Consider the following 922746-nt stretch of genomic DNA (forward strand, 5'->3'; position numbering starts at 1 on the left):
CGGGCACCGGTGCCTGCGGCATCTTCTTCAGCGTCGCCTGCATCAGGCGCATCTGACGGATAAAGCGGCGGCAGTTGGGACAGAACATCAAGTGATGACGCACCAACAGACGCTCGCGATAGGTCAGTTGCCCATCGAGGTAATCACTGGAGCGAGCCACTTGTTCCTTACAGGTCAACATTCTCCCGTTTCCTCAAAATGTTCCACCGTGGCGAATACCTTGAGCCGCGCTCGATGCAACAGCACACGCACATTCGAGAGCGAGAGCGTCAAAAGATTACAGATTTCTTCCAGCTCCAGGCCCTGGCGTTCGCGCAGCACCAGTACGCTACTCTGCAAGTCCGACAAACTCAGCAGCGTATGCTCCAGGCAATTGCGCAGTTCATCTTCGGTCAACAAGGCTTCCGGGCTGTCCTGATGCCAGGCATACGGGGCGACCGCCCAGTGGCCATCGTCAGGGGAAAAGCGCTCTGCGCCAATCGTGCCATGGGGCGAAGGCAGATCGTCGAGCAGCACTTCCCGGCGGTTCTGCTTGTAGCGGCCCTTGGCGGCGTTGGCCGTGATGGTCAGCAACCAGGTCTTGAGGCTGGACCGCCCTTCGAATTTGCCGAGATTGCGCACCACCGACAGCCAGGCGTCCTGCACCACTTCATCGGCGTGGCGCTGGCCAACGATGGCATACGCCACGGCGCGCATGGCGCTCTGGTAAGTGGTGACCAGTTCCTTATAGGCCTGCTGCTCTCCCTTGAGCAGGCGTTCAAGCAGGTGCGCGTCGTCCGCTGCTGCCATTCAAGACCTCGATATTCCGGATAAAACCGTTCGGATCACGCCTGCAAGTAGAAGACTCAGCGCTTGCGCAGGATCACGCTGCCGATCGAATAGCCGGCGCCAAAAGAGCTGAGCACGGCGACAGAGCCCTTGGCCAGGTCGTCCTGGTTTTTGTGAAACGCAATCACCGAGCCTGCGGAACTGGTGTTGGCGTAGGTATCGAGAATCACCGGCGCTTCTTCCACCGTGGCTTCACGGCCCAACAGCTTCTTCACGATCAGGTGGTTCATGCTCAGGTTGGCCTGATGCAGCCAGAAGCGTTTCACGTCGCTCACGTTCAACTGGTTTTCTTCCAGGTGCACACCGATCAGTTCGGCCACCATCGGGCACACATCGCGGAACACCTTGCGGCCTTCCTGCACGAACAATTTGTCCGGCGCGCCGATGCCTTCTTCGGCGGCGCGGTTGAGGAAGCCGAAGTTGTTGCGGATGGTGTTGGAGAACTTGGTCAGCAGCTTGGTGCTGACCACCTCGAACTGATGCTCGGAGGTGGCAAGGTCGGCGCGCTCAAGCAGCACGGCAGTGGCCGCGTCGCCGAAGATGAAGTGGCTGTCGCGATCACGGAAATTCAGGTGGCCGGTGCAGACTTCCGGGTTGACCATCAGGATCGCCCGGGCCTGGCCCAGCTGGATGCTGTTGGCGGCGTTCTGGATGCCGAAGGTGGCCGAGGAACACGCCACGTTCATGTCAAAGCCGAAACCTTCGATGCCCAGCGCTTCCTGCACTTCAATGGCAATGGCCGGGTAGGCGCGCTGCAGGTTGGAGCAGGCGACGATCACGCCGTCGATATCGGCGGCGGTCCTGCCGGCACGCTGCAGCGCCTGTTCGGCGGCGGCGACGGCCATCTGGCAGAGCACCGACCATTCGTCATTGCTGCGCTCGGGCAGGCGCGGGGCCATGCGTTGCGGGTCAAGGATGCCGTCCTTGTCCATCACAAAGCGACTCTTGATACCCGATGCCTTCTCGATAAAGGCCGCGCTGGACTCGGTCAGCGCCTGCACCTCACCGCGCTCGATGGCAGCGGCGTTGTCGGTGTTGAACTGATGCACGTAAGCATTGAAAGACTGCACCAGCTCTTCGTTGGAGATGGTGTTGGCCGGGGTATACAGGCCAGTGCCGCTGATGACGACGTTATGCACGGTCGTTCCTCTGGATAGGTCAGGCAAAAGGTATTGGCACCTTAGTACCAAACTGTAAGTCGTTTGATTCCATCCAGTGGCCTCAAACTGGCATCGCTTTATTCCATCGCGTCGCAGCCCTTGCGACGATCCCGGCATTTATGGGCGCGAAGTTTGCCACAAACCCGGGGATTTGGCGCCACATCTCAGACAAGCGCTGTTTTAAATGCGGGAGGCTCCGCCTTGGCGCTGTCGCGCAACAAACTGGCGAGCGGGCGTGTTGTGGGAGCTGGCTTGATGAGGAGCGGGCTTGTTGTGGCGAGCGGGCTTGCCCCGCGTTGGGCTGCGCAGCAGCCCCAAAACCATACTCTGCGCAGTGTCAAGTAGACCGAGTTTTGCTTGATTGGGGGCGCTTCGCACCCCAACGCGGGGCAAGCCCGCTCGCCACAGAGGTTCATGGGCAGTCGGCGGATCAGGGCTCTACCTGGCTCCACTGCTTGCTCAGGCGCTTGTCGGAGATCGGTACTTTGGTCCCCAGTTGCTGCGCAAACAGCGACACACGGTATTCCTCCAGCCACCAGCGGTAGAGTGCCAGCTGCGGGTCGCGCTTGCCTTCCTGGGCGTGTTTTTTCAGACGATTCTCATACTGCGTCCACAACCCGCCCAGTTCGGTGCTCCACACCCGATCCTTTTGCACCTGGCCCGGCAATTTCTCCAGGCGTTGCTCGATGGCCTTGAGGTAGCGCGGCAGCTCCTTGAGCCATTGCGCCGGGGTTTCCCGTACAAACCCCGGGTACACCAGGTGGCTTAGCTGCTGCTTGATATCGTTCAGCGCCACGGCCTGTGTCAGGTCGATCTTGCCCTTGAAGCGCTTTTGCAGGCCATGCCAGAGTTTCAGCACCTCCAGGGTCAGGCGCGCCAGGCGTTCGGCGTGTTCAGTCCAACCGCCTCGGGTACGCTCGGCCAAGGCGGCCAGCCCGGCACCGTCGCGCGGCAGGCTGGCTTGACCTTCGAGCACGCAACTGTCGAGACTGGCCAGCAGGATGTCTTCGACCAGCGCGTCGATGCGCCCCAGGTCACGGTACATCAGGCCCAGCTCGGTCAGGCCGGGCAGTTTGCCGCGCAGAAATTTCGCCGGCTCCGCCAATTGTTGCAGGAGCAAACGCTGCAACGCGCGGCGATGCTGGAACTCGGCCTCGGCGGCCGTCGAGAAACGCCCCTCCTTGACCGTGCCGTTTTCCTCCACCAGCGCCGGGTACACGGTCATCGACAGGCCGGCGATCTGCTGCTGGGTTTTCTCGGCCACCGCCGCAAACGCCCTGGCCTGCACCGGCTCCTGACTTTTTGCGGTCTGCGGCACGGCCAACGCGGCCTGGCTGGCTTCGGCGAAACGTGCGGTCAGCTCGGCCAGGTCGCGGCCTTCGCCGAGGAACTTGCCCTGCCCGTCGACCACTTCCAGGTTTATCCTCAGGTGGCTTTCCACCTGCTGCGCCGCCTCGGCCCAGGCGTCATCGCTGACCCGCGCGCCGGTCATGCGCAACAGTTCGCGCCCCAGCGCCTGGGGCAGCGAGCCCTGGCTGAATTCGATGCGCTGCAGCGCGGCCTTGACGAAATCCGGTACAGGCACAAAGTTCTTGCGCAGCGCCTTGGGCAGGTTGCGCACCAGGGCAATGCACTTGGCCTCGATCACCCCCGGCACCAGCCACTCCAGGCGCTCCGGCGGCAACGCCGGCAGCAGCGGCGCCGGCACGCGCAGGGTCACGCCGTCGCGCGGGTGGTTGGGTTCGAAGTGATAACTCAAGGCCAGGGCCAGATCGCCCAAGTGCAGGGTGTCCGGGTAGTGCGCGGCAGTGACTTCACTGGCCTCGCGCGCCAGCACGTCCTCCTCGCGCATGATCAGCAGTTGCGGGTCTTTCTGGCTGTTGATTTTGTACCAGCTGTCGAAGGTGGCAGTCTGATGAATCTCCGCCGGCAGCCGCGCATCGTAGAACGCGTACAGGGTTTCTTCATCGGCCAGAATGTCACGACGGCGCGCCTTGGCTTCCAGCTCGTCGAGCTGCTCCAGCAGTTGCTGGTTGGCGCTCAGGCACCTGGCCCGCGACTGGATCTCGCCACGCACCAGGCCCTCGCGGATAAACAGCTCGCGCGACACCACCGGGTCGATCGGCCCGTAATGCACCGGCCGGCGCCCGACCACGATCAGCCCGAACAGGGTGATCTGCTCGAACGCCACCACCTGGCCACGCTTCTTCTCCCAGTGCGGCTCGAAATGGTTTTTCTTGATCAGGTGCCCGGCCAGCGGTTCGATCCAATCGGCGTCGATCTTGGCGACCATGCGCGCATACAGCTTGGTGGTCTCCACCAGCTCGGCGGTCATCAGCCATTGCGGACGCTTTTTGCCGATGCCCGACGACGGATGAATCCAGAAACGCCGCTGACGCGCACCGAGGTAATCGCCGTCTTCGGTCTTCTGTCCGATCTGGCTGAGCAGGCCCACCAGCACCGCCTTGTGCAGCTTGGGGTAGTCGGCCGGTTCTTTGTTGAGGGTCAGTTGCAGGTCGCGGCAGATCAGGCTCAACTGGCAATGGGAATCGCGCCATTCGCGCAGGCGCAGGTAGTTGAGGAAGTTCTTGCGACACCAGTTGCGCAACGGGCTGGCAGTCAACGCCTGGCGCTGCTCTTCAAAGCCGCGCCACAGATTGACCAGCCCGGCGAAGTCCGAATCCGGGTCCTTCCACTGAGCGTGCGCCTGGTCGGCGGCCTGCTGACGCTCCGGCGGGCGCTCGCGCGGGTCCTGGATCGACATGGCGCTGGCCACGATCAACACTTCCTGCAAGCTGCCGAGTCTGGCGGCTTCGAGCAGCATGCGGCCCATGCGCGGGTCCACCGGCAGGCGCGCCAGCTGGCGGCCCAGCGGCGTGAGCTGGCTGTTGCGATCCACCGCCGACAGCTCCTGCAGCAGGTTGAACCCGTCGCTGATCGCCTTGCCGTCCGGCGGTTCGATAAACGGGAAATCGGTGATTTCGCCCAGGCGCAGGTGCAGCATCTGCAGGATCACGGCGGCGAGGTTGGTGCGCAGAATCTCCGGGTCGGTGAATTCCGGGCGACCGATAAAGTCCTCTTCGCTGTACAGCCGTATGCAGATACCTGGTTCGACGCGGCCGCAGCGGCCTTTACGCTGGTTGGCGCTGGCCTGGGAAATCGCCTCGATCGGCAGGCGCTGCACCTTGGCGCGGTAGCTGTAGCGGCTGATGCGCGCGGTGCCGCTGTCGATCACATAACGGATCCCCGGCACGGTCAGCGAGGTTTCCGCGACGTTGGTCGCCAGCACCACGCGCCGCCCCGGGTGGGACTGGAAAATGCGCTGCTGTTCAGCCGGCGACAGGCGCGCGTACAGCGGCAAAATTTCGGTGTGCTTGAGCTGGGCCTTGCGCAGCATCTCGGCGGCGTCGCGAATCTCGCGCTCGCCGGGCAAAAACACCAGCACATCGCCGGGGCCGCGCCGTTCGCTGCGCTCGTAGGCTGCGACTTCATCAAGCGCGGCAAGAATCGCCTGGTCGACGGTCAGGTCGTCCTCGACGCGATTGCCCTCCTCGTCCTGCTCCAGGGTCAGCGGCCGGTACCAGGTGTCCACCGGGAAGGTGCGGCCCGAGACTTCGACAATCGGCGCATCGTCGAAGTGTTTGGAGAAACGCTCCAGGTCGATGGTCGCCGAGGTGATGATGACTTTCAGGTCCGGGCGGCGCGGCAGCAGGGTTTTCAGGTAGCCGAGCAGAAAGTCGATGTTCAGGCTGCGTTCGTGGGCTTCGTCGACGATGATCGTGTCGTAGCGTTCCAGGTAACGGTCGTTCTGGGTTTCCGCCAGCAGGATGCCGTCGGTCATCAGCTTGATCAGGGTATTGGAATCGCTTTGGTCTTCGAACCGCACCTGATAGCCGACCAACGCGCCCAATGGGGTCGCAAGCTCTTCGGCAACCCGGCTGGCCACACTGCGCGCAGCGATCCGGCGTGGCTGGGTGTGACCGATCAGGCCGTACTGGCCGCGACCGATCTCCAGGCAGATTTTCGGCAACTGGGTGGTTTTGCCCGAGCCGGTCTCGCCGGCAATGATCAGCACCTGATGCTTGAGCAGCGCGTCCTTGATTTCATCGCGCTTGGCGGCAATCGGCAGGCTGTCGTCGTAGCGGATCACCGGCAGGCTGGCGCGCCGCGCAGTCACCTGGGCGCAGGACGCCTGCATGCGCGTCACCCACTGCGCCAGCTTCTCCTCATCGGGCTTCTTGCGCAGCTCGAGCAACTGGCGCCGCAAGCGGTGGCGGTCGGCGAGCATGGCGTGATCGAGGTTTTTCAGCAGTTGGTCGATAGCGGGCGCTTGGTCAGTCATCAGGTACTTTGACGGTCATCTGTTTAGGCGGGGCCGCCAAGTGTGGCAGAAAAGCGGTTGGGAGCGCCAAGCTTCACGCGCGACTCGGGTGTAAACCGAAGACAAATGTGGGAGGGGGCTTGCTCCCTCCCACATGGATGTGTGTGCAGCTTATAGCGGGTCCTTGCGCCGATACGGGAACACATCAATCACTTTGCCGGCGCGGATCGCGTCCTGCAGGCCTTTCCAGTAGTCGGCATCGTACAGTTCGCCATGCAACTCATCGAACAGCGTGCGCTGGTCGGCATCGGCAAACAGGAACGGCGGGAATTCTTCCGGGAACACGTCCAGCGCGCCGATGGAATACCAGGGCTCGGAGGCCATTTCGTCTTCGGGGGTGCGCGGCGCGGGGATGTGGCGGAAGTTGGCTTCGGTGAGAAAGCAGATTTCGTCGTAGTCGTAGAACACCACGCGCCCATGGCGGGTGACGCCGAAGTTCTTGAGCAACATGTCGCCGGGGAAGATATTCGCCGCCGCCAGTTGCTTGATCGCCAGGCCGTAGTCGTCCAGGGCTTCGCGCACCTGGGCGGGGTTGGCGCGTTCCAGGTAGAGGTTGAGCGGGGTCATGCGCCGCTCGGTCCAGCAGTGGCGAATCAGCACCGTGTCGCCTTGCACCTCAACGGTACCGGCGGCCACCTCAAGCAGCTCGGCCAGGCAGTCAGGCTCGAACTTGCTCAGCGGGAAGCGGAAATCGGCGAACTCCTGGGTGTCGGCCATGCGTCCGACGCGGTCGACGCTTTTGACCAGACGGTATTTCTCGATCACCGTGGCGCGGTTGACGTTCTTCGACGGCGAGAATCGGTCCTTGATGATCTTGAACACGGTGTTGAAACCCGGCAGCGTGAACACGCTCATGACCATGCCACGCACACCCGGGGCCATGATGAAGCGGTCGTCGGTGCTCGCCAGATGGTTGATCAGCGCGCGGTAGAACTCCGACTTGCCGTGCTTGTAGAAACCGATGGAGGTGTACAGCTCGGCGATGTGCTTGCCCGGCAGGATGCGCCGCAGGAAGCCGATGAAGTCGGCTGGCACCGGCACGTCGACCATGAAGTAGGAACGGGTGAACGAGAAGATGATCGACACCTGCGCTTCGTCAGTGATCAGCGCATCGATCTGGATGCCACGTCCTTCGCGGTGCAGCAGCGGGATCACCAGCGGCCATTGTTCGTCGTGGGTGTAGATGCGCCCCACCAGATACGCCCCCTTGTTGCGGTAAAGCACCGAAGAAAACAACTCGACGTTCAGGTCCGGGTCCTTGCAGACCCAGTCCGGCAGGCTCTCGCGCAATTGCGCCTGGAGGCGGCGCACGTCGCCGGGCAGGTCGGCGTAGGGCTCGCTGAAGCAAAAGTCGGCGAAGATCTGCGCCAGCAGGTCCGACAGGTTCCCGGCCGGCGTGTAAAGGCGGGTCTGCGCCGCCCTCGCCTCGCGCTGGCTCGGCCGCGTGGTGTGGATGAACATGCAGGCGTCGCTGATCAGGTCATGGCTGAACAGGCCGCAGAAGATCGAGTTGTACCAGGTCTCGGCCAGCTCATCGTCGACGCGCAGGTCGATCAGGCCGATATAGGCGCTCTTCACCTGGGGCCAATTGCTGCTCTGCAGCAACACAGCACTGTCGAAACTTGCCCGCAGGCGCGCCGTCACTTCGGCAACTTTCTCTTCATACAAGTTGATCCGCGCTGCCGACGCCGCCTGCCCCTGCTGCCACTGGGCCTTTTCGAAACGTTCACGGGCGCCATCGGTGATCCGGCGAAAGTGCTCACGGTAATCGTCGAAGCCGTCAAGCAGGGTGCGGGCAATGGCGAGGGCGGACATGGGAGAAACCTCCACTATTTTCAGTTTTTTTATTCGACCGAGCGGTCAGTAACTGCACGACAAATCCCTACTCTCAGACTCGGACTTTTTATCTGTACGCCTTTAACGGCACCGTCTGCCGAGTTTGACAGGGAAAACCTGCCCGGCTCATCCGGCCCCTAACAAATGTAACCGTGCTGATACACCGTAAGGGAAACCCTGATTACCACGTTAATGGCGCTTTGATATATAGCCCGCGCCCTCCCAGCCTGACAAGGTCACAAGACCTATCCGGGAGCAGGTTTCATCCCCCCGAGGAGCAGTGAGATGTCGTTGAGGAACATGAGGATTGGTCTGCGTGCCAGTCTGAGTTTTGCAGTATTGGCCAGCTTGCTGGTGATTGTCGGACTGTTCGGCCTGGGGCAGATGGCCGAGCTGCGCGAAAGCGCGCTGATCATCGAGCGGTCATGGATGCCTAGCATCGAAAACGCCCATGAAATTGCCGCCACCGTGGCCGGCATTCGCCTGGAGGCACTGCGCTTTGTCACCACCGATGAATCACGCATCCGCGACACCAGCCGAGGCCTGATCACGCGCAATACCGCTCAGCTCAAGGCGTTGCTGGCCAGCCATGAGAGCCTGCCAAGCAACGACGACGAGCGTGCGCTGCTGCAGCAGGTCAATACTGCGGTGGCAAGCTACATGGGTACCATCGGCCAGATGATCAGCCTGGTGGACAAGGAGCAGCAACAAGACGCCATCGACTTGGTCACCAGCCGCCTGGCGCCCCTGGGCAATGCGCTCAACCAGCACCTGGAGGCCTTGACCAACTTCAACAAGCGGGGTGTCGAAGCGGCGGCCGACTCGGCAGCGCAGGTGTATGCGCGTGCGCGCTGGATTGTCGCTCTGATCATCGTCGTCGCGCTAGTCGCCACGTTGCTGCTGGCCTGGCTGCTCACCCGCAGCATCACCACGCCGCTGGGCCAGGCGCTGGCAGTGGCGCGCACCATCGCCGCCGGCGACCTGAGCCAGCCCGTGACCGTGCACGGTCGCGACGAGCCGGCGCAACTGCTGGCCGCCCTGGCCAGCATGCAGACGCAATTACAGGGCACCTTGCGCGGCATCAGTGAGTCGGCGCAGCAACTGGCCTCGGCGGCCGAAGAAATGAGTTCGGTAATGGCGCAGAGCACACTCGGCCTGCAGGCGCAAAACGATGAAATCGAACAGGCCGCCACCGCCGTCACCCAGATGAGCGTCGCCGTGGACGACGTGGCCAACAACGCAGTGTCCAGCGCCGAAGCGTCGCAGGCCTCGGACGAGGACAGCAAGCACGGCCACCACCAGATTAGCCAGACCATCAGCGCGATCCAGAGCCTGGTCGACGAAGTGCTCGGCGCCTCGAACAAGGCCGAAGGCCTGGCCGCCAAGGCGCAGGACATCAGCAAGGTGCTCGAAGTGATCCGCGGCATCGCCGGGCAAACCAACCTGCTGGCACTCAACGCCGCCATTGAAGCGGCCCGCGCAGGCGAGGTCGGACGCGGCTTTGCGGTGGTCGCCGATGAAGTACGCTCGCTGGCGCAACGCACCCAGGCCTCCACCGAAGACATCGAGCAGATGATCACCAGTATCCAGCAAGGCACCCAGGACACCGTCGGCGCACTCAACAGCAGCGCCGAACACGCCGGGCACACCCTGCAGCGGGCCAACAACGCCGGCAACGCGCTGGCGAAAATCACCGCGTCCATCTCGCAGATCAACCAGCGCAACCGCGTGATCGCCAGCGCCGCCGAGCAACAGGCGCTGGTGGCCCGCGACGTCGACCGCAGCCTGGTGAACATTCGCGCCCTGTCGACCCAGACCGCAGCCGGCGCCAGCCAGACCTCGGCCGCCAGCCAGGAACTGTCGCGCCTGGCCGTGGACCTCAATGGGCTGGTGACGCGGTTCGTCGTTTAATTAGCGATTGTGTCGGGCAGGCCGCTGGGCAACACTCGCGGCCTTATCAAGGTAGGAATGTGCTGTGAGACCTGTCGACACCCTGTACCTGCTGGGCCTGGCTGCCATCTGGGGCGCGAGTTTTCTGTTCATGCGCATCATCGCGCCGGAAATCGGCAGTGTGCCGACCGCGTTTTTCCGCGTGTCGATCGCCGCCGCCGGCCTGCTGGTGATTCTGGCGCTGATGCGCGTGCGCTGGGATTTCCAGGGCAAGTTCAAAACCGTGCTGCTGCTGGGCGTAATCAACTCCGGGATCCCCGCCACGATGTATTCGGTGGCCGCCCAGGTGCTGCCAGCGGGTTACTCGGCAATCTTCAACGCCACCACGCCGCTGATGGGCGTGTTGATCGGCGGGTTGTTCTTCAGCGAACGCCTGACGCCCTCGAAATTCGCCGGGGTGTGCCTGGGCCTGTTCGGCGTGGGCGTGCTGACCCGCGCCGGCCCGGTGGCGTTTGACCTGCCCTTGCTGATGGGCGCGCTGGCGTGTCTGTTAGCCACCACCTGCTACGGGTTTGCCGGGTTTCTCGCACGACGCTGGCTGGATCGCCAGGGCGGGCTGGACAGCCGTCTGTCCGCCTTGGGCAGCATGCTCGGCGCCACCCTGTTTCTGTTGCCGCTGTTTGCCTACAGCGCCATCAGCCATCCCCCGGCCAGTTGGGGCGGCTGGCAGGTGTGGACGTCGCTGCTGGGGTTGGGGCTGGTGTGCACGGCGTTTGCCTACGTCCTGTACTTTCGCCTGCTGACCGCCATCGGCCCCGTAAGATCGATGACCACGACCTTTTTGATCCCGCCGTTCGGCGTGCTGTGGGGCGCGCTGCTGCTGAATGAGCCGTTGTCGATGGCCCACGTGTATGGCGGCGTGTTGATTGGCGGGGCATTGTGGCTGGTGCTGCGGCCGGGAAAGCTGGCCAGGGCGAGCTAGGCAGGTTTCATCCGCAGGTGCCGGGCCGTCGCTATAATGGCCGCCGTTTTTTTCGAGGTATCCAAGATGATTACGCTGCCCTGGTTTTACCTGGCGTTACTTTGCATCGGCTATGTCCTGGCGCTGACTTACGGCCAACTTGGCCTGCTTGCGGCGGTGTCCGTCGCCCTGCTGCTGGTGGCCGGTTATGCCGTACGCCAGCAACGCAATCCATGGGCGCGCTACCTTGGCCATGGGCTGTTCGTCGTGCTCGCGCTGGGCCTGGCCATGCATTGGTTGCCGGGGTTCTACAACGGGCGCGCGATTGATCCGCAGCGGTTTACCCCGGATGCAGTGCCGTTCTCGATGTACCTGAATCAGGACAAACCGCTGATCGGCTTCTGGTTGCTGCTGGTATGCCCGTGGATTGTGGCGCGGCGCTCGCTGCGCCTGTCCCTTTGCGTGGCGGCACTGGCGCTGACCCTGACCGCCATCGTGGCCCTGGGCGGCGCGGCGCTGCTGGGCATGATCGATTGGGCGCCGAAATGGCCGGAACAGGCGTGGTTGTGGGTGTTGAACAACCTGCTGCTGGTAACGCTGGTGGAAGAGGCCCTGTTTCGCGGCTATATCCAGGGCGGTCTGCGCCAACGCTTCAAACACCTGCCCTATGGCGAAAACCTCGCACTGCTGCTGGCCTCCCTGCTGTTCGGCCTGGCGCACCTGGGCGCGGGAGGGTATTGGGTGTTGCTGGCGAGCATCGCGGGCGTCGGTTACGGCCTGGCATATCGCTTCGGTGGGCTGGGCGCGGCGATCGCCACACACTTCGGCCTGAACCTGCTTCACTTCGGGTTGTTTACCTATCCGATGCTCGCAGGGTGATTGTTGCAAAAAGAATCTAAATAAACCTCCGATACGGCCGATAACCCCCGAAAGCCTCACGGATTGAACTGCCATGCGTAATAACCAGCCCGTTACCCAGCGCGAACGTACCTTCCCTGCCCAGCAACGGTTGATCTCCACCACAGATGCCAAAGGGGTTATCACCTACTGCAACGACGCTTTCGTCGAAATCAGTGGGTTCAGCCATGACGAACTGATGCGCGCACCCCACAACCTGGTGCGTCACCCGGACGTTCCGGCGGCCGTCTTCGCGCACATGTGGAGCACGCTCAAACAAGGCCTGCCATGGATGGGCATCGTCAAGAACCGCTGCAAGAGTGGCGATCACTATTGGGTCAACGCCTATGTGACGCCGGTCTTCGATGGCAGCCAGGTGATCGGCTACGAGTCGGTGCGCGTCAAGCCCACCGCCGAGCAGATCCGCCGCGCCGAAGCGCTTTATCAACGCATCAACCAGGGCAAGACGGCGATTCCCCGGCGCGACAAATGGCTGCCGGTGTTGCAGGACTGGTTGCCGTTCATCCTGGTGAGCCAGTTGAGTTTCATGATCGGCGTATCGCTCAACTCCCACTGGGGCTTTGCTCTGGCGGCCGGGTTGTCGGTGCCGTTGGGCCTGCTGGGTCTGCGCTGGCAGCAGCGTGGCCTCAAGCGCTTGCTGCGCCTGGCCGAGCAGACCACTTCCGACCCGTTGATCGCGCAGATGTACACCGACAGCCGTGGCGCCCAGGCGCGTCTGGAAATGTCGATCCTCAGCCAGGAAGCCCGTCTGAAGACGTGTCTTACGCGCTTGCAGGACACTGCCGAACACTTGAACGCCCAGGCGCTGCAATCCAACACCTACGCACATAACAGCTCCAGCGGCCTGGAACGCCAGCGCGTGGAAACCGAGCAGGTGGCCACGGCGGTCAACCAGATGGCGGCGACCACCCAGGAAGTCGCCAGCCACGTGCAGCGCACGGCGGACGCGACGCAGGAAGCCAATCGCCTGACCGGTCGCGGTCGCGACATCGCCGGCGAAACCCGCGAGGCGATTCAGCGCCTGTCGGTGGCGGTGGGCGAAACGGGCGTGACCGTGACCCAACTGGCCAAGGACAGCGATGAAATCGGCGGCGTGGTCGACGTGATCAAGGGCATTGCCGACCAGACCAACCTGCTGGCACTGAACGCCGCCATCGAAGCGGCTCGTGCCGGTGAGATGGGCCGGGGGTTTGCCGTGGTAGCAGACGAAGTGCGCCAACTGGCGCAGCGCACCACCGAGTCCACCGGGCAGATCCATGCCCTGATCGCCAAGCTGCAACAGACCGCCAACGCCGCCGTACAAACCATGGACGCCGGGCGCCGCCAGGCCGAAGAAGGCGTGACGCGGGTGACGGAAGCGGACCAGGCACTGGTGGGCATCAGCGAAGCGGTGGCGCACATCACTGACATGACCACCCAGATCGCCGCCGCGACTGAAGAGCAAAGCTCGGTGGCCGAGGAGATCAGCCGCAATATCAGCACCATTGCGTTGCTGGCGGACCAGACCTCGGAGCAGGCGATGAACTCGGCGCAGTTGAGCGAAGAGCTGACCCATACCGCCAATTCCCAGTATTCGCTGGTGGAGCGTTTCAACCGGTAATCGCTATCGGGAGCAAGCCCCCTCCCACCTTTACAGTGTTCACCAATAGAAATGTGTGAACCCAATCAAAGGTGGGAGGGGGCTTGCTCCCGATGAGGCCCTAACAGCCACCGAGAAACTCAGCCACCTTCACCGCCGCAGCCTCCAGATGCTGCTCATGACTGAACCCCGACGCCTTCAACGGCTTCAAGTCATGGTCCGCCGCCACCAGCCACATCACCTCGATGCTCGGCGACAACGCATACCCCTCCACCGCCGCCCGATTGCCCAGCGCATCGCGCTCGCCCTGCACGATCAAGCTCGGCGCCTTCAACCCGGCCAAATGCTCGACCCGTGGTTTCTCCGGCTTGCCCACCGCATAGAACGGATACCCCAGACACACCAGCCCGTCGGCCGCCAATTCATCGGCCAGCAAACTGGCCATGCGCCCGCCCATGGACTTACCGCCAATCGCCAGCTTGCCGCCGACATGGCGTCGCACCTCGGCATACACCTCCCGCCAGGCCTCCAGCAGTTTCGGCGCCGGGTTCGGCGGACGTTTGCCGCCGTCCAGCCGACGCTGGACCATGTAGGGAAACTCGAAGCGCAATACGTTGACGCCATGCCCGGCAAGGCGTGCAGCCATGTCGTTCATGAAGCCGGAGTCCATCGGCGCGCCGGCGCCATGGGCCAGAATCAATGTGACCGCCTCACCTGACGTGCCGCGAGCGGCGGCATCCCACAACCAGCCGCGTTCGCGCACACATTGTGCCCACTGATCCCCGTCGATACTTGCCTTGTGCTGTTTGCCCACGCTTGCCTCGCTATTCAATCGGTCTGTCGCTCATGAACATTACAGTAAGTACCGCCTGTCGCCACATGGAAGCCCCCACAATACCGCTCCTGCAACGCCGGATTTGCGTGCAGGACAGGCCTGGAAATATTCCTGTCCACTTGATCAGCTTTCAATTTAGGATATTGTCCCTACACTCAGCACGGAAAAGCCGCAGAATATGGCGTTCAACCTGGTTGATGGCGGTGATCACGTGCGTTGCAATGGCCTCTCGCTTTCTCCATACTGCGGCCGCTTTATCTATAAAAATACTAAATCGTGGAACCCCGGAATGAGCACAGCAATCAGCCCGACTGCTTATAACTACAAGGTCGTCCGTCAGTTCGCCATCATGACGGTGGTCTGGGGCATCCTCGGCATGGGGCTCGGCGTGTTCATCGCCTTGCAGCTGGTCTGGCCGCAATTGAACTTCGACCTGCCCTGGACCACCTTCGGTCGCCTGCGCCCGCTGCACACCAATCTGGTGATCTTCGCCTTCGGTGGCTGCGCGTTGTTCTCCACCTCCTATTACGTGGTGCAGCGAACCTGCCAGGCGCGCCTGATCAGCAACGGCCTCGCCGCGTTCACCTTCTGGGGCTGGCAAGCGGTGATCATCGGTGCCATCGTCAGCCTGCCGCTGGGCTACACCACCACCAAGGAATACGCTGAACTGGAATGGCCGATCGCCATTTTGCTGGCAATCGTATGGGCGGCCTACGCGGCGGTATTCTTCGGCACCATCGTCAAGCGCCAGACCCGGCACATCTATGTCGCCAACTGGTTCTACGGTGCGTTCATCCTGGTGACGGGGATGCTGCACATCGTCAACCACGCGTCGTTGCCGGTCAGCCTGTTCAAGTCCTACTCGGCCTATGCCGGCGCAACAGACGCGATGATCCAGTGGTGGTACGGGCACAACGCCGTCGGCTTTTTCCTCACCACCGGTTTCCTCGGGATGATGTACTACTTCGTACCCAAGCAGGCCGAACGTCCCATCTACTCCTATCGCCTGTCCATCGTGCATTTCTGGGCGCTGATCACCCTGTACATCTGGGCCGGCCCCCACCACCTGCACTACACCGCATTGCCCGACTGGGCGCAGTCCCTGGGCATGGTGATGTCGATCATCCTGCTGGCCCCCAGTTGGGGCGGCATGATCAACGGCATGATGACCCTCTCCGGCGCCTGGCATAAGCTGCGCACCGACCCGATCCTGCGCTTTCTGGTGGTGTCGCTGGCGTTCTACGGCATGTCGACGTTCGAGGGGCCGATGATGGCGATCAAGACCGTCAACGCGCTCTCCCACTACACCGACTGGACCATCGGCCATGTCCACGCCGGTGCCCTGGGCTGGGTGGCGATGATCTCCATCGGCTCGCTTTACCACATGATCCCCAGGCTCTACGGCCGCACGCAGATGCACAGCATCGCGCTGGTCAACAGCCACTTCTGGCTGGCCACCATCGGCACCGTGCTCTACATCGCCTCGATGTGGGTCAACGGCATCACCCAGGGCCTGATGTGGCGGGCGATCAACGATGACGGCACGCTCACCTTCTCCTTCGTGCAAACGCTGCAGGCCAGCCATTCGGGCTACATCGTGCGGGCCGTGGGCGGAGCGATCTTTGCCAGCGGCATGCTACTGATGGCCTACAACGTCTGGCGCACCGTGCGCGCCTCGGACCCGGCGCAAGCCGAAGCCGCCGCCACCATCGCCGTTGCGGGAGCGCACTGATGAAGCATGAAGTCGTCGAGAAGAATATCGGCCTGCTGGCCTTCTTCATGGTCATTGCCGTGAGCATCGGCGGGCTGACCCAGATCGTCCCGCTGTTTTTCCAGGACGTGACCACCAAGCCCATCGAAGGCATGAAGCCGCGCAGCGCGCTGGAGCTGGAAGGCCGTGACGTGTACATCGCCAACGGTTGCGTGGGTTGCCACTCGCAGATGATCCGGCCGTTCCGCGCCGAAACCGAACGCTACGGCCACTACTCGGTGGCCGGCGAAAGCGTGTGGGACCACCCGTTCCTGTGGGGTTCCAAGCGCACCGGGCCGGACCTGGCGCGAATCGGCGGGCGTTACTCGGATGACTGGCACCGCGCGCACCTCTACAACCCGCGCAACCTGGTGCCGGAGTCGAAAATGCCGGCGTACCCGTTCCTCGTCGAAAACATACTCGACGGCAAGGACACCGCGAAGAAGATGCAAGTGCTGCGCACCCTGGGCGTGCCCTATACCGACCAGGACATCGCCGGCGCGGCCGCCGCCGTCAAGGGCAAGACCGAAATGGACGCACTGGTGGCCTACCTGCAAGGCCTGGGCACCCTCATCAAAAGCAAACGGTGATCGCATGGATATCGGGATGATTCGTGGCCTGGGCACCCTGGTGGTGATGGTGGCCTTCATCGGCCTGGCGTTGTGGGTGTTCAGCCCACGGCGCAAGGCCGAGTTTGACGAGGCGACCCTGCTGCCTTTCGCCGACGACCCGCAAGCGCTCCAGCACGTCGAGCAAGCCACCAGGGATGACAAGCAATGAGCACGTTCTGGAGCCTGTACGTCAGCGTCCTCAGCCTGGGCACGCTGTTTGCCATCACCTGGCTGCTGCTGTCGACCCGCAAGGGCCAGCGCAGCGAGCAGACCGAGGAAACCGTCGGCCACTCGTTCGACGGCATCGAGGAGTACGACAACCCGTTGCCCAAATGGTGGTTCATGCTGTTCATCGGCACCCTTGTCTTCGCCCTCGGTTACCTGGCGCTGTACCCGGGCCTGGGCAATTGGCAGGGCCTGCTGCCGGGCTACAACTACCTCGACAACGACCGGCAGACGCCCTTCGCCAACGGCAAGACCGGCTGGAGTTCCGTGCATGAATGGGAAAAGGAAATGGCCCAGTCGCAGGCGAAGTTCGGACCGATCTTCGCCACCTTCGCCGCGATGCCGATCGAGGACGTGGCCCGTGACCCGAAGGCCTTGAAGATGGGCGCTCGCCTGTTCGCCTCCAATTGCTCGGTGTGCCACGGCTCCGATGCCAAGGGCGCCTACGGCTTTCCCAACCTGACCGACGCCGACTGGCGCTGGGGCGGCACGCCTGACGCCATCAAGGCGTCCATCCTGAAAGGCCGCCAAGCGGTGATGCCAGGCTGGGCCGCCGTCATCGGCGAGCAAGGCGTGGCCGACGTGGCAGGTTTTGTGCTGAGCAACCTCGACGGCCGCACCCTGCCCGAAGGCACCAAGGCCGATGTGGCCAATGGCGCAAAACTGTTCGCCGCCACCTGCACGGCCTGCCACGGCCCGGCCGGCAAAGGCAATCCCGCCATGGGCGCGCCGGACCTGACGCACCCGGGTGCATTCATCTACGGATCAAACTTCGCCCAGTTGCAGCAAACCATCCGCCATGGCCGCCAGGGCCAGATGCCGGCGCAGGAGCAACTGCAGGGCAATGACAAGGTGCATGTGCTGGCGGCGTATGTGTACAGCTTGTCCCATGGCGATGAGAAGACTGAGGAGCACGTCAAGTCCGTCGAGCCCACCGCGCAGTGAACGCTGGGCAGGACTGTGTTTTTTCTGCTCTGGACAGAGGCCGTTGGTAGCCTAAGGCTTGCTCGTCACAAAGCCAAAGTAGTAACGTGACTACATTGAACTCAAGAAAGGGGAGTGCCCCATGACTATCACGACGATTTCCAGCCGCGAATTCAATCAGGACACAAGTGGTGCCAAAAAAGCAGCCCGCCAGGGACCGGTTTTCATCACCGATCGCGGCAAGCCCGCTCATGTGCTGCTAAGCATTGAGGACTACCAGAAACTGACAGGTCTCAACGCCGATATCGTTGACCTGTTGGTGATGCCGGAAGCGGCCGATATCGACCTCGAAACCAGGCGCGCCGTGATCACTCATCGACCTGTGGACCTCTCTTGATGTATTTGCTCGACACCAATGTCATCTCCGAACTTCGTAAACCCCGGGCAGACGCGAACGTGGTCGCCTGGGCCAAAAGCATTATCGCAACGCGCATGTTCATCTCGGCGATCACATTAAAAGAGCTGGAAACCGGCGTACTGCGCATGGAGCGACGAGACCCGGCGCAGGGCAAGGTGTTGCGTACCTGGCTCAAGCGCCACGTGATGCCGGCATTCGATGCCAGAATCCTGCCCGTTGACGCAGCCGTGGCATTGCGTTGCGCCAACCTGCATGTGCCCGACCAGGCCAACGAGAGTGACGCATTGATTGCCGCGACTGCGCTGGTACATGGACTCACCGTGGTCACCCGTAACATCAGTGACTTCCAATCCAGCGGCGTTCCACTGATCAATCCATGGGACCAATGACCGGCCGATGCCATGATGAGCAACCAGATACCGGTACATGACGTCACCCCGCCCGGGAAAACCGTTGATCTCTACGCGTCACGAGAGAAGATCTACACGCGCGCGTTCACCGGCCTGTTTCGCACTGTGCGCATGCTGGGTGGCGGCGCATTGCTGCTGCTGTATTTCGGCACTGTCTGGCTCGACTGGGGTGGCCATCAGGCGGTGTGGTGGAACCTGCCGGAGCGCAAGTTCTTCATTTTTGGCGCCACCTACTGGCCCCAGGACTTCATCCTGCTGTCGGGCATCCTGATCGTCGCGGCGTTTGGCCTGTTCTTCATCACCGTGTACGCCGGGCGCGTGTGGTGCGGCTATACCTGCCCGCAAAGCGTGTGGACGTGGATGTTCATGTGGTGCGAAAAGGTCACCGAGGGCGACCGCAACCAACGCATCAAGCTGGACCAGGCGCCGATGAGCGCCAGCAAATGTCTGCGCAAGTTGGCCAAGCACGCGCTGTGGCTGTTGATCGGCCTGGTTACCGGCCTGACCTTCGTCGGTTACTTCTCGCCGATCCGTGAGCTGGTGGTGGAGTTCTTCACCGGCCAGGCCGATGGCTGGGCGTATTTCTGGGTCGGTTTTTTCACCCTCGCCACCTACGCCAATGCCGGCTGGTTGCGTGAGCAGGTGTGTATCTACATGTGCCCGTATGCGCGCTTTCAGAGCGTGATGTTCGACAAGGACACCCTGATCGTGTCCTACGACCCGCGCCGTGGCGAAGTGCGTGGCCCGCGCAAAAAAGACAGCGACCACAAGGCCCAGGGCCTGGGCGATTGCATCGACTGCACGATGTGCGTGCAGGTATGCCCTACGGGTATCGACATCCGCGACGGCCTGCAAATCGAATGCATCGACTGCGCCGCCTGTATCGACGCCTGCGACGGCGTCATGGACAAAATGGACTACCCGCGCGGCCTGATCAGCTACACCACCGAGCACAACCTGTCCGGGCAGAAAACCCACACACTGCGCCCGCGCCTGATCGGTTACGCAGCGGTATTGCTGGCGATGATCAGCCTGCTGGCGGCGGCATTCCTCCTGCGTCCGCTGGTGAGCCTGGATGTGAGCAAGGACCGTGTGCTGTTTCGCGAAGACGCCGAAGGCCGCATCGAAAACGTTTACAGCCTGAAGATCATGAACAAGGACCAGCGCGACCACCTCTACGTGCTCAGTGCCAGCGGCCTGCCCGACCTCAAGCTGCAAGGCCGGTGTGAAATCAGGGTGGCCGCCGGCGATACCGTCAGCCTGCCGGTGGGGCTGTCGAGCGCGCCGCAGCAGCTGCCGTCGAGCGCCAACGAAGTGACATTCATCCTGACGGACGCCGATGACGCCAGCGTCCGGATTGAAGCCGGCAGCCGATTCATCGGCCCGCCCGTCCGATAACCAGAGAACCGAACCATGCCCCCAGCCACTGCCGCAAGCCCCTGGTACAAGCACCTCTGGCCCTGGATCATCATTGCGATCCTGGCCTGCTCGGTGACGCTGACCCTGTCGATGGTGACCATTGCGGTGAACAACCCGGACAACCTGGTCAACGACAATTACTACGAGGCCGGCAAGGGCATCAACCGCGCCCTGGACCGTGAACGCCTGGCCCAGACCCTGCAACTGCGCGGCAAGCTGCACCTGGACGAATTGACCGGTGAAATCGAGCTGCGCCTCACCGGCTACAGCAACCCGAACACCCTGCAACTCAACCTGATTTCCCCGACTCAGCCGCAGAAGGATCGCAGGATCAACCTGACCCGCAGCGACAGCGAACCTGGCCGCTACATCGGCCAGGTTACCGACAAGGTCGAGGGCCGGCGCTTCGTCGAACTGCTGGGGGTGGAAGGCAACCAGACCTGGCGACTGTTCGAAGAGGAAGACGTCAGCCACGACAAGGACCTGCTGCTGGGTGACGAACCGCTGCAGGGCGCCGAGGAGCTGAAGCAATAAAAACCCACGCCTCGCTCAAAATGCTCGCACAGAGGCGCTCCCAGCCATCCCAGATACCGACCATGACCAGCCTCTGCTACCACTGCGCCCTGCCCGTTCCAGCCGGCAGCCGCTTCACCGCGATGATCCTTGGCGAGCGCCGCGAGCTCTGTTGCCCGGGCTGCCAGGCCGTGGCCGAAGCCATCGTGGCCGGCGGGCTGCAACAGTATTACCAGCACCGCAGCGAAACCTCGGCCAACCCCGACACCCTGCCGGTGCAATTGCTGGACGAGCTGGCGCTGTACGACCGCGCCGACGTGCAAAAACCTTTCGTGCGCCACGACGGCGACCTGGCCGAAACCACCCTGCTGATGGAAGGCATCAGTTGCGCGGCCTGTGGCTGGCTGATCGAAAAACACCTGCGCCGCCTGCCTGCCGTGGCCGAGGCGCGGCTGAACCTGTCCAATCACCGGCTGCACCTGCGCTGGGCCGACGGGCAAGTGCCGCTGAGCCGGCTGCTCAGTGAGTTGCGCCATATCGGCTACGCCGCCCACCCGTATCAGGCCGACCGCGCCGCCGAGCAACTGGCCGGGGAAAACCGCCTGGCCCTGCGCCGACTCGGCGTCGCCGGCCTGCTGTGGTTCCAGGCAATGATGGCCACCATGGCGACCTGGCCGCAATTCAATGTCGACCTCAGCCCCGAGCTGCACGTGATCCTGCGCTGGGTCGCGATGTTTCTGACCACACCCATCGTGTTCTACAGCTGCGCGCCATTCTTCAAGGGCGCGATGCGGGATCTGCGCACGCGCCACCTGACCATGGACGTGTCGGTATCCCTGGCGATTGGCGGCGCGTACCTGGCCGGCATCTGGACCGCTGTCACCGGTACGGGCGAGTTGTATTTCGACGCGGTGGGCATGTTCGCGCTGTTCCTGCTGGCCGGGCGCTACCTGGAACGTCGCGCCCGGGAGCGCACGGCCGCCGCCACCGCGCAACTGGTCAACCTGTTGCCCGCTTCGTGCCTGCGCCTCAAGAGCGACGGCCAGAGCGAATGCATTCTGCTGCCCGAGCTGGCCCTGGGCGACCGTGTGCTGGTGCACCCCGGCGCGGTGCTGCCGGCCGACGGCGTGATCCTCGAGGGCCAGTCGAGCATCGATGAATCCCTGCTCACCGGCGAGTACCTGCCACAACCCCGGCAAGTCGGCGACAGCGTGACGGCCGGCACGCTCAACGTCGACGGCGCGCTGACCGTGCATGTGCGCGCCCTGGGCCACGACACGCAACTGTCCGCCATCGTGCGTCTGCTGGAACGCGCCCAGGCGGAAAAGCCACGCCTGGCGCAGCTGGCCGACCGCGCCGCACAGTGGTTCCTGCTGGGTTCATTGATGGCCGCCGCCGTGATCGGCCTGCTGTGGTGGCAGCTCGACGCGTCGCGGGCATTCTGGATCGTGCTGGCGATGCTGGTAGCGACCTGCCCGTGCGCCTTGTCGCTGGCCACGCCGACGGCGCTCACCGCCGCCACCGGCACCCTGCACAGCCTCGGCCTGCTGCTGACACGCGGCCATGTGCTCGAAGGCCTGAACCAGATCGATACGGTGATTTTCGACAAGACCGGCACCCTCACCGAAGGACGTCTGACCCTCAACGCCATCCGGCCTCTGGGCGAGCTGAACAGCGACCAATGCCTGGGCCTCGCCGCCGCCCTGGAAAACCGCTCCGAGCACCCGATTGCCCGCGCATTCGGCCGGGCGCCGCTGCCCGCCGTTGACGTGCGCAGCGCTGCGGGCCTGGGGCTGGAAGGTCGCGTGGGTGAACGCCTGCTGCGCATCGGCCAGCCTGCATACGTCTGCGAACTCAGCGGTTGCCCGCAGCCCGCCGTGCCGGAGCAAACCGGGCAGTGGCTGCTGTTGGGCGACCGCAGCGGCGCGCTTGCGTGGTTCGTGCTCGACGACCGCCTGCGCAGCGATGCGCCAGCGCTGCTCGCAGCGTGCAAGGCACGAGGCTGGCGCACGCTGCTGCTGTCGGGGGACAGCTCGCCGATGGTCGCCAGCGTCGCCGCAGCGTTGGGCATTGACGAAGCCCGCGGCGGCCTGCGCCCGGATGACAAGTTGCAAGTGCTGCAACGCTTGCACGCGCAGGGTCGCAAGGTGCTGATGCTCGGCGACGGTGTCAACGATGTGCCCGTACTGGCCGCCGCCGATATCAGCGTGGCCATGGGCTCGGCCACGGACCTGGCGAAAACCAGCGCCGACGCGGTATTGCTGAGCAATCGCCTGGACGCTCTGGTGCAGGCGTTCAGCCTGGCACGGCGGACCCGCCGGGTGATCATTGAAAACCTGCTGTGGGCCGGTCTGTACAATGGCTTGATGCTGCCGTTCGCCGCGCTGGGCTGGATCACGCCGATCTGGGCGGCAATCGGCATGTCTGTGAGTTCGTTGACCGTGGTACTCAACGCCCTGCGCCTGACACGCCAGCCGCGTGCGCCCTTCACGCCCTTTGCCAAACCGCCCCCTGCCGGCCTGAGCCGCGCAGGCCTGGAGTAGCGATGCCAGCTCTTTACATAATGATTCCGGCGGCGCTGCTGTTAGTGGGCGCGGCGATCTACCTCTTTTTCTGGGCGGTGGACAGCGGCCAGTACGACGACCTCGACGGCCCGGCCCACAGCGTGCTGTTCGACGATCAGGACTCAAACCACCTCGCCGCCATCGACAAGGCCCATCCACCGCAGCAACCGCCCAGGGATCCGCCCCATGCTTGACCTGGCGCCGCTGCTGATCTCCGCGCTGATCCTCGGCCTGCTGGGTGGCGGCCATTGCCTGGGCATGTGCGGCGGACTGATGGGTGCGCTGACCCTGGCGATTCCCGGCGCGCAACGCACCCGCCGTTTTCGCCTGCTGCTGGCGTACAACCTGGGGCGCATCCTCAGCTATGCCTGCGCCGGGCTGCTCATCGGCCTGGCCGGCTGGGCGGTGGCCAACAGCCCGGCGGCGATGGTCATGCGCGTACTGGCCGGTGGACTGCTGATCTGCATGGGCCTGTACCTCGCCGGTTGGTGGAGCGGCCTCACCCGCCTCGAAAGTCTGGGCCGTGGCCTGTGGCGGCATATCCAGCCGCTGGCCAACCGACTGTTGCCAGTGTCGAGCCTGCCGCGTGCCTTACTGCTGGGCGCACTCTGGGGCTGGTTGCCGTGCGGGCTGGTCTACAGCACCTTGCTGTGGGCCGCGAGCCAGGGCAATGCGGCCCACAGCGCATTGCTGATGCTGGCTTTCGGCGTGGGCACTTGGCCTGTGCTGTTGGCTACAGGCCTGGCGGCGGAGCGGGTCACCGCATTACTGCGCCGGCGCAGGGTGCGCGTGGCCGGTGGCGTGCTGGTGATGTTGTTCGGCCTCTGGACCCTGCCGGGCCCGCACCAGCACTGGCTGATGGGGCATTAGTCATTCCTGTGGCACAGCGCCACTCCCCGTTGATGCAAATCAACATGCCTGCCCCGCCCTGCCCCTAGACTCCGCCTATCAGCCTATCCGGGGGAGCGCCCGCATGCTCGACGCCATTTGTTGGGACACCGATCTGATTCGCCGCTACGACCTCGCCGGGCCGCGCTACACGTCCTACCCCACCGCCGTGCAATGGCACAACCAGATCGGCGCCGTCGAGCTGTTGCACGCGCTGCACGACAGCCGCAAGGCCGCGCGACCGCTGTCGCTGTACGTGCATGTGCCGTTCTGCGCGAACATCTGCTACTACTGCGCCTGCAACAAGGTGATCACCAAGGACCGTGGCCGCGCCAGGCCCTATCTGCAAAGTCTGACGCAAGAGATCGAGAAGGTCGCCTGCCACCTCGGCCCGAAACAGGTGGTGGAGCAACTGCATCTGGGCGGCGGCACTCCGACCTTCCTGAGCCACGACGAGCTGCGCCAGATGATGGGCAGCCTGCGCCGGCATTTCCATCTGCTGGAAGACGACTCGGGCGACTACGGCATCGAGATCGACCCGCGCGAAGCCGATTGGGCGACCATGGGCCTGCTGCGCGAGCTGGGGTTCAACCGGGTGAGCATCGGCCTGCAGGACCTCGACCCGCACGTGCAGCGCGCGGTCAATCGCCTGCAAAGCCTGGAGCAAACGCGCGCGGTGATCGACGCGGCGCGCACCCTGCAGTTTCGCTCAATCAATATCGACCTGATCTATGGCTTGCCCGAGCAGTCGCCGCTGAGTTTTGCCCACACCGTGGAGGAAGTCATCCGACTGCAACCGGACCGCGTGTCGGTGTTCAACTACGCGCACCTGCCGGAGCGCTTCATGCCCCAGCGGCGCATCAACAGCGATGACCTGCCCACCCCAGCCGCCAAACTGTTGATGCTGCAAACCAGCATTGAGCAGCTGACCCAGGCCGGCTACCGCTACATCGGCATGGACCATTTCGCCCTGCCGGACGACGAACTGGCCATCGCCCAGGAAGACGGCACCCTGCAACGCAACTTCCAGGGTTACACCACCCACGGGCACTGCGATTTGATTGGCCTGGGGGTGTCGGCGATCAGCCAGATAGGCGACCTGTACTGCCAGAACACCAGCGACCTCGGCGTCTACCAGAACGCGCTGGCGGGTGCGCAACTGGCAACCTGCCGTGGGCGGCTGTGCACCCCGGATGATCGACTGCGACGCGAGGTGATCCAGCAGTTGATCTGCCATTTTAAGCTCGACTTCGAGCACATCGAGCAGGCGTTCACCCTCGACTTTCGCGGCTATTTTGCCGCGCTGTGGCCGCAGTTGCAGACCATGGCCAGCGACGGCCTGATCAAGCTCGACGCCCGGGGCATCCGCGTACTGCCGGCCGGACGCCTGCTGGTACGCTCGCTGTGCATGCTGTTCGATGCCTACCTTGCACAGCAGAACCGGCAGCAGTTTTCGCGGGTGATCTGAGGCGTTACTTCGATGCCAGGCTCATGGCTTCCATCTGCGCGTCGGCAGGCTGGTCCTTCATGGCCTTGCCCAACTGCATCTGCACCATGGTCAGGCTGGCCTGCAACGTGGCGATGCTCGCCTGCAGGTTGGCGACCCGCGCCTGACGCGCCTCGGGTGTCATCGAATTGTCGGACTGGGCGGCAGCGACTTCGGCCTGCTTGTCGGCGATCTGTTTTTTCAGTTCACGGATCATTTTCAGCAGTTGCTTGACCGGGTCGGTCTGACTGCTGTTATCGATGTCCTTGTTCGAGTCGGTTTTGGCGGCACGAAAGCCGGCACTGGAGATCGACACGCTCACACCCTCGGTCACCTTGGTCTCGCTGACAGGTTTTTCGTCGTCGCGCGACGCTTCTGCCGCCGGGTTTTTCCTGAGGTCCGGCACCGTGGGAATGTTCACACTGGAAGGATTGAGGCCACCGATGGAAGACATGATCCGGGTCCTGCTTGAATGAAATAGGCCTTTGTATCGGCACCGATACACGAACCTTTATAGCGTCGGCGCTGATTTGTACGCGCTGGCCTCACCTACCCTCGGTGCGTTACCCTTACGTCTTATGTGTGATTTCCCACAAGGATTTAAGAAATGCCTGAGCCAGTCAAACTGCGCGCTCACAGCCAGGCTCACTGCAAGGATTGCAGCCTGGCCCCCCTCTGCCTGCCACTTTCGTTGAATCTGGAAGACATGGATGCGCTGGACGAGATCGTTAAACGCGGGCGCCCGCTGAAGAAAGGCGAGTTTCTGTTTCGCCAGAGCGACCGGTTCGATTCCGTCTACGCAGTACGCTCGGGCGCATTGAAAACCTTCAGCCTGAGCGGCAGCGGCGAAGAACAGATCACGGGTTTTCACCTGCCCAGCGAACTGGTCGGGCTGTCAGGCATGGACACCGAGATGCACCCGGTGTCGGCCCAGGCAATGGAGACCACCTCGGTGTGCGAAATCCCCTTCGAGCGCCTGGATGAACTGGCCCTGCAACTGCCGCAACTGCGCCGCCAGTTGATGCGCGTGATGAGCCGCGAGATTCGTGATGACCAGCAGATGATGTTGCTGTTGTCGAAGAAAACCGCCGACGAACGCATCGCCACCTTCCTGGTCAACCTCTCGGCGCGCTTCAGGGCGCGCGGGTTCTCGGCCAACCAGTTCCGCCTGAGCATGTCGCGCAATGAAATCGGCAACTACCTGGGCCTGGCGGTGGAAACCGTGTCCCGGGTTTTCACGCGTTTTCAACAGAGCCAATTGCTGGCCGCCGAGGGCAAGGAAGTGCACATCCTCGATCCGATCCAGCTGTGCGCGCTGGCCGGCGGTTCCCTGGAAGGCTGATCCAGACACCTGCGGCCAAGCGCGCCGGCGACGCCGCAGGTATACTTCGCGTCCGTTTTCCTCCCAGGACCCTCGACGATGATCCTCGATTCGTTCGACATCAAATCCCTGATCCGCCCCGTCATCGACTTCCCCAAGCCTGGGGTGATTTTCCGTGACATCACGCCGCTGTTCCAATCACCCCGCGCTCTGCGCCTGGTGGCCGATACCTTTGCCCAGCGCTACGTCGAGGCCGATTTCACGCACATCGGCGCAATGGATGCGCGCGGTTTCCTGATCGGCTCGATCATCGCCTACCAGTTGAACAAACCGCTGATCCTGTTCCGCAAGCAAGGCAAATTGCCGGCCGACGTGCTGGCCGAGGGTTACCAGACCGAATACGGCGAGGCCTTTCTGGAAGTGCACGCCGACAGCCTGTGCGAAGGCGACTCGGTGCTGATGTTCGATGACCTGATCGCCACCGGCGGCACCCTGATTGCGGCAGCGAACCTGGTGCGACGCATGGGCGCGCAGATCTTTGAAGCAGCGGCGATCATTGATTTGCCGGAGCTGGGTGGGTCGCAGCGTTTGCAGGCTATGGGGATTCCCACGTTCTGCCTGACGCAGTTTGCGTTGACCGAAAAATAGCGGTTAAGCCCCAAATCAAAATGTGGGAGGGGGCTTGCCCCCTCCCACATTTTTATTGGGTGTGCACCTTGAGGCTTGCGGTATTGCCTAGAGCGCGATGGGCTTGCGGCCGGCGAACGAGTGCGCCAGGGTGCCGCCGTCCACCAGTTCCAGCTCGCCACCCAGTGGCACGCCGTGGGCGATGCGCGAGGTGATCAGGCCTTTGTTGGTCAGCAACTGCGCGATGTAATGCGCGGTGGCCTCGCCTTCCACGGTCGGGTTGGTGGCCAGGATCACTTCGGTGAACGTGCCCTGCTCCTGGATCCGCGTCACCAGTTGCGGAATGCCGATGGCCTCCGGTCCCAGGCCGTCCAACGGCGACAGGTGGCCCTTGAGCACGAAGTAACGGCCGCGATAGCCGGTCTGCTCCACCGCGTATACGTCCATCGGCCCTTCCACCACGCACAGCAAAGTGTCGTCGCGGCGCGGGTCGGCGCATTGCGGGCAGAGTTCTTCTTCGGTGAGGGTGCGGCACTGACGGCAATGGCCTACGCCTTCCATGGCCTGGTTCAGGGCCTGGGCCAGACGGATGCCACCGCTGCGATCACGCTCCAGCAGTTGCAGCGCCATGCGCTGGGCGGTTTTCTGGCCGACGCCCGGCAAAGTGCGCAGGCCGTCGATCAGTTGGCGAATCAGGGGGCTGAAGCTCATGGGCGAAGGGTCCGACAAAACAACGAGACGCGGTTTATACCCGCGCCTCGGATTAGCGTCAAATGCTCAATCCTGCGCGACGCGTACCACCAACTTGCCGAAGTTGCGTCCTTCGAGCAAACCGATAAACGCCTCGGGCGCCTGTTCCAGGCCGTCGACCACGTCCTCGCGGAACTTGATCTTGCCCTCACGCACCCATGGCGCCATGGCGCTGAGGAATTCTGGCTGGCGGTCGCCATAGTCGTCGAACACGATAAAGCCCTGAATACGCACACGCTTGGTCAGCAGGGTGCGTTGCAGCGCCGGCAGGCGATCAGGGCCGGTGGGCGCTTCGTTGGCGTTGTAACCGGCGATCAAGCCACACAGGGGAATGCGCGCCTTGGCATTGAGCAACGGCAGCACCGCATCAAACACCTTGCCGCCGACGTTTTCGTAATAAATATCGACGCCGTTGGCACAAGCCACGGCCAGCTCGTTGGCGAAATCCTCGCTCTTGTGGTCGACGCAGGCGTCAAAACCCAGCTCGTCCACCACGTAGCGGCATTTTTGCGCACCGCCGGCGATGCCGACCACGCGCAGGCCCTTGAGCTTGGCCACCTGCCCCACCACCGAGCCCACCGCGCCGGAGGCCGCCGCCACCACGAGGGTTTCGCCGGTCTTGGGCTGGCCAATGTCCATCAAGCCCATGTAGGCGGTCATGCCCGGCATACCCAGCACGCCCAGCGCCATCGACGGGCTGGCCAGGCCATTGGGCACCGGCACCAGGTTACTGCCATCGCAAATGCTGTGGCTCTGCCAGCCGGTGGAACCGACCACCAGGTCGCCCACTTCGAATTTCGGATTGCGCGATTGCTCGACGCGGCTGACGGCGCCGCCGGTCATTACCTCGTCGATTTCCACCGGCGCCGCGTAAGACGGTGCGTCGCTCATGCGGCCACGCATGTAGGGGTCGAGGGACAGGTACAGCGTCTTGAGCAGCACCTGGCCGTCCGCCAGCTCCGGCAGCGTCACCCGTTCCAGGCGGAAGTTTTCCGGCGTCGGTGCGCCCTGGGGGCGCGAAACCAGGACGATGCGCTGGTTGAGAGTCGGTTCTTGAGACATCAGGGTGCTCCTTATCGAAATCATCGGTATAGGGTGCAGACCGCGAGTGTCATGCCGGGGTTCGATCGGATCGGCACAAACAAAAATGCCAGGCGCAAGGCCTGGCATTGACGTACAGCCCAGGCTGAACGATCAGAACGGCAGCTTCATTCCCGGTGGCATCTGCATGCCGGCGGTCATGCCGGACATTTTGTCCTGGCTGTTGGCTTCGATCTTGCGCACGGCGTCGTTGACGGCCGAGGCAAACAGCGCTTCGAGCATTTCCAGGTCATCTTCGCCCACGCCCGGCAGCACGCTTGGGTCGATGCTCACGCGCTTGATGTCGTGACGACCCGTCATTACCACGCTGACCATATCGCCACCGGCCTTGCCGGTGACTTCGGCGTTGGCCAGTTCTTCCTGCATCTTGGCCATCTTTTCCTGCATCTGCTGCGCCTGCTTCATCAGGCCGGCCATGCCACCTTTCATCATGGGAATCACCTCAAAAGTACGTGGATCAAACAGTTAACAGCCCGGTGTCATGACGCTTGGGTCACCGGAGCCTCGACAGGTTCAATAGTATCGTGACGCACCACCGCACCGAACTGCTGCATCATCTGCTGGACGAGCGGATCAGCCTGGATCGACTGTTCGGCATCGCGCTGGCGGTTGATGCGCCGACGGGTCGCGGCCTGGGCCGGGGTTTCCTGCTCGGGCTTGATCAGCTCGATGGCGATGGTCAACGTGCGCCCGTGGTACTGGTTGAGCGCATCGTTGAGCCGGCGCTGCTGGGTCGCATTGAACAGGGCGCTGTGGGCCGGGTCCAGGTGCAGCAGCCAGTGGTCGCCGTCGATGGCGATCAGGGTGCAGTTGGCGGCGATGCTGCCGGTCATGCCGGAAATCGGCAGTTTCGGGAACAACTCCAGCCATTGCAGCGCCAGACCGGTGGCCGGGGCCGCGGCGGGTTCCGCCTCGGGCTCCGGGGCCGGTTCGGCGACGTGCTCACTGGCCAATTCGTCCAGGTAGCTGTAGGCCGAATCCATATCCGGCTCGATGTAATCTTCGTCCAGCGGCGGTTCGTCGTCGAGGTCGATAGCCGGAACGGCGGCTTCAACCTGCGCAACGGTCGGTTCGGGAACTGGCGCGGATACCCACTCGGGGGCATCCGGCACCACGCTGTCCGGGGTCGGCGTGGGCATCGGCGTCAGTTCGGGCTGCTCGCCGGTGGTTTCCAGTACGGGTTCCACGGCGTGCTGCTGTTCGGGTTCGGGCTCGGCTGGGGCCGGCTCGTTCCAGGGCAGATCGACAATCGCCTCGGGCTCATCGGGTTCGACCACGACCGGCGCCGGCTCGGGTAATGGCTCTGGCTCTGGCGCCGGCTCAGGCACAACAGGCGCAGTCGCCAGCGGCGCAACCACCGCCGCACCCGCCACGGATTTGGCGGAATCAACTGTGGCCTGGCTGATCCCCACTGGCTTTAGCGGCTGCCTCGGCGCGTCGGCCGAGTCGGCGGGCCGGAAGGCCAGCATGCGCAACAGCACCATCTCGAAGCCACCGCGCGGGTCCGGCGCCAGCGGCAGGTCGCGGCGACCAATCAGGCCCATCTGGTAATAGAACTGCACATCTTCGGCCGGCAGCGCTTGGGCCAGGGCCAAAACGCGGTCACGGTCACCATGGCCGTTGTCGACGCCTTCAGGCAGCGCCTGGGCGATGGCGACGCGGTGCAACACGTTGAGTATTTCCGAGAGCACGCCGTTCCAGTCCGGGCCCTGCTCCGACAAATGGCGCACCGCTTCGAGCAGTGCCTTTGCGTCGCCCTCGATCAGCGCGTGCAGCACGTCGAACACCTGGCCGTGGTCCAGGGTGCCCAGCATGGCGCGCACATCGGCGGCCATGACCTTGCCTTCACCGAAGGCGATGGCCTGGTCGGTGAGGCTCATGGCGTCGCGCATCGAGCCATCGGCGGCGCGGCCGAGCAGCCACAGTGCGTCGTCCTCGAACGGTACGTTCTCGACGCCGAGCACGTGGGTCAGATGCTCGACCACGCGCTCCGGGGTCATGTTTTTCAGGGAGAATTGCAGGCACCGCGACAAAATCGTCGCAGGAAGTTTCTGCGGGTCGGTGGTGGCCAGGATGAATTTGACGTAGGGCGGCGGCTCTTCCAGGGTTTTCAACAGCGCGTTGAAGGAATGGCTGGACAGCATGTGCACTTCGTCGATCAGGTAGACCTTGAAGCGGCCGCGGCTGGGGGCGTACTGCACGTTGTCGAGCAGTTCGCGGGTGTCCTCGACCTTGGTGCGGCTCGCGGCGTCGATCTCGATCAGGTCGACGAAGCGCCCTTCGTCGATCTCGCGGCACACCGAGCAGGTACCGCAGGGTGTGGAGGTAATACCGGTTTCGCAGTTCAGGCACTTGGCGATGATGCGCGCGATGGTGGTCTTGCCCACCCCCCGCGTACCGGTGAACAGGTAGGCATGGTGCAGCCGCTGGCTGTCCAAGGCATTGATCAGAGCCTTGAGCACATGGGTCTGGCCGACCATTTCGCGGAACGAGCGCGGGCGCCATTTACGTGCAAGAACCTGATAACTCATCGAAAACCGTCGCAACTGGGAAGCGGAAGCCGGTAATGCTAGCGGAGCAAGGGGGAAATTGCATCCGGCACGCTAGTCTAATCTGACTAAGCTGTGCTCAACAGCCTCTCGAAGGCCTGAACATGGAGGGCATATGCGCGTAGTTCTGGGCGCTTTATGGATGATAGCCACGGCCACCCTGGCGGCCCCTGCGCCGCTGCGTTTCTCGGTTTCCGACAGCTGGGCGATGCCGGTGGTGCAACTGGAGGGCGGCGTGCCCACCCAGGGCATTGTGTATGACCTCGTGTCCAGCCTGGCCACCCAGGTCGGTCGCCCCATCAGCTTCCATGTGCTGTCGCGGGTGCGGATTGCCGCAGCCATGGCCCATGGCGACATTGATGTGCGCTGTTACGTCGCCCAGGCCTGGGTCAACGACCTGTCGGGCAACTTCAGCTGGAGCGTGCCGCTGATGGTGCAGCGCGATGTGCTGGTCAGCGTCAACAGCCAGCCGGTCAAGGTGGACGAACTGGCCGCGCAACCGATCGGCACGGTGCTCAACTACCGCTACCCCCTCCTCGACCTGCTGTTTGCCAGCGGCCAGCTCAGCCGCGACGATGCCCGCAGCGAGGAACAGGTGCTGCAAAAGCTGGTGGCCGGGCGCTTCGACTATGCGGTGATGAATGAATGGATCGTCGATCGCTTCAATCAGAAAGTCCCGGTTGGGCAGCGTTTGCACAAGGTGGCGACGATTGAAGAGCAAGACCTGAGGTGCATGGTGCGCAATGCCCCGGACGTGCCGGTGCAACAGATCCTGCGCACCTTGCAGCAAATGAAGAAGTCGGGGGAAATCGACGGCATTATCCAGCTGTACACCGGGCGCCCCGCCGCCAATGCCCCGGCGGACTGAAGACCAGCAAGGGAGTTTGCTTAACTCAGAAAACCCATGTGGGAGGGGGCTTGCCCTCTCCCACATTTGGATTGTCTGTGTCGTTGAGGTCAGCTTTTCGGCGCAGTCAACCGAGCGTACTGATCCTGGCTGATCCAGCCGGTGTAGGTATGATCACGGGCATTGGTGAACTCGACCTGGGCCCAGCCATCCTGGAAGGCCAGCACACCCACCACATCGTGCCTGATGATATAAGGCCGCTTGGCGGCCGCGGCTCCCGGCGATTCAAGCAGGTAGGCCTTGTCGGTCGACACGGTCACCAGACCGATCCACTTCGTATCGGCGGTCTCGCTCAAGTCCAGGCCGGTGGCGATCTCGGGCATCAGCACATTCATGCAACCAGGGTGCTGACGGCCCTGCTCCACGGTCAACGTTACGCCATCGGCTGACGGCGCCACGCTGCCGGGGTAGGCGGCGTCGAGCCAGGTGGTCAGCGCGTCGGGCTTGCCTTGCAGGTAGAACGCGCAACCGCGCGTCACGCCCTCGCCCATTTCTTCTGCGTAATAGCCTTCGACCTCATGCTGCGGCGTCACGGCGAGCATCAAGCCTTCGTATCTGCCCGAATGCAGTTGGGCCGAACCCGCCAAGGCCGGGCCAACGACGCATAACGACAACACACCCATCGCCAGAAAACGGATCATTCTGTTTTTCCCCACATTCACTATCAAGTCCGCGCTTGCCAGGCGATAAAGCAGAGGGCTGGCGGACGCTAACAAGTTGATTTGGGGTTGTCCATAGGCTGTTTCCTGGCGAGAAACAACCTATGCGGGACGCTACTGACCGGCTTGCAGCTTTTCATAAGCCTTTTTGATTCGCTGATCGTAATCGCCGTATTGCGGACCGTTGTAGTTGCGGGCCATCCCCATATAATCCCGGGTCTTCATGGCTTTGACCAACACCGCATTCTTGCTGCAGAAACCGACAAATGCGTTCAGTTGCTGGCCGGCGTTAAGCTTCATCGCGGCAACAAAATCAAACACATCCTTGAAGCCGCAGGCGGCAAAATTGAAACCCATGATTTGAAACATGCCGTAGGACGCGGACATCAATGCGGCCTTCTGGTCCAGGCTGTAGGCCGCCCGCAAGGTCTGCCAGGCGGTGGCCTGATCCTTGTTATTGATTCGCCATTGCGTGTCGGCCTTGGCCATATAGGGTGCTGAAAGATTGGGATGGGTACTGTCGTACTTTTTCTGGGTGTATTTGTGGAAGATGTGCCGCTCGTAGGCGAGCACCGGGAATTTTTCCGGCCCGAACCCGGACCGCCCACCCGACTCCACAATGGCGAACGCCTTGATGATGTTCACCTCGATACCGTTGCCCAACGCGAGCGCAGCCTGCTTGAAGTCAGCCTCGCTGAGGGTCACGTTACCGTCGCAGGTGGCTTGGGTGACCAACGGCTGCTTGTCCGATACCGCCTGAACCGGCGACTGAACCGTCGCAGCGGATTGTCCGCCCGTACGCGCAGCTTCGATCAACCCTTTGAACGTCCTTCCGCCCGGATCGATGACGCCATCAGGGCTGGCGACATTGAGGCGATTCTTTTGAAAGTCGACGATACGTTGGTTCAACAGCGGGCCCGACTTGCCGTCCACCACCAGGGGAGAAACGGATGAGGGGGCGATCAGATTGAACAGCTGCTGGATGTACCTGACATCGACCGGCGCATTGCTGGCTTTACCGACGGTACCGACTGAAGCACCGATAGAACCGGATAAATCTGGAGAAATGGTCATGGCAATCATCCTAAACCTTCAGGAAATGAGCGCCTTCACTTCATCACTACTCCAGCACTGAGGTCATTTGCATGATTGAAATTAGCAGGCAGTTTGACGTTGTCCAGCCGGAATCGTCCGCGCCATGAAAAATGGGCAGAGGGCTGAATAAAGGGATGGGGAGTTGAATCTGGAGGGAGAGCGTTATGGAGGCAACCCCACCAGCCACACCCCGGCACACAATGTTCCCGCTGTGGCTGCTGCCTTCCGGCTCTGACCAGGTTCACGGGTAATCGTTGCGGGGGGACCGATGGGGTCACCATAACGACGCCTGCCTCTCGGCAAGCGGGGCCATTGTACCGATCTCATCGGAAGTTACAACCGTTGGTGCCGGATTAAAAATATCCGCTGGTTCAAGCACTTGCCACAGACTTGCGCCTCACCACTGTCGCTCTTTCATTTTGCCAGCAGGACCTCATCAGCCCGGCCGCCCTCTTCCTGAATCACCAGGTGAATGAAGTGCAGCTTGGCGATCACCGCAGGCGGCAGCACAAAGGGGTAGAAATCCGGCTGGCCCATGCTGCGTGACAGTTCGTTGAGCATGCCGGCCAGTTCGATCCAGGCGTTGACGAACGACAGGAACGCCGGGCCGCCGGGATGCTCGGGGTCGTAGAGGGTGGTGAGGGGGAACGGCTGGTAATCCAGGTCCATCTCACGGGCACTCATGCCAAAGCCCAGGGCGGTGTCGACGGCGTCCATCATGTGCAGGTAGTGGGCCCAGGTTTCCGCCCAGTCTTCCCACGGGTGCATGGTGGCGTAGGCACTGACGCAGGTCTGCTGCCAGTCGGCACGCGGGCCGTGCTGGTAGTGCTGGTCGAGCGCCTCGGCATAACTGGCGCGTTCGTCGCCGAACAGGTCGCGATATGGCTGCAGCCAGTGGCTGTTGGCGATCAGACGATCCCAGTAATAATGGCCGACTTCATGACGAAAATGCCCCAGCAAGGTGCGGTAGGGTTCGTGCATCTGCACGCGGACCTTCTCGCGGTGGGCGTCGTCGGCTTCCTTGATGTCGAGGGTGATCAGGCCGTTGGCATGTCCGGTGGTGGGTGCATTGCCTTCAAGGTCGACACCGACGAAGTCGAAGGCCAGGCCCGCCTCTTCATCCACGCTTTTGGGCACCACTTGCAGGCCCAGGCTGATCAACTGTGCGACGAGCCGACGCTTGGCCGTCTCGACCTTGCCCCAGCGTTCGTGATTTTCTGCAATCGACAGGTCAGGAATGGTGCGGTTCAGGCTGCAGGCCACGCACAGCGTGTCGGTGCTGTGGGCCGGGATCAGCCAGTTGCACGCCGCCGGGGTGTCGAGGTTGGCGCAACGGCGAAAGGCGCCGGCGTCGAGGTTGTCATCCATCTGCCAGGTATCGTCCACCGGGCCCGGATGCAGCGACGACAGACGGCTCTGCTGCGGGTGATAGCCCAGCAGGGCCGAGCAGGTCAGGCACTGGCTGTTGCGAAAAAACAGCGACTGGCCGCAGCGGCATTGCCAGACCTTGCTGTTACGCGAGGATCCGGCCATGAACGGGGCGGCGATGCGCGAACTGAGTTGCTCGAAGTAGCGGAACATGGCGATCTCTCACGGGAAGACAGAGACTAGATCACCTTGCGCACGGGATCGTTCCCGCGCGCAGCGTCAGGCTTTGCCGTACTTGCTCAGGAACGCCACAAAGGCGGCCTCATCCAGCACTTTGAGCCCCAGCTCGCTGGCCTTGGCCAACTTGGATCCTGCCCCCGGCCCAGCCACCACGCAGTGGGTTTTCGCCGACACGGAACCGGCCACCTTGGCGCCCAGGCTTTCGAGCTTTTCCTTGGCAACGTCACGGCTCATCAGTTCCAGAGAACCGGTGAGGACCCAGGTGTGCCCGGCTTCCGGCAGGCCTTCGACCACCTTTTTCTCGCTCTCCCAGTGCATGCCGAAGGCCTTGAGCTGCTGCTCGATGGCCAACGCGTGGCTGGCGTTTGCCGGGTTATCAAAGTACTCGCGCACCGCCTTGGCCTGCTTCTCGGGCAGTGCCTGACGCATGTCGAGCCAGTCGGCCTTGATTACGCCTTCGAGGCTGCCGAACTTGTCGGCGAGCTTCTGCGCCGCGCCCGGGCCGACGGACGGTACGTGCAGTTTGTCGAGCAAGCCGCCCAGGGTGGTGCTGGCGGCGAACTCGGCGCTCAGGTCGCCCTGATCCTGCAACTGCAGGCCGCATTCGTCCGGCGACAGCAGCGCGCCGATAACCTGCCGGTTATGAGCGTCTTCGAAGAAGCTATGAATCTCGTGCGCCACTTCCAGGCCCACGTCCGGCAAGTACGTCAGCACCTGCGGCAAGGCCTGCTGCACCCGCTCCAGCGAGGCCAGGGAGCGTGCCAGCACCTTGGCGGTCTCCTCGCCCACATCGGGAATGCCCAGAGCGTAGATAAACCGCGCCAGGGTCGGCGTCCTGCTGTTTTCAATCGCGGTGATCAGCTTCTTGCTGGAAATATCGGCGAAGCCTTCCAGGTCGATGATCTGCTCGTACGTGAGCTTGTAGAGGTCGGCTGGCGAACCGATGAGTTTTTCATCCACCAGTTGCTCGATGGTCTTGTCGCCCAGGCCGTCAATGTCCATGGCCCGGCGCGAGACAAAATGGATAATCGCCTGCTTGAGCTGCGCACCACAGGCCAGGCGGCCGACGCAACGGTACACCGCGCCCTCGCTGACGGTTTCCTTGCCCTTGCTGCGCTTGACCAGCTGCGTGCGCTCCACGTGGGAACCGCACACCGGGCAACGCTCGGGGATCTGCACCGCGCGGGCGTGCTCGGGGCGGCGTTCGGTCACCACCGAGACCACCTGCGGGATCACGTCTCCGGCGCGGCGGATGATCACCGTGTCGCCGATCATCAGGCCCAGGCGCGCCACTTCATCCATGTTGTGCAAGGTGGCGTTGGACACCGTCACGCCGGCCACTTTCACCGGCTTCAGGCGCGCCACCGGGGTGACGGCGCCGGTACGGCCGACCTGAAACTCCACATCGAGCAGCTCGGTGAGTTCTTCCATGGCCGGAAATTTATGGGCAATGGCCCAGCGCGGTTCGCGGGCACGAAACCCCAGTTCGCGCTGGGAGGCAATGCGGTTGACCTTGAACACCACGCCGTCGATTTCATAGGGCAGGCTGTTACGCCGCTCGCCGATGTCGCGGTAGTAGTCAAGGCAATCCTGAATGCCCTTGGCCAGTTTCAGTTCGTGACTGATCGGCAGGCCCCACTGCTGCAGTTGCTGCAGGTTGCCGATATGGCTGTCGCTGATATCCGCCGTCACCTGGCCGATGCCATAACAGCAGAATTCCAACGGGCGACTGGCGGTGATCTTCGAGTCCAACTGGCGCAGGCTGCCGGCTGCCGCGTTGCGCGGGTTGGCGAAGGTCTTGCCGCCGACTTCCAGCTGCGACGCGTTGAGCCGCTCGAAACCGGCCTTGGACATGAACACTTCGCCGCGCACTTCCAGCGTCGCCGGCCAGCCGCTGCCATGCAGTTTGAGCGGGATATTGCGCACGGTGCGCACGTTGACGCTGATGTCTTCGCCGGTGGTGCCGTCGCCACGGGTGGCGCCACGCACCAGCTCGCCGTCCTGATACAAAAGGCTGACCGCCAGGCCATCGAGCTTGGGTTCGCAGCTGTACTCGACAGCGCCAAAGAGGTCGCCGGCCGGCAGGTCCAGACCTTCGGTCACGCGCCGATCAAACTCCAGCATGCTGTTCTCATCGAACGCGTTGCCCAGGCTGAGCATGGGAATCTCATGGCGCACCTGGGTAAACGCCGACAGCGCCGCACTGCCCACCCGCTGAGTCGGCGAATCGCGCGTCACCAGATCAGGATGCTCGGCCTCCAGGGCCTTGAGTTCGTGGAACAGGCGGTCGTACTCGGCGTCCGGAATGCTCGGCTCGTCGAGCACGTGGTAGCGGTAGTTGTGCTGATCCAGTTCAGCGCGCAGCTCGAGAATGCGGGTGTGGGCGGCGGTCATGGGTGTTCTCTCATAAAGCAAAAGAGCAGCCGAAGCTGCTCAATATGTTAGTGCACGGATTCTACAGACAACGCTTAAGATCGAACCTCAGCGTTTCTGTGTCAGGGCGCGACGCTCGAACTCGACGATGCGCTGACGGTAATGCTCGATGGTCTGGGCGGTCAGCACGCTGCGCTGGTCGTCCTTAAGTTCGCCGTTGAGTTCCTGGGACAGCTTGCGGGCTGCCGCCACCATCACGTCGAACGCCTGTTTCGGGTGACGCGGGCCTGGCAGGCCAAGGAAGAAACTCACCGCCGGGGTGCTGAACAGGTCGATGTCGTCCAGGTCGAAGGTGCCCGGCTTGACCGCGTTGGCCATGGAGAACAGCACTTCGCCGTTACCGGCCATGCTTTCGTGACGATGGAAAATATCCATCTCGCCAAAGCGCAGGCCGCTTTCGAGAATGTTCTGCAACAGCGCCGGGCCTTTGAAACCACCGGCGTCGCGGCAGATCACGCTGATCACCAGCACTTCCTCGGCGGCTGGCTGGTCGCTGACCGACTGGCGCGAGGCCTGCTTGCCAATGTTTTCATCGGGGAAATCATCGTCGCGGCTGCTGAAGCTCGGGCCTTCTTCCACGTCGAGGTTCAAGTCACCCTGATGCGGTTCGGCGGCGCCTGCACTGCCGCGCTTGCCACGCCTGGACGGCTCGCGGGCTTCACGCTGCGGCGCGCTCATCGACGGCAGGTCGTGCTCATCGAGCTGCGGCTCTTTATGGGTATCGAGCACACGGGGCGGCCCCAGCAGCTCGGCGCTGCCGTCGTCGTCGGGCAAGTTGGACAGGTTGCGGTCCAGACGAAACTTAAGCTTGCCCTTGCCACCGCGCATGCGGCGCCAGCCATCAAAAAGAATACCGGCAATCACAATGATGCCGATGACGATCAGCCACTCGCGCAGACCGATTTCCATGTAATCCCGTGCCTCTAATAAAAAATGCTGAAAAATAAGGGGTTTAGCACCGTGCAAACCGCTTTAAAACGTGGCGCCAACTCTATGTTCTGACTGACGTTTTGCCCACGTACACGAAAATTGACATTAAACTAGCACGACCAAAGATAACTTTACACCGTCTGTCAAAATGCCTTGAACAAATATGTCCATTTGCTACTTTCTCCAGACCGGTAAAACGCCCTCTATCGCACCCTGCATTTGCGTCGATGGCCGCGCTCAAGATTCCACCATCTTCAGCGCTTCTTCGACATCCACCGCCACCAATCGCGAACACCCCGGTTCGTGCATCGTCACCCCCATCAGTTGATCGGCCATTTCCATGGCGATCTTGTTGTGGGTGATATAGATGAACTGCACCGTCTGGGACATCTCCTTGACCAGGCGCGCATAGCGCCCGACGTTCGCATCATCCAGCGGCGCATCCACTTCGTCGAGCATGCAGAACGGCGCCGGGTTGAGCTTGAAGATGGCAAATACCAGCGCCAGTGCGGTCAGGGCTTTTTCGCCGCCGGACAACAAATGGATGGTGCTGTTCTTCTTGCCCGGCGGGCGCGCCATGATCGTCACCCCTGTATCGAGTAGATCTTCGCCCGTCAGTTCCAGATAAGCGCTGCCACCGCCGAAAACTTTCGGGAATAACGCCTGTAAACCGCCATTAATCTGATCAAAGGTATCCTTGAAGCGGTTGCGGGTTTCCTTGTCGATCTTGCGGATCACGTTTTCCAGGGTATCCAGCGCTTCGACCAGGTCGGCGTCCTGAGCATCCAGATAACGTTTGCGCTCGGACTGCTGCTGGTATTCGTCGATGGCCGCGAGGTTGATCGCGCCCAGGCGCTGAATGCGCGCGGCAATGCGTTCGAGTTCTTCTTCGGCGTCTTTCTCGTTGGCCTGGGCAGTCAGGGTGTTGAGCACGCCGTGCAGGTCATAGCCGTCTTCGAGCAACTGGTCCTGCAGGGTCTTGCGGCGCACCGTGAGGGATTGCCACTCCATGCGCTGTTGTTCGAGCTGGCCACGGATCAACTGCGATTGCTGCTCGGCCTGGGTGCGACGCTTCTCGGCGTCGCGCAATTCGCGGTCGGCATCTTCCAGGGCGATCTGCGCGGTCTTGAGTTCTTCGTCCACGCTCATGCGCTTGTCGAGCAGCTCTTCGAGTTTGAGGCGCAGCTCTTCCAGCGGCGCTTCGCCCTCCTCCAGGTTCAGGCTCAGTTGCTCGCGTTTTTCGGTAAGGCGTTCGGACTGCATCTCCAAACGTTCGAGGGCCTGGGCAGTGGACGCATGCTGGGCGCGCAACGAGCCCAGGCGCACCGCCAACTGATGGGCGTGATCCTTGTGTTGCCGGGCTTCCTGACGCACGCGATCGAGGCGTTCGCGCAGGCTGTCGCGCTGGGCCAGCAGCAGCTCGCGCTGTTCGGTGTCCAGCGCCATGCTGTCGAGGGCTTCCTGCAACTGCAGGCGCGCTTCGCCGATCTGTTCGTGTTCGAGGGCACGCTGCTCGCCCATCTCGGCGACTTCTTCGTCGAGACGCGTGCGGCGCAGCGTCAGTTGCTCGGCCTTGACCTTGCTCGCCGAGAGCTGCGCCTTCAATTCGCCCTGCTGGCGCGCTTCGTCCTGCAACAGACGGCGCAGGTGCTCGCGGCCGGTTTCCTGCTGGCGCTGGGTGGCGCGCAGGGTTTGCAGTTCGGTTTCCAGGCGTTCCAAGGTGGCTTCGCGTTCCTCGCGCTCGGCACTCAGGTTGACGATTTCCTGGCCACGGGCCAACACGCCGCTTTCGGCTTCGCTGGCGCGGCGTACGCGCAGGAAGTGACGGCCGACCCAGTAGCCATCGCGGCTGATCAGGCTGTCGCCCGCCGCCAACTGGCTGCGCTGGGCCAGCGCCTCGTCGAGGGATTCAACCGGCCTGACCTGGCCCAGCCACGGCGACAGGTCAACGGCCGCCTCGACCTTGTCCAGCAGGCTGCCCGGCACCCGTTTGCCATCGGCGTCCGGGCTGAGCAGGCGCAGATCGCCCTGGGCAAAGCCGGCCAGGTCAAAGCCGGCGAAATCATCCACCAACACCGCTTGCAGGTCGGCACCCAAAACGGTCTCCACTGCCAATTCCCAACCGGCGTCCACCTTCAGGCCTTCGGCCAGGCGCGGACGTTCGGCCAGGTGCTGGTCGCGCAGCCATTCGGCGGTGCCGGTGCCCGGGTCAAGGGCGGCTTGCTGCAAGGCCTCAAGCGACGCCAGCCGGCCATTGAGCCGCTGCAGATCGCCCTGGGCCTGCTGCTGGGCCTGGGTCGCCGTGTGCAATTGCTGACGCAGTTGCTCCAGGCGCTCCACTTGCTGTTCTTCACTGGCTTCGAGCTCTTCGAGAGTCATCTCGCTTTCGGCCAGTTGCTCGTTCAAGGCCATGATTGCCGCGTCTTCAGGGTCGGCGGCGAGCAGCGCGCGCTCTTCGAGCATGCGGCGCTGGCGCTCGGCCAGGCGCTCCATGCTGGTTTCCAGCTGCTGGATGCGCGACTGCTGCACTTCGGCCTGACGGCGCGGTTCGGCCGATTGCAGGTTGAAGGCGTCCCACTGCTCCTGCCAGCCGTGCATGGTGGTTTCGGCTTCTTCCAGGGCAGCAGCGGCTTCCTCGGCGGCGGCGCTGGTGATTTCCTGCTCGGGGGTGAGCATGTCCAGCTCTTCGCCGAGGGTCAGCAACAGAGTGCGGTCATGGCCCAGGTGCGATTCGGTTTCCAGGCGCGCGCGCTCAGCTTCCTTCAAATCGTCCTGCAACTGACGCAGACGCTGCTGGCCGTGCTGGATGCTCTGCTCGACGCGGGCAATGTCGCCGCCCACCGAATAGAAGCGCCCCTGCACCAGATTGAAGCGCTCGGACAGGTCATGGTGCCCGTCACGCAGGCGCTCGATGCTCGCGTCGGCGTTGCGCTGTTCGGCCACCAGGGCTTCGAAGCTGATTTCCTGGGTGCCGATGATCGCCTCGCGCTGACCCACCTGCTCGTTCAGCGCCTGCCAGCGCAGGGCCGACAACTGCGCCTTGAGCTGGCGTTCCTCGCCCTTGTATTCCTGATACTTCTCGGCCGCCTGGGCCTGGCGGTGCAGGCGCTCCAACTGACGCTCCAGCTCTTCGCGCAGGTCGGTCAGGCGGGCGAGGTTTTCGTGGGTGCGACGGATGCGGTTTTCGGTCTCGCGGCGGCGCTCCTTGTACTTGGAGATGCCGGCGGCTTCTTCGATGAAGTTGCGCAGATCCTCAGGCTTGGCTTCGATCAGCTTGGAGATCATGCCCTGCTCGATGATCGAGTAGCTGCGCGGGCCCAGGCCGGTGCCGAGGAAGATATCGGTGATGTCGCGTCGACGGCACTTGGTGCCGTTGAGGAAGTAGCTGTTCTGGCTGTCGCGGGTGACTTTGCGGCGGATGGAGATTTCCGCGTAGGCGGCGTATTCGCCGACCAGGGTGCCGTCGGAGTTGTCGAATACCAGCTCGATGCTGGCCTGACTCACGGGCTTGCGGCTGGTGGAGCCGTTGAAGATGACGTCGGTCATCGACTCGCCACGCAGGTTCTTTGCCGAGCTCTCGCCCATCACCCAGCGCACGGCGTCGATGATGTTCGACTTGCCGCACCCATTGGGCCCGACCACCGCCGCCATGTTACTGGGGAAGTTCACCGTGGTCGGGTCGACGAAGGATTTGAACCCCGCCAGCTTGATGCACTTGAGCCGCACGCTTAGGCGTCCGCCAACGCGGCGATCACCAGCGAGCTGCTGCGCTGGCAGTAGGTCGAGAGCACCGCGCGAATCTGCGCCAGGTCACGCTCGAGTACGGCGGCGAGCAGTTGCTCGAACAGCGCCAGGTATTCGCTCATGCTCGCCTTGCGCTGATCAAGGGCCAGGTAGTAGGCGCGGTTCATCGCCGGTTGCAGGTTCTCGACGGTTTCCTGCAGATACGGGTTGTTGGCGAAGGGGTACGCGGCGCGCATCACATTGAAGCTTTCTTCGACGAAGGCGCGGATGTCCTGGCGTTCGAAATTGCTCACCAGGCGCTGCTGGATCTGCACGAACGGCGCCATGTCGGCCTGGGTCTGCCAGCCCTCGGCGACCGCATTGCCGAGCAGGATGTACAGCTCGCCCATCAACGTGCACAGGCTCTGCACTTTGTGCGCCGTCAGTTCGGTGACGTGGGCGCCACGGCGCGGCAGGATCGCGATGAGGTGGCGACGTTCGAGGATCAACAAGGCTTCGCGCACGGAACCACGGCTGACATTCAGCGCCAGCGTGACCTTCTGTTCCTGGATACGCTCCCCAGGCTTTAAATCGCCGCGAATAATGCGTTCGGCGAGGTGGTGAGCGATTTGCTCGGCGAGACTGTCGGGCGCCTTGAACGTCATGTTTTCCCTTCAAAATCTTCTATCGTTGACAGCGCGGCAGTGTAGCGCATTGGCTCGCTGATGGCGCTACGCCCACAGGGGCGAATTTGGCATGAAATAAGCAGTTATTACAGCTCATCACCCTGTAAAAACGCCGGCTTCAGAAGCCCGCCCCCTAATTGAGGATGCTGTGATCGCGCTTTCTTGACCCTTAAGTCAGAAAACCATTGACCGAAAAGTCAGACATGACTAGATTCGGCGCAAAGCGGTTACAACAATAATGAATCTGCGAGGCCTTCCGTGATCCAGTTTTTACTCAACCAGGAACTCCGTAGCGAGCACGCCCTGGACCCCAACCTGACGGTGCTCAACTACCTGCGTGAACACGTGGGCAAGCCCGGCACCAAGGAAGGCTGCGCCAGCGGTGACTGCGGCGCGTGCACCGTGGTGGTGGGCGAGTTGCACCGCGATGAAAGCGGCGCCGAGCAGATTCGTTATCGCAGCCTCAATTCGTGCCTGACCTTTGTCTCGTCGTTGCACGGCAAACAACTGATCAGCGTCGAAGACCTCAAGCACCAGGGCCAGTTGCACAGCGTGCAGCAGGCGATGGTCGAGTGCCACGGCTCGCAGTGCGGCTTTTGCACGCCGGGCTTTGTGATGTCGCTGTTTGCCCTGCAAAAGAACAGCGACTCACCCGACAGCCGCAAAGCCCACGAAGCCCTGGCCGGCAATCTGTGCCGCTGCACCGGCTACCGCCCGATCCTGGCCGCCGCCGCGCAGGCTTGCTGCAACAAACCCCAGGACCAGTTCGACAGTCGCCAGGCCCAGACCATCGCCCGCCTCAAGGCCATCGCGCCCACCCAGACCGGCGAGTTGAACAGCGGCGACAAACGCTGCCTGGTGCCCCTCACCGTCGCCGACCTGGCCGACCTCTACGACGCCTACCCGCAAGCCCGGCTGCTCGCCGGCGGTACCGACCTGGCGCTGGAAGTCACGCAGTTTCACCGCACGCTGCCGGTGATGATCTATGTGGGCAACATCGACGAGATGAAGCGCATCGACGCCTTCGACGACCGCCTGGAAATCGGCGCCGCCGCCGCCCTCTCCGACTGCTACACCGCGTTGCACCAGGCCTACCCGGATTTCGGCGAACTGCTGCAGCGTTTTGCCTCCCTGCAGATCCGCAACCAGGGCACCCTGGGCGGCAATATCGGCAACGCCTCGCCAATTGGCGATTCACCGCCGCTGCTGATCGCTCTGGGCGCGCAGATCGTGCTGTGCAAGGGCAACACCCGGCGCACCCTGGCGCTGGAAGACTACTTCATCGACTACCGCGTCACTGCCCGGCAAGACAGCGAATTCATCGAAAAAATCATCGTGCCCAAGGGCCACACGCTGTTTCGTGCGTACAAGGTGTCCAAGCGCCTGGACGATGATATTTCTGCGGTCTGCGCCGCCTTCAACCTGAAGATCGACAACGGCGTAATCAGCCAGGCGCGCGTTGCTTTTGGTGGCATGGCCGCCACGCCCAAGCGCGCCAAACACTGCGAAGCCGCGCTGGTCGGCGCCACCTGGAACGCCGCCACCGTCGAACACGCCTGCGCCGCCCTGGCCGAGGACTTCACCCCGCTCTCGGATTTTCGCGCCAGCAAGGAGTACCGCCTGCTCAGCGCGCAGAACCTGCTGCGCAAATACTTCATCGAGCTGCAGACGCCGCACATCGAGACTCGGGTGACCGCTTATGTCTAACCATCACGCCGTCGTTAAAACCCAGGCCGAACTGGCCGAGCTGTTCGCCGGGGAAATCACCTCTGGCGTGGGCCGCAGCGTCAAGCACGACAGCGCCGCCAAGCACGTCAGCGGTGAGGCGCAGTACATCGATGACCGCCTGGAATTTCCCAACCAGTTGCACCTGTATGCGCGCCTGTCCGACCGCGCCCACGCGCGCATCCTCAGCATCGACACCGCGCCCTGCCACGCCTTTGACGGTGTGCGCATCGTCATCACCCACGAAGACGTGCCGGGCCTCAAGGACATCGGCCCGTTGCTGCCCGGCGACCCGCTGCTGGCCATCGACACCGTGCAATACGTCGGCCAGGTGGTGCTGGCCGTGGCCGCCCGCGACCTGGACACCGCGCGCAAAGCCGCGATGGCGGCGCTGATCGAATACGAAGACCTGGAGCCTGTACTCGACGTGGTCGAGGCCTACCGCAAAAAACATTTCGTGCTCGACAGCCACACCCACCAACGCGGGGATTCGGCGGGCGCATTGGCCACGGCCAAACATCGTCTGCAAGGCACCCTGCACATAGGCGGTCAGGAACACTTCTATCTCGAAACCCAGATTTCCTCGGTGATGCCCACCGAAGACGGCGGCATGATCGTCTACTGCTCCACGCAAAACCCCACCGAAGTACAGAAACTGGTGGCCGAAGTGCTCGACGTGTCGATGAACAAAATCGTCGTCGACATGCGCCGCATGGGCGGTGGTTTCGGCGGCAAGGAAACCCAGGCGGCGAGCCCCGCCTGCCTGTGTGCGGTGGTCGCGCGCCTCACCGGCCAGCCGACCAAGATGCGCCTGCCGCGCGTCGAAGACATGCTGATGACCGGCAAGCGCCACCCGTTCTATATCGAATACGACGTGGGTTTTGACGACAGCGGCCGGCTGCACGGGATCAACCTGGAACTGGCGGGCAACTGCGGCTGCTCGCCGGACCTGTCCAACTCGATCGTCGACCGCGCGATGTTCCACGCCGACAACTCGTATTACCTGGGCGACGCTACGGTCAACGGTCATCGCTGCAAGACCAACACCGCGTCCAACACCGCCTATCGCGGCTTCGGCGGCCCCCAGGGCATGGTCGCCATCGAAGAAGTGATGGACGCCATCGCCCGCCACCTCGCGCTCGACCCGCTGGCGGTGCGCAAGGCCAATTACTACGGCAAGACCGAGCGCAACGTCACCCACTACTACCAGACCGTCGAGCACAACATGCTCGACGAGATGACCGCCGAGCTTGAAGCCAGCAGCCAATACGCCGAGCGCCGCGAAGCGATCCGCCAGTACAACGCCCACAGCCCGATCCTGAAAAAAGGTCTGGCGCTGACCCCGGTGAAATTCGGCATCTCGTTTACCGCCAGCTTTCTCAACCAGGCCGGCGCGCTGATCCACATCTACACCGACGGCAGCATCCATCTCAACCACGGCGGCACCGAGATGGGCCAGGGCCTGAATACCAAGGTCGCGCAAGTGGTGGCCGAGGTCTTCCAGGTGCACATCGACCGCGTGCAGATCACCGCGACCAACACCGATAAAGTGCCGAATACCTCGCCCACGGCCGCCTCCAGCGGCGCCGACCTGAACGGCAAGGCCGCGCAGAACGCCGCCGAAACCATCAAGCAGCGCCTGGTGGAATTCGCCGCGCGCAAGTACGACGTGAGTGAAGCGGATGTGGAATTTCGCAACGGCCATGTGCGCGTGCGCGAGCAGATCCTGAGCTTCGAGGCGTTGATCCAGCAGGCGTATTTCGCCCAGGTGTCGCTGTCGAGCACCGGGTTCTACAAGACCCCGAAAATCTTCTACGACCGCAGCCAGTCGCGCGGGCGGCCCTTCTACTACTACGCGTTCGGCGCGGCCTGCTGCGAAGTGATCGTCGACACCCTCACCGGCGAATACCGGATGCTGCGCACCGACATCCTGCATGACGTGGGCGCCTCGCTGAACCCGGCCATCGATATCGGCCAGGTCGAAGGCGGCTTCATTCAAGGCATGGGCTGGCTGACCATGGAAGAGCTGGTGTGGAACGACAAGGGCAAGCTGATGACGAATGGACCGGCCAGCTACAAGATCCCGGCAGTGGCGGACATGCCGCTGGACTTGCGGGTGAAGCTGGTGGAGAACCGCAAGAACCCGGAAGACACGGTGTTTCACTCCAAGGCCGTGGGCGAGCCGCCGTTCATGCTCGGCATCGCCTCGTGGTGCGCGATCAAGGATGCGGTGGCGAGCCTCGGCGATTACCGCCATCAGCCGAAGATCGATGCGCCGGCGACGCCGGAGCGGGTGTTGTGGGGGTGTGAGCAGATGCGGCAGTTGCAGGTTTCGCTTTAGGACCGAGGTGCTGCCATCGCAGGCAAGCCAGCTCCCACATTGACAGCATTCACACATCAAAATGTGGGAGCGGGCTTGCCCGCGATGACGGCCTGACAGACACCACAAGAGGTAACCATGAACAACTGGATCAGCGCCCTCGCCCACCTGCACACCAGCGGCGAACCCTGCGTGCTTGTCACCATCATCGAAAAGCTCGGCTCCACCCCGCGCAATGCCGGGTCGAAGATGGTGATCAGCGCCGACCGGTCCTTCGACACCATCGGCGGCGGGCACCTGGAATACAAGGCGATGCAGATCGCCCGCGACATGCTCGCGCGCGGCCAGCAGAACACCCATCTGGAGCGCTTCAGCCTCGGCGCCAGCCTGGGCCAGTGCTGTGGCGGCGTGACCGTGCTGCTGTTCGAGCCCATGGGCCAGGTGCAGGCACACATCGCGGTGTTCGGCGCCGGCCATGTCGGCCGCGCACTGGTGCCGTTGCTGGCGAGCCTGCCGTGCCGGGTGCGCTGGATCGATTCGCGCGAGCAGGAATTTCCGCAACAGATCCCCGAGGGCGTGCGTAAAATCGTCAGCGAAGAACCGGTCGACGAAATTGCCGACCTGCCGGCGGGCAGCTATTGCATCGTCATGACCCACAATCACGCGCTGGACCTGGCACTGGCCGCGGCCCTGCTCAAGCGCAATGACTTCACCTACTTCGGTCTGATCGGCTCCAGGACCAAACGCGTCAAGTTCGAACACCGCCTGCGCGAGCGCGGCTTCGATACCGCGCAATTACAACGCATGCGCTGCCCCATGGGGCTCACCGAGGTGAAGGGCAAACTGCCGGTGGAGATCGCCATTTCCATCGCCGGCGAAATCATCGCCACCTACAACGCCAGTTTCGGCCAGCACGCTGCCCGCGCCGAACCCATTGCCAAACTGCTGCCGGCGTCACGTCGCAGCCAAGCTATCTGAATCGAGACCCTCATGCCTTTGACTCGCAAAGCCTACCGCGCCGCCCTCCTGCACAGCATCGGCGACCCTGCCGAAGTGGGAATCGAAGCCTCCTACGAGTATTTCGAAGACGGCCTGCTGGTGATCGAAAACGGCCGCATCAGCGCCGTCGGCCACGCCGCCGACCTGCTGCCGAGCCTGCCCGCCGATACCGAAGTCGTTCATTATCAGGACGCGCTGATCACGCCGGGCCTGATCGACACCCATATCCACCTGCCGCAAACCGGCATGGTCGGCGCCTATGGCGAGCAATTGCTCGATTGGCTCAACACCTACACCTTCCCCTGCGAAAGCCAGTTCGCCGACAAGGCCCATGCCGAGCACGTCGCGGATATTTTCATCAAGGAACTGCTGCGCAACGGTACCACCACGGCGCTGGTGTTCGGCAGTGTGCACCCGCAGTCGGTGGACGCTTTCTTTGAAGCTGCGCAAAAACTCGACCTGCGCATGATCGCCGGCAAAGTGATGATGGACCGCAACGCACCGGACTACCTCACCGACACCGCCCAAACCAGCTACGCGGACAGCAAGGCGCTGATCGAACGCTGGCACGGCAAGGGCCGCCTGCACTATGCAGTCACCCCGCGCTTTGCGCCCACCAGCACGCCGGAGCAACTGACACTGGCCGGGCAGTTGCTGGGGGAATACCCCGACCTGTACCTGCAGACCCACATCAGCGAGAACACGCAGGAAGTCGAATGGGTAAAAGAGCTGTTCCCGGAGCGCAGCGGCTACCTGGACGTGTACGACCACTACAAGCTGCTGGGCGAACGCTCGGTGTTCGCCCACGGCGTGCACCTGTGTGACGACGAATGCGCGCGACTGGCGCAGACCGGCTCGGCAGTTGCCTTCTGCCCTACCTCGAACCTGTTTCTGGGCAGCGGGCTGTTCAACCTGCCGATGGCCGAGAAGCACAAGCTCAATGTCGGCCTGGGCACCGACGTGGGTGGCGGCACCAGCTTTTCACTGCTGCAGACCCTGAACGAAGCGTACAAGGTCATGCAGTTGCAGGGCGTGCGGTTGAGCCCGTTCAAGTCGCTCTACCTGGCGACCCTGGGCGGCGCGCGGGCGCTGCGTCTGGAGGACAGGATCGGGACCTTGCAACCGGGTTCGGATGCGGATTTTCTGGTACTGGATTACAACGCTACGCCACTGCTCAGTTATCGCTTGAAGCAGTCGAACACTATTGCCGAGACGTTGTTTGTGTTGATGACGCTGGGGGATGATCGGGTGGTGTTGCAGACCTATGCGGCTGGCCGGTTGGTGCACCAACGGTGATTTTTGGCCACGGGGTTATTGTGTACATACCCAGTGCTGGCGGTCCCCCCCTTACCGCGTCCCACCACTCGGCACCTCGTCCAGGCTCGGTGTGCCCCAGATCAAAAGCAAGAGCGCGGCAGCCTTAGAGCCGACCGGAATGGTTTGCCGAACGCTATACAAAATGTGGGAGGGGGCTTGCTCCCGATGGCTGAGTGTCAGTCAACTTATTGGTAGCTGACACACTGCTATCGGGAGCAAGCCCCCTCCCACATTTGGATCTCCATTTGTCTGATGGATATCACACTGCGTTTGATCTGCTTTGCTTTGGCTTTTGATTTTGATCTCAAGCGCCCCGTCAACCACGCTGGCCGAACGCAGGCTTGAATCCGTGGGTAACCCGGCAGGACGCCGGGTTAGCCGCACTGGGCCAGGGATGGCCCATTGCGGCGGCCCACGGATTCAAGCCGGAGTGCGGGCACACCGAGCCTGAGCGAGGTGCCGAGTGGTGGGGCGAAGCGTTTTTGGTTACTTTTTGCGATCTTCAAAAAGTGACCCGCCGTAAGGGCGGAACCGCAAGCAGCCGTTACCGCAGCAACGGATATGTACACAATTAAAGCCCCCTCCCACATTTTTAAAATGTATTCACACCTTCAAAGAAGACCGCCCAGCCTTCCTGGTCTGCAACAAATGCGAAAACACCGCATGCAAATCATCCGAAGCCCCTTCCTCATCAAGGTTGAGCTTGCTGTCGATATGATCCATATGATGCATCATCAAATCCACCGCCAGCACCGCATCGCGAGCTTCGATCGCATCGATCAACTGGGTGTGTTCATCGTAGGAACAGTGCGAGCGGTTGCCACTTTCGTACTGAGCAATGATCAATGATGTCTGCGAGACCAGGCTGCGCTGAAAGCTGATCAGCGGCGCATTCTTAGCCGCTTCGGCCAGCTTGAGGTGGAATTCGCCGGAGAGACGAATACCCGCACCGCGATCCCCCCGGGAAAAACTGTCGCGCTCGTCGTTGACCATCTGGCGCAGTTCGGCCAGTTGCTCGGCGGTGGCATGCTGCACTGCCAACTCAGTGATCGCGCGCTCCACCAGACGCCGCGCCATGAACACCTGGCGGGCCTCTTCGACACTCGGGCTGGCAACCACCGCACCGCGATTGGGCCGCAGCAGCACCACGCCTTCATGGGCCAGACGCGACAGCGCACGGCGAATGATGGTGCGGCTCACGCCAAAGATTTCGCCCAGTGCCTCTTCACTCAATTTGGTGCCGGGTGCCAGGCGCTGCTCGAGGATCGCCTCGAAGATATGCGCGTAGACGATATCGTCCTGGGTGCCGGTGCGACCGGCCTTGCCGGCGCGCGGTTGTTTCTTGAGAGGTTGCAACTGTTCGTTCATGGGCACTCGGGTTTGGAGAACGGCGGCGAATTAACGGTAATACGGCAACAGCGTGGCGCTGGCAAGTATCGCCTGAAAACGGGGCACATTGTACACAACCCAATACGCCAACACACTGTACGGCTGTTTGCGGCCCCGGCTGTATTGCAATGACCGGTTACCTTTGAGTTTAGGCTTGAATCCGCGCCTTCACCGGCAAACACCCAGGCAAAAGGAACACCCCATCATGACCGACGCCACCCATGCGCCACTGCGCCCGCTGGCCGACACTTCGCCCTCGGCCGTCGTCGCCGGTTTTATCGCCATGATGACCGGCTACACCAGCTCCCTGGTGCTGATGTTCCAGGCCGGTCAGGCCGCCGGTTTGACCACGGCGCAGATTTCTTCGTGGATCTGGGCGCTGTCCATCGGCATGGCGGTGTGCAGCATCGGCCTGTCGCTGCGCTACCGCACGCCGATCACCGTCGCCTGGTCGACGCCCGGTGCTGCGCTGCTGATCACCAGCCTGGGCGGCGTGAGCTACGGCGAAGCCATCGGTGCCTACATCACCTGCGCGGTGCTGGTGACGCTGTGCGGGCTGACCGGCAGTTTTGAAAAACTGCTCAAGCGCATCCCCGCCTCGCTGGCGGCGGCGTTGCTGGCCGGGATTCTGTTCAAGATCGGCAGCGAAATCTTTGTCGCCGCGCAACATCGCACCGCACTGGTGCTGGGGATGTTTTTCACCTATCTGATCATCAAGCGCCTGTCGCCGCGTTATGCGGTGCTCGCCGCGCTGGTGATCGGCACCGCATTGTCCGGGCTGCTGGGGCTGCTGGATTTCAGCGCCTTTCACCTGGAAGTGGCGGTGCCGGTGTGGACCACGCCGCACTTCTCGCTCGCCGCGACCATCAGCATCGGCATCCCGCTGTTCGTGGTGGCGATGACCTCGCAGAACATGCCCGGCATCGCCGTGCTGCGCGCCGACGGCTACAGCGTGCCGGCCTCGCCATTGATCAGCGTCACCGGGCTGGCGTCGCTGCTGCTGGCGCCGTTCGGCTCCCACGGCATCAACCTGGCGGCGATCAGCGCGGCCATCTGCACCGGCCCGCACGCCCATGAAGACCGAAACAAGCGCTACACCGCCGCCGTGTGGTGCGGCGTGTTCTACGGCATTGCCGGGGTGTTCGGCGCGACCCTGGCGGCACTGTTCGCCGCCTTGCCAAAAGAGCTGGTGCTGTCGATTGCGGCGCTGGCGTTGTTCGGCTCCATCATCAATGGCCTGAGCGTCGCCATGCACGAGCCGAAGGAACGCGAAGCGGCGCTGATCACCTTCATGGTCACCGCATCAGGGCTGACGCTGTTTTCCATCGGCTCGGCGTTCTGGGGCATTGTCGCGGGGCTGTTGACCCTGTTGATCCTGAACGGGCGCACCCGCACTCAATGACGCAGCAGCTTGCGCAGCGGCACGCCGTCTTTCAGCACCGGTGATTTGATCACGATGTAGCTGAAGTACTTGGAGATACCGATGTTCTTGTCCAGCAGACCTTCGACCACTTCCTGGTAATGCTGGATGCTGCGGGTCATGAAGCGCACCAGGTAGTCATAGCCGCCGCTGATCAGGTGGCATTCGAGCACCTCATCCACCAGGCGGATGTTGGATTCGAACTTGGCGAAGTCTTCGCGCTTGTGGTCACTGAGGGTGATTTCGGTGAACACCGTGACCGAATCGGTGATCTTGGCCAGGTTCAGATGCGCCTTGTAGCTGGAGATATAACCGGCCGACTCCAGCCGCTTGACCCGTTGCAGGCAGGGGCTGGCGGACAGACCCACAGCATCGGCCAGGCTGACGTTGGTCATCCGACCATCTTTTTGCAGTTCAACCAGAATGCTGATGTCGATCCGGTCCAGCTTGACGAGCCCTTCCATTGCATACCTCTTGACTGCCGTTTGTAAGCAATCTTCTAGCAAAATCAGCGCCGTAAAGACAGCTGATGCTGAGCGACCAGATCAGCCATGCTGTTAATGCAGTAATCGGCCGCACACGGCGTGGGCTGCGGCGAGCGGTGACGGCCGATCAGGCAACGGTCCAACGACAGAACGGCGCCGGCTGATGCGCGGGTCACGTGCAACACAGGCTCTACCTGCGCCCCTTGGCGGTCAAGCCATTGCTCAGCCTCGATCAGGGAAATGAAATGCTCCGCCTCGATGCCCAGGCGCTCGCACAACAGCTTACGGTCTTCGGCATCGCGGTCGCCGCGCACCAGCAGACGATAGAACTTGCGCAGGTACAGCATCGCCCCCGGCGCATCCTCGAACAGCGACCAGTTGCCCGCCGAACGCGCAAAGCTCATGCCCTCCTCCCAACTGGCGTGCAGCCCCCAGCGCTCGGCGAGCTGGCGATGGGCAAAACACAGCACGCCGCTGAAGCCCAGCTCGGCAAACCGCGGGTAGAGGCCCTCGATCACCGTATTGAATTCGGCCAGCACCTGCTCCCTGGCTGACGCTGGCCCGCCACGGCTGTCGAGCAGCGGCTGCAACGCGGCCAACACGCCCGAGTCACGGTCCACCAGCACCCCATCACAATCGATCAGCAACGCTCGATAATCTGTCAGTCCCATGAGGGGTCACGCCTCCAATGATGCAATGTGGTCGCCCGTGCGCCATAACGGGTCACGGGCGGTGCCACCAGCCAAGTTCGCCGCCGGTAGCGGCTCAGTTCAAGACCCGTGCCAGGGCTGCGTCGAGAATCTGCACGGCTTCGTCAACCTGCGCTTCGGTGGTCACCAGCGGCGCAAGGAAGCGCAGCACGTTGCGGTACACGCCGCACTTGATTACCAGCAAACCACCGGCGCGGGCTTCGTCGATCACTCGTTGGTTGAGGTCGGCATCCGGGCTGCGCGCCGCGTCGTCCTTGACCAGTTCGATTGCCAGCATGAAGCCGGTGCCACGCACGTCACCGATGCGTGGGTAGCGCGCCTGCAGACCGAGCAAACCGTGGCGCAGGCGTTCGCCGAGCACGTGGCTGCGCGCCAGCAATTGTTCCTCTTCGAACGCGCTGATCACCGCCAGCGCCGCCGCGCAGGCCAACGCATTACCGCCGTAGGTGCCCCCCAGGCCGCCAGGCAGCGGCGCGTCCATGATGTGCGCCTTGCCCACCACGCCGGACAGTGGCAAGCCGCCGGCCAGGCTCTTGGCCACGGTGACCAGGTCGGGCTGGATGCCCGAGTGCTGGAAACCGAACCAGCTGCCGGTGCGACCGAAACCGGTCTGGATCTCGTCAAGGATCAGCACGATGCCGTGTTTGTCGGCCAGTGCGCGCAAGGCCTGAAGAAACTCCGGCGGCGCGGCGAGGAAGCCGCCGTCACCCTGCACCGGCTCGATGAGAATCGCCGCGACGCGGTCCGGGGCAACCTGGGTGGCCAGCAACTCATCAAGCGCCTTGAGTGCCAGCTCGCTGGTCATGCCGCGATACGCATTGGGATACGGGGTGTGAAACACCTCCGGCGCGAACGGCCCGAAGTTCTGTTTGTACGGCTGGCTCATGCCGGTAAGTGTGGTGCCAAGCAACGTCCGGCCATGGAAGCCGCCGCGAAAGGCAATGACTGCAGAACGATTGGTGTGGGCACGGGCGATCTTCACCGCATTTTCCACCGCCTCGGCACCGGACGTGAAGAACGCCGCCTTGTAGGCCTCCTCCCCGCCGACCATCTCACACAGGCGCTGGGCCAGGTCGAGGTAAGGCTGGTAGGCCACCACCTGGAAGCAGGCGTGGGAAACTTTCTGCAACTGCGCCTGCACCGCCGCGACCACTTTGGGGTGGTTATGGCCGATGTTCAGCACGCCGATGCCGCCGACGAAATCGAGATAGCGCTTGCCTTCCACGTCCCAGAGTTCGGCGCCCTGGGCGCGATCGATCACCAGCGGGTGCGCGGTGATCAGGCCACGGGGTACGAATTGATCGCGCTGACGGAGCAAATGTGGGGTTTTATCGACTCTGCTGTTCATGGCATTTCCCAAGGTGAGCCCGGCAACCGGAAGGTGGTTGCGATGACATTCAGATTACGGCCTGGCAAAAACGAACTGCACCGAACTTGCCCCGTGAGAAATTCGGATCGACTGTTTTTTCACTGCGTTTCAACAGATCCTGCGCCGGCATTGCGCGATGATGATGGCTACTTTCAGCCCTGCGGAGATGCCCATGGCCCTGCTCTACAAATCCGACCCCGTGCGCGGCGAACGCTGGCAGGCCTTGTTTGCCGAACACGCGCCGGACATCGAATGGCGCGCCTGGCCAGACATCGGCGACCCCAGCGAAATCGAATACCTCGCCGCCTGGCTGGCGCCGGACAATCTTGAACAATTGCTGCCCAACCTGAAGGTGCTGTTTGCCGTATCGGCCGGGGTCGACCAACTGGACCTTGCCCGCTTGCCCGCCGACTTGCCGGTGGTGCGCCTGCTAGATCCCGGCATCACCCAGGGCATGTGCGAATACGCCACCTGGGCCGTGCTCAGCCTCCATCGCGACATGCTGCGCTACCGCCAGCAACAGACGGCACGCTGCTGGCAGGCGCACCGGTTGCAACCGGCGGCCAACCGCCGCGTCGGCGTGATGGGCCTGGGCGCGCAGGCGCAGCAGATCCTCGCGACCCTGGCGCCGCTGGGGTTTGCCTTGTCGGGCTGGGCCCGCAGCGCACATCAAATGCCGGGGGTTACGTGTTATGCGGGTGAAGCGCAACTGCCGGCGTTTCTCGGCCAGTGCGACATTCTGCTGTGCGTGTTGCCGTTGACCGAGCAGACCCAAGGCATTCTCAACAGCCGCTTGTTTGATCAACTGCCAAAGGGTGCGGGGCTGATCAACATGGGGCGCGGCGGGCACCTGGTGGAGGAGGATCTGCTGGGAGCGCTTTCCAGCGGGCAACTTGGCGGCGCGGTGCTGGATGTGCTGCAGCAGGAGCCGGCGCCAGAGGAGCATCCGTTTTGGGGGCATCCGCAGATTGTGCTGACGCCGCATATTGCGGCCATGACCCAGCCGGACAGTGCGTTTGGGGTGCTGCTGGGGAATATTCGAAGGTTTCAGCGCGGGGAGCGGATGGTTGGAGAGGTGGACAGAGGGAAGGGGTATTAGCGCAGCGGCCTAGAGCCAACCGAGGTTTCCTGCCTGGCGCTGCACAAAATGTGGGAGGGAGCTTGCTCCCGATGGCTGAGTATCAGCCAGCTTATTGGTGACTGACCCACCCTCATCGGGAGCAAGCCCCCTCCCACATTTGGATCTCCATTTGTCTGATGGATATCACACTGCTTTTGATCTGCTTTGCTCTGGCTTTTGATCTTGGCTGCGGAGGTCTTAGTGCCGACCGGAACTCTCTGCCGAACACTGTACAAAATGTGGGAGGGGGCTTGCTCCCGATGGCGGTGGGTCAGTCAGCTTATGTGTAGCTGATCCACTGCTATCGGGAGCAAGCCCCTCCCCACATTTGGATCTCCATTTGTCTGATGGATATCACACTGCTTTTGATCTGCTTTGCTTTGGCTTTTGATCTTGGCTGCGGAGGTCTTAGTGCCGACCGGAACTCTCTGCCGAACACTGTACAAAATGTGGGAGGGGGCTTGCTCCCGATGGCGGTGGGTCAGTCAGCTTATGTGTAGCTGATCCACTGCTATCGGGAGCAAGCCCCCTCCCACATTTGGATCTCCATTTGTCTGATGGATATCACACTGCTTTTGATCTGCTTTGCTTTGGCTTTTGATCTTGGCTGCGGAGGTCTTAGAGCCGACCGGAACTCTCTGCCGAACACTGTACAAATGTGGGAGGGGGCTTGCTCCCGATGGCTGAGTGTCAGTCAGCTTATTGGTAGCTGACCCACCCTCATCGGGAGCAAGCCCCCTCCCACATTTAAATCTCCATTTGCCTGATGGATATCACACCGCTTTTGATCTGCTTTGCTCTGGATTTTGATCTCAGGCGCCCCGTCAACCACGCTGGCCGCCCGCAGGCTTGAATCCGTGGGTAACTCGGCAGGACGCCGGGTTACCCACGGATTCAAGCCTGCGGGCGGGCACACCGAGCCTAAGCGAGGTGCCGAGTGGTGGGGCAAGAGCCCTTTGGTTACTTTGGGCTGGGCCGGCATTCCGGCTTTTCCAAAGTGACCCGCCGTAAGGGCGGAACCATACGTAGACGTTACCCAAATAACGGATATACACACCGCTAAAAAGCTGTCACCCCAACCCCCCAATATGAAATGCCTTAACCTCAAGATACTCATCCAACCCGTACTTGCTCCCTTCACGCCCCAGCCCCGACTGTTTGATACCGCCAAACGGCGCCACCTCCATCGAGATGATCCCGGTATTGAGCCCGACCATGCCAAACTCCAGCGCCTCACCAAAACGCCACGACCGCGCCAGGTTCTGCGTGAAGTAATAGGCACCCAACCCGTACGGCGTAGCGTTGGCCAGCGCAAGCGCCTCGGCTTCGTCGGTAAAGCGCATCAGTGGCGCCACCGGCCCAAAGGTTTCCTCATTGGCCAGCAGCATCCCGGCATGGGCATCGCCCAGCACCGTAGGCTGCACAAACGGGCTGTCACCACCTGGGATGGCGCCACACAACAAGGTCGCGCCCTGGCTCAGGGCATCCTCGATATGCCGCGTCACCTTGGCCACCGCCGCAGGGTTGATCAGCGGGCCGATGGTCACGCCCTCCTCCAGCCCATTGCCGACCTTGAGCTTGCCCACCTCCTCCACCAGCCGCGCGGCGAAGCGCTCGTAGATGCCCGCCTGCACCAGGATGCGATTGGCGCACACGCAGGTTTGCCCGGCATTGCGAAACTTGCTGATCATGACCCCGGCCACCGCCTGCTCAAGGTCAGCGTCGTCAAACACCACGAACGGCGCATTGCCGCCCAGTTCCAGGCTCAGACGCTTGATGTGCTCGGCGCTCTGGCGCATCAGCAGGCGGCCGACGGCGGTGGAGCCGGTGAAGGAAATCTTGCGCACCACCGGGTTGCCGGTCAGCTCCGCGCCGATGCCGGCGGGCAGCCCGGTGATCACATTGAAAACGCCGGCCGGGATGCCGACGCGCTCGGCCAGCACCGCCAGGGCCAGGGCCGACAGCGGTGTGAGGTCGGACGGTTTGACGATGATCGGGCAACCGGCGGCCAATGCCGGCGCGCACTTGCGGGTGATCATCGCGTTGGGGAAATTCCACGGGGTGATGGCGGCGCACACCCCCACCGGCTGTTTCAACGTCAGCAGACGTCGGTCGCCACTGGGGGCCGGCATGGTTTCGCCATACACCCGCCGTGCTTCTTCGGCGAACCATTTGACGAAGCCTGCGCCGTAGCGAATCTCGCCACGGGCTTCGTTGAGCGGCTTACCCTGCTCGCAGGTCATGATCAGCGCCAGGTCCTCGAGGTTGTCGAGCATGGCCTGGTACCAGCGCTCCAGCAGCGCTGCGCGTTCGGCGGCCGGGCGCGCACGCCAGGCGGGCCAGGCACGCTCGGCGGCGTCGATGGCGCGGCGGGTGTCGACCGTGTCCATGGCCGGCACCCGTGCGAGCACCTCGCCGCTGGCAGGGTCGAGGATGTCCAGGGTGGCGCCGCTGGCGGCGGCGATCCACTGGCCGTCAACGTAGGCGAGTTCAGCCAGAAGGCTTGGGTCTTGCAGGCGAGTAGTGAGCATGGTCGAGTCCTGATCCGAGACACGCTCCAGTCTAGGGAGGTGCCGCGAACAAGGATGCCGAAAGTGTGGCGTGGGCAGCGTGGCGTGCTGAAATTACCCGCGCAACGGCAGGCTCTGCTAAGCCTTCAAAGAGCCGAGCAGGCCGTGCAGGAATGCCTCGCCGGCTTCCATCTGGCTGATCTCGATAAACTCGTCGGGCTTGTGTGCCTGCTCGATGGAGCCCGGCCCGCATACCACCACCGGCACGTCCAGGCGTTGCTTGAACAGCCCCCCTTCGGTGCCGAACGAGACCTTGGCAGTGCCGGTGTCGGGCGCGGCGAACTGCTTGAGAAAACGCACCGCTTCAACGCTGGGGTGCGTGTCGAGGCTGGGGTAGACGTTGACGGTTTCGATCTCGATGGCGGCCACGCTGGAGAGTTTTTTCGCCTCGTGCACGATCACTTCGGCGCGCTCGCGCAGTTGCTCCAGGAACTGGTCCAGGTTGTCGGTCGGCAGGTTGCGCACCTCGAAATCCAGGGTGCACAGGTTGGGCACGATGTTCAGCGCCTTGCCGCCGACAATCTGCCCGACGTGCACAGTGCTGTAGGGCACGTCGTAATCGCTGTCCTGGGCGCCATGGTGCTGCAACTGCTGCTGGCTCTCGCGCAGTGCGGCGATAAAGTCGCAGGCGACATGGATGGCGTTGACCGAACGCGGCGCCAGCGACGAATGCGCCTCCAGGCCCCTGCAGTAGGTGCGGTAGGAGCCCTTGCCCTTGTGCCCCAGCACGAATTGCATGTTGGTCGGCTCGCCGACCACGCACAGAAACGGACGCATCGGCGCCAGGTGCAGCACATCGAGCAGGCGCCGTACGCCGACGCAGCCGATCTCTTCGTCATGGGACAAGGCCAGTTGCAACGGGCGGCTCAAGGTGTGCTGCGCCGCATCGAGCATGGCGTCGATGGCCAGCGCGATAAAGCCCTTCATGTCACAGCTGCCACGCCCGTAGATGCGACCGTCCTGCACGGTGGCGGCAAACGGCGCGAAGGTCCAGGCCTGCCCTGCCGCCGGCACCACATCGGTGTGCCCGGAGAGCAGCACGCCAGGGCGAACCTCGGGCCCGGTGCTGGCGAACAGGTTGGCCTTCTTGCCGCTCTGGTCCTTGACGATCAGCGACTCGATGCCCTGGGTCAGCAGCAGGTCGCGCACGTATTCGATCAAGGCCATGTTCGACTCGGACGACACGGTGTCGAACGCCATCAGTTTTTTCAGGATCTCCAGTACGCGCGGTTTCATAAGGACTGGCTCCGTTGCAGGGCAAAATATCGGCTCATGCGTAGGCTCCGCTGGTTTCCACCACGAGGCCACGCTGGGTCTTGATCAATTGGGCGCCGTCATGGTGGCAGAGCATTTCACTGCCATTGTCCAGGGAGTGGCGGATGGGGGCGACGCGGTTGCAGACGCCGTCGATACGCACCGGGCAGCGGTTGAGGAAGGTGCACAGCTCCGGCACGGCAGCCTTCGCACCCACTGGCGGCAGGATACCGCTGGTGGCGCCGCAGGTTTCCAGCCAGCCCTGGCGCAACTCCGGCACCGAATGAATCAGCAGGTCGGTGTAGGGATGGAAGGGCGGCGCGGCAAACGACTCGCGACTGCCGGCCTGCACCTTGTGACCGCTGTACATCACCACAATGTCGTCGCACAGCGCGCGCACGGTGGAGATGTCGTGACTGATAAACAGGTAGGACACGCCCAGTTGCTGGCGCAGGTCGCGCAGCAGCTCAAGGATCGCCGCGCCGACCACGGTATCCAGGGCCGAAGTCACTTCATCGCAGAGGATCAGGTCGGGTTTGGCGGCCAGTGCCCGGGCCAGGTTGACCCGCTGTTTCTGCCCGCCGGACAACTCGCTGGGGCGCCGCTCGGCCAGGGCGTGCGGCAGGCGCACCAGGTCGAGCAGCTCATGGGTGCGCTCGCGCAACGCTGCGCCCTTGAGGCCGAAATACATTTTCAGCGGACGGCCGATGATGGCGCCCACGCTGTGCATCGGGTTGAGCGCAGTGTCGGCGTTCTGGAACACCATCTGGATGCGTCGAAACTGTTCCGGCGTGCGCTCGGACAGGCAACCGCCGAGGGGCTGGCCGTCGAATGTGAGGCCGCCCAGGGCCGGTGTCAGCAGGCCCGCGACCACCCGCGCCAGGGTGGATTTGCCCGAGCCGGACTCGCCGATCACGCCAATCGCCTGGCCACGGCGCACGGTGAGGTCGATGCCTTCGAGCACACGGATCAGCGGCATGCCCTGGGCGTTCTTGTTGCCGTAACCGGCGGTCAGGCCGCTGATGGTCAGCAGCGGCGTGTCTTCGGCGATGCCGCTGGGCGGGCGAATCGTCGCGTCGGGCCGCGCGGCCGCAAGCAGGCTGCGCGTGTAGTCATGGGCCGGCGCCGCCAGCAAGGGTGCGGTGTCGCTTTGTTCAAGAATCTGCCCGTCATTGAGCACCACGATGCGGTCGGCCATCTGCGCCACCACCGCCAGGTCGTGGGACACGTACACCGCCGTGGCACCGCGCTCGCGCACCACGCGTTTGAACGCGCGCAGCACGTCGATCTGGGTGGTCACATCCAGCGCCGTCGTGGGCTCGTCGAGCACCACCAGCAACGGGTCGCTGATCAGCGCCATGGCCGCCATTACTCGCTGCAACTGCCCGCCCGAGACCTGGTGCGGGTAGCGTTGGCCGATGGTTTCCGGGTTTGGCAATGACAGGTCGCGGAACAGGTCGATCGCCTTGGCCTCCAGCTCAACGCGGCTGCCCAGGCCATGGATCAAGGCGCCCTCCACCACCTGGTCGATAAGTTTTTTCGCCGGGTTGAACGCGGCGGCGGCACTCTGGGCGATATAGGACACGCGGTTGCCACGCAGTTTCTGCAACTGGCTTTCGCTCGCCGCCAGCATGTCGTGCTCGCCCACGCGCACCACGCCGCCGGACAACCGGCAACCACTGCGCGCATAGCCCAACAGCGCCAGGGCGATGGTGGTCTTGCCGGAACCGGACTCGCCGATCAGCGCCAGCACCTGGCCCTGTTCCAGGGCAAAGCTCACGCCCTTGACGATTTCCACCTCGCCACGTTCGCCACAGGCGACCACGCGCAAGTCTTCGACACGAATCAATTCAGTCATTTCAATGGCCTCCGGTGCGTCGGCTACGTCTGGAAGACAGGTAGTCGATCAACAGATTAACGCCGATGGTCAGGGTGCCGATGGCCAACGCCGGAATAACGATAGCCAGCGCGCCCTGGCTGAGGCCGCCGATGTTTTCGCGCACCAGCGAGCCGAGGTCGGCGTCGGGTGGCTGCACGCCGAGGCCGAGAAAACTCATGCCGGCGAGCAACAGTACGATGTAGCCGAACCGCAGGCCGAGGTCGGTGAGCACCGGGTTGAGGATGTTCGGCAGGATCTCCCGGCACGCCACGTACAAACGGCGCTCGCCCCGGGTGCGGGCGACCTGCACGTATTCCAGCGCCTCGATGTTCACCGCCATGCTGCGGGCCACGCGGAACGATCCGGGGATGTAGCTGATGACCGCCGTGCAGATCAGCAGGGTCACCGACGAGCCGAACGCCGACACCATGATCAGCGCGAGCATTTTGCTCGGGATGGAAATGAAGGCGTCCATGATGCGGCTGATGATTTCGTCCAGCCACTTGGGCGACACCACTGACACCAGCGCACACAGGGTGCCCAGGGTGCTGGCAAGCACCGCGGCCACCAGCGCCAGGCCGACGGTGAAGCGTGCGCCGACCATCACCCGGCTGAGCATGTCGCGGCCCAGGTAGTCGGTGCCGAACGGGTGCGCCAGGCTGAAGCCGTCGAAGACGTTATCGGACACCACTTGACCCACCGGGTGCGGCGCCAGCCAGGGGCCGACCAGTGCCAGCAGCAGCCAGGCGATGCAGATCACCGCACCGGCCAGCCCCAGCCAGGACGGGCCGCTGGAGGCTTTGGCCAGTGCCAGGGCGGAGGATGCAGGCTTGGATTTCGCAATGAGCGTGTTCATTGGTTTCTCAGCCTCGGGTTGGAGAGGATTGCGCAAAGGTCGGCGATCAGCACCAGGCTCAGGTAAGCCGTGCAGAACAGCATGGTGCAGGCTTGCACCAGCGCCATGTCGCGGTTGGTCACCGCATCGACCATCAGGCTGGCAATGCCCGGGTAGTTGAAGATGGTTTCGACGATGACCACGCCGCCCAACAGGTACGACAGGCTAAGGGCGATGGCGTTGGCGATCGGGCCGATGGCATTGGGCAAGGCATGGCGCAGCACGATGCGGATCGGGCCGACGCCTTTGAGCCGCGCCATTTCCACGTAGGGGCTATCGAGCTGGTCGATCACCGCCGCGCGGGTCATGCGCGCCATTTGCGCGACGATCACGCAGCACAGCGTCATCACCGGCAAGGCATAGGTGCGCATGAACTCCCACGGCGAGCTGATATCGCTGGCGTAGGACAGCGACGACAGCCACCCCAGGTTCACCGCGAAGATCAGCACCGCCAGGGTCGCCACCAGAAACTCCGGCACCGCGACCATGGCCAGGGTGACGAAGCTCAGGATGTTGTCGATGCGCCCGCCTCGGGCCATCGCCGAACCGATGCCCAGCAACAGGGCCACCGGCACCGAAACCAGCGCCGTGGTGGCCGCCAGCATCAGGGTGTTGGGTACCCGCCCGCCCATCAAATCACTCACCGGCATGGCGCTGGACACCGACATGCCCAGATCGCCGGTGAGCAGGCTCATCAACCAGTGCAGGTAGCGCAACACACCGGGCTGGTCCAACCCCAGTTTCAGGCGCAGTGCCGCCACCTGTTCAGGCGTGGCGAACTGGCCGAGGGCCTGTTGCGCCGCATCGCCGGGCAGGACTGCCGTGATCGCGAACACGACCATGGACACGATCAACAAGGTCACGACGGCAGCGCCCAGGCGCCGGCCGATCAACCACAGTGTAGTGCTGTTCATCGCAAAGCCCCCATCACGCGTCCAACCACACCTGCTCGGCGAACATGTAACCCATGAATCCACCCAGCGGGTGAGTGCTGTAGCCCTTCAGGCGCTGGTCGACACCATCGATGTTGCTGATGAACACCGGCACGCCGATACCGCAATGGTCATGCACCAGGGTCTGCATGTCGCCGTACATCTTGCCGCGCTTGGCCTCGTCGGTTTCGGCGCGCGCCAGCAACAGCAACTGATCGAACTGCTCGTTCTGCCAGCCGGACTCGTTCCACGGCGCCTTGGACTGGAAGAACTGCGAGAACATCACGTCGGCATTCGGCCGTGGGTTGATGTTGCCGAAGCTCAACGGGTGCTTCATCCAGTGGTTGGACCAGTAGCCGTCGCTGGGCAGGCGGTTGACGTCGAGCTTGAGGCCGGCCTGTTTCGCCGATTGCTGCAACAGCACGGCGATGTCCACCGAGGAGGTCGCGGCGGGCGAAGCGGCGAGCGGCATGGTGATGCTTTCCATGCCGGCCTTTTTCAGCAGGAAGCGCGCCTTCTCCGGGTCGTACACGGTCTGCGGCAGGTCGGCGTTGTAGTAACGCGAACCGGGCGCAATCGGGTGATCGTTACCCACCACGGCGAACCCGCGGAACACGGCGGACTTGACCTGTTCGCGGTCCAGCAGGCATTTCATGGCCTGGGTGAACTCCGGGCTTTTGCCCGGCATCTGGTCCTGGCGGATGATCAGGTTGGTGTAGTTGCCCGAGGGCGAATCGACGTATTGATGGCCAGCGCTGGCCTTGATCCGCGTAGTGGAGCGCGGGTCGACCTGGTTGATCGCGTGCACATCGCCCGACAGCAACGCATTGACCCGCGACGGCTCGTCGCTGATGGCGATGACTTCGATCTCGTCCAGGTACGGCAGGCCGGGTTTCCAGTAGTTGGGGTTGCGCACCGCCACCGAACGCACACCGGGTTTGAATTCCTTGACCTTGAACGGCCCGGTGCCGATGCCCTGGCTGAAGTCGGTGGTGCCTTCGGGCACGATCAGCAAGTGCGACACGGCAAGGATCGAGGGCAGCTCGGCATTCGGCGCGCCGAGGCGAATCTGCACCTCGTTGGGACCGCTGGCCTTGATCTCCTCGAACTGCGCCACCAGCGCCATGACTTTGGAGCCGATTGCAGGGTCCTTATGCCGATTCAGGGAATACACCACGTCGGCGGCGGTGAGTGGCTTGCCGTTATGGAAGGTCACCTCCTTTCGCAGAGTGATGGTCCACAGCGTGGCGTCGGTATTGTCGATGCGTTCGGCCAGTTCCAGTTGCGGCACCATGTGCACGTCGAAACGGGTCAGGCCGTTGTAGAACATGTACTGGCGCACGTAGTCGGTAGACAGGCCGCCCTTGGCCGGGTCGAGGGTGTCAGCGGTGGAGCTGGCCACGCTGGCCACGCGAATCTTGCCGCCAGGCTTGCCCTTGCCGGCCACTGGCGCGTCATCGGCCCACAGTTTGCCGGCGGCGCCGAACAGGCTGCCCGCGCCAGCCGCCGCCACACCGGCGACGCCGAGCATCTGCAGGGCGTTGCGGCGCGACATGCCACGGTTGAGGCCTTCGAATACCCGCAGGCTTTCTGCTCCGGAAACGAGGTCGGGCGTGTTCTTGTTATCTGTCATGGCAAGGCTACCTGTCGAAGATGAAAAGATTCGAGTGCTCACGGATATCCGGAGCGTCCTGGAAACGCAAACGACGGTGAGTCAACTGCGGCGCTTCAATGCAAGTAATCCTGGAAACGGTAATAGGCGCCCACGAACGGCAGGAACCAGGGTGTGCCGAAATGCCCGGGGATCGCCGGCCACTCCAGCTCGCGCCACGGGTTGGCCGCCGCATTGCCGGCCATCACCTCGGCCATCACCTGCCCCATGTGCACCGACATCTGCACGCCATGGCCGCTGTAGCCCATGGAGTGAAACACGCCGCCGTGCTGGCCTGCGCGCGGCAGGCGGTCGGAAGTCATGTCCACCAGGCCGCCCCAGCAGTAGTCAATCTTCACATCCGCCAATTGCGGAAACATGTTCACCATCGCCGCCTGCAGCACTTTGCCGCTCTTGGCGTCGGACACACTGTTGGACATGGCGAACCGCGCACGCCCGCCGAACAGCAGGCGGTTGTCCGGGGTCAGCCGAAAATAATTGCCGATCATGCGGCTGGTGACATAGGCACGGTGCTGCGGCAACAGCTGGTCGATCAGCGCCTGGGGCAACACCTCGGTGACGATCACAAAGCTGCCCACTGGCACGATGCGCCGGCGATACCAACCGAGGCCACCGTGCTGGCAGGCGCCGCTGGCCAGCAGCACCTGGCCGGCATGCAGCGAGCCCTTGGCAGTGTTGACCTGATAGCCACCGGCTTGCGCCTTCCAGTCGTTGACCAGGGTGTGCTCGTGAATCAGCGCACCACGTCGCGCGGCGGCTTCGGCCAGCCCCACGCCGAAGCGCCCGATATGCATCTGCACGCCGTTGCGTTGCAGCAGACCGCCGTGAAACTGCGTCGAATTGACTTCAGCACGGGCCTGCCCGGCGTCGAGCAACTCCACATCGGCGTCCACCTCGCGCCGAATCAGCTCGCAGGTACGTGCCAGTCCCTCGTAATGCAGGGGCTTGGCCGCCAGCTTGAGCTTGCCGTTGCGCACCAGGTCGCAGGCGATCTGCTCCTGCGTAACCAGTGACACTACCGTGTGCACCGCGCTTTCATAGGCCTGGTAATAGGCGCGCGCGCGGTCGGCCCCGAGGCTGGCGTGCAGCCCGGCGTAGTCCTGAGCCACGCCGGTGTTGCACTGCCCGCCGTTGCGCCCCGAAGCTTCACCGACCACGCGCCCGGCATCCAGCACCACCACGCTGGCGCCGCGCATGGCCAGTGCCCGGGCAGCCGACAGCCCGGTGAACCCGCCACCGACGACCGCCACATCGACCTGCCGGGGCAGGTCGCCCGACTGTGCGCCGGTGAAGGCCGGTGCGGTGTCGAGCCAATAGGATTCACTGCCCATGTCTAACCTCGCGCGCTGTGGACGTTCGTTTTACAAACCCACCAGGCCTGGCAACCCGCCGATATCGGTAATCTGCTGGTAACCATAGGCGGCATTGGCCGGTACCTCGTGCCCACGGGCAACGAAGGCCTTGTGCTTGATCTTCATGTCGTGGGCCGGCATCAGGTCGTACCGGAAGCTGGACGACACATGCAAGATGTCTTCCGGGCCGCAGCCCAGGTTGTCGAGCATGAACTCGAACGCCCGCAGACGTGGCTTGTAGGCCTGGGCCTGCTGGGCGGTGAACACTTTGTGGAACGGTGCGCCGAGCTTCTCGACGTTGGACATGATCTGACTGTCCATGGCATTGGAGAAAATCACCAGGGGAATCTTGTCGGCGATCTTCGACAGGCCGGCTGGCACATCGGCATGAGGCCCCCAGGTCGGCACGGCGTCGTAATACAGCTGGCCTTCTTCGCGATACTCAATGCCCCAGCGCTTGCAGGTACGGGCCAGGGCGGTCTTGAGCACTTCATCGTAGGGCCGCCAGTCACCCATCACCTGGTCGAGGCGGTAGGCGGTGAAGTCCTTGACGAACTGTTCCATCTGCTCAGGCGTGACGCGGTCGGCAAACAGCTCGCGGGTCAGGGTGCCCATGTGGAAGTTGGTCAGCGTACCGTAGCAGTCGAACGTAATGAATTTGGGACGAAGAAAGCTCATGGCGTGTGGTCCTGGAGTCAATGGAATGTGGCCAAGCGTTCGCGGCTCTGGCGGCGCGTCAGCCCTGTGCAACACAGCTTCATTACAACACTGTGAAATCAGCAGATGGCGTCAAAAACGCTCGCACCTCAATACAAAGCACCGTTTTTAGCGCCAGCGCCAGCAGAGTTTGCGGCGCGCACAAGCCTTGGGCAAAGCCCGTATTCATGCGCCTTAATGGGCCTTTTACGGCATGAAGGCTCAAGAATGGGGCTGGCGAGCGGCAGAAAGTGTGGTGGGCCGCCGCGATTGATGCTGCGCGCTGACGCAGCCATAAACAGCCCTCTGCGCGGCAACGCATTTGCTGCTGAGCGCCGCCTTGAATTTAGTAGTAACTATGGTGGTGTGACCCTCCTGCATCGCAAATCTGCCGAATACTGCGCGCCCTCTTGCCAGCCCTGAAAACAGGTGGGATACAGGCACTCCAATGATGCTCCCTCTTTTGCTCAACGGAGACCCGCCATGGCAGCCCAGCCACACACTGATTACCTCTATCGCTCGATGACGGTGGCCGACTTGCCGGCCGCCCATAACTTGTCGGTGCAACTCAAATGGCCCCACCGCCAGGAAGATTGGGCGATGTTGCAGCGGGTCAGTGACGGCTTCGTGGTACTCGATGGCGAGCGCCTGATCGGCACCGCATTCACCTGCCCTCAGGGCGACTACGCCACCATCGGCCTGGTGATCGTCAGTGACGACTACCAGGGCCGGGGCATTGGCAGACGTTTGATGGAACTGGCGCTGAAAGCCTGTGACGCGCGCACGCCGTTGCTCAACGCAACCGTGGCCGGCGCGCCACTGTATGCCAGCCAGGGTTTTGTCGAGTTTGGCCATATACAGCAGCACCAAGGCAATGTGCAGGTGCCCGAGCAGACCGCGCTGGCCGAGGGTGAACAGTGTCGCCCGTTGACGGCCGACGATCACGCCGCCGTGATTGCCCTGGCCAACGCCGGCAGCGGCCTGGACCGCCGTGAAATCCTGCGCGACCTGCAGGTGGAACACGCCGTGGGCATCGAACGCGACGGCCAGTTGCGCGGGTTTGCGCTGCTGCGCCCATTCGGCCGTGGGCGCTGCATCGGCCCGGTGGTGGCCGAAACCCTAGAACAGGCCAAACACCTGATCACCACATTACTCGAGCAGGTGTCGGACGCCTTCGTGCGCATCGACATTCCCGCCAAGTGCGGCCTCGGCGACTGGCTCGAACAGGCCGGTCTCAAGTGCGTCGACACCGTCGCCCGCATGGCCAAGGGCACACCGCCCAAGGCCAGCGGCGACGTTCACCTGTTTGCCCTGATCACCCAAGCGGTCGGTTGATTCTTTCCTGGAGCCTTACCCATGTCCTCTCCCCGTATTCTGATGCTGGCCCGCGCTGATGGCAGCGCCGTTGACACCCCCTTTCGCCACGCGGCCCTGAACGCGCTCGACCCGTTCGGTGACGCCCGCCAGATCGCCTGGCTCAGCGACGACGGCGTGTCGACCGGGCGCGTCGCGTTCAGCGGCGAAGCTGTCATCGACGATTTCCCCTACAGCGAAACGCTGGTAGTGCACGCCGGCTCCGTGCTGTTGCACAGCGCCGAGCAGACCCTGGAACTGGGGGTTGGCGACAGCGCCGTGATCGGCCGAGGCACGCGCCTTACCTTGCAGGCGAGCCCCGGCAGTTGGTGGGCCTTCTGCGCGCTGAACCTGACCGAGGCGCCGCTGCGTCCCGGCCTCACCTGGCTCGATCCACGCACCCTGCTCAACCCGTCTGCCGCGCCCGATGCGCAGATTCTGATCAGCCCCGCGCCGCAGTGCCGCGCGAACAACCTGTTCGACGATGAAAGCACCGAGCTGCGTGTGGGCATCTGGGACTCCACGCCTTATGCCCGTCACGGTCGCCCGCACAAGCTGCATGAATTGATGTACCTGATCGAAGGCAGCATGACGCTGCAGGACGCCGAGGGCGTGGACACGACGGTCAACCCCGGCGACACCGTATTCGTCGCCAAAGGCGCACCCTGCGCCTGGCGCGGTTCGGTGTATGTGCGCAAGGTTTACGCGGTGAAATAAGCTGTTATCACTCCAGGGAGCCCGTTGAATGACTACACACTCTTCGAACCGCTACAGCGTCGATGCGCACACGGCGGACAAGTTCTACATCGATGGCCGCTGGGTTGCGCCGGCCGTTCCGGCGAGCCTGGCGGTGGTCAACCCGGCCACCGAAGAAGTGGCCGCGCAGGTGGCGCGCGGCTCCGGCGAAGATGTCGACCGCGCCGTCGCTGCGGCGCGTGCGGCGTTTCCCGGCTGGTCGGCCACTCCTCCGGCGGCGCGCGCCGTGGTGCTAGGGAACATCCATGCGTTGATTCTGGAGCGCAAGGAACAACTGGCCCAGGCGTTGTCCCTGGAGATGGGCGCCGCCATCGGTTTTGCCCGCGCCATGCAAGTGCCGCTGGCGGCCGAACATGTGCGGGTGGCGCGTGACCTGCTGACGAGCTACCGCTTTCACACGCTCGAAGGCAGCACCGCCATCGAACGCGAGCCCATCGGCGTGTGCGGACTGATCACGCCGTGGAACTGGCCGTTGTACCAGATCACCGCCAAGGTCGCGCCGGCGATTGCCGCCGGCTGCACCGTGGTGCTCAAACCCAGCGAATTGTCGCCGTTGAGCGCGCTGCTGTTCGCCCAGTTGGTGCACGATGCCGGCCTGCCGCCGGGGGTGTTCAACCTGGTCAACGGCAGCGGTCACGAGGTGGGCGCGGCGATGGCGGCGCACCCTGACATCGACATGATTTCCATCACCGGCTCCAACCGCGCCGGCGCCCTGGTAGCGCAGGCCGCCGCGCCGACGGTCAAACGCGTGACCCAGGAACTGGGCGGCAAGTCGCCAAACGTGATGCTGCCCGATGCGGACTTCGCCAAAGTGGTGCCGCCGGGGGTGATGTCGGCGTTTCGCAACGTGGGCCAGTCGTGCAGCGCGCCAACGCGGATGATCGTGCCGAGGGCGCGGTTGGCCGAGGTCGAAGCGCTGGCGGCGGCGACAGCCAACGCGATCATCGTGGGTGACCCGTCAGCGGAAGACACCGTACTGGGACCGATTGCCAATCAGGCGCAGTTCGAGCGTGTGCAAGTGATGATCGAGGCCGGTATCAACGAAGGAGCGAAACTGGTGTGCGGCGGTCCGGGGCGTGTGGCGGGTTTTGATTACGGCTTTTACACGCGGCCGACAGTGTTCTCTGAAGTGAACAACCGCATGCGTATCGCCCAGGAGGAAATTTTCGGGCCGGTGCTTTGTATCATTGCGTATGACACGGTGGATGAAGCGGTAGCCATTGCCAATGACACGGTGTATGGGCTGGGCGCGCATGTGCAGGGGCAGGACCTGCAGGCTGCCCGGGCAGTGGCATCGCGTATTCGGGCGGGGCAGGTGCATCTGAATCATCCGGCGTGGGATCCGATGGCGCCGTTTGGGGGGTACAAGCGGTCGGGGAATGGGCGGGAATATGGGTTATTGGGGTTTGAGGAGTATCTGGAGATTAAGGCGATTGTTGGGTTTGGTAGTTAAGGATGGGCCATTCTTGGCCCAGCGCGGCTAACCCGGCGTCCTGCCGGGTTAGCAACGGATTCAAGCCTGCGTACGGCCAGCGCGGTTGACGGGGCGCCTGAGATCAAGATCAAAAACAGGGCAAAAGCAGGATCTGGTCGATTCGCTTTTTTGTGGGAGCTGGCTTGCCTGCGATGCAGACACCTCAATCCTTCAGGCAGACCCAGCCGATGCCTTCGCAGGCAAGCCAGCCTTTATCAAACACAAAATAAATCGTTGATTTAAAAAATGAAACTTCAGGAATTCACATTCCTGTGGCGAGCAGGCTTGCCCTGCGTTGGGCTGCGCAGCAGCCCCAAAACCATGCTCCGCGCAGTGTCAGGCGAACAGCATTCTCCTTGATTGGGGGCGCTTCGCACCCCAACGCGGGGCAAGCCCGCTCGCCACAGAGGCTCCGGTTTGCTGCGCGACAGCGCTAAGTCGAAGACTTAATGGCGCTTATGCGGGGCCGCGACGCCCGACCGATGAATGCGCAGCGGTGTACGGAGACTAGAGATCGAGTGTCCTAGGGACAACCTCAAATCCGTTTGGGACGTTCCGTTTTTTACCACCACCTGAATTCAAAATGTGCAGGGGGTCAGCTACCAATAAGCTGACTGACGCTCAGCCATCGGGAGCAAGCCCCCTCCCACACTTTGAACAGCACCAGGCAGGAAGACCTCGGTCGGCTCTAAAGCCGCCGCGCTCTTGATCCCGATATGGGGCGCTGTAAAAGCGGAACCGCCATTAGCCGTTACCGAAGCAACGGATATACCCACCCCAAAAAACCTCAAAAGTCCGCCACCTTCCCCCAAGCCGAAGACTTGAACCGATCCGGGTGATAAGGCTGCGGATCCACAATCGGCTGCGCCCCACTCACAATATCCGCAATCAAATGCCCCGCCCCCGGTCCAATCCCAAACCCATGCCCACTGAACCCCGCCGCCAACACCAACCCTGGCAAGCTGGCCATCTCCCCAATCCCGGGAACCCCGTCAGGCGTGCTGTCCACATACCCCGCCCAAGCCGCCGTCACCGTAGACTCTTTAAAGGTCGGCATCAGTTGCGCAGCCCGCGCATAAGTCAACTTCACCGCCGCCGCATCCGGCGTCGGGTCCAGAATCCGCATCTTCTCCATCGGCGTCGGCTCATCCAGACGCCAGCGTTTCCAGCTCTCATGCCCTGCCCGCGCGCCCTCGAAGCCGCCCACCGCCAGGTTGCGCCAGCGACGTTGAAACATCGGTAAAAATTGCGGCGCAAAGCTGAGCAACTGCGGCGTCGGATCAACCCGCCCGCGCCCGCTGATCGCCAGCGTATAGCTGCCATCAAAGCGACGTGTCATCGAGGCATGGGCAGTGTGCAGCGCACTCGGCAGTTCCTGATTGGGCGGCGACACGCGAAGCACCGTTTGCCGAATGGTCGCCTGGGGAAACCGAATGCCGTACTGACGGCAGAACGACGACGCCCAGGCACCGGCGGCGAGTACCGCGAGACGGGTGCGAATGGTGCCCTTCTCGGTCACCACACCCGACAGTCGTCCGCCTTCGGTCTCCAGCCCGCGCACGGCGCAGCCCTGATGCACCGTGCTGCCCAGCGCCATGATCGCGCGCGCGACCGCAGGCGCTGCGCGGGATGGGTCGGCGATGCCGTCGGTGGGCGCGTAGACCCCGCCCTTCCACTGTTTGCCGGTGGCCTGACCCCGTTCAGCGGCTTGCTGCGCGGTGAGCATGTGGGTCTCGACGTTGACCGAACGGGCAAATTCGCCCCAGCGCGCCCAGCCGTCGATTTCCTTTTCGTCATTGCTCAGGTAAAGCAGACCGCAGCGGGTGAAGCCGGTCTGCTCGCCGGTTTCGGCGGCGAACTGCGACCACAGTTCCAGGCTCTTGGTGGCCATCGGCAGCTCGCGCGCATCGCGATTCTGCTGGCGGCACCAACCCCAGTTGCGGCTCGATTGTTCAGCGCCGATACGGCCCTTTTCCACCAGCGCGACTTTCATCCCGCGTTTGGCCAGGTAATAGGCGGTAAAGGCACCGATGATGCCACCGCCGATCACGACCACATCGGCGTCCGTCGGCAGGTCAGGCGAGGTTTCTACAGGAATCAGGGGAGCTGGCATGGGCGGGTTTCCGTCAAGGTCGGTCGTGGGGGCTCTGGCATTGCGGCAGCATGGATTTATTACACCACCATGAAGCCATGCATAAACGGCGAAAAATACCGGCTGACTGACACAAACCACCGTTTAACAGGCCTGCCCCGGCAGACTTTACCGATGAAGCGGCTAAGGGTTTGCGTAACGCTGTGAGGCGGCCGCGCCTATTAGCTGGTAAAGTGCGCACCGTTATTTATTAAGAGGAATGTTTCATGGCCACTAACCGCTCCCAGCGTCTGCGCAAAAAATTGTGTGTGGACGAGTTCCAGGAATTGGGTTTCGAACTGAACCTGGAATTCAAGAAAGACCTGGCTGACGATGCAATCGATGCATTTCTCGACGCATTCCTCAAAGAAGCCATGGAAGCCAACGGCCTGGGCTACGTCGGCGGTGACGACTACGGTCTGGTCTGCCTGCAGAAGCGTGGCTCGGTCAGCGAAGAGCAACGCGCCAAGGTTGAAGCCTGGCTCAAATCCCGCGATGAACTGACCAAAGCTGAAGTCAGCCCGTTGCTGGACGTCTGGTACCCGGAAAAGCCGATCAACCCGGTTGCCTGATTGTCCTAAGGGCCATCCTCGTGATGGCCCTTTTTGTTTACGCGAGCCCCTCCTCTGGTGCTCCGCGCCCACGACACCTTCGTCACCGGGCAACCGCTCAAACTCACTCGTTCAATGAACTCACTGCCGACTCTGTGGTGAAAGCAACGCCGCGCCTGCAAAAAAACGCCAATTTCCAGCTATCGTTCAGCTACAAGTGGCGCGACCTTGGGGCATAATGCCGACACTTTCATGACCACTGAGGGATTTTTCTTACGTTCCCCTCGCCTTTTTCACCCTCCTCAGCAGCAGGGTTCTATTTTTTATGATCAAATCTTTGCGTCCATTGTTACTCGCCGGTCTGCTTCTGCCACTGGCCTTTTCCGCCGCCGCCGCCCCCGTCAACAACAGCCTGCCGCCCAATGTCGCGCAGGCCCTGCAGAAAGCCAAGCTGCAAAATACCGCCCTGTCTCTGGTGATGATTCCGCTGAACGGCCCGGGCACGCCGACCGTGTTCAACGCCGACGTTTCGGTGAACCCGGCCTCCACCATGAAGCTGGTCACCACCTACGCGGCCCTGGAAATGCTGGGCCCCAACCATCAGTGGAAAACCGAGTTCTATACCGACGGCACCCTCAGCGGTGGCGTGTTGCACGGCAACCTATACCTCAAGGGTGGCGGTGACCCCAAGCTGAACATGGAAAAACTCTGGCTGCTGATGCGCGACCTGCGGGCCAACGGCGTGCAGCAGGTCACCGGCGACCTGGTGCTGGACCGCAGTTTCTTCAACCAGCCACTGCTGCCCGAGTTCAATGACGACGGCAACGACGAGAACAAACCGTTCCTGGTCAAGCCCGACGCGCTGCTGGTCAACCTCAAGGCGCTGCGCTTTGTCACGCGTAACGATGGCGGGCGGGTGATCGTCTCGGTCGAGCCGCCAATTGCCACCATCCGTATCGATAACCAGGTTAAGGTCTCCAGCGCCAAACAGTGCACCGGCGATGTGCGTTACAACCCGGTCACCGCCGCCGATGGCAGCGTCACCGTGACCGTCAGCGGCCAGTTGGCCGACGGCTGCAGCTCGCAGACCTACCTCTCGCTGCTCGACCACGCCACCTACACCGCCGGCGCCGTGCGTGCCATCTGGAAAGAGTTGGGCGGCAGCATCCAGGGCCGCGACCTTCAGGCCCCGGTGCCCAAGAGCGCCAAGGTACTGGCTCGCGCGTTCTCGCCGGACCTGGCGGAAATCATCCGCGACATCAACAAATACAGTAACAACACCATGGCCCAGCAGTTGTTCCTGAGCCTGGGCGCGCAGTTTCGCAACGACGCCGACGGCGACGATGCCAAGGCCGCGCAACGCGTGGTGCGCCAGTGGCTGGCGAAGAAAGGCATCACCGCGCCGCACCTGGTGATGGAGAACGGTTCCGGTCTGTCCCGCGCCGAACGCGTCAGCGCCCGCGAGATGGCCGCCATGTTGCAGGCCGCGTGGAAAAGCCCGTACGCCGCCGAATACATCAGTTCCCTGCCGATTGCCGGTACCGACGGCACCATGCGTAAACGCCTGAAGACCACCGCCATGCGCGGCGAAGCCCACGTCAAGACCGGCACCCTGAACACCGTGCGGGCGATTGCCGGGTTCAGCCGCGACAACAACGGCAATACCTGGGCGGTGGTGGCAATCCTCAACGATCCGAAGCCGTGGGGCGCCTCATCGGTGCTGGACCAGGTGCTGCTGGACCTGTACCGCCAGCCGAAAGTGATGGCGGCAGCGCCGGTGCTCTAAATGTGGGAGGGGGCTTGCTCCCGATGGCGGTGTGACAGTCAGTCCATGTATTGACTGATCCACCGCTATCGGGAGCAAGCCCCCTCCCACATTGGTTTTTGTGTCTGCCTTCAGGCCGGTAGTTTTTCCGGCGTGACACGGTCGCGGCCGGCCTGCTTGGCCAGGTACACCGCCGAATCGGCGCGCAGCAGCAAACCGTCGATGCCCTCATCGACACGCCAACTGGCCACGCCGAAACTGGCGGTCACTGTACCCACTGCCTCCATCGGTACGCTGCGCAACGATTCCCACAGCTCCATCGCCAGGCTGTAGGCCTGCTGGCCATCGGTGCCGGGGCACAAGACCATGAACTCTTCGCCGCCCAGGCGGCAGAACACATCGGTGCGGCGCAGGCGCTGGCTGATGCGCTTGCACAGTTCCTGCAGCACGCCGTCGCCCACCCCGTGACCATAGCGGTCGTTGATGCGCTTGAAGTGGTCGATATCCAGCATGATCACCGACAACGACCCCGACGTACGCCTGACGCGCACCATCTCGGCCTTGAGACGGTCCTGAAAGTAGCGACGGTTGTGGATGCCGGTCAGGGAGTCGGTGATGGACAACGCGCGCAGTTCTTCTTCTACCCGTTTGAGATCGGAAATATCCGACACATAACCGTGCCACAGCGTGCCGCCTCCGGGTAACTCTTCCGGCGTGGCCTCGCCACGAATCCAGCGCAACCCCCGTTGCGGCAAGATCACCCGATACTCTTCGCGCCAATGGCTCAACTGCACCGCCGACAAGCGAATTGAGGCACGTATGCGTTCAACGTCCAGCGGGTGGATGCGCTCGAAGACCTTTTCTGCGTCCTGCTGCAACACCCCTACGTCGATTTCATAGATATCGCGCATGCCGTCGCTGGCATAAATGAAGCGCCACTCACCCCGGGGCTTGAGGGTGAACTGGAAAATCCCGCCGGGCACGTGGGCGCTGAGTTTTTTCAGCAGGCGATCCCTCGCGGCCAGTGCCTCATAGGCGCGCTTTTGCTCGGTCACGTCGAGGTAGATCGCCAAGTGGCCCACCCACAGGCCATGGTCATCAAGCAGCGCAGTGCCGAGCATATTCACGATCAACTGGCTGCCATCCTCGCGCACCAGGGTCCATTCGCGCGCCTCGTGCAGGCTGTCCGGGCTCTGTACCAGCATGGCCTGGCTCGGCGGGATACGCTTGCCCAGCAGCAGGCTCACGCTGGCGGCGTTGGCTTCCAGCTCCGACGCCAGGTGCAGGCTTTCGAGGGTGGCGCGCCCGAGCACTTCGGCGGCCTTGAAGCCGAGCATCTGTTCGGCACCGGCGTTGAAGGTATTGATTACGCCGCGCAGGTCGGTGGCGATGATGGCGACCTGGGTGGCGGCATTCAGCACGCTGCGCAGCTGGCTGTGGGTGCCGCGCAGTTCCTGCTCGCGCACGCGCAGTTGCCCGGTGCGCTGCTCCACCAGTTTCAGCGCGCGCTGGCGCTGGCTGACCAGCACGTAGAGCAAGGCGGCAACCAACAGGCTGAGTAGCCCGCCCATGCTCAGGATGCTGGCCAGCGAGGAGTGGCCGGAGCCGTCGAACACCTTGCTGGGACGCAGTGTCAGGGCGTAGATATGGTCGCCCAGAGTCAGGCGGCGGGTCACGCTGAGGTCATTGTCGCTCGGCGTGTTGCCGGACTCATAAAGCATGCGTTGCTGCAGGTCGGAGGTGTCAACGATCTGCGTCACCAGGTTATCGCGGTCGGGCCTGGGCAAGCCGTCGGCCACCAACTGGCGCATGCTGATCACAGCCATCACAAAGCCGAACGGTTCTGCTCCTGTCCGGGAAGCGACCGGCGCAACCAGCAGCACTCCCATCGCATAGGCCGGCTCCACGCCCACCAGTTGCATCGGTTGGGACACTGCCAGCTTGCCGCTCTTCTGCGCCCGTTCAAGGGTCGAGCGCCGCAGCGGCTGGGCCAGCAGGTCAAACCCCATGGGCGAGCCGAACTGGCTCTGGGTCTGGTTGTACAGCACCGGCACGTATTCATCACGTTCATCCGCCAGAGCCAGTTCGCCGACCGCATTGAGTTCACGGATGGCGAACGGCGTACCGAGCGCGCGCGAGATGTCCTGTTCAAAGCGGCTGCGCTGCGCGCGCACTACGCGCGGCGCCCACGCATAGGCGCGCGCGTGCAGCAGCAAGGGCTGGGCAAAACCGTCGAATTCTGCGCGGGTCACGTCCTGGGAGTTGGTGAAGAAACGTTGCAGGCTGCCCAGGCGTTGCTCCTGGTCTTCGAAACGTTCCTGCAGGCGACTGAAGCGCTCGCTGACCAGCAATTGGAAGCGTTGGCGCACTTGTTGTTGATTGAGCTCGCAAGCTGCCCAGGCAACGACAATGGTCAAGGCAACCCCTGCCAGAAATACCACCGACGCCACCAACCAGGCGGACGCCTGCTCACTGATAAAGCCTAGTATTTTCGGGCGGACGGCTTGCAACGGCATGGACAACACTCAAGACGCCAACGTGCGGGGGTGTCACGTTGGCCAGGCCTTAGTTATAGCCATAGGCCCGAGGTTTGACCAGTCTCAAACCACTGCAGGAGCAAGTAAACTCGCGCCTGCAGTGGACACGCATCGATCAGCGTGCGGTGATTTTCCAGGCGCGGTGAATTTTGGCGTTGCGCGCAAAATCCGGGTCGAGCGTCTTGTCGCTGATTTCCTCGACGGCGTAGCGCTCGCTGAGGTTGTCCTCGAGCACGAACTTGCGGAAGTTGTTCGAGAAATACAGCACACCGCCGGGTGCCAGGCGCGCCATGGCCAGGTCGAGTAATTGCACGTGGTCGCGCTGTACGTCGAAGATGCCTTCCATGCGCTTGGAGTTGGAGAAGGTCGGCGGGTCGATGAAGATCAGGTCAAACTCATCGCGGCTCGCCTCCAGCCACGCCATCACATCGCCCTGCTCCAGGCGGTTCTTGTCGGAGAAGCCGTTGAGCGAGAAGTTGCGACGCGCCCAGTCCAGGTAGGTTTTGGACAGGTCGACGCTGGTGGTGCTGCGCGCGCCACCCTTGGCGGCGTGCACGCTGGCGGTGGCGGTGTAGCAATACAGATTGAGAAAGCGCTTGCCGGCCGCTTCCTTCTGAATGCGCATGCGCATCGGACGGTGATCGAGGAACAGGCCGGTGTCCAGGTAATCGGTGAGGTTGACCAGCAGCTTCACGCCGCCTTCGCTGACCTCGGTGAACTTGCCCTGGGCGCTCTGGCGCTCGTACTGCTTGGTGCCACTCTGGCGCTCGCGACGCTTGACCACCACGCGGCTCTTGTCGATGTTGAGCGCCTGGGGAATCGCGGCCAGGGCATCGAACATGCGTGCCGAGGCTTTTTCCGGGTCGATGGACTTGGGCGCGGCGTATTCCTGCACATGGACCCAGTCGTGGTACAGGTCGATGGCCATGGAGTATTCCGGCATATCGGCGTCGTACACGCGGTAGCAATCCACGCCTTCACGCTTGGCCCACTTGCCCAGCAGCTTGAGGTTCTTTTGCAGGCGGTTGGCGAACATCTGCCCGCCTTCGCTCAGGCGTGCCTGCTCGACGACCGGCGCTGGCGCCGGTTTGATCGGGTTGCCGTTCTTGTTGTACTGGCGCTCTTGCGGCTCGACCGGAGCCTGGTCGTAGGCGGCCTGCTCGCGCTCGGCCTGACGCTGCTCCGGGGTGCGGCGCTCGCCGGTGACGAACTGATCCGGGTTGACCTTGATCAGCAGCAGCTTGCACGGCAGTGCGCCGTTCCAGAACGAATACTGTTTGTGGCTGCGGATGCCCATGCGCTTGCCAAGGTCCGGCGCGCCGGTGAATACCGCCGCTTCCCAGCCCATGCAGGCCTGACGCAGACGCTCGCCAAGATTCTGGTAGAGATACAACAGACTGGCTTCGTCACCCAGACGCTCGCCGTAGGGCGGGTTGCAGATAACCAGGCCTTTCTGGTTCTGGTCCGGACGCGGTTCGAAGGTGCCGACTTCGCCCTGGTACACCTTGATCCAGTGGCTCAGGCCAGCGCGTTCGATGTTGTTGCGTGCCGGCTGGATCAGGCGCGGGTCGGCTTCGTAGCCACGCACCCACAGCGGCGGTTTGTTCATGCCGATGGCGGCACGTTCCGACGCTTCGGTGTGAAGTTTTTTCCACAGCGCCGGCACGTGGCCGAGCCAGGTGGTGAAGCCCCACAGTTCGCGATTGAGGTTGGGCGCCATGTCGGCGGCGATCATCGCGCCTTCGACCAGAAAGGTCCCCACGCCGCACATCGGGTCGGTCAGCGCACCGCCTTCGGCTGCAATGCGCGGCCAGCCGGCGCGAATCAGGATCGCGGCCGCGAGGTTTTCCTTCAGTGGCGCGGCGCCCTGCTGCAGACGGTAACCGCGCTGGTGCAGGCTGTGGCCGGACAGGTCGAGGGAAAGGATGGCTTCGCCACGGTCCAGGCGCAGGTGGATACGCAGGTCCGGGTTGATCTTGTCGATGGACGGCCGTTCGCCGGTCGGGGTACGCAGTTTGTCGACAATCGCATCCTTGACCTTCAGCGCGCCGAAGTGGGTGTTGTCGATGCCCGAGCCGTGGCCGCTGAATTCCACCGCCAGCGTGCCATCGGGGACCATGTGCTCGGCCCATTCGATGTCCAGCACGCCGTGATAGAGGTCTTCGGCGTCCTTCATCGGGAAGCGCTTGAGTACCAGCAGCACGCGGTTGGCCAGACGCGACCAGAGGCACAGGCGGTAGGCGGTCTCCATGTCGGCCATGCCGCGCACGGCCGAGGTGTGCTCGCGGGCGTCCTCAAGGCCAAGCCCGACGGCTTCCTCGATCAGCAGGCCTTCGAGGCCTTTGGGGCAAGTGAGGAAGAGTTCAAAACGGTCCGACATGGGGCATTCCAGGCTTTTCAGCAATAAATGAACGGGCGACGCATCGCCGGTTCGGTTTTCAATCAAGCACTTTTCTTGAAGAGTGCTCGCGTGGCACGAATGTGCCGTCCCACCCAGGCGATAGGGCCCGTGGGCCCTGAATGCAAAGGCAGATCAATAATTTTAGGCAACAAAAAGAAATATTCCGACCCTTCGTCGAATAATAACCGACTGCAACGGGCGGGCATTCTCACCAAGGGATTGCACCCATGGTCTGCGCGGGGCACATCATAGCTGGCTTTGTCGATAAAAAGGGGCGAAAAGCCATCCCAGCTTATGGCTATAGCATCCAAAACGTTACGTGCTTATGACAAAACGATCATTGAATCCATGTGACCTATTGGTTAGAACTCAACACAGGTTGGCGCCGTAACGACGCCGACACACAGGCTCGCCACGCCGGCAGCGAGCCCACCAACGGCAGAAAAACTCTGCCCGGCCCCAGACGAGGCCGAAGGATATCTAGACAGTCAACCAGTGAGGGAAACACCCTATGAGAAGACTTAAGCGTGATCCGTTGGAAAGAGCATTTTTACGCGGATATCAATATGGCGTTCATGGCAAATCCCGTGAGCTTTGCCCATTTACTCTACCGTCGGTACGCCAAGCCTGGATCAACGGCTGGCGAGAAGGACGCGGCGACAACTGGGACGGTATGACTGGCACTGCGGGCATCCACAGACTCAACGAACTTCACGCCGTCGGCTAACTCAGGGCATTTAATTCCGACATACCACCTTTGAATATGTAACGACTTAACCACGCACGCCTGACCCAGGCGGCGGGCTTCGGCCCAGGGGCTCCTTTATGGAGCCCTTTTTATTGGATGGCAAAACCCATTGAGGCCAGCGCTTTTTGTGGGTCGCCCTATTACCCGCTCAGTTAAGCGTGATTCCCTGTGGCGAGCAGGCTTGCCCCGCGTTGGGCTGCGCAGCAGCCCCAGAACCGAACACTCGGTTCCAACTGAAAAACGCAGCGTCATTACTGGGTCTGCTGCGCAGCCCAACGCGGGGCAAGCCCGCTCGCCACAATGGCATCCACCGATTCGCGGATCAGCGCGGGGCCCTTGTAGATGAAGCCGGAGTAAAGCTGCACCAGGCTGGCGCCGGCGGCAATTTTCTCGGCGGCGTGTTTGCCTTCGGTAATGCCGCCCACCGCGATGATCGGCAAACGTCCGGCCAGCTCGGCCGCCAGCACCTTGACGATGTGGGTGCTCTGCTCGCGTACCGGTGCACCCGAGAGCCCGCCCGCTTCATCCCCATGGGCCAGGCCTTCGACACCTGCGCGGCTCAGAGTGGTGTTGGTCGCGATCACCGCATCCATCCCCGAATCCACCAGGGCCTGGGCCACCAGCACGGTCTCTGCGTCGCTCATGTCCGGGGCAATCTTGATCGCCAGCGGTACGCGCTTGCCATGCCGCACGGCTAGGTCTTCCTGGCGCTGGCGCAGGGCTTCGAGCAGTTGTTTGAGCGAGTCGCCGAACTGCAGGCTGCGCAGGCCCGGCGTGTTGGGGGAACTGACGTTGACGGTGACGTAGCTTGCGTGGGCGTAGACCTTGTCCAGGCAGATCAGGTAGTCATCCACCGCGCGCTCGACCGGGGTGTCGAAGTTCTTGCCGATATTGATGCCCAGGATGCCCTTGTACTTCGCCGCCTGAACCCGCGCCAGCAAGTGATCGACACCCAGGTTGTTAAAGCCCATGCGGTTGATGATCGCCTCGGCTTCCGGCAGACGGAAGATGCGCGGCTTGGGGTTGCCCGGCTGCGGCCGTGGGGTCACGGTGCCGATTTCGACAAAGCCGAAACCCAACTGGGCAAAGCCGTCGATGGCCGCGCCGTTCTTGTCCAGGCCGGCTGCCAGCCCGACCGGGTTGGGAAACTCGAGCCCCATCACCGACACCGGCATTTTCGCCGGTGCCTTGCAGACCAGGCCATTGAGCCCCAGGCGGCCGCCGGCACCGATCAGGTCCAGGGACAGGTCGTGGGAGGTTTCCGGGGAGAGTTTGAACAACAGCTGGCGGGCCAGGTTATACATGGGCGGGCTAGACTCGGATGGCGGCGAAAGGTGGCGCGATTATAGCCGGGGTGATCGCCCCGGTGCGAGGCGTGCCGCCCAATCGTCACTGACGCAGTGCGACCAGCGCCTCATACCGGGCCCAGATTTTCTGCGCGTACTGCTCGCGCAGGGCATCACGCTGCGGCCCCGACCCGAGCCCCGCGTTGTAGGAGCCCACGGCCGTCCAGTTGTAACCGAAACGCTGGATAAACTCGGCAAGGATCGAAGCGCCCACTTCCACCGACAGGCACGGCTCGCTCAGCAGCCGCTCTTCGGTAATGCCCTGTTTGAGCAAGCGCGGCAGGTGCATGCTGTTGATCTGCATCAAGCCGATATCGCGGCTGCCGTCGCTGTTCGCGTTGTTCATCGCGTTCGCACGGTATCCCGACTCCACGGCCGCGATGGCCTGCAGCAGTTCCGGTTCAATGTCGTAGCGACCGGCCACGTCTGCCCAGCAATCGGCCCAGGCCGGGCTGCTGAGCAGCGCCGCACTCAACACAACGCTGCTGGCCAGGCGTTTAATCATGCTGCACCTGGCCACACGCCGAGCACAGACGCTGCCCACGCGCCCCGTCCCGTAGCGGACTGGACTGGACATCCACGGCGCAGGTGAAACGATAGCCCTTGCCATAAATCGTTTTGATAAAGCCCTTGTCGGTCTTCAGGTGTTTGCGCAGCGAATAAATGCAGCGGGTGAGCGACTCCTCGGACACCTCTCTTCGGGGCCAGAGCCGACTCCAGCAAATGGTCCTTGGTCATCAACGCACCGCCGGATGCCAGCAGCAATCGCAGCACATGCCACTCTTTGGGCGGCAACTGAAGGTCCACATTCTGCCCGGTCAGCCGGCCATAGCCATGCAGGGTCCAGCCGGCAAACACCCATGAGTCTGTCAGCTCATCATTCGCGATGGCCATGGGCACCTCGGTATCCATCTACTGACATTGAATTTCTTGCTTCCTGAATCGACCGATACGGCAACAGCAGGACTATAAAAACCTGATCGCCGAACGGAGCTAGGAAATTGCCTATGCGCTTGAGGATTTCGAGAGTCACTACGTAAGACTTTTCGCCAGGCGCAGATCACTCAGCGGCCTCAGGGCTTGCGCGCATAAAGGCACGTTGCACCCGCTCGTATTGGGCTTCGGTCAGTGGCGGCGGCCCTACGGCGCCTGCCAGCAGCTTCGGCTCGCCACCTACCGCGCGCGCCTGGATCACGAACAGCCGCACCTGGGCACCACGAGCGCGGCGCACGCCTTCGTCATCACGGCGAAAAGCCCCCAGCCACAAACGTCGGCCCTGAGGCACCCGCACCACCGTGCTGATCGCGATGCGGCCCACCGCCCCTGCCGAACCTGGCGTGAGCTTGCCGGCCATGGGCCGCCCATCTTCAAGGTTCAGTTGCATCTCGATCTGGCTCGCATCGGCAAAACGCGGCAGCACACTGGCTTCGGTGCGATAGCGCACCGGTTGCCACTGGGCATCGTCTTGCGCGGATTTGGGCAGGTAAAACGTGTGGGCGTCATGGAACACAGCCGGAACGTTTTCCTGGGTAAGGATCACCGGAAACGCCACCACCCTGGCCTTACGACGACGCTCCAGCACAGCCAGTTGCGCCATCAGACGGTTGTCATCCAGAGGGGCCAGCACCTGCGTTACTGAAGGCGGGTCGTTGCCCTCCCCGGACCAGGCGGTCCCCAGCTTTTCCAGTTCGGTACGGTCCACGTCGATCTGCCACAGCGCCACCTCAATCGGCCGCCTGGGCGTGTCGAGTTGCGCCACCAGTTCCTCTATCACCTTCACCTGAGCCGGCGTGCCCTTGATCAGCAGGCTATTGGAGTCGGGATAGGCGATCACCAGCAGGCTCTTGTCCGCCAGCGGACCGCGCGCACCGCCCTTGCGCTCGGCAGCCAGTACGGTTTCGATCATCGAGGCCATGCCGGGAACATTGACCTGCTCATCACCCAGGGCATATTGACGATCGGCCACGTGGGTATTGAACACCTGCACCACGCCAAATGCCTGATCTCCCACCCGCACCTGAGTGCGCTGGCGATCCATCAGTTGGGCCAGGTGCAGCACTTGGTCCACATAGTTGGGAGGGCCGGACACATAAAAGGTGGGCCCGGCGCTTTCGCGCAGGGGAAAGCGTGATTCATCCAGCCCCGAACGGCGCATGAACCCGCGCAGCCGGTCGACCGAGATATGCCGCAGCGTCACTGCCGAGCTTTTCGCTTCGCTGGCGTCATACACACGCAGTACCTGGCCGTCGCTGTACCAGATCAGGCCATGTTGCTCGGCCACGGTCTGCAGGGTGTGCTGCGCCGCGCTCAAATCGAACACCCCGGAAACGCGCTTGCGCGAGACTTCGCGGCTGACCACCACAGGCAACCCCAAGGGCACTGACAATGCGCTGAACACGGTATGCAGGCTTTCATCCTGCGCCCGATAGTCCTCGGCCGAGGCGAACGCGCTTGCGCACAGCGCAGCCAGGCACAGCAACCGGCGCAAGCGGGTCATGACAGGGGAATCGATCGTCACCGTGGATGTTCCTGGCTGTATGGCGCAAAGAGGCGGCCATACTGAAAGCCGGTCGCGTTTCAATCTTGATGAGAAACTGACGGCCTGCCCCGCCTGCGCGGCCGTGGCATGTGCCTTGCTAAGCCTTGCTCATTGGTTTTTTGATTGAAAAGGCGGCATTGATGAACGATTCGGCAGGCAGTGGCCCGGCCAGAGATCCATTGGCCTGGGTCCACGGCAGTGACGCCCCGGAAAAGAGCAGCCTTGATCTCGGATTCATGGCCTTGAGCGATTGCGCCTCGCTGGTGGTCGCAGCCACCCAGGGCTTTGCCCAACCCTACGGCTTGACCCTGAACCTCAAGCGCCAGTCATCCTGGGCCAACCTGCGCGACAGGCTGGTCAGCGGTGAACTGGATGCCGCCCACAGCCTGTATGGGCTGATCTATGCGGTGCACCTGGGCATCGGCGGCGTGGCGCCTACCGACATGGCGGTGTTGATGGGCCTGAACCAGAACGGCCAGAGCATCAATCTGTCCCACGGCCTGCAGGCACAAGGGGTGACCACTCCTGAGGCGCTGGACCACCACGTGCACCAAAGCCGCACAAAACTGACCTTCGCCCAGACATTTCCCACCGGCACCCACGCCATGTGGCTGTATTACTGGCTCGCAAGCCAGGGCATTCACCCCTTGCAGGATGTCGACAGCGTGGTGGTGCCGCCGCCGCAGATGGTTGCGCACCTGCAGGCGGGGCGCATTGACGGTTTCTGTGCCGGCGAACCCTGGGCTGCCAGCGCGGTGAAGCACAATCAGGGCTTCACCCTGGCGACCAGCCAGACGATCTGGCCAAACCACCCGGAAAAAGTGCTGGGCTGCACCCAGGCGTTCGTCGATCAATACCCAAATACCGCACGCGTGCTAGTGATGGCGGTGCTCGAAGCCAGCCGTTTTATCGAGCAGAGCCACGAAAACCGCCGCTCCACCGCGCAACTGCTCAGCGCCCGCGAGTACCTTGACGCACCACTCGACTGCATCGAGCCGCGCCTGCTGGGCCAGTATGACGACGGCCTGGGCAACCAGTGGCAGGATCCCCATGCCCTGCGCTTTTTCGCCAATGGCGAGGTCAACCTGCCCTACCTCTGCGACGGCATGTGGTTCATGACCCAGTTCCGCCGCTGGGGTCTGCTGCGTGAAGACCCGGACTACCTTCAGGTTGCCCGCCAGGTGCAGCAACTGGACCTGTATCGCCAGGCCGCCGCCGCCGTTGACGTGCCTGCGAGCCGCCAGGACACGCGCAGCAGCCAGTTGATCGACGGCAAAATCTGGGACGGCTCCGACCCCGCCGCCTACGCCCGCAGTTTCCGTCTGCACGCCCTGGCGGATCACCCCAACCGCCAGGCCCGGCGCTGACAGGAGGACCACCATGTTGCGAATCCTGTTGATCAACGACACCCCGCGCAAGGTCGGGCGGCTCAAGGCGGCGCTGGTCGAGGCCGGCTTCGAGGTGATCGATGAGTCCGGCCTGACCATCGACCTGCCAGCCCGCGTCGAAACGGTGCGCCCGGACGTGATCCTGATCGATACCGAGTCAGCCGGGCGCGATGTGATGGAGCAAGTGGTGCTGGTGACCCGCGACCAGCCGCGTCCGATTGTGATGTTCACCGATGAGCATGACCCGAATGTGATGCGCCAGGCGATCAAGGCCGGCGTCAGCGCCTACATAGTCGAAGGCATCCAGGCCCAGCGCCTGCAACCGATCCTCGATGTGGCCATGGCCCGCTTCGAAAGCGACCAGGCCCTGCGCGCCCAGTTGCAGGCCCGCGACCAGCAGTTGGCCGAGCGCAAGCGCATCGAACTGGCCAAGGGCATGCTGATGAAAATGAAAAACTGCAACGAGGAAGAGGCCTACACCCTGATGCGCCGCCAGGCCATGAGCCGCCAGCAGAAACTGATCCAGGTGGCCGAGCAGATTATTGCCATGAGTGAGTTGCTGGGCTGACTGTGGCAAGCCTTGTGATGGGCAGACTGGTTTTGATTGTGGTTGGGGCGAGCGGGCTTACCCTCATGCCGTTCAGTTAAGCGCAGATTCCCTGTGGGAGCGGTGGGTCAGTCAACATCAATGTTTGCTGGGCCGACGCCATCGGGAGCAAGCCCCCTCCCACATTTGATCTTCGTTACTTTGAGCACCGCGTTCGCTTAACTGAACGGCATTGGGGCTTGTTCTGCGCAAAGTTTGGTGTTGGCGCAGGATTTGCTAAGCATTCACCACAGGTAGCCAACGGCGGTTGCCCTTCCACGACAAAGACGTCGCACATCCGGTTTGCTTTCGCGAACCCGATGGCGGCGTTTTTTTTCGTTTTGGCCTTCTGACAAGACCCCCAACCGTTGAGGTGCGTGATGAAATCAAGCTTCTGGAAATCCGGGCACACCCCGACTCTGTTTGCCGCGTTCCTGTATTTCGACCTGAGTTTCATGGTCTGGTACCTGCTGGGCCCGCTGGCGGTGCAGATTGCCGCCGACCTGCACCTGACCACCCAACAGCGTGGCCTGGTAGTGGCAACGCCGATCCTCGCGGGCGCGGTGCTGCGCTTTCTGATGGGCATGCTGGCCGACAAGCTGTCACCCAAGACCGCCGGGCTGATTGGTCAGGTGATCGTGATCGTCGCGTTGTTCGGCGCCTGGAAACTGGGCATTCATAGCTATGAACAAGCCCTGCTGCTGGGCTTGTTCCTCGGCATGGCCGGCGCATCCTTTGCCGTCGCCCTGCCCCTGGCCTCGCAGTGGTATCCCGCTGAACACCAGGGCAAGGCCATGGGCATCGCCGGTGCAGGCAACTCCGGCACGGTGTTCGCCGCGTTGCTGGCGCCGGTGCTGGCCGCCGCCTTTGGCTGGAGCAATGTCTTTGGTTTTGCGCTGATTCCGTTGGTGCTTACGCTGATCGTGTTCGCCTGGCTGGCACGCAACGCCCCGCAACGCCCGAAAGCCAAAGCCATGGCCGACTACTTCAAGGCCCTGGGCGACCGTGACAGCTGGTGGTTCATGTTTTTCTACAGCGTGACCTTCGGCGGTTTCATCGGCCTGGCCAGCGCCCTGCCCGGCTACTTCAACGACCAGTACGGCCTGAGCCCGGTGACCGCCGGCTACTACACCGCCGCCTGCGTGTTCGGCGGCAGCCTGATGCGGCCGTTGGGCGGCGCCCTAGCGGACCGCTTCGGCGGCATCCGCACCCTGCTGGGCATGTACAGCGTGGCGGCGGTGTGCATCGCCGCGGTGGGTTTCAACCTGCCAAGCTCCTACGCCGCCCTCGCACTGTTCGTCTGCACCATGCTCGGACTGGGTGCCGGCAACGGCGCAGTCTTCCAACTGGTGCCCCAGCGTTTTCGCAGCGAAATCGGCGTGATGACCGGCCTGATCGGTATGGCCGGCGGGATCGGTGGTTTCGCCCTCGCGGCCGGCATGGGCGCGATCAAGCAAAGCACCGGCAGTTATCAACTGGCCCTGTGGCTGTTCGCCAGCCTCGGCGTGCTGGCCTGGTTCGGCCTCTATGGCGTGAAACGCCGCTGGAGAACCACCTGGGGTTCGGCCACCGTGACCGCCGCGCGCGTCTGATGAGCCTGCAACTGAGCGTTGCCCAAGCCAGCGCCATTGGCCCGCGCAGCGAAAATCAGGACGCGCTGCGGGTAGTCACGCCCAGCGCGCAACTGGCGGCGAGCAAAGGTTACCTGTGCGCCCTCGCCGACGGCGTCAGCCAATGTGCCGACGGCGGCCTGGCCGCACGCTCAAGCCTGCAGGCGCTGGCCCTGGACTACTACGCCACACCGCAGACCTGGGGCGTGGCCCAGGCGCTCGAACGGTTATTGCTCGCACAGAATCGCTGGCTGCAAGCCAACGGCGGTGGCCAGCCGTTACTGACCACCCTCAGCGCCCTGGTGTTTCGCGGTCAACGCTTCACCCTCGCGCATGTCGGCGATTGCCGCGTGTATCGCTGGCTGGACGGCGAGCTGCAGCGCATAAGCGAAGACCATGTGTGGGAGCAACCGGGCATGCAGCATGTGCTCAAGCGCGCCCTCGACCTGGATCAACACCTGGTGCTGGACTTTCTCGACGGCGAACTGCGCGCGGGCGAGTGCTTCCTGCTGCTCAGCGACGGCGTCTGGGCCACATTGGGCGAGCACAGCATCCGAGCGATCCTGCGCGAGCAAGCCGACCTCGACCTGGCCGTCAACACCTTGGTGAGCGCCGCGCACCTGGCCGGCAGCCAGGACAACGCCAGCGCGTTGCTGGTGCGCATCGACGCCCTCGGCGCCGCCACCCTGGGCGATGCGCTGGTGCAGTTGCAGCAATGGCCACTGCCACCGCCGCTGAAACCCGGCCAGGCGTTCGAAGGCTGGCAGGTGGAAAGCGTGGTCGCGCAGAGCCGACAATCGTTGCTGTACCGGGTCCGCGACGCGCAGCAACAACCCTGGCTGCTGAAAACCCTGCCGCGCAGTCATGACAATGACACCGATGCGGGCCAGGCCCTGCTGTCGGAGGAATGGTTTCTGCGCCGGGTGGCCGGGCGCGCGTTCCCGCAGGTCCACCCCGCCAGTGAGCGTCAGCATGTGTACTACGTGATGCGCGAATACCCTGGGCTTACCCTGGCCGAGCTGTTCAAGCAGCAAGGCCCGTTGCCCCTGGCGCAATGGCAGTCCATCGCCGAGCGTTTGCTGCGCGCGGTCGGGCTGCTGCATCGTCGGCAAATCCTGCACCGCGATATCAAGCCGGAAAACCTGCTGCTGGGCGACGACGGTGAACTGCGCGTGCTGGATTTTGGCCTGGCCTACTGCCCGGGCCTCTCCGCAGACCCGATCAACACACTGCCCGGCACGCCGAGCTTTATCGCCCCCGAAGCGTTCAATGGCGAGCGTCCTGCGGCCCAGCAGGATTTGTACAGTGTCGGCATTACGCTGTATTACCTGCTGACGGGGCATTACCCCTATGGCGAAATCGAAGCCTTCCAACGTCCCCGCTTCCATCAACCGGTCAGCGCCAGCCGCTATCGCCCCGACCTGCCGGACTGGCTGCCCCTGAGCCTGGAGCGCGCCGTGGCCGCGCAACCGGCGCAGCGTTATGAAACCGCCGAAGAATGGCTGCTGGTGCTGGAGCAGGCCGACCGCCGCGAACTGAGCGTGCGCCCACGCCCACTGCTGGAGCGCGAACCCTTGAAGGTGTGGCGCACATTGGCACTGCTGTCGCTGCTGATCAATCTGGTGCTGCTGTACGGGCTGTTGCACCACTAACGGGCAAAACATTTCGACTGTGGGTTTAAACACCCAGTAAAACCGGGGGTATGCAGACTTGGCACAACCGCTGCATTAGCTTTCCCAACAACCCACATACAGCCGCCCCTTCAACGACGAAGGATCGAGCTTCCCGAGAGAACGGGACCGGACAAAGGCGTCCTCGCTAGGTAACTAGCGGGGACGCCTTTTTTGTTTGCGCGTGATTGGTCGGAGAGCGACATGAAAAAACTCAAATTGGTGATGATCGGCAACGGCATGGCAGGGGTTCGTACCCTTGAAGAGCTGCTCAAGCTGAGCAGCGACATATACGACATCACCGTGTTCGGCGCCGAGCCCCACACCAACTACAACCGCATCCTGCTGTCGCCGGTGCTGGCCGGCGAACAGACCTTCGAAGAAATCGTGCTCAACGACCTGGACTGGTACCTGGACAACAACGTCAAGCTGCTGCTCAACCGCAAGGTGGTGCAGATCGACCGGGTCAAGCGCAAAGTTATCGCCGACGACGGCACCGAGGCCGAGTACGATCGTTTGCTGATCGCCACCGGCTCCACGCCGTTTATCCTGCCGATCCCCGGCAACACCTTGCAGGGCGTGATCGGCTATCGCGACATTGCCGACACCCAGGCCATGATCGACACCGCCAAAACCCATAAACACGCGGTGGTCATCGGCGGCGGCCTGCTCGGCCTGGAAGCCGCCAACGGCCTGATGCTGCGCGGCATGCATGTAACCGTGGTGCACATCGGCGAATGGTTGCTGGAACGCCAGCTGGACAAGACCAGTGGCCAACTGCTGCAAACCGAGCTGGAAAGCCGTGGCCTGGTGTTTCGCCTGGGCGAACACACCCAGGCCCTGCACGACGCCGGCAATGGCCGGGTCGGCTCGGTGCAGTTCAAGAATGGCGACATCATCCCCGCCGACCTGGTGGTGATGGCCGCCGGCATCCGGCCCAACACCGAACTCGCGGAAAAATCCGGCATCCCGTGCAACCGTGGGATTCTGGTCAATGACACCATGCAAACCTACGACCCGCGTATTTATGCGATCGGCGAATGCGCCAGCCATCGCGGGATTGCCTACGGCCTGGTGGCGCCGCTGTTCGAACAGGCCAAGGTCTGCGCCAACCACCTGGCCCAGCTGGGCTTTGCCACCTACAAAGGCTCGGTGACTTCGACCAAGCTGAAAGTCACCGGCATCGACCTGTTTTCTGCCGGCGACTTCATGGGCGGCGAAGGCACCGAGACCATCACCCTCTCCGATCCGATTGGCGGCGTGTACAAAAAACTGGTGATCAAGGACGACATCCTGGTCGGCGCCTGCCTGTACGGCGACACCGCCGATGGCGGTTGGTATTTCCGCCAGATCCGTGAGAACCATGCCATCGGCGAGATTCGCGATCACCTGATGTTCGGCGAGAATGCCCTGGGCGATGTCGGCCATCAGGGCCAGGACAAGGCCATGAGCATGGCCGACAGCGCTGAAGTCTGCGGCTGCAACGGCGTGTGCAAGGGCACTATCGTCAAGGCGATCCAGGAACAGGGCCTGTTCAGTGTCGACGAGGTGAAAAAACACACCAAGGCCGCCAGTTCCTGCGGCTCCTGCGTGGGGCTGGTGGAACAGATCCTGATCAACACCGTGGGCGGCGCGGCCGATGTAAAACCCAAGAGCGAAAAAGCCATCTGCGGCTGCAGCGACCTCAATCACGGGCAAATCCGCCAGGCCATCCGCGAACAGCATCTGCTGACCATCGCCGCCACCATGAGCTACCTGAACTGGCGCACCTCCAACGGCTGTGCCACCTGTCGCCCGGCGCTGAACTATTACCTGATTTCCACCTGGCCCGGCGAAGCCAAGGACGACCCGCAGTCGCGCTTGATCAACGAACGGGCCCACGCCAACATCCAGAAAGACGGCACCTACTCTGTCGTGCCACGGATGTGGGGCGGCGTGACCAACCCGTCGGAACTGCGCCGCATCGCCGACGTGGCCGACAAGTACAACGTGCCGATGGTCAAGGTCACCGGCGGCCAGCGCATTGACTTGCTCGGCATCAAAAAGCAGGACCTGCCCGGCGTGTGGAAGGACCTCGACATGCCGTCCGGCCACGCCTACGGCAAATCCATCCGTACCGTGAAAACCTGCGTAGGCAGCGAGTTCTGCCGCTTCGGCACGCAGAACTCGACGCAACTGGGCATCGAGCTTGAGCACGACCTGTTCAACATGTGGTCGCCGCACAAGGTCAAGCTGGCGGTGTCCGGTTGCCCGCGCAATTGCTCGGAAGCCGGCATCAAGGACGTCGGCATCATCGGCGTCGACTCCGGCTGGGAGATGTATATCGGCGGCAACGGCGGCATCAAGACCGAAGTCGCGGAGTTCTTCGTCAAGCTCAAAACCGCCGACGAAGTGCGCGAGTACAACGGCGCGTTCCTGCAGCTGTACCGCGAGGAAGCCTTCTACCTGGAGCGCACCGTGCATTACCTGCAGCGCGTGGGCATGGAGCACATCAAGAAAGCCGTGCTGGAAGACCCGGCCCGGCGCAAGGCGCTGAACGAGCGCCTGCAATTCTCGCTGTCATTCGAGCAGGACCCGTGGAAAGAACGGCTTGAACAGCCGCTGCTGAAAAAGGAATTCGAGGTGATCCCCGTCAAACACCTGGAGGTGCAGGCATGAACTGGCTGGATATTTGCGCCCTCGACGACATCAACGCACTGGGCTCACGCATCATCAACGGGCCCAAGGGCGACATCGCGATCTTTCGCACCAGTGACGACGAAGTCTTCGCCCTCGACGACCGCTGCCCGCACAAGGGCGGCCCGCTGTCCCAAGGCCTGATCTACGGCAAACGCGTGGCCTGCCCGCTGCACAACTGGCAGATCGACCTGGCGTCCGGCGAAGCCCAGGCGCCGGATATCGGCTGCGCCCACCATCATCCCGCCCGTGTCGAAAACGGCCGGGTGATGCTGGCCCTGCGGGACGCCGGTTGATGGACCGCCAGGTCACCGCGTCCACCTGCTGCTACTGCGGGGTGGGCTGCGGCGTGCTGATCGAGCATGACGGCACGCAGATCCTCGGTGTGCAGGGCGACCCGAGCCACCCGGCCAATTTCGGCAAGTTGTGCAGCAAAGGCGCCAGCCTGCACCTGACGGGCGACCTGAGCGCGCGCGCCTTGTACCCGGAGTTGCGCCTGGGCAAAGGCCTGGCCCGTAGCCGTACAAACTGGGATACCGCGCTGGACCACGCGGCCAACGTGTTTGCCGACACCCTCGCCGAACACGGGCCAGACAGCGTGGCCTTCTATATCTCCGGACAACTGCTTACCGAGGACTACTACAGCTTCAACAAACTGGCGCGGGGGCTGGTGGGCACCAACAATCTCGACAGTAATTCGCGGCTGTGCATGTCCTCGGCGGTGGTCGGCTACAAGCGCAGCCTGGGTGCCGACGCGCCACCGTGCAGCTATGAAGACCTCGACACCAGCGACTGCGTGATGATCGTCGGCAGCAACATGGCCTACGCCCATCCGGTATTGTTCCGACGCCTGGAGGAAGCCAAGGCGCGGCGTCCGCACATGAAAGTCGTGGTGATCGACCCTCGGCGCACCGACACCTGCGAATTGGCTGACATGCACCTTGCCATCCTGCCGGGTACGGATGTGGCGCTGTTCCATGGAATCTTGCACTTGTTGCTGTGGGAAGACTGGATCGACCGCGACTTTATCCAGGCCCATACCGACGGGCTGGCGGAGCTTAAACGCCTGGTGCATGACTACACGCCGCAGATGGTCACGCAGTTGTGCGGGCTCAGTGTCGAACAATTGCGCCTGTGCGCCGAATGGGTGGGTACCTCACGGAGCTTTCTTTCGCTCTGGTGCATGGGGCTCAACCAGTCCACCGCCGGCAGCGCTAAAAACAGCGCGCTGATCAATCTGCACCTGGCCACTGGCACAATTGGGCGGCCTGGCTGTGGGCCGTTCTCCCTGACCGGCCAGCCCAATGCCATGGGCGGGCGCGAAACCGGCAGCTTGTCGAATCTGTTGCCGGGCCATCGGGAAGCCGCCAACCCTGAACACCGCGCAGAAGTCGCTGCTTACTGGGGTGTCGATGCGTTGCCGGAGCCGACCGGGCTGACGGCCATTGAGCTGTTTGAGCAGGTGCAGGCCGGCAAGATCAAGGCGCTGTGGATCGCGTGCACCAACCCCGCGCAATCGCTGCCGGACCAGACCGCTGTGCGCGCCGCCCTGGCAGCCTGCCCGTTCGTGGTGTTGCAGGAAGCCTTTCGCACCACCGAGACCGCCGCCTACGCCGACCTGCTTTTGCCGGCCGCCAGTTGGGGGGAGAAAGAAGGCACGGTGACCAACTCTGAACGGCGCATTTCCCACGTACGCCGCGCCATCACCCCACCTGCAGAAGCACGGCCGGACTGGGCAATCACCGTGGATTTCGCCCAACGCCTGGAACAGCGACTGCGCCCGGGGCTGCCGAGCCTGTTCGCCTTTGAGCATCCGGCGCAGATTTTTGATGAGTTCAAGCTGCTGACCCGTGGGCGTGATTTGGATTTGTCGGGTATCAGCCATGCCCTGCTCGACGAACTGGGGCCGCAGCAGTGGCCGTTCCCCATGGGCGCGCGCAGCGGCACCTCGCGTCTGTATATCGACGGGGTTTTCCCGACCGACGGGGGCCGCGCGCACTTTATCGCCGACCCTTATCGTGCGGCCAAGGAGCAGCGCGACGCGCGCTTCCCGCTGACCCTGATTACCGGGCGCCTGCGTGACCAGTGGCACGGCATGAGCCGCACCGGCACGGCGGCGCAGTTGTTCGGGCATGTGAGCGAAGCGCTGCTGAGCCTGCACCCCGATGAACTGCGCCGTCATCGCTTCAAGGAAGGCGACCTGGTGAACCTCAAAAGCCGGCGAGGCAATGTGATCGTTGCCGTCAGCAGTGATGACAGCGTACGCCCCGACCAGGCATTCCTGCCGATGCACTGGGGCGACCGGTTTCTCAAGGGCGGCGTGAATACCCTCACCCAGCCGGCGTTCGACCCGCTGTCGAAACAACCTGAACTCAAGCACAGCGGCGTGCGCCTGGAGGCGGTGCAGTTGCCATGGCAGCTGTTCGCGCTGATCGAGGGCGATGTGCAGCAACACTTCGAGGCCCTGCGCCCGCTGTGCGAGGGTTTTGCCTACGTCAGCCTGAGCCTGGCCGGGCGGGAACGGCCGGCGTTGCTGGTACGCGCGGCACATACCGCAGCGCCCGAGCTTGAGCTGCTGACCCGTATCGACCAACTGCTGGGCCTGCACGACGGCCCGGTGATGGCCTACGACGACCCGCGCCGCTCGATCGGCAAGCGGGTGAAGATCGAAAAAGGCCGCATCACCGCAGTACGCCTGGCCGGTGAAACCCTGGCCCGCCACTGGCTGCAGAGCCTGTGGCTGGAAGGCCGCACCGATGAGCAGTTGCGCCGCTGGCTGCTCGCGCCCTTGAGCGCAGCGCCCGGCGGTGCGGCGGCAAACAGCAAGGTGTTGTGTAACTGCATGAACGTCAGTGAAAACGCGGTGTGTGCCGGTATTGCCCAGGGCCTGGACCTGGAGGGACTCAAGCAGTCGCTGGGATGCGGCACGCAATGCGGCTCCTGTGTCCCGGAAATCAAACGTCTGCTGGTAAGCCATCCGCAGCCAATCGCTATCAGTGTGTGAGGACAGGAATATGAGCGCAAAAGTCTGGCTGGTAGGCGCAGGACCCGGTGACCCGGAGTTGCTGACCCTCAAAGCAGTACGGGCGATGAACGAAGCCGATGTGGTGCTGATTGACGACCTGGTCAACCCGGCGGTGCTGGAACATTGCGGCAATGCGCGGGTGATTACCGTGGGCAAGCGCGGCGGTTGTCGCTCGACGCCGCAGGATTTCATCCACCGTTTGATGCTGCGTTACGCGCGTCAGGGCAAGTGTGTGGTGCGGCTCAAAGGCGGCGATCCGTGCATTTTCGGACGCGGCGGCGAAGAAGCCATGTGGCTGCGCGAGCGTGGGATCGAGGCGCAGGTGGTCAATGGGATTACGTCGGGGCTGGCAGGCGCAACTAACTGCGATATTGCGCTGACGTTGCGCGGTGTCAGCCGTGGCGTAACGCTGGTCACGGCGCATACCCAGGACGACAGCCGCCTGAACTGGGGCGCGCTGGCGGAAGGCGGGACGACGCTGGTGGTGTATATGGGCGTGGCGAAGCTGGAAGAAATACGCCAGCAGTTGCTGGACGGCGGCATGGCGGCGGATATGCCGGTGGCGATGATCGAGAATGCATCGCTGCCCCAGCAACGGGAGTGTCGCAGCGTGCTGTCGCGCATGCAGGAAGATGCACAGGCTTTCGCGTTGAAGAGCCCGGCAATTCTGGTGATTGGCAGGGTTGCAGCGGCTGAGCAGGCGGCTTATGTCGCAGTGGCCGCCAGCGCCTGAGGCAAATTGCAGACGAAAAAAAGCCCGGCCTGAGCCGGGCTTTTTTCTACTACTCAGTAATTACTGAGCGGTAGCTTCAACCGACGCTTCTACGCGACGGTTAACAGCGCGACCAGCTTCAGTTGCGTTGTCAGCAACTGGGCGGGATTCGCCGTAACCTACAGCAGTTACACGGCTAGGAGCCACGCCGTCTTTAACCAGGACTTGCTTAACAGCGTCAGCACGACGCTGGGACAGCTTCTGGTTGTAAGCGTCTGGACCTACGGAGTCAGTGTGACCAGCAACTTCTACGTTGGTGGACGGGTACTGAGCCATGAAGTCGGCCAGGTTTTTCACGTCGCCGTAGCTGTTAGGCTTAACAACGGCTTTGTCGAAGTCGAACTTAACGTCCAGCTCAACACGAACAACCTGAGCAACTGGAGCTTCTGGCTCTGGAGTTGGCTCTGGAGCTGGTGCTGGGGTAGGAGCTGGAGCAACTGCGCCAGCGTTACCGCCGAAGTTCACGCCCAGGCCGACCAGTGCGGAGTAGTCCCACTTGCCGTTGTCCAGACCGTAGTCAGCTTCAACACCGGCACGAGCGTACAGGTTGTTGGTGAAGTAGTACTTCACGCCGGTACCGACGGTGGCGAAAGTGGTCTGATCGCGACCGCTGTGGCCGTCAGCTTGCACGTTGCCACGGCTCTGGTGGCCGAAACCGCCTTCAACGTATGGACGCAGGCTGTCAACGCCGGCCTGACCGAAGTGGTACTGGGCCACGAGGCTGCCAGTGTCACCTTTGATCTTCTGGCTACCAGTACCGTCGTTCGAACGGGTGTGGTTAGTCTTGTCGTAGGACAAGTTCAAGGACAGATCGTCGGTCAGGAAGTAACCAATGCGAGCGCCTGGGTTGAAGCCGTCTTCGATGTGCTTGACGCTATCGTTGTACTGCTTCTTGTAGAACAGCTCGCCTTCAACTGCGCCTTGGCCTTGTGCCAGAACGCCGAAAGAAGTTGCGGCAATAAGAGAACCAATGGCCAAGCCCAAGGTGTTTTTCAGTTTCATCCGTTAAATCCCCATCTGGTGATTGTAAAGCAGTCCCACAAACCGGGGGACAACTCGGCGACAAGTCTAACAGAACTTGCCTACACGTAAGAGATATTTGCCACGCACTAAGTTTCAGTCTCGTCCGCAAATTTCTCACGTAATTTATCTAGAGCACGTTTGTACCGCATTTTTGTAGCACTCAAACCCATGTGCATGATGTCAGCGATCTCCTGGAACTCCAGCTCTGCGACGAATCGCAGCACCAGAATCTCCCGATCGATCGGGTTCACATACACCAGCCAGCGATCAAGTCCGCCCTTGTCCTCGGGTGCCGGCGCCTTTTCTTCAGACGCTTCCTCAAGGGGGTCCAGACTCAAGGCGTCCATCAAGCGACGCTTTCGCCGTTCCTTCCGATACTGCGTGATGCACTCGTTGTACGTGATGCTGTAGAGCCAGGTCTTGAACTTCGATTTACCCTCGAAGTTCTTGAGGCCGTACAGCACCTTTAGCATCACTTCCTGACAGACATCGTCCGCATCTCTATCGTTCCCTAAATACCTTGAACAAACGTTGAACAGAGTGCGTTGATACCTGCGCATCAATTCTTCATAGGCGCGCGTGATGTGAAACAGCTCCGTATGTGCACGCGCGACCAGCTCCTCATCAGAGAGCTCACGGGGGTCATAGCGCGTGGACAGCGTTTGAGCTTTATTCAAAACAAGTCGTGCCGACAGTCAGGTCAATGTCCGCTACGGCCCGGCAAGCCGGGTTCGCGGCGGCGTACATTAGCAGGGTGCCGGGTCAGCGGCTACTGACCTGCTGTTCAAGGAGTATCCGATTAGACAACGACACCAGCTCGCCATCGTCGGTCAATACTGTCGTTTTGACGGTACCGATCTCCTCGATTTGACCCTCGACCTCGCCTACACGCACCTGTTGCCCTACCTGATACAGCTCACGCACGTAGATTCCCGCAAGAATCTGACCGGCAATTTCCCGGCTTCCCAACCCCATGGCCAGCGCAACTGCCAGACCAACGGTAATCAAAACAATCACAATCACATGGTTGAGCAGGTCTGTCTTGACCTCCAACTGACTGATCGCGACCGAAATACTGATGATGATCACCAGCCCCTGAGCGATTCGCCCCAGGCCGGCAGCATAGTCCAGCCCCACGCCTTCGGCAGCCCCGCGCACCAGCCCATTGGCCAATTGCGCGAGTAAAACGCCTACCAGCAATACCAGCGCGCCGCCGAAAACCTTGGGCAAATACAGCGCCAGCATGTCGAGCGTAGCTGAAACTCGCTCAAGTCCAAGGGATTGCGCCGCCGAAACCAGAAATATCAGCAAAACGAACCAATAGACAATCTTGCCGATCAAGGTCGAGATCGGCACTTGCAGCCCGGCGCGCCCCAGCAGCTTGGTCAGGCCGGTGCCTGCCATCAAGCGATCCAGACCCAGTTTCGCGAGAAGCTTGGATAACAGGGTGTCGAGCAGCTTGGCCACGACAAACCCGAGCAATACCAGCACCAGGGCACCAAACAGGTTGGGAATGAAATTCGCCACCTTGGTCCATAATGCGGTCATCGCGGTGACCAGGCTCTGGGTCCAGAGATCAAGTTCCATATTCAATCAGCCTTATCAGCAGTGCGAGCAAGAGGTTTGCCACGGGAAACCGGGGATACGTGGGCTGAACCGTTGTTCAGGGCCATCATCAACGCCGGCACCCAACGCCCGAGCAGCCCGAACAGGTCTCCCGCCCCAACCTGACGGTTGGCGGTTTTCAATACGCGACCCAGGCAGGCATCGTCATCACGGTTGGATGGCGAAGCATTCAGCATGTCACGCAAAGACTGTTCAAACGGATCGTGCATAAAGGACCTCTCGCAAGTGAATTAAAAGACGAGGGTTAAATTCCTGAGGTCACATCCGACCCTTCCTACGTTCAGCTCGTATTCAGGTCAAACCCAGCGCAAGCGTCGAAACAACCACCATTGCCCGAGCGCCACCGACACCATCAACAGACACGCAATCGCAAATCCATAGGGGCTCGAGGAAAAAGGAATCCCCCCACATTTATACCCAGCAGGCCGGTGAGAAAACTCATCGGCAGAAAGATCCCGGTGATAATTCCGAAGCGATACATGGTGCGGTTCATGCGCACGCTCAAGCGTCGGTCTTCGGCCTCAAGTACAAGCCCCACGCGCTCCCGGGTCAATTCCAGCTCTTCCAGGTAGCGGGTCAGGCTGTTGTTCAATTCGTTCCAGTAGTCGGCATCGTCGTCACAGAACCACGGCAATTTGATCCGCGTGAGCTGACCGAAAATGTCCCGTTGCGGCGCCAGGAATCGCTTCAACCCAGCGGCTCTGCGACGGATCTGCAGGATACTGCCATGCTCTGGAGTATACCGTTCGTCGGCGTCGAGTTTTTCTTCCTCTGAATCGACGATTTCAGACAGGTCGGTCACCAGATCCTGCACTTTGTTGGTCAGGTACTGCGCCATATAAAGGATGAGTTCAGAGGTATTTTTCGGCCCCTTGCCCTCCGCCAGTTGCACCAGCAGCTCGTCGGTCGCGCGCAATGGGCGCAAACGCAGGGAGATCACACGGCTGGCAGAGGCGAAGATGCGCGCCGAGACCATGTCTTCCGGTTCGGCACCCGGGTTGAGATTGACGCCGCGCAGAAACAGCAACAGCTCGGCGTCCGGCAGCGGCAACAGGCGTGGACGGGTGTTTTCCTCCAGCAGCAGGTCGCAGGCGAACTCGCTCAATCCGCTGGATTGGCGCAGCCAGGTGCGGGTTTGCGGATGGCTGCGATCCCAATGCAGCCACAGGCTTTCCTGCGGCTGCAGTTGCAGGTCGTCCAGTTCAGTCCGGGCAATCGAACGCGCGCCGCCTTTACCGTCCAGCACCAGGGCATGCACCAGCCCCCATTGCGCGTTTTCTTCCTCGAACATCCTCACCCCTGTCGGCTATTGCGGTTTATTCAGGCATCTTCAGCGGACTGGGCGACACGATTACACCGTTATTGTCGGCATAGATGTATTCGCCCGGACGAAATGTGACGCCGGCAAAGGTCACCACCACGTTCAGGTCACCGATGCCGCGCTTGTCGGTCTTCATCGGGTGGCTGGCCAGGGCCTGCACACCCAGATCGGTCTGGGCAATGACGTCGACGTCACGGATGCAGCCGTAGATCACCATGCCTTCCCAGCCGTTTTTTGCGGCTTTTTCGGCGAGCATGTCGCCCAGCAATGCGCGACGCAGCGAACCCCCACCGTCGACCACCAGCACCTTACCGGCACCCGGCAGGTCGACCTGCTCCCTGACCAGCGAGTTGTCTTCGAAACATTTGAGGGTGACGATTTCGCCGCCAAAGGAATCGCGGCCACCGAAGTTGCTGAACATCGGCTCGACCACCTGCACCAGGTCGGGGTAGGCATCGCACAGGTCAGGGGTTACGTAATGGATCATGAAAAGAGTCCCTTGCGTCAAAAAGCTGTCTTTGGAAAGAAGCGTCTGCCTCGCAGGTACGCAACATCCCATCCGTTTCGCCGCAACGCAAGCGCGCGGCAGCGACTGAATATGACCAGAAGCGTTTAACGCGTCATAGCTTAGCCGCAACCGCAGATCAGCGAAAAGCCCCGGATCAAGCCGTGGCCATCAGCTCGGGCCGGGTAGCGGACAACGGTGTCAGCGGATCTTTAAGCCACTGCACCGTCAACGGCCAGACTTCAGCCTGTGCCGCCTTGCTGACGAGCATTTCCACATGCCCGAAATCCCCGGTAAACCCTTGCCCGCGCCCCAGGCACAGGTATTGGCGATGTTCACTGCCCACTTGTTCGAACAGCTTGCGGCAGGCCCAGTCCGGGTCTTGCTCGTCGCCTGCGGCGCTCACCGCCAGCAAGGGCACATCGACCTGGGCCAGGCCCTTCCACCAGTCGGCATCGGCATCGCCAAACCGACCAAACAGACCGTTCCAGCGCAACGCCTCGATCATCACGCCGGCGGGCTCGTCCTCGGGCCCGCGCTTGAAACGCGGCCCAGACACATGGGCAAAGCGCTTGAGCAACCAGCGACCTGCCCACTCCACCGGAGGGATTTTCAACGGCCAGTGCGTGCGGCTGACCTGGCAGCCGAACAACGCCGCCGACGCCACCGCCGATGCTTCCAGGTGACGCGCCCCCAGGGCTGCAGCCAGGGTGATAGCGCCCAGGGAATGCCCGATCCAATGCGGCGTCTGCGCGCTTTGCTCACGCACGAACGCGCCGATGGCCGGCAAATCGTAACGCGCATAGTCGGCCACGCGATTTTTCGCATAGTTCTGGTTGCGCCTGGACAGCCCGTGGCCGCGCATTTCCGGGATCCACACATCAAACCCCTGGCGCGCCAGGTAGGCGCCCAGGCCGATGCCCTTGGGCGAGTACCAGAAACGCCGGTTGGAAAAACTACCGTGCAACAAAATAACCGCAATGCCCCGGTTTTCCGGGACATCGGCCAGGCCCAGACGGGTAACTGCCAGCTCGACGGTGCCGTCGGGGCTGTTACCGGGTTTGAGGCGATACACGTCTTCACTCAGGTCGCCACGACGTTCAGCACTGATCAGGGCGACGGGAAACAGATTGCTGCTGCTTTGCATAATGCTCTTGCACAAAAAAGGGCGGCGTCCGCGAGGATTCCCGCCCTGTACAGATAAGAATGCCGGTCATCCGCAACGGGTGACCGGCACTTTTGACGTTGCGATCTTAAGCGGACGCTTGGCCTTCGGCGAGGAAGAACCAGGTTTCCAGCACCGAGTCCGGGTTCAGCGAGACGCTTTCGATGCCCTGCTCCATCAGCCATTTAGCCAGGTCCGGGTGGTCCGAAGGGCCCTGGCCGCAGATGCCGATGTACTTGCCGGCTTTGTTACAGGCCTGGATGGCGTTGGCCAGCAGCTTCTTGACCGCCGGGTTACGCTCGTCGAACAAATGCGCGATGATCCCCGAGTCGCGGTCCAGGCCCAGGGTCAACTGGGTCAGGTCGTTGGAGCCGATGGAGAATCCGTCGAAGAACTCCAGGAACTCTTCGGCCAGAATCGCGTTGGACGGCAGCTCGCACATCATGATGACGCGCAGGCCGTTTTCGCCACGGGACAGGCCGTTTTCGGCCAGCAGGTCGACCACCTGGCTAGCCTCGCCCAGGGTGCGCACGAACGGCACCATGATTTCGACGTTGGTCAGGCCCATCTCGTTGCGCACACGTTTGAGCGCACGGCATTCGAGCTCGAAGCAGTCGCGGAAGGCTTCGCTGATGTAACGCGAGGCACCGCGAAAGCCCAGCATCGGGTTTTCTTCTTCCGGCTCGTAGAGCTTGCCGCCGATCAGGTTGGCGTACTCGTTGGACTTGAAGTCCGACAGGCGCACGATCACCTTTTTCGGATAGAACGCCGCCGCCAGGGTGCTGATGCCTTCCACCAGCTTGTCGACATAGAAGCCCACCGGGTCGTTGTAACCGGCGATGCGCTTGTCGACGCTCTCTTTAATGTCCAGCGGCAGCCCGTCGTAGTTCAGCAGGGCCTTGGGGTGCACGCCGATCATGCGGTTGATGATGAACTCCAGGCGGGCCAGGCCCACACCGGCGTTCGGCAACTGCGCGAAATCGAAGGCACGGTCCGGGTTGCCGACGTTCATCATGATCTTGAACGGCAGGTCGGGCATGGCGTCGATGGAGTTCTGCTTGATGTCGAAGCCCAGCTCGCCTTCGAAGATGAAACCGGTGTCGCCTTCAGCGCAGGACACGGTCACGCCCTGACCGTCTTTCAACAGTTGGGTGGCATTGCCGCAACCCACGACCGCCGGGATGCCCAGCTCACGGGCAATGATCGCCGCGTGGCAGGTACGCCCGCCACGGTTGGTGACGATGGCGCTGGCGCGTTTCATCACCGGCTCCCAGTCCGGGTCGGTCATGTCGGAGACCAGCACGTCACCCGGCTGAACCTTGTCCATCTCGGACACGTCCTTGATGATCCGCACTTTGCCCGCGCCGATGCGCTGGCCAATGGCCCGGCCTTCCACCAGCACGGTGCCGGTTTCTTTCAACAGGTAGCGTTCCATGACGTTGGCCGAGGTGCGGCTCTTCACGGTTTCCGGGCGGGCCTGCACGATGTACAGCTTGCCGTCGTCACCGTCCTTGGCCCACTCGATGTCCATCGGGCACTTGTAGTGCTTTTCGATGATCATCGCCTGCTTGGCCAGCTCGCTGACTTCGGCGTCGCTCAGGCAGAAGCGCGCGCGCTCGGCCTTGTCCACATCGACGGTCTTGACCGAACGACCGGCCTTGGCCTCGTCGCCGTAGATCATCTTGATCGCCTTGCTGCCCAGGTTGCGGCGAAGGATGGCCGGGCGACCGGCCTCAAGGGTGTGCTTGTGCACGTAGAATTCGTCCGGGTTGACCGCGCCCTGTACGACGGTTTCGCCCAGGCCGTAGGCGCCGGTGATAAACACCACGTCACGGAAGCCCGATTCGGTATCGAGGGTGAACATCACGCCGGCGGTGCCGGTTTCCGAACGCACCATGCGCTGCACGCCAGCAGACAGGGCCACCAGCTTGTGGTCGAAACCCTGGTGCACGCGGTAGGAAATGGCGCGATCGTTGAACAGCGAGGCAAACACTTCCTTGGCCGCGCGGATCACGTTTTCCACGCCACGGATATTCAGGAAGGTTTCCTGCTGACCGGCAAATGAGGCGTCGGGCAAGTCTTCGGCGGTGGCCGAGGAACGCACGGCGACGGCCATGTCCGGATTACCGGCCGACAGGGTGGCGAAGGCGGTGCGAATTTCTTCGTTGAGCTTTTCAGGGAACTCGGCCTCCATGATCCACTGGCGGATCTGGCTGCCGGTTCTGGCCAGGGCATTGACGTCATCGACGTCCAGAGCGTCCAGCGCGGCGTGGATCTGAGCGTTGAGGCCGCTCAGCTCGAGGAAATCACGGTAAGCCTGGGCCGTGGTGGCGAAACCACCGGGCACTGACACACCTGCGCCTGCAAGATTACTGATCATCTCGCCGAGGGATGCGTTCTTGCCCCCTACGTGCTCTACATCATGGACGCCGAGCTTATCGAGGGAAACTACGTACTCTACCAAGGTGATCTCTCCACTTTCTGTGTTGGAAAAGCTCATGGACGCCGGCTGCTCAGTAGGAGCATTCGCCAGCGCTTGTGGCCTGGGCCTGGAAAATAAGTGAGAATGCGGCCCACTGCGGGACAGCAAAATCGCGCCTATCATATCCAAGATTCGCCATCAGCTTAAGGCCCAGGGCTCAAATGAAACGATCTGCTTTCTTTATCTCCGATGGCACTGGCATTACTGCCGAAACCCTGGGCCAAAGCCTGCTCGCGCAGTTCGAAAACATTACCTTCGCCAAATTCACCCGGCCTTATATAGACAGCGTGGATAAAGCGCGGGCCATGGTACAACAAATCAATCTGGCGGCTGAAAAAGACGGCTGCCGCCCGATCATTTTCGACACCATCGTCAATCAGGACATTCGTGAGATTCTCGCGACCTCCAATGGTTTCATGATCGACATCTTCTCCACCTTCCTGGCGCCGCTGGAGCAGGAGCTGAGCGAACACTCCTCTTATTCGGTAGGAAAGTCCCACTCCATCGGGCATAACTCCAACTATATGGAGCGTATCGAGGCGGTCAACTTCGCCCTCGATAACGACGACGGCGCACGCACGCACTACTACGACAAGGCTGACCTGATCCTGGTGGGCGTGTCGCGTTGCGGCAAGACGCCGACCTGTCTGTACATGGCCATGCAATTCGGCATCCGCGCGGCCAACTACCCGCTGACCGAAGACGACATGGAACACCTGACCCTGCCCGCCGCCCTGCGCGCGCACTCGCACAAGCTGTTCGGCCTGACCATCGACCCGGACCGCCTGACCGCCATCCGTAATGAGCGCAAGCCCAACAGCCGCTATTCGAGCTATGCCCAGTGCGAGTTCGAGGTGCGTGAAGTGGAAAATCTGTTCCGTCGCGAGAATATTGCGCATATCAATTCCACGCATTTCTCGGTGGAAGAGATTTCGGCGAAGATTCTGGTGGAGAAAGGCGTGGAGCGGCGCTTCAAATAAAGCGTTGAAGGCCTCAAGCGCAACGCTTGAGGCCTTGGATTCAAAGCCGTTTCAGCAATTCTTCGGCCACGGCCCGGGTCGACTCGGGGTTCTGACCGGTGATCAACTCGCGGTCCATTACCATGTTCGGGCGCCAAGGCACCAGGTTGGACTGATAATCCCCACCTGCGGCTTCCAGTGCATCCTGCGGCATGTATTTCATTTGGCCATCCCCCAGACGGCCGCGCTGCGCCGCCCAACGCTCTTCCATATTGCTCATGACTGTCATCCTGTACCCGGCGTAAATCCAGCCTGGTTGTGGCGTAACTCGCCCCTTGGCCTCAAGCTCGGCGGCAAAACCGTCAGCATCGGGCAACGTCGACAGCAAGGCGACCGGGCCGTGGCACACCAATGCGGTGGGCTTGCCGTACCGGTTGAAATTGGCCAGCAGGCGCCCCATTAGCGGGCTGCGCGTCAAATCCTGCATGGGCGCCCGGCCGCCAGGCACGTAGAGCGCGTCATACGTCTGGTAGCCTCGCTGCTCCACTTGTTCAAGACTGATGACGGGGGAATCCATCGTCGAGATGATTTTCAGGCGTTCCAGCAGTGCCTTGTGCTCATTGAATACGCGCTCGTCATTGCCAAAATAGGACTTGCTCAGGGAGCCCTCGTCCAACGTTGGCGGATTCCCCAGCGGCGTGGCGAATGTGAGGGTGTGCCCAGCATCGAGCAGCATCTTGACCGGTTGCATCAGCTCATTGAAAAAGAAACCGGTAGCCACAGACTTGCCGTCTCGCAGCTCGAGCCGCGAAGCATCGGACAGCACCACCAGCACATGGGCCGCCTGGGCCACCTGGCTGCAAAGCCAAAGGACGCTGCTGGTCAGTACCACCATCAGTATTTTCATAATCGTCTCCAAAGGTTTCGGCAGCGGCATTGGCCCTGCCCTTCGAAGAATTTATTGCTACCTTGCAAAATGAAACACCGGCACGACAGACAATCACTTTGCCTCTGGTAGCGAAAATGACACGTCGATTCGATCACCTGGCGGACGTCGAAGTCTTTATCACCGTGGTCGATAAAGGCACCGTCAGCGCCGGCGCCGTGAGCCTGGGTACCACGCCAACCGTGGTCAGCCGGGCGATCAAGCGCCTCGAGACGCGCCTCGGTGTACAGCTGTTGCGGCTCACTACGCGGCGTTTGAGCGTGACGGAAGCCGGACGCCTTTATCTGGAAAAAATGCGCGATGCCTTCTCGCAGATCACAGACGTCGAGCGCAGCCTGCAATCTTCTGACGGGCAATTGAGCGGGTGCCTGCGGCTCAGTGTTCCCACCACCTACGGTCACTATCGGCTGCCGCCCTTGCTGGCGCAGTTCAGCCAGTTGCACCCCACGGTGCAGGTGGAGTTATGCCTGACCAATCGCAACGTCGACCTGGTAGCAGAACATTTTGACCTGGCCATCCGCGTCGGCGACCTGCCCGACAGCGGGCTGGTCGGGCGCCCACTGGAGAAAGCGCGACTGTGCCTTGTTGCCGCGCCAGGTTATCTGCAGCGAGCCGGGGCGCCACATACTCTGGAGGATCTGAAAACCCACACCTGCCTGTCCTTCGTGGTCCCCAGCAGCGGACGCATCCGGCCATGGGCGCTGATGCACAATGGCCAGCCACTGGAATGGACGCCCCAAGGCAATGTCAGGGTCGCCGAGGACGTGCTCGGGCTGGTGTCACTGGCCCGCAGCGGTATGGGCATTTGCCAGAGCTACGCGTTTATCGTCCGCGAATACATCCAGAACGGGCAGTTAGTCGAGGTGCTGGGCCATACTGCCGGATGCGCCCGCACCTTCTCGATCATTTACCCACCCCACCAGCAACTGCCTGCCACCTCCCGCGCGCTGGTGGAGTTTTTGGTCAAGCACGCCCCACACTAGACCTGCTCACAGGCAGAACCGACCGCCACCCTGCCCCAGCGCGGTTGCCAATGCATCGAACCCCGTCCGCAACAACTGATCATCCCCGGACGTGTTACAGATACTCGCCCGAATAAACTGCGGCACCGCCGTCTGCCCCACCGCAAAGGCTTCTGCGGTGGCGATCAGGTAATTGTTCTGTTTGAGTTCGGCTTCTATTTCCGACGCGCGCCAGGGCTCCGGCACTTCGATCCAGAAGTGCGGGCTGTTCAGGTGGGTGCGGTAAGCCAGGCCCGCCAGCAAATCCTGCACCAGCGCCTTGCGCCGGCTGATCTCGCTGATCTGCTGGCGCAAGAGGTATTCCGCCGTGCCGTTTTCGATCCACTGGGTGGCTAGTTCCAGGGTCACCGGCGTGGCCATCCAGCAGGTGGAACGCAACGCGGCAGAAATGCGGCTGACCAGCGCGGGCGGCGCATGCACATAACCCACGCGCAATCCGGCTGACACCGCTTTGCTCAGGCTGCTGATCAAAATCGTACGTTCGGGGGCGAAATAGCTGAGGGGCGGCGGCCGGTCTTCCACCAGGACGCCGTGGGCCTCATCCTCAAGAATCAACAGATTGTGTTCGCGACAGACCCTGGCCAGCGCTTCACGGCGCGCTACCGATAACACCGACGTTGTAGGATTCTGAATCGTGGGTGTGCAGTACAACGCCGAAATTCGGTGATTACGACAGAGTTCATCCAGCGCGCCCGGCAGCACACCCTCCTCATCCATCTCCAGGCCGATCAGGCGGATACCGAGCATGCGTGCCGCCGTGATCAATCCCGGATAAGTCAGCTGTTCGGTGACCACCGTATCACCGGCCCGCAGCAGGGCCATCATGGCGCAGAGCAAGCCGTGCTGACCGCCATTCACGCAGATGACCTGCTCGGGAATCGGATGAAAATCGCGTTGTACCAGCCACTGCGCACCGGCTTCGCGGTAGCGCGGCAGGCCTGCGTCCGGGGTATAGGCGCTGATCTCCTGGAGAAACTTGGCATTGGTCGACAGGGTCTGGAAGCTCTGCGCCAGGAACACCGTCTCCTGCCCGGGGATATGCATGTTGCGGCTCATGTCGAAGTACTGGCGCGGCTCCTCGCTGACATTGCGAAAGCCTTCATCGCGCTGGCGCTCCATCCCGCGCTTGCGCACGAAGGTGCCATCACCGACCCGCGCAACCACCAGCCCCAGGCGTTCCAGCTCGCCGTAGGCGCGGCTGATGGTGCCGATGGTGACGCCCAGATTGTCCGAAAGCACCCGATGGGGCGGCAGTTTTCGTCCCGGTTCAATCAAGCCTTCAAGGATGCCTCGCTCCATGACATCGGACAGGCGCTTGTACTTGACGCCCTGCCCGTTGGACAACCCCTCACGCATAATTGACACCATGTCAATATTTGTTTTGACAGTCATCTTTCGCCCTAATAGTGTGCTTTTACGGGTTCAATCCCCGATTTTTACCGCTTGTAACACGCTCAATATAGAGTTCAATGTCGGCTCAGGGAAGCAATAAACGATGCCAATGTCCGCTGTTCTCGAAAACACCGCCAAAACAAAAACACCCAAACAGTGGTTGCCCGGCCTGGTGACCAGTGTGATGTTTCTTATCGTGTGCCTGAGCTGGGGCACCACGTGGCTGGGTATCAAGATTGCGGTGGAAAGCGTGCCACCGCTGACGTCAGCCGGCCTGCGCTTTCTGATCGCGTTCCCGCTGTTTCTGTGTTTTGCCAGGGTGCGCCGCGAGCCGATCCTGTTTCCCCGGGAAAGCCGCTGGTTTTTCGTATTCGTGACATTGTCTTACTTCAGCGTTCCGTATTACCTGCTCAACTACGGCGAGATGCATGTCTCGTCGGGCCTCACCGCCCTGCTGTTCAGCTGCATGCCGGTGTTCATCCTGATTTTTTCCGCGCTGTTTTTGCGCGAGCGCATCTACTTTTCCCAGGTGGTCGGCATTGGAATCGGTTTCGGCAGTCTCTACATGATCATCCGCAGCCAGGGCCTGCACCTGGACCACGCCGAGTTCTTCGGGGTGCTGGCGATCCTCACCGCCGCGATCATGCATGCGTTGTGCTACGTGATTACCAAGCAAAAAGGCAGTGCCATCAGCGTGATCACCTACAACACCCTGCCCATCGGGATTGCCGGCCTGATGCTGTTCGTGGCCGGCTTGTGGTTTGAAACGCCGACGTTCGAAGACATCACCCTGCGCTCCTGGAGCGCGCTGTTCTACCTGGGGCTGGTGGCGTCGGTAGGCGGTTTCATCGTGTACTTCATGCTGCTCAAGCGCCTGAGCCCGATCATCCTGTCGTTCGTGTTCATTATCTTCCCGGTGTTCGCGGTGATCATCGGCGCCTGGTACGAGGGCGTGGCACTGTCCCGTGACCTGATGCTCTACTCGGCGATCCTGCTGGCCGGTTTTGCGATCACCAAGCTGCCCATCGAAAAATTCCTGGCCAAGAAAAATTGAGCCTCCCACCACGACGCGAGAGCAACATGGATGTCCTTCGTCCCACCGCCCTGGAACAGATCTACGCCCACGCCGGCCGCTGCTACCCCGAAGAATGCTGCGGCTTCGTCTTCGCCGATGGCAGCGTGTACCCAGGCCGCAATATCCAGAACGAGCTTCACCGCAAGAACCCCGAGATGTACCCACGCAGCGCGGCCAACGGCTACACCTTTGCCGTAGCCGACACCCTGCTGCTGAACAAGGCGTTGCGCAGCGACAACCCGGTGGTGGTGATCTACCACTCGCACCCCGATGTCGGCGCCTATTTCAGCGATGAAGACCAGAACAAGGCGCTGTTCATGGGCGAACCGATCTACCCGGTCAGTTATCTGGTGGTCGACATCCGTCAGGGCCAGGCTCTGGGTTCCAAGCTGTTTGCCTGGGATGGCAAGCATTTCGCCCTCACCCCTTTCAACGACCTGCATGCGGAGCTGTCCATGAACGCTGTCTCTTTCCCCGACATTCTGGTTCGCGTGGCCAAGTTGCCGGAGTCGACCCTCGAGGGCGCCGGATCGACATTGCGCGAGGTCATGGAAAACCTGTGCAGCCGCCACCCGCAGCTGCGCGCACACTTGTTCCACGAGAAGAACAACCAACTCAAGGAACACTTTCTGTTCACCGCCGAAGAAGCCTTGATCGACGCCGACGAGCCACTGCCGGAAAAAGCCCGTATCGATGTGCTGCTCGCCACTTCCGGCGGCATGGACGTCGACGCGCTGAGCAATGAAGAAGTGCAACGCTACGTGCGCCACATCACCCTGCCCGGCGTCGGTCGCGAAGGCCAACTGAAGCTGAAAAAGGCCAGGGTGCTGATCATCGGCACGGGAGGCCTGGGCTCGCCCATCAGCCTGTACCTGGCCGCCGCTGGCGTCGGCACCCTGGGCCTGGTGGATTTTGATGTGGTGGAAAGCAGCAACCTGCAACGCCAGATCGTTCACGGCAACAGTAGCCTGGGCATGTCCAAGGTCGAGTCCGCCAAACAGCGCCTGCAAGACCTCAACAGCCATATCCGGATCAACACCCACGATACCGCCTTCAATGCCGATAACGCCCTCGAGCTGGTCGGCGCCTACGACCTGGTGATCGACGGCACCGACAATTTCGACACGCGCTATCGGGTCAACGACGCCTGCGTACAGCTGGACAAGCCGCTGGTGTACGGCGCCATCTACCGCTTCGACGGGCAGATCAGCGTGTTCAACTACCAGGGCGGGCCGTGCTATCGCTGCCTGTTTCCCAGCCCGCCGCCGGCCGAACTGGCGCCCAACTGCAACGCCGGCGGGGTGATCGGCGTGCTGCCGGGGGTGGTCGGGATGATCCAGGCCACCGAGGCGATCAAGCTGCTGATCGGCATCGGCGAGCCGTTGTCCGGGCGCCTGATGCGCTTCGATGCCCTGGCGATGAAATTCACTGAGGTGCGCTTCAAGCGCCGCGCCGATTGCCCGTGCTGCTCCGCCCAGCGCCACAGCCACACCGTCGCCCCGGCAGTTTGCGCCGACGCCGTGGCGCTCCAGCCGTGCCTCGCCGAGGAGCGCTACATCAAGCCGCACGTCCTCAAGCAAGTGCTGGAGCACCCGAACAGCGCCGATGTGCTGGTGGATGTGCGCGATGCCAGCGAACTGGAGGTGTGCAAGCTGCCGGGCGTGGTGCACATCCCCCTCGACGAGCTGGATTCGCAGCTCGGCCGCCTGAGCCGCGACAACACCCATTACCTGATCTGCTACGCCGGCACCCGCGCCGAGCAGGCGGCGAGCACCCTGCTGGCCGCCGGTTTTGCCAACACCAGAGTGCTGCAGGGTGGCATGAAGCATTGGGTGCGCGACGTCGAACCCGACATGCCGTTGTATTGAGCGGGGGCAGAGCGATGTTGCATAACTCGATTATCGACGCCATCGGCCACACGCCGACTGTGCGCCTGGCGCAGTTTTCCGAAGACCTCGGCATCGAGGTCTACGCCAAGCTCGAATCCCTCAACCCCGGCGGCAGCCACAAGGCGCGCATCGCCCTGGGCATGATCCTCGATGCCGAACGCCGTGGCGTGCTGATCCGTGATTCCGGGCAAACCCTGATCGAACCCAGCGGCGGCAACACCGGCATCGGCCTGGTAATGGCCGCCAATGTGCTGGGCTACAAAGTGGTGCTGGTGATTCCCGACAACTACAGCCCGGAAAAACAGAAACTGCTGCGCCTCTACGGCGCCAGGGTGGTGTTGTCTGACAGCCGCCTGGGCAACAACTCTCATGGCGAGAAATGCATGGAGTTGCAGCTGGAAAACCCCAGCTACGTGATGCTCAACCAGCAACGCAATGGCGCCAATCCGCAGACCCATCGCGACACCACCGCGCCGGAGATCCTGCGCGACTTCGGTGAGCTGCGTGCGGACTATTTCGTCAGCGGCATCGGCACAGGCGGCCATATCACCGGTATCGGCGAAACCCTAAAGGCCGCCTGGCCGGGCCTGCGCGTGATGGGGGTGGAGCCCGAAGAATGCGACCTGCTCAAGGACCGGCATGCGCCGCACGACATCCAGGGCCTGTCGATCGGCCTGATCCCGAGCATTCTCAATCTGGACGTGATCGACGGCATGCTCAAGGTCTCGCACCGGGCGTGCGTCGACATGATCAAACGCATCATGCGCACCGACGCCATCAGCCTGGGTTTGTCCTCGGCCGCCAACATGGTCGCCATCGCCCAACTCGCCCCCGAACTGCCGCCTGAAACGGTGGTGCTGACCATGGTCTACGACAATGCCGACAGCTACCTGCCCAACTTCGAGTAACCGGCCTTCCAACTATCCAGACTGCGGAGGTGGCTCCATGGGGGGCTTTATCGACATGCAACTGCTGCACGATGAGCTGCTCACCCACCTCATCAAAACGCTCACGCCCGCGCAGATGAAGCAGCTGGAAGCGCACCTGGCGCCATTGATCCAGGACGCGGCGCAGGCGGTGGCCGAAGACCTGATCGCCTACGCCAGTCGCGACCCGGCTTCACGCGGGCGCGGCGAGTTGATCCTGGAGTCCTACGCCTCGTTCAAGGCGGTGCTGTACTACCGGCTAGCGCACCGTGTGTGGAATTTCCCGGCCCAGACCGATGAGGCGTTTGCGCACATCGCCTCGCAGCTGAGCAACCAGGGCAAGATGCTGTCCGGCGCCGACATTCACCCGGCGGCACGCATCGGCCGGCGGTTTGTGCTCGACCACGGCTACGGCACGGTGATCGGCGAAACCTGCGAAATCGGCAACGACTGCTACATCCTCTGTGGCGTGACCCTCGGCGCGCGCGGCATCGCCAACAACCCCGACGGCAAGCGCCACCCGCGCCTGGGCAATAACGTCGAGATCGGCTCCGGCGCACGGGTGCTGGGCTACGTGCTGATTGGCGACAATGTGTTTATCAGTCCGGCCTGCGTGATCACTCAGGACGTGCCGGCGGGCACCAAGGTCAAGGTGGTCAACCAGATCCAGATGCAGAAGAACGATGCGTCGGAGCACAGCACCTACCTCGGCGCATTCGCTCTGGAGGAGCGCCTGCATGTGGTCGGTGAAATCACCGCCGGGCACAAGGTCACGGTGCTGGACGCCGACTTTCATCCATTGCCGGGGCTGATGCTGGAGCCCACGATGAAGGAGCGCCACCACCTGCAATTTCGCCTGCATCGCACCGAACCGAACAACCCGCTGCCGCGCCTGCCGTTGAACCTGAAAGTCTGCGGGCCGGAGTTTGAAATCACCCTGCTGTCCCCGCCGGGCTTGAGTGCGATGGTGCGCTCGGTGTTGCAGGCCAGCCCATTGATCGTCGGAGGTTGAACATGTCTGTGCACTCCATGGAAACCCTGGCGCTGTTCGACAGCGCGCCCTACCAGAACACGTTCAGCGCCCATGTAATGGCCGTGGGCGAACACGGCATCGCCCTGGAGCACACGTTGTTCTACCCCACCGGCGGCGGACAACCGGGCGATACCGGCCACTTCATCCTGACCGATGGCACGCGCGTCGACGTGATCGGCACCGTGCGCGACCCGGTATCGCGCGCAATCATCTGGCACCAGATGCAACAGTGCCCTGAGCAGTTGGTCGCAGGCGTGCAGGTGAACGCTGAAATTGATTGGGACCGGCGCTACCGGCACATGAAGATGCACACCTGCCTGCACCTGCTGTGCTCGATCATCGATGCGCCGGTGACCGGCTGCAGCATCAGCGCAGACAAGGGCCGCCTGGATTTCGACCTGCCGGAAATGACCCTGGACAAGGACAGCATCACCCGCGACCTGAACGCACTGATCGAACAGGCCCACGAGGTAAAAACGCTGTCGATGCCTGCGTCGGAATACGCCACGCTGCTGCAGATCACCCGTACCCAGGCAGTCGCGCCGCCGGTGATTCAGGGTTCGGTGCGGGTGATCGACATCGCCGGCGTGGATATCCAGCCGTGCGGCGGCACCCATGTGGCCAACACCGACGAGATCAGCCGGGTGTTCTGCGAGAAAATCGAGAAGAAGAGCAAGCACAACCGCCGGGTGATACTGCGGTTTGAGTGAATATCGGTGAAGACGCGCTTGAGTGCCGGGGGCAGCCCCCGCCCTGGTTGACGGGGGCTGGAGCCTATTGCTTTTGTTGGCTGACTTGCTGACTCAAGCTGTCAACTTGCTGCTGAAGTTGTGCAATGAATTGCTCGTAGGTCTCTGCCGCCTGATCAAGTCCGGCACTGAGCTGCTCGTTTGCTCTCTTGAGTGCTTCAAGGGTGCGGGTGTCAGACGTTGCTGGCTGAGTGGGCACAATCGTTTCTTCACTTTGCCTGGTGGCAGGTGCTTGAGGCTGCAGGGTATCCGAGTCAGTGGTCTTGTCGTCATCGACAGACATGGGCGGAATCTCGTTACGAGAGGCGCCCGTACCGCTGACTTTTTGAAACAAATCAGCAATTTGTTGACTCAGCCCCATGAGCAGCCCCGCGATCCTCTCAAGTGCCTCTTTGATTTGCTGGTGAATCTGACTGGTTTGGCTGCTCAGCGTTTCCAGACCTGGAGTCTGCGTCGGCTCCGTCTGAGGTGACACTTGTACGGGCATCTGTTGCACGGACGTCGAATCTTCGGTCTGCGTCAGGTTCTGACCATCGCCGACGGCATTTCTGGTTGGGCTGCCGTTATCAAAAGGAGTTAGTTGAGTGGATTTTTCCGAGGGTTCAAGTTGCTGGGTCAAATCGGCAATTTTTTGCTGAAGTTCTTTTATGATCGGTTCGAACCTGGCGATCAATGCCCTGAACTTCTCGGTAAGTGCTTGATTTTGTTGGGTCAGTTGCGCCACTTGGCCTGATTCAGGGGGCGTCACCTGCTCGGGATTGGCCAGTGCACGGTGACTCGAAAAGTGGCCGCGCTGCTGGGCCGTCATGGCGCCACGGGGCGGCGTCGAATCCTGGGGAGCCGCCGAATATTCAGCAGCGCCAGCGCTGTGCTCATGACGGGCGGGCGCCGGATTGTAAGATGTGTCGTAGCCAACGGTATAAGGCGTTTGTGGCTGAGTATTTACGCTGGTCATAGGTACCTTCCAGGATTCAGGTAGTTGATTTTCACAAGGCCTGCTGGAGCAAGTCTCATGGCTACCTGATTGGGTGTTTATCCGGGAGGAGTTCCGTACTGTTCAGGAGTCGTAAGTAGCAACCTGTTTCAAGTAAAAAACAGGTTACCCAGGCCAACACAATGCTCAAGGCAACGAAGATCAAATGTGGGAACTGGCTTGCCTGCGAAGGCGGTAGTCCAGCAAACATTGATGTTGACTGACCCACCGCTTTCGCGGGCAAGTCGAATCGTCGCACCGCCGCTCCCACAAGGGGATTCGGCGGTTTTCGGGACGATGCTGGCTCTAGAACGCGTCGCTGGGGATGCGCACGAAACCTTCCATCAGCACCCGCGCACTGCGGCTCATGATGGCTTTTTTGACCACCCATTCACCGTTCACCTGAGTGGCCTCGGCGCCCACGCGCAGGGTACCGGAGGGGTGCCCGAAACGCACCGCGCTGCGCTCCACGCCACCTGCCGCCAGGTTGACCAGGGTTCCGGGAATCGCTGCCGCGGTGCCAATCGCCACTGCCGCCGTGCCCATCATGGCGTGGTGCAGCTTGCCCATGGACAGCGCGCGCACCAGCAGGTCCACGTCGGCGGCCTTGATCGACTTGCCGCTGGAGGCCACATAGTCCGCAGGCTTGGCCACGAACGCGACTTTCGGTGTGTGCTGGCGCTGGGCGGCTTCGTCCAGGTGGTTGATCAGGCCCATGCGCAAAGCGCCGTGGGCGCGCACGGTTTCGAACATCGCCAGGGCCTTGGGGTCGCCGTTAATAGCACCTTGCAGTTCGGTGCCGGTATAGCCGAGGTCTTCGGCGTTGATGAAAATCGTCGGGATGCCGGCGTTGATCAGCGTCGCCTTGAAGGTCCCCACGCCGGGCACTTGCAGCTCGTCGACCAGGTTGCCGGTGGGGAACATCGCACCACCACCGCCCTCCTCTTCCGCTGCCGGGTCGATGAACTCCAGTTGCACTTCGGCGGCCGGGAAGGTCACGCCGTCCAGTTCGAAGTCGCCGGTTTCCTGCACCGCGCCGTCAGTGATCGGCACGTGGGCGATGATGGTCATGCCGATATTGGCCTGCCACACGCGCACCACGGCCACACCGTTGTGCGGCACGCGCGCGGCATCGACCAACCCGGCGCTGATGGCGAACGCACCGACCGCCGCCGACAGGTTGCCGCAATTGCCGCTCCAATCGACGAAGGGTTTGTCGATGGCGACCTGGCCGAACAGATAGTCCACGTCATGCTCGGCGCGACTGCTTCTGGACAGGATCACGGTTTTGCTGGTGCTGGACGTCGCACCGCCCATCCCGTCGATCTGCTTGTCATAGGGGTCGGGGCTGCCGATCACCCGCAACAACAAGGCATCGCGTGCGGCGCCGGGCACCTGCGCCGCAACGGGCAAGTCCTGGAGACTGAAAAACACGCCCTTGCTGGTACCGCCACGCATGTAGGTGGCGGGGATTCTGATTTGCGCTGCATGTGCCATGGTCAGTCCCTCAGGCGGTCGCCGCCGATGCCAGGAAGTCCTGGGCAAAACGCTGCAACACGCCGCCCGCCTCGTAGATCGATACTTCTTCGGCGGTGTCCAGACGGCAGGTCACCGGCACGTCGACACGTTCACCATTTTTACGATTGATCACCAGGGTCAACTGCGCACCCGGAGTGCGCGCGCCGAGCACGTCATAGGTTTCACTGCCGTCGATCTGCAGGGTGTGACGGTCGGTGCCCGGCAGAAACTCCAGCGGCAGCACGCCCATGCCCACCAGGTTGGTGCGGTGGATCCTTTCGAAACCTTCGGCGGCAATCGCTTCCACCCCGGCCAGGCGCACGCCCTTGGTCGCCCAGTCGCGGGACGAGCCCTGACCGTAGTCGGCGCCGGCGATGATGATCAGCGGCTGCTTGCGCTGCATGTAGGTTTCGATGGCTTCCCACATGCGTGTGACCTGGCCCTCGGGCTCGATGCGCGCCAGTGAGCCCTGCTTGACCTTGCCGTTTTCCACCACCATTTCATTGAACAGTTTCGGGTTGGCGAAGGTGGCGCGCTGGGCGGTCAAATGGTCGCCCCGGTGGGTCGCGTAAGAGTTGAAGTCGACTTCCGGCAGGCCCATTTTCGCCAGGTATTCGCCGGCGGCGCTGTCGAGCATGATGGCGTTGGACGGCGACAGGTGATCGGTGGTGATGTTGTCCGGCAGCACCGCCAGCGGGCGCATGCCCTTGAGCGGTCGCGCCCCGGCCAGCGCGCCTTCCCAATATGGCGGACGGCGAATGTAGGTGCTTTGCGGGCGCCAGTCGTACAGCGGCGCCACCTTGGGTCCGGTGTCTTCGTGAATCGCGAACATCGGGATATACACCGCGCGGAACTGCTCCGGCTTGACCGAGGCCTTGACCACCGCGTCGATCTCTTCGTCGCTGGGCCAGAGGTCCTGCAGGCGGATTTCATTGCCCTGCGCGTCGAGCCCGAGCACATCCTTTTCGATGTCGAAACGGATGGTGCCGGCAATCGCATAGGCCACCACCAGCGGTGGCGAAGCCAGGAACGCCTGTTTGGCGTACGGGTGAATCCGCCCGTCGAAGTTGCGGTTGCCCGACAACACAGCGGTGGCGTACAGGTCGCGGTCGATGATTTCCTGCTGGATCACCGGGTCCAGCGCGCCGGACATGCCGTTGCAGGTGGTGCAGGCAAAGGCCACCACGCCAAAGCCGAGTTTTTCCAGTTCGTCAGCCAGCCCCGCTTCTTCCAGGTACATGGCCACCGTCTTCGAGCCCGGCGCCAGCGACGACTTGACCCACGGCTTGCGCGTCAGCCCCAGCCTGTTGGCGTTGCGCGCCAGGAGGCCGGCGGCGATGACGTTGCGCGGGTTGCTGGTGTTGGTGCAGCTGGTAATGGCGGCGATGATCACCGCGCCATCGGGCATCTGCCCTGGCACTTCGTCCCACTGGCCGCTGATGCCTTTGGAGGCCAGGTCACGGGTGGCCACACGGGCGTGAGGATTGCTCGGGCCGGCCATGTTGCGCACCACGCTGGACAGATCGAACGTGAGGCCGCGCTCGTATTGCGCGCTCTTCAGGTCATCGGCCCACAGGCCGGTGTGGCGGGCGTACTGTTCGACCAGGGCGACCTGTTCGTCTTCACGGCCAGTGAGTTTGAGGTAGGCGATGGTCTGCGGGTCGATGTAGAACATCGCCGCCGTGGCACCGTATTCCGGGGCCATGTTGGAGATGGTCGCGCGGTCGCCCAGGGTGAGCCTGGAAGCGCCCTCACCGAAGAACTCCAGCCATGCACCGACCACTTTTTGCTTGCGCAGAAATTCGGTCAGTGCCAGTACCATGTCGGTGGCGGTAATGCCCGGCAGCAGCTTGCCGGTCAGCTCGACGCCGATGATTTCCGGCAGGCGCATCCACGACGCGCGGCCCAGCATCACGCTCTCGGCTTCGAGGCCACCGACGCCGATGGCGATTACGCCCAGGGCGTCCACATGCGGGGTGTGGCTGTCGGTGCCGACACAGGTATCCGGGAAGGCCACGCCGTCGCGCACCTGGATCACCGGGGACATTTTCTCCAGGTTGATCTGGTGCATGATGCCGTTGCCCGGCGGGATCACGTCGACGTTCTTGAAGGCTTTTTTGCTCCACTCGATAAAGTGGAAGCGGTCTTCGTTGCGACGGTCTTCGATGGCGCGGTTTTTCTCGAACGCGTCCGGGTCGGCACCGCCGGCTTCGACGGCCAGAGAGTGATCGACGATCAACTGCGTCGGCACCACCGGGTTGACCTGTGCCGGGTCGCCGCCTTGCAGGGCGATGGCGTCACGCAGGCCGGCGAGGTCGACCAGCGCAGTCTGGCCGAGAATGTCATGGCACACCACGCGGGCCGGAAACCATGGGAAGTCGAGATCGCGCTTGCGCTCGATCAACTGGCGCAGGGACGCATCGAGGGTGGCCGGATCGCAGCGGCGCACCAGGTTTTCGGCCAGTACGCGGGAGGTGTAGGGCAAGGTGGCGTAGGCGCCGGGAGTGATGGCTTCGACGGCCGCGCGGGTGTCGAAGTAATCCAGCCGGCTGCCGGGGAGCGGTTTGCGAAATTCAGTGTTCATCGTCAGGACTCGGTCACGGTGATTGCAAAGGAAGCCGGAGCCCGAACTGGAACGCGATCTCATGTGGGAGGGGGCTTGCTCCCGATGGCGGGGTGTCATTCAGCACATGTAGCGACTGTCACACCGCCATCGGGAGCAAGCCCCTCCCACATTTGATCCGATTGCCAATTCGGGATCGACGGTCTTCAGCGACGTTCGATTGCCACGAACTTGCGCTGCTCGACGCCGGTGTACTCGGCGCTTGGACGGATGATGCGGTTGTTGGCGCGCTGTTCGAACACATGGGCGGCCCAGCCGGTGAGGCGTGAGCAGACAAAGATCGGGGTGAACAGCTTGGTCGGGATGCCCATGAAGTGATACGCCGAGGCATGATAGAAGTCGGCGTTGGGGAACAGTTTTTTCTGTTCCCACATGGTTTTGTCGATGGCTTCGGAAACCGGGAACAGCACGGTATCGCCCACTTCGTCAGCCAGCTTTTTCGCCCAGCCCTTGATCACTTCATTGCGCGGGTCGCTGTCTTTGTAGATCGCGTGGCCAAAGCCCATGATCTTGTCCTTGCGCGCCAGCATGCCGAGGGTGCCCTCCACCGCTTCTGCGGCCGAGCCGAAACGCTCGATCATTTCCATCGCCGCTTCGTTGGCGCCGCCGTGCAGCGGGCCGCGTAGCGAGCCGATGGCTGCGGTGACGCAGGAATACAGATCGGACAGGGTCGAGGCACACACCCGCGCGGTGAAGGTGGAGGCGTTGAATTCGTGCTCGGCGTAGAGGATCAGTGACACGTTCATCACTTTGACGTGCAGGTCGCTGGGCTTCCTGCCATGCAGCAGGTGCAGGAAGTGGCCGCCGATGCTCGGTTCGTCTGTCACGCAATCGATGCGCTGGCCGTCGTGGCTGAAGCGGTACCAGTAGCACATGATCGCCGGGAAGGCGGCGAGCAGGCGGTCGGTAACATCGTGCTGCGCACTGAAGTCTTTTTCCGGCTCGATATTGCCCAGGAACGAGCAGCCGGTGCGCATCACGTCCATCGGGTGGGCGTCGGCGGGGATGCGTTCGAGCACTTCCTTCAAGGCTTGCGGCAGGTCGCGCAGCGTGCCGAGCTTTTTGCTGTAGTCCGCCAGTTGGGCCTGGGTCGGCAGCTCGCCGTACAGCAGCAGGTAGGCGACTTCTTCAAACTGCGCGTCGGCGGCCAGTTCACGCACGTCGTAGCCACGGTAGGTAAGACCGGCGCCGGCCTGGCCCACGGTGGACAGCGCAGTCTGCCCGGCCACCTGGCCACGCAGGCCGGCGCCACTCAATACTTTTGCTTCAGCCATGGTGTTTCTCCAATTTTGTCGTTGTTCAGGGAGCCACAAGGTTTATTTTTGGCGGCGAACAGCGCGTCGAGCTTCTGTTCGAAAGTGTGGTAGTCGATACGGTCGTAAAGCTCCATGCGCGTCTGCATGGTGTCGATCACGTTCTGTTGGGTGCCGTCGCGACGGATCGCGGTGTAGACGTTCTCGGCGGCCTTGTTCATGGCGCGAAAGGCCGAAAGCGGGTACAGCACCAGGGAAACATCCGCAGATTTCAACTGTTCGGTGGTGTACAGCGGGGTCGAGCCGAATTCGGTGATGTTGGCCAGGATCGGCGCTTTCACGCGGGCGGCGAACAGTTTGTACATGTCCAGTTCAGTAATGGCTTCCGGGAACACCATGTCGGCACCGGCCTCGATGCACGCGGCCGCACGCTCCAGGGCAGACTCCAGCCCCTCGACAGCCAGGGCGTCGGTGCGCGCCATGATCACGAAGCTGTCATCGGTGCGCGCGTCCACGGCAGCCTTGATGCGGTCGACCATTTCCTGCTGGGACACGATTTCCTTGTTGGGACGATGGCCGCAGCGCTTGGCGCCGACCTGGTCCTCGATATGGATGGCTGCGGCGCCGAACTTGATCATCGACTTGACGGTGCGCGCCACGTTGAACGCCGAGGAGCCGAAACCGGTGTCCACGTCCACCAGCAGCGGCAGGTCGCACACGTCGGTGATGCGGCGCACATCGGTGAGCACGTCATCCAGGCCGGTGATGCCCAGGTCCGGCACCCCCAGGGAACCGGCTGCGACGCCGCCGCCCGACAGGTAGATCGCCTTGAAGCCGGCGCGCTTGGCCAGCAGGGCGTGGTTGGCGTTGATCGCGCCGACCACCTGCAAGGGGTGCTCGCTGGCGACGGCGTCACGGAAACGCTGGCCCGGCGTACTTTTATTGTAGGAACTCATGACTCACCTCGTGATTGGGCGCAACCGTCGGGAAAGTGACGGGCAATGTTGCGTTTCGAAGCGCCGATATGACGGCGCATCAGCAGTTCGGCCAGTTCACCGTCGCGCTCGGCAATCGCGTCGAGAATGCGGTGATGCTCGGCAAAGGCCTGGCGTGGACGATTGGGCGTGGCGGAAAACTGGATGCGGTACATGCGCACTAATTGATACAGCTCGCCGCAGAGCATTTGGGTCAGGGTGCGGTTACCGGCACCTTGAATTATCCGGTAATGAAAATCGAAGTCGCCTTCCTGCTGGTAGTAGCCCAGGCCGGCCTGAAACGCTTCGTCGCGCTCGTGGGTGTGCAGCACCTGGCGCAGTTCTTCGATCTCGGCGTCGGTCATGCGCTCAGCAGCAAGGCGGCAGGCCATGCCTTCAAGGGACTCACGGATTTCATAGAGCTCGACCAGCTCGGCGTGGCTCAAGGACACCACTCGCGCACCGACGTGAGGCACCCGCACCAGCAGGCGCTGGCCTTCAAGACGGTGGATCGCTTCACGCAGGGGACCGCGACTGATGCCGTAGGTGCGCGCCAGCTCCGGCTCGGAGATCTTGCTGCCGGGGGCGATCTCGCCCTTGACGATGGCGGCCTGGATACGCCGGAACACGTTCTCGGACATGGTCTGAGAATCGTCCTGCGTCGGCACCGGGGCTTGCAGCTGATCCAGCATATTGTCGACACCTTTAAAAGCAATGTGGCAAAAACTAGCCAATCAACCCTTATTAGTCAAAGAATAAATCCATATTGTCGACAATCGTCTAATAACCTCCGGCACACTCCAACCACACATGGCCGCCTGCCAGCGCTGGCGCCAAAAAAGCATCATGTTAGAATGCCCGCCGCTTTTGCCTGACATCATTGGATGAAACGGCGCACGAGGGAGTTTGCGCAGCAATGCCAGTCGCCTTGAATCGAACATCGCACTGCACGCCTCAGGATCTATGAGACTCAAGCCCTTCCTTTTATTGATGTGCCTGCTGGCCGTACCGGGCCTTGGCGTCGCTGCCGAGAAGACCGTGTATGGCCTCAACGAATACGCACAATTGGCCGGCATCGACCTCGAAGTCGCCGCCAAACTGGACACCGGCGCCAAGACCGCGTCCCTCAGCGCCCGTGATATCAAGCGCTTCAAGCGCGACGGCGAATCCTGGGTGCGCTTCTACCTGGCGATCGACACCGCCCATTCCCACCCTATCGAACGGCCCCTGGCCCGCGTCAGCAAAATCAAGCGCCGCGCCGGTGACTACGACCCCGATGAAGACAAGAACTACACCGCGCGTCCGGTGATTGCCCTGAATATCTGCATGGGCAGCGCTTTACGCAGCATAGAAGTGAACTTGACTGACCGAAGTGCCTTCCAATACCCGCTGTTGATCGGCTCCGAAGCGCTCAAGCGCTTTGATGCGCTGGTCGACCCCAGTCTTAAATACGCAGCGGGCAAGCCTGCCTGCGCCGCCGACGCTCATACCGCCGAGTAAACCGAATGCGCTCTCTGACCCTGCACCTGAAAATTCTCATCACCATCCTGGTGGTGCTGGGTATTTCGGTCACCTGCTACCAGATCTTCGTGCTGGGCATTCCTGTTACCGAGGATGCCACCGACGATCTGTGGAACATCGACGCCAAGGTCGAGTTTGTCGCCAATCCGAAAGACCCGGTGAAGATCCAGATGTTCGTGCCGCCCCTGAGCCGCGACTTCGTGAGCCTTAACGAGAGCTTTATCTCGAACAACTACGGGGTCAGCGTCAACCGCACCGATGGCAACCGCAAGGTCACCTGGTCGGCACGCCGCGCCAAGGGCAACCAGACCCTGTATTACCGCCTGGTGCTGACCAAGCGCTACAGCGGTGAGAAGATCAAGGTCAAGGGCCCGACGTTCCGCGACAGCATCGCCGTGGAAGGCCCGGAAAAAATCGCCGCTGAGGCCCTGCTGGCGCCGATCCGTCAGCACTCGGCCGACGTCGAGACCTTCATCACCGAAGCGATCAAGCGCACCAACAACCTCAGCGACGACAACGTGAAACTGCTGCTGGCGGGCGACCCGTCCACGGCGCACAAGGCCAAGATCGTCGAGCTGCTGCTGTCCATCGCCCATGTGCCGGTGGAAAAGGTCCACACCATTCGACTGGTCGCCGACCAGCCGCAAAGCCCGGAACTGTGGCTGCGCAGCTTCAACGGTAATGACTGGCTGTACTTCAACCCGGAAACCGGCGAACAGGGCCTTCCCGCCGACCGCCTGCTGTGGTGGACCGGCGATGAAAACCTGATCACCGTGGACGGCGGCAAGAAAGCCATGGTGACCTTCAGCCTGAACAACAGCGAGATGAACGCGATTCGCCTGGCCAAGCTGACGGACGAAAACACCGACGCCAACTTCCTTGAATACTCGCTGTACGGCCTGCCGCTGCAGACCCAGCAGACGTTCATGATCATGGTGATGATCCCGATTGGCGTGCTGGTGATCCTGATCCTGCGCAACCTGATCGGCCTGCAAACCCTGGGCACCTTCACGCCGGTGCTGATCGCCCTGGCGTTCCGCGAGACGCAGCTGGGCTTCGGGATTGTGCTGTTCACGATTATCACCGCGCTGGGACTGTCGTTGCGCTCCTACCTGGAGCACCTGAAGCTGCAAATGCTGCCCAGGCTGTCGGTGGTGCTCACCTTCGTGGTGGTGCTGATCGCAGCCATCAGCCTGTTCAGCCACAAGCTGGGGCTGGAGCGCGGGCTGTCGGTGGCGCTGTTCCCGATGGTGATCCTGACCATGACCATCGAACGCCTGTCGATCACCTGGGAAGAACGCGGCGCCAACCACGCACTGAAAGTGGCGATCGGCACGCTGTTCGCGGCATCGCTGGCGCACATCATCATGAGCGTGCCGGAATTGATCTACTTCGTGTTCACCTTCCCGGCGATCCTGTTGATCCTGGTGGGCTTCATGCTGGCCATGGGTCGTTATCGCGGCTACCGCCTGACCGAGCTGGTGCGTTTCAAGGCCTTCCTGAAGGCTGACCAGTAATGTTCGGTTTCTGGAAGACCTGGAAGGCCCTCGAAGCGCGCGGGATCATGGGCATCAACCGGCGTAACGCCGACTACGTGCTCAAGTACAACAAGCGCAGCCTGTATCCTCTGGTGGATGACAAGATCATCACCAAGGAGCGCGCGATGGCCGCCGGCCTGCATGTGCCGGAAATGTACGGGGTGATTTCCACTGAAAAAGGCATCGACAAGCTCGACGAGATCATCGGCGGGCGCAGCGACTTCGTGATCAAGCCGGCCCAGGGCGCCGGCGGTGACGGGATCCTGGTGGTGGCAGACCGTTTTGAGGGACGCTATCGCACGGTGTCGGGCAAGATCATCAGCCATGAAGAAATCGAACACCAGATTTCCAGCATCCTGACCGGCCTCTATTCCCTGGGCGGCCACCGCGACCGCGCGCTGATCGAATACCGCGTGGTGCCCGACCAGATCTTCAAGAGCATCAGCTACGAAGGCGTGCCGGACATCCGCATCATCGTGCTGATGGGCTACCCGGTGATGGCCATGCTGCGCCTGCCGACCCGTCAGTCCGGCGGCAAGGCCAACCTGCACCAGGGCGCAATCGGCGTGGGCGTGGACCTGGCCACTGGCCTCACTCTGCGCGGCACCTGGCTGAACAGCATCATCACCAAGCACCCCGACACCACCAACGCCGTGGACGGCGTGCAGTTGCCCAATTGGGACGGTTTCATGAAGCTGGCGGCCGGCTGCCATGAGCTGTGCGGGCTGGGCTACATCGGCGTGGACATGGTGCTGGATCAGGAGAAAGGCCCGCTGATCCTGGAGCTGAATGCGCGGCCGGGATTGAACATCCAGATCGCCAACGATTGCGGTTTGACCCTGCGCACCCATGCCGTGGAAGCACGGCTGGAAACCCTGAAAGCCGATGGTGTGACGGAAACGCCGGAAGAACGGGTGAGGTTTGTGCAGGAGATGTTCGGGCATATTCCGCCCGTGGAAGGCTGACCGCCAACACAATGTGGGAGGAGGCTTGCTTCCAATTGCATTGTGTCAGTCGGTTCATCTGTCACTGATCCGCCGCCATCGGGAGCAAGCCCCCTCCCACACTGAACGAGTCGTCTACGGGCAATTGCCTCTAGGAGCAAATCCTACGCCGGACTACAATCCCCTCCCCCGCGCCTTGGCTGATTCACCCCGCATGTCGACCTGCTCCGTTTACCCGTTGCCCTACCAGGCAAATCCCGCCCAGTACTTTGCGGCGATCCGCCATGCACCCGGCGCGGTGCTGCTGGACAGCGGCCGGCCGAAGGCCGAGCGCGGGCGGTATGACCTCCTGAGCGCCTGGCCGCAGGCCACCCTGACGGTATTGCCGGATGAAAGCGGCAGCGATTTCCTGCAACGCTTGCGCAAAAACCTTACCCGGTTAGGTGAAGCGAACTTGCCCGACGGTTATGAATTACCGTTTGCCGGCGGGCTGATCGGCTATTTGAGCTATGACTTCGGTCGCCATCTGGAGCAGATGCCGCAGTTAGCCGCGGACGACCTGCACCTGCCGGACGCACGCCTGGGCCTGTATGCCTGGGCGTTGGTCAGTGATCACCTGGCGCAGACCAGCCAATTGGTGTTTCACCCAACCCTGGCAGAGAGCGAGCGGCAACGTCTGATCGCCGTATTAAGTCAGCCGGTCGCGGCCTCAACGGCCAGTTTCAAGCTGCGTGGCCGCATGGCACCGGACCTCAGTGCCGAGGCCTATCGCCACGCCATCGCGCGCATCCACAGCTATATCCAGGCCGGCGACTGCTACCAGGTCAACTTCGCACAGCGCTTTCGCGCGCCCTGCCTTGGCGATCCCTGGGCGGCCTATTGCGCCCTGCGCGAGGCGTGCCCGACGCCGTTCTCCGGCTTCCAGAGCCTGCCGGATCATGGCGCGGTGCTGAGCCTGTCACCGGAACGCTTTGTCAAAATCAGCCAACGTCAGGTTGAAACCCGGCCGATCAAAGGCACCCGGCCGCGCGGCCTTACGCCCGAGGAAGATGCAGCCAACGCCGCCGAACTGCTGGCCAGCCCCAAGGATCGTGCCGAAAACCTGATGATTGTCGACCTGCTGCGCAACGACCTCGGGCGCAGTTGCCGCACCGGTTCGGTGAAGGTGCCGGAACTGTTCAGCCTGGAAAGCTACCCCAACGTGCACCACTTGGTGAGCAGCGTGACTGGCGAGTTGGCAAGCGACAAGGACGCCCTCGACCTGATCGCCGGCAGCTTCCCCGGCGGCTCCATCACCGGCGCACCGAAGATCCGCGCAATGCAGATCATCGACGAGCTGGAACCCACTCGACGCGGTTTGTACTGCGGCTCGCTGGTGTACCTGGACGTACGTGGCGAGATGGACAGCTCGATCGCCATTCGTAGCCTGCTGGTCAAGGATGACCAGGTGTGCTGCTGGGGCGGCGGCGGGATTGTGGCCGACTCGCAGTGGGAGGCGGAGTACCAGGAGTCGATGACGAAGGTACGGGTTTTGTTACAGACGCTGGAAAATCTGTAGTCCCCCCTGCAATCCGGCCTCTTACCTCACGAAGCGCGAAGCACGAAAAAACCTGAATCAGTACGCGTGTGGACGACCTGCCGGCACGCCTATAGCGTCGGCAGCTCCTGCCTATACGTCGTCTGTGAAGGATCACATATGCGATTGCTTACTCGTCAGAATTTGTTTCCGGAGTTGCATCCCGTTCTGCCCACGCCTAACATCTCCCAAATCGGGAGGCATGCAAGATGCGAATAATCGCGCTATCAACCTTGCGACGGTTCTGGGAAAGCCACCCAAACCACGCAGACGCGAGAACGCCGTTGGTCGAACTGTATCGGTACATGGAGAACGCCACCTACCCGACGCCACAGGCGCTGAAGGCAACGCTCAGAACAGTGAGCATTCTCAAGGCCGGCAGAGTCGTCTTCAACGTAGGTGGCAACAAATATCGAGTCGTCATGGCCATCGATTATCAGCGCCAGCTTGGGTTCATACGCTTTGTAGGCACTCATGCGCAATACGATCAAATCAACGCGGAGACCGTGTGATGAACATTAAACCCATTCATTCCCATGAAGACCTTACCGACGCGCTCGCGCGGGTGGAGCAGCTATGGGGCGCGCAGATCGGCTCACCCGAAGGCGACGAGCTGGAAATTCTCGCCGTGCTCATCGAGAAGTACGAAGCGGAACATTTTCCAATGCCGGCGTCGGATCCAGTGGAAGCGATCAAATTCCGCATGGAGCAAATGGGCCTGACGGCCCGCGACCTGGAGCCCTTTATCGGCACCAGCGGGCGGGTCTCGGAAGTATTGAATCATAAGCGCAAGTTGAGCCTGGCCATGATCAAGCGCCTGCACGATGGCCTGAGCATTCCTTATGAGCGGCTGCTGGCAGGCGTTTGAGCAGAACGGGCTTCACATCAGGACCGCCGAATGCCCGCAGCCCGTTGGCAGACTCCATGGCTCAAGCGCAGCGCCGCAACCCGGAGCTGATTTTGATATCATCGCTCCCCTATAGAGCGCTCAGCGCCACTGACCTGTAGGAACCGTCCTGATGAACCAAGCCTTCGACGTCGTTGAACTCGCCACGACCTATGCCAACAAGTCTGCCCAGGACATTCTCAAGCTGGCTTTCAGCCAGTTCGGTGATGACCTGTGGATTTCCTTCAGCGGTGCCGAAGACGTGGTGCTGGTGGACATGGCCTGGAAGCTGAACAAGAACGTCAAGGTATTCAGCCTCGACACCGGCCGCCTGCACCCGGAAACCTACCGGTTTATCGAGCAGGTTCGCGATTTCTACAAGATCGACATCGAGCTGATATCGCCGGACCAGAGCAAACTGGAACCCTTCGTCAAGGAGAAGGGCCTGTTCAGCTTCTACCGCGACGGCCATGGCGAGTGCTGTGGTATACGCAAGATCGAACCGTTGCGCCGCAAGTTGTCCGGCGTCAGCGCCTGGGCCACCGGTCAGCGCCGCGACCAGAGTCCCGGCACGCGCAGCCAGGTGGCCGCACTGGAAATCGACACAGCCTTTTCCACCCCGGAACGCACCCTGTACAAGTTCAACCCACTGGCGCAGATGACCAGTGAGGAAATCTGGGGCTATATCCGCATGTTGGAGCTGCCGTACAACAGCCTGCATGAGCGCGGGTTTATCAGCATTGGCTGCGAGCCATGCACGCGCCCGGTGTTGCCGAATCAGCATGAGCGCGAAGGCCGCTGGTGGTGGGAAGAGGCAACGCAGAAGGAATGCGGGCTGCATGCCGGGAACATCATCAGCAAGGCTTGAAGCGACGTCTGTCACTCATCAAGGAGGTTTCATGCGCATCCTCGTGGTCAACGTCAACACCACCGAATCCATCACCGACGCCATCGCCCAGCAGGCGCGGACCGTGGCCTCTCCGGGCACGGAGATCGTCGGACTCACCCCGTACTTTGGCGCCGAATCGGTGGAAGGAAACTTCGAAAGCTACCTGGCGGCCATTGCGGTGATGGACCGGGTGATGGCCTACGACCAGCCGTTCGATGCGGTCATCCAGGCCGGCTATGGCGAGCATGGCCGCGAGGGGCTGCAGGAATTGTTGAACGTGCCGGTGGTGGACATCACCGAAGCGGCCGCCAGCACGGCGATGTTCCTGGGCCATGCGTATTCGGTGGTGACCACGCTGGACCGCACCGTGCCGCTGATTGAAGACCGGCTGAAACTCGCCGGTTTGTATCAGCGTTGTGCGTCGGTGCGTGCCAGTGGCATGGCGGTGCTGGAACTGGAAGAGGAACCGCTGGCCGCAATGGAAGCCATCGTGCGCCAGGCGCAATTGGCGATCACCGAGGACAAGGCCGAAGTCATCTGCCTGGGCTGTGGCGGCATGGCGGGCCTGGACGAACAGATCCGCCAGCGCACCGGCGTACCGGTGGTGGACGGCGTGACGGCCGCGGTGACGATTGCCGAGGGCCTTGTGCGCCTGGGCTTGTCGACATCAAAGGTGCGCACCTACGCAATGCCAAGGCCCAAGAAAGTCATCGGCTGGCCGGGTACGTTCAGCCGCTGAAGAACAACATTGGCTGTTCAGGGCAGAGGCGGCAGGCCGTAGGCAGCCAGGTCGAAGTCCGCCAGCTTGCGGATAATCTGGTCGGCATGCTGGTACTTGCTGTCGGCCATGGCTTCATCAGGCACCGCAATCGCCGTCATCTGCGCGGCTTTGGCGGCCGTTACGCCGAACGGCGAGTCCTCGAACACCAGGCAATCCTGCGGCGCCACACCCAGGCGGCGGGCGGCGGTAAGGAAGATGTCCGGCGCTGGCTTGGCGGCGCCGACTTCCGGGTCGTCAGCCGTGACGATGGTGTCGAACAGGCCAAACCATTCGCGGTGCAAGGTGGTCTTGTGGCCAAACGAGTTTCGCGACGAACTGGTGCCCACGGCAATCGGAATGTCATGCGCCTTCAAATGCCGCACCAACGCCTCGGCGCCGGGCATGCCCAAAGCCTTGGGGAAACGCTCGCTCATCAGTGGCTCGCGGATCTCCAGGAACTCGGCCGGAGTGATCGGCAGGTCCAGCGCCTTGACGACGTAATCCGCCAGATCCTGTGAACCGCGCCCGATGATGTGCTGCTTGATCCCCCAGTCATAGGTGCGGCCATAGCGCTCAGCGATGATCTGCGTGACTTCGGTGTAGATGCCTTCAGTGTCCAGCAGCAAACCGTCCATATCGAAAATCACGGCCTTGATCGGGACAGCGGTACGCGGTGCACTCATCGGAGAAGGATCCTGGGGACTGACTGGAGGAATGCAGCACAATAGCGGCCACGCTTGCCTGCAAGCAACCTCCTTCATTCGGTATTGTGCTCGGCTCAGATGACGGTGAGGTATTCATATCGCGTCACAGTTTTACCAGCCGGCGTGCATAACGGCCGTCCAGGATTTGTGAGAACAGCGCGATCACCTGCGTAAAGAGGTGTGAAAAAGCCCCTTGCAAACCTTATAAAAGACTTATTACTCTTCAATGAACTCAATCCACTGGACCAGAAAATCCGTCAAACAATTGCTTCGGTTGCATTCGTACCACCAGAAGCAGGTACGCGATGCTGTTGCAGCACTTGAGCGCATGCCCGACGTACACAACGTCAGGGCGTTGGTGAATCATCCCCACAGTTATCGATTGCGGGCAGGTAATTACCGAGTCATTTTCGACTGGGACGGCGGCATCCATGTGGTCAGCATTCAAGAGGTCAAAAAACGTGACGAACGAACCTACTGCCGTACAGATCATCCACAATACGGAGGGCAGCCCAGCCTTCGTGGTAATTCCTTATGAACATTATCTGGCCCAGCAGAACGACCCGAATCTGGTCCCCCACGCGGTCGTCAGCCGCTTGGTGGATGGAGCAACGCCGATCCGGGCGTGGCGCGAGCACTTGGGCCTGACCCAGGAAGAGGTCGCCGGTCGCTTGGGTATTTCACAATCCGCATTTGCCCAGCAAGAGGTCGTCAGTAAACCTCGCCGGACCACTCGGGAAAAAATTGCCAAGGCGTTCGGGATAAACGCCATTCAACTGGAGCTATAACGTCATTCACGCGACACCCCGCCCTCGGCCACTTTATAGCGGAATCAAAAATGCTCTACCGTCTGGCCGCCGATGGCCTCGTGCTGTTCCACCTGTGTTTCATCCTGTTCGCGCTGTTCGGCGGGCTGCTCGCCTTGAAATGGCGACCGATCCTATGGTTGCACCTGCCGGCAGCCGCGTGGGCCGTTGTTGTCGAGGTGTTTCATCTGCCCTGCCCGCTGACCCGCTGGGAAAACCTGTTTCGCCACCTGGCCGGGCAGCACGGCTACGGCGGGGGCTTTGTCGAGCACTACATCCTCACGCTGATTTACCCGGCCGGGCTTACGCCGCAGATTCAACTGGGCCTGGGTACTTTGGTGCTGCTGATCAATATCGCGGTGTATGTGCGATTTTTCCGACGTTACGGACAGGCTTGAGACAGCCTCGCCGGTGAAGAATCAGACTCCCTCAGTCCGTTTGTAGCCGCCCCCCCCATGTCAGAAGCCTTCGAAGTCCCCAGCCCCCACGAAAAACACATCGAACACACCACCGAACATGCCCACGGCCGCGGGGACAGATTCGCCAGCCGCATTGCCGTGATGACTGCGCTGATGGCCACCCTCGGCGCCATGCTCAGCTATCAGGCCGGATCCACCGAGAGCGAAGCGGCGATGGACAAAAACAACGCCGCCATCTTCAAGACCGAAGCCGCCAACCAGTGGAATTACTACCAGGCCAAATCCAGCCGCCAGAATCTGGCCGAACTGGCCACGCACATCCCCGGTGTCGACGTCGCCCACTACAGCGACGAAATCCAGCGCTATAAAGGCCAGAAGGAGGAAGTACGCAAGCAGGCGGAGAAACTTGAAGCCACCTCCAGGGAGTGGAATGACAAGTCCGAGGAGGCCCTGCACCAGCACCACCGCTGGGCACAGGCGATGACCGCGATCCAGATCGCGATCTCGTTGGCGGCGATTACCCTGCTCACACGCAAGGAATGGCTCAAGCGCCTGTCATATACTGCCGGCGGCGTGGCCGTGATACTCGGCAGCCTGGCCTGGTTGCATCTCTGATTGATTGCGTAACGCGCCTTGTGGCGAGCGGGCTTGCCCCGCGTTGGGCTGCGCAGCAGCCCCAAAACCATGCTCCGCGCGGTGTCAGGCACACCGCGTTTTCCTTGATTGGGGGCGTTGCGCACCCCAACGCGGGGCAAGCCCGCTCGCCACAGAGACTCAATTTGCCGCACGACAGTGTCATGGGCCATGACCTTAGAGGACGGCCCATGGTTTTGCGAGCTGCCTGAACGCGCCTTTTCAAGGGCCAGAAACTACAAAACCCCTGATTTCTCTCGAAACCAGGGGTTTTGTTTACATCGAATTTGGCGGTGAAGGAGAGATTCGAACTCTCGATACAATTTCTTGTATACACACTTTCCAGGCGTGCTCCTTAAGCCACTCGGACACTTCACCGTATCTCGGCAAACCAGTTCAGTCTGTCGAGGCGCGCTAATGTAGTCGAAAGTCTTTCTGATGGCAAAGGTTTTTTTCAGAATTTTCATGCGGTTAGACCGCTCCGTCAGGACGCCCCCGACGGGGGCGGTGATTGTGCCATTCTCGGGCACTGGCGACATGCGTCTGACTCGTCTGTCACGCCCTGCTCCGGGCCGTCTACCCTTGCAGGTGTGGGAAAAGCCTGACTGGGTAGTCAGTCACGGCGCTTTACCGGGGCGTGCGTGGTGGGTAACGTCTGCTGCATTCTTCTATAACAAGTCCTGCAAGGAAACGCGTCATGAGTGAGTTGATTGCCTACCACTTCGAAGAAGGTATCGCGACCCTGACCTTGAGCAACGGCAAGGTGAATGCTATTTCCCCGGCGGTGGTCAGCGCCTTTAATGAGGCGCTGGATCAGGTCGAGAAGGATCGCGCGGTGGTGGTCATCACCGGTACGCCGGGCATGCTGTCGGGTGGTTATGATTTGAAGGTAATGACCGCCGGCCCCAAGGAGGCCATCAGTCTGGTGACTTCCGGTTCGACGCTGGCGCGGCGCCTGTTGTCGCATCCGTTCCCGGTGATTGTGGCGTGCCCCGGGCATGCAGTGGCCAAGGGCGCATTCCTGCTGCTGTCGGCAGATTATCGGATCGGCGTGGAGGGCCCGTTCAGCATTGGCCTGAATGAAGTGGCGATCGGCATGACCATGCACCACGCTGGCATCGAGCTGGCGCGGGACCGTCTGCGCAAATCGGCATTCCACCGCTCGGTGATCAACGCCGAGATGTTTGACCCGCAAGGCGCGCTGCAAGCGGGTTTCCTCGACAAAGTAGTGGCACCGGAGGAATTGCACGCAGCGGCCCTGGAAGCAGCGCGACAGTTGAAAAAGATCAATATGACTGCGCACAAGCAGACCAAATTGAAGGTGCGCAAGGCACTGCTGGAGGCACTGGATGAGGCAATCATCCAGGATCAGAGCCACGGCCTCAGTTAAGCTTCCTGCAGAACGCTCACCGAAGCCCGACCTAGTGTCGGGCTTTTTCTTACAAGAGAATCCGAAATTTTCGTAGCCGCTCTAGACAGGGTTTGTCAGCGATTGTTGAAACATGTGCTTAAACATCGGCTATCTCCGACGTCCTTAGGGTCAATTGCCGAATACAGTGCACATCCGTACACTGCGCCACCTTTTGTCTCGATGGGCCGTGTCGATGCTGTTTCTGTTACGTATGTTGTTGATGAGTCTGCACTTTATGGTCGCCGGTGTACTGGGCGTGCTGTTGGGTATCTGCCGGCCGTTCAATCCGGACAACAGTCGCTTGTGTGCCCGCCTGTACGCAGTGCCGGCGATGTGGATTTTGCGCCTGAACGTGAAGGCCGATGTCGACTCGCTGCGTGAGAAACCAGGCACCTGCGTGGTGATCGCCAACCATCAGTCCAACTACGACCTGTTTGTGCTGGGCACCGTGGTGCCCCACCGTACCGTGTGTATCGCCAAAAAGAGCCTGAAATGGGTGCCGCTGTTCGGCCAGCTGTTCTGGTTGGCGGGCAATGTGCTGATCGACCGGGGCAATGCGCACGAGGCGCGCCGCGCGATGCTCACCACCACGCGTACCCTGCAACATGAAGACACGTCGATCTGGGTGTTCCCGGAGGGCACGCGAAACCTGGGCAAGGGTTTGTTGCCGTTCAAGAAAGGCGCCTTTCACATGGCGATTGCGGCGGGTGTTCCGGTGGTGCAGGTGTGCGTGAGCAATTACGTGACGCATATGCAGCTCAATCGCTGGAACAGTGGCGATGTACTCATACGGTCGTTGCCGCCCATTCCTACGACTGGTCTAACGGCGGATGACATTCCGGCCTTGATGCAAGCGTGTCAGACGCAGATGGATGAATGCATCGCACAGATGGACCGTGACATTGCAGAGCGCGCGCTCCTGAAGAACACCTGAACGAGGTGAAATGTCATCGAGCAACAATGGAACGTCAATCAGGCTAAGCTGCCCAACTCCTGTCCTCACGATTAGAAGTGATCAGCATCATGGGTAGAGTTGTTGCGGCCGCCGTCTACAGCGATGGCAAGAAAGTCACGGATATCACCCTTGATGAAGGTGCGGCCTGGGCCGCCAAACCGGGTCATTTTGTATGGATCGGGCTGGAAGAGCCCACCACCCTGGAGCTGACCAACCTGCAACGCCAGTTCAACCTGCACGAACTGGCAATCGAAGACGCGATGGAAAAGCACAGCCGACCGAAGCTCGAGACCTTCGGCGATGCGCTGTTTATCGTCACCTACTCGCCGGTGCGCGAGAACGGCAAGCTGGAGTTTATCGAAACCCATATTTTTGCCGGCAACGGCTACATCATCACCGCGCGCAACGGCCACTCGGCGTCCTACGGTTTTGTGCGTCAGCGCTGTGAGGCGCGGCCGCTGTTGCTGGAGCATGGGGAAGATTTCGTACTCTATGCGCTGCTTGATTTCGTCACCGAGAACTATCAGCCCGTGAGCGAGGCGATCCATGCAGAGATCGATGAGCTGGAGCGCAACGTGCTGTGCAGCTCGCTGAGCGAGCGCGATATCCAGAAGATCCACGGCCTGCGCCGCGATGTGCTGCGGCTCAAGCGCCATGTGGCGCCGATGGTGGAGATCAGCCAGGAACTGCAGAAGCTGAGCTTCCCGTTTATCGACAAGAACATGCGCCCGTACTTCCGGGATGTGCAGATTCACGTCACGCGGCAGATGGAAGACCTCACCACCCTGCGCGATATCGCCAGCCAGACCATCGAGATCGGTGTGTTGCTGGAGGCGTCACGCCAGAGCGTGGTACAGCGCAAGTTCGCCGCATGGGCGGCGATCCTGGCATTCCCCACGGCGGTGGCGGGGATTTATGGGATGAACTTCCAGAACATGCCCGAGCTGCAATGGCACTACGGCTACTTCGCGGTGCTCGGGTTGATTGCCACCGGCTGCATCAGTCTGTGGGCCAGCTTCAAGCGGTCGGGCTGGCTTTAAGCCGACTCGGGCTTGTGCGCCACGAAGCGCATCATCCATTGCGCCACGGTCGCGCCGTGGTGGTCTCGCTCAAGACTTGCTACGCCCTGGGTGTAGACCTTTTCCCCAAGAGTCGTCTGAAGAATTTCCAGCAACTCGCGCGAATAGTCAGCGACAAATTCCGGGTGGCCCTGGAAGCACAGCACCTGGTCGCCAATGTGATACGCGGCGATGGGGCAGAACTCACTCGATGCGATAACCGTGGCGTTGACCGGCAACGTGGTGACCTGGTCCTGGTGGCTGATCAGCAGGGTCAGTTGCGGCACCTCGGGGCTCATCCACGGGGCCTTGGCATCGAGCTTGTAATCGTGGATGCCCATGCCCCAGCCCTGGCTGGCGCGTTCGGCCTTGCCGCCGAGCAGCAATGCCAATAACTGGTGACCGAAACAAATGCCGAGCAATTTGTCGCCGCGCGCGTAACGCTCCAGCACATACGTCTTGAGGGTCTGGATCCAGGGGTCGGTGCCGAAGGAGTCGGCCTTGCTGCCGGTGATCAGATACGCATCGAAAGTTTCGTCATCCGGCGGGTATTCGCCTTGCACAACGTTGTAGACGACAAACTCGGCCGCAATCGGCTGCCGGGAAAACAACTGCTTGAACATCTGCCCATAACCTTGGTACTGATCGATCAAGCCAGGACGCAGGATATCGGTTTCCAAAATGCAGACGCGTAGCGACATAAAAAATACCTGACACGGCGATGGGAATAATGAACACCCAGAGCCTGCCCTGAAACAGACCTGCAACGCAAGCGCAGAACTGCGCATTCACCCTGTACGCCTTCATCCACGCCCGATTGACACGGTTTCAATGGCGGACGCGTTCATTGCTTTGACCCCCTGCGCCCGGACGAACGGTAGACACTTGGGCGAATGACCTGATTAATCGTTTTAGCTGTCTAGCCAAGGCATTGGCGCCAATATGGCGTTCTGCCTCATGCCTTTTTAAGCTCAAATAGCGCTTAGCTGATATGAAATGAGTCTAAGACTGCAAGAACGAGCGCTCTAAGGTTGAACTCAGTAAGAGGTTGCTGCCGGGTTTTGCTGGAGCAGCTGTAAGAAAGATGTCACGCCAGATCGCGATACTGAATTCAACGGCACGCATTTGACGCTCAGGAATAACAACAAAAGGCAGTCAGCCATGTTCAAACATTCGAAAGTACGTCAGGCGGGACTTATTCTTTTCGCCACCACATTGATTTTGATCCTGCCCAATTTAACCAAGGTTATCGGGTAAAGATCAGAGCCACGTGTTCTGTGCACCCACCGCATCAGAATTGCAGTTTTTGACAGCACCTGCGAGGCATTGCCCATAGCGATCCCGTTGCAGGGGCTGTCTTTTTACATGCTGATTTCCGCTATCTTGCAGGTCATCGCCACTTGAAAACGGACTCACTGTTGAAAACGATCCTTGCGCTGTTCGCCCTGCTGCTCAGCGTGCCAGCCGGCGCCGCGCAATTGACCATCGAACTGGACCATACCAGCAGGACCTGGCAGACCGCCGAGCTGCTCGAGCACCCGGATGCGCAGACGGTGCACATCGTTGATGACGTTTCCTACAAGCGCGACATGACGTATCGCGCAGTGCCGCTGGCGGTGCTGCTGCCGGGGCTTGCTCCGCAGAGCCACCTGCAGGCGGTCGCCCTGGATGGGTTTGCCGCCGAACTCAGCGCGGCGCCTCTGCTGGAAAGAACCGGCGCCCGCGCCTGGCTGGCGGTGGAAGACCCGGCCCACCCCTGGCCGGCCCTGACGCCAGGCAAACCTGGCGCCGGGCCTTTTTACCTGGTGTGGACCAACCCGCAGGCGGGACCGATCAGCCCGGAGCAGTGGCCGTTTCAGGTTTCCCGCATCAAACAGTTGAAGACCGTGGCCGAGCGTTTCCCGGCGTTATTGCCGGACTCGACGCTGGCGGCGAATGATCCGATCAACCAAGGCTTTGCGCTGTTCCAGAAAAACTGCCTGGCCTGCCATCGGCTCAATGGCGCCGGGGATGCAGAGGTAGGCCCGGACCTGAATATTCCCTACAGCCCCACCGAGTATTTCAGCGGCGATTTTCTCAAGCACTATATTCGCGACCCGCAAAGCGTGCGGCACTGGCCACAAGCGAAAATGCCGGCGTTCGCCGCCAGTGTATTGCCCGACAGCGAACTGGATCTGCTGGTGGGGTATTTGAAGCACATGGCCGGGCGTAAATCCCACCCCTGAGTTTTATGCTGTGGGAACAGTGCGATCATTGTTGCTGCACAGCGATCACCGGCGTCGGCATCACCAACACCTTGGCGTGCATCTGCTCATGCCCGCCGCCCCGACGCATGCCGCGCACCGGGCACGCGTCGAGGTAGTCCAGGTCCACCGCCAGCTTGAGGTGCCGCTCCGGCCGCGCCATCTGGTTGGTCACGTCAAAGCTGTACCACGCGCCCTCCAGCCAGGCTTCGGCCCAGGCGTGACTGGCCAGGTGCGTGCTGTCTTCGCTGTATAAATACCCCGACACATAACGCGCCGGAATCCCCAGGCTGCGCGCGCAGGCCAGGAACGCGTGGGTATGATCCTGACACACGCCCGCCCCGCCAGCGAAGGCCTGGGCCGCGCAGGTATCGACCTCGGTGGCACCGGGCGTGTAAACCATGGTTTGGTTGAGCGCGTGCATCAGGTCGATCAACGCGCTGCGGTCACGGCGTTGATGACAATGCTGGTCGGCAAAGCCGCGCAGGGCTTCGTCCGGCTCGGTCAGGCGGGTGCAGCGCAGGAAAGGGAACGCCGACTGGCCCTCGTGCTCGGCCTCACGCAACTCGTCGATATCCACCTGGCCGCGAGCACGGATAACGATTGCATCGTGAGGTTCATCCAGGGTCAGTACATGCAGGATATTGCCGAACGGGTCGACCTGGGCGCGCACCGGGCGCGGCAGGTCGAGTTGCCAACTGATGACCTGCTGGCGCTCGCTGTCGTGCGGTGTAAGGCGCAGGTACTGGATGCTGGCGCGCACCAGGTCTTCGTAGTGGTAGGTGGTTTCGTGACTGATGGAAAGTCTCATGGGGCCTCCGCGCAGGAACCGTGAATGGCATCGCCCAACTGGCGCACCGAGGGGATGAAGGTGGCGTGGAGGTTTTCCCACCGGTGGTGCAAGGCAGTTCGATTCAACATGGCATCAGTCCTCCACCACCCAGGTGTCCTTGGTACCGCCACCCTGGGACGAGTTGACCACCAGCGAGCCCTCGCGCAGCGCCACACGCGTCAAGCCGCCGGGCACCACGCGGGTTTCCTTGCCGGACAGCACGAACGGGCGCAGGTCGATATGGCGCGGGGCGATGCCGTTGTCGACGAAGGTCGGGCATGTGGATAAACACAAGGTCGGCTGGGCGATATAAGCGTGGGGCTTGGCCTTGATGCGTGCGCGAAAGGCTTCGATTTCGGCGGCGCTGGATGCCGGCCCGACCAGCATGCCGTAGCCGCCGGAGCCCTGGGTTTCCTTGACCACCAGGTGCGGCAGGTTGGCCAGGACGTGGGACAACTCGTCAGGCTTGCGGCATTGAAAGGTCGGCACGTTCTTCAGGATCGGTTCTTCATCCAGGTAAAAACGGATCATCTCGGTGACGAAGGGATACACCGACTTGTCATCCGCCACGCCAGTGCCAATCGCGTTGGCCAGCACCACATTGCCACAGCGATAGGCCGCGAGCAGGCCGGGTACACCGAGCATCGAGTCGGGGTTGAACGCCAGCGGATCGAGAAACGCGTCGTCGAGGCGGCGGTAGATCACATCCACGGCCTTGGGCCCGTCGGTGGTGCGCATGAACACGTGGTCATCACGCACGAAAAGGTCGGCGCCTTCCACCAGCTCCACGCCCATTTCCCTGGCCAGGAACGCGTGTTCGAAGAAAGCGCTGTTGAAGCGTCCCGGAGTCAGTACCACAACGCTGGGGTTGTCGATGGGGCTGGCGCTCTTGAGGGTGTCAAGCAGCAGGTTGGGGTAGTGATCGATCGGTGCGATGCGCTGGGCGGCAAACAGTTCGGGAAACAGGCGCATCATCATCTTGCGGTCTTCGAGCATGTAGCTGACACCGCTGGGTGTACGCAGGTTGTCTTCCAGTACGTAGTAAGTGCCGTCGCCATCGCGTACGAGATCGACCCCGGAGATGTGGGAATACAGGTCTCGGTGCAGATCCAGGCCCTGCATGGCCAGTTGGTATTGCTCGTTGGCCAGTACCTGTTCGGCGGGGATGATGCCCGCCTTGATAATGCGCTGTTCGTGATACAGGTCGGCAAGAAACAGGTTCAGCGCCTTGACCCGCTGAATGCAGCCGCGTTCGACAATCTGCCATTCACTGGCCGGAATGCTGCGGGGGATGATGTCGAAGGGAATCAGGCGTTCAGTGCCTTGATCGTCGCCGTAGAGGGTGAAGGTGATACCCGCACGGTGAAACAGCAAATCGGCTTCGCGCCGGCGCTGAGCCAGCAGTTCGGGCGGGGTCTGCGCCAACCAACGGGCGAATTCGCGGTAATGGGGACGTACCTGCCCTGCCCCGTCGTACATTTCGTCGAAATAAGTGCGGATCATGCCGAACTCCTTGTCACCCGGACACAAGCACTATCGCAAGGCCCGTGCCAGCGGCATAAACACTTGAACATCAGTGAGTTGAATGACCGCCGTGATCTGCCAGCACCGTCCTGGTGCATAGAATACCCAGCGCATGGTCGCCTGCTTCATCGCAAGGCGGCGTTTTACTATCGACAGCATAGTCAGACTTGATTTCATTGCGCGGCTGCATCTGCGGATAATCGCCAACATCTGCTGAACAGGACGCGTCCTACAGTTCCAGCGCAACGATCTTCCCTTTAGGCCACCCGACTTGGGTGGCTTTTTTTTGCTTTCGAAAAGCCCGCGCAGCGTTTTTTCCCAAGGCACAAACAAAATCGGCCGACCCAGAGGTCAGCCGATACGCTGTGCTTGTACAGACGGCTACATGGGTAACCCACGCACCTCCTGCTTGACGCCCCAACCTTCAATGATCCCGCCCAGCGGCTCAACCACTGCTTCAAAGTCCTGCTCGAAGTCTCCTATGCCGTCGTAGGTGGCTGACATGATCTTGCTCAACTCCAGATACCAGGCACCGTCATCGCGCGCGCTGACCTGGGCATTCAGGGACTCGCCGCGAAACTCACCCGCAGCCCTGCGAGCCCGTTCTTCATCCGGGAAAATCGCGTAGAACTCGATGGGGTGAAACCGTGAAAAGTCAAAACCGCCTTCTTTCATGCGGCGTAGAACATGGGTGCTGATGTCTTCTTGATAGGCTGTGCTCATGAAACGTCCTCCTGAAACCGATGGATAGACTTTCCGTGCCTCCCGAAGCCCGCGCGCTGCTGGCGCGAGCACCACGGCAATGACTGCACCGCAGGGAAAACAAGCATGTAGCTGACAAGACCAGTACCTAGCGAATCATTCGCTGATCTCGCTTGCAGAGTAGCGCGAAGCTATCACCTCCACCAGAGGGGCTGCACTGGCAAACAGGGAATGTTCAGGCGGCGGGCGAAATGTCGAGGATCTGGATACTGTTCTGGTCTTTGAGGATCTTGACCGTAGGCTCGGGCTTGCGGCCCTCAAGGTCGTTGAGGTCGAGTTCGGCGGCGACCGGCACGAGTTTGTTGCGAATCATGTGCGCCGCATCTTCGAGGCTGGGCTTGTGGTCGCAGTCGAACTGCTCCACGGACTGCACGCCGTGATCGTCAACGAAGGTAATTTGCCACATTTGCATCGGTGCCTCCTCGATAAAACCCATGTGTGGGCTCACATCCATCTGGACCTTGAGGGCTCGTCAAACGTTCCACTCAAGGCCGCAGGCACCTGATCGACAGCGGTTATTTCTCGGCGTGTTCCTTGAGGGCTTTCAAGGTGTTGAACGGCGCGTCCACCACGAACTTGTTGGCCAGCCAGGAGGGCACGCTGCCGCCAGGCTCGGTGTGCACTTGATAGGTGACCTCAGTCTGGTTGGCGCCCTTGGGCACCAGCTTCCAGAAACCCTCGACCTGCGCCACGCGCACGTAGCCCTTTTCTTCCGGCTTGTAGGTCGGCACGCCCTGCAAGGTACGCGTTATGCCGCCATCGGCGTTTTTAGTGGTGGTGATGTGGGTGTACGAGTCACGATCAGTCACCGGGAACGGTGCGTTGAACTGGGTGTAGGTCCATGCCTCATCGCCCTTCTTGTCCACCAGTTTCTGGGATTTGCATTCGTGAATCCATGAACAGGCGGCGGCGACGTCTTCCTGCAAGGCCTGGATTTTCGCCACGGGCGCCTTGATCAGGGTGACACCGCGATAGGCCTTGTACTTGGAGCCGGCAACCTCGCTCAGGGACACCTTGATGCCGTCTTCGTCCTTGGCCACCTGCCAGTCCTCGGCCTGCGCGGCGGCCGCAAACAACACCGTGAAGCCGCACAGCACAGCCATTCGTTTCAGCGAACCCATCGTTGTATTCCTTATTGTTGAAGTTCCGAGAGTAAAGCCCATCAAGCCGCCGTCATCTGTTCCCACCAGCCGATCAGCCGAATGGCATCGGCCTGGTCGATGCCACACACCTCCAGATCCGCCTTGAAATCACTGCACACGGCCGGCCGCTCGGGCTTGCCGAACAGCTGGCATAGCTGTTCGACCGACAGGTGCAGGCAGCGTTCGCCTGCCGGCTTGCCCTGGGGCATTCCGGGTAACGGCGAACTGATGGAGGGGGCAATGCAGCAAGCGCCACAGCCTTCACGGCATTTCATGACCGGCAGGTCCTCGACGTCTCAATGGGATGGCGGAGCTAGGGTACGCCCCTGAACAACCGTTTTAAAATGGCCCAACACGGGTTTTTCGCGCAAAGGACAAGTGACTGACCAGTCCGCGACAGATGGTCGATTCAGCGCGTAACGTGTGCGCAATAGTTACTGCTTGAATTCGAAATCCAGCGCGGCACCTTCAACATCACGGCGTTCTTCGTTGCGCAACTGCAGTTTCATCTCATTGCTGAGCAAGCGGCCGTTGATCTGGAACGCGCTGTTATCGGTGGGCTTGTCGCCGAACATCGGCGGCAGCAGCGGTACGCTTTTGGGCTTGGGCATGGTACCGATAGGCTGTAGATGCCTGACCATGTCGGAAGGCAGCGACAGGTCCAGTTGTGCCGGTGGCAGTTTGGTCTGGGCGACCTCACGGGCCGACCTGGATTTTTTCTGGCCGAGGCGCGCTTTTTCTTGGCGACCGTGGCTTTCTTTGCCTGCACCGTGTTTTTTGTGGAGGCCGCCTGTTCGGCGCTTGCCGCAGGCCTGGAGTCCGATACGGGCGCGGCCGCCATGACGACGCCGACATTGCACAGCGTTAACAGGCCAATCATCCCTACAGCGCGAAAAATCGAATTCATATCGCCAACAGCATTAACGGCAGAAGGCCATATGCTCGCTTGTTGTGCGCGGCATGACAAGCTCGACAAACACACCTCTGTAGGAATTGTCCCGGTTCAGTGCCTCAAAAGCCGGCGCTGGTCTCTTGGCACAACTGGCTGGCCAACATCCCCAGGGTCATCAGCGCCCGTTCTGCTTCGCGGTTCCACGGCGTGCCACAGTTGAGCCGAATGCAATGGTTGAACTGTTCTGTATTGCTGAAAATCAGCCCCGGCGCGATGCTGATGCCCTGTTGCAGGGCACGCACATGCAACTCCTGAGTATTGACGCGCCCCGGCAAGCTGACCCACAAGATAAAACCGCCGGTAGGCCGGGTCATCTGCGTGCCTTCAGGGAAGTACTGCTGCACTGCCAGCTGGAAAGCGCTGAGGTTCTTGCGGTATTCCTGACGGATGTAGCGCAGGTGGCGGTCGTAGCCACCGTTCTCCAGGTAGGCGGCAACGCCCATCTGCGTGACGCTGCACGCCGAATGGGTGCTGAACATCTGCAGGCGCTGGATCTCCTGTTGATATTTGCCGGCGATCATCCAGCCAATGCGCACACCGGGCGACAGCGTCTTGGAGAAGCTTGAGCAGTAAATCACCCGATCCAGGCGGTCATAGGCTTTCAGCGCTTTGGTGCGGCCCAGTTCGAACATCAGCTCGCCATAGATATCGTCCTCGACAATCTGGATATCGAAATCCGAGGCCAGGCGCAGCAGTTGCTTCTGCCGTTCTTCAGGCATGGTGCCGCCCAGCGGGTTGCTCAAGCGTGTGGTCAGCACCAGCGCCTTGATCGACCATTGGTTGGCCGCCAGCTGCAGGGCTTCCAGACTCATGCCGGTGGAGGGGTCGCTGGGAATCTCGATCACTTTGAGGCCGAGCAGGTCGGCCAGTTGCAGCAAGCCGTAATAGGTCGGCGACTCGGCGGCGATCAAGTCGCCGGGGCGGGTCAGTACGCGCAGGGACATCTGCAACGCGTCGACGCAGCCGTGGGTGATCACCACTTCTGAAGGGTCGACCACCACGCCGGCATCGCGCATGCGGATCGCCACCTGGCGGCGCAGCGGCTCGAAACCGGGGCTGAACATGTAGCTGAAGGCCCGTGGGCTCTGGAAGCGCGTGACCTTGGCCAACTGCTGGTGCAGCGCCCGCACGGGCAGGTAGTCGACACTCGGCACCGCGGCGCCAAGGGGAAACACACCTTCGCGCCGCGACTCGCCCAATACCTGTTGAATGATGCTGCTGCGGGTGACCAGTCCCGGGCGTTCGACCCGGGCGATATCCGGCGTCGGCGCAGTGAGTGCGGGCGTCTGGTGCACGTAATAGCCGGACTGCGGCCGCGCCCTGATCAGCCCCTGGTCTTCCAGGTTGGCGTAGGCCTGCAAGACCGTGGCGTGACTCACGTTGAGCTGGGAGCTCATCTTGCGCACCGAAGGCACGCGCTCCCCCGGTTGATAGACACCGCGCCGGATGTCCTCAGCCAGTTGCTGGGCGATACGTTGGTAAAGCAACAGATTGGTCATGACGCAGCACTCGATTTCACGGGCGTTTTATTTTTGTGTGGAACATACCGGCACAGTTTAGAAGTGTACGGGGACAGTTGCCACAATAGTCGAGGCCGCGCGGCAGTGACAGCAAAAACTGTAAGGGTTTTGGATAGAGCTTCCAGCGGTACAGAGAAACAAATGTGGGAGGGGGCTTGCTCCCGATAGCGGAGTGTCAGTCAATGATGTTGTGACTGATCTACCGCTATCGGGGGCAAGCCCCCTCCCACATTTTGGATCCGCGACAATCGCCTAGCGGGCGGCGCCCAGTTGGCCCTTGGCGTCGGAGAAGACGATTTCCACGCGACGATTCTGCGCCCTGCCCCGCTCGGAGGCATTGGCCTCCACCGGGTACTGGTCGCCATACCCTTCAACCTGGACGCGTTTTTCATCGATACCCAGGTCCACCAGCACATCGGCCACCGATTGCGCACGGTCGCGGGACAGCCTGAGGTTTTCCTGCTCGCCGCCAGTGTTGTCCGCATAACCCTCAATACGCACCACGCGCTTGGGGTTCAGTTGCAGGAACTGCACGATTTTCAGCACTGTGCGGTTGGCCGAGTTTTTAAGATCCGCGTCACCGGTGTCGAACAGCACGTCACCCAGGGTCATTACCAGGCCGCGGTCGGTCTGGGTAGCGAGGCTGGTAATTTGCTCCTCGAGCCACTTGCCCTGCTGTTGCACGCTCGACAGCTTGCTTTCGCGCAGGGCCAGTTGCAGGCGCTGGCGTTCGAGTTCCAGCTTGGCGCCACGCTCTGCGTTGAGCCCCTGCTCGGTATGTTCACGGGCAATCGCGCTGTAGCGACGGCTCAGGTAGGCGTAATGCTCCACATCGGCGCCGCTGCCCCAGTAGCTGGACAGGCGGTCGGCACGGGCCAGTGACTCACCGGCGCGGATTACATCCTTGGGCGCGAAGCGCAGCACATTGGCGTCTTCCTTGACCTTCTGGAAATCGCCGGCTGCCTGCTGCAGGGCCTGCTCGCTGTTCGGATGGGTGGCACAGCCGCCCAACACGGTGCCGGCCAGCAGCACGGCGCTCACTCCGCGGATCAGCCGGCTCATTGGGCTTCCCCCAATTGCAATTGCTTGCGCAAGCGGGTGATACGGGTGTTGAGTACGTTCAGTTGCTCCTGGCTCTTGCGGGTCAGCACCTGGGCTTCGGCCAGGCGGGCATCCAGTTCGGCCTGTTCGGCCTGCATGCGCGCGTCCTTGTATGACTGGTCGGCCATGTCGACCTCGGCCCGGGCGAATTTGTCTTCGGCCAGTTTCAACTCGGCCGACTCCTCGGCGACGGCGCCAACCGCGCTGGCTTGCTCAAGCGCTTGCCGGGTCAGGCGCAGCTGTTCATTCGGCGCGGGATCGGTTGCACATCCCGCCAGAGCGACAGCGGCGAGGGCCGCTAAAAGAGGTCGAAAAATCACTGAAAATCCCTACTGTGTTGAGGTGCCGACGGGTTGCTGCAATTGCGCCTTCCAGCGCTCCAGATTGCGCTGCAACGCAGCTTGCGCCACACCGGACGCGGGCAATTCTGTCATCTTTTTCGCCAGCTGTCCGCGCAGCCACGGATCATTGCAGGCCGAGTTGTGAGAAATGGCCAGGTACAGGCCGGGCTGATCGATGGGCACTTCGCGAGCCACCAGGTCGTTGCTCATGCCCAGACTCTGGGCCATGGCCATGCCGGAATAGCGACTGGCGAGTACGTAGTCCACCTCACCCAGCAACAGTTTCTGAAACGCCGGGGTCAGCGTGGGCAAGCGTTGCAGGTTGAGCTGCTGACTGGCGAAGGTGTCGAAGTCCGCACTCAAACGCGCCCGTTCCGACACGGCGCCTGAGTGGCCGTGCAGGTCGGCCGCAGTGGTATAGACCAGGGCGGAATCCTTGCGGGTCCAGACGAGGTAGTCGAGCTGCACCAGCGGCGGGTGAATGTAGTCCAGGGTTTGCAGCTCGCCGAGGTTCAGCGTTGCGTCGGCGAGAATGTCCATGCGCCCGCTGCGCACTTCATCCAGGGCGGCGGCGCGTTTGCCGCCGTAGAGCAGGTCGATTTTCAGGCCGAGGTCCTTGGCCACCTGCTGCAGCACATCGGCGGTGGCGCCGATCAGGTGCGTGGGGTCTTGCGGGTCGCGCCAGAGCAAGGGCGGTGCATCCGGGCTGCCGGTGATGACCAGGCGATTACATTTGCCGGCGGCTTGCGCCAGGGTCGGCAGCAGCGTGAGGCCCAGCAGTACGATCCAGGGGCGCAATTCCATGGCGAAGGTCTCCGATAGTCAAAAAAAAGCCCGGTCACAAGACCGGGCTCTTTATAAGTGAAGCGGCTGGATTAGACCAGCTTCTCCAACTCGGGTACGGCTTCGAACAAGTCCGCCACCAGGCCGTAATCAGCCACCTGGAAGATTGGTGCTTCTTCGTCCTTATTGATCGCAACGATCACTTTGGAGTCCTTCATGCCGGCCAGATGCTGGATCGCGCCGGAGATACCGACGGCGATGTACAGCTGTGGCGCGACGATCTTGCCGGTCTGGCCGACCTGCATGTCGTTGGGTACGAAACCTGCGTCGACGGCAGCGCGGGAGGCGCCGACCGCCGCGCCCAGCTTGTCGGCCAGGGCGTACAGGTGCTTGAAGTTGTCGCCGTTCTGCATGCCGCGCCCGCCGGAAACGACGATCTTGGCAGCGGTCAATTCAGGCCGGTCCGACTTGGCCAGCTCTTCGCCAACAAAGCTGGAAGTGCCTGCGTCGTGGGCGGCGCAGACGGCTTCAACAGTGGCCGAGCCACCTTCAGCGGTGACCGGGTCGAAACCGGTGGCGCGCACGGTGATGACCTTGATCGCGGCGCTCGATTGCACGGTGGCAATGGCGTTACCGGCGTAGATCGGGCGCTTGAAGGTATCGGCGCTTTCGACCGAGATGATCTCGGAGATCTGGTCGACGTCCAGCTGCGCGGCAACGCGTGGCAGGATGTTTTTGCCGTTGGAAGTGGCAGCGGCCAGGATGTGGCTGTAGCCCTTGCCCAGCTCTGCAACCAGTGGCGCAACGTTTTCCGGCAACTGATGCGCGTAGGCGGCGTTGTCGGCGTTCAGCACTTTGCTTACGCCAGCGATTTTTGCAGCAGCCTCAGCCACCGGGCCTGCGCCCTCACCGGCTACCAGCAGGTGAATATCGCCACCGATTTTAACGGCGGCGGCCACGGTGTTCAGGGTGGCCGGGGCCAGCACCTTGTTGTCGTGTTCAGCGATTACCAAGATAGTCATGTTTAGATTACCTTCGCTTCGTTTTTCAGTTTCTCGACCAGTTCAGCCACCGACTTGACCTTGATGCCCGCGCTGCGTGCAGCCGGCGCTTCAACCTTGACGGTCTTGTTGGTGGAGGCGGTGGAAACGCCCAGAGCTTCTGGCGTCAGCGACTCCAGCGGCTTCTTCTTGGCTTTCATGATGTTGGGCAGGGACGCGTAGCGCGGCTCGTTCAAACGCAGGTCGGTGGTGACGATGGCCGGCAGTTTCAGGGAAACGGTCTGCGCGCCGCCGTCGATCTCGCGGGTCACGGCCACGCTGTCGCCGCTCACTTCAACCTTGGAAGCGAAGGTGCCCTGGCCGTAACCGGTCAGCGCAGCCAGCATCTGGCCGGTCTGGTTGTTGTCGCTGTCGATGGCTTGTTTGCCGAGGATCACCAGCTGTGGCTGTTCCTTGTCGACAACAGCCTTGAGCAGCTTGGCCACAGCCAGGGAGGTCAGCTCTTCAGCGGACTCGACCAGGATGGCGCGGTCGGCGCCCAGGGCCAGGGCAGTACGCAGTTGTTCCTGGGCAGTGGTCGGGCCGATGGAAACCACGACGATTTCGGTCGCCACGCCTTTCTCTTTCAGGCGTACGGCTTCTTCCACGGCGATTTCACAGAAAGGGTTCATCGACATCTTGACGTTAGCAAGGTCGACGCCGGAATTGTCCGCCTTGACGCGAACTTTCACGTTGTAATCGACAACGCGTTTGACAGCTACAAGAACCTTCATGGATTCCTCGTTACTCTCCGGTGAAAAGAAAGTCGCCTAGGCGAACCTGGCGGTTGATGCTCATCGGCACACAAGGGCACCTCCAAAAACCTCGGCGCGTGACCTTGATCACGGACAGTGATGACCGTTTGTCAGCGGTGACTGACAGGTCATTCTTTATGGCGGCGTGTAAACTGAGCGCTGTTTAAAAAGCACACATGCCCTGGCCTGCTTTTGGACGTACTCCTGAAACCTGCAGTCTGCCTACGGTAAGCGCAAAACCGACCGTATCTTGACCGGAACACCTATTCTGGTCAATACGGCAAAATAGCCAGTTATAAGCCGCGCTGCTTTGATTTACCTAGCCTGCGGGCAATTCAAACAAACGTTTGTATTGGACGCTCGCAGTGGTGTAGATATAATGCGCGACCTAGAATGCGCCACCTAGAGAGAAAGGTGAGTCCTGCCATTGCCGCACGGCCGCACCGAACCTCCACCCATTAGAAAAAAAGCCTGTTGAGCCTTGAGTAGGAGATAGCCTGTGGAACGCGAATACATGGAATTCGACGTGGTCATCGTCGGCGCCGGCCCTGCGGGCCTTTCCGCCGCCTGCCGCCTGAAGCAGAAGGCCGCTGACGCTGGCAAGGAAATCAGCGTCTGCGTGGTCGAGAAAGGTTCCGAAGTCGGCGCTCACATCCTTTCCGGTGCGGTGTTTGAACCTCGCGCCCTGAACGAACTGTTCCCGGACTGGAAGTCCCTCGGCGCCCCGCTCAACACGCCTGTGGTGCGCGATGACATCTATGTACTGCGCAGCCCCGACACCTCCACCAAGGTGCCCGACTTCTTTGTGCCCAAGACCATGCACAACGAAGGCAACTACATTATCTCCCTGGGCAATCTGTGCCGCTGGCTGGCCCAGCAGGCCGAGAACCTCGGCGTGGAGGTCTACCCAGGCTTCGCCGCTCAGGAAGCGTTGTTCGACGAAAACGGCGTGGTGCGCGGGATCATCACCGGCGACCTCGGCGTCGACCGTGAAGGCAAACCCAAGGAAGGCGTGTACACCCCCGGCATGGAATTGCGCGGCAAGTACACGCTGTTCGCCGAAGGTTGCCGTGGGCATATCGGCAAGCAACTGATCCAGCGCTTCAACCTGGACAGCGACGCCGACGCCCAGCACTACGGCATCGGTCTCAAAGAAATCTGGGAAATCGATCCGGCCAAACACCAACCCGGTCTGGTGGTGCACACCGCCGGCTGGCCGCTGGATATCATGGGCACCGAGAACACCGGCGGCTCGTTCCTGTATCACCTGGAAAACAACCAGGTGGTGGTCGGCCTGATCGTCGACCTGTCTTACAGCAATACCTTCCTGTCGCCCTTCGATGAGTTCCAGCGCCTCAAGCACCACCCGGTGCTGGCCCAGCACCTCGAAGGCGGCAAGCGCATCAGCTACGGCGCCCGCGCCATCTGCAAAGGCGGCCTGAACTCGCTGCCGAAAATGGTGTTCAAGGGCGGCGCGTTGATCGGTTGCGACCTGGGCACCCTGAACTTCGCCAAGATCAAAGGCAGCCATACCGCGATGAAGTCCGGCATGCTCGCCGCCGACGCCGTGGCCGACCGCCTGTTTGCCGAGTCCGAAGGCGGTGATGAACTGACCGCTTACGTCGACAGCTTCAAGTCGAGCTGGTTGTACGAAGAACTGTTCGCCAGCCGCAACTTCGGCGCGGCCGTGCACAAGTTCGGCGCCATCCTCGGCGGCGGCTTCAACTGGCTGGACCAGAACATCTTTGCCGGCAAGCTCCCCTTCACCCTGCACGACAACACGCCGGACTACGCCTGCCTGAAGCTGGCCAAGGACTGCAAGAAGATCGACTACCCCAAACCCGACGGCAAGCTGAGTTTCGACAAGCTGAGCTCGGTGTTCATCTCCGGTACCAACCACGAAGAAGAGCAGCCGTGCCACTTGAAGCTGAAAGACCCGAGCATCCCGATCGGCACCAACCTGCCGCTCTACGATGAACCGGCGCAACGCTACTGCCCGGTCGGCGTGTATGAAGTGGTGACGAAGGAAGACGGCGAGAAGCGTTTCCAGATCAACGCCCAGAACTGCGTGCACTGCAAGACCTGTGACATCAAGGACCCTTCGCAGAACATCACCTGGGTATCGCCGGAAGGCGCGGGTGGGCCGACTTATCCGAATATGTAAACCAGCTGCTTGAGAAGAAGGCTCCCAGACGGGGGCCTTTTTTGCGGCCGAAAAAGGGCCAGTCGACTCGGTCAAGTGTGGGAGCCGGCTTGCTCGCGAAGGCGTTTGGTCAGCCCATACATTCATCAACTGACAGACCGCTTTCGCGAGCAAGCCCGCTCCCACATTGACCGAGTTGCATCAACAGAATCTAGGCAGCCCGCTCTTCGCCAGGGTTGCGCAGAAAATAGCGCTTGTACTCGCGACTGAACTGCGACGTGCTCTGATACCCCACGCTGTGCGCCGCCTGCGCCACGCCCATGCCTTCCACCAGCAACAATTGCTGGGCCTTCAATAAACGCAGACGCTTGAGGTACTGCACCGGCGATAACAGGGTGCAACGCTTGAAGTGTTCATGAAAGGTCGACGCACTCATGTGCGCATACCCGGCCAGGGTCTCGATATTCAGCGGCTCGGCGTAATGGGCATGCAGGTGACTCAACGACGTGGCGATGCGCGAGAATTGCCCCTGCTGCTCGACCAGCGCGCGCAACACGTCCGCCTGCGGGCCACGCAACGCGGTGAACAACAATTCGCGCACTCTCGCCGGGCCCATGATTCGGCTTTCCAGCGGATCGTGCAGGCATTGCAACAGCCGCTCCACGCAACCACGCATGGCATCATCGAGCACCACTGAACTCATCGACTCAAGGGTCTGCGGCATCGGCGGCGGCCCGGCCTGCATGCCCATGGCCATCACCAGTTCGCCCAGCACCACCCGGTCGATCCCCACGGTCACGCCATACAGCGGTGCGTCGGGGGCCATGGCAAAGGTCTCGCATTCGAACGGCACCGGCATCGCCTGGATCAGGTAATGCCCGGCGCCGTATTCGAGGGTACGCGGGCCCAGGTACGCGACCTTGCTGCCCTGGGCGACGAACATCAGGCTCGGCTCATAGATCTGCGGCCCGCGTGCCACATCGCAACTGGCGCGCAACACTTTCACGCCTGGCAGGTGAGTCGGGGAAAAACCATCGCGGGGCGTCAGCCCCTCAATCAGGGAAACCAGCGTGGCGTTGGCGTCGAGATGGCGGGTCAACAACATGGCAAAAACTTCGCAAAAAAGGGATGAGAACATCATCGCAGGTCTGGCGGCCAATGCATCCAAACCAGGGGCACTCCCGGACGAATAGGCATAAGTCCCGGAGCAATCACCATGGCCGCGAGCAGGCTCGGCGGGGAGAATGGCACGCCTCACTTGTTATTGTTTTTGCGAGGCTTCCCCTATGTATACCGCTATCGGTTACGCCGCCCAGTCGGCCACCACTCCCCTCGCCCCCATGTCGTTTGAACGCCGCAGCCCGCGCGCCGATGACGTGGCCATCGAGATCCTCTACTGCGGCGTCTGCCACTCCGATATCCACCAGGCGCGCAACGAATGGGGCATCGCCGTGTACCCGCTGATGCCGGGCCACGAGATCGTCGGCAAGGTTACCGCCGTCGGTGCCAGCGTGACCGCACACAAAATCGGCGACCTGGTGGGCGTCGGCTGCATGGTCGACTCGTGCCGCACCTGCGCCGCGTGCACATCGGACCTGGAGCAATACTGTCTCGAAGGCCCGACCATGACCTACGCCACCCCCGATCGCGTGGACGGCAGCAACACCATGGGCGGCTACTCCGACAGCATCGTGGTCAGCGAACACTTCGTGGTGAAGATTCCGGCCAAACTCGACCTGGCCAGCGCCGCGCCGATCCTCTGTGCAGGCATCACCACCTACTCGCCGCTCAAGCATTACGGCGTCAAGGCCGGCGACAAGGTCGGCATCCTCGGTATGGGCGGCCTGGGCCACATGGGCATCAAGTTCGCCAAGGCCATGGGCGCCGAAGTCACGCTGTTCACCCGCTCCGCGAGCAAGGCCGAAGAAGGCCGTCGCCAGGGCGCTGACCATGTGATCGTGTCCACCGACGCCGAACAGATGAAAGCCGCCGCCGGGCACTTCGACTTCCTGCTCGACACCATCCCGGTGCAGCACGACATCAACCCCTACCTGGACACCCTGCGCTTTGACGGCGTGCATATCCTGGTCGGTTTGATCGAGCCAGTGGACCCGCCGGTGAATGCCGCCAAGCTGGTGCTGGGCCGCAAAGTGCTGGCCGGCTCGTTGATCGGCGGTATTGCCGAAACCCAGGAAGTCCTGGATTTCTGCGCCGAGCACGACATCACCTGTGATATCGAAATGCTCGACATCCGCCAGATCAACGAAGCCTACACCCGCATGATCGCCGGTGATGTGAAGTACCGCTTTGTCATCGACATGGCGACCCTCAAGGCCTGATCAGGCCTTGGCGCCCAACTCCGCGGACAGCCGGGCCGCCACCTGTTTGATCACAGGAATCAGCTCGGCCATTTTCTCCAGCGGCATGTAGGGCACGGTACTGGCGATGCTGATGCCGGCGACGATTCGCCGGCTGGCATCGCGCACCGGTGCCGCCACGCAACGGATCGACGGTTCGTTGTCTTCCAGATCGAACGCATAACCGCCCACCACGTATTCATGCATGCGCTGCTCGAACTGTGCCCAGGATTGTTCCGGGTGTTGCGGCCATTGCAGGCTTTTCCCACCCTCGGGCAGGCTGGCTTCGTACAAGCGCTGCCATTCCGCCACGCTGTCATCGAGCAGCATCGCCTTGCCCACCCCGGTACGCGCCAGCGGCATCCGATGGCCGACCCGCGAACGCATCTCCGGGCCATTGCGGCCAGGGTTCTTGTGCAGGTAGAGCACGTCGTCGTATTCGCGGATGGCCAGGTGAATGGTGTCGCCGGTCAGCGCCGACAGCTCATCCAGGTACGGTACTGCCAGGCTCACCAACGGCAATTCCTCACGCGCCTGAAAGCCCAGCTCGATCAGTTTTGGCCCCAGCAGGTAGCCGACCTGCGGCACCACGCGCAGATAACGTTCTTCCACCAGGCAACTGGCCAGGCGGTGCGTGGTGCTGCGGGTGGTGCCGATGCGTCGGGCGATCTCTTTCAGATCCCGCGCACCGGCCGCCACAGCCTGGACCACGCCCAGGCCGCGCAGCAGGGTCTGGGTGCCGGTGGGGGCGACGTCTTTGCCGGGGGTGGGGGATGTTTCCTGCATATCGGGCCCTATAAGTGTGAACACGGCAGCATTATGGCAAATACCCAACTTCAAATCAGTGCAGATCCAATGTGGGAGGGGGCTTGCCTGCGATAGCGGGGTGTCAGCGACTGATGTGTCGACTGATGCACCGCTATCGGGAGCAAGCCCCCTCCCAGATTGGGTTGTTCATATGGCTTGAGGTCAGCGTTGCTTCATGCGGTCGATGACCACCGCCAGCAACAGGATCGAGCCGCGGATCACGTATTGATAAAACGTGTCGATGTTCTTCAGGTTCATCGCGTTTTCGATAATCGCCAGAATCAGCACCCCGGCAATCACGTGGCGGATCATGCCGATGCCGCCGCTCAGCGACACCCCGCCCAGTACGCAGGCGGAAATCACTGTCAGCTCGAAACCCTGGCCGATCATCGGCTGGCCCGAGGTCATGCGCGAGGCGAGGATCACCCCGGCCAGGGCGCCGATCAGGCCGTGCACGGCGAAGATGATGATCTTCGTGCGGTCAACATTGACCCCCGCCAGCAGCGCCGCTTCCGGGTTGCCGCCGATGGCCATGGTGTTGCGCCCGTAGGTGGTGTAGTTGAGCAGCCAGCCGAAGAACACGAAGCACACGATGGTGATCAGGATCGGCACCGGCACGCCCAGCAACTGGCCGTTGCCGAAGATGAAGAACTGATCCTGGGACACGCCCACCGCTTTGCCGTCGGCAAAGATATAGGCCAGGCCACGCACAATCTGCATGGTCGCCAGCGTGGTGATCAACGCATTGACCCGCAGCTTGGCGATCACGATGCCGTTGATCAGCCCCACCAGCAGGCCCATCCCCAGGGCGGCGCCGATGCCCAGCATCACGCTGTCGGTGTCGCGCATCACAATGGCCGCCACCACGCCGGCACAGGCGATCACCGAGCCCACCGATAAATCGAAGTGCCCCGAGGCCAGGCAGAACAGCATGGTGCAGGCGGCGATGCCTACCGTGGAAATCGCCAGGCCCAGGCCGCGCATGTTCAGCGGCGAGAGGAAGTTGTCGATGAGCAAGGCGCACAGCACGAAGATGCTCACGGCCGCCAGCAGCATCGCCCAGTTATCCAGCAGCGCGCGCAGGTCCAGGGGTTTGCGCGCTTTGGGCAGCGCGTTGTCTTGGGTCGTCATAGTCGTCTCTCAGTGGGCCGGGCCGCGCGGCAAGGCCAGCTGCAGCAAGTTGGATTCAGTGGCGTGTTCACGCCGTTGTTCGCCGCGCAGGGCGCCTTCGCACAGCACCAGGATGCGGTCGGAAATCCCCATCACTTCCATCAGGTCACTGGACACTACGATCACCGCAATGCCGCTGGCGGCCAGGTTGTGGATGATCTGGTAGATCTCCGACTTGGCGCCGATGTCGATGCCCCGCGTCGGCTCATCGAGCAGCAGCACCTTCATCGGCATCGACAGCCAGCGGCCCAGAATGGCCTTCTGCTGATTGCCGCCGGACAGGTACATGATTTTCTGCTCGGCGTTGGGCGTCTTCACCTTCATCGCCTGGATCTGCTGGCCGGCGTTGCCCTTCTCCCACTTCTCGCGCAGCAGCCAGCCAAACGAGGCATGGGCGCCACGGGCGCTGATGTTGATGTTTTCCGCCACGCTGGACAGCGGGATGATGCCTTCCTTCTTGCGGTCTTCCGGGCACAGCAGCACGCCGGCGTCGATGGCATCGCGCGGTGAGCGCAGGTGCAGGGTTTCGCCGCACAGCTCCAGCTGCCCTGCGGTGCTGCGCTCCAGCCCGGAGAGCAGCCGAAACAGCTCGGTGCGCCCTGCCCCCACCAGCCCGAACAGCCCGAGGATCTCGCCCTTGCGCACCTCGAAGCTGACCGGCTCACGCAAGCCCGGGCCGAGCAGCCCGTCGACCTTGAGCGCCACCTCACCGTGCTCGCGCGGGCGGTAGTCGTAGATGTCCTGGATATCGCGCCCGACCATGCAGGTCACCAACTGGTCGTGGGTCAGCGCGCTCATGTCCTCGAACGTGCGCACGTAGCGCCCGTCCTTGAACACCGTGACCGCGTCGCAGATGCGGAACACCTCTTCCATGCGGTGCGACACGTAGAGCACCACTTTGCCCTCATCGCGCAGGCGCGCGATGATCGCCATCAGCCGGTCGATTTCCCGCGCCGAGAGGCTGCTGGTGGGTTCATCGAAGGCGATCACATGGGCACCACGGGACAGCGCCTTGGCAATTTCCACCAGTTGGCGCTGGCCCAGGGACAGGCGGCCGAGCTTCTCGTCCGGGTCGATTTCATCGGCCAGGCCCTTAAGGCAGGCCAGCGCCTGCTGGCGCAGCAGGCCGCCGTTGACCACGCCGAAGCGCGACGGCAGGTGCCCGAGGAACAGGTTCTCCGCCACGCTCATTTCCGGCACCAGGTGCAGTTCCTGGTGGATCACCGCCACACCGCTGGCAATGCTGTCAGCGGCGCATTTGAACGCCATGGTCTGCGCGCCGATCTGTACCGAGCCACTGCTGGGAATGTAGGCGCCGCCAAGAATTTTCAGCAGCGTCGACTTGCCCGCGCCGTTCTCGCCCATCAGCGCATGCACCTGCCCCGGCTGGGCGGTAAAGCAGATGCCGTCCAGCGCCTTGACCCCGGGAAAGGTTTTGCCGATACCCTCAAAACGCAGGGCGGCCGCACTCATTTCCACAGCCCGATTTTGGTCAGTTCTTCCTTGAAGTTTTCCCGGGTGATCAGCGTCACTTCGTCCATCGCCGTGTATTTCGGCGGTTCGGTGCCCTTGGTGACCCACTCGTACATCATCAGCGCCGTGTTGTAGCCTTCGATGTGCGGGCTGGGCAGCATCGAGCCGAAGAAACCGCTGTTGGCTTTCTTCAATTCGCCGATGGCGTCGGTGCCGTTGATGCCGATGCCGATCACGTTGGCCGCCGCAAACCCGGCGCTTTCCGTGGCGCGCACGCCGCCGAGCACGGTGTTGTCGTTCATGCCGCCGATGATCAGGTTTTTCGCGCCGCTGGGCAGCTTGACCAGCGCCGAGTTGGTGGCGTCCATGCTGCCCGGAACGTCGAGGGTTTTCAGTGCGGCAGTGAGGATGTGGTCCTTGGGAATGCCGGCTTCTTCGAGGGATTTGATCGAACCGTCGGTGCGTTTTTTACCGGTGTCGAGCTCGTTGAAGGTGTTGATCACCGCGTAGGTGTCCTTCCAGTCCCAGCCACGTTTTTTCGCTTCGGCGGCCATCGCGGCGCCCTGCTTCTGGCCCACTTCGAACGCGGCCATGCCCAGGTACGGCACGTCTTCCATGAACGCGCCCTTGGCGTCGACGAAACGGTCGTCCACAGCAATCACCTTGAGGCCGTTGGCCTTGGCCTTGGCGACGATGGCCGGGCCGAGGGACACGTCCGGCGGGCAGATCACAAAGCCCTTGGCGCCGTTGGCGGCCAGGCTGTCGATGGCCGAGAGGGTTTTCTCGCCATCGGGCACGGCGATCTTGATCACGGTGAAGCCGTGTTCCTTGCCGGCTTTTTCGGCGAAGGCCCACTCGGTCTGGAACCAGGGTTCTTCGGCCTGTTTGACCAGGAAGCCGATTTTTACTTCTTCAGCGCAAACAGTTCCACTGAAGGCCAATGCAAACGCCACGGCGCCCAGGGTTTTCTTAAGTCTGTTTTTGACCAGCATGAACCACCTCATTCTTGTTATTGAGCAACGTTTCAGTCGTGGTACATCACAGACCGCCCGCCATCGATCATCAGGCAGGTGGCATTGATAAAGGGCGCCTCGTCGGTCGCCAGGAACAGCGCGGTCATCGCCACCTCGATGGGCTGGCCGATGCGCTTGGGCGGGTGCAGGTCGAACGCGCGCTGGCGTTCGGCGTGGGGGTCGGGAAAGGCGTTCCAGTAATCGACATTGAGCTGGGTTTCGATATAGCCCGGTGCAATCGCATTCACGCGGATGCCCTTGGGCGCGTACTCGATGCCCAGGGCGCGGGTCAGCCCGAGCAGGCCATGCTTGGCAACGGGGTACGGGAAGCAGCCGGGAATGATGTGGCTGGAATGGGTGGACGCGATGTTGATGATGTTGCCGATGCCCTGCTCGATCATGTGCGGCAACACACTGCGGCAGCCGTACCAGGCGCCGTCCAGGTCGATCGCGAAGCAGCGGCGCCAATCGTCGTCGGTCATCTCCAGCGGGTCGCGGAATACGTTGACCCCGGCGCAGTTGACCAGCACATCGACGCGACCGAAGCGTTCGATGACCGTGTCGACCAGCGCCTGCCATTGCGCTTTGCAGGTGATGTCGACCGCTTGCGCGTAAATCTCGGCGCCGCGTTCGCGCCAGTGGGCAGCGACCTTCTCGACCTTGTCGGCCTGGATATCGGCAATCAGCAGGCGCGCCTGCTGGGCCTGGAAACAGGCCACGATGGCCTCGCCAATGCCCTGGGCGGCACCGGTGATGATCACCACCTTGTTCTTCAGCCGCTCGCCGTAAACCGGCTCGGGCACGGCGGGGAGTGACAACGGTTGTGCCTGCATCGCTTCACCTGTTTTATTTTTGGCAGTGAGTGGTGATGCAGGCGACTATAAACCCGGAGACTTAAATATCTCAATATATAAATTTACATCCCACATAGTGAGAAAATATACAAAACACTGTGGGAGGGGGCTTGCTCCCGATAGCGGTGTGTCAGTCAGCATATCTGTAACTGACACTCAGCAATCGGGAGCAAGCCCCTCCCACCGTTGATCTTCAGTGTTTTCAGAGATGTACGTCAGCCAAGGGCAAAGTCGCGCAACGCGTCGCCTTCCATGCGGTAGCGCACCCACTCTTCCTGGGGCTGGGCGCCGATGGACTTGTAGAAGGCAATCGCCGGCTCGTTCCAGTCCAGCACGCTCCACTCGAAACGCCCGCAGCCATTGTCGCAGGCGATTTTGGCCAGGTGGCGCAGCAACTTCTTGCCCGCGCCGCCGCCGCGCTGTTCCGGGTTGATGTAGAGGTCTTCCAGGTACAGGCAGTTGCTGCCCAGCCATGTGGAGTAACTGAAAAAAACACCGCGAACCCAATCGGCAAACCGTCGCGCAGGCAGATCAGGCCATGGGCGGTGGCGCCCTCGCTGAACAGGCTGCGTTCGATATCCACCACGCTGGCGATCACTTCATGCCGGGCCTTCTCATATTCGGCAAGCTCGGTGATGAAAGTCAGGATCTGCGCAGCATCGCTGGGCACGGCGGGGCGAATCTCGATGGTCATGGGTGAGCCTTGGCAGTTTCAAAACACACATACTAAGGCCGTTTCATGACTGAATGCAGCGCAATTCATACCGGCAGCGCCAATGCGCCGACCAGCCCCGCCGGCAACGCCAACTCCAGGGTGCGGGCCGGCGGCTGCGACTCTGCCGACCATTCGCTCAAGCCCAGCCCCGCACATTTGAGCCGCGCCTCGCGCTCGCACCAGGCGCGGGCGAACAGACGGGCCCGCTGCGCTTGGTTCGCCGCGCACAATCGCGCCAGCACCTGCGGGCCCAGGTAATCGCTGGCAACGCCGCGCCAGTCCGCAGTCTCCTGCACGGCCATTACATCCACACCCACCGGGCCATGCAGATGCACCGCCGCTACCGAAAAATCGCCGTCATGACTGATCGACAGCCCGGCACGCGCATGCCCCGGCACTAGAATCTGCGGCGCGTGCCCGGCCCCGGCGGACGCTTCGATGCTGCAACCCGGCACCTCCAGCAGTTGCAGCAGCACCTCACGCACGCGCGTGCGCGCCGCATCGCGCGTGGTGCCGGGCACGTGCCGCAAACCAAGCAGCAGGATGCCGGCCTGCCAACGCGGCACCGCATCCGGCCACATGCACACGGGCACCGGCATCAGGCGCGTGCCGGTGCCGCCGGGCAGCCCACCCAACTGCTGCACGCCGGGATGCTCTCGCCCTTCATCACCAGGGTCAACGGCCCCAGCCGCGCGCCGTCGCCGACCTCGGCGCTGTACAGCACCGCACTGCGCGGCCCCATGTAGACCCGTGCACCGATCAGCACGCGGTCGATTTTCATCACGCGGTCTTCGAACAGGTGCGTCTGCGGGCAGGCGCCGGCGTTCAATTCGCTGTGGTCGCCGATGCTCACGCAGTCAAATTCGGTGATGTCGGTGGTGTCCATGTACACGCCGCGGCCGATCCTGCAGCCGAGGCCGCGAAACGCCAGCGGCAGCCACGGCGTGCCGCGCAGGTAGCTCATGAAATTGGGCGCGGCCATGCCTTCGTAAAGGCTGGTGATGCCTTCGGACAGCCACACAAAAGGCGTCCACATCGCTTCGCAGCGCTTGCGATAGCGGCCCAGCACCAGCCATTTCAACGCTGCCACCAGCAGGTAGTTGCCCAGGCTGTAAGCCAGGCCGATCAGCGCCAGGTAACCGAACACCGCGCCCCAGCGTTCGTCCTGCGCCACTGGCATCAGGTCGATCATGACCGTGTAGCCCACCGCGATCACCGTGGCGTGGGGCAGCACGATGCGCAGGCCCTCGATGCTGCCACGGGCCAGGCGACGCCACGACGAGGGGCGGAACGTAAGGTGGTCCGGGTAGCCACTGACCTGTTCGCGCGCCGGCAGGTTGATCGGCGGCGAGCCGAGCCAGGTGTCGCCGCTGGCGATCTCGGCGTTGAGCGGCGCGCGGGAATGCACACCGATCAGCACGTTCTCGGGCAACGTCGTGCCGTCGGGAATGTAGCTGCCATTGCCGACGAAGCTGCGGTGCGACACCACGGTCGGCTGAATGCGCATCCAGCCGCCGTCGACCTGTTCATCGCCGAGCATCACAGCGTCGGCAATAAAGGTTTCATCGCCCAGGGTCAGCATGTCGGGGATCACGCCCTGGGCGGTGGAGATTTCTGCATCGCGGCCCACCTTCGCGCCCAGCAGGCGATACCACAGTGGCGCGTAGACTGTCGCATACAGGCCGGACAACACGTTGAGGCTGGCTTCCTGAATATGGCTCACCAGCCACTTGCTGCAATACACCCGGCTGTGCACCGGGTAGTTGCCCGGCTTGAGGCGCGGCAGCACGGCCCAGCGCAGCGCTGCCGAAATCAGCACCATTGCCACGATCAGCACGGCAGCAGCCGGCAGGGCCAGGGCAAAGTAACGCAGCAGTTGCACGCCCACGTTCTGCGCCTGCAGCCAGGGCAGAATTTGCTGCTCATCGAACCAGTCAATAAGGAAAAACGTCGGAAACACCGGAATGAAAAACAGCGTGGCGATCAGCAGGATGCCAACCCCGTAGAACAGGTTTTCCAGCAGCAATTGCCCACGCCCCACCACCGGCCTGGGCGGCAGGCTGGCCGGGTCGAACGCGCCGATATCGACGGCAGGCGACCCGCTCCAGATGCGCTCGGCCGGCACGCTCACACCGTCGGCCAGTGCCGATTGCCCTTGCAGGTGGGCGCTGCGGCCGAGCGCCGTGTTGCCTTCCAGAATCGTGTAGGAGCCCAGGCAGGCGTTGTCGTCGAGCGTGACCTGCCCAAGATGCAGTTGGCCGCGCTCGACGCGGGCGTTTTCCAGGCTCACACCGTTGCCGATGCTGACCTCATCGCCGATGTGCAACAGGTCGGGAACGCGCACGCCGAGGGAGCCGATATTGACCTCGCGCCCAACCCTGGCGCCGAGCGCCCGTAGCCACAGGCTATACAGCGAAGAGCCGCTGAGCAGGTAGACCGGCGCCGATTCGATCATGCGCGACGCGGCCCACCAGCGAAAATAGGTCAGGCCCCACAAGGGGTAGACGCCCGGTTTGAGGCGCCCGGCGATCAGCCATTTGCCGGCGATGGCCAGCACGAACTGCACCAGCGTCGCCAGCAGGAATACGCCGATGGACGCCGCCGTGGCCAAGATCACCGAGTCGCCGGGGCTGCCGGTGAGGTAGTGATAGGTGAAAAACGGCGCCAGCCACTGGCTCATGCGCAGGCACACCATCGCCGGCAGCAGCGCGGCCTGGGCCAACCCGCAGCGCCAGCGCGCCAGCGTCGACGGCGGGGTCCAGGCGACTTGTTGCGCAGCCGGTTGCGGCATGACTTGCAGCACCTGCGCAATCGCGCCGACGCGGCGCTGCTGATAGATATCGCGCACCGTGATGTGGGCGAAGCGTGGGTCGGCGCGCAATGCCGAGGCCAGCCGCGCGGCGAAAAACGAGTGGCCGCCCAAGTCGCTGAAAAAGTCGGCCTCGCGACGAATCGGCTGGCCGGGGAAGAGTGCGTGCAGGGCAGCGAACAGCACGCTTTCGCCTGGGGTTTCCGGGCTGTCCGACTCCAGGCTCGCGCCGCTGGTGTCGACGCCAAGCGGCCGTGCCTTGAGGGTTTTGCGATCAATCTTGCCGGAAGTGAGGCGCGGCATGCTGTCGAGCAGTTCGAAGCGGCTGGGCACCATGTAGGCCGGCAGGCGCGCCTGCAAGGCCTTGCGCAACTGCGCCGGCAGGCCTTCGACCGGCACGCCGCCCTCCGCCACCAGGTAGGCAATCAACTGATCCATGCCGGCGTCGTTGCGCAACAGCACCGCGACCGTGCCCACGCCTGGCTGCTGGGCGAGCAAGGCTTCGATTTCGCCCAGTTCGACGCGAAATCCCCGGATCTTCACCTGATCATCGGCGCGCCCCAGGCACACCACCTGCCCGTCGGCGTCGATGCGCGCGAGGTCGCCGGTGCGGTACAGGCGCTCGTCGTGGTAGCCGCTGGCCCAAGGGTTGTCGATGAACTTTTCGCGGGTCAGGTCCGGGCGCCCCAGGTAGCCCGCCGCCAGGCCGGGACCTATGATGCACAGCTCGCCGGTGTGCCCGCGCGCCAGCAGGGTCGGCATGACGCCCGGGGCCAGGTCGGCTTCGATCACCAGCAATCCGTAGTTGGGCAGCGGCGTGCCGATGGTCACCGCAGCGCCAGGCTGCAACCGCGCCAGGCTGGCGGAAACGGTGGCTTCGGTGGGGCCATAGGTGTTGAAGATCTGCCGACCGGGCCGACTCCAGCGCTCCACCAACGATTCAGGGCACATTTCGCCGCCGAGGTTGATCAGGCGCAGGCTCGGCACGTCTTCACTGAACAGCGCCAGCAAGGTGGGCACCGCGTGCAGCACGCTGATGCGCTGGCGGGTGAGCATGCGCGGCAGGGCTTCGGGGTCGCCGGTGATGTCCTTGGGGCCAAGCCACAGGGTGGCGCCCACCAGGTAGGCAATCCAGATTTCCTCGAACGACATGTCGAAGGCCACGGAAAAACCCTGGTAGACGCGGTCGCTGGCCTGGATGCCGAGGATCGCATTCTCGCTGCGCAGGAAGTGGCAGATGCTGCCCTGGGAAATCAGGATGCCCTTGGGTTTGCCGGTGGAGCCCGAGGTGTAGATGACGTAGGCCGGGGCTTCGGGCCGGGCACCGCTGCGGCGTTGCAACGCGCCTTGCAGCGGCGCGAGCAGATCGTCTGCGCACCAGGCGACAAGCCCCACCTCAGCCAGCGCCGGTGCGCTGCCGTGTGCGCAAACAACGCCGACCGCCTGGGCATCCTCCATGCACACTTGCAGGCGTTCGAGCGGCGTGTCCTCGTCCATCGGCAGCCAGGCAGCGCCGGCCTTGGCGATGCCGGCCTGCATCACCAATAGCTGCATGCCGCGCGGCATCCACAGGCCGACGATCTGCCCCGGCCGCACCCCCGCCTCGATCAGCCGCGAGGCCACGCAGGCGGCCTGGCGGTCCAGTTCGCCGTAGCTGAGCTGGCGCTCGCCGTCGATCAGCGCTACGTGCTGGGGATCACGTTTAGCGGTGGCCTCGAGCAGGTCGGCGAGCACCTCGTCACGCAACAGTTCAGGCTGGAGGGGACCGTACAACACCTCGTCAGGGCGCGTGTTTACGGGGTCTTTCAGCAAGCTCACGGTAGTCATGGCGGCAGTGTTCACTGTGTGGGGGCCATCCGGCTAAGGCGCCGATACGTAATGTTGCGTATCCACTTCGTATCACCCTCGATACACACCTGGGCGAATGGCCCCCTGGGTTCTGGCTGGAATGCGACAGATACCCGAAGACCTGGACAACGCCAGAGGACTATCGCAAAGGCCAGCTGTACGGCGCTTGAACGACTGCGCGTGCGGTACACAAAATCTTACAGGTGCCTTAAGACCGTTCGTCGGCATCGAGGCACGAACCGCAAAGGGGGGCTGACCAATAAGGGGTAAGGACATTAATCATATGGAGACACCCTCATGAAGACTTCCAAGTTTGCTGCCTTCGCCCTCACCGGCCTGCTGTCTGCTGCCTCGCTGAGCGCCATTGCGGCCGCAGCCACCACCGGCCCGACCGATCCGACGCCGAACGCTACCACCGAGTCGCAGAAATCCATGGGCACGGGCCTGGACACCAACGGTGGCGCGGTCATCGACAACACCAACGCCGCTGACCCGCACACCAAGGGCCATGACACCGACCGCAAGGCACCGGCTGCCGTGGGCAACGGCAAGATGGGTCCATCGGTCAACGAGCCGAAGATTAATACCGGTAACGACTCGAACGTGCCAGGCGCGCCAAAACAACCCGCGCCTTGATGCATCGAGAGCAGGACGAACAGCCGATCATTTCCCAGTGAAGAGGTACGCATGAACGTCGATAGAAACCTTGAGAAAGAAGTCCTCACCCGCCTGTTGCACGCTCACCCGCAAGGTCTGGGCAAGGAGGTGCTGGACAACTACCGCGGCGAAAAGGAGGTTGCCAGTGTGCTGGCGTTTCTCCAGGACCGTGGGTTCATCAAGGATGGACATGTGACCACCGACGACGCCGGTGAATACTCGCTGAACCTGCCAATCAAGCTGACCGCCTCGGGCGTGGATGAGGCGCGCAAGCTTGATGGTGAAAGCACTCAGTAAAATCCATTGCAGGTCCGGCCCCGCTCGCGGGGTCGGAAGGAGTTTTGACGATGCCTCGTGGAAGCAAAGCCAAATACACCAGCGAACAGAAACGCAAGGCCGCTCATATCGAAGACAGCTATGAGCAACAGGGTCTGCCCAAGGACGAAGCCGAAGCCCGCGCCTGGGCCACCATCAACAAGCAGTCCGGCGGCGGCGAAAAGGCCGGCGGTTCTGGCCAGCGCAAGGCACCGGCCAAGAAGACGCAGCAGCGGCAGGATTCGGCCAGACGCGCGGCGGCCAGTCGTGAAGGGCTGGCGCGCGGCAGCCGGACGTCGTTGGGAACACAGACCAAGGAAAGCCTGATGAAGGAAGCGCGCGCCAAGGACATTCCTGGCCGCTCTACCATGCGCAAGGATCAGTTGATCGAAGCGTTGCGCAAAGCGGGTTGAAAATGTGGAGGCTGCGCCAAGTGTCACCTTGGCGCTGTCGCGCAGCAAACTGCAGCGTGCGTGACGTGCAGGTTTGTTGTGGCGAGCGGGCTTGCCACAGAAAACAGGGAACAGAGATGTGATCCCGTAAGATTTAAAGCTTTAATATCAATAAATCCCCGCCTGTATCAGTCTTTGCTTAGCTGGAAAGAAATGTGTTGAGTTCGGCAGTGCCGGGTGATGTGGCCGGGCCCCGGCGTGTTACGGCCAGCGCGGCGGCGGCGTTGGCCTGGCGTGCGGCTTCTGCGGGGTGCAAGCCTTTGGCTAACCCGGCAATGAACACTCCCGCATGCGCATCTCCTGCGCCATTGCTGTCTACCGCCTGCACCTTGAAGCCAGGCACGTGTTCAATCGCAGTGCCTCGCCCCACCCAGCAGCCGTTCGGGCCATCTCGCACCACCAATAAGGTGTCGGCGCTCAGGTGCTGCTTGAGCGATGGCAACGCCGTGGCGATATCCGCCGCGCCAGTGAATGCCAGGACTTCCGGTCCGTTGCTGGTCCAGATATCGATCCGCGGCAACAGTGTGCGCATCAGGGCAGATTCCGGTGCCTTGACCAGTGGGCCCGGGTCGAACACCACCACAATCTGCCTTGGCAACGCCAGCAGCCAGTCGATCAACGGCTGCGCCTTGCCGTCGAGCAGCAGGCTGTAGCCGCTGACATACACGTAGTCGTCGGCAGCCGGCACCACGCCGGCCAGGTCCTCGGCACTCAACTCCCCTTCGGCACCCATATGGGAAATGAACGTGCGCTCGGTGCTGGCTTCGGTCAACGCCACGCACAAGCCGGTGTCCTTGCCGCGGCTGGCCGGCAGGGCCAGCTCGATGCCCTCGGCCTGCATCGCCGCGCGGGCCAGGTCGCCGAAGCGGCCGTTGCCGTGGCGGCCGAGGTACACCACCGGCAGACCATTGCGGCGCGCGGCCGCCATGACGTTGAAGCCGCCGCCGGTTTCGAAACTGGCCGTTTGCGCCAGCACGTCACCGCCGCTGGCAGGCAGGGTGTCGAGGGCCATGACCAGGTCGACGATGACCTGGCCGGTGTGCAGCAATCTAGACATGGCCATGCTCGACCAGCGCCGGACGACGGTCAGCCGCACCGCCCAATACCGCATAGATCCCGCCGGTCACCAGGAAGGTCACGATCCAGCCGAGGCCGTTATGGCCCAGCCAGGAGTCGGATAACGGCCCGGCGAACCAGATGTTTTCGGCGGTGGTGCCGATGGTGGTGAAGCTGAAGCCCAGCACGATGGCCACGGCCCAGGCGCCGAAGGCACGCCATTCCACGCCGCCGCGATACCAGTAGGCGCTGCTCGGGCTCACGTCCAGCAGGTCCTTGGGGCTGTAGTAATGACGATGGATCAGGTCGACCACGAAGATGCCGACCCACGCGGTGATCGGCACCGCCAGCAGCGAGATGAAGGTGATGAACGGGCCGTAGAAGCTGTCGGCAATCAGCATGAAGTAGATGGAACCGGCGAAGATCGCCACGATATCGACGATCACTGCGTGCACGCGCTTGACCTTCAGGCCGAGGGTCAAGGTGGTGAGACCGGCCGAGTACACCGACAGGTTGTTCGACAGCAGCAGCCCGCCGAACGCGGTAATCAGGTACGGCACGGCCATCCAGGTGGGCAGCATGTCGCGGATTGCGATGATCGGGTCGGTGGCCGAGGCCAGGTCGTTGTTGCCCACCGACAGCAGACCACCGAGGGTGATCAGCAGCACCAGCGGGATGCCTGCACCGAACGCGGCGGACGCCACCAGACGCACCGCCTTGACGCTGCGGTGCTGGTAGCGCGACATGTCGGCACCGGCGTTGGCCCAGCCGATGCCGGTGCCGGCTGCCATGGTGCCGACGCCGATGATCATCGCGCTCAGGGGTGCCGGGGTGGCGTTGAATACCGCGCTCCAGTCGATGGTGGCGCAGAGGAAGCCGCCCACCAGAATGTTCAAGGCGCCAAACACGTAGGTGGCCCACTTCTGGATCACCAGCAGGGTGGCATGGCCCAGGCCGGAGACCGCCAGGGTCAGCAGCACAAAGATGCCGATGAAGATCAGCGTGAGCACGGGTGCACTCTTGGCCTCGACCGGCGAGCCGAACAGGATCGAACACAGCGACAGCAGCACAAAGGCGGCTGTGGTGGTGTTGACGGTTTCCCAGCCCAGGCGAGACATCAGCGACACCAGCGTCGGGCCGATATTGCCACGCACACCGAAAATCGCGCGGGACAGGGTCAGGCTGGGCGCACGGCCACGACGGCCGGCGATGGAAATGATCCCCACCACCGCAAAGGAGCCGGCGGCACCGAGAATCGCGACGATGATCGCCTGCCAGATGGCCAGGCCACGAAACGCCACCAGCGTGGCGCCGAGCGGCAGGCCGAGGATGCTGATGTTGGCGGCGAACCACACCCAGAACAGTTGCAGCGGATGGCCGTTGCACTCGCCTTCCGGGACCGGTTCGATGCCGCGTGTTTCCAATTGCCCGGCGCTTTGGCCGGAAGAAGGGGTGCTCATGGGGGTGCTCCTGGTGCCTGTATTGTTGTGGTTGTGGCAAATCTTCAATTTGAAGCTGTAGCCGGTCGTCCTGACCCAGTGCGATTTTTTTGATCTGTGGCGTTACCGCAATGCGAGCAGCCCCTGAACCAACGGCTGCAAGTCCAGGTCATTCACGCTCTGGACCTGTTCAATCAATGCCTGCGGCCAGCACTGCATACCCAGGCACGCGCCGAGCATGGCGCCGAGAATCGCGGCGATGGTATCGGTGTCGCCGCCCAGGCTCGCGGCCAGGCACACGGCTTCAAACGCGTTCATCGCTCCGACCGCCACCTGTTGGGCCAGGGCAAATGACACCACCACCGATTCCTGGGAAGCGACCGAGGTGCCGATCAATTCGTAAAGCAGGTCAGCGAACAGAGCTTTGTCGCCGCTGCCGACGCTCAAGGTGCGTGCCCAACTGATGCGCGTGGAGATACGTCCGCCGGCGATCCAGTGGCCGTGGCCTTCGGCCTTTTGCGCGATCTGCACGCCGATGTTCAGCGCTTCGCCCAGGTCCACCCCATTGATACCGGCCGACACCACCGCCGCCACTGCTGCCGCGCTGGAAATGCCCAGGCTGGTGTTGTGGGTGACCTGGCACGCCTGGATCACCGCCTGGATGAAGCGCGCCGGGTCGCTGATATCGGCGGCAATCCCCACCGGCGTGATACGCATGGCCGCGCCGTTGGTGGTGCCGTAGCGCCCTGATTCTTCCGGCGTGTGGCCGGCCAGGATCATGTCGATGGCGCGTTTGGTGGACGGGCCCAGCAGGTCCTGGGAGCCCTTGGCGCGCATCGCCGCTTCCCAGTCGATCAGGCGCTGGGCGAGCACGGTGGGCTCGATGTTGCCTCGGCCCTCCACCAGCAATTGGCCCACCAGGATCGCCTGCTCGGTGTCATCGGTGATGGAGCCAGCGGGCATGTTCGGCGCGATGGGCTGGTCGGGGCCGGCCGCTTCAAGGGCGGTAATCGCGCCGAAGCGCTGCTGCACCTGTTCGCGGCTCAGGGACTGGGTGGGCATGCCGAGCGCATCGCCCAGGGCCAGGCCATGGAACGCGCCGAGTGCGCGATTTTCAGGGGTCATTTTGAAGCTCCAAACTGCAGGTGCAGGCGAAAGTGCACGGGGTCGAGCAGGCTTTCGACGTACTCCATGAACCGCTCGCGCCGATCGTATGTGGTGCGCGAAGCCTTGAGAAACACCGTGCCCGTGGGGCGGCCCAGCAAGCGGGCGTCTTCATCGTTCAGGGGCTCGGCGCCTATCCATTGGTCGCCGGCGGCGCCAATGAAACCATAGGCGGCCAGGGTGATGGTCAGGGAGTTGTCGATCAGGCCGACGCGGGGCAGGCTTTCCAGGCCACCGGACGCGGGCATCAGCGAGCGCTCCAGGGACACGGCGGTGCCTTCGGTGGTGCGCCGACGCCGGTCGAGGGCAATGAACTGGTCACTGCCGAAGCGGCTGAGCAAGTCGCTGCGGGTCACGGCTTCAAGGCGCAGGATATCGGTGTTGACCCGTGCGCCGGTGTCCGCCAGGGCCTGGGCCCAGCCGCTGTGCTGGTCCAGCACCATGCCGTCAAAGGTGACGATGGAGCCGACGCCGCTCTGGGTCGCGATGTAATTGCGGCGCTTGAGTTCGGCCAGCGCTTCACGCAGGGTGCCGCGGCTGACCGCGAACTCCTCGGCCAACTGGTGCTCGCCCGGCAGCAGGAAACCGTCGACCATCACCCCGGCTTCGATACGGCGGATGAGTTCGTCGACGACGCGTTTTTTCTTATCAAATCGAACATGTCTAATCATGTACAAATTGATAACCGAAAGCACCGGGTTGCAGCAAGCGAATTATTTCAGGGAGATGAAAATCCCGGCCTCAGGGCTCCAGGCCGATGGGGAAAAACACCCCACCGCTCCATACCCCAAGCCAGTGACTGCCGTTGATCGGCCGGCTCACCGCAAGCTCCACCAATTGGTAGAACACATTGCGATGGACCAGGGCTTCGAGGTTGGTGCGCACCCGCAGGTAAGGCGAAGGCTCCTGGGTGACGGGGTCGGTGACCACCCGCAGCGGGTGTTCCTGGCCGGCCTCGACAACGTCATCAACGTTGGTGGTAAAGCGCAGCACCTGGCTTTCGCCCTGCCCTTGCACCTCGAGGGTAACGGCGACAAACGGCGCGTCATCCACGCTGATGCCGACTTTTTCCACGGGTGTAATCAGAAAGTAATCATCGCCGTCGCGGCGGATGATGTTGGAGAACAGCTTGACCATCGGCTTGCGCCCGATCGGCGTGCCTTGATAGAACCAGGTGCCGTCGCGGGCGATGCGCATGTCGATGTCGCCGCAGAAAGCCGGGTTCCACAGATGCACCGGCGCCGGCCCTTTGCCCTTGGGCAGTTGCGCCAACAGATCGTTGGCCTTGGCGGAATCGGTCATGGGGTCTCCTTGTTGTTACTGATTGCTCATGCCCAGCAGGCTGCGCGCGTACTGCGCGAGCGGGCGGGCAATCAGGTCCTGTGGCCTGTTGTCGTGGAACGTCAGTAAACCGCCACGACTGCGAATACGTGCAGTATCAATCAAATACTGGGTGCTGGTCTCGATCAACATGATCTGGATCACTCCGCTGTCCAGCCCGACGCGGTCAAGCGCCTCCTGGTCCGACCATTCGTCGGCGTTACCGATACGGTCATCGGCGGCAGCAAAACGGCAGTACAACAGGTAGTGGGCACCGGCCGCACGGGCCTCGGACATCGCCTGTTCAAGGCCTTCGGGTTTGCGAGCGCGGCGCACCATGGGGAAATACTCGACGAAACCGTTAAAGGCTTCTTCGGCCACCACATTCGGTCGCGGGTAGGCGCTGCCTGGGGGCACGAAGCTGCCCTGGGCGATAAAGACGAAGGAATCCGGTTGAATGCGCACGGAGGCCGTCCGGCGGGTGTCGCTATGATCGAGCAATCCGGCATCGCTCATTTGATAGCGAGTGCCTTCGGCCATATCGCTGACGGTCATGCAACCACCCAGCGCCAACGACGCCAGCAACAAAACCAGACTACGCATCCCAATTCTCCAGAAGCCGGTGACGGAAAACCGGCGAATGGGCATGAGATGCAGATTCTGCGCCAGCTCCAGGGAAACTCAAATCAAATGTGGGAGCAAGCCCCCTCCCACATGGATGCTGTGAAATCACGGGATAGCGTTAGCCGCCGATGATTTTCATGATTGTTGCCCCGCCCGAAAAGGCAACTTCCTGTTTGTCGCCCAGGGCCTTCATCAGCAGGCCTTGAAGGGCCGGCAGTGCCTGGTGGCGCGGCTTGTCCAGCAGGTCGCCGACGTAGTGGCGGTTACTCGACGACAGGCAACCGTGCAACCAACCGGTGGACGAAAGCCGCAATCGCGAGCAGGTACGGCAGAACGGCACACTCTCATTGGCGATCACCCCGAAGAAGCCTTTGCCCGGCACTTCATAACGTACCGCCGTGGCATCCACGGGAGCGTTGGCCTGCAGGTATTCGTGATGCTCGCCGATCAGGCTGAGCAGTTGCTGCAGGCTGACGAATTGCTGCAGGAACGCGTTGGAATCCCTGGCCAGATGGCCCATGCGCATCAATTCGATAAAGCGCAATTCATAGCCGCGCTCCAGGCAGTAGTCGAGCAGCGGCATGACCTGGTCGAGGTTCTGCCCGCGCAGCGGCACCATGTTGACCTTGATCTTGATGCCGGCGGCGCGGGCTTGGTCCATGCCGTCGAGGACGGTGGCCAGGTCGCCGCCACGGGCGATGCTGCGAAAAGCATCGGCGTCCAGGGTGTCGAGAGAGACATTGATGCGCCGAATGCCGGCGTCCACCAGCAGCGGCAGTTTGCGTGCAAGCAACTGGCCATTGGTGGTCAGGCTGATATCACTGAGCCCCATCTGCCCCACGGCGCCCATGAAAGCTTCCAGCTTGGGGCTCACCAGCGGCTCGCCGCCGGTGATGCGCAGACGGTCGATACCGGCCGCTTCGATCAGGTACGCCACGCCACGGGCCATGGCCTGGGCCGAGAGTTCGTCCTGGGCAGCCACCAGCCGCTTGCCATCGGGCACGCAGTAGGTACACGCGTAATTGCAGGCTGAGGTCAGGCTGATTCGCAAATTGCGAAAACGCCTGCCTTGACGATCAACGATCATGGATCACTCCGGCAGCGGATAATTCGGGCGCACTGAAAACTGACTTATAACTCAGCTTTTAGCAAGGTCCATGCCTGAGTATATTCCTGGGGTAATGCGCCCGGCAGTAAATCATCACGCCATCACTGTGGCGAATGACTCACGTGGCCGGGGTCTCGCCGGTTTTCGGCTCTGCAGCTGGCTGGTCGCTGCTGTGCTTGCGCTTGTTGCCCATGCGCACGCCGATGTCCATCAGGAACTGGAAAAAGCCTTCCTGGTCTTCCAATACATTGCTCCAGAACGGCGAGTGGTACAGCGCCACGGCGCCATGCACCAGAGCCCAGGCCGCGCAGTAGTGGAAGTATGGCGGCACGTCTTCGAGCTTGCCTTCGCTGATGCGACCTTTGATTAACAACGTCAGGCGTTCGAAGTTGGAAGCGCGGATCTTGTGCAGTTCCTCGACCATTTCCGGCACTTGATGGCCTTTGACCACCTTCTCTTCCAGGCGATCAAACAAGCGGTAGCGCTGCGGGTCCCGCATGCGGAACTCGAAGTAGGCCCGCGACAGGGCTTCCTTGTCCTTGTCGACGTCGGCCGAGTGCAGCAGCTCGTTCAAATCACGCTCGTAGTCGAGCATCAGGCGCAGGTAGATCTCGGCCTTGGACTTGAAGTGCTTGTAGATGGTGCCTTTGCCGATACCCACGGCATCCGCGATCATCTCAACGGTGACGCTGTCTTCACCCTGGTCGAGAAACAACTTGAGTGCGGTGTCGAGAATTTCCTGCTCACGGCGGCGAAACTCACGGACCTTACGGGGTTCTTTGTGCATGAGAAAGAGTTCTGCAGAGGTCGGAATGGGAAGGGTCGCGCAGGGCCACGGATACATGGCGATACGATTTACCCGGTACGAGGGATTATCCCGACTGAACGGTCGTTGAGCAACGCCTATGTGAACCCGGCCGGCACTTTACCTTCAATACGCCAACGTTTTTACCCGTATCAGTCAAAAACAATACGCGACACCCGCCCCGGTGCCTGCCCAATGAGAACTCAAGGGAAGCGCGCGTATTCCAAATCTGTTTAAAAAACGATCAATCGCGACTGGACTGAATCCGATACTGATCAATACTTCAACTGTCGGCGCGGCATCTCCCCCAAGTGACGCGGCGACCTGGGTACCGACGGACTGAGTGCCCTTGTTAACTCCTAATGGTCTTAACCCGGATTCACCCCCCAGAACCCGGGTTTTTTTTGCCCGTGATTTGAGGAGGTCAGCTGGCGACATGCGCCAGAGGGAATAAACGCTTGAAGTTCTCGGTCGTCTGCTCGGCAAAACGCTCGTAAGACTCCCCGCGCAGCATCGCCAGGTAATCCGCCACGTCGCGCACGTACTCCGGCAGGTTCGGCTTGCCGCGATGGGGGATCGGCGCCAGGTACGGCGAGTCGGTCTCCACCAGCAAACGGTCGGCGGGCACCTGGCGGGCCACATCGCGCAGTGCATCGGCGTTGCGGAAGGTGACGATGCCCGACAGTGAAATGTAGAAACCCAGGTCCAGAGCGGCCTTGGCCATGTCCCAATCTTCGGTGAAGCAGTGCAACACGCCCGCCTGAGGCAGCGCGGCTTCGCGCAGCAGGGTCAGGGTGTCGGCGCGGGCGCCACGGGTGTGGACGATCACCGGTTTGCCGGTCTGCCCGGCCGCTTGCAGGTGCAGGCGGAACGAGGCCTGCTGCACCTCGGCGGCTTCGGGCTCGTAGTGATAGTCCAGGCCGGTTTCACCGATGGCCACCACGCGCGGATGGTCGAGTTCGCCGAGTAGCCAGTCGAGGGCCGGGGCCTCACCGGGCTTGAGGTCCAGCGGGTGGATGCCCACCGAGCAATCCACATCGGCATAGCGCTCAGCCAGCGCCTTGACGTCGGCGGCGTTCTCGGCGCTGACGCCGATGCACAGAAAGTGCCCTACTCCGCGCTGGCGTGCCGCTTCCAGAGCGGCGTCAAGGGAGCCGCCGTGCTGGGCGAGGTCAAGACGGTCGAGGTGGCAATGGGAGTCTACGAGCATAGGAAATCACGATTTCAAGAGTGGCGGGCCAACGGTATACCCGTCGGCCGTGGAAATTAACGGCGGCCGAGCAGGCCGACCCACTGCACCAGCAGCGCTTCAAGCAACAGCACGCGGTTGAGGTTGGCCTTGCCGAGTACCTTCTGGCGCTGGGCGAGGATCCAGTCCTGAATCGCCAGCACCTTGTCCTGCGCACTTTTCTGCGCAAGGTATTGCACCACCTTGCGCATGTCCGGCAAACCCAGGCCGTTTTCGTCCTGGGTGAGCTGATAGCGCAGGATCAGGCTCGACCAGTCGCAGAACCAATCGAACAACAGCAGCAGTGGAATATCCTTCCATGCGGTTTCGGCCAGTTGCGTGGCGGACAGTTCTTGCTTGAGCAGCTTCTTCACACCGTCCACCACCAGCGCGCGCTGTTCGCGAACACCCTGAGCCTGCAGCTTCACGGCTGCCAAGGGCGAACCGGCGGCCAGGGTCAGCAGCTCCACGCGTTCCTCTTCGCCGCAGTCCGGCAGCGCCTGCGCCAGCCATTGCAGGCTCATGGCCTCACTGGGTAACGGGCATGCCTGCTGCACACAGCGGCTGCGAATGGTCGGCAACAGGCGGCTGGACTGGTGGCTAACCAGCAGCAGTACGGTGTCGCCGGACGGTTCTTCCAGACTTTTGAGCAAGGCGTTGGCGGCGTTGATGTTCATCGCTTCCACCGGCTCGATCAGCACCACCTTGCGCCCGCCCATCTGCGCGGTTTGCACCACGAAGCTGACAAGATCGCGCACCTGGTCGACCTTGATCGCCTTGTCCGCTTCCTCAGGTTCCAGGAGGTAGTTGTCCGGGTGGCTGCCGGCCTTGAGCAGCAGGCAGGATTTGCACTCACCGCACGCGTGCAGATTGACCGGGCGCTGGCACAGCAGGCTAGCCATCAGGCGCTCGGCCAGGGCACGTTTGCCGATGCCGATCGGGCCGTGCAGCAGGTAGGCATGGGCGTGCTGGGCACGGCCGGCCAATTGCTGCCAAAGGCCATCCTGCCACGGGTAGGCTTCAGCCACGGGCGCGCTCCAGCAAAGTGGGCAGCAAGGCGTCGATATTCTGTTGCACCTGGGCCAGCGGCTGGGCGGCGTCCAGCAGATGATAACGCGCAGGCTCGGCCTCGGCGCGGCGAATAAAGGCGCTGCGTACGGCATCGAAGAAGCCATGGCCTTCCAGCTCGAACCGGTCCAGGCGGCCACGGGCACTGGCGCGGGCCATGCCCACGTCCACCGGCAGGTCGAACAGCAGCGTCAGGTCGGGACGCAAATCGCCCTGCACGAAGGTTTCCAGGCTGGCGATGCGCTCAAGGCACAGGCCCCGGCCGCCGCCTTGATAAGCGTAGGTGGAATCGGTAAACCGGTCGCAGATCACCACCGCACCGCGCGCCAGGGCCGGGCGAATCACTTCGGCCAGGTGCTGGGCACGGGCGGCAAACACCAGCAGCAGCTCCGTGTCGGGGTTCATCGGCTCATCCGCCGGGGCCAGCAATACGTCGCGGATGCGCTCGGCCAGGGGCGTGCCGCCAGGTTCGCGGGTCAATACCACTTCGATACCCTGCGCACGCAGGCGCTCGGCCAGGTAATCGCGATTGGTGCTCTTGCCGGCGCCTTCCGGGCCTTCCAGGGTAATAAACAGGCCAGTCACAGGCGGTCCTTAGTCAGAGTCATTGCGGGCTTTGCGGCGCGGCCGTATCCGGCGCGGGCTCGACCGGAGCGTCGGCCGGCGGCGTCACTTCGTCCAGCGGCTTCACCGCCGGCGCCGGGCTGGAGCGGTAATCGGCGCGGCGCTTGAGCTGGAACTCGCGCACGGCGGCATTATGCGCATCCAGGTCGTCGGAGAAGATATGGCTGCCATCGCCACGGGCAACGAAATACAGGCTGCTGCCCGGCGCCGGGTTCAACGCGGCATGGATCGCCTCGCGGCCAACCATGGCAATCGGAGTCGGCGGCAGGCCGGCAATCATGTAGGTGTTATAGGGGTTGGCTTCCTTGAGGTGAGCGCGGGTCAACTTGCCGTTGTAGCGCTCACCCAGGCCATAGATCACGGTAGGATCGGTCTGCAACTGCATGCCGATCTTCAGGCGACGCACAAACACCCCGGCGATCTGCGCGCGCTCTTCCGGCACACCGGTTTCCTTCTCCACCAGGGACGCCATGATCAGCGCCTGGTAAGGGTCGGTATACGGCGCATCGGCGGCGCGCTTGCTCCACTCCTGGGCGAGTACGTCGTCCAGGCGGTTGTAGGCTTTTTTCAGGAGTTCGATATCGCTCATGCCACGCACGAAGCGGTAGGTATCCGGGAAGAAGCGCCCCTCGGGGAACACGCCGGGATGACCGAGCTTGTCCATCACTTCACTGTCGCTGAGACCAGAAAGGGATTGCACGATCTTGTCGTGCCTGGCCAGGGCGGACCGTACCTGGCGGAAATTCCAGCCTTCCACCAGGGTCAGGCTATATTGCACCACTTCGCCGCGCTGCCACAGGCCGATCAGGTCCTGGGCCGTCATGCCAGGGGTCATGCGGTATTCGCCGCTGTGCAGAGGCTGACCGTCGAGGTTGAAACGCCAGTACAGACGCAACCAGAAGGCACCGTCGATCACACCTTCGTTTTCCAGACGGTTGAACGTGCCGGTCGGAGTGGCCCCGGCCGGTACATCGAGTAATTGCTCCTGGGTCAGTTTCAACTGCTGCTTGAAGGCAGACTCGTATTTCCAGGCGCCAATCCCCACCAGCAACGCTGCCGAGAGCAGGCCGATCAGCAGCAGTACAATCAGTTTTCGTATCAACTCAAATATCCAATAGCACGCGAACGATGCCTTGCAGTTTACGGGTGAGCGGCCCAACCGACCAGCTCATCGCAGCACAGCCGCGAACCGGCCAAATGCCATAAACACTGTTGCAGACGAAGACTTCATCGGCCTGCTGCAGGTGCTCAAGGCTGATGTCAGCCACGGCCACCGGGATGCCCAGCGCCTGTGCCTGGGCCAGGATCTCGGCGCGCATTACCCCGGCCACTCCGCAACGATTCAGATCAGCGGTCAGCAACCTGCCGTCGCGCACCAGAAACAGGTTGCTGAACACGCCTTCGATGACGCGACCGGACATGTCCAGCATCAGGCCTTCGGCGTGCTCGGCGTCCTGCCATTCCGCGCGGGCGATCACTTGCTCGAGACGGTTAAGGTGCTTGAGGCCGGCCAGCAGTGGCTGCTCGGCCAAACGGGTGGCGCAGGGAAACAGGCGGATGCCGAACGTTTCATGGGCCAGGGGACAGGTTGCAGGCGCAGAGCCTTGCAGAATTCGACGCACCGGGGCGCCGGGGTTGATGCCGTAGCCGCGCAGGCTGTCGCCGCGGGTGAGGATCAGTTTGAGCACGCCGTCACCCAGGGCGGCGGCAAAGGCCTGTACCTCGCTGCGAATCAACCCATGATCCGCCGCGAGGGCGAGGCGCCTGCAACCCTCTGCGAGACGCTGCAGGTGACGATCGAGCAGCACCGGCCGCCCACCCTTGACCGCAAGGGTCTCGAACAGGCCGTCACCGTAGGCCAGGCCACGATCTTTCAGGGGCACGCTGTCCGCTGGCTGACCGTCGACCCAGTTGTGCATCACTCGGCGAACCGGCGGAACACCAGGGAACCGTTGGTGCCACCAAAACCGAACGAGTTGGAAATCGCCACGTCGATCGGCATCGGCTGGGCTTCGTGGGGCACGAAGTTCAGGTCACAGCCTTCGTCCGGCTCATCGAGGTTGATAGTCGGCGGAGCGACCTGGTCCTTGATGGCCATGACGCTGAAGATCGCCTCGACCGCGCCTGCTGCGCCCAGCAAGTGACCGGTCATGGACTTGGTGGAGCTGACCGCCAGCTTGTAGGCGTGTTCGCCGAACACCGACTTGATGGCTTCGGCTTCCGCCAGGTCGCCGGTCGGGGTCGAGGTGCCATGGGCATTGATGTACTGCACCTGGTCGGCATTGACCTTGGCATCGCGCAGGGCATTGCTGATGCACCGCGCAGCACCGGCACCGTCGGCCGGTGGCGAAGTCATGTGAAAGGCGTCGCCGCTCATGCCAAAGCCGATCAGCTCGGCGTAGATGGTGGCGCCACGCGCCCTGGCGTGCTCCAGCTCTTCGAGCACCAGCGCACCGGCACCGTCGGACAGCACAAAGCCATCACGACCCTTGTCCCACGGACGGCTGGCACGGGTGGGCTCGTCGTTGCGGGTCGACAGCGCCCGGGATGCACCGAAGCCGCCCATGCCCAGCCCGCAGGCGGCCATCTCGGCGCCACCGGCGATCATTACGTCAGCTTCGTCGTAGGCGATATTGCGCGCCGCCATGCCGATGCAATGGGTGCCCGTGGTGCACGCCGTGGCAATGGCGTAGTTGGGCCCCTGTGCACCCAGATGGATGGACAGGAAACCGGAAATCATATTGATGATCGAGCCCGGTACGAAGAACGGTGAAATTCGACGCGGGCCGGAATCGTGCAGGATGCGGCTGGTTTCTTCGATATTGGTCAAACCGCCAATACCCGAACCCATGGCCACGCCGATGCGCTCACGGTTGGCGTCGGTGACTTCCAGGCCTGCGTTACGCACTGCCTGAAAACCGGCGGCCAGGCCGTATTGAATGAACAGGTCGAGCTTGCGGGACTCTTTGATCGAGAGATATTCCTCGACATTGAAGCCCTTTACCGAGCCGCCAAAACGGGTGGAATAGGCAGAAAGGTCCGTATGTTCGATCAGACCGATACCACTGCGGCCAGCCAGAATGCCCTGCCAACTGCTCGGCACATCCGTACCCAGTGGCGACAACATACCCATACCGGTGACTACGACGCGTCTACGCGACACAGCACTCTCCTTTTTCTTGATGACGACACTTTTCATCAGCGCTAAAGAAAAAACCGCACGCCGTTACAGCAGTGCGGTTTTTCCCTGACAGCAAGCGACGACTACAAACTATTACGCCTGGTGGCTGGTAACGTAGTCGATAGCAGCTTGAACAGTAGTGATTTTTTCAGCTTCTTCGTCCGGGATTTCGGTCTCGAATTCCTCTTCCAGAGCCATCACCAGCTCAACGGTGTCAAGGGAATCGGCACCCAGGTCTTCTACGAAGGAGGCAGTGTTGACCACTTCTTCTTCCTTAACGCCCAGTTGCTCGGCAACGATTTTCTTGACGCGCTCTTCGATGGTGCTCATACCTTGTTTAACTCCTAATGGACAAATTCAGGCAGCTGGCCAGTGGGTAAGTGTATAGAAAGCCATTTCAGCTTTTCAACTGAAAGCTTCACGCTGTACCCGGTCGGCCACCTGCCTATAAATTAAGTTGCAGCTTTATAACGGATTTTAGACAGCTCGTATGACATTTTTTTGAAGCGATCCGTCACAATTTAACTCATGTACATCCCGCCGTTCACTGGGATTGTAGCCCCAGTCACGTATGCCGCACCGTCGGATGCCAGAAAAGTGACCACATTCGCGATCTCTTGAGCCTGGCCCAGACGGCCCAGCGGAATCTGCGCAAGCAAGGTGTCACGCTGTGCTTGCGGCAGTTCGCGGGTCATATCGGTATCGATGAACCCTGGGGCCACCGAGTTGACCGTAATGGCACGCGAGCCGACTTCACGCGCCAGTGCACGGCTGAAACCTTCCAGGCCGGCCTTGGCGGAGGCATAGTTTACTTGGCCTGCGTTGCCCATGGCACCCACTACGGAGCCAATATTGATAATTCGACCCCAACGCGCCTTGGTCATGCCACGCAAAACGCCCTTGGACAGGCGAAACAGACTGTTCAGGTTGGTATCGACCACGTCGTACCACTCGTCGTCTTTCATGCGCATCACCAGGTTATCGCGGGTGATGCCGGCATTATTGACCAGAATAGCCGGTGCGCCGAATTGTGCCGTGATCTCGGCCAGTACCGCCGTGACGGACTCATCGCTGGTCACATTCAGCTCCATACCGGTGCCCTGCACGCCATGCTCCTTGAGGGTCGCGGCGATACGCTCGGCGCCCTGGGCGGAGGTGGCGGTGCCGATCACAACGGCGCCCTGACGGCCCAGCTCCAGGGCAATCGCCTGGCCAATGCCACGGCTGGCGCCGGTGACCAATGCAACTTTACCTTGCAGACTCATGCAGGCTTCTCCTAAAGGGTTTCAGGCCAGTGCCGCAAGCGCGGCAGCGAAGGCATCCGGGGTATTGAGGTTGGCGGTCGACACGCCATCTGCGCAGCGCTTGTTGAGGCCTGCCAGGACTTTGCCCGGGCCGCACTCGACCAGCTGCGTAGCGCCATTGGCGGCCAGGGTCTGCACCGATTCAACCCAACGGACCGGCTTGTACAACTGCTCCAGCAGGTCACGCTTGAGGGTATCGAGATCGACGGCAATGGCCGCACTGACGTTCTGCACCAGCGGGATCTGCGGCGCCTGCCAGTCGATGGCGGCGATGGACTCGGCAAACCGCTCGGCTGCCGGGCGCATCAGCTCGCAGTGCGACGGCACGCTCACCGGCAACGGCAAGGCACGCTTGGCGCCAAGAGCCTTGCAGCCTTCAATGGCACGCTCGACCGCAGCCTTGGCACCGGCGATGACCACCTGGCCAGGGGAGTTGAAGTTTACCGCGCTCACCACCTCACCCTGGGCCGCCTCAGCACAGGCCTGAATCACTACCGCGTCGTCCAGGCCGAGGATAGCGGCCATGCCGCCCTGCCCGGCCGGGACGGCTTCCTGCATCAACTGGCCGCGACGCTCGACCAGCTTGACCGCCCCAGCGAGGGTCAGACTGCCAGCCGCTACCAGGGCGCTGTATTCGCCGAGGCTGTGACCGGCGACAAATGCCGGGCGCGCGCCGCCTTCGGCCAGCCACACGCGCCACAGGGCGATCGAGGCGGTCAGGATGGCCGGCTGGGTTTTATCGGTTTGATTGAGTTGCTCTTCCGGCCCTTGCTGGGTCAGTGCCCAGAGGTCGTAACCCAAGGCGTCGGAAGCTTCCTTGAAAGTGTCCAGGATCAGCGGGAATTGCGCGCCCAGCTCGGCCAACATGCCGAGGGACTGCGAACCCTGCCCTGGAAAGACGAATGCGAGGGATGTAGACATGTAACAAGCCCCTAATGATCTGGTCGTAGAAAAATGCTCACCCCTACGATGGGAGCGCACGAAACTGACAGATTGGATGGTCAATTGAACTGGCCGGTCACATTTAAGCATTCCCGGGCCGATTCGCCTAAGGCAACAGGTCCTCGAGACGGCCGTGCAGGCGTTGCGGCAGGTTTTCCTGGATCTCGATCACGGCCCGCGCAATCGCACTCTGAAAGCCCTGCACACCCGCTGAACCGTGGCTTTTGATCACAATGCCCTGCAAACCCAGAAAGCTTGCACCGTTATGCCGGGCTGGCGCCAGGTCAGCCTGCAAGCGACGCATCAAGGGCAACGCCAGCGCACCGACCATGCGCGACAGCAGGTTTTGCCTGAACAACGCTTCGATGCGCGCGGCAATCATGGTCGCCAGGCCTTCGCTGGACTTGAGCAGGATATTGCCGACAAACCCGTCGCACACCACCACATCGGCTTCACCCCGGTACAAGCCGTCGCCCTCGACAAAGCCGATGTAATTCAAGCCCCGCGCACCTTGCAACAAGCCAGCGGCAAGCTTGACCTGCTGGTTGCCCTTGATGTCTTCGGTGCCGATATTCAGCAAGGCTACCCTCGGCCGGGAAACGCCCAGCGCCTCGGCGGCCACCGAGCCCATTACCGCGAACTGGAACAGGTGCTCGGCACTGCAATCGACGTTGGCCCCCAGGTCCAGCAGCTGACAATAGCCTTTTTGCGTCGGAATCGCCGCTACCATTGCCGGTCGATCAATCCCCGGCAGCGTCTTGAGTACATGCCGCGACAATGCCATCAACGCACCGGTGTTGCCGGCGCTGACACAGGCCTGCACCTTGCCATCGCGCAACAACTCAAGGGCCACCCGCATGGAAGAATCAGGCTTGCCGCGCAGGGCCATCGATGGTTTTTCATCCATACCGATGGCTTCGCTGGCTGGCGTAATCGTCAGGCGCGCGCGATCCACCGCCGGATGGCTGGCAATCAATTCTTCAAGTAGGGAGAGTTGACCGACGAGGGTCAGGTGCAGCGAGGGCGTGGCAGACAGGCTGGCAATGCAGGCCTGAACAATGCTGCGGGGACCGAAGTCCCCGCCCATTGCGTCAATCGCGATGACTTGAGCAGACAAGTGATTACTCGTCAGCGCCCTTGTCGATCACTTTACGGCCACGGTATACGCCTTCTGGCGATACGTGGTGACGCAGGTGAACTTCACCAGTGGTTTTTTCTACAGACAGAGTGCTAGCCTCGAGAGCATCGTGGGAACGACGCATGTCACGGGCGGAGCGGGATTTTTTGTTCTGCTGAACAGCCATAATTGATTAACTCCTAAACGTTTGGGTCACGCTTTAACTGCGCCAATACACTGAACGGGTTGGACCGCGTTACCTCGTCCTCGCTCGGTTCGGGCTCGTCATCGAGCCCCTCCGGCTGCTGGCATTCTTCCGGATGATGAGCAGGCACAATGGGCAAGGCGAGCAGAAGCTCTTCCTCGATCAGTGCATGCAGATCCAAAGGATCTTCGCCCAGTTCCAGCACGTCATAACCTTTCGGCAACGACTGGGTATTCGCACCCTCCTTCACCACGGCATAACTGCACTCGCTGTGGATTGGCAGGGTGACCAGCTCAAGACAACGCTGGCAAACCATTTTGACTTCGGTGTCGATAACGCTGTGAATGACCACAGCTTTACGTTCATCTCGTTCAAAAACGAATTTGGCCTGGACCGTACCGACAGTGTCGGAAAGCGGGTCGCAGAGTCTCTCCAAATCGGCCAGCAGTACTTCACCTTGAAGGGAAGTGCCACGATCAGCCAATTTGCGCGGGTCAACGTGAGGTGGAATCGGGTCATTCAACATAGGCGCAGCATTATAGGGATGCACCCGGCCATGTCAAAGGAAATTCAGCCCTGTGCGTCAGCCGGTCACGCCGCTAGAATCGGCCGCTGTCTTGAGGAGTCGTCCATGCCGCCTTTATTACTCGCATCCAGCTCGATTTACCGCCGGCAATTGCTCAGCCGCCTGCACCTGCCGTTCACTTGCAGCTCGCCGGATATCGACGAAAGCCATCGCCCGAATGAGTCCGCCGTCGAGTTGGTCAAGCGCCTGGCCGAAGGCAAGGCACGCGCCCTGGCCGGCAGTCATCCCGGACACTTGATTATCGGCTCCGACCAGGTCGCCGCCCTGGAAGACCGGATTATCGGCAAGCCGCACACCTTCGAAAACGCACGCGAACAGTTACTGGCAGCGAGCGGCAAGCGTGTGAGCTTCCTGACCGGGCTGGCACTGCTGAACAGCCAGACCGGGCACTGCCAGGTGGACTGCGTGATGTTTACCGTGCACATGCGTGAATTGAATGCCGAACGTATCGAGCGCTACCTGCATATCGAGCAACCTTATGATTGCGCGGGCAGCTTCAAGGCTGAAGGGCTGGGTGTGAGCTTGTTTCAGAGTACCGAAGGGCCGGACGCCACGAGCCTGGTGGGCCTGCCGCTGATTCGGCTGGTGGACATGCTGCTGGCCGAAGGCGTGCAAATCCCCTGAAGCCACGCACAACCAAATGTGGGAAGGGGGCTTGCTCCCCCCCACACTTGAATCACATACATGTTGAGAGATCAGCGCAGCGCCGGCCCCTGGAAGCCCATGTACAAAGCCAGCTTCTCGGCCACGCTGGCTCCGAGCTTCTTGGAGAAGCGGTCAAACGGCGATTCCTCAACCGTAAAGTCCACCAGCTCTTTCTCGCCTACCACATCCCGCGCCACCGAACTGGCACTGCCCAGGCCGTCAATCAAGCCCAACGGCAAGGCTTGCTCGCCCGACCACACCAGCCCGGAAAACAGCTCTGGATGGTCCTTGTCCTTCAGCCGATCACCACGACCCTGCTTCACACTGGCGATGAACTGGCGATGAGTGGTGTCGAGCACGCCCTGCCAGAACTGGGTTTCATCGGCCTTCTGCGGCTGGAACGGGTCCAGGAACGCCTTGTGCTCACCCGAGGTGTAGGTGCGCCGCTCCACACCGAGCTTTTCCATGGTGCCGACAAAACCGTAACCGGCCGCTGTCACACCAATGGAGCCCACCAGGCTGGCCTTGTCGGCATAGATCTGGTCGGCGGCGCTGGCAATATAGTAGGCACCCGAGGCACCCAGATCGGAAATCACCGCGTACAGCTTGATATCCGGGTGCAGGGCACGCAGGCGGCGAATCTCGTCGTAGACATAGCCCGACTGCACCGGACTGCCGCCCGGGCTGTTAATGCGCAGGATCACACCCTTGACCTTGGTGTCTTCAAACGCCGCACGCAGGCTGCCGACAATATTGTCGGCACTGGCGGGCTCCTTGTCGGCAATCACCCCGCGCACTTCGATCAAGGCGGTGTAGTGGGCGCCACGGGTGGCGCTTTTTTCCATGTCCATCAGCGGGCTGAACAGCGCCAGCATCAGCAACAGGTAAGTGAAGGTCAGCAGCTTGAAGAAAATCCCCCAACGACGTGCACGCCGTTGCTCCTGGACACTGGCCAGAAGCGTCTTCTCCAGCAGCTTCCAGCTTTTGTCATCACCGCTTTCGGCCTTTTCAGGCGCTTTCCACTCGTCACTCATACGCTTAACCCCGGCAAAAACTTATTGGGCCCGACCAAGCCAGGCCTGCAATTGCGAAAAATGATCGATGGTCAACCTGGGCTCATATTGCTGCAAGGCCTGTGCGGATTGGGCGCCGTAGCTGACCGCCACACTGTCCATGCCGGCATTGCGCGCCATGATCAGGTCAAAGGAGGCATCGCCTACCATCAAGGCCTGACGCGGTGACACGCCACAATGAGCGATGATCTGCTCCAGCATCAGCGGATGGGGCTTGCTGGCGGTCTCGTCGGCGGCGCGGGTGATGTCGAAGTAATCTTCCCAGCCATGAGCCTTGAGTACGCGGTCGAGGCCGCGACGGGCCTTGCCGGTGGCAACCGCCAAGTGATAACCCTCGGCGCGAAACGCGTCCAGCGACTGCACCACGCCCTCGAACAGCGGCGATGGCGTGGCTTCCAGCGCGATGTAGTGATCGGCGTAATGATTGCGGAACGTGATCAACTCGGCGTCGCTGATCTCGGGGTACAAGGCGCGGATCGCTTCAGGCAGGCCCAGACCGATGATGCCCTTGATGGCAAAATCCGAACACAACTCAAAACCCGAGCGGGTCGACGCCATGTGCATCGACTCGACGATCCGGCCAATGGAGTTGGCCAGCGTACCGTCCCAATCAAAAATCAGCAGTTTGTAGTCAAGGTGCGACACTCAGGCGCTCCACGGTCTTGGCCCACATCTCATCGACGGGCGCCTGCAGCTTCAGCTCGCCGCCATCGGGCAGCGGCACCGTGAGCATGTAGGCGTGCAGGAACAGGCGCTTGCCACCCAGATCGCGAATCTCCTTGGAGAACCCCTCATCGCCATACTTGGTGTCGCCGGCAATGCAGTGGCCCGCATGCAGGGTGTGCACGCGAATCTGGTGAGTACGCCCGGTGACCGGCTTGGCTTCGACCATGGTGGCAAAATCGCCGAAACGACGCAGCACCTTGAACAGGGTCAGGGCCTCTTTGCCCTCCTCATCCACTTCGACCATGCGCTCGCCGGAGCGCAGATTGCTCTTCTGCAAAGGGGCACGCACGCTCTTGATCGAGCTGGCCCAATTGCCGCGCACCAGCGCCATGTAGCGTTTATCCACGCCGTCGCCACGCAGGGCGGTGTGCAGGTGGCGCAGCATGCTGCGCTTTTTGGCGATCATCAGCAGACCGGAGGTGTCCCGGTCCAGGCGATGCACCAGCTCCAGCTCCTTGGCGTCCGGGCGCAACTGACGAAAGGCCTCGATCACGCCGTAATTCAGGCCGCTGCCGCCGTGCACCGCAATGCCGCAGGGTTTGTTGATCACGATCAGTTTGTTATCTTCGAACACAATGGAGGCTTCGAGGCGCTGCAACAGGCCTTGTGCCAACGGCACCGGCTCGTCACGTTCAGGCACACGTACCGGCGGCACCCGTACGATATCGCCAGCCTGCAGCTTGTATTCGGGCTTGATACGGCCCTTGTTCACGCGCACTTCGCCTTTACGCAAAATGCGGTAGATCAAGGTCTTGGGCACGCCCTTGAGCCTGGCCAGGAGAAAATTGTCGATGCGTTGGCCGGCATATTCCGGCGAGACCTCAAGCAGCTGGACGCTGGGGGTCGGGGGGCGGTAGTCGTCATGGCGGCGATGATAACAATTTTTTATGGAATTGAAGCACTTAATCATTGCTGCTATAGTCGCGAACGCCGCCAAAAGCGGCCTGGACAGAGGACTTGCGGCAAACTGCCGGCCCTGACCATCGCAATTCATCAGGACGCGAGGCCGTCCTACGGGGCGTTTGCCACCCTGGAAGGCTCAGGATTGTAACAAGCGCAGGTGACATGAGGCCTGAAGCGAGCGCGATGCGCAGAGTGAATACTCGCGTTTTGCGCCGATATTTACGGCCAGTTCACAAAGTGCAGTCAGTCTTGTGCCGGACCACGGCGAATGCTTCGGAAACAACGCCTGTTAAGAGCTGGATGTGAGCGCAGTCGCCCACATTGAGTCTTGTTTAGCCATGAGCGTGGACTCCCCATTGGAGCCCACGGTAAATGCCAACCCGCTGCGGATTCTGCGCGCGGCAGCACCCGAATTATCAGGGATACGTGTAGGGTGGAGATGCACAACCGTCGGACCGTGTAGCACTAGGCTTATATTTAGACGCTTCATCTCGTCCACAGTCGCCGGTTGATTCCTCCTCCTGACCTTAGCTTTTGTTGAAGTGGTGCCTTTGTCACCACCGCTAACAAGCAGGACGCGTCCGTCGCGATGCCCGCCCAATTGGCAGGTATTGCTGGACACTGGAGTGGCCAACCACTCTTGACGCACCTGACACCGACCGTGAGAAGTCGTGTGTGCCGAACGCCGTTTCCGGCAGCCCGGAAACCGACGGTACAACATGAAAAGAATGCTGATTAACGCAACTCAACCCGAAGAGTTGCGTGTTGCACTGGTAGATGGCCAGCGCCTCTACGACCTGGACATCGAATCCGGTGCGCGCGAGCAAAAGAAGGCCAACATTTATAAAGGCCGTATTACTCGCATCGAACCCAGCCTTGAGGCTGCCTTTGTCGATTTCGGCTCCGAGCGCCACGGCTTCCTGCCCCTTAAAGAAATCTCCCGCGAATACTTCAAGAAAGCCCCCGAAGGCCGCGTGAACATCAAGGACGTCCTGAGCGAAGGCCAGGAAGTCATCGTTCAGGTCGAGAAAGAAGAACGTGGCAACAAGGGCGCCGCCCTGACCACCTTTATCTCCCTGGCCGGCCGTTACCTCGTGCTGATGCCGAACAACCCGCGTGCTGGCGGCATCTCCCGTCGCATCGAAGGCGAAGAGCGCAACGAACTGCGTGAAGCGCTGAACGGCCTCATCGCTCCGGCCGACATGGGCCTGATCGTGCGCACTGCCGGCCTGGGCCGCAGCAGCGAAGAAATGCAGTGGGACCTCGACTACCTGCTGCAACTGTGGACCGCCATCAAAGAAGCCTCGCTGGATCGCTCCGCGCCGTTCCTGATCTACCAGGAAAGCAACGTGATCATCCGCGCCATCCGCGATTACCTGCGCCAGGACATCGGCGAAGTGCTGATCGACAGTGTTGAAGCCCAGGACGAAGCCCTGACCTTCATCCGCCAGGTAATGCCGCAGTACGCCAGCAAGATCAAGCTGTACGAAGACAGCGTTCCGCTGTTCAACCGTTTCCAGATCGAAAGCCAGATCGAGACCGCCTTCCAGCGCGTGGTCGAACTGCCTTCCGGCGGCTCCATTGTGATCGACCCAACCGAAGCCCTGGTGTCCATCGACATCAACTCGGCGCGTGCGACCAAAGGCAGCGACATCGAAGAAACCGCCCTGCAGACCAACCTGGAAGCGGCTGAAGAAATCGCCCGCCAGCTGCGCCTGCGTGACATCGGCGGCCTGATCGTGATCGACTTCATCGACATGACCCCGGCCAAGAACCAGCGCGCCGTGGAAGAAAAAGTCCGCGAATGCCTGGAAGCTGACCGCGCCCGCGTACAAGTGGGCCGCATCTCGCGCTTCGGCCTGCTGGAAATGTCCCGTCAGCGCCTGCGTCCATCCCTGGGCGAAAGCAGCGGCATCGTCTGCCCGCGCTGCAACGGCACCGGCATCATCCGTGACGTTGAATCGCTGTCCCTGGCGATCCTGCGCCTGATCGAAGAAGAAGCCCTGAAAGACCGCACCGCCGAAGTCCGCGCACAAGTGCCGATCCCGGTGGCCGCGTTCCTGCTCAACGAAAAACGCAACTCGATCACCAAGATCGAACTGCGTACCCGTGCCCGCATCGTCATCCTGCCGAACGATCACCTCGAGACGCCGCACTTCGAAGTGCAGCGCCTGCGTGATGACAGCCCGGAAGCTCACACCAACCAGTCCAGCTACGAAATCGCGGCGGCCGCTGCCGAAGTGGAAGAAGTCCAGCCAGCCGCTGCGACCCGCACCCTGGTTCGCCAGGAAGCAGCCGTCAAGACTGCGCCGGCACGTGCCAATGCGCCGGTTCCGGTTGAAGCCGCCGCACCGGTTGCCGCACCGGCCGCCCTGCCTGAGCCAAGCCTGTTCAAGGGTCTGGTGAAGTCGCTGGTCAGCCTGTTCGCCACCAAGGAAGAACCGGCAGCGCCGGTTGTGGCTGAAAAGCCTGCTGCCGAGCGCCCTGCGCGCAATGAAGAACGCCGTAACGGCCGCCAGCAGAGCCGTAACCGCAATGGTCGTCGCGACGAAGAGCGCAAGCCTCGCGAAGAACGTGCACCGCGTGAAGAGCGTGCCCCCCGCGAAGCCCGCGAGGACACCCCGACCGTAGCCCGTGAAGAGCGCGCACCACGCGAAGAGCGCGCCCCTCGTACCGCACGTGCACCGCGCGAAGATCGCAAGCCGCGCGGCGAGCGTGAAGAGCGTGTGCGTGAACTGCGTGAGCCACTGGACGCTTCGCCAGCCGTTGCCGCCGTCGCTGCCGCCAGCACCGAAGAGCGCCCGGCTCGCCAGCCGCGTGAAGAACGAGCCCCACGTGAAGAGCGCCAACCGCGCCAGCCGCGTGAAGAGCGTCAGCCACGTGCCGAGCAAGCTGAAGCCAGCAGCGAAGAAGAAGTGCTGACCGGCGAAGAGCAACTGCAGGAAGATGGCCAGGACAACGCCGAGGGCGATCGTCCACGCCGCCGCTCCCGTGGCCAGCGTCGTCGCAGCAACCGTCGTGAGCGTCAGCGTGATGCCAACGGCAATGTGATCGAAGGCTCGGAAGATACCGGCGAAAACGCTGAAGGCTCCAATAACGAAGCGACAGGCACCGAAGTAACAGGTAACGAACTGGCCGCCGGCCTGGCCGTTACCGCTGCCGTTGCCAGCTCGGTCATCAGTGCCCCGGCTGAAGCCCAGGCTCACGAGCAGGCTGAACGCGCCACCGCTGCTGTCGAAGAAACCCCTGCTGCAGAGGCGCCTGTCGCCGAAATCGCAGTGGTTGAAGCGCCAGTAGTCGAAGCGACCACCCCGATCGAAACCCCAGTGGTTCCGGAAGTGGAAGTTGCACTGGAGCGTGACGCCCAGCCGCAAACCGAAGTGGTTGCCGTAGAGCCTGCGCCAGTGGCCGAACCTCAGCCCGTGGTTGAAGCGGCTGTTGAGGCGCCGGCTGTCGAAGCACCGGTTGTCGAAGAAGCCGCCCCGGCAGTGCGTGAAGTTCGTGAAGAACAGACCGCCTTCCAGTGGACTGCCGAACCGGCCGCTGCGGTTGAGGCACCTGCCCCTGTAGTGGAAGAAGCGCCAGCCCCGGCTGCCGAGGTCGCCGTTGTCGAGCCTGCCCCGGTGGTTGAGCCGACCCCGGTCGTCGAGCCCGCGCCAGTAGTTGAAGCGCCGGTGGAAGCTGAAGTGGCGGCCCCTGTGGTTGAAGCCGCACCTGCCAGCGCCCTGACTGAAAACGGCCGTGCGCCGAACGACCCACGTGAAGTGCGTCGCCGCCGCAAGGAAGCCGAGGCCGCCGCCGCTGCCCAGACGTCAAAGGCCCAGGAAGAAGAGCACGAGCCTAAACCTCTCGTCTGATTCCATCAGCCACTAAAAAGCCCCGCCTGAGTGATCAGGCGGGGCTTTTTTTGTCTGTCCAAAAACCTTAACCAGCAGACGCTTATCAAATACAAAATAACGTGTTGATTTTGAAAGGTCGAAATCTCAGGCAGACACATCCCTGTGGCGAGCGGGCTTGCCCCGCGTTGGGCTGCGCAGCAGCCCCAAGACCCTGGTGCAGTGTCAGGCACACCACCTTTTCCTTGATTGGGGGCGCTTCGCACCCCAACGCGGGGCAAGCCCGCTCGCCACAGAGGCTCGGGCCTCCCGCATTTTAGTCTGCGTTGAAACTCAGCCCTTGCGGCACATCCACATCCCAGAGTACGCCGGCATCATTCACTGGCACTTGCTTCACGGCAGCCTGAGCAAACAGAGGCTTTGCGCCGCGATCCCCCGTCAGCGCCATTAACGAAGGGCCAAATGCCCGACCGAAAGCAACCGGATGCCCACACTGCCCGGCATGCACTGGCACATTGATGCTTTCCAAATCATCGATCACACGCTCGATAGTCGCGGGCTGGATAAACGGCATATCCCCCAGTACCACCAACCAACCGTCAGCAGACGCACTGGCCGCAACCGCCGCCGCGATGCTGTCGCCCATCCCCACCGATTGCAGCAGCAGGACCTCGCAGCCATATGCCTTGGCCAACCGAATGACGTCCCTACGTTCCGGCGACGTCACCAACAGCCGCGAGACGACCTGCTCAGGCAAACTCAGTAAAACATGCTCGATTACCGGCCGCGTTACACCGTCCCGGCCCATGCATTGAGCCAGCAACTTATCCTGTCCCGTTTCGGCGCGAAAGCGACTGCCCTGCCCCGCTGCCAGCACAATCGCGGTCAGTGTCACTCGGCCACCGCCGCCAGCGGCTTTTTCTGCATCGGCGCCACGCCATTCTTGATCGCGACAATTTCCGCCATCAGCGACAGCGCAATTTCCGCCGGGGTGTGGCTGCCGATGTGCAAACCGATCGGCCCATGCAAACGTGCAATGGCCTCATTCGACAGGCCCAGTTCTGCGAGATTTTCCCGGCGCTTTTGGCTGTTGACCCGCGAGCCCAGCGCGCCGATATAGAAGGCGCTGGAATTCAACGCGGTCAGCAAGGCCATGTCGTCCAACCGAGGGTCATGGGTCAGGCAGACGATGGCCGTGCGTTCGTCGGTCTGGATATTCAGCACCGCTTCGTCCGGCATGCCCGGCACAAAGCGACCGTGCTGTTCTTCCCAGCCGTAGACAAACTCCTCGCGCGGGTCGCAGATCAGCACTTCGAAATCCAGCAGCCGCGCCATTTCCGCCACGTACCGCGACAGTTGCCCGGCGCCGATCAGCAACAACCGCCAGCGCGGACCATAGATGGCCCGCAGACGCTGGTCGTCAACGCTCACCACATCGGTCTTGCTGGCATCGCTGAGGGTCACCTCTCCCGTGGCCAGGTTCAGCTCGCGGGCAACGATCTGGTGATCCTCACAGCGTGCCAGCAGCTGCGCGACCCACTCCCACTCCACCACCCGCTCCTCGGTCAGGCGCAGGGTGCCGCCACACGGCAGGCCAAAGCGCGCCGCCTCGTCGCGGGTAACGCCATAGGTCACCATCTGCACCGGCGGGCCGTCAGCGGCCATCCGGCCATCCTGCAGGCGCGCGATCAGGTCATCCTCGATGCAGCCGCCGGAAACCGAGCCAATCACCACGCCATCGCCGCGCAGGGCCAGCATTGCCCCAGGCGGACGCGGCGCACTGCCCCAGGTCTGCACCACGCTGTACAGCACCACGCGATGCCCGGCCTGGCGCCACGCCAATACGCTACGCAGGACGTTCAGATCCACACTGTCCATCTACCCTCCTGTGAGCGTTTGTTGATGAGGTATCGATTGACTCTAAAGCAAAAAATTCCAAAAGGCCGCGCGTACAAACGCAAACGCCCCGAACAAGTCGGGGCGTTTGCGGGTTGCCTTGGCGTCAGTTCACGCCATCAGCGGTTTACTTGACCACCGGAGTCGGGCCTTCGGCCACGCCCAGGTCGTCGATTTCGCGGGTTTCCGAGATACCGGTGCCGCCGGAAGCCAACTCGCTTTGCAGCTTGTCGGTGTCCAGCTCCTTGACCCACTTTGCCACGACGATGGTGGCAACGGCGTTACCCACCAGGTTGGTCAAAGCGCGGGCTTCGGACATGAAGCGGTCGATACCCAGGATCAGCGCCAGGCCGGCAACCGGCAGGTGGCCGACAGCCGACAGGGTCGCGGCCAGCACGATAAAGCCGCTACCGGTCACGCCTGCAGCGCCTTTGGAGGACAGCAGCAGCACCAGCAGCAGGGTGATCTGGTGGGTGATGTCCATGTGGGTGTCAGTCGCCTGGGCGATGAACACGGCAGCCATGGTCAGGTAGATGGATGTACCGTCGAGGTTGAACGAGTAGCCGGTCGGGATCACCAGACCCACCACGGATTTCTTCGCGCCCAGACGCTCCATCTTGATCAGCATGCGTGGCAGGGCCGACTCGGAAGAAGACGTACCCAGCACGATCAGCAGCTCTTCACGGATGTAGCGGATCAGCTTGATCACACTGAAACCGTGGGCGCGGCAGATACCGCCCAGCACCACCAGCACGAACAGCAGGCAGGTGATGTAGAAGCAGATCATCAACTGGCCCAGTTGCACCAGCGAACCCACACCGTAGGCACCGATGGTGAACGCCATGGCGCCCAGGGCACCGAGTGGCGCGAGCTTCATGATCATGTTGATGATGTTGAACATCACGTGGGCGAAGCGATCGATGAAGTCCAGCACCGGCTTGCCGTAGGCACCCAGGCGATGCAGGGCGAAACCGAAGATCACCGAGAACATCAGCACTTGCAGGATATCGCCGTTGGCGAACGCGCCGACGATGGTGTTCGGGATCACATTGAGGATAAAGCCGACGATGCTCTGGTCTTTACCGGCGGTGACGTACGCTGCGACTTTGGAGGCATCCAGGGTCGCGACGTCGATGTGCATGCCAGCGCCCGGCTGCACGACGTTCACCACAATCAGGCCGATCAGCAGGGCGATGGTGGAAACGATTTCGAAGTACAGCAGCGCGTAGCCGCCGGTTTTGCCCACCGATTTCATGCTTTGCATGCCAGCGATGCCGCTGACAACGGTGCAGAAGATGATCGGGGCAATGACCATTTTGATCAGCTTGATAAAGCCGTCGCCCAGTGGCTTGAGGGCCACGCCGGTCTCCGGGTAGAAGTGGCCGAGCAAAATACCGATAACGATTGCGACGATCACCTGGAAATACAGGGATTTGTAGAGTGGCTGACGAGTCGTCATTGCAAAGTTCCTCAATCGTCCCGTGTGGCAAATATCCGCCATTGCCCACGACACTTGAATTGCGAACCCTCCTGCACTGGAGGGATTTGTTGTTTGCGAGGCCTGTAGGAACACGCCTGCGCTGTCATCTTGATCGCAAACGCCGTGCCACTTTACGGAAATTTCCGTAAGGCCTTTAGATGTCAGGGATAGCGATGTACAGGCATGGCCTGCCGGGTCAGACAATGTGGCGGATTTCCGCCGGAGCGACCTCTATCGTCCTACAATTTGGCGGATATCCGCCTTGGGGAGATACGTTTGGGGGATATGGCGCCTGGGCGGACGCCACCGCAGGCAAGCCAGCTCCCACAATTTGATTTGTGAATACAGTCAACTATGGGAGCTGGCTTGCCTGCGATAGGGCCAGTGTAGCCAATGAAGATCAGACCGCCGGGAAATGAATCTTGAACGCCGCGCCACCCAATGGCGAATCGCCCAAGGTCAGGCGCGCACCGTAGCTTTCAATAATGTCCTTGACCACCGCCAGGCCAATCCCCTGCCCCGGATGCTGACGGTCCAGCCGTTCGCCGCGCTGCAGAATCCGCGCGCGCTGGTCGGCGGGCACGCCGGGGCCATCATCCTCAATGCACAGCTCGGCGCCTTCGAGGTTTTCCAGCAGGCTGATGCGCACCTCCCTCACACACAGGCGGTAGGCGTTTTCCAGCAGGTTGCCGAGCAATTCGAGCAAGGCGCCCTTCTCGATCGGCACATAGCATTCATCCGGCAAGTCGAAGGACACGGTCACGCGCTTGTCGCGGTACACCTTGTCCAGCGTGTCGCACAGGCTTTGCAGCACCGGCTCAAGCCGCACCTGATGGCGCACCAGGCCGCTTTTGCGCAAGCTGGCGCGTTGCAACTGGTAGCCGATCTGCTGGCTCATACGCTCGATCTGCGATTGCAGCACCCAGGCCTGATCGCGGTCTGCGGGGCGCAGCGCCATGTCTTCGCTCACGCCTTGCAACACCGCGAGCGGGGTTTTCAGGCTGTGGGCCAGGTCGTCGAGGGAGTCGCGATAGCGTGCGCGCTGCTCGCGCTCACCGTGCAGCAGTCGGTTGAGAGAGCCGGTCAGGCGCAGCAACTCGCGCGGGTGCTGCTCGCTGAGGCTCTCGCGAGTGCCGCCCTCGATCTGGTCAAGTTCCTGGCTCAACCGTCGCAGGGCTTGCAGGCCCCAGGTCAGGCCCAGCCACAGCAGGGTCAGCAGCACCAGCAAGGCGGCGCCGAAGCCCAGGTAGAGATTTTCGCGCAGGCCTTCGAGGGTCAGCAGGTATTCGCGCACCGGTTGCAGGGCGACAATACTGAACGCGGCGCTCTTGCCGCCGAGCAGCTTGACCTCCACGTCGTACACGAAGAATTCCTGGCCGTTGGCCTCGCGAATCCGCGCAAACTCATTGCCGCGCCCGTCATAGCGCGGCTTGTAGTTGATGTTTTCTTCCTGGGTCGCCCGCGAGCGCCACACCAGATGACCTTCACGGTCGTAGATATAGCCGAGCAGCCGGCTGTCGGTGAGGTTGAAGCGCTCGTCCGGCAACTGCGCCGGCATCAGCAGGCGGTTGTTTTCAACCCGCGCCGCCGAGATCAGGGTAGTGACGTCCGACGCCAGACGCTGCTCGATGGAATCCTGCAACGCCAGACTGAACGCGCCCTGCATGGCCGGCAGCAAACCCAGCATGAACAGCACGGCGAGGGTGGCGGCCGCCAACATAAGGCGTACGCGAAGCGAGCGAATCAAAGGCAGCGCTCATTGAACAGGTAGCCCAGGCCACGCACGGTGTCGATCGGCTTGAACCCGGCCGGGCCTTCCAGCTTGCGGCGCAGACGCCCGACCAGCACTTCGATGACGTTCGGATCGCGCTCGTCGTCGTCAGGGTAGAGCTGTTCCATCAAGCGGTCCTTGGCGACCACCTGCTGATGGTGGCGCATCAGGTACTCGAGGATCCGGTATTCGTAGGCGGTCAGCGCCAGCGGCTGCTCATCGAGCGAGGCTTGCTTGCGATTGAGGTCGAGCAGCAAGGGACCGGCGACGATGGTCGACTGGGTGAACCCGCTGGAGCGGCGCAGCAAGGCGTTCATGCGCGCTTCCAGCTCTTCGAACTGGAACGGCTTGACCACATAGTCGTCTGCGCCGGAGGCCAGGCCTTCGACCTTGTCCTGCCAGTTGCCACGGGCAGTGAGGATCAGGATCGGGAACGTCTTGGCGTCGCTGCGCAGTTTACGGATCAGGTCCAGGCCGCCCATGCCGGGCAGACCCAGGTCGATGATGGCCAGGTCATGATTGAATTGCCCGGTCTGGTACAGGGCTTCTTCGGCATTGGCCACGGCTTCGACCACGTGGCCGCTGTCGGTCAGGCGGGTCAACAGGTGATGACGCAGCAGCGCCTCATCTTCCACCACCAGCAATTTCATAAGGCTCTCCAAGGCAATTCAACTGTCCGACAGAGGGATATCATAGCGGCCCTGCAGGTCTTGCTGGCGTATTTTAATCCCGTTGCACTGGCCGCTGAGGCGGTAACCCGCCTGCACAGCCCAGAACCCCGACGGCTGGTCCCATGCAGACTACGCACGCGCCCCTGAACTCCCCCTGAACAAGCTCTGAACCTGGCCTGAACCACTGCGGGGTATCCACTGGCGCGCCAACTCGGCAAAATACCGCGCATGACGCCCCTACCCGCATGCTGTACCCCACTCGACAGCCACTGGCCCCTGCCCGCGCCCCTGCCCGGCACGGTGTTCTTCAGCACCCGCTTTGATCCGGCGCGATTGGACAACGGCGATTTTCAGCGCTGCGCGGTGCCGCAGCCAGCGAGCATCCAGCGCTCGGTGGCCAAGCGCCAGGCGGAGTTCCTGGCCGGTCGCGTGTGTGCCCGCGCCGCCCTGCAACGCCTTGATCACCTGGACTGCACTCCGGCGATTGGCGACGATCGCGCACCGGTGTGGCCGGGGCATATCAGTGGCTCCATCACCCACAGCACCGGGCATGCGGCGGCGATTGTCGGCCACAAGGCGCAGTGGCGCGGGCTGGGGATGGATGTGGAGAACATGCTCACACTGGAGCGGGCGCAGCGTCTGGCCGCAGAGATTCTGACGGCCGATGAGTTGCAGCGCATGGCCCTGTTGCCGCAGGCACAGATTGCACAGGTGGTGACCCTGACGTTTTCGGTGAAAGAAAGCCTGTTCAAGGCCTTGTATCCGATTGTGCAAAAGCGCTTCTACTTTGAGCATGCCGAGGTGCTGGACTGGTCGGACACAGGTCACGTGCGGCTGCGGTTGCTGACGGACCTTTCCAGTGAGTGGTGCGATGGCAAGGAGCTGGAGGGGCAGTTTGCGGTGAGTGATGGACAATTGTTGAGCCTGGTGGCTATCAGCGGCTGATACACCGCTATCGGGAGCAAGCCCCCTACCACAGGGGAACGCATTCCAACTGTTGGAGGTGGCTTGCTCCCGATAGCGGTCTCAGGGCTTACCTTGCACCCTCGACCAGCTCAGGCTGAAACATGCCCCGCCCAGGTTATGGCTCTTGGCGATCAATGCCCTTCCGCCATGCCAGTAAATAATCCGCCGCACGATCGACAGGCCCAGGCCATGCCCACCGGAGGCACGGGTGCGGCTGTCGTCCAGACGCAGGAACGGCGTGAAGATGCGTTCCCAGGCGCTTTGCGGCACGCCAGGCCCGTCGTCCTCAACGTCGATACGGCACCGCGACGCGCCCACCTGGTAGCTGATCAACACATGCGCCTGGGCGTGGCGCATGGCATTGCTTACCAGGTTTTGCAGAGCGCGATGCAGGTAGCGCGGTTCGGCATCGACCCAGGCGACATCCCCTTGCGTTGAAGACGAGCAGTCACCTCGACTGACGGTGACTTCGCGACGCAGTGGCGATAACTCGCCGATCACCTGATCGAGCAGCGCATCGAGGTCGACCCGCTGAAAATTCAGCGCCGGTGCGCCCTGCTCCAGCCGGGCGTAGGTGAGCATTTCGTCGACCAGGCCATCAAGGTCCTGGATATCGCCGTCCATGCCGTCCAGGTATTTGCGCCGTGCTTCGGGCGTGGCCGCGTCGCCAAGCATTTCCAGGCCGAAACGCAGGCGCGCCACCGGCGTGCGCAATTCGTGGGACACCGCGCGCACCAGCTCGCGCTGAATCGCCAGCAATTGCTGCAGGTGCTCGGCCATACCATTAAAGGCAGCGGCCAGGCGGCCCACCGAATCGGCACCGCGTGCCGGCACACGCACTTGCAGATCACCCTCGGCGATCCGCGTGGCGGCAGCTTCCAGACCTTTGAGGCGCCGCTCCAGCTGGCGCACCAGGAAGTAGACGATCAAGCCGATCAGGGTCAGGCCTGCCAGCGCAATCAGAATCAGCCACTGCACCGGATACGGATTCATTTGATACAGCGGACCGATCTCCAGCACCCAGGGCGTGCCAGCCATGCCGGCAAACACGCGGATCGAGTCACCGCCCTTGCCCAGCGCCATCACCGTATCGCCCTCCGACACGCGGCGGCGCTGGTCGTCGTCCATATCCGCCTGGTCGAGGGCCAACAGGTGCATATCAAAGCCAAAACCCTTGGCTTCTTTCAGAGCGGCCAGGCGCTGCGGCTGCTCGGCCACGGGGAAACGCACCAATTCGTCGGCCAGCAGGTAAATCGTCGCACGGGCCAGTTGCTCGCTGATCTGCTGCACGTCGCCCGTCAGCACCAGTTGCTCCTGTTCGCTGACCAGGCGCAGCACCCGTGCGGCATGGGGCCCGGTCTGCTCCACCAGTACCTGGCCGCGCTGCAGGCGACTGCGCTGGCCGAGGTCCAACCGGGCGTCGGCCAGCGGGCGCAGTTGCAGGGGGATGCCCAGCAGACGTTCCCACATGGCCAAGGCCCGTTGACGCTCAATGGTGTTCATGGTTTGCAGGTTGTCGCCCATCAACGCAAATGTGCCGTGGGCCAGGCGCTCGCGGTACTGGTCGCTGCGCACTTCATTGAGCTGGTGCAGGGCCAGCACGCCGAGCAGCGCCACCAGGACCAGGGCGGCGCACATGCCGCCGTAGATGCGCAGGAAGATCGAGTTCACAGCGACGTATCCGCAGCGGCTTGGGCGACGAACAGATAGCCTTTGCTGCGGATGGTCTTGATCAGGCGCGGGTGGATCGGGTCGTCGCCGATCTTGGGGCGAATGCGTGAGATGCGCACATCGATGGAGCGGTCCTGGCCGTCATAGCCGATGCCGCGCAGGGCGATGAAGATTTCCTCGCGGGACAGAATGCGCCCCGCGTTCGCCACCAGCAGCCAGAGCAGGTCGAATTCGGCGCTGGTCAGTTCGATAGCGCCATCGTGCAGCCAGGCTTCGCGCAGCGCACTGTCGACCACCAGCGGGCCGAACTGCAGACGGCGCTGGTGAAGGGCGCTGGTCGGTTCTGCCGGTTCGCTGCGCCGCAACAGTGCCTGGATGCGCGCCAATAAAAGGCGCGGGCGCACCGGCTTGCACACATAGTCGTCGGCGCCCAGGTCCAGGCCCTGTATCTGGTCCATGTCGTCGGTGCGCGCGGTGAGCATCAGAATCACGCCGTCATAACGCGCGCGCACCTTGCGGCAGATACTCAGGCCGTCCTCGCCGGGCAGCATCAGATCGAGGATCACCAGGTCCGGCTGCTCGGCAATGATGCGCGCCGCGGCCAGCGCACCGTTACTTTCCACCGACACCCGCAGGCCGTTGCTCTGCAGGTACTCACGGGTCAGCTCGGCCAATCGCTCGTCGTCCTCGACGATCAACAGGTGCCAGGGTGCTTGCTCCACGGGTGATCCTCGTTGTTATGAAACGCCCTCCCGGCAGACACCAGCCCCTCCCACCTCTGAAGTCTGTGCAGGCCATAGCGTCTTTGTCATGTTTGGGGGGCATAAGTGAGGCCGATTGTAGCCATGGGCCAGCCCTCTGACACAAGCCAGGAAGCGCATTCGGTGATCGCATTTTTTTATGGTAGGGTTCGCGCCCTTCGAAATTGCGCAGCCTGCATTGCGAGCTGAATGTTCAACGACAAACGGTAAGATGCAGCAGTAATGCGGCCTACACCGGCACTGAACCTTTCTTACACATTTTACCCACGAGTTATCCACAGGTTACTGCGTTGCTAACCCCTCCAAAACGCATTATCTTGTAGCTCGGCGGCAAGGGAGACCCTACATGTGGGGTTTTCGCCGAATTTGCCCAACCACAGAAGCAGTCCCTGATTCAAGTTTTTTATGGCGTGTGCAGCGTAGAACCACCGATTTTTTTCAGTAGACCAAATCGCTTAAGCGGATGGCAGCTGTTCTCCATCCCGGTATGGAAAACGGTACGGGTGTTGCAGGCAAAAGCCTGGCACTCGCAATCAAATATAGAACGTGGAGACAACCCCCCCATGCAAACCGACACAACTCGCGAGAACCCGCAGGGCTCCGTGCCGCAGGCCGCTGATTCGAACCTGGATCTGTCCGCCACCGCACCTGGCCAACTGCGCGTGATCAAGCGTAATGGCACTGTCGTTCCTTACACCGATGACAAGATCACCGTCGCCATCACCAAAGCGTTTCTTGCAGTTGAAGGCGGCAATGCTGCCGCCTCGTCGCGCATCCACGACACCGTTGCCCGCCTGACCGAACAGGTCACCGCGACCTTCAAGCGTCGCATGCCGTCGGGCGGCACCATCCACATCGAAGAAATCCAGGACCAGGTTGAACTGGCCCTGATGCGAGCCGGCGAGCAGAAAGTCGCCCGCGACTACGTGATCTACCGCGATTCGCGCGCCAAGGAGCGTGCCGTGCGCGCGCCGGCCGAAGACGCCGCTGTACAGGCGCACCCGTCGATCCGCATCACCCTGGCCGACGGTTCGTTTGCACCGCTGGACCTGGGCCGCCTCAACACCATCATAACCGAGGCCTGTGAGGGTCTGGAAGAAGTCGATGGTGAGCTGATCCAGCGCGAAACCCTGAAGAACCTGTACGACGGCGTGGCCCTGACCGACGTCAACACCGCCCTGGTGATGACCGCCCGTACCCTGGTTGAACGCGAGCCGAACTACTCGTTCGTGACCGCGCGCCTGCTGATGGACACCCTGCGTGCCGAAGGTCTGGGTTTCCTGGGCGTTGCCGACAGCGCCACTCACCACGAGATGGCCGACCTGTACGCCAAGGCCCTGCCGGCCTACATCGCCAAGGGTATCGAATTCGAATTGCTGAACCCGATCCTGGCCACCTTCGACCTGGAAAAACTCGGCAAGGCGATCAACCACGAGCGCGACCAGCAGTTCACCTACCTGGGCCTGCAAACCCTGTACGACCGTTACTTCATCCACAAGGATGGCATCCGCTTCGAACTGCCACAGGTGTTCTTCATGCGCGTGGCCATGGGCCTGGCGATTGAAGAGAAGCACAAAGAAGACCGCGCCATCGAGTTCTACAACCTGTTGTCGTCCTTCGACTACATGTCGTCGACCCCGACGCTGTTCAACGCCGGCACCCTGCGTCCACAGCTGTCGAGCTGCTACCTGACCACCGTGCCGGATGACCTGTCGGGCATCTACCACGCGATCCACGACAACGCCATGCTGTCCAAATTCGCCGGCGGCCTGGGCAACGACTGGACTCCGGTGCGCGCACTGGGTTCGTACATCAAGGGCACCAACGGCAAGTCCCAGGGCGTGGTGCCGTTCCTGAAAGTCGTGAACGACACCGCCGTAGCGGTCAACCAGGGTGGCAAGCGCAAAGGCGCGGTGTGTGCCTACCTGGAAACCTGGCACATGGACATTGAAGAGTTCATCGAGCTGCGCAAGAACACCGGTGATGACCGTCGTCGTACCCACGACATGAACACCGCCAATTGGATCCCGGACCTGTTCATGAAGCGCGTCTTCGATGACGGCCAGTGGACCCTGTTCTCGCCGTCCGAAGTGCCGGACCTGCACGACCTGACCGGCAAGGCCTTCGAAGAGCGCTACGAGTACTACGAAGCCCTGTCCCAGTACCCGGGCAAGATCAAGCTGTTCAAGACCATCCAGGCCAAAGATCTGTGGCGCAAGATGCTGTCGATGCTGTTCGAAACCGGTCACCCATGGCTGACCTTCAAGGACCCGTGCAACCTGCGCAGCCCGCAGCAGCACGTGGGCGTGGTCCACAGCTCGAACCTGTGCACCGAGATCACCTTGAACACCAACAAGGACGAGATCGCCGTCTGCAACCTGGGCTCGATCAACCTGCCGAACCACATCGTCGACGGCAAGCTGGACACCGTAAAGCTTGCGCGCACCGTCAACACTGCCGTTCGCATGCTCGATAACGTGATCGACATCAACTACTACTCGGTGCCACAGGCGCAGAACTCCAACTTCAAGCATCGTCCGGTCGGTCTGGGCATCATGGGCTTCCAGGACGCTTTGTACCTGCAGCACATTCCTTACGGTTCGGATGCTGCGGTCGAGTTCGCCGACAAATCCATGGAAGCGGTCAGCTACTATGCGATCCAGGCTTCCTGCGACCTGGCCGACGAGCGCGGCGCCTACGAGACGTTCCAGGGTTCGCTGTGGTCCAAGGGCATCCTGCCGCTGGATTCGCAACAGATCCTGATCGAGCAGCGTGGCCAGAAGTACATCGACGTTGACCTGAACGAATCCCTGGACTGGGCGCCAGTACGTGCCCGTGTGCAGAAAGGTATTCGTAACTCCAACATCATGGCCATCGCACCGACCGCAACCATCGCCAACATCACTGGTGTGTCGCAGTCGATCGAACCGACCTACCAGAACCTGTATGTGAAATCGAACCTGTCGGGCGAATTCACCGTGATCAACCCGTACCTGGTGCGCGACCTGAAAGCCCGCGGCCTGTGGGACTCGGTCATGATCAACGACCTGAAGTACTACGACGGTTCGGTGCAGCAGATCGAGCGCATCCCGCAGGAGCTCAAAGAGCTCTACGCGACCGCATTCGAAGTGGACACCAAGTGGATCGTTGACGCAGCCAGCCGTCGTCAGAAGTGGATCGACCAGGCGCAGTCGCTGAACCTGTACATCGCTGGCGCATCGGGCAAGAAGCTCGACGTGACCTACCGCATGGCCTGGTACCGTGGCCTGAAAACCACCTACTACCTCCGTGCCCTGGCCGCGACCAGCACCGAGAAGTCGACCATCAACACCGGCAAGCTGAACGCGGTTTCCAGCGGTAACCACGGTGATGATTCGGTGCTGGCTGCTCCAGCCGGCCCGGCGCCAGTGCCAAAGGCTTGCGCCATTGATGAGCCGGATTGCGAAGCTTGCCAATAAGCTGAGCGCGTCACTCAAAGCCCGTCAACCGAAAGGTTGACGGGCTTTTTCATGCCTCCCACCCTATACAAAGGCGTACGCCTCCCCCCTGCTCCCGTTGTGGACGACCACCCCGGCCGCCCCATAGCTCCACCTGCCCTCCAATAACCGCCATCGAATGACCGCCGTAGTTCACAACGCCCAACACCCCGCTGGCGAGTTCATTACTTGACGACTGCCGGTAAAGCCCCTTGAGCCCCAGGCGATCCAGACCTTCACTGGCATGCTCACCGTCGTTGAGGCTCACCAGGGCATCCAGGTAACTTCTACGAGCATTGTGGTCGTTGCCCTCGCCAAAGCCGTTATTGCCTTCCATCTGCGCCCGCTTGGCACTCGCGGCATACAGGACGTTGGCGTCGGTCATCATCGCCGGGTCATCGCCCAGGAAACGGGCCTGCTGGGCGACCTGCTGCAATTCGCCCTTGCTCAAATGGAGCTGGAAACCATCTCGCATCTGCACATCCCAACCATCGCCCGCCGATTTCACATCACGGAAAATATCAGTGGGCTTCTGACCGAACTTCATCATCGCGCTTTTTATGGCTGAAACCGTCACGCAGTTCCCATCCGGTCCTTGCCTGAACCCGAACCAGATATTGCCAGGTTCTCTGCCCATCCCCGGCTTTTTACCCGGATTGCTCTTGTCGGGCGTGTAATGGGTGAAACGCGCCCCTTGGGTGAAGGGCTTGTTGCTCATGGACTCTACGGAACCGAAATTTTCCGGCCTGACGCGCGGGCCTGAGCCGCCTCCTCCCGGTAACGGCAGTGAAGGTAGGGGCACATCGTCCTCAGGAAACCATCCGCTCAGTAACTGCTTGAGAAATTGAAGAAACTTGCGATCCGCATCCTCAATCAATTTTTTGAGGATGTTCTTGAACGGCTCATCGCCCATCTTCTCGCGCAACACGTTGAGCTTGTCACGCGTATCCCTGGCCGTCTGGCTTTTGCCGTCCTGCTGCGCATCGAAAAGTTCGTTCAGCAACTGCTTGACCGCCGCCACCTCGGCCACCGGTACCACCATCGGCGTCTCGCCACGAGCCACCCCAGGGCTAACGCCGGCACGCGCGCCCGCAAACCCTGATACGCCTGAATTCCACATAACCCGCCCCTTTGTTTGGTGAGCCTCGTGGGCCCTGGCCCATCAGTGGCAAAGCGGGCATGGCGCGTTCCTCCCGCCGGCATTTCAAGGCATACCCTGATAGGCCGCAGGCGCTTTTCCTACGCCCACAAAAAAGCCCCTCCAAAAGAGGGGCTTTCTGTGGAGCGCTATCCCATCAGGTCATCTGGATGATGGTCTGCATGATGGTGCTCTGGGTGGAGATGGTCTTGGCGTTCGCCTGGTAGTTGCTCTGGGCCTTGATCAGGTCCACCAGCTCGTTGGTCAGGTTGACGTTGGAGTTCTCCAGGGAGTTGGACACGATCGAACCCAGGGTGCCCGATTGCGGGGTGTCGTAGCCCGGCTGGCCCGAGGCGAAGGTTTCTCTCCAGGTGGTGCTGCCCGCCGGCTGCAAACCTTGTTCGTTGTTGAAGCTGGCCAGCGAGAGCTGGCCGATAGCCTTGCTCTGCTGGTTGCTGAAGGTAGCGAACAGCACACCGTTGCCGTCGATCTTCAGACCCGTGATCTGGCCGGTGGCATAACCGTCGGTGACCGGCGGGTTGCGGTAGCTGGCCGAGTTGTACTGCGTGATCGTGGCCATGTTGACAGCCACACCACCGGTATTGGCAGCAGCGCCGTTAGCCTTCCACACGCCGCCGGTCACAGTGCCCGGCACCCAGTTGGAGATGGTCAACGTGGTGTTGGACGCCGTGCTCGGCGGAGTCACGATGCCAGTGAGCTTGCCGGAGGTATCAAACGACAGCGTCGAGGCCACCGGGGCGACAGCACCGGTGCCCGTCGGCGCGCTGCCATCAGGGTTGCGCCCGTCGATCAAGGTGTAGGACTTCCACTGGTTGGAGTCCGACTTGACCATGTATTGCACCATGGCGTGGGAATTGCCCTGGGTGTCATACAAGGTGGTGCTGTATTGGGTGGTGAAGGTGCTGGTGTCGCTCGGGTTGAACGGCTTGGCCACCTGATCGATCACAACCTCCGAGGAGTTCAGGTTACTGGCCGAGTCGACTTTGCTGGAGGCCTTGGGTGGCAGGTTCGACAGGTTCAGTTGCAGGTCGGTCAGGCCGCCCTTGATGATCTTGCCGTTATCATCCGCGGCATAACCTTGCAGACGCGAGGTGCCGGTGTTGTTGGTGATGTAGCCGTCCTTGTCGGCACGGAAGGCGCCACTGCGGGTGTATTGCAACGCACCGTCGCTGCCCTTCTGGATGAAGAAGCCGCCGCCCTGGATCGCCATGTCCAGGATGCCACCGCTACCGTTCACGTCACCCTGGGTGAACTGCTGGGATACCGCCGCCAGGTTCACGCCGTTGCCGATGCTGTTCTGGCCGGTGCCCAGTTTGGACGCCGCGTAGATGTCGGCGAACTCCGCACGGGACGACTTGAAGCCCGTGGTCGCAACGTTGGCGATGTTGTTGCCGGTCACGTCCAGTTGTTTGTTGGCCGCATAGAGGCCGCTAAGGCCGATGTTAAAAGACATGTATTTCTCCTTGCACCGTAGTTAGCGGGCTCTATAAACCGATGGTCTGGATTTGCGACTGCTTGATACTGCTTCCGCCTGCCAGGTTGAGCAGCATTTCGCCGCCGGTCTGGCTCAGGGTCACGCTGGTCACCGTTGCCGGCAGCGAGGTGGCCAGGGCGACGGAATCGCCCGCGTCATTCTTGGTGGTGGCCGTGAACGTGTAAGTCCCCGCAGCTGCAACCTCACCCTTGTCGTTCTTGCCGTCCCAGATAAAGCTCTGGGAACCGGCGCTTTGGGCGCCCATGTCGAGGGTGCGCACGGTGTTGCCGTCCTTGTCGGTGATCTTGACCGCGACATTGCCCACCGACGCCAGCACATTCACGGAGCCGGTCATGCTCTTGCTGGTGTCGACCAGCGTCTTGTCGGTCTGGGTGATCACCGAGCGGCCCACCAGCGAAGACGCTTGCAGCGCCTGCGACGAGGTGACGTTGGTGGAGATCGCCTTGACCGAGTCGTTCAGGTTGTTGATGCCTTCAAGGCTGCTGAACTGTGCCAGTTGGGCCACGAACGCACCGTTGTCCTGAGGCGATAACGGGTCCTGGTTTTTCAACTGGGTCACCAGCAGTTTCAGGAAAGCATCCTTGCCCATTGCCTGGCTGCCCGTCGCGCCTGCGGCGGCGTCAGTGAGGCTGGTGTTGTCCTGGGCGGTCTTGACCTTGGAATTGAAAAGGTCCTGGACTGCCGAGTTGTTTGACGTATCAACGATGGCCATTAGTTGGCGCCCCTTATCACTGACCCAGGGTCAGGACCTTCTGCATCATGGTTTTGGCGGTGTTCATCATTTCCGCGTTGGTCTGGAACGAGCGACTGGCCGAGATCATGTCCGCCATTTCCTCGACCACGTTGACGTTGGGGTAGTAGACGTAACCCTTTTCGTTCGCCGCAGGATGGTTGGGCTCGTAACGCGCTTCGAGATTGCTCTGGTCCTCGACCACGCCCAGCACCTGCACGCCGGAGCCTGCATTGCCCTGATCCTGGAACAACGAATCGCTGCCGCCGCTCTGCCCACCCTGGAACATGGTGGCGAACACCGGGTGGCGAGCGCGGTAGGTCTGGTCAATGCTCGAAGACACGGTCTCGGCGTTGGCGATGTTACTGGCCACGGTGTTGAGGCGCGTGGTCTGGGCGCTCATGCCACTACCGGCAATATTGAAAACACTGGACAGGGACATGGCTTACTCTCCACGCAGGGCTGACATCAGCCCTTTGAATTTACTGTTGAGCAGGGTGAAGCTGGCCTGGAAGTTCACCGAGTTCTCGGCGTAGTTCGACTGTTCCAGCTGAGCATCGACGGTGTTCTGGTCGATCGACGGCTGCATCGGCGTGCGATAAAGCAGCGACTCGTCACCACTGCTCAGGCCTTGCGCTTCAATATGACGGCTGTTGGTCATGTTCAAGGCGAAGGTGCCGTTCTGGGTCTTGTCCTGCTGTGCGGCGAGCACGGCGGAGAAGTCCAGGTCCCGAGCCTTGTAGTTCGGGGTATCGGCGTTGGCAATGTTGTTGGCCAGGACTTCGGCACGCTTTGCGCGAAAGCCCAGGGCTTGTTCGTGAATACCGAGCGCTTTATCGAAGCTGATGCTCATGGCGGAAACCTTTAGGCTGACCTGCTGTTCGTAACAAGGTCATAGCAAGGCGCATGCCAATGTGCGCAAGGCCCGTAATTCAAGGGTTTGCGGGGACAGGTCCGGCGGCAATGCCAGAAAAGCGGCAACCGGCTTCCGCGTGGCGCCAGTAAAGCGGCAACGGCGCTTGCCGCTTTTACGAAGGGGCGGCAATCAGGCGATAGCGTCAATTGGAAGGCGGAATAAGGCCACCGTTGGTCTTAACTGTCATTTCTGACAGTTGTGGTGTCTATTGCCTGGATGCCTTATTCGGTGCACACACTTGATGTATGCCGCAGAGGTCTGAAATGTTGATTATCCCGCCGCCCCGATTCAACGAACAAAATTCAGCACCAACCCCTCCGGAGCTGAACACACGACTTATCAGCGGTGACTGCGCCGGGCTGACCGCCGATTTCCCGGTGATCAAGGATGACAGGGTCTTTTTGACCCTGAACAGCAGCGTGCGCGGTGGCGAGTTCAACCAGAGCTTTCAGATTGCCACAAACGCTCCCAGGCTCGAGTTTTTGATACCTAAAGGCTTTATTGAAGCCAGCGCAGGCACCATCGTGCAATTGGTGCTGACCATCAGCCGTGCGGGGCGCTACTCTGCTGCGCCGGTGGCGAAAGTCCTTATCAACTCACGTCCCATCGTCGTGCCACTGCCTGCCGCCGCATGGGATTTCAGCGATGACACTTTTCAGGGTTGGGTGCCCCAGGGCCCCTACGTAGGCGGGTTATTGCATGTCATCAATGGCAGCGTGGTCGTTGACCTGCTCGTCAGCCAGGCCAGCAGTGCTCATATCATCACCCGTGCAGTACCGGTGATCGCGGGGCGCACCTATGATTGCAGTTTCGAGGTCATTGGCGGTTCCGCCGCGGCCGATGGCTCGACTCTGTACCTGACGATGAACGGCAGCCGGATCGGCACCGTCGTACAAAACATTACCCAGGCCCAACCGCAAACCGGACACGGGTCATTCACCGCAACACTGACGGGCGATGTGCGGCTGGGCATTTTCAACCAGACGGTGCCCAGCGGGATTCATCGTTTGTCACTGAGTAATATCCGAATGCAGGCCAGGCCGTGAGTACGGTTGGCTGAATAATCTCTTTTTCTGCAGGCATAAAAAACGGGAGGCCTTTGCAGGGCCTCCCGTTTTTTAAGTGAACATTACTTGGCCTGGTAAATAATCCCGGGACTGCATTGCACCATCTGGTAATGATCCGGCAGACCGTTGAGTGCCTCCGAAGCACCGAGGAACAGATAGCCGCCGCGCTTGAGGGTGCCGTGGATGCGCAACAGAATGTCTTTCTTTACCTCGGCCGAGAAGTAGATCAGCACGTTGCGGCAAAACACCATGTCGAACTTGCCCAGGCTGGCATAGCTGTCGAGCAGGTTGAACGAGCGAAACTCCACTCGGCTCTTGATCGGCGCCTTGACCGCCCAGCGTCCCGCGCCCTTGGGGTCGAAGAAACGCTGCAGCCGCTCCGGCGACAGGCCCCGGCCCAGGGCCAGGCTGTCGTACTCGCCGGTCTTGCAGTTGGTGAGCATGGTGCCAGAGAGGTCGGTGGCGACGATCTGCGCACCGGCTTTCAACTGGCCGATATTGGTTCTTTCGAACTCATCGATGGCCATCGATATCGAGTAGGGCTCCTGCCCCGACGAGCAGGCGGCCGACCAGATACGCAGACGCTGACCCGGGCTGGCTTTGATAGCCTCCGGCAGTACTTTGTTCTTGAGCACCTCGAACGGGTAGGTGTCGCGGAACCACAGGGTTTCGTTGGTGGTCATGGCATCGACCACCATTTCCTTGAGCCCGCTGCGCGGCTGACCCTGGATACGCTGCACCAACTCGCCCAGCGACTTGATACCCTGCAGCTCCATCAACTTGTTGAGGCGGCTGGATACCAGATATTGCTTGTTTTCACCGAGCAATATGCCACAGGCCTTTTCCAGGAAGACCCGGAACTGTTCGAAATCCAAATTACCCGTAGACAAAGATACCGCCTCTTAAATCGTGTGACCGCCAGGGGAAATCCCCTAGCCGTGATCTGCTGCCTTGATCCGGTCGACTACCCGGGATGCGAGGTCATCAGGGCGGAATTTGGCGAGGAAGTCATCGGCTCCGACTTTCTTGACCATGGCCTGATTGAAAACACCCGACAACGAAGTATGCAGGATGATGTGCAATTTTTGCATGCGTGGATCGTTGCGTATCTCGGCCGTCAGGGTATAGCCGTCCATTTCCGGCATCTCGATGTCGGAAATCATCATCAGAAACTCTTCTTCCGGCTTCTTGCCCTCGTCCACCAGCTTGCGCAGGTAGTCCAGGGCCTGGCGACCATCATTGAGGGCCACCACTTCCACACCGACGGTTTGCAGGCAGCGGGTCACCTGCTTGCGTGCCACGGAAGAGTCATCCACGGTCAGTACACGCAACGAAATCGCCTTGTGCGCCGTGTCGGCATCCACCACGCCCACCGAGATGGTTTCCGAGGTCGGTGCCACTTCGGCGAGGATCTTCTCCACGTCGATGATTTCCACCAACTGGTTATCGACCCGCGTCACTGCCGTGAGGTAGTGATCGCGACCAGTGCCCTTGGGCGGCGGATGGATCTCTTCCCAGTTCATGTTGACGATGCGCTCCACCGAGCGCACCAGGAAACCCTGGGTCTTGGTGTTGTACTCGGTGATGATCACGAACGGGTTCTGGCGGTCCTGCAACCCGGCGGCACTCGTGGCCAATGCCAGGTCAAGAATCGGAATGGTCGCGCCCCGGATGTTGGCCACGCCACACACCACCGGGCTGGACTTGGGCATGATCGTCAGCTTGGGGCACTGCAGCACTTCTCGCACTTTAAACACGTTGATGCCATACAGCTGCTTGCCGTCCAGACGAAACAGCAGCAACTCGAGGCGATTCTGCCCTACCAGCTGTGTGCGCTGGTTTACTGAATCCATTACACCTGCCATGCCCAGACTCCTACGCTAAAACCTTTGGGGGTGCGACGCGCACTCCACTCTAAACGGCACGAGCTTTGCTATTTATTGGTCATGGACCTTAAAACGACAGTTTCCCGACGCCTTCCAACGTACCGCAGATTGCTTTGCGTCACGCTGGCATTGCTTGCCTTGGGCTCAGGCGCAGCGGCTCGCGCCGACAACGTCACCCTGCCTGATCTCCTTATCGGCGTCACTCAGGGCTTTCTTGAGTTCACTGTAGAAGATTATCTGGCGAGCACACAGACGCCCGGCCGTTATGAGATCGAGGTCAAGCAGCTCGACCCGCGTCTGCGCATGCCGATGTGCGACAAGGAATTGACAGCCAGCCTGGAAAGCCCGGCTCAGCCAATCGGGCGCGTGACGGTAAAAGTACGTTGCGAAGGCGCGTCGCCCTGGACCGTGTTTGTGCCGGCGCAGGTCAAATTGTTCCGCGAAGTGGTGGTAGTGGCGCGGCCGATGAAACGCACCGGCATTATTGGTTTCGAGGATGTGGTGCTGCGTGAACGCGACATCAGTCAGATCAGCCAGGGCTATCTGACCTCGGTCGATCAGGCCATCGGGCAGAAACTTACCCGACCGGTGGTCACCGATCAGGTGATAACCCTGGTGCATCTGGAGCAGGCCGAGGTCATCCGCAAGGGCGATCAGGTGGTGATCTCCGCCAGCAGCGGCGGGCTGAACGTGAGAATGCCGGGGGAAGCGCTGTCCAACGGCGGCATGAGTGAACAGATTCGGGTGAAGAACCTCAACTCCAACCGTGTGATCAAGGCGCGCGTGACGGCGCCCGGGCAAGTGGAGGTGGCTTTATAGAACACTGGTACAGGACGCCGGGTTTTCCTACACTGTGGGCCAGACGCCTGCGCGCGCAGTTTTATTGTCAATCGAGCCTAAAGTTTGTTTGGGTATGGCCGAAAACATGGCAAGCGTCCAAATACCCAGAGGTTTTTTATCATGGTCATCGATTTCAGCCGTTTAAATAACTCCCCGGCGTTGCCAGGTACTACGCGCACCAGCGGCACCAAGGAAAGCGCAGAAGCCAAGGCCCAGCCAGCGCCTGCCGCGAAGACGGAACAGGCCAGCGCCAGCCAGAGCGGGGAATCCGTACACTTGAGCAATGAGGCTCAGCAGTTGCAGAAGGTCACTGACTCGCTGCGCGACCAACCGGTTGTCAACAAGGCCCGCGTGGCTGAATTGAAACAGGCAATCGCCGATGGCAGCTATAAAGTCGACAGCAACCGCGTAGCCAGCAAGCTGCTTAATTTCGAAGCCGAGCGCTAGGCACTGGCCTGCGCCGGGCTTTTGGACGCTTAAACCCCAAGGCCTGCCATGCACCACGACGAAACCTTGCTTGAACTGATCATCGATGATCTGGCGCCGACGCAACAATTGCTCGAGCTGCTCAAAGAAGAATCCCTGGCCCTCTACGGTCGGGACATGCCCTTGCTCGAAGAAATCCTGGCGCGCAAGCAATCGTTGATTGTCTTGCTCGAACAGCATGGCAAGAAGCGCAGCCATATTCTGACTAGTCTCGGCCTGCCGGCCGACCACGACGGCCTCGCCCAATTGGCCAGTCATTCTTCGGTCGGTGATCAACTGCTGGAGCAGAGCAAAGCGCTCAATCAATTGCTCACCCAGTGCCAGGAAGCCAACCTCCTCAACGGCCAGTCGATCCAGCTGCAGCAAGCTACGACCGCCAACCAGTTGCGTATACTTCATGGCGGTGAGCCACCTGCGCTGTACAACGCTCAGGGTTCCACCTCCCGCCTGGTCAAACCCAGTACCCGTAGCCAAGCCTGACGCTGGTTTGCAGCGCGGCCTATCCAAGGCGCGCCACATACTGGCAAAATGCCGGTTCTTGCGAGTAGTCGTATATTGTCTGGAGATGGAAGAACCGTGTTCAACGCCCTTAATGCGGAAGATGCCCCGCAGCCACCCAAGGTGCTCACCACGCCTCTGGAAATCGCCAGCACGTTGCGGATGCTGCAAGAAAGTCATGACCCGCTGATCATCACCTTCCACGAACGCAGCCAGCGCTTCCAGAGCTACCTGGTGGACGTGGACCGCGACGGCAAGATTCTGGTCATGGACGAAATGATCCCGCGCGACGGCGAACGCCACCTTGAAAGCGGCGAACCCTTTCGCATCGAGGGCTTCCACGATGGCGTGCGTATCGCCTGGGAAAGCAAGGGCACCCTCACCATCAGCGAGAAAGACGGCCACCGTATCTATACCGGCAGCATGCCGGACGAGGTGGTTTATCATCAGCGCCGCAACGCCTTCCGCGCCGCGCTGAAGCTGGCTCAACTGGTAAACATCGAGCTGGGTGGCGAAAGGCTCAAATTTCCGGTCAACGGAAAACTGCTGGATATCTCCGCTACCGGCTGCAAACTGCGCTTTGAAGGCGACATCTCCGAGCGTCTGCAACTGGGCCAGGTGTACGACCGGTTTATCGCCGCCCTGCCCTTTGGCAGCATGACCACCTCCGTCGAGCTGCGTCACCTGCATTTCGAAGACCGTATCAATACCACCTTCGCTGGCGTGCGCTTTCATAACATGAGCGGTCTGGTGCAGCGTCAGGTCGAACGGTTTGTGTACCAGTTGCAACGTGAAGCACGTCGGTTCGACAAGGACGACGATTTCTGACAAGCGAATCGCGACAAAAAACGGGCAGATCCTGATGGGATCTGCCCGTTTTTGCTTTCAGGGACGCGCCCTGCTCAAGTCATGAGGGTGTTCGTCCGGGTCCACTGGTTCCGCGGGTTCCTCAGCGCCTGGCTCATCAACCGGTGACGGCGACTCGGGTTCAGGCTCAGGATCTGGAACCGGCGTCTGCATCTGTTCCTGCACCACCGCCTCGTCCACGCGCGGATCCAGAGCAGCCACCAGTGGCGAGCTGGACATGCTGTCGGGCATCGCTACGTGGTGCAGCGGCGCATCGTCCACCTGATGCAGGTTGGTCACCGCCTTCGGCCGTATACGCCATACGAGGACCAGGGCACACAGACTGAAAAACGCATACAGCATGTGGCTGCCAAACATCTTCATGACCACACCGGCCAACAGCGGCCCGATGCTGGCACCGACGCCGTAGGTCACCAGCAGCATGGCCGTCAGCGACACACGACGATCACCCTCGACATGATCATTGGAAAACGCCACGGCCAGCGGATACAGGCAGAACTGCACCAGCGAACAGAAAAAGCCAGCAACGAACAACACTTCCAAAGGCACCTTGGTCATGATCGCCAACGGCAATGCCGCCACCGCCAGGCACAAGGCGAAACAGCGGATCAGCAGTGCGCGGTCATAACGGTCCGACAGCCAGCCCAACGGCCACTGCACCAACAACCCGGCGAAAATGCACGACCCCATGAACAGGCCGACCTGCTCGGTCGTCAGCCCCTGCTGAGAGGCGTAAAGCGGCGCCAAGCCGTAGAACGAACCGACGATCAACCCGGCCCCCAGCACCGTACTCAGCGACTGCGGCACGCGCTTTATAAAAAAGCGCGGCTCCATCGGTGCCGGATGCAGAGGTGCCGGGTGAATGCGGCGCGTCATGGCCACTGGCACCAGACACAGGGCAAAGCACAAAGCCACCAGCATCAGCAGTTCCAGGCCGAGCGCGGGATGCATCACCAGAATCAACTGACCCAGCACCAGACCCAGGTAGGACGCAATCATATAACCGCTGAATACCAAACCACGCTGCTTGGCCTCGGCCTGTTCATTGAGCCAGCTCTCGATAACCATGTATTGGCACATCATCCCCAGGCCCACAATGACCCGCAGCACGATCCAGGCCGGCAACCAGTTGATCAGGCCATGACCCAGCACAGCCGCACCGACGATGCCGGCACAGGTGGCGTAGGCACGAATATGCCCGACACGTGCAATCAGGCGGTGCCCGATCTTGCCACCCAGCACCAGGCCGAAATAGTTGGCGGCCATCAAGGCGCCCACCCACAGACTGTCGACATGGTCGGCCGCCAGACGCAACGCCAGGTAAGTACTGAGCAGGCCTGAGCCGATCAGCATCATCAAAGAGGCGAAATAAAGGGCTCGAAAAGATTTCCAGATTTGGCGCATCGGCGTTCCGAGCGGCTCCTTGCAGTGGGGTCAGGGCTAGCGGAATGATAGTCCCGCGTCGCCGAATCCGAACAGGCGATACGCGCTGTTTGCGGAGATTAATGTGTTCAAAATGATTAGCTACAGCTCAGACGCCGCTCGAGCGCATGGAAGGTACACCTTCAAGAGAAATACAGGATGCCCCTGCTGTGAACCTTGATCAGTGGCAAGGTTCGACTGGATCCGCGCCGAACGCGCACAAAAAAGCCCCGCCAGCCAAATGAGCTGTGCGGGGCTTTGAATCTGGTGTCCCAGGGCCGGTTCGAACGGCCAACCTTCCCCTTAGGAGGGGGATGCTCTATCCAATTGAGCTACTGGGACAAATGACAGTCGCCCGGCCAAAGGCATGGCGACGGACGGCGAGCATGTTAACGGCCAAGGTCCGTTTTGTCATGTCGTCCGTTGGCTTTTTACGTGTAGGTCATTCCTCGTCCGGCAGATGGCTACCTGGCCCAGTAAAACCGGGACTTGGAGGGCGTCGTGCAAAATGCACTCCCCCAAAATGCCAGCATTGCAAATTGCAATCAGAACGCCCCCTTAATTAAGCTCAAGCCATTGATTTTATTGAAAATAAACATTGGCACGGCATCTGCAATATCTTCTATAAGACAAGTCCTACACGGACAGCCCATCACCAACCTGGCAGAGCAATCGGCGGAGAACATGAACATGAACAGTGCCCTTCTGTTAGCCCTTAATACCGTGGCACTCGCCGCCTTGGTGATGTTTCATTTTCAATCGACCACAGGTGATGATGTTGCGCAGCTTCGCCAGCCCGTTCCACATCATCTGCAGCAGCGTCCACAATTGGCGGTGATGACCGCAAATGCGCAAACTCCTGTGCGCGTCACACAGAATGCACAGTCAGCTCCCGCCTCTGAACACTGGGTTTTCTAAGGAAGCTTTCATGTCCAAATCCTCCTGGCTGTTTCTCTGCTTAACCCTGATCAGCGCCGCTTTTGGCCTGCAGGCCTCTGCGCAAGGAGGGCAAATCACAGCCTATATCGCCAGCGCGGTGTTCGCTGTATTGCTGGTTCTAACGCTGATCGTAGGCCGCCGTATCAAGTTCGATCCTGTGCTGCGCTAAAACCTCCTGCAGTCCTCCTCCCCGCCTTCTTCTACCTTACGTCGTATAGACCTAGCAAATTGGCAGAATGCCACTAGTCTTATCGCTAGGGGCAAACGGCCATATTGCTTTACGATGTGCGCCCTCCAAGCATTCGCCACGTTGGTTGGCGTGTTGATCCGCGTTTAACGCGCGCCCCACGCAAAAAATATTCAAACCAGTCCGCAAAAATGCAAATCAGTGCTGGCATAAAGCCTTTAGGCGGTTCAATATTTGTCACAGAATTGACGCCAAGGAAATGTCGAATCTCAGGCATGATGCGACCTCTTTGCAATTCGGGTTGAACTTTGGTCGTGAGTCTTGTCTTAACACTCATCCTTGCGGCCAATTCCAAAAACCGCTCCCCTGAACTAACCGGTTAAATATATGCGCCCATTGAAACAGGCAATTTATTCCAGCCGTACGGCTGACAAATTCGTCGTACGTCTGCCAGACGGTATGCGGGAACGCATTGCCGAGGTGGCTCGCAATCATCACCGCAGCATGAACTCCGAAATCATCGCGCGCCTGGAGCAGAGCCTTATTCAGGAAGGTGCGTTGGGCGAAGAGCTGAGCATGCGTCTGGACAGTCCGGAGTTGTCACTGCACGAACGCGAGCTGCTGCAGCGTTTTCGTCAGCTTTCCCATCGCCAGCAAAATGCCCTCGTTTCGCTTATCGCGCACGACGTTGAGGCGGCCGCAGAAGCCAATTGATTTAAGGTTGAAAGCCAAAGCCAGCTGAATGCTGGCTTTTTTTTGCCTGAAATTTGTTAGGCCACTCTTCATCGGGAGCGAGCTTGCTCGCTCCCGCAGATCGCCTTACAACAGGAATATGGTCGCCAAGCCGAGGAAGATGAAGAAACCTCCACTGTCCGTCATGGCAGTGATCATCACACTCGCCCCCATTGCGGGGTCGCGCCCAAGGCGTGCCAGGGTCATGGGAATCAACACGCCCATAAACGCAGCCAACAGCAAGTTGAGCGTCATGGCGGCCGTCATCACCACGCCAAGCGACCAGCTGCCATACAGCAAGTAGGCCACCACGCCGATCACCCCGCCCCACACCAGACCATTGATAAGCCCGACTGCCAGCTCCTTGCGCAGCAAGCGGGAAGAGTTGGCGGTACTCACCTGATCCAGCGCCATCGCCCGCACGATCATGGTGATGGTCTGGTTACCGGAGTTACCGCCTATGCCCGCCACAATCGGCATCAACGCCGCCAGTGCCACGAGCTTTTCAATGGAGCCTTCAAACAGGCCGATGACTCGCGAGGCGATGAACGCGGTAATCAGGTTAACCGCCAGCCATGCCCAGCGGTTATGCAGCGAGCGCCAGACCGAGGCAAAAATATCTTCCTCCTCACGCAAACCCGCCATGTTGAGGACTTCGGTTTCACTCTCTTCACGAATCAGGTCGACGATTTCGTCGATGGTCAAACGGCCGATCAGCTTGCCGTTCTTGTCGACCACCGGCGCCGAAATCAAGTCATAACGTTCAAAGGCCTGGGCCGCGTCATACGCGTCCTCGTCCGGGTGGAAGCTCACGGTATCGCTGGCCATCAAGTCCGCGACTTTCTTTTCCGGATCGTTCACCAGCAGGCGCTTTATCGGCAGCACGCCCTTGAGGATACCTTCATAGTCGACGACGAAGAGCTTGTCGGTATGGCCTGGGAGTTCTTTCAGACGGCGCAGGTAGCGCAAAACCACTTCGAGGCTGACGTCTTCGCGAATGGTGACCATCTCGAAGTCCATCAGGGCGCCGACCTGGTCCTCGTCGTACGACAGCGCTGAACGCACGCGCTCACGCTGCTGGGTGTCCAGCGCCTCCATCAACTCATGGACAACATCACGCGGCAACTCAGGCGCAAGGTCAGCCAGTTCATCGGCGTCCATTTCCTTGGCGGCGGCCAGCAACTCGTGATCGTCCATGTCGGCGATCAGGGTTTCACGTACGGAGTCGGATACTTCGAGCAGGATGTCGCCGTCGCGGTCAGCCTTGACCAACTGCCAGAGGGTCAGTCGATCATCCAGCGGCAAGGCTTCAAGAATATAGGCGACGTCGGCGGAGTGCAGGTCATCGAGCTTGCGCTGCAGCTCGACGAGGTTTTGCCGATGGACCAGGTTTTCAACGCGGTCGTGATTCGGGCCTTCCTGGCGATGCGTGAGGTCCTCGACCACGCGCTGGCGCTGCAGCAGCTCGATGACTTGAGCCAGGCGATCCTGCAGGCTGTCTTGTGTTTTCTTAACTTCTACTTCGGTCATAGGCGAACTCCACTCCCAGCAGCGGGGCACGCCGGAAGGATCAATCAGTCAATTCATGATTGGTAAAGCGGGGTACTGAGTTACTACTGGGTAAGTCCATGGAGGTATTCCACAAGCCCCGGCGGGGCTGACGGGCGCAATGATACACCGGCCGGTGGCTTTTAATCTTAAAAAACTGGATAGAACAAGCGCTTGCGAGGCAAAGTTGAGCCTGAGCTGCACCCGGGAACTGCGACGCCGCAACCAGGGCGCAAAGCACATCAGGGTGATGGATCAGGAGAAATCCTGCACAAACGCCAGACGGCAAAAAGCCCGCACTTGGCGGGCTTTTTGTTTGTATGGTGCACTCGACAGGATTCGAACCTGTGACCGCTCGGTTCGTAGCCGAGTACTCTATCCAGCTGAGCTACGAGTGCATATTGTGTTTTTAGACCAGATCACAACTGGTTGAAGCCGAGTCACCGCATTGCTGCAATTGACTCTTAAATGGTGCACTCGACAGGATTCGAACCTGTGACCGCTCGGTTCGTAGCCGAGTACTCTATCCAGCTGAGCTACGAGTGCATTTGTTGCCGCGCATTATAGGCCGTTCAATCTCTATGTAAAGCGATTTTTTCGAGTAATTTCAACAACTTACCGATAAATCCAGATTGCAACGTACTAAGCAAATAATGGCGGAGAACGGGGGATTCGAACCCCCGACACCCTTTTGAGGTGTACTCCCTTAGCAGGGGAGCGCCTTCGGCCACTCGGCCAGCTCTCCGCAACACGGGGCGTATATTAACCACGTTCATCCCCGTTTGCAAACACAAAAAGCGATAAAAATTAATGGCTTGGTTCTTCGTCGTTTTCCTCGTCCCCGTCCTGCTGCTGACGTCCCTGCTGCTCTTTCTCCTTTTCCTTTTCCTTACTGATCCGCTGGAAGATTTCCTCCCGGTGGACCGCTACCTCTTTCGGAGCGTTAACCCCGATACGCACTTGATTGCCTTTGACGCCGAGCACGGTCACGGTGATTTCGCCATCACCGATAATCAGGCTTTCTGCGCAACGACGAGTCAGAATCAACATAACCTTTCACCTCACGCACTTCAGTTCTGGAACAACAGTCTGCAAAAAAAGCGCTCAGCCTACGCTTCAGGAGCGTGTAGACCTTGCATCTGAGTATTGTCGAGCCCACGCAAAAGACCACGCGCCCCACAAAAAATGAAGGGCGCGGTAAACCGCGCCCTTCCGGCACTGCCTTACTCGCCCTGTCGGGCCGGTGCATCGAGCTCAAAAGCGGTATGCAACGCGCGCACCGCAAGCTCCAGGTACTTCTCTTCAATCACCACCGAGACTTTGATTTCCGAGGTGGAGATCATCTGGATGTTGATGCTTTCCTTGACCAGGGCCTCGAACATGCGGCTGGCAACACCGGCATGGGAACGCATGCCCACGCCCACGATCGACACCTTGGCAATTTTGGTATCGCCGACTACTTCACGGGCGCCAATCTCGCTCGCGGTGTTCTGCAGGATACGTTCGGCCGCATCGTACTCGTTGCGGTGTACGGTGAAGGTGAAATCGGTGGTGTTATCGTGCGAAACATTCTGCACGATCATGTCGACTTCAATATTTGCGCCACTGATCGGGCCGAGGATCTTGAACGCCACGCCCGGGGTATCCGGCACGCCACGGATCGTCAGCTTGGCTTCATCGCGGTTGAAAGCGATGCCGGAAATGATCGGCTGTTCCATGGATTCCTCTTCATCAATAGTAATGAGGGTGCCCGGACCCTCCTTGAAGCTGTGCAATACGCGCAGCGGAACGTTGTATTTGCCGGCGAACTCCACCGCACGAATCTGCAACACCTTGGAACCGAGACTGGCCATCTCCAGCATCTCTTCAAAGGTGATCTTGTCCAGGCGCTGAGCCACGGACACCACACGCGGATCGGTGGTGTAGACGCCGTCCACATCGGTGTAGATCTGGCATTCATCCGCCTTGAGAGCCGCTGCCAGCGCGACGCCCGTGGTGTCCGAACCGCCACGTCCGAGGGTGGTAATGTTGCCGTGCTCATCCACACCCTGGAACCCTGCTACAACTACCACGCGACCGGCTTTCAGATCAGTACGAATTTTCTGATCATCAATCTGCAGGATTCGCGCCTTGGTATGCGCGCTGTCGGTCAGGATGCGCACCTGGCTGCCCGTGTAGGACACCGCCGGCACGCCGCGCCTGTTCAGCGCCATGGCCAGCAAGCCAATGGTGACCTGCTCGCCGGTGGACACAATCACATCCAGCTCACGCGGCAACGGTTGCTGATCGCCACTGATGGCCTTGGCCAGTTCGATCAGGCGATTGGTTTCACCGCTCATGGCTGACAGCACCACCACCAGGTCATCGCCGGCGTCGCGGAACTTCTTAACCTTGTCAGCGACCTGCTCGATTCTTTCGACAGAGCCGACCGAGGTGCCTCCAAATTTCTGTACGATCAAAGCCATTTCTAAGCCGCCTCAGCCCGTAAAGGGGCGCCTGATTTCCAATTCAACCAGCACTCAACCGCCCGCGAACGGGTCGCGGGCCGTTTAACAGCGCCTTAAATACCTGCTTCGACAAATGGCACGGTCAGGGCCAGGGCCGCATCCAGGGCACCGGCGTCCACACCACCGCCTTGCGCCATGTCCGGGCGACCACCGCCCTTCCCGCCCACTGCCGCAGCGGCCTGTTTCATCAAATCACCGGCTTTGAGTTGGCCAGTCAGGTCCTTGGTTACACCCGCAACCAGCACGACCTTATCCTCATGCACACCGCCGAGCAGGATCACTGCGCGGCCGAGCTTGTTCTTCAACTGATCGACCAGGGCCAGCAACGCCTTGCCGTCCTGACCGTCCAGACGTGCCGCCAGTACTTTCACACCCTTGACGTCCACCGCAGCGGCCGACAGATCGTCACCCGCCGCACTGGCCGCCTTGGCCTGCAACTGCTCCAACTGCTTCTCCAGCGCACGGTTGCGCTCGAGCACGGCGGACAGCTTGTCGATCAGGTTGTCGCGGCTGCCCTTGACCAGGCTGGCCGCTTCCTTGAGTTGTTCTTCGGCCGCATTAAGGTAAGCCAGAGCCGCAGCACCGGTGACCGCCTCGATACGCCGCACACCAGATGCCACACCGCCTTCGCTGACAATTTTCAGCAGCGCGATGTCGCCGGTGCGGTTGGCGTGGATACCGCCGCACAGCTCCACCGAGAATGCGCCGCCCATGCTCAGCACGCGCACGCTGTCGCCGTACTTCTCACCGAACAGCGCCATCGCGCCCTTGGCCTTGGCGGTGTCGATATCGGTTTCTTCGGTCTCGACCGGGGTATTGCGACGAATCTCGGCGTTGACGATGTCTTCAAGGGCCTTGATCTGCGCAGGCTTGATCGCTTCAAAGTGGCTGAAGTCGAAGCGCAGGCGCTGGCTGTCGACCAGCGAACCCTTCTGCTGGACATGCTCGCCCAGCACCTGGCGCAAAGCCGCGTGCAGCAAGTGGGTGGCCGAGTGGTTCAGCGCGGTGGCATGGCGCACGTCCGCATCCACCTGGGTGTCGACCGGCGCACCGACCGTCAGATTGCCCAGCACCAGCACACCGTGATGCAGGAACGCACCGCCGGTCTTGGTGGTGTCACGCACGTCAAACCGCCCCGACGTGGAACTGAGGAAACCACAGTCACCGATCTGACCACCGGATTCAGCGTAGAACGGCGTCTGGTCAAGCACCACGACGGCTTCTTCGCCCTCGCTCAACACGTCGACGGATTTGCCGTCCTTATAGATCGCAACGATTTTGGCCGCGCCGGCGGTCGCCTTGTAGCCGATGAATTCGGTCGGCACGTCGACCTTGACCAGGGTGTTGTAATCCAGGCCGAAAGAGCTGGCGGACCGGGCGCGCACGCGCTGGGCCTCCATCTCACGCTCAAAGCCGGCTTCATCGATGGTCAGCTCGCGCTCACGGGCGATGTCGGCGGTCAGGTCCATTGGGAAGCCGTAGGTGTCGTACAGCTTGAACACCACGTCGCCCGGCACGACCGAGCCTTTAAGCTCGGCCAGATCCTGTTCGAGAATTTTCAGGCCGTGTTCCAGGGTCTTGGAGAACTGCTCCTCCTCGGCCTTGAGCACGCGCTCGATATTGGTCTGCTGCTGCTTGAGCTCAGGGAAAGCCTCGCCCATCTCGGCCACCAGCGCGGCGACGATCTTGTAGAAGAAGCTGCCGGTGGCGCCCAGCTTGTTACCGTGGCGGCAAGCACGACGGATGATGCGGCGCAGCACGTAGCCACGGCCCTCGTTGGAGGGCAGCACGCCGTCGGCGATCAGGAAGCCGCAGGAACGGATGTGGTCGGACACCACCTTGAGCGAAGACTGGCTTTCATTGGCGCAACCAATGGCCGCCGCCGAGGCGCTCAGCAGGTTGGTGAACAGGTCGATTTCATAGTTGGAGTGAACGTGCTGCATCACCGCACTGATCCGCTCCAGGCCCATGCCGGTGTCCACCGACGGCGCCGGCAGCGGATGCAACACGCCGTCGGCGGTGCGGTTGAACTGCATGAACACGTTGTTCCAGATTTCGATGTAACGGTCGCCGTCTTCTTCAGGCGAGCCCGGCGGGCCGCCCCAGATGTCGGCGCCGTGATCGTAGAAAATCTCGGTGCAAGGGCCGCACGGGCCGGTGTCGCCCATGGTCCAGAAGTTGTCGGACGCGTACGGCGCGCCCTTGTTGTCGCCGATGCGAATCATGCGCTCGGCGGGCACGCCGATCTGTTGCGTCCAGATGTCATAGGCTTCGTCGTCCGTCGCGTAGACAGTGACCCAGAGCTTTTCCTTGGGCAGCTTCAACACGCCGGTGAGGAAGGTCCAGGCGAAGGTGATCGCATCTTTCTTGAAATAGTCGCCGAAGCTGAAGTTGCCCAGCATTTCGAAGAAGGTGTGGTGGCGAGCGGTGTAACCGACATTCTCCAGGTCGCTGTTCTTGCCGCCGGCGCGTACGCACTTCTGGCTGCTGGTGGCGCGGGTGTAGGCGCGCTTTTCCTGGCCCAGGAAGCAGTCCTTGAACTGGTTCATCCCCGCGTTGGTGAACAGCAGGGTCGGGTCATTGCCTGGGATCAAGGAGCTGGAGGAGACACGGGTGTGACCTTGCTCTTCGAAGAAGCGAAGGAAGGCTTCACGGATTTCTGCGCTTTTCATTAGGTTCTTCCACGGAGGCTGCGGCCAAAGGCCAGTGCGCAACATCATCAGACGGAGCGACGGCAAAGGGCCGCATTATATCGGCCCTTTGCCGGGGGTACAGCGTGTTTATACGATAGAAACGTTCAATTAGACGGCCTGCACCTGTCAGTTGCGCGAAAATTCGACAAATGCCCGCACCACCTGTTCGAGCTGCGTGCGGTTCACATCCATGTGCGTGACCATACGCAGGCGTGGCGCCGTGCTCAATGTGATGCCTCTTTCGCCGGCAAAATCCTTGAACGCCTGGTGACGGTCCCCCATCTGCACGTAGACCATGTTGGTCTGCACCGGCTCCACGGGGTAGCCAGCCTCGCGCAGCGCCTCGCCCAGCCACTGGGCGTTGGCGTGATCGTCGGCCAGGCGCTGCACATGATGATCCAACGCATACAGCCCCGCCGCTGCCAGCGACCCCGCCTGGCGCATGCCGCCGCCAACCATCTTGCGCAGGCGCCGCGCCTTGGCGATCAGCGCTGTGGAGCCGCACAGCACCGAGCCCACTGGCGCACCCAGGCCCTTGGACAGGCACACCGACACCGAATCGAAATGCCGGGCGATCTCCCGCGCCTCCACGCCCAGCTTGACCGCCGCGTTGTAGAGCCGCGCGCCGTCCAGGTGCAGGGACAGGCCATGTTCGTGGGTAAACGCGCGGGCCCTGGCCAGGTAATCGAGCGACAGGACCTTGCCCTGCATGGTGTTTTCCAACGCCAGCAGGCGGGTAGGCGCGAAGTGAAAGTCGTCGGGCTTGATCGCTTCCAGCACCTGGCCCAGATCGAGGGAACCGTCGGCCTGCACCTCCAGCGGCTGGGGCTGAATCGAGCCGAGCACCGCCGCACCGCCGCCTTCGTATTTGTAGGTGTGCGCCTGCTGGCCGACGATGTACTCCTCGCCGCGCTCACAGTGGGCCATCAACGCCAGCAGGTTGCTCATGGTGCCGGTGGGCACGAACAGCGCGGCGGCGAACCCCAGGCGCCGGGCCAGCTCGGCCTCCAGGCGATTGACACTGGGGTCTTCGCCGTAGACGTCATCGCCAGTGGCGGCAGTGCCCATGGCATCGAGCATGCCGGGCGTGGGTTGGGTCACGGTGTCGCTGCGCAGGTCTATGACGTTCATCAAGCAGGCCTATGACGGTGGGGTGTAGTGACGATTACTGCGGGCAACGCCGCGCAATATCAAGCCCTGTGTGGTCGGGAATCGAATATCCATCAAACAAACCGATCTAGGTGATCGATACGGCAATCGTGCAGTTTTGCAGAAACCGTGTTAAAAACCCTTCGCCGTCAGGGTTCTGGCGGCAACGTTCTCAGGGCGGGGTGTAATTCCCCACCGGCGGTAATTGCGCGCAATGTGCATAGCCCGCGAGCGCTTGGCGCCTCGAACTGCTCACGCAGGACGGCGGCAAGGTCAGCAGACCCGGTGTGATCCCGGGGCCGACGGTCATAGTCCGGATGAAGAGAGAACGGGATTGGCACCCAAGCGCCGCGCGTCGACCTCATGCGTGCATGACGTCGCTGTTCGTACCCTTGAAATCCCATTCGATTCATAACGCCCTGTTTTTTTCTTAAACAGGAGTCAGAACATGCAACCCACCGCTATCGACAGCAAAAGCAAAAACCACCACGGCGAGCGCGTCGCGTTTATCCAGGCCTGCTGGCACAAGGATATTGTCGACCAATCCCGCAAAGGCTTCCTCGCCGAAATGATCGCCCAGGGCTACCAGGAATCGGATATCGACTTCTTCGAAGTCGGCGGCGCCTTTGAAATGCCCCTGCACGCCAAGCTGCTGGCCAAGACCGGCCGTTACGCCGGCATCGTCGCCGCCGCGCTGGTGGTGGACGGCGGCATCTACCGTCACGAGTTCGTCGCCCAATCGGTGGTCAGTGGCCTGATGCAGGTGCAACTGGAAACCGAAGTGCCGGTATTCTCGGTGTCCCTCACCCCGCACCACTTCCACGCCGGCAGCGAGCACCACACCTTCTTCTACGAGCACTTCGTGCACAAGGGCCAGGAAGCGGCGCGCACCTGTGCCGATACGCTGCATAAAGTTCGCGCGATCCGCCGCAGCGAGCCACGGGCGGTAGCGGTCTAAACAACGCTGCACGATCAACATGTGGCGGCAAACCGGAGCCTCTGTGGCGAGCGGGCTTGCCCCGCGTTGGGGTGCGAAGCGCCCCAATCAAGGAAAACGAGGTGTACCTGATACTGCTCAGGGCCTGGTTTTGGGGCTGCTGCGCGGCCCAACGCAGGGCAAGCCTGCTCGCCACAGGGTATCTGCGCTTAACTGAACGACCTTGAGGCAAGCCCCCTCCCACAGTCGATTGGGGCTGACCGTCAGCTCAGACCAGGCCGGCATCCGTAGTCGGCACGATCAGGATCCCGGCGCGCAGGCCATTCTTCACCTTCGGGTTGGGGAAGATAATGCGTGCCCCCTCCTCCTCGATCACCCAGCGGGTCTTGGCCACGTCTTCGGCCAGCAGGTAGCCCTTCTCCAATTGCGAAAAGTTTTCCACGTCTACTGGCAGATGCATCAGGAAGGCGTCGCTGTGCTTGATGACTTCACGGGCGACCGCGAACAGTTGCAGGCCTTCCAGGGTCTCGCTCGCAGGCTCCGTGCCCTCGATGATCTGCATCAGACGCGTTTCCAGGCGTGATACGTCCACACCCTCGTTGTGCCCGAACGGCCGCGCCTTGCCCAACTCCAGGGTAAAGGCCTCGACCTCGAGCTGCTCATAGGTGAACGCGGTAAAGGTGATCGAGGCCTTGTTTTGCAGCAGCACCGCTTGCATGCCGGCGGCGCTCAGACGCGCCAGCTCGTGGCGCGAATGCTGGCGACCTTCCTTCCACGGGTAAAGCGCGAACTGCTCGATTTTAGAACCGCGAATGGCGGTGTGCAGGTCGTAATGCAGGCGCCAGCGGCCCGGCAGGCTGAAAAAGCTGCGGGCCAGTTGCTCGAGCTCTCCGGCGCGGATGGCTTCCGGGCCGATGTTTTGTTCATGCCGACCATTGAACAGCCGGTTGACGTCCAATTCCAGGTAACGCTCGCCGCGACGCATGGCCTCGGGGTTACCGAACAGAAACAGAATACGGTTACGCGGTTTGATCTCGCCTCGGGCGATGCCATGCAACAGGCGGTCGAGCAGTTCGATCGGCGCAGTTTCGTTGCCATGGATGCCGGACGACAGCAGCAGGTCGCCGCAGGCGTCCAGGGCCTGCGGCGGGCGCACTTCGAGCGCGCCCTCGCTGAGCCAGCGCATCTGCACGCCGTCGACAGTCAGTTGAATTTTTTGCGCCGGTTCACGACCGGCGAGGGTCAGTTCAAGCAGTTTGCCGAGGGCGAGCATACGCAGCTTCCTTAGTGGTTGCAGCCTGGGCCGTGGACGTGATCGTCGTCATCGCCTTCGACGTCGGCCGGTTCCATTTCCAGCTGCAGGCTCATCAGGTTGGTGGCCAACGGGCGCATCAGCAGGTTGGCGTACTCGGCGTCGCCCTCTTCCACGTCCACACCGATCAGCAACTGGCCACGGCCATCGTGCTGGATCCAGATTTCCTTGCCCTGCCAGACCACGGCAACGCGCGTGCAGGAGGTTTCCAGCTGGGTGCCGTCGGTGTCTTCAAGGATCAGTTTCAGGGTGTCGGTGGTCATAAATAACTCTCAGCCGTGGATGGGTATTAATTGATCTGGAACGGATAAACCGAGCCCAGTTTAAGGATTTGCGTCAGTTCATCCAGTGCCGTCCGGCACTCAATCAGCAATTGCGGGTCAGCCAGGTCGGTTTCGCGCAGGCTGTCGCGGTAGTGCCTGTCGACCCACTGGGTGAGGGTCTCGTACAGCGGCGCGGTCATGATCACGCCCGGGTTCACCGCCGCCAGTTCGGTCTCGTTCAATGCCACGCGCAAGCGCAGGCACGCCGGGCCGCCGCCGTTCTGCATGCTTTGCTTGAGGTCGAACACCTTGACTTCGCGGATCACGCCACCGGAGGTGGTGAGGGTTTGCAGGTAACGCCACACGCGCTCGTTGGCACGGCATTCCTGCGGCACGATCAGCAGCATCGAGCCGTCCGGCCGGGTCAGCAACTGGCTGTTGAAGAGGTAGGAACGCACCGCGTCCTCGACGCTGACCTCGGCGCGCGGCACACACACCGCCTGGAAATGGCCGCCCAGCCTGGCCAGCTTGCCGTGCAGTTCGGCGAGCACCTGCTCGGTATTGAGGAACGCATCCTCGTGATAGAACAGCACCTCGCCATTGCCCACCGCGATCACATCGTTGTGGAACACGCCGGCATCGATCACCGCCGGGTTCTGCTGGGCGTACACCACGCCGTCATCCGCCAGGCCGTGCAGGCGTGCGACGGCCTGGGACGCTTCCAGGGTCTGGCGCGCCGGGTACTTCTGCGGCGCCGGGTAGCGCGGGTCGAAGGCGCTGCGGCCGAACACGAAAAACTCCACACCGGCCTCGCCATAGCTGCGGCAAAAACGCGTGTGGTTGGCCGCGCCTTCGTCGCCGAACTGCGCCACCGCCGGCAAGGCGGCGTGATGGGCGAAGCGCTGCGCGTCGGCGAACATCGCCCCCAGCACGCGGCTGGTGGTGGGGTGTTCGATGCTGCGGTGGTATTTGCAATTGAGGTTGGCGGCGGTGAAGTGCACGCGGCCGTCAATGGTATCGGCGCTCGGGCTGACCGTGGCGGCGTTGGCCACCCACATGCTCGAGGCAGAGCAACTGGCGACCAGCAACGGCATCGCCTGTTTGGCGGCCTGCTCGATGACCTGGGCGTCGCTGCCGCTGAAACCAAGGCTGCGCAAGGCGGCCACATCGGGGCGCTCCTGGGGCGCGAGCACGCCTTGCACAAAGCCCATGTCCATCAGCGCCTTCATTTTCTGCAGGCCCTGCAACGCCGCTTCCCTGGGGTTGGAATGCTGCTGGCTGTTGCTCTGGGACGCGACGTTGCCGAAGGACAAGCCGCCGTAGTTATGGGTCGGCCCCACTAGACCGTCAAAATTGACTTCACAGGATTTCATCGGCGAGGCTCCACGAACATCTGTTTTTATAGGCTTCAAAAGTCTTCAACACACCCCCTCCCACAAGGGCTCACACACACACTTTCAGAGCAGTGTGATGCCCGGGGTCAGTGCCGCTGGCAACGTCAGACTCGGGGTCTCCAGCGACGCCACCGGATACGCGCAATAATCCGCCGCGTAATACGCACTGGCGCGATGATTGCCCGAGGCGCCTACCCCACCGAACGGCGCGGTGCTGGCGGCGCCGGTCAGCTGCTTGTTCCAGTTGACGATGCCCGCCCGGCTTTCCAGCCAGAACTGCTGGTAGCGCGCTTCGGAGTCCGACAGCAAGCCTGCGGCCAGGCCGTATTGAGTGTTGTTGGCCTCGACAATCGCCGCCTCGAAATCGGTGTAGCGAATCACCTGCAGCAGCGGGCCGAACAACTCTTCGTCTTCGCGCGCGCTGACGTGCGTCACGTCGATAATGCCCGGGGTGAGCAGCGCGGCCTGGTCCTGGGGTTGAGTCATCTCCAACAGCGCGACCGCGCCATTGGCCAGCATCAGTTCCTGCGCGTCCATCAACGCCTTGGCCGCCGCGAGGGAAATCACCGAGCCCATGAACGGTGCCGGTTGCTGGTCGAACGCGCCCACTTCGAGGGTCGCGCAAACCGCCACCAGGCGTGCGAGCAGGGCATCGCCCCAGGCGCCTTGCGGCACCAGCAGGCGGCGCGCACAGGTGCAGCGCTGGCCGGCCGAGATGAATGCCGACTGGATAATGGTGTACACCGCTGCGTCCACATCGGCCACTTCATCGACCACCAGCGGGTTATTGCCGCCCATTTCCAGGGCCAGGATTTTGTCCGGGCGCCCGGAGAACTGCTGGTGCAGGTGATTGCCGGTGCGGCTGGAGCCGGTGAAGAACAACCCGTCGATGCCAGGGTTGGCGGCCAGCGCGATGCCGGTCTCGCGTGCGCCCTGCAGCAGGTTCAGCACGCCCGCTGGCAGGCCCGCTTCGATCCAGCATTGCACGGTTAGCTCGGCGACTTTGGGGGTCAGCTCGCTCGGTTTGAACAGCACGGTATTGCCCGCCAGCAACGCCGGCACGATATGCCCGTTGGGCAAGTGGCCCGGAAAGTTGTACGGGCCGAACACCGCCACCACGCCGTGGGGTTTATGACGCAGCACGGCGGTGGCGTCGCCCAGAGGGCCGCTCTTCTCGCCAGTGCGCTCACGGTAGCTTTGCACCGAGATGGCAATCTTGTTGGCCATGCTGGTGACTTCGGTGGCCGACTCCCACAGGGGCTTGCCGGTTTCTTCACCGATGCAGCGGGCGATTTCATCGGCGCGCTTTTTCAGGGTGGCCGCGAAGGCTTCGAGCACGCTGATGCGCTCCTCCAGCGAGCGCCGAGCCCAGGCCGGGAACGCCTGGCGCGCGGCCTGCACGGCGGACTCGACCTGCTCGACAGTGGCGCCGTGGCCGGCCCACAGCACCTGCTGGGTCACCGGATTGCGCGATTCGAACAGCTCACCCTGGCCGGCCAGCCAGCTTCCTGCGATATACAGCGAATTCATTATTTCGACTCCCGGGCAGCAGACAACGGTACGGCGCGCACTTGATCACCCACTACCAGTTGCAGGCGCTTGGCGGTCAGCGGGTCGACTACCAGCGTACCGGCAGCAAGGCGCGCCGGCGCGGCGGTGATGCGGCAGTCTTCGCGCTTGCGGTTATGGATCAGGAACGGCGTGGCGTCGTCCCCCGGCGTGCCGATGGCCAGCACCAGCGCCTGGCTGTCGCGCACCGCACGGATCCTGGCGGTTTCACATTCCACTGCCGGGCCGGCGTCGAAAATATCCACGTAGCCCTGATAACTGAAACCCTCGCTCTTGAGCATGCTCAACGCCGGCTCGGTATCGGGGTGCACCTTGCCGATCACGTTGCGCGCGTCTTCGGAAAGAAAGCAGCTGTACAGCGGAAACTTCGGCATCAGTTCGGCAATGAACGCCTTGTTGCCCACGCCGGTGAGGTAGTCGGCCTGGCTGAATTCCATCTTGAAGAAATGGCGGCCCAGGCTTTCCCAGAACGGCGAGCGTCCGGCGTCGTTGGACACCCCGCGCATCTCGGCGATGATCTTGTTGCCGAACAACTGCGGAAACTCGGCGATAAACAGCATGCGCGCCTTGGCCAGCATGCGGCCGTTGAGGCCGTTGCGGTAATCGGCGTGCAGAAACAGCGAGCACAGCTCGGAATTGCCGGTGAGGTCGTTGGCCAGAAACAGCGTCGGGATCTCACGGTAGATATTCAACTCCTGCGAGGCGCTGACGGTGAGGCCGACACGGAAGTTGTACCAGGGCTCGCGCAGGCCGACGGCACCGGCAATGGCGGAAATGCCCACCACCCGGCCTTCGTCGTTTTCCAGCACGAACAGGTAGTCGGCATCGCCGCGCCCGGCGTCACCGCGAAAGGTCTTTTCGGCCCAGCCTACCCGATGGGTCAAGCGTTCCTCGTTGGCCGGCAAGGTGGTGAGGCCGGTGCCGGTGCTGCGCGCCAGATCAATCAGGGCCGGTAAATCGCTGCTGCGTACGGGACGAACGATCATGCTATCTCCTCGAACGGGCCGCTGTGGTCAGCCACCCGCGAAACTCTCTCTTTAAACCGCGACCAGGCGCACACTCGCGCCTTCGCCCACGCCCAACGCTTCAGCCGCCGCCAGGTCCAGGACTACCGGTTTGCCGGGCGCGTAGTCCAGCTCCAGCATCACCGCGCGGTAATCCTGCAACTGCGCGTTGCTCACCAGGTACTGGCGGCCGGCGCCCTTGACCATCTCACCGATCTTCACCGGCACCACGCGGCTCTGGGCAATCGAGCGAATGCCCGAAACTCGTGCGTGCAGGGTCGGGCCGCCGTCGAAGATGTCGATGTAATGGTCGGTCTCGAAGCCTTCGCGCATGAGGATGTCGAAGGTGATCTGCGCCCGCGGGTGCACCTGGCCCATCGCCTCCTGGGCGGCATCCGGCAGCAGCGGCACGTAGATCGGGTAATGGGGCATCAGTTCGGCGAGAAACGTGCGGCTTTTGAGCCCGCACAGGCGCTCGGCGGCGGCGTAATTGAGGTCGAAGAAGTTGCGGCCAATGGCGTCCCAGAATGGCGAATCACCGTTCTCGTCGCTGTAACCGACGATCTCGGTCACCACCGAGTCGGCAAAGCGCTCGGGGTGGCTGGCGACGAACAGCAGGCGGCCACGGGAGTTGAGTTCCGACCATGGCGAGCCGACCAGCTCAGGCACCACATAGAAACTGGTGAGCAGGCTGTTGCCGGTCAGGTCGTGGCACTGGGAAAGCACGTGGATCTTGTTGTGGATCTTCAGCTCGCGGGAGGCGTGCACGAAGGTTTCATTACGGAAACTGTAGAACGGCTCGGAGTAACCGGCCGAGGCAACGATGGCCGAGCAGCCGGCGAGCTTGCCGGTGGCCGTGTCTTCGAGCACGAAAAAATAGCTTTCTTCGCCGTTGAAACTCACCTCGGCCGCGAATGAGGCTTCGCTGGCGGCGATCTTGTCGCTCAGGCGTTCCACATCGTCAGGCAGGGAAGTGACACCAATCGGGCTGTCCGCAGCCAGACGCTGTACCTCGCCCAGGTCAGCCATTTGCGCGGGGCGCATCACCAGCATGGGGTCACTCCTTAACTCGAAAACTCATGGGGAAAATACCGGGAAGCCCGGGTACAACTCAGATCCAATGTGGGAGGGGGCTTGCTCCCGATAGCGGTGGATCAGTCTCTGATGTATCAACTGACAGACAGCAATCGGGAGCAAGCCCCCTCCCACATTTGGTCCGTGTAGCTGTCAGGCCTGGGTCAGCGTTTTTACCGCACGCTCAAAACGATCCAGGCCTTCGTTGATGTCTGCCTCTTCCACCACCAGACTCGGCGCAAAACGCACCACGTCCGGGCCGGCTTGCAGGACCATCAGGTTTTCTTTCTCGGCCGCGTTGAACACATCCTTGGCCCTGCCCTTGAACGCATCGCTGAGCACGCAACCGATCAACAGGCCCAGGCCGCGCACCTCGCTGAAAATGCCGTATTGCGTGCCGATCTGCTGCAGGCGCGCCTTGAACTGCTCGTGCTTGGCGTTCACGCCCGCCAACACGTGCGGGGTGTTGATCACATCGATCACTGCTTCGGCCACCGCGCACGCCAGCGGGTTGCCGCCGTAGGTGGTGCCGTGGGTGCCGACCACCAGGTGCTTGGCCAGCGCTTCGGTGGTGAGCATCGCCGCAATCGGGAAACCGCCGCCCAGGCTCTTTGCGCTGGTGAGGATGTCCGGCGTCACGCCGTAGTGCTGGTAGGCGAACAGGTGGCCGCTGCGGCCCATGCCGGTCTGCACTTCGTCGAACACCAGCAGCGCGTCGTTGGCATCGCACAGTTCGCGCGCGCCTTGCAGGTAAGCCAGCTCGGCCGGCAGTACGCCGCCCTCGCCCTGGATCGGTTCGAGCACCACCGCGCAGGTCTTGTCCGACACGGCGGCCTTCAGCGCGGCCAGGTCGTTATAAGGAACGTGGGTGATGCCGGTAATTTTAGGCCCGAAGCCATCGGAGTACTTGGACTGGCCGCCAACGTTAACGGTGAACAGGGTCCGGCCGTGGAAGCTGTTGAGCGCGGCGATGATCTCGTACTTCTCAGTGCCGAATCGGTCGAACGCCACGCGACGGGCCAGCTTGAACGCGGCCTCGTTGGCTTCGGCGCCGGAGTTGCAGAAGAACACGCGCTCGGCAAAGGTGGCGTCGATCAGCTTGTGCGCCAGGCGCAGGGCCGGCTCGTTGGTGAACACGTTGGACACATGCCACAGCGTGTTGGCCTGCTCAGTCAGCGCGCCGACCAGCGCCGGGTGCGCGTGGCCGAGCACGTTGACCGCGATGCCGCCGGCAAAGTCGATCAGCTCGCGACCGGCCTGGTCCCACACGCGCGAACCTTGACCGCGCACCGGGATGAAGGCGGCGGGTGCGTAATTGGGCACCATTACCTGGTCGAAATCGGCGCGTTGCACCGGGGCTTGCTCAACGGACATCGGAGTCTCCTGAAGAGGAACGCCCGCCTGAAACTGGCGGACGATGCAGGGATTGTAAGGACAGTTTTCCGGGCGGCCTTGCCGCCAAGCGACAACTTCTTATAGCGCAAACCCCGGTTTTACGCGGGTTTACGCCAATGCGACATATAGCATCGCAATGGCGCAGTTTAAACGGGTGAGACGGTTTTTGCGGCAGTGGCGCAGGAATTTCGCGCCTCACACCTCAACCGCGCTCGGACGGCACCGACGACAACTCGAACGGGCTGCTGCTGCGGCGCTGGTTGCGGTCTTCACGGGGGGTGGCGCCGAAGAAGTTGCGGTAGGCGCTGGAGAAGTGCGGCCCGGAGGAAAAGCCGCACGACAGGCCGATCTGGATGATCGACTTGCTGGTCTGCATGAGCATCTGGCGCGCCTTGTTCAGGCGCAATTCCAGGTAATACTGGCTGGGAACACGGTTGAGGTACTGCTTGAAGATCCGTTCCAGTTGTCGTCGCGACACGCACACGTGCTGGGCGATTTCATCGGTGGTCAGCGGTTCTTCGATATTGGCTTCCATCAGCAAGACGGCCTGGGTCAGCTTCGGATGGCTGGAACCCAGGCGGTTTTGCAGCGGAATACGCTGGCGCTCGCCACCTTCGCGGATGCGCTCCACCACCAGTTCTTCGGAGACGGCACCGGCCAGCTCGGCGCCGTGGTCGCGGGCCAGCACCGCCAGCAGCAGGTCGAGCACCGACATGCCACCGCAGGCCGTCAGGCGGTCGCGGTCCCAGTCGAACAGGTGGCTGGTGGCAATGACCTTGGGGAAGCGCTCGGCAAAGTCGTCCTGCCAGCGCCAGTGCACGGCGGCGCGGTAGCCGTCGAGCAGGTCGAGCTGGGCCAGCGGGTACACACCGGCCGACAGGCCACCGATCACGCAGCCGGCGCGCACCAGTTGCTTGAGCGCGCTGCTGAGCTGGGACGCGATGACGGTGGGCGGCTCGTCCGCCAGCAGAAACAATTTCTGAAAGCCTTCGAGCTTGCCCGCCCACGGCTCGCCCGGCAGTTGCCAGGCGCCATGGATCGGCGGCTCGGCGTGCAGAAACGACAGTTCGTAGATCACCTCCGGATGCACCCGCTGAGCAACGCGCAAAGCCTCCTCAGCCAGCGCAAGCGTCAGTGCCTTGGTGCTGGGCCAGATGAGAAAACCAATTTTGTGGGCGGTCATTGAGGCTATCCGAAACGAAGAACGGTAATGAAGACAAGGGCCAATGCTAGCCCGTAAACCAACACAAATCTCAAAAACTGATGAAGATCAATGTGGGAAGGGGCTTGCTCCCGATGGCGGTATGGCAGATACACACGTGTTGACTGACACACTGCTATCGGGAGCAAGCCCCTCCCACATAAAGCAAAAGCAATTCCAGGCAGTAAGGACTATTTCAGGCTGCCGGACAGGAACTGCTGCAAACGCTCGGACTGCGGGTTCACCAGCACTTCGCGCGGGTTGCCGCGCTCCTCGACGATGCCTTTGTGCAGGAACACCAGTTGGTTCGACACTTCACGGGCAAAGCCCATTTCATGGGTCACCACCACCATGGTGCGGCCTTCCTGGGCCAGGTCCTGCATCACCTTGAGCACATCGCCCACCAGCTCCGGGTCGAGCGCCGAGGTGGGTTCGTCGAACAGCATCACCTCCGGTTCCATCGCCAGGGCGCGGGCAATCGCCACGCGCTGCTGCTCGCCACCGGACATGTGGCCGGGGAAGGCATCCTTGCGATGGCCTACGCCGACCTTGGCCAGGTAGTGCTCGGCCTTTTCGCGGGCGTCTTTTTTCGACACGCCGAGCACATGCACCGGGGCTTCCATCACGTTTTCCAGCGCGGTCATGTGCGACCACAGGTTGAAATGCTGGAACACCATGGACAGGCGCGAACGCATGCGCTGCAACTGTTTGGGGTCGGCGGCGCGCAGGGCGCCGTCCTTGGTGGCCACCAGATTCAGCTCTTCGTTGTTGAGCAGAATCTTGCCGGCGTGGGGCTGCTCCAGCAGGTTGATGCAGCGCAAAAAGGTGCTTTTGCCTGAACCGCTGGAGCCGATGATGCTGATCACATCACCGGCCGCGGCGGCCAGGGACACGCCCTTGAGCACTTCATGACTGCCATAGCGTTTATGCAGGTCTTGGACTTCAAGCTTGTACATGCGGTCGGTTCTCACAAAAACAGGTGGTCAGTCGTTGAGCAAGCGCCCGTGACGCAGCGCTTCGCGCCCCGCCACCTTGGCCAGCCAGAAACCCGCTTGGGCATAACGCAGCCGTTCAACGGCGAACAACACCCCCGAGGTGCCCGCACAAATGGTGCTGACGCGGTCGTTGACGGGGTCGATCACTTCAAAAATTTCATCGCCGACGTCTACCCGCTCACCGGCTTTACGCAGGTAACTGATCACCCCGGCGTGGGGCGCGAACAGCAACTCGGTGCCTTCGAAAGGCACGCCCTCGCAGGCCTCGTACTGGGGCGCGGGCCATTCGCCCTTGATCAGCCCCTGCTCGGCGAGAAACGCGAGAATGCCTTCGGCGTGGAAGATGGCTTCGTCACGCCCGGTATCGGCCTGGCCGCCCAGCTCCAGGGTGGTCGCCAGGCACGCCAGCGGGATCTGCGCTTCGGGGAACGCTCGCGACAAACGCAGCCACGGCAACGAACAGGCCTCGTCGAACGAGCTGCCGCCGGAATCTTCCGCCAGCAGGCCGACCTTCACATTCAAATGCGCCGCCAGCGAACGCCACTGCGGCCAGTGCTGGGGCAATGCGTACATGTGCAGCGCGGCTTCGGCGTCGCAATGCAGGTCGAGGACGATGTCGGCAGTGCAGGCATGGCTCAACAGTACGCGCTGCATGCCCTGCAACTGGCTGCCGGGTTCGGGCAAGGCGTTAAGCGCGTCGCTCATGGCCTGGCGAATCAGACGCACATTGGCATGGGGATCATCGCCAAGCCTGCCGTGCAGCAGTTGCGTCACCGGCTCGCTGAGTTCGACGAAATCACGGTTGAAATTCTTGCCGCTGCCCACTTCGAAACGGCCCTGGTGGCTGCCTTGCAACAGCTGGCCCAGGCCCATCGGGTTGGCCACCGGCACCAGCTCGATCACCCCGTTAAGGGCGCCTTGCTGTTCCAGTTCGGTGAGGCGTTTTTTCAGCTCCCAGGCGGCGCGCATGCCGGGCAGTTCATCGGCGTGCAGGCTGGCCTGGATATAGGCCTTGCGCTCGCCGCTGCCAAAGCGAAACACGCTCAGTTGGCGCTCGCAGCCCAGGTGGCCCCAGGGCAACAGGTGATCGATACGTTCCATATCAGTGCTTCCGTGGAGCCAGGTAGCTCAGCCAGCGGCGCTCGGCCAACTTGAACAGGCGCACCAGGATGAAGGTCAGGCACAGGTAGAACACGCCGGCGGTGATGTAGGCTTCGAACGGCAGGTAATACTGCGCGTTCACCGTGCGCGCGGCACCGGTGATGTCGATCAGCGTGACGATGGACGCCAGGCTCGTGGTCTGCAGCATCATGATCACTTCATTGCTGTATTGCGGCAGCGCACGGCGCAGGGCCGACGGCAACAGGATGCGGCGGTACAGCTTATAGCGCGACATGCCCATGGCCTTGGCCGCTTCGATCTCGCCATTGGGCGTGGCCTTGAGGCTGCCGGCGATGATCTCGGCGGTGTAGGCGCTGGTGTTGATCGCAAAGGCCAGGCACGCGCAGAACGTGGCGCTCGACAGCCACGGCCAGAGGAAGCTTTCGCGTACAGCTTCGAACTGGGCCAGGCCGTAGTAGATCAAAAACAGCTGCACCAGCATCGGCGTGCCGCGAATCACGTAGGTATAGAGCCAGGCGATGCCGTTGACGACCGGCTGTTTGGACACGCGCATCAGGCCCAGGGGCAAGGCGGCGAGCAGGCCGAAGAACAACGAAATGGCGAGCAGTTTGAGGGTGGTCAGCAGGCCGCCGAGGTACAGCGGCATGGCCTCCCAGATGACGTTGTAGTCGAAGATCATAGATCGGCCGCCCTTACGCCTACCGAGTAGCGCTTCTCGAGGTAACGCAAGGTCAGCAACGACACGCTGGTGATCACCAGGTACATCGCCGCCACCGCGAGGAAGAAGGTAAAAGGCTCACGGGTGGCGTCGGCCGCCTGTTTGGCCTTGAACATCATGTCTTGCAGGCCCACCACTGAAATCAGCGCGGTGGCCTTGGTGAGCACCAGCCAGTTGTTGGTAAACCCGGGGATTGCCAGCCGAATCATCTGCGGCACCATCACCCGGAAAAACACCTGGAAAGCGCTCATGCCATACGCAAGGCCGGCCTCGGCCTGACCCTTGGGAATGGCCATGAAGGCGCCGCGGAAAGTTTCCGACAGGTAGGCGCCAAAGATGAAACCCAGGGTGCCAATGCCGGCGGCCATGGGGTTCAAGTCGATATAGTCGTCAAAGCCGAGCATCGGCGCGACGCGGTTGAGCAGGTCCTGACCGCCGTAGAAAATCAGCAGGATCAGCACCAGGTCGGGGATCCCGCGGATCACCGTGGAGTACAAGTCACCCAGCCAGGCCAGCCAGCGCACCGGCGACAGGCGCAGCGCGACCCCGATCAGACCCAGAACAATGGCCAAGGCCATCGACGACAAGGCGAGCTGAAGCGTCAACCATGCGCCATCGAGGATAACGGCCCCGTAGCCTTTCAACATGATTCAGGTCCTCGAAAAGGGGGATGAAAAAATGGCGCAAACTTCAGAATGCTCTGTTGCTTGCGCCATTGGGGACGGACAGCTACGACGGTTTACTTGGTTTCAGGACCGTAAATGTCGAAGTTGAAGTACTTTTTCTCGATGGCCTGGTACTTGCCGTTGGCACGGATCGCGGCAATGGCTGCGTTGATGCGGTCGAGGTTTTCCTTGTCGCCTTTACGTACCGCGATGCCTACGCCGTCGCCGAAGTATTTGACGTCGGTAAAGGCCGGGCCCACGAACGCGTAGCCTTTGCCGGCGTCGGTCTTGAGGAAACCGTCTTCGAGCAGGGTGGCATCGGCCACGGTGCCGTCGAGGCGACCGGCCGCCACGTCCAGGTAGATTTCGTTCTGGGTGCTGTAACCCTTGATGTCGGCACCTTTTGGCGCCAGTACTTCACGGGCGAAACGGTCGTGGATCGAGCCACGCTGTACGCCGATCTTCTTGCCCTTGAGTTCGTCCAGGCTGTCGCTGACGGTGGTGCCTTCCTTCAATACCAGGCGCGCCGGGGTCAGGTAGTAGCGGTTGGTGAAGTCCACGGACTTCTTGCGGTCGTCAGTGATGGACATGGACGACAGGATCGCGTCGATCTTGCGCACTTTCAGCGCAGGGATCAGGCCGTCGAATTCCTGCTCGACCCAGGTGCACTTGACCTGCATCTCTTCGCACAGGGCGTTGCCGATGTCGTAGTCAAAGCCGACGATGCTGCCATCCGGCGCCTTGGAGGCAAACGGAGGGTAAGCCGCTTCGATACCAATTTTCAGAGGCTTGCCTTCAGCGAAAGCCTGCATCGACAACACGGACAGCGCCAGGGCGCCCAACAGCACGAGTTTCTTCATCATGGGACTCCATCGGTATAGGGCAAAACAGCAGTATGAGCCATGGCCCACGATGCGGCGAATAGCGGCGCTGCGTCCATGCTCAGGCACAGCCTGCGACGACGAGCGAGTGATCGGCATTCTAACGACAGGCCGGAAGCCGATATTTCTTCAATGCGACAACAATTTACAGAAGCACTGAGAAAGCGGTTCCAGCACATTGACAGCCTCTGACTTTTATGCAGAGACAAAAGACATTAAACCTGTTGATGCTGCAAATTGCGGGCCTATTATTCGCAAACCCTTCTGGCACGGCAAGTGCGGTGTTAAATCTTATTTCAGAGGGGGGATGGGGTGCGGTTTTTTGGAGCGAGGGTGTAGGGGGATGCCTCAGGTTTGGGCGGCGGGTTACACATTTGCGCTGGGCGGTAACGCCTGGACGTCGGCCACTGCAGAAGTGGATATTTATTGGTAATAGAGAGATCGGCCCTGGAAATGTGATTCAAAAAATGTGGGAGGGAGCAAGCCCCCTCCCACATTGGAGTTTCTGTGTTGGCCGAGCCTTAGGCGGCGTTCATGGTCTTGTGGGTCTCGATCAATTGCGCCACCACACCCGGATCAGCCAGGGTGGAGATGTCCCCCAACCCGTCGTACTCAGCCGTGGCAATCTTGCGCAGGATGCGCCGCATGATTTTCCCCGAACGCGTCTTCGGCAAGCCCGGCGCCCACTGGATCACGTCCGGCGAGGCAATCGGGCCGATCTCCTTGCGCACCCAGTTCTTCAGCTCCAGGCGCAGCGCTTCGTTCGGTTCTTCGCCATTTTTAAGGGTGACGTACACATAGATGCCCTGCCCCTTGATGTCGTGCGGCACGCCCACCACCGCCGCTTCCGCGACTTTCGGGTGCGCCACCATGGCACTTTCAATCTCCGCCGTGCCCATGCGGTGGCCGGACACGTTCAGCACGTCGTCCACCCGCCCAGTGATCCAGTAGTAGCCGTCCTCGTCACGCCGCGCACCGTCGCCGGTAAAGTACATGCCACGGAAGGTCTTGAAGTAGGTGTCCACAAACCGGTCATGGTCGCCAAACAGCGTACGCGCCTGGCCCGGCCAGGAATCGAGAATCACCAGGTTGCCTTCGGCGGCGCCTTCGATCAGGTTGCCCAGGTTATCCACCAACGCTGGCACCACGCCAAAGAAGGGCCGCGCCGCCGAACCCGGCTTGAGCGCATGGGCGCCCGGCAGCGGGCTCATCATGTTGCCGCCGGTTTCGGTCTGCCACCAGGTGTCGACAATCGGGCAACGGGATTGGCCGACGTTCTTGTAGTACCAGTCCCACGCTTCGGGGTTGATCGGCTCACCCACCGAACCGAGCAGACGCAGGCTGCTGCCGTCGGCGCCTTCGCAGGCAGCGGTGCCCGAGGCCATCATTGCGCGGATCGCGGTGGGTGCGGTGTAGAGGATATTGACCTTGTGCTTGTCGACGATCTTCGCCACCCGGGTGATGTCCGGGTAATTCGGCACGCCCTCGAACAACAAGGTGGTCGCGCCATTGGCCAGCGGGCCGTAGACAATGTAGGTGTGGCCGGTGACCCAGCCGACGTCGGCGGTGCACCAGTAGATTTCGCCCGGACGGTAGTCGAACACGCGCTCATGGGTGAGCGCCGCGTACAACAGGTAGCCGCCGGTGGTGTGCTGCACGCCCTTAGGCTTGCCAGTGGAGCCGGAGGTATAAAGGATGAACAGCGCTTCTTCAGCGCCCATCTCTTTGGGCGCACACACGGTGCCGGCCACTTTCATCAGGTCTTCGTACCAGATGTCGCGATGCTGGTTCCACTTGATCGCGCCATTGGTGCGCTTGCACACGATGACCTTCTGGATGCTGCTGGTTTCCGGGTTGGTCAGCGCGTCGTCGACGTTGGCCTTGAGCGGAATCTTCTTGCCGGCACGGATGCCTTCGTCGGCGGTGATCACCACCTTCGACTTACAGTCGATGATGCGACCGGCCAGGGCTTCCGGGGAAAAACCACCGAACACCACCGAGTGGATCGCGCCGATGCGGGTACAGGCCAGCATGGCGACCACGGCTTCGGGGATCATCGGCATGTAGATGGTCACCACGTCGCCACGGTGCACGTCCTGGCCACGCAGGGCGTTGGCGAACTTGCAGACCTGCTCATGCAGCTCGCGGTAAGTGATGTTGCGGCTCTCGGCAGGGTCATCGCCCTCCCAGATGATCGCGATCTGGTCGCCACGCTCGGCGAGGTGACGGTCCAGGCAATTGTAGGAAACGTTCAAGGTGCCATCGGCGAACCACTTGATGTCGACATGGTGATCGTCGAACGAAGTCTGCTTCACCGTGGTGAAAGGCTTGATCCAGTCCAGACGCTGGGCTTGCTCGCGCCAGAAGCCATCGGGATTGACCACCGACTGCTGGTACATCGCCTTGTAGGTCGCCTCGTCGGTCAGCGTGTTGGCTGCTACTTCGGGACGAACGGGGTACAGGGAAGCCGCACTCATCTTTCTTACCTCGGTGACATAGTTGTTGTTGTATGGCCCCGTTGTAGCCGGGCCAGACCTATAGAACCATTCGACGATGGTAGTAACAAGACCCTACAAATTGCCCCGCCATAGCCCTTGCTGCTCTGGCCCGTGCCCCGTGGCGCTTTGCGACGTACTGAAAAAACCTTGATCGGCCGATTGTTACAAAAACCACCAAAAGTGTTTATCAAAAGCACGGGTATATGAACAACGCCCGCACGCCTAAAATCAACTCCGCCAACAAGGCACCGCGATTAACAACGCAACAGCCCCCACCAAGGCCACGTTAATCCGAACTTCCCAACTCTCAAGTGACACGCGTGGCCTCACAAGGGCCTCGTGACCCCTCTCGCCCTGAAAAAGGTAGACAGACCCGATGAAAGTTTTATTGATCATGACCCTCAGCAGCCTGTGCGCCACCGCCGCCCTGGCCGACGAGGCCCCCACCGAACTGGCCGGCCGCGACGCGCCGATTGTTGAAGATTACAGCTACAGCACCCACCTCGATGTCGCCAAGGTGGTGCACATGAGCAACGTTCCCGACGTATGTCGCGTGGTACCGGTGCAAATGGAATATGACGATTCCCAGGGTCAGCGGCATATTCTCAAGTACCACGTGATGGGCGGCGGTTGCTCCAACGGATAAGCGGATTCTTGCTCGCCGCAGGACAGCGCTCTTGCGGCCAAGAGCCTCTTCTGACTTGGAACACGATTCAGGAGCTGCCACCAATCCCATTGTGGGAGCGGGCTTGCTCGCGAAGGCGATAGTCGACACACCACCACAATCTTCGCCAAATGCCCTACCCCCGGCATCAACAAACACCCCCACCACCCCTCAAAAATTTCCAGCCTCGCTAACCCCCTGTAAATCCTCGCCTTAGCCCAAATACCCGCCTGCCTGCGCCCCCACCGTGACCATCCGCCACAACACAAAGCCGAATTTTTCCCTATAATGCGCGGGTAAATCGGGCCTGCAATATCCCTTTACACAGGGACGAAGAGCCAGACCTGAGGCATCGCCAGGGCAAGCACCTGCACCTGCGCCCCTCAAGCCTCACGCAGCACCCGTTAGCCCATTCCGTTTTTTGCCTGCGCGAGCTGTTGCAACAAACGATTCCTTAAGATCCACCGCGGCCCGAGGGCCGTGTGAACACCCAACCATCCGGTTTCACACGGGCACCTTTGCGCCCTCACGCAGGAGACGACACGTCATGCTGAGCTGGGACGAATTCGACAAAGAAGAAGACGGCGAAGTCGCCACCAAAGGCGCCAATGCCGGCCACGCCACCGAAGCCAACATGGACCGCCTCGACGGTGCCGGCGCCGCAGCCGCCATCGAAGCCCGCGCCGTCACCGCCAGTGACTCCGCCGCCATCGTGCGCGCCAAGGCAGCGCTGGACAAACTAGACGTCGCCGAAGGCCTCGCCGAACTCGAAGGCTCCGCCGCCCGCGTCGCTGTCGACGAAAAGCGCATGATCAACTGCCGCGCCGACCTCAACCAGCTCGTGCCTTTCAAATACGACTGGGCCTGGCAAAAGTACCTCGACGGCTGCGCCAACCACTGGATGCCGCAAGAGGTCAACATGACCGCCGACATCGCCCTGTGGAAAACACCCGAAGGTCTCACCGACGACGAACGCCGCATCGTCATGCGCAACCTCGGCTTCTTCTCCACCGCCGATTCGCTGGTCGCCAACAACCTGGTGCTGGCCGTGTACCGCCTGATCACCAACCCGGAATGCCGCCAGTACATCCTGCGCCAGGCCTTTGAAGAAGCGATCCACACCCACGCGTATCAGTACTGCATTGAATCGTTGGCCATGGATGAAGGTGAAATCTTCAACATGTACCACGAGATTCCATCGGTCGCCAAAAAGGCCGCCTGGGGTTTGAAGTACACCCGTTCGATCTCCGATCCGAAGTTCGAAACCGGCACCGTCGACACCGACAAAGAGCTGCTGCGCAACCTGGTTGCCTACTACTGCGTATTGGAAGGCATCTTCTTCTACTGCGGCTTCACCCAGATCCTCTCCATGGGCCGCCGCAACAAAATGACCGGCGTGGCGGAACAGTTCCAGTACATCCTGCGTGACGAGTCGATGCACCTGAACTTCGGTATCGACGTGATCAACCAGATCAAAATCGAAAACCCGCACCTGTGGGATGCCGAGATGAAGGAAGAAGCGACCCAGATGATTCTGCAGGGGACGCAACTGGAGATTGAATATGCTCGCGACACCATGCCGCGCGGTGTACTCGGCATGAATGCGGCAATGATGGAGGACTACCTCAAGTTCATTGCAAACCGTCGTCTGTCGCAGATTGGGCTTAAAGAAGAGTATCCAGGCACCACCAACCCGTTCCCGTGGATGAGCGAAATCATGGATTTGAAGAAAGAGAAAAACTTCTTCGAAACCCGCGTGATCGAGTACCAGACCGGCGGCGCGCTGAGCTGGGATTGAAGTTAGAACCATCAAAAGAGCTGCCCATTGAGCGGCTCTTTTTTTGCAAATAGAATTTAGAAGGTCGATTCAGCAAATGGAAATGCTTTACTCCACCCTGATCATAATCACCGCAATCGGACTGGCCACCTGGATGTTTCTCGGTGGGTTTGTCTTCAGGAAACCGTTTGTCCTCTGCATCATAGGTTTTATCCTGGCCATCGCGGGTGGATACCTGTCCTATAGTTTGCAAGAAGCCGCCGCTAACGTCGAAGTAGCTAAATACTTTACCAACCTTAAGCTGGCCGCCGCGCTTGTCAGCTATACCATTGCGGCAGCCGGCGGTAGTTTGATTGCAAGCGGCATCGTGCTGAAAGCCCAACATCTAGCCAAAGCAGACAAACTTTCTGCAAAGCGTGGAGTAGGCCTTGTCGTCTACAACATTGAAAGGATCCAACAGCATGCGCAACAGCTACTGGATAACTCCACGGGGCTAACGATCGCACAGCAGAAAGAACAGCTTATCAACCTGCGCTGGCAGTTATGCGAGCAACAAGCTGCGTTGGACAAGGCGCGTGAACGACTGGAACAAATGGACTATCTATAAGGCCAGCCATTTCTTGAAGTACATCACGTCAAGCACCTCGCCCAGAAGGGTTCGGATCGCATCTCCAATGCTGTAGCCTTGTGCCCCAATTGCCATCAGCGTTGTCACCGGTCGAGCGACCGGGATGCTTTCACTGAAGCGCTTTACGCCAAAGTCGGAAGATTGGCACGGGAGTAAACTCCTGCGGTCACACCTGATGCACCTTCAAACATATTCGATAGGACCGAGGCCAACCCGTGAACCCAGACATGCTCGAAGCCGGCCCCGCTGACGCCAAAGTACTCTCTGTCTTTGACTTCGACGGCACCCTCACCCACCACGACAGTTTCGTGCCCTTTCTCAAGTTCGCTTTCGGCACGGGCGCGTTCTATGGCCGCATCGTGAAGCTGGCGGTGCCGGGGCTGCGTTTTCTGGTGCGGCAGATCAGTCGGGATGAGTTGAAGGCGCAGTTGATCCGCACCTTTATGGCCGGGGTGGAGAAGACGTGGGTGCAGCGCAAGGCCGAGGAGTATTGCCAGCGCAATTGGGCACGCTTGATGCGCCCGGCGGGTGTGTTGTCGGTGGAGCAGGAGTTGGGGTCGGGGGCGGTGGTGACGCTGTGTTCGGCGTCACCGGCGTTGGTGTTGCAGCCGTTTGCCGATCGGCTGGGGATCCGCTTGATCGGGACCGAGCTTGAGGTGGTGGACGGCGTGCTGACCGGCAAGCTCACGGGCAATAATTGCCGTTGTGAGAACAAGGTGCTGCGCCTTGAAGCAGTGTATGGAGACCTGGGGGCCTATCGGCTCAGGGCCTGGGGCGACACGCGCGGGGATCGGGAGTTGCTGGCGGCGGCGCAGGATGCGCATTTTCGGCATTTTCATGCAAAGAAGAAGCGGCGGCCGCGGTTGCCGCGTTGATGCGCGAGGTGGGGGTTGGCGGTGGACCCAGGCGATATCATCGCTGCCTCGCGGGGCTCGACAGCTCTTATCAAACACAAAATAACTTTTTGATTTAAAACCTGAAATTCCAGGCAGCCACATTCCTGTGGCGAGCAGGCTTGTCCTGCGTTGGGCTGCGCAGCAGCCCCAAAACCGTGCTCCGGGCAGCGTCAGTTACACCATGTTTCCCTTGATTGGGGGCGCTGCGCACCCCAACGCGGGGCAAGCCCGCTCGCCACATAGGCTCCAGTTTTCTGCGCGACAGCGTTAAGTCGAAGACTTGGCGGAGCCTCCCACATTTTTGCTCTGCGTCAGTCTGATAGTTGCGTAGTATCGGGCTATCCCTCTCACGGACCCGAGCCCCATGAAGTTCGATACGGCCTATAGCCTGAGTCTCGATGACAAGCTGTCGATCTACGACGTGCGAGACCTGAATTTCGACGAAACCGCCGCCTACGATTCCGACAAGGACAGCTTCCTGTGCCCCAACGATGCATGCCGGGCTGCGTTCGAGGCGGGCAATACGCTGGCCACATTCAACGCGAAAAACGTCAACTACCTGCGCACGCCTCACTTCAAGAACAGGACCGGCACCCAGCATATCGACGGCTGTCGCTATGCCAGCCTGCACAAGGCCGCGAGCGGAGAAAGCGACGACGCGCGCGAGGATAATTTCCCCTCGGAATTTGTGTTGACCCGTCGCAGCTACCCGCGCAAAACGACAGTTGCCGGCAGCGAGGGGCAGGCCTTGCCTGAGCCTGCGAACCCGTCCGCCAGCCGCGTCAGCCTGCCCGTGAGTTCAAGCGACACCACCCCGGACAAGACCAGCGTGTTCGCCCACCCGGTGGAATGTTACGTGTCGAACATCGACGACAAGGACCGGCTCAAGGCGATGCCGCTGAAGATTGGCGAGCACACCGCGACCTATTGGACTTTTTTCAAGAAGATCGAATACCTGCAGGACAACAAGGGCCTGATCTACTGGGGCAAGATCAAGGCCATCAAGGACTACACCAGCAGCTTTCGCATCGACTTCGAAAAGAAGGTGTGGCTCGACAAAAAGCCATATTCGGTCAACGTGTACCTGAGCAAAAAACTCATCGAGAACTACCGCAAGCGCACGGCGTTCCTGGAACAGATCAAAGCGGCGGCGAGCAGTGAGCAGGCGTTGTATTGCTTCTTCTACGGCGTGACGCCGGAGCTGAAACAGGTGCCGAGCAAAAAGAACCCCGAGCAGACGTTCGGGGTGTTCAGCGCGAATATCGAGAACCTGGATCATCTGATTATTCGGGAAGCGCCGGGGCTGCAGACGCTTTAAGCAGTAGCGCGTGCACACGGCACATTTGCCCAGTAGATGAACGGCGCAAACAACTGTACAAAAAACCAGTATAGTTTGCCTTCCCGTCGAATCCTGGAGAAACCCCAATGTCCTCTCTGGCAATGAGCTCGTTCGTAGACCAGCAGATCGTCCTGCACCAATTCACCGCCAAACACAGCGTACAGGCCCGTGCCATGCTGGGATGGAGCCACGAAGACCTGGCCCGCCAGGCCGGGGTTTCGGTGGTGTCGGTGCAACAGTTTGAAAGCCGCGCGCAGGTGGACGATGAGGTCCGCCTGGCGCTGGCGTTTCGGTTGGAGGCTGAAGGCCTGGTGTTCTTCCCGGGGTTTGCGCCGGGGTGGGGGATGAGTGTGCGCCGGTTTGATACCGCCGCGCCCGAGCCGGCCGCCCCAGGCATCCTCTCGAGGTTCATGGGTTCAACAGTGTCATCAATTGACTCATCAACCCCTCAACCGAATGGTGCGTAGTATCCAATCAAATAACCGTACACTTCAGCGGTTTCAACCAGCGTTCATGCCGACACGCACTGCACAGGCTGTGGTTGCTGCCATGGTAGCGCGCGGCCCAGGCCAGGAATGCCGTGCTGTCAGCATGGCGGCTGCCGCCTTCCCAGTATCTGGTCACCGTAGCGCCGCACTTCCCGCAGGCGCAGGCGGTGCAGTCGGGTTTGCGGGCAAAGGCTCTGGAATATCACTTGGGCAAAACAGAAGATCATCGCATCGCCCCAGCCACAAAGTGAGCCGGATAGCACACCCTTCATGGCCGTGCCGTGATCAGGTCGCACTCCCCTGCCGCTTGTGGCAACGCTGAAACACCGTGAAAAATCATTTTCCGAAGGTGTCCGTCGCCTCAGCTTGAGACGCGCGCCTGCGCACCTTGAGTCTCCACCTCCAGCCACCACGCGTGCCCGCGTTCCGGTTGATTCAGGCTGAACGCCTGCCCCATTGGCGGCGTGGTAATCGACACGTTGCGCTCCCAGGCCAGGGCCATGATGCGGTCGAAAGGTTCGTGCCAGGCGTGGAACGCCAGATCGAATGTGCCGTTGTGAATCGGCAGCAGCCAGCGGCCCCTGAGGTCGATGTGGGCCTGCAGGGTTTGCTCCGGTTGCATGTGCACGTGGGGCCAGTCGACGTTATAGGCGCCGGTTTCCATCAGCGTCAGGTCGAACGGGCCGTACTGCTCGCCGATGCGTTTGAAGCCGTCGAAATAGCCGGTGTCGCCACTGAAGAAAATGCGCCGCGCAGCATCGATCATCACCCACGAACACCACAGGGTCTGGTTGCTATCAAACAGCCCGCGCCCGGAAAAGTGCTGGGCGGGCGTGGCCACGAAACGAATGCCCTCCACCTCCGTCCCTTCCCACCAGTCGAGTTGTCGCACTTTGCTGGCGTCCACTCCCCATTTAACCAACGTGTCGCCCACGCCGAGCGGTGCCAGAAAGTAACGGGTCTTGTCGGCCAGTTGGATGACGGCTTTGCGGTCCAGATGATCGTAATGGTTGTGGGACAGAATCACCGCCTCCAGTGGCGGCAGCGCGGCAAGGCTGATGGGCGGCTGATGAAACCGCTTGGGCCCGGCCCAACTGAAAGGCGATGCGCGCTCGGCAAACACCGGGTCGGTGAGCCAGAACTTGCCGCGCATTTTCAGCAACACGGTGGAGTGTCCCAGGCGAAACACGCTGTGGTCGGGCGCGGCCAGCAGTTGCTCACGCGTCAAGGGTTGCACCGGGATCTCCCTCACCGGCCGTGTGTTGCGCGGTTTGTGGAACAGCATCTTCCAGAAGATGCCCAGGGTTTTGCCAAACCCGCCGTGGGGCACCCGGGTGCCGTTGCTGAACTGCCCCTGTGCCTGCTCGGCAGGCGCGGTGTCTTGGGATGAGGTGGTGGCCATTACAACAAAGCTCCTGCGAACTGCGGGAAAATTACACTGCACAGTGTAGTTTCAAGATTGCAACAAAACCCGGAGCAAGTAAACTGCCGAGTGTAATTTCTCTCGGAGCCAATCGCCCGCCATGACTGCCCCCCAACGCCTCACCGACCGCAAGCGCGAAGCCATTGTGGCGGCGGCCATTGCCGAGTTTCGCGCCAATGGGTTCGAGGTCACCAGCATGGACAGGATTGCCGCCACCGCCGGAGTCTCCAAGCGTACGGTGTACAACCACTTCCCCAGCAAAGAGGAGCTGTTCGCCGAGATCCTCCATCAACTCTGGGCCAGCAGCGTCGCGCAACTCGACGTCAGCTACGCCGGCGACCGCCCGTTGCGTGAGCAACTGCGCGGCTTGCTCGCCGCCAAGATGCAGATGATGTCGGACGCCAACTTCCTCGACCTGGCACGCGTGGCCATCGCCGCCACCATCCACTCGCCGGAGCGCGCACAGGATATGGTCAACCGCTTGAGCTCGCGCGAAGAAGGCTTTACCCAATGGGTGCGCGCGGCCCGGGACGATGGCCGGCTCAGTTGCACCGACCCGGCGTTCGCCGCGCACCAGATCCAAAGCCTGCTCAAGGCCTTCGCGTTCTGGCCGCAGATCACCCTCGGCCAACCCACCCTGGAAGCGGCCGAACAGGCCCGCGTGATCGAGTCAGCCATCGACCTGTTCCTCGCGGGCTACGAAGTGCGCCCTGCTCACCCCGCAGGCGCTATCGCATAAGCGACATCCAAGGTCGCTTTTGACGCATTCGTAAACGGGTTTGCGCAAATGGCCTCCAAGGACACTGATTATTCCTTTACGAATAACTGACAATATTCTCCGGCATTATCCGATCAACGGTTGATCCAGCGAACGCGCACCGCCGTACCTGTAAAAAATCAGCTGGGCCAGGAATTTATGGAAAACAGACGAGGCAAAGGACTTTCATTTGCCAGGCGTATCTACCAGCCAAGGATCATCGGCCTGGGTGTCGGCAGCATCAGTGTCACCGGTGCGTTATACCCGCTGGCCATGCCGGGTTGGGTGTGGGCGTTTCTGCTGTTCAACGGATTCATATGGGGGCACGCGGCGTACCAGTTGTCGACCCGTTCGCAATTTCCCTACCAGGCCGAACAACGCAACTTTCTGTACGATTCGGTGTTCGGCGGCTTCTGGGTCGCCGCCGTGCAATTCACGCCGCTGACCACCGTGACCATCCTGTCGATGATCACCATGAACAATGTCGCCGCCGGCGGCAAACGCCTGTTCCTGCGCGGCCTTCCGGCCCAGGGCGTCGGCATCGCCGTAGCATGGGCGCTGTTCGGTGTGCGCTTGAACCCCGATGTCAGCCGGCTGCAGGTCTACAGCTGCCTGCCGATGCTGACGCTCTACCCCATGGCCATCGGCATGGTCTGTTACCAATTGGCGATCAAACTGTCGGAACACAAACGCGCGCTCGGCGCCCTGAGCCGCACCGACAGCCTCACCGACCTGCTCAACCATGGCTCCTGGAAAGACCTGCTGCACCTCAAGTTCCACGAGTGCCAGCAGCAGCGCAGCCACGCCACCATTGCGCTGATCGATATCGACCACTTCAAGCAGATCAATGACACCCACGGCCACATCGTCGGCGATACGGTGCTGCGCGAGCTGAGCCTGGAACTGCGACGCAAGCTGCGGGAAAAGGACCTGGCCGGGCGTTACGGCGGCGATGAGTTCTGTGTGATTCTTCCGCAAATGCCGTTGGCTGAAGCCGCGCAGATCATGGAACGCATGCGCGAGACCTTCAGCAATTACCGTCATCCGCAGATTCCCGAATTAAGGGTCAGCCTGAGCATCGGCCTGGCGGATTTCCAGCCCTTCTTCAGCGATGCCTCGATGTGGCTGAATGCGGCGGACCGCGCGCTGTACGACGCCAAGGGCACCGGACGCAACCGGGTCAAAGTCAGCGACCAAGTGATTGCCCATTTCGCCTGAAGTCGTCGTACGACACCTCGTCAGAATCTTCTTTCATCGCGCCACGGCGACAGCATAATGCCACCATCGGTCACCTGCCCAAAAAAGGTCCTGCCCCTGGGGCGAACTAGTTGTCAGGCTGATCACTCATAAGCCCGTTCCACCTTCTGTCGGCATCAGGAAGTCGACAATGAGCACGTCCGCCGTAGGCCAAGCGCCAAACGGGGCAAGCGCCAATCCATGGATAACTCCCGACGTTGCTTGTCCGAGCACTGCACATGCTATTCAACGCCTACAAAAAAACCATCACCGCCCTGCAACACACCCTTGCCCAGCAATCCAGCCTGCTCGACGCCATCGAGCGCTCCATGGCCGTGATCGAATTCGACCTGCAAGGCACCGTGTTGCGCGCCAATGACAATTTTCTGCAAACCATGGGCTACCGCGCCGAGCAAGTCATCGGCCAGTCGCACCGCCTGTTCTGCACCCCCGAATTTGCCCGCAGCGCGCAATACAGCCAGCTGTGGACCCAACTGCGCAATGGCCAGTTTCAGTCCGGCACCGTTGAGCGGCTGAGCAGCAATGGCCAGTCGGTGTGGCTGGAAGCCAGCTACAACCCGGTGCGCGACGACGCGGGCACTGTGATCAAAGTGGTGAAGTACGCCCTGGACGTGACCCCACGCTTGCAGGCCGAAAGCGAGGCCAACGCCAAACTCGAAGCCATCGGCCGCGCCATGGCGGTGATCGAGTTCAACCTCGACGGCACCATCATCACTGCCAACGAGAATTTCCTGGCGCGCATGGGCTACAGCCTGGCGCAGATTCAGGGCAAGCATCACCGCCTGTTCTGCACGCAGGAATCAGCCAACAGCGCGGCCTATGCCGATTTCTGGAAGCGCCTTAACCAGGGCGAACTGTTCAGCGGCCAGTTCGAGCGAATCGACAAAAACGGCCAGAGCGTGTGGCTCGAGGCCAACTACAACCCGGTGTACGACGCCAGCGGGCGCCTGTGCAAAGTGGTGAAGTTCGCTTCCGACATCACCGCCCGCGTGCAACAACATGCCGCCGACGCCGCGAGTGCGGCGCAGGCGTATCACATCTCCGTCAGCACCCGCGACATCGCGGAAAAAGGCGCCGAGGTGATTCAGCAATCGGCCAGTGGCATGCGCGAAATCGCCGCAGACATCGACGGTTCGTCGCAACTGATCGCCAAACTGGGCGAGCGTTCGCAGCAGATCACCGCCATCGTCAACACCATTCGCGGGATTGCGGATCAGACCAACCTGCTGGCCCTCAACGCGGCCATCGAGGCGGCACGGGCCGGCGAACAGGGCCGCGGCTTTGCGGTGGTGGCCGATGAAGTACGGCAACTGGCGGCCCGCACCAGCGGCTCCACCACGGAAATTTCCGGCATGATCGCAATGATCCAGGAAGAGACCCGCCAGGCCATCGACAGCATGGACGGCACCCGCGACCGCGCAGCCCTCGGCGTGGACCTGGCCAACCGCGCCGGCACGGTGATCCTGCAAATTCGCCAGGGCACCAGCGAGGCGGTGCAGGCGGTGAGTGCGTTTGCCGGTGAGCGGGTCAGCAACTGAGCCTGCTTGATCTGCCAAACGGTGCCAATGCCAAATGGTGCCTAATGTGGGAGGGGGCTTGCTCCCTCCCACATTTGAACTTGCTCTCACATTGGGAATTGCTGCACATCCGAGTCCGCATACCTCAATTGGGCCTCGCTCCGGGCACGTGCTGCCCCAACTGCTCAAACAGCGTCACCACCGAACGCAACGCCCGGCAATCCGGGCGTGTCAGCAGCCACAGCGCGGTATCGTGCCCCGCCAGCGCAGGGCCCAGGGGTTGCAGTTGCGCGTCCAGTAAAAAGTCCGGCAAGGCCGCCACCCCAAGCCCGGCCCGCACCAGTTCGGTCACCGAGAGCATGCTGTTGCAGCGGTAGCTGAGGCGCACACCCGGCAGGTGTTCACGGCGCCAGGCCACGGTGGGGTGATCGGGCAGGAAATCATCCGGCGCGATCCAGTCCAGCTCGGCCAACGCGCGGCCCGCGTGCCGGCGCGCATAATCGGCGCTGGCACACACCCGATACGCCACGCTGCCCAGGTTGCGTCCTACCAGGTGCTGCGGCGGCGTCCGGGTCAGGCGCAGGGCAATGTCGGCATCGCGGCGGCTGAGGTTGGCAAAGTCATTCGACGTGCTCAGCTCCAGCGTCAGCGCCGGGTAAGCCGGCATGAACTGCGCCAGTGCCGGCAGCAGCAGGCTTTGCAGCACGGAGTCGGTGCAGGTCAGGCGCACCGTGCCGCTGATCACCTCGCCGCCCTGTTCCACTCCGATGCGCGCCGCTTCCAGGGCCTGCTCGGCACGTTCGGCCTGTTGCGCCAGGTTGCTCGCCAGGCCGGTGGGCAGGTAACCGGCGCGGCTTTTTTCAAACAGGGTCTGCCCCAGTGCCGCCTCCAGCCGCCGCACCGCGCGGAACACCGTGGACACATCCACCCGCAACAACGCCGCCGCCCGCGCCAAGCTGCCGCCGCGCACCAGCGCCAGGATAAGGGACAGGTCGGTGTAGTCAATTTGATAGTGCGTGGCTGCATTGAACATGTGGGCAAACGCCAATTTTGATTGCGTGAGCGCCAATCTATAGTGCGCATCAGGACACAACAAGCCATGGGATGCCTCTGATGAAAACCACCGCTCTGCACATTGCCCTGATCGGCGACTACAACCCGGATGTGATCGCGCACCAGGCGATCCCGCTCGCGCTGCAACAGGCCGCGCAAACCCTGGGCCTGACGGTGCACGTCAAGTGGCTCGCTACCGACACACTCACCTCCACGGCGCTGTTGCAGGGTTTCAACGGGTTCTGGTGCGTGCCCGCCAGCCCCTACCGCGACACGCAAGGCGCCTTGCGCGCGGTGCGTTTTGCCCTCGAACAGCGGCGCCCTTTCCTCGGCACCTGCGGCGGTTTTCAGCACGCAGTGCTCGAATATGCCCGCCATGTACTGGGCTGGACCGATGCCGAACACGGTGAACTGGCGCCGGATGCCCAGCGTGCGGTGATCGCGCCGCTTGGCTGCGCGTTGGTGGAGGCGATCGACACGATACGTTTGGTCCCCAACACCCGCATCGCCGATGCCTACGGCCAACTGGGTATCGAAGAAGGCTACCGCTGCCGCTATGGCATTAACCCCTCCTTCGAAAGTGCATTGCTGGAAGGCGATCTGATTGCCAGCGGCCACGACGCCGCCGGCGAGCCGCGCGCCGTCGAGCTGCTGAACCACCCGTTCTTCGTCGCTACGCTGTTCCAGCCTGAACGCGCGGCCCTCAAGGGCACCACGCCGCCCCTGGCGATGGCACTGCTCAGTGCCTGCCAGGCGCTTTCGGCATGATCGCCAACACACCCGCGCCGCCCTACTACGCGGTGATCTTCAGCTCGCTGCGCAACGAGGGGGACCAGGGTTACGGCCAGGCAGCCCTGCGCATGCTGGAACTGGCCCGCGAACAACCGGGGTTCCTGGGCGTGGAATCGGCGCGCGAGGACGGGCTGGGGATTACGGTTTCGTACTGGCGCAGCGAAGCGGCGATTCTGGCGTGGAAGCAAAACGCCGAGCACACGCAGGTACGCGAGCAAGGGCGCGCCAGCTGGTATTCGGCCTTTCATACGCGCGTGTGCAAGGTCGAAAGGTCTTACGCCTTTTCAGTCTGAAATGCATACATCTGTGGGAGGGGGCTTGCTCCCTCCCACAATTTGATCTTCACCGGGTTAAGAAAGACCATAAAACACCCCCCGCGCACGTTAATGTCGGTTTGGTGATAGCGCCGTTCACAATCACTTGTTAAAAAGGAAGCCTTCTCAAGTTACCTCCACGAAAGGACTTCGCTTATGCCTGTCACGTTTTCCAAGAGCGCTTTGCTGCTCGCACTGATGCTCGGTCTTGACCAGGCGCAGGCAGCCGACTCGATCAGCCCGGCCGAGTTGGCGACAAACGAAGGCATCCCCTACCCGGCCGTCATCGCCCACCGTGGTGCGTCCTACGATGCCCCCGAATCCACCGCTGCGGCTTATAAGGTCGCGCGCGACCTGGGCGCCGACTACCTGGAAATGGACCTGCAGCGCAGCAAGGACGGCGTGCTGTTCGCCCTGCACGACAATAACCTGCAGCGCACCACCGACGTGGCCACCAAGTTCCCCGAGCGCAAAGACGCGCCGGCCAACGAGTTCACCTGGAAAGAACTGCAAACCCTCGACGCCGGCAGCTGGTTCAACGCCGCTTACCCGGACCGCGCCCGCCCGGGCTTCGTCGGCCTGAAAATCCAGAGCCTTGACGACATCATCAAGATCGCCGAAGGCAACCCTCAGCACAAACCCGGCCTGTACATCGAGACCAAGGAGCCCAAGCAATTCCCGGGCATCGAAGCCGACCTCAAAACCAAGCTGCTGGACAAGGGCTGGCTGAGTTCCGCCGGTTCCAAGCTGGGCAAGAGCAACACTGGCGTCGGCCAGGGCAAGGGCCGCGTGGTGCTGCAAACCTTCGAGGTGTCGAGCCTCAAAGAGCTGCAAAAGGAAATGCCGAACACACCGAAGATTCTACTGCTGTGGGTGGGTGAAGGCAGCATCGAGCCGAAATCCAAACAGACCTTCGCCGAATCCGGCGAGCCGACCAAGGCCGCCTACTACGCCAAGCAAGAGCCGAAAGACGCCGCCGAGTTCGAAAAATGGGTCGATCAGGCCAAGGACCTTGGCGCCATTGGCACCGGCCCTTCGGCCGAGCTGACCCATCACGGTGACCAGAGCTACACCGACCTGGTCAAACCGGAAATGAACAAGCTGACCCACGACAAAGGCCTGCTGGTGCACGTCTACACCGTCGATGAGCCGGTGGATTTCGAAAAAGTGATGAACGCAGGCGTCGATGGCATTTTCACCAACCGCGCGGCCGAACTGCTGAAGTTCTACAAGCGCTGGCCGTCGTCCAGCGTGCAGGACCTGCTCAACGACTATAAATACTGAGGCATTGGTGTCAGTGCGCCATTAAGGATGAATTAAGTTGCGCTGGTTAATCTGGCGCCACTTAAACAGTTCACCCAAGAGGACACACCATGAAAACTTTGACTGCCCTGTTCGCTGCCACCGCCCTGACCCTGACCGCCGGTCTGGCTCAGGCGGATGTTCGTCCGGATCACATTGAAGGCCTGGTCAAGTCGGGCGCCGTGATGCCTTTCGACAAGCTCAACGCAGCAGCGGTGGCAACTCACCCTGGGGCTTCGATCACCGACACTGAGCTGGACACCAAACATGGCGTCGCCAACCAGTATGTCTACGAAGTGGACCTGACCGACACCACCGGCAAGCGCTTTGAAGTAAAGCTCGACGCCAAGACCGGTGCGGTATTGGAAAACAAGCAAGACACTTGAGTTGAATCCTTGAAAAACCGCGCCACCTTCGTGTGGCGCGGTTTTTTTATGGGCGCAGGAAAATTCCTACTTTATTGAATGAAATTACCCCTACTAGACCCAAGGTCGTTAAAATCCCCCGCATCGGGCAGGGAACCACGCCCCTCACGCTGCGCACAGAGGCTGCTGCATGGAACAAAAAGCTGCCGACATCGCTACCATTGGCCGGATCAGCGCCGTGCCCGCGATGCTTCAGGTCATCAGCGACATGACCGGCCTGCGCTTTGCTGCAGTGGCCAGAGTCACCGACGACACCTGGACCGCCTGCGCCGTGCTCGACCACCTGGAGTTCGGCCTCGGGGTCGGCGGCGAGCTGGACCTGACCACCACCATCTGCCACGAAATCCGCGGCTCCCATGTGTCCGTGGTGATCGACAAGGCCAGCGAAGACCCGCTTTATCAAGACCACCACACGCCGCGTATCTACCAGTTTGAAAGCTATATTTCAGTGCCGGTGTTCCGCACCGACGGGCGTTTTTTCGGCACCATCTGCGCCCTCGACCCCAACCCTGCCAACCTGCGCAGCAGCACGATCCAATCCACCATGGAATCGTTCGCGCGGGTGCTGTCGCTGCAGATCGAAGCCGAAGAAACACTGCAACATACCGAAGCGCAACTGCACGAAGAACGTGGCACCGCAGAGCTGCGCGAGCAGTTTATCGCGGTGCTGGGCCATGACCTGCGCAACCCCTTGTTCGCCATCAACTTCAGCGCCGAACGCCTGCTGCGCAAGCATTCATCGCCCGCCACCGACCCGCTGGTGCGGCACATTCTCACCAGCGGCCGGCGTGCCGCACAGTTGGTCGAGGACGTGCTGGATTTCGCCCGTGGCCGCATGGGCAGCGGCATTCCGCTGCACCTGAGCGATTGCGAAGGGTTGCAAAGCGCCCTGCAACACGTGGTATCCGAAGTGCAGAGCGTGCACGCCACGCGGGTGATTCGCGCCGATATCGGCGACCTGCGTGGCGTCCACGGCGACCGCGAACGCCTGGCGCAGTTACTGTCGAACCTGGTGGCCAACGCCATCCATCACGGGCGCCATGAGGGACCGGTGGAGGTCACGGCGAAGGTCGAGCATGGTTTGTTCACGCTCACGGTAAAAAATTCCGGGCAGATCAGCCGGCAGGCCTTGCCTCGCCTGTTCGAGCCCTACGCGCGCCCCGTCACCGACACCCCGCAAGCAGGCCTGGGCCTGGGTTTGTATATCGTCAAGCAGATTGCCGACGCCCACGGCGGGGATCTGGAGGTATCGACCTGCGAGCATTCGGGGACGTGCTTCACCTTCATGCTGACGACGCGCTGAGCAAGTTTTCAAAGCGTCACAAAATCGTCATCCAGCCTTGCAATGATTCGCGCATGCGAACCTGTGAAACGTCCTACAGGCGCTTTCCCTGCGAGACTCCATGAACCACAGCATTGACCACAGCCACCAGGATCCCGATCTGTTTGGCCTGCTTTACGGTTTCCGTTTTCGCCCCGGTGAAAAGGGCGAACAGATCGATTCCGCCACCGCTCTCCAGGCCCTGCAACAACCGGCCGACCCGGACGAGTTTTTGTGGCTGCACCTGAACCTGGCCCACGCCGCGTGCGAACGCTGGATGCAGGCGCACCTGGACTTGCCCGAGGAGTTCTTCGAAGCCCTGCACGAAGGCTCGCGCTCCACGCGTATCGAACATGTGGACTCGGCCTTGCTGGCGGTGGTCAACGACGTGGTGTTCAACTTCAGCAGCCTGGTGTCGTCAGACATTTCCACCTTGTGGGTATGCGCCCGCAGCCGCCTGCTGGTGAGCGCGCGCCTGCAACCGTTGCATTCGGTGGACAAGTTGCGTTCCTCGGTGAAGGCCGGTGAGGGCTTTCGCTCGCCGCTGGCGCTGCTGGTGCATTTGCTGCGCGACCAGGGCGAAGTGCTGACGCAGATCGTGCGCAAGACCAGCATCAGCGTCGACCATATCGAAGACCAGTTGCTGTCCTCGCAACTGGCCACCAACCGCGCCGAACTCGGTGCCGCGCGCCGCGTGCTGGTGCGACTGCAACGCCTGCTGGCGCTGGAACCGGGCTCGCTGCTGCGCCTGCTCAACCGCCCGCCGCAATGGCTGCAAAAGGAAGACGTGAAGGAGTTGCGCAAATCCACCGAGGAGTTCGCGCTGATCATCAATGACCTCACGGCCCTGGGCGAACGCATCAAGTTGTTGCAGGAAGAAATCGCCGCCAATCTCAACGAGCAGAGCAACCGCACGTTGTTCACCCTGACCGTGGTCACAGTGCTGGCGTTGCCGATCAACATCATCGCCGGTTTCTTCGGCATGAACGTGGGCGGCGTACCGCTCTCCCAGGACCCGGAAGGCTTCTGGATCCTGGTGGCGCTGGTGGCCACCTTCACCTTGATCGCCGGGCGATGGGCTTTTCGCAAACGCAAGGACTACTGATTGCAATGCAATCAACTGTGGGAGGGGCTTGCTCCCGATAGCGGTGGGTCAGTGACACATAAGTGCCTGACCCACCGCTATCGGGAGCAAGCCCCTCCCACATGGGTTTGGCGGTGAGTTCTGGACAAGTGGCAATTTCATTCGCAGGAACACTGACCTGTTGCAGTATCTCTGTAACATTTTGTAATGATCATGGGCGACATCCTTCCTCACACAGGATGCTCCGGCATGGCCACCCCTTCAATGACTGCCTCCACCACCGCTTCACACACCGACCCCAAGCCCCGACTGGACAAAAAACCCGGCCTGATCACCGTGATCATGTTCTTCGCCGTGCTTGCCATGGGCCTGTTGTTCACCGCCTACAGCCTGATGCACGACATGAAGGAAATGGGCGCCGTTGTCACCACCTGGACGCCGTTCCTGCTGCTGGGTGTGGCGTTGTTGATTGCGCTGGGTTTCGAGTTCGTCAACGGCTTCCACGACACCGCCAACGCGGTTGCGACGGTGATTTACACCAACTCGCTGCCGCCGCACTTTGCGGTGGTGTGGTCGGGGTTCTTCAACTTTCTCGGCGTGTTGCTTTCCAGCGGCGCGGTGGCGTTCGGCATCATCGCCCTGTTGCCGGTCGAGCTGATTCTGCAGGTGGGTTCCTCGGCCGGTTTTGCGATGATCTTCGCCCTGCTGATCGCGGCGATCCTGTGGAACCTCGGCACCTGGTGGCTGGGTTTGCCGGCCTCCTCTTCCCACACCCTGATCGGCTCGATCATCGGCGTCGGCGTGGCGAATGCCTTGATGCACGGGCGTGACGGCACCAGCGGCGTGGATTGGGGCCAGGCGATCAAGATCGGTTATGCGCTGTTGCTTTCGCCATTGATCGGCTTCGGCTTTGCCGCGCTGCTGTTGCTGGCCCTGCGCGCTTTCGTCAAGAATCGCGCGCTGTACAAGGCGCCCAAGGGCGACGCCCCGCCGCCGTGGTGGATTCGCGGCATGCTGATCGTCACCTGCACCGGCGTGTCGTTTGCCCACGGCTCCAACGACGGGCAAAAGGGCATGGGCTTGATCATGTTGATCCTGGTCGGCACCCTGCCGATGGCCTATGCCCTCAACCGCGCCATGCCCGCCGAGCAGTCGTTGCAGTTCGCGGCAGTGGCCGAGGTGACCCAAGTGGCGCTGGTGAAAAGCGCACCGCAGCCATTGCTCGCAGACCCGCGCCCGATCCTCTCCACCTACGTGCGCACCAAGGAGGCCACGGCGGAGCTGGTGCCGGCGCTGGCCGCCCTCACCGGCCACATCGGTGACGAAGTAAAAGGCTACGGCTCCCTCGCCAAAGTTCCCGCCGAAGCGGTAGGCAACGTGCGTAACGACATGTACCTGACCAGCGAAACCATTCGCCTGATGGACAAGGACAAGGTCGGCAACTTCGATGCCGACACCCAGGACAAGCTGCAACTGTTCAAACAGCAACTCGACAACTCCACCCGCTTTATTCCGCTGTGGGTAAAAATCGCCGTGGCCATCGCGCTGGGGCTGGGCACCATGGTTGGCTGGAAGCGCATCGTGGTGACGGTGGGCGAAAAGATCGGCAAGACCCACCTGACTTACGCCCAGGGCGCATCGGCGGAAATGGTCGCGATGCTGACCATCGGCGCGGCGGATATGTATGGATTGCCGGTGTCGACCACCCACGTGTTGTCATCGGGCGTGGCGGGCACGATGGTGGCCAATGGCGGGGGGTTACAGATGCGCACCATCCGTAACCTGCTGATGGCGTGGGTGCTGACCTTACCGGCGGCGATTCTGCTGTCGGGCAGCCTGTACTGGCTGTTCACCCAACTGTTCTGACCCGACGCTGTTCAACATGTGGGAGGGGCTTGCTCCCGATAGCGGTGGGTCAGCCAGTTTTCAGGTAGCTGACCTGCCGCCATCGGGAGCAAGCCCCCTCCCACAGGGCCTCTGTGTTTTTCAGGACGTGAATAACCCGGCCATTATGTTGAGGCGCTTCTTGTAGACGCGCCGCGCCTCCAGCGCCTCTTCCAGGCTGACCGCCACAAACCCCGCCCGCTGGTTCGGCTGCATCTGTCCGATCAAGTCCAGGTCGGCACTGATCACGGTGCCGATCATGGCATAGCCACCACCCGACACCGCATCGCGGTGCAGCACGATCGGCTCCAGCCCCGCAGGCACCTGGATCGAGCCGATGGGGTAACAACTGTCGACAATGTTCGACGGATCGGAGCCGGCGCCAAACGGCTGCTCCCGTGGCTGAAAGTTCAACGCGCTGCCGCCCTTGAAGCGATAGCCGATGCGGTCGACCTCGGAGCCCACCGTCCAGGGTTCGGCAAAAAAGCTGCTTTTCGCGTCCGTGGTCAAGCGCTCGTAATACAGCCCCGGCACCACGCGCAGGGTTATGTCGCCGCCCACCGAACGGCGCAAGGCCATCGGCAGACTGTTGCCGACACGACCGGCGCCGCTTGCCTCGCCGACCGGCAACACATCGCCCTCCTGCAGGCGCCGCCCCTGGAAACCGCCCAGCGCGCCCAAGGTGTAAGTGGAACGACTGCCAAGCACCACCGGCACATCAATGCCGCCCGCCACGGCCAGGTACGTGCGCGCGCCAGCCACTGGAAACGCGAAGCGCAGCACCTGCCCCGCGCGCACCACAAAGGCGGTGTCCTGGTGCACCACCTCGTCGTCCAGACGCGGTGACATCAATGCGCCGCTGAGTGCCACCAACGCGTCCCGCGTAAACTCAAGCTCAGGGCCGATCAAGGTGCATTCCAGCCCCGCCGCCCCCAGCGGGTTGCCCACCAGGTGGTTGGCCGCGCTCAGCGCGTATTGGTCCAGCGCACCCGAAGGCGGGATGCCCAGGTGATAATAGCCTTCGCGGCCCAGGTCCTGCACGGAGGTGGCCAGGCCAGGTTTGAGCACCTTGATCATGCCAGCGCCTCCTGCAGGGTTTTCGGGTAGCCGACGGGGTCGGCGAGAAACGCGTCGAGGGAAAATTCCACCGGGCGGATGCGCAGGTCGAAGCGCCCGGCGTCCACTTCAGCCACCGCCAGATCATAGGCATCACGGTCAATCGGCTTGAACTGCACGATGTCGCCAGGCCGGAAGAACACCATGTGCTCCTTGAGGTAGGCCAACTGCTGCGCCGGGTCGTAGATCGGTGCCGGGGTCACCCCAAACATCTGATAACCGCCGGCGCCGCGCACCGAGTAGATGCAGCCGAAACAGCCGCCATGGCCCAGGGTCAGTTTGGGCGTGTCGGTGCGCGGGCGCAGGTACTTGGGCACCTGCAACTGCCGCGCGCGCTCGACCATCTGAAACATGAACGGCAAACCCGCCACGAACCCGACCATCGACACAAACCACGGCGCACCGCTGTGGGCGTGGATGAACGCGTCCACATCGGCCAGGCCATTGATGCGCGCTGCGTATTCCAGGTCGGTGCCGCTGGGGTCCTGGTGGCGGTCGCGAAAACGCATCAGGGTTTCATGGGTCCAGGGGTCGTTGTAGAGCACCGGAATTTCGATGATGCGCGTGTGCAGGGTGCGCTCTGCTACCGCCTGGGCTTCGGCGCTTTGCACGGCGTCGAGCAACACGTGGGGCGCGATGCGGTCGGGGTCGAAGCGGATCTGGAACGAGGCGTTGGCCAGGCAGATATCCAGCACGCCTTCCAGCGCCAGGCGCTCCACCGCGCGGGTCACCGCCATGCCTGTGAAGAAGGCTTCCAGGGACATGCTGTCGCTGACCTCGGCGAACAGGTGTTCATCAGCGCCGAAGCTGTAGCGGATGGGGGACGTTTCAGCCATGTCTGTTCCTCTTGGAATCATTGTAGAAAGGCAGGCAAAAAAGTAAGGGGCTCGATCTTATTGGGGGTTCTGACGTCGATACCGGCGAGGTCCAGCGCTTCGCGGGTGGCTTCCACCAGCTCCAGCGCGCCGGGGGTGTCACTGTGCAGGCAGATGGAATCGAATTCGATGAACAGGTCTTCGCCTTCCACGGTACGCACTAACCCGCTCTGGCATGCGCGCAGCACCCGCGCCGCCACGGTGGCCGGGTCCAGCGCGCGCACGTTGCGGGTAAACACGATGGAGCCGCTGAGGTCGTACTCACGGTCGGCATAGAACTCGCGCACCACCGGCTGCCCCAGCTCCCTGGCGACACGCCAGATCACCGAGTTGGGCATGCAGTAAAGCAACAGCGTCGGCTGGATGATTTGCAGGTTTTGTACCAGCAGCCGCGCGGCGTCCTCGTCGCGAGCCAGGTGCATGTAGAGCGCGCCATGGGGCTTGATGTGCTGCAGAGTCACGCCCTGGGCCCGGGCAATTTCGCGCAGGGCGCCGAGTTGGTAGAGCATGTCGTCCACCAGTTCCTGGGCCGGCGCGTTGATATGGCGGCGGCCAAAACCGACCAGGTCGCGAAAGCCCGGATGCGCACCGATGGCGACGCCCAGCTGTTTGGCGCGCGCCACGGTGCGGCGCATGGTGCCGGGGTCGCCGGCGTGAAAGCCGGTGGCGATATTGGCCGAGCTGATATAGGCCATCAACTCCGCGTCGACGCCATCGCCGATGGTCCAGGGGCCGAAGCCTTCGCCCATGTCTGAATTGAAATCCACTGCCTGCATCGGGTGCGCTCCGTCAAAGGGATACAGGGAAAGTAGGCTGCCCCTTGACCCCTTGGGAAGATCTATTATCAGATGGCGCATCTTCTGAAAATCAGATACCCCCAAGTATTGGAGAGGCAGATGTCCCTCACCCTGCGCCAGGTCCGTTACTTTGTCGCCACCGCCGAAATCGGCCAGATTTCCCAGGCGGCGATTCACTTGAACATCTCCCAATCGGCGGTCACCACGGCGATCAAGGAGCTGGAAGCCATGCTCGGCGTGCAGTTGTTCATGCGCTCGGCCCAGGGCATGAACCTCACCGACGCAGGCCGGCACTTTCTCAACCGCGCCTATGTGATCGTGCGCAGTGTCGACGACGCGCTGAACAGCCCCTTGCCGGACCACCGCGCCAGCGGCGTGCTGCGCGTGGCCGCCAGCTACACCGTGCTGGGCTATTTTTTGCCGCACCACTTGCAGCGCATGGAACACTGGCACCCGGACGTGACCATCGAGGTGTTCGAACAGGAGCGCCAGGCCATCGAACAGGGCCTGCTCGACGGCGGGTTCGACATGGCCGTGGTGCTCACCGCCAACCTCACACACCCGGCGATCGTCTCGGAAATCCTGTTCAACTCCGAACGCCGCCTGTGGCTGCCCAGCCATCATCCGTTGTGCCAACGGGGCGCGGTGAGCCTGGCGGACGTGGCGCAGGAGCCTTATATCCTGCTCACCGTGGACGAGGCCGAACACAGCGCCATGCGCTACTGGGAACAGGCCGGGCAGACGCCCAACGTGCGGCTGCGCACCAGTTCGGTGGAAGCGGTGCGCAGCATGGTCGCCAATGGCAGCGGCGTGGCGATCCTGTCCGACCTGGTGCACCGGCCCTGGTCCCTGGAAGGCAAGCGCATCGAAACCCTGACCGTCACCGACCCGGTAACGCCCATGAGCGTGGGCCTGGCCTGGCACCGCGAACGCGCGTTTACTCCGGCGATGCAGGCGTTTCGCGATTATTTCCACGACGCGTTCCTGGCGCCGCAGCAGTTGTCGGCGCGGCGTTAGAGTTGGGTTTGCAGCACGCCGGCCAGCCAGTCCATGAACACCCGAACGCGCAACGGTAAATGCCGCTGCCCGGCGTACAACAGCGACACGTCCAGCGGCGGTGCCGGGTAGTCCGGCAAAACCGCCACCAGTTCACCGCTGGCCAGTTCAGCGCCGAGGCCCAGGGCCGGCACCTGGATAATCCCGAAACCGCCCAGGCATGCCGACTTGTAGGCATCGGTGCTGTTGACCGTGACCCGCCCGGCCATGGGCAGGCGCTGCACCTTGTTGCCCTGCAGATATTCGAAGCCCGCCGAGCGTGAGCCCAGTGGCCGCACGTAATGCACCAGATGGTGGTTGGCCAGATCGGCGAGTGTGTGCGGCGTGCCAAAGCGTTGCAGGTAGGTGGCGCTCACGCAGTTAAGCATCGGCAGGCTGCACAGCCAGCGGGCCACCACGCTCTGGTCCGGCTGCGCACCCACGCGCAGCACGCAGTCGAACCCTTCGGCGAGCAGATCGACCTGGCGGTCGGTGGTGCTGATTTCCAGCTCGATCAGCGGGTGCGCGTGCATGAAGTCGGGCAGGCGCGGCAAGATCAGGTCTCGCGCCATTACGTTGGGCATGTCCACTCGAATGCGTCCCGCCAGTTGCGCTTCATCCTGACGAAACAGCCCTTCGAGCTCCTCCATGTGCGCCAGCAGATCCTTGCTTCGCTCATACAGCACAAGGCCATCCTGGGTCGCCTGCACCTTGCGCGTGGTGCGCTGCAACAGGTGCGCGCCGAGCAATTCCTCCAGCGCCTGCACATGCTCGGACACGGTGGAACGCGGCAGGCCAAGGCGTTCGCCCGCCTGGGTAAAACTCGACAGTTCGGTGACCCGTACAAAGGTGCGCAGCAGTTCAAGCTTGTTCATGGATTGTTCGCCTTATCCGGCCAGTGATTCCGGTATAGCGCTGTTTATCACGTTACGGTCGGACAAATACACTCATTCCACACCCACACGCAGAGGTACTCACCATGACCCGTAAAATCGCATTGATCACCGGCACCAGCCGTGGCCTGGGCAAAAACGCCGCCCTGCACCTGGCAGCGCAGGGCGTCGACATCATCGGCACCTATCACAGCAAGGCCGACGAGGCGCAAGCCTTGGTGACGCAGATCGAGCAACTGGGCGGCCGCGCGGTGATGCTGCAGCTGGATGTAGGCCAGAGTGCCACCTTCGACGCGTTCGCTGGCGACGTTGCCCGCGCGCTCAAGGAAGTTTTCGCACAGGAGCACTTCGATTTTCTGGTCAACAACGCCGGGATCGGCATTCACGCAAGCTTTACCGAGACCACCGAAGCGCAGTTCGATCAGTTGCTGGCGATTCAATTCAAGGGGCCATTTTTTCTGACGCAGAAGCTGTTGCCGTTGATCCGCGACGGCGGACGCATCCTCAACGTGTCCAGCGGCCTGGCGCGCTTCAGCCTGCCAGGTTACGCCGCCTACGCCGCGATGAAAGGCGCGATGGAAGTGCTCACCCGCTACCAGGCCAAGGAACTCGGCGCCCGTGGCATCAGCGTCAACATCCTCGCCCCCGGCGCCATTGAAACCGACTTCGGCGGCGGCGCCGTGCGCGACAACGCCGGCCTCAACGCCATGGTCGCCAACAACACCGCCCTGGGCCGCGCCGGCTTACCGGATGATATCGGCGGCGCCATCGCCAGCCTGCTGGCCGACGGCAGCGCATGGATCACCGGGCAACGCATTGAGGCGTCGGGTGGCATGTTTTTGTAGGAACCTGTCGCGCAACACGTCGTAGCCCCAGTGATACACATAGGTGTACGGCAGAAAAAACAGCAGCACGCCAATGTCGAGCATCAGGGCCTGCAGCAGGCTGATCTTCATCCACGCTGCAATCAACGGCACGGCCACGATGATCAGCCCGCCTTCGAACATCAGCGCGTGCAGCACGCGAGTCCAGGCGCCGCCGCAGAGTTGCAGGCGCAACGTGAGGCGGTCGAACAGGCTGTTGAAGATGATGTTCCAGGTCAGCGCCAACACGCTCATGCCCAGGGTCACCGCGCCCATTTCCAGCGCCGGCCTGCCGGTGATCCACACCAGCAACGGCGTACAGATCAACAAGGCCAGGCCCTCGAAACCGAGGGCCTGGCAAACACGTTCAGTGATCGATTTGGTAGGGTTCATGGCCCGGCTCCGTGATTGACGACGGTTGCCATGCTCACCCGCTACAGCGATACTTCATAACCAATAACCATCGACCAAGGCGATACCTCATGGCCTCTCACGAAGTGCTACAGGCGTTTGTTCAGGCCGCCACCCAGGGCTCTTTTTCAGCGGCGGCGCGCAAGCTGGGCAAGAGCCAGTCGACCATCAGCGCGGCGGTGGCGAGCCTGGAGATTGACCTGGATGTGGTGCTGTTCGACCGCGGCAGCCGCAAGCCCACGCTGACCCCGGCCGGGCATGTGCTGCTGCAACGGGCGGAACAGGTGCTGGAGGCCAGCAGCCGCCTGCAACTGGCAGCGAGCCAGCTGGCACAGGGCCTGGAGCCGAAGGTGACGATTGCCATGTCGGACACCTACCAGTCGCCGCGCTTCGAAACCGCAATCCTCGCCTTTGCCGAACGTTACCCAGACCTGGAGCTGGAATGGCTGATCGCCGAATGCGATGACCTGGTCGACCTGGTGCAAAGCGGCCGGGCGCACATGGCGTTTATCGAGCAGCAGGACGTCTACCCGCCCGATCTGACCAGTTCGCCGGTACAGGAGCGCACCGAAACCGCATTGTTCGTGTCACCGCTGCATGCCCTGGCAAGCCTTGCACAGGTAGACCCACAGCACTTAAAACAACACCGCGAATTGCGCCTGGCGAGCATCGTCAAACCCTACGACAACCGCGCGACCGGGCGCGTATGGTCGGCTGCCAGTTACCTGATGCTGATGGAAATGGCGCAGTTGGGCTTCGGCTGGGCGCCTCTGCCCCGCTGGCTGGTGGAGCGCTTTGGCAATGCCAGCCTGGTGGAACTCAAGGTACGTGGCTGGCCGCGCTCGGTGGCGATGGACGCGTTATGGTCGCGGCAACGACCACCGGGGCCAGCGGGGAGTTGGTTGCTGGGGCAGATGCTTGACTGAGCCCTGTCAGACAAAGGGCATTCCCGTGTGACCAGCAGGCTCGTTGTGATGGTGGCGAGCAGGCTTGTCCTGCGTTGGGCTGCGCAGCAGCCCCAAAACCAGGCGCTGAGCCGTATCAGGTACACCGCGTTTTCCTTGATTGGGGGCGCTTCGCACCCCAACGCGGGGCAAGCCCGCTCGCCACAACAAGCCCGGTCGCCACAGGGCGTGGGATGACTGAAGTGATCTTCGTTGTCTGGGCGATCAGGGAAGGCGTTAAACTGCTTTCCTCACTGCGCCGTTCGGTTTTCCTATGCAAACCCGCCTTGTTTCCTACGAAGCGCTGACTGCTGTGCAACAACAGCAACTGCGCGCCATCGAAGTTCACCCCGAGCAACTGCCGTTTTCCGGTGACATGTACTGCGCCCTCAATACGCTGCTGGTCAACCCCAGCCCTGGGGTGAAGGGCTTTGCCCTGCTGGCCGACGAGATTCCCGTTGCCTTCCTGCTGCTCAAACGCCCGCCCTGCCTGCCCCAATGGGCCGATGAACACAGCGCGACGCTGCACGCGTTGCAGGTGGATCGGCGCCAGCAAGGGCGCGGGTTTGGCAAGGCTTGCCTGTTGGCGCTGCCTGCTGTGGCCATTGAAACCTGGCCGCAGATCAAGGCACTGGAGTTGTCGGTGGACAGTGACAACACGGCGGCGATGGGCCTGTACCTGCGGGCGGGGTGGGTAGACAGCGGAGAGGCATACAAGGGGCGGATCGGGTATGAGCGCAGGTTGCGCTGGGCGTTTGATTCATGACGGTAAATGTCACGTAAACATGACTTCAGAAACGAATGTCATGTTTACGTGACGTCGGCTGCTGGTGCTGGCTCAGGCCTTCTGCCCAACCGGCAACCAGACCTCTACCGTGCCGGTGCCCTTGCGCCCGTCAAAGTCCGCGCTGTAGCGCTCGAAATCCGCCCCCACGACCTTGTAGCCCGACTGCGGCAGCCATTCGAACATGATGCGCTCGTAAGTCTGTGCCAGTGCCTGCACCGGCCCGTGATGGGTGAACACGGCATAGTTGAGCGGCGCGATGTCGATGGATTCGAAGTTGCCGGGCACATCGCCTTTGGTGGGTACTTCAACACCGGCCATGTAGTCGAATTCGCCATGGTGCGCGTTATGACACACGCCATAGGTCACCCCGCCGACGCGCTTGCCGATGTCCTTGATGCAGGTGTCGAACAGCTCCCACAGGCGCGGGATGTCACCGACGGTGGCCTTGGAATAACGCCCTTTTACGCCCGCAATCACCATGGCCCTGCCCGCTTCCATGCGTGGCTCCAACGGTTGTTTTGTCTGCTGATCCATACGAACAGTCTCCTTCTTATGAGGGAACAAACCCGCGTCGAGTATAGGGGCATATCGGCGCCCTGCTCCATGCAGAAATTTTTCCCACGCATATGGACAACTGGCCATCGTCGACCGTATTGTCTGCCGCAGGCCACCGCAGTGGCCAACGTCGCTCGGACGGTTCCGGGCGCTTACGTACTTCGAGGCAACAATGGCCGACCAAGGTTTGCCGCGCCGCTTTGCGCGCATAGATCGACTCCCTCCCTATGTTTTCAATATCACTGCCGAGCTGAAGATGGCTGCGCGTCGGCGCGGCGAAGACATCATCGACTTGAGCATGGGTAACCCTGACGGCCCGACTCCCCCGCACATCGTGGAAAAAATGGTCACCGTCGCCCAGCGTGAAGACACCCACGGCTACTCCACTTCCAGAGGTATTCCGCGTCTGCGCCGGGCCATTTCGCGCTGGTACAAGGACCGTTATGAAGTGGACATCGACCCCGAGTCGGAAGCCATTGTCACCATCGGTTCCAAGGAAGGCCTGGCGCACCTGATGCTGGCCACCCTGGATCAGGGCGACACCGTGCTGGTGCCCAACCCGAGCTACCCGATTCACATCTACGGTGCGGTGATTGCCGGCGCCCAGGTGCGTTCGGTGCCGCTGATTCCGGGCGTGGACTTTTTCGCCGAGCTGGAGCAGGCCATCCGTGGCTCGATCCCCAAGCCGAAGATGATGATCCTCGGCTTTCCGTCCAACCCGACCGCGCAGTGCGTGGAACTGGATTTTTTCGAACGGGTGATCGCCCTGGCCAAGCAGTACGACGTGCTGGTGGTGCATGACCTGGCCTACGCCGATATCGTCTACGACGGCTGGAAAGCGCCGTCGATCATGCAAGTGCCCGGCGCCAAGGACATTGCGGTGGAGTTTTTCACCCTGTCCAAGAGCTACAACATGGCCGGCTGGCGCATCGGTTTCATGGTGGGCAACCCGGAACTGGTCAATGCCCTGGCGCGAATCAAGAGTTACCACGACTACGGCACCTTCACCCCGCTGCAAGTGGCGGCGATTGCCGCGCTCGAAGGCGACCAGCAATGCGTGAAGGACATCGCCGAGCAGTACCGCCAGCGCCGCAATGTGCTGGTCAAGGGCCTGCATGAGCTGGGCTGGATGGTCGAGAATCCCAAGGCGTCGATGTACGTATGGGCGAAGATCCCCGAGGCGTATGCCGCCATGGGCTCGCTGGAGTTTGCCAAGAAATTGCTGCTGGAGGCCAAGGTGTGTGTGTCGCCAGGCATCGGCTTTGGCGAGTATGGCGATGACCATGTGCGCTTTGCGCTGATCGAGAACCAGGACCGGATTCGCCAGGCCGTGCGCGGGATTCGCGGGGTGTTCAGGGCGGATGGGTTGGTTACCAAGGCCTGAATTCAATGCTGTAACAACTGTGGGAGGGGGCTTGCTCCCTCCCACATTGGATTGGGTTCACACCGTTGTTTTGCGGTGTGGCTTACACCACCAGCGACAACAACATGATGAAGATCAGCGCCACCACCGACAGAATGGTCTCCATCGCCGTCCAGGTCTTGAACGTCTCCACCACGGTCATGTTGAAGTACTGCTTGACCAGCCAGAACCCCGCATCGTTGACGTGAGACAGGATCAACGAACCCGCCCCCGTCGCCAGCACCAGCAGCTCACGGTTGACCCCCGGGATCATTCCCACCACCGGCACCACGATGCCCGCGCCGGTAATGGTCGCCACGGTCGCAGAACCGGTGGCCACACGAATCACCGCCGCCACCAGCCAGGCCAGCAGGATCGGGTTGATCTGCGCGCTCACCGCCATATGGCCGATCACGTCGCCCACGCCGCTGGTCACCAGCATCTGCTTGAAGCCACCGCCGGCGCCGATGATCAGGATGATCGCGGCGGTCGGTGCAAGGCTGGCGTCGAGCAGCTTGAGGATCTGTTTGGCGTGGATGCCCTGGCGATGGCCAAAGGTGTACAGCGACAGCAGCAGCGCCAGCAACAGCGCAGTGATCGGGTGACCGATCATGTCCATCCAGTTGCGCACCACATGGCCGTCCGGCAGGCCGATGTCGGCGAAGGTCTTGAGCAGCATCAGGAACACCGGCAGCAGCACGGTGACCAGCGTGATGCCGAAGCTCGGCAGGGTTTTCGCTTCCGGCTCGCGGGCCAGTTGGTCCACCAGTTCCTGGGACGGGTTGCCCGGAATGTACTTGGAAATGAACGTACCGAAGATCGGCCCGGCGATGATGGCCGTCGGCAGCGCGACGATCAGGCCGTACAGGATGGTCTTGCCGATGTCCGCACCGAACACGCCGATGGCCAGCAGGGGCCCCGGGTGCGGCGGCACCAGGCCGTGCACCGCCGACAGGCCGGCGAGCAGCGGGATACCGATCTTGATCAGCGACACGCCGGTGCGCCGCGCGACGATGAATACCAGCGGAATCAGCAGCACGAAGCCGATCTCGAAGAACAGCGGGATGCCCACCAGGAACGCGGCGAACATCATCGCCCACTGCACCCTCTCCTTGCCGAAGGCGCGGATCAGGGTTTGGGCGATCTGATCGGCGCCACCGGATTCGGCCATCATCTTGCCGAGCATGGTGCCCAGCGCAAGGATGATGCCGACAAAGCCGAGCACTCCGCCGAAACCGTCCTGGAAGGCCTTGATGATCTTGTCCACGGGCATGCCCGAGGTCAGGCCGAGAAAGCCGGCCGCGATGATCAGTGCAATGAACGGGTGCACCTTGAATTGGGTGATCAGTACGATCAATCCGATGATAGTGACCACTGCATCAAGCAGCAGGTAGGACTCGTGGGACATGCCAAACATGGGGGGTCTCTCCTGTTTGTTGTTGTTATTAAAGCGGGTGTTGAATTTCCTGCCGGGGATAGCGCTATCTCTTCCGGCAAAAAATCAATGAGTAGGTTCAAAACCGTGCTTGAGCCACCAGGCATTGGTTTGCTCGGCCAGCTCTTCGACGCTGTCTTCGCTGGCGTTGAGGGCCAGGGTCAGCGGCTCGCCTTTGGGCGATTCAAGGGTGGCGAACTGGCTGTCGATCAAGCTGGCCGGCATGAAATGGCCGGGGCGATGGGACACGCGGTCGGCGGCCACTGCACGGGTCAGCTCCAGAAACACGAAACCCAGGCCCGGCGCAGCTTCGCGCAGGTGGTCGCGGTATTTTTTCTTGAGGGCCGAACAGGTGAGCACGGGATGCTCGCCGGCCTTGAGCGAACGGCGCAGTTCATCGCAGAGGATGTCGAGCCAGCCGGCGCGGTCGTCGTCGTTGAGGGGGTGGCCGGCGCTCATCTTTTCGATGTTCGCAGCAGGGTGAAAGCTGTCGCCTTCGATGGCGGTGGCGCCGTTAAGGCGGCACAGGGCCTCGCTGACGCTGGACTTGCCACAGCCGGAAACACCCATGATGACCAGGGCGGTAACAGGTTGACTCATGAAACACCTCAGGACGCAGATAGCGCTACCTTTGCACGCTGTAAGGCTAGTGCAAAAACAGGCTTTCCCGCGCCGTCTTGTCTTTTTTTATGGAGTGACGCGTGCATCCGTTCCAACTGACTTGCTTCAAGCGCTGAACCGGATCAGGCAACCCTTGGTTCAATCATTTGCAGCCCTTTGGAGACAGCGCTACCTTAGTGCCTCGATTTTTGTTTGGCAAGCCGCCTGATGACCTCCAAGAACGATAAGAATACGCGCACCACGGGTCGCCCGACCCTCAACGAAGTCGCCCGTCTGGCCGGCGTCAGCCCGATCACCGCCTCGCGCGCCCTGCGTGGCATCAGCAGCGTGGCCACGGAACTGGCCGAAAAAGTGCGGCAGGCCGCCGCCGAGCTCAACTATGTGGTCAACCCCGCCGCCCGCGCCCTGGCCTCGGCCCAGAGCCATTCGGTGGTGGTGCTGGTGCCGTCGTTGTCCAACCTTCTGTTTATCGAAACCCTCGAAGCCATCCACCAGGTGCTCAGGCCCAAGGGCTTCGAAGTGCTGATCGGCAACTCTCACTATTCGCGCGACGAAGAAGAAAACCTGCTGCGCAACTACATGGCCTACCAGCCACGCGGCCTGCTGCTGACGGGTTTTGATCGCACCGAAAGCGCGCGACGAATGGTCGAATCCAGCAACGTGCCCTGTGTGTACATGATGGACCTGGACCCCAATGCCGGGGTGAACTGCGTGGGGTTCTCGCAACTGGCGGCAGGCGAGACGGCCGCCGCGCATTTGCTGTCCCGTGGGCGCAAACGCCTGGCCTATATCGGCGCGCAGTTGGACCAGCGCACTCTCTTGCGCGGCGAAGGTTTTCGCCGCGCCCTGCAACAGGTCGGCCTGTACGACCCGGCGCTGGAAGTGCTGACACCGCGCCCGTCTTCCGTGGGCCTGGGCGGCGAACTATTCCTGCAGTTGCTGGCGGCGCACCCGGACGTGGACGCGGTGTTCTTCGGCAACGACGACCTGGCCCATGGCGCGTTGCTCGAAGCCATGCGCCACGGCATTCAGGTGCCAGGGCGAGTGGCGGTGCTGGGGTTCAACGATTTGCCGGCGTCCTCGTTCATGGTGCCGCGCCTGAGCAGCATCAGCACGCCGCGCGAAGCGATCGGCCGGCGCGCGGCGGAGCACTTGCTGACGATCATGGCGGGTAACCGGATTGCCAAACCCGTGGTGGATATGGGGTTTGAGTTGCAGGTGAGGGAGAGTACGTAGGAGGCCTGTAGGAAGGGGCTGACATTGCGGTAATCACCTTGCTCCGTTGCCTACGCTTACGTCAGAATCCGCCGGCTTGTGCGCCAGGGTCGGGCTGTCTAAGGTTTGTCCGTCGCCGAATTTCTCGGTGGTCGGGTTTAGTAGCCCGAATTCCTTTGCACAATATGCACAGGCCCATTATGGCGGCTGTGCGTAGGGCGCCCTCGGGCGCGCCGGGTTTTGTGCGGGATTACCGGTCTACTAACCTGCGTACAGCTGCCACCTCTCGTTTAGTAGCGATGCGGGCGCCGGCAAAAAAAATCAGGTACTTAGCCATGCAAAGTGTCAATCCCACGCATACGCTCTTCACCCTCATCCCCGACATTTCCACCGAATCCCTACTGACCAACAGCTACGAAACCGTATGCTCCGTCAGCACCCTGCTGCTCGACCTGTCTGATGACCTCACCGGCAAACACCGCGATGTAGCACTCGCCATTCATCAATTAAGTGAACTGAGCGTGTTGCTGGTGGGCAAAGCGATGGACCAACACACGCCACGCACTTGAAAGCCGGCCCCAAAGCGGACTTGTTGTGGCGAGCGGGCTTGCCCCGCGCTGGGGTGCAAAGCGCCCCCAATCAAGGAGATCCCAGCGTACCTGACACTGCGCAGAGCATGGTTTTTGGGCTGCTGCGCAGCCCAACGCGGGGCAAGCCCGCTCGCCACATATTACGGAGTGTGCTCGCCTCGCATCCCCTGCTAGATTGACCATTCTCAATTGCCAGAGGCGCACCATGGGACATTCGCTGAAAATCTTGGGCCGCACTTCTTCCATCAATGTGCGAAAAGTACTCTGGACGTGCCAGGAACTGGGCATCGACTACGTCCGTGAGGACTGGGGCATCGGCTTCAAGCCCACTCAATCCGCCGAATTCATCGCCCTCAACCCCAATGCGCAGATACCGGTGATGATCGACGACCACGGCGTGCTGTGGGAGTCCAACACCATCTGCCGCTATCTCGTGGGCCTTTACCAGCGCCATGACCTGTTGCCCATCGAGCCCGCGCCACGCGCCCGGGTGGAGCAATGGATCGACTGGCAAGCCGTCGAACTCAACCGCGCCTGGGGCGTAGCCTTTACCGCGCTGGTGCGCGACAACCCGGATAGTCTGGATGCGACACAAATCGCCGCCGCCGTGCAGGTGTGGAACGACAGGATGGGCATTCTCGAACAACAGTTGGCGAACACCGGTGCCTACGTGGCCGGCAAAGAATTCACCCTCGCCGATATCCTGATCGGCCTGTCGGTCCATCGCTGGCAGATGACGCCAATGCGACGCCCGCACTATCCCGCCGTCGCGGCTTACTACCAGCGCCTGGCCCGGCACGCGGGCTTTCACACCTTCGCCCTGGACGGTCACAACTGAAAAAACAGGGCGACACGCGTTAAGTTGTAAGTAAACGTGTTTAGCTTGACGCTGAATGCCATTCCTTACTGCTCACCAAAGGGTCCCTCATGTCGACACTCACCGCCTCTTCCACGGACGGCATCGATCCGGTCCGGACCGCCCATATCAGTGCGCGCATCGACCGCCTTCCTCCCGTTGCGACTATCTGGCGCCTGGTGGCGTTGCTGTCGATTGGCGGTTTTTTCGAGCTGTATGACCTGTTCCAGACCGCCTACATCAGCCCAGGGCTGATCAGTGCCGGGTTGTTCCACATCGGCAGCGAAGGCGTGTTCGGCTTCTCCGACCAGGCCGCCTTCGCAGCGGCCACCTTTCTCGGCCTGTTCTTCGGCGCCAGCCTGCTCAGCCCCATCGCCGACCGCTTCGGGCGCCGCGCGATCTTTACCTTCGCGCTGGTCTGGTACACCGTCGCCACGGTGTTGATGGGCCTGCAGACCTCCGCCCTGGGCATCATTTGTATGCGCTTTCTGGTGGGCATTGGCTTGGGAATCGAGCTGGTGACCATCGACGCCTACCTCTCGGAGCTGGTGCCCAAGCGCATGCGCAGCTCGGCGTTTGCCTTTGCGTTTTTCATCCAGTTTCTGTCGGTGCCGACCGTGGCGCTGATGTCGTGGTGGCTGGTGCCCCAAACGCCGTTCGGCATTGCCGGGTGGCGCTGGGTGGTGCTGAGCAGTGCGGTGTTTGCGCTGTTTATCTGGCAACTGCGCAAGCGCCTGCCGGAGTCGCCGCGCTGGCTGGCGCAGCAAGGTCGGTTCGACGAAGCCGGCGCCATCATGGACACCCTTGAAGCGCGCTGCCGCAAGGATCACGGCAAATCCCTGGATGAACCGGAACCCGAGGCGGTCACTGTGCAGGGCAATGGCCGGTTCGCCGATATCTGGCAACCGCCCTACCGCCGCCGCGCGCTGATGCTGATCGTGTTCCACATATTCCAGGCCATCGGTTTCTTCGGCTTTGGCAATTGGCTGCCAGCGCTGCTGTCGGGCCAGGGCGTCAGCGTGACCCACAGCCTGTTGTATGCGTTCATCATCACCCTCGCCTACCCGCTGGGGCCGCTGCTGTTCGTGAAGGTGGCCAACCGCTTTGAAAACAAATGGCAGATTGTCGGCTCGGCCATGGGCGCGATGATCTTCGGCAGCCTGTTCGCCTTGCAGACCACCGCGGTGGGGCTGATCTTCTGCGGCGTGATGATCACCTTCTGCAACGCCTGGCTGAGCTACAGCTACCACTCGTATCAGGCCGAACTGTTCCCGACCAATATTCGCGCGCGGGCGGTCGGCTTCTGCTACTCGTTCAGCCGCTTGTCGACGGTGTTCAGCAGCCTGTTGATCGGTTTTATCCTCGAACACCTGGGCACTCCGGGGGTGTTGGCGTTTATCGCCAGCAGCATGCTCATCGTGATGATCACCATCAGTTGGTTCGGGCCGCGTACGCGCAACCTGGCACTGGAAAACATCGCCCATTGACGGCAAGGGTTGGCCGTCGACGGGCCATCGGTTGCCGCGACGGCGGCCCGAGGCCCAATAAAACGGGCACAGCGCACGCGGCACGCTATTTGCTCCAGTGTTCGTACTGAACATTTGCGCAGGTGACCGATCATGCTGGTTAACAACAACACCCAGGCCGTATCGAACGTCCAACAGGTCAATCGGCCCGACATGGACCCGGCCAATGCGGCCGCCAGCACCCTGTACAGCGGCGTGCTGGCGGCAACTCAGCCTGCCTTGACCCTGCCGGCCGCGCAGAAGGATCTGGACAAGGCGAGCGGGCGTATTGACGAGGCGTTTGCCAAGACCCGCGTGCAGCTCCAGGCCTCGGCGCCCGCCTCCGGCACGCGCGCGGAACTCACCGAGTACATGAGCAAATCCCCGGGCGAACGCATTCGTGAGCAGTTGCTCAAGGAACAGGGGTTGACCGAAGAGCAGGCGCAGGCGCTGCCGCAGGAAAAACAGGACGCGATTTCCAGGGAAGTGGCTGCACGGTTGAAGGAACAGCAGCAGGTGGCGTCGACCACCGCGCCGGCTGAGCCGGTAAAACAGACGCTGGCGGCCCTCTAACCAAGCATTCAAATGTGGGAGGGGCAAGCCCCCTCCCACATTGGATTCTCTTTCACACAGTATCGCCTTTCACATGGGATCCCCTTTTACATGGGTTTTCATGTGTGGGTGAGTTACTGCAATTGCAACGTCGAGTTGAATTGACCGATCGCGTCCACCACGTGCCGTGAGCCTTCCTGGATTTCCAGGATCACCTGCCCCGCCTCGTTGGCCAATTCCACGCCGAGGCCCGTGCGGCTCAAGCTCGACTGCATGCTCGAGACCGCGCTCGCCGACAGGTCGTGGTTCTTGCGCACCACCTCGACAATCTCCAGCGTCGCCTGACTGGTGCGCGCGGCAAGGCTGCGCACTTCGTCGGCCACCACCGCAAAACCGCGCCCATGCTCACCGGCGCGGGCGGCTTCGATGGCGGCGTTGAGCGCCAGCATGTTGGTCTGCTCGGCGATGCTGCGGATGGTCTGCACGATGGTGCCGATGATCTCCGATTGCTTGTTCACCGCGTCGATGCTCACGGCGGCCTGGTTCAGGTCGTGGGAGATGTCTTCGATGATCTGCACGGTTTGCTGTACCACCTGCGAGCCCTTGCGCGCGCAGACGTCGTTTTGCACCGAGGTGGCGTGGGCCGAATCGGCAGCGGTGCGCAGGCTGGTGACCTGGTCGGTGATGTCGCTGGCGAACTTCACTACTTTGTACAGCCGGCCGCTGGCGTCGAAGATCGGGTTGTAGGAAGCCTCCAGAAACAGCGTCTTGCCGTATTTGTTCTTGCGCTCGAAACGGTGCGAGTGATATTCGCCCCGGTTGAGCGAGTCCCAGAACGCCCTGTAGGCCGGCGACTCGACTTCCTCGCGGTGACAAAACAGGCTGTGGTGCTGGCCGACGATTTCATCCAGCGAATACTGCACCGTGCCCAGGAAGTTGTCGTTGGCGTTGAGGATCTGCCCCTGTGGCGTGAACTCGATGACCGCCATGGAGCGACCGATTGCATCGATCAGGCTCTGGTTTTCGTGCTCGCGGTGGACCCGTGCGGAAATATCCGACGCCACTTTGATCACGCTGAGTACCCGCTGCTCGTCGTCCAGCACCGGCATGTAGCTGGCTTCGAGCCAAACCTCCTCGCCGCGTTTATTCAGACGCATGAAGGTGCCGCTGATGGCTTCTCCCCGCGCCAGGTCGCGCCAGAGCGTGGCGTAGGCCTCGGTGTGGGTATAGGCCTCTTCGCAGAACAGCCGGTGATGTTTGCCGCGAATGTCTTCCACGCTGTAGCCCATGGCTTTGCAGAAGTTGTCGTTGGCATCGAGGATCACCCCGGCGGGGTCGAATTCGATCATGGCCATGGAGCGGCCGATGGCGGCGAGTTTGGCGTTGGATTCGGTGAGGGCGCAGGAGAAACGCTGGATCTCGAGCAGGTCGGATTTGTGGTGGAGGCTGAACATGGGCGGATCTCCCTGATTCCCGGCGCTGAGGGGCGCATTCCATTCGAATGAGCATAGCCACGACCAGGCGCTATGCAAGGCGACAGTGCCGGGACGAACGCTCAGGGCGCTTTGAAGACTGCTTGCTGAACATCGACCTTTTTCGGAATCAGGCGGTTGGCGAAAAACAGATCGGCGGTACCTTGCTGGGTAGCGATGTCGGCGGCTGTCAGCGGGCGGATCGGCGTGGGTGAGCGGTGCTCGAAGTAACTCTTCACCACGGTCGGCGGCAGGCCCAGGGTCTTGGCCATCAGCGCGATACTTTCCTGCGGCTGGTCCAGGGACAAGCGCTGCGCCTTGCCCAAGGTTTGAATGATCGTGGCGACGGCGTGGGGGTGCTGTTTGGCGAACCGGTTGCTGACCACGAAGAAACTACCCGCCGGGTTGAGCCCCTGCCCGTCGCCCAGCACTCGGGCAGAACCGTCGACCACGGCGGCCGAGTAGTACGGGTCCCACACCACCCAGGCGTCCACCTTGCCTTGTTCAAACGCCGCACGGCCGTCGGACGGCGACAGGTACACCACGTTCACGTCCTGCCACTGCAACCCGGCACGCAGCAGGCTCTTGAGGAACAGGTTGTGGGCGCTGGAGCCCTTGAGCAATGCAACGCGCTTGCCCTTGAGCTCGGCCACGCTGTGCAGCGCGCTGGCCTTGGGCACCAGAATCGCTTCGGTCTTGCCGTCATTGGGCTCGACGGCGATGTATTGCAGATCGATGCCGGCGGCCTGGGCGAAGATGGGCGGGATGTCGCCGATATTGCCAATGTCCAGGCTACCGGCATTGAGCGCTTCCATCAGCGGCGGGCCGCCGAGAAATTCGACCCATTGCACCTGGGTGCCCGGCAGCGCCGCCTCGAAAAGCTTGTGCTCGCGCGCCAGCACCATGCTCACCGAGCCTTTCTGATAGCCCACACGCAAGGTTTCGGGGTCGTCAGCCAGTGCCGTTTGGGCCAGCCAGGTCAGCGCCAGCAACGAGCCCGCCAGCAGGTATTTTAGTGGTTTCATGGGTAGCCTCTTGATAATCCATTGGGGCGATCCTAACAAGCAGGCTTATTCTTTAATAATATTTAAAACTTAATCATATATGATCAAAAAGAATATCAAAGTCGATGCATTAACCCATGAACGAACGCGCTTATAATCCTCGCCTCCTGATCACACGCACCTGAACACCATGTCCGAAGTGTCCATCCAATTGCTGAGCGAACCGCTCTGGCCGCTGCTGAACAAGTTTTACCGCACCCACGGTTCATCGATGAAAGCGCTCAAGGGCGGTCGATTATGGGTGGCGCGTGACGCCGAGATCGTTGCCGGACTGTGCTTGACGCCGGTGGTGGGCGGGCAGTGGCTGACGGCGCTGTTCGTCGACCCGGCGTATCGTGGGCAAAAACTGGCAACGCGGCTGGTTTTGCGAGCGGTGGAGCAGGTGGAAGGCACGGTGTGGCTGTTCTGTCACCCGGACCTGCAGGGTGTGTATGACCGGATGGGATTCACGCAGGAAACGCTGTTGCCGCAATCGCTCAGCGAGCGGCTGGTGCGCTATAAACGCAACAAGCCGCTGATCGCGATGGGCTTAAAAACCTGAAATGCAGCCCCCTCCCACATTTTCAAGGGATGTGGTGTCAGAGGGTTACTCTTCTACTGCCGGCTCCAGCTCGGGGAACAGCACATCGGTAAACCCGAATTTGCTGAAGTCGGTAATCCGCGACGGGTACAGCCGGCCGATAAGGTGGTCGCACTCATGCTGCACCAACCGCGCATGGAAGCCATCGGCAAAACGCACGATCGGTTCGCCCTTGGGGTCGAAACCTTCGTAGCGAATCTGCTGGTAGCGGTTGACCGCCCCGCGCAGGCCGGGCACCGACAGGCAGCCTTCGTAGTCCTCTTCCAGCACCGGGCTGAGCGGCGTGATCAGCGGGTTGATCAGGATGGTCTGCGGCACCGGCGGCGCGTCCGGGTAGCGTTCGCTGGCCTCGAAACCGAAAATCACCAGTTGCAGGTCGACGCCTATCTGCGGCGCGGCCAGGCCGACACCGCCGACGTGTTCCATGGTCTGGAACATGTCATCGATCAATTGCCACAGCTTGGGGCTGTCGAACATTTCCGGCGGTACGGGCGCGGCGATGCGCAGCAGGCGCTCGTCGCCCATTTTCAGGATGTCACGGATCATCGATCAGGCTCTACGGGAGTGGGCTTGGAATGGTCTCGGCCTAAGCCTGAGACATGCTGTTTCTCATCGGTGTGGCCGGGCTCATCGAACTCCTTTTCGCCCGCGTCCTTGCCTTCGGCCGACATGTGCTCGATCACGGCGTTCATCTCCGCGCCGAGCAGCAGCACGGCGGCGGAAATATAGAAATACAGAAGCAGCACGATGATCGCACCGATACTGCCATACATGGCGTTGTAGTCGGCGAAGGTTTTAACGTAGTAACCAAAGCCCAGGGACGCGACGATCCAGACCACTACGGCCAGCACGGAGCCTGGGGTGATGAAGCGAAATTTCTGCTCCACGTCCGGCATCACGTAATACATGAGGGCCACGGCAAACATCAGCAGAATCACGATCAACGGCCAGCGCACGATGGTCCACAGGGTAACGACGAACTCCTGCATGCCGATCTGCCCCGCCAGCCACTCCATCACTTGCGGGCCCAGCACCATCAGGGCGGCGGCGGCCAACAACATGCCGGCGATGCCGATGGTGTAGAAAATCGACAGCGGGAAACGCTTCCAGATCGGCCGGCCCTCCACCACGTCGTAGGCGGCGTTCATCGCGCTCATCATCAGGCGCACGCCGGCCGAAGCGGTCCACAGCGCGATCACGATACCGACCGAGAGCAGGCCGCCCTTGGATTGCTGCAACTGGTCAATCACCGGGTTGACCTGTTCCAGCGCCTGGGGCGGCAACACCAGCTCCGATTGCAGGCGCAACCAGCTGAAGAAGTCCGGCAGGTGCAGGAAACCGATCAGGGCAATGAGGAACAGCAGGAAGGGAAACAGCGAAAACAGCATCTGGTAGGCCAGTGCCGAGGCGTAGGTGGGCATCTCATCATCGATGAATTCGGTGACGGTGCGCATTAGCACCTTATGCAGCTTGAGGCCTTGTAGTACCGGAAAGATCATAGCGTCTCCTTTCGCCGCAAAAAGGTCAGATTCGTTGGCGACTCAGGGGCCGTTTTCTACATCAAAGTAGCCCATTTGGCGACTTTGAAACAATTTCCAAAGTTTAGTTGCAGCAGCTGACACAAAAACGGCCATCCTTGGATGGCCGCAGGTCTGCGCAAACGCAGTGCCGGGTCAGGCTTTGTCGACGGTATTCTTGACCGCATCCTTGGTCTTGCCAACGGCTTGCTGGGCTTCACCCTTCAGTTCCTGAGCCTTGCCTTCAGCACGCAGTTTGTCGTTATCCGTGGCTTTGCCGACGCCTTGCTTGACGTTGCCGACGGCTTCGTTAGCCATGCCTTTTACCTTATCGGAAGTGCTGCCCATGGTATTACTCCTGATAACAATCAAATGGTTTTCAATGCCTACGTAAAGATTGACCCGGGGCCGTTCTGTAGAGTTTCAATTATTTTCAGGCGGCATTTGATCGCCCCATAAAGGTTTGGCTTTATGTTTTGCAGCCAACCCACGAGAATGCGCGGCAGATTCAGGCTCAAATGCTGAATAACAGCTCCCGTAGGAAGGTTATGAAACTCGATAAGACACAGGCCATCGCCCGCAGAAACCAGGCATTGGGCGGCGCCGTACTCGGCGTCAACAACTGCCACTTCACCGACCTGGACCGCAAACGCAACATCTGGTGGTTCGACCTGCCGCTGGTGCGCATTGGCGTGGGCCAGTACGAGTGGATCCACCTGTTGATGCACAACACCGAGACCGACCAGTTGCTGCACCTGAAGGTGCCCACGCTGTTCCTGCGCGAGAACCTGGAAGGGCTGGTGGTGCGCAATGCGGGCAAGCGCAAGCCGGAGATCACCCTGGAGTTGAGCGCGGACAAGGATTCATACCTCAAGGATGTGCGCCCGGCGGGTGCAGGAATCAGCTTTGCGCAGTTCGCCCTGTAAAAAATGTGCAGGCCATAAAAAACCCCGCATTGGCGGGGTTTTTTATTGGGTTACTTTTTCAGGCCCAACTTCTTCAGTTCTTCATCGCGCAACTCGCGCCGCAGAATCTTGCCCACATTGGTGGTCGGCAACACATCGCGGAACTCCACCGCCTTGGGCACCTTGTAGGCGGTGACGTTGGCGCGCATGTGTTCCATCACCTGATCCTTGGTCAGGGTTGCACCTGGCTTGACCACGATGAACAGCTTGATGATCTCCCCGGACTTTTCGTCCGGTATGCCGATGGCGGCGCACTGCAATACGCCCGGCAGGCCGGCCAGCACGTCTTCCAACTCGTTGGGGTAGACGTTGAAGCCGGACACCAGAATCATGTCCTTCTTGCGGTCGACAATGCGCAGGTAGCCGTCGGGCTGGATGATCGCGATGTCACCGGTCTTCAACCAGCCTTCGCTGTCGAGCATCTCGGCGGTGGCGTCTTCGCGCTGCCAGTAGCCCTTCATCACTTGCGGGCCTTTCACGCACAGCTCGCCGGTCTCGCCCAGCGCCAGTTCGGTGCCATCGTCGGCGATGACCTTGCACACCGTGGACGGCACCGGAATGCCGATGGTGCCGATCTGGATATGCTGAATCGGGTTGACCGTGGCCACCGGGCTGGTCTCGGTCATGCCATAACCTTCACAGATGCCACAGCCGGTCACGGCCTTCCAGCGCTCGGCAGCCGCCAGTTGCAGGGCCATGCCACCGGACAGGGTGACCTTGAGCGCCGAGAAGTCCAGCTTGCGGAAGCCTTCGTTATTGCACAGCGCCACAAACAGGGTGTTGAGGCCGACGAAGCCACTGAATTTCCACTTCGACAGCTCCTTGACCATCGCCGGTAGGTCGCGCGGGTTGCTGATCAGGATGTTGTGGTTGCCGATCAGCATCATCGCCATGCAATGAAAGGTGAACGCGTAGATGTGGTAAAGCGGCAGCGGCGTGATGAGGATCTCGCAACCCTCATTGAGGTTGGAGCCCATCAGCGCCTTGCACTGCAGCATGTTGGCGACGAGGTTGCGGTGGGTGAGCATCGCGCCCTTGGCCACGCCGGTGGTGCCGCCGGTGTATTGCAGCACCGCCACATCATCGCTGGCCGGGCTCACTTCTTTGACGGTCTGGCCATGGCCCCTGGCGAGCACATCATTGAACTTGATCGCCTTCGGCAAGTGGTAGGCCGGCACCATTTTCTTCACGTACTTGATGACGCTGTTGATCAGCAGGCGCTTGAGCGGCGGCAGCAGGTCGGCCACTTCGGTGACGATCACGTGCTTGACGGCGGTTTTGGGCAGGACCTTTTCCGCCAGGTGGGCCATGTTGGCCAGGCACACCAGGGCCTTGGCCCCGGAGTCGTTGAATTGGTGTTCCATTTCCCGCGCGGTGTACAGCGGGTTGGTGTTGACCACGATCAGCCCGGCGCGGATGGCGCCGAACACGGCGACCGGGTATTGCAGGACGTTGGGCAGTTGCACCGCAATGCGATCGCCGGGCTGCAGGTCGGTGTGCTGTTGCAGATAGGCGGCAAAAGCACCGGACAATTCGTACAGCTCACCGTAGGTGAGGGTCTTGCCCAGGTTGCTGAAAGCCGGCTTGTTGGCGAAGCGCTGGCAGGACTGCTTCAATACCGCCTGAATATTCGGATACTCGTCTGGATTGATTTGTGCAGCAATCCCGGCGGGGTACTTATCCTTCCAAAAGTCTTCATTCATGGAAGCCCACTCCTCAGCGACGCGAATTCATCATCGCATTTGATGCGATTATTATTGGTGTATGTTTTTTGTACGGTGAATCCGGCGCTTCAAGCAGGCCCAGACGTCACAAAGCGCGCCGAGAGTAGCAGCTTTGCCAAGGGCCGCCTAGAGCCAAACGAGGGCCCCACAGTCATAATCACGACTGTCCTACAATATTTGGTCACACTTTAAACACCCGTTGAATATCCCGGAAAACCGCTCTGGAACAAGCCCTCCAGCGCCCCCAAAGCAAATGTGGGAGGGGACTTGCTCCCGATAGCGGTGTATCAGTCACCCGATATGTTGACTGACCCACTGCTATCGGGAGCAAGCCCCCTCCCACACTTTTAGACCATTTCAGTTACAGGTTCAGGCGATGTCGCGCAGCTCCCGTCGCAGGATTTTCCCTACCGGCGTCATCGGCAACGAGTCGCGCAACACGATCTGCTTGGGCACCTTGTAGCCGGTGAAGTTGGCCTTGCAGTACGCCTTCAGCTCTTCAACGCTCACGCCCTGGGCACGCGCCACCACGAACAGCTTCACCGCCTCCCCCGTGCGCTCGTCCGGCACGCCGATCACTGCGCAATTGGCCACGGCCGGATGCGCCATCACCACGTCTTCGATCTCGTTGGGGTACACGTTGAAACCCGAGACGATGATCAGGTCTTTCTTGCGATCGACAATGCGTATGAAGCCGTCCTCATCGATCACGGCAATATCGCCGGTCTTGAACCAGCCTTCGGCGTCCAGCGCCTCGGCGGTGGCTGCCGGTTGCTGCCAGTAGCCCTTCATCACCTGCGGGCCCTTGATGCACAGCTCGCCACGCTCGCCCAACGGCAACTCGACACCTTCGTCGTCGATCACCTTCATTGCAGTGGCCGGCACGGGAATGCCCACGGTGCCCAGTCGCGACTTATCGCCGTACGGGTTGGCGCTGGCCACCGGGGAGGTTTCCGTCAGGCCGTAACCCTCGCCGATTGCACAACCGGTGAGCTGCTGCCAGCGTTCCGCGGTGGCCTTGATCAGCGCGGTGCCGCCGGAGTTGGTGGTTTTGAGGTGAGAGAAATCCAGCTGCTTGAATTCCGGGTGATCCATCAGCGCGACAAACAGCGTGTTGAGCCCGAGCAGCCCGGTGAAACGCCACTTTTTCAGCTCCTTGATAAACCCGCCGATGTCCCGTGGGTTGGTGATCAGCACGTTGTGGTTGCCCGAGACCATCATGCACATGCAGTTCGCGGTGAAGGCATAGATGTGGTACAGCGGCAGCGGCGCGATCATCACCTCCTGCCCTTCCTTCACCAGCGGCAGGCCGTCGTCACCGGTCTGCGACATACAGGCGCGCACCTGCTGCATATTCGCCACCAGGTTGCGGTGGGTGAGCATCGCGCCCTTGGCCAGGCCGGTGGTGCCGCCGGTGTATTGCAGCACGGCGATATCGTCCAGGCTCACCGGATGGCGCGTCACGTCCAGGCTTGCCCCCATATGCAGGGCGCGCTTGAACGGCACTGCGCGCGGCAGGTGGTAGGCCGGCACCATTTTCTTCACCTTGTCGACCAGGGTGTTGACCAGCCAACCCTTGGCGGCCGGCATGAAGTCGCCCATTCGGGCTTCGATCAGGTAGTCGATGGCTGTGTCGGCGCACACCTCCTGCACGCGCGAACCGAACAGGTTAAGGTAGACCAGCGCACGCACGCCGGCATCCTTGAACTGGTGGCGCATCTCGCGCGGGGTGTACAGCGGGTTGGTGTTGACCACGATCAGCCCGGCGCGCAAGGCACCGAACACGGCAATCGGGTAATGCAGCACGTTGGGCATCTGCACCGCAATGCGCTCGCCGGGCTTGAGGTCGGTGTGCTGCTGCAGGTAACCGGCGAACGCCGCACTCTGACGCTCAAGTTCGGCGTAGGTCAGGGTAATCCCCATGTTGCTGAATGCCGGACGGTCGGCGAAGGTCTTGCAGGAGCGCTCGAACACTTCGATCACCGAGGTGTAGGCGGTGAGGTCGATGGTATTGGGAACGCCGGGCGCGCGTTTGTCATTCCAGAAATCAGGTTGCATTATTCTTGTCCTCTTACCTGAGTGTGTCCGGCCGCTGCTGTAGAAAGCGGAGCTTGGGGGACGTTAGCAGCTATGGCCAAACTGGCAAATACGCTAAATCGTGTCATTGATTGTATGAATCTTGCCGCTGAGGCGTGGGCAGATACCTGGTGCGCGATACACTGCACCCATCCCGAGCAAAGGAAAGCGCCATGAACCACAGCACCTTCTGGCTGACCGCGACTGACCAAAGCCGTCTGTACGTCAATCAATGGCTGCCGGAGGGCCCCGCCAGGGCCGTGGTGATGCTGTCCCATGGCATGGCCGAACACAGCGGGCGCTATGGGCGCCTGGCCGCAGCATTGTGCGCCGGCGGCTACGGTGTGTATGCGCTGGACCAGCGTGGCCACGGCCGTACCGCCGACTCAGGCACCCTGGGCCTGTATGCCGAGCAGGACGGCTGGAACACGGTGGTCGGCGACCTCGCCAGCCTGCACCAGCATATCGGCCAGCAGCAGCCGGGGTTGCCGATCATTCTGCTGGGCCACAGCATGGGCAGTTACATCGCCCAGGTCTACCTGCTGCACCACAGCGCCAGCCTGCATGGGGCAATTCTCAGCGGTTCGAATTTCCAGCCGGTGGCCCTGTATCGCGCCGCCCGCGTGATAGCGCGTGTCGAACGCGCTCGACAGGGCTTGCGCGGGCGCAGTGCGCTGATCGACTGGCTGTCGTTCGGCTCATTCAACAAGGCGTTCAAACCGACGCGTACAGCATTTGACTGGCTCAGCCGCGACCCCGTCGAAGTCGACCGTTACATCAACGACCCGCTCTGTGGTTTTCGTTGCACCAACCAGCTGTGGATCGACCTGCTGGGCGGCTTGCAGCACATCAGCAAAGCGTCCAACCTCGCGCAGATCGATCCAGGCCTGCCGATTCTGGTCGTGGGCGGCGAATGTGATCCGGTGAGTGACGGCAAGCGTCTCAACAACCTGGCCCAAGCCCTGCGTGAGGCCGGCTGCCAGCACCTGCAATTGACTGTCTACCCGCAGGCGCGGCATGAAGTGTTCAACGAAACCAACCGCGATGAAGTGACGGCGGATGTACTGCACTGGCTCGACCAGGCCCTGACCCTGCGCAGGCCGGCGCGCTGCGAATAACCTTTGCAAAACCGGCCATTAAATTACCGACTAGCCACAGGATGCACCTTTAGATGACCCAGGTAACCAACACACCGTACGAAGCCCTCGAAGTCGGCCAGACCGCCAGCTACAGCAAGACCGTCGAAGAGCGCGATATCCAACTGTTCGCCGCCATGTCCGGCGACCACAACCCGGTGCACCTGGACGCCGAATACGCCAAGACCACCATGTTCAAGGAGCGAATCGCCCATGGCATGTTCAGTGGCGCGCTGATCAGCGCGGCCGTGGCCTGCGAATTGCCTGGACCGGGCACCATCTATGTAGGCCAGCAAATGAGCTTTCAGAAGCCGGTAAAGATCGGCGACACGCTGACGGTGCGCCTGGAAATTCTGGAAAAACTGCCAAAATTTCGTGTGCGCATCGCCACCCGCGTGTTCAACCAGCGCGACGAACTGGTGGTGGATGGCGAAGCGGAGATCATCGCGCCACGCAAGCAACTTGAATTGACGCTGACCCAGTTGCCACCGATCAGCATTGGCTGACTCCGAACCCAAATCCAACGCAAAAAAATGCGGGAGGGGGCAAGCCCCTCCCGCATTGGGTTACAGCGCAGTGCTTACGACTGAGCGCGAGCCTGGTTACGCAGGGCTTTCACTTGGTCGTGGTTGCGTTGCACGCCGTGGTACTGACGCTCTACCAGGTCGCGAATGCCCAGCAGGTTGTGCTTGTTGATTTTCTCGATCGCTTCTTTGTAGGCCTTCAGTGCGTGGTCTTCACCGCGCTCGGCTTCGTTCAGAACGGCTTCTTCGTCTTTACCGGTGACCATCGACTTCACGTCGACCCAGCCACGGTGCAGGGCGCCGGCAACGCTGCCGGAATCTTCTGGATCGCCGCCCAGCGCACGTACCGCAGTTTTCAGTTCTGCAGCAGAGGTGGCGCAATCAGCCGAACGCTTGGCAAACAGAGCCTTCAGCTCCGGGTGCTTGATGTCTTCGGCGCACTCTTTAAAACCTTTCTGACCGTCAATGCTGGTCTCGATCAGGTCGTTCAGTACGGAGATGGATTCTTTATTGATGTCAGTCATTTTTCAATTCCTTATGGCAGGTTTAAAAGGATGCAAGAGTAATTGCAGTGTCCGTGCCAGCTTTCAATAAAAAATATTTACCTTATAAATCATAATGTTATGAAATATTGAACCATCTGTGTCTATGTTATTTGCATGATCTGTCCTTTGGCCTTCATGCAGAATGCCTGTATTTTCACTGTCATCGTCTTAGCCGCCCAAGATCGCCATGAATCCAGAGAAACTAGAACTGCTGATCACCCGCCAAATGCCCTTCGGCAAATACAAGGGCCGGATCATCGCCGACCTCCCCGGCCCCTATCTCAACTGGTTCGCCCGCGAAGGTTTTCCCCATGGCGAGCTGGGCGGCCTGCTGGCCTTGATGCAGGAAATCGACAGCAACGGCCTGGCCGAACTGCTGGAACCACTGCGCGCCAAACACGGTAAGCCCGCCCCTCGCCATTAGGAGTTTCGCCATGCCAGGGAATGCAAACAACGAACAGCACTGGCGCAGCATCGCCCAGCGCTATGAGCAGGAACCCGGCCCGATCAACCTGGAGAACGGCTACTTCGGGCGCATGAGCCGCGCGGTACAGGCGCAGTACCTGGAACACATAGCGTTCATCAACCGCAGCAACTCGCTGCATGTGCGCCAACGCTTCGAGCGCGGTGACAACGACGCCATCCGCCATCAGTTGGCCGGCTTGATCAACGTCGACCCGCAAGCGATAGCCTTCACCCGCAACGCCACGCAAGCCCTGCAGTCGCTGATCCGCAATTACAACCGCCTGCAACCGGGCGATCAGGTGCTGATCAGCGATCTGGAGTACGACACGGTCAAGGGGGCGATGCGCTGGCTGGCGGGCTACCGGGGTGTGGAAGTGATCGAAATCACCCATCTTCATCCGGCCAGTTTCGATAGCCTCGTGAACACGTACCGCGAGGCACTTGTACAGTATCCGCGCATGAAGCTGATGGCACTGACCCATGTCACCCACCGTACCGGCCTGGTGATGCCGGTCGAAACCATCGCCAGGGCCGCGCAAGCTCACGGCGTGGATGTGATACTCGACGGCGCCCACGCGCTGGGCCAGATCGACTTCAATCTCGCCGAATTGGGTATCAGCTTTGCCGGCTTCAACCTGCACAAGTGGATCGGCGCGCCGCTGACCCTGGGTTTTCTTTACATCGCCCCCGAGCGCATGGCCGATATCGACCCGGACACGGGCGAGTGCCACTACCCTGCCACCGATGTGCGCGCACGCACGCCCTATAGCACGCCGAACTTCCCTGCGTTGATGACGTTGCCATGGGTGCTGGAAGAACATCGCAGCCTGGGTGGCGCGGCGGCCAAGGGTGCGCGGCTCAAGTACCTGAGGGACATGTGGGTGAGTCAGGTGCGGTCGCTGCCCGGGATTGAAGTGCTCACGCCGGATGACCCCAGACTGTATTGCGCGATTACCGCATTCAAGTTCAGTGGGCGGGACCAACAGGTGATGGTGGACCGTCTGCTCAAGGAGCATGGCCTGTTTACCACGACCCGCGTAGGGCCGGCATTTGGCACGTGTATCCGGGTGACGCCGGGGGTGGTGACCTGCGCTGAAGACATCAATGTCCTGATCAATGCGATCACTCAACTAGCCAAGGACTGAGGTTTTTTACAGGCAAAAAAAAGCGGCACACCGACCAAGTGCGCCGCAAAAATGCCGTTAAGCACAGCAACAACGATTCTTTACATCCGATCAGTCCAGCAGGGCCAGCGCTTGCGCAGTGACTTCCTGAATACGTGCCCAGTCGCCGTTCCTGATCCACTCCGGGTCAAGCATCCAGCTACCGCCCACGCACATCACGTTCTTCAACGCCATGTAGCTCTTGATATTGGCCGGGCCCACGCCGCCAGTAGGGCAGAACTTCACTTCGCCGAACGGGCCGCCCAGTGCCTTGATTGCCGCCACACCGCCGCTGACTTCAGCCGGGAACAGCTTGAAACGACGATAACCCAAGGCATAGCCTTCCATGATGCCGGACGCATTGCTGATGCCTGGCAGCAGCGGGATCGGGCTGTGCACCGAGGCTTCCAGCAGGTCGCGCGTAATGCCGGGGGTGACGATGAATTGCGAACCCGCCACCTCGGCGGCGTCGAGCATCTGACGGTCGAGCACAGTGCCGGCACCGGTGCACAGTTCAGGGCGCTGCTCGCGCAGCACCTGAATGGCCTTGAGGCCGAACTCGGAACGCAGGGTCACTTCCAGCGCGGTCAAACCACCGGCTGCCAGCGCATCGGCCAGTGGCAGGATGTCCTGTTCGCGAGCGATGGTGATCACCGGCAGGATCCGCGCCCTGGCGCAGAGGCTGTCGATCAGGGCAACTTTGTCCGCCATGGAAACGGTCGGTTGAGGGCTTTTCATAGCGGCTGATCCTTGGCTCATGGGCACCAGTAAATCTCTAATGTAGGTTGCAAAAACGCGCGAATCGGCATGGCAGCAACGTCGTCACTGGCCAGCGCGGCGCTCAAGGTGGTCAATTTGGAGCTGCCGGAAATCGACAGCACGGTGTACCTGGCCGTGGCCAGCAACGCGCGACTCATGGTCAGGCGCTGATGGGGCACGGTCGGCGCCAGCATTGGCCAGCAACGGCGGCTACCGTCCGGCGCCAACGCATCGCCAAGGTTCGGGCTGTCAGGGAACAGAGAGGCGGTGTGGCCGTCATCGCCCATGCCCAGCACCAGCACATCAATGCCAGGCAATTCGGCCAGCAGGTGATCGGCCTGCTCGGCCGCGTCTTCAAGGTTGGCCGCAGCGCTGTAGAGGCTCAGGAACTTCGCCTTGGCGGCCGGGCCCTGCAGCAAGTGCTGCTTGAGCAGGCCGGCATTGCTGTCGGCGTGTTCCACCGGCACCCAGCGCTCGTCCGCCAGGGTGATGGTGACCCTGGACCAGTCCAGGCCCTGCTTGGCCAACTGCTGGAAAAACGTCACGGGGCTGCGGCCGCCGGACACCACCAGGGTGGCCTCGCCACGGGCGCTGATGGCCGTACGCAGTTGTTCGGCCACATCATTGGCCAGGCCGTCCGCCAGCAGCGCAGGCGTGCGGTACTCATGGGCCGTTACGCCCTGAGGCAGTTTCAATTCAGATATCGCCATACCACGACCTCCCATCCCGCGTGATCAGTGCAATCGAGCTCATCGGCCCCCAGGAACCCGCCGCGTACGGCTTGGGCGCATCACCGGACTTTTTCCACCCGGCGATCAACTGGTCACACCATGTCCACGCGGCTTCGATTTCATCTTTACGGACAAACAGGTTCTGATTGCCGTTCATCACTTCCAGTAGCAACCGCTCGTAGGCATCCGGAATCCGTGCGCTGCGATAGGTATCGGAAAAATTCAGTTGCAGCGGACCGCTGCGCAGTTGCATGCCCTTGTCCAGGCCCTGCTCCTTGGTCATCACGCGCAAGGAAATGCCTTCGTCCGGCTGCAGGCGGATGATCAGCTTGTTGCTGATCTGCAGGCGCTGCTCGGGGGCGAATATATAGTGGGAAGGTTCCTTGAAGTGGATGACGATCTGCGACAGCTTTTGCGGCATGCGCTTGCCGGTGCGCAGGTAGAACGGCACCCCCGCCCAGCGCCAGTTGCGGATATCGGCACGCAGGGCGACGAAGGTTTCGGTGTCGCTCTGGGTGTTGGAATTTTCTTCTTCCAGGTAACCCGGCACCGGCTTGCCGGCGCTGTAGCCGGCGATGTACTGGCCGCGCACCACCTGGGTGGTCAGGCCTTCCGGGCTGATCGGCGCCAGAGCCTTGAGCACCTTGACCTTCTCGTCGCGGATGCTATCGGCGGACAGGTCGGCCGGCGGGTCCATGGCGATCAGGCACAGCAGCTGCAGCAGGTGATTCTGGATCATGTCGCGCAGCTGGCCGGCCTTGTCGAAATAACCCCAGCGCCCTTCGATGCCGACCTGCTCGGCCACGGTGATTTCCACGTGGGAGATGTAGTTCTGGTTCCACTGGGTTTCAAACAGGCTGTTGGCAAACCGCAGGGCGATCAGGTTCTGGACGGTCTCTTTGCCCAGGTAGTGGTCGATGCGGTAGGTGCGGTTCTCCGGGAAAAACTGCGCCACGGCATCGTTGACCTTGCGCGAGGATTCCAGGTCCGAGCCGATGGGTTTTTCCAGCACCACGCGGGTGTTGTCCGCCAGGCCGACCTTGGACAGGTTCTCGCAGATCGCGCCATACACCGCCGCCGGGGTGGCGAAGTAGGCGATCAGGCGTTGCTCGCTGCCGACTGTTTCGGCCAGGGCGACGTAGTCGTCGGCTTTCATGAAGTCGACATGCAGGTAGGTCAGGCGCGCCAGGAAACGCTGGGCCACGTTCTCATCCAGCGCCTTGCCGACGTACTTGCGCAGTTCTGTTTCGATATGGGCTAGGTGCTGCTGCTCGGAACCGGCTTCACGGGCCAGGGCCAGGATGCGCGTGTCGTCGTGCAGCAGATCGGCGCCATCGAGGTGATAGAGGGCAGGAAATAACTTGCGAAGCGCCAGATCACCCAAGGCGCCAAACAGGGCAAAGGTGCAGGGTTCTACGGTTATCGAAGGCATGATGTTTGTTCTTTTATCAAGTTAAGCTACAAATACCTTTTTTCAAGGTATCACTCAAGGAAAAATGTAGTAATAACCACAACATTTTCCCGAATTACGCATTCCGAGTGGTGGTGTTCAGCTACCCTCAGTAGGATAGGCCACCGCGAAAAGCCACTCATCGATTGGTTACCGCCTTTTTATTTGCATCGTCGCCCGAAGGAAAGACTGAATGGACCGCGTGCGAAATCTTCTGGAACAGATCCGGAACCGCCTCGAAGAATTGAACAAGGCCGAGAAAAAGGTCGCCGAGGTCATCCTGCTCAACCCGCAGCAGGCGACCCGCTTCTCCATCGCCGCCCTTGCCCAGGCCGCTTCGGTCAGTGAACCGACGGTCAACCGCTTCTGCCGTTCGTTCGGCGTCAGTGGTTACCCTGAACTTAAATTGCAGCTGGCGCAAAGTCTGGCCAGCGGCGCGGCGTATGTCAGCCGCGCGGTGGAAGCCGATGATAACCCCGAGGCCTACACGCAGAAGATCTTTGGCAGCGCCATTGCCTCCCTGGACAGCGCCTGCCAGGCACTGGACCCGGCCCTGATCAGCAAGGCCGTGGACTTGCTGATTCAGGCGCGGCAGATCCACTTCTTTGGCCTGGGCGCTTCGGCACCGGTGGCCATGGATGCGCTGCACAAGTTTTTCCGCTTCAACCTTGCGGTCACTGCCCACGCCGACGTGCTGATGCAACGCATGATCGCGTCGGTGGCGCATACCGGCGAGCTGTTCGTGATTATTTCCTACACCGGGCGTACCCGTGAGCTGGTGGAAGTGGCGCGCATCGCCCGTGGAAACGGCGCCTCGGTGCTGGGAGTGACCGCCGAGAACTCGCCGCTGACCAAGGCCAGTACGGTGAGCCTGAACATCCCGTTGCCGGAAGACACGGACATCTACATGCCGATGACGTCGCGGATCATCCAGTTGACGGTACTGGATGTGCTGGCGACCGGCATGACGTTACGGCGCGGGGTGGATTTTCAGCCGCATCTGCGCAAGATCAAAGAGAGTTTGAATGACAGTCGGTATCCGGTGGGGGATGAGTTCAACTAAGCCAAGTTGTGGGTTGGCTTTACTGGCCTCATCGGGGGCAAGCCCCCTCCCACATTTGAAGGTATTCACAAATCAAAGTGTGGGAGGGGGCTTGCCCCCGATGAGGCCATCAGCCACAAAGCTAAACCCCAGCCCGAGCCTGCAAACTCAAATGCGCCCTCTCCCCCGGCGCCAGGCACGCCGCCGCCATCGCCGACTCCACGCACACAAACCCCGACGCCTCGTTAAAACTGACGCCCAGCAGCGGCCGGCTGCCGGGATGCCACACCACGGTGTCGGCGCTCTCTCCCGTGTCGATGCACAGCTCGCGCTGCCAGGCGTGATCCTTGAGCTGCAATTCACCTTCGTGCTGGAACACCCGCTGACAGCCACCGTCCACCCGCAACTCGCCTTCCTGCTGGCAAACCTGGCGATTGAGCTGGTCATACCCTTGCGCGCCATCCAGGCCAGACAGCGCTACCTCGTCGACGTGACCGATACGCCAGTAAGCGTGCAACGCGTGACTCAGCTGACATGGCAGCTCGTCCTGATGCTCGGTGCTCAGGCGCAGCTCCAGGGTATCGCCGAGGTGGGCGTGCAGGTCGACCTGCCAGTCGCACAACTGCAATTGCCAATGCAGGCGCACGCCATCTTCTGCGGTGCTGCTGTCGAGCAGTTTCCAGTCGATCAGCCGCGCCCAGCCATGGGACGGCCACGCGTTTTCACTCGGATGCCGGCCATACCACGGCCAGCACACCGGCACGCCGCCACGGATGGCGCCGACCTGCGGCCACTTGGCCGCGCACCACAGCCAGGGCTTTTGCCCGGCGGGTTGAAAATGCAGCAATTGCGCGCCCTGACGACTGAACACCGCCTGGCACAGCGGATGGTCGATCACCAACACATCGCGCATCTGAAAGCGCTCCCAGGCGAACACCGGACGTTCGCGCAGGGATTTGAAAAAGCGTTGCAGCGGATGCTCATGCATGTGCCACGGTCCTGAATTTCACAGTGCAACCCAAAAAAAGCGGATAGCCATGGCTACCCGCAAAATGCGCACAGAGAGAGGAGCTTATCGCAGCAGGGTTAGAACACCGACTGAATTTTCAGACCGGCGACTACCGCGTTGTCGACTTTATCCACGCCACCTGGGTGGGTGACATATTGCAGGTTGGGACGCACGGTCAGCCAGTTGGTAACGTGGAAGCCGTAGTTGATTTCGTAGTTGTACTCGGTAGAACGCAGTGGCGCGAAGCCTGCCTGGTCGTAGTCGGTGAAACCGTTGGAGGCGTTGACCAGTTCAGCGTTCTTGCGCACATCGTCGTTGACGTGCAGACGCGCAGCGCCAATACCGATGTCGTCTTTTGGACGCGCATCGAATGGGCCCTTGTACACCAGCATGATCGACTGATAGTTGTCGACCAGGTTGGTTTCCTTGTCGTGGAACGTGGCGTTGGCCGCGATGTTCAGACCACGGGAAGCGTCGCCGTTGTGGGTGGTGAGTTGCTGTTGCGCAACGAACCAGTAGCCCTTTTTGCTGCTGTGGGTACGGAAGGCCGCGCCGGTGGTGCCCGCGTCGTTGCCGTTCACGTCTTCACGAACGTCGGCTGCATCGGCCGCGCTCTTGTAGTAGCCCACACGGTATTCGCCCGGCAGGTTGTTGACCTTCGGCGACCAGACCAACTCCACCGGAATCACGGTGCCCTTGGTGCCGCTGCCGCTGAGCTTGAAGCCGTTGCCGTGCTCCAGCTGCGACGGGTTCTGGTTGTAGGCACCGATCTGCGCAAACAGCTCAGGCGTGATGTTGTACTTCACGCGGATAGCCGCCTGGCTGACTGGCCAGTTGTACCAGGTGTTCACGTAGTTACCCACTTGCGAGCCGCAGAACGACAGGTTCTGGAAGTCGCACGGGAAGGTGTTGAAATCTTCGCCTTCGCCGAAGTAACCGAGTTTCACGTCCAGCTTGTTGTCGAACATCTGGTGCTGGATCCAGAACTGGGTCAGACGCACCATGTGGCCACGGCCGTAGACTTCCATGGACGAACTCAGCGTGCCGGCACGCGGGTCGCCAATGCGGTCGTTGGAGATGTTCTGGCCATTACGGTTGGTCAGCTGGATCTTGACCTGGGTGTTATCCCAGCCCCACAGCTTTTGCAGGTCCAGTGCCACGCCCAGACCGAACTGGTCGGAGTAGCGACCGGTCTTGTCGTCGTTGAAGCCGCCGTGGGCGTTGTAGCCCATCTCGCCCACATAGTCAGCCTTGATGTCGATACCTTGCTCGATCAGCTTGGTACGCTCGCCACCCCAATCACCGGTCATCCACTTGGAATCGGCACTGAATGCATCGGCCGCCATCGCATTGGCGGACAATACCAGGGCTGCTGCTGCGGACAGTTGGCAGAGCAGTCGAGTGTTGTTGTGTTGCTTTTTCATCCCTACATCCTCGTCTTTATTGTTATTAAACTGTTTTTATCTAACGCGGTTTACATTTTTTCAGCTAAAACAACCAGTTAACTGATTCAACGGCTTTTGAATTGGGCCACATTATCGGCTTGCCCCGATGAAGGCAATGCAGCTGCCGTGCCCAGGCGCTCGCCGGTTTTGGCATCGAACAGCAATACCTTGGCCGGATCGAACTGCAGGGTCAGGGTCTCGCCCACCTGCGGTGCCACGTCCGGTGCCAGGCGGCAGCAGACTTTGGTGTCATTAAGCTGCACGAATACCAGAGTGTCCGGGCCGGTCGGCTCGGTCACCTGGACTTCGGCACGAATGCTCGAAGCGCTGTCGCCCTCGCCCGCCGCCAGCATGATCTGCTCCGGGCGCAGGCCCAGGATCACATCGCGATCTTCAAGGCCGGCATCGCTCATGTTCAGCGCCAGCTCGCAACGGGCCTGGCCACTGTCGAGCAGCGCCACCAGACGACCGTCCTTGCGTTGCAGGCGCAGCGGCACGAAGTTCATCGGCGGTGAACCGATGAAGCTCGCCACGAACTGGTTGGCCGGATTGTTGTAGATCTCTTTGGGCGTGCCGAACTGCTGAATGATGCCGTCCTTCATCACCGCTACCTTGTCGCCCAGGGTCATCGCTTCGATCTGGTCGTGGGTGACGTAGACGGTGGTGGTTTTCAGGCGCTGGTGCATCAGCTTCATTTCGGTGCGCATCTCGACACGCAGCTTGGCGTCGAGGTTGGAAAGCGGTTCGTCGAACAGGTAGATCTTCGGCCGCCGCGCCAACGCACGGCCCATGGCCACACGCTGTTGCTGGCCGCCGGAGAGCTGGCCCGGCTTGCGGTTGAGCAGGTGTTCGATCTGCAGCAGCTTGGCCACGCGCGCCACTTCGGCGTCGATATCGGCCTGGGGCATTTTGCGGATCTTAAGGCCGAATTCGATGTTCTCGCGCACGCTCATGGTCGGGTACAGCGCGTAGGACTGAAACACCATGGCGATGTCACGGTCCTTGGGGCTCATGCCGCTGACGTCCTGATCACCGATCATGATCGCGCCGCCGGTAATGGTCTCCAGGCCCGCGATGCAGTTCATCAGGGTGGACTTACCGCACCCGGAAGGGCCGACCAGAATCAGGAATTCGCCTTCCTTGATCGACAGTTCGATGTTCTTCAAGGTGTCGGGCAGGCCGGCGCCATAGGTCTTGTTTACATTGCGAAGTTCAAGCGTAGCCATGATTACCCCTTGACCGCGCCGGCCGTGAGGCCGCGCACGAAATACTTGCCTGCGATCACATAGACCAGCAGGGTCGGCAGCCCGGCGATCATCGCCGCCGCCATATCCACGTTATATTCCTTGGCCCCGGTGCTGGTGTTGACCAGGTTGTTCAGCGCCACCGTGATGGGCTGGGAGTCGCCGCTGGAGAACACCACGCCGAACAGGAAGTCGTTCCAGATCTGGGTGAACTGCCAGATCAGGCAGACCATGATGATCGGCGTCGACATCGGCAGAATGATCTGACGGAAGATGGTGAAGAAACCTGCACCGTCCAGTCGGGCCGCCTTGATCAGCGCGTCCGGAATGCTCACGTAGTAGTTACGGAAGAACAGCGTGGTAAACGCCAGGCCGTAGACCACATGCACGAACACCAGGCCGGTGGTGGTGCTGACCAGGCCCATCTTGCCGAGGGTGAACGACGCCGGCAGCAGCACGGTCTGGAACGGCAGGAAGCAGCCGAACAGCAGCAAGCCGAAAAACAACTGCGAGCCTTTGAAGCGCCAGAACGACAGCACGTAGCCGTTCAATGCACCAATCGCCGTGGAGATCAGGACGGCCGGAACCGTGATCTTCAGTGAGTTCCAGAAGTAGCCATCCACCGTGGCCCAGGCCTTGACCCAGCCGATGCCGGTGACCACGGTGGGCCAGCTCAGCAGGTTGCCGGTGCTGATGTCTTCCGGGGTCTTGAAGCTGGTCAGCAGCATCACCACCAGCGGCACCAGGTACAGCAATACGGCGAGGATCAGCACCGCGTAGATCGCGATGCGGCTCAGGCTGATCGCCGGTTTGTTAGCGAGACTAGTCATTACGCTTGGTCCTCAGCTCGGAGTAGAGGTAAGGCACGATGATCGCGAGGATCGCACCGAGCATCAGGATCGCACTGGCCGAGCCCATGCCCATCTGGCCACGGCTGAAGGTGAACGAATACATGAACATCGCGGGCAGGTCGGACGAGTAGCCCGGGCCACCGGCGGTCATCGCCGCGACCAGGTCGAAGCTCTTGATCGCGATGTGCGCGAGGATCATCACGGCACTGAAAAATACCGGACGCAGGCTGGGCAGCACCACGCTCCAGTAGATGCGCGGCAGGCTGGCGCCGTCGATCTGCGCGGCGCGCACGATCGATTGGTCAACACCCCGCAGGCCCGCAAGGAACATCGCCATGATAAAGCCCGAGGCTTGCCATACGGCGGCGATCACCAGGCAATAGACGACGCGGTCCGGGTCGATCAGCCAGTCCAGACGGAAGCCTTCCCAGCCCCAGTCTCGCAGCAGTTTGTCCAGGCCCATGCCGGGATTGAGCAGCCATTTCCAGGCGGTACCGGTGACGATCATCGAGAGCGCCATCGGGTACAGATAAATAGTGCGGATGAACCCTTCGCGGCGGATTTTCTGGTCGAGGAAGATCGCCAGGGTCACGCCGATTACCAGGGTGATACCGATGAACATGCCGCCAAACAGCGCCAGGTTTTTGCTTGCGACCCACCAGCGATCGTTGTCGAACAACCGCTCGTACTGCGCAAGACCCGCCCACTTGTAGCTGGGCAGGAACGTAGAGGTCGTGAACGAAAGTACAAACGTCCACAGGATGTAGCCATAGAAGCCCACCAGAACGATGAACATGCTCGGCGCCAGCACCAGTTTGGGTAGCCAGCGCTGCAGTGCATCGAACGGCGAGGCCTTGCTGAACACAGCAACAGAACTCATGGGGAAATCCAATAGAAGAATAAAGACAGCTGCAAGTTAGAAGCTACAAGCGGCAAGACACCACTTGCAGCTGTTAACTTGCAGCTTGCAGCTTATTTGGCCGACTTGATCGCAGCACCGAGCTTCTTGGCAGTGTCGGCCGGGTCGGCTTTCGGGTCGTTGATGTAGTTGGTCACGACGTCAAAGAACGCACCTTGCACCGCCAGGGTGGTGGCCATGTTGTGCGCCATGCTTGGCTGCAGGCCGCCGGACTTGGCGTCTGCCAGGAAGTCCTTGGCAGCGGTCTGGGCGCAGGAGTCGAAGCCCAGCTTGTCCATTTGAGTGAGCATGTCGGTGCGCACAGGGATCGAACCCTTGTTGATGCTGAACACTTTCTGGAAGTTTTCACCCAGCACGACTTTGGCGATGTCCTGCTGACCGGCCGCAGTGCCTTTGTCTTTCTGCTTGAACACGGCCAGGGAGTCGATGTTGTAGGTGAAGGCCTTGTCGGTGCCCGGGAAGGCTACGCACTCGTAGTCCTTGCCGGCGACTTTCTTGGCGGCGGTCCATTCGGACTTGGCCCAGTCACCCATGATCTGCATGCCGGCCTTGCCGTTGATGACCTTGCCTGCTTCGAGGTTCCAGTCCTGGCCTTTGCCGTCGACGTCCATATAGGTCGCGACTTTCTTCAACTCGGTGAGCGACTTGATCATTTCCGGCCCGGTCAGCGCCGCGTTGTCGAGGTCAACCAGAGCCTTCTTGTAGCCCTCCGGGCCCATCACCGACAGGACCACGGCTTCGAATACGGTGCTGTCCTGCCAAGGCTGGCCACCATGGGCGAGCGGAATGAAGCCCGCGGCTTTGAGCTTGTCGCCGGCTGCGTAGAATTCTTCGAGGGTGGTCGGGTTTTTGGTGATGCCGGCTTTCTTGAAGACTTCCGGGTTGATCCACAGCCAGTTCACGCGGTGAATGTTCACCGGAACGGCCACGTAGTCACCGTCGTACTTCACGGTATCGGAGACTTTCTTGTCGAGCAGGGAATCCCACTTCTCTTCCTTGGCCACGTCCTTGAGGACGTCGGTGTCGAGCAAGCCGGTGGACGCCCATTCCTGGATGTCTGGGCCTTTGATCTGGGCAACGCCTGGCGGGTTGCCGGCCACCGCGCGACTTTTCAGCACGGTCATGGCAGTGGCGCCACCGCCACCTGCGACGGCACCGTCTTTCCAGGTAAAGCCGTCTTTTTCGACTTGGGCCTTCAAGACATCAACAGCCGCCTTTTCACCACCCGAGGTCCACCAATGCACGACTTCAACCGTACCTTTGGAGTCGGCGGCAAATGCACTGAGGGGAAACAAAGAAGCAACGGAAACAGCTAGAGCGAGGCGATTAATCGCGTTCATCACAATACCTTTTCTTGTTGTTATGCATGCAAGTCTGGAGCTTGCGCTGCACGGAGTTTAAACATGGATTTTTCAAGTGCAGGTAACAAAGGGATGCACAAATGTCACCACTTGGTGACATAGCGCCCGGCGCCCAGAGCGGTCGTCATGCTTGGCCACAACGGCAGTGCAGGCAGCACCACCGCTTGCCAGGCATGGTACAGATCCGGTTTGCCGCCCCAGATCCTGCTGCCGGGCTGGTTATGCGGGCTGAGTTCGTGGTGCCAACTGCCGTGGACGCGGTCGATGAATTGAGTTTCGCAGAACTCCCAGAGGCGTCTATACCAAATTTCGTAATGCAGCTCACCGGTACGCTTGAGCAAGGCCTGGGCAGCGGCGCTGGCTTCGGCATGGGTCCAGTGCAGGCGCTCGCGCACTACCGGGCGATGGCTCCAATCCAACGTGTAGACAATGCCCGGCGCCCCATCCACAGCCCAGGCGTATTCGCAGGCGCTGGCGAACAGGCCTTTGGCGTCGCTCACCAGCCAGTCAGGCGTGGCCAGCCCGGCTTGCAGGCGCGCGGCCTCGAGGTGCAACAGCAGCCTTGCCCACTCGAACCCATGGCCGGGCGTGATGCCGTAGGGACGAAAGCCGTCGGCGGGGTTGTCTTCGTTATACGCAGGCAGCGGTTTCCAGTGTGCGTCGAAATGCTCGATCACCATGAACTGCTTGCCGGCCGCAAAGGTGTGGATCAGCCGTTCGACGATGCGCAGCGCGCGGTCCAGCCAGCGAGTGTCGCCGGTGACATCGGCCAGGGCGAGGAAGGCTTCGGTGGCGTGCATGTTGCTGTTGGCGCCTCGATAGGCCTCGACGCCGCTCCAGTCTTGGGAGAAGGACTCAAGCATCACGCCCTCCTCTTCACTCCAGAAGAACTGATCGATGATGTGGATCGCGTCATTGAGCAGGTTCTGCGCGCCGGGTGCACCGACCACGGTGGCAGAGCTCGCCGCGAGGGCGACGAACGCATGCAGGTAGGCGGCCTTGCCGGTATTGCCATCGCAGGCATTGGCCGCGGCAAACCAGCCACCGTGCTCACTGTCGCGCAACGGGCCGCTCAAGGCTGCGACACCGTGTGCCACCCGTTCGGCATAGCCGGGCAACCCCATGGCATGGGCCATGGCGAAGCTGTGGGTCATGCGGGCGGTGTTCATGGTTTCAGCGCGGGCGTCGGCCGGCAGTTGACCTTTATCGTCGAGGTTGCCAAAACCGTCAGGCAGGCGTGAGGCCTTGGCGAATGACAGCAGGCGCTGGCCTTCGGCGGCGAGCCAGGCGTGGTGGGCAGGAGCGTTCAGCCAACTGCTGGCAGGCAGTGGTTGCGTGGTCATGGGTGGCCCTTATTATTTTTTGTGGGATGACCGGAGTCTAAACAAGGGCGCAAAAGGGGCAAGTAACGAAGCGGAAGGTAAATGTCACAAGCTGGTGACATTCTTGAATGCGACCGCAAAAAACGCTGGCCGAGTATTGGGGCAAGAGCCCTTTGATTACTTTGGGGTTTTTCCTCGCAGGGCGATAGCGCCTGGCGAAGCCTCACACAGTTGATCCGGTTCAGGTCACTGACCGCCTCGCGGCGCGTTGAGCTGCTGGCTCAGGGTCTGCACCTGACTCTGCAGGGTGGTGATATTGCGCGTGGTCTGGATACGGAATACGTCGAACTCTTTATTGGTGGGCGCATCGACGTTGGCGGGCTGGTTTTCCTGCGCGCTTTTGAGCACAACCATGTCCTGCTCAAGGCGGGCAATGGCGGCCGTCGGGTTGCCCTGCTTTTTCAACGCGGCCACATCGGCCGCCAGCTCCTTGAGCTCAGCATCGCGTTTGCCGGCATCCCCCTGCGCCGCCTTGAGGGTCGCCACGGCATCCGTCAGCGCCTGCACCTGGCCCTGCAATGCGGCATTGGCGCTGGACAGTTCAGTGGTGCTGGCAGTCATCTGCGCCAGGCGCTTGTCCAGCTCGGTAGCCTGGCCAGCCACGCCGACCTGTTGCTTGCCCTGCTCCAGCAGTTGGGTTTCCAGCTGTTTGATCTGCTGTTTGAGCGCTTCGCTGCCGGTGTTGACGTTGGCTTCACTGGCCACTACCTTGCCGGAAATATCCTGCAGGCGCCCCGCCGCTTCCTCACTGATGCGCGCGAAACTTTCCTGGGTGGCAACCAGTTGCTGGCCCATCAGGGAGATCTGCTGGAAACTCCACCAGGCAAGGCCGGCAAACGCGATCAGCAGCGCGCCGACCAGCGCCCACAACGGCCCGGTGCTGGCGCTCCTGACCTTGACCACGGGCGCGGGCCGCGAGCGTACGGACGTGGCGGGCGTCGGCACGAAATCATCATCGTCCCCGGTATCGGCCCGCAGGCTGGGAACATTGTCGAAATCGTCGTTGGCATCGTTACGCATGAATCAACCCTGAATCGGTGAGATGGCTGGCAAGCCGAGCGACGCGAGTATAAACCGCGCGCCCGCCGCACTGATCGACCCGGAACCGTCAATTCGGTTCCCGATGTGTTGCTGGTTGTGAGCTTATTTGAGCCCCGGATCCTGGGCCTTCCACCAACTGCAGAACTCGTCGAGGGCGGTCCACAGACTGACCTTGGGCTCATAGTCGAGATAATGCCTCGCCCGACTGATGTCCAATGTGAAATCTTTGTTCATTACCTGCATGCCCAGGCGCGACAACGCAGGCTCCGGGCGCCCGGGCCACATTGCGCAGAAGGCTTCGTTGAGCGCCGCCACGCTATAGGACAGGCCGTAGGACCGATAACGGGTCACCTGGGGCATTTCCATCTGGCGCATCACGTAGTTGACCACATCCCATACCGGCACAGGTGTGCCGTTGCTGATGTTGTAGGCCTTGCCCAGCGCGGAACCGGTGGCAAGCAAACTGCTGAGCAAGGCTTCATTGAGGTTGTGGATACTGGTGAAGTCGACCTTGTTCAGGCCATCGCCGACGATCGCCAGGCGGTTCTTGCGCTGCATCTTCAGCAGGCGCGGGAAGATGCTCATGTCGCCCGCGCCAGTGACGAATCGCGGACGCAGGGCCAGCACCTGGAGGCCGAATTCCTGGGCGCCGAAGACTTTCTGCTCGGCCAGATACTTGGTAGCGGCGTACGGATGCTTGAAGCGCTTGGGCACCTGCTCTTCGGTCAGACCCAGGTGATCGCGCCCGTCAAAGTAGATCGAGGGCGAAGACAGGTGCACCAGGCGCCCGACCCGCTGCTTGAGGCAGGCTTCGACGACATTTTCGGTCACCAGCACATTGCCTTGATGAAAGTCCTGGTACTTGCCCCACAACCCGACGGCGCCGGCGCAATGCACCACGGCTTCGACGTCACGGCACAGATGGCGCACCAGTTCGGCATCACTCAGATCACCCTGGATAAACTCGGCGCCGCGCCGTACGAGGTGCTCCACGCTTTCGGCGCGCCGCCCGTTGACCCGCACGTCCAGGCCCTGCTCCAGGGCGAAGCGCGCAAAGCGCCCGCCGATGAAGCCGCTTGCGCCGGTGACCAGAATCTTCATGTATTACTCCGTGTTCTTTCGTTTTTCATCGCTGCTACCTTGACGCCCGTCATCCCTCCAACGACACCAGCCATTGCCCGCATGACCGGGCCAGATGATCGGTCAACAAGCCCAACAGTTGCCCGCCACTGCGCCAATGATGCCAGTACAACGGCACATCAATGGGCTTATCGGGCAACAACTCGACCAACAGGCCACGCTGCAACTGGTCGCGCACCTGCAGTTCCGGCACCAGGCCCCAGCCCAGGTCGGCTTCGGTGAGACGGATAAACCCTTCAGACGACGGGCATAAATGGTGCTCGAAACCGCCATCCACGCCGAGAGATGCCAGGTAACGATGTTGCAGAAAATCATCCGGACCAAACACCAGCGCCGGTGTGCGCGCCAGTTGCTCGGCCTTTACCCCGGCGGGAAAGTGCCGAGCGATAAAGACAGGGCTGGCCAGCGCGCGGTAGCGCATGGCACCGAGCAAAAGGCTGCGTGCACCGGCCACCGGGCGTTCACTCGCGCAGATACAGGCCGCCACTTCACCGGCGCGCATGCGCTTGAGACCGACGGTCTGGTCTTCCACCACCAGGTCGAGCAACAGATGCTGCTCGGCGCAAAAGTCGCTGACAGCCTCGGCCCACCAAGTGGCCAGGCTGTCGGCATTCAGGGCGATACGCAGGCGTTCGGGCATGCCCTCCTCGTCCAGGGCGGGCACCTGGCCCTGCAGGTCGCGCTCCAGCAGCCGCACCTGTTGCACATGGTTGAGCAACCGTCGACCAATCTCGGTGGGCGTAGGCGGCGTGGCCCGCACGAGCACTGGCTGGCCGATACGCGCTTCGAGCAGCTTGATGCGCTGGGAAATGGCCGACTGCGACAGCCCCAGCACCTGAGCGGCACGCTCGAAGCCGGCCTGTTCCACCACAGCCGCGAGGGCGGACAGCAATTTATAGTCGAACATCAGTTTCTCTAATGAGCGATCAGCAATATTGGTTTTTCTTATACAACTCCTCCAATGAAAATAGCCAGCATTGCCTCTCTTTAACAAGGACCTTCACATGGCTGGCGAAACCGCCCTGGCGACCCTGCTGCGCAGCATGAGCCCTCATCTGAATGACGGCGACTACGTGTTTTGCACCCTGCCCGATAACCACGTCCCTGCCGGTTGCGAGGTGATCGGCAGCTTTCGCGAACAGGAAGGCTTGACCCTGATCGTGGAGCGCCAGCAAGCCGAACAGGCCGGGCTGGCCTTCGACTATGTGGCCGCGTGGATCACCCTGAACGTGCACTCGGCACTCGAAGCGGTGGGGTTGACCGCCGCTTTCGCCAGCGCCCTGGGCCAGGCCGGGATCAGTTGCAATGTGATCGCCGGTTATTACCACGACCACCTGTTCGTCGGCCGCGCCGATGCGCAGCGCGCCTTGCAGGTGCTGCGGCAGTTGGCGGCGGACGCGGAGTAAACCCTATGTGGCAAAGCTATGTGAACGGGCTGTTGATCGCCCTCGGCCTGACCATGGCCATCGGCACGCAGAACGCTTTCGTACTGGCGCAAAGCCTGCGCCGTGAACATCACCTGCCGGTAGCGGCGCTGTGCATCGTGTGCGACGCGATCCTGGTCGCGGCCGGGGTGTTCGGCCTGGCCACGGTGCTGGCGCAGAACCCGCTGCTGCTGGCGATTGCACGCTGGGGCGGCGCGGCGTTCCTGTTGTGGTACGGCACCCTCGCCTTGCGTCGCGCGTTTTCGAAACAGAGCCTGGACCAGGACGAAGGCTTCAAGGCGCGCTCACTGCGCGCGGTGATGCTCAGCGCGTTGGCGGTGACGTTGCTCAACCCCCACGTCTACCTCGATACGGTGCTGCTGATCGGCTCACTGGGCGCGCAACAGGCGGCACCCGCAGCGTTCGTGGCCGGGGCCGCGAGCGCTTCATTCCTGTGGTTCGCCACACTGGCGCTCGGCGCTGCGTGGCTGGCGCCGTGGCTTGCGCGCCCGGCAACCTGGCGGCTGCTGGACCTCTTGGTGGCGGTGATGATGTTCAGCGTGGCCTACCAATTAATAAGCACGCCCTGAAGTTATTTCGAAAGGCTCTGGAACCTCTATCCCACACAGTTGTTGCGTGGTTTTGCCGCACCCCCGGTGCTATGATCCTGCCCCTGCGCCGCAAAGAGTACAAACTCCCCGGCGCTTGTTTGGCCGCCCGTGATCGGCCTTGCGCTCACCGCAACTGACCTGATTAGGAGAATCATCATGGCTTTCGAATTGCCGCCGCTGCCCTACGCACACGATGCCCTGCAGCCGCATATCTCCAAGGAAACCCTGGAGTATCACCACGACAAGCACCACAACACCTATGTCGTGAACCTGAACAACCTGGTGCCTGGCACCGAGTTCGAAGGCAAGACCCTGGAAGAGATCGTTACCTCTTCTTCGGGCGGCATCTTCAACAACGCCGCTCAGGTCTGGAATCACACGTTCTACTGGAACTGCCTGGCGCCAAACGCAGGCGGCCAACCGACCGGCGCACTGGCTGAAGCCATCAACGCAGCCTTCGGTTCCTTCGACAAGTTCAAGGAAGAGTTCACCAAGACGTCCGTCGGCACCTTCGGTTCCGGTTGGGGCTGGCTGGTGAAAAAGGCTGACGGTTCCCTGGCCCTGGCCAGCACCATCGGTGCCGGCAACCCGCTGACCAGCGGCGACACCCCGCTGCTGACCTGCGACGTGTGGGAACACGCCTACTACATCGACTACCGCAACGTGCGTCCAAAGTATGTGGAAGCGTTCTGGAACCTGGTCAACTGGAAGTTCGTGGCCGAGCAGTTCGAAGGCAAGACCTTCACTGCCTGAGTAACGCTTGCAGGATAAAGAGCCCGGCAATTGCCGGGCTTTTTTGTGGGCGATAATACTGAGCAGAGTGCGGGATGCATGGAACCAGGCGGTAACAATTTGCCACGCAGGCAGTGAGAGAAATAACTCTCTCATTTCATGCAGGAGAGTTCGCAATGGATCCTATATCGATGGGTATGTCGGCTATGTCAGCAATCATGCCGATGCTGGAAAAAGGCATGGACATGATGAGCAAGATGATGGATCAGCAACAGCAAGGTCGAGATCAGGGGCAGGGCAAAATCGGCGAAGACACACACAAAGCCAACTCCATGCAGATTACGTACAACTCGTAATAAGGCTGACCTGCGCGCGCGGGTCTCACGTCCAAGCGCCGTATCAGAGAGCGGCGGATGTCATCCGCCCTCTTCCCTGCCTCCCCTCCTTCAGCCTCTTGCGGTTGCCCGGTCCGAATGTTCCTTTGACTGCCATGCGTGGATTGCCAATACTCATGGCATATTGAAGGCCACCCGCATGAGACAAGGAATGCCCCTTTGAAGCTGGAACTCAAAAACAGCTTGTCGGTGAAGTTGCTACGGGTTGTGCTGCTGTCGGCGTTGATCGTGGGCGTGGCGCTGAGCGTGGCGCAGATCGTTTTCGATGCCTACAAGACGCGCCAGGCCGTGGCCGGCGATGCCCAGCGCATCCTCGACATGTTTCGCGACCCCTCCACCCAGGCCGTCTACAGCCTGGACCGCGAGATGGGCATGCAGGTGATCGAAGGGCTGTTTCAGGACGAAGCGGTGCGCACGGCCTCCATCGGCCACCCTAACGAAACCATGCTCGCGGAAAAGAACCGCCCCCTGGAGCAATCCGCCAGCCGCTGGTTGACCGACCTGATTCTGGGACAGGAACGTACGTTCACCACGTCACTGGTCGGCAAAGGCCCATACAGCGAGTATTACGGTGACCTGAGCATCACCCTCGACACCGCCACCTATGGCGAAGGTTTTCTGGTCAGCTCGGTGATCATTTTTATTTCCGGCGTGCTGCGTGCGCTGGCCATGGGGTTGGTGCTGTACCTGGTGTATCACTGGATGCTGACCCGCCCGCTGTCACGGATCATCGAGCACCTGACCTCGATCAACCCCGACCGGCCCAGCGAGCACAAGATCCCCCAACTCAAGGGCCATGAACGCAACGAATTGGGGCTGTGGATCACCACCGCCAACCAGTTGCTCGAATCCATCGAGCGCAACACCCACCTGCGCCACGAAGCCGAGTCCAGCCTGCTGCGCATGGCCCAGTATGACTTTCTCACCGGCCTGCCCAACCGGCAGAAGTTGCAGGAGCAACTGGACAAGATCCTGATCGATGCCGGCCGCCGGCAGCGCTGCGTGGCCGTGCTGTGCGTGGGGCTGGACGACTTCAAAAGTGTCAACGAGCAGTTCACCTACCAGACCGGCGACCGCTTGCTGCTGGCCCTGGCCGACCGGCTGCGGGCCCACAGCGGCCGGCTCGGCACCCTGGCGCGCCTGGGCGGCGACCAGTTTGCGCTGGTGCAGGCCGATATCGAACAGCCCTACGAAGCCGCCGAACTGGCGCAAAGCATCCTTGACGACCTGGAAGCGGAATTCGCCCTCGAGCACGAACACATCCGCCTGCGTGCCACCATTGGCATCACCCTGTTCCCGGAAGACGGTGACAGCACCGAGAAGCTGCTGCAGAAAGCCGAACAGACCATGACCCTGGCCAAGAGTCGCTCGCGCAACCGCTACCAGTTCTATATCGCCAGCGTCGACAGCGAAATTCGCCGCCGCCGCGAGCTGGAAAAGGACCTGCGCGAGGCCCTGGGCCGCGAGCAGTTTTACCTGGTGTACCAGCCGCAGATCAGTTACCGCGACCACCGCGTGGTCGGCGTTGAAGCGCTGATCCGCTGGCAGCACCCGGAACATGGCATGGTGCCGCCGGACCTGTTTATCCCGCTGGCGGAACAGAACGGCACTATTATTGCCATTGGCGAGTGGGTGCTGGACCAGGCCTGTCGGCAACTGCGCGAATGGCATGACGCGGGCTTCACCGCGCTGCGCATGGCGGTCAATCTGTCCACCGTACAGTTGCACCACAGCGAGTTGCCGCGCGTGGTCAACAACCTGATGCAGATCTACCGTCTGCCGACGGGCAGCCTTGAGCTGGAAGTGACCGAAACCGGCCTGATGGAAGACATCAGCACCGCCGCCCAGCACCTGCTGAGCCTGCGCCGCTCCGGCGCACTGATCGCCATCGATGACTTCGGCACCGGCTATTCATCCTTGAGTTACCTCAAGAGCCTGCCGCTGGACAAGATCAAGATCGACAAGAGTTTCGTGCAGGACCTGCTGGACGACGATGACGACGCCACCATCGTGCGCGCCATTATCCAACTGGGCAAAAGCTTGGGCATGCAGGTGATCGCCGAAGGAGTGGAGACCGCCGAGCAGGAGGCCTACATCATCTCCGAGGGTTGCCACGAGGGTCAGGGTTATCACTACAGCAAGCCGCTGCCGGCGCGGGAGTTGGCGGCGTACCTCAAGCAATCGGAGTGCGATCAGGCCACGATTCTTTAAACCGCGCCGGCGATACTTGATATTTCCCGCGTATAACCCTTTACACAAAATGCAAATCTTTCGCATTATGTCGCAGTTTTTGCGCGCCCCCGCGCGCCCTATCAACACTCGAAGCAGGATGTTCGCCATGATTCGTATGCCCCTGGCCACCGCCAGTCTGCTGGCCATTGCCATTTCTCTTGCCGGTTGCGGCGAAGGTAAAGACAAGGCTGCAGCACCTCAGGCGCCGACCCCGGCTGCCAGCACCACCGCTCCAGCGGCTGCCACAGCGGCAGGCAACGTCGACGAAGCGGCCGCCAAGGCTGTGGTCGCGCATTACGCTGACATGGTGTTCGCGGTGTACAGCGATGCCGAGTCCACCGCAAAAACCCTGCAGACCGCCGTCGACACTTTCCTTGCCAACCCGAACGAGCAAACCCTGAAAGCCGCACGCACCGCCTGGATCGCCGCGCGCGTGCCGTACCTGCAGAGTGAAGTGTTCCGCTTCGGCAACACCATCATCGACGACTGGGAAGGCCAGGTGAACGCCTGGCCCCTGGACGAAGGCCTGATCGACTACACCGACAAATCCTACGAGCACGCCCTGGGCAACCCGGGCGCCACCGCCAACATCATCGCCAACAACGAGATCCAGGTGGGCGAAGACAAGGTCGACGTCAAAGACATCACCCCGGAAAAGCTCGCCAGCCTCAATGAGCTGGGCGGTTCGGAGGCCAACGTCGCCACCGGCTACCACGCCATCGAATTCCTGCTGTGGGGCCAGGACCTCAACGGCACCGGCCCAGGCGCTGGCAACCGCCCGGCGTCGGACTACCTGACCGGCGACGGTGCCACCGGCGGCCACAACGAGCGCCGTCGCACCTACCTGCGTTCGGTGACCCAGCTGCTGGTCAGCGACCTCGAGGAAATGGTCGGCAACTGGAAGCCCAACGTCGAAGACAACTACCGCGCCACCCTGGAGTCAGAACCTGCCACCGACGGCCTGCGCAAGATGCTGTTCGGCATGGGCAGCCTGTCCTTGGGCGAGCTGGCCGGTGAACGCATGAAGGTGTCCCTGGAAGCCAACTCGCCGGAAGATGAACAGGACTGCTTCAGCGACAACACCCACAACTCGCATTTCTACGACGCCAAGGGCATCCGTAACGTCTACCTGGGCGAGTACACCCGCGTCGACGGCACCCAGATGACCGGCGCCAGCCTGTCGTCGCTGGTGGCCAAGGCCGATCCGGCTGCCGACGCGGCACTCAAGGCAGACCTCGCCGCTACCGAAGCGAAGATCCAGGTCATGGTCGACCACGCCAACAAGGGTGAGCACTACGACCAACTGATCGCCGCCGGTAACGATGCAGGCAACCAGATCGTGCGTGATGCGATCGCCGCGCTGGTCAAGCAGACCGGTTCGATCGAAGCCGCAGCAGGCAAGCTGGGCATCAGCGACCTGAACCCGGACAATGCCGATCACGAGTTCTGACCCGCACGGGTAACCGTCCTGCCTCAATGAAAATGCCCCGACTGGTTCGGGGCATTTTTTTGCGTGTGGGGTCGACGATCAAATCCTTATGATGAAGATGTCAGGCGGTCCGCCGAAGGGTGGCGAAGCGACGCCTCCCAGCAACGAGACAAACCTGTTGCTCGCCTGCGCGTCGGCGACCTGCGTACGTGTGTGGGTATTCATCAACGTGTCCTGAGGCTGCGTACGTATTGTACGAGTGCTGTGCATCGCCCCCCTTCTTATCTGCAACCAGTAAAGCCTCTCCCGTGCCGGACGCTTGAACAGCAATTCGCCGGGTACGTTATAGGCACTGACGATTTCATAGCCATCATCGGTTAGCACTCGTGTCATCAGTCTCTTGAGCGCTCCGTCATCAACGGCAGCCCTGTTTAAAAGAGTCGGCACTCGATCATTTCTGAACATCAACTGCGTGTTCCGCGCTGGCGGCCTATCCATCCACCAGACCCCGTGCGCGGGCCGGGTTCTGCGCAGTAGCGAAAACGGCTCTCCAAAGTACCACAACGGTGCCACCGACGAGGATGAACGCCAGCCGAGCAAGGTATGCTGCATGGCGATCATTCCATACGTTGTAAGTCGATCCGGGTTGGTCGCGTAAAACAAAGTCCGCGCGACATCCACTTGACTGGCTGCCGTCAACATCGGGAAAGACTCGGCTACCGAGGCGGAAAGTGTCTTTGGGAACGGCAGCGTGGTGTTATTGACCCAACGCCCATCACGGGAGGCGAAAATCACTTTTCGCGGCTGATCAAACCGGTCAACCCTGAGCATTTCTTCAAACGCTTCAAACGTGCGCAACCGTTGATTGGGCTTATGCATGAAAGTGATCTCCGGAAACGTTGCACCGCCGGCCGGCAAGACGGGAAAATATTGCTCATCTATTCTGATGTAATCGGTGCCGCGCAACGCCGGGTCCCCTCCAATACGTCGATAGCCACTCAATGTGCTATCCCGGAGCTGGATCTCGACGGGATCGATGGTTTGCCCCCAGTCAAGGAATCGCGCCACCGGTGATCTGCTGGAGCTTCCCTGGCTGGGCCCGGGTGTCGGCTCGATAGAAGCCCCCAGTAGGTCGGTGAGTAATTCAGCCCCGCGAAGGCGAGCCATCAATTGTTCAGGGGATACCAGCAAATACTGATGAAAACCATCCAGAGATGCGTTCGACCGGAGATAGTGAACCAGGCTCAATTGAAATTCAGTTTCATGCCCACTGGGAAAAGCGAACGACTCAAACACCCGACGGACCTGATGCTCGCTCAGATAAGGATAAAGCTGCTGTAACCCTTCTCTGGGCGACAAGCCGCCCCGCAAGCCCGTGCCGGGATGCGACCCGACTTCCCATCGGCCATTCTTGTCCAGACGAATAGGGTCATGGTGATACCGATGAGGTTTGCGCGCGTCCTTGATCCGCCAGGCCTGTTCGCCACCTTCATCTACCAGCGAGAACCAGCGCCCCCGCTCCTTGAGAAAGTACTGCCGAGGACTTTGCGCGGTCGAAGGTCGGTAGAAAATGCCCTTGTCTGACCAGCCTTGCACCGGGCTGAGATTGTCGGGTGTTATCTTCAGGGCCATCTGCGGATTCAACCCGCGCGGCACATGCGGCACACGCAGAGAGGGCTTGGAGAAACCCAGGGCACCGTCGACCAACGCCCCGACGAACTCACCCAACGCCCGGACAATGTGGTTGGCCGTTTCCTCACGGTCCCCCACGGCAGCGGCCTCTATCGCGGACAACACAGAGATCAGACTTCTGGCCAGGCCCAGGGGAAACGTGATGTATACGGGCAGCACCAGGGTAAGGACATCCAGCGCCGCAGTGACCGCCGTTGTAACCGTTTCAAGGTCTGTTTCGCCAGTGGTTGTCGATTGGGCGTCAGCATCGTTGATTACCGTGCTGGCTGCTATTTCGTATGCCTCATCGAAAATGTTTTTGTCGATCCTCGGAAAGTGCACTGCAGCTTGCGAGATAGTTGCGCGCAGCAAGGTGCGGATTCGTCTCTGCTCAGTGCGCCGCACTCTGCCCACCAGGTAATCACGCCAGGAGCTGTCGTAGATAAACGTACGGAACAGCTGATCACCGGAAAACTCATAAAACACACGCCCTCCAGGTGCCTGTGGCGCGTAAATCACGTTCGACAAAGCACTGGTGGACGACGCGGAACAAATCAGCAACACGCCGCGCACCCGCTCTCCTCTTAGCATCAAACTTTTCACCACAATGCGGTGGCCTTCTACCGTCTCGCGTCGGTCGTTGTCCTCGGGCTGATCAAGCACCACTCGTACCCAATTGAAACCGCGCTGCGCCTGGTCCGGAAGAAAGTCACCGGCGATTTTCGCCTCAATGGCATCCAGCCGCATTTGTCGGGCCAGGCATCGGGCGTAATGGGTTTTCCGGGCGAGCGCCTCGGGTGAGGTAATCAACCGGTCCCTCAGCAAGGTGTCGTAACTGTTACCGACATTCGCGCTGCGCACCAACGTCTTCACCTGCTCGACGGTCAAGGCTGTGTATGCCACGCCCTTTTTGTCCGTCAGCCGAGAGAAGTTGGTGAAGTTGACGTCCAGCCCGCCCACATTCTCAAGGCCCAACTCGGTCAAGCTGCGTTGACGATGTCGCCAGGTCGGCGTCCCCGGGTCCCTGATGATTGAGCCATGAGCACCTGGCACGTAAGGCACCTGCTCAACGTTAGGCTCTTTGGTGTGAATGACAATATCGTCCGGATCGGCTTGCAGGCCAAATTGCGCTTCAAGCAGTGCACTCAGTTGTGCCTTGCTGTAGGCCAGCAAAACGGTTTTATCACTGAACTGGGCAAAGGACGGCAACCCCTCCTCCTCAGTCGGATTCAACAGCTCATCACAGTAGTCTCGCATCGCTGCTTGCCAGGCCAGCTTGTCGGCATTACTCGCTTGCTCGAGAAAGATCTTGAGTCGGGCCTGGCCACGCTTTTTAAAGCGCGCGTAAAGCACCCCACTGCTATCGAAGGCCGAGGTCAGGTCGGTTACTTGATCCAGGTTTTGCGGCAACCAGCCACGGTCTACCTGCGCAGTAAGTGCCCTGTAGCGGGCCAGCGTGGAAATGAAGTCCTCTTGATGCCTGAGATATTGAGCTTCAACAGACTGGCTGAACGGAGAGTCCAGCCATTCAAGATATTTTATTTGCTCGCTCGACTTGCCCGCACGGTGCAGGTCCAACCCATGGGGCTGGTCTTTTTGCGCCATCAACGCCAACAGGCTGGTGAACGCCTCGGGATGGTTCAAACGCCGGTGAAGCTCCCGGTCAAGACTGGCCAGCGAATCAAATTCTTCAAGACCGCTGCCCGGAATAAACAGCAGCACGATCCCCAGATTCATCCCCGCATTGACAGGGCGTACCTGTGGTACGACGGGTGTGTCCGTCTCGCTGACAACTTCGCCGTCCTGCGGATCGCGGCCGGTCAAAACAAACGCGCCGTACAGCAATGGGTCAGACTCCGCGCCGTTCATGGCAAGGCGATAGACACAAGGTCTATACCCTTCAATCGTCTGACGCTCCAATGCGCCGGGATAACGCATCACCTTATTGAGCAATATCTCGCCCGCGATCGAGATCAAGTTATCGCTCCTGAGCAACAGCATTTCGGTTCGTAGTTGTTCGATCAGGATGCCGACCAGCCTCTCTCTACGGGAACCTGCATCGACCGCTCCTTCGGCGGTGTGGTCCCAATAAGCTTGCATGAAGGCCTTGTAGCGTGGCACCAGCCCCGTGGCCAGGCTATCGACAAACTCATCGAATGCCTGGGCGGTCAATTCCGGCACAGGCTGTGGGTCGGTGTTTTCAGCGGTGGCTCGCAGGAACAACGTGTTGTGACGGGCGCAGGTCGACGTCTTGCCCGTCACAATGCGCTCAATCACGGCGTCCAGGACCGTCGCAAGCAAGGGCGCAGTGTCCGGGGCCTGGCTGAGTAGAGGTGTGGTCGGCAGTACTTCGCGGGACTGGACGTACCCCTTGCGTACCTCCAGCCTGGGTGTCAGCGTGCTGAAGTGCTGATCAAAGCGGTGCTGCACAAAATCCTCAAACCCGGGTTGGGGCACCAGCAGCTCCACGGCGCGGCTACCGAGGCTGGACAAGGTCAGTGCCAGGGATATTTGTGAGGCACTGTCTTTGGCACTCAAACGCTGCATCAACGGCGAGGCAGTTAACGATTCATACGACATGACGGTCTCTTCGAAAAACGTGGAAGCCGCCATGCTGACGAACCGAACCGCTGCTCGTGCTTTATACATATGTGGGTAAGCCACACCGGTTTACATGCCCTGTACCCCGGGTAGAATGGCGCCTTCCCCTGATACCCGAGCAGAATTCATGGCGTTGCCGACCTTACGCATCATCGGTTTCATCATCGGCATCTTCCTGATCACCCTCGCGATCGCCATGGTCGTGCCCATGGCCACGCTGGTGATCTTCGACCGCACCGGCGACCTGCCCTCGTTTCTGTGGGCCAGCCTGATCACCTTTATCGCCGGCCTGGCCCTGGTGATTCCCGGCCGCCCCGAGCATGTGCACCTGCGCCCGCGGGACATGTATCTGCTAACCGTGACCAGTTGGGTGGTGGTGTGCATATTCGCTGCACTGCCGTTTCTGCTGACCCAGCACATCAGCTACACCGACTCGTTTTTTGAAAGCATGTCCGGCATCACCGCCACCGGCTCCACGGTGTTGAGCGGGTTGGACAGCATGTCGCCGGGCATCCTGATGTGGCGCTCGCTGCTGCACTGGCTGGGCGGTATCGGCTTTATCGGCATGGCGGTGGCGATTCTGCCGCTGCTGCGCATTGGTGGCATGCGCCTGTTCCAGACCGAGTCCTCGGACCGCTCGGAGAAGGTCATGCCGCGCTCGCACATGGTGGCGCGCCTGATCGTGGCGGCCTACGTCGGCATCACCATCCTCGGCAGCCTGGCGTTCTGGTGGGCCGGGATGGGTTTGTTCGACGCGATCAACCACGCGATGTCGGCGATTTCCACCGGTGGTTTTTCCACCTCCGACGAGTCCCTTGCGCACTGGAAACAACCGGCCGTGCACTGGGTGGCGGTGGTAGTGATGATCCTCGGCAGCTTGCCGTTCACCTTGTATGTGGCCACCTTGCGCGGTAACCGCCGGGCACTGATCAAGGATCAGCAGGTACAGGGCCTGCTCGGTTTGCTGGTGGTGACCTGGCTGGTGCTGGGCACCTGGTACTGGTGGACCACCAACCTGCATTGGCTGGAGGCGCTGCGCCATGTGGCGTTGAACGTCACCTCGGTGGTGACTACCACTGGCTTTGCCTTGGGGGACTACAGCCTTTGGGGCAACTTCTCACTGATGCTGTTTTTCTACCTGGGCTTTATCGGCGGCTGCTCGGGCTCGACCGCCGGTGGGATCAAGATTTTTCGCTTCCAGGTCGCCTATATCCTGCTCAAGGTCAACTTGAACCAGTTGATTCACCCGCGCGCGGTGATCAAGCAGAAGTACAACGGCCACCGGCTCGACGAAGAAATCGTGCGGTCGATCCTGACCTTTTCGTTTTTCTTCGCCATCACCATCTGCGCCATTGCCCTGGCCTTGTCATTGCTGGGCCTGGACTGGATGACCGCGCTGACCGGCGCCGCCAGTACCGTGTCTGGAGTAGGCCCGGGCCTTGGCGAAACCATCGGGCCGGCCGGCAATTTTTCCAGCCTGCCGGATGCGGCCAAGTGGATCCTGTCGCTGGGGATGCTGCTGGGCCGGCTGGAAATCATTACGGTCTTTGTTCTATGCATTCCGGCGTTCTGGCGTCACTGACCGTCGACGTCTGCAGCAGCCGCGCCCGGTACTCGCCAGGGGTGGCATCGAACCAGCGGCGAAACGCGCGGAAGAAGTTGCTAGGGTCAGCAAAGCCCAGCAGGTAGGCGATTTCCAATAAGGTCATGCTCGGCTGCGCCAGGTACTGCTCGGCCAGTTCGCGGCGGGTGTCGTCAAGCAGCGCCTGAAAACTGGTGCCCTCCTCCTGCAAACGCCGCTGCAAGGTGCGCTGTGACAGGTGCAGGGTCTGGGCCACCACTTCACGCTTGGGTTCGCCCTGGGGCAGCAGGCGGCACAGCACCTGGCGTGCCTTGTGGGTCACGCGACTTTCGGAAAACCGCGCCAGGTACTCACCGGCAAAGCGGTCGTGCAACAGCGCCATGGCCTCGTTGGCCGTGGGCAGCGGCGCGTCCATGTCGGCACGTTCAAAGATCAGCGCGTCATAGGGCGCTTCGAATTCCAGGGGGGCATGGAACGCTTGCCTGTAGGGCGCAAGATCCGCCGGCTGAGCGCCCTGCAGCAGCACCTTGCGCGGTTGCAGGGTGCGCCCGGTCAACCAGCCGCACAGCGCCAACGCACTGGCCAGTGATGCTTCGGCGCTTTGCCGGGTGGGAGGGAGGTGGTCGCCATGCACGGTCAGAATCAGCGCATAGCCTTCGGGCAAGAGTCTGAAACTCAAGTCGGCGCTTTCGGCAATGATGCGCTGGTAACGCACCAGGCGCATGAAGCCTTCGGCCAGGGTGTTGCTGGACATCAGCGCATACCCGGCCACATGAAACGACGCCGGGCGCACCACCTTGCCCATGTTCAGGCCAATCGCCGGGTTGCCCGACAGCTCCACCGCACGCTGCCACAGACGCGTCATCGAGTCCTGCGGGAAACGCGCGTCGGGGTCGCTCAGCGCGGCATAGTCCAGACCCAATTGCCTAAACAGGGTACGGCAGTCCAGGCCGTCCATTTCCAATGCCTTGACTATTCCCATCGCCCAGCTTGCAGAAGTTGTTCGTTCGCTCATGGCGTCTTCTTAATTAGGCTGGCTTAAAGGGCAGCCAGGAAGCCAAGGATACTAAAGTGGCATCTATTGTCACTGGCTGTTACCACTGTTCACTCTAGACTCAATTAAGCTCCCCGCCGAACATCTGTTGGGCGGCACAACAATCAAAGGGCCGCCAATTTTGGAAAACGTCAGGAAATTCAACAGCTTTGCCGAATTTTACCCGTATTACCTGAGTGAACATGGCAACAGCACCTGCCGTCGCCTGCACTTCATCGGCACTACGCTGGTGATCGGGATTCTGGCGTATGCCATCGGCAGAGGCTCATTGGCGCTGTTGATCGCCTTGCCAATTGCCGGCTACAGCTTTGCCTGGATTGGTCACTTTTTCTTTGAAAAGAACCGTCCGGCAACCTTCCAGCATCCGTTCTACAGCTTGTTGGGTGACTTTGTGATGTACCGCGACATGATTCTGGGCAAGGTGCCCTTCTAGCGATTTAATAGTCTGTTTGTCATTTACAGTGCTGTATCCTGCCAAGGCTTTTTGAGAGCGCGGAATCACCTGCGATTGAAAAAACAGACTTTGCAAGGAGCGACGACGATGCACGAGATACCTAATCTCCCCTTCCCAAGCCTGCACGAAACTGAGCAGCCAACCCCGCAACAGGCCAGCGAGAAGCAGCCTGAAGCCAAACAAGCACAACCAGTGGCCAGCGAAAGCCAGGACTGACGCCGTACCAGACCGTGTGGAAAGCGCAATGTGAGCGCTTTCCACACTGCCTGAACCATGAGATACCCGCCATGACCGATCAATCCTCCACTACCGCCCCCGACGCCGCCGTACTCGACACTGCCTTGCAGATGGTCGAAGTGTGGAACCGCCTCAGCGAAGACAAGCAAGCGCTATTGCTCAAGCGTTTCGGCACCCAGGAAAACGCCCTCGCCGCCCTGGTCACCACGCAACTGCTCGCCCCTACCCAGCCCTGATCACGATTTTTTCTTTTTGCAGCCCCTGCGCAGGCTGAAGCATCGGTATCATTAGCAGCCTATCTTTACCTGCTGCGACAGTGGACCCTCTCCCATGCCAGATACCCAGCGCCCCATGGCGGTCACGCTGCAAGTTGTTTCCATCGTAATGTTCACCTTTATCGGCTACCTGAACATCGGCATTCCCCTGGCCGTACTGCCGGGCTATGTCCACAGCGAGCTGGGCTATGGCGCGGTCATCGCCGGGCTGGTGATCAGCGTGCAATACCTGGCCACCCTGCTGAGCCGCCCTTATGCCGGGCGCATGATCGACACACTGGGCTGCAAGCGCGCGGTGCTGATCGGCATGGCCGGTTGTGGCCTGAGCGGTGTGTTCATGCTGCTTGCGGCGTGGCTTGCGAGTTTTCCGGCGCTCAGCCTGGCCAGCCTGTTTATCGGCCGGCTGGTGCTGGGCAGCGCCGAGAGCCTGGTCGGATCGGGCGCCATCGGCTGGGGCATCGGCCGTGTGGGGGCTGCCAATACCGCCAAAGTCATCTCGTGGAACGGCATCGCCAGCTATGGCGCATTGGCCGTCGGCGCGCCGTTGGGTGTGGTGTTGGTCAGCCAGCTCGGGCTGTGGAGCATGGGCGTGAGCATCATTTTGCTGGGGGTGTTGGGCGTAGCGCTGGGCTGGCGCAAGGAGGCGGTGCCGATTGTGGCCGGTGTGCGCCTGCCGTTCATGAATGTACTGGGCCGGGTTTTCCCCCACGGCTGCGCGCTGGCGTTGGGCTCTATCGGCTTTGGCACCATCGCCACCTTTATCACTTTGTACTACACCACCCAGCATTGGGATAACGCGGTGTGGGCCCTGAGCCTGTTCGGTGCCAGCTTTATCGGCGCGCGGCTGTTGTTCGGCAACCTGATTAACCGCATCGGCGGTTTTCGGGTGGCGATCGCGTGCCTGTCGGTGGAAATTCTCGGCCTGCTGCTGTTATGGCTGGCGCCGGACGCGCACCTGGCACTGGCCGGCGCGGCGTTGAGCGGCTTCGGATTTTCCCTGGTGTTTCCGGCGCTGGGCGTGGAAGCGGTGAACCTGGTGCCAGCCTCCAGCCGTGGCTCTGCGGTGGGGGCCTACTCGCTGTTTATCGACTTGTCGCTGGGCATTACCGGCCCATTGGCCGGAGCCGTGGCAGCAGGGTTCGGTTTTGCCTCGATCTTCCTGTTCGCCGCACTTGCCGCCCTGGGTGGCATGCTGCTGTGCCTGTACCTTTACCGCCAGGCACCCAAGGCCCGCGAAGCGCGCAACGCCTAGAAATCGACCTTGCCGCGCCCGGCCTTGATGCTGCCGCGCTTGGTCTTGGATTCGAGCCGACGCTTTTTCGAACCCAGCGTGGGCTTGGTGGGCCGGCGCTTCTTCTCGACCTTGGTGGCGCTCTGGATCAACTCCACGAGACGCTCCAGCGCATCGGCACGGTTCTGTTCCTGGGTCCGGTATTGCTGGGCCTTGAGCACCAGCACGCCGTCACTGGTAATCCGACTGTCGCGCAGCGCCAGCAGGCGCTCTTTGTAGAACTCCGGCAACGACGACCCTGGAATATCAAAGCGCAGGTGCACCGCACTCGACACCTTGTTGACGTTCTGCCCACCCGCGCCCTGGGCGCGAATGGCAGTCAGCTCAATCTCGGCGTCGGGGAGGTGGACGGTGTTGGAAATCACCAGCATGACAAGCCCGACTCCAGATTCAAGGGTTTATACGATCACGACTTCAGCGCTGTGGTCGCCGCCGCCCGCTTGTTCTTGATGCCATAGCACAGGCCCATGAAGGCCACCCACACCGGAATCGCATACACCGACACCTGAATCCCCGGAATCATCAGCATGATCACCAGGATAAACACCACAAACGCCAGGCAGATGTAATTGCCATACGGATACCACAGCGCCTTGAACAGCGGCACCTGGCCGGTGCGGTTCATATGCTGGCGGAATTTCAAGTGGGAATAGCTGATCATCGCCCAGTTGATCACCAACGTGGCCACCACCAGCGACATCAGCAACTCCAGAGCGTGTTGCGGGATGAAGTAATTCATCAGCACCGCCACCAGCGTGACCGCCGCCGAGGCGAGAATTGCGCGCACCGGCACGCCGCGCTTGTCGATCTTTGCCAGGGCCCTGGGCGCGTCGCCCTGTTCGGCCATGCCCAGCAGCATGCGGCTGTTGCAGTAGGTGCCGCTGTTGTACACCGACAATGCGGCGGTCAGCACCACGAAGTTGAGGATGTGCGCCGCCGTGTTGCTGCCGAGCATCGAGAACACTTGCACAAACGGGCTGCCGCTGTAGGGGTCACCGGACGCGTTGAGGGTTGCGAGCAGGCTGTCCCAGGGTGTCAGCGACAACAGCACCACCAGTGCGCCGATGTAGAAAATCAGAATGCGGTAAATCACCTGGTTGATGGCCTTGGGGATCACGGTGCGCGGCTGGTCGGCTTCGGCGGCGGTAAAGCCGAGCATTTCCAGGCCTCCAAAGGAGAACATGATGATCGCCATGGCCATCACCAACCCGCCCACACCATGGGGGAAGAAACCGCCGTGCTCCCACAGGTTGCTCACCGAGGCTTGCGGGCCGCCGCTGCCGCTGACCAGCAGGTAGCTGCCCAGGGCGATCATGCCGACAATCGCCACCACCTTGATGATCGCGAACCAGAACTCGGCCTCTCCAAAGACTTTGACGTTGGCCAGGTTGATCAGGTTGATCAGCACGAAGAACGCCGCCGCCGAGACCCAGGTCGGGATCTCCGGCCACCAGTAGTGCACGTACTTGCCAACGGCCGTCAGCTCCGACATGCCCACCAGAATGTACAGAATCCAGCAGTTCCAGCCCGACAGGAAACCGGCAAAACCGCCCCAGTACGTGTGGGCAAAGTGGCTGAAGGAGCCGGCGACCGGCTCTTCGACGATCATTTCGCCCAGTTGGCGCATGATCATGAAGGCGATGAAGCCGCAGATGGCATAACCCAGGATCATCGACGGGCCGGCGGACTTGAGCACGCCGGCCGAGCCCAGGAACAGCCCGGTACCGATGGCGCCACCGAGGGCAATCAACTGGATATGGCGATTTTTCAGGCCGCGTTTCAGCTCGCCTGAAGGGGAATGGGGTTCACTCATGAATAGGCTCTCACGCAAGGTTTGATGATGTTGAATGCAGGTTGCTGCCTTGAATTACCGACTCAAGCAGCGCCGCTCAAACCCCAGCGCAGGCACCAGGAGTACAGCGTCGTCTAACGGTCATGCGTCACCTGTTTGTTTTTATCTGTGACGAAATCGAACCCGCCAGGCTCGTGGCCGGGCGGAGTGATCAGGGTGGGTAAACCCCGGTTCTTGGCCTTGTGCGTGGTATACGCGAGGCGGTCACAGTAAAACGCGGGGCATTGTACACCGCTCGACCGCTTCGGCACGCCCCAGGACGGTGCGCGCAACAATCTGTCAGCCAATCCTTACAGTCCGGGCACACGGCTGAAGGCCCGACTACAACCGTAAAACTATCGTTACAAACCGGAAAGCCTGCGTTACGGCGAGGTTTTTTTGGCGGTTCACGGAAAATTGTCGGTGGGAAATTTCTGAAGAATCGGTTCAGCCAATTGCCTGTTTTCTCTGCATAAACTTTTTTTCGAAAAAAATCGAAGAAAAAATCCAAATGAAACCGTGTCAATAAATATTTTGCATTTTGAAACACTCTCTCCTAGGTTCATCCCACTTGCCAGCGAAGCCCGTTGGCAAGCGTTCTCAAACAACGTCCTCTAGGAGATACACCATGCAAGCACTGGAAAAAGACCTGGAAACTGAACTGCAACTTGACGATTGGTTTGAAGCGCCGACCCATGAGGCCGCCGTGGAAATGATGCAAGCCGACGCCGTTGTGCCGTTCGGCACCGCGATGTGGCCGTTCTAACACCCGGCAGGCATTCGGCAGGTGCTGTGCACGGCACCTGCCCCCTTACCCAAGGCACACAAGGACACACGTCATGGACAAGGCCCGCGCCGTCGAACACTTTCTCTACTACCTCGCTCATCACCCGGCCCTTGAAGGCCTGAGCCGCCCTACCGTGCTGCTGGGACATACCGAACGCTATGACGCCATCGCCCAGGCCATCACCCACGGCAGCAACGCCCGCTTCAACTTCCAGGTGCAGCGACTGGACCTGGCCGCCAGCGACGCCCTGGCCCAGTCCATCGAGGCCTGCGACCTGTATCTATTTCTCTATGATTCCTCGACCCTGCCCAACCCGCGTGCAGAAGGCCCGGACTTTATCCGCGCCTTGCAGGGCGTGATGGCTGAGCACTGGAAGAAATCCCTGCTGTTCAAGGACTATGGCGACTATTTCTACGACACCTTCAGCGTCGCGCCACAGCGCATTGCCGACCTCAACGCCACGCTGATTCGGCGTATGAGCCAGGCCAACGTGCTGAGCTTCACCGACAAGCACGGTTCACGCATTGAGGCGCCGATGAGCAGCATCAAGAAGTGGACCAATATCAACGGGGTCGGCAACCACGACCTGGCCCCCGGCGAGATCGCCACCCACAGTGAAGCCATCAATGGCCAGGTGCGCTTTGTCGGCACCTTTCTGAGCACCATCCCGTTTGCGCGCAAGTACGGCGTGCTGGAGTCTCCGCTGGAGCTGTGGATCGAGAACTCGACCATCTGCAGCGTGGCCAGCGAGGTGCCGGGGCTGGCGGATGATTTCAACAAGTATCTGAACGCCAACCCATCCAATCGTCGCGTTGAGGAGCTGGGGATTGGTACCAATGAAGGGGTCAAGGATTTGTATGCACGCAATGCAGGCTTCGAGGAGCGCCACTGCGGGTTGCACCTGGGACTGGGCGGCGGGCAGAAAGGCAGCCACCACCTGGACCTGATCTTTGCCAGCGGCGTGTTGGCGCTGGATGACAAGCCGGTGTTTGATGGCACGTTTGCGTTTTAGCAGAACTTCAGGATGATGCAGATCAAATGTGGGAGCGGGCTTGCCCGCGAAGGCGTTGGTTCAGTTGGCATGTGAATCAACTGACACACCGCCATTGCAGGCAAGCCAGCTCCCACAGTGGAATGCATTGCAAATTCAGATCGAAAAAAACGCCAACCCCGAAGGTTGGCGTTTTTTTATGCAGCACTTACATCACTGCGGCTTCTTGCGACCAAACCCAGGACGCTGTCCCGAACCCGCAGGTGCGCCACGGCGCTTGCCCGATGGCTCGTCGGCGACCAGTTTCGGGCCGGGCCGCTTGTTCGCCGCCGGCTTGGCCGGACGCTTGGTGCTGGCATTGTCAGCCGGACGGTCCGCTTCACCACGGTTGCTGCGACCGCCGCTCGGCGCTTCGCCACGGGCAGGACGCGGGGCGCGCGGTGCACGCTCGCCTTCCTGGCGCGACGGCGCGGTAGGACGACGTTCACCTTCGATGTGCGGCTGACGGGAGATACGCCCGCCGGCGGCCGGTGCATCCAGCGCCGGGCGCAGGGTGCGTGCCACACGCTCGGTGCGCGGCACCGGGCGCGACGATTTGCGCTGCATACGCTCAAGCTTGTCTTTGCTCTTGGCGTTCATCTGCGGCATGGCGACCGGGGTCAGGCCGACTTCGGCGCTGAGGATGTCGACTTCGTACTGGCTCATTTCGCGCCAGCGGCCCATCGGCAGGTCGGAGTTGAGGAACACCGGGCCGAAACGCACGCGCTTCAGGCGGCTGACCACCAGGCCCTGGGATTCCCACAGGCGACGCACTTCACGGTTGCGGCCTTCCATCACCACGCAGTGGTACCAGTGGTTGAAACCTTCGCCACCGGGGGCCTGCTTGATGTCGGTGAACTTCGCCGGGCCGTCTTCGAGCACCACGCCCGCCTTGAGGCGTTCGATCATCTCGTCGTCGACTTCGCCGCGTACACGCACCGCGTATTCGCGGTCCATCTCGTAGGAAGGATGCATCAGGCGGTTGGCCAGCTCACCGTCAGTGGTGAACATCAGCAAGCCGGTGGTGTTGATGTCCAGGCGGCCGATGTTGATCCAGCGGCCTTCCTTGGGCTTGGGCATCTTGTCGAACACGGTCGGACGGCCTTCCGGGTCGTCACGGGTGCAGATCTCGCCGTCGGGCTTGTTGTACATGATCACACGGCGTACCGATTCGGCGGCCTCTTCACGCTTGATGACCTTGCCATCAATGGTGATTGCATCGTGCAAGTCGACGCGCTGGCCGAGAGTGGCCTCGACGCCGTTGACCTTGATGCGCTTCTGGGTGATCCAGGCTTCGACGTCGCGGCGCGAGCCCACGCCGATACGCGCCAGCACCTTTTGCAGTTTTTCGCCTGCTGGGCCGATTTCCTGGCTGTCGTTCTGGTCTTTGTCGTTCATCTTAAGCACCTCCCGGTGGGTCGATTCAGGCCTGGCCTGAAGAGTGTAGAAAGCGGGGCTTTGCGCGACTGCGTCGGCAAAGGGTCGCGAATCATACGCGTATGGCGCGCGTTGCGCATCACAGAGTAGTCGATAAGGACCCGCTCATTTGCTTTTCCGCCGACCGGTGGCGCCCAGCGCAAGCAGGCGTAGCTCGGCTTCGGCCAGCACCGTACGCTTGTCGACTTTGTCCAGCTTCTTCCAGGCACGGATTTCGCGCTTGCTGCGGCCGCAGCCCACGCAGATGTCATCGGCGAATTTGCAGATACTGATGCAGGGGTCTTTGGTTGAACTCATGGGCGATCCTCCATAGGAGCTGGCGGCATTCTTGCGCCAGCGCCTATCACAGAAGTCACCTTACCCTAGATCACGGCAGAGGTTTGACACTGAATACTTTGCCCGTCTTCGAGAGCTTGGCTTGCCAGGGCTTGCCATTGCAGTCGAGTTTGACCAGAACCGGAATGCTCGTGCCGTCGTCATCCTTGAAATCCGTGGGTTTGCACCCCGCCGGCAGCGTGTTGCTGGCACCGATGAATAACGCTTCAGACGAACCCGGGCGGAAATACACGGGCCGCCCCACTCCGGTCGGCCCGGTACTCACACCAATAGCGCCAGCGGGAGCGGCCCCGGCAATGATATTGACGCTGACATCACCACTGAGCGGGTTATAAGGCGCCGCAATCGCCTGAGCAGAAATCAAGGTATCCAGGCTCATTAACGCTATCGCGCCCAATGAAGCCACGAGGTATCGACGAGTGCTTTTCATAATGGATCATCCTTATCAACAGAGAGGGACTGCCACCACCGCAGAATGAAAAGGCACAAGTGCAATGGCGTTCGGCAAGTAAACGCCGGACACCTGGGTGGAACAACTGTCAGAACTAACAGGTAAGCAGGCGGCGAAATCAGGATTCGAACGAACGGCGCTCGTTTTCAATCGCTTCAGCCAAGGCCTGGGCTTCGGCCTCTTCGTCACTCAATTGAGGGGGTTCCAGCGCCGCAACGGCGGCCAGAAGCTTTTCCCGGGCGGCCGCGACGCCGAGAATGTCTTCTTCGGGTTCTGCAGGTTCTGCCTGGGCTTCAGGCTCAGCGCTCAACGAGGGTTCAGGCTCGGCAGAACCCTCTCGCAGCAGATCGTCAAAGTCGGTCTTGATGCCCTGCTCCATATCGTCCAGTTCCAGCAGCAAGGTATGGAAGCTGGTTTCATCCTTCGGCGCTTCAGGCTCCGCCGTGGCATCGGCCAGTTCCTGCAGGCTGGCCGGGACCGGCGCGTCGTCGAAATCGAGCACCGGCTCGGCTTCCATCTCGCGCAATTCGGCGAGGGGCGGCAGGTCGTCGAGGTTCTTCAGGTTGAAATGGTCGAGGAACACCTTGGTGGTGGCGAACATCGCCGGCTTACCGGGCACGTCGCGGTAGCCGACGATGCGGATCCATTCGCGCTCCAGCAAGGTTTTGACGATATGGCTGTTCACCGCCACGCCACGCACATCCTCGATTTCGCCCCGCGTGATCGGCTGGCGATAGGCAATCAGCGCCATGGTTTCCAACATCGCCCGCGAATAGCGCTGCGGGCGTTCTTCCCAAAGACGGCCGACCCACGGGGAAAACTTCTCACGGATTTGCAGGCGATAACCCGACGCCACTTCGCGCAGTTCAAAGGCGCGGCCGTCGCAGGACTTGCGCAGGATCTCCAGCGCCTTCTTGAACACTGGCGGTTCGGGGCGTTCGGCCTCCTCAAAGAGTTCGAACAGGCGCTCCAGAGATTGTGGCTTGCCCGAGGCCAGGAGGAAGGCTTCCAGCAGCGGCGCCAGTTCACGGGGTTCAGTCAGATTCATCGATTCAGCTCTTTATTCGGCTCGCGCCCGCACGTGGATAGCCGCAAAAGGCTCATTCTGCACCAGCTCGACAAGGGATTCCTTGACCAACTCAAGGATCGCCATAAACGTGACCACTACACCCAGGCGCCCCTCCTCGGCGGTGAACAGCTCGACAAACGGCACAAACCCGCCGCCCTTGAGGCGCTCAAGCACGTCGCTCATGCGTTCGCGGGTCGACAGCGCCTCGCGACTGACCTGGTGGCTTTCAAACATGTCGCCACGGCGCAGCACTTCGGCCATGGACATCAGCAATTCTTCCAGGCTCACGTCCGGTAGCAGCTTGCGCGCGCGGGCCTCGGGCGCGTCCAGCTTGGGTACCACCACGTCACGGCCCACGCGGCTGAGGCCATCGATGCCTTCGGCAGCCGCCTTGAAGCGTTCGTACTCCTGCAGGCGGCGGATCAGCTCGGCGCGCGGGTCGTCTTCCTCGGCCTCGACGGTTTCGGAACGTGGCAGCAGCATGCGCGACTTGATCTCGGCAAGCATGGCAGCCATCACCAGGTACTCGGCAGCCAGTTCCAGGCGCACCGACTGCATCAACTCGACATAACCCATGTACTGGCGGGTGATTTCTGCCACCGGGATGTCGAGGATGTTGATGTTTTGCTTGCGGATCAGGTAGAGCAGCAAGTCCAGCGGGCCCTCGAAGGCTTCAAGGAAGACTTCCAGAGCGTCCGGCGGGATGTACAGGTCCAGCGGCATTTCCATCACGGCCTGGCCGTAGACCATGGCAAATGGCAGTTCCTGCTGGGCGCCCGCCTGGGGATCGGCGGTTTCCACGGCCGACATTCAGGCCTCGACCATGAAGGGCGTCGGGTCGCCGCAACCGACCCGCACCACCTGCGGCTCACCGTCGGCCAGGTTGATCACGGTGGACGCCTTGCCGCCGCCGAAGCCGCCGTCGATGATCAGGTCCACCTGTTTTTCCAGGAGCTGACGCATTTCGTAGGGGTCTTCCAGCGGTTCGGTGTCGCCGGGCATGATCAACGACACGCTCATCAACGGCTCGCCCAACTCGGCCAGCAGCGCCAGGGCAATCGGGTGCTCGGGCACGCGCAGGCCGATGGTGCGTTTCTTCGGGTGCAGCAGCAGGCGTGGCACTTCGCGGGTGGCGTTGAGAATAAAAGTGTAGGGCCCGGGCAGGTGGGCCTTGAGCAGGCGGAAGGTGCCGGTGTCGACCTTGGCGAACAGGCCCAGTTGGGACAGGTCGCTGCAGATCAGCGCAAAGTTGTGGTTCTTGTCCAGGTCACGCAGGCGTCTTACACGCTCAACCGCACTCTTGTCGCCGATCTGACAACCGATAGCGTAGGACGAATCCGTGGGGTAGATCACCACACCGCCGGCGCGGATGATCTCGACCGCCTGTTTGATCAGGCGCGCCTGGGGGTTTTCCGGATGAATCTGGAAGAATTGACTCACGTTCTCTACCTGTTCAGACGGTGGCAATAATGGGGTCATGCTTGAATCGCCCCCACAACAGCGGCAAATCTTCCGGGATTGCGCGGTACTCGCCGATCTCGGACCAGCCGCCTGGGCCATGGAAATCACTGCCGGCACTGACCAGCAGACCAAATTCGCGGGCAAGGATCGCCAGGCTGCCCACCTGATCGGCGGGTTGATGCCCGTTGACCACTTCAATCGCGTGGCCGCCGGCCCCCATATAATCGCCAATCAGCTTGCGACGCTTGCTGCGGGTGAAATCGTAATGCCAGGGATGCGCCAGGCTGACCCAGGCCCCGGCGGCCCGCAGGGTCTGCACGGTGTCTTCCAGAGTCGGCCAATGTTGCTTCACATCGCCCAGCTTGCCGGCGCCCAGCCATTTGCGGAACGCTTCGGCGCGGTCCTTCACGAAGCCCTCGCGCACCATCCAGTCGGCGAAGTGCGGTCGGGCCGGCGCATTGCCGCTGTCGCCCAGTTCCTGCTGGATGGCGCGCGCGCCATCGAGCGCACCGGGCATGCCTTTGAGGCTCAACTTGCGGCTTATTTCTTCGGACCGCAGCCAGCGACCATCGTGCAACTGGGCGATGGCGGCGACCAGCGCCGGCGCGTTCTGGTCAAAACCATAGCCCAGCACATGAATGGTGGCGCCGCCCCAGGTACACGACAACTCCACGCCATTGACCAGTTGCATGCCCAGGCTCTGGGCTGTCGCGCGGGCCTCGTCGAGGCCTTCAACGGTATCGTGGTCGGTCAACGCCAGGACTCGCACGCCTTTTTCGAACGCACGCGCAACCAGTACCGAAGGCGCCAGGGCGCCGTCGGAGGCCGTGCTGTGGCAGTGCAAATCAACATTCACGGGGGTCTGTAACCTCAAGTCAGCTGGCGCTATCGCAACCAAGGATGTTTGTTATTATGCCGCCACATCCAGCTTCTGGCTCTTACTGTGAAACAATTCATCGACTTCATCCCGCTGTTGCTGTTTTTCATCGTTTACAAACTCGACCCCCGGGTCATCGATCTGGCCGGCCACGAACTCACCTTCGGCGGCATCTACAGCGCAACCGCCGTGCTGATCATCAGCTCTGTCGTGGTCTACGGCGCCATCTTCATCTCCCAGCGCAAACTCGAAAAAAGCCAATGGCTGACCCTGATCGCCTGCCTCGTCTTCGGCAGCCTGACCCTGGCCTTCCACAGCGAAACCTTCCTTAAATGGAAAGCCCCGGTGGTTAACTGGCTGTTCGCGTTGGCGTTTATCGGCAGCCACTTCATCGGTGACCGCCTGCTGATCAAGCGGATCATGGGCCACGCGCTGACGCTACCGGAGCCCGTGTGGACCCGCTTGAACATAGCCTGGATCGTGTTTTTCCTGTTCTGCGGCGCCGCCAACCTGTTCGTCGCCTTCACGTTCCAGGACTACTGGGTCGACTTCAAAGTCTTCGGCAGCCTGGGCATGACCGTGCTGTTCCTGGTCGCCCAGGGTATCTACCTGTCGCGCCACCTGCATGACACCGACCCCACCACGCCGAAAACCGAGGACTGACATGCTCTACGCCATCATTGCCACCGACGTTGCCCACTCGCTGGAAAAACGCCTGTCCGTGCGCCCGGCCCATGTCGAGCGCCTGAAAGTGCTGCAAGCCGAAGGCCGGATCGTACTGGCCGGCCCTCACCCGGCGGTGGACAGCAATGACCCGGGCGACGCCGGTTTCACCGGCAGCCTGATCGTCGCCGAGTTCGCGTCCCTGGCCGATGCCAAGGCCTGGGCCGACGCCGATCCGTATGTCACGGCGGGCGTGTATGCGAACGTCACCGTCAAACCGTTCAAGCAAGTCCTGCCTTGATTCAGGCGGCGCCGAACCTTATCGGTTCGGCGCGCTCCTAATTGTTCATTATTCCCGGTAACCTGCCGACAACATTCTGAATATTCGTGTGGAATCAGGAGTTCCGATGCGCTTACCTCAGTTGTGTCTGTTGGCAGTCATCATGGCCGGGGCCACGGCCCACGCTGAAGAAACCTCGAACAACGGCAGCTCCACACCGTTGTCTCTGAGTGCGGGCAGCCAGATGAACGAGTTGCAGCAACGCTTGAAAGAAAGTGAACGGCTGCGTGAAGAACTGAGCAGGCAACTGCAAACTGCGGACACCAACCGTGAAAGCGCTCAACTGAGCCGTTTGCGCCAGGAGAACCAACGCCTGGTCCAGCAGCTTAAAGAAACCCAGGGCGGGGCCTTGAGCCGCTGGCTGACCGAGCAGCAGCAGTGGTTTGTCACTGGCGCCGCCGTCGCCCTGATCGCCCTGCTGTGCGGGATCTTCGCCAGCGGTGGGCACCGTCGCCGTCGACAATGGCTAAATTGAGTGAGTCATGAGCGAGCTGTTACTGATAGACGATGACCAGGAGCTCTGCGAGCTGCTGACCAGTTGGTTGAGCCAGGAAGGTTTCCAGGTGCGCGCCTGCCACGATGGCTTGACCGCCCGTAAAACCCTGGCCGACAGCGCACCCGCCGCCGTGGTGCTTGACGTGATGCTGCCCGACGGCAGCGGCCTGGAACTGCTCAAGCAACTGCGCAACGACCACCCCGATCTGCCGGTGCTGATGCTCTCGGCCCGGGGCGAACCGCTGGACCGCATTCTCGGCCTGGAACTGGGCGCCGACGATTACCTGGCCAAGCCCTGCGACCCCCGCGAACTCACCGCCCGCCTGCGCGCGGTGCTGCGCCGCAGTCACCCCGCCGCCGTGTCCACCCAGCTCGAACTCGGCGACCTGTGCTTCAGCCCGGTTCGTGGCGTGGTCAGCATCGACGAGCAGGAATTTGCCCTCACCGTCTCCGAAAGCCGCTTGCTGGAAGCCTTGCTGCGCCAGCCCGGCGAGCCGCTGGACAAGCAGGAACTGGCGCAGATCGCCCTGGGCCGCAAGCTGACGCTGTACGATCGCAGCCTGGACATGCACGTCAGCAACCTGCGCAAAAAAATCGGCCCGCACCCGGATGGTCGGCCACGGATCGTGGCGCTGCGCAGCCGTGGTTACTACTACAGCCTCTAAAAGACGCGCAGGTCTCTGGGAATCAGCGAATACCTCTGTGGCGAGCGAGCTTGCCTCGCGTTGGGGTGCGAAGCTCCCCCATTAAGGAAACCTCAGAGCCTGGTGGGGGGCAAGCCTGCTCGCCACAGGACAAGCCCCACCGCCACGAAACTGCCTGTAGCGCCATTCGCCGTGACAACTTTGTCAGGCGCCCGCCAAATCGTCTTTACCGAAGCTTTACCCTGTGCTGACAGCGGTTGACCTTGATCGCCGTACTCTACTCACATCCGGACTCACCGGAATAGAGACAGGAGAATCACCATGCGCAAGACCCTTATCGCTCTGATGTTCGCCACTGCCCTGCCCGCTGTTGCCATGGCCGCCATGCCGGAAGGTCCAGGCCCTGGCGCTGGCCCGATGGGCGGCCCTGAAGGTCACATGATGGGTGGCCCAGGCCCTGGCGCTGATCATGGCCCACGTGGCCGGGGTGGTCCGTTGCGCGAGCTGGACCTGACCCCTGAACAGCATCAACAGATCGGCCGCCTGATGCGCGAACAGATGGAAGGCCGTCGCGAGCTGGTCAAAAAGTACCTCGACAAAATGCCGGCTGCCGACCAGAAAGCCATGCAGGATGAGAAGGACGCCAGCCGCAAGAAAACCCAAAGCAGCATTCGCGCTGTGCTGACGCCCGAGCAGCAGAAGCAGTTCGACGAGATCGTCAAGAAGCAGGACCAGCGTCGTGCCGAATGGCGAGAATTCAAAGCCTGGAAAGCGCAACAGCCGCAAAAAGCGCAATAATGCCCTAGTGTTACTCCCCCAGCCCAGCGGCCCTGCGCCGCTGGGCTTTTCCTGTTTGAGGGTTTCCTGTGCGTTCATTGTTCTGGCGCATCCTGGCCAGTTTCTGGCTGGCCATCGCGTTGGTTGCCGGGTTGTCGCTACTGCTTGGGCATATGCTCAATCAGGACGCCTGGATTCTCAGCCGTCATCCCGGCGTCAGCAACCTGGCCGAAGAGTGGACCCATCTGTACGAGGCCCAGGGCGAGGATGCGGCGCAGGAACTGCTGCAACAGCGCAAGCGTCAGTATCACATCGACGTGCAGGTGCTCAACGAAAGCGGCGAAGCGGTGGTGCGTGGCACCTTTCCAAAACGGGCCGCTGCGTTTGAAGCACGCCAGACCGACGGGCAGGACGGTCCCCTGCCCTGGCGGCGCCTGACCGCCGAATACACCAGCGAAAAAACCGGCGACACCTACCTGTTCATCTACCGTATTCCACACCCGGAACTCGACCAATGGCACCGCAGCAGCCTGGCGTGGCCATTGAGCGCCCTGGCGATTGCCCTGGTGGTGCTGACCTTGTTCAGCCTGTTCGTGACGCTGTCCATCACGCGCCCACTAAGCCGCCTGCGCGGCGCGGTGCATGACCTGGGCCAGGCCACCTATCAGCAAAACAGCCTGGCGCGCCTGGCCAACCGGCGCGATGAATTCGGCGTACTTGCCACCGACTTCAACCGCATGGGCGCCCGCCTGCAAAGCCTGATCGGCAGCCAGCGCCAACTGCTGCGCGATGTATCCCACGAACTGCGCTCGCCGCTGGCGCGCCTGCGTATCGCCCTGGCCCTGGCCGAACGCGCCGGCAGCGAAGAACGGGAAAAGCTCTGGCCGCGTCTGACCCGCGAATGCGACCGCCTGGAAGCACTGATCAGCGAGATCCTGGTGCTGGCGCGGGTGGATGCCGACAACGCCAGCGTCGAGGACATCGACCTCAACCTGCTGCTCAAGACCCTGCAAAAAGACGCCCAGCTCAGCGCGCCGGAACAGACGGTGCAGCTCACCGCCGCCGCCGACCTTCACCTCAAGGGCTGGCCGACCATGATCGAGCGAGCGGTGGATAACCTGCTGCGCAACGCCCAGCGCTTCAACCCGCCCGGGCAACCCATCGAGTTGCAGGCGCAGCTTCAGGGCGAGCGCATCCTGATCAGCGTGCGCGACCACGGCCAGGGCGTCGAAGCCGCGCACCTGAGCCAGCTCGGCGAGCCGTTCTACCGCGCGCCCGGCCAGACCGCCCAGGGCCATGGCCTGGGCCTGGCGATTGCGCGCCGTGCCGCCGAGCGCCATGGCGGCAGCCTGATCCTGGCCAACCATGCCGACGGCGGGTTTATAGCGAGCATCGACCTGCCGTTGGTGCCCGGGGTTGTCACAGCGGTGTGATGATCTTCTATAGTGGCCCTTCTCTTACGGAGGGCCCTAGATGACTGACCTGCTCAACACCATCCAAGCCGCACTCGCACTGCCCGCCACCGCGCCGACCTTCAACGGGGCCGGCGCCCTGCCCTCGGCCTTCGCCGTCACTGACCTGGCCAGCGCCAGCATTGCCGCCGCCGGTCAGGCCGTGGCACGGTTGATCGAACAACAGACCGGGCGCCTGCCCGAAGTGAGTGTCGATCGACGTCTGGCGTCTTTCTGGTTCGCCTCCTCGATCCGCCCGCAGGGCTGGCAGGTGCCGCCACTGTGGGACGCGGTCGCCGGCGACTACGCCAGCGCCGATGGCTGGATTCGCCTGCACACCAATGCGCCCCATCATCGCGCGGCGGCCGAACGGGTACTCGGCAAGGTGGCCGACCGTGCCGACATGGCCGGGAAAGTCGCCCGCTGGAATGCCGCCGAACTGGAAGAGGCGATTGTGCAGGCCAATGGTTGCGCCGCGCAGATGCGTTCCGCGCAGGACTGGCAACGTCACCCCCAGGGACTGGCGGTGAACAGCGAGCCGCTGGTGCAGCGCGAGACCTTTGCCGCTGCCCGCGAAACGCCCTGGCTCGGTTCCATTGCGCGGCCGCTGGCCGGTGTCAAGGTGCTGGACCTGACCCGCGTATTGGCCGGTCCCGTGGCCAGCCGTTTTCTCGCAGGATTGGGCGCAGACGTGTTGCGCATCGACTCACCGACGTGGAACGAGCCGGGAGTGGTGCCGGACATGACCCTGGGCAAACGCTGCGCCCGGCTGGACCTCAAGCGCAGCGACGATCGCCAGGTGTTCGAAGGGTTGCTCAAGGACGCCGACATCCTGATCCATGGCTACCGCGCCGATGCCCTGGAACGCCTGGGCTACACGGCGGCTGAGTGGCAGGCGCTGGCTCCCGGCCTGATCGACGTCGGCCTCAATGCGTACGGCTGGAGCGGCCCGTGGCGCAATCGTCGCGGGTTCGACAGCCTGGTGCAGATGAGCTGCGGAATTGCCCAGGCGGGCATGGCCTGGAAACAGGCCGACACACCGGTGCCGCTGCCGGTGCAGGCGTTGGATCACGCGACCGGTTATCTGATGGCGGCCAGCGCCCTTCAGGCCTTGAGCGAGCGCCTGCGATCAGGGCGTGGCGGTTCGGCGCGCGTGTCCCTGGCGCGAACGGCGAAGTGTTTGCTGGAGGCGGGACAAGTACCGGAGCAACCGGCATTGCGTGCCGAAGAGCCCGGCGATCAAGGCCTGGTGGTGGAGCAGACCGCCTGGGGCCCGGCGCACCGGCTGCTGGCGCCGTTGAACATCAGCGGCACGCCGTTGCAATGGGATTTGCCGGCGCAGGAATTGGGCTCGCACCGGGCGCAGTGGTAAATCAGGTCTGCTCCTATCGAGTATCGACTGCGCATGAGTTATTTCAGGCAACCACATCCCTGTGGCGAGCCGGCTTGCCACAGAGTGGCCAGTTTGCCGCGCGACAGCGTTGACTCAAATTTAGCGGAGACTCCCACCGTCGGATCGCATTTCAACGGCTGTACGCGGTCAGAGCTGTGGGAGCGGTTCAACTATCCATGACATAGAGGAGAGATGCCGATGGCCACCTTTGAACCTGGACACCTGCATGTCGAGCGCCATGCGCTCAACCAGGACGACTACAGCTACAATCTGCACATCGATTACGAAGTCAGCCAGGACCCCAAGGAAGGCACGGGCATGCTGTTCAAGTTGCACGGTTCGGTGCAGGGCAAGGACCTCAACGAGGAGTTCTTCCTGCCCAAGGACCAGGCCTTCGACTTTGCCCGGCACGCCATGCACATCGCCTACAGGTACGGCATGCCGAAAACCGCGGTATTGAACGGCACCATGCACAAGCAATACGACCAGATGTTCGAGGATGTGCGCCATCAGTTGGATTTGAAATCCGGTGACCCGGTCAAACCCGAGCACCTGGAGTAAGAACACCGCCACTCCCCTGCGGGAGCGGGCTTGCTCGCGAAGGCGGTGTGTCAGTTGATGGATATGTTGACTGACTCACAGCTTTCGCGAGCAAGCCCGCTCCCACATTTTGATCTGCGTCATCTGCAAGGCATACTTGCCGCCTCCCGCTCCCCAGAATTACTAGCGCCCCATGCGTATCCACGTCAGCTTCATCGACCGCGTCGGCATCACCCAGGAAGTCCTGGCCCTGCTCGGTGGGCGCAATCTCAACCTGGATGCAGTGGAGATGGTGCCGCCCAACGTGTATATCGACGCGCCGACCCTCAGCGCTGCGGTGCTGGAAGAACTGCGCGACGCGCTGTTCAGCGTGCAGGGCGTGCAGGCGGTGACGGTGGTCGACATCCTCCCGGGTCAGCGCCGGCACCTGCAACTCGATGCGCTGCTGGCCGCCATGACCGACCCGGTGCTGGCCCTGGACAGCGCGGGCAAGATCCTGCTGGCCAACCCGGCGTTGATCGCGCTGTACGGACGCGAACCTGCCGGCGAAAGCATCAGTGAACTGTTCAGTGACCCGGCGCTCCTCGACGCCTTGCTCGAACACGGCTTTCGCCTGCCCTTGCGCGAAATCAGCGTAAACGGCCAGACCCTGTTGCTGGACGCCACGCCGATCACCGATGCCGGCGCACTGCTGACCCTTTACCAGCCCAACCGCATCGGCGAGCAACTGTCGGCGCTGCACCATGACCATGCCGAGGGGTTTGATGCACTGCTGGGGGAATCCCCGGTGATCCGCACCTTGAAGGCGCGTGCGCAGCGGGTGGCGGCGCTGGATGCACCGCTGCTGATTCAGGGTGAAACCGGCACCGGCAAGGAGCTGGTGGCCCGTGCCTGCCATGCGATCAGCGCGCGGCACAGTGCGCCGTTCCTGGCGCTCAACTGCGCGGCGCTGCCAGAGAACCTCGCCGAAAGCGAGCTGTTCGGCTACGCCCCCGGCGCCTTTACCGGCGCCCAGCGCGGCGGCAAGCCGGGGCTCATGGAACTGGCGAACCAGGGCACGGTGTTTCTCGATGAAATCGGCGAAATGTCGCCGTACCTGCAGGCCAAGTTGCTGCGCTTTCTCAACGACGGCAGCTTTCGTCGAGTGGGCGGTGATCGCGAGGTGAAGGTCAATGTGCGCATCCTCAGCGCCACCCACCGCGACCTGGGAAAAATGGTCAGCGAGGGCACCTTTCGCGAAGACCTGTTCTACCGCCTCAATGTGCTCAATGTCGAAGTGCCGCCGCTGCGTGAGCGCGGCCAGGACATTCTGCTGCTGGCGCGCTACTTCATGCAGCAGGCCTGCGCGCAGATCCAGCGCCCGGTATGCCGCCTGGCACCCGGCACCTACCCGGCCCTGCTGGACAACCGCTGGCCGGGTAACGTCAGGCAATTGCAGAACGTGATCTTCCGCGCCGCGGCCATTTGCGAAAGCAGCCTGGTGGACATTGGCGACCTGGATATCGCCGGCACGTCCGTGGCGCGCCAGAGCGACGGCGAGGTCGAGAGCCTGGAACAGGCAGTGGAAGACTTCGAGCGCGACCTGCTGGACAAGCTCTACAGCCGCTACCCCTCGACCCGCCAACTGGCGAGCCGGTTGCAGACCTCCCACACGGCTATCGCCCATCGCCTGCGCAAGTACGGCATCCCCAACAAACTCTGAAGCTGTGCATCGATCAAAATGTGGGAGTGCACTTCGGCCTTGGGTTTTGGTCCAGGAACGACATCCAGTGTACTGAAAGCGCTACAGTGGAACGATATCGATACACCCGCTGTTTTGACGCGCCCTGCAAGGCTTTGATCCACATGGGCTTTTTTCACAGCCCGACCCGTAACGATATCGCTACACACAACACCTCTAACGTTATATTCATATTTATCAACTCATTGATTTATATGTAATTATTCATATTGGCCGCAATATTGCTAACCAACTCCCATCATTCCGATTCTGGCCCCAGGAGTTTCCATGAGCGAGTTGCGTTTCACTGAAGATCACGAATGGCTACGCGCCGAAGCCGACGGCAGCGTCACTGTGGGTATCACCGCTTTCGCGCAGAACGCGCTGGGTGATGTGGTTTTCGTGCAACTGCCGGAGTTGCAGGCCTACACCAAAGGCGCTGAAGCCTCCACCGTGGAGTCGGTGAAAGCGGCCAGTGGCGTGTACATGCCGCTGGACGGCGAAGTGCTGGAAGTGAACGACAAGCTCGATGGCAGCCCGGAGCTGGTCAACGAAGACCCGATGGGCGAAGGTTGGTTCTTCCGCTTCAAACCGGCCGATGCCGAGGCGGTCGCCAAATTGCTCGATCAGGACGCGTACGATCGCCTGATCAAAGCCAACGCTGAAGCTTGAGGAGCCCACCATGACCATCACTCTCGGCACTGCCAACGAATTCATCGCCCGCCATATCGGCCCGCGCCCGCAGGACGAGCAGCACATGCTCGCCAGCCTGGGTTTTGACTCCCTCGAAGCCCTCAGCGCCAGCGTGATCCCGGAAAGCATCAAGGGCACCAGCGTGCTCGGCCTGGAAGACGGCCTGAGCGAAGCCGAGGCCCTGGCCAGAATCAAGGCTATCGCCGGCAAGAACCAACTGTTCAAGACCTACATTGGCCAGGGCTACTACAACTGTCACACGCCATCGCCGATCCTGCGCAACCTGCTGGAAAACCCGGCCTGGTACACCGCCTACACCCCTTACCAGCCAGAGATTTCACAAGGCCGCCTGGAAGCGCTGCTGAACTTCCAGACCCTGATCAGCGACCTCACCGGCCTGCCAATCGCCAACGCCTCCCTGCTCGACGAAGCCACCGCTGCCGCCGAAGCCATGACGTTCTGCAAACGCCTGAGCAAGAACAAGGGCAGCAATGCCTTCTTCGCGTCGATCCACAGCCACCCGCAAACCCTGGATGTGCTGCGCACCCGTGCCGAGCCACTGGGCATCGACGTGGTGGTGGGTGATGAGCGCGAGCTGAGCGACGTAAGTGCCTTCTTCGGCGCTCTGCTGCAATACCCGGCCAGCAACGGCGATGTGTTCGACTACCGTGAGCTGACCGAGCGTTTCCACGCCGCCAATGCGCTGGTGGCCGTAGCCGCCGATCTGCTGGCACTGACCCTGCTGACCCCGCCGGGCGAGTTCGGCGCTGACGTGGCCATCGGCAGCGCGCAACGCTTTGGCGTACCGCTGGGCTTCGGTGGCCCGCACGCGGCGTACTTCTCTACCAAGGATGCGTTCAAGCGCGACATGCCGGGCCGTCTGGTCGGCGTTTCCGTCGACCGTTTCGGCAAGCCGGCCCTGCGCCTGGCCATGCAGACCCGCGAGCAACATATTCGTCGCGAGAAAGCCACCAGCAACATCTGCACTGCCCAGGTGCTGCTGGCCAACATCGCCAGCATGTACGCCGTGTACCACGGGCCCAAGGGCCTGACCCAAATCGCCCAGCGCATTCATCACCTCACTGCGATCCTCGCCAAAGGCCTCACTGCTCTGGGCCTGGAGGTGGAGCAGCAACACTTCTTCGACACCCTCACCCTCCACACCGGCGCCAACACCAACGCCCTGCACGACAAGGCGCGCGCCCAGCGCATCAACCTGCGCGCGGTGGATGCCGAGCGCGTGGGCCTGTCGGTCGACGAAACCACCACCCAGGCCGATATCGAAACCCTGTGGTCGATCTTCGCCGATGGCAAGCCTGTGCCGGCCTTCGACAGCGAGATTGCAGGCCGCCTGCCTGCCGCGCTGCTGCGCACCTCAGCGATCCTCAGCCACCCGGTGTTCAACCGTTACCATTCCGAAACCGAGCTGATGCGCTACCTGCGCAAGCTGGCCGACAAGGACCTGGCGCTGGACCGCACCATGATCCCGCTGGGCTCGTGCACCATGAAGCTCAACGCCGCCAGCGAAATGATCCCGGTGACCTGGGCCGAATTCGGTGCCCTGCACCCATTCGCCCCGGCCGAGCAAAGTGCCGGCTATCTGGAGCTGACCGCCGACCTGGAAGCCATGCTCTGCGCGGCCACTGGCTACGACGCGATTTCGCTGCAACCGAACGCCGGTTCCCAGGGCGAATACGCAGGCCTGCTGGCCATTCGTGCCTATCACCAGAGCCGTGGCGATGAACGTCGCGACATCTGCCTGATCCCCTCATCGGCCCACGGCACCAACCCAGCCACCGCCAACATGGCCGGCATGCGCGTGGTGGTTACCGCCTGCGATGCTCGCGGCAACGTCGATATCGACGACCTGCGCGCCAAGGCCATCGAGCACCGCGAGCACCTCGCCGCGCTGATGATCACCTACCCGTCCACCCACGGCGTGTTCGAGGAAGGCATCCGTGAAATCTGCGGCGTCATTCACGACAACGGCGGCCAGGTGTACATCGACGGCGCCAACATGAACGCGATGGTTGGCCTCTGCGCGCCGGGCAAGTTCGGCGGCGACGTGTCCCACTTGAACCTGCACAAGACGTTCTGCATCCCCCACGGCGGCGGCGGTCCGGGCGTTGGCCCGATTGGCGTCAAGTCGCACCTGACGCCGTTTTTGCCGGGCCACGCGGCCATGGCACGCAAGGAAGGCGCGGTGTGCGCGGCGCCGTTCGGCAGTGCAAGCATTTTGCCGATCACCTGGATGTACATCAGCATGATGGGCGGCGCAGGCCTCAAGCGTGCTTCGCAGCTGGCGATCCTGAATGCCAATTACATTTCCCGTCGCCTCGAAGAGCACTACCCGGTGCTCTACACCGGCAGCAACGGCCTGGTGGCCCACGAATGCATCCTCGACCTGCGTCCGCTCAAGGACAGCAGTGGCATCAGCGTGGATGACGTGGTCAAGCGCCTGATCGACTTCGGCTTCCATGCGCCGACCATGTCGTTTCCGGTAGCGGGCACGTTAATGATCGAGCCGACCGAAAGCGAATCACGAGAAGAACTGGACCGCTTCTGCGAGGCCATGATCGCCATCCGTGAAGAGATCCGCGCAGTGGAAAACGGCACGCTGGACAAGGACGACAACCCCCTGAAAAACGCCCCGCACACCGCGGCGGAGCTGGTTGGCGAGTGGAGCCATCCGTACAGCCGTGAACAGGCGGTGTACCCGGTTGCGTCGCTGATCGACGGCAAATACTGGCCGCCGGTTGGGCGTGTGGACAACGTGTTCGGTGATCGCAACCTCGTGTGCGCCTGCCCGTCCATCGAAAGCTACGCCTGAGATGAGAGGGAGCTTGCTCCCTCTCACACTTCGCACTTTTCCAGGAGCTGAACATGTCCACCGACAATCTATTGAAAACGCCCTTGCACGCCCTGCACCTCGAACTCGGCGCACGCATGGTGCCCTTCGCCGGCTACGACATGCCGGTGCAATACCCGCTGGGCGTGATGAAGGAACACCTGCACACCCGTGAGCACGCCGGGTTGTTCGACGTGTCCCACATGGGCCAGATCCGCCTCAGCGGCGCCAATGCCGCCAAAGCCCTGGAAACCCTGGTGCCGGTCGACATCATCGACCTGCCGGTGGGCATGCAGCGCTACGCGATGTTCACCAACGGCCAGGGCGGCATTCTCGACGACCTCATGGTGGCCAACCTGGGCAACGACGAACTGTTTCTGGTGGTCAACGCCGTCTGCAAGGATCAGGACCTGGCGCACTTGCGCAAACACATCGGTGATCAATGCAGCATCGAACCACTGTTCGAAGCGCGCGCGCTGCTGGCCCTGCAGGGCCCGGAGGCGGTCAAGGTACTGGCGCGCCTGGCGCCGCAAGTCACCCGCATGACGTTCATGCAGTTCGCCAGCGTTCGCCTGCTGGGGGTTGATTGCTACGTGAGCCGTTCGGGCTATACCGGTGAAGATGGATTTGAAATCTCGGTACCCGCTGCCAATGCCGAAAGCCTCGCGCGCAGCCTGCTGGCCGAAACCGAAGTGCAGCCCATCGGCCTCGGCGCCCGTGACTCCCTGCGCCTGGAAGCCGGCTTGTGCCTGTACGGCCATGACATGAACACCGACACCACGCCGATTGAAGCGAGCCTGCTGTGGGCGATCTCCAAGGCCCGTCGTAGCGACGGCGCACGCGCCGGCGGCTTCCTGGGCGCCGAACACATCTTCAGCCAGCAACAGGCCGGCGTAAACCGCAAGCGCGTGGGCTTGCTGCCCCAGGAACGGACACCCGTGCGTGAAGGCGCAGAGATCGTCGACGAACAGGGCACCGTTATCGGCAGCGTATGCAGCGGCGGTTTCGGCCCGAGCCTGGGTGGTCCGTTGGCAATGGGTTATCTGGACAGCACGTTCACTGCGCTGGATACCGAGGTGTCAGCATTGGTGCGTGGGAAAAAGGTGCCATTACGTGTAAGTAAAATGCCATTTGTGCCGCAACGTTACTACCGTGGCTGATTGACCGTTCCTATAAGTAACGCGGTTGCGTTAACGCGCACTAAACTGTCACGCAACCGCCATAAAACAGTGCATCGTCGATAGACTTTCTTATAGGCAATCACCTATAACAAGTGAACTTCTCTATCGAATAAGGTCGCGCTGACTTATTGATCAAAGTGCCACGAGGCCGAGTAAACACTGGGGGTTTGGCAGGGCTTGTTTTTTCTGCGTTAGTTGGCGTAGAGTTTGTCCACTGTGTTTGCATGGGTCGCTTGGAACCTGGACCTGGGCAGTAGCTGATCTAGTTTGCTACAACCCGTTCGACGTCTCTTACTTTCCTGCAACCCAGCCCAGTGCTCTTTCATGTGAAAGGGGCTGTCATTAATTTTTAGCGTCAAAGGAAAGAAGAAATGTCCACACGTCAGAGCGGTACCGTCAAGTGGTTCAATGACGAAAAAGGGTTTGGTTTTATCACGCCAGAAAGCGGTCCGGATCTGTTCGTGCATTTCCGCGCCATCCAGGGCAACGGCTTCAAGAGCCTGAAAGAAGGCCAGAAAGTGACTTTCGTTGCTGTGCAAGGCCAGAAGGGCATGCAGGCTGACGAAGTACAAGCAGAAGGCTGATCCCTCCTGCAACAAAAAGCCCCTGATATGACATCAGGGGCTTTTTTATGGGCGCGATTCCGTAAACTGCGTATTTTCGTGCGAGAGCCCTGCCATGCCCAAGCCCCTGCTGAGCCCCCAGGGCGCGTTTCCCGCCGCCGGCCTGGGTCGTCGCCTGGCAGCGATGCTCTATGACGCTCTGTTGTGCACTGCGCTGCTGATCGTCACCGCTTTTATCTACAAGCTGGTGTGGATTGCGTTCGTGGGCGAAGCGAACATGCGCACGCTCAGCGAGTCCGGCGCGCTGGACGGTGACCCGGTACTGTCGACCCTTCTGCTGTTTGTGCTGTTCGGCTTTTTTGCCAAGTTCTGGACTCACTCCGGGCAGACCCTGGGCATGCAGGTCTGGGACGTGCGCGTGCAGAACGCCGACGGCTCGCGTATCAGCCTGTGGCAGGCGCTGTTGCGCTTTATGGTATCGATTGCGTCGTGGCTGTGCGTGGGGCTTGGGTTTGTCTGGTCATTGTTCGACAAGCAAAAACGCAGCTGGCATGACATCTACTCGGACACGCAACTGGTGCGAATCCCCAAGCAGAAAAAATAATCCCGAAATAATGAAAATCCAACTGTGGGAGCAAGCTTCCTCCCACATTTTAGCGATGTCCGGCTGGCGTCAGGCGTTGCCGGTCAGCTTGAGCCGCGCAGCCTGGGTGAAATCCAGCATGCGCTTGAGCGGGCGCACCGCATGGGGGATCACCGACGGCTCGACGAATATCTCGTTACTGCCTTCACGCAGGCACTGCAACGTGCGCTCCAGGGTATTCATCGCCATCCACGGGCAGTGCGCGCAACTGCGGCATGCGGCGCCGTTGCCCGCTGTGGGCGCTTCGACAAAAACCTTGTCCGGGCACAGCTGCTGCATCTTGTAGAAGATGCCGCGGTCCGTCGCCACGATGAACGTCTTGTTAGGCAGGCGCTGCGCGGCGGCGATCAGTTGGCTAGTGGAACCCACCGCATCCGCCAGTTCGATCACGGCGGTCGGCGACTCCGGGTGCACCAGGATCGCAGCGTCCGGGTACAGCGCCTTCATGTCTTCGAGCTGCTTGGACTTGAACTCTTCGTGAACGATGCAGGCCCCGTCCCACAGCAGCATGTCGGCGCCGGTCTGACGCTGAATGTAAGTGCCCAGGTGCTTGTCCGGGCCCCAGATGATGGTCTCGCCGTTGTCCATCAGGCTCTCGACGATTTCCAGCGCACAGCTGGAGGTCACCACCCAGTCGGCACGGGCCTTGACCGCTGCAGAGGTGTTGGCATAAACCACCACGGTGCGTTCGGGGTGCTGGTCGCAGAACGCCGAAAACTCATCCACCGGGCAGCCAAGGTCCAGGGAGCAGGTGGCCTCCAGGGTCGGCATGAGAATGCGTTTTTCAGGTGTGAGGATCTTGGCGGTCTCGCCCATGAAACGCACGCCGGCCACCAGTACGGTTTTGGCCGGGTGAGCAGCGCCGAAGCGCGCCATCTCAAGGGAGTCGGAGACACAGCCACCGGTTTCTTCGGCCAGGGCCTGAATCACCGGATCGCAGTAAAAGTGGGCAACCAGCACCGCGTCCTGAGCTTTGAGCTCGGCGGCGATAGCGACGCGCAGGGCGGCCTCTTCGTCGGCGCTGAGGGCCTTGGGCTGCTTGGCGTCGAGATGGGCTTGAACCAGTAGGCGTTCGGAAATGTGCGTCATGTTCGCAAGACCTGCAGGCGCAGTTGCGCGAAAGTCGAGTGTACCACCGGCTTTGGAGCCCTTCGGGCGCCGCCGGACGAAGTGATTGTGTTCATCAAGCACGGGTGAAGCTGCGCAAGGCTACAGAATATCGAATGGATTCAAAAGCCTAATCTGGGGATGACGTGCGCATCTGTCAGGCATAAAAACAGGAAACCGGGTTTCCTGTTTTATGGATGTTGTCAGCGCGACAGTGCGCAGGGATCTTCCTGCAGCAGCACAGCGGGCCGGGCAGTTGCCCACGCAGAGAGTAGGTACTGGAGAGCGTGTCGGATACCACGTTGCCCACTGACGACGGATGAAGGTCGATCGGCAACAGGAGTATCGCGTGGCTGGGCGACAAGTGGTTGACCCGCAAGACGCAGAATCGGGCTGAGGCTGGAGCTGATGGGTGAAAGCGTAGTCATGACGATCCCTGTCGTGAGTGAAGCAGTCTCCAATTTAACCAAGATGGGGAGCGATTGACAGCGGGTTGATTTTGACTTTTCAACCAGGCAAAAAAAACCCGGAAATCCTCACTTTCGTGGGCCTTCCGGATTTTCTAAACCGCCAAATATGGTGGGTCGTGTGGGATTCGAACCTACGACCAATTGGTTAAAAGCCAACTGCTCTACCAACTGAGCTAACGACCCGCTGTGTGGTGGCGCGTATAATACTGATTTCTAAGGATTATTCAACACCTTATTTGAAATAAATCAGAAATACCGCGTTGCATCTGCAATTGTGGCCGTTTTCAGGCCCTCTCAGCGGCCAGGCTCGTCGTTCCACAGGTACTTGTGCAACTGCAATTGCAGACGTACCGGCAGGTTGTCCGCCACCACCCAGTCTGCCAGGTCGCGGGCGTTCAGGTCGTGATGGCTGGGAGAGAACAGCACTTCACCGGCGCGACGGTCCAGGCCATATTGGATCAGCTTGGAGTTGGCCCAGTCGTAGTCTTCACGGGAACAGATGACGAACTTGACCTGATCGTTGGCCGTCAGCAAATCCAGGTTCTCGTAGAGGTTACGGTGTGCTTCCCTGGAGCCTGGTGTTTTGAGGTCGACCACACGGCTTACACGCGGATCAACGGCCGAGATATCCAGCGCACCACTGGTTTCCAGAGACACCTCGTAGCCGGCGTCGCACAACTGCTTGAGCAAGGGAATGGCATTGGGTTGGGCCAGGGGCTCGCCGCCCGTCACACAGACGTAGCGTGGCCGGTAGCTGGCAACCTGCTCGAGGATGTCGTCGAGTGTACGCACGGTGCCACCACTGAAGGCGTAAGCGCTGTCGCAGTACTGGCAGCGCAACGGGCAACCGGTGAGGCGCACAAAAACCGTGGGCAGGCCGGCGGTTCGCGTTTCACCCTGCAACGAGTAAAAAACTTCGGTAATACGTAATGTGTCTTGCATAGTCGCCACGGGCGTAACAGCTAAACAGGCTGTCCGCCTCCGTCAGGCACTTCAAGGGGTTGCGCCAATGCGCCGACCCCAGGAAGCGGGTGTCATAAAAGGGCGTGGATTCTAACGAAAAAACCCGCGCCAGGCGCGGGTTTCTTCTAAACGGACTGCATGGCTTACAAGCGCTGCAGATCCCGTTGGGCCAACTGTGCAGCTGAAGTACCCGGATATTGGGCCACTACCTGCTGCAGAATGCCTTTGACCTTGTCGGTATGACCCAGGCGGCGTTCTACGTCAGCGAGTTTGTACAGCGAATCCGGCACCTTGGCGTGCTTGGGGTACAGTTGGCTGACCTTGGCAAACGCCTGGCCGGCACCTTGCAGATCACCCTTGACCAGGTTGACCTCGCCCAACCAGTATTGGGCATTGCCCGCGTACTGGCTGTTTGGGTATTTGCGCAGGAAAGCCGCAAATGCCTGGCTGGCCTTGTCAAAATCCTTGGCTTTGATCAGGTCGAAGGCTGCATCGTAATACAGTTTTTCCTTCGCCGGATCGCCCGGTTCGCTGCTCGCGGCAGGGGCCTGGCTGGCAGCCGCCCCTGCTGCTGCACCACCGGCAGCGGCACTTGGCGCGCCACCGGCAGAAGAATTATCAGGAGTAGCGGCAGGTGTTACGCCGGCTCCAATACGTCGATCAAGATCCTGGTAACGCTCCAGGCCTTCTTGCTTGAGCTGATTCACCTGATTCTGCAGAACTTCAATGGTGCCTTGTTGCTGCGCCAATTGATCCTGCATGCGTTGCAGCTGATTGAACAGTTCGCCCTGTGCCGAAGGGGCGGACGTCGCCGCCCCCGGCATAGGCGCCGTTCGTGCCATAACCCGCTGGCGGATAGCTGCTCCCGCTATTGTTATAGCCTGAGTTGCTGTCCGTTACAGGAACCGCAGCCCACACCGCAAGCGGTGCGAGGCTGAGAGCCAATACAGTTAGAGCACGACGGCACGTTCGCATGACGAATTACTTACGCAGTTCGACGCGACGGTTTTGAGCCCAGGACTGCTCGTCGTGGCCAGTAGCAACTGGACGCTCTTTACCGTAGGAAACCAGTTCCAGTTGGCCTGGAGCAACACCTTGCAGTACCAGGTAGCGCTGAACGGCTTTCGCACGACGCTCGCCCAGTGCCATGTTGTACTCACGAGTACCACGTTCGTCGGTGTTACCTTCCAGAACAACGCGAGCGCCGTTAGCTTTCAGGTCCTTGGCGTGAACGTCCAGAGCGCGCATGGCTTCTGGTTTCAGGTCCGAACTGTCGTATTCGAAGTAGAAAGTGGTGATAGCGCGCAGAGCAGCTTCTTCGCTCAGGGAGCCGTCAACTGCACCCGTGTTAGCGCCGTAACCAGCGTTTGGATCAACAGCTGCGCCTTCACCGGCGTTGTCGCCGCCTTTGGACGAGCAACCAACGGCTACGGACAGAGCCAGAGCCAGAGCAGCAAACTTACCAAACTTCAGCATTTCCATCGTGAAACTCCTAATGAACCCCAGTGTGTTAAGCAAATCTCTTTTTTTGTAGCGCCGCGTCAGTTCAGGTAAGGGGACCAGGATGGTTCTCTGACTTCGCCTTGTGCGGTAGGAAGCGGGAGCCTTACGCGTCCATTAATGGACACGAGCATCAAGACTCCCCGGCCCTGCTGGCGGGTGGCGTAGATTACCATGGTGCCGTTGGGCGCAACAGTGGCTGACTCATCAAGGTTGGTATCTGTAAGGATTTTTACGGTTCCACGCTGCAAATCCTGGGCCGCAACCCGGAAATTAGTGAAACCATCCTGACGGTGAATCATCACCAACGTCTTTTCATCGGCCGAAAGCTTCGGATTAGCATTGTAGTTGCCAATGAAGGTTACGCGTTCTGCGCCACCACCACCCACGCTCGTTTTATAGATCTGTGGCTTGCCGCCCCGGTCGGAGGTGAAGTAGATGGTCGAACCATCCTTGCCCCAGAACGGTTCAGTGTTGATGCCAGGACCGCTGGTCACGCGGCTGATCTGGCGCGAAGCCATGTTCATCACGTAGATATCCGGGTTGCCGTCCTTGGACAGCACGAATGCCAGGCGCGAACCATCCGGCGACCAGGCCGGCGCACCGTTGAGGCCTTCGAAGTTGGTGATCTGCTCACGACGCCCTGTGTCGATGTGCTGGACGAAGATGCGCGGGCGCTTCTGCTCGAACGAGACATAGGCAATACGCTTGCCATCCGGTGCAAAGCGCGGCGACAGGATCGGCTCACGCGATTGCAGCAGGGTTACGGCGCGTGCACCGTCGTAATCCGAGCGCTGCAGCGTGTAACGGGTATTGTCCACCGAGAAACGCTCAGCCGTGACATACAGCAGGCGCGTGGAGAACGCCCCTTTGATGCCGGTGAGCTTTTCAAACGACTGGTCCGAAATGTAGTGGGCCATGTCGCGCAGTTGCTCCGCAGTCCCCGACACGCTGCCGGTCAAAACCTGCTGCTCGGTGGCCACGTTGAACAAGGTGTACTGGATCTGCAGGCGACCGCCGGCCGGCGTGATGCTGCCGACCATCAGGTACTGCGCGCCCACTGCTTTCCAGTCACGGAAGCTGACTTCGCTGGCCTGGGTTGGCTGGCTGATCATGTTGCCTTTTGGAATCGGTGCGTAGTAACCGGAGTTGCGCAGGTCGTCGCTGACGATCTGGGCCATGTCATCCGGCAGCACGCTGCCGCCCTGCCAGCCGAACGGCACCACCGCGATCGGGGTGGCCCGATCACTGCCGCTGGTTACCAGGATGTTCTTTTCATCCGCCGCCGCTATCCCTGCCATACAGCAAATAACGACAAGCATTCCTCGAAGAAGGTTTCTCACAAGGCTAGATCCTCAGGTGTGAATGTCATCTTGAATGAACGATAGGGAGCGAAGTCGCTTGGTTTCATTCCCTGCATCTCGGTCAACCGGCCAATGTTCTTGACCGCGGCAACCGCCGAACTGTCGAACGAACCGTCACCACTGGACTTGGCCACGCTGACCGAAGTCACCGTACCGTCCGGCAACATGCCGATCTGCAGCACTACTGTCATGCCTTTACGTGCCGAAGGTGGACGTGTCCAGCCTTCTGCTGCCCGTGCCCGAATCAGGTCGTCGAAACTGCCCGCTACTTCATCGCCACGCTCATCGGCCAAGGCTTGCTGACGCTGCGGCGTGTCGGAGAGCAAATCTGCCAGGGCCTGAGCCTTTTTCTCTTCGGCGGATTTGCGCGCTGCTTCCTGGGCCTTCTTCTTGGTGGCGTCGGCGGCAGCTTTCTTCTTCGCGTCGTCGGCGACTTTCTTCTTCGCCTCGTCTGCTTCAGCTTTTTTCTTGGCGTCTTCGGCGGCTTTCTTCTTCGCGTCTTCGACAATCTTTTTCTTGGCTTCTTCAGCGGCCTTTTTCTTGGCCTCTTCTTCAGCAGCTTTTTTCGCTTCTTCTTCAGATTTCTTCTTGGCTATATCAGCCAATTGTTTCTCTTCAGCTTTTTTAGCTTCGGCAGCTTTGTCGGCTTTCTTGGCTTCATCAGCCTTTTTGGCCTCGTCGGCTTTCTTCGCTTCGTCAGCCTTTTTCGATTCCTCGGCCTTTTGAGCCGCCTCTTCTTTCTTTTGTTCCGCAGCCGCCTTCACCGCTTCCTGCTCGACCTTCTTCTGTTCCATCTGCTCGACTTCGGTCTGGCGCGCGGCCGACTTCTGGGCCTCACCCGCAATCTTCTGATTGGTCTGGGTGGTGGCCTGACTTTTCGATTTCAGTTGATACAGGGTCGCCTGCACGATCGGCTTGGCCGGCGGCAGGTCCGGGGTCATGGCAAAACTGACGAACAGCATGCCGAACACCAGCACATGCAGGGCTATCGCCCACACGCCAGGCCAGAAGAAGCTTTCCGAGGCGGACGGCTCTCGCTGTTGCTGCATCAGGGCGCCTCGGTGATCAGGCCAACGTTACCGACGCCGGCCTTCTGCAGCCCGCCCATGGCGCCCATGACGGAGCCGTAGTCGACCGACTTGTCGCCGCGGATGAAGACCTGGGTGTGCTTGCCGCCTTCGTTGCCGGAGCGAATGATCTTGGTCACCGCATCGGTCATCGCCGGCAGGGTCAGAGCCTTGTCCTGCTGTTTCTGGGTGTCGACTTCGCTGCCAAGGTTCCAGTAATAGGTCTTGTCGGACTTGATCGAAATGGTCAGCACCTGCGTGTTGTTGTCCTGCGGCAAGGCTTCACTGGAAACCTTGGGCAGATCAACCTTCACGCCCTGGTTGAGCATCGGCGCGGTCACCATGAAAATCACCAGCAGCACCAGCATCACGTCGATGTAGGGCACTACGTTCATCTCGGCGACCGGCTTGCGCTTTTTGCGCGCTCGAGCGATTAAAGCCATTGGGAATTACCTGCTTATTCTTCGCTGGTGTGCACTTTACGGTGCAGGATCGCCTGGAATTCATCGGCGAAGGTGTAGTAACGGCCGATCAGCGTTTCGCTGGTGGCAGCAAAACGGTTGTAGGCGATGACTGCCGGGATCGCCGCGAACAGGCCGATTGCGGTGGCGATCAGCGCTTCGGCGATACCCGGGGCCACGGTGGCCAGGGTCGCCTGCTGCGCCTGGGCCAGGCCGCGGAACGAGTTCATGATGCCCCACACGGTGCCGAACAGGCCGATGTACGGGCTGACGGAACCCACAGTGGCCAGGAACGGCAAGCTTTGCTCAAGCTTCTCTTCTTCACGGGAAATGGCGACGCGCATGGCACGGGCCACGCCTTCCATGACGGCTTCGGGGTCCACGCCGGGCTGCTGACGCAGACGGGAGAATTCCTTGAAACCGGCACGGAAGATCTGCTCCACACCCGAATCCGGGTCCGGGTTACTGCCGGCCTGGCGGTACAGCTTGGACAGGTCGATACCCGACCAGAAGCGCTCCTCGAAGCTCTCCAGGGCACGTCGACCGGCACGCAGCATATTGCTGCGCTGGAAAATCATGACCCAAGAGGTAACCGATGCGGCTACCAGGGTCAGCATGACCAGTTGAACCACAACACTGGCATTGCTGACCAGGCTCCACATGGAGGAATGGTCGACGACGGTAGGTTCCACGCTAAATCTCCTGCTCTGATTGTTTACCCGCGCCGCTCACGGCGGCAAAGGCCGCACGTAGAGTTTCGGGAATGGCCCGAGGTTTCAAACTATTGGTGCGCACACATGCCACCAGAAACTGCCCCTCACAGAGCAGCGTTGCATCCGTTGCCCGCCTGACCTGCTGTTTGAAACGCAGGCTGACACGGTTCAATTCGATTACTTCAGCGCTGACCAGCAACTCGTCGTCCAGGCGCGCAGGTGAGTGGTAACGCGCCTCGCTGGAATGCACGACGAATAACAGGTCCTCCCCTGCCAGCGTGGATTGGGCAAAGCCCAGCTCCCTTAGCCGCTCGGTTCGAGCCCGTTCCATGAACTTGAGGTAATTGACGTAATACACGATGCCGCCGGCATCGGTGTCCTCGTAATAAACGCGACAGCGATGTACGAACGACTGATCCCCGTTTTGCGCGCGCATACTCTAGTGCTTACTCCTCAGGTTGCCAATCCGGCCCGCCACTGTTTTTTCATTCCCGTTCTTCATCCTGAAGAATATTTACAACGACTGAATGACGACGCCAGACACTGGGACAGCACAAACCTCAGATAAATCGTGCGGCGCAAGCTTTTAATCGTCCACTGCATCGAGGAATTCGTCTACCACAGGCATCTCGCCCAATCGTGACGGAATATTTAACCCGAAGTGCAAATAAGCATGGCGCGTCACCACTCGCCCCCTCGGCGTGCGCATGATGTAGCCCTGCTGGATCAGGTACGGCTCCAGCACATCCTCGATGGTATGGCGCTCTTCGCTGATGGCGGCGGCAAGGCTGTCGACCCCTACCGGGCCACCGTCGAATTTCTCGATCATGGTCAGCAGCAGGCGTCGATCCTGGTGATCGAAGCCATGCTCGTCCACATCCAGCAGGTTCAGCGCAAGGTCCGCCACGGCCTTGGTGATATGCCCCTTGGCGCGCACCTCGGCAAAGTCGCGCACGCGGCGCAGCAGGCGGTTGGCGATACGCGGCGTACCGCGAGCCCGGCGGGCAATTTCAAAGGCACCTTCAGGGTCCAGCGGCAGGCCGAGAATACCGGCCGAACGTATGACAATGGTCGCCAGGTCCGCCGTGCTGTAGAACTCCAGACGCTGAACGATACCGAAACGGTCGCGCAACGGGTTGGTCAGCATGCCGGCACGGGTGGTCGCCCCCACCAGGGTAAAGGGCGGCAGGTCGAGCTTGATCGAACGGGCAGCCGGCCCCTCGCCGATCATGATGTCGAGCTGGAAGTCTTCCATGGCCGGGTACAGCACTTCCTCGACAATCGGCGACAACCGATGAATTTCGTCGATAAACAGCACGTCATGCGGTTCAAGGTTGGTCAGCAGCGCCGCGAGGTCGCCGGGACGCTCAAGCACCGGGCCCGAGGTGGACTTGATCGACACGCCCATTTCATTGGCGATGATCATGGCAAGGGTGGTTTTACCCAACCCCGGCGGACCGAAGATCAGGGTGTGGTCCAGAGACTCGCTGCGCCCGCGCGCGGCCTGGATGAACAGCTCCATCTGCTCGCGCACGGTGGGCTGGCCGATGTAGTCGGCCAGACTCAGCGGGCGGATGGCGCGGTCCTGGACTTCTTCACGGTCGCGCGGGCCGGTGGCCGCAATCAGACGATCAGCTTCAATCACTTAAATCATTCCCTTCAGGGCTCGGCGGATCATGTCTTCGCTGCTCAGGTTCTTGTCCTTGATGGCCGATACCGCCTTGCTGGCCTCCTGCGGCTTGTAGCCCAGGGAAATCAGCGCACTGACCGCATCGCTTTCGGCGCTGGCGACCTGCCCCGCCGGCATGTCCGGCTGGTTCGGCACCAGCGCGAACATGCTCGGTACCACTTCCCAGGCCTTGAAGCGGTCCTTGAGTTCCACCAGCAGGCGCTCGGCGGTCTTCTTGCCCACCCCCGGCACCTTGGTCAGCGCCGAGGTGTCCTGAGCCGACACCGCACGCACCAGCTCATCCACTTCCAGGCTCGACATCAATGCCAGCGCCAGTTTCGGTCCTACGCCATTCAAACGAATCAGTTCGCGGAAAAAATCGCGGTCGCGCTTGCCGATGAAACCATAGAGCAATTGCGCGTCTTCGCGCACCACCAAGTGAGTGTGTAAAGTAATCGGCTCACCGACCGACGGTAGGCGGTACAAGGTGGTCATGGGCACTTCAAGCTCATACCCAAGCCCGTTTACATCCAGAATCAGGTGCGGCGGCTGTTTCTCAGCCAGGGTGCCGCGCAGGCGTCCAATCACGGTTCGGATCCTTAAAAAGCATAGGGCCAGATCGACGCCTGACCGGAAATAACGCTGATGCTATCAGAGACGCAGGCGCCCGCCACGACTACGTGCCGTGCCAAGCCCGTGGGGCAGCAGACTGGATCGGGTGTGCGCATGGCAAATGGCAATGGCCAGGGCGTCGGAGGCGTCGATCTGCGGTTTGGCGGTGAGTTTGAGCATATGCATGACCATCATCTGCACCTGCTCTTTATTCGCCCCACCGGTGCCGACCACGGCCTGCTTGACCTGGGTCGCAGTGTATTCGGCGATCTCCATGCCCTCCTCGGCACCCGCCACAATGGCGGCACCCCGGGCCTGGCCGAGCTTGAGCGCGGAGTCAGCGTTCTTGGCCATGAATACTTTTTCGATGCCCATGGTAACCGGGCCATAGGTCTGGATCACTTCACGCACGCCGCGATAGACAATTTGCAGACGCTCAGCCAGCTCGCCCGCCCCGGTGCGGATGCAGCCCGAGGCCACATAGACGCAGCCACGCGGGGTGTGTTGCACCACGCCAAAACCGGTGATGCGCGAACCGGGGTCGATACCAAGGATTAAAGTCATAGCGCCTGCGGGTTGGATAAACACATTTTTTGATACACCAGGTTCAAATGTGGGAGGGGCTTGCTCCCGATGGCGGTGAGTCAGTTATCTATTACTCGACTGAACCACCGCTATCGGGAGCAAGCCCCCTCCCACATCTGGAACTGCGTCGTCCTTCAGCCTAGTTGTTCGGCGACGGACTCAGGGATGTCAGCGTTGGAATACACGTTCTGCACATCATCCAGGTCTTCGAGCATATCCAGCATCTTCAGCACTTTTTGTGCGCCGTCCAGGTCCAGCTCGGCGCTGGTGGTCGGCAGCATCACGATTTCCGCGTCGGTGCCTTTGAAGCCGGCAGCTTCCAGTGCAGTGCGCACGGCATAGAAGCTGGCGAACGAGGTGAACACGTCGATGGAACCGTCTTCGTTGGTCACCACGTCGTCGGCATCGGCCTCCATCGCCGCTTCGATCAGCGCGTCTTCATCCACACCCGGCGCGAAGGATATCTGGCCCTTGCGCTCGAACAGGTAGGCCACCGAACCGTCGGTACCAAGGTTGCCCCCGCACTTGCTGAACGCATGGCGCACGGCAGCGGCGGTACGGTTGCGGTTGTCGGTCATGCACTCGACCATTACCGCCACGCCGCCCGGACCGTAGCCTTCGTAGGTCAGTTCGACCATGTCGTCGGTGTCGGCGGCGCCGGCACCACGGGCCACGGCGCGGTCGATGATGTCGCGGCTCATGTTGGCGCCCAGCGCCTTGTCCAGCGCCAGGCGCAGGCGCGGGTTGGAGCCCGGGTCGCCGCCGCCCTGACGGGCGGCAACGGTCAGTTCACGGATCCACTTGGTGAAAATCTTGCCTTTCTTGGCATCCTGACGCTCTTTGCGGTGCTTGATGTTCGCCCACTTGGAATGGCCAGCCATAACACAACTCCAAAAATTCTCTAGAAACCTTATCAATCACGCTTGCGGCGCAATACAACCTTGTAACGCAAAGGCGCATCCGAAGATGCGCCTTTTTTAACTGCGTAAACCTCAGTGCGCTTTCACGCTGCAGCCTTACTCAGCCTTCGGCGTCTCGCGCAGGCGAATGTGCAGTTCGCGCAGTGCCTTGGCATCCACCACACCCGGCGCCTGGGTCATGACGTCAGCAGCGCTCTGGGTTTTCGGGAAGGCGATCACTTCACGAATCGACTGAGCGCCGGTCATCAGCATGACCAGGCGGTCCAGACCAAAGGCCAGGCCACCGTGGGGCGGCGCGCCGTACTTGAGGGCGTCGAGCAGGAAGCCGAACTTCTCTTCCTGTTCCGCTTCGTTGATGCCCAGCAGGCGGAACACCGCTTGCTGCATCTCCTTGCGGTGGATACGGATCGAACCGCCACCCAGTTCGGTGCCGTTCAATACCATGTCGTAGGCGCGGGACAAGGCGCCTGCCGGGTTGGCTTCCAGCTCTGCCGGGGAGCACTTGGGCGCGGTGAACGGGTGGTGCAAGGCGCTGAAGCTGCCGTCGTCGTTCTCTTCGAACATCGGGAAGTCAACGACCCACATCGGAGCCCATTCGCAGGTCAGCAGGTTGAGGTCGTGACCGAGCTTGATACGCAGTGCGCCCAAGGCTTCGCTGACGATCTTGGCCTTGTCGGCGCCGAAGAACACGATGTCGCCGTCAACTGCACCGACGCGATCGAGGATCGCGTTCAGGTTGTCCAGCGGAATATTCTTGACGATCGGCGACTGCAGGCCGTCAACGCCGTTGGCGCGCTCGTTGACCTTGATGTAAGCCAGGCCCTTGGCACCGTAGATGCCGACGAACTTGGTGTAGTCGTCGATCTGCTTGCGCGGCATGCTCGCGCCGCCAGGCACACGCAGTGCGGCGATGCGGCATTTAGGGTCGTTGGCCGGGCCGCTGAACACCTTGAAGTCGACCTCTTTGAGCTGGTCGGCCACGTCCACCAGTTCCAGCGGGTTGCGCAGGTCCGGCTTGTCGGAACCGTAGCGGCGCATGGCTTCTTCGAAGGTCATGTGCGGGAAGTCGCCGAACTCCAGGTCCAGCACTTCCTTGAACAGGTTGCGGATCATCTGCTCGGTGAGGCCCATGATCTCCTCTTCATTGAGGAAGCTGGTCTCAATGTCGATCTGGGTGAATTCCGGCTGGCGGTCGGCGCGCAGGTCTTCGTCACGGAAGCACTTGGCGATCTGGTAGTAACGGTCGAAGCCGGCCACCATCAGCAATTGCTTGAACAACTGCGGCGACTGCGGCAAGGCAAAGAACGAACCGGCGTGGGTACGGCTTGGCACCAGGTAGTCACGCGCGCCTTCCGGGGTGGCCCGGGTGAGGATCGGCGTTTCAACGTCGAGGAAGCCGTTTTCGTCGAGGAAGCGGCGGATGCTGGTGGTCATGCGCGAACGCAGACGCAGCTTCTCGGCCATTTCCGGGCGACGCAGGTCGAGGAAGCGATAGCGCAGGCGGGTTTCTTCGCCCACGTCGGAGTATTCATTCAGCGGGAACGGCGGGGTTTCCGACTCGTTCAGCACTTCGAGTTCATAGCCCAGCACTTCGATGCCGCCGGACGCCATGTTCTTGTTCACGGCACCGGCCGGGCGCAGGCGCACCTTGCCGGTAATCTTGACCACGTATTCGCTGCGCACGCGATCGGCGGCGGCGAAGCTCTCGGCGCGGTCCGGGTCGAACACCACCTGGGCCAGACCATCACGATCACGGATATCGAGGAAGATCACCCCGCCGTGGTCGCGGCGACGGTGAACCCATCCGCAAAGGGTGATTTCCTGACCTTCCAGGGTCTCGTTCAGTTGGCCGCAATAGTGGCTGCGCATCATGGTCGTGGTTTCACTTCTCGTAATTCGAAATTCGGTGGAGGCCCGCCTCGTCACCGTACAGTTATGCAGGGGACGGATAATGCAGGAGCCTGCGCGTAGAGTTCAACTCAGTCTGCCTTGTCGCCGCCCGCCAGGTTCTTCTTGGCGCCGGTCTTGAAATCGGTCTCGTACCAACCGTTGCCGCTGAGGCGGAAGCCTGGCATGGACATCATTTTTTTCAATTCAGGCGCCTGACAGGCTGGGCAATCGACCAACGGCGCGGCGCTGATCTTTTGAATGGCTTCCAATTGATGACCACAGGAAGCGCATTGATAGTCGTACATGGGCATTGGGATGTCTCGGCGATCAAAACTTGCTGCGCCACGCCCTGCCGTTGTGCATAAAGCCCCGGCATGCGCAGCAAAGCGCGGGATTATATCTGGTAAATCGAGGCAGCGCAGCCGGCTTTCTGCCCAGGGCCGACCACCTGGGTGGCAGGTCGGCCCGAAGCACCAACGAACTAACCTGGGCAGGAGGGGGTGACGCAGCCGTTCAATACATGCACCACGCACACCACCCTCACCAGCCCACTGAAGTTCTTCACGCCGCCGTAGCGCAAATGCACTTCCCGATCGACATAGGACAACAGCGCACTGACCGAGCAGGTATTGATCCTGGCAATTTCCGTGAGGATATTCCAATAGATCTGTTCGAGCCGCAGGCAGGTGGAAAACCCATTGAGCCTGACAGACCGGGACAGTGGCTTGGCCAGCCCCATATCGAACCCTTTTGCAAACGGGTCGACCTTTATCTTATGAAAACCAGCGGTTTCCATCACTCCATTACCGACTCCACGTGACATACACCTGACACTCCATTGCCAAACAACAGCCCATGGGACTTTCCATTGGGCAGTGGCTCTATAAAACAGCAGGGCGCGGCAGGCAGCCAGAAGACGGGGCGTAGATGGGCGTAGGACAACGCCAGGAAGTGCGCGGAAACACGCAGGCGGCGCCAGCACGGCGCCACCGGTGTACGACGTTTACTGATTTTCGAGCAGGGAGCGCAGCATCCACGCCGTTTTCTCGTGCACCTGCATGCGCTGGGTCAACAGGTCTGCCGTCGGCTCGTCGCTGACTTTGTCGAGCAACGGGAAGATGCCACGAGCGGTACGCGTGACGGCTTCCTGGCCGGCCACCAGTTGCTTGATCATCTCTTCGGCGCTGGGCACACCCTCTTCTTCCTTGATCGAGGACAGGCGGGCATATATCGAGTAGGCACCCGGCGCAGGGAAACCCAGGGCACGGATACGCTCGGCAATGGAATCCACCGCCAGCGCCAGCTCGTTGTACTGCTCCTCAAACATCAAGTGCAGCGTGCGAAACATGGGGCCGGTGACGTTCCAATGGAAATTGTGGGTCTTCAGATACAGTACGTAGGTATCGGACAGCAACCGTGAAAGTCCGTCGACGATGGATTTACGATCTTCTTCACTGATACCAATATCGATTGCCATGTGTTTCCCCTTCAATTGATGAGTATTCATTGATCAAATGAACGGCCACTCTAGCAAGAAATGCCTGAACGCCGCTCGAAAAGCCTGCATCCCTCTAGGACAAGCGTTTGAAGCAGAAATGCCGCGCTCCGCACAAGCCCCCACCATGCTTGATTTGAGTAGCCACAGCCTTTGCTGTTAAATAGGCGCCGTGTGGCTGCCGTTTATCTGTGCGGCACGTCACATAGGCTGATCCCCGCGCACGTGCCCAACGCCTCCCATTGTTCAGAAGCGAACCGTGCCAGTCAGCTCTTCCTCGTGATCCGTCTTAAAGTGAGTTAATCAAAATGTTGAAAATCGTCCACCTGCTAACGGGCGTTGCGGCTTTGCTGCTGTCCTTTATCCCGAGCCTGCAGCCTGAAAGCCTGCCCTACCTGCAACAACATGATGCTCTGTACCTGGCCTTGTTCGGCCTGCTGAACCTGACGCTCGCACCGGTAATCCCTTACTGGAACAAAGGCACGCGTCATCAACTGCAAAACCTGGTCAGCGCGCTGCTGGTGCTGGCCGTTGTCGTGCAAACCCTCACCCTCCTGGCACCCATGCCTGAAGTCGGCGGTCACCCGGCCATTCTGCTCAGCCTGGTTATTGCTGTGGTCGCCATCGTTCTTCACCTGACCATCAGCTTCTACCGTTCGTCCCCAGCGGCTGCGTCGCAAAATTACGACATGACCAACCGGGATACCGGGACCGTCAAGTGGTTCAATACCTCCAAGGGCTTCGGCTTTATTTCCCGCGATTCGGGCGATGATATCTTCGTCCACTTCCGGGCCATCCGCGGCGAAGGCCATCGCGTTCTGGTCGAAGGCCAGCGTGTGGAGTTCTCGGTAATGAACCGCGACAAAGGCCTGCAAGCCGAAGATGTGATCGCCGCGCTGCCGCGTCGCTGATTCACACACCTTCGCAGCAAAAAAACCGCGATCCGGCATTGACCGGGTCGCGGTTTTTTATTGCACGCCCATTAATAGTGAGGCGGCGGCGCTTCTTCTTCGGATGACTCGAACTGGCCACCCATTTCTTCCTGGCGCTTGAGCAGGGCAGCGATCTGCAGTTGCAAGCGCTCGACGGCGCGCTGCTGGGTGACCAGGATATCGTTGAGGGTTTCGATGGTGTCGTCCTGGAAGGCCAGGCGGCTTTCCAGGTCGGTGACGCGGGCTTGCAGGTCCATGATTCAGTCCTGGGTGAAGATGAAGTCGGCAGGCAGCAGGCCACGCAATTGCGCACGAATGGCCGTCACTTGTTCAGGCGTGTAGGGACGGGCCGGATGCTTGCCCCAAACCGGCGCGGGCCAGGCGGCGTCATCACGCTTGCGCACGATGACGTGCACATGCAGCTGGCTGACGACATTACCCAATGCGCCAATGTTCATCTTGTCGGCGCCAAGGCCCTCGTTCAGCAATTGCGCCAGGGTTGTGGTTTCCTGCCACAGCACCTGCTGGTCCGCGACATCCAGCTGAAACACTTCACTGATACCGTCGATACGCGGTACCAGAATGAACCAGGGATAATTCGAGTCATTGGACAGCAGCAGCCGGCACAGCGGGAAATCCCCGAGGGTCAGCGTGTCTTGTTGCAGGCGTTGATCCAGTGCGAACACCGCGGGTACTCCATTGAACAGGTCAGGTTTTGCGCCCCAGCATACCTTCGATTGCGCAAGGCTTCACGGCGAATGCAGGAAGGCGGCGGCGCAGGAAGGTAAAAAACCTGCACCCTTTCGAGGCAAGCACGTGTGGGCGCTACGCAGGAGCGGGCCTGGACAGGACGCACCAAAATGATCCGCCCGTGCTTCAAAGCGATTCGCCGAGTACCCACTCGTTGGGGTGAACCGGTAACGTTTTGCCACGACTCGGGTTTCGTGTAACGCAAGGCACGGGCAAGCGGTGTGCATTCAGCACAGGCCAAACCGCCCAGGAAGCCCGTCTTTATGCAGCGTTTACAGGCTTTTCACGTTTTTCACGAAAAAATGACATTCGATTACCGGTTTGTGCACGCTTGTTGCAAGCTTCCTCCTATCGTCGGCAACGGCACCCGTGGATGCAGGTGTTTCGCGATAAGAACAGCAGCGATTCAATGCGCATCAAGGAAGCGTTCAAACTTTGAAACCGGTTTGAAGGAAGACAGTATTGAAGTTGTCAGCCCGGTTACAGTTGGGCTGTGAATTTGCGACAGGGAGCTAGCGATTTACGACAGCCTCGTAAAGAAGCTGAAAGGAAAGTTGGGTAAGTATCGTCAATAGGGTCTGCGTGATATAACTTTGCGCCGACACAAAAAAGAAAGAGCCGCCCAGATAAAAATACAGGTGGGACGGCAGTACTCTTCCTAAAACCAAAGGAGCAAATCACGATGCGCGTGATGAAGTGGAGCATGATCGCCCTCGCTGTTTCAGCAGGCACCTCGCAGTTCGCAATGGCGTCCGCCCAGGACGATTCCAAGGGCTTTATTGAAGACAGTACAGCCAGCATCCTGACGCGTACGCTGTATTTCAGCCGTGATTTCCGTAACAACGATACCGGCCAAAGCCGTCGTGAAGAAACCGGCCTGGGCTTCCACGGCCTGTTCAGCTCGGGTTACACCCAAGGCACCGTCGGTGTTGGTGTAGACGTGATTGGCTTGATGGGTCTGAAGCTCGACAGCGGCAAGGGCCGCGCCAACACCGGCATGTTCCCTAACGGCTCCGATGGCCGTGCGCAGGATGAGTTCTCCAAAGCCGGCGCTGCGGTTAAATTCCGCATTTCCAACACCGTGCTCAAAGTGGGCGATCAATACACCACCGCGCCTGTATTCGCCTCCGATGACAGTCGTCTGCTGCCGGAACTGCCGCAAGGCATCTCCATCACCAGCAACGAAATCAAGGACCTGAAGCTGGAAGCCGGTCACTTCACCTCGATCGTTGCCCAGGACCAGACCTACAAGGACAGTATCTCCAGCGCCGAGCCTGGCTCGAGCCGCGGCCTGCGCGACGCCAACTTCGTCGGCGGCGTGTACTCCTGGACGCCTGAAGTCACCACCAGCCTCTACTACTCTAAAGTGGAAGACTACTGGCGCAAGCTCTACGCCAACGTTAACTGGACCCATGCGCTCAGCGATGACCAGTCCGTGGCCGTTGACTTCAACATCTACGACACCAAGAGCGAAGGCGCAGGCCTGGTACGTGCTGACAAAGACGGCACCACCAAGCTCGACAACCGCGCGTTCAGCTTGCAAGGCGCGTACACCATTGGCGCTCACACCTTCACCCTGGCAGCGCAGAAAGTCAGCGGCGACGGCCAATATGGCTACGGCGTAGACGGCGGCGGCACAATTTTCCTGGCCAACTCCATTGCCCGTTCCGACTTCAACGCTGAAGACGAACGTTCCTTCCAGGCTCGCTACGACCTCAACATGGCGACCTTTGGCATCCCAGGCCTGAGCTTCATGACACGCTACGTAACAGGTAGTGGCGCCAACACCAACCTCACCAACAACGGTAAGGAGTGGGAACGCGATATCGAAGCCAAATACGTAGTTCAGAATGGTCCAGCCAAAAACCTGAGCCTGCGTCTACGTCAAGCGACCTATCGCTCCTCTGATAACGTTTATGGTTCGCCATCGCTCGACGAACTGCGTCTGATCGCGCAATACCCGTTGAACATTCTGTAATTAGCCGCTTAATTACAGCGATGGTTTAAGGCTTGGGCCTTAAACAAAAAGCCGCTCCCCTGTTTCAGGAGAGCGGCTTTTTTATTGCAATACTGTTTCAGCAAAACTAACTAGCAAGCTAAGTAACTATGTTCACGGGTTATATTCAATCTTCGCATTTAACCTGACCTGTCGGCCAAGTTAAACGCAACACTTCCCTGTTACTTCGCGGGCGCTTCCTGCATGACACGAATAACTCGCTGTGGAAACGGAATATCAATCCCCGCCCCTTTCAGACGGTCGCGCGCCAGTTCATTGAACATGAACACCACGTCCCAATAATCCGGCGTGTTGGTCCAGCAGCGCAGTGAAACCGTGATGGAACTGTCACCCAGCGTCGAAACCACCGCCGCCGGTGCAGGATCAGCCAACACACGCGGATCCTTTGCCAGCTCCAACAGCACTTCACGGGCTTTCTGCAGGTCGACCTCGTAGTCCACACCCACGTCAAACACCACCTTGCGGGTCGGCTGGCGGTTGGTGTTGGTAATGATGCCGTTGGACAGAATGCCATTGGGCACGATCACGGTCTTGTTGTCGCCGGTGCGCAGCACGGTGTGGAAGATCTGGATGCTGTCGACCGTGCCGGAGGTGCCCTGAGCTTCGATCCAGTCGCCGATGCGAAACGGACGGAACAGCAGAATCAGCACACCACCGGCAAAGTTGGCCAGGCTGCCCTGCAAGGCCAGGCCAATGGCAAGGGTTGCGGCACCGATCGCAGCGACGAACGAGGTGGTCGCCACGCCGATCATCGAAGCCACGCTGACCACCAGCATCACTTTCAATGCAATGTTCGCAAGGCTGGTGATGAAGTGCTGCAGCGCCAGGTCCGCTTTACGCAGGGCCAGCAAACGCCCGACGCGATTGGTAAAGACATTGATCAGCCACCAGCCGATGGCCAGGGTAATCACGGCCAGCAACACTCGGCTGCCGTATTCCATGATCATCGGGATCCAGGACTGCGAGGTCTTGATCAAGTGATCCATTTCAGCGTTCAAATCCATCTATCTTCTCCTCTTGCAATCAGTCGCGGAAGTTATTGAATTGCAGCGGCATGTCGAACGTCTTGGCGCGCAGGGCCGCAATGGCCTCTTGCAGGTCGTCACGTTTCTTGCCGGTGATCCGCACCTGCTCACCCTGAATGGCGGCCTGCACCTTGAGCTTGGCATCCTTGATGTGGGCGACGATTTTCTTCGCCAGCTCCTTGTCGATGCCTTCCTTGAGTACGGCTTCCTGTTTCATCAGCTTGCCGGAGGCGTAGGCGTCCTTGATTTCAAGGCACTGTGCGTCGATCTTGCGTTTGACCAGCGACAGCTTGAGGATCTCGATCATCGCTTCCAGCTGGAAATCGGCTTCAGCGGTCAGGTTGACGGTCAATTCCTTTTCCTTGAACTCGAAGCTGCCCTTGCCTTTCAGGTCATAGCGGCGGTCCAGTTCCTTGACGGCGTTCTCGACGGCGTTGGTGACTTCGTGTTTGTCCAGTTCGGATACCACGTCGAACGAAGGCATGTCATTTCTCCAATATAAGGGGCAGGCTCAGTAAAGATGGAGCGCGCCCGAGCTAAAATGCCGGGGCATTATAGCGATTCTTTCGTCCTGTTCATCGCAGGCGACCCAACGGAGCACAAACCGATGTCGACCACCTGGCACATTCTCGGCGCCGGCAGCCTTGGCACCCTCTGGGCCACGCGCCTGGCGCGTGCCGGCGTACCGGTGCGGTTGATTCTGCGCAATACAGAGCGGCTGGCCAGTTATCAGGCGGGACCAGGGCTGACGCTGGTCGAGCACGGTGTTGCACAGACTTATCCGGTGAGCGCCGAAACGCCCGACAGCCCAGAGCCGATTCACCGCCTGCTGGTGGCGTGCAAAGCCTACGACGCACAAAGCGCTATCGCACAATTGCAGCACCGCCTTGCGCCGCACGCCGAGCTGATCCTGCTGCAGAACGGTCTGGGCAGTCAGGACGCGGTCGCCGCCGAGCAGCCCCACGCCCACTGTGTATTTGCGTCCAGCACCGAGGGCGCGTTTCGCGACGGCGAGTGGCGCGTGGTGTTCGCCGGGCATGGCTACACCTGGCTGGGGGACGCGTCCCGCCCGATGGCGCCGCCATGGCTGGATGAGCTGCACGCCGCCGGCATCCCCCATGAATGGAGCATCGATATTCTCACGCGTCTATGGCGCAAGCTGGCGCTCAACTGCGCAATCAACCCGTTGACCGTGCTTTATCAATGCCGCAACGGCGGCCTGCAGGCGCACCCGTGTGAAGTCGCGACGCTGTGCGCCGAATTGGCCGCACTGCTCCAATGCTGTGGCCAGCCGGCGGCCGCGCAGGATCTTCACGATGAAGTGCAACGGGTGATCCAGGCCACCGCCGCCAATTTTTCCTCCATGTATCAGGACGTGGCCAACCTGCGCCGTACCGAAATCAGCTACCTGCTGGGTTACGCCTGCCAGGCCGCCGCTCGCCATCAGTTGCCCGTGCCCCATCTGCACGCCATGCAGGCACGTCTGGTCGAGCAGTTGGTTGCGCGCGGATTGCCCAGCGACTGAGGCACGCGCTACCCTGCCTGCCTGTCTCTAAACAGCGAACACCCTGATGCCCCTGCGCCAGCGTCTTGAAAACCTTCCGGTCGGCCAGAAACTGCTGGCCGCGCTGCTGGTGCTGCTGACCACCGTACTGCTGGTGGCCAACCTCACCTTTATCAGCGCCGCCTACTGGATTTCCCAGGAAAGCATGGCACCGCAGGCGTTACAGGCCATTGGCCGGCTGGTGTCCAACCCGGCCCTTGCCGCCGAAGCCCTCGAATCGCCGGCCAAGGCCGATGCCCTGCTCAACGAATTGACCAGTTATTCGCCACTGCGCGCCGCCGCGCTGTACGACGGCGAAGGTAATCGCCTGGCGCAGATGCAGCACGGCGACCGCCTGCACTTGCCGGACACCTATCGGCATATCGAGGCGTGGCGCGTCACCGAGTTTCGCAGCAACCAGGTTATCACCCTGCCCCGTCCCGGCCAGGCATCCGGGCATTTGCTGCTGGTGGCCAGCAGCGAGCTGCCTGTGGCGTTCTACACCGGCACCCTCACCGCCAGCCTTGGCATCCTGATTTTCAGTGTACTGTTGTGGCTGGTGATTGCCCGCCAGATCAAGCGGCTGATCACCCGGCCCATCTACGAGCTGGAAGAACTGTCGCGCCAGGTGACACGCGAAGAGAACTACGCCCTGCGCGCCGGGCGCGGCAACCACGACGAAATCGGCAGCCTGGCGGAAGCCTTCAACACCATGCTGTCGCGCATTGAAGCGCGCGAGCAACAGCTTAAGCGCGCCCGGGACGACTCCCAGGCGGCCTATGACCAGGCGCAAGGTCTGGCCGAAGAAACGCGCCACACCAACCGCAAGCTCGAACTGGAAGTGCAGGTTCGCAGCAAGATCGAGAAAAAACTCACCGGTTTCCAGAACTATCTCAACAGCATTATCGACTCGATGCCCTCGGCGCTGATTGCGCTGGATGAGCAGCTGTATGTCACCCAATGGAACCAGGAGGCCAGCGCGCTTTCCGGTACACGCCTGGATGAAGCGCTGAACCAGCCGATCTTCCTCGCGTTCCAGCCGCTCAAGCCGTTTCTGCCGCAGATCAAGGCCACGATCGAGCAGCATGTGGTGGAACGCATCGAGCGCGTCACCTGGATCAAGGATGACGAGCCCAAGCATTACGCCCTGACCTTTTACCCGCTGACGGGCGGCGCGGGGCGCGGTGTGGTGATCCGCATCGACGACATCACCCAGCGCCTGTCTCTGGAAGAAATGATGGTGCAGTCGGAAAAAATGCTGTCCGTCGGGGGGCTCGCGGCCGGCATGGCCCACGAGATCAACAACCCGCTGGGCGCAATCCTGCACAACGTGCAGAACATCCGCCGTCGACTGTCGGCCGATTTGCCGAAAAACCTGGAATACGCCGAACAGGCCGGCATCGAGCTGGCCACGGTCAACCGCTACCTCGAAGGCCGCGAAGTGCCGCAACTGCTTGACGGCATCCAGCAAGCCGGGGCGCGGGCGGCGAAGATCGTTACCCATATGCTCAGCTTCAGCCGCCGCAGCAACCGGCAAATGGCACCCTGCGACTTGCCCGCGCTGATCGATCAAGCCGTGGAAATCGCCGGCAATGATTTTGACCTGACCATTGGCTTCGACTTCAAGGGGCAGGCGATCATTCGCCAATTCGACCCGCAGTTGGGCCCGGTGCCCGGCACCGCCAACGAACTGGAACAAGTGCTGCTCAACCTGTTGAAAAATGCCGCCCAGGCCATCCATCTGCGCGAGGACGACAGCGAGCCCGGACGGATCATCCTGCGCACTCGCCTCAATCCGCCATGGGCCGAAATCCAGGTGGAAGATAACGGCATTGGCATGAGCGAAAGCGTGCGCAAGCGCACCTTCGAGCCGTTCTTCACCACCAAGGAAATCGGCCAGGGCACCGGGCTTGGGCTGTCGGTGTCGTATTTCATCATCACCAACAACCACAAGGGCCAGATGGAGGTGCATTCCACCCTGGGCCAGGGCACCTGCTTTACCTTGCGCCTGCCTTTGACCGGCAGCCAATTGTCCCCCACTGCACTTACCCAACTGGAGCAATGACCATGGGCTTTCGCCTGTCGAAGATCTACACCCGTACTGGCGATCAGGGCGAAACAGGCCTCGGCGACGGCCGCCGCGTACCCAAGGACCACCCGCGGGTGGAGGCCATTGGTGAAGTCGATACACTCAATAGCCAGTTGGGCCTGTTGCTGGCCAATCTTGAAGAGCAGAGCGGCAAGCACCCTGAACTCAGGGACGTGATTGAAGTGCTGACGCCTTGCCAGCATCGCTTGTTCGACCTCGGCGGTGAGCTGGCCATGCCGGTGTACAAAGCGTTGAATGCGGCCGAGGTGGACCGGCTGGAAGCGGCGATTGATCGCTGGAACGAAGAAGTCGGGCCACTGGAAAACTTCATCCTGCCCGGAGGCTCAGCCTTGATTGCCCAGGCACACGTATGCCGCAGCCTGGCGCGCAGCGCGGAGCGTCGGTGTCAGCACCTGAACGCGGTGGAACCGCTGGAGGGGGTCGGGCTTGCGTATATCAACCGGTTGTCGGATCTGCTGTTTGTGGCGGCGCGGGTGATTGCAAGGCGCCAGGGAGTGGCGGAGGTGCTGTGGCAGGCGGCGGCCAAGCCGCACTGATTATGCAGTGCCTTGTCTGGCCTCATCGGGGACAAGCCCCCTCCCACAGGTGACCGCATTCCAGCGTTGGAACCGGGTCAAATCTGGGAGGGGGCTTGTTGCCGATGAGCCCCTTCAGAACACCCTCAACCCTGCGGCCAGAACGCCCTGATACCCGCCACACCCTGAGCCCCTGCCTCCCAGGCCCGCTCCCGCTCGGCAGGCCCTACCCCGCCCAGCAGAAACACCGGCTTGCTGAAACCGGCAATCAACTGCGACGCCTGTTCCCAGCCCAACGGCTGCGCATCCGGATGGGTCTGGGTCGGTTGCACAGGCGACAACGTGACAAAATCCACATCCATCAATTCGGCCAGCGCCAGTTCCTCGGCGTTATGGCAGGACGCAGCCAACCAGCGGTCCTTCGGCAACGGCCGGCCCTTGCTCGCGTATTTGCGCAGTTGCGCCGAGGTCATGTGCCAACCCGCCGCTGGAAAATCCCCCAGCCATTCGAACGGTCCCTTGAGCATCAACTGCGCTTTGCCAGCGCACAATCCCACCGCATCCACCGCCAGGTCGCGGTATTTCGGGTCGTAACCATTGGGCGCGCGTAGTTGAATCAGCTTGGTGCCGGAGGCGACAGCCTGCTGGATGCCACGCAACAGCGTCGGGGTTTCCAGCTCACCGGGGGTGATCAGGTAGTCGGCAGGCAGGCGCGCAGCCGCGACAATCGGCGTGTTGGCTGCGGGAAACGCATAGTTGAGCAGATCCCGAGGGGCCACCCACACCAGAGGCTGCCCTTCGACGCCGTGAGGTTCGCCGGTGAACGACGAGACTTCCCAGACATCCAGCAACACCTGCTTGTCCGGGTAGTCGTGCTGCACCTTGATCAACGGACGCGCCGTCGTGACCTGAATGCCCAACTCTTCCTGCAGTTCGCGGGACAGCGCAGTGGAAACCGACTCGTCAGCCTCCACCTTGCCGCCGGGAAACTCCCACAAACCGCCCTGGTGCTGGGTGTCGGCACGGCGCGCCAGCAGAATCCTGCCGTCGACGCTGCGGATCACCGCTGCTGCTACATGTACTCGTTTCACGCCACTGCTTCCTCGTGTGGTAACCCCTGCAGGCGCGAACGCTCAAAGGGGGAGGGTCATTGTCAGGTGCGATATTCCGCGTTGATCTTCACGTACTCGTGGGACAGATCAGTGGTCCAGATGGTTTCGCTGCAATCACCGCGGCCCAGCTCGATGCGGATGGTGATTTCTTCCTGCTGCATCACTGCAGAACCCTGGGCTTCAGTGTAAGTTTCGGCCCGCGCGCCACGGCTGGCAATGCACACGTCACCGAGGAACACGTCGATCTTGCTCACGTCCAGCTCCGGCACGCCGGCGCGGCCGACGGCAGCGAGGATGCGGCCCCAGTTCGGATCGGAGGCGAACAGTGCGGTTTTGATCAACGGCGAATGGGCCACGGTATAGCCCACGTCCAGGCATTCCTGATGGTTGCCGCCGCCATTGACCTCAACGGTGACGAACTTGGTCGCGCCTTCGCCGTCACGCACGATGGCCTGGGCCACGTCCATGCACACTTCAAACACCGCCTGTTTCAGTGCCGCGAACAGCGGGCCGCTGGCGTCGGTGATTTCCGGCAGGTTGGCCTGGCCGGTGGCAATCAGCATGCAGCAGTCGTTGGTCGAGGTATCGCCATCGATGGTGATGCGGTTGAACGACTTGTTGGCGCCGTCCAGGATCAGGCTGTGCAGAACGTTGCGCGACACTTTGGCGTCGGTGGCGATGTAGCCGAGCATGGTGGCCATGTTCGGGCGGATCATGCCCGCGCCCTTGCTAATGCCGGTGACGGTGACGGTCACGCCGTCATGCACGAACTGACGGCTCGCGCCCTTGGGCAAGGTGTCGGTGGTCATGATGCCGGTGGCCGCTGCCGCCCAGTTGTCCACAGACAAATCATCCAGCGCGGCTTGAAGCGCCCCTTCGATTTTCTCGACCGGCAGCGGCTCGCCGATCACACCGGTGGAGTACGGCAGCACCTGGCTGGCATCCACGCCGGTCAATTGCGCAAGTTTTGCACAGGTGCGCGCAGCGGCGACCAGGCTCTGGCTCGCCGGTACCGGCGTTGGCATTGCCGGTGTTGGTCAGCAGGTAACGAATCGGGCCGGCTACGCGCTGCTTGGCCAAAATCACCGGCGCGGCACAAAACGCATTGAGGGTAAACACGCCAGCGACGGTCGAACCCTCGGCACAGCGCATCACTACCACATCCTTGCGACCCGGCCGCTTGATGCCGGCCGAAGCGATACCGAGCTCAAAGCCGGCAACCGGGTGCAATGTGGGCAAAGGACCAAGACCAACAGCCATGAATGCGCTCCTCAACAATAGATGATGTCTGTGCCGTCTTGATTGACGGTGAGATTAATTGCAAAACGCCGCGACGGCAGAGGCCGGTCGCGGCGCGGGGTGTTGCAGCGTCAGGCGAAAATACTAGTTGATTTCGCCGTGGCAGTGTTTGTACTTCTTGCCCGAACCGCACCAGCACAGTTCGTTGCGGCCCAGCTTCTGATCGTTGCGCACCGGGGTTTGCGCCAGGGCTACGTCGATCTCTTCGCCAAGCACTTGCGGCGCGTCCAGGCCCGGTGCCTCGTCATGCTGGAACTGCATGCGCGCGGCCAGTTCCTCGGCTTCCTGGCGCAGACGCGCCTCTTCTTCGATCGGGTCTTCGCGACGCACCTGAACGTGGGACAGCACGCGAATCGAATCGCGCTTGATCGAATCGAGCAATTCGGAGAACAGCGTGAACGACTCGCGCTTGTACTCCTGCTTCGGGTTCTTCTGGGCATAGCCACGCAGGTGGATGCCGTGACGCAGGTGGTCCATGGTCGACAGGTGGTCTTTCCACAGGTCGTCCAGCACGCGCAGTACGATCTGCTTCTCGAACGTGCGCAGGGCTTCGGCGCTCGCCTGCTCTTCTTTCTCGTTGTACGCGGCCAGCAGCTCGGCCATCAGCTTCTCGCGCAGCGTTTCTTCGTAGAGGTGGTCGTCTTCGTCCAGCCATTGCTGAACCGGCAGGTCGACACCAAAGTCGCTCTTGAGCGCCGCTTCCAGACCGGCAACATCCCACTGCTCAGGCAGTGACTGTGGCGGAATGTGTGCGGTCACGGTGGCGTTGAGTACGTCCTGACGAAAATCGGCAATCGTCTCGCCGATGTTGTCGGCAGCCAGCAACGTGTTACGCATGTGATAGATCACTTTACGCTGTTCGTTGTTGACGTCGTCGAACTCGAGCAGTTGCTTGCGGATGTCGAAGTTGCGTCCTTCAACCTTGCGCTGGGCCTTCTCGATGGCGTTGGTCACCATGCGGTGCTCGATCGCTTCACCGGACTGCATGCCCAGGGCCTTCATGAAGTTCTTCACGCGGTCCGAGGCGAAGATACGCATCAGGCTGTCTTCCAGGGACAGGTAGAAACGGCTGGAACCGGCGTCACCCTGGCGACCGGCACGGCCACGCAGCTGGTTGTCGATACGACGTGATTCGTGACGTTCGGAAGCGATCACCTGCAGGCCACCGGATTCCAGCACGGCCTGATGACGTTTCTGCCAGTCGGCCTTGATCTGGGCGACCTGCTCGGGCGTTGGGTTATCCAGCGAGGCCACTTCCACTTCCCAGTTGCCGCCCAACAGAATGTCGGTACCACGACCGGCCATGTTGGTGGCGATGGTCAGCGCGCCTGGGCGACCGGCCTGGGCGATGATTTCGGCTTCCTTTTCGTGGAATTTGGCGTTGAGCACCTTGTGCTCGATGCCTTCCTTGTTGAGCAGGTTGGACACGTGCTCGGACGTCTCGATGGTCGCGGTGCCAACCAGGATCGGGCGGCCCTGGGCCATGCCGTCCTTGATGTCGTTGATGATCGCCGCGTATTTCTCTTCGGCGGTCAGGAACACCAGGTCGTTGAAGTCCTTGCGCGCCAGCGGCTTGTTCGGCGGGATAACCACGACCGAAAGACCGTAGATCTGGTGGAATTCGAATGCTTCGGTGTCGGCCGTACCGGTCATGCCGGACAGCTTGTTGTACAGACGGAAGTAGTTCTGGAAGGTAGTGGACGCCAACGTCTGGCTTTCGGCCTGAATGTTGAGCACTTCCTTGGCCTCGATGGCCTGGTGCAGGCCTTCGGACAGGCGACGACCCGGCATGGTACGACCGGTGTGTTCGTCAACCAGTACAACCTGACCGTCCTGGACGATGTATTCGACGTTGCGGTGGAACAGTTTGTGCGCACGCAGGCCAGCATACACATGGGTGAGCAGGCCCAGGTTGTGCGCCGAGTACAGGCTCTCGCCTTCAGCCAGCAAGCCGATCTGGGTCAGCATGTCTTCGACGAACTGGTGACCGGCTTCGTTGAGTTCGACCTGACGGGTCTTCTCGTCAATGGTGAAGTGACCTTCTTTGGTCACCACGCCTTCCACTTCCTCGATGTGTTGCTCAAGGCGCGGAATCAGCTTGTTGATCTCGGTGTACAGGCGCGAGCTGTCCTCAGCCTGACCGGAAATGATCAGCGGGGTACGGGCTTCGTCGATCAGGATGGAGTCGACTTCGTCGATCACGGCAAAATTGAGTTCGCGCTGGAATTTTTCTTCCATGCTGAACGCCATGTTGTCGCGCAGGTAGTCGAACCCGAATTCGTTGTTGGTGCCGTAGGTGATGTCGGCAGCGTAGGCGGCGCGCTTCTCTTCCGGCGGCTGGAACGGCGTGACAACACCGACGGTCAGGCCGAGGAATTCATACAGCGGGCGCATCCAGTTGGCGTCCCGGCGGGCCAGGTAGTCGTTCACGGTGACAACGTGCACGCCCTTGCCGGACAGTGCGTTGAGGTAAACGCCCAGTGTCGCCACCAGGGTCTTGCCTTCACCGGTACGCATTTCGGCAATCATGCCTTCATGCAAGGTCATGCCGCCGATCAACTGGACGTCGAAGTGGCGCATGCCCATTACGCGCTTGCCGGCTTCACGGGCAACCGCAAAGGCTTCAGGCAGCAGTTTGTCGAGGGTTTCACCTTTGGCTATGCGGGCCTTGAACTCTTGGGTCTTGGCGCGCAATTGCTCGTCGGAAAGGGCAACCATCTGCTCTTCGAAAGCATTGACCAGCTGCACCGTCTTGAGCATGCGTTTGACTTCGCGCTCATTCTTGCTTCCAAAAAGTTTCTTTAACAAAGGCGCAAACATATCGGCAGGTTCTTCCACACATAGGGATGGAGGGCGCACCGTCAGTGGCCCGAGCAGCCCTCACGGCCGCATGCGAACGCGCATTCTACCCGGAAACGTGGGTGAGGAAAGTGGCGTTGTTCCCAGATGCTGGCATGGGGCTGTGAGAGGGCCTGTTTAAAATAAGGGCTTTTGCGCGAACTTCAACCCATCGGATGCAGAAGTTACCTATTGATTTCACGAGAAAAGCCGGGCATCGGCATTGCCCGGGGCCGCCTGCGTGCTTTCTGTTAAGATGGCCGCTCTGTTACTTAAGGTGTCCGCTCATGGCATTTCGCCCTCTTACAGCCCGCGCCCCCAGCGTGTTGCTTCGCGAAGCCAAGCCGTTGAAAGCCATCTTCGGCCACGCCCAACGCCTGGGACACCTGCAACGCCTGCTCGAAAGCCAGCTGCAACCGGCCGCACGCGAACATTGTCACGTGGCGTCCTGGCGTGAGGGCAATTTGCTGCTGATCGTCACCGACGGCCACTGGGCGACCCGCCTGCGCTACCAGCAAAAACGCCTGCAGCGACAATTGATGGCATTTGATGAGTTCGTCAGCCTGACGCGCATCCAGTTCAAGGTACAGCCGCCCACCGTGCAGCAAGGTGCAGTGGGCCATACCATGGACCTGTCGGAAAACGCCGCCGAAACCATCCAGGCCACGGCCGACGGGATCAGCGATCCAGGTTTGCGCGCGGCACTGGAACGCCTGGCCGCCCACGCCAGGCCCAAGGCCTGAGCCGCTACTTGCGCTTGCTGCCGCCGAGCAACGAGCCCAGCAAACCGCGCACCAACTGCCGCCCCATTTGATTGGCCGCCTGCTGCATCGCGGACTTGAGCGCCTTGCCTGCCGCCGTACCCAGAAACGCGCCGGCTCTGTCGGTGAAGCTCGGTTCCTGGGCGGCAGGCGTAGAGTCTGCGCCTGGCCCCAATTCCTTGCGCGCCATCAGCACTTCATAGGCGGATTCGCGATCGATCGGTTTGTCATAACGGCCTTGCAGGGGCGAGCTGGCGATCAGCGCCGCACGTTCGACCTCACTGAGCGGGCCGATCCGCGACTGTGGCGGTGCCACCAGCACCCGCTGGACGACCTCCGGCGTGCCCTTTTCCTGCAAGGTGCCGACCAACGCCTCACCCGTGCCCAGCTCCGTCAGCACCGTTAATGCATCGAACGCCGGATTCGCGCGGAAACCCTCGGCCACGGCGCGCAGGGATTTCTGCTCTTTAGTGGTGAACGCACGCAAGCCGTGCTGGATGCGCAGGCCAAGTTGGGCCAGAACGGTGTCAGGCAGATCCCCCGGGGACTGCGTGACGAAATACACGCCAACGCCTTTGGAGCGAATCAACCGCACCACTTGCTCCAGGCGATCCTGCAACGCCTTGGGGGTATCGGCAAATAACAAATGGGCCTCATCGAAGAACAGCGCCAGCAGCGGCTTTTCCGCATCGCCGCGCTCGGGCAATTGCTCGAACAGCTCCGCCAGAAGCCACAACAGGAACGTGGCGTACACCTTCGGCGCTTCATGCACCAGGCCGCTGGCGTCCAATAGATGAATACGGCCGCGGCCATCTGCGGCGGGCTGCAAAATATCTTCAAGTTGCAACGCGGGTTCGCCAAACAAAGCCTCGGCGCCCTGCTGTTCCAGCACCGCCAGACGTCGCAGCAGCGCCTGGCTGGAACCGGTATTCATCAATGCCGCGTCATCGCCCAGCAGTTGCGGGTGATAGTGCAGGTGATTGAGCAGCGCCTTGAGGTCCTTGAGGTCCAGCAGCAACAGGCCTTCGCGGTCGGCCACCTTGAAGGCAGCGTACAGCGCCGACTGTTGGCTATCGGTGAGCTCCAGCAGGCTGCCGAGCAACAACGGTCCCATTTCGCTGATGGTGGTGCGCAATGGATGACCCGACTGGCCGTTAATGTCCCATAGCGTGACGGGATATGCCCTGGCGGTGTAATTAATGAAAGGCATGCCGGCGATGCGCTCGGCCACCTTGCCCTGGGGGTTGGCGGCGGCGCCCAGGCCACAGAGGTCTCCTTTGATGTCGGCGGCAAATACCGCCACACCCGCATCGCTGAAGGCTTCCGCCAGGCGCTGCAAGGTCACGGTCTTGCCCGTGCCCGTGGCCCCGGCAATCAATCCGTGACGATTGGCCAGGCGCATGGGCTGGGCGATGGGTTGGCCGTCTGAATCGGCACCGATCAGGAGTTGCGTGGAATCAGGCATTTCGTCACCCATGGTTGATGTCCAGTGCCGCAGACAGGCGCCTGGAATATTAGACATTAGCCGCCTCTAACACACGACGAATAAAATCTGCGCTTAAAGGTCGGTAACGCTTAAACCTGATCAGTCCTTATCAGGCTCGGACTTGCTGCGCTCGCGTTCCCATAACTGGGCGGCACCGGGAAAGTCCGTGCCGTCCTCACTGTTCAGGTCATCCGGGTCATAACGGCTCAAACAGCCCTCACCCAGGGTCGCCGGGGCCTTTGCGGTCGCTTTGTCCAAAGGGTCACTCATGACTCAATCCTCGACATACAGGCAAAGAAAAGGGCCTGGACGATTTAACGCCCAGGCCCTTGATTCTTCAATCGCCGAGATCAGAACACAACTGTCTTGTTGCCATGCACCAGCACGCGATCTTCCAAGTGATAGCGCAGGCCACGGGCCAGCACCATCTTCTCGACGTCACGGCCGAAACGCACCATGTCTTCGATGCTGTCGCTGTGGCTGACACGCACCACGTCCTGCTCGATGATCGGGCCTGCATCCAGCTCTTCAGTGACGTAGTGGCAGGTTGCACCAATCAACTTCACACCGCGCAGGGACGCCTGATGGTAAGGCTTGGCGCCCACAAACGAGGGCAGAAAGCTGTGGTGAATGTTGATCACCCTGCCAGCGTATTCGCGGCACAGTTCAGGCGGCAGGATCTGCATGTAACGCGCCAGCACTACCACATCGGCTTCATGCTGCCCGACCAGACGGGAAACCTCGGCAAACGCCGGTTCCTTGTCCTGCGGGTTGACCGGCACATGGTAGTACGGGATGCCATGCCATTCGACCATGCTGCGCAGGTCGTCATGGTTGGAGATCACGCAGGCAATCTCGCAGTCCAGCTCATCGCTGTGCCAACGGTGTAGCAGGTCGGCCAAACAGTGGGACTCACGGCTGGCCATCAGCACCACACGTTTTTTCTGCTCGGTGTCAGTGATGTGCCAGGTCATCGAAAACTCTTCGGCAATCGGCGCAAACGCCTCGCGGAAGGCCTGCAGACCAAAGGGAAGCGTGTCGGCACGTATTTCGTGACGCATGAAAAACCAACCGCTGAGATCATCCGAGTGATGGCTCGCCTCGGTGATCCAACCGTTGTGGGAGGCCAGAAAGTTACTGACTTTGGCAACGATGCCAACCCGGTCCGGGCAAGCAATCACCAGCCGAAAAGTGCGCATTAGGGGGAAACTCCAGAACTTCGCAAAGGCCGCCATTCTAGCGATTGCGCAGAAAAACTGCAGTATTCCTTCGCGCTTATTCTGCGCTGCCGCTCTGCTGGTGCCCCTTAATTGTGTAAGGTTTTACCGCCTTTAGATAAATGTACAACCTTATGCGTGGGCAGTAAGCGAGAAATTAACAGAATGCCGTTGCGCATACCGCTACTTATTAACTCGATTGCATCGCGTTGCCGCTTACATTCAAAGTAATTCACCTGAATACACGCTTAAATGTTTACTTGAGCAAATTGCCTGACTATTATTGCCCCACTGTCCCTGTCATCCGCGTTCTACATAAGGTAGTCCACATGTCCCTGATCAACGAATACCGCGCCACCGAAGAAGCTATCAAAGAGCTGCAAGCCCGTTTGAAGAATCTGTCCCAAGACGACAAACTGAAAACCGAGCTGGAATTCGAAGGCAAACTGCGCACCCTGATGGGTGAATACTCCAAGTCCCTGCGTGACATCATCGCGCTGCTGGATCCAGAGTCGAAAGTTAAAGCACCGCGTGGCGCTGTGAAAACTACCGGCACCAAACGTGCTCGCAAGGTCAAGCAATACAAAAACCCGCACAACGGTGAAGTGATTGAAACCAAAGGTGGCAATCACAAGACGCTGAAAGAGTGGAAAGCCAAGTGGGGCGGTGACGTGGTCGAAGGTTGGGCTACTCTGCTGGGCTAAGCCTTGCCAGGTACCACCTGTATTTGCGACACCCCTGAAACGCCAGCTTGCTGGCGTTTTTTTATTGCCGGAACACTTCTGCAATTATCTTCCTACAGATTCATCCGCGCCGCTAAAGCATCGACATAATCCTGCCATTGATCCAGCACCTGACACTGAATCGATGTAGCACTAACCGCCAACTCTCGTCGCGCAAGATTAAATGCTTCCAGGGTATTGGGAGCCCCCCATTGTGCGTCCGACAAACGTTGCTGACAGAAAAGTTTCCAGCGTTGTTGCTCCTCACTGCTCAAGGTGTCAGCAAAGTTACGGGCGCGGTAGCGAAATAATAATTCCGGTAAACGGTGATCATCAAATGGCCACTGCTGACGGGCGAGTTGTGCGGGTTCTGCGGCGCGGACTTGTTCACACAAGCGGCGGTCGCGGTCACCGATAAAACCAGCGTACAGCTGCTGCTCGGGATCTTCATTCGCGGCAAAATCTTCCTCGGCATAAATAGCCATCAACTTGTCACGCCATACATCCTGTGCGTCAGTTAGCCGCAGCGCGCGTGCCTGATAACTGTCCATGTCCAATTGCAGCCGTTCACGGTCCTGTGCCCGCAGCACACTCAAAGGGGCAACCACCGGGCAACGATTGATATGCACCAACTTGAGCGGCACAGGCATCTCGCCCTCGGCCAGTTCGTCACGGCGCTTATAAAGACGCTGACGTAAAGTTTCAGCGTCCAGCTCGATCAGCCCCTGCGGATCAAGCCCCAGGTCGCACACAATCAAGGCATTGCGGTTGCGCGGGTGCCAGGTCAGGGGGAGCACCACGCCCAAATAGTGACGCTCGGCGGAAAAGCGCCCGGATATATGCACCATCGGCTGCAGCAGGCGAATCTGATCCATGACGCGCTGCTTGCTGCGCAGTTGAAACAGCCAGTCGTACAGCTTGGGCTGCTTCTCGCGAACCAGCCGGGCCAGTGCAATCGTGGCGCGTACGTCGGACAACGCATCGTGCGCCTGGCCATGATCAATCCCGTTGGCCTGGGTCAGGCGTTCAAGCTTGAGGGTGACGCGCCCGTCCTGTTCGGGCCAGGTGATCCCTTCGGGGCGCAATGCGTAGGCCGTGCGGACCACATCGATCAAGTCCCAGCGGCTGTTGCCGCCCTGCCATTCCCGCGCATAAGGGTCGAAGAAATTGCGGTACAGGCTGTATCGCGTCATTTCATCGTCAAACCGCAAGGTGTTGTAACCGGCGCCACAGGTGCCGGGGGCTGCCAGTTGCGCATGCACACGGGTCATGAAGTCCGCCTCGGCCAGGCCCTGTTGCGCCAGTATTGCAGGCGTGATGCCGGTAATTGCGCAAGCTGCCGGGTGCGGCAGGATATCGTCACTGGGCAGGCAATACAGGTTGACCGGCGCGTCTATCTCGTTGAGGTCGTGATCGGTGCGAATACCGGCGACCTGAAGAGGACGATCGCTGCGTGGATTGATGCCGGTGGTTTCATAGTCGTACCAGAAAATCGAGGTCACGGGCCATTCCTGAGCTGAAGATTGATAAAGTCTAGGCGCTGCAAGGCGTCCACGGCCAGTGCCAAATCGTCTGTACAAACATCCAGCAAAATCTTGGATAGTTGCTTCCACCGTCGACACTGCTAGCATCCGTGTCTTCCAGCCGCTCCGCACTGCCAGGGATCGCGATGCAATCAGCCCCATTGGACACCCGCTACCAGATCGAGACCCCGGAGGGCATCGACCTGCCCCTGCGTCCCGCCGGACTGCTGCCACGAGCGCTGGCCTTTGCCTTTGACCTCGGCGTACGCGCGCTGGCCATGGGCATCCTGCTGGTGCCACTGGCACTATTGGGCAATGTCGGCATCGGCCTGGGTTCGCTGCTGTTGTTTCTGGTCAGTTGGTGGTACATGGTGCTGTTCGAAGTGCTCAACCAGGGCTGCTCACCCGGCAAACAGGTCATGGGCCTGCGCGTGGTGCAGGATGACGGCACACCCATCGGCTGGTCCGCTTCGCTTGTCCGCAACCTGCTGCGCTTTGTCGACATGCTGCCCTTCGGCTACTTTTTCGGCGCCGTCAGTTGCCTGCAGCATCCCCATTTCAAACGACTCGGCGACCTCGCCGCCGGCACGCTGGTGATTTATCGCGAACAGCCACTGGCTCGGCCCAAAGTGCCGCAGGCCATACCCCTGGGCCTGCCGTTCGCCCTGCACCTCAGCGAACAACGCGCGATCCTCGGATTTGCCGAGCGCCAGGGCGAACTGTCCGCAGAGCGGGTGCACGAACTCGCGTCCATCCTTGCAGTGCCCCTACAGGTGCCGGCGGCTCATGCCGCAGAGCAACTCAATGGCGTCGCGCGTGGTTTGCTGGGGCCGACATGAAGCAGAGCCTGTTCGAAAGCCGTCACCAACCGCAGTGGCAAGCCTTTGCCGAACAACTGAAACAGTTGGAGCAAGGCAAGCTCAAGACCGGTGATATGGCCGATTTTCCGCATCAATATCGGCGCCTGTGCCAGCACCTCGCCCTGGCCCGGGAGCGCGGCTACAGCAGTTACCTGGTGGACCCGCTGCAACAACTGGCATTGCGCGGTCATCAGCAGTTGTACCGGCATCGCAGCCAATTCGCCGCGAACGTATTGAGCTTCGTGCTGGCCGATTTTCCACGACTGGTGCGTGAGCAGTGGCGCTTCGTGTTGACCGCCGGGCTGCTGTTCTTCGGCAGCATGGTGGTGGTTGCGCTGCTGGTATACCTGTTTCCCGAATTGATCTACAGCATTGTCAGCCCGCAGCAGGTCGCCGAGATGCAAGGCATGTACGACCCCGATTCCAGTCGCCTGGGCCGCGTCGCCGAGCGAGCATCCAGTGAGAACTGGATGATGTTCGGCTACTACGTGATGCACAACATCGGGATTGCCTTCCAGACGTTCGCCGCAGGCTTGCTGTTCGGGCTGGGCAGTGTGTTTTTCCTGATCTACAACGGCTTGATCATCGGCGCCATCTCAGGCCACCTCACTGAAATCGGCTACGGCCAGACCTTCTGGTCGTTCGTTATCGCCCATGGCGCTTTCGAACTCACTGCCATCGCCCTCGCCGGCGCGGCAGGCTTGCAATTGGGCTGGGCACTGATTGCACCCGGTCGCCTAACACGCGCCGAGTCACTGCGGCTGGCAGCGCGCAAAAGCATACAGATGCTCTGCGGCGTCATGATATTGCTGCTCATCGCAGCCTTTATCGAAGCCTACTGGTCGTCCTCCACCACCACGGCCCCCTGGGTCAAGTACCTGGTGGGCGCGGTGCTGTGGCTGCTGGTGACTGCTTACCTGACACTGACCGGACGCAACCGCCATGCGCCTGAGTGATGCCAGCGTGGTGATTCGACCGCGCACGCCCTGGGAAGCCATGGACCTTGGCGTACTAATGGCCCGTGAGCACCGTTTGCTGCTGACGGCCAGTTGGGCAATTGTGAGCTTGCCACTATTTATTTTGCTCAGCGCTGTGTTTTGGAAATATCCGTCCACCGCTATGCTTCTATTCTGGTGGCTGAAACCGGCGTTCGACCGCTTGCCGCTGTACATCCTGTCCAAGGCCTTGTTCGGCGAGACTCCCAGCCTCAGGCAGGCTGTACGCCAGTGGCCGCGTCTGCTCAAAGGCCAGTTGTTGAGCAGCTTGATCTGGCGACGGCTCAGCCTGAGTCGCAGCTTTTTGATGCCCGTCAGCCAGCTTGAAGGACTGGACGGTGACACGCGTCAGAAACGCCTGGGTGTGCTGCTGCAGCGCAACGGTGGAGCGGCACGCTGGCTCACCACACTTGGGGTCTGCCTGGAAACAACGCTGTGGTTCGGCGCCATGGCGTTGTTTTACCTGTTCATACCCCAGCAGATCGAGCTGGACTGGGACTGGCAACGCCTGGCACAGGCAAGCGGCTCACAAGCGCTGTGGCTGGAACACATGAGCAACGCGTTCTATGCGTTGATTCTGGTGTTCTGGGAACCGATCTACGTCGCCTGCGGCTTCAGCCTGTACCTCAACCGCCGCACCGTACTCGAGGCCTGGGACCTGGAACTGGTATTTCGCCGCCTTCGAGAGCGCCTGGGCAGCGTCGCGCCGCTGTTGCTGTTGGTTGCAGGCCTGATGCTGATGCCCTTCTTCAGCCAGCCGTCCATGGCGGATGAGGCCAGCCCGCCCAAACCGGTCAGCACCCAGGCCGCCAGCCAATCGATCAAAACCCTGCTGGACAAGCCACCCTTCAAGAACCCCGAGACCGTCACGCGCTATCGCTTCGGCGACGAAAAACCCGCCGTAAAAAACCAGCCACGTGGTGATGGCAAACTTCCCGCATGGCTGCAGGCACTGCTGGACAACTTCAACAGCGCCAGCTTCAAGCATCTGGCCCAGGTCGTCGAAGTCCTGTTGTGGGGTTTGCTGGCGGTCGGCGTGGCGTTGCTGGTCTGGCGTTATCGCGACTGGCTGCGCACCTTTGTCAGCCGACGAAGGCCACGCAAGCCCGACACAGCCTTGCCTGTGACCACCCAGTTATTCGGGCTGGCGCTTGGCATCGAGACCCTGCCCGACGATATCGCCAGTGCCGCCGAGCAACTGTGGCCCGCTCAGCCACGCGAAGCCTTGGGACTTCTCTACCGTGGCCTGCTCAGCCGGTTGCTGCACGACTTCAACCTGCCGCTGAAAAGCGCCGATACCGAGGGCCAAGTGCTGGCGCGCATTCAACAATTGCAACAACCACACCTGCTGGCCTTCAGCAAAGACCTGACTCGCCATTGGCAAAACCTCGCCTACGGTCACCGGCTACCTCCCCCGTTGGTGCAACAACAACTGTGTAGCGATTGGCGCAGCCTGTTCAACGCAGGTACTGCCCAATGAGCCGGACATTGCTGTGTGTAGGATTGCTGCTGGCGGGCCTGCTGGGGGCTGGCGGGTTGTTTCTGTGGAGCAAGGCCATTCCCTATGACGAAGTAGTGGACCGCGGCCCATCGCCGGAAGCGCTGGCCAATCCCTACCTTGCGGCAGAGCAGTTCCTGCGCGCGCAAGGCCTTGTGGTTGAGCATGCCAATGGCCTGGATCGGCTCGCCGACCTTCCCGCCACAGGCAATAGCCTGTTGCTGCTGGGCGAGCGCGGCAACATGACCCCACGCCAGGCAGAGCAACTATTGGACTGGGCAAGATCAGGCGGACACTTGTTGCTGGTCGCTGAAGCACTCTGGGATGAAGAGACCGATAAAAGCGGCGACTTGCTGCTCGATCGGCTGCACATCCATCAGTTGTTGAGTGACGATCCCGAGGAACCGGCTCCCGCGCGCAAAGGGAACAAGCCGGACCTGACCAAACTTTACGTCGACAATGAAACCGCCCCGGCCTATTTCAGTTTCGACACCGACTTCAACCTCACCGACCCCACACATCTGGCCCAGTTTTCCGCCAACAGCGCCAGAGCCAGCCACCTGATGCAGTTCAACCTCGGGCAAGGCCGTGTGACAGTGATCACCGACAGCGACCTGTGGAAAGCCTCCATCATCGGCCAGCACGATAACGCCTGGCTGCTGTGGTACCTGAACCGGGACACAGCCGTCACGTTGCTGTTCAACAGTGACGTCGACAACCTGCTCAGCCTGCTGATGCGCTATTTCCCCCAGGCTCTGGTAGCGCTTGCCGCGCTGATTGTCCTGGCACTCTGGCAGGCCGGTATGCGCCAGGGCCCGGTGCAGGCTCCAGCCCCCAAAGCGCGTCGGCAATTGCAGGAACACTTGAAGGCCAGCGCTGACTTCCTGCTGCGCCGCAGCGGCCAGGGCACGCTGCTGCAGGCCTTGCAGCGCGACATCCTGCGCGCCGCGCGGCGCCGCCACCCAGGCTTTGAACACCTCGATAACGCGGCACAGTGTCAGGTCCTTGAACACCTTACTCGTCAACCTTCTCACGTCATCAGCCAGGCCCTCGGGCCACTTGCGGCAAAACGGCTCTCCAACGCCGATTTCAGCCATCAGGTGGCACGCCTGCAAACCCTCAGGAATGCCCTATGAGTGAATTTCCCAGCGCCACGCCCCTGACCAGCGCCACCTTGCTACAGGCCAGCGAGCTGGCCAACGCCTTGCGCGTTGAACTGCGCAAGGCGGTGATTGGCCAGGACGAAGTGATTGATGACGTACTGACGGCATTGATTGCAGGTGGCCACGTATTGCTTGAGGGCGTGCCAGGGCTGGGCAAGACGTTGCTGGTACGCGCATTGGCGCGCTGTTTCGGCGGCGATTTCGCGCGTATTCAGTTCACCCCCGACCTGATGCCCAGCGATGTCACCGGCCACGCTGTATACGACCTGCACACCGAGCAGTTCAAGCTGCGCAAGGGACCGTTGTTCACCCACCTGCTGCTGGCCGACGAAATCAACCGCGCACCCGCCAAAACCCAAGCGGCGCTGCTCGAAGCCATGCAGGAACGCCAAGTGACCCTGGAGGGCGAGGCGCTGCCCATCGGCCAGCCGTTCATGGTGCTGGCCACTCAGAACCCCATTGAGCAGGAGGGCACTTACCCACTGCCGGAGGCCGAACTGGACCGCTTCATGCTCAAAATTCGCATGGACTACCCGGATGCTCGGCAGGAACTGGATATGGTGCGCGAAGTCACGCGTTCGTCGCGTGCCGACATGCTCGATGTACAACCGCTGCGTACCGTGCTGCTGGCTGCGGATGTGCTGCACCTGCAGCAGGTCGCCACTGAGCTGCCGCTGGATGAGCAGGTGCTCGACTATGCCGTACGCCTGGCCCGGGCCACCCGCAGTTGGCCAGGACTGACCATCGGCGCAGGTCCGCGCGCCTCCATTGCCCTGGTCAGCGGCGCCCGCGCCCGCGCGCTGTTGCGCGGTGGCGAGTTTGTCACCCCGGACGACATCAAGAGCTGCGCCATGGCAGTGCTGCGCCACCGGGTACGAATTGCCCCCGAATTGGACATCGACGGGCTGGACGTGGATCAGGTGCTCAAGCAATTGCTGGATCAGATTCCGGCGCCGAGGCAATGAGCCACCTATGAAGCCAACCCGTCTGCTGCTGATCTGGCTCGGTGTCCTGCTGGGTTTGAACACTCTGCTGGGTATTACCGCAGCATTGCAGTTCAAGCTGCCCGACGCCCTGCACCAGGTGGCGTGGGGCCTGTTGCTGGCGCTGTTGCTGCTGGCCCTGCTGGATGCCTTTCGCCTGCGTCGCCGCCCGGGCATCCGGGTGCAACGGCAGATGCCTGGCAGCCTGGCCCTGGGCCGCTGGGGCGACATGCGCCTGACCCTGCACCACACCTATGCGCAACCGCTGACCGTGCAGGTATTCGATCACGCACCCGATGGGCTGAGCGTGGAGAACATGCCTCAACTGGTTGAACTGCGACCCGGCGCGCGCAGCGAGTTGGGCTATCGCCTGCGCCCGCTGCGGCGCGGGCATTTCAGTTTCAGTCGGTGTGAAATTCACCTGCCCAGCCCACTGGGGCTGTGGTCGGCTCGGCGCTTTATAGAGGTGGCCGATACTACTCGGGTCTACCCGGACTTCGCGCGCCTGTATGGCGCACAGCTGCTGGGCGTGGACAGCTGGCTGAGCCAGTTGGGTGTTCGACAGCATCCGCGACGTGGCCCAGGGCTGGAGTTTCATCAGCTGCGCGAGTTTCGCGAGGGCGACAGCCTGCGGCAGATCGACTGGAAGGCCACCGCACGCCAACGCACACCCATCGCCCGGGAGTATCAGGACGAGCGCGACCAGCAAATCGTGTTCATGCTCGATTGCGGTCGGCGCATGCGCAGCCAGGACGCCGAGCTTTCCCACTTCGACCATGCCCTCAACGCCTTCCTGCTGCTCAGCTACGTCGCCTTGCGTCAGGGCGATGCGGTGGGGCTGTGCACCTTTGCCTGCGATCAGCCCCGTTACCTGGCGCCAGTCAAAGGCACCGGCCAGTTGAACCTGTTGCTCAACAGCGTCTACGACCTGGATACCACGCAACGCACCGCCGATTACGAAGCCGCTGCCAGCCAACTGCTGACCCGACAGAAACGCCGTGCACTGGTCATTGTAGTGAGCAACCTGCGGGACGAGGACGATGAGGCATTACTGACTGCAGTCAAGCGCATCAGCCGCCAACACCGGGTGCTGGTCGCCAGCCTGCGCGAGGAAGTGCTCGACCAACTGCGCCAGTCTCCCGTGCAAACCTTGCCCGAGGCATTGGCCTACAGCGGCGCCGTCGACTACCTCACCCGGCGCGACGAATTGCATGATCGTCTGAACGCCCACGGGTTGACCGTACTGGATACCCTGCCCTCAGCGCTGGGACCCGCATTGGTGACCCGTTACATGGGCTGGAAAAAAGCCGGGGTGCTGTAAAAAATGCGCACGACCACAACGAAGGTAAACACGCCTGCGCGGGTCGACAACGCGCGATATCTAGGCCGAAGCCTGCAAGGGGTCAAAACTGAAGTAACGCAACAATGCGTTGATCAGTTGGCTGTACTCCGCAGGCGCTGCGACCACACTGAAACCTGAGTCATAGTGCTGCGGGTTGACGTCCTCACAACTCCACAAACACGTGGCTGTGAGGTCAATTGCCTGAACACCCCCACTCGCCATGGGAACCTTCACGCACAGTTCAAACGTCGCGCCGACCATCATCGGCAATTGGCTGATCAACATCAGCCCGTCTTCAGACACACTGCCCAGATAACCAATAGGCTTGTCCGTAAACCGATTGAACACTTGCAGGAAACGGGATAACTCATGCCGCTCAATACGTCGATCAGTAAACATGATGAGTGCCATCCATTGGATATTACTCTGGCCGAGCCAGTGATTCGGAACGTCGATACAGGCCCGCTCTCCCTGAAGTCGGCGCGACGAAGGTATTGCTCATCATCGCCATGAAGCTACCAACTCCAAGCATTACATCCATTTGAATACAAAAATATCAAACAGACATACAAATATTAGCTTAAGACGTGAGACGGGCCAGTTACCGCGTGACAAATATCATCAAAGGGATGCGGGCCGAGGTTTCGCGACGCTGGCGCCGGGGTAATGACCCAGTTGCTGCAGCGTGTCCAGGCGGGCGCGGGCGCGGTACGCGTATTCGCTGGAAGGGTACTGGCTGATGATGAACTGATAGGTTTGCACCGCATCCACAAACAGCTTCTGTCGCTCCAGACACTGCCCGCGCAACATCGAAACTTCCGGCTGTACGTAGCGCCGGGTACGGCTTTCACGGTCGACCTGGGACAATTCCAGGGTCACACGCTCGCAGTCACCCACCTTGTACGCACGGTAGGCGTTGTTCAAATGATGGTCCATGGACCAGCGGGTGCAGCCGACTACACTGACGGCTAGGGCAGCAACGAGCAAAATTCGCATGAGGGTTCTCCTGTCTTGTGCAGTGTATCGACCCCTCGTCGAAAATCTTCAAGGATATTCGTCTATTCAATAGACGCTCAAACCAGCCAATCGTCGATAAGTAGTGCAAACGAACAATGACTACAACCAAAGAGCATAGTAGCCTTCCCCAGCGCTTGAACTCAGGAGTCTGTGCATGTCCGTCCGTCGCACCAAAATCGTCGCCACCCTTGGCCCGGCCAGTAACTCGCCGGAAGTCCTCGAACAGCTGATTCTGGCTGGTTTGGACGTTGCCCGTCTGAACTTCTCCCACGGCACCCCGGACGAGCACAAGGCTCGCGCCAAGCTGGTGCGTGACCTGGCCGCCAAGCACGGCCGCTTCGTCGCATTGCTGGGTGACCTGCAAGGCCCGAAAATTCGTATCGCCAAATTCACCAACAAGCGCATCGAGCTGAAGATCGGTGACAAGTTCACCTTCTCCACCAGCCATCCGCTGACCGACGGCAACCAGCAGGTCGTGGGTATCGACTACCCGGATCTGGTCAAGGACTGTGGCGTCGGCGACGAACTGCTGCTCGACGATGGTCGCGTGGTAATGCGCGTCGACACCGCCACCCCGACTGAACTGCACTGCACCGTGATCATCGGTGGCCCGCTGTCGGACCACAAAGGTATCAACCGTCGCGGCGGCGGCCTGACCGCCCCGGCCCTGACTGAAAAAGACAAGGCCGACATCAAGCTCGCCGCCGAAATGGAAGTGGACTACCTCGCGGTGTCCTTCCCGCGCGACGCCGCCGACATGGAATACGCCCGTAAACTGCGCGACGAAGCCGGCGGCACCGCCTGGCTGGTGGCGAAGATCGAACGCGCTGAAGCCGTGGCCGATGACGAAACCCTCGACGGCCTTATCAAGGCATCCGACGCCGTGATGGTTGCCCGTGGCGACCTGGGCGTGGAAATCGGCGACGCCGAGCTGATTGGCATCCAGAAGAAAATCATCCTGCACGCACGCCGCCACAACAAAGCGGTCATCGTGGCGACCCAGATGATGGAGTCGATGATCCAGAACCCGATGCCGACCCGCGCCGAAGTGTCCGACGTGGCCAACGCCGTGCTCGACTACACCGACGCCGTGATGCTCTCGGCCGAAAGTGCCGCCGGCCCGTACCCACTGGAAGCCGTGCAGGCGATGGCGCGTATCTGCGTCGGTGCCGAAAAGCACCCGACCAGCAAGACCTCCAGCCACCGTATCGGCAAGGTCTTCGAAAGCTGCGACCAGAGCATCGCCCTGGCGGCCATGTACACCGCCAACCACTTCCCGGGCGTTAAAGCGATCATCGCCTTGACCGAAAGTGGCTACACGCCGTTGATCATGTCGCGTATCCGTTCCTCGGTACCGATCTACGCGTTCACCCCGCACCGCGAAGCCCAGGCCCGCGCGGCGATGTTCCGTGGCGTCTACACCGTGCCGTTCGACCCCGCTTCGCTGCCGCCCCATGAAGTCAGCCAGGCAGCCATCGACGAGTTGATCAAACGCGGTGTTGTGGAGAAAGGCGACTGGGTCATCCTGACCAAGGGCGACAGCTACCACACCACCGGTGGCACCAATGGCATGAAGATTCTGCACGTAGGTGACCCGCAGTTCTGAGTGACTCGCTGAAAAACAAAAGCCCTGCCATTTGAATGGCGGGGCTTTTTGTCTTTAAAGGCCTGGGAACAGGTTGAATCAAAGGGCCTCATCGCAGACAAGCCATCTCCCACATTGGAATGCGGTCAACTGTGGGAGCCGGGCTTGCCCACGATGGCGTCATCAACGCCTGGCTATGAACCCCGACAACGCCGCAATCGCCTCCGGTGACTTCAAACGCTGTACAAACAATGCCCCCTCTTCCTCGATCACCCGCCGCAACTGTTCACGATCGACACTTTTCATCAACTGCTTGCTGACCTGCACCGCTCCCGGCGCCAGGGTTTCAAAACGCTGCGCAACCTCTCGAGCCTTGGCCAACGTCGCTTCACCGCTGCCCATCGCCTCAGTAGCAATCCCCCACGCCGCCGCCTGCTCGCCGGTAAAGCCTTCGCCCAACAGCAACAGTTCGGCCGCTTTCGCATGCCCCAGCAGCCGAGGCAGGATCAGGCTGGAGCCGAATTCCGGGCACAACCCCAGGTTGACGAAAGGCATGCGCAAGCGCGCATCACGGCTGATATAGACGAGATCGCAATGCAGCAACAAGGTCGTACCGATACCGACCGCCGCACCCGCCACCGCCGCGATCACCGGTTTGCGGCAATTGAGCAGGCTTTTCATGAAATGAAATGGCGGGCTATCCAGATCACTGGGCGGCTGTTCGAGGAAGTCGGCAATGTCGTTGCCGGCGGTAAAACACTCATTGCTGCCCTGGATCAGCACCGCACGGATAGCTGAGTCCGCATCAGCCTGCTCGAGCGCCTCGGCCAGTTGGGTGTACATGGCGCGGGTCAGGGCATTTTTCTTGTCAGGGCGATTGAGCTGCAGGGTCAGCAGCCCGCCCTCGCGTTGCAGCAGGATGGCGTCGGTCATGGCGAATCTCGCGGCGGGAAAAGTCAGCGCTCAACCACGCGGCAGGAACACATCGGCCAGCAGTTGATTGCGCGGCAACCCCGCCAGGAACAGGCGTTTGGAAAACGCCTCGACATTGGCGGGGTGCCCGCAGAGTAAGGCCAGAGTTTGCCGCGAAACAAGCCGCAGTTGCACCAATGCCTGGGCCGACTCAGCCGCCGTCCACAGCTCCACAGTCAGGTTCGCGTGCTGCGCAGCCAATTGCGCCAAGGGTTCGGCCAGATAATGCCCATCGGCATCATGGGCCAGGTGAATCACGCGGATGGCGCCTTGGTGATCCTGGCGCAGCGCCTCGCGCAGCACGCCCCATAACGGCCCAAGGCCGGTGCCCGACGCCAGCAGCCACAGTGGCCGCGACTGCCAGTCAGGATCGTATTGCAGTGCCCCACCACGTAATTCGCCAAGGCGCAGGCTGTCGCCCACCTGCAGCTGCCGGGCAATATCGCTGAATTCGCCCGGCAGGCGGCAATCGAGGTGAAACTCCAGAAATGGATCGTCCTGGGGCAAGCTCGCCAGCGAATACGGGCGCGCCACCTGCCCCGCCCACAACACTAGATGCTGACCGGCCCGGTAACGCAGGCCGCGTTCCGGCTGCACACGCAGGCGCAATACCGCCGGGTTCAGCCAGTCAGCGCCAACCACTTGGGCCGGCAAACCATCACGCAGCGGGTCGAACGTTTCGAGCTTCAGGTCCCCGCGAACCTGGCACTGGCAGGCCAAACGCCAGCCGTGCTGACGCTGCGCCGGGCTTAAGGCATCGGGCTGCTTGTCATCGACCTCACCCTGGCAACGCACCAGGCACGCATGGCAACTGCCCGCCCGGCAACTGTAGGGCACGGCCACACCCGCCTGATTCAAGGCATCCAGCAGGTTGCTGCCGGTGGCGACCGACCAGTGGCGTTCGCCGACGTGCAGTTCAGGCATATAAAGGCTCAATCACTTCAAAGGTTGCCAACGATAACGCGGACAGGCTTTTTGTGGGAGCGGGCTTGCTCGCGAAAGCGGACCATCAGCCCCCTCATATGTGGACTGACACACCGCCTTAGCGAGCAAGCCCGCCCCACATTGGCTCGGTGTGCACAGTCTTCAGAGTTTGACCATGGCCGGATGTATCGGCCATCGCACCGGGTTATACTGCCGCGCCTTTTTAGCGTCGCGCCTTGCACCACTGTGGCGTGCCTTGGAAAGGTGGATTCAGCCGACCGATGCAACACTGAAGCCACCTTTATTGAATGTTCCCTTATAGAGGAGCGCGACTCATGACCGTGATCAAGCAAGACGACCTGATTCAGAGCGTTGCCGACGCCCTGCAATTCATCTCCTATTACCACCCCGTGGATTTCATCCAGGCGATGCACGAAGCCTACCTGCGCGAAGAATCGCCAGCGGCCCGTGACTCCATGGCGCAGATCCTGATCAACTCGCGCATGTGCGCCACCGGCCACCGCCCGATCTGCCAGGACACCGGTATCGTCACCGTGTTCGTGCGCGTGGGCATGGATGTACGCTGGGATGGCGCCACCATGGGCCTGGACGACATGATCAATGAAGGCGTGCGTCGCGCCTACAACCTGCCGGAAAACGTCCTGCGCGCCTCCATCCTTGCCGACCCGACCGGCGCGCGTAAAAACACCAAGGACAACACCCCCGCCGTGATCCACTACTCCATCGTCCCGGGTAACACCGTGGAAGTGGACGTGGCCGCCAAGGGCGGTGGTTCCGAAAACAAGTCGAAAATGGCCATGCTCAACCCGTCCGACTCAATCGTCGACTGGGTGCTCAAGACTGTTCCGACCATGGGCGCCGGCTGGTGCCCACCGGGCATGCTCGGCATCGGCATCGGCGGCACCGCCGAGAAAGCGGCGGTGATGGCCAAGGAAGTGTTGATGGAATCCATCGACATCCACGAGCTGAAAAAGCGCGGCCCCTCCAACCGTATCGAAGAGATGCGCCTGGAGCTGTTCGAGAAGGTCAACCAATTGGGCATCGGCGCCCAGGGCCTCGGTGGCCTGACCACCGTGCTCGACGTGAAGATCATGGACTACCCGACCCACGCAGCCTCGCTGCCGGTGTGCATGATCCCCAACTGCGCCGCCACCCGTCACGCGCACTTTGTGCTGGACGGTTCCGGCCCGGCGTCGCTGGAAGCGCCACCGCTGGATGCCTACCCGGAAATCGTCTGGGAAGCCGGCCCATCGGCCCGTCGCGTCAACCTCGACACCCTGACCCCGGAAGAAGTGCAGAGCTGGAAGCCGGGCGAAACCGTATTGCTCAACGGCAAGATGCTCACCGGTCGCGACGCCGCGCACAAGCGCATGGTCGAGATGCTCAACAAGGGTGAAACCCTGCCGGTGGACCTCAAGGGTCGCTTCATCTACTACGTCGGCCCGGTTGATCCGGTGCGCGAAGAAGTGGTTGGCCCGGCCGGCCCGACCACCGCGACGCGGATGGACAAGTTCACCCGCCAGATCCTCGAGCAAACCGGTTTGCTGGGCATGATCGGCAAATCCGAACGCGGCCCGACTGCGATCGACGCGATCAAGGACCACAAGGCCGTGTACCTGATGGCCGTGGGCGGCGCCGCTTACCTGGTGGCGCAAGCCATCAAGAAGTCGCGTGTAGTGGCCTTCGCCGAACTGGGCATGGAAGCGATCTACGAGTTCGACGTCAAAGACATGCCGGTCACCGTTGCGGTGGACAGCAAGGGCGAATCCGTCCATATCACAGGTCCCGCCATCTGGCAGAAAAAGATCAGTGAAAGCCTGGCGGTGGAAGTGCAGTAAGCACACTCCCGCAAGGAGAAAGGCGACTGCGGCCCAAGGCCCAGTCGCCTTTTTTATTGTGAATACAGTCAAATGTGGAAGCGGGGCCTGCTCGCGAAGGCGGTCTGTCAGTTACCTAATAGGTGACTGACACTGCGCATTCGCGGGCAAGCCCGCTCCCACATTCGGTATTATGTTTTTTTCGAAACCGAGAGCAGAACAGGCCATGTCTGACGATATCCATTTCTACGAACCCGCCAACGGCCACGGCCTGCCCCATGATCCGTTCAACGCGATTGTCGGCCCGCGCCCGATTGGCTGGATTTCGTCCCACGACCGTGAGGGTCGCCTGAATCTGGCGCCCTACAGCTTTTTCAACGCGTTCAACTACATTCCGCCGATCATTGGGTTTTCCAGTGTCGGGCGCAAAGACAGCCTGAACAACATCGAACAGACCGGCGAGTTTGTGTGGAACCTGGCCACCCGCCCGCTGGCCGAGCAGATGAACCAGAGTTGCGCGGCCGTCGCGCCGCAGGTGGATGAATTCGAACTGTCCGGCCTGACGCCGGTGGCCTCGAAAATCGTCGGTGTGCCACGGGTGGGCGAAAGCCCGGTGTCATTCGAGTGCAAGGTGACGCAGATCATCCAGTTGCAGCGCGCTGACAAAGAGTTGGTGCCAAGCTGGCTGGTGCTGGGCGAGGTGGTGGCGGTGCACATTGCCAAGTGGCTGCTCAAGGACGGCATCTACGACACCGCCGCCGCCGAGCCGATCCTGCGTGGCGGCGGTCCGGCGGATTACTTCCAGCTGGGCCCGGAGGCGCTGTTCAAGATGTACCGCCCAGGCGCCAGCAAACCCTGACTGCGATGCAGCCACAGGTGGGAGGGGCGCAAGTCCCTTCCCGCAGGTTCAGTTATTGGCAGGCTCCCACTTCAGCACGCCCTCTTCGTCGACATCGATCAACCGCTCGAGCTGCACGGCGGCCGCGTCATCCGCGTCGGACGCCGTCTTGAACCGCTGCCCGTCAAGGATCTTGTGAAACTGCGGTGCGCCCATGCCATCCAGTGCCTTGACGGCAACGGCGGCGCTGTAGCCCCCTTCACCCGGTACTACGGCGGAAACGGCTTCGTGATGGGCAAATTGTTTGCGTGCCATGTTGCAGGTCCTGGCCAATTGAAAGTCGGCCATTCTAAACCCTAACCGGCCAGTTGCAGGTACTCGCCATAGGCGTTGATGGCAGAGGCGTCGGTGAACGTCTGGAAGTCGATGCTGCGCACCACCATGTCGTTCAACAGCTCGGTGAAGATCATCAGCGCCGGCGAATTGAAGTAGGCACTCATCGCCTGCTCGCTGTTCCAGAAGCCCGAAATCAGCCACACATCGGGATCGGTATGGGAATGCTGCAACGAAAATTGCAGGCAACCCTGAGCCTGACGGCCCGGTTCGATCAAACTGCTCAAGCGTGCACCGAGTTCGGTGCTGCACCCACTACGGGCACGGATAAAGGCCATATGGCTCGCGGGAATGGGGGTGGACATGTTCGACTCTCCCGTTGAGAAGTGATGCTCGGCAAGCACTGAGGGGGCGTGTTGCCACAGGATCAACGATAAGGCCACCGCTGGACGCGCGGTTAGTCGAATCCTGCAGGCTTATTGCACAATCCTGCGAAAAGCGTAGGGAGGACGTTTGCCGCCTACTGTTTATTCCAGACGCTGCTCAGTATTTGCGGACGATGACAGCCCTTGTCATTGCCTGATTCACGCCTATTCGCAGGATCAGGCAATGATTGTGCAGGATCGACGTAACACGCTTTGAAAATCCGCCGCTAAGCTCAGTCCATCAAAGCAACACGCAGAGGACGTTCCATGTCGTTGCCCGACCCCAAGCTTCTTCCCCTCGATGCCGAGATGGAAAAACAGCGTGCTGAACTCGCCGGCATTGTGCAACGCCACACCTGGGAAGAAGGCTCCTACGGTACGGCGATTACCTCGCTTTACCTGAACCGTCAAAATACGCCGCGCGACTTCATGCCGGTACTGGTGGAGCCTGCCCTGTGCATCCTCGCCAGCGGCAGCAAGGAAGTGCGCCTGGCCGACGAAATCTTCGCCTACGATCCGCTCAACTACCTGGTGTTTTCGGTGGCGATGCCGGTGGCAGGAAGAGTCATCGATGCCACGCCGCAAGATCCCAACCTGTCGGTGCGCATCAATATCGACCCGGCGCAACTGACGGCCCTGATTGCAGAAGCGGGCCCGATGGGCGTGCCTTCGCGGCCGACGTCGCGCGGGATGTACGTCGACCGCATCGACCACTCGCTGCTCGATGCGGTGCTGCGCCTGGCGCGGCTGCTGGATACCCCAAAGGATATCGCGATGCTCGCGCCGCTGATCAACCGCGAGATTCTCTATCGCCTGCTGCGTGGGCCGCAGGGTTATCGGCTGTATGAAATTGCCGTGGCCAACAGTCAGAGTCATCGCGTCAGCCAGGCGATCACCTGGTTGAACGGCAACTATGAGCAGCCATTGCGCATCGATGACCTGGCCAGGGAAGTGAACCTGAGCGTCTCGACCTTGCACCACCGCTTCAAGGCGATCACCGCCATGAGCCCGCTGCAATACCAGAAGCAACTGCGCCTGCAGGAAGCGCGGCGGTTGATGATTGCCGAAGGGCTGGAAGCGTCGGCGGCGGGGTATCGGGTGGGGTATGAAAGTCCGTCGCAGTTCAGCCGGGAATACAGCCGGTTGTTTGGTGCGCCGCCCCTGAGAGACCTGGCCCGCCTGCGCCAAAGCATCTGACCGAATGAAGAGCAAGCCCCCTCCCACAGTTGAAACATGTTGCTCTTCAGTCCAGCGTTCGGGGCAGCTGTAACGTGACCCGCAACCCACCCTCGCGCAGATTCTGCAAACTCACTTCCCCGCCATGACTATGGGCGATGTTGCGCGCAATCCCCAGCCCCAGACCATACCCCTGCTGGTGCCCGGCCAGGCGGAAGTGCGGCTCGAACACCTGCTCCAGACGCTGCTCCGGCACGCCAGGGCCTTCATCATCCACATGCAGGACGAACTGCGCACCATCGTCCTCGATGTGCAAATGGGCGTTCTGCCCATACTTCAAGGCGTTGTCGATCAGGTTGCCGATGCAGCGCTTGAGCGCCAGCGGCTTGCCCGCATAGGCCGCCAGGGCATATCCGTTCAGCGTCACGCGACCATTGCCGTTGGGCGCCAGATAAGGCTCCACCAGGCATTCGAGCACGTGGTTGAGGTCTACCGGCTGGATGTTTTCGTGGATATCGGTGTCTTTCACGCATTGCAGCGCGCCCTTCACCAGCAGTTCCAGCTCGTCCAGGTCCCGGCCGAACTTGGCTTGCAGGTTTTCGTCTTCGAGCAATTCCACGCGCAGGCGCAGGCGGGTGATCGGCGTACGCAGGTCGTGGGAAATCGCGCTGAATAACTGGCTGCGCTCGGTCAGGTAGCGGCTGATGCGTTCGCGCATGGCATTGAAGGCGCGCCCCACTTCCACCACTTCACTGCCACCGCCCTCGGCCACCGGCTCCACGTCGGCGCCCAGGGACATGTCCCGCGCCGCCCGTGCCAGGCGTTTGAGCGGGCGACTCTGCCAATGCACCAGCAAGCCGATGAACAGCAGCAGCAAACCGCTGGTCAGCACGATAAACCACACCTGCTGCGATGGCAGGCTTTGTTCTTCAAGGCTGGTGTAGGGCTCGGGCAGCAGCGAGGCGATGTACAGCCATTCGCCGGGGGCGAGCTGGATCTGGGTGACCAGCACCGGCGGGTTCACCGGCTCCAGGGTCAGCGCGTAATGCGCCCAGGAGCGCGGCAGCTCATCGAGCTTGAGGCCGGCATTGAAAATGCGCAGGTCTTCGGCGCTGACGAACTCCACCGAGATCAGCACATCGCCGCCCAGGGTCTGGCGCAGCACCTCGTCGACCGCTTGCAGCACCGCCTGCTTGCGCGGGGTCTGTGGCAGCACCGCCATGTCCAGCGGGCGATCATTGAGGGTCACGACAAACCGCGTGCCGCCCATGCTGCGCAATTGGTCCAGCACCAACGGGCGATAGGCCACCGGCAGCGAGCGGAAATAGCTCACGCTGGCGGTCATCGAGTGCGCCAGGCTGCGCGCGCTGGTGACCAGGCCTTCAAGTTGAGTGGCGCGCAGTTGCGAAACCCAGATCACGCTGGACAGCGCCTGGGCAAACAGCACCACCAGCAAGGTCAGCAGGAGCATGCGCCCCAGCAGCGAGCGTGGTACCGGAAAGCGGCGCCGGCGTTCGGCTACCGGCTCAATGGGCATTGCCGGCAACCACGCTGGCTGCCAGTTGGTAACCGCTGCCGCGCACGGTGCGGATCAGCCTCGGCGGTTTTTCGGTGTCGCGCAGGCGTTGGCGCAGGCGGCTGACGGCCATGTCGACGATCCGGTCCAGGGGCATCAGGTCGCGGCCACGGGTGGCGTTGCCGATGGTGTCGCGGTCGAGGATCTGTTGCGGGTGATCCAGAAACAATTTGAGCAGGGCAAAATCGGCGCCGGACAGAATCACCTCTTCACCGTCCACGTGAAACAGCCGGTGGCTGATCATGTCCAGGCGCCATTCATCGAACACCAGCACATCCGCCGTGCCGCTGCGCTCCTGGCCGAACTGGCAGCGCCGCAACAGCGCCTTGATCCGGGCCTGCAGCTCGCGGGGGCTGAAGGGCTTGCCGATGTAGTCATCGGCGCCCAGTTCCAGGCCGATCACGCGGTCGGCTTCGTCGGAGCTGGCAGTGAGCATGATGATCGGCACCTGCGCCTGACGCGGATGCTGGCGAATCCAGCGGCACAGACTGAAGCCGTCCTCGTCCGGCAACATCACATCGAGAATGACCAGGTCGCACGGCGCCTCGTTCATCGCCTGACGGAACCCCGCGCCGTCGGGCACACCACGCACCTGGAAGCCGGCGCGACTGAGGTAGGTTTGCAGCAATTCGCGGATTTCCTGGTCGTCGTCGACGAGGAGAATGGATTTACTGATTACGCTCACGGGGGCCTCCTGGGTGGTGGGGACAAGCTTAAAGCATCTGGCGCCTTTAGGCCGTCATCGCAGGCAAGCCAGCTCCCACAGTTGACCGGGTTCCAACCTTGGAATGTAGTCAAGTGCGGGAGCTGGCTTGCCTGCGATGAGGCCGTCAGCCCCTACGCAAAAGCCTGTTCAAGCGCGACGCCCGCACCGGTCAACCCGGAATACGGCGCCGTCACCAACCACACAGGAATGCCTTTGAAGTAGTCGCTCATGCAGCCCTTGTCGCTGAAACTCTTGGCGAAACCACTGTTGATGAAAAAGTCGGCAAACCTGGGAATCACCCCGCCCACAATGTACACACCACCCCGTCCACCGGTGGTCAGCACGTTGTTACCGGCCACACGGCCCAGCCAGATACTGAACTGATTCAATACTTCCATGGCCACCGGGTCACCGGCCAAGCCCGCTGCCGTAATGGCTTCGGGTGTGTCCAGCTCCGGCGTGTGCCCGTCGACCGCACAAATGGCGCGGTACACGCGTGGCAGGCCGCCGCCGCTCAGAGCGGTCTCGGCGCTGACGTGGCCAATCTCGCTGTAGATGTGCTGCCACAACTGGGTTTCACGCGGGCTGCTCAGCGGCAGGTCGACATGGCCGCCCTCCCCCGGCAATGCCGCATAACGGCCTTCGCCCAAATCCAGCAACGTACCGACGCCCAGCCCCGTGCCTGGCCCGATCACCACGGCCGGGCGCAACGGCTCCGGCGTGCCTTCGCAGACCACGCGAAATTCATCCGGCTGCAGGCGGGTCATGCCCAGGGCCATCGCCGAAAAATCATTCACCAGCAGCAGCTCATCCACCTGCAAGGCCTTGCAGAACGCCGTCTTGCTCAGGCGCCAGTGGTTGTTGGTGAACCTGAACTCATCCCCGCTCACCGGCCCGGCCACCGACAGGCACACCGCGCCGATGTCCCCGATTTCCAGGCCTTCTTCTTTGAGATAAACCTTGATCGCCTCTTCCGGGCTCTGGTGATCCGCCGTGGCGTGCACCCGGATCGAATGCAGCGCCTGATCACGCCACAACGCAAAACGGGCATTGGTGCCCCCGATATCACCGACCAGCGCTAACTTCACTTAAGCGTCTCCAAGGCAGAGGTAAAGGCGCTGGCGCCCTGCTCTGCGGAGCTTGCGGCCAAGCGCATGAATGCAAACAGCTCGCGCCCCGCCCCCACGTTATTGCCCAACAGGCCCGTGGCAGGCGTGCGTGCTGCAAACTCTTCGGCGTCCACCTTAAGCTCCAGGGTGCCGGTAACGCCATCCACGCGAATGATATCGCCATCGCGCACGCGCGCCAGTGGCCCGCCGCTCTGGGCTTCGGGGTTCACATGGATCGCGGCAGGGATCTTACCCGACGCGCCGGACATGCGCCCATCGGTAACCAGCGCCACTTTGAAACCACGGTCCTGCAATACGCCGAGGAACGGCGTCATCTTGTGCAGTTCGGGCATGCCGTTGGAGCGCGGGCCCTGGAAGCGCATCACAGCGACGAAGTCTTTTTCCAGTTGGCCGGCCTTGAAAGCATCGGCCAGGTCCTGCTGGTCCTGGAACACCACGGCCGGTGCTTCGACCACCTGGTGCTCCGGCGCCACGGCGGACACTTTCATCACGCCACGGCCGAGGTTGCCTTCCATCACGCGCAAGCCGCCTTCGGGCGAGAACGCACGGGCGACGGGGCGCAGGATGGTTTCGTCGAGGCTTTCGATGGGGCCGTCGCGCCAGATCAGTTCGCCGTCGACCAGGAACGGCTCCTGGGTATAACGGCTCAGCCCCTTGCCGGCCACGGTGTTGACGTCTTCGTGCAGCAGCCCGGCTTCGAGCAGTTCGCGGATCAGGAAGGACATGCCGCCCGCCGCCTGGAAGTGGTTGATATCGGCCTTGCCATTCGGATAGACATGGGACAGGGTCGGCACCACCTCGGAGAGGTCGGCCATGTCCTGCCAGGTGAGGATGATGCCCGCCGACATGGCGATGGCCGGCATGTGCAGGGTGTGGTTGGTGGAACCGCCGGTGGCGTTGAGGGCGACGATGGAATTGACGATGGATTTTTCGTCGACGATCTCGCCGATAGGCGTGAAGTTGCCGTTGACCTTGGTCAGGCGGGTGACCTGGTGCGCTGCTTCGCGGGTCAGCGCGTCACGCAGCGGCGTGTACGGGTTGACGAACGAGGCACCCGGCAGGTGCAGGCCCATCACTTCCATCAGCAACTGATTGGTGTTGGCAGTGCCGTAGAAGGTGCAGGTGCCGGGGCTGTGGTAGGACTTCATCTCCGATTCCAGCAGCTCTTCGCGACTGGCCTTGCCTTCGGCGTAGCGCTGGCGCACATCGGCTTTCTGCTTGTTGGAAATGCCCGACGGCATCGGGCCGCCCGGGACGAAGACCATCGGCAGGTGGCCGTAACGCAGCGCGCCCATCATCAGGCCCGGCACGATCTTGTCGCAGATACCCAGCATCAGCGCGGCGTCGAACATGTTGTGGGACAGCGCAACCGCCGTGGACATCGCGATCACTTCGCGGCTGAGCAGGCTCAGCTCCATGCCGGGCTCGCCCTGGGTGACGCCGTCGCACATCGCCGGGGTGCCGCCGGCGAACTGGCCGACCGAGCCGACTTCGCGCAGGGCTGTCTTGATCTGTTCCGGAAAGTGTTCGTAGGGCTGATGCGCCGAGAGCATGTCGTTATATGAAGAAACAATTGCCACGTTGGCGGCATTCATCATGCGCAGACTATTTTTATCTTCAGTGCCGCAACCGGCCACGCCGTGGGCGAAGTTGGCGCATTGCAGCTTGCCGCGCATCGGACCGTCGCTGGCTGCGCCGCGAATGAGCGCAAGGTAGGCCTCACGGGTGGCGCGGCTGCGGGCGATAAGCCGTTCGGTGACCTCAAGGACGCGGGGATGCATGTGTAGAACTCCAGGCTAACGGATGTGGCGACCTGAGTGTCTATGCTGATCAAACGCCCGCGCGCATGGGATGGCAGGGTGTCGTTTGGATCATCGGACCAGTTGATTCAGGTCACTCGTTGTAGATTGAACAAAATATTGCCACTAAAAAGGCTTGTTTTCTATTTTTATGCGAATAATCTTGTAATTCTTACAACAAATCGACGACAGGCACCTTCCAATGACTCTTCGTATCGCAATCAATGGTTTTGGCCGTATCGGCCGTAATGTCCTGCGCGCACTGTATACCCAAGGCTACCGCCAGGATTTGCAGATCGTCGCCATCAACGATCTGGGCGACAGTTCGATCAACGCCCACCTGCTCAAATTCGACACCGTACACGGCACTTTCGACGCAGAGGTCGCCCACGATCAGGAAAGCCTGACCGTCAATGGTGACCGGATTGCCGTCAGCGCCATTCGCAACCCGGCCGACCTGCCATGGGCCGCGCACAAGATCGACGTGGTGTTCGAGTGCACCGGCCTGTTCACCGAGCGTGACAAGGCTGCCGCCCATATTACCGCCGGCGCACGCAAGGTGATCATCTCCGCACCGGCCAAGGGCGCGGACGCCACCGTGGTCTACGGCGTCAACCATGACATTTTGCGTCAGTCCCACCAGATCATTTCCAACGCATCGTGCACCACCAACTGCCTGGCGCCGGTGGCCCAGGTACTGCACCGCGAACTGGGCATCGAAAGCGGCCTGATGACCACGATTCACGCCTATACCAACGACCAGAACCTCACCGACGTCTACCACACCGACCCGTACCGCGCGCGTTCGGCCACGCAGAACATGATCCCGAGCAAGACCGGCGCCGCCGAGGCGGTAGGCCTGGTGCTGCCGGAACTGGCGGGCAAGCTGACCGGCATGGCCGTGCGTGTGCCGGTGATCAACGTGTCGCTGGTCGACCTCACCGTGCAACTGAAGAAAGAGGCCACGGCCGACGAGGTCAACGCGCTGCTCAAGGAAGCCAGCCAGCATTCGAAGATCCTCGGCTACAACACCCTGCCGCTGGTTTCCAGTGACTTCAACCATAATCCGCTGTCGTCGATCTTCGACGCCAACCACACCAAGGCCAGCGGCAAGCTGCTCAAAGTGCTGGCCTGGTACGACAACGAGTGGGGCTTCTCCAACCGCATGCTGGATAACTGCCTGGCGCTGTGCAACGCTGAGTAAGCAGCCAACGCAGGTACCGGTGGGAGCTGGCTTGCCCGCGATAGCATCACCTCGGTCCAACTGAATACCGAGGTGCCTGCATCGCGGGCAAGCCCGGCTCCCACAAAGCCCCCTTCCACATTTGATCGGTATCGGCTCACAGCAATAGCCACTTGCCATTTCCGCTGATGATAAGCATTATCATTTGCTTGCAATCGGCCTGGTATCCCTGTGAGCCAATCTCGCTTCAACCATGTCTTTCTCACCCAACGGGTGATTCTGCTACGCACCTTGCAAAGGATGGTGAATAACCACAGCACCGCCGAGGACCTGTTGCAGGAAACCTACCTGCGCGTCACCCGGGCCCTGAGCGAGCGGCCGATCGATCACCTCGAACCCTTCGTCTACCAGACGGCGCGCAACCTGGCGCTGGACCATCTGCGCGCGCGCCGAATTCAGGCCCGCACGCTGCAGGAAGACGTGCCACTGGATGTGCTGCAAAGCGTCGCATCCCCTGTCAGCACGCCCGAAGACGCCACACAGGCCGAGCAACTGCTGGAGCATCTGAGCGTCAGCCTCGGGCAGTTGAGCGCACGCCAACAGCAGATTTTCATCCTCAGCCGCCTGCACGGCTGCAGCTACCAGGAGATTGCCGATCAATTGGACGTGTCCATGAGCACCGTGCAAAAGGAACTGAAGCTGATCATGGCCATCTGTGTAGGTGTGGCCCAAAGGCTGGATCAACCGTAAGCTGCATCCGACAGAACCGTCGAACCGGCCTGCAGGAACAATGACTAGAACGTGGCGAAGACCCGAGGCACACCGTGACCGACCCGAATAACCTGCGCGCCCATGAGCTGGCTCATGAGGTGTTGCAAGACGCGGCTATGGACCAGGCGCTCGACTGGCTGATCGCGCTGCAGTGCCCGCAACCGGAGCAGCAGGCTGCGTTCGAGGCCTGGCTGACCAGCGACCCGGCGCACGCCCTCACCTTCGCCAAGGCCCAGGCCGCCTGGAGCGGCGCGCCGGTGCACAGTGCCGCAATCGCCCTGGCAGCGCCGCGCAAACCGGGCGTCTGGCGCCGTATCAAGCCACACTGGAAACCCCTGGCCACCGCCGCTGTGCTGGTGCTGGGATTGCTGAGCTTCAGCAACCTGCCCGCGCGTTTGCAGGCTGACCACCTCACCGTGGTGGGTGAGCGCCAGCGCCTGCAACTGGACGACGGCTCCAAAGTGCTGCTCAACACCAACTCGGCGTTCTCCAGCAGCATCAAGGACCACCAGCGCGTTGCGCGCCTGTATCAGGGCGAGGCTTTTTTCGAGGTCATGCCCAGCCGCGGCTTGCCCCTGGAAGTCGATGCCGGTCCGGTGCGGGCCAGCGTGCGCGACACCACCTTCGCCGTGCGCTACCTCAACGGCGAAGCGCAGGTGCAGGTGCAGCGCGGCGATGTCGACCTGCGCAACACCTTCGACGATGCCCGCGTGCGCCTGAGCGCCGGCGAAAGCATCCGCATCGGTCCCAAGGGATTTGGCCCGCCTGCCCGACTGGATCCGGCCAAGGACCTGGCCTGGGTACAGGGCCGGCTGGTGTTCGAAAACTGCCCGATGAGCGAAGTGCTCGCCGAACTGCGCCGCTATTACCCTGGCTGGATCGTCAACACCAATGACAAGCTCGCCAACGTCGCCGTCACCGGCAATTATCGCCTCGACCAGCCGCTGGACGTGGTGCGCTCCCTGGCTCACATCACGTCGGCCAGGCTCGCGGAATTCCCGGCACTGGTCATTCTCAACTAAATGAGAATTATTTTTACTCGATGTTAACCGGCGATACGTCTCGTTATAGCCAATGCAACTGATTCCTATTTGGGATAGTTCGCAACTATAAGATTCGTACCTCCGGAGCGTTCACGATGTCCTCTTGTTTCAACCGTCGGTCTTCCTCGCCCGTACTGTCCCTGCTGACTGCCGCCCTCCTGCTGGCCGGTGCGCCGGTGACGAACGCTGCGGCTGCCGAACCGACCCCGCGCAGCCATGGCAATTACGCGTTCAGCATTGAACAGCAGCCACTGGTCTCGGCGCTCAATGCCTTTACCGCCGTGACCGGCTGGCAAGTAGGCCTACCGGCCGAGCTGGGCCAGGGTGTGTCATCGCCAGGCGTGCGCGGCGCACTGTCACCCGAGAAAGCGCTGGATCGGCTGTTGGTGGGGACCAACCTGAGCTACCGCAAACTGGGCAATAACAACATCGTGCTGGAAAAACGCGCCGCCGGCGGCACCGTCAACCTGCAACAGGTGACCATCAGCGCCACCCGTACCGAGCAGGCGGTGGACAGCGTACCGAGCACCGTCACCGTGCATGAGCGCCAGGAACTGGACCGCCTGAACGTGAACACCATTCGCGAACTGGTACGCTATGAACCCGGCGTATCGGTGGGCGGCGCAGGTACCCGCTCCGGCAACGCAGGCTATAACATTCGCGGGATAGACGGCGACCGCATCCTCACCCAGGTCGATGGCGTCGAAGTGCCGGACAACTTCTTCAATGGCCCCTACGCCAAGACGCGCCGCAACTACGTCGACCCGGAAATCGTCAAGCGCGTGGAAATCCTCCGTGGCCCGGCCTCGGCCCTGTACGGCAGCAGCGCCATCGGCGGCGCCGTGAGTTATTTCACCCTCGACCCGGACGACATCATCAAACCGGGCCAGGACGTCGGCGCCCGCCTGAAAACCGGCTACAGCTCCGCCGACGACAGCTGGCTGACCTCCGGCACCGTCGCCGGCCGCGTACAGGACGTCGACGGCCTGCTGCACCTGAGTCAGCGCAGGGGTCATGAAACCCAGTCCTACGACGGCAACAACGCCACCGGCCTGGCCCGCACCGGCGCCAACCCGGAGGATGCGCGCACCACCAACGTGCTGGCCAAACTGGGCTGGAACTACGGGGACGACAACCGCCTGGGTCTGACCTACGAAAAGTACAAGGATGATCGCGACGTCAACCTGAAAAACGCGGTGGGCGGCCCGTTCATTGGCGGCCGCGGCTTCAACCTCTACCGCGACCGGCGCGGCAACGACACCATCACCCGCGAACGTTTCGGCCTGGAAAACACCTTCTCGCTCGAGTCGCCGATAGCCGACCGCATCAAGACCAGCCTCAATTACCAGATCGCCAAGACCGACCAGACCACCGCCGAGATCTATCAGTCGGGCCGCCGCGTTCTGCGCACCCGCGACACGCTGTACGAAGAGAAACAGTGGGTCTTCGATGCACAACTGGACAAGGCCTTCAGCCTCGGCGACACCGATCATCAGGTGACCTACGGCACCACGCTCAAACAACAGAAAGTCACCGGTTCGCGCGAAGGTGGGGCCACGTGCCTGGCGGTTGGCAGTGGCTGCACCGCCATCGGTGCCCCGAGCCCGCAAGCCGGCGACAGCGTGAAGAAATCCAGTGACTTCCCGGACCCGACCATCAACACCTACTCGCTGTTCGCCCAGGACCAGATCACCTGGGACAAATGGACCTTCCTGCCCGCCGTGCGCTACGACTACACCCAGCTCAAGCCGAAACTGACCCAAGCGTTTCTCAATACCGTAAACCCCACGGGGGCGGATTCGGTCAGCGACAAGGACAAGACCTGGCACCGCGTGACGCCCAAGTTTGGCCTGACCTACGCCCTCTCCGATCAATACACCTGGTTCGGCCAATACGCCGAAGGTTTCCGCACGCCCTCCGCCAAGGCGCTGTACGGCCGCTTCGAAAACCTGAACCTGGGTTACACCGTCGAACCCAACCCCGACCTCAAGCCGGAAACCAGCAAAGGGATCGAGACCGGGATTCGCGGCGCATTCGACGCAGGCTCCTTCGAGATCGCGGTGTTCTATAACAAGTACCGCAACTTCATCGACGAAGACAACGCCGTGGTCGGCGGCACCGTGGAGCAGTTCCAGGCCGTCAACATCAAGCGCGCCACCATCAGGGGCGCCGAAGCCAAGGGCCGCCTCAACCTGGATGCCTTCGGTGCGCCGCAGGGTCTCTACACCCAGGGCGCGGTGTCCTATGCCTACGGTCGTAATGATGAAAACGGTGAACCGCTCAACAGCGTCAACCCGCTCAAGGGCGTGTTCGGCCTGGGCTACGACCAAGACAACTATGGCGGCCTGCTGAGCTGGACACTGGTGAAAAAGCAGCATCGCGTCGACAGCAGCACCTTCCACGCACCGGACGGCGACACCAGCGGCCCGTTCAAGACACCAGGCTTTGGCATCCTCGACCTGAGCGCGTACTACAAAGTCAGCCAGGACGTGACCATCAACGGTGGCCTCTACAACCTCACCGACAAAAAATACTGGAACTGGGATGACGTGCGCAGCTACGACAGCGTCGGCGAAGCGGCGGTGACCGGCCCGGCCAACCTCGACCGCCTGACCCAGCCCGGCCGCAACGTTGCGATCAACCTGATCTGGGACATCTGACGACACCAGCCTCACCTCGCCGCGATTATTCAGCGCCGGGGTGAGGATTTTTTACTGTGCCGCGTCTTCTTGTTCGTCTAGTTGATAACCGCTCTCCTCAGCGCAACCAGGCGCTACCCTTCTCAAGGACTTTTTCGATGACAGCTTCCCTTACCGCAGAACGCCCAAGCCTGCGCTCCCAGCGCCTGAACCAGATCACCCACGCGCCACACACCCGGCTCGACGCCCTGGTCAAGGCCCACGCCCCCTTCGACACGCGGGCCAGCTTCGCCCGCTTCGTGGTGGCGCAGTACCTGTTTCAGGCGGAACTGGTGGCGCTGTACAACGATGCCGAGCTGATCGACATCATCCCCGACCTTGCCGAACGCTGCCGCGCCGACGCCGCCCGGCTCGACCTGGGCGACCTCGGTACCGAAGTGCCAGCTCCGGTCGAAGGCGCCGTGCAAAACCCGAGCAAGGCCGAAGCCCTGGGCTGGCTGTTTGTGTCCGAGGGTTCCAAGCTCGGCGCCGCGTTCCTGATCAAGCGCGCCGTGGGCCTTGGCCTGAGCGAAACCTTCGGTGCCCGCCACCTGGGCGAGCCGGCCGGTGGACGCGCCGAAGGCTGGAAGCGCTTCACCCGCACCCTCGACGCCCTCGAGTTCAGCGCCGAAGAAGAAGCCGCCGTGGAAAAAGGCGCGATTGACGCGTTTGTACGCTTCACCGTACTGCTCGAACAGGCGTACGCTAGCGCCCCCGAACTGGCCTGATACCTGAATTGGAATGCGATCAAATGTGAGAGGGGGCTTGCCCCCTCCCACACTGGGCTCGCATTTCACATTGATTTTCTGTGATAGCCCTACCTATGACCGGCAAACCCCAGCCCATCTCAAAAATCGCACAGCTCCTGTTTGGCCTGCTGGCCTACGTCAGCCTGGGCATCGGCCTGGTGGCGATTGTAATCCCGGGGTTGCCCACCACCGAATTCATCCTGCTGGCCGCCTGGGCCGCCACCAAAAGTTCGCCGCGCCTCAGCGCCTGGCTGGAAAACCACCGCCTGTTCGGGCCCATCCTGTTCAACTGGCGCAACGGCAAAATCATCGCGCGCCGGGCCAAGGTCAGCGCCACCGTCAGCATGCTGGTGTGCGCCCTCCTGATGTTGGTGATGCTTGATCACGGCTGGCCGATCTACCTGGCAATTGCCGGCATGGGCCTGGGCAACCTGTGGATCTGGTCACGCCCGGAACGGCTCGCAGCCCCCGCCCAACGTGGCATGTAGTCTTTTTCCTACCGCTCATCGCCTTGCTCTCACGAATTGATTCATGACGCCGATGTTTCAGGCATAGCGCCGAATGGACTTGGCTCGTCCTGCTTGCACTCCACTTTGTCCTTTCGCGAGTTAACCCATGCTCAACACCCTTTCAATTCGCCTGAAAATTGTGCTGCTGTCCGGCCTCTGCCTGCTGGGGGTGATCGCGCTGATCGTCAGCATCAACCTGCGCGAGACCGACAAGAACGATCAACTGACCAGCGACTCAAGCTCGCGCATGCTCACCAGCAACGTGCAGAAACTGCTGCAGGCCAACGCTGCTGAACAAGCCCTGCAATTGCAGAAAACCTTCGGCGACAACCTCACCGCCGCGACCGCCCTCGTCGACCAGGTCAAGGACCTGCGCAACCTCGCCGCCAAACGCGGGCTGGAACCTGCTGCGCTGCGCGAGGAGCTCAACCAAAGCCTGAAAACTGCCTTCGAGCGCAACAGCAAGGTGCTGGGGATGTGGCTATCGTTCGAGCCCAATGGGCTGGACGGCAAAGACAGCGAATTCGTCGGAGACAAGGCCCGCGTGTCCAATGAAGCAGGACGCTTCGCCAGCTACTGGAGCCGCGCCGGCGGCACAGACGTGAACACCATCATGATCGAGGAGGATCTGAACAAGACCGCCCTCAACCTCAGCGGCACGCCCTACAACATTTGGTATACCTGCTCACGCGATACCCGCAACACCTGCCTGCTGGACCCTTACGAAGACACCGTCGCCGGCAAGTCTGTACTGATGACCACCCTGTCGCAGCCATTGATCGTGGACGGCAAGGTGATCGGTGTGGTCGGTGTCGACATCGCCCTCGGTGCCCTGCAAGTGGCCACCGATGAGGCGCAGAAAAAACTGTTTGACGGTGCCGCGCACCTGGAGGTGATCTCCAGCACCGGCCTGATTGCGGCCTACAGCGGCGAGCCGGGCAAAGTCGGTAAGAACCTGGCAGAAATCATGGGCGCCGAAGGCAAGGAAGTCGTGCAACTGCTGGCCACTGACAGCCACGTCAACCGCGAACAGGGCGACACGATCCGTGCGGTCTACCCGTTCAAGCCGATTGCCGATGCCAAGGCCTGGGGCGTGGTGGTCAAGCTGCCCAAGCACGTGATGCTGGCTGATTCGATCAAGCTGCAAGGGGTCATCGATGAGGCCCAGGCAGCCAGTGCGCTGTTGTCCATCGGCGTGGGTGTTGGCGCGGGGCTGCTCGGGTTGCTGCTGATCTGGCTGACCGCAACCGGCGTCACCCGACCGATCAACAGCGTGGCTGCCATGCTTAAGGACATCGCCAGCGGCGACGGCGACCTCACCCAGCGCCTGACGTACACCCGCAAAGACGAATTGGGCGAGTTGGTAAACTGGTTCAACCGCTTCCTCGACAAGCTGCAACCAACCATCGCGCAGATCAAGCAAAGCATCACCGAAGCGCGCGGTACGGCGGATCAGTCATCGGCCATCGCACGCCAGACCAGCGAAGGCATGCAGGTGCAGTTCCGCGAAATCGACCAGGTGGCCACCGCGTCCAATGAAATGAGCGCCACGGCCCACGATGTGGCCAACAGTGCGTCCAATGCCGCCAGCGCGGCGCGCGGCGCGGACCAGTCGGCGCGTGAAGGCATGTCGATCATCGAGCAAAGCACCCGCGACATCACCACCCTGGCCGACGAAGTGAGCAAGGCCGTGAGCGAAGTCGAAGCCCTGGCGGTCAACAGCGAGCAGATCGGTTCGGTGCTGGAAGTGATCCGCAGCATCGCCGAGCAAACCAACCTGCTGGCCCTGAACGCGGCCATCGAAGCGGCACGCGCCGGCGAAAGCGGTCGTGGTTTTGCGGTGGTGGCCGACGAAGTGCGCAACCTGGCCAAACGCACCCAAGACTCGGTGGAAGAAATTCGTCTGGTGATCGAACGCATCCAGAACGGCACCCGTGGCGTGGTGGCGACCATGCATTCCAGCCAGCAGCAGGCCCAGAGCAATGCCGGGCAAATCCATCAGGCAGTCGCGGCGCTGGGCAAGATCAGCGAAGCGGTGACGGTGATCAGCGACATGAACCTGCAAATCGCCAGCGCCGCCGAAGAACAGAGCGCAGTGGCCGAAGAGGTCAACCGCAACGTATCGGCGATTCGCACCGTGACCGAAACCCTGACCGGCCAGGCCACCGAGTCGGCGGCCATCAGCAGCCAACTCAATGCCCTGGCCAGCCAGCAGATGAAGCTGATGGATCAGTTCAAGGTGTAGAGCTGGCCGAGAGCCGAACGCTGTACACAATGTGGGAGGGGGCTTGCTCCCGATGGCTGAGTGTCAGTCAGCTTATTGGTAGCTGACCCACCGCTATCGGGAGCAAGCCCCCTCCCACACTTGGATCTCCATTTGTCTGATGGATATCTTTGATCTCAGGCGCCCCGGCAACCTAGCTGGCCGACGTGCGGGCACACCGAGCATTAGCGAGGCGCCGGAACCCATATCAGCCGTCAACGCGGCAACGGATATGCCCCCTGTCAAACGCCGGGCCACCCCTGCACAAACGCAGCCACATCCTCCTTGGGCGCACTACGCGGCGGATTCTGCGGCGTCCCCAAATACAGAAAACCAATCACCTCTTCCCCCTCCACCAGCCCCAACCCCTTGGCCACATGCGGCGAATACGACAACTCCCCGGTGCGCCACACCGCACCAATCCCCTGCGCATAAGCCGCCAGCAAAATGCCATGGGCCGCACAGGCTGCTGCCAGCAGCTGTTCGGATTTGGGCACCTTGAAATGCTCCTGCAGGCGAGCAATCACCACCACCACCAACGGCGCACGCAGAGGGCCGTTCCGGGCCTTGTCGATGGCCGCTTGCGGGGCCTCGGCATCATTGAGCAGCGCCGCTTCGGCCAGCAAGGTGCCCATCCGCTCACGAGCAGCGCCTTCCACTGTAAGGAAGCGCCACGGCCGCAGTTGGCCGTGGTCAGGCGCGCGCATGGCGGCGGCGAACAGCACATCGCGCTGCTCCAGGGTCGGTGCCGGCTCCAGCAGACGCGGCACGGAAACACGGTTGAGCAAAGCGTCGAGAGCCTGCATGGGCCACCTCCAGAAAAAAATGTGGGGTCATTCTAGCGGGAATGAAACGCGATGCCAGCAAACGATAATTGCTCTTATTCATTGCCCCCGGCCCTGTTAGACTTTGCGACCCCTTTTTCGCCATCGCCTCAGGAAACTCGATGTTCCGTTCGCTTTTTCGCCTGTGCGCAGCATTGATGGCCTTGAGCCTGACCGCCTGCGACGACGCTCCCAGGTTCACCAAGGCAGAGCCTGGCGAAGCGCGGGCCGGTGGCACAGCGACGGTGAACAAGCGGGACCAGAACGCGTTTTCCCTGCCCTCGGCCAACCTGTCGCCCACACGCCGCGTGGACTTCAGCGTCGGCAACAGTTTCTTTCGCAGCCCCTGGGTGATCGCCCCCTCCACCACCACCGCCCGCGATGGCCTGGGGCCGCTGTTTAACACCAATGCCTGCCAGAACTGCCATATCAAGGATGGACGCGGCCACCCGCCGCGGCCCGATGCGCCCAATGCCGTGTCGATGCTGGTGCGCCTGTCTCTGCCGGATACGCCGGACTACGCCAGGCTGATCGAACAGGCCGGCGTGGTGCCCGAGCCGGTGTACGGCGGCCAGTTGCAGGACATGGCCGTGCCCGGCGTGGTGCCGGAAGGCAAAGTGCGGGTCGACTACACGCCCGTCAACGTCACCTTCAAGGACGGCACGGTGGTCGAGCTGCGCCAACCTGCGCTGCAGATCACCCAACTCGGCTATGGGCCGATGCACCCGGACACGCGCTTTTCCGCACGTATCGCCCCGCCGATGATCGGCCTGGGCCTGCTCGAAGCCATCAGCGAAGCCGATATCCTGCGCAACACCGACCCGAAGACCGCCGGCAGGGACGCACTCATCGGCCGCGCCAATCAGGTGTGGGATGACGCCCGGCAAACCACCGTGCTCGGCCGTTTTGGCTGGAAAGCCGGGCAACCGAACCTCAATCAACAGAATGTTCACGCGTTTTCCGGTGATATGGGCCTCACCACTTCCCTGAGGCCGTTCGATGACTGCACCGACGCTCAGGTCGCCTGCAAACAGGCGCCCAACGGCAATGGCCCCGAGGGTGAGCCGGAAGTCAGCGACAATATTCTGCGCCTGGTGCTGTTCTATACCCGTAACCTTGCGGTGCCGGCGCGTCGCGGCGTCGACACGCCGCAGGTGCTGGCCGGCAAAAACCTGTTCTACCAGGCCGGCTGCCAGGGCTGCCACACGCCGTCGTTCACGACGGCTGCCAATGCCGCCGAGCCCGAGCTGGCCAATCAGTTGATTCGCCCCTACAGCGACCTGCTGCTGCACGACATGGGCGAAGGCCTGGCCGACCACCGCAGCGAATTCAAGGCCGGTGGCCGCGACTGGCGCACGCCGCCGTTGTGGGGCATCGGCTTGACGCAGACCGTGAGTGGCCACACCCAGTTTCTGCATGACGGCCGCGCCCGCAACCTGCTTGAGGCCGTGCTGTGGCACGGCGGCCAGGCACAGCCGGCGCAGCAGCAGGTGCTGTCCTTTGATGCCGAGCAGCGTGCCGCGTTGCTGGCGTTCCTGAATTCTCTATAAGCTTTGCCCCAATCCGATAAGGGAGCTCGACATGTTCCGTCCCAAGTTGTTGTTCACCAGCCTTGCCGCCCTCGCCCTCGGCGCCTGCTCACCGCAAGACCCGCAGGCCGTGACCTCGGCGGCCATCGCCAAGCAAGTGATCCTGCCGACCTACAGCCGCTGGGTCGACGCCGACCGCCAACTCGCCGTCAGCGCCCTGGCCTACTGCCAGGGTAAAGAGAGCCTGGACACCGCGCGCGCCGACTTCCTCCACGCACAAAAAGCCTGGGCCGAGCTGCAACCGCTGCTGATCGGTCCGCTGGCCGAAGGCAATCGCGCGTGGCAGGTACAGTTCTGGCCGGACAAGAAAAACCTGGTAGGCCGCCAGGTCGAACAACTGGTCACCGCACAGCCGCAGATCGACGGCGCAGCCCTGGCCAAGTCCAGCGTGGTGGTGCAAGGCCTGTCGGCCTACGAATACATCCTGTACGACGCCAAGACCGACATCGCCGACGCCGCGCAAAAAGCCCGTTATTGCCCACTGCTGATGGCCATCGGCGAGCGTCAGAAAGCCCTGGCCGAAGAGATCCTGGCGAGCTGGAACAGCACCGACGGCATGCTCGCGCAGATGAGCAAGTTTCCCAACCAGCGCTACGCAGATTCCCACGAGGCCATCGCCGACCTGCTGCGCGTGCAGGTGACCGCGCTGGACACCCTGAAGAAAAAACTCGGCACGCCAATGGGCCGCCAGACCAAGGGCATCCCGCAACCGTTCCAGGCCGATGCCTGGCGCAGCCAGTCGTCCCTGCAAAGCCTGGAGGCCAGCCTCGCTGCCGCGCGCACTGTGTGGGTAGGGGTCGATAACAAGGGCCTGCGTGGTCTGTTGCCGGCCGAGCAAAAGCCGTTGGCCGACAAGATCGACGCCGCCTACGCCGCCTCGCTCAAACTGTTCGCCAGCAACCAGCGCACCCTCAATGAACTGTTGAATGATGACGCCGGGCGCCAGCAGCTCAACGATATCTACGACAGCCTCAACGTCGTCCATCGCCTGCACGAAGGCGAGCTGGCCAAGGCATTGGGCATTCAGCTTGGCTTCAACGCCAATGACGGTGACTGATGATGCTCAGGCGACAGGCTTTGGCGGTGGGCAGTGTATTGCTCAGCGCCCTCACCCTTGGTGGCTGGACGTTGTTCAAGCAGAAGGACAAGGGCCCGCTGCTGCTGTCAGCGCGCGATGATGCCGATGGCAACCACTACGCCGTGGGCTACCGCCTGGACGGCAAGCCGGTGTTTGCCACCCAGGTCGGCCAGCGCTGCCACGACATCATCAACCATCCGACGCTGCCGATTGCGCTGTTTGTCGCCCGTCGTCCGGGCACCGAGAGCTACCTGATCGACCTGCGCGATGGCGCACTGCTGCAGACCATCACTGCCAACGCCAACCGTCACTTCTACGGCCATGCGGTCATCCACAAAAGCGGCGAGTGGTTGTACGCCACCGAAAACGACACCGCAGACCCCGGCTGTGACCTGCTTGGCGTATACCGTTTCGAAGGCGAGCGGCTGGTGCACAGTGGCGAGCTGTCCACCCACGGCATCGGCCCACATCAGGTGTCATGGATGCCCGATGGCGAGACCCTGGTGGTGGCCAACGGCGGTATTCGCACCGAGGCCGAAAGCCGTGTGGAGATGAACCTCAACGCCATGGAGCCGAGCCTGGTGCTGATGCAGCGCGACGGTACGCTGATCAGCAAGGAAACCCTCGCTCAGCCGATGAACAGCGTGCGCCATATGGGTATCGCCAGCGATGGCACCATCCTCACCGGGCAGCAATTCATGGGGCCGTCCCAGGAGCGTTCCGAGCTGCTGGCGATCAAGCGTCCCGGTCAGCCCTTCGTCGCCTTCCCCGTGGCCGATGAGCAGTTGCAGGCAATGGGGCATTACACCGCCAGCGTCGCGGTGCACAGTGAGCTGCGCCTGGTGGCGTTGACCGCGCCTCGGGGCAATCGCTTCTTTATCTGGGACATGGACAGCGGTGAGCTGCGCCTGGACGGACCGTTGCCTGACTGCGCGGGTGTGGGAGCGGTGGCGGATGGGTTTGTAGTGACGTCAGGTCAGGGGCGCTGCCGGTTCTACGATTGCCGACAGAAACAGCTGGTCGCCCAACCGCTGGAGTTGCCGGCGGGGCTTTGGGATAACCACCTGCACCTGGTCTGATCTGCGCCATGACGGAGCCTCTGTGGCGAGCAGGCTTGTCCTGCGTTGGGCTGCGCAGCAGCCCCAAAACCAGGCGCTGAGCCGTATCAGGTACACCGCGTTTTTGCTGGATTGGAGGCGCTTCGCACCCCACCGCGGGACAAGCCCGCTCGCCACACCAAGCCCGTTCCCCTAGGTGATGGGCGTTGATTTCAGATCCGTTGCCCACAAAAAAAGGGCCTCACGGAGTAAGGCCCTTTCGGGGGTTTCAGTCGTTTCAACTTTGCGGCCTCATCCCTTGGGACATCCCGAACATGAACAACAGCAAATCATGATCGGGTCTGGCCGCCACATTCGCCTTGGCAACCCGCGGCAGCAGGCATTGCCCGCTGCCTTGAGTTGCACTCAGCACTTGTGTCCGAGGCTGCTCCCATGCAGCCAGGGCAAGGGCTGACACGCCCAACGCCCCGACCAGAAACAAACCTCGTGCTATTTCTAGCTTCATTTGGTTAAACCCTTGATAGCGCTGCCAAACGCCGTCTCGTAAAAATAGCTCAGTTTCTTCCAGTCGCTATCGCTGAACGACGAATGGCGACGCAGTTGCAGCATGTCGTGGGACGCAGCGCGATAAGCGGTCAGGCGCTGGCGGCATTTTTCGAAGTCCAGCAGTGCCACTTCCACCTTGGCCGAGTCGACGTCGCCTGTCACCTTCACGAACACGTGCTTGATGTACAGGCAACCATGCTGCCAGCGCCCTTTATGCATGCGGGCCAGGGTCTCGGCCAATTCCTTGAGCAGGCGCTCATGCACCGCTTCGCCATACTGTTCGCGGCCGCCAGCGGCGTACCAGTTTTCGATCTCGTCGAAACCGTCCAGCGATGCCGTCACCAACAAAGCTTTCCATTGGTGTTCGGGGTCGCGACGCGCCTCGCAGAACACCATCTCGGGCACTCGCACGTCCAATAGCCGCAAGCCCTTGAGCGCATCGCGCTCGCGCAACACGGTCGGGCGCCCGAACGGGTGCAGCCAGCTACGGTAGATATGCCCGGTCTGGCGCTTGCTGTAGAGCAAGCGGCCATTGGCGCTGACTACACGTTGCACACCGCTCTCACCGCCGCGTCGACGGTTGGGTTCCTCGACCCACTCGCCCTGCTGGCGCCAGAAATAATCAAATCGCTCCTCGGGAGCTATATGACTGCCTGCTACGCACTCAACTGCCATCCTGTTACCTCTTGCGCAATACATAAACTCGCCACATGGCGTAGAGCGGGATGAAATCCAGGGATTCCTGAACACGGAAACCGGCCTGCTCGAATTCTGCCTCAACAGTAGCAGCCGGTAACACAAATCTGTTTTGGTAACCTTCCTGCTCACCTTTCCTGCGACGTTTCACCTCGGCGCGCTTGCGTTTCCAGGCCTTGAAATTGCCATCCACCCACAGCGAAATGATCACGCTGTCACGGGTAACCCGTTGGAACTCCCGCAGAATCGCCAGCCTGTGCGCCGGATCACCGATATGGTGGAGCAGGCGCATGCAGAAAATGCTGTCGACCGAACTGTCTGGCAAATCAATATCAAAGGCTGAAGTCTGCAAAGGCCGTACCCGTTTCACCACATCCGCCGGTTGGGCCAGCGTTGCGACCTTCAACATGGATGCGGAATTGTCCGCACCGATGATCACACGGTTGGGCTTTTCGGCCAGCAGCGGCCAGAAACGTCCGGCACCACACGGCAGGTCCAGCACCAGGCCTGGCTCACCGGCCATGGCCAGTGCACCGCGTGCCAATTGTTCGTCGCGTTTGTGGGACAGCCGACGCGCCAGATTGTCCTGATGCTTGAGCAAATAATTCTGCGCATGCTGATCATCGTACTTTTCGGAAAATTCAAGCTTGATTGGGGAAGGCATCTTGCGTCTCCAGTAACTGATGCCTGCAACCTTAAGCAGCGAACTGTGATCAACAGGTCAATCAAGTGTGAAAAACTTGTCCTGTCTATTCTGATACATTTCAAGACGTTACTGAAAACTGCAGGAGCGAACGTGCTCGCCCCTGCCTACTGCGCTTACAGCTTGGGCGGGTTCAGCTCGACACGAAAGCAGCAACCGCTGGGCTCCATGGTGCTCAAGCTGACGCTCCAGCCCTGGTTCTCACAGATGCGTTGTACCAGCGACAGCCCGAGCCCCAGACCCTCGCCGCGCTTCTCGCTGCCACTGCCGCGCACGAAGGGCTCGAACATCGCTTCGCGCTTTTCCTCGGGAATGCCGACGCCGGAGTCCTCCACCACGAACCCGCTGGGTTCAAGGGTGAGGCGAATAAAGCCGTGTTCGGTGTAGTGCAAGGCGTTGCGCAACAGATTGCCCATCACTGCGTGCAAAAAGGTGGTGTTGTAACGCGTGTCCAGCGGGCTGCCCGGGTGGTAGATGAGCTCCAGGCCCTTGCGCTCGATGGGCTCGCGCCAGATGCCGAGCAGGTCTTCAGCCACCTGCGGCAAGGTCACCTGGGGCGACATGGTTTCCTCGCTGTGTTCGGCGCGGGCGAGCATCAGGAAGGTCTGCACCAGTTCGCGCATCTCTTCACAGGCCCGGGCAATGCGCTGCACCTGGTTGCGTCCGCGCTGATCGATCGCCGGGTTCTCCAGCAGCAGTTCGCAGGAGCTGGCCAGCACCATCAGCGGGGTGCGCAACTCGTGGCTCACGTCGCTGGTAAACAGCTGCTCGCGCGACAGCGCCTGGCGCAGGCGGCCCAAGGTGGCGTCGAACGCCACCGCCAGCTCACCCACTTCGTCAGCCGCATAATCCGGCGCCAGGGGCGGTGCCAGGCCGAGCAACTGATCGCGGTGGCGCACCTGACGGGCCAGCCGTACCACCGGCGCCATCACCTTGCGCGCCAGTACCCAGCCAAGGAATACCGCCAGCGCCAGGCTGAGCACAAAGCCCACCAGCACCACGGCAAACAGCACACGCTCGCGCTCTTCGAAATCGCTCTGGTCCTGCAGCAACACATAGCGCCGACCATCCACCACTTCAACCATGGCGTGATACGACAGCGACTCGCGAAATACTTCATGGAAACCCGGTTCCAGGTGCCGCAGGTCCTTGGGCAGCTCGAAGTCGCCCGGCCCGCCGCTGAAGTAAAACAGCTGATCCGGCTCGGGACGGTGGCGCCAGTCTTCAACGCTGTCCATCAGCAGCAGGCGTTGCAGGTCGCCGCCCAGGCCGGCCGAGATGAGTTTCTCTTCTACCAGGTGCACCGTGGCAACAATGCCCATGGCGAAGGCCCCCGCCACCAGCGCGCTCATCAGGGCAAACGCAATGATGATCCGCTGGGCAAGGCTTTGCTTAAACTCCATCTCGACCCTCGACCAGGCGGTAACCCACGCCGTGCACGGTTTGAAGCAGCGGCTTGGCAAATGGCTTGTCGATCACCTGACGCAATTGGTGGACGTGGCTGCGCAGGCTGTCGCTGTCCGGACAGTCATCGCCCCACAGCGCTTCTTCGAGGATCTCGCGACGCAACACGTGGGGGCTCTTCTGCATCAAGACTGCCAGCAGCTTGAGGCCGACCGGGTTGAGCTTGAGCAGGCGGCCCTCGCGGGTCACCTCGAGGGTGTCGAGGTCGTAGCTCAGGTCGCCCACTTGCAGCGCACGGCGTCCGCCACCCTGGGCACGGCGCAGCACGGCTTCGATGCGTGCGGCCAACTCCGACAGCGCGAACGGCTTGAGCAGGTAGTCATCGGCGCCGGACTTGAAGCCTTGCAGGCGGTCATCCAACTGGTCGCGGGCGGTGAGCATGATGACGGGCGTGTCACGCCGCGCATCTTCGCGCAGGCGCTTGCACAGGGTGTAGCCGTCGATGCCCGGCAGCATGATGTCGAGCACGATCAGGTCGTAATGCTCGGTGGCGGCCAGGTGCAGGCCCGACAGACCGTCCTGCGCACAGTCGACGGTATAGCCCTTGAGTCCCAGATAATCCGCCAGGTTGGCGAGGATATCGCGGTTGTCTTCAACCAATAAAATTCGCATGGGCAATGTCTCCGTACGCGGTAACGGCCATGTTGGCTCGCGCAGCTTAAGGGCAAGTGTGGTTTACGGCTAGGGCTGGAGGGCCAATTGGCCCCTTGAGGGCAGCCAATAAAAAGCCCCGCCTGCATCACTGCAGGCGGGGCTTTCGGTACAGGGGTAAGGCTGGCTTACATCATGCCGCCCATGCCACCCATGCCGCCCATGTCTGGCATACCGCCGCCAGCCGAGCCTTCAGCCTTCGGCTTGTCAGCAATGGCGGCTTCGGTGGTCAGGATCAGGCCACCGATGGAGGCTGCTGCCTGCAATGCCGAACGGGTCACCTTGGTAGGATCCAGGATGCCCATTTCGATCATGTCGCCGTAGACGCCAGTTGCAGCGTTGTAACCGTAGTTACCTTTGCCGTTCTTGACTTCGTTGACCACAACGCTTGGCTCGTCGCCGGAGTTGGCAGCGATCTGGCGCAGCGGTGCTTCAACAGCGCGACGCAGTACAGCAATACCGACGTTCTGGTCAGCGTTGTCGCCGGTCAGATTGGTCAGCGCTTCCAGAGCACGGATCAGCGCAACGCCACCGCCAGGTACCACGCCTTCTTCGACGGCTGCGCGGGTTGCGTGCAGGGCGTCTTCAACGCGGGCTTTCTTCTCTTTCATTTCAACTTCGGAGCCAGCGCCAACCTTGATCACTGCAACGCCGCCGGACAGCTTGGCCAGACGTTCCTGCAGTTTTTCACGGTCGTAGTCCGAGGAAGTTTCGGCAACCTGGGCACGGATCTGGTTGATACGGGACTGGATGTCGCCTTCAACGCCAGCACCGTCAACGATGATGGTGTTTTCCTTGGAGATGGTCACGCGCTTGGCGCTGCCCAGGTTTTCCAGGGTGGCGCTTTCCAGGCTCAGGCCGATCTCTTCGGAGATAACGGTACCGCCGGTCAATACGGCGATGTCCTGCAACATGGCCTTGCGACGGTCGCCGAAGCCCGGTGCCTTGACGGCTGCGACTTTAACGATACCGCGCATGTTGTTCACGACCAGAGTCGCCAGGGCTTCGCCTTCAACGTCTTCGGAAACGATCAGCAGCGGACGGCCTGCCTTGGCAACAGCTTCCAGCACCGGCAGCATTTCGCGGATGTTGGAGATTTTTTTGTCGACCAGCAGGATCAGCGGGCTGTCCAGCTCGGCAACCATGGTCTCAGGCTTGTTGACGAAGTACGGGGACAGGTAGCCACGGTCGAACTGCATGCCTTCTACAACCGACAGTTCGTTTTCCAGGCCGCTGCCTTCTTCAACGGTGATCACGCCTTCTTTACCAACTTTTTCCATGGCTTCGGCAATGATGTCGCCGATGGAGCTGTCGGAGTTGGCGGAGATGGTACCGACCTGAGCGATAGCCTTGGTGTCAGCGCATGGCTTGGACAGGTTTTTCAGCTCGGCAACGACGGCGATGGTCGCCTTGTCGATGCCGCGCTTGAGGTCCATCGGGTTCATGCCGGCAGCGACGGCCTTGTAGCCTTCGTTGACGATTGCCTGAGCAAGCACGGTAGCGGTGGTGGTGCCGTCGCCTGCGTCATCGTTGGCACGGGAGGCAACGTCTTTGACCAGCTGCGCGCCCATGTTTTCGAAACGGTCTTCGAGCTCGATTTCCTTGGCGACGGAAACGCCGTCCTTGGTGATGGTCGGAGCGCCGAAGCTCTTCTCGATGATCACGTTACGGCCTTTAGGGCCCAGGGTCGCTTTTACTGCGTCAGCCAGGACGTTGACACCGGTGAGCATTTTTTTGCGGGCGGAATCGCCGAATTTAACTTCTTTAGCAGCCATGATCGATATTCCTTAAATACTTTGTAGTAACGGGAAAATGAGCGGGGAAATCAGTCTTCCAGAACAGCGAGAATCTCGTTCTCAGCCATAACCAGCAGGTCTTCGCCGTCGACTTTCACAGTGTTGCTGCCCGAGTAAGGGCCAAATACAACCTTGTCACCGACTTTAACGGCCAGCGCACGTACGTCACCGTTTTCCAGAGTCTTGCCTGGGCCTGCAGCGACGATCACACCGTGGTTGGCTTTTTCAGCAGCCGAACCTGGCAGAACGATACCGCCAGCGGTTTTCTTTTCTTCTTCGCTGCGACGGATTACGACGCGGTCGTGCAGAGGACGAAGCTTGCTCATTGTCGATCTCTCCTAATTGTGTTTTTCATCGGCCGGTATCAGTACCGGCGGGTTGTAATCCGGCTGTGCCGGTCGCGTCTCGCCAGGCAAGACGCGGAAGTCTGTCTGGCGTTGCCACCAGAAAACCTTTCGGTGACCGATACATAAGGGCGCATAAGCTTATTACAAGGGGTCGAGACGGATTTTTTTGCATCTGCGGCCCAAAGCAACACGGCACCCGAAGGTGCCGTGTCAGTGAAGCGTTATTTGTTGTCGCGGTGTTCGAACTCGCCTTCGATCACGTCGCCTTCACGCCCAAGAGGCTGGCGCGGTGCCGGGCCACCTCGGGGTTGCAGGTCGTCGGCAAAGGCGCGTTGGCGCATCGCAGCCTCTTCGGCACGCTGGCGCATCTTGCCGGCCAGACGTTTGCGGGTGAACGGCAACAGCATCACCAGGCCGGCCACGTCACTGATAAAGCCGGGAAGGATCAACAGGCCGCCAGCCAGGGCCATCATCAGGCCTTCCAGCATGGTCTGGGCGGGCAGCTCGCCGCGGTTCAGGCTTTCACGGGCACGCAATGCCGTGGCCAGGCCGGCGACGCGCAGCACCAGTACGCCGAGCATCGAGCCGAGAATGATCAGTAACAGGGCCGGGAAAAACCCGATTGCGCTGCTGACTTGAACGAAGACGAACAGCTCCAACACCGGGAACAGCAGAAAGAGCAATGAAAAAGGGCGCATCAAATGGTTCCTCAACGCAAGAATGCCTTGCCAGTCCACCCTAGATGACGTCGCCATTGTGTGAATTCAAGCGCTGGCAGGCTCTTTTTTCGGCCAGGCTTCGGCATGGGCCAATGAAACCAGGGCCTCTCTCACTTGTGTCGGGGTGTTGCAAGGCGTTGCAAACGGCAACCAGTGCAGCGATTGGCCGATACGCAGGTGCAAGCCTTCGCTGTCGATGCCGGCCAGTTGCGCAGGCTCGCGGGTCGGCAAGTCGCCCAGTTGCACGTAGTGAGCAATGGCCTTGGCGTGATCGCTGTTCATGTGCTCAACCATGCTGCGCTCGGCCTTGCCGGCGAACGGGTTGGCCAGGGTCAACTGGTCGACCCAGTGAATGGCGCCAAATCCGCCGATATAACGATGGCGCACCGGCTGGAGTACCCAGAAGTCGAAATCGTGAGCCTTGTGATAGTTGGCCGAATCGGGGAAGTAGCGGTAATAGCGCTCGGCGGCGGCCTCGATGGCAGCGGCGTCTTCAAGCTTTTCGGCTTCGGCGAGGTAAGTCAGACGCCCCACCGCCTGCACGTCATCCGCCTCGCGCTCACCCACCAACAGCGAGCACTTGGGGTCTTTTTGCAGGTTATGGGTATGTTGGGCAATTCGGCTGATGAGGATCAGCGGCCGGCCCTGCTCGTCCAGGCAATACGGCACGACCGAGCCGAACGGAAAGCCGGGCATGGCTTTGGACAGTGTGGAGAGAGCCCCACGGTATTCCTTGAGCAACAGCTCTCGGGCATTTTTGGCAACCTGCGCGCTCAACGTGTGACTCCTCGTGTATTCCGCTGCCCACGGTTTATGGGAATGGATCTCAACACAAGGTAATCAATCTACGCGCCGGTTGCCAGCAACGATCCCGCAGTGTGCCCGACTTTATTACCAGGCCACGCCAAAGCCTGCGGTGTAGCGGGTTTTGCTCAAGTCGCTTTGTTCTTCACCGCTGACCACATCACGTTCGGCCTTGAGATTGAGCGACGCCCATTCGGTGACCTTGTAGCGCAGACCGATTTCCGCATCCAGCGAGTAGTCGGCCGGCGCGTCGATCGGCTTGCCCAGCTCGCCGTTGGTGAAGAACTCCACGGTCTTGCCAATCAGGTAGCGGTTGTAGTTCCACTTCATGGCCAGGGAATAGAAGTTGTCCTTGCCGCCATTGGCATATTCGTAATCGGTGCGGTTGACCAGCGAGCCGAGGGAGAATGCGCCCAGCTCGTCATCCCAGAACTGATAGCCCGGGCCGGTACCGACGGTGCGCTGGCGTGCCAGCTCTTCAACCTTGTCGCGCTTGTAGGTCAGGCGACCCTGCCAGAACCAATGTTCGGTGATGAAGCGGTCCAGATCGTATTCCAGGGCCCAGTTGTCGGTGGTGGTGACATCGTCCTGGAACTCGCGGTTGTATTCGCCCTGCCCGGTATGACGCCATTGGCCATGGCGCGCAGTGGTCTTGAAGTCGATGTCGTAGTCGTTGGTGTCGCGTTCGGCGCGCTTGTAGTCCAGGGCCATATCGACGTTGCCTTTCCACACCAGGTCCTGGATGACAGGCTTGGGCTTGAGGATCTGCTGGATGCTTGCCAGCTCGACGGTCTTGGGCGCTTCGCCATTGGCCAGTACCACTTTGCCGTCGTCCGCAGGTTTCAGGGACTTGGCCTGCTCACCGCTGTAGGCATCCTGCTTGACCAGCAGTTCCTGGTCGCTCTCCAGGGTTTTCACCTGCTTCCAGTCCACCGGGATGGCGCCGCCATAGCTGGTCTGGATCAGCAGTTTGCCGCCATCGAAGACCTTGATCTTACCCGTCAGGCGGTCACCGTTCTTCAACCAGACGGTATCGGCGAGCACGGGGGTTGAGGCGCTGAAAATAGCGAGGCACAGCAGGGTTCTGGACAACATAAGCGGATTCGGGGCTCAGGGTTGGCGAAAAAAGGACGATTATCGTGTTAGATAGCTAGCACTGACTCAAGTATGAATGTTCAGTTCAACCAATGCCCTTATTTTTACAGACGTTTCTTACAAACAGACAGACGATCTCGACGGATAGGCCCACAGTGAATCAAGCTGCCGATACCCCGCAAAGCCCCGCCGACATGCGTCGTACGGCGTTATACCTGACTTTGGCGCAGGTCCCCGAAGGCTGCGTGGTGAGTTATGGCGAACTGGCACACCTGGCAGGGCTGGGTCGCGCTGCACGCTGGGTGGGGCGCACCCTCAGCCAGTTGCCGGATGACACGCGCCTGCCCTGGCATCGGGTGTTGGGTGCCGGTGGTCGGATAAGCTTGCCGGCGGGCAGCGCCTCGGGCGACGAGCAACGTGCTCGCTTGCGCGCCGAGGGCGTCACAGTGCGCAACAATCGTGTGGATATTCAGCGCCATGGCTGGCGCCCGGTAGAGCACAGCGGTTAGAGTGCGCGCTTTGTTTCCCGTGAATCTGAGGCAGACTCCAGCCCATGCCCCGTAAAACCTGGCGCGCCGCGCTCGCCGCCTATGCCAGCCCTTCGACGCTTGTCCTGTTGTTGCTTGGCTTTGCCGCCGGCCTGCCTTACATGTTGGTGTTTTCAACGCTGTCGGTGTGGCTGCGCGAGGCCGGTGTGGCCCGTGAGACCATCGGCTATGCGAGCCTGATCGGCCTGGCGTACGCCTTCAAATGGGTCTGGTCGCCGCTGCTCGACCAATGGCGCCTGCCATTGCTCGGCAAACTCGGACGTCGTCGCTCCTGGCTGGTCCTCGCCCAATCGCTGGTGATCCTCGGATTGATCGGCATGGGCTTTTGCGACCCGCAAAAACATTTGTCGTGGCTGATCGCGATTGCGGTGGTGGTGGCGTTCGCGTCGGCCACCCAGGACATTGCGGTGGATGCCTATCGCCTGGAAATCGCCGACGACAGCCGCCAGGCCGCCCTGGCCGCCAGCTATATGTCCGGTTATCGCATTGCTGCCCTGCTCGCCACCGCAGGCGCGCTGTTCTTTGCAGAGGGTTTCGGCTCAACGGGCTTCAACTATAAGCATTCGGCGTGGACCGGCACCTACGTGCTGTTCGGCGCGCTGATGGTGCCGGCGCTGCTGACCACCCTGTTCATGCGCGAACCCAACGTACCGCTGCGTACCCAGTTGCAGGCGGGGCGCTACAGTTTTGCGCATCAACTGGTCTCGGTATTTGTATTGATCGTGCTGCTGGTGTCGGTGCCGGCGATGTTCACCCAGTTGTACAACACCGATTTCGCCAGCGTGCTGTTCCAGGGCGTAAGCCTGTGGCAATTGTTGATGGAAGACCGCGCCTTCCTGCGCGCCATTCTCTACATCACCCTGACCGCGTTGTGCCTGTCGACCATGGGCCGCCGAGGCCTGGCGCCGGTGCTCACACCGGTCAACGACTTCATCCTGCGCTACCGCTGGCAGGCATTACTGCTGCTCGGGCTGATCGCCACCTATCGCATGTCGGATACCGTGATGGGCGTGATGGCCAACGTGTTCTACATCGACCAGGGCTTCACCAAGGATCAGATTGCCGGAGTCAGCAAGATCTTCGGCCTGATCATGACGCTGCTCGGCGCCGGCATGGGCGGGCTGCTGATTGTGCGGTTCGGCATCCTGCCGATCCTGTTCATTGGCGGCGTGGCCTCGGCCGCCACCAACCTGCTGTTCGTGATGCTCGCCGACATGGGCCCCGACCTGCAGATGCTGATCTTCACCATCTCGCTGGATAACTTCAGTTCGGGCCTGGCGACCTCGGCATTCGTGGCCTACCTGTCGAGCCTGACCAACCTCAAGTTCTCCGCCACGCAATACGCCCTGCTCAGTTCGATCATGCTGCTGCTGCCACGCCTGATCGGCGGGTACTCGGGCGTGATGGTGGAGAAGTTCGGCTATCACAGCTTCTTCCTGATCACCTGCATGCTGGGGGTGCCGACGCTGCTGCTGATTGCGCTGCACTGGTATCAGGAGAATCGGCGGGCGCGATTGAATCCTCCCGCCGAAGAGTGACACGCCTCGGTCAATGTGGGAGCTGGCTTGCCTGCGATGCAGACACCTCGGTACATCAGGCACGCCGCGTTGATGCCATCGCCGGCAAGCCAGCTCCCACCTGAAGCCCTCCCTTTCTGATGCCTGTACTCCGGCAGCAAGCGCCCGTACAATCCCAAGTCATTTCAAGTCCAAGCAACCGACAACGGCCTACCATGCGTACCAGTCAATATTTGCTCGCCACACAGAAAGAAACGCCTTCCGACGCGGTTGTGATCAGCCATCAACTGATGCTGCGCGCCGGCATGATCCGCAAACTGGCCTCGGGCCTGTACACCTGGCTGCCCATGGGCTTGAAGGTGATGCGCAAGGTCGAGGCCATCGTTCGCGAAGAGATGAACGCCGCCGGTTCTCTGGAAGTGTTGATGCCGAGCACCCAACCGGCTGAGCTGTGGCAGGAATCCGGGCGCTGGGAAGAGTACGGCCCTGAGTTGCTGCGCTTCAAGGACCGTCATGGCCGCGATTTCTGCGCCGGCCCGACTCACGAAGAAGTCATCACCGACCTGATGCGCAACGAGCTGAGCAGCTACAAGCAGCTGCCGCTGAACCTGTATCAGATCCAGACCAAATTCCGTGACGAGATCCGCCCGCGCTTCGGCTTGATGCGCGGCCGTGAATTCATCATGAAGGACTCGTATTCGTTCCACGCCGACCAGGCCTCGCTGCAGGTCACCTATGACCGCATGCACCAGGCTTATTGCAACGTGTTCACGCGCCTGGGCCTGAAATTCCGCCCGGTTGAAGCGGACAACGGCTCCATCGGCGGCGCCGGCTCTCACGAGTTCCACGTACTGGCCGAATCAGGTGAAGACGATATCGCCTTCAGCAACGGTTCCGATTACGCGGCGAACATCGAGAAAGCCGAGGCCGTGCCACGGGAAACTTCCCGCCCTGCGGCGGCTGAAGAACTGCGCCTGGTGGATACGCCCGAGACCAAGACCATCGCGGCCCTGGTGGAAAAATTCAATCTGCCGATTGAAAAGACCATCAAGACCCTGATCGTGCGTGCCGAGGAAGAAGGCAAACTGATCGCCCTGGTGATCCGTGGCGATCACGAGCTCAATGAAATCAAAGCTGCCCAGCAACCTGGCGTGGCCAGCCCGTTGGTGATGGCCACCGATGCCGAACTGCGCGACGCCATTGGCGCCGGTGCCGGTTCCCTCGGCCCGCTGAACCTGCCGCTGCCGATCATCATCGACCGTTCGGTTGCACTGATGAGCGATTTTGCCATCGGCGCCAACATCGACGACAAGCACTACTTCGGCGTGAACTGGGAGCGTGACCTGCCCATTCCGACCGTGGCCGACCTGCGTAACGTGGTGGCCGGCGACCCGAGCCCGGATGGCAAGGGCACCCTGGAAATCAAGCGCGGCATCGAAGTCGGGCACATTTTCCAGCTGGGCAACAAGTACAGCAAGGCGATGAAGTGCGAAGTGCTGGGCGAGAACGGCAAGCCGATCACCCTGGAAATGGGCTGCTACGGCATCGGTATTTCCCGCGTGGTGGCGGCTGCCATCGAGCAGAACAACGACGACAAGGGCATCATCTGGAGTGACGCCCTGGCGCCGTTCCAGGTTGCCCTCGTGCCGCTGCGCTACGAAACCGAGCAAGTACGCGAAGCCACCGACAAACTGTATGCCGAACTCACGGCCGCCGGTTTCGAAGTGCTGCTGGATGATCGGGACAAGAAGACCAGCCCGGGTATCAAGTTCGCCGACATGGAACTGATTGGCATCCCGCACCGGATCGTGGTCAGTGACCGCGGCCTGGCCGATGGCAATCTGGAATACAAGAGCCGGACCGAAGCCGAAGCCCAACCGTTGCCGGTGGCTGACGTGCTGTCTTTCCTTCAGGCGCGTATTCGTCGCTGAAAACCATATCAAGAGAAGTCATGTTCAAGCGAAACACCAGAGCCCTGGGGGGCGCCGCCTTGTGCGGCGCCCTGCTGGTCAGCGGCTGCGCCAACCAGATGTCACAACGCAGTGAGCACGAGGAGCGGGTCGAGCGTAAGTTGCTCGATCACAGCCTGCAGATCGATGTAGGCGAGCCCAAAGTGCTGGAGCTGCCGCAGCGCCGGGTTCGCATTCACGAGCAGAAGACCTTCGAAGTCACCGAATTCGAAGTCACCCGCCGCTACGACCGCTACACGCCCTACCAGCCCTGGCGCAAACTCTATGAGATGCCCCTGGGTGCGGTCGCCCTGGTGGCGGGCGCGGGCGCCAACGTGGCGAATATCTTCGCCCTCGGCAACCTGCCTGACAGCATGACCCACGACTGGCTGATCTACGGCGTGGACGGGCTCAACCCGTTCATGAACGTGCAATCCCACGGCCGTGCGCAGCAAAACCTCGCCGGCATCGATGAAGTCCAGCGCGACAAGCGCCTGGAGTATTCGAGCCTGCCGTGGAGCGAGCGCCCGGTGCAGGTCACCGCCGGCAGACAGACCCACGAGCTGACCACCGACCGCAACGGCGTGCTGCGCCTGAACCTGTTGGACAGCCCGTTCGCCGAACAGGACCTGAACCACATCACCACCCTGCTGATCAACGTGCAGGATGGCCAGGACGATGTGCATTCGGATGCTTCCCTGGCAGTCAGCAGCGGCCTGCGCGGCAAGTTGCTGGAAGCCCACGGGCTGATTTTCGACGACCTGGAAGATGACGAAGTGAGCCAGTGGGTGCACCGGGTCAAGCGCCTGTCGGAACTGGGCCTGGAAGAAGAAGCCAGCGAGCTGGAGCAGAGCCTGATCGAACTGACCCGCAATGACCCGGAGTTGCAGCAGGAGTTTCTGCAGGCGCTGACCAAGGATGCGGGGCGTTTGGTGGCGGATCCCGGCGCTCGCTGAGTTTTCGCAAACGCTGTAAATCTAAATGTGGGAGGGGGCTTGCTCCCGATTACGGTGGGTCAGCTATATATAAGCTGACTGATCCACCGCTATCGGGAGCAAGCCCCCTTCCACATTTTGCTCCGGGTTTCTACCAGGAGAATTCCAACTGTTCATTACCGTTGCTGAGGTCGAGCAACCGCACCCCAATCCCCAACAACCGCACCGGCTTGCCCCCACGATTGAACGCCTGCGTCATCAGCTGTTGATAACTCTCCAGATCCCGCCCTGCCCCGGCCTGCTCCAGGGTTGTCTGGGTAAAGTCATGAAACTTCACCTTCACGAACGGCTTGCCCGCACGGTAGCTGCTGTCGATGCGCGCCATGCGCCCGGCCAGGGTTTCCATCAGCTCGGGCAGTTTGGCCAGGCAACTGGCAAGATCGGGAAGGTCCGTATCAAAGGTATTTTCCACACTGATGGACTGTCGCCGGCTGTCATTGTGCACGGCGCGGTCATCAATCCCACGGGCCAGGCTCCACAAGCGCTCACCGAAGCTGCCGAATTCGCGCACCAGCGCCAGCTTGTTCCACTCACGCAGTTGCAGGCAGTCCTCGATTCCCAGGCGCGCCAGCTTGTCGGCAGTGACCTTGCCCACGCCGTGCAGTTTGCTCACGCGCAACTGGGAGACAAAGTCTTCGATCTGATCCGGGGTGATCACAAACAGACCGTTGGGTTTTTTCCAGTCACTGGCGATCTTGGCCAGAAACTTGTTCGGCGCCACCCCGGCGGACACGGTGATATGCAGTTGATTGGAGACGCGGCGGCGGATGTCCTGGGCAATTCGGGTGGCGCTGCCGCCAAAATGCGGGCTGTCGGACACGTCGAGGTAGGCTTCGTCCAGCGATAACGGTTCGATCAGATCGGTGTAGTCGCGAAAGATCGTCTGAATTTCCTTCGAGGCTTCTTTATAGGCGTCCATGCGCGGCTTGACGATGGTCAGGTCCGGGCACAGTTTGAGGGCGTGGCGTGACGACATCGCCGAGCGCACCCCGTAGGCCCGCGCTTCATAGTTGCAGGTGGCGATCACTCCGCGTCGATCCGTCGAGCCACCCACGGCCAACGGTTTTTGCGCCAGGCTCGGGTCATCGCGCATCTCGATGGCGGCGTAGAAGCAATCACAGTCGACGTGGATGATTTTGCGCTGCGTCATATAAACAGGGGTGTATTTCAACGGGCGGCCAGTATCGCACTCACCCCTGTATATAGCACCAGTAGTTTGATTCTTCCGCCTGAGCGGTAGGAAATTTACCTGATGAATGTGTTTTCTCAATCGAATCATCGCCACCGATAGAGCTGAGAGCCCCGGCCATACTGGGCCGGCGCGGCCCACAGCGCCCCAATGGAGAGCTAACCGATTGAACCACAAGCGCTTTTCTTCAATTTACGGGTTGACACACTCGCGTTCCTCTGTAGAATGCCGACACACAGACGCGGGATGGAGCAGTCTGGTAGCTCGTCGGGCTCATAACCCGAAGGTCGTCGGTTCAAATCCGGCTCCCGCAACCAAACATCAAAAAAGGCTACTCGAAAGAGTGGCCTTTTTTGTGCGTGTCTGTTTTATCAACAACTGGACCGCGCATTATTCGAAGCGGACGGCCTGGCAGGCCGACGCGGGGCAAGCCCACTCGCCACACACCCCCGCTCGCCATAAAAGTGTTTTCAATCGAGCACTTAGGCGATATGAGTGGATTAATCACACTTATTTGCCGCATCCGCCCATTAACGGTTGACACCTTGTCGCTGGGCTGTAGAATGCCGCCCACAGACGCGGGATGGAGCAGTCTGGTAGCTCGTCGGGCTCATAACCCGAAGGTCGTCGGTTCAAATCCGGCTCCCGCAACCAAACATCAGAAAAGGCTACTCGAAAGAGTGGCCTTTTTTGTATCCGGTGAAAAAGTTCTTTTTAAACAATGACCTGGCATCTTTCATGAAACCCTACACGGTTTGTTGAGTCCATCTCATTGCACGCTATGCTCAATGTTCAAGCATTACCCTCTACGACCAATGGCCGCTGTCGCCGCCCCCGGTGTTCCGCGTTAATATTTGTACTTATTTTGTCCATAGGGATTGGTAACTTGGCTGGATACCTCCATCCTGTCGCGCACAATCCACGAGGTGATTGATGCGCGCCAACTCGTCTGAACCACAAGAGACCGTCACAGCAGAACAACCGATCGCTCCCGGCCGTTTGCGCTGGCTGGATCTGTTGAGCAAATACCGTCAGCCCATCGGGCTGGCCGTGACCTTGCTGCTGTTCGCTATCGCCCTGATCGCCTGTCGGCATCTGCTGCTGGAGCTGGACCTTTACGCGCTCCATGATTCGATTCTGGAAGTGCCCAGGCCCGCCCTGCTCGGTGCGTTCGGCGCGGCCGTCGCCGGCTTTATCATTCTGCTGGGCTATGAGTTTTCCGGCGCACGCTATGCCGGGGTGAAGCTGCCTGCCAAGACCCTGGCCCTCGGCGGCTTTACCGCCTTTGCCATCGGCAACGCGATTGGCCTGTCGATGCTCTCCGGCGGATCGGTGCGTTACCGTTTATATGCACGCCACGGCGTCGGTGCTTCGGAAGTCGCGCACATGACCGTGTTCGCCAGCCTTGCCCTTGGCTGCGCACTGCCACCGCTGGCTGCCCTCGCCACCTTGAGCAACCTGCCGGCGGCTTCGACCTACCTGCACTTGCCGCAAAGCCTGCTCGGCGGTGTGGCCGGCGCCGTGCTGCTGTTGTCGGCCGCGCTGTGCATCGGCATCTACCGCCGTCGCCTGCCGGAACAGCCTTACCCGGACAACCTGCTGGTCAGGGCCGGACGCCGCACCCTGCGCCTGCCGGGTCGTCGCCTGACCTTCCTGCAGTTGATCATCACCGCACTGGATGTGGCCGCAGCCGCCACCGTCCTTTACCTGTTACTGCCGGAAGCACCGCCTTTCGGCCCGTTCCTGCTGGTGTACCTGCTGGCCCTGGCCGCCGGCGTACTCAGCCATGTACCGGGCGGGGTCGGGGTGTTCGAGGCGATCCTGCTGGCGGCGTTTGCCGACAAGCTCGGCGCTGCACCCCTGGCTGCCGCGCTGCTGCTGTATCGCATGATCTACGTGGTGCTGCCGCTGCTGATCGCCTGTGTGTTCCTGCTGGTCAATGAAGCCCAGCGCCTGTTCCAGACCCAGCAGAGTCTGCGGGTTGCTTCAGGGCTGGCGGCGCCAGTGTTGGCCGTACTGGTTTTTTTGTCCGGCGTGGTCCTGCTGTTCTCCGGCGCCACGCCCGAAATCGACTCACGCCTGGAAAACATCGGCTTCCTGATTCCCCACCGCCTGATTGACGCCTCGCACTTCGGCGCCAGCCTGATCGGCGTGCTCTGCCTGTTGCTGGCCCAGGGCTTGCGTCGGCGCTTGTCGGCCGCCTGGATGCTGACCATGGTGCTGTTGCTGACGGGCGCCCTGCTCTCGCTGCTCAAGGGTTTCGACTGGGAAGAAGCCAGCCTGATGACCATGACAGCGGTGCTGCTGGCGATCTTCCGCCGTTCGTTCTACCGTGCCAGCCGCCTCACCGAATTGCCGTTCTCGCCGCTGTACCTGGTGGCCAGCGTGTGCGTACTGGGCGCGTCGATCTGGCTGCTGCTGTTTGCCTATCAGGATGTGCCTTACAGCCATCAGCTGTGGTGGCAGTTCACCCTCGACGCCAACGCGCCGCGCGGCCTGCGCTCGCTGCTGGGCGCCGCCGTACTGCTGGTGATCGTTTCGCTGACCTGGCTGCTGCGTACCGCCCGCCCGATCATTCACCTGCCGACCCCGGACGAACTGGAGCGCGCCACTCGAATCCTGATGGCCTCATCGCAACCCGACGGCGGCCTGGCACTGACCGGCGACAAGGCGCTGCTGTTCCACCCCAACGACGAAGCCTTCCTCATGTATGCCCGTCGTGGCCGCAGCCTGGTGGCCTTGTACGACCCCATCGGGCCGACCCAGCCGCGCGCCGAAATGATCTGGCAATTCCGCGACCTGTGCGACATCCACCACGCGCGGCCGGTGTTCTATCAGGTGCGCGCCGAAAACCTGCCGTACTACATGGACATAGGCCTCACCGCGATCAAGCTGGGCGAAGAAGCCCGGGTCGACCTCAAACGTTTTGACCTGGAAGCCAAGGGCAAAGAGATGAAGGACCTGCGCTACACCTGGAACCGCGGCACTCGCGACGGCTTGTCCCTGGAGATCTTCGAACCGGGCCAGGCGCCAATGGACGAGCTAAAGGTGATCTCCGACGCCTGGCTGACCGGCAAGAATGTGCGCGAAAAAGGGTTTTCCCTGGGGCGCTTCAGCGACGACTACCTCAAGCACTTTCGCATCGCGATCATTCGCTTCGAAGGGCGCCCGGTGGCCTTCGCCAATTTGCTCGAGACCTACAACCACGATCTGGCCAGCCTCGACCTGATGCGCGCGCACCCCGACGCGCCGAAACTGACCATGGAATTCATGATGGTCGGCCTGATCCAGCATTATAAGAACCACGGCTACGCCCGCTTCAGCCTCGGCATGGTGCCGTTGTCGGGCCTGCAACCCCGCCGTGGCGCACCGTTGACCCAGCGCCTGGGTTCGATGGTGTTCCGCCGTGGCGAGCAGTTGTATAACTTCCAAGGCTTGCGCCGTTTCAAAGACAAATTCCAGCCTGACTGGGAACCTCGTTATATGGCCGTGCCCGCCGGACTTGATCCGCTGGTGGCACTGGCCGATACCGCCGCCCTGATCGCGGGCGGCTTGACTGGATTGGTGAAACGCTGATGATTCGACGTTCCTGGCGGTATGTATTGGCCATCGTGGTGCTGCTCGCTCTGATCGCAGGCGGCGGCTTCTGGTACTGGACCCGCCCTGCTCCGCAGCCGGTGCTGGAGCAGATGCCCCAGGCCGATGGCACGGTGATGACCCTTGTGACCCCCGCCACCGCTGCCAAAGCCCGTGTGGCCGTGGCCGTGCCGGCGGACGATACCCTCACCGACAGCCAGTTGATCGCCCTGAGCCAGGGCGGCAAGGCGCAGATCGTTCAGGTGATCCTGCCCAAGGACGATTGCAAGCTGCAGGAACAGGCGCTGCAAAACGCCCTGGGTCAGCTCAAGGGCCCCGCGACTCTGGTCAGCGGCATCGGCCCTGGCGCCGCCCTCGCCTGGCGCTGGCTGGCCACTCAGAACGATGACAAGGCCAACGCCATCTCCGTCGGCTTCGCCCTGGTGCAGGAAGGCTGCAAGGACCCGCTGCCGAAAACCGCCGCCCATGGCAACTGGCTGGTGGCGTGGAACGATAACCCTGACGATGAAAGCGCCAGCTTCGTACGCGATACACCGCGCGCCACCACCAGCATCAGCGACTACGACATCCATTACCCGCAAGTGCTGAACAACGAGCTGCGCAAGCAACTGGTGGGCTCAGACAACGGCGGCCTCGCCATCCCGGTGGTCGAAGTGCCCGCCGGTCAAGCCAAGGATACCGTCACGCTGTTCCTCTCCGGTGACGGCGGCTGGCGCGACCTGGACCGCGACGTGGCCGGTGAAATGGCCAAGATCGGCTACCCGGTCGTGGGCATCGACACCCTGCGCTACTACTGGCAGCACAAGAGCCCGGAACAGAGCGCCAAGGACCTCACCGAGCTGATGCAGCACTACCGACAGAAATGGGGCACCAAGCGCTTCGTGCTGACGGGCTATTCGTTCGGCGCCGACGTACTGCCGGCGATCTACAACCGCCTGCCGGAAAACGAACAGCAACGGGTCGATGCAATCATCCTGCTGGCATTCGCCCGCACTGGCAGCTTTGAAATCGAAGTGGAAGGCTGGCTGGGCAACGCCGGCAAAGAGGCCGCCACCGGTCCGGAAATGGCCAAGCTGCCACCGGAGAAAGTGGTGTGCATCTATGGCGCCGAAGAAGTCGACGAGAGCGGCTGCACCGACAAGACGGCGGTAGGTGAGGCGTTGAAATTGCCGGGCGGGCATCACTTCGATGAGAACTATCCAGCGCTGGCCAAGCGCCTGGTGGATATCATCGTCAAGCACCAGGCCAAAGCCGAGTAATGACGCAAAACCCAATGTAGAAGAGGGTTTATGTGGGAGGGGGCTTGCTCCCGATAGCGGAGGTGTCAGTCAATGATGTGTTGACTGATTCACCGCTATCGGGAGCAAGTCCCCTCCCACATTTGTTTGTGGTGAGGCTGAAATTTATCGCGGTTCGATGTGGGCAATCATCAGCTGCACGGTTTCATTGCCACGAAACTCGTTCACATCCAGCTTGTAGGCCAACTCCACCCAACGCACCGTCGGGTTCGGCCAGACCTCACGGTCCACCCCAAATGCAATGCCGTCGAGCTTCACCGAGCCGCATTCGCTCTTGAGCACCACTTTCAGGTGCCGCTCGCCCACCACGCGCTGCTCCACCAGCTGGAACACACCATGGAACACCGGCTCGGGAAAGTGCTGCCCCCACGGCCCGGCATGACGCAGCGCGCGGGCCAGTTCCAAGTGAAATTCTTCCACCGCCAGGGTGCCGTCGGTCAGCAGGCGACCGGTGAGGTCTTCTTCGCGCAGTTGCCGACGCACTTCGGCATCGAACGCCTGGGCAAACAACGGGAAGTTCGCCTCGGGCAATGTCAGCCCCGCCGCCATGGCGTGGCCGCCGTATTTGGCGATCAGGTTGGGATGCTGGCTGGCAACCACGGCCAGCGCGTCACGGATGTGAAAGCCCTGCACCGAACGGCCCGAGCCCTTGAGCAGGCCATCGCCCGCATCGGCGAACGCGATGGTCGGGCGAAAATAGCGCTCCTTCATGCGCGAGGCCAGGATGCCGATCACGCCCTGGTGCCACTCCGGGTCGAACAGGCACAAACCGTAGGGCATCGACTCCACCGGCAGGTCCTTGAGCTGGGCCAGGGCCTCGCGCTGCATGCCTTGCTCGATGGACTTGCGGTCCTGGTTCATGCCGTCCAGCTGTGCGGCCATTTCCCGGGCGGCGGCAATGTCGGTGGTGAGCAGGCATTCAATGCCCAGGCTCATGTCGTCCAGGCGGCCGGCGGCGTTGAGCCGTGGGCCTAGGATAAACCCCAGGTCGGTGGAGGTGATGCGCGCCGCGTCGCGCTTGGCCACTTCCAGGATCGCCTTGATCCCCGGCCGGGCGCGACCGGCGCGAATGCGCTCCAAGCCCTGATGCACCAGGATGCGGTTGTTGGCATCCAGCGGCACCACGTCGGCGACGCTGCCCAGGGCCACCAGGTCGAGCAGATCACCGATGTTCGGCTGCGGCTTGTTCGCGTACCAACCCAGGTCGCGCAAGCGCGCACGCAGGGCCATCAGCACATAGAAGATCACGCCGACGCCCGCCAGGGCCTTGCTGGGAAATTCACAGCCCGGCTGGTTCGGGTTGACGATCGCGTCGGCCGCCGGCAGTTCGTCACCTGGCAAGTGGTGGTCGGTGACCAGCACCTTGAGCCCCGCCGCCTTTGCCGCCGCCACGCCTTCGACGCTGGAAATGCCGTTGTCCACGGTGATCAGTAACTGCGGCTTACGCTGCAGCGCCACGGCGACGATTTCCGGGGTCAGGCCGTAGCCATACTCGAAACGGTTGGGCACCAGGTAGTCCACATGGGCCGCGCCGAGCAAGCGCAGGCCCAGGGTGCCCACGGTGCTGGCAGTGGCGCCATCGGCATCGAAGTCACCGACGATCAGGATGCGCTGGCGCTGCTCCAGGGCGACCACCAGCAAGTCCACCGCCGCGTCGATGCCCTTGAGCCGCTGATAGGGAATCAACTGCTTGAGGCTTTTATCCAGCTCGACCTCGGAGCGCACCCCGCGCGCAGCGTAAAGGCGGGTCAACAGCGGTGGCAGATCACCGAGAAACGGCAGGACAGCGGGCAACGGGCGGGGATCGATACGCATGGGACGGGATGGGATCTCTAGGGGGGATTTTTTAGCTTCAAGCTTCAAGCTTCAAGCTTCAAGCTTGCGGCTGCAACTCTTCAACCGCGCTCGCCAACCAGCCACTGCAATTGCACTTCATGCTGACCACGGTCGTCGGTGACGAAGATCGTGCCTTCACTGATCATCACGTCCCACTTGATCACCCGTGGCATGTCCTTGGCCAACACCTCAAGGATTTCCTGGGGCACGGCGGCGATGTGCACGTTCTTCAGGTTATTGGCCACAGGGACCACCTTGCCTTCCCACACACGCAGGCTGCCATAGGCCAGCAGGCTGGTGCGTTCGGTACGGCGCGAGCACCAGGTCAGGCGGTCGGCATCCGGCTGGCCGACTTCGATCCAGTGCAACACTCGGTCATCCAGGCTTTTTTCCCACAGGGCTGGCTCGTCAACATCCGACAGGCCGCGCCCGAACGCCAGTTGCTCGTTGTACCAGAGGGCGTAGGCCAGCAGGCGCACGGTCATGCGCTCTTCGGTTTCCGAAGGGTGGCGGGCGATGGTCTGTTTGACGCTCTCGTACACCGAACGATCAAGGTCGGTGAGGTTGAGTTCGAATTTGTAGGTCGTGGACGGCTGGGCCATGAACGGGCTTCTAGAGACAGGGAAAGGCGGCCAGTCTAACCGATGGAGAGCTCATTCAACGAATCCTGTGCTGCATCATCCTTATCCCTGAGCGGCGCGCCTATGTTAAAAGCATCACATCCCCTCCCCGCCCAGCGCAGACAAGGATCACCATGTCGTTTAATGCCAAGCCGCTTGCCGGCCTCAAAGTCATCGAACTCGGCACCCTCATCGCCGGCCCGTTTGCTTCGCGCATCTGCGCCGAGTTCGGCGCCGAAGTGATCAAGGTCGAGTCACCGGACGGCGGCGACCCGCTGCGTAAATGGCGCAAGCTGTATGAAGGCACTTCGCTGTGGTGGTTCGTGCAGGCGCGCAACAAGAAGTCGCTGACGCTGAACCTCAAGCATCCTGATGGCCTGGCGATTCTCAAGCAGTTGCTGGCAGACGCCGACATCCTGATCGAAAACTTCCGCCCCGGCGTGCTGGAAAAGCTCGGCCTGGGCTGGGAAACCCTGCATGCGTTGAACCCGAAACTGGTGATGGTGCGCCTGTCGGGCTTTGGCCAGACCGGCCCGATGAAAGACCAGCCAGGGTTCGGCGCGGTGGGCGAGTCCATGGGCGGGCTGCGCTATATCACCGGCTTCGAGGACCGCCCGCCGGTGCGCACGGGCATCTCCATCGGCGATTCCATTGCCGCACTGTGGGCGGTGATCGGCGCATTGATGGCGCTGCGTCATCGCGAGGTCAATGGAGGGCTGGGCCAGGTGGTGGATGTGGCGCTGTATGAAGCCATCTTCGCCATGATGGAAAGCATGATCCCGGAATTCGATGTATTCGGGTTTATCCGCGAGCGCACGGGCAACATCATGCCCGGTATAACACCGTCCTCGATCCACACCAGCGCCGACGGCAAGCACGTGCAGATCGGTGCCAATGGCGACGCGATTTTCAAGCGTTTCATGTCGGCCATCGGCCGTGAAGACCTGGCGAACGATCCGCAACTGGCCAGCAATGACGGGCGAGACAGCCGTCGCGACGAGCTGTACGGCGTGATTGATCGTTGGGTCAACTCGCTGCCGCTGGAGCAGGTGGTGGAGCAGTTGAACAAGGCCGACGTGCCCGCCAGCCGAATCTACAGTGCCGAAGACATGCTCGGCGATCCGCAGTTTCTCGCGCGGGAGATGTTCCTCAAGGCGCAGTTGCCGGGCGGCAAGGACTTCAAGATGCCGGGCATCGTGCCCAAGCTTTCGGATACGCCAGGCAGCTGCGAATGGGTCGGACCGCAATTGGGCGAGCACAATGGCGTGTTGCTGGCCGAGTTGGGTTATGACGCAGCGGCGATTGCCGGCCTGCGTGAGCGGGGCGCAATCTGACGTCGTGACAAATCGCGGGCAAAAAGAAACCCCGAAGTGTGGGGAGACACTTCAGGGTTAAACGTGGCCTTACAATGACCAGTACAACAAGCCACAAACACCGGAGCACAATGTTTGCTCTTGCTGTTACAAAATCTGACCGAGCATGCTGTGGGAAGTTTCCATCAATAAACAATTCTTCATGCCAGCGCCGCGCCACGTGTCTGGGCCGCGCTGCGCAGGGCAGCGATGACCGAGGGTTCCAGGCGCCCTTCGGCAATTTTGATGTCGCGCAACAGGCAATCCACCACATCCACCAGCAAACGTTTATCCATCAATTGCACCTGGTCGACTTCACGCTCGACCACGATGGCGCCGGAAGGATTCTTCACGGTCACCAGGCTCTCGCCCTGCACACCAGAGGTGGTCAGCGTAACCTGATAAGGGCTCAGTGCTTCGTCGAGCAATAGGCTGATACTTTCCATCTCGATCACCACTCAATAGTTCGGGAACAATCGTCTTAACGGGTGCTGCATCTATCCTAAGTGACTGGTTCTGACGTAGGAAAGTTCGCTTTTTCGTCTTTCAACGGTTGCAGGGGGATGACGAGACCAGCATGCGCTCGCAACATGACAAGCAAAAAACGGTGGCACATAACTGCTTACGCAATGGGCTGCTGTTTTGGGGTTTGCCGGGAGTTGAGGCTGGAGGTGAATCCTATACTCGGTGAGCGCTGCACGACTGAGCGCATGTCAAAAGGCCCTGATTGCGAAGGATCACTACGATGGCAGAACCCAATGAACAGCAGAACTCAACGGACAGAATGCATGCGGAGGTGTCGCGCATTTTTGCCGAGATTGCCCGGATGAATGCGGAGCAGAACAAACTCAACAAGGAATCCTTGAAGATAACCTGTGAAACGTTCTGGTACCCGGTGGCTATCGCGACGGGCTTTTACGCCGCTGTTGGCACGGTAATAGTAGTGGCACAGAAACTATTCTCGTGATGCTGATGTTTTTGCCGGGCAAAAGAGCGCATGTCAAAGGCCCTGTTGCGAAGGATGATTACGATGGTGGAAAACAAAGAGGAGCAGGCAACAATGGAGAGGATGCATGCCGATGTAAGGCGTATCTACGCCGAGATATCACGCATGCAGGCAGAGCGAGACAAGCTCAAGTCCGAGTCACTGAAGATAACCTGTGAAACGTTCTGGTACCCCATGGGGGTGGCGATGGCCGTAGTGGCAACCATTGCTTCAATCACCGGAGTGGCAATTAAACTGCTTATGTAATCAGGACGCTGCCGGGCCTGCCACACACAAAAACGCCGCTGACCTCAAGGAAGGGAAAGCGGCGTTTCGATTTTCGCGGAATGCCTTACAAAGGCTTGCCTCGATTGCCATGCTGGCTGACAAACGCCTGCACCGCCTTCAGGTCATTGGCCAGCACTGTGCAGCGCTCTTCACGCTCAAACAGGTCGGCCATGTGCTTGGGCAACTCCAGCGCCTTGCCAACGCCGGCCTTCTCCACCGCTTCCGGGAATTTGACCGGGTGCGCGGTGCCGAGGATCACCATCGGAATATCCAGGCTGCGACGGCATTCGCGCGCTGCCTTTACGCCGATGGCAGTGTGCGGGTCGAGCAGTTCACCGGTGCGGGCGTAGACTTCAGCGATGGTTTCGCAGGTTTGCGCGTCGTCCACGGCCAGGGAATCGAACAGCTTGCGGGTTTCGGTCCAGCGCTCCTGCTCGACGCTGAAACCGCCACCGCTCTTGAAGTTGCTCATCAGATCGGCAATGGCGGCTCCGTTGCGACCGTGCATATCGAACAGCAGGCGCTCGAAGTTCGACGAGACCATGATGTCCATCGACGGCGACAGCGTGGCGTGCAGGGTTTCCTTCACATACCCGTTGCCGCTCATGAAGCGGTGCAGGATGTCGTTGCGGTTGGTGGCGACGATCAACTGATTGATCGGCAGGCCCATGTTGCGCGCCAGGTAGCCAGCGAAAATGTCGCCGAAATTGCCGGTCGGCACCGAGAACGACACCGAACGCGCCGGCCCGCCCAACTGCAGCGAGGCATGGAAGTAGTAGACGATCTGGGCCATGATCCGCGCCCAGTTGATCGAGTTCACCGCTACCAGACGCGTACCTTTGAGGAAACTTTGGTCAGCAAAGCTGTTCTTGACCATTTCCTGGCAGTCATCGAAGTTGCCTTCGATGGCGATGTTGTGGATGTTCTCGCCAAAAATCGTGGTCATCTGCCGACGCTGCACCTCTGACACACGCTGATGCGGGTGCAGGATGAAAATGTCGACGTTCTCGCAGTGCTTGCAGCCTTCGATGGCCGCTGAACCGGTGTCACCGGAAGTGGCGCCCATGATCACCACGCGCTCGCCGCGCTTTGCCAGCACGTAATCGAGCAGACGACCCAACAGTTGCAGGGCGAAGTCCTTGAACGCCAGGGTCGGACCGTGGAACAGCTCAAGCACCCACTCGTTGCCGTCCAATTGGCGCAACGGTGCGATGGCACTGTGGGAAAACACGCCGTAGGTTTCTTCCAGGATCTTCTTGAAGTCCGCATCCGGGATGCTGCCGGTGACGAACGGGCGCATCACCCGGAACGCCAACTCGTGGTATGGCAGGCCCACCCACGAAGCGATTTCTTCCTGGGTGAAACGTGGCAGGTTTTCCGGCACGTACAGGCCGCCGTCGGTGGCGAGACCTGTCAGTAAAACGTCTTCGAAGTTCAGGGCCGGTGCCTGACCGCGGGTGCTGATATAACGCATGACTGGCTCCTCTACAACATTCTCGAACAGAGGCCGCCGTGCTCACGGGGCCCCTGGAACAGATCGGTTAATTCAAGTGTTCGACACGAATCCGTACCACCGGCCCCACCACGCCTTGCAGGGCTTCCATGGCGGCGATGGCTTCGTTGATATGCCGTTCGAGCACACGGTGGGTCAGCAGGATCATCGGCACCTGGCCGTTCTGCTCCTCGACTTCCTTCTGCATGATCGACTCGATGTTGATCCCGCGCTCCGACAGGATGCTGGCCACCTGGGCCAACACGCCCGGATGATCCTGGGCCTGGATACGCAGATAGTAGGCACTTTCGCACGCCTCGATCGGCAGGATCGGATGGGCCGACAGCGAGTCCGGCTGGAAGGCCAGATGCGGCACGCGGTTTTCCGGGTCGCTGGTCATGGCGCGGACCACATCCACCAGGTCGGCGATCACCGACGAAGCGGTCGGCTCCATACCGGCACCGGCGCCGTAGAACAGGGTGGAGCCAGCGGCGTCGCCGTTGACCATCACGGCGTTCATCACGCCGTTGACGTTGGCGATCAGGCGATCAGCCGGGATCAGCGTCGGGTGTACACGCAACTCGATACCTGCCGGGGTGCTGCGCGCCACGCCGAGGTGCTTGATGCGGTAGCCCAGGGCTTCGGCGTAATTCACGTCGGCGGTGGTCAGTTGGGTGATGCCTTCGGTGTAGGCCTTGTCGAACTGCAACGGGATACCAAAGGCGATGGAGGCCAGGATGGTCAGCTTGTGGGCGGCGTCGATGCCTTCCACGTCAAAGGTAGGATCAGCTTCGGCGTAACCCAGGGCCTGGGCTTCAGCGAGCACATCTTCAAAGGTACGGCCCTTCTCGCGCATCTCGGTAAGGATGAAGTTACCGGTGCCATTGATGATGCCCGCCACCCAGTTGATGCGGTTGGCGGACAGGCCTTCACGGATCGCCTTGATCACCGGAATGCCACCGGCCACGGCGGCTTCGAACGCAACGATCACACCCTTCTCGCGCGCCCTGGCGAAGATTTCGTTGCCGTGCACGGCAATCAGCGCCTTGTTGGCGGTAACCACGTGCTTGCCGTTTTCAATGGCCTTGAGCACCAGCTCGCGGGCCACGGTGTAGCCACCCACCAGCTCGATGACGATATCGATTTCAGGGTTGCTGGCCACGGCGAAGACATCGTTGGTCATCGCAATACCGGTCGTTTGGAACTGAGGCTTTGGCGAACGCGTGGCAATCTGCGCCACTTCAATCCCGCGACCTGCACGGCGGGAAATTTCCTCAGCATTGCGCTGAAGTACGTTAAAGGTGCCGCCACCGACGGTCCCTAACCCACAGATGCCTACTTTGACCGGTTTCACTGAAGAACTCCCCATGAAACGGCCGACGCTAGGTCGGCCGTGGAAAACAGCCGCACAACTGCGGCTTTCAATTAACGGCCCGCAGGTTTGGCGGCGAGCCCTGATCGTCGAAGATTCGACGATGCTGGTTTATTTGGCATTCAAAGCCAGTTTGGCAACTTGTGGTGCCGGCTGGTAGCCCGGAATCACCTGACCGTCAGCCAAAACGATGGCCGGTGTACCGTTCACGCCGATGGACTGACCAAGGGCAAACTGTTTGGAAACCGGGTTGGCGCATTTGGCGGCCTTGATTTCCTTGCCATCGACCATCTTGTCCATGGCAGCTTTCTTGTCGGCCGAGCACCATACCGCCTGCAACTGCTCGTCACCCGGCGAACCCAGGCCCTGACGCGGGAAGGCGACGTAACGCACTTCCACACCCAGCTTGTTCAGCGCCGGTACTTCAGCGTGAAGCTTGTGGCAATACGGGCAGGTGGTATCGGTGAACACAGTGATGTGGGTCTTGGTCTCGCCGATCGCCGGATACACCACGGTCTCAGCCACCGGAATGCCGTTGATCAACCTGGACACGCCCAGGCGTTCGGCTTTCTCGGTCAGGTTGACCGGTTTGCCGTCCTTGAGCTGGAACAGGTAGCCCTGGACGACGTACTGGCCGTCGGCACTGGCGTACAGCACGCGACTGCCCTTGAGCTTGACTTCATACAGGCCGGCCATTGGGCTGGCGCCGATGCTTTCGATGGGTGTGTCGAGCTGCAGGTTGGCCAGGCTCTTGCGAATGGCCTGCTCGGCGGCGTCATCGGCGAAGGCAACGCTGGAAACCAACGCAATGGCTGCGGCGGCAATAATCTGGATCAAGCGCATGGAAACTCCTGAGGGGCAGATGCAGGGACGGTGCAGTTACGCCGATTGGAAACTCGGGGGTGGACCGTCGCCTTTGCTAACCGGCAAAGCCTACCACAGTTGGGCCGCAGGGCAGCCCGTGGCGGCATAAATTGGGCGTTTTCAGCCCCTCGGGTGGTGCCTGGCATGCATATCCTGCAGGCGTGCCCGCGCAACGTGGGTGTAGATCTGGGTGGTGGACAAGTCGCTGTGGCCGAGCAGCATTTGCACCACCCGCAAATCGGCGCCGTGATTGAGCAAGTGGGTAGCAAAGGCGTGGCGCAAGGTGTGCGGCGACAGGGCCTTGCCGATCCCTGCGACCTTGGCCTGGTGCTTGATCCGATGCCAGAAGGTCTGTCGCGTCATCTGCTCACCGCGCTGGCTGGGGAACAGCACGTCGCTGGGACGCCCGCCGAGCAGTTCATGGCGCGCATCGCGCATGTAGCGCTCCACCCACACAATCGCCTCCTCGCCCATGGGCACCAACCGCTCCTTGCTGCCCTTGCCCATCACCCGCAGCACACCCTGACGCAGGTTGACCTGCTCCAGGGTCAGGCTGATCAGCTCGGTCACCCGCAGGCCGCACGCGTAGAGCACCTCCAGCATGGCACGGTCACGCTGACCGATGGCTTCGCTCAGGTCGGGGGCGGCGAGCAAGGCGTCGACGTCGGCCTCCGACAGCGACTTGGGCAATGGCCTGCCCAGTTGCGGCATGTCGATCTGCAGGGTCGGGTCGAGGGCGATAAGCTTTTCCCGCAGCAAATAACGGTAAAAGCCACGTACGCCCGAGAGGAAACGTGCGGTGGAACGCGGCTTGTAATTCTGCTCCAGGCGCCAGGCGAGGTGATCGAGGATCAGCTCACGGCCGGCGTTGATCAGCTCGAGGTGTTTCTCCTGCAGCCAGCCGTTGAACAAGGCCAAGTCGCTGCGGTAGGCCTGGCGAGTGTTGTCCGACAGGCCTTTTTCCAGCCAGAGGGCGTCGAGGAAGCGGTCGATCAGAGGGTGGTCGATGGCGGGCATGGGGGCTCAGGCTGGTGGCGGTGGTGTCGGGTAGATCCTATCGCAGGCAAGCCAGCTCCCACACTTGAATATGTTTACACATCAACATGTGGGAACTGGCTTGCCTGCGATAGCTGCGACTCGGTTTCGGGCCAGTCAACAAATCGCGGGCACAAAAAAGCAGCCCGAAGGCTGCTTTTTTCTGCATCGGAACGCTGGACTTAAGCCAGTTTTTCCTTGATGCGAGCTGCTTTACCGGACAGGTCACGCAGGTAGTACAGCTTGGCTTTACGTACGTCACCGCGACGCTTGACGGCCATGCTGTCGATCTGCGGGCTGTAGGTCTGGAAAGTACGCTCTACGCCAACACCGTTGGAGATTTTACGAACGGTGAAAGCACTGTTCACACCACGGTTACGCTTGGCGATTACCACGCCTTCGAACGCTTGCAGACGCGAACGGTCGCCTTCCTTCACTTTCACCTGAACGACAATGGTGTCGCCCGGGGCAAAGGTAGGGATCTCTTTGGTCATCTGCTCTGCTTCGAGTGCAAGGATGATTTTGTTAGTCATGCTGTGCTCCTAAGGTAAGTCAATGGACCTACCATCGATACGTTTAACTATCGTCCCGCGCGAGGATGTATTCCTCGAGCAGCTTCTTCTCTTCTCCAGAAAGCGAGCGGCTATCCAGAAGATCGGCGCGTCGTTCATAGGTCCGACCAAGGGACTGCTGTAAACGCCAACGCCGGATGTGTGCGTGATTGCCACTTAGCAACACGTCGGGAACACGCTGATCCGCATACACCTCCGGGCGGGTGTAGTGCGGGCAATCCAGCAAACCATCCGTGAAGGAATCTTCCTCCGCGGAGTCCGCATGCCCTAAAGCTCCAGGCAGCAGCCGTGTAACCGCATCTATCAGGACCATCGCCGGCAGCTCACCGCCAGACAGGACATAGTCCCCAATCGACCACTCTTCATCGACATGAGCGTCAATAAAACGCTCGTCAATGCCTTCATAGCGACCGGCAATCAGGATCAATGCTTCCTCATTCGCCAGTTCGCGGACCCCAGCCTGTTTCAGCTGACGGCCTTGAGGGGACAGGTAAATTACCTTCGCCTTCTCCCCGGCAGCTGCCTTGGCCTGAACCAGTGCGTCTTCCAGGGGCTTGATCTTCATCACCATGCCCGGGCCACCGCCAAATGGGCGGTCGTCCACAGTGTGATGCCGATCCGTCGTGTAGTCTCGCGGGTTCCAACAGGTGAGCTGCAACAGCCCCTGTTTCACCGCCCGACTGGTGATGCCGTACTCACTGATGGCGGAAAACATCTCGGGAAACAAACTGATCACTTCAATGCGCAAATTAGCCACGCCTAGAAGTCCGCGTCCCATTCCACCTTCATCTCGCCTGCGGCCAGATCGACGGCCAACACGCAGTGCCCGGTATAGGGCAACAGCCGTTCGCGATCATCCAGGCTGCCAGCGCAAGGCTTGACCACCATTACATCATTGGCGCCGGTTTCCAGAAGGTGATCGATTTTCCCGAGCAATTGCCCCAGTTGATCAATAACCTTCAGACCTTCCAGCTGGTACCAGTAGTACTCGCCGTCGGTCAATTCAGGGAACAGGTTGCGCGGCACGCAGATCTCATAACCGGCCAGAAGACGAGCTTCTTCACGATCATCAAGACCCTTGAGCTTTGCGACCAGGAACTTGTCGCTCCCGCGTCCACTGACCAGCTCGACCTGTTTCACACTACCTTCGCGCTTGAGCGTCCAGGTCTTGTACTGCAACAGGTTTTCAGTCGGATCAGTAAAGGAATACACCTTCACTTCGCCGCGAACGCCATGAACAGAGTAAATCTTGCCGATAACGATCAAATCATCAGCAACAGTTGGCGTCGCGTTCATATTGCTCAGGCTGCGGCCTTAGCCGAGTCCTTCAACAACTTTGCAACGCGCTCGGATGGCTGTGCACCCACGCTCAGCCAGTAGGCTACGCGCTCTTGGTTCACGGACAGACGAACTTCTTGACCACGAGCGATCGGGTTGAAGAAACCAACCTGTTCCTTGTGCGAACCGTCGCGCGGGTTGCGGCTGTCGGTTACGGTCAAGTGGTAAAACGGGCGCTTTTTGGAGCCGCCAAGGGCAAGACGGATTGTTAGCATGTGAACATCGTTCCTGTAGTCGGTGCTGCAAATCTAAATGCACAGCGGGCATAGGTGCCCGAAAGGCCGCATATTCTAAGGAATATCCGGACTTTTGCAAATGTCTTTTTCCGGCGCCTACCCGCGTGCCATTCAGATCTGCTATAGAGCCGTCGTTAAAAACGGCGAGTCAGCCCCCGCCAACGGCGGGTTTGCTGGAGATCCCACATCCCTGTGGGTCGGAGCGCACGCTGTGCCTGCGCTCGAATACTTTACATTTTCGGCATGCCGCCGCCGGGCAACATACCGCCCATGCCGCGCATCATCTTGGCCATTCCGCCCTTGGCGGAGAATTTCTTCATCATCTTCTGCATCTGCTTGTGCTGCTTGATCAAGCGACCGATGTCCTGCACCTGAGTGCCGGAGCCCATGGCGATCCGACGCTTGCGCGAACCGCTGATCAGCTCAGGGTCGCGGCGCTCGGCCGGGGTCATGGAATTGATGATGGCTTCCATCTGCTTGAACTGCTTCTCTGCCGCGCCCTGGGCATTGCCCATCTGCGCCAGGTTCACACCGCCGATGTTCGGCAGCTTGTCCATCAGGCCACCAAGGCCGCCCATGTTCTTCATCTGCTGCAGCTGATCGCGGAAGTCTTCGAGATCGAAGCCCTTGCCCTTCTTCAGCTTCTTGGCCAGCTTGTCGGCCTTGTCCTTGTCGAGGGTGGCTTCGGCCTGCTCGATCAGGCTGAGCACGTCGCCCATGCCGAGGATGCGCGAAGCGATACGCTCAGGGTGGAACGGCTCGAGCGCTTCGCTCTTCTCGCCCATACCGATGAACTTGATCGGCTTGCCGGTGATGGCACGCACCGACAGCGCGGCACCGCCACGGGCATCGCCGTCGACCTTGGTCAGGATCACGCCGGTCAGCGGCAGCGCATCACCAAAGGCCTTGGCGGTGTTGGCCGCATCCTGGCCGGTCATGGCGTCGACCACGAACAGTGTCTCGACCGGGTTGATCGCGGCATGCAGCGCCTTGATCTCGCCCATCATCTCTTCGTCGATGTGCAGGCGACCGGCGGTGTCGACGATGACCACGTCGATGAACTTCAGTTTGGCTTCTTTAATAGCTGCGTTGGCAATGTCGACCGGCTTCTGGCTCAGGTCCGACGGGAAGAAGGTCACGCCCACTTCGCCCGCGAGCATTTCCAGCTGTTTGATGGCGGCCGGACGGTAGACGTCAGCCGACACCACCATTACCGACTTCTTTTTGCGTTCTTTAAGGAAACGCGCCAGTTTGCCGGCCGTGGTGGTTTTACCCGCGCCCTGCAGACCGGCCATCAGCACGACGGCCGGCGGCACGGCGCTGAGGTTCAGGTCTTCATTGGCGGCGCCCATCAGGCTTTCGAGTTCGGCCTGGACGATCTTCACGAACGCCTGGCCCGGGGTCAGGCTGCGCGACACCTCAGTGCCGACCGCACGTTCCTTGACCGAGTTGACGAAGTCCTTGACCACCGGCAGGGCGACGTCGGCTTCCAGCAACGCCATGCGCACTTCGCGCAGGGTGTCTTTAATATTGTCCTCGGTCAGCTTGGCCTTGCCGGTAACGTGGCGCAGCGTCTGCGAGAGGCGGTCAGTCAGGTTTTCAAACATGCGCGATCCTTTCAGGCCCCATTCATCGAAATGCTTTGGTAGACCGAGGTAATGACGGCCCAGGCTGTGGTAAATCGCTATTAAAAACAGCGCTCGGCGAGCCTGCGGCGTGGGCAGGTCGCGGATTATAGCGAAGACTGCGCCCATGCACACCCGCTGTCTGGCCCGGGAGTCTTTCGTGCAACGTCTGTGTATGCCAAACTCAGCGCCTTTCGGGCTTTCCTTTCAGGATTTATGCTTCCCTTGTCACCCAGTTTGCTACCCAGTCTCGCCGCCGCCATCCTGTATGCCGCTGCGACCCTCTACCAGGGCACTCGCCTGGCCAAATGCGTCAAGGCCGACAAACGCCTGCTGGCAGGCCTTGGCGGCCTCGCCCTGGTGGCGCACGTCGCCAGCCTGTTTACCCACCTGATGACGCCGATCGGCCTGGGCCTGGATTTTTTCAGCGCCGCCAGCCTGATCGCGGCGGCCGTGATCGGTCTGACGCTGATCGCCTGCACGCGCATCCCGGTGGAAAACCTGCTGGTGCTGCTCTTCCCGCTGGGCATGCTCACAGTGCTGCTGGCGCAGTTCGCCCCCACCGGCACGGTGCAGGTGATCGATGAAGAGCCGGGCATCCTGTCGCATATCCTGCTGTCCATCCTGGCCTACGGCATGTTCACCATCGCGGTGTTCCAGGCCCTGCTCCTGCTGCTGCAGGACCACCAGCTCAAACATAAACACCCTTCTGGCCTGATCAAGAACTTCCCGCCGCTGCAAACCATGGAAAGCCTGCTGTTCGGGTTCCTGTGGGCCGGCTGGACGCTGCTGTCGCTGTCGCTGATTTCCGGCTGGCTGTTCGTCGAGAACCTGTTTGCCCAGCACCTGGTGCACAAGACCCTGCTGGCGTGCCTGGCCTGGGTGGTGTTCAGCGTGCTGCTGTGGGGCCGCAACCGCCTCGGCTGGCGCGGGCACAAGGCAATCCGCTGGACCCTGGCCGGTTTCTGCCTGCTGATGCTGGCCTATTTCGGCAGCAAGCTGGTTCGTGAATACATCCTGCATATCTGACGGGCAGCACACATGGACAACTTGCCCCTGGGGCCGATGCTCGCGGTAATCGCCCTGCTGGTGTTATGGGCGGCGCTGTTTACCGCCATCGAAGCCGCCCAGCAGCACCTGCTGGCCCTGCGCCCCGGCACACGCCAGGGTGACAAGGCGGCCGCACGCCTGAACTTCCCGCGCAACAGCCTGATCCTGTGCAACACCCTGTGCCGGGGCGTGGTGGTGATTCTCTGCACCCTGCTGGCGATTTATGCGTGGGCGCAAAACGGCCCCTGGCTCGGCTCGGCGATCTCCAGCGCCCTGCTGCTGGTGCTGGCCGACTACCTGCCCCGCGCCCTGGCCATCCGCCATCCTCAGACAGTGCTGGGGTTTGGCAATGTGCTGCTGGGCGTGCCGCTGAAACTCCTCTACCCACTGGCCTGGCTGCTCAATGGCCTGAGCTTGCTGCTACTGCGCCCGTTTGCGCGCAAACCCGGCGTGGTGAAACACAGCGATGACCCACTGCCCGATCATGACGACGAGCCACAAGCCGACACCGATGAAGACCGCACCCCTGGCATGCCCGGTATCCATGCGCTGGACAACATCACGGTGAATGACATCCTGGTGCCGCGCAGTGAAGTGGACGGCATCAACCTGGATGATTCGATCGACGAGATCATCGAGCAGTTGCGCAACACCCTGCGCACCCGACTGCCGGTGTTTCACAGCGACATCAACCAGGTCGAAGCCGTGCTCAATACTCGGCAGATCCAGCACCTGTTGCCCGACGCCAGCCTGAGCAAGGACGCGCTGCTGGCCGCCTGCCACGAACCTTACTTCGTCCCGGAAAGCACGCCACTGCAACTCCAGTTGCTGAACTTCCACAAGCAACAGCGGCGCCTGGGCATGGTGGTGGATGAGTACGGCGAAGTGATGGGCATCGTCACCCTGGAAGATATCCTCGAAGAAATCGTCGGCGAGTTCGAGAGCGAGCAAAGCTCGGACAACCCGCATATCGAGGCCCAGACCGATGGCCGCTACATCATTGACGGCGCCGCCTCTATCCGCGACCTGAACAAGAGCCTGACCTGGCACCTGCCCAGCGACGGCCCCAAGACCCTCAACGGCCTGGTGACCGAAGCACTGGAGACCATTCCGGATTGCGCGGTGTGCCTGAAGATCGGCCGGTACCGCCTGGAGATCCTCGAGACCGAAGACAACAGGGTCAGCAAGGTGCTGATCTGGCACACCAGCCGCGTGCCCGTCGCTGTCTGACAAAACACAACCTGTGGGAGGCCTGCCCCCTCCCGCACGGGTATTTGCGGTAGCTGATGCCACGCTGTTGTTCCTATAATCCCCGCGAGCCCCGCCCACCCAGTCCTATGGGTGTTCGACCAATAACAACGACCGCCAGGGATACCTCATGACCACCACGTATAACGAGGCAGCGCCTGCCGCCCCGAGCAATTCGACCGCACGGGTTGCCACCGCAAGCATCGTCGGCACCGCCATCGAGTTCTACGACTTCTATATCTACGCCACCGCAGCTGCACTGGTGATCGGTCCGGTGTTCTTCCCGCAGACCTCCGGCACCGCACAGATGCTCGCGTCGTTCCTGACCTTCGGCATCGCCTTTATCGCCCGCCCACTGGGCTCGGCGCTGTTCGGCCACTTCGGTGACCGCATCGGCCGCAAGTCCACGCTGGTCGCGTCGCTACTGCTGATGGGCGTGTGCACCACGCTGATCGGCTTGCTGCCCGGTTACGACAGCATCGGTGCCTGGGCGCCGATTCTGCTATGCGTGCTGCGCTTCGGCCAGGGCCTGGGCCTTGGCGGGGAATGGGGCGGCGCGGCGTTGCTGGCCACTGAGAACGCACCCAAAGGCAAGCGCGCCTGGTTTGGCATGTTCCCGCAACTGGGTCCGTCAATCGGCTTCCTGGCGGCCAACGGTCTGTTCCTGATTCTGGCGATGAGCCTGAACGACGAGCAGTTCCGCAGTTGGGGCTGGCGTATTCCATTCATCCTCAGCGCGGTGCTGGTGATGGTCGACCTGTACGCTCGCCTGAAGCTGCATGAAACCCCGGTGTTCGCCAATGCCGTCGCCAAACAGGCGCCGGTGAAAGTGCCCCTGGTGGAACTGTTCAGCCAACATTGGCTGCCGGTGCTGCTGGGCGCTGCGTCGATGGTGGTGTGCTATGCGCTGTTCTATATCACCACGGCGTTTTCCCTGAGCTACGGGGTGTCGACACTGGGCTACAGCCGCGAAACCTTCCTCGGTCTGCTGTGCTTTGCGGTGCTGTTCATGGGGCTGGCGACACCGCTGGCGGCGCTGGCCAGTGATCGCTACGGGCGCAAGCCGGTGTTGATCGTCGGCGCGATCCTGACGATGCTGTCGGGCTTCACCATGGAGCCGCTGCTGACCCAGGGTTCGACCTGGGGGGTCGCGTTGTTTCTGGCCCTGGAGCTGTTCCTGATGGGGGTGACGTTCGCCCCGATGGGCGCGCTGCTGCCGGAGCTGTTCCCGACCCGCGTGCGTTATACCGGCGCTTCGGCTGCGTATAACCTGGGTGGCATCGTGGGGGCTTCAGCGGCACCGTTCTTCGCGACCAAGCTGGTGGCGATGGGCGGGCTGAGTTATGTGGGCGGGTATGTGTCGGCGGCGGCGTTGATCAGCTTGATTGCGGTGCTGTGCCTGAAAGAGACGCGGGATAATGATCTGAACAAGGTGGCCTGACAGACCGCTATCGGGAGCAAGCGCCCTCCCACATTTGATCGGGTTCACAGGGTTAGATGTGTGAATACATTCAAATGTGGGAGGGGGCTTGCTCCCGATGCTTTTAGAGCTCTACAACAACAGCCTGAGCAGCACGGGTGGCTTTGGCCCGAGCCGCTTCAATCGACTCATCCCGCGCCAACGCCACACCCATGCGGCGCTGGCCATTCACCTCCGGTTTGCCAAACAACCGCAACGCCGTATCCGGCTCGCTCAGCGCAGCACCGAGGTTGGCAAATGCGGTCTGCGTCGACTGCCCTTCCACCAGAATCACCGCCGACGCCGACGGGCCGAACTGACGAATCAACGGAATCGGCAGGCCAAGAATGGCGCGCGCGTGCAGGGCAAACTGCGACAGGTCCTGGGAAATCAGGGTCACCAGGCCAGTGTCATGGGGGCGCGGCGACACTTCGCTGAACCACACCTGATCGCCCTTGATGAACAACTCCACACCAAACAGACCGCGACCGCCCAGGGCCTCGGTCACCGCTTTGGCAACGCGTTCGGATTCGGCCAGGGCCACCGGGCTCATGGCCTGGGGCTGCCAGGATTCCTGATAGTCGCCCTTCTCCTGACGATGACCGACCGGCGCGCAGAACGTGGTACCGCCGATGTGGCGCACGGTCAGCAGGGTGATTTCGTAGTCGAAGTCGATAAAGCCCTCGATGATCACGCGGCCCTTGCCGGCACGCCCGCCTTCCTGCGCGTAATCCCACGCCTGGCGCACATCCTCGGCGCTGCGCAACAGGCTCTGGCCCTTGCCCGACGAACTCATCACCGGCTTGACCACACACGGGAAGCCCAGGTCCTGCACGGCCTGGCTGTAGTCTTCGAAGGTGTCGGCGAAGTGATACGGCGAGGTCGGCAGATCCAGTTCTTCGGCGGCCAGACGACGGATGCCTTCACGGTTCATGGTCAGCGAGGTGGCACGCGCGGTCGGGATCACGGTGAAGCCTTCGGCTTCCAGCTCAACCAGGGTGGCGGTGGCGATGGCTTCGATTTCCGGCACGATGAAGTGCGGTTTTTCCGCCTCGATCACCGCACGCAGGGCCGCGCCGTCGAGCATGTTGATCACATGGCTGCGATGCGCCACCTGCATGGCCGGCGCGTTGGCGTAGCGATCCACGGCAATCACTTCAACGCCCAGGCGTTGCAGCTCGATCACCACTTCCTTGCCCAGCTCACCGCAGCCACACAGCATTACGCGGGTCGCGGTCGGCGACAATGGAGTTCCGATTCGGGTCATCTCAGGTCCTCAGGGGAGCGGATCATGGGGAGAAAGGCCGGCATTTTACATGAACTGTAAAAATTGGCCTCAGTTGGCGACAGCCCGTTTACGCAGACGCCAGGCCATGATCAACCACACCACCGTGACGCCGGCGAATTTCGACACCAGCGCCGTGCCTGCCACGGCCGGGGTCAGCGCGCCGATCAGGCCGAAGAAGATAAAGGTATCCAGAGGAATGCTCAGCGCCGAACTGATCCACAGACGATCATGCAACGGCCGTTTGGTGATGCTGAACACCAGCCAGTCGATGCATTCGGACACCGCGAACGCCGTGGCACTGGCAAGAGCGATGGACGGGTCGGAGGTGATGTAGGACAGCACCAGCGCGGCCAGCATGGCAATGATCGCACCGTGGCCGAAGCGGGTTTGCACCATGTCGCGCAGGATGAACACCAGCCCGCCCCAGGCGGACCAGATGACGTCCAGGTGCGGAGCGGTGGAGAAGGCGAAGTTGATCAGCACGACGCTGCTGATGTAGGCGATCAGGAAGAGCATGGGGTAGAGCCTGTGGGTCATTAAGTTGTCAGAGAAGGCCTCATCGGGAGCAAGCCCCCTCCCACATTTGATCGGGTTCACCTAGTTGGATTTGTGAATACATTCAAATGTGGGAGGGGGCTTGCTTCCGGTGGCGGTCTGTCAGGCGCCGGATTTCCCCGGCATCATAAACACCAACCCACCGGCCACCGCCCGCTCATGACACAACCCCAGCACCACCCGGCGCTCGGCATTGTCCATGCGGCTCCAGCGCGTAATCTCATCCACCGTGCGCTGGCAGCCGGTACAGACATCGTCATCGTCCAACGCGCAGATACTCACACACGGCGAAGCGACAGGACGCTCGACCGGGTTCATGCCTGCTGCTCGGCCAGGTCGCGCGCATACCGCTGCGCGTTATGCACATAGTGCGCAGCGCTGGCTTCGAGCATGCGCTTCTGCGCCTCGGTCAGCTCACGCACCACCTTGCCCGGCGAGCCCATTACCAACGAGCCGTCGGGAATTTCCTTGCCCTCACCGATCAGCGAATTGGCGCCGATGATGCAGTGCTTGCCAATTCTGGCACCATTGAGAACCACCGCGTTAATGCCGATCAGGCTGTAATCATCGACGCTGCAGCCGTGCAGCATGGCGTTATGGCCGATGGTCACGCCGGTGCCCAGGGTCAGCGGGTAGCCCATGTCGGTGTGCATCACGCTGCCATCCTGCACATTGCTGTTCCTGCCGATCAGGATCAGTTCATTGTCGCCGCGCAACACCGCGTTGAACCACACGTTGGCGCCCTCCTCCAGCTTGACCTTGCCCACGAGTGTGGCATTGGGTGCCACCCAGCTGTCGGGGTGCGTCTCGACGCGGGCGTCGCCCAGGCGGTATTTCATGGTGTGTCCTCGCGGCTTGCCATTCAGGTGATGGCTTAGATATTGATGAAGCTCTTGGGCGGCTGGTGCAGGCTGATCCTGGCGTCGTCATAAAGCAGGTTGATCAGCTCGACGATCATGATGGCGGTCAGCCCCCAGATCTTGTACTCGCCAAAGCGGTAGCTCGGCACGTACCAACTGCGGCCCTGATAATCGATGCGATGGGTGTGTTCGCGCGGGTCCTGGCGGAAAAAATCCAGCGGCACGCTGAAAACAGCGGCAATCTCGGCGTCGTTGGCCAGGTACTCGACGTAATCGGGAACCACCCCCACATAAGGCGTAACGCGAATGCCATGCAGGGAAATCAGCGGGCTCAAGGGGCCGATCACTTCCACCAGGCCCGGCGGCAGGCCGATTTCCTCTTCGGCTTCGCGCAGCGCGGTGAAAATCAGGTCCGGGTCTTCGGGGTCACGGCGCCCGCCGGGAAACGCGACTTCGCCGCCATGGGTCGACAGCCCGCTGGCGCGCAGGGTCAGGATCAGCTCGGGTTCGTCGCTGCGGGTGATGGGCACCAGCACCGCGGCCTCGGGGAACCGCCCGTCGGTCTCCAGCGTGTGCGGCGTGTGATTGCTTACCCGGCGAAGTAGCTCGTCCAGCATGAGTCATCTCGGTCTGTTGGCTACCTTGCATCATGCACCAAAGCGTGCGGGCGCCCAACCCCAAAACCGCAGGCGTGTCGTGAAACGACAACTTGCAGGAACGCCCGGCACCAAGCCAAGATGCACGCAATCTCCAGGAACCCGAGCATGAACTTCTGCAGCCAGTGCGGTAAACCGGTCACCCAACGCATCCCAGATGGCGACGCGCACCTGCGTTTTGTGTGCGATCACTGCCACACCATCCACTATCAGAACCCCAATATCGTGGCCGGCACACTGCCGGTATGGGGCGACAAAGTGCTGCTGTGCCGCCGTGCCATCGAGCCACGCCTGGGTTACTGGACCCTTCCCGCAGGCTTCATGGAAAACGGCGAGACCGTGGAACAGGCCGCCGTGCGCGAAACCTTCGAAGAAGCCTGCGCGCGCATAAGCAACCTGCAGATCTACACCCTGATCGACGTGCCTCATATCAGCCAGGTGCATATTTTCTACCGCGCAGAACTCGTCGACCTGGACTTTGCCGCCGGCATCGAAAGCCTTGAGGTAAAGCTGTTCGACGAGGCCGATATCCCTTGGTCCGAACTGGCTTTCCGCACGGTGGGGCGTACCCTGGAATGCTTTTTTGCCGACCGTCTGCAACGGGCTTTCCCCGTGCGCAGCGAAGCGGTACCGCCCATGTCCAACACCGCCCGGTCCTGATCCGGCCCCCAGGAAATCGTGTCAATGCGTTGGTTGCTCGCTCTGCTCTGCCTGTCGTTCGCCTCGCTGTCACCGGCGTCCACCCTGGAAACCCTGGGCGGCAAACCGGTGGAGAAGGTCCTGGTGCTCAAGTCTGCCCACCAATTGCAGTTGATCAACGACGGCAAGCCCCTCAAGACCTACCGCATCTCCCTGGGCAAGAACCCCAAGGGCCACAAGCTGATCGAGGGCGACCGCCGTACACCGGAAGGTTTTTACTGGCTCGACTGGCGCAAGGTCAGCGACCGCTACAACCTGGCCATGCACATTTCCTATCCCAATATCAGCGACGCCGCCCGCGCCCGCCGCGAAGGCGTAAAACCCGGCAGCATGATCATGATCCACGGCACCCCCGACACCGCAGACTACCCGGAGCAGTGGTTCCACACCCTGGACTGGACCGATGGCTGCATCGGCATGCGCAACGTCGACATGCGCGAGGTCTGGAACCTGGTCAAGGACGGCACCCTGATCGAGATCCGGCCCTGATCTTCAACCGCTCGTAAAATAATTCGAAATAATTTCCTGCTCCTGACAGCGCCTGCCGGTGAATACCAGTTCACCGCGCGGGCTTGCGTCGTTCTGCGCGTCATAAAGACCTCTCTAATACCACTTGCTGCCAGGCCCCAATACAGGGCTCTGAAACCGGTGCTTGCACGGTTTTGGGTGCATTGACATGGTATCTAAGTGGTATTAGTTTCCGGCCAATACCGGGCGACAACATTCCAAATAACGCATCGGACACTCACCCATGAATCCCATCCTGGCCCTGCGCCCCGACGACACGCAATCCACGCCGCTGTACCTGCAACTGGCCCGTAACCTGGAAGCGGCCATCCATGCCGGCGAGTGGAAATCCGAACAGGCCTTGCCCTCCGAGCGCGTACTCAGTGAGCAGTTGAGTATCTCGCGGGTCACTGCACGCAAAGCCCTGCAAGTGCTGTTTGCCCAGGGTCTGATCCGCCGCAGTCAGGGCTCCGGCACCTTTATCACGCCGCGCCTGGAACAACCGCTGTCGCGCCTCTCGGGCTTCAGCGAAATGCTGCGCCTCAAGGGCTTTGTGCCCAGCTCGCACTGGCTGGAGCGCGATATCACCCCACCGACCCACGAAGAGCTGATCCGCCTCGCCCTGTCGCCCACCGACAAGGTCGCGCGCCTCAAGCGTTTGCGCAAAGCCGATGACACCGTCATGGCCATCGAGATGACCACCCTCCCCGCCTCGGTGCTGCCACAGCCGCACACCTTGGGCAATTCGCTCTACGAATACCTGGAAGGCATCGGCAAGCCCATCGTGCGCGCCCTGCAGCATGTGCAGGCGATCAATGCGTCGGACGAGTTCGCCGCCCTCGTGGGCATCGCCCCCGGCACCGCCATGCTGCTGATGTCCCGGGTCGGCTATACCGCCGACAACACGCCGATTGAGATCACCGACACCTACTGCCGCAACGACTACTACGACTTTGTCGCAGAGCTGCGCCGCCATGACTACTCCGCTGAACTGCGACTCTAGAGAACTGCCCATGTCCGAAGACAACATCCTCACACCCCTGGGCTGGATTCGCGGCCGCCTGGTGCACGAAAACGGCCGGGTGAGCGCCATCCAAGGCACGCCCTGTGACCCGGCCCACAATGACCTGCCTTACCTGCTGCCGGGTTTTATCGACCTGCATGTGCACGGCGGCGGCGGGGCCGACATCATGGAAGGTGCAAGCGCCTTCGAGACCATCACCCGCACCCACGTGCGCTTTGGCACCACCTCACTGCTGGCCACTACCATGACCGCGCCGGTGGAAGAAATTACCCGCGTACTCGGCCAGCTCGGCACCTTCTGCGAACAACGCCCCACCGGCAGCGCGCGGGTGCTCGGTGTGCACCTGGAAGGGCCCTACATCAACCCGGGCAAACTCGGTGCCCAGCCCAACTTCGCCCACACCGCGTTGATGGCCGAAGTGGAGGCCTACCTCGCCCTGGCGCCGATCCGCGTGATCACCATCGCGCCGGAAATCGCCGGCCACGCGGCGTTGATCCGCGCGCTCAGCGAACGCGGCGTGCGCATGCAGGTCGGCCACACCCTGGGCAGCTACGAAGAAGGCGTGGCCGCCCTCGAAGCCGGCGCCACCAGCTTCACCCATTTGTACAACGCCATGAGCCCGCTGCATCACCGCGAACCCGGCATCGTCGGCGCCGCGCTGGCCCACGCCCAATACGCCGAGCTGATCCCGGACCTGCTGCATGTGCACCCCGGCGCCATGCGCGTGGCCCTGCGTTCGATCCCGTGCCTGTACTGCGTGACCGACTCCACCGCCGCCGCCGGCATGCCCGACGGCGAATACAAGCTGGGCAGCCACACCGTGACCAAATGCCTGGGCGGCGTGCGCCTGGCCGACGGCACCCTGGCCGGCAGCACGCTGACCATGGATCAGGCGCTGCGCAACCTGGTGAAAATCGGCCTGCCCATCAGCGAAGCCTCACAACGCCTGTCGCAATTTCCAGCGGACTACCTGGGCCTGCAGGCGCGCGGCCGCCTGCAACCCGGCAGCTTTGCCGACTGCGTGCGCCTGGACCGCGCCCTGACCCTCACCGACGTAATGGTCGAAGGAGAAACCATTGACTTCAAAATGCTTGAGGAGGCCCTGGCCTCCGCTGATGCCGTCGCCGCGCAACTGCAACGCCTCGGCGCGCCACTGGAGAACATCGCCGAGCGCCTGCGCCGGCAGCCGCCGCAGGTGGCGCTGACCATCGCCCGCGGCAGTTCCGACCATGCCGCCAGCTACTTCGCCTACCTCGCCATGCAGCATGTGGGCATCCCGGTGGCGTCGCTGCCGATGTCAGTGGTGACCCTGTTGCAGGCGCCGTTGCAGGTCAGCGGCCAGGTGGCGTTCGGTTTCTCGCAGTCGGGGCAGAGCCCGGACCTGGTCGATAGCCTGCGCCTGCTGCGCAAGCGCGGGGCCTTGAGTATCTCGCTGGTCAACGCCGAGGACTCGCCGCTGGAAGCCGCCTGCGAATTCCATGTGCCACTGTGCGCCGGGCCGGAACTCAGCGTGGCGGCGACCAAAAGCTTTATCGCCACCCTCAGCGCCAGCGCGCAGTTGATCGGGCACTGGAGCCAGGAAGCCGATTTGCTGCGATCCTGCCGCGCCCTGCCCGACGAGCTGCGTGCCGCCGCGAAGCAGGATTGGACACTCGCCATCGACGCCCTCAAAGGCAGCCAGCGCCTGATGGTGATCGGTCGTGGCGCCGGTTTTGCCATCGCCCAGGAGGCCGCGCTCAAGCTCAAGGAAACCTCGGCGATCCAGGCCGAAGCCTTCAGCAGCGCCGAAGTGCGCCACGGCCCGATGGCCTTGATCGACGAAAACTACCCGCTGCTGGTATTCGCCCCGCGCGGTGCCGAGCAGGCCGGCCTGTTGAGCCTGGCCGCCGATATGCGCCAGCGCGGCGCCCGGGTGTTGCTGGCCGCGCCGGACGATATCGCCGAACGCGACCTGACCCTGAGCCGCGCCGAGCACCCGAGCCTCGATCCGATCCTGGCCATCCAGAGTTTCTACGTGATGGCCGCAGGCCTCGCTGAAGCCCGGGGCATGGACCCGGACCAGCCGCGTCACCTGAGCAAAGTCACCCGCACTCACTGAGTGGTGTTTTCCTGATGAGTACCGTGCCCATGTCCAACAACAATAATGTATTGACCCTCAGCGCTCCCCTCAGCGGGCCGCTGCTGGCCCTGGGCGACGTCCCCGATGACGTGTTCGCCAGCGGCGCCATGGGCGACGGTATCGCCATCGACCCGTTGAATGACTGCCTGCATGCGCCGTGCGACGGCGTGATCATCCATGTCGCCCGCACCGGGCATGCATTGACGATTCGCGCTGCAAACGGCGCCGAACTGCTGATGCACCTGGGCATCGACACCGTGGAGCTGGGTGGCGAAGGCTTTGAGCTGCTGGTCGAGCACGGCGCGCAAGTGAGCAACGGGCAGGCACTGGTGCGCTTTGACCTGGACCGCATCGCGCGGCGGTGCAAGAGCCTGGTGAGCCCGATCATTCTGACCAACAGCGAACGCTTTGAACTGACGCCTCGGTCATTGAAAACCGTGAAGGTCGGCGAGCCGTTGATGCAGGTCGCCGTGCGTTCAGCCGCCTGCGTTCAAACAGCTGTGGATAACTCAACGGTCGAGGCCAGCGCCCGTGTGCGCGTTACTCACCGTGGTGGTTTGCATGCACGTCCGGCTGCGCTGATCCGCAAAACCGCCCAGGGCTTCAGCAGCCAGGCACAGTTGCACTTCGAGGGTAAATCGGCGGCATGTGACAGCCTGATTGGCCTGATGGGCTTGGGCATTGGCGAGGGCGATGAAGTACGCGTCAGCTGTCGCGGCAACGACGCCGAAGCGGCGTTGCAGGCATTGGTGGCCGCTCTGTCCGTGGCGATCAGCGAAGCCCATCAGCCCCCGGCCGTTACCGCTGCGCCACCTCGAGTCAGCGTCGAAGCCGACGTGCTGCAAGGCGTGTGCGCAGCGCCCGGCCTGGTGTGCGGGCCTTTGATCCGCCTCGGCGGCCTTGAGCTGCCAGCCGATACCGGCGGCCATCGCGTCGATGAACAACTCAAACGCCTGGACGCAGCGCTGGAACAGGTGCGCGGCGAAATCCGCAACACGCTGGCCCACGCTCGGCAGCGCAAAAACGCCGAGGAAGAAGACATCTTCGCCGCCCACCTGGCCCTGCTGGAAGACCCGGCGCTGCTTGACGCGGCCACCGCGTCCATCGAACAGGGCAGCGCCGCCACCCACGCCTGGCGCGATGCAATCCAGGCCCAATGCGCGGTGTTGCTGGCGCTGGGCAAGCCGCTGTTCGCCGAACGCGCCAACGACCTGCGTGACCTGCAACAACGCGTGTTGCGCGCCTTGCTCGGTGACGCCTGGCATGTCGAATTGCCAGCGGGTGCGATTGTCAGCGCCCATGAGCTGACACCGTCCGACCTGCTGCAACTGAGCGCGCAAAACGCCGTCGGCATCTGCATGGCCGAAGGTGGCGCGACGTCCCACGTGGCGATCCTGGCCCGGGGTCAGGGCTTGCCCTGCGTGGTGGCGCTGGGCACCGAACTCCTTGATGTGCCGCAGGGCCAGCGCGTGGTTTTGGACGCGGCCAATGGTCGCCTGGAACTGGCGCCCAGCGATGCCCGTCATGCCCAAGTTCACCAGATTCGCGACGCGCAAAAACTGCGCCACCAGCAGCAACAGGCCCACGCCCAACTACCCGCACACACCACCGACGGCGTGAGCATTGAAGTCGCCGCCAATGTCGCTTCCAGCGCCGAAGCCCAGGTGGCCTTTGAAAACGGCGCCGACGGCGTCGGCCTGTTGCGTACCGAATTCCTCTTCGTCGACCGTCGCACCGCGCCCGATGAACAGGAGCAACGTCAGGCCTATCAAGCCGTACTGGATGCCATGGGCGATAAGTCGGTGATCATCCGCACCATCGATGTGGGCGGCGACAAGCAACTGGACTACCTGCCGTTGCCCGCCGAGGCCAACCCGGTGCTGGGCCTGCGTGGTATTCGCCTGGCCCAGGTGCGCCCCGATGTGCTCGACCAGCAACTGCGCGCACTGCTGCAAGTAGCGCCGCTCGAACGCTGCCGCATCCTGCTGCCGATGGTCAGCGAGGTGGATGAACTGCTGCAGATACGCCAGCGCCTGGATCAATTATGCGCCGAGCTGGAACTGACCCGGCGTCCGGAACTGGGCGTGATGATCGAAGTGCCCGCCGCTGCACTGATGGCCGAGCAGCTCGCGCTGTATGCAGACTTTTTTCCATCGGCACCAATGACCTGTCCCAGTACACCCTGGCCATGGACCGCGATCACGCCGGCCTGGCGGCGCGGGTCGACGCGTTGCATCCGGCGCTGCTGCGGTTGATCGCGCAGACCTGCGCCGGGGCGGCGAAACACGGGCGTTGGGTTGGCGTATGTGGCGCCCTGGCCTCCGACCAGTTGGCCACGCCGGTGCTGATCGGCCTGGGCGTCAGCGAGCTGTCGGTGAGCCCGCTGCAAATCGGCGAAATCAAGGACCGCGTCCGCCACCTGGATGCGGCGCACTGCCGGCAACTGAGCCAGGGCCTGCTCGACCTGAGCAGCGCCCAGGCCGTTCGCCAGGCCTGTCAACACCACTGGCCGCTGAGCTGATAACAACAACAAAAGGAGACACGCCATGTATCAACATTTCATCGAAGGCCTGCAACGCCTGGGCCGCGCCTTGATGCTGCCGATCGCGATTCTGCCGATTGCCGGCCTGCTGCTGCGCCTGGGCGATACCGACCTTTTGAACATCGCGGTGATGCACGACGCCGGGCAAGCGATCTTCGCCAACCTGGCGCTCATCTTCGCCATCGGCATCGCCGTGGGTTTTGCCCGCGACAACAACGGCACGGCAGGTCTGGCCGGTGCGATTGGTTACCTGGTGATGATCTCCACCCTCAAGGTGATGGACACCACCATCAACATGGGCATGCTCGCCGGTATCGCCAGTGGCTTGATGGCAGGCGGACTGTATAACCGCTTCAAAGACATCAAGTTGCCGGAGTACCTCGCCTTTTTCGGCGGGCGACGGTTTGTGCCGATTGTCACCGGGTTCAGCGCGGTTGGCCTTGGCGTCATCTTCGGGCTGATCTGGCCGCCGATCCAGCAGGGCATCAACAGCTTCGGCGCGTTGCTGATGGAAAGCGGCAGCCTCGGCGCCTTCGTGTTTGGTGTGTTCAACCGGCTGCTGATCGTCACCGACCTGCACCATATCCTCAACAACATGGCCTGGTTTGTGTTTGGCACCTTTACCGACCCGGTCACCGGCGCGGTCGTCACCGGTGACCTGACCCGCTACTTCGCCGGCGACCCCAAAGGCGGCCAGTTCATGACCGGCATGTTCCCGGTGATGCTGTTCGGCCTGCCTGCCGCGTGTCTGGCGATGTACCGCAATGCGCTGCCGGAACGGCGCAAAGTGATGGGCGGGATTTTCCTGTCGATGGCACTGACCTCCTTCCTGACCGGCGTGACGGAGCCGATCGAGTTCGCGTTCATGTTTCTGGCGCCGTTCCTGTACCTGATCCACGCAGTGCTCACCGGCCTGTCGATGGCCGTGACCAACCTGCTGAATATCCACCTCGGCTTTACCTTCTCCGGTGGGTTTATCGACATGGTGCTGGGTTGGGGCAAGTCCACCAATGGCTGGCTGATATTCCCGGTTGGCCTGGCCTACGCGTTGATTTACTACAGCGTGTTCAGCTACTGCATTCGCCGTTTCAACCTGAAGACACCGGGCCGGGAAGATATCCAGGTGGTGCAGGCTGAGGTGATGAACGACAACCAGCGTGCCACGGCTTATATCCGCGCGCTGGGCGGTGCGGACAATCTGCTGAGTGTGGGCGCCTGCACCACGCGGTTGCGCCTGGACATGGTCGATCGCAACAAGGCAGTGGATGGGGAGTTGAAAGCGCTGGGCGCCATGGCGGTGGTGCGGCCGGGTAATGGCGGGAGTTTGCAGGTGGTGGTCGGACCGATGGCCGACAGCATTGCTGATGAAATTCGCCTGGCGATGCCGTCGTTTGTTGCCAGTGCGCCGGTTGCGCCTGTGGATAAGCCAGCGGCGGTGAATGTTCAGGAGGCCGAGAAATGGCTGAGTGCACTGGGCGGACGAGCCAATGTGCAGCAGCTGGAGGCCGTGGCGATGACGCGGTTGCGCGTGGAACTAGGGGATGACTCGGGGTTGTCCGAAACGGCCCTGACCGTGCTGGGGTGTCAGGGTGTCAGCCGGCTGGAAAGCGGTGTCTGGCACTTGTTGATTGGCGACAAGGCCCTGGGCTTGGGTGAGGCGCTGGAGCGGTTGGTCGGTGGCCGAGAGGTCGATTCCAGGGTTTAGAAGCACAGAGGTTTCAGTGGCCCCAATCGGGAGCAAGCCCCCTCCCACATTTTGACTATGTGAACACGTTCAAATGTGGGAGGGGGCTTGCTCCCGATTGGGCCTGACAGGCGCCCGAGAATCAGGCGCCTGCCACACGAGCCTTAGCCACCAAAGACCAGATTGCCCGACTGAGCCCCCGCGTTTTTCACCGTAAAGTCCTTGGCTTGCACGGCGGTCTTCAACGCGTAGTCATAGTTGGACTTGGCCGTCCACTGCGCCTTCGGCGACTTCTGGTTAGTGATCGCAGGCACGCTGCCGATATCGGTGAAGGTGCCGTTGCCTTTGTCGTCCAACATGCCGTTGCTGGCGCTGCCCTCACCAAAGTGGTTGTACTCGGAAAGAATGTTGGCGTTTTGCGCCAGGGTAAAGCCCAGGTGGAACTTGTTGATGTAGTTGTTATAGACATGGAAGTAGCCATAGCGCATCAGCCCCGGCGCGCGCACTTCCAGATTGTCGAAGCGGTTATGGCAGATCGTCAGCCGTGGGAAACCGTTAAACGCCGTGTTGTTGTCATCGCTCGGGTGGCCGAGGATCAAGCCGTACTTGTGGTTACCAAAGAAGCAGTTGCTGATGGTCGCGTAGTCGGCCTTGTCACCAATGTAGAGCAACTTGTCGAGGCTGCCGTCGTTGACGGACCAGGTATGGCCGACAAAAGAGCAATGGTCGATCCAGTACTTGCTGCCGTGGTTGAGGTAAAGCTGGATGTCGTCGTTGTCTTTGATGCCAGCCGAGTGCTGGAAAACGATGTTCTGGAAAATGATGTTTTGCGACGCTGAGGTTGCTCGCAGGTGGATGTTGGTGAGCGTGTGGTTCTGGAACGAGCCCACCAGGGTCTTGTTGGAGCCCAGGTTCACTTTGGTAAGGCTGGAGGCCGAAAGGTTGCTGTTGATCACCAGCACGCGAGGGGCAGCGTCGCCGATATTGGCCTTGAGTTGATCCAGGTTGGTAATGCTGACCACGGGACCTGACCAGCCGCCGGTAACCTTTGCAGCCTTGGCAAAGCCTGTGATGCCGTTGAGTTTGCTTTCTGGATAAGACATGTGAGTTCCCTCTCTAAAGAAACATGACCGTCCTGGTCATGGGTACAAATACTGTACAGATAAACAGTGCTTTATAAATTTATTATCGTCAACCCCTATTTAAATCCAGGGTATCCGAGAGGCCACCTCCGCGAGCAAGCCTCAACAGACGATAAAAAACCCGCTGATCAAACCGCCCAGCGGGTTTCCTGTTTTTACAGCCGTCGAATCAAAAGTCCGCCAACTGCCACACCTCATAAGCCGGTGTCTCATACGGGTGGCTCAGCCTCAACGCAGCCACAACAGCCACGATAAACTCATCCGCCACCACCAGCTCAACCTTCCACTCTTCAACCACTTCAACCTGACCCACCTGCCCAAGATACGGCTGGCTGCCGTCCAATGCGCGAAACTGGCCCCGGCCCGGCACTTGCCAGGCGCAGCTGTCGTAGTTGCCGATGCGCCCGCCGCCGGCGGCGAAGACGGCGGTTTTCACCGTCTCCACATGGCTTGCGGGTACAAAGAAGGCGAGCTTGTACACCGCCTCAGTTCACCCAAACGCGGGCGTTGCGGAACATGCGCATCCAGGCGCCGTCTTCGTCCCACTCTTCCGGGCGCCACGAGTTCTGCACGGCGCGGAACACGCGCTCCGGGTGCGGCATCATGATGGTCACGCGGCCGTCGCGGCTGGTGAGGCCGGTGATCCCGCGCGGCGAGCCGTTCGGGTTGGCCGGGTAGCCTTCAGTGACCTTGCCGTGGTTGTCGACGAAACGCAGAGCCACGGTACCGGACAGGTCGGCTTCGAGCAGCGCTTCTTCGCTGGAGAACTCCGCGTGGCCTTCACCGTGGGCGATGGCGATCGGCATGCGCGAACCGGCCATGCCCTGCAGGAAGATCGAGTTGGATTCCTGCACCTGCACCATCGCAACACGGGCTTCAAACTGCTCGGAGCGGTTGCGCACAAAGTGCGGCCAGAACTCGCTGCCGGGGATCAGTTCGCTGAGGTTGGACATCATCTGGCAACCGTTGCACACGCCCAGGGTGAAGCTGTCGTTGCGTTCGAAGAAGCCCTGGAACGCATCGCGGGCGCGGCTGTTGAACAGCGCCGACTTGGCCCAGCCTTCACCGGCACCCAGCACGTCGCCGTAGGAGAAACCGCCACAGGCGACCAGGCCTTTGAACTCATTGAGGTCAACGCGGCCGGCGAGGATATCGCTCATGTGCACGTCGATCGCATTGAAGCCGGCACGGTCGAACGCGGCAGCCATTTCCACCTGGCCGTTGACGCCCTGCTCACGCAGCACGGCAACCTGAGGGCGGATGCCTTTTTTGATGTAGGGGGCGGCCACATCCTGGTTGACGTCGAAGCTGAGCATGGTGCTCAGGCCCGGGTTGTCTTCTTCCAGGATCGCGTCGAACTCCTGCTCGGCGCAGTCGGCGTTATCACGCAGGCGCTGGATCTGGTAGCTGGTCTCGGACCATTGGCGTTGCAGCAGGCGGCGCTGACCGGAGAACACGGTGTCGCCGTTGAACGAGATGTTGATCTCACCGTTGTTGATCGGCTGGCCGATCACGGCCACGCAGTCATCCAGGCCAGCGGCGCTGAATTGGGCGAGTACGTCCGGGGTCGCGTCCTGGCGCACCTGGATCACGGCGCCCAGTTCTTCGTTGAACAGGATGCCGTTGATTTCAGAGGCATCCTCGGCAACGCTGTCGAGCACGATGTTCAGACCGCAGTGACCGGCAAAGGCCATTTCCACAACGCTGGTGAGCAGGCCACCATCGGAACGGTCGTGATAAGCCAGCAGGTGGCCGTCGGCGTTGAGGCCCTGGATCACGGCGAAGAAGGCCTTGAGGTCTTCAGCGTCGTCGACGTCCGGCGCCTGCTTGCCGAGCTTGCCGTGGGTCTGCGCAAGGATCGAGGCGCCCATGCGGTTCTGCCCACGGCCCAGGTCGATCAGGATCAGGTCGGTGGTGCCCTTGTCCATGCGCAGTTGCGGGGTGAGGGTCTGACGGATATCGGTGACCGGGGCAAAACCGGTGACGATCAGCGACAGCGGCGAGGTGACGCTCTTGTCGGTGCCGTCCTCGTTCCAGCGGGTAGCCATGGACATGGAGTCCTTGCCCACCGGAATGGTGATGCCCAGCTCCGGGCACAGCTCCATGCCCACGGCCTTGACGGTGTCGTAGAGGCGCGCGTCTTCACCGGGATGGCCGGCGGCCGACATCCAGTTGGCCGACAGTTTGATATCGGACAATTTACCGATGCGCGAGGCAGCGATGTTGGTAAGGGTTTCACCAATCGCCATGCGGCCCGACGCCGGAGCGTCCAGCAGGGCCAGCGGCGTGCGCTCGCCCATGGCCATGGCTTCACCGGTATAGACGTCGAAGCTGGTAGCGGTGACGGCAACGTCGGCCACCGGCACCTGCCACGGGCCGACCATCTGGTCACGGGCCACAAGGCCGGTGATGGTACGGTCGCCGATGGTGATCAGAAAGCTTTTGCTCGCCACGGCCGGGTGGTGCAGCACGCGCTCGATGCTGTCGGCCAGCTCCAGCGCGCTCGGGTCGAAATCATCGCCCAGCTCGGCTTCACGAACCGCCGAACGGTGCATGCGCGGGGCCTTGCCCAGCAGCACTTCGAGCGGCATGTCCACCGGGCTGTTGCCGAAGTGGCTGTCGGTCACGGTCAGTTGCGGCTCGGCCGTGGCTTCGCCTACCACGGCAAACGGGCAACGCTCGCGTTCGCAGATAGCCTGGAAGCGCGCGAAATCTTCAGGGCCGACGGCGAGTACGTAGCGCTCCTGGGATTCGTTGCTCCAGATTTCGTGCGGGGCCATGCCCGGTTCGTCATTTGGAATGTTGCGCAGTTCGAAACGGCCGCCCCGCTCGCCATCGTTGACCAGTTCCGGGAAGGCGTTGGACAAGCCACCGGCGCCCACGTCGTGGATAAAGCTGATCGGGTTCTTGTCACCCAACTGCCAGCAACGGTCGATGACTTCCTGGCAGCGACGTTCCATCTCCGGGTTTTCGCGCTGTACGGAAGCGAAGTCCAGGTCCGCCGAGCTGGTGCCGGTGGCCATGGAGGAAGCTGCACCGCCGCCCAGGCCGATCAACATGGCCGGGCCGCCGAGCACGATCAGCTTGGAGCCGACCAGAATCTCGCCTTTCTTGACGTGTTCTTCACGGATGTTGCCCATGCCGCCGGCCAGCATGATCGGCTTGTGGTAGCCGCGCACTTCATCGCCACGCGGGGTGGTGATGGACTGTTCGAAGGTGCGGAAATAACCGGTGAGCGCCGGGCGCCCGAATTCGTTGTTGAACGCGGCGCCGCCCAGCGGGCCTTCGATCATGATGTCCAGCGCGGTGACGATGCGCTCAGGCTTGCCGTAGGGCACTTCCCAGGGCTGTTCGAAGCCCGGGATCTGCAGGTTGGACACGGTAAAACCGGTGAGACCCGCCTTGGGCTTGGCGCCACGGCCAGTGGCGCCTTCGTCGCGGATTTCGCCGCCGGAACCGGTGGCGGCGCCCGGGAACGGGGCAATCGCGGTCGGGTGGTTGTGGGTCTCGACCTTCATCAGGATGTGCACCGGTTCCTGCACCGCGCCGTACTGGCGGGTCTCAGGGTCCGGGAAAAAGCGACCGGCGACCGAGCCGACGATCACCGAGGCGTTGTCCTTGTACGCCGACAGCACACCTTCGCTGTGCATCACGTAGGTGTTCTTGATCATGCCGAACAGGCTTTTTTCCTGGCTCTGGCCGTCAATGTCCCAACTGGCGTTGAAGATCTTGTGACGGCAATGCTCGGAGTTGGCCTGGGCGAACATCATCAGTTCGATGTCGTGGGGGTTGCGCTGCAGGCCGTTGAAGGCGTCTACCAGGTAGTCGATCTCGTCTTCGGCGAGCGCCAGGCCCAGTTCGGTGTTGGCTTTCTCGAGGGCGGCGCGGCCACCGCCGAGCACGTCAATCGCGGTGAGCGGCTTGGGCTCGGCGTGGCTGAACAGGCCGGCAGCCTGTTCCAGCTGGCTGACGATGATCTGGGTCATGCGGTCGTGCAGGCTGCTGGCAATCAGCTCGGCCTCGGCATCGCTGAACTGCCCGGCGACGTAGAAGGCGATGCCGCGTTCCAGGCGCTGGATCTTGTCCAGGCCACAGTTGCGGGCGATGTCGCTGGCCTTGCTCGACCAGGGCGAGATGGTGCCGAACCTTGGCAGAACCAGGAACAAGCGCCCGGCGGGCTCTTGAACGGGAACGCTGGGACCGTACTTCAGAAGGCGTGCCAGCACTTGCTGTTCGTCGGCGGTCAAGACGCCGTTAACGTCGGCGAAATGAGCAAATTCAGCATACAGGCCTGTAACCGCTGGAACCTTCTGGCTCAGTTGCTCAAGGAGTTTGCTGTGGCGAAAGGCAGAAAGGGCAGGAGCGCCGCGCAGGATCAACATCTTCGGGACAGCCTCGGGAAGGGGGTGTGCTTTGAGGCCGTGCATTCTAGCGTAAACCTTCGCCAACGGCACCCGAAACGGCACCGCTGGCCGTCGCCGAACGTCAGTTGGCCGCGATTGCACCCTATCGGGGCAAAATCCCTGGCGTTGGGCGCAGTTATTTTAACCGTCACAATCGTGCGCCAACCCACGTTTCTGCGGGCTGCAGCACAGTTTTTGCGGCGCTAGCAGACAAGTGCGCCGCTGTCGAGATATGGCGCCACGGGCCGTTTGCGTATACTGCGCAGATGTTCTCCCCAACTGCTTTGCGCCCGCGATGCGCCAAATGGCTGCTCGCAACCGGACTCTTCCTGATGCTCAGCGCCTGTGTTGACAAACCCAGCACGCTCGAACGAATCAAGGAGGATGGCGTATTGCGGGTGATCACCCGGAACAGCCCCGCTACTTATTTCCAGGACCGCAACGGTGAAACCGGTTTCGAGTACGAACTGGTCAAGCGCTTCGCCGATGACCTGGGCGTAAAGCTCGAGATCGAGACCGCCGACAACCTCGATGACCTCTTCGGCCAATTGGGCAAGCCCAACGGCCCGGTGCTCGCCGCCGCTGGCCTGGTGCGCAGCGAGCCGCGCCAGCAGCAGGTGCGCTTCTCCCATCCGTACCTGGAAGTGACCCCGCAGGTCATCTATCGCAATGGTCAGTCACGCCCGACCAACGCGGCGGACCTGGTGGGCAAGAAGATCATGGTGCTCAAGGGCAGCACCCACGCCGAACAACTGGCGGCGCTGAAAAAACAGAACCCTGCCATCGAATATGAAGAATCCGACGCCGTCGAGGTGGTCGACCTGTTGCGCATGGTGGACGAGGGGCAAATCGACCTGACCCTGGTCGACTCCAACGAAGTGGCGATGAACCAGGTGTACTTCCCCAACGTGCGCGTGGCCTTCGACCTTGGCGATGCCAGCAACCAGAGCTGGGCCGTGGCCGCAGGCACCGACAACAGCCTGCTCAACGAGATCAACAGCTACCTCGACAAGGTGGAAAAGAACGGCACCTTGCAGCGTCTCAAAGACCGCTATTACGGGCATGTGGATGTACTCGGCTATGTCGGCGCCTACACCTTCGCCCAGCACTTGCAGCAACGCCTGCCCAAATACGAGAAGCACTTCCGGGCCTATGCCAAGGAAGAAAAGGTCGACTGGCGGCTATTGGCGGCCATCGGCTATCAGGAATCGCTGTGGCAGCCGGCCGTCACCTCCAAGACCGGCGTGCGCGGCCTGATGATGCTGACGCAGAACACGGCCCAGGCGATGGGCGTGTCCAACCGCCTGGATGCCAAACAGAGCATCATGGGCGGCGCCAAGTACCTGGCTCGGATCAAGGATGAGCTGGACGACAAGATCGCCGAGCCGGACCGTACCTGGTTCGCCCTCGCCGCCTACAACGTGGGCACCGGCCATCTGGATGACGCGCGTATCCTGGCGAAGAAGGAAGGCCTGAACCCGAACAAGTGGCTGGACGTAAAGAAGATGCTGCCGCGCCTGGCGCAGAAGCAGTGGTACAGCAAGACCCGCTACGGTTACGCCCGCGGCGGTGAGCCGGTGCACTTCGTGGCAAACATCCGGCGTTACTACGACATCCTCACCTGGGTGACCCAGCCGCAGCTTGAGGGCAACCAAGTTGTGGAAGGCGACCTGCATGTGCCGGGCGTGGACAAGAGCAAGCCGCCGGAAGACAACCCCAAACTCTGAGTACAGTACAAAAACCAATGTGGGAGGGGCTTGCTCCCGATGGCGGTGAATCAGTCGCGGTATTGATTGACTGACACTCCACTATCGGGAGCAAGCCCCCTACCACATTTGGATCTGCATTGCTGGCTGGATCTGCATTTGGGCTTAAAAGCCGGTGATCAGGTGTACGACACCGCCTGACAACACCATCACCCCTGGCACCCCTGCCGCCTTTAACGCCGCCTCATCCAACCGCCCCGCCTCCTGCAGTTGCACCCTCACACGCGTCAGCGCCACCCGTTGCTGCGACTTGAGGTTATCGGCCCCGCCCAATGCACTCAACACCTCAGCCGACAACAGCCCCGGCACCGGCGCGGCGTCCGTCTCGGCGATCAGGTCCGGGGTCAGGGCCTTCCAGAATGCCTGCTTCAATTTGTCCAACATGCTCAGTTCTCCCGCACAGGTGAGGTGTCGACGCTGGCCGCGTGAAATTGGCGCAGGGCCTCGCGCACGTGGGCGGCCTCTTCCAGGCCCAGCACTTGGCGAGCGATAAGCTGGCAGTCGGTCAGCGCCCGCTCACGCACCGTGGCCTTGATGGTGGGAATGAGCGGCACGCTGACCGACAGCTCGTCCACCCCCAGGCCGATCAACAGCGGCACCGCCAACATTTCCGACGCCAGTGCGCCGCACACGCCCACCCACTTGCCGTGGGCATGGGCGGCCTTCACGGTACTGGCGATCAGGCGCAGCACTGCCGGGTGAAAGCTGTCGGCCTGGCTGGCCAGCCGGGGGTGGTCGCGGTCCATGGCCAGGGTGTACTGGGTCAGGTCGTTGGTGCCGATGGAGAAAAAATCCACATGGGGCGCAAACACATCCGCCATCAGCGCGGCGGACGGCACTTCGATCATGATGCCCAGCTTGGGCAATTCACTCAGGCCCAGCGCCTGCGCCTCCTCCTCCAGCATCTTGCGCGCCAGGTGCAGCTCCGACAGCAGGCTGACCATCGGCAACATGATATGCAGCCGCGCCAGCCCAGCACTGGCGAGGATCGCTCGGAACTGTTCGCGCAACAGTTCGGGACGCTCCAGACACAGACGAATGCCGCGCAAGCCCAGAAAAGGATTGGCCTCCGCGTCCATCGGCACATAGGCCAGCGGTTTGTCGCCGCCAACGTCAAGGGTGCGCACCACCAGACTGCGCTCGGTGCCCAGGGCACGGGCGATGGCGCTGTAGGTGCCCGCCTGTTCCTCGGTGCCCGGCGCGCGGTTGCGGTCCAGGTAGAGAAACTCCGAGCGCAGCAGGCCGACGCCCTCGCCGCCCAGGGTCAGGGACTGCTGTACCTCCTGCAACGAGGCGACGTTGGCGGTGATGTCGATGCGATGCCCATCGAGCGTAATGGCAGGCGCTGACGCCTGTGCCATGTCCCGCTCACGCCGCTGTAGCTGCTGTTCGCGCTCGACTTGCAGTGCTTCGATTTCGGCCAGGTCCGGCGCCAGGTGCAACTCGCCCTTGTCGGCGTCGAGCAATACCTGCTTGCCATTGGCCAGGGCCAGCACCTGCATGGGCACGCCACACAGTGACGGCAGGCCAAGGGCGCGCGCCAGGATCGCGACGTGGCTGGTGGCGCCGCCGCCGACGGTGACAAACCCCAGCACCTTGCCGGTATCCAGGCCGGCGGTTTGCGACGGGGTGAGTTGCTCGGCGATCAGGATGGCGCACTCGGGCAACTCCCAGGCGCTGTCCTGAACGCCCAGAATCAGCTTCAGCACACGCCGGCCGACATCGGCCAGGTCCGCCGCCCGCTCGGCGAGCAGCGCATTGCCCATGCCGAGGAACAGCCTGGCGGTTGAGGTGGTGGCACTGTTCCAGGCGTACGCGGCGCTTTTGCCCTTGGTGAGCAGACCATGGGCCTGCTCCAGCAGGGTGGGGTCGTCGAGCAGTTCCTGATGGGCGCGGAAGATCTGCGCCTGGGCGCTGCCGGCCGCCTTGTCCTGGAGCGCCTGCAAGGCTTCGGCGGCGGCCATCAGCGCACGGGTGAGCGTTGCGTGTTCAGCCGAGGTGCCGGCGCCGTTTTCGATGATGTGCAGCGCCGGTTCAGCCACTTGAAACACCTGGCCGAACGCCGAGCCCGGTGACGCGCACACGCCGCGCAGCAAGGTCGCCGACGCATCGGGCGTGGCCGCTTGCGCTGCCTGCGGCGCAGCCTCGACGGTCTCGCCGCAACCCTGCGCCAACAAGGTGACCAACGCCTTGATCGCCGCGTCAGCATCCTCCCCTGTCGCGCTGACCTGCAAGGTATCGCCCTGCACGGTTTGCAGCGCCATGATCGCCACCAGGGACTTGGCATTGGCGCTTTGGGTTTGCTTGTGCAAGTGAACGGTGGCCTTGAAGCCTTTGGCCGTCTGCGCCAGCACCGCCGCGGGGCGCGCGTGCAGACCGTTGGCATTGGGCAGGGTCAGCGGCTCGGAGAACACGGCATTGCCCTCGTCCCTGCCGGTTACCTCATCTGCGTCGGCGGGCGACACCTGCATCAGTGGCTGCCCGACCACTACCGTGTCGGCGTCCGGCGCCAGCAGCACAAACGGCTCGCCGCTCGCCACCAGCACCAGCGTGAGCAAGCTGCGGGCATTGAGCGCGACGTAGTCGGCATCGAACTCGATCAGCGCTTGCCCGGCCTCCACCCGCTGGCCTTCCACAACCAATCGGGTGAAACCCTTGCCGGCCAGGTGCACCGTGTCCAGGCCGATATGCATCAGTACCTGCACGCCGTTGTCGTCGGTGACGCTGACGGCGTGCCCGGTGTCCTGGATATTGCTGATGACCCCGGCGAACGGTGCGCAGAGGGTTTGCGAAGTAGGGTCGATGCATATCCCATCGCCAATCATGCGGCTGGAAAATACCGGGTCGGGCACCTGCTCCAGCGCCAGCAGCACCCCGGACAGGGGCGCCAGCAGTTCCAGGGGTTTGGATAGGGTCATGACTTCACCTGTTGTTTTTTGAGTGGGTCCGCGTTCATTTCCACCAGTATTCAACCTGCACCCCCACGTTCGAACCATGCTGGGCACTGCCGTAGGCACCGGTGTCGGACAACGCCGAACCGGCCGCCAGTTCATTCGCCGCACGCTTGGCCGCCGCGTTCCAGGTCGCATAGGTGTAGTACAAACGCACCTCCGGCCGCGCCCAGAATTCCGGGCCCTTGGGTGACCAGGTCGGGGCGAAGGTGAATTTGCTCAGCTTGCGCGTTCCGCCGGCGGCGTCGACCTGATCATGGCCGAGTTCGGTGACCAACTTGAATTGCTCGGTGAGCGCATACGCGGGGCGCACGCCGATGGACATCCAGGTCTGGTCCTGGCTGCCGGGGCGAATGTCCTTCTGGTACACCGCCTCGACCTGCCCACCGAAACGCGGAGTCACCTGCCAGTCGAAGAACTCGACGGCGCGGTAACTTTTGCTGCTCTTGTCGAGAAAGGTGTTGCCGGTGTAGCCCAGGCCCGTGCCGGGGCCTTCGCCGTATTGCAGGGCGAATTTGTTCTTGCCGCCCAGAAAGCCCGTTTGCACATGCTGCGCCGTCAAGGCCCAGCCGCTGTTGGTGTCGCGCCCACCGGCTCTGGCGATGTAACTCAAGCCCAGTTCCAGCTCGCCGCCGGGGTTGGTGTTGAAGCCGGCGACGTTGAAGTCGTGACGGGTGGCGTATTCCTTCTGGTACAGGTTGTCCTTGCGCGACAGCGCGTAGCTGTACTTGAGGCCGCCGATCAGCACGTCCTCGATACCGCCGCCGGTGGCGCTCTGGTTCCAGTAGTAGAAGTCGGAAATATGGATGTCGTTGCGTTTGTAGTAACGCCGCCCGGCCCACAGCGATCCGCCGTTAAGGGCGGGCAGGTTCGACCACTGCGCGTACAACTGCGGCATGCGCGCCGAGCCGTTGTCTTCGCCCTGAAACGTGAGGGCGCGATCATATTTGTTGTACAGCGACGCCATCGCATCGACGCTGAATACCGAACCGTCGTCGAGGGTCAGCAGGTCCTGGCGCAACTCCAGTTCACCGTATTGCTCGCACTCGTTGCCCAACCGATACTTGGTCTGCGCACCCGGCAGTTGGAAGCATTGCTGCTTGCCACTGCCCGTGGACGTCCCCACGCCACTGCGCAAATAACCGGAAAATTCCAGCGCCTCGGCGCCGAACGGCAGGCTCAGACAGGAAGCAACGAGGCCCAGCTTTATAGTTGTTTTCATGACGCACTCCACTCATTTTTATTATGGTTTTGAAGCGCCCCCGCATGCCCATGCGGGGGTTACAACGAGGCTCAGTCCTTGAGGTGCAACACAAAGGATTCATAAGGACGCAACGCCACCGTGCCCGTACGCGCGGGGCAATCGGGGTAGTTGCTGATCAGCAGGCGTTGCTCGCTCGCTGCATTGATCACGTACCCAGGCAACTGGATGTCGCAGGGCTGGCCGTAAAAATTGTTGACCACCAGCAAGCGTTCGCCGTGGCCTTCGCGCAGGTAGGCCCAGACCTGCCGATGGCCTTGCAGCAACTCGCAGTAAACGCCTTCCTGGATCAGCGGTTCGCGGCGGCGCAAGGCGATGAGTGCGCGGTAGTGATGCAGCACCGAATCCGGGTCATCCCGCTGGCAGTCGACGTTGATCTGCGCCGCATTGGCCGGGATGCCGATCCACGGTTCGCCGCTGCTGAAGCCGGCGTTCGCCGCGCTGCTCCATTGCATTGGCGTGCGCCCGTTATCGCGCGACTTCTGCATGATCGCCGCCATGCTCGACGCCTCGGACTCACCGGCATCGCGCTTGAGGCGGAAGATGTTCAGGGTCTCCACATCGCGGTACTGCTCGATCCGGTCGAACCCCGGATTGGTCATGCCCAGCTCTTCGCCCTGGTACACAAACGGTGTGCCCTGCAAAAAGTGCAGCGCGGTGGCGAGCATCCTCGCCGAGACCACGCGATGTTCGCCGTCGTCACCAAAGCGCGAGACCACCCGCGGCTGGTCATGGTTACACCAGAACAGCGCGTTCCAGCCGCCGCCGGCCTGCATGCCCAGCTGCCAGTCGGAGAAAATGCGCTTGAGCTGCAGAAAATCGAAGTCGGCACGCACCCACTTCTGCAGGTTGGGGTAGTCGACTTTCAGGTGATGAAAATTGAAGGTCATCGACAGCTCTTTCGACTCCGGCCGCGAGTAGCGGATGCAGTGCTCCAGGCTGGTGGAGGACATCTCGCCGACGTTGATCAGGTCATGGCCTTCGAAGACTTCGCGGTGCATTTCCTGCAGGTACTGGTGCACGTTCGGGCCGTCGGTGTAGAAGCGCCGGCCGTCGCTGCTGTCTTCGGGGAAATCGGCGGGCTTGGAGATCAGGTTGATCACGTCCAGGCGGAAACCGCCCACGCCCTTGTCGCGCCAGAAGCGCATCATCTTGAACACCTCGGCGCGTACCTTGGGATTGTCCCAATTGAGGTCGGCCTGGGTGTGGTCGAACAGGTGCAGGTAGTACTGCCCGGTCTGCGCTTCGTACTCCCAGGCCGAGCCGCCGAACTTGGATTCCCAGTTGTTCGGCTGGTCGCGCCAGATGTAGAAGTCGCGGTACGGATTGTCGAGGCTGCTGCGCGCCTGCTGGAACCACTCGTGCTCGATGGAGGTGTGGTTGACCACGATATCGAGCATCAACTTGATGCCGCGTTTGGCCGCTTCGCCGATCAGCAGCTCGCAGTCGGCCATGGTTCCGTAGCTGGGGTCGATGGCGTAGTAATCGCTGATGTCGTAGCCATTGTCGCGCTGCGGCGAGCGCAGGAATGGCGTGATCCACAGGCAGTCGACGCCCAGCCACTGGAGGTAATCGAGCTTGTCCACGATGCCGAGCAGGTCACCGGTGGCGTTACCCGCGTGGCTGTGGAAGCTTTTGGGGTAGATCTGGTAGATCACCGAGTGTTGCCAGTTTTGCATGGCGGGTTCCTTCAGTAGAATTTTGTGCCGTCGAGGAGGGACTCATCGGGAGCAAGCCCCCTCCCACACTTGAACTGCATTCCAACGGTGGAAGGGGGCTTGCTCCCGATAGCGGCAGGTCAGGCAACCCTGTACCCGGGCCGAACGATCTTCATGCTCAACACACAGGTCAAAACAAACGGCACGACCATCGCGATCACCATGCCCACCACAAACACCGGGATGGCACTCGGCATGATCGAGATAAACCCGGGCAACCCGCCCACGCCGATGGCCGACGCCTGCACCTTGTTCAGCGCGAGGAAAATGCTGCCCAGGGCCGAGCCCAGCAGCGCGGCATAGAACGGAAACTTGAAGCGCAGGTTCACGCCGAACATCGCCGGCTCCGTGATGCCGAAGTAGGCGGAAATCGCCGAGGTCGAGGCCATGCTTTTGTCCCGCGCGTTGCGGGTCATGTAGAACACCGCCAGCGCGGCGCTGCCCTGGGCCAGGTTGGACATGACGATCATCGGCCAGATAAAGGTGCCGCCCTGGGTGGAGATAAGCTGCAGGTCGACGGCGAGAAACATGTGGTGCATGCCGGTGATCACCAGCGGCGCATAGAGCAGGCCGAAAATCGCGCCGCCGAGCATGGGCGCGATTTCGAACAGGGTGACCAGGCCTTCGGTGATCAGGATGCCAAGGTGACGCGTCACCGGGCCGATGATCGCCAGCGCCAGCACGCCGGTCACCACGATGGTGGTGATCGGCACCACCAGCAGTTGAATGGCATTCGGCACCCGCGCGCGCAGCCATTTTTCGATCACGCTCATCACAAAGGCCGCCATCAGGATCGGCAGAATCTGCCCCTGGTAGCCGACCTTCTCGATCCGGAACCAACCGAAAATATCGAAGTACGGCAGGCTCTGGCCGTCGAGCCCGGCAACGGCCTTGCCGTAGTTCCAAGCGTTGAGCAGGTCGGGATGCACCAGCATCAGGCCGAGCACGATGCCGAGAACTTCACTGCCGCCGAACCGCTTGGCCGCCGACCAGCCTACCAGCGCTGGCAGGAACACGAATGAGGTGTTGGCCATCAGGTTGATCAGGCTCCACAGCCCGTCCAGGTTCGGATAGGCCTCCAGGAGGGTCTGGCTCTCGATGAACATGCCCTTGGCGCCCATCAGGTTGTTAATGCCCATCAGCAGACCGGCGATGATCAGCGCCGGCAGGATCGGCATGAACACATCGGAGAACACCCGCACCAGACGCTGCATGGGGTTGGTCTTGTCGCCGCCGGCTTTCTTCACGTCGGCAATGGTGGACGCCGCCAGACCGGTCAGCTCGCGCAGGGCGGCGTAGACCTTTTCCACTTCGCCGGGGCCGATCACCACCTGGAACAGGCCACCGGTGAAGAACGACCCCTTGACCAGATCGACCTGGTTCAAGGCGCTGACTTTGACCAGGGCGGGGTCCTTGAGCGCCAGGCGCAGGCGCGTCACACAGTGGGCGGCTTGCTCAAGATTATCGCGCCCGCCAAGGTTCTCGAGGATCTCGCGGGCGATATTGGAATAGTCGTGGCTCATGCTTGTGGTATCCACTTTGATTTTTTTATTGAGGGCAGCCATTGGCAGCACGCCGAGAGCAAAACTACTCGTACAGACGAGTTAAAGCAATAACTCGTCTGTACGAGTTTCGTAACGTTTGATTTTCCGAGTTTTTAGTCAGACATTTCTGATCATCCGCCCGCGTCCAATGGACAAACCCCACCTCTGCCACTAAGGTTCCTGCCTTGAACGCGCCGTTCACCTTCATAACGCCGGCACAGAGCCATCCCCATGAGCAAATACAACCAGATCTATACGGATCTGCTTGCCAGCATCACCACTGAACGCCTGCAGCGCGGCACGCGCCTTCCCTCCGAAACCGAACTGATGGACAGCTACCAGGCCAGCCGAGGCACCGTGCGACGCGCCATCGAGCAGTTGCAGGAGCGCGGGTTCGCGCAAAAGATCCACGGCAAGGGCACGTTCGTGCTGTCGCCCAACCCCATCGAATTTCAACTGGGCGGCATCGTCAGCTTCCATGAAACCCACGCCGATCTGGGCGATGACGTGCACACCGACGTCGTCGAGTTCACCCAACTGGCGCTGGAAGGCTCACTGCTGCAACACTTCGAAGCCGAACCCGGCACGTTGATCACCCGCATCAAACGGGTACGGCGCATCGGCGGCAAACGGGTGATCCTCGACATCAACCACTTCATCGCCGACCTGATCCCGGGGCTGGATCGCTCGATTGCCGAACAGTCGATCTATGCTTTTATCGAAGAAAAGTTACAGCTGCAGATCAGCTACGCGCAGCGCACCATCGAAGCCCTGCCCCGCAGCAAGGACGACCAGGCGCATCTGGACCTTGATGGGCAGAGTCATGTGATTGTGGTGAGTAACCAGACGTTTTTGCAGGATGGACGGCAGTTCGAGTACACCGAATCGCGGCATACGTTGGACAAGTTTTATTTTTCGGATGTGGCGCGGCGGTAGGCTGAGCGTGAGCATCGAGGGATACTCAACCAACACCATGGAAAATGTCATGACTGATAAACCACCTGCCGAGGCCTCCATTGGCAGTGGTGCGTGATGACCCATGATGAGTAGATATTTTCCTTCTTGTCGGGCCGGCCTCTATACAGCCTGCATGGTGATGGTCAGCGCGCTGCTCATCGCCTGCCAATCACCGCGCGAGGCACTGCAACAGCTGGCTGAAGAGCACGACCGGCAATTGGAGGTTTTGTCGGGACACAGCTTCCCCCTCGTCATACTTGCGCCGCACACTGCAGAAAAGATGACTCGCCTGCGGGTCTACCTGGAAGGCGATGGCCATGCCTGGGCGACGGCCACTCAACCCAGCCTGGATCCGAGCCCGCACACTCTGTTGGTGCCACGGCTGGCGGTCGATGATCCGACACCGAATGTGTACCTGGCACGCCCCTGCCAGTTCGTCATGACCGCAGCCTGCGAACCAGCACTCTGGACCCATCGACGCTTTTCTCAGGAAGTGGTCACCCGCCTCAGCCAGGCGCTGGACGAATTAAAACGACGATATGGCAACAGCGAGTTCGAACTGGTGGGGTATTCAGGTGGCGCCGCTCTCGCCTTATTGTTAGCGGCGCAGCGCAATGATGTTACCCAGGTGCAAACCCTGGCTGGCAATCTCAGTCCACGCCTGTGGGCGACGATGAAAGGACTGTCGCCACTCGACGGTTCACTGGATCCGTTGGACTATCGTGATCGACTCGCCTTGGTACCGCAGCGTCATCTCATCGCACAAGCAGACCTGATTATTCCAGCTGGTTTAGCTGACAAGTACCAACAGGCGCTTGGCTCTCCCCTCTCTCAATGCGTCCAGATACCCGGCGCAAGCCATGACGGGGGTGGGAAGCGACATGGAGCCGATGGGCTGAAACGCCGTTGGCACATGAAAATTCTGAGATTAAGGGCGGACAGGTCCGTTTAAAAACATCCGAATAGTGCCCGACCCAAGCACGACCGCAACGGCGCAAATTAAGTTCCGTTTATTGCTGACCAACCCCGTATAACCTCAAAAAACAGCCATGGCGTCGCATTTTCAGCTTTTTTCCGTCCTTGAATCTTTTTTTATGATGAATTTTCTTACACGCATCGTGTAAATTCGCACGCGCTTGAATCAGCCATTCACTGACAAGCTGGCAGGGAGCCAAAGAAAGACGCTGACGCGTAGGTTGTTCCCTGTCAGTTTCTGCCCTGTAAGGATACTGCCTTGAACATTTCCCACCTGCGCCGCTCGTTGTTGGCGCTGTCCGTCGCGGCGACCACTGCCACGGCCCATGCCGCGTCCGCACCCGACCTCAACTACGATCTGAGCACAGGGGCATACAGCAGCTCCGGTGATGTTTTCAATAACGCCACCTTCAGCGGGACCTCGCACAATGCAGGTGTAGTGCTGAACGACTTGACCCTGGCGGGCAACCTGGTCAACCAGGGCAAAATCAACCTGACGGCTGCCAACCCCACCGACTTCCCGTCCGGTATCGCCATGACGCTCAATTCCAACGTCGGTGGCGACCTGGTAAATAATGGCGACATTACGGTGAGCGGCAAAGCCGTCGTCGGGCTGGACCTGTATCTGGCAAAGATCGCGGGTGAAGTGAACAACAACGGCAACATCACGGTAGCTGGCGTACAAGCCGAAGGCATGTTGATCACCTCGACCCAGGCGCGCGTCAATAACTCGGGCACTATCACCGCGCGTGGCACTGACTCTATGGGTATCGACATCGAGATGGCCCGCTTTACCGGTCAGATGACAGGCGCGCCCTTCCAGAGTGATATCAACAACAGCGGGACTATCTCCGCTGACGGGATCGGTATCCGCCTTCGCAGTCTCGACACCTCCGGCGGTTTCGACACCCTCTCCATCAGGCAGACAGGCGGCCTGATCGAAGGCGGCACTGCAGCCATTCTGGCGGACGACAATGCCTCCCCTTCGTACTTCTACTGGCAAGGTGGTCAGGTCAAGGGTGACCTGCTGGGCCTGAGTGGTGTGCTGGTACAAGGGGACGCGATGTTCGATGGCTCGACCATCCGCGCCGGTTTCGTCGATATCGACGGTGGCCGCCTGACGCTGCTTCGCCCGCAAACCACGATTGTGGGCGACCTCGACATGGACAGCGACACTGCGCGCCTGCGTCTGCTGCTGGATAACAACACACTGCCCAACACGCCGATCCTGAAAGTCACCGGCAATACCTTCTTCTCTCCAGGCAGCCAGATCGAACTGCAGGCTCGCTCCGACGACTTCCGCACGTCGGCCCAGGGCACCCGCTACACCCTCATCAACTCTGGCACTTGGGAAGAGCCGCAGAACCTGTCCGTGGTGTCCTCCTCGGCGCTGCTTGAGGTGAAGAACTTCGGCATTGAAGACCAGGACGTGAAAGCACTGGTTGCCACTCGCAGTGATGAGGTGATCACGCAAGACCTGCTGGGTGCCCGTGGTTCGCGCAACGCGGTGAACGCCATCAAGCCATTCAAGAACACTGTCCTGGGCTTGATGGATGAAAGCGACCCGGTATTCCAGCACTTCGCCAACGCTGCCACCCGTGAAGAGCTTGCCAAACTTGCCGAAACCCTGACCCCGGACGTCAGCCGTGGGGTGATCAATGCCGCCACCAACAGCCAGAACCTGGTTGCCAGTGCCATCAACCGCCGCGCCAGCAAAGCACGCAGCGGTCTGTCCTCCGGAGACGTCCTGGCAGAACAAGGCGTATGGATGCAGGCGCTGTCCAGCGATGCCAACCAGGACCGCCGCCACGGTATCGACGGCTACGACGCCAACACCCATGGCATCGCCGTGGGTGCCGACGGCAAGCTCAACACCGACACCACTGTTGGCCTGGCTTACAGCTACCTGACCAGCGACGTCAAATCCGACCTGGGCAACAAAACCGACGTGAGCGGCCATGCACTGACCCTGTACGGCAACTGGGCCCGTGACAACTTCTTTGTCGACACCTCGCTGATGTACGGCTGGAACGACAACGAGTCCAAACGCTACATCGCCGGTACCCGCGCCAAGGCCGACTACGACAGTGAGATCTTCGGCGTCAACGCACTGGCCGGCTACACCTTCCAGCTCGACAAGCAGTGGCTGCTGGAACCACAGGTCGGGGCGCGCTATGCCAATGTATCGATTGATTCGTACCGTGAAAAAGGCAGCTCCGCCGCCCTCAACGTCGGCAGCCAGCGTTATGAAATCGGCGAAATGGGCCTGGGCGCTCGCCTCGCGGCCGCTTTTGACGTAGGTGCGGGCAGCCTGGAACCGGAAGCGAAGCTGATGGCCTGGCACGATTTCATCGGCGACAAGGCCGGTACCACCTCCACCTTCGTGCTCGGCGGCACCCCGTTCACCACCACAGGCGCAACACCGGCGCGCGACAGCTACGAGCTGGGACTGGGCGCGAACTACCGTGTTGGCGCGTGGAGCGTGGGAGGGATGTACAACTACCTGACCAGCAGTGGTTTTAATGCGGACACGTTCACTGCGAACGTGCGTTATGACTTCTGATTAGCGTCCTGGTCTGAAACGACAAAGCCCGCTGATGCGGGCTTTGTTGTTTTGAAGCTGAGGGTAATGCGCTATCTGTTTTTTAGTTATAAAACAGGTGGGTGCGTATTAGCCTTACTCCCACTCAATCGTCGCCGGCGGCTTGCTCGACACGTCATACGTCACGCGCGAGATACCTTCGATCTCATTGATGATCCGCCCACTGACCGTCTCCAGCAGCTCATACGGCAGATGTGCCCAACGCGCGGTCATGAAGTCGATGGTCTCTACGGCACGCAGTGCAACAACCCACGCATAACGACGGCCATCACCGACCACGCCCACCGATTTCACCGGCTGGAACACCACGAATGCCTGGCTCACCTTGTGATACCAGTCAGCCTTGCGCAGTTCTTCGATGAAGATGTGGTCGGCGCGACGCAGCAGGTCGGCGTATTCCTTTTTCACTTCACCCAAAATACGCACGCCCAGGCCCGGGCCTGGGAATGGGTGGCGGTAGACCATGTCGTACGGCAGGCCGAGTTCCAGGCCGAGGCGGCGGACTTCGTCCTTGAACAGTTCGCGCAGCGGTTCTACCAGCTTGAGGTTCATTTCCTCGGGCAGGCCACCCACGTTGTGGTGGGACTTGATCACGTGGGCCTTGCCGCTCTTGGCGCCAGCCGACTCGATCACGTCAGGGTAGATGGTGCCCTGGGCGAGGTATTTGATGTTGTCCAGGTGTTTGGCCTGGGCATCGAAGACGTCGATGAAGGTGCGGCCGATGATCTTGCGCTTCTTCTCCGGGTCGGACTCGCCGGCCAGGTTGTCGAGGAACTGGTCCTCGGCGTTGGCGCGAATCACTTTGACGCCCATGTTCTCCGCAAACATGGCCATCACTTGCTCGCCTTCGTGCAGGCGCAGCAGGCCGTTGTCGACGAACACGCAGGTCAGCTGATCGCCGATGGCCTTGTGCAGCAATGCGGCAACCACGGAGGAGTCGACGCCGCCGGATAGGCCGAGCAGCACGTTGTCGGTGCCAACCTGGGCGCGCACGCTGGCGATAGCGTCTTCAGCGATTTTCGACGGGGTCCACAGGGCTTCGCACTGGCAGATGTCGAGGATGAAGCGCGACAGGATGCGCCCGCCCTGCTTGGTGTGGGTCACTTCCGGGTGGAACTGCACGCCATAGTAGCCGCGTTCGTCGTTGAACATGCCGGCAATCGGGCAGCTCGGGGTGCTGGCCAGGATATGGAAGTCTTCCGGCAATTTGGTGACCTTGTCACCGTGGCTCATCCATACGTCGAGGCCGAACAGGCCGTCGGCGTCGATGTGGTCTTCGATGCCGTCCAGCAGGCGGCTCTTGCCGACCACGTCGACGCGGGCATAACCGAATTCACGCAGCTCGGACCCTGCCACCTTGCCGCCCAGTTGCTCGGCCATGGTCTGCATGCCGTAGCAGATACCGAACACCGGCACGCCCAGGTCGAATACCGCTTGCGGGCAGCGCGGGCTGTCGGCTTCGTGCACGGACTCAGGGCCACCGGCGAGGATGACGCCTTTGGGGGCGAAGGCGCGGATCGCGTCGTCATCCATGTCGAACGGGTGCAGTTCGCAGTACACGCCGATTTCACGCACGCGGCGGGCAATCAGCTGGGTGTACTGGGAACCGAAGTCGAGGATCAGGATGCGGTGGGCGTGAATGTCGAGGGCCATGAAGTCAGTCTCGTCTAATGAATCAGAAACAACTCGGGGCTGAAAGAACAGCCCCGGTTACTTAACGTTTTGCTGGAAGCCTCAACCTACGCGGTAGTTTGGCGCTTCCTTGGTGATCTGCACGTCGTGGACATGGGATTCAGCCATGCCGGCGCCGGTGATCCGCACGAACTCTGGCTTGGTGCGCATTTCTTCGATGTCGGCGCTGCCGGTGTAGCCCATCGAGGAACGCAGGCCGCCCATCAGTTGATGGATGATCGCGCTCAGGCTGCCCTTGTACGGCACACGGCCTTCGATGCCCTCCGGGACGAGTTTCTCGGCGCCCGCCGATGAGTCCTGGAAGTAACGATCGGACGAGCCCTGTGCCTGGGACATGGCGCCCAGCGAACCCATGCCGCGGTAAGCTTTGTAGGAACGGCCCTGGAACAACTCAACCTCGCCCGGGGCTTCTTCGGTACCGGCGAACATCGAGCCCATCATCACGCAGGACGCACCGGCCACGATGGCCTTGGACAGGTCACCGGAGAAGCGGATGCCGCCGTCGGCGATCAACGGCACGCCGGTGCCTTCAAGGGCTGCGGCGACGTTGGCGATGGCGCTGATCTGCGGCACACCCACACCGGCGACGATGCGCGTGGTGCAGATCGAGCCAGGGCCGATACCGACCTTGACCGCGTCGGCGCCGGCTTCGGCCAAGGCCTTGGCGGCAGCGCCGGTGGCGATGTTGCCGCCGATCACCTGCACGTCAGGGAAGTTCTGCTTGACCCAGCGCACGCGGTCGATCACGCCTTTGGAGTGACCGTGGGCGGTGTCGACCACCACCACGTCAACGCCGGCAGCCACGAGGGCCGAGACACGGTCGCCAGTGTCCTTGCCGGTACCGACTGCCGCGCCGACGCGCAGACGACCCTGGTCATCCTTGCTGGCCAGCGGGTAAGCCTTGGCTTTTTCGATGTCGTTGACGGTCATCATGCCCTTGAGTGCGAACTTGTCGTCGACGATCAGCACGCGCTCGATGCGGTGCTTGTGCAGCAGCTCGCGCACATCGTTCTTGTCGGCGCCTTCCTTGACGGTGACGAGGCGCTCTTTAGGCGTCATCACTTCACGGACGGTGACTTCAAGACGGTTCTCGAAACGCACGTCACGGGAGGTGACGATGCCGACCAGGTCGCCATCGTGCAGCACCGGAACGCCGGAAATGTTGTGCATGCGGGTGAGGTCGAACAGGTCACGCACGGTGGCGTCAGCTTCGATGGTGATCGGATCTTTCACCACGCCGGCTTCATAACGCTTGACCTTGCGAACTTCGGCAGCCTGCTGCTCGATGGTCATGTTCTTGTGGATGATGCCGATGCCGCCTTCCTGGGCCATGGCAATGGCCAGACGGGCTTCGGTGACGGTGTCCATGGCAGCGGAAACCAGGGGAATATTCAGCTCGATGCCACGGGTTAGGCGGGTCTTGAGACTGACTTCGTTAGGAAGCACCTCGGAATAACCGGGCACTAGGAGAATGTCGTCGAATGTCAGAGCTTCTTGGCTGATACGCAGCATCGCGGGGGCTCCCGAGCGGGAAAATGGAAGCGCGCCATTATACTCAGACACCCCTCAGGTCTCAATGTAAAACTCTGACATATTTGGGAATACGGATAGGAGGGGTTACAGCTCGACCCTGACCCAGGCGATCTTCTGGTCCAGCCAATCGGCGAACTCATCGATAAAGCTCTGTTTGAACCCCGCCTCCGCCCAGTTGTTGAAGATGAAACCCAGGTTGGAAAACCCGCATTCCTGCAGGAACAGAAAGCCGTTGATGTCATCTTCATGCCCACACAGCGGGCAGGTGAAGTTGTCAGTGTGGCCGGGCATCCAGTCTTCCAGGCTCTCGAACAGCGCCTCGCCGATCTCCTTGAGGCATTGCGGGCAACCGGCCTCTTCGAGAAAGCCCTTGGCCGGGGTATAGATACAGCGCTTGTAGATGATCTCCAGCCCGTTGATCGGCTCGTTGAACGGCAGCGCTTCGGGGTGCAGCACCACGGCGCGGGCGCCGTCGGCCAGGCCGTAAGCCATGCGGTTGCCGGTGCGGCCACAGGTGGTGAGTTCTTCCTTGATGATGTTCTTGCGCACCAGCCAGCGCACGATCGCCCGTGCGCGGGGTTCGTGGACGGGCAAGGTGGAGATTTTCGGGACAAGGATGCTTTGGGAGTTCATTGGAGTCCTGCGGTGTGGCGGCTGACGCCATCGCAGGCAAGCCAGCTCCCACATTTAAAATGTGTTTACAGATCTAAATGTGGGAGCTGGCTTGCCTGCGATAAGGCCCTGAAGGCAGGCAGCTTAATCCCTGCCCCACACAGGTCAAGTGCTCAAATACCGTCCGATCAACGCAAGGCCGCTCGCCAGCACCAGCCACGTCACCACCTTCACAAACGCCTCGCGGGACAGGCGCATGGTCAATCGGCGCCCGAACCACAGCCCCAATCCCATCGCCGGCAACAGGCACAGCGCCAACAGCAAGAGAGGCCAGTCCGCATAGACCCCGGCCAGCAGAAACAGACTCAAGCGCACCAGCGTACTTGCGCTGATCAGCGCACTTTGAGTGGCCCGCGCCTGTTCCTTGGACAGCCGGCTGTTCAGGTAGATGGCATATAAAAAGCCGCCACTGCCGAACAACGCGCCGAACAGCCCACCGACAGTGCCCATGGGCATCGACCAGCCCGCCGCCAGTTGTGTCGGACGCGCCTTTACCAGAAGGCTGTAAATCGCGTAGGCGCTGATGAACAGCCCCATCAACAGCAGCAATAAATCCGAATGCAGGTTGAGCAAAAACACCACGCCCAGTGTGCAACCAATGGCCATGCACGGCAGCAGCCGCAACAGTTCCGCCTTGTTCACCTCGCGCCGGGTGTGCAACAGGCCGCCGAACGCGGCGACAAAATCCAGCAGCACCAGCAGCGGGATGATCTTCGACAACGGCATGAACAGCAGCAGAATCGGCCCCGCGATCAGCGCCGTGCCGAACCCGGCGACGCCGAACACGACGTAGGCCAGCACCACACCCAGGCCAATGACCAGCCAGTCCATCCCGCTAAAAGGCCAGTGGTTCAACAGTTCGATTGCAGTCATGCAGGCTCCTTGCTCATCGCCGCCCCTCAGCATAGTGCAGCCGCTCATGTGCACAAGGCCGTGGTGATTGCCCCGGGAATACCTATAAACTGCCACCCATGATTAAAGACCCGTTTGCCCGCCTGGGCCTGGACCGCGAAGTCCTGACTGTCAGCCAGCTCAACGGCCGCGCACGCGTGTTGCTGGAAGACGTGTTCACCAATATCTGGGTTGAGGGCGAGATCTCCAACCTCGCCCGCCCGGCCTCCGGCCATGTGTATTTCACCCTCAAGGACAGCGGCGCACAGGTGCGTTGCGCGCTGTTTCGCAACAACGCCGCGCGGGTGCGCCAGGCGCTGAAGGATGGCCTGGCGGTGAAGGTACGCGGCAAGGTCTCGCTGTTTGAGGGCCGTGGCGACTACCAGTTGATTCTCGACACGGTGGAGCCGGCCGGCGACGGCGCGTTGCGCCTGGCGTTCGATGCGCTGAAGGAAAAGCTCAGCGCCGAAGGCCTGTTCAGTGCCGAGCGCAAGGTGCCGCTGCCGATGCACCCACGGCGCATCGGCATTATCAGTTCACCCACCGGCGCGGTGATTCGCGACATTATCAGCGTGTTTCGCCGCAGGGCGCCGAACATCGAGCTGACCCTGATTCCCACCGCCGTGCAAGGGCGCGAAGCCATCCCGCAGATTGTGCGTGCACTCAAGCGCGCGGACGCGCGCGGGTTTGACGCGCTGATCCTCGCGCGGGGCGGCGGTTCGCTGGAGGACCTGTGGTGCTTCAACGAAGAAGCCGTGGCACGCGCGGTGGACGCGTGCGTCACGCCTATCGTCAGCGCGGTCGGGCATGAAACCGACGTGTCGATCTGTGACTTCGTGGCCGACGTGCGCGCCCCTACCCCCTCCGCCGCAGCCGAATTGCTCGCCCCCGACGCCAGCCACCTGGTGCGTCAGGTGGAGAACCTGCATCGCCGCCTGGTGATGCTGATGCGCAACCGCCTGCGCCACGACCGCTTGCGCCTGGAGGGCATGGCGCGACGCCTGCGTCATCCCGGCGAACGCCTGCGTCAGCAGGCCCAGCGTCTGGACGATCTCGACATGCGCCTGCGCCGCGCCTTCGAGCGCAGCCTCAATACCCGCCGCGAGCGCCTGATTCGCCTGGAAACGCGCCTGGCCGGCCAGCACCCGGGCCGCCAACTGGCCCTGCTGCGCCAGCGCCTGGACAGCCTGGCCGAACGCCTGCCCCGCGCCATGCGCGAAGGCCTCAAGGCACGCCGTCTGCAGTTGCAAAGCCAGGTGCAGACGCTGCAGGTGGTCAGCCCATTGGCGACGCTGGGCCGCGGCTACAGCATTCTTCTGGACGAGCGCGGCCAGGCCATTCGCAATGCCTCGCAAACCCACACCGGCCAGCGCCTGACCGCCCGCCTCGGTGAAGGCCAATTGCAAGTGCGGGTGGAAGACAACCACCTCACCCCTGTCACCCTTTCGCTACTGGATTGATCGATGCCACGCCTCCTGAGCCTGCTGATGCTGTTGTGCCTCGCATTCAACGCCCACGCCGACAGCTACATCACCCGAACCCTGAACAAACCGGTGCCCGGCGGCGTTGCGGTGGTCGACCTCGGCCCTGCGGCCGCCGCGCCGAAAGCCAGCTACCAGGGCAAGCCGGTGCTGGTGGTGAAGGAGCAGGACAACTGGCTGGCGATTGTCGGCATCCCGCTGACGGTCAAGCCGGGCAACGAGCGCATCAGCAGCGGTGGGCGCAGCCTGCCGTTCATCGTCGGTTACAAGAAGTACCCGGAACAGCGCATCACCCTGAAAAACAAAAGCCAGGTCAATCCCGAACCCGCGCAGCTCAAGCGCATCGAGGGTGAACTGGCGGTGCAGCTCAAGGCCTATCGCAGCTTCAGCCCCACGGTGCCGAGCAATCTGGTGCTGGACAAACCGGTCAACGGGCCGCTGTCCAGCCGGTTCGGCGTGCGCCGCTTCTTCAATGGTGAAGAACGCAACCCCCATTCGGGCCTGGACTTCGCCGTACCGGCCGGCACGCCGATCAAGACGCCGGTCAATGGCAAGGTGATTCTGGTGGGCAACTACTTTTTCAACGGCAACACCGTGTTCGTCGACCATGGCCAGGGCTTTATCAGCATGTTCTGCCACATGTCGAAGATCGATGTGAAAGTCGGCCAGCAACTGGTGCGCGGAGCGGTGGTGGGCAGGGTCGGAGCGACGGGCCGAGCGACCGGGCCGCACATGCACTGGAATATCAGCCTCAACGATGCGCGGGTGGACCCGGCGATCTTTATCGGTGCCTTTGAGCCGTAGTCAGCCCGCGAGATATCTTTTTAGCCGTTCAAGAAGCCTGGTCCTCCACACAACGGAGCGCTCAGCATGCCCTTACATTTACCGCGGAACCCCGACACGCCGAAAGGTCACTTATCCAGCAAGTTACAGGGAACGTGACCCACATCCTTTCAGGCTAGTTGGAGACACGCTTCGTGCTCACATCCGTCAGTTCACAACCTATCCCGTTACTTCACTCTGAGCCAGCCCCGGCTCTGACGCTCGCTGATACACTTGCTGCAACCAACAGAGAGACAGATCAACCGCCCTCGCAGCCCCAGTCGCGGCACTTGAGAGACGGTCTGAATGCCCCAATAAAACCCACGGTAGTACCCGTAGAGCCAGTGAGCTTATCCAACGAGCTCTCAAGACACTTCAAAGTCGGACCCGTTGAGTTTCTCATCTCTGAATACGACAATCTCAGCCTCAAGATGGCCCGACTGCAAAGAAAACAGCCTGCATTCAGAGACTTCGTAAACGCTCAGATTGAACAGGCATTTCCCCAGCTCAAACCCCTTGATCCAGCCGCGCTGTCGCTAGAGCGATCCAGACTGGGCGATGACGGCAGCACATCCGTTGCTGTGTCCAAAGAACCGCTTCTGGATGCGCTGACACGGGCTATTCAGGAAATTTACGCCTACCCGGATAAAAATTTTATCGACGAGCCAGGCGTCACATCGCAATTCATGCTCAAGACGGCGCCGACCGAAGCGGCCCGGCCCGTAACCGCTGCTGATTCACTGCACACAGTAGCCAGGCGTATTGCGACCCAATTTCCAGAAACCGTGAAAAACTTCTGGACCCAACCGAATCCAAAAGAAATCCTCAAAGATGCCGCCCAGGATCAGCTGCTGTCGTTACACAAGAAACAGCTGTCAACCCTGGCGGCACTGGGCGAGCAAGATGGCTACCTGAGTTCGCAAGCCAAGCAACTGGTGGATACCGTACTCCAGTACCCCACACGTGAAGAACGCAACCTGGCGTTTGCGCCAGAATCAAGGCCAGGCGTCTACCCGCTCTTGATCAATGACAACAGCGCCAGCGGTGCACGTCTGGCGGGAGCATGGCTAGTCACCAGCAAGGAAGGCTCTGCACCTGGGAACGACGATGGGCCTGTGGTGCTGTGCACGCCAAGTGAGGGCCTCGAACCCTTCGAGAACAGCGCTCAAGCGTTCCAGGTGCTGGCTCAACGGCTGGATGCACGGGGCACAGCCGCAACCCTGCTCGCAGAGGGTTTGCCTCTGTCGGCACAAAAGACTCACAGCCCTCTACGGGGCCAGGACCTGGTTTCAAGCCTTGCTCCGATTGAGGGCGACGTGATTGCCGAAGCGTTTACGCAATCGCTGAAGCGCCAGGCCGATGAGGTTCAAGCGACCCTCATGCAGACCATGTCCCCGGAAAACCAGATCCTGCACCCCACGCCTCTGCAAGACGCCGATATAGGCGCGGCTATCGATGAAGCGGCAGACTGGTCAGCGCATTTTGATGGCAACAATGCCATGCTCGCCCGTTACGAACGACTGGCCGATAAAAAACAGCCGCAGTGGCTGAAAAGTCTCACGCCCATCCAGATCCGGGGTTACCAGTATCTCGACCGTGTAGAGCAAAAGAGCGTTGAGACGCTGGCGCCTATGCTCGAGAAAATCCCCGCGCTGCATCAGTTCGCCAACCAGCAATTGAACCTGGCCCTGCAAAAAAAATACCCTGGGGCGACCATCGACGCTCAGATGACAAAAGTCGTGACTACGACGAAGTCGCGCATTCATACACGCTTCAGACACGGAGCGTACACCCCGGTCGACTACAAAACCAAGGAGGCATCGTTAACCGACCTGGCACTGAAAAACCCGACGGCATTTCCCGCAGGAGACAATGACAAGCACGTCCAGGACACTCTGCGAGCCAAGCTTCTTGATGCCCAAGGCGAACCTGTGCTGGACAGTGACGGCAAACCCAGGGTGCTGAAAACCGAAGAACTCCTGGCGTTGGTGGAAGACGCGGATGTAGGGGGCAAGTACCTCGACATGCTCCAAGCGCAATTGGCGCCGGATGCCAGCACCGGTGAGCCGCATAAACTGCGCTCAGCCTGGAAACACGCTCTGCGCAGCACCATGAACAAGCACGCCTACCTGGCAAAACTGAGCCCAACGGCCTATTCGGCTTCAGAAACAGACAGCGCGGGCAAATCATTGGCACCCCAGTGGGTCAGGGCAGTGATTGATTATCCTGACGCGGCCACACGCCCCAAGGTCGACGGCAAAACCGTCGTCGCCAACACGATGTCGTTCTACGGTGCGCCAGTCCAGGGCGTCACCGTGATCAGTAGCGGCGGGCGCTCGTCTCGGGTGCTCTACAGTCCCGAGGCACCTGACGGCATAGCATGGCGCGCGCTGGCCAGCCAACAGGAGCTGGAGACATTGATGAATAAACCAGAGTGGCAAGCCTACGCGCGCGCGCGCGTCAACTCGACGCCGCTGGAGTCGCTACAGAAAACGGTTAAAGACTATCGCGACAAAAACATCATCGGCACTCTGGAAAACGTTCAGAAAGCCCTTGAACCGAAAATCGCCTATCTCAGACCTGTTGACGGGGATATTCGCGATGCCCTGTACCAGCAGGTGTCGGATATCCTGATCAAGAACGCCGACTTGAGCTCAGTCAGCAATGCCGAGGTGGCCAAGGAATCGCGCTATAACAAAATGATGTTTGGCATCGAACTGGCGGGTGTCTTTCTGGACCTGGTGCCGATCATTGGCAAAGGGGTCTCGGCAGCTTCGAGGCTGACGAGAGCAGCGATGAAGATAATGCGGCTGCCGGGAAACTCTCTTGGAAAAATCCTCACCAAGCCCGGTCATCTGTCCAGGGCATTCTCCGATTTCACCGTTGTTGCCACAGGCCAGCCTATTCCCACCAGTCCGATTTCACGTCCCGTGTTCAAGCCATACGTGCAGACCCCAACCCTGGCACCTGGCACTGGCACCCTGGCAGTACCGTCCGGCCGGGCTACGCGGGTATTTCCTGCTCCGCCAAACAGCGCCGCTGCAAATCAAATTCAGGTGAACGTGCCCTCAACGTCTGCGGGCACCGGCACACTACCGGCAGCCATCAACAGCAACCAGGCACGGCCGCCGCGCCTGCCGGACTTCAGTCAGCACGCAGCCCCGCAAAGCGTACTTGATGGCACCAAACGAGCGGATGGCACGTTTCAAGTCGGCGACGACTTCTATATTCCTTTCACTGACGGTACTGGCGTGGAACGCGCCTATAAAATCAGCCCGATTTACAAGCTCGAAAGTGGCTCAGTAAGGGCTATCGATGCAAACAGCGGAAAACAATTCGCGTCTCTGGTACCCACTGGCACCGGAGGATGGAAGCTCAACAAGCTGAAGGGTGGGAAACCAGACCTGCCTTTGGACGACTACGTAGACAGGGTATTAAAGGGCTCGGCCGCAGATGACTTCGTTGATCCGGCCGAAATAGACAGGCTCAGAGAATGGTTCAGGCGTGACATGGGTCAGTTCTATGATTCCTTTTCTAACAGGCCGATGGCTGCGCGCCCGACAATAACGCCTGTCAGTGCCGACACAGCCCCAAGTGAACTGATCAAAAGTACGCTTTCCCGCCCTGATATTAACGGCTGGGTGATAGGGGAAAACCACGAACAAGTCGCGAGCCTGGATTTTTTAATCAACAATATGGAGCGATTCAAGGAGGCGGGGGTTACCACGCTTTATCTGGAAAACGCTTACTTTTTGGAACGCTCACCGACGCTCGCAGGAACGGCCTACACAGCAGATGATGCGAAATATCTGAGCCAGCGCTATCCAGAGGATAAATATGCAGACAGCGTACTGAGCATGGCCGATGTACTGAAGGCGGCACATAAACATGGCATCAAGGTCATCGGGTTGGAACATGCCGAACTGACAGGCCACATGAGCGAATATCAAAATTTCGTAAATAGCGAAGGCTTTTATATAGATCGTCTGGAAGAGTTCAACTACTTTGCCACTAAAATCATCGAAAACACTCCCAAGGGGGAGAAATGGGTAACGCTGGTCGGCAACGCTCATATGAACAATTACGTTGACCCATATACCGGCGGCGCCGTCCCTGGTATCGCGGAGCTCACAGGCGGGCTGGGCGTTTCAGTACGTGACGCCGCCAAAGGGGCCGCCAGCACTATCAGGGTACCTGCGCATACCAAAAACCTTACTGACGAGATGGAGTTCTGGGGAGGCGATGTGCAGATTGAACGCAATGTGGATAAGTACCTGAAGGCATAACGTACCGAGGGTTCGGGAGGGTGCGCCATGGCGCCCTTCCCTTTCGCTTCCATTTAAAATTGCGACCGCAGAATACTTGCCGCAAAAAAAGATCAATAAAGTACAAAAAACAGCTTTAAAGCATCAAAAAAAGACAAACAAAGAGTAATTTCATCAATTTTTTTCACTGACTTGCCATCTTTCACCCCTGCGGTTAGGGTTGAGCACATGAAAACCTCTCACACCCTCATTCAGCTCCGCCAGCACCGCAGCCTGTGCCTTGTAAGCGCACGACTGCCAGGCTGAATCGATCTGCCTCGTCCAAAGCTTTATTCCCAATAACAGTTTCACGGCAGGCCGCCTTTTCTCGGCCCCTCAACCAAGGATTTCCCGATGAGCATGCTCAAAGACCCTTCTTCGAAATACCGCGCTTTCCCGACCATTGATATTCCGGACCGCACCTGGCCGTCGAAGACCATCACCAGCGCGCCGATCTGGTGCAGTTCCGACCTGCGTGATGGCAACCAGTCACTGATCGAGCCGATGGACGCCGCCAAGAAACTGCGCTTCTGGAAGACCCTGGTCGCCGTCGGCGTGAAGGAAATCGAAGCCTCGTTCCCGGCCGCTTCGCAAACCGACTTCGACTTCGTGCGCACCCTGATCGAGGACAACCACATCCCCGAGGACACCACCATCCAGGTGCTGACCCAGGGCCGTGAAGACTTGATCGCACGCACCTTCGAATCCCTGCGCGGCGCGAAAAAGGCCATCGTGCATTTGTACAACGCCACGTCGCCGTCGTTTCGCCGCATCGTGTTCAACCAGGACAAGGACGGCATCAAGGCTATCGCGGTCAACGCGGCCAAGCTGTTCGTCAAATACGCCGCGCAGCAGCCGGAAACCCAGTGGACCTTCGAGTATTCCCCGGAAACCTTCAGCGCCACCGAGCTGGAATTTGCCAAGGAAGTCTGTGACGCCGTGATCGAGGTGTGGAACCCGACACCCGCGCACAAGATGATTCTCAACCTGCCGGCCACCGTCGAATGCGCCACGCCGAACATCTATGCCGACCAGATCGAGTGGTTCGGTCGTCATATCAATCGCCGTGACAGCGTGATCATCAGCCTGCACACTCACAACGATCGTGGCACCGGCGTGGCCGCCACCGAGCTGGGCCTGATGGCCGGCGCCGACCGTGTCGAAGGCTGCCTGTTCGGTAACGGCGAGCGCACCGGCAACGTCGACCTGGTCACCGTGGCCCTGAACATGTACACCCAGGGCCTCGACCCGCAGCTGGACTTCTCCGACATCGACGGCGTGCGCAAGGTCGTCGAGGAGTGCAACCAGATCCAGGTGCACCCACGTCATCCGTATGTGGGCGATCTGGTGCACACCGCGTTCTCCGGCTCGCACCAGGACGCGATCCGCAAGGGCTTCACCCAGCAGAAAGATGATGCGCTGTGGGAAGTGCCGTACTTGCCGATCGACCCGGCCGATATCGGCCGCAGCTACGAGGCGGTGATCCGCGTGAACAGCCAGTCGGGCAAGGGCGGCATCGCCTATCTGCTGGAGCAGGAATACGACATCAGCCTGCCGCGCCGCATGCAGATCGAGTTCAGCCAGGTGGTGCAGGCCGAAACCGACCGTGTGGGCCTGGAGATGACCGCGCCGCAGATCTACGCGTTGCTGCAACGGGAATACCTGCAGGCCAACACTCCGTACGCGCTGGTCAGCCATCGCCTGCAGGAAGAGAACGGCAACAGCCATGTCGAGGTGGAAGTCTCGGGCAAGGGCCAGGGCGAAACCAACCTGCACTGGAAAGGCAAAGGCAATGGCGCACTGGAAGCTCTGGTGGCCGGCCTGCCGATTGGTGTGGAGATCATGGATTACAACGAACACGCAATTGGCGCGGGCACCAATGCCAAGGCGGCGGCTTATATTGAACTGCGGGTGAACGGCGAACGTCCGGTCCATGGGGTGGGGATCGACGAAAACATCACTACCGCCAGCTTCAAGGCGCTGTTCAGTGCGTTGAACCGTTCGCTGAGTCAGCAGGCAGCGAAGGCGGCATAAGCAATCCAGAAGCGTTATTGGCTGGGCCGGCCTCATCGGGAGCAAGCCCCCTCCCACATTTTGATCTGTGAATACGTTCAAAATGTGGGAGGGGGCTTGCTCCCGATTGCGGTCTATCAGACAAACCGAAAACTATCAGCATCCAGATTCGCCGGAAACCGGGTGCGATACGCCGCCAATTCCGCAGCATCCAGGCACACCTGAAACACCCCGTCCGCCTCCCCCGCACTCAGCAAGGTCTCGCCCTGGAAGTCCAGCACCTGGCTGTCGCCGGTGTAACCAAAACCCTTGCCGTCCGTACCCACCCGATTCACCGCCGCCACATAGCACAGGTTTTCAATCGCCCGCGCCGGTAGCAGACGGTTCCAGTGCTGACGCCGCGCGCCCGGCCAGTTGGCGGTATACAGCAGCAGATCAGTGTCCTGGGCGTCACGACTCCACACCGGAAAGCGCAGGTCGTAGCAAATCAACGGACGAATGCGCCAGCCCTTCCACTCGAACTGCACCTGGCGCTCGCCTGGAGTGTAGTGATCGTGTTCGCCGGCCATGCGGAACAGATGGCGCTTGTCGTAGTGCAGCACCTCGCCATCGGGCCGCGCCCACAGCAGGCGGTTGCGATGGCTGCCGTCTGCCGCCCGGATGATCACGCTGCCGGTGATGACCGCAGCGTACTTTCTGGCCTGGGCCTGCAGCCAGCGGTGGGTGGGGCCGTTTTCCGGCTCGGCAAGGGTGTGCGATTCCATCGAGAAACCGGTGGTGAACATCTCAGGCAATACAATCAGGTCGGCACCCTTGGCCTGCTCCAGCAACAGTTCGAAATGGTCAAGGTTGGCCTGGCGGTCGTGCCAGGTCAGGGTGGTCTGGACCAGGGCAACCGTCAGGTTCGGCAGTGCAGTCAGATCACGCATAGTTTTTCGGCTGCTTGCTGCAGCGTCTCCTCGCGTTTGGCAAAGCACAGGCGCACCAGGCGCTGGCCTTGGGGTGGGTGCTGGTAGAACACCGAGATGGGAATGCTCGCCACACCGTGTTCGCGGGTCATCCACAGGGACATGGCGACGTCATCCAGGTCCGGGCGAATCTGTGAGTAATCCACCAGTTGAAAGTAGGTGCCGGCCACCCGAGTGAAACTCAAGCGCGACGGCGCCAGCAAATCACAGAACAGATCGCGCTTGGCCTGGTAGAACGCCGGCAGTTCGTCAACGTGCTCCGGGTGGGCGGCCATGAAGTCAGCCAGCGCGAACTGCAAGGGGGTGACGCAGCAGAAATTGACATACTGGTGCACCTTGCGCAATTCGGCCGTAAGCGCAGGTGGCGCGACGACGTAGCCGGTTTTCCAGCCGGTGACGTGGTAGGTCTTGCCGAAGGAGCTGACGACAAAGGCGCGCGGGTACAGCTCTGCATGGGCCAGCACGCTGACATGGGGCACGCCGTCGAACACCAGGTGCTCGTAGACTTCGTCGCTGAGCAGGTAGATATCGCGATCACGGATCAGGTCGGCCAATTGGTCCAGCTCGGCGCGGCTGATCAGTGCGCCGGTGGGGTTGTGCGGCGTGTTGAGGACGATCATGCGCGTGCGCGGTGACAGCGCCGCCTTGATCTTCTCGAAGTCCAGCGCGAAGCCTTGCAGGCTCAGTTGCACATGCACGCAACGGCCACCGGCCAGTTCCACCGAAGGTGCGTAGCTGTCGTAGCAGGGATCGAAGATGATGACTTCATCGCCTTGGCGAACCACTGCCTGGATCGCGCAGAAAATCGCGGCGGTTGCCCCCGGGGTGATGGTCACTTCACTGTCGGGATCCACCGATACGCCGTAACTGTGGGCGATCTTCGCCGCCACTTGCTGGCGCAGGGCCGGCAGGCCGGTCATCGGTGAGTATTGGTTATGCCCGCTGGCAACGTGTTTACCCACCGCATCGAGCAACGCCTGCGGACCGTTGAAGTCGGGGAAACCCTGAGACAGGTTGAGCGCGCCGGTTTCGGCAGCCAGTTGCGACATCGTGGTGAAAATGGTGGTGCCGACGTTCGGCAACTTGCTGGTGATCATGGGAGCCCCCTTCGGGTGAGCTGCCAGTTTTAAGCTGCAAGCTGCAAGCAGGTCAAGCAAGCAAACCGTCAGGCACAAAAAAGGGCTCCAAAGGAGCCCTCTCTCGCCACCACTCAACGCGGTGTTATTTCTTGTCGCGGCGCTTCTTGTCGGCCTTCTTGTGGTGAGTCATCAAACGACGCTTCTTGTTCACCTGACGGTCCGTCAGCGTGTTCTTGTTGCCTTCGTATGGGTTCTCGCCACCCTTGAATTCGATGCGAATCGGCGTACCGACCAGCTTCAAGACACGACGGTAGGTGTTTTCCAGGTAACGCACGTAAGACTTGGGCACCTTCTCTATCTGATTACCGTGGATCACGATAATCGGCGGGTTGGCACCACCCAAGTGGGCGTAACGCAGTTTGATCCGGCGGTTGTTGACCATCGGCGGCGCGTGCTCACCCACCGCGTCTTCCAGAATCTGGGTAAGGCGGTTGGTGGGCCAGCGGGTGACGGCGGACTTGAACGAGTTCTGCACGGACGCGTAGAGGTTGCCCACGCCGGTGCCGTGCAGGGCCGAGATAAAGTGGATATCGGCGAACTCGACGAAGAACAGCCGACGTTGCAGCTCGATCTTGACGAAATCGCGCTCGCTGGGCGTCATGCCGTCCCACTTGTTGATCGCGATCACCAATGCCCGACCGGCCTCCAGGGCAAAGCCCAGCAGGTTGAGGTCGTGGTCCACCACGCCTTCGCGGGCGTCCATCACGAAGATCACCACGTTGGCGTCCTTGATGGCTTGCAGGGTTTTCACCACGGAGAACTTTTCAACCTCCTCGTGGATCTTGCCGCGCTTGCGCACACCGGCAGTGTCGATCAGCGTGTACTTCTCGTCGTTACGCTCGAACGGGATGTAGATGCTGTCGCGGGTGGTGCCGGGCTGGTCGTAGACGATAACCCGGTCTTCACCGAGCATGCGGTTGACCAGGGTCGACTTGCCGACGTTAGGGCGGCCGATGATGGCGATCTTGATACCGTCTTTTTCACTCGGGCCCGGAATGCGCTTGGCTTCCTCACCTTCGGCGACGATCTCTTCTTCGCCCTCTTCTTCCCCGTCGTCATCCTTCGGGAAGTCGCGCAGGGCGATTTCCAGCATCTGGGTGATGCCGCGACCGTGGGCACCGGCGACCGGGATCGCGTCGCCCAGGCCCATCGGGCTGAATTCAGCGCGGGCGGCCTCAGGATCGATGTTGTCGATCTTGTTGGCGATCAGATAGGAACGCTTGTTGCGCTTGCGCAAGTGCTCGCCAATCATCTGGTCGGCAGCGGTGTAGCCTGCGCGGGCGTCCACCAGGAACAACACGACGTCGGCTTCTTCGATGGCCAGCAGCGACTGCTCGGCCATCTTTTCGTCCATGCCATGCTCGTCACCGGAGATACCACCGGTGTCGACAATAATGTAGGAGCGCCCCTGCCACTTTGCCTCACCGTATTGGCGATCACGGGTCAGACCGGACAAGTCGCCGACGATGGCGTCGCGAGTCCTGGTCAGGCGGTTGAACAAGGTGGACTTGCCGACGTTAGGTCGGCCCACCAGGGCGATTACGGGAACCATGCGGCTCTCCACTTCGTTATTTCAGAAAATACAAAAGCCGCTGCAAGGCAGCGGCTGGTGCTCGGGGCAGCATCGTCAAATGCCGCATGCCCCGCCGAAGCGGGGCCGCCTGGGGTTACCCCAAGCATGACTCTTACTTGATGGTCAGGGCTTCCAGCTTGCCGCTGTTGCCAAACACATAAAGCATGTTACCCACGACCAGCGGACGTGCACGCAGGCCGTCGCTGTCGATACGCTCACGACCTACGAAACGACCATCCACCTGGCTCAGCAGATGCAGGTAGCCTTCGAAGTCGCCCACCGCCACATAGCTGGAGAACACTTCCGGTGCCGACAGTTGACGGCGAGCCAGGGAATCGTTGCTCCACAGCGCGGTGGTGGAACGCTCGTCGACACTTTCAACGGTGCCGGACGCCAGGCTTACGTAGACGCTGCCAAACCCTTGGGCGACACCGGCGTAGCTGGAAGCATCACGCTGCCAGTTGACGCGACCGCTCTGCAGGTCCAGTGCGGCCACACGGCCCTGGTAAGTGGCGACGTAGAGGGTTTCACCCGACAGCAGCAAGCCGCCGTCGATGTCCACTACGCGATCCAGCTCGGAACGACCTTGCGGGATGGCCACTCGGGTTTCCCAGGCCGGTACGCCGTTCTGGGTGTTCAGGGCGACCACTTTACCGGTCGACAGGCCTGCAACGGCCAGATTGTTGGTGACAATCGGACCACTGGTGCCGCGCAGGGTCAGTACCGCCGGCGTGCTGTCATACAACCAGCGCTGCTCGCCGGTGCTGGCGTCCAGGCCGATCACCCGATCATCCTGGGTCTGCACCACGACGATATCGCCGTTGGTGGCAGGCGGTGCGAGCACTTCGCTGGTCACGCGAGCGCGCCATTTCTCTTCACCGGTACTGGAATCCAGCGCCACGACTTCGCCCTTGAGCGTGCCGAGCATGACCATGCCGTATCCCACGCCAACGGCGCCGGACACAGGCAACTCGAGGTCTTTTTTCCACTTCACGTCGCCGGTCATGCGATCCATGGACACGACCACGCCGGTCACGTCAGCGGCCACGATGTTTTCGCCGTCGATTGCCGGCACCAACATGTTGTAGGTGTCGCCCTGGCCATCACCGATGGAGCGGCTCCACTGCTTCTGCAAAACCACTTCTTCCTTGAAAGTGGTCAGCTCGGCCGGAGGCAGTTCTTTTTTACTGTTGCTGCTGCAACCCGCGGCCAGAACGGCCAGAGCCAGCAATGCTGCATGTTTCCAACGGATCACGTCACGCATCCCCTTTGGTCAAGTCGTCGAGCTTGATTTGTAAGCCACCGACCGCCGCTTCATCAGACAGCGCAGCCTTGGCCTTCTTGTACGCAGCATTGGCTTCGTCGGTACGACCCAATTGGACCAGGAGGTCGCCCTTGAGCTCTTCGCGAGTGGCTACAAATGCCTTGTCCGCATCGCCGTCGAGCAGTTTGAGTGCTTCGTCGGCCTTGTTCTGTGCCGCCAGTACCTGAGCCAGGCGCTGACGGGCGATTTCACCCAGGGTCGGGTTGGTCGGTTTGTCGGCGATGGCCTTCAGTTCAACGGCAGCATCGTCCAGCTTGCCGGTATCGACCGCCACCTTGGCGACGAACAGGCTACCGTATTGAGCGTAGGTGCTGCCGCCAAATTCGCTTTTCAGCTTGCCAGCCAGGTCTGCAACCTGGGCCGGGTCAGGCTTGCCGTCCGGCGTCAACGTGGTTTCCAGCAACTGCTGATACAGAACCGAGGCGCCCTGGGACTGGTTGGCCTGATATTTGTGCCAGGCCTGCCAGCCGAACACCACCACCAAAGCGAGCAGACCGCCGGTAACCAGAGGCTTGCCGTTACGCTGCCACCAGTCCTTGAACTCGGTCAGTTGATCATCATCAATACTCGACACCCCAATACTCCTTAAATCGCTAAATTCGGCTGTTCGACAGCTTCAACCCTGCACAACGCAGGTGGCCAGGTGCGCGGCGAGCGCATCAAAGGCAATGTTCTGTTGCTCGCCCTGGCCACGCAGGGGTTTGAAACCTATCACCTGCTGGGCCAGTTCGTCATCGCCGAGGATCAGCGCATACAGCGCACCGCTCTTGTCGGCCTTCTTGAATTGGCTCTTGAAGCTGCCGGCGCCGGCATTGATCTGCAGGCGCAGGTTTGGCAGTTGGTCACGCACCTGTTCGCTCAAGGCCAGGGCGGCCAGCTCGGCGGCCTCGCCAAAGGCGCACAGGTACACGTCCACTTGCCGGGCGATTTCTTCCGGGACCTGCTCCAGGGTTTCCAGCAGCAGGATCAGGCGCTCGATGCCCATGGCAAAGCCTACGCCGGTGGTGGGCTTGCCGCCCATCTGCTCGACCAGCCCGTCGTAACGGCCGCCCGCGCACACGGTGCCCTGGGCGCCAAGCTTGTCGGTGACCCACTCGAACACTGTCTTGCTGTAGTAATCGAGGCCGCGCACCAGTTTAGGATTGATGACGTAAGGAATCCCGGCGGCATCCAGACGCGCCCTGAGGCCGTCGAAATGCACACGGGACTCGTCGTCCAGGTAGTCGGCCATCTTCGGCGCGTCTACCAGCACGGCCTGGGTGTCGGCGTTCTTGGTATCAAGTACGCGCAACGGGTTGGTTTTCAGACGGCGCTGACTGTCTTCGTCCAGCTTATCCAGATGGGCGGACAGGTACTCGACCAGGGCTTCGCGGTAGCGGCCCCGGGATTCACTGGTGCCCAGGCTGTTGAGTTCGAGCTTGACCGCGTCACGGATGCCCAACTGGCCCCACAGGCGCCAGGTCATCACGATCAGCTCGGCGTCGATGTCCGGGCCGTCAAGGTTGAACACCTCAAGACCAATCTGGTGGAACTGGCGATAACGGCCTTTCTGTGGACGCTCGTGACGGAACATCGGGCCGATGTACCACAACTTCTGCGGCTGACCGCCACCGGTGAGGCCGTGCTCGAGCACCGCACGCACGCAGGCGGCAGTGCCTTCCGGACGCAGGGTCAGGGAGTCGCCGTTACGGTCTTCGAAGGTGTACATCTCTTTTTCGACGATGTCGGTCACTTCACCGATGGAGCGCTTGAACAGCTCGGTGAACTCGACGATCGGCATGCGGATCTGTTTGTAGCCGTAATTATCCAGCAGGCGCGCGACCGTGCTTTCGAAGTAACGCCACAATGGCGTTTGCTCCGGCAGGATGTCGTTCATGCCACGAATGGCTTGCAGAGACTTGCTCACATCAAATCCTTAAATTCGTTCAATCAGCCGCGAGCGATCAGCGCTGCGTCAGCGGCGACCTTTTCGGCCGCTTTCTCGCGGATCAGCTTTTCCAGCTGGTCCACCAGATTGTCATTCGTCAATTTCTGCGACGGCTTGCCGTCGATGTAAATCAGGTTTGGCGTACCACCGGTAAGGCCGACATGCGCCTCCTTGGCCTCGCCCGGTCCGTTGACCACGCAGCCGATCACCGCTACATCCAGCGGCACCAGCAGGTCTTCGAGGCGCAACTCCAGGTCGTTCATGGTTTTCACCACGTCGAAGTTCTGCCGCGAGCAGCTCGGGCAGGCAATGAAGTTGATGCCACGGGAACGCAAACGCAGGGATTTGAGAATGTCGTAACCGACCTTCACTTCCTCTACGGGGTCTGCCGCCAGGGAGATGCGGATAGTGTCGCCGATCCCTTCGGCGAGCAGCATACCGAGACCCACCGCAGATTTCACTGTGCCTGAGCGCAGACCGCCCGCTTCCGTGATACCCAGGTGCAGCGGCTGCACGATTTCCCTGGCCAGCAGGCGGTAGGCTTCTACCGCCATGAACACGTCGGAAGCCTTTACGCTGACCTTGAAGTCCTGGAAATTCAGGCGTTCGAGGTGTTCAACGTGACGCAGCGCCGACTCGACCAGCGCCGCCGGGGTGGGCTCGCCGTATTTCTTTTGCAGGTCTTTTTCAAGTGAGCCGGCGTTGACGCCGATGCGGATCGGAATGCCGCGATCACGGGCAGCATCCACCACGGCGCGCACGCGGTCTTCGCGCCCGATGTTGCCCGGGTTGATACGCAGGCAGTCCACCCCGAGCTCGGCCACGCGCAGCGCGATCTTGTAGTCGAAGTGAATGTCGGCAACCAGTGGCACCTTGACCAGCTGCTTGATGCGGCCGAAGGCTTCGGCAGCGTCCATGTCCGGCACGGAAACGCGCACGATGTCGACGCCGGCTGCTTCCAGACGGTTGATCTGGGCCACGGTGGCGGCCACATCATTGGTGTCGCTGTTGGTCATGCTCTGTACGGCAATGGGGGCATCGCCGCCCACGGGTACGGAGCCGACCCAGATCTTGCGCGATACGCGACGTTTGATTGGAGATTCGCCGTGCATGACTATTGTCCCAACTTGAGGCGAGCGGTCTCGCCACTGGTGAACGGCGCCACGTCCACAGGCTGGCCGTTGTAGACCACTTGCGCGCCACGGGCATAGCCCAGACGCAGCGTCAGAGGAGGCTTGCCGCCCTGGTCAAGCGTGTCGCCCTTGCGCTTGAGGCCGCTGAACAGCACTTTGCCGTTGCCATCGGTGACTTGCGTCCAGCAGTCGGCGATGAAGGTAACCTGTACGTGCCCGTCACCGGCGATCAACGCGGGGGTCGTAGGTGCCGACATTGCAGGAGCAGCCGGGGTGACCGGAGCGGTGGTCGCCGGTGCCTGGGCAGGAGCGGCCGGCGTATGGGCCTGGGCGGTGGGCGCAGCCGGAGTGGTCGGCGCCGGCACTGCAGCGTTTGCGGTCGGGGCGGTTTCCGGCGCTGGCTGCTCGGTGGCCGGCGGCGTTTCAGGCGCGGCCTGGCTTTGCACAACGGCCTGGTCTTCCGGTTCATCCAGCGGGTGAATCTGGGTGGTGCCGTCGGCGCTTTCGACTTCGACGTGCTCCATGGCGTTACTGGTCATGTCCTTGGTGCGCTGGGCCGCCTGGTCCTGCCACCAGACGAAACCACCGCCGATCACCGCGATCAGCAGCAGCAGGCTGACAATCCGCAAAATCGTGTGGGAGACCCGCGTCGGCTCTTCGATACGCCCCAGACCATGGACGTTGCTGCCCTGGGAGTCGGTGCCGGTGAACTGATCGAACTGCTGGACCAGCACGGTTTGATCGATGCCGAGCAACTTGGCATAAGCACGGATATAACCACGGGCAAAGGTGTGCCCCGGCAGTTTGTCAAACGCGCCGGCCTCGAGGTTGCCCAGGGACGTGGCCGTCAAATTGAGCTTGAGGGCCACTTCTGCCAGCGACCAACCATTGCTTTCGCGGGCCTGACGCAAGGTGTCGCCTGGGTTTACGCGATTAGCTGCTACAACTTCCGGGTGCGCCGCTTTCATCATTGCTCCGACAGGTATTGCTGATATTCCGGCGTACCGGGATAGAGTCGTTCGAGTTGCTGGCCAAAATGTGCGGCCGTGTCGCGTTCTTCATGAACCGTCGCCAGGCGCACACCGAGCAATAGACTACGTGCATTTTGCCCGCTGAGCAGGCTAAAACGCTCGTAATAGTCACGTGCCGGCACATAATGCCTGTCTTCGTAGGACAACTCAGCCATTTCGAGCAATGCGCGAGGCTGGTGACCGTTCAGGTGCAGGGCTTTTTCCAGTTGCTGGCGCGCCAAATCGCGCTGCCCGAGGTGCATCGAGGTGACCCCAAGGTTCTCGAATACCCGCGAACGTTCCGGATACAGGGTATCGGTACTGGCTTGCTGGAAATAACGGGCGGCCTGGGCATAACGTTTCTGCTCGAACAGGAAGCTGCCGTAGTTGTTCAACAGCCGAGGATCGGCAGGCCGTGCGGACAGCGCCTTGGTGAAATACCGGTCGGCCAGCTCAGGCTCGGCCTGGGCCTTGAACACCAACGCCAAAGCTGCATTGGCGTCGGCGTCATCGCTGTCCAACTCTAGGGCCTTTTTCAACGGCACCTTGGCCTGCTCGCTCATGCCTTGCTGCAGGTAACCCAGGCCCAACTGCACATACGCCACTCGTGCCTCGTCACGGCCTTTGTCTGTTTGCAAAGGGCTGTCATGGCCCGATGAAACACAACCGGCCGCAAGACCGGTAAACAGTAACAGCAGCGCAAGGCGCAAGGGCATAGAGATCCTCTCTCAGATTCGATTCACAGCGATTTGCGGCAGATCGTCGGCGGCATTTAATTCACGCACGGCGATGTAACGTTCGCTGCGGCGGGTGCGGTCCATCACCTGCCCTACCAATTGGCCACAGGCGGCGTCGATGTCCTCACCACGGGTGGTGCGCACGGTGACGTTGTAGCCGGTCTGGTGCAGTTGATCCTGAAAACGGCGGATGGCGTTGTTGCTCGGCCGCTCGTAGCCGGAATGTGGAAACGGGTTGAACGGAATCAGGTTGATCTTGCACGGGGTGTTCTTGAGCAACTCGATCATCTCGACGGCGTGTTCGACCTTGTCGTTGATGTCCTTGAGCATGGTGTACTCAATGGTCAGCACGCGTTTCTCGCCCAGGGTCGCCATGTAACGCTGACAGGATTCGAGCAGCATCTTAAGCGGATACTTCTTGTTGATTGGCACCAATTGGTTACGCAATGCGTCATTGGGTGCGTGCAGCGACAACGCCAGAGAGACGTCGATGTGCTTGGCCAGCTCATCGATCATCGGCACCACGCCGGAGGTCGACAGGGTTACACGGCGCTTGGAGATGCCGTAGCCCAGGTCGTCCATCATCAGGTGCATGGCCGCAATCACGTTATCGAAGTTCAGCAGCGGCTCACCCATGCCCATCATCACCACGTTGGTGATGGCACGGTCGACGGTTGCCGGGACGCTGCCAAAGGATTTATTGGCAATCCACACCTGGCCGATAACTTCGGCGGCGGTGAGGTTGCTGTTGAAGCCTTGCTTGCCGGTGGAGCAGAAACTGCAGTCCAGGGCACAGCCTGCCTGGGACGAAACGCACAAGGTGCCGCGCTTGCCCTGGGGGATATAAACGGTCTCGACGCAGCTGCCGGACGCCACGCGCACCACCCACTTGCGGGTGCCGTCGCTGGAGATGTCCTCGCTGACCACTTCCGGACCACGAACCTCGGCAATGGCCTTGAGCTTGTCGCGCAGGGCCTTGCTGACGTTCGTCATGGCGTCGAAATCATCGACGCCAAAGTGGTGAATCCATTTCATTACCTGACCGGCACGGAAACGCTTCTCCCCGATTGAGTCGAAGAATTTCTCCATTTCCGGCTGAGTCAGACCCAGCAGGTTGGTTTTAACAGTCGATGTCGTCATGGATTCACCCTCACTCTTTAAGCCGATGCTTAGCGAGCGGTTACTTCAGTAGCAGCGAAAAAGTACGAAATTTCGCGAGCAGCAGCGGCTTCGGAGTCCGAACCGTGTACGGCGTTGGCGTCGATGGACTCAGCGAAATCAGCACGGATGGTGCCGGCAGCAGCTTCTTTAGGGTTGGTGGCGCCCATCAGCTCACGGTTCAGAGCGATGGCGTTTTCGCCTTCCAGAACCTGAACAACAACAGGGCCGGAGATCATGAAAGCAACCAGGTCGCCAAAGAAACCACGGGCGCTGTGCTCAGCGTAGAAGCCTTCAGCTTCGGCCTTGGACAGTTGCTTGAGTTTCGAAGCTACAACCTTCAGGCCGGCTTTTTCGAAACGAGTGGTGATCTCGCCGATGACGTTTTTTGCAACAGCGTCAGGCTTGATGATGGAGAAAGTACGTTGAACAGCCATGGTGTAACTCCAGAAACGGTAATTTACGAAAAATTAAACCCGCGAATTATACGCGGGTTATCAGGTATTGCCTAACTGCGTAAAAGGCGACTCAGTCTGCTTCTTCGATCCACAGGCCTTGAATCGCCTCGAGAACCTTTTCGCCACCCCGGTCCGGGATGTCGTCAAAATCCGGCAGTTCCATTACGAGGTTGCGCAGCTTGACGAAGTTCACCGTAAGAGGATTGACCTCAGGATGGGCTTCAGCAAGTTGTATAGCGATTTCTTGTACATCAACCCATTTCAGGCTCATGACATTTCCTTGAATCAATGCGGCGCTTCGGCTGCATGGTTGAGGGAATATTTCGGAATTTCGACAGTGATGTCTTCAGTCCCGACCTTGGCCTGGCAGCTCAGGCGCGAATGCGCTTCCAGGCCCCAGGCGCGGTCGAGAAAGTCCTCTTCCAGCTCGTCCGCTTCTTCCAGGGAGTTGAACCCTTCGCGGATAATGCAGTGACAGGTGGTGCAGGCGCAGACACCGCCGCAGGCGCTTTCGATCTCGATGTGGTTGTCATGGGCAACGTCGAGGATGGACTTGCCGGTCTCAGCCTCAACAACCATACCGTCCGGGCAGTGCTCGGCGTGTGGCAGAAAAATGACCTGCGGCATTAATTATTCCTCGATTTCATTCAGGTTGCGACCCGCCAGCGCGGCTTTTACCGACTGGTCCATGCGACGGGCGGCGAAGGCGTCGGTCACTTGCGACAGACGCTTGGTCTGCTGCTCGATGGCATAGCCATCGGTGCCTTTCATCAGTTCGGCCAGCTCCTGCATCTGCAGGTCGATGACCATGCGCTCCTCGGCGTCCAGCAGGCGCTCGCCGTCAGCCTCAAGGGCGCCCTGCACTGCTTCAAGCAGGCGCTGAGCGTCGACTTGCTGCTCACGCAACACGCGGGCGACCTTGTCGTCACCGGCGTATTGGAACGAGTCCTTAAGCATTTTGGCGATTTCGCCGTCGGTGAGGCCGTAGGACGGCTTGACCTGAATGCTGGCTTCAACGCCCGAACCGAGCTCACGCGCAGCCACGCTGAGCAAACCATCGGCGTCGACCTGGAAGGTCACGCGAATTTTCGCTGCGCCGGCGACCATCGCTGGAATGCCGCGCAACTCGAAGCGCGCCAGGGAGCGGCAGTCGCTGATCAGCTCACGCTCGCCTTGCAGCACATGGATCATCATGGCCGTCTGGCCGTCTTTGTACGTGGTGAAGTCCTGGGCGCGGGCGACGGGGATGGTGGTGTTGCGCGGAATCACCTTCTCCATCAGACCGCCCATGGTTTCCAGCCCAAGGGACAATGGAATCACATCGAGCAACAGCAACTCGCCACCCTCGCGCTTGTTGCCGGCCAGAGTGTCGGCCTGAATCGCCGCGCCAATGGCGACCACTTGATCCGGGTCGATTTCGGTGAGCGGCTGACGGCCAAATGCTTCGGCCACCGCATCGCGCACACGGGGTACGCGAGTCGAGCCGCCGACCATGACCACCGCCACCACCTCTTCCAGCTCGATGCCGGAATCGCGCACCGCGCGGCGGCAGGCCTTGAGGCTACGCGCGACCATCGGTTCAATCAGCGCATCGAAGGCTTGGCGGGTCAGTTGGGCCGACCAGTTGCCGTAGGACACTTCAACAGAGGCAGCATCCGTCAGCGCTTCCTTGGCTGCACAGGCAGTTTGCAGCAGGTTACGCTGCGCGCCCGGGTCCAGGTCGGCGGACAAGCCGGCGCTGGTGATAATCCAGCCAGCGATGGCGTGGTCGAAGTCATCACCGCCCAGGGCGCTGTCGCCACCGGTGGCGAGCACTTCAAACACACCGCCGGTCAGGCGCAGAATCGAGATATCGAAGGTGCCGCCGCCCAGGTCGTAGATCGCGACCAGGCCTTCGGCGTGCTGATCTAGGCCATACGCCACTGCGGCTGCGGTTGGCTCGTTGAGCAGGCGCAGCACGTTGAGGCCGGCAAGTTTCGCCGCGTCCTTGGTGGCCTGGCGCTGAGCGTCGTCGAAATACGCCGGAACGGTAATTACCGCGCCGACCAGTTCGCCGCCCAAGGTGGTTTCCGCGCGCTGGCGCAGCACCTTGAGAATATCGGCGGACACTTCCACCGGGCTTTTCGGGCCCTGCACGGTGTCGATGAACGGCATATGGGATTCGCCGCCGACAAAGCGGTACGGCAGTTGCTCACCCAGTTGCTTGACGTCGGAAAGGCCACGGCCCATCAGGCGCTTGACCGACAGCACGGTATTCAACGGATCGGTGGAGGCCGCCAGTTTGGCCGACTCGCCCACTTCGGTACGGTCCGCGTGATAACGCACAGCGGACGGCAGGATCACCTTGCCATCAGCGTCGGGCAGCGGCTCGGACAGGCCGCTGCGCAGGGCGGCGACCAGGGAATTGGTGGTGCCCAGGTCAATCCCGACCGCCAGGCGACGCTGGTGCGGTTGAGGGCTTTGGCCGGGTTCGGCGATTTGCAGTAGAGCCATGGTAATCAGGTCTTATCTGTCTATCAGGCGTGCATCACGGGCAGCACACTGGGTTAATCGTCGAGGCGCTCTTCAAGCTGGCGCACTTCGTAGGTGAGCTTGTCGAGGAACTGCATGCGCCGCATCAGGCGTTCGGCCTGTTCACGTTGCGCTGCATCATCCCAACAGGCTGCGAAGCTTTCGTTGAGCTCCTCCTGGGCCGCCTTCAGCCGACGCTTGAAGACCGCGACACCCGCCACATCGGCTTCGTCCTGCAGATCTTCGAGTTCTTCGCGCCACTGCATCTGCTGCATCAGGAAGTCCGGGTCGTGCACCGTGACTTCAAGGGGCAGCTCGCCACCGTTCATCGCGAGCAGGTAGCGCGCGCGTTTCGCAGGGCTCTTGAGCGTCTGATAGGCTTCGTTGAGGCTGGCTGATTGCTCCAGCGCCTGGCGTTGCTCGCGCTCGGAAGCGTCAGCAAAGCGGTCCGGATGCACACCACGCGCCAATTCTCGGTAGCGCGTGGCAAGCTGCTCAAGGTTCAGCCGAAAGCTCGGCTGCAGCTCGAATAAAGCGAAATGACAAGGAGTGCCCACAAGTAGCCTCAGATGTTGAAGCTTTCGCCGCAGCCACACTCACCGCGTACGTTGGGGTTGTTGAACTTGAAGCCTTCGTTCAACCCTTCCTTGACGAAATCGAGTTCGGTGCCGTCCAGGTAGGTCAGGCTCTTGGGGTCGATGATCACTTTCTCGCCGTGACTTTCGAACACCTGGTCTTCCGCAACCACCTCGTCGACAAACTCCAGCACGTAGGCAAGGCCGGAACAGCCCGTGGTGCGAACACCCAGACGAATCCCCTCACCTTTACCGCGCCCATTCAGGGAGCGGCGAATGTGCTGCGCTGCCGCTTCTGTCATGCTGATAGCCATCGTTGACTCCTTACTCGTCGCCAAATGCTTAGATCAAGCCTTTCTTCTGCTTGTAGTCGCGAACGGCCGCCTTGATGGCGTCTTCAGCGAGTACGGAGCAGTGGATTTTCACCGGCGGCAGCGCCAGTTCTTCGGCCAGCTGGGTGTTGCTGATGGTGACAGCCTCATCCAGGGTCTTGCCTTTCATCCATTCGGTCGCCAGGGAACTGGAGGCGATGGCCGAACCGCAGCCGTAGGTCTTGAACTTGGCGTCTTCGATGACGCCAGCGTCGTTGACCTTGATCTGCAGGCGCATCACATCGCCGCACGCCGGAGCGCCGACCATGCCGGTGCCCACATCAGGGTCTTCCGCGTTCATCTTGCCGACGTTGCGCGGGTTTTCGTAGTGGTCGATGACCTTTTCGCTGTAAGCCATGGTACTCAATCCTCACTCATCAGGGCCGCTCTGGAACCCTGTAGAAACGCCTGCGTTTTCCGCCACGTTCCTACAGAGTATGGGTGGCGGCTTCTATAATTTAGTGTGCCGCCCACTCGATTTTGGAGATGTCGACACCGTCTTTGAACATGTCCCACAGCGGCGACAGAACGCGCAGCTTGTTGACCGCCTCGCACACTTTCTGCGCAGCGTAGTCGACCTGCTCTTCGGTGGTGAAGCGGCCGAAGGTGAAGCGGATCGAGCTGTGTGCCAGTTCGTCGTTGCGGCCCAGAGCGCGCAGTACATACGAAGGCTCAAGGGAGGCCGAGGTGCAGGCCGAACCGGACGACACCGCCAGGTCCTTGAGCGCCATGATCAGCGACTCGCCTTCGACGTAGTTGAAGCTCAGGTTCAGGTTGTGCGGTACGCGGGCGGTCATGCTGCCGTTGACGTACAGCTCTTCAAGGTTCTCGACCTGCTTGTAGAAGCGATCGCTGAGGGCCTTGATACGAATGTTTTCGGCAGCCATGTCTTCCTTGGCTACGCGGAAGGCCTCGCCCATGCCAACGATCTGGTGGGTAGCCAGGGTGCCCGAACGCATGCCGCGCTCGTGACCGCCGCCATGCATGGCCGCTTCGATGCGCACGCGAGGCTTGCGGCTCACGTAGAGAGCGCCGATGCCTTTGGGGCCGTAGGTTTTGTGGGCCGAGAACGACATCAGGTCGACTTTCAGCTTGGACAGGTCGATGTCGACCTTGCCAGTGGACTGGGCAGCATCGACGTGCAGCAGGATACCCCGGGAACGGGTCAGCTCGCCGATGGCCTCGATGTCGTTGATGGTGCCGATTTCGTTGTTTACGTGAATCACGGAAACCAGAATGGTGTCTTCACGCAGCGCAGCTTCGATCATGGCCGGGGTGACGATACCGTCGGTGGTCGGCTCAAGGTAGGTGACCTCGAAACCTTCACGCTCCAGTTGGCGCATGGTGTCGAGGACAGCCTTGTGCTCAATCTTGGTGGTGATCAGGTGCTTGCCCTTGGTCGCGTAGAAATGCGCTGCGCCCTTGATAGCCAGGTTGTCGGACTCGGTGGCACCGGAGGTCCAGACGATCTCACGCGGGTCTGCGCCCACCAGGTCGGCAACCTGGCGACGAGCGTTCTCGACCGCTTCCTCGGCTTTCCAGCCGAATACGTGGGAGCGGGAGGCCGGGTTGCCGAAGTTTCCGTCAACCAGCAGGCATTCACTCATCTTTTGCGCAACACGCGGATCAACCGGGGTGGTCGCTGAGTAATCAAGGTAAATTGGCAATTTCATGGACTTTCTCCTAAATCAGGCTGGCTGGCGTGCCGTTAGCTCTTCGGCTGTCACTCGACGGCGGACGCTTCAATCTTGTCCAGACGCGGCGCCCTGGTGTTGCAACGGCGCTGGTCCTGACGCTGGGCTACTTCTTGCACCTCACGGCGAGTCACAAGATCAGCCAAGCTGATACCACTCAAAAACTCATGGATCTGCAGGCTCAAGTCACACCACAGGTGGTGCGTCAGGCAGGTGTCACCGGCGTGGCAATCACCCAGGCCCTGGCATTTGGTGGCATCGACGGATTCGTTGACCGCATCGATCACCTGGGCGACCTGGATGCCCTGCATCTCGCGGGACAACTGATAGCCACCACCTGGACCGCGGACGCTGGAAACCAGATTGCTGCGGCGCAATTTGGCGAACAGCTGCTCGAGGTAAGACAGTGAAATGCCTTGGCGCTCGGAGATATCGGCCAGGGACACCGGCCCGGTCTGCGCGTGCAAGGCCAAGTCAAGCATGGCGGTTACCGCGTATCGGCCTTTTGTAGTCAGTCTCATGGACAAGTACCAAGGTGTTTCAGAATGGGAGCAAGTATGCGATTCCCGAGTATTTAAGTCAACTATAAGACCTAGTACTTTAGTCAGGATTACCCGGAAAAAGGGCGCGCGAATCATAGCAGGATGGGGTGGGGACGAACAGCGGGAACGGGGGCGACGCTCAAACCCCAAGACCAATTGAGTTCAAATGTAAGAGCTGGCTGCCTGCGATTGCAGTGGGCCAGCTGCTCAAGGGGAGGCTGGTAGACCGCTATCGCGGGCAAGCCAGCTCCCACAGGAGATTTTTATGGACCTTACTATCTAACCAGCCTTGGTAGCGGCTTCGTCCTTGATCTCGGCGAAGTCTTCTTCGCGCAGCGAAGGCAAGTCCTTGGCGCAATAGCTGCTGCCCAACTCCTTGAGCGCGCCACACATGCCCTCCAGCTTGCCGTCCACCGCTTGCAGGTGGTCAAGCAACTGGCCAATGGCGCGCGCCACGGGGTCGGGCATGTCTTCGCTGACGCCGTAGGCATCGAAGCCGATTTTCTCGGCCATGGCCTTGCGCTTGGCTTCCTGCTCGTCGCCGGCTTCCGGCTTGACGATGATGCGACCGGGAATACCCACCACCGTTGCGCCGGCCGGCACCGCCTTGGTCACCACGGCGTTGGAGCCCACTTTGGCGCCGGCACCCACCGTGAACGGGCCGAGCACCTTGGCGCCAGCCCCAACCACCACGCCATTTTCCAGGGTCGGGTGGCGCTTGCCTTTGTTCCAACTGGTGCCGCCCAGGGTCACGCCCTGGTAAAGAGTCACATCGTCGCCGATTTCAGCGGTCTCGCCGATCACAATGCCCATGCCGTGATCGATGAAAAAGCGACGCCCGACCTTGGCGCCCGGGTGAATCTCGATCCCGGTCAGCCAGCGGCCGAAGTTCGACACCAGCCGTGCCAGCCACTTCCAGCCCATGCCCCAAAAGAAGCCGGACAGGCGATGGATCCAGATCGCATGCATGCCCGGGTAGCAGGTCAGCACTTCAAAGGCATTGCGCGCCGCCGGGTCACGGTGGAAAACGCTTTGGATGTCTTCTCGCAAACGCTCGAACATTGTTAATCCTTCCGCTTAAGAAGCTCGCCACGGGCCGCTTTCTGGGTTTCCGTGAGGATGCCACGCAATATGTTCATTTCCGCTCGGCTCACCGAGCTGCGCCCATACAGGCGACGCAGGCGCGCCATCAGGTGCCGTGGTTTTTCCGGATCGAGAAACTCGATGGCTACCAGGGTTTGCTCCAGGTGCTCATAGAAACGCTCCAGTTCGTCCATGGTGGCCAGCTCGCCACTCTTGGTCGACGCCACTTCATCCTTCTCGACCTTGCTCGGCTGGCCTGCCGCCGCCAGCCAGGCCATGCGCACCTCGTAGCTCAGTACCTGCACCGCGGCCCCGAGGTTCAGCGAGCTGAACTCGGGGTCGGATGGAATGTGCACATGGTAGTGACATCGCTGCAGCTCTTCATTGGTGAGGCCGGAGTCTTCACGGCCGAACACCAGGGCGATTTCAGCGCCGCCGGCAGCCTCTTCGATCACTTTAGTGCCGCACTCACGCGGGTCCAGCAGCGGCCAGGGGATGCGCCGGTCACGGGCGCTGGTGCCGAGCACGAGGTTGCAGCCTACCAACGCATCTTCCAGGGTGGCAACGACCTGGGCGCTCGCGAGCAGGTCATTGGCGCCGGACGCACGGGCATCGGCCTCGTGGTGCGGGAACACCCGCGGCTCGACCAGCACCAGGCGCGTCAGCCCCATGTTTTTCATGGCTCGCGCCACCCCGCCGATGTTGCCGGGATGACTGGTATTGACGAGGACGACACGAATGTTTTGCAGCAAGGGAGGCGCTCTTGGACACGGGAAAGGGGAGCAAATCTTACAGAACAGCCTAAGGTTATGCCACGAAAGCTAACGTCGTCCTTCACCTGAAGAAAGTTTCTGCTAAACTGCCCGGCTTTCTTTAACAACCTTAGGTGACCTATCCATGCAGCCCATGCTGAATATCGCGCTGCGCGCCGCCCGCAGCGCCAGTGAATTGATCTTCCGCTCCATCGAGCGCCTGGATACCATCAAGGTCGACGAAAAAGACGCCAAGGATTACGTATCCGAGGTGGATCGCGCCGCCGAACAGAAAATCATCGACGCTCTGCGCAAGGCCTACCCTACCCACGGCATCCTCGGCGAAGAAACCGGCCTGCACAAAGGCAGCGGCGAAGGCGAAGACTACCTGTGGATCATCGACCCACTGGATGGCACCACCAACTTCCTGCGCGGCATCCCGCACTTTGCCGTGAGCATCGCCTGCAAATACCGTGGCCGCCTGGAACACGCCGTCGTACTCGACCCGGTTCGCCAGGAAGAATTCACCGCCAGCCGTGGCCGTGGCGCGCAACTCAATGGTCGTCGCCTGCGCGTCAGCGGTCGCACCAGCCTGGACGGCGCCCTGCTGGGCACCGGCTTCCCGTTCCGTGACGACCAGATGGATAACCTGGAAAACTACCTGGGCATGTTCCGCGCCCTGGTCGGCCAGACCGCAGGCATCCGTCGCGCCGGCGCAGCGAGCCTGGACCTGGCTTACGTGGCCGCCGGTCGTTTCGATGCGTTCTGGGAGTCGGGCCTGTCCGAGTGGGACATGGCTGCAGGCGCACTGTTGATTCAAGAGGCCGGCGGCCTGGTGAGTGACTTCACCGGCGGTCACGACTTCCTTGAGAAAGGCCATGTGGTTGCGGGCAACACCAAATGCTTCAAGGCCGTGCTGACAGCAATCCAGCCGCACTTGCCGGCTTCGCTGAAGCGCTAAGCGAGCAGGCAAAAAAAGCACCCCGCGGGGTGCTTTTTTCATGCCTGGAATTTGGCATGAACACACATGCCAGCAACACCAGAAATCAACTGTGGGAGGGGGCTTGCTCCCGATAGCAGTTTGTCAGTCGCCTGATGTATTGACTGACCCACCACCATCGGGAGCAAGCCCCCTCCCACATTTTTTACTGCATGGGGCTTTGAATCTGCCCCTGAATTACTGCTGGTTCTGACCCAGGATCAGACGACCCTCTTTATCCACTGGAATCTGACCGCCTGGATCACGATCCATGCGCACGGTGCCTTCCTTGCCATCCAGGGTGTAACGCACGTCATAGCCGACAACCTTGTCACTGATGTCGTTGACGGTGTTACAGCGTGTCTGAGTGGTGGTGTAGGTATCGCGGTTCTGCATGCCTTCCTGAACCTTGTTACCGGCGTAACCGCCACCGACCGCACCGGCTACAGTGGCCAGCTTTTTGCCGTTACCACCACCGACCTGGTTACCCAACAGGCCACCGGCCAGCGCACCGACCACGGTGCCGACAATCTGATGCTGATCCTGCACCGGCTTCTGCCGAGTCACCGCGACGTCCTTGCAGACCTCACGCGGCGTTTTAATCTGGGTTTTTACCGGCTGTGCAGCCAGCACTTGCGCATACTCAGGGCCGCTTTTTACCAGGCTGTAGGTGGCAACAGCGCCCCCGGCAGTCACACCGACAGCACCCAATACCGCACCAACCAGCAACGACTTGTTCACGTTGAACCTCCTGACCATCACAAGCGGACCGAAAGATCCGCGCTATACCCAGCCTTGGAGCAAAAAAAAGGCACGAGTTCAATTCTCGTGCCTCTTTTGTAACAGCGTGTCAACAAACGCCCATCAAGGACGGTCGTCGACCTCCTTGCCAGTGCTGGCCGGAGGAATCAGGTCTTCGCTGTTGAGGTTCAGCCAGATCAGCACCACGTTGGCGATGTAGATCGACGAGTAGGTGCCCGCCAGAACGCCAATGAACAGCGCCAGGGAGAAGCCCCACAGGTTGTCGCCACCGAAGATCATCAGTGCGGCAATCGCCAGCAAGGTGGAGATCGACGTCGCCATGGTGCGCAGCAGCGTCTGGGTGGTGGAGATGTTGATGTTTTCGATCAACGACGCCTTGCGCAGTACGCGGAAGTTCTCACGAACCCGGTCGAATACCACGATGGTGTCGTTGAGCGAGTAACCAATGATCGCCAGCACGGCCGCCAGCACGGTCAGGTCGAAGGTAATCTGGAAATACGCCAGGATACCCACGGTCACGATCACGTCGTGGATCAGCGACACAATGGCGCCGACACCGAACTTCCACTGAAAGCGGAAAGCCAGGTAGATCATGATACCGACCAGCGCCATCAGCATGCCGAGGCCGCCCTGGTCGCGCAGCTCTTCACCCACTTGCGGGCCCACGAACTCGACGCGCTTGACCGACGCCGGGTTGTCACCGCCGACCTTCTGCAAGGCCTCGGCCACCTGGTGACCCAGTTGCGGGTCTTCGCCCGGCATGCGCACCAGCAGGTCGGTGGTAGCACCAAAGCTCTGCACCACGGCTTCGTGATAGCCGGCCTTGACCAGCTCGTTGCGCACCAGGGTAACGTCGGCCGGCTTCTCGTAGGTCAGCTCGATGAGCGTACCGCCGGTGAAGTCCAGACCGTAGTTCAGGCCCTTATGGAACCAGCTGAACAACGCCAGAACGGTAAGGAGCACGGTGACGCCGAACGCAATGTTGCGAACGCCCATGAAGTTGATTGTACGTAACATGGCAGCCCCTTAAATCCACAACTTCTTGAAGTCACGTCCGCCAAAGATCAGGTTGACCATTGCGCGGGTCACCATGATGGCCGTGAACATCGAGGTAAAGATACCCAGGGACATGGTCACCGCAAAACCTTTGACCGGGCCGGTGCCCATGGCAAAGAGAATCCCGCCGACCAGCAGAGTGGTCAGGTTGGAGTCGAGAATCGCGGTAAATGCCCGGCCGAAGCCTTCGTTGATTGCGCGCTGCACGGTCATGCCAGCGGCGATCTCTTCACGAATCCGCGAGAAGATCAGCACGTTGGCATCCACCGCCATACCCATGGTAAGCACGATACCGGCGATACCCGGCAGGGTCAGCGTTGCACCCAGCAGCGACATCAGGGCGAGCAGCATCACCATGTTGCCCGCCAGGGCCACGGTAGCGATCACGCCGAAGAAGCGGTAGATGGCGATGATGAACAGCGACACGAACAGCATGCCCCACAAGGCTGCATCGACACCCTTGGTGATGTTGTCGGCACCCAGGCTCGGGCCGATGGTGCGCTCTTCAGCGAAGTACATCGGCGCCGCCAGACCACCGGCACGCAGCAACAGAGCCAGTTCGGAGGATTCGCCCTGGCCGTTCAGGCCGGTGATGCGAAATTGAGCACCCAGCGGCGACTGGATGGTCGCCAGGCTGATGATCTTCTTCTCTTCCTTGAAGGTCTGCACCGGCACGTCTTTCTCGACACCGTTGACCATCTGTTTGGTGTAGGTGGTTACCGGGCGTTGCTCGATGAAGATCACCGCCATGCTGCGACCGACGTTGCTGCGCGTGGCGCGGTTCATCAGGTCGCCGCCGTGGCCATCCAGGCGGATGTTCACTTCGGGAGTGCCGTGCTGCGAGTCGAAACCGGCCTTGGCATCGGTGACCTGGTCACCGGTGATGATCAGGCCGCGCTCGATCAGCGCAGGTGGACGGTTGCCTTCGCGGAACTCGAACTCTTCGGAGGTGGCGCGGGTAGCACCCGGCTCAGCCGCCAGACGGAACTCCAGGTTGGCGGTTTTACCCAGGATACGCTTGGCTTCAGCGGTGTCCTGCACGCCCGGCAATTCAACCACGATACGGTTGGCGCCCTGACGCTGCACGATCGGCTCGGCCACACCCAGCTCGTTGACACGGTTACGCACCGTGGTCAGGTTCTGCTTGATGGAGTATTCGCGGATTTCCGCGATCTTCGCCGGGCTCATCGCCAGACGCAGTACCGCCTGACCATTGAGGTCGGTCGGCACGATGTCGAAGTCATTGAAGTTCTTGCGGATCAGCGCACGGGCCTGTTCGCGGGATGCTTCATCAGAGAAGCCCAGCTGGATGGCACCGTTGAGCTGCGGCAGGCTGCGATAACGCAACTTCTCTTTGCGCAGCAGGCTCTTCACGTCGCCTTCGTAAACTTTCAGGCGCGCGTCGAGGGCCTTGTCCATGTCAACTTCCAGCAGGAAGTGCACACCACCGGACAAGTCCAGACCCAGCTTCATCGGGTGCGCGCCAATGCTGCGCAGCCATTGTGGCGTGGTTTGTGCCAGGTTCAGTGCGACAACGTAGTCGTCACCCATGGCCTTGCGCACAACGTCCTTGGCCGGCAATTGGTCTTCGGATTTGGTCAGGCGCAGCAAGCCGCCCTTGGCACCCGCGGCCAATGTTGCCGCTTTAACCTGGATACCCGCGTCATTGAGCGCTTTGCTCGCGCGTTCCAGATCGGCCTGATTGACCTGCAGCGAAGTGCTGGCGCCCGTGATCTGGATCGCCGGGTCATCAGGATAGAGATTGGGAGCGGAATAAATAAAACCGATCGCCAGCACCGCCAGGATCAGTACGTATTTCCACAGAGGGTATTTGTTCAGCATCACGCCGCCCGCTTATAACGCGGGGCGCCTTGCGCGCCCCGTCGATTGGTAAAGGTTGTTGCTTAGATCGCTTTGAGCGTGCCTTTAGGCAGCGTGGCAGCGATGGCGCCCTTCTGGAACTTCATTTCAACGGTGTCGGAGACTTCCAGTACCACGAAAGCATCGGCAACCTTGGTGATCTTGCCGGCGATACCGCCAGTGGTCACCACTTCGTCGCCCTTTTGCAGGCTGCCCAGCAGGTTCTTCTGCTCTTTGGCGCGCTTGGCCTGTGGACGCCAGATCATCAGGTAGAAGATGACCAGGAAGCCGACCAGGAAAATCCACTCGAAACCACCGCCCATAGGGCCGGCAGCGGCAGGCGCAGCGGCGTCAGCCATGGCGTTAGAGATAAAAAAGCTCATTTAGCACTCCAGTTGCAAATAGTGAATCTTAGGGTCGGGAAAACTCAGTCCAAGGGCGGCACAGGGAGCCCGCGCTTGGCATAGAAGGCATCGACGAAGGCGGCCAATGTACCCTGTTGAATAGCCTCGCGCAAACCAGCCATCAGGACTTGGTAGTGACGCAAATTGTGGATGGTATTCAACATGCTACCCAGCATTTCCCCGCACTTGTCCAGATGATGCAGATAAGCACGGGAGAAGTTCTGGCAGGTGTAGCAGTCACAGGTGGGATCCAGCGGCGATTCATCATGGCGATGGAACGCGTTACGGATCTTCAGCACGCCTGTATCGATGAACAGATGCCCATTGCGGGCATTACGGGTTGGCATCACGCAATCGAACATGTCCACACCGCGGCGCACACCCTCTACGAGATCTTCCGGTTTGCCAACGCCCATAAGGTAACGAGGTTTTTCAGCGGGCATCAGGCCCGGCAGATAATCCAGCACCTTGATCATCTCGTGCTTGGGCTCGCCCACCGACAGACCGCCAATGGCCAGGCCGTCGAAGCCAATCTTGTCGAGGCCTTCGAGCGAGCGCTTGCGCAGGCTTTCGTGCATGCCGCCCTGGACGATGCCGAACAGCGCGGCAGTGTTGTCGCCGTGGGCGTTTTTCGAACGCTGGGCCCAACGCAGCGAAAGCTCCATGGAAATCCGCGCCACGTCCTCATCGGCCGGGTACGGCGTGCACTCGTCGAAAATCATCACAATGTCCGAGCCCAGGTCGCGCTGCACCTGCATCGACTCTTCCGGCCCCATGAACACCTTGGCGCCGTCGACCGGCGAGGCGAAGGTCACGCCCTCCTCCTTGATCTTGCGCATGGCGCCCAGGCTGAACACCTGGAAACCACCGGAATCGGTGAGGATCGGGCCCTGCCACTTCATGAAGTCATGCAAGTCGCCATGCTTCTTGATCACTTCGGTACCCGGGCGTAGCCACAGGTGGAAGGTATTGCCGAGGATGATCTCGGCGCCGGTGGCGACGATGTCGCGCGGCAGCATGCCCTTGACGGTGCCGTAGGTGCCGACCGGCATGAACGCCGGGGTCTCGACGGTGCCGCGCGGGAAGGTCAGGCGACCACGACGGGCCTTGCCGTCGGTGGCCAGCAGTTCAAACGACATACGACTCATAGTTGTTCCTCTGGGCCGCTTGGCGCCGGATTGCGGGTGATAAACATCGCATCACCGTAACTGAAAAAACGGTACTCGTTGGCGATGGCGGCTTGGTAGGCGGCCATGGTTTCGGGGTAACCGGCAAAGGCCGACACCAGCATCAACAGCGTGGATTCCGGCAAATGGAAGTTGGTGACCAGGCAATCGACCACATGGAACGGGCGGCCCGGGTAGATGAAGATATCGGTGTCACCGCTGAACGGCTTGAGCACGCCATCGCGCGCGGCACTTTCCAGGGAGCGCACGCTGGTGGTGCCCACGGCAACCACCCGCCCGCCGCGCGCCTTGCACGCCGCCACGGCATCCACCACGTCCTGGCTGACTTCCAGCCATTCGCTGTGCATATGATGATCTTCAATGTTATCCACACGCACCGGCTGAAACGTGCCGGCCCCCACGTGCAAGGTCACATAGGCGCTGTCGACGCCCTTGGCGGCAATCGCATCCAGCAGCGGCTGATCGAAATGCAGCCCGGCGGTAGGTGCGGCCACGGCGCCCAGGCGCTGGGAGTAAACCGTCTGATAGCGCTCGCGGTCGGCGTCTTCGTCGGGACGGTCTATATAAGGAGGCAACGGCATATGGCCGACGCGCTCCAGCAGCGGCAACACCTCTTCGGCAAACTTGAGCTCGAACAACGCGTCATGGCGCGCCACCATCTCGGCTTCGCCACCGCCGTCGATCAGGATGCTCGAGCCCGGTTTCGGCGACTTGCTGGAACGCACATGGGCCAGCACGCGATGGCTGTCCAGCACCCGCTCCACCAGGATTTCCAGCTTGCCGCCGGACGCTTTCTGGCCAAAAAGCCGCGCCGGAATCACCCGGGTATTGTTGAAAACCATCAAGTCGCCCGGGCGCAAATGCTCAAGCAAATCAGTGAATTGACGGTGTGCGAGGGCGCCGCTCACCCCGTCCAGGGTCAGCAGTCGACTGGCGCGACGCTCGGCCAATGGGTGGCGAGCGATCAGCGAATCAGGGAGCTCAAAAGTAAAGTCAGCAACGCGCATGATGGGGTTCGTCTAGCAGGGCCGGGAAGTCTAGCGGAATTAGTCAAAATTGACCATGAAACGTGATTGACCAACGGTAATCTCGTCTCTATACTTCGCCGCCACTGAGCCCTGATGGCGGAATTGGTAGACGCGGCGGATTCAAAATCCGTTTTCGAAAGGAGTGGGAGTTCGAGTCTCCCTCGGGGCACCATATAGCAGTATCTGAAAGTCTCTACCAGACTCTCAGACCCAGAGAAACCGGCCACTTGAGCCGGTTTTTTTGTGTCTGGCTTTCTACCTCTGTATCCCCTTATCCGTTGTATCCCTGTATCCCTGCTTGTATCCTGAGAAAAATACCGAACTTTGGGATACAAGGATGAAGCGCGCAGATATCAAGCGCCGCCCTCTCGCAGACACGACGCTTGCAGGGCTGGAGCCGGAGTCAAAGGAATACCGGGAGCTAGACGGAAACGGCCTCTACTTCAGGGTCAAACCTGATGGTGGTAAATCCTGGCAGCTACGCTACAAACGTCCGGCGGGCAATTGGGCTTGGATGGGGCTCGGGGGTTACCCAGAGGTCAGTGGTGCGCTGGCAAGAGAGAAAGCTGCCGATCTACGCAAAGTGGTGAGTAGCGGCGCCGATCCCCTTGAGCAGAAACGATCCGCTAAAGCTGCAATCGATGCGGCCAAGGCTCGAACGTTTCGAGCTGCTGCTGAAGCTTGGCTCAAGGCCAAAGAAGAAAAGGGCCTCGCAACCTCTACCCTTCACAAAATCCGCACCTACCTCGACAAGGACATACTCCCGGCATTGGGAGATAAGCCCCTCGACGAAATCACCCGCACCGACTGTGCAGATCTCCAGGCATCCCTCGAAGCTAGAGACGCTCACAACGTGGCAGAAAAGTGCCGCACCTGGATCAACCAAATCTTCGGCCGAGCGATTGGATTAGGACTCACCGAAAACGATCCGGGCAGCCGCCTTCGCGACATTGCCGCCCAGGCGCCCAAGACTCAGCAGCATCCACACTTGCTGGAGCCTGAACTCGCTGAGTTTCTCCAAGCACTCAAAAACACTCCGAGCAGACTGACGGCACGTACCGCCGCATGGCTTTGTATCTGGACTGCATCCCGCCCAGGCATGGTCCGCTTGGCTGAATGGAAAGAGTTCGACCTTGAGAAGGCCATTTGGACGACGCCTGCTGCCAAGATGAAGATGCGCCGGGATTTTGTATGCCCCCTTCCCCACCAAGCCGTTACAGCACTGAGGGACCTGCACTGTTTAACGGGACGGAGTCGCTGGCTTTTCCCCGGCGTCGGAGCAAAGAACCCAACCATCAGCGAAAACACAATCAACAAAGTCTTCGCTACCATCGGCTACAAAGGGCGTCTAGTAGGACACGGTACTCGACACACCGCGAGCACGTTACTTCGAGAATATGGCTGGCCGAAGGAACATGTTGAAGCGCAGTTGGCTCACAAAGAGGAAGGCATCTCGGGGGTATACAACAAGGCCCAATACTTTGAGCAACGCGTAAAAATGATGCAATGGTACGCCGATCACCTTGATTCCCTAGAGGCCGGAAATGTAGTGCAAGGTCAATTCGGGAAGGCCGTGTGAAGCCGTCAACCCTATACCCCTTCAAAAATGGTGTTACGGGTGTTACGCGTGTTACGCCAACCAATAACCCATTGTATTTATTGAATATATTTAGCGTTACACGCACTGCAAAGCTTCTGAACGCCACGTGTTACATCGAGCAGTCGTGTTACAGAAAAGCCACACCCTCAACCCTGCTGGCATTGGCGCCTCCACCTGCAAATCGCTGTAACAGCCTATCGGCTTCGGGGCGGCGGGGAGATCTAAATGGACTGTGAGCGGGGCATCGAGGCAGAAGAGCTCGAACTCGAAATCGCAGGTTTCGACGTAACGTGCCTGGTGTGGGATCAGGGCGATATCGAGGCAGCCGTTCGCAGTCTTGCGCTGTTTCCGCAGTTCAACGAACACTTCAAAAGTGCCTTCGATCTGATCAACACAGCCACATCGTTCTGGCTTGAGGAGGGTTCCTACTCCCCAGGTGCAGAATCGATCACACGAACCCTTTACTCCTTACGTGATGCCATCTACGACTATGCCGACTCTGCGGAAGCAGGCTCGTTGCCAAGCGTGATTCGAGGGCACCTTCGGGTCAGCCGTTCCGCAGCAGACTCACAGCTCGTCGCTACCTACGCCCTGGTACTTGGAACGCAGGCCGTTGAGACGCTCGCAAATTGGCTATTCGACCTTGAACTCGCGACCTACGACATTGATGCAGACCTGATAGAGCAACTGAGACATGACTCACCCCGCCGGTACCTTGCACTGATCGAAAAAGAGCGGGACCGTAGTAGCGGAAACGAAATCCGAGCACGAGAAGACTTCGCTACGTTGTTAGGTGAGGCGAACCAGGCTTTGTTGATGGCGAGCCTTTATCGTCAAGTGGAGCAGATGGATGTGTTTAAAAAAGGCTTCAACACATCAAGCCTGATGCATCGAATTCTCGACGACGCCTTTTCAACAAAGGCGACGAGACGAGGCCAGGAAGCCGGCAAGGGGAACCGAGATCCCAGCTCAAAAATACAGACCGACACAATGGATAGACGAGCAAAAATCAAGGCGGCTGCTGAGCAAATCATTAACGGTCGGAAAATTGAAATGCGAAGTCTGTCCGATGCCGAACTGACCAATATTCTTTCCGAACGGAAGTGCCACGGCACAAAAAAAACCATTCGAGAGCATTTGACCGCTCTGGGCCTTAGACCTCTGAAATAAAAAAGGGAGCGGACACAGTCCACTCTTCCTCCCCTGCGTAGCGTATGACCCGTTGTCTCAATTAACAAAGGGTTAGCTCGCTATGACTACCGTATTAAAAGCAATTCCCTCACATGACCCCTCCATGACGCTTATCCGCATGCCCGAGGTCATTTCAATCGTTGGGCTCGCACGCCCGACTATCTACAAGCTGATGCGTCAACCTGAAAGCGGATTCCCGTTGCCGGTGAAGCTGAGTAACAGCAATGCCCGAAGCGCTCCGGTTGCGTGGGTATTGGGGGAAGTGCAGGCATGGACACGGGCACGCATCGCAGCCCGCGATCAGGTGGCAGCATGAAAAGTCGTGTTGCTAACAAGGCCATCTTGCAGCCCTTTTCTGTACTCAGAAAAGTCGGGTTCTCATCACGCGGTATGCAGCGTTTTGAGCGTTACCGCACGGAGCAAAAACGCCTTAACCGGGACGTCATGGTGATGCGATGGAGAGATGGCATCTGGTGCGCATTGTCAGTTCCCTGCCAAGCCCCTCAAGCAATCATCGTCGACGAAGGCCAACAAGTCGCCGCCTACGAGGATGCACGCGCCTGCCTCGAAGGCGACCTGTTGCCCTTTGTTTCCCTGCGCTGGGACGTCCATGCCTGAAACGAAAACGCCCCCGGCGGCAACCGGAGGCGTTGAGGTAAATCTACATGCTTGACCAATTTATGCCCCATCGAAAAAATCCGCAAGCGATCCGCACGGTTGCACTTTCAAAAAACGGGCGTTACTCTCTGGCTGTCGCTGCAAATTCAGCGACCGGGCTTGGTAACCCGACGAAATCAAGGCGCAACAGCGCCCCCATTACGATTGCAGGCGCTTTTTTTGTGCCCGCAGTTACGTGTTATGGCGGCTGTGCGTGGGAGGCATTCGTGCCTGCCGGGTTCCTTGATTCCCGGTTTACCAACCTGCGCACAGCTGCCACCCATTCGCTTGGTAACGAACGTGGCAGCTCCTCAAATCAAGGAGCTTCACAGATGAAACACGCCCTCAATCCGTCCAAAATTCGCGCCGCCGCTCATCGAGCTATGGCTCTCGCCGCTTTACACGCCAACTCCAGCCTCGCTACACGTCTCTCCCGATACAACGCCCATATGTCCAAGGCTCGTGCCCTGGAAGCCGCAGGGGGTGCCCAATGAGCATGCTCCCAGGCTTTGCACTACCCGAGGATCTGCTCTGCGTCAGCCAAGACGCCGAAGCCGGTCTGCCTATCGACGCCATCACCTGTGCGCTCGACCGAGCCGATTCAGTTCTCATGCTGTTGGAAGATCACTTAGACGGCGATAAACCCCTGCTGTCCAACCGCGTGCTGTCGTCTGTTATTTGGGACGTGCGCGGCACCTTGGGCTTGATCAAAACACTCACCATGTACGGTGATGCCTCTTCTGTGCCGATGGGCCAGAAAGGCGGTGCGCTGTGACCCACTCCAGCACGCGTGGACGCTCCGAGTTTTCCCCTGCCAACGGTAACGGCCAAAACCTGTTTCGGGTAAATGCCGGTATCCCGCTGGAGGACGCACTTGAAGCCGTCTCCCAGATTCTGCACCACGCCAATCAACTGATCCTCGACGCTGCCATCAGCGATGCGGGCGAGCGTTTTAGTTGGCCTGCGTTCTACCTCGGCGAGATGGCTAAGGCACTAATCGACGACGTGAACGAGGCGTTGCTTGAGTCGAGGGCCGCCCTATGACTCAACGCACCGGCAACACCTCAAAACGCCCCAGCTTTGCCGACGTAAAAAGCGTTGCCCTGAAGCACATCGACCGTGTGCTTGCGCACTGGCTGCCGAACGGCAAACGTGTCGATGGTGGCAAGGAATACACAGCACCGAACCCGACGCGCACGGACAAACGTGCAGGCTCACTCAAGGTCAATTTGAGCAAAGGCACCTGGGCGGATTTTGCCACCGGCGATAAGGGCGGAGACCTGATCGATTTGGTGCGCTACATCGACGGCGGCACGGACGTTGAAGCCTGCAAAAAACTGGCGGATCTGCTCAACGTCTCCGCTGGTTCCGCGACCACCAAAAACGCACCGGCCAAAAGCGCAACGCCGGAGTGGATCGCGATTCAACCGATCCCGGCCGAGGCCATGAACAAGTGTCCAACCAAACACCGGCAACACGGTGTTCCGTCCAAAGTGTGGATCTATCGCGATGCTCAGGGCCAGCCGGTCATGGCGCTGTATCGCTTCGACCTGAGTCCCGATGAAGGCGGCAAGCCGCGAAAGGTTTTCGCACCGTTGACCTGGTGCGAGCGCTCCGATGGGCAAACCACGCAATGGCGCTGGCAAGGATTGCTGGAGCCTCGGCCACTGCTGCGACTGGATGAGCTGGCACAGCGGACCGATGCGCCTGTGGTGCTATGTGAAGGCGAGAAGGCTGCTGATGCCGCCGCTGAACTGATGCCCGACCATGTAGCCACGTGCTGGCCGAACGGCTCCAACTCTTGGCACAAGGCCGACCTGACGCCACTCAAAGGGCGCACGGTGGTGCTATGGCCGGATAACGATGCCAGCGGCAAGACCTGCATGGACGCCATCGAGCTCAAGCTGATTGAGCTGGGCGTCGCTTCGGTACAACGAGTCTCGCTCGACGTGTTCAAGCTCAAGCCCAGCAGCAAAGGCGGAAAGCCCACGCTCATCAAGGGTGGAAAATGTGCAGACGGCGACGATGCAGCGGATGCGTTAGCCAAAGGCTGGACCACTGCCCACGTCGCCGAGCTGGTGCGCAGCGGTGAGTTTTTCGGCAGTGCCGCTGAGCCAACTGAACCTCAACAACCGAAGGCCAAGGCGCCCGCCAAACGTCCTGCGAAATCAAAAAATGACCTGTTGCCGGGCGGCTTTCGCCTGACGCATGAGGGGGTGTTTTATTCCGGCGACGATGGTGAGGCGCGCCCCGTGTGCTCGCCTCTGGAAATCATCGCCCGTACTCGCGACGACAAGGGCCACAACTGGGGCTTATTGGTCGAGTTCGACGACCCGGACGGCGCCAAAAAACGCTGGAACATTCCGGCACGAACCATGACCGGCGACTTCGGCAAGGATGTACTCGGGCCGCTGGTCGACATGGGCCTGCGCCTCGCGGGAAGCCGGTCTGGACGTAACGCACGCAATGATCTGCAGAGTTACCTCGGTGGCTTCGACAGCGCCCAGCGCGCACGTCTGGTAACGCGCCTGGGTTGGCACGACAACGCCTTCCTTCTACCCGAACAACAGATCGGCTCACACTCCGAGCACCTGCATTTTTATGAAGCCGGTGCCCAACTGCCACCGATCAGCGAGGCCGGCTCTCTGGAGCAATGGCAGCAGCAAATCGGCGCGCTGTGCGTTGGCAACCACCGCTTAGCGTTTGTCGTCTCTGTGGCCTTTGCAGGCCCACTGTTGAACATGCTCGGACATGAGTCGGGCGGCTTCCACCTCTACGGCGACAGCTCCGGCGGCAAGACCACTCACTTGCAAGTCGCAGCCTCGGTTTATGGTGGGCCTCGTCTGGTGCGCTCGTGGCGCTCCACGGATAACGCCCTGGAGTCCATCGCCGCCGCACACTCAGACGGCCTCCTGGTGCTGGATGAAATCGGCATGTGCGACCCGCGCATTATCGGGGAGACGGTTTACATGCTCGGCAATGGCACCGGCAAAGCCCGGGCGAATGATCGAGGGCAAGCGGGCCGACAGGTGCAGGAGTGGCGCTTGCTGTTTCTCTCGACCGGCGAGAAGACGTTGGCGCAGCACATGGCGGATGCTAACAAGGAGCTGAAAGCCGGTATGGAGGTACGCATGCTCGCCGTGCCTGCGGACGCGAGCAAGGGGCTCGGCATGTTCGATGTGCTGAACGGTTTTGAGGACGCTGCTGCCCTTTCCGATGCGCTCAAGGCGCGTGTAGCCAAATACTACGGCACACCACTCACCGCCTTCCTGCACGCACTGTGCGCGCCTGGGGAAATGCTCAGATGGTCGGTGATCGTTCGTCGCACGGTGGAGCAGTTTATCACCCAAAACCTGCCCGCTTCGGCCAGTGGTCAGGCCCAACGTGCCGCCCTTCGCTTCGGTCTCGCAGCAGCGGCCGGAGAGTTGGCCACCGCCTTCGGCGTCACGGGCTGGCCGGACGGCACAGCCACGACCGCAGCACGGGTGTGTCTGCATGTGTGGCTGGCCGAGCGTGGCGGCGCCGGTAACTTCGAGGGTGATGCGATCTTGGCACGGCTACGCCAGGTCATCGAGCGATTTGGAGAAAGCCGCTTCACCCGATGGGAATCCGCCGCCGCCAAAATAGATGAGCACGGCCCACGCACGATTGATCGGTTGGGCTTTCGCAAGACCCTGGAACACGGCATGGGCGACGCCCTGCACACCACCAACACCTACTACGTGCTGCCTGAAGCCTGGAGGGCCGAGATCTTCAAGGGCATGAATATCAGTGCGGTGAACAAGGAGCTGCTGCAACGGGGCGTGCTCGAGCCGGGAAGTGATGGAAAGGCGTACAGCTTGATTCGCCTGCCCGGGTTAGGACCTCAACGCTGCTATGTGGTGAAGACAGTCCCTGGAACGGATGAAGGCGAGGCCAAGGCCGCCTGACGATAGGCCTGCTGATCGAGGTAGCGCCGGCTCATTCCCGGCCTCGCCAGCCGTTCAACCACTCCTATCAAACGTAATGCTCAGAGACAATACAGATGAACACTATCCAAGAACTGAAAGACCGCCGCGACACACTGACCCTCGAAATGGAGAGCATACAGCGCGACCTGGCTCCCTTCGAAAAGGCGCTGGAAAGCCCAGAGGTCATCCAGCAGGGCCGTCAACGGGCCGTGCAGGATGAAATCAACGATCACAAAAGACGCATCGACTCGCGAAACCTCGAGATCAGCAAACTGAACCAGAAGATTGATCGCCTTGAGACATTGGCGAACCGTGAGAGCTTGGCTGCGGGTTATCTCAGCGATATGGCGAACTGGAAAGCTGACGAGATGGAACTCAACGAAAAGCGCAGCAGCATCGAGACCCGGTTGCAGCAGGTCCGTCAAAACGATCAGGAAGACATGGCAAAGGCCCGACAAGCTGAAACGGACGCTGCCACCGCTTATGCGCAGGCCGTCGCCTGGGGCGATGTGGAGGGCGAGAAAGCAGCTAACGCAGAAGCTCAAAAGGCAGCAAAGAACCTAACCGCCGCGGTTGAGCATCACCGCCGTCAACAACTGCTTATCACCGCCCTGGAACAAGAGCTGGTGACGATTGATCTGCACATCACAGAGGCACAAAAGGAACGCACCGAGATCGAGAATAAAGCGGCTCACTTGGCGAATACTGTGCTGGAAGAACAATGGAATGAGGCCGCGAAAACACTGCTGGAGACCGGCGGCAAGCTGTGGGCAGCACGCAACCTGATTAGTCGTGACCCGGTTGCACTGATGAAGCTGGAGATCCCTGAACAGGGCGAGCACTTTGGAAGCTGGACTTGGCGAGAACTCGTAGATCGCTCGCGCCAACACAGCTTGCTTGACCTATTGGCAGCCTAACCCAAACCTTCCCCGAGGCAACCGGCGGAAGCCGGTTGCCTCGGGCCTACCATTGGTCCGACCATGAACAAACCACCACAGAACAGCGCACAGATGCCTGATTACCTAAAGGCCCGAAAGCTCCATTTGAACGGGATAATGGCCGCCATAGCCGATATGAGAAAGCTCAACGAAGCAGCAAACAAAAATACTAAAGTCGAAACGCTCACGAATGATGCAATCAAGGCAGAGCTTGATTTCATAGACCTTCAGCTCAAAAGAAAGGACGGATGATGAAGAAGTGAAAGCTTAAGCAGCTTCCGCTTCGCTAGGTCCTCCATTACAAATAATGGACTCAACCTTTTTCTGATCTTTGACGGCCGAGGGCTTATGCTTTCGGCCGATTCTATTGAAACAGTCGGTTCTCTCGAATTGCCCGGAAGCTGACCGGTGAAGTAGCCTACTTTCGCGCGGCCACGTGAAATCTGTGTCGAATGCCTGAGCAGCCATTTAAGATTTCAATTTTATACGCTTGCTTTTTTGCCCTGAGAACCACTTCCGACTTTTTCAAAAGCATCGGCCAAAACTGGTCACTGGAGCACATCACTAAACATGGGATAATTCAATACACCTCATTGCCGAACACCAACATAATATTCAATCTTAAAGTCGACGCACTCACCATTATCGGCAAAGCTAATGCTAATTGGCAGTGCACTTTCACGATGAACATAGCAAACTTTAATCAGACTCTCACCAGAGAAAACCAAGTAATATCCACAACCATCGCAATTAATCTCAACGAACTTCATACTCCCCCCCGTCAGGCCATATAAGTTTTCGACCAGAGGTTGTAAATCCGGCTGCTTGAAATTTTTTCAGCGCGTTAGAAGAGCAAATCATCCATTCAGCTTTGCGAGTAGGTAATGTGATTTCAGCGTTTTCAGTCAGTTGACTGCGGAATAGTATTTGAGCATTTAGCCAGTGGTGAATCTCTTGAGCAAAATTGAATCCGTATGTATCGAAAACGTAATAAGTATCGTTCCCCGAAAGAAACGCTTCGCGAGGGAGACTAATATTTGAAACTATAGGCGACACTTCACCCAGTGTGACTCTTTTGAATAAATCATATTTCTTTACAGACGCCCCAAAGGCCTCAGTAACTTCGCACTTGAATCGTTCTAGAGATGCAACATCCAGTTTTTGATTTGCAATCAGATTTTTCGTATTCTCCATGACTGCCCCACTCAGAAGCTCGCAAAATTCGCAAGCATATTCGCGCAAAGCTAACGCCTGCTCCGACAGAATCCCTAACCGGTCTATAAATCGAGTATTGGCTAATGCTTTTAGAAGTGATATTTGAAGTAGGGGGATCCTTTGCGCGGCAGCTTTTAATTCTCTAAGCTGGCAACTTGGCATCACCGGAATAGACATCTCAGGCTTGATCGTGGTTCCACTTGCACGCAATATAAAAGTATTCCAAAGCTCATAAGCTATGAGTGCACCTATTGCATCTACTATTTTATATTCTTGGAGTTCATTGCGAACTGGATAAAAGTCAGAGAAATTCTTCGCGGATAGAAATGCTGCGACGCACTCGCTCATAGAGGTTGGAACTGGTGAGTGCCCCACATTGAATGATTGCGATCCTGCTGGGTTTCGTAACTCCCTGCACTCTACGAATATCTCTGGGTGAGTTGATAATAAGGTGGCTAAAACCCTAAGGGTTTCTGTTTCTATTTCGCTAGAAAATCTATTCAGTTCTATACCGTGCCAGCACTCCTCTAAGGCCGCATCTATCTTATCAAGTTTTTCTCTAGCTACTATTTTGTCTGCAAACTTTTCGTCGATATATGCTCGCATCTCGGGCTTGTATTTTTTCTCTATTTTTTTATAAAGCTCGTCTACTGCTAATCTTCCAGCGTAAGTATCACTGATATCCTTGTCAAGCTCTGGCATCAGTGAGTATCCCCACAATTCTTCAACCCTCTCAGGAAGGTCCCAGGCACCTTTGTTGTAGTTGCCCTTATATTGTATTACTTGACGAACATTTCTCAGCAACTCCGGGATGTTTTCCGGCTGCTCTCGTGCGGATGTTTCGATAAGCAAGTTAAAGTGTGCTTGAAGGTATGCATAGGCTTCATTGCCGGATTTAGCTTTGTTAGCAAAGCTAAGAAATAAGCGACCATTGCGGCAAAATCGACCATACGAAGGAAGCTTTTCCTCTCTGAATCTCGCGATTCTTTCAATTACTCCAATCTGTGATCGGTATTCTTCTTTGGCGAGAATTGCACCCATGGATAAATTTAAATAAAAGCCAGCGACGGATTGATAAACGTCTACCTCTCTAGATACTTCAACTGACGCTAATACCGAAGGAAGAGAAGCTAGCAAATGACGTACGAACTCATTTGCATCGTTATTCTCTAGGTTGTTGAACGCTTTGTAGGAAATAGTTCTGACTCGGCTATCTAAATCAGTTCTCATAGGGTCTGCGCAGAGCAGATATGATTCAAGCTCCATAAGCGCAGCGATATTGTCCTGTATTTTTATTCGACTGGAAAAAAAGCTATTTATTTTGAGCACCCCCCTACCAACAGCCCCACGTCTATCATCGTCTAACAAAAAACTGCGTTTTGCATACTTGTTAATATCTAGATAAATACGCTCATGAACTGCTTCTATATTAGACATAAACGTATAGGTAAACTTTAGGTGCTGGTATACCCGGTACACCACAACACAGAATCCGACCATTAGCCCGAATAAATACGGAACCAAGGAAATCAAGTCGAACACTCCAATTGAAACAAGAAACTTAGCTACAAGAGAAGCCCCCAGGACCATAAATAGATGTTGATTTAGCCTTTTGGCATCTACCCCTGACAGCGAGGAGGTTATTTTTAATAGCGAAGGGCTTCTATAACGCGTCCTAGTCGTTTCGATAACATTCAATGATATAGGAAGTGCGAGGGCGCCTAGGGCTGCGGCAACAGTGATTATATCAGTTATTAATGTTGCCCAAATCGAACTCTTTTCGTCCGTGATTGCTGCTTGTGCGGCAGTCATTATCGGATCTTTTAAATTATTGAACGCTTTATAAATCTCTGTGCAAAATTGAGATATAGAACTATTGAATTCTGAGAGGCCCATTTCGCATATCTCATTTGGGTGGTTACTGATATTTGTTTCTGAGAGACTTACCTTTGGGATACCGTGTCTCAACAGTCATTGGTAGAACATCTCTCTATAGGCTGGTTGCAGCCCCTCCAGATAGGATGCAATCGATCTTAAAAGCCGTTAAACGTGAAAAATAAATTTTCTACCCGCTGCAATACCATAATGCCACTGCTATGTCGACCGTCCGCTTTTGACCGATTGCAGCCTTTAACGAGAAGCAGCAATCGGGCCGAAGCGGGAGTTCACGAGTCATGGCCTCTATGGTTTGGGGTATCTACGAAATCTGGGATGATTCGCAGGGCTGCTAGAAACTCTCCTTTCTGAGATTGGCTTCTATATCTTCACGTTTCCCATGGTGCTCGTAGCTTTTAGCAATTCCCTCCAACATTGTTGCTACAACGGGATGAGAGTATTGAATTCGCCTCGCCTGATCACGGAAGTACGTTGCCAACGTCCGCTCTTGATCGCCCCCATCCCAGGGTGATCGGCTGGTGGCTCCCCGCTTATTCGATGTGCCAATGCAGAATCCGAGCCTCATTTCCTCTAGATCAGGACTATCGAGTAGCTCTCTTACGGGAGCAAAAGGCCAAGTACCATCTTCATCTGCGGGCGCATGAGCAAGGATTTGTCCCAGAGTTTGATCACACATGGTTGGTCGATCAGCAACGCGGCATAAGTCACGTACTTCTTTGATGAACTTGTAAAAAATATCCCCATTAATACTTTCATCAGGTTGAGTCCCTGGTAGGCGCTTGCAACAGTGCAGAATGCTCCATGCACGTTCTGCAGTCGCTTTAGATGCTTCAGTCGGCTCTTCTCTGTCTCCATGCTCTGGTTTGTACAACAAACAAATTAACTCTTTGAAGAGTTCTGGCTCTGACATAATTCCTTCGTACAAGGCATTGGCCTTAACTTCTCGTCCGTATCGTAGGAACGGAAACAACCCGAACTCGAGCTGTATTAGTGCCATCCTGTCAATCTCACCAGACTCCTCAAGCCGTCCTAACATTTTCTCTAGGTGCCAAGACTCCAGTTGCAAGCCATCTTCTACCTCTCCATGTAGCAGCTGCTGAAGAGCTGAAAAGAGCTGGGTAGGGTCGGTGTGTTCGAGAGAGTATTGGCAGTATTGAAGCGCGCTCAGTGGTCGTTTAGCCATCAAGAGGCGCTCCAATACAAACTTCAGTTCCTTGTTGTCACCTCGGGTATACAGTCGCACGTCATGCCAATAAGCTGCAGAAACTTCCGGGCCACATGCCTCGACCAGTTGCCAGGTCTCCTGATTTGGTGTCGCCAAAGCCAAGACCCGGGCCAGTTTTTCAGGTCGCCCTGCGTCCTGTTTACTTAGTCCAATAACCGCTTGAAGAAGCTCGCCCGAAACTGGTGCAGGGAGTGTCTGAAGGAACCCTGCAATACACAGACTCATAGGCATACCAGCAGAGAAGTCCTCACCCTTCGTAGTAATCCACTCAGGCCAGAAAATATCGTCCCAAACAACCCGAGCCAATGTGGCCCCGACAGTACTGGGCTCAGCGCACACCCTGATTAGGTTCTCAATACCGACCATGCATTGAGCTTGATAAATTTCGGTCAATGCCGAAATTCTCCTTTGAGTTATGGCATTACCGCGCTCCCAAGAGTCGTCATCACGATCTCGGCTAGGTAGCTCTAGCCAATGGCTGTCGAAAAGCCAGCGATGGCGAGTGACTAAGCCCCGTGGGGCAAGCAGCTCGTAGGATGCCTCTGCGGGCGACAACAATTCATCCAGTTCGTTAGCTGGTGCGTCGTCGTAATTACGATGCCAATGAATAATCTGTCGTAGCGCAATTCGAATTATTTCCCGATCTTCATCTTTCGCAGTTGCCAGGGTGAAGGGCTCAATCAGTGCCAGCACCCTGGGTAGCTCCTCTATATCTCTAAGTGTGGTTTTTTGCAGCAAAGAGACGATTCGAGGAGCATTGCCTTCACTCAGTTGGAGAAGCTTTCCCCTGGCGAAATCCAACATTTCATGCATTTCATCGTAGGTAACGCCACGGCCGGCCCCAGCATCGTCTTCACGCCACTTTGGTCGGTGGGCAGGGAAGGCCGCCTGTTGGCCGCCTGCTGCAATCTGTCTCAATACACGAAAAGCGGCTTCAGCATCCCTATCAATCAGTAAGTTGAGCACTTTGATACGCTCCGGCAAGCTAGCCGCGGTCTGTGGCAGCCAGGAGCGAAAAAGGCCGAACAAACTCCCGCTAGGCTTATTGCCCCAGTTGCCTCTCATGGGAACATGGCTGAGCTGGGCTAGGATGAGGGCTACTGGGGCCAAGCGTCGCGGAGCCCAACTGAGGGTTTCCAATGCCCAAAGCAAGCCGGAGTGCCAGCAGCGCCCCCCAAAACCAGAATCACTGTTTTCGGAAATAAGCCTTGTCACCGGTGCATCCGGCATCCGTAAACTGCTCTGTACAACACGAAGAAAGTCATCTGGCGCGGCCTCTGCTAGGGTGGGCAAATAAGAGGCCAACGAAAGCCAGCGTTGGCCATCTGCCTTATCGAGCAACTCATGGATCAACCTTGATACGCGCTCTTCTATGTCTAGTGCTTTGAGTCCCACTTGTTCTGAGCCACGCACAGCCAGTTTCATAAGTGAGTCGCAGATCGACTCAAACAGCAGTCCCGAATGGGGATGAACCTTGCCATGGACTTGTGCCATCCACCGATCGTCTTCTAGTAATTCCAGCTGAGGATCAGGTGTCGAGAGCATCTCCCGAGCAATGGCGAAAAAACGATCCAGTTGGCCGCTGGTGATTCGGTTTCCACATTGGTCCAGCAGCTCCAATGGCGATTTAGCTTTCCATACCGCGCCGATATTCAGCACTGGGGCATCGTCAAGTTGGGCTAGCTGGCGTAAATCGCGCTCGATTTCTTCATAGGGTCGAGCAGCCATTCGCTCGACTACTTGTCGATCCGCAGCTGTGTCTGCAGACCAAGCTCCAAGCAGACAAAGCAGAGGCAGGCTGGCTGATTGTGGGGTAAACAACCAAGGGGGCTGCTGGATAGCAGGGTTTAAGGCTCTTTGCCGGCGAAGTACGGTCCAAGAGCGTCCAGTGCTTAGGGCATAACGTTTGGCATCGGACTCTTCCATACCGATAGCAATGAGGGCTTTCTCGAACTCATAGATGTTCGGTCGCTCCAATACCAGTTCATCACCCTCAGGTTTACCGACCAAATCACCTGTGGCGTGGGGCACGATCACACGTAATTTTTCGCGCAATATCGGATTAAGGGCCGTTTCAGTTCTTGCCGCGATGGCAATCCGCAGTTGCGGATTCGCTTCCACATAGCGCCATCCCTGAGGCTCGGTCACAACCATGGCATGGTCTTGCAGGTCACGGGAGGCCATTACCATCGCCACCGTAAAGGCTACGGCTTCTTCCACGCTGTCAGCACGTATAACTAACGGATGAGCCGAGCTCGACGAGGTATTTGTCGTCTGGATTTTTTCACCCAGAGCCTCAAACACCTGAGTACGGTCCATGAATAGAGCTTCGGGAGTGATGGGCGGTCTGCATTGCCGCGCCCACGAATCCCAGTAACGGGATAGGCTTACAACACCCCAGCCACTTAAACCCAGCTCTTCGGCAAACTGCAAAGCCACTGCCGGTTTTTGCTCGAGCCACTGCTCCAGGTCGTCTGCATCATAGGCCCGGACACCCGCCCATTCGTCTTTGTTGCACTGTTCCGCTACCCAGTCGAGCTTCTTCGCCCAGCGCCGAGGAGTGACAAAGACAAAGGTACATGCTGAGCGTTCTGCCTCGCTTATTTGTTCTGTCCGTTTTTGGTAGTCGCCGTTAGCTTTACCAAGCACATTTTGATCGCATCCGATTTCCCAGCGGGATGCTCCTGACGGCACCCAGGCATTCCCCCTCTCACTGAAAAGAATACCGTCCCAGCCAGGCACATAGGTGGAGTCACCCGCAGGGAATGAAAGTTGGCGGGTCGTTTCGGGGTCGAAGCAAAGCCGCCTCACCCAGCGCGGTAGATCAGTTTGCGCTTCCTTGGCCTGAGTACTTGCCCAGTTGACGATATGGGAGGCTGTAACCCGCATACTTCACCTCAGAAAATGGAGCTCCCTCATCCCAATCGATTCATGATTGGGGAAAGTCTAATTTACGGCCCATTTATGGAATAAAAACATCGTAAAAAATCACGGCGTCGCCAGGAAAAGCTGCCCTCGGTCACGGGGAGCTGAGAGGGAATGTTACAATTCGGATAGCGATTCGCCGTGAGTAACTATCTGATCAATAAGCATAGAGCTCTGATCATGAGGCATGCGTTACAGGCTTTCACCACTGATCGCTCACGCGGAATAGCATGACCATGGTTAGAGTAGCATGGCTCCTCTAAACGAAAGACCCCAGCTCGATGACGCCTGCCTTAGCCATCACAAACCGCTCCTCCTAGAACATTCATTGATGTAACACCTATTTGCCATGTAACACGCATATCGGCAAACCAGTCACAGCCGTGTAACACTAGATAAATCATTTAAAATTATATACTTACAGAAAAATGTAACACGCGTAACGCGCGTAACACGGTTTATTAAGGTATCCCCCTAGCCCCACTAGGAATGCTCCTCCAGCGAAGCGAGATGGGTCATGATCTTGGCTTTGGTTCGATAGTGGGCCCCTGACGCATTCTTGAAGGGACGGGGTAGGAAACCCGCCGGATCGTGTTAGCGGAAGGGCACCCAGCTTAGTGAACAGGTGAACCTGGTGAACTCCACTTCACCTGTGCATATGCCCTACCCTTTCAGCCATCTGCGAGTACCGTTACCAATACGGTAACGATGCCCTTTTTCTTCAAGATCCTTTCAATTTCAACATTGAAATTTCAGTAAGCTGGTGTGGTTGCCGCTACCACGTTCCCGCGGGTTTCTGACCCCGTACTGGATGATATCTCCCAGGGTCCCCAGCACTAATATCATCACCCTGTCCAATTCAGGGTTAACACCGAATACATTACAAGACTTCAACCTATAGAAAAATCACAGCGATATCTTGCCATGCTTTTTGGTTAAAATAATAAGTAGATCAAGGCTTAGCTTTAACCTGCACCGCCTCAATATTAGAGATTATTCTTTTCTTTTCCTTGAGCAGCTCATCAAATAAAGTGCGATCAACAGCCGTCTTCAATATTAATCTAACGCGAGTAATTCTCAGCGATTTTACACCATCCAATAATGCCGACTTCAACAGTGCTCTATCATCGACGTCCTGAACGTTATCAAAAAGCTCCATAGTATATTTATTAACATCTAACAAATAATTCATGACAACTGAAGGCCTGCTATCCTTCTTCTCCAAACAGCGCTCAATCTCACTTATTTTATTATTAATTTTCTCCAATGAGCCAAATACACCCTTGCGTGCCTCTGTACGGATGATTTCTTTTTCTCTCGCGACTTCGTTTGAAACAGGACCTCAGAATTTATTGAGTCTGTTAGTCGCCCCACATCAGTAACTATAGTTTTCACCCCCTCCTTATAAGCTGGAAATTTTTCGGTAAATTCGAGCGCATGCCCCACTCCACCAAGGAGCGCCATGATACTGCCATAAGCAGTAATCTTGGCGATGATTGAGCCTTCTTGAAAATCCACAGTAATTACAACGCCGTCATGCAAGAAGAATTGCATGCGTTCGTTGGCATACTGTGTAATTTGACTTTTAATCACATCGACTTGTCGCAAACGCTCTCTAGTACTAACTTTCGACAACCACTTAGGTTCAACATGAACGTAGGACTGCGCCAAAATATTTTTATTAATGTAATCCGCCATCAGTTCCACTTCCCTTTCTTATCACTGAATTTTGTCAAGCCGCTAGCGTTATCACATCTCACGACCCAACACTTAAGGCGCAATCCACGAAGCTAATTGAAATCAAGGCTGAAACGCAAGAAGAGCATAGCAAGGGTTGTCATTTGCTGATCAGATCATTTTGTCAGGAGCTGGACAGGGAGGCGTGGCAATCGCACGTCGAATGACGGGACGATGCGGCCCGCTACCAGGATGCAGTCTTTTTACCATTCGAAAGGTTTGCATGGTTCACCACGGACTATTCGTACTAGGCCAGCAAACGTGATCGTGTATCCCTCCATGTATCCCATACTAGCAAACCTCGCTGAAAGCCTTGAGTTCACTGAATAATTACAGTCTCCCTCGGGCACCATCTTAAAAAAAGACCTTGAAATTCAAGGTCTTTTTTTTCGTCTGCAGGAAAGTTATCCACTAGGACTTAAACCCTGCCAGCTATCACTTTTTCTTCTTGGCAGGCTTTTCCGCCTTCTCTGCTTTCTTGGCCTTTTCCGGCTTGCTATCAGCCTTCTTCACCGCCTTCTTCGGTTCGGCATCCTTTTTCTTGTCTTTCTTTTCAGAAGACTTCGAAAGGGTCGACGCTGCTGCTGATTTCTTTGCCGGTGATGACTTCTTGTCTTTCAATTCCTTACTGGCTTTTGAAGACTCGCCTTTGCTTTTCTTCTCGTCTTTAGCCACGTTGACCACCTCTCGAAGGATGCCGGTATTGGCACGCTGCCTGGGGAATTATCCACAGGCTAATCATTAGGCGAACGCCGCCAAGAGCCGTTCCATTTTTTTGCTGCAACGAGGGGCGGAACCCGACCGTCCACTGCCGAGCGGCCGGTAAGTTTGTTTCAACACGGCTCAGACCAGCTCGCGCGCTGGCTCTTGTGCGGCAAACAACGCATTGAGCGTGTGTAGAAACACATCATGACTCAAGATCCCCGTGGCAACAGTCGACAGCACCACTTTGCCGCTCTCGTCCTTGATCACCACGTTTTCAGTCCAGGCATTGAGGTCGACGGTACGCAACGATGCCATCGACACGTTCTCGCCCTTGTATTGCAAAAACGTTCGGCTGACCGCAATCGGCGAGGTGTTGATTTTCAGGAAGTTGCCGCTCACACGTTTGCCCCAGACCTGCCCTGAATTGATGCAGTTGAACATAACCGACCCGCCCGCTTCCAGCGTCGCGACCACCGCCGGCATGCGCGCGAGTACGTGACGTTCACGCATCAGTTGCTGGAATTCGTAAAAGCCCTTGAGGCTTTCGATCACGCGGTGAAACGGCTCGGACGCGTTGCGGCGATAGGCCAGGTTGGTGACCAGACCGGTCATTGCGGTTTGCCCGGAGCCGAACAGGTACAGGTCTTCGATGTCGGCGAACGCGGTGTAGTGGCGCTGACCTTTGACGATGCGCTCTACGCCCAACTCAAACACGTTGTACACCGGCGCGCGCAGTTTTTTGTGCCAGGCGTAGACCGCAAACATGCCCAACGCGAAAACCGCGAGCAAGGCGCTGGTGGCGTAGATCAGCGTCTGCGGGCTACTGAAGCTGAATGACAGGCCACGGGAGGTCTCGCCAGCTACGGGTGCTTCGCTGCCTGCGGGCAGGAGGGTGCCCAGGTACAGCACAAACACGGCGAGGCCCAACAGCACGACGCCAACTATCAAACTGAAAATCAGAAAGCCCTTGCCGTGGCGGAAGCTGGCGATCAGTTCGCCGGTGGCCGAAGGTACCTGGGTGGGAGATGGCTGCATGGTCGTTGCGTCCTTGTCTGAAGGAGAACGCGCCGCTGTTCAGACAGCGCGAGTTAGCCCTGCACGCCGGCCCTCTGAGAGCCGGATGCATGGCGAGTTGGAGCATGGCTAATTAATATCGTTCCTTGGACTGCCCTTTGCGGGCGGGCGAGCCCCGTTGTACGGCGCCAGGGTCTTTTTTTTCAGACACAGAACAGTGATCATCGCCCTCCTCCACATAACCCAGGACCCAAAACCATGGAATTGACGCTGGAAGCGGTCGCGCTCTTTGCACTCAAGCTTGCGCACGAGACGGACGGCGGCAGCCCGGTTTTGCGGGATGATCTGGTGATGGATGGGTATGAGCGGGAGGTGTTTGGGCTACTGGTGCGCCAGGGGAATTTGGCCAGGATCCAGCTGAAGCTAAGCGAGTGCGTTGCTCAAGCGCTGAACGCACTGGGAGGTGCCGATACAGTGCTGGGGCGCGAACTTCAAAAGCTGGCCGCTGATGTGCATGACGCCAGTCACTTCGATGAACTGTCTGCGCCGCTAACCGTCCTCAAGGATTACTTGAAGGATATCCAGTGAGTCGCTAATCAACATGCCGGCCAGGTAAACCATCAATGCCGCCACGCCGGCGTCCAGCCAACGCCATACAAACGGCGAACGAAACAGCACCGTCAAGCGCTGACATCCCAGCGCCAGCAATACGAACCAGATCAATGATGCCGTCATGGCGCCTGTTGCGAACGACGCTTGTTGGGCGAGCGGTTTGGCTGCGCCGATGGAGCCGATCAGCACGACGGTGTCGAGCCAGGCGTAAGGGTTGGCCAAGCCTAGAATGATCGCTGTACGCAACAGCCCACGTTGCGAGTTGCCGCCTTGTGTGTCTGGCATCGACTGGTTGCGAATGCACGCCAGAAGGCGCTGGCCGCCGAACCACAGGAGATAGGCAGCGCCGGAGATCAGCAATAGCGCCAGCACTTTCGGCCGACTTCCCAATAGCGATCCCAGCCCCATTATTCCCAGAGCGATCAATAGGAAATCGGCCAGAACGCAAATGGCTACTACGCCCCATAGCGAGCCGCGGCTCACACCTTGGCGGATCACCAAGGTGTCTTTGGGGCCTGGGGCGGCGAACAATCCGATGCCCAATAGCAACCCTTCGAGATAGAAGACATTGAAGAGTGCAGCCATGGAGTGTCCAGTCCGCAGAGTTTTAAGGCAGTTGAATGGGATGATTGCCGAAACCGATATGGCGGGCATTTGCAGAGCCGTAGAGGTCCATAGGTTTGCGGCGGAAAAAGCTTTTGAGCAACTGTTTCGGGTTCGGATTGGCAAAGTAAATCAACGAACTTCTGGCCACCGGATAATGAGGTGCGAGCACAGCATGGTAGGCGGCAGGAATTGCATGATCGGAAAGCTCTGTCAACAAAGAGCCCGCCAGCACCGCAATCTCCCCCTCCAAAAGACGCACAGGTTCCAATGACGCGCCCTTCACCAAGACCAACCCTTCGCGATTAGGTTTGATGAACGACAACATATGACCATCTTCATGGGGGTCTTGAGCAAATTGACGCGTGCCATATTCTGTTTGAGCTCCGTAGACACAGAGCTGCATATAGGACGCCAAGCGAAAGGGAGCTAATGATGCAACTCCAAACTCCTCACATATCCCGTCCATCAGCTCCTGTGCCAACTCACTAATATGCCGCTCAAAACTGTCTATTGCTGTGAAGAAAGCACTTCGGGTGAACTCAGAATCCAGACGCTTCGGTGCATGCACTGGCCAGTAACAAAATCGCTCGCATAGATCGGGGTGGCCCTCAATACTTGAGTATTCAGCGCCGAGTGGGAAAAACCCGTCTGTGTCCTGGATAAAGGAAAATGATTCTTTGGTGGCCGGAGAAATGGCCGAATACCCATCAATGATTTTTCTGTAGTCCTGCAGCATCGCATCAGTTAATTGCAGGGTGCCAAAGCCTGATCGAGCAATGGATTCACAGCACGCTTTTATCTGAGTCATCGCTATATCCAAAGTTGATGTAAAGGAATGCAACACACACTGGGTTCGCAAGCATGCGAGAAACCGCGACACTGGATATAGCCAACCAAAAAGGGACCCATCCATGTCCGTCACAACACTGCCTACCGGTTCGGAGTGTGCATTACCCAATACCCGTGACGGCGAGCAGGTTGTCTTTTTTGGCGAACAAGATAATGACTTCACCAAGGACTGGAGACGATAAGCAAGCATGAGCATCAGAACCCGTGACTCTCTGCGAGCCTTGATCGTTCGACGCGGTCGTGAGCTGGGCAAATCCATGACAACGCTGGCAAAAGAGGCTGGCATTTCCAGAACCTATCTTTACGGCCTGGCCGGAGGCGCTTCGCAAGACCCCTCTGTTCGTACCTTGATCAAACTGGCCAAGGCGCTGCAAGTCTCTCCACTGCTGCTGTTCCGTTACTTTGCAGACCTGGCCGGCGCACCCGCCGACGCCAGCGCCATGGCCACCACCAATCGAGCCATAGGCTTGCACGACCCAAGCGATGTCGCCGTATTCAACGCAGATGTGACCACACCGGACCAAACCGTTGTCCTGCCCGGCGAGATCTTTCAAAAAACCTGGGAGATTCAAAACATCGGCACCCGCCCCTGGCGCGGCCGGAGGTTGGTGAGAGTAGACAACGAGTATGTCATCGCGCGCCGCGCCGCCACGGGCGCGGGGTTGGAGGTGGTGATGGACACCCACCTGCGCTGCCTGAACAGCGAAATCCCCATCGCCGACACACTGCCCGGCCAACCCGTGCAGCTCACCGTGGAATTCGGAGCACCCCGGGAGACCAGCACGGTCACCTCGATATGGCGGATTGAGGATGAATTCGGGCGCCCCTGCTTCGGACCTGCATTCATCCTGCATGTGATCGTCAATGTGATGGCTCGCTGATTTACTTGCGCCCCTCCACCACCATCCTCACCGCCAAGCCCATCAACACCGATCCCATCACCCAGCGTTGCACCACCTGCCACCCCGGCCGGGTGACGAAAAACACGGCAATCGAACCGGCCATGCAGGCAATCACCGCGTTGACGCTCACGCTGATAAAAATCTGTGTGAACCCCAGCACCAGGGACTGCGCAAGCACACTGTCATGGCCGTTCGGGTCTATGAACTGGGGCAGCAGCGACACATACATCACCGCTACCTTGGGATTGAGCAGGTTAGTGACCAGGCCCATGGTGAACAACTTTCGCGGGCTGTCCTGGGGCAAGTCGCGCACTTGGAACGGTGAACGCCCACCCGGTTTGAGCGCCTGCCAGGCCAGGTACATTAGGTACAACGCACCGCCAAGGCGCAACGCGTCGTAGGCAAAGGGAACGGCCATGAGCAACGCCGTGATCCCCAGCGCCGCGCACAGCATGTACACGACAAAACCCAACGCAACGCCACCCAGGGAAATCAGCCCGGCCATGCGCCCCTGGCAGATCGAGCGGGAAATGAGGTAAATCATGTTCGGCCCGGGCGTCAGCACCATGCCGAGTGAGATCAGGCCGTAGGCAAGCAAGCTGGACATATCGGGCATTGTTTGGCTCCTGGATTTTTGTTCTGCCGGCGTGGAATCCTTCGCCAGGGCCGCCATGGTAGAGCGTACAAATCCCGCGCGTCAGATACAGATCCACAAGCAAAACGCCATACACCGGCACCCGTTTGAAACACTACCCACCCAGGACAGGCAGATGATTGACTTCAACAACAAAGGTTTCTTCAAGCTCAAGCAAAACAACGAATACGCCGAACGCGTATCGGCGCTGCTGCTGGACGGCGAAGAAGTGGTCGACGCCTACAAGGCCATGCGCAACGGCGTGGTCTTCACCACCCAGCGCATCATTGCGGTGAACGTGCAGGGGATTACCGGCAGCAAGAAGGACTTCACCTCGTTGCCGTACAAAAACATTGTGGCGTACTCCGTGGAAACCTCCGGCACCTTCGATCTGGACTCGGAGCTGGAAATCTACTTTTCGTCGCTGGGCAAAGTGAAGTTTGAATTCACCGGCAAGACCTCCATCGTGGAAATCTCACGGTTGATTTCCAGGCACTTGCTCGGCTGATCAGCAGGCAGTATCTGCAAAACGCTGATCGAACGCATGAGCGCCGGCGGTTTCGTGGCGAGCGGGCTTGCCCCGCGTTGGGTTGCGCAGCAGCCCCAGTAAGAACGAATGCGGTATATCAGATACTCCGTGGAGTCGGGTTTTGGGGCTGCTTCGCAACCCAACGCGGGGCAAGCCCGCTCGCCACAGAGGCATTCGGCGGTGATAGAAAAGGCACCGACCGGGCATCAGTCCACTTTTCCCACGCTCAGCAGCGAACAAAGACGACATTCGCCTCTTTGCCTACCTCGTAGGCTCACTCCCTCGCACAAGGAAGTGAGCCCTTCATGTCAGAACGCTTTTACCCACCCACCGAAGAAGATTTACGCAAGCGACGGATCCTGACCCCGCAGCCATCGCGTGTGCCGTATTCGCCGTCTGTTGATTTTTTCGAGCCATCGCCTGCTCCAATACCCGAGCCAGCCAAACCTCCAGGCTGCGTTTTCATCAAGCCTTGCCAACTGCCTGACGGCGTCACTCATTACTTCAACCCGGCCGGGTATGTCCCGTTGGAGTTGATCAAGGAGTACGGCCATTTAAGCCTGCTGGGTGGACGTGAGGTGGACAGCCGGGGCGCAGTCGCCTTGCGCAAGATCAGCGGCAGCACATTGCCCGCGGGCTTGGGGCAGCTGGCATTGCGTTCGGCGGTTTGGGAGTCGGCGGCCACAGCCGTTGGGTCCGTCGCCGGAGGCCTGCTGACGGGTTTGGTGGCGCTGGCTTGGCCTTCGGCGCTAGGCGATAGCGCGCTATACAGCGAGGAGCAGTTGCGTTCGATGCAACGGGCGCGTTCACAGATGCGGTTGCATATCGAGCAACGTGAGGACGGCACGCTCAAAGGGGGATGGGTTTTACACAGTTTATCTAGCCAGTGATGGAAGCCATATAGGTGCGTTCAGCCACATAACGGGTGAGCAACTAAAAGGGCCGAAAAAAAACGAAATATCAAAAAATACCTGTGAGGGCAACATGGGACTAAAAGTGAGATTGGAATGGTTCGACAGAACCACAGAGCGGCTGTGCGGAATGGAGGACTCAGCGGATTTAGGAGACGACTATTCAGTAATTTCCGAGCTTGGGCTGTCGGTGAGAGAGGATATCAATAACGGCATGTTTGAGCTGCGTCTGGAGTGGCTGTCACTGATACAGACACGCTTCTCTCATGAAATTGCTCTTTCAGAAAACGACTACTTCATCGCGCTTGATTACGAAAACGCAAACGAATAACGCAGACTTAGAGAATTCAGCCTCATGCGCAGACTGTCACTGACAAACAAAAAACTCCGCAACATCCCCAGGCACCTCAGAGCCCTTACCCGGTGGGCAAATAGCTTCGAACGCTGCTTTTACGAAGAGTTACCGCCGCAACCCGACTACATAAACATAAAAATTCCGGTTATCGAAAATCTTGTTGAAGGTAAGCAAACCACACCGGAAATTCTGGCGCATTGTGCTCAACAGTTGATCAAGGTTGCAGGTCACTTGCTTGAAGCACGATCAGGCGATGACCCTGAGTGCTGGGTCGTCGCCGGCATCATGGTCCCAGACATGTTCTCAAGCCGAGTCTGTGTCTACACCGACAAAGCCCGCTATCTCGGCCACACTCAACCCTTCGACTACGAGTACTTCCGTCAAACCCGCATTACCGGCCGAAGCCTCGTCAGCGAATGGGGCTTGACCCTGCCGCCGGGCCTCCACGAAGTTGGTTTTTACTTCACTCATGAGGATGAAGAGGGAAACACCTTTGAATCTGAACATTGGTACTTCGGCGAAGTCAGCACAACCGATGAAGCCTCTGGTGGAGAGCGCTGGAAGTATCAAACCTTTAAATCCTTCCAAGCGCAGCATCCGCATTTGTTCGGTCCGTCCAACTAACTTGCCTTGACCTCACCGCGCGCCACCTCAATCAACACCCGATTCGCCGGCTCCGAAATATCAAACACCAACCGCGCGCACAAGCTGCCCTGCCCCCGGTTGTGCAACGCCAGGCGGCAGCCGATTTTGCTGGCGATCATTTCCACTATCGCCAACCCGAGCCCGGCACCATTGGCATTGCCACGGCTGTAAAAGCGTTCGGACAGGCGCTCTATTTCGGCTTCTTCAATGCCCGGCCCTGGTCTTGTACGCTCAGGCAGTGGGTACCTATCACCACTTTTACTTCGCTTCCCGGCGGGGAAAAGTTGAGGGCGTTGGTCACCAGGTGCTGCAGGGCAATGGCCAGCGCTATCGGTTCGGTTTCTACCCAGCAATCCTCGTTGTCTTCCAGCACCAGTTCCTCACCCTTTTCCATCGCCAACGGCGCCAGCTCAGCCAGCTCTTCGCGTACCAGCTCGGTGAGTTGCACTCGGTGGCAAACCGGGTTGAGTTTCAACGCTTGCAGGCGCTCACGTGTGGGCTGCATGAAAGCGCGCGGTTGATGCTGTTCAGAAATGTACGCGAACAACCTTAAGCGACCATCGACGCCAACGTCCTCAGTCGTACATTTTTTCCAGACGCCCACCTGACACCGAATTGGCCGCGGCCAGGTACTCGTCGAATGAAATGTCTGACAGCGTGTAAAACAGACTGCGTACGGGCGGCAAATCACTGCCGGGTATCGGATGGTTATGCAGGCGGGGTTTGACCAGGGCGCGGAGGATCTTGATCAGCGCCGGGTCAGCGGCATACGCGGCGAAACCGCGCTGTGCTTGCTCGAGATCGCTGTACAGCGAAAACCCATATGATGGTCGACATCCGAACCGGGCTGCCCGCCAAAACGGGCCTGTGCATCCTTGAGGAAGTGCTTGAGCAGGTGCACATCCAACACCGGCACATCATTGCATGGGAAACCTGCATGGTATTGACCACTGACAATCACCAGCGGCATCACCACTACCTCAGGCAAGGTCAGAAGCTGCGGAAAATACTGGCTGCAAAAGTCCTTCAAGCCGGCTTTGACATGACGCGTTTTCTTAAGCGCCTGATTGGCTTTGCGAGCAATACCGTTTTTGTCATTCAGATCATTGTGATAGTCCAACGGGGTAATCGGTGCTCTTCGGCTCCTGAGTTCACAGACCACCAACAGGTTGCCGAACGAAAAAACCAGATCGATTTCCTCGGCAACACTTGCACACTTGAACTCGACCGCGCCCAACCAGTTCAGGTTGGTGAGTATCCTGTTTGAAGCGCGGCACTCTTCCAGAACCCCAAGAAGGTATCGCTCGAACAACTTTCCTCGGCGTTTCGGGTCGGGGTCGATCTCCTGGAACCAGATATCAAAGTTTCTCGGAATGCTGGCCGTTAATAGCGCGGCCACCGGGATCAAAAAGTCATCATCCACCTTGATCAACGGCCTCGACCAAAGGTCGTGTTGTAGGCTTTTCGCCTCGTAAGTCAGCACCTCGACCACCGCGTTCATCTGTTGGCGATCAAGCCCCATGCACTCGGTCAGCCTGGCAACCAACACTTCTTGGGAAACCCGTGGGCATAACGTCAGAAGGCTGTCCCAATCCGTCGGGTCCGGCTTATTTTCGTCGCGCTCCTTGAGGTTTGCGGCAAATACGGACAAATGAAGCCAGGTCAACAGCAGGTGCCTGCACTCAGGCGAAGTATCGCGTGAGCGCTGCGCCGCTTCGAACAACGGAAGCAAATAACCGTCGAGCATGTAATAGGGGACCATCCGCGCATAAAGCGCGGCTTTTTTCACGTTTTCGCTTAGATCAGACCACGGCACCAGCGACAGCCCGCCCTCTTCATCGCATTGGATATACCGCATGCCCGCCAGAAACTGGGTGATGATTGCGTGGAATCGCCTGAAGTCGCTGGCTATGTACAGCCCGGCAGCGCCGTTACCATGGTCGCGTCGATACTCATAAACGGCCTTGATCAAATCCGCCTTCTGGGAAGTGGATGAAAGCACTACGCCATTTTTATCCGCACAAAACTCCATGCCACCATAGAGCAACTCCTGCCAGATCCTCTTGAAACTGTGAGTCATCTGGACGAGCACGTTCTCGTTGAAAAAAAAGTCCATGGCACTCAAGGAATGCGGGCAGCCGTCAGGGTACAGAGCACGCAAGTCATTGCGGTTCTGGTAGAGATCCCAGATTGGGCCGCAGAGGGAGTCAAGCCGGTGCATGTTGAGCTTTTCGGGCTGCATCCCGAGTTCGCTGTTGGTCAACAGAGACCGATAGGACAATATCTCTTCCAGAGAAGCTGCAGGATTAGCCTCCATCACCCGGCGCTGCTCGGACGACATTGCGTAAAAAAAATGATTGGCTGCGGCGACATGTGCGCCAATCAGCGCGTCGTACGTCAATGCCCGGTCTGCATTGAAAGAGAATTGAACCCGCGCAAGCTTCACATAATTAAAGAGGTTATTGAGCCACACAGCGCCATTGAGAAAGCCTCGCTCCACTTCCTGCCCATTGCGTAACTGTTCGTATTTTTCGACCCAGTCCGTTACGACAAACTTATCGAGTTTCGCAGGGTGTGCGAGACCGTGACTGCGGGCTAACTTGAGGAGAGGCCGTTCCATCAGAATTCCTTGAGCAGGTTGCATCAACGCCGTTTTCCGTGACTACTTGGGTTGGAATGTTTCGAGGTACGACAGAAGATTTTCAATCTTCTCCCGATCACTGATCCCCCAGAAAATCATGCGCGTCCCGCTCACCACCGCTTTCGGGTCTTCGATATAGGCAGCAAGCTTGTCCCGCGTCCAGACCACACCCGAATTCTTCATCGCGTCGGAATACTGGTAATCCGTGGTAGTACCGGCAGGCCTGCCGATGATGCCGTTCAGCTCAGGTCCAAACCCACCCCGCGCGCCTTCGCCGACGCTGTGGCACCCGCCGCAGGTTTTGGCGAAGAGCTTGCCGCCTGCTTCGGCATCGCCGGCGGCAAAGGCTGAAGGGGCATTCAGGAAAAGGGCTAGAGCGATCAACGCATATTTCATGGCGACTCCACATCGGCGGTTACCGGCAATTATGCCCCATGCCCGTTCTCACTGCCTGTGGGTCGATGCGGATGCCGCCTCTGCCCGCCAGCACGCAATCCAGACCCTCCAACCGACCACCCATCGTTTAAAAAACATCCAATCGAACCTAATCGGCCCCTGCCCACTCCACCTTACTGAACCCCTGATGGTGGAGTAAGGATCATGGCTCAGCCATCGATTTTGGTATTGGAAGACGACGAAATCATTCGGGCGTTGATGGTGGATGTGCTGGAAGATTTCGGCGCTGTGGTGACGTCGTTTCCTTCGGCGGATGAAGGCATGATTTACCTTGAGCGGGGCGACGATCCGGTCGACCTGATTGTCAGTGACGTGCAGATGCCCGGTTTGCTCAACGGCTACGACTTGAGCCGCGTGGTCGCGCATCGCTGGCCCGAGGTGCAGGTGCTGTTGACCTCCGGCAATACCAGGATCGCCGAGGAACTGGGCGGTTCGGTGCGCTTCCTGCCCAAACCCTGGAGCACCAGTCACCTGATTGAATGTGTGCAAACGGCATTGACTCAGCAAGGTGCTTCGATGCATTGATAGCGTCGCGACATCACTCAAACCGAACTTCAATCCAGGTATTGCGGTCACTTAGTCGGCAAGGAGCGACTTTTCTGATCCGCCTGTCAGGCTTTTCGCCTTATGCGTACAGCTAACGGCAATGACTTGTGTAGAATCGTCGCCCATTTTCACGCGTCATTCATGGCCGACAGGCCCACAGTTCGAGCTTACTGAATGCACTCACAGGCCCATGACGTTGGTGCGCCACCTCTGCTGGAAGCGCTGCGCACGGGCACTGGCCTGCTGCACGTCGCACTGGAAAAACGTATGCCGTTTTTTTCCGAGCGCCTGGATGCCCAGTGGTATCGACGTCTGCTGCAGGCGTACTTCGGCTTTTATGCGCCGATTGAAGCAGCGCTGCACGATAGCGGCTTGATCCCCGAGGGTTTTGACACATCGTTGCGTGAGAAAACGCCGACATTGATCAGTGACCTTCACGCCCTCGGCCTGAACGACGCCGCCATCAGCGCCCTGCCCCGCTGGACCGATCTCCCGACTTTCGACACCCCCGCAGCCTGCCTCGGTGCCCTGTATGTGCTGGAAGGCGCGACCCTCGGCGGCCAGGTATTGCGTCGGGAGATGGCTCAACGCCTGGGCGTGGATGCCGACAACGGTGGCGCATTTCTTGATGTATATGGCGCCGAGACCGGACGGCGCTGGAAAACATTTCTTGATTACCTGGACCGGCAGACACTGGACGCGGCTGACAAACAACGCGCCGTGATCGCTGCCCGTTCAACATTCAGCGGCTTTGAGCAATGGCTCGACCGCCAGGAGGTACTGCTATGAAAACCGAAGATTTCGAAGAGCTGCTTGCCAACTGTGCCGACGAGCCCATTCGCTTTCCCGGGGCGATTCAGCCCCACGGCGTGCTGCTGACGCTGTCGGAGCCCGACCTGAACATCATCCAGGTCAGTGCCAACGTCGGCACCCTGTTCGGCCATGCGCCCGAGTCGCTGCTGGGCCAGCCGCTGCATACGCTGATCGGCGCCGAGCATGCCGAGGCGGTGCACAGCATGGCCGCGCATAATACGTTTTTCGACGCGCCGCCTCTGCATGTCAGCCTCAATGGTGCGCAGTTCGAAGGCTTGCTGCATCGCCATCAGCGCGTGCTGGTGCTGGAATTCGAGCCACGGCTTGAGGATTTCAAACCACGGGCGCTCGAGGGTCGCACCAGTAACCTGGGCAAGATGCTGCAACGCCTGCAATCGGCGAAAACCCTGCAGGCGCTGTACGAAATCAGCGTGACCGAAATCCAGGCCATGACCGGTTACGACCGCGTGCTGATCTACCGTTTCGAAGAGGAGGGCCACGGCCAGGTGATCGCCGAAGCGTCCGCGCCGTCCATGGAGCTGTTCAACGGGCTGTTCTTCCCCGCGTCCGACATCCCCGAGCAAGCCCGCGAGCTGTACCGCACCAACTGGCTGCGCATTATCCCCAATGCAGCCTACGAACCGGTGCCGCTACTGCCCAAGCTGCGCCCCGACATCGACCAGCCGCTTGACTTGAGCTTCGCCACCTTGCGCAGCGTGTCGCCGATTCACTGCCAGTACATGCAGAACATGGGCGTGCTGTCGTCCATGAGCATTTCGCTGATGAAGGGTGACAAGCTCTGGGGCCTGATCAGTTGCGGCAACCGGGAGCCGCTGTTGGTGCCGCACGAGTTGCGTAGCGCCTGCCAGACCATCGGCCAGGTGCTGTCGTTGCAGATCAGCGCCATGGAAGCCCTGGACCTGGGCCGCCAACGCGAAGAAAAAGTCGACGCCCTGGCCTTGCTGGATCAGGCGATGAAAGCGTCGGAGAACAATGTGTTCGATGGCCTCGCCCAGCGCGGCCAACTGCTGATGGACCTGACCTTGTCCGGCGGGGTGGCGATCATCGAAGACAAGCAACTGCACCGTTACGGCAACTGCCCGGAGCCAGCGCAGATCCGAGCGTTGCACCGCTGGCTGCAACAGAACGGCGAGCCGGTGTTCGCCAGCCACAACCTGGCGGCGCTGTACCCGCCGGCAGTCGATTTCCAGCAAGTGGCCAGCGGCGTGCTCGCCATGAGCCTGCCCAAGCCTGTCGACAACGGTGTGCTGTGGTTCCGACCGGAGGTGAAGGAAAACATCAGTTGGAGCGGCGACCCGAGCAAGCCACTCAACCTGGAAAGCTCCGACGCCGGCATGCGCCTTCGCCCACGCACCTCGTTTGAAATCTGGAAAGTGGAGATGGCCGGCATCTCCACCAAATGGAGCCACGGCGACCTGTTCGCCGCCAATGACCTGCGCCGCTCGGCCCTGGAAAACGACTTGTCACGTCAGGTGCTGCGCGAGCAACAGGCGGTGCGTGCGCGTGACGAGCTGGTGGCGGTGGTGTCACACGACCTGCGCAACCCGATGACCGTCATCTCGATGCTCTGCGGCATGATGCAGAAGGCATTCAGCTCCGATGGCCCACACACGTCGCGGCGGATTTCCTCGGCGATCGACACCATGCAACAGGCGGCGGCGCGCATGAATGTGCTGCTGGAAGACTTGCTCGACACGTCGAAAATCGAGGCCGGCCGCTACGTGGTCAAGCCGGTGCCGCTGGATGTGAGCCAGATGTTCGAAGAGGCGTATTCACTGCTGGCGCCGCTGGCGATGGAGAAAGGCATCGACCTGTCGTTCAACACCGAGCCCGGCCTGCTGATCAATGCTGACCCGGAGCGCCTGTTCCAGGTGCTGTCGAACCTGATCGGCAATGCCATCAAGTTCACCCCGCGCCAGGGCAACATCGGGATCAGCGCCATGAGCAACGGCGAGGAGATTGTGTTTTCGGTACGCGACTCGGGTGAAGGCATTGCCCCGGACCAACTGCCCTATGTGTTCGATCGCTACTGGACCCAGGCTGAAAACAACCCCACCGGTAGCGGGCTTGGCCTGTATATCACCCAAGGCATCGTCCAGGCCCACGGCGGCAAAATTGTTGCCGAAAGTGAGCTGGGACGCGGCAGTGAGTTCCGCTTCACGGTGCCCAGGGTCACAGGCGACGCCCGCAACTGATCCGCAGGCAAACAGGGCGCCATAATCGACATGGCCTGCGTTATCCTGCGGGCCTGTTCCTCACTGTGAGTCGCCCGTTTCATGCCCGAGCAGTCGTCGCTACCCTCCGTCCTCGCCGGCCCCTTGCTGCGCCGCCTGGAACCCCAGCGCCTGGTGCTGTGGCTCGTGGCCAGCCGCGAGCTGACGCTTGTGTTGAGGCTGCGATTGCCCGATACATCCCTGGACATCGACCTTGATGCGCATTGTCAGGTGGTGCCCGTCGGCCGTCATGCGTTTATCCACCTGATCGACGTGCCGATGGCTGACGCCCTGCCGCAAGATGTGAGCATCGGTTACGACCTGCTGGTAAACACCAGTCCCATGGCGGAGTGGGCGCCGCATCTGCTGTACGCAGGCAACGAATGCCCAAGCTTTGTGCTGCACAGCCGCATCCATCAGTTGCTGCATGGCTCCTGCCGCAAACCTCACCACAGCGCCGACGAGGGCTTGTTGTGCGCCGACCGTCTGCTGGCGAGCGCCCATACTCCCGCCGAACGCCCGGCCTTGCTGATGATGAGCGGCGACCAGGTGTATGCCGATGATGTCGCCGGGCCGATGCTCAGGGCGATTCATGCGCTGATCGAACGCCTGGGTCTGTTCGACGAGCACCTGGAGGGCGCGGTGGTGGACGACAGCGCCAACCTCTACGGGCACCAAGCCAGCTACTACCATCGTGCCGACCTGCTGCCGGCGCTGGACAGCAACCAGACCCTGCGCGAGCGCTTCTTCGGCGGCACCAAAAAGCCGATTTTTACCAGCAGCACCGCCGACAATCACCTGGTGACCTTCGCCGAGGTGGTGGCGATGTACCTGCTGGTGTGGTCGCCTACGCCCTGGAGCCTGATCACTCCTGCACCGCCGCCGTTGCACGCCGACGAACAAGCGCGCTACGCCCGCGAACAGGTGCAGATCGATCAGTTCCGCCAAGGGCTGCCCGGCGTTGCCCGAGTGCTGGCGCACCTTTCGACGCTGATGATCTTTGACGATCACGACATCACCGACGACTGGAACCTCAGCGCGCAATGGGAAGAAACCGCCTATGGCCATCCTTTCTCCAAACGCATCATCGGCAACGCGCTGCTCGCCTATATGCTCTGCCAGGGCTGGGGCAACCAGCCGCAGGTATTTGGCGAACTGGTTGAGCAAACCCAGGCACTCGCCAGCCACGCGCACAACAATCACCTGAACTCCGCCGCGCAGGATGCGTTGATCGACACACTGTTGAAGTTTCAGCAATGGCACTACGTGCTGCCCACCACCCCGGCCCTGCTGGTGTTGGACACACGCACCCGGCGCTGGCGCAGCGAGTTCACGCTCAAGCAACCTTCCGGCCTGCTGGACTGGGAAGCCTTGTGTGAACTGCAGCAGGCGCTGCTGGACCATCCTTCAGCGATCATCGTTTCCCCTGCGCCAGTATTCGGCGTCAAGCTGATCGAGACGGTGCAAAAGGTCTTCAGCTGGTGCGGTTACCCGCTGCTGGTGGACGCTGAAAACTGGATGGCCCATCGCGGCGCGGCCCAGGTGATCCTCAATATCTTCCGCCACTCCCGCACGCCGGGTAACTACGTGATCCTCTCCGGTGACGTGCACTACTCGTTCGTCTACCAGGTGCTGATTCGCCACCGCAACGGCGGCCCCAGGCTCTGGCAGATCACCAGCAGCGGCATCAAGAACCAGTTCCCCCCGCGTTTGCTGGAGTGGTTCGACCGCCTCAACCGCTGGCTCTACTCACCACGCTCCCCACTCAACTGGTTCACTCGTCGGCGCACCATGCAGGTGGTACCGCACATCCCGGAACATGCCGAAGCCGGGGAACGGCTGTGGAACTCGGCGGGCATCGGCCAGGTGTTTTTCAACGTGCAAGGCCAGCCGGAGGCGATCTACCAGCACAACGCGGATGGGAAGCCTCGGACGAGAATGCTGGAGCCACTGTTATAGGCGCCAGGATGCGCACTACCCTCACCGAGTAGACGTGCATTCACACCAAATCAGTAGCCAGTCGCCATCCCACTAAAGCAGCACACTCTTCCTATTCAAACCCCACAGCCCCCCATGTAAAGTAAGACCCGCCACGGAGTATCGGCGCCAACACACACTGGCCTTGGGACCAGCACACGCGAGGGAAGCGCGCAGATGGACGATACATCCGGCAATAAGCCGTTGGGCAATGACTTTTCCGATCTCAACGCCGACATGCTGCATGCCGTCATGGAGTTGGTCAGCGACGGGATATGGGATTGGAACGCCAACACCGGCTTCGTCTACCGCAACCCCGGCTGGTACGAGATGCTCGGTTACCCCCGCCACTCCCTGGAAAACAATGTGTTCACCTGGGAGAACGTCATCCACCCGGATGATTACCCCGGCGTGATGGTTGTTTTCGATGACTACATCAACCAGCGCGCGCCCCATTACCAGGCCGAATATCGCTGTCGAAAAAAGACGGCAGCTACCTGTGGATCGAAGACCGGGGCTATGTGATTGCGCGCAACCCCGACGGCTCGTTAGGGCGCATGGTCGGTGCTCACCGTGACATTCATTCGCGCAAAAATTCCATCGAACAACTGCAAAAGCGCAACCAGTCTCTTGAAGCACTGGTAGCCGAACGCACCCGTGAACTGTCGCGGGTCAATCAACAGCTGCTGCTGCAACTCGACGAGAACCGCATCCTCGCCGAACAGGACGCTCTGACGCGCATCGCCAACCGCTATCGCCTGGAGAAAGTCCTGCTGGAAGAATGCGAACGCGCCGAGCGTTTTCGCCTGCCGCTGACGCTGGTGTCCATGGACATTGACGACTTCAAACTGATCAATGACCGGCACGGTCACGGCGTGGGCGACGAGATCCTGCTGCGGGTGGCCGAGGGATTGAACGCGTGCATGCGCACTGGCGATCTGCCGGCCCGCTGGGGTGGCGATGAGTTCATGGTGGTGCTGCCCAAAACGACGCTGGATGCGGCAAAACGGGTGGCCGAATATATTCGTCAACACATCGCGCAATTGCCCACCCTGCACGACGTTCGCGTGACCTTGAGCCTGGGCGTGGCACATCGTCATCCGGGTGAGTCGGCGGCCGCGTTGATGAGGCGCGCCGATCAGGCGTTGTACCGGGCCAAGGCGGCGGGCAAGAACAGGGTTTCGGAGTAGATCGCGACTTTTATTAATGACCCGGCGACTTTATTTCGTTTGCGGCAAGGGTACACGGGCAGCTTAGATAAAAAGACGCCCGCCACCGCCGAGTCCAGGATTCATGAGCCACGATCCGATCAGCCAGTCGATTTCCATCGTTCATCCCATCAGCCTCAGCCACGGTAAAAACGCCGAAGTCTGGGACACGGCCGGCAAACGCTATATCGATTTCGTCGGTGGCATCGGGGTGCTCAACCTTGGCCACTGTCACCCCGCTGTGGTCGAGGCAATACGCGAGCAGGCCACCCGGCTGACCCACTACGCCTTCAACGCCGCGCCGCATACGCCCTATATCGAACTGATGGAGCGCCTGACTGCATTTATCCCGGTGAGCTATCCGGTCAGCGGCATGCTCACCAACAGCGGCGCGGAAGCGGCGGAAAACGCCTTGAAGATCGTACGGGGCGCCACTGGCCGTACCGCTGTGATCGCCTTCGACGGTGCGTTCCACGGCCGTACCCTGGCCACCCTCAACCTTAACGGCAAGGTCGCGCCCTACAAGCAAAAGGTCGGCGTATTGCCCGGTCCGGTGTATCACCTGCCCTATCCGAGTGCCGATAACGGCGTGACTTGCGCCGAAGCGCTGAAGGCCATGGACCGCCTGTTCAGCGTGGAGATCGACGTCAGCGATATCGCCTGTTTCATCATTGAGCCGGTACAGGGCGAGGGCGGCTTCCTGGCCCTGGATATCGAGTTCGCCCAGGCACTTCGCCGTTTCTGCGACGCCAAAAACATCCTGCTGATCGCCGATGAAATCCAGTCCGGTTTCGGCCGTACCGGGCAGCGCTTTGCTTTCTCACGCCTGGGTATCGAACCGGACCTCATTCTGCTTGGCAAAAGCATCGCCGGCGGCGTTCCGCTCGGTGCCGTGGTGGGCCGCAAGGCGCTGATGGACAACCTGCCCAAAGGCGGCCTGGGCGGCACTTATTCGGGCAATCCCATCGCCTGCGCAGCGGCACTGGCCACCCTCGACGTGATGACAGATGACCATTTGCAGCGCTGGGGAATGCAGCAGGGGGCCGCGATCGTCAGCCGTTATGAAACCTGGCGGGCCCGACACCTGTCGCCCTGCCTGGGACGCCTTACCGGCGTCGGCGCCATGCGCGGCATCGAGCTGACTAACGCCGACGGCACCCCGGCCTCCAGGCAACTGACCCAGTTGCTGGGCCTGGCGCGAGACGCCGGTTTGCTGCTGATGCCCAGCGGCAAGTCGCGGCACATCATCCGCTTGCTGGCACCGCTGACCATCGAGCCTGAGGTGCTGGAGGAGGGCCTGGATATTCTGCAAACGTGTCTTGCGCAACTGGACGAGTAGCACGCATGCGCCTTGACCTCACCCCCTCCCCCTGAAAATGCCCGACGCTTTTTTGTCTCCGTTTACTGAAGTAGTGAAATTTCAATGCCTGATTCCCACCTCGAAGAATCCGTAGCCACCTTGCACGCCAAGGCTGAATACGAAAACGCCATCAATCTTTCACAGCATGTGCCAGCGGCCAAGATCATCAGCGAGATGGTGCTGGACGCGTTTCACACCTCAAAGGAAAGCGACCAGATCCGCGAGTTGCGTGTGGCCATCCGCCAGGCTCACGACGCCTTCGACGATGACAAGGCCTATGACCTGATGGGCCGGCTCAAGCAACTCAAGGACGCTGAAGCGGCCGACAACCTCGCCCTGGAAGACCTGAGCAGCAAGTTCTCGATCAGCCGCATCCTGTCCAGCTTCAAGGACGACCCCGAGTTTCAGGAGCTGGTGTACGGCCTGGCCCTCAAGGTGCTGAATCAATCGCACCAGGCCATCAGCAACCCGAGCGCCGGCAAGAGCAAGGCCGCGCGTAGCAAAAAAGACGCTGAAGTGTTCGTGATCAGCAAGGATGGCGTCAGCGTCACCCTGCCACTGCGCACGCCGCGCTCCAGGCTCAATGTCGACCGTGAGGCATTCGAGTTCCTGGGGTTCAGCTTCGTGGGTGAAGGCGACGAAGCCGAGCTGGAAGTCGAGAGCTTTGTGGATAACTCAGGCGCCGAACAACCGCTGAACCGCAAAAGCGTAATCACCGCGCTGCAGCAGCAGACGGCGTTCGCCGGTTACAGCATCGCCCAGCAGTAAATATGCGAGGGAGCTGTTGTGGCGAGCGGGCTTGCCCCGCGTTGGGGCGCGAAGCGCCCCCAATTGAACAAAATGCTGTGTACCTGACACTACGCAGAGCCTGGTTTTGGGGCTGCTGCGCAGCCCAACGCGGGGCAAGCCCGCTCGCCACATGAAGCTCGCTCGCCACAACAAGCCCGCTTGCCACATTGAGTCTGTGGCGTCTCAACTGACCCGTTTGACCTGCGCTGCGAATACCTCGCGAAAACGCGCCATCTCCTGCTTGTTACCCACCGTCACGCGCATCCACTGCGGCCAGTTTCTCCACACCCGCCCAACCAGCACGTGATGGGCTGCCAGCCGTTCAACCACCTGCTGCGCCGGTTGCTTCACGTCGACCATGAAACAGTTGCTCTGCGACGCCGTGCAGGTGAACCCGCGCGCCTTCAGCCAGGCGATGGTCTCATCCCGCGCCCGGGCATTGAGGGCCTTGCGCTGCGGCAGCAGTTTGATGTCTTCCAGACTGGCCTGCGCGCCCAGCAGGCTTGCGCCCGCCGGAACGTTATCGCCGCCGAACACCGCCAGCCGTTCCAGCAGCGCCGGATGCCCGATCGCCAGACCCACCCGCGCGCCGGCCATGCCGTAGATTTTCGAGAAGGTACGCAGCACCAGCAGGTCGTCGTGGTTGTTCACCCACCCCACAACACTTGGAGCGTCGCAGAAATCGATGTAGGCCTCGTCCACCACCAGCACGCTGCCCTTGGGTTTGTTCGCCAGCGCATGGCGGATCGCTTCGGTAGGCGTGAGGGTGCCGGTGGGGTTGTTGGGATTGCACAGGTACAGCATGCCCGCCTGTGGGTCGGCGGCAAGCATGGCGGGTATGTCGTGGGCGTGGTCGGCGTTCAGGCTCACCTCATGCACGGCAGCACGCCACGCCTGCGCAGACTGGTGCGGGACTTCGTAGGACGGTGTGGCCATCACCAGGCCACGGGTGGCGCTGGTAAATGCCAGGACGGCATAGCGCAGGGCGGCCATGGAGCCGGCAAACACGGCCACCTGTTCTTCGGCGATGCCCTGCTGCTGGGCGAACAACGCGGCCAGCGCGTACATGTGCGGATAGGGATAACGCCCCGCCGCTGTAATAGCGCGCTGCATCGCATCGCGGGCGGCACCTGCGGGGCCGTAGGGGCTTTCGTTGTAGTTGAGCCGCAAGACGTCAGCCGTTGCCGGCGCGGGACTGGCGTGCGCCCAGTTCAGATGCCCCAGCACCGGCAACGCGGCGCCAAAGGCGAGAAGGGAACGACGACTGACGCTGACCATGGTGTCTACTCCTTGTAGGCGAGTGCTGAATGCTCACTGTGTAAGGAAGTATGACGAGAAGCCGGCCAGTGGATTTAACCGCGGTTCAGCTCGACTGCAACTTGTGCTTCAGGCTGCCCATCACCGCAGCCTTGTTCTGCAGGTAGTCATTCAGCCCACGCGCACGCAGCTCGCAGGCGATGCAATTGCCGCAGCCGTCGCCGATCACGCCGTTGTAGCAGGTCAGGGTTTGCTGGCGCACCAGCTCCAGTTGGCCCAGGTCATCGGCCAGTGCCCAGGTCTCGGCCTTGTTCAGCCACATCAACGGGGTGTCCAGGCGCAGTGTGTAATCCATGCCCAGCGCAAGCGCCTTGTTCAGCGCCTTGACGAATTCGTCGCGGCAATCGGGATAGCCCGAGAAGTCGGTTTCGCACACGCCGGTGATCACGGTTTCGGCCTTTACCTGATAGGCGTAGATCGACGCCAATGTCAGGAACAGGATATTGCGCCCCGGCACGAAGGTACTCGGCAAACCATCGCCTGAACTCTCGGTGGGCACGGGAATGTTGTCGCGGGTCAGGCTGCTGATGGCCAGCTCATTGAGCAACGACACATCCATCACCTTGTGCACGGTGGCGCCCAGCTGCGTGGCCAATCGCTGGGCCACTTCGATTTCGGCGACATGGCGCTGGCCGTAATCGAAGGTAATGCAGTGCACCTGTTCGTAACGCGCCAGGGCCTGGATCAGACAGGTCGTCGAGTCCTGCCCGCCACTGAAGACCAGAACGGCTGTTTTACTCATGCTTTTGTTCCTGCCTGCTTGGAAGTGGTGAAGAGTTTAAAGGTGGCTCAATAAAAAGCCCCGCGCTTCTTTCGAGGGCGGGGCTGATTTTGGCTAAAGAGCCGGTGCTCGATGACTCAGTGAGCGTAAGTCAGCAACAGCTCTTTGGGTGCCTGGAAATCCAGAGACATCATCACGCTGAGCGCAGTGATGGTGAAGATCGAGAACACGAACAGCTTGCGCGCCCAGACGGTGTCATCCACCGCCTTGTAGCCGGTCCAGGCCATGTACAGCCAGTACATGCCCATGGCGGCGGCAACGGCGAGGTAGCTCATGCCGGCATAGCCACTGAAGGTCAACATCAAGGTCGCCACAAGGAAGGCCAGGATGTAGAGCAGGATGTGTTTCTTGGCCACCTGGATGCCACGCTTGACCGGCAGAACCGGGATCGACGCAGCCAGGTAGTCATTGAAGCGGAAAATCGCGATGGCATAGGAATGCGGCATCTGCCACAGGCTGAACATCACCAGCAGCACCAGCGCGGCCATGTCGAAGCTATTGGTCACAGCCACATAACCAATCACCGGCGGCATCGCCCCCGACAGACTGCCCACCAGCGTGCCGTGAACCGACTTGCGCTTGAGGTACAGGCTGTAGAGGCCGACGTAGATGACAAAACCGATCACGGCAAACAGCGCCGCCAACGGGTTGGCCACCTTGTACAACAACACCACACCGGCAATACCCAGGACGGTCGCGAAGATCAGCGCCAGTTTCAGGGAGATAAGCCCCTGCACCAGAACACGATTCTTGGTGCGCTCCATCTTGATGTCGATGTCACGGTCGATGCAGTTGTTGAACACGCAACCGGACGCCACAACAAGGGAAGTGCCGATCATTGCCGCCAGGAAGATGGCCAGATCGACATGCCCCTTGGAGGCCAGGAAGAAGCCGCCTGCCACAGAAAGCACGTTACCGAAAATGATCCCCGGTTTGGTGATTTGGATAAAGTGCTTAAGCGACATCGGGTCTTACCTCACTTCGCCATCATGTAGGTGTGGATGCTGAACATGATCCACAGCGACAGACCAACCAGCAGAACGATCACAAGACCTGCGAACACGAACGCGATCACGTTCTCGCGCTGGGCTTCGGAGCGGTCCAGGTGCAGGAAGTACACCAGGTGCACCAGCACCTGGATCACTGCGAACGCCAGCACGATCATCAGGGTGATCGACTTCGGCAAGGTCGGGTACATCACCAGGCCGAACGGGATCAGGGTCAGGATGACCGACAGGATGAAGCCGATAGCGTAAGACTTTACGCTGCCGTGGCTCGCATCATGGCTGTCATGGGAGTGTGCATTAGCCATTACAGAGTCCCCATCAAGTAGACGACGGTGAATACGCAGATCCAGACCACATCCAGGAAGTGCCAGAACAGGCTCAGGCAGCTCAGGCGGGTCTTGTTGGTGTTGGTCAGGCCGTGTTTATTGACCTGATACATCATCACCGCCATCCACAGAAGGCCAGCCGATACGTGCAGACCGTGGGTGCCTACCAGCGTGAAGAACGCGGACAGGAAGCCGGAACGGTGCGGGCCGTAGCCTTCGGAGATCAGCAGGTGGAACTCGTTGATCTCCATGCCGATAAAGCCCAGGCCGAACAGGAAGGTCAGGGCCAGCCAGCTCAGCACGCCTTTCTTGTTGCCTTTGTAGAAGGCCAGCATGGCGAAGCCGTAGGTGATCGAACTGAACAACAGCAAGGCGGTTTCGCCGAGCACGTAAGGCAGTTCGAAGATGTCGTGGCCCGACGGGCCACCCGCTACGTTATTTACCAGTACCGCGTACACCGCGAAGATCGACGCAAACAAAATGCAGTCGGTCATCAGGTAGAGCCAGAAACCGAAGACGGTTATCGGGCCGGTGTCGTGGTGGTCGTGGTGCCCATGGTCATCGACATGGGCGTGTCCAGCATTGGTCGCTAAGTTCGACATGGTTTAAACCTGTTCCAACGGGGTTTCAACACGGTTGGCCGGGATCTTCTTCTCGGCTACCAGGCGAGCGTGCTGCTCGGCTTCGATGCGTTCGATGGTTTCCACTGGCACCATGTAGCCTTGATCGTCACGTGCAGCGTGGACGATGAAGTAACCGATAGTGCCCACCAGGCCCACGATTGCCAGCCACCAGATGTGCCAGATCATCGCGAAACCGAACACGGTCAACAGCGCGCCCATCACCACGCCAGTGGCGGTGTTGTTCGGCATGTGGATCGGCTCGTAGTGCGCAGGTTTCTGGTACGCAGTACCGTCTTCCTTGGCTTCGGTGAACGCATCAATGGTGTTCGCAGTCGGGATCACGGCGAAGTTGTAGAACGGTGGTGGCGACGAGGTCGACCATTCCAGGGTGTGGCCGTTCCACGGGTCGCCGGACTCGCACAGGTTCTGCTTGCGATCACGCACGCTGACATACAGCTGGATCAACTGGCAGGCGATACCGGCCGCGATCATCAACGCACCGAACATGGCGACGTACAGGTACGGCACCCACTCAGGGTTGGTGGTGGCGTTCAGACGACGGGTCATGCCCATGAAGCCCAGTGCATAGAGCGGCATGAACGCGACGAAGAAGCCCGAGATCCACAGCCAGAACGCAGCCTTGCCCCAGCCTTCGTGCAGCTTGAAGCCGAACGCTTTCGGGAAGTAGAAGCTGAAACCGGCGATGTAGCCGAATACCGCGCCACCGATGATCACGTTATGGAAGTGAGCGATCACGAACAGGCTGTTGTGCAGCACGAAGTCAGCACCCGGAATGGCCAGCAGTACGCCGGTCATGCCGCCAATGGCGAAGGTCACCATGAAGCCCAGGGTCCACAGGACCTGGCTGGTCATGCGCAGACGACCGTGGTAGATGGTGAACAGCCAGTTGAACAGCTTCACCCCCGTCGGGATGGAAATCAGCATCGTCGCCAGGCCGAAGAAGGCGTTGACGCTGGCCCCCGAACCCATGGTGAAGAAGTGGTGCAGCCAGACCATGAAGCCCAGTACCGAGATCGCGCCCGATGCATAGACCATCGAGTGGTGACCGAACAGGCGCTTGCCGGTAAAAGTCGAGATCACTTCGGAGAAGATACCGAACGCTGGCAGGATCAGGATGTACACCTCAGGGTGACCCCATGCCCAGAACAGGTTCACGTACATCATCGGATTGCCACCAAGTTCATTGGTGAAAATGTGGAAATCCAGGTAACGGTCAAGCGACAGCAGCGCCATGGTAGCGGCCAGGATCGGGAACGAAGCCACGATCAGGACGTTTGCCCAGGTGCAGGTCCAGGTGAAGATCGGCATGTCCATCAGTTTCATGCCAGGGGCGCGCATCTTGAGGACGGTGACCAGGAAGTTGACCCCCGTCAATGTCGTCCCGAGCCCTGATAACTGCAGTGCCCAAATGTAGTAATCCACCCCCACGCCCGGACTGTATTGCAGGCCCGACAACGGCGGATACGCAACCCAACCGGTCTTGGCGAATTCGCCGACGCCCAGGGACAGGTTGATCAGCACCACGCCCGATACCAGCAGCCAGAAGCTCAGGGAGTTCAGGAACGGGTAGGCAACGTCACGCGCACCGATCTGCAGCGGCAAGGCAAGGTTCATCAGGCCGGTGAAGAAAGGCATCGCCATGAAGATGATCATGATCACACCGTGGGCGGTGAAGATCTGGTCATAGTGTTCAGGCGGCAGGTAGCCCGGCGAACCCTCGGTGGCCATGGCCAGTTGGGTACGCATCATGATGGCGTCGGCAAAGCCGCGCAGCAGCATGACCATGGCCACGATGACGTACATGACACCGATTTTCTTGTGATCGACGGAGGTCAACCACTCGGTCCACAGGTAGGTCCACTTCTTGAAGTAGGTGATTGCCGCAAACAGTGCCAGACCACCTAGCGCGATCATGGCGATGGTCACCATCACGATCGGCTCGTGGAATGGGACCGCGTCCCAACTTAATTTACCAAACATCGTTTACTCCTCTGCCCCAGCAGTTGAATTCGAGCCCGTGTCAGAACCTTCAGCCGCGGCCACTTCCTTCTTCTCGTGCTTGACCGGCTTGCCTGGTTTCATGCCTTCGTACTTGTCGACGATTTTCTGAAACAGGTTCGGCTCGTACGAGGAGTACAGGGCGACAGGGTTGTTCTGGCTTGGTTTGGTCAGGGCGTCGTATTCAGCTTGATCAAGCTGTTTAGGTGCGGCCTTGACTTCGGCGACCCAGGCGTTGAAGTCTTCCTGGCTTGTCGAGATCGCTTTGAATTTCATGCCGGTGAAGCCAGCGCCGCTATAGTTGGCGGAGATGCCTTCCATTTCAGCTTTCTGGTTGGCGATCAGGTGCAGCTTGGTCTGCATGCCTGCCATCGCGTAGATCTGGCCGCCCAGGGCCGGGATGAAAAACGAGTTCATCACGGCGTCGGAGGTGATCTTGAAGTTCAGCGGAGTGTGCTCCGGGAAACGGATCTGGTTCACGGTGGCGATACCCAGGTCCGGGTAGATGAACAGCCACTTCCAGTCCAGCGCAACCACTTCGATGTTGATCGGCTTGACGTCCGATTCCAGCGGACGGTACGGGTCCAGTGCGTGGGTGGACTTGTAGGTCACATAACCCAGGGCAACGATGATGAGGATCGGGACCAGCCACACCGCGATTTCGATCTTGGTGGAGTGCGACCACTTCGGCGCGTAGGTCGCGTTGGTGTTGGACGCGCGGTATTTCCAGGCGAAAGCGAAGGTCATGATGATCACAGGGACCACGACCAGCAGCATCAGCAGGGTGGCGGTGATGATCAGGTTTCGTTCATCCAGACCGACCTGTCCTTTTGGGTCGAGCAAGGTCCACTTGCAGCCTCCCAGCATTAACAGCATGCCAAGCAGCGGCAAAAAGCCTAGTAATCGGGGGTACCTGTTTTTACTCATCTCACGACCTCTAAAGCAGCTTGCGCAATGCAGTTGGGTTTTGATCGCCAACACTTCACCCTGCCAAGGGTTGGCATTTCTCTTCGATTGAATAAGAGCCTGCCCGCCACACCAAAAAAACTGTAAGTTTCACTGACCTGCGGCGCGTTCTTATTCGATTTCGTGGTTAAAGGCCTTGTTACAGACCAATTCCATTTGGTGCGGATAGTTGAAAGGCTGCCGGAACCTGGGTCGCATGGAGCCGTCCATCGCCCCTCGACCCCTGCGATGCTCAAATATTGCACAGCATCGGACACTCAGTGCGGGGGATTGTAGTTAGCTGGCGATGTATAAACCATGTCTGATAAAGAAATAATTTTTATCGATTACAGCAATAATTCTTCACCGACAGGGGCGGAATGCGCGATCTTATTGCGGTCAATTCTCAACAAAGCCCACAAAAAATGCCATGTTATTCGCCTCTTCAGGCCATCCCTTACAACTTGTAAGGGCATGACGAGGCCGTCGAAGTCCCCATAAAACAAGGCATTGGGACATCGCTTCGGCACCACGACCGCGACCTGTCAAAGGTACGATTCAAACGATTAGCTGACAGCACAAACTGACCGATTGGTGCAAATCCGTGCACTAAAAACGAGGCTTGGAAAGCGCCTGCGACAGCATCCGTGTGACAACATGTCGCATGCCGCACGCCCCATTTGTCGCCGTTCGTCACGGCCCTTTCACATTTGCCGACGCACAAAAAAGCCCCGGTCCTTCTTCAGGAGTGACCGGGGCTTTTTACGAAAAGTTCAGGCTGTGCGCTGGCGATTGCGATAAATGCCCAGCGGCACCAGGATCACTGTCAGCACAAACGCCACCAGCGCCCATTGCGCCAGCGACAGGCCCAGCACCGGTGGGTACGGTGTGCTGCAGAAGCCATCGACCTGGAAGCCCAGCGGGAATACCTTGGCCAGCGGCAAGTCATCGACGATCGGCTGCAACACATCGACGCCGCAGCTGACCTGCGGGAAGAACTGGGTGTACACATGATGCCCCGCCGCAGCCACACCGCCGAGTGCACTGAGGATCACCAGCCCTTCGAACAGGGTGACCGCGCCCTTGGTGCGCATCGCGGCGCCGATGAACGCGAAGATCGCGATCAGCAGCAAGGCGTAACGTTGCAGGATGCACAACGGGCACGGCGCCTCGCCCAGCACCACCTGCATGTACAGCGCACCGCCGATCAGCGCCAGGCAGATGATGCCCAGCAACACCAGAAAGCGTCGCTCCCTGCCTAAACGCAATTCGTCACTCATCCCCGTATCCCTTTGTTTGGTTGTGCCAATGGGCGCAAGTTTACACACAGAGCATGGTTTAAACAGAGGGGGGTTAACGGGGGATTAATCAGTCAGCACACCGATCCAACGGTGGGAGGGGGCTTGCTCCCGATGGCAGGGGGTCAGCCAGCTTGGCTGTCACTGATACACCGCCATCGGGAGCAAGCCCCCTCCCACACTTTTGACGCGCGTTACTCCAGCGCCGCTGCAGGGCCGAAGAACTCGTAGCGCGTTTGCGCCTGCGGCACGCCCAGTGCCTTGAGGTGACGCTTGATCGCAGCCATGAAGCCTTTCGGACCGAGGAAGTAAGCATCTAGGTCGCGCTCCTGGGGCAACCACGCCGCCAACTGCGCCTGGCTCAACAACCCAATACTGTCCGCCGTCGGACTCACCCCATCGTCCTCGGCGTAGCAGTAAAACCGCTTGAGCTGCGGATGCCCGGCCGCCAGTGCATCCACCCACTCACGAAACGCATGCACCCCGCCATTGCGCGCGCAGTGGATAAAGTGCACCTGGCGCTCGGTGGCCAGGGCCGCCTCGAGCATCGCCAAGGTTGGTGTGATGCCCACCCCGCCACTGATCAGCACCAGCGGTTTGTCGCTGGCCACCAGCGTGAAATCCCCCGACGGCGGGAACAGCTCAATCGTCGCGCCGACCTGCAGTTGATCATGCAAATAGCTGGACACCCGTCCCCCGGCTTCGCGCTTGACGCTGATGCGGTATTCGCCGCCATCGCTCAGTGCCGACAGGGAGTAATTACGGCGCACTTCTTCGCCGTCGAGCACCAGCCGCAGGCTGATGTATTGGCCCGGCGCGGCCTTGAGAATCGGGCCGTTGTCCACCGGGACAAAATGAAACGAAATGATCTCGGCGCTCTCCTCCACCCGCTTCACCAGTTTGAACGACCGAGCCCCGCGCCAACCACCCGGCGCCTGGGCCTTTTCGTCATAAAGGGCTTTTTCCGCGCCAATCAGAATATCTGCCAACTGGCCGTAGGCCGCGCCCCAGGCCTGCATGACCGCAGGCGTGGCGATGTCGCTGCCCAGCACCTCAGAGATCGCACGCAACAGGCAGGCGCCGACAATCGGGTAGTGCTCCGGCTGGATCTGCAACGCCACGTGCTTGTTGATAATCTTCGCCACCAGGTCGCCCAACTGGTCGAGCCGGTCGATGTGTCGCGCGTACATCAACACGCCATTGGCCAGCGCGCGGGGCTGATCGCCGCTGGCCTGGTGGGCCTGGTTGAACAGCGGACGCACTTGCGGGTACTCGGACAGCATCATGCGGTAGAAATGGGTGATCAGCGCTTCACCGCCGCTTTCCAGCAACGGCACGGTGGACTGGATGATGGCACGGTCTTGGGCCGTCAGCATGGGAGACTCCTGGGCTTGTCAATGAAGTGCCCTGAAGCAGTCAGTATTCGTGCCAATCTAAAAATTCAATATTTTCAATTGGTTGTGGTAAACCTAGTCAATATGACTTCTTACGCTTTATAGTCACAACGACTACAAGGAGTCATTATGACTGCGCATTCGCTGCTCACCACCCTGCTGCCCCTGGTCGCCGACCTTTCCCGCGACCTGCCCGAAGGCGAGCGTTACCGCCGCCTGCTGCACGCCATGCGCGCCCTGCTGCCGTGCGACGCCGCCGCCCTGTTGCGCCTGGACGGCGAGTGGCTGGTGCCGCTGGCGGTGGATGGCCTGAGCGCCGACACCTTGGGCAGACGCTTCAAGGTCAGCGAGCACCCACGCTTCGCCGTGCTGCTGAGCAGCCCCGTCCCCACCCGCTTCGACAGCGACAGTGCGTTGCCCGACCCCTATGACGGCCTGGTCGCCGGTGTGCACGGGCAACTGGAAGTGCACGACTGCATGGGCTGCCCGCTGTTCGTCGATGACCGGCCCTGGGGCCTGCTGACCCTGGATGCGCTGGACACCGAGCGTTTCGAACGCGTTGAGCTGGACGCCCTGCAAGCCTTCGCCAGCCTCGCCGCCGCCACCGTCAACGTCGCCGAGCGCATTGAGCGCCTGGCCCTGCGCGCCGAAATCTACCGCCAGGCCGGCGGCCAGCCGCACAAGGAAATGATCGGCCAGAGCAAAACCCACAAGCGCTTGGTGGAAGAGATCAACCTGGTCGGCGGCAGCGACCTGACGGTGTTGATTACCGGTGAAACCGGGGTGGGCAAGGAACTGGTGGCCCAGGCGATCCATGGCGCCTCGACGCGGGCCGACAAACCGCTGATCAGCCTCAACTGCGCCGCCCTGCCGGAGACGCTGGTGGAAAGCGAGCTGTTCGGCCACGTGCGCGGCGCTTTTACCGGCGCACTGAATGAACGCCGAGGCAAATTTGAACTGGCCAATGGCGGTACCCTGTTTCTCGATGAGGTCGGCGAACTGTCGCTGAGCGTGCAGGCCAAGCTGCTGCGTGTGCTGCAAAGCGGCCAACTGCAGCGCCTGGGCTCGGACCGCGAACACCGGGTGGACGTGCGCCTGATCGCCGCCACCAACCGCGACCTCGCCGAAGAAGTGCGCAGCGGCCGCTACCGCGCCGATTTCTACCACCGCCTCAGCGTGTACCCGCTGCACGTGCCGGCGCTGCGTGAACGCGGACGCGATGTGTTGCTGCTGGCCGGTTATTTCCTTGAACAGAACCGCTCACGCATGGGCCTGGGCAGCCTGCGTCTTGGCGGCGATGCCCAGGCCGCGCTGCTGGCCTATCACTGGCCGGGCAATGTGCGCGAGCTGGAGCACGCGATCGGGCGCAGCGCGCTCAAGGCGCTGGGCAACTGCCGCGAGCGTCCGAAGATACTCAGCCTGAGCGCCAGGGACCTGGATCTGCCGGAGGTCAACGCCCCGGTCATTGAAGCGCAAGCCGCGCCGGCCCCCGTCACCGGTGACCTGCGCCAGGCCACCGAGCACTATCAGCGCCAGGTAATCGACGCCTGCCTGGAACGCCACCAGCACAACTGGGCCGGCGCCGCCCGCGAACTGGGCCTGGACCGCGCCAACCTGGGCCGCCTGGCCAGGCGCCTGGGCCTGAAGTAGCAGGCAACCACCTCCCTGTGGGTACCGGCTTGTTGTGGCAAGCGGGCTTCTTGTGGCGAGCGGGCTTGCCACAGGGCGGCAGCTGAAGCGACGAGTCGGCGGAGCCTCACTGGATTGGTTTTGTGTGGAAGGTCGGGCTCATAACTTTAGGCTTTCGGAACACCAGCACATTGCCCAGCATCACCAGCACCAACCCGGCCAATGCCGGCGGCGTCCACTGATAGCCTTCGGCAAACGCTGACACGTTCAGCGCCACCACCGGGAACAGCACGGTGCAATACGCCGCACGCTCGGGGCCCATACGCCCCACCAGGGTGAGATAGGCTGTAAACCCGATTACCGAACCCGGAATCACCAGGTACCCCAAGGCGCCGATGTACCGCGCGCTCCAGTCCATCTCGAAAGGAATGCCGCGTACCACGCACCAGGTCGCCAGCATCAAGGCGCCGTAGGCCATGCCCCAGGCATTGGTGGTCAACGGTCTGAGCCCGGCCTTCTGTTGCAGGCTCGAAAGCATATTGCCCGCCGAAAAACACAGCGTTCCCAGCAGCGCCAGGCCAAGCCCGAGCAACGTCTGCGGGCTGGCGGTGTGCCCGGCCAGTTCCGGCCAGAACAGAAAGCCCAGCCCCAGCAGGCCCAGGCCGCCGCCCATCAATACATTGCGCGCCACGCGCTGGCCGAAGAACACCCGCGCGTTCAGCGCGTTCCACAGGGTGGCCGTGGAAAACACCACCGCCACCAGGCCGCTGGGCACCCACTGCGTGGCGGTCAAAAAACACATGAAGTTGACGCAGAACAGGCACAGGCCCTGGGCCAGGCAGATCAGATGCCCGCGCCGGTTCATCACCTGCAGCCTTCGACTGAGCAACAACAAAGCAAACAGCACCAGCGCGGCCAGGCCGAAGCGGTACACGATGGACACGGGAATGGCGACAAGCCCCAACTGCCACTTGAGGGCGATCCAGGTGGTGCCCCAGATCAATACGGTGAGGACATACAGGGAAAGGTTCATGGCGCGGCTCCGAAGGTTGAGCCACAGTGTCCGCCTCAAGCCACGGACCGCTCTTGCACATTCTTGCGCTTTTGTCGGGCGAAGGGATCACAGCCCGGACCTCGCGCGGTAGGATGCCAGGCATCGGAGAACACACGCCATGCCTGATCTGCAATCGCTGCACATCTTTCAGTCCCTCAACCGCTCGCCCAACGCACGCCTGCACGCCTGCGCCGAGCTGGGTGACGGCGTGTCGGCCGCGCTGTGGAGCAACCACCACGATGCCCAGGATTACCAGGGGCCCAGCCATCACACGCTGTCCTGCTACATCGGCGGCGGCACCGGCACGTTTCGCCGTGATCAGCCGGGCATCAAGGGCGGCCCGGACAAGTTGTGCGTGCTGCCGGCCGAGCATCAGTCGGCCTGGGTGATCAACGGCGACATCCGCCTGGCCCATGTGTATTTCAGCCCGGAACAGTTCGCCCTCGGTTGCATCACCCTGCTGGACCGCGAACCGCGCGCCCTCGCGTTGCGGGAAGCGACTTTTCTTGAGGACCCGGGCCAGGCGCGGCGCTTTCATCAACTGATCACGCTCAATTGGCACGAACCGGCCGAACGCCTGCTCACCAGCAGCCTGGCCCACGAGATGCTCAGCCACACCCTGCTCAGCCAGGTCGGCGCCCGCGATGGCCTGCGCTTGAAAGGCGGGCTGGCGGCTTACCAACGGCGGCGGTTGGTGGAGTATATCGAGCAGCACCTGCAGGATCCCATCAGCCTTGGGCTGTTGGCCGGCTTGTGCGCCTTGTCCGAATACCACTTCGCGCGGATGTTCCGCCAGAGCTTCGGCCTGCCGCCCCATCAATACCTGCTGGCGCGCCGCCTGGCCCGTGCGCGCAGCTTGCTGCGCGGCGGCGCCCTGCCGTTGGGCGAGGTGGCCCTGATGTGCGGGTTTTCCAGCGCCAGCCATTTCAACCAGCGCTTTCGCCAGGCCATGGGCGCAACGCCTGGCGATTACCGTCAGGCCTTCGTCTAGACCATCAGCCCGAGGGTCTTGGCCTTGGCCACCGCCTGGGTGCGCCGTTCCACGCCGAGCTTGCTGTGGATGCGCCGGGCATGGGTCTTGACCGTGTGCAGGGAGATGAACAGGCGGTCGGCAATCTGCAGGTTGGAATTGCCCAGGGCGATCAACCGCAGCACTTCCAGTTCGCGCTGGCTCAAGGGGTTGTCTGCCGCGCCACTGCAGGCTGTGTGCGGCTCCAGGCCAAGTTCGCTCAGCACACCGGGAGAACGCAGGCGCAGCTCGCGGATCGCTTGCTGCACCTGACAACGCGCCGCCAGTGCCAGGCCGCTTTGCAGCGCACGCCGCGCCAAGGCGGAGTCGCCCAATTGCCACGCCACCTCGCCGAGCACCAACTGCACCTCGGTTTCCAGGCAGAGCATGCCGCGTTGCCGAGTGGTCTCCAGCAGTGCGTTGAGCCTTGAAAGAGGTTGCTCGGCGCACCCGAGCTTCACTTCTGCCAGCACCAGCAGGTACTCAAGACGCGGGATCAATTCCAGCGTGGCCGGCGGCGCCTGTCTGGCGTGTGGCCCATGAAAGTGACGCAGCACGCGGCGCACCGCTTCCACGGTCAAGTCGGCCCGCCCCTGCTGCAACCAGAAATGCCCGCTGATCAACAACAGCACCGCGCGGTAAACGCTCTGCGGGACGTGCCGCTGCTGCATCAACCGCTCGGCCTCGCGCAGCTGGATAAACGCCTGGGCGTAGTCGCCCTGGTTGGCGGCCAGCAGTGCCAGGCCCAGAAAGCCGTAGAGCACACGTTTGTCCTGGCTGTGCAGGCACATCGCCAAGCCCGCCTGGAAACACTCGGCGGCCAGTGCGTCCTGACCCTGGCGCAAAGCCAGGTGGCCACGGCGCAACGCGATCCGCCCCACCAGCGGGCCGGCCTCGATCTGCTGCTTGAGCAACATCGCCTGCACTTGCTCCAACAAGCTCTGCGCCCGATGCGGTGCGCCGCGCTGCTCGAGCAACTGGGCGTGATCCAGCTCAAGCAATGCTTCCAGCAGCAGCGAACCTTCAGCGCGCGCCAGGCACAGCGCTTCGCGATTGAGGGTTTGGGCGACGTCCAGCTCGCCGCGCAGCAAGGCTTGCTGGGTGAGCCCGGACAGGCACATCAGGCGCGAGGTCCAGGCACTGTCGGGCAAGGCCTGCAGGGCTTCAAGAAAATGCGCGCGGGCGCATTCGGCATCGCCGTTCAAATGCAACAGCCAGCCCCACTGCGCCTGCCAACGCGCCAGCAGGTGACGCTGCTGTACGGCGCAAGGTTGCGGCGTAAAGCGCGCCAACTGATCGATGCACTGCGCGGCCTGATCGAAGCGCCCGGCGAACAGCAGCGCCGCCGTCACCAGCCCCACCAACTGCGCAGAACACAGCAGCAGTTCATCACCGTGCTGTTCGTGCAGACGTAACAACAACACGGCATTCTGCTGGCGAAACAGGTCTTCGAAACTGAAATGCTGCAACAGGCTTACCGCCACTTCGAACGCTTCGGCCAGCAATGCCTGTTCGAACGCGGCCTGCCAGTCGCCCTCGGCGGTAAACCACTGGCAGGCGCGCCGATGCCAGGAGCGCCGGGCCGGCCAGGGTTCGTCGCGCACCACGTGGGCCAGCGGCGCGAATATGCACAGCCAGTCGGCGCTGTGTTCCCACGGCTGGACAAAGGCACCGAGTGCCTGCAGTTCGCGCAGATAGCGGGCGCCGTCGCCCGCGCCGAACAGGTGTTCACACAGGCTCGCATTGAACCTCGGCAAATGGGCCAGCACCTGCCAGGCCTCGACCCACTCGGCGGGCCAGGTGCTGAACAGCTCGTGCTGCAAATAGTCGCGCAAGGTCTTGTCGGGATGGCCGTCGCCCAGCAAGGCGATCCGCACGCCTGCGCACCAGCCGGCACTGAACTGCATGACGCTGTCGAGGCTCTGGCCAGGGCCGAGCAAGACCTGGGCTTCCCCAGCGCTGAACGCCAGCTCGCTGGCGCTGCACTCCCACAGTTCATCGTCGAGCAACAGACGCGGCCAGTTGCACGCCGGGCGCCGCCGCGTGCCCAGCCACCAGCTCAGCGCCGGGCTGCCGAGGGTGAGCAGGCGGTCGAGCAAGGCATCCAGCTCGGGATCGGGAAAACGGCAGAAATCATCGAGAAACAGCCAGGCCGGCGTTGACCAGGTACTCAGATCAAGCAGCAGCGCGGCTTCATCGGTGAAGGGCAGCCCCAGATTCTGCGCCACGCGTCGGCACAGGTTTTCGGGGCTCAGGGCCACCCCATTGAGTGCCAGCCAGTACACCTTGCACCCCGCTGGCGCCTGCAAGGCGCACTCGGCGAACAACGCACTCTTGCCACTGCCGCCCGGCGCACACAGCAACCTCACCCGTGCCTGCGCCGCGAGCAAGGGCTGGGCCAGTCGTGGGCGCAACAAGTGGTGAGCGGACAGCCGTGGCATGAATCCGGGACGGTCCAGGCAGCGAGTCATGGCGGTCATTGCTGCATCCTGCGTTTTTATTGTGATGGAGCCTGACGCGTACCCTAGTCCTGGGGTTAGTGGTTGTTGAAGAAGTATTCAGCGGGGTGATTGACGGCCATGCATAAAAGCCAGGGTGCACGCTTATCCAATGTGGCAGCTGACCCACCGCTATCGCAGGCTAGCCAGCTCCCACAGGTTGGTTGGATTTCACCTCACCTTCAGCGCACGCCTTCGGAGCGCAATGCTGCGGGGGTGTAGTCGGCGGCCTTGGCGGCGAAGCCGAACACGAAGCTGCGTTTCTCCTCGTTCTTCATGCCCAGGGCGATGTAGCGCCCGGCGATGAGGTCGTAGAGGGTTTCGACGGTGTAGGCCGGCACTTGGTGGTCGTAATAGAACTGCGCATGGCCTTCGGCGACGCGCCACAGTTGGCCGCGACCGTCGTAGTGATCCACCAGCGCCACCTGCCAGCTGTCTTCGTCGATGTACATGTGGCGCTTGGCGTAGATATGCCGCTCGCTGGGCTTGACCGTGCCGACCACTTCCCACACGCGGTGCAGCTCGTAGCGGGTCAGGTCCTGGTTGATGTGGCCGGCCTTGATGATGTCGTCGTACTTGAGGTTCGGCGAATCGAGCTTGTAGCTGTTGTAGGGGATGTACATCTCTTTCTTGCCCACCAGCTTCCAGTCGTAGCGGTCGGGCGCGCCGGAGAACATGTCGAAGTTGTCGGTGGTGCGCAGGCCGTCGGAAGCGGTGCCCGGCCCGTCATACGACACTTGCGGTGCACGCCGCACTCGGCGCTGGCCGGCGTTGTAGATCCACGCCAGGCGCGGCTCCTTCACCTGATCGAGGGTTTCGTGCACCAGCAGCACGTTGCCCGCCAGCCGCGCCGGGGCCGTCACCGACTGTTTGAAAAAGCTCAGCACGTTGGCCGCCTTGGCCGGGTCCATGTCGGGGATGGCCTGGGGCACCGCCACTTCTTCCTCGAAACGGATCGGCGTGTAGCTGCCGTTGGTCTGCGGCGTGGCCTGGGTGATGATGCGGCGCAGGTTGCCGCCGTGGTAACGGGTGATGTGGTTCCACAGCACCTCCACGCCTGTCTTGGGAATCGGGAACGCGTAGTAGCGGTTGCCGGTGAAGTTCTCCAGGCCGTTGCCGTCGTTGATCGCCTTGACGTTCAACGCGCTGCGCTTGATCGACTCGTAGATGTCCGGCGGCAGGTTCACCGTGCGGTGGCTGGGGTACACCGGGATCTTGTAGGTCTCGGGGTAGCGCTTGAACATCGCCACCTGGCCGTCGGAGAGTTTGTCCTTGTACTTATCGACGGTGGCGGCGGTGATCACGAACAATGGTTTTTCACTGGCAAACGGATCGGCCAGAAAGCCTTTGCTGTCCACCGCGCCGGCGTTTTTCGGGATGCCGCCGGTCCAGGCCGGGATCGAGCCGTCAGCGTTGCCGGCCTTTTCGGCACCGACCGGCGTGAGGGTGGTGCCCAATTTGGCGGCCTCTTGCGGCGATACCGCCGCCATCACGTGAGCGGCCAGTAGACTCAGGGCCAACACTGCAATTGTCTTACGCATAAGTTCTTGTCCTTCTTTAAGCCAAATCAGAAGTTCACGCCGAAGCTGAGGGCGAGGAAGTCGCGGTCGGTCAGGGTGTTGTAGTCGCCGCCAAAAAAGTCGGTGTAGCTGAGGCTGGCGGTGTAGGTGCTGCGGTAGTCGGCATCCACGCCCACGCTGATAGCCTTGGCGCCCTTGTTGAAGATGCCGTTGGGGCCGTAGCCGGCGACGTCATGGGACCAGGACAGGTTGGGCTTGAGGTTCACCCCGGCAATCGCGTTGTTGTAGTCAAGGATCGCCCGCGCGCGGTAGCCCCAGGAGGTGGAGGTGACGAAGCCGTCGGTGTCACCCTGGAACCCGTAGGCGCCGTACACCGAGTCGCGGCCGTAACGCAGCTTGGCTTTGTCTTCCAGGCCGGCGACATGCACCACCGCCGCCTCGCCCACCAGGGTCAGGCGCTCGGCGCCCAGCACCTGATCGAAGAACTGGGTCATGGTGCTCTGGATCTGGGTGATTTCCTTGCGCCGGTAACCCACGTTATCGGCGCCGAACGAGCTGCGGATGGGCGAGGCAGTGTTACCGGCAATCGGGTTGATCAGCGCCAGGGTCAGGTCGGTGGTGTTGAGTTGAACAGGGGCGTTGGGGCGGTAGCTGATTTCCCCGGTCCACGCCGTGCCGGTGGGCAAGGTGGTGGAGAAACTGGCGCCGAACAGGCGAATGTCCTCGGGATAGTCGAGGTAATACTGGCCGCGGCCGAGCATCAGGCTTTGCACCAGCCCCGCACCGGAGCCGGGCGCCAGGCGGTTGGCGGCGCCTGCAATGGCGCCCAGAGTCGCCAGGCTGGTGTTGTTGGTAATGGTGCCCACGGTCGGCGTGCGGCTGTGGTAGTTCATGAAGTACAGGCCGTACTCGGTGTCGTCGCCGAGCCAGCGCAGGGCAGCGCCGAATTGGCCGGAGTCGCGCGCGTCGCGGTCGCCGGCACGCCGTACGATCACGCCTTCATTGGTCACGCCGAAACCCTGGCCGAATGCGGCTGCCACCGGTTGCAGGGGCCGGATCGCCGGGCTGCCGACCGTGTAGTTATTGGTGCAACCGTCCGCCGCCACATCGCCGCCAAAGAAGGTGCCGCAGTTGTCCAGCACCGTCTGGTCCCATTCCAGTTGGTAGAAGCCTTCGACGGTGAGCTGACTGGTGAGGCTTTGGGAGGCGAACAGCATGTTCACCGGGATCAGGCCCTCCTTGATCTCGGCCCCCGGACGGCGGAACGCGGAGACGTCAACCGGGTTGATGCTGTTGATGGAGTTGCCGATAAACGTGCTTTCGCCCCAGCTGACCACTTGCTTGCCGGCGCGCACGGTGCCCGGCAGGTCGCCCAGGGAATAGTTGTGGTACACGAAGGCATCGAGGATCTGCGCGCCACTGGATTTGGCGCCCTCTTTGCGGTTGTGATCGCTGATGGGCTTGAACTCGCGGTCTTCGTCCTTGAGCTCGAAGTCGTACCAGTATTTGCCGCGCACGAACACACCGGTATCACCGTATTTCAACTCGAGGTCGTGCAGGCCCTTGAAGATTTTCGAGAAGGTCTCGCCTTTTTTAAAATTGAGGCGTCCGTCATCGCCCGTGGAAGCCTGGCCGCTGCCACCGTTGACGGTGCCCACCAGCTTGCGGTCGGCATCGCGCATGCCCCAACTGGCGCCCACCGACAGCGAGGAATCGAATTGCCCTTCGATCTCGCCAATGTTGAACGAAACAGCCTGCGCCTGGGTACAGCAACCCAAGGCGACCGCAGCGGCCAGCGCCTGCGGCGTGAAGATGGCGCGCATTGTTGTTTTTGTCATGCGTCTTCCCCGGTGAGTGACAGAAGGCTTCACCCTACTGCCGCCCGCGGGGAGCGATAAGCGCACCAAGGAGGTATTCGTGTTGTCGCTCGAAAGGATTAACGGCCACGCTGGCCGGGCTTCGGGCGCGGGCATGCAGCGGGTGGATGGAGGGTCATCAAAGGGATGGATGGATCGTTACGAATTTTGTAATAGTCCTTGTCCCAATGAGATATTACTCATTCTGTAACAAACGACTATTCTGGCCGGGCTTTAAGAGCACTGCGCTCGCTCCCACCCCAGGGTGCAAAGCCGGATTCAACCTGATTGATGTTTTTATTCAATCGGTTATCGGTGTTCATTGACGTTTATCTGCCGCTCCTTGGTACAACGTCTTACTTCAGCCGCTGCGTTTGCAGCGGCTTTTTTTTGCCTGGGGATTAAAGGACGATCACGCAACGATCAGAGGCTGTATTTCTGCAAATTGGCCATCATCTCCTTCAGCGCCTCGATGTTGTCCTGCGGGTGGGCGGCTCCTTCGAAGTCGCAGATCTGCGCCCAGTGCGCCGCCACATCGTCGGGCGAGAAGCCGGCCTGCGGATCAAACCCCACCCCCAGGCTGCGCTCCCAGCGGGTCTTGCCGATCCAGCCGCCGCCGACTTCAAACAGGCCCGAGGTGTCCTGGCAGGCCTCGCTGCCCAGGTACACCACCAGCGGGCTGACCAACTCCGGCTTGAGGCGCTCGAACACCTGCGGCGGAATCAGGCCTTCGGTCATGCGTGTGCCGCCGGTGGGGGCAATGGCGTTGACCAGGATGTTGTGCTTGCGCCCTTCCAGCGCCAGGGTGCGGGTCAGGCCATACAGTCCGAGCTTGGCCATGCCGTAGTTGGACTGGCCGAAGTTGCCGTAGATGCCCGAGGTGGACGCGGTGAAAATCACCCGTCCGTACGCTTGCTCACGCAGGTGCGGCCAGGCGGCGCGGGTGACTTTGTAGGCGCCTTCAACATGCACCCGGTAAACCAGGTCCCAATCGCTGTCCTCCATCTTGTGGAAGGTTTTGTCGCGCAGGATGCCGGCGTTGTTAACCACCACGTCGATGCGACCGAATGCGTCCATGGCATTCTGCACAATTCTGTCACCGTCGGTGACCGAGTCATGGTTGGCCTCGGCAATGCCGCCGGCCTCGCGGATTTCGGCGACCACCCGGTCGGCCGCCGAGGCGTTGGCGCCTTCGCCCTGTGCGGAGCCGCCGAGATCGTTGACCAGCACCCTGGCCCCGTGCTTGGCAAACAGCAACGCATGGGCGCGGCCCAACCCGCCGCCGGCACCGGTGACGATCACGACCTTATCCTGGAACTGCACTGACTCACTCATACCGAACTCCACAGGCGACAATGACAATGGCTCGAGTGTCCGGCACCGAGCGTGCGGTCACAATAAACACGGCCGCGGCTGAATGGTGCGCGATAAGGCAGCGGGATGATTGCGTGGCGAACACGGTCGTTGTGGCTGCGGCGAGCAGGTTTGTTGTGGCAAGCGCGCTCGCCACGGGAATATTGGTTGGCTGAAATAGGCTTACCCAAGCCTTCATCGCGAGCAAGCCCCTCCCACACGGTGGCGCGTGCGATGTGCGCGCGAAACGTCAGGTAATGCTTGAGCACCTGCACCGGCGCTTCAATCTGCGGGTAGTGGCCGATATTGGTCAGCAGCACGGTATCGGCGTGGGGCACCAGTTGATGGTATCGCTCCACCATGTGCGCGCCGGAGATCGGGTCGACCTCGCCATCGATCACGCGCAACGGCACATCGCCCACTTGCATGGCCGCCACCCAGCGATCGCGCAGAGTGCGGCGCTGGGGCACGTAGGCGATGAGTTTGTGCAGGATGCGCGTGCCGTCGTTGGCGCTGATCAGGCTCCAGAAATCGTCCAGGGCGCTTTCGCTGGGGCGGGTCTGGGGGGCGAAGATCTGGCTGAAGCTATTGGACAGGGCATTGCGCCCAAAGGCGCGGCTGATCATCCACCCCAATGGGCTGAGCAAAAGCTTTTGCAGCAGCGCCGGGTGATGGGTTTCGGGAAACAACCCGCCGTTGAGGAACACGCAGCTGGCCATCTGGAAGCGACCTTCGTAATGCCGGGCCAGCAGTTCCTGAGCGACGCTGTCGCCGTAGTCATGGGCCAGCACATGCACGGGCTGCTCGACCCCCAGGTGCTGGAGCAGCGCCTGTTGCAGATCGGCCTGCTCCAGCAGGCAATAGCCGTGATCCAGCGGTTTTGCCGAATCGCCAAAACCGAGCATGTCGCAGGCGATCACCAGGTTGCGCTGGGCCAAAGGCTGCCACAGGTAGTGCCAGTCCCAACTGGCGGTGGGGAAGCCATGGATCAGCAGCAGCGGCTCACCCTGGCCGGCCACCCAGTAACGAATGGTATGGCCGCGAAATTCAAAACTGCGACTGCGCTTGCGCCAGGCGCGCAACGGGATCTCGGCGAGTGGCATCAGGTTTTATACCCCGGGTCTTGCAGGTGGCGTTTGCGCGGCGGCGCCAGGGTTACACGCGCTTGCCATTCGGCGGCGCTGACCTGGTCTTTGACATTCGGTGGCGATAGAACGGGGGATAGGCTCACGGCGATGACCTCCTTGGTGCATTTCTTATTATTTTTTTAAGTGATGGGCCAGTCTAGTCAGACACCCTGGCGCGATGAGTTGCCTTCGCAGCCAGCTTGATGACCGTGCGAGTCAGTTGCAAGAATAGTCCAGATCAGGGGTCGGCGGCGTCAGAGAAGCGCCGCCAGAAAAGCCGCAATCAGCCGCGCAGGGCCGTTACCAGCTCGCCCAGCCAGGGCTCGGCGTCGGCTTCCGGGGTGACGCTTTCGCTGGCGTCCAGGCGCAGCATCGGCAGGACTTCGCGCACACCAAGCTCACTGAACAATTCGCGCATCTGCTCGCCACCGCCGCAAAAGGTGTCGCCATAGCTGGCGTCGCCCAGGCCGATCACGGCGCCCGGGAGTCCGCGCCAGGCGGCGGGCAGTTGGTCACGGATGCTCGAATACAAGGGCTGCAGATTGTCGGGCAATTCGCCCATGCCGGTGGTGGAGGTCACGGCCAGCAAAGCCTCGGGCGCAAATGCCTGCACGTCTGCCAGGGTGGCGCGAGGGTTGTGCCAGGCTTCGAAGCCGGCCGTTTTGAGGATGCCGACGGCGTGGCGGGCGACTTCTTCAGCCGTGCCGTACACTGAGCCGGAAAGGATGGCGACTTTCATCAATCTGATCCTGTGGTTGAGTGAAAGCCTGGGATATTAACAGTTGAGGCATATATTTCGGTGCGCCCCGTGCAACATCCTGCCGGTGCCATAAACTGCCCTTTGAAAACACGCTTTGGACCGCTTAATGATTAACCCCAACCTGATGCAAATGGTGATCAACGCTTCCAACGACGGCATCGTGGTAGCCGAACGGGAAGGCCGAGAGACGCCGGTGATCTACGTCAACCCGGCGTTCGAGCGCCTGACCGGCTACACCCTCGATGAAATCCTCTATCAGGACTGCCGCTTCCTGCAGACCGGTGACCGCGACCAGCCAGGCCTGATGACCATTCGCAAGGCCATGAAAGAAGGCACCTCCTGCCGCGAAATCCTGCGCAACTACCGCAAGGACGGCACGCCGTTCTGGAATGAGCTGTCGCTTTCTACCCTGTATAACGAGGCCGACAAGGTGACGTATTTCATCGGTGTGCAAAAGGACGTCACACTGCAGGTCAAGGCGCAGCAGCGCGTCGCGCAGCTTGAAGCGGAACTGGCCGAGGTCAAGGCTGAGCTCGCAGCGCTGAAGGCGGCGGCCGGATCGAATAAAGTTTAGAAAACGTGGGCATTAGAATGGATAATCGCCCCTCACTCTTCCTCATTGAGCCCGATCAATGTCACGCGAAGCGCTTCTGACTCAGGATGAGTTGGATTTCATTCAGAACATGCAGCACAACCCCCAGCTCAATCTAAGGGATGCGTCGTCGAGCCTGACGGTCAATGGCGGTGCGCAATTGCGCGACCTGCTCACCCGGCTGGCGGCTCACGATCACGTCACGCTGCAGGCGCAATTCGACAACCAGCAACTCACGTTCCCCCTGCATCTGGAGGAGGATGAGTTCAATGCGGTGCATTTGCGAGTCGGGGTGCCGAGCATCTTCGAAGACGGGCCGATGATCCGCCCTTGGCGCCTGGCGCTGGACACACCGGTGGCGCTGGAAAACATCCGCGGCACTCCCGGCGCACTGTGGGTGCATCAGGTGTCATTCAAGGGTGTGCTGGTAGAGATGCGTGGCCGGGTCAAGCCGCCCAAGAGTTTTTCGCTGTGGTTCAGCCCATCGGGTTACGAGCGCATTTCACTGCGCGGGGCGTTCGAGCGGGAGACGGCGCGGGGTCTGTTCGCCTACCGCCTCAGCCAGGGTGATGCGGATGAAACCGAACGCCTGCGCCAGTTCATCCTGCACGAACATCGCCGGGTGCACCCGCATATGCACGCCTGAATTCAGGCATCCAGCTTCGCGCCGAGAAACTGCTGCAAGCGAGCCTGCATCGACTGCCCGTCATTGCCCAGGCAGCCGATGGCGGAATCCTCAAGGCTTTCGCGGGCCAGGTCCGATGCGTCTCCGGCCAGCAGCAACGGGCAGTCCAGGGTCAGTGCGAGGCGCTTGAGGCGCAGCGGCAATTCGCTGCCAGGCGCGTGATTGGAAAACAACGCCAGTGCACGCGGCCGGGTTTTTTCGCACACCAGCGTCAACTCATCGAACGGCTGGCCCACGCCCAGCACCTTGACCGAGAGCTGATCGCTGCTCATCAAGACCCCTGCCACCAACAACTCCAGCTCACGACACTCTCCGGCAATGGCCGCCAGCAACACACGCGGCGCTGGAGAAGCGCAGGCCAGTCGCAAGCGTTTTGAGGTGCTGGCACGCAGAAAGTTATCGAAGAACAACCATTCACTGGCCTGGTCGAAGCGGCCTTGATGGCGCAACAGATCGCTCCATAGAGGCATCAGAATGTCCTGGAACGCTACGCTGGCCGGGTAAGTCGCAAAAATCTGGCCGTAGAGGGTGTCCAACTGGGCATCGTCAAAAGCGCTGATCGCAAGCATCAACTGCGCCTGCCAACTCGGCCATTCGCCCTCCTCGACCGGATTTCGCTCAGCGCGCACCACAACGGCCTGCTGGTCATCACGGGCGATGATCTTCGCGACCTTGCTGACGGCCAGCCCACGTTCGATCCAGTCGAGGATGCGATTGACCGTGTCGATATCCGCTCTGGAGTACAGGCGATGCCCGCTTTCGGTGCGTGTGGGCTGGATCAGGGCATGGCGCCGCTCCCACGCACGCAGGGTGACGGGGTTGACGCCGGTCAACCTGGAGACTTCACGAATCGGAAACAGCTCGTCGGAAACGGAGTCGGCAACCGGGGCGATTTCGTGGACAGGAGCAATGATTTCGGACATCAGGAGGCCAACGACGTACGTGAAATTGGATCCTATTTAACGCTTTTATACCGCTGTTTTTCAAGGACCGTGCCTATCAGACCAATGTCGCTGGTGTATTCGCGCAAAACAGGAATAATCCTTGCCTGCCTTTTCAACCGAGCTGCAACACCCCGCAGCTTCGTTTGTGCGCCACCTACCCGGTTCAGCGCACCCGTACATTCGGAGATACACAATGTCTACCTCACCCGTCACCTTGATGGTTGCGCGCCGTGTGGCCAAAGGGCGCTACGAAGAACTGATGGCCTGGCTGCGCGAAGGCGAGCAATTGGCCACGGATTTCCCCGGTTACCTGGGCTCCGGCGTGCTGGCCCCGCCACCCCATGACGATGAATTTCAGATCATCTTCCGCTTCGCCGATGAAACCACCCTGCATGCCTGGGAGTTTTCCGCCTCGCGCAGTGCCTGGCTAAGCCGTGGCAGCGAGCTGTTCGCCGACCCGTCCGAGCACCGCGTGCGCGGCATCGATGGCTGGTTTGGCGCAGTGGGCGCGCGACCGCCGCGCTGGAAACAGGCAGTGGCGATCTGGCTGGCGTTTTTCCCGGTGTCGCTGCTGTTCAACTTTGGCCTGGGTCCGCTGCTGGGCGAGCTGGATCTAGTCCCGCGCATTCTGGTCAGCACCCTGGCGCTCACGCCGTTGATGGTGTTCTGGTTCATTCCTCTGTCGACCCACCTGCTGGCCAACTGGCTCCACCCCTCGCCGCGGTCCAAGGTCACGCAAGCCCCGGCCTGAGTACAGCGAAGGCCGGTCGCTGGTATAGTTTCAACCTGCCCGCGACCTGAGCCTCCCATGACCGCACTCCTTGCCCCGATCCTGATCACCGGCGCCGCCCAGCGCGTCGGCCTGCATTGTGCCGAGCGCCTGCTGGACGCGGGTCAGCCGGTAATTTTCAGCTACCGCAGCGAGCGCCCGGGCGTTCACGCGTTGCGCGAGCGTGGTGCCACAGGACTGTTTGCCGACTTCTCCAGCGAGGCCGGGATTCTTGCGTTTATCGCCGAGCTGAAAACCCATACCGACTGCCTGCGTGCAATCATCCACAACGCCTCGACCTGGGTCGCGGAAACGCCGGGCGACGAAAGCCGCGCGTTTACCGACATGTTCAGCGTGCACATGCTTGCGCCGTATCTGATCAACCTGCATTGTTCAACCTTGCTGCAGCGCTCGACACCTGCCGATATCGTGCATATCAGCGATGACGTGGTCAGCAAGGGCAGCCATCGGCACATCGCCTATTGCGCCACCAAGGCCGGGCTCGACAGCCTCACGCTGTCATTTGCCGCGCAGTTCGCGCCGCTGATCAAGGTCAACGGCATTGCGCCGGCGATGGTGATGTTCAACGAGGGCGACGATGCCGCTTACCGCGACAAAGTCCTGGCCAAGTCTGCCCTGGGCATCGAGCCCGGGCCCGACGTGATCTACCAGAGTGTGCGTTACCTGCTGGACAACCCCTATGTCACTGGAACCACCCTGACCGTCAACGGTGGGCGGCATATCAAGTAAGCCGTTTTTGAGGATGTTGTATGACTGTATCCCTGCCCCACCACTATCGAGAGATCCTCAAGGGCCTGGGTGAAGACCCGGAACGCGAAGGCCTGCTCGACACCCCCAAGCGCGCCGCCAAGGCTATGCAATACCTGTGTCATGGCTACGAGCAGAACCTGGAAACCATCGTCAACGGCGCGCTGTTCGCGTCCGACAACGATGAGATGGTGATCCTCAAGGACATCGAACTGTATTCGCTGTGCGAGCATCACCTGCTGCCCTTTATCGGCAAGGCCCATGTGGCCTATATTCCGACCGGCAAGGTGCTGGGCCTGTCGAAGCTGGCGCGCATCGTCGACATGTTCGCCCGGCGCCTGCAGATTCAGGAGAACCTCACCCGGCAAATTGCCGACGCCATCCAGAGCGTAACCCAGGCGGCCGGTGTGGCAGTGGTGATCGAGGCGCAGCACATGTGCATGATGATGCGCGGCGTGGAAAAACAGAATTCAACCATGAACACTTCGGTGATGCTCGGCGCGTTTCGCGAGTCGAGCACCACGCGCATGGAGTTCCTGCAACTGATTGGACGGAGCAAGTAGCAATGCCACAACTTCAACCAGGCATGGCGCGCATCCGGGTCAAGGACCTGTGCCTGCGTACCTTTATCGGCATCAATGAGGAAGAAATCCTCAACAAGCAGGACGTGCTGATCAACCTGACCATCCTGTATGCCGCCCAGGCAGCCGTGCGCGACAACGATATCGACCACGCCCTGAATTATCGCACCATCACCAAAGCGATCATTGCTCACGTGGAAGGCAACCGCTTTGCCTTGCTCGAACGCCTCACCCAGGAACTGCTGGACCTGGTGATGGGCAATGAATCCGTACTGTATGCCGAAGTCGAAGTGGACAAGCCCCATGCGCTGCGCTTTGCCGAATCGGTGTCGATTACCCTGGCGGCCAGCCGCTGACAGTGAAGTGAGCCCTATGAACGACCAACAACGCCTCGAACTCGAAGCCGCCGCCTTTCGCCGGCTGGTGGCGCACCTGGACAGCCGCAAGGATGTGCAGAACATCGACCTGATGAACCTGTCGGGCTTCTGCCGTAACTGCTTGTCCAAGTGGTACAAGGCCGAGGTCGACGAGCGCCAGATCGAACTGAGCCTGGATGACGCCCGGGAAGTGGTGTACGGCATGCCCTACGCCGAGTGGAAAGCCCAGTACCAGCAAGAAGCCAGCGCCGACCAGCAGGCCGCGTTCGCCAAAGGAAAAACCCATGACTGACCTGAACACCCTGCGCGCCAGCTTGAACAGCGGCGAACATGTATTCGCCGACACCCTGGCGTTTATCGCCGCCGGTTACGACTACCAGCCGCAAGCCTTCACCAATGGCAACGTGGAAAACGCCGCCGGGCAGAACGAAGGTTCGTGCAAGACCTTGGGTTTGGCGTTGCTGGAAGGCTTGAGCGACCAGCAAGCACTGTTGGCGTTTGGCGAGCATTACCGGTCGGTGGTGGCGACGCCGGAGGGCAGTGACCATGGCAATATCCGGGCGTTGATCGAACATGGCCTGGCCGGCGTAAAATTTGCGGCACAGCCTCTGACCCGCAAATCCTGAGCCAGACATAGATCAAAATGTGGGAGGGGGCTTGCTCCCGATGGCAGTGTGTCAGTCACTCATACTTTGACTGACCCACCGCCATCGGGAGCAAGCCCCCTCCCACATTTGCCTTGCGGTGTGGTTTAGATTGGGCATAAAAAAACCGGCCTCTCAGCCGGTTTTTTCAGTTCAACAAGTTTAGAACGACGCGTCCTTCAACCCATCGAGGTAACGCTCGGCGTCCAGGGCCGCCATGCAGCCGGCGCCGGCCGAGGTGATGGCCTGGCGGTAGACGTGGTCGGCCACGTCACCGGCGGCGAAGATGCCGTCGATGTTGGTGGCTGTGGCGTTGCCTTCACGGCCGCCCTGCACCACCAGGTAACCGTCTTTGGCGTCCAGCACGCCTTCGAACAATGAGGTGTTCGGGGTATGGCCGATGGCGATGAACACGCCGTCGACTTTCAGCTCGTCGAAGCTGCCGTCGTTGTTCTTCAGGCGTGCACCGGTCACGCCCATGTTGTCGCCCAGGACTTCGTCCAGGGTGGCGTTAAGCTTGAGGATGATCTTGCCTTCAGCAACACGGGCGTGCAGCTTGTCGATCAGGATCTTCTCGGCGCGGAAGGTCTCGCGACGGTGTACCAGGGTCACGGTACTGGCAATGTTGGCCAGGTACAGCGCTTCTTCCACGGCGGTGTTGCCGCCACCGACCACTGCCACTGGTTTGTTGCGATAGAAGAAACCGTCGCAGGTGGCGCAGGCGGACACGCCTTTGCCCATGAACGCTTCTTCCGACGGCAGGCCCAGGTAACGGGCGCTGGCGCCGGTGGCGATGATCAGCGCGTCACAGGTGTACACGCCGCTGTCGCCGGTCAGGCTGTATGGCTTTTTCGAGAAGTCGACTTTGTTGATGTGGTCGAACACGATCTCGGTTTCAAAGCGCTCGGCGTGTTCCTTCATGCGTTCCATCAGCGCCGGGCCGGTCAGGCCGTGCACGTCACCCGGCCAGTTGTCGACTTCCGTGGTGGTGGTCAACTGACCGCCCGCCTGCATGCCGGTGATCAGCAGCGGCTTGAGGTTGGCCCGGGCAGCGTAGACGGCCGCGCTGTAACCGGCAGGGCCGGAACCGAGAATAATCACTCGCGAATGACGGGTATCAGACATGACTCACTCCTGTCGACCGCCCGCAGAACAGGACGGCTGGAATAAAAAAGGACTGCGAAGCACTTGGGGAAGGCTTGAACTCGCAGATCCTGAAAATGATGGGTGCAGCGTATAGAGGGGGGCAAGATTAAGGAAATACGCATTAACAATCCAGCTCATAGGTGGTCTCTATGCAGTCGGCTCGACTCATCGACAGCTTTGTTACTGCTGATGTTGCCGCTTTCGACTTGAGTGCAAAGTCGGTAAGGTCGGCGCGTTCGTCATCCTGCTCGGAGTTCACCATGCCTGCTCCTGTTCTTTCCGGCCCGCAATACCTGCGCGAAGGCCTCAAACTGGTATTGAGCCCCGGCCTGCGCCTGTTTGTGCTGCTGCCGCTGGCGATCAACCTGGTGCTGTTCGTCGGCTTGATCTATTTCGCCGGCCATCAGTTCAGCCTGTGGGTCGATCACCTGATGCCAACGCTGCCCGGCTGGCTGAGCTTTCTGAATTACCTGTTGTGGCCGCTGTTTGTGGTGCTGGTGGTGCTGATGGTGTTTTTCACCTTCACCATGCTGGCCAACATCATTGCGGCGCCTTTCAACGGGTTTCTGTCGGAAAAGGTCGAAGTGGTGGTACGCGGCACCGATGACTTCCCGGCGTTCAGCTGGGGCGAGTTGATCGCCATGGTCCCGCGCACCCTGGCCCGGGAAATGCGCAAGCTGGGCTATTTCCTGCCACGCGCCGTCGGGCTGTTTATCCTGTCGTTCATTCCGGTGGTCAACCTGATCGCAGCGCCGCTGTGGCTGCTGTTCGGCGTGTGGATGATGGCGATCCAGTACATCGACTACCCGGCCGACAACCACAAGCTGGGCTGGAACGAAATGCTCGCCTGGCTGCGCCAGAAGCGCTGGCAGAGCATGAGTTTTGGCGGGATTGTCTACCTGGTGCTGCTGGTGCCGGTGGTGAACCTGCTGATGATGCCGGCGGCGGTGGCCGGGGCGACGCTGTTCTGGGTGCGTGAGCAAGGTGCCGAGGCGATGGCGGCGAAACCGATCACTCGGTCATAAATCCATCATCCGCGCGACACATTGACGACATGGCCCACAGCGACACTGTGGGTCATGACGACAGCCTCGCTCCATATCACTCTGATCACCGAAACCTTCCCGCCGGAAATCAACGGGGTGGCCAATACCCTTGGCCGTCTGTGCGACGGTTTGCGCGCCCGTGGCCATGTGGTCGAACTGGTTCGCCCGCGCCAGGGCGTCGACCAGTGCCGGCCCAGCGACGACGAACTTTTGCTGTGCCGCGGCTGGCCGCTGCCAGGCTACCCGGGCCTGCAATGGGGCCAGTCGTCGATGCACAAGCTGTTACGGCGGTGGACGCGCCAACGCCCGGACGTGCTGTACATCGCCACCGAGGGGCCACTGGGGCTCTCGGCACTGCGCGCGGCGCGCAGGTTGGGCATCAGCGTGGTGAGTGGCTTTCACACCAACTTCCAGCAATACACCAACCGCTACGGGCTGAGCCTGCTGAGCCGTATGGTTACGCATTACCTGCGCTGGTTTCATAACCGCTCGAGCCTGACCCTGGTGCCCAGCGCCAGCCAGCGCCTGGAGCTGGAGCGCCGGCATTTCGATCGTTTGGGGATGTTGTCGCGTGGGGTCGACAGCCAATTGTTCCATCCCGCCAAACGTGACTGCACGCTGCGTGAGAGCTGGGGTTTGGAAAGCGACGACATCGCTGTGCTGCACGTGGGACGCCTGGCTCAGGAGAAAAACCTCGGGCTGCTCAAGCGCTGCTTTGAGGGGCTGCAGGACAGCTACCCCACCCGGCGCATGAAGCTGATCATCGTGGGTGACGGCCCGCAACGCGCTGTACTGGAGCGCGACCTGCCCGACGCCGTGTTCTGCGGCACCCGGCGAGGCGAAGAGCTGGCGCGCCATTACGCCTCAGGCGATCTGTTCCTGTTTCCCAGCCTGACCGAAACTTTCGGCAATGTGGTGCTGGAAGCCATGGCCTCGGGGCTTGGTGTGGTCGCGTATGACCAGGCGGCGGCCACCCAGCATATTCGCCATGGCTACAACGGCGTACTGGCCATGCCTGGCGATGAGGGCGCGTTTTGCGATGCGGCCATCTGGCTGCTGGAGGAGCGCGAGACCTTGCGCAGGGCGCGCCTGAACGCGCGCCAGCATGCGAGCCGCCAAGGGTGGACGGCGATTATCGAGCAGTTCGAGCGCCAACTACGCGGCGTGTGCAAGGACCCGCAACCGTTGCCGGTCCTCACGCCCTTTACACCAGGGTCGTCAGCGCCTCACGACTGAACGGCAAAATATCGCCCTCACGCCCTTCACGTACCTTCACCGCCCACTCCGGGTCCACCAGCAGGGCGCGGCCCACGGCCACCAGATCGAACTCGTCGTTGTTCAGGCGCTCGAGCAGTTTTTCCAGGCTGGCCGGCTGCGCGACCTTGTCAGTGTTGACCATGAACTGCAGGAACTCGCCATCCAGGCCAACGCTGCCCACGGTGATGGTCGGCTTGCCGGTGAGCTGACGGGTCCAGCCGGCCAGGTTGAGGTCGGAGCCTTCGAACTCCGGCTCCCAGAAGCGACGGGTGGAGCAGTGGAAAATATCCACGCCGGCGTCGGACAACGGTTTGAGGAATTCACCCAGCGCCTCGGGGGTTTGCACCAGCCGTGCGGTGTAGTCCTGCTGCTTCCACTGGGAGAAACGGAAGATGATCGGGAAATCCGGGCCCACGGCGGCGCGGGTGGCCTGGATCAACTCGATGGCAAACCGCGAACGGTTGGCCAGGCTGCCGCCGTAGTCGTCAGTACGCTGGTTGCTGCCTTCCCAGAAGAACTGGTCGACCAGGTAACCATGAGCGCCGTGGATCTCCACGCCATCCATGCCGATGCGCTGAGCATCCCTGGCCGCCTGAGCGAAGGCGTCGATCACGTCCTTGATGTCCTGAACAGTCATGCCGTGGACGACCACCGTGCCGTCCTTGAGTTTTTCCATCGGGCCGTAGGCCGGCACACTGGCGTCAGGCTCGGTGCCGAGACGGCGCACACTGCCCACGTGCCACAGTTGCGGGACGATCTTGCCGCCTTCGGCATGTACCGCGTCGACCACCTGCTTCCAGCCGGCCAGGGCGGCTTCGCCGTAAAAATGCGGGACGTTGGGGTAGCCATTGGAGGCCACGTGACCGACCACGGTGCCTTCGGTGATGATCAGACCCACGCCGGCAGCAGCGCGGCGACGGTAGTATTCGATTACCTTGGCGTTGGGCACGCCGCCCGGGGAAAAGGAACGGGTCATGGGCGCCATGACCACGCGGGTCGACAGTTGCAGAGTACCGAGTTGGAAGGGTTTGAACAGAGCTTGGACAGGCACGGGACACTCCACGAAAGAAGGGTTTATGACGTGGATAATATGGGCCGGGCCGTGCGCCGCACAGCACTATTGATCTGAGTGATTGAGGGCCAGAAGTGAGCGGAGTCTGTGACTCAGCTCAGGGCTTTTTCGATGGCCTGGACGATTGCCGGGTCTTCCGGGGAGTGCGTGGTGAGAAACGCGCCAGCACGCGTCCATCTTTGCCCAACAGGAATTTCTCGAAATTCCAGGTGATATCCCCAGGAAACTCGGCGCCCTCGCCCGCCAGCAAGCGGTACAACTGGTGACGCTCGGAACCATTCACGTCGAGCTTGCTGCCCAGGGGAAACGTAACGCCGTAGTTCAGGCTGCAGAACTGGCTGATTTCTTCGTCGGTGCCCGGCTCCTGCCCAGCAAACTGATTGCATGGCAGGCCCAGCACGGTGAACCCCTGGTCCTTGTACTGCTGATAGAGGTTTTCCAGCGCCGCGTACTGCGGGGTCAAACCACATTTGGAGGCCACGTTGACCACCAGCACCACCTGCCCCTTGAAGGGTGCCAGCGGAAGCTCTTGACCGTCCAAAGCTTTGAGTTTCAGGTCGTGGAAAGCACTCATGACGAACTCCAGATATCCATGTTCTTTGCGTTGCACAGGTTCGAGATTACAGACCGCGAGCCTGCAATCATAGACACCGATGACAAAACTCGCCCGCCGGTTACTGAGCGGTCGGCCACGGCAAAATCGGAATCGCAGTGACCGCATTCTGCGGGCTGCCCTCGATCAGGCGGTCGCTGTAGACCAGATACACTAGGGTATTGCGCTTCTTGTCGAGAAAGCGCACCACCTGCATGGTCTTGAACACCAGCGAGGTGCGCTCCTTGAACACCTCGTCGCCATCCTTGAGGTCGCCCTTGAAATGAATCGGGCCGACCTGACGACAGGCGATCGAGGCTTCGGCGCGATCTTCGGCAAGGCCCAGGCCGCCCTTGACGCCGCCGGTCTTGGCGCGGGACAGGTAGCAGGTCACGCCGTCGACCTTGGGGTCGTCAAAAGCTTCGACAACGATACGGTCGTTGGGGCCGACAAACTTGAACACCGTCGACACCTGGGCGATTTCTTCGGCTGAGGCCACCAGCGGTGTGAGCAACAACAAGCCGAGTACGCACTTCATTAAACGCATCGTGTATTCCTTTGGTTAAACCAGGATCAGGTTGTCGCGGTGAACCAGTTCCGGTTCGGCCATGTAACCCAATAATCCGACAATGGCGTCGGACGATTGTCCAATAATTTTCTGCGCCTCCAGGGCACTGTAGTTGGCCAGCCCGCGAGCGACTTCGCGACCGTCAGGAGCGACACACACCACCATCTCGCCACGGCGGAAACTGCCCTGCACCCGTTTGACGCCCACCGGCAGCAGGCTCTTGTTGCCCTGGGACAACGCCGAGACCGCTCCGGCGTCCAGCACCAGGGTGCCACGGGTTTGCAAATGCCCCGCCAGCCACTGCTTGCGCGCTGCCAGCATGCCGCGCTCCGGCGACAGCAGCGTGCCGATGCGCTCGCCCGCCTTGAGGCGATCCAGCACGCGTTCAAGACGCCCGCCAACGATGATGGTGTGCGCGCCGGAACGTGCCGCCAGGCGCGCAGCACGCAGCTTGGTCTGCATGCCGCCACGGCCCAGGGCGCCGCCGACGCTGCCGGCGACCGCGTCCAGTGCAGGGTCATCCGCGCGCGCCTCATAAATCAGCTGCGCGTCGGGGTTGTTGCGCGGGTCGGCGTCGAACATGCCGTCGCGGTCGGTCAGGATCACCAGCAGGTCGGCTTCGACCAGGTTGGCGACCAGCGCGGCCAGCGTATCGTTGTCGCCGAAGCGGATTTCGTCGGTGACCACCGTGTCGTTCTCGTTGATCACCGGGATCACCTTGAGCTCCACCAGCGCGCGCAAGGTGCTGCGGGCGTTGAGGTAGCGCTTGCGGTCGGACAGATCGTCGTGGGTCAGCAAGATCTGCGCCGTATGACGGCCGTGCTCGGCAAAGCTCGACTCCCAGGTCTGCACCAGGCCCATCTGGCCGATGGCAGCGGCGGCTTGCAGTTCGTGCATCGCGCTGGGTCGCGCGGTCCAGCCGAGGCGGCTCATGCCGGCGGCAACGGCGCCTGAGGACACCAGCACCAACTCCACGCCCGCTTCATGCAAGGCCACCATCTGCTCGACCCAGACGCTCATTGCTGCGCGATCCAGACCTTTGCCATCCGCCGTCAGCAGCGCACTTCCGATCTTTACGACCCAGCGCTGCGCGCCTGTCACTTTGCTCCGCATCATCTTCAACCTTAGAGTGAGGGCTGCACGCGACCCAGCGCCGCCCATAACGTTATACCCGGATACTAAAACGCCGCTCTATAAAGAGCGGCGTTCAAGTTTATCGCAACGAATCAGTCGCGCACGTAAATGATTTCCGGACCGTCCTCATCATCCACGTCTTCTTCGTCCCAATCGTCGTCGCCGATGTCGTGGACCGACTTCACGCCGCTGCGGCGCAGGGCACGCTGGTCGTCCAGGGCCTGCAGCTGGGCGCGGGCTTCGTCTTCGATCTGCTGATCGAGCTCGGCGAGTTCGGCCTTGAACACCGGATCGGCCGCCAGGCGGTCGGCACGGTCTTCCAGGTAGCGCATGATGTCGCGGGTCAGGCGCTCGGTGCCTTCTTTGGCAATGGCCGAGATCACGTAGACCGGACCTTCCCACTCCAGGCGGTCGACGATTTCCTTGACGCGCTCCTCGTGCTCTTCTTCAAGGATCTGGTCGCACTTGTTCAGCACCAGCCAGCGATCACGCTCGGCCAGGGCAGGGCTGAACTTGGTCAGTTCGCTGACGATCACTTCGGCGGCATCCGCAGCGCTGGTTTCATCCAGCGGCGCCATGTCGACGAGGTGCAGCAGCAATCGGGTGCGCGACAAATGCTTGAGGAAGCGAATGCCCAGGCCTGCGCCATCGGAAGCGCCTTCGATCAGGCCGGGGATGTCGGCGATCACGAAGCTCTTCCAGCGGTCGACGCTGACCACGCCCAGGTTTGGCACCAGGGTGGTGAACGGGTAGTCGGCGACTTTCGGCTTGGCGGCCGAGACCGAGCGGATGAAAGTACTTTTGCCGGCGTTCGGCAGGCCCAGCAGGCCCACGTCCGCCAGTACTTTCATTTCCAGCTTGAGGTCGCGTTGCTCGCCCGGCTTGCCCGGCGTGGTCTGGCGCGGTGCACGGTTGGTGCTGGACTTGAACCGGGTGTTACCCAGACCGTGCCAGCCGCCCTGCACAACCATCAGCTTCTGGCCGGCCTTGGTCAGGTCGCCAATCACTTCCTGAGTCGCGGAGTCGATGATCGTGGTGCCGACCGGAACGCGCAGTACCAGGTCTTCGCCTTTTTTACCGGTGCAGTCGGTGCTGCCGCCGTTGGAGCCACGCTCGGCATCGAAGTGCCGGGTGTAACGGTAGTCGACCAGAGTGTTGAGGTTTTCGTCGGCCATCATGTAGATGGAACCGCCGTCACCGCCGTCACCGCCGTTTGGGCCACCGTTTTCAATGAATTTTTCGCGACGGAAACTCATGCAACCGTTACCGCCGTCGCCTGCTTTTACTCGAATGGAAACTTCATCAACGAACTTCATAACAAAACGCCTCTCGCCGCATGGGCGAGCTTAAGAAACCAAGACATAAGACTCTTGCAAAAATGAGCGCAGCGACCTCAAGCAACGACCGCACATCCTGCTGCTCTCGCCCATGACAAACAGCTTTGCAAGAGACTCACTCCACAAACGAAAAAGCCCCGTCGCAAGACAGGGCTTTTCCAGCGATCTCGCAATTAAGCTGCGACAACGCTCACGTAACGGCGGTTGAACGCGCCCTTTACTTCGAACTTGATCACGCCTTCGATTTTAGCGAAGAGGGTGTGATCCTTGCCCATGCCAACACCGTAACCGGCGTGGAATTGGGTGCCGCGCTGACGCACGATGATGTTGCCCGGAATGATTTTCTGGCCGCCATACATCTTAACGCCAAGGCGTTTGGCTTCTGAGTCGCGACCGTTACGGGTACTACCACCAGCTTTTTTGTGTGCCATGAGTCAATTCTCCTAGTGAGGAATTAGGCTGGAAATTAAGCCTGAATACCGGTGATTTTGATCTCGGTGTACCACTGGCGGTGGCCCATACGCTTCATGTGGTGCTTACGACGACGGAACTTGATGATGCGGACCTTATCGTGACGACCTTGGGAGATCACTTCAGCCACAACGGTAGCGCCAGCAACAACTGGAGCGCCGATGTTCACGTCATCGCCATTGGCGACCAACAGAACGCGATCAAACGTCACGGATTCGCCGGTAGCGATTTCCAGTTTTTCGATCTTCAGGTATTCACCTGGGGCGACTTTGTATTGCTTGCCACCAGTAACAATTACTGCGTACGACATGGTATTTCTCCGATAATCCTGCTCACCCAGCGCTTTATAAGAAGAGGTATTGGCTGGCATGGCTGCATGGGATGGACGTCCCGAATGCAATTGCGTAAGGCAGGTGCTGCCCAGGAAGTTCAGGGTGCGCGATTGTACGCAAGCTATAGGAGGCTTGCAAGGGGCTGTCTATCGCGCCTTGACACCCGGGGGTCAGGGTCCTAGCATGCCGCGCAACCCTTCTGGAGCGACTGTCGCTGATGCAACCCCAAGCTTTCTACCGCGCGGTCGCGGACGATTTTAGCGCCGTCGACGGCATCATCAAGCAGCAGCTCACCTCGAAAGTGCCGCTGGTCTCCAAAATTGGCGACTATATTACGTCGGCCGGAGGCAAACGCCTGCGTCCTTTATTAGTGTTGCTGTGCGGCAAGGCGCTGGGCCGCGAAGGCGATGACCTGCGCCTGCTGGCCGCCACCATTGAATTCCTGCACACCGCCACCCTGCTGCATGACGACGTGGTCGACATGTCCGGCATGCGCCGTGGGCGCGAGACCGCAAACGCGATGTGGGGCAACGCGCCGAGCGTGCTGGTGGGCGATTTCCTGTACTCGCGCTCGTTCGAAATGATGGTCGAGCTGGGCTCGATGCCGGTGATGAAGATTCTTTCACAGGCCACGCGCATCATCGCCGAAGGCGAAGTATTGCAGCTGTCCAAAGTCCGCGACGCCAGCACCACCGAAGAAACCTATATGGAAGTGATTCGCGGCAAGACCGCGATGCTCTTCGAAGCCTCGACCCACAGTGCCGCTGCGTTGTGTGGTGCGACAGCCGAACAGGCCGAGGCCCTGCGTACCTTTGGAGACCACTTGGGCGTGGCGTTCCAACTGGTGGACGACCTGCTCGACTACCGTGGCGACGCCGAAACCCTGGGCAAGAACGTCGGTGACGACCTGGCCGAGGGCAAGCCGACGCTGCCGCTGATCTACACCATGCGCGAAGGCACGCCGGAACAGGCGGCACTGGTGCGCAAGGCGATCCAGAAAGGCGGGATTGAAGACCTCGAAGCTATCCGTGCTGCGGTAGAAGCCTCGGGCTCCCTGGAGTACACCGCACAGCTGGCGCGCGACTACGTGGCCCGTGCCATCCAGTGCCTGGAAGCCCTGCCGGTCAGCGAATACCGGGATGCGCTGGTCGAGCTGAGCGAGTTTGCGGTAGCCCGTACGCACTGAGCAATATCTGCGAGCGCAGGCTTGTGTGGGAGCTGGCTTGCCTGCGATAGCATCACCTCCGTACCTCTGACACACCGCGGTGCCTGCATCGCGGGCAAGCCCGACTCCCACAAGGTTCCGAGGCGCCCCCCCCAACCTGCAATAAACCCTATATAATGTGCGACTTTTAGCCACCCTGACTCTCAAGGAGCTTTAGTGAGCACGTTGCCACCCTGCCCAAAATGCAATTCCGAGTACACCTACGAAGACGGCGCCCAGCTGATCTGCCCGGAATGCGCCCACGAGTGGTCCGCCAATGGCGAGGCCGAAGTGGCGGGCGACGAAACTGTGAAGAAAGACTCTGTGGGCAATGTCCTGCAGGACGGCGACACCATCACCGTGATCAAGGACCTCAAGGTCAAGGGCACCTCGCTGGTGGTCAAGGTCGGGACCAAGGTCAAGAACATCCGCCTGTGTGACGGCGATCACGATATCGATTGCAAGATCGACGGTATCGGCCCGATGAAACTCAAGTCCGAGTTCGTGCGCAAGGTCTGAACCTGCTGCCTCCATCCCGCAGCCACTGCGGGATGGCGTTTCGCCCTCTTTGCTGACGCAGCTCAATACCCCCACAGAAAAACACACAAATCGCCAATAGGCCCTTGCTATTCGACGAATAAGAATTATTCTCATTGAAACCCATCAAGGAGAATGAACCATGACTTATTTGATCGATGCCTGGCTGGACCGCCCACACCCCTACCTGCGAATCCTCCATCGGGAAACCGGCGAAGTCTGTGCGGTGCTGGAAGAAGAAGCGCTCAATGAACTGCAGGACCAGGGCGACCTGGACGTAAACGGCCTGAGTTCGAGTGAACCGGGTGTGTTGAAGGAAGTGGTGCGCAACCTGTTTCTGTTCTGCTATGCGCGGGCATTGCGCCCGGCGACGGAGCTGCATGGCAGGTTTCATCCGTGAGCCAGACACGGGATGCTGCACTTTATGTGGGAGCCGGGCTTGCCCGCGATGCAGGCAACTCGGTCTGAAGCACCGAGGTGATGCCATCGCAGGCAAGCCAGCTCCCACTTGAAGCCAAAGCAGGTCTTACAGAACGTCGAGCAGCTCGACGTCGAATACCAGTACGCTGTGCGGCGGAATGCTGCCAACGCCTTGAGCGCCGTAAGCCAGCTCGCTCGGCACGTACAGGCGCCATTTGCTGCCGGCATTCATCAGTTGCAGGGCTTCGGTCCAACCGGCGATCACGCCGCCCACCGGGAATTCAGCAGGCTGGCCGCGCTCGTAGGAGCTGTCGAACACTGTGCCGTCGATCAGAGTGCCGTGGTAGTGGGTACGCACCTGGTCTTCACGGGTCGGCTTGGCGCCGTCACCCTGGGTCAGCACTTCAAATTGCAGGCCGGACGCCAGAGTCGTGATGCCGTCACGCTTGGCGTTTTCAGCCAGGAATGCCAGACCAGCGCCAGCGGCCGCTTCAGCCTTGGCAGCCGCTTCGGCTTGCATGATTTCGCGGATGACCTTGAAGCTGGCGGCCATTTGCTCCTGGTCGACACGGCTTGGCTTGCCTGCGAACGCGTCGGTCAGGCCGGCCAGGATGGCGTCCAGGCTGACGCCCGGTGGCGGGTTGTCGCGCAGTTGGTCGCCCAACTGACGGCCAATACCGTAGCTGACGCGGGTTTCGTCGGTGGACAGATTAACGTCGGACATGAAGAGGCTCCGCTGCAGGACCACGCGATTTGCCGCGCCGTCCAAATTAAAAGGGTCCGCAGACTAGCATAATACGGGCAATTGGGGATGCGCCCCGGCGGAGCATCGCCGCACCCTTTTAGTGCTATTTCTTCGCATCGCACATAAAAACCCTACAGAATTTTCCACGGCCGCCGATAGAGAGCTACACCTTGGCTGGCTCAAAAAACAACATCGTCCAGCAGACAGACATTTTTTCTTGCGGAGCAATCGATGAACAGCTGGTTCGGTAACATCAGCGTAAACCTCAAACTCGGCCTGGGCTTCGGCCTGGTGCTTGTCCTCACGTCGATCCTGGCATTCACCGGCTGGACCAGCCTGGGCGGCCTGATCGACCGCAGCAACTGGATGAGCGATATCACCCAGCTCAATGCCTCCCTGACCAAACTGCGCATCGTGCGCCTGCAATATATGCTGGCCAATGGTGACGAGGCCGTCGCACAAAACGTGCAGACCAGCCTGGAAGCGTTCACCGCCCAGCAGCAAAAGCTGCTCGACAGCTTCAAGAGCCCGGAAAACCTCAAGCTGCTCAATGCGCAGAAAACCGTTATCACCGCCTACCAGCAGTCGCTGAACAAGATGCGCGAGGCCTACCGCAACGGCAACGCTGCACGCGAAATGATGGGGGACAAGGCCGACATCGCCAACGCGCAGATCAACGCCCTTGAAGCCGGCGTGCAGCAGATGCCCGACAGCCCGGAGCGCTTCACTCAATACCAGGCCGTGGTCAACGCCAAGACCGAACTCCAGCAGGCGCGTTACGAAGTGCGTGGTTACACCAACAACGTCAACGCAGAGACCGAGGCCCGTGCTGCCGCGCAGATCGAAAAGGCTATCAGCAGCCTGAAGAACCTCAGCGCCGCCTTTGGCAGCAGCCAGCAAACCGCGCTGAGTTCCCTGGAAACCGCGCTGGGCGCCTATCGCAGCGCCGTGCAAAGCTACAAGGCAGCGAATGCCAACATCGTCAGCGCCCGCGCCGAGATGACCACCCAGGGCGCCGATATCGTCACGATCAGCGAGAAGCTCTACGAGATCCAACTGCAACGTCGTGACGCCGAAAGCGCCCAGGCCCGCAGCCTGCAGTTGATCAGCACGCTGCTGGCCCTGCTGGTCGGCATCATTGCGGCGCTGGTCATCACTCGCCAGATCACCCGCCCGCTGCAGGAAACCCTTGCCGTGGTCGAGCGCATTGCCTCCGGCGACTTGAGCCACAACATCCAGGTCACCCGCCGGGATGAGCTGGGTGTGCTGCAACAGGGCATCCAGCGCATGGGCACCACCCTGCGTGAGCTGATCAGCGGCATTCGCGACGGCGTGACCCAGATCGCCAGCGCTGCCGAAGAACTGTCGGCCGTGACCGAACAGACCAGCGCCGGGGTCAACAGCCAGAAAATCGAGACCGACCAGGTCGCCACCGCCATGCATGAAATGACTGCCACTGTGCAGGAAGTGGCGCGTAACGCCGAGCAGGCGTCACTGGCCGCCGCCGATGCCGATGGCCAGGCCCGCGCCGGCGACAAGGTGGTGGCCGAAGCCATCGCCCAGATCGAACGCCTCGCCGCCGAAGTGGCACGCTCCACCGACGCCATGTCGCATCTGCAACAAGAGAGCAACAAGATCGGCAGCGTGATGGACGTGATCAAGGCCGTGGCCGAACAGACCAACCTGCTGGCACTCAACGCGGCGATTGAAGCGGCGCGTGCCGGTGAAGCCGGTCGTGGGTTTGCGGTCGTGGCCGACGAAGTGCGTGGCCTGGCCCAACGCACGCAAAAATCCACCGAGGAAATCGAAGGCCTGGTTGCCGGTTTGCAGAACGGTACCCAGCAAGTGGCCAACGTGATGAACAACAGCCGCAGCCTCACCGACAGCAGCGTCGAGCTGACGCGCAAGGCCGGTGTGTCGCTGGAAAACATCACCCGCACGGTGTCGAACATTCAGTCGATGAACCAGCAGATTGCCGCGGCGGCCGAACAGCAAAGTGCAGTGGCCGAAGAGATCAGCCGCAGTATCGTGAATGTGCGTGACGTGTCGGAACAGACCGCCACGGCAAGCAACGAGACGGCCAAGTCGAGCGTGGAACTGGCGCGATTGGGCAGCCAGTTGCAGCAGATGGTCAGCCACTTCCGCGTTTAACAATGCAAAAAGCCGCCTCGGGGTTAACCGAGGCGGCTCTATACAAAAAACCGCCCGACCAAGGCGGTTTTTTATTGCCTGCTATTTACCACTCAGCCCTCGCTTTCCTCGACAAATACCAGCCGATTTCCAAACGGGTCCTTGATGCTCATCTCCCGCGAGCCCCAGGGCGTTTGCTCAACCCCGGGCTTGGCAAAACGGTAGTCTTTGGCCTGCAATTGCTGCTGGTAAGCAGCCAGACCTTGCGCCTGAATCCGCACCGCCGCCCCCGGCGACGCATCGCCATGGTGCTCGGACAAATGCAGCACACACTCCCCCAGCGATACCTGCAGGTACAGCGGATAATTCGCTTCGAACCGATGCTGCCAATCGACCTTGAATCCCAGGAAGTCGACGTAGAATTCCAACGCCTTGGCCTCGTCGAAACTCCGCAGGATGGGGATGACTTTTCCTAAGTGCATGGCGACCGCTCCGTGTAAAAGAGCGCCCACTATAGAGGCGAAAACCCACGAAGAAAATTCGCCAGGAGGTGGGCTTACAGCTCGCTAGGACGTGCCCGAAACTCAAGCGCTGTCTGCGAGTCATAGACTGCGACTCCACTCAAGCCCAGGAAGCCGATCATGATTCGTACATCCTTTGCCGTCAGCGCCCTGCTTGTGGCGCTTTGCGGCACCGCTTCAGCCGCAGACAATCCTGCGTTGAAAAAATGCATGGACAGCGCCGAAACGACCCTCGCCATGGTCACGTGCAATGTCAAGGAAACCAAGGTGCAGGATGCGCGCCTGAACAGGGCCTACAAGACTGCACTGGACGCTCAGGAAGGTGAACGCAAGAAGCAGCTGCAGGACGTGCAGCGCTTGTGGATCCAGTACCGCGACGCCAATTGCGCCTTCGTCGGCAGCGCCACGGGCGGCACCATCGATCAGGTCAACGGCTCCGGCTGCGTGCTGGACATGACCCAGACCCGCGCCCAGGAACTCGAAGATCTGGTTGGGCCATAAACAGACCCGTTCAATCGTGATGCACCTTCGCTCGCTTGAGCAGCTTCTTGCAGCGTTCCGACAGGTGCAGTACCCGCACATGCTTGCCGGCCTTGGTGTAGCGCTCGCGCAGGGTCATCAGCGCGGCTATCGCTGAATAGTCCACAAAGCTCAGGTGACGGCAATCGAGCGTCACCTGAGCCGGGTCGTTGGCCGGGTCGAAACGGTTCAGAAACGGTGTGGTCGAGGCAAAGAACAAGGTGCCGTGCAGCCGATACAGCTTGCTGCCGTCCGCCTCCAGGTGCTCATCGGCATACAGTTCACGGGCCTGCTGCCAGGCGAAATTCAGCGCCGCGATCACGATGCCGCACAGCACGGCCGTGGCGAGGTCGGTGAACACCGTGATCACCGTCACCGCAATGATCACCAGCACATCATTGACCGGCACCTTGTTGATCACCCGCAAGGATGCCCAGGCGAAGGTCTGCTGGGACACTACGAACATCACCCCCACCAGCGCCGCCAGCGGGATGCGCTCGATCAAGGGTGACAGAAACAGAATGAACAACAGAATCATCACCCCGGCAAACACACCGGAGAATCGCCCGCGCCCGCCGGAACTGAGGTTGATCACGGTTTGCCCGATCATCGCGCAGCCGCCCATGCCGCCGAACAGGCCCGAGACCATGTTCGCGGCCCCCAGGGCCACGCTTTCGCGGTCCGGGTAGCCACGGGTCTCAGTGATTTCGTCGGTGAGGTTCAGGGTGAGCAGGGTTTCCAGCAAGCCGACCATCGCCATCAGGAACGCATAGGGCGCGATGATGCCGAGGGTTTCCAGGGTCCAGGGGATCTGTGGCAGCGCAAAGGTCGGCAGGCCACCGGCGATGTGGGCCATGTCGCCCAGGGTACGGGTGGGCAGGCCGAGCAGGTACACCGCCAGGCCCACGCCGAGAATCGCCACCAGCGCCGGCGGTACCGCGCGCGTCAGGCGTGGCAGCAGGTAGACAATCGCCATCGTCGCCGCCACCAGGCCGATCATCACGTACAGCGGCGTGCCGCTGAGCCAGTGTTCGCCCCGCTTGAAATGCTCCAGTTGCGCCAGCGCAATGATGATCGCCAGGCCGTTGACGAACCCCAGCATCACCGAATGCGGCACCATGCGCACCAGCTTGCCCAGGCGCAACACGCCAAAGGCGACCATGATCAACCCGCCGAGCAGCACCGTGGCCAGCAGGTATTGCACGCCGTGTTGCACCACCAGCGCGACGATCACCACCGCCATCGAGCCTGCCGCACCGGACACCATGCCGGGCCGACCGCCGAACAACGCGGTGAGGGTGCAGATGATGAAGGCGCCATACAGGCCCATCAGCGGGTTGAGATGGGCCACCAGCGCAAAGGCGATGCACTCGGGCAGCAATGCGAAAGACGTAGTGAGGCCGGCCAGGGCGTCGGCGCGCAAACGGGTGAAGGTCATGGAGGTACCAGGGAGTTGCGGGGGATCAGGCGGGGGATGGTACGGAAATGTGCTCGGAGGGGCCAGTGAAGTGTGACGACAGGTGGACCGAGGCGCGCCTTTCGCGGGCAAGCCCGCTCCCACAGTTGGCGGTGTTCACCGCCTGTCAGCAGGCATAGCGCGCCAGCTTGGCCTGGATGAAATCCAGGAAGCACTGAATGCGCAGCGCCAGTTGCGAGTTGCGGTAGAACACCGCATGGATCGGCTGGCGATACCCGCTGTTGAACGCCTCCAATACCGGCACCAGGCGCCCGGCGCTGATGTCTTCGCCAGTCATGAAGTTCGACAGGCAGCCAATGCCCTGCCCTTGCAGCGCCAGGTGCCGCACAGTTTCACCGCTGGACGCGACAATGGCCGGCTGGATCAGCCAACGGTCGCCCTCCACATGGCGCAGGGGCCAGTGGTTGAGGGTCTCGGTCTGGCTGAAGCCCAGCAAGGTGTGCTGCGCCAGGTCGGCGACGCTGGCCGGCGTGCCGTGTCGCTTGAGGTATTCCGGGCTGGCCAGCACATGCAGCGGCGTGCAGCCAAGGGCACGCGCGTGCAGGGTCGAGTCGGCCAGGGCACCGATGCGTATGGCAATGTCGGTGCTGTGTTCCAGCAGGTCGATGATCAGGTCATCGCTGTTGAGCTCCAGCTGGATCTGCGGGTACAAGGCTCGAAACTCGGCAATGTACGGCACGATCCCATGCAGCATGAACGGCACCGCTGCATTGACCCGCAGCCGCCCGGCCGGGGTTTTCTGGCGCGACGACAGGTGCTCCTCCAGCTCATCCATCTGCGCCAGGATCCGCTTGGCCTGTTCGAAGAAGTACCGGCCCTCTTCCGTCAGGTCCATGCGCCGCGTGGTGCGGTTGATCAGCGTGGTGTCGAGCTTGGCCTCCAGCCGCGAGAGCGTGCGGCTGACCGCCGAGGGCGTCTGCCCGGCCTGCTCGGCCGCCGCGGAAATCGAGCCGCACTCGATCACGCTGACGAAGATCTGTAGCTCATCGGATCGGGCTTTCAAGGGGCTGTCCTCGTGATCGGTCGACGCAAGCTTACACCGCCAGCCCCAACACCTGCGCCAGATGCTGTTCATAGCGCGCCACGTCGGCTTCGATGGCCGGGCGTTTCATTACATCCACGCAGAGGAACGTCGGCAAGGCGCTCATGCCGAGAAACGCATTGGCCTTGTGGAACGGAAAGTACACCGCATCCACGCCCTTGGCTTCGAAGAAGTCGGCCGGATCGTCAAAGGCCTGCTGCGGCGCGTTCCAGGTCAGCGACAGCATGTAGTGTTTGCCTTGAATCAGACCGCCGCTGCCATACTTTTGCGAGGCATCGGAGCGGGTACGACCATCGCTGGCGTAGAGGCTGCCGTGGCCTTCGGTAAAGACTTCGTCGATGTATTTCTTGACGATCCATGGCGCGCCCATCCACCAGCCGGGCATCTGATAGATGATCACATCGGCCCAGAGGAACTTGGCGACTTCTTCGGCAACGTCATAGCCTTCGTCGATGTGGGTGACCTTGACGTCAAGGCCGCCACGGTCGAGCAGGGCCACAGCGGCATCATGCAGGGTGGCGTTGTAGCGGCCATCGGAATGGGCGAATTTTTTGCCACCGTTGAGCAGGAGTACTTTTTTCATGGGAGGGGATCCTGAGGGTTATCAATACAGGCCGTCAGGCTATCGACATCGCCCACCCGGAATAAGCGGCGGCGCGGCAAAATACAGTTGACCAGAACGCACGAATGGAACGTTATTGTTGAATTCAGCCGCTGATCAGCAGGTGGGCGCCCAGCAGTGCCATGCCGATGAAGAACACCCGCTTGAACAGCACCACACTGATGCGTTGGCGCAGCGCCTGCCCCAGCCACATCCCCAGCAGCGCGGGCACCAGCGCCAGCAACGAGGCGCTGATTTCGCCAGTGCCAAGAGTGCCGTGCCAGGCCAGGCCTGCGGCCAGCGCCAGGGTAGACACGCTGAACGACAACCCCAGGGCCTGCACCAACTGGTCGCGACTCAGGCCCAGCGCTTGCAGACAAGGCACCGCCGGAATCACGAAGACGCCCGTGGCCGAGGTGATGAGGCCGGTGATCAAACCGCATAACGGCGCCAGCCAGCGCTCGGTGCGCGGCGCCATTTTGAACGTGGGCAGGCACAGGCCGCTGAGCGCGTAAATCAACAACGCCGCGCCCAGTGCGCGCACCACCCATTGCTCGGCGCCCATACCCAGCCACAGCGTGCCCAGCCCGGTGCCGAGGAAAATCAGCAACAGCATGGGCCATAGACGCTTGAGCAGCGCACTCAAGTGGCCGCCGAACGCCAGTTGCCAGAAGTTGGTCACCATGGAGGGAATGATCAGCAGCGCGGCAGCCTGCGCCGGCAACATAGCCAGACCGAGCAGGCCCATCGCAACGGTGGGCAGGCCGAGGCCGATAACACCTTTGACGGTGCCGGCCAGCAGAAAGGTGCCGATGACCAGCATTGTCAGGGTGGGGCCGAGGTTTTGGTAGAACGCGAGAAAGGTCGTCATCGGGCGATTGTGCGGGCTTCCGGCCGGATCGAAAATGCGGCATATACTGAGGCTGCCTATTGTTTTGCGTGAGGCTTAGGGCCTCATCGGGAGCAAGCCCCCTCCCACATGATGACTTGTGAATACCTTCAAGTGTGGGAGGGGGCTTGCTCCCGATAGCGTCAGCCCAGTCACCGGAAAACCCAGCCATGCACTTTGACCTGATCGACCTGCGCCTCTACCTGCATACCCTCGACACCGGCAACATCACCGCCGGTGCCGCCCGCAGCCATCTGTCCCTGGCCGCCGCCAGCGCCCGTATCCGCGCCATGGAAGCTTCGCTGGGCATTGCCTTTCTTGAGCGCGGCCGCCGTGGCGTCGCGCCAACGCCCGCCGGCAAAGCCCTGGCCCGCCATGCACGGCTGCTGCTGCAACAGGCCGACCACCTGCAACAGGACCTGGCGGCGTACGCCAACGGCGTCAAAGGCCAGGTGCGTCTGCTGTGCAACACCACCGCCCTCAGCGAATACCTGCCGGAACTGCTGGCGGCGTTTCTACGCGAACACCCCAACCTCGATATCGACCTGCAGGAGCTGCCGAGCCTGCGCATCACCCAGGCCCTGCGCCAGGGCACGGCGGACCTGGGCATCATCTCCGACGCGGTCGACACCCATGGCTTGCAGACCCTGCCCTTTCGCGATGACCCGCTGGTGCTGATCATGCCGCTGGATCATCCCTTGGCAGCCGCCCCGGTCAGCTTTATCGACAGCCTGCAACACGACTACGTCGGCCTGGCCGCCCATAGTGCGCTGGCGGTGTACCTGGAGGAGCAGGCCCTGCACGCAGGGTTTCGCCTGCAAACCCGCATCCGCGCCGATGGCTTCGAGGGGTTGATGCGCATGGTGGCCGGTGGGGCAGGCATCGGTATCGTGCCGCAGGCGGCGCTGGCGCGCGGGCAGGTGCCGCGTGCCTTCAAGGCTCAAGCGCTGGCGGAAGAGTGGGCCTGTCGTCGGTTGCTGCTGTGCGCGCGCTCGTTCGAACAGTTGCCGGGGTACGCCAAGGCGCTGTGGGAAGCCTTGAGCAAGCCACTCCCACATTTTGATCTTCATTCAACTTAAGGTTCTGTAATATCTGCCCCCTCAGCGTCCGGGGATGGGTTCTGCGTGCAACCGATCCTGCGGAACAACAAGTAGAAGGTAATGTTTAATGGCGGATGACACAGTAAACCCGGTAGGCCTCAAGCGTGGCCTCAAGAACCGGCATATTCAGTTGATCGCCCTGGGCGGTGCGATTGGTACGGGCCTGTTCCTCGGTTCCGCCGGGGTGCTCAAGTCGGCGGGGCCGTCGATGATCCTGGGTTACGCGATTGCCGGTTTCATCGCGTTCCTGATGATGCGCCAGCTCGGCGAGATGATCGTCGAGGAGCCGGTGGCCGGATCCTTCAGCCACTTTGCCCATAAATACTGGGGCGGTTACGCGGGTTTTCTGTCGGGCTGGAACTACTGGGTGCTCTACGTGCTGGTGGGCATGGCCGAACTGACGGCGGTGGGCAAGTACATCCAGTTCTGGTGGCCCGAGATTCCGACCTGGGTCAGCGCGCTGGTGTTCTTCGCCGCGGTGAACCTGATCAACACCCTGAACGTGAAGATCTTCGGTGAGGCCGAGTTCTGGTTCGCGATCATCAAGGTGGTGGCGATCGTCGGCATGATCATGCTCGGCGGCTACCTGCTGTTCAGCGGCGGCGGTGGCCCGCAGGCGTCGGTGAGCAACCTGTGGAGTCACGGCGGGTTCTTCCCCAATGGCGGCATGGGGCTGTTGATGGCCATGGCATTCATCCTGTTCTCGTTCGGTGGCCTGGAGCTGGTAGGCATCACCGCCGCCGAAGCCAGCGAGCCACGCAAGGTGATCCCCAAGGCGATCAACCAGGTGGTCTACCGCATCCTGATTTTCTACGTCGGCGCGCTGACCGTACTACTGTCGCTGTACCCATGGGACCAATTGCTGCAAACCCTCGGCGCCTCGGGCGATGCCTACAGCGGCAGCCCGTTTGTGCAGATCTTCTCGCTGATCGGCAACGACACCGCCGCGCACATCCTCAATTTCGTGGTGCTGACCGCGGCGCTGTCGGTGTACAACAGCGGCGTGTACTGCAACAGCCGCATGCTGTTCGGCCTGGCCGAGCAGGGCGATGCGCCCAAGGCGCTGATGAAGCTCAACAAGCAGGGCGTGCCACTGCGGGCGCTGGCGGTTTCGGCGCTGGTGACGCTGCTCTGCGTGGTGGTCAACTACGTGGCCCCCAAGAGTGCGCTGGAGCTGCTGTTTGCACTGGCGGTTGCCTCGCTGATGATCAACTGGGCGCTGATCAGCATCACCCACATCAAGTTCCGCAAGGCCATGGGCGAGCAAGGCGTGACGCCGTCGTTCAAGACCTTCTGGTTCCCGTTCAGCAACTACCTGTGTCTGGCGTTCATGGTGATGATCATCAGCGTGATGCTGGCGATTCCGGGGATTCGCGAGTCGGTGTACGCGATGCCCGTGTGGGTGGGGATCATCTACCTGGCCTATCGGTTGCGGGTAAGAAACGCAAACGCTGCGCCAGCACACTGATTGGATGTGGGAAGAGGCATCCCTTCCCACACCTCATGCGCTTACAGACATCCTGATGTCGAGTTCAGACCACTGACGCAACGCCCGAGGCCTTAGGGTGCATCCTTCCATTCCCTGCCTCGGAGTCATCATGTCCAAGCCCATCACCGTACTGCGCGACACCCATCCCCTGCCGGTCCTGGACGCGTGCAAATGGGAAAAACTCGAAGGCGATCCCCATACCGTCAACCTCAACGCCTACACCAGCGAAGACGGCAGCAAGATCATGGGCACCTGGATCTGCACACCGGGAAAGTGGTACGTGGAGTACGTGAAGTGGGAATACTGCCACTTCCAGGAAGGCTACTGCGTGATCACCCCTGAGGGCATGGAGCCGATCCACTTGCGCGCCGGGGATATCTTTGTGGTGGAGCCCGGGATGAAGGGCACGTGGGAAGTGGTGGAGACGGTGCGCAAGTATTTTGTGTTTGCCTGATGCGCGTTGTGTTGTGGCGAGCGGGCTTGCCCCGCGTTGGGCTGCGCAGCAGCCCCAATCCAGGCACCGCGATTTTCCGGAAAGATCGCGGTGAGGGATTTCAGGGCTGCTGCGCAACCCAACGCGGGGCAAGCCCGCTCGCCACAGAAGCGCGAAAGCCCTGCTATTTGGGCTTGCGATAGCTGTTGATGATCGCCGAAAAGTCCTTGCCCCCTTCCCCGCGCTGGCTCATCGATTGATACAACTGCTGGGCCACCGCGCCGAGGATCACGGGCTGTTTCGCCTGGCGCGCCGCTTCGGTGGCCAGGCCCAGGTCCTTGAGCATCAGGTCGGCGCCGAAGCCGCCGGTGTAACCGCGTGATGACGGCGCGGTTTCGATCACGCCCGGCCATGGGTTGTAGGTGTCCGAACTCCAGCAACGCCCGGTGGAGCTGTTGATGATGCCCGCCAGCACCTGGGTGTCGATGCCCAACGCGTCGCCCAGCGCCATGGCTTCGCTGACGCCAACCATGCTGATGCCCAGCAGCAGGTTGTTGCAGATTTTGGCGATTTGCCCGGTGCCCACCTCACCGCAATGCACAATGTTGCGGCCCATCTGCGCCAGCACCGGCTGCAGGGTGGCGAACAATTGCGGCGTGGCGCCCACCATAAAGGTCAGCGTCCCGGCCTGCGCCCCGCCGGTGCCGCCGGACACCGGCGCATCAGCCATCACCACGCCATGTTCGGCAGCAGCGGCCGCCACGTCGCGTGCGGTCTGCGGGTCGATGGTGCTGCAATCCACCGCCGGCACGCCGTGGCCGATACCGGCGAGTACGCCGTCTTCATTGAGCCACACGCTGCGCACATGGGCAGCGGCCGGCAGCATGCTGATCACCAGTTCGGCGCCCTGGGCAGCGGCGCGCGGCGAATCGCTGATTGTGCCGCCCAGTTCGGCGAGTTCCTTGAGTACGGTCTGATTCAGGTCGAACAGGTTCAGCGCGTGGCCGGCCTTGATCAGGTTGCGAGCCATGGGCGCGCCCATGTTGCCCAGGCCGATAAATGCAATTTTCATGATCGTCTCCCCCACTCAGCGCAGGTTGATGGTGGTGTTGACGCCATCGTTGACCGTGTCGTCGTCGAACCAGCGGCTGGTGACGGTTTTGGTCTGGGTGTAGAACTGCACCACTTGCTTGCCGTAGGGGCCGAGGTCGCCGAGCTTGGAGCCGCGCGAGCCGGTAAAGCTGAAGAACGGCACCGGCACCGGGATCGGAATGTTGATGCCGACCTGACCCACGTCGATCTCGCTCTGGAACTTGCGTGCCGCCGCGCCGCTCTGGGTGAACAGGCCGGTGCCGTTACCGAACGGGTTGGCGTTGACCAGCGCGATAGCCTCATCCAGCGTGGCGACTTCCAACACCACCAGCACCGGGCCGAAGATTTCCTGGGTGTAAATCTGCATGTCCGTGGTCACGCCCGAGAACAGGGTAGGCCCGACAAAGTTGCCTTGCTCGAAGCCCGGCACCTTGATATCGCGGCCGTCCAGCTCAAGCGTGGCGCCTTCTTTCACGCCGCTTTCGATCAACTCCAGAATGCGCGCCTTGGCCCGCCTGGAGATCACCGGGCCGACATCCGTGCCCGCTTCGCTGCCGGCATTCACCTTGAGTTTCTGCGCCAGCGCCTTGAGGTCCGGCAGCCATTGCTTGGCCGCGCCCACCAACACCACCACCGAAGTGGCCATGCAGCGCTGACCCGCCGCGCCGAAACCGGCGCCCACCAACGCATTGAGCGTGTGTTCGCGGTTGGCATCCGGCAGCACCACCGCATGGTTCTTCGCGCCCATCATCGACTGCACGCGCTTGCCATGTTTGCCGGCCAAGTCATAAACGTGGGTGCCGACGGCGGTCGAGCCGACGAAGGACACGGCCTTGATGTGTGTATGGGTGCACAGGGCATCCACCACGTCCTTGCCGCCATGCACCACGTTGAGCACGCCGGCCGGCACACCGGCTTCCAGCGCCAGCTCCACCAGCAGCATCGTGGACAGCGGGTCCTGTTCGGACGGTTTGAGCACGAAGGTGTTCCCGCAGGCGATGGCCATCGGGAACATCCACAGCGGAATCATCGCCGGGAAGTTGAACGGCGTGATGCCGGCGCACACGCCGATGGGCTGGCGCAGGGTGTAGGTGTCGACGCCGCCGGCAACGTTTTCGGCGAACTCGCCCATTTGCAGGGTACCGATGGAGCACGCGTGCTCGACCACTTCCAGCCCCCGGAAAATATCACCCTCGGCGTCAGCGATGGTCTTGCCCTGCTCCGCGCTGAGGACTGCGGCGATGCGTTTGGAATGCTCGCGGATCAACGCTTGCAGCTTGAGCATGATGCGCATGCGCGCGCCAATCGGGGTCAGTTTCCAGGTCTGGAAGGCGCGATGGGCGGCGTCGATGGTGGCGTTGACTTCGTCAGCGGTGGCAAACGGGACTTTGGCCAGCACCTCCTGGGTCGCCGGGTTGACGATGTCTTGCCATTGGGTGGTGCCGGATTCGACCCACTCACCGTCGATCAGCAGCTTGACCCGTTGCACGGAAATGTCGGTGGATGCGTTCATGTGGTCTCCAAATCTTATAGTTATGCAGAGACAAGGCGCGTGAACCGCCTTGGGAAGTGAGGCGTTCGGACTGGTTTTGGAGTATAGATGTGCAAATCTCTAATAAGAACGCACATATAAGCCGGTCCAATATGCAAAAAAACATCACCTCACTGGGCTCCCTGAACTGGGATGACCTGAAGTTTTTTCTCGAAGTGGCGCGTACCCGCAAGGCCAGCCTTGCGGCCAAGCGCCTGGCGGTGGACTACACCACGGTGTCGCGGCGCATCACTTCGCTGGAAGTGTCCCTCGGCACGCTGCTGTTCGAAAAATCCCGCACCAACGGCTTCGTGCTCACCGCCGAGGGCCAGCGTTTGCTCGGTTACGCCGAGTCCATCGAAAGCACGTTGCACATGGCCTGCGAGCAGGTGTCCGGCTCCGGCGTGGCGTTGTCCGGCCATGTGCGCATGGGCTGCACCGAGGGCTTTGGCAGTTTTTTCATCACGCCGCAGTTGAGCCATTTCGTCGACACCTACCCCGCCATCTCGGTGGACATCCTGCCCCTGCCCCACTTCATCAGCTTGTCCAAACGCGAAGCCGACATCGTCATCGCCCTGGAACGCCCGGAACACGGCCCTTATGTGTGCTGCAAATTGTGCGACTACCAATTGCAGCTGTACGCGACCCAGGACTACCTCGACCAGCACCCTCCGATCCAGCGTCCGGCCGATTTGGCCGAACATCCGTTTATCAGCTATGTGGATGATCTGGCGTTCAGTTCAGAACTGCTGTACCTCGCCAACGTAGTGCCCGGCGCCAGCGCCAGCTTGCGCAGTACCAGCGTGATCGCGCAGTACGTGGCGGCGCAGCAAGGACGGTCGCTGGCGATACTGCCGTGCTTTCTGGCGGCGCAGGATCCGCGCCTGCTGCCAGTGCTGGGGGAGCAGATTGCGATTACGCGGCAGTTCTGGATGTACTGCCGGGAGGATTTGCGCAAGCTGAAGCGGATCACCCTGTTGTGGGATTACATCCGTGAGGTGACGGAGCAGAACCAGCGGTTGTTGATGGGGGAAACGCGGGAGATGCGATTTGCCGATTAAATGTGGGAGCAAGCCCCCTCCCACACTTTGATTGCATTACAGATTGAGAATGGAGGGTCCGTTCAGTCAGCCTCTACTGTGTCCAGGCCCAGTTCCAGCATCAATCCGCTCAAGCGCTTGACCTTGCGCCGCACCGCTTCTTCGAACACGCCGCCACGCGGTTCGATCAGGCTGAACCAGCGTTTGGCGCGGGTGATGCCGGTGTAGATCAGCTCTTTGGTGAGCACCGGGTTGAGCGCATCCGGCAGGATCAGCGCGGTGTGGGTGAACTCGGAGCCCTGGGACTTGTGCACTGTCATGGCGTACACGGTTTCCACATCATTCAAGCGGCTGGGCAGCACAAAGCGTACGCCGCCCTGGCCGTCGTTGCGCGGGAAGGCCACGCGCAATACCTGCGGGCCGCCGTCACTTTCCGGCAGTTTCAGGGCGATGCCAATGTCGCCGTTCATCAGCCCAAGGCCGTAGTCATTGCGCGTCATCAAGACCGGGCGCCCTTCGTACCACTGTTCGTCACCGTCAATCAGCTTCACTTTGCGCAAGGCGGCGGTGATGCGCAGGTTCAGCCCCTCCACGCCCCAAGGGCCCTTGCGCACGGCGCAGAGCAACTGGAACGCGTCGAAGGCTTGCAACAGTTGTTGCGCCCAGTGGGTCCAGGCGGGGTCTTCGCGTGGGGTATCGAGCGGCGGGCGCGCGGACTGCAGCAGGTTCAGGTAGTAGCGATAACCCTGGGCGCCATCGCCCTGGCCGTCGAGCACCAGCCGTTCCAGAGCGTGGTCATGCTCGCCCTTGAGGCTGACGCAGAACAGGTCGCTGTGGCTGCGCGCGGCCAACAGTGCACGCGCCTGTTCGGCGTTTTGCTGGTTGACCCAGCGCGCCAGCTGGCCGATGCCGCTGCCTTCGCCAAAACGCCGCGAGTAACGCAGCATCACCACTTGTTGCGCCAGCGGGTGGCTGGCGTCGAGGTCTTCCTGCAAGCCGCTGGCACTGAGGTCTTCGCCGCTGACCGCTTGCAGCCATTGGCGCGTCTGTGGGCTGTACCAGCCAGCCTCGGCGTCGCGGCACAGGTCGCCGAGCACGGCGCCGGCCTCTACCGAGGCGAGCTGGTCCTTGTCACCCAGCAGCACCAGCCGCGCGTGAGACGGCAAGGCGTCGAGCAGGTTGGCCATCATTTCCAGGTCGATCATCGAGGCTTCGTCCACCACCAGCACATCCAGCGGCAGCGGGTTGCCCAGGTGATGACGAAAGTGTCGGGTGCCAGGGCGGCTGCCGAGCAAGCGGTGAACGGTGGTGACCTGGGTCGGGATCTTGTCCTTCACGCCCTGCGGCACATTGAGCGACAACACTTGCTGGCTGATGGATTCGGTCAGGCGCGCGGCGGCCTTGCCGGTGGGCGCGGCCAGACGAATGCGCAACGGGCTGCCGGCCTCCACGGCGGGCGCCTGCAACAGCGCGAGCAGGCGCACCACGGTGGTGGTCTTGCCGGTGCCGGGGCCGCCGGTGACGATGCTGAACGCACCGCGGGTGGCCAGGGCGCAGGCGAGTTTCTGCCAGTCGATCACGCCATCCGGCGGGGCTTGTTCGAACAGGCCGTTCAAGCGTTGGGGCAAATCGGTCGAGACGGTTTCTTCGGTGGCCAGGCGCAGGCGCAACGCCGTGTCGATTCGCCGCTCATAGGCCCAGTAACGGCGCAGGTAAAGGCGTTTGCCGGCCAGCACCAACGGCCGGCTGTGGGCGGACTCGCTGTCATCGACGGCCAATGCGACCAACGGGCTGGCCGCCAGGGCCTGGCACCAATGGGCGCCGTCAAGGCCGTCGAGCAGTTGCGACGGCAACAGCATGGCGCCGGTTTGCAGGTCGCCTTCGGGTGGCAACGACAGGGCGAAATCCGGTGCTTTGAGGGTTTCGAACAGGTCCAGGCACACATGGCCGTGGCCAAGCTGGTGACTGGTCAAGGCCGCCGCCAGCAACATCAGCGGAGCGGCGTGCGGGTCGAGCTCATGCAGGAAGCCGACGAAGGCTTTGTCCAGCGCACGCAGCCAGCCACGCTCGACCCAACGTTCGAGCAGTTGCAGCAGGTCGGCGGCGCGGTTCAAGGGCGCCAGTGCCTCCAGCGGTAGCGGCGACAGGCTCATAACAGCACTCCTTGTTCCCACGCGGGTTCAGCCTTGGGCGGTATCGATTTACCCTGGAACAGCAGGTCAAGACCCTCGATCAGCGCGCGCGGTGGCCGGGTGAAATACGCGCCCTGGCTGGCGGCCTGGGTGCCCCGCAGGAACAGGTAAAGCGCACCGCCGACATGCCGGTCGTAGTCGTAATCGGGCAAACGGGCCTTGAGCTGGCGATGCAGGGCCAGCAGATAGAGGACGTATTGCAGGTCGTACCGATGCTCGAGGATCGACTGTTCCATGGCCTCGACGGTGTAGGCCGAATCATCGGGGCCGAGCCAGTTGGATTTGTAGTCGGCCACGTAGTAGCGGCCCTCGTGTTCGAACGTGAGGTCGATAAAGCCTTTGAACATGCCATTGAGCAACACCGGTTCGGCAGCCACGCGCGACACGCCGTGATGGGTGTGCTGACACACCAGCCTGTCGAGAACGAGCACATCGACCTTGTGGCTGGCGAACCAGAACTCCATCTCGATCTGATAGTGCTGCAAACCGCTGAGCGTGACCTGATCGTCATGCAGGGGCAGCGGCGTTTCCAACAGATGGCCCAGCCAACTGCTGAGGGTGACGATCCAGCCTTCCCAGTTGCGACGATTGCAGCGCGCGCCGACGGCTTTTTCGAGCGCCTGTGGGGTCACGTCGAAACCTTCCTCACCGGCCCACTCGAGCAAACCGTGAAGGAAGGTCCCGGGGTTAGGGCCACGTGGGAAACGATGAATGTCGCCGCCGGACGCTGCCACTTCGCGCGGGGCATCGGGGTCGAGGCGTTCGTCATCGAACAGTTTCTGGGCCTGGGGGCTTTCCGGCGCTTCGAGGCGGGCGGCGCTCATGCTGTCGCCAATGCGCAGGGCACTGTAGGACGCGATCCACCAGTTTTCCGCCGCCTTGCGCGTGGGCAGCAACGGCGCCAGCAAGGTGGCCTGGTTGCGCGGCGGGTGGAAGACATTGTCCTGTGGGTCGGGCACCTCGGTGTAGTGCACCGCCGGGCAGCCTTGCACCAGGTCCAGCAACCAGCGCGCCAGCCCGGCGGACTCGCCCAGCGCGGCGCCCGCACCGAGCAAATAACCGAGCGCCGACAGGTGCAGCACCGAGCTGCTGGTGTTGCCGCGCTTGAGGTCGGCGATGCCGAGCCAGCACGCATGTTTGGCGCGCGTGAGGGCCACGTAGAGCAGGCGCAGGTCTTCGGCCAGACGCTCGTCATCGGCCTGGGCGATGAGCTCGGCGGTGGGACGCAGGCTGACCTGGGACTTGCCCTGTTGATCGTGGTAATGCAGCGGCAAGCGGCTGCCATCCACCGGTTTGGCCGAGCAGATGAACGGCAGGAAAACGAGGTTATATTCCAGGCCCTTGGACTTGTGAATGGTCACCACCTTGACCAGTTGCTCGTCGCTCTCCAGACGCAGAATCTGCTCTTCACCGGCCTGACCGGACAGCGCCAGGTGTTCGGCCAGATGACGGATCAGTGCCTGCTCACCATCGAGTTCCGAGGCCGCCTGTTGCAGTAACTCGCTCAGGTGCAGCAGGTTGGTCAGCACCCGTTCGCCATCGCTGCGGGCGATCAGGGTTTGCGGCAGTTTGAAATCATGCAGCAAGCGACGCAGCATCGGCAGCACGCCCTGGTTGCGCCAGATCGCGCGGTAGCCACGAAACTGCATCACGCGGGTTTCCCACGCCAGTTCGTCCTGGTTCAGACGCTCCAATTCCGCCAGCGACAGGTTCAAGGTGACGCAGGCCAGCGCGGCGCGCAGTGGGCGCTCGACGTCGGGCTCGGCGCAGGCTTTGAGCCAGGCCAGCAGGTCGTGGGCTTCCTGGGCGGCGAACACTGAATCCTTATCGGACAGGTACACACTGCGCACGCCACGGGCGGCCAACTCGGCACGCACGGCCTGGGCTTCCTTGCCATCGCGCACCAGAATGGCGATGTCTGACGGCAGCACGCCGTTGAAGCGGCCATCCTGCTGCCGGAAACCTGCCGTCCCGTGTTGCCCACCGTTGAGCAGCTCGACAATCTGCGTCGCGCAGACAGCAGCCAGATGCTTGCGATAGATGACGTTGGAAATCGGCTGATCGGTAGGCAGGTGCCAGAGGTTCAGCGCCGGCAGCGTCTGACCATTGACCTGCAACTGTTCCTTGCGGCCCTGGGCCAGTACCGCGTGGAACGGTACCGGGTTATCGCCGTTGGGCTCACGAAACAGAAATGCGCCACGGCCTGTTTCGGCGCGCTGGAACACATGGTTTACCGCCTCGACCATGGCATGGCTGGAACGGAAGTTGGTGCCCAGCGTGTGATGACGGCCGAGGGTGGATTTGCGCGCGCGCAAGTAGGTGTAGATGTCGGCGCCCCGGAACGCGTAGATCGCCTGCTTGGGGTCGCCGATCAGGAACAGGCCGCTGTCGAGGTGGTTTTCTTCGATGCGGTAAATGCTGTCGAAAATGCTGTACTGCACCGGGTCGGTGTCCTGGAATTCGTCGATCAGGGCCACCGGGAACTGCTCGCGGATCACACTGGCCAGGCGCTCGCCGCCTTCGGCTTGCAGGGCGGCGTTGAGGCGGATCAGCATGTCGTCAAAGCCCATTTCGGCGCGGCGACGTTTTTCTTCTTCAAACCGTTTGCCGACCCACCCGGCGGCGTGTTGCAGCACGGCGGCGTCGGGCGTCGGCAACGCGTCAAGACGGGCTTTGAGGTCGGCCATGGCCTCGATGCCGGGGTGCTGCGGCGGCTCGCCCTTCCAGGCTTCGGCCATGCCGTCCGGGGTAAGCCGCGTGAAGCCGGTGCCGATGTCCAACTGCTCCAGGCTTTCGTCGGCGGCCCAGGCGCTGATTTTTTCGAACCAGGGCTCGAAGTAACGTGCCTGCATCTTGCGGCCGTCAACCGCTTTGGCGGCGACGGCCTGCAGGCAGATCTCACGCAATTCCGTTGCCCATTGTTGCCAGGGCGCCTTGAGGTGGGTCAGCGCTTCACGGCGCTCCTGCAGGCAGGCGTTGATCAGCTCGGCCGGCTCACGGGTCTCGTCGGTCGGCCGTTCGCTGCCAAACAGCGCGCGCACCCGTGGCATCAGCGCGGCCGGGCCACCCCAGTGGTTGCGCACCCAGTCGAGTGCGTCGTCGTGCAGGGGGTAGCAGAACAGCCGCCAATAATCGCGCAGCACCTCGCCCAGCAGATCGCTGTGGTCAGTTTCCAGGGTCTGGGTGAACAGGCTGCCGCTGTCGAAAGCGTGTTCGCGCAGCATGCGCTGGCACCAGCTGTGGATGGTCGAGACGGCTGCTTCGTCCATCCATTGCGCGGCGATGTCCAGGCGATTGGCGCAGGCAGGCCATAGCTCGGGCGGGTATTCGTCGCGCAGGTCGGCGATCAGCGCGTCTGGCTGTTCGATTTCAGCGCGGAAAAAGCGTGCGGCTTCGGCCAGGCGGATGCGGATGCGTTCGCGCAGTTCCTTGGTGGCGGCGTCGGTGAAGGTCACCACGAGAATTTGCGGCGGCAGCAACTCGTGACCAAAACCGGACGTTTCGCCACCGTGGCCGAGCACCAGGCGCAGGTACAGGGCCGAGATGGTGAAGGTCTTGCCGGTACCGGCGCTGGCTTCGATCAGTTGGCTGCCTTTGAGCGGGAACGCCAGGGCCAGGGGTTTGCGGGTCATGCGCCGGCCTCCTCGCGGGTGAGTGATCGCCAGGGCGCATTGATCAGCGGGCGATACAGGGTTTCGGCCCAGCCTTCGAACTCTTCGCTGGCGGTGAGCGCGGCGTAGTCGGGAAATTGCCGGGTGAGCGCCGGGCTTTCACGGCGCTCGCCGTCAGTGGTAATGCCATCGCCTTCGTAGGCTTTGCTGGCGGCCGCCTGCGCCTTGGCGGGGTCGGTTTGGCCCAGCCAGGCAAACGCGGTTTTGACAGCGACCGGCAGCGGCTTGCTCATGCCGGTGTGCCAGGCCAGCAGCAGGTCGTTGAGCAGGGCTTGGGCTGCGGCTTTTTCCAGTGGGGCCAGCAGCAAGGTGTCGTCGCTGGCGACCAGGCCGGTGCTCAATGGCAGGCCGCAGGCGCAGGCCACCACATGGTTGACCCAGGGCCGAATCAGGCGATGCCACTTGCGTGTCTTGATCGAGCCGATGCTGTTGGGGATGGTGGTGACGCTCAGTAATCCGCCATCACTGCGCCGATGCAGGCCGCTGATCCAGCCATCCAGTTGAGTGCCCTGGTAGTCGAAGCTGATCGGTTCTGCGCCGGTGTGGGGCGTGGGCCAAAGCGCGAGCAATTGTTGATAGCGCTGCAGCAAGTCGGGCAACGGCTCGATCAACTCGTTGCGCAGGCATTCGCCGAAACCGACCATGGGCAGCAGGCCGCTGCCTTGCAGGCGCAGCGCCTGGGCGCTGAGGGCCTGGTCGAGCTGATGGGGTCGGGTCAGGGCGGCGTTGAGCAAACTGTCGCTCAGGCTGTAACGTTGCAGGGCGTCGAGGACGAAAGGTTCTTCGTCCGCCAGCGGTACTTCGGCGGCTTCGAAGAACACCTTCAGACGCTGGCTGAAGAAATGTTTGACCGGGTTGCGCAAAAAATCCTGCAATTGGCCGAGGCTCAGGGGTTCTTCCTGCTGATGCGGTGCGAGTGCGTCTGCGATGGGTGGGGCGTCGGTCGCCTGGTGCAGCATCTGCCATTCGCGGGCGTAACTGAACAGCGCGTCGCCTTCGTGGAAGTAGCGGGCGCTGAACGGTTGGAGCGGGTGTTCCTGGGTCATGGCCTCCAGCAAAGGAGCGTCTTGGATGTTGTGCCAGCCGCTGGCGATATGGTCGCGCAACTGGCCGATCAGAACCGAGGCCGGCCGGTCGCTGTTGTCGCGAATGCTGCGGCCCACCCAGCTGATATACAGCTGGTCGCGAGCCGAGAGCAGGGCTTCGAGCAGCAGGTAGCGGTCGTCTTCGCGGCGTGAACGGTCGCCGGGACGGTAGTCGCTGCCCATCAGGTCGAAATCCAGCGGCGGTTGCGCGCGCGGGTAGTCGCCGTCGTTCATGCCGAGCAGGCAGACCAGCTTGAAGGGGATGGCGCGCATGGGCATCAGGGTGCAGAAATTGACGGCCCCGGCGAGAAAGCGCTGGGACAGGCGGCCCTGATCCAGACCGGCCAGCCACGCTTCGCGCACCACGGTGAGGGGTAATTCGTCCTGCAGGCCGACGGACTCACAGGTTTCCAGCCAGGTTTCTCTCAACTGTTCAAGCTGGCCCAGCAGGTAGTCGTCATGTTCGCTGCTGGCCAGGAAGAACCGTTGCACCAGGCGCTGCAGGCGTTCACCCCATACCATCGGCGACGCGGCTTGCGACAGGGCTTGATGGGCGTCATTGAGCGCGTCGAGCAGGGCCACCAGCGGGCCGATCAGGGCAGCATCGAGGCCGCCGATTTCGTCGTAGGGCTCGATGCCGTCGCAGGCCCTGCCGGTGCCGACCGCGTAGCCGAGCAACATGCGACGCAGGCCGAATCGCCAGCTGTTCTGCTCCAGCGCAGGCGGCAGGCCCAGGCCGGCGCGCTGTTCGGCGTTCAGCCCCCAGCGGATACCGGCGCCTTCGATCCAGCGATGCAGGGTGGGGAGGTCGCGCTCCTTGATGGCGAAGCGATCGCGCAGGGCGGGCACGTCGAGCAGGTCGAGGATTTCACTGACGGGGAAGCGGCTGTCGGGCAGTTTGAGCAGGTGCTCGACGGCAATCAGCAACGGGTCGCGGCCGCGCTGGCCCTGGTCGGTGAGAGTGAACGGAATGAAGCGTGGATCGCTGCGTTCGAGTTGGCCGAACACCGCACGAATATGCGGCGCGTAGCTGTCGACGTCGGGGACCATGACGATGATGTCCCGAGGGCGCAGCGTGGGATCGGCGCTGAAGCGCTGGAGCAGTTGGTCGTGGAGGATTTCGACTTCGCGTTGGGCGCTGTGGGCGATGTGGAAGCGGATTGAGGTATCGCGCTGCAGGTCGACGGCGGGCCACATTTCGCGGGTTTCATTCAAGGGGCGCAGTTCGAGGATGTCGTCCTGCAACTGGTTGAGCAGCGTGGTGGGCTCGCTGTCGCTGAACAGGTCGATGCGACCGTCACGGAACGCGGCGCGATAGCTGTTGGGGTCGTCGTAACTGTCCAGCAGGCTGATGTAGTCGCGCCCCTGCTTACCCCAGGCGGCGAGCAGCGGATGCGCGTGCTGGTGCAGGGTTTGCGGGTCGAGGGTGACAGGCATGCCGGCCTTGCGCGCCTGGCGTTTGTACTCGCTGCGCAGCAGGTCCTTGTCGGCAACGATGTCGGACCAATGATGGCGGCAAGGGTTGTGCACGCAGAGCAGCACCTGGCTGAACCGGGCCAGGCCGGCGAGGGCTTCGAGTGCTTGGCCGGGCAGTGATGAAATGCCGAAGACGATCACTCGCGAAGGCAGGCCCTTTGGCGCTTGCTCAAGGCTGTTGATGCGTTCGATGAAGCGCTGATGCACACCGGCGCGACTTTGGGCCATGCCCTGCTCTCCCACATCCAGCAGCAGTGCGCGCCATAATTCGGCTTGCCAGCAATTGGCGGGGTTGAGGGGTTTGGAATCGCCTCGACCGTTGCGTAATTGATGGCGGCCGGCAGCCCAGTCTTCCAGCCAATCGGCGCGGTAGACCTGGTACTGGTCGAACAGGTCAGCCAGGCGTTCGGCGAGTTGGTAGCGTTTGCGCAGGTCGGTATCGTCGGTCAAAAAACGCTGCAGCGGCTCGAAGTGTGGCTGGTCGATAAGCTCCGGCAGCAGACGCATCAGGCGCCAGGTCAGGGGCGCCTTATCGAGCAGCGATTTGGGCGGGATTTCGTCGCGGCCCAGCACCATGCGATAGAGCTGCCACATGAAGCTGCCGGGCAGTTGAACGTCGATGGCGGCGGCGATACCGCAGCCGCCCATGTCGTCGTCCTGCGGATCTTCGGCCAGGGCCAGTTTGAGCCATTGGGCAATGCCGTTGCTTTGCACCAGAGCGATTTCGTTTTCCAGGGGCGCCAAGGGGTAACGGCGCATCCAACTGACCACCAGGCTGCGCAGCTCGTCCAGGCGGTTGCCGTGAACCACCATGAACCCAGCACTGAGGGACGTCGCATCCGGCATAACGGCTTCCTTGAGAAAAGCACAATCGAGGGGTGCGACTTTAGCACTGTGGGCCGTTATTGGCGGGCTTGAGATGGTTTAGGCCCCTAGAGCCGCCACAAATGTGTCACTGCGCATACATGGGCGTGTAAAACCTGCTTGCTAGGGTCGGCGCCTTATCCCGATAGAGTGAAGGCGAAGGCTATGCGATCCAACACCCAAACTGCCCAGATAATGGCGTCTTCATTGCTACTTTCATTGCTTGCCGTGTCGGTTCAGGCAGCGAGCCGTGCGGGGGACGACAGCATCAACGGTGTTGATCTGCTCTCCGGCTTCGGCACGCTGTGGACGACCGGCGCGACCTGGGATACCGGCACGCCGACCGCGCTGGGTCAGGGATTACTCAGGCGCAACCTGCAAATCGTGCTCGACCGCGCCAACGCTCGTACTGTTGCGCAGGAAACCGCCGCCTACTTCGATGATCGCCGTGACCAGAGCTACAGCGCCATCAGCGGGCTTGGTTCGTTGAGCGCTGCCTACAAGGCAGGCGCTGGCGCTTTCACGACCATCACGCAATTCGACGACAGCAACAAAACCATCAGGTACGACGACAAGGGCAACGGTGCCGGCAGCTCGTCTTCGGCGCTGGGCAAGGTGGTCGATCTGGTCGGTGCGTTGCGTAACGACGCGTCCACCACGCCTGCCAAATCCCACTATCTGTATCCCCGCCCCTGGCGGCAGAGCCTGGATGGTCAAAGCCTGGAGTTCGTGGTGCAGCCTTCGCTGCGGCCGGTCAAGAGCACGACGCCAGCCAGCGATTCGGGATTCCCCAGCGGTCATACCAACGCTGCGTACTTGTCCTCCTACGCACTGGCCTACGCGATTCCCGAACGTTTCAGCGAACTCATGCTGCGCGCGTCGGAAATCGGTGACAACCGTATTGAAGCGGGCATGCATTCGCCTTTCGACGTGATCGGTGGGCGCATTACCGCAACGTATTTCGCCATCGATAACTTGTCCAACCCGGCCAATGCTCAACTGCGCGCCGATGCGCGGGCACAGGCGCTGGCGTATTTCACTGCGCAATGCGGCGGCAATGTTAATAACTGCCTGGCCACCATCGACCCGGCCACTGACCGTACCTCTCAGCACGCTCAGGACAAGGCGCTGTATACGTCGCGCATGACTTACGGATTCGATCCTGTGGGCGCGACCAACCTGGCTCCGGTAGTGCCGGTTAACGCCGAAGTGCTGTTGGAAACGCGCTTTCCTTATCTGGACGCTAACCAGCGCCGCGAGATTCTGGCGACGACTGAAATTGCCTCAGGCTATGCGGTGATCGATCAGTCAGGCGGCTATGGCCGATTGAACCTGTACGCGGCGGGCGATGGTTTCGCGGCGTTCAATTCCAACGTCACAGTGAACATGGACGCCAGCCTCGGTGGCTATAACGCCATTGACGCCTGGCGCAACGATATCAGCGGCAGTGGCGCGCTGATCAAGAACGGTAGCGGCAACCTGATACTGACCGGTAATAACACTTACTCGGGCGGCACGGTGATCAATGGCGGGGTTCTGACCGGTCACGCGCAGGCGTTCGGCAGCGGAGCGATCACCGATAACGCAACACTGGTGGTCGATCAGTCAACCAACGACACCCTCGGCAACACGCTGGCGGGCAACGGTGCGCTGATCAAGCGGGGTGCGGGGTCGCTGAACCTGACCGGCAATAGCAGTCTGTCGGGTGCGACGACTGTGCAAGCCGGCCGCCTGGCCGTAAACGGCAATCTGGGTAACTCGCTCGTCAGTGTGCAGCAAGGCGCAACGCTGGGTGGCAACGGCATTGTTGGCGGCATCAATATCGCTCAGGGTGGCGTGGTGGCGCCGGGCAATTCGGTCGGGCAACTGAACGTCAAGGGTGACGTCAACCTTGCTCAGGGTGCGGTCTATCAGGTGGAATCCGACGCTGCCGGCAATGCTGATCGCATCGTCGCCAGCGGTCGTGCAAACATCAATAACAGCACATTGTCGCTGGTTGAAGGCGGTAACTGGCTGGCCGCAAGCCGTTACTCGATCCTCTCGGCAGCCGGCGGCGTAAGCGGTGCGTTTGCTCCTGTGCAAACCAACTTCGCATTCCTCACCCCAACGTTGAACTACACAGCTACCGATGTGGGCCTGACGCTTGATCGTAACGCACAGAGCTTCTCCAGCCTGGCGACGACCCGCAATGCCAGAGCTGTCGCGCAAGGGCTGGACAGCGCGGGGGCAGGCAATGCGCTGTGGCGTCAGGTGGTACAGGATGACGCGCCGACGGCACAAGCCACGTTCAAGGCGTTGTCCAATGAGCTGCATGCTTCAACGCAGACGGCGTTGATTGAAGACAGCCGACTGGTGCGTAATGCCATGAATGATCGCTTGCAACAATCGCAGTCGGCGCAGGCATTCGGCAGCACGGCGCAAACACTGGTCGGGGATGCTTCGCGTGGAGTGGTGTGGACTCAAGCCATTGGCGCGACCGGGAAAACCGACAGTAGCCGTGAAGTCTCGGGACTCGACAGTCATACCAGCGGGCTGCTGTTCGGCGTTGATATACCGCTCGATGACACGTGGCGCGTGGGCGCGCTGGCTGGCGTGAGCAACAGCAGTTTCGATCTGCGTCATGCATCCGGCTCCACTGACAGTGACAACTATCACTTGGGCATCTATGGGGGCGCCAAGTGGGGCCAACTGGGTTTGCGCCTTGGCGCGGTGCGCACCTGGCATGAGCTGACGGCCAAGCGCACGCTGGACTTGCCAGGATCTTCCGAGCATTTCAAAGAGGATTACAAGGCGGCGACCAACCAGGTCTTCGGCGAACTGGGTTACTCCATCGAACTGGGTAACGCGCTGCTCGAACCCTTCGCCAACCTGGCGCATGTGCAGCTGGACACCGATTCCTTCGATGAGAACAGCAACCTGATCACGCTGGAGAACAAGTCTCAGGACAATCACATCACCTTCAGTACGCTGGGCCTGCGTGCAACCACTCATTTGAATGCTGGCAGCGTCGCGGTCAAGCCTAACGCCATGCTGGGCTGGCGTCGTGCCTATGGCGATGTGACGCCAGAGAGCCGTGCTGCCTTCAGCGGTGGCGACACCTTCGAATTGACCGGCGCACCGATTGCCCGCAGTGCAGCAGTAATCGGCGTGGGCGTCGATCTTGGATTGAGCGATACCTTGAGCGTGGGTTTGAGTTATGACGGTCAGGTGAGCAGCAACACGTCAGATCAGTCGTTGAATGCTCGGCTGACATTGGCGTTTTAAGCGTAAAGCCTGACTTTCCAATCGCCCAAAACAAAACCCCATCTGCTTTAGCAAATGGGGTTTCGGAATTTAATCTTGACGATGACCTACTCTCACATGGGGAAACCCCACACTACCATCGGCGATGCATCGTTTCACTACTGAGTTCGGGATGGGATCAGGTGGTTCCAATGCTCTATGGTCGTCAAGAAATTCGGGTACTGAGTCGCGACCAGATGGCCTCGCTTCAGCAAATTGGGTATGTGACAGCTGTCGGTGTTTTGTGAGCGTCGAACTTTCGGTTCATCTCGTCTTCACACACCGCAATCTGATGCTTCTGCTTGTTTCCAAGTCAGGAGTAGTCAAATTGCTTGGGTGTTATATGGTCAAGCCTCACGGGCAATTAGTATTGGTTAGCTCAACGCCTCACAGCGCTTACACACCCAACCTATCAACGTCGTAGTCTTCGACGGCCCTTCAGGGAACTCAAGGTTCCAGTGAGATCTCATCTTGAGGCTAGTTTCCCGCTTAGATGCTTTCAGCGGTTATCTATTCCGAACATAGCTACCCGGCAATGCCACTGGCGTGACAACCGGAACACCAGAGGTTCGTCCACTCCGGTCCTCTCGTACTAGGAGCAGCCCCTCTCAAATCTCAAACGTCCACGGCAGATAGGGACCGAACTGTCTCACGACGTTCTAAACCCAGCTCGCGTACCACTTTAAATGGCGAACAGCCATACCCTTGGGACCGGCTTCAGCCCCAGGATGTGATGAGCCGACATCGAGGTGCCAAACACCGCCGTCGATATGAACTCTTGGGCGGTATCAGCCTGTTATCCCCGGAGTACCTTTTATCCGTTGAGCGATGGCCCTTCCATACAGAACCACCGGATCACTAAGACCTACTTTCGTACCTGCTCGACGTGTCTGTCTCGCAGTCAAGCGCGCTTTTGCCTTTATACTCTACGACCGATTTCCGACCGGTCTGAGCGCACCTTCGTACTCCTCCGTTACTCTTTAGGAGGAGACCGCCCCAGTCAAACTACCCACCATACACTGTCCTCGATCCGGATAACGGACCTGAGTTAGAACCTCAAAGTTGCCAGGGTGGTATTTCAAGGTTGGCTCCACGCAGACTGGCGTCCACGCTTCAAAGCCTCCCACCTATCCTACACAAGCAAATTCAAAGTCCAGTGCAAAGCTATAGTAAAGGTTCACGGGGTCTTTCCGTCTAGCCGCGGATACACTGCATCTTCACAGCGATTTCAATTTCACTGAGTCTCGGGTGGAGACAGCGCCGCCATCGTTACGCCATTCGTGCAGGTCGGAACTTACCCGACAAGGAATTTCGCTACCTTAGGACCGTTATAGTTACGGCCGCCGTTTACCGGGGCTTCGATCAAGAGCTTCGCGTTAGCTAACCCCATCAATTAACCTTCCGGCACCGGGCAGGCGTCACACCCTATACGTCCACTTTCGTGTTTGCAGAGTGCTGTGTTTTTAATAAACAGTCGCAGCGGCCTGGTATCTTCGACCGGCATGAGCTTACGGAGCAAGTCCTTCACCCTCACCGGCGCACCTTCTCCCGAAGTTACGGTGCCATTTTGCCTAGTTCCTTCACCCGAGTTCTCTCAAGCGCCTTGGTATTCTCTACCCAACCACCTGTGTCGGTTTGGGGTACGGTTCCTGGTTACCTGAAGCTTAGAAGCTTTTCTTGGAAGCATGGCATCAACCACTTCGTGTTCTAAAAGAACACTCGTCATCAGCTCTCGGCCTTAAGATCCCGGATTTACCTAAGATCTCAGCCTACCACCTTAAACTTGGACAACCAACGCCAAGCTGGCCTAGCCTTCTCCGTCCCTCCATCGCAATAACCAGAAGTACAGGAATATTAACCTGTTTTCCATCGACTACGCTTTTCAGCCTCGCCTTAGGGACCGACTAACCCTGCGTCGATTAACGTTGCGCAGGAAACCTTGGTCTTTCGGCGTGGGTGTTTTTCACACCCATTGTCGTTACTCATGTCAGCATTCGCACTTCTGATACCTCCAGCAAGCTTCTCAACTCACCTTCACAGGCTTACAGAACGCTCCTCTACCGCATCACTTACGTGATACCCGTAGCTTCGGTGTATGGTTTGAGCCCCGTTACATCTTCCGCGCAGGCCGACTCGACTAGTGAGCTATTACGCTTTCTTTAAAGGGTGGCTGCTTCTAAGCCAACCTCCTAGCTGTCTAAGCCTTCCCACATCGTTTCCCACTTAACCATAACTTTGGGACCTTAGCTGACGGTCTGGGTTGTTTCCCTTTTCACGACGGACGTTAGCACCCGCCGTGTGTCTCCCATGCTCGGCACTTGTAGGTATTCGGAGTTTGCATCGGTTTGGTAAGTCGGGATGACCCCCTAGCCGAAACAGTGCTCTACCCCCTACAGTGATACATGAGGCGCTACCTAAATAGCTTTCGAGGAGAACCAGCTATCTCCGAGCTTGATTAGCCTTTCACTCCGATCCACAGGTCATCCGCTAACTTTTCAACGGTAGTCGGTTCGGTCCTCCAGTTAGTGTTACCCAACCTTCAACCTGCCCATGGATAGATCGCCCGGTTTCGGGTCTATTCCCAGCGACTAGACGCCCTATTAAGACTCGCTTTCGCTACGCCTCCCCTATTCGGTTAAGCTCGCCACTGAAAATAAGTCGCTGACCCATTATACAAAAGGTACGCAGTCACCCAACAAAGTGGGCTCCCACTGCTTGTACGCATACGGTTTCAGGATCTATTTCACTCCCCTCTCCGGGGTTCTTTTCGCCTTTCCCTCACGGTACTAGTTCACTATCGGTCAGTCAGTAGTATTTAGCCTTGGAGGATGGTCCCCCCATATTCAGACAAAGTTTCTCGTGCTCCGTCCTACTCGATTTCATGACTAAGAGATTTTCGCGTACAGGGCTATCACCCACTATGGCCGCACTTTCCAGAGCGTTCCGCTAATCTCAAAGCCACTTAAGGGCTAGTCCCCGTTCGCTCGCCACTACTAAGGGAATCTCGGTTGATTTCTTTTCCTCAGGGTACTTAGATGTTTCAGTTCCCCTGGTTCGCCTCTTACGCCTATGTATTCAGCGTAAGATAACCATCTTATGATGGCTGGGTTCCCCCATTCAGACATCTCCGGATCAAAGTCTGTTTGCCGACTCCCCGAAGCTTTTCGCAGGCTACCACGTCTTTCATCGCCTCTGACTGCCAAGGCATCCACCGTATGCGCTTCTTCACTTGACCATATAACCCCAAGCAATCTGGTTATACTGTGAAGACAACATTCGCCGAAAATTCGAATTTCTCAGTTAAGAGAACTCACAAATTTTACCTTAGCCTGATCCGTTACCAGTGAAAGTAACGTTCAGTCTATCTTTCTATCACATACCCAAATTTTTAAAGAACGATCTAATCAAAGACTAGAAATCAACATTCACCATCATCACAATGGAATGCTCATTTCTAAGCTTTCATACAACAGAAGCAGTAGTGGTGGAGCCAAACGGGATCGAACCGTTGACCTCCTGCGTGCAAGGCAGGCGCTCTCCCAGCTGAGCTATGGCCCCGTATTTCTACAGGCGTTTCCCACACAAAATTGGTGGGTCTGGGCAGACTCGAACTGCCGACCTCACCCTTATCAGGGGTGCGCTCTAACCAACTGAGCTACAGACCCAATTTCGAGCTGCTAAGGCCGACCTCACCCTGCTCTTTACCACAGAGCATGGGGTGCGCTCCAACCAACTAAGCTACAACCCTATTTAGGCTGCTTCTTATCGTCTTCTTCAATGAATCAAGCAATTCGTGTGGGAACTTATGGAGCAGCTGATGTCGTCGATTAAGGAGGTGATCCAGCCGCAGGTTCCCCTACGGCTACCTTGTTACGACTTCACCCCAGTCATGAATCACACCGTGGTAACCGTCCTCCCGAAGGTTAGACTAGCTACTTCTGGTGCAACCCACTCCCATGGTGTGACGGGCGGTGTGTACAAGGCCCGGGAACGTATTCACCGCGACATTCTGATTCGCGATTACTAGCGATTCCGACTTCACGCAGTCGAGTTGCAGACTGCGATCCGGACTACGATCGGTTTTGTGGGATTAGCTCCACCTCGCGGCTTGGCAACCCTCTGTACCGACCATTGTAGCACGTGTGTAGCCCAGGCCGTAAGGGCCATGATGACTTGACGTCATCCCCACCTTCCTCCGGTTTGTCACCGGCAGTCTCCTTAGAGTGCCCACCATTACGTGCTGGTAACTAAGGACAAGGGTTGCGCTCGTTACGGGACTTAACCCAACATCTCACGACACGAGCTGACGACAGCCATGCAGCACCTGTCTCAATGTTCCCGAAGGCACCAATCTATCTCTAGAAAGTTCATTGGATGTCAAGGCCTGGTAAGGTTCTTCGCGTTGCTTCGAATTAAACCACATGCTCCACCGCTTGTGCGGGCCCCCGTCAATTCATTTGAGTTTTAACCTTGCGGCCGTACTCCCCAGGCGGTCAACTTAATGCGTTAGCTGCGCCACTAAAAGCTCAAGGCTTCCAACGGCTAGTTGACATCGTTTACGGCGTGGACTACCAGGGTATCTAATCCTGTTTGCTCCCCACGCTTTCGCACCTCAGTGTCAGTATTAGTCCAGGTGGTCGCCTTCGCCACTGGTGTTCCTTCCTATATCTACGCATTTCACCGCTACACAGGAAATTCCACCACCCTCTACCATACTCTAGTCAGTCAGTTTTGAATGCAGTTCCCAGGTTGAGCCCGGGGATTTCACATCCAACTTAACAAACCACCTACGCGCGCTTTACGCCCAGTAATTCCGATTAACGCTTGCACCCTCTGTATTACCGCGGCTGCTGGCACAGAGTTAGCCGGTGCTTATTCTGTCGGTAACGTCAAAACAATCACGTATTAGGTAACTGCCCTTCCTCCCAACTTAAAGTGCTTTACAATCCGAAGACCTTCTTCACACACGCGGCATGGCTGGATCAGGCTTTCGCCCATTGTCCAATATTCCCCACTGCTGCCTCCCGTAGGAGTCTGGACCGTGTCTCAGTTCCAGTGTGACTGATCATCCTCTCAGACCAGTTACGGATCGTCGCCTTGGTGAGCCATTACCCCACCAACTAGCTAATCCGACCTAGGCTCATCTGATAGCGCAAGGCCCGAAGGTCCCCTGCTTTCTCCCGTAGGACGTATGCGGTATTAGCGTCCGTTTCCGAACGTTATCCCCCACTACCAGGCAGATTCCTAGGCATTACTCACCCGTCCGCCGCTCTCAAGAGAAGCAAGCTTCTCTCTACCGCTCGACTTGCATGTGTTAGGCCTGCCGCCAGCGTTCAATCTGAGCCATGATCAAACTCTTCAGTTCAAACATCTTTGGGTTTTTAAGAAACCCTAAACTTGGCTCAGCAATCGTTGGTTATTCTTTGATTTCTCGCGGAGTAACTTGTGATGCTGATAATCTTGTTGACTATCAGTCTGACTCCACAAGCACCCACACGAATTGCTTGATTCAGTTGTTAAAGAGCGGTTGGTTAAGATCTTTCGTCTCAACCGAGGCGCGCATTCTACAGCAGCCTCATTTGCTGTCAAGTGATTATTTTCAGAAGCTTTCGAAGAATTCTTCAACAACTTCAACCACTTGCGCTTCCGATCTCTCGTCAGCGGGAGGCGAATTCTACAGCGTTACACGCTGCTGTCAACACCTCTTTTTCTGCGCTTTCGACCGAGAAGATCGAAACGTTAATAGCGCCAAACAACACCGCACTATCAACTCCTTCTGGGCTTCGATGAACTGAAGCAATTCGCTGTCGAATCCTACATAACTACTTGTTTACCAAGGAGTTTTCCGTCTCGACTGCGCCGGAAGTGGGGCGAATTATAGACTTCCAGAATCTGCCGTCAAGCACTAATTACACTTTTGTTGCAGAAGCTGGTTTTTTCGCAATAAGCCTTGGAATATGGCGCATCACAGGCGGAATTCGCAGCACCAGGAGCAACGCGCCTATAGAGGCATAGATCGCCCACTCCTTCAGGTCTGCCCGTGCGATCCACAACATGTGCAGCAATCCAAGCCCAAGAACCCCATACACCAGACGATGCAGCTTCTTCCAACGACTACCCAGTCGCCGCTGGCTGTAGCGATTCGACGTGACCGCAAGCACCAGCAAACCCACAAAGCCCAACGCCCCTACGATAATGTACGGCCGCTTGCGCAACTCAACGCCCAGCTGCGACCAATCCAACCCGAGCACGAACACGCAATAAGCTGCCAGGTGCAGCACCACGTAAGCAAAACACCACAACCCCAATTGCCGGCGCACGGCTATCCACCCAGCCCAGCCGCTCAGCTTCTGCAGGGGCGTCATGGACAGGGTGATCAGCAACAAAATCAAGGTGCCCAGGCCAAGCCGATCAACTAGGACTTTGCCCGGATCCGGACCGAGCGCAGCACTCCACGCCTCATAGAGCCAGAACAACGGCCATACACCCGCTGCAATAAAGACGCCGATGCGCCAGATGGGATAGCGCATCAGTAGTTCTTCCGCAAATCCAGGTCGGCATATAGAGAAGCGACCTCATCTCCATAACCATTGAACATCTGAGTCTCCCGAACATTCGGGCTGAACAGGCCACTCGGCAACCGCCGCTCCCGGGCCTGCGTCCAGCGTGGATGGTCAACCGTAGGGTTCACGTTCGCATAAAACCCATACTCATCGGCCGCGATACTCTGCCAGGTCGTCTTAGGCTGCTCACTCACAAGACTGATACGCACAATGGACTTCACACTCTTGAAGCCGTACTTCCACGGCACCACCAAGCGCAACGGCGCACCATTCTGATTGGGCAACTCACGCCCATACATGCCGACGGCAAGAATCGCCAGCGGGTTCATCGCCTCATCCAGGCGCAACCCTTCTACATAAGGCCAGTCGATCAGGCCGAAATTCGAGCGCTGCCCAGGCATGCTTTTTGGATCTTGCAGGGTTTCGAAACGAATGTACTTGGCCTTGGACGTAGGCTCGACCTGCTTGAGCAAGGCCGAAATTGGAAAACCAATCCAGGGAATGACCATCGACCACGCTTCGACGCAACGTAAACGGTAGATTCGCTCTTCCAACTGATAGGGTTTCATGAAGTCTTCCAGGGCATAGCGCCCTGGCTTGCCGACTTCACCATCGATCACCACACTCCAGGGTTCGGTCTTGAGTGAACCCGCGTTATTCGCGGGGTCACCCTTATCGGTACCGAACTCATAGAAATTGTTGTAATGGGTCGCGTCCTTGAAAGGCGTGATGGCCTCGTCCTTGACGGTGACCGCATTCCATTGCGTACCAGGCAACTTTTCGGTGAACCAACTCGGCGCCCTGCCCGGCTCGACATCGGCATAGCGCGCCGCGTCCTCGGCACTGGCCCAGCGCGGCAGGCTGGCTGCAGCCATACCGGCAAGCGCACCGCCAAGTATGCTGCGGCGAGAGAGGTAAAAGGATTCAGGCGTGACATCCGATTCGTGGCAATCGGACGCTTTAGGCAGTTTGATTAACATGGCAACTCCGCAGCATTGGAGGACAGATGCACCAATAGACTGCGGAGTATGGGGGAAATTACATTAAGACAATGTTTTGTCGCGACGCATATGCAGCAGGTACTGAACCGGCCCGGAAGCCGCGTACACCAGAAAAGCCAGCAGCAAGATGCGCGGCGGATCGCTGAATACCACTGCAAACACCAGCACCACTACCAGGATGGCCACGAAAGGCACCCGCCCCTTGAGGTCAAACTCCTTGAAGCTGTTGTACTTGATGTTGCTGACCATAAGCATGCCGGCAGCCGCTACCATCAGCGCCACCAGGAACGACATTTTCGAACCCTGGATGCCGTAGTCACTGAATGCCCAGACAATCCCTGCAACCACGCCGGCCGCTGCCGGGCTGGCGAGGCCGATGAAGTAGCGCTTGTCGGCAGTGCCGACTTGGGTATTGAAACGCGCCAGACGCAACGCGGCACCTGCGACATAAATGAAGGCAACCATCCAGCCCACCTTGCCCATGTCACCCAGCGCCCAGGCAAATGCCAGCAGCGCAGGCGCCACACCAAAGGCAACCATGTCCGACAGCGAGTCGTACTCGGCGCCGAAGGCGCTCTGGGTATTGGTCATTCGCGCCACACGGCCATCAAGGCCGTCCAGCACCATGGCCACGAAAATGGCGATGGCGGCAAAGCCAAAATACTTGCTGGCGCTTGCCGCGTCACCTGCCGCCAGCGCGCTCTGCGCGCTCATCGAATTGATGATGGAGTAGAAACCGGCGAAGAGGTTCGCCGTGGTGAACAGGTTCGGCAGCAGATAGATGCCACGATGCCGGACCTTGCGGCCTTCGGCATCATGCCCTTCTTCGACATGTTCATCGATGGGCAGCATGCTTTCGGCGTCGTAAGCCTGGTTTGGCTCTTCGGGACGTTCGCTCATGGACTTTACCTTGCAACGGTGTGAAAAAATTCGACAAATACTTGCGGCGAGTGTTCGCCCGCAAACGATGCAGCTTTATACCAGAACACGCCCCCAAACGAAAAAACGCGGCCTAGGCCGCGTTTTCCCTTGATACGTACGACTTAGTTCTTGGCTTTGTCGACGATCTTGTTGGCACCGATCCACGGCATCATGGAGCGCAGTTGCTCGCCGATGACTTCGATACCGTGAGCGGCGTTGTTGCGACGCTTGGCAGTCATCGAAGGGTAGCCGGTAGCACCTTCGCTGATGAACATTTTGGCGTATTCGCCGTCCTGAATACGTTTCAGAGCGTTGCGCATTGCCTGACGGGACTCGGCGTTGATCACTTCCGGGCCAGTCACGTACTCGCCGTATTCGGCGTTGTTGGAGATCGAGTAGTTCATGTTGGCGATACCGCCTTCGTACATGAGGTCAACGATCAGTTTCAGTTCGTGCAGGCACTCGAAGTAGGCCATTTCCGGCGCGTAGCCCGCTTCAACCAGGGTTTCGAAACCGGCTTTGACCAGCTCGACGGTGCCGCCGCACAGCACGGCCTGTTCGCCGAACAGGTCGGTTTCGGTCTCGTCCTTGAAGGTGGTTTCGATGATGCCGGTACGACCGCCACCCACGCCGGAGGCGTAGGACAGCGCAACGTTTTTGGCATTGCCGGATGCGTCCTGGTAGATCGCGATCAGGTCAGGGATACCGCCGCCCTTGACGAACTCCGAACGCACGGTGTGGCCCGGTGCTTTCGGCGCAATCATGATCACGTCGAGGTCGGAACGTGGCACAACCTGGTTGTAGTGAATCGCGAAGCCGTGGGAGAAGGCCAGGGTGGCGCCCTTCTTGATGTTCGGCTCGATTTCATTCTTGTACAGCGCGGACTGGAACTCGTCCGGGGTCAGGATCATGACCACGTCGGCAGCTGCCACGGCGGAAGCCACGTCGGTCACTTTCAGGCCGTGGGCCTCAGCCTTGGCAACGGTAGCCGAGCCTTTGCGCAGGCCGACGGTGACGTCAACGCCGGAATCCTTGAGGTTGCAAGCTTGCGCATGCCCCTGGGAACCGTAGCCGATAATGGCGACTTTCTTGCCCTGGATGATCGACAGGTCACAATCTTTATCGTAATAAACTTTCATGAGGTTCCTCTATATATCCAGGCCGTAAGGCCATTCGCTAATTTGGGTTAGATGCTGAGTACTTTGTCGCCACGGGCAATCCCGGTGACACCACTGCGTACGGTTTCCAGAATCGAGGCCGTCCCGATCGACTGGATGAAGCTGTCCAGCTTGTCGCTGGTACCGGTCAGTTGAACGGTATAAACGCTGGCACTCACATCGACGATCTGCCCGCGATAAATGTCGGTGGTCCGCTTGATCTCGGCACGTTGGGCACCCGTAGCCTTGACCTTGACCAGCATCAGCTCGCGCTCGATGTGGGCACTTTCAGACAGGTCGACCAGCTTGACCACCTCGATCAGCTTGTTGAGGTTTTTGGTGATCTGCTCGATCACCTCATCGTGACCCACGGTGGTCAACGTCAGGCGCGACAGCGTCGGGTCTTCGGTCGGTGCCACGGTCAGGCTTTCGATGTTGTAGTTGCGTTGCGAAAACAGGCCGACAACACGAGACAGAGCGCCGGGTTCGTTCTCCAGAAGCAGGGAGATGATGTGCCGCATGATTAAGTACGCTCCGTCTTGTTCAGCCACATGTCGCGCATGGAGCCGTCTTTGATCTGCATCGGATAGACGTGCTCACTGGTGTCCACTTGAATATCGAGGAACACCAGGCGGTCCTTCATGGCGAATGCCTCTTCCATCTTCGGCTTCAGATCTTTCAGATCGGTGATGCGCATGCCGACGTGGCCATAGGCTTCAACCAACTTGACGAAATCCGGCAACGATTCCATGTAGGAATGGGAGTGACGACTACCGTAGCTCATGTCCTGCCACTGACGAACCATACCCAGCACGCCGTTGTTCAGGCAGACGATCTTCACTGGAAGGCCGTACTGCAGGCACGTCGACAATTCCTGAATGTTCATCTGGATGCTGCCCTCGCCGGTGACGCAGGCGACGTCGGCATCCGGGAAGCTCAGTTTCACGCCCATGGCCGCAGGAAAACCAAAACCCATCGTGCCCAGACCACCGGAGTTGATCCAGCGGTTGGGCTTGTCGAAGGTGTAGTACTGCGCCGCGAACATCTGGTGCTGGCCCACGTCGGAGGTCACAAAGGCATCGCCCTTGGTCACTTCGCACAGGGTTTCGATCACGGTCTGCGGTTTGATGATGCTGCCGTCGCCCTTGTTGTAAGGGAACAGGCCGCGATCACCGCGCCACTCGTCAATCTGCTTCCACCAACTGGCGACGGATTCCTTGTTCGGCGCTTCGCCAATATCCTTGAGTGCAGCGACCATTTCGGTCAATACACTTTCCACAGGTCCCACGATCGGCACGTCGGCTTTGATGGTCTTGGAGATGGATGCCGGATCAATGTCGATATGGATGATCTTGGCATTCGGGCAGAATTTGCTCGCGCCGTTGATCACTCGGTCATCGAACCGCGCGCCCACGGCCAGGATCACGTCGGCGTGGTGCATGACCTGGTTGGCGGTGTAGCTGCCGTGCATGCCGAGCATACCGACGAACTGACGGTCGGTGCCCGGGAATGCGCCGAGGCCCATAAGGGTGTTGGTGACCGGCAGGTTGAGCAGCTTGGCCAGCTCAGTCAGCTGTGCGGAGCCGCCGCCCAGAATCACGCCGCCACCGGAATAAAGCACTGGGCGCTTGGCCGCCAGGAGCATTTCTGCCGCCTTGCGGATCTGCCCCGTGTGCCCACGTACGGCCGGGCTGTAGGAACGCAGCTTGGCTTTCTTCGGAAAGATGTATTCGAATTTTTCAGCCGGGTTGGTCATGTCTTTCGGGATATCGACCACCACAGGGCCCGGGCGACCGGACTGTGCGAGGTAGAACGCCTTCTTCATGACTTCCGGGATTTCCGACGCGTGCTTGATCATGAAACTGTGTTTCACGATCGGACGGGAGATACCGATCATGTCGGTTTCCTGGAATGCGTCGGTGCCCACCAAGGTGCTGGCCACCTGGCCGGAAATGATCACCATCGGAATGGAATCCATATACGCAGTCGCGATGCCGGTAATGGCATTGGTTGCGCCTGGACCGGACGTTACCAGGACCACGCCGGCTTTACCGGTGGCACGGGCATAACCGTCAGCCATATGGGTCGCGGCCTGTTCGTGGCGAACCAGGATGTGGGTAACAGCCGGTTCCTTGAACAGCGCGTCATAAACATGAAGCAGAGCACCACCTGGGTACCCGTAGATATAGTCGACGCCTTCGTCACGCAAAAAGCGGACGAGCATCTCACCGCCAGATAAAAGCTCCACGTTGTTCACCTCTAAAACGCCAGAATACCGTCCGTTGAAAAACCGACGGGTCTTAATAGGTTTACTTCTCAACAGAGCATGAGCGACGGTGGTCGCCGACTACGTCAGCACTGACTGAGCAAGTATTGGGATCGTCCCAAGTGTTGCGGGCTTTTCCCACCCAGCGCGAGGTAACGCGTTGCGGGTGTAACAGGTCGGCGCGGATATGCGCCTCATGATCTGCCGAGCGGGCCTGCTTCTGGCAGTCCCGATACAGCGGACTTTGGATTCTTCTGTTTAAGGCCGTTCAAGTCAAGCAATAATTGCGCTTTTTTCCAACTAAGCGCATGAGAACGCAGAAGAAAGGCGTTTGAGGAGGGATAAAACTCGCCTGAATGTCGCCAAGCGGTAGAAATATGCGCAAGACTGCCGAAAAAACCGACAGCCAGGCAATTAACGAGCGTCGACGATCAATTGGTCGAACTTTTTCAGCGCACTGCGCAATCCAAGGCTTTCCCGTGGCCGATCGGCATAAACCATCTCGGCCATCTCCAGGATCCCTGAAGCGTTGGGCAATGGCAGATCCTGTTCAAGAATCTGCTTCATGCGTACCAGGAAGATCCACTGCAGCCACTGGTGAAAGTCCAGTGTGTCGACCGAGAAAGGCTCGACACTGCTGAGCGCCTCCACGCTGGGGGATTGCTCATCCCACCAGCCTTGCACACGCAACTCGCGCTCAATCAGCAATAACTGTTCGGCAATCGCTGGAAAACGCTCATCCATCAGAGACTGACCTTGGCTTTCTGGCGGGCCTGGGCAGCGCCGGCGGCGTCGCCCTGGGCCGCACGCGCATCACCGATCAAGGCCCACAGACTGGCTTGCAGGTCGGGACGACCGTTGGCCAGACTCAGCCCACGACGGGCGAATTGTTCGGCTTGCGGCGCATCGCCCTGGGCCATGCGCACTTGCGCCAGGCGATACAGTACTTGCGGTTCACGCGGCGCTACACGCTGGGCGCGTTCAAGGCTCGAGGATGCGCCGTTCAAATCGCCACCAGCCTGCTGTTGCTGGGCGGTGGTGAGCAAGGCCAGTACCGGACCATCCAGTTGTTCGTCAGCAGACAAGCCACCGCCAGCGGAGGACGACGGAACGCCGCTGGGCGACGAGGGCATGCTGTACGACCCCTGATTGATCGGTGCCGCCTGAACCGGCGCGGTATCGATCGGTGCGGAGCTGCTCGGGCCGGGTGTCCACGGCTCGGCACTGATCGGCGCTGCAGTGGCGGCGCCGCTGCCCGGCACCATTACCACCACGCCGGAATCCTGAGGCATTGCCTGAGGTTTGGCCTGCGCCGGGCGGTTGGTCACGGTCTGGCGGAACCCGCCATTGGCCGAGATCCGGTCATTGCTGGAAGCGTTGCTGCTCGCATCCACCACGGGAATCGAGCCGCGCTGCACGCTGGAGCAACCGCCCAGCAAGGCCAGGACGGTAATAGCTGGAATCCACAACTTGTTCACTTGAAACCCTCGTTTGCTTAATGCATCCAGCCCTTGACCCAATCCATCACCGAATCCGCATCCGCAGGCGCACTGCCACCGCATGCGGGACCGGGTGGTGGCTCGCTGCCGCGAATATACGGCATCTGCACCGCACCCGGACAGTTGGCATCAGAACCTTGCCCACTGTGCGGATCAATCCAGGCCTGCACGATGTTGTCCGGCTGCGGCATATTCAGCGGCAGCGGATCGGCCTTGCGCATGAAACTGGTCCACACCTGCAGCGCACCGGTCGCGCCGGTGAACGGCGTCTTGCCGTTGTCGTCGCGACCCAGCCACACCACCGCCAGCACATCCTGGCCGAAGCCGGCGAACCAGCTGTCGCGCGAATCGTTACTGGTACCGGTCTTGCCCGCCAGTGTCAGGTTCGAGGGCAGGACTTTATAGACCGAGCTACCGGTGCCTTCACGCATCACGCGTTGCATGGCGTTCTGGATCAGGTAGATGGAGCCTGCATCGAAGCGCTGCTGAATCTGGAATGGGTAACGCTTGAGCGGCTCACCATCGGCAGTCAGCACGCTGCGAATGCCGCGCATCGGCGTATTGAACCCCCCATTGGCGAGGGTCTGGTACATGGTCGCAACTTCCATCGGCGTCATCGCACCCGCACCCAGCAGGATCGACGGGAACGCCGGAAATTCGCGGGTGATACCCAGCCGCGCCAGCGTTTTGAGCACATTCGGCACGCCCACTTCGAGGCCCAACCGCGAGGTGGAGATGTTGTAGGAATGCGCGAGCCCCTGATAGAGGAACACCGTGCCATGGGAGCGTCGATCAAAGTTCTGCGGCGTCCACACCTGGCCGTCAGCCCCCTTGACCGATAACGGGTCATCGGAGAGCCAACTGGTGAGGGTGTATTTGCTAGGTTTTTCCAACGCCGTGAGGTAGACCGCCGGCTTGACCAGCGAGCCAATCGGCCGCACCGCATCCAGGGCGCGGTTGAAGCCGGCAAAACTGGCCTGACGGCTGCCGATCATCGCCTGAACCTCACCGGTTTCCGGGTTGGTGACGACCATGGCCGCTTCCACTTCATCGGAGCCTTTACGCCCGGTAAGACGCTTGAAGGTGTCGTTGACGGACGCCTCGGCTTTCATCTGCAGAATCGGGTCAAAACTGGTGAAGATGCGCAGGCCCTCTTCAGTCAAGTCTTCGTCACGGTAGTCTTCACGCAACTGGCGTTTGACCAGATCGATAAAACCCGGGAAGGAGCTGTCCGCCAGCTTGCCGCGAGTCGTCACACCCAGGGGCATTTTCTTCGCCGCAGCGACCTGTTCAGCGGTAGCGACGCCCTGCTGCTCAAGCACATCCAAGACCAGGTTGCGACGCTCCAGCGCGCGCTCCGGGTTGCGCCGCGGGTTGTAGTAGGACGGGCCCTTGACCATGCCCACCAGCAGCGCGACTTGATGCAGCTTCAACTCGGACAGCGGTTGGCCAAAGAAGAACTGACTGGCCAGACCGAAACCGTGCACCGCGCGCTGGCCGTCCTGGCCGACGAAGACCTCGTTGAGGTACGCCTCGAGAATTTCCTGCTTGCTGTAGTGCAGCTCCAGCAGCATGGCCATCATGGCTTCGGTGAGCTTGCGGGTCAGGCTACGCTCACTGGTGAGGTAGAAGTTCTTGACCAATTGTTGCGTCAGCGTACTGCCGCCCTGGGTCATCTTGCCGCCGGACGTGTTGATCCAGATGGCGCGTGCAATCGACTTCGGCGAGACGCCCCAGTGGCTATAGAAATCGCGGTCTTCCACGGCGACCAGGGTTTCCAACAGGTAAGGCGGCACCTGGTCGAGCTTGATCAGGATGCGGTCTTCCAGGTTTTTAGGATAAATCCCACCGATCATCAGCGGCTCAAGGCGCACCACCGGCAGCTTCGAGCCGTTGAGCGACGACAGCTCGGCCACGTAATCACCGGAAAACCGCACGCGAACCGGCTGGGCTTTTTCCAGCCCTTCATAGAACTGGAAGCCGCGCGTGTTCAGGTCGACGGTATTGCCACTGACAGCCGCAGCGCCAGGACCATTGCTCACGGGTTCGCGGCGATAGCCCAGGGCATCGAGTTCGGTGAGGAAGTCGTCCTTGCTCAGTTTCTGGCCGGTAAACAGCTCCAGCGGGCGGGCGTAAACCTTGGCCGGAATGGTCCAGCGCTTGCCGGAGAACTTCTCCTGCACCACCGCATCGAGGTACACCGCGAAGCCGGCGAGCACTACTAGGCCCACGAGGCCGAGCTTGAGCGCCCAGCCAAGCCATGGGCGCAGGCCACGGGAAGGAGGTTTTTTACGGGAACGGGGAGATCGGGATCGAGTCATGGCGGCGGATTATACGCACTTTATTTGATGATCAACATGAGCCGGACAGCGGTTTGCACGACCGCTCGTAGCGGCCATAATGCCCGCCATGAATTTTTCCAGACTCTGAAGGATCGCCCGTGAGCCAGTCCCTGATCGCTGCCCTGCAAAACCCGGCGTTGTACCCGCATCCGGTTGAAGCGTTCCACGTCATTGAGACCCATATTTCCTGGGTCATCCTCACCGGTCCCTACGCTTATAAACTGAAGAAACCGATGAACTTCGGCTTCCTGGATTTCACCGATCTGGAAAAACGCGGTCACTTCTGCAATGAAGAACTGCGCCTCAACCAGCGCCTTACTAAGGATTTGTATCTTGAGGTGTTGCCAATTACCGGCACTGCCGAATCTCCGCAGGTGGGCGGCGACGGGCCGGTGATCGAATACGCGCTGAAAATGCGCCAGTTCCCGCAAAGCCAGATGCTCAGCACCTTGCAGGCCAATGGCGAGCTGACCAGTGCACACATCGACGAGATGGCCCGGCAGATCGCGCACTTTCACCTCACCGCGCCAAAAGTCCCACAGGAGCATGCGGCCGGCACGCCGGACGAAGTGATGGCGCCAGTGCGGCAGAACTTCGAACAAATTCGTCCCTTCCTCAGCGACAAGGCTGACCTTCTGCAGCTCGAAGCGCTGCAAGCCTGGGCCGAAAGCAGCTTCGATCGCCTCAAGCCGCTGCTGGCCCAGCGCAAGGCCGAAGGTTTTACCCGTGAGTGTCACGGTGATATCCACCTGGGCAACGCCACCGTGATTGATGGCCAGGTGGTGATTTTCGACTGCATCGAATTCAACGAGCCGTTTCGTTTCACCGACGTGTACGCCGACACCGCCTTCCTGGCCATGGACCTGGAAGACCGTGGACTCAAATCGCTGGCACGGCGCTTTATCAGCCAGTACCTGGAACTGACTGGGGACTATCAGGGCCTGGAAGTGCTGAATTTTTACAAGGCGTATCGCGCGCTGGTACGCGCCAAGGTTGCGCTGTTCAGCATGCCGAGCGAAGCAAGCCCGGTGCAACGCGCCACCACGCTGCGCCAGTACCGCAATTACGCCAACTTGGCGGAGAGCTACAGCACCATTCCGTCGCGCTTCCTGGCGATTACCCACGGTGTGTCGGCCGTGGGCAAGAGCACCGTCAGCATGCGTCTGGTCGAAGCGCTGGGCGCCGTGCGCCTGCGTTCGGACGTGGAGCGCAAGCGTCTGTTTGGTGAGCAGCAGGTTGAAAACGCGCCACAGGCGGGTATCTACGCGGTCGATGCCAGCGCGAAAACCTACGCGCGCCTGAACGAAATCGCCGACACCGTGCTGCGCGCCGGCTTCCCGGTGGTGCTGGACGCTACCTTTCTGAAGCGCGAGCAACGCGAAGCCGCCGCCAAAATCGCCGAAGCAACAGGCGCGCCGTTCCTGATTCTTGATTGCAACGCACCGCAAGCGGTTATCGCCAGCTGGTTGGCGCAACGGCAGGCAGACAAGAACGATCCTTCCGACGCAACGCTGGCGGTTATCGAAGAACAGCACGCCAATCGTGATCCGCTGACAGCCGAGGAGCTGATCCTCAGCCAACGTGTCGAGACCAATGAAAGCGGCACGCTGGATGCGCTGGTCGCGCATATTCGTCAGCGCCTGCCGGGCTTGTAAGAAAAGTTTCTTGGTCGTGTCGTCGGCTTCCTCGCACGGCCAAGCAATAGTGGCACTATAATGGCTTACTACCTCCAGCCGGTATTGCCATCATGAGTCAGCCGAAGCTTCTCGATACCCCGCTCTACTCGCTTTTGCATAAAGACGATATTCGCGGCTTCAATCAGGAGCGCCCTAAAGACGGCGTGATAGACATGCGCGGTGGCGACTTCCGTGGGCTGGACCTGCGCGAACTGGACGCCACCGGTGTGGACTTCACGGACGCATATTTCCGCTCCGCCGATTTGCGCGGTCTGGATCTGCGCGATTGCCCGTTGGAAGGCGCAAGCCTGGCCCACGCGCAGATCTCCGGGACTTACTTTCCGCCGCAGTTGACTGCCGATGAGATCCTTATGTCGGTCAACTTCGGAACGCGCCTGCGCTATCGCACTAGGTAACGTCCTTTCTTACGCCCGGCTACGCAGGAAGCGTGGCACGGACGCTGCCGTCAAAATTTTCGCGCCATTCTTATAAGCATTTGGCCGTTCCTTCGTAAAGAATCACGCTTTTCCTACTGAGCGCTACACTCCTTTTCAGGCTTGCCTGGTCACGATACCCACCGCACCATTCGGCCGTCGCAAGGAGGCTTGATGAACGATGAGCTACAACTCCTGAAAAATCTTGGCAAGACGTCGGCGCAATGGCTGCACGCGGTGGGCATCCACAGTGCATCCGACCTGCGCCGCCTGGGCGCGGTCGATGCATACCGCGCCGTGCGCACGCGCGGCTTCCGTGCCTCGAAAGTGCTGCTGTATGCCATCGAGGGTGCGTTGCTGAATGTTCACTGGAATGACATCCCTGCCGAACGCAAGGAAGCGTTGAACCGCCAGCTGGACGCCATTGCAGCGCGCCAGAAGATTTAATTTGTGGGCTGTTTCGAACAAGTGTTTGAGGAAAATACAACATCGTTCAAAAACAGCTGTTGACTCTCAAATGAGAATCGTTATGATTATCACAACTGGTCGCGAGATCAGCCGATAACTGAAAGACCATTGGTTCGGACTCTCAGATTATCTCCTCATCAGGCTAATCACGGTTATTTGACCCGGCTCTTGCCGGGTCTTTTTTTGCCCGTAAGAAAGTCCTGCTAGCGAGCAATGATCAGCGGATGTCCACGTTCCGGGTGTGGCTGCACCAACACATCAAGGCCAAATACGGCTTTGAGCGGGCCGGGCAGCAAGACCTGCGCCGGCGTGTCCAACGCATGAGGACGTCCCTTTTCCAGCAGCAGAATTCGGTCGCAATAACGTGCGGCCAGGTTCAAGTCATGCAGAATCACCAGCACCGCAGCGCCTTGATCGGCAAACGTGCGTACCGCCTGCAAGACAGTGTGCTGGTGCAGCGGGTCAAGCATTGATGTCGGCTCGTCCAACAGCAACGTCTGCCCCGTCTCACCCGGCCATAACTGCGCCAAAACCCGCGCCAGATGCACACGCTGACGCTCGCCCCCGGACAGCGAGAGGTAGCTGCGACCAATCAGGTGCACGACATCCGCCGCCTGCAACGCGGCCTCAATGATTTCATCATCACGTACTCGCCCGGTTTGATGGGGCAGGCGCCCCATGCCAACCACCTCTTCGACGCGAAAGGCAAAATCCAGGGTCGAGGACTGGGGCAGCACGGCCAGGCGCTGGGCGCGTTGCGCGCCGCTCCAGTGATTCAACTCCTGCTGGTCCAGCCACACCTTGCCCTGGTCGGGCTGCAACTCACCGCACAACGCACCGAGCAAGGTACTTTTGCCGGCGCCATTCGGGCCCAGTACACCGAGCACCTCACCCGGCAACAGCGCCAGGGTGACATCCGCCAATACGGTTGTGCGACCCCGACGCACCTGCAGCGCCTCTACTCGCAGCATCAGGCGCGCCCCCGCAACAAGAGATAAAGAAAAAACGGCGCGCCGATAAACGCCGTCACAATCCCGATCGGCAATTCAGCCGGTGCCAGCGCCAGGCGAGCCACCAGATCGGCAAACAACAGCAGACTCGCACCCGCCAATATCGAGGCGGGCAGCAACACCCGATGGTCGGGACCGGCCAGCAATCGCACCAGATGGGGCACCACCAACCCGACAAACCCGATCATCCCCGCCGCCGCCACCGCTGCGCCTACGCCGAGCGCCGTACAAAACACCAGTTCACGCTTGAGCCCTTCGACATCAATGCCCAGGTGCCCAGCCTCGGACTCGCCCAGCAACAGCGCATTCAACGCCTTCGCGCGGCGCGGCAACCACAGCGCCACCGCCGCGCTCACCAGCAATAAAGGCCACAACCGCGAATAACTGGCGCCGTTCAGGCTCCCCAGGTTCCAGAAGGTCAAGGTGCGCAAGGTGGCGTCGTCCGCCAGATAAGTGAACAGGCCTACCGCAGAACCGGCCAAAGCGGTCAGGGCGATGCCGGCCAGCAGCATAGTCGCCACATTGGTTTGCCCGTTTCGCCGGCCCAGGCGGTAAACCAGCGCCGTCACGCCCAAGCCGCCGAGGAATGCACACAACGACAACAGATAAGGGCCGACCGCATCCGGCAAGCCGCCGAACAGCGAACCGCCAACAATCGCAACCGCCGCGCCCAGCGCAGCACCGCTGGACACACCCACCAACCCGGGATCGGCCAACGGGTTGCGAAACAAACCCTGCATCGCCACGCCCGACAAGGCCAGCACGCCACCGACAGCCAGGCCCAGCAAGGTGCGCGGTAAACGGATCTGCCCGAGGATCAGCTCCGCCTGCTCCAACCCTTGAGGGTCAATCGGCAAGCCCATCAAACGCAAAGCGGCCCTGAGCGTATCCAGCAACGGCAGGCTGACAGGGCCCAGGGCCAACGAAAGCCAGATCGCCAGGACACATAACAATGCCAAGCCAATAAACAGGGTCTTGGGTCTGACCAACGTCGTCATGGGGCGGATTCAGCCTGAGACGGATAAAACCCGGCAGACAGTTTCACCAGGCTTTGCGGCAGACGCGGTCCGAGCCCGCCCACCAACAGGGTTGGGTCCAGTTCAAACACGCGGCCATTTTTGGCGGCAGGCGTTGCGGCCAGGATCGGATTTTCCTTGAACAACGCCGCACGCGCCGCCTCGCCGGTCAGGGCCCGATCAGCAAACACCAGCACATCCGGACTCAAACCCGCCAGCGACTCGGCCGAGAACGGCTTGTAACCGGTGTGGGTCGCCAGGTTATGCCCGCCCGCCTGTTGTAATAGCCAATCCGCCGCCGTGTCCTTGCCGGCGATCAGCGGCTTGCCCCCCGCGTGGCCGAGCAGCAGCAACACACCCGGCGCCTGTTGCGTGCTCTGCGCCTTGACGACCGCGCTTTTTTGCTGATTCAGCGCTTGCTCGTACCCACTAAACAATTGGCGAGCCTTGGCCTCATTGCCCAGCAACCTGCCCAAATGCTCAAGGTTGCCCTTGAGGGTCGGCAAATCCGGCTGCGCGGAGAACATCTCCACCTGCACACCCGCGCCGCGTACCTGCGCCAGCACCGGTGGCGGGCCCATTTCTTCGGTGCCGATGAGTACCTGCGGGCGCAAGCTAAGAATGCCTTCAGCCGACAATTGCCGCTGATAACCGATACTGGGCAGCGCCTTGACCGACTCGGGATGCTGACTGGTAGTGTCCACCCCTACCAGCTTCGACTCGCCGCCCAGGGCGGCCACCCATTCGGTCAGCGCGCCACCGGCACTCACCCAGCGTTGTGGCAGTTCCGAGGCGTGCGCCCCTGGGTTGACCAGCAGTCCGACAACAAGCGCGATAGCGCTGGTACACAGGCGCATAACAGGGTTTCCTTCCAAGGGGCGAAGCCGCTCCGGCACTCATTGATGTGACAGATAAACGCTGCCGGGCATCGTACTGAGCGCAAGATCAACTGACGGACGAAGCCGGCATTTGATAATTGTTTTCATTTGGACGTCAAGGCACTTGAGGATTGAAATGAAATTTGTCTGCCCCTCCGATACCCTCGCGCCCGACAGCAGCCTCGGCTTTGAAATAGACGGATGCAAACTGTTGGTCGTACGCCGCGATGGCATTGCCTACTTCTATATCAACCGCTGCCCTCATCGCGGTATCCCGCTGGAATGGCAGCCTGATCGCTTCCTCGATGACAGCGCCAGCCTGATCCAGTGCGCCACCCACGGTGCGTTATTCCTCATCGAAAGTGGCGAGTGCATCGCCGGGCCCTGCGCAGGTCAAAGCCTCACCGCCCTGCCCGGCCGCGAAGACGAACGCGGTCTTTGGGTGCAACTCTAGTCGCCGAGCAGCACCTGGAGTCTGCGGTCTACCACGATTTCTTCGTGGGTCACCCTCACCCCGTAGGCCAGCACCTCGACGCCCGCCGCCTTGGCCTCACGCAGGGCGCCAGCATAGCCGGCGTCGATTTCCACGGCAGGCCTCACCGCTTCGATCCCGGAAAGATTCACGCAATACAGTTGCACCGCACGCACCCCGCTGCGAGCCAGGTGTGCCAGTTCGCGCAAGTGTTTCGCGCCACGCTGAGTCACCGCGTCGGGAAACGCCGCCACCGCCGAACCGTCAAACCCCAACGTGACGCTTTTGACTTCGACATACGCCGCCCCCTCCTGATATTCCAGGCGAAAGTCGATCCGGCTTTTCTCCTGACCGTACGGCACCTCTCGCTTCAGCGCGGTAAACCCGTTGAGCTCGCTGATCACCCCGGCGCGCAGCGCCTCCTCGACCAATTGATTGGCACGCGCCGTATTCACGCACGCCAGCCGGCCCTGAGGGGTTTCGGCAATTTCCCAGGTGCCGGGCAACTTGCGCTTGGGGTCATCGGAACGGCTGAACCAGACCTGCCCGCCCTCGACCATGCAATTGAGCATCGAACCGGTGTTCGGACAGTGAATAGTGAGCAACTCGCCGGTAACGGTCTCGATATCGGTGAGAAAACGCTTGTAGCGGCGAATCAGCCGCGCTTCTTCAAGGGGAGGATAAAAGCGCATCAGCCTTGCCAGCTCCGCAAGCCACGGGCGATGCGTTCCACCGCCTCCTGCAGGCGATCGAGGTTTTGCGTGTAGGCAAAACGCACGTGATGACCGGCCTGGTAGCGGCCAAAATCCAGTCCCGGCGTAAATGCCACGTGTTCGGTCTCGAGGAAATGCCGGCAGAACGCAAAGGCATCGCCGCCGAATGCGCTGATATCGGCGTACAAATAAAACGCCCCTTCCGGCTCCACCGCGATACCAAAGCCAAGTTCGCGCAGGGCCGGCAGCAGGAAATCACGGCGGCGGCCGAACTCGGCGCGACGCGCTTCCAGAATGCTCAGGGTTTGTGGGGTAAAGCAGGCAAGCGCAGCATGCTGGGCCATGCTCGGCGCGCTGATGTAGAGGTTTTGCGCCAGCTTCTCCAAATCCGCCACCGCATCGGGGGGCGCCACTAGCCAACCGAGGCGCCAGCCGGTCATCCCGAAATACTTGGAAAAACTATTCAGGACAAACGCCTCATCATCGACCTCAAGCACGCTGGCGGCATCAGTGCCGTAGGTCAGGCCGTGATAGATCTCATCCACCACTAGGTGCCCATTGCGCGCCTTGATTGCACTGGACAACCCGGCCAGTTCGTCCCGCGTGAGCAGGGTGCCGGTAGGGTTGGCCGGCGATGCGACAAGGGCGCCTACGCTGTCCTGATCCCAGTGTTTGGCCACCAGCTCGGCGTTCAGTTGATAACGCACGTCCGGCCCAACCGGCACCAGTTGAGCGGCACCCTCCACCAGGCGCAGAAAGTGTCGATTGCAGGGATAGCCGGGGTCCGCCAACAGCCAGTGCTTGCCAGGATCGACCAGCAAGCTGCTGGCCAATAACAAGGCGCCGGAGCCACCGGGCGTAATCAGAATACGCTCAGGGTCTACGTTCAACCCGTAGCGCTGCTGATAAAACCCGCTGATGGCCGCACGCAACTCGGGCAACCCACGGGCGGCGGTATAGCGTGTCTTGCCATTGGCCAGCGCGGCCTGGCCGACCTGGATGATGGGCTCGGCAGTGGTGAAGTCCGGCTCACCGATTTCCAGGTGAATCACATCCAGGCCCGCCGCCTGCAGCTCATTGGCTCGCGCCAGCAACGCCATGACATGAAACGGTTCGATGGCGCGGCTGCGCGCACTGTAGGGCTGGGCCATTAGCCTTCCTTAAAGCGTGAGAACAAAGTCAGGATTCTACCGAACCCTTGCGTTAATACATGCTCTATTGCCTGTTCGGCCGCCCCACATGGGCCAGCACGTGCCAGCAAAACGACTAAAATAAACCTTCGAGGCGCTCCACGCCTAACCATGGCGGGCTGCAGCGGTTGGCAGCCCTGTCGAGATGCCTCGACAACCGGGAGTGGCGCACCCCGAATCTATCTGGTAAGTTCGCCCGCTTGCAGCCGCAGGGCCGGCAGGTGTCGGTGACGTTGCAATCCTGCGCAATGGATTAGAAGAGTGAGAGGCGGTCTATTCATGTCCACCCAAGCAAAGCAACAGCAGACTCAAGGCCTCGGCGGCTTCGACCCTTATGTGGAAAAAAAGGGCGAGGAGTACATGGGCGAGCCCATGCGCGAGCACTTCACCAAGATCCTGAACAAGTGGAAACAGGACTTGATGCAGGAGGTTGATCGTACCGTTGACCACATGAAGGACGAAGCAGCCAACTTCCCTGACCCGGCCGACCGTGCCAGCCAGGAAGAAGAGTTCGCTCTGGAGCTGCGCGCCCGTGATCGCGAGCGCAAGCTGATCAAAAAGATCGACAAAACGTTGCAACTGATCAAGGACGAGGAATACGGCTGGTGCGAATCCTGCGGCGTCGAGATCGGTATTCGCCGCCTGGAAGCCCGCCCAACCGCGGACCTGTGCGTAGACTGCAAGACCTTGGCTGAAATCAAGGAAAAACAGGTCGGCAAGTAATTACTGCCGAACTGAACGAATGGGGCGTGCAAACGCCCCATTTGTGTATCTGGCGTTCCTGTTTCCAGTAGTATCCGGCCCATGACAGCCTCTACCTATATAGGGCGTTTCGCCCCCACGCCCAGCGGCCATTTGCATTTCGGCTCCCTGGTCGCCGCCCTCGCCTCCTACCTCGACGCCCGCGCCAACCATGGCCGCTGGCTGATGCGCATGGAAGACCTCGACCCTCCCCGCGAAGAACCTGGCGCCCAGGCCGCGATCCTGCACGCGCTGGAAAGCTATGGCTTTGAATGGGATGGCGAGCTGGTCCGACAAAGCGAGCGGCACGAAGCCTACGCCAAGGTGCTGAACGACCTGTTCAACCATGGCCTGGCGTACGCGTGCACCTGCTCACGCAAACAGCTGGAACCCTACAACGGGATTTACCCCGGACTGTGCCGCAACGCCGGGCACGACCAGCAGGACGCCGCGATCCGCCTGCGTGTGCCCGAGCTTGCCTACCATTTTACCGACCGCGTTCAAGGCGAATTCCGACAGCACCTGGGCCGCGAGGCTGGCGATTTCGTCATCCGCCGCCGCGACGGTCTGTACGCCTATCAACTGGCGGTGGTGCTCGACGACGCCTGGCAGGGCGTGACCGACATCGTGCGCGGCGCCGACCTGCTCGATTCCACGCCGCGTCAGCTGTACCTGCAGGAATTGCTGGGCCTGCGCCAACCGCGCTACCTGCACGTGCCGCTGATCGTGCAGCCGGACGGCAACAAGCTGGGTAAATCCTACCGTTCGCCGCCGCTGACTCAGGACCAGGCCACCCCGCTGCTGCTGCGCGCCTTGCGCGCCCTCGGCCAGCAACCCGATGACGAACTGCTTCACGCCAGCCCACGGGAATTGCTGGATTGGGGCATCCGGCACTGGGATCCGCTGCTGATCCCGCGCACGCTCACTCTGGCCGAAGCGCAATTGAGTTGAAGGCGCTTGCAGCCGGCCCGGCATCCGTTACCATCGCGACAGTTTTTTAATCAGAGGCCAACATGTACATCTATCGATTGGTCCTGCTGCTGGTCGTCGGGATCTACCTGTTTTCCCCCGCCATCATGGATTGGTGGATCGACGCCACGGGCGCCTGGTATCGCCCTTATCTGCTGTGGCTGATCCTGATCGTCGTGACTTTCATCCTGCAGAGCCAAAAAGATGCCGATGAGCTTTAGCCTCACCCAGATGCTGCTGATCAGCGCCGCCTACCTGGCCGCGCTGTTCGCCGTCGCCTGGATCAGTGAGCGCGGAATGATTCCGCGGGCGATCATTCGCCATCCGTTGACCTACACCTTGTCCCTGGGCGTGTATGCCAGCGCCTGGGCGTTTTATGGCACCGTGGGCCTGGCTTACCAGTATGGCTACGGGTTTCTTTCCAGTTATCTCGGGGTGTCCGGGGCCTTTTTGCTGGCGCCGGTGCTGCTGTACCCGATCCTGAAAATCACCCGCACCTACCAGTTGTCCTCCCTGGCCGACCTGTTCGCCTTCCGCTTTCGCAGCACCTGGGCCGGCGCGCTCACCACCATCTTCATGCTGATCGGCGTGCTGCCCTTGCTGGCCCTGCAGATCCAGGCGGTAGCCGACTCCATCAGCATTCTCACCCGCGAGCCGGTGCAGCACCGCGTGGCCCTCGCCTTCTGTGCTCTGATCACGCTGTTCACGATTTTCTTCGGCTCACGGCATATAGCCACCCGCGAGAAACATGAAGGCCTGGTGTTTGCGATTGCCTTCGAGTCAGTGATCAAGCTGATCGCCATCGGCGGTGTGGGCCTGTACGCACTCTACGGCGTGTTCGACGGCCCGCAACAGCTGGAACTATGGCTGCTGCAAAACCAGACCGCCCTCGCCGCCCTGCACACGCCGCTGCAGGAAGGCCCCTGGCGCACGCTGCTGCTGGTGTTCTTCGCCTCGGCGATTGTGATGCCGCACATGTACCACATGACCTTCACCGAAAACCTCAACCCGCGCTCGCTGGTCAGCGCCAGTTGGGGCCTGCCGCTGTTCTTGTTGCTGATGAGCCTGGCGGTGCCGCTGATCCTGTGGGCCGGCCTCAAGCTTGGGGCCACCACCAACCCGGAATACTTCACCCTCGGTATCGGCATCGCCGCCAACAGCCCGGCCCTGGCGTTGCTGGCATATGTCGGCGGTTTGTCGGCGGCCAGCGGGCTGATCATCGTCACCACCCTGGCGCTGTCGGGCATGGCGCTCAACCACCTGGTGCTGCCGCTGTACCAGCCGCCGGCCGAAGGCAATATCTACCGCTGGCTAAAGTGGACGCGCCGCGCGCTGATCGTCGCGATCATCATGGCCGGTTATGGCTTCTACCTGATGCTGGGTGCCGGCCAGGACCTGGCCAATCTGGGCATCGTTGCCTTCGTCGCCACCTTGCAATTCCTGCCGGGCGTGTTGTCGGTGCTGTACTGGCCAACCGCCAATCGTCGCGGTTTTATCGCCGGGCTGCTGGCGGGTATCCTCGTATGGGTGGTGACCATGCTGCTGCCGCTGGTCGGCAACCTCCAGGGCTTCTATATCCCGCTGCTGAACATGATCTACGTGCTCGACGACACCAGCTGGCACATGGCGGCGATTGCCTCGCTGGCGGCCAACGTGCTGATGTTCACGCTGATCTCGCTGTTCACCAATGCCAGCCCAGAAGAAACCAGCGCTGCCGAAGCCTGCGCGGTGGACAACGTACGCCGCCCGCAACGCCGCGAATTGCACGCGGCCTCGCCCCAGGAGTTCGCCACCCAACTGGCCAAGCCGCTGGGTGCCAAGGCGGCGCAGAAGGAAGTCGAACAGGCGTTGCGCGACCTCTACCTGCCCTTCGACGAACGCCGCCCCTATGCCCTGCGCCGCCTGCGCGACCGTATCGAAGCCAACCTGTCCGGCCTGATGGGCCCCAGCGTGTCCCAGGACATGGTGGAAACCTTCCTGCCTTACAAGGCCGGCGGCGAAAACTACGTGACCGAAGACATCCACTTCATCGAGAGCCGGCTGGAGGACTACCACTCGCGCCTCACGGGCCTAGCCGCAGAACTCGACGCCCTGCGCCGTTACCACCGCCAGACCTTGCAGGAGTTGCCGATGGGCGTGTGCTCCCTGGCCAAGGATCAGGAGATCCTGATGTGGAACAAGGCCATGGAAGAACTCACCGGCATTGCCGCGCAACGGGTGGTGGGCTCGCGCCTCAATACGCTCGGCGATCCGTGGAAAGAGTTGTTGCAGGGTTTTATCAACCTGCCCGACGAGCACTTGCACAAGCAGCACCTGGCGCTCGACGGCCAGACCCGCTGGCTCAACCTGCACAAAGCCGCCATCGACGAACCCCTGGCCCCCGGCAACAGCGGCCTGGTGCTGCTGGTGGAAGACCTGACCGACACCCAGATGCTGGAAGACAAGCTGGTGCACTCCGAGCGCCTGGCCAGCATTGGGCGACTCGCCGCCGGCGTGGCCCACGAGATCGGCAACCCGATTACCGGTATCGCGTGCCTGGCGCAAAACCTGCGCGAAGAGCGTGAGGAAGACGGCGAAATCACCGAGATCAGCGGACAGATCCTTGAGCAGACCAAGCGCGTGTCGCGCATCGTGCAGTCGCTGATGAGCTTTGCCCATGCCGGCGCCCATCAGAATCAGGACGAGGCGGTGTGCCTGGCCAAAGTAGCCCAGGATGCCATTGGGCTGCTGGCCTTGAACCGGCGCAATTTCGAGGTACAGTTCTTCAACCTGTGCGACCCGGAACACTGGGTCGACGGCGATTCACAACGCTTGGCCCAGGTATTGATCAACCTGCTGTCCAACTCCCGCGACGCAACGCCCGCCGGCGGTGCGGTGCGGGTCAAGACCGAGGCTTTCGAGCACACGGTCGACCTGATCGTGGAGGACGAAGGCAGCGGCATTCCACAGAACATCATGGACCGACTGTTCGAACCTTTCTTCACCACCAAGGACCCCGGTGAAGGCACCGGTCTGGGCCTTGCGCTGGTCTATTCCATCGTTGAAGAGCATTATGGACAAATCACCATCGACAGCCCGGCTGACCTTGAAAGCCAACGCGGCACCCGTATACGGGTGACCTTGCCGCGTCATGTCGAAGCGACGTCCGCTGTGAACTGAGACCGTCGAGAGAATTGAATCAATGCCGCACATTTTGATCGTCGAAGACGAAACCATCATCCGCTCTGCCTTGCGTCGCCTGCTTGAGCGCAATCAGTACCAGGTCAGCGAAGCCGGCTCGGTGCAGGAAGCGCAGGAGCGATTCAGCATTCCCACGTTCGACCTGATTGTCAGCGACCTGCGCCTGCCCGGCGCACCGGGCACCGAGCTGATCAAGCTGGGCCAGGGCACTCCGGTGCTGATCATGACCAGCTACGCCAGCCTGCGTTCGGCCGTGGACTCCATGAAGATGGGCGCGGTGGACTACATCGCCAAGCCGTTCGACCACGACGAGATGCTCCAGGCCGTGGCGCGCATACTGCGTGACCGTCAGTCGGCTGGCAGCACACCGGCCGAACCGCGCCCTGCCGGCAAAACCGCCGAAAAGCCGGGCGTCGACAACAGCAACGGCGAGATCGGCATCATCGGCTCTTGCCCGCCCATGCAGGATCTGTACAGCAAGATCCGCAAAGTGGCGCCCACCGACTCCAACGTGTTGATCCAGGGTGAGTCCGGTACCGGTAAAGAACTGGTGGCCCGTGCACTGCACAACCTGTCCAGGCGCGCCAAGGCCCCGATGATCTCGGTGAACTGCGCGGCGATCCCCGAATCCCTGATCGAGTCCGAACTGTTCGGCCACGAAAAAGGCGCGTTCACCGGCGCCAGCGCCGGGCGTGCGGGCCTGGTGGAGGCGGCGGATGGCGGCACCTTGTTCCTTGACGAGATTGGCGAGCTGCCACTGGAAGCACAGGCACGGTTGCTGCGGGTATTGCAGGAAGGCGAGATTCGACGCGTCGGCTCGGTGCAGTCGCAGAAGGTCGATGTGCGCCTGATCGCCGCGACCCACCGGGATCTCAAGAGCCTGGCCAAGATCGGCCAGTTCCGCGAAGACCTGTATTACCGCCTGCACGTAATCGCTCTCAAGCTGCCCGCCCTGCGTGAACGTGGCGCCGACGTCAACGAGATCGCCAATGCGTTCCTGCTGCGCCAGAGTGCGCGCATCAACCGTACCGATCTGACGTTTGCCCCGGACGCCGAGCAGGCGATTCGGCACTACTCGTGGCCAGGTAACGTGCGCGAACTGGAGAACGCAGTGGAGCGTGCTGTCATCCTGTCGGAGAGCCCGGTGATTTCCGCCGAGCTACTGGGTATCGATATCGAACTAAGTGATCTGGAGGATGACGACTTCATCGGTCTGGCGCCGCAATCGGGCGGGAGCAACACCAGTCATGAGCCGACTGAAGATCTGTCACTGGAAGATTACTTTCAGCATTTCGTGCTCGAACACCAGGACCACATGACCGAGACCGAACTGGCGCGCAAGCTGGGTGTGAGCCGCAAATGCCTGTGGGAACGGCGTCAGCGCCTGGGCATTCCGCGGCGCAAGACCGGCGTCGCCAGCGAGAGTTGAGGGGGCGGTCTCACAGGTAACACCCTCAGATGTGAAAAAACTGTTACCGCAGATATTTCGCGTAACAAAAGCCGGGGCTTACGGTAACGAAGCCCCGGCTTTTTTTCGTCCGCCAAAAACCTGAAAGCGCTTCAACCCCCTGACTTTACTGGGCGGCGCAAAAGTTGGCACGCACCCTGCTATATGCTTAGTACAAAAACAATAACAAGCTCTGAACAAGACAATAAAAATAAGACGAATCGACTCACGCATAACAAAAACAACACGGCGGAGGCGCAGCTAACTGATTCTTTTGGAGAGGCGTTGCATTTGGGGCTTGCCCCGCAACCAGGCCGAGAACAACAAAAACTGCCCTAAGGCAGAGCCTGAACTGGTTGGATCGTAGATCAGCAACACAGCGACCAAAGCAATCCGTTTGCTCTTGGCTCCCGATTGGGAGTGTCATGAAGGTGAAGCTTCCTGACGAGGGCGATCAATAAAAACAAGAAGCCCGACACCAATAATAAAAATAGAGTACGCAACTACTTCTGGGGGAGCTTCGGCTCCCCTTGTAGTTTCCGCGATTTATGCCTCCCGGCAGTCGTTTGAAGCTTTCAGAGCAACGCTTGCAGCTTGTTCCTACACCATCCCCTGACTAAATGCTAGAATCCCGGCCCATCATGCGGTCATTCTTCGTTATGGCCGAACATTCCTTCAAACAGTGCATCCCATGCTGAAGAAGTTGTTCCAGTCATTCCGTTCTCCCGTGCGTCGTACGCAACACATTCGCAGCACGCCTGAAGTGCTTAACAGCAATCAGCATTCATTGCAGCGCGCTCAGTTCAGCCGCTACGCGGTGAACATCGTCGAACGTTTGCAGAACGCCGGCTACCAGGCCTATCTGGTGGGCGGCTGCGTACGTGACATGCTGCTTAATATCACACCCAAGGATTTCGACGTCGCCACCAGCGCCACGCCGGAGCAAGTGCGTGCCGAGTTTCGCAATGCGCGCATCATCGGGCGCCGCTTCAAGCTCGTGCACATTCACTTCGGCCGCGAAATCATCGAGGTCGCGACCTTCCGTGCCGGTCATCCGCAAAACGATGAAGAGGAAGACACCAACCAGTCCTCCCGCAACGAAAGCGGGCGCATCCTGCGCGATAACGTCTACGGCACCCTGGAAGAAGACGCGCAGCGCCGCGACTTCACTATCAATGCCCTGTATTACGATCCGGTCAGCGAGCGCATCCTCGATTACGCCAATGGCGTGCCCGATATTCGCAACAACCTGATCCGCCTGATCGGTGAACCGACGCAGCGCTACCAGGAAGACCCGGTGCGCATGCTGCGGGCCGTGCGCTTTGCCGCCAAGCTGAATTTCGGCATCGAGAAACACACTGCCGCACCGATTCGCGAACTGGCCCCGATGCTGCGCGAAATCCCTTCGGCGCGGCTGTTCGAAGAAGTGCTCAAGCTGTTCCTTTCGGGTTATGCGGCCGACACTTTTGAGATGCTCGTCGACCTGCAGCTGTTCGATCCTCTGTTTCCGGCCAGCGCCGAAGCCTTGGAATACAACCCGACGTACACCCATACCCTGATCAGCGAAGCGCTGGCCAACACCGACCTGCGCATCAAGCAGAACAAACCGGTCACCCCGGCATTCCTGTTTGCCGCGCTGTTGTGGCCAGCCTTGCCAAAACGCGTGCTGCGCCTGCAGGACCGTGGCATGCCGCCGATTCCGGCGATGCAGGAAGCCGCTCACGAGCTGATCACCGAGCAATGCCAGCGCATCGCAATCCCGAAGCGCTTCACCATTCCCATCCGCGAGATCTGGGACATGCAGGAGCGCCTGCCACGCCGCAGTGGCAAACGCGCCGACATGCTGCTGGACAACCCGCGCTTCCGTGCCGGCTACGACTTCCTGCTGCTGCGCGAAAGCGCCGGCGAGCAGACCGACGGCCTGGGAGAATGGTGGACCGATTACCAGGACGCCAACGACAGCGGGCGCCGCGACATGATTCGTGACCTTGGCAGCAAAGGCGATGGTGAAGGCGTGGCGCCCAAAAAGCGTCGGCGCAGTAGCAGCAGCAAGCGCAAACGCAGCGGCACCGATGCCTCGGGCGCCTCAGGCGAATAAACGTGGAACGTATCTACATCGGCATGGGCAGCAACCTCGCTGCCCCGGATCAGCAACTGCGCAGCGCTATCGAGGCGCTGGCGCAGTTGCCAGGCACCACCGTCGCCGGTGTCTCCGCCTTCTACCAAAGTGACTCCCTGCTCCCGGGCCAGCCGCGCTACACCAACGCGGTGGCCGCCCTGAACAGCAGCCTTGCGCCCCTGGAACTGCTGGATGCGTTGCAAGCCATCGAGAACGATCAGGGCCGCGAGCGCCTTGAGCGCTGGGGGCCACGCACACTCGACCTGGACATCCTGCTGTTTGGCGATCACGTTATCGACGAGCCTCGTCTGAAGGTGCCGCATTACCAAATGCACTTGCGCGCGTTTGTGCTCTATCCGCTGGCCGAATTGGCCCCGGCAAATTTCCATTTACCGGACGGCCAGCCTTTAAGCCACTTGCTGGCAACTTGCCCGTTCGAAGGCCTGGAACGCATTCCCCAGAACTGACTCGGTCAATGTGGGAGCTGGCTTGCCTGCGAAGGCATCGACCCGGTCCAACGGAAGACCGAGGTGCTTGCATCACAGGCAAGCCAGCTCCCACCTATGATCTCCACCGCCTTCAACCTGCTGAATCGCATCAGTAACAGGGGTAACACCGCCCTCGTAACAATGCGGTAACACATCCAATTGACTTCCCGTGTCCTCCTCACGACTATAGGCGTCCCGCTGCCGCCAACCCGGCAATGAAGGGCGCAATCCAGGCCTTATAAGCACTGCTCTCAAGACGGTGCGCCTGTATAAACGAAGACTCACGCGCGTTACTCGCTGTTTCCAAGCGCCTGAACGAGGACCCTTTCGATGCCAGACATTACCCTGACCACCTTGCAGAGCCTCAAGCTCAAAGGTGAAAAAATCACCATGCTGACCTGCTATGACGCCACATTCGCCAACGCCTGCTGCCAGGCAGGCGTCGAAGTGCTGCTGGTAGGTGACTCCCTGGGCATGGTTCTTCAAGGGAATGACAGCACGCTCCCCGTCACCACCGATGAACTCGCCTACCACACCGCCAGCGTCAAGCGCGGTAACAAAGGCGCGTTCATCATCGCTGACCTGCCGTTCATGGACTACGCCACCGTCGAACAGACGTTCCTCAACGCTGGCAAGTTGATGCGCGCCGGTGCGCACATGGTCAAGGTCGAAGGCGCGCTGTGGCTCGCCGAGTCGATCCGTCTGCTGGCCGAGCGCGGCGTACCGGTGTGCGCTCACATGGGCCTCACGCCGCAGTCGGTGAACCTCCTCGGCGGTTACAAGGTGCAGGGTCGCAACGAAGCCCAGGCGCGCCAGATGCGGGCTGATGCCATCGCCCTGGAGCAAGCCGGCGTTGCCATGATCCTGCTTGAATGCGTGCCCAGCGAACTGGCCGCAGAAATCACCCAGGCTGTCAGCGTGCCGGTCATCGGCATTGGCGCGGGCTGCGCCACCGACGGCCAGGTGCTGGTGTTGCACGACATGCTCGGCTTGTCGATTACCGGTCGCGTGCCCAAGTTCGTGAAGAACTTCATGGCCGGCCAAGACAGCATTCACGCAGCCTTGAGCGCGTACGTCGCCGAAGTCAAAGGCGTGACCTTCCCCGCCGCCGAACACGGATTTTCTGCATGAACACCGTAAAAACCCTGCGTGAACTGCGCGCTGCTGTAACCCACGCCCGCAGCGCTGGCAAGCGCATCGGCTTCGTGCCGACCATGGGCAACCTGCACGAAGGCCATGCCACCCTGGTGACAAAGGCCGTGCAGCAAGCCGACTTCGTGGTCGCGAGTATCTTCGTCAACCCGCTGCAATTCGGCGCCAATGAAGACCTGGACAAATACCCCCGCACCCTCGCCGCCGACCAGGAAAAACTACTGCAGGCCGGCTGCAATTTGCTGTTCGCACCGACCGTCGAGGAAATGTACCCCGCAGGCATGAGCGGCCAGACCCGCGTCAGCGTCCCGCACCTCTCCGAAGGCCTTTGTGGTGCCAGTCGTCCCGGGCACTTCGAAGGCGTCGCCACGGTGGTCAGCAAGTTATTCAACATGGTGCAGCCGGACATCGCCGTGTTTGGCCAGAAGGACTACCAGCAACTGGCGGTGATCCGCGCCATGGTGCATGACCTGAACATGCCGATCCAGATCATCGGCGAGCCCACCGTACGCGCCGAAGACGGCCTGGCGCTGTCATCACGCAACGGTTTTCTCTCCGAGCAGGAACGCGCCATCGCCCCGGTGCTGTATCGCAGCCTCAGCCGCATCGCTGCGGCCATCAAGGCCGGCGACCATGACTTCGCCAGCCTGCGTGCCGAACAGGTGCGGCAGATCGAAGCCGCCGGGTTGCGCCTGGATTACCTCGAAGTGCGCCAGGGTGTGCATTTGCGCCCCGCCACAGCGCAGGACAAGGACATTGTGATTCTGGTCGCGGCGTTCCTGGGCAGCACCCGGCTGATCGACAACCTGCACTTGAACCTCAACTGACCCCGCCCAGGCAGCCCGCCGGTTGCCCTGATCGCCGTGCCGGTATAAAAAAGTACCGGCCACGGCGCAGACAAAGCCAAGACATATCGACACGCTAGGTTTAATGTAATCGCCCGGCGCTAAGGTTAGCGCTGTCCGCAACCCAATTGTTGCGACAAGACTGGACGTTCCGGGCTTTGAAGTGTCCTAAAGGCAGTCCCCGTAATAAAAGGAAACCCGCAGCGATGGCGTACTACCGCACTCCTCATGACGTTACCGCGCTGCCCGCCTGGCAAGCGCTCAATCAACATCGCCAAGCCATGCAGGATTTCAGCATGCGCGAAGCCTTTAATGCCGATCCGCAGCGCTTTTCCCAGTTCACCCTGAGCAGCTGCGGGCTTTTCCTCGATTACTCGAAGAACCTGATCACCAGCCAAACCCGTGACCTGCTGGTGGGCCTGGCCGATGAAGTGGGCCTCAAGGACGCGATCAACGCGCTGTATGCCGGCGAACCGGTCAACTCCTCCGAAGGCCGCCCTGCCCTGCACACCGCCCTGCGCCGCCCGGTAGGCGACAAGCTGTCGGTGAACGGCGTGAACATCATGCCGGACGTGCACAAGGTGCTGAACCAGATCACTGACCTGGTCGGCCGCATTCACGACGGCCTGTGGCGCGGCTACACCGAAAAGCCGATCACCGACGTGGTGAACATTGGCATCGGTGGTTCGTTCCTCGGCCCGGAGCTGGTCTCCGAGGCGCTGTTGTCTTACGCCCATAAGGGCGTGCGTTGCCACTACCTGGCGAATATCGACGGCAGCGAGTTCCACGAGCTGACCATGAAGCTGCGCGCCGAGACCACGCTGTTTATCGTCTCGTCAAAATCGTTCAACACCCTGGAAACCCTGAAAAACGCCCAAGCCGCCCGCGCCTGGTATCTGGCCCAGGGTGGCTCGGAAGCCGAGCTTTACCGCCACTTCATCGCCGTGTCGAGTAACAACGCGGCGGCGGTGGCCTTTGGTATTCGCGAAGAAAACATCTTCCCGATGTGGGACTGGGTTGGCGGCCGTTATTCGCTGTGGTCGGCCATTGGTCTGCCCATCGCCCTCGCCATCGGCATGTCCAACTTCAAGGAACTGCTGTCGGGTGCCTACACCATGGACCAGCATTTCCTGACCGCTCCGTTCGAGCAGAACATGCCGGTGCTGCTGGGCCTGCTGGGCGTGTGGTACGGCAACTTCTGGGGAGCGCAGAGCCATGCGATCCTGCCGTACGACCACTACCTGCGCAACATCACCAAACACCTGCAACAGTTGGACATGGAATCCAACGGCAAGAGCGTGCGCCAGGACGGTACGCCCGTGGTCACCGACACCGGCCCGGTTATCTGGGGCGGCGTGGGCTGCAACGGCCAGCATGCGTACCACCAACTGCTGCACCAGGGCACCCAACTGATTCCGGCCGATTTCATTGTGCCGATTGTCAGCTTCAACCCGGTGTCCGACCACCATCAATGGCTCTACGCCAACTGCCTGTCGCAAAGCCAGGCACTGATGCTCGGCAAGACCCGCAGCGAAGCCGAAGCCGAGCTGCGCGACAAAGGCATCGCAGAGGACGAAGTGCAGAAGCTGGCCCCGCACAAGGTGATCCCGGGCAACCGTCCGAGCAACACCATTGTGGTCGAACGCATCAGCCCGCGTCGTCTCGGCGCGCTGGTGGCTATGTATGAGCACAAGGTGTTCGTGCAGAGCGTGATCTGGGGCATCAACGCCTTCGACCAGTGGGGTGTGGAGCTGGGCAAGGAGCTGGGCAAGGGTGTTTACAACCGCCTGACCGGCGCCGAAGAAACCTCGGCCGAGGACGCGTCCACCCAAGGCCTGATCAACTACTTCCGCGGTCGTCATCGCGGCTGATACCTGCCTCAACGCGACCCCGGCCTGCTCAGGCCGGGGTTAGCTGTTAAACTCCCCGCCCCTGTTTTCCTCATTTACAGCAAGGCGCGCTCCATGTCCCCCCTGAACCAGGCGCTGCGCGCCGCCCTCGATCATCGCCAAGACCTGATCAACGAACTGCACGCCCAGGGCACCGACTGCTATCGGCTGTTTCACGGCAGCCAGGAAGGCGCCGGCGGCCTGACTATCGACCGCTATGGCCCGCAATTGCTGGTGCAAAGCTTTCATCAGTCGCTGGACACCGCAGACCTGCTGGATCTACATCAACAGATCAATCAGTTCATCGGCCTGGAATTGCTGCTGGTGTACAACGACCGCTCCCGTGGCAACTCGCGCATCGACCGTGACGATACGGTGTATCGCGCCGAGCCGGCGGCGCTGGAGGATCTGATCGGTCACGAATGGGGCCTCAACTATCGCGTACGCGGGCGCCACGCCGGGCAGGACCCGCTGTTGTTCCTGGACCTGCGCAACACCCGTGGCTGGGTCAAGGCGCACAGCGCCGGCAAAAGCGTGCTGAACCTGTTCGCCTACACCTGCGGTGTTGGCTTGAGCGCGGCGGCCGGCGGTGCCCGCGAGGTGTGCAACCTGGACTTTGCCGAGGGCAACCTGGCGGTCGGTCGCGAGAACGGTCTGCTGAACCCGCAATTGCCGACCATGGAGTTTGTGCAGTCCGATTACTTTCCGGCGATTCGCCAACTGGCCGGCCTGCCCATCACCCAGCGGCGCGGCCACACACTGCCAGCTTACCCGCGTCTGGAGCAACGCCAGTACGACCTGGTGCTGCTCGATCCGCCCGCCTGGGCCAAGAGTGCGTTCGGCACGGTGGATCTGCTGCGCGACTATCAGAGCCTGCTCAAGCCGGCGTTGCTGGCAACCGCCGACAATGGCGTGCTGATCTGCTGCAACAACCTGGCAAAAGTGGGCATGGACGATTGGCGTGAGCAGGTGCTGCGCTGTGCCGAAAAAGCCGGGCGACCGGTACGCGACTGGCAAATCATGACGCCGGGAGCCGACTTTCCGTCGCAGGATCAACAGCCACCACTGAAGACCCTGATCCTGCAGTTGTAGTCCTTTTCCCAATAGGCTCGGTGCTTCGGAACCGATAACCCGTGCCATACTCCAAGGCACTCCTGTTCGATATAGATGGCGTCGCCCATGTCCAAAGGATTGATCCGCGCCATTGGCGCACTGCTGACCGCACTGGCTCTGTACAGCTTGCTGGGTTTTCTGATTCTGCCGGGCATCGCGCTTCGTATTGCCAACCAGCAACTGGCCCATTACGCCACGGTGCCGGCAAGACTGGAGCGTATCGAACTCAACCCGTTCAGCCTGGAAGTGACTGCCTGGGGCCTGAAAGTCGGCGAACCAGGCAAGGAGCAGGTCGGTTTTGAACGCCTCTATGCCAACCTGCAACTCGACAGCCTGTGGACCCGCGCGCTGCACCTGGCGGATGTGCAGCTGGACCAGCCCAAGACCGAGCTGCTGTTCGACAAGTCCGGCACATTGAACCTGGCGCAGCTGTTCAAACTGCCGCCCAGCGAGCCCACCCCGACAGACCCGGACGCCAAGCCATTCCCGCTGCGTATCGACAGCGTCAAGCTGGCCGGTGGCTACGTGCACTTTCAGGACCTGCGTCCCAGCGAACCCATCGAATTCCTTTACGACAAGCTCGACTTCGAACTGAAAAACCTCAGCACATTGCCTGAAGACAATGCCGACATGACTCTGGTGGCCGCCGGCCCTGCGGGCGGGCAAATCGACTGGAAGGGCAATTTCAGCCTGGTGCCCATCACTTCTGAAGGCACCTTGAAAGTCACCGATGGCAAGATGAAAGCCTGGTGGCCCTATGTGCGTGACGCCTTGCCGCTGGTGCTGGAAGACGGGGTGCTGAATTTCGATACGCATTACACCTTCAGCCTGACCAAGGAAACCGAACTCAAACTGACCAATACCACGGCCAGCATCGCGCCGTTTGCCATCAAGGCCCCGGATGGCCGGCCGCTTGTACGCCTGGAGCGTCTGGACGTGAGCGACACCACGGTCGACCTGGCCAGGCAGCAAGTGGTGGTTGGCAAAATCCGCAGCAACAAGCTGGAAACCTGGGCCGCTCGCGAAGCCGATGGGCAATTGGACTGGCAGAAACTGTTCGCCAGCCAGCCGAACAAACCGGCCAGGGCGCCGGAACCAGCCAGCGCTCCGGCGACAGCCGACTCGCCCAAGCCCGCCCCTGCAGCACCAAGCAAACCGTGGCAAGTGCTGCTCAAGGACGTGCAACTGCGCAACTACCAGGTGCATCTGGCTGACCGTCAGGCTCAACCCGCCGTCGCGCTGGAGTTGGGCCCGCTGAACGTCGATGTGCAGAACTTCGACAGCCTTAACCAGAAACCCTTCACCCTCAAGCTCGACAGCGGCCTGGGCAAGCAGGGCAAACTCCAGGCCAGCGGTGAGGTGAACCTCAACCCGGTCAGCGCAAGGTTGAAGGTCAACACCCAGGATATCGACCTGCGGGTGGCGCAGTCCTACATCAGCCCGTTCATCCGCCTGGAACTGCGCAGCGGCATGCTCGGCAGCAACCTGGATGTAAACCTCACCAGCACCGATCCGCTGAAGCTGCAGGTCACCGGCCGGGCGCAGGTCGACCAGTTGCACACGCTCGACACCCTCAAGACCCGCGATTTTCTCAAATGGCAGCGCCTGGTGCTGGAAGGTGTGAACTATCAGCACGGCGACAGCCTGTCGATCGACAAGGTCAACCTGCTGCAGCCCTATGCGCGTTTCATGATCAACGATGACCGCACCACCAACATTGATGACCTGCTGATTCCGCAGCCGGCCAACAGTGGCGCCAAGTCGTCGGCCAAGCCGGCAGCGAGCAAAGACAAGCCGCTGGCCATCCGAATCGGCCAGGTGGCGATCAATGACGGTTCGGCCAACTTTGCCGACTTCAGCCTCACGCCCAACTTCGCCACTGCCGTGCAGCAGCTCAACGGGCAAATCGGCACGATTGACAGTCGCCAGGGCAAACCGGCCAGTGTCGATATCAAGGGCAAGGTGGACCGCTACGCGCCGGTCACCATCAAGGGCAGCGTGAACCCGTTTGATCCGATGGCAGCGCTGGACATTGCCACCAGCTTCAAACGTGTCGAGCTGACCACGTTGACGCCCTACTCCGGGAAATTCGCCGGTTTCCGCATTCGCAAGGGCCGCTTGAACCTCGACTTGCACTACGTGATCACCAAGGGCCAGCTGAAGGCCGAGAACAAGGTGGTGGTCGAGCAATTGCAACTGGGTGAAAAAGTCGACAGCGCCGATGCCGTGGACCTGCCGATTCGCCTGGCGATTGCACTGCTCAAGGACACCAACGGCAGAATTTCCCTTGAGTTGCCGGTGAGCGGCGACTTGAATAACCCGCAATTCAGCGTGATGCCGATTGTGTGGCAGACCCTGCGCAACCTGGTAGCTCGTGCGGCCACCGCACCGTTCAAGTTCATTGGCGGGCTGGTGACAGGGGGCAGTTCAGAGGATCTGGGCAGCGTGTCTTTTGCGGCAGGCTCAAGTGACTTGGACAAAGGCACCGAAAACGCCCTGAACACACTCGCCAAAGCCCTGAAGGAACGCCCTGCCCTGCGCCTGGAAATTGAAGGCACGGCGGCAGCCAGCAGCGACGGGCCGTTCCTGGCACACGAGCGTCTGGAGCGTGAATACCAGTACAACTACTACAAGATTCTGCAGCGCCGTGGCGACAAGGTTCCCGCCCAGGCATCACTGCTGGAAGTACCGGAGAAGGAAAAGGCACCATTGCTTGAAGGCATCTATCGCACCCGCCTTAAACAGCAACCGCCCACTGAATGGAAAGGCTTGAGTGACGCCGAGCGCGCGGCAAAACTGCGCGACGGCGTGCTCACGTTCTGGAGCGCCAGTGATGTGTTGCTGCGTCAGCTGGGTCAGGATCGAGCCAGTACCATCAAGGATTACCTGGTGGACAAGGGGCAGTTGGAAGATGACCGGGTTTACTTCATCGACACTCAATTGGGGCAGGCAGAAAAAGACGGTCGCGTCGTCACACCGATGCATCTGGATGCCGAGTGACCTGAAGACCCTATAGATCCAAATGTGGGACGGGGCTTGCTCCCGATAGCGGGCTGTCAGTTGATTTATTCATCACTGACCCGCCGCTATCGGGAGCAAACCCCTCCCACTTTTTTTGACTTGTGTACATCAGCCCCATAATAAAACAGGCCCCGGCACAAGTGCCGGGGCCTGTAATGACCACATCCGTGTGGTCGGTCGCATGAACTCCAGGGTGCGTTGGGTGGATATCTGACTCACCCGCTGCCGCCATTCAGTTCAATTGAGCCGTTGAGCGTTACTCTGCTTTCAGGCCATCAGCCGAAACAGCTTTAACGCCTTTGATTTTCTTGGCGATGTTTACAGCAGTGGTTTTCTGAGCTTCAGTCACCGCTACGGTGGAAGACAGGGAAACTACGCCTTTGTTGGTTTCGACTTTGATGTCGGTACCAGGAATGCCTTTCTCAGTTACCAGATCAGCTTTGACTTTGGTAGTGATCCAAGTGTCGCTGGTAGCGCCTTTGGCGTCATGAGCTGCGCCTTTGGTCTTGTCGATGTTGTCTGCCTTGGTAGCGCCGCCAGCCAGCAGGCCGTCAGCGGAAACAGCAGTCACACCTTTGATTTTCTTGGTGATGGCTACAGCGGTCGCTTTCTGCGAGTCCGAGATAGCTACCTTGGAGGACAGGGAAACCACACCTTTGTTGGTCTCAACCATGATGTCCGAACCTGGGATGCCTTTTTCAGTCAGCAGGTCAGCTTTGACTTTGGTGGTGATCCAGGTGTCCGAAGTAGTCTCTTTAGCCTGGGTCATTTCACCGGCGGCCAAAGTCATCGGGGCTTGGGAAGTCTGAGCAAAGGCTACGTTAGCACCCATGGCCAGAGTCAGAGCGGTAGCAGTAGCGAAAGCGAACTTCTTCATACGAGTAACTCCTGTTTTATTAAAAGTCTGCGGCGCGTAAACCTTGATGCTGCAGCGTTAACAGGGATATTGCAGGCAGTGTGCCAAGTTGCAGGACGGCATTAATTCCTTTAAAAACAAAGAGTTATAAAACCTCCATTTTCCCGGAATCGTGCAACTTGCATGAAGACGCCTGGATCTGCATGCAAGTTGCGGCTTTTGTCCGTGGTGCTAAACGGCTGATCACGCTTAGCTTTCGTGGGCCCATAAAAAAAGGACTCCGAAGAGTCCTTTTTCAGCGTGAAGCCTGGGGGTGATTAAACGCCCGAGGCCTTGGCTGCTGCAACGTCCTTGATGGACAGCTTGATACGGCCGCGGTTGTCCACGTCCAGTACCAGCACTTCCACTTCCTGGCCTTCTTTCAGAATATCGGTCACTTTCTCTACGCGAGCATCGCTGAGCATGGAGATGTGAACCAGACCGTCCTTGCCCGGCAGGATGTTGACGAATGCGCCGAAGTCGACGATGCGCTCAACCTTGCCGACGTAGATCTTGCCGATCTCGGCTTCGGCAGTGATGCCCAGAACACGCTGACGCGCAGCCTCTGCAGCTTCCTTGGATTCGCCGAAGATCTTGATCGAACCGTCGTCTTCGATGTCGATCGAAGCCTTGGTCTCTTCACAGATCGCACGAATGGTCGCGCCACCTTTACCGATGACATCACGGATTTTGTCGGTGTCGATTTTCATCGCGATCATGGTCGGAGCATTTTCCGACAGCTCGGTGCGCGACTGACCAATAATCTGGTTCATCTGGCCGAGGATGTTCAGGCGCGCTTCCAGGGCTTGGCCCAGGGCGATTTCCATGATCTCTTCGGTGATGCCCTTGATCTTGATGTCCATCTGCAGCGCGGTCACACCTTTGGCGGTACCGGCTACCTTGAAGTCCATGTCGCCCAGGTGGTCTTCGTCACCCAGGATGTCGGTCAGGATGGCGAACTTCTCGCCTTCTTTAACCAGACCCATGGCAATACCGGCAACCGGTGCCTTCATCGGCACACCGGCGTCCATCAGCGCCAGGGAAGCACCGCAGACGGAAGCCATGGAGCTGGAACCGTTGGATTCGGTGATTTCCGATACAACACGGATGGTGTACGGGAACACATCGGCGGTCGGCAGCATCGCAGCGATCGAACGACGGGCCAGACGGCCGTGGCCGATTTCGCGACGACCAGCGCCACCCATGCGACCACACTCACCGACCGAGAACGGCGGGAAGTTGTAGTGCAGCATGAACGGGTCTTTTTTCTCGCCTTCCAGGGTGTCCAGCAGCTGTGCGTCACGGGCAGTACCCAGCGTCGCAACTACCAGCGCCTGAGTTTCACCACGGGTGAACAGGGCCGAACCGTGAGTCTTCGGCAGCACGCCGACTTCGATGTTCAGCGGGCGTACGGTGCGGGTGTCTCGGCCGTCGATACGTGGCTTGCCGTTAACGATGTTTTCGCGAACGGTGCGGTATTCGATTTCGCCGAAAGCGGCTTTGACTTCGCTGGACGAAGGCTGGCCTTCCTCACCGGAGAGCTTGGCAACAACCTGGTCCTTCAGCTCGCCCAGGCGAGCGTAACGATCGGCCTTGACGGTGATGGCGTAAGCCTGGGAGATCGCGTCACCGAACTCCGAGCGGATAGCGCCCAGCAATTCTGTGGCTTCCGGCGCAGCAGCCCAGGTCCAGGTCGGCTTGGCAGCTTCGGCGGCCAGTTCGGTGACAGCCTTGATGACAGCCTGGAATTCGTCATGAGCAAACAGTACCGCGCCCAGCATCTGGTCTTCGGTCAGTTCTTTGGCTTCCGATTCAACCATCAATACGGCTTCGGACGTACCGGCAACGACCATGTCCAGGCTCGAAGCTTTCTGCTGCTCGTAAGTCGGGTTCAGCAGGTAGCCGGTGCTTTCGTGGAAAGCAACGCGGGCAGCGCCGATCGGGCCGTCGAACGGAATGCCCGAGATAGCCAGGGCAGCCGAGGTACCGATCATCGCAGCGATGTCCGGATCGGTCTTCTTGCTGGTGGAAACGACGGTGCAGACAACCTGCACTTCGTTCATGAAGCCTTCGGGGAACAGCGGACGGATCGGACGGTCGATCAGTCGGGAAGTCAGGGTTTCTTTTTCGGAAGGACGGCCTTCACGTTTGAAGAAACCACCAGGGATCTTACCGGCAGCGTAAGTCTTTTCCTGGTAGTGAACGGAAAGAGGGAAGAAGCCTTTGCTTGGGTCAGCGGTCTTGGCGCCAACAACGGTCACCAGTACGGTAACGTCGTCATCAACGGTAACCAGCACTGCGCCGGAGGCTTGACGGGCGATACGGCCTGTCTCGAGGGTAACGGTCGACTGACCGAACTGGAATTTTTTGATAACCGGGTTCACGGTGTCCTACCTTCTTTGTGGCTCTTGGGGAACTTGTCTTCTTGCGAAATTCTTGGGCAATGTCGGGAATCGGCCCAACGCCTGTCCAGGGTAAAACGTGTATCCAGATAAAACTTGAGGCTGGGAGCCTGCCATGGGCCAGCGGGAATCCCACTGACACACGGCAGACAACCAACCTCTAGCGCAATCGCTTGTTAGCGACGCAGACCCAGGCGACCGATCAGAGCCTGATAACGACCCAGATCCTTGCCTTTCAGGTAGTCCAGCAGCTTACGGCGCTGGTTTACCATGCGGATCAGACCACGACGGGAGTGGTGGTCTTTACCGTTGGCCTTGAAGTGACCTTGCAGCTTGTTGATGTTGTGGGTCAGCAGTGCAACTTGCACTTCTGGCGAACCAGTGTCACCAACAGCTTGCTGATAGTCAGCTACGATTTGTGCTTTTTCTTGAACGTCGAGAGCCATGAGGCAATCCTTTTTTCAGGAAACCACCCAAAGGGTGATCTCAATAGGCCAGGGACAAATCCCTGTATCTAAAAATGAGAAGTGACCGTGCCTATTAACAGCCACCCTCGTTCGGTCATTCTGACCGAATCAGTCGACGCGGCGCTATGCGCCCGTCTTCGCTCACTTCACCGATTCCGATGAAACGACCGTTATGATCCTGTACCCGCACCATGCCGAACTTCGGGGCATCCGGGGCACGTACCGGCTGGCCGTTGAGCCAGTAGAACGCGCTGTGCTCCGAGAAGTGCAGCAATGGCCAATCGAGCAAACCGCTGTCCGATGGCATCAGGAAGCGATCAACCGCTTCGTTGCCGCCTTCGGCGTGAACCGCTTCCAACTCTTCCAGCGTGACCGTCTGAGCCAGGCTGAAGGGGCCCGCCTGGGTGCGTCGCAGTTCTGCCACGTACGCACCGCAACCAAGCTGTTCACCAATATCTTCCACGAGGGTACGGATATAGGTACCTTTGCTGCAGTCCACGGCCAGGCGCGCGGTGTCGCCTTCACAGGCGAGCAATTCCAAGCGCGCAATAGTAACAGAACGCGGTTCGCGCTCCACTACTTCGCCCGCACGTGCCAGCTTGTAAAGAGGCTGTCCATCACGCTTGAGGGCCGAGTACATCGGCGGTATCTGGCTGATTTGCCCACGAAAACCGGGTAAAGCCGCCTCGATATCAGCACGACCAACGGTCACATCACGCACCTGCAGAACATCACCTTCGGCGTCGGCCGTGGTGGTGGTCTTGCCCAGTTGCATCAGGGTTTCGTAACCCTTGTCGGAATCGAGCAGGTATTGCGAGAACTTGGTGGCCTCGCCGAAGCACAACGGCAACACGCCGGTGGCCAGGGGGTCGAGGCTGCCCGTGTGCCCGGCCTTTTCGGCATTGAGCAGCCAGCGAACCTTCTGCAACGCGGCATTGGAAGTAAAACCAATGGGCTTGTCGAGCAGAATGATGCCGCTGACGTTGCGACGGATACGTTTGACCTGAGCCACCGCTTACTCCTTGGCGTCTTCAGGTGTGGACGGGTGCTGGCTGTCTTCTGCCACGGCGCGCTCGATCAATGCTGACAGGTGCGCGCCACGCACGACGCTTTCGTCGTAGTGGAAGTGCAACTGGGGAACACTGCGCAGCTTCATTTCACGGGCCAACTGCATGCGCAGGAAACCTGCCGCCGCGTTGAGTACCTTAATGCTTTGCGCGATTTCTTCGCTGCTGTCCTGCCCCATCACGGTGATGAAGATCTTGGCGTGACCCACGTCACGGCTCACTTCAACGGCGGTAATGGTGACCAGGTCGACACGCGGGTCTTTGACTTCGCGACGGATCAATTGAGCCAGCTCGCGCTGCATCTGATCGCCGATACGCTGGGTACGGCTGTATTCTTTTGCCATGTCTTGTTACCTGTTACTGCCACACGGTGAAACCCGTGGTGTCTGAAAGCGGCAAACGCCCGGCCTGACAAAAGCCAGACCGGGCGTTGCGTTTAGAGTCCGGACACGGCGCCTGGCATTTGCATGCCGGAGCGCCGCGTGGCCCTTGAAGTGCGCGAGTTAGAGGCTGCGAGCAACCTGAACCTTCTCGTAGACTTCGATCTTGTCGCCAGGCTTGACGTCGTTGTAGCTCTTGACGCCGATACCGCATTCCATGCCGGCACGCACTTCGGAAGCGTCATCCTTGAAGCGGCGCAGGGATTCCAGCTCGCCTTCGAAGATAACGATGTCTTCACGCAGTACACGGATTGGACGGTTACGGTGCACAACACCTTCGATAACCATGCAACCGGCGATCGCGCCGAATTTCGGCGAGCGGAACACGTCACGCACCTCGGCGATACCCAGGATGTTCTCCCGAACGTCGCTGCCAAGCATGCCGGTAAGGGCTTTCTTGACGTCTTCGATGATGTCGTAGATGACGTTGTAGTAACGCATGTCCAGGCCTTCCTGCTCGACGATCTTGCGAGCGCCGGCATCGGCACGCACGTTGAAACCGAACAGGACAGCGTTGGAAGCCAGTGCCAGGTTGGCGTCGGACTCGGTGATACCACCGACACCGCCACCGACAACGCGCACTTGCACTTCGTCGTTACCCAGACCATTCAAGGCGCCGTTCAACGCTTCGAGGGAACCACGAACGTCAGATTTGAGGACGATGTTGAGCGTCTTCTTCTCTGCCTGGCCCATGTTCTCGAAGATGTTTTCCAGCTTGCCGGCGTGAGCACGGGCCAGTTTGACTTCGCGGAACTTGCCTTGACGGAACAGAGCCACTTCACGGGCTTTCTTCTCGTCGGACAGCACGCTCATCTCGTCGCCAGCGTCCGGAGTACCGTCCAGGCCGAGGATCTCGACAGGGATGGAAGGACCGGCTTCCTTGATGGGCTTGCCGTTCTCGTCGAGCATGGCACGTACACGGCCATAGTTCGAACCGACCAGCACCATGTCGCCTTGACGCAGGGTACCGTCCTGAACCAGAACGGTTGCAACCGGGCCACGACCTTTGTCGAGACGCGATTCAACCACAACACCACGACCCGGGGCCGATGGGGTTGCTTTCAACTCAAGCACTTCAGCTTGCAGCAGGACCGCTTCGAGCAGCTCGTCCACACCGGTACCGACTTTCGCCGAAACCGAGACGAATGGCGTATCACCGCCCCACTCTTCAGAAGTCACGCCGTGAACCGACAATTCGCTGCGGATGCGATCGAGATCGGCGCCCGGCTTGTCGATTTTGTTCACGGCAACCACCAGCGGAACACCGGCAGCCTTCGCGTGCTGGACCGCTTCAATGGTCTGCGGCATCACGCCGTCGTCCGCTGCAACGACCAGAATCACGATGTCGGTCGCCTTGGCACCACGGGCACGCATTGCGGTAAACGCGGCGTGACCCGGGGTGTCAAGGAAGGTGACCATGCCGCGTTCAGTTTCAACGTGGTACGCACCGATGTGCTGGGTAATACCGCCAGCTTCGCCAGCGGCTACCTTGGCACGACGGATATAGTCGAGCAGGGAAGTCTTACCGTGGTCAACGTGACCCATTACGGTCACAACGGGTGCACGGGAGAACGTCTCACCTTCAAACTTCAGGGACTCGGCCAAGGAATCTTCCAGGGCGGTGTCGCTGACCAGGGTCACTTTGTGGCCCAGCTCCTCAGCCACGAGCTGAGCAGTTTCCTGATCAAGCACCTGGTTGATAGTGGCCGGGGTGCCCAGTTTGAACATGAACTTGATGATTTCAGCCGCCTTGACCGACATCTGATTGGCGAGGTCGCCAACAGTGATGGTCTCGCCAATCTGCACATCACGCACGACAGGGCCGGTTGGGCTCTGGAAACCGTGCGCATTGCGCTTCTTCAGCTTGGCCTTGCCGCGACCACCACGACGGAAGCCATCGCTTTCTTCGTCAGTAGTACGTGGGGCAACGCGTGGCGCAGGCGCTTTCTCTTTGACCGAAGCACGATGCGGAGCGTTTTTGCGCTCGCCATCGCCACCGCCGCTGCGACGATTATTGTCGTCGGCACGTGGCTTGTCCGGGCGGCGAGGTTCGTCGCGCTTGCGGGCGTCGGCTGCCGGAGCAGGCGCAGCGGCAACCGGAGCGGCCTCACGCACAGCTTCAACAGGCGCAGCAACCGCGTCAGTGGCAGCAGGTTGCGCAGCCGCAGGCTGGCGACGCGCTTCTTCTTCGGCGCGACGCTTGGCTTCTTCTTCAGCCTTCTGACGGGCAGCATTTTCTACTGCGCGACGTTCTTCCAGATCGCGTTTGCGCTCGGCTTCGATTTCTTCCGGGCTGCGCTGTACGAAGACTTTCTTCTTGCGTACTTCAACGCTGATGCTCTTGCTACCCGCAACACGCAGGGTACTGGTGGTTTTGCGCTGCAATGTAATCTTGCGCGGTTCTTCCACTTTCGCCTTGTGGCTGCTCTTCAAGTGAGTCAGCAAAGACTGCTTCTCACTATCGCTCACACCTTCGTCGGCGGCGGTGTGCGGCAGACCTGCCTCACGCATCTGCTGCAACAGGCGCTCTACCGGTGTTTTGACCTCATCGGCCAGTTGTTTCACCGTGACTTGCGTCATGCACTTCTCTCCTCAGGCCGCGCCTAATTACTCGAACCAATGGGCTCGGGCGGCCATGATCAACTTGCCGGCACGATCTTCGTCAATGCCGTCGATGTCGAGCAGATCGTCAATAGACTGCTCGGCCAGGTCTTCGCGGGTAATTACGCCGCGCACCGCCAGTTCCATCGCCAAATCCTTGTCCATACCCTCAAGCGAGAGCAGGTCTTCGGCCGGATGGGCGTCTGCCAGCTTTTCCTCAGTAGCGATGGCTTTAGTCAACAAACGATCCTTGGCCCGAGCGCGAAGCTCGTTGACGGTGTCTTCGTCAAAGCCGTCGATGTTGAGCATTTCTTCCAACGGTACGTAGGCAATCTCTTCCAGGCTGGTGAAGCCTTCATCTACCAGCACCTGCGCCAGGTCTTCATCGACTTCCAGCTCTTCGATAAAGTTTCGCAGGATGTCACCGGTTTCAGCTTGCTGCTTAGCCTGGATGTCCGATTCGGTCATCACGTTCAGGGTCCAACCAGTCAGTTGGCTGGCCAGACGCACGTTCTGCCCACCACGACCAATGGCCTGAGCCAGATTGTCTGCGCCAACGGCGATGTCCATTGCATGGGCATCCTCGTCGACGATAATTGCCGCCACTTCAGCCGGCGACATGGCGTTGATCACGAACTGAGCCGGGTTATCGTCCCACAGCACGATATCAACACGCTCACCGCCCAACTCACCCGACACTGCCTGGACACGCGAACCGCGCATACCGATGCAAGCGCCCTGCGGGTCGATGCGTTTGTCCTTGGAGCGGACCGCGATCTTGGCGCGCGAACCCGGGTCGCGGGACGCTGCCATGACTTCGATCAGGCCTTCGGCGATTTCCGGCACTTCAATACGGAACAGCTCGATCAGCATTTCCGGCGCGGTACGCGACAGGATCAACTGAGGGCCGCGGTTCTCGGTGCGGATTTCCTTGAGCAGTGCACGCAAGCGCACACCCACACGGAAGGTTTCACGAGAAATGATGTCTTCACGGGCCAACAACGCTTCAGCGTTGTTGCCCAGGTCAACGATCACGTTGTCGCGGGTAACTTTTTTGACGGTGCCGGAGATGATTTCACCCAGGCGCTCGCGATAGGCGTCAACGACTTGAGCGCGCTCGGCTTCGCGAACCTTCTGCACGATGACCTGTTTAGCGGTCTGTGCTGCGATACGGCCGAACTCGATCGATTCGATCTTTTCTTCGACGACATCGCCTACATTGGAGCCGGGATGCGTTTCGGCAACCTTGCTCGGCCAGGTTTCGATGGCCGGATCATCAAGATCGGCTTCTTCGACGACTGTCCAGCGACGGAACGTCTCATAGGCACCGGTGTGGCGGTTGATTTCCACACGCAGATCAACTTCGTCCTCAAAACGCTTTTTGGTAGCGGTGGCCAGGGCCAGCTCCAGCGCTTCAAAAATCACGTTTGCCGGTACACCCTTTTCATTGGATACCGACTCAACAACCAGCAGTACTTCTTTGCTCATCGTACGCCTCGCCTTTCGCAAGCCATTGGATCCGCGGGATCCGCGTCTCAGTCAAAACTGGGAATAATGTTGGCCTTGTCGATCATATCGATCGGCAACAGGAACTCATGGTCTTCTACCTGCACCACGACATCCTGCTCTTCTACACCGCGCAGAAGGCCCTGAAAGTTGCGTCGCCCTTCAAACGGGGAGCGCAGCTTGATCTTCACTTGTTCACCGGCAAATTTTGCAAACTGATCAATAGTGAACAGTGGGCGTTCCATGCCTGGCGAGGAAACTTCGAGGGTGTATTCAACGGAAATAGGATCTTCAACATCCAGCACACCGCTGATCTGACGGCTGACAATGGCACAATCGTCCACCAGCACGCCGCCCTCTTTATCGATATAAACGCGCAACATTGAGTGGCGACCTTGAGCCGAGAACTCAATACCCCAGCATTCATAGCCCAGGGCCACGACCACCGGGGCCAGCAAGGCCTGCAACTCTTCTAGCTTGCTCGACACCTGAACCCCCTCGTGCATGTATGTGCATGCTGTGCAAAATAAAAAAATGGGCGAAACGCCCATCCTTGAAACGCCGTCGAACAGCGGCGTTGAAAGTGTCCAGCTAACAAAAAGCCCCTTAAAAGGGGCTCCGCTAAAACTGGTTGCGGGGGCCGGATTTGAACCGACGACCTTCGGGTTATGAGCCCGACGAGCTACCAGACTGCTCCACCCCGCGACAAAGCTGGGGCGGAAGTATACGACCGATCCCTTACAGGGTCAATGTAACCTTCCACCTACAAGAAAGCCCGCAACAGCGGGCTCTCCTGATAATTGGTACCGAGAAGGGGACTCGAACCCCTACACCCTATGGGCACAACCACCTCAAGGTTGCGTGTCTACCAATTCCACCACCTCGGCAATACAGCGTTTACAACCCTTCTTACTTCTGCTCTTGAGCTGGAGGTACGTCAGTCGCTGGAGTAGCCGACTTTTGCTCTTGAAGCACCGGGACATCATCAGAAGCCGGTTTCGCCTTTGGTACTTCCAACACTGCTGGATTTGGCAAACCTGCTTGAGTCAGCACATGAGCTTTCTCTTTAGCAAAGTAACCTAACCCCAGGCTGGTTATGAAGAAACCGGCGGCGAGTATAGCAGTAAACTTACTAAGAAAGGTAGAGGAACCTTGGCTTCCGAACACAGTATTTGAAGCACCTGCACCGAAAGACGCACCAGCATCCGCACCTTTGCCCTGTTGCAGCAAAACCAGGGCAACTACGCCCAAGGCAGCCAACAGATGAAAAACGACTACGACTGTTTCCAGCATTTTTTCAGTTTCCCGCGGCGCGACAGATCGCACCGAACTCATCTGCATTCAGGGAAGCTCCACCAATGAGCCCCCCATCGATATCCGGCATGCCGAACAGTTCGACCGCATTGGCCGCCTTCACGCTGCCGCCGTATAGAAGACGCACACCTTGTGCGACTTCAGAATTCTTTTCCGCCAACTGCGCACGAATGGCTGCGTGCACATCCTGCGCCTGTTGCGGTGTAGCAGTCAGCCCGGTGCCAATGGCCCAGACCGGCTCGTAAGCAATGACCGCGCTTGCAAACGCATCAACACCCAGCTCATCGATGATGCTGTCCAGCTGACGCGAGACAACCTCTATCGTCTTGCCCGATTCACGCTGCTCAAGGGTCTCCCCTACGCACAACACCGGAATCAAGCCACTGGCCTGCGCCGCTGCGAACTTGAGATTGAGCATCTGATCACTTTCGCCCATCAACTGGCGACGTTCCGAGTGCCCAACCAGTACATAGGCGCAACCCGCATCGACCAGCTGACTAGGTGCAACCTCACCAGTCAACGCACCCTGGCCGGGCTCCACCGCAGAATTCTGCGCGCCGACCTGAATCGACGTACCTTTCAAGCCATCAACCACTTGGCTGACATGCAACAAAGGCGGGAAAACCGCAACATCGACACCGCCAGGCAGAGCCAACTCACGAAGGCCGTCGATCAGCTCAGCGACACTGGCGCGGGTACCGTGCATCTTCCAGTTACCAGCTACCATCGTGCGACGCATGCTGTACCCCGTCGGTCAAAGTGGGCGCAGATGTTACCCAACCACACCATCACTGGCAAGCCGAATTCAGGCGCAAACTTCAGTTACCAGTTTTGCCAGGTCTTCGGCATGGCCGCGAACCTGTGTTTCGTCTTCACCTTCGACCATGACGCGCACCAGAGGCTCTGTGCCAGACTTGCGCAGCAACACGCGCCCACGCCCTTCCATCGCCAGCGTCACACGCTCGCAGGCCTCTTTGACAGCCGGATGCTCGATTGGATTTTCACCACCGGCAAAGCGCACATTGAGCAGCACTTGTGGACACTTGCGCAGGGCCTGTCGCGCTTGGGCCAGGCTTTCCTTGCGACGACGCAGAGCCAGCAGCACCTGCAACGCGGCAATAATTGCATCGCCCGTAGTGGTGTGCTGGAAGCACACGACGTGCCCTGAGTTCTCTCCGCCCACCAACCAGTTACGCTCGAGCAGCTCGGCAATGACATAACGGTCGCCAACGTTGGCGCGGATGAACGGAATACCCAGATCTGCCAGCGCCAGCTCAAGCCCCAGGTTGCTCATCAATGTACCGACGACGCCACCTTGGAGCTTGTTACGCTCATGCAGGTCGCGCGCGATGATGAACAGCAGGTCATCGCCATCCACCACGGCGCCCGTGTGATCCACCATCAGCACGCGGTCACCGTCACCGTCGAAGGCAATACCCAGGTCGGCATGCTCGGCGAGCACAGCCGTCTGCAATTGCTCCATATGGGTGGAACCGCAGTTGTCGTTGATGTTCAAGCCGTTGGGCTGGGCCGACAGCACGGTCACGTCGGCACCCAACTCCTTGAATACGCTTGGCGCGACCTTGTAGGTGGCACCATGGGCGCAATCAACCACAATCTTCAACCCGGCAAAACTGGTGCTGGTTGGCACACTGCTTTTGCAGAACTCGATATAGCGACCGGACGCGTCATTGATACGCGACACCTTGCCCAACTTGCTGGATTCAACCACCGTCATCGGCGCATCCAGCAACTCTTCGATCATCAATTCGATCTCGTCCGGCAACTTGGTGCCCTGCCCCGAGAAAAATTTGATGCCATTGTCATCGTGCGGGTTATGCGACGCACTGATCACGATACCGGCTTCAGCGTGAAAGGTACGCGTCAGGTAAGCAATCGCAGGCGTAGGCATTGGGCCCAGCAACATAACGTCGGCACCAGCGGCCGATAAGCCGGCCTCCAGCGCGGACTCGAACATGTAGCCTGAAATGCGTGTGTCCTTGCCCACCAGGATGCGGCACGCGCCCATGCTGCGGAACGCCATGCCTGCCGCCCAACCCAGCTTGAGCATGAAATCAGGGGTAATTGGAAATTCGCCGACCCGACCACGGATACCGTCGGTGCCAAAGTATTTTTTAGTCATAAGTGCTCCATCATTCTTATTCGGCTGATTCTACAGCGGCAATCATGCGCACCACATCAACAGTCTCGGCAACATCATGCACACGCAGAATGCGCGCACCTTTGCCTACGGCAAGCGCGGCCAATGCAAGGCCGCCATACAAACGCTCACCTACCGGGCGATTCAAGGCGAGCCCTATCATGCTTTTGCGGGAAACCCCGACCAGCAATGGTCGACCAAGGGCATGCAGGGCTTCCATGTGTTTGAACAGACTTAAATTGTGTTGCAGAGTTTTGGCGAAGCCAAAACCCGGATCAAGAATGACCTTCTCCGGCGCAATGCCTGCTGCGGCACACTGCGCCATGCGCCCAGCGAGAAAACCACTCACCTCGCCCACCAGGTCATCGTAATGGGGATTGTCCTGCATATCGCCGGGCTCGCCCAGCATATGCATCAGGCAGACCGGCAGACCGGTCGCCGCAGCGGCATCCAGGGCGCCATCACGCCGCAGCGCACGCACATCATTGATCAGGCCGGCACCCAGCCGCGCGGTTTCGCGCATTACAGCGGGCGTCGAAGTATCGACCGAAATGATCACGTCCAGCTCATGGGCGATGCACTCGACAATCGGCGCTACCCGCTCCAGCTCCTCCAGCGGAGAAACCACGCGCGCGCCAGGTCGGGTCGACTCGCCCCCCACATCAATCAAGGTCGCGCCAGCAGACACCATGGCCTCGGCATGACGCAAAGCGGCATCCCGTTGGCTAAAGCGGCCACCATCGGAAAAAGAGTCGGGGGTTACATTGAGAATGCCCATGACATGTGTATGGGCCAAATCAAGAACCCGATTGCCGCAAGGCAACCGGGTGGAGGACAACGCAGAAGTCATTTCAAACCTTAGTGGTCAGCTGCAGGACCGCCAATCGGGGCTTCAGGGCGTTCGTTCTGAACCACGGGCGGAGTGCCCGAAGTGCCCGAACCACCTTCCCAGTCGCGCGGCTCACGCGGAGCACGACCGGCCATGATGTCGTCTATCTGATCGGCATCGATGGTCTCGTACTTCATCAGCGCGTCAGCCATGGCATCCAGCTTGTCGCGATTGTCAGTCAGGATCTGCTTGGCCGTGCCGTAGCACTGGTCAATGATACTGCGCACTTCGGAGTCGATCAGCTTGGCTGTTTCACCGGAGAAGCTTGCGCTCTGACCACCACCGCCACGACCCAGGAACACTTCGCCTTCTTCCTCGGCATACATCAATGGACCCAGTTTTTCCGACAAGCCCCACTTGGTCACCATGTTCCGCGCAATCTGGCTGGCGCGCATGATGTCGTTAGAGGCACCGGTGGTGACCCCATCGAAGCCCAGGGTCATCTCCTCAGCGATTCGACCGCCATACAGCGAGCAGATCTGGCTGATCAACGCACGCTTGGAAAGGCTGTAACGATCCTCTTCCGGCAGGAACATGGTCACACCCAGGGCACGGCCGCGAGGAATGATCGAAACCTTGTAGACCGGGTCGTGCTCAGGCACAACACGACCAACGATGGCGTGACCCGCCTCGTGGTAAGCAGTGTTCTGCTTCTCTTTCTCGGACATGACCATGGATTTGCGCTCGGCGCCCATCATGATCTTGTCCTTGGCCAGCTCGAACTCTTTCATTTCCACAATGCGCTTGCCGGTGCGGGCCGCAAACAGCGAAGCCTCGTTGACCAGGTTGGCCAGGTCGGCACCGGAGAAGCCAGGGGTACCACGGGCAATCACGCCCGGGGCCACATCGTCGCCCATTGGTACTTTGCGCATGTGTACTTTCAGGATCTGTTCACGACCACGGATATCCGGCAAACCAACCACAACCTGACGGTCGAAACGGCCTGGACGCAGCAACGCGGGGTCCAGCACGTCAGGACGGTTGGTCGCTGCAATGACGATGATGCCGTCATTCATCTCAAAACCGTCCATCTCGACCAGCAACTGGTTGAGAGTCTGCTCGCGCTCGTCATGACCACCGCCCATGCCGGCGCCACGATGGCGACCAACAGCGTCGATTTCATCGATGAAGATGATGCATGGCGCGTGTTTCTTGGCCTGTTCGAACATGTCACGAACACGGCTGGCACCGACGCCGACAAACATCTCGACAAAGTCGGAACCGGAAATCGTGAAGAACGGCACCTTGGCTTCACCGGCAATCGCCTTGGTCAGCAAGGTTTTACCAGTACCGGGAGGTCCAACCATCAGCACGCCGCGAGGAATACGGCCGCCAAGGCGCTGGAACTTGCCAGGATCGCGCAGGAACTCAACCAGCTCGCCCACTTCTTCCTTGGCCTCATCGCAACCCGCGACGTCCGCCAATGTGGTCTTCACCTGATCTTCAGAGAGCAGGCGCGCCTTGCTCTTGCCGAAGCTCATCGGCCCGCCCTTGCCCCCCGCACCACCTTGCATCTGGCGCATGAAGAACATGAACACGGCAATGATCACCAGGATCGGGAAGCTCGCGACCAGGAGCTGGGTCCAGATGCTCTGCTGCTCAGGCTGCTTGCCCTCAACGACCACATGGTTATCCACCAGATCGCCGATCAGACCGTTATCCTGGATTGCCGGACGGATGGTCTTGAAGCTGTCGCCATCGCTGCGCTTACCGGTAATCACGTAGCCATCAACCGCTACGCGCTCGACCTTGCCATCCTTGACCTGCTGGATGAAGTCGGAATAGTTGAGGGTCTGCGGCTCGTTAGGGCTGGAGAAGTTGTTCATCACCGTCACCAGGACAGCCGCAATGATCAACCACAGGATCAGATTCTTTGCCATATCGTTCAATTAACTACCCTCTGAAGCAAGCTCCGCTGCTGGCGCGCGCTTCGCATGATATTCACCGGCCTAACTTACTACATTACCTACAACTCTTGCAGACGCCGTCTGTAACCCTTTGTGAAACTTTGACTACACAATATTCGTAAAGCTTCATTACGAAAGCGATTTAAAAAAACCTATCGCCCTGCTCGAACACATCAGAATCGCTCTTCGCTTGCCGCACCTTCTACCCCGCGGAACCCGCGGCACAACAGGTACTGTTCACGGGATCTGTCCCGGGAAGAGTCTGGCTTGCGTGTCTGAACCTTGTCGAACAGCTTGCGGATGTTCTTGTGGTACTCGTCAAAACCTTCGCCCTGGAAGACCTTCACCAGAAAATCACCACCAGGGCGCAACACCCGACCCGCCAGATCCAGCGCCAGCTCACAGAGAAACATGGCGCGCGGCATATCGACAGCCGGTAACCCACTCATATTGGGGGCCATGTCGGAAATCACAAGGTCCACCTGAGAATTTCCCACGGCTTCCAGAATCTCGGCCAAGACAGAATCCTGGGTGAAGTCGCCGTGCACAAAGGTCACATCGGGGATGCTGTCCATCTCAAGGATGTCGGAAGCGATCAAACGGCCTTGCCCACCAATCAGACGACTGGTCACCTGGGACCAACCACCCGGTGCCGCGCCCAGGTCGATGACGCTCATGCCTGGACGAATCAGTTTGTCCTTGTCCTGGATCTCCAGCAGTTTGTAGCTGGCCCGGGAACGGTAGCCGTCCTTCTGCGCCTTTTTGACGTAAGGATCGTTGAAATGCTCTTGCAGCCACTTAAGGCTAGTTTTGGAACGGGCCACGGGCCACCTCGAAAATAAAACGGGTCGTGATTAACTGGGCGGTCCCGGACTCGCTCGGGTAAACTGGCCGCCGCTTTTTACAAGATCAGACGCAGGGGTCAGATTATGCCGCTCACTCAAGAGCAGAAGAAACAGTACAAATCCATTGGCCACCATCTGAAACCAGTTTTGATTGTGGCTGACAACGGTTTGACTGAAGGTGTTTTAGCCGAACTTGAACGCGCATTGGGCGATCACGAACTGATCAAGATCAAGGTCAACATCCTTGACCGCGAAGCGCGCCTGGCGGCCATTGCAGAACTGTGCAAGGTTGGCAAGGCAGACCTGGTTCAGGTCATCGGCAAGATGGCGCTGCTGTACCGCAAGAACTTCAGCGTCAACAAGCAACTGTCGAACGTTCATCGCTTCAAGTAACGAAAAGGGTCACGGGCGTGCTTCGCGCGCCCCGCCACTCCACCCCGGCGCCGGCTGCATCACCAGCACCAGGCCGGAAAACCCTAACACAAGATAGCTGAACAGTTGCCAGCGCAACGCTTGCGGCAGCCAGATATGCACCGCGCAAAACATCGCGCAGGCATACAGCGCCATCAACAGCAGTTGCCCGCGAATATCCCGCAACAAACTCCCAGCGCCTTCGGCCGTAACCAGCACCAGCGCCTGGAGCGTCACGCACGCCGCTGCAAAACCCACCAGCAGCGCACTCAATAATCCGTCAATCTCATCGATCAGCATCGGCGCCAGGCCAATCAGGCCCAACGCCGGCAACACGCCGATGTGCAACAACCAAAGGCCACCGACCCACAGCATCTGGGCCAATTGCCAAAGCATGGCGCCCGCACGCAGCGGGCGCCGTCTTTCAAACGTGACGAACTTCAACAATCTCGTACTCGATCACACCGCCCGGTGTCTTCACGGCCACCACATCGCCCTCTTCCTTGGCAATCAAGGCGCGGGCCAGCGGTGAACCTACGGAGATCTTGCCGAGTTTGAAGTCAGCTTCATCCTCGCCCACGATGTGGTAGACAACGCTTTCGTCAGTCTCGACGTTGGCAATTTCCACGGTGGTGCCGAAAATCACCTTGCCGGTCTTCGGAATCGTCGTCACATCGATAACCACCGAATTCTGCAGGCGGCCTTCGATGTCGCGAATACGTGCCTCGACCATGCCTTGCTGTTCGCGAGCGGCATGGTATTCGGCGTTTTCCTTCAAGTCACCCAGCTCGCGGGCCGTACCGATGTCCTGGCTCAGCTTTGGACGTACGACCTTGGTCAGGTGGGCGTGCTCCTCTTCCAGGGCCTTGAAGCCCTGGACGGTCATTGGGTATTTGGTCATGCCTTCAATCCTGCGTGTAGATCCTGCAAGCGACGCACGGTCTTTTCCGGACCGAACTTGAGCGCTTCGCAGATGGCTTCGCCAGCAGCAATGGTGGTGGTGCAGTAGATCTTGTGCTGCAAGGCATTACGACGAATGGAGTAGGAATCCGCGATCGACTGACGACCCTCGGTGGTGTTGATGATCAACGTCACTTCGTCATTCTTGATCATGTCGACCACGTGCGGACGGCCTTCCGTCACCTTGTTCACGCGACGTACTTTCAGGCCGGCAGCTTCGATCAGCTTGGCGGTCCCGGCGGTAGCCACGACTTCGAAGCCCAAGTTGATCAGATCACGGGCAACCCCTGCAACCAGTGGCTTGTCGTCATCACGCACGCTGATGAACGCAGTCCCGCCGGTCGGCAGCACTTCGCTGGCACCCATCTGGGCCTTGGCAAAAGCTTCACCGAACGTATCGCCCACACCCATCACTTCACCGGTGGACTTCATCTCAGGGCCCAGGATCGGGTCCACGCCAGGGAACTTGGCGAAGGGGAACACCGCCTCTTTCACACTGTAGAAGTTCGGAATGATTTCCTTGGTGAAGCCGATTTCCTTCAGAGTCTTACCGGCCATCACGCGGGCAGCGATCATGGCCAGGGACACACCGATGCACTTGGAAACAAACGGCACGGTACGCGAAGCACGCGGGTTGACTTCGATGACGTAGATGTCTTCACCCTGCAGCGCCAACTGCACGTTCATCAGGCCGACCACGCCCAGCTCCAGGGCCATTTTCTTGACCTGTTCGCGCATCTCGTCCTGGATGTGCGCCGGCAGCGAGTAAGGCGGCAGCGAGCACGCGGAGTCACCGGAGTGAACGCCCGCCTGTTCGATGTGCTGCATGATTGCGCCGATTACCACGTCAGTGCCGTCGCACACCGCATCCACGTCCATCTCGATGGCGCAGTTGAGGAAGTGATCGAGCAGCACCGGGCTGTCGTTGGACACCTTCACCGCGTCACGCAGGTAACGCTTGAGTTCTTCTTCTTCGTAGACGATTTCCATCGCACGGCCGCCCAGCACATAGGACGGACGCACCACCAGTGGGTAGCCGATCTTGCTGGCAGCACGGATGGCTTCGTCTTCGCTGCGCACGGTGGCGTTTGGCGGCTGACGCAGGTTCAAGCGCTCAACCATTTGCTGGAAGCGCTCACGGTCTTCGGCACGGTCGATGGCGTCCGGGCTGGTGCCGATGATCGGCACGCCGGCGGCTTCAAGGGCACGCGCCAGTTTCAGCGGGGTTTGGCCGCCGTACTGGACAATCACACCTTTTGGCTTCTCGACGCGGCAGATTTCCAGCACGTCTTCCAGGGTCACCGGCTCGAAGTACAGGCGATCGGAGGTGTCGTAGTCGGTGGAAACAGTTTCCGGGTTGCAGTTGACCATGATGGTCTCGTACCCGTCTTCGCGCAGGGCGAGAGCGGCGTGTACGCAGCAGTAGTCGAACTCGATGCCTTGGCCGATACGGTTGGGTCCGCCACCGAGGATCATGATCTTGTCGCGTCCTGACGGCGCGGCTTCGCACTCTTCCTCGTAGGTGGAGTACATGTATGCGGTGTCGGTAGCGAACTCGGCCGCGCAAGTGTCAACGCGCTTGTAGACCGGAAAGATGTCCAGCTTGTGACGATGGGTGCGCAGGTTTTTCTCGGTTACACCCAGCAGCTTGGCCAGGCGTTGGTCGGAGAAGCCTTTGCGCTTGAGGCGGAACATCAGGTCGCGGTCGATAGACGACAGACCGAGGGTCTTGACCTTCTCTTCTTCCTTGATCAGATCTTCGATCTGCACCAGGAACCATGGGTCGATCATGTTCATGCCGAAGATATCTTCGACCGACAGACCGGCACGGAACGCGTCCGCCACGTACCAGATACGCTCGGCACCCGGCACGGTCAACTCTCGCTTGAGGACGCTCATGCTTTCCGGGTTGCTCAGGTCGAGCTTCTCGTCCAGACCGCAAACGCCAACTTCCAGGCCACGCAGGGCTTTCTGCAGGGATTCCTGGAAGGTTCGGCCGATGGCCATGACTTCACCCACGGATTTCATCTGGGTGGTCAGGCGCGCGTCAGCCTTGGCGAACTTCTCGAAAGCAAAGCGCGGCAGCTTGGTCACAACGTAGTCGATGGATGGCTCGAAAGACGCCGGCGTGGCGCCGCCCGTGATTTCGTTTTGCAGCTCGTCCAGGGTGTAACCAATAGCCAATTTGGCAGCGATGCGCGCAATCGGGAAACCGGTTGCTTTCGAGGCAAGCGCCGAAGAGCGCGATACACGCGGGTTCATCTCGATGACGACCATGCGGCCGGTGTCCGGGCAGATGCCGAACTGAACGTTGGAACCGCCGGTTTCAACGCCGATCTCACGCAATACCGCCAACGAGGCGTTACGCATGATCTGGTATTCCTTGTCCGTCAGGGTCTGCGCTGGAGCAACGGTGATCGAATCACCGGTGTGCACGCCCATCGGGTCGAAGTTCTCGATGGAGCAGACAATGATGCAGTTGTCCTTTTTGTCGCGGACAACTTCCATCTCGTACTCTTTCCAGCCGATCAGGGATTCATCGATCAGCAGCTCTTTGGTCGGCGACAGGTCCAGGCCACGGGCGCAGATTTCTTCGAACTCTTCACGGTTGTAAGCAATACCGCCACCGGTGCCGCCCATGGTGAACGACGGACGGATGATGCACGGGAAGCCCAGCTTTTCGAGAACCGCGTTGGCCTCTTCCATGCTGTGGGCGATACCGGAGCGCGGGCAGTCCAGGCCGATGGACTTCATGGCCTTGTCGAAACGCGAACGGTCTTCAGCCTTGTCGATGGTGTCGGCGTTGGCACCGATCATCTCCACGCCGAACTTCTCCAGAACGCCTTCGCGCTCCAGGTCCAGGGCGCAGTTCAGAGCGGTCTGGCCACCCATGGTCGGCAGCAGGGCGTCCGGACGTTCTTTCTCGATGATCTTGGCAACGGTCTGCCATTTGATCGGCTCGATGTAGGTGGCGTCGGCCATGTCCGGGTCGGTCATGATGGTGGCCGGGTTGGAGTTCACCAGGATGACGCGGTAGCCCTCTTCGCGCAGAGCCTTGCAGGCCTGGGCGCCGGAGTAGTCGAATTCGCAGGCCTGGCCGATCACAATCGGGCCGGCGCCGAGAATCAGGATGCTTTTTATGTCTGTACGTTTTGGCATGGGTTTGTCACTCAAATCCGCAGGTCAGTCGGCAAGCCGTCTTGAACAATCTTGAAGTACCTGCGGGGGCCACCGAAAACCGGGGCCGCCCGCAGGCCGCTCAGTCAGCGTCGCTTGGCCATTTCATTGATGAAACGGTCGAACAGCGGCGCTACGTCGTTCGGGCCCGGGCTCGCTTCAGGGTGGCCCTGGAAGCTGAACGCGCTCTTGTCGGTGCGCTCGATGCCTTGCAGGGAACCGTCGAACAGCGACTTGTGAATCGCGCGCACGTTGCTTGGCAAAGTCGCCTCGTCCACCGCAAAACCGTGGTTCTGGCTGGTGATCATCACAATGCCAGTGTCCAGGTCTTGCACCGGATGGTTAGCACCGTGATGGCCATGCCCCATTTTCAGGGTCTTGGCGCCGGAGGCCAGGGCCAGCAGTTGGTGGCCCAGGCAGATGCCGAATACCGGAATCTCGGTCTCCAGCACATCTTTGATGGCCTGGATCGCGTAGTCACAAGGCTCGGGGTCGCCCGGGCCGTTGGACAGGAACACGCCGTCCGGTTGCAGGGCCAGTACGTCGCTGGCAGGGGTTTGCGCCGGCACCACGGTCACGCGGCAGCCACGCTCAACCAGCATGCGCAGGATGTTGTACTTCACGCCGTAGTCATAAGCGACCACGTGGTAAGGCAGCTCAGCGGCATCGATGGTCGCGTGGCTGTCGGTCTTCAAGTCCCAGACCGTGGAGCGCCACTCGTACTTCTCTTTGACGCTGACGACTTTAGCCAGGTCCATGCCTTTGAGGCCTGGGAAGCCCTGGGCTGCGGCAATCGCCGCCTCTTCGGAAATATTGTCACCGACCATGATGCAGCCGTTCTGCGAGCCTTTTTCACGCAGGATGCGCGTGAGGCGGCGCGTATCGATACCGGCGATTGCCACAACATTGTTGGCTTTCAGGTAATCGGACAGCGACATCGTGTTACGCCAGTTGCTCGCGACCAGCGGCAGGTCACGAATGACCAGGCCCGCCGACCAGACACGATCAGACTCGACGTCTTCCGGTGTGGTACCGGTGTTGCCGATGTGCGGATAGGTCAGGGTAACGATCTGTTGGGCGTAGGAAGGATCGGTAAGGATTTCCTGATAGCCGGTCATGGCAGTGTTAAACACTACCTCTCCAACGGTCTGACCGTCGGCTCCAATGGCTTCGCCGCGAAAAATGCTGCCATCAGCAAGGGCGAGTATGGCTGGCTTAGTCAAGAAGACCTCCCGTAAATAAAGCCTGAAAGGGCGATCGCAGGTTGTAAAAAAGCGGAGTGACGTATGGACACGTCACCCCGCTTCTTCACTGAATTATTCTGCGCGCTTTTAGTGAACACACTAAAGCTGTAGGTTACAGAAAAAGCCTTTTTGGGTCCACCGCTAATAAGCCTTGAAGACAGAGGAATGCGACAGGGCGTCGCTTAGCGGGTAAAAACAGAGCCCAGGAATAGCCCTGAGCCCCTTTTGGCGACTGCCTAGTGCAGGTCCAGCACATCGCGCATGTCGTAAAGGCCCGGTTCGCGACTTTCCAGCCACAGCGCAGCACGTACCGCGCCCTTGGCAAACGTCATACGGCTGGAGGCCTTGTGGGTGATCTCAAGTCGCTCGCCTTCGGTGGCGAACAGCACGGTGTGATCACCCACTACATCTCCACCACGAACGGTAGCGAAACCAATCGTGTCACGCGCACGCGCGCCGGTATGACCTTCCCGACCGTAGACCGCTACCTTCGACAAATCACGACCCAGCGCATCGGCAATCGCCTCACCCATGCGCAGTGCGGTACCCGATGGCGCATCGATCTTGTGACGGTGATGGGTTTCGATGATCTCGATATCCGCCTCATCTCCCAGCACACGCGCCGCCAGGTCCAGCAACTTGAGCGAAAGATTCACGCCCACGCTGAAATTGGCCGCGAACACCACAGGAATATCCCTGCCCGCCTCCACCAGGAGCTGCTTCTGCTCGGCGCTGAGGCCCGTGGTGCCAATCACCATGGCCTTGCCCGCCTTACGGCAGAACGCCAGGTTTTTCAGCATCACGTCCGGCAGCGTGAAGTCGATCAGTACGTCGAACTCGTCAGCCACCTGCTCCAGATTGCCGGACAGCGACACACCGATGCGCCCCAGCGAGGCCAACTCACCGGCATCCGCACCGATCAGCGTACTGCCCGGACGAACGATTGCTGCAGTCAGCCCCGACGCCGGCGAGCGCTGCTGCACCGCTTCGACCAACGTCTTGCCCATGCGCCCGGCAGCGCCCATCACGGCTATACGTCGCATACTCATTCCTTACAGGTCGCCGAAAAAGCGCTTCACGCCATCGAAGAAGCCCGTGGTCTTGGGCGAGTGGGAGTCGTCGCCTTCCAGCGAGCTGCGGAACTCCTCCAGCAGCTCACGCTGACGGCGGCCCAGATTGACCGGAGTCTCTACCGCAACACGGCACATCAGGTCGCCCGCACCGCCACCGCGCACCGGCGCAACGCCTTTGCCACGAATACGGAACTGCTTGCCGGTCTGGGTGCCTTCCGGGATCTTGAGCTTCACGCGACCATCGAGCGTCGGAATTTCCAACTCGCCGCCCAACGCCGCATCCACAAAGCTGATAGGCACTTCACAGAACAGGTGCTTGCCATCGCGCTGGAAGATCGAGTGCTCACGCACACTGATCACCACGTACAGGTCGCCCGTAGGCCCGCCCTGGGCACCCGCCTCGCCTTCGCCCGACAGACGAATGCGGTCACCGGTATCCACACCTGCCGGCACTTTCACCGAAAGGGTCTTGTACTCTTCGACACGCCCTTCGCCGTGGCAGGAGTCACACGGATCGGAAATGATCTTGCCCTGACCATGGCAACGTGGGCAGGTCTGCTGCACCGAGAAGAAGCCCTGCTGCATGCGCACCTGGCCAATGCCGCCACAGGTCGGACAGGTAATCGGCGAGGAGCCCTTCTTGGCACCCGAACCATCGCACGGCTTGCAGTTGACCAGCGTCGGCACACGAATGTTGACGCTGGTACCACGCACGGCTTCCTCAAGGTTCAGCTCAAGGGTGTAGCGCAGGTCGCTGCCACGCTGGGCGCCACCGCGCTGACCACCCCGGCCACCGCCAAAGAAGTCACTGAACACATCACCGAAAATATCGGAGAAATTCTGCCCGCCAAAGCCGGCACCGCCGCCGCCCATGCTCGGGTCAACGCCCGCATGACCATACTGGTCATAGGCCGCACGTTTGTTGGGGTCAGACAGACATTCATAGGCCTCATTGGCCTCCTTGAACATCTCTTCGGATTCCTTGCTGTCCGGATTACGGTCCGGGTGATGCTTCATCGCCAGGCGACGGTAGGCCTTTTTCAGGTCCGCCTCGCTGGAGCCACGCTCCACACCCAACACTTCGTAATAGTCACGCTTTGCCATAAGTCTTTGCACTCTTAAGGACGTTCGGCCAGACCCTCCTGAGCCCCGCCAAACTCGTTGAGCCCCAATACAGGCCCGGACCCAACTCACGTCAATTCAACGATCCTGGTCGTTACTGCTTTTTAGCCGGGCAGCCGGCGAAAAGCGCGGTATTTATCGCTCGGAAAGCAGGAGCATTCCCGATCACACCGCCAGCATCCGAACGCTGTCGCATGCTGTAAAAATTCGCATACCCCAGACACGCCAACGCGGGAGCAAGCTCCCGCGCGGCGACATCCTACCAGTCACCGCCGGAAAGCGGTCAACCGGGCGACCTGTTACTTCTGGTCTTTGACTTCTTCGAACTCGGCATCAACCACGTCATCGTGCTTGGCTTCAGGCTCTGCCTGCTGCGCAGCACCCTCGGCCGGCTGACCTTGTTCGGCGTACATTTTCTGAGCAACCGGCGCGGAGACTTTCGACAGTTCCTCGACCTTCGCTTCGATGGCAGCCTTGTCGTCACCTTTAACGGCAGCTTCCAGGGCAACCACGGCAGCTTCAATCGCGGCCTTCTCTTCAGCGGTCACTTTGTCGCCAGCGTCAGCGATCATCTTGCGAGTCGAGTGAACCAGCGCGTCACCCTGGTTACGGGCACCGGCCAGTTCTTCGAACTTCTTGTCCGCTTCGGCGTTGGTTTCAGCATCACGAATCATCTGTTGAATTTCTTCATCAGACAGACCGGAGTTGGCCTTGATGGTGATCTTCTGCTCTTTACCGGTGGCCTTGTCTTTCGCGCCGACGTGCAGGATGCCGTTGGCGTCGATGTCAAAGGTCACTTCGATTTGCGGCACGCCGCGTGGCGCTGGTGGAATCTCGGCCAGGTCGAACTTGCCCAGGGACTTGTTCTGCGCAGCCTGCTTACGCTCACCTTGCAGCACGTGAATGGTCACGGCGCCCTGGTTGTCATCGGCAGTCGAGAACACCTGAGATTTCTTGGTAGGAATCGTGGTGTTTTTCTCGATCAGCGCGGTCATCACGCCGCCCATGGTTTCGATACCCAGGGTCAGCGGGCTGACGTCCAGCAGCAACACGTCTTTAACATCACCTGCCAATACCGCGCCCTGAATGGCAGCACCCATGGCAACAGCTTCGTCCGGGTTCACGTCTTTACGTGCTTCCTTGCCGAAAAACTCGGTGACAAGCTTCTGCACCAGTGGCATACGGGTCTGACCGCCGACGAGGATGACGTCGTTGATCGCGCCCACATCAATGCCGGAATCTTTCAGCGCGATGCGGCAAGGTTCGATGGTGCGTTGAACCAGGTCTTCAACCAGGGCTTCGAGCTTGGAGCGCGAGATTTTCACGTTCAGGTGCTTTGGACCGGTAGCGTCTGCGGTGATGTATGGCAGGTTCACATCGGTCGACTGCGAGGAAGACAGTTCGATCTTGGCTTTCTCGGCCGCCTCTTTCAGGCGCTGCATGGCCAGCGGGTCACCTTTGAGGTTCATGCCGCTTTCTTTCTTGAATTCGTCAACGAGGTAGTCGATCAGACGAATGTCAAAGTCTTCACCACCCAGGAAGGTGTCACCGTTGGTGGCCAACACTTCGAACTGGTGCTCGCCGTCCACTTCCGCGATCTCGATCACGGAGACGTCGAAGGTACCGCCACCCAGGTCATAAACGATCACGGTGTGATCGCCCTTGGCCTTGTCCATGCCGTAAGCCAGAGCGGCTGCGGTGGGCTCGTTGATGATGCGTTTAACGTCCAGGCCCGCGATGCGGCCGGCGTCTTTGGTCGCCTGACGCTGGCTGTCGTTGAAGTAGGTCGGAACGGTGATCACCGCTTCGGTGACTGTTTCGCCCAGGTAATCTTCGGCAGTCTTCTTCATCTTTTTCAAGATTTCAGCCGAGATTTGCGGCGGCGACATTTTCTGGCCGTTTACTTCAACCCAGGCGTCACCGTTGTCAGCCTTGGCGATCTTGTACGGGACCATCTTGATGTCTTTCTGCACGACTTCTTCGTCGAACTTGCGACCGATCAGACGCTTCACTGCGTACAGGGTATTGTGCGGGTTGGTCACAGCCTGACGCTTGGCCGACTGACCCACCAGAATTTCGCCATCGTTGGCGTAAGCGATGATCGACGGCGTGGTCCGCGCGCCTTCGGCGTTTTCGATAACTTTAGCTACGCCGTTTTCCAGCACGGAGACGCAGGAGTTGGTGGTCCCCAGGTCGATACCGATAATTTTGCCCATGATTTACTCTCCCGAAACTTGAATTTGGATGCCGCAGCAGTGGTGGCTAACTGCGGTAGCACTTAAACGCTTGACTTATAAATGGGGGCCTTGCGGCGGATTTCAAGCCTGCTCATCAATAGAAGGTGCAGCCGGTGCCGGCGCCTTGCTGACCACCACCATTGCCGGGCGCAGCAAGCGACCGTTAAGTTGGTAACCTTTCTGGAACACCTTCAACACACTGTTAGGCTCCAGGTCATGGCTTTCCTGCATGGCCATGGCCTGGTGATGCTCGGCGTTGAACGGCTCGCCGCCTTGCGGATCGATCGCCTCCAGCTGATAACGCTTCAGGGTGTCCTGGAACATTTTCAGGGTCAGTTCGATACCTTCGCGCATCGGGCGGATGTTTTCGTCGTCCGGGTTGGACAATTCAAGCCCACGCTCCAGGCTGTCGATGATCGGCAGCAGGTCATTGGCGAATTTTTCCAGCGCGAATTTATGAGCCTTTTCCACATCCTGCTCGGCGCGGCGGCGGACGTTCTGCAGATCGGCGGCAACACGCAGAGACTGGTCCTGCGCGGCGACCAATTGCTCTTCGAGCACTTGCACACGAGTCGCCAGTTCATCGCCGACAGCCGAATTGGCGTCTGGCGCTTGCGTATCCTGCGTCTGTTCGTCAGCCATAGATTTCTCCTTTCAAAATCATGCGCGATCTCAACTCGCGCTTCTGTTCCGGTATATGGGGCCACAATTTTCAGGTTCAAGAGCGCGGTCGTTACCAAAAGTCTTTCGTGCACTCACGCACACTTCCTGCGCATTCATTCTGCATTGCGCTAAAAAAACCGATTGACCAAGCAAATCGAGCTAAGCGGGAGGATTGTCAGTCTTGAATAAAACACTGTATAAATAACCAGACCTAAAGCCTGGGAGCGGCCGTCATGCTCGTGCACCTGTCCGTACATAACTACGCCATCGTTGAACATCTGGATCTCGAGCTGGATCGCGGGATGAGCGTAATCACAGGCGAAACCGGCGCCGGCAAGTCGATCATGCTCGACGCCCTGGGCCTGACACTCGGCGACCGTGCCGACAGTGGCGTGGTGCGCCCCGGTGCGGACAAGGCCGACATATTGGCTACCTTCGACCTGGCGGACATCCCCGAGGCCGAAACCTGGCTGGCCGAGCGCGACCTGAACCATGAAGGCCCCTGCATCCTGCGCAGGGTCATCACTGCCGAAGGGCGTTCGCGCGGCTATATCAATGGCACACCCTGCCCCCTCGGCGACTTGAAGGCCCTGGGCGAATTGCTGATCGATATCCACAGTCAGCATGAACATCAGTCGCTGCTGAAAACCGACACCCATCGCCGGCTGCTCGACGAATACGCAGGCGCCACCGAACTGGCGCGCCAGGTCCAACTGGCCGCCCAGCGCTGGCGCCAGACCCGCCAGGAGCTGGAACGCCTCTCAAACTCCGGCGACGAACAACGTGCTCGCCACCAGTTGCTCAGCTATCAACTTGAAGAACTGGAAAGCCTGAGTCTTGGCGAAAGCGAACTGGAACAGCTGGAACAGGAACACAAAAACCTCACGAACGCCGAGACCCTGCTGGGCATATGCCGCCAGGTGGTCGAGCAATGCAGCGAGAGTGATTCGGGTAACGTACTGAATGCACTCACGGCCAGCCTCAATCGGCTTTCCAGCGTAAACAACGCATCCGGCTCGCTGAGCGAAGCCACTACCCTGCTCACCAGTGCGCAGATCCAGGTAGAGGAAGCCGTGGGCGAACTCAACCGCTTCCTCGACCACTTCGATGCCGACCCGGCACGCCTGCAGCAAATCGAGGAACGCCTGGACACTATCTATACCCTGGCGCGCAAACATCGCATCCAGCCTACTGAAGTGGCTGCGATGCAGCAGAAACTGATGGATGAAATCGAGACACTGAACGCCAATGATGAATCCATCGAGCGACTGGGCGATGAACTCGCTTCGTTCGCCCGACATTATCAGGAAAAGGCCAGGGAGTTGAGCGAGCTTCGCCAGCAGGCATCCACCCGCCTGGCCGGTGCAGTGGAACAGGAGATCCAGCGACTGGGCATGCCGGGCGGCCGCTTCGTGATCGAGCTTCGCGCCAATGCCAACAACGAACTGCAGCCTCACGGCCTGGAACAGGTGGAACTGCTGGTCAGCGCCAACCCTGGACAACCGCTCAAGGCGCTGGCAAAAGTGGCATCCGGGGGTGAGCTGTCACGCATCAGCCTGGCGATCCAGGTCATCACGGCACAAACTTCACGCGTACCGACGCTGGTGTTCGACGAAGTGGACGTGGGTATTGGCGGGCCAACCGCTGAAATTGTCGGCCAGTTGTTGCGTCGACTTGGGGATCGCGGTCAGGTACTGACCGTCACTCACTTGCCGCAAGTGGCAGCCCAGGGCCATCAGCATCTGTTTGTGCACAAGGTACGAGGCAGTGATGCGACTCATACGGCCGTGTCCAAGCTGAACAAGTCCGAGCGCGTGGAGGAAGTGGCGCGGATGCTGGGCGGCATCGACTTGACCAAGGAGTCTCTGGCTCACGCGAAGAAAATGGTGGTAGCGGCCAAGGCTTGAGTTGAGTCTCTTCTCCCTTCTATAGAAAGCACGAAGGCGACCCTGAGGTCGCCTTCTATCGTTTTGCAGAGCGAATCTGCAACGATTTTTACTTTTTCTTACGTATGTAGAGTACGAGATTGTGGTCAACCAAATCGAAGCCATGCTCCTCAGCAATCTTGTGCTGAAGGGCTTCGATTTCCGGACTGGTGAACTCGATAACCTCATTGGTATCCAGGTCAACCATGTGGTCGTGATGACCACCGTCAGCCAGTTCGAACACTGCATGACCGCCGTCGAAATTATGGCGAACCACCAGCCCTGCGGCTTCAAACTGGGTCAGCACACGGTAAACCGTGGCCAGTCCTACATCCTCGTTAGACTCCATCAGCGCCTTGTAGACATCCTCGGCACTCATGTGGCGCTGCTCAGCAGAATCGAGCATTTGTAGAATCTTGACTCGAGGCAGAGTCACTTTGAGACCGGCTTTGCGTAGTTCGCTATTTTCAACCATGGTTAGCTTTCTCGCGGATGCTGCTTCGCAGCTTCTCTTAATACGGGTATGATCGGCGTTTACGTTGTCCCAGCCAAGATAGTGGAAGTCGCCCACCGATGCAAAACACCAAGCTCTTGCTAACCAGTTTCACCTTTGTGGGACTGCTCGCACTCGCCGGTTGTTCATTCCCCGGGGTTTACAAAATCGACATCCAGCAGGGCAATGTCGTCACGCAGGACATGATAGACCAGTTACGCCCGGGAATGACCCGACGGCAAGTACGGTTTATCATGGGTAATCCCCTGCTGACCGACACTTTCCATGCCGATCGCTGGGATTATCTGTACAGCCTTCAACCGGGTGGCGGTGAACGCCAGCAGGAACGCGTCAGTGTCATTTTCAATGGCAATGATCAGCTCGTCAGCCTTTCCGGTGACTTCATGCCTGGCGTAAGCCGTGATGAAGCCCTGCTTGGCAAGGACACAGGCACTGCACCTGTGACTGCTCCCGCGCAGCAAAGCGAACAGCCCAAGTCAGAAGTACCGGCCAAGCCTGGCTCTTTGCTGGACAAGATCCAGAAAGACGTCGACGGTGTAGAAACTGTTCCAGTCCCGTCGCCACAGCCTCTGGACACCAGCCCGCAGTAAGTTGGCGGCGATCGATAAAAAGCCTGGCATGCCGGGCTTTTTGTTGCCTGCCCATTGGCAAGCCTAGTCGTTTTTCTGCCTGGCCAACGCAGCCTTGGCCGCGCGCAGCCTGCGCACTTCCTTGGGATCTGCCAGCAGCGGGCGATAAATCTCGATGCGGTCACCTGACTGCACGGAGCGCGTCTCGGCATCAGTCACCACCTTGCCAAAAATTCCCAAGGGACAATCGGCAAGCTCTACTTCAGGAAACTGCGAAGCGATCCCCGACGCCTCTACGGCTGCCCGCAGACTGGTACCGGGCGGCACCATTACAGCCAATAAAACCTGACGTTCGGCAGTGGCATACACCACTTCAATCTCAACCATGCAGCTGCTTGGCTCGTTCACAGAAGGCGTCGACCAACGTATTCGCCGCCTGATTGAACAGCGGCCCCAACGTCGCCCGCACAATCGGCCCGGCGTAATCAAAGGACAGATCCAGGCTGATTTTGCAGGCCTTCTCGGTCAATGCCTTGAATACCCACACGCCATGCAACTGCGTAAAAGGGCCTTCCTGCAGATTCATTTCGATGGATTTGCCAGGCACCAGGATATTGCGCGTGACAAAGTGCTGGCTAAGGCCGCCCTTGGCGACGCCAACACTGGCAACCATGTACTCGTCACTGCCCTCCAGCACTTCAGCGGTCGAGCACCAGGGTAGAAATTCCGGGTAACGCGCCACGTCGTTGACCAGGTCATAGAGCGCCTGCGCCGGATAAGGCAGCAGGGCCGAACGTTGAATATGCGTCGTCATGTGAGCGTTATTTCCACTGCTGAGACAAACATCGCGAAAAAAACAGCCCAATCCGCGAGAGAAAAAAACCAAAGAACTGCCCGCATTGTCCGGGATTCGCTCAACACGCTCAAGCACGCAGCTTGACCGTAGCCGACACGCTCGCAACTCCCTATAATGCCGCCCCTATGGCTAAACAAAAGAAACACCCTACAGGGACCATCGCGCAAAATAAAAAGGCGCGACACGATTACTTCATCGAACACCGTTTCGAGGCTGGTCTGGTCCTGGCCGGCTGGGAAGTAAAAAGTTTGCGCGCCAGCAAGCTGCAACTGGTCGACAGCTATGTGCTGCTCAAGGATGGCGAGGCGTGGCTGCTGGGCAGTCATATCACCCCGCTGACCACCGCGAGCACTCACGTGATTGCCGACCCGGTACGCACACGCAAGCTGTTGCTCAACGCCCGCGAACTGGAAAAGCTCGCCGCTGCCGTGCAACAGAAAGGCTATGCCTGCATCTGCCTGTCCTGGTACTGGAGCAAGCACCTGGTCAAGTGCGAGATCGCGCTGGGCAAGGGCAAGAAGGAATACGACAAGCGCGACACCGAACGCGAACGCGATTCCAATCGCGAGCTGCATCGCGCCGTGCGCAACAAGGGCAAGGAAGACTAACCTTGTCACCGGCGTAGCCTCGGGAACCTCCCTTGGCTACACGCGCTCGCCTCCTACAGACCTCCTCCCAATGCAGCTCCCGATAACGCCAGCGCACACTTACCGGTTCACCGGTATGCTGATGACCTGCGCGTAACAGGATAGGAATCGACACCGGACAGCGTCTCCGGCGCCTACTGTTTCTGGAGGATCAATGAGTCTGCCTGCTGCTTTCCTGAGCGATGTCGCACAACTGATCCCGAAAGATCGGCGTTTCGACGACCCACTTTCTACCCTCGCCTTCGGCACCGATGCCAGTTTTTACCGACTGATCCCACAACTAGTGATCCGCGTCGAGTCGGAAGACGAAGTGGTCGCGCTGCTGCAATGGGCGCAACGCGATGGCGTGCCAGTGACATTCCGCGCGGCGGGAACCAGCCTGTCCGGGCAGGCCATCAGCGATTCGGTGCTGATCGTCCTGGGCGACAATTGGAACGGCCGCGAGATTCGCGGGCAAGGCATGCAAATCCGCCTGCAGGCCGGCGTAATCGGTGCCCAGGCCAATGCCTGGCTCGCCCCGTTCGGGCGCAAGATCGGGCCGGATCCGGCGTCAATCAATGCCTGCAAAATCGGCGGTATCGTCGCCAACAACGCCAGCGGCATGTGCTGCGGTACGGCGCAGAACACTTATCACACCCTCGCCGGCATTCGCCTGGTGCTGGCCGATGGCAGCCGCCTGGACACCGAAGACGCGGCAAGCGTCACGGTATTTCGCAATCGGCACGGCGCGCTGCTTGAACGCTTGGCGACACTCGGTCGCCAGACGCGGGCGAATGCCGAATTGGCCGCACGCATCCGCCATAAATACCGTCTGAAAAACACCACTGGCCTGTCACTCAACGCCCTGGTGGATTTTGATGACCCACTGGAGATCCTCACCCACTTGCTGGTGGGCTCCGAAGGTACCCTGGGATTTATCAGTGCCGTGACCTACAACACAGTGGTCGACCACCCGAACAAAGCCTCGGCGCTGATCGTATTCCCGAATGTCGAGATCTGCTGCAACGCCGTAACCGCCCTGAAAACCCAGCCAGTTTCCGCCGTGGAACTGCTGGACCGACGCAGCCTGCGCTCCGTGCAAAACAAGCCAGGCATGCCCGAATTCGTACAGCACCTATCGGAAACAGCCTGCGCCCTATTGATTGAATCCCGCGCGGCGTCGCCGTCATTACTCCATGAGCAACTGGCGCTGATCATGAAGGCCCTGGCCTGCTTTGCGGTGGAGAAGCAGGTCGACTTCACTGAAGACCCCGTGGAAAACGCCCGGCTGTGGGCGATTCGCAAAGACACCTTCCCCGCCGTCGGCGCGGTGCGCAAGACCGGCACCACCGTCATCATCGAAGACGTGACCTTCCCGGTCGAGCAACTGGCCATCGGCGTAAACCGTCTGATCGCGCTGTTCGACAAACATCACTACGACGAAGCCATCCTTTTCGGACACGCCCTGGAGGGCAATCTGCACTTCGTGTTCACCCAAGGCTTCAACAGCGCGGAAGAAATCACACGCTATCAAGCGTTCATGGATGACGTGGCGCAGTTGGTGGCCGTGGAATTCGGCGGCTCGTTGAAGGCCGAACACGGCACCGGCCGCAACATGGCGCCATTCGTCGAGCTGGAATGGGGCAGCGAAGCCTATCAACTGATGTGGCAGCTCAAGCGCCTGCTCGACCCCAACGGCATTCTCAACCCGGACGTGGTGCTCAGCGAAGACCCGCAAATCCATCTCAAGCACCTCAAGCCCCTGCCGGCTGCCGACGAGCTTGTGGATAAGTGTATCGAGTGCGGATTTTGCGAGCCGGTGTGCCCGTCGAATGGCCTGACCCTGAGCCCGCGCCAGCGCATCGTGATCTGGCGTGACATCCAGGCGAGGAAACGCGCAGGCGTGGATACCGCCGAACTCGAAGCCGCCTACCAGTACCAGGGCATCGACACCTGCGCTGCCACCGGACTGTGCGCCCAGCGCTGCCCTGTAGGCATCAATACCGGTGACCTGATGAAGAAGCTGCGCAGCCGAGACGCCGACCGTACGAAAACGGCCGAATGGCTCGCCACCCATTTCGCCACTGCGCTGCAAGGCATGCGCTTCACCCTGCATGTCGCCAACGGCGCGCGCATGCTATTGGGCGCCCCGCGCCTGGCAAAATTGTCGGCGCACATGAGCAGACTGTCCAAGGGGCAGATCCCGCAGTGGACCACCGCCATGCCACAGCCGGAAAAAGCCATTCGCTTCAGCCCTGCAGTCACCGACGGACGTCCGCGCGTGGTCTATCTCGCCGCTTGCGTCTCACGCGCGATGGGCCCGGCGGCGGCAGATAAAGAGCAAATGTCGCTGTACGACAAAACCCGCAGCCTGCTGGAAAAAGCCGGTTACCAGGTGGTGATCCCCGACAACCTCGACAGCCTGTGCTGTGGCCAACCCTTCGCCTCCAAAGGCTATGCCGAACAAGCCGATCACAAGCGCCAGGAATTGATCGGCGCCTTGCTCCAGGTCAGCCGTGGCGGCCTCGATCCGATCTACTGCGACACCAGCCCCTGCACCCTGCGCCTGGTGCAAGACCTGGGCGAAACACGCCTGGACCTCTACGACCCCGTACGATTTATCCGCACCCACCTGATAAACCGCCTCGACTTCACACCTCAGCAAGCGCCAATCGCCGTACACGTCACCTGCAGCACTCAACACCTGGGCGAAAGCCAGGCACTGATCGACCTTGCCCGGCGCTGCGCCAACACCGTGGTCATTCCGGAAGGTATCCACTGCTGCGGTTTCGCCGGCGACAAAGGCTTCGCCACGCCGCAGCTCAACGCCCACGCCCTGCGCTCACTCAACAAGGCGGTACATTCTTGCAGTGAAGGTATTTCCACCAGCCGCACCTGCGAAATCGGCCTGAGCCAACATGGCGACATCGATTACCACGGGTTGGTGTACCTCGTTGACCGCGTCACAAAAGCACGCACACATTAAACCCGCAAAAAAACAGAACCCCTGCGCACTGGCGTAGTCATCTGCATAGGCCTCGACGAACGAGGCTCATCAGTGATGTCGCTGGCCGCCGTTCAACGCCAGCAGCGTCGAGCCCTTTTGCGCAAGGAGATACCCCATGAAGCGTTCCGCTCTTGCTGGCTTGTTTGTTACCGCTGCGATGCTGGCGTCCCCTGTGTTCGCCGCGGGTAATGACAAAGACCTGTGCCAGATCAACCTCGACAAAGTCAACAACGGCAAAGCCCTGCTCGCCACCGACACCAGCGGCAAAAGCGGCGAAATCGACACCGCAGTCTCCCAGGCCAAGGCTGCTCATGCAGCGGGCGATGACAAGAAGTGCATCGAAATCACCTCTAAGGCCTTGCAGGACCTGCAAAACAGCGACAAAGGCGGTCAGTAAGCGAGAGGGCCAACCTTCGGGTTGGCCTTCCGTGACCATTTGACGTACACTGCACAGGCTTGTCACTCACTAAGAAACAACGAGTTACAAGCACGGGGCCGTTTAGGATTCGACGCCGGTCGCGAAACTTTAGGTGCATGCCGAGTTGGTAACAGAACTCGTAAATCCACTGTTGCAACTTCTTATAGTTGCCAATGACGAAAACTACGGCCAGGAATTCGCTCTCGCTGCGTAAGCAGCCTTAGCCCTGAGCTTCTGGTACCTTCGGGTCCAGCAATCACCAGGGGATGTCTGTAAACCCAAAGTGATTGTCATATAGAACAGAATCGCCGTGCAGTACGTTGTGGACGAAGCGGCTAAAACTTACACAACTCGCCCAAAGCACCCTGCCCTTCGGGTCGCTGAGGGTTAACTTAATAGAAACGGCTACGCATGTAGTACCGACAGCGGAGTACTGGCGGACGGGGGTTCAAATCCCCCCGGCTCCACCACTTCAACATCTAAAGACGTCCACGGACGTCTTTTTTTGTGCCTGAAATCCAGTAAATACGCGGCTTACAGGGCTATTGGGGGCTTTCGAGGTTTTTTGAGTTCCAGGTGATTTGGTATTCCCAATGGTATTCCCGGCTACCCGGCGCTAATCTTGGGAATACCAAAAGGTGTCATGGAGTACTTCTCATGTGCGCTCAAACCACCCGCCTCTCCGACCGCCAGCTCAAGGCGGTCAAACCGAAAGACAAGGATTACGTCCTCACCGATGGCGACGGGCTCCAGCTGCGAGTTAGGGTCAATCGCTCGATGCAGTGGAATTTCAACTACCGGCATCCCGTCACCAAAAATCGAATCAACATGGCACTCGGCTCTTATCCCGAGGTTTCTCTTGCGCAAGCGAGGAAGAAAACCGTTGAGGCTAGAGAGCTGCTTGCACAGGGCATCGATCCAAAAGCTCAGCGCAATGAGCTACAGGAAGCCAAACGAGCGGAAACGGAACACACCTTCGAGAACGTGGCCACCGCCTGGTTCGAGCTGAAGAAGGATTCCGTCACGCCGGCGTATGCCGAAGACATTTGGCGCTCCCTCACACTGCATGTTTTTCCGAGCATGAAATCAACGCCTCTCTCCGAAGTCAGCGCCCCAATGGTCATCAAGCTCCTTCGTCCGATTGAGGCCAAAGGCAGCCTCGAGACAGTTAAGCGAGTGAGCCAGCGCCTTAACGAGATCATGACCTACGGTGTCAATTCCGGAATGATCTTTGCCAACCCTCTCAGCGGCATTCGAGCGGTGTTCAAAAAACCTAAGAAAGAGAACATGGCAGCGCTACCACCAGATGAGCTTCCGGAGCTCATGATGGAAATCGCGAACGCCAGCATCAAGCGGACAACCCGCTGCCTGATCGAATGGCAGCTACACACTATGACCCGCCCTGCCGAAGCGGCGACTACCCGATGGGAAGACATAGACTTCGAAAAACGCATCTGGACCATCCCTCCGGAGCGAATGAAAAAGCGTCGTCCGCACACAATCCCGCTGACCGAACATGCACTCTCGTTATTGGAGACGCTTAAGCCCCATAGCGGCCACAGGGAATATGTGTTCCCGTCAGATAGAAATCCGCGCACCCACGCGAATAGCCAGACAGCCAACATGGCATTGAAACGAATGGGCTTTCAGGACCGCTTAGTCAGCCACGGCATGCGCTCCATGGCCAGCACAATTCTGAATGAGCATGGATGGGATCCGGAGCTAATCGAAGTCGCGCTGGCGCATGTCGATAAAGACGAAGTTCGAAGCGCCTACAACCGGGCGGATTACATCGAACGCCGGCGTCCGATGATGGCCTGGTGGAGTGAACATATCCAGAAGGCAGCCACCGGCAGCCTGTCGGCATCCGCCATCAATCAAACAAGGGACCGTAACGTCTTGCCGATACGCTGAGCAGGCGACAATTCGTGCCGTGCAGCAGGGCGACTGAAGTGGCGACTGTCGCTAAATCAGCCGCATTCCTGCGCTTCTTCGGCCAAGCCCCTAAGTATGGGAAGGCTCCGCATTCCCATACTTAGGGGCTCACGCTTAAAGATCTATCAGACAACCACGAGTTGCGCCTTTCTGCGGCGGATCAGCCCTGCTGTTAACTTATAGTAATAGATGGTCGCTGGTGCTGAGCAACGCAGGTAGTGCTCTAAAAACCATCTGGTGTGCTTTTCCTTCCAGGACCAAGGGGTCGCAAAACTCCAGCGCTCACGAATCGCCTCGTGCATCCTTTCTGCCTGCCTGATATGCCGCTGCCGCGTGGCATGCGCACCTTTGAGCACGGGGCTCAGAAACAACGCCATATCGAACTCGGACTTCATAGACGACCTCCGATGTAGGCACTCACCACGTCGATGCGGTTATGCCCCAACTCGTGGCTGATCTGCTGACGTGCACGCTGATCGAGTGCTCGATCCTCTCGTTGACCACGACCGCCATTGATGGGCGCGGAGAAGCCGGTCAGTTGTTCATAGCGCTCACAGGCGTAAGCCGCCCGCAGTTCATGAAAGCCTTTCAATCCATGCTCATGCATGATGTCCCGCGCCGGTCGTACGATTGTCTGTAAGAAATCTTTGTAGCTTTCATCAGGTGTTAACAGATTCCGACTGCCCTTGGGTGAGGCCTCGCTGGCCCTGTCGAGGGCGCCACGAACTAGATCCGTGACCGCAATCCAACGCGGTGCCGATGCGCCTGATCGACCGCCTTTGGTGCCGTCCTGGATATTGATCTTGCCCAGTTGCCGAGCCTCACGTTGCAGCCGGGGCAAGTCCGCCAAGATCGCTTCACGTAGGCGCATGCCGGTCTCCCGAGCGAGGAGCAAGATGGCACTCACCCTCAGTTGCTGTCGCTCTGACAGCGCTTGCGCAATCAGCTTGACCTGCACACGGTCTTGGCCTTGTGGCGCCTCACTACGCACGCTTGAGCGCTGCAAGCCAAGCGCCTTGCTCGGACTCGGAATTTTGACGTATTGATCACCGCGCAGCGCAGCCATCGTTCGGTTCACGCTGGACAGTCGGTTCTGCGCGGTGGCAATGCCGACGTTGCCCTGATCAACCTGCTCCCGCACGTGGACGGCGTACCGCATTAGGACTTCGCGGTCGATCTGTCGCGCATCATTGAGCCTCGGCCCTTCCTCGGATAGACACCAACGCACGAAGGCCTGCCAGCGATCACTATGGGCTTTGACGGTAGCAAAATGGCCGTCGCCAAACAGGTCTTTCAGTGCTTGCAGTCCGGCATAGCTGAGCTGGCGACCGAAGCCGAAATTGCGCCCTGCTCGCTTACCGACCCGAGCCATTTTTCTGTTCCTGATCGGCTGCTGCGAGATCATGCAAAAGGGCTCGCCAGTGCGCACTTACAATCGCGAACTGAGCCCAATCAGTCGGGCGAAAACACAGCGTGTTGTCGGTGACGTAAAGATGCGCGCCCTGCTCTTCCAACCATTGGATAATGGAAGTCGTCGAGGTGATAGTTCTATGGAGGGTGGCGACACCGGCGACGCCGGCGACAACCCTTGCATTGCCTGCCTTTGAGCGTGGCGACAAAGTGGCGACAGTACCGGCGACAAATCGCACTTTCGGCTCCTTTTGGCGTTGAGCCAGATGGTTGCGCAGCGCTTCATCAAGATTGAACATGGCGCACCTCGAAGGTGTGGCCGTCGGAGATCAACCACTGATGATCAATCAACTCGACCAGCAGCTTTGCGGCATGACGACTGCTCTTGCGGGCAAAGCGGGGACCGTTGCGATTCAGCTCTCGAATACTGAAGCGCGTCCACTCCTTGACCTGCAGCCAGCGCAACAGCCGGTCCGCCTCTTCTTTTACCCTGCACACCGGTTCCTGCTCGGTCAGGCGCTGGATCTCGGTGAGGTAGTATCCAACTAAGGCCGAGGCCCGCTGGATATGGTCGACCTCCACGACACTGCTCTCCTCCACAACGGCCAAAATGCCGGCGACGCGCAACAGGTTGTCGGCGGCCTTCGAACCGCTGGGCCGCACGCTGGCCAGCTCGCCAAACTCACCCAGTTGAGCTTCGATAGCATCATGCAAATCAATCCAGCGACGACGCGCCAGCGGACTGAGGCTCAGCTTTGACAGTTGCAAGGCCCCGTCAGCGGAAAGTGACCAAGGCTGATAAAACAGAGCCGAAAGGCGATGATGATAGCGCTTAAGGGCAGCGTCTTTGGACAAGTCGACAGCCTGGTAGCTACGTTGCCCGGCTAGACTGGTGGGCCAGGTCATCAAGCAGCGCCCTAGAATGCCTTGCCCCTGCAGCAACGGATCACTGAGTAACTGCATGGCCAAATACGGTTGCAGCATCAGGTGGAGGCTCAAGCGTCGGTCATAGGCTCGCAAGCTTTCACCAACCATGGAACGCGCGCGATCTATCGGGCTGCCATCCCAGAGTGACGACAAGGTCGTGACCGCTTTCAAACGGTTATTCCGACTCATGGTACTGCTGCCAAGAAATTGTCCGCCCTCATCACAGAACAGCCCCATGCTGGGCAAGTCATGACAGAGCCCCTTGATCAGGGCCTCGATAGTCGGGTCGGTGGTGATCAGTCTAGGGGCTGAGGGCTCCGCTTCGAGCGACATTCCGTTTGAGGGCTCAGGATCGCCAGGCTTGATACGCTGCGCCTGTCGCTGTGCGGCACGGTACCGGGCAAGTTGTTCGCGATAGCGCTGCCACTGTTCACGCTCCCATTGCCGTGCAGGCAGCAATGCACATCGGTCTGCGGCGGTCTTGCGATCACCTGACGCGGCCACCGTGATCAGGTACAGCGACAGGGGATAATTTCTCCCGTCGAGCTGCAAGCCCGCATGACCTTGAGTGGCCAGCGCCGAGGCAGCCAACACTGATTGCGCGGCCAGTGCTTTGGGCACGCCGATGACCTCGGCCATGCGCTCCACCGCAGGCCCAAGAATCCCACCCAGTGCCTGCACCGGATAAGGCTGGGGCACGGGGTTCGACTCAATCAACGGTCGAGGTGATCGTGGTAGTTCAAGCTTCGGATCTAACTGCTGCATGGGCCCTCTCCTCGGTGATTGCTGACTGTCCTCACGTATTCCCGCCACGGCTGTTGAGTGTTATCAGGGATCAAGGCCCCTGCGGCCTGTGAGGTGTTCACTGACGCGGAACGAACGGCTCCTTACAACCGGGAGCGAGGGCATTAACCCATGAATCTGGCCTCCTTAGACGCATCAGAAAATGCGGGCGGGTGGAGGCTGTGCCGACTGACGAGTTCGGCAGCTAGAGACCCTGGGAGGGAGAAGGCAAAGACCTAGACACCTGGGGCATGCCTGACTGTCAGTCAGGTGCAGCACTTCCATGGGCTGCGGCACCGGTGCCTGTGTCGTTGCGGATGGCGACGAATCGGATTTGTCAGGCCGATTGTCACGAGGAGAGTTGCGGCAGTGCCCTGTACGACGTGGCTTGCAGCAGTGGTACAAGCGCCCGTCTCTTTCCAGGAGAAAGAGACGGGCGCAGTCTGGCGCAGCGAATAGTGCCGAAGGGTGAGGTTGCTGCAATGCAGCGAGGTAGGTCCATCGTCAGCCGCAGTGGGCAGATTGGCCGAGTGGGCATCCATCACTCTTGGGGAGTGACCGTGCGAGCCGCCGGACGCTAATCGCACTTGGGGAAGAACCACCACACGAGTGGCGTAGCCTTAAAGGTTCTGGCTACCTGGGCAGGCGCTGTCAACGACAGCGTTCCGTGCGCCAATTTTTATACCCACTCGAAAAGGCGGTCAAGCGTCACAGCCAATGCGCTGAGAAAGTGGCGACTGTCGCCACTTCTGTCGCCATGCTCCAGACCACGTTATACCTGGGTTGTCGCCGGCGTCGCCGCTGTCGCCATACCTACATCTATACCCAACGAAAAGATTCGAACACACGCACTGAATAATGTTGCGCTCGATAGAAATCGCGGGGAATTACTGATGGTGAAAGCAGGCGTGGTGTGAATTAAATTTGAGCATGGAGGGTGGAACGCAGCGGATTCGAGAAAAAGCGAGTGAACCCTCCGATCGGCGCGATCAAAGATCGCTTGATCAGAGGGTTTGGCGGGAAAAGCAAATCTCAAACGTCAATTACAGACTCAGGCATCAAAGCGGGTTGATTGGGAAGTGACGACCTCACGTCGCATGATCAGCGTCTGCTGCAACCGCAACAAAAAACCTGCTTCAAATGCCTCTTGGGGATCACCTAGACGATGACGTTTTCGGTTCTGAGACAGCGCCCACCATAACGGTAATGATGAGCCCTCAAGCCAAGTCTCTGCGCAACGGACACCCTCCTTGATTACCGAAGCGAACTCATCGCCCCACGGGGTTTGGATCGCGGGAGCCCCCTCAGCGGAGGGGACAGAGACATACTCATGGATCTGTTGATGAAAGCTTTGAGCTGGAATGCCAGTTAAATTCCGGAATGCCTTGTCGTACAACACGGCGGCGTCATCTAACAGCTCTACTGCCAGCTCAACGTCTTGCGGAAAATAAAGCAGAATACTCTGGGCTCCGTTAAGCCGGAGAGTGGCAGCCTGCCGCAGTTTAACCGCTGCATCTTCAGGGGTAAGCGATGAAGTATCGATGCGGTTGGGTTTGGGGAGGCCGATGAGAAGCGAAAGATCAAACATCACGGAATCCTCCGAGATCGTTTGCAGCTTGGACCATTTGACCGGGGTGGCGCACGAGCTTAAAAGGGGGACAGGTCATTTTCCTTATCTCCTCGGACAGTTAAGGAGCCGTCCACCCAGCCGTTCTGACACGAATTGGGTGGCGGACCGTACGGGGGTCAGAAACCGGCGTCCGAGGGAACCGGCCAGCTGCCGTCGAACGCCATAGAAAAGCAGCGGCTAAGCCTCTGTAAGCACTTGAACGCTGGCTATGGCGCTATGCGCCTCGAACAATTCAGGTTCTGACACCCGGCCACGGGATTGACCGCGACGGAGCAAAGCGTAAATGTGAAGACGCGACAACACAAGCGGGCAGTATCAATAAGATATACATTCCAACGAAGGCTGCTGGCCCAGACGCTAACGCTCGCTGGTAGTTGGTGGCCCTCTACCGCTTCATGACAGACTCTGTGACGATTTACTGCAAAGTCCGCCCAGGCTGATAGAATCAGTGAGATGGTACATAACACCCTCTGAGAAATGGTATGAATACAGAATTGACGGAAGAAGAGATGCGCCGGGCGCTATTCGGTGATTCTGAGTCCCCTGCGCCTTCAATTAACAAATACGTGCAAGACACTGCCCCGGGTGTCGTGATGGTGCAACCGGTAAAGGCAGCGAAGAAAAAGAAAGTCTCAAAAGGCTTCACGCCCAGGCTGAGAGTCACGCTACGGGTGGGAAATGAATTTGAAGGCAAGATGCACGAAATGGTACATGAGGCCGATACGCTGAGCTCCTTAATTGCAGAGCAAGAAGCAACTAAAACGGCCCGAAAAAAATTCAGGTTTGTAGAACTGGTATCGGTCAAATCAATGTAAGCATCCTCTCACAAGGTATTAAACCGCTTTCAGTTACTGCGGGTCACCCTAACGACCAGCTCTCGTCCATTAAGGCCACAAAACTCAGGATACGATCGTCGTATCGAGGACGTGCTTTAACACTATCACTTTATCCAAAATCTCAATGCTCTATGCTTTCCAGTCCCCCCACTAGCTGACAGTTACGACGGTCAGGAATCGGCCTACACCGCCGCTTGGAGCACGCGGCTTCGCTTCGTGGGTTGTCCTAGCTATTCACAACCAAAGCGTTTGTTTGCCTGGGATGACCTTTTCAAGGTCGCTCCCTGGCATGTGTACACGTCATACCCTAAAACTACTCGGTCAGGACTTTGGCATCGATCCCTTGCAACTGACTTGCTTCGATCATTCCGAGTGCCGGATCAGGCGACTTGCTCGCAGACTTTGCAGCTTCTACTTTTTTGTTATAAGCCGTCCGCAACGCTTGGGTTTTAGGCTCCGTAAGTTCACAGTTGGCATCTCTCACGTGCTGCTGTTTAAGAATTAACAAAGGAGGTGTATCAACAGCTTTTTTATTAGATTCGATATATAAACCAAAGTCAGCATACCAAAGAATTTCTCTCGCTAAAATCCAGCGGTAATGATTGTAGATGGCACTGCTCTCAATCAAATTGAAATCTGTGTAGGTGTTCTGGGACTGGGCGCCAAGTTTGTCTCGATTGAACATATTTAGCTGTTCAGAGTACGTCGAAAGCAGTCGAATTTTCGGATTACCGTTCGGGGGAGGTGATACACCAGGGCGAGGGCTAGGATTAAATACCCAGGCGTCAGTAATTAAACCTCCCGTTTCAGCATTATTTGTTACGTGAACGGAGAGCGCCCCGCCGAGGGAGTTTCCGGTAACTACAACCTTGGGTCCGAACTCGCTCGAATGCGCATTTCTGTAAGCCACTGCTTTATGTACATACTCTCTGGCCGGTTTATTCTGCACTTGCCAAATTCCAAAGTTCTGGAAGACATAATCGATAAACATTTGGTCTGAGCCACGGAATGCAATGATCATCTCATTGTTTCCTATGCTGCCTTTATTCAGCTTGTAGGTCTCGGCCTGAAAGCCATTCCACGAATCAACTGACAGTTCTGGTATTAACTCCAGCTCACTAGGGCGCACAAAATTATATTGTTGGTCGGCGTTCTCCTTCTGGAGTGTCAAAGTCGCGGCCAAAGCATAAATATAGCCGTCGCTGGCCAACTTAAGCTTTCTCGCAACTTCCCCATTAGGCTTAATTACCTGATACTCGTTTACCATGTCGAGGTATCGCGAGCTGCACCACGCGACCCCTTCAATTTTTCCACCGAATTTTGGGAAAGGGGAGAATCTATTGCTACTACACCCGCCAATGCCGACTGTGAAAAGGATTAACGCAACGAGTATGGCTTTCCTCATTTCCCCCCGGAATGACGCATAGTGGTTGCCCCAACATCTCTGGCCAAGCAATTATTCTGCATGAAGCGCTCCTTGCCGATGTACCGGCTGTTGATTTTCTCGTAGGCGTGGCGTGTCACTAGCCTATCAAGCTAGCTCAACATTCCGAGCTTGCTCGCTTCGAATCTCAAATACCCCGCAACCGCCTACAACTCAACCTTTTGGCGGGGTACAACTCATGGGCTTGCAAGTGCCTAGAGAATCCGAGGCGATTCAGTCGCCCTCGGGGTACTCACATGCACAAGGTATGTTGCTAGACTGCAATTTTTGTCTAGGTGGTGTGACGTAATGGCGGGTAACAAGGATGTTGGAGTGAACGAGATCGGCGGGTGGCGCCTCTCCAAAAAACTCGGAAGTGGTGGGAACGGAATCGTTCGACTTGCCCAAAAGGGAGAGCAAAAAGGCGCAATGAAAATATTGCGTTATGACTCGCCCAAAGCCAGAAACCGTTTTCATGACGAAGTAATGTCCATGCGACTCTGTGCAGACATACCCGGCGTGCTCCCTGTTCTCGAATCACAGGTAGATCCTGATGAGCCAGGCCAGAAATGGTTCGTAATGGGTCTGGCCAAGCTGTTAACTGACCAGTTAAGCGATAGGTCAGGGCTTCGCACGGTTGTCCAGGCATTTGCCGCCTACGCTGAAACGCTAGCAGCAATGCACCAGTTGAAGGTCTCTCATCGCGACATCAAACCTGACAACCTCTTCTTCTATGACGGGGGCTGGGCTGTCGGTGATTTTGGTCTAGCGACCTTTCAGGGCAAGAAGGCGGTCACCGGCGGGGGCAGAAAGATTGGGCCTATCTACTACCTAGCCCCGGAAATGCTCAACGATCCAGGAAACGCCGACGAGCGTTGCGCAGACGTGTTCTCGCTTGCAAAGTCATTATGGGTCATAGCAACAGGCCAACATTATCCATTACCCGGCAGTTACGATCTCGATCACAGCGCATTCAGGATAGGCTCCTATCTATCAGGAGAGAGGGGTGTCATTGAGCTCGACCGTTTGATCGCCTCGGCGACGGCGTTTGAGCCTTCAAGGCGACCCAGCATGAAGCTAGTTGGAGAGGAACTTCGAGCCTGGTTGGCTCCCAACGTTGAGATTTCTATGCCCACTAATATAGATTTCAAAGAGCACATTGCTGCAATCGAGCAATGGCAGCACTCTCGAGCGCGTGCTGCTAAATCTCAAAAGGTTCGTGATGAAGCGATCCGATCACTGACGAATCGGTTATCCGACTATCTTAACTCTCCATTGTCTAATTTAAAAAACCTAATAGAAAAGTCACTAGGAATCACCACCACTATAAACAAAAACCCCAAGTGTGGATTTTTGGAGCTTAGGGTAGAGGTACCGGCCGATCAAGATAGGCTGGCTTTTATAATTTTGATACTTGATCTGAATTGTGAATCCTTTCCAGCTGTGAATCTGCAAGGGCGCATAATACTTGAATGGCGAAATAAAGCAGGCTTTATTAACCTCATTTGGAAAAGATGTTATGAATTCATCGAAAATGGAGCAGACGAACCCATTAAGATCGACACGCTCAGGGCTGAAATGACCGAAGCAACATTGAAAGCCTTGTCGGAAACATTATCCCTAATAATTCCGTCGCATAAAATTGAACACAAACCCAAATTGGTACGTATCAAGGTTCATGACGAGAAAGGCGATATGTTGAGTGGGGTGTCTTTGCGCTTCATTGATAGCGAAGGTATTACTTTAGCGGCAGCGAAGACAGCGAATGGAATTGTAGAAGTAGCTCTTCCCACGCTCAAGAATGTAGTGATTTTTGTGGCTCATGGCTCTTTCAACTCAACGGTAGTGACTCTGCCTGATGAAAACTTATTAGTTGTACTGAATGGAGACCCTCGTTCTAGATCAATGATATGCGGAGGATCTTGGGTGAGCCTAGCGGGTCTTAAGGGCGAGCTGGCATTCGTGCATGACGAAATTGAGGGGGGTATTCATCGATTATATGTCCACTTGAAAGAACTCTCTGGAAACAGCGGGGCCCCAGGAGCTGTAGACTTATCGATTGGCAAGCCAGTAAGGTTAAAAGATAATGCTGGTCGTGTAGCCTATATGACACCTCGCGCTGTAATCGGAGACAACTATCTCATAGACTTTGAGCACGCGGGCGATCTATAAATTAATAAAGAGTAGACCGTTAGCCTCCTATCACTGTTTTTTGATTTAAAACCGTATTGCTTGATATGGGTCAACGCCAGGGGCATTAAGTATACCATTGTTCTCAACTGGTGAATTTTATCCAAACTCACCAGTCACCGTCTAAGGTTACGCTCTGAATCTTTTACGGCAACAGTAAATTGTTGATGTCATTTTCAGAAATGTCGTAGCAGAACGGCTCACATAATCAAACACATCGTTATGAACATTTGCAACAATTATTAACTTCAACTTAACCCGTCACACTTCAAAAGCTATAATAGATTTCTCTACAGTATTATCATGGTAGGATCTTCCAAACTAATGCTAGAAACCAAATTGCTCGCCATTAAAAAATGGTGTAAGCGCCCACCTAGCATATTTCGCTTCACCATCAGCGTCTGTCTGGTGCAGGAAACCAACCTCGTAGCTACCAAATGCCGCGCGGGTGGAAATAGGATGTGTTTAACTGGCATGATGACACTCAACTCACATGCAATTCAGCGATCCTCAAAAAAAACGCCTAGGCCGCGAGCATGTCAGCGGGGGCAAAAGCGCACGGCTTTCCAAGCAGGCAATTGCGACAGCCAAACCGTTATCGTATTCGTAACCAAAATGCGTATATCCTCAATTTTTGAGCTTGCGAAATGATGCCTTCGGGGTAAAGATAGCTTCATCAAGGTTATTCGAGACGTAAATATGACAAACCTTAGGCATCTCAGACAGAAGAAAAAGCCCGTACGTCTTTATGTAAGCAGCTTAAAGTACAATTAGTCATTCCAAGAAAGTCAATCTTATCGTTTAGATAATGATATTTAGGGCGACGTTTCTAGCAAACAAAGGCAAGAATGGATATAACGAAGGAGTGCTAAAATGAGTGCGATATCAGTCAGTGTAGGCTTTGATGCGATCCGCGTTTGTGAGGCAATCGCGAAAATTGGCTACGAGCCATACACAGCTATAATGGACATTATAGACAACTCTGTTACAGCAGAAGCCTCAATTATTTCAATTTCAATCGAATTGAGACCTGGTAAGACGCTTAAGAATAGGAATAGCGTATCTAGCTATAAAATAATAGATGACGGTAAAGGCATGTCGCATGAAGAGATAGTAAATGCCTTCACATTGGGCTCCAAAAGAAACTACGGGAAGAACAGCCTGTCAAAATATGGAATGGGCCTAAAATCTGCGGGACTCTCACTCGGAAGCAAAATATCAATAACTAGTAAAAAAGATGGTGTCATTTCTGACAAGTATACGTTCGATCTCAAAGAAATTGAAAAAGAGAATAGGCTTGCTTTGCTAAGACAGCCCCTAACAAGAGCTGAACAATTAGAATTTTCGAGCGAAGTAAGTGGCTCTACTGGAACTATTGTAGAAATTGCAGGATGTGAAAACGTTAATCAATCCTCGCCTGGCACTACTCTAACCAAATTAAAAGAGCGGCTGGGTGTTGTTTACTACTCATTTCTCAAGGAAAACGCCAAACCATTAAAAATCAGAATTCGCACTTCTTTGAGTGATAACAAAGGAGTATACGAAGAGATAAAAGCCAAGGACTTATTATTTACCGAATTGGCAAGTAAAAACACCGGCTGGTCGCTTGATAGCTACGACTATTATAGCCCATACTTGATCTTAGATGAGGACTGGGATTCGTTGCGCGACAAAGATAATAACCCCCTACCTGCCATAAAAATTCAAGCAGTAGCATTCCCGCAAGCCCGAATGGCAGACGAAAAATCTCCGCTCTCTATTGATAAAAAGTTAATTGTAAAAAGCTACGGAGTATCGCGCGAAAACAGCGGCTTCTTCATATATAGGAATGGTAGGCTTATCCGGTGGGGAGACGGCCTGGAGCGAGCGACAGGCAAACCGTTAATTACAAAAGACGATATTAATATTCGGATCAGATTCGAAATCCAAGATGTACACGATGACGTTCTGCATGTAGACGTTTCGAAGCAACGCCTAGAAATTGACGACGAGCAAATTTATAACCTTGAAGCAATTATCTCTAAGGCAATCCGAACCGCAAAAGAAATTCGCGCAGCTTGCCACGAGAAAATTAACGTTAAGAGGGGAGAGGGAGAAACCTTTAGTCAGTCGGTAAGAGACGTGCCCGAGGATGATCCTCAGCAGATGGGCAAAGGCGAAGTAGACCCCGAAACGATTTCAAGGCAGGAAAAGAAAAATGAAGAGGCGCAACTCGCCCTTGACAAGATAGCCTCTGAAAAAGAAGAGAATGGTGACATACTCTCCTTGGAAACAGACTTTCAAAAAATCAGATACTCTAATAAGATTCCTTTCGGTCAGGTGTGGAAACCATATTTTGACTCGAAGGAAGGAGTTTTTGTTTGTATTAACAAAAATCACCCATTCTATGATGTTTACCTAAACCGCTTTGAAGATGGCTCTAAAGAACGACTAACAGCAGAGGCCTTAATTTTCGCTTCGGCATTAGCTGAGAGTAATGTCTTTTCATACGAAACCAGTGTTGCACAAAATGATTTAGAGCGGATATTTCGTCGTTTCCACAGTAATGTACATCAATTTCTGCAGGATTGGACATGGGAAAACACGTCGGAGGACTAATCACGCATTGCGGGACCGTCTGGGGTAGCCGGGGGAGATCTTATCTTTATATGATCCTTACAGCCGATCATGCCTATATTGGTGAGACCGGCAACATGCCCACTTCCAGATGGGGAAGCCATCTCAGCAAGGCCAATAGCTCTTTTTCTGAGAAGCTGAGAATAGAGTTAGAAAATACCTCTTGCCCTGATTACGATGAAGATTTTGTTTATATTGGTCTTTACTGCGGTGTAATAGAAGAGGAAGAGTATGAAAAAAGAAAGTACGCTCGAGTTGCCATTGAAGAAGCTATCCACCGAGAGTATTTGCTAAACGGAAACAAATTCGGCGGAATAAAAAAGCTATTATCTAGACCGAGCTCCCGGTCCTTGCGGATAAATTTAGGGTTCGATGTAGACTCGTATGCCAAGCATGCAATTGAACTGCTACTAGGCGAATACAACAGGTATAAAGAAAGTTCTGATCAGGCCGTACTCCTTTAGGGGCGGCCACTCAGACGCAAGCACTGGTTTAACTTATTCAGCTGCATACATTTTTCTCCATACGACTTTTTAGCTCTAACGCTGCTGATCTACTTGTAAGATTTCACCCGCGACTGGTAGCAGTGCTGCCCCTAGTGAATGTGTGTTACAGCAAAATCTGGAATGATTGAACTGCAGTAAAACAGCTACTAAAGCAGCCCAGTGGACCTGTGAGTAAGAACTTGTGAACTTCGCAGCCGAAAAACTGGTCGCTAGAGTAGCCACGTTAAACACCAAACGCCATTCGGGCTAGGGGAATTGGTCTCATATCTCGTTCCGAATCCAGCGAGTAGCCGCAAAGAACTGAATCAGCTTTCGTGACCTGCAGAGCGCGCTTGGGCTACAAAATACGCTTGGGTAATAGAAAAACACCCGAAAACAATTTAAGCTATACGCGGCACATGCTTGAACCTACCACCGTAGCACGATCACGGACTGATGAAACATGGACTATAAATTTAGGCCGGTGACTGCCGGAGAGATGCTTTTTGATTATATCAATAATAGTTTGATAGGTCGTAAGAACCTCACCCAAATATCAAATTTGGAAGCACTTCAAATAGGAGGTCGGCAACACGAACTGTCCTCCTATTATGCAGGAATATTAGCAGCAAATTTACTATCCAGAATTATAAAAAAGGCCAATAGAGTCGTCAGTGATGTTGAGTCTGAAAAAGAACATCACAAGTTAATGACCCATTATTTTTTGAGATCTTTAGAAATACCCCGGAGCCCATCTGGTGTCAGTTTAGATCGATTGGCTTCGCTAGCCTTAGAGGCTGAAAAAACATCAAGAAAGGCAATCATATCTTCTGTCCGTAGTCAGTTCACTATAACCAAAGTTAATTATTGCTATATGTGCGGAACGCCGGTGTACGAGAAAACTCAGAACCCACTCGACAAAATGGAGTTGGAACACATCTGGCCGCAAAGCTTTGGCGGAGATAGCACCGTAGAAAATCTATTGCCCGCCTGCCCTCCTTGCAACGGAGAGAAAGGAAGCATGATTTTGTGGCAGAACGCCCACATACACTCATTCACTTTAAAGCCTGAGCCATCGGCGGATGAACTGACGAGCATTAAAAAGAAAGTAAAAATAGCTCAACACCGCAGAGAGATGTTTGAATATGCGAGCAATTACAAAAAAACATTAAAAGATGCTGCACTTGCAATCGGAAGCTTTAACTTTAACGAAGTCAGCGCCATCGATAGAGATGACGCCGTGGACTTCTTTAATTTTCAAATTAAAAGGAGAGATGCGGTATGAACTATAACTGCCTAACGTTCTCGCAACGTAATGATGGAAACGCTCCAACATTTTGCTTGTTTGAGGCACCTGTAAAAGATGTGGTTTTATGGAGCACTATCCCAACGCTCACACCCGACAATACCGACGGCATACAACGCCCCCTTAAAGACAGCAAAGTCAGAGCGATAAAAAAGTTTCTTGAGAGCGATACTAGAAATACAATTCCGACTGCTATTGTACTTACAATATCAAGTAATGCATGCCGGATAGATGGCGGCAATATAGTTATCAACGTTGCTGAAAAAGAGAACATCCTTGTCATTGATGGCCAGCATAGACTGTGCGGACTGAATGCTTTCGACGAGAACTCGCGCGTGCCAATCGTTGCCATTTTAGATGCAACTTCAGAAGAGCGAGCTTTTCAATTTATTATCATCAACAATAAAGTTACGAAGGTCGCGCCAGACCATATTCGTGCGCTCACCCTAAGATTGACGAAAGAAGAAGATAAAATAGATTTAGAAAACCGGTTGAAAACCTCTAGACTTTCTCTGAGCCCACAACTTAGCTACGTCGGTCTCGCGAACGATTTAGATGAGAGTCCTTTCAAAGGTATAATAGCATTACCTAGTATGCCGGAGGACGATCGAAAGGTTGTCCCATCCGCAATCGAAACATCGATCGCTTATATTCAATCTAAAAATATACAGGAACTTTCTAGCGAGGACGCGGCGTATGATTTTTTTATAACGATCTGGGACGTTATAAAAAACACTTGGCCAAACTGCTTTCCTAATGAAAAAAAACTTGTCAGTAAAGTCGGGATAGTGTGCCTAACTCGCTACATAACAGACGCGATAAATCTTTTGTCTGGATACCCAGGCAACGACATCAATATGGCGGAGCCAGAGTCTGTAACCAATACAGTTAGAAATATTCTGAAAACACAAACAGAAGAATTTTGGCGTGCTGAGTGGAGTCTACAGGTCGCGGATAACCGCACAGTCAGAGATGCTATACAAGATGCACTGACTACAATCCACCAGAACATTCGTTACCAACACCCATGGTTTAACGATATTCCGTTCATAAAAAGTATCGAATAAACTAGAAAGCTACAATACATTCCCTTATGTACCGCAGCTATCCTGGCACCTGTATTCAAAGTTGCCGCCTTGCAAAAGGCGGCCTACCTTACTCAAGCATGAACTCCAAGCGCTCAGATCGCCCAGAAAGAAATGAAAGCCCTCTATGGATATGTAGAGTCACGAACCTTTTTATGCTTTCATCATCGAACGGCTCGGAATTAATTTTAGACCAAACTTTTACCAAATTAATGTAAAAATCTTCATTTCCAGTAGTCAAAATTTTCCAATCGATCTCGACCCCCCTAGGAATAATAGCTCTTCTTGGATCAACTTACCCGGTGTAGCAAGAGACATACAAAGTGCATACCTACAAATTGTATTGTTATGCTCTAGACTATAACGTCTTTTCAACGTTGATAGTTGTATCTTTGCAGCTGCAGTTAAGCGAACTCGATCGATTATCATAGGGTATCTAGCTGAAACTGTTGACTATTTATACTGGCGATACTGCGGCGGCTTTCATCATCGAAAGTTAATGAATACTCCCGACTCATATGCTGTTCGAGTGCAGTATGTACAGTACCTTCGACTTCTTCGTCTGTAGAAAGAACCATTACTTGATGCGAGATCTTAGCAAAAAAGTTATGAACCAGAGCCTCCCGATGATTACGGTCTAAGCGCGCTAAAGGCGTGTCAACAATTACAGGAAAACGCCCCTTCCGCTCTCTGATCAAGGCGCTAAGCACGGCGATAGCCAAAATCTGCCGTTCTCCTGCAGACAAGCGCTCCATGGGTAGTGTATGTCCGTTAACATCCTCGATAGAAACGGCGTAAGTGTCTGCTTCAACCAGTACTCGCGAAATAAGATTTCGCTTTCGAAGCAACTGTTTGAACTCTGAGGTAATCATCTCCGAAAGCCACTGTGCCTTAGATGCAAGTAGTCTCTCCCGGAACGCGGCCAAAACCACTTTTGCACGATCTGCCGCTTCCAATGCTTTAAGATGGAATGTGCTTTCTTTTAGCTCCGCTCTGGCACGGGCGGAAGCTGCTTGGTGACGCAGCTCAAAATGCGTCTGTTTATTGCGCGCCTCTGTTAGCTCGCGGCTTAACTCTTGTAACTGCCATTCTGCGGCGGCCACTCTTTGAGTGTGCTGCTGCATTGCTTCGAATACCGTACTAAGTTGTTCATTTGCAGGAATCTGATGCACCGCATCTTGAGCCTTCTCCAGCGTTCTCTGAGCCGCGGCGACAATCTCTTTTGCTTCTTTCAGACGCTGCTTGGCTTGATGGAGTTGGGACTCAATTTCCGCTGGCTCTCCACCCGAAAGCAACATCGGTATGTGAGACTTGTCATATCGCAAACCTTTTAGATCAGAGGCGAAAAACTCAGCTGTTATTGATTTAATATTCGGCGCATCAAGTGCTAACCGCTCAAGAATACGTTGGTCTCGCTTTACGAACTCTTCGATGAGCATATGGTTGTACTTCGCTTGATGATCCTTCTGCCAATGCTCTTTGTAGGCCCCCCAGAGCGGCTCTAGCCAGGCCAAGGGTAATATTGGGTCTTCCAGAGCTGTTACTAGCGAAGCACGTGCTCGCCCGTGGTCTTGCTCGCATACCGCTAAACGTGCACGTAACTCAGCGGCTTGTTGATAGGCGACTAAACCACTTCTCTGAGCTTCAATTGAAAAATTCTCAAGCTTACGCTGCGCTTCGTCGAGGTTGGTTCTGGCTTGTGCTTGCCGTTGTGAGAGCATTTCAATACGCTGCTCAAGGTCTTTGAGCTCCAACTCAAAGTCGAGAGCCTGGTCGCCATCACCGGTGGCATCTGCAGAAAACATTTTCTTGCTAGCGCGTCGCTCGACCGCTTTTAGATCCCCGGCCAAGGCATCAATACCACCCAGACCTAGAAATACTTCAGTCGCCCGACGCAAAAGCGCAGGTAGACGCTCCGGATTCGCCAGCGCTTCAATCTTCTCACCATCAAAGAAGAAGAGATGTACTAACTCTACAGGCAAAATTCCGTTAATGAATTCATCCCAATCTTCTGCAAGAACTAAATCTTCTTGATGACCGGCGAATACTCGAAACAGCTCGCGAAATCCTTTTTCTTTTGGATGCCACTCTCGACGGATCGTTAGCGCTTGAATATTGTGTCCCACTTCAACGCTAAGCTGCATCTCAATTCGCGCTGGCCCTGTGGCATCTCTACGCTGCAGTCCGGCTATAAGCTGTTCGTACTCGGCACGACGCGCTATATTGATGGCCTTATAACCGTATAGCCCGATCTGCAACGAGGTAAGCAGCGTAGTTTTTCCACTACCGTTGAGCGCCTTGAGCAAAATAACAGGTCGGCCGGGCAAAACACTTAGGTCGAAGTTTTGCCGCTCACGAAAGGGCCCCAGGTTTTCAATCGAAATATGATTAATGGATAACTTCGCCATACTTACTCTTCTTCCACCTCTACCGCTGTGAGCGGGATAAGCTCTAGTTCCTCACCGCTATTCGGCTCTTCTTGACTGTCCTCGATATTACTTCTTGCGAACATCAAAGCCTCATCTTCGGTGCGAAACGCATTTGCTTTTAAGACTTCCTCTAGCCTATCTAAATGATGCGAGCGCTTTTGGCTTTGCATTGCCTGGTACTGAACAGCCAAAAGATTTCGCGCCAGTTGATATAGTCTTCCGCCAGCCTCGGTATCAATTTCACTAGCTATATCGCTTAGCAGTGCTAGATCTTCTGGCTCAAGCGGATGTTGCTCCATCGCTCGACCGGGATAGCACTCTTGAAGCACGCGCTCGTAGATTTTTGGAACTAAATCCTCAATTTCTCCTTTCTCCTCGACCCAGATACGGCGTATAGCATCGATTTCTTCAATAGAGATCAGCTCAATTTGGTCGTGCCCTGGTACATTAGCGCTCCGCAACGCGAGCTGAGTCCGAAGTAGCTCCTCAAGTAACTTAGCGCGATAATCTTGTAAATATGGGCCGTGAATTAGCTCTGAGGTTTCTCCTTTACCCATAAGTTTAACTCGACCGTTCATACGCTTGAAATCGCGCTTATCCCAGTCTTGGATACTCAAATATTTATTGCGAAAATCCAGTATAGGTTTCATCCATGACTTCTGGTCGTCGTTCTGAATCATCGCATGCATCGACTTGTCTTGCGAGACCATGGTACACACGTAGCAACCAAAACGACTGTCACCGCAACTTGGAGTCGATTTATCGACAACAACTGGGCACTCAGCGTCCGGAGTAGCACCCTTATAAATATCAAATAAATCCTGGTTATCAATACCCCATGGATTTTCATCTGTAAGAACATACATCCAGACGTCGTCACTAGTCCAAGTTTCTATAGGCAAATAGACCCACACCCGTGACAACTTAGGATCGTTATTACGACTTAAACGATCGCGAGTGCTGCCATTGTAATGGTCCATAACTTTGTCACGAGCCTGGCTCTCACCACGCCTTTGCCCTAACACGAGAATCGCCTCGCTGTTAGCTTCTGAAAGTTCTTGGATAAACTTGGTGGAAGCGCTAATCTTTAGACGATCAGTACACCAGCGAAACCTATTTCGTGGAGCTGGATACCCTTTTCCTATCAAATTGACCCAGAAACGGTGCTCAATACTTGGAGTCAGTCGATGGGGGCGAATCGGTAGACCTTGACGCTCAGCCTCGGCCTTCATCCGAGTCAACGACGAATGAACCCATGCCGCAATTACTGGATTCTCCACAAGAGTGTCAGTACTAATTACGTGAATCTCTTTAGTGCGCTGTTCTGCTGGCAGCGCCGCGACCGCCTTCCAGATTAGTTGCAATGAAGCAGTGGAGTCCTTACCACCGCTGTAACCGACAATCCAAGGTAGGGAGTCGGAACGATAGAGCGATTGTATTTCTGAGATAATGGCCTCGGGAGGCGTGGTCATGATAATTTCCGGTAATTAGCTTATGGTCTGACGTGCGGCGATGAAGGCGTTTTCTATAATTTGCTCCTCAGGTGTCAAACCCAATCCAAGCGAGCATTTTATCTGATTGCATGTTAGCGTAATATTCTGGCTGTTCTTAGCCATACGCCCACCTATCATGGCGCGCCCCTCCCAAGTTGCAATATTCGTACGCGACCAATCGATATCGCGTAATTTTTTTAGAGCTAACTTTAGGTCTGGCCGGCCATCATCAGTACGATAGACAAACTTTCCAACGCGCCCAAGTGCCTGTAAAACAATTGCATGTGAATGAATGAAATCCTGACGCACTTCACCGGCGGTCATACGGCTTTCGCGTACATGGGTCCATTCGGGTATTTGCTCGCCAACAACCTCCCAAAACTCACTGCATCTCTTCGAAGCCCAAGAAAAGTCCTCGAGATCTTTAGCACTAAGCATTTCAAGAACGGCAAAATTCAAAGCACTTAAAGTAAAAAGCTTACGAGATCGCTTGGAAAGGGAGGACCGCTCAGATTCGACCAAGTTTCGGAAAACTCGCGAAGTAAGCCCGAGATGTTTAGTCACGCTAGCCGCTGCGTTTCGATGATCGTATAGAACACTGAGGGAGGGTGAGGGCTTAATTGCATGTCTATTTAAATCAGCAAACATCTGCTGACACCGCTCTAAGCCACGATCATGGAAAAACACAACTGCGATTGTCTCGTCACCTAATTCCGGCCGCTCCTCTAGGGCTTGCTCTATCGCAGCGCGACGATGTTGCCCATCGTTGACTATGAACTTAGCGTCCATATCAACAGTTAACGTTCCCATTCGAAAATGGGTAGTATCCTTGGTACCAATTGGTTCAAAATCGACTTTGCCGTCTACAGAAGCCGTAATAGCCGAAAAAGTATAACTATCGGTATTAGCCAGGATATAGCGGGCAATTTCGGGAATTCGCGTACGGTTGATAGATCTCTGAGCCCGCAGCTCAGGCATTAATTCTTCGTTGTCAAAAACGAAGAGCCTTCCGAGTAAGCGTAGTGGGCACATGGAGACGTAAAACTCCCGTCCGGCTTGCACACCCCGTATGGCTGGAAACGTATAGGAAAATGGACTGGTCATGCTTAGGAATTTAGCATGTTTATGTTCCTATACACAAACAAGGCATGTCGATTTAACAAACAAATCAACATGATTTATGGTGAGCTTCGGTAGGTCAAAATGCTAGCCTTCTCTGCCTACCATTCGCTGAGCCAGGCTCCACACCCGGGAATAGAGCCTCCTTCATATGGAGAAAGCTACCTACTCTAGACGCATGGTTTTGGGCGCCTGGCGAGGTCTTTCCCCCCTTTTTCGGCGTTCGTGCTATTGAGCTCGATCTCGTATCCACTCGATGCTTAGCTCCATCGTCCTTGACGCCATTTTGATGGGAATGAACTGGCGCACGCGCTAACACATCGCTAACCGCCCTCGGTCGCTGCTCATCAGCGACCGTATTGACAGACCCCAAAGTGTAACTTTTCACATCCCTTGATTTTGCAGCATGCGTTGCATGTTCCCTCTCACTCATGGCGACTGCGCGAGGGGCATCCTCTGTACGCCTAGCTCCTATACTTCCGGGCTGTCAAGCCGCGTACAGCTGGCACCCTATCCCGTTTGACAGCAAGGGGCAGCAGCTCCTTAAATAGTGTGTGACCTTGAATATGCCCCAATCCCCCCGCGACCCTCTTCAGACTCTCTTCACGATCGATCAAGACATTGATCCTGAAACCCTGCAGATCCAAGCCAGCGAACCCTCGCATCGCCGGACGCCACCATCACCGACCTGGCGCTCGATCTCGAAGGCGCATACCGTCAAATGCTCTTGGGCAGCTAACAATTAATCGTGCATGGCGAATTACTCATTGAGCGTCCGCTGGTAATACTAGTGCCCATCAACAACGAGCAACTATCCCCGCGGTGGTAAAAACCAAAAGGTCAAGTCGCGTTACAACAACCCACCTTATGGAAATCCAACCCCACCAAAAAACGCGACTTAGCCCGATTTTCTCAAATTCGTTTTCACACAGCTTGGGTCGACTCCCTTCTATGGCGACCCGCAGCAGCCAAAGCTAAGCGGAGCAGACGCATCGGTTTAGCTGCGGTTCAGATTGCAGAGGCGGATCGTGGGCAAGCGTTCTGGATCCGACAGACCTAGCGCCAAGACGACATCGCACAAACGCGTTGTCCGCAGGGGAAATACGCTCGCTGGACTGGACGCGCTCTGGGGGGATCGGTGTTGCGCTAGTTGACGCTTTTTTTTGCACTAGGCAGGAGGCTTCCCAGAGGAAACAAGTACGAACCCAAGCCAAGATGGCTGTTCGCCACCCTGCAAAAGCACGCTATACTCGGCAGGTATACGATAAGCGGAGCCGCTTCCTAGACGCTGCGCTGTCCGAGGAATCTGCTTTGAAGCTTATCGGACTTACTAGCAGGCTGATTGCTCTGATAGTTGAAACTGAAGCCACGCAAAGAATCGATTAAATTTCAAGCAGTTCTAATTCATAATTAACATATAAAAATGGTGCCAGCATGAGCGAACAGCAAGTAGTTCCTTTTTCTGACTTACAAGTCAATGGCGTCAGCTTAGACGATGCGGTTAAGCAAGGTCAGCAGATGATAGAGGCTTTGCAATCTTTGGGGATTCGTGAGGCGACTTTTGATACCGGCACGTATTATAACCACAATCAATCTACCCAAACAACAACACTTGCCGCGGATGGAATAATGCTGGAACAACGCCAGCACACTACAACTATCGTGTTGAGAAACGAGGGAAGCACTCAACAACAGGCGCTGGCTGAGGTCGAAGCTACTACTACGCAAAAAACACTCGGAGCCTTTTCTGGCCACTCTCAGCCATGGGTTTCTCAGCAGCTTTCGCAGGATAAAGAGGGCGTATAACTTGCGATGACTGACGTCGGTTATTCGGCGTCAGCTTTAATGCTTAGCTAATTTTTATTACGAATTTGGGGCTTTAGGATGCCGGTATAATCCGTCACCAATTATATCTCCACTCCCCCATTGCTGAAACGCATCCAGATGGGTAAATAAGGGGTGACGCACTACAGCTTCTCGATTGTTAAGTGAAGTATATAGCTCGGCTTCTGTGCGTTTTTTAAATAGATAGTTAAGACTATTTGCTAGAACATCGGCCGCCAGGATCAGGCCATTATCTTCAGGTACTGGCTGAATGTTGAGACTGCCAATTATTTCTGGTATTTGCATTTCAGCTGGATATTCCGTAGTTGAAGATATTTTTCTGTAAACCAATTTCTTTTTCAGAGTGTCATACCCAGTGACAATTGTAACCTTTGGGTTCGTATCAAGCAGCTCTACGGCGATTTGTTGAAACTGTTTCACAAGAGGAGCATCTAATTGGTCGGTACATACTACCAGCTCAACATTCTTTCGATCACGCTCGAGAAGAAACGCTGCTATATGGGCATAGAAGCCTCCAAAAAGCTCCACATGCATTGAAGGTAACTCTTCGCGAACGCTACCCGTTTTGACTCGAGCCGGACTGGTACGCCGTGCAATCATTGCCGCTCTGTGGTCCCGGGAAGCCTGAAGCTGATTAGAGTAAAACTCATTCAGACCAGCAACATGAATTGCGTACCAGAAGCAAGGTAAATTTGCTGCTTGGATCTCATCGAACAGCGCTTTCCTCAAAGCACCTTTTTGCTCTTTAGGTAAATCGGCTATATGAAGCTTTCCCAAAGCAGGCTTGAATTTCAGTGCAATGGCGTTAAATTTTTGCGCTAGGTCCGTATGAAGCTGCTCGGGAATCAAAATGCCAGCGAATACTCCAGTTTCACCTGGAAAAGTCTCTTGCTGATCAGCATATCCTTTAGCCCCTGATTCATCACAGTAAATAAAAATACGCTCTGGCATTCTTCTAAGCCCATTAGTTGCACATGATGACATCATGACATCAAAAGGATCAAATGATCTACGATTGCCCCACAATACAGAGGAGCGCTGAAGATAGCCGTGCTTCGACTCACTAGACGCCGGGCCTAATATCATCCTATAACCACTTCTGTCCGACTAAGCGTGTCGCCACCGACAGCGTTGGGCAATTCACTGTCAATCATGGCTACGAAACATGCTGCTCAGATCGATGCAAACGTGTGGTAGTGGAGTGTCGTATTCCAATTGGTATTCCAACAAGAAATCAGATCCGATATTAATTCTATAAATCAATAGGCTACCGAACAAATTCAAATCCCCCCGGCTCAAAAAAGACGTCCCCATACGTCTTTTTATACCCGCCCCCCTACAGCCTCCCCCTCCGCGCAAACGCCGCCAACACTGTCCGCTCCGACTGCACCAGATACCCCTCCAACATCACCACCGCATCCCCCGCACGCCCTTCCTCAACGCACCGAAGTATCGAAGCATTCATATCCAGAAACGGCAGGTGCAAAAACTGCGGATCATTAAGCAACCCAAACGCCAACCGCAATTCAGCCGAGATTTGTCCATAAAACACCAGCAGGCGCGGGCTGTCGGCGAGTTCGACGATGGCGGTGTGGAATGCCATGTTGGCCGTGCCCACTGCCACCCAATCCTTGGCTTCGCGTGCGCGTGCGCCGGCTTCGACGGCTTGTTGCATGTGCAGGGCGCCGGGGTGTTGGGGGTAGCCTTGGGCGATTGCCTTGCATTCGATGAAGCGGCGCACGCGGTAGATGTCGATGATCGAGGCCATGTCGGGGGCTGCGACGGTGACGCCGCGGTTGGGTTCGTGTTTGAGCAGGCCTTCGCGGGTCAGCACTCTGAACGCTTCTCTCAGGGTGTTGCGCGAAATATCCAGAGTCTCGGCCAGTGCGGCTTCGGACAGGCGCTGACCGGGCACGAGTTCGCCTTCGACCAGCATTCTGCGTATTTCCTGGGTGATGGATTCTCCCAGCGTGCGAGGAAGAGTGGGAGGTGCGTCGTTCATAAGAAATCCAAGGTAGGAATAACCGCGCGGTTATTCCATCAGAGCTGGGTGCAAGGCACAAGGATGACGCAGGGAGCGTGCTTCATTAAGTAGCAGCATGCGGGCTTTGGGTAACAATTGAGTGCATATGAATCACTCATCAATAACAGATTGTTCAACAATAAATCCTTTATCAACCCACACTTAGGTGTCGATTCATGGCTTTTGGCACACACATTGCTCAGTCGAGATATCTCTCACCGTAGGAACGATGCTGTGACACAGACTCCTCAAGCGTTCACAAAAGACCGGCGCGCCTCTCTGGTGGCGGCGATTTTCATGATGGCGACGTCGGCCATCGGGCCGGGCTTTCTGACGCAGACGGCGACGTTCACGGCGACCCTGGGTGCGGCGTTTGCGTTCGGCATTCTGGCCTCGATCCTGATCGACTTCGTGGTGCAGCTGAACGTCTGGCGCATCGTGTCGCTGACGCGGATGCGCGCAGCGGACCTGGCCAACGCTGCAATCCCCGGGAGTGGCTACCTGCTGACGTTGCTGGTGCTGTCCGGCGGTCTGGTGTTCATGCTGGGCAATATCGCCGGTGCGGGCCTGGGCTTGAATGCGTTGACCGGCCTGGACCCCAAATGGGGCGGGGCATTGAGTGCGCTGCTTGCCATCGCGATTTTCTCCTCCCACCGCGCCGGTATTGCCATGGACCGCATCATGATGGCGCTGGGCATTCTCAAGGTGTGCCTGATCCTGTTCGCCGCTTTTGCCACCCATCCGCCGTTGGGCGAAGCCCTGCGTCAATCGGTGTGGCCGGACTTCATCGACTTCGCCGCCATCACCACCATCGTCGGTGGCACGGTCGGCGGCTACATCACCTATGCCGGCGCGCACCGGTTGCTCGACCGGGGCACGGTGGGTGTGGAAAACATTGAAGCGGTTTCCAGGGCAGCGCTGACCGGCATTCTGGTCACGGGTGTGGCGCGTTATGTGCTGTTCCTGGCGATTCTCGGGGTGGTGGCCAGTGGCGTGGTTATCGACGTGTCCGGCCAGGGCGCCAACCCTGCGGCCCAGGCGTTCCATGCGGCGGCGGGTAATATCGGCATGATGATGTTCGGCCTGGTGCTGTGGGCGGCGGGGATCAGCAGTGTGATCGGCGCTTCGTACACGTCGATGTCATTTATTACCGTGTTTTCAAAGCGCATCACCGAGCGTGTGCGTCATCTGGCCACCGTCGTGTTTATCGTCATTTCGCTGGCTGTTTATCTGATGCTGGGCAAACCACCGGCGGCGCTGCTGGTGTTCGCCGGCGGCTTCAACGGGCTGATCCTGCCGCTGGGCCTGAGCATCTTCATGTATGTGGGCTGGCGCCGCTCCGATCTCATGGACGGCTACCACTATCCTCGCTGGTTGCTGGTGCTTGGTATCCTCACCTGTCTGCTGTCGTGGTTCATGGCCTACAAGTCGGCGGGTGCCATCTTTGCCTTTATCGGCGCGGCCTGATTTAACCGGAGGTTACTTTTGATGCGTGCAATTGATCTTAACAGCGACCTGGGAGAGAGCTTCGGCGCCTGGAGCATGGGCGACGACAGCGCGATGCTCGATGTGGTGACCAGCGCCAACGTCGCCTGCGGTTTTCATGCCGGCGACCCGGCCGGCATCCTGCGCACCTTGCAAGCCGCCGCCGCCAAAAACGTTACCATTGGCGCCCATGTGGCCTACCCGGACAAGGTCGGCTTCGGTCGCCGCAACATGGACCTGGCCAGAGATGAACTGACCGCCGACGTGATCTACCAGATCGGCGCGCTTCAAGGTTTGGCCAGGGCTGCGGGCACGTCGGTTCGCTACGTAAAACCCCACGGTGCGTTGTACAACACCATTGCCCACGACCGTCGCCAGGCGCTGGCGGTGATCGCCGCCATCCGCGCCATCGATTCCACGCTGATACTGGTGGCCCTGGCCGGTTCCACGCTGATCCAATGGGCGCGCGACGAGGGCTTGCAGTGTGTCGCCGAAGCCTTCGCCGACCGGGCCTACACGCCGCAAGGCACACTGGTGTCGCGACGTGAACCGGGCGCGGTGCTGCACGATCCGAAACAGGTGGCCCAACGCATGCTGCGCCTGGTCGAAGACGGCACCATTGAAGCCATTGATGGCACGCGCACCCGCATCGAGGCCGACTCCATCTGCGTGCATGGCGACAGCCCCGCAGCGGTGGACATGGCGCGCGAACTGCGCCGAGTGCTGGAGCAGGCCAACCTGTCCGTGCGGCCGTTTGCGGGAGATCGCCCATGAATGCGTTCGCCCGCGCCCGCGAGGCGGCCATTGGCGCTGCCCGGCAAGCCCGTCAAACCTACCGTGACGGGCTGATAACCCCCACGGCCGGTATTGCCCCGGGCATGACCCAGGCCAACCTGATCGCCCTGCCGCGCGAATGGGCCTACGACTTTCTGCTGTACGCCCAGCGCAATCCCAAAGCCTGCCCGGTCCTCGACGTCAGCGACGCGGGCAGTCCGAGCACGCTGCTGGCACAAGACGCAGACCTGCGCACCGACCTGCCGCTGTACCGCATCTGGCGGGACGGAAAAATGGTCGACGAAGTCAGCGACGCCACCCAGGCCTGGGCCGAGCACGACGACATGGTGGCGTTCCTGATCGGTTGCAGCTTCACCTTTGAAACCGCCTTGCAGGAAGCGGGCATCGAAGTGCGGCACATCGCCGATGGCTGCAACGTGCCGATGTACCGTACCCACCGCGCCTGCCGCCCGGCGGGACGCCTGCACGGTGAAATGGTTGTGTCCATGCGGCCGATCCCGCCGGATCGGGTGGCCGAGGCCACTGCAATCTCCGCGCGCTATCCCTCCGTCCACGGCGCCCCGGTGCACATCGGCGAGCCTGCACTGCTGGGCATCCAGGACCTGAGCCAACCCGACTTTGGCGACGCAGTGCGCATCGAGCCTGGCGAGGTTCCGGTGTTCTGGGCCTGCGGCGTGACGCCCCAGGCGGCAGTGGCGGCGTCGGGTGTGCCTTTTGCGATCACCCATGCGCCCGGCCATATGTTCATCACCGATGTGCCTGACAGCACTTACCACGTCTAGGAGCTTCCCGTGCGCTTTCTACCGGTCAACCTGGACACCCTGCTCGTCGAATTGAACGACCTCGACCAAACCCTGGCCCTGTTCGACGCCCTGATGGCGGAGCCGATTGCCGGCGTCGAAGAAATCGTGCCCGCCGCGCGAACGCTGCTGATCCAGTTTCGTCCCAGCGCCATCGAGCGCCAGGCGCTGGTCGAGCGCATCGCCGGGCGGGACCTGAGCCAGCGCCGCGAAGGCGAGCAGCGCCGGGTGGAAATCCCCGTGCACTACAACGGCGAAGATCTCGACGAAGTCGCCACCCTGCTGGGCATCAGCCGCACCGAAGTGATACAGCGCCACACCGCCCATGACTACAGCGTGGCCTTTTGTGGCTTTGCACCGGGTTTTGCCTACCTCACCGGCGGCGCCGGTTTCCAGGTGCCGCGCCGGCAAACCCCGCGCACCCGCATACCGGCGGGCGCCGTGGCCCTGGCCGGAGACTTCAGTGGCGTCTACCCCCAGGCCAGCCCCGGTGGCTGGCAGATCATCGGCGTCACGCCGTTGCAGATGTGGGACCTGAACCGCGCCGAACCGGCCCTGCTGCGCCCTGGCTATAAAGTGCGATTCACCGACGCCGGCCCGCTCCCGGCCGGCGGGTTGCCCACCCCCACCGCCGCCACGCGTTCCGCCGACCCCGGCGGCGCCTGCCTGGAAATCATCAGCCCCGGATTACACAGCGTGTTGCAGGACATGGGCCGCCCCGGCCAGACCGACCAGGGCGTGTCACGCTCCGGCGCGCTGGACCTCGGCGCCCTGCGTGCGGCCAACCGCGCCGTGGGCAACCGCTCGGACATGGCCTGCGTGGAATCGGTACTCGGCGGCCTGAGCTTTGTTTGTCACGGCCATGGGGTGATCGCGGTCACTGGCGCGCACACGCCGATCACCATTACCAGCGCCAGCGGCCTGCAATGGACGGCCGACAACTACCAGCCCATCGAACTGGCCATGGGTGATCGTGTCAGCCTGGGCGCACCGTTGGCGGGGCTGCGCAGCTACCTGGCGATGCGTGGCGGTTTTGACGTCACGCCGGTGCTCGGCAGCCTGTCCACCGACACCCTGGCTCAGGTCGGCCCCCCGGCGCTCGCTGTCGGCGACCGCTTGGGCTTTACCCCACGCACCACCGGCACCAGCGTATCGCTGCAGGAAGCGCCAGCCTTCGAACTGCCGACGGCAGCGGATATCGTCACCCTCGACGTGGTGATGGGGCCACGCACTGACTGGTTTACCGAAGACGCCGTGCAGCGCCTGAGCAGTCAGCTGTGGCGCGTCACCTCGCAGTCCAACCGCGTCGGCATTCGCCTGACCGGAGACGTGCCGCTGACGCGCAGCAATCACCAGGAATTGCCCAGCGAAGGTACCGCCGTCGGTGCCATCCAGGTCCCGGCCAGTGGGCAACCGGTGCTGTTCCTGGCCGACCACCCGTTGACCGGCGGCTACCCGGTGATCGCCGCCGTGGCCAGCCACCACCTGGACCTGGCCGGGCAGATACCGATCAATGCGCAGATTCGCTTCAACCCGCTGAACACATTCAGCGAAATCCAACCGCGCACAGATGCCTCTTTTTCAACTGCCGATGCGAAGAAAACCCCATGAAAAAATTACTGATCGCCAACCGTGGTGAAATCGCCGTCCGCATCGCCCGCGCCTGCCGTGACTATGGTGTGCAATCGGTTGCGGTGTACGCCGACGCCGACATCGACGCCCTGCACGTGCGTCAGGCCGACGAAGCCTATGCTCTGGACGGCCAGCGCCCGGCAGACACCTACCTGGATATCGAAAAACTCCTGGCCATTGCCAAACGCAGCGGCGCGGATGCCGTGCACCCAGGCTACGGTTTTCTGTCCGAGCGCGCCGACTTCGCCCGCGCGGTGATCAACGCGGGGCTGGTGTGGGTTGGCCCCAACCCCGAGACCATCGACGTGCTGGGCGACAAGGTCGAGGCGCGCAAACTGGCGCATCAGGTCGGCGCTCCGCTGGTCGCCGGTACGCCAGGCCCGGTCGAAAGCGCGGCGCAAGTGCTGGCGTTTGCCGAGCAGCACGGCTTGCCGATTGCCATCAAGGCCGCCTTTGGCGGTGGCGGACGCGGCATGAAAGTGGCCTGGCGCCTGGACGAGGTCGCCGAATTGTTCGCCTCGGCCGTGCGCGAAGCCGAAGCGGCGTTCGGCCGCGGTGAGTGTTTCGTCGAGCAGTTCCTCGACCGTCCTCGACACATCGAAGCGCAAGTCATCGCCGATAAACACGGCAAGGTCGTGGTGGTCGGCACGCGTGACTGCTCGCTGCAACGCCGTAACCAGAAGCTGGTGGAAGAAGCCCCCGCGCCGTTCATCAGCGATGCACAGCGCGAGCGTATCCATCAGTCGGCCCACGCCATTTGCGCCAAGGCCGGTTACGTCGGCGCCGGCACGGTGGAGTTTCTGCTCAGCCAGGATGGCACGCTGTCGTTTCTGGAGGTCAACACGCGCCTTCAAGTCGAGCACCCGGTCACCGAAGAAACCACCGGCGTGGACCTTGTGATCGAGCAACTGCGCATCGCCGACGGCCTTCCCTTGTCGTTCAGCGAAACGCCGGTGCCGCGCGGCCACAGCTTTGAATTTCGCATCAACGCCGAAGACCCGGGCAAAGGCTTTTTGCCCACCCCCGGTCACATCAGCGCGTTCCAGCCCCCTCCGGCCCCGGCGTGCGCCTGGACAGCGGCGTGGTCACGGGTTCGAGCGTGCCCAGCACTTTCGATTCGATGATGGCCAAGCTGATCGTCAGCGGCGCCACCCGCGAACAGGCCATCGCCCGCGCCCGCCGTGCCCTGGCAGAGTTCAACATCGAAGGCATCGCCTCGGTGCTGCCCTTTCACCGGGCCGTGATGGAGCATGCCGACTTCACCGGCGCCGACCGATTCGCCGTGCACACCCGCTGGATCGAGACCGACTTCGCCGAACAGATCACCCTCGCCCCACGCAACGCGTTGTCGGCCGACCCCGAGGTGCTGCGCACCTTCGTCGAAATCGACGGCAAGCGCCACGAACTGGGCCTGCCCGCCGCCCTGTTGCGCGGCATCAGCCTGAACGGACCGGCTCCCGCCAGCGCCAGCACGCGCTCAAACGAGGCCGCAGATCCACAAGCGGTGCTGACGCCGGTAGCGGGCAACCTGCATGCCTGGGTCGTCGGCGACGGCGACTCGGTCAGCGCCGGCCAAGTGATCGCCGTGGTGGAAGCGATGAAGATGGAAACCTCGATCCTCGCCCCCTGTGCGGGCGATGTTCAGATTGCCGAACAGGCAGGTGCTTATTTCGAGGCTGGCTGCGTGATTGGGCGTATCAAGACAGCCAATTGAGTTGAACGCTGCTACACAGGTTGCACGCGCAACGAGGGATTAGCTCGATTGCCGCGTGCAGCCTGCAGAAAACCGCAGGAAGGAAGCGAGCAAAACCGCACTCTCGTTCACGAATTGTTAAGAAACACCTCCCTATACTTGCCGATTGCCATGTCCGCTCCCCCGAGCGGTCCCCTGCCCCGGTAGCCACACTCCATGACGCGTCCCGTTCCTCTGCTGCTTCTGCTCGCTGGTCTGTTGTTCTTCTTCGCCCTGGGTAACCATGAATTGCAGGGTTCCACCGAAGCCCGTGTGGCGGGGATCGCCATGGCCATGCACCTGGACAACGACTGGGTGGTGCCGCGACTGTTTCAGGAGCCGTTTCTGGAAAAACCGCCCCTGAGCCTGTGGCTCGACGCCGGCGCGATTCGGCTGTTTGGCGCCAGCACCGGGGCGGTGCGTCTGGCGTCGGCGTTTGCCGGGCTGTTCAGTGTGATGCTGTTGTACGGGATGTTGCGCACCTTCGGGCGGCCAAAAACGTTGGCGTTCAGCGCGGCGCTGATCCTGGCGACCATGGCCAGTTACTGGGGCAATGTGCGCGGTGTGGGTGAGGATTCATTGCTCAGTCTCGGCGTGACCACCGCGCTGCTGGCGTTTTACCAAGCCGTGCGGCCTGATCGCGAAGGCCCCAGCACGTGGGCCTGGGCGCTGTTCGCGGCGGGTATGGTGATCGCCACCCTGAGCAAGGGCGTGCTGGGCCTGGCGATGCCGGGCATCGTGATCTTTGTGTACCTGGTCAGCATCAGCCTGATGGACAAGCGCCTGAGCATCGGCGACTGGCTCAAGCCGGCGCTGTTTACCCTGTTGGCGTTGGTGCCGCTGATGATCTGGCTGGGGTTTCTGTTTCAGCGCGACGGGATGCAGGCGGTGGGCGAGGTGCTGTTGACCAACAGCGTCGGTCGCTTCAGCGGCTCGTTTGTCGAAGCCGGGCATTACGAGCCGTTTTACTACTACCTTGTGAAGCTGCCCGAGGCATTTTTGCCGTGGAATATCCTGGTGTACCTGGGCCTGTGGCACTTTCGCAAGAGCCTGGTGCGCAACCGTTATCGCCTGTTTTTCAGCGTGTGGCTGGTAGCGCAATTTACCTTGCTGACCCTGGCGTCCAGCAAGCGCACGGTGTACCTGATGGCGCTGACGCCTGCCGCTGCCGTGCTCGCCGCCGAATATGTGCGCGTGCTGCTGGAGTGGCTCAAGGAACACAAGCCTGCGCTGTACGCGCACCATCGGCGTGTAATCGGCGCGGTATTCACCCTGGCCATCGCCTGCTACCTCACGGCGGCTTTCTGGTTCGCGCCCAAGGCGGACGTGCGCCACTCGTTCGTGCCGGTGATCAGCGAGATCCAGACCCTGCTGGACCAGGGCAAAAACGTGGTGCTGTTTCAACCCAACGAGCGGATCGCGGGCGCCAGTGTGTTTTACCTGCACGCTTATCTGCCGATCCTGCAAACCGAAGCGCAATTGCGCAGCTACCTGGCCGCCAAACCCGGCAACGTGGCGCTGGTGGATCGTACCGAGCAACTGCAGGAAAAGGTCACGGTGACCAAACAGATGTCGATCAATCGCCAGCCCTACTACTTCATCGAGCAGTAAGGCCGGCGCGGTACGTCAGTGCTTGGTGAGTTTGTCCAGGTAACCCATGGCGAACGCCGAGACCACGAAGGTCATGTGGATGATCACGTACCACATCAAATGCTGCGGATCGACGTTCTTGGCGTCCATGAAGATGCGCAGCAGGTGGATGGAGGAAATCGCCACGATGGACGCCGCCACTTTCATCTTCAGCGACGAGGAGTCCATGGTGCCGAGCCAGTTGAGCTTTTCCTTGTTGTCATCGATATCCAGCTGCGAGACGAAGTTCTCGTAGCCGGAAATCATCACCATCACCAGCAGGCCGCCGACCAGGGCCATGTCGATCAGCGACAGCAGCACCAGGATCAGCTCGGACTCGGCCATCGAGAACACGCTCGGCAGCAGGTGGATCACTTCCTGGAAGAATTTCAGCGCCAGCGCCAGCAGGCCCAGGGACAGACCGAAATAGATCGGCGCCAGCAGCCAGCGCGAGGCGTACATAGCATTTTCGATAAAACGTTCCATTGAATCTCACACAGCGTGGCTAGAAATGGCGGCGAGTATACCAGTCGCTGTCAGCCGCCTGTCACCGCGAGAAAACTGACGTGTACGGCATCTGTAAGCGCGTTTATCTGCTAGTGTCGAGCCCATCAAATCGGCTCAATGCTGTCGGACAGGAAAACTTGCGATGATGGATGTGCGATCCCCCTTGGCCAGCGTCGGCCTGTGCGCGGCATTGCTGCTGGCCGGCGGCTGTTCTCCCAGCGAAGAGCAGAAGCAGGCCACCCTCGAAGAGAAAACCGCCAAGTTCGAACAGTCCCTCGACGGCATCCAGGACCCCAAACTGCGCGACGCCATCGCCGACCTCGGCGGTTCGCTGTTGCTGCTTGAGCGCGCGCAAACCAAGCTCGCCAGCAAACCCATCGAGCCCGAGTACGGCGAAGACACCCTGGCCCTGCTCAAGCACTACCCCACGCCGCAGGCGCTGGTCGATACCTACATAAACGGCCTGTTCGTGCTGCGCAGGGCCTCCCATTCGGACTATCTGACAGATCTGCAGCCGGTATTCCCCTTCACTTTCAATGTGCCGGAGCAGTTTCCATTCCCCCACAACCTGGAATGGCAGTCGGTCACCTTGAGCAACAACAAGGTGATTCCGTTCCAGCCGGAATGGTCGGAAACCGATCCCGGCATTCAGTTGAGCCCGAGCAGCTCCAACCTGACCAACCCCGACGACCTGACGGTGACCTACCCGTTCTTCGACGGTATCGAGACCGAAAACAAGAGCCAGCCGCAGCCGGTGAGCCTCAAGGGCGCGGTGGAAGTGGTGGCGCCCGGCAAAGTGCTCAGCTTCGACCTGTCGAAAAAGGACGTCGGTCACAAGCGCACCGAAGGCACTGTCACCGTCAACCTGCTGCTGCTTGAACAGAACTACGCCGAGCTCGAACTCACCAACAGCGCGCCCCTGGCGCCGGAACTGGCGGATGATTCGCCCAATCCGCTGCTGGTCCAGGCGCGGGACGTTACCGGGCAGTTTCTGACGCGCTCGGGCTCGATCAACGAAAGTGCCGCGCAAGTAGCGTTCTACGAAAAACAACTGGCCGAGCTGCAAAAGCAAAAGGCCTGGTCGCCGGCCCTTGAAAAACAGCTGACCGATGAGCAAAAAGCCTTCGAGCAAAAACAGCACCGGTATTACGCCAAGGTCTACTTCAATGGCGTGATCGACTCCCTGCAAGTCAATGTGCTGGACTTTTCCACGGTCACCGTCACCCGCAAGGAACTGGACCTGCCGGTCCTGCGGTTTGACAAAAACAGCCTGGAAAAGACCGTGCAAGCCTTGCCGATGCCCGTCACGGTGTACGACGACGGCGCCGCCAGCTGGCTCAAGGATGCGTCGATGACCGAAGACCAGCTGAAAAACAGCGTCACCATCAGCCAGTCTGTCGAGGATGCCAGCGCCGCGCATGTGGTGTTCGATCACCCCTTTACCTTCAACGACGACCTGGTGGGCGCCGAGCGCAACAGCAGTGAGGCGCCGGTGACGTTTTTTACCGCCGACGAAAAAGGCGAGCGCGGCGACCCTATCGAGTTGCCCACCGAGGCCTTCGAACTGAACCCGGCGCGGGGCATGCTCACCTACGACCTCAACCTGTTCCCGGAGAACCCGGCGTTCGTGGTGGGCTCGATCCCGCTGTTCCTGGCCACTATCGAAAAAACCACGCTGGATGCGGCCAAGCTGCCCAAGGGCCTGGCGCTCAAGGACAACGCGCTGATCGTCGATCAACAAGCCTTCCCCGCCGACAGCTGGCGCTTCTACGCCAAGGACGCCAGCGGCAATTACCTCAAGGAAATCCTCGGCGTCAGCCACCGCGCCGAGGAATACGGCACGGCGATGTTCGACGTGCATTACTTCTACGGCCAGCCGACCAGCCTGGAAGGCTATCAGCGCACCGACCTGAGCACCGTGCAATACGGCTTCGAGGTCAAGCTGGACAAGCCGGAAAGCAAATAACGCGGCGATTAAAGGGCGAGGCGTTCCTGCCTGCGATTGAGTTGGCGCAGATAGGCCTGCAAGTGCAGGCCCCATATCGGCGGCTCGCGCCTCTGCACATAGCCTTGCAGCGTGAGGCCGTCGACGATGGTGCCCAGCAGGGTTTCAGCGGCGCAGGCCCCATGAAACGGACCCTCGGCCTTGATGGCGGACGGCTGCTCCCCGGCCATGCCTGCTGCGAATAACAACATCCACAGCCCGCTGTCCCCCGCGAGCGGGCGAACGGTGCATTCGATACGGGTTTCCAGGCCCAGGCATTGACGGGTAAGGCAAAGGTTGCGCGGCATGGCGGCGCCCCTCGGTAGACTGGTTTAACTCAGAATAGAAGAAAACCAAGACAAACCAAGGCTGTAGAGACCAACGGCGATAGACCGTCAATTTAACGGCACTCTTAATCCAATGTGGAAGGCTCCGCCTCTGTGGCGAGCGGGCTTGCCCCGCGTTGGGGTGCGAAGCGCCCCCAATCAATACAAACGCGGTGTACCTGACACTGCGCAGGGCCTGGTTTTGGGGCTGCTGCGCAGCCCAACGCGGGGCAAGCCCGCTCGCCACAACAAGCCCGCTCACCACAAGAAGCCCGCTCGCCACAGGGATGTGATTGCCTGAAACTTCAGTCTTTAAACTCAAAAAATCAGGTCGTATTTGAGAAGGGGGTTTGCCCCTTCCCGCATTGGTTATTCAGCGTCAGGTCGGTTTGGCTTCGGCCAGCGCCAACTGCGCCAGCTCCTTCTCCGCTTCTTTCAGGTCTTCCTCGCTGATCATCTCGGCAATCGCGCGCAGGCGCTCGACCACCCGCGCATTCACCGTGCCTTCGGGGAACTGCCCTTCGTCGTCCGGTTCGCCGGCGTCCTCGCCCACCAGCAGGCTCAGCGCTTCATCCGCCTGGCGCACCGCGTAGATGTGAAACTGCCCGGCGCGCACGGCCTGCAGCACTTTCTCATCCAGCATCAGCGTGGCCACGTTGGCCTTGGGAATGATCGCGCCCTGCTCGCCGGTCAGCCCGCGCGCTTCACAGAGGCGGAAGAAGCCCTCGATCTTCTCGTTGACCCCGCCCACCGCCTGCACTTCACCAAACTGGTTGATCGAACCGGTGATAGCGAAGCACTGCTTGAGCGGCGTTTTCGACAGCGCCGAAATCAACGTGCACGCCTCGCCAAGGGACGCACTGTCGCCGTCCACATAACCGTAGGACTGCTCCAGCGCGATACTCGCGGAGATCGCCAGCGGGAATTCCTGGGCATAGCGGCTGCCCAGGTAACCGGTGAGGATCATCACGCCCTTGGAGTGAATCGGCTGCCCGAGGTTAACCTCGCGCTCGATGTCGACAATGCCGCTGCCGCCCGGGTACACCGTGGCGGAAATCCGCGCTGGCACGCCGAACGCCGAGTCGCCGACTTCCAGCACCGTCAGGCCATTGCACTTGCCCACGGCAGCGCCGGCGGTGTCGATCAGGATCACCCCGGCGAGCATGTCATCCAGAATCCGCGCCGAGACCCGTCCCGTGCGCGTGGCCTTGGCCTTGAGCGCGCGCTCGATATGCCCGGCATCGGTCATCTCGTCGCCCGCCAGGTGGCGAATGAAATCCGCCTCGCTCACCAACTGGAACAAATCACCGATGCGCGCCGACAGGCGCCCCTGGTGTTCCGCCAGCCGTGCGCTGTAAGTGGCCAGCCGCGCCACGGCATCCGAGGTCAGCGGCGCCATGCCTTCTTCCGACGTGCGGGTTTTGAGCAATTGGGCGAACTGCTCCAGGCTTTCGTCGACCATCGGGATGTCTTCGTCGAAGTCCACCAGCACCCGGAACATCTCCTGGAAGTCCGGATCGGCGTCCTGCAACGCGTAGTACAGCTGGCGCGAACCGATGATGATCACCTTGACCTGCAGCGGAATCATCTGCGGGTTGAGGGTCACGGTGGCCAGGCGGCCCAGTTCGCCCAGGGGCGACTCCATCTTCAGTTTGCGCGATTGCAGGGAGCGCTTGAGCGCGTCCCACACGAACGGCTCGCCGAGCATTTTCTCGGCCTCAAGGATCAGGAAACCGCCATTGGCACGGTGCAGGGCACCCGGACGCAGTTGGCGATACGTGGTGTAGAGCGCGCCCTGGTCGGTGCTGTATTCGATGCGGCCGAACAGGTTGTCGTAGGTCGGATGCGGCTCGAACACCACTGGCGCGCCGCCGTTGACCGCATGGCCCACCACCAGACTCGGGCAGTATTGCTCTTCGAGCAGCTTGCGCGCCTGGGCGTCGGTCTTGGCGTCGTCCACCAGTTGCTCGACCACGGTTTTGAGCAGGTACACCTGCATGGCTTGCAGGTAACCGCAAACGCCTGCGTTCTCGGCGTACTTTTCCGACAACGGCGCGAGCAAGGGTTGCAGGGCCAGGGTGATGGTTTCTTCGTTGAACTGGCGCAGTTGGTTGTTCGACTCACGCTTCCACTGCGGCAGGCTGGCCAGCTCTTCGTTGAGGCGCTCTTCCAGCTCGGAGATGTCCGAGTGGAAGCGCTCGCGATCAGCCTCCGGCAACTGCGAGAACTCGGCCTCGTCCAGCGCCTTGCCGTCGAGCATCGGGGTGAAGGCGATATTGGTGCTGTCGCGGTACAGCGCCACGTCCTTTTCCAGGGCCAGGCGTTCGATCACGTCCAGGGCCTTGTCGTAGCGCTGGTTGAACGCGCGGTCGATGGCGCTTTTGCGCTGTTGATAGGTGGGGTGTTCGAACACCGCCGGGAAGGTCGCCACCAGGTTGTCGACCAACCCGTTGATATCGGCGATGAACGCCGCCGCGCAGCCGCCCGGCAATTCCAGGGCACGCGGTTCGCGCGGCTCGTCGAAGTTATTCACATAGACCCAGTCCGACGGGGTCTGCAGGCGTTTGCCTTCGGCTTTCAGGTAGCGTTTGACGAACGAAAAGCGACCCGTGCCCGGCTCGCCCATGACAAACACGTTGTAACCGGGGCGTGGCATGGCCACACCGAACTGCAAGGCTTCAACCGCACGTTCCTGGCCAAGCACACCGCGAAAGGGCTCCAAATCATTGGTGGTCGAGAAGCTGAACTGTTCAGCGGAGAAAGGGCGAGTCAGCGCTTCGGGCGCTAGACGCAAGCTGGCAGCAACAGGATCAGGCATCGGGCTTCCTTACATCAGGCGGGGCAGATAACGGCATTCTGGCTCCCCCTTGCGCGCTCTGGCAAGGCGAGCCGTAGGGAAAGCATAGACAGCGAGCGCGTCCTGCAAAAAAATCACGACAACGGCGATTGTTTTATAAAAACCCACGGAACCCTTGGAACGTGCCTAAACTCCAAACTGCGCGGGTTGGACTAATAACTGGCCCCTAGGGCGTGATCAAGCGCCTGAACCCCTTGTCCATTGGTTTGCACACAAAGAGAACAAAGCTATGAAACGGATCCTTCTTGGTACTCTTTTCACCGTCGTCTCCCTCAATGCAATGGCAGAAGCACCAGGCGGCCCGAACTGCGGTTGGGGCAACATGTTGTTCGAAGGCCAGCGCGGCACTCCAGCTCACTTCCTGGCTTCCACCACCAACGGCACCTCGGGTAACGCCACCTTCGGCATGACCTCGGGCACCAACGGTTGCAGCACCAACAGCGCCCTGACCTACGGCGGCAAGTCATGGATTGCCATGAATGGCATGATGAACGAGCTGTCCGAAGACATGGCCAAGGGCAACGGCGAAGCGCTGACCACCTACGCCGTGGTACTGGGCGTGGCGCCAGAAGATCGCGAGCACTTTGCTGCCGTGACCCACGAGCACTTCCAGCAGATCTTCAGCAAGGCTGACGTGACCGCTGACGACGTGCACAACAACACCATTGCTGTACTGAAAAGTGATTCGCGTCTGGCGAAATACGCTACCCAGGCTTAAGCTCGACCTGCCCGCGCCTCTTGAGGCGCGGGTTTTATTTTTGGGCCCGCCTCCCCTTTGGGTCTCACTTTTTCCGACTTAAGTAGCCCTTATGCTCAAACGCTTTGCCTGGCTGGCACTCTTCGCCTGCGCCCCGCTGTACGCGGCCCCGCATATTGATGATCAACGTTTGCAGCAACTGGCCAACGATCCGTTCTGGCTATCTCTGGGCCATTACGAAGCCGGCAAGATCAAAGGCTGGCGCAGCTATGTCAGCGACAACAAATTCTTTCTCGCAGCCGACGGTGCCCACCACCCGGATGCCGAGCTCAAGGCCACCGTTGAAGCGTTGTATGCTCCGGCCAACCTTGGCGAAAAACACGCCCAATGCGTTTACCCCGCGCGCACCCGCTGGCTCAAGGCGCAGTTGCAACTCAACGACCTGCCTGCGCTGGAGTGCAAGGAATTCACCCAGTGGTTCAAGGACGTCGCGCCCCACAGCGCAGTGATGATCTTCCCGGCGGCCTACCTCAACAGCCCGTCGTCGATGTTCGGCCATACCCTGCTGCGTATCGACCAGGCGGATGTGCAGCGGGACAAGACCGCGCTGCTCAGCTACGCGATCAACTTCGGCGCCTACATCGAAGGCTCTGACAACAGCATTCTATACGCCTGGAAGGGCCTCGCCGGCGGCTACCCCGGCCTGTTCGCCCTGGTGCCGTATCAGGAAAAACTCTCGGAATACCGCAGCCTCGAAAACCGTGACCTGTGGGAATACCGCCTCAACCTCACCGAAGTCGAGACCAAGCGCATGGTCGAGCACGTGTGGGAACTCAAGCAGATCAAGTTCGACTACTTCTTCTTCGATGAAAACTGCTCCTATCGCCTGCTGGAATTGCTGCAAGTGGCACGCCCCGGCCTGCGCCTGACCGAGCAATTCCCCCTCACCGCCATCCCCACCGACACGGTCAAGGCGGTCAAGGACGCGGGCCTGGTAGAAAAGATCGACTACCGCCCGTCCCGCGAGCGCGAGTTGCTGGAACGCGCCAAGCCGCTGGACGGCGATGAGCAACAATGGGTGCTGAAGATCAGTGACGATCAGAAGCAATTGCAGGCGCCGGGGTTCAAGGCGCTGCCGCGTGACCGTCAGGCGCTGGTCATCGACGCCGCCTACCGCCTGGGCCGCTACCGCGCCAATGGCCTGGAGCGCGACACCGCCCGCTCCCAGCGCAGCTTCGAATTGCTGCGCGCGATCAACCAGAACCCTGCGCCGGACCTGAAAATCACGCCGCCGGGCCTTCCGGAAAACGGCCATGAATCACGCACCTGGCAGGCCGGCATCGGCACCCGAGGCGACAAGGCCTTCGGCGAGTACGGCCTGCGCATGGCCTACCATGACCTCAACGACAACGCCGAAGGTTTCCCTTTGGGTGCGCAGATCGAAATCCTGCAGATGAAACTGCGCCAGTACGAAGGCAATCACTGGCAACTGCAGCAACTGGACCTGGCCACCATCCGCTCCCTGACCCCGCGCAACGCCCTGTTGCAACCCTGGTCATGGCAAGTCACCGGCGGCCTGGAGCGCGTGCCGGGCAAACACGACGACGAAACCCTGGTGGCCCACGTCAACGGCGGCGCCGGCGGCACCTGGCAACTGAGTGACGACATGCTCGGCTTCGCCCTTGGCACCGTGCGCGTGGAACACAACAACGACTTCAGCGAAGCCATCTCCCCCGCCGCCGGCTTCAACACCGGCGTGCTGTGGAAAAACCCGCTGGGCAATCTCAGCCTGGAGGCCAAGGGGGACTTCTTCACCAATGGCGAAGTACGCCGCAGTATCAGCCTGAACCAACAGTGGGAGCTGTCCCGCAACCTGGGCCTGCGCCTGAGCGCCCAGCGCGAGTACAGCCACCTGTCGACGCCGGTGAATGAAGTGATGCTGGAAGTGAAGTGGTACCACTACTGACCCACTCCAACCCATAGGGCCTCTGTGGCGAGCGGGCTTGCCCCGCGTTGGGCTGCGGAGCGGCCCCAAACCAGCCTCTGCGGAGTGTCTGATAGACCGCGTTTGTCTTTAATGGGACTGCTTCGCAGCCCAACGCGGGGCAAGCACGCTCGCCACAAAGACTTTCGGCGGTTCTGAAAAATTGCGGCGCCCCGTCTTCGCTGACAGAAGAGCTTTGATGCGTAAGGACTACCTGGCTTTTTTCATCTCGCTGTTTCTATCCAGGCTGGCCGATCAGATCCTGCTGTTCATCGTGCCGCTGGTGGTATTCCAGACCACCAACAGTGTCGCCTGGGCGGGGCTGGCCTTCTTCGTCGAATCGCTGCCGCGCTATCTCGCGTTTCCGTTGTGCGGCGCCCTGTGCGACAAGTACTCCCCAATAAAAATCCTGCATATCAGCCAGGTCTACCGGGCCTTGCTGTGTGTGCTGGCCGTGGCGCTCCACGCTTTTTTTGGCGGTATCACCTGGGTGGTGGTGCTGTCGGCGCTGTGCGGGGTGCTGACCACGCAAGGCATCATGGCGCGCGAAGTGCTGATGCCGCATATCTTCGAGCACTACAGCTATACCAAAACCCTGTCGTATTCCCAGATCGCCGACCAGACAGGCCTGGTCCTCGGCCCACTGCTGGCGGCACTGATGCTGGAGGTGTGGGCCTGGCACTGGGTGGTGCTGGGGGTCGCCGGGCTGTTTTTGCTGGCGGACCTGAGCATGCTCGCGTGGCAACGCCTGAGCCGCGTGACCCTGGAGGTTTTCGAGCAGCATCAGGGTATCTGGCTGCGACCTCTGCGAATCGCGTTCGGGCATATCCGTAGTCTCACGGAGCTGAAAAAAGTCATCCTTCTGGCCGTAGGCGTGAACCTGATCGTCGGCGTCACCCTGGCCACCTCGGCGGCCATGGTGATCGGCCAATACAGCGCCGGCAAGGACAGCTATGCCGGGCTGCAGGCGGCGGGCGCGGTCACGACGATCGTGATTCTGTTTTTCCTCGCCCGAGTGGCACTGCCTCTGCGGCTGCTGGGCGGTGTCGGCTATTCGATGATCGCCACGGGGGCCTTGATCAGCGCGCTGAGCCCGAACCTCGGCGGCTATGTGCTGGGTTTCCTGCTGATCACAGGCTTCGACAAGATGTTCAACGTCTACCTGCGCACCCTCCGGCAACGCGTGATCCCGCCCCAGGACTTCGGCAAGACCGTGGGCGTGATCACCTTGCTGAACAACCTGTCGCAGCCTCTGGCAGGCCTGCTGGTGGCATTGCTTGCGGCGCCGCTGGGCACGCAATCGGTGATCCTGATGCTGGCCGTGCTGGCGACCTTGCTGGGGGTGGGCGTCTGGTGGTGGTTCGCGAAGATACAGCCAGGGAACGTTGGGCACTGATCCAAACCAGATGAAAATTAAACTGTGGGAGGGCCTGTCTCACAGCGTTCTCACCCGCCTTTCACACCGCCCCGACAATTCCCTGACTAGACTTCCTCCCATAAGCCGAGAAACGGCCAGGGAGTACGCCATGTGGCGGTATGCGGTGATGCTGGGCGCGGTGTTGTGGTTATCGGGTTGCCAGACAACCCATCAGGAATTAATCGCCAAGGGATACCCTCCCGCCTTTGCCGATGGCTTCGATGATGGCTGCAGCAGCGGACGCCAGGCAGCCGGGGTGATCAGTGGGGAGTTTCGCAAAAATGTCCCGCGCTACCTGAAAGAGCGGGAATACGCCGCAGGCTGGGAAGACGGTTTTCGCCAGTGCAAGGCCATGCGTGAACACGAAGAGCTGCGTGACTACAGAGACAATCGCTGGGACTACCGCGAGCGTGCCTGGCAGCGGGAGAAAGACCGCGACGCCGCCAGGGCTTACCGCGCCCAATAGATTGGCCCATGCAGAACGCGGGAACGATCGAGCGGCGCACAGGGCCCAACCTCCATTGAGGAGAATGTCATGAGCCGAGCTTTTGTAAACGAAGACAACGCCGCCGCCCAGGCTGATCAGCCGGTGGAACGCCAGGTCAGCGAGCAGCCCAATCACCTCACCGCGTCCGGTTTGGCGCAGTTGCAGGCCAGGGTTACGCAGTTGCAGGCCGAGCACAGTGCCGAGACGGCCAGGGGCGAACAGGCTGATAAACAACGCCAGGCTGATCTCGAGCGGGATCTGCGCTACTTCAACCAGCGGGTACAGAGTGCTCAGGTCGTTGCACCGGCCACGTCGACCGACAAGGTGCAGATTGGCAGTTGGATTACCTTCGCCAACGAGCAGGACGAACAGCAGCGCATTCAACTGGTCGGGGAAGACCAGGCCGACGCCAACGCAGGCCTGATCAACTGGGGCTCCCCCTGGGTCGCGCGCTGCTGGGTGCTCAGGTGGGCGACGAGGTGGTGTGGAAGCGGCCCGTCGGCGATCAGGTGATTGAAGTGTTGCGCATCGAGCCCGACGCTTAGCCCAAGCGGGGTGCCGGCAGTTATACCGCTATCGGGAGCAAGCCCCCTCCCACAGGGGAATGCATTCCAACTGTGGAAGGGGGCTTGCTCCCGATGAACTCACCTCGGTATTCCTGAAAAAACGCAAAAAAAACGGAGCCCGAAGGCTCCGTTCTTACAACAACCCGCCTGAATCAGGCCAGCTTCTTGTGCCGTACCCGGTGCGGCTGCGCAGCCGCATCGCCGAGGCGCTTTTTACGGTCCGCTTCGTACTCGGTGTAGTTGCCTTCGAAGAACACCGCCTGCGAGTCGTCTTCGTACGCCAGGATGTGAGTCGCGACGCGGTCAAGGAACCACCGATCGTGAGAGATCACAATGGCAGCTCCCGGGAAGTCCAGCAGGGCTTCCTCCAGGGAACGCAGGGTTTCAACGTCGAGGTCGTTGGACGGTTCGTCGAGCAGCAACACGTTGCCGCCTTCTTTCAGGGTCAGGGCCAGGTGCAGGCGACCGCGCTCACCACCGGACAGGTCCTTGACGAACTTCTGCTGGTCGCCGCCCTTGAAGTTGAAACGGCCCACATAAGTGCGCGACGGGATTTCATAGTTGCCGATGCGGATCTGGTCGGAACCATCGGAAACCTGCTGGAACACCGTCTTGCTGCCGTCGAGGTCGTCGCGGCTCTGATCGACACAGGCAAGCTGCACGGTTTCGCCGATCTCGATGCTGCCAGAATCCGGGGTTTCCTTGCCCATCAGCATGCGGAACAGGGTGGATTTACCCGCACCGTTACCGCCGATAACGCCGACGATTGCGCCTTTTGGCATGGAGAACGACAGGTTGTCGATCAGCACGCGGTCGCCGTAGCCTTTGGAAACGTTCTTGAACTCGATGACCTTGTCACCCAGGCGCGGGCCGGCCGGGATGTAGATCTCGTTGGTTTCGCTGCGCTTCTGGAATTCCTGCGACTGCATTTCTTCGAAGCGTTGCAGACGTGCTTTGGATTTGGACTGGCGGGCCTTGGCGCCTTTGCGCACCCATTCCAGTTCTTCCTTCATGGCCTTTTCGTGGGCCGATTGCTGCTTGGATTCGGCGGCCAGACGGTCGGACTTGGCTTCCAGCCAACCGGAGTAGTTGCCCTCGTAAGGGATACCGGCGCCACGGTCGAGCTCGAGGATCCAGCCTGCGACGTTGTCGAGGAAGTAACGGTCGTGCGTGATCGCAACCACGGTGCCCGGGAAATCGTGCAGGAAATGCTCCAGCCAGGCGACGGAGTCGGCGTCCAGGTGGTTGGTCGGTTCGTCGAGCAGCAGCATGTCGGGGGCCGACAGCAGCAGGCGGCACAAAGCCACACGGCGTTTTTCACCACCGGAGAGGAATTCGACCTTGGCGTCCCACGCCGGCAGGCGCAGCGCGTCGGCGGCGACTTCCAGCTGGCGCTCCAGGTTGTGACCGTCGCTGGCCTGCAGGATGGCTTCGAGCTTGGCCTGTTCGGCGGCGAGCTTGTCGAAGTCGGCGTCTTCTTCTGCGTAAGCCGCGTAGACCTCGTCCAGGCGCGCCTGGGCGTTCTTGATCACGCTGACGGCCTCTTCGACCACTTCACGCACGGTCTTGGTCGGGTCCAGGATCGGCTCTTGCGGCAGGTAACCGATGTTCAGTTCCGGCATCGGGCGCGCTTCGCCTTCGAATTCGGTGTCGACGCCGGCCATGATTTTCAACAGGGTGGATTTACCCGAGCCGTTGAGGCCGAGCACGCCGATCTTGGCGCCGGGGAAGAAGGACAGCGAAATGTTTTTCAGGATTTCCCGCTTCGGCGGAACAACTTTTCCCAGCCGATGCATGGTGAAGACGTATTGAGCCATGGTGAACCTAGCGTCAGTGACTGATGAATTGAGCGGGCGAAGCCCGTGCCAGGCCATGCGCGGCGCGGGCCTTTGACTATGATCAATGCCAGCGAGCGGAAAAAGCCTGAATGTCTGGGGCTGGAACGCCCCCGCGTAACCGGCAAAGCTACCTGAATGCGCTTGGTCAGTCCAGCCAGGCCAGGGCTGGCACTTTGCCACAAGTCAAGGCATGCTAGCCGCCCTCCGGGCGTCAGGCTTATAGTGCACGCCGCGCCAGTCCGCCAAACCGCAGGATCACAGCTTGTCCAACGTCACGCCGCCCTCGCCCCTGCGCGCCGCCCATCTGGCACCGGGAGCGCCCCTGCACGGCACCCTCAAAGGCGCATTGGCGACCCTTGTGCTGATGCTGCTCGCGCTGCTGTTCTGGCAGTTGCTTGACCAATTGCAGCAAAACCAGAAAAACCAGCAGCAGTACACCATCGACTACAGCGCCGACCTGGCCGAGCAGATCAGCCTGAACATGGCCCTGAGCGCGAAAATCGCGCTGAACCTGCTGCCCATGGTCGAGCCCCCGCGTGACAACGAACAGCAACAAGCGCTGATGCGCAGCCTGCAACGCTCGCTGCCCGAACTGCGCAGCCTCGCCCTGCTCGCCCCCAGCGGCGCGATCATCAGCGACAGCGCCACCGACAGCCAGGACAGCGCCTGGCTTGAAGAGCTGGTGCAACGCAGCCACGGCCAGTCCTATTACCTGAGCAACAACCACGACGGCAGCCTTATCTACCTGCTGCTGCACCAGCCCAGCGGCGGCTCGCGGATGTACTGGGCGCTGCGCCTGGCGCCCGACTACCTGACCAACCTCACCCGCCAGGATGGCCAGGGTCAGCGGCCGATGTGGGCTATCGAAAACCGCATCAACCATCAGGTGGTCAGCCGTGAAGGCGGTATGTCGGCGCAAGGGGTCAGCAACCTGACCACGGACGAACTGAACAAAAGCGTGCTGATCACCCCCCTGAGCAGAAGCGACTGGCAACTGCGCGGCCTGTTCGACCGCAGCGCAGTGCTTGAAGAACTGCTGCCGGCGTTTATCGGCAAATGCCTGCTGGGTTTGGCATTTTCGCTGATCCCGGTGATCGTGCTGCTGAACATGCGTCGGCGCCAACGCCAGGTAAATGAAGGCCGGCGCCGCTACCAGGATATTTTCGAAGGCACCGGCGTGGCCCTGTGCGTGCTCGACCTGTCGAGCCTCAAGGCGTTCTTCGACAAGGCACAGTTGCACACCCGCGAGCAACTGCACGCCTGGCTGCAGGATAATCCCGAGGCGCGCGGGCAATTGCTCAAAGGGCTGCGGATCACCGAGGTCAACCAGGTGGCCGTGCGTTTATTGAATGTCAGCTCCTGCGACCAAGCCTGGGAGCGCCTGCTCGATGACTCGCCGCACAACGCCACCTCGATTGGCTACCAAGTCCTCGAAGCAGTGCTGACCCAGCAAAAACAGCTGGAGCTGGAGATCCAGCTCAACGATGTCGCCGGCAACCCGCAATACCTGTGGCTGGTGATGCGCCTGCCGGAACAGTTGGACGACTTCAAGGCGGTGATCCTCAGCATCAATGACATCACCAGCCGCAAGCTGATCGAGTTGTCGCTGGTGGAACGCGAAAGCTTCTGGTCAGACGTGGTGCGCACCGTGCCCGACCACCTGTATGTGCAGGACGTGATCAGCCAGCGCATGATCTTCAGCAACCACCACCTCGGCCATACCCTGGGCTACAACAAGCCCGAACTTGTGCAGATGGGCGAGTATTTCTGGGAGATTCTGCTGCACCCTGAAGACGCCGAGCATTATCAGGATCAGCGCCAGCAGCAGCGCGAGGTCGGCTATTCGACCCAGTTGCACTGCCAACTGCGCTTTCGCCATCGCAACAACCAATGGCGGCGTTTCGATATCCGCGAACAGGCCCTGGCCCGCGACAACAGCGCCCAGGTGACGCGCATCATTGGCGTGGCCAAAGACATTACCGACCAGATCGAAGCCAGCGAATCCCTGCGTGACAGCGAACAGCGCTACCGCATGCTGGCCGAGAGCATCAGCGACGTGATCTGCTCCACCGACAGCCAAATGGCCCTCAATTACATCAGCCCATCGGTCAATGCGGTGCTGGGTTATGACGTGGAGTGGGTGTTCAAGCACGGCTGGCAATCGATCATCGCCAACCCGCAGCAACTGACCGGCATCAGCGCGCTGTTCGAACAGGTCAACCGCGCGGCGGGCGATCCGCTGGCGCTGGCGGCGCTGCGCGATGAAACCCACACCCAACTGTTCCTGTTCGACTGCCTGCGCGCCGATGGGCGCAAAGTGCCGATCGAGATGCGCCTGGTGCTGGTGTGGGACGAACACGGCGCCTTCGAGGGCATCCTCGGCGTGGGCCGCGATATCAGCCAGCAACGCCGCGCCGAGAAAGACCTGCGCATGGCGGCCACGGTATTCGAACATTCCACCTCGGCGATCCTGATCACCGACCCGACCGGTTATATCGTGCAGGCCAACGAGGCGTTCAGCCGGGTCAGCGGCTATGCGGTGACGGATGTGCTCGACCAGTTGCCGAACATGCTCACCGTGGATGAACAACAGGAAGCCCACCTGCGCTACGTGCTCAAGCAGTTGCACCAGCACAGCACCTGGGAAGGCGAAGTGTGGCTCAAGCGGCGCAACGGCGAGCATTACCCCGCCTGGGTAGGGATTACCGCCGTGTTCGACGACGAGGGCGACCTGGCCAGCTATGTGTGCTTTTTCAGCGATATCAGCGAACGCAAGGCCAGCGAACAGCGCATCCACCGCCTGGCGTATTACGACGCCCTGACCCACCTGCCCAACCGCACGCTGTTTCAGGACCGCCTGCACACCGCGTTGCAATCGGCCGAGCGGCAGAAGTCGTGGGTGGTGCTGATGTTCCTCGACCTCGACCGTTTCAAGCCGATCAACGACTCACTCGGGCACGCCGCCGGCGACCGCATGCTCAAGGAAATGGCCACGCGCCTGCTGGGCTGCGTGGCCGAGGACGATACCGTGGCGCGCATGGGCGGCGACGAGTTCACCTTGCTACTGCAACCGCGGGGCAGTCGCGAACTGGCGCTGAACCGGGCGATCAATGTGGCCGAGCAAATCCTCGCCAGCCTGGTAAAACCCTTTGTGCTGGAGGGCCGCGAATTCTTCGTGACCGCCAGTATCGGCATTGCCTTGAGCCCGCAGGACGGCAATGAGCTGAGCCAGTTGATGAAAAACGCCGACACCGCGATGTATCACGCCAAGGAGCGCGGCAAGAACAACTTCCAGTTCTACCAGGCCGACATGAACGCCAGCGCGCTGGAACGCCTGGAGCTGGAAAGCGACCTGCGCCATGCGCTGGAGCAGGACGAATTCGTGCTTTATTACCAGCCGCAGTTCAGCGGCGACGGCAAACGCCTGACCGGCGCCGAGGCGCTGCTGCGCTGGCGTCACCCGCGCCGTGGGCTGGTGCCGCCGGGGGACTTCATTCCGGTGCTGGAAGAGCTGGGGCTGGTGGTGGACGTGGGCGACTGGGTGCTCAGCGAGGCATGTCGCCAGTTAAAAACCTGGCACCAGAACAAGGTGCGGGTGCCGAAAGTCTCGGTGAACATCTCGGCGCGGCAGTTCTCCGATGGCCAGTTGGGCACGCGCATCGCCACCATCCTCAAGGACACCGGCCTGCCGCCGGCGTGCCTGGAACTGGAGCTGACCGAAAGCATCCTGATGCGCGAGGTCAACGAAGCCATGCAGATCCTCGCCAGCCTGAAAAACCTGGGCCTGAGCATTGCGGTGGACGATTTCGGCACCGGCTATTCCTCGCTCAATTACCTCAAGCAATTCCCCATCGACGTGTTGAAGATCGACCGCACCTTCGTCGACGGTCTGCCGTCCGGCGAGCAGGACGCGCAGATTGCCCGCGCCATTATCGCCATGGCCCACAGCCTGAACCTGGCGGTGATCGCCGAAGGCGTGGAGACCCACGAGCAGTTGGACTTTCTCAGGGAACACGGTTGCGACGAGGTGCAGGGTTACCTGTTCGGACGGCCGATGCCGGCGAATCGGTTCGAGGCGCAGTTCAGCAATGATGCGCTGTTTCTGTTTGACTGAAATGCTGTGGTGCGGCTAATGGCCTCATCGGAGCAAGCCCCCTCCCACAGTTGGAATGCGCTCAAGTGTGGGCGCTGGCTTGCCTGCGATAGCGCCCGCACAGCCACCGCCCACTCCAAGTGAATCCCGCTTGTCCGCGACATGATGTCCTTTCATATGCCATCCAAAACCCATTGGGTTAGAATGCCCTCCTTTTCTGCCCCCGATCCTTGAGGACTGCCATGTTCAGCCGTGATTTGACTATTGCCAAGTACGACGCCGATCTCTTCGCCGCCATGGAGCAAGAAGCCGTGCGCCAGGAAGAGCACATCGAGCTGATCGCTTCGGAAAACTACACCAGCCCTGCGGTGATGGAAGCTCAAGGTTCGGTACTGACCAACAAGTACGCCGAAGGCTACCCGGGCAAGCGCTACTACGGTGGCTGCGAATACGTCGACGTGGTTGAGCAGCTTGCCATCGACCGCGCCAAGGAACTGTTCGGCGCCGATTACGCCAACGTCCAGCCACACGCCGGTTCCCAGGCCAACAGCGCGGTGTACCTGGCGCTGCTGCAAGGCGGCGACACCATCCTGGGCATGAGCCTGGCCCACGGCGGTCACCTGACCCACGGCGCGAGCGTGTCCTCCTCCGGCAAGCTGTACAACGCCGTTCAATACGGTATCGACGCCAACGGCTTGATCGACTACGACGAAGTCGAGCGCCTGGCCGTTGAGCACAAGCCGAAAATGATCGTGGCCGGCTTCTCTGCCTACTCGCAGATCCTCGACTTCCCGCGTTTTCGCGCCATCGCCGACAAGGTCGGGGCTTACCTGTTCGTCGACATGGCCCACGTGGCCGGTCTGGTCGCCGCTGGCGTCTACCCGAACCCGGTGCCTTACGCTGACGTGGTCACCACTACCACCCACAAAACCCTGCGCGGTCCACGTGGCGGCCTGATCCTGGCGCGCGCCAATGCCGAGATCGAGAAAAAGCTGAACTCTGCGGTATTCCCGGGCGCCCAGGGCGGCCCGCTGGAGCACGTCATCGCGGCCAAGGCGATCTGCTTCAAGGAAGCCTTGCAGCCTGAGTTCAAGACCTACCAGCAGCAAGTGGTGAAAAACGCCAAGGCCATGGCCGGCGTGTTCATCGAGCGTGGTTTTGACGTGGTGTCCGGCGGTACCGAGAACCACCTGTTCCTGCTGTCGCTGATCAAGCAGGACATTTCCGGTAAAGACGCTGACGCGGCGCTGGGCAAAGCCTTCATCACCGTGAACAAGAACTCCGTGCCGAACGACCCACGCTCGCCGTTCGTCACCTCCGGCCTGCGCTTCGGCACCCCGGCAGTGACCACCCGTGGCTTCAAGGAAGCCGAGTGCAAGGAATTGGCCGGCTGGATCTGCGACATCCTGGCTGACCTGAACAACGAAGCAGTGATTGATTCTGTTCGTGAGAAGGTCAAGGCCATCTGCAAGAAGCTGCCGGTGTACGGCGCTTGATTGCAGTTGCTTGAACAAGAAGCCCGGCTCTAGAGCCGGGCTTTTTTATGCCTGTTCCAAATTTGAAATACGGTTGAAAAATGTGGGCGGGGGCTTGCCCCCGATAGCAGTGTGTCAGGCACTTATAGGCCACTGACACACCCTCATCGGGGGCAAGCCCCCTCCCACCTCCCACATTTGATTGCATTTCAAGTCAGTCAGGTCAGGGTTGGTAGACCCGTGCAAAGCCTTCGCGAATCTTGTCTTCCGGCAACTCATCGGCAATAAACACAATCACACTTTCCCGCGCCTCGCCCTCGGCCCACTCGGTATCCCAATCGAAGCCGTACAACTTCAGCACGCCCTGGAACACCATGCGCCGGTCTTCGCCGGCAATGTTGAGCACGCCCTTGTAACGCAGCAGTTGCTTGCCGTGGTCTTCGAGCAGCTCGTTCATGAACTCACTGAGCCGGTCGATATCCAGCGGCTGATCGGTGCGCAGCACCAGGCTGGAAATACGGTCGATGGACGGCGCCTTGCTCACCGGGCGCAGGCTCATGCCGGCGTTGAGATTGAAACCGCGCACATCCAGCAATTCGGCCAGGTCGATGTTGCCGTGGTCCACCACGCGAATGGGCGCGCGCCGGTTGATGCGGGTCAGGCGCTCGCTGAGGGCGTCGAACGTGGCGTCATCCACCAGGTCACGCTTGCTCACCAGCAGGCGGTCGGCAAAGCCGATCTGCGCCTGGGCGATGGTCTGGGTCAGGTGGTGCTCGGCGTGGGTCGCGTCCACCAGGGTGATAATCCCGTCGAGGATGTAGCGCTCGCGCAAATCCTCGTCGATGAAGAAGGTCTGGGCCACGGGCGCAGGGTCGGCAAGGCCGGTGCACTCGATCACCAGGCGGTCAAAGGCGATCTCGCCGCTGTCCAGACGTTCGAGCAGCAGGTAGAGGGCTTTGGTCAGGTCGGTGTGAATGGTGCAGCACACGCAGCCGTTGGACAGGGTCATGACTTGCACGGGTTCGGCGCCCAACAGTTGGGTGTCGATGCCGGCATCGCTGAATTCGTTTTCGATCACGGCGATTTTGAGGCCGTGCTCGGCCTTGAGCAGGTGGCGCAGCAAGGTGGTCTTGCCGGCGCCGAGGAAACCGCTGAGAACGGTTACCGGAATGGGAGAGGACAAAGACAGTTCTCCTTATAACTGAAGGAACATAAAACAAATGTGGGAGGGGCTTGCTCCCGATAGCAGTGTGTCAGGCACTTGTGTATCACTGACACACCGCTATCGGGAGCAAGCCCCTCCCACAAGGGATCACCGCCAGCCCGAGGTTATCGGGCTAGCAGCACTTGGGCCCACCCTTGCCGCCGTAACGGGCCTCCTGGCGTTCACGGAAGAACGCCTTGTAGTCCATCATCGGCTTGTCCGGGTGTTTGGTTTGCATATGCTCGACGTAGGTGTCGTAGTCGGGCATGCCGACCATCAGGCGTGCGGCCTGACCGAGGTATTTACCGAGGCGACTGATGTCATTGAACATGTTTGCAATCCTCGGTTATGCGTCCGGTACGGCCTGGAATGGCGCTTCTTTATCCGTACGTTCCTTGTTGCCCCAGGCCGCTACGCCAACCTTGAGCGCATAGAACAGGATGCTGAACACCACGAACAGGAATAGCACCGTCAGCGTCGCGTTGGTGTAGGCGTTCCAGATCACGTGCTGCATCTGGTCGACGCTCTTGGCCGGCGCGAGGATCTGACCATTGGCCAGGGCATCGCTGTACTTCTTGGCCAGGGACAGGAAACCGATCGCAGGGTTGGCGTCGAACAGCTTGATGAAGCCTGCGGTGGTGGTGCAGATCAGCAGCCATATCGCCGGCAACATGGTCACCCAGATGTAGCGTTGGCGTTTCATTTTGATCAGCACCACGGTCGCGAGCATCAGCGCGATACCGGCCAGCATCTGGTTGGAGATACCGAACAGCGGCCACAAGGTGTTGATGCCGCCCAACGGGTCGATCACGCCCTGGTACAACAGGTAGCCCCACATCGCCACACAGCCTGCGGTGGCGATCAGGTTGGCGGTCCAGGATTCGGTGCGTTTGAGCGCCGGCACGAAGGAGCCCAGCAGGTCCTGCAGCATGAAGCGCCCGGCACGGGTGCCGGCGTCCACTGCGGTCAGGATGAACAGCGCTTCGAACAGGATCGCAAAGTGGTACCAGAACGCCATGGTGTTTTCACCCGGCAGCACACTGTGCAGGATCTGCGCGATCCCCACGGCCAGGGTCGGAGCACCGCCGGCACGCGCCAGGATGGTGGTTTCACCGATGTCATGGGCCACCGCCGACAACGCCTCGGGGGTGATTGCAAAACCCCAGCTGCTGACGGTCTGCGCAACGGTCACCACGTCAGTGCCGACAATCGCGGCCGGGCTGTTCATGGCGAAGTACACGCCCGGCTCGATCACCGACGCGGCAACCATCGCCATGATGGCCACGAACGACTCCATCAGCATGCCGCCGTACCCGATGTAACGGGCGTGGCTTTCGCTGGCGAGCAGCTTGGGCGTGGTGCCCGAGGAAATCAGCGCGTGGAACCCCGAAACCGCGCCACAGGCGATGGTGATGAACAGGAACGGGAACAGACCGCCCTTCCACACCGGGCCGGTGCCGTCGATGAACTGGGTGAGTGCCGGCATTTTCAGGTCGGGCATGGTCACCAGGATGCCGATGGCCAGCGCAATGATGGTGCCGATCTTGAGGAACGTGGACAGGTAGTCACGTGGCGCGAGGATTAGCCATACTGGCAGCACCGCTGCAACAAACCCGTAGCCGATCAACATCCAGGTGATCTGGATACCGGTAAAGGTAAAGGCCTTGGCCCAGACCGGGTCGGCGGCAATCTGCCCGCCCAGCCAGATGGAACCGAGCAGCAACAGCACGCCGATGATCGAGATCTCGCCGATGCGGCCGGGACGGATGTAGCGCATGTAGATGCCCATGAACATCGCAATCGGGATGGTCGCCATCACCGTGAAGATGCCCCACGGGCTCTCGGCCAGGGCCTTGACCACGATCAGTGCCAGCACCGCGAGGATGATGATCATGATCAGGAAGCAACCGAACAGTGCGATGGTGCCGGGAATGCGGCCCATCTCTTCGCGCACCATGTCGCCCAGGGAGCGGCCGTTACGGCGGGTGGACAGGAACAGGACCATGAAGTCCTGTACCGCACCGGCCAGTACCACGCCGGCAATCAGCCACAGTGTGCCGGGCAGATAGCCCATCTGCGCCGCCAGCACCGGGCCGACCAACGGGCCTGCACCGGCAATCGCCGCAAAGTGGTGGCCGAAGAGGATGTGTTTGTTGGTCGGCACATAGTCCAGACCGTCGTTGTTGACCACTGCGGGCGTGGCCCGACGTGGGTCGAGTTGCATCACGTTGTTAGCGATGAACAGACTGTAATAACGGTACGCAACCAGATAGATGGCCACGGCCGCGACCACAATCCACAAGGCGTTGATCGCCTCGCCGCGGCGCAAGGCCACTACGCCCAGGGCGCATGCTCCTACAACTGCCAGCACCAGCCAGGGCAGGTGGCGTAGCAGGCTATTATTATTTTTCATTTTTATATTCCAGCCAGGGTGGACAGAAAGACAGCCATTCGGAGTTTAGCGCTCCTTGCCCTAAAGGCCACCCCCCACGTTGGTCTAGAGCCTTGCGATGGCAAAAAAATGCAGGAGCTCCCGAAAAATCGGCAGCCACTACCTCCCCCATGGTTTTACTGTGTGGCTGATTACTCGAACAACGCATCCAGCGCCTGCTCCAGGCGTGTCACCCCGATAATCTGTATGCCCGGCGGCGATTCCTTCGGTGCGTTGCCCTTGGGCACGATCGCCCGCTTGAAGCCATGCTTGGCCGCCTCCTTCAAGCGCTCCTGCCCGCTGGGCACCGGCCGCACTTCGCCCGACAGGCCAACCTCGCCAAACACCAGCAGGTCATGGGGCAACGGCCGGTTGCGCAGGCTGGACATCACCGCCGCCATCAAGGCCAGGTCGGAGGCGGTCTCCAGCACCTTGACCCCGCCCACTACGTTGAGGAACACGTCCTGGTCGTGGGTGGGGATACCGCCGTGGCGGTGCAGCACCGCGAGCAACATTGCCAGACGATTCTGGTCCAGGCCGAGGGTGACGCGGCGCGGGTTGGCCAGGTGACTGTCGTCCACCAGCGCCTGCACTTCCACCAGCATCGGCCGGGTGCCTTCCCAGGTTGCCATGACCACGCTGCCCGGGACTTCCTCCTGGGCGCGCGTGAGAAAAATCGCCGAGGGATTGGAGACTTCCTTGAGCCCCCGGTCCGTCATGGCGAACACGCCCAATTCGTTGACGGCGCCGAAGCGGTTCTTCACCGCCCGCAGCAGACGCAGGCGGCCATCGGACTCACCTTCGAAATACAGCACGGTGTCGACCATATGCTCCAACACCCGCGGCCCGGCCAATGCGCCCTCCTTGGTCACATGGCCCACCAGGAAGATCGCCGTGCCGCTCTGCTTGGCATAGCGCACCAGCAGCGCCGCGCTCTCGCGCACCTGGGACACGCCGCCCGGCGCCGATTGCAGTTGTTCGGTGAAAATCGTCTGGATCGAGTCGATCACCATCACCTTGGGCTTTTCGATACGGGCGGTGGCGATGATGCTTTCGATGCAGGTTTCGGTCATCACCCGCAGTTGGTCCTGGGGCAGACCGAGACGGCGGGCGCGCATGGCCACTTGCTGCTGGGATTCCTCACCGGTGACGTACAGCGCCGGCATGCGGCTGGCGATGCTGCACAGGGTTTGCAGCAGGATCGTCGATTTACCGATGCCGGGGTCGCCGCCGATCAGCACCACCGAGCCGTCCACCAGCCCGCCGCCGAGGACGCGGTCGAGTTCGCCGGAAGCGGTGGAGAAACGCGGAATCTCTTCGACGCTGACTTCGGCCAGGGTCTTGATCTGCGCCTGCTGCCCGGTCCAGCCGGCCCGACCGGAGGGGGCCGCAGCGCCGCCGCTCTCGATCATGGTTTCCGTGAGGGTATTCCACGCACCGCACTCGGTGCACTGGCCGGCCCACTTGGGAAAGGTCGCGCCGCACTCGGTGCAGCCGTACATGCGCTTGGCCTTTGCCATTTGAGAACCTCCAACCGAAAAACCGCGATGATAGCTCAGCGCGAGACCGGGGTCTGGATTTCACCGTTGGCCAGGCGTGCCGCGCTGTTGCCGACCGGGTCCTGCGCATTGAGATCGGCGCCCTTGGCCTTCAGCGCGTCGAGCAGTTCGACGCGCTTGAACAGCCCGGCATACATCGCTGCCGTCTGCCCGGCGCCATTGCGCTGGTCGGGGTTGCAGTCGGTGGCCAGCAGGCGCTGGGCGATTTTAAGCTCGCCTTTGAAGATCGCCCCCATCAGCGCGGTGTTGCCGCGCTTGTCCTGCACGCAGGCATCGGCGCCGGCCGCCAGCAGGCGATCAACGTAGGCGCTTTCGCCGTGATAGGCGGCGAGGATCAACGCGGTGTAGCCCTTGTCGTCCTGGGTGTTGAGCGCGTAGCCCGACTCGATGAAGGTGTTGAGCATGTCGAGGTCGCCACGACGGGCCGCGTCGAAGTAATAGTCCTGAAGCTGTGCCTTGAGCGCGACCGGGTCAGGCGATTCGGCATAGGCGCCAAAGGCCAGCATGGCAATCAGTAAACCGACGGAAATACGCATAGTGTTCTCCAAAGGGTCGGCGCCCTGAAGGGCGCCGACCACAGCCTGCGGGTCAGTCTTTGAGTTTTTCCGCCAGCGCCTTCACGCGGGCCAGGTCACCCTTGGCGACCTTGGTCACGCCGGTGCCGTACTCCGGGTCCGCCTTGTAGAGGAACGAGAGGATGATGTGCTTGCTCTCGTCATCGGTAGTGGCCAGCGAGCCACCGAAGTTGTCGATCAGGTCCTGGCGCTCTTTGGGGGTGTAGGAGCGGTACAGGTCGCCTGCCTGCTTGAAGTTCTGCTCGCGCTGGATCTTCGCCTGCTGGGTGCTGCCGGTCAGGGCCGACTGGCTGTAACGCGCGGCTTGCGGCTCTTCGCGATTTTCCAGGCGGCTTGGCTGGTAGTTCACGCCGCTGGTGGTTTTGCCGCTGTTGAGGGTGCCGTCCTGGTTACCGTTGTTGACGGTGACCCGTGGCGCGTTGATCGGCAATTGCAGGGCGTTGGCGCCCAGGCGGTACATCTGGGTGTCGGCATAGGAGAACACCCGACCTTGCAGCAGACGGTCTTCCGAAGGCTCGATGCCCGGCACCAGGTTGGCCGGGGCCATGGCCACCTGCTCGGTTTCCTGGAAGACGTTCGCCGGGTTGCGGTTCAGCACCATTTGCCCAACTTTGCGCTCGGGTACGTTTGGCCAGATCTTGGTGGCGTCCAGCGGGTCGAAATCGAACTTGGCCAGGTCTTCAGGCTTGAGCACTTGCACATACAAGTCCCACTTGGGGAAGTCGCCCTTGTTGATATGGGTGACCAGGTCATTGGTCATATGGCTGTAATCACGCCCCTGCACTTGGGTGACTTGCTCGGGATCAAGGTTCTTGATGCCTTGCAGGCTCTTCCAGTGGAACTTGACGTAGTGCACTTCGCCTTTGGCGTTAATCAGTTTGTAGGCATGTACGCCGTTGCCGTCCATCTCACGGTAACTGGCCGGCGTGCCCGAGTCGGAGTACAGCTCGGTCAATGTCCGGGTGGACTCCGGTACATGGGAGAAGAAATCGAAACGACGGGAGTCATCGTCCAGGTTGGTACGCGGATCGGGTTTGAACGCGTGGACCATGTCCGGGAACTTGATGGCATCGCGAATAAAGAAGGTGGGGAAATTATTCCCGACCAGATCCCAGTTGCCTTCGGCGGTATAGAACTTGGTAGCGAAACCGCGTGGATCACGCAGGGTTTCCGGCGAATGGTTGCCGTGCACCACGGCCGAAAAACGCACGAACACCGGAGTGGCTTCGCCGGCGGCGAAGACCTTGGCCTTGGTCAGGTCGCTGAGGTTGTCGGTGACGGTGAAGGTGCCGTGGGCGCCGGTGCCACGCGCGTGCACCACCCGCTCCGGGATGCGTTCGCGGTCAAAGCGTTGCAGTTTCTGGATAAGCTGCACGTCTTGCAGCAGGACCGGGCCATTGGGGCCGGCGGTCTGGGAGTTCTGGTTGTCGCCGACGGCGGCACCGTTGTCACGGGTGAGGTTGGCGGCCTGTACGGACAGCGAGAGCAGGCTGGCAGTGGCCAGCAGCAACGCATGTCGCGCCAGTATGGGCCCACGGTTCGTTGAAATATTCATCGAGGTTTCCTCTGGTTTTTTTAGCGCACATTCAGTTGTGCTTGCCAGAGGCTAGTGACCCGCGAGTCAGAAGATAAATAGAAAAAGCCCACCAGGACGATTGAGAAATTATTCTCGCAACCCCGTCAAATAGCGCGTATTTCGCGCGCGATTGGTGGCACTTTGCAAACTATTTGCGATTTGGTGTGTCGATAAAACCTAGCAGTGTTAACAGTTGTGTCGGGCGAGCCCGCTATGACTGCCTTACACTGAGCCCCACCCTTCTCATGTGTAACAAGGAATAAACCTATGAGCGTGATCAGTGAGTTCAAGGCCTTCGCGGTCAAAGGTAATGTGGTCGACATGGCTGTCGGTATCATCATCGGCGCCGCCTTCGGCAAAATCGTCTCCTCGTTTGTGGGCGACGTGGTGATGCCACCCCTGGGCCTGTTGATCGGCGGCGTAGATTTCGGCGACCTGGCGGTAACGCTCAAGGCAGCCCAGGGCGATGCACCGGCCGTGGTGCTGGCCTACGGCAAGTTCATTCAGAGCGTGGTCGACTTCCTCATCGTCGCGTTTGCGATCTTCATGGGCGTGAAGGTCATCAACCGCCTCAAGCGTGAAGAAGCCAAGGCCCCCAGCCTGCCACCAGTGCCGACCAAAGAGGAAGTGCTGCTGGGTGAGATCCGCGATCTGCTCAAGGCGCAGAACGACAAGCCGCTGTAGGCCGAACGGTTTTCGCAAAAAAGGCGCCTGCGGGCGCCTTTTTGCTTACCAGTAGTTTTCTACTGCCACCTGACCGGGGCGCCGGCTCAGGCTCAACTGCAGGTCGCGCTGTTTGAGCAACTGACGCGTGTCGTCAACCATCTGCGGGTTGCCGCAGATCAGCACGCGGGAGTGCTCCGGGGTGAGCGCAACGCCAGCGGCGCGTTCCAGTTCGCCGTTTTCGATCAGGGTGGTAATACGCCCATTCAAGGCGCCCGGATGCTGCTCGCGGGTGACGATCGGCACGTAGGTGAGCTTGTGCGCGAACTCGGCCAGGTACTCGCGCTCACCCAGCTCCCTGATCAGCGACTGATACGCCAACTCCCTGGCCTCGCGCGCGCTGTACACCAGGACGATGCGCTCGAATTTTTCCCACACCTCAAAATCCTGCAGGATCGACAGGAACGGCGCCACGCCAGTCCCGGTGCCCAGCAGCCACAAGTCGCGTCCATCGACGAAACGGTTCAGGGTCAGATAGCCCGTGGCCTGGCGTTCCACCATCAAGGTATCGCCCACCTTCAGACGACTGAGCTCACTGGTGAACTCGCCACCTGGCACCACGATGGAGAAGAAATCGAGGTGCTCGTCAAACGGTGAAGACACGATGGAGTAGGCGCGCCATACGGTGCTGCCATCCGCCCTGGTCACGCCCAGGCGCACGAACTGGCCGGCGGTGAACCGAAAGCCGGCGTCGCGAGTGGTGCGCAGGGTAAACAGGCTGGGGGTCAGCGATTGCACATCGAGCAAGGTCTGGCAGGTAAATTTCTCAGCACTGGCCGTCATGGGGGGCTCCGTTCTACAGGTGCCCTAGTGTCCCTCAAACCCTGGCGGGTAAACACCGTTGGTTTGTACTGGCATTGCCACTGGCTGCCACCGCGGCACTCTGTAACGGCGAGTACAGTGTTAACTTTTAGATACACTTGCTTGGCATCGCATGTTTATAACGATTACTGAATATTTCGCTATTACGCTGCTTCCAACGTCCCTCTTAAATATCTGCAAGCTCTGAGTAAACAGCCGAAATTCAAGAGCTTAATCAATTAAGTTATACAAAATCCTTGCCCTCGTACAAAAATCAACGATCCGATCTGACATCCAAAGAAGATTTTTCGTTCAATCCTGCAAGTCATGTCCTACACTGTTTTCGTGCCGCGTTGGGAGCTAGGACGTACCCAAGTCACACCAAAACTCATGGAGCGTTCCTGATGGTTAACTGGCGAAACACGAGGCTTTCCAAGCTGGAAGGCGAGAACAAGATAACCACTGTTTATGAGATGGTTATTAATCAGACCTACGAACTCGGATTTGAATACTGCTCGTTTACAATGAGCTCACAACAACCCAACAACCAAACGAAACCCATCAATTTCAACAACTACCCAAATGAATGGACCAGTACCTATAAACAAGCCCACTTCTTCGATGTTGATCCCATAGTCGCTCATTGCAAACGTAGCGTACTGCCTATTGTCTGGGAGGAAAAAACCTTCGCTGCCACTCCCGATTTATGGGCGGTGGCCAAGTCGTTTGGCGTGCATCAGGGATGGACTCAGGCGGTGCATGATTTTCAGGGTGTGTTCAGCATGCTGACCCTGGGTCGAAGCAAGCGCGAGGTCAGCCCCGAGGAGCTTTACGAAAAAGCCGGCCAGGTGCTCTGGATGTGCCACGCGATGCACGCGGTGGTCGCGCAGAAATTTGCCGATACGCCTGGCATCAGCCCACCTTGCAAGCTGACACCCCGGGAAACGGAAATCCTGCGCTGGTCGGCCATGGGCAAGACAGCGTCTGAGATCGCCACCGTCCTGTGTCTGGCCGAGCGCACGGTGGGCTTTCATATCAGCAGTTGCCTCAAGAAGCTGGGCGTCAACAGCAAGATCGCCGCCGTGCTCTGCGCGTCCAAGGCCGGCCTGTTTTGAGCGTTGCGTAAACGCCCCATGTAATCTCATCGAAAAAAAGTAACATTTGTGACCAAATCTGAGTGTTGATGCAGCCCCGAGGGTTCGCCTCGCAGTTCGCTCAGATAGTTGCGGCTGGTCTTTGCGCCACGACGCTCATTCGATGACCCAGAGTTTCCCCCGCCATGCCCCTGCTCGACAGCCCCTTCGCCCAGCTCGATCTGATTCGCCAGCCAGAGCAACACAATGACCCGCTGCAGGCATTCGATGCAGCCGACGAGTACCTGCTCAGCCACCTGGCCGCGCAGCAACCGACGATGGCAACCCGAGTGCTGGTGCTCAACGACAGTTTCGGCGCGTTGGCGGCCAGCCTGGAAGGTCGGGTGCACGTGACGTCCAGCGGTGACTCGTTCCTGGCCGCTCAGGGCCTCGAAAAAATCTTTTGCGCAACGCCAGGGCATTCGATGCCGTGCCGTTTGTGCCCGCCAGCGAGGTACCGACAGGGCCGTTCGACCGAGTGCTGGTACGCGTCCCCAAGACCCTGGCATTGCTTGAAGAACAACTGATACGCCTGCAAGGCCAGCTGGCGCCGGGCGCCGAGGTGATTGCCGGAGCGATGGTCAAACACTTGCCACGGGCAGCCGGCGAACTGCTCGAGCGCTACATCGGGCCGATGCATGCGTCGCTGGCGGTGAAAAAAGCACGCTTGCTGATCGCCACCGTGGAAGATCGCCCGGCCGCCGTGTCGCCCTACCCCAGCCGTTATACGCTGGACACTCCCGCCATCACGCTGCTCAACCACGCCAACGTGTTCTGCCGCGAAGGCCTCGACATCGGCACCCGCGCCTTCCTCCCTCACCTGCCGACCAACCTGGGCAGTGCCCGCGTGGCCGATCTGGGTTGCGGCAACGGCGTATTGGCGATTGCCAGCGCGCTGCACAACCCTGAGGCTCAATACACCCTGGTGGACGAGTCCTATATGGCCGTTCAATCGGCCGGCGAGAACTGGCGCGCGGCGCTGGGGGCGCGTGACGTCATCCTGCGTGCCGGCGACGGCCTGGCCGGTCAGGAAGCGCAATCGCTGGACGTGGTGCTGTGCAACCCGCCCTTCCACCAGCAGCAGGTGGTCGGCGATTTCCTCGCCTGGCGCATGTTTCAGCAGGCCCGGGAAGCGTTGGTGGTCGGCGGCGCGCTGTATATCGTCGGCAACCGCCACCTGGGCTATCACAGCAAATTGGCGCGCCTGTTCCGTGGCGTCGAGCAAGTCGCCGCCACCCCCAAGTTCGTCATCCTCAAAGCGCGCAAGTAAAAAAAGGCCCTGCCCTTCCAGATGAAGCGCAAGGCCTGAAAACCGGGCCGCGAAGCCCGGACAGGGATGTCAGTGGGTGGTCAGGCCCGCCGCGGTCATGAACATGCGCATCAGGCTGGCCACCACGAACAGAGCCAGCACGCTGCCGGTCCAGATCATTGCCAGCCAGCCCAGGCGCCGCCAGAGTGGCTGCTTTTCGGCCTGTTCGATTTCGTGCAACGAAGGTTTGCCGGACATGGTGCGACCCTCCTAGTGATAGCCGTCTTCGTGGGTGACCTTGCCGCGGAACACGTAATAGCTCCAGAAGGTGTAACCCAGGATGAACGGGATGATGAACAACGTGCCCACCAGCATGAAGCCCTGGCTCTGCGGCGGCGCGGCAGCGTCCCAGATCGATACCGACGGCGGGATGATGTTCGGCCACAGGCTGATGCCAAGGCCGCTGTAGCCGAGGAAGATCAGCACCAGCGTCAACAGGAATGGCGTGTAATGCGCATGGCGCGCCACGGCGCGAATCAGCCCGTACATGGTCACCAGCACCAGGATCGGCACCGGCAGGAACCAGAACAGGTTCGGCAGGCTGAACCAGCGCGATGCGATATCGCCGTGGGCCAGCGGCGTCCACAGGCTGACGATCCCCATCACCGCCAGCACCACAAAGGCCAGTGGGCGCGCCAGCCTGTGCATCTGCGCCTGCAACTTGCCTTCGGTCTTCATGATCAGCCAGGTGCAGCCGAGCAACGCATAGGCGAAGATCAGTGCCACGCCGCAAAACAGCGTGAACGGGGTGAGCCAGTCCAGTGAGCCGCCGGCGAACTGGCGGTCAACCACCGGGAAGCCATCGATGAACGCCCCCAGCGCCACGCCCTGGAAGAAAGTGGCGGCGATCGAGCCGCCGATGAACGCCTTGTCCCACAGGTGGCGCTTGTGATCCTTGGCCTTAAAGCGGAACTCGAAGGCCACGCCGCGAAAGATCAGCCCGATCAGCATCAGGATCAACGGCAGGTACAACGCCGACAGCACCACCGAATAGGCCAGCGGGAACGCGCCGAACAGCGCCGCGCCGCCAAGCACCAGCCAGGTTTCGTTGCCGTCCCACACCGGCGCGACGGTGTTCATCATCACGTCACGGTCCACCTTGCCCGGAATAAACGGAAAGAGGATGCCGATACCCAGGTCGAAGCCGTCCATCACCACGTACATCATGATGCCGAAGATGATGATCACGGCCCAGATCAGCGGAAGGTCAATACCCATCTCAATGCCCCTTGTGCTGGAGGTGGTCGTCATCGGTGCCGTCATCGGCCGCCGACAGCGGACGCGCCGGCGTGCGTTTCTGGCCAGGGCCGCCGGGGGTCGGTTCGGTACTTTCGTGGGTGACCGGGCCTTTGCGCACCAGGCGCATCATGTAGCCCAGGCCAGCGCCGAACAGCGCGAAGTACACCACCACGAACAGCACCAGCGTAATGGTCATCTGCGCCAGGCTGTGCCCGGAGGACGCATCGGCTGTGCGCATCAGCCCGTAGACCACCCACGGCTGACGGCCGATCTCGGTGGTGAACCAGCCGGCAAGAATCGCGACCAGGCCGGACGGGCCCATCCACAGTGCCAGGTAGAGAAACGGTTTGGACGTGTACATCCGGTCGCCACGGCGTAGCCAGAGGCTGAACAGACCGGTGAAGATCATCAGGAAGCCCAGGCCGACCATGACCCGGAACGACCAGAACACCACGGTCGAGTTGGGACGGTCTTCAGGCGGGAACTCCTTGAGCGCCGGCACCTGTTTGTCCAGGGAGTGGGTCAGGATCAGGCTGCCCAGGTACGGAATTTCCACCGCGTATTTGGTTTTTTCAGCCTTCATGTCCGGCCAGCCGAACAGGATCAATGGGGTTGGCTCATTGCCTTTGTTTTCCCAGTGACCTTCGATGGCCGCGATTTTCGCCGGCTGGTGCTCCAGGGTATTGAGGCCGTGGAAGTCACCGATCACCGCCTGGATGGGCGCGACGATCAGCGCCATCCACATCGCCATCGAGAGCATCTTGCGGATCGCCGGGTTGTCCTTGCCGCGCAGCAGGTGCCAGGCCGCCGAGGAACCGACGAAGAACGCCGTGGCGACGAACGCCGCCGTGGCCATGTGCGCCAGGCGATAGGGAAACGAGGGGTTGAAGACCACGGCGAACCAGTCGGTCGGGATCACGCGGCCATCGATGATTTCAAAACCCTGGGGCGTCTGCATCCAGCTGTTGGACGACAGAATCCAGAACGTGGAAATCAGCGTCCCCACGGCCACCATCACCGTGGAAAAGAAGTGCAGGTTGCGCCCCACCTTGTTCCAGCCGAACAGCATCACGCCGAGGAAACCAGCCTCGAGGAAGAACGCCGTGAGCACTTCATAGGTCAGCAACGGCCCGGTGACGGCGCCGGCGAAGTCCGAGAAGCGGCTCCAGTTGGTGCCGAACTGATAGGCCATGACCAGGCCCGAGACCACGCCCATGCCGAAGTTGACGGCGAAGATCTTCGACCAGAAATGGTAGAGGTCACGGTAGGTGTCGTTGCGGGTCTTGAGCCACAAGCCTTCCAGCACCGCGAGGTAACTGGCCAGGCCGATGGTAATGGCCGGGAACAGGATGTGAAACGAGATAGTGAACGCGAACTGGATTCGGGCGAGATCGAGCGCCTCCAAACCGAACATAAGTTTTCCTCTTTCAGGTAATACCGAATGCTGGCTGAAGGCCGCATTCACTGCCCCCACGGATATGGAGTGTGGCGAATTCAAATTCGTTTCTTTTTATGACCATCCACGCAGGGATTCCGGCCTCGCGGCCACCAGACCAAAACCCCGCACAGGTTTTGATCTGGATCAAGCATTGTTGAAAGAGTAGTCCCATTTTGTGTCAGTGGCCGTGTGGTGGATTGACGCGTGACAGGCTGCCTCACGGCTGTTCTTGCAACTATTTGTTACAGCTTGATGATAATCTCGGCGTTCCCTCAAGCTCCGGCCAGTACCTCCGATGCCCAGTGAACCCGCGTTGCTGTTACGTCATCACCGTCCCTTTATCGCGTTCTGGCTGGCGCGGATCTTTACCGCCAGCGGCTTTCAGATGCTCACCGTAGCCATCGGCTGGAACCTCTACCAACTCACCGGCAACGTGCTCGACCTGGGCCTGGTCGGTCTGGTGGAGTTTGTGCCCCGTGTGCTGTTCATGCTGCACACCGGGCATGTAGCCGATCGTTATGAGCGACGCAGGGTCGCGGCCATCTGCCAGACCGTGCAGGCCTTGATCGCACTTTCCCTGGCCATCGGCGGCCTGACCGGCCACGTGACCCGCGAGATGATCTTTATCCTCGCCTTCCTGCTTGGCGCTGCCCGCTCCTTTGAACAGCCCACCACCCAGGCGCTGTTGCCGAGCATCGTGCCCAGCGCGTTGTTCCCAAGGGCGGTGGCCTCGTCGCAGTCGGCCCAGCAACTGGCCACCATCGTCGCCCCGGCACTCGGCGGTCTGCTTTACGCATTCGGCAGCGTCTGGGTGTACGGCCCCACCGTGGTGCTGTACCTCATTGCCTGCGTGCTGATGCTCAACCTTCCTGCCCGCCAGACGCCGCTGAACAAAGGCAAAGCCACGCTGGATTCGTTGCTGGCCGGCATCCGCTTTATCCGCAGTCGCCCGGACATTCTCGGCGCGATCTCCCTCGACCTGTTTGCCGTGCTGCTGGGCGGCGCCACCGCGTTGCTGCCGGTGTTCGCCAAGGACATTCTGCTGACCGGCCCCTGGGGCCTGGGCCTGTTGCGCTCGGCACCGGCGGTGGGCGCGCTGTTGATGTCGTTGTGGCTGGCGCGGTTCTCGGTCGACCGCAAGGTGGGCCGCGTGATGTTCACCGCCGTGGGTGTGTTTGGCGTGGCGACCATTGCCTTTGGCCTGTCCACCTCGTTCTGGTTTTCCCTGGCGGTGCTGGTGGTGCTGGGCGCGGCAGACATGATCAGCATGGTCATTCGCGCGTCCTTCGTGCAACTGGAAACCCCGGATGAAATGCGCGGACGCGTCAGCGCGGTCAACGGCCTGTTTATCGGCGCGTCGAATCAGTTGGGTGAGTTTGAATCGGGCATTACCGCCCATTGGTTCGGCACCGTGCCCGCCGTGGTGATGGGCGGGGTCGGCACGCTGGTGGTGACCGGGGTGTGGATCAAACTGTTCCCGACCCTGGCGAATCGGGACCGGATGCATGTGCCGGTGGAAGAAAAATCCACCGCCTGACCCACTTGCAATAAAGGCAAAGGAGGGAGCTGGCTGTGGCGAGCAGGCTTGCCCTGCGTTGGGGTGCGAAGCGCCCCCCAATCAACGAAAACGCGGCGTACCTGACACCGCGCAGAGCCTGGTTTTGGGGCCGCTGCGCAGCCCAACGCGGGACAAGCCCGCTCGCCACAACAAGCCCGCTCCCACATGGGTTTACGGTGATCGCTAGAGCACCTTGTCCAGGGTAATCGGGAATTCCCGCACCCGCTTGCCGGTGGCGTGGTACACCGCGTTCGCCACCGCCGCCGCCACGCCGACAATGCCGATCTCGCCCACGCCCTTGGAGCCCAGCGCGTTGACGATCTCGTCATGTTCCTCGACAAACACCACATCGATCTCGCCGATATCGGCGTTAACCGGAATGTGATACTCGGCCAGGCTGTGGTTCATGTAGCGCCCCAGTTGATGGTCGACCTGGGTCTCTTCATGCAGCGCCATGCCGATGCCCCACACCACACCGCCGAGGATCTGGCTGCGTGCCATTTTCGGGTTGACCACGCGCCCGGCGGCAATCGCGCTGACCACGCGGCTGACCTTGATGGTGCCCAGGTCCTCGTCCACGCGCACTTCGACGAATACCGCCGAATGAGTGGCCGTGGCGTAGCCTTCGCGCTTTTTGTCGGGCTCGCTGTCGACCTGTACTTCCAGCGCCTGTTCGCCGCTGTCCTTGACCAACTGCGCCAGGGACACGCGCTGTTCGCCGGCGTGCAGTTGACCGTCTTCAAAGCGCGCGGTGTCCACGTCCTTGAAAGCCGGATAGGTCTGTTGGGCGATTTTCAGCAACCTGGCATTAAGCGCTTCGCACGCCTGCTGTACCGCTGTACCGACCGACGACACGGTAAACGAGCCGCCTTGCAACGGCGCGGTGGGCAGGGATGAATCCCCCAGCAGAAAGCTGATATCGGCCATCGCCACGCCGCTGGCCTGGGCCGCGATCTGCGTCATCACGGTGTAGGTGCCGGTACCGATGTCGGTGGTGGCGCTGCTCACGGTCAGTTTGCCATTCGCGTCCAGACGCGCCTTGGCGCTGGCCTTCATCTGCATGGCTTCCCACACGCCACCGGCCATGCCCCAGCCGATCAACTGACGACCGTCGCGCATGCTGCGCGGCTCCGGGTTGCGCTGGCTCCAGCCAAAACGCTCGGCGCCTTCGCTGTAGCACTCGCGCAAGGCTTTGCTGGACCAGGGCTTGTCTTCGTTCTGGTTACGCTCGGCGTAGTTGATCAGGCGCAGTTGCACCGGGTCGATGGCCAGGGCGCAAGCCAGTTCATCCATCGCACATTCGAGGCCGATCACACCCAGGGCAGCGCCGGGTGCGCGCATGTCCAGCGGGGTGTAGACGTCCAGTGGCACCAGTTTGTAGGTCAGCTGAATGTTGTCGCAGTGGTAGAGCATGCCGCTCCACTCCACCACATGTTCGCTGAAGTCCTCGAAGCGCGAGGTCTGGCCAATCGCGGTGTGTCCCAGGGCCAGCAAGCGACCATTGGCAGCGGCGCCCATCTGCAGGCGCTGCAGGGTGCGCGGGCGGTAGCCGAAGGTGAACATCTGCTGGCGGGTGAGGGTCACGCGCACCGAGCGCTTGAGCGACAGCGACGCCATTACCGCCAACGGCAACTGGTACTGCGGACGCAGGCCGGAACCAAAGGCGCCGCCGACGAACGCGGCAAAAATGCGCACCTGGCTTTTATCCAGGCCGAACACCTCCTGCACGTAGGACTGGCAGTTTTGCGGGCCCTGGGTCTTGTCGTGGATGTGCAAGGTGCCGTCCGGCTGATACAGCACGGTGCTGGCGTGGGGTTCCATGGGGTTGTGATGTTCGATCGGGGTGCTGTAATGCAGGTCGAGGCTGATGGCCGCGCCGGACCATTCGGCCTGGAAGTTGCCGCGCGGTTTGGGCGGGGTCTGCGGCGAGGGGTGTGCGCTCTCCTGCTGCGCAACCAGATCGGTGTCGAAGGCTTCGGTTTCGTACTCGATGTGCACCAGGGATCCGGCGTGGCGCGCCAGCTCCAGGTTATCGGCGATGACCAGCGCCAGCGGCTGGCCACTGTACAGCACGCGGTCGTTGTACAACGGGCGGAAGGGCGAACCGTCCGCCGCATCATCGTCGGCGAAGGCGTCATCGTAGCTGGCAATTTTCGGCCGGTTGAGGTGGTCGATCACGGCCACGACGCCCGGCAGCGCCAGCGCTCGGGAGGCGTCGATACGCAGCACCCGGCCCTTGGCAATGTTGCTGGAGACCACGCTGCCGTGCAGCAGGCCGTCCTCGGGAAATTCACCGGCGTAGCGCGCTTGCCCGGTGACCTTGAGCAGACCGTCGACGCGGTCCAGGGGTTTGCCGATAGCACTCATGGCTGTTCTCCTGCGACGGCGGCGTCGCTCAGGGCGCGGATAATTGCGCGGCGTGCCAGCTTGATCTTGAAGCCGTTGTGCTCAAGCGGCTCGGCATCCTGCAGCAGCGCGTCGGCGGCGTTGCTGAAGGTTTCGCGGCTGACCGACTGGCCGATCAAGGCGCTTTCCACCGCGCGGTCACGCCAGGGTTTGTGGGCCACACCGCCGAGGGCCAGACGTGCGTCAGCGATGCGGTCACCGTCCAGCTCAAGGGCTGCGGCGACGGACACCAGAGCGAAAGCATAGGACGCGCGGTCACGGATTTTCAGGTAGTGGCTGTGACGGGCGAGGTGATCGGCTGGCAGTTCGACAGCAGTGATCAGCTCGTCATCGGCCAACTGGTTGTCGCGTTGCGGCGCATCACCGGGCAAGCGATGGAAATCGGCAAACTCGATGACTCGCGCGCCGGCGCGTCCTTGCACATGCACCCGCGCTTCCAGCGCCGCGAGGGCCACGCACATGTCGGAAGGGTGAGTAGCAACGCACTGGTCGCTGGCGCCGAGGATCGCATGGATGCGGTTCAACCCCGTGCGCGCCGGGCAACCGCTGCCGGGTTCGCGCTTGTTGCACGGCACGGCGGCGTCGTAGAAGTAGTAGCAACGGGTGCGCTGCAACAGGTTGCCGCCGGTGCTGGCCATATTGCGCAGCTGCGGCGAGGCGCCGGCGAGAATGGCCTGGGACAGCAGCGGGTAGCGCTGTTCGATCAGCGGGTGCCAGGCCAGGTCGGCGTTACTGACCAGGGCGCCGATGCGCACGCCGCCGTCGGCGGTTTCTTCCACCTCGCGCAGCGGCAGGCCGGTGATGTCGATCAGGTGCTCGGGGCGGCTGATGTTCTCTTTCATCAGGTCCAGCAGGTTGGTGCCACCGGCAATGAAGCGCGAGGCGGCGCTGCTCAGGTGCACCGCTTCCTGCACATCGGCAGGCTTGCTGTAGTGGAAGGGATTCATTGCTCACCTCCCCGCTGGCGGCACGCGGGCAGCGCGTCTTCGATGGCATCGCGGATATTGCTGTAGGCGCCGCAACGGCAGAGGTTACCGCTCATCAGTTCCTGGATCTGTGCGCTGTCGTGGGCACGGCCTTCGTTGACCAGGCCCACGGCGGAGCAGATCTGACCGGGGGTGCAGTAGCCGCACTGGAAGGCGTCGTGCTTGATGAAGGCTTGCTGCATCGGGTGCAACTGGTCGCCGTCGGCCAGACCTTCGATGGTGGTCAGCTCGGCACCGTCGCACATGATGGCCAGGGTCAGGCAGGCATTGACGCGCTTGCCGTCGCGCAACACGGTGCAGGCGCCGCACTGGCCGTGGTCGCAGCCTTTCTTGCTGCCGACCAGGTCCAGTTGTTCGCGCAGCAGGTCCAGGAGGGTGGTCCAGGGCAACACGCTCAGTTGGCGTTCCTGACCGTTGAGGGTCAAGCGTATTGGGTGGGCGACGAACGGTTGGGCCGCCGCGCCATTGGGGGTCGCGCTCATAAACACCTCACGGGTTGGTGTACATCCGCGGCGTTAGGGAAATCGCCGTCTCAGGGGTACGACTTCCCGGGGGTATGAGCGTTCAAGCGGATTGATCAGAGGATATTGAGTTGGGTCTTGAGGGTGTTGCGCGGTGGATTGATCGAGGAGTTGCTGTATTCAAAGCCGCCGGGGCCTGCGACGTTAAGGTCGAACACATAGATGTAGCCGATCAGTTGGCCTGCGCCATTGCATGCCTGGCTGATATTGCCGACCTGGCACACCGCCGTGCGCTGAGCATTGAGCACCGCGCCGTTGAAGCGCCCGACCGGGTTGTTGCCCAGGCCCACTTCCATCACCGATACCTTGGTGGGCCCACGGTGCGTGCACATCTGGGTGGTGGTCACGCGGTCCGGGATGCTTTCGGTGCAGCGCGCCGACTCGACCTTGAATACCCGCACCTCGCTCAAGGCCGGTGCAGCGGCGCCCCACGCCGGTGCTGCACCGAGCCACAGGCCAATAAAGGGGAACAGCGCTAGACTCCACGCGTTGGCTTTTTTCATGCTGTCGACTACCCGCTATCAAACGTCGCCGCAGTATGCCTCAAGGCCACGCGCCACACAGCCTCGGCTGCTGGTATGATGCGCCGCTTTTTCCGATCCTCTCTGAAGCCACAGGCGCTTGGCGCAGTTTGTGCTTTGACTTAGAGGTCAACAAATAACGACGCAAGATAGCGTCACAGGGAGCCGGCATGCTGGAAAAGCTGTTTCAACTCAAAGCCCACAACACCAACGTGCGCACCGAGATTCTTGCGGGGATCACCACGTTCCTGGCGATGGCCTACATCCTGTTCGTGAACCCGAGCATTCTGGGCGAGACCGGCATGGACAAGGGCGCTGTGTTCGTCGCGACCTGCCTGGCCGCCGCCATCGGTTCGACCGTGATGGGTCTGATCGCCAACTACCCGATTGCGCTGGCACCGGGCATGGGCCTGAACGCCTTCTTCACCTACACCGTGGTGCTGCACATGGGCCACACCTGGCAGGTGGCGCTGGGCGCGGTCTTCATCTCGGCGGTGCTGTTCTTCCTGCTGTCGATCTTCCGCATCCGTGAGTGGATCATCAACAGCATCCCCCTGCCGCTGCGCTCGGCGATTGCCGCCGGTATCGGCCTGTTCCTGGCACTGATCGCCCTGCATAACGCCGGGATCGTGGTTGCCAACCCGGCCACCCTGATTGGCATGGGCGACCTCAAGCAACCGGCTCCCATCCTCGCCACCCTGGGCTTCGTGCTGATCGTGGCGCTGGAAGCCCTGGCCGTGCGCGGCGCGGTGCTGATCGGCATTCTGGCGGTGACCATTGTGTCGATCCTGCTCGGCATTACCCCGTTCGGCGGCGTGACCTCCATGCCGCCGTCCCTGGCGCCGACCTTCCTGCAACTGGACATCAAGGGCGCGCTGGATATCGGCCTGGTCAGCGTGATCTTCGCCTTCCTGTTCGTCGACCTGTTCGACAACTCCGGCACCCTGATCGGCGTCGCCAAGCGCGCCGGTCTGATGGGCAAGGACGGCCACATGCCAAAAATGGGTCGTGCGCTGATCGCCGACAGCACCGCGGCCATGGCCGGTTCCCTGCTGGGCACCTCGACCACCACCAGCTACATCGAATCTGCCGCGGGCGTGAGCGCCGGTGGCCGTACCGGCCTGACGGCCATCGTGGTCGCCATTCTGTTCCTGCTGGCGCTGTTCTTCTCGCCACTGGCTGCCAGCGTTCCCGCTTTCGCCACCGCGCCGGCGCTGCTGTTCGTGGCGGTGCTGATGACCCAGGGCCTGGCCGAAATCGACTGGGACGACATTACTGTGGCAGCGCCGGTGGTGATCACCGCCCTGGCGATGCCCTTCACTTACTCCATCGCCAACGGCATCGCCTTCGGTTTCATCGCCTGGACCGCCATCAAGCTGCTTTCGGGCCGCTACCGTGAGCTGAACCCGGCGCTGGTGATTCTGTCGATTCTGTTCGTGATCAAGCTGGGCTGGTTCAACGCATGACTTTTGACGCCGCACGCTACACCGCGCAACTGCAGGACAAGGTCACGCGCCTGCGTGACCTGCTGGCACCGTTCGACGCGCCCGAGCCGCAGGTCTTCGACTCGCCGCTGCAGCACTTTCGCCTGCGCGCCGAGTTCCGCCTGTGGCGCGAAGACGGCGAGCGTCACTACGCGATGTTCTCCCAGGACGACAAGCGCACGCCGATCCTGATCGAAGACTTCCCGATTGCCAGCCAGCGCATCAACCAGTTGATGCCGCAGCTCAAGGCCGCCTGGCAAGCCAGCGCCGCCCTGAGTCACAAGCTGTTCCAGGTGGAGTTCCTCACCACCCTGGCCGGCGATGCGATGATCACCCTGTGCTATCACCGCCCGCTGGACGAACACTGGCACACGGCGGCGAACACGCTTGCGGCTGACCTGGGCGTGAGCATCATCGGCCGCTCCAAGGGCAAGCGCGATGTGATCGGCCACGACTACGTGGTGGAGAAACTCGACGTCGGCGGGCGCACCTTCAGCTACCGCCAACCCGAAGGCGCCTTCACCCAGCCCAACGGCACGGTGAACCAGAAGATGCTCAACTGGGCGTTCGAGGCATTGGGCGAGCGCCCGGATGACTTGCTGGAGCTGTACTGCGGCAACGGCAACTTCACCCTGCCGTTGGCCACCCGCGTGCGCAAGGTGCTGGCGACCGAGATCAGCAAGACCTCGGTGAATGCGGCGCTGAGCAACCTTGATGAAAACGCGGTGAATAACGTCACGCTGGTGCGTCTCTCTGCCGAAGAACTCACCCAGGCGCTGAACGAAGTTCGCCCGTTCCGTCGCCTGCACGGCATTGACTTGAAAAGCTACGAATTCGGCAGCGTATTCGTCGACCCGCCACGCGCCGGCATGGACCCGGACACCTGCGAACTGACCCGACGCTTCGACAATATCCTGTACATCTCCTGCAACCCCGAGACGCTGGCGGCGAACATTGCGCAACTGCATGACACGCACCGCATTACCCGGTGCGCCCTGTTTGACCAGTTTCCGTGGACGCATCACATGGAGTCCGGGGTGTTGCTGAGCCGTCGTTGATCCAGACGTCTACAGCGTCATGCGTCAGTGGAGTCACCGGTGTCCGGCGCTTTTTTGGGGGGCCGGCCACCCTTCTTGCCATTGGCGCGAGCGGCGGCGGATTTGGCCGCGCTGCTCTTGCGACCGTTGCGTGACGCCACCAGGCTTACCGCTAGATCCATCAGAGGCTGGCTTGTGGCGATCAGGCCGGTGATTGACACATCGAGGTCCTGAGGCTCGCAGCACAGTGCCTTGCCGCCAAAGCCGACTTCCAACTGCTGGAAATCCTCCTGGGAAAACCCTTCGAACTCCGCAAGACTCCTTCTGCAACCCGACAACCGGCTCCATCACTCCGAAGCTTTTTCACAGATTAGTAACAGCGCACAATTCGTCGAATGCAGCGTTGTTACCGCACATTCCAACGTCTGAAGCCACGATTAATCGTTCGATAATCGAACACACCCCGCGCCATCCATTGACCAAACTAACCAACCAGTACATTTTATCCCCACAACCAATAAGAACTGTGGAGATCCCCCAATGCCGCCCATCGTGCTGGTGCTCAACGGCCCCAATCTCAACCTGCTCGGCACTCGCGAGCCTGCCACCTATGGCCATGAAACCCTGGCCGATGTCGCCGCCCTGTGCGGACGCAGTGCGCAGCAGCTCGGGCTGAAAGTCGAGTTTCGCCAGACCAACCACGAAGGCGAACTGCTCGACTGGATCCACGGCGCCCGCGCCCGTTGCGCCGGAATCGTGATCAACCCGGCCGCCTGGACCCACACCTCGGTCGCCATCCGTGATGCGCTGGTGTCCAGTGAAGTGCCGGTGATCGAAGTGCATTTATCCAACGTGCATGCGCGCGAAGCCTTTCGTCATCACTCGTTCGTATCCCCGGTCGCCAAGGCGGTACTGGCTGGGTTTGGCAGCCATGGCTATCACTTGGCCCTGGAACATTTCAGTCACACGCTCAAAGGATGCGCCTGATGAAACCACGCGTGCTCGCCGGCCTTATCGGCGCCGGTATCCAGGCCTCCCGCACCCCGGCCCTGCACGAGCAGGAAGGTGACGCCCAGGGCTTGCGCTACCTGTATCGCCTGATCGACCTTGAACCGTTGCAACTGACCGTCAGCGCCCTGCCCGACCTGCTGCGCGCCGCAGAGTCGATGCAGTTCACCGGTTTGAACATTACTTACCCGTGCAAGCAGGCGATCCTGCCGTTGCTGGATGACTTATCGGATGAAGCGCGCGGCATCGGCGCGGTAAACACCGTGGTGTTCAAGGATGGCAGGCGCATCGGTCACAACACCGATTGCCTGGGCTTTGCCGAAGGCTTTCGACGCAACCTCAATGACGTGCCGCGTCAGCGCGTGGTGCAGATGGGCGCCGGCGGTGCCGGGGCGGCGGTTGCCCATGCGTTGCTGGCCGAGGGTGTGCAGCAGTTGAGTATTTTCGACGTGGACGTCGCCCGATCGCGCGAGCTTGTGGATAACTTGACCTCACGCTTCGGCAAGGGCCGCGCCGAGGTCGGCAGCCAATTGGACAACGCCATGGCCGAGGCCGATGGCCTGGTGAACACCACGCCGATGGGCATGGCCAAACTGCCCGGCACGCCGGTGCCTGCAGCGCTGTTACGCGCGCAACTGTGGGTCGCGGAAATCGTGTACTTCCCTCTGGAAACCCAACTGCTGCGCGATGCCCGTGCCCTGGGTTGTCGTACGCTGGATGGCGGCAATATGGCGGTGTTTCAAGCGGTGAAGGCGTTTGAGTTGTTCAGTGGTGAGGTGGCGGATGCGCAAAGAATGCTTGCGCACTTCCAGACCATGAACACCTGAAAATGTGGGAGGCTCCGAGCGGGCTTGTTGTGGCGAGCGGGCTTGCCCCGCGTTGGGGTGCGAAGCGCCCCCAATCAAGTAAAACGCGGTGTATCTGACCCTGCGCAGAGCATGGTTTTGGGGCCGCCGCGTAGCCCAACGCAGGACAAGCCTGCTCGCCACAGGAATGTGGACTCCTGAAATTTCATTTTTTAAATCAACAATTTATTTTGTGTTTGATAAGTGGGGAGCTTGCCTCCTCCCACATGGATTGCATTTCAAAACGTGTAATCAGGCCTGCAAGTAACGCAACACCGACTCACAGATCATCTCGCGGTGCCGCTGTTTAACCGCCTCATCCGACAGTTCGATCTGAAAGATCTCACTGAAGGTATGGCGGTTGGACACCCGATAAAAGCTGAACGAGTTGATCAGCAGGTGCACATCCAAGGGCTCCAGCCCCTCCCGAAACAATCCCAGCTCGGCGCCACGGCGCAGGGTTTCACCCAGCCCCTCCAGGATCTTGCTGTTCATCGCCTTGATCGTGTCGGTGCGCTTCACATACTCGGCATTGTGGATATTTTCGATGCTCACAATGCGCACAAAATCCACATTCTGATCATGGTGATCAAAGGTAAATTCCACCAGCCGCCGGATCGCTTCGCGCGGCTCCAGGGCAGTAAGGTTCATGCGGGTTTCGGTATTGCGGATGTCGCCGTAGAGTTTTTCCAGCACCTCGACGTACAACTGCTCCTTGCTGCCGAAGTAGTAATAGATCATGCGCTTGGAAGTGTGAATGCGCTCGGCGATGGCGTCCACACGGGCGCCGGACAGGCCCTGCTGAACAAATTCGACGATGGCTTCCTGGAGAATATTCTCCCGGGTCTTTTCCGGATTGTTCTTGCGACTCTTGCGCGGTGCGTCTGACACGGCGGAGAGATCGGGAGTCAGGGTCATGGTGCGCTCATGGCGGTGTGTTATGCAGGCTGCGATTATGGGGCGCGGCGCTTCCCGAAGGAAGCACCTGGCCCTGTATCACAAACGCGCCTGACGAACCGCGCCGCTGCGCGACTTGGCCATCGCCGCCAGACGCACCGCCACGTTCGCCGCGCCATAGCCGGCGTAGCCATTCTTGCGCTGCAGGATCTCGAAGAAAAACCGCCCCTCGAACGGTTCGGTGTACACATGAAACAGCTCACCCCCCTGGGCGTCGCGGTCGTACAGCACGTTGTAGTACGCCAGCTCGCTGAGGAACTCGTCGTCGAAATCAAAACGGGCGGCGAGGTCGTCGTAGTAATTGAGCGGGATATCCAGCAGCGGCACCCCGGCGTCCTTGGCTCGGCGCACCTCGGCGAAAATATCCGCGCAGTCGAAGGCAATGTGGTGCACACCCGAGCCGCGATAGCTCGACAGTGCGTGGGAAATGGCCGTATTGCGGTTCTCGGAGATATTCAGCGGCAGGCGAATCGAGCTGCAGCGGCTGCGCAGCGCGCGGCTTTTCACCAACCCGTAAGGGTCAGGCAGCACCACTTCGTCATCGGCCTCGAAGTCGAGCAGGCTCTTGTAGAACAGCACCCAGCTGTCCAGGCTGTCGGCCGGCAGAGCCATGGCCATATGGTCGATGCGCAGCAGCCCGCCGCTGGCGGAAGACGCCGATTGCAGGTTGAAATCCGTGTCGTACAGGCCGCCTTCGCTGGGGTCCACCAGGTAGATCAGGCTGCCATCCGGCGCACGCACGGCGGCCAGTTCCAGTTCATTGGGCCCGACCAGGCCGCGATAAGGCTGGCCCTTGAAGGCCACGGCACGTTGCAGTGCCTTGGCACTGTCCTTGACCCGAATCGCCGTGGCACACAACGACGGCCCATGGGCCTCGAAGAAGTTGTGAGCGAAGGAATAGGGTTCGCAATTGAGGATCAGGTTGATATCACCCTGGCGCAGCAGGCTCACATTTTTCGAGCGGTGCTGCCCGGCCCTGGCAAAACCCAGGCGTTCCAGCCAGTGGGTGAGCTTGGCGCCAAGGCTTTCATCCACGGCGAATTCGAGGAACTCAATGCCGTCGTACTCGCTGGCGGCAGGCGTTTCAAAGAGGATATCGACCGGCGCGGCAGGTGCTTGCTCGGCCAGGCGTTGCCGGGTTTTCTCTTCCAGGTACAGCAGCGAGCGCAGGCCGTCGGCCGCATTCGCGCGCGTGGGGGCGGCCCGAAAACCATCGTTGAAGATTTCCAGGGACAGCGGCCCGCTGTAGCCGCTCTGGATGATCGGCGCAAGAAACCCCGCCAGGTCGAACTCACCCTGACCCGGGAAGCAGCGAAAATGCCGGCTCCACTCCAGCACGTCCATGGCCAGGATCGGCGCGTCGGCCATTTGCACAAAGAAGATCTTGTCGCCCGGTATCTGGGCAATGCCACTTGGGTCGCCTTTGAGCGACAGCGTATGGAAACTGTCGAGCAACACGCCCAGGGCGGGATGATCGACCTGGCGCACCAGGTTCCACACCTGCTGCCAGGTATTCACATGCTTGCCCCAGGCCAGCGCTTCGTAGCCAATGCGTAAGCCACGACGACCGGCGTGTTCGGCCAAAAGGCTGAGGTCATCCAGCAGGATGCGTTCATCGCCCACGCAATCGGCCGAGGCGTTGCTGCATACCAGCACCAGGTCGGTGCCCAGTTCCTGCATCAAGTCGAACTTGCGCTCGGCGCGCTCCAGGTTGCGCGCCAGGCGGTCGCGGCGGCAGCCTTCAAAGTCGCGAAACGGCTGGAACAATGTGATGGCAATTCCGAGGTCGGCACACATTTGTCTAACTTCGCGCGGGCTCCCGTCGTAATACAACAGGTCGTTCTCGAAGATCTCAACCCCATCAAAACCGGCGGCGGCAATGGCTTCGAGCTTTTCCGGCAGGGTGCCGCTCAAGGAAACGGTAGCGATGGATCGTTGCATGGAGTTCTCCCGGCACGTGTTGTTTGTGGCAAATTATTCGCCCCCAGCCTACACGCAGCAATCATAATGTACGAACCGGTTAGTTTTTGGTGCGATTATCGAACACTAGCCGATTTGGCGAATTGACGATTTTTTAACCGCTGCGCACCATCGATCTCGTAAGAAAAGACCCAGAACACACCATAAAAATTTCAAAAAAACGGGTACGACCTCATGCCTTTGCAAAACCCTACCCTGGCCACGCGCCCGGGCACCCCGCACGCCGGCATCGGCGACAAGATCCGCGGCGCCCTGGCCGTGGGTAAAACTCGCTGGGGCATGCTGGCCCTGGTGTTCTTCGCCACCACCCTCAACTACATCGACCGCGCCGCCCTGGGCGTGATGCAACCGATCCTCGCCAAGGAAATGAGCTGGACGGCGATGGACTACGCCAACATCAACTTCTGGTTTCAGGTGGGCTACGCCATCGGCTTCGTGCTGCAGGGCCGCTTGATCGACCGAGTGGGTGTGAAGCGCGTGTTCTTCTGCGCCGTGTTGTTGTGGAGCCTGGCCACCGGCGCGCACGGCCTGGCCACCTCGGCAGTGGGCTTTATGGTGTGCCGCTTTATCCTGGGCCTGACCGAAGCCGCCAACTACCCGGCCTGCGTCAAGACCACCCGTCTGTGGTTCCCGGCCGGTGAACGCGCAGTGGCCACCGGTATCTTCAACGCCGGCACCAACGTCGGCGCCATGATGACGCCGATGCTGCTGCCGTTGATCCTGCACGTATGGGGCTGGCAGGCGGCGTTCCTCTGCATGGCATCGCTGGGCGCGCTGTGGCTGGTGTTCTGGGGTTTGAAGTACTACAACCCGGAAGACCATCCGAGCGTTAAACAATCGGAACTGGACTACGTGCAGCGGGAAGTCGAGCCGGAGCAACCGGGCGTTCCGTTCAGCCGCATCCTGCGCATGCGCGGCACCTGGGCTTTCGCCATCGCTTACGCCCTGACCGCCCCGGTGTTCTGGTTCTACCTGTATTGGCTGCCGCCGTTCCTGAACCAGCAATACAACCTGGGCATCAACGTGACGCAGATGGGCATCCCGCTGATCATCATCTACCTCACCGCCGACTTCGGCAGCGTGGGCGGCGGTATCCTGTCGTCGTTCCTGATCGGCCGTGGCATGAACTCGATCAAGGCACGACTGCTGTCGATGCTGCTGTTCGCCTGCTGCATCGTCGGCGTGATCATGGCGGCCGGCTCCAGCCAGCTGTGGGTCGCGGTGTTTGCCATCTCCCTGGCCATCGGTGCGCACCAGGCCTGGACCGCCAACATCTGGAGCCTGGTGATGGACTACACGCCCAAGCACATGATGAGCACGGTATTCGGGTTCGGCGGGATGTGCGCGGCCATCGGCGGCATGTTCATGACTCAGATCGTCGGCCACATCCTCACGGTGACCAACAACAACTACACGGTGTTGTTCACCCTGATCCCGGCGATGTACTTCATTGCGCTGACCTGGATGTACTTCATGGCCCCGCGCAAGATCCCGACGGTAGACGTGTAACTCAACGACGCCGCTGCTGCCAGGCAGCGGCCAGCCCGCTCATGCAGATCACCCCGATGCCGACCACCGTGGTCATGTCGGGGGTATGACTGAACACCAGCCAGCCCAACAACCCCGCAAACACGATCTGGCAATAGCCGAACGGCGCCAGCAATGCCGGCGCCGCGAAGCGGAACGCCTGGGTCAACATCAAGTGGGCGGTCATGCCGCAAGTGCCCAGCGCCAGCATCATCACCCCATGCCACAGGCTCGGCACATGCCAGAAGAACGGCACCATCGCACTCATCACCAGGGTGTTGCACAGCCCGGCGAAAAAATTGCTGGTGGTGGGCGTGTCGTATTGGCTGAGGATGCGCGTGAGCAACTGGTAGAAGCAGAAGAACAGCGCCGAGCACAACGGCAGCAGCACCGCAGGGGTAAACAGTTCACCGCCGGGGTGGATGATGATCACCACGCCGATAAACCCGCAGATCACCGCCAGCCACTGGCCCCGCGTAACGTGCTCGCCCAGCAGCGGCACCGACAACGCGGTCACCAGGATGGGCGCGAGGAAGTTCACCGCCGTGGCTTCCGCCAGCGGGATGTAATGCAGCGCCGTGGTGAAAAACAGGCTGGTGCCCAGCAGGCATAACGCTCGCACCACCTGCATGCCGGGGCGTTTGCTGCGCAGTACGCGCAGGCCCGACTGCGGCAGGAAAATCCCGGCCATCAGCAAGGTGTGCACCATGTAGCGTGCCCACACCACCATCACGATCGGGTAGAACCCGGCCAGGTATTTGGACAGCGCGTCGTGGCTGGAGAACAGGAACGTCGCCACCACAATCAACAGGATGCCTTTGAGCGGATGGTTGACGCCGGAAAGCGGGGTACTGACAGTCATTGAATTCTCTTGTGTGGCGAGTTAAACGCGATGGCACTCAACCGAATAATCTAGCAGCCGGGCAAGGGTCTGCCCTCAGAGCATAACCAAACACCGGGCGAACAGCGCACTAAATCACCGGGTTTGGGTCCAACCCTGCACGTTAGCGTCCGCATTGCACATTTTTTAACCAAGGCCTGCCTGCCATGAAAAAAACCTTGTTCCTGCTCTCCACCCTGGCCTTGCTTGCCGCCTGTAACCATGAGGACAAGGCACCAGCCAAACCTGCGCCGCCATCGGTGCAGGCGACCCTGGTGCCGCCAACCCCGCCCACCGACCAATGGGTGGGCAAATGGATCGGCGTCGAAGGCCTGAACCTCACCATCGCCAAGGACGACGCCATTGGCCGTGGGCACTACATCCTGACCATGCAATACGGCCTGGATGCCGAGGACGCCGGCACCTTCAAGGGTGAAGAAGCCGAGGACGGTATCGCCTTCACCCGCCCGGACGGCCCGCAGATACTGCGCGCCGGGGACGGTGAGGCCACTGGCCTTAAATGGCTGGCGGATAAAAAAGACTGCTTGATCGTCGCCACCGGCGAAGGGTATTGCCGCCAATAAGGCCATACTCAATCAATATTTTTGTAGGACCTTTCATCAAGAGGATTGCACCATGCTATGGAAAAAAGGCCGACGCAGCGACAACGTGGTGGATGCCCGGGATGACAGTGGCGGCGGCGGTGGCGGCATGCGCTTCGGCGGCGGCAAGGGCCTGAGCCTCACGGCCATTGTGCTGATCGTCGGCATTGGCTGGCTGACCGGCCAGAACCCGATGCAGATCCTCAGCGAGCTGACCGGCCAGGCAGAGCAAGCGCCTTCGGTGAGCCCGCAAACACGTCAGGCACCACCGGCCAACGACGAGCAGGCTGATTTTGTGCGCGCCGTGCTGGGCGACACCGAAGACACCTGGGGCCAGGTGTTCAAGGAAAACGGCCTGACCTACACCAACCCGAAACTGATTCTGTTCCGTGGCCGGGTGAATTCCGCCTGCGGTGGCGCCACCTCGGCCAGCGGCCCGTTCTACTGTCCGGCCGACCAGCAGGTGTACCTGGACCTGGATTTCTTCCGGGAAATGTCACAACGTTTCCAGGCCGCCGGCGATTTCGCCCAGGCCTACGTGATCGCCCACGAAGTCGGGCATCACGTGCAGACGCTGCTCGGCATCTCGGCCAAGATTCAGACCGCCCGCCAGCAGGGCCGTCCGATGGAAGGCGACGGTGGCCTGCTGGTTCGCCAGGAGCTGCAAGCCGACTGCTTTGCCGGGGTATGGGCCAACCGCGCGCAAAAGCGCCTGAACTGGCTGGAACCGGGCGATATCGAAGAAGCGCTGAATGCCGCCAACGCGATTGGCGATGACCGCTTGCAGCAACAGGGTCAGGGCCGCGTGGTGCCTGACTCGTTTACCCACGGTACCTCGGCACAGCGGGTTCGCTGGTTCAAGACCGGCTTCGCAGGTGGCCAGATCACTCAATGCGACACCTTTGCAGCCAAGAGTCTCTAAATGAACAAACGATGGGGTGTGTTGCTGGGTCTGCTGGTGTGCTGTTCAACCCTGGCGGCCGAACACGGCGTCAAGGAGGTCAGCCCTGACCGCTTTCACCTGCAGGCCGGCGACCTGAGCCTGGGCTTGAGCCAGGACTGGCGCCAGCCGATGCCCCAGGTCACGCGGGCGCTGATCATCGTGCATGGTCGCCTGCGCAACGCGCAGACCTACCTGCGCAGCGGGGTCGATGCCGCCCGCCAGGCCGGCGTCGGCGCTGAAACGCTGGTGATCGCGCCGCAGTTTCTCAACCAGGCGGACGTGAAGCGCAATCACTTGAGCGATCAGTTGCTGCGCTGGCATGGCAATGACTGGATGGGCGGCGCATCGTCCACCGGCCCGGGCCAGATCAGCTCGTTTGGTGCGCTGGACCAGATCATCAAGCACCTGGGCGACCGCAAACTGTTCCCGGCGCTGAAACAGATCGTGGTCGCCGACCACTCCGGTGGCGGCCAAGTGGTGCAGCGCTTCGCCCTCACCGGCCAGGCTCACCCAACCCTGCAAACCGAAGGCATCAGCCTGCGTTACGTGGTGGCCAACCCCTCATCCTATGCGTACTTCAGCCCGCAACGCCCGGTGAAGTTCGAGGCCGCCCGCTGCCCGGGCTTCAACGACTGGAAATACGGCATGCAAAACCTGCCCGATTACGCCAGGGGCCAGGGGCCCCAGCAGTTGGAACAGGCCTACGTGTCGCGGGATATCACCTACCTGCTGGGCCAGCAAGACACCGACCCCAACCACCCGGCGCTGGATAAAAGCTGCGAAGCTGAAACCCAGGGCGCGTATCGGTTGATTCGTGGGCACAACTATTTTGACTACCTCAAGCTGCGTCATCCGCAGTTGAGCCACAGGCTGGTGGAAGTGCCCGGGGTGGGGCATGACGGCGACAGAATGTTCACCTCGCCGGAGGGCCAGAAAGCCCTGTTCAAATGACGAAACCGGATAAACATGTGGGAGGGGGCTTGCTCCCACCTTTTTGATTTCTATTGACTGGCCTGGATCATCCGGCGCAAAACCCCGCAATCCTCGGCATGCCAATCCGCCAGCTCCGGCCACGGGTTCTCCGGCAGGTTCACCAACACCGTCCGCGTCCCCGCCGCGCGTCCGCAATCCAGGTCGAAGCGGTAATCCCCCACCATCACCATCTCGCCCGGTGCCACGCCCCAGGCGGCCGCCAGCTTCAACAATCCACCCGGTTCCGGTTTGGGCGGTGCGTCTTCACGGCCGAGCACGTCCGAAGCGGCGAAGCAGTCCGCCAGGCCAATCGCCGCCAGCGTGACGTGGGCCAGCTCCCGCGCGTTGCGGGTCAGAATGCCCAAACGATAACCGCGCGCAGCCAATTCGCGCACCAGCGCCACCGCACCCTCGGCTGCCGTCGAGGCCAGCGCCAGTTCGCGCTCGTGCTCCAGCAACCAGGCATGTTTGGTCGCTGCGATATCGGCCGGCAACGCGGCCAGATGGGAGAGGATGTCGTCTTCGGGCGGTATGCCCAGGGCCACACGAATGGCCGCAAAGTCATGCACTGCCACGGTGAGGGTGCCGTCCATGTCGAACACCCAGTGCTTAACCTCTGCCAGGCTCATGCCCAGTCCTTGCGATGACGAATCAGGCCTTCCTGAGTCACCGACGCCACCAGTTGCCCGGCGCGGTTGTACACGCTGCCCCGCGAGAACCCACGGGAATTACCGGCCCACGGGCTGTCCATGGCGTAAAGCAGCCAGTCGTCGGCGCGCAGGTCGGCGTGGAACCACAGCGCGTGGTCGAGGCTCGCGACCTGCATATCTTTTTGCCACACGGTCTTGCCATGGGGCAGCAGCGAGGTGGTCAGCAGGCCGAAGTCCGAGGCATAGGCCAGCAGGTACTTGTGCAGCGCCGGCGCATCCGCCAGGGCGCCATCGGCGCGAAACCACACGTATTTGACCGGGTCGGACGGCTGCGGGTTGAAGGGGTCGCGCTCGGTGACCGGGCGTACTTCGATGGGCTTGGGGCACAGCAGCTTGTCGCGCATGTGCTCGGGGATCAGGTGCGCGCGCTGCTGGGTCAGCTCCAGCTCCGACGGCAGGTTTTCCGGCCCCACCACGACAGGCATGGTGGTCTGGTGCTCGAAGCCTTCCTCGTCGTACTGGAATGACGCACTGCAGGTGAAAATCGGGTTGCCCTTCTGGATCGCCGTCACCCGGCGCGTGCTGAAACTGCCGCCGTCACGCACGCGGTCCACCGAATACACCACCGGCAAGGCGGCATCGCCTGGGCGCAAAAAATAACCGTGCAGGGAATGCACATGGCGCGCTTCTTCCACGGTCTGGCTGGCGGCCGACAGCGACTGGCCGAGCACCTGACCGCCGAACAACTGGCGAAAACCCAGGTCCTGGCTGCGGCCGCGAAAGAGGTTTTCCTCAATCGGTTCCAGGGTCAGCAAGTCCACCAGATCTTCCAATACTTGGCTCATAGAGCAACTCCTAAAATCTACGGGGCATTCCGGGCTGCTTATCCGTGCAGCGTGTCCAACCATTGGGCGCGGGTGATGCGATACAAAACATGTGGGCGCAGCGGGTCATCGGCTGCGACCTTGGGGTGTTCAAAATCTGCCTGGGGATCGTAATGCATACCGATGGCCTGCATGACTTTTTGCGATGGCAAATTGGCCTCGGTGGTGAAGGCGACGATTTCATCCAGCTGCAAGCGGTCGAACCCACAGCGCAGAGCGGTCCAGGCCGCCTCACTGGCATAACCCAGCCCCCAGTGTTCGCGGGCCAGGCGCCAGCCGATTTCCACCGCAGGCGTAAAGCCTGCCTCAAAGCTGACATGCTGCAACCCGGTAAGGCCGATGAATTCGCCGCTGTCCTTGCGTTGCAAGGCCCACAGGCCAAAGCCGTATTCAGCGAAATGGCCACGAATACGGCCGATCAACGCGGCGCTTTGCAGGTGGCTCAAGGTGGCCGGGAAATAGCGCATCACCTGCGGGTCGGCGCACATGCGTGCAAATTCCGGCAGGTCGCTGTCGCGCCATTGGCGCATGATCAGCCGCGCGCTGTGCAGTTCGAGTATCGGCTCCATGGGTCCCCTCCCTTGCCATGTGCGAGAGTGTACAGCGCTGGTAAGATCCTTCGCAGGTTCCCGTCAGAAAATCCCATGCCTTTGCCATTGATCTATCACGATGACTACAGCCCTGAGTTCTCGGCAGACCACCGGTTTCCCATGGACAAGTTTCGCCTGTTGCGCGACCACCTGGTGTCCACCGGGTTGACCGAAGACAGCCGCCTGCTGCGCCCCGAATTGTGCCCGCCGCAGATTCTGGCCCTGGCCCATGAACCTGGCTACATCGCACGCTACATGAGCGGCGAACTGTCCCGCGAAGACCAGCGCCGCCTCGGCCTGCCCTGGAGCGAAGCCCTGGCCAGGCGCACCGTGCGTGCGGTCGGCGGCTCCCTGCTCGCCGCCGAGCAAGCCCTCGAACACGGCCTGGCCTGCCACCTGGCCGGCGGCACCCACCACGCCCATTACGATTACCCGGCGGGCTTCTGCATCTTCAATGACCTGGCGGTAATCAGCCACTACCTGCTGGCCAGCGGCCGCGTCAACCGCGTGCTGATCTTCGACTGCGACGTGCACCAGGGCGACGGCACCGCACGCATTCTCCACGACACGCCGGACGCCATCACCGTGTCGCTGCACTGCGAAAAGAACTTCCCCGCGCGCAAGGCCCAAAGCGATTGGGACATTCCGCTGCCCATGGGCATGGGCGACGCCGATTACCTCAAGGTGGTCGACGATGCGCTCAACTACCTGCTGCCGCTGTACCAGCCCGACCTGGTGCTGTACGACGCCGGCGTGGATGTGCACAAGGACGACGCCCTCGGCTACCTCAAGCTGACAGACTCAGGCGTCGCCGCCCGCGATGAAGCCGTCATGCGCCACTGCCTGGGCCGCGACATTCCAGTGATGGGCGTGATCGGCGGCGGCTACAGCAAGGACCGGCCTGCCCTCGCGCGCCGCCACGGCATCCTGCACCACAGCGCGCAGCGGGTGTGGACGTCATCAGGGTGTCACTGAACGCTGGGCGTTACCCACAATGGCTGTGGAACGGCCTGTGGATAACTTGAGCGTAAGCGCCTGTAGGCATTTATCCGTAAGGCCTGCAGGAAAGTGTATGTTTTTTGATCAGGCAGCCGGCGTCGCGTCCGGTAGAATGCCGGGCTTATTCACAGCACCGTAGCCCTGCCCATGCCTCAGACCCCACCTCATCACGTCACCCTCATCGGCGGCGGCCCAGCCGGGCTGATGGCCGCCGAAGTCCTGAGCCAGGCCGGCGTGCGCGTGGACCTGTACGACGGCATGCCCTCGGTGGGGCGCAAATTCCTGCTGGCGGGGGTGGGTGGCATGAACATCACCCACTCCGAAGCGTACCCGGCGTTCGTGGCCCGCTATGCCGAACGGGCGCCGCACCTGGCGCCGTTGCTGCGTGAGTTTGGTGCCGAAGCGTTGTGCGAATGGATCCATGGCCTGGGTATCCAGACCTTTATCGGCACCTCCGGCCGCGTATTTCCCGCTGACATGAAAGCCGCACCGCTGCTGCGCGCCTGGCTCAAGCGCCTGCGTGACCAGGGCGTGGTTATCCACACCCGGCATCGCTGGCTGGGCTGGAACAGGGAGGGCGATTTACTTATCCACAGCCCGGACGGCGAGAAGACCGTGCGCAGTGATGCCGTGCTGCTGGCCCTGGGCGGCGGCAGCTGGTCACGCCTGGGTTCCGATGGCGCCTGGCTCAAGTTGCTGGAAGACAAAGGCGTGCCCTATGTTCGTCTGCAACCGAGCAACTGCGGGTTTGAGGTGTCGACCTGGAGCGAATTGATGGTCAGCAAATTCGCCGGCGCGCCGTTGAAGAATGTCGCCATCGGGCTGGGCGACGACAAGCCCCGGCTGGGGGAATGCGTGATCACCGCCACCGGCATCGAGGGCAGCCTGATCTACGCGCTGTCGGCGCCGATACGTGAGGCCATCAACCGTGACGGCGCGGCCACCGTGCATATTGATCTACTGCCCAGCAAGCCGCTGCACAAGGTCCAGGCTGCACTGGCCAAACCGCGCGGTTCGCGCTCGATGAGCAAGCATTTGCACAGTCAACTGGGAGTGGACGGCGTCAAGGCAGCGCTGTTGCGCGAGTTGACGCCGGCTGGGCACTTCAATGATCCCGCGCAGCTGGCGGTGGATATCAAGGCATTGCCGTTGACCCTGGTGAAGACGCGCCCCATCGATGAGGCCATCAGCACCGCAGGCGGTGTGCCGTTCGAGGCGCTGGATGAGCGCTTGATGCTCAAGCAATTGCCGGGGGTTTTCTGTGCGGGGGAGATGCTGGATTGGGAGGCGCCGACCGGGGGGTATTTGCTGACGGGGTGTTTTGCCAGTGGCAGAGCGGCTGGGCGGGGGATGCTGAACTGGCTTCAGCGCTGATCGTTGTGCTGTCTTCGGGCCCGCCATCGCAGGCAAGCCAGCTCCCACATTTTGAATGTATTCACAGATCAAAACTGTGGGAGGGGGCTTGCTCCCGATAGGGCCATCAGCAGCGCCGCAAAATCACTTCTTCTTGCGCGGCCCGGTATTGAACACCGGCACCTTGCGCACCGGCTTGATCGACGGTTCAACCGGCGCCGAGTCACCACTCTCCACCCACTTGCCCAAATTGCGCTTGCCCCCACCACCGCCGGATGCCTTGGGCTTCTTCGGCTTTTTCGGCTTCTTCACTACCTGCCCGCTGGCATCGGTGTCCGGCACGCGGTGCTCGGGTTCGAAGTCCGGCTCCATCTTGCGGGTCAGGGTCTGACGCGTGAGCATCTCGATGGCCGACAGCATGTTCACTTCATCGGCGCACACCAGGGAAATCGCTTCCCCGGTATTGCCCGCACGCCCGGTACGGCCGATGCGGTGGATGTAATCTTCGGCGACGATCGGCAGGTCGAAGTTGACCACCAGCGGCAGGTCTTCGATGTCCAGGCCACGGGCCGCCACGTCGGTGGCCACCAGAATCTGCACGTCGCTGCTCTTGAAACGGTCCAGCGCACGCTGGCGCGTGGCCTGGGGTTTATCACCATGAATGCCGTCGGCGTTGATGCCCAACCCTTGCAGCTTGTCCACCAGCGCATCCACACCGTTGCGGGTCTTGGCGAACACCAGCACCTGCTTCCAGCGGCCCTTGCGCATCAGGTGCACAAACAGCTCGGCCTTGCGCTTCTTGTCCACCGGCACCACCCACTGCTTCACGGTGTTGGCGGCGACGTTGCGCGGGCTGACTTCAATGCTCAGCGGGTCGTTGAGCATCTGCCCGGCCAGCGTGCGAATCTCATCGGAGAAGGTCGCGGAGAACAGCAGGGTCTGACGCTTTTTCGGCAGCATGCGGTAGATGTTCGCCAGCTCTTCGGAGAAGCCCAGGTCGAGCATGCGGTCGGCTTCATCCAGCACCAGGGTTTGCAACTGGTTGAGTTTCAGCGCGTTCTGGCGGAACAGATCGATCAGGCGGCCGGGCGTGGCGACCAGAATGTCGACACCCTTGCGCAGCTTCATCATCTGCGGGTTGATGCTCACGCCGCCATACACCGCGTAGGTGGTGAGCGGCAGGTTCTGCGCGTACTCGGCAACGCTGGCGTGAACCTGCTCGGCCAACTCGCGGGTAGGGCACAGGATCAGCGCGCGCGCCGAGTTGGCGGCGACTTTCGGCCCCTCCATCGTCAGCAATTGCAGCAGAGGCAAGGCGAAACCGGCAGTCTTGCCGGTGCCGGTCTGGGCCGCTGCCATCAGGTCGCGACCGGCCAGCACCGCCGGAATGGCTTGCGCCTGCACTGGCGTCGGGGTCTGGTAGCCAAGCGTCTCAAGGGCGCGCAGCAAGGGTTCGATCAGGCCAAGGGTGGCGAAAGTCATGTGTTTACCGTAGGAAAAATTCAGCGCAAAGGCGTAATGCGCCGCAGTTTACCTTATTTCCGGTTTGGGCTTGCGCCATTGGGGCAGGCTGATCAGCAACACGGCGCTGATGATCACCAGCATCGCGAAGGCCTCCTCCAGGCCGATGCTTTCCCCCACAAAGACAATCCCCAGCAAGACGGCGACGGCCGGGTTCACATAGGCATAGCTGGTAGCTGCCGCCGGGCGTACGTTTTTGAGCAGGTACATATAAGCGTTGAAGGCGATGATCGAGCCGAACACGGTCAGGTAGGCCAGGGCCAGCCAGCCTTCCAGCGGCGGCAGGGCTTTGAGGTGCTCGCCGGACAGCGCACTGACCAGCAACAGCGCCACACCCGCCACGAGCATTTCCGCCGCACTGGCCATGGCGCCCTGGGGCAGCGACAGTTGCCGGCTCCACACCGAGCCAAACGCCCAGGAAGCCGCTGCTATCAACAGCAGCACTGCGCCCATCGGACTCGATTGCAGTGTGCTGCCCATGTTGAGCATGGCAATGCCGATAATCCCCAGAATCACCCCCGCCCACTCCAGCCGCGTATTGCGCGCGCCCCAGAAATAGCCGCACAGCAAGGTAAACAGTGGCACCGTCGCCACGGCTAGCGCAGCCACCCCGGACGACACACCCATATGCTCGGCCACACTGACGCCGCCATTGCCCACCGTGAGCAGCAAAATACCGATCATGCCGGCGGCCTTCCACTGCGGCCAGGTCGGCGCCGGCACGCCACGCCATCTGAGAAAGCCATACATCAACGCGCCCGCCGTGCAGAACCGAATCCCCGCCAGCAACAACGGCGGCCAGTATTCCACACCAATGCGAATCACCAGGTAAGTGGAGCCCCAGATGACGTACAGCGCGAAAAAGGCAGCGATCAAGGGCAAGGGAAAGCGACGGGGGCCAGGCATGGGGCGGCTCTATGGCAGGAGATGGGTGCTTATTTTAGGAAGACGGATTGTTAAACATAAGTTACAAAACCTGTTTAAACGGGCCGTACACTTTTCGGAAGGGGGTGGCTGGTCTACTGCCATCGGGAGCAAGCCCCCTCCCACACTTTGCGCTGTGAACACCTTCAAAATGTGGGAGGGAGCTTGCTCCCGATAGCGTCATTAGCATCCCGCAAGACCGATCCCTATCATTTGCGGGACGTTTCCGAGAGAATCCCACGGCCTTGTTTCCGTCGGATCAGGTAGCTAGTCTCGCTCGGTCATTGAGTTTTCGGTGACCGGACGTGCAAGTCCGGCGGCAATAAGAATTACAAATCAACGCAGCTTAGCGCTCAGCTTTTGCTTTGTGCTTGCCAGTTATGGCAGCTGTGCGTGGGAGACCTTCGGGTCTGCTGGGTTTTACTTCTTGCCCCGGTCTTGCACACCTACGCACAGTTGCCACCCTCTTCGCGTGCAAGCGGACGGTGCCAACTTCTTCCAGCAAGGAGTTTCACCATGGTCAAAGTCACCCCCAACCCACCCCGCTTCTCCAGCGAAGACGCCCTGCTCGATCGCCGCGCCATCGACCACTACCTCAAAGCGTCCGCCCCGGATGCGCCCACTTTCATCCTGAATGACAACCTGAGCTTCGAAGACGCCCTGGCCCATGCGGCGGATTTGCTGCATTGCGCAGTGGAGACAGCGCATTCGTCCAGGGACGCCATGAATGCGCAACAGCGGGCAGTGATGCATTTGGTGGAAATGGCGAGAGGGGTGGTGGATCGGGCGTTGGAGTGTGTGCAACCTGGATGATCACCGCATAACCCATGTGGGAGGGGGCTCCCGATGGGGGTGGTTCAGTTGCACATCAGTTGCCTGACACACCGCCATCGGGAGCAAGCTGAACTGGCCTAATGATTTTGGACACTTCAATCGGGCGCTATGATAGCGCCCAAATCTGAGGTGTTTGGATATGCGTAAATCTTATTCGAGTGAGTTCAAGCTCAAGGCTGCCAGCATGGTGTTGGATGAAGGTCAGCCGGTTACCGAAGTCTGTGCCAGCCTGAATATCGGCCCCACAGCCCTACGCCGCTGGATCGATCAAGTGCAAAAAGAACGCTTGGGCTCGACTCCGGTAGGGGCCAAGGCGATTACCGCTGATCAACGAGAAATCCAGAGGCTCAAAGCTCTGCTTAGAGAGAAAGACCTGGATATCGAAATCCTAAAAAAGGCCAGTGCTCTCCTGCTTTTGGACGCCAAAGATCATTCACGCTGATCGATGAGCTGGACGAGCAGTACGGCGTTAAAAGGTGTTGCCGGGTGTTTGGGGTCAACCGCAGTAGCTTCTACGCCTGGCGCCAGCGCCAAGGCAGAGCAAATCCCGAACGGGACAAGCTCAAAGCCGCGCTGGTCAGGCACCACAAGGCGTCCAGAGAGTCGGCCGGCGCACGTACTTTGTCCAAGGAGCTACAAGCCAAAGGGCATCGTATCGGACGTTACATGGCTCGCAGTTTGATGCGCGAAGCTGGCATCGCTAGTCGTCAGCGCAGGCGCCATAAGTACAAGTCGCCGGGCGTGGAGGCCTTGGTAGCGCCGCACATGCTCAAGCGGAAATTTGACGTGACGGCGGTTAATCAGGTGTGGTGTGGCGACGTGACTTACATCAAGGTCGGCAAGCGGTGGATGTACTTCGCAGCCATTTTGGATCTGTACGCTCGCAGGATCGTAGGCTGGTCGTTCTCGATGATTTCCGATGCCAACCTGACCTGCGAAGCACTAGGCATGGCAGTGGAGCTACGGGGCCATCCTCAGGATGTGTTGTTTCATTCTGACCAAGGTTGTCAGTACACCAGTCATAAATTCAGAAATTTGCTGCTGAAACATGGATTTAGGCAAAGCATGAGCCGTAAAGGCGAGTGCTGGGACAACGCTCCAATGGAGCGTTTCTTTGGCAGTTTGAAGTCGGAGTGGGTGCCTGAAACGGGTTACAAACTCGAACATGAGGCCCGAGCAGACGTGCAGCGCTATGTCTCGCGCTACAACATCAGCAGACCTCATAGCTACAACGACTACCGGTCGCCGGTCTCCAAGGAAAGGTTGGCGGCGTGAACCTTAATCAGTGTCCAAGATTACTTGACCAGTTCAAGCCCCCTCCCACATTTGGATTTTCAGTGTTCTTGAGAGGGTGGCAGGCTCAAAACCCGCGATGTTTCTTCAGGTGCTCATTGATCTTCGCCGCCGGCACTTTCTGCAAGGTGCACAGCAAATCATGGGACAGTTCGCGCAAGCCGTGGGTGCGCCGTAACTCCTGGGCCAGATGCGCCGTGAGGTTGGCCGCCATCTCCGCATCCGCCAGCGCCCGGTGAGCCTTGCCGGTGTGGGGCAGTTGCGCGTAGCTGTTGAGGGTGCCGAGTTTGTGATTCGGCGCAGCCGGCATCAGGCGGCGGGCCAGCAGCAGGGAGCAGGCGAATTTTTGCAGGCGGGTGCGGCGGATCAGGCCCAGCTCGAAGTCCCAGAACTTCTGGTCGAACGCGGCATTGTGCGCCAACAGCGGCGTGGTGCCGACGAATTCGTTGACCTCATTCATCACACGCTCGGCCGGCGGTGCGCTGCGCAACATCGCGTTACTGATCCCGGTGAGCTGTTCGATAAAGCCGGGTACACGTACGCCGGCGTTCATCAGGCTCTGATAACGGTCGACGATTTGCCCACGCTCAAGAATGACCACGCCGATTTCCGTCGCGCGGCAGTGGCTGCTTGGCGTGATGCCAGTGGTTTCAAAGTCGATGACCGCTATACGTTCCAAACCTGTTTGCACTCCGTCCAACTAGTTATTTGAGCAGCAACGCGCCTTCAATCGGTATGTAGCGACTGGCGGCGCGTATCAGCGAATTGGCGGTCAGGCCCGGTACGCCGTAGGCCACAGCCTCAACGCCATGTTTATTGATGACGCGGTCGAGCAGCATGTCGAAGTCGCCGTCACCGGAGGCCAGCACAATTTCGTCGACGTGGTCGGCGGCGTCCATGATATCGAGGGTGATGCCCACGTCCCAATCGCCCTTGACCGAGCCGTCGCTGCGCTGGATGTACGGCTTGAGTTTTACCGTAAAGCCCAGGTTGCGCAGGATCTGCTGGAATTGCTGCTGCTTGCTGTCGCCACGGTCGATTGCATAGGCATACGCCTCGACGATCTGCCCGCGCGCGCTGATGTCAGCCCACAGCGCGGCATAGTTGAAGTGGCAACCATAGGCCTGGCGCACGGTGTAGTAGAGGTTTTGTACATCGGCGAACACTGCAATTTTCTTCACCGCACTTCCTCATGACAGCCAGGCGTCAGGGCCCGGAAAGGGTGCCAGTATGCCAGCCACAGGAAAGTTTCCGGAAAAATCAGACCGGGACGACGGCGCGCCCCGGTCCCGGTGTGTCAGACGAAGGTATCGTCGTCGCCGAAGGAAGAGGAGTCGTCGGCATAATCGTTGTCGGCGAAGCTGTCGGCGTTGTTGCTGCCCCAGCTGTCATTGCCGGCAAATTTCTGGTCGTCGTTGCCCCAGTTGCCTTGATCGCTGGCCGGCGCCGGTTGTTCGATGATTTCCTCCACCACCTGCGGCTGCTGGTTGTGGTGGAACAGGCTGCTGATGCCTTCGGCCAGCAACACACCACCGGCCACGCCTGCGGCAGTTTTCATCGCGCCGCCCAGGAAACCGCTGCCCACGGGTGCTGCAGCCGCCGCCTGGGGCGGTTGCTGGTAGTTCTGCTGCGGCGCAGGCTGGCCGAACGCAGGCCGCGCCGGTTCACGCCAGCCACCGCCGGCATTGGACGGCGCAGGCGGGGTATCGCGCGAGCTGCCGCCAAAGATGCTCGACAGAAAACCACCGCCGCTCGCCGGCGCCGGTTGCGCGGATTTGGCCCGCTGCAACTCATCCTGCAGTTGCTGGATCTGCTGCGCCTGCTGCTTGTTCTGCGCATCCAGGCTTTTCAGCGCCTGCTCCTGCACCAGGATCGACTGGGTCATATAGTACCCGGCGGCCGGTTGGCGAGTCATGTGCTCCTTGATCCGCGCTTCGGCCTGGGCGTCGCGGGGAGCTGAGTCCGTTTCGGCTTGTTGCAACCGTGAAAACAGTCCATCGATCAGGGTTTGCTCTTCGCTGTTCATGGCGACCTCGTTAGATTGCCGGTAGAAATCAGGGTCCTGCCTGTGATCAGGCCAGGTGCCTGCTAGTTATGGGGGTGTTACGAGTTGTTTCAATGGTCTTTACGCAAGGTTTACGTTTGCGTCGTTGCGAGTCTGATCGGTTAAAGTGTTGCCTTTATTTACAGGCCTGCGATAACCCTGATGAATCCGTTAGACGTACTGCGCGACTCTTTCCGCTTTACCCGGCACAACCTCGGCGCCATCGTGCAATTGTGTCTGCCGCTGGTGATCCTCGAAGCCTTGCTGCAACAGATACTGGACCACACGCTGGGCGCAGATGCGTTTGCCGGTTACAGCGTGGTGGTGGGTTTATTGGTGTACCCGCTGTACACCGGGGCGCTGATCCTGTTTCTCGATGCCCGCACCCGTGGCGAGTCGCCGCGCACCCGCGATGTGTGGGCCATGGCCCTGGCCCTGTGGCCGCGCTTCGCCCTGCTGACCGCCATGAGCACGCTGCTGATATTGGCGGGGCTGTCGCTGTATTTCCTGCCGGGGCTATGGCTGATGGTGGTGCTGGCCTTTGCCGAATACTTGCTGGTGTTGCGCGGCATGTCGGCCCTGGAGGCGATGAAGGAAAGCCTGCGCCTGACCCGTGGGCATTTCTGGCGAATCCTGGTGTGCCTGCTGTGTGTGATGACGCCGCTGTGGCTGCTCAAGGGCGCGAGCGTAGCGGCCTACCCTGAGCCGGCGCCGCTGCTGGGCCTGGTGATGGACAGCGCGCACAGCTTTCTGCAGCTGTTTACCAGTGTGGTGCTGTTCCGTTTATTCATGTTGATCGGTGGCGATGCCGACGCGCGGTGATATGCTCACGGCCACTTCTGAAACGCCATAAGCCGAGCCGATGACCCGTTTATTGCGCATCACCCTGCTGGGCCTGCTGATCGTTGCCGGCCTGCTCACCGCCCTGATCTACCACCTGACCTGGCGCCCGGCCGCCAGGCAGACCTTGCCCGTCAGTTGCGTCGCGCCCCGTGCGCCGACCCTGCTGCCTGGGCAGGCGCTCAAGGTGATGACCTGGAACGTGCAATACCTGGCCGGCAAGAACTACGTGTTCTGGTACGACCGCAGCGACGGCGGCGGCCCGGATGAGCGTCCCACCGTCGAAGACATGGCCTTCAGCCTCGACGAAGTGGCCCGGGTGATCCGCGACGAACAACCCGACCTGCTGCTGTTGCAGGAAATCGACGAAAACGCCAAGCCTTCCCACTACCAGGACCAACTGGCCCTGCTGCAGGAACGCCTGGTCGACCTCTACCCCTGCAGCGCCCAGGCCTTCGACTGGAAGGCCGACTTCGTCCCCAGCCTGCACATCTTCGGCAGCGTCGGCCGCAAGCTCGCGACCCTCAGCCGCTACCAGATCGAACACGCCGAACGCCTGCAACTGCCCACCTCGGACGCCAACTTCATCAGCCGCCAGTTCCAGCCCAGGCCCGCCTTGCTGCTGACCTACCTGCCACTGAGCGACGGCGGCCAACTGGCGGTGCTCAACACCCGCCTGGACGGCGACACCCCTGGACGCAGTGCGGTGCAGGAGCAAGTCAAGGCCACCGTGAAGTTGCTGGATAAATTCGAAGGCCGGGGCACACCCTGGTTGATCGGCGGGGATTTCAACCTGTTGCCGCTGGGCCAATACCTGCGCCTGGACGCCGACAAACGCGGGCAGTACTCGCCGGACAGCGAGCTGCACCTGCTGTGGGACAAATACCCGATGATCCCGAGCAACAGCGAGTCCAGCGGCATCGACCGGGAAAAATGGCTGACGCACTTCCCCAACGACCCCGGCATCGACGGCCCGGACCGCACAATCGATTACCTGTTCTACAGCCCACGGATCAAGCGGGTGGAGGCGAAGGTGCGACAGGAAGATACGTTGCGTATTTCCAACCATCTGCCGGTGATTGCCCGCTTCCTGCTGCCGGCCGCGCAATAACTGTCAAAAATATCAATGTGGGAGGGGGCTTGCTCCCACATTTTTTGATCCTCAACACTAAGGCTTGCGAGGCTTGATCCTGGCCGTCGGCTCCGCCACCAATGGGTCATCCGGCCAATAATGCTTGGGATAGCGCCCCTTCAAATCCTTCTTCACCTCGGCGTACGTACTGCGCCAGAAGTTCGCCAGGTCCTGGGTCACCTGCACCGGCCGCCGTGCGGGGGACAGCAGGTGCAGCTTGACCGCCTGGCGCCCGCCGGCAATGCGCGGCGTGTCCGCCAGCCCGAACAGTTCCTGCAAACGCACCGCCAGAATCGGCGGCTGCTCGCTGTAGTCCAGGCGTACCGACGACCCCGAGGGCACCTTGATATGCTGAGGCGCCAGTTCGTCCAGCCGTTGCGGCAGCGGCCAGGGCAGCAGGTTGTGCAGGTAGCTGGAAATGTCCAGGTGGGCGAAATGGCTCAGGCGCGAGACTTTGCCCAGGTAGGGCATCAGCCAGTGTTCCAGGCTGGCGAGCAAGGCCTTGTCGCTGATGTCCGGCCATTCGCTGGGCGCGCCCCTATCCAGCTCGCGCAGCAGCATGACGCGGGCCTGCCACTGGCGCAGCTCCGGGGTAAAGGGCAGCAACTCCAGGCCTTTGCGTCGCACCAGATTCACCAGCGCCTGGCTGCGCGCGCTTTCATCCAGGCCGCTGAGCGGCTCGCGGCTGAGCACCAGTTCGCCGACCTTGCGTTGACGTTCGGCGCGCAGCATGCCTTCACGTTCGTCCCAGTCCAGTTGATCGACCGTGCGCACCTGCTCGGCGAGCACCGTGTCGAACAGCGCCGGATCGAAATCTGCCGCCAGGTAGATGCGTTCCTCGCGCTGGCCCTGGCGGCTACCGAGGTCGGCGATCACCAGCCAGGGCTGTTTCATCAGGCTGTCAGCCTCGGCGAACAACGCGGCACGGCCATTGGCCAGGCGGTATTCGGCGCCACCTGCACGGCGCTGCCGGGCGACGCGGTCCGGGTAGGCCAGCGCCAGCAAGGCGCCGAGCCAGCGCGGGTGGTCGGGGTCGACCACGGCCTGCGTCGCCTTGCCTCTCAAATAGCCACGATACTGCCGCGCCAGTTGCCGGGCCCGTTGCACGCCGCCCTGGGTACCACGGGCGCGCTCTTCGCCGGACAGCAGCGCCAGGCGGCTGTACAGGTCCGCACCGGCACCACGCAGGATATCGCGCTCGCCCAACAGCGCCGCGACATGGCAGGCGGTGTCCGCCAGCCCCAGGTCCTGCCCGCGTAACAGCAGATGGGCGATGCGCGGATGGGCCGGCAACTCGGCCATTTTCTGCCCGTGGGCGGTCAATTTATCCTCATTCAATGCTCCCAGACGCGCCAGCAGGTCCTGGGCCTGGGCGTACGCGGCGTTCGGCGGCACGTCCAGCCACACCAACTGCGCGGGCGTCACGCCCCAGCGCGCCAGTTGCAAGGCCAGGCCGGCGAGGTCGGCGGCGAGGATTTCCGCGCTGCCATAGGCCGCGAGGCCTTCATGCTGGTCTTCGGACCACAGTCGGTAACACACGCCGGGCTCGAGGCGCCCTGCCCGGCCGGCACGTTGGGTGGCGCTGGCGCGGGAGATGCGCTGGGTGTCGAGGCGGGTCATGCCGCTGCCGGGGTCGAAACGCGGCACCCGCGCCAGACCGGCATCAATCACCACACGCACGCCGTTGATGGTCAGGCTGGTCTCGGCGATGTTGGTGGCGAGCACCACTTTGCGCTTGCCGGCAGGTGCCGGGTCGATGGCAGCGCGCTGGGCGTTGAGGTCCAGCTCGCCGTGCAGCGGGCACAGCAGCACATCGGCGCGATCGCCCAGGGCGTCGGCCAGTTGCTGATGGACCCGGCGAATCTCCGCCTGCCCCGGCAAAAACACCAGCACGCTGCCGGTCTCGTCGTGCAGGGCGTCGAGGACGGCCTGCACAACGCGCGGCTCGATGAACTCACCGGACTGGTACGGCCGCCCCCAGCGCATCTGCACCGGAAACATGCGCCCCTGGCTGCGCAAAATCGGCGCGTCGTCCAGCAGGCTGGCCAGGCGCTCGCCTTCGAGAGTGGCGGACATCAGCAGGATTTTCAGCGGCTGCTCGTCGCGAAACAGCTCGCGCCCGTTGAGGCTCAGGGCCAGGGCCAGGTCGGCATCGAGGCTGCGTTCGTGGAATTCGTCGAAGATCAGCAGCCCCACGCCGTCCAGCGCCGGGTCCTCCTGCAAGCGCCGCGTGAGGATACCTTCGGTGACCACTTCGATGCGTGTGTTGGGCCCGACCTTGCTGTCCAGACGGATACGGTAGCCAACGGTTTCACCGACTTTTTCACCCAACTCGCTGGCCAGGCGTTCGGCCGCCGCACGGGCCGCGAGGCGCCGGGGCTCGAGCATCAGGATGGTTTGCCCGGCCAGCCAAGGCTCGTTCAGCAAGGCCAGCGGCACGCGGGTGGTTTTACCGGCGCCGGGCGGTGCTTCCAGCACGGCTTCATGGCGAATCGCCAAGGCGTCACGCAAGGCGGGTAAAACATCATCGATGGGCAACGAATTCATACTGGCTCCAAAGCAGAGCGGCGAGTATAACGGCGAACGGCCCAATGCCGACGCTGGTCTGAGAATACGGTCAAAGGTGGGAGCTGGCTTGCCTGCTCCCACATTGGGTCGGCGTCGTTCCACAGAATGGGCTTATAGTCACTTTCAACTGTGTTGAGGAGATTTCCATGCGTATTGCTTCCCGTGTCATCGGCGGTGTTCTGGCCGTCACCCTGCTGAGCCAACTCACCGCCTGCGGCTCGATCATGTACCCGGATCGCCGTGGCCAGCTCGACGGCAAGATCGACCCGACCATCGCCGTGCTCGATGCCATTGGCCTGTTGTTCTACGTGATCCCCGGCCTGATCGCCTTTGGTGTCGACTTCGCCACCGGCGCGATCTACTTCGAACCGGGCAAGACCGCCCAGGTCGATCCGAAGAAACTTCACGAAGCCGTTGGCGCCGATGGCAAGGTCGATAACCTCAAGTTGCAATCGATCATTGAGAAGGAAACCGGACGCAGCCTGCCGCTGGATGACCCGCGCCTGATCCAGTTCAAGGGCAGCGTGCAACAACTGGCTTCCCTGGGCCTGCAGCCCGCCGCTTAAGGATCACCCATGACCGGCAGTCCCGAACACGCCAGGCTCCTGCGCCTGGCAACCCGCGCCTCGGTGGCGGTGGCCAGTGCGCTGATCGTCACCAAGGCCATTGCCTGGTGGTTCAGTGGTTCGGTGAGCATGCTTGCAGGATTGACCGATTCACTGCTCGACGGCGTGACGTCGCTGCTCAATCTGCTTGCAGTGCATTATGCCCTGCGCCCGGCCGATGACGATCACCGTTACGGCCACGGCAAGGCGGAATCGCTGTCGGGCATGGCCCAGGCGCTGTTTATCGCGGGCAGTGCGGTGCTGATCGCCTTCCAGGCCTACCACCGCCTGCAGCACCCGGAACCGGTCGGTGCGCCCTGGCTGAGTATCGGCGTGATCGTGTTTTCCCTGGTGCTGACCGTGGCGTTGCTGATGCTGCAACACCGGGTGATCCGCGAAACCGGCTCCAACGCGGTGCGCGCCGATTCACTGCATTACCGCTCCGACTTGATGCTCAACGGCAGCATTCTGGTGGCACTGGTGTTGGCAGGCATCGGCTTTCATCAGGTGGATGCGTGGTTCGGCCTGGGCATCTCGGCTTATATCCTGTGGAGCGCCATCCAGATCGCGCGGGAAAGCTTTGCGGTGCTGATGGATGAAGAGCTGCCCACCGACGTCAGCCAGCACATGCTCGAGCTGGCTCGCAGCGTGCCGGGTGTGCTGGGTGCCCATGACTTGCGCACGCGGGTGTCGGGCAATCACTGGTTTGTGCAACTGCACCTGGAGTTGCCGGGGGAACTGACGCTGTCCGTGGCCCATGGCATCAGCGACCAGGCCGCCGATGCCATTCACCAGGCCTACCCGCGCGCCGAAGTGCTGGTGCACGCCGACCCGCAGGAAGTGGTCACCGGCGCCAAGGCCTAGTACTGCACCTGATAACCGCGACTGCTCAGGCAGTTGCCCTGGGCCTGACGATAAGCTTGTACCACCGCAGGGTCCGGGGCGTAGGTGACGGTGCGCGGGTCAAAGCCGCTCTGCTGCACCGCCCAGCGATAGCAGTCGTAACCGTCCTGCTGCACCTGGGCCGGTGACTGGCCGCTGGCGGGGTAAGCCACCACGTCATAGCCCTCGCCCTGCGGCGGCGGGGGTGCCTCTGCCGGCGGTTGCACGACCACGTATTGCCGGGTGCTTTCCTCATAGGCGTAATAGGCGCCAGCGGCGAGGAACAACAGCGAACCGCCCACCCGCACTTCGCGCGCGTAGTCCGGCAAATATTGCACACGGATGCCGTACGGCGGCGTCACCACCACGTAGCGCGGGCCCTGGGGGCGATACCAGTAGCCGCCGGAGAAGAAATAATCCTGGCCCCGGTACGGCACACGGTAATTGCGGTCGGGGAAGCGGTCGATGACGTAACCCGGACGATGTTGCGGGCCGGGGCCCCAGCCGTTGCCATGCCCGTCGGGGCGGCCTGGCCAGCGGTTGTCGTCGGGACGGCCGTTGAAGCCAGGACGTGAACCCGGGCCGCCGGCCTCCCAATGCCGGTTGTCATCGTTGCGCCTGGGGATGTCGCGGTAGTAACCCTGGCGCGGTTCCTCGGTCTGACGCACGGTATCCGGGCGCCCCTGGATCGGCAGCTTATTGGACGGCGGCGGCGCAGGCCGGCCCGGCTCGTTGCCCGGTGGACGCCCCTGCCCTTGGCCGCCCGCGTTCGGGCCGCCACGTTCAACGCGCTGATTTTCCGGGCGCGGCTGATTGTTTTCCGCCCGCCCGCCGCCTTCCGGCCCGCGTTCATGCTGCCCGCCGCCCTGAGGCCTCGGCCCGGGACCATTCCCCGGCGCGCCATCGCGCTCATCGGCCAATGCCTGCGCGCCGACGCTTGCCACCAGCAAACCAACACCTGCCATACGCCAGATGCGCTTCATGCTATTCCTCACTGCGGATTAGGGCTTGAACATGAGACTGGGAAAGCCTCGCCCGGTTCTGGCACAGGTTATCAGTCACAAGAAGTTTCATCGCAGGTAAAAACCGGGGCAAAAGAAAAGGGGTGACCCGTCGGCCACCCCTTGAGAATTTCGTCCTGGCGCAACGCTTTTGACGTTGGCTCACCTCACGCCGTCGTGTCGACAGTGTGCAGCCTGGAGGCCGGCTCAACCCTGCTGGGGTGGCGGCCGCAGCAAGCCTGATTGGGCGAGCTGCTGTGGACTGTTGTCCAGGCGGTGATTCTGTTGATAACGATACCCGCCCACGCTCGACGGATGATTGCGAAGATTGCGTCAATAAACAGTGCTTGCGCAATTTTTAACCCTTCATGGATAATTCACCGCAATAGTTACGACAAAGGCCAACCTGATGAGCAAGCTTGACCGATACGACCTGAGTATTCTGGCGGAATTGCAGCGCGACGCGAGGATCTCCAACCAGGAGCTGGCCGAGCGTATCGGCCTGTCGCCCTCGCCCTGCTCGCGCCGGGTCAAGCAACTGGAAGACGACGGCTATATCTCCCGCCAGGTCGCCCTGCTCGATCGCAAGATGCTCGGCTTGAGCCTGACCGCCTATGTGCTGATCGGCATGGACCGGCACACCCCCGAGCGTTTCGAGAATTTTGAAGCCGCCATCCGCACCCTGCCCCAGGTGCTGGAATGCAGCCTGGTGACCGGGATGGACGCGGACTATCAGCTCAAAGTGGTGGTGCCGGACATGGATCACTATCAAAAACTGCTGCTGGGCCATCTGACCCGCATCGAAGGCGTGACCAGCGTGCGCTCAAGCTTCGTGCTCAACCAGGTGCTCAACAGCACCGAACTGCCGCTGACGCACTTGCGTACCTGAGATCAAAGAAGATCAAAGGTGGGAGCTGGCTTGCCTGCGATAACATCACCCGGGGTTTACTGACACACCGAGTTGACTGCATCGCAGGCAAGCCAGCTCCCACAGTTACCACGTCGGAAAACTCACCATGAACACCCTCGACCCCGCTCTGTTCGAAGAATGGATGATGACCGGTCTGGTGACCCTGCTGATCCTCTTCATGGGCTTTATCGTCTGGGACCTGGCGAAAAAATCCAAAGCCGGACACTTTGGCTCGCTCATCCTGTTCCTGGTGCTGGGCCTGGGCATCGCCGCGTTCATCATCAAGAGCGTGGTGATCGGCCTGATCGAGTCCGGCGCCTTATAAACGCGCCGGCACTGCCTTCCACTGGCCCTGATCCAGCCCCGCGATAGACCAGTCGCCAATACGCACGCGCACCAGGCGCAAGGTCGGCAAGCCCACCGCCGCCGTCATGCGCCGTACCTGACGGTTACGCCCTTCGCGAATCACCAGTTCCAGCCAGTGTGTGGGCACACTTTTGCGAAAGCGCACCGGCGGGTTGCGCGGCCACAGCTCAGGCTCATCCAGCAGCCGGGCTTCGGCGGGCAAGGTCATGCCGTCGTTGAGTTCCACACCGTCGCGCAGGCGTTGCAGTTGCGCGTCAGTCGGCTCGCCTTCCACCTGCACCCAATAGGTTTTCGCCAGCTTGTGCCGTGGGTCAGCAATGCGCGCCTGCAACTGGCCGTCGTTGGTCAGCAGCAGCAGGCCTTCGCTGTCACGGTCCAGGCGGCCCGCCGGGTAGATGCCAGGGATGTCGATAAAATCCTTGAGGGTCGCGCGCCCGCCTTCGTCGCTGAACTGAGTCAGCACATCGAAGGGTTTGTTGAACAGGATCAGCTTCGGCTCGGCCGGCGGCGCCTTGGCGACACGACGGGGGGCAGCCTGCGAAGGTTTCACGCCAGGGCGGCGCGAATCGGGACGGGTGGGACGGGACATGGCGAAGGAACATCTAACGGTCAGGACCGACAATGCTAGTGGCCTGACCGCCAAATGACCATCCCAACCGCTTAGCGGAACGGCGGCTCGTCGAAGCTGCGCAGTTTGCGCGAGTGCAGCGAGTTGAGTTCAGTGCGCAGCAGGTCCACTGCCTCGATGCCGATCTTCAAGTGCTGGCTGACCGCGCGCTCATAGAACGCGTTGGCCGAACCCGGCAATTTGATTTCACTGTGCAACGGCTTGTCCGACACGCACAGCAAGGTGCCGTAGGGCACGCGCAGCCGGTAGCCTTGCGCTGCGATGGTGCCGCTTTCCATGTCCACGGCCACGGCGCGGGACAGGTTGATCAGCGGGCGCTCCTGCGCCCAGCGCAGCTCCCAGTTACGGTCGTCGTAGGTCAGCACTGTGCCGGTGCGCAGGCGTTTTTTCAGCTCTTCGCCTTTTTCGCCGGTGACGCTCGCGGCCGCCTGCTGCAAGGCCATCTGCACTTCGGCGAGGGCCGGAATCGGGATATTCGGCGGCACCACCCGGTCGAGGATCCCGTCGCGGCGCATATAGGCGTGGGCCAGTACATAGTCGCCGATGGTCTGGGATTGGCGCAGGCCGCCGCAGTGGCCGATCATCAGCCAACAGTGCGGGCGCAGTACCGCCAGGTGGTCGGTGATGTTCTTGGCGTTGGACGGGCCGACGCCGATGTTCACCAGGGTCACGCCGTGGCCGTCGGTAGCCTGCAGGTGATAGGCCGGCATCTGGTAGCGGTGCCACACCACGCCTGCGGCAATCGCCGATGCTTCGCCGTGGTCCATGTTTTTGTCGATGATCACGTTGCCCGGCAGCACCATGCGCACAAAACGCGGGTCGCTGCGCAGTTGTTCCAGGCCATGCAGGATGAACTGGTCGACGTAGCGGTGGTAGTTGGTCAGCAGAATCCACGGCTGCACATGGCGCCAGTCGCTGCCGGTGTAATGCACCAGGCGGCGCAGGGAAAAGTCCACGCGGGCCGCATCGAACAATGCCAGCGGCAGCGGGTCGGTGTTTTCCCAGTCGTAGAGGCCGTCGGCGATGCCATCGGTGGCTGCCGACAGGTCGGTGCTGGGGAACACGCGCGCCAGGGTCGCGGCGGTCACACCGGAGCCGACCAGCTCGTCGCCCTGCTCCACAACGTACGGATACGGAATGTTCTGCTGGCTGACGCCCACTTCCACAGTCACGGTGAAGTCGTGCATCAGCGGCACCAACTGTTCGAGCAGGTATTTACGGAAGGCCGCCGGGTGGGTGACGGTCACGCTGTAGGTGCCGGGCAGTTGCACCTTGGCGTACGCGCGGGTGGTCTGTGGGACTTCGCCGTGGCAGTGGTAGGTCAGGCGCAGTTCCGGGTAGCGAAACAGCGCGCGCTGGTCGGCGTCGGGTTCGACGCGGTCCTTGAGGTATTGCTTGAGGGCCTGGTTGAGCGCGCCGGTCGCACGCTCATGCAGAGCGGCCAGCCGGTCCACGGCTTCTTCGGCGGTTTGAACGACAACAAAAGCTTCGGTCACGGTAAGCATCCTGTGTGCTGACTTGCAGGCCTTTATCTTGCCTGTATCGCGGCTGCACTGAAACACCGGAATTGGAATGCCGTAAATGTGGGAGGGGGCTTGCTCCCGATTGCAGTGTGTCAGTCAGCCTGGCTGTAGCTGATGCACCGCTATCGGGAGCAAGCGCCCTCCCACACTTTGACCGCTTGCAGTCAGACCGATTGGGGGGTTGAGCGGGCAACAATCGCCTCTACATCCACCCCACGCGGCAACGTGCCATACACCCGCCCGGAGGACTCACCCAACCGGCTGGCAATAAACCCATCACTCACCGCCGCATTCCCCGCCTCCAGCAGCAACTTGGCCTGCAACGCCAAGGCGATGTCTTCGGTCAATTGCCGTGCACGGTACTGAATGTCCTGAGTGTCCATAAACGCCGTTTTCAACTGTTGGATGTGCCGCGCCAACTGCCTGTCGCCATGCCCATCGCCGAGTTCGACAAACAGCGTCTCCAGCACACCCGGCTCCTTGGACAGCGCGCGCAGCACATCCAGGCATTGCACGTTGCCGGAACCTTCCCACGTCGAATTCACCGGTGCCTCACGGTACAGGCGCGGCAGGATGCTGTCCTCCACATAGCCGGCACCGCCCATGCATTCAGCCGCTTCGTTGATCATCGCCGGCGCGCGCTTGCAGATCCAATACTTGCCCACCGCCGTTACCAGCCGCGCGAACCGCGCTTCGTGTTCATCGCCCAGATGATCCAGGGCGCGGCCCATGCGCAGGCTCAACGCCAGGGCCGCTTCGCTTTCCAGGGCCAGGTCGGCCAGCACGTTCTGCATCAAGGGTTGCTCGCTGAGCACGCGGCCACCCACGCGGCGATGGGCGCAATGATGGCTGGCCTGGGTCAGCGCCTGGCGCATCAGGGCGCTGGAGCCGACCATGCAGTCGAAGCGGGTCATGGCGACCATCTCGATAATGGTCGGCACGCCACGCCCCTCTTCGCCGACCATCCACGCCAGCGCGCCGCGAAACTCCACTTCGCTGGAGGCGTTGGAGCAATTGCCCAATTTGTTTTTCAGGCGCTGGATATAGAACTCATTGCGCGTGTCGTCCGGCCGGTGGCGTGGCAGCAGGAAACAGCTGAGGCCCTTGTCGGTCTGGGCCAGGGTGAGGAAGGCATCGCACATTGGCGCCGAGCAGAACCACTTGTGGCCCACCAGCTCATAGGCTTGCCCGGGGCCGCCGGCGCCCACCGGATAGGCGCGGGTGGTGTTGGCGCGCACGTCGGTGCCGCCCTGTTTTTCGGTCATGGCCATGCCGAGGGTGACGCCGGCCTTGTGGGCCATGCCAACGTTGCGCCCGTCGTAGTCGGTGCTGAGGACTTTCGGCAACCAGGCCTGCGCCAGCTCCGGCTGCAGGCGCAGAGCCGGAACGCTGGCGAAGGTCATGGTCAGCGGGCAACCGGTGCCGGCTTCCGCCTGGGTGTGCAGGTAGGTCATCGCGGCGCGGGCCACATGGGCGCCGTCTTGCGGGTGGGCCCACGGCAGCGACGGCAGGCCGTGTTCAACGGCGGTGCGCATCAATTGGTGATAGGCCGGATGAAACTCCACCAGGTCGATACGATGGCCATAACGATCATGGCTGCTGAACACCGGCTTGTTCTGGTTCGCCAGGAACCCGGCCTCCATCAACGGACCACCGGCCAGCGCGCCATAGGCATCGATGCGCGGCTGCGCCCAGCCGGCACCAAAGCGGCGTGACCAGTCCTGCAAAGGCAGGTCGATGCGGTACAGGTTGATGCCATCCAGGGACGGCGGCTGGTTGGTGACGACGTGGGTTTCGGCAAACTGATGCAGGTTCATCAAGGCCTCCAGGAAAAAGGCCCATGTCGATCGCCGCCCTCCGGCAGTCAAGAGGCGGCTCGATGAGGCCCAATGCTTTTCAGTTAAGCATCGTCACTGTGCTTAAAAAAGTGGCATACCCGCCGATTGCACGGCGCCTTCGCCCTCCTGTGCGCGTAACACACGGCGTTCCAGTACCGTCTGCAGAACGTCGAAACGCACCGGCTTGACCAGCCGCTCAGTGATACCGACGCCATGACAATGTTCGCGCTCCGGTGCACTGGATGACCCACCCAGGGCAATCACCGGCAGCTCGCCGCAGCCAGGCAGTGCGCGGATCTGACAGCACAACGAGAAACCGCCTTCAGGCACGTCCAGCAATACCGCGTCAAAACGCCCGGCCTGCAGGGCCGCCAGCGCCATGGGCCCGCTGTCCACGGTTTTCACCCGGTAACCCAGCTTGAGCAACATGCCGCGCACGGCCAATTGGCCGACGCTGTTGTCGTCCACCAGCAGCACCGCGCACTCATTGGCGGAGCGCTCCTTGCCCGAGCGCACGGCGTGGGGGTCTGGCCTCACGCTGTCCATTTCCACGTCCAGCTGGAAGCGGCTGCCCTTGCGCGGCTCGGAATGATGGGTCAGGCGCCCGCCCTGCAATTCGATCAGTTGCCGGCAGATCGCCAGGCCGATGCCCAGGCCGCCGTATTCACGGGTCATCGAGCCGTCGAGCTGGAAGAAGCGTTGGTACAGGGTGGCTTCTTCGAGAAAGGCGAAACCGATGCCGGTGTCGGTGACGATAAAGCTCAGGCGCGGGCGGCCGTCGCTGTGGGGCACGCCCACCACGCGCAGGCGCACAGAGCCGTGGTGAGTGAACTTGAACGCGTTGTCCAGCAGGCAATCAAGGCACTGCACCAGTTTTTCGGGGTCGCCGATCAGCCGGTCCGGCAGGTCGTCGGTTACGTCCACGGTAAACGCCAGGCCCCGGCTTTGCGCACTGGCGCTGAACTGCTGGCGCAAGGTCTCGAGCGTGCCACGCAGGCTGAATGCGCGGGGCTGCGGGCTGAGGCGCCCGGCTTGCAGTTCGGTGAGGGTGAGGATGCCGTTGACCATGCGCATCATGTCCCGTGCCGATCCGGCGGCAGTCTGATGGTAATGCGCCAGTTCATCCGTCAGCGGTTGGGTGTGCATCAGCTCCAGTGAGCCGATCACGCCGTTCATCGGGGTGCGCAGTTCGTGGGTCAGGGTGGCGAGGAATTCGTCCTTGAGAAGATTGCTGCGGGCCAGTTGCTGGTTGAGCCCTTCGAGTGTCTGGCTGGCGTCGAGCAGAATCTGCGCCTGCTGCTCGCGCATGGCGTTAATGCGGTCGACCAGGGCCAGGGACAGCAATGACACTTCAATGGCCGAACCGATCTGGCTGGCGTACATGGTGAGGAACACATTGGGCAGGTAGCCCAGCACCATCAGCGTATTGACCACCCCGCCCAGCAGGAACGCTGACCAGGCGATGATGAAATAGCGCGCCACGCGCTGGCCGCAGTACCACGCCTTGATGGCTGCGACAAAGATGGTCACGGTGAACACCAGCGCCAGGCCGGTGGCCAGGCGCAGTGCGAGGGCGTAGCTGGTCATCAGCGACAGCAGCATGACCACCGCGCCGCAGCCCACCAGCGTCAGCAGCAGGCGATTGATCCAGCGGCTGTGCTGGGCGGTGCTGAGGAAACTGCGCGTGAACAGGCTGCCGAACAACGCCGCGCAGCCGATCAGAAACGGCGTCGCTGCATTGGCCCACCACGGGCTGTTCGGCCAGAAATATTCCACCGCCGCGCCGTTCACCGACAGCTGGTACATGCCGAACGAGGCGATATAAAGGATGTAATAGAGGTAGCTGGTATCGCGCACGCTCAGGTAGATGAACAGGTTGTACACCAGCATGCCCAGCAGCACGCCGTAGATCAGACCCAGCACGTACAGGCGCAGTGGCTGTTGTTCGAGGTACGCGGTGCTGGACCACAGCGTCAGCGGCGCCTGGATCGAGCCTTCGCTTTGCAGGCGCAGGTAGACGGTCTTCTGTTCGCCGGGGGCGAAGTCGAGTTTGAACAGGTAGTTGTTCTGGCGGATCTCGCGGTTCGAAAATGGCAACGCGTCACCGGTGCGGCCGGCCAGGCGATAGTGACCGGTGCGGTCGGGCAGGTAGAGGTCGAGGTGGTCCAGGGGCGGGTAGGCCAGCTCCAGCAGCCAGGTGCGCTGGGCATCGACGAGCCGTGGCATGTACTGCAGGTCAATCTTGAGCCAGAACACCGAACGCGAATAGCCGGCGTTGAGGGTGTCTTTGTCATGGGGCTTGAACCGCGCGGCCGCAGACGGCGCGCTGACATCGGCGATGGTCAGTGCGTCGGTGGGGTCTTCGAGCACTTGCATCGCCCTGCCGAGCGACAGGCTGCGCGTGTCCTGAGTGAACTCGATGGCGCTGGCGAGCATCGGCAGCCCGCATAACAATACAATCAGCAAATAGCGCATAGAGCCCCAGCGTGGCCTGTCCGGTCAGGTCAATAAGCCCCCCATCCTTTTGAGTAGACGCATACCGGCGATACATTAAGTTGTTTGAATCCATTTTAGCATAGCCGCTAAAGGCCATTGGACACTATTGGCACGTTATTTTGAAAGGCTCTGGGACGGGCTTCTCAGCCATTTTTTGGACGCCTTCAAGCGCCAGAAAAACGACGCCCTCGCGTAAAATTCAGCCATCGCCCAACGGCCACGCAAAAAGCGTTTGGTGGTAAGCTCGCGCACCATGAATATCTACAGCTCTCGCCCTGTTGTTCTTTGTCTCTCCGGCCATGATCCCAGTGGTGGCGCCGGCCTGCAGGCAGATATCGAAGCCCTGCTCGCCCAGGGCTGCCATGCGGCGCCGGCCGTCACGGCGCTGACCGTGCAGAACACGGTCAATGTCAGCGATTTCCGCGTGCTCGACCGCGAGTGGGTATTGGCCCAGGCCAATGCCGTGCTCGGCGACTCCGAAGTGGCGGCAGTCAAGCTGGGCATGCTCGGCTCCACCGTGATGGTGGACACCGTGGTCGAGCTGCTGCAGGCGCACCCGCACCTGCCGGTGGTTTGCGACCCGGTGCTGCGTGCTGGCGGCGGCGGCAGCCTGGGCAAGGACGAAGTCGGTTACGCGATGCGCGAGCGCCTGTTGCCGCTGTCGCTGATCGCCACGCCCAACCTGCCCGAAGCGCGCATCCTCGCCGAATTGCCGGACGGCAGCGCCGATGACTGCGCCGAGAAGCTGTTGCCGTTTATCCGTCACCTGCTGATCACCGGCGGCCATGGCGACGAGCATGAAGTGCATAACCGTTTGTACAGCCGCGACGGCACGCGCCAGACCTTTACCTGCCAGCGCCTGCCCGGCAGCTATCACGGTTCGGGCTGCACGCTGGCCAGCGCGCTCAGTGGCCGGCTGGCCCACGGCGAAGGCCTGGTCAGCGCTGTGCAGTCAGCGCTCAACTACACTTGGCGCACCCTGCGTGACGCCGAACGACTCGGCCAGGGTCAGTTCGTACCGCGCCGACTGCCGCTGGATTTCTGTTCGTAACATCAATCTCGCAACATCAATTCGCAACACCGAGAGGCCTGCTCGATGAAACTACGTGGCCTTTACGCCATTACCGACAGCCAATTGCTGGCCGGTAAATTCCTCGCCTACGTCGAAGCGGCGCTGGAGGGCGGTGTGACCCTGTTGCAGTACCGCGACAAAAGCAGCGACGAGGCCCGGCGCCTGCGCGAAGCGGAGAAACTCCACGAACTCTGCTCGCGCTACAAAACCCGCCTGATCATCAACGACGACGCCGAACTGGCCGCACGCCTGGGCGTCGGTGTGCACCTGGGCCAGACCGACGGTCCTTTGGCCCCGGTGCGCGCCCTGCTCGGCTCCAAAGCGATCATCGGCGCCACCTGCCACAGCCAGATCGAACTGGCCGAGCAGGCCGCCAAAGAAGGCGCCAGCTACGTCGCCTTTGGCCGCTTCTTCAATTCCAGCACCAAGCCCGGCGCCCCGGCCGCCACCGTCGACATGCTCGCCCAGGCGCGCAAGTGTCTGCAGTTGCCGATCTGCGTGATCGGCGGTGTGACCCTCGACAACGCCGAGCCGCTGGTGGCCCACGGGGCCGACCTGCTGGCCGTGGTCCATGGCCTGTTTGGTGCCGACAGCACTCAGGAAGTCACGCGCCGCGCCCGTGCCTTCAACGCCCTTCTCAAGATTTGATTGCAGAGAGACTCATCATGTCCCGTTCCGAAACCCTGTTTGCCAATGCCCAGAAACACATCCCCGGCGGTGTGAACTCCCCCGTGCGTGCGTTCAAGAGCGTGGGCGGCACCCCGCTGTTCTTCAAGCACGCCGAAGGTGCCTACGTCACCGACGAAGATGACAAGCGCTACGTCGATTACGTGGGTTCGTGGGGCCCGATGATCCTCGGCCACAGCCACCCCGACGTGCTCGACGCCGTGCGCCAGCAGTTGCAACACGGTTTGTCCTACGGCGCGCCGACCGCCATGGAAACCGAGATGGCGGACCTGGTCTGCTCCATCGTGCCGTCGATGGAGATGGTGCGCATGGTCAGCTCCGGCACCGAAGCCACCATGAGCGCGATCCGCCTGGCCCGTGGTTTCACTGGCCGCGACAGCATCATCAAGTTCGAGGGCTGCTACCACGGCCACTCCGACAGCCTGCTGGTCAAGGCCGGCTCGGGCGCACTGACTCAGGGCGTGCCGAGTTCGGCGGGTGTACCGGCGGCGTTTGCCAAACACACCCTGACCCTGCCGTTCAACGACATCGGCGCGGTCGAGCAGATGCTCAGCGAAGTCGGCCAGGAAGTGGCATGCATCATCGTCGAGCCGGTCGCCGGCAACATGAACTGCGTGCCGCCGGCGCCGGGCTTTCTCGAAGGCCTGCGCGAACAGTGCGACAAGCATGGCGTGGTACTGATTTTCGACGAAGTGATGACCGGTTTCCGCGTGGCCCTCGGCGGCGCCCAGGCCCATTACGGCGTCACGCCGGACCTGAGCACGTTCGGCAAGATCATCGGCGGCGGCATGCCGGTGGGCTGCTTTGGCGGCAAGCGCGCCATCATGCAGCACATCGCGCCGCTGGGCCCGGTGTACCAGGCCGGTACGCTGTCGGGTAACCCGCTGGCCATGGCCGCCGGCCTGACCACCCTGCGCCTGATCAGCCGCCCGGGCTTCCACGCCGAGTTGACCGACTACACCACCCGCCTGCTCGACGGCCTGCAGGTGCGCGCCGATGCCGCTGGCATTCCGTTCGTCACCACCCAGGCCGGCGGCATGTTCGGCCTGTATTTCAGCGGCGCCGACGATATCGTCACCTTTGATGACGTCATGGGCAGCGACGCCGATCTGTTCAAGCGCTTCTTCCACCTGATGCTGGAAGGTGGCGTGTACCTGGCGCCGAGTGCCTTCGAAGCGGGCTTCACTTCGATTGCCCACGGTGACGCGGAATTGAAACTCACCCTGGATGCTGCCGAACGCGCTTTCGCCGCCCTGAAATAAACCCGCACAGCCGTCTGACGTTGCTGACAGTGGCGTCAGATTGCTACTTTGCCTACAGAGATTTCTTACTTTTTTCGAGATTTAACCTGCAATCCGGCAGATAACTTGCCCAAGCAGCAGAAAAACGAGTAAAGACTTTGTAAGCAGAGGCCTGCTTATTTCATAATGCGCGCTTATTGGATCCCACGAGGGTCCGCGCGCCCCGTCAGAGGTAAGTCGATTCCCATGAAACGCACCGGCCGCACCCTGGTTCTGGGCTGCCTGTTGCTCCTTCAGCCGCTGCTGGCACATGCCCAGGCAGGCGGCAACTCGTTGTTAATTCCAGCGATGGGTCGTTGCACCCTCAATACCCAGCCGGACGGCCAGGCCGAAGCCCTGAGCGCGTGCCAAAAACAGGCTGATGACGGGGACGCGCAAGCGCAATACGAGTTGGGCGAGTTCTACCACGACAGCAAAAACCCCGCCATGGACCTCAACAAAGCCTTGAGCTATTTCGAGAAAGCCTCGTTGCAAGGCCATGCCCAGGCGCAGTTTCAGCTCGGCAACATGTTCTTCAAGGGTGAAGGCGTGCCGGCCAATAACATTCAGGCGTATATCGTGCTGAAGATGGCCGCGGTCAACGGCGCCGAAGATGCGCTGGATACCGCCGACGAGGTGGCCGAACACATGCAGCGCGATGAGCTGGAAGTGGCGACCCAGGTACTGGGGCAGATTTTCCGCAATTATTTGCAGGAATTGCAGAGTGCCGATGGGCGTTCGCCGTTTTCACCGCTGCCCTGATTTTTGCTGAACCCTTCTACCGCTATCGCAGGCAAGCCCCGGTCTTGAGCCCTACTTCTCAGGCATCGGCATCGGAAACGGCATCACATTGCTCACGCCCCGCGCCTCGCTGATCTTCGGCGTACCCAGGCGCTCGACTTCATCGATGCGCACAATCGAATGCATCGGCACAAAACTGCGCACCACGCCTTCGAACTGAGCCTTGAGCTTTTCTTCGCCCGGGTCGACGACCAGCTGCGTGCGCTCGCCAAAGACGAACTCTTCCACCTCCAGGAAGCCCCACAGATCACTTTGATAGATCTGCTTGGCGTACATTTCGAACACCTGGCCCTGGTTGAGGAAAATCACCTTGTAGATTGGAGCTTCACGTTTGGTCATGGTGGGCGAGCAACACATCGCGGATATAAAAGAGGGCGCGAACTATAGCATGGCACCCGATGCACAACGCTAGGAACCAATGGGCATGCCCCCTATAATGCGCGGTTCTTTACCACCAGTTGACGATTCCCATGGCCAAGAAGCTCTATATCGAAACCCACGGTTGCCAGATGAACGAGTACGACAGCTCGCGCATGGTCGACCTGCTGGGCGAACACCAGGCCCTGGAAGTCACCGCCCGCGCCGAAGATGCCGACGTGATCCTGCTCAATACCTGCTCGATCCGCGAACGGGCCCAGGACCGTGTGTACTCGCAGCTGGGCCGCTGGCGTGAACTGAAACTGGCCAACCCGGACATGGTGATCGCCGTCGGCGGCTGCGTGGCCAGCCAGGAAGGCGCAGCAATCCGCGACCGCGCGCCCTATGTCGACGTGGTATTCGGCCCGCAGACCCTGCACCGCCTGCCGGAAATGATCGACGCCGCGCGCATTACCAAGCTGCCGCAGGTGGACGTGTCGTTCCCCGAGATCGAAAAATTCGACCACCTGCCCGAGCCACGCATTGATGGGCCGAGCGCCTATGTGTCGGTCATGGAAGGCTGCAGTAAATACTGCACCTTCTGCGTGGTGCCCTACACCCGGGGTGAAGAAGTCAGCCGGCCATTTGACGACGTGCTGGCGGAAATCATCCACCTGGCGGAAAACGGCGTGCGTGAAGTGACCCTGCTGGGCCAGAACGTCAACGGCTATCGCGGCCACACCCATGACGGGCGCCTGGCCGACCTTGCCGAGTTGATCCGCGTCGTGGCGGCGGTGGATGGCATTGAGCGCATTCGCTACACCACCTCGCACCCGCTGGAGTTTTCCGACAGCTTGATCCAGGCCCACGCCGAAGTGCCGGAACTGGTCAAGCACCTGCACTTGCCAGTGCAATCGGGCTCGGACCGCATCCTGTCGGCGATGAAACGCAACCACACCGCCCTGGAATACAAATCCAAACTGCGCAAACTACGCGCAGCGGTGCCGGGCATCTGCATCAGCTCGGACTTTATCGTGGGCTTTCCCGGCGAAACCGAAAAAGACTTCCAGCAGACCATGAAGCTGATCGAGGACGTGGGGTTCGATTTCTCCTACTCGTTCGTCTACAGCCAGCGCCCCGGCACCCCGGCCGCCGACCTGCTGGACGAAACACCGGAAGCGCTGAAAAAGGAACGGCTGAATGCGCTGCAGCATCGACTTAACCAGCAGGGTTTCGAGATCAGCCGACAAATGGTCGGCTCCACCCAGCGGATTCTGGTCACCGATTACTCGAAAAAAGACCCGGGCGAATTGCAGGGCCGTACCGAGAACAACCGGATCGTCAACTTCCGTTGCGACAACCCGATGTTGATCGGCCAGTTCGCCGATGTGCACATTGATGCGGCGCAGCCGCACTCGCTGCGCGGGTCGCTGATTCAATAAATAGTCAGATCACCGCGGCTCAAAATGTGGGAGGGGGCTTGCCCCCGATGGCGGTTCATCAGTATCAAATGTACTGACTGACACTCAGCCATCGGGGGCAAGCCCCTCCCACATTTGAACCGTGCAACACTCCGACGACGTAAGTGCTTTCGCACACCAGTCACTGGCGTTATTCTCTATTTCACTTTCACAGCCAAAGGGCGGCTAAAAGCGACCTTGAACGCACCTACAGTAGAACCCCATCGTTTTATCCTCGAGCCGTTTGAGGCTCGCCGCTTCGCCAATCTGTGCGGACAGTTCGACGAGCACCTGCGCCTGATCGAACAACGACTGAGCATCGAGATCCGCAACCGCGGCAATCAGTTCGAGCTCATTGGTGAACCCCAGCACACCAGCTCGGCAGAAAATCTGCTGCGCAGGCTCTACCGCGAGACCAAAGGCAGCGAGTTGTCGCCGGAAACCGTGCACCTGTACCTGCAGGAGTCGGCGGTGGAAGACCTGGCCAACAATCCCGTGGCCGAAGCCAGCGTGGCCCTGCGTACCAAAAAAGGCATGATTCGCCCGCGCGGCTTGAATCAGCAGAAGTACGTCAAGGAAATCCTCGGCAACGACATCAACTTCGGCATCGGCCCGGCCGGCACCGGCAAGACCTACCTGGCCGTGGCCTGTGCCGTCGATGCCCTGGAGCGCGAGCAAGTGCGCCGCATCCTGCTGGTGCGCCCGGCGGTCGAGGCTGGCGAAAAGCTCGGCTTCCTGCCCGGCGACCTCGCCCAGAAGATCGACCCCTACCTGCGCCCGCTCTACGACGCGCTCTACGAGATGCTTGGCTTCGAATACGTCGCCAAGCTGATCGAACGTCAGGTGATCGAGATCGCCCCGCTCGCCTACATGCGCGGACGCACCCTGAACAACAGCTTCATCATCCTCGACGAAAGCCAGAACACCACCGTCGAGCAGATGAAGATGTTCCTCACCCGTATCGGTTTCGGCTCCACTGCCGTGATCACCGGCGACATCACCCAGGTCGACCTGCCCAAGGGCACCAAATCGGGCCTGGGTCAGGTGATCGAGGTGCTCAAGGACGTGCCCGGTATCAGCTTCACGCATTTCATGCCCAAGGACGTGGTGCGTCACCCGCTGGTGCAGCGCATCGTCGAGGCCTACGAGCGCTTCGAACACCGCGACGACGGCCTGACCCGGGACGTACGCCGCGATGCTTGAGCTCGACCTGCAGCTGGCGACCGACGCGCCCGCCCCCAGCGAAGCGCAATTTCGCACCTGGTGCGCCCTGGCCCTGCGCCAGCGCAGCGCCGACTCGGAATTGACCATCCGCCTGGTGGACGAAGCCGAAGGCCGCGAGCTGAATCACACCTGGCGCCACAAGGACTACGCGACCAACGTGCTGTCCTTCCCCGCCGACGTGCCCGACGAATTGCTGGATATCCCGCTGCTGGGCGACCTGGTGATCTGTGTCGCGGTGGTCGAGCGTGAGGCGCAGGAGCAAGGCAAGGAACTTGAGGCCCACTGGGCCCATCTAGTCATTCATGGCTGCTTGCATCTGTTGGGTTACGACCATATTGACGATGACGAAGCCGAAGAAATGGAAGCACTGGAACGAACGTTGCTTGCAGAATTGGGCCATCCGGACCCGTATGCAGATGACGAAGCTTGAACATCACCTACTAACTGTAACGATAAAGGATTCAGAGTAATCGCTATGAGCGAAGACCGATCGAGCAACGGGCAGAAGTCATGGCTGGGTAAATTGACCCAGGCTTTTGCCCACGAGCCGAAAAACCGCCAGGAGCTGCTGGAGCTGCTGCGCGAGGCCCACCAGAACAAGTTGCTGGACAGCGAAGCGCTGGCCATCGTCGAAGGCGCCATCCAGGTGGCTGACCTGCAAGTCCGCGACATCATGGTGCCGCGCTCGCAGATGATCAGCATCAAAGCGACCCAGACCCCACGGGAGTTCCTCCCGGCCGTGATCGACTCGGCGCACTCGCGCTACCCGGTGATCGGTGAAAGCCATGACGACGTCATGGGTGTCCTGCTGGCCAAGGACCTGTTGCCGCTGATCCTCAAGGAGAACGGCGACAACTTCAATATCAAGGACCTGCTGCGCCCGGCCACCTTCGTGCCTGAATCCAAGCGCCTGAATGTGCTGCTGCGCGAGTTTCGCGCCAACCACAATCACATGGCCATTGTGATCGACGAATACGGCGGCGTAGCAGGCCTAGTAACCATCGAAGACGTGCTCGAACAGATCGTCGGCGACATCGAAGACGAACACGACGTCGAAGAAGACAGCTACATCAAGCCGCTGCCCAGCGGTGACTTCCTGGTCAAGGCGCTGACGCCTATCGAGAACTTCAACGAGTTTTTTGACAGCGAATTCTCCGACGATGAATTCGATACCGTTGGCGGCCTGGTGATGAGTGCATTCGGGCACCTGCCCAAGCGTAACGAAACCACCGAGATTGGCGCCTATCGTTTCCGCATCCTGAATGCCGACAGCCGCCGCATCCACTTGATCCGCCTGACACCCATTGCCCGCTAAGGACTGACATGCGCCGTCTCACCGCACCCGGCTGGCCCGGTAACCTGCTGGCCGTGGTGGCCGGCGCCATCACCACCCTGTCGCTGGCGCCATTCGACATCTGGCCGCTGGCGCTGGTGGCGGTCGGCCTGTTCTACGTCGGGCTGCGGGAACTGACGCCTCGTCAGGCTCTGGGCCGTGGCTGGTGTTTCGGCTTCGGCCTGTTCGGCGCCGGCACCAGCTGGATCTACTACAGCATCCATCACTTCGGCGGCGCTTCGATGCTGCTGGCGGGTTTGCTGATGCTGCTGTTCACCGCCGCAATCGCCTGGTTCTTCGCCCTGCCCGCCTGGCTGTGGGCGCGCTGGCTGCGCCGCAATGAAGCGCCGCTGGCGGACGCGCTGACCTTTGCCGCATTGTGGGTCGGCCAGGAAGCGTTTCGTGGCTGGTTCCTCACCGGTTTCCCATGGCTGTACTCCGGCTACAGCCAACTGGACGGCCCGCTCACCGGCCTGGCGCCCATGGGCGGGATGTGGCTGATTTCGTTCGCGCTGGCGCTGACGGCGGCGCTGTTGTGCAACCTGCCACGTCTGCTGGCGACCAGGCGCAACGCCTTTATTGGCGCAGGCCTGGCGTTGCTGGTCGCGCCGTGGGCAATCGGCCTGGCCCTCAAGCATCACGCCTGGACCACGCCCTCCGGCGCACCGCTGAGCGTGGCCGCGATCCAGGGCAACATCGAACAAAGCATGAAGTGGGACCCGCAACAGCTGACGGCCCAGCTCGCGCTGTACCGCGACATGAGTTTGAGTTCCAGGCCGGTTGACCTGCTGGTATGGCCGGAAACGGCGGTGCCGGTGCTCAAGGAATCCGTTGAAGGTTACCTGTCCATGATGGGCAAGTTTGCCGCCGACCGGCACACCGCGCTGATCACCGGGGTACCGATCCGCCAGGAGGTACGTCACGAAAAGCGCTATTTCAATGGCATCACCGTGGTGGGCGAAGGCGACGGCACTTATCTGAAGCAGAAGCTGGTGCCCTTCGGTGAGTACGTGCCGTTGCAGGACATGTTGCGCGGGCTGATTGCCTTCTTTGACCTGCCGATGTCGGACTTCGCCCGTGGCCCGGCCGACCAGCCTCTATTGCAGGTCAAGGGCTACCAGATTGCGCCGTTCATTTGCTACGAAGTGGTGTACCCGGAATTTGCCGCCGGCCTGTCGGCCCGCAGCGACTTGCTGCTGACCATCAGCAATGACACCTGGTTTGGTCGTTCCATCGGCCCGCTGCAGCACCTGCAAATGGCGCAGATGCGTGCCCTGGAGGCAGGTCGCTGGATGATCCGCGCCACCAACAACGGCGTTACCGCGCTGATCAACCCGTTCGGGCAGATCACCGTGCAGATTCCGCAGTTCGAGCGCGGTATTCTCTACGGCGAAGTGGTGCCGATGCACCAGCTCACGCCCTATCTGCAATGGCGCTCGTGGCCGTTGATCATTGTGTGCCTGATGCTGTTTGGCTGGGCGCTGCTGGCAGGCCGAATGTCCAAAACCGTCTAGCCGCCCCACCCAAAACCAATGTGGGAGGGAGCAAGCCCCCTCCCACATTCAGATCGGTGGTGTTACTTGTAAAACAGCCGATACCCCACCTGCCCCACTGCCTCATTCAACAAATACCCGCTCTGCCATATCGACTTGAACTCCGGCATCCAGCCACCCAGCGGCCGCGCATTGTCCACGCCGAGAAAACCCACCGGCGCCGGCAACACGGTAAAACCGGCCTTTTCAAAGCTCCACACCGAGCGCGGCATGTGCCAGGCCTGCGTCACCACCACCACCCGCTTGATACCTTCAGGCAACAGGATCGCGGCGCTCATCTGTGCGTTTTCCCAGGTGGTTCGGCTGCGTTCCTCCTTCCAGCGCACCGTGACGCCAAAATCATCCTGCATTGAAACGGCCATCAGCTCAGCCTCGCTGGGCGGCGTGTCGTAGTGCAGGCCACCGGTGGTCAGCACAGACAGGCCGGATGCCTTGGCCAATCGCGCGGCATAACGCTGGCGCTCCAGGCCGATACCGGTAGGCTGGTCCGAACCCCACGCAGGGTCACCGCGTTCGCGGCCCGAGCCCAATATCACAATGGCATCTGCGCGTTGAGCCAGAGAGGACCAGTCCTCACGGGCCAAAGGTGGCACGGTCTCCAGCGCCCGTGCGCTCCACTCCACCACCACCGGCAGGCTCATCAACCACAGCCCGCCCAACCCCAGGGCAAAGCAGCAGCCGGCCAGGCGCGGGCGTGTGCGTCGCAACCACCAGCCAAGCGCCAGCAGCAGCAAGAGAATGCCGGGCGGCAGCAACAGTTGTTTGATGAAATAGCGAATAGGCATCGAGCATCTCCATGGATGCCCGAAGCCTAAGGTGTATCAGGGTTCAGTGCCAAGCTTTACACGGGGGCGTGCATCACTTGAACCGTTCGGCCCGATGGTGTGCCGGACCGCGCCCGCGCGCTGCATCCTTGAGCCACACCACCTTTGCCGATTGTGTCGGCGCGCTCGGTGGCGGGGAAGCCACACTGCCAGGCGTCGAGCGTTCGTTTTTTTCCAGGTAAGCCTTGATCAGTTCCAGCTCTGCGCGGCTCAAGCCACGCAGCTCCAGCTCGACGGGGCGTTCATCACGCAATCGACCCGCGGTGCTGGCGGCATCCAACGCACGACCCAAGCGGTCGATCAATCCTTGGTAGACATCCGGTTTGGTTAACATTCGCTGCGATTTGACCATCCCCTCACCTCATTGAAGATAAGACTCGCTCCCCACTCAACAGCGTAGACCCGGTAGCCAGGCCTGCCTGACGCCGCGACAGACGGCCCGGCCTGCGCAATCAGGGTTTCCCTCGATAGAGTGGGGTCATGTATGCTACGGCGCTTCCTGTAACTCCACTTCCCGCAGGGTTTGGGCACGGACGCGCCGCGCATCGGTGTCGCTCAGCCTTAACGCTGCACCGAAGAGGATTAGGCCACCCCTATTCAGTTCAAAAGTAGCCATGCACGAACATTACCAGCCCCGTGAAATAGAAAATGCCGCACAAACCTTCTGGGACGCGCAAAAGTCCTTTGAAGTCAGCGAACAGCCAGGCAAGGAGACTTACTACTGCCTGTCGATGTTCCCTTACCCCAGCGGCAAGCTACATATGGGGCACGTGCGTAACTACACCATCGGCGACGTGATCTCGCGCTACCAGCGCATGCTCGGCAAGAACGTCCTGCAACCCATGGGTTGGGACGCCTTCGGCATGCCGGCGGAAAACGCCGCGATGAAGAACAACGTGGCGCCCGCCAAGTGGACCTACGAAAACATCGCCTACATGAAGACCCAGCTGCGCAGCCTGGGCCTGGCGGTGGACTGGTCCCGCGAAGTGACCACCTGCAAGCCGGACTATTACCGCTGGGAACAATGGCTGTTCACCCGCCTGTTCGAAAAAGGCGTGATCTACCGCAAGAACGGCACCGTGAACTGGGACCCGGTCGACCAGACCGTCCTGGCCAACGAGCAGGTGATCGACGGTCGCGGCTGGCGTTCCGGCGCGGTCATCGAAAAGCGCCAGATCCCGATGTACTACTTCAAGATCACCGCCTACGCCGATGAGCTGCTGTCGAGCCTCGACGATCTGCCGGGCTGGCCTGAACAGGTCAAGACCATGCAGCGCAACTGGATCGGCAAATCCAAGGGCATGGAAGTGCAGTTCCCGTACAACGTCGATTCCATCGGTGAAGCGGGCGCACTGAAAGTCTTCACCACCCGTCCAGACACTTTGATGGGCGCGACCTACGTCGCCGTGGCCGCTGAACACCCGCTGGCCACCCAGGCCGCCGAGAATAACCCCGAGCTGCAAGCGTTCATCGCCGAATGCAAAGGCGGCAGCGTGGCCGAAGCCGACGTTGCCACCCAGGAGAAAAAAGGCCTGCCGACCGGGCTGTTCGTCGAGCATCCGCTGACCGGCGAAAAACTGCCGGTGTGGGTCGCCAACTATGTGCTGATGCACTACGGCGATGGCGCTGTAATGGCAGTGCCAGCGCACGACGAGCGTGATTTCGAATTCGCCACCAAGTACAACCTGCCGATCAAGTCAGTAGTGCGTACCAGCTCCGGCGATACCAACCCGGCCCCGTGGCAAGACGCCTATGGCGAACACGGCACCCTGATCAACTCCGGCGAGTTTGATGGCCTGGACTTCGCCGGCGCCTTCGACGCCATCGAAGTAGCGCTGATCAAGAAAAACCTCGGTGCCTCGCGTACCCAGTTCCGCCTGCGCGACTGGGGCATCAGCCGCCAGCGCTACTGGGGCTGCCCGATCCCGATCATCCACTGCGACACCTGCGGCGACGTGCCGGTACCGGAAGACCAGTTGCCGGTCGTGCTGCCTGAAGACGTGGTACCCGATGGTGCTGGGTCGCCGCTGGCCCGCATGCCCGAGTTCTACGAGTGCGCCTGCCCCAAATGCGGCGCGCCGGCCAAGCGTGAAACCGACACCATGGACACCTTCGTCGAGTCCTCGTGGTACTACGCCCGTTACGCGTCGCCGCACTATGAAGGCGGACTGGTGGAAAAATCCGCAGCCGACCATTGGTTGCCGGTGGACCAGTACATCGGCGGTATCGAACACGCCATCCTGCACCTGCTCTACGCGCGCTTCTTCCACAAGCTGATGCGTGACGAAGGCCTGGTGAGTTCCGATGAGCCGTTCAAGAACCTGCTCACCCAGGGCATGGTGATCGCCGAGACCTATTATCGCCGCGAAGCCAATGGCGCCTACACCTGGTTCAACCCGGCGGACGTGGAGCTCGAGCGCGACAGCAAGGCCAAGGTGATCAGCGCCAAACTGAAATCCGACGGCCTGCCGGTGGAAATCGGCGGCACCGAGAAAATGGCCAAGTCCAAGAACAACGGCGTCGACCCGCAGTCGATGATCGACCAGTTCGGCGCCGACACCTGCCGCCTGTTCATGATGTTCGCATCGCCACCGGACATGAGCGCTGAATGGTCCGACTCCGGCGTCGAAGGCTCGCACCGCTTCCTCAAGCGCGTCTGGCGCCTGGCCCACGCCCATGTCAGCCAGGGCCTGCCCGGCAAACTGGACCTGGCCGCGCTGAGCGACGAGCAGAAAGCCATTCGCCGCAGCACCCACCTGGCCATCAAGCAAGCCGGTCAGGATGTGGGCCAGAACCACAAGTTCAACACCGCCATCGCCCAGGTGATGACGCTGATGAACGTGTTGGAAAAAGCCCCGCAAGCCACCGAGCAGGATCGCGCGCTGATTCAGGAGGGCCTGGAAACGGTTACCCTGTTGCTCGCCCCGATCACACCGCACATCAGCCATGAGTTGTGGAGCCGGTTGGGCCACAGCGAGGCAGTCATCGATGCGCGCTGGCCGGTGCAGGATGACAGCGCGCTGGTGCAGGACACGTTGCAACTGGTCATCCAGGTCAACGGCAAACTGCGCGGGCAGATCGACATGCCCGCCAGTGCCAGCCGCGAAGAGGTTGAAGCGGCGGCGCGGGTCAACGAGAACGTGCTGCGCTTTACCGAAGGCCTGACGATCCGCAAAGTGATCGTGGTGCCGGGCAAACTGGTCAATATCGTCGCCAGCTAAATCGGATCGGGCGCAAGGCTTGAGCCTTGCGCCGAACTAAACCTTCAGGGCCTCGATAAGGCCCGCCTGGTTTCAAGGGGAGCAACAAAAATGATCAAACGCAATTTGCTGGTGATGGGCCTTGCCGTGCTGCTGAGCGCATGCGGCTTCCAGTTGCGCGGCACCGGCACCAATGAACTGGCGATCAAGGAATGGGACGTGAGCGCCCGCAACGCCTACGGCGAAACCGTGACGCAATTGCGTCAGGTCCTGGAAAGCAGCGGCGTGCACATCTACACCGGCGCGCCCTACAAGCTGTTCCTGGCCGACGAGCAAGACACCCAGCGCAACCTGAGCTACGCCAGCGCCGGCCGTGCCTCGGACATCGAGCTGAGCACCGAGCTGACCTTCGAAATCCAGGGCCGTGACAAGCTGCCATTGATGGGTGACAAGATCCAGGTACAGAAGGTCGTCAGCCACGACGGCAATAACCTGGTAGGTTCTGACTCGCAAATCATTCAGGTGCGCAAGGAAATGCGGCGTGATCTGGTCCAGCGCATGGTCCTGCGCCTGTCGCTGCTGACCCCGCAACAACTTGAGACATTGCAGCAACGCGCTGACGACAAGGCCAAGGCTGACGCCGATGCCTTGAAAGCTGCGCAAGAGTACGAAAACAACACGCCGAAACAATCGCCTGTTGAAGTCCCTGTCGAGTAAGCCAGACGGGGCGTCCCAGGCGCCCCGTTCACCCTGCCTATGAAACTCGCCCCCGCCCAACTCGCCAAACACCTGCAAGGTGGCCTTGCGCCTGTGTACATCGTCAGTGGCGATGACCCGCTTCTGTGCCAGGAGGCGGCGGACGCCATTCGCAGCGCCGCACGTCAGCAAGGTTTCGACGAACGCCAGGTGTTCAGCGCCGACGCCAGTTTCGACTGGGGTACGTTGCTGCAAGCCGGCGCCAGCATGTCGCTGTTTGCCGAAAAGCGCCTGCTGGAACTGCGCCTGCCCTCGGGCAAGCCCGGTGACAAGGGCGCGGCGGCGTTAATGGAATACTGCGCACGGCCGGCCGAGGATACGGTCCTGCTGATCAGCCTGCCCAAGCTTGACGGCAGTGCGCAGAAAACCAAATGGGGCAAGGCGCTGGTGGAAGGCGCGCAGACGCAGTTCATCCAGATCTGGCCGGTGGACAGCAACCAGTTGCCGCAGTGGATTCGTCAACGCCTGTCCCAATCGGGCCTGTCGGCGACGCAAGACGCTGTGGAGCTGATCGCAGCACGGGTCGAGGGCAACCTGCTGGCCGCCGCCCAGGAGATCGAAAAGCTCAAGTTGATGGCTGAAGACGGACAGATCACCGTCGAAACCGTGCAAGGTGCGGTGGCCGACAGTGCGCGCTTTGACGTGTTCGGGCTGGTGGACGCTATCCTCAACGGTGAGCCGGCCCATGCCCTGCGCATGCTCGAAGGCTTGCGCGGCGAAGGGGTGGAGCCGCCGGTGATTCTATGGGCCCTGGCCCGCGAACTGCGGGTACTGGCCAATATCGCCCTGCAATACAGCCAGGGCACGCCACTGGACAAATGCTTCAGCCAGGCCCGCCCACCGGTGTGGGACAAGCGCAAGCCGCTGATGAGCAAAGCCCTGCAACGGCACACGGCGCAACGCTGGGCGCAATTGTTGCTGGAGGCGCAGCGTATCGATGCGCAGATCAAGGGCCAGGCGGCGGGCTCGCCGTGGATGAGCCTGAGTCGTTTGTCGCTGTTGATGGCCGGCCAGCGCCTCACACTGCCCGCCGAATAACCCCCCCCGGCATTTTGATCTGTATTTACAATTCTCAGGCTTTACAGCCCTGACGATTCGGCCGATTATTTGCGCCGTTCCACCCATCCATCGAGAGTACTCATCATGAGCAAAAAGCCATCCAGGAATGGCCCCAACAAGGCCAAATCCATCATCGCCCAGCCACTGTTCCGCAGCCGACAGGAACGCGCCGGCAAGGGCAAAGGCAGCTACCGCCGCGAAGCCTTCCAGTCTGACAGCTGGGAGGCTTCTTACTTTCTGGCTGCCTGAAGGCAAGCGCCCCTCCGGCATGATAAGGTCTGCACTTGATTTGTAACCCCTGGACCTGTGCATGCCCTCTAGTCTTTCCCGTCGTTGGCACCTGCGCCAATTGATTGCTGCCTCCAGCCTTATTCTGCTTGTCGCCTGCGCCGAGAAACCCACCGCCGCCGACGCCCAGCCTCTGCCAAAAATCCAGACCGTGCCGGCCGTCGCGCCCGCCGTGGTTGCACCTTTGGCAGTAGACAATCTTGATATCCAGCCCACCCAGACCTTTGCCGAATGGCAAGCCGGGTTTCGCGTGGACGCGCTGAAAGCCGGGATCACACCCGCCGTCTTCGATAATGCGTTCGCCAACGTAACCCCCGACATGGCGGTGATTCGCGCCGATCGCAGCCAGCCGGAGTTTTCCCGCCCGGTGTGGGAGTACCTCGACGGTGCCCTGTCGGCGGTGCGCGTGCGCAATGGCCAGGCGCTGCTGATCAAGTATGCCGATATCCTGCAGAGCATCGAGCAACGCTATGGCGTCGACCGCCAGGCGCTGGTCTCGGTGTGGGGCATGGAGAGTAACTTCGGCGCGTTCCAGGGCAATAACTCGGTCATCCGCTCTCTAGCCACCCTGGCCTATGAGGGTCGCCGCCCTGGCTTTGCCCAGGCGCAATTGCTTGCCGCGCTGCAGATCATCCAGCATGGAGATATCCAGGCAGACCAGATGAAAGGCTCCTGGGCCGGCGCCATGGGCCAGACCCAATTTATCCCGACCACCTACAACACCCACGCCGTGGACTTCGATGGCGACGGCCGCCGCGATATCTGGAACAGCCCGGCCGACGCCCTCGCCTCTACGGCGCATTACCTGCAAAGCTCCGGCTGGCAGAAAGGCCAGCCGTGGGGCTTCGAGGTGAAACAACTACCGACCAACTTTGATTACGCCCTGGCCGACGGCAGTGTGCGCAAGAGCGTGGCCGAATGGCTGAAACTCGGCATTCAGCTGCCACCGGGGGCAAGCATGCCGCCCAACGTCGACCAACTGTCCGCCGCCCTGCTGCTGCCGGCCGGTTACCGTGGCCCGGCATTCCTGGTGCTGGATAACTTCCGCGCGATCCTCAAGTACAACAACTCCTCTTCCTACGCATTGGCGGTTGGCCTGTTGTCGGAGCGGTTTGGTGGCGGGGGTATGATTCGTGGAGACTGGCCCAAGGATGAATTGCCACTGAGCCGTTCCCAGCGCATCGACCTGCAGGCAGCACTGACCGCCAAGGGCTATGACGCGGGCAACCCGGACGGGATTATAGGCGCGAACACGCGCAAGGCGATTCGTGCGGCGCAGCAGGCATTGGGCTGGCCGGCGGATGGGTATGCGACGGTGAAGTTGCTGGAGTCTCTGCAGAACCGCTAGATTCGCTTATGGCGACTACCGTCATCGGGAGCAAGCCCCCTCCCACCTTTGAACTGTGAATACATTCAAAGTGTGGGCGCTGGCTTGCCTGCGATGAAGGCCTCACAGGTGACGACTATTTAAAGACCACATCCTGCTCCAGCACCACCCGCTGCTCCCCCGCATCCAGGCGAACCACTGCGCCCAGCGGCAACGTCAGGTTGGGATCGCAGTGCCCGCTGCGCCAGCCGGCCAGTACCGGAATGCCCAGCGGTTCGAAAGTCTGCTTTAACAGCCGCGCCAACGCCATGCTGTCCACCCCTGCCACATCCCCCACCAATACACCGGCCACCTGCGCCAGCTTGCCGACCAGGCGCAAGTGTGTCAGCAGGCGGTCGATGCGGTAGATCGGCTCGTTGATGTCCTCGATAAACAGGATGATGCCTTGCGCGTCGATTTCAAACGGCGTGCCCATCACTGCGGCGATCATCGACAGGTTTCCACCCTGCAAGCGCCCACGGGCGATGCCCGGCTCAAGGGTGGTCAGCGGGAAGGCCACCGGGTGCGCCAACTCGCTGCCAGTGCCCAGTTGGCCACGCAACAGGCTGAACAACGAGGACTCGGTGGGTGGCTGCTTGTCGCCCAGCAGATCGGCATTGAGCATCGGCCCGTGGAAGGTCACAAAGCCCGCATACCGGTTGATCGCCAGGTGCAAGGCGGTGATGTCGCTGTAGCCGACAAAGGGTTTGGGATTGGCGCGCAGCAGGCCGAAATCCAGGCTGTCGAGCAGACGCGGCGTACCGTAGCCGCCACGCAGGCAGAAGATGGCATCGATATCGGGATCAGCGAATGCGGCATGGAGGTCGGCGAGGCGGGTTTTATCACTGCCGGCGAGGTAGCCGTCGCGTTCATACACACCAGGGTAGATGCGCAGGTCGTAGCCACGATTGCGCATCCATTGTTCGGCCTTTTCGACGTCCAGCGCGGCGGGGCCGGCCGGGGCGATCAGGGCGATGGTGCCTTCGGGGCGCAATGCGGGTACGGCGGCGTTCATCCATGTTCTCCATGCAAAAAGTGGGAGGGGGCTTGCTCCCGATGGCGGTGTGACAGTCAATACATCAGGTGACTGAAACACCGCTATCGGGAGCAAGCCCCTCCCACATCGGCCCTTCCTGCAGCTCGGGCCTGCGGTGTTACTCAGCGCTCTAGGCGGAAACCAGGCTGGCCTTGACCAGTTTGGCCTGCTCGTCGGCGTGGTACGACGAACGTACCAACGGGCCCGACGCCACGTTCTTGAAGCCCATCTTGTAGCCTTCCTCGGCGAACCAGGCGAAGACGTCCGGGTGCACGAAACGCTGCACCGGCAAGTGGCTGCGCGACGGTTGCAGGTATTGGCCGAGGGTCAGCATATCGATGTCATGTTCGCGCATGCGCTTCATGACTTCGATCACTTCTTCGTCGGTTTCGCCCAGGCCCAGCATCAGGCCGGATTTGGTCGGGATGTGCGGCATCATCTGCTTGAATTTCTGCAGCAGGGTCAGCGACCACTGGTAGTCCGAACCCGGACGCGCGGCCTTGTACAGGCGCGGCACGGTTTCCAGGTTGTGGTTGAACACATCCGGCGGCTCGGCAGCGGTGATTTCCAGTGCCACGTCCATGCGGCCACGGTAGTCCGGTACCAGGGTTTCGAGCATCACGTTCGGCGACAGCTTGCGGATTTCGCGGATGCAGTCGGCAAAGTGCTGGGCACCGCCGTCACGCAGGTCGTCGCGGTCCACAGAGGTGATCACCACATATTTGAGTTTGAGGTCGGCGATGGCAATGGCCAGGCTTTGCGGCTCATTCACGTCCAGCGGCTTCGGACGGCCATGGCCGACGTCGCAGAACGGGCAGCGACGGGTGCAGATGTCACCCATGATCATGAAGGTGGCGGTGCCGCCGGAGAAGCACTCGCCCAGGTTCGGGCAGGACGCTTCTTCGCACACGCTGTGCAGCTTGTGTTTGCGCAGCAGGGCCTTGATACGGTCGACTTCCGGCGAAACCGGGATGCGCACGCGAATCCAGTCGGGTTTCTTCGGCAGTTCGGTGGTGGGAATGATCTTGACCGGGATGCGTGCAACCTTCTCGGCGCCACGCAGCTTGACGCCGGCTTCCACCTTGGCACGCGGGGCCGGGGCCGGACGCTCGGTGATATCCAGCGTCGGGATCATGGTTTGCACTGCATCAGTAGTCATAATCAGTCGATTCCGCCCGTGAGGGTCGTCTGCTCAGCATAGTCGAGGTGTTTGACGAGCTGCGCGCGCAGCCGGGCACTTACCTCGGCAAATTTAATCGGTGTGGCGTGTTCGCTCAGTTGCGTCATCGCAAGCCCCGCATAACCACAGGGGTTGATGCGACGAAATGGCGCCAGGTCCATGTCCACATTCAGGGCCAGACCATGAAAGGAACAGCCATGGCGAATGCGCAACCCCAGCGAGGCGATTTTCGCGCCGTCCACGTACACGCCGGGTGCATCGGGCTTGGCTGCGGCGCTCACGCCATAACTGGCCAGCAGCTCGATCAGGCACGCCTCCATGCGGCTCACCAGGTCGCGCACGCCAAACCCCAGCTTGCGCACATCCAGCAGCAGGTAAGCCACCAGTTGGCCGGGACCATGGTAAGTCACTTGGCCACCTCGGTCGACCTGCACCACTGGAATATCACCCGGCACCAGCAGGTGCTCGGCTTTGCCGGCCTGGCCCTGGGTGAACACCTGCGGATGCTCCACCAGCCATATTTCATCCGGGGCCGAGGTGCCGCGCTCGTTGGTGAAGCGCTGCATGGCATGCCACACGGGCTCATAGGCCATCTGGCCAAGCTCGCGAAAGCCCAGGACTGCGGGCATCACAACACCATGTGCACGAAGCCGGTGGCCCGCAGTTCACTGTTGATGTCGTAGAGCTGTTCCTGACCGGTCGCAACGATGTGCAACTGAATCGTGGTGTATTTACCGTTGGTGCTCGAACGCTCGTCCACTCGGTTGTCGTTGATCGTCGCGTGTTTACGCACGATCTCGAGGATCTTGTCCTTGTTGCCTGCACCGGTATCGCTGATCACCTTGACGGGATAGTCCGTCACCGGGAATTCGATCTTTGGCGCCTTTACTTCTTTATCGGTCATGGCAGAACAGCCTCGTAAGCGGTAAGCCGTGGCGACGGGCAAAGCCCCGCGTCGGATCAACGCAGGGCTTTGCAGGTGCACACAATCAGTTGAACAAGCCGTAGAAGAACAGACGGATGCTATCCCACACGCGGCGGAAGATACCACCTTCGTCGACGGCGTCCAGCGCGATCAGGTCGGCGCTGTGCACCACCTTGTCGTCCAGCTTCACTTCGACTTTACCGATCACATCGCCCTTGGCGATAGGCGCAACCAGTTGCGGGTTCATGGTCATGCTGGCAGCCAGCTTCTTCAGTTGGCCTTTAGGCATGGTCAGCGTCAGGTCGTCGGCCAGGCCGGCCTTGACCTGGGAGGTCGCGCCCTTCCACACCGGTGCGGTCGCAAGCTCGGTGCCCTTCTGGTAGAAGGTCTGGGTTTCGAAGAAACGGAAGCCGTAGGTCAGCAGCTTTTGCGTCTCGGCCGCACGGGCCTGCTCGCTGTTGGTACCGAACACTACGGCGATCAGGCGCTGGCCATCACGTACAGCGGACGACACCATGCAGTAACCGGCTTCGTCGGTGTGGCCGGTTTTCAGGCCATCGACGGTCTTGTCACGCCACAGCAACAGGTTGCGGTTGGGCTGTTTGATGTTGTTCCAGAAGAATTCCTTCTGGGAGTAGATCGCATAGTGCACCGGGTCGACGCGGATGATCGCGCGGGCCAGGATCGCCATGTCGTGAGCCGACGAATAGTGCTCAGGGTTCGGCAGGCCGGTCGGGTTCATGAAGTGGCTGTTGGTCATGCCCAGGTCGCCGGCGGTCTTGTTCATCATGTCAGCGAACGCGTCTTCGCTGCCGGCGATGTGTTCGGCCAGGGCCACGCTGGCGTCGTTACCCGACTGGATGATAATGCCATGCAGCAGGTCGCTCACGGTGACTTGCGAGCCAACCTTGATGAACATCCGCGAACCGCCGGTACGCCAGGCGTTTTCGCTGACGGTGACCGGATCGTTCTCGCCGATCTGGCCGCGACGGATTTCCAGGGTCGCGATGTAGGCGGTCATCAGCTTGGTCAGGCTGGCAGGCGGCAGGCGCACGTCACCGCCGTTCTCGACCAGCACGTTGCCGCTGGCGGCATCCATGAGGACCCAGGCCTTGGCGGCCAGTTGCGGGGAAGCCGGCACCATTTCAACCGCCCAGGCGGCCGGGGTGATGATCAGCGAGATAAGCAGGCACGTGCGTTTGGCTAAGGTGGTGATGTTCATCCGTCTCTCGAAATTGCGTATGGAAACTTGCCCTCGCGGGCAAAACTTATTCAGACAGCCCGTTGCCAGACTGTCGCGTGTTCGATTGCCCGCTCACCCCTTGCCCCTGGGTTTTTGTTGTTCAACGAGCCAGCAACCAGGGTTCGAGCCCCGCAGGAGCCTGAACCTTCAATCGGGATTATTCGGCGGTGACCAGCTTGGGCTGCCCCAGGTTGGCCAGGCGTACGCTGTTCTGCACCTTCGCGACCTCGCTCGGCGAGCCGATCGGGCCCATGCGTACACGGTGCAGGGTCTGCTGGTTACGCACGATGGAGCTGATGAATACCGGTGCGTTGACCATGCCGCTGAGCTTGGACCTTAACAGTTCTGCCGCATCCGGGTTGGCGAAAGCGCCCACCTGCAGGAATTGCCCGCCGGCCATGGACGCGCCCGGTGCGGCATGGGGCACGACCACGGTGTCCGGGGCGTGCTGCGCAGGCGGTGGTGTCCATTGTTCGATCTTGCCGGTGGAGGCGGTCACTTGCGGCTGCACGGTGCGCGGCTCGTTGAGCATCAACGGCGCCGGCTTGCCACGCTGGGCCCAGTATTGGGCCGGGTCGATGCCTTCGACCTTGACCCGCGCAGTGCCGGTTTCGGCATAGCCGAGTTTCTTCGCGGCGGCGTAGGACAGGTCGATGATGCGGTCGGAATAGAACGGCCCACGGTCGTTGACCCGCAGGATCACCGTGCGGTTGTTGTCCAGGTTGGTCACCCGCACATAGCTGGGCAGCGGCAATGTCTTGTGGGCCGCGCTCATGCCGTACAGGTCATAGACCTCGCCATTGGCGGTGTTCTGACCGTGGAACTTGGTGCCGTACCAGGACGCCGTGCCCGACTGGACGTAGGTTTTGGAGTCCTGCAGCGGGAAGTAATTCTTGCCCAGCACGGTGTAGGGGTTGGCCTTGTAGGGACCGGTGTGCAGGGTCGGCGTGGCATCCGGGATCTTCGACACATCCACGTCCCACCAAGGCGCGCCGTCTTTGTGTGCGCGATTGATGTCCAGGCCCGGCTGGGCGCGCACAATCGCGCCACCGGCCTTGGGCAAGGGCCCACGGCTGGTGGGGGTGGACGTGGAACAACTGACAACCAGCAAGGACAACGCGGCAAACGCCACCAGCTTGAGCGGTTTATGGAACGGCGATGCCCGCATTACTTGGTGCCCCGTGCTTGGACCAGCATGTCTGACAGCTGATGCACGGCCATGGCGTACATCACACTGCGGTTATAACGCGTGATTGCGTAAAAATTCTGCAGGCCCATCCAGTATTCAGGACCCTTTTCGCCTTCAAGGCGGAACGCCGTTACCGGCAGATCATCGCCGGGCGCATTCTGACTCGACCAGCCCAGCGCCCGCAACTCCCCAACGGTCTTGACCGGTTCGATGCCTTGAGTCAAACCTTCGTCGGCGCGTTCGCCGCTGACGTCGGCGCGCAACACCACGGGTTCGCCGGCCACCCAGCCATGGCGCTTGAAGTAGCTGGCCACACTGCCGATGGCGTCGTCCGGGTTGCTCCAGATATTGATGTGGCCATCGCCGTCAAAATCCACCGCATAGGCGCGAAAGCTGCTCGGCATGAATTGCGGCAGGCCCATGGCACCGGCGTAGGAACCCTTGAGGGTCAGCGGGTCGACCTGCTCTTCGCGGGCCAGCAGCAGAAATTCGCGCAGCTCCTTGCGGAAGAAGTCGGCGCGCGGCGGGTAATCGAAGCCCAGGGTCGACAAGGCATCGATCACCCGATAATTGCCGGTATTGCGCCCGTAGAAGGTTTCGATGCCGATGATCGAGACAATCACTTGGGCTGGCACGCCGTACTCCTGCTCGGCACGAGCCAGTACCGCCTCGTGCTGACGCCAGAAGTCCACGCCCCTGGCCACGCGGGCATCGGTGAGGAACATCGGGCGATATTCCTTCCACTGCTTCACGCGTTCGGCCGGGCGCGAGATGGCGTCGAGGATCGCCTGCTTCTTCTGCGCCTCCCGGAACACGCCCATCAGCTGTTCACCGGCGAAACCGTAGTCGCGGGTCATTTCGCCGACAAATTCGGCGACCTGGGGAGAGCCATCGTAGTCACCGGCCTGCGTCTCCTGCGATGCACCGAGCAGCCCGATCAGGCCCATCCAGGATGCATGCCGAGTCGCCCAGCCGCGCATTACTTGCATTGACATCTTCACCTTATTCAAACCTGTGCGATCCATTTGCGATGCGTATGAATCGACATCAAAACCCCAAACGCTGACAGCAATGTCACCAGCGAAGTTCCGCCGTAGCTAATGAACGGCAACGGCACCCCAACCACCGGCAGCAGGCCACTGACCATACCGATGTTGACGAAAACGTAAACAAAAAAAGTCATGGTCAAGGCGCCGGCGAGCAATTTGCCGAACAGCGTCTGCGCCTGCGCAGTGATCACCAGGCCCCGCCCGATCAGCAGCAAATAGATCAGCAGCAGCGCGCAGATGCCCACCAGGCCGAACTCTTCGCCCAGCACCGCGATAATGAAGTCGGTGTGGCTTTCGGGCAAAAAGTCCAGATGCGACTGGGTGCCCAGCAACCAGCCCTTGCCAAACACACCACCGGAACCGATGGCGGCCTTCGACTGGATAATGTTCCAGCCGGTGCCCAGCGGATCGCTTTCCGGGTCGAGGAACGTGAGGATCCGCTGCTTCTGATAGTCGTGCATGAAGAAGAACCACATCGCCACCGCCACCGGCACCGCAGCCGCCAGCACGCTGAGGATCCAGCGCCAGCGCAGGCCACCCATGAACAGCACGAAGGCGCCGCCGGCGAGGATCAGCAACGAGGTGCCGAGGTCGGGCTGGCGCACGATCAGGATAAACGGGATGCCGATCAGGATCAGGCTGATGCCCACGTGTTTGAGTTGCGGCGGCAAGGTGCGTTTGGACAAATACCAGGCAATGGTGGCCGGCATCAGAATCTTCATGAATTCCGACGGCTGGAAGCGAATCACCCCGGGAATGTTGATCCAGCGTGTCGCGCCCATGGCGTTGTGGCCCATCACATCCACCACCACCAGCAGCAACACCCCGGCCACATACCCCAGCGGTACCCAGCGCGCCATGAAGCGTGGCTCCAACTGCGCGATCACCACCATCGACAACAGGCCTAGGCCGAACGAGGACGCCTGCTTGATCAGCAGGTCCCAGTCCTTGCCGCTGGCCGAATACAGCACGAACAGGCTGCCGGCCGCCAGGGTCAGCAGCAGGATCAGCAGCGGGCCATCAATGTGCATGCGCTGCAGCAACGTCGCGCGACGACGCATCACGTCCTCGCTGGAGAGGATGCGGTCAAAATTACTCTTCACGGGCCGTCACCTCGGGGGTTGAAGGGGGGCCGCCATACTCGGGCTTGAGCCTGCCGTCGTCGGCCAGCAGCCAGGCGTCCATGATCTGACGCACCACCGGCGCAGCCACACCGGAGCCGGATTCGCCGTTCTCGACCATCACCGCCACCACGATTTTTGGCGCATCGGCCGGGGCAAAGCCGACAAACAAGGCGTGGTCACGGTGACGCTCCTGGACCTTGCTGCGGTCATACTTTTCGCCCTGCTTGATCGCCACCACCTGCGCCGTGCCACTCTTGCCGGCAATGCGGTACTGCGCGCCAAGCGCGGCCTTGCGCGCGGTGCCACGTGCGCCGTGCATCACCTGCTGCATGCCGTGATTGACCTTGGCCCAGTCAGACGGGTCGCGCAGCACGATGTCGGGGATCGGGTTTTCATCCACTGGCTTTTCGCCTTCGATGGTCCGGGCCAGGTGCGGGCGGTTCCAGATGCCTTTGTTGGCCACCAATGCGGTGGCCTGAGCCAGTTGCAGCGGTGTGGCCTGCATGTAGCCCTGGCCGATGCCGAGAATCAGGGTTTCACCCGGGAACCACGCCTGGCGACGAGTCGCGCGCTTCCATTCACGCGACGGCATCAGGCCGGGGGATTCTTCGAACATGTCCAGGGAGACTTTCTGACCGAGGCCGAACTTGCCCATGTAGGCCGCCAGACGGTCGATCCCCAGCTTGTGGGCCAGGTCGTAAAAGTAGGTGTCGTTGGAGCGCATGATCGCGGTGTCCAGGTCGACATAGCCGTCACCGGTGCGGTTCCAGTTGCGATATTTGTGGTCGTAGTTGGGCAGCATGTAGTAGCCCGGGTCGTACACACGACTGGAGGCGGTGACCACACCCGCGTCCAGGCCGGCAATCGCCACCGCCGGCTTGATGGTCGAGCCGGGCGGGTACAGGCCGCGCAGCACGCGATTGAACAGCGGTCGGTCGATGGAATCACGCAACTCGGCGTAAGCCTTGAAGCTGATGCCGGTCACGAACAGGTTGGGGTCGAAGCTCGGCTGGCTGACCATCGCCAGCACCTCGCCAGTGTTCGGGTCGAGGGCCACCACCGCGCCGCGTCGCCCCCCCAGAGCCATTTCGGCGGCTTCCTGCAGCTTGATGTCCAGGCTCAGCACGATGTCCTTGCCGGGCACCGGGTCGGTGCGCTTGAGCACGCGCAGCACGCGGCCTCGCGCGTTGGTTTCGACTTCTTCGTAACCCACCTGGCCGTGCAGCTCGGGCTCGTAGAAGCGCTCGATGCCGGTTTTGCCGATGTGGTGGGTGCCGCTGTAATTGACCGGATCGAGGCTTTTGAGCTCTTTCTCGTTGATGCGGCCCATATAGCCGACGGAGTGGGCAAAGTGCGGCCCCTGCGGATAATGACGCACCAGCTGCGCCACCACTTCCACGCCGGGCAGGCGGAACTGGTTCACCGCGATGCGCGCGATCTGCTCTTCGGTCAGCTCGAACAGAATCGGCACCGGCTCGAACGGCCGGCGCCCCTGCCTCATGCGTTTTTCGAAGATCACCCGGTCTTCCGGCGTCAGTTGCAGCACCTCGACGATCACATCGAGCACCTGCTGCCAGTCGCCGGAACGTTCGCGGGTCATGCTCAGGCTGAAACTGGGGCGGTTATCGGCAACCACCACGCCGTTGCGGTCGAAAATCAGCCCACGGGTCGGCGGGATCGGCTGCACATGCACCCGGTTGTTTTCCGACAGCGTGGAGTGATAGTCGTACTGGATCACCTGCAGGAAATACAGGCGCGCGACCAGCACGCCGATCAGCCCAACCACCAGAAAAGCACCAAACACAACCCGAGCGCGTACCAGACGTGCGTCTTTCTCGTGGTCCTTGATGCGGATCGGCTGAGTCATCGGGCGCGGCGCAGATTATTTGTGGTAAGGGTGCCCGGACAGGACTGTCCAGGCGCGATACAGCTGTTCACCGATCAGAATCCTTACCAACGGGTGCGGCAACGTCAGCGCCGACAGCGACCAGCGCTGATCGGCCCGCGCACAGACTTCCGGCGCCAGCCCTTCAGGACCACCGACCATGAAGTTGACCGTGCGCGAGTCCAGACGCCAGCGGTCCAGTTCCACCGCCAGTTGCTCGGTACTCCAGGGTTTGCCGTGCACTTCGAGGGTGACGATGCGCTCGTTGGGGCCGACCTTGGCCAGCATGGCCTCGCCTTCCTGACGGATAAAGCGCGCCACGTCGGCATTCTTGCCCCGGGTGTTGAGCGGGATTTCCACCAGCTCAAGCGACAGCTCGGCGGGCAGACGCTTGGCATACTCATGCCAGCCTTCTTCCACCCACTTGGGCATGCGTGAACCGACAGCGATCAGACGCAGGCGCACAGCCGTTCCTTATTCCTGGTCTTTGTTGAGCTTGTCGAAGTGCGCGTGGCCCACTTCCGGGCTGTGGTGCTTGCCATCGGCGGCACGGCTCTGCTCGGCGCCTTTCCACAGACGCTCCAGGTCGTAGAACTGGCGGGCGTTGGAGGTCATCATGTGAACGATTACGTCGTCCATGTCCAGCAGCACCCAGTCGCTGTCGCCCTTGCCTTCTTCACCCAATGGCTTGACGCCCTGGGCTTTGACGGCTTCGCGGACCTTGTCCAGCATCGCGCCGATCTGGCGGTTGGAGGTACCCGTGGCGATGATCATGTAGTCGGTGATGCTTTGCTTGTCGCGCACGTCCAGCACCTGGATATCCTGGGCCTTCACGTCCTCGAGCGCGGCAACCGCGACTTTCACCAGCTCTTCGCCAGCCAGCTCCGGGCCAACGTGGGCTTCAACCGGCAGCGGGGCGCTTTTGAAGGTGCCTTTGCGCTTAACTTTGCTTACGTCTTTGTTCGTCATAAAAAACTCGTTTTGCTCATATGTTCGGGCGCTTGCTGCACGACGGTTCGTGCGGTCAAGCGCGCCTTTTCAGTTCGACGCACGGTAAAGCCCGTGCGCATCGATGTAGGCCAGGACCGCGTCAGGCACCAGGAAACGTACCGACTTCCCGCTGGCCAGCAGTTGACGGATCTGGGTGGCAGACACCGCAAGCGGGGTCTGCCAGACGAATGCAATATTCCCGTTCGGCCCGGTCAGGGCCAAGGGGTCACTTACCGACCGCGCGGCCAGCAGGTTGCGCAGGGCATCCGGCGGTTCGCTGTCGGCATCCGGGCGTTGCAGCACCAGGATGTGGCAATGCTGGAGGAGTTCCTCCCAGCGATGCCAAGAGGGCAGGCCGCAAAATGCGTCCCAGCCCAAAAGCAGAAACAACTGGTCATCTGCGGCCAACTCGGCGCGCATCAGCTCCAGGGTGTCGACAGTGTAGGACGGTTTATCGCGCTTGAGCTCGCGGTCGTCCACCACCAGCGGTGCGATGCCCTCAACTGCCACGCGCACCATTTCCAGACGCTGCTGCGGCGACACCTGCGGCATGTCGCGATGGGGCGGCCGCGCGTTGGGCATCACCCGCATCTCGTCCAGCCCGAGCGCATCGGCAACCTCAAGTGCACTGCGCAAATGGCCAATGTGCACGGGGTCGAAGGTGCCACCGAGCAGCCCGATGCGTTTAGCCATCAAGTGCGCACGTGACCGTCGCCGAACACTACGTACTTCTCGCTGGTCAGGCCTTCCAGGCCGACCGGGCCGCGTGCGTGGAGCTTGTCGGTGGAGATGCCGATCTCCGCGCCCAGGCCATATTCGAAGCCGTCGGCAAAGCGCGTCGAGGCGTTGATCATCACCGACGCGGAATCCACTTCGGTAAGAAAACGCCGGGCATCGCTGAAATGCTCGGAGACAATCGCGTCGGTGTGCCTGGAGCCGTATTTATTGATGTGTTCGATGGCCTGGTCCAGGTCGTCGACGATGCGGATCGACAGGATCGGCGCCGTGTACTCGGTGTACCAATCTTCTTCGGTGGCCTCGATCACGTCCGCGCCCAGCAGCGCAAGGGTGCGCTCGCAACCGCGCAGTTCCACGCCCTTGTCACGGTAGATGGCAGCCAGCGGCGGCAGCACGCGCTCGGCAATGCCGGCGTGCACCAGCAGCGTCTCCATGGTGTTGCACGGGGCGTAGCGATGGGTCTTGGCGTTGTCGGCGATGCGGATCGCCTTGTCGAGGTCGGCGGCCACGTCGATGAACACGTGGCACACGCCGTCCAGGTGCTTGATCACCGGCACCTTGGCCTCGCGGCTGACACGCTCGATCAGGCTCTTGCCACCGCGTGGCACGATCACGTCGACGAACTCCGGCATGGTGATCAACGCGCCGACGGCCGCGCGGTCGGTGGTTTCCACCACCTGCACCACTTCGGCGGGCAGCTCGGCCACGGCCAGGCCCTGCTGGATGCACGCGGCAATGGCACGGTTGGAATGGATCGCCTCGGAACCGCCGCGCAGGATGGTGGCGTTACCGGACTTGAGGCACAGGCTCGCGGCGTCAATGGTCACGTTCGGGCGCGACTCGTAGATGATGCCGATCACGCCCAGGGGCACGCGCATCTTGCCGACCTGGATGCCGGACGGCAGGTAGCGCATATCGCGGATTTCACCGATGGGGTCAGGCAGCTTGGCCACCTGACGCAGGCCTTCGATCATGTCGTCGATACGTGCCGGGGTCAGCGCCAGGCGGTCCAGCAGGGCCGGTTCCAGGCCATTGGCGCGGCCGTTGGCCAAATCCTGTTCGTTGGCGGCGGCAAGTTCTGCGCGCGCGGCATCCAGCGCATCGGCGGCGGCCAGCAGGGCACGGTTCTTCTGCGCAGTGCTCGCACGGGCGATCAACCGCGAGGCCTGGCGGGCTGCGCGACCCAGGCGGGTCATGTAGTCGAGAACGGACTCAGTCATGGTCAGAGAGACTTGGCCAAAGAGGAAAGCGGCAGATTATAGCTGTGACGCCGCCCGACTGACAGCGGTGAGGGGCGGATGGTCGAAATGAACTGTAAAAAACGGGTGTTCAGCGGTAATTAAGCGGGGAGTTGTTATTATTCGGTCACATTTACCTGCACTCCCCTGATCTCCTATGCCCAGTGTGACCCCGCAACTCCCCGCAAGCGCCCTGCCCGACCGCTTCTTCGACCGTGACGCGCAATTGCTCGCACGGGATCTGCTCGGAAAAGTCATACGCCATCGCGTGGGCGATCTCTGGCTTTCTGCGCGAATTATTGAAACCGAAGCCTATTACGTGGCCGAAAAAGGCAGTCACGCTTCACTTGGCTACACAGAAAAGCGTAAGGCTTTGTTTCTGGATGGTGGCCATATCTACATGTATTACGCCCGGGGCGGCGATTCGCTGAACTTCAGCGCCCATGGCCCGGGCAACGCGGTGCTGATCAAGTCGGCCTATCCGTGGGTGGACGAGATATCCGGCCCCGCCAGCCTGGCGCAAATGCTGCTCAACAACCCGAACCCCGACGGCAGCCCGCGCGCCTCGCAAAAACTCTGCGCCGGCCAGACGCTGCTGTGCAAGGCGCTGGGGCTGAAGGTGCCGATGTGGGACGCCAAGCGGTTCGACCAGGAACTGCTCTATGTGCAGGACGTGGGGCAGACGCCCACGCAGATTATCCAGACCACCCGCCTGGGCATCCCGAGCGGGCGCGATGAGCACTTGATGTACCGTTTCGTCGATGCAGGCTATGCGCCTTATTGCACGCGGAACCCGCTGCGACGTGGCCAGGTCGAAGGCCGGGATTATTTTTTGATTTGAGCCGACCGGGCATGAGCGCTTATGTCGCCGCAGCCCTTTCTGGGAGCGGGCTTGCCTGCAAAGGCGGTATCCAGCAAACATTGATGTTGACTGACCCACCGCTTTCGCGGGCAAGCCCGCTCCCACAGGGGGTCTTCAGTGTTGCGCATTACGTAGTGCATAGAGGGAGTGGAGTGTATGGGCCAATGGCTCGATAGCATTACCGGCTGGCTGACCGTGAATCCGCAGTGGCTGGCCGTGGCGGTGTTTATCGTCGCGTGCGTGGAGTGTCTGGCGATTGCCGGGTTGATCGTGCCGGGCACGGTATTGCTGTTCGCCATTGCCGCGCTGGCCGGCAGCGGCGCGCTGTCGCTGAGCGAGACGTTGCTGCTGGGCTTTCTCGGCGGGCTGCTGGGCGACGGCGTCTCCTACTTTCTGGGCCGACACTTCCACCAGAACATCCGGCGCCTGCCCGGCTTGCGTCACCACCCGGAATGGATGAACGGCGCCGAAACCTACTTCCACAAATACGGCATCGCCAGCCTGCTGGTCGGACGCTTCATCGGCCCCTTGCGCCCGATGCTGCCAATGGTCGCCGGCATGTGCGACATGCCCTTTCCGCGCTTCGCCGCCGTGAGTGTTGTCGCGGCGACCGGCTGGTCGGTGGCCTACCTGCTGCCGGGCTGGGCGACCGGCGCCGCATTCCGTCTGCCACTGCCGGAAGGCTTCTGGCCGGAGGCGGCAGTCGTGGCCGGGTGCCTGGCCGTTTTGCTGGGCCTGAGCTTGAACAGCAGCCTGCGCGGCCATCGTCGCGCAACGCTGTGGATCGGCTGCGCGAGCCTGGTGCTGCTGATCGCAGTGTTTATCGGCTACCCACACCTCAATCACTTCGATCAGGGCCTGAGCGCGCTGGTGCAGGAGCATCGCAGCGCGTGGCTGGACGAGGTAATGGTGCGGGTCACGCAGTTGGGCGAGTTCAAAAAGATGTTCGTCGCCAGCGCCGTATTCACCGGCCTGCTGTTGCTGCTGCGGCAGTGGCGCCATGCGCTGTTTGTCGGCGCCACGCTGGCCGGCGCGGCGGTGATCAATACCGGCACCAAGCTGTTTTTCGCCCGTGGCCGCCCGGAAATTCTCACCGACCCGCTCACCAGCTTCAGCATGCCCAGCGGCCACGCGTCCGGCGCCTTCGCGTTTTTCCTCGCGTTGGCGGTGCTGGCAGGGCGCGGCCAGCCTACGCGGCTGCGCCTCACCTGGATGCTGATGGGCTGCATTCCGGCCGCCTTCATCGCGTTGTCACGGGTATACCTTGGCGCTCACTGGCCCTCGGATATCCTCGCCGGCACGCTGCTGGCCATGACCGTCTGCGCATTCAGCCTCACGGCCAGCGAATACCGCAGCCCGCTGCCGGCCATGTCGCGCAGGATCTGGTGGCTGCTGCTGCCGGCGCTGGTGGCGGTGATGAGCTTTATCGCCCTCACCGGCACGTCCCACGCCTTGCTGCGCTATGCCTATTGAGTGAACAGTTCGCCCTGCAACTCGTCGAGCAGCATCTGGATCGCATCCAGGCGCTGCTGCGGATCGTCGATTTGCAGCAGGTCGATCTTGTCCGCCTCGGTGAACGGCAATAAATACGCGAGCTGATTACCCAGCGCCTGCTGGCCCTCGGCATTGCCGCCCATGTCCAGGGAAGCAACCATCGGGTGCTCGGCCAAGGCCTGGAGCAGGGCCAGCAGGTCGGCGTCCTCTTCTTCGAGCGGCAAGTCCGGTTGCTCGTCCAGCCATTGCACGTCGGCCACCAGCAACTGATCTTTCTGTACCCCCGCTTCACGTACGCGAAATCTGCGCCCGCCTTCGACGCGAATCCCCAGCAGGCCATTGTCCTGCTGCTTGAAGTCGCGAATCAACGCCTCGCAGCCGATCAGCGCGTAGCCGTCCGGCGCCATGCCGACTTCCCGGCCGTCAAGGATGCACACCACGCCGAAGCTTTCGCCCTTTTTCATGCAGCGGCTGATCATGTCCAGGTAGCGCGCCTCGAACAGTTGCAGGTCGAGGGTGCAGCCGGGGAACAGCACGGTGTTGAGCGGGAACAGCGCCAGACTCATAAAGGTTTCCTTACATACCTGGGTTTAAACAATCACCGACACGGCCAACGGCAAAAACACCGCCGTGGCCACGCCCATCAGACTCATGGCCAGCGCCGCAAACGCGCCGCACTCTTCACTTTCCTGCAGGGCCACCGAGGTGCCCACGGCGTGGGCGGTCATGCCCAGCGCCATGCCGCGCGCCTCGGGGCTGTGCACACCCAGGCGCGTCAGGTAGGCCGGGCCGATCATGGCGCCGACCACGCCGGTAATCAGCACAAACACTGCCGCCAGCGCCGCCACGCCGCCGATCTGCTCGGCCACCAGCATGGCAATCGGCGAGGTCACCGACTTGGGCGCCATGGTCATCAGCATCCGGTGTTCGGCACCGAACCACTCGCCCAGCAACAGACACAGGCCAGTGACCAACACACCGCCCAACACCAACACCGTAAAAATCGGCCAGAACAATTGGCGAATCCGCCGCAGGTTCAGGTAGAGCGGCACCGCCAGCGCCACCGTGGCAGGGCCCAGCAGGATGCCCATGATCTCGGTGCTCTTGCGGTATTCGGCGTAGCTGAGGCCGCAGGTGAGCAGCACGCCGATCACCAGCAACATGGAGACCAGCACCGGCTGCAGAAAGATCCAGCGGGTTTTCTCGAACCCGGCCAGCACCAATTGATAGGCGCCCAGAGTAATGCCGATGCCGAACAGCGGGTGATGGATGACGGACGTCCACGCGCCGTGCCAGTCGACAGTCATTGACCCTTCTCCTTGCGCTTGACCATCTGCTGCATCAGCACTCCGACAAAGCCCATGGCGATCACGAGCGATAACACCAGCGCGCCGATGATGGCCCAAAAGTCGGCGGCAATCTCCCCGGCGTACACCATCACGCCCACGGCGGGAGGCACCAGCAGCAGCGGCAGGTAGCGCAACAGGCTGCTGGCCGCCAGGCTCAAGGGCTCGCCGACTTCGCCGCGCCAGATCAGAAAGCCCAGCATCAGCAACAGGCCGATAATCGGCCCCGGCAATACCGGCAACAGCAAATGATTGAGCGCGGTGCCGATCAATTGGAACAGCACCAGCCAGGTCAGGCCCCGTAACAACATCCACTTTCTCCCCCGTCAAAGCTCGCCCGCATTATAAGCACGTCAGGTCTATACACCGGCATTCGCCATAAGCATGGTGGATTGACCGGGCGCAGGGGCCGTGATGATCTACATTGGTTCTCTGCAATCCGGAAAAATGCCCCGATTACCGGGCGGATAAAAACTGCTGAACCAAGGAGAGACGCAATGCCCTATGTACCTGTAGCGCAGCTCAAAGATCATGTCGGCAAGGAACTGGGACGTTCCGAATGGCTCACCATCGACCAGGCCCGTATCAACCTGTTCGCAGAGGCCACGGGCGATCATCAGTTCATCCACGTCGACCCGGTCAAGGCCGCGCAGACCCCGTTCGGCAGCACCATCGCCCACGGCTTTCTGTCGCTGTCGCTGATTCCCAAACTGATCGAAGACATCCTGATCGTGCCCGAAGGCTTGAAAATGGCGGTCAATTATGGCCTGGACAGCGTGCGCTTCATCCAGCCGGTGAAAGTCGACTCAAAGGTGCGTCTGGCGGTCACCCTGACCGATGTCACCGAGAAAAAGCCCGGCCAGTGGCTGCTCAAGGCCACCTGCACCCTGGAAATCGACGGCCAGGAAAAACCTGCCTACATTGCCGAGTCGCTGTCGCTCTGCTTCGTGTAAGGCCCTGCCTGTGGTGAGGCGCTAAACCTTGCCACAGCGTATGTAAATTTATGTATCAAACTCTCGGCTGCGGCATACTCGGCGCTCAATTATCCGGATCCCGCTATGCGCCCACTCGCCCCCCTTGCCCTTGCCCTGTTGCTCACCGCCTGCGGAGACGGCGAATCGCTGTTGCCGCCCGATGCGCGTCTGCCCGATGGGGGTCGTTACCGTGGCGATGTGGTCAATGGCCTGTTGCAAGGCCAGGGCCGTGTCGACTACCCCAACGGCAGCTGGTATGCCGGTGCGTTCGACAAGGGCCAGTGGCACGGCCAGGGCGAATGGCATGGCAGCAACGGCGAAGTCTATAAGGGCGAGTTCCAACAGGGCCTGTTCGATGGACAGGGCAGCCTGACCACTGCCGGCAGCCAATACGTGGGCGGTTTCAAGAACGGTCGCCGCAACGGCGAAGGCACCCTCAAAGAGGGGCAGATGACCTATCGCGGCGAGTTCCTCGACGACCAGTATTCAGGCCTCGGTCGCCTGGAGCTGGCCGACGGCAGCCAGTACCAGGGCCAGTTCGACCACGGCAAGCCGAACGGCGAAGGCCAGCGCAACGACGACAGCGGCAACCAGTTCAGCGGCCGTTTCGTCGATGGTCAGTTGGAAGGCAACGGCACGTTCAACAGCGCCGACGGCGACATCTACGTAGGCCAGTTCAAACAGAACCAGCTCAACGGCAAGGGCCGCTACGAAAACGCTGACGGCGATGTGTGGATCGGCGAATTCAAGGAAGGCGCCTTGAGCGGTAAGGGCGAGTTGATCGGTGTGGACGGCAGCCACTATGTGGGCCAGTTCAGCGATTGGCGCTTTACCGGCGAAGGCCGTCTGAACCTCACGGACGGCAGCTTCTATATCGGCGGGTTCGACAGCGACAATTATCAAGGTCGCGGCACGCTGGTGCTCACCGACGGCACCGTGCAGGCCGGCACCTGGGTCAATGGCCTGCGCGTGCGAGACGCCGACGGCAAGCTGTTGCCCGACCCGCTGGAAATCGGCGTACTCGCCCAGGGCCGTTTGCTCAACGAGGCGCTTGCCGCAGTGCCCGCCTCCACACCCGCCGTGGAGCTGTACACCCTGGCCGTGGCTGGCGACGGCAAGCAAAGCGTGTTCCTGCGCGAAGCCGATTACGTCAGCAACATGCTCGCCACGCGCTTCGGCGCCCGTGGGCAGATTCGCCTGGTCAACCATCGCGACCACATCACCGACCGCCCCCTGGCCACCCGCGAAAGCCTGCGCCGCGCGGTGCAGACCCTGGCCGAACGCAGCGGGCCGGAAGACCTGGTGTTTATCTACCTGACCAGCCACGGCACCCACGAACATGAACTGGTGCTCGACCAGCCGCGCATGGAGCTGGCCGACCTGCCCGCCGACGAACTGGCCGCCGTGCTCACCCCGCTGCAAAACCGCGACAAGATCATCGTGATTTCCGCCTGCTATTCCGGCGGCTTCATTCCGGCGCTGAAGGACGAACACACGTTGATCATGACCGCTTCGCGGGCCGATCGCGTGTCGTTCGGTTGTTCCGAGGAAGCCGACTTCACCTACTTCGGCGATGCTCTTTTCGCACAGGCTTTTAACCAGACCGACGATTTGCAGCAAGCCTTCAAACTGGCGCAACTGCACGTGACCGAGCGCGAGCAGGCGGACAACTTCGAAGCCTCCGAACCGCAGATCTGGGCGCCCAAGGGGGTGATCGCCCACTGGCAACTCTTACGCAAACAGCAGGCACGAAAGGCGCTCGAAAGCGTCTCAATGAATAGCAAGGAAGCCAAAGGCAACTAAGCTGTAACGTGTAATAAGGGGGAAACACCATGTACCTGACACCTCAGCATATCCTGCTCGCAGGCGCCTCGGGCCTTACCGGCGAACACCTGCTGGACCGCCTGCTCAACGAACCCACCGTCAGCCGCGTACTGGCGCCGAGCCGCAAACCACTTGCCGAACATCCGCACCTGGAAAACCCGGTGGGCGAACCGGCTGTGGTTCTGCCACAGCTAAGCGGCCAGGTGGATATCGCGTTCTGCTGTTTGGGCACCACCATCAAGAAGGCCGGCTCCGAAGCGGCCTTTCGCGCCGTCGACCTGGACATGGTCGTGGCCTTTGCCAAACGCGCGCGGGAACTGGGCGCGCGGCACCTGATCGTGATCAGCGCGATTGGCGCCGACCCGAAATCTTCGGTGTTCTACAACCGCGTCAAAGGCGAAATGGAGCAGGCACTGAAGGCGCAGGACTGGCCGCAATTGACCATCGTGCGGCCCTCGCTGCTGCTGGGGGACCGACTGGAACCGCGTCTGGCCGAACAACTGGCCGGGCCGTTGTCGCGTTTGATTCCAGGCAAGTACCATGGCATCGAAGTGTGCGACCTGGCTCGGGCCATGTGGCGCCTGGCTCTGGAGGAACAGAATGGGGTGCGGGTGGTGGAGTCCGATGAGTTGCGCAAACTCGGCAAGTAACCGCTCTTATCAACAAAAAATAACGTGCTGATTTAATCAGGCAGCCACATTCCCGTGGCGAGCGGGCTTGCCCCGCGTTGGGCTGCGCAGCAGCCCCAAAACCATGCGCTGCGCAGTGTCAGATACACCGCGTTGTCCTTGATTGGGGGGCGCTTCGCACCCCAACGCGGGGCAAGCCCGCTCGCCACAAAAAGCCCACTCGCCACAACAGACCGGCTCGCCACAGAAGCTCCAATTGTTAGAGACCGCCCGTCGCGTTAAAACCCACGCCCAGCACGGTCAACACCGACAGCGGCAACAACAGCGTATCGAGCAGTGCGCTGGCCGGCAGGTCCGCATGTGGGTAGCGCGGCGCCTCAGCCCCGAACTTGTCCTTGGCACAGCAGCCGCCGTCAATCGCGTACAGGTCCAACCGTGTACCGGCATACACCACCGGCGCGCCGGGCTGCGCGGCATCCAGCGTGCGTGCCGTGGCGCAGCCGGCCAGTTGCAGCGCCATGACCAGCAGCAGCGCCTTATTCATCGCTGCTCAAATGGTGCTCGCCCCAGCGCGGCAGCATGTCCTGGGGAATATTGAGCAGGTTGAGAATGCGCGCCACCACGAAGTCCACCAGGTCATCGATAGTCTGCGGCTGGTGGTAGAAGCCCGGCGACGCGGGCAGGATGGTCACGCCCATGTTCGACAACTTGAGCATGTGCTCCAGGTGAATGCTCGAGTACGGTGCTTCACGCGGCACCAGAATCAACTGGCGACGCTCCTTGAGCGTCACATCCGCAGCCCGTTCGATAAGGTTGTTGCAGGCACCGGTGGCAATCGCCGACAGCGTACCGGTGGAGCACGGCACCACCACCATCGCCGCAGGTGCGCCGGAGCCCGAGGCCACCGGCGACATCCAGTCCTCTTTGCCGTACACCTTGATCTGCCCCGCCGCCGCACCGGTGTATTCGGTGAGGAACGCTTGCATTGTCTGCACTTTGGGCGGCAGCGCCACGTCGGTTTCGGTGGCCATTACCAACTGCGCGGCCTTGGAGATCAGAAAGTGCACCTCGCGGTCTTCACGCACCAGGCAATCGAGCAGGCGCAGGCCGTAGGGCGCGCCCGAGGCGCCGGTCATTGCCAGCGTAACGCGCTCCGGGCCGCTCATTTGAGCGCCTCGGCCAGCTTGCCGTGCAGGCCGCCGAATCCGCCGTTGCTCATGACCACCACATGGGTGCCCGGCCCGGCCTGCTGTTTGACGTGCTCAATGATGCCTTCGATGGAATCGCACACCGTCGACGGGACGGTGCACAGCGCGGCAATCCCCGGCAGGTCCCAGCCGAGATTGGCAGGGGCATACCAGACCACCTCGTCGGCATCGTTGACGCTCTGCGGCAAGCCATCACGGTGCGCGCCGAGCTTCATGGAATTGGAGCGCGGCTCGACAATCGCGATGACGCGGGCATCACCGACCTGCTTGCGCAGGCCATCCAGCGTGGTGGCAATCGCCGTGGGGTGGTGGGCAAAGTCGTCGTAGATAGTAATTCCATTCACGTCAGCGACCTTTTCCATTCGGCGCTTCACGCTTTTGAACGCGCTCAACGCAGCAATACCCATGGCGGGCACCACGCCCACATGCCGCGCGGCAGCCAGGGTGACCAAGGCATTGGCGACGTTATGTTGGCCGGTCATGTCCCACGCGACGATGCCCTGGGCCTCGCCGTCAAACAGCACTTCAAAGCGCGAGCCGTCTTCGCTCAGCAGCCTGGCCTGCCACTGCCCGCCGGCGCCGGTGGTCTGCACCGGGGTCCAGCAGCCCATGTCGATCACGCGCTGCAGCGCAGGTTCTGTGGTGGGGTGGATCACCAGGCCTTCGCTGGGGATGGTGCGCACCAGGTGGTGGAATTGCCGTTCGATGGCCGGCAGGTCGGGGAAAATGTCGGCGTGATCGAACTCAAGGTTATTGAGAATCGCTGTACGCGGACGGTAATGGACGAACTTGGAGCGCTTGTCGAAAAAGGCGCTGTCGTACTCGTCGGCTTCGATTACAAAAAATGGCGTCTCACCCAGGCGGGCCGACACTGAAAAGTTCTGCGGCACGCCGCCGATCAAAAAGCCCGGGCTCATGCCGGCATGCTCCAGCACCCAGGCAAGCATGCTGCTGGTGGTGGTCTTGCCGTGAGTGCCGGCCACCGCCAGCACCCAGCGACCTTGCAGCACGTGGTCGGCCAGCCATTGCGGGCCGGAAACATACGCCAGCCCCTTGTTGAGCACGTACTCGACTGCCGGGTTGCCTCGGGACATGGCATTGCCGATCACCACCAGGTCAGGGGCCGGGTCGAATTGCGAGGGGTCGTAGCCTTGGGTCAATTCAATGCCCTGGGCTTGCAGTTGCGTACTCATGGGCGGATAGACGTTGGCGTCGGAGCCGGTGACGTGATGACCCAGTTCTTTGGCGAGTACCGCCATCGAGCCCATGAATGTGCCGCAAATACCAAGAATATGAATGTGCATGGTTGACCTCTTGAACATCGAGGCAGGTTAGCGCAGGGAGGGGGAAATCGCACCTGTTATGCGGCGGGTCGCCGAACGATGAATGCTGGTGCACTTCGTTCGGCGGGCCTGATTCAAACGGTGCTTGAAGAATCGGCTTTACGTTCCTGCTCTTTCATTGCAGTGAGAAAGCGCAGTTTTTCATAGCTTGGGCACAGCTGCCCTGTTTGAGTGGGCAGCCGGGCTGGAGCAGTTCCGGGGTGAAAGACCCACGTAACATGTATGACAATTCTTTTTTAATCATGAAAGCAGCCTTTACCCCGACAAGCGCAAAGTGCTAACTCCCACGTCCCTGCATGACTCTAACCCGCGTAAGTGCGTTGCGTATGGCATCAATTCTTTCTTCAATGGCCTCTACTCGGTCCTGTAACTCAGCGTAACGGTGATTGACATCATCGTGCGGGTTATAGGGCTTACAAAAAACCTCATAAGCTTCAGCAATTTGCACAGTGCGATCTTCGAGCCTATCCAGTGCTACTTCTAATTGATAGGCGTATTTATGAAGATCGACATGCGCTATCTTGATCGGAGCCTCCGCGAGGAATCCACACTCAATAGTCAACTCATCCAGTTCAGTGATATACCGCGAAGCGTTGTCGAAACGGGACAATAGGGATGGATCAATAAAACTCGGCGCTGACGGAACGTCCGACACTTTCACGTCGGCGGGATCGAATGTTACGCCGTGGGCAGGCTCACGCCCGTAGTGTCTCACTAACGCTTTCTCGACAAAAACCGACGTTCCAGAAAAACCAACCTGGGTGACGGTATCAAGCGCCGTAGACGCAAGAGGGCCGATACGGTTGGAAATCGATTTGGAAATAAAACCTTTTAACGGTGCACCGTAGGGAGTCTGAGTGGCAATGTCGAAGGCATACCACTTACCATTCAGTTCAATAGCCGTAACCGCTGCAGCTTCGCCATGAACGCCCAAAGGACGATAAATGCCTTCTGCAATATTATCTTTTTGCGCCCATAGAGAAGGCGTAAAACTGCCCTGCCCTGCGTTTAGACTAGTTAGTTTTTTAAAGCCCGCCTTACCCAGTTTAAAAACACCACGACCGACATCGTAAACCCCCGCAAGAGGATTGACAGATTGAACACCTGCTTTAGCGAACCCCTTAATGAAGCCGAGTGCCGAACCTACCCCGCTTTTAACACCCAGTCTGACGCCCTGTATACCGCCTTTCAACGCTGGCACAAAAAAACCAAATACGTCCAGGAGAGCGTTAAAAAAGCCCTCTGCCGGTCGGCCATCGATAAAGCTTCGAACGGCACTGTAGAAAGGAACAAGTCCTAAAAAAACTGATTGACGGCATTTGAAAGGTGCTCCTCGCGCTCTTGTTCTGTCGTGCCATTGGCCGTTACTTTTGCTTCTTGCAAACCTCGTGTGTAGTAGGCACCGATAGCGGCGGCCAGTTGACCGGACTTGGGCGAGGTGAAGGTGTCAGGTGGCGTCACGGGATAAGGTTTGGATGTGCCAGCTTGCAGAGACCGCGAGGGATAGATAGAAAGAGCGGCAAAGTCTATTGGGTTTTCCTCTGGCCAAGGCGTGCCTAGAGCCTGCCACAAAATGGTAACCGCTGGCTCTTTGCCCTCCGGTGAATCGGGCCGCGGTATGGAGAAATACAACCGGCTGCCTGGAAACTGCAAGCCAGGCCTGGATGGGTCTGCATCCTTGATAATTCGCCCTTGGACCGGCGAATACAGATAGTGACAAACCTTCCCATCAAGATCTGCCCTGAAGAGTATCGCGCCACTGTTTATATACGTGTTTATTTTATGATCGGGGCTCACGGGACCTTGATGCCTGTCGGGAAAGCCCAGCTCGAAGGTAGTGACCTTACCGTATTCAATCAGCCGCCGATCCTCTGCGGGCAGCAGTGATAGCTGATATTTGAACTGCGCATTAAATGCACCGTTCAAATCTTGAATATAGTCGTTGAATTTATCTTCAAACTCTCTTTTTATATTCTTGAGTTTCGGTAGACCTACATTAACTTTCACCGTATCAAAGTCAGCATCGCGGGATATCCAAAAATGCTTGCCGAGGTCGCCTGACATATAAATATCCAATAATGAATATGCCTTCCGACCGGGAGAGCCAGGAACGGTATCTGCCAGCAAGCGCTGCTCAAAAAAATGCTGATTTTCAATTCCATACACACGCCGCAGCTCAGTAAGCGCCAACTCCCGGCGGGTTGGCATCGGCGTGCTTAGCGCAGTGACCGAGTCGGCCAGAATTTCATGCTGTGCCTGCATTGCATCGACTGCACGCTCGATGTCCGCGGCGGAATACGCATCATCGCTGTTTTCAAGGATGACGCCGTTTGCGATAGCCCAGTCGATTACGGCTGTCATCTGAGCGAATTGCTGCTGGCGTTTTTCAGCAACCGAAACGGGCTCTATCTCATCGAGCGCCATAACCGCGCAATAGCTCATTGAAGCCGCTGATCCAGGCTGACCCGCCTCTATACGGGCCACAGCCGCACTGAAAGTTGCCCATTGATGAGAACCGTACACCAGGGTCGACGGTAAATCCTTTACTAAAAATTCAGGGGCTGAGACCGACAATAGTAAAAAGACTGCGACCTTAGCTATTGCCTCTCCAAACCTTGGGGTCAGGTAGCTTTCGAAGTCTTTGACGATATCAGGAGCACTCCGCCCCCAATTACTCTGCTGACGTAGCGAATAAGAAGCCAAACTATTGCGCTGCGGCCCACCGGCGGGGTCCACGTCCAACAACACAGCAGTTAACAGCGCTTCATAGGCGCTGGTCGACGCGGGCATTGCCTCATTACTTTTTTGAAGCAATGCGCCCAACGCCTGCCCTTGTGCAGAGTCGAGGATGGCGTTCAGTATTTCGTCAGGTCCATGGGTATCAGACGTCAGACCGTGGGGAAGCGTACGCAACAGAAGTTCGATAATACTTCGCGGCCCCTGCGCACGATCTGAATGTATTTCTATTTGGCGTGCTTTCCATGCGTCGACTATCGGTTGAAGTCTCGCCTGGTGTTCAGCGGCCAGCGACGCGCTCTTATTGAGCAGCCCTGCGTAATGGTGCACACGCGAGGGCGAATAATTTTCTACAACTGTATGGCGTTTGGTGTGTACACGTAGATTTGGAAAACCGGAAAAATCATGCCCACGGGTGTCGCTGCTTTGAGACAGTACAGGCAAGGCTTTGATTTCTGGCGAACCCACCGAGGCCAAACGATTAATAGGCATAGATTACCCACAAAGCCGGCATCTGCGGCCATTTTATATTTTAGATGAAGCCCGCCACAGTGTTTCCCTTTGTGCCAGGCTTATTGTTGAAACCTGCCGACAAACCATCCTGATCGACCCTTGGCAATTAAAGTCCTCAATAAATCAATACACATACCTAGCGCAGCGTTGCCTTATCGGCTCAATGTGAATTACGCTGACTGACGCAACTTCATTCCCTCTAGAACTTTACCTTGCGCTTTTTGCAAAGACGCAATTCTACTTTCCACTGCGACGAGACGGGCGTCTGCGCCGGCAAGCCCTTCAGCAGCTTTTACGGCAGGTAAATAAGCCTTGAAGTAGACTTCGTGTTCATCCGCAACTTCCTTGGTGTGCAATTCCGCATGGTCCAACATGTTTTCAAGGTTTTTGAGACGTGCCAGCGGTTCTGTTGGCCATTCCTGTTGAGGCAATAAAACTGAGCTCGTATCTCCATATTTGAGCCACATAGACTGATTCGTGACGCTAAAGGCAATAATCTGAGCCTCATTCATTCGTGGATAAAGTGCTTCCACATCAATCGCTTCCTGGCTCTCCGTGAGCTCGACGGATGACTTTGCAATCGGTGTTGGGGGCGTCATGGTCACAGGCAAGTATGATGCTTTGATTCTTTCAGCGGCGGCGGTAGACCCAGCATAAGCGCCGATGTTGATCGGTGCGGAAACCAAACCGGTAACAGCAGCGCCAATAGCGGCATCGCGTGCAACGGCAGCACCGGACGGTGACGTAGATATGACCCCGGCCTTGACCATTTTATCGGCATCGCTCATGCGAGTGACGGCTTCCGCTATTGTCAATTTAGGAGCGGCGGCAGGAGCTGGAATTTCTTTCTGCCACTTTTTCACGCCTTTCAGCACAGAGGCCGGAAACAGCTGTTCATGAGGTTCGTTATTACCCTTCGCTGCACTCGAAAGATCTCTAGCGACCTTGCCATCTTTATCGAGCGGCCTCCCTATTTTATCAATTAGAATACCTTCTTTATTGACAAACTTCCCATCCTTGTCAATCAGCTGACCTTTAGGATCTACTAAACGTCCGTCACGATTTACCAAACGCCCCTGTGTATCAACAGGACGCCCGGCCTCGTTGATGAGCTTTCCATAACTATTGACTAAATGCCCATTATTATTTATCAAGCGACCCTTATCATCGACTGCATGACCCTGATGATTGAGAAGTTGCCCGCGATCATTAATTCGGTGGTTGTTTTCATTAATCAAGTAACCTTTCTTGTTGATAGCTTGCCCTTTGTCATTAAGCAATTGCCCCTGCCGATTCACTAACTTACCGGCATTATTGTAATGACTACCCGCCGGCGCATAGCTAGGCACTTTAAGTGGCACCGAAGGAGTAGCTGGAGCCGGCTTAGGACTGATAAAAATTTTTTTAATTGGCATATAGCCACCTCATAATTAATTAACGTTAAGACTACAACGAAACCCTTGGGCTTCTGTTAATTAAGTGGCGACACGCGCAAACCAGGTTCCTCACGAAAACATACAGAATCATTTATCACAAACTAAAACCGCGACCACACCAACTATTTAATTAACAATCACACTACGCCGGACGTTTGATTTTATATTTAAGCGTTTTCCTATAGAGCGTATTTCGACTTATACCTAACTGCTTCGCGGTGCGCGTCATGTGCCAATGACATTGTTCAAGCGTCGATAACAATGCATGGTGCTCAGCCTCTTCAAGAGGCGATTCACCGTCTTTTTCAACGGGTGCGTGATGCAAGATCGAGGGCAGATCCAGCAATCCAATCCTGCCGTCATCGCTGAGCGCTATCAGTGTGCGCAGTAAAGTGCGCAACTGACGCACATTGCCTGGCCAGGCGTAGCCCAGCAGGGCCTGGCGTGCCGCAGGTTTGAGGCTGACCGTTTGCTCACCTGACTCCTGTGCCAGCAAAAAATCCAACACCTGTGACTTGTCAGCACGGTCACGCAACGCCGGCAGCGCCACCTCCAGGCCATTGAGCCGGTAGTACAAGTCCTCGCGAAAACTGCCCTCTTGTACACGCTCAAGCAGATTGCGGTGGGTGGCGCTGATGATTCTGACATCCACGGCCCGGGGCTCACCGCCGATGGGCACCACGATACGATCCTCCAGCACTCTTAACAGGCGGGTCTGCAGGGCAAGGGGCATATCGCCGATTTCATCCAGGAACAGCGTCCCCCCATCGGCCTCTTGCAGTTTGCCCTGCATGCCTTCCTTGCGCGCACCGGTGAAGCTGCCGCCACGGTAGCCAAACAGTTCGCTTTCAATCAGGCTTTCCGGGATGGCGCCGCAGTTGATGGCGACGAATGCCTTATCGGCCCTTCGACTGGCCTGATGCACGGCCTTGGCGAAGGCCTCTTTACCGCAGCCGGTTTCGCCATTGATCAGCAGCGGTACGTCGCGCTCGAACACTTTGAGCGCCCTGCCAAAGTCCGCCTGCAACGCGGGATCACTCAGGCAAATACCCGGCACGCTTGGCACTTCTGGCTTGGCAGCTGCTGCTGACACGCTACGCTGCTGACCACGCAAGGCAGCAAATAGATGACGGCCGTCACGGGTACGTAACGGCCAGCTTGCGGTGGCATTGGCGCTGGCGCGACCGAGCAATTGGTCAAGCGTACTGTCAAACAGCGCTTGCACCGGGTGCCCGAGCAAACCGCCGCGAGCCTGCCCCAGCAGGTTCAGGGCACTTTGATTGGCCGCGCAGATACGCCCATCGCCGTCGAACGCCAGCAGCCCCTCGCTGAACAAGCCCACCGACTCGGCCTGCAGATGAAAACGCAGCAACCAGTGATGCTCAAAATGACGCAGGAAGTAACAGCTCTCGATCATCTTGGCCGAGAGGTTCACCAGCGCCATCGTGTGAAACTGGCTCTGACGCGACACTGCTTCACGTGCAGATGACACATCCAGCACTGCCAGCAGTTCGCCATGAGGATCGAACACCGGGCTCGCCGAGCAGGTCAGGCCAGTGTGACGGCCGCGAAAATGCTCATCGCGGTGAATCGTCACGGACTGGCGCTCCACCAGGCAAGTGCCGATGCCATTGGTGCCTTCGCACGCCTCGCTCCAGTCGGCACCGAGCCACAGCCCGGCGCGCTCGAAAATCCTGCGCTCGGACGGCGCGGTGACACAGTTGAGGATCACCCCGCGTGCGTCGGTGAGCAGCACCGCGTGACCGGCGCCCGAGAGCTGCTGATGCAGGCTGTGCATCTCGCTGCCGGCGATGTGCAGCACCTGTTGCAGGCGCTCGCGGCTTTCCTGCAGGCGGCCGTGTTCAAGCACGGTGGGGGCGATGGTCTGAGCAGGATCAAGGTGATAATCCTCCAGACAGCGCAGCCAGGAGCGCGCGATGGAGGGATCACTGGACGGGTCGTGGCCACGCGCCACTGTGAGGACTTGCCGGGCATGGCGACTGAAATGATCGTTGCGCATTTTTTATTGTTCTCCCTGCGTGAGAACGGCCAGCATCCCCCAGCCATCCAGCCAATGCAATCGCGCGCCCATGGGGTGTACCGTTTATGGCACAAACTGTCACTTTGAATGTACCGCCTGCGTGACAGCAACGGCTTGCAACAAACGCTAACCCCTTGATTTACCTGACCCGCCACGCGCTGGCCCGACCTTTGCTCTACGCTTTATCACGCGCAACATCGCTGTACTCCAATAAACATAAAAGTCAGGAGATACCCACCATGCGTTACGCACACCCCGGCACCGAAGGCGCCATCGTTTCGTTCAAGGCCAAGTACGGCAACTACATCGGCGGCGAATTCGTCGCGCCGGTCGATGGCAACTATTTCACCAACACCTCGCCGGTCAACGGCAAACCGATCGCCGACTTTCCGCGCTCCACCGCCAAAGACATCGACAAGGCGCTGGACGCCGCCCATGCCGCCGCTGACGCCTGGGGCAAAACCTCGGCCCAGGACCGCTCGCTGGTGCTGCTGAAAATCGCCGACCGCATCGAACAGAACCTTGAACTGCTGGCCATCACCGAAACCTGGGACAACGGCAAGGCCGTGCGTGAAACCCTCAACGCCGACATACCGCTGGCCGCCGACCATTTCCGCTACTTCGCCGGCTGCATCCGCGCCCAGGAAGGCAGCAGCGCCGAAATCAACGAACACACCGCCGCCTATCACTTCCATGAACCGCTGGGCGTGGTTGGGCAGATCATTCCGTGGAACTTCCCGCTGCTGATGGCCGCCTGGAAACTCGCGCCGGCCCTGGCCGCCGGTAACTGCGTGGTGCTCAAACCCGCCGAACAAACGCCGCTGGGCATCAACGTACTGATGGAGCTGATCGGCGACCTGCTGCCACCGGGCGTGCTGAACGTAGTACACGGGTTCGGCAAGGAAGCCGGCGAAGCCCTGGCCACCAGCAAGCGCATCGCCAAGATCGCCTTTACCGGCTCCACGCCGGTGGGCTCGCACATCATGCATGCGGCAGCCGAGAACATCATTCCGTCCACCGTCGAGCTGGGTGGCAAGTCGCCGAACATATTCTTTGCCGACATCATGAAGGCCGAGCCGCAATTCATCGAGAAAGCCGCTGAAGGCCTGGTGCTGGCGTTCTTCAACCAGGGCGAGGTGTGCACCTGCCCATCGCGTGCGCTGGTGGAAGAGTCGATCTACGACGACTTCATGAAAGTGGTGATGAAAAAGGTCGAGTCGATCAAACGTGGCGACCCGCTGGACACCGACACCATGGTCGGCGCCCAGGCGTCCGAGCAACAGTTCGACAAGATTCTGTCCTACCTGGAGATCGCCAAGGGCGAAGGCGCCGAGCTGCTGACCGGTGGCAAAGTCGAGAAACTGGCGGGGGACATGGCCGGCGGCTATTACATCCAGCCGACCCTGCTCAAGGGCACCAACAAGATGCGCGTGTTCCAGGAAGAAATCTTCGGCCCGGTGGTGAGCATCACTACCTTCAAGGACGAAGCCGAAGCCCTGGCAATCGCCAACGACACCGAGTTCGGCCTGGGTGCTGGCCTGTGGACTCGCGATATCAACCGCGCGTATCGCATGGGCCGTGCGATCAAGGCGGGTCGCGTGTGGACCAACTGCTACCACCTGTACCCGGCGCACGCGGCGTTTGGTGGTTACAAAAAGTCAGGCGTGGGGCGTGAGACCCACAAGATGATGTTGGATCACTACCAGCAGACCAAGAACTTGCTGGTGAGCTACGACATCAATCCGCTGGGCTTCTTCTGATTTTCTGACTGCAATGCAAGCCCCTGTGGGAGGGGGCTTGCTCACGATTGCAGTGTGTCAGCCAATATGTATGCCACTGACCCACCGCTATCGGGAGCAAGCCCCCTCCCACACTTGGATCTCCACAGGTACTTGCGATGTGTATTCGGCCTATATAGGCCGAGTTAAAAACAATAAGAATGGAAGGTACTTCCTCATGTCCAGCGAACCCACTCGCTCCTCCGTCGACTTCGAAAACGTCGACAGCGACTACTTCCAACAACGCGAACTGAAAAAAGGCGCCGCCGGCTGGGTGCTGCTGGTCGGCCTGGGCGTTGCCTACGTGATTTCCGGCGACTACGCCGGCTGGAATTTCGGCCTGGCCCAGGGTGGTTGGGGCGGCATGTTCCTCGCCACATTGCTGATGGCCACCATGTACCTGTGCATGTGTTTTTCCCTGGCCGAGCTGTCTTCCATGATTCCCACCGCTGGTGGCGGCTACGGCTTTTCCCGTAGCGCGTTCGGCCCCTGGGGCGGGTTCCTTACCGGCACCGCCATCCTCATCGAATACGCCATCGCCCCCGCCGCCATTGCGGTGTTTATCGGCGCCTATTGCGAGTCGCTGTTCGGCATCGGCGGCTGGATGATTTATCTGGCGTTCTACATCCTCTTTATCGGCATCCATATCTTCGGCGTGGGCGAAGCCCTGAAGCTGATGTTTGTGATCACCGCCGTCGCCGCCATTGCCCTGGGCGTGTTTCTGATGTCGATGGTGCCGCACTTCAGTGTCGCCAACCTGCTGGACATGCCGGTGACCGAAGCGCGAGGCGCCAGCAGCTTCCTGCCGTTCGGCTACGTCGGCGTGTGGGCCGCTATCCCTTATGCCATCTGGTTTTTCCTTGCGGTGGAAGGCGTGCCGCTGGCGGCCGAAGAAACCCGCAACCCCAAGCGCGACCTGCCGCGCGGCCTGATCGGTGCCATTGTGGTGCTCACCAGTTTTGCCCTGTTGATTCTGGTGATTGCGCCGGGCGGCGCCGGCACCTATGCGCTGGTCAAGTCCGGCAACCCACTGGTTGAGGCGCTGGCCCTGGCGTACGGCGGTTCGACCTGGATGGGCAGCTTCGTCAACCTGGTCGGGCTGGCGGGGCTGATCGCGAGCTTTTTCTCGATCATCTATGCCTATTCCCGACAGATTTTTGCCTTGTCCCGTGCCGGCTACCTGCCGCGCAAGTTGTCCGAGACCAACAAGAGCAAGGCGCCGGTACTGGCGCTGGTGATCCCCGGCATCATCGGCTTTGGCCTGTCGCTGACCGGCCAGGGCGACTTGCTGATCCTGGTGGCCGTGTTTGGCGCGACCATTTCCTACGTGCTGATGATGGCCGCACACATCACCCTGCGCATTCGCCGCCCCAAAATGGACCGTCCGTACCGCACGCCGGGCGGCATCTTCACCTCGGGCGTGGCGCTGGTGCTGGCCTGCGTGGCCGTGGTGGCGGGCTTTCTGGTGGATCCACGGGTGGTGATTGGCGCCGCGATCATCTATGGAGTATTAATTGCTTACTTTGCTTTCTACAGCCGGCATCACTTGGTAGCAGGCACGCCCGAAGAAGAATTCGCGGCGATCCAGGCCGCAGAGGCCGCCTTGCACTGAACTGCCGTAAACCTCGACGCGGGCGCTGCCTGCGTCGCCAAGGAGACACTGTATGGCAAGTTTTTCCCACGCGGTGGGTGCGCAAACCTACCGCTTCGACAGCCTCAAGGACGTGATGGCCAAGGCCAGCCCGGCCCGTTCCGGTGACTTCCTCGCAGGCGTCGCCGCGCAGAACGACGGTGAACGGGTCGCGGCGCAAATGGCCCTGGCGAATATCCCGCTCAAGCACTTCCTCGAAGAAGCGCTGATCCCGTATGAACGCGACGAAGTCACCCGGCTGATCATCGACACCCACGACAGACAGGCCTTTGCCGTGGTCAGCCACCTGACCGTAGGCGGCCTGCGCGACTGGCTGCTTAGCGATGCGGCCGACGAACATTCCCTGCGCGCCCTGGCGCCCGGGCTGACACCGGAAATGGCCGCTGCCGTGTCCAAGATCATGCGCGTGCAGGACTTGGTGCTGGTGGCGCAGAAGATCCGCGTGGTCACCCGCTTTCGCGGCACCATGGGCCTGCGCGGGCGCCTGTCAACGCGCCTGCAACCCAATCACCCCACCGACGAACCGGCGGGCATCGCCGCGAGCATCCTCGACGGCCTGCTCTACGGCAACGGCGACGCCATGATCGGCATCAACCCGGCCACCGACAGCACCGCCTCGATCTGCGCCATGCTGGAGATGCTCGACGCAATCATCCAGCGCTATGAAATCCCTACCCAGGCCTGCGTGCTGACCCACGTCACCACCTCCATCGAGGCCATCAACCGTGGCGTCCCGCTGGACCTGGTGTTTCAGTCGATTGCCGGCACCGAAGCGGCCAACGCCAGCTTCGGCATCAGCCTGAGCGTGCTGCAGGAAGGTTACGACGCAGGCTTGAGCCTCAAGCGCGGCACCCTGGGCCAGAACCTGATGTATTTCGAAACCGGCCAGGGCAGTGCGTTATCCGCCAACGCGCACTTTGGCGTCGACCAGCAAACCTGCGAAACCCGCGCTTATGCGGTGGCGCGGCATTTCAAGCCGTTTCTGGTCAACACCGTGGTCGGCTTTATCGGGCCCGAATACCTGTACAACGGCAAGCAGATCATCCGCGCCGGCCTTGAAGACCACTTCTGCGGCAAGTTGCTCGGCGTGCCCATGGGCTGCGACATCTGCTACACCAACCACGCCGAAGCCGACCAGGACGACATGGACACCCTGCTGACCCTGCTGGGCGTGGCCGGGATCAACTTCATCATGGGCATCCCCGGCTCCGATGACATCATGCTCAACTACCAGACCACCTCGTTCCACGATGCCTTGTACGCACGCCAAACATTAGGTTTAAAGCCAGCGCCGGAATTCGAACAGTGGCTGGCCAAAATGGGCATCTTTACCCAGGCCGATGGCAAGGTGCAGTTTGGCAACAGTCTGCCACCGGCGTTCCGCCACGCCCTGGCGCAACTCGGATGAAGGAGCCACCCGTGTCACTCGACCTGCCTGACAACCCGTGGCTGCAATTGCGCCGCCTCACCCCGGCGCGCATCGCTCTGGGCCGCACCGGCACCAGCCTGCCCACCAGTGCGCAGCTGGACTTTCAATTCGCCCACGCCCAGGCGCGCGATGCGGTGCACCTGCCCTTCGATCACGCAGGCTTGAGCAGCCAACTGGCCGAGCGCGGCCGCGACAGCCTGTTGCTGCACAGCGCCGCCGCCGACCGCCACAGCTACCTGCAACGGCCGGACCTGGGTCGACGTTTAAGTGATGAGTCGGCCCAACACCTGCGCGACTACGCCGCAGCGAATCCCGGCGGCGTCGACCTGGCGGTGGTGGTGGCCGATGGTTTGTCGGCGCTGGCGGTGCATAAACATACGTTGCCGTTTCTGACGCGCATGGAAGAACAGACCCACGCCGAGGGGTGGTCCCTGTCGCCGGTTATTCTGGTGGAACAAGGCCGCGTGGCAGTGGCGGATGAGATAGGCCAACTGCTCGGCGCCAAAATGACAGTGATCCTGATCGGCGAGCGGCCAGGGCTCAGTTCGCCGGACAGCCTGGGGCTGTATTTCACCTATAACCCGAAGGTTGGCCTCAACGACGCCAATCGCAACTGCATTTCCAACGTGCGCCTGGAAGGTCTCAGCTACGGCATGGCGGCCCATCGCCTGCTTTACTTGATGCGGGAGGCGTGTCGTCGGCGGCTGTCGGGGGTCAACCTCAAGGACGAGGCGCAGCTGCAAACCCTCGAATCCGACGATCCCGACCTGATGAAAGGAAACTTCCTGCTGGGCCCGCCCACGGACTGATCGCGGCACGATTGCGCTTTTTCGCGTCTTTAGGCAGCATCAAGTCACGGCCGCTCCTGTGGTCATATCCTTTGGAAGTTGAGGCCTGGCATGCGGATTACTCAAGCGACCCTGGAACACCTGGACCTGTTGACCCCGCTGTTCGTCAAATACCGTGAATTCTATGGCGCGCTGCCGTTTCCGGATTCGTCGCGGGACTTTCTGGAAAAGCGCCTGCGCCGTAAAGAGTCGGTGATTTACCTGGCGCTGGCCGATGACGACGACAAGCGGTTGCTGGGGTTCTGCCAGCTGTATCCGAGTTTTTCCTCTCTGTCGCTCAAGCGCGTGTGGATCCTCAACGACATCTATGTGGCCGAGGATGCGCGCCGGCAACTGGTGGCCGACAACCTGATGCGCACCGCGAAGAAAATGGCCAGGGAAACCCACGCGGTGCGGCTGCGGGTGTCGACCAGCAGTGACAATGAAGTGGCGCAGAAAACCTATGAGTCGATCGGCTTTCGCGAAGACACCGAGTTCATGAATTACGTTCTGCCGATCAACGAAGACTGACGCCAAAGCCTCCCGCAGCTCCAATGTGGGTGCCTATCCCACATTGGCAACCACGACACGCCCCGCTACAAAAGCAGCACGCTTTTCAACGCTCAATCCGTATAATGCGGACCTTTCCAGGGTTGTAAGAAATGCGACAGTCACTTGTAGCCTTATTGCCCGAGCCTCCGCAGAGGCCTGCCGAGTCGGGCCGTTCACACAGGTGCCATCCATGGATTTCAACCCGCTTGACCTGATCCTGCATCTCGACGTTTACCTCGACATGCTGGTAACCAACTACGGTCCGTGGATCTACGCCATTCTGTTCCTGGTCATTTTTTGCGAAACGGGCCTTGTGGTCATGCCCTTCCTGCCGGGCGATTCCCTGCTGTTTATCGCTGGCGCCGTCGCCGCCGGTGGCGGCATGGACCCCGTACTGCTCGGCGGCCTGTTGATGCTGGCCGCGATCCTCGGCGACAGCACCAACTATGTCATCGGACGAACCGCCGGAGAACGCCTGTTCAGCAACCCGAACTCGAAGATCTTCCGCCGCGACTACCTGCAAAAAACCCATGATTTCTACGACAAGCACGGCGGCAAAACCGTGACCCTGGCGCGCTTCCTGCCGATCCTGCGCACCTTTGCGCCGTTTGTGGCCGGCATCGCCAAGATGCCCTACCCGCGCTTCTTCGGGTTCAGCGTGCTGGGCACCATTCTCTGGGTTGGTGGCCTGGTGACCCTAGGCTACTTCTTCGGCAACGTACCGTTTATCAAGAAGAACCTGTCGCTGCTGGTGGTATTCATCATCCTGCTGTCGCTGGTGCCGATGATCATTGGCGTGTTCCGCAGCCGTTTCGGTCGCGCGTCCTCCGAAGCCAAGCCGCAGTAACCGGCCATGTGGTCCCTCAGCGCCTGGCGTCGCCGGCGCCTGCTGGCCCGGCACCCGATCGCCGATGACACCTGGCAGCGGGTGCGCAGCCACCTGACCTTCCTCGACGGCCTCACCGCCGAACAGGATCAGTGGTTGCGCGAAGCCTGCATCCTCTTCCTTGCCGACAAACACCTCACCGCCCTGCCCGGCGTCGACCTGCACCAGGAACAACGCCTGCTGCTCGCCGCCCAGGCGCAGTTGCCGCTGATGAACCTGGGTGATCTCGACTGGTATCAGGGCTTCCACGAAATCGTGCTGTACCCCGACGACTTCCTCAGCCCCCAGCGCCATCGCGATGCCAGCGGCGTGGAGCACGAGTGGGACGGCGAGCACAGCGGCGAAGCCTGGCAGCAGGGCCCGGTGATTCTTGCCTGGCCCGGGGTGCTGGCCAGCGGCAATTGGGAAGGCTACAACCTGGTGATCCACGAGCTCGCCCACAAGCTCGATATGCTCACCGGCGACGCTAATGGCCTGCCGCCGCTGCACAAGGATATGCGCGTGCAGGAATGGGCCAGCGTGATGCAAGACGCCTTCGATGACCTCAATCGCCAACTGGATGCCGATCCCGACATCGAGACGGTCATTGATCCCTATGCGGCGGAAAACCCGGCGGAATTCTTTGCCGTCACCAGCGAATATTTTTTCAGTGCCCCGGATTTGCTGGTCGACAGTTATCCACAGGTGTACGCCCAACTCAGCCGCTTTTATCGCCAGGATCCCCTGGCCCGCCTGCGCCACCTGCAAGCCCACGACCCGCGCTACCAGCCGCCGGTTGAATGACCGTACGACGTCTGGCGCATGGCATCGGCGTCAGAATATGCCTATAATCGCCGCCACTTTTAGGCCAATCCGGCCATGTTCAATGGCCAACTACGGGGGCAACGCCCAATGAGCTACAGCAAGATTCCGGCTGGCAAAGACCTGCCGAACGACATCTACGTCGCCATCGAAATTCCGGCCAACCACGCGCCGATCAAATACGAAATCGACAAAGACAGCGACTGCCTGTTCGTTGACCGTTTCATGGCCACCCCGATGTTCTACCCGGCCAACTACGGTTTCATCCCCAACACTCTGGCCGACGACGGTGACCCCCTCGACGTGCTGGTCGTGACCCCTTACCCGGTTACGCCAGGCTCGGTTATCCGCGCCCGCCCGGTCGGCATCCTGAACATGACCGACGACGGCGGCGGCGACGCCAAAGTGATCGCGGTGCCACACGACAAGCTGTCCCAGCTGTACGTGGACGTTAAGGAATACACCGACCTGCCACCGCTGTTGCTGGAGCAGATCAAACACTTCTTCGAGAACTACAAAGACCTCGAAAAAGGCAAATGGGTGAAGATCGAAGGCTGGGGCAACGCAGACGCCGCCCGCGCCGAAATCATGAAGTCCGTGGCTGCCTACAAAGGCTGATCCCTGATTTTCATTGCCTCGCCCAATAAAAAACCCCGATCACTCGGGGTTTTTTTATGGGTACACCTAAACGACAAGTTCAACTAGCAACAAACAGAGTTTAGTAATCCGATAAAGTTGAAAAATCAGGCCACAACTAAGGAAAAGCCTACACGCGCAATTCAACGCATGGTTTATTTGATTGGTTTTCTTGGCCAGTAAACTCTGCGTTTATGAATACATCAGGTGATCGTTTAAAAGCACTGTTAAGGGAAGTTCATCTTTCCGCCTCCGACTTCGCCAAGAACCGCGGCGTCACGCCCCAGCACGTGAACAACTGGTTCAAACGCGGCGTGCCCATGGGCCGACTCAACGAGATCGCAGAGCTGTTATGCGTCTCCAGCCGTTGGCTGCGCACTGGCAAAGGCTCCAAACACCCACCGGCCAACTTCCTGCTGGAAGGCCCGGGAACCACGAAAGGACTCACCTACGTTCGCGAGGAAAGCGGAAAATACCTCACAGGCCCAGCCTGTCTCCCGGAAAAGCTCGACGTGGAGCTCTCCCTCCACCCCACGTTCACCTCCACCGAGCGCATCCGCGTCTCCCTGCACACCCTTGACGCCCTCAACGTAAACCCCGACCGCGCGGTAGGCGCCTACATGGTCGACAACAGCATGATCGACATCATCCAGCAAGGCGCCACCCTCGCCATTGACCGAGGCCGCACGCAAATCATCGACGGCGAAATTTACGCCGTGGAGCATGACGGCATGCTGCGCATCAAATACCTCTACAACCGGCCCGGTGGCGGATTGCGAATGCGCAGCCACAATGCCGTCGAGCATCCCGATGAATACCTCACCTACGATGAGCGCTTCGAACAAAACTTCCTGATCGTGGGTTGGGTGTTCTGGTGGTCCACCCTGAATAACCGCCGCCCACCAGTGCCGCTGGACGATCACTTATTGGGCTGGGAAGGCTCTAAATCGGATCCGGAGGTGGGCAACTGAGATGAATATGGGTATCATCCGCCGCACATTTGGCAGGGGGTGGCTTTGCGCTATCTATCCTGCCTGGCAATGCGGAGGAGTTCCCGCGGATGCCCCTACTATTCTGCCCGACTCGATGTGGGCTGAGCGATTTGAAGGCTGGTGAGGTTTGTCAGAAGCAAGCCGAAGCAGTCAGCGAGAAGCCGGCCACAAGCCGGCTTTTTAATGCCTGTAAAAAACCTCGCTTCAGCCGTTGCATCAAGCCGGCCGCATGCACTCCACAGCCCGCTCCGCAACCATCTTAGCCATGTCCACCAAATGCATCACCGCCCGCTGTGGCGCAGCTACCGGCTGTGCGAGCGCCTGCGAAGTTGCCACCGCACATTGCAGCAGCTCGGCTACACGCAACCAGGCATCTTCAAAGCTCAGTTCTTCATTGACAGTGAATGGGTGGGTAGCACGCGATGACGACGAATCCGAAACAACGTTATCCATAGCAAAGCTCCAATCGATAATTTGGAGCTGCCACTCCGCGCGACTAAACGAGAGGCGGCAGCTGTACGCAGGTTAGTCGACCGGTCGATTGGGAACCCGGCGCACCCTAAGGTGCCCTGCGCACAGCTGCCATAAGATGCAGGCGAAGGGGTGCCTGACTCATGAGTTGCTTATGCGCCAATCGAATCCGGGCGACTAAACCCGATCACTGAATAGGCAGTGACGGACCGCAGCCTAGTCGCAGGATTTCACTGGCGCAAGCCGCTGGGATTCTCTAGGAAACGTCCTGCAAATGAAAGGGATCGGACCTGCTGGCTATTCAATACGCGAGAAAGCAGCCACCGCCTACTGTCCCCTTCAAGTTGACAGTAAGACGCCCGCCACCCGATTTATCCCCCAACACCCACGCTTTAACCTGTGCCCATGTTGAACAAAACATCCAACCAACCAAAAAGGACTTCACCCATGAGCACTCCAACCTACAGCCGCTTGAACAAAGACGACGCCATCGTTCTGCTGGTCGACCACCAGACCGGCCTCATCTCGCTGGTGCAGGACTTCTCCCCCAACGAGTTCAAGAACAACGTGCTTGCGCTGGCCGACCTTGCCAAGTTCTTCAACCTGCCGACCATCCTCACCACCAGCTTCGAGCAAGGTCCCAACGGCCCGCTGGTGCCGGAGTTGAAGGAGATGTTCCCGGATGCGCCGTACATCGCGCGCCCTGGTCAGATCAACGCGTGGGACAACGAAGACTTCGTCAAGGCGATCAAGGCCACCGGCCGCAGGCAGATCATCATTGCCGGTGTGGTCACGGATGTGTGCGTGGCATTCCCGACCTTGTCGGCGCTGGCGGAAGGGTTTGAGGTGTTTGTGGTGACGGATGCGTCGGGCACCTTCAATACCACGGTGCAACAGGCGGCCTGGAGCCGGATGACACAGGCCGGTGCGCAACTGATGAACTGGTTCTCGGTGGCGTGCGAGCTGCACCGCGACTGGCGCAACGATATCGAAGGCCTGGGGAATCTGTTGTCCCAGCGCATTCCCAACTATCGTAATTTGATGAACGGTTATGCGGCGCTGACAGCCCAGCAGAAGTAAGTGATCCGCCAAGCCTGCCTTGAAAAGCAGGCTTTTTCACATTTCAATCGCCAAGCAAATTTGGGTCTATACGCCCCAGAGCCCGCATGTACAGGTTCATGGTGGTCCCCTCACCCAATGCCGTGTGGACTTTCACCGTGCCACCCGCGCGCTGCGCGAATTCCATCACTTGGGACAGTCCCAACCCGGTGCCTTTGCCTGCGCACTTGGTAGTGAAAAAGGGCTCAAAAATCTGCGCGGCGAGGGCTTCGGGGATGCCCGGGCCGTTGTCGCTGACGCTGAGCAACAGGTAGTTGCCTGCGGCAACCGCTTCGTCCTGGTTCAGGTTGACCAGACGCGAGGTGATGTGGATACGACCGTTGCCGCCCAGGGCATCCCGGGCGTTGGTCAGCAGGTTGATCACGGCGGCGCTCAACTGCGCTTCTTCGCACAATACGCCGGTGCCCGGCGGCGCCAATTCCATTGAAAACTCGACACAGTCCGAAGCGGTGCGCAACAGCACGTCGCGCATGCTCTCCAGGCGCTCGTTCACGTCGATGCACATCAGGTTGGGGCTGTCGTGGCGCACACTGGTCAGCAGGTGGTTGACCAGCAATCGGCCTTGATCCACGGCTTGCATGCCGGCATCGCTGAAGCGTTCGACATCCGCCGGCCTGCGTGCGCGCAGGCGGATCATTTGCAGGCTGGCGCTCAGGGCCTGGAGCAAGTTGTTGAAGTCGTGGGCGATGCTGGCGGCTACCATGCCCAGGGACGAAACGCGCTTGGCATGATGAAGAAACTGTTCGGCCTGGCGGCCCAGGGCTTGCGCCTGGGCGAGTTCGCTCTCCAGGCTGCGCGCGCGTTGTTCGCGTTGTTCGCTGAGCAGGCGCAATTGCAGCAACGAGGCCGTTTGGCGGGCCAGGGCCTGCAGCGCGCTGTGTTGCGCAATGGTCAGCGTGCGCGGTCGCGTGTCGATGACGCACACGGTGCCCAAGGCAAAACCTCGATCATCGCGAATCGGCGCACCTGCATAAAAGCGGATATACGGCGGGCCCAGCACCAGTGCGCTGTGCTCGAAACGCGGGTCGCACAGGGCGTCTTCTACCACCAGCACCTCATCGGGCGCGAGGATGGCATGGGCGCAGAACGCCAGGTCGCGATGGGTCTCGCGCACGTCCAGGCCAATGCAGGCCTTGAACCACTGACGCTCGTTGTCCACCAGCGACACCAGCGCAATCGGCACATCGCACAGGCCGGTCGCCAGCAGCACGATGTCGTCGAAACCTTGCTCAGGAACGCTGTCCAGAATGCCCAGGTGCTCCAGGGACCGGATGCGCTCATGCTCGTTGGCAGGAGGCGGGGCAGGAAGATGAGGCATCTGCATACGTCGCGATCAGTCCGTGAAAGAAAAGGATGCGCGGGGCATTGCGGCCCGGCAAGGTAAACAAAGGAAATCTTGTGCCCGTCTGTTTCTTGGTAGCAGCAGCGAATATTCGCTGTTTTCCTGACGCCTCAGCGTACACCCGCAGGCATGCACTGCGGTGGTTAGAGGCACCCCCATGGCAATCGTTCATTGGCTCCCCTCCGACACTGCGGTGGCGGTGTCAGTCAATAAGCAGGATCGCTATCTGAAGTAGCCGTCCAGCATGAGTTGCCGCTGACTTCTGCGCTGCTGTCGTAAGCCCATTCTGATTTTGCAAACCGTTCATCCAGCCCTATTTCGCCGGGGCAGAATCCGACGCCTTGACCCCCTGCCGAGACGTCACGGATGACCCACGCTGCCCACATCGCTTTTATCGAGCATGAGCTCGATGACTTTCATCAGAGCCTGCTGATTTATCGCCAGCAGATGGGCGCCTGGTATTCGCGCGCGCTGGATTCAGTGAGCGATGGACTGGATATGCCGTCGTTGCTGGGGATGGACCGGGTGATTCGGGTGGGCGATGCCCAGCGCTCCGTGAGCATTGCCGATGCTGACTTTTCCACCGTGGCCCGCTGCCCGGCGGGCGGTGTACTAAAGATTGAGAGCACGTTCGAGTCGGTCTATGACGTGCCGATTGGCGATATTGCGGTTGAGGTGATCGGCCTGGATGACGGCAGTTCGACGCTGATCCAGCTGGATGAACACGGCAAGGGATCACACGTTTGCGTGGCCGGCGGGCGATATCAGGTGCGGGTGCAGGGCGGTGTTTCGGCGCAACAGGTGGACGCGTTGTTCGCCTCCTACGCCGGGCTGACGACGGACCTGGAGCAATGGCTGCGCAAACTAGGCAATAAAAAAGGAAGCCATGCTCCACATTTCAATACCCAGCCAAGCGTTAAGGGAAAAAAGATATCTTTAACGATTGGAACTGACACGCACACTTACTTTAAGAGATAGATGATGGAGTCCGTATATATCAAGGAAACAGGCATTCACCCCTGGGATCAACTGCACCCAGACGCAGACCCTGAATTCACAACAATGACCTTGCTAAACCAAAATTTCTCAGATGTTTGGAACACGTGGTGTGATTTAAGTGTGCTGCTTACCCGAAAATGGCCCACGATTCTCCAGTGGAACACATCGATGACTCCCCTTAGCAGTAAAACTCAAGAATACTTGATGCTGAAGGAATTCAGCAAGCGTTCAGGTCCTAATGACATTTTAAAGAAAAACCAGACCACCTCAATTTATTCCGAAATCGTGCATCTGAATTCCAATCCCACAAATATAGACCCTACAGGCCTGACGACATATCGAACGAGCATTATCATCATGCAAAATAAAAATTTTGAACCTGAAAACACCTGGAACAAACTAAGTCATTTAAAAAATATATCTACCACTGAAAACCTCAAACTAATCCTCACTGACAAAGACTCCATCTGCTTCAGGTTTTATGACATGGAAACACACGGAGCAGCACAACTAATTTGCCATTCCAAAAATGCAAAATATGCCGGCAACGCACTTAGCAATGTCAACGCTACGAAAATAAACAAAAACGACATTTACGCCTACATTCACCGAAAATAGATAACTTCGTCAAAACCCAAAGCAAGCGTTAACTGAGCGAACATTTACCAAAGGAAAGCAATGTTAGAGAAGAATAAAAAAATAGTACTTACAGGCGAAGAAGCTCTTGATGCTTTGAAAGAGGTTGAATTTATATTGATATCCCTACATAAAATGGGCAGCTTTTATGCTGAAAAGCCTGGCGCCCTGGAAGAATATCGCAAAGCGACCACTGACTTTATCGATGATTGCGCCGTTACCCAGCGATTATCAAAGGTACGCACGATAATTTCTCAACACTTTGATGACTCTCTCGGCGATGATGAACTGGATGATATAGAGAGACACTTTTCCGATCTGAAATTCTGGAAACCCGATCAACCCTTAAATGGAAAAACACCTGAAACAAAAGCACTTGAAGTTTCGAAAGGAACCATTCAACAAGTAACGTGCAAGCGTAACGAATTACTGGTGGTTTTTACCAACCCGCAAGATGAATTTCTACTAATTACCTTTCACAACCCCATAGTATTCAAAAGCAATAGTGCGATTGGAGTTGAAACAGATGGCCTTTTTAAAGAAGAACACCTTACCCTTTCGCAAGTCGCAAAATGCATTATCCCTCTGCAAAATACGGAAAGTTACTGCTTCAAGGCAGCCATCAGCAAAGAGATTATTTTTACAGTGACCTCAGACAGATACAGCGTTGAAAAGATATGACTAAAACTCAACAAACGCTCCAGACCAAAAGTCCAAATTTGAGCGATCACCCAACGCTATGAAACACTGATTAATATTCCTAATGGGCAAACTGCTAATTACCGTTATGACCCGTTTGGAACGCTCGCAAAAAAAAATGAGCTATTTCGATGACGTATCTATGACTAGACACGATATTCGACGAGTGGAATGGAGGCCCAATAGCGATACCCGAATCAGGTTTGAAAGCCATCCGGGCGACGAGGGCCCGTTCGTACCGAGACATCACGGCGAGCACTACCCTATAGAGCTAAAACCAAGCAATCTGAGTTGGAAGCAAACGGAAAGAAACAACCTAACCATCAAGGTGCAGCCAGGAAAATATGAACAGGGGCACGGCACCGGCTTTTTACCAGGCGAAAAGCATCCAGGAATCTGACATGACGAAATTTCCCGTTTCAGATGGAACAATTGAAAAAGTAACTTGTACAAGAAATGCATTGGTCATGGATTTTAGAGATTGGAAAGAAAGATCATGGAAAATCACGTTCAACGAACTGGTTGCCTTTCAAGGCATTGGTGCCGTTGGGGCCGATATATGCGATATGTATGAAGAGGAAAACTCAACCCTCTTACAGGAGGCCATCAAATCAGAGCCCAGTGAAATAGGGAAAACCTTCTGTTTTACAGCGAGCAATGCTGGAGAAGTAATTTTTCAGGTAGTTGCCGGAAGCTATGAAGCTCAGAAACTATGACTCAACCTGCCACATCAGAATACCGTGAGACTCATCTATTGGCCTGGACGGTGAGCTGAATAAAACGCACAATCGGCTCACTAAATGAGCCGAATAACCTTTATATTCGGCTCACGCACCCAGGCATTCCACGATGGATCACCCACACTGGATCTGGCAACACGCCGATTGGCCCCACTTCCACTGGCAACCAAGCCGTCTGGCAATGCTTCTGCGCGAGTGCGCACAGGTCCAAGGCCGCCTGCTGGGCATGCTCGGTTCCGTCACCCAGGCCGTCAGTGCGCAGAACGAACTGGACACGCTGTTGCAAAACATCCTGACCTCTTCGGCTATTGAGGGCGAGCAGTTGAATGTCGGCTCGGTACGCTCCTCCCTCGCGCGCCGAATGGGCTTGCAGGTGATGGAGGACGGCCAGGTCAGCCGTCGCAGTGAAGGGCTGGCAGAGCTGATGATGGATGCCACCGAGCACTTCGCCCACCCATTCACCCTCGCCCGTTTATTTAATTGGCACCACTTGTTGTTCCCGTACGAGGAGGCAAGCCTTGCCACGCGCCCGGTCAAGGTCGCGAGTTTGAGGGGCGAGGAGCCTATGCAGGTGGTGTCGGGGCGGCTTGACCGGCCGACTGTCCACTTCGAGGCGCCACCGCGCCTGGGTCTTGAGCAGGCACTGAACGATTTTCTCGAGTGGTTCAAAACCAGCCGCCATCAGCCTGAGCTGGACCCCCTGCTGCGCGCCGGCATTGCGTACTTCTGGTTTGTCACGTTGCATCCCTTCGATGACGGCAATGGCCGCCTGACACGCGCCATTGCAGACATGGCGCTGGCCCAAGGCGAGCATCAGTCCATCCGTTTTTACGCCATGTCGGCCAGCATCCTCGAAGATCGCGCTGGTTACTACAATGCACTGGAGTCCAGCCAGAAGGCCACGCTGGATATCACTGACTGGCTGCTGTGGTTCCTCCAGACCCTGCTGCGAAGCATGCAACAGGCAATAACGCGGATTGACCGGGTGCTGGACAAGACTCGATTCTGGCAGCGCCACCATGACACAGCGTTATCCGCCGAACAGCTCAAGGTTCTCAACCGGCTGCTCGATGCCGGCGAAAAAGGTTTCGAGCATGGCATCAGCGCCGCGCAATACCAGGCAGTCGCCAGGGTCTCCAAGGCGACGGCCACGCGACATCTGGCCGATCTGCTGGAAAAAAACTGCCTGGTCCGCCTCCCCGGCGGCGGGCGCAACACGCGTTATCAAGTCAGCAACAAGGGCGAATGACAGCCCCTTCGTTTGCCCCCATCCCCCATGTCTGCTAGTGTCGCGCCGGTTTACCGTCTACCGGAATAGCCGCCATGGCCCGCAAAAAAGTTGCACTCGATTTCGAACAATCCCTCGCCGACCTGCAAACCCTGGTCGAGCGTCTGGAGAACGGCGAGTTGTCGCTGGAAGACTCGTTGACGGCGTTTGAGCAAGGCATCGGCCTGACCCGTGACTGCCAGGGCGCGTTGGCGCAGGCGGAGCAGAAGGTGCAGGTGTTGCTGGAACGTGACGGGGAGCTGGCCGAAGAACCTTTCGATGCGGAACAGCCCGAATGATCGATGCGTACCAGGCCAGTAGCCAAGCCCGGGTCAATGCGGCGCTTGCGCCCTTGTTTGTTGCGCCGGGACCTGAACTCAACCGCCTTTATGACGCCATGCGCTACAGCGTGATGAATGGCGGCAAGCGTGTGCGACCGTTGCTGGCCTATGCCGCGTGCGAGGCACTGGGCGCGCCGGCCGAGCAGGCCAACGGCGCGGCCTGTGCGGTGGAGCTGATTCACGCCTACTCCCTGGTGCATGACGACTTGCCGGCCATGGACGATGACGATCTGCGGCGCGGCCAGCCGACCACCCACAAAGCCTTTGATGAAGCCTATGCGATCCTCGCCGGTGATGGCTTGCAGGGCCTGGCGTTCAGCGCATTGCTGGACCCGGCGCTAAGCCGCGTCGATGCCGAAACACGCCTGCGCATGGTCACCGCCCTGGCCCTGGCAGCAGGCCCGGCCGGGATGGTCGGCGGGCAGGCCATCGACATGGGGTCGGTCAGTCTCAAGCTGGACCAGGCTGCCCTGGAACACATGCATCGCCACAAGACCGGTGCGCTGATCGAGGCTGCGGTGCACCTGGGTGCCCTGGCCAGCGGTCGCGCCGAGCCCGCGCAGTTGGCGGCGCTGCAGACCTACTCGCGGGCCATTGGCCTGGCCTTTCAGGTGCAGGACGACATTCTCGACGTGGAAAGTGATACCGCCACCCTCGGCAAACGCCAGGGCGCCGATATCGCACGGGACAAACCGACTTATCCTGCACTGCTCGGGCTCGATGCGGCCAAGGCGTACGCTCTGGAACTGCGCGATCAGGCCCTGGACGCCCTGCGACCTTTCGACGCGGCGGCCGCGCCACTGCGCGAGCTGGCGCGGTATATCGTCGAACGTCGCCACTGATCAACGGCGGCCATTTGCGCCGCCTATCGCTCAACTTCGGCGCTCCGCGTGGGCAGTTTGCGATGCTTGAGGTAAACTGCCGCCTCTTCTATACCTATAACGATTCGCCTGATGCCCACGACGTTTCAAGAGATTCCCCGCATACGCCCGTCCACGCCGCTGCTCGACCGTGCTGCCACGCCGGACGGCCTGCGTCGACTGGCTGAAGCCGAGCTGGAAACCCTGGCCGATGAACTGCGCCTGGAATTGCTCTATACGGTCGGCCAGACCGGTGGGCATTTCGGTGCCGGCCTGGGCGTCATCGAGCTGACTATCGCGCTGCACTACGTCTTCGACACCCCGGATGACCGGCTGGTGTGGGACGTGGGCCATCAGGCGTACCCGCATAAAATCCTTACCGGCCGTCGCGAGCGCATGAACAGCCTGCGCCAGAAGGACGGCATCGCCGCCTTCCCGCGCCGCGCCGAGAGTGAGTACGACACCTTTGGCGTCGGCCACTCCAGCACCTCCATCAGCGCCGCGCTGGGCATGGCGATTGCCGCCCGTCTGCAAGGCAGCGAGCGCAAGGCGATTGCGGTGATCGGTGACGGCGCGCTGACCGCCGGCATGGCGTTCGAAGCGCTCAACCATGCGCCGGAAGTGGACGCCAACATGCTGGTGATCCTCAACGACAACGACATGTCGATCTCGCGCAATGTCGGCGGTCTGTCCAATTACCTGGCAAAAATCCTCTCCAGCCGCACGTACGCCAGCATGCGTGAAGGCAGCAAAAAAGTGCTCTCGCGTCTGCCCGGCGCGTGGGAAATTGCCCGGCGCACCGAAGAATACGCCAAGGGCATGCTGGTGCCCGGCACACTGTTCGAAGAGCTGGGCTGGAACTACATCGGCCCCATCGACGGTCATGACCTGCCCACGCTGATTGCCACGCTGCGCAACATGCGCGACCTCAAGGGCCCGCAGTTCCTGCATATCGTTACCAAGAAGGGCAAAGGCTTCGCGCCAGCGGAGGTCGACCCGATCGGCTACCACGCGATCACCAAGCTCGACCCCCTGGACGCCCCCGCCGCCGCGCCGAAAAAGGCCAGCGGGCCTAAATATTCCGGGGTGTTCGGCGAATGGCTATGCGACATGGCCGCCGCCGACCCACGGTTGGTGGGGGTTACCCCGGCGATGAAGGAAGGCTCCGACCTGGTGGCGTTCAGCGAGCGTTTCCCGCTGCGTTACTTCGACGTGGCGATTGCCGAGCAACACGCGGTGACCTTCGCCGCCGGCATGGCCTGTGAAGGTGCCAAGCCAGTGGTGGCGATCTACTCCACATTCCTGCAGCGCGGTTATGACCAACTGGTTCACGACGTGGCGGTGCAGAACCTCGACGTACTGTTTGCCATCGACCGTGCGGGCCTGGTGGGCGAAGACGGCCCGACCCACGCCGGCAGTTTCGACCTGTCGTATCTGCGCTGCATCCCCGGCATGCTGGTGATGACGCCAAGCGACGAGAACGAACTGCGCAAGATGCTCAGCACCGGCCACCTGTACAACGGCCCCGCCGCCGTGCGCTACCCGCGCGGTACCGGCCCGAACGCAGTGATCGAAAAAGACCTCGAACCCATCGAGATCGGCAAGGGCATCGTGCGTCGCCAGGGCAGCAAGGTCGCCTTTCTGGTGTTCGGCGTGCAATTGGCCGAGGCGCTCAAAGTCGCCGAGAAGATCGACGCGACGGTGGTCGACATGCGTTTCGTCAAACCCCTGGATGAAGCCCTGGTGCGCGAGATCGCCGACAGCCATGAGCTACTGGTCACGCTTGAAGAAAACGCCATCATGGGCGGCGCCGGCGCGGCGGTCAGTGAGTGCCTGGCGCGGGAGAATATCCTCAAGTCGGTGCTGCACCTGGGCTTGCCGGACATGTATGTCGAACATGCAAAACCTGCGCAGATGCTTGCCGAATGCGGGCTGGACGAGGCCGGTATCGAAGCCTCGGTGTGCCAGCGCATGGCGTTGCTGGGCCTGTAGAAACAGAAACCAACATGTGGGAGGGGGCTTGCTCCCGATAGCAGTGGGTCAGCGACATTCAAGTTGACTGACACACCGCAATCGGGAGCAAGCCCCCTCCCACATTGGTTTTGGGTCAACTTTCAATGCTATGGACAGCCATGAAACCTCTTCATCTTGCCCTCCTGCTTCTGCCTGCCTCGGACCTGCTCGCCGCCAGCCGTGACGATGCCCTCAATCTTCCCGACGTGGTGATCAGCGCCAACCGCCAGGTCCAGGCCCGCAATGACAGCAGCGCCGCCAACACCGTGTTCACCCGCGACGACATCGACCGCCTGCAACCCACCAGCCTCACCGACCTGCTCAGCCGCGTACCGGGCGTGCAAATCGCCCCCACTGGCGGTCGCGGCAGCTTGCCAGGGGTCTACCTGCGTGGCACTACGTCCGCACAAAGCCTGGTGCTGGTGGACGGTCAGCGCATTGCCAACGCCACATCCGGTGACAGCGGCCTGCAATACCTGAACGTCGACCAGATTGAGCGGGTGGAAGTGCTGCGCGGTTCACGCTCGGTGATCTACGGCAGCGATGCGATTGGCGGGGTGATCCAGGTATTTACCCGGCGTAATGCCGAACAAGGGCTGCAACCGCGCCTGAAGCTGGGTATTGGCAGCAACCAGACCTGGGAGCGCAGCCTTGGTCTGTCTGGCGGCGATGAACACACGCGCTTCAACATCGGCGCGAGCCTGGATGAAACGGCTGGCATCAACTCGATCCATGAGTCGTTTGCCAGCGACGGCGACCGCGACGCCTACCGCAACCAGTCCATCAGCCTGAACCTCAGCCATTCGTTCAGCGATGAATGGGAAGCGGGTTTCAATCTGTTGGATAACCGTGGCAAGTCGGAATACGACAACAGCTTCGGCCGCTACGACCTTGCCACCGGGCAGAGCGTCGGACAAAAGCCCTACACCGATTACACCGTGAGCAGCGCCAGCGGCTACGTGGATGCGAGGCTCAGCGAGGGCTGGCAATCGCGCCTGGAACTGGGCCACAGCGAAAACCGTGACACCAAGCGCGACACCCTCAGCGATGATTTCAGCGTATTCAACACTTACCGCGACTCGCTCAACTGGCAGAACGACGTGACGCTCAATGACCGCAACAACCTGATCCTCGGCGGCGACTGGTACGAAGACCGCTTCCACGGCTCCACCACCTTCAGCGAAAACAGTCGCTGGAACCGCGCAGTCTTTGTGCAGCATCGCTTTCACGGCGACTGGTTTTCCACCGAGGTGGGCCTGCGCCGCGATCAAAACCAGCAGTTCGGCAGCCAGAACAGCTGGAGCGGTACTCTGAGCGTACCGATCAACCCCGACAATGATGTGCTCTTGAGCTACAGCGAGGGCTTTCGTGCGCCGACCTTTAACGACCTCTATTACCCGGACACGCAGTACAGCAACCCCAACCTGCAGCCCGAAACCTCAAAGAGCTACGAGCTGCAATGGCGCAGCCAGCTGAGTGACCACACTCGCCTGGAAGCTTCGCTGTACCGCACGCAGTTGAGCGACGCGATTATTCTCGACCGCACCGGCAAACCGCAAAACGTGGCGTCGGCGCGTATCGACGGGGTTGAAGCAGCGCTCAAGACGGAGTTGTTCGGCTGGCAGGGCAACCTGGGCGTGTCGATCATCGACCCGCGCGACCGTGACAGCGGCCACACCCTGGCCCGTCGTGCGCGTCGCACGTTGAGCCTGGATCTGGACCGACAATTCGACACACTGGGCGTGGGCGCGAGCTGGCAGGCAATCAGCAGCAGCTATGACGCGCAAGACAATCAAAACCGTCTCGCCGGTTATGCGCTGCTCGGGTTACGCAGCCGTTGGGCCGTGAGTCGCGAAGTCAGTGTGTCGCTCAAGGTCGACAACCTGCTGGACCGTCAATACGCCCGCGCCCGCTACAGCTACAACGCGGCTGACTTCTCCAACAATCAGGACTACCGCGAGCAAGGCCAGACCTGGATGCTGGGCCTGACCTGGACACCTCAGCTGTAAAGGCCCGTCATTTATCCCGGGGTAGTTTGTTGGAATCCAGATATCCCGCTTTGAGTGCATTGGCACAGGTGTTGAACGCGTAGGCGAGTTGAGTAATCGCCACGCAGAACGCATCGCGGAACCAAAAAGTATCCCCGGGGCCCAAAAATCATTTGCCGGACAAGTCCTAGCAACGGGCAGGAAGGCGCTGAGCCGCGCTAGGGGTGCGCGGCAATCAACTCACACAGTTTGGCCAATGCGTCGATCATTTGACCGCTGGGTCGCTCAAGGCCTTTGTCGGGCACCACCAACAGGCGCCCCTGAGCGACGGCAGTCACGCTGGGCCAGGCCTTCCAGGCATTCAACTGCGGCTGATCACCGGCAAGAATCACCTCGGGATCACGCTGCAACACCGACTCGATACTCACCTGCGGTGCAGGCAGCGTGAGGTCGTCGAACACGTTGCGCGCCCCGCACACCGCCAGGGCATCACTGATGATCTGCCCTCCGCCCACGGTATACAGCGGCTGATTCCACACCTGATAAAACACCCGCACCGGTTCGGCGCGCTGATACTGCTGGCGCAATTCAAGCAGGCGCTGGCGCAGCCGGGTAGCGAGTTGGCGACCTGCGTCGGCACGGCCCACCTGCTCGGCAATGGTCTGCACCTGGCTGGCCAGTTGCTCAAGGCTGTGGGGTTCAGCGACGAATATGGGGATCTTCAGGCGTTGCAGCTGTTCACGCTGAGCCGGACCGACGCTGCCGGGCCACAGCAGGATGAGGTCGGGTTGCAGGCTCAGCAGGCGCTCCATGTCCAACTGCCCGTAATGCCCGACCGAGGGCACGTTCGCCAGCGCCGCCGGGCGCTCGCCGCCATCAAGCACGCCCACCAGTAAATCGGCGGCGCCCAGTTCCAGCATGATTTCCGAGAGTGACGGCGCCAGGCTGACGATACGCTCGGCGGCCAATGCCTGGGCACTGAATGCCAACAGCAGCGCCAGCCAGTAGCGTTTCATCCCAACTGACGCGGGATGCGGTAGAGGTAAAACAACACGGTCGTCGACAGCGCCAGCAGGAACAACGGCACCGCCTCCAGGCCGACGAACACCGCCAGCGCGCCAATCCAGGCAGGCAGCGCGGCCACCAGCAAGGCCGTGCGTCGACGGGCCGCGAGGGTAATCCAGGCGGCGGGTTCTTCGGCGGTGTCGAGGGCTTTGGAGGTGGCGATCAGCGCCTGTTTATAGCCATGAAAATAGCGCAGGCTGAGAAACATCGAGGCCACGCCGGCAATGAAGAACGGCATGGCCAGCATGGGCAGCAGGGATTGGGCGCGGCCGAACACCAGGTTGATCACGAACAACGGCAGCAAGGCCAAGGCCAGGTACTGCCACCAGTTGATGGACAGTCGCCGTTTCACCTGGCCGCGAGTCACGCGCGGTCGACCTCGCCCTGGTGCTCGTTGCCCATCATGTGGTCAAGCTTGCTGGCCTTGGTCGCCAGGTAAAGCTTGTTGTGCGGGTTGTGCCCGGTGTGCAGCGGCACACGTTCGGCAACGGTGATGCCCATCTCGGTCAGGGCCTTGACCTTGCGCGGGTTGTTGGTCATCAGGCGCAGGGATTTCACGCCCAGGTGCTCCAGCATCGGCAGGCAGATCCCGTAGTCGCGCTGATCGGCGGCAAAGCCCAGACGCTCGTTGGCTTCAACGGTATCGGCGCCGCCGTCCTGCAACTCATAGGCGCGGATCTTGTTCATCAGGCCGATGCCCCGGCCTTCCTGGCGCAGGTACAGCAACACGCCACGGCCTTCGCGGGCGATAGCCTGCAGCGCCGCTTCCAGTTGCGAACCGCAGTCGCAGCGCTGGCTGAACAACGCGTCGCCGGTGAGGCACTCGGAGTGCACACGGCCCAGCACCGGCTCGCCATCAGCGATATCGCCCAGGCTCAGCACAACGTGCTCGCGCCCGGTGGCTTCTTCGAGAAAGCCGTTCATGGTGAACGTGGCAAAAGGGGTAGGCAGCTTGGAAGCGGCGACGAAAACGACGGGCACCGTGTGCTCCTGATTTCAGATTTCACAGAGGTGGGCATTGTACAGCAGGTTCCGGCAGACGCTTAAGTTGAATGCGCGCTGATCAAGATCAATCGGTTCGATTGGTCTTCGCCACGGTTCTATGCACTTCAGAACGGATACGGCAGCTTCCAGCGCTGAAAGATCGGCTTCAGCTCGCCGCTTTTAACCAGCGCGGCCATGCGCTGGTCGTACACCGCCATCAACGCACGTCCGCGCTCGTTGTTGGCAAAGCCTACGTAGAGTGGCAGTTCGATGATGGGGGTGAGCCTGAATTTTCCGGGGTCGTCCGCCTGGCTGAGAACGTACCGGGCTTCGGTGAGCGAATCGATATAAAAGTCGGCGCGCCCATGTTCCAGCATCGGCAGGATCCCGTCGCGCCGCTGGATCTGGTTGAAGCGGTGCACGTTGGACAGGTAATCCTCGTATTTATAGCCGCGCACCCAGGCCAGACGATAATTGCCCACCGTCGCCGGGGTCGGCGCAGGTGTGGTCGAAAGCCCCAGGGCGTAGACGTGATCGGCGTCGAAGGGCAGTTTCGGGTACAACACGCCTTCGGTCTCGTCACGGTAGGAGCCGACCCAGCCGTCCACTTCCCCGCGCCGGGTCAGACCGACCGAACGGGTGTACGGCACACTGCGGGTTTGCAGGGCGATGCCGGCGGGCTCGAACACCCTGCGCAATACTTCCCAGCCCAGGCCGCTGCCGTCGCGATTGGTGTAGTTGTCCCATTCCTCACTGGCCAGCAGAATCTTGCCCGGCACCGGCGGTTCTTGCGCGTGCACCAGCGGCGCCACGACGCACAGGAGGATCAGCAGCCAGGGGCGCACATCCATGGTGACGGTCTCCCATAGGGTAATAATCGCTTAAAGGGTAGCGCAGGACGCCGGACTACGGCGCCTCATGAAAATGCTGATAGCCACGAACCAGCGGGGTAACGTCGCGTCCATTGGCATCCAGTAACGTCACGCCCTGCCCCGTCGCGACCCGACCAATCACATGGATCGGCCAGCCAGCGGCCAGCAACGGCGCCAGCTCCGCCACCGGCAACGAGAACACCAGCACGTAGTCATCGCCGCCACTTAACGCGGCCACACGGGCCTCGTCATCGCCGACAAACGCCAGCAAGGCTGCAGACAACGGCAACGCCTCACGCTCGATCAACAGGCTGACCGCCGACGCCCTGGCGATATGCCCGCAGTCGGCCAACAGCCCGTCAGAGATATCCATGGCCGAGGTCGCCTTGCCGCGCAGCGCCACACCCAGGGCCAGCTGCGGTTGCGGCGACCAGTAATGGGCCAGCAGCGGATCGGCAATGGCGGCATCCGCCGTGCGCTGGCCCAGCACCAACGGCAAAGCGCCGGCGGCATTGCCCAGCTCGCCGCCCACGCAGAGCAGATCACCCGGCTGCGCACCGCTGCGGGTCAATGCCTGACCGGCCGGCACACGGCCAAACACGGTCAGGGTCAGGCTCAGCGGCCCGCGCGTGGTGTCGCCGCCCACCAACCCAACGCCGCAGTGTTGCGCCATGGCGTTCAAACCCTGGGCATAGCGTTGCAGCCAATCGGCATCAACGGTCGGGGTGGTCAGGGCAAGGGTGAATGCAAGGGGGCTGGCGCCCATGGCGGCCAGGTCGCTCACCGCCACGGCCAACGAGCGCTGGTCAAGCAGGAACGGGTCACAGGGGTCGGCAAAATGCACACCGGCCACCAGGGTATCGGTGGAAACCGCCAGTTGCTCGCCGGCAGGCAGCGCCAGCAAGGCGCAGTCGTCGCCGATCCCCAGGGCAATGCCTTCGCCGCCCTGCGCACAGGGCGCGGCGGCGAAGTAATTGCGGATCAGCTCGAACTCGCCCATGCCGGACTCAAGCGCACATCAGCGCTTGTACGCCTTGACTTCGGCTTCACGCAGGCGCGGGGCCAGCTTGTCGAGCACGCCGTTGACGAACTTGTGGCCGTCGGTGGAACCGTAGACTTTCGCCAGTTCGATCCCTTCGTTGATCACCACGCGGTACGGCACGTCGACGCGCTTGAGCAGTTCCCAGGCGGACAGGCGCATGACGCACAGTTCAACCGGGTCGAGCTCTTCGATGGTCAGGTCCAGGCACGGAGCCAGGGCCGCGTCGATCTCGCTCAGGTTGGCGTGCACACCGTGCAGGATGTCGTGGAAATACGGCAGGTCGGCAAAGGTGAAGTCGTTGTCGACGCGAAACTGCGCTTCGATTTCAGTCAACGAGGTGCCCGCCATCTGACGCTGGTACAGCGCCTGGGTGGCCAGTTGACGCGCAGCGCGGCGCTTTTCGTTTTTCGAAGGCTTGCCGGCGTCCGCAGGGCGCGGGTCGCGTGGGTTGAAGTTGTCGCCGTCGTCGGAAATCACTTGGCCTCCAACTGCGACAGCAGGCTGACCATTTCCAGGGCGGACAAGGCAGCTTCTGCGCCCTTGTTACCGGCTTTGGTGCCGGAACGTTCGATGGCCTGCTCGATGGAATCCACGGTCAGCACGCCGAACGCGACTGGCACGCCGAACTCCATGGACACCTGGGCCAGGCCCTTGGTGCATTCACCGGCAACGTATTCGAAGTGCGGGGTGCCGCCACGAATCACAGCGCCCAGGGCGATGATCGCCGCGTATTCACCTTGCTGAGCAACTTTTTGCGCAACCAGTGGAATTTCGAAGGCGCCAGGGGCACGGATCAGGGTGATATCGCTTTCGCTCACACCGTGGCGAACCAGGGCGTCCACGGCACCGCTCACCAGGCTTTCAACCACGAAGCTGTTGAAGCGGCCAACCACCAGGGCGTAGCGGCCTTTGGGGGCGATGAAGGTACCTTCGATGGTCTTCAGGGTCATTCGACAAATCTCTTAAAGAGCAGGGACGCGAAAAATGCGTCCCTCAGTGATGTGTTAACCGCGAACAAGGGGCAAAATTCGCCAGGCTTTATTCGGAGGGCACGTATTCTACAACTTCCAGGTCGAATCCGGATATCGCATTAAATTTCATCGGTGCGCTCATCAGGCGCATTTTGCGCACGCCCAAGTCGCGCAGGATCTGCGAACCGGCACCGACGATGCTGTAGGTGGTCGGCGTCTTGATCTTTGAATGCTCGGCGGTTTCGCGGATATGCGCGAGCAGAACATCGCCATCCACCGGGTTGCCGAGCAACAGCACCACACCGCTGCCGGCCTCGGACACCGCAGCCATGGCGGCGCGCAAGCTCCAGCGGCCCGGCTGCTTGACCATCAGCAGGTCGCGCAGCGGGTCCATGTTGTGCACCCGCACCAGGGTCGGTTCGTCGGCGCTGATGCTGCCCAGGGTGAGGGCCATGTGCACGTCGCCTTCGACCGAATCACGGTAGGTCACCAGATTGAACTGGCCCAGTTCGCTGTCCAGCGGCTGCTCGGCAATCCGCTGAACGGTACGTTCGTGGATCATGCGGTAGTGGATCAGGTCGGCGATGGTGCCGATCTTGAGGTTGTGCTCTGCCGCAAAGGTCTCGAGTTCGCTGCGACGGGCCATGGTGCCGTCGTCATTCATCACTTCGCAGATCACGCCGCTGGGCTCGAACCCGGCCATGCGCGCCAGGTCGCAGGCCGCTTCGGTGTGGCCGGCGCGTGCCAGGGTGCCGCCCGGTTGGGCCATCAGCGGGAAGATATGGCCGGGACTGACGATGTCTTCGGCCCTGGCATCGCGTGCCGCAGCCGCTTGCACGGTGCGCGCGCGGTCGGCAGCGGAGATCCCGGTCGTGACGCCGGTGGAGGCCTCGATGGACACGGTGAACTTGGTGCCAAACCCCGAGCCGTTGCGCGGCGCCATCAACGGCAGCTTGAGCAGCTCGCAGCGCTCGCGGCTCATGGGCATGCAGATCAGCCCGCGGGCGTGCTTGGCCATGAAGTTGATGTGTTCAGCCTTGCAGGCCTCGGCGGCCATGATGATGTCGCCTTCGTTCTCGCGGTCTTCGTCATCCATCAGGATGACCATCTTGCCTTGGCGGATGTCTTCAACCAGTTCTTCGATGCTGTTGAGCGCCACGCGGCACCCCTTGGTCAGGATTTGAGGTAGCCGTTGGCGGCCAAAAAACTTTCGGTGATGTTACTGCCGGTGGGCTCTGCGGCCTTATCGCCCATCAACAGGCGCTCCAGGTAACGGGCCAGCAAGTCCACTTCCAGGTTCACCCGGCGGCCCGGCTGGTAGGACGCCATGATGGTTTCGCTGAGGGTGTGGGGAATGATGGTCAGCTCGAATTCGGCGCCATTCACGGCGTTAACGGTCAGGCTGGTGCCGTCCACGGTGATCGAACCTTTGTGGGCGATGTACTTGGCCAGCTCTTTGGGCGCGCGGATGCGAAACTCCACGGCCCGCGCGTTTTCGCTGCGCGCGACCACTTCGCCGACGCCGTCGACGTGGCCACTGACAAGGTGACCACCCAGACGCGTGGTCGGCGTGAGGGCTTTTTCCAGGTTCACCGGACTGCCGGCCTTGAGGTCGCTCATCGCGGTGCAGTCCAGGGTTTCGCGGCTCACATCGGCGGCAAAGCCATTGCCCGGCAGCTCAACGACGGTGAGGCATACACCGCTCACCGCAATGCTGTCGCCCAGTTTGACGTCGCCCAGGTCGAGTTTGCCGGTTTCAACCAGCAGGCGGATATCGCCGCCTTTGGGGGTCATTGCACGGATGCTGCCGATGGATTCGATGATGCCGGTGAACATGTCGTTCTCCTGAAAACGGGGGACGGGCGCCTGAGCCCGGTCAGAATTATACGCTCGCTGCTGGCACAGGGATGGCAGTGACTCGCCAGTCGTCGCCCACAGCGCGCATGTCAGTGATCTTGAGTTGGGGGGCGTCGGCCAGCTTCTCAAGCGGCCAGTCCAGCAACGGCCGGGCGGCGGAGCCCAGAAACTTGCCGGCGACGAAAATCACGTATTCGTCCACCAGGCCCTGCTGGGCAAATGCACCGGCCAGGCTTGGCCCTGCTTCCACCAGCACCTCGTTGACGCCACGGGCTGCCAGGGCCACCAGCGCCGAGCGCAGGTCGACCTGCCCCTCCACGCCCGGCACCACCAGGCATTCAGGGCCACGGGGGAACTGGTTCTGCGCGGTGACGCAGGTGATCACCAGTGCCGGGCCGGCCTTGAAGAATGGCGCATTGAGCGGCACACGCAGACGGCCGTCGATCAGCACGCGCAGCGGCGGGCGCGACATGGCCAGGGCGGTGGTTTCGGGATCGAGGCCGAGTTCGGCGGCGCGCACGGTCAGGCGCGCACCGTCGGCCAGCACCGTGTCGGCGCCGGTCAGCACCACACTGGCCTGGGCGCGCAGGCGCTGAACGGCGGCGCGGGCGGCGGGGCCGGTGATCCATTGACTTTCACCGCTGGCCATCGCGGTGCGCCCGTCCAGGCTCATTGCCAGCTTCACCCGCACGAACGGCAGGCCATGTTCCATGCGCTTGAGAAAGCCGGGGTTAAGCGCCCGCGCTTCGGCTTCCAGCACACCGCTGCGCACCTCGATACCGGCCTGCGCCAGGCGCTGCATGCCGCGCCCGGCCACTTCCGGGTTGGGGTCCTGCATGCCGGCCACAACACGCGCGACGCCGGCCGTTACCAGCGCATCGGCGCAGGGCGGCGTGTGGCCGTGGTGACTGCAGGGTTCGAGAGTGACGTAGACCGTGGCGCCGCGCGCCTTGCTACCTGCGGCGCGCAGGGCGTTGGGTTCGGCATGGGGTTCGCCGGTGCGCTCATGCCAGCCTTCGCCGACAATCTGCCCGTCACGCACGATCACGCACCCCACGCGAGGGTTGGGATGGGTGGTGTACAGGCCCTTGCGCGCAAGTTCCAGGGCGCGGGCCATGTAATGAGCGTCGAGCACAGCCTGTTCATTGCTCATTGTTTGGACGGCTCACGCGCCAGGCGGTCGATCTCTTCGCGGAACTCGTTGAGGTCCTGGAAGCGTCGATACACGGAGGCGAAACGGATATAGGCAACTTCGTCGAGCTTTTGCAGCTCGCCCATCACCAGTTCACCCACCACCAGGCTCTTGACCTCACGCTCGCCGGTCGCACGCAGCTTGTGCTTGATGTGCACCAGCGCCGCTTCAAGGCGCTCGACACTCACCGGGCGTTTTTCCAGGGCGCGCTGCATACCGGCGCGCAGTTTGTCTTCGTCGAAAGGCTGGCGGCTGCCGTCGGACTTGATCAGACGGGGCAATACCAGTTCGGCGGTTTCAAAGGTGGTGAAACGTTCACCGCAGCCAGACGCCAGGCATTCGCGCCGGCGACGCACTTGATCGCCCTCGGCGACCAGACGCGAATCAATGACTTTGGTGTCGTTGGCACCGCAGAAGGGACAGTGCATGGTTGGCAGGCAACAAAAAATGGGAGGGCCATGGTAGCGCATCCCCGTGGCAAGACAAGCCATAGCCTTTACGGTATATAGGCAGGCTTATATGTTTGTTACCTTTCACGTCACGGATTTAGTCCTTTCTGGAGCTGTACATGCAGTTACGACCACTTGTTTTGCTCACTCTGCTCAGTTTTCTGGTCGCCTGCAGCAGCGAAGCCCCCAAGCCGGCCGCACCGGTGCCTGCGCCCGCGCAGGAGAAAAAAGTGCCGGGCATTGAAGAGGTCGGCCCCCTGCCCGCCTATCAGCGTGAAATCAGCGGCAACCTGACCAACGTGCCGGCCGGCGCTGAAGTCGAGATGGCCCTGCTGGTGATCGACGAACGTTCGCGCCCGCAACAACTGCTCGCCAGCAGCGTTTTGACCGGCAACGGCAAACCCCTGGCCTTCCGCCTGCGCTTTAACCCCGAGGCCTTCCCGGCCGGTGCACGGGTTGAATTGCGTGGCCGCGCCAGCCAGTCCGGCCAGTTGATCCTGCACCTGCCCGCCGTGCGCATCACCCAGGCGATCACCCAGACCACCGGCCCCCTGCAACTCGTCAAGGCGCCATGACTGCACCGCTGGACCTGCAACGCGCCTTGAGCGAACTGATCGGCGACGCGCAACTGCTGCCCTGCGCGCTGCCGGGCACTGCGCTGTCGCTGTGGCTGCTGGACGCCGACAACATGAACCGCGCATTCAGCCAGGAAGAAACCCGGCGCATCCTCCATGAACCGCCGTACTGGAGCTTCTGCTGGGCCAGCGGCCTGGCATTGGCGCGCTACCTGGCGGCGAACCCGCAATGGGTCGCGGGCAAGCGGGTGTTGGACTTTGGCGCCGGTTCCGGTGTGGCCGCGATTGCAGCGGCCAAAGCGGGCGCGCTGGAAGTGGTGGCCTGCGACCTGGACCCGCTGGCACTGGCGGCCTGCCGGGCGAATGCCGAACTCAACGGCGTGGAACTGGGTTATTCGGCGGACTTTTTTGCCGAAGCCGATCGGTTCGATCTGATCCTCGTCGCCGATGTGCTGTACGACCGCGCCAACCTGCCGCTGCTGGATCACTTCCTCACCCGAGGCCGGGAAGCACTGGTGGCGGATTCACGTGTGCGGGACTTTCAGCATGCCGATTACCGGCGGCTGGAGATCCTTGAAGCGCTGACACTGCCGGACCTGGCCGAGCCTTGGGAGTTTCGCAGGGTGAGCCTGTACCATTCGCGCCGCGCTTGAGGCCATCGCGGGCAAGCCCGCTCCTACAGGTGGCCGCATTCTTTTGTGGGAGCTGGCTTGCCTGCGAAAGCGTTCTTGCATGCACTGCGCTTTCAGCCAATGGCGCCAGCCCTTATAGTTGCCCCCATTCCCGCTTTATTCGAGACGCCCCATGAGTGAACCCACGCCGTACATCTTCGACGTCACCACCGCCAACTTCGAACAGGCGGTGATTCAGAACTCTTTCGAAAAACCCGTGCTGGTGGATTTCTGGGCCGAGTGGTGTGCGCCGTGCAAGGCGTTGATGCCGATGCTGGCGCAGATCGCCGAGAGTTATCGGGGTGAGTTGCTGCTGGCCAAGGTCGATTGCGAGGCGCAGCCGGACATCGTCGCGCGTTTCGGCATTCAAAGCCTGCCGACGGTGGTGCTGTTCAAGGATGGCCAACCGGTGGACGGGTTTGCCGGTGCCCAGCCGGAATCAGCAGTGCGCGCGATGCTTGAGCCCCACGTGCAGATGCCACCACCGGCGGCGGCGGACCCGCTGGAGCAGGCCCAGGCGCTGTTTGCCGAAGGCCGTATCAGCGATGCCGAGGCGCTGCTGGTGACGTTGCTCGGTGAAGACAATACCAACGCTGCCGCGCTGATCCTGTATGCGCGTTGCCTGGCCGAACGCGGTGAGTTGGGCGAAGCCCAGGCCGTGCTGGACGCCGTCAGCGGCGACGATCACAAAGCCGCCCTCGCTGGCGCCAAGGCGCAGATCACCTTCCTGCGCCAGGCCGCCGACCTGCCGGACGCCGCCGACCTGAAAAGCCGTCTGGCGCAGAACCCGCAGGACGACGAAGCGGCCTACCAGTTGAGCATTCAACAACTGGCGCGCCAGCAATACGACGCGGCGCTCGAAGGCCTGCTCAAGCTGTTCATCCGCAACCGCAGCTACAGCGAAGGCCTGCCGCACAAGACCCTGCTGCAGGTGTTCGAGCTGCTGGGCAATGAACACCCGCTGGTGACCGTGTACCGCCGCAAGTTGTTCGCCGCGCTGTATTAATCGCCGACCCAATGGTACAGCGGCGTATCCCCGCCGCTGCTCACCTTGACGCTGGCGCTATGGCGCAGGCGCACCAGCAGGCGCTTGCCCGTCGCCGCATCACCGGCCAAACCTTCAAGTTGATCAAGCAATTCCAGGCCGTTTAACTGCCCGGCCTTGCGCAACAGCGCCTGGGCGTTCTGCCACAGGTCCTCATCCTGTTTAACCGGCGGCGCCGCAGCCGGCGTACTCGGCGCCGGAGCGGCCTGTAATTGCGCGCCCAGCCGTGCCCAGTCGCCGTCGTCCAGCTCCAGGGTCAAGTTCACCGGCAGGTCGCCGACGGTTCCACGAATTCGCAACATCGTCTTTCTCCTGCATTTTTTCTGACGGGCATGCTCCCATGTGGCTTGCGCAACGCCAAGCGCGCGGTCAAACTCTCGTCATTATTGTTATAAGATCACATAACAAACTTTTCATGTTCTGGAGCCTTCCCATGCGCCGTCTGCTGCTCGCTTTGCCGTTTGCCCTGCTGCCACTGGCTGTGGCCCACGCCCATGAAGATCACGACCATGAACACGGCAGCCTCGGCGCCCACGAACATGGCGTGGGACGCCTCAACGCCGTGCTCGATGGCCAGACCCTGGAGCTTGAGCTGGAAAGCCCGGCGATGAACCTGGTGGGTTTCGAACACTTGGCCACCACCGCCGCCGACAAGGCCAAAGTCGCCGCCGCGCGCAAGCAGCTGGAGAACCCACTGGCCCTGTTCAACCTGCCAAAAGCCGCCGGCTGCGCAGTGAGCACCCAGGAACTCAACAGCCCATTGTTTGGCGACAAGCCTGAGGCCGATCACGATGATGACGATGATGCTGATGACTACGCCACCGACGGCAAGGGCGCAGCGGCCCACGAACATCACCACGACCATAGCGAAATCCACGCGCACTACCAGTTCACCTGCGCCACGCCGACGGCGCTGAGCAACCTGGACCTGAGCCAGGTGTTCAAGACCTTCCCTGCCACCAAAAAAATTCAGGTACAACTGATTGGCCCGAGCGGCCAGCAAGGGGTCGACGCAACGGCCACAGCAGCCACCCTGAAGTTCTGATTGCCCATGACCCACGCCTTGATCGAACTGTCTGACCTGAGCTTCAACTGGCCCGGTCACCCGCAGTTGCTGGACATCCCCGCGTTCCGCCTGGAACGCGGTGAAACCCTGTTTCTCAAAGGCCCCAGCGGCAGTGGCAAGACCACCCTGCTCGGGCTCCTCGGCGGTGTGCAGAAGCCCAGCCAGGGCAGCATTCGCCTGCTCGGCCAGGAACTGACCGAACTCTCGGCCGGCGCCCGCGACCGCTTTCGCGTCGACCACACCGGCTATATCTTCCAGCAGTTCAACCTGCTGCCGTTTTTGTCGGTGCGCGAGAACGTCGAGCTGCCCTGCCACTTTTCCAACGTGCGCGCACAGCGGGCAAGGCAGCGCCACGGCAATGTGGACAAGGCCGCAGCGGCCCTGCTCGCGCACCTGGGCCTCAAGGATAAAGACTTGCTGGAACGTCGCGCCGACTCGCTGTCCATCGGTCAGCAGCAACGGGTGGCCGCCGCCCGGGCGCTGATCGGCCAGCCGGAACTGGTGATCGCCGACGAACCCACCTCGGCCCTGGACTACGACGCCCGCGAGGCGTTCCTTCAGCTGTTGTTCGCGGAATGCCGCGACGCTGGCGCCAGCCTGCTGTTCGTCAGCCATGACCAGAGCCTGGCACCGCTGTTCGACCGCAACCTGTCGCTGGCCGAACTCAATCGCGCCGCAATGCCCGCAGAGGTTTGAGATGTATCTGTTCCGTCTAGCCATGGCCAGTCTGGCTAACCGCCGCTTCACCGCGACGCTCACCGCCTTCGCCATCGCGCTTTCCGTGTGCCTGCTGCTGGCCGTGGAGCGCGTGCGGGTCGAGGCGCGCAACAGCTTTGCCAGCACCATCAGCGGCACCGACCTGATTGTCGGCGCTCGCTCGGGTTCGGTGAACCTGCTGCTGTACTCGGTATTTCGCATCGGCAACGCCACCAACAACATCCGCTGGGACAGCTTTGAGCACTTCGCCGCCAGCCCGCAGGTGAAGTGGGCGATCCCGATTTCCCTCGGCGACTCCCATCGCGGCTACCGCGTGATGGGCACCAACCAGTCCTACTTCGAGCACTACCAGTACGGCCGCAAGCAGAACCTGGAACTGGCCAGCGGCCGCGCCTTCGCCACTGACCCATTCGAAGTGGTGCTGGGCGCCGAAGTGGCTGACGCACTGCATTACAAACTGGGCGACAAACTGGTGCTGGCCCATGGCGTGGCGGTGGTCAGCCTGGTCAAGCACGACGACAAACCCTTCACCGTGGTCGGCATTCTCAAGCGCACCGGCACGCCCGTCGACCGCACACTGCACATCAGCCTGGGCGGCATGGAAGCGATCCATATCGACTGGCACAACGGCGTGCCGGCCCAGGGCAAAGGCCGCATCAGTGCCGATCAGGCGCGCAATATGGACCTCACCCCGCAGGCGATCACCGCGTTCATGCTGGGCCTGAACAACAAGATCTCCACCTTCGCCCTGCAAAGGGAGATCAATGAATTCCGTGGCGAGCCGATGCTGGCGATCCTGCCCGGCGTGGCACTGCAAGAGCTGTGGAGCATGATGGGCACCGCAGAAAAAGCGCTGTTCGTAATCTCGCTGTTCGTGGTGCTGACCGGTTTGATCGGCATGCTCACAGCAATCCTCACCAGCCTCAACGAGCGCCGCCGCGAAATGGCAATTTTGCGCTCGGTGGGCGCGCGGCCATGGCATATCGCGACATTGCTGATTTTTGAAGCGTTCGCCCTGGCGCTGTCCGGCGTGGTGGCTGGCGTAGGCCTGTTGTACGTATGCATCACCGCATCACGCGGCTACTTGCAGGCCAACTATGGCCTGGACCTGCCGATGTCCTGGCCCAGCGCATATGAATGGACCCTGCTGGCGGGTATTCTCGCCGCGGCGTTGTTGATGGGCAGCGTGCCGGCCTGGCGCGCCTACCGACAATCCCTGGCCGATGGCCTGTCCATACGTTTATGAGGAAGGCTTTGATGCGTCGTGCCCTGTTTGCATTCTTGCTGCTGATCAGCGTGCCCGTCTGGGCGGAGGACCAGCCCAGGGATCTGTCCTGGCAGGAGATGATCCCGCCGGACGCGCCGCCGGAAATCCCCAATATGAAACCGCTGCACGACCTGTCGAACATGGCCGACGCCCTGTCCGTCGAGGCCGCGCCCGCCGCCAAGCAGGACCTGCCCAACGCGCCGGTGGTGCAGAGCCTGGACGGCAAGCACATTCGCCTGCCGGGCTATATCGTGCCGCTGGAAGTCAGCGAAGAAGGCCGCACCACCGAGTTCCTGCTGGTGCCGTATTTCGGCGCGTGCATCCACGTGCCGCCGCCGCCGTCGAACCAGATCGTGCATGTGAAAAGCGAAGTCGGCGTGAAGCTCGATGAGCTGTACCAGCCTTACTGGATCGAGGGTGCGATGCAGGTCAAGCCGTCGTCCAGTGAGCTGGCCGATGCCGGTTACCAGATGGATGCCGAGAAGATCTACATGTACGAACTGCAGGAATAGTTCCGCACCCAAGCACACCAACGATCAACTGTGGGAGCAAGCCACCTCCCACAGTTTTAATGCATCCATAGCGCCTTTCATTGAGCTGAGTCAAAAGATCGGGCGGTACGATCTTTACCATTGGACGTACACCTTTTAACGTCCTTTTGGAGCTCCCATGAACAAGTCTCTGCTCGGCGCGTCGTTCTTCGCGCTGGCACTCGCCGCCCCGCTCGCCCAGGCTCACGAAGCGGGCGACATCCTGATTCGCGCCGGAGCGATCACCGTGAATCCGAAGGCCGACAGCAGCAGCGTCAAGGTGGATCAAGGCCCCTTGGCCGGTGCCAACCTGGGCGGCAAGGCGACCATGAGCAGCGATACCCAGCTGGGTCTGAACTTCGCCTACATGCTCACCGACCACGTCGGCCTCGAACTGCTCGCGGCCACGCCATTCGAGCATGACGTAAAAATCAAGAACACCGCCCTCGGCGCTGCCAACGGCAAGCTCGGCACCCTCAAGCACCTGCCGCCGACCCTGAGCGTCGTGTACTACCCGCTGGACAATAAATCAGCATTCCAACCCTACGTCGGCGCGGGCATCAACTACACCTGGATCTACGACGAGCACGTCGGCAGCCGCGCCTCCAACGCTGGCTTCAGCAATTTCAAGGCGGAAAATTCCTGGGGCTGGTCGGCGCAGATCGGCGCCGACTACATGATCAACGACAAGTGGATGATCAACGCCCAGGCGCGCTACATCGACATCAGCACCAAGGCGACAGTGGATAACAACGCGTTGGGCCAAGGCACCCGGGCCAAGGTCAATGTGGATGTCGACCCGATGGTGTACATGGTGGGGATTGGCTACAAGTTCTAAGCAGTCGTTCACAGACACCACAAAACCAAAGTGGGAGGGGCTTGCTCCCGATGGCGGTGAATCAGTCGATGAATCTGTCGACTGAGACTCTGCCATCGGGAGCAAGCCCCTCCCACATTGGGTTGGGTTGTGTGTCAGGTATGCCGGTAAAACCGGTCCAGCAACGCTGGTAACCCCGCCCGCCATGCCCGGGGCTTGATGCCGAAAGTGTGGAGGATTTTCTTGCAGGCCAGTACCGCGTGTTGCGGTTCGTCCGCCGCATCCGGCCGCGCTGCGTGGGCCTGGGCAGTGGGGGACTCGATGGCCAGCGCGCGGAAGTTGCGCGCCTCGGTGAGGATCGCCTGGCCCAGCGCCAGCGGCGTGGTGGCCTCGTGGCCGGCGTAGTGGTACGTGCCCCACAAGGGCGCTGCGCAATCGAGTTGCTTGAGCACCGAAATGATCACCCGCGCGGCATCGTCCACCGGCGTCGGGTTGCCGCGTCGGTCATCGGCCATCGGCAATTCACCCGGCTTTTCGGCCTGGGCCAGAAAGCGCCCGAGGGTGCCGTCGGCGCTGTCATCCAGCAGCCAGCCAAAGCGCAGCAGCACATGTTGCGGGCAAGTGGCGCGCACGCTTTGTTCGATTCGCCACAACGCCTGACCGCGCAGACCCAATGGCACCGGATCGTCTTTTTCGCTATAGGCAGTGGCGCGCGAGCCATCGAATACGCGGTAGCTGGACGGTTGCAGCAAGGTGATGCTGTGGTGCTGGCACAATTCGGCCAGACGCTCGATGGCGTATTCCTGAGCAGCCAGACGGTTTTCGCTGACGGCCTCGGCCTGGAACCAGTCGAAATAGTAGGCGAGGTTGATCAATGCATCGGGACGGGTGTCGTCGAGCAATTGGGTGAGGCTCGCGGCATCCCAGCCGTCTTGGGGCGGTTTGGGGGCGAGGAACCCGATGTCTTCCTCTGCACCGAGGCGAATCAGCGCCTGCCCGAGGGCATTCCCGCCGCCCAGTAACATAAGGCGCATTCGCATAGATTGTGCAGGCCCACTCTGTTTGGAACGATGGTTAGTGTCGGCAGACGTGTATGCCATACCGTGGGGTGTAGCCGGAATCGTTGCATTTTGCGGGTTTGTAGCGCAACCGTCACGGATAAAGTAAGCCTTTGCAACTTGTTGGAGCCGGTGGCATCAATCATTGCATGAACCTTCCTGAATCAACGGACAGGGCATTGGACGGTTTCCACCCCGCCGTCAGCGCCTGGTTTCGCAGCACCTTCCCCGCGGTCACCGGCGCCCAGGCCCAGGCATGGCCGCTGATCCGCCAGCGGCGCTCGACGCTGATCGCCGCGCCGACCGGCTCGGGCAAGACCCTCACGGCCTTTCTCGCGGTGCTCGACGACCTGGTCCAACAGGGCCTGGCCAACGGCGGTCACCTGCCGGACGCGACGCAGGTGGTGTACGTGTCGCCGCTCAAGGCACTGTCCAACGATATCCAGATCAACCTGCAAAACCCGCTGGCCGGAATCAGCGCCCAGTTGCAGCGCCAGAGCCTGGCGCCACTGGAGATCCGCACCGCCGTGCGCACCGGCGACACCCCGCAAAAAGACCGCGCGCTGATGCGCAAACGCGCGCCGCACATCCTGGTGACCACCCCGGAATCGCTGTATGTGCTGCTGAGCTCGGACTCCGGCAGGCAGATGCTCGCCAGCACGCGCACGGTCATCGTCGACGAAATCCACGCCATCGCCTCTGGCAAGCGTGGCAGCCACCTGGCGCTGAGTCTGGAGCGCCTGCAAGGCCTGTGCGCCGAGCCGCTGACTCGCATCGGCTTGTCGGCCACGCAAAAACCCATCGAAGCGGTGTCGCGGTTTCTGGTGGGCACCGCGCGTGAGTGCGCCATTGTCGACATCGGCCATGCCCGCCCGCGCGACTTGGGCATCGAAGTGCCGCCGGTGCCGCTCTCGGCGGTCATGGCCAATGACGTCTGGGAACTGGTCTACGATCGCCTCGCCACACTGGCCCGCGAACACCGCACCACGCTGATTTTCGTCAACACCCGGCGCCTGACCGAACGCCTGGCCCGCCACCTCAGCGAGCGCCTGGGCAAGGACGCCGTGGCCGCGCACCACGGCAGCCTCGCCAAGGAGTTGCGCCTGGACGCCGAGCAACGGCTCAAGGCCGGCGCGTTGCAAGTGCTGATCGCCACCGCGTCGCTGGAGCTGGGCATCGATATCGGCGAGGTGGACCTGGTGTGCCAGATCGGCTCGCCCGGCTCCATCAACGGGTTTTTGCAAAGAGTTGGACGCTCCGGCCATCAGGTCGGCGGCACACCCAAGGGACGCCTGTTCGCCACCACCCGCGACGACCTGATCGAGTGCGCCGCCCTGCTCGACTGCGTGCGCCGTGGCGAACTGGACACCCTGCACATTCCGGTCGCGCCGCTGGACGTGCTTGCCCAGCAGATCATTGCCGAAGTCAGCGCGCGCGAATGGCTCGAGCAAGACCTGCTGGCACTGATCCACCGCGCCGCGCCCTACGCCGCGCTGGATGAACGCCACTACCAGGCGCTGTTGCAGATGCTCGCCGAGGGCTACAACGGGCGCCAGGGCATCCGCAGCGCTTACCTGCACCGCGACGCCCTGACCCGCACCCTGCGCGGTCGCCGTGGCGCCAGGCTGACCGCCGTGACCAGCGGCGGCACCATCCCCGACAACGCCGACTACAGCGTTTTGCTCGAACCCCAGGGCCTGAACATCGGCAGCGTCAACGAAGACTTTGCGGTGGAAAGCATCGCCGGGGACATTTTTCAGCTGGGCAATACCTCCTACCGCATCCTGCGCGTCGAAGCCGGCAAGGTGCGCGTCGAGGATGCCCATGGCCAACCGCCGACCATTCCGTTTTGGCTCGGCGAAATGCCCGGGCGCAGCAACGAGCTGTCCGCCGCCGTGGCACGCTTGCAGGGCCAGTTGGACCGCCTGCTCGGCGCCAGCCCCGGCGACCTGCAACCGGCGCAGCACTGGCTCACCGACACCCTGGGCCTGAACCGCGCCAGCGCCGAGCAAATCCTCGATTACCTGGCCCGCGCGCGCCTGGCCCTGAGCGCCTTGCCGTCCCAGGACACGCTGATCATGGAGCGGTTTTTCGACGCGTCCGGCGGCACCCAGTTGATCATCCACACGCCGTTTGGCAGCCGCCTGAATCGCGCCTGGGGCCTGGCGTTGCGCAAGCGTTTTTGCCGCACGTTCAACTTCGAGCTACAAGCGGCGGCCAGTGAAAACGCGATTGTGCTGTCGCTGTCCACCAGCCACAGTTTTGAGCTGGATGAGGTGTGGCGTTACCTCAACAGCCACAGCGCCGAACACATCCTGATCCAGGCGGTACTGGATGCGCCGCTGTTCGGCGTGCGCTGGCGCTGGAATGCCGGGGTGGCGCTGGCATTGCCGCGCTTTACCGGCGGGCGCAAGGTGGCGCCGCAGATCCAGCGCATGAAAAGCGAAGACCTGATCGCCAGCGTGTTTCCCGACCAGATCGCCTGTCTGGAAAACCTCGCCGGCGAGCGTGAAGTGCCCGAACACCCGCTGGTGGAACAGACCCTCGACGACTGCCTGCACGAAGCCATGGACAGCGACGCCTGGCTGGCCCTGCTGCGCCGCATGGAACGCGGCGAGGTGCGCCTGATCAGCCGCGACCTGCCGGCGCCCTCGCCCATGGCGGCGGAAATTCTCAGCGCACGGCCCTACACCTTTCTTGACGATGCGCCGCTGGAAGAGCGCCGCACCCAGGCCGTGCTCAACCGGCGCTGGAGCGATCCGCAAAGCACCGACGACCTTGGCGCCCTGGACGCCGAGGCCATTGCTGGCGTGCGTGAGGAGGCCTGGCCAACGCCCCATGGCCCGGACGAAATGCATGAAGCGCTGATGAGCCTGGCGTGCATCGCCGAAAGCGAAGTCACGCCACCCTGGGCGCAGTGGCTGCAAGCGCTGGCCAAGGCCGGGCGCGCGTATCAGTTGCCCAACGGGCTGTGGGTCGCCGTCGAACGCCTGAGCTGCTGGCAGGCGATTTATTCTCACGATTTGCCGTTATTGCCCGGTTTCGATGAGCCCTGGACCTTCGAGGACGCGGTGCTCGAAGTGCTGCGTGCGCGCCTCGGTGGTTTTGGTCCGTTGAGTGTGATCGAGATTGCCGCGCCCATCGGGCTGCCGGTGGCCGCCGTGACCCAGGCACTGGCCCGGCTGGAGCAGGAAGGCTATGTGTTGCGCGGACATTTCAGCCCCGGCGCCGGCGCAGAGCAGTGGTGCGAACGGCACCTGCTGGCGCGTATTCACCGCTACACGGTCAAGCGCCTGCGCCGCGAAATCGAGCCGGTGGCGCTGCAGGATTTCATGCGCTTTCTGTTCGACTGGCAACACCTGTCCGACGCCACCCGCGGCCAAGGCAGCGCGGTGCTGGCGCAGATTGTCGGCCAGTTCGAAGGCTTTGCGGCCGCCACCTCGGCCTGGGACAGTGACCTGCTCAGTGCGCGCATCAAGGACTATTCCTCTACCTGGCTCGACGAGTTGTGCCGCAGCGGCAAACTGGTGTGGATGCGCCTGAGCGACAAGGCCGGTGCCATGGCCCTGCGCAGCACACCGGTGGTGCTGTTGCCGCGCAGCCAGGTGGGACTGTGGAGCGGGCTGACCGAACCCGTCGACAGTACCGCGCTGTCGCCCAAGGCACAAAAGGTCCACCTGGCCCTGCGTGAACACGGCGCGCTGTTTTTTGATGAACTGGTGCACGAAGCCCATCTGCTGCGCAGCGAGCTGGAAACGGTGTTGCAGGAACTGGTGGGCGCGGGCCTGGTGAATGCCGACAGTTTTGCCGGGCTGCGCGCCCTGACCACGCCCGCCAGCAAGCGCCAGGCGCGCAGCAGCCGGCGCGGGCGCGGTGCGTTTATCGGCGGCATGGACGATGCCGGGCGCTGGGCCTTGATCCGCCGCCCGCCCGGCGCTGCCGGCCCGCACTCTGCCGAAACCCTCGAGCATGTGGCCATGACGCTGCTGCGCCGCTACGGCGTAGTGTTCTGGCGCCTGCTTGAACGCGAGGCGGACTGGTTGCCGAGCTGGCGCGAGTTGCTGCGCACCTTCCACCGCCTGGAAGCGCGCGGGGAGATTCGCGGCGGGCGATTTGTGAGCGGCTTGGCGGGGGAACAGTTTGCGTTGCCCGAGGCGATTCCGCTGCTGCGCGAGGTACGGCGGCGCGCGCACGACGGGAGCCTGGTGGCGGTGTGTGGAGCGGACCCGCTGAACCTGGTGGGCACGCTGTTACCGGGGAGCAAGGTGCCGGCGGTGAGCGGCAATCGGATTGTGTATCGCGATGGGTTGCCGGCTGCCGTGATGGTCGGCGGCAAGCAGCAGGTGCTGGTTGAGGTGGATCAGCGGGCGGTGCAGGAGAAGTTGCTTGGGCGGTCTTGAGGGCCTCATCGGGAGCAAGCCCCCTCCCACACTGGACTGGGTTCACATAGTTCGATGTGTCAACCCATTCAAATGTGGGAGGGGGCTTGCTCCCGATAGCATCCTCACTGGCTACGCGGCTGCTCGGTAATCTCCACCACTTCTTCAGCCTGCCCCATCCGCTTGGGCAACAGCACCTGCTGTGGATAAGTCTGCGCAAAATGCACTTCGTCACAGTTATCCACAAGCTTCTTCAACCGCTGGTTAAACGCGCGGCTGACTGCATATTGCCCGCCCGACACGGTGCGGAACTGCGCGGTGAGCACCACGCCGTTGAGGTCCATCTTGTCGACGCCGAACACTTCCAGCGGCCCTTGCAGGTTGTACTTGAGGAACGCATCGTCGCGGATCGACTGCCCCGCTTCCTGGATCAGCTCCACGGCCTTGTCCACATCGGTGTCGTAGGTGAACTGCACCGAGAAGAACGCGTAGGCAAACTGGCGTGACTGGTTGGTGACCGCCTTGATCTGCCCGAACGGCACCGAATGCACAAAGCCCTTGCCGTCGCGCAGGCGCAGGGTGCGGATGGTCAGGCCTTCGACGGTGCCGGCGTGGCCGGAGTCGAGTACCACCCAGTCGCCGATCGACAGCGTGTCTTCGATGATGATGAACAGGCCCGTGATCACGTCCTGCACCAGTTGCTGGGAGCCGAAACCGATGGCCAGGCCGACCACCCCGGCACCGGCCAGCAGCGGCGCGACGTTGATGCCCAGGTTGGCCATGGTGGTGATCGCGCAGATCACCACCAGGATGATCTTCACCGCATTGCGCAGCAGCGGCAGGATGGTCTTGACCCGCGTGCTGGGCTGGCGACTGGAACGTTTGTTGACCGGCGGTTTGAGCGCTTCCTGAATCGCCGTGTCGAGCACCACCCAGAACAGCCAGGTCATCAGAAGGATCAGGCCGATGCTGCTCAGCGAGTCGCTGATGGCGCGGCCGATCGAGTTGCGTTCGGCGAACTCGAACAACGACACGCCCCAGATACGCCCAAGCACTTCGATAAAGGCCACGGCCATCACGATACGCAGGATCGCGTGCAGCAAACTGAGGAAGCGCTCCTTGTAGGCGCTGCTGCGCTGGATCGCCACCTGGCTGCGCGACTTGAACAGGTGTTGCAGCACCGTGCTGAGAAACACCGTGCCGATCAGCAGGATCGTAGTGAACAGCGCGCAGCGCAGCGCTTTCTGATTATCGTCGCCGGCACCGATCAGGTTGATCGCCGACACCAGCACCATCAGCAGAATCGGCCAGTACCACAGCCCCGAGAAGATACGCAGCGATTGCTGCAGTGCCGGGTGTTTGATGCGCTGGGCCAACGACCGATTGCGGATCAAGTGGGCGACCGGACGGCGCAGGCGCACCACCAGCACGCCGAAGATCACCGTGGCGAACAACCCGGTGAACACCGCAATGCTGCTGGTGATATTGCCGCCCAACTGGCGGGCGATCTGCGGGCTGGTCAAGGCATCGCTGAGGGCGGCGAGGAAGCCGATCAGGAACAGCGGCTTGGGGCAGTAATCGCAAATGATCTGCACCGCCGGGCGCTTGTGGCCCACGTTGAACATCACGATGACGCACAGCAGCATCGAGGTGGAAAAGATGCCGCTGCTGGTGGCGTAGGCAAGGCACAGCGCCAGCGCGCGCCCCACGGAGGTGGCGAGAAAATGGCTGACGTACAAGGTAAGTGGCAGGCAGATCAGCGCCGGGAGCGTATAGGGCACGACGTAGCCCAGCACATCCAGCAGCCGGCCGCGCCGTTCAAAAAACGCGCGCTGGCCCAGGCGTCGCACAATCATCCGGCCCAGCAAGGTCAACAGGGTAAAGGCGCCGATCCAGACGCCGGACAGCAACAGGAAATCCCCGGCCACGCTCCACGGTGAGCGGGCTGACGTTTGATTGACCAGGCGCCCGACTTCGTTGGCGGCGCGGTCGGCGCGCAGGCGCCACTCGTCAATGAAGTTCTGATTGAGGTCGAGCTTCTGCTGCACGTCGTCAATGCTGGAACTGATCGCGCCGAGCAGTCCGCCTTCCACCAGCAGCTCCGGCTTGGCCGGGGCCTCGGCTTCGGGAGCGGTGGCGGGTGCGGTCGCCGCCGCCTGAGGTGCGCCGCTGCCGCAAAACAGCAGCGCGCCGAGTAGCCATGCAGTCTTTAGATTCAGCAAAACACCGGGCTCCTGGGAAAGGGTCTGTAAGGAACTGACGGGTTTGAGCCCTGATCGTTCCCTGTGGGAGGGGGCTTGCTCCCTCCCACACTGGATCTACTGCATTGGAAGCATGCCGTTTGTAGGAATCGGGAAACTTTCCGACAAAAATCACAGTCATCCAACCACGCACTCTTTCCTACGGACCCAACCATGGCGGCGATTCATATCGGCATATCCGGCTGGCGCTATACGCCCTGGCGCGGGGACTTCTATCCCGAGGGGCTGACCCAGAAACGCGAGTTGCAGTTTGCGTCACGTGCCGTCAACAGCATCGAAATCAACGGCTCGTTCTACGCGCTGCAAACGCCCAAGCGCTACGCCGAGTGGTACGCCGATACACCCGAAGGTTTCATGTTCAGCATCAAGGCGCCGCGCTATATCACGCACATCCTGCGGCTCAAGGATGTGCATGCGCCGCTGGCGAATTTCTTTGCATCCGGCGTGCTGGAATTGAAGGAGAAACTGGGGCCGATCCTGTGGCAATTCCCGCCCAGCTTTAAATTCGATGCGCCGCTGTTTGAAGCCTTCCTGCAGCAACTGCCCGGCGACACACAACAGGCCGCCGCCCTCGCCCGCCAGCATGAGCCTCGCCTGAACGGCAAGGCGAGCATGCAGGCCCATGGCAAAAGAGCCCTGCGTCACGCCGTGGAAATTCGCCATAAAAGCTTTGCCGTGCCGGCGTTCGTAAAGATGCTCGAAAAATATGGCGTCGCGCTGGTGGTGGCCGACACCGCAGGCAAGTGGCCGTATCTCGAGGACGTCACCGCCACCTTCATGTACCTGCGCCTGCACGGCGACAAGCAGCTGTACGCCAGCGGCTACACCCCTGAAGCCCTCGAACGCTGGGGCGACCGCATTGAGCGGTGGGCCCATGGCAAACAACCGGAGGATGCACACTTGGTCGACCCGCAGCATAAACCCCGTGCCCGCAAGCAACGCGATGTGTTCTGTTTCTTCGACAATGACATCAAGGTGCGCGCGCCTTTCGACGCGCGCCAGTTGCTGCAGCGTTTCGGCCTGGACCAGCACCTGGCCACAGCGCCTGGACAGCTGCCTGAACCCGGGGTGCTGGCATGACCCATCCAGAACCGCTCCCGGTGGTGGCGCCGGACGTTGCCGTCGCCCGTCTTACGGTGCTCACGGTCAATATCCACAAGGGCTTCACCGCGCTGAACCGGCGTTTCATCCTGCCCGAGCTGCGCGAAGCAGTGCGCAGTGTCGGCGCCGACATGGTGTTCCTGCAGGAAATCCACGGCACCCACGAGCAGCATCCCCAGCGCTACAGCGACTGGCCGAACATGCCGCAGTACGAATTCCTCGCCGACAGCATCTGGCCGCAATTCGCCTATGGCCGCAACGCGGTCTACCCCCATGGCGACCATGGCAATGCGCTGCTGTCGAAATTCCAGATCGTGCGCTACGAGAACCTCGACATCTCCCAGAGCGGCCACGAAAACCGCGGCCTGCTGCATTGCGTGCTGCGCCTGCCCGGCAGCGGCAAGGAGGTGCATGCGATCTGCATGCACCTGGGCCTGCGCGAAGTGCATCGCCAGCAGCAACTGCGCCTGCTCGAGCAGCGCATTGGCGAAATACCCGCCGACGCGCCGCTGGTGGTCGCCGGCGATTTCAACGATTGGCGCCAGCGTGCCGACCTCAGCCAGAGCGGCCTGCAGGAAGTGTTCATGCAGGCCACGGGCAAACACGCGCGCACCTTTCCTGCGCGCTTGCCGCTGCTGGCACTGGACCGCATCTACGTGCGCAACGTGACGGTGCATCACCCGCGCGTGCTGAATACCCGGCCCTGGTCCCATCTGTCAGACCATGTGCCGCTGTCGGTGGAGATTGAGCTATGAATATTGCGGTGGAGCATATCGCGACCGATCAGCCGCCGGATGAGGCCAAGGCCCGTGACCTGGATTACGGCTGGCAGAGCGGCAACCAGGTGCAGTTGCTGGAGAACGGCGAGGCGTACTTCCCCAGGGTGTTCGATGCGATGCGCGCGGCGCAGCGGGAGATCCTGCTGGAGACGTTTATCCTGTTCGAGGATAAGGTCGGCCATGAGCTGCAAGGCATTCTGATCGAGGCTGCCCAACGTGGCGTGAAGGTGGTGGTCAGCCTGGATGGCTTCGGTTGTGGCGAGCTGAGCGCGGCGTTTCTTGCAGCGCTGGCGGATGCCGGGGTGATGGTGCAGATGTTCGACCCGGCGTCCAAGACCCTGGGCATTCGCACCAACTGGTTTCGCCGCCTGCACCGCAAGATCGTGGTGGTGGATGCCGAGGTCGCGTTTATTGGCGGGATCAATTTTTCGGCCGACCACCTGGGCGATTTCGGCCCCGAGGCCAAGCAGGATTATTCGGTGCAGGTGACAGGTCCGGCGGTGGCCGACCTGCATCACTTTGCCCTGGCGCAAAGCGGTCGTCAGGTGCGCACGCGGCGTGGCTGGCGTCGTCGCCAACAACGACCGTCGCCATGGGCCACTGACAGCGGCGAGGGCTTGGTTCGCTTGATTTATCGCGACAACCTGCAGCATCGCGATGACATCGAAGAAGCGTATATCTACGCCCTGAGCAAGGCGAAAAAACGCGCGGTGATCGCCAACGCGTATTTCTTCCCCGGTTACCGTTTGCTGCGCGAAATTCGCAATGCGGCACGGCGCGGCGTGCAGGTGCAGTTGATCATGCAGGGCCAGCCCGATGTGCTGCTGGCCAAACTGGCGGCGCGCATGCTCTACGACTATCTGCTCAAGGACGGCGTGGTGATCCACGAATACTGCCAGCGCCCGCTGCACGGCAAGGTGGCGCTGGTGGACGACGACTGGAGCACGGTGGGTTCGAGCAACCTCGACCCGTTGAGCCTGGCGTTGAACCTGGAAGCCAACGTGCTGATTCGCGACCGCGCGTTCAATCAGCAGCTGTACGACAGCCTGGAAACCCTCAGCAAAAACCACTGCCAGGTCATCCCGGCAAAGCAAAAGCCGCGCCTGTGGCTGTGGCGCTTGACCGTCGGCTTCCTGGTGTTCCATGTGATGCGCCACTTCCCGGCGCTGACCGGCTGGCTGCCAGCGCACAAACCCCGCTTGAAACCTTTCGAGAGCCAGGCCCATGACTGACCACACAGGCTCACGCTTCAAGCGCTGGAAGAAGCCGCTGACCATTGCCTTCTTCCTGCTGTTGATTGTGCTGTTCACGATGCTCGCGCGGCGGATCGACTGGAGCGAAGTGATCCAGACCCTGGGCGATTTCAAATTGCGCACCTTGCTGATCGCCGCCGGGCTGACCCTGTGCAGCTTCCTTGTGTACGCGTGTTTCGACCTGATCGGCCGCACCTATATCGGCCAGCCGCTGCGCTGGAAGCAGATTTTGCCGGTGGGGTTTATCAGCTATGCGTTCAACCTGAATCTGAGCGCGTGGGTCGGCGGGATCGCCATGCGTTATCGGCTGTATTCGCGGCTGGGGGTGAGCACCGGCAATATCGCCAAGATCCTCGGCCTGAGCCTGGCGACCAACTGGTTCGGCTACATGGCCCTGGCCGGGGTGGTGTTCAGCAGCGGGCTGGTGACCATGCCTCCAGGATGGAAGGTCAGCACGACGGCACTGCAGGGGATTGGCGCCCTGTTGGTGCTGGTCAGCCTGGGCTACCTGGCGGCCTGTCAGTTCTCGAAAAAGCGCGCGTGGTCGATTCGCGGCATCGAGATCAACCTGCCATCGCTGCGCATGGCGTGCCTGCAATTGGCGCTGGGCGCATTGAACTGGTCGCTGATGGCGGCGGTGATCTTCACCCTGCTGCCTGCCAAGCTGGATTACCCGCTGGTATTGGGGGTGTTGCTGATCAGCGCGATTGCCGGGGTGGTGACCCATATCCCGGCCGGGCTTGGGGTGCTCGAAGCGGTGTTTATCGGGCTGTTGCAGCATGAAGCGTCGCGGGGCAGTTTGTTGGCGGGGTTGATTGCATATCGGGCGATTTATTTTATTTGCCCGTTGCTGATTGCGTTGGTGATGTACCTGGGCGTGGAGGCGAAGGCCAAGGCGCTGCGGGTGAAGAAGACGCCGGCTTGATTATTGGGTGATTGACATACCGCTATCGGGAGCTAGCCCCCTCCCACACGTTGAATGCATTCCAAATGTGGGAGGGGGCTTGCTCCCGATGGCGGTTATCGAGCCTGGATAATGCTCAACCGCTCACCCACCACCATCTCGGTAATCCAGTCCACCAGGATCGAGGTATAGGCCTGCTGTGACACCGGATCACTCAATGAATGGTCGGCGCCATCGATGATGCGGTGCGTCAGGGAATGGGTCTGCTGGCACGCCGCGCGGTAACTCATGATGGTGGCGTGGGGCACGTGGTCGTCGGTTTCCGACTCGACGATCAACACATCACCGGTAAACGCCGAACAGGCGTGCAAGGCGCGATTGGTGTCGGCACGCACCAGGGTGCTGCGGTAATCCATCAGGTCCATCTTGTTCAGGTCACGCTTGGGCTTGAGCCATTCTTCGTCGCGGTAAAGCGCCGGCACGCGCAGCGCCAGCCAGCGCACCGGACGCAATGAGGTGAGAATCGCCGCGAGGTAGCCGCCATAGCTGGTGCCCACCACCGCCACGGCCGAGGTGTCGATGGCTGGGTGGGCGAGCAGGCGGTCGTAGGCCGCCAGCAGGTCGCGCAGGTTGTCTTCGCGGGTCACGCGGGCCAGCGGAATGCCGGCGCCAGCATGGCCGCGCAGGTCGAAGGTCAGGCACACGCAGCCCAGACCTGCGATGCCTTTGGCGCGTTCCAGGTCGCGCTCCTGACTGCCGCCCCAGCCGTGCACGAACAACACGCCGGGGACTTTGGATTTGGGACTGAGGAATGTCCCGCTCATGTGTTCGTCGTCTATCTCGATTGCAATGCTTTCGCTTCTAGCCGTCATAAGATTTAACCGTTACGTACTTGAGAAGAAAGTCGCTGTTTTCGGCCGGGCCGCGATACACCTCGATGGCATCCGCCGGGAGTGGCTGGTCCTCATAGGTTTCCACCGATGACACATGAATGGCTTTGAGGCCCGGGTAGTTGATGAAACTTTGCAGCGCCGCGACTTCCGCGCTGCTGGCCCCGCCCATGCGCCAGGATTGTTCGAGCACGCCGCTGCGGCGCTGGCCGTCGCTGTCCAGGCCTTGGGCGATGTCGTAATTGCGCCGCGAGGCATAGAACCCAGGGTAGGCCTCATCGGCGGCGCTGTCGAAAACCTGGGCCTGTTCGATGGCTTCACGCACATCAACGGGCAGACCAAGGGCAAGCAGGTCGTCGTAATCGCCGGGCACCACGATCAGGTCGGAGCCGCCGTACACCTCGTCACCGTTTGCGTCATGCGTGAGGTATTGCTCGCCGCAGTAGCTAAACACATGGCCGCCGATAAAACTCTGGCCCACGCTGTGGGTGGTCACCTCGTGCAGGTCCTGTTCAAGCACTGCGCCATCGCTGAACAATTGCTCGGCGCCGTCGCGTTTGAGCAGCGCATCGAATTCATCAAGGCTGCGAATGACTTCCTGGCCGCGCCCGGCGCAGGCATGCACCGGTTTCAGGCGAATAGGCCCGCTGTAGAGCAGGCGTTCAGCGGCGGCACGGGCGTCCTGCAAGGCGAATACGCTGAGGCCGTCGAGCACGACGGGCCTGACAAGCTCGCAGAACAATGGCGACCAGCCCTCGGGCGCCGTTACGTTGGGCCCGAGCAGGCCATGGCTGATGGCTTTGGTGCAGATGAAGTCGTGATCGACATAACCACCCCACAGGTCTTCGGGGCCGTGGATATTGAGCGCGCGGGCCTGGGCCGGACCCACCAGCGTCTGTGTGGGCAGTATGTAAAGGTCGCGGCCGGCATGGACCTTGGGATCGAAGCTGCCGCCGAACTCCAGCCCCAGTACCTGCGCCAGCCAACGGGCCAGGGCACGGTTGGTTTCCACTTCATGCTGCGGCGCGCCCTCTCTTGTGGAGTGAGCGACCACCAGTTTCTTGCGCTGAGTCGCGGTCATGCGGCCCCCTTGCTTCCTGCCAGGTATGTAAGTGAGGGGTTGCAGGTATCAGGCCAAGGCGCGGTTGAGGCGCAGGTTTTTAAAATCAATCAGTTGCCGAGCGCGCGATAGCATTTGGCCTGTTTTATTTTGCACGACGCTTAGTTTGGGGCGTGGTGTTCTGCACGATTCGCAGCCATACAAAGCCCGCTAATCCGGTGAGCGAAATGCCAGGGCGCCAGCTAAGATACCGGGCTGCTCATCTCATCACGAGGCAATACCCATGGCCAAGCAAGCGCTCATTCTGATCGATATCCAGAACGACTACTTCCCCCAGGGCAAGTGGCCGCTCGCCGGCGTGGACGCGGCGGCGGACAAGGCGGCGCAGGTGCTGCAGGCGTTTCGTCAGGCGGGCGACGCCGTGATTCATGTGCGCCATGAGTTCACCGCCGAGGATGCGCCCTTCTTCACTCCAGGCTCGGAAGGCGCGCAGTTGCATCCCAAGGCACTCAACGAAGGCAGCGAGCCGGTCGTGCTTAAACATTTCGTGAATGCGTTTCGCGAAACCGATCTGCGTGCCCTGCTGGAGCAACGCAGCATCACCGACGTGGTGGTGGTCGGCAGCATGAGCCATATGTGCATCGATGCGGTGGTGCGCGCAGCGGCGGACCTGGGCTACAAGGTCACGGTGATCCACGATGCCTGCGCCACGCGGGATCTTGAGTTCAATGGCAAGGTCATCCCGGCGGCGCAGGTGCATGATGCATACATGGCGGCGCTGGCGTTTGGTTATGCGGGCGTGGTGTCTGCGGATGAATACCTGAAGGCGCAGACGGCGGCCGTGTGACCGCCCTGTGAAGCGTCAGCGAGTGGCGATGATGAACAGGCGCGGAAATGGCAACAGCACGGTGCCGTCGCTCAGGGCCGGGTACGCCTGGGTAATCCGCGCCTGGTATTCGCGTAGAAACGCGGCCTTTTCATCATCGCTCAGAGGCGCGAGAAACGGTCGCAACGCTGAGCCTTTAAACCATTCCACCACCGCCGCATGGTCGGCCAGCGGGTGCTGGTAGGTGGTGCGCCACACGTCCACGGTGCTGCAATGCTGGCTCAGCAACTCGTAGTAGTAGCTCGCGGTGTGACGCGGATTGTGCTTGACCGCTCCGATCTTCGCCGACCAGAGCCCCTGTGCCGCCACGTCGCGGGCCAGTTGGTGGGCAGGCTCATCGAGGTTATCCGGCGTTTGCACCGCCAGCGTGCCGCCCGGCGTCAAGTGACTGACCAGATGCGGGTAGAGCGTGGCGTGGTCGGGCAACCATTGCAGGGAGGCGTTGGCGAGAATCACATCAAATTGCCGCGCCGGGTTCCAGGCGCCGATATCCGCCAGCTCGAAATCAAGGGCGGGCAGGCGCTGACGGGCGTCGAGCAACATGTCATCGGAACTGTCCATGCCGGTGACTTGCGCCTGTGGATAGCGCTCGGCCAACACTTGCGTTGAGTTACCGGGACCGCAGCCCAGGTCGACGGCGGTGTGCACGTCGACATTAGGGATGGCCGCGACCAGATCGCGGACGGGACGGGTACGTTGTTGCTCGAACAGGCTGTATTGCTTGGCAGACCAGGTCATCGCGGTTTTCCTTCTGCATGGTGTAAAAACCGCACCAGTCTGCCAGAACTCATTCACACGGCGGCTGCCAATAAATGCGTCCTTTTGTTTCCCTACAGTTTGAAACGCGAGACCACCGTACGCAGCTCCCCCGCCAGCAACGATAGCTCCTGCGCCGTCGCAGCGTTGTCTTCGATACCTTCCATCAACGTGATGCTGCCGTTGCGAATTTCGGTCACGTTGCGGTTGATGTCTTCGGACACGGCGTGTTGCTGGACCGCCGCGCTGGCGATCTGCGTGTTCATGCCGACGATCTGATCAACACCATCATTGATTGCATCCAGGCTGGTCGAGGCTTGTTGAGCGGACTCCAGACAGGCCTGCGCGCGCAACTTGCCTGACTTCATTTGCTCCACGGCGGCGGACGTCGCCAGTTGCAGCTCCTGGATGATGGTGCGGATTTCTTCGGTTGAGTTTTGCGTGCGCGAGGCCAGGGTTCGGACCTCGTCCGCTACCACCGCAAAGCCACGGCCCTGCTCACCGGCACGGGCAGCCTCGATGGCGGCGTTCAACGCCAGCAGGTTGGTTTGATCGGCGATGTTACGGATCACTTCAATGACGCCGCCGATCTGCTGGCTGTGCTGGGCCAGCGCGGAGACTTTCTGCGCGCTGCGTTCCACTTCTTCGGCCAGGGCTTCGATGGTGACGCGGGTTTCCTGCATCTTCGCAAGGCCTGCGATCGAAGACTGACTGGCATGCCCGGCGGCATGGGCGGCGCCCTCGGTGTTCTGCGCCACATCGGCAACGCTGGCGGTCATCTCGTTGATGGCCGTGGCGACTTGCTCGGTTTCACTTTGCTGCACATTCATCGAGCGTTTGGCCACGTCGATGGACACACCCATGCGCGCGGCCGCCTCGGACACCGATTGCGAACTGCGCTCAACCTGAGTCAGCGACGCGCTGAAGGCCTGCACCATCGCATTGAGGGCGTTGCCCACATCGGCCATTTCATCGTTGCCGCGCACCGGAATGCGCGTGCTCAGGTCGCCCTGGGCAATCAACTGCGTGGCACTCAACACATCGTTGAGGGTGCGACGCATGGCGCTGTAGATGCCGCTGAAGGCATACACCAGCAACAGGCCAAGCCCGGCCAGCATGCCGAGGATGAGCAGGCGCTCCGCGCTTTTTTCCTGGACTCGGCGTTCCAGTGTCTTCAGCAGTGCGTCTTGCAGGGTGTCCTGCGCCTTGTACAACTCGGCGACTACCGCGTTGCCCTTGACCGGCAGATTCTGCACGCCGCTGATGGTGTCGGTTGGGGAGCCAATCAGCAGGTCAAGATCGGCGCGAAAACCATCCAGGCTCGCAAAGGCACTGGTGATTGGTGCCTGAATGCGATCGGCCAGGGCCGGCTCGCGACGACGCAGAAGGTCCAGGCTCTGCTGGAGCTCCTTGTGAATCATCACCTCGTTCTTGAGCATCGCCCTGATCACGCCACGCGTGCCCGGACTCAATACTTGCCCGTCATGCAGCCCGCTGGCCAGACCGCGCAATTGGCCGACGATATTGATCTGGCGTGGCAGCCGCAAGGTGCTCTGGTCGATCATGAACAGTGAGGCAAAGTCTTCATCAAGCACCATGCCCGAGGTGGCCGATACGTAATAAACGAAGTTCAGGGTTTCGGTGAGTTGATCGTTCCACTCGTCGAAGGTAGCGCTCTGGCTGGCATCGCCCTTGGCCAATTCAATCAAGCGCTGCGCCCCGGCGTGCAGGCGCTGCACGCGGTCACCGGTTTCGAGCTGGGCGTTGAACTGTCGGTCGGTGGTGGCCAGTTTAGAAAAAGCGTCTTCCAGCTTTGCCTGGTTGGCGGAGAGATCGGGCTGGGCACTCTTGTCACCGCTGAGCAGGCGGTTGGTGAGTGCACGTTGCAACATCGACAAGCGCAGCACAGGGGTCACGTCCAACAGATAGCGTTGGCCCGATTGTTCGGAGCGGATGACGTCGAGACTGTCGTTGATCTGGTGGACGATACGGGAGCCAAGCAGTACCAGAGGGATCAGCACGATGATTGCCAGCACGCCGAATTTGGTGGGGAAACGTAAACGGCTGGCCAGGTGTACGGCAGGAGCAAGGATATTCATACAGTTCTCACAGCCCGGAATGGGACAGTTTGTGGAGGGTTTATAGGTGAGAACTGTCCGTTTTCTCTCAAATGCCTGGCTCTGTCTGGCACATTTGGCTAATCACGTTTTGCATGTAACTAATCGTTTCATGCTCGGTGTCGGCATTGAGATTGAGAACTTTAAGTAAAGTTGTACATTTATTTATTTTTGTACAAGATCGGAACGCCCCGAACAAAGTGATGTCGCGTTGCCATCACTGCTGTGTGAGGATTTTGCGCAGGAGAATGAGGCGAGCGTTGCTGGACTATTTGAGCGCATACGAAAACGCCCCTGGGATTTTGCAATCCGCAGGGGCGTTGGGATCAGCTTGAGCGCTGGATGCCAGCGCTGGCGTCGATCAGAACGGAATATCGTCATCAAAGCTGTCGAAATCCGGAGCCGGCTGTGGCGCGGCCTGTTGTGGCGCTGGACGCGACTCACGCTGTGGCTGCTGGCTTGGCTGCGGACGCGACTGCTGTGGACGCGGTGCCGAGTTGGACATGCCGCCCTGGCCCTGTTGGTCGCCCTGTGGACGGCCGCCCAGCAGTTGCATGGTGCCTTGCATGTCGACCACGATTTCAGTGGTGTAACGCTTGATACCGTCCTTTTCCCACTCGCGGGTCTGCAGTTTGCCTTCGATGTAGACCTGCGAACCTTTGCGCAGGTATTCACCGGCGATCTCGGCGACCTTGCCGAACATCGACACACGGTGCCATTCGGTTTTCTCGACCTTCTGGCCGGTCTGCTTGTCGGTCCACTGTTCGCTGGTCGCCAGACTCAGGTTGGTCACGGCGTTACCGTTAGGCAGGTAGCGAACTTCGGGATCCTGGCCGCATGTACCGACCAATATGACTTTGTTAACCCCACGGGCCATAACGTTCTCCTAGGCTGGGCGCGCTGTCGGCACTGGGTTGACCAGTTGCTCGAGCGTCGCGCGATCCAATAATTCGGTGTCCAATTTAATGTAAATGGCCGCCTCTTCAGCGACCACGACTGCATCCGTTACTCCAACCACGGCCTTCAGGCGCTCTGCCAGACCGGCTTCGCGCATCGCCTCGGGCGACAGCGGTAAACGCAGACTGGTGACGTAGGGAGGTTCGCGCATGGTAACAGCAAAGGCCAGCCAAAGTGCAGCCAGCCCGGCGCATCCGAGGAACACAACCGACAGACCGCCATGCTGGAACATCCAGCCGCCCATGATGCCGCCCAACGCGGAACCGAGGAACTGGCTGGTGGAATACACCCCCATCGCCGTGCCCTTGCCACCGGCCGGTGAAACCTTACTGATCAGCGAAGGCAATGAGGCCTCCAGCAGGTTGAACGCAGTGAAGAACACCACCGTGCCGCTCACCAGCGCCCGCAGGCTGTCGCCGAACTGCCAGAAGAATAGTTCAGTGAGCATCAATGTCGCGACGGCGCCGAGCAAAACTCGTTTCATTTTGCGTTTCTTCTCGCCATAGATGATGAACGGGATCATGGCGAAGAACGAAATCAACAACGCAGTGAGGTAGACCCACCAGTGCTGCTCCTTGGGCAGGCCGGCTTTTTGCACCAGCGCCAGGGGTAAGGCGACGAAGCTGCACATCAGCATGGCGTGCAATACGAAGATACCTAAATCCAGGCGTAGCAGGTCCGGATGCTTGAGCGTCGGCAGCAGCGCCTTACGCGCCACACCGGACTCACGGTGCTGCAAGGTGCCGGTAGAGTGCGGCACCATGAACGCGACGATGACAATGCCAACCAGTGCCATGCCTCCGGTGGCCAGGAACAGCCCGTGCAGGCCGAACGCACTGGTCAGCAGCGGGCCGACCACCATGGCCACGGCGAACGACAGCCCGATGGTCATCCCGATCATTGCCATGGCCTTGGTGCGATGTTGTTCGCGGGTCAGGTCCGAGAGCAGCGCCATGACCGCCGCGGAAATCGCGCCGGCGCCCTGCAGGATGCGTCCGGCGATCACGCCCCAGATCGAATCGGCCTGGGCCGCGAGTACGCTGCCGAGCGCGAAGACGATCAGGCCGAGGTAGATCACGGGACGGCGGCCGATACGGTCGGAAATGATCCCGAACGGAATCTGAAAAATGGCCTGGGTCAGACCGTAGGCGCCAATCGCCAGGCCGATGAGTGCGGGGGTCGCTCCTGCGAGATCCATTCCATAGGTCGCCAGCACCGGCAACACCATAAACATGCCAAGCATACGGAAGGCGAACACCAGGGCCAGACCGCTTGCCGCTCGGGTCTCGCCGCTACTCATGCGTTCGCTGTGGGGATCGTGCATGGAAAAACCTCGTGTGAACCGGCGGCGATTCTACCAGTCCCATCGATTGAGAGGGTATATGCGGCGCTTTGCCGCGCAGCTTTCATGCAAGGCTGCAAGCGGCCTTTTGACAGTGTATATTCATCCAGTCTTTAGCCGTATACTCCGGCATTATTTACGCCCGCCGTGCGAGGCCATCTTGGACAAGATCCTGATTCGTGGGGCTAGAACCCACAACCTGAAGAACATTGACCTGACCCTGCCCCGGGACAAACTGATCGTCATCACCGGCCTGTCCGGCTCGGGCAAATCGTCCCTGGCGTTCGACACGCTGTATGCCGAAGGCCAGCGTCGCTACGTGGAATCGCTGTCGGCCTATGCCCGCCAGTTCCTGTCGATGATGGAAAAACCCGACGTCGACACCATTGAAGGCTTGTCGCCGGCCATTTCCATCGAACAGAAATCGACCTCACACAACCCGCGTTCCACCGTGGGCACCATCACCGAAATCTACGACTACCTGCGTCTGCTGTACGCGCGTGTGGGTATTCCCCGCTGCCCGGATCACGACATTCCGCTGGAAGCCCAGACCGTCAGCCAGATGGTCGACCTGGTGCTGGCCCTGCCGGAAGGCGCCAAGCTGATGTTGCTGGCACCGGTGATTCGCGAGCGCAAGGGTGAGCACCTTTCTGTTTTCGAAGAGCTGCGTGCCCAGGGTTTCGTGCGCGCGCGGATCAACGGCAAGCTCTATGAGCTGGACGAAGCGCCGAAGCTCGACAAGCAGAAGAAGCACTCCATCGATGTGGTGGTCGACCGCTTCAAGGTGCGCGCCGACCTGCAGCAGCGCCTGGCAGAGTCGTTCGAGACCGCACTGAAGCTGGCGGACGGTATCGCCCTGGTGGCGCCGATGGACGACGAGCCGGGCGAAGAGATCATCTTCTCCGCACGCTTCGCCTGCCCGGTCTGCGGGCATGCCATCAGCGAGCTGGAACCCAAGTTGTTTTCCTTCAACAACCCGGCCGGCGCCTGCCCGACCTGTGACGGCCTGGGGGTTAAACAATTCTTCGACATCAAGCGGCTGGTCAATGGGGAACTGACACTCGCGGAGGGGGCGATACGCGGCTGGGACCGGCGCAATGTCTATTACTTCCAGATGCTTGGCTCGTTGGCGTCTCACTACAAGTTCAGCCTGGAAGTGCCCTTCAACCAACTGCCGGCGGACCAGCAGAAGGTCATCCTCAGCGGCAGCGGCTCGCAGAACGTCGACTTCAAATACCTCAACGACCGAGGCGATATCGTCAAGCGCTCGCACCCGTTCGAGGGCATCGTACCGAACCTGGAACGTCGCTACCGTGAAACCGAGTCGGCGAGCGTGCGTGAAGAGCTGGCGAAGTTCCTCAGCACCCAGCCGTGCCCGGATTGCCGTGGCACTCGCCTGCGTCGCGAAGCGCGGCACGTATGGGTGGGTGAAAAGACCTTGCCGGCCGTGACCGGCCTGCCGATCGGTGATGCCTGCGAATACTTTGGCGGACTCAAGCTGACCGGCCGCCGTGGGGAAATTGCCGACAAGATCCTCAAGGAAATCCGCGAGCGCCTGCAGTTTCTGGTCAACGTGGGGCTCGATTACCTGTCGCTGGATCGCAGCGCCGATACGCTGTCGGGCGGTGAGGCACAGCGGATTCGCCTGGCCAGTCAGATTGGCGCGGGCCTGGTCGGCGTGTTGTACATTCTTGATGAGCCATCCATTGGCTTGCACCAGCGTGACAACGACCGTCTGCTGGGAACGTTGAAACACCTGCGCGATATCGGCAATACGGTGATCGTGGTCGAGCACGATGAAGACGCGATTCGTCTGGCGGACTATGTGGTCGATATCGGCCCGGGGGCCGGCGTGCATGGCGGGCATATCGTCGCCGAAGGTACACCTGCCGAAGTCATGGCTCACCCGGATTCGCTGACCGGCAAGTACCTGTCTGGCCGCGTGAAGATCCAGGTGCCGGCCAAGCGTACACCGCGTAACAAGAAGATGGCGCTGCACCTCAAGGGCGCGCGTGGCAACAACCTGCGCAATGTCGACCTGGAAATTCCGCTGGGCCTGCTGACCTGCGTTACCGGCGTGTCCGGCTCGGGCAAGTCCACGCTGATCAACAACACGCTGTTTCCTTTAAGCGCGACCGCCCTGAATGGCGCGACCACGCTGGAAGCCGCGGCGCATGACAGCATCAAGGGCCTGGAGCATCTGGACAAGGTGGTCGATATCGACCAGAGCCCGATTGGCCGTACGCCGCGCTCCAATCCAGCCACCTATACAGGGTTGTTCACGCCGATTCGCGAATTGTTCGCTGGCGTGCCGGAGTCCCGCTCGCGGGGCTACGGGCCTGGGCGTTTCTCGTTCAACGTCAAGGGCGGTCGCTGCGAGGCTTGCCAGGGCGATGGTCTGATCAAAGTGGAGATGCACTTTCTGCCGGACATCTACGTGCCGTGCGACGTGTGCAAGAGCAAGCGCTATAACCGCGAAACCCTTGAGGTGAAGTACAAGGGCAAGAACATCCACGAAACCCTGGAAATGACGATCGAGGAAGCGCGGGAGTTCTTCGACGCGGTTCCGGCGCTGGCGCGCAAGCTGCAGACGCTGATGGATGTGGGTTTGTCGTATATCAAGCTGGGCCAGTCGGCGACCACGCTGTCTGGTGGTGAGGCGCAACGGGTGAAGCTGTCTCGCGAGCTGTCCAAGCGCGATACGGGTAAAACCCTGTATATCCTCGATGAGCCGACCACAGGGCTGCATTTTGCGGATATCCAGCAGTTGCTGGATGTGTTGCACCGCTTGCGCGATCACGGCAACACGGTGGTGGTAATCGAGCACAACCTGGATGTGATCAAAACCGCAGACTGGCTGGTGGACCTGGGGCCGGAAGGTGGCTCCAAGGGTGGTCAGATCATTGCGGTGGGTACGCCGGAGCAAGTCTCCGAGGTGTCGCAATCTCACACCGGTTACTACTTGAAACCGTTGCTGGCGCGCGACAGAGCCTGATAGATCGGCCAATAAAAAGCCCCTGTCACCTCATCGGTGTCAGGGGCTTTTTACTGCCTGAAATCAGAACTGCGATTGCAGGTAGTTTTCCAGACCAATCAGCTTGATCAGGCCCAGCTGCTTTTCGAGCCAGTAGGTGTGGTCTTCTTCAGTATCATTCAATTGCACCCGCAGGATTTCCCGGGTGACGTAGTCGCTGTGCTGTTCGCACAGTTCGATGCCTTTGCAGAGCGCAGCACGTACCTTGTACTCAAGGCGCAAGTCGGCGGCGAGCATGTCAGGCACCGTGGTGCCCACGTCCAGGTCGTCGGGACGCATGCGTGGCGTGCCTTCGAGCATCAGGATGCGGCGCATCAGCGCGTCGGCGTGCTGTGCCTCTTCTTCCATTTCGTGATTGATACGTTCGTAGAGCTCGGTAAAGCCCCAGTCTTCGTACATGCGCGAGTGGATGAAATATTGGTCACGAGCTGCCAGTTCGCCCGTCAGCAACGTGTTGAGGTAATCGATTACGTCGGGGTGACCTTGCATCGCCCTACATCTCCCTGCTTGAAAGTCTGTAGTTTGAACCATGCTGACGTTTTGGTCACGGGACCAACGGCAGAAAAGTGAAGATTTCCTGAGAAAAGTGGCTGAAATAACGCAAAAACCGCCCAAATGAGGGCGGTTCTGCTTATCGTTTAGAGTTAGTTACGCGATACAGCCAGTGCGGTTGCGATTGCTTCTCCATAAGCAGGATCTGCCTTGTAGAAGTGCTGCAACTGACGCTGAACCACATCACTGGATACACCTGCCATTGCACCGGCGAGGTTGCTGGTAAGCAGCGCTCTCTGGTCGTCGGTCATCAGGCGGAACAATGCACCGGCGTGACTGTAGTAATCAGTGTCTTCGCGGTGATCGTGTCGATCAGCCGTACCGTTCAGCGCCAACGCGGGCTCAGCGTACTGCGGCGCTTGTTTGGGAGCATCGGCGTAGCTGTTGGGCTCGTAGTTGGGTGCCGAGCCGCCGTTGCTGCCAAACGCCATTGAGCCGTCACGCTGATAGCTGTTCACCTGATTGCGTGGAGCATTCACCGGCAACTGCTGGTGATTGGTGCCAACACGGTAGCGATGAGCATCTGCATAAGCAAAGACGCGACCTTGCAGCATGCGGTCAGGGGACAAACCCACACCTGGCACCATGTTGCTTGGGCCGAAGGCGGCCTGCTCTACCTCAGCGAAATAGTTCTGCGGGTTGCGGTTGAGTTCCAGCTCGCCGACTTCAATCAGCGGGAATTCCTTTTGCGACCAGGTCTTGGTCACGTCGAAAGGGTTCTCGTAGTGAGCGTTGACCTGGGCCTCAGTCATGATCTGAATGCAGACGCGCCATTTGGGGAAATCACCGCGTTCGATTGCGCCAAACAGGTCGCGCTGGGCGTAATCAGGGTCGGTGCCCGCCAGGCGAGCAGCTTCAGCCGGCGCCAGGTTCTTGATGCCCTGTTTGGTTTTGTAATGCCACTTGACCCAGTGACGCTCGCCCCGGGCGTTGATCAGGCTGTAGGTGTGGCTGCCGAAGCCGTGCATGTGACGGTAGCCGTCCGGGATGCCACGGTCAGAAAACAGGATGGTGACCTGGTGCAGCGCCTCGGGAGAGTGCGACCAGAAGTCCCACATCATCTGGGCGCTTTTCAAGTTGCTCTGCGGCAGACGTTTTTGAGTGTGGATAAAATCCGGGAATTTCAGCGGGTCACGGATGAAGAACACGGGCGTGTTATTGCCCACAATGTCCCAGTTACCCTCTTCGGTGTAGAACTTCAGGGCAAAACCACGCGGATCACGCTCGGTATCCGCAGAACCACGTTCGCCACCCACAGTAGAGAATCGCAGGAACGTAGGCGTTTGCTTGCCGACCGACTCGAACAGCTTGGCGCTGGTGTATTGAGTAATGTCCTGGGTAACGGTGAAAGTGCCGTACGCGCCCGAACCTTTGGCGTGGACGCGACGTTCAGGGATGTTCTCGCGATTGAAGTGAGCGAGTTTTTCGATCAGGTGAAAATCGTCGAGCAGCAACGGACCACGTGGGCCCGCCGAGCGGGAATTCTGGTTATCCGCAACAGGCGCGCCGCTGGCGGTGGTAAGGATTTTGTTCTGGCTCATGCTCAATCTTCCTCAGGTCAGTCATGGAACTGCCGGCTAATCGGCTTGGAGGGAGTATCGACCATCAAGATGACACCATCAAATTCATTAAATCATGGACTTTGATAGAAAATAACTAACGCGCCACAGCACAAATAGATATCGGCTTTTAAAGCGCTGCAGCCTGATGAGGATAGTGGGTTTATTTACGTCCACAAAAAACCGGGCACTAGGCCCGGTTCTTCGATACAGCTTGTCGTCTTACTCGGCGCTTACAGCTTCGCCGGCAGTAGCACGATCAACCAACTCGACATACGCCATAGGCGCGTTGTCGCCAGCGCGGAAGCCGCACTTGAGGATGCGCAGGTAGCCACCCTCACGGGTAGCATAACGCTTGCCCAGGTCATTGAAGAGCTTACCAACGATAGCTTTCGAGCGAGTACGGTCGAAAGCCAGACGGCGGTTAGCCAGGCTGTCTGTCTTGGCCAAAGTGATCAGCGGCTCAGCAACGCGACGCAGTTCTTTAGCTTTCGGCAGTGTAGTTTTGATCAGCTCGTGCTCGAACAGCGACACCGCCATGTTTTGAAACATGGCCTTGCGGTGCGAGCTGGTACGGCTCAGGTGACGACCACTTTTACGATGACGCATGGTTCATTCCTTACCAAACTCACGTTCGGTGATTACGACGATCAGGCAGTCGCCTTGTCGTCCTTCTTAAGACTTGCAGGCGGCCAGTTGTCGAGGCGCATGCCGAGGGACAGACCGCGGGAGGCCAGAACGTCCTTGATTTCAGTCAAGGATTTCTTGCCCAGGTTCGGAGTCTTCAACAGTTCTACTTCGGTACGCTGAATCAGGTCGCCGATGTAGTAAATGTTTTCCGCCTTAAGGCAGTTAGCCGAACGTACAGTCAGTTCCAGATCGTCAACCGGGCGAAGCAGGATCGGATCGATCTCGTCTTCCTGCTCGATTACCACTGGTTCGCTATCACCTTTGAGGTCGACGAACGCAGCCAACTGCTGTTGCAGAATGGTTGCAGCGCGGCGGATAGCCTCTTCAGGATCCAGAGTACCGTTGGTTTCCAGATCAATAACCAGCTTGTCCAGGTTAGTACGCTGCTCGACACGGGCGTTTTCCACCACGTATGCGATACGGCGAACCGGGCTGAACGAAGAGTCAAGCTGCAAGCGACCAATGCTGCGGCTTTCGTCTTCATCGCTCTGACGCGAGTCGGCCGGTTCATAACCACGACCACGAGCTACAGTGAGCTTCATGTTCAGGGCGCCGTTAGACGCCAGGTTAGCGATTACGTGATCGGGGTTAACGATCTCGACATCATGATCCAGCTGAATATCGGCAGCGGTAACCACCCCCGAACCCTTCTTCGACAAGGTCAGCGTAACTTCGTCACGGCCGTGCAGCTTGATAGCCAGACCTTTAAGGTTCAACAGGATTTCAATTACGTCTTCCTGTACACCTTCGATGGCGCTGTACTCGTGGAGCACACCGTCAATCTCGGCCTCGACTACTGCACAGCCGGGCATTGAGGACAACAGGATGCGTCGCAGCGCGTTGCCCAGGGTGTGGCCAAAACCACGCTCGAGAGGCTCGAGAGTGATCTTGGCGCGGGTTGGACTGACAACCTGCACATCAATGTGGCGGGGTGTCAGGAACTCATTTACCGAAATCTGCATGGATGCACCTATTTTCTAGCCCTTACTTGGAGTAGAGCTCGACAATCAGGCTTTCGTTGATGTCGGCGGACAGATCACTGCGAGCAGGAACGTTCTTGAAAACGCCCGACTTCTTCTCAGTGTCTACTTCTACCCATTCTACGCGGCCACGTTGGGCACACAGATCGAGAGCTTGGACAATGCGAAGTTGGTTTTTTGCTTTCTCGCGAATCGCGACGACGTCACCAGCACGAACCTGGTAAGACGGTACGTTAACGGTTTGGCCGTTTACGCTGACGGATTTGTGCGATACCAGCTGACGGGATTCGGCGCGAGTCGAACCAAAGCCCATACGGTATACAACGTTGTCCAGACGGCATTCGAGCAGTTGCAGCAGGTTTTCACCGGTTGCACCTTTCTTGCCAGCAGCTTCTTTGTAGTAGCCGCTGAACTGACGCTCGAGAACGCCGTAGATACGACGTACCTTCTGCTTTTCACGCAGTTGGGTGCCGTAATCGGACTGGCGACCGCGGCGTTGGCCGTGGATACCAGGTGCTGCTTCAATGTTGCACTTCGATTCGATCGCGCGCACGCCGCTCTTCAGAAAGAGATCGGTGCCTTCGCGACGAGCGAGTTTGCATTTTGGACCAATGTAACGAGCCATTCTTTACAATCTCCTGGATTACACGCGGCGCTTCTTCGGCGGACGGCACCCGTTGTGCGGGATTGGCGTCACGTCGGTGATGCTGGCGATCTTATAGCCACAGCCGTTCAAAGCACGGACAGCAGACTCACGACCTGGACCTGGACCCTTGACGTTAACGTCGAGGTTTTTCAGGCCGTATTCCAGCGCAGCTTGACCAGCACGTTCAGCAGCTACTTGAGCAGCAAACGGGGTGGACTTGCGGGAACCGCGGAAACCCGAACCACCAGAGGTAGCCCAAGACAGCGCGTTACCTTGACGGTCGGTGATGGTCACGATTGTGTTGTTAAAAGATGCATGGATGTGGGCGATGCCATCAACCACTGTCTTTTTAACTTTTTTACGAGGACGAGCAGCAGGTTTTGCCATGATAATTTTCCTGTCGATTCGCGTGGGCGATTACTTGCGGATCGGCTTACGCGGACCTTTACGGGTACGCGCGTTAGTCTTGGTACGCTGACCGCGCACTGGAAGACCACGACGATGACGCAGACCACGGTAGCAACCGAGGTCCATCAAACGCTTGATTTTCATGTTGATTTCGCGACGCAGGTCACCTTCAGTGGTGAACTTCGCCACTTCGCCACGCAACAGCTCAATCTGCTCGTCGCTCAGATCCTTGATCTTTGCGGCTGGGTTTACCCCAGTATCTGCGCAAATTTTCTGCGCAGTAGTGCGACCAACACCATAGATGTAGGTCAGC

General features: G+C 60.7%; 812 protein-coding genes, 13 tRNA genes, 3 rRNA genes, 2 other RNA genes, 27 pseudogenes and 1 riboswitch (2 of these 858 running past the window's edge). Of the genes and pseudogenes, 367 read left to right on the forward strand and 490 right to left on the reverse strand.

The window, feature by feature from the left end:
* The 5 genes from VRB54_RS17000 to aceK all read right to left on the reverse strand — a co-directional run.
* Positions 1 to 181, reverse strand: the 5' portion of a protein-coding gene (locus VRB54_RS17000; RefSeq protein WP_338478096.1) for a zf-HC2 domain-containing protein. It extends 53 nt beyond the left edge of the window; only the first 181 of its 234 coding nucleotides appear in the window; the start codon lies at positions 179 to 181; the stop codon falls past the left edge of the window.
* A complete protein-coding gene (locus VRB54_RS17005; RefSeq protein ID WP_338478097.1) occupies positions 175 to 789 on the reverse strand; it encodes an RNA polymerase sigma factor in 615 nt (204 codons plus the stop codon). The genes VRB54_RS17000 and VRB54_RS17005 overlap by 7 nt, the downstream gene beginning before the upstream one ends.
* 56 nt (positions 790 to 845) lie before the next feature.
* Entirely contained in the window at positions 846 to 1967 is a 1122-nt protein-coding gene (locus tag VRB54_RS17010) for a beta-ketoacyl-ACP synthase III (protein WP_338478098.1), read from the reverse strand.
* A gap of 451 nt (positions 1968 to 2418) precedes the next feature.
* Entirely contained in the window at positions 2419 to 6330 is a 3912-nt protein-coding gene (gene hrpA, locus VRB54_RS17015; protein WP_338478099.1) for an ATP-dependent RNA helicase HrpA, read from the reverse strand.
* A gap of 150 nt (positions 6331 to 6480) precedes the next feature.
* Positions 6481 to 8184: a bifunctional isocitrate dehydrogenase kinase/phosphatase gene (aceK, locus tag VRB54_RS17020; RefSeq protein WP_338478100.1), complete on the reverse strand. Its 1704-nt coding sequence runs from the start codon at positions 8182 to 8184 to the stop codon at positions 6481 to 6483.
* Positions 8185 to 8505: 321 nt separating this feature from the next.
* Here aceK and VRB54_RS17025 point away from each other — a divergent pair, with 321 nt between their 5' ends.
* The 4 genes from VRB54_RS17025 to VRB54_RS17040 all read left to right on the forward strand — a co-directional run bounded on the left by VRB54_RS17025 (position 8506) and on the right by VRB54_RS17040 (position 13574).
* A complete protein-coding gene (locus tag VRB54_RS17025; RefSeq protein ID WP_422396114.1) occupies positions 8506 to 10116 on the forward strand; it encodes a methyl-accepting chemotaxis protein in 1611 nt (536 codons plus the stop codon).
* 64 nt (positions 10117 to 10180) lie between these two features.
* Positions 10181 to 11077, forward strand: coding sequence for a DMT family transporter (locus tag VRB54_RS17030; protein WP_338478102.1), 897 nt, complete (start codon positions 10181 to 10183; stop codon positions 11075 to 11077).
* Positions 11078 to 11143: 66 nt separating this feature from the next.
* Positions 11144 to 11935 carry a CPBP family intramembrane glutamic endopeptidase gene (locus VRB54_RS17035; protein ID WP_338478103.1) on the forward strand — a complete coding sequence of 264 codons (792 nt, stop codon included), beginning with the start codon at positions 11144 to 11146 and terminating at the stop codon, positions 11933 to 11935.
* 73 nt (positions 11936 to 12008) lie between these two features.
* Positions 12009 to 13574 carry a PAS domain-containing methyl-accepting chemotaxis protein gene (locus VRB54_RS17040; RefSeq protein ID WP_338478104.1) on the forward strand — a complete coding sequence of 522 codons (1566 nt, stop codon included), beginning with the start codon at positions 12009 to 12011 and terminating at the stop codon, positions 13572 to 13574.
* A gap of 100 nt (positions 13575 to 13674) precedes the next feature.
* Here the strand turns inward: VRB54_RS17040 and VRB54_RS17045 are convergent, their stop codons facing one another.
* Complete coding sequence (locus VRB54_RS17045) at positions 13675 to 14367, reverse strand: alpha/beta family hydrolase (RefSeq protein WP_338478105.1); 693 nt, start codon at positions 14365 to 14367, stop codon at positions 13675 to 13677.
* 310 nt (positions 14368 to 14677) lie between these two features.
* Here VRB54_RS17045 and ccoN point away from each other — a divergent pair, with 310 nt between their 5' ends.
* From ccoN to hemN, 12 genes are all read left to right on the forward strand, one after another.
* Positions 14678 to 16120, forward strand: coding sequence for a cytochrome-c oxidase, cbb3-type subunit I (gene ccoN, locus VRB54_RS17050; protein ID WP_338478106.1), 1443 nt, complete (start codon positions 14678 to 14680; stop codon positions 16118 to 16120).
* Positions 16120 to 16728, forward strand: a complete 609-nt coding sequence (gene ccoO / locus VRB54_RS17055) for a cytochrome-c oxidase, cbb3-type subunit II (protein ID WP_338478107.1) — start codon at positions 16120 to 16122, stop codon at positions 16726 to 16728. The genes ccoN and ccoO overlap by 1 nt, the downstream gene beginning before the upstream one ends.
* Before the next feature lie 4 nt (positions 16729 to 16732).
* Positions 16733 to 16918 (forward strand): cbb3-type cytochrome c oxidase subunit 3, encoded by a 186-nt coding sequence (locus VRB54_RS17060; RefSeq protein ID WP_338478108.1) that lies wholly within the window; start codon positions 16733 to 16735, stop codon positions 16916 to 16918.
* Entirely contained in the window at positions 16915 to 17919 is a 1005-nt protein-coding gene (gene ccoP / locus VRB54_RS17065; protein WP_338478109.1) for a cytochrome-c oxidase, cbb3-type subunit III, read from the forward strand. Before VRB54_RS17060 ends, ccoP begins: the two co-directional genes overlap by 4 nt.
* 121 nt (positions 17920 to 18040) lie before the next feature.
* The gene (locus VRB54_RS17070) at positions 18041 to 18295 is read left to right on the forward strand and encodes a type II toxin-antitoxin system Phd/YefM family antitoxin (RefSeq protein WP_209983628.1); all 255 of its coding nucleotides are present in this window, start codon (positions 18041 to 18043) and stop codon (positions 18293 to 18295) included.
* Positions 18295 to 18705: a type II toxin-antitoxin system VapC family toxin gene (locus VRB54_RS17075; protein ID WP_209983630.1), complete on the forward strand. Its 411-nt coding sequence runs from the start codon at positions 18295 to 18297 to the stop codon at positions 18703 to 18705. The genes VRB54_RS17070 and VRB54_RS17075 overlap by 1 nt, the downstream gene beginning before the upstream one ends.
* 15 nt (positions 18706 to 18720) lie before the next feature.
* Positions 18721 to 20124 (forward strand): cytochrome c oxidase accessory protein CcoG, encoded by a 1404-nt coding sequence (gene ccoG, locus VRB54_RS17080; protein ID WP_338478110.1) that lies wholly within the window; start codon positions 18721 to 18723, stop codon positions 20122 to 20124.
* A 15-nt stretch (positions 20125 to 20139) separates the two neighbouring features.
* Positions 20140 to 20679 (forward strand): FixH family protein, encoded by a 540-nt coding sequence (locus tag VRB54_RS17085; protein WP_338478111.1) that lies wholly within the window; start codon positions 20140 to 20142, stop codon positions 20677 to 20679.
* Positions 20680 to 20741: 62 nt separating this feature from the next.
* Positions 20742 to 23201, forward strand: coding sequence for a heavy metal translocating P-type ATPase (locus VRB54_RS17090; protein WP_338478112.1), 2460 nt, complete (start codon positions 20742 to 20744; stop codon positions 23199 to 23201).
* A 2-nt stretch (positions 23202 to 23203) separates the two neighbouring features.
* Positions 23204 to 23416, forward strand: a complete 213-nt coding sequence (ccoS, locus tag VRB54_RS17095) for a cbb3-type cytochrome oxidase assembly protein CcoS (RefSeq protein WP_338478113.1) — start codon at positions 23204 to 23206, stop codon at positions 23414 to 23416.
* Positions 23409 to 24092, forward strand: a complete 684-nt coding sequence (locus tag VRB54_RS17100; RefSeq protein ID WP_338478114.1) for a sulfite exporter TauE/SafE family protein — start codon at positions 23409 to 23411, stop codon at positions 24090 to 24092. Before ccoS ends, VRB54_RS17100 begins: the two co-directional genes overlap by 8 nt.
* 103 nt (positions 24093 to 24195) lie before the next feature.
* The gene (gene hemN, locus VRB54_RS17105; protein WP_338478115.1) at positions 24196 to 25578 is read left to right on the forward strand and encodes an oxygen-independent coproporphyrinogen III oxidase; all 1383 of its coding nucleotides are present in this window, start codon (positions 24196 to 24198) and stop codon (positions 25576 to 25578) included.
* A 4-nt stretch (positions 25579 to 25582) separates the two neighbouring features.
* Here the strand turns inward: hemN and VRB54_RS17110 are convergent, their stop codons facing one another.
* Positions 25583 to 26050, reverse strand: coding sequence for a hypothetical protein (locus VRB54_RS17110; protein WP_338478116.1), 468 nt, complete (start codon positions 26048 to 26050; stop codon positions 25583 to 25585).
* A 153-nt stretch (positions 26051 to 26203) separates the two neighbouring features.
* Between VRB54_RS17110 and fnr the strand changes: the two genes are divergently transcribed.
* On the forward strand, positions 26204 to 26938 hold the full coding sequence (fnr, locus tag VRB54_RS17115) for a fumarate/nitrate reduction transcriptional regulator Fnr (protein ID WP_003230424.1): 735 nt from the start codon (positions 26204 to 26206) through the stop codon (positions 26936 to 26938).
* Between the two features lie 78 nt (positions 26939 to 27016).
* Positions 27017 to 27565: an adenine phosphoribosyltransferase gene (locus VRB54_RS17120; RefSeq protein ID WP_057009159.1), complete on the forward strand. Its 549-nt coding sequence runs from the start codon at positions 27017 to 27019 to the stop codon at positions 27563 to 27565.
* An 87-nt stretch (positions 27566 to 27652) separates the two neighbouring features.
* Here VRB54_RS17120 and recR read toward each other — a convergent pair whose 3' ends face one another.
* The 4 genes from recR to dnaX all read right to left on the reverse strand — a co-directional run bounded on the left by recR (position 27653) and on the right by dnaX (position 31926).
* A complete protein-coding gene (gene recR / locus VRB54_RS17125) occupies positions 27653 to 28255 on the reverse strand; it encodes a recombination mediator RecR (protein ID WP_338478117.1) in 603 nt (200 codons plus the stop codon).
* A gap of 66 nt (positions 28256 to 28321) precedes the next feature.
* Positions 28322 to 29356, reverse strand: coding sequence for an NADP-dependent oxidoreductase (locus VRB54_RS17130; RefSeq protein WP_338478118.1), 1035 nt, complete (start codon positions 29354 to 29356; stop codon positions 28322 to 28324).
* Between the two features lie 132 nt (positions 29357 to 29488).
* Positions 29489 to 29827 (reverse strand): YbaB/EbfC family nucleoid-associated protein, encoded by a 339-nt coding sequence (locus VRB54_RS17135; RefSeq protein WP_003230417.1) that lies wholly within the window; start codon positions 29825 to 29827, stop codon positions 29489 to 29491.
* A gap of 47 nt (positions 29828 to 29874) precedes the next feature.
* The gene (gene dnaX / locus VRB54_RS17140; RefSeq protein ID WP_338478119.1) at positions 29875 to 31926 is read right to left on the reverse strand and encodes a DNA polymerase III subunit gamma/tau; all 2052 of its coding nucleotides are present in this window, start codon (positions 31924 to 31926) and stop codon (positions 29875 to 29877) included.
* Positions 31927 to 32059: 133 nt separating this feature from the next.
* Between dnaX and VRB54_RS17145 the strand changes: the two genes are divergently transcribed.
* Positions 32060 to 32812, forward strand: coding sequence for a transporter substrate-binding domain-containing protein (locus tag VRB54_RS17145; protein WP_338478120.1), 753 nt, complete (start codon positions 32060 to 32062; stop codon positions 32810 to 32812).
* 89 nt (positions 32813 to 32901) lie between these two features.
* Here the strand turns inward: VRB54_RS17145 and VRB54_RS17150 are convergent, their stop codons facing one another.
* The 8 genes from VRB54_RS17150 to VRB54_RS17185 all read right to left on the reverse strand — a co-directional run bounded on the left by VRB54_RS17150 (position 32902) and on the right by VRB54_RS17185 (position 43964).
* Complete coding sequence (locus VRB54_RS17150; protein ID WP_338478121.1) at positions 32902 to 33492, reverse strand: hypothetical protein; 591 nt, start codon at positions 33490 to 33492, stop codon at positions 32902 to 32904.
* 132 nt (positions 33493 to 33624) lie between these two features.
* Positions 33625 to 34584 (reverse strand): N-acetylmuramidase family protein, encoded by a 960-nt coding sequence (locus VRB54_RS17155; protein WP_422396062.1) that lies wholly within the window; start codon positions 34582 to 34584, stop codon positions 33625 to 33627.
* Positions 34585 to 34779: 195 nt separating this feature from the next.
* Positions 34780 to 34876: signal recognition particle sRNA small type (gene ffs / locus VRB54_RS17160), an RNA gene on the reverse strand.
* A 143-nt stretch (positions 34877 to 35019) separates the two neighbouring features.
* Complete coding sequence (locus tag VRB54_RS17165) at positions 35020 to 36186, reverse strand: zinc-binding metallopeptidase family protein (RefSeq protein ID WP_338478123.1); 1167 nt, start codon at positions 36184 to 36186, stop codon at positions 35020 to 35022.
* 66 nt (positions 36187 to 36252) lie between these two features.
* Entirely contained in the window at positions 36253 to 38607 is a 2355-nt protein-coding gene (gene ligA, locus VRB54_RS17170; protein WP_338478124.1) for an NAD-dependent DNA ligase LigA, read from the reverse strand.
* An 87-nt stretch (positions 38608 to 38694) separates the two neighbouring features.
* Positions 38695 to 39555 carry a cell division protein ZipA gene (zipA, locus tag VRB54_RS17175; protein WP_338478125.1) on the reverse strand — a complete coding sequence of 287 codons (861 nt, stop codon included), beginning with the start codon at positions 39553 to 39555 and terminating at the stop codon, positions 38695 to 38697.
* 258 nt (positions 39556 to 39813) lie between these two features.
* Positions 39814 to 43302 carry a chromosome segregation protein SMC gene (gene smc / locus VRB54_RS17180; protein ID WP_338478126.1) on the reverse strand — a complete coding sequence of 1163 codons (3489 nt, stop codon included), beginning with the start codon at positions 43300 to 43302 and terminating at the stop codon, positions 39814 to 39816.
* A 2-nt stretch (positions 43303 to 43304) separates the two neighbouring features.
* Positions 43305 to 43964 (reverse strand): GntR family transcriptional regulator, encoded by a 660-nt coding sequence (locus VRB54_RS17185; RefSeq protein WP_338478127.1) that lies wholly within the window; start codon positions 43962 to 43964, stop codon positions 43305 to 43307.
* Between the two features lie 279 nt (positions 43965 to 44243).
* On the opposite strand from VRB54_RS17185, the gene xdhA reads away from it, so the two are divergent.
* From xdhA to guaD, 4 genes are all read left to right on the forward strand, one after another.
* On the forward strand, positions 44244 to 45692 hold the full coding sequence (gene xdhA / locus VRB54_RS17190; RefSeq protein WP_338478128.1) for a xanthine dehydrogenase small subunit: 1449 nt from the start codon (positions 44244 to 44246) through the stop codon (positions 45690 to 45692).
* Positions 45685 to 48051 (forward strand): xanthine dehydrogenase molybdopterin binding subunit, encoded by a 2367-nt coding sequence (gene xdhB / locus VRB54_RS17195; RefSeq protein ID WP_338478129.1) that lies wholly within the window; start codon positions 45685 to 45687, stop codon positions 48049 to 48051. The genes xdhA and xdhB overlap by 8 nt, the downstream gene beginning before the upstream one ends.
* A 117-nt stretch (positions 48052 to 48168) precedes the next feature.
* Positions 48169 to 49008: a xanthine dehydrogenase accessory protein XdhC gene (gene xdhC / locus VRB54_RS17200; protein ID WP_338478130.1), complete on the forward strand. Its 840-nt coding sequence runs from the start codon at positions 48169 to 48171 to the stop codon at positions 49006 to 49008.
* A 12-nt stretch (positions 49009 to 49020) separates the two neighbouring features.
* Positions 49021 to 50325 (forward strand): guanine deaminase, encoded by a 1305-nt coding sequence (guaD, locus tag VRB54_RS17205; RefSeq protein WP_338478131.1) that lies wholly within the window; start codon positions 49021 to 49023, stop codon positions 50323 to 50325.
* 624 nt (positions 50326 to 50949) lie between these two features.
* On the opposite strand, the gene VRB54_RS17210 is transcribed toward guaD, so the two are convergent.
* Complete coding sequence (locus VRB54_RS17210; RefSeq protein WP_209983695.1) at positions 50950 to 51714, reverse strand: GntR family transcriptional regulator; 765 nt, start codon at positions 51712 to 51714, stop codon at positions 50950 to 50952.
* Positions 51715 to 51940: 226 nt separating this feature from the next.
* Here VRB54_RS17210 and VRB54_RS17215 point away from each other — a divergent pair, with 226 nt between their 5' ends.
* Entirely contained in the window at positions 51941 to 53137 is a 1197-nt protein-coding gene (locus VRB54_RS17215) for a benzoate/H(+) symporter BenE family transporter (protein WP_338478132.1), read from the forward strand.
* On the opposite strand, the gene VRB54_RS17220 is transcribed toward VRB54_RS17215, so the two are convergent.
* The 3 genes from VRB54_RS17220 to gabT form a co-directional block, all read right to left on the reverse strand.
* On the reverse strand, positions 53131 to 53619 hold the full coding sequence (locus VRB54_RS17220; RefSeq protein ID WP_003230384.1) for an Lrp/AsnC family transcriptional regulator: 489 nt from the start codon (positions 53617 to 53619) through the stop codon (positions 53131 to 53133). The two genes, VRB54_RS17215 and VRB54_RS17220, sit on opposite strands and share 7 nt — an antisense overlap.
* Positions 53620 to 53663: 44 nt before the next feature.
* Positions 53664 to 54311 carry a 2-haloalkanoic acid dehalogenase gene (locus VRB54_RS17225; RefSeq protein ID WP_338478133.1) on the reverse strand — a complete coding sequence of 216 codons (648 nt, stop codon included), beginning with the start codon at positions 54309 to 54311 and terminating at the stop codon, positions 53664 to 53666.
* Positions 54312 to 54405: 94 nt separating this feature from the next.
* Positions 54406 to 55698: a 4-aminobutyrate--2-oxoglutarate transaminase gene (gene gabT / locus VRB54_RS17230; protein ID WP_338478134.1), complete on the reverse strand. Its 1293-nt coding sequence runs from the start codon at positions 55696 to 55698 to the stop codon at positions 54406 to 54408.
* A 193-nt stretch (positions 55699 to 55891) separates the two neighbouring features.
* Between gabT and VRB54_RS17235 the strand changes: the two genes are divergently transcribed.
* Entirely contained in the window at positions 55892 to 56818 is a 927-nt protein-coding gene (locus tag VRB54_RS17235) for a glyoxylate/hydroxypyruvate reductase A (RefSeq protein ID WP_338478135.1), read from the forward strand.
* Between the two features lie 1091 nt (positions 56819 to 57909).
* On the opposite strand, the gene VRB54_RS17240 is transcribed toward VRB54_RS17235, so the two are convergent.
* The 8 genes from VRB54_RS17240 to VRB54_RS17275 all read right to left on the reverse strand — a co-directional run bounded on the left by VRB54_RS17240 (position 57910) and on the right by VRB54_RS17275 (position 68071).
* Positions 57910 to 59370: an NAD-dependent succinate-semialdehyde dehydrogenase gene (locus tag VRB54_RS17240; RefSeq protein WP_338478136.1), complete on the reverse strand. Its 1461-nt coding sequence runs from the start codon at positions 59368 to 59370 to the stop codon at positions 57910 to 57912.
* A gap of 117 nt (positions 59371 to 59487) precedes the next feature.
* Positions 59488 to 60645, reverse strand: a complete 1158-nt coding sequence (gene argE / locus VRB54_RS17245; RefSeq protein WP_338478138.1) for an acetylornithine deacetylase — start codon at positions 60643 to 60645, stop codon at positions 59488 to 59490.
* A gap of 34 nt (positions 60646 to 60679) precedes the next feature.
* Positions 60680 to 62521 (reverse strand): ABC transporter ATP-binding protein, encoded by a 1842-nt coding sequence (locus tag VRB54_RS17250; protein WP_338478139.1) that lies wholly within the window; start codon positions 62519 to 62521, stop codon positions 60680 to 60682.
* A gap of 1 nt (position 62522) precedes the next feature.
* Positions 62523 to 63398, reverse strand: coding sequence for an ABC transporter permease (locus VRB54_RS17255; RefSeq protein ID WP_338478140.1), 876 nt, complete (start codon positions 63396 to 63398; stop codon positions 62523 to 62525).
* Positions 63395 to 64351 carry an ABC transporter permease gene (locus VRB54_RS17260; RefSeq protein WP_338478141.1) on the reverse strand — a complete coding sequence of 319 codons (957 nt, stop codon included), beginning with the start codon at positions 64349 to 64351 and terminating at the stop codon, positions 63395 to 63397. The genes VRB54_RS17255 and VRB54_RS17260 overlap by 4 nt, the downstream gene beginning before the upstream one ends.
* 13 nt (positions 64352 to 64364) lie before the next feature.
* A complete protein-coding gene (locus VRB54_RS17265; RefSeq protein ID WP_338478142.1) occupies positions 64365 to 66002 on the reverse strand; it encodes an ABC transporter substrate-binding protein in 1638 nt (545 codons plus the stop codon).
* Positions 66003 to 66097: 95 nt separating this feature from the next.
* Entirely contained in the window at positions 66098 to 67372 is a 1275-nt protein-coding gene (locus VRB54_RS17270) for an FAD-binding oxidoreductase (protein ID WP_338478143.1), read from the reverse strand.
* A gap of 30 nt (positions 67373 to 67402) precedes the next feature.
* Entirely contained in the window at positions 67403 to 68071 is a 669-nt protein-coding gene (locus VRB54_RS17275; RefSeq protein WP_209983724.1) for a haloacid dehalogenase type II, read from the reverse strand.
* Between the two features lie 501 nt (positions 68072 to 68572).
* Here VRB54_RS17275 and VRB54_RS17280 point away from each other — a divergent pair.
* Genes VRB54_RS17280 through VRB54_RS17290 form a run of 3 tightly spaced genes read left to right on the forward strand, consistent with a single transcriptional unit; the run spans position 68573 to position 71651 of the window.
* Positions 68573 to 69424, forward strand: coding sequence for a GNAT family N-acetyltransferase (locus tag VRB54_RS17280; RefSeq protein ID WP_338478144.1), 852 nt, complete (start codon positions 68573 to 68575; stop codon positions 69422 to 69424).
* A gap of 21 nt (positions 69425 to 69445) precedes the next feature.
* Positions 69446 to 70159: a cupin domain-containing protein gene (locus VRB54_RS17285; RefSeq protein WP_338478145.1), complete on the forward strand. Its 714-nt coding sequence runs from the start codon at positions 69446 to 69448 to the stop codon at positions 70157 to 70159.
* A 28-nt stretch (positions 70160 to 70187) separates the two neighbouring features.
* Entirely contained in the window at positions 70188 to 71651 is a 1464-nt protein-coding gene (locus VRB54_RS17290) for an aldehyde dehydrogenase family protein (RefSeq protein ID WP_338478146.1), read from the forward strand.
* Between the two features lie 808 nt (positions 71652 to 72459).
* Here the strand turns inward: VRB54_RS17290 and VRB54_RS17295 are convergent.
* Positions 72460 to 73785, reverse strand: coding sequence for an FAD-binding oxidoreductase (locus VRB54_RS17295; protein ID WP_338478148.1), 1326 nt, complete (start codon positions 73783 to 73785; stop codon positions 72460 to 72462).
* A 245-nt stretch (positions 73786 to 74030) separates the two neighbouring features.
* Here VRB54_RS17295 and VRB54_RS17300 point away from each other — a divergent pair, with 245 nt between their 5' ends.
* Positions 74031 to 74375: a YggL family protein gene (locus VRB54_RS17300; protein WP_003230349.1), complete on the forward strand. Its 345-nt coding sequence runs from the start codon at positions 74031 to 74033 to the stop codon at positions 74373 to 74375.
* Between the two features lie 304 nt (positions 74376 to 74679).
* Positions 74680 to 76140 (forward strand): D-alanyl-D-alanine carboxypeptidase/D-alanyl-D-alanine endopeptidase, encoded by a 1461-nt coding sequence (gene dacB / locus VRB54_RS17305; RefSeq protein WP_338478149.1) that lies wholly within the window; start codon positions 74680 to 74682, stop codon positions 76138 to 76140.
* 110 nt (positions 76141 to 76250) lie between these two features.
* On the opposite strand, the gene VRB54_RS17310 is transcribed toward dacB, so the two are convergent.
* Both VRB54_RS17310 and rlmKL read right to left on the reverse strand, forming a co-directional pair.
* A complete protein-coding gene (locus tag VRB54_RS17310) occupies positions 76251 to 78635 on the reverse strand; it encodes a diguanylate cyclase (protein WP_338478150.1) in 2385 nt (794 codons plus the stop codon).
* Between the two features lie 136 nt (positions 78636 to 78771).
* On the reverse strand, positions 78772 to 81036 hold the full coding sequence (rlmKL, locus tag VRB54_RS17315; RefSeq protein WP_209983740.1) for a bifunctional 23S rRNA (guanine(2069)-N(7))-methyltransferase RlmK/23S rRNA (guanine(2445)-N(2))-methyltransferase RlmL: 2265 nt from the start codon (positions 81034 to 81036) through the stop codon (positions 78772 to 78774).
* A gap of 532 nt (positions 81037 to 81568) precedes the next feature.
* Between rlmKL and rmf the strand changes: the two genes are divergently transcribed.
* Complete coding sequence (rmf, locus tag VRB54_RS17320) at positions 81569 to 81784, forward strand: ribosome modulation factor (RefSeq protein ID WP_002553055.1); 216 nt, start codon at positions 81569 to 81571, stop codon at positions 81782 to 81784.
* 272 nt (positions 81785 to 82056) lie between these two features.
* Here rmf and VRB54_RS17325 read toward each other — a convergent pair whose 3' ends face one another.
* From VRB54_RS17325 to sctC, 4 genes and pseudogenes are all read right to left on the reverse strand, one after another.
* Positions 82057 to 83109, reverse strand: a complete 1053-nt coding sequence (locus VRB54_RS17325; protein ID WP_338478151.1) for a quinone-dependent dihydroorotate dehydrogenase — start codon at positions 83107 to 83109, stop codon at positions 82057 to 82059.
* An 85-nt stretch (positions 83110 to 83194) separates the two neighbouring features.
* Positions 83195 to 83656: a transglycosylase SLT domain-containing protein gene (locus VRB54_RS17330; protein WP_338478152.1), complete on the reverse strand. Its 462-nt coding sequence runs from the start codon at positions 83654 to 83656 to the stop codon at positions 83195 to 83197.
* Positions 83649 to 84045 (reverse strand): annotated as a pseudogene (locus VRB54_RS17335) (winged helix-turn-helix domain-containing protein). Before VRB54_RS17335 ends, VRB54_RS17330 begins: the two are co-directional and overlap by 8 nt.
* 166 nt (positions 84046 to 84211) lie before the next feature.
* On the reverse strand, positions 84212 to 85669 hold the full coding sequence (sctC, locus tag VRB54_RS17340; RefSeq protein ID WP_338478153.1) for a type III secretion system outer membrane ring subunit SctC: 1458 nt from the start codon (positions 85667 to 85669) through the stop codon (positions 84212 to 84214).
* A gap of 161 nt (positions 85670 to 85830) precedes the next feature.
* Here sctC and VRB54_RS17345 point away from each other — a divergent pair, with 161 nt between their 5' ends.
* From VRB54_RS17345 to cobA, 8 genes are all read left to right on the forward strand, one after another.
* The gene (locus tag VRB54_RS17345) at positions 85831 to 87057 is read left to right on the forward strand and encodes a CmpA/NrtA family ABC transporter substrate-binding protein (protein ID WP_322214217.1); all 1227 of its coding nucleotides are present in this window, start codon (positions 85831 to 85833) and stop codon (positions 87055 to 87057) included.
* Positions 87058 to 87070: 13 nt separating this feature from the next.
* Positions 87071 to 87646, forward strand: a complete 576-nt coding sequence (locus VRB54_RS17350; protein ID WP_338478154.1) for an ANTAR domain-containing response regulator — start codon at positions 87071 to 87073, stop codon at positions 87644 to 87646.
* 398 nt (positions 87647 to 88044) lie between these two features.
* Positions 88045 to 89256 carry a nitrate/nitrite transporter gene (locus VRB54_RS17355; RefSeq protein WP_338478155.1) on the forward strand — a complete coding sequence of 404 codons (1212 nt, stop codon included), beginning with the start codon at positions 88045 to 88047 and terminating at the stop codon, positions 89254 to 89256.
* A complete protein-coding gene (locus VRB54_RS17360) occupies positions 89256 to 90926 on the forward strand; it encodes a bifunctional protein-serine/threonine kinase/phosphatase (protein WP_338478156.1) in 1671 nt (556 codons plus the stop codon). Before VRB54_RS17355 ends, VRB54_RS17360 begins: the two co-directional genes overlap by 1 nt.
* 222 nt (positions 90927 to 91148) lie before the next feature.
* On the forward strand, positions 91149 to 93602 hold the full coding sequence (gene nirB, locus VRB54_RS17365; RefSeq protein WP_338478157.1) for a nitrite reductase large subunit NirB: 2454 nt from the start codon (positions 91149 to 91151) through the stop codon (positions 93600 to 93602).
* Positions 93599 to 93916: a nitrite reductase small subunit NirD gene (gene nirD, locus VRB54_RS17370; RefSeq protein ID WP_003230326.1), complete on the forward strand. Its 318-nt coding sequence runs from the start codon at positions 93599 to 93601 to the stop codon at positions 93914 to 93916. Before nirB ends, nirD begins: the two co-directional genes overlap by 4 nt.
* Positions 93916 to 96624, forward strand: coding sequence for a molybdopterin-dependent oxidoreductase (locus VRB54_RS17375; protein WP_338478158.1), 2709 nt, complete (start codon positions 93916 to 93918; stop codon positions 96622 to 96624). The genes nirD and VRB54_RS17375 overlap by 1 nt, the downstream gene beginning before the upstream one ends.
* Positions 96625 to 96634: 10 nt before the next feature.
* On the forward strand, positions 96635 to 97378 hold the full coding sequence (gene cobA / locus VRB54_RS17380; RefSeq protein ID WP_338478159.1) for a uroporphyrinogen-III C-methyltransferase: 744 nt from the start codon (positions 96635 to 96637) through the stop codon (positions 97376 to 97378).
* Positions 97379 to 97438: 60 nt separating this feature from the next.
* Here the strand turns inward: cobA and VRB54_RS17385 are convergent, their stop codons facing one another.
* From VRB54_RS17385 to ppsA, 8 genes and pseudogenes are all read right to left on the reverse strand, one after another.
* Positions 97439 to 98419 (reverse strand): OmpA family protein, encoded by a 981-nt coding sequence (locus tag VRB54_RS17385; protein WP_003230320.1) that lies wholly within the window; start codon positions 98417 to 98419, stop codon positions 97439 to 97441.
* A 107-nt stretch (positions 98420 to 98526) separates the two neighbouring features.
* Complete coding sequence (sigX, locus tag VRB54_RS17390; protein ID WP_209983760.1) at positions 98527 to 99117, reverse strand: RNA polymerase sigma factor SigX; 591 nt, start codon at positions 99115 to 99117, stop codon at positions 98527 to 98529.
* Positions 99118 to 99202: 85 nt separating this feature from the next.
* Positions 99203 to 100027 carry a mechanosensitive ion channel family protein gene (locus tag VRB54_RS17395; protein WP_003193288.1) on the reverse strand — a complete coding sequence of 275 codons (825 nt, stop codon included), beginning with the start codon at positions 100025 to 100027 and terminating at the stop codon, positions 99203 to 99205.
* A 2-nt stretch (positions 100028 to 100029) separates the two neighbouring features.
* Positions 100030 to 100275, reverse strand: a complete 246-nt coding sequence (locus VRB54_RS17400; RefSeq protein WP_003230316.1) for a hypothetical protein — start codon at positions 100273 to 100275, stop codon at positions 100030 to 100032.
* A gap of 87 nt (positions 100276 to 100362) precedes the next feature.
* Positions 100363 to 101357 (reverse strand): annotated as a pseudogene (locus VRB54_RS17405) (zinc transporter ZntB).
* A 25-nt stretch (positions 101358 to 101382) separates the two neighbouring features.
* Positions 101383 to 101871, reverse strand: a complete 489-nt coding sequence (gene rraA, locus VRB54_RS17410; protein WP_139136753.1) for a ribonuclease E activity regulator RraA — start codon at positions 101869 to 101871, stop codon at positions 101383 to 101385.
* 178 nt (positions 101872 to 102049) lie between these two features.
* Entirely contained in the window at positions 102050 to 103039 is a 990-nt protein-coding gene (locus VRB54_RS17415; RefSeq protein WP_338478160.1) for an alpha/beta fold hydrolase, read from the reverse strand.
* Positions 103040 to 103145: 106 nt separating this feature from the next.
* Positions 103146 to 105521, reverse strand: coding sequence for a phosphoenolpyruvate synthase (gene ppsA / locus VRB54_RS17420; protein ID WP_057009261.1), 2376 nt, complete (start codon positions 105519 to 105521; stop codon positions 103146 to 103148).
* A gap of 179 nt (positions 105522 to 105700) precedes the next feature.
* Between ppsA and ppsR the strand changes: the two genes are divergently transcribed.
* The gene (ppsR, locus tag VRB54_RS17425) at positions 105701 to 106519 is read left to right on the forward strand and encodes a posphoenolpyruvate synthetase regulatory kinase/phosphorylase PpsR (protein WP_003230310.1); all 819 of its coding nucleotides are present in this window, start codon (positions 105701 to 105703) and stop codon (positions 106517 to 106519) included.
* 40 nt (positions 106520 to 106559) lie between these two features.
* Here ppsR and VRB54_RS17430 read toward each other — a convergent pair whose 3' ends face one another.
* Positions 106560 to 107405, reverse strand: a complete 846-nt coding sequence (locus tag VRB54_RS17430) for a type 1 glutamine amidotransferase domain-containing protein (RefSeq protein WP_338481123.1) — start codon at positions 107403 to 107405, stop codon at positions 106560 to 106562.
* Positions 107406 to 107521: 116 nt separating this feature from the next.
* Between VRB54_RS17430 and VRB54_RS17435 the strand changes: the two genes are divergently transcribed.
* Positions 107522 to 108427 (forward strand): LysR family transcriptional regulator, encoded by a 906-nt coding sequence (locus tag VRB54_RS17435; RefSeq protein WP_338478161.1) that lies wholly within the window; start codon positions 107522 to 107524, stop codon positions 108425 to 108427.
* Positions 108428 to 108433: 6 nt separating this feature from the next.
* On the opposite strand, the gene VRB54_RS17440 is transcribed toward VRB54_RS17435, so the two are convergent.
* Positions 108434 to 109858 carry a PLP-dependent aminotransferase family protein gene (locus tag VRB54_RS17440; protein ID WP_338478162.1) on the reverse strand — a complete coding sequence of 475 codons (1425 nt, stop codon included), beginning with the start codon at positions 109856 to 109858 and terminating at the stop codon, positions 108434 to 108436.
* Positions 109859 to 110018: 160 nt separating this feature from the next.
* Between VRB54_RS17440 and VRB54_RS17445 the strand changes: the two genes are divergently transcribed.
* From VRB54_RS17445 to VRB54_RS17465, 5 genes are read left to right on the forward strand one after another with little or no spacing between them, the layout of a single operon-like run.
* Complete coding sequence (locus VRB54_RS17445) at positions 110019 to 110912, forward strand: DMT family transporter (protein ID WP_338481124.1); 894 nt, start codon at positions 110019 to 110021, stop codon at positions 110910 to 110912.
* Positions 110913 to 110938: 26 nt separating this feature from the next.
* Positions 110939 to 112801: a molybdopterin-synthase adenylyltransferase MoeB gene (moeB, locus tag VRB54_RS17450; RefSeq protein WP_338478163.1), complete on the forward strand. Its 1863-nt coding sequence runs from the start codon at positions 110939 to 110941 to the stop codon at positions 112799 to 112801.
* Between the two features lie 14 nt (positions 112802 to 112815).
* Entirely contained in the window at positions 112816 to 113730 is a 915-nt protein-coding gene (locus tag VRB54_RS17455; RefSeq protein ID WP_338478164.1) for a PLP-dependent cysteine synthase family protein, read from the forward strand.
* Positions 113731 to 113767: 37 nt separating this feature from the next.
* A complete protein-coding gene (locus VRB54_RS17460; RefSeq protein WP_338478165.1) occupies positions 113768 to 114760 on the forward strand; it encodes a serine O-acetyltransferase in 993 nt (330 codons plus the stop codon).
* Between the two features lie 2 nt (positions 114761 to 114762).
* Positions 114763 to 115491 carry an alanyl-tRNA editing protein gene (locus VRB54_RS17465; protein WP_338478166.1) on the forward strand — a complete coding sequence of 243 codons (729 nt, stop codon included), beginning with the start codon at positions 114763 to 114765 and terminating at the stop codon, positions 115489 to 115491.
* A 64-nt stretch (positions 115492 to 115555) separates the two neighbouring features.
* Here the strand turns inward: VRB54_RS17465 and VRB54_RS17470 are convergent, their stop codons facing one another.
* From VRB54_RS17470 to VRB54_RS17495, 6 genes and pseudogenes are all read right to left on the reverse strand, one after another.
* Positions 115556 to 116485 (reverse strand): hypothetical protein, encoded by a 930-nt coding sequence (locus VRB54_RS17470; RefSeq protein ID WP_338478167.1) that lies wholly within the window; start codon positions 116483 to 116485, stop codon positions 115556 to 115558.
* Positions 116486 to 116809: 324 nt separating this feature from the next.
* Positions 116810 to 118000 carry a 2-methylaconitate cis-trans isomerase PrpF gene (gene prpF / locus VRB54_RS17475; RefSeq protein ID WP_338478168.1) on the reverse strand — a complete coding sequence of 397 codons (1191 nt, stop codon included), beginning with the start codon at positions 117998 to 118000 and terminating at the stop codon, positions 116810 to 116812.
* Between the two features lie 10 nt (positions 118001 to 118010).
* Complete coding sequence (acnD, locus tag VRB54_RS17480; protein WP_338478169.1) at positions 118011 to 120605, reverse strand: Fe/S-dependent 2-methylisocitrate dehydratase AcnD; 2595 nt, start codon at positions 120603 to 120605, stop codon at positions 118011 to 118013.
* Between the two features lie 185 nt (positions 120606 to 120790).
* Complete coding sequence (gene prpC, locus VRB54_RS17485) at positions 120791 to 121918, reverse strand: bifunctional 2-methylcitrate synthase/citrate synthase (RefSeq protein WP_209983783.1); 1128 nt, start codon at positions 121916 to 121918, stop codon at positions 120791 to 120793.
* A 47-nt stretch (positions 121919 to 121965) separates the two neighbouring features.
* Positions 121966 to 122853, reverse strand: a pseudogene (gene prpB / locus VRB54_RS17490) (methylisocitrate lyase); the annotation flags it as partial.
* Positions 122850 to 123563, reverse strand: a complete 714-nt coding sequence (locus VRB54_RS17495) for a GntR family transcriptional regulator (protein WP_338478170.1) — start codon at positions 123561 to 123563, stop codon at positions 122850 to 122852. The gene VRB54_RS17495 and the pseudogene prpB, both read right to left, overlap by 4 nt.
* Positions 123564 to 123834: 271 nt before the next feature.
* Here VRB54_RS17495 and VRB54_RS17500 point away from each other — a divergent pair, with 271 nt between their 5' ends.
* The 8 genes from VRB54_RS17500 (at position 123835) to VRB54_RS17535 (ending at position 130964) form a co-directional block, all read left to right on the forward strand.
* A complete protein-coding gene (locus VRB54_RS17500; protein WP_338478171.1) occupies positions 123835 to 124371 on the forward strand; it encodes an ATP-dependent zinc protease in 537 nt (178 codons plus the stop codon).
* Positions 124372 to 124376: 5 nt separating this feature from the next.
* On the forward strand, positions 124377 to 125909 hold the full coding sequence (locus VRB54_RS17505; RefSeq protein ID WP_209983791.1) for an inactive transglutaminase family protein: 1533 nt from the start codon (positions 124377 to 124379) through the stop codon (positions 125907 to 125909).
* Complete coding sequence (locus tag VRB54_RS17510; protein WP_338478172.1) at positions 125909 to 126895, forward strand: alpha-L-glutamate ligase-like protein; 987 nt, start codon at positions 125909 to 125911, stop codon at positions 126893 to 126895. Before VRB54_RS17505 ends, VRB54_RS17510 begins: the two co-directional genes overlap by 1 nt.
* Positions 126896 to 127088: 193 nt before the next feature.
* Positions 127089 to 128432 carry an aminodeoxychorismate synthase component I gene (gene pabB / locus VRB54_RS17515; protein ID WP_338478173.1) on the forward strand — a complete coding sequence of 448 codons (1344 nt, stop codon included), beginning with the start codon at positions 127089 to 127091 and terminating at the stop codon, positions 128430 to 128432.
* Positions 128433 to 128659: 227 nt separating this feature from the next.
* Positions 128660 to 128962 (forward strand): type II toxin-antitoxin system HigB family toxin, encoded by a 303-nt coding sequence (locus tag VRB54_RS17520; protein WP_057009230.1) that lies wholly within the window; start codon positions 128660 to 128662, stop codon positions 128960 to 128962.
* Complete coding sequence (locus VRB54_RS17525) at positions 128962 to 129318, forward strand: transcriptional regulator (RefSeq protein WP_338478174.1); 357 nt, start codon at positions 128962 to 128964, stop codon at positions 129316 to 129318. The genes VRB54_RS17520 and VRB54_RS17525 overlap by 1 nt, the downstream gene beginning before the upstream one ends.
* Before the next feature lie 151 nt (positions 129319 to 129469).
* On the forward strand, positions 129470 to 130204 hold the full coding sequence (locus VRB54_RS17530; RefSeq protein ID WP_057009232.1) for a phosphoadenylyl-sulfate reductase: 735 nt from the start codon (positions 129470 to 129472) through the stop codon (positions 130202 to 130204).
* Between the two features lie 31 nt (positions 130205 to 130235).
* On the forward strand, positions 130236 to 130964 hold the full coding sequence (locus VRB54_RS17535; RefSeq protein ID WP_338478175.1) for an aspartate/glutamate racemase family protein: 729 nt from the start codon (positions 130236 to 130238) through the stop codon (positions 130962 to 130964).
* 17 nt (positions 130965 to 130981) lie between these two features.
* On the opposite strand, the gene VRB54_RS17540 is transcribed toward VRB54_RS17535, so the two are convergent.
* On the reverse strand, positions 130982 to 131668 hold the full coding sequence (locus VRB54_RS17540; RefSeq protein ID WP_209983804.1) for an HAD-IA family hydrolase: 687 nt from the start codon (positions 131666 to 131668) through the stop codon (positions 130982 to 130984).
* Between the two features lie 247 nt (positions 131669 to 131915).
* Between VRB54_RS17540 and VRB54_RS17545 the strand changes: the two are divergent.
* From VRB54_RS17545 to VRB54_RS17560, 4 genes and pseudogenes are all read left to right on the forward strand, one after another.
* Positions 131916 to 132167: pseudogene (locus VRB54_RS17545) on the forward strand (type II toxin-antitoxin system RelE family toxin); the annotation flags it as partial.
* The gene (locus tag VRB54_RS17550; protein WP_338478176.1) at positions 132121 to 132477 is read left to right on the forward strand and encodes a helix-turn-helix transcriptional regulator; all 357 of its coding nucleotides are present in this window, start codon (positions 132121 to 132123) and stop codon (positions 132475 to 132477) included. The pseudogene VRB54_RS17545 and the gene VRB54_RS17550, both read left to right, overlap by 47 nt.
* Before the next feature lie 50 nt (positions 132478 to 132527).
* Entirely contained in the window at positions 132528 to 132893 is a 366-nt protein-coding gene (locus tag VRB54_RS17555; protein WP_338478177.1) for a DUF2784 domain-containing protein, read from the forward strand.
* 57 nt (positions 132894 to 132950) lie between these two features.
* Positions 132951 to 133529, forward strand: a complete 579-nt coding sequence (locus VRB54_RS17560; RefSeq protein ID WP_209983808.1) for a DUF4337 domain-containing protein — start codon at positions 132951 to 132953, stop codon at positions 133527 to 133529.
* A 306-nt stretch (positions 133530 to 133835) separates the two neighbouring features.
* Here the strand turns inward: VRB54_RS17560 and VRB54_RS17565 are convergent.
* Positions 133836 to 133925 (reverse strand) — tRNA-Ser (locus VRB54_RS17565).
* Between the two features lie 319 nt (positions 133926 to 134244).
* Here VRB54_RS17565 and VRB54_RS17570 point away from each other — a divergent pair.
* The 3 genes from VRB54_RS17570 to VRB54_RS17580 all read left to right on the forward strand — a co-directional run bounded on the left by VRB54_RS17570 (position 134245) and on the right by VRB54_RS17580 (position 136953).
* A complete protein-coding gene (locus tag VRB54_RS17570; protein WP_338478178.1) occupies positions 134245 to 134937 on the forward strand; it encodes a crotonase/enoyl-CoA hydratase family protein in 693 nt (230 codons plus the stop codon).
* A 214-nt stretch (positions 134938 to 135151) separates the two neighbouring features.
* On the forward strand, positions 135152 to 135892 hold the full coding sequence (locus VRB54_RS17575; protein WP_338478179.1) for a 1-acylglycerol-3-phosphate O-acyltransferase: 741 nt from the start codon (positions 135152 to 135154) through the stop codon (positions 135890 to 135892).
* 89 nt (positions 135893 to 135981) lie between these two features.
* Positions 135982 to 136953, forward strand: coding sequence for a magnesium and cobalt transport protein CorA (locus VRB54_RS17580; protein ID WP_209983872.1), 972 nt, complete (start codon positions 135982 to 135984; stop codon positions 136951 to 136953).
* On the opposite strand, the gene VRB54_RS17585 is transcribed toward VRB54_RS17580, so the two are convergent.
* Positions 136950 to 137672 (reverse strand): amidotransferase, encoded by a 723-nt coding sequence (locus VRB54_RS17585; RefSeq protein WP_338478180.1) that lies wholly within the window; start codon positions 137670 to 137672, stop codon positions 136950 to 136952. The two genes, VRB54_RS17580 and VRB54_RS17585, sit on opposite strands and share 4 nt — an antisense overlap.
* A 717-nt stretch (positions 137673 to 138389) precedes the next feature.
* On the opposite strand from VRB54_RS17585, the gene VRB54_RS17590 reads away from it, so the two are divergent.
* On the forward strand, positions 138390 to 139196 hold the full coding sequence (locus VRB54_RS17590) for a cytochrome c (protein ID WP_338478181.1): 807 nt from the start codon (positions 138390 to 138392) through the stop codon (positions 139194 to 139196).
* 25 nt (positions 139197 to 139221) lie between these two features.
* On the opposite strand, the gene VRB54_RS17595 is transcribed toward VRB54_RS17590, so the two are convergent.
* From VRB54_RS17595 to VRB54_RS17655, 13 genes and pseudogenes are all read right to left on the reverse strand, one after another.
* The gene (locus VRB54_RS17595) at positions 139222 to 140025 is read right to left on the reverse strand and encodes a transglutaminase family protein (protein ID WP_338478182.1); all 804 of its coding nucleotides are present in this window, start codon (positions 140023 to 140025) and stop codon (positions 139222 to 139224) included.
* A 114-nt stretch (positions 140026 to 140139) separates the two neighbouring features.
* On the reverse strand, positions 140140 to 141549 hold the full coding sequence (locus VRB54_RS17600; protein ID WP_338478183.1) for a circularly permuted type 2 ATP-grasp protein: 1410 nt from the start codon (positions 141547 to 141549) through the stop codon (positions 140140 to 140142).
* A 402-nt stretch (positions 141550 to 141951) separates the two neighbouring features.
* Positions 141952 to 142293 (reverse strand): ribonuclease E inhibitor RraB, encoded by a 342-nt coding sequence (locus VRB54_RS17605; protein WP_057009243.1) that lies wholly within the window; start codon positions 142291 to 142293, stop codon positions 141952 to 141954.
* A 214-nt stretch (positions 142294 to 142507) separates the two neighbouring features.
* On the reverse strand, positions 142508 to 142744 hold the full coding sequence (locus VRB54_RS17610) for a hypothetical protein (RefSeq protein WP_338478184.1): 237 nt from the start codon (positions 142742 to 142744) through the stop codon (positions 142508 to 142510).
* A 103-nt stretch (positions 142745 to 142847) separates the two neighbouring features.
* On the reverse strand, positions 142848 to 143453 hold the full coding sequence (locus tag VRB54_RS17615; RefSeq protein ID WP_338478185.1) for an START domain-containing protein: 606 nt from the start codon (positions 143451 to 143453) through the stop codon (positions 142848 to 142850).
* 41 nt (positions 143454 to 143494) lie between these two features.
* The gene (locus VRB54_RS17620; RefSeq protein WP_338478186.1) at positions 143495 to 143749 is read right to left on the reverse strand and encodes a YkgJ family cysteine cluster protein; all 255 of its coding nucleotides are present in this window, start codon (positions 143747 to 143749) and stop codon (positions 143495 to 143497) included.
* 159 nt (positions 143750 to 143908) lie between these two features.
* Positions 143909 to 144381: pseudogene (locus VRB54_RS17625) on the reverse strand (translation initiation factor 2).
* 104 nt (positions 144382 to 144485) lie between these two features.
* Positions 144486 to 145925: a PLP-dependent aminotransferase family protein gene (locus VRB54_RS17630; RefSeq protein WP_338478187.1), complete on the reverse strand. Its 1440-nt coding sequence runs from the start codon at positions 145923 to 145925 to the stop codon at positions 144486 to 144488.
* A gap of 273 nt (positions 145926 to 146198) precedes the next feature.
* Entirely contained in the window at positions 146199 to 147008 is an 810-nt protein-coding gene (locus VRB54_RS17635) for an OmpA family protein (RefSeq protein ID WP_338478188.1), read from the reverse strand.
* On the reverse strand, positions 147005 to 147367 hold the full coding sequence (locus VRB54_RS17640) for a DUF4398 domain-containing protein (protein ID WP_338478189.1): 363 nt from the start codon (positions 147365 to 147367) through the stop codon (positions 147005 to 147007). Before VRB54_RS17640 ends, VRB54_RS17635 begins: the two co-directional genes overlap by 4 nt.
* Before the next feature lie 9 nt (positions 147368 to 147376).
* The gene (locus VRB54_RS17645) at positions 147377 to 148192 is read right to left on the reverse strand and encodes a substrate-binding periplasmic protein (RefSeq protein ID WP_338478190.1); all 816 of its coding nucleotides are present in this window, start codon (positions 148190 to 148192) and stop codon (positions 147377 to 147379) included.
* A gap of 71 nt (positions 148193 to 148263) precedes the next feature.
* Positions 148264 to 149193 (reverse strand): electron transfer flavoprotein subunit alpha/FixB family protein, encoded by a 930-nt coding sequence (locus tag VRB54_RS17650; protein WP_338478191.1) that lies wholly within the window; start codon positions 149191 to 149193, stop codon positions 148264 to 148266.
* Positions 149194 to 149195: 2 nt separating this feature from the next.
* Complete coding sequence (locus VRB54_RS17655; protein WP_057009251.1) at positions 149196 to 149945, reverse strand: electron transfer flavoprotein subunit beta/FixA family protein; 750 nt, start codon at positions 149943 to 149945, stop codon at positions 149196 to 149198.
* 520 nt (positions 149946 to 150465) lie between these two features.
* On the opposite strand from VRB54_RS17655, the gene VRB54_RS17660 reads away from it, so the two are divergent.
* On the forward strand, positions 150466 to 152130 hold the full coding sequence (locus tag VRB54_RS17660) for an electron transfer flavoprotein-ubiquinone oxidoreductase (RefSeq protein WP_338478193.1): 1665 nt from the start codon (positions 150466 to 150468) through the stop codon (positions 152128 to 152130).
* Positions 152131 to 152320: 190 nt separating this feature from the next.
* Here VRB54_RS17660 and VRB54_RS17665 read toward each other — a convergent pair whose 3' ends face one another.
* On the reverse strand, positions 152321 to 153214 hold the full coding sequence (locus VRB54_RS17665; protein WP_338478194.1) for an AraC family transcriptional regulator: 894 nt from the start codon (positions 153212 to 153214) through the stop codon (positions 152321 to 152323).
* A 181-nt stretch (positions 153215 to 153395) separates the two neighbouring features.
* Between VRB54_RS17665 and VRB54_RS17670 the strand changes: the two genes are divergently transcribed.
* Complete coding sequence (locus tag VRB54_RS17670; protein WP_338478195.1) at positions 153396 to 154448, forward strand: NAD(P)-dependent alcohol dehydrogenase; 1053 nt, start codon at positions 153396 to 153398, stop codon at positions 154446 to 154448.
* On the opposite strand, the gene VRB54_RS17675 is transcribed toward VRB54_RS17670, so the two are convergent.
* From VRB54_RS17675 to VRB54_RS17710, 8 genes and pseudogenes are all read right to left on the reverse strand, one after another.
* Positions 154449 to 155252 (reverse strand): IclR family transcriptional regulator, encoded by an 804-nt coding sequence (locus VRB54_RS17675; RefSeq protein WP_057009255.1) that lies wholly within the window; start codon positions 155250 to 155252, stop codon positions 154449 to 154451.
* Between the two features lie 183 nt (positions 155253 to 155435).
* A complete protein-coding gene (gene araH, locus VRB54_RS17680) occupies positions 155436 to 156404 on the reverse strand; it encodes an L-arabinose ABC transporter permease AraH (RefSeq protein ID WP_069665466.1) in 969 nt (322 codons plus the stop codon).
* Positions 156405 to 156413: 9 nt separating this feature from the next.
* Positions 156414 to 157916 (reverse strand): L-arabinose ABC transporter ATP-binding protein AraG, encoded by a 1503-nt coding sequence (araG, locus tag VRB54_RS17685; protein WP_338478196.1) that lies wholly within the window; start codon positions 157914 to 157916, stop codon positions 156414 to 156416.
* Positions 157913 to 158908 carry a substrate-binding domain-containing protein gene (locus tag VRB54_RS17690; protein WP_245229013.1) on the reverse strand — a complete coding sequence of 332 codons (996 nt, stop codon included), beginning with the start codon at positions 158906 to 158908 and terminating at the stop codon, positions 157913 to 157915. The genes araG and VRB54_RS17690 overlap by 4 nt, the downstream gene beginning before the upstream one ends.
* 32 nt (positions 158909 to 158940) lie before the next feature.
* Positions 158941 to 159762 carry an SDR family oxidoreductase gene (locus VRB54_RS17695; RefSeq protein ID WP_338478197.1) on the reverse strand — a complete coding sequence of 274 codons (822 nt, stop codon included), beginning with the start codon at positions 159760 to 159762 and terminating at the stop codon, positions 158941 to 158943.
* A gap of 236 nt (positions 159763 to 159998) precedes the next feature.
* A pseudogene (locus tag VRB54_RS17700) lies at positions 159999 to 160477 on the reverse strand (GNAT family N-acetyltransferase).
* 65 nt (positions 160478 to 160542) lie between these two features.
* Positions 160543 to 161142 (reverse strand): 4'-phosphopantetheinyl transferase family protein, encoded by a 600-nt coding sequence (locus tag VRB54_RS17705; RefSeq protein WP_338478198.1) that lies wholly within the window; start codon positions 161140 to 161142, stop codon positions 160543 to 160545.
* Complete coding sequence (locus tag VRB54_RS17710) at positions 161097 to 165134, reverse strand: Pls/PosA family non-ribosomal peptide synthetase (protein ID WP_338478199.1); 4038 nt, start codon at positions 165132 to 165134, stop codon at positions 161097 to 161099. The genes VRB54_RS17705 and VRB54_RS17710 overlap by 46 nt, the downstream gene beginning before the upstream one ends.
* A 318-nt stretch (positions 165135 to 165452) precedes the next feature.
* Between VRB54_RS17710 and VRB54_RS17715 the strand changes: the two genes are divergently transcribed.
* From VRB54_RS17715 to VRB54_RS17725, 3 genes are read left to right on the forward strand one after another with little or no spacing between them, the layout of a single operon-like run.
* Positions 165453 to 165791, forward strand: a complete 339-nt coding sequence (locus VRB54_RS17715; protein WP_338478200.1) for a hypothetical protein — start codon at positions 165453 to 165455, stop codon at positions 165789 to 165791.
* Between the two features lie 51 nt (positions 165792 to 165842).
* The gene (locus tag VRB54_RS17720) at positions 165843 to 166109 is read left to right on the forward strand and encodes a hypothetical protein (protein WP_057010104.1); all 267 of its coding nucleotides are present in this window, start codon (positions 165843 to 165845) and stop codon (positions 166107 to 166109) included.
* 50 nt (positions 166110 to 166159) lie between these two features.
* Positions 166160 to 166540 (forward strand): termination factor Rho, encoded by a 381-nt coding sequence (locus VRB54_RS17725; protein ID WP_338478201.1) that lies wholly within the window; start codon positions 166160 to 166162, stop codon positions 166538 to 166540.
* 178 nt (positions 166541 to 166718) lie between these two features.
* On the opposite strand, the gene VRB54_RS17730 is transcribed toward VRB54_RS17725, so the two are convergent.
* The 20 genes from VRB54_RS17730 to VRB54_RS17825 form a co-directional block, all read right to left on the reverse strand.
* Complete coding sequence (locus VRB54_RS17730) at positions 166719 to 167636, reverse strand: PfkB family carbohydrate kinase (protein ID WP_338478202.1); 918 nt, start codon at positions 167634 to 167636, stop codon at positions 166719 to 166721.
* On the reverse strand, positions 167629 to 169095 hold the full coding sequence (locus tag VRB54_RS17735; RefSeq protein ID WP_338478203.1) for a purine-cytosine permease family protein: 1467 nt from the start codon (positions 169093 to 169095) through the stop codon (positions 167629 to 167631). The genes VRB54_RS17730 and VRB54_RS17735 overlap by 8 nt, the downstream gene beginning before the upstream one ends.
* Positions 169096 to 169197: 102 nt before the next feature.
* Positions 169198 to 170199, reverse strand: coding sequence for an ADP-ribosylglycohydrolase family protein (locus VRB54_RS17740; protein ID WP_338478204.1), 1002 nt, complete (start codon positions 170197 to 170199; stop codon positions 169198 to 169200).
* Positions 170196 to 170909: a GntR family transcriptional regulator gene (locus tag VRB54_RS17745; protein ID WP_209983926.1), complete on the reverse strand. Its 714-nt coding sequence runs from the start codon at positions 170907 to 170909 to the stop codon at positions 170196 to 170198. Before VRB54_RS17745 ends, VRB54_RS17740 begins: the two co-directional genes overlap by 4 nt.
* A 70-nt stretch (positions 170910 to 170979) precedes the next feature.
* The gene (locus VRB54_RS17750; protein WP_338478206.1) at positions 170980 to 171540 is read right to left on the reverse strand and encodes a DUF1285 domain-containing protein; all 561 of its coding nucleotides are present in this window, start codon (positions 171538 to 171540) and stop codon (positions 170980 to 170982) included.
* Between the two features lie 15 nt (positions 171541 to 171555).
* A complete protein-coding gene (locus VRB54_RS17755; RefSeq protein WP_003233456.1) occupies positions 171556 to 172161 on the reverse strand; it encodes a DUF4823 domain-containing protein in 606 nt (201 codons plus the stop codon).
* A 139-nt stretch (positions 172162 to 172300) separates the two neighbouring features.
* Positions 172301 to 173269, reverse strand: coding sequence for a GTP 3',8-cyclase MoaA (locus tag VRB54_RS17760; RefSeq protein ID WP_209983931.1), 969 nt, complete (start codon positions 173267 to 173269; stop codon positions 172301 to 172303).
* A 139-nt stretch (positions 173270 to 173408) separates the two neighbouring features.
* Positions 173409 to 174077 (reverse strand): TetR/AcrR family transcriptional regulator, encoded by a 669-nt coding sequence (locus VRB54_RS17765; protein WP_338478207.1) that lies wholly within the window; start codon positions 174075 to 174077, stop codon positions 173409 to 173411.
* Between the two features lie 442 nt (positions 174078 to 174519).
* Positions 174520 to 175305: a TatD family hydrolase gene (locus tag VRB54_RS17770; protein WP_338478208.1), complete on the reverse strand. Its 786-nt coding sequence runs from the start codon at positions 175303 to 175305 to the stop codon at positions 174520 to 174522.
* A 56-nt stretch (positions 175306 to 175361) separates the two neighbouring features.
* Complete coding sequence (locus VRB54_RS17775) at positions 175362 to 176351, reverse strand: DNA polymerase III subunit delta' (RefSeq protein ID WP_338478209.1); 990 nt, start codon at positions 176349 to 176351, stop codon at positions 175362 to 175364.
* Positions 176344 to 176976 carry a dTMP kinase gene (gene tmk, locus VRB54_RS17780; protein ID WP_338478211.1) on the reverse strand — a complete coding sequence of 211 codons (633 nt, stop codon included), beginning with the start codon at positions 176974 to 176976 and terminating at the stop codon, positions 176344 to 176346. The genes VRB54_RS17775 and tmk overlap by 8 nt, the downstream gene beginning before the upstream one ends.
* A 19-nt stretch (positions 176977 to 176995) precedes the next feature.
* Positions 176996 to 178117, reverse strand: coding sequence for an endolytic transglycosylase MltG (mltG, locus tag VRB54_RS17785; RefSeq protein ID WP_338478212.1), 1122 nt, complete (start codon positions 178115 to 178117; stop codon positions 176996 to 176998).
* Position 178118: 1 nt separating this feature from the next.
* Positions 178119 to 178934, reverse strand: coding sequence for an aminodeoxychorismate lyase (gene pabC / locus VRB54_RS17790; RefSeq protein WP_338478213.1), 816 nt, complete (start codon positions 178932 to 178934; stop codon positions 178119 to 178121).
* Positions 178934 to 180178: a beta-ketoacyl-ACP synthase II gene (gene fabF, locus VRB54_RS17795; RefSeq protein WP_338478214.1), complete on the reverse strand. Its 1245-nt coding sequence runs from the start codon at positions 180176 to 180178 to the stop codon at positions 178934 to 178936. The genes pabC and fabF overlap by 1 nt, the downstream gene beginning before the upstream one ends.
* Before the next feature lie 111 nt (positions 180179 to 180289).
* Positions 180290 to 180526 (reverse strand): acyl carrier protein, encoded by a 237-nt coding sequence (gene acpP / locus VRB54_RS17800; protein WP_003175607.1) that lies wholly within the window; start codon positions 180524 to 180526, stop codon positions 180290 to 180292.
* A 191-nt stretch (positions 180527 to 180717) separates the two neighbouring features.
* Positions 180718 to 181461 carry a 3-oxoacyl-ACP reductase FabG gene (gene fabG, locus VRB54_RS17805; RefSeq protein ID WP_338478215.1) on the reverse strand — a complete coding sequence of 248 codons (744 nt, stop codon included), beginning with the start codon at positions 181459 to 181461 and terminating at the stop codon, positions 180718 to 180720.
* Between the two features lie 21 nt (positions 181462 to 181482).
* Positions 181483 to 182421, reverse strand: a complete 939-nt coding sequence (fabD, locus tag VRB54_RS17810) for an ACP S-malonyltransferase (protein WP_338478216.1) — start codon at positions 182419 to 182421, stop codon at positions 181483 to 181485.
* 127 nt (positions 182422 to 182548) lie between these two features.
* Entirely contained in the window at positions 182549 to 183559 is a 1011-nt protein-coding gene (plsX, locus tag VRB54_RS17815) for a phosphate acyltransferase PlsX (RefSeq protein ID WP_338478217.1), read from the reverse strand.
* 4 nt (positions 183560 to 183563) lie between these two features.
* Positions 183564 to 183746, reverse strand: a complete 183-nt coding sequence (gene rpmF / locus VRB54_RS17820; protein ID WP_003179396.1) for a 50S ribosomal protein L32 — start codon at positions 183744 to 183746, stop codon at positions 183564 to 183566.
* Between the two features lie 13 nt (positions 183747 to 183759).
* Positions 183760 to 184290 carry a YceD family protein gene (locus tag VRB54_RS17825; protein ID WP_003233480.1) on the reverse strand — a complete coding sequence of 177 codons (531 nt, stop codon included), beginning with the start codon at positions 184288 to 184290 and terminating at the stop codon, positions 183760 to 183762.
* Positions 184291 to 184395: 105 nt separating this feature from the next.
* Here VRB54_RS17825 and VRB54_RS17830 point away from each other — a divergent pair, with 105 nt between their 5' ends.
* Positions 184396 to 184974 carry a nucleoside triphosphate pyrophosphatase gene (locus VRB54_RS17830; RefSeq protein WP_338478218.1) on the forward strand — a complete coding sequence of 193 codons (579 nt, stop codon included), beginning with the start codon at positions 184396 to 184398 and terminating at the stop codon, positions 184972 to 184974.
* Positions 184975 to 185045: 71 nt separating this feature from the next.
* Here the strand turns inward: VRB54_RS17830 and VRB54_RS17835 are convergent, their stop codons facing one another.
* The 3 genes from VRB54_RS17835 to rluC are packed head-to-tail and all read right to left on the reverse strand — an operon-like array spanning position 185046 to position 187704.
* Positions 185046 to 186029, reverse strand: a complete 984-nt coding sequence (locus VRB54_RS17835; RefSeq protein WP_338478219.1) for a S49 family peptidase — start codon at positions 186027 to 186029, stop codon at positions 185046 to 185048.
* A 21-nt stretch (positions 186030 to 186050) separates the two neighbouring features.
* Entirely contained in the window at positions 186051 to 186713 is a 663-nt protein-coding gene (locus tag VRB54_RS17840; protein ID WP_338478220.1) for an HAD-IA family hydrolase, read from the reverse strand.
* Entirely contained in the window at positions 186700 to 187704 is a 1005-nt protein-coding gene (gene rluC / locus VRB54_RS17845; RefSeq protein ID WP_338478221.1) for a 23S rRNA pseudouridine(955/2504/2580) synthase RluC, read from the reverse strand. The genes VRB54_RS17840 and rluC overlap by 14 nt, the downstream gene beginning before the upstream one ends.
* 712 nt (positions 187705 to 188416) lie before the next feature.
* Between rluC and rne the strand changes: the two genes are divergently transcribed.
* Complete coding sequence (gene rne / locus VRB54_RS17850) at positions 188417 to 191554, forward strand: ribonuclease E (protein WP_338478222.1); 3138 nt, start codon at positions 188417 to 188419, stop codon at positions 191552 to 191554.
* A gap of 295 nt (positions 191555 to 191849) precedes the next feature.
* Here rne and VRB54_RS17855 read toward each other — a convergent pair whose 3' ends face one another.
* The 5 genes from VRB54_RS17855 to VRB54_RS17875 form a co-directional block, all read right to left on the reverse strand.
* Positions 191850 to 192428 (reverse strand): nucleotidyltransferase family protein, encoded by a 579-nt coding sequence (locus VRB54_RS17855; protein ID WP_338478223.1) that lies wholly within the window; start codon positions 192426 to 192428, stop codon positions 191850 to 191852.
* A complete protein-coding gene (locus VRB54_RS17860) occupies positions 192425 to 193411 on the reverse strand; it encodes an XdhC family protein (protein WP_338478224.1) in 987 nt (328 codons plus the stop codon). Before VRB54_RS17860 ends, VRB54_RS17855 begins: the two co-directional genes overlap by 4 nt.
* A 145-nt stretch (positions 193412 to 193556) precedes the next feature.
* A complete protein-coding gene (locus VRB54_RS17865) occupies positions 193557 to 194888 on the reverse strand; it encodes a dicarboxylate/amino acid:cation symporter (RefSeq protein WP_338478225.1) in 1332 nt (443 codons plus the stop codon).
* Positions 194889 to 195309: 421 nt separating this feature from the next.
* Positions 195310 to 196656, reverse strand: a complete 1347-nt coding sequence (locus VRB54_RS17870) for an ATP-binding protein (RefSeq protein WP_338478226.1) — start codon at positions 196654 to 196656, stop codon at positions 195310 to 195312.
* On the reverse strand, positions 196653 to 197330 hold the full coding sequence (locus VRB54_RS17875) for a response regulator (protein ID WP_003233491.1): 678 nt from the start codon (positions 197328 to 197330) through the stop codon (positions 196653 to 196655). The genes VRB54_RS17870 and VRB54_RS17875 overlap by 4 nt, the downstream gene beginning before the upstream one ends.
* A 249-nt stretch (positions 197331 to 197579) precedes the next feature.
* On the opposite strand from VRB54_RS17875, the gene VRB54_RS17880 reads away from it, so the two are divergent.
* A complete protein-coding gene (locus tag VRB54_RS17880; RefSeq protein ID WP_338478227.1) occupies positions 197580 to 198296 on the forward strand; it encodes a 4'-phosphopantetheinyl transferase family protein in 717 nt (238 codons plus the stop codon).
* 81 nt (positions 198297 to 198377) lie between these two features.
* On the opposite strand, the gene VRB54_RS17885 is transcribed toward VRB54_RS17880, so the two are convergent.
* Positions 198378 to 199988, reverse strand: coding sequence for an ATP-binding protein (locus VRB54_RS17885; protein ID WP_338478228.1), 1611 nt, complete (start codon positions 199986 to 199988; stop codon positions 198378 to 198380).
* A complete protein-coding gene (locus VRB54_RS17890) occupies positions 199985 to 200710 on the reverse strand; it encodes a response regulator (protein WP_338478229.1) in 726 nt (241 codons plus the stop codon). Before VRB54_RS17890 ends, VRB54_RS17885 begins: the two co-directional genes overlap by 4 nt.
* 602 nt (positions 200711 to 201312) lie before the next feature.
* Here VRB54_RS17890 and VRB54_RS17895 point away from each other — a divergent pair.
* Positions 201313 to 204207, forward strand: coding sequence for a ribonucleoside-diphosphate reductase subunit alpha (locus VRB54_RS17895; protein WP_338478230.1), 2895 nt, complete (start codon positions 201313 to 201315; stop codon positions 204205 to 204207).
* Positions 204208 to 204256: 49 nt separating this feature from the next.
* On the opposite strand, the gene VRB54_RS17900 is transcribed toward VRB54_RS17895, so the two are convergent.
* The 5 genes from VRB54_RS17900 to flgB all read right to left on the reverse strand — a co-directional run bounded on the left by VRB54_RS17900 (position 204257) and on the right by flgB (position 208462).
* Positions 204257 to 205345 (reverse strand): hypothetical protein, encoded by a 1089-nt coding sequence (locus tag VRB54_RS17900; RefSeq protein WP_338478231.1) that lies wholly within the window; start codon positions 205343 to 205345, stop codon positions 204257 to 204259.
* 175 nt (positions 205346 to 205520) lie between these two features.
* A complete protein-coding gene (gene flgE / locus VRB54_RS17905) occupies positions 205521 to 206837 on the reverse strand; it encodes a flagellar hook protein FlgE (protein WP_338478232.1) in 1317 nt (438 codons plus the stop codon).
* 31 nt (positions 206838 to 206868) lie between these two features.
* Entirely contained in the window at positions 206869 to 207591 is a 723-nt protein-coding gene (locus VRB54_RS17910; RefSeq protein WP_209983982.1) for a flagellar hook assembly protein FlgD, read from the reverse strand.
* Between the two features lie 16 nt (positions 207592 to 207607).
* A complete protein-coding gene (gene flgC, locus VRB54_RS17915; RefSeq protein WP_003233500.1) occupies positions 207608 to 208051 on the reverse strand; it encodes a flagellar basal body rod protein FlgC in 444 nt (147 codons plus the stop codon).
* A 3-nt stretch (positions 208052 to 208054) separates the two neighbouring features.
* The gene (flgB, locus tag VRB54_RS17920) at positions 208055 to 208462 is read right to left on the reverse strand and encodes a flagellar basal body rod protein FlgB (RefSeq protein ID WP_003233501.1); all 408 of its coding nucleotides are present in this window, start codon (positions 208460 to 208462) and stop codon (positions 208055 to 208057) included.
* Between the two features lie 326 nt (positions 208463 to 208788).
* On the opposite strand from flgB, the gene VRB54_RS17925 reads away from it, so the two are divergent.
* On the forward strand, positions 208789 to 209571 hold the full coding sequence (locus tag VRB54_RS17925) for a hypothetical protein (protein ID WP_338478233.1): 783 nt from the start codon (positions 208789 to 208791) through the stop codon (positions 209569 to 209571).
* A gap of 83 nt (positions 209572 to 209654) precedes the next feature.
* Here VRB54_RS17925 and cheR read toward each other — a convergent pair whose 3' ends face one another.
* Positions 209655 to 210482 carry a protein-glutamate O-methyltransferase CheR gene (gene cheR / locus VRB54_RS17930; protein ID WP_338478234.1) on the reverse strand — a complete coding sequence of 276 codons (828 nt, stop codon included), beginning with the start codon at positions 210480 to 210482 and terminating at the stop codon, positions 209655 to 209657.
* Between the two features lie 42 nt (positions 210483 to 210524).
* Entirely contained in the window at positions 210525 to 211457 is a 933-nt protein-coding gene (locus VRB54_RS17935; RefSeq protein ID WP_057010069.1) for a chemotaxis protein CheV, read from the reverse strand.
* An 81-nt stretch (positions 211458 to 211538) separates the two neighbouring features.
* Between VRB54_RS17935 and flgA the strand changes: the two genes are divergently transcribed.
* The 4 genes from flgA (at position 211539) to VRB54_RS17955 (ending at position 214130) form a co-directional block, all read left to right on the forward strand.
* Positions 211539 to 212297 carry a flagellar basal body P-ring formation chaperone FlgA gene (gene flgA / locus VRB54_RS17940; protein ID WP_338478235.1) on the forward strand — a complete coding sequence of 253 codons (759 nt, stop codon included), beginning with the start codon at positions 211539 to 211541 and terminating at the stop codon, positions 212295 to 212297.
* Positions 212298 to 212438: 141 nt separating this feature from the next.
* The gene (gene flgM / locus VRB54_RS17945; protein WP_003233506.1) at positions 212439 to 212765 is read left to right on the forward strand and encodes a flagellar biosynthesis anti-sigma factor FlgM; all 327 of its coding nucleotides are present in this window, start codon (positions 212439 to 212441) and stop codon (positions 212763 to 212765) included.
* Positions 212766 to 212813: 48 nt separating this feature from the next.
* Positions 212814 to 213284, forward strand: coding sequence for a flagellar protein FlgN (locus VRB54_RS17950; RefSeq protein ID WP_338478236.1), 471 nt, complete (start codon positions 212814 to 212816; stop codon positions 213282 to 213284).
* Positions 213285 to 213380: 96 nt separating this feature from the next.
* Positions 213381 to 214130 (forward strand): flagellar brake protein, encoded by a 750-nt coding sequence (locus VRB54_RS17955; RefSeq protein WP_338478237.1) that lies wholly within the window; start codon positions 213381 to 213383, stop codon positions 214128 to 214130.
* Between the two features lie 57 nt (positions 214131 to 214187).
* Here VRB54_RS17955 and VRB54_RS17960 read toward each other — a convergent pair whose 3' ends face one another.
* Positions 214188 to 215573 carry an MFS transporter gene (locus tag VRB54_RS17960; protein ID WP_338478238.1) on the reverse strand — a complete coding sequence of 462 codons (1386 nt, stop codon included), beginning with the start codon at positions 215571 to 215573 and terminating at the stop codon, positions 214188 to 214190.
* 283 nt (positions 215574 to 215856) lie between these two features.
* Positions 215857 to 215933, reverse strand: a tRNA-Arg gene (locus VRB54_RS17965).
* Positions 215934 to 216281: 348 nt separating this feature from the next.
* Here VRB54_RS17965 and VRB54_RS17970 point away from each other — a divergent pair.
* From VRB54_RS17970 to VRB54_RS17980, 3 genes are all read left to right on the forward strand, one after another.
* Positions 216282 to 216509, forward strand: a complete 228-nt coding sequence (locus VRB54_RS17970; RefSeq protein WP_338481125.1) for a hypothetical protein — start codon at positions 216282 to 216284, stop codon at positions 216507 to 216509.
* A gap of 10 nt (positions 216510 to 216519) precedes the next feature.
* Entirely contained in the window at positions 216520 to 216699 is a 180-nt protein-coding gene (locus tag VRB54_RS17975; RefSeq protein WP_338478239.1) for a PA3371 family protein, read from the forward strand.
* 405 nt (positions 216700 to 217104) lie between these two features.
* A complete protein-coding gene (locus VRB54_RS17980; RefSeq protein ID WP_003193592.1) occupies positions 217105 to 217431 on the forward strand; it encodes an Arc family DNA-binding protein in 327 nt (108 codons plus the stop codon).
* A gap of 105 nt (positions 217432 to 217536) precedes the next feature.
* Here VRB54_RS17980 and mgtE read toward each other — a convergent pair whose 3' ends face one another.
* The 8 genes from mgtE to ltaE all read right to left on the reverse strand — a co-directional run bounded on the left by mgtE (position 217537) and on the right by ltaE (position 225328).
* A complete protein-coding gene (gene mgtE / locus VRB54_RS17985) occupies positions 217537 to 218979 on the reverse strand; it encodes a magnesium transporter (RefSeq protein ID WP_003233511.1) in 1443 nt (480 codons plus the stop codon).
* Between the two features lie 339 nt (positions 218980 to 219318).
* Positions 219319 to 219395 (reverse strand) — tRNA-Arg (locus tag VRB54_RS17990).
* A gap of 71 nt (positions 219396 to 219466) precedes the next feature.
* A tRNA-Arg gene (locus VRB54_RS17995) sits at positions 219467 to 219543 on the reverse strand.
* Between the two features lie 108 nt (positions 219544 to 219651).
* Positions 219652 to 219742: transfer RNA gene (locus VRB54_RS18000), tRNA-Ser, on the reverse strand.
* A 62-nt stretch (positions 219743 to 219804) separates the two neighbouring features.
* Complete coding sequence (gene csrA, locus VRB54_RS18005) at positions 219805 to 220047, reverse strand: carbon storage regulator CsrA (protein WP_338478240.1); 243 nt, start codon at positions 220045 to 220047, stop codon at positions 219805 to 219807.
* A 173-nt stretch (positions 220048 to 220220) separates the two neighbouring features.
* Positions 220221 to 221462, reverse strand: a complete 1242-nt coding sequence (locus VRB54_RS18010) for an aspartate kinase (RefSeq protein WP_338478241.1) — start codon at positions 221460 to 221462, stop codon at positions 220221 to 220223.
* Positions 221463 to 221557: 95 nt separating this feature from the next.
* A complete protein-coding gene (gene alaS, locus VRB54_RS18015) occupies positions 221558 to 224176 on the reverse strand; it encodes an alanine--tRNA ligase (RefSeq protein WP_338478242.1) in 2619 nt (872 codons plus the stop codon).
* Between the two features lie 147 nt (positions 224177 to 224323).
* Entirely contained in the window at positions 224324 to 225328 is a 1005-nt protein-coding gene (gene ltaE, locus VRB54_RS18020; RefSeq protein WP_338478243.1) for a low-specificity L-threonine aldolase, read from the reverse strand.
* A 182-nt stretch (positions 225329 to 225510) separates the two neighbouring features.
* A riboswitch (FMN riboswitch) is annotated at positions 225511 to 225680 on the forward strand.
* 114 nt (positions 225681 to 225794) lie between these two features.
* On the opposite strand from ltaE, the gene VRB54_RS18025 reads away from it, so the two are divergent.
* Positions 225795 to 226304: a 6,7-dimethyl-8-ribityllumazine synthase gene (locus VRB54_RS18025; protein ID WP_003233516.1), complete on the forward strand. Its 510-nt coding sequence runs from the start codon at positions 225795 to 225797 to the stop codon at positions 226302 to 226304.
* Between the two features lie 247 nt (positions 226305 to 226551).
* Here the strand turns inward: VRB54_RS18025 and astE are convergent, their stop codons facing one another.
* From astE to acs, 14 genes are all read right to left on the reverse strand, one after another.
* Complete coding sequence (gene astE, locus VRB54_RS18030) at positions 226552 to 227556, reverse strand: succinylglutamate desuccinylase (protein ID WP_338478244.1); 1005 nt, start codon at positions 227554 to 227556, stop codon at positions 226552 to 226554.
* A gap of 11 nt (positions 227557 to 227567) precedes the next feature.
* Entirely contained in the window at positions 227568 to 227858 is a 291-nt protein-coding gene (locus VRB54_RS18035; protein ID WP_003214319.1) for a hypothetical protein, read from the reverse strand.
* Between the two features lie 26 nt (positions 227859 to 227884).
* The gene (astB, locus tag VRB54_RS18040; RefSeq protein ID WP_338478245.1) at positions 227885 to 229231 is read right to left on the reverse strand and encodes an N-succinylarginine dihydrolase; all 1347 of its coding nucleotides are present in this window, start codon (positions 229229 to 229231) and stop codon (positions 227885 to 227887) included.
* An 84-nt stretch (positions 229232 to 229315) separates the two neighbouring features.
* Positions 229316 to 230785, reverse strand: a complete 1470-nt coding sequence (gene astD / locus VRB54_RS18045; protein ID WP_338481126.1) for a succinylglutamate-semialdehyde dehydrogenase — start codon at positions 230783 to 230785, stop codon at positions 229316 to 229318.
* Positions 230782 to 231807 carry an arginine N-succinyltransferase gene (astA, locus tag VRB54_RS18050; protein WP_209984012.1) on the reverse strand — a complete coding sequence of 342 codons (1026 nt, stop codon included), beginning with the start codon at positions 231805 to 231807 and terminating at the stop codon, positions 230782 to 230784. The genes astD and astA overlap by 4 nt, the downstream gene beginning before the upstream one ends.
* 51 nt (positions 231808 to 231858) lie before the next feature.
* Positions 231859 to 232878 (reverse strand): arginine/ornithine succinyltransferase subunit alpha, encoded by a 1020-nt coding sequence (aruF, locus tag VRB54_RS18055; protein WP_209984015.1) that lies wholly within the window; start codon positions 232876 to 232878, stop codon positions 231859 to 231861.
* Positions 232879 to 233052: 174 nt separating this feature from the next.
* Positions 233053 to 234273: an aspartate aminotransferase family protein gene (locus VRB54_RS18060; protein WP_338478246.1), complete on the reverse strand. Its 1221-nt coding sequence runs from the start codon at positions 234271 to 234273 to the stop codon at positions 233053 to 233055.
* A 223-nt stretch (positions 234274 to 234496) separates the two neighbouring features.
* Positions 234497 to 235477 (reverse strand): GlxA family transcriptional regulator, encoded by a 981-nt coding sequence (locus tag VRB54_RS18065; RefSeq protein ID WP_338478247.1) that lies wholly within the window; start codon positions 235475 to 235477, stop codon positions 234497 to 234499.
* Between the two features lie 209 nt (positions 235478 to 235686).
* Positions 235687 to 236451 carry an ABC transporter ATP-binding protein gene (locus VRB54_RS18070; protein WP_231422917.1) on the reverse strand — a complete coding sequence of 255 codons (765 nt, stop codon included), beginning with the start codon at positions 236449 to 236451 and terminating at the stop codon, positions 235687 to 235689.
* Positions 236452 to 236478: 27 nt separating this feature from the next.
* Positions 236479 to 237591: a succinylglutamate desuccinylase/aspartoacylase family protein gene (locus VRB54_RS18075; RefSeq protein ID WP_338478248.1), complete on the reverse strand. Its 1113-nt coding sequence runs from the start codon at positions 237589 to 237591 to the stop codon at positions 236479 to 236481.
* Position 237592: 1 nt separating this feature from the next.
* Positions 237593 to 238291 carry an ABC transporter permease gene (locus VRB54_RS18080; protein ID WP_338478249.1) on the reverse strand — a complete coding sequence of 233 codons (699 nt, stop codon included), beginning with the start codon at positions 238289 to 238291 and terminating at the stop codon, positions 237593 to 237595.
* The gene (locus VRB54_RS18085; RefSeq protein WP_338478250.1) at positions 238288 to 238977 is read right to left on the reverse strand and encodes an ABC transporter permease; all 690 of its coding nucleotides are present in this window, start codon (positions 238975 to 238977) and stop codon (positions 238288 to 238290) included. Before VRB54_RS18085 ends, VRB54_RS18080 begins: the two co-directional genes overlap by 4 nt.
* A gap of 92 nt (positions 238978 to 239069) precedes the next feature.
* Positions 239070 to 239855 (reverse strand): ABC transporter substrate-binding protein, encoded by a 786-nt coding sequence (locus tag VRB54_RS18090; protein ID WP_003233533.1) that lies wholly within the window; start codon positions 239853 to 239855, stop codon positions 239070 to 239072.
* Positions 239856 to 240397: 542 nt separating this feature from the next.
* The gene (gene acs, locus VRB54_RS18095) at positions 240398 to 242353 is read right to left on the reverse strand and encodes an acetate--CoA ligase (RefSeq protein WP_209984025.1); all 1956 of its coding nucleotides are present in this window, start codon (positions 242351 to 242353) and stop codon (positions 240398 to 240400) included.
* 397 nt (positions 242354 to 242750) lie between these two features.
* Here acs and VRB54_RS18100 point away from each other — a divergent pair, with 397 nt between their 5' ends.
* The 7 genes and pseudogenes from VRB54_RS18100 to VRB54_RS18130 all read left to right on the forward strand — a co-directional run bounded on the left by VRB54_RS18100 (position 242751) and on the right by VRB54_RS18130 (position 248145).
* On the forward strand, positions 242751 to 243020 hold the full coding sequence (locus VRB54_RS18100) for a DUF2790 domain-containing protein (protein WP_338478251.1): 270 nt from the start codon (positions 242751 to 242753) through the stop codon (positions 243018 to 243020).
* Between the two features lie 565 nt (positions 243021 to 243585).
* On the forward strand, positions 243586 to 244836 hold the full coding sequence (locus tag VRB54_RS18105; RefSeq protein WP_209984029.1) for a ribonucleotide-diphosphate reductase subunit beta: 1251 nt from the start codon (positions 243586 to 243588) through the stop codon (positions 244834 to 244836).
* Positions 244837 to 244912: 76 nt separating this feature from the next.
* Positions 244913 to 245422 (forward strand): hypothetical protein, encoded by a 510-nt coding sequence (locus VRB54_RS18110; RefSeq protein ID WP_338478252.1) that lies wholly within the window; start codon positions 244913 to 244915, stop codon positions 245420 to 245422.
* Positions 245423 to 245599, forward strand: a pseudogene (locus tag VRB54_RS18115) (HNH endonuclease); the annotation flags it as partial. It abuts the gene before it with no gap.
* Positions 245600 to 245670: 71 nt separating this feature from the next.
* A complete protein-coding gene (locus tag VRB54_RS18120) occupies positions 245671 to 246318 on the forward strand; it encodes an HAD-IB family hydrolase (RefSeq protein WP_338478253.1) in 648 nt (215 codons plus the stop codon).
* 385 nt (positions 246319 to 246703) lie between these two features.
* On the forward strand, positions 246704 to 247657 hold the full coding sequence (locus tag VRB54_RS18125) for a hypothetical protein (protein WP_338478254.1): 954 nt from the start codon (positions 246704 to 246706) through the stop codon (positions 247655 to 247657).
* A 107-nt stretch (positions 247658 to 247764) separates the two neighbouring features.
* Positions 247765 to 248145, forward strand: coding sequence for a helix-turn-helix transcriptional regulator (locus VRB54_RS18130; protein WP_338478255.1), 381 nt, complete (start codon positions 247765 to 247767; stop codon positions 248143 to 248145).
* A gap of 382 nt (positions 248146 to 248527) precedes the next feature.
* On the opposite strand, the gene VRB54_RS18135 is transcribed toward VRB54_RS18130, so the two are convergent.
* On the reverse strand, positions 248528 to 249568 hold the full coding sequence (locus VRB54_RS18135) for an MBL fold metallo-hydrolase (RefSeq protein ID WP_338478256.1): 1041 nt from the start codon (positions 249566 to 249568) through the stop codon (positions 248528 to 248530).
* 121 nt (positions 249569 to 249689) lie between these two features.
* Between VRB54_RS18135 and VRB54_RS18140 the strand changes: the two genes are divergently transcribed.
* The 3 genes from VRB54_RS18140 to VRB54_RS18150 all read left to right on the forward strand — a co-directional run bounded on the left by VRB54_RS18140 (position 249690) and on the right by VRB54_RS18150 (position 253141).
* Positions 249690 to 250328, forward strand: coding sequence for a TetR/AcrR family transcriptional regulator (locus tag VRB54_RS18140; protein WP_338478257.1), 639 nt, complete (start codon positions 249690 to 249692; stop codon positions 250326 to 250328).
* Between the two features lie 177 nt (positions 250329 to 250505).
* Positions 250506 to 251564, forward strand: a complete 1059-nt coding sequence (locus VRB54_RS18145) for a diguanylate cyclase (protein ID WP_338478258.1) — start codon at positions 250506 to 250508, stop codon at positions 251562 to 251564.
* Positions 251565 to 251821: 257 nt separating this feature from the next.
* Complete coding sequence (locus tag VRB54_RS18150) at positions 251822 to 253141, forward strand: PAS domain-containing methyl-accepting chemotaxis protein (RefSeq protein ID WP_338478259.1); 1320 nt, start codon at positions 251822 to 251824, stop codon at positions 253139 to 253141.
* A 124-nt stretch (positions 253142 to 253265) separates the two neighbouring features.
* On the opposite strand, the gene VRB54_RS18155 is transcribed toward VRB54_RS18150, so the two are convergent.
* Entirely contained in the window at positions 253266 to 254153 is an 888-nt protein-coding gene (locus VRB54_RS18155; RefSeq protein ID WP_338478260.1) for a LysR family transcriptional regulator, read from the reverse strand.
* A gap of 80 nt (positions 254154 to 254233) precedes the next feature.
* Between VRB54_RS18155 and VRB54_RS18160 the strand changes: the two genes are divergently transcribed.
* The 7 genes from VRB54_RS18160 (at position 254234) to VRB54_RS18190 (ending at position 261277) form a co-directional block, all read left to right on the forward strand.
* Positions 254234 to 254941, forward strand: a complete 708-nt coding sequence (locus VRB54_RS18160) for a CTP synthase C-terminal region-related (seleno)protein (RefSeq protein ID WP_338478261.1) — start codon at positions 254234 to 254236, stop codon at positions 254939 to 254941.
* Positions 254938 to 255258, forward strand: a complete 321-nt coding sequence (locus tag VRB54_RS18165; protein WP_338478262.1) for an antibiotic biosynthesis monooxygenase — start codon at positions 254938 to 254940, stop codon at positions 255256 to 255258. Before VRB54_RS18160 ends, VRB54_RS18165 begins: the two co-directional genes overlap by 4 nt.
* Positions 255259 to 255435: 177 nt before the next feature.
* On the forward strand, positions 255436 to 256563 hold the full coding sequence (locus tag VRB54_RS18170; protein ID WP_338478263.1) for a glycerophosphodiester phosphodiesterase family protein: 1128 nt from the start codon (positions 255436 to 255438) through the stop codon (positions 256561 to 256563).
* A gap of 89 nt (positions 256564 to 256652) precedes the next feature.
* Positions 256653 to 256967: a PepSY domain-containing protein gene (locus VRB54_RS18175; RefSeq protein ID WP_057007085.1), complete on the forward strand. Its 315-nt coding sequence runs from the start codon at positions 256653 to 256655 to the stop codon at positions 256965 to 256967.
* 169 nt (positions 256968 to 257136) lie between these two features.
* Positions 257137 to 258309 carry a GAF domain-containing sensor histidine kinase gene (locus tag VRB54_RS18180; RefSeq protein WP_338478264.1) on the forward strand — a complete coding sequence of 391 codons (1173 nt, stop codon included), beginning with the start codon at positions 257137 to 257139 and terminating at the stop codon, positions 258307 to 258309.
* A 100-nt stretch (positions 258310 to 258409) separates the two neighbouring features.
* Positions 258410 to 259432 carry a transporter gene (locus tag VRB54_RS18185; RefSeq protein WP_057007087.1) on the forward strand — a complete coding sequence of 341 codons (1023 nt, stop codon included), beginning with the start codon at positions 258410 to 258412 and terminating at the stop codon, positions 259430 to 259432.
* Positions 259433 to 259660: 228 nt separating this feature from the next.
* Positions 259661 to 261277: an inorganic phosphate transporter gene (locus VRB54_RS18190; protein ID WP_338478265.1), complete on the forward strand. Its 1617-nt coding sequence runs from the start codon at positions 259661 to 259663 to the stop codon at positions 261275 to 261277.
* A 120-nt stretch (positions 261278 to 261397) separates the two neighbouring features.
* Here VRB54_RS18190 and VRB54_RS18195 read toward each other — a convergent pair whose 3' ends face one another.
* The 3 genes from VRB54_RS18195 to VRB54_RS18205 are packed head-to-tail and all read right to left on the reverse strand — an operon-like array spanning position 261398 to position 264062.
* Positions 261398 to 262372, reverse strand: coding sequence for a biotin-dependent carboxyltransferase family protein (locus VRB54_RS18195; protein ID WP_338478266.1), 975 nt, complete (start codon positions 262370 to 262372; stop codon positions 261398 to 261400).
* Positions 262369 to 263247 carry an allophanate hydrolase subunit 1 gene (locus VRB54_RS18200; protein ID WP_338478267.1) on the reverse strand — a complete coding sequence of 293 codons (879 nt, stop codon included), beginning with the start codon at positions 263245 to 263247 and terminating at the stop codon, positions 262369 to 262371. Before VRB54_RS18200 ends, VRB54_RS18195 begins: the two co-directional genes overlap by 4 nt.
* Before the next feature lie 17 nt (positions 263248 to 263264).
* Positions 263265 to 264062 carry a 5-oxoprolinase subunit PxpA gene (locus VRB54_RS18205; protein WP_338478268.1) on the reverse strand — a complete coding sequence of 266 codons (798 nt, stop codon included), beginning with the start codon at positions 264060 to 264062 and terminating at the stop codon, positions 263265 to 263267.
* A 120-nt stretch (positions 264063 to 264182) separates the two neighbouring features.
* Here VRB54_RS18205 and VRB54_RS18210 point away from each other — a divergent pair, with 120 nt between their 5' ends.
* Positions 264183 to 265100, forward strand: a complete 918-nt coding sequence (locus VRB54_RS18210) for a LysR family transcriptional regulator (protein WP_338478269.1) — start codon at positions 264183 to 264185, stop codon at positions 265098 to 265100.
* Here VRB54_RS18210 and VRB54_RS18215 read toward each other — a convergent pair.
* A complete protein-coding gene (locus VRB54_RS18215) occupies positions 265097 to 265993 on the reverse strand; it encodes a LysR family transcriptional regulator (RefSeq protein ID WP_338478270.1) in 897 nt (298 codons plus the stop codon). The two genes, VRB54_RS18210 and VRB54_RS18215, sit on opposite strands and share 4 nt — an antisense overlap.
* 104 nt (positions 265994 to 266097) lie before the next feature.
* On the opposite strand from VRB54_RS18215, the gene VRB54_RS18220 reads away from it, so the two are divergent.
* Entirely contained in the window at positions 266098 to 266856 is a 759-nt protein-coding gene (locus VRB54_RS18220; protein WP_338478271.1) for an SDR family NAD(P)-dependent oxidoreductase, read from the forward strand.
* On the opposite strand, the gene VRB54_RS18225 is transcribed toward VRB54_RS18220, so the two are convergent.
* Entirely contained in the window at positions 266755 to 267267 is a 513-nt protein-coding gene (locus VRB54_RS18225; RefSeq protein ID WP_338478272.1) for a multidrug/biocide efflux PACE transporter, read from the reverse strand. The genes VRB54_RS18220 and VRB54_RS18225 overlap by 102 nt on opposite strands.
* Positions 267268 to 267356: 89 nt before the next feature.
* Between VRB54_RS18225 and VRB54_RS18230 the strand changes: the two genes are divergently transcribed.
* Positions 267357 to 268211, forward strand: coding sequence for a LysR family transcriptional regulator (locus VRB54_RS18230; RefSeq protein WP_338478273.1), 855 nt, complete (start codon positions 267357 to 267359; stop codon positions 268209 to 268211).
* Between the two features lie 292 nt (positions 268212 to 268503).
* Positions 268504 to 268995 (forward strand): GNAT family N-acetyltransferase, encoded by a 492-nt coding sequence (locus VRB54_RS18235; RefSeq protein ID WP_338478274.1) that lies wholly within the window; start codon positions 268504 to 268506, stop codon positions 268993 to 268995.
* Positions 268996 to 269067: 72 nt separating this feature from the next.
* Here the strand turns inward: VRB54_RS18235 and VRB54_RS18240 are convergent, their stop codons facing one another.
* Positions 269068 to 269550: a GyrI-like domain-containing protein gene (locus tag VRB54_RS18240; RefSeq protein ID WP_338478275.1), complete on the reverse strand. Its 483-nt coding sequence runs from the start codon at positions 269548 to 269550 to the stop codon at positions 269068 to 269070.
* A 193-nt stretch (positions 269551 to 269743) separates the two neighbouring features.
* Between VRB54_RS18240 and alaC the strand changes: the two genes are divergently transcribed.
* Positions 269744 to 270955 (forward strand): alanine transaminase, encoded by a 1212-nt coding sequence (gene alaC, locus VRB54_RS18245; RefSeq protein WP_338478276.1) that lies wholly within the window; start codon positions 269744 to 269746, stop codon positions 270953 to 270955.
* Between the two features lie 82 nt (positions 270956 to 271037).
* On the opposite strand, the gene VRB54_RS18250 is transcribed toward alaC, so the two are convergent.
* Both VRB54_RS18250 and VRB54_RS18255 read right to left on the reverse strand, forming a co-directional pair.
* Positions 271038 to 272390 (reverse strand): GntP family permease, encoded by a 1353-nt coding sequence (locus VRB54_RS18250; protein WP_338478277.1) that lies wholly within the window; start codon positions 272388 to 272390, stop codon positions 271038 to 271040.
* An 84-nt stretch (positions 272391 to 272474) separates the two neighbouring features.
* Positions 272475 to 273008: a gluconokinase gene (locus VRB54_RS18255; protein ID WP_057007101.1), complete on the reverse strand. Its 534-nt coding sequence runs from the start codon at positions 273006 to 273008 to the stop codon at positions 272475 to 272477.
* A 225-nt stretch (positions 273009 to 273233) separates the two neighbouring features.
* Here VRB54_RS18255 and VRB54_RS18260 point away from each other — a divergent pair, with 225 nt between their 5' ends.
* The 5 genes from VRB54_RS18260 (at position 273234) to VRB54_RS18280 (ending at position 277768) form a co-directional block, all read left to right on the forward strand.
* Positions 273234 to 274265, forward strand: a complete 1032-nt coding sequence (locus tag VRB54_RS18260; RefSeq protein ID WP_338481127.1) for a LacI family DNA-binding transcriptional regulator — start codon at positions 273234 to 273236, stop codon at positions 274263 to 274265.
* Positions 274266 to 274579: 314 nt separating this feature from the next.
* Complete coding sequence (locus tag VRB54_RS18265) at positions 274580 to 274813, forward strand: DUF6124 family protein (RefSeq protein WP_338478278.1); 234 nt, start codon at positions 274580 to 274582, stop codon at positions 274811 to 274813.
* 226 nt (positions 274814 to 275039) lie between these two features.
* Positions 275040 to 275672, forward strand: a complete 633-nt coding sequence (locus VRB54_RS18270) for a glutathione S-transferase family protein (RefSeq protein ID WP_338478279.1) — start codon at positions 275040 to 275042, stop codon at positions 275670 to 275672.
* Positions 275673 to 275761: 89 nt separating this feature from the next.
* Positions 275762 to 277177, forward strand: a complete 1416-nt coding sequence (locus VRB54_RS18275) for an MFS transporter (protein ID WP_338478280.1) — start codon at positions 275762 to 275764, stop codon at positions 277175 to 277177.
* Between the two features lie 132 nt (positions 277178 to 277309).
* On the forward strand, positions 277310 to 277768 hold the full coding sequence (locus VRB54_RS18280; protein WP_338478281.1) for a hypothetical protein: 459 nt from the start codon (positions 277310 to 277312) through the stop codon (positions 277766 to 277768).
* A 113-nt stretch (positions 277769 to 277881) separates the two neighbouring features.
* Here VRB54_RS18280 and VRB54_RS24665 read toward each other — a convergent pair whose 3' ends face one another.
* The 3 genes and pseudogenes from VRB54_RS24665 to VRB54_RS18290 form a co-directional block, all read right to left on the reverse strand.
* Entirely contained in the window at positions 277882 to 278451 is a 570-nt protein-coding gene (locus VRB54_RS24665; RefSeq protein ID WP_422396115.1) for a methyl-accepting chemotaxis protein, read from the reverse strand.
* Positions 278452 to 278475: 24 nt separating this feature from the next.
* Positions 278476 to 279201 (reverse strand): annotated as a pseudogene (locus VRB54_RS24670) (PAS domain-containing protein); the annotation flags it as partial.
* Positions 279202 to 279302: 101 nt separating this feature from the next.
* A complete protein-coding gene (locus tag VRB54_RS18290; RefSeq protein ID WP_338478283.1) occupies positions 279303 to 280244 on the reverse strand; it encodes an aliphatic sulfonate ABC transporter substrate-binding protein in 942 nt (313 codons plus the stop codon).
* Positions 280245 to 280413: 169 nt separating this feature from the next.
* On the opposite strand from VRB54_RS18290, the gene VRB54_RS18295 reads away from it, so the two are divergent.
* On the forward strand, positions 280414 to 280824 hold the full coding sequence (locus tag VRB54_RS18295; RefSeq protein WP_338478284.1) for a GNAT family N-acetyltransferase: 411 nt from the start codon (positions 280414 to 280416) through the stop codon (positions 280822 to 280824).
* Between the two features lie 45 nt (positions 280825 to 280869).
* Here VRB54_RS18295 and def read toward each other — a convergent pair whose 3' ends face one another.
* The 3 genes from def to VRB54_RS18310 form a co-directional block, all read right to left on the reverse strand.
* Positions 280870 to 281409, reverse strand: coding sequence for a peptide deformylase (gene def / locus VRB54_RS18300; RefSeq protein WP_338478285.1), 540 nt, complete (start codon positions 281407 to 281409; stop codon positions 280870 to 280872).
* Positions 281406 to 282362, reverse strand: coding sequence for a YihY/virulence factor BrkB family protein (locus VRB54_RS18305; protein ID WP_057007111.1), 957 nt, complete (start codon positions 282360 to 282362; stop codon positions 281406 to 281408). The genes def and VRB54_RS18305 overlap by 4 nt, the downstream gene beginning before the upstream one ends.
* Before the next feature lie 174 nt (positions 282363 to 282536).
* Entirely contained in the window at positions 282537 to 282728 is a 192-nt protein-coding gene (locus VRB54_RS18310; RefSeq protein ID WP_003237824.1) for a CsbD family protein, read from the reverse strand.
* 200 nt (positions 282729 to 282928) lie between these two features.
* Between VRB54_RS18310 and VRB54_RS18315 the strand changes: the two genes are divergently transcribed.
* Positions 282929 to 283306 carry a hypothetical protein gene (locus VRB54_RS18315; RefSeq protein WP_338478286.1) on the forward strand — a complete coding sequence of 126 codons (378 nt, stop codon included), beginning with the start codon at positions 282929 to 282931 and terminating at the stop codon, positions 283304 to 283306.
* 50 nt (positions 283307 to 283356) lie between these two features.
* Here VRB54_RS18315 and fadD1 read toward each other — a convergent pair whose 3' ends face one another.
* Positions 283357 to 285048, reverse strand: a complete 1692-nt coding sequence (gene fadD1 / locus VRB54_RS18320) for a long-chain-fatty-acid--CoA ligase FadD1 (RefSeq protein WP_338478287.1) — start codon at positions 285046 to 285048, stop codon at positions 283357 to 283359.
* A 390-nt stretch (positions 285049 to 285438) separates the two neighbouring features.
* Entirely contained in the window at positions 285439 to 287127 is a 1689-nt protein-coding gene (gene fadD2 / locus VRB54_RS18325; protein WP_338478288.1) for a long-chain-fatty-acid--CoA ligase FadD2, read from the reverse strand.
* A gap of 191 nt (positions 287128 to 287318) precedes the next feature.
* Here fadD2 and VRB54_RS18330 point away from each other — a divergent pair, with 191 nt between their 5' ends.
* On the forward strand, positions 287319 to 288263 hold the full coding sequence (locus VRB54_RS18330; protein WP_338478289.1) for an alpha/beta hydrolase: 945 nt from the start codon (positions 287319 to 287321) through the stop codon (positions 288261 to 288263).
* A 53-nt stretch (positions 288264 to 288316) separates the two neighbouring features.
* On the forward strand, positions 288317 to 288787 hold the full coding sequence (locus VRB54_RS18335) for a MaoC family dehydratase (protein WP_057007116.1): 471 nt from the start codon (positions 288317 to 288319) through the stop codon (positions 288785 to 288787).
* A 74-nt stretch (positions 288788 to 288861) separates the two neighbouring features.
* Here VRB54_RS18335 and VRB54_RS18340 read toward each other — a convergent pair whose 3' ends face one another.
* The gene (locus VRB54_RS18340) at positions 288862 to 289329 is read right to left on the reverse strand and encodes a PA2169 family four-helix-bundle protein (protein WP_338478290.1); all 468 of its coding nucleotides are present in this window, start codon (positions 289327 to 289329) and stop codon (positions 288862 to 288864) included.
* Positions 289330 to 289537: 208 nt separating this feature from the next.
* Here VRB54_RS18340 and VRB54_RS18345 point away from each other — a divergent pair, with 208 nt between their 5' ends.
* Together VRB54_RS18345 and VRB54_RS18350 are read left to right on the forward strand one after the other, a co-directional pair.
* Positions 289538 to 289774 carry a DUF3820 family protein gene (locus tag VRB54_RS18345; protein ID WP_017735664.1) on the forward strand — a complete coding sequence of 79 codons (237 nt, stop codon included), beginning with the start codon at positions 289538 to 289540 and terminating at the stop codon, positions 289772 to 289774.
* A gap of 10 nt (positions 289775 to 289784) precedes the next feature.
* A complete protein-coding gene (locus VRB54_RS18350) occupies positions 289785 to 290960 on the forward strand; it encodes an aminotransferase class V-fold PLP-dependent enzyme (protein WP_338478291.1) in 1176 nt (391 codons plus the stop codon).
* Positions 290961 to 291050: 90 nt separating this feature from the next.
* Here VRB54_RS18350 and VRB54_RS18355 read toward each other — a convergent pair whose 3' ends face one another.
* From VRB54_RS18355 to zwf, 3 genes are read right to left on the reverse strand one after another with little or no spacing between them, the layout of a single operon-like run.
* Positions 291051 to 291716: a bifunctional 4-hydroxy-2-oxoglutarate aldolase/2-dehydro-3-deoxy-phosphogluconate aldolase gene (locus tag VRB54_RS18355; protein WP_057007119.1), complete on the reverse strand. Its 666-nt coding sequence runs from the start codon at positions 291714 to 291716 to the stop codon at positions 291051 to 291053.
* Between the two features lie 17 nt (positions 291717 to 291733).
* Positions 291734 to 292447, reverse strand: coding sequence for a 6-phosphogluconolactonase (pgl, locus tag VRB54_RS18360; RefSeq protein WP_338478292.1), 714 nt, complete (start codon positions 292445 to 292447; stop codon positions 291734 to 291736).
* The gene (gene zwf / locus VRB54_RS18365) at positions 292434 to 293900 is read right to left on the reverse strand and encodes a glucose-6-phosphate dehydrogenase (RefSeq protein ID WP_338478293.1); all 1467 of its coding nucleotides are present in this window, start codon (positions 293898 to 293900) and stop codon (positions 292434 to 292436) included. Before zwf ends, pgl begins: the two co-directional genes overlap by 14 nt.
* Positions 293901 to 294120: 220 nt before the next feature.
* Between zwf and VRB54_RS18370 the strand changes: the two genes are divergently transcribed.
* The gene (locus VRB54_RS18370) at positions 294121 to 294981 is read left to right on the forward strand and encodes a MurR/RpiR family transcriptional regulator (protein ID WP_338481128.1); all 861 of its coding nucleotides are present in this window, start codon (positions 294121 to 294123) and stop codon (positions 294979 to 294981) included.
* Positions 294982 to 295102: 121 nt separating this feature from the next.
* Here the strand turns inward: VRB54_RS18370 and VRB54_RS18375 are convergent, their stop codons facing one another.
* The 10 genes from VRB54_RS18375 to VRB54_RS18420 all read right to left on the reverse strand — a co-directional run bounded on the left by VRB54_RS18375 (position 295103) and on the right by VRB54_RS18420 (position 306259).
* Entirely contained in the window at positions 295103 to 295948 is an 846-nt protein-coding gene (locus VRB54_RS18375; protein ID WP_209984124.1) for a D-hexose-6-phosphate mutarotase, read from the reverse strand.
* 98 nt (positions 295949 to 296046) lie between these two features.
* Positions 296047 to 297393 carry a carbohydrate porin gene (locus tag VRB54_RS18380; protein WP_338478294.1) on the reverse strand — a complete coding sequence of 449 codons (1347 nt, stop codon included), beginning with the start codon at positions 297391 to 297393 and terminating at the stop codon, positions 296047 to 296049.
* A gap of 86 nt (positions 297394 to 297479) precedes the next feature.
* On the reverse strand, positions 297480 to 298640 hold the full coding sequence (locus VRB54_RS18385) for an ABC transporter ATP-binding protein (protein ID WP_338478295.1): 1161 nt from the start codon (positions 298638 to 298640) through the stop codon (positions 297480 to 297482).
* Positions 298641 to 298642: 2 nt separating this feature from the next.
* Positions 298643 to 299488 (reverse strand): carbohydrate ABC transporter permease, encoded by an 846-nt coding sequence (locus tag VRB54_RS18390; RefSeq protein WP_338478296.1) that lies wholly within the window; start codon positions 299486 to 299488, stop codon positions 298643 to 298645.
* Positions 299481 to 300389: a sugar ABC transporter permease gene (locus VRB54_RS18395; protein WP_338478297.1), complete on the reverse strand. Its 909-nt coding sequence runs from the start codon at positions 300387 to 300389 to the stop codon at positions 299481 to 299483. The genes VRB54_RS18390 and VRB54_RS18395 overlap by 8 nt, the downstream gene beginning before the upstream one ends.
* 92 nt (positions 300390 to 300481) lie before the next feature.
* Complete coding sequence (locus VRB54_RS18400; RefSeq protein WP_338478298.1) at positions 300482 to 301768, reverse strand: ABC transporter substrate-binding protein; 1287 nt, start codon at positions 301766 to 301768, stop codon at positions 300482 to 300484.
* 104 nt (positions 301769 to 301872) lie between these two features.
* Entirely contained in the window at positions 301873 to 303132 is a 1260-nt protein-coding gene (locus VRB54_RS18405) for an AGE family epimerase/isomerase (RefSeq protein ID WP_338478299.1), read from the reverse strand.
* Between the two features lie 225 nt (positions 303133 to 303357).
* Positions 303358 to 304191, reverse strand: a complete 834-nt coding sequence (locus tag VRB54_RS18410; RefSeq protein WP_338478300.1) for an ATPase — start codon at positions 304189 to 304191, stop codon at positions 303358 to 303360.
* Between the two features lie 123 nt (positions 304192 to 304314).
* Entirely contained in the window at positions 304315 to 305313 is a 999-nt protein-coding gene (locus VRB54_RS18415) for an NAD-dependent epimerase/dehydratase family protein (protein WP_338478301.1), read from the reverse strand.
* A gap of 49 nt (positions 305314 to 305362) precedes the next feature.
* Positions 305363 to 306259 (reverse strand): LysR family transcriptional regulator ArgP, encoded by an 897-nt coding sequence (locus tag VRB54_RS18420; RefSeq protein WP_338478302.1) that lies wholly within the window; start codon positions 306257 to 306259, stop codon positions 305363 to 305365.
* A gap of 97 nt (positions 306260 to 306356) precedes the next feature.
* Between VRB54_RS18420 and VRB54_RS18425 the strand changes: the two genes are divergently transcribed.
* The 6 genes from VRB54_RS18425 to VRB54_RS18450 all read left to right on the forward strand — a co-directional run bounded on the left by VRB54_RS18425 (position 306357) and on the right by VRB54_RS18450 (position 312196).
* Positions 306357 to 306758 (forward strand): ACT domain-containing protein, encoded by a 402-nt coding sequence (locus tag VRB54_RS18425; RefSeq protein WP_338478304.1) that lies wholly within the window; start codon positions 306357 to 306359, stop codon positions 306756 to 306758.
* Between the two features lie 5 nt (positions 306759 to 306763).
* A complete protein-coding gene (locus tag VRB54_RS18430; protein WP_338478305.1) occupies positions 306764 to 307366 on the forward strand; it encodes a LysE/ArgO family amino acid transporter in 603 nt (200 codons plus the stop codon).
* Positions 307367 to 307543: 177 nt separating this feature from the next.
* A complete protein-coding gene (locus VRB54_RS18435; protein WP_003237774.1) occupies positions 307544 to 308140 on the forward strand; it encodes a superoxide dismutase in 597 nt (198 codons plus the stop codon).
* Positions 308141 to 308295: 155 nt separating this feature from the next.
* Complete coding sequence (locus tag VRB54_RS18440) at positions 308296 to 308475, forward strand: hypothetical protein (protein WP_338478306.1); 180 nt, start codon at positions 308296 to 308298, stop codon at positions 308473 to 308475.
* A gap of 198 nt (positions 308476 to 308673) precedes the next feature.
* Positions 308674 to 310725 carry a putative bifunctional diguanylate cyclase/phosphodiesterase gene (locus VRB54_RS18445; RefSeq protein ID WP_338478307.1) on the forward strand — a complete coding sequence of 684 codons (2052 nt, stop codon included), beginning with the start codon at positions 308674 to 308676 and terminating at the stop codon, positions 310723 to 310725.
* A 127-nt stretch (positions 310726 to 310852) separates the two neighbouring features.
* Positions 310853 to 312196: an imelysin family protein gene (locus tag VRB54_RS18450; protein ID WP_338478308.1), complete on the forward strand. Its 1344-nt coding sequence runs from the start codon at positions 310853 to 310855 to the stop codon at positions 312194 to 312196.
* 78 nt (positions 312197 to 312274) lie between these two features.
* On the opposite strand, the gene VRB54_RS18455 is transcribed toward VRB54_RS18450, so the two are convergent.
* Positions 312275 to 316426, reverse strand: a complete 4152-nt coding sequence (locus VRB54_RS18455; RefSeq protein ID WP_338478309.1) for a dermonecrotic toxin domain-containing protein — start codon at positions 316424 to 316426, stop codon at positions 312275 to 312277.
* Between the two features lie 148 nt (positions 316427 to 316574).
* Here VRB54_RS18455 and VRB54_RS18460 point away from each other — a divergent pair, with 148 nt between their 5' ends.
* Positions 316575 to 318029 carry a TrkH family potassium uptake protein gene (locus VRB54_RS18460; protein WP_338478310.1) on the forward strand — a complete coding sequence of 485 codons (1455 nt, stop codon included), beginning with the start codon at positions 316575 to 316577 and terminating at the stop codon, positions 318027 to 318029.
* On the opposite strand, the gene VRB54_RS18465 is transcribed toward VRB54_RS18460, so the two are convergent.
* On the reverse strand, positions 317986 to 319044 hold the full coding sequence (locus VRB54_RS18465; RefSeq protein ID WP_338478311.1) for an AraC family transcriptional regulator: 1059 nt from the start codon (positions 319042 to 319044) through the stop codon (positions 317986 to 317988). The two genes, VRB54_RS18460 and VRB54_RS18465, sit on opposite strands and share 44 nt — an antisense overlap.
* Before the next feature lie 160 nt (positions 319045 to 319204).
* Between VRB54_RS18465 and VRB54_RS18470 the strand changes: the two genes are divergently transcribed.
* From VRB54_RS18470 to VRB54_RS18485, 4 genes are all read left to right on the forward strand, one after another.
* Positions 319205 to 319516 (forward strand): DUF962 domain-containing protein, encoded by a 312-nt coding sequence (locus tag VRB54_RS18470; protein WP_209984171.1) that lies wholly within the window; start codon positions 319205 to 319207, stop codon positions 319514 to 319516.
* Between the two features lie 108 nt (positions 319517 to 319624).
* On the forward strand, positions 319625 to 319753 hold the full coding sequence (locus VRB54_RS18475) for a hypothetical protein (protein ID WP_269457977.1): 129 nt from the start codon (positions 319625 to 319627) through the stop codon (positions 319751 to 319753).
* A 71-nt stretch (positions 319754 to 319824) separates the two neighbouring features.
* Positions 319825 to 320010 (forward strand): hypothetical protein, encoded by a 186-nt coding sequence (locus tag VRB54_RS18480; RefSeq protein WP_338478312.1) that lies wholly within the window; start codon positions 319825 to 319827, stop codon positions 320008 to 320010.
* Between the two features lie 94 nt (positions 320011 to 320104).
* Positions 320105 to 321301 carry an MFS transporter gene (locus tag VRB54_RS18485; RefSeq protein WP_338478313.1) on the forward strand — a complete coding sequence of 399 codons (1197 nt, stop codon included), beginning with the start codon at positions 320105 to 320107 and terminating at the stop codon, positions 321299 to 321301.
* Here the strand turns inward: VRB54_RS18485 and arfB are convergent.
* A complete protein-coding gene (arfB, locus tag VRB54_RS18490; RefSeq protein ID WP_015372825.1) occupies positions 321298 to 321711 on the reverse strand; it encodes an alternative ribosome rescue aminoacyl-tRNA hydrolase ArfB in 414 nt (137 codons plus the stop codon). The genes VRB54_RS18485 and arfB overlap by 4 nt on opposite strands.
* Positions 321712 to 321746: 35 nt before the next feature.
* On the reverse strand, positions 321747 to 323153 hold the full coding sequence (locus VRB54_RS18495; protein ID WP_338478314.1) for an amino acid permease: 1407 nt from the start codon (positions 323151 to 323153) through the stop codon (positions 321747 to 321749).
* 646 nt (positions 323154 to 323799) lie between these two features.
* On the opposite strand from VRB54_RS18495, the gene VRB54_RS18500 reads away from it, so the two are divergent.
* Positions 323800 to 323937, forward strand: a complete 138-nt coding sequence (locus tag VRB54_RS18500; protein ID WP_003237751.1) for a hypothetical protein — start codon at positions 323800 to 323802, stop codon at positions 323935 to 323937.
* Between the two features lie 73 nt (positions 323938 to 324010).
* Positions 324011 to 324970 carry a hypothetical protein gene (locus VRB54_RS18505; protein ID WP_057007144.1) on the forward strand — a complete coding sequence of 320 codons (960 nt, stop codon included), beginning with the start codon at positions 324011 to 324013 and terminating at the stop codon, positions 324968 to 324970.
* 192 nt (positions 324971 to 325162) lie between these two features.
* On the opposite strand, the gene rluB is transcribed toward VRB54_RS18505, so the two are convergent.
* The 7 genes from rluB to VRB54_RS18540 form a co-directional block, all read right to left on the reverse strand.
* The gene (rluB, locus tag VRB54_RS18510) at positions 325163 to 326386 is read right to left on the reverse strand and encodes a 23S rRNA pseudouridine(2605) synthase RluB (protein WP_338478315.1); all 1224 of its coding nucleotides are present in this window, start codon (positions 326384 to 326386) and stop codon (positions 325163 to 325165) included.
* A gap of 144 nt (positions 326387 to 326530) precedes the next feature.
* Positions 326531 to 326722: a DUF1289 domain-containing protein gene (locus VRB54_RS18515; protein ID WP_032879732.1), complete on the reverse strand. Its 192-nt coding sequence runs from the start codon at positions 326720 to 326722 to the stop codon at positions 326531 to 326533.
* A gap of 70 nt (positions 326723 to 326792) precedes the next feature.
* Positions 326793 to 327191, reverse strand: a complete 399-nt coding sequence (locus tag VRB54_RS18520) for a hypothetical protein (protein WP_338478316.1) — start codon at positions 327189 to 327191, stop codon at positions 326793 to 326795.
* Between the two features lie 139 nt (positions 327192 to 327330).
* Positions 327331 to 328260 carry an SMC-Scp complex subunit ScpB gene (gene scpB, locus VRB54_RS18525; protein WP_338478317.1) on the reverse strand — a complete coding sequence of 310 codons (930 nt, stop codon included), beginning with the start codon at positions 328258 to 328260 and terminating at the stop codon, positions 327331 to 327333.
* Positions 328261 to 328272: 12 nt separating this feature from the next.
* The gene (locus VRB54_RS18530; protein ID WP_164365898.1) at positions 328273 to 328971 is read right to left on the reverse strand and encodes a segregation and condensation protein A; all 699 of its coding nucleotides are present in this window, start codon (positions 328969 to 328971) and stop codon (positions 328273 to 328275) included.
* A 120-nt stretch (positions 328972 to 329091) separates the two neighbouring features.
* A complete protein-coding gene (locus VRB54_RS18535) occupies positions 329092 to 329721 on the reverse strand; it encodes an L-threonylcarbamoyladenylate synthase (protein WP_003237737.1) in 630 nt (209 codons plus the stop codon).
* Positions 329722 to 329734: 13 nt separating this feature from the next.
* Positions 329735 to 330598 carry a PHP domain-containing protein gene (locus VRB54_RS18540; protein ID WP_338478318.1) on the reverse strand — a complete coding sequence of 288 codons (864 nt, stop codon included), beginning with the start codon at positions 330596 to 330598 and terminating at the stop codon, positions 329735 to 329737.
* Positions 330599 to 330685: 87 nt separating this feature from the next.
* On the opposite strand from VRB54_RS18540, the gene VRB54_RS18545 reads away from it, so the two are divergent.
* From VRB54_RS18545 to VRB54_RS18610, 14 genes are all read left to right on the forward strand, one after another.
* Positions 330686 to 331282: a septation protein A gene (locus VRB54_RS18545; protein ID WP_057007151.1), complete on the forward strand. Its 597-nt coding sequence runs from the start codon at positions 330686 to 330688 to the stop codon at positions 331280 to 331282.
* Position 331283: 1 nt separating this feature from the next.
* Positions 331284 to 331583, forward strand: coding sequence for a YciI family protein (locus tag VRB54_RS18550; RefSeq protein WP_338478319.1), 300 nt, complete (start codon positions 331284 to 331286; stop codon positions 331581 to 331583).
* 106 nt (positions 331584 to 331689) lie between these two features.
* Positions 331690 to 332097, forward strand: a complete 408-nt coding sequence (locus VRB54_RS18555; protein ID WP_338478320.1) for a translation initiation factor 2 — start codon at positions 331690 to 331692, stop codon at positions 332095 to 332097.
* Positions 332098 to 332104: 7 nt separating this feature from the next.
* Entirely contained in the window at positions 332105 to 332782 is a 678-nt protein-coding gene (locus VRB54_RS18560; RefSeq protein WP_338478321.1) for a response regulator transcription factor, read from the forward strand.
* A 300-nt stretch (positions 332783 to 333082) separates the two neighbouring features.
* Positions 333083 to 333559 (forward strand): Spy/CpxP family protein refolding chaperone, encoded by a 477-nt coding sequence (locus VRB54_RS18565; protein WP_209984207.1) that lies wholly within the window; start codon positions 333083 to 333085, stop codon positions 333557 to 333559.
* 68 nt (positions 333560 to 333627) lie between these two features.
* Positions 333628 to 334971: a HAMP domain-containing sensor histidine kinase gene (locus tag VRB54_RS18570; RefSeq protein WP_338478322.1), complete on the forward strand. Its 1344-nt coding sequence runs from the start codon at positions 333628 to 333630 to the stop codon at positions 334969 to 334971.
* Between the two features lie 40 nt (positions 334972 to 335011).
* On the forward strand, positions 335012 to 336361 hold the full coding sequence (locus tag VRB54_RS18575; protein WP_338478323.1) for a CoA transferase: 1350 nt from the start codon (positions 335012 to 335014) through the stop codon (positions 336359 to 336361).
* A 219-nt stretch (positions 336362 to 336580) separates the two neighbouring features.
* A complete protein-coding gene (locus tag VRB54_RS18580) occupies positions 336581 to 336943 on the forward strand; it encodes a DUF5064 family protein (protein ID WP_338478324.1) in 363 nt (120 codons plus the stop codon).
* 172 nt (positions 336944 to 337115) lie between these two features.
* Positions 337116 to 338624, forward strand: a complete 1509-nt coding sequence (locus VRB54_RS18585; protein WP_338478325.1) for a sigma-54-dependent transcriptional regulator — start codon at positions 337116 to 337118, stop codon at positions 338622 to 338624.
* 306 nt (positions 338625 to 338930) lie between these two features.
* A complete protein-coding gene (gene gcvH, locus VRB54_RS18590) occupies positions 338931 to 339314 on the forward strand; it encodes a glycine cleavage system protein GcvH (protein WP_231422874.1) in 384 nt (127 codons plus the stop codon).
* Between the two features lie 10 nt (positions 339315 to 339324).
* Positions 339325 to 342165, forward strand: coding sequence for an aminomethyl-transferring glycine dehydrogenase (gene gcvP, locus VRB54_RS18595; protein WP_338478326.1), 2841 nt, complete (start codon positions 339325 to 339327; stop codon positions 342163 to 342165).
* Between the two features lie 53 nt (positions 342166 to 342218).
* Complete coding sequence (gene gcvT / locus VRB54_RS18600; RefSeq protein ID WP_338478327.1) at positions 342219 to 343343, forward strand: glycine cleavage system aminomethyltransferase GcvT; 1125 nt, start codon at positions 342219 to 342221, stop codon at positions 343341 to 343343.
* 392 nt (positions 343344 to 343735) lie between these two features.
* Entirely contained in the window at positions 343736 to 343948 is a 213-nt protein-coding gene (locus VRB54_RS18605; protein WP_003237709.1) for a cold-shock protein, read from the forward strand.
* Positions 343949 to 344042: 94 nt separating this feature from the next.
* The gene (locus VRB54_RS18610; protein WP_338478328.1) at positions 344043 to 344531 is read left to right on the forward strand and encodes an RDD family protein; all 489 of its coding nucleotides are present in this window, start codon (positions 344043 to 344045) and stop codon (positions 344529 to 344531) included.
* Between the two features lie 69 nt (positions 344532 to 344600).
* On the opposite strand, the gene nadA is transcribed toward VRB54_RS18610, so the two are convergent.
* From nadA to VRB54_RS18700, 18 genes and pseudogenes are all read right to left on the reverse strand, one after another.
* Complete coding sequence (gene nadA, locus VRB54_RS18615) at positions 344601 to 345659, reverse strand: quinolinate synthase NadA (protein WP_338478329.1); 1059 nt, start codon at positions 345657 to 345659, stop codon at positions 344601 to 344603.
* A 595-nt stretch (positions 345660 to 346254) separates the two neighbouring features.
* Positions 346255 to 346330 (reverse strand) — tRNA-Lys (locus VRB54_RS18620).
* A gap of 111 nt (positions 346331 to 346441) precedes the next feature.
* Positions 346442 to 347089 carry a 7-carboxy-7-deazaguanine synthase QueE gene (queE, locus tag VRB54_RS18625; RefSeq protein WP_338478330.1) on the reverse strand — a complete coding sequence of 216 codons (648 nt, stop codon included), beginning with the start codon at positions 347087 to 347089 and terminating at the stop codon, positions 346442 to 346444.
* 164 nt (positions 347090 to 347253) lie between these two features.
* Positions 347254 to 348085, reverse strand: a pseudogene (gene ybgF, locus VRB54_RS18630) (tol-pal system protein YbgF).
* Between the two features lie 6 nt (positions 348086 to 348091).
* A complete protein-coding gene (pal, locus tag VRB54_RS18635) occupies positions 348092 to 348592 on the reverse strand; it encodes a peptidoglycan-associated lipoprotein Pal (RefSeq protein ID WP_003209827.1) in 501 nt (166 codons plus the stop codon).
* A 59-nt stretch (positions 348593 to 348651) separates the two neighbouring features.
* On the reverse strand, positions 348652 to 349932 hold the full coding sequence (gene tolB, locus VRB54_RS18640; protein WP_032871425.1) for a Tol-Pal system beta propeller repeat protein TolB: 1281 nt from the start codon (positions 349930 to 349932) through the stop codon (positions 348652 to 348654).
* A 17-nt stretch (positions 349933 to 349949) separates the two neighbouring features.
* Complete coding sequence (tolA, locus tag VRB54_RS18645) at positions 349950 to 351023, reverse strand: cell envelope integrity protein TolA (protein WP_003237694.1); 1074 nt, start codon at positions 351021 to 351023, stop codon at positions 349950 to 349952.
* Positions 351023 to 351475: a protein TolR gene (gene tolR / locus VRB54_RS18650; protein WP_162276129.1), complete on the reverse strand. Its 453-nt coding sequence runs from the start codon at positions 351473 to 351475 to the stop codon at positions 351023 to 351025. Before tolR ends, tolA begins: the two co-directional genes overlap by 1 nt.
* 23 nt (positions 351476 to 351498) lie before the next feature.
* Positions 351499 to 352194: a protein TolQ gene (tolQ, locus tag VRB54_RS18655; RefSeq protein ID WP_003237690.1), complete on the reverse strand. Its 696-nt coding sequence runs from the start codon at positions 352192 to 352194 to the stop codon at positions 351499 to 351501.
* 1 nt (position 352195) lies between these two features.
* A complete protein-coding gene (gene ybgC / locus VRB54_RS18660; protein ID WP_338478331.1) occupies positions 352196 to 352651 on the reverse strand; it encodes a tol-pal system-associated acyl-CoA thioesterase in 456 nt (151 codons plus the stop codon).
* 150 nt (positions 352652 to 352801) lie between these two features.
* Positions 352802 to 353860 carry a Holliday junction branch migration DNA helicase RuvB gene (ruvB, locus tag VRB54_RS18665; RefSeq protein WP_057007167.1) on the reverse strand — a complete coding sequence of 353 codons (1059 nt, stop codon included), beginning with the start codon at positions 353858 to 353860 and terminating at the stop codon, positions 352802 to 352804.
* Positions 353861 to 354472: a Holliday junction branch migration protein RuvA gene (ruvA, locus tag VRB54_RS18670; protein WP_003175802.1), complete on the reverse strand. Its 612-nt coding sequence runs from the start codon at positions 354470 to 354472 to the stop codon at positions 353861 to 353863.
* A gap of 63 nt (positions 354473 to 354535) precedes the next feature.
* Positions 354536 to 355060: a crossover junction endodeoxyribonuclease RuvC gene (gene ruvC / locus VRB54_RS18675; RefSeq protein WP_003237683.1), complete on the reverse strand. Its 525-nt coding sequence runs from the start codon at positions 355058 to 355060 to the stop codon at positions 354536 to 354538.
* A gap of 155 nt (positions 355061 to 355215) precedes the next feature.
* On the reverse strand, positions 355216 to 355962 hold the full coding sequence (locus VRB54_RS18680) for a YebC/PmpR family DNA-binding transcriptional regulator (protein WP_231423798.1): 747 nt from the start codon (positions 355960 to 355962) through the stop codon (positions 355216 to 355218).
* Positions 355963 to 356097: 135 nt separating this feature from the next.
* Positions 356098 to 357873 (reverse strand): aspartate--tRNA ligase, encoded by a 1776-nt coding sequence (gene aspS, locus VRB54_RS18685; protein WP_209984245.1) that lies wholly within the window; start codon positions 357871 to 357873, stop codon positions 356098 to 356100.
* Between the two features lie 107 nt (positions 357874 to 357980).
* Entirely contained in the window at positions 357981 to 358202 is a 222-nt protein-coding gene (locus VRB54_RS18690) for an FmdB family zinc ribbon protein (protein WP_003237677.1), read from the reverse strand.
* A gap of 170 nt (positions 358203 to 358372) precedes the next feature.
* Positions 358373 to 358714: a ribbon-helix-helix domain-containing protein gene (locus VRB54_RS18695; protein WP_209984248.1), complete on the reverse strand. Its 342-nt coding sequence runs from the start codon at positions 358712 to 358714 to the stop codon at positions 358373 to 358375.
* A 180-nt stretch (positions 358715 to 358894) separates the two neighbouring features.
* Positions 358895 to 359368, reverse strand: a complete 474-nt coding sequence (locus VRB54_RS18700; protein WP_003193874.1) for a Dps family protein — start codon at positions 359366 to 359368, stop codon at positions 358895 to 358897.
* A 326-nt stretch (positions 359369 to 359694) separates the two neighbouring features.
* Between VRB54_RS18700 and VRB54_RS18705 the strand changes: the two genes are divergently transcribed.
* Positions 359695 to 360297 carry a cold-shock protein gene (locus tag VRB54_RS18705; RefSeq protein ID WP_338478332.1) on the forward strand — a complete coding sequence of 201 codons (603 nt, stop codon included), beginning with the start codon at positions 359695 to 359697 and terminating at the stop codon, positions 360295 to 360297.
* Between the two features lie 71 nt (positions 360298 to 360368).
* Here the strand turns inward: VRB54_RS18705 and VRB54_RS18710 are convergent, their stop codons facing one another.
* Both VRB54_RS18710 and VRB54_RS18715 read right to left on the reverse strand, forming a co-directional pair.
* Entirely contained in the window at positions 360369 to 360575 is a 207-nt protein-coding gene (locus tag VRB54_RS18710) for a SlyX family protein (RefSeq protein ID WP_338478333.1), read from the reverse strand.
* A 3-nt stretch (positions 360576 to 360578) separates the two neighbouring features.
* Positions 360579 to 361004 carry an HIT domain-containing protein gene (locus tag VRB54_RS18715; RefSeq protein ID WP_338478334.1) on the reverse strand — a complete coding sequence of 142 codons (426 nt, stop codon included), beginning with the start codon at positions 361002 to 361004 and terminating at the stop codon, positions 360579 to 360581.
* A 746-nt stretch (positions 361005 to 361750) separates the two neighbouring features.
* Here VRB54_RS18715 and VRB54_RS18720 point away from each other — a divergent pair.
* Positions 361751 to 363046, forward strand: coding sequence for an OprD family porin (locus VRB54_RS18720; protein ID WP_209984255.1), 1296 nt, complete (start codon positions 361751 to 361753; stop codon positions 363044 to 363046).
* Positions 363047 to 363246: 200 nt separating this feature from the next.
* Here VRB54_RS18720 and VRB54_RS18725 read toward each other — a convergent pair whose 3' ends face one another.
* Together VRB54_RS18725 and VRB54_RS18730 are read right to left on the reverse strand one after the other, a co-directional pair.
* Positions 363247 to 364089, reverse strand: coding sequence for a mechanosensitive ion channel family protein (locus VRB54_RS18725; RefSeq protein ID WP_338478335.1), 843 nt, complete (start codon positions 364087 to 364089; stop codon positions 363247 to 363249).
* A 19-nt stretch (positions 364090 to 364108) separates the two neighbouring features.
* Positions 364109 to 364594, reverse strand: coding sequence for a YajQ family cyclic di-GMP-binding protein (locus tag VRB54_RS18730; protein WP_076949757.1), 486 nt, complete (start codon positions 364592 to 364594; stop codon positions 364109 to 364111).
* 123 nt (positions 364595 to 364717) lie between these two features.
* Between VRB54_RS18730 and VRB54_RS18735 the strand changes: the two genes are divergently transcribed.
* From VRB54_RS18735 to VRB54_RS18745, 3 genes are read left to right on the forward strand one after another with little or no spacing between them, the layout of a single operon-like run.
* A complete protein-coding gene (locus tag VRB54_RS18735) occupies positions 364718 to 365635 on the forward strand; it encodes a putative 2-dehydropantoate 2-reductase (RefSeq protein ID WP_338478336.1) in 918 nt (305 codons plus the stop codon).
* Positions 365636 to 365681: 46 nt separating this feature from the next.
* Positions 365682 to 367718, forward strand: a complete 2037-nt coding sequence (locus VRB54_RS18740; RefSeq protein WP_338478337.1) for a sensor histidine kinase — start codon at positions 365682 to 365684, stop codon at positions 367716 to 367718.
* Between the two features lie 2 nt (positions 367719 to 367720).
* On the forward strand, positions 367721 to 368299 hold the full coding sequence (locus VRB54_RS18745) for a cob(I)yrinic acid a,c-diamide adenosyltransferase (protein WP_338478338.1): 579 nt from the start codon (positions 367721 to 367723) through the stop codon (positions 368297 to 368299).
* 125 nt (positions 368300 to 368424) lie between these two features.
* Here the strand turns inward: VRB54_RS18745 and VRB54_RS18750 are convergent, their stop codons facing one another.
* From VRB54_RS18750 to secA, 3 genes and pseudogenes are all read right to left on the reverse strand, one after another.
* Positions 368425 to 369369, reverse strand: a complete 945-nt coding sequence (locus tag VRB54_RS18750; RefSeq protein WP_338478339.1) for a Nudix family hydrolase — start codon at positions 369367 to 369369, stop codon at positions 368425 to 368427.
* 62 nt (positions 369370 to 369431) lie between these two features.
* Positions 369432 to 370650 (reverse strand): annotated as a pseudogene (gene argJ, locus VRB54_RS18755) (bifunctional glutamate N-acetyltransferase/amino-acid acetyltransferase ArgJ).
* Between the two features lie 123 nt (positions 370651 to 370773).
* Entirely contained in the window at positions 370774 to 373509 is a 2736-nt protein-coding gene (gene secA, locus VRB54_RS18760) for a preprotein translocase subunit SecA (protein WP_338478340.1), read from the reverse strand.
* Between the two features lie 305 nt (positions 373510 to 373814).
* On the opposite strand from secA, the gene VRB54_RS18765 reads away from it, so the two are divergent.
* Positions 373815 to 374270, forward strand: a complete 456-nt coding sequence (locus VRB54_RS18765; RefSeq protein WP_209984289.1) for a DUF721 domain-containing protein — start codon at positions 373815 to 373817, stop codon at positions 374268 to 374270.
* Between the two features lie 4 nt (positions 374271 to 374274).
* Here VRB54_RS18765 and VRB54_RS18770 read toward each other — a convergent pair whose 3' ends face one another.
* From VRB54_RS18770 to purU, 3 genes are all read right to left on the reverse strand, one after another.
* The gene (locus VRB54_RS18770; RefSeq protein ID WP_338481129.1) at positions 374275 to 375753 is read right to left on the reverse strand and encodes a helicase HerA-like domain-containing protein; all 1479 of its coding nucleotides are present in this window, start codon (positions 375751 to 375753) and stop codon (positions 374275 to 374277) included.
* Between the two features lie 120 nt (positions 375754 to 375873).
* Complete coding sequence (locus tag VRB54_RS18775; protein ID WP_338478341.1) at positions 375874 to 376044, reverse strand: hypothetical protein; 171 nt, start codon at positions 376042 to 376044, stop codon at positions 375874 to 375876.
* A gap of 80 nt (positions 376045 to 376124) precedes the next feature.
* Positions 376125 to 376973, reverse strand: coding sequence for a formyltetrahydrofolate deformylase (purU, locus tag VRB54_RS18780; protein ID WP_003237644.1), 849 nt, complete (start codon positions 376971 to 376973; stop codon positions 376125 to 376127).
* Positions 376974 to 377320: 347 nt separating this feature from the next.
* Between purU and mvaT the strand changes: the two genes are divergently transcribed.
* Positions 377321 to 377695, forward strand: a complete 375-nt coding sequence (mvaT, locus tag VRB54_RS18785; RefSeq protein ID WP_003175830.1) for a histone-like nucleoid-structuring protein MvaT — start codon at positions 377321 to 377323, stop codon at positions 377693 to 377695.
* A gap of 92 nt (positions 377696 to 377787) precedes the next feature.
* On the opposite strand, the gene sbcB is transcribed toward mvaT, so the two are convergent.
* A complete protein-coding gene (gene sbcB / locus VRB54_RS18790) occupies positions 377788 to 379215 on the reverse strand; it encodes an exodeoxyribonuclease I (protein ID WP_338481130.1) in 1428 nt (475 codons plus the stop codon).
* A gap of 167 nt (positions 379216 to 379382) precedes the next feature.
* Between sbcB and VRB54_RS18795 the strand changes: the two genes are divergently transcribed.
* Genes VRB54_RS18795 through VRB54_RS18820 form a run of 6 tightly spaced genes read left to right on the forward strand, consistent with a single transcriptional unit; the run spans position 379383 to position 386056 of the window.
* Positions 379383 to 380075, forward strand: a complete 693-nt coding sequence (locus tag VRB54_RS18795) for an RDD family protein (protein ID WP_338478342.1) — start codon at positions 379383 to 379385, stop codon at positions 380073 to 380075.
* Complete coding sequence (locus VRB54_RS18800) at positions 380072 to 381052, forward strand: stage II sporulation protein M (protein WP_338478343.1); 981 nt, start codon at positions 380072 to 380074, stop codon at positions 381050 to 381052. The genes VRB54_RS18795 and VRB54_RS18800 overlap by 4 nt, the downstream gene beginning before the upstream one ends.
* Entirely contained in the window at positions 381039 to 382571 is a 1533-nt protein-coding gene (locus tag VRB54_RS18805; protein ID WP_338478344.1) for a DUF4129 domain-containing protein, read from the forward strand. The genes VRB54_RS18800 and VRB54_RS18805 overlap by 14 nt, the downstream gene beginning before the upstream one ends.
* Positions 382568 to 383725, forward strand: coding sequence for a DUF4350 domain-containing protein (locus tag VRB54_RS18810; RefSeq protein ID WP_338478345.1), 1158 nt, complete (start codon positions 382568 to 382570; stop codon positions 383723 to 383725). Before VRB54_RS18805 ends, VRB54_RS18810 begins: the two co-directional genes overlap by 4 nt.
* The gene (locus VRB54_RS18815) at positions 383722 to 384717 is read left to right on the forward strand and encodes a MoxR family ATPase (protein ID WP_338478346.1); all 996 of its coding nucleotides are present in this window, start codon (positions 383722 to 383724) and stop codon (positions 384715 to 384717) included. The genes VRB54_RS18810 and VRB54_RS18815 overlap by 4 nt, the downstream gene beginning before the upstream one ends.
* A gap of 7 nt (positions 384718 to 384724) precedes the next feature.
* The gene (locus tag VRB54_RS18820; RefSeq protein ID WP_338478347.1) at positions 384725 to 386056 is read left to right on the forward strand and encodes a DUF58 domain-containing protein; all 1332 of its coding nucleotides are present in this window, start codon (positions 384725 to 384727) and stop codon (positions 386054 to 386056) included.
* A gap of 60 nt (positions 386057 to 386116) precedes the next feature.
* On the opposite strand, the gene VRB54_RS18825 is transcribed toward VRB54_RS18820, so the two are convergent.
* Together VRB54_RS18825 and VRB54_RS18830 are read right to left on the reverse strand one after the other, a co-directional pair.
* A complete protein-coding gene (locus VRB54_RS18825) occupies positions 386117 to 386476 on the reverse strand; it encodes a PilZ domain-containing protein (protein ID WP_338478348.1) in 360 nt (119 codons plus the stop codon).
* 222 nt (positions 386477 to 386698) lie between these two features.
* On the reverse strand, positions 386699 to 387073 hold the full coding sequence (locus VRB54_RS18830; RefSeq protein WP_003237623.1) for a hypothetical protein: 375 nt from the start codon (positions 387071 to 387073) through the stop codon (positions 386699 to 386701).
* 175 nt (positions 387074 to 387248) lie between these two features.
* Between VRB54_RS18830 and pyk the strand changes: the two genes are divergently transcribed.
* Entirely contained in the window at positions 387249 to 388700 is a 1452-nt protein-coding gene (gene pyk / locus VRB54_RS18835) for a pyruvate kinase (RefSeq protein ID WP_209984319.1), read from the forward strand.
* A 162-nt stretch (positions 388701 to 388862) separates the two neighbouring features.
* Here the strand turns inward: pyk and VRB54_RS18840 are convergent, their stop codons facing one another.
* Positions 388863 to 389612, reverse strand: coding sequence for an enoyl-CoA hydratase-related protein (locus tag VRB54_RS18840; RefSeq protein WP_338478349.1), 750 nt, complete (start codon positions 389610 to 389612; stop codon positions 388863 to 388865).
* Positions 389613 to 389642: 30 nt separating this feature from the next.
* The gene (locus VRB54_RS18845) at positions 389643 to 390575 is read right to left on the reverse strand and encodes an iron-sulfur-binding ferredoxin reductase (protein WP_338478350.1); all 933 of its coding nucleotides are present in this window, start codon (positions 390573 to 390575) and stop codon (positions 389643 to 389645) included.
* Between the two features lie 335 nt (positions 390576 to 390910).
* On the opposite strand from VRB54_RS18845, the gene VRB54_RS18850 reads away from it, so the two are divergent.
* Complete coding sequence (locus VRB54_RS18850) at positions 390911 to 392434, forward strand: fumarate hydratase (RefSeq protein WP_338478351.1); 1524 nt, start codon at positions 390911 to 390913, stop codon at positions 392432 to 392434.
* 205 nt (positions 392435 to 392639) lie between these two features.
* On the forward strand, positions 392640 to 393272 hold the full coding sequence (locus VRB54_RS18855) for a flavin reductase family protein (RefSeq protein ID WP_338478352.1): 633 nt from the start codon (positions 392640 to 392642) through the stop codon (positions 393270 to 393272).
* 48 nt (positions 393273 to 393320) lie between these two features.
* On the opposite strand, the gene VRB54_RS18860 is transcribed toward VRB54_RS18855, so the two are convergent.
* Both VRB54_RS18860 and VRB54_RS18865 read right to left on the reverse strand, forming a co-directional pair.
* A complete protein-coding gene (locus VRB54_RS18860) occupies positions 393321 to 393599 on the reverse strand; it encodes a hypothetical protein (RefSeq protein WP_338478353.1) in 279 nt (92 codons plus the stop codon).
* A gap of 8 nt (positions 393600 to 393607) precedes the next feature.
* Positions 393608 to 393949 carry an antibiotic biosynthesis monooxygenase family protein gene (locus tag VRB54_RS18865; protein ID WP_338478354.1) on the reverse strand — a complete coding sequence of 114 codons (342 nt, stop codon included), beginning with the start codon at positions 393947 to 393949 and terminating at the stop codon, positions 393608 to 393610.
* Positions 393950 to 394276: 327 nt separating this feature from the next.
* Between VRB54_RS18865 and VRB54_RS18870 the strand changes: the two genes are divergently transcribed.
* Positions 394277 to 395206, forward strand: a complete 930-nt coding sequence (locus VRB54_RS18870) for an AraC family transcriptional regulator (RefSeq protein ID WP_338478355.1) — start codon at positions 394277 to 394279, stop codon at positions 395204 to 395206.
* A 46-nt stretch (positions 395207 to 395252) separates the two neighbouring features.
* On the opposite strand, the gene VRB54_RS18875 is transcribed toward VRB54_RS18870, so the two are convergent.
* The 4 genes from VRB54_RS18875 to edd all read right to left on the reverse strand — a co-directional run bounded on the left by VRB54_RS18875 (position 395253) and on the right by edd (position 400378).
* The gene (locus tag VRB54_RS18875) at positions 395253 to 396722 is read right to left on the reverse strand and encodes an ATP-binding protein (protein ID WP_338478356.1); all 1470 of its coding nucleotides are present in this window, start codon (positions 396720 to 396722) and stop codon (positions 395253 to 395255) included.
* Positions 396712 to 397446, reverse strand: a complete 735-nt coding sequence (locus VRB54_RS18880) for a response regulator (protein WP_003237599.1) — start codon at positions 397444 to 397446, stop codon at positions 396712 to 396714. The genes VRB54_RS18875 and VRB54_RS18880 overlap by 11 nt, the downstream gene beginning before the upstream one ends.
* 152 nt (positions 397447 to 397598) lie before the next feature.
* Complete coding sequence (locus VRB54_RS18885) at positions 397599 to 398555, reverse strand: glucokinase (protein ID WP_338478357.1); 957 nt, start codon at positions 398553 to 398555, stop codon at positions 397599 to 397601.
* Positions 398552 to 400378 carry a phosphogluconate dehydratase gene (edd, locus tag VRB54_RS18890; protein ID WP_338478358.1) on the reverse strand — a complete coding sequence of 609 codons (1827 nt, stop codon included), beginning with the start codon at positions 400376 to 400378 and terminating at the stop codon, positions 398552 to 398554. The genes VRB54_RS18885 and edd overlap by 4 nt, the downstream gene beginning before the upstream one ends.
* Positions 400379 to 400598: 220 nt before the next feature.
* Between edd and gap the strand changes: the two genes are divergently transcribed.
* The 8 genes and pseudogenes from gap (at position 400599) to VRB54_RS24680 (ending at position 409574) form a co-directional block, all read left to right on the forward strand.
* Positions 400599 to 401600 (forward strand): type I glyceraldehyde-3-phosphate dehydrogenase, encoded by a 1002-nt coding sequence (gene gap, locus VRB54_RS18895; RefSeq protein ID WP_057007205.1) that lies wholly within the window; start codon positions 400599 to 400601, stop codon positions 401598 to 401600.
* 210 nt (positions 401601 to 401810) lie between these two features.
* Entirely contained in the window at positions 401811 to 402329 is a 519-nt protein-coding gene (locus VRB54_RS18900) for a sigma-70 family RNA polymerase sigma factor (protein ID WP_338478359.1), read from the forward strand.
* A 74-nt stretch (positions 402330 to 402403) separates the two neighbouring features.
* Positions 402404 to 403372: a FecR family protein gene (locus tag VRB54_RS18905; protein WP_338478360.1), complete on the forward strand. Its 969-nt coding sequence runs from the start codon at positions 402404 to 402406 to the stop codon at positions 403370 to 403372.
* A 116-nt stretch (positions 403373 to 403488) separates the two neighbouring features.
* Entirely contained in the window at positions 403489 to 406053 is a 2565-nt protein-coding gene (locus tag VRB54_RS18910; protein ID WP_338478361.1) for a TonB-dependent receptor, read from the forward strand.
* Positions 406054 to 406190: 137 nt separating this feature from the next.
* Positions 406191 to 406799 carry a biliverdin-producing heme oxygenase gene (locus VRB54_RS18915; RefSeq protein WP_338478362.1) on the forward strand — a complete coding sequence of 203 codons (609 nt, stop codon included), beginning with the start codon at positions 406191 to 406193 and terminating at the stop codon, positions 406797 to 406799.
* Between the two features lie 95 nt (positions 406800 to 406894).
* Positions 406895 to 407308 carry a YbaN family protein gene (locus VRB54_RS18920; protein ID WP_338478363.1) on the forward strand — a complete coding sequence of 138 codons (414 nt, stop codon included), beginning with the start codon at positions 406895 to 406897 and terminating at the stop codon, positions 407306 to 407308.
* A gap of 268 nt (positions 407309 to 407576) precedes the next feature.
* Positions 407577 to 408716: pseudogene (locus tag VRB54_RS24675) on the forward strand (HAMP domain-containing protein); the annotation flags it as partial.
* A gap of 102 nt (positions 408717 to 408818) precedes the next feature.
* Positions 408819 to 409574: a methyl-accepting chemotaxis protein gene (locus VRB54_RS24680; RefSeq protein WP_422396116.1), complete on the forward strand. Its 756-nt coding sequence runs from the start codon at positions 408819 to 408821 to the stop codon at positions 409572 to 409574.
* A gap of 260 nt (positions 409575 to 409834) precedes the next feature.
* On the opposite strand, the gene VRB54_RS18930 is transcribed toward VRB54_RS24680, so the two are convergent.
* The gene (locus VRB54_RS18930; protein ID WP_338478365.1) at positions 409835 to 410398 is read right to left on the reverse strand and encodes an NAD(P)H nitroreductase; all 564 of its coding nucleotides are present in this window, start codon (positions 410396 to 410398) and stop codon (positions 409835 to 409837) included.
* 140 nt (positions 410399 to 410538) lie between these two features.
* On the opposite strand from VRB54_RS18930, the gene VRB54_RS18935 reads away from it, so the two are divergent.
* Genes VRB54_RS18935 through VRB54_RS18945 form a run of 3 tightly spaced genes read left to right on the forward strand, consistent with a single transcriptional unit; the run spans position 410539 to position 414162 of the window.
* Positions 410539 to 411966, forward strand: a complete 1428-nt coding sequence (locus VRB54_RS18935) for a di-heme oxidoredictase family protein (protein WP_338478366.1) — start codon at positions 410539 to 410541, stop codon at positions 411964 to 411966.
* A 31-nt stretch (positions 411967 to 411997) separates the two neighbouring features.
* Positions 411998 to 413062 carry an imelysin family protein gene (locus tag VRB54_RS18940; RefSeq protein WP_338478367.1) on the forward strand — a complete coding sequence of 355 codons (1065 nt, stop codon included), beginning with the start codon at positions 411998 to 412000 and terminating at the stop codon, positions 413060 to 413062.
* Between the two features lie 2 nt (positions 413063 to 413064).
* Positions 413065 to 414162 carry a DUF1513 domain-containing protein gene (locus VRB54_RS18945; RefSeq protein ID WP_338481131.1) on the forward strand — a complete coding sequence of 366 codons (1098 nt, stop codon included), beginning with the start codon at positions 413065 to 413067 and terminating at the stop codon, positions 414160 to 414162.
* A gap of 256 nt (positions 414163 to 414418) precedes the next feature.
* Here the strand turns inward: VRB54_RS18945 and VRB54_RS18950 are convergent, their stop codons facing one another.
* From VRB54_RS18950 to VRB54_RS18995, 10 genes are all read right to left on the reverse strand, one after another.
* Entirely contained in the window at positions 414419 to 414646 is a 228-nt protein-coding gene (locus VRB54_RS18950) for a hypothetical protein (protein ID WP_057007215.1), read from the reverse strand.
* Positions 414643 to 415362, reverse strand: a complete 720-nt coding sequence (locus VRB54_RS18955) for a lipopolysaccharide kinase InaA family protein (protein ID WP_338478368.1) — start codon at positions 415360 to 415362, stop codon at positions 414643 to 414645. Before VRB54_RS18955 ends, VRB54_RS18950 begins: the two co-directional genes overlap by 4 nt.
* A 4-nt stretch (positions 415363 to 415366) precedes the next feature.
* Entirely contained in the window at positions 415367 to 416047 is a 681-nt protein-coding gene (locus VRB54_RS18960) for a class I SAM-dependent methyltransferase (RefSeq protein WP_338478369.1), read from the reverse strand.
* Positions 416048 to 416202: 155 nt separating this feature from the next.
* Positions 416203 to 417489, reverse strand: coding sequence for a HAMP domain-containing sensor histidine kinase (locus VRB54_RS18965; RefSeq protein ID WP_338478370.1), 1287 nt, complete (start codon positions 417487 to 417489; stop codon positions 416203 to 416205).
* The gene (gene colR, locus VRB54_RS18970; RefSeq protein WP_338478371.1) at positions 417479 to 418162 is read right to left on the reverse strand and encodes a two-component system response regulator ColR; all 684 of its coding nucleotides are present in this window, start codon (positions 418160 to 418162) and stop codon (positions 417479 to 417481) included. The genes VRB54_RS18965 and colR overlap by 11 nt, the downstream gene beginning before the upstream one ends.
* A gap of 167 nt (positions 418163 to 418329) precedes the next feature.
* Positions 418330 to 419976, reverse strand: a complete 1647-nt coding sequence (gene groL, locus VRB54_RS18975) for a chaperonin GroEL (RefSeq protein WP_057007219.1) — start codon at positions 419974 to 419976, stop codon at positions 418330 to 418332.
* Positions 419977 to 420026: 50 nt separating this feature from the next.
* Positions 420027 to 420323 (reverse strand): co-chaperone GroES, encoded by a 297-nt coding sequence (locus tag VRB54_RS18980; protein ID WP_003175874.1) that lies wholly within the window; start codon positions 420321 to 420323, stop codon positions 420027 to 420029.
* Positions 420324 to 420565: 242 nt separating this feature from the next.
* Positions 420566 to 421042, reverse strand: coding sequence for an FxsA family protein (locus VRB54_RS18985; RefSeq protein WP_338478372.1), 477 nt, complete (start codon positions 421040 to 421042; stop codon positions 420566 to 420568).
* A gap of 66 nt (positions 421043 to 421108) precedes the next feature.
* Positions 421109 to 421840, reverse strand: a complete 732-nt coding sequence (locus tag VRB54_RS18990; protein WP_338478373.1) for a HugZ family protein — start codon at positions 421838 to 421840, stop codon at positions 421109 to 421111.
* A gap of 114 nt (positions 421841 to 421954) precedes the next feature.
* Positions 421955 to 422962 (reverse strand): DUF481 domain-containing protein, encoded by a 1008-nt coding sequence (locus tag VRB54_RS18995; RefSeq protein ID WP_338478374.1) that lies wholly within the window; start codon positions 422960 to 422962, stop codon positions 421955 to 421957.
* A gap of 194 nt (positions 422963 to 423156) precedes the next feature.
* On the opposite strand from VRB54_RS18995, the gene VRB54_RS19000 reads away from it, so the two are divergent.
* The 4 genes from VRB54_RS19000 to VRB54_RS19015 all read left to right on the forward strand — a co-directional run bounded on the left by VRB54_RS19000 (position 423157) and on the right by VRB54_RS19015 (position 427932).
* Positions 423157 to 423471 carry an MGMT family protein gene (locus VRB54_RS19000; protein WP_338481132.1) on the forward strand — a complete coding sequence of 105 codons (315 nt, stop codon included), beginning with the start codon at positions 423157 to 423159 and terminating at the stop codon, positions 423469 to 423471.
* Between the two features lie 44 nt (positions 423472 to 423515).
* On the forward strand, positions 423516 to 425048 hold the full coding sequence (locus VRB54_RS19005) for an AmpG family muropeptide MFS transporter (RefSeq protein WP_338478376.1): 1533 nt from the start codon (positions 423516 to 423518) through the stop codon (positions 425046 to 425048).
* Positions 425049 to 425242: 194 nt separating this feature from the next.
* A complete protein-coding gene (locus VRB54_RS19010) occupies positions 425243 to 426958 on the forward strand; it encodes a proline--tRNA ligase (protein WP_338478377.1) in 1716 nt (571 codons plus the stop codon).
* A gap of 20 nt (positions 426959 to 426978) precedes the next feature.
* Positions 426979 to 427932 (forward strand): hypothetical protein, encoded by a 954-nt coding sequence (locus VRB54_RS19015; RefSeq protein WP_338478378.1) that lies wholly within the window; start codon positions 426979 to 426981, stop codon positions 427930 to 427932.
* A 130-nt stretch (positions 427933 to 428062) separates the two neighbouring features.
* On the opposite strand, the gene dinB is transcribed toward VRB54_RS19015, so the two are convergent.
* The gene (gene dinB, locus VRB54_RS19020) at positions 428063 to 429121 is read right to left on the reverse strand and encodes a DNA polymerase IV (protein WP_338478379.1); all 1059 of its coding nucleotides are present in this window, start codon (positions 429119 to 429121) and stop codon (positions 428063 to 428065) included.
* A gap of 279 nt (positions 429122 to 429400) precedes the next feature.
* Between dinB and VRB54_RS19025 the strand changes: the two genes are divergently transcribed.
* The 4 genes from VRB54_RS19025 (at position 429401) to VRB54_RS19040 (ending at position 434016) form a co-directional block, all read left to right on the forward strand.
* Positions 429401 to 429477: transfer RNA gene (locus VRB54_RS19025), tRNA-Met, on the forward strand.
* 260 nt (positions 429478 to 429737) lie between these two features.
* Positions 429738 to 429814 (forward strand) — tRNA-Met (locus tag VRB54_RS19030).
* A 279-nt stretch (positions 429815 to 430093) separates the two neighbouring features.
* A complete protein-coding gene (gene mprF / locus VRB54_RS19035) occupies positions 430094 to 432736 on the forward strand; it encodes a bifunctional lysylphosphatidylglycerol flippase/synthetase MprF (RefSeq protein ID WP_057007228.1) in 2643 nt (880 codons plus the stop codon).
* Complete coding sequence (locus tag VRB54_RS19040; RefSeq protein ID WP_338478380.1) at positions 432736 to 434016, forward strand: virulence factor family protein; 1281 nt, start codon at positions 432736 to 432738, stop codon at positions 434014 to 434016. The genes mprF and VRB54_RS19040 overlap by 1 nt, the downstream gene beginning before the upstream one ends.
* Positions 434017 to 434160: 144 nt before the next feature.
* Here the strand turns inward: VRB54_RS19040 and recJ are convergent, their stop codons facing one another.
* A complete protein-coding gene (gene recJ / locus VRB54_RS19045) occupies positions 434161 to 435870 on the reverse strand; it encodes a single-stranded-DNA-specific exonuclease RecJ (RefSeq protein ID WP_338478381.1) in 1710 nt (569 codons plus the stop codon).
* An 80-nt stretch (positions 435871 to 435950) separates the two neighbouring features.
* On the reverse strand, positions 435951 to 436493 hold the full coding sequence (locus VRB54_RS19050; protein WP_003238901.1) for a YaeQ family protein: 543 nt from the start codon (positions 436491 to 436493) through the stop codon (positions 435951 to 435953).
* 152 nt (positions 436494 to 436645) lie between these two features.
* Between VRB54_RS19050 and VRB54_RS19055 the strand changes: the two genes are divergently transcribed.
* A complete protein-coding gene (locus VRB54_RS19055; RefSeq protein ID WP_338478382.1) occupies positions 436646 to 437845 on the forward strand; it encodes a CaiB/BaiF CoA-transferase family protein in 1200 nt (399 codons plus the stop codon).
* Between the two features lie 179 nt (positions 437846 to 438024).
* Here the strand turns inward: VRB54_RS19055 and VRB54_RS19060 are convergent, their stop codons facing one another.
* Positions 438025 to 438309 (reverse strand): DUF3509 domain-containing protein, encoded by a 285-nt coding sequence (locus tag VRB54_RS19060; RefSeq protein WP_338478383.1) that lies wholly within the window; start codon positions 438307 to 438309, stop codon positions 438025 to 438027.
* A 299-nt stretch (positions 438310 to 438608) separates the two neighbouring features.
* Here VRB54_RS19060 and VRB54_RS19065 point away from each other — a divergent pair, with 299 nt between their 5' ends.
* Entirely contained in the window at positions 438609 to 438830 is a 222-nt protein-coding gene (locus VRB54_RS19065; RefSeq protein ID WP_122459619.1) for a hypothetical protein, read from the forward strand.
* A gap of 30 nt (positions 438831 to 438860) precedes the next feature.
* The gene (locus VRB54_RS19070; protein ID WP_422396063.1) at positions 438861 to 439115 is read left to right on the forward strand and encodes a hypothetical protein; all 255 of its coding nucleotides are present in this window, start codon (positions 438861 to 438863) and stop codon (positions 439113 to 439115) included.
* 85 nt (positions 439116 to 439200) lie between these two features.
* Here VRB54_RS19070 and thrC read toward each other — a convergent pair whose 3' ends face one another.
* The 9 genes from thrC to ffh all read right to left on the reverse strand — a co-directional run bounded on the left by thrC (position 439201) and on the right by ffh (position 447652).
* On the reverse strand, positions 439201 to 440610 hold the full coding sequence (thrC, locus tag VRB54_RS19075; protein ID WP_057007235.1) for a threonine synthase: 1410 nt from the start codon (positions 440608 to 440610) through the stop codon (positions 439201 to 439203).
* 67 nt (positions 440611 to 440677) lie between these two features.
* Positions 440678 to 441982, reverse strand: coding sequence for a homoserine dehydrogenase (locus VRB54_RS19080; RefSeq protein WP_209984430.1), 1305 nt, complete (start codon positions 441980 to 441982; stop codon positions 440678 to 440680).
* A 129-nt stretch (positions 441983 to 442111) separates the two neighbouring features.
* Positions 442112 to 442843 (reverse strand): disulfide isomerase DsbC N-terminal domain-containing protein, encoded by a 732-nt coding sequence (locus VRB54_RS19085; protein WP_057007237.1) that lies wholly within the window; start codon positions 442841 to 442843, stop codon positions 442112 to 442114.
* Positions 442844 to 442984: 141 nt separating this feature from the next.
* The gene (gene xerD, locus VRB54_RS19090; protein WP_338478384.1) at positions 442985 to 443881 is read right to left on the reverse strand and encodes a site-specific tyrosine recombinase XerD; all 897 of its coding nucleotides are present in this window, start codon (positions 443879 to 443881) and stop codon (positions 442985 to 442987) included.
* A gap of 200 nt (positions 443882 to 444081) precedes the next feature.
* Positions 444082 to 444432 carry a 50S ribosomal protein L19 gene (gene rplS / locus VRB54_RS19095; protein ID WP_003175895.1) on the reverse strand — a complete coding sequence of 117 codons (351 nt, stop codon included), beginning with the start codon at positions 444430 to 444432 and terminating at the stop codon, positions 444082 to 444084.
* 43 nt (positions 444433 to 444475) lie between these two features.
* Positions 444476 to 445249: a tRNA (guanosine(37)-N1)-methyltransferase TrmD gene (gene trmD / locus VRB54_RS19100; protein WP_338478385.1), complete on the reverse strand. Its 774-nt coding sequence runs from the start codon at positions 445247 to 445249 to the stop codon at positions 444476 to 444478.
* Complete coding sequence (gene rimM / locus VRB54_RS19105; RefSeq protein ID WP_057007239.1) at positions 445231 to 445767, reverse strand: ribosome maturation factor RimM; 537 nt, start codon at positions 445765 to 445767, stop codon at positions 445231 to 445233. The genes trmD and rimM overlap by 19 nt, the downstream gene beginning before the upstream one ends.
* A 5-nt stretch (positions 445768 to 445772) precedes the next feature.
* Positions 445773 to 446024 (reverse strand): 30S ribosomal protein S16, encoded by a 252-nt coding sequence (gene rpsP, locus VRB54_RS19110; RefSeq protein WP_003238923.1) that lies wholly within the window; start codon positions 446022 to 446024, stop codon positions 445773 to 445775.
* A 251-nt stretch (positions 446025 to 446275) separates the two neighbouring features.
* Positions 446276 to 447652 (reverse strand): signal recognition particle protein, encoded by a 1377-nt coding sequence (ffh, locus tag VRB54_RS19115; RefSeq protein ID WP_003193965.1) that lies wholly within the window; start codon positions 447650 to 447652, stop codon positions 446276 to 446278.
* 234 nt (positions 447653 to 447886) lie between these two features.
* Here ffh and VRB54_RS19120 point away from each other — a divergent pair, with 234 nt between their 5' ends.
* The 3 genes from VRB54_RS19120 to VRB54_RS19130 all read left to right on the forward strand — a co-directional run bounded on the left by VRB54_RS19120 (position 447887) and on the right by VRB54_RS19130 (position 451409).
* A complete protein-coding gene (locus VRB54_RS19120; protein WP_422396064.1) occupies positions 447887 to 448699 on the forward strand; it encodes a cytochrome C assembly family protein in 813 nt (270 codons plus the stop codon).
* 12 nt (positions 448700 to 448711) lie between these two features.
* Positions 448712 to 449950 (forward strand): transporter associated domain-containing protein, encoded by a 1239-nt coding sequence (locus VRB54_RS19125; RefSeq protein ID WP_338478387.1) that lies wholly within the window; start codon positions 448712 to 448714, stop codon positions 449948 to 449950.
* Between the two features lie 148 nt (positions 449951 to 450098).
* Positions 450099 to 451409, forward strand: coding sequence for an MFS transporter (locus tag VRB54_RS19130; protein WP_338478388.1), 1311 nt, complete (start codon positions 450099 to 450101; stop codon positions 451407 to 451409).
* 103 nt (positions 451410 to 451512) lie between these two features.
* Here VRB54_RS19130 and purT read toward each other — a convergent pair whose 3' ends face one another.
* The 5 genes from purT to VRB54_RS19155 all read right to left on the reverse strand — a co-directional run bounded on the left by purT (position 451513) and on the right by VRB54_RS19155 (position 454747).
* Complete coding sequence (gene purT / locus VRB54_RS19135; RefSeq protein ID WP_338478389.1) at positions 451513 to 452694, reverse strand: formate-dependent phosphoribosylglycinamide formyltransferase; 1182 nt, start codon at positions 452692 to 452694, stop codon at positions 451513 to 451515.
* 69 nt (positions 452695 to 452763) lie between these two features.
* Positions 452764 to 453231: a VUT family protein gene (locus tag VRB54_RS19140; RefSeq protein WP_034115857.1), complete on the reverse strand. Its 468-nt coding sequence runs from the start codon at positions 453229 to 453231 to the stop codon at positions 452764 to 452766.
* Positions 453232 to 453372: 141 nt separating this feature from the next.
* Positions 453373 to 453588 carry a DUF1289 domain-containing protein gene (locus tag VRB54_RS19145; RefSeq protein WP_338478390.1) on the reverse strand — a complete coding sequence of 72 codons (216 nt, stop codon included), beginning with the start codon at positions 453586 to 453588 and terminating at the stop codon, positions 453373 to 453375.
* Positions 453585 to 454109: a gamma carbonic anhydrase family protein gene (locus VRB54_RS19150; protein ID WP_231423218.1), complete on the reverse strand. Its 525-nt coding sequence runs from the start codon at positions 454107 to 454109 to the stop codon at positions 453585 to 453587. Before VRB54_RS19150 ends, VRB54_RS19145 begins: the two co-directional genes overlap by 4 nt.
* Positions 454110 to 454144: 35 nt before the next feature.
* Positions 454145 to 454747: a CoA pyrophosphatase gene (locus VRB54_RS19155; protein WP_057007247.1), complete on the reverse strand. Its 603-nt coding sequence runs from the start codon at positions 454745 to 454747 to the stop codon at positions 454145 to 454147.
* A gap of 147 nt (positions 454748 to 454894) precedes the next feature.
* Between VRB54_RS19155 and VRB54_RS19160 the strand changes: the two genes are divergently transcribed.
* The 7 genes and pseudogenes from VRB54_RS19160 (at position 454895) to nagE (ending at position 463382) form a co-directional block, all read left to right on the forward strand.
* On the forward strand, positions 454895 to 455446 hold the full coding sequence (locus tag VRB54_RS19160) for an NUDIX hydrolase (RefSeq protein ID WP_338478391.1): 552 nt from the start codon (positions 454895 to 454897) through the stop codon (positions 455444 to 455446).
* 24 nt (positions 455447 to 455470) lie between these two features.
* Positions 455471 to 455974 (forward strand): L,D-transpeptidase family protein, encoded by a 504-nt coding sequence (locus VRB54_RS19165; RefSeq protein WP_338478392.1) that lies wholly within the window; start codon positions 455471 to 455473, stop codon positions 455972 to 455974.
* Positions 455975 to 456236: 262 nt separating this feature from the next.
* Positions 456237 to 456995 (forward strand): GntR family transcriptional regulator, encoded by a 759-nt coding sequence (locus tag VRB54_RS19170; RefSeq protein ID WP_338478393.1) that lies wholly within the window; start codon positions 456237 to 456239, stop codon positions 456993 to 456995.
* Positions 456996 to 457005: 10 nt separating this feature from the next.
* A pseudogene (gene nagA / locus VRB54_RS19175) lies at positions 457006 to 458088 on the forward strand (N-acetylglucosamine-6-phosphate deacetylase); the annotation flags it as partial.
* Between the two features lie 15 nt (positions 458089 to 458103).
* The gene (locus VRB54_RS19180) at positions 458104 to 459114 is read left to right on the forward strand and encodes an SIS domain-containing protein (protein WP_422396117.1); all 1011 of its coding nucleotides are present in this window, start codon (positions 458104 to 458106) and stop codon (positions 459112 to 459114) included.
* Between the two features lie 29 nt (positions 459115 to 459143).
* Positions 459144 to 461656: pseudogene (ptsP, locus tag VRB54_RS19185) on the forward strand (phosphoenolpyruvate--protein phosphotransferase).
* Positions 461657 to 461681: 25 nt separating this feature from the next.
* Positions 461682 to 463382: an N-acetylglucosamine-specific PTS transporter subunit IIBC gene (gene nagE, locus VRB54_RS19190; protein ID WP_338478394.1), complete on the forward strand. Its 1701-nt coding sequence runs from the start codon at positions 461682 to 461684 to the stop codon at positions 463380 to 463382.
* A 143-nt stretch (positions 463383 to 463525) separates the two neighbouring features.
* Here the strand turns inward: nagE and VRB54_RS19195 are convergent, their stop codons facing one another.
* The 3 genes from VRB54_RS19195 to purL form a co-directional block, all read right to left on the reverse strand.
* Positions 463526 to 464464: a pectate lyase gene (locus tag VRB54_RS19195; protein WP_338478395.1), complete on the reverse strand. Its 939-nt coding sequence runs from the start codon at positions 464462 to 464464 to the stop codon at positions 463526 to 463528.
* Positions 464465 to 464672: 208 nt separating this feature from the next.
* Positions 464673 to 464984 carry an NGG1p interacting factor NIF3 gene (locus VRB54_RS19200; protein WP_338478396.1) on the reverse strand — a complete coding sequence of 104 codons (312 nt, stop codon included), beginning with the start codon at positions 464982 to 464984 and terminating at the stop codon, positions 464673 to 464675.
* 4 nt (positions 464985 to 464988) lie between these two features.
* Positions 464989 to 468885, reverse strand: a complete 3897-nt coding sequence (gene purL / locus VRB54_RS19205; RefSeq protein ID WP_338481134.1) for a phosphoribosylformylglycinamidine synthase — start codon at positions 468883 to 468885, stop codon at positions 464989 to 464991.
* Positions 468886 to 469172: 287 nt separating this feature from the next.
* Between purL and mltF the strand changes: the two genes are divergently transcribed.
* Positions 469173 to 470633 carry a membrane-bound lytic murein transglycosylase MltF gene (gene mltF / locus VRB54_RS19210; protein ID WP_209984488.1) on the forward strand — a complete coding sequence of 487 codons (1461 nt, stop codon included), beginning with the start codon at positions 469173 to 469175 and terminating at the stop codon, positions 470631 to 470633.
* Between the two features lie 144 nt (positions 470634 to 470777).
* Here mltF and VRB54_RS19215 read toward each other — a convergent pair whose 3' ends face one another.
* The 5 genes from VRB54_RS19215 to treP form a co-directional block, all read right to left on the reverse strand.
* Positions 470778 to 471056 carry a PTS glucose transporter subunit IIB gene (locus VRB54_RS19215; protein ID WP_338478397.1) on the reverse strand — a complete coding sequence of 93 codons (279 nt, stop codon included), beginning with the start codon at positions 471054 to 471056 and terminating at the stop codon, positions 470778 to 470780.
* A gap of 2 nt (positions 471057 to 471058) precedes the next feature.
* On the reverse strand, positions 471059 to 473590 hold the full coding sequence (gene ptsP / locus VRB54_RS19220; RefSeq protein ID WP_338478398.1) for a phosphoenolpyruvate--protein phosphotransferase: 2532 nt from the start codon (positions 473588 to 473590) through the stop codon (positions 471059 to 471061).
* A 34-nt stretch (positions 473591 to 473624) separates the two neighbouring features.
* Positions 473625 to 474845 (reverse strand): carbohydrate porin, encoded by a 1221-nt coding sequence (locus VRB54_RS19225; RefSeq protein ID WP_338478399.1) that lies wholly within the window; start codon positions 474843 to 474845, stop codon positions 473625 to 473627.
* 71 nt (positions 474846 to 474916) lie between these two features.
* Positions 474917 to 476563, reverse strand: a complete 1647-nt coding sequence (treC, locus tag VRB54_RS19230) for an alpha,alpha-phosphotrehalase (protein WP_338478400.1) — start codon at positions 476561 to 476563, stop codon at positions 474917 to 474919.
* 119 nt (positions 476564 to 476682) lie between these two features.
* On the reverse strand, positions 476683 to 478125 hold the full coding sequence (gene treP / locus VRB54_RS19235) for a PTS system trehalose-specific EIIBC component (protein WP_338478401.1): 1443 nt from the start codon (positions 478123 to 478125) through the stop codon (positions 476683 to 476685).
* Between the two features lie 252 nt (positions 478126 to 478377).
* Here treP and treR point away from each other — a divergent pair, with 252 nt between their 5' ends.
* The 3 genes and pseudogenes from treR (at position 478378) to VRB54_RS19250 (ending at position 482641) form a co-directional block, all read left to right on the forward strand.
* Complete coding sequence (gene treR / locus VRB54_RS19240) at positions 478378 to 479082, forward strand: trehalose operon repressor (protein ID WP_338478402.1); 705 nt, start codon at positions 478378 to 478380, stop codon at positions 479080 to 479082.
* Positions 479083 to 479242: 160 nt separating this feature from the next.
* Positions 479243 to 480069, forward strand: a pseudogene (locus VRB54_RS19245) (alpha/beta hydrolase).
* A 268-nt stretch (positions 480070 to 480337) separates the two neighbouring features.
* On the forward strand, positions 480338 to 482641 hold the full coding sequence (locus tag VRB54_RS19250) for an autotransporter outer membrane beta-barrel domain-containing protein (RefSeq protein ID WP_338478403.1): 2304 nt from the start codon (positions 480338 to 480340) through the stop codon (positions 482639 to 482641).
* Positions 482642 to 482755: 114 nt separating this feature from the next.
* Here VRB54_RS19250 and guaA read toward each other — a convergent pair whose 3' ends face one another.
* From guaA to VRB54_RS19270, 4 genes are all read right to left on the reverse strand, one after another.
* Positions 482756 to 484333 carry a glutamine-hydrolyzing GMP synthase gene (gene guaA / locus VRB54_RS19255; protein ID WP_003238499.1) on the reverse strand — a complete coding sequence of 526 codons (1578 nt, stop codon included), beginning with the start codon at positions 484331 to 484333 and terminating at the stop codon, positions 482756 to 482758.
* Positions 484334 to 484414: 81 nt separating this feature from the next.
* Entirely contained in the window at positions 484415 to 485884 is a 1470-nt protein-coding gene (gene guaB / locus VRB54_RS19260; RefSeq protein WP_003238496.1) for an IMP dehydrogenase, read from the reverse strand.
* Between the two features lie 105 nt (positions 485885 to 485989).
* Entirely contained in the window at positions 485990 to 486538 is a 549-nt protein-coding gene (locus VRB54_RS19265) for a sugar ABC transporter ATPase (RefSeq protein ID WP_209984525.1), read from the reverse strand.
* A gap of 144 nt (positions 486539 to 486682) precedes the next feature.
* Positions 486683 to 487450: a sulfite exporter TauE/SafE family protein gene (locus VRB54_RS19270; RefSeq protein WP_338478404.1), complete on the reverse strand. Its 768-nt coding sequence runs from the start codon at positions 487448 to 487450 to the stop codon at positions 486683 to 486685.
* A gap of 98 nt (positions 487451 to 487548) precedes the next feature.
* On the opposite strand from VRB54_RS19270, the gene xseA reads away from it, so the two are divergent.
* The 4 genes from xseA (at position 487549) to leuA (ending at position 496109) form a co-directional block, all read left to right on the forward strand.
* Positions 487549 to 488928, forward strand: coding sequence for an exodeoxyribonuclease VII large subunit (xseA, locus tag VRB54_RS19275; protein WP_338478405.1), 1380 nt, complete (start codon positions 487549 to 487551; stop codon positions 488926 to 488928).
* Positions 488929 to 488931: 3 nt separating this feature from the next.
* Positions 488932 to 489753, forward strand: coding sequence for a peptidoglycan DD-metalloendopeptidase family protein (locus VRB54_RS19280; protein ID WP_338478406.1), 822 nt, complete (start codon positions 488932 to 488934; stop codon positions 489751 to 489753).
* A gap of 362 nt (positions 489754 to 490115) precedes the next feature.
* Positions 490116 to 494057, forward strand: coding sequence for a membrane-targeted effector domain-containing toxin (locus VRB54_RS19285; protein ID WP_338478407.1), 3942 nt, complete (start codon positions 490116 to 490118; stop codon positions 494055 to 494057).
* 372 nt (positions 494058 to 494429) lie between these two features.
* Positions 494430 to 496109: a 2-isopropylmalate synthase gene (gene leuA, locus VRB54_RS19290; RefSeq protein WP_057007270.1), complete on the forward strand. Its 1680-nt coding sequence runs from the start codon at positions 494430 to 494432 to the stop codon at positions 496107 to 496109.
* A gap of 116 nt (positions 496110 to 496225) precedes the next feature.
* Here the strand turns inward: leuA and VRB54_RS19295 are convergent, their stop codons facing one another.
* The 21 genes and pseudogenes from VRB54_RS19295 to trmJ form a co-directional block, all read right to left on the reverse strand.
* Positions 496226 to 497017 (reverse strand): amidohydrolase, encoded by a 792-nt coding sequence (locus VRB54_RS19295; protein WP_338478408.1) that lies wholly within the window; start codon positions 497015 to 497017, stop codon positions 496226 to 496228.
* Positions 497005 to 498153 (reverse strand): pyridoxal phosphate-dependent aminotransferase, encoded by a 1149-nt coding sequence (locus tag VRB54_RS19300; RefSeq protein WP_338478409.1) that lies wholly within the window; start codon positions 498151 to 498153, stop codon positions 497005 to 497007. The genes VRB54_RS19295 and VRB54_RS19300 overlap by 13 nt, the downstream gene beginning before the upstream one ends.
* Positions 498154 to 498277: 124 nt before the next feature.
* On the reverse strand, positions 498278 to 499747 hold the full coding sequence (der, locus tag VRB54_RS19305) for a ribosome biogenesis GTPase Der (protein WP_231423471.1): 1470 nt from the start codon (positions 499745 to 499747) through the stop codon (positions 498278 to 498280).
* A 133-nt stretch (positions 499748 to 499880) separates the two neighbouring features.
* Positions 499881 to 501032 carry an outer membrane protein assembly factor BamB gene (gene bamB, locus VRB54_RS19310; RefSeq protein ID WP_032871575.1) on the reverse strand — a complete coding sequence of 384 codons (1152 nt, stop codon included), beginning with the start codon at positions 501030 to 501032 and terminating at the stop codon, positions 499881 to 499883.
* On the reverse strand, positions 501025 to 501666 hold the full coding sequence (locus VRB54_RS19315; RefSeq protein ID WP_338478410.1) for a YfgM family protein: 642 nt from the start codon (positions 501664 to 501666) through the stop codon (positions 501025 to 501027). Before VRB54_RS19315 ends, bamB begins: the two co-directional genes overlap by 8 nt.
* A gap of 42 nt (positions 501667 to 501708) precedes the next feature.
* Positions 501709 to 502998, reverse strand: coding sequence for a histidine--tRNA ligase (gene hisS, locus VRB54_RS19320; protein ID WP_338478411.1), 1290 nt, complete (start codon positions 502996 to 502998; stop codon positions 501709 to 501711).
* A gap of 23 nt (positions 502999 to 503021) precedes the next feature.
* Complete coding sequence (ispG, locus tag VRB54_RS19325; protein WP_338478412.1) at positions 503022 to 504131, reverse strand: flavodoxin-dependent (E)-4-hydroxy-3-methylbut-2-enyl-diphosphate synthase; 1110 nt, start codon at positions 504129 to 504131, stop codon at positions 503022 to 503024.
* A gap of 2 nt (positions 504132 to 504133) precedes the next feature.
* Positions 504134 to 505120, reverse strand: coding sequence for a RodZ family helix-turn-helix domain-containing protein (locus VRB54_RS19330; protein ID WP_338478413.1), 987 nt, complete (start codon positions 505118 to 505120; stop codon positions 504134 to 504136).
* On the reverse strand, positions 505120 to 505878 hold the full coding sequence (pilW, locus tag VRB54_RS19335) for a type IV pilus biogenesis/stability protein PilW (protein ID WP_338478414.1): 759 nt from the start codon (positions 505876 to 505878) through the stop codon (positions 505120 to 505122). Before pilW ends, VRB54_RS19330 begins: the two co-directional genes overlap by 1 nt.
* A gap of 25 nt (positions 505879 to 505903) precedes the next feature.
* Positions 505904 to 507039, reverse strand: a pseudogene (gene rlmN, locus VRB54_RS19340) (23S rRNA (adenine(2503)-C(2))-methyltransferase RlmN); the annotation flags it as partial.
* 29 nt (positions 507040 to 507068) lie between these two features.
* Positions 507069 to 507494, reverse strand: coding sequence for a nucleoside-diphosphate kinase (ndk, locus tag VRB54_RS19345; protein ID WP_003175956.1), 426 nt, complete (start codon positions 507492 to 507494; stop codon positions 507069 to 507071).
* Between the two features lie 91 nt (positions 507495 to 507585).
* On the reverse strand, positions 507586 to 507786 hold the full coding sequence (iscX, locus tag VRB54_RS19350; protein WP_003238461.1) for a Fe-S cluster assembly protein IscX: 201 nt from the start codon (positions 507784 to 507786) through the stop codon (positions 507586 to 507588).
* A 14-nt stretch (positions 507787 to 507800) separates the two neighbouring features.
* Positions 507801 to 508142 (reverse strand): ISC system 2Fe-2S type ferredoxin, encoded by a 342-nt coding sequence (fdx, locus tag VRB54_RS19355; protein ID WP_209984570.1) that lies wholly within the window; start codon positions 508140 to 508142, stop codon positions 507801 to 507803.
* 3 nt (positions 508143 to 508145) lie between these two features.
* A complete protein-coding gene (hscA, locus tag VRB54_RS19360) occupies positions 508146 to 510008 on the reverse strand; it encodes a Fe-S protein assembly chaperone HscA (protein ID WP_338478416.1) in 1863 nt (620 codons plus the stop codon).
* 53 nt (positions 510009 to 510061) lie between these two features.
* Positions 510062 to 510583 carry a co-chaperone HscB gene (gene hscB, locus VRB54_RS19365; protein ID WP_169896443.1) on the reverse strand — a complete coding sequence of 174 codons (522 nt, stop codon included), beginning with the start codon at positions 510581 to 510583 and terminating at the stop codon, positions 510062 to 510064.
* Positions 510584 to 510591: 8 nt separating this feature from the next.
* Positions 510592 to 510915: an iron-sulfur cluster assembly protein IscA gene (iscA, locus tag VRB54_RS19370; protein WP_003175963.1), complete on the reverse strand. Its 324-nt coding sequence runs from the start codon at positions 510913 to 510915 to the stop codon at positions 510592 to 510594.
* Positions 510916 to 510943: 28 nt separating this feature from the next.
* Complete coding sequence (iscU, locus tag VRB54_RS19375; RefSeq protein WP_003175965.1) at positions 510944 to 511330, reverse strand: Fe-S cluster assembly scaffold IscU; 387 nt, start codon at positions 511328 to 511330, stop codon at positions 510944 to 510946.
* Positions 511331 to 511430: 100 nt separating this feature from the next.
* Positions 511431 to 512645 carry an IscS subfamily cysteine desulfurase gene (locus VRB54_RS19380; RefSeq protein ID WP_209984576.1) on the reverse strand — a complete coding sequence of 405 codons (1215 nt, stop codon included), beginning with the start codon at positions 512643 to 512645 and terminating at the stop codon, positions 511431 to 511433.
* A gap of 50 nt (positions 512646 to 512695) precedes the next feature.
* Positions 512696 to 513187: a Fe-S cluster assembly transcriptional regulator IscR gene (iscR, locus tag VRB54_RS19385; protein WP_057007282.1), complete on the reverse strand. Its 492-nt coding sequence runs from the start codon at positions 513185 to 513187 to the stop codon at positions 512696 to 512698.
* A gap of 300 nt (positions 513188 to 513487) precedes the next feature.
* Positions 513488 to 514270 carry a serine O-acetyltransferase gene (gene cysE / locus VRB54_RS19390; RefSeq protein WP_338478417.1) on the reverse strand — a complete coding sequence of 261 codons (783 nt, stop codon included), beginning with the start codon at positions 514268 to 514270 and terminating at the stop codon, positions 513488 to 513490.
* Between the two features lie 2 nt (positions 514271 to 514272).
* On the reverse strand, positions 514273 to 515043 hold the full coding sequence (gene trmJ / locus VRB54_RS19395) for a tRNA (cytosine(32)/uridine(32)-2'-O)-methyltransferase TrmJ (protein WP_338478418.1): 771 nt from the start codon (positions 515041 to 515043) through the stop codon (positions 514273 to 514275).
* A 145-nt stretch (positions 515044 to 515188) separates the two neighbouring features.
* Here trmJ and suhB point away from each other — a divergent pair, with 145 nt between their 5' ends.
* The gene (suhB, locus tag VRB54_RS19400) at positions 515189 to 516004 is read left to right on the forward strand and encodes an inositol-phosphate phosphatase (protein WP_003175971.1); all 816 of its coding nucleotides are present in this window, start codon (positions 515189 to 515191) and stop codon (positions 516002 to 516004) included.
* A gap of 216 nt (positions 516005 to 516220) precedes the next feature.
* On the opposite strand, the gene VRB54_RS19405 is transcribed toward suhB, so the two are convergent.
* From VRB54_RS19405 to queA, 6 genes are all read right to left on the reverse strand, one after another.
* On the reverse strand, positions 516221 to 516763 hold the full coding sequence (locus VRB54_RS19405) for a glycine zipper 2TM domain-containing protein (protein ID WP_003238445.1): 543 nt from the start codon (positions 516761 to 516763) through the stop codon (positions 516221 to 516223).
* A 123-nt stretch (positions 516764 to 516886) separates the two neighbouring features.
* Complete coding sequence (secF, locus tag VRB54_RS19410) at positions 516887 to 517801, reverse strand: protein translocase subunit SecF (RefSeq protein WP_159955276.1); 915 nt, start codon at positions 517799 to 517801, stop codon at positions 516887 to 516889.
* 9 nt (positions 517802 to 517810) lie between these two features.
* Complete coding sequence (secD, locus tag VRB54_RS19415; protein ID WP_338478419.1) at positions 517811 to 519682, reverse strand: protein translocase subunit SecD; 1872 nt, start codon at positions 519680 to 519682, stop codon at positions 517811 to 517813.
* A 62-nt stretch (positions 519683 to 519744) separates the two neighbouring features.
* Positions 519745 to 520083, reverse strand: a complete 339-nt coding sequence (gene yajC / locus VRB54_RS19420) for a preprotein translocase subunit YajC (RefSeq protein ID WP_003238439.1) — start codon at positions 520081 to 520083, stop codon at positions 519745 to 519747.
* Between the two features lie 44 nt (positions 520084 to 520127).
* Positions 520128 to 521243 (reverse strand): tRNA guanosine(34) transglycosylase Tgt, encoded by a 1116-nt coding sequence (gene tgt / locus VRB54_RS19425; protein WP_003238437.1) that lies wholly within the window; start codon positions 521241 to 521243, stop codon positions 520128 to 520130.
* 5 nt (positions 521244 to 521248) lie between these two features.
* Positions 521249 to 522298: a tRNA preQ1(34) S-adenosylmethionine ribosyltransferase-isomerase QueA gene (queA, locus tag VRB54_RS19430; RefSeq protein ID WP_338478420.1), complete on the reverse strand. Its 1050-nt coding sequence runs from the start codon at positions 522296 to 522298 to the stop codon at positions 521249 to 521251.
* A gap of 108 nt (positions 522299 to 522406) precedes the next feature.
* Between queA and VRB54_RS19435 the strand changes: the two genes are divergently transcribed.
* From VRB54_RS19435 to VRB54_RS19485, 11 genes are all read left to right on the forward strand, one after another.
* Positions 522407 to 522491: transfer RNA gene (locus VRB54_RS19435), tRNA-Leu, on the forward strand.
* Between the two features lie 165 nt (positions 522492 to 522656).
* Positions 522657 to 523898: a tyrosine-type recombinase/integrase gene (locus VRB54_RS19440; RefSeq protein WP_338478421.1), complete on the forward strand. Its 1242-nt coding sequence runs from the start codon at positions 522657 to 522659 to the stop codon at positions 523896 to 523898.
* A gap of 246 nt (positions 523899 to 524144) precedes the next feature.
* On the forward strand, positions 524145 to 525089 hold the full coding sequence (locus VRB54_RS19445; protein WP_338478422.1) for a hypothetical protein: 945 nt from the start codon (positions 524145 to 524147) through the stop codon (positions 525087 to 525089).
* An 82-nt stretch (positions 525090 to 525171) separates the two neighbouring features.
* Positions 525172 to 525426, forward strand: a complete 255-nt coding sequence (locus VRB54_RS19450) for a helix-turn-helix transcriptional regulator (protein ID WP_026078127.1) — start codon at positions 525172 to 525174, stop codon at positions 525424 to 525426.
* Positions 525423 to 525728 carry a hypothetical protein gene (locus VRB54_RS19455; protein ID WP_065869490.1) on the forward strand — a complete coding sequence of 102 codons (306 nt, stop codon included), beginning with the start codon at positions 525423 to 525425 and terminating at the stop codon, positions 525726 to 525728. Before VRB54_RS19450 ends, VRB54_RS19455 begins: the two co-directional genes overlap by 4 nt.
* Positions 525729 to 525775: 47 nt before the next feature.
* On the forward strand, positions 525776 to 526261 hold the full coding sequence (locus VRB54_RS19460; RefSeq protein ID WP_141687566.1) for a hypothetical protein: 486 nt from the start codon (positions 525776 to 525778) through the stop codon (positions 526259 to 526261).
* The gene (locus VRB54_RS19465) at positions 526258 to 526542 is read left to right on the forward strand and encodes a hypothetical protein (protein ID WP_017846196.1); all 285 of its coding nucleotides are present in this window, start codon (positions 526258 to 526260) and stop codon (positions 526540 to 526542) included. The genes VRB54_RS19460 and VRB54_RS19465 overlap by 4 nt, the downstream gene beginning before the upstream one ends.
* Positions 526539 to 526811, forward strand: a complete 273-nt coding sequence (locus VRB54_RS19470; protein ID WP_060767858.1) for a DUF3077 domain-containing protein — start codon at positions 526539 to 526541, stop codon at positions 526809 to 526811. Before VRB54_RS19465 ends, VRB54_RS19470 begins: the two co-directional genes overlap by 4 nt.
* Positions 526808 to 529696, forward strand: a complete 2889-nt coding sequence (locus VRB54_RS19475; protein ID WP_338478423.1) for a DUF927 domain-containing protein — start codon at positions 526808 to 526810, stop codon at positions 529694 to 529696. The genes VRB54_RS19470 and VRB54_RS19475 overlap by 4 nt, the downstream gene beginning before the upstream one ends.
* A 95-nt stretch (positions 529697 to 529791) precedes the next feature.
* Positions 529792 to 530634 carry a chromosome segregation protein SMC gene (locus VRB54_RS19480; protein WP_338478424.1) on the forward strand — a complete coding sequence of 281 codons (843 nt, stop codon included), beginning with the start codon at positions 529792 to 529794 and terminating at the stop codon, positions 530632 to 530634.
* A 63-nt stretch (positions 530635 to 530697) separates the two neighbouring features.
* The gene (locus tag VRB54_RS19485) at positions 530698 to 530907 is read left to right on the forward strand and encodes a hypothetical protein (RefSeq protein WP_237140378.1); all 210 of its coding nucleotides are present in this window, start codon (positions 530698 to 530700) and stop codon (positions 530905 to 530907) included.
* Positions 530908 to 531411: 504 nt separating this feature from the next.
* Here the strand turns inward: VRB54_RS19485 and VRB54_RS19490 are convergent.
* From VRB54_RS19490 to VRB54_RS19515, 6 genes are all read right to left on the reverse strand, one after another.
* Entirely contained in the window at positions 531412 to 533682 is a 2271-nt protein-coding gene (locus VRB54_RS19490) for a hypothetical protein (protein ID WP_338478425.1), read from the reverse strand.
* A gap of 415 nt (positions 533683 to 534097) precedes the next feature.
* Positions 534098 to 537880 carry a hypothetical protein gene (locus tag VRB54_RS19495; protein WP_338478426.1) on the reverse strand — a complete coding sequence of 1261 codons (3783 nt, stop codon included), beginning with the start codon at positions 537878 to 537880 and terminating at the stop codon, positions 534098 to 534100.
* Positions 537881 to 538868: 988 nt separating this feature from the next.
* The gene (locus VRB54_RS19500) at positions 538869 to 539141 is read right to left on the reverse strand and encodes a hypothetical protein (protein WP_338478427.1); all 273 of its coding nucleotides are present in this window, start codon (positions 539139 to 539141) and stop codon (positions 538869 to 538871) included.
* Between the two features lie 17 nt (positions 539142 to 539158).
* Positions 539159 to 539614 carry a hypothetical protein gene (locus VRB54_RS19505; RefSeq protein WP_338478428.1) on the reverse strand — a complete coding sequence of 152 codons (456 nt, stop codon included), beginning with the start codon at positions 539612 to 539614 and terminating at the stop codon, positions 539159 to 539161.
* Positions 539615 to 540088: 474 nt separating this feature from the next.
* Positions 540089 to 540337, reverse strand: coding sequence for a hypothetical protein (locus tag VRB54_RS19510; RefSeq protein ID WP_338478429.1), 249 nt, complete (start codon positions 540335 to 540337; stop codon positions 540089 to 540091).
* Positions 540338 to 540496: 159 nt separating this feature from the next.
* Positions 540497 to 541393, reverse strand: coding sequence for a hypothetical protein (locus tag VRB54_RS19515; protein WP_338478430.1), 897 nt, complete (start codon positions 541391 to 541393; stop codon positions 540497 to 540499).
* A gap of 237 nt (positions 541394 to 541630) precedes the next feature.
* Between VRB54_RS19515 and VRB54_RS19520 the strand changes: the two genes are divergently transcribed.
* Positions 541631 to 541960 (forward strand): hypothetical protein, encoded by a 330-nt coding sequence (locus tag VRB54_RS19520; RefSeq protein WP_338478431.1) that lies wholly within the window; start codon positions 541631 to 541633, stop codon positions 541958 to 541960.
* Here the strand turns inward: VRB54_RS19520 and VRB54_RS19525 are convergent.
* On the reverse strand, positions 541922 to 542569 hold the full coding sequence (locus tag VRB54_RS19525) for a LysE/ArgO family amino acid transporter (RefSeq protein WP_338478432.1): 648 nt from the start codon (positions 542567 to 542569) through the stop codon (positions 541922 to 541924). The genes VRB54_RS19520 and VRB54_RS19525 overlap by 39 nt on opposite strands.
* A 22-nt stretch (positions 542570 to 542591) precedes the next feature.
* Positions 542592 to 543398 carry a 2OG-Fe(II) oxygenase gene (locus VRB54_RS19530; RefSeq protein ID WP_338478433.1) on the reverse strand — a complete coding sequence of 269 codons (807 nt, stop codon included), beginning with the start codon at positions 543396 to 543398 and terminating at the stop codon, positions 542592 to 542594.
* Positions 543399 to 543627: 229 nt separating this feature from the next.
* On the opposite strand from VRB54_RS19530, the gene VRB54_RS19535 reads away from it, so the two are divergent.
* Positions 543628 to 544320 (forward strand): NBR1-Ig-like domain-containing protein, encoded by a 693-nt coding sequence (locus VRB54_RS19535; protein WP_338478434.1) that lies wholly within the window; start codon positions 543628 to 543630, stop codon positions 544318 to 544320.
* Position 544321: 1 nt separating this feature from the next.
* Here VRB54_RS19535 and VRB54_RS19540 read toward each other — a convergent pair whose 3' ends face one another.
* On the reverse strand, positions 544322 to 544957 hold the full coding sequence (locus VRB54_RS19540) for a LysE family translocator (protein WP_338478435.1): 636 nt from the start codon (positions 544955 to 544957) through the stop codon (positions 544322 to 544324).
* Positions 544958 to 545111: 154 nt separating this feature from the next.
* Between VRB54_RS19540 and VRB54_RS19545 the strand changes: the two genes are divergently transcribed.
* The 4 genes and pseudogenes from VRB54_RS19545 to VRB54_RS19560 all read left to right on the forward strand — a co-directional run bounded on the left by VRB54_RS19545 (position 545112) and on the right by VRB54_RS19560 (position 547394).
* On the forward strand, positions 545112 to 545483 hold the full coding sequence (locus VRB54_RS19545; RefSeq protein ID WP_338478436.1) for a PH domain-containing protein: 372 nt from the start codon (positions 545112 to 545114) through the stop codon (positions 545481 to 545483).
* A gap of 326 nt (positions 545484 to 545809) precedes the next feature.
* Positions 545810 to 546361: pseudogene (locus tag VRB54_RS19550) on the forward strand (detoxification); the annotation flags it as partial.
* 127 nt (positions 546362 to 546488) lie between these two features.
* A complete protein-coding gene (locus tag VRB54_RS19555) occupies positions 546489 to 546746 on the forward strand; it encodes a colicin E3-like toxin immunity protein (RefSeq protein ID WP_338478437.1) in 258 nt (85 codons plus the stop codon).
* 24 nt (positions 546747 to 546770) lie between these two features.
* The gene (locus VRB54_RS19560; protein WP_338478438.1) at positions 546771 to 547394 is read left to right on the forward strand and encodes a DUF3916 domain-containing protein; all 624 of its coding nucleotides are present in this window, start codon (positions 546771 to 546773) and stop codon (positions 547392 to 547394) included.
* Here the strand turns inward: VRB54_RS19560 and VRB54_RS19565 are convergent.
* From VRB54_RS19565 to VRB54_RS19575, 3 genes and pseudogenes are all read right to left on the reverse strand, one after another.
* Positions 547391 to 547884: pseudogene (locus VRB54_RS19565) on the reverse strand (sensor histidine kinase); the annotation flags it as partial. The gene VRB54_RS19560 and the pseudogene VRB54_RS19565 sit on opposite strands and share 4 nt — an antisense overlap.
* A gap of 279 nt (positions 547885 to 548163) precedes the next feature.
* On the reverse strand, positions 548164 to 550035 hold the full coding sequence (locus VRB54_RS19570; protein WP_338478439.1) for a hypothetical protein: 1872 nt from the start codon (positions 550033 to 550035) through the stop codon (positions 548164 to 548166).
* A gap of 42 nt (positions 550036 to 550077) precedes the next feature.
* A complete protein-coding gene (locus tag VRB54_RS19575; protein ID WP_338478440.1) occupies positions 550078 to 550452 on the reverse strand; it encodes a cytochrome c family protein in 375 nt (124 codons plus the stop codon).
* 204 nt (positions 550453 to 550656) lie between these two features.
* Between VRB54_RS19575 and VRB54_RS19580 the strand changes: the two genes are divergently transcribed.
* The 7 genes and pseudogenes from VRB54_RS19580 (at position 550657) to VRB54_RS19610 (ending at position 559418) form a co-directional block, all read left to right on the forward strand.
* Complete coding sequence (locus VRB54_RS19580) at positions 550657 to 551037, forward strand: response regulator (protein WP_338478441.1); 381 nt, start codon at positions 550657 to 550659, stop codon at positions 551035 to 551037.
* 195 nt (positions 551038 to 551232) lie between these two features.
* Entirely contained in the window at positions 551233 to 551847 is a 615-nt protein-coding gene (locus VRB54_RS19585; protein WP_060550278.1) for a biliverdin-producing heme oxygenase, read from the forward strand.
* Entirely contained in the window at positions 551844 to 554087 is a 2244-nt protein-coding gene (locus VRB54_RS19590; RefSeq protein ID WP_338478442.1) for an ATP-binding protein, read from the forward strand. Before VRB54_RS19585 ends, VRB54_RS19590 begins: the two co-directional genes overlap by 4 nt.
* Before the next feature lie 81 nt (positions 554088 to 554168).
* Positions 554169 to 556064, forward strand: coding sequence for an alkaline phosphatase D family protein (locus VRB54_RS19595; protein ID WP_338478443.1), 1896 nt, complete (start codon positions 554169 to 554171; stop codon positions 556062 to 556064).
* 195 nt (positions 556065 to 556259) lie between these two features.
* A pseudogene (locus VRB54_RS19600) lies at positions 556260 to 557272 on the forward strand (sensor domain-containing diguanylate cyclase).
* 103 nt (positions 557273 to 557375) lie between these two features.
* On the forward strand, positions 557376 to 558629 hold the full coding sequence (locus VRB54_RS19605; RefSeq protein WP_338478444.1) for a 2-aminoadipate transaminase: 1254 nt from the start codon (positions 557376 to 557378) through the stop codon (positions 558627 to 558629).
* 84 nt (positions 558630 to 558713) lie between these two features.
* Entirely contained in the window at positions 558714 to 559418 is a 705-nt protein-coding gene (locus tag VRB54_RS19610) for a hypothetical protein (RefSeq protein WP_338478445.1), read from the forward strand.
* A 204-nt stretch (positions 559419 to 559622) separates the two neighbouring features.
* On the opposite strand, the gene VRB54_RS19615 is transcribed toward VRB54_RS19610, so the two are convergent.
* The 9 genes from VRB54_RS19615 to hmpA form a co-directional block, all read right to left on the reverse strand.
* Positions 559623 to 560717 carry a pyridoxal phosphate-dependent aminotransferase gene (locus tag VRB54_RS19615; protein WP_338478446.1) on the reverse strand — a complete coding sequence of 365 codons (1095 nt, stop codon included), beginning with the start codon at positions 560715 to 560717 and terminating at the stop codon, positions 559623 to 559625.
* Between the two features lie 85 nt (positions 560718 to 560802).
* Positions 560803 to 561498, reverse strand: a complete 696-nt coding sequence (gene queC, locus VRB54_RS19620; RefSeq protein WP_338478447.1) for a 7-cyano-7-deazaguanine synthase QueC — start codon at positions 561496 to 561498, stop codon at positions 560803 to 560805.
* 116 nt (positions 561499 to 561614) lie between these two features.
* Positions 561615 to 562502, reverse strand: coding sequence for a heme o synthase (cyoE, locus tag VRB54_RS19625; protein ID WP_209984671.1), 888 nt, complete (start codon positions 562500 to 562502; stop codon positions 561615 to 561617).
* A gap of 11 nt (positions 562503 to 562513) precedes the next feature.
* Positions 562514 to 562849: a cytochrome o ubiquinol oxidase subunit IV gene (gene cyoD / locus VRB54_RS19630; RefSeq protein ID WP_003176003.1), complete on the reverse strand. Its 336-nt coding sequence runs from the start codon at positions 562847 to 562849 to the stop codon at positions 562514 to 562516.
* Positions 562849 to 563472 (reverse strand): cytochrome o ubiquinol oxidase subunit III, encoded by a 624-nt coding sequence (locus VRB54_RS19635; protein WP_003238390.1) that lies wholly within the window; start codon positions 563470 to 563472, stop codon positions 562849 to 562851. The genes cyoD and VRB54_RS19635 overlap by 1 nt, the downstream gene beginning before the upstream one ends.
* Before the next feature lie 3 nt (positions 563473 to 563475).
* Positions 563476 to 565494: a cytochrome o ubiquinol oxidase subunit I gene (gene cyoB / locus VRB54_RS19640; RefSeq protein ID WP_338478449.1), complete on the reverse strand. Its 2019-nt coding sequence runs from the start codon at positions 565492 to 565494 to the stop codon at positions 563476 to 563478.
* A gap of 3 nt (positions 565495 to 565497) precedes the next feature.
* Positions 565498 to 566439, reverse strand: coding sequence for a ubiquinol oxidase subunit II (cyoA, locus tag VRB54_RS19645; protein ID WP_209984676.1), 942 nt, complete (start codon positions 566437 to 566439; stop codon positions 565498 to 565500).
* 791 nt (positions 566440 to 567230) lie between these two features.
* Positions 567231 to 567737, reverse strand: coding sequence for a disulfide bond formation protein B (locus VRB54_RS19655; RefSeq protein ID WP_209984679.1), 507 nt, complete (start codon positions 567735 to 567737; stop codon positions 567231 to 567233).
* Between the two features lie 212 nt (positions 567738 to 567949).
* Positions 567950 to 569131 (reverse strand): NO-inducible flavohemoprotein, encoded by a 1182-nt coding sequence (gene hmpA, locus VRB54_RS19660; RefSeq protein ID WP_338478451.1) that lies wholly within the window; start codon positions 569129 to 569131, stop codon positions 567950 to 567952.
* A gap of 147 nt (positions 569132 to 569278) precedes the next feature.
* On the opposite strand from hmpA, the gene norR reads away from it, so the two are divergent.
* Positions 569279 to 570799: a nitric oxide reductase transcriptional regulator NorR gene (gene norR, locus VRB54_RS19665; protein ID WP_338478452.1), complete on the forward strand. Its 1521-nt coding sequence runs from the start codon at positions 569279 to 569281 to the stop codon at positions 570797 to 570799.
* A 106-nt stretch (positions 570800 to 570905) separates the two neighbouring features.
* Here norR and VRB54_RS19670 read toward each other — a convergent pair whose 3' ends face one another.
* A complete protein-coding gene (locus VRB54_RS19670; RefSeq protein ID WP_338478453.1) occupies positions 570906 to 571811 on the reverse strand; it encodes a DMT family transporter in 906 nt (301 codons plus the stop codon).
* Between the two features lie 139 nt (positions 571812 to 571950).
* Here VRB54_RS19670 and VRB54_RS19675 point away from each other — a divergent pair, with 139 nt between their 5' ends.
* Positions 571951 to 572823 (forward strand): AraC family transcriptional regulator, encoded by an 873-nt coding sequence (locus VRB54_RS19675; RefSeq protein WP_338478454.1) that lies wholly within the window; start codon positions 571951 to 571953, stop codon positions 572821 to 572823.
* Here the strand turns inward: VRB54_RS19675 and VRB54_RS19680 are convergent.
* From VRB54_RS19680 to VRB54_RS19710, 7 genes and pseudogenes are all read right to left on the reverse strand, one after another.
* Complete coding sequence (locus VRB54_RS19680) at positions 572820 to 575321, reverse strand: LuxR C-terminal-related transcriptional regulator (protein WP_338478455.1); 2502 nt, start codon at positions 575319 to 575321, stop codon at positions 572820 to 572822. The two genes, VRB54_RS19675 and VRB54_RS19680, sit on opposite strands and share 4 nt — an antisense overlap.
* Before the next feature lie 200 nt (positions 575322 to 575521).
* Positions 575522 to 576880, reverse strand: coding sequence for a DUF1329 domain-containing protein (locus VRB54_RS19685; RefSeq protein ID WP_338478456.1), 1359 nt, complete (start codon positions 576878 to 576880; stop codon positions 575522 to 575524).
* Positions 576881 to 576906: 26 nt separating this feature from the next.
* On the reverse strand, positions 576907 to 578697 hold the full coding sequence (locus VRB54_RS19690; RefSeq protein WP_338478457.1) for a DUF1302 domain-containing protein: 1791 nt from the start codon (positions 578695 to 578697) through the stop codon (positions 576907 to 576909).
* Between the two features lie 441 nt (positions 578698 to 579138).
* Positions 579139 to 580050 carry an SDR family oxidoreductase gene (locus tag VRB54_RS19695; RefSeq protein ID WP_338478458.1) on the reverse strand — a complete coding sequence of 304 codons (912 nt, stop codon included), beginning with the start codon at positions 580048 to 580050 and terminating at the stop codon, positions 579139 to 579141.
* Positions 580051 to 580295: 245 nt separating this feature from the next.
* Positions 580296 to 581171, reverse strand: a pseudogene (locus VRB54_RS19700) (alpha/beta fold hydrolase); the annotation flags it as partial.
* On the reverse strand, positions 581171 to 581299 hold the full coding sequence (locus VRB54_RS19705) for a hypothetical protein (RefSeq protein WP_422396065.1): 129 nt from the start codon (positions 581297 to 581299) through the stop codon (positions 581171 to 581173). The gene VRB54_RS19705 and the pseudogene VRB54_RS19700, both read right to left, overlap by 1 nt.
* A 179-nt stretch (positions 581300 to 581478) precedes the next feature.
* Positions 581479 to 581934 carry a flavodoxin gene (locus tag VRB54_RS19710; protein ID WP_338478459.1) on the reverse strand — a complete coding sequence of 152 codons (456 nt, stop codon included), beginning with the start codon at positions 581932 to 581934 and terminating at the stop codon, positions 581479 to 581481.
* A gap of 127 nt (positions 581935 to 582061) precedes the next feature.
* Here VRB54_RS19710 and VRB54_RS19715 point away from each other — a divergent pair, with 127 nt between their 5' ends.
* Together VRB54_RS19715 and VRB54_RS19720 are read left to right on the forward strand one after the other, a co-directional pair.
* Positions 582062 to 582529 carry a PAS domain-containing protein gene (locus VRB54_RS19715; RefSeq protein WP_338478460.1) on the forward strand — a complete coding sequence of 156 codons (468 nt, stop codon included), beginning with the start codon at positions 582062 to 582064 and terminating at the stop codon, positions 582527 to 582529.
* A 58-nt stretch (positions 582530 to 582587) separates the two neighbouring features.
* Positions 582588 to 583193, forward strand: coding sequence for a hypothetical protein (locus VRB54_RS19720; RefSeq protein WP_209984714.1), 606 nt, complete (start codon positions 582588 to 582590; stop codon positions 583191 to 583193).
* 2 nt (positions 583194 to 583195) lie between these two features.
* Here VRB54_RS19720 and VRB54_RS19725 read toward each other — a convergent pair whose 3' ends face one another.
* Positions 583196 to 584155 (reverse strand): MerR family transcriptional regulator, encoded by a 960-nt coding sequence (locus VRB54_RS19725; RefSeq protein WP_338478461.1) that lies wholly within the window; start codon positions 584153 to 584155, stop codon positions 583196 to 583198.
* Positions 584156 to 584369: 214 nt separating this feature from the next.
* Here VRB54_RS19725 and VRB54_RS19730 point away from each other — a divergent pair, with 214 nt between their 5' ends.
* From VRB54_RS19730 to VRB54_RS19755, 6 genes are read left to right on the forward strand one after another with little or no spacing between them, the layout of a single operon-like run.
* A complete protein-coding gene (locus VRB54_RS19730; protein WP_338478462.1) occupies positions 584370 to 584927 on the forward strand; it encodes an antibiotic biosynthesis monooxygenase in 558 nt (185 codons plus the stop codon).
* Positions 584928 to 584984: 57 nt separating this feature from the next.
* Positions 584985 to 585695, forward strand: a complete 711-nt coding sequence (gene folM / locus VRB54_RS19735; protein ID WP_338478463.1) for a dihydromonapterin reductase — start codon at positions 584985 to 584987, stop codon at positions 585693 to 585695.
* A gap of 20 nt (positions 585696 to 585715) precedes the next feature.
* Complete coding sequence (gene folE, locus VRB54_RS19740; RefSeq protein ID WP_338478464.1) at positions 585716 to 586276, forward strand: GTP cyclohydrolase I FolE; 561 nt, start codon at positions 585716 to 585718, stop codon at positions 586274 to 586276.
* Between the two features lie 2 nt (positions 586277 to 586278).
* A complete protein-coding gene (gene folX / locus VRB54_RS19745) occupies positions 586279 to 586650 on the forward strand; it encodes a dihydroneopterin triphosphate 2'-epimerase (protein WP_057007329.1) in 372 nt (123 codons plus the stop codon).
* 16 nt (positions 586651 to 586666) lie between these two features.
* Complete coding sequence (locus VRB54_RS19750; RefSeq protein WP_338478465.1) at positions 586667 to 586963, forward strand: DUF1244 domain-containing protein; 297 nt, start codon at positions 586667 to 586669, stop codon at positions 586961 to 586963.
* Complete coding sequence (locus VRB54_RS19755) at positions 586956 to 587297, forward strand: HopJ type III effector protein (protein WP_338478466.1); 342 nt, start codon at positions 586956 to 586958, stop codon at positions 587295 to 587297. The genes VRB54_RS19750 and VRB54_RS19755 overlap by 8 nt, the downstream gene beginning before the upstream one ends.
* A gap of 180 nt (positions 587298 to 587477) precedes the next feature.
* Here the strand turns inward: VRB54_RS19755 and trxB are convergent, their stop codons facing one another.
* Both trxB and VRB54_RS19765 read right to left on the reverse strand, forming a co-directional pair.
* Positions 587478 to 588440, reverse strand: a complete 963-nt coding sequence (gene trxB / locus VRB54_RS19760) for a thioredoxin-disulfide reductase (protein WP_209984735.1) — start codon at positions 588438 to 588440, stop codon at positions 587478 to 587480.
* 142 nt (positions 588441 to 588582) lie between these two features.
* Entirely contained in the window at positions 588583 to 588723 is a 141-nt protein-coding gene (locus tag VRB54_RS19765; RefSeq protein ID WP_338478467.1) for a hypothetical protein, read from the reverse strand.
* Here VRB54_RS19765 and cysZ point away from each other — a divergent pair.
* Entirely contained in the window at positions 588722 to 589486 is a 765-nt protein-coding gene (gene cysZ, locus VRB54_RS19770) for a sulfate transporter CysZ (protein WP_338478468.1), read from the forward strand. The two genes, VRB54_RS19765 and cysZ, sit on opposite strands and share 2 nt — an antisense overlap.
* Positions 589487 to 589540: 54 nt before the next feature.
* Entirely contained in the window at positions 589541 to 590743 is a 1203-nt protein-coding gene (locus VRB54_RS19775) for a glycosyltransferase family 1 protein (protein WP_338478469.1), read from the forward strand.
* On the opposite strand, the gene VRB54_RS19780 is transcribed toward VRB54_RS19775, so the two are convergent.
* The 7 genes and pseudogenes from VRB54_RS19780 to rplU form a co-directional block, all read right to left on the reverse strand.
* Positions 590712 to 591815: an NADH:flavin oxidoreductase gene (locus tag VRB54_RS19780; RefSeq protein ID WP_231423428.1), complete on the reverse strand. Its 1104-nt coding sequence runs from the start codon at positions 591813 to 591815 to the stop codon at positions 590712 to 590714. The genes VRB54_RS19775 and VRB54_RS19780 overlap by 32 nt on opposite strands.
* 113 nt (positions 591816 to 591928) lie before the next feature.
* A pseudogene (locus tag VRB54_RS19785) lies at positions 591929 to 592410 on the reverse strand (glutathione peroxidase).
* 100 nt (positions 592411 to 592510) lie between these two features.
* Positions 592511 to 592975: a CreA family protein gene (locus VRB54_RS19790; protein WP_032869812.1), complete on the reverse strand. Its 465-nt coding sequence runs from the start codon at positions 592973 to 592975 to the stop codon at positions 592511 to 592513.
* Between the two features lie 15 nt (positions 592976 to 592990).
* Positions 592991 to 594109: a glutamate 5-kinase gene (proB, locus tag VRB54_RS19795; protein ID WP_338481135.1), complete on the reverse strand. Its 1119-nt coding sequence runs from the start codon at positions 594107 to 594109 to the stop codon at positions 592991 to 592993.
* A 113-nt stretch (positions 594110 to 594222) separates the two neighbouring features.
* On the reverse strand, positions 594223 to 595446 hold the full coding sequence (cgtA, locus tag VRB54_RS19800; protein WP_003230855.1) for an Obg family GTPase CgtA: 1224 nt from the start codon (positions 595444 to 595446) through the stop codon (positions 594223 to 594225).
* Positions 595447 to 595640: 194 nt separating this feature from the next.
* Positions 595641 to 595898 carry a 50S ribosomal protein L27 gene (rpmA, locus tag VRB54_RS19805; RefSeq protein WP_003176049.1) on the reverse strand — a complete coding sequence of 86 codons (258 nt, stop codon included), beginning with the start codon at positions 595896 to 595898 and terminating at the stop codon, positions 595641 to 595643.
* Between the two features lie 35 nt (positions 595899 to 595933).
* Entirely contained in the window at positions 595934 to 596248 is a 315-nt protein-coding gene (rplU, locus tag VRB54_RS19810) for a 50S ribosomal protein L21 (RefSeq protein ID WP_003176051.1), read from the reverse strand.
* 239 nt (positions 596249 to 596487) lie between these two features.
* On the opposite strand from rplU, the gene VRB54_RS19815 reads away from it, so the two are divergent.
* From VRB54_RS19815 to VRB54_RS19825, 3 genes are all read left to right on the forward strand, one after another.
* Positions 596488 to 597456, forward strand: a complete 969-nt coding sequence (locus VRB54_RS19815) for a polyprenyl synthetase family protein (protein WP_338478470.1) — start codon at positions 596488 to 596490, stop codon at positions 597454 to 597456.
* Positions 597457 to 597651: 195 nt separating this feature from the next.
* Positions 597652 to 597993 carry a zinc ribbon domain-containing protein YjdM gene (locus tag VRB54_RS19820; protein WP_003230858.1) on the forward strand — a complete coding sequence of 114 codons (342 nt, stop codon included), beginning with the start codon at positions 597652 to 597654 and terminating at the stop codon, positions 597991 to 597993.
* 160 nt (positions 597994 to 598153) lie between these two features.
* A complete protein-coding gene (locus VRB54_RS19825) occupies positions 598154 to 598411 on the forward strand; it encodes a hypothetical protein (RefSeq protein ID WP_209984752.1) in 258 nt (85 codons plus the stop codon).
* 126 nt (positions 598412 to 598537) lie between these two features.
* Here VRB54_RS19825 and VRB54_RS19830 read toward each other — a convergent pair whose 3' ends face one another.
* On the reverse strand, positions 598538 to 599155 hold the full coding sequence (locus VRB54_RS19830) for an FKBP-type peptidyl-prolyl cis-trans isomerase (protein ID WP_338478471.1): 618 nt from the start codon (positions 599153 to 599155) through the stop codon (positions 598538 to 598540).
* 252 nt (positions 599156 to 599407) lie between these two features.
* Between VRB54_RS19830 and VRB54_RS24685 the strand changes: the two are divergent.
* Together VRB54_RS24685 and VRB54_RS24690 are read left to right on the forward strand one after the other, a co-directional pair.
* A pseudogene (locus VRB54_RS24685) lies at positions 599408 to 600424 on the forward strand (methyl-accepting chemotaxis protein); the annotation flags it as partial.
* 309 nt (positions 600425 to 600733) lie between these two features.
* A pseudogene (locus VRB54_RS24690) lies at positions 600734 to 601327 on the forward strand (methyl-accepting chemotaxis protein); the annotation flags it as partial.
* Positions 601328 to 601419: 92 nt separating this feature from the next.
* Here the strand turns inward: VRB54_RS24690 and VRB54_RS19840 are convergent.
* A complete protein-coding gene (locus VRB54_RS19840) occupies positions 601420 to 601788 on the reverse strand; it encodes a glyoxalase superfamily protein (protein ID WP_338478472.1) in 369 nt (122 codons plus the stop codon).
* Between the two features lie 159 nt (positions 601789 to 601947).
* Here VRB54_RS19840 and VRB54_RS19845 point away from each other — a divergent pair, with 159 nt between their 5' ends.
* Positions 601948 to 602328, forward strand: coding sequence for a lysozyme inhibitor LprI family protein (locus VRB54_RS19845; protein ID WP_338478473.1), 381 nt, complete (start codon positions 601948 to 601950; stop codon positions 602326 to 602328).
* A 10-nt stretch (positions 602329 to 602338) separates the two neighbouring features.
* On the opposite strand, the gene VRB54_RS19850 is transcribed toward VRB54_RS19845, so the two are convergent.
* From VRB54_RS19850 to VRB54_RS19865, 4 genes are all read right to left on the reverse strand, one after another.
* Positions 602339 to 603784 (reverse strand): SulP family inorganic anion transporter, encoded by a 1446-nt coding sequence (locus VRB54_RS19850; RefSeq protein WP_338478474.1) that lies wholly within the window; start codon positions 603782 to 603784, stop codon positions 602339 to 602341.
* Between the two features lie 145 nt (positions 603785 to 603929).
* Entirely contained in the window at positions 603930 to 604826 is an 897-nt protein-coding gene (locus tag VRB54_RS19855; RefSeq protein WP_057007345.1) for a LysR family transcriptional regulator, read from the reverse strand.
* Positions 604827 to 604857: 31 nt separating this feature from the next.
* Positions 604858 to 605448: an NAD(P)H-dependent oxidoreductase gene (locus tag VRB54_RS19860; RefSeq protein WP_338478475.1), complete on the reverse strand. Its 591-nt coding sequence runs from the start codon at positions 605446 to 605448 to the stop codon at positions 604858 to 604860.
* Between the two features lie 124 nt (positions 605449 to 605572).
* Positions 605573 to 606337, reverse strand: a complete 765-nt coding sequence (locus VRB54_RS19865; RefSeq protein ID WP_338478476.1) for a sulfite exporter TauE/SafE family protein — start codon at positions 606335 to 606337, stop codon at positions 605573 to 605575.
* A gap of 188 nt (positions 606338 to 606525) precedes the next feature.
* Here VRB54_RS19865 and VRB54_RS19870 point away from each other — a divergent pair, with 188 nt between their 5' ends.
* From VRB54_RS19870 to VRB54_RS19880, 3 genes are all read left to right on the forward strand, one after another.
* Positions 606526 to 607434, forward strand: coding sequence for a LysR substrate-binding domain-containing protein (locus VRB54_RS19870; protein WP_338478477.1), 909 nt, complete (start codon positions 606526 to 606528; stop codon positions 607432 to 607434).
* A gap of 88 nt (positions 607435 to 607522) precedes the next feature.
* On the forward strand, positions 607523 to 608923 hold the full coding sequence (locus VRB54_RS19875) for an amino acid permease (protein WP_338478478.1): 1401 nt from the start codon (positions 607523 to 607525) through the stop codon (positions 608921 to 608923).
* Positions 608924 to 609053: 130 nt separating this feature from the next.
* Entirely contained in the window at positions 609054 to 609398 is a 345-nt protein-coding gene (locus VRB54_RS19880) for a cupin domain-containing protein (protein ID WP_003230905.1), read from the forward strand.
* Positions 609399 to 609561: 163 nt separating this feature from the next.
* On the opposite strand, the gene mmsB is transcribed toward VRB54_RS19880, so the two are convergent.
* Both mmsB and VRB54_RS19890 read right to left on the reverse strand, forming a co-directional pair.
* Positions 609562 to 610449 (reverse strand): 3-hydroxyisobutyrate dehydrogenase, encoded by an 888-nt coding sequence (gene mmsB / locus VRB54_RS19885; RefSeq protein ID WP_338478479.1) that lies wholly within the window; start codon positions 610447 to 610449, stop codon positions 609562 to 609564.
* Positions 610450 to 610464: 15 nt separating this feature from the next.
* Positions 610465 to 611982, reverse strand: a complete 1518-nt coding sequence (locus tag VRB54_RS19890; protein WP_338478480.1) for a CoA-acylating methylmalonate-semialdehyde dehydrogenase — start codon at positions 611980 to 611982, stop codon at positions 610465 to 610467.
* 131 nt (positions 611983 to 612113) lie between these two features.
* On the opposite strand from VRB54_RS19890, the gene VRB54_RS19895 reads away from it, so the two are divergent.
* The gene (locus VRB54_RS19895) at positions 612114 to 613061 is read left to right on the forward strand and encodes a LysR family transcriptional regulator (protein ID WP_338478481.1); all 948 of its coding nucleotides are present in this window, start codon (positions 612114 to 612116) and stop codon (positions 613059 to 613061) included.
* Positions 613062 to 613123: 62 nt separating this feature from the next.
* Here VRB54_RS19895 and recD read toward each other — a convergent pair whose 3' ends face one another.
* Genes recD through recC form a run of 3 tightly spaced genes read right to left on the reverse strand, consistent with a single transcriptional unit; the run spans position 613124 to position 622310 of the window.
* Positions 613124 to 615193 (reverse strand): exodeoxyribonuclease V subunit alpha, encoded by a 2070-nt coding sequence (gene recD, locus VRB54_RS19900; protein ID WP_338478482.1) that lies wholly within the window; start codon positions 615191 to 615193, stop codon positions 613124 to 613126.
* Complete coding sequence (recB, locus tag VRB54_RS19905) at positions 615190 to 618864, reverse strand: exodeoxyribonuclease V subunit beta (RefSeq protein ID WP_338478483.1); 3675 nt, start codon at positions 618862 to 618864, stop codon at positions 615190 to 615192. Before recB ends, recD begins: the two co-directional genes overlap by 4 nt.
* Positions 618861 to 622310, reverse strand: a complete 3450-nt coding sequence (recC, locus tag VRB54_RS19910; RefSeq protein ID WP_338478484.1) for an exodeoxyribonuclease V subunit gamma — start codon at positions 622308 to 622310, stop codon at positions 618861 to 618863. Before recC ends, recB begins: the two co-directional genes overlap by 4 nt.
* A gap of 213 nt (positions 622311 to 622523) precedes the next feature.
* Between recC and VRB54_RS19915 the strand changes: the two genes are divergently transcribed.
* Complete coding sequence (locus VRB54_RS19915) at positions 622524 to 625592, forward strand: autotransporter domain-containing protein (RefSeq protein ID WP_338481136.1); 3069 nt, start codon at positions 622524 to 622526, stop codon at positions 625590 to 625592.
* 73 nt (positions 625593 to 625665) lie between these two features.
* Here the strand turns inward: VRB54_RS19915 and rrf are convergent.
* From rrf to mrcB, 14 genes are all read right to left on the reverse strand, one after another.
* A 5S ribosomal RNA gene (gene rrf, locus VRB54_RS19920) occupies positions 625666 to 625781 on the reverse strand.
* Positions 625782 to 625953: 172 nt separating this feature from the next.
* Positions 625954 to 628845: ribosomal RNA gene (locus VRB54_RS19925) — 23S ribosomal RNA — on the reverse strand.
* 247 nt (positions 628846 to 629092) lie between these two features.
* Positions 629093 to 629168, reverse strand: a tRNA-Ala gene (locus VRB54_RS19930).
* A 30-nt stretch (positions 629169 to 629198) separates the two neighbouring features.
* Positions 629199 to 629275: transfer RNA gene (locus tag VRB54_RS19935), tRNA-Ile, on the reverse strand.
* A 163-nt stretch (positions 629276 to 629438) separates the two neighbouring features.
* Positions 629439 to 630975: ribosomal RNA gene (locus VRB54_RS19940) — 16S ribosomal RNA — on the reverse strand.
* The 16S, 23S and 5S rRNA genes sit together here with 2 tRNA genes alongside, the layout of an rRNA operon.
* Before the next feature lie 544 nt (positions 630976 to 631519).
* Positions 631520 to 632140 carry a protein-methionine-sulfoxide reductase heme-binding subunit MsrQ gene (gene msrQ, locus VRB54_RS19945; protein WP_338478485.1) on the reverse strand — a complete coding sequence of 207 codons (621 nt, stop codon included), beginning with the start codon at positions 632138 to 632140 and terminating at the stop codon, positions 631520 to 631522.
* On the reverse strand, positions 632140 to 633153 hold the full coding sequence (gene msrP / locus VRB54_RS19950) for a protein-methionine-sulfoxide reductase catalytic subunit MsrP (RefSeq protein ID WP_338478486.1): 1014 nt from the start codon (positions 633151 to 633153) through the stop codon (positions 632140 to 632142). Before msrP ends, msrQ begins: the two co-directional genes overlap by 1 nt.
* 63 nt (positions 633154 to 633216) lie before the next feature.
* A complete protein-coding gene (pssA, locus tag VRB54_RS19955) occupies positions 633217 to 634074 on the reverse strand; it encodes a CDP-diacylglycerol--serine O-phosphatidyltransferase (protein ID WP_003234985.1) in 858 nt (285 codons plus the stop codon).
* Positions 634075 to 634217: 143 nt separating this feature from the next.
* Entirely contained in the window at positions 634218 to 635234 is a 1017-nt protein-coding gene (gene ilvC, locus VRB54_RS19960; protein WP_338478487.1) for a ketol-acid reductoisomerase, read from the reverse strand.
* A 47-nt stretch (positions 635235 to 635281) separates the two neighbouring features.
* Positions 635282 to 635773, reverse strand: coding sequence for an acetolactate synthase small subunit (gene ilvN, locus VRB54_RS19965; RefSeq protein WP_003176102.1), 492 nt, complete (start codon positions 635771 to 635773; stop codon positions 635282 to 635284).
* A 2-nt stretch (positions 635774 to 635775) separates the two neighbouring features.
* Positions 635776 to 637500: an acetolactate synthase 3 large subunit gene (locus VRB54_RS19970; protein WP_338478488.1), complete on the reverse strand. Its 1725-nt coding sequence runs from the start codon at positions 637498 to 637500 to the stop codon at positions 635776 to 635778.
* Positions 637501 to 637932: 432 nt separating this feature from the next.
* On the reverse strand, positions 637933 to 638262 hold the full coding sequence (locus VRB54_RS19975; protein WP_338478489.1) for a YqcC family protein: 330 nt from the start codon (positions 638260 to 638262) through the stop codon (positions 637933 to 637935).
* Positions 638262 to 638996 carry a tetratricopeptide repeat protein gene (locus VRB54_RS19980; protein WP_338478490.1) on the reverse strand — a complete coding sequence of 245 codons (735 nt, stop codon included), beginning with the start codon at positions 638994 to 638996 and terminating at the stop codon, positions 638262 to 638264. The genes VRB54_RS19975 and VRB54_RS19980 overlap by 1 nt, the downstream gene beginning before the upstream one ends.
* 17 nt (positions 638997 to 639013) lie before the next feature.
* On the reverse strand, positions 639014 to 641338 hold the full coding sequence (gene mrcB / locus VRB54_RS19985) for a penicillin-binding protein 1B (protein WP_338478491.1): 2325 nt from the start codon (positions 641336 to 641338) through the stop codon (positions 639014 to 639016).
* Between the two features lie 119 nt (positions 641339 to 641457).
* Between mrcB and VRB54_RS19990 the strand changes: the two genes are divergently transcribed.
* The 3 genes from VRB54_RS19990 to VRB54_RS20000 all read left to right on the forward strand — a co-directional run bounded on the left by VRB54_RS19990 (position 641458) and on the right by VRB54_RS20000 (position 643916).
* The gene (locus tag VRB54_RS19990) at positions 641458 to 643014 is read left to right on the forward strand and encodes an AAA family ATPase (RefSeq protein ID WP_338478493.1); all 1557 of its coding nucleotides are present in this window, start codon (positions 641458 to 641460) and stop codon (positions 643012 to 643014) included.
* Between the two features lie 92 nt (positions 643015 to 643106).
* The gene (locus tag VRB54_RS19995; RefSeq protein ID WP_338478494.1) at positions 643107 to 643451 is read left to right on the forward strand and encodes a pentapeptide repeat-containing protein; all 345 of its coding nucleotides are present in this window, start codon (positions 643107 to 643109) and stop codon (positions 643449 to 643451) included.
* A gap of 192 nt (positions 643452 to 643643) precedes the next feature.
* Complete coding sequence (locus VRB54_RS20000) at positions 643644 to 643916, forward strand: TfoX/Sxy family protein (RefSeq protein ID WP_338478495.1); 273 nt, start codon at positions 643644 to 643646, stop codon at positions 643914 to 643916.
* A gap of 224 nt (positions 643917 to 644140) precedes the next feature.
* On the opposite strand, the pseudogene VRB54_RS20005 reads toward VRB54_RS20000, so the two are convergent.
* The 3 genes and pseudogenes from VRB54_RS20005 to VRB54_RS20015 all read right to left on the reverse strand — a co-directional run.
* Positions 644141 to 644860, reverse strand: a pseudogene (locus VRB54_RS20005) (heme ABC transporter ATP-binding protein); the annotation flags it as partial.
* Between the two features lie 47 nt (positions 644861 to 644907).
* Entirely contained in the window at positions 644908 to 645945 is a 1038-nt protein-coding gene (locus VRB54_RS20010) for an iron ABC transporter permease (protein ID WP_338478497.1), read from the reverse strand.
* Positions 645942 to 646820: a heme/hemin ABC transporter substrate-binding protein gene (locus VRB54_RS20015; protein ID WP_338478498.1), complete on the reverse strand. Its 879-nt coding sequence runs from the start codon at positions 646818 to 646820 to the stop codon at positions 645942 to 645944. The genes VRB54_RS20010 and VRB54_RS20015 overlap by 4 nt, the downstream gene beginning before the upstream one ends.
* A 157-nt stretch (positions 646821 to 646977) precedes the next feature.
* Between VRB54_RS20015 and VRB54_RS20020 the strand changes: the two genes are divergently transcribed.
* Entirely contained in the window at positions 646978 to 647295 is a 318-nt protein-coding gene (locus VRB54_RS20020) for a Rieske (2Fe-2S) protein (RefSeq protein WP_338478499.1), read from the forward strand.
* On the opposite strand, the gene sfsA is transcribed toward VRB54_RS20020, so the two are convergent.
* Both sfsA and VRB54_RS20030 read right to left on the reverse strand, forming a co-directional pair.
* Positions 647292 to 648005, reverse strand: a complete 714-nt coding sequence (sfsA, locus tag VRB54_RS20025; protein WP_338478500.1) for a DNA/RNA nuclease SfsA — start codon at positions 648003 to 648005, stop codon at positions 647292 to 647294. The genes VRB54_RS20020 and sfsA overlap by 4 nt on opposite strands.
* Positions 648005 to 649177, reverse strand: coding sequence for a pyridoxal phosphate-dependent aminotransferase (locus VRB54_RS20030; protein WP_338478501.1), 1173 nt, complete (start codon positions 649175 to 649177; stop codon positions 648005 to 648007). Before VRB54_RS20030 ends, sfsA begins: the two co-directional genes overlap by 1 nt.
* Positions 649178 to 649495: 318 nt before the next feature.
* Between VRB54_RS20030 and dksA the strand changes: the two genes are divergently transcribed.
* The 12 genes from dksA (at position 649496) to VRB54_RS20090 (ending at position 666159) form a co-directional block, all read left to right on the forward strand.
* Positions 649496 to 649939 (forward strand): RNA polymerase-binding protein DksA, encoded by a 444-nt coding sequence (gene dksA / locus VRB54_RS20035; RefSeq protein ID WP_003235002.1) that lies wholly within the window; start codon positions 649496 to 649498, stop codon positions 649937 to 649939.
* A gap of 81 nt (positions 649940 to 650020) precedes the next feature.
* Positions 650021 to 650908, forward strand: a complete 888-nt coding sequence (gluQRS, locus tag VRB54_RS20040; protein WP_338478502.1) for a tRNA glutamyl-Q(34) synthetase GluQRS — start codon at positions 650021 to 650023, stop codon at positions 650906 to 650908.
* Positions 650909 to 650970: 62 nt separating this feature from the next.
* Positions 650971 to 651147, forward strand: a complete 177-nt coding sequence (locus tag VRB54_RS20045; protein ID WP_003176118.1) for a hypothetical protein — start codon at positions 650971 to 650973, stop codon at positions 651145 to 651147.
* Positions 651131 to 654085: a sensor histidine kinase gene (locus VRB54_RS20050; protein ID WP_162276121.1), complete on the forward strand. Its 2955-nt coding sequence runs from the start codon at positions 651131 to 651133 to the stop codon at positions 654083 to 654085. Before VRB54_RS20045 ends, VRB54_RS20050 begins: the two co-directional genes overlap by 17 nt.
* Before the next feature lie 22 nt (positions 654086 to 654107).
* On the forward strand, positions 654108 to 655535 hold the full coding sequence (locus VRB54_RS20055) for a sigma-54 dependent transcriptional regulator (RefSeq protein ID WP_322214504.1): 1428 nt from the start codon (positions 654108 to 654110) through the stop codon (positions 655533 to 655535).
* Between the two features lie 709 nt (positions 655536 to 656244).
* Positions 656245 to 657651 (forward strand): polynucleotide adenylyltransferase PcnB, encoded by a 1407-nt coding sequence (locus VRB54_RS20060; RefSeq protein ID WP_338478503.1) that lies wholly within the window; start codon positions 656245 to 656247, stop codon positions 657649 to 657651.
* Positions 657652 to 657653: 2 nt separating this feature from the next.
* On the forward strand, positions 657654 to 658139 hold the full coding sequence (gene folK, locus VRB54_RS20065; RefSeq protein ID WP_338478504.1) for a 2-amino-4-hydroxy-6-hydroxymethyldihydropteridine diphosphokinase: 486 nt from the start codon (positions 657654 to 657656) through the stop codon (positions 658137 to 658139).
* A gap of 351 nt (positions 658140 to 658490) precedes the next feature.
* The gene (gene panB, locus VRB54_RS20070; RefSeq protein ID WP_209984887.1) at positions 658491 to 659291 is read left to right on the forward strand and encodes a 3-methyl-2-oxobutanoate hydroxymethyltransferase; all 801 of its coding nucleotides are present in this window, start codon (positions 658491 to 658493) and stop codon (positions 659289 to 659291) included.
* Positions 659288 to 660139 (forward strand): pantoate--beta-alanine ligase, encoded by an 852-nt coding sequence (gene panC / locus VRB54_RS20075; protein WP_338478505.1) that lies wholly within the window; start codon positions 659288 to 659290, stop codon positions 660137 to 660139. The genes panB and panC overlap by 4 nt, the downstream gene beginning before the upstream one ends.
* Before the next feature lie 224 nt (positions 660140 to 660363).
* A complete protein-coding gene (gene pgi, locus VRB54_RS20080; protein WP_338478506.1) occupies positions 660364 to 662028 on the forward strand; it encodes a glucose-6-phosphate isomerase in 1665 nt (554 codons plus the stop codon).
* Between the two features lie 93 nt (positions 662029 to 662121).
* Positions 662122 to 663138, forward strand: a complete 1017-nt coding sequence (locus tag VRB54_RS20085; RefSeq protein WP_338478507.1) for a class I SAM-dependent rRNA methyltransferase — start codon at positions 662122 to 662124, stop codon at positions 663136 to 663138.
* 87 nt (positions 663139 to 663225) lie between these two features.
* A complete protein-coding gene (locus VRB54_RS20090; RefSeq protein WP_338478508.1) occupies positions 663226 to 666159 on the forward strand; it encodes a DUF748 domain-containing protein in 2934 nt (977 codons plus the stop codon).
* A gap of 277 nt (positions 666160 to 666436) precedes the next feature.
* Here VRB54_RS20090 and VRB54_RS20095 read toward each other — a convergent pair whose 3' ends face one another.
* The 16 genes from VRB54_RS20095 to rlmE all read right to left on the reverse strand — a co-directional run bounded on the left by VRB54_RS20095 (position 666437) and on the right by rlmE (position 682653).
* Positions 666437 to 667057, reverse strand: coding sequence for a BON domain-containing protein (locus VRB54_RS20095; RefSeq protein ID WP_338478509.1), 621 nt, complete (start codon positions 667055 to 667057; stop codon positions 666437 to 666439).
* A 296-nt stretch (positions 667058 to 667353) separates the two neighbouring features.
* Positions 667354 to 669459, reverse strand: a complete 2106-nt coding sequence (gene pnp, locus VRB54_RS20100) for a polyribonucleotide nucleotidyltransferase (protein ID WP_338478510.1) — start codon at positions 669457 to 669459, stop codon at positions 667354 to 667356.
* Between the two features lie 194 nt (positions 669460 to 669653).
* Positions 669654 to 669923, reverse strand: coding sequence for a 30S ribosomal protein S15 (rpsO, locus tag VRB54_RS20105; protein ID WP_003176135.1), 270 nt, complete (start codon positions 669921 to 669923; stop codon positions 669654 to 669656).
* A gap of 115 nt (positions 669924 to 670038) precedes the next feature.
* Positions 670039 to 670956 carry a tRNA pseudouridine(55) synthase TruB gene (gene truB, locus VRB54_RS20110; RefSeq protein ID WP_003235022.1) on the reverse strand — a complete coding sequence of 306 codons (918 nt, stop codon included), beginning with the start codon at positions 670954 to 670956 and terminating at the stop codon, positions 670039 to 670041.
* A gap of 3 nt (positions 670957 to 670959) precedes the next feature.
* On the reverse strand, positions 670960 to 671355 hold the full coding sequence (gene rbfA, locus VRB54_RS20115) for a 30S ribosome-binding factor RbfA (protein ID WP_338478511.1): 396 nt from the start codon (positions 671353 to 671355) through the stop codon (positions 670960 to 670962).
* Positions 671356 to 671514: 159 nt separating this feature from the next.
* Positions 671515 to 674031 (reverse strand): translation initiation factor IF-2, encoded by a 2517-nt coding sequence (gene infB, locus VRB54_RS20120; RefSeq protein WP_209984906.1) that lies wholly within the window; start codon positions 674029 to 674031, stop codon positions 671515 to 671517.
* A gap of 27 nt (positions 674032 to 674058) precedes the next feature.
* Complete coding sequence (gene nusA, locus VRB54_RS20125; RefSeq protein WP_003235027.1) at positions 674059 to 675540, reverse strand: transcription termination factor NusA; 1482 nt, start codon at positions 675538 to 675540, stop codon at positions 674059 to 674061.
* 47 nt (positions 675541 to 675587) lie between these two features.
* Positions 675588 to 676046, reverse strand: a complete 459-nt coding sequence (rimP, locus tag VRB54_RS20130; protein WP_003235029.1) for a ribosome maturation factor RimP — start codon at positions 676044 to 676046, stop codon at positions 675588 to 675590.
* Between the two features lie 140 nt (positions 676047 to 676186).
* Positions 676187 to 676263 (reverse strand) — tRNA-Met (locus tag VRB54_RS20135).
* A gap of 96 nt (positions 676264 to 676359) precedes the next feature.
* Positions 676360 to 676445 (reverse strand) — tRNA-Leu (locus VRB54_RS20140).
* Between the two features lie 22 nt (positions 676446 to 676467).
* Positions 676468 to 676851 (reverse strand): preprotein translocase subunit SecG, encoded by a 384-nt coding sequence (gene secG, locus VRB54_RS20145; protein ID WP_003235031.1) that lies wholly within the window; start codon positions 676849 to 676851, stop codon positions 676468 to 676470.
* Between the two features lie 4 nt (positions 676852 to 676855).
* Positions 676856 to 677611, reverse strand: coding sequence for a triose-phosphate isomerase (tpiA, locus tag VRB54_RS20150; RefSeq protein WP_338478512.1), 756 nt, complete (start codon positions 677609 to 677611; stop codon positions 676856 to 676858).
* Positions 677612 to 677677: 66 nt separating this feature from the next.
* Entirely contained in the window at positions 677678 to 679015 is a 1338-nt protein-coding gene (glmM, locus tag VRB54_RS20155) for a phosphoglucosamine mutase (RefSeq protein ID WP_338478513.1), read from the reverse strand.
* Between the two features lie 16 nt (positions 679016 to 679031).
* A complete protein-coding gene (gene folP / locus VRB54_RS20160) occupies positions 679032 to 679883 on the reverse strand; it encodes a dihydropteroate synthase (RefSeq protein ID WP_338478514.1) in 852 nt (283 codons plus the stop codon).
* An 8-nt stretch (positions 679884 to 679891) separates the two neighbouring features.
* Positions 679892 to 681802, reverse strand: coding sequence for an ATP-dependent zinc metalloprotease FtsH (gene ftsH / locus VRB54_RS20165; protein ID WP_338478515.1), 1911 nt, complete (start codon positions 681800 to 681802; stop codon positions 679892 to 679894).
* A 200-nt stretch (positions 681803 to 682002) separates the two neighbouring features.
* A complete protein-coding gene (gene rlmE / locus VRB54_RS20170) occupies positions 682003 to 682653 on the reverse strand; it encodes a 23S rRNA (uridine(2552)-2'-O)-methyltransferase RlmE (RefSeq protein ID WP_003235041.1) in 651 nt (216 codons plus the stop codon).
* A 105-nt stretch (positions 682654 to 682758) separates the two neighbouring features.
* Here rlmE and VRB54_RS20175 point away from each other — a divergent pair, with 105 nt between their 5' ends.
* On the forward strand, positions 682759 to 683067 hold the full coding sequence (locus VRB54_RS20175) for a YhbY family RNA-binding protein (RefSeq protein WP_017139256.1): 309 nt from the start codon (positions 682759 to 682761) through the stop codon (positions 683065 to 683067).
* A gap of 9 nt (positions 683068 to 683076) precedes the next feature.
* Here VRB54_RS20175 and VRB54_RS20180 read toward each other — a convergent pair whose 3' ends face one another.
* The 8 genes from VRB54_RS20180 to grpE form a co-directional block, all read right to left on the reverse strand.
* Positions 683077 to 683481 carry an MFS transporter gene (locus tag VRB54_RS20180; protein WP_338478516.1) on the reverse strand — a complete coding sequence of 135 codons (405 nt, stop codon included), beginning with the start codon at positions 683479 to 683481 and terminating at the stop codon, positions 683077 to 683079.
* 28 nt (positions 683482 to 683509) lie between these two features.
* Positions 683510 to 683986: a transcription elongation factor GreA gene (gene greA / locus VRB54_RS20185; protein WP_003235048.1), complete on the reverse strand. Its 477-nt coding sequence runs from the start codon at positions 683984 to 683986 to the stop codon at positions 683510 to 683512.
* Positions 683983 to 687204: a carbamoyl-phosphate synthase large subunit gene (carB, locus tag VRB54_RS20190; protein WP_003235050.1), complete on the reverse strand. Its 3222-nt coding sequence runs from the start codon at positions 687202 to 687204 to the stop codon at positions 683983 to 683985. Before carB ends, greA begins: the two co-directional genes overlap by 4 nt.
* Positions 687205 to 687308: 104 nt before the next feature.
* Entirely contained in the window at positions 687309 to 688445 is a 1137-nt protein-coding gene (carA, locus tag VRB54_RS20195) for a glutamine-hydrolyzing carbamoyl-phosphate synthase small subunit (protein ID WP_003235052.1), read from the reverse strand.
* A 257-nt stretch (positions 688446 to 688702) separates the two neighbouring features.
* Positions 688703 to 689509, reverse strand: coding sequence for a 4-hydroxy-tetrahydrodipicolinate reductase (gene dapB / locus VRB54_RS20200; RefSeq protein ID WP_209984936.1), 807 nt, complete (start codon positions 689507 to 689509; stop codon positions 688703 to 688705).
* Between the two features lie 9 nt (positions 689510 to 689518).
* Complete coding sequence (gene dnaJ / locus VRB54_RS20205) at positions 689519 to 690643, reverse strand: molecular chaperone DnaJ (protein WP_003235057.1); 1125 nt, start codon at positions 690641 to 690643, stop codon at positions 689519 to 689521.
* 317 nt (positions 690644 to 690960) lie between these two features.
* Entirely contained in the window at positions 690961 to 692877 is a 1917-nt protein-coding gene (gene dnaK, locus VRB54_RS20210) for a molecular chaperone DnaK (RefSeq protein WP_338478517.1), read from the reverse strand.
* Between the two features lie 102 nt (positions 692878 to 692979).
* Positions 692980 to 693540: a nucleotide exchange factor GrpE gene (grpE, locus tag VRB54_RS20215; RefSeq protein ID WP_003235061.1), complete on the reverse strand. Its 561-nt coding sequence runs from the start codon at positions 693538 to 693540 to the stop codon at positions 692980 to 692982.
* Positions 693541 to 693794: 254 nt separating this feature from the next.
* On the opposite strand from grpE, the gene recN reads away from it, so the two are divergent.
* A complete protein-coding gene (gene recN / locus VRB54_RS20220; RefSeq protein WP_338478518.1) occupies positions 693795 to 695468 on the forward strand; it encodes a DNA repair protein RecN in 1674 nt (557 codons plus the stop codon).
* Between the two features lie 88 nt (positions 695469 to 695556).
* Here the strand turns inward: recN and fur are convergent, their stop codons facing one another.
* Positions 695557 to 695961 (reverse strand): ferric iron uptake transcriptional regulator, encoded by a 405-nt coding sequence (fur, locus tag VRB54_RS20225; protein ID WP_003194220.1) that lies wholly within the window; start codon positions 695959 to 695961, stop codon positions 695557 to 695559.
* A gap of 98 nt (positions 695962 to 696059) precedes the next feature.
* On the opposite strand from fur, the gene VRB54_RS20230 reads away from it, so the two are divergent.
* A complete protein-coding gene (locus VRB54_RS20230; RefSeq protein ID WP_338478519.1) occupies positions 696060 to 696590 on the forward strand; it encodes an outer membrane protein assembly factor BamE in 531 nt (176 codons plus the stop codon).
* A 63-nt stretch (positions 696591 to 696653) separates the two neighbouring features.
* Here VRB54_RS20230 and VRB54_RS20235 read toward each other — a convergent pair whose 3' ends face one another.
* Positions 696654 to 696956: an RnfH family protein gene (locus VRB54_RS20235; RefSeq protein WP_338478520.1), complete on the reverse strand. Its 303-nt coding sequence runs from the start codon at positions 696954 to 696956 to the stop codon at positions 696654 to 696656.
* On the reverse strand, positions 696949 to 697383 hold the full coding sequence (locus VRB54_RS20240) for a type II toxin-antitoxin system RatA family toxin (protein ID WP_003235071.1): 435 nt from the start codon (positions 697381 to 697383) through the stop codon (positions 696949 to 696951). The genes VRB54_RS20235 and VRB54_RS20240 overlap by 8 nt, the downstream gene beginning before the upstream one ends.
* A 167-nt stretch (positions 697384 to 697550) precedes the next feature.
* On the opposite strand from VRB54_RS20240, the gene smpB reads away from it, so the two are divergent.
* From smpB to VRB54_RS20265, 5 genes are all read left to right on the forward strand, one after another.
* Entirely contained in the window at positions 697551 to 698033 is a 483-nt protein-coding gene (smpB, locus tag VRB54_RS20245) for an SsrA-binding protein SmpB (RefSeq protein ID WP_003235073.1), read from the forward strand.
* 193 nt (positions 698034 to 698226) lie between these two features.
* Positions 698227 to 701037: an FAD-binding and (Fe-S)-binding domain-containing protein gene (locus VRB54_RS20250; protein ID WP_338478521.1), complete on the forward strand. Its 2811-nt coding sequence runs from the start codon at positions 698227 to 698229 to the stop codon at positions 701035 to 701037.
* Positions 701038 to 701173: 136 nt separating this feature from the next.
* A complete protein-coding gene (locus VRB54_RS20255) occupies positions 701174 to 701455 on the forward strand; it encodes a hypothetical protein (RefSeq protein WP_338478522.1) in 282 nt (93 codons plus the stop codon).
* 94 nt (positions 701456 to 701549) lie between these two features.
* Positions 701550 to 701946, forward strand: a transfer-messenger RNA (tmRNA) gene (gene ssrA / locus VRB54_RS20260).
* A gap of 187 nt (positions 701947 to 702133) precedes the next feature.
* Entirely contained in the window at positions 702134 to 703390 is a 1257-nt protein-coding gene (locus VRB54_RS20265) for an integrase domain-containing protein (RefSeq protein WP_338478523.1), read from the forward strand.
* A gap of 146 nt (positions 703391 to 703536) precedes the next feature.
* Here the strand turns inward: VRB54_RS20265 and VRB54_RS20270 are convergent, their stop codons facing one another.
* From VRB54_RS20270 to VRB54_RS20290, 5 genes are all read right to left on the reverse strand, one after another.
* Complete coding sequence (locus VRB54_RS20270; protein WP_338478524.1) at positions 703537 to 703806, reverse strand: hypothetical protein; 270 nt, start codon at positions 703804 to 703806, stop codon at positions 703537 to 703539.
* The gene (locus VRB54_RS20275; protein ID WP_338481137.1) at positions 703803 to 704783 is read right to left on the reverse strand and encodes an integrase domain-containing protein; all 981 of its coding nucleotides are present in this window, start codon (positions 704781 to 704783) and stop codon (positions 703803 to 703805) included. The genes VRB54_RS20270 and VRB54_RS20275 overlap by 4 nt, the downstream gene beginning before the upstream one ends.
* On the reverse strand, positions 704767 to 705120 hold the full coding sequence (locus VRB54_RS20280) for a hypothetical protein (RefSeq protein ID WP_338478525.1): 354 nt from the start codon (positions 705118 to 705120) through the stop codon (positions 704767 to 704769). The genes VRB54_RS20275 and VRB54_RS20280 overlap by 17 nt, the downstream gene beginning before the upstream one ends.
* Positions 705107 to 706513, reverse strand: a complete 1407-nt coding sequence (locus VRB54_RS20285) for a YfjI family protein (protein WP_338478526.1) — start codon at positions 706511 to 706513, stop codon at positions 705107 to 705109. Before VRB54_RS20285 ends, VRB54_RS20280 begins: the two co-directional genes overlap by 14 nt.
* Positions 706514 to 707582: 1069 nt before the next feature.
* Complete coding sequence (locus VRB54_RS20290; protein ID WP_338478527.1) at positions 707583 to 708119, reverse strand: LasR-specific antiactivator QslA; 537 nt, start codon at positions 708117 to 708119, stop codon at positions 707583 to 707585.
* Between the two features lie 524 nt (positions 708120 to 708643).
* Here VRB54_RS20290 and VRB54_RS20295 point away from each other — a divergent pair.
* A complete protein-coding gene (locus tag VRB54_RS20295; RefSeq protein WP_338478528.1) occupies positions 708644 to 708976 on the forward strand; it encodes a hypothetical protein in 333 nt (110 codons plus the stop codon).
* Positions 708977 to 709310: 334 nt separating this feature from the next.
* Here VRB54_RS20295 and VRB54_RS20300 read toward each other — a convergent pair whose 3' ends face one another.
* Positions 709311 to 710264 (reverse strand): Mbeg1-like protein, encoded by a 954-nt coding sequence (locus VRB54_RS20300; protein WP_338478529.1) that lies wholly within the window; start codon positions 710262 to 710264, stop codon positions 709311 to 709313.
* A gap of 489 nt (positions 710265 to 710753) precedes the next feature.
* Between VRB54_RS20300 and VRB54_RS20305 the strand changes: the two genes are divergently transcribed.
* From VRB54_RS20305 to VRB54_RS20325, 5 genes are all read left to right on the forward strand, one after another.
* The gene (locus tag VRB54_RS20305; RefSeq protein WP_338478530.1) at positions 710754 to 712592 is read left to right on the forward strand and encodes a serine/threonine protein kinase; all 1839 of its coding nucleotides are present in this window, start codon (positions 710754 to 710756) and stop codon (positions 712590 to 712592) included.
* A gap of 891 nt (positions 712593 to 713483) precedes the next feature.
* A complete protein-coding gene (locus VRB54_RS20310) occupies positions 713484 to 715208 on the forward strand; it encodes an ATP-binding protein (RefSeq protein ID WP_338478531.1) in 1725 nt (574 codons plus the stop codon).
* On the forward strand, positions 715184 to 715690 hold the full coding sequence (locus VRB54_RS20315) for a hypothetical protein (protein ID WP_338478532.1): 507 nt from the start codon (positions 715184 to 715186) through the stop codon (positions 715688 to 715690). The genes VRB54_RS20310 and VRB54_RS20315 overlap by 25 nt, the downstream gene beginning before the upstream one ends.
* Positions 715691 to 716174: 484 nt before the next feature.
* Positions 716175 to 716996: an HNH endonuclease gene (locus tag VRB54_RS20320; protein ID WP_338478533.1), complete on the forward strand. Its 822-nt coding sequence runs from the start codon at positions 716175 to 716177 to the stop codon at positions 716994 to 716996.
* Positions 716993 to 718084, forward strand: coding sequence for a DGQHR domain-containing protein (locus VRB54_RS20325; RefSeq protein WP_122679005.1), 1092 nt, complete (start codon positions 716993 to 716995; stop codon positions 718082 to 718084). The genes VRB54_RS20320 and VRB54_RS20325 overlap by 4 nt, the downstream gene beginning before the upstream one ends.
* A gap of 88 nt (positions 718085 to 718172) precedes the next feature.
* Here VRB54_RS20325 and VRB54_RS20330 read toward each other — a convergent pair whose 3' ends face one another.
* Genes VRB54_RS20330 through dndB form a run of 5 tightly spaced genes read right to left on the reverse strand, consistent with a single transcriptional unit; the run spans position 718173 to position 723128 of the window.
* The gene (locus VRB54_RS20330) at positions 718173 to 718343 is read right to left on the reverse strand and encodes a DndE family protein (protein WP_338478534.1); all 171 of its coding nucleotides are present in this window, start codon (positions 718341 to 718343) and stop codon (positions 718173 to 718175) included.
* A complete protein-coding gene (locus VRB54_RS20335; RefSeq protein WP_338478535.1) occupies positions 718340 to 718531 on the reverse strand; it encodes a DndE family protein in 192 nt (63 codons plus the stop codon). Before VRB54_RS20335 ends, VRB54_RS20330 begins: the two co-directional genes overlap by 4 nt.
* Complete coding sequence (gene dndD, locus VRB54_RS20340; protein ID WP_338478536.1) at positions 718528 to 720510, reverse strand: DNA sulfur modification protein DndD; 1983 nt, start codon at positions 720508 to 720510, stop codon at positions 718528 to 718530. Before dndD ends, VRB54_RS20335 begins: the two co-directional genes overlap by 4 nt.
* Positions 720511 to 720512: 2 nt before the next feature.
* Entirely contained in the window at positions 720513 to 722003 is a 1491-nt protein-coding gene (gene dndC, locus VRB54_RS20345; protein ID WP_122679008.1) for a DNA phosphorothioation system sulfurtransferase DndC, read from the reverse strand.
* Positions 722004 to 722018: 15 nt separating this feature from the next.
* Positions 722019 to 723128 carry a DNA sulfur modification protein DndB gene (gene dndB, locus VRB54_RS20350; RefSeq protein ID WP_338478537.1) on the reverse strand — a complete coding sequence of 370 codons (1110 nt, stop codon included), beginning with the start codon at positions 723126 to 723128 and terminating at the stop codon, positions 722019 to 722021.
* A gap of 1449 nt (positions 723129 to 724577) precedes the next feature.
* On the opposite strand from dndB, the gene VRB54_RS20355 reads away from it, so the two are divergent.
* Positions 724578 to 724949 (forward strand): hypothetical protein, encoded by a 372-nt coding sequence (locus tag VRB54_RS20355; RefSeq protein ID WP_338478538.1) that lies wholly within the window; start codon positions 724578 to 724580, stop codon positions 724947 to 724949.
* Positions 724950 to 725006: 57 nt separating this feature from the next.
* On the opposite strand, the gene VRB54_RS20360 is transcribed toward VRB54_RS20355, so the two are convergent.
* Together VRB54_RS20360 and VRB54_RS20365 are read right to left on the reverse strand one after the other, a co-directional pair.
* The gene (locus VRB54_RS20360; protein WP_338478539.1) at positions 725007 to 725939 is read right to left on the reverse strand and encodes a hypothetical protein; all 933 of its coding nucleotides are present in this window, start codon (positions 725937 to 725939) and stop codon (positions 725007 to 725009) included.
* Between the two features lie 385 nt (positions 725940 to 726324).
* Entirely contained in the window at positions 726325 to 726990 is a 666-nt protein-coding gene (locus tag VRB54_RS20365) for a GntR family transcriptional regulator (protein WP_338478540.1), read from the reverse strand.
* Positions 726991 to 727245: 255 nt separating this feature from the next.
* On the opposite strand from VRB54_RS20365, the gene VRB54_RS20370 reads away from it, so the two are divergent.
* The 6 genes and pseudogenes from VRB54_RS20370 (at position 727246) to VRB54_RS20395 (ending at position 735066) form a co-directional block, all read left to right on the forward strand.
* Positions 727246 to 728478: an NRAMP family divalent metal transporter gene (locus VRB54_RS20370; protein ID WP_003235119.1), complete on the forward strand. Its 1233-nt coding sequence runs from the start codon at positions 727246 to 727248 to the stop codon at positions 728476 to 728478.
* A 21-nt stretch (positions 728479 to 728499) separates the two neighbouring features.
* Positions 728500 to 729270 carry a 5-oxoprolinase subunit PxpA gene (locus tag VRB54_RS20375; RefSeq protein ID WP_338478541.1) on the forward strand — a complete coding sequence of 257 codons (771 nt, stop codon included), beginning with the start codon at positions 728500 to 728502 and terminating at the stop codon, positions 729268 to 729270.
* A complete protein-coding gene (locus tag VRB54_RS20380; RefSeq protein WP_338478542.1) occupies positions 729267 to 730073 on the forward strand; it encodes a putative hydro-lyase in 807 nt (268 codons plus the stop codon). Before VRB54_RS20375 ends, VRB54_RS20380 begins: the two co-directional genes overlap by 4 nt.
* Positions 730074 to 730082: 9 nt before the next feature.
* Positions 730083 to 731702 carry a 5-oxoprolinase/urea amidolyase family protein gene (locus VRB54_RS20385; protein WP_338478543.1) on the forward strand — a complete coding sequence of 540 codons (1620 nt, stop codon included), beginning with the start codon at positions 730083 to 730085 and terminating at the stop codon, positions 731700 to 731702.
* Positions 731699 to 733437, forward strand: a pseudogene (locus tag VRB54_RS20390) (acetyl/propionyl/methylcrotonyl-CoA carboxylase subunit alpha). The gene VRB54_RS20385 and the pseudogene VRB54_RS20390 overlap by 4 nt, the downstream one beginning before the upstream one ends.
* A 195-nt stretch (positions 733438 to 733632) precedes the next feature.
* On the forward strand, positions 733633 to 735066 hold the full coding sequence (locus VRB54_RS20395; protein ID WP_338478544.1) for an ArnT family glycosyltransferase: 1434 nt from the start codon (positions 733633 to 733635) through the stop codon (positions 735064 to 735066).
* A 15-nt stretch (positions 735067 to 735081) separates the two neighbouring features.
* On the opposite strand, the gene VRB54_RS20400 is transcribed toward VRB54_RS20395, so the two are convergent.
* Entirely contained in the window at positions 735082 to 735570 is a 489-nt protein-coding gene (locus tag VRB54_RS20400; protein WP_024077486.1) for a TIGR00645 family protein, read from the reverse strand.
* Between the two features lie 163 nt (positions 735571 to 735733).
* On the opposite strand from VRB54_RS20400, the gene VRB54_RS20405 reads away from it, so the two are divergent.
* Positions 735734 to 737557 carry a hypothetical protein gene (locus VRB54_RS20405; RefSeq protein ID WP_338478545.1) on the forward strand — a complete coding sequence of 608 codons (1824 nt, stop codon included), beginning with the start codon at positions 735734 to 735736 and terminating at the stop codon, positions 737555 to 737557.
* A gap of 8 nt (positions 737558 to 737565) precedes the next feature.
* Here VRB54_RS20405 and VRB54_RS20410 read toward each other — a convergent pair whose 3' ends face one another.
* Positions 737566 to 737883 (reverse strand): hypothetical protein, encoded by a 318-nt coding sequence (locus VRB54_RS20410; protein WP_338478546.1) that lies wholly within the window; start codon positions 737881 to 737883, stop codon positions 737566 to 737568.
* A gap of 397 nt (positions 737884 to 738280) precedes the next feature.
* Positions 738281 to 740719, reverse strand: coding sequence for a Lon protease family protein (locus VRB54_RS20415; protein WP_209984981.1), 2439 nt, complete (start codon positions 740717 to 740719; stop codon positions 738281 to 738283).
* A 268-nt stretch (positions 740720 to 740987) separates the two neighbouring features.
* Here VRB54_RS20415 and VRB54_RS20420 point away from each other — a divergent pair, with 268 nt between their 5' ends.
* The 5 genes and pseudogenes from VRB54_RS20420 (at position 740988) to VRB54_RS20440 (ending at position 745888) form a co-directional block, all read left to right on the forward strand.
* Positions 740988 to 741476 (forward strand): DUF3015 domain-containing protein, encoded by a 489-nt coding sequence (locus VRB54_RS20420; RefSeq protein ID WP_003235134.1) that lies wholly within the window; start codon positions 740988 to 740990, stop codon positions 741474 to 741476.
* 91 nt (positions 741477 to 741567) lie between these two features.
* The gene (locus VRB54_RS20425) at positions 741568 to 743421 is read left to right on the forward strand and encodes a DUF4105 domain-containing protein (protein ID WP_338478547.1); all 1854 of its coding nucleotides are present in this window, start codon (positions 741568 to 741570) and stop codon (positions 743419 to 743421) included.
* A 217-nt stretch (positions 743422 to 743638) separates the two neighbouring features.
* On the forward strand, positions 743639 to 744835 hold the full coding sequence (locus tag VRB54_RS20430) for an MFS transporter (protein WP_338478548.1): 1197 nt from the start codon (positions 743639 to 743641) through the stop codon (positions 744833 to 744835).
* A gap of 130 nt (positions 744836 to 744965) precedes the next feature.
* On the forward strand, positions 744966 to 745322 hold the full coding sequence (locus VRB54_RS20435) for a hypothetical protein (RefSeq protein ID WP_338478549.1): 357 nt from the start codon (positions 744966 to 744968) through the stop codon (positions 745320 to 745322).
* A gap of 69 nt (positions 745323 to 745391) precedes the next feature.
* A pseudogene (locus tag VRB54_RS20440) lies at positions 745392 to 745888 on the forward strand (GreA/GreB family elongation factor).
* 173 nt (positions 745889 to 746061) lie between these two features.
* On the opposite strand, the gene ettA reads toward VRB54_RS20440, so the two are convergent.
* Positions 746062 to 747726 (reverse strand): energy-dependent translational throttle protein EttA, encoded by a 1665-nt coding sequence (ettA, locus tag VRB54_RS20445; RefSeq protein ID WP_057008686.1) that lies wholly within the window; start codon positions 747724 to 747726, stop codon positions 746062 to 746064.
* 283 nt (positions 747727 to 748009) lie between these two features.
* Between ettA and VRB54_RS20450 the strand changes: the two genes are divergently transcribed.
* Positions 748010 to 751861 carry a bifunctional diguanylate cyclase/phosphodiesterase gene (locus VRB54_RS20450; RefSeq protein WP_338478550.1) on the forward strand — a complete coding sequence of 1284 codons (3852 nt, stop codon included), beginning with the start codon at positions 748010 to 748012 and terminating at the stop codon, positions 751859 to 751861.
* A gap of 221 nt (positions 751862 to 752082) precedes the next feature.
* The gene (gene glyA / locus VRB54_RS20455; RefSeq protein WP_057008684.1) at positions 752083 to 753336 is read left to right on the forward strand and encodes a serine hydroxymethyltransferase; all 1254 of its coding nucleotides are present in this window, start codon (positions 752083 to 752085) and stop codon (positions 753334 to 753336) included.
* Positions 753337 to 753538: 202 nt separating this feature from the next.
* Here the strand turns inward: glyA and yjiA are convergent, their stop codons facing one another.
* The 6 genes from yjiA to katB all read right to left on the reverse strand — a co-directional run bounded on the left by yjiA (position 753539) and on the right by katB (position 760639).
* Positions 753539 to 754498, reverse strand: coding sequence for a GTPase (yjiA, locus tag VRB54_RS20460; protein WP_338478551.1), 960 nt, complete (start codon positions 754496 to 754498; stop codon positions 753539 to 753541).
* 154 nt (positions 754499 to 754652) lie between these two features.
* Complete coding sequence (locus VRB54_RS20465; protein ID WP_003176208.1) at positions 754653 to 754850, reverse strand: YbdD/YjiX family protein; 198 nt, start codon at positions 754848 to 754850, stop codon at positions 754653 to 754655.
* Between the two features lie 15 nt (positions 754851 to 754865).
* Positions 754866 to 756932 (reverse strand): carbon starvation CstA family protein, encoded by a 2067-nt coding sequence (locus VRB54_RS20470; RefSeq protein ID WP_338478552.1) that lies wholly within the window; start codon positions 756930 to 756932, stop codon positions 754866 to 754868.
* Between the two features lie 170 nt (positions 756933 to 757102).
* Complete coding sequence (gene radA / locus VRB54_RS20475; protein WP_071485509.1) at positions 757103 to 758470, reverse strand: DNA repair protein RadA; 1368 nt, start codon at positions 758468 to 758470, stop codon at positions 757103 to 757105.
* 35 nt (positions 758471 to 758505) lie between these two features.
* Positions 758506 to 759045, reverse strand: a complete 540-nt coding sequence (locus VRB54_RS20480; protein WP_338478553.1) for an ankyrin repeat domain-containing protein — start codon at positions 759043 to 759045, stop codon at positions 758506 to 758508.
* A 52-nt stretch (positions 759046 to 759097) separates the two neighbouring features.
* Complete coding sequence (katB, locus tag VRB54_RS20485) at positions 759098 to 760639, reverse strand: catalase KatB (protein WP_231422600.1); 1542 nt, start codon at positions 760637 to 760639, stop codon at positions 759098 to 759100.
* A gap of 288 nt (positions 760640 to 760927) precedes the next feature.
* On the opposite strand from katB, the gene mscL reads away from it, so the two are divergent.
* On the forward strand, positions 760928 to 761344 hold the full coding sequence (gene mscL / locus VRB54_RS20490) for a large-conductance mechanosensitive channel protein MscL (protein ID WP_057008679.1): 417 nt from the start codon (positions 760928 to 760930) through the stop codon (positions 761342 to 761344).
* Positions 761345 to 761389: 45 nt separating this feature from the next.
* On the opposite strand, the gene VRB54_RS20495 is transcribed toward mscL, so the two are convergent.
* Positions 761390 to 762166, reverse strand: coding sequence for a ferredoxin--NADP reductase (locus VRB54_RS20495; RefSeq protein ID WP_338478554.1), 777 nt, complete (start codon positions 762164 to 762166; stop codon positions 761390 to 761392).
* Positions 762167 to 762588: 422 nt separating this feature from the next.
* Between VRB54_RS20495 and VRB54_RS20500 the strand changes: the two genes are divergently transcribed.
* Entirely contained in the window at positions 762589 to 763299 is a 711-nt protein-coding gene (locus tag VRB54_RS20500) for a LuxR family transcriptional regulator (protein ID WP_338478555.1), read from the forward strand.
* 164 nt (positions 763300 to 763463) lie between these two features.
* Positions 763464 to 764587 (forward strand): annotated as a pseudogene (locus VRB54_RS20505) (methyltransferase).
* A 69-nt stretch (positions 764588 to 764656) separates the two neighbouring features.
* Here the strand turns inward: VRB54_RS20505 and VRB54_RS20510 are convergent.
* The 3 genes from VRB54_RS20510 to VRB54_RS20520 are packed head-to-tail and all read right to left on the reverse strand — an operon-like array spanning position 764657 to position 767279.
* Positions 764657 to 764824, reverse strand: a complete 168-nt coding sequence (locus tag VRB54_RS20510; RefSeq protein ID WP_338478556.1) for a DUF2474 domain-containing protein — start codon at positions 764822 to 764824, stop codon at positions 764657 to 764659.
* 12 nt (positions 764825 to 764836) lie between these two features.
* A complete protein-coding gene (gene cydB / locus VRB54_RS20515) occupies positions 764837 to 765844 on the reverse strand; it encodes a cytochrome d ubiquinol oxidase subunit II (RefSeq protein WP_209985017.1) in 1008 nt (335 codons plus the stop codon).
* A 1-nt stretch (position 765845) separates the two neighbouring features.
* Positions 765846 to 767279: a cytochrome ubiquinol oxidase subunit I gene (locus tag VRB54_RS20520; RefSeq protein ID WP_338478557.1), complete on the reverse strand. Its 1434-nt coding sequence runs from the start codon at positions 767277 to 767279 to the stop codon at positions 765846 to 765848.
* A gap of 319 nt (positions 767280 to 767598) precedes the next feature.
* Between VRB54_RS20520 and VRB54_RS20525 the strand changes: the two genes are divergently transcribed.
* Entirely contained in the window at positions 767599 to 768840 is a 1242-nt protein-coding gene (locus tag VRB54_RS20525; protein WP_338478558.1) for an MFS transporter, read from the forward strand.
* A gap of 204 nt (positions 768841 to 769044) precedes the next feature.
* Here the strand turns inward: VRB54_RS20525 and VRB54_RS20530 are convergent, their stop codons facing one another.
* The 4 genes from VRB54_RS20530 to VRB54_RS20545 form a co-directional block, all read right to left on the reverse strand.
* Positions 769045 to 771228 carry a xanthine dehydrogenase family protein molybdopterin-binding subunit gene (locus tag VRB54_RS20530; RefSeq protein WP_338478560.1) on the reverse strand — a complete coding sequence of 728 codons (2184 nt, stop codon included), beginning with the start codon at positions 771226 to 771228 and terminating at the stop codon, positions 769045 to 769047.
* Positions 771225 to 772214 (reverse strand): xanthine dehydrogenase family protein subunit M, encoded by a 990-nt coding sequence (locus tag VRB54_RS20535; protein WP_338478561.1) that lies wholly within the window; start codon positions 772212 to 772214, stop codon positions 771225 to 771227. Before VRB54_RS20535 ends, VRB54_RS20530 begins: the two co-directional genes overlap by 4 nt.
* Complete coding sequence (locus tag VRB54_RS20540; RefSeq protein ID WP_338478562.1) at positions 772211 to 772735, reverse strand: (2Fe-2S)-binding protein; 525 nt, start codon at positions 772733 to 772735, stop codon at positions 772211 to 772213. The genes VRB54_RS20535 and VRB54_RS20540 overlap by 4 nt, the downstream gene beginning before the upstream one ends.
* Positions 772736 to 772830: 95 nt before the next feature.
* Complete coding sequence (locus tag VRB54_RS20545) at positions 772831 to 773277, reverse strand: DUF4879 domain-containing protein (protein WP_209985037.1); 447 nt, start codon at positions 773275 to 773277, stop codon at positions 772831 to 772833.
* Between the two features lie 188 nt (positions 773278 to 773465).
* Here VRB54_RS20545 and VRB54_RS20550 point away from each other — a divergent pair, with 188 nt between their 5' ends.
* The gene (locus VRB54_RS20550; RefSeq protein ID WP_057008669.1) at positions 773466 to 774761 is read left to right on the forward strand and encodes an NCS2 family permease; all 1296 of its coding nucleotides are present in this window, start codon (positions 773466 to 773468) and stop codon (positions 774759 to 774761) included.
* Complete coding sequence (trmA, locus tag VRB54_RS20555; protein WP_338478563.1) at positions 774758 to 775837, forward strand: tRNA (uridine(54)-C5)-methyltransferase TrmA; 1080 nt, start codon at positions 774758 to 774760, stop codon at positions 775835 to 775837. Before VRB54_RS20550 ends, trmA begins: the two co-directional genes overlap by 4 nt.
* Before the next feature lie 17 nt (positions 775838 to 775854).
* Here trmA and VRB54_RS20560 read toward each other — a convergent pair.
* Positions 775855 to 776133 (reverse strand): annotated as a pseudogene (locus tag VRB54_RS20560) (DUF2442 domain-containing protein); the annotation flags it as partial.
* Between the two features lie 223 nt (positions 776134 to 776356).
* Between VRB54_RS20560 and aroQ the strand changes: the two are divergent.
* Together aroQ and VRB54_RS20570 are read left to right on the forward strand one after the other, a co-directional pair.
* A complete protein-coding gene (gene aroQ / locus VRB54_RS20565; RefSeq protein WP_338478564.1) occupies positions 776357 to 776803 on the forward strand; it encodes a type II 3-dehydroquinate dehydratase in 447 nt (148 codons plus the stop codon).
* Positions 776800 to 777651 (forward strand): shikimate dehydrogenase, encoded by an 852-nt coding sequence (locus tag VRB54_RS20570; RefSeq protein WP_338481138.1) that lies wholly within the window; start codon positions 776800 to 776802, stop codon positions 777649 to 777651. The genes aroQ and VRB54_RS20570 overlap by 4 nt, the downstream gene beginning before the upstream one ends.
* Positions 777652 to 777921: 270 nt before the next feature.
* Here VRB54_RS20570 and VRB54_RS20575 read toward each other — a convergent pair whose 3' ends face one another.
* The gene (locus tag VRB54_RS20575; protein ID WP_003236928.1) at positions 777922 to 778587 is read right to left on the reverse strand and encodes a TetR/AcrR family transcriptional regulator; all 666 of its coding nucleotides are present in this window, start codon (positions 778585 to 778587) and stop codon (positions 777922 to 777924) included.
* Between the two features lie 78 nt (positions 778588 to 778665).
* Positions 778666 to 780567, reverse strand: a complete 1902-nt coding sequence (gene quiC, locus VRB54_RS20580) for a 3-dehydroshikimate dehydratase QuiC (RefSeq protein WP_338478565.1) — start codon at positions 780565 to 780567, stop codon at positions 778666 to 778668.
* Positions 780568 to 780780: 213 nt separating this feature from the next.
* On the opposite strand from quiC, the gene VRB54_RS20585 reads away from it, so the two are divergent.
* Complete coding sequence (locus VRB54_RS20585) at positions 780781 to 782115, forward strand: MFS transporter (RefSeq protein WP_231422591.1); 1335 nt, start codon at positions 780781 to 780783, stop codon at positions 782113 to 782115.
* Position 782116: 1 nt separating this feature from the next.
* Here the strand turns inward: VRB54_RS20585 and VRB54_RS20590 are convergent, their stop codons facing one another.
* A complete protein-coding gene (locus VRB54_RS20590; RefSeq protein WP_338478566.1) occupies positions 782117 to 782995 on the reverse strand; it encodes a DMT family transporter in 879 nt (292 codons plus the stop codon).
* Positions 782996 to 783180: 185 nt separating this feature from the next.
* Between VRB54_RS20590 and VRB54_RS20595 the strand changes: the two genes are divergently transcribed.
* The 3 genes from VRB54_RS20595 to VRB54_RS20605 are packed head-to-tail and all read left to right on the forward strand — an operon-like array spanning position 783181 to position 785509.
* The gene (locus tag VRB54_RS20595; protein WP_338478567.1) at positions 783181 to 783597 is read left to right on the forward strand and encodes a lipoprotein; all 417 of its coding nucleotides are present in this window, start codon (positions 783181 to 783183) and stop codon (positions 783595 to 783597) included.
* A gap of 52 nt (positions 783598 to 783649) precedes the next feature.
* Complete coding sequence (locus tag VRB54_RS20600; RefSeq protein WP_057008662.1) at positions 783650 to 784537, forward strand: KPN_02809 family neutral zinc metallopeptidase; 888 nt, start codon at positions 783650 to 783652, stop codon at positions 784535 to 784537.
* The gene (locus VRB54_RS20605) at positions 784538 to 785509 is read left to right on the forward strand and encodes an alpha/beta hydrolase (protein WP_338478568.1); all 972 of its coding nucleotides are present in this window, start codon (positions 784538 to 784540) and stop codon (positions 785507 to 785509) included.
* A 50-nt stretch (positions 785510 to 785559) separates the two neighbouring features.
* On the opposite strand, the gene VRB54_RS20610 is transcribed toward VRB54_RS20605, so the two are convergent.
* The 3 genes from VRB54_RS20610 to VRB54_RS20620 are packed head-to-tail and all read right to left on the reverse strand — an operon-like array spanning position 785560 to position 787633.
* Positions 785560 to 786159: an HAD family hydrolase gene (locus tag VRB54_RS20610; protein WP_338478569.1), complete on the reverse strand. Its 600-nt coding sequence runs from the start codon at positions 786157 to 786159 to the stop codon at positions 785560 to 785562.
* Positions 786156 to 787025 carry an acyl-CoA thioesterase II gene (tesB, locus tag VRB54_RS20615; RefSeq protein ID WP_209985074.1) on the reverse strand — a complete coding sequence of 290 codons (870 nt, stop codon included), beginning with the start codon at positions 787023 to 787025 and terminating at the stop codon, positions 786156 to 786158. Before tesB ends, VRB54_RS20610 begins: the two co-directional genes overlap by 4 nt.
* Positions 787026 to 787063: 38 nt before the next feature.
* A complete protein-coding gene (locus VRB54_RS20620; RefSeq protein WP_338478570.1) occupies positions 787064 to 787633 on the reverse strand; it encodes a GNAT family N-acetyltransferase in 570 nt (189 codons plus the stop codon).
* 75 nt (positions 787634 to 787708) lie between these two features.
* On the opposite strand from VRB54_RS20620, the gene VRB54_RS20625 reads away from it, so the two are divergent.
* Positions 787709 to 788629, forward strand: a complete 921-nt coding sequence (locus VRB54_RS20625) for a histone deacetylase (RefSeq protein WP_338478571.1) — start codon at positions 787709 to 787711, stop codon at positions 788627 to 788629.
* 171 nt (positions 788630 to 788800) lie between these two features.
* Positions 788801 to 790027 carry a TIGR03862 family flavoprotein gene (locus VRB54_RS20630; protein WP_338478572.1) on the forward strand — a complete coding sequence of 409 codons (1227 nt, stop codon included), beginning with the start codon at positions 788801 to 788803 and terminating at the stop codon, positions 790025 to 790027.
* A gap of 123 nt (positions 790028 to 790150) precedes the next feature.
* Here the strand turns inward: VRB54_RS20630 and VRB54_RS20635 are convergent, their stop codons facing one another.
* On the reverse strand, positions 790151 to 791488 hold the full coding sequence (locus tag VRB54_RS20635) for a DEAD/DEAH box helicase (protein ID WP_209985088.1): 1338 nt from the start codon (positions 791486 to 791488) through the stop codon (positions 790151 to 790153).
* 48 nt (positions 791489 to 791536) lie between these two features.
* Positions 791537 to 792433 carry a drug/metabolite exporter YedA gene (yedA, locus tag VRB54_RS20640; RefSeq protein ID WP_338478573.1) on the reverse strand — a complete coding sequence of 299 codons (897 nt, stop codon included), beginning with the start codon at positions 792431 to 792433 and terminating at the stop codon, positions 791537 to 791539.
* Positions 792434 to 792967: 534 nt separating this feature from the next.
* On the opposite strand from yedA, the gene VRB54_RS20645 reads away from it, so the two are divergent.
* From VRB54_RS20645 to VRB54_RS20650, 3 genes are all read left to right on the forward strand, one after another.
* Positions 792968 to 793264: a DUF6124 family protein gene (locus tag VRB54_RS20645; protein WP_338478574.1), complete on the forward strand. Its 297-nt coding sequence runs from the start codon at positions 792968 to 792970 to the stop codon at positions 793262 to 793264.
* Positions 793265 to 793424: 160 nt separating this feature from the next.
* The gene (locus VRB54_RS24695; RefSeq protein WP_422396060.1) at positions 793425 to 793727 is read left to right on the forward strand and encodes a transposase; all 303 of its coding nucleotides are present in this window, start codon (positions 793425 to 793427) and stop codon (positions 793725 to 793727) included.
* Positions 793728 to 793735: 8 nt separating this feature from the next.
* Complete coding sequence (locus VRB54_RS20650) at positions 793736 to 794560, forward strand: IS3 family transposase (RefSeq protein ID WP_422396109.1); 825 nt, start codon at positions 793736 to 793738, stop codon at positions 794558 to 794560.
* An 85-nt stretch (positions 794561 to 794645) separates the two neighbouring features.
* Here VRB54_RS20650 and VRB54_RS20655 read toward each other — a convergent pair whose 3' ends face one another.
* The 3 genes from VRB54_RS20655 to VRB54_RS20665 all read right to left on the reverse strand — a co-directional run bounded on the left by VRB54_RS20655 (position 794646) and on the right by VRB54_RS20665 (position 796604).
* Positions 794646 to 795257 carry a 3'-5' exonuclease gene (locus VRB54_RS20655; protein WP_231422584.1) on the reverse strand — a complete coding sequence of 204 codons (612 nt, stop codon included), beginning with the start codon at positions 795255 to 795257 and terminating at the stop codon, positions 794646 to 794648.
* A 25-nt stretch (positions 795258 to 795282) separates the two neighbouring features.
* Positions 795283 to 795759: an NYN domain-containing protein gene (locus tag VRB54_RS20660; RefSeq protein WP_338478576.1), complete on the reverse strand. Its 477-nt coding sequence runs from the start codon at positions 795757 to 795759 to the stop codon at positions 795283 to 795285.
* Between the two features lie 116 nt (positions 795760 to 795875).
* Positions 795876 to 796604 (reverse strand): DUF2076 domain-containing protein, encoded by a 729-nt coding sequence (locus VRB54_RS20665; RefSeq protein ID WP_338478577.1) that lies wholly within the window; start codon positions 796602 to 796604, stop codon positions 795876 to 795878.
* A 180-nt stretch (positions 796605 to 796784) separates the two neighbouring features.
* On the opposite strand from VRB54_RS20665, the gene VRB54_RS20670 reads away from it, so the two are divergent.
* Both VRB54_RS20670 and VRB54_RS20675 read left to right on the forward strand, forming a co-directional pair.
* Entirely contained in the window at positions 796785 to 797444 is a 660-nt protein-coding gene (locus tag VRB54_RS20670; RefSeq protein WP_209985110.1) for a YciC family protein, read from the forward strand.
* 40 nt (positions 797445 to 797484) lie between these two features.
* Entirely contained in the window at positions 797485 to 798573 is a 1089-nt protein-coding gene (locus VRB54_RS20675) for an endonuclease/exonuclease/phosphatase family protein (RefSeq protein WP_338478578.1), read from the forward strand.
* A gap of 57 nt (positions 798574 to 798630) precedes the next feature.
* Here VRB54_RS20675 and hrpB read toward each other — a convergent pair whose 3' ends face one another.
* Entirely contained in the window at positions 798631 to 801141 is a 2511-nt protein-coding gene (hrpB, locus tag VRB54_RS20680) for an ATP-dependent helicase HrpB (RefSeq protein ID WP_338478579.1), read from the reverse strand.
* Between the two features lie 167 nt (positions 801142 to 801308).
* Between hrpB and VRB54_RS20685 the strand changes: the two genes are divergently transcribed.
* Both VRB54_RS20685 and VRB54_RS20690 read left to right on the forward strand, forming a co-directional pair.
* Positions 801309 to 801728: a polyribonucleotide nucleotidyltransferase gene (locus tag VRB54_RS20685; RefSeq protein WP_338478580.1), complete on the forward strand. Its 420-nt coding sequence runs from the start codon at positions 801309 to 801311 to the stop codon at positions 801726 to 801728.
* Positions 801729 to 801737: 9 nt separating this feature from the next.
* On the forward strand, positions 801738 to 802631 hold the full coding sequence (locus VRB54_RS20690; protein ID WP_338478581.1) for a cation diffusion facilitator family transporter: 894 nt from the start codon (positions 801738 to 801740) through the stop codon (positions 802629 to 802631).
* Here the strand turns inward: VRB54_RS20690 and VRB54_RS20695 are convergent.
* Positions 802628 to 803632 (reverse strand): DUF6515 family protein, encoded by a 1005-nt coding sequence (locus VRB54_RS20695; RefSeq protein ID WP_338478582.1) that lies wholly within the window; start codon positions 803630 to 803632, stop codon positions 802628 to 802630. The two genes, VRB54_RS20690 and VRB54_RS20695, sit on opposite strands and share 4 nt — an antisense overlap.
* A 427-nt stretch (positions 803633 to 804059) precedes the next feature.
* On the opposite strand from VRB54_RS20695, the gene VRB54_RS20700 reads away from it, so the two are divergent.
* The gene (locus tag VRB54_RS20700) at positions 804060 to 804539 is read left to right on the forward strand and encodes an Lrp/AsnC family transcriptional regulator (protein WP_003176264.1); all 480 of its coding nucleotides are present in this window, start codon (positions 804060 to 804062) and stop codon (positions 804537 to 804539) included.
* Between the two features lie 127 nt (positions 804540 to 804666).
* Positions 804667 to 804885, forward strand: coding sequence for a DUF2788 domain-containing protein (locus VRB54_RS20705; protein ID WP_338478583.1), 219 nt, complete (start codon positions 804667 to 804669; stop codon positions 804883 to 804885).
* Here VRB54_RS20705 and VRB54_RS20710 read toward each other — a convergent pair.
* The 4 genes from VRB54_RS20710 to VRB54_RS20725 form a co-directional block, all read right to left on the reverse strand.
* Complete coding sequence (locus tag VRB54_RS20710; RefSeq protein WP_338478584.1) at positions 804880 to 805515, reverse strand: pseudouridine synthase; 636 nt, start codon at positions 805513 to 805515, stop codon at positions 804880 to 804882. The genes VRB54_RS20705 and VRB54_RS20710 overlap by 6 nt on opposite strands.
* Positions 805516 to 805586: 71 nt before the next feature.
* Complete coding sequence (gene amn, locus VRB54_RS20715) at positions 805587 to 807059, reverse strand: AMP nucleosidase (RefSeq protein ID WP_338478585.1); 1473 nt, start codon at positions 807057 to 807059, stop codon at positions 805587 to 805589.
* Between the two features lie 182 nt (positions 807060 to 807241).
* Positions 807242 to 808894: an acyl-CoA dehydrogenase family protein gene (locus tag VRB54_RS20720; protein ID WP_338478586.1), complete on the reverse strand. Its 1653-nt coding sequence runs from the start codon at positions 808892 to 808894 to the stop codon at positions 807242 to 807244.
* Positions 808895 to 808996: 102 nt separating this feature from the next.
* Positions 808997 to 811390 (reverse strand): hybrid sensor histidine kinase/response regulator, encoded by a 2394-nt coding sequence (locus VRB54_RS20725; protein ID WP_338478587.1) that lies wholly within the window; start codon positions 811388 to 811390, stop codon positions 808997 to 808999.
* A gap of 274 nt (positions 811391 to 811664) precedes the next feature.
* On the opposite strand from VRB54_RS20725, the gene VRB54_RS20730 reads away from it, so the two are divergent.
* The 4 genes from VRB54_RS20730 to VRB54_RS20745 all read left to right on the forward strand — a co-directional run bounded on the left by VRB54_RS20730 (position 811665) and on the right by VRB54_RS20745 (position 815212).
* The gene (locus tag VRB54_RS20730; protein WP_338478588.1) at positions 811665 to 812462 is read left to right on the forward strand and encodes a hydroxymethylpyrimidine/phosphomethylpyrimidine kinase; all 798 of its coding nucleotides are present in this window, start codon (positions 811665 to 811667) and stop codon (positions 812460 to 812462) included.
* A gap of 45 nt (positions 812463 to 812507) precedes the next feature.
* Complete coding sequence (gene thiE / locus VRB54_RS20735) at positions 812508 to 813131, forward strand: thiamine phosphate synthase (RefSeq protein WP_338478589.1); 624 nt, start codon at positions 812508 to 812510, stop codon at positions 813129 to 813131.
* 17 nt (positions 813132 to 813148) lie between these two features.
* Complete coding sequence (gene hemL, locus VRB54_RS20740; protein WP_015373025.1) at positions 813149 to 814432, forward strand: glutamate-1-semialdehyde 2,1-aminomutase; 1284 nt, start codon at positions 813149 to 813151, stop codon at positions 814430 to 814432.
* A gap of 225 nt (positions 814433 to 814657) precedes the next feature.
* Positions 814658 to 815212 (forward strand): tetratricopeptide repeat protein, encoded by a 555-nt coding sequence (locus VRB54_RS20745; protein ID WP_338478590.1) that lies wholly within the window; start codon positions 814658 to 814660, stop codon positions 815210 to 815212.
* Positions 815213 to 815263: 51 nt separating this feature from the next.
* Here VRB54_RS20745 and VRB54_RS20750 read toward each other — a convergent pair whose 3' ends face one another.
* Positions 815264 to 815590, reverse strand: coding sequence for a DUF1820 family protein (locus tag VRB54_RS20750; protein ID WP_003236992.1), 327 nt, complete (start codon positions 815588 to 815590; stop codon positions 815264 to 815266).
* 131 nt (positions 815591 to 815721) lie between these two features.
* Between VRB54_RS20750 and miaB the strand changes: the two genes are divergently transcribed.
* The 5 genes from miaB to lnt all read left to right on the forward strand — a co-directional run bounded on the left by miaB (position 815722) and on the right by lnt (position 821139).
* Positions 815722 to 817050, forward strand: a complete 1329-nt coding sequence (gene miaB / locus VRB54_RS20755) for a tRNA (N6-isopentenyl adenosine(37)-C2)-methylthiotransferase MiaB (RefSeq protein WP_209985149.1) — start codon at positions 815722 to 815724, stop codon at positions 817048 to 817050.
* 216 nt (positions 817051 to 817266) lie between these two features.
* Positions 817267 to 818271, forward strand: coding sequence for a PhoH family protein (locus VRB54_RS20760; protein ID WP_338478591.1), 1005 nt, complete (start codon positions 817267 to 817269; stop codon positions 818269 to 818271).
* Entirely contained in the window at positions 818264 to 818722 is a 459-nt protein-coding gene (ybeY, locus tag VRB54_RS20765; protein ID WP_209985154.1) for an rRNA maturation RNase YbeY, read from the forward strand. The genes VRB54_RS20760 and ybeY overlap by 8 nt, the downstream gene beginning before the upstream one ends.
* A 45-nt stretch (positions 818723 to 818767) precedes the next feature.
* Positions 818768 to 819607, forward strand: a complete 840-nt coding sequence (locus tag VRB54_RS20770; protein ID WP_015373027.1) for an HlyC/CorC family transporter — start codon at positions 818768 to 818770, stop codon at positions 819605 to 819607.
* 8 nt (positions 819608 to 819615) lie between these two features.
* Positions 819616 to 821139, forward strand: a complete 1524-nt coding sequence (lnt, locus tag VRB54_RS20775) for an apolipoprotein N-acyltransferase (RefSeq protein WP_338478592.1) — start codon at positions 819616 to 819618, stop codon at positions 821137 to 821139.
* Positions 821140 to 821201: 62 nt separating this feature from the next.
* Here lnt and VRB54_RS20780 read toward each other — a convergent pair whose 3' ends face one another.
* Positions 821202 to 821963 (reverse strand): YdcF family protein, encoded by a 762-nt coding sequence (locus VRB54_RS20780; RefSeq protein ID WP_338478593.1) that lies wholly within the window; start codon positions 821961 to 821963, stop codon positions 821202 to 821204.
* Positions 821964 to 822036: 73 nt separating this feature from the next.
* Positions 822037 to 822354: a hypothetical protein gene (locus VRB54_RS20785; RefSeq protein WP_338478594.1), complete on the reverse strand. Its 318-nt coding sequence runs from the start codon at positions 822352 to 822354 to the stop codon at positions 822037 to 822039.
* Positions 822355 to 822616: 262 nt separating this feature from the next.
* Between VRB54_RS20785 and leuS the strand changes: the two genes are divergently transcribed.
* The 5 genes from leuS to VRB54_RS20810 all read left to right on the forward strand — a co-directional run bounded on the left by leuS (position 822617) and on the right by VRB54_RS20810 (position 828653).
* Positions 822617 to 825223: a leucine--tRNA ligase gene (gene leuS, locus VRB54_RS20790; RefSeq protein WP_338478595.1), complete on the forward strand. Its 2607-nt coding sequence runs from the start codon at positions 822617 to 822619 to the stop codon at positions 825221 to 825223.
* A 90-nt stretch (positions 825224 to 825313) separates the two neighbouring features.
* Positions 825314 to 825919, forward strand: a complete 606-nt coding sequence (lptE, locus tag VRB54_RS20795) for an LPS assembly lipoprotein LptE (protein ID WP_338478596.1) — start codon at positions 825314 to 825316, stop codon at positions 825917 to 825919.
* A gap of 39 nt (positions 825920 to 825958) precedes the next feature.
* Positions 825959 to 826996 carry a DNA polymerase III subunit delta gene (holA, locus tag VRB54_RS20800; RefSeq protein WP_003237014.1) on the forward strand — a complete coding sequence of 346 codons (1038 nt, stop codon included), beginning with the start codon at positions 825959 to 825961 and terminating at the stop codon, positions 826994 to 826996.
* Between the two features lie 105 nt (positions 826997 to 827101).
* Positions 827102 to 827266, forward strand: coding sequence for an alternative ribosome rescue factor ArfA (gene arfA / locus VRB54_RS20805; protein WP_231422566.1), 165 nt, complete (start codon positions 827102 to 827104; stop codon positions 827264 to 827266).
* 61 nt (positions 827267 to 827327) lie between these two features.
* The gene (locus VRB54_RS20810; RefSeq protein ID WP_338478597.1) at positions 827328 to 828653 is read left to right on the forward strand and encodes a lytic murein transglycosylase; all 1326 of its coding nucleotides are present in this window, start codon (positions 827328 to 827330) and stop codon (positions 828651 to 828653) included.
* Positions 828654 to 828768: 115 nt separating this feature from the next.
* Here VRB54_RS20810 and VRB54_RS20815 read toward each other — a convergent pair whose 3' ends face one another.
* The 13 genes from VRB54_RS20815 to VRB54_RS20875 form a co-directional block, all read right to left on the reverse strand.
* Positions 828769 to 829686: an LD-carboxypeptidase gene (locus VRB54_RS20815; RefSeq protein ID WP_338478598.1), complete on the reverse strand. Its 918-nt coding sequence runs from the start codon at positions 829684 to 829686 to the stop codon at positions 828769 to 828771.
* 151 nt (positions 829687 to 829837) lie between these two features.
* On the reverse strand, positions 829838 to 830842 hold the full coding sequence (gene lipA, locus VRB54_RS20820; protein ID WP_338481139.1) for a lipoyl synthase: 1005 nt from the start codon (positions 830840 to 830842) through the stop codon (positions 829838 to 829840).
* A gap of 26 nt (positions 830843 to 830868) precedes the next feature.
* Positions 830869 to 831516: a lipoyl(octanoyl) transferase LipB gene (gene lipB, locus VRB54_RS20825; RefSeq protein WP_338478599.1), complete on the reverse strand. Its 648-nt coding sequence runs from the start codon at positions 831514 to 831516 to the stop codon at positions 830869 to 830871.
* Positions 831516 to 831791, reverse strand: a complete 276-nt coding sequence (locus VRB54_RS20830) for a DUF493 domain-containing protein (RefSeq protein ID WP_003237028.1) — start codon at positions 831789 to 831791, stop codon at positions 831516 to 831518. Before VRB54_RS20830 ends, lipB begins: the two co-directional genes overlap by 1 nt.
* A gap of 85 nt (positions 831792 to 831876) precedes the next feature.
* Positions 831877 to 833034 (reverse strand): D-alanyl-D-alanine carboxypeptidase family protein, encoded by a 1158-nt coding sequence (locus tag VRB54_RS20835; protein WP_003237030.1) that lies wholly within the window; start codon positions 833032 to 833034, stop codon positions 831877 to 831879.
* 178 nt (positions 833035 to 833212) lie between these two features.
* Complete coding sequence (locus tag VRB54_RS20840; RefSeq protein WP_338478600.1) at positions 833213 to 834223, reverse strand: septal ring lytic transglycosylase RlpA family protein; 1011 nt, start codon at positions 834221 to 834223, stop codon at positions 833213 to 833215.
* Complete coding sequence (gene mltB / locus VRB54_RS20845; RefSeq protein WP_338478601.1) at positions 834223 to 835233, reverse strand: lytic murein transglycosylase B; 1011 nt, start codon at positions 835231 to 835233, stop codon at positions 834223 to 834225. Before mltB ends, VRB54_RS20840 begins: the two co-directional genes overlap by 1 nt.
* Before the next feature lie 17 nt (positions 835234 to 835250).
* Positions 835251 to 836354, reverse strand: coding sequence for a rod shape-determining protein RodA (gene rodA, locus VRB54_RS20850; protein WP_057010160.1), 1104 nt, complete (start codon positions 836352 to 836354; stop codon positions 835251 to 835253).
* 31 nt (positions 836355 to 836385) lie between these two features.
* Entirely contained in the window at positions 836386 to 838284 is a 1899-nt protein-coding gene (gene mrdA / locus VRB54_RS20855) for a penicillin-binding protein 2 (protein WP_209985190.1), read from the reverse strand.
* Positions 838285 to 838299: 15 nt separating this feature from the next.
* Entirely contained in the window at positions 838300 to 838767 is a 468-nt protein-coding gene (gene rlmH / locus VRB54_RS20860) for a 23S rRNA (pseudouridine(1915)-N(3))-methyltransferase RlmH (protein ID WP_003176297.1), read from the reverse strand.
* A 9-nt stretch (positions 838768 to 838776) separates the two neighbouring features.
* Positions 838777 to 839271, reverse strand: a complete 495-nt coding sequence (rsfS, locus tag VRB54_RS20865; RefSeq protein ID WP_003237041.1) for a ribosome silencing factor — start codon at positions 839269 to 839271, stop codon at positions 838777 to 838779.
* 69 nt (positions 839272 to 839340) lie between these two features.
* Complete coding sequence (gene nadD, locus VRB54_RS20870; protein ID WP_003237043.1) at positions 839341 to 839985, reverse strand: nicotinate-nucleotide adenylyltransferase; 645 nt, start codon at positions 839983 to 839985, stop codon at positions 839341 to 839343.
* On the reverse strand, positions 839985 to 841250 hold the full coding sequence (locus VRB54_RS20875) for a glutamate-5-semialdehyde dehydrogenase (protein ID WP_338478602.1): 1266 nt from the start codon (positions 841248 to 841250) through the stop codon (positions 839985 to 839987). The genes nadD and VRB54_RS20875 overlap by 1 nt, the downstream gene beginning before the upstream one ends.
* 175 nt (positions 841251 to 841425) lie before the next feature.
* Here VRB54_RS20875 and VRB54_RS20880 point away from each other — a divergent pair, with 175 nt between their 5' ends.
* Positions 841426 to 842109, forward strand: a complete 684-nt coding sequence (locus VRB54_RS20880; protein ID WP_338478603.1) for a DNA-3-methyladenine glycosylase — start codon at positions 841426 to 841428, stop codon at positions 842107 to 842109.
* A gap of 177 nt (positions 842110 to 842286) precedes the next feature.
* The gene (locus tag VRB54_RS20885) at positions 842287 to 843603 is read left to right on the forward strand and encodes a bifunctional DedA family/phosphatase PAP2 family protein (RefSeq protein ID WP_338478604.1); all 1317 of its coding nucleotides are present in this window, start codon (positions 842287 to 842289) and stop codon (positions 843601 to 843603) included.
* On the opposite strand, the gene VRB54_RS20890 is transcribed toward VRB54_RS20885, so the two are convergent.
* Genes VRB54_RS20890 through VRB54_RS20900 form a run of 3 tightly spaced genes read right to left on the reverse strand, consistent with a single transcriptional unit; the run spans position 843597 to position 845281 of the window.
* The gene (locus VRB54_RS20890) at positions 843597 to 844190 is read right to left on the reverse strand and encodes an LON peptidase substrate-binding domain-containing protein (RefSeq protein WP_003237052.1); all 594 of its coding nucleotides are present in this window, start codon (positions 844188 to 844190) and stop codon (positions 843597 to 843599) included. The genes VRB54_RS20885 and VRB54_RS20890 overlap by 7 nt on opposite strands.
* Positions 844191 to 844214: 24 nt before the next feature.
* Positions 844215 to 844931 (reverse strand): LrgB family protein, encoded by a 717-nt coding sequence (locus tag VRB54_RS20895; RefSeq protein WP_338478605.1) that lies wholly within the window; start codon positions 844929 to 844931, stop codon positions 844215 to 844217.
* Entirely contained in the window at positions 844928 to 845281 is a 354-nt protein-coding gene (locus VRB54_RS20900; protein WP_338478606.1) for a CidA/LrgA family protein, read from the reverse strand. The genes VRB54_RS20895 and VRB54_RS20900 overlap by 4 nt, the downstream gene beginning before the upstream one ends.
* Before the next feature lie 186 nt (positions 845282 to 845467).
* Here VRB54_RS20900 and VRB54_RS20905 point away from each other — a divergent pair, with 186 nt between their 5' ends.
* The 3 genes from VRB54_RS20905 (at position 845468) to VRB54_RS20915 (ending at position 848418) form a co-directional block, all read left to right on the forward strand.
* Complete coding sequence (locus VRB54_RS20905) at positions 845468 to 845923, forward strand: MaoC family dehydratase (protein ID WP_338478607.1); 456 nt, start codon at positions 845468 to 845470, stop codon at positions 845921 to 845923.
* A gap of 105 nt (positions 845924 to 846028) precedes the next feature.
* Positions 846029 to 847747, forward strand: coding sequence for a C13 family peptidase (locus VRB54_RS20910; RefSeq protein ID WP_338478608.1), 1719 nt, complete (start codon positions 846029 to 846031; stop codon positions 847745 to 847747).
* A 29-nt stretch (positions 847748 to 847776) separates the two neighbouring features.
* On the forward strand, positions 847777 to 848418 hold the full coding sequence (locus VRB54_RS20915; protein WP_209985224.1) for an oxidoreductase: 642 nt from the start codon (positions 847777 to 847779) through the stop codon (positions 848416 to 848418).
* Between the two features lie 238 nt (positions 848419 to 848656).
* Here the strand turns inward: VRB54_RS20915 and VRB54_RS20920 are convergent, their stop codons facing one another.
* The 7 genes from VRB54_RS20920 to VRB54_RS20950 form a co-directional block, all read right to left on the reverse strand.
* Positions 848657 to 848941 carry a YceK/YidQ family lipoprotein gene (locus tag VRB54_RS20920; RefSeq protein ID WP_338478609.1) on the reverse strand — a complete coding sequence of 95 codons (285 nt, stop codon included), beginning with the start codon at positions 848939 to 848941 and terminating at the stop codon, positions 848657 to 848659.
* The gene (gene ubiX, locus VRB54_RS20925; protein ID WP_028618086.1) at positions 848934 to 849563 is read right to left on the reverse strand and encodes a flavin prenyltransferase UbiX; all 630 of its coding nucleotides are present in this window, start codon (positions 849561 to 849563) and stop codon (positions 848934 to 848936) included. Before ubiX ends, VRB54_RS20920 begins: the two co-directional genes overlap by 8 nt.
* Positions 849560 to 850909 (reverse strand): UDP-N-acetylmuramate:L-alanyl-gamma-D-glutamyl-meso-diaminopimelate ligase, encoded by a 1350-nt coding sequence (mpl, locus tag VRB54_RS20930; protein WP_338478610.1) that lies wholly within the window; start codon positions 850907 to 850909, stop codon positions 849560 to 849562. Before mpl ends, ubiX begins: the two co-directional genes overlap by 4 nt.
* Before the next feature lie 316 nt (positions 850910 to 851225).
* Positions 851226 to 852149 (reverse strand): hypothetical protein, encoded by a 924-nt coding sequence (locus VRB54_RS20935; protein ID WP_338478611.1) that lies wholly within the window; start codon positions 852147 to 852149, stop codon positions 851226 to 851228.
* A gap of 95 nt (positions 852150 to 852244) precedes the next feature.
* Positions 852245 to 854176 carry a hypothetical protein gene (locus tag VRB54_RS20940; protein ID WP_338478612.1) on the reverse strand — a complete coding sequence of 644 codons (1932 nt, stop codon included), beginning with the start codon at positions 854174 to 854176 and terminating at the stop codon, positions 852245 to 852247.
* Between the two features lie 191 nt (positions 854177 to 854367).
* Positions 854368 to 855612 carry a hypothetical protein gene (locus tag VRB54_RS20945; protein ID WP_338478613.1) on the reverse strand — a complete coding sequence of 415 codons (1245 nt, stop codon included), beginning with the start codon at positions 855610 to 855612 and terminating at the stop codon, positions 854368 to 854370.
* A 163-nt stretch (positions 855613 to 855775) separates the two neighbouring features.
* Positions 855776 to 857653 carry a sigma-54-dependent Fis family transcriptional regulator gene (locus tag VRB54_RS20950; protein WP_338478614.1) on the reverse strand — a complete coding sequence of 626 codons (1878 nt, stop codon included), beginning with the start codon at positions 857651 to 857653 and terminating at the stop codon, positions 855776 to 855778.
* Between the two features lie 260 nt (positions 857654 to 857913).
* Between VRB54_RS20950 and VRB54_RS20955 the strand changes: the two genes are divergently transcribed.
* From VRB54_RS20955 to VRB54_RS20995, 9 genes are all read left to right on the forward strand, one after another.
* On the forward strand, positions 857914 to 859434 hold the full coding sequence (locus VRB54_RS20955; protein WP_209985236.1) for an aldehyde dehydrogenase family protein: 1521 nt from the start codon (positions 857914 to 857916) through the stop codon (positions 859432 to 859434).
* 196 nt (positions 859435 to 859630) lie between these two features.
* Complete coding sequence (gene eat, locus VRB54_RS20960) at positions 859631 to 861064, forward strand: ethanolamine permease (RefSeq protein WP_338478615.1); 1434 nt, start codon at positions 859631 to 859633, stop codon at positions 861062 to 861064.
* Positions 861065 to 861116: 52 nt separating this feature from the next.
* The gene (locus VRB54_RS20965) at positions 861117 to 862511 is read left to right on the forward strand and encodes an ethanolamine ammonia-lyase subunit EutB (RefSeq protein ID WP_338478616.1); all 1395 of its coding nucleotides are present in this window, start codon (positions 861117 to 861119) and stop codon (positions 862509 to 862511) included.
* Positions 862508 to 863341, forward strand: coding sequence for an ethanolamine ammonia-lyase subunit EutC (eutC, locus tag VRB54_RS20970; RefSeq protein WP_338478617.1), 834 nt, complete (start codon positions 862508 to 862510; stop codon positions 863339 to 863341). The genes VRB54_RS20965 and eutC overlap by 4 nt, the downstream gene beginning before the upstream one ends.
* A gap of 90 nt (positions 863342 to 863431) precedes the next feature.
* The gene (locus VRB54_RS20975; protein ID WP_338478618.1) at positions 863432 to 863890 is read left to right on the forward strand and encodes a GNAT family N-acetyltransferase; all 459 of its coding nucleotides are present in this window, start codon (positions 863432 to 863434) and stop codon (positions 863888 to 863890) included.
* A gap of 211 nt (positions 863891 to 864101) precedes the next feature.
* The gene (locus tag VRB54_RS20980; protein ID WP_003237086.1) at positions 864102 to 864758 is read left to right on the forward strand and encodes a DedA family protein; all 657 of its coding nucleotides are present in this window, start codon (positions 864102 to 864104) and stop codon (positions 864756 to 864758) included.
* A gap of 6 nt (positions 864759 to 864764) precedes the next feature.
* The gene (locus tag VRB54_RS20985; protein ID WP_338478619.1) at positions 864765 to 865580 is read left to right on the forward strand and encodes a M90 family metallopeptidase; all 816 of its coding nucleotides are present in this window, start codon (positions 864765 to 864767) and stop codon (positions 865578 to 865580) included.
* A gap of 108 nt (positions 865581 to 865688) precedes the next feature.
* Positions 865689 to 866216, forward strand: a complete 528-nt coding sequence (gene ppa / locus VRB54_RS20990; RefSeq protein ID WP_003237090.1) for an inorganic diphosphatase — start codon at positions 865689 to 865691, stop codon at positions 866214 to 866216.
* Positions 866217 to 866428: 212 nt separating this feature from the next.
* A complete protein-coding gene (locus VRB54_RS20995; RefSeq protein ID WP_338478620.1) occupies positions 866429 to 867205 on the forward strand; it encodes a LexA family transcriptional regulator in 777 nt (258 codons plus the stop codon).
* A gap of 237 nt (positions 867206 to 867442) precedes the next feature.
* On the opposite strand, the gene VRB54_RS21000 is transcribed toward VRB54_RS20995, so the two are convergent.
* The gene (locus VRB54_RS21000) at positions 867443 to 867679 is read right to left on the reverse strand and encodes a DUF6124 family protein (protein ID WP_057010157.1); all 237 of its coding nucleotides are present in this window, start codon (positions 867677 to 867679) and stop codon (positions 867443 to 867445) included.
* 465 nt (positions 867680 to 868144) lie between these two features.
* On the opposite strand from VRB54_RS21000, the gene ycaC reads away from it, so the two are divergent.
* Complete coding sequence (gene ycaC / locus VRB54_RS21005) at positions 868145 to 868777, forward strand: isochorismate family cysteine hydrolase YcaC (RefSeq protein ID WP_057010158.1); 633 nt, start codon at positions 868145 to 868147, stop codon at positions 868775 to 868777.
* 43 nt (positions 868778 to 868820) lie between these two features.
* Here ycaC and VRB54_RS21010 read toward each other — a convergent pair whose 3' ends face one another.
* A complete protein-coding gene (locus tag VRB54_RS21010; RefSeq protein WP_338478621.1) occupies positions 868821 to 870134 on the reverse strand; it encodes a sensor histidine kinase in 1314 nt (437 codons plus the stop codon).
* Positions 870135 to 870524: 390 nt separating this feature from the next.
* On the opposite strand from VRB54_RS21010, the gene VRB54_RS21015 reads away from it, so the two are divergent.
* The 9 genes from VRB54_RS21015 (at position 870525) to VRB54_RS21055 (ending at position 879722) form a co-directional block, all read left to right on the forward strand.
* Positions 870525 to 871136 carry a hypothetical protein gene (locus VRB54_RS21015; RefSeq protein ID WP_338478622.1) on the forward strand — a complete coding sequence of 204 codons (612 nt, stop codon included), beginning with the start codon at positions 870525 to 870527 and terminating at the stop codon, positions 871134 to 871136.
* The gene (locus tag VRB54_RS21020; RefSeq protein ID WP_338478623.1) at positions 871137 to 871775 is read left to right on the forward strand and encodes a hypothetical protein; all 639 of its coding nucleotides are present in this window, start codon (positions 871137 to 871139) and stop codon (positions 871773 to 871775) included.
* Positions 871776 to 871835: 60 nt separating this feature from the next.
* Positions 871836 to 872474, forward strand: a complete 639-nt coding sequence (locus tag VRB54_RS21025; protein ID WP_338478624.1) for a hypothetical protein — start codon at positions 871836 to 871838, stop codon at positions 872472 to 872474.
* A gap of 419 nt (positions 872475 to 872893) precedes the next feature.
* Positions 872894 to 873208 (forward strand): hypothetical protein, encoded by a 315-nt coding sequence (locus VRB54_RS21030; protein ID WP_338478625.1) that lies wholly within the window; start codon positions 872894 to 872896, stop codon positions 873206 to 873208.
* A gap of 133 nt (positions 873209 to 873341) precedes the next feature.
* Positions 873342 to 874481: a Fic family protein gene (locus VRB54_RS21035; protein ID WP_338478626.1), complete on the forward strand. Its 1140-nt coding sequence runs from the start codon at positions 873342 to 873344 to the stop codon at positions 874479 to 874481.
* Positions 874482 to 874555: 74 nt separating this feature from the next.
* On the forward strand, positions 874556 to 874798 hold the full coding sequence (locus VRB54_RS21040) for an exodeoxyribonuclease VII small subunit (protein ID WP_338478627.1): 243 nt from the start codon (positions 874556 to 874558) through the stop codon (positions 874796 to 874798).
* Positions 874795 to 875682: a farnesyl diphosphate synthase gene (locus VRB54_RS21045; protein ID WP_338478628.1), complete on the forward strand. Its 888-nt coding sequence runs from the start codon at positions 874795 to 874797 to the stop codon at positions 875680 to 875682. The genes VRB54_RS21040 and VRB54_RS21045 overlap by 4 nt, the downstream gene beginning before the upstream one ends.
* Before the next feature lie 111 nt (positions 875683 to 875793).
* Complete coding sequence (gene dxs / locus VRB54_RS21050; RefSeq protein ID WP_338478629.1) at positions 875794 to 877692, forward strand: 1-deoxy-D-xylulose-5-phosphate synthase; 1899 nt, start codon at positions 875794 to 875796, stop codon at positions 877690 to 877692.
* Positions 877693 to 877832: 140 nt separating this feature from the next.
* Complete coding sequence (locus VRB54_RS21055) at positions 877833 to 879722, forward strand: TonB-dependent receptor domain-containing protein (protein ID WP_338478630.1); 1890 nt, start codon at positions 877833 to 877835, stop codon at positions 879720 to 879722.
* A gap of 197 nt (positions 879723 to 879919) precedes the next feature.
* Here VRB54_RS21055 and VRB54_RS21060 read toward each other — a convergent pair whose 3' ends face one another.
* The 11 genes from VRB54_RS21060 to nrdR all read right to left on the reverse strand — a co-directional run bounded on the left by VRB54_RS21060 (position 879920) and on the right by nrdR (position 888112).
* Positions 879920 to 880717 carry a cobalamin-binding protein gene (locus VRB54_RS21060; RefSeq protein WP_338478631.1) on the reverse strand — a complete coding sequence of 266 codons (798 nt, stop codon included), beginning with the start codon at positions 880715 to 880717 and terminating at the stop codon, positions 879920 to 879922.
* A complete protein-coding gene (locus VRB54_RS21065; protein ID WP_338478632.1) occupies positions 880714 to 881133 on the reverse strand; it encodes an MFS transporter in 420 nt (139 codons plus the stop codon). Before VRB54_RS21065 ends, VRB54_RS21060 begins: the two co-directional genes overlap by 4 nt.
* Positions 881130 to 881747: a GTP cyclohydrolase II gene (gene ribA / locus VRB54_RS21070; RefSeq protein ID WP_003232505.1), complete on the reverse strand. Its 618-nt coding sequence runs from the start codon at positions 881745 to 881747 to the stop codon at positions 881130 to 881132. The genes VRB54_RS21065 and ribA overlap by 4 nt, the downstream gene beginning before the upstream one ends.
* A 128-nt stretch (positions 881748 to 881875) precedes the next feature.
* A complete protein-coding gene (locus VRB54_RS21075) occupies positions 881876 to 882601 on the reverse strand; it encodes a transporter substrate-binding domain-containing protein (RefSeq protein WP_338478633.1) in 726 nt (241 codons plus the stop codon).
* Positions 882602 to 882656: 55 nt separating this feature from the next.
* A complete protein-coding gene (gene thiL, locus VRB54_RS21080; protein ID WP_338478634.1) occupies positions 882657 to 883622 on the reverse strand; it encodes a thiamine-phosphate kinase in 966 nt (321 codons plus the stop codon).
* Between the two features lie 18 nt (positions 883623 to 883640).
* A complete protein-coding gene (nusB, locus tag VRB54_RS21085) occupies positions 883641 to 884141 on the reverse strand; it encodes a transcription antitermination factor NusB (RefSeq protein ID WP_003232499.1) in 501 nt (166 codons plus the stop codon).
* Positions 884138 to 884614 (reverse strand): 6,7-dimethyl-8-ribityllumazine synthase, encoded by a 477-nt coding sequence (gene ribE / locus VRB54_RS21090; protein WP_003194576.1) that lies wholly within the window; start codon positions 884612 to 884614, stop codon positions 884138 to 884140. Before ribE ends, nusB begins: the two co-directional genes overlap by 4 nt.
* A gap of 88 nt (positions 884615 to 884702) precedes the next feature.
* The gene (ribBA, locus tag VRB54_RS21095; protein ID WP_209985329.1) at positions 884703 to 885794 is read right to left on the reverse strand and encodes a bifunctional 3,4-dihydroxy-2-butanone-4-phosphate synthase/GTP cyclohydrolase II; all 1092 of its coding nucleotides are present in this window, start codon (positions 885792 to 885794) and stop codon (positions 884703 to 884705) included.
* Positions 885795 to 885808: 14 nt separating this feature from the next.
* Complete coding sequence (locus VRB54_RS21100; RefSeq protein ID WP_209985332.1) at positions 885809 to 886471, reverse strand: riboflavin synthase; 663 nt, start codon at positions 886469 to 886471, stop codon at positions 885809 to 885811.
* Positions 886472 to 886517: 46 nt separating this feature from the next.
* Entirely contained in the window at positions 886518 to 887645 is a 1128-nt protein-coding gene (ribD, locus tag VRB54_RS21105) for a bifunctional diaminohydroxyphosphoribosylaminopyrimidine deaminase/5-amino-6-(5-phosphoribosylamino)uracil reductase RibD (protein ID WP_338478635.1), read from the reverse strand.
* The gene (gene nrdR / locus VRB54_RS21110; RefSeq protein ID WP_003232491.1) at positions 887642 to 888112 is read right to left on the reverse strand and encodes a transcriptional regulator NrdR; all 471 of its coding nucleotides are present in this window, start codon (positions 888110 to 888112) and stop codon (positions 887642 to 887644) included. Before nrdR ends, ribD begins: the two co-directional genes overlap by 4 nt.
* Before the next feature lie 140 nt (positions 888113 to 888252).
* Here nrdR and VRB54_RS21115 point away from each other — a divergent pair, with 140 nt between their 5' ends.
* From VRB54_RS21115 to trxA, 3 genes are all read left to right on the forward strand, one after another.
* The gene (locus VRB54_RS21115) at positions 888253 to 888708 is read left to right on the forward strand and encodes a YbaY family lipoprotein (RefSeq protein WP_338478636.1); all 456 of its coding nucleotides are present in this window, start codon (positions 888253 to 888255) and stop codon (positions 888706 to 888708) included.
* Positions 888705 to 889361 (forward strand): class I SAM-dependent methyltransferase, encoded by a 657-nt coding sequence (locus tag VRB54_RS21120; RefSeq protein WP_338478637.1) that lies wholly within the window; start codon positions 888705 to 888707, stop codon positions 889359 to 889361. The genes VRB54_RS21115 and VRB54_RS21120 overlap by 4 nt, the downstream gene beginning before the upstream one ends.
* A gap of 151 nt (positions 889362 to 889512) precedes the next feature.
* Positions 889513 to 890385: a thioredoxin gene (trxA, locus tag VRB54_RS21125; protein WP_338478638.1), complete on the forward strand. Its 873-nt coding sequence runs from the start codon at positions 889513 to 889515 to the stop codon at positions 890383 to 890385.
* Here trxA and VRB54_RS21130 read toward each other — a convergent pair.
* Positions 890382 to 890726 carry a hypothetical protein gene (locus VRB54_RS21130; RefSeq protein WP_338478639.1) on the reverse strand — a complete coding sequence of 115 codons (345 nt, stop codon included), beginning with the start codon at positions 890724 to 890726 and terminating at the stop codon, positions 890382 to 890384. The genes trxA and VRB54_RS21130 overlap by 4 nt on opposite strands.
* A gap of 131 nt (positions 890727 to 890857) precedes the next feature.
* Here VRB54_RS21130 and VRB54_RS21135 point away from each other — a divergent pair, with 131 nt between their 5' ends.
* From VRB54_RS21135 to VRB54_RS21155, 5 genes are all read left to right on the forward strand, one after another.
* Complete coding sequence (locus tag VRB54_RS21135) at positions 890858 to 891469, forward strand: DUF2796 domain-containing protein (RefSeq protein WP_338478640.1); 612 nt, start codon at positions 890858 to 890860, stop codon at positions 891467 to 891469.
* Positions 891470 to 891475: 6 nt separating this feature from the next.
* Complete coding sequence (locus tag VRB54_RS21140) at positions 891476 to 892186, forward strand: ABC transporter ATP-binding protein (RefSeq protein WP_338478641.1); 711 nt, start codon at positions 891476 to 891478, stop codon at positions 892184 to 892186.
* A 1-nt stretch (position 892187) separates the two neighbouring features.
* The gene (locus tag VRB54_RS21145; protein WP_338478642.1) at positions 892188 to 893453 is read left to right on the forward strand and encodes an ABC transporter permease; all 1266 of its coding nucleotides are present in this window, start codon (positions 892188 to 892190) and stop codon (positions 893451 to 893453) included.
* A gap of 11 nt (positions 893454 to 893464) precedes the next feature.
* Positions 893465 to 893986 carry a DUF3299 domain-containing protein gene (locus tag VRB54_RS21150; RefSeq protein WP_338478643.1) on the forward strand — a complete coding sequence of 174 codons (522 nt, stop codon included), beginning with the start codon at positions 893465 to 893467 and terminating at the stop codon, positions 893984 to 893986.
* Between the two features lie 157 nt (positions 893987 to 894143).
* The gene (locus tag VRB54_RS21155) at positions 894144 to 894842 is read left to right on the forward strand and encodes an OmpW/AlkL family protein (RefSeq protein ID WP_338478644.1); all 699 of its coding nucleotides are present in this window, start codon (positions 894144 to 894146) and stop codon (positions 894840 to 894842) included.
* A gap of 134 nt (positions 894843 to 894976) precedes the next feature.
* Here VRB54_RS21155 and VRB54_RS21160 read toward each other — a convergent pair whose 3' ends face one another.
* A complete protein-coding gene (locus tag VRB54_RS21160) occupies positions 894977 to 895861 on the reverse strand; it encodes a sugar nucleotide-binding protein (protein ID WP_338478645.1) in 885 nt (294 codons plus the stop codon).
* Positions 895862 to 896028: 167 nt separating this feature from the next.
* Between VRB54_RS21160 and VRB54_RS21165 the strand changes: the two genes are divergently transcribed.
* On the forward strand, positions 896029 to 900279 hold the full coding sequence (locus tag VRB54_RS21165; RefSeq protein WP_338478646.1) for an Lhr family helicase: 4251 nt from the start codon (positions 896029 to 896031) through the stop codon (positions 900277 to 900279).
* Between the two features lie 104 nt (positions 900280 to 900383).
* On the opposite strand, the gene VRB54_RS21170 is transcribed toward VRB54_RS21165, so the two are convergent.
* Positions 900384 to 902480: a mechanosensitive ion channel family protein gene (locus VRB54_RS21170; protein ID WP_338478647.1), complete on the reverse strand. Its 2097-nt coding sequence runs from the start codon at positions 902478 to 902480 to the stop codon at positions 900384 to 900386.
* A 192-nt stretch (positions 902481 to 902672) separates the two neighbouring features.
* Between VRB54_RS21170 and VRB54_RS21175 the strand changes: the two genes are divergently transcribed.
* From VRB54_RS21175 to VRB54_RS21190, 4 genes are read left to right on the forward strand one after another with little or no spacing between them, the layout of a single operon-like run.
* Entirely contained in the window at positions 902673 to 903599 is a 927-nt protein-coding gene (locus tag VRB54_RS21175) for a DUF72 domain-containing protein (protein WP_338478648.1), read from the forward strand.
* Positions 903596 to 904375: an endonuclease/exonuclease/phosphatase family protein gene (locus tag VRB54_RS21180; protein WP_338478649.1), complete on the forward strand. Its 780-nt coding sequence runs from the start codon at positions 903596 to 903598 to the stop codon at positions 904373 to 904375. Before VRB54_RS21175 ends, VRB54_RS21180 begins: the two co-directional genes overlap by 4 nt.
* Positions 904372 to 905631: a cardiolipin synthase ClsB gene (gene clsB / locus VRB54_RS21185; RefSeq protein WP_338478650.1), complete on the forward strand. Its 1260-nt coding sequence runs from the start codon at positions 904372 to 904374 to the stop codon at positions 905629 to 905631. Before VRB54_RS21180 ends, clsB begins: the two co-directional genes overlap by 4 nt.
* Entirely contained in the window at positions 905624 to 906577 is a 954-nt protein-coding gene (locus VRB54_RS21190) for a lysylphosphatidylglycerol synthase domain-containing protein (RefSeq protein WP_338478651.1), read from the forward strand. The genes clsB and VRB54_RS21190 overlap by 8 nt, the downstream gene beginning before the upstream one ends.
* 95 nt (positions 906578 to 906672) lie before the next feature.
* On the opposite strand, the gene VRB54_RS21195 is transcribed toward VRB54_RS21190, so the two are convergent.
* Positions 906673 to 907428: an alpha/beta hydrolase family protein gene (locus VRB54_RS21195; RefSeq protein WP_231423548.1), complete on the reverse strand. Its 756-nt coding sequence runs from the start codon at positions 907426 to 907428 to the stop codon at positions 906673 to 906675.
* Entirely contained in the window at positions 907418 to 908527 is a 1110-nt protein-coding gene (locus VRB54_RS21200; RefSeq protein ID WP_338478652.1) for a DUF3182 family protein, read from the reverse strand. Before VRB54_RS21200 ends, VRB54_RS21195 begins: the two co-directional genes overlap by 11 nt.
* A 262-nt stretch (positions 908528 to 908789) precedes the next feature.
* Between VRB54_RS21200 and VRB54_RS21205 the strand changes: the two genes are divergently transcribed.
* On the forward strand, positions 908790 to 909353 hold the full coding sequence (locus tag VRB54_RS21205) for a cysteine hydrolase family protein (RefSeq protein ID WP_338478653.1): 564 nt from the start codon (positions 908790 to 908792) through the stop codon (positions 909351 to 909353).
* A gap of 15 nt (positions 909354 to 909368) precedes the next feature.
* On the opposite strand, the gene tam is transcribed toward VRB54_RS21205, so the two are convergent.
* The 4 genes from tam to VRB54_RS21225 all read right to left on the reverse strand — a co-directional run bounded on the left by tam (position 909369) and on the right by VRB54_RS21225 (position 914546).
* Positions 909369 to 910130: a trans-aconitate 2-methyltransferase gene (gene tam / locus VRB54_RS21210; RefSeq protein ID WP_338478654.1), complete on the reverse strand. Its 762-nt coding sequence runs from the start codon at positions 910128 to 910130 to the stop codon at positions 909369 to 909371.
* A gap of 92 nt (positions 910131 to 910222) precedes the next feature.
* Positions 910223 to 912247: a methyl-accepting chemotaxis protein gene (locus VRB54_RS21215; RefSeq protein ID WP_338478655.1), complete on the reverse strand. Its 2025-nt coding sequence runs from the start codon at positions 912245 to 912247 to the stop codon at positions 910223 to 910225.
* 379 nt (positions 912248 to 912626) lie between these two features.
* Positions 912627 to 913142, reverse strand: coding sequence for a single-stranded DNA-binding protein (locus tag VRB54_RS21220; RefSeq protein ID WP_003232445.1), 516 nt, complete (start codon positions 913140 to 913142; stop codon positions 912627 to 912629).
* Between the two features lie 9 nt (positions 913143 to 913151).
* Entirely contained in the window at positions 913152 to 914546 is a 1395-nt protein-coding gene (locus VRB54_RS21225) for an MFS transporter (protein WP_338478656.1), read from the reverse strand.
* A gap of 178 nt (positions 914547 to 914724) precedes the next feature.
* Between VRB54_RS21225 and uvrA the strand changes: the two genes are divergently transcribed.
* Positions 914725 to 917559 (forward strand): excinuclease ABC subunit UvrA, encoded by a 2835-nt coding sequence (gene uvrA / locus VRB54_RS21230; RefSeq protein ID WP_338478657.1) that lies wholly within the window; start codon positions 914725 to 914727, stop codon positions 917557 to 917559.
* Positions 917560 to 917622: 63 nt separating this feature from the next.
* On the opposite strand, the gene bfr is transcribed toward uvrA, so the two are convergent.
* The 7 genes from bfr to rpsM form a co-directional block, all read right to left on the reverse strand.
* On the reverse strand, positions 917623 to 918087 hold the full coding sequence (gene bfr, locus VRB54_RS21235) for a bacterioferritin (protein WP_003232437.1): 465 nt from the start codon (positions 918085 to 918087) through the stop codon (positions 917623 to 917625).
* A gap of 155 nt (positions 918088 to 918242) precedes the next feature.
* Entirely contained in the window at positions 918243 to 919691 is a 1449-nt protein-coding gene (locus VRB54_RS21240) for a catalase (protein ID WP_338478658.1), read from the reverse strand.
* Positions 919692 to 919931: 240 nt separating this feature from the next.
* Positions 919932 to 920318, reverse strand: a complete 387-nt coding sequence (gene rplQ / locus VRB54_RS21245) for a 50S ribosomal protein L17 (RefSeq protein WP_003176402.1) — start codon at positions 920316 to 920318, stop codon at positions 919932 to 919934.
* A gap of 41 nt (positions 920319 to 920359) precedes the next feature.
* Positions 920360 to 921361, reverse strand: coding sequence for a DNA-directed RNA polymerase subunit alpha (locus VRB54_RS21250; protein ID WP_003176403.1), 1002 nt, complete (start codon positions 921359 to 921361; stop codon positions 920360 to 920362).
* A gap of 22 nt (positions 921362 to 921383) precedes the next feature.
* On the reverse strand, positions 921384 to 922004 hold the full coding sequence (gene rpsD, locus VRB54_RS21255; protein WP_003210056.1) for a 30S ribosomal protein S4: 621 nt from the start codon (positions 922002 to 922004) through the stop codon (positions 921384 to 921386).
* 18 nt (positions 922005 to 922022) lie between these two features.
* A complete protein-coding gene (rpsK, locus tag VRB54_RS21260; RefSeq protein WP_002555466.1) occupies positions 922023 to 922412 on the reverse strand; it encodes a 30S ribosomal protein S11 in 390 nt (129 codons plus the stop codon).
* Between the two features lie 30 nt (positions 922413 to 922442).
* On the reverse strand, positions 922443 to 922746 hold the 3' portion of the coding sequence (gene rpsM, locus VRB54_RS21265) for a 30S ribosomal protein S13 (protein WP_003210063.1). Its footprint extends 53 nt past the window's final position; 304 of the gene's 357 nt are visible here — the last part of the coding sequence; its start codon lies off the right edge, out of view; it ends in the stop codon at positions 922443 to 922445.

Source organism: Pseudomonas trivialis (assembly GCF_036864995.1).
Taxonomy (GTDB): Bacteria; Pseudomonadota; Gammaproteobacteria; order Pseudomonadales; family Pseudomonadaceae; genus Aquipseudomonas; species Aquipseudomonas trivialis.

What these genes read in the sequence shown, in the direction of transcription:
- VRB54_RS18580 (WP_338478324.1), top strand. Translation starts at nt 336,581, where the DNA reads ATGGCCACCTTTGAACCTGGACACCTGCATGTCGAGCGCCATGCGCTC.
- VRB54_RS18225 (WP_338478272.1), bottom strand. Translation starts at nt 267,267, where the DNA reads ATGAACCCTACCAAATCGATCACTGAACGTGTTTGCCAGGCCCTCGGT.
- VRB54_RS19485 (WP_237140378.1), top strand. Translation starts at nt 530,698, where the DNA reads ATGAACAAACCACCACAGAACAGCGCACAGATGCCTGATTACCTAAAG.
- VRB54_RS19655 (WP_209984679.1), bottom strand. Translation starts at nt 567,737, where the DNA reads ATGAGTGACGAATTGCGTTTAGGCAGGGAGCGACGCTTTCTGGTGTTG.
- VRB54_RS17110 (WP_338478116.1), bottom strand. Translation starts at nt 26,050, where the DNA reads ATGTCTTCCATCGGTGGCCTCAATCCTTCCAGTGTGAACATTCCCACG.
- VRB54_RS21205 (WP_338478653.1), top strand. Translation starts at nt 908,790, where the DNA reads ATGGCCAAGCAAGCGCTCATTCTGATCGATATCCAGAACGACTACTTC.
- VRB54_RS18820 (WP_338478347.1), top strand. Translation starts at nt 384,725, where the DNA reads ATGAAGCCAACCCGTCTGCTGCTGATCTGGCTCGGTGTCCTGCTGGGT.
- VRB54_RS20955 (WP_209985236.1), top strand. Translation starts at nt 857,914, where the DNA reads ATGCGTTACGCACACCCCGGCACCGAAGGCGCCATCGTTTCGTTCAAG.
- VRB54_RS19840 (WP_338478472.1), bottom strand. Translation starts at nt 601,788, where the DNA reads ATGCACTTAGGAAAAGTCATCCCCATCCTGCGGAGTTTCGACGAGGCC.
- VRB54_RS17610 (WP_338478184.1), bottom strand. Translation starts at nt 142,744, where the DNA reads ATGCAAATGTGGCAAATTACCTTCGTTGACGATCACGGCGTGCAGTCC.
- rimM (WP_057007239.1), bottom strand. Translation starts at nt 445,767, where the DNA reads ATGAACGCGACGCCAACTGTTGCTGATGATTTGATCGTTATCGGCAAG.
- VRB54_RS18740 (WP_338478337.1), top strand. Translation starts at nt 365,682, where the DNA reads ATGCCCCTGCGCCAGCGTCTTGAAAACCTTCCGGTCGGCCAGAAACTG.
- VRB54_RS20465 (WP_003176208.1), bottom strand. Translation starts at nt 754,850, where the DNA reads ATGTTCAATGACATCAGTCGCCTCGGTAAATACCTCGGTCAGGCCGCA.
- VRB54_RS17655 (WP_057009251.1), bottom strand. Translation starts at nt 149,945, where the DNA reads ATGAAGGTTCTTGTAGCTGTCAAACGCGTTGTCGATTACAACGTGAAA.
- VRB54_RS20645 (WP_338478574.1), top strand. Translation starts at nt 792,968, where the DNA reads ATGGTCAAAGTCACCCCCAACCCACCCCGCTTCTCCAGCGAAGACGCC.
- VRB54_RS18945 (WP_338481131.1), top strand. Translation starts at nt 413,065, where the DNA reads ATGCTCAGGCGACAGGCTTTGGCGGTGGGCAGTGTATTGCTCAGCGCC.
- mltB (WP_338478601.1), bottom strand. Translation starts at nt 835,233, where the DNA reads ATGCAAGTAATGCGCGGCTGGGCGACTCGGCATGCATCCTGGATGGGC.
- VRB54_RS20625 (WP_338478571.1), top strand. Translation starts at nt 787,709, where the DNA reads ATGCCTTTGCCATTGATCTATCACGATGACTACAGCCCTGAGTTCTCG.
- VRB54_RS17295 (WP_338478148.1), bottom strand. Translation starts at nt 73,785, where the DNA reads ATGCCAGCTCCCCTGATTCCTGTAGAAACCTCGCCTGACCTGCCGACG.
- rsfS (WP_003237041.1), bottom strand. Translation starts at nt 839,271, where the DNA reads ATGACGAACAAAGACGTAAGCAAAGTTAAGCGCAAAGGCACCTTCAAA.
- VRB54_RS17075 (WP_209983630.1), top strand. Translation starts at nt 18,295, where the DNA reads ATGTATTTGCTCGACACCAATGTCATCTCCGAACTTCGTAAACCCCGG.
- infB (WP_209984906.1), bottom strand. Translation starts at nt 674,031, where the DNA reads ATGACGCAAGTCACGGTGAAACAACTGGCCGATGAGGTCAAAACACCG.
- araH (WP_069665466.1), bottom strand. Translation starts at nt 156,404, where the DNA reads ATGACGACCCAAGACAACGCGCTGCCCAAAGCGCGCAAACCCCTGGAC.
- VRB54_RS19330 (WP_338478413.1), bottom strand. Translation starts at nt 505,120, where the DNA reads ATGAAAGCGGCGCACCCGGAAGTTGTAGCAGCTAATCGCGTAAACCCA.
- rbfA (WP_338478511.1), bottom strand. Translation starts at nt 671,355, where the DNA reads ATGGCAAAAGAATACAGCCGTACCCAGCGTATCGGCGATCAGATGCAG.
- VRB54_RS17500 (WP_338478171.1), top strand. Translation starts at nt 123,835, where the DNA reads ATGAGACTCAAGCCCTTCCTTTTATTGATGTGCCTGCTGGCCGTACCG.
- VRB54_RS20015 (WP_338478498.1), bottom strand. Translation starts at nt 646,820, where the DNA reads ATGCGCCTGTGTACCAGCGCTATCGCGCTTGTTGTCGGACTGCTGGTC.
- VRB54_RS19120 (WP_422396064.1), top strand. Translation starts at nt 447,887, where the DNA reads ATGCTTCCCTTGTCACCCAGTTTGCTACCCAGTCTCGCCGCCGCCATC.
- VRB54_RS18295 (WP_338478284.1), top strand. Translation starts at nt 280,414, where the DNA reads ATGTCCGAAGTGTCCATCCAATTGCTGAGCGAACCGCTCTGGCCGCTG.
- VRB54_RS19845 (WP_338478473.1), top strand. Translation starts at nt 601,948, where the DNA reads ATGATTCGTACATCCTTTGCCGTCAGCGCCCTGCTTGTGGCGCTTTGC.
- panC (WP_338478505.1), top strand. Translation starts at nt 659,288, where the DNA reads ATGAACACCGTAAAAACCCTGCGTGAACTGCGCGCTGCTGTAACCCAC.
- rpsO (WP_003176135.1), bottom strand. Translation starts at nt 669,923, where the DNA reads ATGGCTCTCGACGTTCAAGAAAAAGCACAAATCGTAGCTGACTATCAG.
- VRB54_RS18455 (WP_338478309.1), bottom strand. Translation starts at nt 316,426, where the DNA reads ATGTCGTATGAATCGTTAACTGCCTCGCCGTTGATGCAGCGTTTGAGT.
- rluC (WP_338478221.1), bottom strand. Translation starts at nt 187,704, where the DNA reads ATGATTAAGTGCTTCAATTCCATAAAAAATTGTTATCATCGCCGCCAT.
- VRB54_RS19005 (WP_338478376.1), top strand. Translation starts at nt 423,516, where the DNA reads ATGCCCCGTAAAACCTGGCGCGCCGCGCTCGCCGCCTATGCCAGCCCT.
- VRB54_RS20275 (WP_338481137.1), bottom strand. Translation starts at nt 704,783, where the DNA reads ATGGCTCGGGTCGGTAAGCGAGCAGGGCGCAATTTCGGCTTCGGTCGC.
- flgM (WP_003233506.1), top strand. Translation starts at nt 212,439, where the DNA reads ATGGTCATCGATTTCAGCCGTTTAAATAACTCCCCGGCGTTGCCAGGT.
- purT (WP_338478389.1), bottom strand. Translation starts at nt 452,694, where the DNA reads ATGACCCGAATCGGAACTCCATTGTCGCCGACCGCGACCCGCGTAATG.
- glmM (WP_338478513.1), bottom strand. Translation starts at nt 679,015, where the DNA reads ATGACTAAAAAATACTTTGGCACCGACGGTATCCGTGGTCGGGTCGGC.
- mltF (WP_209984488.1), top strand. Translation starts at nt 469,173, where the DNA reads ATGTTCTCCCCAACTGCTTTGCGCCCGCGATGCGCCAAATGGCTGCTC.
- VRB54_RS17150 (WP_338478121.1), bottom strand. Translation starts at nt 33,492, where the DNA reads ATGATCCGTTTTCTGGCGATGGGTGTGTTGTCGTTATGCGTCGTTGGC.
- VRB54_RS18335 (WP_057007116.1), top strand. Translation starts at nt 288,317, where the DNA reads ATGACCCAGGTAACCAACACACCGTACGAAGCCCTCGAAGTCGGCCAG.
- nagE (WP_338478394.1), top strand. Translation starts at nt 461,682, where the DNA reads ATGTATCAACATTTCATCGAAGGCCTGCAACGCCTGGGCCGCGCCTTG.
- cyoB (WP_338478449.1), bottom strand. Translation starts at nt 565,494, where the DNA reads ATGTTTGGTAAATTAAGTTGGGACGCGGTCCCATTCCACGAGCCGATC.
- VRB54_RS18315 (WP_338478286.1), top strand. Translation starts at nt 282,929, where the DNA reads ATGAAACTCGATAAGACACAGGCCATCGCCCGCAGAAACCAGGCATTG.
- xseA (WP_338478405.1), top strand. Translation starts at nt 487,549, where the DNA reads ATGATTAAAGACCCGTTTGCCCGCCTGGGCCTGGACCGCGAAGTCCTG.
- VRB54_RS18915 (WP_338478362.1), top strand. Translation starts at nt 406,191, where the DNA reads ATGACAGCTTCCCTTACCGCAGAACGCCCAAGCCTGCGCTCCCAGCGC.
- VRB54_RS17350 (WP_338478154.1), top strand. Translation starts at nt 87,071, where the DNA reads ATGTTGCGAATCCTGTTGATCAACGACACCCCGCGCAAGGTCGGGCGG.
- VRB54_RS18495 (WP_338478314.1), bottom strand. Translation starts at nt 323,153, where the DNA reads ATGAGTGAACCCCATTCCCCTTCAGGCGAGCTGAAACGCGGCCTGAAA.
- quiC (WP_338478565.1), bottom strand. Translation starts at nt 780,567, where the DNA reads ATGCAACGATCCATCGCTACCGTTTCCTTGAGCGGCACCCTGCCGGAA.
- pyk (WP_209984319.1), top strand. Translation starts at nt 387,249, where the DNA reads ATGTCCGTCCGTCGCACCAAAATCGTCGCCACCCTTGGCCCGGCCAGT.
- VRB54_RS17120 (WP_057009159.1), top strand. Translation starts at nt 27,017, where the DNA reads ATGATCCTCGATTCGTTCGACATCAAATCCCTGATCCGCCCCGTCATC.
- VRB54_RS18130 (WP_338478255.1), top strand. Translation starts at nt 247,765, where the DNA reads ATGTCCTCTCTGGCAATGAGCTCGTTCGTAGACCAGCAGATCGTCCTG.
- VRB54_RS20060 (WP_338478503.1), top strand. Translation starts at nt 656,245, where the DNA reads ATGCTGAAGAAGTTGTTCCAGTCATTCCGTTCTCCCGTGCGTCGTACG.
- rpsK (WP_002555466.1), bottom strand. Translation starts at nt 922,412, where the DNA reads ATGGCAAAACCTGCTGCTCGTCCTCGTAAAAAAGTTAAAAAGACAGTG.
- mvaT (WP_003175830.1), top strand. Translation starts at nt 377,321, where the DNA reads ATGTCCCTGATCAACGAATACCGCGCCACCGAAGAAGCTATCAAAGAG.
- VRB54_RS20965 (WP_338478616.1), top strand. Translation starts at nt 861,117, where the DNA reads ATGGCAAGTTTTTCCCACGCGGTGGGTGCGCAAACCTACCGCTTCGAC.
- ccoN (WP_338478106.1), top strand. Translation starts at nt 14,678, where the DNA reads ATGAGCACAGCAATCAGCCCGACTGCTTATAACTACAAGGTCGTCCGT.
- VRB54_RS18160 (WP_338478261.1), top strand. Translation starts at nt 254,234, where the DNA reads ATGAAAACCACCGCTCTGCACATTGCCCTGATCGGCGACTACAACCCG.
- VRB54_RS20085 (WP_338478507.1), top strand. Translation starts at nt 662,122, where the DNA reads ATGTCCCCCCTGAACCAGGCGCTGCGCGCCGCCCTCGATCATCGCCAA.
- VRB54_RS18035 (WP_003214319.1), bottom strand. Translation starts at nt 227,858, where the DNA reads ATGACCACCGACACCCTGAAACTGATCCTTGAAGACACCGACGGCACC.
- VRB54_RS19535 (WP_338478434.1), top strand. Translation starts at nt 543,628, where the DNA reads ATGAGCATCAGAACCCGTGACTCTCTGCGAGCCTTGATCGTTCGACGC.
- xdhC (WP_338478130.1), top strand. Translation starts at nt 48,169, where the DNA reads ATGAACAACTGGATCAGCGCCCTCGCCCACCTGCACACCAGCGGCGAA.
- VRB54_RS20905 (WP_338478607.1), top strand. Translation starts at nt 845,468, where the DNA reads ATGCCCTATGTACCTGTAGCGCAGCTCAAAGATCATGTCGGCAAGGAA.
- VRB54_RS20720 (WP_338478586.1), bottom strand. Translation starts at nt 808,894, where the DNA reads ATGAACCTGCATCAGTTTGCCGAAACCCACGTCGTCACCAACCAGCCG.
- VRB54_RS20635 (WP_209985088.1), bottom strand. Translation starts at nt 791,488, where the DNA reads ATGACTTTCGCCACCCTTGGCCTGATCGAACCCTTGCTGCGCGCCCTT.
- iscR (WP_057007282.1), bottom strand. Translation starts at nt 513,187, where the DNA reads ATGAGACTGACTACAAAAGGCCGATACGCGGTAACCGCCATGCTTGAC.
- VRB54_RS20375 (WP_338478541.1), top strand. Translation starts at nt 728,500, where the DNA reads ATGCGTGCAATTGATCTTAACAGCGACCTGGGAGAGAGCTTCGGCGCC.
- VRB54_RS18950 (WP_057007215.1), bottom strand. Translation starts at nt 414,646, where the DNA reads ATGAAGCTAGAAATAGCACGAGGTTTGTTTCTGGTCGGGGCGTTGGGC.
- VRB54_RS19790 (WP_032869812.1), bottom strand. Translation starts at nt 592,975, where the DNA reads ATGCGTTTAATGAAGTGCGTACTCGGCTTGTTGTTGCTCACACCGCTG.
- VRB54_RS17720 (WP_057010104.1), top strand. Translation starts at nt 165,843, where the DNA reads ATGAACGTCGATAGAAACCTTGAGAAAGAAGTCCTCACCCGCCTGTTG.
- VRB54_RS18815 (WP_338478346.1), top strand. Translation starts at nt 383,722, where the DNA reads ATGAGTGAATTTCCCAGCGCCACGCCCCTGACCAGCGCCACCTTGCTA.
- VRB54_RS21045 (WP_338478628.1), top strand. Translation starts at nt 874,795, where the DNA reads ATGATCGATGCGTACCAGGCCAGTAGCCAAGCCCGGGTCAATGCGGCG.
- VRB54_RS18215 (WP_338478270.1), bottom strand. Translation starts at nt 265,993, where the DNA reads ATGAACAAGCTTGAACTGCTGCGCACCTTTGTACGGGTCACCGAACTG.
- VRB54_RS17830 (WP_338478218.1), top strand. Translation starts at nt 184,396, where the DNA reads ATGCCGCCTTTATTACTCGCATCCAGCTCGATTTACCGCCGGCAATTG.
- VRB54_RS20610 (WP_338478569.1), bottom strand. Translation starts at nt 786,159, where the DNA reads ATGAGCCTGGCAGAGGTTAAGCACTGGGTGTTCGACATGGACGGCACC.
- katB (WP_231422600.1), bottom strand. Translation starts at nt 760,639, where the DNA reads ATGAATATTTCAACGAACCGTGGGCCCATACTGGCGCGACATGCGTTG.
- VRB54_RS17330 (WP_338478152.1), bottom strand. Translation starts at nt 83,656, where the DNA reads ATGATTAAACGCCTGGCCAGCAGCGTTGTGTTGAGTGCGGCGCTGCTC.
- VRB54_RS20250 (WP_338478521.1), top strand. Translation starts at nt 698,227, where the DNA reads ATGAGTCTGCCTGCTGCTTTCCTGAGCGATGTCGCACAACTGATCCCG.
- VRB54_RS19300 (WP_338478409.1), bottom strand. Translation starts at nt 498,153, where the DNA reads ATGATCACCAGCAAGTTGCCGAACGTCGGCACCACCATTTTCACCACG.
- VRB54_RS17645 (WP_338478190.1), bottom strand. Translation starts at nt 148,192, where the DNA reads ATGGAATTGCGCCCCTGGATCGTACTGCTGGGCCTCACGCTGCTGCCG.
- xerD (WP_338478384.1), bottom strand. Translation starts at nt 443,881, where the DNA reads ATGCCCGCCATCGACCACCCTCTGATCGACCGCTTCCTCGACGCCCTC.
- VRB54_RS17765 (WP_338478207.1), bottom strand. Translation starts at nt 174,077, where the DNA reads ATGCACAAAGAACCCCGTAAGGTCCGTGAGTTTCGCCGCCGTGAGCAG.
- VRB54_RS19610 (WP_338478445.1), top strand. Translation starts at nt 558,714, where the DNA reads ATGCCTGATTCCCACCTCGAAGAATCCGTAGCCACCTTGCACGCCAAG.
- VRB54_RS17650 (WP_338478191.1), bottom strand. Translation starts at nt 149,193, where the DNA reads ATGACTATCTTGGTAATCGCTGAACACGACAACAAGGTGCTGGCCCCG.
- VRB54_RS21115 (WP_338478636.1), top strand. Translation starts at nt 888,253, where the DNA reads ATGCAGTTACGACCACTTGTTTTGCTCACTCTGCTCAGTTTTCTGGTC.
- VRB54_RS18480 (WP_338478312.1), top strand. Translation starts at nt 319,825, where the DNA reads ATGACCGATCAATCCTCCACTACCGCCCCCGACGCCGCCGTACTCGAC.
- ffh (WP_003193965.1), bottom strand. Translation starts at nt 447,652, where the DNA reads ATGTTTGAAAACCTGACTGACCGCCTCTCGCAGACGCTGCGCCACGTT.
- mgtE (WP_003233511.1), bottom strand. Translation starts at nt 218,979, where the DNA reads ATGACCGAAGTAGAAGTTAAGAAAACACAAGACAGCCTGCAGGATCGC.
- VRB54_RS20815 (WP_338478598.1), bottom strand. Translation starts at nt 829,686, where the DNA reads ATGAACGCCGCCGTACCCGCATTGCGCCCCGAAGGCACCATCGCCCTG.
- VRB54_RS17825 (WP_003233480.1), bottom strand. Translation starts at nt 184,290, where the DNA reads ATGTTGAATGACCCGATTCCACCTCACGTTGACCCGCGCAAATTGGCT.
- dndB (WP_338478537.1), bottom strand. Translation starts at nt 723,128, where the DNA reads ATGACCAGTCCATTTTCCTATACGTTTCCAGCCATACGGGGTGTGCAA.
- VRB54_RS19570 (WP_338478439.1), bottom strand. Translation starts at nt 550,035, where the DNA reads ATGGAACGGCCTCTCCTCAAGTTAGCCCGCAGTCACGGTCTCGCACAC.
- alaS (WP_338478242.1), bottom strand. Translation starts at nt 224,176, where the DNA reads ATGAAAAGCGCAGAAATCCGTGAAGCCTTCCTTCGCTTCTTCGAAGAG.
- VRB54_RS17865 (WP_338478225.1), bottom strand. Translation starts at nt 194,888, where the DNA reads ATGACGACTCGTCAGCCACTCTACAAATCCCTGTATTTCCAGGTGATC.
- VRB54_RS19575 (WP_338478440.1), bottom strand. Translation starts at nt 550,452, where the DNA reads ATGAAATATGCGTTGATCGCTCTAGCCCTTTTCCTGAATGCCCCTTCA.
- aceK (WP_338478100.1), bottom strand. Translation starts at nt 8,184, where the DNA reads ATGTCCGCCCTCGCCATTGCCCGCACCCTGCTTGACGGCTTCGACGAT.
- treR (WP_338478402.1), top strand. Translation starts at nt 478,378, where the DNA reads ATGAGCAAATACAACCAGATCTATACGGATCTGCTTGCCAGCATCACC.
- VRB54_RS18795 (WP_338478342.1), top strand. Translation starts at nt 379,383, where the DNA reads ATGCAATCAGCCCCATTGGACACCCGCTACCAGATCGAGACCCCGGAG.
- VRB54_RS18505 (WP_057007144.1), top strand. Translation starts at nt 324,011, where the DNA reads ATGGACAAGGCCCGCGCCGTCGAACACTTTCTCTACTACCTCGCTCAT.
- VRB54_RS18345 (WP_017735664.1), top strand. Translation starts at nt 289,538, where the DNA reads ATGAATCCAGAGAAACTAGAACTGCTGATCACCCGCCAAATGCCCTTC.
- pabC (WP_338478213.1), bottom strand. Translation starts at nt 178,934, where the DNA reads ATGCACAACTGGGTCGACGGTCAGCCAGCGGACAGCGTGCCCCTGAAA.
- VRB54_RS17395 (WP_003193288.1), bottom strand. Translation starts at nt 100,027, where the DNA reads ATGGAACTTGATCTCTGGACCCAGAGCCTGGTCACCGCGATGACCGCA.
- VRB54_RS17605 (WP_057009243.1), bottom strand. Translation starts at nt 142,293, where the DNA reads ATGAGCACAGCCTATCAAGAAGACATCAGCACCCATGTTCTACGCCGC.
- VRB54_RS18460 (WP_338478310.1), top strand. Translation starts at nt 316,575, where the DNA reads ATGGCGTTGCCGACCTTACGCATCATCGGTTTCATCATCGGCATCTTC.
- VRB54_RS17155 (WP_422396062.1), bottom strand. Translation starts at nt 34,584, where the DNA reads ATGACCATTTCTCCAGATTTATCCGGTTCTATCGGTGCTTCAGTCGGT.
- VRB54_RS20400 (WP_024077486.1), bottom strand. Translation starts at nt 735,570, where the DNA reads ATGGAACGTTTTATCGAAAATGCTATGTACGCCTCGCGCTGGCTGCTG.
- VRB54_RS21220 (WP_003232445.1), bottom strand. Translation starts at nt 913,142, where the DNA reads ATGGCCCGTGGGGTTAACAAAGTCATATTGGTCGGTACATGCGGCCAG.
- VRB54_RS20895 (WP_338478605.1), bottom strand. Translation starts at nt 844,931, where the DNA reads ATGACTGTCGACTGGCACGGCGCGTGGACGTCCGTCATCCATCACCCG.
- VRB54_RS17430 (WP_338481123.1), bottom strand. Translation starts at nt 107,405, where the DNA reads ATGAAAATACTGATGGTGGTACTGACCAGCAGCGTCCTTTGGCTTTGC.
- VRB54_RS20585 (WP_231422591.1), top strand. Translation starts at nt 780,781, where the DNA reads ATGCCTTTGCAAAACCCTACCCTGGCCACGCGCCCGGGCACCCCGCAC.
- VRB54_RS17950 (WP_338478236.1), top strand. Translation starts at nt 212,814, where the DNA reads ATGCACCACGACGAAACCTTGCTTGAACTGATCATCGATGATCTGGCG.
- VRB54_RS17270 (WP_338478143.1), bottom strand. Translation starts at nt 67,372, where the DNA reads ATGGGCAGTGAATCCTATTGGCTCGACACCGCACCGGCCTTCACCGGC.
- VRB54_RS19145 (WP_338478390.1), bottom strand. Translation starts at nt 453,588, where the DNA reads ATGAACCCGGTCGAGCGTCCTGTCGCTTCGCCGTGTGTGAGTATCTGC.
- VRB54_RS20600 (WP_057008662.1), top strand. Translation starts at nt 783,650, where the DNA reads ATGCTATGGAAAAAAGGCCGACGCAGCGACAACGTGGTGGATGCCCGG.
- queE (WP_338478330.1), bottom strand. Translation starts at nt 347,089, where the DNA reads ATGCAAGACACATTACGTATTACCGAAGTTTTTTACTCGTTGCAGGGT.
- VRB54_RS19280 (WP_338478406.1), top strand. Translation starts at nt 488,932, where the DNA reads ATGCCACGCCTCCTGAGCCTGCTGATGCTGTTGTGCCTCGCATTCAAC.
- VRB54_RS18690 (WP_003237677.1), bottom strand. Translation starts at nt 358,202, where the DNA reads ATGCCCATGTACGACTATCAATGCGCTTCCTGTGGTCATCAATTGGAA.
- VRB54_RS20285 (WP_338478526.1), bottom strand. Translation starts at nt 706,513, where the DNA reads ATGCAGCAGTTAGATCCGAAGCTTGAACTACCACGATCACCTCGACCG.
- VRB54_RS19895 (WP_338478481.1), top strand. Translation starts at nt 612,114, where the DNA reads ATGCAAAAAAACATCACCTCACTGGGCTCCCTGAACTGGGATGACCTG.
- VRB54_RS18560 (WP_338478321.1), top strand. Translation starts at nt 332,105, where the DNA reads ATGAGCGAGCTGTTACTGATAGACGATGACCAGGAGCTCTGCGAGCTG.
- VRB54_RS21010 (WP_338478621.1), bottom strand. Translation starts at nt 870,134, where the DNA reads ATGCCTCATCTTCCTGCCCCGCCTCCTGCCAACGAGCATGAGCGCATC.
- VRB54_RS20255 (WP_338478522.1), top strand. Translation starts at nt 701,174, where the DNA reads ATGAAGCGTTCCGCTCTTGCTGGCTTGTTTGTTACCGCTGCGATGCTG.
- VRB54_RS19890 (WP_338478480.1), bottom strand. Translation starts at nt 611,982, where the DNA reads ATGAACGCATCCACCGACATTTCCGTGCAACGGGTCAAGCTGCTGATC.
- cysE (WP_338478417.1), bottom strand. Translation starts at nt 514,270, where the DNA reads ATGTTCGAGCGTTTGCGAGAAGACATCCAAAGCGTTTTCCACCGTGAC.
- mrcB (WP_338478491.1), bottom strand. Translation starts at nt 641,338, where the DNA reads ATGACTCGATCCCGATCTCCCCGTTCCCGTAAAAAACCTCCTTCCCGT.
- bfr (WP_003232437.1), bottom strand. Translation starts at nt 918,087, where the DNA reads ATGCAAGGTCACCCCGACGTAATCGATTACCTCAACACGTTGCTGACG.
- VRB54_RS20835 (WP_003237030.1), bottom strand. Translation starts at nt 833,034, where the DNA reads ATGAACATCACCACCTTAGCCAAACGCACGTGCCTGCTTATCTCGCTG.
- trxB (WP_209984735.1), bottom strand. Translation starts at nt 588,440, where the DNA reads ATGTCTGATACCCGTCATTCGCGAGTGATTATTCTCGGTTCCGGCCCT.
- VRB54_RS20420 (WP_003235134.1), top strand. Translation starts at nt 740,988, where the DNA reads ATGAAACGGATCCTTCTTGGTACTCTTTTCACCGTCGTCTCCCTCAAT.
- cgtA (WP_003230855.1), bottom strand. Translation starts at nt 595,446, where the DNA reads ATGAAGTTCGTTGATGAAGTTTCCATTCGAGTAAAAGCAGGCGACGGC.
- VRB54_RS20900 (WP_338478606.1), bottom strand. Translation starts at nt 845,281, where the DNA reads ATGTTGTTACGGGGCCTGACCTGGCTGGTGCTGTTCCAATTGATCGGC.
- nusA (WP_003235027.1), bottom strand. Translation starts at nt 675,540, where the DNA reads ATGAGCAAAGAAGTACTGCTGGTTGTTGAGTCGGTATCCAATGAAAAG.
- cobA (WP_338478159.1), top strand. Translation starts at nt 96,635, where the DNA reads ATGAGCGCAAAAGTCTGGCTGGTAGGCGCAGGACCCGGTGACCCGGAG.
- VRB54_RS19475 (WP_338478423.1), top strand. Translation starts at nt 526,808, where the DNA reads ATGACTCAACGCACCGGCAACACCTCAAAACGCCCCAGCTTTGCCGAC.
- VRB54_RS17360 (WP_338478156.1), top strand. Translation starts at nt 89,256, where the DNA reads ATGAGCCTGCAACTGAGCGTTGCCCAAGCCAGCGCCATTGGCCCGCGC.
- VRB54_RS17935 (WP_057010069.1), bottom strand. Translation starts at nt 211,457, where the DNA reads ATGGCAGGTGTAATGGATTCAGTAAACCAGCGCACACAGCTGGTAGGG.
- VRB54_RS20670 (WP_209985110.1), top strand. Translation starts at nt 796,785, where the DNA reads ATGAATCCGTTAGACGTACTGCGCGACTCTTTCCGCTTTACCCGGCAC.
- VRB54_RS17355 (WP_338478155.1), top strand. Translation starts at nt 88,045, where the DNA reads ATGAAATCAAGCTTCTGGAAATCCGGGCACACCCCGACTCTGTTTGCC.
- gabT (WP_338478134.1), bottom strand. Translation starts at nt 55,698, where the DNA reads ATGAACAGCAGAGTCGATAAAACCCCACATTTGCTCCGTCAGCGCGAT.
- VRB54_RS18340 (WP_338478290.1), bottom strand. Translation starts at nt 289,329, where the DNA reads ATGACTGACATCAATAAAGAATCCATCTCCGTACTGAACGACCTGATC.
- VRB54_RS20500 (WP_338478555.1), top strand. Translation starts at nt 762,589, where the DNA reads ATGGTTAACTGGCGAAACACGAGGCTTTCCAAGCTGGAAGGCGAGAAC.
- VRB54_RS19750 (WP_338478465.1), top strand. Translation starts at nt 586,667, where the DNA reads ATGAACGACCAACAACGCCTCGAACTCGAAGCCGCCGCCTTTCGCCGG.
- trmD (WP_338478385.1), bottom strand. Translation starts at nt 445,249, where the DNA reads ATGGGACGCGGACTTCTAGGCGTGGCTAATTTGCGCATTGAAGTGATC.
- VRB54_RS20410 (WP_338478546.1), bottom strand. Translation starts at nt 737,883, where the DNA reads ATGCCGCGCAACCTTTGCCTTACCCGTCAATGCCTGGGCCTGGAAACC.
- VRB54_RS19675 (WP_338478454.1), top strand. Translation starts at nt 571,951, where the DNA reads ATGCCTGATCTGCAATCGCTGCACATCTTTCAGTCCCTCAACCGCTCG.
- VRB54_RS17345 (WP_322214217.1), top strand. Translation starts at nt 85,831, where the DNA reads ATGAACGATTCGGCAGGCAGTGGCCCGGCCAGAGATCCATTGGCCTGG.
- VRB54_RS17090 (WP_338478112.1), top strand. Translation starts at nt 20,742, where the DNA reads ATGACCAGCCTCTGCTACCACTGCGCCCTGCCCGTTCCAGCCGGCAGC.
- VRB54_RS18435 (WP_003237774.1), top strand. Translation starts at nt 307,544, where the DNA reads ATGGCTTTCGAATTGCCGCCGCTGCCCTACGCACACGATGCCCTGCAG.
- VRB54_RS20985 (WP_338478619.1), top strand. Translation starts at nt 864,765, where the DNA reads ATGTGGTCCCTCAGCGCCTGGCGTCGCCGGCGCCTGCTGGCCCGGCAC.
- VRB54_RS21120 (WP_338478637.1), top strand. Translation starts at nt 888,705, where the DNA reads ATGACTGCACCGCTGGACCTGCAACGCGCCTTGAGCGAACTGATCGGC.
- VRB54_RS19720 (WP_209984714.1), top strand. Translation starts at nt 582,588, where the DNA reads ATGTCACGCGAAGCGCTTCTGACTCAGGATGAGTTGGATTTCATTCAG.
- cyoD (WP_003176003.1), bottom strand. Translation starts at nt 562,849, where the DNA reads ATGGCTAATGCACACTCCCATGACAGCCATGATGCGAGCCACGGCAGC.
- VRB54_RS20750 (WP_003236992.1), bottom strand. Translation starts at nt 815,590, where the DNA reads ATGACCAAACGTGAAGCTCCAATCTACAAGGTGATTTTCCTCAACCAG.
- VRB54_RS19170 (WP_338478393.1), top strand. Translation starts at nt 456,237, where the DNA reads ATGAATCCCATCCTGGCCCTGCGCCCCGACGACACGCAATCCACGCCG.
- VRB54_RS18965 (WP_338478370.1), bottom strand. Translation starts at nt 417,489, where the DNA reads ATGGAGTTTAAGCAAAGCCTTGCCCAGCGGATCATCATTGCGTTTGCC.
- VRB54_RS18855 (WP_338478352.1), top strand. Translation starts at nt 392,640, where the DNA reads ATGTCTGACGATATCCATTTCTACGAACCCGCCAACGGCCACGGCCTG.
- hmpA (WP_338478451.1), bottom strand. Translation starts at nt 569,131, where the DNA reads ATGCTGACGGCCCAAGACCGTGCCATCATCCAGTCCACCGTGCCGTTG.
- VRB54_RS20030 (WP_338478501.1), bottom strand. Translation starts at nt 649,177, where the DNA reads ATGGCCCAGCCCTACAGTGCGCGCAGCCGCGCCATCGAACCGTTTCAT.
- VRB54_RS18875 (WP_338478356.1), bottom strand. Translation starts at nt 396,722, where the DNA reads ATGCCCATTGAGCCGGTAGCCGAACGCCGGCGCCGCTTTCCGGTACCA.
- purL (WP_338481134.1), bottom strand. Translation starts at nt 468,885, where the DNA reads ATGTTGATCCTGCGCGGCGCTCCTGCCCTTTCTGCCTTTCGCCACAGC.
- dacB (WP_338478149.1), top strand. Translation starts at nt 74,680, where the DNA reads ATGATCAAATCTTTGCGTCCATTGTTACTCGCCGGTCTGCTTCTGCCA.
- VRB54_RS21250 (WP_003176403.1), bottom strand. Translation starts at nt 921,361, where the DNA reads ATGCAGATTTCGGTAAATGAGTTCCTGACACCCCGCCACATTGATGTG.
- VRB54_RS21165 (WP_338478646.1), top strand. Translation starts at nt 896,029, where the DNA reads ATGAACCTTCCTGAATCAACGGACAGGGCATTGGACGGTTTCCACCCC.
- VRB54_RS21195 (WP_231423548.1), bottom strand. Translation starts at nt 907,428, where the DNA reads ATGACGGCTAGAAGCGAAAGCATTGCAATCGAGATAGACGACGAACAC.
- folM (WP_338478463.1), top strand. Translation starts at nt 584,985, where the DNA reads ATGACCGCACTCCTTGCCCCGATCCTGATCACCGGCGCCGCCCAGCGC.
- VRB54_RS17520 (WP_057009230.1), top strand. Translation starts at nt 128,660, where the DNA reads ATGCGAATAATCGCGCTATCAACCTTGCGACGGTTCTGGGAAAGCCAC.
- aroQ (WP_338478564.1), top strand. Translation starts at nt 776,357, where the DNA reads ATGCCGCCCATCGTGCTGGTGCTCAACGGCCCCAATCTCAACCTGCTC.
- VRB54_RS21160 (WP_338478645.1), bottom strand. Translation starts at nt 895,861, where the DNA reads ATGCGAATGCGCCTTATGTTACTGGGCGGCGGGAATGCCCTCGGGCAG.
- VRB54_RS18330 (WP_338478289.1), top strand. Translation starts at nt 287,319, where the DNA reads ATGAACCACAGCACCTTCTGGCTGACCGCGACTGACCAAAGCCGTCTG.
- ptsP (WP_338478398.1), bottom strand. Translation starts at nt 473,590, where the DNA reads ATGACCCTATCCAAACCCCTGGAACTGCTGGCGCCCCTGTCCGGGGTG.
- queC (WP_338478447.1), bottom strand. Translation starts at nt 561,498, where the DNA reads ATGAGTAAAACAGCCGTTCTGGTCTTCAGTGGCGGGCAGGACTCGACG.
- VRB54_RS17300 (WP_003230349.1), top strand. Translation starts at nt 74,031, where the DNA reads ATGGCCACTAACCGCTCCCAGCGTCTGCGCAAAAAATTGTGTGTGGAC.
- mscL (WP_057008679.1), top strand. Translation starts at nt 760,928, where the DNA reads ATGAGCGTGATCAGTGAGTTCAAGGCCTTCGCGGTCAAAGGTAATGTG.
- VRB54_RS18305 (WP_057007111.1), bottom strand. Translation starts at nt 282,362, where the DNA reads ATGATCTTTCCGGTACTACAAGGCCTCAAGCTGCATAAGGTGCTAATG.
- VRB54_RS18810 (WP_338478345.1), top strand. Translation starts at nt 382,568, where the DNA reads ATGAGCCGGACATTGCTGTGTGTAGGATTGCTGCTGGCGGGCCTGCTG.
- VRB54_RS21150 (WP_338478643.1), top strand. Translation starts at nt 893,465, where the DNA reads ATGCGTCGTGCCCTGTTTGCATTCTTGCTGCTGATCAGCGTGCCCGTC.
- fnr (WP_003230424.1), top strand. Translation starts at nt 26,204, where the DNA reads ATGCCTGAGCCAGTCAAACTGCGCGCTCACAGCCAGGCTCACTGCAAG.
- VRB54_RS20010 (WP_338478497.1), bottom strand. Translation starts at nt 645,945, where the DNA reads ATGACGACGTTGGTCAGACCCAAGACCCTGTTTATTGGCTTGGCATTG.
- VRB54_RS21040 (WP_338478627.1), top strand. Translation starts at nt 874,556, where the DNA reads ATGGCCCGCAAAAAAGTTGCACTCGATTTCGAACAATCCCTCGCCGAC.
- moeB (WP_338478163.1), top strand. Translation starts at nt 110,939, where the DNA reads ATGGATGTCCTTCGTCCCACCGCCCTGGAACAGATCTACGCCCACGCC.
- VRB54_RS19525 (WP_338478432.1), bottom strand. Translation starts at nt 542,569, where the DNA reads ATGGCTGCACTCTTCAATGTCTTCTATCTCGAAGGGTTGCTATTGGGC.
- VRB54_RS18955 (WP_338478368.1), bottom strand. Translation starts at nt 415,362, where the DNA reads ATGGCAGTTGAGTGCGTAGCAGGCAGTCATATAGCTCCCGAGGAGCGA.
- VRB54_RS18090 (WP_003233533.1), bottom strand. Translation starts at nt 239,855, where the DNA reads ATGAAGAAACTCGTGCTGTTGGGCGCCCTGGCGCTGTCCGTGTTGTCG.
- prpF (WP_338478168.1), bottom strand. Translation starts at nt 118,000, where the DNA reads ATGGCACATGCAGCGCAAATCAGAATCCCCGCCACCTACATGCGTGGC.
- queA (WP_338478420.1), bottom strand. Translation starts at nt 522,298, where the DNA reads ATGCGCGTTGCTGACTTTACTTTTGAGCTCCCTGATTCGCTGATCGCT.
- VRB54_RS17260 (WP_338478141.1), bottom strand. Translation starts at nt 64,351, where the DNA reads ATGAACAGCACTACACTGTGGTTGATCGGCCGGCGCCTGGGCGCTGCC.
- astE (WP_338478244.1), bottom strand. Translation starts at nt 227,556, where the DNA reads ATGCTCGCCCTCGGCAAACTGCTTGAACTGACCCTCGCCGGTCGTGAA.
- gcvT (WP_338478327.1), top strand. Translation starts at nt 342,219, where the DNA reads ATGTCCACCGACAATCTATTGAAAACGCCCTTGCACGCCCTGCACCTC.
- ubiX (WP_028618086.1), bottom strand. Translation starts at nt 849,563, where the DNA reads ATGAGCGGCCCGGAGCGCGTTACGCTGGCAATGACCGGCGCCTCGGGC.
- VRB54_RS17400 (WP_003230316.1), bottom strand. Translation starts at nt 100,275, where the DNA reads ATGCACGATCCGTTTGAACAGTCTTTGCGTGACATGCTGAATGCTTCG.
- folX (WP_057007329.1), top strand. Translation starts at nt 586,279, where the DNA reads ATGCCACAACTTCAACCAGGCATGGCGCGCATCCGGGTCAAGGACCTG.
- VRB54_RS18170 (WP_338478263.1), top strand. Translation starts at nt 255,436, where the DNA reads ATGCCTGTCACGTTTTCCAAGAGCGCTTTGCTGCTCGCACTGATGCTC.
- recC (WP_338478484.1), bottom strand. Translation starts at nt 622,310, where the DNA reads ATGCCGGATGCGACGTCCCTCAGTGCTGGGTTCATGGTGGTTCACGGC.
- mpl (WP_338478610.1), bottom strand. Translation starts at nt 850,909, where the DNA reads ATGCACATTCATATTCTTGGTATTTGCGGCACATTCATGGGCTCGATG.
- VRB54_RS19595 (WP_338478443.1), top strand. Translation starts at nt 554,169, where the DNA reads ATGCCCGAGCAGTCGTCGCTACCCTCCGTCCTCGCCGGCCCCTTGCTG.
- VRB54_RS18280 (WP_338478281.1), top strand. Translation starts at nt 277,310, where the DNA reads ATGCTGGTTAACAACAACACCCAGGCCGTATCGAACGTCCAACAGGTC.
- VRB54_RS18265 (WP_338478278.1), top strand. Translation starts at nt 274,580, where the DNA reads ATGCAAAGTGTCAATCCCACGCATACGCTCTTCACCCTCATCCCCGAC.
- VRB54_RS18730 (WP_076949757.1), bottom strand. Translation starts at nt 364,594, where the DNA reads ATGCCTTCGTTCGACGTGGTATCCGAACTGGACAAACACGAAGTCACC.
- VRB54_RS20665 (WP_338478577.1), bottom strand. Translation starts at nt 796,604, where the DNA reads ATGAACAGCGAAGAGCAAACCCTGATCGATGGACTGTTTTCACGGTTG.
- ppa (WP_003237090.1), top strand. Translation starts at nt 865,689, where the DNA reads ATGAGCTACAGCAAGATTCCGGCTGGCAAAGACCTGCCGAACGACATC.
- dnaJ (WP_003235057.1), bottom strand. Translation starts at nt 690,643, where the DNA reads ATGGCAAAGCGTGACTATTACGAAGTGTTGGGTGTGGAGCGTGGCTCC.
- acpP (WP_003175607.1), bottom strand. Translation starts at nt 180,526, where the DNA reads ATGAGCACCATCGAAGAGCGCGTCAAGAAAATCGTTGCCGAGCAACTG.
- VRB54_RS20730 (WP_338478588.1), top strand. Translation starts at nt 811,665, where the DNA reads ATGAATATCTACAGCTCTCGCCCTGTTGTTCTTTGTCTCTCCGGCCAT.
- VRB54_RS18865 (WP_338478354.1), bottom strand. Translation starts at nt 393,949, where the DNA reads ATGTCCACCCCCATTCCCGCGAGCCATATGGCCTTTATCCGTGCCCGT.
- VRB54_RS18680 (WP_231423798.1), bottom strand. Translation starts at nt 355,962, where the DNA reads ATGGCTGGCCATTCCAAGTGGGCGAACATCAAGCACCGCAAAGAGCGT.
- VRB54_RS17530 (WP_057009232.1), top strand. Translation starts at nt 129,470, where the DNA reads ATGAACCAAGCCTTCGACGTCGTTGAACTCGCCACGACCTATGCCAAC.
- radA (WP_071485509.1), bottom strand. Translation starts at nt 758,470, where the DNA reads ATGGCAAAGGCCAAGCGCATGTACGGCTGCACCGAGTGCGGCGCGACC.
- recJ (WP_338478381.1), bottom strand. Translation starts at nt 435,870, where the DNA reads ATGCGTATCGATCCCCGCCCGTTGCCCGCTGTCCTGCCGTTTCTCGGT.
- VRB54_RS18250 (WP_338478277.1), bottom strand. Translation starts at nt 272,390, where the DNA reads ATGTTTGGCATGTCCCACGAGTCCTACCTGCTGCTTGATGCAGTGGTC.
- VRB54_RS18155 (WP_338478260.1), bottom strand. Translation starts at nt 254,153, where the DNA reads ATGTTCAATGCAGCCACGCACTATCAAATTGACTACACCGACCTGTCC.
- VRB54_RS19000 (WP_338481132.1), top strand. Translation starts at nt 423,157, where the DNA reads ATGCGTCGTACGGCGTTATACCTGACTTTGGCGCAGGTCCCCGAAGGC.
- VRB54_RS20480 (WP_338478553.1), bottom strand. Translation starts at nt 759,045, where the DNA reads ATGCGTATTTCCGTCGGTTTACTGATTGCCATGCTGGCCTTTGGCGCC.
- treP (WP_338478401.1), bottom strand. Translation starts at nt 478,125, where the DNA reads ATGAGCCACGACTATTCCAATATCGCCCGCGAGATCCTCGAGAACCTT.
- VRB54_RS18440 (WP_338478306.1), top strand. Translation starts at nt 308,296, where the DNA reads ATGGATCCTATATCGATGGGTATGTCGGCTATGTCAGCAATCATGCCG.
- VRB54_RS19060 (WP_338478383.1), bottom strand. Translation starts at nt 438,309, where the DNA reads ATGGAAAGTATCAGCCTATTGCTCGACGAAGCACTGAGCCCTTATCAG.
- hrpB (WP_338478579.1), bottom strand. Translation starts at nt 801,141, where the DNA reads ATGAATTCGTTGCCCATCGATGATGTTTTACCCGCCTTGCGTGACGCC.
- VRB54_RS18585 (WP_338478325.1), top strand. Translation starts at nt 337,116, where the DNA reads ATGCGTATCCACGTCAGCTTCATCGACCGCGTCGGCATCACCCAGGAA.
- VRB54_RS19265 (WP_209984525.1), bottom strand. Translation starts at nt 486,538, where the DNA reads ATGAACTCCCAAAGCATCCTTGTCCCGAAAATCTCCACCTTGCCCGTC.
- trxA (WP_338478638.1), top strand. Translation starts at nt 889,513, where the DNA reads ATGAGTGAACCCACGCCGTACATCTTCGACGTCACCACCGCCAACTTC.
- VRB54_RS17895 (WP_338478230.1), top strand. Translation starts at nt 201,313, where the DNA reads ATGCAAACCGACACAACTCGCGAGAACCCGCAGGGCTCCGTGCCGCAG.
- VRB54_RS18190 (WP_338478265.1), top strand. Translation starts at nt 259,661, where the DNA reads ATGGCCACCCCTTCAATGACTGCCTCCACCACCGCTTCACACACCGAC.
- rluB (WP_338478315.1), bottom strand. Translation starts at nt 326,386, where the DNA reads ATGAACGACAAAGACCAGAACGACAGCCAGGAAATCGGCCCAGCAGGC.
- nirB (WP_338478157.1), top strand. Translation starts at nt 91,149, where the DNA reads ATGAAAAAACTCAAATTGGTGATGATCGGCAACGGCATGGCAGGGGTT.
- VRB54_RS17470 (WP_338478167.1), bottom strand. Translation starts at nt 116,485, where the DNA reads ATGACCAGCGTAAATACTCAGCCACAAACGCCTTATACCGTTGGCTAC.
- cydB (WP_209985017.1), bottom strand. Translation starts at nt 765,844, where the DNA reads ATGGGTATTGACCTTCCGCTGATCTGGGCCGTGATCATCATCTTCGGC.
- VRB54_RS17750 (WP_338478206.1), bottom strand. Translation starts at nt 171,540, where the DNA reads ATGACCGATTCCGCCAAGGCCAACGATCTGTTGGCGCAACTGCCCAAG.
- VRB54_RS17600 (WP_338478183.1), bottom strand. Translation starts at nt 141,549, where the DNA reads ATGATCCGCACTTATTTCGACGAAATGTACGACGGGGCAGGGCAGGTA.
- greA (WP_003235048.1), bottom strand. Translation starts at nt 683,986, where the DNA reads ATGACCAAATACCCAATGACCGTCCAGGGCTTCAAGGCCCTGGAAGAG.
- VRB54_RS18515 (WP_032879732.1), bottom strand. Translation starts at nt 326,722, where the DNA reads ATGAGTTCAACCAAAGACCCCTGCATCAGTATCTGCAAATTCGCCGAT.
- flgA (WP_338478235.1), top strand. Translation starts at nt 211,539, where the DNA reads ATGGACCTTAAAACGACAGTTTCCCGACGCCTTCCAACGTACCGCAGA.
- VRB54_RS19765 (WP_338478467.1), bottom strand. Translation starts at nt 588,723, where the DNA reads ATGGTGAACTCCGAGCAGGATGACGAACGCGCCGACCTTACCGACTTT.
- VRB54_RS18800 (WP_338478343.1), top strand. Translation starts at nt 380,072, where the DNA reads ATGAAGCAGAGCCTGTTCGAAAGCCGTCACCAACCGCAGTGGCAAGCC.
- mprF (WP_057007228.1), top strand. Translation starts at nt 430,094, where the DNA reads ATGCGCGCCAACTCGTCTGAACCACAAGAGACCGTCACAGCAGAACAA.
- VRB54_RS18195 (WP_338478266.1), bottom strand. Translation starts at nt 262,372, where the DNA reads ATGATCAAGGTGCTCAAACCTGGCCTGGCCACCTCCGTGCAGGACCTG.
- suhB (WP_003175971.1), top strand. Translation starts at nt 515,189, where the DNA reads ATGCAGCCCATGCTGAATATCGCGCTGCGCGCCGCCCGCAGCGCCAGT.
- fadD2 (WP_338478288.1), bottom strand. Translation starts at nt 287,127, where the DNA reads ATGCAACCTGATTTCTGGAATGACAAACGCGCGCCCGGCGTTCCCAAT.
- VRB54_RS17100 (WP_338478114.1), top strand. Translation starts at nt 23,409, where the DNA reads ATGCTTGACCTGGCGCCGCTGCTGATCTCCGCGCTGATCCTCGGCCTG.
- VRB54_RS21180 (WP_338478649.1), top strand. Translation starts at nt 903,596, where the DNA reads ATGACCCATCCAGAACCGCTCCCGGTGGTGGCGCCGGACGTTGCCGTC.
- VRB54_RS17325 (WP_338478151.1), bottom strand. Translation starts at nt 83,109, where the DNA reads ATGTATAACCTGGCCCGCCAGCTGTTGTTCAAACTCTCCCCGGAAACC.
- VRB54_RS21075 (WP_338478633.1), bottom strand. Translation starts at nt 882,601, where the DNA reads ATGGATGTGCGCCCCTGGCTGCTGATCCTCCTGTGCGTCGTGGCGCCG.
- VRB54_RS18185 (WP_057007087.1), top strand. Translation starts at nt 258,410, where the DNA reads ATGAACCACAGCATTGACCACAGCCACCAGGATCCCGATCTGTTTGGC.
- prpC (WP_209983783.1), bottom strand. Translation starts at nt 121,918, where the DNA reads ATGGCTGAAGCAAAAGTATTGAGTGGCGCCGGCCTGCGTGGCCAGGTG.
- guaB (WP_003238496.1), bottom strand. Translation starts at nt 485,884, where the DNA reads ATGCTGCGTATCAGCCAAGAAGCTCTGACATTCGACGACATTCTCCTA.
- VRB54_RS20470 (WP_338478552.1), bottom strand. Translation starts at nt 756,932, where the DNA reads ATGAAAAATAATAATAGCCTGCTACGCCACCTGCCCTGGCTGGTGCTG.
- VRB54_RS20745 (WP_338478590.1), top strand. Translation starts at nt 814,658, where the DNA reads ATGAAACGCACCGGCCGCACCCTGGTTCTGGGCTGCCTGTTGCTCCTT.
- VRB54_RS20980 (WP_003237086.1), top strand. Translation starts at nt 864,102, where the DNA reads ATGGATTTCAACCCGCTTGACCTGATCCTGCATCTCGACGTTTACCTC.
- VRB54_RS18135 (WP_338478256.1), bottom strand. Translation starts at nt 249,568, where the DNA reads ATGGCCACCACCTCATCCCAAGACACCGCGCCTGCCGAGCAGGCACAG.
- msrP (WP_338478486.1), bottom strand. Translation starts at nt 633,153, where the DNA reads ATGTTAATCAAACTGCCTAAAGCGTCCGATTGCCACGAATCGGATGTC.
- VRB54_RS18180 (WP_338478264.1), top strand. Translation starts at nt 257,137, where the DNA reads ATGGAACAAAAAGCTGCCGACATCGCTACCATTGGCCGGATCAGCGCC.
- colR (WP_338478371.1), bottom strand. Translation starts at nt 418,162, where the DNA reads ATGCGAATTTTATTGGTTGAAGACAACCGCGATATCCTCGCCAACCTG.
- folE (WP_338478464.1), top strand. Translation starts at nt 585,716, where the DNA reads ATGACTGTATCCCTGCCCCACCACTATCGAGAGATCCTCAAGGGCCTG.
- ccoG (WP_338478110.1), top strand. Translation starts at nt 18,721, where the DNA reads ATGAGCAACCAGATACCGGTACATGACGTCACCCCGCCCGGGAAAACC.
- VRB54_RS20630 (WP_338478572.1), top strand. Translation starts at nt 788,801, where the DNA reads ATGCCTCAGACCCCACCTCATCACGTCACCCTCATCGGCGGCGGCCCA.
- VRB54_RS18270 (WP_338478279.1), top strand. Translation starts at nt 275,040, where the DNA reads ATGGGACATTCGCTGAAAATCTTGGGCCGCACTTCTTCCATCAATGTG.
- VRB54_RS17755 (WP_003233456.1), bottom strand. Translation starts at nt 172,161, where the DNA reads ATGCGTAGTCTGGTTTTGTTGCTGGCGTCGTTGGCGCTGGGTGGTTGC.
- VRB54_RS19540 (WP_338478435.1), bottom strand. Translation starts at nt 544,957, where the DNA reads ATGCCCGATATGTCCAGCTTGCTTGCCTACGGCCTGATCTCACTCGGC.
- VRB54_RS17630 (WP_338478187.1), bottom strand. Translation starts at nt 145,925, where the DNA reads ATGACCAATCTGTTGCTTTACCAACGTATCGCCCAGCAACTGGCTGAG.
- VRB54_RS17455 (WP_338478164.1), top strand. Translation starts at nt 112,816, where the DNA reads ATGTTGCATAACTCGATTATCGACGCCATCGGCCACACGCCGACTGTG.
- tgt (WP_003238437.1), bottom strand. Translation starts at nt 521,243, where the DNA reads ATGTCGTTTGAACTGCTGGCCACCGACGGCAAGGCCCGTCGTGGTCGC.
- VRB54_RS20830 (WP_003237028.1), bottom strand. Translation starts at nt 831,791, where the DNA reads ATGACCGATAAAGAAGTAAAGGCGCCAAAGATCGAATTCCCGGTGACG.
- VRB54_RS17280 (WP_338478144.1), top strand. Translation starts at nt 68,573, where the DNA reads ATGGCAGCCCAGCCACACACTGATTACCTCTATCGCTCGATGACGGTG.
- proB (WP_338481135.1), bottom strand. Translation starts at nt 594,109, where the DNA reads ATGCGGAGCAAAGTGACAGGCGCGCAGCGCTGGGTCGTAAAGATCGGA.
- VRB54_RS20315 (WP_338478532.1), top strand. Translation starts at nt 715,184, where the DNA reads ATGGGAAAACACGTCGGAGGACTAATCACGCATTGCGGGACCGTCTGG.
- mmsB (WP_338478479.1), bottom strand. Translation starts at nt 610,449, where the DNA reads ATGAAAATTGCATTTATCGGCCTGGGCAACATGGGCGCGCCCATGGCT.
- csrA (WP_338478240.1), bottom strand. Translation starts at nt 220,047, where the DNA reads ATGTTGATTCTGACTCGTCGTTGCGCAGAAAGCCTGATTATCGGTGAT.
- VRB54_RS21200 (WP_338478652.1), bottom strand. Translation starts at nt 908,527, where the DNA reads ATGACCGCGACTCAGCGCAAGAAACTGGTGGTCGCTCACTCCACAAGA.
- ltaE (WP_338478243.1), bottom strand. Translation starts at nt 225,328, where the DNA reads ATGAACGTCATAGACCTGCGCAGCGACACCGTGACCCAACCCACGCCC.
- VRB54_RS19505 (WP_338478428.1), bottom strand. Translation starts at nt 539,614, where the DNA reads ATGGCGGATTACATTAATAAAAATATTTTGGCGCAGTCCTACGTTCAT.
- VRB54_RS20430 (WP_338478548.1), top strand. Translation starts at nt 743,639, where the DNA reads ATGCGTAAGGACTACCTGGCTTTTTTCATCTCGCTGTTTCTATCCAGG.
- VRB54_RS18520 (WP_338478316.1), bottom strand. Translation starts at nt 327,191, where the DNA reads ATGAAAAGCACTCGTCGATACCTCGTGGCTTCATTGGGCGCGATAGCG.
- VRB54_RS20020 (WP_338478499.1), top strand. Translation starts at nt 646,978, where the DNA reads ATGAAATTTGTCTGCCCCTCCGATACCCTCGCGCCCGACAGCAGCCTC.
- VRB54_RS19070 (WP_422396063.1), top strand. Translation starts at nt 438,861, where the DNA reads ATGTCAAAGGCCCTGTTGCGAAGGATGATTACGATGGTGGAAAACAAA.
- clsB (WP_338478650.1), top strand. Translation starts at nt 904,372, where the DNA reads ATGAATATTGCGGTGGAGCATATCGCGACCGATCAGCCGCCGGATGAG.
- VRB54_RS17135 (WP_003230417.1), bottom strand. Translation starts at nt 29,827, where the DNA reads ATGATGAAAGGTGGCATGGCCGGCCTGATGAAGCAGGCGCAGCAGATG.
- astA (WP_209984012.1), bottom strand. Translation starts at nt 231,807, where the DNA reads ATGATCGTTCGTCCCGTACGCAGCAGCGATTTACCGGCCCTGATTGAT.
- VRB54_RS17770 (WP_338478208.1), bottom strand. Translation starts at nt 175,305, where the DNA reads ATGCTCGTAGACTCCCATTGCCACCTCGACCGTCTTGACCTCGCCCAG.
- VRB54_RS17620 (WP_338478186.1), bottom strand. Translation starts at nt 143,749, where the DNA reads ATGAAATGCCGTGAAGGCTGTGGCGCTTGCTGCATTGCCCCCTCCATC.
- ruvC (WP_003237683.1), bottom strand. Translation starts at nt 355,060, where the DNA reads ATGACTTTAATCCTTGGTATCGACCCCGGTTCGCGCATCACCGGTTTT.
- lptE (WP_338478596.1), top strand. Translation starts at nt 825,314, where the DNA reads ATGATCAAACGCAATTTGCTGGTGATGGGCCTTGCCGTGCTGCTGAGC.
- VRB54_RS17615 (WP_338478185.1), bottom strand. Translation starts at nt 143,453, where the DNA reads ATGGGTTCGCTGAAACGAATGGCTGTGCTGTGCGGCTTCACGGTGTTG.
- lipA (WP_338481139.1), bottom strand. Translation starts at nt 830,842, where the DNA reads ATGATCCCGACGCTGGATATCACCGAGCGTCCGGCCCCGGCCCCGCGT.
- VRB54_RS17375 (WP_338478158.1), top strand. Translation starts at nt 93,916, where the DNA reads ATGGACCGCCAGGTCACCGCGTCCACCTGCTGCTACTGCGGGGTGGGC.
- ndk (WP_003175956.1), bottom strand. Translation starts at nt 507,494, where the DNA reads ATGGCTGTTCAACGTACTTTCTCCATCATCAAGCCTGACGCTGTTGCA.
- VRB54_RS17670 (WP_338478195.1), top strand. Translation starts at nt 153,396, where the DNA reads ATGTATACCGCTATCGGTTACGCCGCCCAGTCGGCCACCACTCCCCTC.
- VRB54_RS19545 (WP_338478436.1), top strand. Translation starts at nt 545,112, where the DNA reads ATGATTGACTTCAACAACAAAGGTTTCTTCAAGCTCAAGCAAAACAAC.
- VRB54_RS19995 (WP_338478494.1), top strand. Translation starts at nt 643,107, where the DNA reads ATGAGTCAGCCGAAGCTTCTCGATACCCCGCTCTACTCGCTTTTGCAT.
- sfsA (WP_338478500.1), bottom strand. Translation starts at nt 648,005, where the DNA reads ATGCGCTTTTATCCTCCCCTTGAAGAAGCGCGGCTGATTCGCCGCTAC.
- rodA (WP_057010160.1), bottom strand. Translation starts at nt 836,354, where the DNA reads ATGCGTCGTCGCGCGACGTTGCTGCAGCGCATGCACATTGATGGCCCG.
- VRB54_RS19480 (WP_338478424.1), top strand. Translation starts at nt 529,792, where the DNA reads ATGAACACTATCCAAGAACTGAAAGACCGCCGCGACACACTGACCCTC.
- VRB54_RS20950 (WP_338478614.1), bottom strand. Translation starts at nt 857,653, where the DNA reads ATGCGCAACGATCATTTCAGTCGCCATGCCCGGCAAGTCCTCACAGTG.
- miaB (WP_209985149.1), top strand. Translation starts at nt 815,722, where the DNA reads ATGGCCAAGAAGCTCTATATCGAAACCCACGGTTGCCAGATGAACGAG.
- VRB54_RS19180 (WP_422396117.1), top strand. Translation starts at nt 458,104, where the DNA reads ATGCTTGAGGAGGCCCTGGCCTCCGCTGATGCCGTCGCCGCGCAACTG.
- VRB54_RS20325 (WP_122679005.1), top strand. Translation starts at nt 716,993, where the DNA reads ATGAACTATAACTGCCTAACGTTCTCGCAACGTAATGATGGAAACGCT.
- VRB54_RS18390 (WP_338478296.1), bottom strand. Translation starts at nt 299,488, where the DNA reads ATGACTAGTCTCGCTAACAAACCGGCGATCAGCCTGAGCCGCATCGCG.
- VRB54_RS20095 (WP_338478509.1), bottom strand. Translation starts at nt 667,057, where the DNA reads ATGAAGAAGTTCGCTTTCGCTACTGCTACCGCTCTGACTCTGGCCATG.
- VRB54_RS20335 (WP_338478535.1), bottom strand. Translation starts at nt 718,531, where the DNA reads ATGATAATCGATCGAGTTCGCTTAACTGCAGCTGCAAAGATACAACTA.
- VRB54_RS17070 (WP_209983628.1), top strand. Translation starts at nt 18,041, where the DNA reads ATGACTATCACGACGATTTCCAGCCGCGAATTCAATCAGGACACAAGT.
- VRB54_RS19865 (WP_338478476.1), bottom strand. Translation starts at nt 606,337, where the DNA reads ATGACGACCTTTCTCGCGTTCTACCAAAACCTCGGCCCCACCCTGACA.
- VRB54_RS21015 (WP_338478622.1), top strand. Translation starts at nt 870,525, where the DNA reads ATGACCCACGCTGCCCACATCGCTTTTATCGAGCATGAGCTCGATGAC.
- VRB54_RS21025 (WP_338478624.1), top strand. Translation starts at nt 871,836, where the DNA reads ATGTTAGAGAAGAATAAAAAAATAGTACTTACAGGCGAAGAAGCTCTT.
- VRB54_RS18910 (WP_338478361.1), top strand. Translation starts at nt 403,489, where the DNA reads ATGTCCTCTTGTTTCAACCGTCGGTCTTCCTCGCCCGTACTGTCCCTG.
- VRB54_RS18075 (WP_338478248.1), bottom strand. Translation starts at nt 237,591, where the DNA reads ATGGAACGTATCGATCACCTGTTGCCCTGGGGCCACCTGGGCTGCGAG.
- ilvC (WP_338478487.1), bottom strand. Translation starts at nt 635,234, where the DNA reads ATGAAAGTTTATTACGATAAAGATTGTGACCTGTCGATCATCCAGGGC.
- eutC (WP_338478617.1), top strand. Translation starts at nt 862,508, where the DNA reads ATGAAGGAGCCACCCGTGTCACTCGACCTGCCTGACAACCCGTGGCTG.
- secA (WP_338478340.1), bottom strand. Translation starts at nt 373,509, where the DNA reads ATGTTTGCGCCTTTGTTAAAGAAACTTTTTGGAAGCAAGAATGAGCGC.
- VRB54_RS18845 (WP_338478350.1), bottom strand. Translation starts at nt 390,575, where the DNA reads ATGCCTGAACTGCACGTCGGCGAACGCCACTGGTCGGTCGCCACCGGC.
- VRB54_RS17695 (WP_338478197.1), bottom strand. Translation starts at nt 159,762, where the DNA reads ATGCAGGCACAACCGTTGTCACTCCCCGCCGTGCCCGAGCCGGTTTAC.
- VRB54_RS20810 (WP_338478597.1), top strand. Translation starts at nt 827,328, where the DNA reads ATGCCCTCTAGTCTTTCCCGTCGTTGGCACCTGCGCCAATTGATTGCT.
- cyoE (WP_209984671.1), bottom strand. Translation starts at nt 562,502, where the DNA reads ATGTCGCTTAAGCACTTTATCCAAATCACCAAACCGGGGATCATTTTC.
- VRB54_RS18765 (WP_209984289.1), top strand. Translation starts at nt 373,815, where the DNA reads ATGGCATTTCGCCCTCTTACAGCCCGCGCCCCCAGCGTGTTGCTTCGC.
- VRB54_RS18290 (WP_338478283.1), bottom strand. Translation starts at nt 280,244, where the DNA reads ATGAAACCACTAAAATACCTGCTGGCGGGCTCGTTGCTGGCGCTGACC.
- ccoP (WP_338478109.1), top strand. Translation starts at nt 16,915, where the DNA reads ATGAGCACGTTCTGGAGCCTGTACGTCAGCGTCCTCAGCCTGGGCACG.
- fadD1 (WP_338478287.1), bottom strand. Translation starts at nt 285,048, where the DNA reads ATGAATGAAGACTTTTGGAAGGATAAGTACCCCGCCGGGATTGCTGCA.
- ccoO (WP_338478107.1), top strand. Translation starts at nt 16,120, where the DNA reads ATGAAGCATGAAGTCGTCGAGAAGAATATCGGCCTGCTGGCCTTCTTC.
- ccoS (WP_338478113.1), top strand. Translation starts at nt 23,204, where the DNA reads ATGCCAGCTCTTTACATAATGATTCCGGCGGCGCTGCTGTTAGTGGGC.
- pgi (WP_338478506.1), top strand. Translation starts at nt 660,364, where the DNA reads ATGGCGTACTACCGCACTCCTCATGACGTTACCGCGCTGCCCGCCTGG.
- gap (WP_057007205.1), top strand. Translation starts at nt 400,599, where the DNA reads ATGACTCTTCGTATCGCAATCAATGGTTTTGGCCGTATCGGCCGTAAT.
- VRB54_RS18605 (WP_003237709.1), top strand. Translation starts at nt 343,736, where the DNA reads ATGTCCACACGTCAGAGCGGTACCGTCAAGTGGTTCAATGACGAAAAA.
- VRB54_RS19380 (WP_209984576.1), bottom strand. Translation starts at nt 512,645, where the DNA reads ATGAAATTGCCAATTTACCTTGATTACTCAGCGACCACCCCGGTTGAT.
- VRB54_RS20530 (WP_338478560.1), bottom strand. Translation starts at nt 771,228, where the DNA reads ATGAGTGCTATCGGCAAACCCCTGGACCGCGTCGACGGTCTGCTCAAG.
- VRB54_RS17310 (WP_338478150.1), bottom strand. Translation starts at nt 78,635, where the DNA reads ATGCCGTTGCAAGCCGTCCGCCCGAAAATACTAGGCTTTATCAGTGAG.
- trmA (WP_338478563.1), top strand. Translation starts at nt 774,758, where the DNA reads ATGACTTTTGACGCCGCACGCTACACCGCGCAACTGCAGGACAAGGTC.
- VRB54_RS17460 (WP_338478165.1), top strand. Translation starts at nt 113,768, where the DNA reads ATGGGGGGCTTTATCGACATGCAACTGCTGCACGATGAGCTGCTCACC.
- VRB54_RS18985 (WP_338478372.1), bottom strand. Translation starts at nt 421,042, where the DNA reads ATGCGCCCTTTTTCATTGCTCTTTCTGCTGTTCCCGGTGTTGGAGCTG.
- mrdA (WP_209985190.1), bottom strand. Translation starts at nt 838,284, where the DNA reads ATGACTCAGCCGATCCGCATCAAGGACCACGAGAAAGACGCACGTCTG.
- VRB54_RS17035 (WP_338478103.1), top strand. Translation starts at nt 11,144, where the DNA reads ATGATTACGCTGCCCTGGTTTTACCTGGCGTTACTTTGCATCGGCTAT.
- VRB54_RS18080 (WP_338478249.1), bottom strand. Translation starts at nt 238,291, where the DNA reads ATGATCTTCGACTACAACGTCATCTGGGAGGCCATGCCGCTGTACCTC.
- VRB54_RS19010 (WP_338478377.1), top strand. Translation starts at nt 425,243, where the DNA reads ATGCGTACCAGTCAATATTTGCTCGCCACACAGAAAGAAACGCCTTCC.
- VRB54_RS20090 (WP_338478508.1), top strand. Translation starts at nt 663,226, where the DNA reads ATGTCCAAAGGATTGATCCGCGCCATTGGCGCACTGCTGACCGCACTG.
- nirD (WP_003230326.1), top strand. Translation starts at nt 93,599, where the DNA reads ATGAACTGGCTGGATATTTGCGCCCTCGACGACATCAACGCACTGGGC.
- VRB54_RS19150 (WP_231423218.1), bottom strand. Translation starts at nt 454,109, where the DNA reads ATGAAATACCGCCTGGGCGACGCCCGCGTCGAGACGCACCCCGACAGC.
- VRB54_RS20705 (WP_338478583.1), top strand. Translation starts at nt 804,667, where the DNA reads ATGAACACCCTCGACCCCGCTCTGTTCGAAGAATGGATGATGACCGGT.
- msrQ (WP_338478485.1), bottom strand. Translation starts at nt 632,140, where the DNA reads ATGCGCTATCCCATCTGGCGCATCGGCGTCTTTATTGCAGCGGGTGTA.
- VRB54_RS17970 (WP_338481125.1), top strand. Translation starts at nt 216,282, where the DNA reads ATGAACAGTGCCCTTCTGTTAGCCCTTAATACCGTGGCACTCGCCGCC.
- VRB54_RS19830 (WP_338478471.1), bottom strand. Translation starts at nt 599,155, where the DNA reads ATGTCCGACGTTAATCTGTCCACCGACGAAACCCGCGTCAGCTACGGT.
- rplS (WP_003175895.1), bottom strand. Translation starts at nt 444,432, where the DNA reads ATGACTAACAAAATCATCCTTGCACTCGAAGCAGAGCAGATGACCAAA.
- folP (WP_338478514.1), bottom strand. Translation starts at nt 679,883, where the DNA reads ATGACTTCTGCGTTGTCCTCCACCCGGTTGCCTTGCGGCAATCGGGTT.
- VRB54_RS20840 (WP_338478600.1), bottom strand. Translation starts at nt 834,223, where the DNA reads ATGCGGGCATCGCCGTTCCATAAACCGCTCAAGCTGGTGGCGTTTGCC.
- VRB54_RS18840 (WP_338478349.1), bottom strand. Translation starts at nt 389,612, where the DNA reads ATGACCGACGCCATCCTGCTGCAACGCGAGGGCGGGCTGCTGACCCTG.
- VRB54_RS19690 (WP_338478457.1), bottom strand. Translation starts at nt 578,697, where the DNA reads ATGACAAAAACAACAATGCGCGCCATCTTCACGCCGCAGGCGCTGGCC.
- VRB54_RS18385 (WP_338478295.1), bottom strand. Translation starts at nt 298,640, where the DNA reads ATGGCTACGCTTGAACTTCGCAATGTAAACAAGACCTATGGCGCCGGC.
- VRB54_RS17900 (WP_338478231.1), bottom strand. Translation starts at nt 205,345, where the DNA reads ATGTGGAATTCAGGCGTATCAGGGTTTGCGGGCGCGCGTGCCGGCGTT.
- der (WP_231423471.1), bottom strand. Translation starts at nt 499,747, where the DNA reads ATGGTTCCCGTAATCGCCCTGGTGGGCCGACCTAACGTCGGCAAGTCC.
- VRB54_RS19015 (WP_338478378.1), top strand. Translation starts at nt 426,979, where the DNA reads ATGTTCAAGCGAAACACCAGAGCCCTGGGGGGCGCCGCCTTGTGCGGC.
- VRB54_RS18775 (WP_338478341.1), bottom strand. Translation starts at nt 376,044, where the DNA reads ATGAGTGACCCTTTGGACAAAGCGACCGCAAAGGCCCCGGCGACCCTG.
- VRB54_RS17290 (WP_338478146.1), top strand. Translation starts at nt 70,188, where the DNA reads ATGACTACACACTCTTCGAACCGCTACAGCGTCGATGCGCACACGGCG.
- iscU (WP_003175965.1), bottom strand. Translation starts at nt 511,330, where the DNA reads ATGGCTTACAGCGAAAAGGTCATCGACCACTACGAAAACCCGCGCAAC.
- VRB54_RS19915 (WP_338481136.1), top strand. Translation starts at nt 622,524, where the DNA reads ATGGCGTCTTCATTGCTACTTTCATTGCTTGCCGTGTCGGTTCAGGCA.
- arfA (WP_231422566.1), top strand. Translation starts at nt 827,102, where the DNA reads ATGAGCAAAAAGCCATCCAGGAATGGCCCCAACAAGGCCAAATCCATC.
- VRB54_RS19225 (WP_338478399.1), bottom strand. Translation starts at nt 474,845, where the DNA reads ATGAAAACAACTATAAAGCTGGGCCTCGTTGCTTCCTGTCTGAGCCTG.
- VRB54_RS18010 (WP_338478241.1), bottom strand. Translation starts at nt 221,462, where the DNA reads ATGGCTTTGATCGTACAGAAATTTGGAGGCACCTCGGTCGGCTCTGTC.
- VRB54_RS20405 (WP_338478545.1), top strand. Translation starts at nt 735,734, where the DNA reads ATGATGGATGTGCGATCCCCCTTGGCCAGCGTCGGCCTGTGCGCGGCA.
- aspS (WP_209984245.1), bottom strand. Translation starts at nt 357,873, where the DNA reads ATGATGCGCAGCCACTATTGCGGCCAACTGAACGAGACCCTGGAAGGT.
- nadD (WP_003237043.1), bottom strand. Translation starts at nt 839,985, where the DNA reads ATGGCTAAACGCATCGGGCTGCTCGGTGGCACCTTCGACCCCGTGCAC.
- VRB54_RS19140 (WP_034115857.1), bottom strand. Translation starts at nt 453,231, where the DNA reads ATGCTCTTCCTGATCGCCTACATCAGCAGCGTCGTGCTGATCAACTTC.
- VRB54_RS17585 (WP_338478180.1), bottom strand. Translation starts at nt 137,672, where the DNA reads ATGTCGCTACGCGTCTGCATTTTGGAAACCGATATCCTGCGTCCTGGC.
- VRB54_RS21155 (WP_338478644.1), top strand. Translation starts at nt 894,144, where the DNA reads ATGAACAAGTCTCTGCTCGGCGCGTCGTTCTTCGCGCTGGCACTCGCC.
- VRB54_RS17550 (WP_338478176.1), top strand. Translation starts at nt 132,121, where the DNA reads ATGTGGTCAGCATTCAAGAGGTCAAAAAACGTGACGAACGAACCTACT.
- VRB54_RS17635 (WP_338478188.1), bottom strand. Translation starts at nt 147,008, where the DNA reads ATGAGCCGGCTGATCCGCGGAGTGAGCGCCGTGCTGCTGGCCGGCACC.
- VRB54_RS18310 (WP_003237824.1), bottom strand. Translation starts at nt 282,728, where the DNA reads ATGGGCAGCACTTCCGATAAGGTAAAAGGCATGGCTAACGAAGCCGTC.
- VRB54_RS20415 (WP_209984981.1), bottom strand. Translation starts at nt 740,719, where the DNA reads ATGCCTGATCCTGTTGCTGCCAGCTTGCGTCTAGCGCCCGAAGCGCTG.
- cyoA (WP_209984676.1), bottom strand. Translation starts at nt 566,439, where the DNA reads ATGAGTAAAAACAGGTACCCCCGATTACTAGGCTTTTTGCCGCTGCTT.
- VRB54_RS18700 (WP_003193874.1), bottom strand. Translation starts at nt 359,368, where the DNA reads ATGGCAATCGATATTGGTATCAGTGAAGAAGATCGTAAATCCATCGTC.
- hemL (WP_015373025.1), top strand. Translation starts at nt 813,149, where the DNA reads ATGTCCCGTTCCGAAACCCTGTTTGCCAATGCCCAGAAACACATCCCC.
- VRB54_RS18165 (WP_338478262.1), top strand. Translation starts at nt 254,938, where the DNA reads ATGATCGCCAACACACCCGCGCCGCCCTACTACGCGGTGATCTTCAGC.
- VRB54_RS17435 (WP_338478161.1), top strand. Translation starts at nt 107,522, where the DNA reads ATGACACGTCGATTCGATCACCTGGCGGACGTCGAAGTCTTTATCACC.
- leuA (WP_057007270.1), top strand. Translation starts at nt 494,430, where the DNA reads ATGAGCATGCTCAAAGACCCTTCTTCGAAATACCGCGCTTTCCCGACC.
- VRB54_RS17215 (WP_338478132.1), top strand. Translation starts at nt 51,941, where the DNA reads ATGACCGACGCCACCCATGCGCCACTGCGCCCGCTGGCCGACACTTCG.
- VRB54_RS18830 (WP_003237623.1), bottom strand. Translation starts at nt 387,073, where the DNA reads ATGCGAATTTTGCTCGTTGCTGCCCTAGCCGTCAGTGTAGTCGGCTGC.
- VRB54_RS18995 (WP_338478374.1), bottom strand. Translation starts at nt 422,962, where the DNA reads ATGTTGTCCAGAACCCTGCTGTGCCTCGCTATTTTCAGCGCCTCAACC.
- VRB54_RS20880 (WP_338478603.1), top strand. Translation starts at nt 841,426, where the DNA reads ATGCCCAGTGTGACCCCGCAACTCCCCGCAAGCGCCCTGCCCGACCGC.
- VRB54_RS18735 (WP_338478336.1), top strand. Translation starts at nt 364,718, where the DNA reads ATGTCGACCACCTGGCACATTCTCGGCGCCGGCAGCCTTGGCACCCTC.
- VRB54_RS17495 (WP_338478170.1), bottom strand. Translation starts at nt 123,563, where the DNA reads ATGCTGGATCAGCTGCAAGCCCCGGTGCCGACGCAGGACGATTCTCAG.
- VRB54_RS20280 (WP_338478525.1), bottom strand. Translation starts at nt 705,120, where the DNA reads ATGTTCAATCTTGATGAAGCGCTGCGCAACCATCTGGCTCAACGCCAA.
- VRB54_RS19160 (WP_338478391.1), top strand. Translation starts at nt 454,895, where the DNA reads ATGAACTTCTGCAGCCAGTGCGGTAAACCGGTCACCCAACGCATCCCA.
- VRB54_RS17835 (WP_338478219.1), bottom strand. Translation starts at nt 186,029, where the DNA reads ATGAGTGACGAGTGGAAAGCGCCTGAAAAGGCCGAAAGCGGTGATGAC.
- VRB54_RS17025 (WP_422396114.1), top strand. Translation starts at nt 8,506, where the DNA reads ATGAGGATTGGTCTGCGTGCCAGTCTGAGTTTTGCAGTATTGGCCAGC.
- VRB54_RS20700 (WP_003176264.1), top strand. Translation starts at nt 804,060, where the DNA reads ATGAGCAAGCTTGACCGATACGACCTGAGTATTCTGGCGGAATTGCAG.
- VRB54_RS20535 (WP_338478561.1), bottom strand. Translation starts at nt 772,214, where the DNA reads ATGAATCCCTTCCACTACAGCAAGCCTGCCGATGTGCAGGAAGCGGTG.
- VRB54_RS19165 (WP_338478392.1), top strand. Translation starts at nt 455,471, where the DNA reads ATGCGTTGGTTGCTCGCTCTGCTCTGCCTGTCGTTCGCCTCGCTGTCA.
- VRB54_RS20240 (WP_003235071.1), bottom strand. Translation starts at nt 697,383, where the DNA reads ATGACGACGCATATTCAACGTTCGGCCCTGCTGCCTTATCCGGCGCAG.
- dinB (WP_338478379.1), bottom strand. Translation starts at nt 429,121, where the DNA reads ATGACGCAGCGCAAAATCATCCACGTCGACTGTGATTGCTTCTACGCC.
- VRB54_RS18870 (WP_338478355.1), top strand. Translation starts at nt 394,277, where the DNA reads ATGTCGTTGCCCGACCCCAAGCTTCTTCCCCTCGATGCCGAGATGGAA.
- VRB54_RS18380 (WP_338478294.1), bottom strand. Translation starts at nt 297,393, where the DNA reads ATGAAAAAGCAACACAACAACACTCGACTGCTCTGCCAACTGTCCGCA.
- VRB54_RS17925 (WP_338478233.1), top strand. Translation starts at nt 208,789, where the DNA reads ATGTTGATTATCCCGCCGCCCCGATTCAACGAACAAAATTCAGCACCA.
- VRB54_RS19460 (WP_141687566.1), top strand. Translation starts at nt 525,776, where the DNA reads ATGCTTGACCAATTTATGCCCCATCGAAAAAATCCGCAAGCGATCCGC.
- secG (WP_003235031.1), bottom strand. Translation starts at nt 676,851, where the DNA reads ATGCTGGAAACAGTCGTAGTCGTTTTTCATCTGTTGGCTGCCTTGGGC.
- rmf (WP_002553055.1), top strand. Translation starts at nt 81,569, where the DNA reads ATGAGAAGACTTAAGCGTGATCCGTTGGAAAGAGCATTTTTACGCGGA.
- VRB54_RS20595 (WP_338478567.1), top strand. Translation starts at nt 783,181, where the DNA reads ATGAAAAAAACCTTGTTCCTGCTCTCCACCCTGGCCTTGCTTGCCGCC.
- VRB54_RS18705 (WP_338478332.1), top strand. Translation starts at nt 359,695, where the DNA reads ATGTTGAAAATCGTCCACCTGCTAACGGGCGTTGCGGCTTTGCTGCTG.
- VRB54_RS19605 (WP_338478444.1), top strand. Translation starts at nt 557,376, where the DNA reads ATGAGCCACGATCCGATCAGCCAGTCGATTTCCATCGTTCATCCCATC.
- thrC (WP_057007235.1), bottom strand. Translation starts at nt 440,610, where the DNA reads ATGCGTTATATCAGCACCCGCGGTCAGGCACCGGCCCTGAACTTCGAA.
- VRB54_RS20540 (WP_338478562.1), bottom strand. Translation starts at nt 772,735, where the DNA reads ATGAGCGCGACCCCCAATGGCGCGGCGGCCCAACCGTTCGTCGCCCAC.
- VRB54_RS18405 (WP_338478299.1), bottom strand. Translation starts at nt 303,132, where the DNA reads ATGACCACGCAACCACTGCCTGCCAGCAGTTGGCTGAACGCTCCTGCC.
- groL (WP_057007219.1), bottom strand. Translation starts at nt 419,976, where the DNA reads ATGGCTGCTAAAGAAGTTAAATTCGGCGATTCCGCCCGCAAAAAAATG.
- VRB54_RS19815 (WP_338478470.1), top strand. Translation starts at nt 596,488, where the DNA reads ATGCAACCCCAAGCTTTCTACCGCGCGGTCGCGGACGATTTTAGCGCC.
- lnt (WP_338478592.1), top strand. Translation starts at nt 819,616, where the DNA reads ATGCGCCGTCTCACCGCACCCGGCTGGCCCGGTAACCTGCTGGCCGTG.
- ilvN (WP_003176102.1), bottom strand. Translation starts at nt 635,773, where the DNA reads ATGCGGCACATCATCTCCCTGCTTCTGGAGAACGAACCCGGCGCTCTG.
- thiE (WP_338478589.1), top strand. Translation starts at nt 812,508, where the DNA reads ATGAAACTACGTGGCCTTTACGCCATTACCGACAGCCAATTGCTGGCC.
- VRB54_RS19590 (WP_338478442.1), top strand. Translation starts at nt 551,844, where the DNA reads ATGAAAACCGAAGATTTCGAAGAGCTGCTTGCCAACTGTGCCGACGAG.
- VRB54_RS18175 (WP_057007085.1), top strand. Translation starts at nt 256,653, where the DNA reads ATGAAAACTTTGACTGCCCTGTTCGCTGCCACCGCCCTGACCCTGACC.
- VRB54_RS17220 (WP_003230384.1), bottom strand. Translation starts at nt 53,619, where the DNA reads ATGGAAGGGCTCGTCAAGCTGGACCGGATCGACATCAGCATTCTGGTT.
- VRB54_RS18275 (WP_338478280.1), top strand. Translation starts at nt 275,762, where the DNA reads ATGTCGACACTCACCGCCTCTTCCACGGACGGCATCGATCCGGTCCGG.
- VRB54_RS17240 (WP_338478136.1), bottom strand. Translation starts at nt 59,370, where the DNA reads ATGCTCACTACTCGCCTGCAAGACCCAAGCCTTCTGGCTGAACTCGCC.
- rpmF (WP_003179396.1), bottom strand. Translation starts at nt 183,746, where the DNA reads ATGGCTGTTCAGCAGAACAAAAAATCCCGCTCCGCCCGTGACATGCGT.
- carB (WP_003235050.1), bottom strand. Translation starts at nt 687,204, where the DNA reads ATGCCAAAACGTACAGACATAAAAAGCATCCTGATTCTCGGCGCCGGC.
- VRB54_RS19850 (WP_338478474.1), bottom strand. Translation starts at nt 603,784, where the DNA reads ATGACCTTCACCCGTTTGCGCGCCGACGCCCTGGCCGGCCTCACTACG.
- VRB54_RS19555 (WP_338478437.1), top strand. Translation starts at nt 546,489, where the DNA reads ATGGGACTAAAAGTGAGATTGGAATGGTTCGACAGAACCACAGAGCGG.
- VRB54_RS20045 (WP_003176118.1), top strand. Translation starts at nt 650,971, where the DNA reads ATGTACATCTATCGATTGGTCCTGCTGCTGGTCGTCGGGATCTACCTG.
- dndD (WP_338478536.1), bottom strand. Translation starts at nt 720,510, where the DNA reads ATGGCGAAGTTATCCATTAATCATATTTCGATTGAAAACCTGGGGCCC.
- guaA (WP_003238499.1), bottom strand. Translation starts at nt 484,333, where the DNA reads ATGGCCCTCGACATTCACGCCCACCGCATCCTGATCCTCGACTTCGGT.
- acs (WP_209984025.1), bottom strand. Translation starts at nt 242,353, where the DNA reads ATGAGTGCGGCTTCCCTGTACCCCGTTCGTCCCGAAGTAGCAGCCAAC.
- VRB54_RS17675 (WP_057009255.1), bottom strand. Translation starts at nt 155,252, where the DNA reads ATGCAGGAAACATCCCCCACCCCCGGCAAAGACGTCGCCCCCACCGGC.
- VRB54_RS18710 (WP_338478333.1), bottom strand. Translation starts at nt 360,575, where the DNA reads ATGGACCTGCAAGCCCGCGTCACCGACCTGGAAAGCCGCCTGGCCTTC.
- aruF (WP_209984015.1), bottom strand. Translation starts at nt 232,878, where the DNA reads ATGCTGGTGATGCGCCCCGCGCAAATGGCTGACCTGGGCGAGGTACAG.
- VRB54_RS19775 (WP_338478469.1), top strand. Translation starts at nt 589,541, where the DNA reads ATGACGACAGCCTCGCTCCATATCACTCTGATCACCGAAACCTTCCCG.
- VRB54_RS20300 (WP_338478529.1), bottom strand. Translation starts at nt 710,264, where the DNA reads ATGGTAAACGAGTATCAGGTAATTAAGCCTAATGGGGAAGTTGCGAGA.
- VRB54_RS17040 (WP_338478104.1), top strand. Translation starts at nt 12,009, where the DNA reads ATGCGTAATAACCAGCCCGTTACCCAGCGCGAACGTACCTTCCCTGCC.
- VRB54_RS20230 (WP_338478519.1), top strand. Translation starts at nt 696,060, where the DNA reads ATGCAAAACACCAAGCTCTTGCTAACCAGTTTCACCTTTGTGGGACTG.
- ligA (WP_338478124.1), bottom strand. Translation starts at nt 38,607, where the DNA reads ATGACCGCCGCCCACACCCGCATTCTCGAGCTGCGCGCTGAACTGGAT.
- araG (WP_338478196.1), bottom strand. Translation starts at nt 157,916, where the DNA reads ATGAGTGCGGCCGCCCTGCGTTTTGAGGGTATCGGCAAAACCTTTCCC.
- VRB54_RS19615 (WP_338478446.1), bottom strand. Translation starts at nt 560,717, where the DNA reads ATGGTCAGCGTCAGTCGTCGTTCCCTTCTCGCCTTTGGCGCCGCGTTG.
- VRB54_RS18070 (WP_231422917.1), bottom strand. Translation starts at nt 236,451, where the DNA reads ATGTACAAGCTTGAAGTCCAAGACCTGCATAAACGCTATGGCAGTCAT.
- xdhB (WP_338478129.1), top strand. Translation starts at nt 45,685, where the DNA reads ATGTCTAACCATCACGCCGTCGTTAAAACCCAGGCCGAACTGGCCGAG.
- holA (WP_003237014.1), top strand. Translation starts at nt 825,959, where the DNA reads ATGAAACTCGCCCCCGCCCAACTCGCCAAACACCTGCAAGGTGGCCTT.
- VRB54_RS18850 (WP_338478351.1), top strand. Translation starts at nt 390,911, where the DNA reads ATGACCGTGATCAAGCAAGACGACCTGATTCAGAGCGTTGCCGACGCC.
- dxs (WP_338478629.1), top strand. Translation starts at nt 875,794, where the DNA reads ATGCCCACGACGTTTCAAGAGATTCCCCGCATACGCCCGTCCACGCCG.
- rpsD (WP_003210056.1), bottom strand. Translation starts at nt 922,004, where the DNA reads ATGGCTCGTTACATTGGTCCAAAATGCAAACTCGCTCGTCGCGAAGGC.
- VRB54_RS20690 (WP_338478581.1), top strand. Translation starts at nt 801,738, where the DNA reads ATGACCGGCAGTCCCGAACACGCCAGGCTCCTGCGCCTGGCAACCCGC.
- VRB54_RS17235 (WP_338478135.1), top strand. Translation starts at nt 55,892, where the DNA reads ATGGCCCTGCTCTACAAATCCGACCCCGTGCGCGGCGAACGCTGGCAG.
- VRB54_RS19040 (WP_338478380.1), top strand. Translation starts at nt 432,736, where the DNA reads ATGATTCGACGTTCCTGGCGGTATGTATTGGCCATCGTGGTGCTGCTC.
- VRB54_RS19860 (WP_338478475.1), bottom strand. Translation starts at nt 605,448, where the DNA reads ATGAAAAAAGTACTCCTGCTCAACGGTGGCAAAAAATTCGCCCATTCC.
- VRB54_RS19730 (WP_338478462.1), top strand. Translation starts at nt 584,370, where the DNA reads ATGTCTACCTCACCCGTCACCTTGATGGTTGCGCGCCGTGTGGCCAAA.
- VRB54_RS20425 (WP_338478547.1), top strand. Translation starts at nt 741,568, where the DNA reads ATGCTCAAACGCTTTGCCTGGCTGGCACTCTTCGCCTGCGCCCCGCTG.
- VRB54_RS19195 (WP_338478395.1), bottom strand. Translation starts at nt 464,464, where the DNA reads ATGTCTTATCCAGAAAGCAAACTCAACGGCATCACAGGCTTTGCCAAG.
- VRB54_RS19085 (WP_057007237.1), bottom strand. Translation starts at nt 442,843, where the DNA reads ATGCGCTTGATCCAGATTATTGCCGCCGCAGCCATTGCGTTGGTTTCC.
- VRB54_RS21035 (WP_338478626.1), top strand. Translation starts at nt 873,342, where the DNA reads ATGGATCACCCACACTGGATCTGGCAACACGCCGATTGGCCCCACTTC.
- VRB54_RS20940 (WP_338478612.1), bottom strand. Translation starts at nt 854,176, where the DNA reads ATGCCTATTAATCGTTTGGCCTCGGTGGGTTCGCCAGAAATCAAAGCC.
- fdx (WP_209984570.1), bottom strand. Translation starts at nt 508,142, where the DNA reads ATGCCGCAGGTCATTTTTCTGCCACACGCCGAGCACTGCCCGGACGGT.
- VRB54_RS20180 (WP_338478516.1), bottom strand. Translation starts at nt 683,481, where the DNA reads ATGCTTTGGCAATTGGCCCAGATGCTGTGGGTCGGTGGCCTTTGGTTG.
- VRB54_RS21135 (WP_338478640.1), top strand. Translation starts at nt 890,858, where the DNA reads ATGCGCCGTCTGCTGCTCGCTTTGCCGTTTGCCCTGCTGCCACTGGCT.
- VRB54_RS20910 (WP_338478608.1), top strand. Translation starts at nt 846,029, where the DNA reads ATGCGCCCACTCGCCCCCCTTGCCCTTGCCCTGTTGCTCACCGCCTGC.
- grpE (WP_003235061.1), bottom strand. Translation starts at nt 693,540, where the DNA reads ATGGCTGACGAACAGACGCAGGATACGCAAGCGCCAGACGCCAATTCG.
- VRB54_RS20395 (WP_338478544.1), top strand. Translation starts at nt 733,633, where the DNA reads ATGACGCGTCCCGTTCCTCTGCTGCTTCTGCTCGCTGGTCTGTTGTTC.
- ribD (WP_338478635.1), bottom strand. Translation starts at nt 887,645, where the DNA reads ATGAGCAATGAACAGGCTGTGCTCGACGCTCATTACATGGCCCGCGCC.
- VRB54_RS18415 (WP_338478301.1), bottom strand. Translation starts at nt 305,313, where the DNA reads ATGAAGATTCTGGTCACCGGCGCAAGCGGCTTCATCGGCGGGCGCTTT.
- VRB54_RS19520 (WP_338478431.1), top strand. Translation starts at nt 541,631, where the DNA reads ATGGAATTGACGCTGGAAGCGGTCGCGCTCTTTGCACTCAAGCTTGCG.
- VRB54_RS17145 (WP_338478120.1), top strand. Translation starts at nt 32,060, where the DNA reads ATGCGCGTAGTTCTGGGCGCTTTATGGATGATAGCCACGGCCACCCTG.
- ybgC (WP_338478331.1), bottom strand. Translation starts at nt 352,651, where the DNA reads ATGCGCGCGCAAAACGGGGATCAGTCGTTCGTACATCGCTGTCGCGTT.
- VRB54_RS17735 (WP_338478203.1), bottom strand. Translation starts at nt 169,095, where the DNA reads ATGAGCACCCCTTCTTCCGGCCAAAGCGCCGGGCAATTGGAAACACGC.
- VRB54_RS21175 (WP_338478648.1), top strand. Translation starts at nt 902,673, where the DNA reads ATGGCGGCGATTCATATCGGCATATCCGGCTGGCGCTATACGCCCTGG.
- VRB54_RS20995 (WP_338478620.1), top strand. Translation starts at nt 866,429, where the DNA reads ATGAATACATCAGGTGATCGTTTAAAAGCACTGTTAAGGGAAGTTCAT.
- VRB54_RS18555 (WP_338478320.1), top strand. Translation starts at nt 331,690, where the DNA reads ATGCGCTTACCTCAGTTGTGTCTGTTGGCAGTCATCATGGCCGGGGCC.
- VRB54_RS18205 (WP_338478268.1), bottom strand. Translation starts at nt 264,062, where the DNA reads ATGCAGGCAGTGGATTTCAATTCAGACATGGGCGAAGGCTTCGGCCCC.
- VRB54_RS20875 (WP_338478602.1), bottom strand. Translation starts at nt 841,250, where the DNA reads ATGACTGAGTCCGTTCTCGACTACATGACCCGCCTGGGTCGCGCAGCC.
- VRB54_RS21240 (WP_338478658.1), bottom strand. Translation starts at nt 919,691, where the DNA reads ATGAGCCAGAACAAAATCCTTACCACCGCCAGCGGCGCGCCTGTTGCG.
- VRB54_RS18140 (WP_338478257.1), top strand. Translation starts at nt 249,690, where the DNA reads ATGACTGCCCCCCAACGCCTCACCGACCGCAAGCGCGAAGCCATTGTG.
- VRB54_RS19155 (WP_057007247.1), bottom strand. Translation starts at nt 454,747, where the DNA reads ATGCTGGACGAGCTACTTCGCCGGGTAAGCAATCACACGCCGCACACG.
- VRB54_RS17710 (WP_338478199.1), bottom strand. Translation starts at nt 165,134, where the DNA reads ATGACTACCGTGAGCTTGCTGAAAGACCCCGTAAACACGCGCCCTGAC.
- VRB54_RS20890 (WP_003237052.1), bottom strand. Translation starts at nt 844,190, where the DNA reads ATGAGTCTGGCGCTGTTCCCGCTCAACACCGTGCTGTTCCCCGGCTGC.
- VRB54_RS21100 (WP_209985332.1), bottom strand. Translation starts at nt 886,471, where the DNA reads ATGTTCACCGGCATCATCGAATCCATCGGCAGCATCCGTGCAATGACC.
- VRB54_RS17580 (WP_209983872.1), top strand. Translation starts at nt 135,982, where the DNA reads ATGGGTAGAGTTGTTGCGGCCGCCGTCTACAGCGATGGCAAGAAAGTC.
- VRB54_RS19295 (WP_338478408.1), bottom strand. Translation starts at nt 497,017, where the DNA reads ATGCGTGATCTGACTGCACTGCCGAACCTGACGGTTGCCCTGGTCCAG.
- VRB54_RS18210 (WP_338478269.1), top strand. Translation starts at nt 264,183, where the DNA reads ATGTCCCTCACCCTGCGCCAGGTCCGTTACTTTGTCGCCACCGCCGAA.
- VRB54_RS17005 (WP_338478097.1), bottom strand. Translation starts at nt 789, where the DNA reads ATGGCAGCAGCGGACGACGCGCACCTGCTTGAACGCCTGCTCAAGGGA.
- tpiA (WP_338478512.1), bottom strand. Translation starts at nt 677,611, where the DNA reads ATGCGTCGCACGATGGTAGCTGGTAACTGGAAGATGCACGGTACCCGC.
- VRB54_RS18235 (WP_338478274.1), top strand. Translation starts at nt 268,504, where the DNA reads ATGCAAACCCGCCTTGTTTCCTACGAAGCGCTGACTGCTGTGCAACAA.
- VRB54_RS18500 (WP_003237751.1), top strand. Translation starts at nt 323,800, where the DNA reads ATGCAAGCACTGGAAAAAGACCTGGAAACTGAACTGCAACTTGACGAT.
- VRB54_RS18610 (WP_338478328.1), top strand. Translation starts at nt 344,043, where the DNA reads ATGCCCAAGCCCCTGCTGAGCCCCCAGGGCGCGTTTCCCGCCGCCGGC.
- acnD (WP_338478169.1), bottom strand. Translation starts at nt 120,605, where the DNA reads ATGAACACTGAATTTCGCAAACCGCTCCCCGGCAGCCGGCTGGATTAC.
- dksA (WP_003235002.1), top strand. Translation starts at nt 649,496, where the DNA reads ATGTCCACCCAAGCAAAGCAACAGCAGACTCAAGGCCTCGGCGGCTTC.
- VRB54_RS20510 (WP_338478556.1), bottom strand. Translation starts at nt 764,824, where the DNA reads ATGTCCGGCAAACCTTCGTTGCACGAAATCGAACAGGCCGAAAAGCAG.
- iscX (WP_003238461.1), bottom strand. Translation starts at nt 507,786, where the DNA reads ATGAGCCTGAAATGGGTTGATGTACAAGAAATCGCTATACAACTTGCT.
- ycaC (WP_057010158.1), top strand. Translation starts at nt 868,145, where the DNA reads ATGAGCACTCCAACCTACAGCCGCTTGAACAAAGACGACGCCATCGTT.
- VRB54_RS17085 (WP_338478111.1), top strand. Translation starts at nt 20,140, where the DNA reads ATGCCCCCAGCCACTGCCGCAAGCCCCTGGTACAAGCACCTCTGGCCC.
- pal (WP_003209827.1), bottom strand. Translation starts at nt 348,592, where the DNA reads ATGGAAATGCTGAAGTTTGGTAAGTTTGCTGCTCTGGCTCTGGCTCTG.
- VRB54_RS18575 (WP_338478323.1), top strand. Translation starts at nt 335,012, where the DNA reads ATGACTGACCTGCTCAACACCATCCAAGCCGCACTCGCACTGCCCGCC.
- VRB54_RS19670 (WP_338478453.1), bottom strand. Translation starts at nt 571,811, where the DNA reads ATGAACCTTTCCCTGTATGTCCTCACCGTATTGATCTGGGGCACCACC.
- VRB54_RS18940 (WP_338478367.1), top strand. Translation starts at nt 411,998, where the DNA reads ATGTTCCGTCCCAAGTTGTTGTTCACCAGCCTTGCCGCCCTCGCCCTC.
- rlmKL (WP_209983740.1), bottom strand. Translation starts at nt 81,036, where the DNA reads ATGTCGGACCGTTTTGAACTCTTCCTCACTTGCCCCAAAGGCCTCGAA.
- VRB54_RS17730 (WP_338478202.1), bottom strand. Translation starts at nt 167,636, where the DNA reads ATGTCTAGATTGCTGCACACCGGCCAGGTCATCGTCGACCTGGTCATG.
- VRB54_RS18255 (WP_057007101.1), bottom strand. Translation starts at nt 273,008, where the DNA reads ATGAGTCAACCTGTTACCGCCCTGGTCATCATGGGTGTTTCCGGCTGT.
- VRB54_RS18935 (WP_338478366.1), top strand. Translation starts at nt 410,539, where the DNA reads ATGTTCCGTTCGCTTTTTCGCCTGTGCGCAGCATTGATGGCCTTGAGC.
- def (WP_338478285.1), bottom strand. Translation starts at nt 281,409, where the DNA reads ATGATCCGTGACATCCTGAAAATGGGCGACGAGCGCCTGCTGCGCATC.
- VRB54_RS17760 (WP_209983931.1), bottom strand. Translation starts at nt 173,269, where the DNA reads ATGATCGTTGATCGTCAAGGCAGGCGTTTTCGCAATTTGCGAATCAGC.
- VRB54_RS20320 (WP_338478533.1), top strand. Translation starts at nt 716,175, where the DNA reads ATGGACTATAAATTTAGGCCGGTGACTGCCGGAGAGATGCTTTTTGAT.
- VRB54_RS18105 (WP_209984029.1), top strand. Translation starts at nt 243,586, where the DNA reads ATGCTGAGCTGGGACGAATTCGACAAAGAAGAAGACGGCGAAGTCGCC.
- VRB54_RS18125 (WP_338478254.1), top strand. Translation starts at nt 246,704, where the DNA reads ATGAAGTTCGATACGGCCTATAGCCTGAGTCTCGATGACAAGCTGTCG.
- nrdR (WP_003232491.1), bottom strand. Translation starts at nt 888,112, where the DNA reads ATGCACTGTCCCTTCTGCGGTGCCAACGACACCAAAGTCATTGATTCG.
- VRB54_RS21140 (WP_338478641.1), top strand. Translation starts at nt 891,476, where the DNA reads ATGACCCACGCCTTGATCGAACTGTCTGACCTGAGCTTCAACTGGCCC.
- yajC (WP_003238439.1), bottom strand. Translation starts at nt 520,083, where the DNA reads ATGAGCTTTTTTATCTCTAACGCCATGGCTGACGCCGCTGCGCCTGCC.
- flgC (WP_003233500.1), bottom strand. Translation starts at nt 208,051, where the DNA reads ATGTCCCTGTCCAGTGTTTTCAATATTGCCGGTAGTGGCATGAGCGCC.
- fabG (WP_338478215.1), bottom strand. Translation starts at nt 181,461, where the DNA reads ATGAGTCTGCAAGGTAAAGTTGCATTGGTCACCGGCGCCAGCCGTGGC.
- VRB54_RS18465 (WP_338478311.1), bottom strand. Translation starts at nt 319,044, where the DNA reads ATGAGCGAACGAACAACTTCTGCAAGCTGGGCGATGGGAATAGTCAAG.
- VRB54_RS20885 (WP_338478604.1), top strand. Translation starts at nt 842,287, where the DNA reads ATGGGCCAATGGCTCGATAGCATTACCGGCTGGCTGACCGTGAATCCG.
- VRB54_RS18565 (WP_209984207.1), top strand. Translation starts at nt 333,083, where the DNA reads ATGCGCAAGACCCTTATCGCTCTGATGTTCGCCACTGCCCTGCCCGCT.
- arfB (WP_015372825.1), bottom strand. Translation starts at nt 321,711, where the DNA reads ATGCTGGTGATTTCCAACACCGTCCACCTCCCCGACGCCGAGATTGAG.
- VRB54_RS17725 (WP_338478201.1), top strand. Translation starts at nt 166,160, where the DNA reads ATGCCTCGTGGAAGCAAAGCCAAATACACCAGCGAACAGAAACGCAAG.
- thiL (WP_338478634.1), bottom strand. Translation starts at nt 883,622, where the DNA reads ATGGGCGAGTTCGAGCTGATCCGCAATTACTTCGCCGCCGCGCCCTGT.
- VRB54_RS20265 (WP_338478523.1), top strand. Translation starts at nt 702,134, where the DNA reads ATGTGCGCTCAAACCACCCGCCTCTCCGACCGCCAGCTCAAGGCGGTC.
- VRB54_RS17690 (WP_245229013.1), bottom strand. Translation starts at nt 158,908, where the DNA reads ATGCTGGTCAAAAACAGACTTAAGAAAACCCTGGGCGCCGTGGCGTTT.
- gcvH (WP_231422874.1), top strand. Translation starts at nt 338,931, where the DNA reads ATGAGCGAGTTGCGTTTCACTGAAGATCACGAATGGCTACGCGCCGAA.
- VRB54_RS18860 (WP_338478353.1), bottom strand. Translation starts at nt 393,599, where the DNA reads ATGGCCGACTTTCAATTGGCCAGGACCTGCAACATGGCACGCAAACAA.
- VRB54_RS18240 (WP_338478275.1), bottom strand. Translation starts at nt 269,550, where the DNA reads ATGGATCAGCAGACAAAACAACCGTTGGAGCCACGCATGGAAGCGGGC.
- glyA (WP_057008684.1), top strand. Translation starts at nt 752,083, where the DNA reads ATGTTCAGCCGTGATTTGACTATTGCCAAGTACGACGCCGATCTCTTC.
- VRB54_RS19695 (WP_338478458.1), bottom strand. Translation starts at nt 580,050, where the DNA reads ATGAGTGAGTCAGTGCAGTTCCAGGATAAGGTCGTGATCGTCACCGGT.
- VRB54_RS17880 (WP_338478227.1), top strand. Translation starts at nt 197,580, where the DNA reads ATGACGCCCCTACCCGCATGCTGTACCCCACTCGACAGCCACTGGCCC.
- VRB54_RS17875 (WP_003233491.1), bottom strand. Translation starts at nt 197,330, where the DNA reads ATGAAATTGCTGGTGGTGGAAGATGAGGCGCTGCTGCGTCATCACCTG.
- VRB54_RS17440 (WP_338478162.1), bottom strand. Translation starts at nt 109,858, where the DNA reads ATGACTGTCAAAACAAATATTGACATGGTGTCAATTATGCGTGAGGGG.
- VRB54_RS17665 (WP_338478194.1), bottom strand. Translation starts at nt 153,214, where the DNA reads ATGTTGTTGACCCGCCATCTCGACGCCAACGCCACGCTGGTTTCCCTG.
- tam (WP_338478654.1), bottom strand. Translation starts at nt 910,130, where the DNA reads ATGACCTGGTCTGCCAAGCAATACAGCCTGTTCGAGCAACAACGTACC.
- VRB54_RS20780 (WP_338478593.1), bottom strand. Translation starts at nt 821,963, where the DNA reads ATGCCTATTCGCTATTTCATCAAACAACTGTTGCTGCCGCCCGGCATT.
- recD (WP_338478482.1), bottom strand. Translation starts at nt 615,193, where the DNA reads ATGAGCCTGTCGCCGCTACCGCTGGAGGCACTGGCGCCCTTGAACCGC.
- VRB54_RS20365 (WP_338478540.1), bottom strand. Translation starts at nt 726,990, where the DNA reads ATGAACGACGCACCTCCCACTCTTCCTCGCACGCTGGGAGAATCCATC.
- VRB54_RS17535 (WP_338478175.1), top strand. Translation starts at nt 130,236, where the DNA reads ATGCGCATCCTCGTGGTCAACGTCAACACCACCGAATCCATCACCGAC.
- VRB54_RS20235 (WP_338478520.1), bottom strand. Translation starts at nt 696,956, where the DNA reads ATGGTTGAGATTGAAGTGGTGTATGCCACTGCCGAACGTCAGGTTTTA.
- treC (WP_338478400.1), bottom strand. Translation starts at nt 476,563, where the DNA reads ATGCAAAACTGGCAACACTCGGTGATCTACCAGATCTACCCCAAAAGC.
- hrpA (WP_338478099.1), bottom strand. Translation starts at nt 6,330, where the DNA reads ATGACTGACCAAGCGCCCGCTATCGACCAACTGCTGAAAAACCTCGAT.
- guaD (WP_338478131.1), top strand. Translation starts at nt 49,021, where the DNA reads ATGCCTTTGACTCGCAAAGCCTACCGCGCCGCCCTCCTGCACAGCATC.
- VRB54_RS19685 (WP_338478456.1), bottom strand. Translation starts at nt 576,880, where the DNA reads ATGCGTAAGACAATTGCAGTGTTGGCCCTGAGTCTACTGGCCGCTCAC.
- flgB (WP_003233501.1), bottom strand. Translation starts at nt 208,462, where the DNA reads ATGAGCATCAGCTTCGATAAAGCGCTCGGTATTCACGAACAAGCCCTG.
- VRB54_RS17525 (WP_338478174.1), top strand. Translation starts at nt 128,962, where the DNA reads ATGAACATTAAACCCATTCATTCCCATGAAGACCTTACCGACGCGCTC.
- VRB54_RS20605 (WP_338478568.1), top strand. Translation starts at nt 784,538, where the DNA reads ATGAACAAACGATGGGGTGTGTTGCTGGGTCTGCTGGTGTGCTGTTCA.
- smpB (WP_003235073.1), top strand. Translation starts at nt 697,551, where the DNA reads ATGGCTAAACAAAAGAAACACCCTACAGGGACCATCGCGCAAAATAAA.
- VRB54_RS20000 (WP_338478495.1), top strand. Translation starts at nt 643,644, where the DNA reads ATGAACGATGAGCTACAACTCCTGAAAAATCTTGGCAAGACGTCGGCG.
- secF (WP_159955276.1), bottom strand. Translation starts at nt 517,801, where the DNA reads ATGTTACGTACAATCAACTTCATGGGCGTTCGCAACATTGCGTTCGGC.
- alaC (WP_338478276.1), top strand. Translation starts at nt 269,744, where the DNA reads ATGGCCGACCAAGGTTTGCCGCGCCGCTTTGCGCGCATAGATCGACTC.
- VRB54_RS20675 (WP_338478578.1), top strand. Translation starts at nt 797,485, where the DNA reads ATGACCCGTTTATTGCGCATCACCCTGCTGGGCCTGCTGATCGTTGCC.
- VRB54_RS20525 (WP_338478558.1), top strand. Translation starts at nt 767,599, where the DNA reads ATGCCCAGTGAACCCGCGTTGCTGTTACGTCATCACCGTCCCTTTATC.
- recN (WP_338478518.1), top strand. Translation starts at nt 693,795, where the DNA reads ATGCTCGTGCACCTGTCCGTACATAACTACGCCATCGTTGAACATCTG.
- VRB54_RS20270 (WP_338478524.1), bottom strand. Translation starts at nt 703,806, where the DNA reads ATGAAGTCCGAGTTCGATATGGCGTTGTTTCTGAGCCCCGTGCTCAAA.
- VRB54_RS21030 (WP_338478625.1), top strand. Translation starts at nt 872,894, where the DNA reads ATGACGAAATTTCCCGTTTCAGATGGAACAATTGAAAAAGTAACTTGT.
- tolA (WP_003237694.1), bottom strand. Translation starts at nt 351,023, where the DNA reads ATGCAGCAACAGCGAGAGCCGTCCGCCTCGGAAAGCTTCTTCTGGCCT.
- tesB (WP_209985074.1), bottom strand. Translation starts at nt 787,025, where the DNA reads ATGAGCCAAGTATTGGAAGATCTGGTGGACTTGCTGACCCTGGAACCG.
- VRB54_RS18550 (WP_338478319.1), top strand. Translation starts at nt 331,284, where the DNA reads ATGCTCTACGCCATCATTGCCACCGACGTTGCCCACTCGCTGGAAAAA.
- VRB54_RS17595 (WP_338478182.1), bottom strand. Translation starts at nt 140,025, where the DNA reads ATGAGACTTTCCATCAGTCACGAAACCACCTACCACTACGAAGACCTG.
- VRB54_RS17265 (WP_338478142.1), bottom strand. Translation starts at nt 66,002, where the DNA reads ATGACAGATAACAAGAACACGCCCGACCTCGTTTCCGGAGCAGAAAGC.
- VRB54_RS20710 (WP_338478584.1), bottom strand. Translation starts at nt 805,515, where the DNA reads ATGTCCCGTCCCACCCGTCCCGATTCGCGCCGCCCTGGCGTGAAACCT.
- dnaX (WP_338478119.1), bottom strand. Translation starts at nt 31,926, where the DNA reads ATGAGTTATCAGGTTCTTGCACGTAAATGGCGCCCGCGCTCGTTCCGC.
- VRB54_RS18720 (WP_209984255.1), top strand. Translation starts at nt 361,751, where the DNA reads ATGCGCGTGATGAAGTGGAGCATGATCGCCCTCGCTGTTTCAGCAGGC.
- eat (WP_338478615.1), top strand. Translation starts at nt 859,631, where the DNA reads ATGTCCAGCGAACCCACTCGCTCCTCCGTCGACTTCGAAAACGTCGAC.
- VRB54_RS18230 (WP_338478273.1), top strand. Translation starts at nt 267,357, where the DNA reads ATGGCCTCTCACGAAGTGCTACAGGCGTTTGTTCAGGCCGCCACCCAG.
- leuS (WP_338478595.1), top strand. Translation starts at nt 822,617, where the DNA reads ATGCACGAACATTACCAGCCCCGTGAAATAGAAAATGCCGCACAAACC.
- hemN (WP_338478115.1), top strand. Translation starts at nt 24,196, where the DNA reads ATGCTCGACGCCATTTGTTGGGACACCGATCTGATTCGCCGCTACGAC.
- astB (WP_338478245.1), bottom strand. Translation starts at nt 229,231, where the DNA reads ATGAAATCCTGTGAAGTCAATTTTGACGGTCTAGTGGGGCCGACCCAT.
- VRB54_RS21060 (WP_338478631.1), bottom strand. Translation starts at nt 880,717, where the DNA reads ATGAAACGCTACTGGCTGGCGCTGCTGTTGGCATTCAGTGCCCAGGCA.
- VRB54_RS20360 (WP_338478539.1), bottom strand. Translation starts at nt 725,939, where the DNA reads ATGCCAGAGCGTATTTTTATTTACTGTGATGAATCAGGGGCTAAAGGA.
- VRB54_RS18350 (WP_338478291.1), top strand. Translation starts at nt 289,785, where the DNA reads ATGCCAGGGAATGCAAACAACGAACAGCACTGGCGCAGCATCGCCCAG.
- pilW (WP_338478414.1), bottom strand. Translation starts at nt 505,878, where the DNA reads ATGCCCTTGCGCCTTGCGCTGCTGTTACTGTTTACCGGTCTTGCGGCC.
- VRB54_RS18695 (WP_209984248.1), bottom strand. Translation starts at nt 358,714, where the DNA reads ATGTCACGTGGAGTCGGTAATGGAGTGATGGAAACCGCTGGTTTTCAT.
- VRB54_RS20785 (WP_338478594.1), bottom strand. Translation starts at nt 822,354, where the DNA reads ATGGTCAAATCGCAGCGAATGTTAACCAAACCGGATGTCTACCAAGGA.
- VRB54_RS17285 (WP_338478145.1), top strand. Translation starts at nt 69,446, where the DNA reads ATGTCCTCTCCCCGTATTCTGATGCTGGCCCGCGCTGATGGCAGCGCC.
- VRB54_RS20310 (WP_338478531.1), top strand. Translation starts at nt 713,484, where the DNA reads ATGAGTGCGATATCAGTCAGTGTAGGCTTTGATGCGATCCGCGTTTGT.
- VRB54_RS18805 (WP_338478344.1), top strand. Translation starts at nt 381,039, where the DNA reads ATGCGCCTGAGTGATGCCAGCGTGGTGATTCGACCGCGCACGCCCTGG.
- VRB54_RS20550 (WP_057008669.1), top strand. Translation starts at nt 773,466, where the DNA reads ATGCTGGAAAAGCTGTTTCAACTCAAAGCCCACAACACCAACGTGCGC.
- flgE (WP_338478232.1), bottom strand. Translation starts at nt 206,837, where the DNA reads ATGTCTTTTAACATCGGCCTTAGCGGCCTCTATGCGGCCAACAAACAA.
- bamB (WP_032871575.1), bottom strand. Translation starts at nt 501,032, where the DNA reads ATGCGTGACGTGATCCGTTGGAAACATGCAGCATTGCTGGCTCTGGCC.
- VRB54_RS18920 (WP_338478363.1), top strand. Translation starts at nt 406,895, where the DNA reads ATGACCGGCAAACCCCAGCCCATCTCAAAAATCGCACAGCTCCTGTTT.
- VRB54_RS20575 (WP_003236928.1), bottom strand. Translation starts at nt 778,587, where the DNA reads ATGACCCTGACTCCCGATCTCTCCGCCGTGTCAGACGCACCGCGCAAG.
- pssA (WP_003234985.1), bottom strand. Translation starts at nt 634,074, where the DNA reads ATGAGCGAACGTCCCGAAGAGCCAAACCAGGCTTACGACGCCGAAAGC.
- ribE (WP_003194576.1), bottom strand. Translation starts at nt 884,614, where the DNA reads ATGACCCTGAAGACCATCGAAGGTACCTTCATCGCCCCCAAAGGCCGC.
- VRB54_RS18425 (WP_338478304.1), top strand. Translation starts at nt 306,357, where the DNA reads ATGGCTGGCGAAACCGCCCTGGCGACCCTGCTGCGCAGCATGAGCCCT.
- VRB54_RS20695 (WP_338478582.1), bottom strand. Translation starts at nt 803,632, where the DNA reads ATGAAGCGCATCTGGCGTATGGCAGGTGTTGGTTTGCTGGTGGCAAGC.
- VRB54_RS17975 (WP_338478239.1), top strand. Translation starts at nt 216,520, where the DNA reads ATGTCCAAATCCTCCTGGCTGTTTCTCTGCTTAACCCTGATCAGCGCC.
- VRB54_RS21145 (WP_338478642.1), top strand. Translation starts at nt 892,188, where the DNA reads ATGTATCTGTTCCGTCTAGCCATGGCCAGTCTGGCTAACCGCCGCTTC.
- VRB54_RS18025 (WP_003233516.1), top strand. Translation starts at nt 225,795, where the DNA reads ATGCAACCCACCGCTATCGACAGCAAAAGCAAAAACCACCACGGCGAG.
- VRB54_RS19975 (WP_338478489.1), bottom strand. Translation starts at nt 638,262, where the DNA reads ATGGATGAGCGTTTTCCAGCGATTGCCGAACAGTTATTGCTGATTGAG.
- VRB54_RS19440 (WP_338478421.1), top strand. Translation starts at nt 522,657, where the DNA reads ATGAAGCGCGCAGATATCAAGCGCCGCCCTCTCGCAGACACGACGCTT.
- VRB54_RS17745 (WP_209983926.1), bottom strand. Translation starts at nt 170,909, where the DNA reads ATGATTAGACATGTTCGATTTGATAAGAAAAAACGCGTCGTCGACGAA.
- VRB54_RS20435 (WP_338478549.1), top strand. Translation starts at nt 744,966, where the DNA reads ATGTGGCGGTATGCGGTGATGCTGGGCGCGGTGTTGTGGTTATCGGGT.
- VRB54_RS17165 (WP_338478123.1), bottom strand. Translation starts at nt 36,186, where the DNA reads ATGTTCCGCTACTTCGAGCAACTCAGTTCGCGCATCGCCGCCCCGTTC.
- VRB54_RS21215 (WP_338478655.1), bottom strand. Translation starts at nt 912,247, where the DNA reads ATGAATATCCTTGCTCCTGCCGTACACCTGGCCAGCCGTTTACGTTTC.
- VRB54_RS20290 (WP_338478527.1), bottom strand. Translation starts at nt 708,119, where the DNA reads ATGTTTGATCTTTCGCTTCTCATCGGCCTCCCCAAACCCAACCGCATC.
- rplQ (WP_003176402.1), bottom strand. Translation starts at nt 920,318, where the DNA reads ATGCGTCATCGTAAAAGTGGTCGTCACCTGAGCCGTACCAGCTCGCAC.
- yedA (WP_338478573.1), bottom strand. Translation starts at nt 792,433, where the DNA reads ATGCCTGGCCCCCGTCGCTTTCCCTTGCCCTTGATCGCTGCCTTTTTC.
- VRB54_RS19065 (WP_122459619.1), top strand. Translation starts at nt 438,609, where the DNA reads ATGGCAGAACCCAATGAACAGCAGAACTCAACGGACAGAATGCATGCG.
- VRB54_RS20945 (WP_338478613.1), bottom strand. Translation starts at nt 855,612, where the DNA reads ATGCCAATTAAAAAAATTTTTATCAGTCCTAAGCCGGCTCCAGCTACT.
- VRB54_RS20915 (WP_209985224.1), top strand. Translation starts at nt 847,777, where the DNA reads ATGTACCTGACACCTCAGCATATCCTGCTCGCAGGCGCCTCGGGCCTT.
- VRB54_RS19050 (WP_003238901.1), bottom strand. Translation starts at nt 436,493, where the DNA reads ATGGCCCAGCCGTCCACGACCTACAAATTCGAACTCAACCTCACCGAC.
- VRB54_RS18100 (WP_338478251.1), top strand. Translation starts at nt 242,751, where the DNA reads ATGAAAGTTTTATTGATCATGACCCTCAGCAGCCTGTGCGCCACCGCC.
- VRB54_RS20355 (WP_338478538.1), top strand. Translation starts at nt 724,578, where the DNA reads ATGAGCGAACAGCAAGTAGTTCCTTTTTCTGACTTACAAGTCAATGGC.
- zipA (WP_338478125.1), bottom strand. Translation starts at nt 39,555, where the DNA reads ATGGAAATCGGTCTGCGCGAGTGGCTGATCGTCATCGGCATCATTGTG.
- norR (WP_338478452.1), top strand. Translation starts at nt 569,279, where the DNA reads ATGACTGCGCATTCGCTGCTCACCACCCTGCTGCCCCTGGTCGCCGAC.
- VRB54_RS18060 (WP_338478246.1), bottom strand. Translation starts at nt 234,273, where the DNA reads ATGTCCGTTGAGCAAGCCCCGGTGCAACGCGCCGATTTCGACCAGGTA.
- tolB (WP_032871425.1), bottom strand. Translation starts at nt 349,932, where the DNA reads ATGCTTGTCGTTATTTGCTGTATGGCAGGGATAGCGGCGGCGGATGAA.
- VRB54_RS24680 (WP_422396116.1), top strand. Translation starts at nt 408,819, where the DNA reads ATGCAGGTGCAGTTCCGCGAAATCGACCAGGTGGCCACCGCGTCCAAT.
- VRB54_RS18725 (WP_338478335.1), bottom strand. Translation starts at nt 364,089, where the DNA reads ATGGATTTGAACGCTGAAATGGATCACTTGATCAAGACCTCGCAGTCC.
- VRB54_RS20050 (WP_162276121.1), top strand. Translation starts at nt 651,131, where the DNA reads ATGCCGATGAGCTTTAGCCTCACCCAGATGCTGCTGATCAGCGCCGCC.
- rpmA (WP_003176049.1), bottom strand. Translation starts at nt 595,898, where the DNA reads ATGGCACACAAAAAAGCTGGTGGTAGTACCCGTAACGGTCGCGACTCA.
- VRB54_RS21020 (WP_338478623.1), top strand. Translation starts at nt 871,137, where the DNA reads ATGATGGAGTCCGTATATATCAAGGAAACAGGCATTCACCCCTGGGAT.
- VRB54_RS20175 (WP_017139256.1), top strand. Translation starts at nt 682,759, where the DNA reads ATGCCGCTCACTCAAGAGCAGAAGAAACAGTACAAATCCATTGGCCAC.
- VRB54_RS18410 (WP_338478300.1), bottom strand. Translation starts at nt 304,191, where the DNA reads ATGCGTAACGATGCCAACGACGATTTCGACAATGTTCCCAGCCTGCGG.
- VRB54_RS20055 (WP_322214504.1), top strand. Translation starts at nt 654,108, where the DNA reads ATGCCGCACATTTTGATCGTCGAAGACGAAACCATCATCCGCTCTGCC.
- VRB54_RS17465 (WP_338478166.1), top strand. Translation starts at nt 114,763, where the DNA reads ATGTCTGTGCACTCCATGGAAACCCTGGCGCTGTTCGACAGCGCGCCC.
- VRB54_RS18200 (WP_338478267.1), bottom strand. Translation starts at nt 263,247, where the DNA reads ATGGCTGAAACGTCCCCCATCCGCTACAGCTTCGGCGCTGATGAACAC.
- dndC (WP_122679008.1), bottom strand. Translation starts at nt 722,003, where the DNA reads ATGACCACGCCTCCCGAGGCCATTATCTCAGAAATACAATCGCTCTAT.
- VRB54_RS17860 (WP_338478224.1), bottom strand. Translation starts at nt 193,411, where the DNA reads ATGGACAGTGTGGATCTGAACGTCCTGCGTAGCGTATTGGCGTGGCGC.
- VRB54_RS18930 (WP_338478365.1), bottom strand. Translation starts at nt 410,398, where the DNA reads ATGCAGGCTCTCGACGCTTTGCTCAACCGTGTTTCCGTGCCGCGTCTG.
- VRB54_RS17960 (WP_338478238.1), bottom strand. Translation starts at nt 215,573, where the DNA reads ATGCGCCAAATCTGGAAATCTTTTCGAGCCCTTTATTTCGCCTCTTTG.
- amn (WP_338478585.1), bottom strand. Translation starts at nt 807,059, where the DNA reads ATGCTTACCGTGACCGAAGCTTTTGTTGTCGTTCAAACCGCCGAAGAA.
- VRB54_RS20295 (WP_338478528.1), top strand. Translation starts at nt 708,644, where the DNA reads ATGAATACAGAATTGACGGAAGAAGAGATGCGCCGGGCGCTATTCGGT.
- fur (WP_003194220.1), bottom strand. Translation starts at nt 695,961, where the DNA reads ATGGTTGAAAATAGCGAACTACGCAAAGCCGGTCTCAAAGTGACTCTG.
- VRB54_RS17415 (WP_338478160.1), bottom strand. Translation starts at nt 103,039, where the DNA reads ATGCAAAGCAGCAGCAATCTGTTTCCCGTCGCCCTGATCAGTGCTGAA.
- VRB54_RS17185 (WP_338478127.1), bottom strand. Translation starts at nt 43,964, where the DNA reads ATGACGTTCAAGGCGCCCGACAGTCTCGCCGAGCAAATCGCTCACCAC.
- panB (WP_209984887.1), top strand. Translation starts at nt 658,491, where the DNA reads ATGCCAGACATTACCCTGACCACCTTGCAGAGCCTCAAGCTCAAAGGT.
- VRB54_RS19450 (WP_026078127.1), top strand. Translation starts at nt 525,172, where the DNA reads ATGACTACCGTATTAAAAGCAATTCCCTCACATGACCCCTCCATGACG.
- VRB54_RS17570 (WP_338478178.1), top strand. Translation starts at nt 134,245, where the DNA reads ATGAGTGAGTTGATTGCCTACCACTTCGAAGAAGGTATCGCGACCCTG.
- VRB54_RS20620 (WP_338478570.1), bottom strand. Translation starts at nt 787,633, where the DNA reads ATGGAGCCGATACTCGAACTGCACAGCGCGCGGCTGATCATGCGCCAA.
- VRB54_RS24695 (WP_422396060.1), top strand. Translation starts at nt 793,425, where the DNA reads ATGCGTAAATCTTATTCGAGTGAGTTCAAGCTCAAGGCTGCCAGCATG.
- VRB54_RS17385 (WP_003230320.1), bottom strand. Translation starts at nt 98,419, where the DNA reads ATGAAACTGAAAAACACCTTGGGCTTGGCCATTGGTTCTCTTATTGCC.
- iscA (WP_003175963.1), bottom strand. Translation starts at nt 510,915, where the DNA reads ATGGCTATCAGCATGACAGAAGCGGCAGCGCAGCACATTCGCCGCTCC.
- VRB54_RS17555 (WP_338478177.1), top strand. Translation starts at nt 132,528, where the DNA reads ATGCTCTACCGTCTGGCCGCCGATGGCCTCGTGCTGTTCCACCTGTGT.
- VRB54_RS18400 (WP_338478298.1), bottom strand. Translation starts at nt 301,768, where the DNA reads ATGAACGCGATTAATCGCCTCGCTCTAGCTGTTTCCGTTGCTTCTTTG.
- argE (WP_338478138.1), bottom strand. Translation starts at nt 60,645, where the DNA reads ATGAAACCGCGCGTACTGGAGATCCTGAAAAAACTGATGGCGTTCGAC.
- VRB54_RS18420 (WP_338478302.1), bottom strand. Translation starts at nt 306,259, where the DNA reads ATGTTCGACTATAAATTGCTGTCCGCCCTCGCGGCTGTGGTGGAACAG.
- VRB54_RS18220 (WP_338478271.1), top strand. Translation starts at nt 266,098, where the DNA reads ATGACCCGTAAAATCGCATTGATCACCGGCACCAGCCGTGGCCTGGGC.
- VRB54_RS19680 (WP_338478455.1), bottom strand. Translation starts at nt 575,321, where the DNA reads ATGACCGCCATGACTCGCTGCCTGGACCGTCCCGGATTCATGCCACGG.
- VRB54_RS19875 (WP_338478478.1), top strand. Translation starts at nt 607,523, where the DNA reads ATGGCGGATGACACAGTAAACCCGGTAGGCCTCAAGCGTGGCCTCAAG.
- VRB54_RS21130 (WP_338478639.1), bottom strand. Translation starts at nt 890,726, where the DNA reads ATGTTGCGAATTCGTGGAACCGTCGGCGACCTGCCGGTGAACTTGACC.
- VRB54_RS19880 (WP_003230905.1), top strand. Translation starts at nt 609,054, where the DNA reads ATGTCCAAGCCCATCACCGTACTGCGCGACACCCATCCCCTGCCGGTC.
- cysZ (WP_338478468.1), top strand. Translation starts at nt 588,722, where the DNA reads ATGCCTGCTCCTGTTCTTTCCGGCCCGCAATACCTGCGCGAAGGCCTC.
- fabD (WP_338478216.1), bottom strand. Translation starts at nt 182,421, where the DNA reads ATGTCTACATCCCTCGCATTCGTCTTTCCAGGGCAGGGTTCGCAGTCC.
- VRB54_RS18375 (WP_209984124.1), bottom strand. Translation starts at nt 295,948, where the DNA reads ATGCATGAGCATCCGCTGCAACGCTTTTTCAAATCCCTGCGCGAACGT.
- VRB54_RS19870 (WP_338478477.1), top strand. Translation starts at nt 606,526, where the DNA reads ATGCACTTTGACCTGATCGACCTGCGCCTCTACCTGCATACCCTCGAC.
- VRB54_RS19125 (WP_338478387.1), top strand. Translation starts at nt 448,712, where the DNA reads ATGGACAACTTGCCCCTGGGGCCGATGCTCGCGGTAATCGCCCTGCTG.
- VRB54_RS17510 (WP_338478172.1), top strand. Translation starts at nt 125,909, where the DNA reads ATGTTCGGTTTCTGGAAGACCTGGAAGGCCCTCGAAGCGCGCGGGATC.
- VRB54_RS20725 (WP_338478587.1), bottom strand. Translation starts at nt 811,390, where the DNA reads ATGCGCTATTTGCTGATTGTATTGTTATGCGGGCTGCCGATGCTCGCC.
- ettA (WP_057008686.1), bottom strand. Translation starts at nt 747,726, where the DNA reads ATGGCTCAATACGTCTTCACCATGCATCGGCTGGGAAAAGTTGTTCCG.
- VRB54_RS17575 (WP_338478179.1), top strand. Translation starts at nt 135,152, where the DNA reads ATGCTGTTTCTGTTACGTATGTTGTTGATGAGTCTGCACTTTATGGTC.
- zwf (WP_338478293.1), bottom strand. Translation starts at nt 293,900, where the DNA reads ATGCCTTCGATAACCGTAGAACCCTGCACCTTTGCCCTGTTTGGCGCC.
- VRB54_RS18825 (WP_338478348.1), bottom strand. Translation starts at nt 386,476, where the DNA reads ATGTTTACTGATCGACGTATTGAGCGGCATGAGTTATCCCGTTTCCTG.
- ispG (WP_338478412.1), bottom strand. Translation starts at nt 504,131, where the DNA reads ATGCACGGCGAATCTCCAATCAAACGTCGCGTATCGCGCAAGATCTGG.
- VRB54_RS18110 (WP_338478252.1), top strand. Translation starts at nt 244,913, where the DNA reads ATGGAAATGCTTTACTCCACCCTGATCATAATCACCGCAATCGGACTG.
- VRB54_RS18450 (WP_338478308.1), top strand. Translation starts at nt 310,853, where the DNA reads ATGATTCGTATGCCCCTGGCCACCGCCAGTCTGCTGGCCATTGCCATT.
- VRB54_RS18145 (WP_338478258.1), top strand. Translation starts at nt 250,506, where the DNA reads ATGGAAAACAGACGAGGCAAAGGACTTTCATTTGCCAGGCGTATCTAC.
- VRB54_RS18745 (WP_338478338.1), top strand. Translation starts at nt 367,721, where the DNA reads ATGGGCTTTCGCCTGTCGAAGATCTACACCCGTACTGGCGATCAGGGC.
- VRB54_RS17715 (WP_338478200.1), top strand. Translation starts at nt 165,453, where the DNA reads ATGAAGACTTCCAAGTTTGCTGCCTTCGCCCTCACCGGCCTGCTGTCT.
- VRB54_RS19560 (WP_338478438.1), top strand. Translation starts at nt 546,771, where the DNA reads ATGCGCAGACTGTCACTGACAAACAAAAAACTCCGCAACATCCCCAGG.
- VRB54_RS17225 (WP_338478133.1), bottom strand. Translation starts at nt 54,311, where the DNA reads ATGGGACTGACAGATTATCGAGCGTTGCTGATCGATTGTGATGGGGTG.
- VRB54_RS19585 (WP_060550278.1), top strand. Translation starts at nt 551,233, where the DNA reads ATGCACTCACAGGCCCATGACGTTGGTGCGCCACCTCTGCTGGAAGCG.
- VRB54_RS17275 (WP_209983724.1), bottom strand. Translation starts at nt 68,071, where the DNA reads ATGAGCTTTCTTCGTCCCAAATTCATTACGTTCGACTGCTACGGTACG.
- VRB54_RS19825 (WP_209984752.1), top strand. Translation starts at nt 598,154, where the DNA reads ATGACTTATTTGATCGATGCCTGGCTGGACCGCCCACACCCCTACCTG.
- lipB (WP_338478599.1), bottom strand. Translation starts at nt 831,516, where the DNA reads ATGCCCGCAGTCCTGGGCTTTCGCGAGCTTGGCCAGATGGCCTATGAG.
- VRB54_RS19215 (WP_338478397.1), bottom strand. Translation starts at nt 471,056, where the DNA reads ATGTTGGACAAATTGAAGCAGGCATTCTGGAAGGCCCTGACCCCGGAC.
- gluQRS (WP_338478502.1), top strand. Translation starts at nt 650,021, where the DNA reads ATGACAGCCTCTACCTATATAGGGCGTTTCGCCCCCACGCCCAGCGGC.
- VRB54_RS19710 (WP_338478459.1), bottom strand. Translation starts at nt 581,934, where the DNA reads ATGAAAGTCGCCATCCTTTCCGGCTCAGTGTACGGCACGGCTGAAGAA.
- ybeY (WP_209985154.1), top strand. Translation starts at nt 818,264, where the DNA reads ATGCTTGAGCTCGACCTGCAGCTGGCGACCGACGCGCCCGCCCCCAGC.
- VRB54_RS21000 (WP_057010157.1), bottom strand. Translation starts at nt 867,679, where the DNA reads ATGGATAACGTTGTTTCGGATTCGTCGTCATCGCGTGCTACCCACCCA.
- VRB54_RS20380 (WP_338478542.1), top strand. Translation starts at nt 729,267, where the DNA reads ATGAATGCGTTCGCCCGCGCCCGCGAGGCGGCCATTGGCGCTGCCCGG.
- VRB54_RS19580 (WP_338478441.1), top strand. Translation starts at nt 550,657, where the DNA reads ATGGCTCAGCCATCGATTTTGGTATTGGAAGACGACGAAATCATTCGG.
- rplU (WP_003176051.1), bottom strand. Translation starts at nt 596,248, where the DNA reads ATGTCGTACGCAGTAATTGTTACTGGTGGCAAGCAATACAAAGTCGCC.
- VRB54_RS18980 (WP_003175874.1), bottom strand. Translation starts at nt 420,323, where the DNA reads ATGAGCAAGCTTCGTCCTCTGCACGACCGCGTCGTAATCCGTCGCAGC.
- VRB54_RS18770 (WP_338481129.1), bottom strand. Translation starts at nt 375,753, where the DNA reads ATGCCTGATTCCACGCAACTCCTGATCGGTGCCGATTCAGACGGCCAA.
- VRB54_RS19455 (WP_065869490.1), top strand. Translation starts at nt 525,423, where the DNA reads ATGAAAAGTCGTGTTGCTAACAAGGCCATCTTGCAGCCCTTTTCTGTA.
- VRB54_RS19270 (WP_338478404.1), bottom strand. Translation starts at nt 487,450, where the DNA reads ATGACTGCAATCGAACTGTTGAACCACTGGCCTTTTAGCGGGATGGAC.
- VRB54_RS20495 (WP_338478554.1), bottom strand. Translation starts at nt 762,166, where the DNA reads ATGACGGCCAGTGCTGAGAAATTTACCTGCCAGACCTTGCTCGATGTG.
- VRB54_RS19635 (WP_003238390.1), bottom strand. Translation starts at nt 563,472, where the DNA reads ATGTCGAACTTAGCGACCAATGCTGGACACGCCCATGTCGATGACCAT.
- VRB54_RS18430 (WP_338478305.1), top strand. Translation starts at nt 306,764, where the DNA reads ATGTGGCAAAGCTATGTGAACGGGCTGTTGATCGCCCTCGGCCTGACC.
- VRB54_RS20770 (WP_015373027.1), top strand. Translation starts at nt 818,768, where the DNA reads ATGAGCGAAGACCGATCGAGCAACGGGCAGAAGTCATGGCTGGGTAAA.
- pgl (WP_338478292.1), bottom strand. Translation starts at nt 292,447, where the DNA reads ATGGCGATATCTGAATTGAAACTGCCTCAGGGCGTAACGGCCCATGAG.
- dapB (WP_209984936.1), bottom strand. Translation starts at nt 689,509, where the DNA reads ATGCGACGTATAGCCGTGATGGGCGCTGCCGGGCGCATGGGCAAGACG.
- VRB54_RS17060 (WP_338478108.1), top strand. Translation starts at nt 16,733, where the DNA reads ATGGATATCGGGATGATTCGTGGCCTGGGCACCCTGGTGGTGATGGTG.
- VRB54_RS21055 (WP_338478630.1), top strand. Translation starts at nt 877,833, where the DNA reads ATGAAACCTCTTCATCTTGCCCTCCTGCTTCTGCCTGCCTCGGACCTG.
- VRB54_RS17210 (WP_209983695.1), bottom strand. Translation starts at nt 51,714, where the DNA reads ATGAACGAACAGTTGCAACCTCTCAAGAAACAACCGCGCGCCGGCAAG.
- VRB54_RS17740 (WP_338478204.1), bottom strand. Translation starts at nt 170,199, where the DNA reads ATGACCCCTGAAAATCGCGCACTCGGCGCGTTCCATGGCCTGGCCCTG.
- VRB54_RS17130 (WP_338478118.1), bottom strand. Translation starts at nt 29,356, where the DNA reads ATGTCTCAAGAACCGACTCTCAACCAGCGCATCGTCCTGGTTTCGCGC.
- VRB54_RS17255 (WP_338478140.1), bottom strand. Translation starts at nt 63,398, where the DNA reads ATGAACACGCTCATTGCGAAATCCAAGCCTGCATCCTCCGCCCTGGCA.
- hscA (WP_338478416.1), bottom strand. Translation starts at nt 510,008, where the DNA reads ATGGCTCTACTGCAAATCGCCGAACCCGGCCAAAGCCCTCAACCGCAC.
- VRB54_RS20545 (WP_209985037.1), bottom strand. Translation starts at nt 773,277, where the DNA reads ATGAAAAAAGCCAACGCGTGGAGTCTAGCGCTGTTCCCCTTTATTGGC.
- VRB54_RS19465 (WP_017846196.1), top strand. Translation starts at nt 526,258, where the DNA reads ATGAGCATGCTCCCAGGCTTTGCACTACCCGAGGATCTGCTCTGCGTC.
- purU (WP_003237644.1), bottom strand. Translation starts at nt 376,973, where the DNA reads ATGCGCACTTTTCGGCTGGTGATTGCTTGCCCGGACCGGGTTGGCATC.
- nadA (WP_338478329.1), bottom strand. Translation starts at nt 345,659, where the DNA reads ATGACGCACATTTCCGAACGCCTACTGGTTCAAGCCCATCTCGACGCC.
- VRB54_RS17250 (WP_338478139.1), bottom strand. Translation starts at nt 62,521, where the DNA reads ATGACTGAATTGATTCGTGTCGAAGACTTGCGCGTGGTCGCCTGTGGC.
- VRB54_RS19445 (WP_338478422.1), top strand. Translation starts at nt 524,145, where the DNA reads ATGGACTGTGAGCGGGGCATCGAGGCAGAAGAGCTCGAACTCGAAATC.
- VRB54_RS21190 (WP_338478651.1), top strand. Translation starts at nt 905,624, where the DNA reads ATGACTGACCACACAGGCTCACGCTTCAAGCGCTGGAAGAAGCCGCTG.
- scpB (WP_338478317.1), bottom strand. Translation starts at nt 328,260, where the DNA reads ATGAATCTGACTGAACCCCGTGAACTGGCGCCGCTGCTGGAAGCCTTC.
- VRB54_RS19495 (WP_338478426.1), bottom strand. Translation starts at nt 537,880, where the DNA reads ATGCGGGTTACAGCCTCCCATATCGTCAACTGGGCAAGTACTCAGGCC.
- VRB54_RS18120 (WP_338478253.1), top strand. Translation starts at nt 245,671, where the DNA reads ATGCTCGAAGCCGGCCCCGCTGACGCCAAAGTACTCTCTGTCTTTGAC.
- VRB54_RS17910 (WP_209983982.1), bottom strand. Translation starts at nt 207,591, where the DNA reads ATGGCCATCGTTGATACGTCAAACAACTCGGCAGTCCAGGACCTTTTC.
- VRB54_RS18150 (WP_338478259.1), top strand. Translation starts at nt 251,822, where the DNA reads ATGCTATTCAACGCCTACAAAAAAACCATCACCGCCCTGCAACACACC.
- recR (WP_338478117.1), bottom strand. Translation starts at nt 28,255, where the DNA reads ATGAGCTTCAGCCCCCTGATTCGCCAACTGATCGACGGCCTGCGCACT.
- VRB54_RS17540 (WP_209983804.1), bottom strand. Translation starts at nt 131,668, where the DNA reads ATGAGTGCACCGCGTACCGCTGTCCCGATCAAGGCCGTGATTTTCGAT.
- VRB54_RS18475 (WP_269457977.1), top strand. Translation starts at nt 319,625, where the DNA reads ATGCACGAGATACCTAATCTCCCCTTCCCAAGCCTGCACGAAACTGAG.
- VRB54_RS18960 (WP_338478369.1), bottom strand. Translation starts at nt 416,047, where the DNA reads ATGCCTTCCCCAATCAAGCTTGAATTTTCCGAAAAGTACGATGATCAG.
- VRB54_RS18395 (WP_338478297.1), bottom strand. Translation starts at nt 300,389, where the DNA reads ATGAGTTCTGTTGCTGTGTTCAGCAAGGCCTCGCCGTTCGATGCACTG.
- rpsP (WP_003238923.1), bottom strand. Translation starts at nt 446,024, where the DNA reads ATGCTAACAATCCGTCTTGCCCTTGGCGGCTCCAAAAAGCGCCCGTTT.
- VRB54_RS20685 (WP_338478580.1), top strand. Translation starts at nt 801,309, where the DNA reads ATGCGTATTGCTTCCCGTGTCATCGGCGGTGTTCTGGCCGTCACCCTG.
- VRB54_RS17980 (WP_003193592.1), top strand. Translation starts at nt 217,105, where the DNA reads ATGCGCCCATTGAAACAGGCAATTTATTCCAGCCGTACGGCTGACAAA.
- VRB54_RS20975 (WP_338478618.1), top strand. Translation starts at nt 863,432, where the DNA reads ATGCGGATTACTCAAGCGACCCTGGAACACCTGGACCTGTTGACCCCG.
- VRB54_RS18085 (WP_338478250.1), bottom strand. Translation starts at nt 238,977, where the DNA reads ATGTTGAAAGGCTACGGGGCCGTTATCCTCGATGGCGCATGGTTGACG.
- VRB54_RS18485 (WP_338478313.1), top strand. Translation starts at nt 320,105, where the DNA reads ATGCCAGATACCCAGCGCCCCATGGCGGTCACGCTGCAAGTTGTTTCC.
- VRB54_RS17560 (WP_209983808.1), top strand. Translation starts at nt 132,951, where the DNA reads ATGTCAGAAGCCTTCGAAGTCCCCAGCCCCCACGAAAAACACATCGAA.
- ftsH (WP_338478515.1), bottom strand. Translation starts at nt 681,802, where the DNA reads ATGGCAAAGAATCTGATCCTGTGGTTGATCATTGCGGCTGTCCTGGTG.
- VRB54_RS18065 (WP_338478247.1), bottom strand. Translation starts at nt 235,477, where the DNA reads ATGACCGCCCACAAAATTGGTTTTCTCATCTGGCCCAGCACCAAGGCA.
- VRB54_RS20520 (WP_338478557.1), bottom strand. Translation starts at nt 767,279, where the DNA reads ATGTTCGGTTTGGAGGCGCTCGATCTCGCCCGAATCCAGTTCGCGTTC.
- pabB (WP_338478173.1), top strand. Translation starts at nt 127,089, where the DNA reads ATGTCGACCTGCTCCGTTTACCCGTTGCCCTACCAGGCAAATCCCGCC.
- secD (WP_338478419.1), bottom strand. Translation starts at nt 519,682, where the DNA reads ATGCTGAACAAATACCCTCTGTGGAAATACGTACTGATCCTGGCGGTG.
- VRB54_RS17505 (WP_209983791.1), top strand. Translation starts at nt 124,377, where the DNA reads ATGCGCTCTCTGACCCTGCACCTGAAAATTCTCATCACCATCCTGGTG.
- VRB54_RS21225 (WP_338478656.1), bottom strand. Translation starts at nt 914,546, where the DNA reads ATGCACGATCCCCACAGCGAACGCATGAGTAGCGGCGAGACCCGAGCG.
- VRB54_RS19515 (WP_338478430.1), bottom strand. Translation starts at nt 541,393, where the DNA reads ATGCAGCCATCTCCCACCCAGGTACCTTCGGCCACCGGCGAACTGATC.
- rne (WP_338478222.1), top strand. Translation starts at nt 188,417, where the DNA reads ATGAAAAGAATGCTGATTAACGCAACTCAACCCGAAGAGTTGCGTGTT.
- VRB54_RS19490 (WP_338478425.1), bottom strand. Translation starts at nt 533,682, where the DNA reads ATGACTGCCGCACAAGCAGCAATCACGGACGAAAAGAGTTCGATTTGG.
- dnaK (WP_338478517.1), bottom strand. Translation starts at nt 692,877, where the DNA reads ATGGGCAAAATTATCGGTATCGACCTGGGGACCACCAACTCCTGCGTC.
- VRB54_RS20590 (WP_338478566.1), bottom strand. Translation starts at nt 782,995, where the DNA reads ATGACTGTCAGTACCCCGCTTTCCGGCGTCAACCATCCGCTCAAAGGC.
- VRB54_RS20920 (WP_338478609.1), bottom strand. Translation starts at nt 848,941, where the DNA reads ATGAATAAGGCGCTGCTGCTGGTCATGGCGCTGCAACTGGCCGGCTGC.
- recB (WP_338478483.1), bottom strand. Translation starts at nt 618,864, where the DNA reads ATGACCCGCAAACCCCTGGCCCTGGCGTTCCCGCTCAAAGGCAGCCAA.
- VRB54_RS19055 (WP_338478382.1), top strand. Translation starts at nt 436,646, where the DNA reads ATGTCGTTTAATGCCAAGCCGCTTGCCGGCCTCAAAGTCATCGAACTC.
- VRB54_RS18355 (WP_057007119.1), bottom strand. Translation starts at nt 291,716, where the DNA reads ATGAAAAGCCCTCAACCGACCGTTTCCATGGCGGACAAAGTTGCCCTG.
- VRB54_RS19725 (WP_338478461.1), bottom strand. Translation starts at nt 584,155, where the DNA reads ATGTCCGAAATCATTGCTCCTGTCCACGAAATCGCCCCGGTTGCCGAC.
- edd (WP_338478358.1), bottom strand. Translation starts at nt 400,378, where the DNA reads ATGCATCCCCGCGTCCTTGAGGTCACCGAACGGCTTATCGCCCGCAGC.
- VRB54_RS19130 (WP_338478388.1), top strand. Translation starts at nt 450,099, where the DNA reads ATGACCACCACGTATAACGAGGCAGCGCCTGCCGCCCCGAGCAATTCG.
- VRB54_RS19715 (WP_338478460.1), top strand. Translation starts at nt 582,062, where the DNA reads ATGATTAACCCCAACCTGATGCAAATGGTGATCAACGCTTCCAACGAC.
- VRB54_RS19530 (WP_338478433.1), bottom strand. Translation starts at nt 543,398, where the DNA reads ATGACTCAGATAAAAGCGTGCTGTGAATCCATTGCTCGATCAGGCTTT.
- VRB54_RS19755 (WP_338478466.1), top strand. Translation starts at nt 586,956, where the DNA reads ATGACTGACCTGAACACCCTGCGCGCCAGCTTGAACAGCGGCGAACAT.
- gcvP (WP_338478326.1), top strand. Translation starts at nt 339,325, where the DNA reads ATGACCATCACTCTCGGCACTGCCAACGAATTCATCGCCCGCCATATC.
- ppsR (WP_003230310.1), top strand. Translation starts at nt 105,701, where the DNA reads ATGAAACGATCTGCTTTCTTTATCTCCGATGGCACTGGCATTACTGCC.